This window comes from Polyangiaceae bacterium (genome assembly GCA_016715885.1).
In the GTDB taxonomy this organism is placed as follows: Bacteria; Myxococcota_A; Polyangia; order Polyangiales; family Polyangiaceae; genus Polyangium.
Genome location: JADJXL010000018.1, coordinates 1 through 747,255, shown reverse-complemented (window position 1 = coordinate 747,255; position 747,255 = coordinate 1). Strand labels below are relative to the sequence as shown.

The 747,255-nt window shown below is 60.2% G+C and carries 600 protein-coding genes, 2 tRNA genes and 15 pseudogenes; 309 read left to right on the top strand and 308 right to left on the bottom strand.

What is annotated here, in order from left to right; translation table 11 throughout:
* Positions 1 to 238 (bottom strand): hypothetical protein (locus IPM54_24300; protein MBK9262912.1); only part of this gene is annotated, 238 nt, incomplete at its 3' end.
* A gap of 1,042 nt (positions 239 to 1,280) precedes the next feature.
* Here IPM54_24300 and IPM54_24295 point away from each other — a divergent pair.
* The 3 genes from IPM54_24295 (at position 1,281) to IPM54_24285 (ending at position 2,479) form a co-directional block, all read left to right on the top strand.
* Entirely contained in the window at positions 1,281 to 1,802 is a 522-nt protein-coding gene (locus tag IPM54_24295) for a DUF2169 domain-containing protein (protein ID MBK9262911.1), read from the top strand.
* Positions 1,799 to 2,107, top strand: coding sequence for a hypothetical protein (locus tag IPM54_24290; GenBank protein ID MBK9262910.1), 309 nt, complete (start codon positions 1,799 to 1,801; stop codon positions 2,105 to 2,107). Before IPM54_24295 ends, IPM54_24290 begins: the two co-directional genes overlap by 4 nt.
* Before the next feature lie 144 nt (positions 2,108 to 2,251).
* Positions 2,252 to 2,479: a hypothetical protein gene (locus IPM54_24285; protein ID MBK9262909.1), complete on the top strand. Its 228-nt coding sequence runs from the start codon at positions 2,252 to 2,254 to the stop codon at positions 2,477 to 2,479.
* A 357-nt stretch (positions 2,480 to 2,836) separates the two neighbouring features.
* On the opposite strand, the gene IPM54_24280 is transcribed toward IPM54_24285, so the two are convergent.
* The 4 genes from IPM54_24280 to tssI (IPM54_24265) are packed head-to-tail and all read right to left on the bottom strand — an operon-like array spanning position 2,837 to position 9,459.
* Entirely contained in the window at positions 2,837 to 3,205 is a 369-nt protein-coding gene (locus tag IPM54_24280; protein ID MBK9262908.1) for a hypothetical protein, read from the bottom strand.
* Between the two features lie 46 nt (positions 3,206 to 3,251).
* Entirely contained in the window at positions 3,252 to 5,183 is a 1,932-nt protein-coding gene (locus IPM54_24275) for an RHS repeat protein (GenBank protein ID MBK9262907.1), read from the bottom strand.
* Positions 5,102 to 7,114: a hypothetical protein gene (locus tag IPM54_24270; GenBank protein ID MBK9262906.1), complete on the bottom strand. Its 2,013-nt coding sequence runs from the start codon at positions 7,112 to 7,114 to the stop codon at positions 5,102 to 5,104. The genes IPM54_24275 and IPM54_24270 overlap by 82 nt, the downstream gene beginning before the upstream one ends.
* 17 nt (positions 7,115 to 7,131) lie before the next feature.
* On the bottom strand, positions 7,132 to 9,459 hold the full coding sequence (gene tssI, locus IPM54_24265; protein ID MBK9262905.1) for a type VI secretion system tip protein VgrG: 2,328 nt from the start codon (positions 9,457 to 9,459) through the stop codon (positions 7,132 to 7,134).
* A 226-nt stretch (positions 9,460 to 9,685) separates the two neighbouring features.
* Here tssI (IPM54_24265) and IPM54_24260 point away from each other — a divergent pair, with 226 nt between their 5' ends.
* Positions 9,686 to 10,387, top strand: a complete 702-nt coding sequence (locus tag IPM54_24260; GenBank protein MBK9262904.1) for a site-specific integrase — start codon at positions 9,686 to 9,688, stop codon at positions 10,385 to 10,387.
* A 213-nt stretch (positions 10,388 to 10,600) separates the two neighbouring features.
* Here IPM54_24260 and IPM54_24255 read toward each other — a convergent pair.
* Positions 10,601 to 10,672: transfer RNA gene (locus tag IPM54_24255), tRNA-Cys, on the bottom strand.
* Between the two features lie 149 nt (positions 10,673 to 10,821).
* Here IPM54_24255 and IPM54_24250 point away from each other — a divergent pair.
* Positions 10,822 to 12,150, top strand: coding sequence for a hypothetical protein (locus IPM54_24250; GenBank protein ID MBK9262903.1), 1,329 nt, complete (start codon positions 10,822 to 10,824; stop codon positions 12,148 to 12,150).
* 149 nt (positions 12,151 to 12,299) lie between these two features.
* Here the strand turns inward: IPM54_24250 and IPM54_24245 are convergent, their stop codons facing one another.
* On the bottom strand, positions 12,300 to 13,691 hold the full coding sequence (locus tag IPM54_24245; protein MBK9262902.1) for a sigma-54-dependent Fis family transcriptional regulator: 1,392 nt from the start codon (positions 13,689 to 13,691) through the stop codon (positions 12,300 to 12,302).
* Between the two features lie 64 nt (positions 13,692 to 13,755).
* Between IPM54_24245 and IPM54_24240 the strand changes: the two genes are divergently transcribed.
* From IPM54_24240 to IPM54_24230, 3 genes are all read left to right on the top strand, one after another.
* On the top strand, positions 13,756 to 15,249 hold the full coding sequence (locus IPM54_24240) for a hypothetical protein (GenBank protein MBK9262901.1): 1,494 nt from the start codon (positions 13,756 to 13,758) through the stop codon (positions 15,247 to 15,249).
* Positions 15,250 to 15,290: 41 nt separating this feature from the next.
* A complete protein-coding gene (locus IPM54_24235) occupies positions 15,291 to 16,529 on the top strand; it encodes a hypothetical protein (protein ID MBK9262900.1) in 1,239 nt (412 codons plus the stop codon).
* 61 nt (positions 16,530 to 16,590) lie between these two features.
* Positions 16,591 to 17,622, top strand: a complete 1,032-nt coding sequence (locus IPM54_24230) for a peptidyl-prolyl cis-trans isomerase (protein MBK9262899.1) — start codon at positions 16,591 to 16,593, stop codon at positions 17,620 to 17,622.
* Here IPM54_24230 and IPM54_24225 read toward each other — a convergent pair whose 3' ends face one another.
* Together IPM54_24225 and IPM54_24220 are read right to left on the bottom strand one after the other, a co-directional pair.
* The gene (locus IPM54_24225) at positions 17,623 to 18,432 is read right to left on the bottom strand and encodes a hypothetical protein (GenBank protein ID MBK9262898.1); all 810 of its coding nucleotides are present in this window, start codon (positions 18,430 to 18,432) and stop codon (positions 17,623 to 17,625) included.
* Between the two features lie 110 nt (positions 18,433 to 18,542).
* Complete coding sequence (locus IPM54_24220; protein ID MBK9262897.1) at positions 18,543 to 19,139, bottom strand: hypothetical protein; 597 nt, start codon at positions 19,137 to 19,139, stop codon at positions 18,543 to 18,545.
* A gap of 139 nt (positions 19,140 to 19,278) precedes the next feature.
* Between IPM54_24220 and IPM54_24215 the strand changes: the two genes are divergently transcribed.
* From IPM54_24215 to IPM54_24205, 3 genes are read left to right on the top strand one after another with little or no spacing between them, the layout of a single operon-like run.
* Positions 19,279 to 19,581, top strand: coding sequence for a 4a-hydroxytetrahydrobiopterin dehydratase (locus IPM54_24215; protein MBK9262896.1), 303 nt, complete (start codon positions 19,279 to 19,281; stop codon positions 19,579 to 19,581).
* Between the two features lie 12 nt (positions 19,582 to 19,593).
* Complete coding sequence (gene rnc, locus IPM54_24210; protein ID MBK9262895.1) at positions 19,594 to 20,349, top strand: ribonuclease III; 756 nt, start codon at positions 19,594 to 19,596, stop codon at positions 20,347 to 20,349.
* A gap of 35 nt (positions 20,350 to 20,384) precedes the next feature.
* Positions 20,385 to 20,813: a hypothetical protein gene (locus tag IPM54_24205; GenBank protein MBK9262894.1), complete on the top strand. Its 429-nt coding sequence runs from the start codon at positions 20,385 to 20,387 to the stop codon at positions 20,811 to 20,813.
* 130 nt (positions 20,814 to 20,943) lie between these two features.
* Here the strand turns inward: IPM54_24205 and IPM54_24200 are convergent, their stop codons facing one another.
* The gene (locus IPM54_24200; protein ID MBK9262893.1) at positions 20,944 to 22,092 is read right to left on the bottom strand and encodes a hypothetical protein; all 1,149 of its coding nucleotides are present in this window, start codon (positions 22,090 to 22,092) and stop codon (positions 20,944 to 20,946) included.
* 75 nt (positions 22,093 to 22,167) lie between these two features.
* On the opposite strand from IPM54_24200, the gene IPM54_24195 reads away from it, so the two are divergent.
* Together IPM54_24195 and IPM54_24190 are read left to right on the top strand one after the other, a co-directional pair.
* On the top strand, positions 22,168 to 22,800 hold the full coding sequence (locus IPM54_24195) for a tRNA (cytidine(34)-2'-O)-methyltransferase (protein ID MBK9262892.1): 633 nt from the start codon (positions 22,168 to 22,170) through the stop codon (positions 22,798 to 22,800).
* Between the two features lie 127 nt (positions 22,801 to 22,927).
* Positions 22,928 to 23,290 carry a hypothetical protein gene (locus tag IPM54_24190; protein ID MBK9262891.1) on the top strand — a complete coding sequence of 121 codons (363 nt, stop codon included), beginning with the start codon at positions 22,928 to 22,930 and terminating at the stop codon, positions 23,288 to 23,290.
* 80 nt (positions 23,291 to 23,370) lie between these two features.
* On the opposite strand, the gene IPM54_24185 is transcribed toward IPM54_24190, so the two are convergent.
* The 3 genes from IPM54_24185 to IPM54_24175 all read right to left on the bottom strand — a co-directional run bounded on the left by IPM54_24185 (position 23,371) and on the right by IPM54_24175 (position 26,100).
* On the bottom strand, positions 23,371 to 23,877 hold the full coding sequence (locus IPM54_24185) for a CarD family transcriptional regulator (protein ID MBK9262890.1): 507 nt from the start codon (positions 23,875 to 23,877) through the stop codon (positions 23,371 to 23,373).
* Positions 23,878 to 24,277: 400 nt separating this feature from the next.
* Positions 24,278 to 25,222 carry a Ppx/GppA family phosphatase gene (locus IPM54_24180; GenBank protein ID MBK9262889.1) on the bottom strand — a complete coding sequence of 315 codons (945 nt, stop codon included), beginning with the start codon at positions 25,220 to 25,222 and terminating at the stop codon, positions 24,278 to 24,280.
* Positions 25,223 to 25,284: 62 nt separating this feature from the next.
* A complete protein-coding gene (locus IPM54_24175; protein ID MBK9262888.1) occupies positions 25,285 to 26,100 on the bottom strand; it encodes an OmpA family protein in 816 nt (271 codons plus the stop codon).
* Positions 26,101 to 26,466: 366 nt separating this feature from the next.
* Here IPM54_24175 and IPM54_24170 point away from each other — a divergent pair, with 366 nt between their 5' ends.
* Positions 26,467 to 26,862, top strand: coding sequence for a hypothetical protein (locus IPM54_24170; protein ID MBK9262887.1), 396 nt, complete (start codon positions 26,467 to 26,469; stop codon positions 26,860 to 26,862).
* A gap of 263 nt (positions 26,863 to 27,125) precedes the next feature.
* On the opposite strand, the gene IPM54_24165 is transcribed toward IPM54_24170, so the two are convergent.
* On the bottom strand, positions 27,126 to 28,721 hold the full coding sequence (locus tag IPM54_24165) for a hypothetical protein (protein ID MBK9262886.1): 1,596 nt from the start codon (positions 28,719 to 28,721) through the stop codon (positions 27,126 to 27,128).
* 30 nt (positions 28,722 to 28,751) lie between these two features.
* Positions 28,752 to 29,390, bottom strand: coding sequence for an AgmX/PglI C-terminal domain-containing protein (locus IPM54_24160; protein ID MBK9262885.1), 639 nt, complete (start codon positions 29,388 to 29,390; stop codon positions 28,752 to 28,754).
* 86 nt (positions 29,391 to 29,476) lie between these two features.
* On the opposite strand from IPM54_24160, the gene IPM54_24155 reads away from it, so the two are divergent.
* A complete protein-coding gene (locus tag IPM54_24155) occupies positions 29,477 to 29,941 on the top strand; it encodes a hypothetical protein (GenBank protein MBK9262884.1) in 465 nt (154 codons plus the stop codon).
* Positions 29,942 to 29,948: 7 nt separating this feature from the next.
* On the opposite strand, the gene IPM54_24150 is transcribed toward IPM54_24155, so the two are convergent.
* Positions 29,949 to 30,548, bottom strand: coding sequence for an HNH endonuclease (locus tag IPM54_24150; GenBank protein ID MBK9262883.1), 600 nt, complete (start codon positions 30,546 to 30,548; stop codon positions 29,949 to 29,951).
* Positions 30,549 to 30,766: 218 nt separating this feature from the next.
* Between IPM54_24150 and IPM54_24145 the strand changes: the two genes are divergently transcribed.
* The 5 genes from IPM54_24145 (at position 30,767) to IPM54_24125 (ending at position 35,947) form a co-directional block, all read left to right on the top strand.
* Positions 30,767 to 31,639, top strand: coding sequence for an SDR family oxidoreductase (locus tag IPM54_24145; GenBank protein ID MBK9262882.1), 873 nt, complete (start codon positions 30,767 to 30,769; stop codon positions 31,637 to 31,639).
* The gene (locus tag IPM54_24140; GenBank protein ID MBK9262881.1) at positions 31,639 to 32,493 is read left to right on the top strand and encodes a 3'-5' exonuclease; all 855 of its coding nucleotides are present in this window, start codon (positions 31,639 to 31,641) and stop codon (positions 32,491 to 32,493) included. Before IPM54_24145 ends, IPM54_24140 begins: the two co-directional genes overlap by 1 nt.
* Positions 32,494 to 32,513: 20 nt before the next feature.
* A complete protein-coding gene (locus IPM54_24135) occupies positions 32,514 to 34,022 on the top strand; it encodes a hypothetical protein (protein MBK9262880.1) in 1,509 nt (502 codons plus the stop codon).
* A 3-nt stretch (positions 34,023 to 34,025) separates the two neighbouring features.
* The gene (coaD, locus tag IPM54_24130; GenBank protein ID MBK9262879.1) at positions 34,026 to 34,514 is read left to right on the top strand and encodes a pantetheine-phosphate adenylyltransferase; all 489 of its coding nucleotides are present in this window, start codon (positions 34,026 to 34,028) and stop codon (positions 34,512 to 34,514) included.
* Positions 34,515 to 34,612: 98 nt separating this feature from the next.
* Positions 34,613 to 35,947, top strand: coding sequence for a hypothetical protein (locus tag IPM54_24125; GenBank protein MBK9262878.1), 1,335 nt, complete (start codon positions 34,613 to 34,615; stop codon positions 35,945 to 35,947).
* Between the two features lie 20 nt (positions 35,948 to 35,967).
* On the opposite strand, the gene IPM54_24120 is transcribed toward IPM54_24125, so the two are convergent.
* Positions 35,968 to 37,074: a prephenate dehydrogenase/arogenate dehydrogenase family protein gene (locus IPM54_24120; protein MBK9262877.1), complete on the bottom strand. Its 1,107-nt coding sequence runs from the start codon at positions 37,072 to 37,074 to the stop codon at positions 35,968 to 35,970.
* Between the two features lie 277 nt (positions 37,075 to 37,351).
* On the opposite strand from IPM54_24120, the gene IPM54_24115 reads away from it, so the two are divergent.
* On the top strand, positions 37,352 to 37,750 hold the full coding sequence (locus tag IPM54_24115; GenBank protein ID MBK9262876.1) for a hypothetical protein: 399 nt from the start codon (positions 37,352 to 37,354) through the stop codon (positions 37,748 to 37,750).
* 16 nt (positions 37,751 to 37,766) lie between these two features.
* On the opposite strand, the gene IPM54_24110 is transcribed toward IPM54_24115, so the two are convergent.
* Both IPM54_24110 and IPM54_24105 read right to left on the bottom strand, forming a co-directional pair.
* Positions 37,767 to 38,237: a nuclear transport factor 2 family protein gene (locus IPM54_24110; GenBank protein ID MBK9262875.1), complete on the bottom strand. Its 471-nt coding sequence runs from the start codon at positions 38,235 to 38,237 to the stop codon at positions 37,767 to 37,769.
* A gap of 44 nt (positions 38,238 to 38,281) precedes the next feature.
* Positions 38,282 to 41,032 carry a glycosyltransferase family 39 protein gene (locus tag IPM54_24105; GenBank protein ID MBK9262874.1) on the bottom strand — a complete coding sequence of 917 codons (2,751 nt, stop codon included), beginning with the start codon at positions 41,030 to 41,032 and terminating at the stop codon, positions 38,282 to 38,284.
* A gap of 304 nt (positions 41,033 to 41,336) precedes the next feature.
* Here IPM54_24105 and IPM54_24100 point away from each other — a divergent pair, with 304 nt between their 5' ends.
* On the top strand, positions 41,337 to 41,948 hold the full coding sequence (locus IPM54_24100; protein MBK9262873.1) for a hypothetical protein: 612 nt from the start codon (positions 41,337 to 41,339) through the stop codon (positions 41,946 to 41,948).
* An 11-nt stretch (positions 41,949 to 41,959) separates the two neighbouring features.
* Here the strand turns inward: IPM54_24100 and IPM54_24095 are convergent, their stop codons facing one another.
* Complete coding sequence (locus IPM54_24095) at positions 41,960 to 43,456, bottom strand: hypothetical protein (GenBank protein MBK9262872.1); 1,497 nt, start codon at positions 43,454 to 43,456, stop codon at positions 41,960 to 41,962.
* A gap of 2 nt (positions 43,457 to 43,458) precedes the next feature.
* Between IPM54_24095 and IPM54_24090 the strand changes: the two genes are divergently transcribed.
* A complete protein-coding gene (locus IPM54_24090) occupies positions 43,459 to 44,124 on the top strand; it encodes a hypothetical protein (GenBank protein MBK9262871.1) in 666 nt (221 codons plus the stop codon).
* The gene (locus IPM54_24085; protein MBK9262870.1) at positions 44,121 to 44,597 is read left to right on the top strand and encodes a hypothetical protein; all 477 of its coding nucleotides are present in this window, start codon (positions 44,121 to 44,123) and stop codon (positions 44,595 to 44,597) included. Before IPM54_24090 ends, IPM54_24085 begins: the two co-directional genes overlap by 4 nt.
* A 184-nt stretch (positions 44,598 to 44,781) precedes the next feature.
* Here IPM54_24085 and IPM54_24080 read toward each other — a convergent pair whose 3' ends face one another.
* The 4 genes from IPM54_24080 to IPM54_24065 form a co-directional block, all read right to left on the bottom strand.
* Positions 44,782 to 45,741 (bottom strand): hypothetical protein, encoded by a 960-nt coding sequence (locus IPM54_24080; protein MBK9262869.1) that lies wholly within the window; start codon positions 45,739 to 45,741, stop codon positions 44,782 to 44,784.
* 45 nt (positions 45,742 to 45,786) lie between these two features.
* Complete coding sequence (locus tag IPM54_24075; GenBank protein MBK9262868.1) at positions 45,787 to 46,455, bottom strand: LON peptidase substrate-binding domain-containing protein; 669 nt, start codon at positions 46,453 to 46,455, stop codon at positions 45,787 to 45,789.
* Between the two features lie 59 nt (positions 46,456 to 46,514).
* Positions 46,515 to 47,081: a GTP cyclohydrolase I gene (locus tag IPM54_24070; protein MBK9262867.1), complete on the bottom strand. Its 567-nt coding sequence runs from the start codon at positions 47,079 to 47,081 to the stop codon at positions 46,515 to 46,517.
* Positions 47,082 to 47,168: 87 nt separating this feature from the next.
* On the bottom strand, positions 47,169 to 47,804 hold the full coding sequence (locus IPM54_24065) for a MerR family transcriptional regulator (GenBank protein MBK9262866.1): 636 nt from the start codon (positions 47,802 to 47,804) through the stop codon (positions 47,169 to 47,171).
* A gap of 189 nt (positions 47,805 to 47,993) precedes the next feature.
* Between IPM54_24065 and IPM54_24060 the strand changes: the two genes are divergently transcribed.
* The 4 genes from IPM54_24060 (at position 47,994) to IPM54_24045 (ending at position 52,266) form a co-directional block, all read left to right on the top strand.
* Entirely contained in the window at positions 47,994 to 49,970 is a 1,977-nt protein-coding gene (locus IPM54_24060; protein ID MBK9262865.1) for a DUF2330 domain-containing protein, read from the top strand.
* A 174-nt stretch (positions 49,971 to 50,144) separates the two neighbouring features.
* Positions 50,145 to 50,522 carry a hypothetical protein gene (locus IPM54_24055; GenBank protein MBK9262864.1) on the top strand — a complete coding sequence of 126 codons (378 nt, stop codon included), beginning with the start codon at positions 50,145 to 50,147 and terminating at the stop codon, positions 50,520 to 50,522.
* A gap of 103 nt (positions 50,523 to 50,625) precedes the next feature.
* Positions 50,626 to 51,183: a molybdenum cofactor guanylyltransferase gene (locus tag IPM54_24050; protein ID MBK9262863.1), complete on the top strand. Its 558-nt coding sequence runs from the start codon at positions 50,626 to 50,628 to the stop codon at positions 51,181 to 51,183.
* Between the two features lie 33 nt (positions 51,184 to 51,216).
* Positions 51,217 to 52,266, top strand: coding sequence for a site-2 protease family protein (locus IPM54_24045; protein ID MBK9262862.1), 1,050 nt, complete (start codon positions 51,217 to 51,219; stop codon positions 52,264 to 52,266).
* Here IPM54_24045 and IPM54_24040 read toward each other — a convergent pair.
* Positions 52,263 to 52,550 (bottom strand): hypothetical protein, encoded by a 288-nt coding sequence (locus IPM54_24040; protein ID MBK9262861.1) that lies wholly within the window; start codon positions 52,548 to 52,550, stop codon positions 52,263 to 52,265. The two genes, IPM54_24045 and IPM54_24040, sit on opposite strands and share 4 nt — an antisense overlap.
* 205 nt (positions 52,551 to 52,755) lie before the next feature.
* Here IPM54_24040 and IPM54_24035 point away from each other — a divergent pair, with 205 nt between their 5' ends.
* The gene (locus IPM54_24035) at positions 52,756 to 53,187 is read left to right on the top strand and encodes a hypothetical protein (protein ID MBK9262860.1); all 432 of its coding nucleotides are present in this window, start codon (positions 52,756 to 52,758) and stop codon (positions 53,185 to 53,187) included.
* Positions 53,188 to 53,190: 3 nt separating this feature from the next.
* Here IPM54_24035 and IPM54_24030 read toward each other — a convergent pair whose 3' ends face one another.
* A complete protein-coding gene (locus IPM54_24030; protein MBK9262859.1) occupies positions 53,191 to 54,117 on the bottom strand; it encodes a cation diffusion facilitator family transporter in 927 nt (308 codons plus the stop codon).
* Between the two features lie 447 nt (positions 54,118 to 54,564).
* Between IPM54_24030 and IPM54_24025 the strand changes: the two genes are divergently transcribed.
* The 5 genes from IPM54_24025 to IPM54_24005 all read left to right on the top strand — a co-directional run bounded on the left by IPM54_24025 (position 54,565) and on the right by IPM54_24005 (position 59,310).
* Positions 54,565 to 56,013, top strand: a complete 1,449-nt coding sequence (locus tag IPM54_24025) for a hypothetical protein (GenBank protein ID MBK9262858.1) — start codon at positions 54,565 to 54,567, stop codon at positions 56,011 to 56,013.
* Positions 56,010 to 56,189, top strand: a complete 180-nt coding sequence (locus IPM54_24020) for a hypothetical protein (protein MBK9262857.1) — start codon at positions 56,010 to 56,012, stop codon at positions 56,187 to 56,189. The genes IPM54_24025 and IPM54_24020 overlap by 4 nt, the downstream gene beginning before the upstream one ends.
* 111 nt (positions 56,190 to 56,300) lie before the next feature.
* On the top strand, positions 56,301 to 56,813 hold the full coding sequence (locus IPM54_24015) for a hypothetical protein (protein ID MBK9262856.1): 513 nt from the start codon (positions 56,301 to 56,303) through the stop codon (positions 56,811 to 56,813).
* An 83-nt stretch (positions 56,814 to 56,896) separates the two neighbouring features.
* Positions 56,897 to 58,219, top strand: coding sequence for a hypothetical protein (locus IPM54_24010; protein MBK9262855.1), 1,323 nt, complete (start codon positions 56,897 to 56,899; stop codon positions 58,217 to 58,219).
* A complete protein-coding gene (locus IPM54_24005) occupies positions 58,216 to 59,310 on the top strand; it encodes a hypothetical protein (GenBank protein ID MBK9262854.1) in 1,095 nt (364 codons plus the stop codon). The genes IPM54_24010 and IPM54_24005 overlap by 4 nt, the downstream gene beginning before the upstream one ends.
* 540 nt (positions 59,311 to 59,850) lie before the next feature.
* On the opposite strand, the gene IPM54_24000 is transcribed toward IPM54_24005, so the two are convergent.
* The 3 genes from IPM54_24000 to IPM54_23990 all read right to left on the bottom strand — a co-directional run bounded on the left by IPM54_24000 (position 59,851) and on the right by IPM54_23990 (position 63,890).
* A complete protein-coding gene (locus IPM54_24000; protein MBK9262853.1) occupies positions 59,851 to 61,152 on the bottom strand; it encodes an AAA family ATPase in 1,302 nt (433 codons plus the stop codon).
* A gap of 10 nt (positions 61,153 to 61,162) precedes the next feature.
* A complete protein-coding gene (locus IPM54_23995) occupies positions 61,163 to 63,247 on the bottom strand; it encodes an elongation factor G (protein MBK9262852.1) in 2,085 nt (694 codons plus the stop codon).
* A 169-nt stretch (positions 63,248 to 63,416) separates the two neighbouring features.
* Positions 63,417 to 63,890, bottom strand: coding sequence for a hypothetical protein (locus tag IPM54_23990; GenBank protein ID MBK9262851.1), 474 nt, complete (start codon positions 63,888 to 63,890; stop codon positions 63,417 to 63,419).
* Positions 63,891 to 64,223: 333 nt separating this feature from the next.
* Between IPM54_23990 and ppsA the strand changes: the two genes are divergently transcribed.
* Together ppsA and IPM54_23980 are read left to right on the top strand one after the other, a co-directional pair.
* Positions 64,224 to 66,635, top strand: a complete 2,412-nt coding sequence (ppsA, locus tag IPM54_23985) for a phosphoenolpyruvate synthase (GenBank protein ID MBK9262850.1) — start codon at positions 64,224 to 64,226, stop codon at positions 66,633 to 66,635.
* A gap of 71 nt (positions 66,636 to 66,706) precedes the next feature.
* Positions 66,707 to 68,356 (top strand): serine/threonine protein kinase, encoded by a 1,650-nt coding sequence (locus tag IPM54_23980; protein MBK9262849.1) that lies wholly within the window; start codon positions 66,707 to 66,709, stop codon positions 68,354 to 68,356.
* Between the two features lie 60 nt (positions 68,357 to 68,416).
* Here IPM54_23980 and IPM54_23975 read toward each other — a convergent pair whose 3' ends face one another.
* Positions 68,417 to 68,695, bottom strand: a complete 279-nt coding sequence (locus tag IPM54_23975) for a hypothetical protein (GenBank protein MBK9262848.1) — start codon at positions 68,693 to 68,695, stop codon at positions 68,417 to 68,419.
* Positions 68,696 to 68,718: 23 nt separating this feature from the next.
* A complete protein-coding gene (locus IPM54_23970; GenBank protein ID MBK9262847.1) occupies positions 68,719 to 69,672 on the bottom strand; it encodes a hypothetical protein in 954 nt (317 codons plus the stop codon).
* Between the two features lie 302 nt (positions 69,673 to 69,974).
* Here IPM54_23970 and IPM54_23965 point away from each other — a divergent pair, with 302 nt between their 5' ends.
* A complete protein-coding gene (locus tag IPM54_23965) occupies positions 69,975 to 71,678 on the top strand; it encodes a hypothetical protein (GenBank protein MBK9262846.1) in 1,704 nt (567 codons plus the stop codon).
* A gap of 3 nt (positions 71,679 to 71,681) precedes the next feature.
* On the opposite strand, the gene IPM54_23960 is transcribed toward IPM54_23965, so the two are convergent.
* The 3 genes from IPM54_23960 to IPM54_23950 form a co-directional block, all read right to left on the bottom strand.
* A complete protein-coding gene (locus IPM54_23960) occupies positions 71,682 to 72,827 on the bottom strand; it encodes a hypothetical protein (GenBank protein ID MBK9262845.1) in 1,146 nt (381 codons plus the stop codon).
* A 38-nt stretch (positions 72,828 to 72,865) separates the two neighbouring features.
* Complete coding sequence (locus IPM54_23955; GenBank protein ID MBK9262844.1) at positions 72,866 to 73,939, bottom strand: OmpA family protein; 1,074 nt, start codon at positions 73,937 to 73,939, stop codon at positions 72,866 to 72,868.
* Between the two features lie 138 nt (positions 73,940 to 74,077).
* Complete coding sequence (locus IPM54_23950; GenBank protein MBK9262843.1) at positions 74,078 to 74,809, bottom strand: hypothetical protein; 732 nt, start codon at positions 74,807 to 74,809, stop codon at positions 74,078 to 74,080.
* An 87-nt stretch (positions 74,810 to 74,896) separates the two neighbouring features.
* Between IPM54_23950 and IPM54_23945 the strand changes: the two genes are divergently transcribed.
* On the top strand, positions 74,897 to 76,027 hold the full coding sequence (locus IPM54_23945) for an aromatic ring-hydroxylating dioxygenase subunit alpha (protein MBK9262842.1): 1,131 nt from the start codon (positions 74,897 to 74,899) through the stop codon (positions 76,025 to 76,027).
* Position 76,028: 1 nt separating this feature from the next.
* Here IPM54_23945 and IPM54_23940 read toward each other — a convergent pair whose 3' ends face one another.
* Positions 76,029 to 77,621 carry a VWA domain-containing protein gene (locus tag IPM54_23940; protein ID MBK9262841.1) on the bottom strand — a complete coding sequence of 531 codons (1,593 nt, stop codon included), beginning with the start codon at positions 77,619 to 77,621 and terminating at the stop codon, positions 76,029 to 76,031.
* Positions 77,622 to 77,909: 288 nt separating this feature from the next.
* Between IPM54_23940 and IPM54_23935 the strand changes: the two genes are divergently transcribed.
* The 3 genes from IPM54_23935 (at position 77,910) to IPM54_23925 (ending at position 83,748) form a co-directional block, all read left to right on the top strand.
* Positions 77,910 to 79,751, top strand: coding sequence for a VWA domain-containing protein (locus IPM54_23935; protein ID MBK9262840.1), 1,842 nt, complete (start codon positions 77,910 to 77,912; stop codon positions 79,749 to 79,751).
* Positions 79,752 to 79,918: 167 nt separating this feature from the next.
* Entirely contained in the window at positions 79,919 to 82,384 is a 2,466-nt protein-coding gene (locus tag IPM54_23930; GenBank protein MBK9262839.1) for an aminopeptidase, read from the top strand.
* An 8-nt stretch (positions 82,385 to 82,392) separates the two neighbouring features.
* Positions 82,393 to 83,748, top strand: a complete 1,356-nt coding sequence (locus tag IPM54_23925) for an aminopeptidase (GenBank protein MBK9262838.1) — start codon at positions 82,393 to 82,395, stop codon at positions 83,746 to 83,748.
* Between the two features lie 3 nt (positions 83,749 to 83,751).
* Here the strand turns inward: IPM54_23925 and IPM54_23920 are convergent, their stop codons facing one another.
* Positions 83,752 to 85,773: a hypothetical protein gene (locus tag IPM54_23920; protein MBK9262837.1), complete on the bottom strand. Its 2,022-nt coding sequence runs from the start codon at positions 85,771 to 85,773 to the stop codon at positions 83,752 to 83,754.
* 517 nt (positions 85,774 to 86,290) lie between these two features.
* Here IPM54_23920 and IPM54_23915 point away from each other — a divergent pair.
* From IPM54_23915 to IPM54_23890, 6 genes are all read left to right on the top strand, one after another.
* Entirely contained in the window at positions 86,291 to 86,929 is a 639-nt protein-coding gene (locus IPM54_23915) for a tetratricopeptide repeat protein (protein MBK9262836.1), read from the top strand.
* A complete protein-coding gene (locus IPM54_23910; protein ID MBK9262835.1) occupies positions 86,922 to 87,161 on the top strand; it encodes a hypothetical protein in 240 nt (79 codons plus the stop codon). The genes IPM54_23915 and IPM54_23910 overlap by 8 nt, the downstream gene beginning before the upstream one ends.
* Positions 87,162 to 87,235: 74 nt before the next feature.
* A complete protein-coding gene (locus tag IPM54_23905) occupies positions 87,236 to 88,255 on the top strand; it encodes a hypothetical protein (protein ID MBK9262834.1) in 1,020 nt (339 codons plus the stop codon).
* A gap of 966 nt (positions 88,256 to 89,221) precedes the next feature.
* Complete coding sequence (locus IPM54_23900) at positions 89,222 to 90,814, top strand: hypothetical protein (GenBank protein MBK9262833.1); 1,593 nt, start codon at positions 89,222 to 89,224, stop codon at positions 90,812 to 90,814.
* Positions 90,815 to 90,839: 25 nt separating this feature from the next.
* On the top strand, positions 90,840 to 91,124 hold the full coding sequence (locus IPM54_23895; protein ID MBK9262832.1) for a hypothetical protein: 285 nt from the start codon (positions 90,840 to 90,842) through the stop codon (positions 91,122 to 91,124).
* Positions 91,082 to 92,305 (top strand): 5'-methylthioadenosine/S-adenosylhomocysteine nucleosidase, encoded by a 1,224-nt coding sequence (locus IPM54_23890; GenBank protein MBK9262831.1) that lies wholly within the window; start codon positions 91,082 to 91,084, stop codon positions 92,303 to 92,305. Before IPM54_23895 ends, IPM54_23890 begins: the two co-directional genes overlap by 43 nt.
* Before the next feature lie 60 nt (positions 92,306 to 92,365).
* Here IPM54_23890 and IPM54_23885 read toward each other — a convergent pair whose 3' ends face one another.
* The 4 genes and pseudogenes from IPM54_23885 to nadB form a co-directional block, all read right to left on the bottom strand.
* Positions 92,366 to 93,052: a DNA-directed RNA polymerase gene (locus IPM54_23885; protein MBK9262830.1), complete on the bottom strand. Its 687-nt coding sequence runs from the start codon at positions 93,050 to 93,052 to the stop codon at positions 92,366 to 92,368.
* A 135-nt stretch (positions 93,053 to 93,187) separates the two neighbouring features.
* A pseudogene (locus tag IPM54_23880) lies at positions 93,188 to 94,250 on the bottom strand (patatin-like phospholipase family protein).
* Between the two features lie 39 nt (positions 94,251 to 94,289).
* Positions 94,290 to 95,120 carry a CPBP family intramembrane metalloprotease gene (locus IPM54_23875; GenBank protein ID MBK9262829.1) on the bottom strand — a complete coding sequence of 277 codons (831 nt, stop codon included), beginning with the start codon at positions 95,118 to 95,120 and terminating at the stop codon, positions 94,290 to 94,292.
* A pseudogene (gene nadB / locus IPM54_23870) lies at positions 95,120 to 96,751 on the bottom strand (L-aspartate oxidase). The gene IPM54_23875 and the pseudogene nadB overlap by 1 nt, the downstream one beginning before the upstream one ends.
* A gap of 217 nt (positions 96,752 to 96,968) precedes the next feature.
* On the opposite strand from nadB, the gene IPM54_23865 reads away from it, so the two are divergent.
* Positions 96,969 to 97,796, top strand: a complete 828-nt coding sequence (locus tag IPM54_23865; GenBank protein ID MBK9262828.1) for an electron transfer flavoprotein subunit beta/FixA family protein — start codon at positions 96,969 to 96,971, stop codon at positions 97,794 to 97,796.
* A gap of 42 nt (positions 97,797 to 97,838) precedes the next feature.
* Positions 97,839 to 98,810: an electron transfer flavoprotein subunit alpha/FixB family protein gene (locus IPM54_23860; protein ID MBK9262827.1), complete on the top strand. Its 972-nt coding sequence runs from the start codon at positions 97,839 to 97,841 to the stop codon at positions 98,808 to 98,810.
* A gap of 43 nt (positions 98,811 to 98,853) precedes the next feature.
* Here IPM54_23860 and IPM54_23855 read toward each other — a convergent pair whose 3' ends face one another.
* Genes IPM54_23855 through IPM54_23845 form a run of 3 tightly spaced genes read right to left on the bottom strand, consistent with a single transcriptional unit; the run spans position 98,854 to position 100,120 of the window.
* The gene (locus tag IPM54_23855) at positions 98,854 to 99,381 is read right to left on the bottom strand and encodes a hypothetical protein (protein MBK9262826.1); all 528 of its coding nucleotides are present in this window, start codon (positions 99,379 to 99,381) and stop codon (positions 98,854 to 98,856) included.
* Positions 99,378 to 99,620, bottom strand: coding sequence for a hypothetical protein (locus tag IPM54_23850; GenBank protein MBK9262825.1), 243 nt, complete (start codon positions 99,618 to 99,620; stop codon positions 99,378 to 99,380). Before IPM54_23850 ends, IPM54_23855 begins: the two co-directional genes overlap by 4 nt.
* Positions 99,617 to 100,120, bottom strand: a complete 504-nt coding sequence (locus tag IPM54_23845; GenBank protein ID MBK9262824.1) for a hypothetical protein — start codon at positions 100,118 to 100,120, stop codon at positions 99,617 to 99,619. Before IPM54_23845 ends, IPM54_23850 begins: the two co-directional genes overlap by 4 nt.
* A 181-nt stretch (positions 100,121 to 100,301) precedes the next feature.
* Between IPM54_23845 and IPM54_23840 the strand changes: the two genes are divergently transcribed.
* Both IPM54_23840 and IPM54_23835 read left to right on the top strand, forming a co-directional pair.
* Positions 100,302 to 100,709: a hypothetical protein gene (locus IPM54_23840; protein MBK9262823.1), complete on the top strand. Its 408-nt coding sequence runs from the start codon at positions 100,302 to 100,304 to the stop codon at positions 100,707 to 100,709.
* An 18-nt stretch (positions 100,710 to 100,727) separates the two neighbouring features.
* Positions 100,728 to 101,042, top strand: coding sequence for a hypothetical protein (locus IPM54_23835; protein MBK9262822.1), 315 nt, complete (start codon positions 100,728 to 100,730; stop codon positions 101,040 to 101,042).
* Positions 101,043 to 101,210: 168 nt separating this feature from the next.
* Here the strand turns inward: IPM54_23835 and IPM54_23830 are convergent, their stop codons facing one another.
* Positions 101,211 to 101,498, bottom strand: coding sequence for a hypothetical protein (locus IPM54_23830; GenBank protein ID MBK9262821.1), 288 nt, complete (start codon positions 101,496 to 101,498; stop codon positions 101,211 to 101,213).
* A gap of 82 nt (positions 101,499 to 101,580) precedes the next feature.
* Complete coding sequence (locus IPM54_23825) at positions 101,581 to 102,348, bottom strand: hypothetical protein (protein MBK9262820.1); 768 nt, start codon at positions 102,346 to 102,348, stop codon at positions 101,581 to 101,583.
* Between the two features lie 980 nt (positions 102,349 to 103,328).
* On the opposite strand from IPM54_23825, the gene IPM54_23820 reads away from it, so the two are divergent.
* Positions 103,329 to 104,630: a hypothetical protein gene (locus IPM54_23820; GenBank protein ID MBK9262819.1), complete on the top strand. Its 1,302-nt coding sequence runs from the start codon at positions 103,329 to 103,331 to the stop codon at positions 104,628 to 104,630.
* A gap of 182 nt (positions 104,631 to 104,812) precedes the next feature.
* Here IPM54_23820 and IPM54_23815 read toward each other — a convergent pair whose 3' ends face one another.
* The 4 genes from IPM54_23815 to IPM54_23800 form a co-directional block, all read right to left on the bottom strand.
* Positions 104,813 to 106,684 carry a PAS domain S-box protein gene (locus IPM54_23815; protein ID MBK9262818.1) on the bottom strand — a complete coding sequence of 624 codons (1,872 nt, stop codon included), beginning with the start codon at positions 106,682 to 106,684 and terminating at the stop codon, positions 104,813 to 104,815.
* Between the two features lie 100 nt (positions 106,685 to 106,784).
* Complete coding sequence (locus IPM54_23810) at positions 106,785 to 107,414, bottom strand: hypothetical protein (protein ID MBK9262817.1); 630 nt, start codon at positions 107,412 to 107,414, stop codon at positions 106,785 to 106,787.
* The gene (locus IPM54_23805) at positions 107,389 to 108,204 is read right to left on the bottom strand and encodes a ParA family protein (GenBank protein ID MBK9262816.1); all 816 of its coding nucleotides are present in this window, start codon (positions 108,202 to 108,204) and stop codon (positions 107,389 to 107,391) included. Before IPM54_23805 ends, IPM54_23810 begins: the two co-directional genes overlap by 26 nt.
* A 23-nt stretch (positions 108,205 to 108,227) precedes the next feature.
* Positions 108,228 to 108,653: a hypothetical protein gene (locus IPM54_23800; GenBank protein ID MBK9262815.1), complete on the bottom strand. Its 426-nt coding sequence runs from the start codon at positions 108,651 to 108,653 to the stop codon at positions 108,228 to 108,230.
* Positions 108,654 to 108,715: 62 nt separating this feature from the next.
* On the opposite strand from IPM54_23800, the gene IPM54_23795 reads away from it, so the two are divergent.
* Positions 108,716 to 109,894 (top strand): VWA domain-containing protein, encoded by a 1,179-nt coding sequence (locus IPM54_23795; GenBank protein ID MBK9262814.1) that lies wholly within the window; start codon positions 108,716 to 108,718, stop codon positions 109,892 to 109,894.
* Here the strand turns inward: IPM54_23795 and IPM54_23790 are convergent, their stop codons facing one another.
* Positions 109,895 to 110,587 carry a HAMP domain-containing histidine kinase gene (locus IPM54_23790; protein MBK9262813.1) on the bottom strand — a complete coding sequence of 231 codons (693 nt, stop codon included), beginning with the start codon at positions 110,585 to 110,587 and terminating at the stop codon, positions 109,895 to 109,897.
* A gap of 463 nt (positions 110,588 to 111,050) precedes the next feature.
* The gene (locus tag IPM54_23785) at positions 111,051 to 113,921 is read right to left on the bottom strand and encodes a TIGR03960 family B12-binding radical SAM protein (protein MBK9262812.1); all 2,871 of its coding nucleotides are present in this window, start codon (positions 113,919 to 113,921) and stop codon (positions 111,051 to 111,053) included.
* Between the two features lie 124 nt (positions 113,922 to 114,045).
* Between IPM54_23785 and uvrB the strand changes: the two genes are divergently transcribed.
* A complete protein-coding gene (gene uvrB / locus IPM54_23780; GenBank protein MBK9262811.1) occupies positions 114,046 to 116,181 on the top strand; it encodes an excinuclease ABC subunit UvrB in 2,136 nt (711 codons plus the stop codon).
* A 22-nt stretch (positions 116,182 to 116,203) separates the two neighbouring features.
* On the opposite strand, the gene IPM54_23775 is transcribed toward uvrB, so the two are convergent.
* Positions 116,204 to 117,058 carry a DUF309 domain-containing protein gene (locus IPM54_23775; protein ID MBK9262810.1) on the bottom strand — a complete coding sequence of 285 codons (855 nt, stop codon included), beginning with the start codon at positions 117,056 to 117,058 and terminating at the stop codon, positions 116,204 to 116,206.
* Between the two features lie 90 nt (positions 117,059 to 117,148).
* Here IPM54_23775 and IPM54_23770 point away from each other — a divergent pair, with 90 nt between their 5' ends.
* Positions 117,149 to 117,808 (top strand): thioredoxin family protein, encoded by a 660-nt coding sequence (locus IPM54_23770; GenBank protein ID MBK9262809.1) that lies wholly within the window; start codon positions 117,149 to 117,151, stop codon positions 117,806 to 117,808.
* A 2-nt stretch (positions 117,809 to 117,810) separates the two neighbouring features.
* On the opposite strand, the gene IPM54_23765 is transcribed toward IPM54_23770, so the two are convergent.
* The 5 genes from IPM54_23765 to IPM54_23745 all read right to left on the bottom strand — a co-directional run bounded on the left by IPM54_23765 (position 117,811) and on the right by IPM54_23745 (position 121,998).
* Positions 117,811 to 118,083: a PqqD family protein gene (locus IPM54_23765; GenBank protein ID MBK9262808.1), complete on the bottom strand. Its 273-nt coding sequence runs from the start codon at positions 118,081 to 118,083 to the stop codon at positions 117,811 to 117,813.
* Positions 118,080 to 118,490 (bottom strand): lasso peptide biosynthesis B2 protein, encoded by a 411-nt coding sequence (locus IPM54_23760; protein ID MBK9262807.1) that lies wholly within the window; start codon positions 118,488 to 118,490, stop codon positions 118,080 to 118,082. Before IPM54_23760 ends, IPM54_23765 begins: the two co-directional genes overlap by 4 nt.
* A gap of 24 nt (positions 118,491 to 118,514) precedes the next feature.
* On the bottom strand, positions 118,515 to 119,369 hold the full coding sequence (locus IPM54_23755; protein ID MBK9262806.1) for a hypothetical protein: 855 nt from the start codon (positions 119,367 to 119,369) through the stop codon (positions 118,515 to 118,517).
* A 295-nt stretch (positions 119,370 to 119,664) separates the two neighbouring features.
* Positions 119,665 to 119,856 (bottom strand): hypothetical protein, encoded by a 192-nt coding sequence (locus IPM54_23750; GenBank protein MBK9262805.1) that lies wholly within the window; start codon positions 119,854 to 119,856, stop codon positions 119,665 to 119,667.
* Positions 119,857 to 119,877: 21 nt separating this feature from the next.
* Entirely contained in the window at positions 119,878 to 121,998 is a 2,121-nt protein-coding gene (locus IPM54_23745; protein MBK9262804.1) for a PqqD family peptide modification chaperone, read from the bottom strand.
* Positions 121,999 to 122,194: 196 nt separating this feature from the next.
* On the opposite strand from IPM54_23745, the gene IPM54_23740 reads away from it, so the two are divergent.
* Positions 122,195 to 123,040 (top strand): hypothetical protein, encoded by an 846-nt coding sequence (locus tag IPM54_23740; GenBank protein MBK9262803.1) that lies wholly within the window; start codon positions 122,195 to 122,197, stop codon positions 123,038 to 123,040.
* Between the two features lie 252 nt (positions 123,041 to 123,292).
* On the opposite strand, the gene IPM54_23735 is transcribed toward IPM54_23740, so the two are convergent.
* Genes IPM54_23735 through IPM54_23705 form a run of 7 tightly spaced genes read right to left on the bottom strand, consistent with a single transcriptional unit; the run spans position 123,293 to position 128,881 of the window.
* Positions 123,293 to 124,186 (bottom strand): hypothetical protein, encoded by an 894-nt coding sequence (locus IPM54_23735; GenBank protein ID MBK9262802.1) that lies wholly within the window; start codon positions 124,184 to 124,186, stop codon positions 123,293 to 123,295.
* Positions 124,159 to 124,971 (bottom strand): DUF455 family protein, encoded by an 813-nt coding sequence (locus tag IPM54_23730; GenBank protein ID MBK9262801.1) that lies wholly within the window; start codon positions 124,969 to 124,971, stop codon positions 124,159 to 124,161. Before IPM54_23730 ends, IPM54_23735 begins: the two co-directional genes overlap by 28 nt.
* A 6-nt stretch (positions 124,972 to 124,977) precedes the next feature.
* Positions 124,978 to 126,315: a PD40 domain-containing protein gene (locus IPM54_23725; protein ID MBK9262800.1), complete on the bottom strand. Its 1,338-nt coding sequence runs from the start codon at positions 126,313 to 126,315 to the stop codon at positions 124,978 to 124,980.
* Positions 126,306 to 127,181: an energy transducer TonB gene (locus IPM54_23720; GenBank protein ID MBK9262799.1), complete on the bottom strand. Its 876-nt coding sequence runs from the start codon at positions 127,179 to 127,181 to the stop codon at positions 126,306 to 126,308. The genes IPM54_23725 and IPM54_23720 overlap by 10 nt, the downstream gene beginning before the upstream one ends.
* Positions 127,178 to 127,606 (bottom strand): biopolymer transporter ExbD, encoded by a 429-nt coding sequence (locus IPM54_23715; protein ID MBK9262798.1) that lies wholly within the window; start codon positions 127,604 to 127,606, stop codon positions 127,178 to 127,180. Before IPM54_23715 ends, IPM54_23720 begins: the two co-directional genes overlap by 4 nt.
* 24 nt (positions 127,607 to 127,630) lie before the next feature.
* Entirely contained in the window at positions 127,631 to 128,311 is a 681-nt protein-coding gene (locus IPM54_23710) for a MotA/TolQ/ExbB proton channel family protein (protein ID MBK9262797.1), read from the bottom strand.
* Positions 128,312 to 128,323: 12 nt separating this feature from the next.
* The gene (locus IPM54_23705; protein MBK9262796.1) at positions 128,324 to 128,881 is read right to left on the bottom strand and encodes an OmpA family protein; all 558 of its coding nucleotides are present in this window, start codon (positions 128,879 to 128,881) and stop codon (positions 128,324 to 128,326) included.
* Positions 128,882 to 129,202: 321 nt separating this feature from the next.
* On the opposite strand from IPM54_23705, the gene IPM54_23700 reads away from it, so the two are divergent.
* Positions 129,203 to 130,177 (top strand): nitronate monooxygenase, encoded by a 975-nt coding sequence (locus tag IPM54_23700; protein MBK9262795.1) that lies wholly within the window; start codon positions 129,203 to 129,205, stop codon positions 130,175 to 130,177.
* Positions 130,178 to 130,667: 490 nt separating this feature from the next.
* On the opposite strand, the gene IPM54_23695 is transcribed toward IPM54_23700, so the two are convergent.
* Both IPM54_23695 and IPM54_23690 read right to left on the bottom strand, forming a co-directional pair.
* Positions 130,668 to 132,209, bottom strand: coding sequence for a M81 family metallopeptidase (locus tag IPM54_23695; protein MBK9262794.1), 1,542 nt, complete (start codon positions 132,207 to 132,209; stop codon positions 130,668 to 130,670).
* Positions 132,206 to 133,639: an aspartate aminotransferase family protein gene (locus IPM54_23690; GenBank protein MBK9262793.1), complete on the bottom strand. Its 1,434-nt coding sequence runs from the start codon at positions 133,637 to 133,639 to the stop codon at positions 132,206 to 132,208. Before IPM54_23690 ends, IPM54_23695 begins: the two co-directional genes overlap by 4 nt.
* A 97-nt stretch (positions 133,640 to 133,736) precedes the next feature.
* On the opposite strand from IPM54_23690, the gene IPM54_23685 reads away from it, so the two are divergent.
* Entirely contained in the window at positions 133,737 to 134,495 is a 759-nt protein-coding gene (locus IPM54_23685; GenBank protein ID MBK9262792.1) for a hypothetical protein, read from the top strand.
* A 2,100-nt stretch (positions 134,496 to 136,595) separates the two neighbouring features.
* Here the strand turns inward: IPM54_23685 and IPM54_23680 are convergent.
* From IPM54_23680 to IPM54_23665, 4 genes are all read right to left on the bottom strand, one after another.
* Positions 136,596 to 137,063 carry a hypothetical protein gene (locus tag IPM54_23680; protein ID MBK9262791.1) on the bottom strand — a complete coding sequence of 156 codons (468 nt, stop codon included), beginning with the start codon at positions 137,061 to 137,063 and terminating at the stop codon, positions 136,596 to 136,598.
* Positions 137,064 to 137,184: 121 nt separating this feature from the next.
* Positions 137,185 to 139,953: a hsp70 family protein gene (locus IPM54_23675; protein MBK9262790.1), complete on the bottom strand. Its 2,769-nt coding sequence runs from the start codon at positions 139,951 to 139,953 to the stop codon at positions 137,185 to 137,187.
* A 3-nt stretch (positions 139,954 to 139,956) separates the two neighbouring features.
* The gene (locus IPM54_23670) at positions 139,957 to 141,816 is read right to left on the bottom strand and encodes an Hsp70 family protein (protein MBK9262789.1); all 1,860 of its coding nucleotides are present in this window, start codon (positions 141,814 to 141,816) and stop codon (positions 139,957 to 139,959) included.
* Positions 141,813 to 142,379, bottom strand: coding sequence for a DUF2760 domain-containing protein (locus IPM54_23665; GenBank protein ID MBK9262788.1), 567 nt, complete (start codon positions 142,377 to 142,379; stop codon positions 141,813 to 141,815). The genes IPM54_23670 and IPM54_23665 overlap by 4 nt, the downstream gene beginning before the upstream one ends.
* A 122-nt stretch (positions 142,380 to 142,501) precedes the next feature.
* Between IPM54_23665 and IPM54_23660 the strand changes: the two genes are divergently transcribed.
* The 13 genes from IPM54_23660 to IPM54_23600 all read left to right on the top strand — a co-directional run bounded on the left by IPM54_23660 (position 142,502) and on the right by IPM54_23600 (position 159,546).
* The gene (locus IPM54_23660; protein ID MBK9262787.1) at positions 142,502 to 144,748 is read left to right on the top strand and encodes a DUF2007 domain-containing protein; all 2,247 of its coding nucleotides are present in this window, start codon (positions 142,502 to 142,504) and stop codon (positions 144,746 to 144,748) included.
* Between the two features lie 125 nt (positions 144,749 to 144,873).
* On the top strand, positions 144,874 to 145,065 hold the full coding sequence (locus IPM54_23655; GenBank protein ID MBK9262786.1) for a hypothetical protein: 192 nt from the start codon (positions 144,874 to 144,876) through the stop codon (positions 145,063 to 145,065).
* A 62-nt stretch (positions 145,066 to 145,127) separates the two neighbouring features.
* Positions 145,128 to 146,069, top strand: coding sequence for a nucleotidyltransferase family protein (locus IPM54_23650; protein ID MBK9262785.1), 942 nt, complete (start codon positions 145,128 to 145,130; stop codon positions 146,067 to 146,069).
* Positions 146,070 to 146,339: 270 nt separating this feature from the next.
* Positions 146,340 to 148,574, top strand: coding sequence for a DUF4139 domain-containing protein (locus tag IPM54_23645; protein MBK9262784.1), 2,235 nt, complete (start codon positions 146,340 to 146,342; stop codon positions 148,572 to 148,574).
* A gap of 323 nt (positions 148,575 to 148,897) precedes the next feature.
* On the top strand, positions 148,898 to 149,707 hold the full coding sequence (locus IPM54_23640) for a DUF898 family protein (protein MBK9262783.1): 810 nt from the start codon (positions 148,898 to 148,900) through the stop codon (positions 149,705 to 149,707).
* A 413-nt stretch (positions 149,708 to 150,120) separates the two neighbouring features.
* The gene (gene tssI / locus IPM54_23635; GenBank protein ID MBK9262782.1) at positions 150,121 to 152,343 is read left to right on the top strand and encodes a type VI secretion system tip protein VgrG; all 2,223 of its coding nucleotides are present in this window, start codon (positions 150,121 to 150,123) and stop codon (positions 152,341 to 152,343) included.
* Between the two features lie 27 nt (positions 152,344 to 152,370).
* On the top strand, positions 152,371 to 152,763 hold the full coding sequence (locus IPM54_23630) for a PAAR domain-containing protein (GenBank protein ID MBK9262781.1): 393 nt from the start codon (positions 152,371 to 152,373) through the stop codon (positions 152,761 to 152,763).
* Positions 152,764 to 152,766: 3 nt separating this feature from the next.
* A complete protein-coding gene (locus IPM54_23625) occupies positions 152,767 to 153,684 on the top strand; it encodes a DUF4123 domain-containing protein (GenBank protein ID MBK9262780.1) in 918 nt (305 codons plus the stop codon).
* The gene (locus IPM54_23620; protein MBK9262779.1) at positions 153,684 to 154,103 is read left to right on the top strand and encodes a hypothetical protein; all 420 of its coding nucleotides are present in this window, start codon (positions 153,684 to 153,686) and stop codon (positions 154,101 to 154,103) included. The genes IPM54_23625 and IPM54_23620 overlap by 1 nt, the downstream gene beginning before the upstream one ends.
* Entirely contained in the window at positions 154,100 to 155,437 is a 1,338-nt protein-coding gene (locus tag IPM54_23615; protein ID MBK9262778.1) for a DUF2235 domain-containing protein, read from the top strand. The genes IPM54_23620 and IPM54_23615 overlap by 4 nt, the downstream gene beginning before the upstream one ends.
* A 6-nt stretch (positions 155,438 to 155,443) precedes the next feature.
* Positions 155,444 to 158,215, top strand: coding sequence for a type VI secretion system tip protein VgrG (gene tssI / locus IPM54_23610; GenBank protein MBK9262777.1), 2,772 nt, complete (start codon positions 155,444 to 155,446; stop codon positions 158,213 to 158,215).
* A complete protein-coding gene (locus tag IPM54_23605) occupies positions 158,212 to 158,838 on the top strand; it encodes a hypothetical protein (protein MBK9262776.1) in 627 nt (208 codons plus the stop codon). The genes tssI (IPM54_23610) and IPM54_23605 overlap by 4 nt, the downstream gene beginning before the upstream one ends.
* Before the next feature lie 21 nt (positions 158,839 to 158,859).
* Complete coding sequence (locus IPM54_23600) at positions 158,860 to 159,546, top strand: penicillin-insensitive murein endopeptidase (protein MBK9262775.1); 687 nt, start codon at positions 158,860 to 158,862, stop codon at positions 159,544 to 159,546.
* 9 nt (positions 159,547 to 159,555) lie between these two features.
* Here the strand turns inward: IPM54_23600 and IPM54_23595 are convergent, their stop codons facing one another.
* From IPM54_23595 to IPM54_23585, 3 genes are all read right to left on the bottom strand, one after another.
* A complete protein-coding gene (locus IPM54_23595) occupies positions 159,556 to 161,367 on the bottom strand; it encodes a WD40 repeat domain-containing protein (protein ID MBK9262774.1) in 1,812 nt (603 codons plus the stop codon).
* A 118-nt stretch (positions 161,368 to 161,485) separates the two neighbouring features.
* On the bottom strand, positions 161,486 to 162,616 hold the full coding sequence (locus IPM54_23590; protein MBK9262773.1) for a nucleotidyltransferase domain-containing protein: 1,131 nt from the start codon (positions 162,614 to 162,616) through the stop codon (positions 161,486 to 161,488).
* On the bottom strand, positions 162,617 to 163,300 hold the full coding sequence (locus tag IPM54_23585; GenBank protein ID MBK9262772.1) for a Uma2 family endonuclease: 684 nt from the start codon (positions 163,298 to 163,300) through the stop codon (positions 162,617 to 162,619).
* Positions 163,301 to 163,691: 391 nt separating this feature from the next.
* Here IPM54_23585 and IPM54_23580 point away from each other — a divergent pair, with 391 nt between their 5' ends.
* From IPM54_23580 to IPM54_23560, 5 genes are all read left to right on the top strand, one after another.
* Complete coding sequence (locus IPM54_23580) at positions 163,692 to 164,450, top strand: hypothetical protein (GenBank protein ID MBK9262771.1); 759 nt, start codon at positions 163,692 to 163,694, stop codon at positions 164,448 to 164,450.
* Between the two features lie 393 nt (positions 164,451 to 164,843).
* Positions 164,844 to 166,373 (top strand): TldD/PmbA family protein, encoded by a 1,530-nt coding sequence (locus tag IPM54_23575; protein MBK9262770.1) that lies wholly within the window; start codon positions 164,844 to 164,846, stop codon positions 166,371 to 166,373.
* A gap of 11 nt (positions 166,374 to 166,384) precedes the next feature.
* The gene (locus tag IPM54_23570) at positions 166,385 to 167,713 is read left to right on the top strand and encodes a TldD/PmbA family protein (protein ID MBK9262769.1); all 1,329 of its coding nucleotides are present in this window, start codon (positions 166,385 to 166,387) and stop codon (positions 167,711 to 167,713) included.
* 125 nt (positions 167,714 to 167,838) lie between these two features.
* Positions 167,839 to 168,477, top strand: coding sequence for a hypothetical protein (locus tag IPM54_23565; protein MBK9262768.1), 639 nt, complete (start codon positions 167,839 to 167,841; stop codon positions 168,475 to 168,477).
* Positions 168,478 to 168,665: 188 nt separating this feature from the next.
* Positions 168,666 to 169,289, top strand: a complete 624-nt coding sequence (locus IPM54_23560; protein MBK9262767.1) for a hypothetical protein — start codon at positions 168,666 to 168,668, stop codon at positions 169,287 to 169,289.
* 24 nt (positions 169,290 to 169,313) lie between these two features.
* Here the strand turns inward: IPM54_23560 and IPM54_23555 are convergent, their stop codons facing one another.
* Positions 169,314 to 171,899, bottom strand: a complete 2,586-nt coding sequence (locus IPM54_23555; protein MBK9262766.1) for a DUF2169 domain-containing protein — start codon at positions 171,897 to 171,899, stop codon at positions 169,314 to 169,316.
* 301 nt (positions 171,900 to 172,200) lie between these two features.
* Positions 172,201 to 173,190: a hypothetical protein gene (locus tag IPM54_23550; GenBank protein MBK9262765.1), complete on the bottom strand. Its 990-nt coding sequence runs from the start codon at positions 173,188 to 173,190 to the stop codon at positions 172,201 to 172,203.
* Between the two features lie 379 nt (positions 173,191 to 173,569).
* On the opposite strand from IPM54_23550, the gene IPM54_23545 reads away from it, so the two are divergent.
* A complete protein-coding gene (locus IPM54_23545) occupies positions 173,570 to 173,869 on the top strand; it encodes a hypothetical protein (GenBank protein MBK9262764.1) in 300 nt (99 codons plus the stop codon).
* Here the strand turns inward: IPM54_23545 and IPM54_23540 are convergent.
* From IPM54_23540 to IPM54_23525, 4 genes are all read right to left on the bottom strand, one after another.
* A complete protein-coding gene (locus IPM54_23540) occupies positions 173,841 to 174,236 on the bottom strand; it encodes a type II toxin-antitoxin system VapC family toxin (GenBank protein MBK9262763.1) in 396 nt (131 codons plus the stop codon). The two genes, IPM54_23545 and IPM54_23540, sit on opposite strands and share 29 nt — an antisense overlap.
* On the bottom strand, positions 174,233 to 174,484 hold the full coding sequence (locus IPM54_23535) for a hypothetical protein (protein ID MBK9262762.1): 252 nt from the start codon (positions 174,482 to 174,484) through the stop codon (positions 174,233 to 174,235). The genes IPM54_23540 and IPM54_23535 overlap by 4 nt, the downstream gene beginning before the upstream one ends.
* A 299-nt stretch (positions 174,485 to 174,783) precedes the next feature.
* The gene (locus tag IPM54_23530; protein MBK9262761.1) at positions 174,784 to 175,608 is read right to left on the bottom strand and encodes a hypothetical protein; all 825 of its coding nucleotides are present in this window, start codon (positions 175,606 to 175,608) and stop codon (positions 174,784 to 174,786) included.
* Complete coding sequence (locus IPM54_23525; protein ID MBK9262760.1) at positions 175,595 to 177,502, bottom strand: bifunctional homocysteine S-methyltransferase/methylenetetrahydrofolate reductase; 1,908 nt, start codon at positions 177,500 to 177,502, stop codon at positions 175,595 to 175,597. Before IPM54_23525 ends, IPM54_23530 begins: the two co-directional genes overlap by 14 nt.
* Before the next feature lie 125 nt (positions 177,503 to 177,627).
* Between IPM54_23525 and IPM54_23520 the strand changes: the two genes are divergently transcribed.
* Genes IPM54_23520 through IPM54_23510 form a run of 3 tightly spaced genes read left to right on the top strand, consistent with a single transcriptional unit; the run spans position 177,628 to position 180,113 of the window.
* Positions 177,628 to 178,305 (top strand): dienelactone hydrolase family protein, encoded by a 678-nt coding sequence (locus IPM54_23520; GenBank protein ID MBK9262759.1) that lies wholly within the window; start codon positions 177,628 to 177,630, stop codon positions 178,303 to 178,305.
* A gap of 45 nt (positions 178,306 to 178,350) precedes the next feature.
* A complete protein-coding gene (locus IPM54_23515; protein ID MBK9262758.1) occupies positions 178,351 to 179,004 on the top strand; it encodes a hypothetical protein in 654 nt (217 codons plus the stop codon).
* Positions 179,005 to 179,027: 23 nt separating this feature from the next.
* Complete coding sequence (locus IPM54_23510; GenBank protein MBK9262757.1) at positions 179,028 to 180,113, top strand: serine/threonine protein kinase; 1,086 nt, start codon at positions 179,028 to 179,030, stop codon at positions 180,111 to 180,113.
* A 15-nt stretch (positions 180,114 to 180,128) separates the two neighbouring features.
* Here IPM54_23510 and IPM54_23505 read toward each other — a convergent pair whose 3' ends face one another.
* Positions 180,129 to 180,743, bottom strand: coding sequence for a demethoxyubiquinone hydroxylase family protein (locus IPM54_23505; GenBank protein MBK9262756.1), 615 nt, complete (start codon positions 180,741 to 180,743; stop codon positions 180,129 to 180,131).
* 1 nt (position 180,744) lies between these two features.
* Here IPM54_23505 and def point away from each other — a divergent pair, with 1 nt between their 5' ends.
* From def to IPM54_23490, 3 genes are all read left to right on the top strand, one after another.
* Positions 180,745 to 181,428, top strand: a complete 684-nt coding sequence (gene def, locus IPM54_23500; protein MBK9262755.1) for a peptide deformylase — start codon at positions 180,745 to 180,747, stop codon at positions 181,426 to 181,428.
* A 304-nt stretch (positions 181,429 to 181,732) separates the two neighbouring features.
* The gene (locus IPM54_23495; protein MBK9262754.1) at positions 181,733 to 182,131 is read left to right on the top strand and encodes a hypothetical protein; all 399 of its coding nucleotides are present in this window, start codon (positions 181,733 to 181,735) and stop codon (positions 182,129 to 182,131) included.
* Positions 182,128 to 182,841, top strand: a complete 714-nt coding sequence (locus tag IPM54_23490; protein ID MBK9262753.1) for a hypothetical protein — start codon at positions 182,128 to 182,130, stop codon at positions 182,839 to 182,841. The genes IPM54_23495 and IPM54_23490 overlap by 4 nt, the downstream gene beginning before the upstream one ends.
* A gap of 15 nt (positions 182,842 to 182,856) precedes the next feature.
* Here IPM54_23490 and IPM54_23485 read toward each other — a convergent pair whose 3' ends face one another.
* Complete coding sequence (locus IPM54_23485) at positions 182,857 to 183,303, bottom strand: TraR/DksA family transcriptional regulator (protein ID MBK9262752.1); 447 nt, start codon at positions 183,301 to 183,303, stop codon at positions 182,857 to 182,859.
* Between the two features lie 180 nt (positions 183,304 to 183,483).
* Positions 183,484 to 185,478: a hypothetical protein gene (locus tag IPM54_23480; protein ID MBK9262751.1), complete on the bottom strand. Its 1,995-nt coding sequence runs from the start codon at positions 185,476 to 185,478 to the stop codon at positions 183,484 to 183,486.
* 105 nt (positions 185,479 to 185,583) lie between these two features.
* On the opposite strand from IPM54_23480, the gene IPM54_23475 reads away from it, so the two are divergent.
* On the top strand, positions 185,584 to 186,318 hold the full coding sequence (locus IPM54_23475) for a hypothetical protein (GenBank protein MBK9262750.1): 735 nt from the start codon (positions 185,584 to 185,586) through the stop codon (positions 186,316 to 186,318).
* Positions 186,319 to 186,719: 401 nt separating this feature from the next.
* Positions 186,720 to 187,514: pseudogene (locus tag IPM54_23470) on the top strand (matrixin family metalloprotease).
* 660 nt (positions 187,515 to 188,174) lie between these two features.
* Here the strand turns inward: IPM54_23470 and IPM54_23465 are convergent.
* From IPM54_23465 to IPM54_23420, 10 genes are all read right to left on the bottom strand, one after another.
* A complete protein-coding gene (locus tag IPM54_23465) occupies positions 188,175 to 188,882 on the bottom strand; it encodes an ABC transporter ATP-binding protein (protein MBK9262749.1) in 708 nt (235 codons plus the stop codon).
* A complete protein-coding gene (locus IPM54_23460) occupies positions 188,879 to 190,090 on the bottom strand; it encodes an ABC transporter permease (GenBank protein ID MBK9262748.1) in 1,212 nt (403 codons plus the stop codon). The genes IPM54_23465 and IPM54_23460 overlap by 4 nt, the downstream gene beginning before the upstream one ends.
* Complete coding sequence (locus IPM54_23455; protein MBK9262747.1) at positions 190,087 to 191,259, bottom strand: efflux RND transporter periplasmic adaptor subunit; 1,173 nt, start codon at positions 191,257 to 191,259, stop codon at positions 190,087 to 190,089. Before IPM54_23455 ends, IPM54_23460 begins: the two co-directional genes overlap by 4 nt.
* Positions 191,260 to 191,277: 18 nt before the next feature.
* The gene (locus IPM54_23450; protein ID MBK9262746.1) at positions 191,278 to 191,739 is read right to left on the bottom strand and encodes a hypothetical protein; all 462 of its coding nucleotides are present in this window, start codon (positions 191,737 to 191,739) and stop codon (positions 191,278 to 191,280) included.
* Positions 191,736 to 192,356: a TetR/AcrR family transcriptional regulator gene (locus IPM54_23445; GenBank protein ID MBK9262745.1), complete on the bottom strand. Its 621-nt coding sequence runs from the start codon at positions 192,354 to 192,356 to the stop codon at positions 191,736 to 191,738. Before IPM54_23445 ends, IPM54_23450 begins: the two co-directional genes overlap by 4 nt.
* Positions 192,357 to 192,421: 65 nt before the next feature.
* Positions 192,422 to 192,853 carry a hypothetical protein gene (locus IPM54_23440; GenBank protein MBK9262744.1) on the bottom strand — a complete coding sequence of 144 codons (432 nt, stop codon included), beginning with the start codon at positions 192,851 to 192,853 and terminating at the stop codon, positions 192,422 to 192,424.
* A 215-nt stretch (positions 192,854 to 193,068) separates the two neighbouring features.
* The gene (locus IPM54_23435) at positions 193,069 to 194,313 is read right to left on the bottom strand and encodes an NAD(P)/FAD-dependent oxidoreductase (GenBank protein ID MBK9262743.1); all 1,245 of its coding nucleotides are present in this window, start codon (positions 194,311 to 194,313) and stop codon (positions 193,069 to 193,071) included.
* Positions 194,313 to 196,436, bottom strand: a complete 2,124-nt coding sequence (gene argJ / locus IPM54_23430; protein MBK9262742.1) for a bifunctional glutamate N-acetyltransferase/amino-acid acetyltransferase ArgJ — start codon at positions 196,434 to 196,436, stop codon at positions 194,313 to 194,315. Before argJ ends, IPM54_23435 begins: the two co-directional genes overlap by 1 nt.
* The gene (gene argC, locus IPM54_23425) at positions 196,433 to 197,488 is read right to left on the bottom strand and encodes an N-acetyl-gamma-glutamyl-phosphate reductase (GenBank protein ID MBK9262741.1); all 1,056 of its coding nucleotides are present in this window, start codon (positions 197,486 to 197,488) and stop codon (positions 196,433 to 196,435) included. The genes argJ and argC overlap by 4 nt, the downstream gene beginning before the upstream one ends.
* Positions 197,489 to 197,520: 32 nt before the next feature.
* On the bottom strand, positions 197,521 to 197,772 hold the full coding sequence (locus IPM54_23420; GenBank protein MBK9262740.1) for a hypothetical protein: 252 nt from the start codon (positions 197,770 to 197,772) through the stop codon (positions 197,521 to 197,523).
* Between IPM54_23420 and IPM54_23415 the strand changes: the two genes are divergently transcribed.
* Both IPM54_23415 and IPM54_23410 read left to right on the top strand, forming a co-directional pair.
* Positions 197,771 to 198,025 (top strand): hypothetical protein, encoded by a 255-nt coding sequence (locus IPM54_23415; protein MBK9262739.1) that lies wholly within the window; start codon positions 197,771 to 197,773, stop codon positions 198,023 to 198,025. The two genes, IPM54_23420 and IPM54_23415, sit on opposite strands and share 2 nt — an antisense overlap.
* Before the next feature lie 35 nt (positions 198,026 to 198,060).
* Positions 198,061 to 198,558: a hypothetical protein gene (locus IPM54_23410; GenBank protein ID MBK9262738.1), complete on the top strand. Its 498-nt coding sequence runs from the start codon at positions 198,061 to 198,063 to the stop codon at positions 198,556 to 198,558.
* Here IPM54_23410 and IPM54_23405 read toward each other — a convergent pair.
* The 4 genes from IPM54_23405 to IPM54_23390 all read right to left on the bottom strand — a co-directional run bounded on the left by IPM54_23405 (position 198,555) and on the right by IPM54_23390 (position 202,102).
* Positions 198,555 to 199,373, bottom strand: a complete 819-nt coding sequence (locus tag IPM54_23405; protein ID MBK9262737.1) for a carbohydrate-binding family 9-like protein — start codon at positions 199,371 to 199,373, stop codon at positions 198,555 to 198,557. The two genes, IPM54_23410 and IPM54_23405, sit on opposite strands and share 4 nt — an antisense overlap.
* A 19-nt stretch (positions 199,374 to 199,392) precedes the next feature.
* Complete coding sequence (gene ffh, locus IPM54_23400) at positions 199,393 to 201,042, bottom strand: signal recognition particle protein (GenBank protein ID MBK9262736.1); 1,650 nt, start codon at positions 201,040 to 201,042, stop codon at positions 199,393 to 199,395.
* A 104-nt stretch (positions 201,043 to 201,146) separates the two neighbouring features.
* Positions 201,147 to 201,467 (bottom strand): hypothetical protein, encoded by a 321-nt coding sequence (locus IPM54_23395; GenBank protein ID MBK9262735.1) that lies wholly within the window; start codon positions 201,465 to 201,467, stop codon positions 201,147 to 201,149.
* 83 nt (positions 201,468 to 201,550) lie between these two features.
* On the bottom strand, positions 201,551 to 202,102 hold the full coding sequence (locus IPM54_23390) for a hypothetical protein (GenBank protein MBK9262734.1): 552 nt from the start codon (positions 202,100 to 202,102) through the stop codon (positions 201,551 to 201,553).
* 274 nt (positions 202,103 to 202,376) lie between these two features.
* Between IPM54_23390 and IPM54_23385 the strand changes: the two genes are divergently transcribed.
* The gene (locus tag IPM54_23385; GenBank protein ID MBK9262733.1) at positions 202,377 to 203,030 is read left to right on the top strand and encodes a hypothetical protein; all 654 of its coding nucleotides are present in this window, start codon (positions 202,377 to 202,379) and stop codon (positions 203,028 to 203,030) included.
* A 46-nt stretch (positions 203,031 to 203,076) separates the two neighbouring features.
* On the opposite strand, the gene IPM54_23380 is transcribed toward IPM54_23385, so the two are convergent.
* From IPM54_23380 to IPM54_23365, 4 genes are all read right to left on the bottom strand, one after another.
* On the bottom strand, positions 203,077 to 204,258 hold the full coding sequence (locus tag IPM54_23380) for a serine protease (protein ID MBK9262732.1): 1,182 nt from the start codon (positions 204,256 to 204,258) through the stop codon (positions 203,077 to 203,079).
* Complete coding sequence (locus tag IPM54_23375) at positions 204,255 to 206,177, bottom strand: hypothetical protein (GenBank protein MBK9262731.1); 1,923 nt, start codon at positions 206,175 to 206,177, stop codon at positions 204,255 to 204,257. Before IPM54_23375 ends, IPM54_23380 begins: the two co-directional genes overlap by 4 nt.
* 131 nt (positions 206,178 to 206,308) lie before the next feature.
* Entirely contained in the window at positions 206,309 to 208,279 is a 1,971-nt protein-coding gene (locus IPM54_23370) for an NADH-quinone oxidoreductase subunit H (GenBank protein MBK9262730.1), read from the bottom strand.
* A gap of 9 nt (positions 208,280 to 208,288) precedes the next feature.
* Entirely contained in the window at positions 208,289 to 209,098 is an 810-nt protein-coding gene (locus IPM54_23365) for an ABC transporter ATP-binding protein (GenBank protein MBK9262729.1), read from the bottom strand.
* A 153-nt stretch (positions 209,099 to 209,251) separates the two neighbouring features.
* Between IPM54_23365 and IPM54_23360 the strand changes: the two genes are divergently transcribed.
* The 4 genes from IPM54_23360 to IPM54_23345 all read left to right on the top strand — a co-directional run bounded on the left by IPM54_23360 (position 209,252) and on the right by IPM54_23345 (position 212,288).
* The gene (locus IPM54_23360) at positions 209,252 to 209,929 is read left to right on the top strand and encodes a polyhydroxyalkanoate synthesis regulator DNA-binding domain-containing protein (protein MBK9262728.1); all 678 of its coding nucleotides are present in this window, start codon (positions 209,252 to 209,254) and stop codon (positions 209,927 to 209,929) included.
* A 30-nt stretch (positions 209,930 to 209,959) separates the two neighbouring features.
* Positions 209,960 to 210,664: a sigma-70 family RNA polymerase sigma factor gene (locus tag IPM54_23355; GenBank protein MBK9262727.1), complete on the top strand. Its 705-nt coding sequence runs from the start codon at positions 209,960 to 209,962 to the stop codon at positions 210,662 to 210,664.
* The gene (locus tag IPM54_23350; GenBank protein MBK9262726.1) at positions 210,661 to 211,521 is read left to right on the top strand and encodes a zf-HC2 domain-containing protein; all 861 of its coding nucleotides are present in this window, start codon (positions 210,661 to 210,663) and stop codon (positions 211,519 to 211,521) included. The genes IPM54_23355 and IPM54_23350 overlap by 4 nt, the downstream gene beginning before the upstream one ends.
* Before the next feature lie 155 nt (positions 211,522 to 211,676).
* Complete coding sequence (locus IPM54_23345; GenBank protein ID MBK9262725.1) at positions 211,677 to 212,288, top strand: hypothetical protein; 612 nt, start codon at positions 211,677 to 211,679, stop codon at positions 212,286 to 212,288.
* A 15-nt stretch (positions 212,289 to 212,303) separates the two neighbouring features.
* Here IPM54_23345 and ggt read toward each other — a convergent pair whose 3' ends face one another.
* Positions 212,304 to 214,070 carry a gamma-glutamyltransferase gene (gene ggt / locus IPM54_23340; protein MBK9262724.1) on the bottom strand — a complete coding sequence of 589 codons (1,767 nt, stop codon included), beginning with the start codon at positions 214,068 to 214,070 and terminating at the stop codon, positions 212,304 to 212,306.
* A gap of 111 nt (positions 214,071 to 214,181) precedes the next feature.
* Between ggt and gshB the strand changes: the two genes are divergently transcribed.
* Entirely contained in the window at positions 214,182 to 215,141 is a 960-nt protein-coding gene (gene gshB, locus IPM54_23335) for a glutathione synthase (GenBank protein MBK9262723.1), read from the top strand.
* 19 nt (positions 215,142 to 215,160) lie between these two features.
* On the opposite strand, the gene IPM54_23330 is transcribed toward gshB, so the two are convergent.
* Both IPM54_23330 and IPM54_23325 read right to left on the bottom strand, forming a co-directional pair.
* Positions 215,161 to 215,586: an HNH endonuclease gene (locus IPM54_23330; protein ID MBK9262722.1), complete on the bottom strand. Its 426-nt coding sequence runs from the start codon at positions 215,584 to 215,586 to the stop codon at positions 215,161 to 215,163.
* Positions 215,583 to 215,816: a hypothetical protein gene (locus IPM54_23325; protein ID MBK9262721.1), complete on the bottom strand. Its 234-nt coding sequence runs from the start codon at positions 215,814 to 215,816 to the stop codon at positions 215,583 to 215,585. The genes IPM54_23330 and IPM54_23325 overlap by 4 nt, the downstream gene beginning before the upstream one ends.
* Before the next feature lie 256 nt (positions 215,817 to 216,072).
* On the opposite strand from IPM54_23325, the gene folK reads away from it, so the two are divergent.
* A complete protein-coding gene (gene folK / locus IPM54_23320; protein MBK9262720.1) occupies positions 216,073 to 216,564 on the top strand; it encodes a 2-amino-4-hydroxy-6-hydroxymethyldihydropteridine diphosphokinase in 492 nt (163 codons plus the stop codon).
* A gap of 24 nt (positions 216,565 to 216,588) precedes the next feature.
* On the opposite strand, the gene IPM54_23315 is transcribed toward folK, so the two are convergent.
* From IPM54_23315 to IPM54_23300, 4 genes are all read right to left on the bottom strand, one after another.
* Complete coding sequence (locus tag IPM54_23315) at positions 216,589 to 216,993, bottom strand: CBS domain-containing protein (protein ID MBK9262719.1); 405 nt, start codon at positions 216,991 to 216,993, stop codon at positions 216,589 to 216,591.
* Between the two features lie 91 nt (positions 216,994 to 217,084).
* On the bottom strand, positions 217,085 to 218,179 hold the full coding sequence (locus IPM54_23310) for a mannose-1-phosphate guanylyltransferase (GenBank protein MBK9262718.1): 1,095 nt from the start codon (positions 218,177 to 218,179) through the stop codon (positions 217,085 to 217,087).
* 9 nt (positions 218,180 to 218,188) lie between these two features.
* On the bottom strand, positions 218,189 to 219,034 hold the full coding sequence (locus tag IPM54_23305; protein MBK9262717.1) for a UDP kinase: 846 nt from the start codon (positions 219,032 to 219,034) through the stop codon (positions 218,189 to 218,191).
* Positions 219,035 to 219,070: 36 nt separating this feature from the next.
* Positions 219,071 to 219,709 carry an Hsp20/alpha crystallin family protein gene (locus IPM54_23300; GenBank protein ID MBK9262716.1) on the bottom strand — a complete coding sequence of 213 codons (639 nt, stop codon included), beginning with the start codon at positions 219,707 to 219,709 and terminating at the stop codon, positions 219,071 to 219,073.
* 351 nt (positions 219,710 to 220,060) lie between these two features.
* Here IPM54_23300 and IPM54_23295 point away from each other — a divergent pair, with 351 nt between their 5' ends.
* The 3 genes from IPM54_23295 to IPM54_23285 are packed head-to-tail and all read left to right on the top strand — an operon-like array spanning position 220,061 to position 222,045.
* Entirely contained in the window at positions 220,061 to 221,206 is a 1,146-nt protein-coding gene (locus IPM54_23295) for a PAS domain S-box protein (protein ID MBK9262715.1), read from the top strand.
* A 13-nt stretch (positions 221,207 to 221,219) separates the two neighbouring features.
* Complete coding sequence (locus IPM54_23290) at positions 221,220 to 221,654, top strand: hypothetical protein (GenBank protein MBK9262714.1); 435 nt, start codon at positions 221,220 to 221,222, stop codon at positions 221,652 to 221,654.
* A 22-nt stretch (positions 221,655 to 221,676) separates the two neighbouring features.
* Positions 221,677 to 222,045, top strand: coding sequence for a hypothetical protein (locus tag IPM54_23285; GenBank protein ID MBK9262713.1), 369 nt, complete (start codon positions 221,677 to 221,679; stop codon positions 222,043 to 222,045).
* Between the two features lie 6 nt (positions 222,046 to 222,051).
* Here IPM54_23285 and IPM54_23280 read toward each other — a convergent pair whose 3' ends face one another.
* The 4 genes from IPM54_23280 to IPM54_23265 are packed head-to-tail and all read right to left on the bottom strand — an operon-like array spanning position 222,052 to position 228,952.
* Positions 222,052 to 224,820, bottom strand: coding sequence for a DUF2169 domain-containing protein (locus IPM54_23280; protein ID MBK9262712.1), 2,769 nt, complete (start codon positions 224,818 to 224,820; stop codon positions 222,052 to 222,054).
* A 33-nt stretch (positions 224,821 to 224,853) separates the two neighbouring features.
* The gene (locus IPM54_23275; protein MBK9262711.1) at positions 224,854 to 225,699 is read right to left on the bottom strand and encodes a PAAR domain-containing protein; all 846 of its coding nucleotides are present in this window, start codon (positions 225,697 to 225,699) and stop codon (positions 224,854 to 224,856) included.
* 19 nt (positions 225,700 to 225,718) lie between these two features.
* Positions 225,719 to 228,190, bottom strand: coding sequence for a type VI secretion system tip protein VgrG (gene tssI, locus IPM54_23270; protein ID MBK9262710.1), 2,472 nt, complete (start codon positions 228,188 to 228,190; stop codon positions 225,719 to 225,721).
* Positions 228,191 to 228,226: 36 nt separating this feature from the next.
* A complete protein-coding gene (locus tag IPM54_23265) occupies positions 228,227 to 228,952 on the bottom strand; it encodes a LysM peptidoglycan-binding domain-containing protein (protein ID MBK9262709.1) in 726 nt (241 codons plus the stop codon).
* A 337-nt stretch (positions 228,953 to 229,289) separates the two neighbouring features.
* Between IPM54_23265 and IPM54_23260 the strand changes: the two genes are divergently transcribed.
* On the top strand, positions 229,290 to 231,071 hold the full coding sequence (locus IPM54_23260; protein MBK9262708.1) for a hypothetical protein: 1,782 nt from the start codon (positions 229,290 to 229,292) through the stop codon (positions 231,069 to 231,071).
* On the opposite strand, the gene IPM54_23255 is transcribed toward IPM54_23260, so the two are convergent.
* Together IPM54_23255 and IPM54_23250 are read right to left on the bottom strand one after the other, a co-directional pair.
* A complete protein-coding gene (locus tag IPM54_23255; GenBank protein MBK9262707.1) occupies positions 231,068 to 231,589 on the bottom strand; it encodes a hypothetical protein in 522 nt (173 codons plus the stop codon). The two genes, IPM54_23260 and IPM54_23255, sit on opposite strands and share 4 nt — an antisense overlap.
* Positions 231,576 to 232,391, bottom strand: a complete 816-nt coding sequence (locus IPM54_23250; protein MBK9262706.1) for a CPBP family intramembrane metalloprotease — start codon at positions 232,389 to 232,391, stop codon at positions 231,576 to 231,578. The genes IPM54_23255 and IPM54_23250 overlap by 14 nt, the downstream gene beginning before the upstream one ends.
* A gap of 251 nt (positions 232,392 to 232,642) precedes the next feature.
* On the opposite strand from IPM54_23250, the gene IPM54_23245 reads away from it, so the two are divergent.
* The 6 genes from IPM54_23245 (at position 232,643) to IPM54_23220 (ending at position 236,450) form a co-directional block, all read left to right on the top strand.
* Complete coding sequence (locus IPM54_23245; protein MBK9262705.1) at positions 232,643 to 233,041, top strand: polymer-forming cytoskeletal protein; 399 nt, start codon at positions 232,643 to 232,645, stop codon at positions 233,039 to 233,041.
* A 44-nt stretch (positions 233,042 to 233,085) separates the two neighbouring features.
* The gene (locus IPM54_23240) at positions 233,086 to 233,400 is read left to right on the top strand and encodes a polymer-forming cytoskeletal protein (GenBank protein ID MBK9262704.1); all 315 of its coding nucleotides are present in this window, start codon (positions 233,086 to 233,088) and stop codon (positions 233,398 to 233,400) included.
* Positions 233,401 to 233,403: 3 nt separating this feature from the next.
* Complete coding sequence (locus IPM54_23235; protein ID MBK9262703.1) at positions 233,404 to 234,168, top strand: polymer-forming cytoskeletal protein; 765 nt, start codon at positions 233,404 to 233,406, stop codon at positions 234,166 to 234,168.
* Complete coding sequence (gene pyrE / locus IPM54_23230) at positions 234,165 to 234,734, top strand: orotate phosphoribosyltransferase (protein MBK9262702.1); 570 nt, start codon at positions 234,165 to 234,167, stop codon at positions 234,732 to 234,734. The genes IPM54_23235 and pyrE overlap by 4 nt, the downstream gene beginning before the upstream one ends.
* 493 nt (positions 234,735 to 235,227) lie before the next feature.
* A complete protein-coding gene (locus IPM54_23225) occupies positions 235,228 to 235,731 on the top strand; it encodes a hypothetical protein (protein MBK9262701.1) in 504 nt (167 codons plus the stop codon).
* Complete coding sequence (locus IPM54_23220; protein ID MBK9262700.1) at positions 235,728 to 236,450, top strand: hypothetical protein; 723 nt, start codon at positions 235,728 to 235,730, stop codon at positions 236,448 to 236,450. The genes IPM54_23225 and IPM54_23220 overlap by 4 nt, the downstream gene beginning before the upstream one ends.
* Positions 236,451 to 236,580: 130 nt before the next feature.
* Here IPM54_23220 and IPM54_23215 read toward each other — a convergent pair whose 3' ends face one another.
* The 3 genes from IPM54_23215 to IPM54_23205 all read right to left on the bottom strand — a co-directional run bounded on the left by IPM54_23215 (position 236,581) and on the right by IPM54_23205 (position 239,940).
* Positions 236,581 to 237,339, bottom strand: a complete 759-nt coding sequence (locus tag IPM54_23215) for a glucose 1-dehydrogenase (GenBank protein ID MBK9262699.1) — start codon at positions 237,337 to 237,339, stop codon at positions 236,581 to 236,583.
* A gap of 42 nt (positions 237,340 to 237,381) precedes the next feature.
* Complete coding sequence (glyQ, locus tag IPM54_23210; GenBank protein MBK9262698.1) at positions 237,382 to 238,329, bottom strand: glycine--tRNA ligase subunit alpha; 948 nt, start codon at positions 238,327 to 238,329, stop codon at positions 237,382 to 237,384.
* A 66-nt stretch (positions 238,330 to 238,395) separates the two neighbouring features.
* A complete protein-coding gene (locus IPM54_23205; protein MBK9262697.1) occupies positions 238,396 to 239,940 on the bottom strand; it encodes an AMP-binding protein in 1,545 nt (514 codons plus the stop codon).
* Positions 239,941 to 240,211: 271 nt separating this feature from the next.
* Here IPM54_23205 and IPM54_23200 point away from each other — a divergent pair, with 271 nt between their 5' ends.
* From IPM54_23200 to IPM54_23185, 4 genes are all read left to right on the top strand, one after another.
* Positions 240,212 to 242,206, top strand: coding sequence for a glycoside hydrolase family 9 protein (locus tag IPM54_23200; protein MBK9262696.1), 1,995 nt, complete (start codon positions 240,212 to 240,214; stop codon positions 242,204 to 242,206).
* Positions 242,207 to 242,490: 284 nt separating this feature from the next.
* Positions 242,491 to 244,026: a long-chain fatty acid--CoA ligase gene (locus tag IPM54_23195; GenBank protein ID MBK9262695.1), complete on the top strand. Its 1,536-nt coding sequence runs from the start codon at positions 242,491 to 242,493 to the stop codon at positions 244,024 to 244,026.
* Positions 244,027 to 244,043: 17 nt separating this feature from the next.
* Positions 244,044 to 244,445 (top strand): hypothetical protein, encoded by a 402-nt coding sequence (locus IPM54_23190; protein MBK9262694.1) that lies wholly within the window; start codon positions 244,044 to 244,046, stop codon positions 244,443 to 244,445.
* Positions 244,442 to 245,557: an alpha/beta fold hydrolase gene (locus IPM54_23185; protein ID MBK9262693.1), complete on the top strand. Its 1,116-nt coding sequence runs from the start codon at positions 244,442 to 244,444 to the stop codon at positions 245,555 to 245,557. Before IPM54_23190 ends, IPM54_23185 begins: the two co-directional genes overlap by 4 nt.
* Before the next feature lie 145 nt (positions 245,558 to 245,702).
* On the opposite strand, the gene IPM54_23180 is transcribed toward IPM54_23185, so the two are convergent.
* Positions 245,703 to 247,370 (bottom strand): hypothetical protein, encoded by a 1,668-nt coding sequence (locus IPM54_23180; GenBank protein MBK9262692.1) that lies wholly within the window; start codon positions 247,368 to 247,370, stop codon positions 245,703 to 245,705.
* A gap of 207 nt (positions 247,371 to 247,577) precedes the next feature.
* On the opposite strand from IPM54_23180, the gene IPM54_23175 reads away from it, so the two are divergent.
* From IPM54_23175 to IPM54_23110, 14 genes are all read left to right on the top strand, one after another.
* The gene (locus tag IPM54_23175; protein MBK9262691.1) at positions 247,578 to 248,918 is read left to right on the top strand and encodes a protein kinase; all 1,341 of its coding nucleotides are present in this window, start codon (positions 247,578 to 247,580) and stop codon (positions 248,916 to 248,918) included.
* On the top strand, positions 248,905 to 249,873 hold the full coding sequence (locus IPM54_23170; GenBank protein ID MBK9262690.1) for a hypothetical protein: 969 nt from the start codon (positions 248,905 to 248,907) through the stop codon (positions 249,871 to 249,873). Before IPM54_23175 ends, IPM54_23170 begins: the two co-directional genes overlap by 14 nt.
* Positions 249,874 to 249,893: 20 nt before the next feature.
* On the top strand, positions 249,894 to 250,967 hold the full coding sequence (locus tag IPM54_23165; protein MBK9262689.1) for a hypothetical protein: 1,074 nt from the start codon (positions 249,894 to 249,896) through the stop codon (positions 250,965 to 250,967).
* A gap of 11 nt (positions 250,968 to 250,978) precedes the next feature.
* Positions 250,979 to 251,347 carry a hypothetical protein gene (locus IPM54_23160; GenBank protein ID MBK9262688.1) on the top strand — a complete coding sequence of 123 codons (369 nt, stop codon included), beginning with the start codon at positions 250,979 to 250,981 and terminating at the stop codon, positions 251,345 to 251,347.
* Positions 251,317 to 253,107: a radical SAM protein gene (locus IPM54_23155; GenBank protein MBK9262687.1), complete on the top strand. Its 1,791-nt coding sequence runs from the start codon at positions 251,317 to 251,319 to the stop codon at positions 253,105 to 253,107. Before IPM54_23160 ends, IPM54_23155 begins: the two co-directional genes overlap by 31 nt.
* A 243-nt stretch (positions 253,108 to 253,350) precedes the next feature.
* On the top strand, positions 253,351 to 255,018 hold the full coding sequence (locus tag IPM54_23150; protein ID MBK9262686.1) for a nitrite/sulfite reductase: 1,668 nt from the start codon (positions 253,351 to 253,353) through the stop codon (positions 255,016 to 255,018).
* Positions 255,019 to 255,064: 46 nt separating this feature from the next.
* Positions 255,065 to 257,725 (top strand): hypothetical protein, encoded by a 2,661-nt coding sequence (locus IPM54_23145; protein MBK9262685.1) that lies wholly within the window; start codon positions 255,065 to 255,067, stop codon positions 257,723 to 257,725.
* A 130-nt stretch (positions 257,726 to 257,855) separates the two neighbouring features.
* Entirely contained in the window at positions 257,856 to 258,395 is a 540-nt protein-coding gene (locus IPM54_23140; protein MBK9262684.1) for a hypothetical protein, read from the top strand.
* A 231-nt stretch (positions 258,396 to 258,626) separates the two neighbouring features.
* Complete coding sequence (locus IPM54_23135; GenBank protein ID MBK9262683.1) at positions 258,627 to 259,481, top strand: succinate dehydrogenase; 855 nt, start codon at positions 258,627 to 258,629, stop codon at positions 259,479 to 259,481.
* Positions 259,482 to 259,497: 16 nt separating this feature from the next.
* Complete coding sequence (locus tag IPM54_23130; GenBank protein ID MBK9262682.1) at positions 259,498 to 261,348, top strand: fumarate reductase/succinate dehydrogenase flavoprotein subunit; 1,851 nt, start codon at positions 259,498 to 259,500, stop codon at positions 261,346 to 261,348.
* On the top strand, positions 261,345 to 262,139 hold the full coding sequence (locus IPM54_23125; GenBank protein ID MBK9262681.1) for a succinate dehydrogenase/fumarate reductase iron-sulfur subunit: 795 nt from the start codon (positions 261,345 to 261,347) through the stop codon (positions 262,137 to 262,139). Before IPM54_23130 ends, IPM54_23125 begins: the two co-directional genes overlap by 4 nt.
* 17 nt (positions 262,140 to 262,156) lie before the next feature.
* Complete coding sequence (locus IPM54_23120) at positions 262,157 to 262,651, top strand: hypothetical protein (protein ID MBK9262680.1); 495 nt, start codon at positions 262,157 to 262,159, stop codon at positions 262,649 to 262,651.
* Positions 262,652 to 262,737: 86 nt separating this feature from the next.
* Positions 262,738 to 262,968, top strand: a complete 231-nt coding sequence (locus tag IPM54_23115) for a DUF433 domain-containing protein (protein MBK9262679.1) — start codon at positions 262,738 to 262,740, stop codon at positions 262,966 to 262,968.
* A 2-nt stretch (positions 262,969 to 262,970) separates the two neighbouring features.
* Positions 262,971 to 263,351, top strand: coding sequence for a DUF5615 family PIN-like protein (locus IPM54_23110; protein MBK9262678.1), 381 nt, complete (start codon positions 262,971 to 262,973; stop codon positions 263,349 to 263,351).
* A 20-nt stretch (positions 263,352 to 263,371) separates the two neighbouring features.
* On the opposite strand, the gene IPM54_23105 is transcribed toward IPM54_23110, so the two are convergent.
* Complete coding sequence (locus tag IPM54_23105; protein MBK9262677.1) at positions 263,372 to 265,561, bottom strand: S9 family peptidase; 2,190 nt, start codon at positions 265,559 to 265,561, stop codon at positions 263,372 to 263,374.
* Between the two features lie 284 nt (positions 265,562 to 265,845).
* Here IPM54_23105 and IPM54_23100 point away from each other — a divergent pair, with 284 nt between their 5' ends.
* Together IPM54_23100 and IPM54_23095 are read left to right on the top strand one after the other, a co-directional pair.
* The gene (locus IPM54_23100; protein ID MBK9262676.1) at positions 265,846 to 266,493 is read left to right on the top strand and encodes a hypothetical protein; all 648 of its coding nucleotides are present in this window, start codon (positions 265,846 to 265,848) and stop codon (positions 266,491 to 266,493) included.
* Between the two features lie 101 nt (positions 266,494 to 266,594).
* Positions 266,595 to 267,251: a hypothetical protein gene (locus IPM54_23095; GenBank protein MBK9262675.1), complete on the top strand. Its 657-nt coding sequence runs from the start codon at positions 266,595 to 266,597 to the stop codon at positions 267,249 to 267,251.
* Here IPM54_23095 and IPM54_23090 read toward each other — a convergent pair.
* The 8 genes from IPM54_23090 to IPM54_23055 form a co-directional block, all read right to left on the bottom strand.
* Positions 267,242 to 269,743 carry a protein kinase gene (locus IPM54_23090; GenBank protein ID MBK9262674.1) on the bottom strand — a complete coding sequence of 834 codons (2,502 nt, stop codon included), beginning with the start codon at positions 269,741 to 269,743 and terminating at the stop codon, positions 267,242 to 267,244. The two genes, IPM54_23095 and IPM54_23090, sit on opposite strands and share 10 nt — an antisense overlap.
* Before the next feature lie 191 nt (positions 269,744 to 269,934).
* The gene (locus tag IPM54_23085) at positions 269,935 to 270,786 is read right to left on the bottom strand and encodes an SDR family oxidoreductase (protein MBK9262673.1); all 852 of its coding nucleotides are present in this window, start codon (positions 270,784 to 270,786) and stop codon (positions 269,935 to 269,937) included.
* Positions 270,787 to 270,816: 30 nt separating this feature from the next.
* Positions 270,817 to 271,689 carry a hypothetical protein gene (locus tag IPM54_23080; protein ID MBK9262672.1) on the bottom strand — a complete coding sequence of 291 codons (873 nt, stop codon included), beginning with the start codon at positions 271,687 to 271,689 and terminating at the stop codon, positions 270,817 to 270,819.
* Entirely contained in the window at positions 271,686 to 273,014 is a 1,329-nt protein-coding gene (locus IPM54_23075; GenBank protein MBK9262671.1) for a DUF1552 domain-containing protein, read from the bottom strand. The genes IPM54_23080 and IPM54_23075 overlap by 4 nt, the downstream gene beginning before the upstream one ends.
* Before the next feature lie 23 nt (positions 273,015 to 273,037).
* Positions 273,038 to 274,693: a DUF1592 domain-containing protein gene (locus tag IPM54_23070; GenBank protein MBK9262670.1), complete on the bottom strand. Its 1,656-nt coding sequence runs from the start codon at positions 274,691 to 274,693 to the stop codon at positions 273,038 to 273,040.
* An 8-nt stretch (positions 274,694 to 274,701) separates the two neighbouring features.
* Positions 274,702 to 275,733: a hypothetical protein gene (locus tag IPM54_23065; protein ID MBK9262669.1), complete on the bottom strand. Its 1,032-nt coding sequence runs from the start codon at positions 275,731 to 275,733 to the stop codon at positions 274,702 to 274,704.
* A gap of 246 nt (positions 275,734 to 275,979) precedes the next feature.
* A complete protein-coding gene (locus IPM54_23060) occupies positions 275,980 to 276,495 on the bottom strand; it encodes a peptidyl-prolyl cis-trans isomerase (protein MBK9262668.1) in 516 nt (171 codons plus the stop codon).
* Between the two features lie 239 nt (positions 276,496 to 276,734).
* On the bottom strand, positions 276,735 to 277,343 hold the full coding sequence (locus IPM54_23055) for a hypothetical protein (protein MBK9262667.1): 609 nt from the start codon (positions 277,341 to 277,343) through the stop codon (positions 276,735 to 276,737).
* A gap of 92 nt (positions 277,344 to 277,435) precedes the next feature.
* Between IPM54_23055 and IPM54_23050 the strand changes: the two genes are divergently transcribed.
* Positions 277,436 to 279,394, top strand: coding sequence for a hypothetical protein (locus IPM54_23050; protein MBK9262666.1), 1,959 nt, complete (start codon positions 277,436 to 277,438; stop codon positions 279,392 to 279,394).
* A 1-nt stretch (position 279,395) separates the two neighbouring features.
* Here IPM54_23050 and IPM54_23045 read toward each other — a convergent pair whose 3' ends face one another.
* Entirely contained in the window at positions 279,396 to 281,351 is a 1,956-nt protein-coding gene (locus tag IPM54_23045; protein MBK9262665.1) for a hypothetical protein, read from the bottom strand.
* A gap of 80 nt (positions 281,352 to 281,431) precedes the next feature.
* Here IPM54_23045 and IPM54_23040 point away from each other — a divergent pair, with 80 nt between their 5' ends.
* Together IPM54_23040 and IPM54_23035 are read left to right on the top strand one after the other, a co-directional pair.
* Positions 281,432 to 283,849, top strand: coding sequence for a protein kinase (locus IPM54_23040; protein MBK9262664.1), 2,418 nt, complete (start codon positions 281,432 to 281,434; stop codon positions 283,847 to 283,849).
* A complete protein-coding gene (locus IPM54_23035) occupies positions 283,840 to 284,064 on the top strand; it encodes a hypothetical protein (protein ID MBK9262663.1) in 225 nt (74 codons plus the stop codon). Before IPM54_23040 ends, IPM54_23035 begins: the two co-directional genes overlap by 10 nt.
* Positions 284,065 to 284,071: 7 nt before the next feature.
* On the opposite strand, the gene IPM54_23030 is transcribed toward IPM54_23035, so the two are convergent.
* The 9 genes and pseudogenes from IPM54_23030 to IPM54_22990 all read right to left on the bottom strand — a co-directional run bounded on the left by IPM54_23030 (position 284,072) and on the right by IPM54_22990 (position 293,172).
* Positions 284,072 to 284,344, bottom strand: coding sequence for a hypothetical protein (locus IPM54_23030; GenBank protein ID MBK9262662.1), 273 nt, complete (start codon positions 284,342 to 284,344; stop codon positions 284,072 to 284,074).
* A gap of 199 nt (positions 284,345 to 284,543) precedes the next feature.
* On the bottom strand, positions 284,544 to 285,581 hold the full coding sequence (locus IPM54_23025) for a hypothetical protein (protein MBK9262661.1): 1,038 nt from the start codon (positions 285,579 to 285,581) through the stop codon (positions 284,544 to 284,546).
* Positions 285,582 to 285,607: 26 nt separating this feature from the next.
* The gene (locus IPM54_23020) at positions 285,608 to 286,087 is read right to left on the bottom strand and encodes a C-type lectin domain-containing protein (protein ID MBK9262660.1); all 480 of its coding nucleotides are present in this window, start codon (positions 286,085 to 286,087) and stop codon (positions 285,608 to 285,610) included.
* A gap of 194 nt (positions 286,088 to 286,281) precedes the next feature.
* On the bottom strand, positions 286,282 to 287,202 hold the full coding sequence (locus IPM54_23015; protein MBK9262659.1) for a sigma 54-interacting transcriptional regulator: 921 nt from the start codon (positions 287,200 to 287,202) through the stop codon (positions 286,282 to 286,284).
* Positions 287,099 to 287,653: a GAF domain-containing protein gene (locus IPM54_23010; protein ID MBK9262658.1), complete on the bottom strand. Its 555-nt coding sequence runs from the start codon at positions 287,651 to 287,653 to the stop codon at positions 287,099 to 287,101. Before IPM54_23010 ends, IPM54_23015 begins: the two co-directional genes overlap by 104 nt.
* A gap of 166 nt (positions 287,654 to 287,819) precedes the next feature.
* Positions 287,820 to 288,272, bottom strand: a pseudogene (locus IPM54_23005) (FHA domain-containing protein).
* Positions 288,221 to 288,643, bottom strand: a complete 423-nt coding sequence (locus IPM54_23000) for a hypothetical protein (protein ID MBK9262657.1) — start codon at positions 288,641 to 288,643, stop codon at positions 288,221 to 288,223. The pseudogene IPM54_23005 and the gene IPM54_23000 overlap by 52 nt, the downstream one beginning before the upstream one ends.
* A gap of 109 nt (positions 288,644 to 288,752) precedes the next feature.
* Positions 288,753 to 292,476 (bottom strand): annotated as a pseudogene (gene hrpA, locus IPM54_22995) (ATP-dependent RNA helicase HrpA).
* A gap of 159 nt (positions 292,477 to 292,635) precedes the next feature.
* Positions 292,636 to 293,172: a hypothetical protein gene (locus tag IPM54_22990; GenBank protein ID MBK9262656.1), complete on the bottom strand. Its 537-nt coding sequence runs from the start codon at positions 293,170 to 293,172 to the stop codon at positions 292,636 to 292,638.
* Between the two features lie 62 nt (positions 293,173 to 293,234).
* Between IPM54_22990 and rnz the strand changes: the two are divergent.
* Positions 293,235 to 294,166, top strand: a pseudogene (gene rnz, locus IPM54_22985) (ribonuclease Z).
* 23 nt (positions 294,167 to 294,189) lie between these two features.
* Here the strand turns inward: rnz and IPM54_22980 are convergent.
* The 5 genes and pseudogenes from IPM54_22980 to IPM54_22960 form a co-directional block, all read right to left on the bottom strand.
* Positions 294,190 to 294,426 (bottom strand): hypothetical protein, encoded by a 237-nt coding sequence (locus IPM54_22980; GenBank protein MBK9262655.1) that lies wholly within the window; start codon positions 294,424 to 294,426, stop codon positions 294,190 to 294,192.
* Positions 294,411 to 294,740, bottom strand: coding sequence for a hypothetical protein (locus IPM54_22975; GenBank protein MBK9262654.1), 330 nt, complete (start codon positions 294,738 to 294,740; stop codon positions 294,411 to 294,413). Before IPM54_22975 ends, IPM54_22980 begins: the two co-directional genes overlap by 16 nt.
* A gap of 89 nt (positions 294,741 to 294,829) precedes the next feature.
* Positions 294,830 to 295,072 (bottom strand): hypothetical protein, encoded by a 243-nt coding sequence (locus IPM54_22970; GenBank protein MBK9262653.1) that lies wholly within the window; start codon positions 295,070 to 295,072, stop codon positions 294,830 to 294,832.
* A gap of 85 nt (positions 295,073 to 295,157) precedes the next feature.
* Positions 295,158 to 296,027 (bottom strand): hypothetical protein, encoded by an 870-nt coding sequence (locus IPM54_22965; protein ID MBK9262652.1) that lies wholly within the window; start codon positions 296,025 to 296,027, stop codon positions 295,158 to 295,160.
* A gap of 28 nt (positions 296,028 to 296,055) precedes the next feature.
* Positions 296,056 to 296,478, bottom strand: a pseudogene (locus tag IPM54_22960) (serine/threonine protein kinase).
* A 467-nt stretch (positions 296,479 to 296,945) separates the two neighbouring features.
* Between IPM54_22960 and IPM54_22955 the strand changes: the two are divergent.
* Together IPM54_22955 and IPM54_22950 are read left to right on the top strand one after the other, a co-directional pair.
* Positions 296,946 to 297,809 (top strand): DUF4375 domain-containing protein, encoded by an 864-nt coding sequence (locus tag IPM54_22955; protein MBK9262651.1) that lies wholly within the window; start codon positions 296,946 to 296,948, stop codon positions 297,807 to 297,809.
* Positions 297,810 to 297,944: 135 nt separating this feature from the next.
* Positions 297,945 to 299,492, top strand: a complete 1,548-nt coding sequence (locus tag IPM54_22950; GenBank protein ID MBK9262650.1) for an ATP-binding protein — start codon at positions 297,945 to 297,947, stop codon at positions 299,490 to 299,492.
* A 54-nt stretch (positions 299,493 to 299,546) separates the two neighbouring features.
* On the opposite strand, the gene IPM54_22945 is transcribed toward IPM54_22950, so the two are convergent.
* Positions 299,547 to 300,230, bottom strand: a complete 684-nt coding sequence (locus IPM54_22945) for a hypothetical protein (GenBank protein MBK9262649.1) — start codon at positions 300,228 to 300,230, stop codon at positions 299,547 to 299,549.
* A 672-nt stretch (positions 300,231 to 300,902) separates the two neighbouring features.
* Between IPM54_22945 and IPM54_22940 the strand changes: the two genes are divergently transcribed.
* From IPM54_22940 to IPM54_22910, 7 genes are all read left to right on the top strand, one after another.
* A complete protein-coding gene (locus tag IPM54_22940; protein ID MBK9262648.1) occupies positions 300,903 to 301,226 on the top strand; it encodes a hypothetical protein in 324 nt (107 codons plus the stop codon).
* Positions 301,226 to 301,909, top strand: coding sequence for a hypothetical protein (locus IPM54_22935; GenBank protein MBK9262647.1), 684 nt, complete (start codon positions 301,226 to 301,228; stop codon positions 301,907 to 301,909). The genes IPM54_22940 and IPM54_22935 overlap by 1 nt, the downstream gene beginning before the upstream one ends.
* Positions 301,910 to 302,548: 639 nt before the next feature.
* The gene (locus IPM54_22930; GenBank protein MBK9262646.1) at positions 302,549 to 303,286 is read left to right on the top strand and encodes a DUF3944 domain-containing protein; all 738 of its coding nucleotides are present in this window, start codon (positions 302,549 to 302,551) and stop codon (positions 303,284 to 303,286) included.
* A 77-nt stretch (positions 303,287 to 303,363) separates the two neighbouring features.
* Positions 303,364 to 303,714, top strand: a complete 351-nt coding sequence (locus IPM54_22925; GenBank protein MBK9262645.1) for a hypothetical protein — start codon at positions 303,364 to 303,366, stop codon at positions 303,712 to 303,714.
* 871 nt (positions 303,715 to 304,585) lie between these two features.
* Positions 304,586 to 305,491 carry a hypothetical protein gene (locus IPM54_22920; GenBank protein MBK9262644.1) on the top strand — a complete coding sequence of 302 codons (906 nt, stop codon included), beginning with the start codon at positions 304,586 to 304,588 and terminating at the stop codon, positions 305,489 to 305,491.
* The gene (locus IPM54_22915; protein MBK9262643.1) at positions 305,419 to 306,072 is read left to right on the top strand and encodes a hypothetical protein; all 654 of its coding nucleotides are present in this window, start codon (positions 305,419 to 305,421) and stop codon (positions 306,070 to 306,072) included. The genes IPM54_22920 and IPM54_22915 overlap by 73 nt, the downstream gene beginning before the upstream one ends.
* A 45-nt stretch (positions 306,073 to 306,117) precedes the next feature.
* Positions 306,118 to 306,912, top strand: coding sequence for a hypothetical protein (locus IPM54_22910; protein MBK9262642.1), 795 nt, complete (start codon positions 306,118 to 306,120; stop codon positions 306,910 to 306,912).
* Positions 306,913 to 307,088: 176 nt separating this feature from the next.
* On the opposite strand, the gene IPM54_22905 is transcribed toward IPM54_22910, so the two are convergent.
* Complete coding sequence (locus tag IPM54_22905) at positions 307,089 to 307,772, bottom strand: hypothetical protein (protein ID MBK9262641.1); 684 nt, start codon at positions 307,770 to 307,772, stop codon at positions 307,089 to 307,091.
* 469 nt (positions 307,773 to 308,241) lie between these two features.
* On the opposite strand from IPM54_22905, the gene IPM54_22900 reads away from it, so the two are divergent.
* Positions 308,242 to 308,523, top strand: coding sequence for a hypothetical protein (locus IPM54_22900; protein ID MBK9262640.1), 282 nt, complete (start codon positions 308,242 to 308,244; stop codon positions 308,521 to 308,523).
* A gap of 203 nt (positions 308,524 to 308,726) precedes the next feature.
* Positions 308,727 to 309,023: a polyhydroxyalkanoic acid system family protein gene (locus IPM54_22895; GenBank protein ID MBK9262639.1), complete on the top strand. Its 297-nt coding sequence runs from the start codon at positions 308,727 to 308,729 to the stop codon at positions 309,021 to 309,023.
* A 126-nt stretch (positions 309,024 to 309,149) separates the two neighbouring features.
* Here IPM54_22895 and IPM54_22890 read toward each other — a convergent pair whose 3' ends face one another.
* Together IPM54_22890 and IPM54_22885 are read right to left on the bottom strand one after the other, a co-directional pair.
* Positions 309,150 to 310,046, bottom strand: a complete 897-nt coding sequence (locus tag IPM54_22890) for a hypothetical protein (protein ID MBK9262638.1) — start codon at positions 310,044 to 310,046, stop codon at positions 309,150 to 309,152.
* Between the two features lie 54 nt (positions 310,047 to 310,100).
* Positions 310,101 to 311,042, bottom strand: coding sequence for a hypothetical protein (locus tag IPM54_22885; protein MBK9262637.1), 942 nt, complete (start codon positions 311,040 to 311,042; stop codon positions 310,101 to 310,103).
* A gap of 221 nt (positions 311,043 to 311,263) precedes the next feature.
* Here IPM54_22885 and IPM54_22880 point away from each other — a divergent pair, with 221 nt between their 5' ends.
* Positions 311,264 to 312,994, top strand: coding sequence for a protein kinase (locus tag IPM54_22880; protein MBK9262636.1), 1,731 nt, complete (start codon positions 311,264 to 311,266; stop codon positions 312,992 to 312,994).
* A gap of 107 nt (positions 312,995 to 313,101) precedes the next feature.
* Here the strand turns inward: IPM54_22880 and IPM54_22875 are convergent, their stop codons facing one another.
* The 6 genes from IPM54_22875 to IPM54_22850 all read right to left on the bottom strand — a co-directional run bounded on the left by IPM54_22875 (position 313,102) and on the right by IPM54_22850 (position 318,715).
* Positions 313,102 to 313,542: an ASCH domain-containing protein gene (locus IPM54_22875; protein ID MBK9262635.1), complete on the bottom strand. Its 441-nt coding sequence runs from the start codon at positions 313,540 to 313,542 to the stop codon at positions 313,102 to 313,104.
* A 1-nt stretch (position 313,543) separates the two neighbouring features.
* Positions 313,544 to 314,233, bottom strand: coding sequence for a hypothetical protein (locus tag IPM54_22870; protein MBK9262634.1), 690 nt, complete (start codon positions 314,231 to 314,233; stop codon positions 313,544 to 313,546).
* Entirely contained in the window at positions 314,196 to 315,635 is a 1,440-nt protein-coding gene (locus IPM54_22865) for a GNAT family N-acetyltransferase (protein ID MBK9262633.1), read from the bottom strand. Before IPM54_22865 ends, IPM54_22870 begins: the two co-directional genes overlap by 38 nt.
* A gap of 510 nt (positions 315,636 to 316,145) precedes the next feature.
* The gene (locus IPM54_22860; protein MBK9262632.1) at positions 316,146 to 316,703 is read right to left on the bottom strand and encodes a hypothetical protein; all 558 of its coding nucleotides are present in this window, start codon (positions 316,701 to 316,703) and stop codon (positions 316,146 to 316,148) included.
* 13 nt (positions 316,704 to 316,716) lie between these two features.
* On the bottom strand, positions 316,717 to 317,064 hold the full coding sequence (locus IPM54_22855) for a hypothetical protein (GenBank protein MBK9262631.1): 348 nt from the start codon (positions 317,062 to 317,064) through the stop codon (positions 316,717 to 316,719).
* Positions 317,065 to 317,263: 199 nt separating this feature from the next.
* On the bottom strand, positions 317,264 to 318,715 hold the full coding sequence (locus IPM54_22850) for an AHH domain-containing protein (protein MBK9262630.1): 1,452 nt from the start codon (positions 318,713 to 318,715) through the stop codon (positions 317,264 to 317,266).
* Between the two features lie 123 nt (positions 318,716 to 318,838).
* Here IPM54_22850 and IPM54_22845 point away from each other — a divergent pair, with 123 nt between their 5' ends.
* From IPM54_22845 to IPM54_22815, 7 genes are all read left to right on the top strand, one after another.
* Positions 318,839 to 319,615, top strand: a complete 777-nt coding sequence (locus IPM54_22845; GenBank protein ID MBK9262629.1) for a hypothetical protein — start codon at positions 318,839 to 318,841, stop codon at positions 319,613 to 319,615.
* Between the two features lie 321 nt (positions 319,616 to 319,936).
* Entirely contained in the window at positions 319,937 to 326,659 is a 6,723-nt protein-coding gene (locus IPM54_22840; GenBank protein MBK9262628.1) for a hypothetical protein, read from the top strand.
* Entirely contained in the window at positions 326,656 to 327,660 is a 1,005-nt protein-coding gene (locus IPM54_22835; GenBank protein ID MBK9262627.1) for a P-loop NTPase, read from the top strand. Before IPM54_22840 ends, IPM54_22835 begins: the two co-directional genes overlap by 4 nt.
* Positions 327,657 to 328,109, top strand: coding sequence for a hypothetical protein (locus IPM54_22830; protein MBK9262626.1), 453 nt, complete (start codon positions 327,657 to 327,659; stop codon positions 328,107 to 328,109). The genes IPM54_22835 and IPM54_22830 overlap by 4 nt, the downstream gene beginning before the upstream one ends.
* 627 nt (positions 328,110 to 328,736) lie before the next feature.
* Entirely contained in the window at positions 328,737 to 329,051 is a 315-nt protein-coding gene (locus IPM54_22825) for a hypothetical protein (protein ID MBK9262625.1), read from the top strand.
* A gap of 153 nt (positions 329,052 to 329,204) precedes the next feature.
* On the top strand, positions 329,205 to 329,618 hold the full coding sequence (gene rnk, locus IPM54_22820) for a nucleoside diphosphate kinase regulator (protein ID MBK9262624.1): 414 nt from the start codon (positions 329,205 to 329,207) through the stop codon (positions 329,616 to 329,618).
* Positions 329,619 to 329,662: 44 nt separating this feature from the next.
* Positions 329,663 to 331,423 carry an FAD-binding oxidoreductase gene (locus tag IPM54_22815; protein ID MBK9262623.1) on the top strand — a complete coding sequence of 587 codons (1,761 nt, stop codon included), beginning with the start codon at positions 329,663 to 329,665 and terminating at the stop codon, positions 331,421 to 331,423.
* Positions 331,424 to 331,438: 15 nt separating this feature from the next.
* Here the strand turns inward: IPM54_22815 and IPM54_22810 are convergent, their stop codons facing one another.
* Positions 331,439 to 331,879: an STAS/SEC14 domain-containing protein gene (locus IPM54_22810; protein MBK9262622.1), complete on the bottom strand. Its 441-nt coding sequence runs from the start codon at positions 331,877 to 331,879 to the stop codon at positions 331,439 to 331,441.
* A gap of 113 nt (positions 331,880 to 331,992) precedes the next feature.
* Positions 331,993 to 332,601 (bottom strand): hypothetical protein, encoded by a 609-nt coding sequence (locus IPM54_22805; protein MBK9262621.1) that lies wholly within the window; start codon positions 332,599 to 332,601, stop codon positions 331,993 to 331,995.
* Between the two features lie 249 nt (positions 332,602 to 332,850).
* On the opposite strand from IPM54_22805, the gene IPM54_22800 reads away from it, so the two are divergent.
* Positions 332,851 to 333,555, top strand: coding sequence for a hypothetical protein (locus IPM54_22800; GenBank protein ID MBK9262620.1), 705 nt, complete (start codon positions 332,851 to 332,853; stop codon positions 333,553 to 333,555).
* Between the two features lie 189 nt (positions 333,556 to 333,744).
* Here the strand turns inward: IPM54_22800 and IPM54_22795 are convergent, their stop codons facing one another.
* Positions 333,745 to 334,854, bottom strand: coding sequence for a hypothetical protein (locus tag IPM54_22795; GenBank protein MBK9262619.1), 1,110 nt, complete (start codon positions 334,852 to 334,854; stop codon positions 333,745 to 333,747).
* Between the two features lie 417 nt (positions 334,855 to 335,271).
* Here IPM54_22795 and IPM54_22790 point away from each other — a divergent pair, with 417 nt between their 5' ends.
* Positions 335,272 to 336,132: a hypothetical protein gene (locus IPM54_22790; GenBank protein MBK9262618.1), complete on the top strand. Its 861-nt coding sequence runs from the start codon at positions 335,272 to 335,274 to the stop codon at positions 336,130 to 336,132.
* A gap of 3 nt (positions 336,133 to 336,135) precedes the next feature.
* Here IPM54_22790 and IPM54_22785 read toward each other — a convergent pair whose 3' ends face one another.
* The 4 genes from IPM54_22785 to IPM54_22770 form a co-directional block, all read right to left on the bottom strand.
* Positions 336,136 to 337,314: a VCBS repeat-containing protein gene (locus tag IPM54_22785; protein MBK9262617.1), complete on the bottom strand. Its 1,179-nt coding sequence runs from the start codon at positions 337,312 to 337,314 to the stop codon at positions 336,136 to 336,138.
* A 133-nt stretch (positions 337,315 to 337,447) separates the two neighbouring features.
* Entirely contained in the window at positions 337,448 to 342,481 is a 5,034-nt protein-coding gene (locus IPM54_22780) for an AAA family ATPase (GenBank protein ID MBK9262616.1), read from the bottom strand.
* Between the two features lie 267 nt (positions 342,482 to 342,748).
* Positions 342,749 to 347,332, bottom strand: coding sequence for a DUF11 domain-containing protein (locus IPM54_22775; protein ID MBK9262615.1), 4,584 nt, complete (start codon positions 347,330 to 347,332; stop codon positions 342,749 to 342,751).
* Positions 347,333 to 347,442: 110 nt separating this feature from the next.
* Entirely contained in the window at positions 347,443 to 349,299 is a 1,857-nt protein-coding gene (locus tag IPM54_22770) for an OmpA family protein (GenBank protein ID MBK9262614.1), read from the bottom strand.
* Between the two features lie 594 nt (positions 349,300 to 349,893).
* Between IPM54_22770 and IPM54_22765 the strand changes: the two genes are divergently transcribed.
* Together IPM54_22765 and IPM54_22760 are read left to right on the top strand one after the other, a co-directional pair.
* A complete protein-coding gene (locus IPM54_22765) occupies positions 349,894 to 350,325 on the top strand; it encodes an acyl-CoA thioesterase (GenBank protein ID MBK9262613.1) in 432 nt (143 codons plus the stop codon).
* Between the two features lie 119 nt (positions 350,326 to 350,444).
* Entirely contained in the window at positions 350,445 to 353,546 is a 3,102-nt protein-coding gene (locus IPM54_22760; protein MBK9262612.1) for an FHA domain-containing protein, read from the top strand.
* A 2-nt stretch (positions 353,547 to 353,548) separates the two neighbouring features.
* On the opposite strand, the gene IPM54_22755 is transcribed toward IPM54_22760, so the two are convergent.
* The 4 genes from IPM54_22755 to IPM54_22740 form a co-directional block, all read right to left on the bottom strand.
* Positions 353,549 to 355,099 carry a DUF4114 domain-containing protein gene (locus IPM54_22755; GenBank protein ID MBK9262611.1) on the bottom strand — a complete coding sequence of 517 codons (1,551 nt, stop codon included), beginning with the start codon at positions 355,097 to 355,099 and terminating at the stop codon, positions 353,549 to 353,551.
* 96 nt (positions 355,100 to 355,195) lie between these two features.
* Complete coding sequence (locus IPM54_22750; GenBank protein ID MBK9262610.1) at positions 355,196 to 357,313, bottom strand: caspase family protein; 2,118 nt, start codon at positions 357,311 to 357,313, stop codon at positions 355,196 to 355,198.
* A 27-nt stretch (positions 357,314 to 357,340) separates the two neighbouring features.
* Complete coding sequence (locus IPM54_22745) at positions 357,341 to 358,696, bottom strand: hypothetical protein (protein ID MBK9262609.1); 1,356 nt, start codon at positions 358,694 to 358,696, stop codon at positions 357,341 to 357,343.
* Positions 358,605 to 359,843, bottom strand: a complete 1,239-nt coding sequence (locus IPM54_22740) for a trypsin-like peptidase domain-containing protein (GenBank protein MBK9262608.1) — start codon at positions 359,841 to 359,843, stop codon at positions 358,605 to 358,607. Before IPM54_22740 ends, IPM54_22745 begins: the two co-directional genes overlap by 92 nt.
* A 268-nt stretch (positions 359,844 to 360,111) precedes the next feature.
* Between IPM54_22740 and IPM54_22735 the strand changes: the two genes are divergently transcribed.
* Positions 360,112 to 361,458 carry a hypothetical protein gene (locus IPM54_22735; protein MBK9262607.1) on the top strand — a complete coding sequence of 449 codons (1,347 nt, stop codon included), beginning with the start codon at positions 360,112 to 360,114 and terminating at the stop codon, positions 361,456 to 361,458.
* A gap of 144 nt (positions 361,459 to 361,602) precedes the next feature.
* A pseudogene (locus IPM54_22730) lies at positions 361,603 to 361,689 on the top strand (collagen-like protein).
* A 432-nt stretch (positions 361,690 to 362,121) separates the two neighbouring features.
* On the opposite strand, the gene IPM54_22725 reads toward IPM54_22730, so the two are convergent.
* Together IPM54_22725 and IPM54_22720 are read right to left on the bottom strand one after the other, a co-directional pair.
* Positions 362,122 to 362,520: a hypothetical protein gene (locus IPM54_22725; protein ID MBK9262606.1), complete on the bottom strand. Its 399-nt coding sequence runs from the start codon at positions 362,518 to 362,520 to the stop codon at positions 362,122 to 362,124.
* A 33-nt stretch (positions 362,521 to 362,553) separates the two neighbouring features.
* Entirely contained in the window at positions 362,554 to 362,931 is a 378-nt protein-coding gene (locus IPM54_22720; protein MBK9262605.1) for a hypothetical protein, read from the bottom strand.
* Positions 362,932 to 363,029: 98 nt separating this feature from the next.
* Between IPM54_22720 and IPM54_22715 the strand changes: the two genes are divergently transcribed.
* On the top strand, positions 363,030 to 363,350 hold the full coding sequence (locus IPM54_22715) for a hypothetical protein (protein MBK9262604.1): 321 nt from the start codon (positions 363,030 to 363,032) through the stop codon (positions 363,348 to 363,350).
* A gap of 9 nt (positions 363,351 to 363,359) precedes the next feature.
* Here IPM54_22715 and IPM54_22710 read toward each other — a convergent pair whose 3' ends face one another.
* Positions 363,360 to 364,136: a CBS domain-containing protein gene (locus IPM54_22710; protein MBK9262603.1), complete on the bottom strand. Its 777-nt coding sequence runs from the start codon at positions 364,134 to 364,136 to the stop codon at positions 363,360 to 363,362.
* Between the two features lie 107 nt (positions 364,137 to 364,243).
* Between IPM54_22710 and IPM54_22705 the strand changes: the two genes are divergently transcribed.
* Positions 364,244 to 365,815: an adenylate/guanylate cyclase domain-containing protein gene (locus tag IPM54_22705; GenBank protein ID MBK9262602.1), complete on the top strand. Its 1,572-nt coding sequence runs from the start codon at positions 364,244 to 364,246 to the stop codon at positions 365,813 to 365,815.
* Here IPM54_22705 and IPM54_22700 read toward each other — a convergent pair whose 3' ends face one another.
* Complete coding sequence (locus IPM54_22700; GenBank protein ID MBK9262601.1) at positions 365,816 to 366,304, bottom strand: hypothetical protein; 489 nt, start codon at positions 366,302 to 366,304, stop codon at positions 365,816 to 365,818.
* A gap of 133 nt (positions 366,305 to 366,437) precedes the next feature.
* On the opposite strand from IPM54_22700, the gene IPM54_22695 reads away from it, so the two are divergent.
* The 8 genes from IPM54_22695 (at position 366,438) to IPM54_22660 (ending at position 372,527) form a co-directional block, all read left to right on the top strand.
* Positions 366,438 to 367,190, top strand: coding sequence for a methyltransferase domain-containing protein (locus IPM54_22695; GenBank protein ID MBK9262600.1), 753 nt, complete (start codon positions 366,438 to 366,440; stop codon positions 367,188 to 367,190).
* Positions 367,187 to 367,648 (top strand): GNAT family N-acetyltransferase, encoded by a 462-nt coding sequence (locus tag IPM54_22690; GenBank protein MBK9262599.1) that lies wholly within the window; start codon positions 367,187 to 367,189, stop codon positions 367,646 to 367,648. The genes IPM54_22695 and IPM54_22690 overlap by 4 nt, the downstream gene beginning before the upstream one ends.
* A gap of 335 nt (positions 367,649 to 367,983) precedes the next feature.
* Positions 367,984 to 369,165 (top strand): response regulator, encoded by a 1,182-nt coding sequence (locus tag IPM54_22685; GenBank protein ID MBK9262598.1) that lies wholly within the window; start codon positions 367,984 to 367,986, stop codon positions 369,163 to 369,165.
* 48 nt (positions 369,166 to 369,213) lie between these two features.
* Positions 369,214 to 369,762: an NUDIX hydrolase gene (locus tag IPM54_22680; protein MBK9262597.1), complete on the top strand. Its 549-nt coding sequence runs from the start codon at positions 369,214 to 369,216 to the stop codon at positions 369,760 to 369,762.
* A gap of 89 nt (positions 369,763 to 369,851) precedes the next feature.
* Positions 369,852 to 370,118 (top strand): hypothetical protein, encoded by a 267-nt coding sequence (locus tag IPM54_22675; GenBank protein ID MBK9262596.1) that lies wholly within the window; start codon positions 369,852 to 369,854, stop codon positions 370,116 to 370,118.
* The gene (locus IPM54_22670) at positions 370,048 to 370,782 is read left to right on the top strand and encodes a Smr/MutS family protein (protein MBK9262595.1); all 735 of its coding nucleotides are present in this window, start codon (positions 370,048 to 370,050) and stop codon (positions 370,780 to 370,782) included. Before IPM54_22675 ends, IPM54_22670 begins: the two co-directional genes overlap by 71 nt.
* 102 nt (positions 370,783 to 370,884) lie before the next feature.
* Positions 370,885 to 371,823 (top strand): branched-chain amino acid transaminase, encoded by a 939-nt coding sequence (locus tag IPM54_22665; protein MBK9262594.1) that lies wholly within the window; start codon positions 370,885 to 370,887, stop codon positions 371,821 to 371,823.
* The gene (locus IPM54_22660) at positions 371,820 to 372,527 is read left to right on the top strand and encodes a hypothetical protein (protein MBK9262593.1); all 708 of its coding nucleotides are present in this window, start codon (positions 371,820 to 371,822) and stop codon (positions 372,525 to 372,527) included. Before IPM54_22665 ends, IPM54_22660 begins: the two co-directional genes overlap by 4 nt.
* Here IPM54_22660 and IPM54_22655 read toward each other — a convergent pair.
* From IPM54_22655 to IPM54_22645, 3 genes are all read right to left on the bottom strand, one after another.
* The gene (locus IPM54_22655) at positions 372,498 to 373,121 is read right to left on the bottom strand and encodes a hypothetical protein (protein ID MBK9262592.1); all 624 of its coding nucleotides are present in this window, start codon (positions 373,119 to 373,121) and stop codon (positions 372,498 to 372,500) included. The two genes, IPM54_22660 and IPM54_22655, sit on opposite strands and share 30 nt — an antisense overlap.
* Positions 373,122 to 373,191: 70 nt before the next feature.
* On the bottom strand, positions 373,192 to 374,277 hold the full coding sequence (locus IPM54_22650; GenBank protein ID MBK9262591.1) for a hypothetical protein: 1,086 nt from the start codon (positions 374,275 to 374,277) through the stop codon (positions 373,192 to 373,194).
* Positions 374,274 to 375,134, bottom strand: a complete 861-nt coding sequence (locus tag IPM54_22645; protein MBK9262590.1) for a hypothetical protein — start codon at positions 375,132 to 375,134, stop codon at positions 374,274 to 374,276. Before IPM54_22645 ends, IPM54_22650 begins: the two co-directional genes overlap by 4 nt.
* 622 nt (positions 375,135 to 375,756) lie before the next feature.
* Here IPM54_22645 and IPM54_22640 point away from each other — a divergent pair.
* Entirely contained in the window at positions 375,757 to 376,608 is an 852-nt protein-coding gene (locus tag IPM54_22640) for an OmpA family protein (GenBank protein ID MBK9262589.1), read from the top strand.
* Between the two features lie 231 nt (positions 376,609 to 376,839).
* Here the strand turns inward: IPM54_22640 and IPM54_22635 are convergent, their stop codons facing one another.
* On the bottom strand, positions 376,840 to 377,529 hold the full coding sequence (locus IPM54_22635; GenBank protein ID MBK9262588.1) for a VTT domain-containing protein: 690 nt from the start codon (positions 377,527 to 377,529) through the stop codon (positions 376,840 to 376,842).
* Positions 377,530 to 378,065: 536 nt separating this feature from the next.
* Here IPM54_22635 and IPM54_22630 point away from each other — a divergent pair.
* The 3 genes from IPM54_22630 (at position 378,066) to IPM54_22620 (ending at position 381,574) form a co-directional block, all read left to right on the top strand.
* A complete protein-coding gene (locus IPM54_22630; GenBank protein MBK9262587.1) occupies positions 378,066 to 378,647 on the top strand; it encodes a hypothetical protein in 582 nt (193 codons plus the stop codon).
* Between the two features lie 101 nt (positions 378,648 to 378,748).
* Positions 378,749 to 379,765, top strand: coding sequence for a hypothetical protein (locus IPM54_22625; GenBank protein ID MBK9262586.1), 1,017 nt, complete (start codon positions 378,749 to 378,751; stop codon positions 379,763 to 379,765).
* Positions 379,766 to 379,819: 54 nt separating this feature from the next.
* Positions 379,820 to 381,574 (top strand): amidohydrolase family protein, encoded by a 1,755-nt coding sequence (locus IPM54_22620; GenBank protein MBK9262585.1) that lies wholly within the window; start codon positions 379,820 to 379,822, stop codon positions 381,572 to 381,574.
* Positions 381,575 to 381,871: 297 nt separating this feature from the next.
* Here the strand turns inward: IPM54_22620 and IPM54_22615 are convergent, their stop codons facing one another.
* Positions 381,872 to 384,700 (bottom strand): CHAT domain-containing protein, encoded by a 2,829-nt coding sequence (locus tag IPM54_22615; GenBank protein MBK9262584.1) that lies wholly within the window; start codon positions 384,698 to 384,700, stop codon positions 381,872 to 381,874.
* Between the two features lie 102 nt (positions 384,701 to 384,802).
* Between IPM54_22615 and IPM54_22610 the strand changes: the two genes are divergently transcribed.
* The 3 genes from IPM54_22610 (at position 384,803) to IPM54_22600 (ending at position 388,171) form a co-directional block, all read left to right on the top strand.
* Positions 384,803 to 385,588: a hypothetical protein gene (locus tag IPM54_22610; protein ID MBK9262583.1), complete on the top strand. Its 786-nt coding sequence runs from the start codon at positions 384,803 to 384,805 to the stop codon at positions 385,586 to 385,588.
* Positions 385,589 to 385,652: 64 nt separating this feature from the next.
* Positions 385,653 to 386,045 (top strand): PAAR domain-containing protein, encoded by a 393-nt coding sequence (locus IPM54_22605; protein ID MBK9262582.1) that lies wholly within the window; start codon positions 385,653 to 385,655, stop codon positions 386,043 to 386,045.
* A 350-nt stretch (positions 386,046 to 386,395) separates the two neighbouring features.
* Positions 386,396 to 388,171 carry a VCBS repeat-containing protein gene (locus IPM54_22600; protein MBK9262581.1) on the top strand — a complete coding sequence of 592 codons (1,776 nt, stop codon included), beginning with the start codon at positions 386,396 to 386,398 and terminating at the stop codon, positions 388,169 to 388,171.
* A 175-nt stretch (positions 388,172 to 388,346) separates the two neighbouring features.
* On the opposite strand, the gene IPM54_22595 is transcribed toward IPM54_22600, so the two are convergent.
* On the bottom strand, positions 388,347 to 388,571 hold the full coding sequence (locus tag IPM54_22595) for a hypothetical protein (GenBank protein MBK9262580.1): 225 nt from the start codon (positions 388,569 to 388,571) through the stop codon (positions 388,347 to 388,349).
* A 352-nt stretch (positions 388,572 to 388,923) separates the two neighbouring features.
* On the opposite strand from IPM54_22595, the gene IPM54_22590 reads away from it, so the two are divergent.
* A complete protein-coding gene (locus IPM54_22590) occupies positions 388,924 to 390,198 on the top strand; it encodes an amino acid permease (GenBank protein ID MBK9262579.1) in 1,275 nt (424 codons plus the stop codon).
* 39 nt (positions 390,199 to 390,237) lie between these two features.
* Here IPM54_22590 and IPM54_22585 read toward each other — a convergent pair whose 3' ends face one another.
* Both IPM54_22585 and IPM54_22580 read right to left on the bottom strand, forming a co-directional pair.
* On the bottom strand, positions 390,238 to 391,149 hold the full coding sequence (locus tag IPM54_22585; GenBank protein ID MBK9262578.1) for a hypothetical protein: 912 nt from the start codon (positions 391,147 to 391,149) through the stop codon (positions 390,238 to 390,240).
* 228 nt (positions 391,150 to 391,377) lie between these two features.
* Positions 391,378 to 392,100 (bottom strand): hypothetical protein, encoded by a 723-nt coding sequence (locus IPM54_22580; protein ID MBK9262577.1) that lies wholly within the window; start codon positions 392,098 to 392,100, stop codon positions 391,378 to 391,380.
* A 100-nt stretch (positions 392,101 to 392,200) separates the two neighbouring features.
* Here IPM54_22580 and IPM54_22575 point away from each other — a divergent pair, with 100 nt between their 5' ends.
* Complete coding sequence (locus IPM54_22575) at positions 392,201 to 393,184, top strand: NADPH:quinone oxidoreductase family protein (protein ID MBK9262576.1); 984 nt, start codon at positions 392,201 to 392,203, stop codon at positions 393,182 to 393,184.
* Positions 393,185 to 393,218: 34 nt separating this feature from the next.
* On the opposite strand, the gene IPM54_22570 is transcribed toward IPM54_22575, so the two are convergent.
* Positions 393,219 to 394,379 carry a hypothetical protein gene (locus IPM54_22570; protein MBK9262575.1) on the bottom strand — a complete coding sequence of 387 codons (1,161 nt, stop codon included), beginning with the start codon at positions 394,377 to 394,379 and terminating at the stop codon, positions 393,219 to 393,221.
* 208 nt (positions 394,380 to 394,587) lie between these two features.
* On the opposite strand from IPM54_22570, the gene IPM54_22565 reads away from it, so the two are divergent.
* On the top strand, positions 394,588 to 395,634 hold the full coding sequence (locus IPM54_22565) for a hypothetical protein (protein ID MBK9262574.1): 1,047 nt from the start codon (positions 394,588 to 394,590) through the stop codon (positions 395,632 to 395,634).
* Between the two features lie 187 nt (positions 395,635 to 395,821).
* Here the strand turns inward: IPM54_22565 and IPM54_22560 are convergent, their stop codons facing one another.
* Positions 395,822 to 397,126, bottom strand: a complete 1,305-nt coding sequence (locus IPM54_22560) for a glycosyltransferase family 4 protein (protein ID MBK9262573.1) — start codon at positions 397,124 to 397,126, stop codon at positions 395,822 to 395,824.
* A gap of 153 nt (positions 397,127 to 397,279) precedes the next feature.
* Between IPM54_22560 and rseP the strand changes: the two genes are divergently transcribed.
* Genes rseP through gor form a run of 3 tightly spaced genes read left to right on the top strand, consistent with a single transcriptional unit; the run spans position 397,280 to position 401,677 of the window.
* A complete protein-coding gene (rseP, locus tag IPM54_22555; GenBank protein MBK9262572.1) occupies positions 397,280 to 398,953 on the top strand; it encodes an RIP metalloprotease RseP in 1,674 nt (557 codons plus the stop codon).
* Positions 398,946 to 400,298, top strand: coding sequence for a Sun protein (locus IPM54_22550; protein ID MBK9262571.1), 1,353 nt, complete (start codon positions 398,946 to 398,948; stop codon positions 400,296 to 400,298). Before rseP ends, IPM54_22550 begins: the two co-directional genes overlap by 8 nt.
* Positions 400,295 to 401,677: a glutathione-disulfide reductase gene (gene gor, locus IPM54_22545; protein MBK9262570.1), complete on the top strand. Its 1,383-nt coding sequence runs from the start codon at positions 400,295 to 400,297 to the stop codon at positions 401,675 to 401,677. The genes IPM54_22550 and gor overlap by 4 nt, the downstream gene beginning before the upstream one ends.
* 2 nt (positions 401,678 to 401,679) lie before the next feature.
* Here the strand turns inward: gor and IPM54_22540 are convergent, their stop codons facing one another.
* The 4 genes from IPM54_22540 to IPM54_22525 all read right to left on the bottom strand — a co-directional run bounded on the left by IPM54_22540 (position 401,680) and on the right by IPM54_22525 (position 404,470).
* Entirely contained in the window at positions 401,680 to 402,048 is a 369-nt protein-coding gene (locus IPM54_22540) for a DUF5615 family PIN-like protein (protein MBK9262569.1), read from the bottom strand.
* Entirely contained in the window at positions 402,045 to 402,272 is a 228-nt protein-coding gene (locus tag IPM54_22535) for a DUF433 domain-containing protein (GenBank protein MBK9262568.1), read from the bottom strand. The genes IPM54_22540 and IPM54_22535 overlap by 4 nt, the downstream gene beginning before the upstream one ends.
* An 84-nt stretch (positions 402,273 to 402,356) precedes the next feature.
* On the bottom strand, positions 402,357 to 403,568 hold the full coding sequence (locus IPM54_22530) for a serine/threonine protein kinase (GenBank protein ID MBK9262567.1): 1,212 nt from the start codon (positions 403,566 to 403,568) through the stop codon (positions 402,357 to 402,359).
* 8 nt (positions 403,569 to 403,576) lie between these two features.
* Complete coding sequence (locus IPM54_22525; GenBank protein MBK9262566.1) at positions 403,577 to 404,470, bottom strand: serine/threonine protein kinase; 894 nt, start codon at positions 404,468 to 404,470, stop codon at positions 403,577 to 403,579.
* Positions 404,471 to 404,586: 116 nt separating this feature from the next.
* Here IPM54_22525 and IPM54_22520 point away from each other — a divergent pair, with 116 nt between their 5' ends.
* From IPM54_22520 to IPM54_22470, 11 genes and pseudogenes are all read left to right on the top strand, one after another.
* Entirely contained in the window at positions 404,587 to 405,576 is a 990-nt protein-coding gene (locus tag IPM54_22520; GenBank protein ID MBK9262565.1) for a tyrosine recombinase XerC, read from the top strand.
* A gap of 51 nt (positions 405,577 to 405,627) precedes the next feature.
* Positions 405,628 to 407,862 carry a sulfatase-like hydrolase/transferase gene (locus IPM54_22515; GenBank protein MBK9262564.1) on the top strand — a complete coding sequence of 745 codons (2,235 nt, stop codon included), beginning with the start codon at positions 405,628 to 405,630 and terminating at the stop codon, positions 407,860 to 407,862.
* Positions 407,863 to 407,956: 94 nt separating this feature from the next.
* Positions 407,957 to 408,649 (top strand): HAD-IA family hydrolase, encoded by a 693-nt coding sequence (locus tag IPM54_22510; GenBank protein ID MBK9262563.1) that lies wholly within the window; start codon positions 407,957 to 407,959, stop codon positions 408,647 to 408,649.
* 22 nt (positions 408,650 to 408,671) lie between these two features.
* Positions 408,672 to 410,120, top strand: a complete 1,449-nt coding sequence (locus IPM54_22505; protein MBK9262562.1) for a CoA-acylating methylmalonate-semialdehyde dehydrogenase — start codon at positions 408,672 to 408,674, stop codon at positions 410,118 to 410,120.
* The gene (locus tag IPM54_22500; GenBank protein MBK9262561.1) at positions 410,120 to 410,992 is read left to right on the top strand and encodes an acyltransferase; all 873 of its coding nucleotides are present in this window, start codon (positions 410,120 to 410,122) and stop codon (positions 410,990 to 410,992) included. Before IPM54_22505 ends, IPM54_22500 begins: the two co-directional genes overlap by 1 nt.
* A 30-nt stretch (positions 410,993 to 411,022) precedes the next feature.
* Entirely contained in the window at positions 411,023 to 412,429 is a 1,407-nt protein-coding gene (hydA, locus tag IPM54_22495; protein MBK9262560.1) for a dihydropyrimidinase, read from the top strand.
* Positions 412,429 to 413,781, top strand: coding sequence for an FAD-dependent oxidoreductase (locus tag IPM54_22490; protein MBK9262559.1), 1,353 nt, complete (start codon positions 412,429 to 412,431; stop codon positions 413,779 to 413,781). The genes hydA and IPM54_22490 overlap by 1 nt, the downstream gene beginning before the upstream one ends.
* 2 nt (positions 413,782 to 413,783) lie before the next feature.
* Complete coding sequence (gene preA / locus IPM54_22485; protein MBK9262558.1) at positions 413,784 to 415,175, top strand: NAD-dependent dihydropyrimidine dehydrogenase subunit PreA; 1,392 nt, start codon at positions 413,784 to 413,786, stop codon at positions 415,173 to 415,175.
* A 1-nt stretch (position 415,176) separates the two neighbouring features.
* Positions 415,177 to 416,642: pseudogene (locus IPM54_22480) on the top strand (NCS1 family nucleobase:cation symporter-1).
* A gap of 107 nt (positions 416,643 to 416,749) precedes the next feature.
* Complete coding sequence (locus IPM54_22475) at positions 416,750 to 418,501, top strand: hypothetical protein (GenBank protein MBK9262557.1); 1,752 nt, start codon at positions 416,750 to 416,752, stop codon at positions 418,499 to 418,501.
* A 93-nt stretch (positions 418,502 to 418,594) separates the two neighbouring features.
* A complete protein-coding gene (locus tag IPM54_22470) occupies positions 418,595 to 419,248 on the top strand; it encodes a hypothetical protein (protein ID MBK9262556.1) in 654 nt (217 codons plus the stop codon).
* Between the two features lie 42 nt (positions 419,249 to 419,290).
* Here IPM54_22470 and IPM54_22465 read toward each other — a convergent pair whose 3' ends face one another.
* A complete protein-coding gene (locus IPM54_22465) occupies positions 419,291 to 420,934 on the bottom strand; it encodes a hypothetical protein (GenBank protein ID MBK9262555.1) in 1,644 nt (547 codons plus the stop codon).
* 63 nt (positions 420,935 to 420,997) lie between these two features.
* The gene (locus IPM54_22460; protein MBK9262554.1) at positions 420,998 to 421,654 is read right to left on the bottom strand and encodes a hypothetical protein; all 657 of its coding nucleotides are present in this window, start codon (positions 421,652 to 421,654) and stop codon (positions 420,998 to 421,000) included.
* Between the two features lie 115 nt (positions 421,655 to 421,769).
* Here IPM54_22460 and IPM54_22455 point away from each other — a divergent pair, with 115 nt between their 5' ends.
* Positions 421,770 to 422,063, top strand: a complete 294-nt coding sequence (locus IPM54_22455; protein MBK9262553.1) for a hypothetical protein — start codon at positions 421,770 to 421,772, stop codon at positions 422,061 to 422,063.
* A 336-nt stretch (positions 422,064 to 422,399) separates the two neighbouring features.
* On the opposite strand, the gene IPM54_22450 is transcribed toward IPM54_22455, so the two are convergent.
* Positions 422,400 to 423,830: an MCE family protein gene (locus tag IPM54_22450; protein MBK9262552.1), complete on the bottom strand. Its 1,431-nt coding sequence runs from the start codon at positions 423,828 to 423,830 to the stop codon at positions 422,400 to 422,402.
* A gap of 285 nt (positions 423,831 to 424,115) precedes the next feature.
* Between IPM54_22450 and IPM54_22445 the strand changes: the two genes are divergently transcribed.
* Positions 424,116 to 425,339, top strand: a complete 1,224-nt coding sequence (locus tag IPM54_22445) for a CAP domain-containing protein (GenBank protein ID MBK9262551.1) — start codon at positions 424,116 to 424,118, stop codon at positions 425,337 to 425,339.
* Positions 425,340 to 425,345: 6 nt separating this feature from the next.
* Here the strand turns inward: IPM54_22445 and IPM54_22440 are convergent, their stop codons facing one another.
* A complete protein-coding gene (locus IPM54_22440; protein ID MBK9262550.1) occupies positions 425,346 to 426,464 on the bottom strand; it encodes a cation transporter in 1,119 nt (372 codons plus the stop codon).
* Positions 426,465 to 426,597: 133 nt separating this feature from the next.
* On the opposite strand from IPM54_22440, the gene orn reads away from it, so the two are divergent.
* Positions 426,598 to 427,149 carry an oligoribonuclease gene (gene orn, locus IPM54_22435; GenBank protein ID MBK9262549.1) on the top strand — a complete coding sequence of 184 codons (552 nt, stop codon included), beginning with the start codon at positions 426,598 to 426,600 and terminating at the stop codon, positions 427,147 to 427,149.
* A gap of 13 nt (positions 427,150 to 427,162) precedes the next feature.
* On the opposite strand, the gene IPM54_22430 is transcribed toward orn, so the two are convergent.
* From IPM54_22430 to IPM54_22420, 3 genes are all read right to left on the bottom strand, one after another.
* A complete protein-coding gene (locus tag IPM54_22430; GenBank protein MBK9262548.1) occupies positions 427,163 to 427,801 on the bottom strand; it encodes a hypothetical protein in 639 nt (212 codons plus the stop codon).
* Positions 427,802 to 427,872: 71 nt separating this feature from the next.
* Entirely contained in the window at positions 427,873 to 428,805 is a 933-nt protein-coding gene (locus IPM54_22425) for an ABC transporter permease (protein ID MBK9262547.1), read from the bottom strand.
* Positions 428,806 to 428,873: 68 nt separating this feature from the next.
* A complete protein-coding gene (locus IPM54_22420; protein ID MBK9262546.1) occupies positions 428,874 to 429,365 on the bottom strand; it encodes a hypothetical protein in 492 nt (163 codons plus the stop codon).
* A gap of 447 nt (positions 429,366 to 429,812) precedes the next feature.
* On the opposite strand from IPM54_22420, the gene IPM54_22415 reads away from it, so the two are divergent.
* On the top strand, positions 429,813 to 430,688 hold the full coding sequence (locus tag IPM54_22415) for a 1-acyl-sn-glycerol-3-phosphate acyltransferase (protein ID MBK9262545.1): 876 nt from the start codon (positions 429,813 to 429,815) through the stop codon (positions 430,686 to 430,688).
* Positions 430,689 to 430,690: 2 nt separating this feature from the next.
* On the opposite strand, the gene IPM54_22410 is transcribed toward IPM54_22415, so the two are convergent.
* Positions 430,691 to 431,239, bottom strand: a complete 549-nt coding sequence (locus tag IPM54_22410; GenBank protein MBK9262544.1) for a GNAT family N-acetyltransferase — start codon at positions 431,237 to 431,239, stop codon at positions 430,691 to 430,693.
* A gap of 187 nt (positions 431,240 to 431,426) precedes the next feature.
* On the opposite strand from IPM54_22410, the gene IPM54_22405 reads away from it, so the two are divergent.
* The gene (locus IPM54_22405) at positions 431,427 to 432,662 is read left to right on the top strand and encodes a hypothetical protein (protein MBK9262543.1); all 1,236 of its coding nucleotides are present in this window, start codon (positions 431,427 to 431,429) and stop codon (positions 432,660 to 432,662) included.
* Positions 432,663 to 432,741: 79 nt separating this feature from the next.
* Here the strand turns inward: IPM54_22405 and IPM54_22400 are convergent, their stop codons facing one another.
* The gene (locus IPM54_22400) at positions 432,742 to 433,200 is read right to left on the bottom strand and encodes a DUF3565 domain-containing protein (GenBank protein MBK9262542.1); all 459 of its coding nucleotides are present in this window, start codon (positions 433,198 to 433,200) and stop codon (positions 432,742 to 432,744) included.
* 213 nt (positions 433,201 to 433,413) lie between these two features.
* Positions 433,414 to 436,533, bottom strand: coding sequence for a DUF11 domain-containing protein (locus IPM54_22395; protein MBK9262541.1), 3,120 nt, complete (start codon positions 436,531 to 436,533; stop codon positions 433,414 to 433,416).
* Between the two features lie 222 nt (positions 436,534 to 436,755).
* On the opposite strand from IPM54_22395, the gene IPM54_22390 reads away from it, so the two are divergent.
* On the top strand, positions 436,756 to 437,385 hold the full coding sequence (locus tag IPM54_22390; GenBank protein MBK9262540.1) for a histidine phosphatase family protein: 630 nt from the start codon (positions 436,756 to 436,758) through the stop codon (positions 437,383 to 437,385).
* 62 nt (positions 437,386 to 437,447) lie between these two features.
* Here the strand turns inward: IPM54_22390 and IPM54_22385 are convergent.
* Positions 437,448 to 437,520: transfer RNA gene (locus IPM54_22385), tRNA-Ala, on the bottom strand.
* 64 nt (positions 437,521 to 437,584) lie between these two features.
* Positions 437,585 to 439,603: an HTTM domain-containing protein gene (locus IPM54_22380; GenBank protein ID MBK9262539.1), complete on the bottom strand. Its 2,019-nt coding sequence runs from the start codon at positions 439,601 to 439,603 to the stop codon at positions 437,585 to 437,587.
* 115 nt (positions 439,604 to 439,718) lie between these two features.
* Between IPM54_22380 and IPM54_22375 the strand changes: the two genes are divergently transcribed.
* Positions 439,719 to 439,973 carry a hypothetical protein gene (locus tag IPM54_22375; protein MBK9262538.1) on the top strand — a complete coding sequence of 85 codons (255 nt, stop codon included), beginning with the start codon at positions 439,719 to 439,721 and terminating at the stop codon, positions 439,971 to 439,973.
* 100 nt (positions 439,974 to 440,073) lie between these two features.
* Here the strand turns inward: IPM54_22375 and IPM54_22370 are convergent, their stop codons facing one another.
* From IPM54_22370 to IPM54_22350, 5 genes are all read right to left on the bottom strand, one after another.
* The gene (locus tag IPM54_22370) at positions 440,074 to 440,610 is read right to left on the bottom strand and encodes a hypothetical protein (protein ID MBK9262537.1); all 537 of its coding nucleotides are present in this window, start codon (positions 440,608 to 440,610) and stop codon (positions 440,074 to 440,076) included.
* Positions 440,607 to 441,176 carry a hypothetical protein gene (locus IPM54_22365; GenBank protein ID MBK9262536.1) on the bottom strand — a complete coding sequence of 190 codons (570 nt, stop codon included), beginning with the start codon at positions 441,174 to 441,176 and terminating at the stop codon, positions 440,607 to 440,609. The genes IPM54_22370 and IPM54_22365 overlap by 4 nt, the downstream gene beginning before the upstream one ends.
* On the bottom strand, positions 441,173 to 443,362 hold the full coding sequence (locus tag IPM54_22360) for a DUF3570 domain-containing protein (GenBank protein MBK9262535.1): 2,190 nt from the start codon (positions 443,360 to 443,362) through the stop codon (positions 441,173 to 441,175). Before IPM54_22360 ends, IPM54_22365 begins: the two co-directional genes overlap by 4 nt.
* A gap of 74 nt (positions 443,363 to 443,436) precedes the next feature.
* Entirely contained in the window at positions 443,437 to 443,706 is a 270-nt protein-coding gene (locus IPM54_22355; GenBank protein ID MBK9262534.1) for a DUF4266 domain-containing protein, read from the bottom strand.
* Positions 443,707 to 443,789: 83 nt separating this feature from the next.
* Positions 443,790 to 444,398 carry a hypothetical protein gene (locus tag IPM54_22350; protein ID MBK9262533.1) on the bottom strand — a complete coding sequence of 203 codons (609 nt, stop codon included), beginning with the start codon at positions 444,396 to 444,398 and terminating at the stop codon, positions 443,790 to 443,792.
* Positions 444,399 to 444,553: 155 nt separating this feature from the next.
* Between IPM54_22350 and IPM54_22345 the strand changes: the two genes are divergently transcribed.
* Together IPM54_22345 and IPM54_22340 are read left to right on the top strand one after the other, a co-directional pair.
* Entirely contained in the window at positions 444,554 to 445,120 is a 567-nt protein-coding gene (locus IPM54_22345; protein ID MBK9262532.1) for a TlpA family protein disulfide reductase, read from the top strand.
* A gap of 311 nt (positions 445,121 to 445,431) precedes the next feature.
* Complete coding sequence (locus tag IPM54_22340) at positions 445,432 to 447,675, top strand: carboxypeptidase regulatory-like domain-containing protein (protein MBK9262531.1); 2,244 nt, start codon at positions 445,432 to 445,434, stop codon at positions 447,673 to 447,675.
* A gap of 18 nt (positions 447,676 to 447,693) precedes the next feature.
* On the opposite strand, the gene IPM54_22335 is transcribed toward IPM54_22340, so the two are convergent.
* Positions 447,694 to 448,512, bottom strand: coding sequence for a hypothetical protein (locus tag IPM54_22335; GenBank protein MBK9262530.1), 819 nt, complete (start codon positions 448,510 to 448,512; stop codon positions 447,694 to 447,696).
* Here IPM54_22335 and IPM54_22330 point away from each other — a divergent pair.
* The 3 genes from IPM54_22330 (at position 448,511) to IPM54_22320 (ending at position 450,347) form a co-directional block, all read left to right on the top strand.
* Positions 448,511 to 448,960, top strand: a complete 450-nt coding sequence (locus IPM54_22330; GenBank protein MBK9262529.1) for a hypothetical protein — start codon at positions 448,511 to 448,513, stop codon at positions 448,958 to 448,960. The genes IPM54_22335 and IPM54_22330 overlap by 2 nt on opposite strands.
* A gap of 237 nt (positions 448,961 to 449,197) precedes the next feature.
* Entirely contained in the window at positions 449,198 to 449,509 is a 312-nt protein-coding gene (locus IPM54_22325) for a hypothetical protein (protein ID MBK9262528.1), read from the top strand.
* Positions 449,510 to 449,699: 190 nt separating this feature from the next.
* Positions 449,700 to 450,347, top strand: coding sequence for a pseudouridylate synthase (locus IPM54_22320; protein MBK9262527.1), 648 nt, complete (start codon positions 449,700 to 449,702; stop codon positions 450,345 to 450,347).
* Here IPM54_22320 and IPM54_22315 read toward each other — a convergent pair.
* Positions 450,340 to 451,671, bottom strand: a complete 1,332-nt coding sequence (locus IPM54_22315) for a hypothetical protein (protein MBK9262526.1) — start codon at positions 451,669 to 451,671, stop codon at positions 450,340 to 450,342. The two genes, IPM54_22320 and IPM54_22315, sit on opposite strands and share 8 nt — an antisense overlap.
* A 102-nt stretch (positions 451,672 to 451,773) precedes the next feature.
* Positions 451,774 to 452,457, bottom strand: coding sequence for a sigma-70 family RNA polymerase sigma factor (locus IPM54_22310; protein MBK9262525.1), 684 nt, complete (start codon positions 452,455 to 452,457; stop codon positions 451,774 to 451,776).
* 228 nt (positions 452,458 to 452,685) lie between these two features.
* Here IPM54_22310 and IPM54_22305 point away from each other — a divergent pair, with 228 nt between their 5' ends.
* A complete protein-coding gene (locus IPM54_22305; GenBank protein ID MBK9262524.1) occupies positions 452,686 to 454,014 on the top strand; it encodes an ATP phosphoribosyltransferase regulatory subunit in 1,329 nt (442 codons plus the stop codon).
* A 129-nt stretch (positions 454,015 to 454,143) separates the two neighbouring features.
* Here IPM54_22305 and IPM54_22300 read toward each other — a convergent pair whose 3' ends face one another.
* Together IPM54_22300 and IPM54_22295 are read right to left on the bottom strand one after the other, a co-directional pair.
* Positions 454,144 to 455,358 (bottom strand): radical SAM protein, encoded by a 1,215-nt coding sequence (locus IPM54_22300; protein MBK9262523.1) that lies wholly within the window; start codon positions 455,356 to 455,358, stop codon positions 454,144 to 454,146.
* Between the two features lie 99 nt (positions 455,359 to 455,457).
* A complete protein-coding gene (locus IPM54_22295) occupies positions 455,458 to 456,843 on the bottom strand; it encodes an SEC-C domain-containing protein (protein MBK9262522.1) in 1,386 nt (461 codons plus the stop codon).
* A gap of 243 nt (positions 456,844 to 457,086) precedes the next feature.
* Between IPM54_22295 and IPM54_22290 the strand changes: the two genes are divergently transcribed.
* Complete coding sequence (locus IPM54_22290) at positions 457,087 to 460,008, top strand: DUF4175 family protein (protein MBK9262521.1); 2,922 nt, start codon at positions 457,087 to 457,089, stop codon at positions 460,006 to 460,008.
* A complete protein-coding gene (locus tag IPM54_22285) occupies positions 460,005 to 461,534 on the top strand; it encodes a hypothetical protein (GenBank protein MBK9262520.1) in 1,530 nt (509 codons plus the stop codon). The genes IPM54_22290 and IPM54_22285 overlap by 4 nt, the downstream gene beginning before the upstream one ends.
* 4 nt (positions 461,535 to 461,538) lie before the next feature.
* Here IPM54_22285 and IPM54_22280 read toward each other — a convergent pair whose 3' ends face one another.
* Both IPM54_22280 and IPM54_22275 read right to left on the bottom strand, forming a co-directional pair.
* On the bottom strand, positions 461,539 to 463,080 hold the full coding sequence (locus tag IPM54_22280) for a sigma-54-dependent Fis family transcriptional regulator (GenBank protein ID MBK9262519.1): 1,542 nt from the start codon (positions 463,078 to 463,080) through the stop codon (positions 461,539 to 461,541).
* Between the two features lie 83 nt (positions 463,081 to 463,163).
* Positions 463,164 to 464,009 carry an MBL fold metallo-hydrolase gene (locus IPM54_22275; GenBank protein ID MBK9262518.1) on the bottom strand — a complete coding sequence of 282 codons (846 nt, stop codon included), beginning with the start codon at positions 464,007 to 464,009 and terminating at the stop codon, positions 463,164 to 463,166.
* Between the two features lie 602 nt (positions 464,010 to 464,611).
* On the opposite strand from IPM54_22275, the gene psd reads away from it, so the two are divergent.
* The 3 genes from psd to IPM54_22260 are packed head-to-tail and all read left to right on the top strand — an operon-like array spanning position 464,612 to position 469,423.
* Positions 464,612 to 465,337, top strand: coding sequence for a phosphatidylserine decarboxylase (psd, locus tag IPM54_22270; protein ID MBK9262517.1), 726 nt, complete (start codon positions 464,612 to 464,614; stop codon positions 465,335 to 465,337).
* Positions 465,334 to 467,376 carry a methyltransferase domain-containing protein gene (locus IPM54_22265; protein ID MBK9262516.1) on the top strand — a complete coding sequence of 681 codons (2,043 nt, stop codon included), beginning with the start codon at positions 465,334 to 465,336 and terminating at the stop codon, positions 467,374 to 467,376. The genes psd and IPM54_22265 overlap by 4 nt, the downstream gene beginning before the upstream one ends.
* 22 nt (positions 467,377 to 467,398) lie before the next feature.
* Positions 467,399 to 469,423 carry an FAD-binding oxidoreductase gene (locus IPM54_22260; protein MBK9262515.1) on the top strand — a complete coding sequence of 675 codons (2,025 nt, stop codon included), beginning with the start codon at positions 467,399 to 467,401 and terminating at the stop codon, positions 469,421 to 469,423.
* Positions 469,424 to 469,523: 100 nt separating this feature from the next.
* Here IPM54_22260 and IPM54_22255 read toward each other — a convergent pair whose 3' ends face one another.
* The 5 genes from IPM54_22255 to rpmE all read right to left on the bottom strand — a co-directional run bounded on the left by IPM54_22255 (position 469,524) and on the right by rpmE (position 473,045).
* Complete coding sequence (locus IPM54_22255; protein MBK9262514.1) at positions 469,524 to 469,862, bottom strand: histidine triad nucleotide-binding protein; 339 nt, start codon at positions 469,860 to 469,862, stop codon at positions 469,524 to 469,526.
* Between the two features lie 13 nt (positions 469,863 to 469,875).
* A complete protein-coding gene (locus tag IPM54_22250; GenBank protein MBK9262513.1) occupies positions 469,876 to 470,367 on the bottom strand; it encodes a hypothetical protein in 492 nt (163 codons plus the stop codon).
* Entirely contained in the window at positions 470,364 to 471,461 is a 1,098-nt protein-coding gene (prfA, locus tag IPM54_22245) for a peptide chain release factor 1 (GenBank protein MBK9262512.1), read from the bottom strand. The genes IPM54_22250 and prfA overlap by 4 nt, the downstream gene beginning before the upstream one ends.
* Positions 471,462 to 471,514: 53 nt before the next feature.
* Positions 471,515 to 472,633 carry a DUF1385 domain-containing protein gene (locus IPM54_22240; protein MBK9262511.1) on the bottom strand — a complete coding sequence of 373 codons (1,119 nt, stop codon included), beginning with the start codon at positions 472,631 to 472,633 and terminating at the stop codon, positions 471,515 to 471,517.
* Positions 472,634 to 472,832: 199 nt separating this feature from the next.
* On the bottom strand, positions 472,833 to 473,045 hold the full coding sequence (rpmE, locus tag IPM54_22235) for a 50S ribosomal protein L31 (GenBank protein ID MBK9262510.1): 213 nt from the start codon (positions 473,043 to 473,045) through the stop codon (positions 472,833 to 472,835).
* Between the two features lie 332 nt (positions 473,046 to 473,377).
* Here rpmE and dnaK point away from each other — a divergent pair, with 332 nt between their 5' ends.
* Positions 473,378 to 475,288, top strand: coding sequence for a molecular chaperone DnaK (dnaK, locus tag IPM54_22230; GenBank protein ID MBK9262509.1), 1,911 nt, complete (start codon positions 473,378 to 473,380; stop codon positions 475,286 to 475,288).
* Between the two features lie 170 nt (positions 475,289 to 475,458).
* Here the strand turns inward: dnaK and IPM54_22225 are convergent, their stop codons facing one another.
* From IPM54_22225 to IPM54_22215, 3 genes are read right to left on the bottom strand one after another with little or no spacing between them, the layout of a single operon-like run.
* On the bottom strand, positions 475,459 to 477,375 hold the full coding sequence (locus IPM54_22225; protein ID MBK9262508.1) for a protein kinase: 1,917 nt from the start codon (positions 477,373 to 477,375) through the stop codon (positions 475,459 to 475,461).
* Between the two features lie 58 nt (positions 477,376 to 477,433).
* The gene (locus IPM54_22220) at positions 477,434 to 477,856 is read right to left on the bottom strand and encodes a hemerythrin domain-containing protein (protein ID MBK9262507.1); all 423 of its coding nucleotides are present in this window, start codon (positions 477,854 to 477,856) and stop codon (positions 477,434 to 477,436) included.
* Between the two features lie 20 nt (positions 477,857 to 477,876).
* Positions 477,877 to 478,377 carry a hypothetical protein gene (locus tag IPM54_22215; GenBank protein ID MBK9262506.1) on the bottom strand — a complete coding sequence of 167 codons (501 nt, stop codon included), beginning with the start codon at positions 478,375 to 478,377 and terminating at the stop codon, positions 477,877 to 477,879.
* Between the two features lie 219 nt (positions 478,378 to 478,596).
* Here IPM54_22215 and IPM54_22210 point away from each other — a divergent pair, with 219 nt between their 5' ends.
* The 7 genes from IPM54_22210 (at position 478,597) to IPM54_22180 (ending at position 490,559) form a co-directional block, all read left to right on the top strand.
* Entirely contained in the window at positions 478,597 to 479,502 is a 906-nt protein-coding gene (locus tag IPM54_22210) for a transposase (GenBank protein MBK9262505.1), read from the top strand.
* 22 nt (positions 479,503 to 479,524) lie between these two features.
* Complete coding sequence (locus IPM54_22205; GenBank protein ID MBK9262504.1) at positions 479,525 to 479,692, top strand: hypothetical protein; 168 nt, start codon at positions 479,525 to 479,527, stop codon at positions 479,690 to 479,692.
* A 956-nt stretch (positions 479,693 to 480,648) separates the two neighbouring features.
* Entirely contained in the window at positions 480,649 to 483,861 is a 3,213-nt protein-coding gene (locus IPM54_22200; GenBank protein ID MBK9262503.1) for a transglutaminase domain-containing protein, read from the top strand.
* Between the two features lie 19 nt (positions 483,862 to 483,880).
* Positions 483,881 to 484,195: a DUF962 domain-containing protein gene (locus IPM54_22195; protein ID MBK9262502.1), complete on the top strand. Its 315-nt coding sequence runs from the start codon at positions 483,881 to 483,883 to the stop codon at positions 484,193 to 484,195.
* A gap of 41 nt (positions 484,196 to 484,236) precedes the next feature.
* Positions 484,237 to 488,037: a hypothetical protein gene (locus tag IPM54_22190; protein MBK9262501.1), complete on the top strand. Its 3,801-nt coding sequence runs from the start codon at positions 484,237 to 484,239 to the stop codon at positions 488,035 to 488,037.
* A gap of 14 nt (positions 488,038 to 488,051) precedes the next feature.
* Positions 488,052 to 489,185 carry a UDP-N-acetylmuramate dehydrogenase gene (locus tag IPM54_22185; protein ID MBK9262500.1) on the top strand — a complete coding sequence of 378 codons (1,134 nt, stop codon included), beginning with the start codon at positions 488,052 to 488,054 and terminating at the stop codon, positions 489,183 to 489,185.
* 138 nt (positions 489,186 to 489,323) lie between these two features.
* A complete protein-coding gene (locus tag IPM54_22180) occupies positions 489,324 to 490,559 on the top strand; it encodes a hypothetical protein (protein ID MBK9262499.1) in 1,236 nt (411 codons plus the stop codon).
* A 44-nt stretch (positions 490,560 to 490,603) separates the two neighbouring features.
* Here IPM54_22180 and IPM54_22175 read toward each other — a convergent pair whose 3' ends face one another.
* The 3 genes from IPM54_22175 to IPM54_22165 form a co-directional block, all read right to left on the bottom strand.
* Positions 490,604 to 491,407: a hypothetical protein gene (locus tag IPM54_22175; GenBank protein MBK9262498.1), complete on the bottom strand. Its 804-nt coding sequence runs from the start codon at positions 491,405 to 491,407 to the stop codon at positions 490,604 to 490,606.
* Between the two features lie 35 nt (positions 491,408 to 491,442).
* Positions 491,443 to 492,465: a pirin family protein gene (locus IPM54_22170; GenBank protein ID MBK9262497.1), complete on the bottom strand. Its 1,023-nt coding sequence runs from the start codon at positions 492,463 to 492,465 to the stop codon at positions 491,443 to 491,445.
* A gap of 158 nt (positions 492,466 to 492,623) precedes the next feature.
* Positions 492,624 to 493,481, bottom strand: coding sequence for a hypothetical protein (locus IPM54_22165; protein ID MBK9262496.1), 858 nt, complete (start codon positions 493,479 to 493,481; stop codon positions 492,624 to 492,626).
* A 161-nt stretch (positions 493,482 to 493,642) separates the two neighbouring features.
* Here IPM54_22165 and IPM54_22160 point away from each other — a divergent pair, with 161 nt between their 5' ends.
* On the top strand, positions 493,643 to 496,993 hold the full coding sequence (locus IPM54_22160) for an AAA family ATPase (GenBank protein MBK9262495.1): 3,351 nt from the start codon (positions 493,643 to 493,645) through the stop codon (positions 496,991 to 496,993).
* A gap of 3 nt (positions 496,994 to 496,996) precedes the next feature.
* Here IPM54_22160 and IPM54_22155 read toward each other — a convergent pair whose 3' ends face one another.
* Both IPM54_22155 and IPM54_22150 read right to left on the bottom strand, forming a co-directional pair.
* Positions 496,997 to 498,262: a DUF4384 domain-containing protein gene (locus tag IPM54_22155; protein MBK9262494.1), complete on the bottom strand. Its 1,266-nt coding sequence runs from the start codon at positions 498,260 to 498,262 to the stop codon at positions 496,997 to 496,999.
* A gap of 62 nt (positions 498,263 to 498,324) precedes the next feature.
* Complete coding sequence (locus tag IPM54_22150; GenBank protein ID MBK9262493.1) at positions 498,325 to 499,995, bottom strand: zinc-ribbon domain-containing protein; 1,671 nt, start codon at positions 499,993 to 499,995, stop codon at positions 498,325 to 498,327.
* Between the two features lie 523 nt (positions 499,996 to 500,518).
* Between IPM54_22150 and IPM54_22145 the strand changes: the two genes are divergently transcribed.
* The 19 genes from IPM54_22145 to IPM54_22055 all read left to right on the top strand — a co-directional run bounded on the left by IPM54_22145 (position 500,519) and on the right by IPM54_22055 (position 530,177).
* Positions 500,519 to 502,411: an OmpA family protein gene (locus IPM54_22145; GenBank protein ID MBK9262492.1), complete on the top strand. Its 1,893-nt coding sequence runs from the start codon at positions 500,519 to 500,521 to the stop codon at positions 502,409 to 502,411.
* Between the two features lie 15 nt (positions 502,412 to 502,426).
* Positions 502,427 to 502,927: a hypothetical protein gene (locus tag IPM54_22140; GenBank protein ID MBK9262491.1), complete on the top strand. Its 501-nt coding sequence runs from the start codon at positions 502,427 to 502,429 to the stop codon at positions 502,925 to 502,927.
* A gap of 60 nt (positions 502,928 to 502,987) precedes the next feature.
* Positions 502,988 to 504,739 (top strand): methylmalonyl-CoA mutase family protein, encoded by a 1,752-nt coding sequence (locus IPM54_22135; GenBank protein MBK9262490.1) that lies wholly within the window; start codon positions 502,988 to 502,990, stop codon positions 504,737 to 504,739.
* 228 nt (positions 504,740 to 504,967) lie between these two features.
* Entirely contained in the window at positions 504,968 to 507,658 is a 2,691-nt protein-coding gene (locus IPM54_22130; GenBank protein MBK9262489.1) for a protein kinase, read from the top strand.
* A gap of 42 nt (positions 507,659 to 507,700) precedes the next feature.
* Positions 507,701 to 509,347: a SpoIIE family protein phosphatase gene (locus IPM54_22125; GenBank protein MBK9262488.1), complete on the top strand. Its 1,647-nt coding sequence runs from the start codon at positions 507,701 to 507,703 to the stop codon at positions 509,345 to 509,347.
* A 44-nt stretch (positions 509,348 to 509,391) separates the two neighbouring features.
* The gene (locus IPM54_22120; GenBank protein ID MBK9262487.1) at positions 509,392 to 510,438 is read left to right on the top strand and encodes an SUMF1/EgtB/PvdO family nonheme iron enzyme; all 1,047 of its coding nucleotides are present in this window, start codon (positions 509,392 to 509,394) and stop codon (positions 510,436 to 510,438) included.
* Between the two features lie 102 nt (positions 510,439 to 510,540).
* Positions 510,541 to 511,188 (top strand): sigma-70 family RNA polymerase sigma factor, encoded by a 648-nt coding sequence (locus IPM54_22115; protein ID MBK9262486.1) that lies wholly within the window; start codon positions 510,541 to 510,543, stop codon positions 511,186 to 511,188.
* Positions 511,189 to 511,232: 44 nt separating this feature from the next.
* Positions 511,233 to 513,995, top strand: coding sequence for a serine/threonine protein kinase (locus IPM54_22110; protein ID MBK9262485.1), 2,763 nt, complete (start codon positions 511,233 to 511,235; stop codon positions 513,993 to 513,995).
* 101 nt (positions 513,996 to 514,096) lie between these two features.
* Positions 514,097 to 514,918 carry a hypothetical protein gene (locus tag IPM54_22105; GenBank protein ID MBK9262484.1) on the top strand — a complete coding sequence of 274 codons (822 nt, stop codon included), beginning with the start codon at positions 514,097 to 514,099 and terminating at the stop codon, positions 514,916 to 514,918.
* A 36-nt stretch (positions 514,919 to 514,954) separates the two neighbouring features.
* Positions 514,955 to 516,049, top strand: coding sequence for an NADH:flavin oxidoreductase (locus tag IPM54_22100; GenBank protein ID MBK9262483.1), 1,095 nt, complete (start codon positions 514,955 to 514,957; stop codon positions 516,047 to 516,049).
* Positions 516,050 to 516,116: 67 nt separating this feature from the next.
* Positions 516,117 to 517,817, top strand: a complete 1,701-nt coding sequence (locus tag IPM54_22095) for an alpha/beta fold hydrolase (protein MBK9262482.1) — start codon at positions 516,117 to 516,119, stop codon at positions 517,815 to 517,817.
* Complete coding sequence (locus IPM54_22090; GenBank protein MBK9262481.1) at positions 517,814 to 518,944, top strand: VCBS repeat-containing protein; 1,131 nt, start codon at positions 517,814 to 517,816, stop codon at positions 518,942 to 518,944. The genes IPM54_22095 and IPM54_22090 overlap by 4 nt, the downstream gene beginning before the upstream one ends.
* Positions 518,945 to 519,218: 274 nt before the next feature.
* Positions 519,219 to 520,424, top strand: coding sequence for an efflux RND transporter periplasmic adaptor subunit (locus IPM54_22085; protein ID MBK9262480.1), 1,206 nt, complete (start codon positions 519,219 to 519,221; stop codon positions 520,422 to 520,424).
* Positions 520,421 to 523,525 (top strand): efflux RND transporter permease subunit, encoded by a 3,105-nt coding sequence (locus IPM54_22080; GenBank protein MBK9262479.1) that lies wholly within the window; start codon positions 520,421 to 520,423, stop codon positions 523,523 to 523,525. Before IPM54_22085 ends, IPM54_22080 begins: the two co-directional genes overlap by 4 nt.
* 811 nt (positions 523,526 to 524,336) lie before the next feature.
* Positions 524,337 to 526,763, top strand: a complete 2,427-nt coding sequence (locus IPM54_22075; protein ID MBK9262478.1) for a metallophosphoesterase — start codon at positions 524,337 to 524,339, stop codon at positions 526,761 to 526,763.
* 217 nt (positions 526,764 to 526,980) lie between these two features.
* Entirely contained in the window at positions 526,981 to 528,210 is a 1,230-nt protein-coding gene (locus IPM54_22070; protein MBK9262477.1) for a radical SAM protein, read from the top strand.
* Positions 528,211 to 528,214: 4 nt separating this feature from the next.
* Positions 528,215 to 528,613, top strand: coding sequence for a hypothetical protein (locus IPM54_22065; protein ID MBK9262476.1), 399 nt, complete (start codon positions 528,215 to 528,217; stop codon positions 528,611 to 528,613).
* A gap of 44 nt (positions 528,614 to 528,657) precedes the next feature.
* The gene (locus IPM54_22060; GenBank protein MBK9262475.1) at positions 528,658 to 529,182 is read left to right on the top strand and encodes a hypothetical protein; all 525 of its coding nucleotides are present in this window, start codon (positions 528,658 to 528,660) and stop codon (positions 529,180 to 529,182) included.
* A gap of 47 nt (positions 529,183 to 529,229) precedes the next feature.
* On the top strand, positions 529,230 to 530,177 hold the full coding sequence (locus tag IPM54_22055; GenBank protein MBK9262474.1) for a hypothetical protein: 948 nt from the start codon (positions 529,230 to 529,232) through the stop codon (positions 530,175 to 530,177).
* 3 nt (positions 530,178 to 530,180) lie between these two features.
* On the opposite strand, the gene IPM54_22050 is transcribed toward IPM54_22055, so the two are convergent.
* A complete protein-coding gene (locus IPM54_22050; protein MBK9262473.1) occupies positions 530,181 to 531,431 on the bottom strand; it encodes an arsenic transporter in 1,251 nt (416 codons plus the stop codon).
* Positions 531,432 to 531,757: 326 nt separating this feature from the next.
* Between IPM54_22050 and IPM54_22045 the strand changes: the two genes are divergently transcribed.
* The 3 genes from IPM54_22045 (at position 531,758) to ribA (ending at position 534,406) form a co-directional block, all read left to right on the top strand.
* Positions 531,758 to 532,384, top strand: a complete 627-nt coding sequence (locus IPM54_22045) for an RNA polymerase sigma factor (GenBank protein MBK9262472.1) — start codon at positions 531,758 to 531,760, stop codon at positions 532,382 to 532,384.
* A complete protein-coding gene (locus IPM54_22040) occupies positions 532,381 to 533,340 on the top strand; it encodes a TonB family protein (protein MBK9262471.1) in 960 nt (319 codons plus the stop codon). The genes IPM54_22045 and IPM54_22040 overlap by 4 nt, the downstream gene beginning before the upstream one ends.
* Before the next feature lie 379 nt (positions 533,341 to 533,719).
* On the top strand, positions 533,720 to 534,406 hold the full coding sequence (ribA, locus tag IPM54_22035) for a GTP cyclohydrolase II (GenBank protein MBK9262470.1): 687 nt from the start codon (positions 533,720 to 533,722) through the stop codon (positions 534,404 to 534,406).
* Between the two features lie 4 nt (positions 534,407 to 534,410).
* On the opposite strand, the gene glmU is transcribed toward ribA, so the two are convergent.
* The gene (gene glmU / locus IPM54_22030) at positions 534,411 to 535,838 is read right to left on the bottom strand and encodes a bifunctional UDP-N-acetylglucosamine diphosphorylase/glucosamine-1-phosphate N-acetyltransferase GlmU (GenBank protein MBK9262469.1); all 1,428 of its coding nucleotides are present in this window, start codon (positions 535,836 to 535,838) and stop codon (positions 534,411 to 534,413) included.
* A 262-nt stretch (positions 535,839 to 536,100) separates the two neighbouring features.
* Here glmU and IPM54_22025 point away from each other — a divergent pair, with 262 nt between their 5' ends.
* The gene (locus IPM54_22025; GenBank protein ID MBK9262468.1) at positions 536,101 to 536,910 is read left to right on the top strand and encodes a 1-acyl-sn-glycerol-3-phosphate acyltransferase; all 810 of its coding nucleotides are present in this window, start codon (positions 536,101 to 536,103) and stop codon (positions 536,908 to 536,910) included.
* Between the two features lie 121 nt (positions 536,911 to 537,031).
* On the opposite strand, the gene holA is transcribed toward IPM54_22025, so the two are convergent.
* Positions 537,032 to 538,108 (bottom strand): DNA polymerase III subunit delta, encoded by a 1,077-nt coding sequence (holA, locus tag IPM54_22020; GenBank protein MBK9262467.1) that lies wholly within the window; start codon positions 538,106 to 538,108, stop codon positions 537,032 to 537,034.
* Between the two features lie 59 nt (positions 538,109 to 538,167).
* On the opposite strand from holA, the gene IPM54_22015 reads away from it, so the two are divergent.
* Complete coding sequence (locus tag IPM54_22015; GenBank protein MBK9262466.1) at positions 538,168 to 538,893, top strand: DUF2071 domain-containing protein; 726 nt, start codon at positions 538,168 to 538,170, stop codon at positions 538,891 to 538,893.
* A 186-nt stretch (positions 538,894 to 539,079) separates the two neighbouring features.
* Here the strand turns inward: IPM54_22015 and IPM54_22010 are convergent, their stop codons facing one another.
* Positions 539,080 to 540,237 carry an acyl-CoA dehydrogenase family protein gene (locus IPM54_22010; GenBank protein MBK9262465.1) on the bottom strand — a complete coding sequence of 386 codons (1,158 nt, stop codon included), beginning with the start codon at positions 540,235 to 540,237 and terminating at the stop codon, positions 539,080 to 539,082.
* On the opposite strand from IPM54_22010, the gene IPM54_22005 reads away from it, so the two are divergent.
* The gene (locus IPM54_22005; GenBank protein MBK9262464.1) at positions 540,193 to 541,245 is read left to right on the top strand and encodes an MBL fold metallo-hydrolase; all 1,053 of its coding nucleotides are present in this window, start codon (positions 540,193 to 540,195) and stop codon (positions 541,243 to 541,245) included. The genes IPM54_22010 and IPM54_22005 overlap by 45 nt on opposite strands.
* A gap of 1 nt (position 541,246) precedes the next feature.
* On the opposite strand, the gene IPM54_22000 is transcribed toward IPM54_22005, so the two are convergent.
* A complete protein-coding gene (locus tag IPM54_22000; protein MBK9262463.1) occupies positions 541,247 to 542,359 on the bottom strand; it encodes an NYN domain-containing protein in 1,113 nt (370 codons plus the stop codon).
* 286 nt (positions 542,360 to 542,645) lie between these two features.
* Between IPM54_22000 and IPM54_21995 the strand changes: the two genes are divergently transcribed.
* Positions 542,646 to 543,674: an SUMF1/EgtB/PvdO family nonheme iron enzyme gene (locus IPM54_21995; GenBank protein ID MBK9262462.1), complete on the top strand. Its 1,029-nt coding sequence runs from the start codon at positions 542,646 to 542,648 to the stop codon at positions 543,672 to 543,674.
* 223 nt (positions 543,675 to 543,897) lie between these two features.
* On the opposite strand, the gene IPM54_21990 is transcribed toward IPM54_21995, so the two are convergent.
* Positions 543,898 to 544,689 carry a hypothetical protein gene (locus IPM54_21990; GenBank protein ID MBK9262461.1) on the bottom strand — a complete coding sequence of 264 codons (792 nt, stop codon included), beginning with the start codon at positions 544,687 to 544,689 and terminating at the stop codon, positions 543,898 to 543,900.
* A 57-nt stretch (positions 544,690 to 544,746) separates the two neighbouring features.
* On the bottom strand, positions 544,747 to 547,470 hold the full coding sequence (locus tag IPM54_21985; GenBank protein MBK9262460.1) for a hypothetical protein: 2,724 nt from the start codon (positions 547,468 to 547,470) through the stop codon (positions 544,747 to 544,749).
* Between the two features lie 251 nt (positions 547,471 to 547,721).
* On the opposite strand from IPM54_21985, the gene IPM54_21980 reads away from it, so the two are divergent.
* Positions 547,722 to 548,288, top strand: coding sequence for a cytochrome c maturation protein CcmE (locus IPM54_21980; protein ID MBK9262459.1), 567 nt, complete (start codon positions 547,722 to 547,724; stop codon positions 548,286 to 548,288).
* Between the two features lie 85 nt (positions 548,289 to 548,373).
* Here IPM54_21980 and IPM54_21975 read toward each other — a convergent pair whose 3' ends face one another.
* Positions 548,374 to 549,927 (bottom strand): AAA-like domain-containing protein, encoded by a 1,554-nt coding sequence (locus tag IPM54_21975; protein MBK9262458.1) that lies wholly within the window; start codon positions 549,925 to 549,927, stop codon positions 548,374 to 548,376.
* 336 nt (positions 549,928 to 550,263) lie between these two features.
* Here IPM54_21975 and IPM54_21970 point away from each other — a divergent pair, with 336 nt between their 5' ends.
* Complete coding sequence (locus tag IPM54_21970; GenBank protein ID MBK9262457.1) at positions 550,264 to 550,839, top strand: hypothetical protein; 576 nt, start codon at positions 550,264 to 550,266, stop codon at positions 550,837 to 550,839.
* Between the two features lie 42 nt (positions 550,840 to 550,881).
* Here IPM54_21970 and IPM54_21965 read toward each other — a convergent pair whose 3' ends face one another.
* The 18 genes and pseudogenes from IPM54_21965 to IPM54_21880 all read right to left on the bottom strand — a co-directional run bounded on the left by IPM54_21965 (position 550,882) and on the right by IPM54_21880 (position 569,853).
* Entirely contained in the window at positions 550,882 to 552,186 is a 1,305-nt protein-coding gene (locus tag IPM54_21965) for an FAD-dependent monooxygenase (protein MBK9262456.1), read from the bottom strand.
* 22 nt (positions 552,187 to 552,208) lie between these two features.
* A complete protein-coding gene (gene gspN / locus IPM54_21960; protein ID MBK9262455.1) occupies positions 552,209 to 553,471 on the bottom strand; it encodes a type II secretion system protein GspN in 1,263 nt (420 codons plus the stop codon).
* Positions 553,468 to 554,061 (bottom strand): type II secretion system protein M, encoded by a 594-nt coding sequence (locus IPM54_21955; protein ID MBK9262454.1) that lies wholly within the window; start codon positions 554,059 to 554,061, stop codon positions 553,468 to 553,470. Before IPM54_21955 ends, gspN begins: the two co-directional genes overlap by 4 nt.
* A complete protein-coding gene (gene pilM, locus IPM54_21950; protein MBK9262453.1) occupies positions 554,058 to 555,584 on the bottom strand; it encodes a pilus assembly protein PilM in 1,527 nt (508 codons plus the stop codon). Before pilM ends, IPM54_21955 begins: the two co-directional genes overlap by 4 nt.
* Positions 555,553 to 557,049 carry a general secretion pathway protein GspK gene (locus IPM54_21945; GenBank protein ID MBK9262452.1) on the bottom strand — a complete coding sequence of 499 codons (1,497 nt, stop codon included), beginning with the start codon at positions 557,047 to 557,049 and terminating at the stop codon, positions 555,553 to 555,555. The genes pilM and IPM54_21945 overlap by 32 nt, the downstream gene beginning before the upstream one ends.
* Before the next feature lie 10 nt (positions 557,050 to 557,059).
* Complete coding sequence (locus IPM54_21940) at positions 557,060 to 557,758, bottom strand: prepilin-type N-terminal cleavage/methylation domain-containing protein (GenBank protein ID MBK9262451.1); 699 nt, start codon at positions 557,756 to 557,758, stop codon at positions 557,060 to 557,062.
* Positions 557,755 to 558,645: a type II secretion system protein gene (locus IPM54_21935; GenBank protein MBK9262450.1), complete on the bottom strand. Its 891-nt coding sequence runs from the start codon at positions 558,643 to 558,645 to the stop codon at positions 557,755 to 557,757. The genes IPM54_21940 and IPM54_21935 overlap by 4 nt, the downstream gene beginning before the upstream one ends.
* A gap of 7 nt (positions 558,646 to 558,652) precedes the next feature.
* A complete protein-coding gene (locus IPM54_21930) occupies positions 558,653 to 559,387 on the bottom strand; it encodes a prepilin-type N-terminal cleavage/methylation domain-containing protein (GenBank protein MBK9262449.1) in 735 nt (244 codons plus the stop codon).
* A gap of 21 nt (positions 559,388 to 559,408) precedes the next feature.
* Positions 559,409 to 559,810, bottom strand: coding sequence for a type II secretion system protein (locus IPM54_21925; GenBank protein ID MBK9262448.1), 402 nt, complete (start codon positions 559,808 to 559,810; stop codon positions 559,409 to 559,411).
* A 39-nt stretch (positions 559,811 to 559,849) separates the two neighbouring features.
* Complete coding sequence (locus tag IPM54_21920; GenBank protein MBK9262447.1) at positions 559,850 to 560,263, bottom strand: general secretion pathway protein GspG; 414 nt, start codon at positions 560,261 to 560,263, stop codon at positions 559,850 to 559,852.
* A 7-nt stretch (positions 560,264 to 560,270) separates the two neighbouring features.
* A complete protein-coding gene (gene gspF, locus IPM54_21915; GenBank protein ID MBK9262446.1) occupies positions 560,271 to 561,500 on the bottom strand; it encodes a type II secretion system inner membrane protein GspF in 1,230 nt (409 codons plus the stop codon).
* Positions 561,501 to 561,513: 13 nt separating this feature from the next.
* Positions 561,514 to 563,298: a type II secretion system ATPase GspE gene (gspE, locus tag IPM54_21910; protein ID MBK9262445.1), complete on the bottom strand. Its 1,785-nt coding sequence runs from the start codon at positions 563,296 to 563,298 to the stop codon at positions 561,514 to 561,516.
* A gap of 3 nt (positions 563,299 to 563,301) precedes the next feature.
* A pseudogene (gene gspD, locus IPM54_21905) lies at positions 563,302 to 565,909 on the bottom strand (type II secretion system secretin GspD).
* Positions 565,910 to 565,935: 26 nt separating this feature from the next.
* The gene (locus IPM54_21900) at positions 565,936 to 566,232 is read right to left on the bottom strand and encodes a hypothetical protein (GenBank protein ID MBK9262444.1); all 297 of its coding nucleotides are present in this window, start codon (positions 566,230 to 566,232) and stop codon (positions 565,936 to 565,938) included.
* A gap of 34 nt (positions 566,233 to 566,266) precedes the next feature.
* Positions 566,267 to 567,238 carry a general secretion pathway protein GspC gene (locus tag IPM54_21895; protein ID MBK9262443.1) on the bottom strand — a complete coding sequence of 324 codons (972 nt, stop codon included), beginning with the start codon at positions 567,236 to 567,238 and terminating at the stop codon, positions 566,267 to 566,269.
* Between the two features lie 310 nt (positions 567,239 to 567,548).
* Positions 567,549 to 568,958 carry a sigma-54-dependent Fis family transcriptional regulator gene (locus IPM54_21890; protein MBK9262442.1) on the bottom strand — a complete coding sequence of 470 codons (1,410 nt, stop codon included), beginning with the start codon at positions 568,956 to 568,958 and terminating at the stop codon, positions 567,549 to 567,551.
* A 62-nt stretch (positions 568,959 to 569,020) separates the two neighbouring features.
* Positions 569,021 to 569,467 (bottom strand): hypothetical protein, encoded by a 447-nt coding sequence (locus IPM54_21885; GenBank protein MBK9262441.1) that lies wholly within the window; start codon positions 569,465 to 569,467, stop codon positions 569,021 to 569,023.
* Positions 569,464 to 569,853: a (2Fe-2S) ferredoxin domain-containing protein gene (locus IPM54_21880; protein ID MBK9262440.1), complete on the bottom strand. Its 390-nt coding sequence runs from the start codon at positions 569,851 to 569,853 to the stop codon at positions 569,464 to 569,466. The genes IPM54_21885 and IPM54_21880 overlap by 4 nt, the downstream gene beginning before the upstream one ends.
* 174 nt (positions 569,854 to 570,027) lie before the next feature.
* On the opposite strand from IPM54_21880, the gene IPM54_21875 reads away from it, so the two are divergent.
* Both IPM54_21875 and bioA read left to right on the top strand, forming a co-directional pair.
* A complete protein-coding gene (locus IPM54_21875) occupies positions 570,028 to 571,593 on the top strand; it encodes a hypothetical protein (protein ID MBK9262439.1) in 1,566 nt (521 codons plus the stop codon).
* 6 nt (positions 571,594 to 571,599) lie between these two features.
* The gene (bioA, locus tag IPM54_21870) at positions 571,600 to 572,928 is read left to right on the top strand and encodes an adenosylmethionine--8-amino-7-oxononanoate transaminase (protein ID MBK9262438.1); all 1,329 of its coding nucleotides are present in this window, start codon (positions 571,600 to 571,602) and stop codon (positions 572,926 to 572,928) included.
* A 33-nt stretch (positions 572,929 to 572,961) separates the two neighbouring features.
* Here the strand turns inward: bioA and IPM54_21865 are convergent, their stop codons facing one another.
* Genes IPM54_21865 through dnaX form a run of 4 tightly spaced genes read right to left on the bottom strand, consistent with a single transcriptional unit; the run spans position 572,962 to position 576,779 of the window.
* Positions 572,962 to 573,294 (bottom strand): peroxiredoxin family protein, encoded by a 333-nt coding sequence (locus tag IPM54_21865; GenBank protein ID MBK9262437.1) that lies wholly within the window; start codon positions 573,292 to 573,294, stop codon positions 572,962 to 572,964.
* Between the two features lie 3 nt (positions 573,295 to 573,297).
* Positions 573,298 to 573,429, bottom strand: coding sequence for a redoxin domain-containing protein (locus IPM54_21860; GenBank protein MBK9262436.1), 132 nt, complete (start codon positions 573,427 to 573,429; stop codon positions 573,298 to 573,300).
* A 45-nt stretch (positions 573,430 to 573,474) separates the two neighbouring features.
* The gene (locus IPM54_21855) at positions 573,475 to 574,803 is read right to left on the bottom strand and encodes a hypothetical protein (GenBank protein ID MBK9262435.1); all 1,329 of its coding nucleotides are present in this window, start codon (positions 574,801 to 574,803) and stop codon (positions 573,475 to 573,477) included.
* 59 nt (positions 574,804 to 574,862) lie between these two features.
* A complete protein-coding gene (gene dnaX, locus IPM54_21850) occupies positions 574,863 to 576,779 on the bottom strand; it encodes a DNA polymerase III subunit gamma/tau (GenBank protein ID MBK9262434.1) in 1,917 nt (638 codons plus the stop codon).
* 160 nt (positions 576,780 to 576,939) lie between these two features.
* Between dnaX and IPM54_21845 the strand changes: the two genes are divergently transcribed.
* The 4 genes from IPM54_21845 to IPM54_21830 are packed head-to-tail and all read left to right on the top strand — an operon-like array spanning position 576,940 to position 580,497.
* Positions 576,940 to 577,263: a YbaB/EbfC family nucleoid-associated protein gene (locus IPM54_21845; GenBank protein MBK9262433.1), complete on the top strand. Its 324-nt coding sequence runs from the start codon at positions 576,940 to 576,942 to the stop codon at positions 577,261 to 577,263.
* A 44-nt stretch (positions 577,264 to 577,307) separates the two neighbouring features.
* Positions 577,308 to 577,925 carry a recombination protein RecR gene (recR, locus tag IPM54_21840; protein MBK9262432.1) on the top strand — a complete coding sequence of 206 codons (618 nt, stop codon included), beginning with the start codon at positions 577,308 to 577,310 and terminating at the stop codon, positions 577,923 to 577,925.
* Positions 577,926 to 577,951: 26 nt separating this feature from the next.
* Complete coding sequence (locus IPM54_21835; GenBank protein MBK9262431.1) at positions 577,952 to 578,344, top strand: RidA family protein; 393 nt, start codon at positions 577,952 to 577,954, stop codon at positions 578,342 to 578,344.
* Complete coding sequence (locus tag IPM54_21830) at positions 578,341 to 580,497, top strand: hypothetical protein (GenBank protein ID MBK9262430.1); 2,157 nt, start codon at positions 578,341 to 578,343, stop codon at positions 580,495 to 580,497. The genes IPM54_21835 and IPM54_21830 overlap by 4 nt, the downstream gene beginning before the upstream one ends.
* 50 nt (positions 580,498 to 580,547) lie before the next feature.
* Here the strand turns inward: IPM54_21830 and IPM54_21825 are convergent, their stop codons facing one another.
* Both IPM54_21825 and IPM54_21820 read right to left on the bottom strand, forming a co-directional pair.
* On the bottom strand, positions 580,548 to 581,426 hold the full coding sequence (locus tag IPM54_21825; GenBank protein ID MBK9262429.1) for an aminotransferase class IV: 879 nt from the start codon (positions 581,424 to 581,426) through the stop codon (positions 580,548 to 580,550).
* Between the two features lie 82 nt (positions 581,427 to 581,508).
* The gene (locus tag IPM54_21820; protein ID MBK9262428.1) at positions 581,509 to 592,728 is read right to left on the bottom strand and encodes a tetratricopeptide repeat protein; all 11,220 of its coding nucleotides are present in this window, start codon (positions 592,726 to 592,728) and stop codon (positions 581,509 to 581,511) included.
* Between the two features lie 397 nt (positions 592,729 to 593,125).
* Here IPM54_21820 and IPM54_21815 point away from each other — a divergent pair, with 397 nt between their 5' ends.
* A complete protein-coding gene (locus IPM54_21815) occupies positions 593,126 to 594,013 on the top strand; it encodes a 3-hydroxybutyryl-CoA dehydrogenase (GenBank protein ID MBK9262427.1) in 888 nt (295 codons plus the stop codon).
* Between the two features lie 22 nt (positions 594,014 to 594,035).
* On the opposite strand, the gene IPM54_21810 is transcribed toward IPM54_21815, so the two are convergent.
* Complete coding sequence (locus tag IPM54_21810) at positions 594,036 to 594,824, bottom strand: enoyl-CoA hydratase/isomerase family protein (protein ID MBK9262426.1); 789 nt, start codon at positions 594,822 to 594,824, stop codon at positions 594,036 to 594,038.
* A 361-nt stretch (positions 594,825 to 595,185) separates the two neighbouring features.
* Between IPM54_21810 and IPM54_21805 the strand changes: the two genes are divergently transcribed.
* Genes IPM54_21805 through IPM54_21795 form a run of 3 tightly spaced genes read left to right on the top strand, consistent with a single transcriptional unit; the run spans position 595,186 to position 599,238 of the window.
* Positions 595,186 to 597,603: a tetratricopeptide repeat protein gene (locus IPM54_21805; GenBank protein ID MBK9262425.1), complete on the top strand. Its 2,418-nt coding sequence runs from the start codon at positions 595,186 to 595,188 to the stop codon at positions 597,601 to 597,603.
* A 6-nt stretch (positions 597,604 to 597,609) separates the two neighbouring features.
* Entirely contained in the window at positions 597,610 to 598,365 is a 756-nt protein-coding gene (locus tag IPM54_21800; GenBank protein ID MBK9262424.1) for a DUF1295 domain-containing protein, read from the top strand.
* 18 nt (positions 598,366 to 598,383) lie between these two features.
* Positions 598,384 to 599,238, top strand: coding sequence for a DUF1449 family protein (locus tag IPM54_21795; GenBank protein ID MBK9262423.1), 855 nt, complete (start codon positions 598,384 to 598,386; stop codon positions 599,236 to 599,238).
* Positions 599,239 to 599,449: 211 nt separating this feature from the next.
* Here IPM54_21795 and IPM54_21790 read toward each other — a convergent pair whose 3' ends face one another.
* From IPM54_21790 to IPM54_21775, 4 genes are all read right to left on the bottom strand, one after another.
* Positions 599,450 to 602,065 carry a CehA/McbA family metallohydrolase gene (locus tag IPM54_21790; protein ID MBK9262422.1) on the bottom strand — a complete coding sequence of 872 codons (2,616 nt, stop codon included), beginning with the start codon at positions 602,063 to 602,065 and terminating at the stop codon, positions 599,450 to 599,452.
* Positions 602,066 to 602,179: 114 nt separating this feature from the next.
* Positions 602,180 to 604,855: a VWA domain-containing protein gene (locus IPM54_21785; GenBank protein ID MBK9262421.1), complete on the bottom strand. Its 2,676-nt coding sequence runs from the start codon at positions 604,853 to 604,855 to the stop codon at positions 602,180 to 602,182.
* Positions 604,856 to 604,858: 3 nt separating this feature from the next.
* Complete coding sequence (locus tag IPM54_21780) at positions 604,859 to 607,498, bottom strand: AAA family ATPase (protein MBK9262420.1); 2,640 nt, start codon at positions 607,496 to 607,498, stop codon at positions 604,859 to 604,861.
* 41 nt (positions 607,499 to 607,539) lie between these two features.
* A complete protein-coding gene (locus IPM54_21775) occupies positions 607,540 to 608,388 on the bottom strand; it encodes a hypothetical protein (GenBank protein ID MBK9262419.1) in 849 nt (282 codons plus the stop codon).
* Positions 608,389 to 608,432: 44 nt separating this feature from the next.
* Between IPM54_21775 and IPM54_21770 the strand changes: the two genes are divergently transcribed.
* The 4 genes from IPM54_21770 to IPM54_21755 all read left to right on the top strand — a co-directional run bounded on the left by IPM54_21770 (position 608,433) and on the right by IPM54_21755 (position 614,084).
* Positions 608,433 to 608,750, top strand: coding sequence for a carboxymuconolactone decarboxylase family protein (locus IPM54_21770; GenBank protein ID MBK9262418.1), 318 nt, complete (start codon positions 608,433 to 608,435; stop codon positions 608,748 to 608,750).
* Positions 608,734 to 609,504, top strand: coding sequence for a hypothetical protein (locus IPM54_21765; GenBank protein MBK9262417.1), 771 nt, complete (start codon positions 608,734 to 608,736; stop codon positions 609,502 to 609,504). The genes IPM54_21770 and IPM54_21765 overlap by 17 nt, the downstream gene beginning before the upstream one ends.
* 92 nt (positions 609,505 to 609,596) lie before the next feature.
* Complete coding sequence (locus IPM54_21760) at positions 609,597 to 611,813, top strand: IPT/TIG domain-containing protein (protein ID MBK9262416.1); 2,217 nt, start codon at positions 609,597 to 609,599, stop codon at positions 611,811 to 611,813.
* Between the two features lie 60 nt (positions 611,814 to 611,873).
* Positions 611,874 to 614,084, top strand: coding sequence for a VCBS repeat-containing protein (locus IPM54_21755; protein ID MBK9262415.1), 2,211 nt, complete (start codon positions 611,874 to 611,876; stop codon positions 614,082 to 614,084).
* Positions 614,085 to 614,178: 94 nt separating this feature from the next.
* On the opposite strand, the gene IPM54_21750 is transcribed toward IPM54_21755, so the two are convergent.
* On the bottom strand, positions 614,179 to 615,417 hold the full coding sequence (locus IPM54_21750; GenBank protein MBK9262414.1) for a VWA domain-containing protein: 1,239 nt from the start codon (positions 615,415 to 615,417) through the stop codon (positions 614,179 to 614,181).
* A 157-nt stretch (positions 615,418 to 615,574) separates the two neighbouring features.
* Positions 615,575 to 616,099, bottom strand: coding sequence for a hypothetical protein (locus IPM54_21745; GenBank protein ID MBK9262413.1), 525 nt, complete (start codon positions 616,097 to 616,099; stop codon positions 615,575 to 615,577).
* A gap of 147 nt (positions 616,100 to 616,246) precedes the next feature.
* Here IPM54_21745 and IPM54_21740 point away from each other — a divergent pair, with 147 nt between their 5' ends.
* A complete protein-coding gene (locus IPM54_21740) occupies positions 616,247 to 616,765 on the top strand; it encodes a peptidylprolyl isomerase (GenBank protein MBK9262412.1) in 519 nt (172 codons plus the stop codon).
* Between the two features lie 56 nt (positions 616,766 to 616,821).
* Here IPM54_21740 and nadE read toward each other — a convergent pair whose 3' ends face one another.
* Entirely contained in the window at positions 616,822 to 618,741 is a 1,920-nt protein-coding gene (gene nadE / locus IPM54_21735) for an NAD(+) synthase (GenBank protein ID MBK9262411.1), read from the bottom strand.
* Between the two features lie 446 nt (positions 618,742 to 619,187).
* Positions 619,188 to 620,123, bottom strand: a complete 936-nt coding sequence (locus tag IPM54_21730) for a hypothetical protein (protein ID MBK9262410.1) — start codon at positions 620,121 to 620,123, stop codon at positions 619,188 to 619,190.
* 47 nt (positions 620,124 to 620,170) lie between these two features.
* On the opposite strand from IPM54_21730, the gene IPM54_21725 reads away from it, so the two are divergent.
* Both IPM54_21725 and IPM54_21720 read left to right on the top strand, forming a co-directional pair.
* The gene (locus IPM54_21725; protein MBK9262409.1) at positions 620,171 to 621,469 is read left to right on the top strand and encodes a 6-phosphofructokinase; all 1,299 of its coding nucleotides are present in this window, start codon (positions 620,171 to 620,173) and stop codon (positions 621,467 to 621,469) included.
* 10 nt (positions 621,470 to 621,479) lie between these two features.
* Positions 621,480 to 621,956: a GNAT family N-acetyltransferase gene (locus IPM54_21720; GenBank protein MBK9262408.1), complete on the top strand. Its 477-nt coding sequence runs from the start codon at positions 621,480 to 621,482 to the stop codon at positions 621,954 to 621,956.
* Between the two features lie 604 nt (positions 621,957 to 622,560).
* Here the strand turns inward: IPM54_21720 and IPM54_21715 are convergent.
* From IPM54_21715 to IPM54_21700, 4 genes are all read right to left on the bottom strand, one after another.
* Positions 622,561 to 624,159, bottom strand: a complete 1,599-nt coding sequence (locus tag IPM54_21715) for a DUF4139 domain-containing protein (protein MBK9262407.1) — start codon at positions 624,157 to 624,159, stop codon at positions 622,561 to 622,563.
* Positions 624,152 to 626,320, bottom strand: coding sequence for a DUF4139 domain-containing protein (locus IPM54_21710; GenBank protein ID MBK9262406.1), 2,169 nt, complete (start codon positions 626,318 to 626,320; stop codon positions 624,152 to 624,154). The genes IPM54_21715 and IPM54_21710 overlap by 8 nt, the downstream gene beginning before the upstream one ends.
* Before the next feature lie 129 nt (positions 626,321 to 626,449).
* Entirely contained in the window at positions 626,450 to 626,812 is a 363-nt protein-coding gene (locus IPM54_21705) for a phage holin family protein (protein MBK9262405.1), read from the bottom strand.
* A 159-nt stretch (positions 626,813 to 626,971) separates the two neighbouring features.
* Positions 626,972 to 628,819: a DNA mismatch repair protein MutS gene (locus tag IPM54_21700; protein MBK9262404.1), complete on the bottom strand. Its 1,848-nt coding sequence runs from the start codon at positions 628,817 to 628,819 to the stop codon at positions 626,972 to 626,974.
* A 26-nt stretch (positions 628,820 to 628,845) separates the two neighbouring features.
* Between IPM54_21700 and coaBC the strand changes: the two genes are divergently transcribed.
* Entirely contained in the window at positions 628,846 to 630,102 is a 1,257-nt protein-coding gene (gene coaBC, locus IPM54_21695; GenBank protein ID MBK9262403.1) for a bifunctional phosphopantothenoylcysteine decarboxylase/phosphopantothenate--cysteine ligase CoaBC, read from the top strand.
* On the top strand, positions 630,099 to 630,869 hold the full coding sequence (locus IPM54_21690; GenBank protein ID MBK9262402.1) for a CPBP family intramembrane metalloprotease: 771 nt from the start codon (positions 630,099 to 630,101) through the stop codon (positions 630,867 to 630,869). Before coaBC ends, IPM54_21690 begins: the two co-directional genes overlap by 4 nt.
* A gap of 73 nt (positions 630,870 to 630,942) precedes the next feature.
* On the opposite strand, the gene IPM54_21685 is transcribed toward IPM54_21690, so the two are convergent.
* Positions 630,943 to 631,776: a hypothetical protein gene (locus IPM54_21685; protein ID MBK9262401.1), complete on the bottom strand. Its 834-nt coding sequence runs from the start codon at positions 631,774 to 631,776 to the stop codon at positions 630,943 to 630,945.
* Positions 631,777 to 631,970: 194 nt separating this feature from the next.
* A complete protein-coding gene (locus IPM54_21680) occupies positions 631,971 to 632,720 on the bottom strand; it encodes a YebC/PmpR family DNA-binding transcriptional regulator (protein ID MBK9262400.1) in 750 nt (249 codons plus the stop codon).
* Between the two features lie 466 nt (positions 632,721 to 633,186).
* Here IPM54_21680 and IPM54_21675 point away from each other — a divergent pair, with 466 nt between their 5' ends.
* On the top strand, positions 633,187 to 634,836 hold the full coding sequence (locus tag IPM54_21675; GenBank protein ID MBK9262399.1) for a hypothetical protein: 1,650 nt from the start codon (positions 633,187 to 633,189) through the stop codon (positions 634,834 to 634,836).
* An 8-nt stretch (positions 634,837 to 634,844) separates the two neighbouring features.
* Entirely contained in the window at positions 634,845 to 635,018 is a 174-nt protein-coding gene (locus IPM54_21670) for a hypothetical protein (protein ID MBK9262398.1), read from the top strand.
* A 124-nt stretch (positions 635,019 to 635,142) separates the two neighbouring features.
* Here the strand turns inward: IPM54_21670 and IPM54_21665 are convergent, their stop codons facing one another.
* The gene (locus IPM54_21665) at positions 635,143 to 635,895 is read right to left on the bottom strand and encodes a hypothetical protein (GenBank protein ID MBK9262397.1); all 753 of its coding nucleotides are present in this window, start codon (positions 635,893 to 635,895) and stop codon (positions 635,143 to 635,145) included.
* A gap of 313 nt (positions 635,896 to 636,208) precedes the next feature.
* Here IPM54_21665 and IPM54_21660 point away from each other — a divergent pair, with 313 nt between their 5' ends.
* The 7 genes from IPM54_21660 to IPM54_21630 all read left to right on the top strand — a co-directional run bounded on the left by IPM54_21660 (position 636,209) and on the right by IPM54_21630 (position 647,317).
* On the top strand, positions 636,209 to 639,745 hold the full coding sequence (locus tag IPM54_21660) for a serine/threonine protein kinase (protein MBK9262396.1): 3,537 nt from the start codon (positions 636,209 to 636,211) through the stop codon (positions 639,743 to 639,745).
* Between the two features lie 132 nt (positions 639,746 to 639,877).
* Positions 639,878 to 641,227: a protein kinase gene (locus IPM54_21655; protein ID MBK9262395.1), complete on the top strand. Its 1,350-nt coding sequence runs from the start codon at positions 639,878 to 639,880 to the stop codon at positions 641,225 to 641,227.
* Positions 641,228 to 641,311: 84 nt separating this feature from the next.
* Positions 641,312 to 641,722, top strand: a complete 411-nt coding sequence (locus IPM54_21650) for a hypothetical protein (protein ID MBK9262394.1) — start codon at positions 641,312 to 641,314, stop codon at positions 641,720 to 641,722.
* A 180-nt stretch (positions 641,723 to 641,902) separates the two neighbouring features.
* Complete coding sequence (locus IPM54_21645) at positions 641,903 to 643,732, top strand: threonine--tRNA ligase (GenBank protein MBK9262393.1); 1,830 nt, start codon at positions 641,903 to 641,905, stop codon at positions 643,730 to 643,732.
* 34 nt (positions 643,733 to 643,766) lie between these two features.
* The gene (locus IPM54_21640; GenBank protein MBK9262392.1) at positions 643,767 to 645,104 is read left to right on the top strand and encodes a hypothetical protein; all 1,338 of its coding nucleotides are present in this window, start codon (positions 643,767 to 643,769) and stop codon (positions 645,102 to 645,104) included.
* Positions 645,101 to 646,402: a hypothetical protein gene (locus IPM54_21635; protein ID MBK9262391.1), complete on the top strand. Its 1,302-nt coding sequence runs from the start codon at positions 645,101 to 645,103 to the stop codon at positions 646,400 to 646,402. Before IPM54_21640 ends, IPM54_21635 begins: the two co-directional genes overlap by 4 nt.
* A 12-nt stretch (positions 646,403 to 646,414) precedes the next feature.
* Entirely contained in the window at positions 646,415 to 647,317 is a 903-nt protein-coding gene (locus IPM54_21630; GenBank protein ID MBK9262390.1) for an esterase-like activity of phytase family protein, read from the top strand.
* 380 nt (positions 647,318 to 647,697) lie between these two features.
* On the opposite strand, the gene IPM54_21625 is transcribed toward IPM54_21630, so the two are convergent.
* The 6 genes from IPM54_21625 to IPM54_21600 form a co-directional block, all read right to left on the bottom strand.
* A complete protein-coding gene (locus IPM54_21625; GenBank protein ID MBK9262389.1) occupies positions 647,698 to 647,934 on the bottom strand; it encodes an addiction module protein in 237 nt (78 codons plus the stop codon).
* Positions 647,935 to 648,037: 103 nt separating this feature from the next.
* Complete coding sequence (locus tag IPM54_21620; protein ID MBK9262388.1) at positions 648,038 to 648,904, bottom strand: hypothetical protein; 867 nt, start codon at positions 648,902 to 648,904, stop codon at positions 648,038 to 648,040.
* A gap of 32 nt (positions 648,905 to 648,936) precedes the next feature.
* Positions 648,937 to 649,767, bottom strand: coding sequence for a polyphosphate kinase 2 family protein (locus IPM54_21615; protein ID MBK9262387.1), 831 nt, complete (start codon positions 649,765 to 649,767; stop codon positions 648,937 to 648,939).
* A 94-nt stretch (positions 649,768 to 649,861) separates the two neighbouring features.
* Positions 649,862 to 653,143: a hypothetical protein gene (locus IPM54_21610; protein MBK9262386.1), complete on the bottom strand. Its 3,282-nt coding sequence runs from the start codon at positions 653,141 to 653,143 to the stop codon at positions 649,862 to 649,864.
* Positions 653,144 to 653,446: 303 nt separating this feature from the next.
* The gene (locus tag IPM54_21605; GenBank protein MBK9262385.1) at positions 653,447 to 653,830 is read right to left on the bottom strand and encodes an Hsp20/alpha crystallin family protein; all 384 of its coding nucleotides are present in this window, start codon (positions 653,828 to 653,830) and stop codon (positions 653,447 to 653,449) included.
* 32 nt (positions 653,831 to 653,862) lie between these two features.
* On the bottom strand, positions 653,863 to 654,354 hold the full coding sequence (locus IPM54_21600; GenBank protein MBK9262384.1) for an Hsp20/alpha crystallin family protein: 492 nt from the start codon (positions 654,352 to 654,354) through the stop codon (positions 653,863 to 653,865).
* 362 nt (positions 654,355 to 654,716) lie between these two features.
* Here IPM54_21600 and IPM54_21595 point away from each other — a divergent pair, with 362 nt between their 5' ends.
* Complete coding sequence (locus IPM54_21595) at positions 654,717 to 655,268, top strand: hypothetical protein (protein ID MBK9262383.1); 552 nt, start codon at positions 654,717 to 654,719, stop codon at positions 655,266 to 655,268.
* 62 nt (positions 655,269 to 655,330) lie between these two features.
* Here IPM54_21595 and IPM54_21590 read toward each other — a convergent pair whose 3' ends face one another.
* A complete protein-coding gene (locus tag IPM54_21590; GenBank protein MBK9262382.1) occupies positions 655,331 to 655,546 on the bottom strand; it encodes a hypothetical protein in 216 nt (71 codons plus the stop codon).
* A gap of 114 nt (positions 655,547 to 655,660) precedes the next feature.
* Between IPM54_21590 and IPM54_21585 the strand changes: the two genes are divergently transcribed.
* On the top strand, positions 655,661 to 656,482 hold the full coding sequence (locus tag IPM54_21585) for a hypothetical protein (protein MBK9262381.1): 822 nt from the start codon (positions 655,661 to 655,663) through the stop codon (positions 656,480 to 656,482).
* Positions 656,483 to 656,536: 54 nt separating this feature from the next.
* The gene (locus IPM54_21580; GenBank protein MBK9262380.1) at positions 656,537 to 657,115 is read left to right on the top strand and encodes an alpha/beta hydrolase; all 579 of its coding nucleotides are present in this window, start codon (positions 656,537 to 656,539) and stop codon (positions 657,113 to 657,115) included.
* A gap of 20 nt (positions 657,116 to 657,135) precedes the next feature.
* Here the strand turns inward: IPM54_21580 and IPM54_21575 are convergent, their stop codons facing one another.
* The 5 genes from IPM54_21575 to IPM54_21555 all read right to left on the bottom strand — a co-directional run bounded on the left by IPM54_21575 (position 657,136) and on the right by IPM54_21555 (position 665,876).
* Positions 657,136 to 657,750: a TetR/AcrR family transcriptional regulator gene (locus tag IPM54_21575; GenBank protein MBK9262379.1), complete on the bottom strand. Its 615-nt coding sequence runs from the start codon at positions 657,748 to 657,750 to the stop codon at positions 657,136 to 657,138.
* Positions 657,747 to 658,898, bottom strand: coding sequence for an alpha/beta fold hydrolase (locus tag IPM54_21570; GenBank protein MBK9262378.1), 1,152 nt, complete (start codon positions 658,896 to 658,898; stop codon positions 657,747 to 657,749). The genes IPM54_21575 and IPM54_21570 overlap by 4 nt, the downstream gene beginning before the upstream one ends.
* Before the next feature lie 118 nt (positions 658,899 to 659,016).
* The gene (locus IPM54_21565) at positions 659,017 to 661,323 is read right to left on the bottom strand and encodes a peptidase S41 (protein MBK9262377.1); all 2,307 of its coding nucleotides are present in this window, start codon (positions 661,321 to 661,323) and stop codon (positions 659,017 to 659,019) included.
* Between the two features lie 68 nt (positions 661,324 to 661,391).
* Positions 661,392 to 663,176, bottom strand: a complete 1,785-nt coding sequence (locus tag IPM54_21560) for an AAA family ATPase (GenBank protein ID MBK9262376.1) — start codon at positions 663,174 to 663,176, stop codon at positions 661,392 to 661,394.
* Positions 663,177 to 663,230: 54 nt separating this feature from the next.
* Positions 663,231 to 665,876 (bottom strand): PD40 domain-containing protein, encoded by a 2,646-nt coding sequence (locus IPM54_21555; GenBank protein ID MBK9262375.1) that lies wholly within the window; start codon positions 665,874 to 665,876, stop codon positions 663,231 to 663,233.
* A gap of 122 nt (positions 665,877 to 665,998) precedes the next feature.
* Here IPM54_21555 and IPM54_21550 point away from each other — a divergent pair, with 122 nt between their 5' ends.
* From IPM54_21550 to IPM54_21530, 5 genes are all read left to right on the top strand, one after another.
* Positions 665,999 to 667,048, top strand: coding sequence for a hypothetical protein (locus tag IPM54_21550; protein ID MBK9262374.1), 1,050 nt, complete (start codon positions 665,999 to 666,001; stop codon positions 667,046 to 667,048).
* Entirely contained in the window at positions 667,045 to 669,123 is a 2,079-nt protein-coding gene (locus tag IPM54_21545) for a DUF3160 domain-containing protein (protein MBK9262373.1), read from the top strand. Before IPM54_21550 ends, IPM54_21545 begins: the two co-directional genes overlap by 4 nt.
* Positions 669,062 to 669,883: a DUF3160 domain-containing protein gene (locus IPM54_21540; GenBank protein MBK9262372.1), complete on the top strand. Its 822-nt coding sequence runs from the start codon at positions 669,062 to 669,064 to the stop codon at positions 669,881 to 669,883. The genes IPM54_21545 and IPM54_21540 overlap by 62 nt, the downstream gene beginning before the upstream one ends.
* A 319-nt stretch (positions 669,884 to 670,202) precedes the next feature.
* Positions 670,203 to 671,606: a hypothetical protein gene (locus IPM54_21535; GenBank protein MBK9262371.1), complete on the top strand. Its 1,404-nt coding sequence runs from the start codon at positions 670,203 to 670,205 to the stop codon at positions 671,604 to 671,606.
* A 140-nt stretch (positions 671,607 to 671,746) separates the two neighbouring features.
* Positions 671,747 to 672,334, top strand: coding sequence for a hypothetical protein (locus tag IPM54_21530; GenBank protein MBK9262370.1), 588 nt, complete (start codon positions 671,747 to 671,749; stop codon positions 672,332 to 672,334).
* 5 nt (positions 672,335 to 672,339) lie between these two features.
* Here IPM54_21530 and IPM54_21525 read toward each other — a convergent pair whose 3' ends face one another.
* The gene (locus IPM54_21525) at positions 672,340 to 673,053 is read right to left on the bottom strand and encodes a cobalamin B12-binding domain-containing protein (protein ID MBK9262369.1); all 714 of its coding nucleotides are present in this window, start codon (positions 673,051 to 673,053) and stop codon (positions 672,340 to 672,342) included.
* Between the two features lie 100 nt (positions 673,054 to 673,153).
* Between IPM54_21525 and IPM54_21520 the strand changes: the two genes are divergently transcribed.
* Entirely contained in the window at positions 673,154 to 674,035 is an 882-nt protein-coding gene (locus IPM54_21520) for a hypothetical protein (GenBank protein MBK9262368.1), read from the top strand.
* Position 674,036: 1 nt separating this feature from the next.
* Positions 674,037 to 676,313, top strand: coding sequence for a pentapeptide repeat-containing protein (locus tag IPM54_21515; GenBank protein ID MBK9262367.1), 2,277 nt, complete (start codon positions 674,037 to 674,039; stop codon positions 676,311 to 676,313).
* Positions 676,314 to 676,475: 162 nt separating this feature from the next.
* On the opposite strand, the pseudogene IPM54_21510 reads toward IPM54_21515, so the two are convergent.
* Positions 676,476 to 677,415, bottom strand: a pseudogene (locus tag IPM54_21510) (MerR family transcriptional regulator).
* An 82-nt stretch (positions 677,416 to 677,497) separates the two neighbouring features.
* Here IPM54_21510 and IPM54_21505 point away from each other — a divergent pair.
* The 3 genes and pseudogenes from IPM54_21505 (at position 677,498) to IPM54_21495 (ending at position 680,707) form a co-directional block, all read left to right on the top strand.
* A pseudogene (locus IPM54_21505) lies at positions 677,498 to 678,992 on the top strand (phytoene desaturase).
* Positions 678,993 to 678,996: 4 nt separating this feature from the next.
* Positions 678,997 to 679,951, top strand: a pseudogene (locus tag IPM54_21500) (phytoene/squalene synthase family protein).
* A 15-nt stretch (positions 679,952 to 679,966) separates the two neighbouring features.
* Positions 679,967 to 680,707 carry a lysophospholipid acyltransferase family protein gene (locus IPM54_21495; GenBank protein ID MBK9262366.1) on the top strand — a complete coding sequence of 247 codons (741 nt, stop codon included), beginning with the start codon at positions 679,967 to 679,969 and terminating at the stop codon, positions 680,705 to 680,707.
* Between the two features lie 85 nt (positions 680,708 to 680,792).
* Here IPM54_21495 and IPM54_21490 read toward each other — a convergent pair whose 3' ends face one another.
* The 8 genes from IPM54_21490 to IPM54_21455 all read right to left on the bottom strand — a co-directional run bounded on the left by IPM54_21490 (position 680,793) and on the right by IPM54_21455 (position 691,065).
* Positions 680,793 to 681,752 carry an MvdD family ATP-grasp ribosomal peptide maturase gene (locus tag IPM54_21490; protein ID MBK9262365.1) on the bottom strand — a complete coding sequence of 320 codons (960 nt, stop codon included), beginning with the start codon at positions 681,750 to 681,752 and terminating at the stop codon, positions 680,793 to 680,795.
* Positions 681,749 to 682,804 (bottom strand): MvdC family ATP-grasp ribosomal peptide maturase, encoded by a 1,056-nt coding sequence (locus IPM54_21485; protein ID MBK9262364.1) that lies wholly within the window; start codon positions 682,802 to 682,804, stop codon positions 681,749 to 681,751. Before IPM54_21485 ends, IPM54_21490 begins: the two co-directional genes overlap by 4 nt.
* Before the next feature lie 82 nt (positions 682,805 to 682,886).
* Positions 682,887 to 683,084 (bottom strand): hypothetical protein, encoded by a 198-nt coding sequence (locus IPM54_21480; protein ID MBK9262363.1) that lies wholly within the window; start codon positions 683,082 to 683,084, stop codon positions 682,887 to 682,889.
* Between the two features lie 117 nt (positions 683,085 to 683,201).
* Positions 683,202 to 683,933 (bottom strand): ABC transporter ATP-binding protein, encoded by a 732-nt coding sequence (locus IPM54_21475; protein ID MBK9262362.1) that lies wholly within the window; start codon positions 683,931 to 683,933, stop codon positions 683,202 to 683,204.
* Positions 683,846 to 684,532: an ABC transporter ATP-binding protein gene (locus tag IPM54_21470; GenBank protein ID MBK9262361.1), complete on the bottom strand. Its 687-nt coding sequence runs from the start codon at positions 684,530 to 684,532 to the stop codon at positions 683,846 to 683,848. The genes IPM54_21475 and IPM54_21470 overlap by 88 nt, the downstream gene beginning before the upstream one ends.
* Before the next feature lie 311 nt (positions 684,533 to 684,843).
* Complete coding sequence (locus IPM54_21465) at positions 684,844 to 686,919, bottom strand: hypothetical protein (GenBank protein ID MBK9262360.1); 2,076 nt, start codon at positions 686,917 to 686,919, stop codon at positions 684,844 to 684,846.
* Positions 686,920 to 687,043: 124 nt separating this feature from the next.
* Positions 687,044 to 690,409, bottom strand: coding sequence for a CHAT domain-containing protein (locus tag IPM54_21460; protein MBK9262359.1), 3,366 nt, complete (start codon positions 690,407 to 690,409; stop codon positions 687,044 to 687,046).
* Positions 690,406 to 691,065: a sigma-70 family RNA polymerase sigma factor gene (locus IPM54_21455; GenBank protein ID MBK9262358.1), complete on the bottom strand. Its 660-nt coding sequence runs from the start codon at positions 691,063 to 691,065 to the stop codon at positions 690,406 to 690,408. The genes IPM54_21460 and IPM54_21455 overlap by 4 nt, the downstream gene beginning before the upstream one ends.
* A 172-nt stretch (positions 691,066 to 691,237) precedes the next feature.
* Here IPM54_21455 and IPM54_21450 point away from each other — a divergent pair, with 172 nt between their 5' ends.
* The 4 genes from IPM54_21450 (at position 691,238) to IPM54_21435 (ending at position 694,427) form a co-directional block, all read left to right on the top strand.
* Positions 691,238 to 691,516 (top strand): type II toxin-antitoxin system Phd/YefM family antitoxin, encoded by a 279-nt coding sequence (locus IPM54_21450; GenBank protein ID MBK9262357.1) that lies wholly within the window; start codon positions 691,238 to 691,240, stop codon positions 691,514 to 691,516.
* Positions 691,513 to 691,899, top strand: a complete 387-nt coding sequence (locus tag IPM54_21445; GenBank protein MBK9262356.1) for a type II toxin-antitoxin system RelE/ParE family toxin — start codon at positions 691,513 to 691,515, stop codon at positions 691,897 to 691,899. The genes IPM54_21450 and IPM54_21445 overlap by 4 nt, the downstream gene beginning before the upstream one ends.
* Positions 691,900 to 692,148: 249 nt before the next feature.
* On the top strand, positions 692,149 to 693,363 hold the full coding sequence (locus IPM54_21440) for a serine/threonine protein kinase (GenBank protein ID MBK9262355.1): 1,215 nt from the start codon (positions 692,149 to 692,151) through the stop codon (positions 693,361 to 693,363).
* Positions 693,364 to 693,494: 131 nt separating this feature from the next.
* Positions 693,495 to 694,427 carry a hypothetical protein gene (locus tag IPM54_21435; GenBank protein ID MBK9262354.1) on the top strand — a complete coding sequence of 311 codons (933 nt, stop codon included), beginning with the start codon at positions 693,495 to 693,497 and terminating at the stop codon, positions 694,425 to 694,427.
* Between the two features lie 951 nt (positions 694,428 to 695,378).
* On the opposite strand, the gene IPM54_21430 is transcribed toward IPM54_21435, so the two are convergent.
* On the bottom strand, positions 695,379 to 695,660 hold the full coding sequence (locus IPM54_21430; protein MBK9262353.1) for a hypothetical protein: 282 nt from the start codon (positions 695,658 to 695,660) through the stop codon (positions 695,379 to 695,381).
* Positions 695,661 to 696,051: 391 nt separating this feature from the next.
* Between IPM54_21430 and priA the strand changes: the two genes are divergently transcribed.
* A complete protein-coding gene (gene priA / locus IPM54_21425) occupies positions 696,052 to 698,322 on the top strand; it encodes a primosomal protein N' (protein ID MBK9262352.1) in 2,271 nt (756 codons plus the stop codon).
* A 20-nt stretch (positions 698,323 to 698,342) separates the two neighbouring features.
* Here priA and IPM54_21420 read toward each other — a convergent pair whose 3' ends face one another.
* From IPM54_21420 to IPM54_21400, 5 genes are read right to left on the bottom strand one after another with little or no spacing between them, the layout of a single operon-like run.
* Complete coding sequence (locus IPM54_21420; GenBank protein ID MBK9262351.1) at positions 698,343 to 699,956, bottom strand: carboxylesterase family protein; 1,614 nt, start codon at positions 699,954 to 699,956, stop codon at positions 698,343 to 698,345.
* 36 nt (positions 699,957 to 699,992) lie between these two features.
* Positions 699,993 to 701,063 (bottom strand): DegT/DnrJ/EryC1/StrS family aminotransferase, encoded by a 1,071-nt coding sequence (locus IPM54_21415; protein ID MBK9262350.1) that lies wholly within the window; start codon positions 701,061 to 701,063, stop codon positions 699,993 to 699,995.
* 53 nt (positions 701,064 to 701,116) lie between these two features.
* Positions 701,117 to 701,755: an outer membrane lipoprotein carrier protein LolA gene (locus IPM54_21410; GenBank protein ID MBK9262349.1), complete on the bottom strand. Its 639-nt coding sequence runs from the start codon at positions 701,753 to 701,755 to the stop codon at positions 701,117 to 701,119.
* On the bottom strand, positions 701,755 to 703,182 hold the full coding sequence (locus IPM54_21405) for a hypothetical protein (protein MBK9262348.1): 1,428 nt from the start codon (positions 703,180 to 703,182) through the stop codon (positions 701,755 to 701,757). Before IPM54_21405 ends, IPM54_21410 begins: the two co-directional genes overlap by 1 nt.
* 45 nt (positions 703,183 to 703,227) lie before the next feature.
* Positions 703,228 to 704,007, bottom strand: a complete 780-nt coding sequence (locus IPM54_21400; protein MBK9262347.1) for a glycosyltransferase family 2 protein — start codon at positions 704,005 to 704,007, stop codon at positions 703,228 to 703,230.
* 101 nt (positions 704,008 to 704,108) lie between these two features.
* Here IPM54_21400 and IPM54_21395 point away from each other — a divergent pair, with 101 nt between their 5' ends.
* Positions 704,109 to 704,726 carry a 5-formyltetrahydrofolate cyclo-ligase gene (locus IPM54_21395; protein MBK9262346.1) on the top strand — a complete coding sequence of 206 codons (618 nt, stop codon included), beginning with the start codon at positions 704,109 to 704,111 and terminating at the stop codon, positions 704,724 to 704,726.
* A gap of 7 nt (positions 704,727 to 704,733) precedes the next feature.
* Here IPM54_21395 and IPM54_21390 read toward each other — a convergent pair whose 3' ends face one another.
* Complete coding sequence (locus tag IPM54_21390) at positions 704,734 to 705,063, bottom strand: PilZ domain-containing protein (protein MBK9262345.1); 330 nt, start codon at positions 705,061 to 705,063, stop codon at positions 704,734 to 704,736.
* A 148-nt stretch (positions 705,064 to 705,211) separates the two neighbouring features.
* Here IPM54_21390 and IPM54_21385 point away from each other — a divergent pair, with 148 nt between their 5' ends.
* Positions 705,212 to 705,388 carry a hypothetical protein gene (locus tag IPM54_21385; GenBank protein MBK9262344.1) on the top strand — a complete coding sequence of 59 codons (177 nt, stop codon included), beginning with the start codon at positions 705,212 to 705,214 and terminating at the stop codon, positions 705,386 to 705,388.
* 731 nt (positions 705,389 to 706,119) lie between these two features.
* Here the strand turns inward: IPM54_21385 and IPM54_21380 are convergent.
* From IPM54_21380 to IPM54_21370, 3 genes are all read right to left on the bottom strand, one after another.
* Positions 706,120 to 706,581 (bottom strand): SMI1/KNR4 family protein, encoded by a 462-nt coding sequence (locus IPM54_21380; protein ID MBK9262343.1) that lies wholly within the window; start codon positions 706,579 to 706,581, stop codon positions 706,120 to 706,122.
* A gap of 17 nt (positions 706,582 to 706,598) precedes the next feature.
* On the bottom strand, positions 706,599 to 707,606 hold the full coding sequence (locus tag IPM54_21375; GenBank protein MBK9262342.1) for an HNH endonuclease: 1,008 nt from the start codon (positions 707,604 to 707,606) through the stop codon (positions 706,599 to 706,601).
* 251 nt (positions 707,607 to 707,857) lie between these two features.
* Entirely contained in the window at positions 707,858 to 708,148 is a 291-nt protein-coding gene (locus IPM54_21370) for a hypothetical protein (protein ID MBK9262341.1), read from the bottom strand.
* Positions 708,149 to 708,536: 388 nt separating this feature from the next.
* Here IPM54_21370 and IPM54_21365 point away from each other — a divergent pair, with 388 nt between their 5' ends.
* From IPM54_21365 to IPM54_21355, 3 genes are all read left to right on the top strand, one after another.
* On the top strand, positions 708,537 to 710,090 hold the full coding sequence (locus IPM54_21365; GenBank protein MBK9262340.1) for a serine/threonine protein kinase: 1,554 nt from the start codon (positions 708,537 to 708,539) through the stop codon (positions 710,088 to 710,090).
* Entirely contained in the window at positions 710,077 to 710,976 is a 900-nt protein-coding gene (locus IPM54_21360) for a hypothetical protein (GenBank protein ID MBK9262339.1), read from the top strand. Before IPM54_21365 ends, IPM54_21360 begins: the two co-directional genes overlap by 14 nt.
* Before the next feature lie 65 nt (positions 710,977 to 711,041).
* Positions 711,042 to 712,232 carry a hypothetical protein gene (locus tag IPM54_21355; GenBank protein MBK9262338.1) on the top strand — a complete coding sequence of 397 codons (1,191 nt, stop codon included), beginning with the start codon at positions 711,042 to 711,044 and terminating at the stop codon, positions 712,230 to 712,232.
* Between the two features lie 169 nt (positions 712,233 to 712,401).
* On the opposite strand, the gene IPM54_21350 is transcribed toward IPM54_21355, so the two are convergent.
* Positions 712,402 to 712,785, bottom strand: a complete 384-nt coding sequence (locus IPM54_21350) for a hypothetical protein (protein ID MBK9262337.1) — start codon at positions 712,783 to 712,785, stop codon at positions 712,402 to 712,404.
* Between the two features lie 186 nt (positions 712,786 to 712,971).
* Between IPM54_21350 and IPM54_21345 the strand changes: the two genes are divergently transcribed.
* From IPM54_21345 to IPM54_21330, 4 genes are all read left to right on the top strand, one after another.
* A complete protein-coding gene (locus tag IPM54_21345) occupies positions 712,972 to 713,652 on the top strand; it encodes a hypothetical protein (GenBank protein MBK9262336.1) in 681 nt (226 codons plus the stop codon).
* Positions 713,653 to 714,019: 367 nt separating this feature from the next.
* Complete coding sequence (locus IPM54_21340; protein ID MBK9262335.1) at positions 714,020 to 715,642, top strand: SAM-dependent DNA methyltransferase; 1,623 nt, start codon at positions 714,020 to 714,022, stop codon at positions 715,640 to 715,642.
* The gene (locus tag IPM54_21335; GenBank protein ID MBK9262334.1) at positions 715,635 to 716,444 is read left to right on the top strand and encodes a restriction endonuclease subunit S; all 810 of its coding nucleotides are present in this window, start codon (positions 715,635 to 715,637) and stop codon (positions 716,442 to 716,444) included. The genes IPM54_21340 and IPM54_21335 overlap by 8 nt, the downstream gene beginning before the upstream one ends.
* 325 nt (positions 716,445 to 716,769) lie before the next feature.
* Entirely contained in the window at positions 716,770 to 716,997 is a 228-nt protein-coding gene (locus IPM54_21330; GenBank protein MBK9262333.1) for a hypothetical protein, read from the top strand.
* 95 nt (positions 716,998 to 717,092) lie between these two features.
* On the opposite strand, the gene IPM54_21325 is transcribed toward IPM54_21330, so the two are convergent.
* The 5 genes from IPM54_21325 to IPM54_21305 all read right to left on the bottom strand — a co-directional run bounded on the left by IPM54_21325 (position 717,093) and on the right by IPM54_21305 (position 722,810).
* Positions 717,093 to 717,542, bottom strand: coding sequence for an SMI1/KNR4 family protein (locus tag IPM54_21325; protein MBK9262332.1), 450 nt, complete (start codon positions 717,540 to 717,542; stop codon positions 717,093 to 717,095).
* Positions 717,539 to 718,279: an HNH endonuclease gene (locus IPM54_21320; protein ID MBK9262331.1), complete on the bottom strand. Its 741-nt coding sequence runs from the start codon at positions 718,277 to 718,279 to the stop codon at positions 717,539 to 717,541. The genes IPM54_21325 and IPM54_21320 overlap by 4 nt, the downstream gene beginning before the upstream one ends.
* A gap of 1,044 nt (positions 718,280 to 719,323) precedes the next feature.
* Positions 719,324 to 720,202, bottom strand: coding sequence for a hypothetical protein (locus IPM54_21315; GenBank protein MBK9262330.1), 879 nt, complete (start codon positions 720,200 to 720,202; stop codon positions 719,324 to 719,326).
* Between the two features lie 86 nt (positions 720,203 to 720,288).
* Positions 720,289 to 720,990, bottom strand: coding sequence for a hypothetical protein (locus IPM54_21310; GenBank protein MBK9262329.1), 702 nt, complete (start codon positions 720,988 to 720,990; stop codon positions 720,289 to 720,291).
* Positions 720,990 to 722,810 (bottom strand): hypothetical protein, encoded by a 1,821-nt coding sequence (locus IPM54_21305; GenBank protein ID MBK9262328.1) that lies wholly within the window; start codon positions 722,808 to 722,810, stop codon positions 720,990 to 720,992. The genes IPM54_21310 and IPM54_21305 overlap by 1 nt, the downstream gene beginning before the upstream one ends.
* A gap of 211 nt (positions 722,811 to 723,021) precedes the next feature.
* On the opposite strand from IPM54_21305, the gene IPM54_21300 reads away from it, so the two are divergent.
* The 4 genes from IPM54_21300 (at position 723,022) to IPM54_21285 (ending at position 730,872) form a co-directional block, all read left to right on the top strand.
* A complete protein-coding gene (locus tag IPM54_21300; GenBank protein ID MBK9262327.1) occupies positions 723,022 to 726,096 on the top strand; it encodes a type I restriction endonuclease subunit R in 3,075 nt (1,024 codons plus the stop codon).
* 67 nt (positions 726,097 to 726,163) lie between these two features.
* Positions 726,164 to 727,669 carry a hypothetical protein gene (locus IPM54_21295; GenBank protein MBK9262326.1) on the top strand — a complete coding sequence of 502 codons (1,506 nt, stop codon included), beginning with the start codon at positions 726,164 to 726,166 and terminating at the stop codon, positions 727,667 to 727,669.
* 240 nt (positions 727,670 to 727,909) lie between these two features.
* Positions 727,910 to 729,202, top strand: coding sequence for an ATP-binding protein (locus IPM54_21290; protein MBK9262325.1), 1,293 nt, complete (start codon positions 727,910 to 727,912; stop codon positions 729,200 to 729,202).
* The gene (locus IPM54_21285; protein MBK9262324.1) at positions 729,199 to 730,872 is read left to right on the top strand and encodes a hypothetical protein; all 1,674 of its coding nucleotides are present in this window, start codon (positions 729,199 to 729,201) and stop codon (positions 730,870 to 730,872) included. The genes IPM54_21290 and IPM54_21285 overlap by 4 nt, the downstream gene beginning before the upstream one ends.
* A 185-nt stretch (positions 730,873 to 731,057) precedes the next feature.
* Here the strand turns inward: IPM54_21285 and IPM54_21280 are convergent, their stop codons facing one another.
* On the bottom strand, positions 731,058 to 732,092 hold the full coding sequence (locus IPM54_21280; GenBank protein MBK9262323.1) for an AraC family transcriptional regulator: 1,035 nt from the start codon (positions 732,090 to 732,092) through the stop codon (positions 731,058 to 731,060).
* Positions 732,093 to 732,605: 513 nt separating this feature from the next.
* On the opposite strand from IPM54_21280, the gene IPM54_21275 reads away from it, so the two are divergent.
* The 5 genes and pseudogenes from IPM54_21275 (at position 732,606) to IPM54_21255 (ending at position 739,471) form a co-directional block, all read left to right on the top strand.
* Positions 732,606 to 734,435, top strand: a complete 1,830-nt coding sequence (locus IPM54_21275) for an NAD(P)-binding domain-containing protein (protein MBK9262322.1) — start codon at positions 732,606 to 732,608, stop codon at positions 734,433 to 734,435.
* Positions 734,436 to 734,468: 33 nt separating this feature from the next.
* A pseudogene (locus IPM54_21270) lies at positions 734,469 to 735,973 on the top strand (tryptophan 7-halogenase).
* A pseudogene (locus IPM54_21265) lies at positions 735,958 to 737,432 on the top strand (2-hydroxymuconic semialdehyde dehydrogenase). The pseudogenes IPM54_21270 and IPM54_21265 overlap by 16 nt, the downstream one beginning before the upstream one ends.
* A gap of 21 nt (positions 737,433 to 737,453) precedes the next feature.
* Positions 737,454 to 738,266 carry an enoyl-CoA hydratase/isomerase family protein gene (locus IPM54_21260; GenBank protein MBK9262321.1) on the top strand — a complete coding sequence of 271 codons (813 nt, stop codon included), beginning with the start codon at positions 737,454 to 737,456 and terminating at the stop codon, positions 738,264 to 738,266.
* Positions 738,267 to 738,271: 5 nt separating this feature from the next.
* Complete coding sequence (locus IPM54_21255; protein MBK9262320.1) at positions 738,272 to 739,471, top strand: FAD-dependent monooxygenase; 1,200 nt, start codon at positions 738,272 to 738,274, stop codon at positions 739,469 to 739,471.
* 142 nt (positions 739,472 to 739,613) lie between these two features.
* On the opposite strand, the gene IPM54_21250 is transcribed toward IPM54_21255, so the two are convergent.
* A complete protein-coding gene (locus IPM54_21250; protein MBK9262319.1) occupies positions 739,614 to 739,997 on the bottom strand; it encodes a hypothetical protein in 384 nt (127 codons plus the stop codon).
* Positions 739,960 to 741,417: a hypothetical protein gene (locus IPM54_21245; protein ID MBK9262318.1), complete on the bottom strand. Its 1,458-nt coding sequence runs from the start codon at positions 741,415 to 741,417 to the stop codon at positions 739,960 to 739,962. The genes IPM54_21250 and IPM54_21245 overlap by 38 nt, the downstream gene beginning before the upstream one ends.
* An 859-nt stretch (positions 741,418 to 742,276) precedes the next feature.
* Between IPM54_21245 and IPM54_21240 the strand changes: the two genes are divergently transcribed.
* The 3 genes from IPM54_21240 to IPM54_21230 all read left to right on the top strand — a co-directional run bounded on the left by IPM54_21240 (position 742,277) and on the right by IPM54_21230 (position 743,683).
* Positions 742,277 to 742,522 (top strand): hypothetical protein, encoded by a 246-nt coding sequence (locus tag IPM54_21240; protein ID MBK9262317.1) that lies wholly within the window; start codon positions 742,277 to 742,279, stop codon positions 742,520 to 742,522.
* Positions 742,523 to 742,758: 236 nt separating this feature from the next.
* Complete coding sequence (locus IPM54_21235) at positions 742,759 to 743,430, top strand: hypothetical protein (GenBank protein MBK9262316.1); 672 nt, start codon at positions 742,759 to 742,761, stop codon at positions 743,428 to 743,430.
* Positions 743,390 to 743,683 (top strand): hypothetical protein, encoded by a 294-nt coding sequence (locus IPM54_21230; GenBank protein MBK9262315.1) that lies wholly within the window; start codon positions 743,390 to 743,392, stop codon positions 743,681 to 743,683. The genes IPM54_21235 and IPM54_21230 overlap by 41 nt, the downstream gene beginning before the upstream one ends.
* Positions 743,684 to 744,315: 632 nt before the next feature.
* On the opposite strand, the gene IPM54_21225 is transcribed toward IPM54_21230, so the two are convergent.
* Positions 744,316 to 744,405 (bottom strand): helix-turn-helix transcriptional regulator, encoded by a 90-nt coding sequence (locus tag IPM54_21225; protein MBK9262314.1) that lies wholly within the window; start codon positions 744,403 to 744,405, stop codon positions 744,316 to 744,318.
* A 349-nt stretch (positions 744,406 to 744,754) separates the two neighbouring features.
* Entirely contained in the window at positions 744,755 to 745,354 is a 600-nt protein-coding gene (locus tag IPM54_21220) for an AraC family transcriptional regulator ligand-binding domain-containing protein (protein MBK9262313.1), read from the bottom strand.
* Positions 745,355 to 747,255 lie beyond the last annotated feature (1,901 nt).

The following is a 747,255-nucleotide window of genomic DNA, read 5'->3' as shown; positions in this document are numbered from 1 at the left end:
TTCGCGTCGAAGCACTTGTTCGATCATCCGGTAAGTAATACTGTTTGGACTCCTCGTTTGTTCGTCGCGCGGCAACCGCCAGACCAACCGCTGTGCCAAGCGCACCAAGCCCAACGCTGCCCACGACGATTCCCGCCGCCACCCGTTGCGCGGTTTTTCCCGGTGGAGGCGGCACCCGGATCTTACCGAGACAGGCACCCGTAACAGACTGCACGACACCAGGTACGTCGAGCTTCACCGTGGTCTTCCAGGATGAACGCCCTGGTGCCTTCGCCTCGACGGATATGCTCGCCCGGGTCCACTGCGATGCAAGACAGCTCCTGCCAACGTCGGCGCGAGCGGCAGACCATCACGCAGCACCGCGAGCCCTGTACGCGGCTTGGCTCGCGGACGGTCACGGCAAGCTTTACGAGCTTCGGCGCTAAGGCGTCTGCGCGCCGCGGCGCTGCCTCGTCGGCGCGGTCGGAATCGTCTACGCGCCGCGGGAACGCTGCAGCGTCGCCAAAAGCCGCATCAGCTCGCCAAAAACGTCATCGCGTTCGTAAACAATCCGCAGCACCAGCGCAGTGCCTAATAGCCGGATTCGATAAGTTGGCTCTCTTTCTGAACTCTCTTCGCGCACGCCTTGGCAACGTTGCCCGCATCGCTACAAGGTCCGGAGCGGGTGAATAAACGCATCCGCCGCGGGTTTGTCCGCACAGCATCTGTGTTTAGCCTCATTCGCGCGCGGTAGCTGACCGCAGGCACCAACAGAGCAAAACTCCGGAACGGGCACCTGCTTCTGCATTCTATCCTTGATCGCGGCGATGGTACATGGAGCCTGCGTTGCCGCCGAACAACATTCAACAGAGTCCGCATTTCGGCTTCGCGCACATGGATACGTTACACTTGCCCGTTGAGAGTGGCGTTGCTTCCGTGGCAGCCGCGGCCCGGTGCTTTGCGCTGACAAGTGCTTTTGCAAGGCGACATTCGAGTTGCGCCCAGAGGAATCGCCGTTGGCTGCCACGCGGAACCTCCATGGGATACTGGGGTTGCGAGCGACGTTGCACCATTCAAACGGCGAGCGGACGTATTGTCCTGGGACGGCTTTTAGCCGGGCGCACGCGACCAGCATCATGGCTCGACTGGTCGTGGAACCTCGAAAAGGCCACTCGTGCGCGAGCGGATCGCGGATGGATTGTGGACGGATTGGCACCGCTGCCGCCCAATGATCCGGCACGATTGGCGTCGCTTGGCGTGCATGCGGCGACCTGGGACCTCACGCGTGGCAAAAGCGCCCATTGCCTGGTGACATTGACGGGGCCTGCTTCAATGTGGCTCCGGCAGATCAGCAGCTCGGGGAGCTTGCGGGCGACGAGCGCATCGTGCTCGACCAATTGCATTCGGTGTTTCCTCGGTTGGAAACCCGACTCGCGAAAACCGTTCCGCACGCGACGTTGCAGCGGCCTGGGGGAGAATCGCAGGACGTGAGGCTGCGTTGCGATACGTTGTGCATCGATACAAATCGTGGATTGGCCATGCTGGTTTGGCGCGGCACGCTCGTCCTCACACATGCGGCAGAAAGAGGGCGTGTGACGGTTACGGCTGAGCCCATTGCCCCGAAGAGTATCGCGCGCCCTGCGACAGACGAGCAAAGGCTCGATGCAACCATGGAATTCCGCGTTTCGCGCGACGATAAGCCCGCAACACCATTCGTTGCCGGGCGTAGCTCAGTTACATCCACCGCTGAAAACCCGCGTCGCGGGATGACGATATATATTCGACAAAGCCGCTATGGTACGCGGGTGTCGCGACGGTTTTGAAGCCCGTCACGCCATTCGATGCGCCCAAGCCAAAGGGGCCACTCGATGAACGTTCCGCGCGACTCGACGATACTGCGCCACTACCTACGATAGAGGAACCGCCACCAGTCGAAGACGTCACTCCCGCGCCTCCCGTCGTGGAAAAACCGCCCATGATTGGGCCGATCGCGGTGGCGGACGAGACATCCGTCGTGAAGCCCTCCCATTTGCCAAACGAAGGGATTGTCCCACCGCCGGAAGAAGCGGCGCCGGCATTGCCGCCCATCGAATTGACCATCGAGCACGTTGCAAACGATCGCCGCTGAAATGGACAAAAGAAAAAGCGAGCGGTCTACCATTCAGCGTCGCACGGATTGCGAGAAGAGGATTGGAAATGGAACAATCATCGGTGGAAATGTGCCATTGAAGAAGAAGGCGCGGGAGAGCAGATGCTCCGCGAACGATATGATGTGGCATACGTCACCCGAGAAACCTTCCGTGGGCCGATTGTAATGGACGAATACGCGTGTATCCTCGTGGGACTCGAAGCGTGGTCGCGCAAAACAACGCTTGATACGCTTGAGATGCAGCATGAAGCGCTCATGCCGATCGTGCGAGTGTGGACGAAAAAAGCGGCGAGGGATGCAAAGCTTGCGGAGCGGCTCGAGGTGGCGCTGCGAAAAGCACGCCGGCCGTAAAAACGCTGGCGCAATATCAGCTGTATCGCTGTCGATGCGCCCAACCGGACAGCAATCGCCACATGATGCCCTCGAATTCGGTCGCAGGTATACCGGATACCGACGGGCCCCAATATGGTGCGATGGAAACCAGCCATCCCGATGCCCAATGTTCCTTGTGTGCGTACTCGGGAATGAGGCTAATCGCATGCGCATCGAATTCCAAATCGGAAAGGAATATCGTCGATAGATCCACATACGAGGGGCGCTCTCGCCCAAATAGTTCAGGAAGGCTCGGCCCACGTCCCAGTGGAGACACTACGGCCCAGGAAGCGAGCACCGCTTCGCTCAATGAGGAAAGCTCGTCCAGCACCCCTTTCATTTCGTGTGGTTCGCCCTTGCCAATGGTCGATCCGGACGGTGTTCGGTAACCGGGATCGCTATCTCGACCGGATGGTCGAGCCATGGCGCAGGCACCGAACTATACGCAAATTCCGCCGTGCGGTTGTTGGGCCTGAGCCCGCCCTTGTCGAGCTCCACTTTGACAATCCACTTGTCACTGGGCAATTGACGCCCGCAATGAACGCGCTGTTCAACTGGCAAATCGAGCATCGATTCGACGGAAAGGTTTTTCAACGCCACGTCGCAAGCCGTTACGTCGCAAACGGTCCAGCCCCGAGCAACGTAATGGTCTGCCACCGTGCGAAGCGGTGACTCCTGCAATTCAGGTGGAATCCAAATGCTCATACGCAGCCACTCATCGCGCATTGGTCACCTCAGGGGCCGTCCTTGCTCATGACTTGAAAGATTCTTTGGAGCTGGCTTCTGTTTGGCACGAAAACCGTCGCCAGTTTACCAATATTATCGCCTTCGCGGAAAAATTGTACAGCAATGTAGTTTCCATTGATTCGCGCCAGATGTGCGAGTGTATTGTCATTGCCTGTTCGCCAAAAGAATGTTTGCTTGCTTTTCCTCGCACGATCCACGAGGGCGGCGAAGCGATCGAAGTCGTTGGCACGACCAACCTCGCGTCCGAATACCTGTGCCGCATGACGGTCGAATGCGTGGTTGAGCTCGTCCGACGTGAGGGGGCGCGTCCTTCTTGTAACCTTGTCACAGGCCACCAGGCCGAACGGATCCACCCAGAGCAATGGATCGATGACATGGGAATATAGATTGAAACCACCGAGCAGCCGAATGGATCCGGGCTGATGTACCTCCCCAGCTCGGGATCATAGTAACGAAATCGGTTGTAATGAAGACCGATCTCTTCATCGTGATACATGCCCGGCCACCGCCACGGACAAACGGTGTCAGCATGCTCGATGGTTGCCCGCCCGAAGATATCTAGTTCGGCTCGCCATGCAGCCCGCCCAGCAGCGTCGAACAAGGCCTTTGGCGTGCCTAGATGATCGCTGACAATCCCGTAGAATGCGCCGTCCTCGAGCTTGGCCAGCGGCTCGAATGCATTCTGCTCAAGTGCCCATGCGGTATAGCTTCCGTCGCTTCCGACCTCGCCGACCAGTTCTTCCTCACTCCAGATGTACGTTGTGGTCCGTTTTCCATGGCGTTTGGATATACGACGGCCCAGCGGATCGTACGAAAACTCGACCTTTTCGCCATCCGGACGAAGCACTGACCGGAGCTGCCCCACGTCGTCCCATGTGTATTGCCACTTGTCGCCGCTGGGGAGTACCTTCTCGACGAGTCGCCCATCACCGTCGTGAAAATAACGTGTGTCGTTGTCACGAACGATCACGCCGCCGACGGTGTAATGTCGATCACTCCGATCCTCAGTGCGGTATAAGTTTCCCGCCAAATCCGGAACTCGAAGTTCGCTCGCACCGTCCGCGTGAATGGCCTTGGTCAAGAATTCACGGGCGTCGTATTCGTAGCGCTTCGTCCCCGTGCGCGGATCCGTCATCGAGGCAATTTTGCCGTTGTTCGACCATTCGTACTCAACGGAATCGACCGTCTTGTCATTTGCAGTGACGTCCATTTTTCGAGGACGACCAGCGCTGCCTCGTTCCCAACGAATGCGAATCGCGCCGGGTAAATTTCGCACGATTTCATTACCGGTGGCATCACGCGTGAAGGGTACGGTGTAGCGCGCTTCCTCACCCGTGGTCAATCGTTTCAGATTCCCGTTTCCACTATAATCGAACTTGAATTGAATGTTTGAGTCTAGCCGCATGCACAAGCGGTTACCTACGGCATCGTAAACGTTATCCACCGCATAGTTACCAATCGACTCACGCACAATGCGACCAATCGGATCACGCTCGATCCTCACCTCGCATTCGCTATTCCATGCGCGAACGAGCCGACCTGCAAGGTCATATTCATAGCCAGAACGCTCACCACCTTGATGAATATGCTCGATCACGCGTCCAGCAGCGTCGCGAACGAATCTCGTCCGTTGCCGTGCCCCGTTCACCTTCTCGCAGCATCTTCCGGCAACGTCGTGGTGAAACACGACCTTCGCCCCATCGAACCGCCATTCACGAAGAGTTCGACCGGCAGGATCAAGATCGAACCGATACTCTTCGCCGCGCTCATTGACAATGCCAACAAGGTGCTCTTCGGTGTCGTAAGCATACGTGACAACACCTCCGAGGGCATCAATGATGGCACTTCGCCTGTTTAACCCACAATATGAAACTTGCGTCGTGTAACCCATTCCGTCCGTGACTTCAACGACATTTCCTTCGGCATCATACCGCATTTCCAACCTGCCGTGGGCGTGCTCAAACGCAAGGAGCAGGCTTCGCGTGTCCCATTCCAGCTCCGTGCGTGTGCCAGGGGATCGACCAAAGAGATAAGCCTGCCCAATGCGTCGTAGCGGTAATCGGTTGTATTGCCCTCCCAATCGTGGACTCTGGTCTCGGAAAAGCTGTCGTATGTGAGCGAGAACGCGAAACCCCTGGGATCACGACAGGACAGAAGCCGGCCGATTCGATCGAACTCGTATCGATACGCGTTACCCAGCGGATCCGTGGCAATACGCAGTTTGCCACGGCGATCGTATTCGTAACGCCAGACATTTCCCAACGCATCGACGAACTCTGTCGGATCGCTTGAGTCATTATAGGTCCAGCGCGTCGTTGCCCCCACGGCATCGCGCTGCAAAATCACATTGCCGCGCACGTCGTAATTCCATTCGATTCGCCCTCCAGCGCCATCCACCTCCGCTGTTTTCCGATAGCACTCGTCCCACTCGTACTTCGTCTCCCGACCTGTCGGATCGATGATTCTATCCACAAGCCCCGCCGCATTTCCAAAGTAATGCGTTCGGCCTCCACGCGAATCATCCACGAGCGTCACGTGGCGTAGTTTGTCGTACGTGATCCTCCGGTCGTAAATTCCGCCGTCCCCCCATGTGCGAATGCACCATCCTTCGGGATGAGTCCAGTCGTATTCAAAGTAAAAACTCAGTCCGTTTCGGTTCGTCTCTTGAACGAGCACACCGCCTCGGTACCGATACCGCAGCGCATTGCCCAGCGGATCGAGCGCTGCGGAAAGGCGTCCTTCGTCGTCATAAGTGAATCGCACGAGGTCGATTTTCATGGCATCGAAATGCACCCCGGCGAGTTTGCCGTCGGGTGTACTCGAACAACGAAGCTCACGCCCAACACTGTCGATTATCATGGCTAGGCGCCCATTCTGATATCGCAATGCAATTTGATTGTCGCAACGATCCGTGATGTTTACGAGCGAGCATGCCGTTCGGACTTCAGGCACGCGTGCGAAATGGTAGCTCAAGCCGTCCCATGTTCTCAGGCGGTACCCGTTTTCTTTTCGTTCGAGCGAGTATCGATCGATGTTGTCCCAGATTGACACCCCTACGGCCAGTGGCGAGTGTACCCGCTCACGCCCATCAGGAAGAATGACCACCACATCCTCGCCCCGCTCATCGACGGACGCATCGAGTGGATGGCTCCATCCCGGCCCCAGGGCACCGTCGCGCTGACTTCTACTCCAATAGTTTCGCTCGAATTTTATCGGGATGGGCCCCGGTAGCTCGAAATCGATAGCGTCGCTCGTGACCTCGCCCGTCATCACGTCGACTGGGTGACCCGTAAAGAAACAAATCGCCTTGGAGAGACGCGGTCCAGGTTTCAGCCCCTTATGCAGAGCGTCGGAAAACCACTTGGTTCGAATTGCCCTGGTAGCTGCCGCAAGAATGTCGAATGAATCGGGCCCGCCGACGAGCACAGGCGGCCCCGCCGGAATTGCCAGACACAGCGAGGTTGGTAAATTGATTGGGAAATTGCAGGTCATCACCATCGAGAGCAGGCGCCCCTCGGATGCGCCCCCAAACGTGACCGTCTTGCTGCCGGTCACGATCACGCCTTCGTTGCCGGGGAAATCGTTGGGCGCAAAGGACACGCCAGGCGGCGTGGGAGAATGACCGAAACCCAACACGTCCGTCCCAGTATTGCCCACGGGCAAACCATTGACGAGCACGGGGCCGCCCCCTCCGAGTGCCATTCCTATGGCAGCACCGATCGCTGCGCCCAGCGGATCGAAAACGACGCCGAAAAATGGGTGCGGCAATGGAGTCGGAATCGGCGTCGGCGACGGAGGCGCGGGTACCAACACCATGTGCACGTCGATGCCAATGACGGGATCGAACCACTTGGCGGCTTGTAACATGGCGTCATTCCTTCCGCTCAATTTACTTTCACGATTGCGCCCGTGATATCGACCGACCCACCGGCGGCTTTGATCGTCGCCCCATTGATTACGACGCCCGCTCCGCTGATTTTGATGGATGAGCCACCCGCCGATAAAACGATTTCTCCCTGCGCATTGGCGGTGATGCTCGCGGCCTGAATCAATCCTTCTGCCGCGGCGATCAGTTCCAAATTTCCTCCCGCTAGGACTTTGCCGTCCGCACCCGCTTCCATGACGAACGTGCTTCGTGCTGCCACTTGCAGCGTATTGGACTGCAATGATTGCGTATTCCCCGCATTGAAAGATTGTGCCGGTGCCTCCATCGTTTGCGACGCCGCGGATGTGATGGTTTGCGCCCCGTTCACCTGTATGTCCTGGGCGCCTGCCACGGAGAGTTTGTCGCTTGCAGTTACCGAAATCGTGCGGCTTCCCGTCACGCTTTCTCGTTGGTCGCCCCCGATGTCGATGGTCTGGTTTGCGCCCACTGACATGCGATGGTTCGATCCGACCATCACGTTTTGATCCGCGCCGACGGTGACCGATTCATTGGCGCCTATCACTTCGGAATTGTTCGAGGCAACGAACGTGCTTCGGTTTGCACCTGTCGTTTCGCTCCGATCCACGCTCACGCTGGACGAGCTATTGTTTCCCACGCGCTCGGTGCGATCATGCCCGGCATCGGAGCTCCAGTCGTATGGCGTGTGCAATTTGATTTGTTCTTTGCCCGCAGTATCATCAAATGTCAATTCGTTGAATGCGCCCGTAGCGGGACTCGACATCGTCTTGAAGGTGCTCACCGTTGGGGCGCCGCTCGGGGGACGGTTCTTTCCGTTGTACACTCGGCCGACGATGATGGGCCGATCCGGATCGCCCTCCTCGAAATCCACAATGACCTCGACGCCTACGCGCGGATGGAACACCGCACCCTCGCCAATGCCAGCAAACACCTGGTTCACTCGCACCCAGCACGATGTTGGTTCTTTGGCATGCCGCGTCGCATCCGTGTCCCAATGAAACTTCACTCGAACGCAACCGATTTCGGCACCAGGCGGACCACCCACGTGAATCTCGGCCCCCTGCGTGCTCGGCTCTGCGGTCACAAATGCCGTCTGCGATCCGTGGATCCGAGGTTTTGCCGTGGAACGTGCTGGCCGAAAGCGCGATTCGGAAAGTGTGCCATTTTTGCCGCGTCGCGCGCATTCCATCGCGACTGCATACGGCACGCCGGAAAACGGTATCGTTCCCGCTGCCGCCGGTGACAAGACGCCCGCTTGTTCGCCGCGAATCTCCAGCTTTGTGGCAAGGTATTCTCCATCGTAACGCGATTGGGAATGCTCCACCGCAAAGATGTTGCCGGCAGCAAGCACGCGGCACGTGCTTTCGCACACGGCGTAACTTGCTTCGACCTCGAGCCGATCGAGTGCAGTCGCCGCGAGTACCTTGCCCATTTCGGGCGCTTCGGTGTAACGTCCGGGGTACTCGTGCGCGAAAAGATCCGAACCGGAAGGGCGCACGGGTTCGGCGACGGCCATATCGAGTGTCGGGCGTTTCCAATTATAATCGAGCAGCGAAACTTTGCGCGGCCGGAGACGCGCGCCAAGCTTCATCGATTGAATTGCGCGGCCGGCAATGCCCGGACCGAGTGCATCGAAAGGATTCACGCGTGTGCGGCCAGAGTCTTTGTCCGAAAGGACGAGCAAGCAGATGCCGTCGCTATTTTCGAAATGGAACGAAATCCCCTCCTCCTCGAGCAATCGACGAATGAACGCCAAGTCGCTTTCATTGTATTGAACGCAATAATCTCGCGCGGCAACGTCGTCGATGCGCGATGCATCCACGATGCGCCATGTATACATTTCTTTTGCAGGAATGTAGCGCGTTTCATCGCCGTCATCGAGAATGCCGGTGACTCCGTTGGCAAGCGTAATCTCTGGATCGCCCTGCAGGACCGCATCGATGATTTGCCGCGTGGTTTTTTCGAGAAAGATACGACAGCGCGATCGATGCGCAGCGCGCACGAGCGGCGGTGCCAGAACGATATGGTAAAGCATTCCGCCGGGCACGGGACCCAGTTCCTCGGCCCCGATGATGACACCATGCACGACGCGATAAGCGGGAGCTGTGAGCGTTGCGATGCGTAGCGTGCCGCGCTGACCAATGAGCTCGTCCGGGTCGATCTCCGGTGCAGGCTCGCGCATGAGGGCGGTGATTTCATAGCGGTAAAGCGTCGCGAGCGCCTCGGTACCGCGGAATGAAACGACGTGAAGATGGCGCCAAGGCCCTTGCGGACTCGAGGCACGCTCCCAAGCGAAGGTAAAGTCCATGGGGTCCCGTTAGTGCGCGTACCATCGTATCACCGAGGCGTCCAGAATGAAACGCTCAATCGCCACGGTGGGATGCGTCTTGGAATACGATTTCAGTTGTTCGGCTATTCCGCAGAACTGCCACCGACGGCAAGGTCTACGAGGTCGCCCACTGCAACCTCGACATGGTCATCGCGCTGGGCTTCCGCGTCCGCAGCCCCGGTCCACGCGCAACAATACGCAAATCGTGCTCCGCTCGGTTCTGCGATTTGCGAAAACTCGCCAATACATCGACGATGCTCCGACAAACTTGCCACGGCTCAAGCCCGTCGGGCAACACGTTCTCGAAATTCCGACCGACGAACAAGTCGACCGGATTCTCGAAACCGCGATCGATGCTCATCGCTTAACCTTCGCGCTCATGTCGGACGCCGGCCTTCGCCCCAATGAAGTCCGCGCGCTCCAATGCAAGAACGTGCAGCTCAAGTGGGAAAACGGCGAAGCCATTGGCGGGTTCATCACGGTGCGCGAAGGACGGTCCCATGGCGAAATTCACACGCCCAAGACCGGCCAGCGCGAAATCCCCATTTCGCGCGCATTGGCCAAGCTCCTCGCACCCGTCCTCGAACGCGCCTCACGTGATAAACACGTGGCGCTCAGCGATGAAGGGAGGCCGTGGGGCCAATCGGGCATCGATGCCGCCTTCGGGCGCGTCTCCAAACGCGCTGGCGTCGAAGGATGGTCGGTCTACTGCCTGCGCCATTACGCGATTACCTCGTGGCTGCGCGCCGGCATTCCGGTCCACGTGGTCCAGCGCATGGCTGGGCACACGAACCTGTCGACCACCCAACGCTACGTCCACTTCCTCAAAGCTGACCTCGAGGAAGCCGCCCGCCGCCTACCCGTTCGCCATCACGGCAAGATGGGGCACAACAAGGTCACCGCTTGACCGGCTCGGCACCTCTGCCCGCCGTGGGTAACCTCACTCCTCAACCGCTCCCATCCACGAACGAAACCGCGCCCGTCAGGTGCGGCATGGCAGGCACGCACCGCCCGCCGAGTTCGGTCGCTTTTTCGAGTTGGGGCCACTGTGGGGCCACGACTTTTTCGGCCGCCGAGGTAACGCCTTCAAGATACGGCGTAACCTCTTGAAATCATTGGGAGGTGAGGACGGGATTCGAACCCGCGTATAACGGTTTTGCAAACCGTTGCCTAACCACTTGGCTACCTCACCCGGAAATTCGTGGCGGCCTTTTTGCCCCATCTCCGACCGTCTGTCAAGCAAACTCGGACGTACCACCGCTCGTCGTCCGCCCCCCTTGCAAAGATGGGCCTGAATGTTTGAGGTCCATCGGGCGATTCCGGTACGATGGCCGCGCAAAGATGATGGCCACCGTGGGCAAACGCGTCTGTGCTGGGCTCTTTTTCGCCGTTTGCCTGGCTGGTTCGACACCATCCGTTTGGGCTCAAGGCATCGCGACGACACCCAAACCTCCAACTCGTCCTGCAGCGACGCAACCCGCTGTCAAGCAGGATGAACAGCCCAGCGAAACAAAATCGACCGGTACGGCATCTGACAAACAAGGCGACGGTGCACAACCCGCCAACAGTACGCCTCCGCCCAGCTCCGACCCCAAGCCCGCATCAGCCGCAAGCAAGACCATCAAGATCGATATCCACGGCGGCGCATGGCTGTTTTATTGGCAACCCATCGGCGTCTCGACCGACCCGATCGCCAAAGTACGCGGCGTGCCAAACATTCCCGACGAAGGCGCATTCTTCCGAATGCACGTGGCGCACCTGAACTTCGACGGATCCATCGGCAACTTCGGCCTGTTCTTCAATGCCAGCGTGCGCGACACGCGCATGCGCGAATATTACGACGGCACCGCGTGGATCGAAGAAGGATACGCCTACTACAAACACCGCTACGCGACCATCAAAGTGGGCAAGACGTATAGTCGATTCGGCCTGTTTTGGGATAATTCGTTTTACGGGAATACCCATTTTTTCGATGGCATCAAGCTCGACCCGAACTACGGCGTCTCCATCGAAGGCTCGGTCGGCAAAGAAAAAGGCTTTCGGCTCGGATATTACGGGCAATACTTCATCGTCGATGGACGCACGAACGGCTCGTACATCCGCCGCGATACGGTGAGCATTCCCGGCGCTCGCAAACGCCACATGGTCGTCGTGCGCGCCGAACCTTCCTATTTCTGGAACAAGAATGATTCTCTGACGCTGGGTCTATCAGGATCGTACTTCCAAGCCGACATTCCAAATCCAATCGGCAAACAGAACGTCTTTCGCGCGGCCATCGACCTTTATGCGACCGTGGGTCCGTTCAGCATTTGGGGCGATATATCTCGCCAAATGGGCCAATCCGTCACCGAGTGGCCCATTCCACCCACAGTCGACCCAGCGACCGGCACCATCACCGCTCCCGGTCAAGCTTCCGCCACGAACGATTACGTGCTCGTCGGCGGCGAAGCTCGGCTCAAAAAGTTCGTCGCTCGCTACAACTTCAGCGCCGTACGATACCAGGACGTGAGCATTACGGAATTCTTTCACGTGCCAGGTATCGGCTACAACATGAACGACAACCTACAGTTCTTGGTCGAATTCGTGTACTGGTATCAGCAATACGCCGATCGCCCCGAAGTCGCGCTCTTCGATCGCACGTTTGCTACGACAATTCACGGATATTTTTGAATGACGCGAGCCACTCCTACGCGCCAATCATCATGAAGAATTCAACGCAAAGGGGCAGAGGCGCAAGGACGTAGTCTCTCCAATAGCTACCAGAAACGCCTACTTTAAATTTTATAAATTGTGCCTTTGCGGATTGCTGCCCTCTGCGGTCATGCTTCGTCCTCCCCCTCCGCCTTGTCCCCGCGTAGTCCCAGCGCTTTGCATTTTTTGTACAAATGGCTGCGCTCGAGACCCAGCCCGCGCGCCGTCGCCGCCATCGCTCCTCCATAATGCAATAACGCCTCCTCCAAAATGCGCCGCTCCGCTTCCTCGGACAATACTCGAAATGGAGTTCCCGGCCGAAAAAGCCCCGTCGGCGTTCCCGTAGATGCATTTCCAAGACAAACGCGCACGTCCTCCGCATCAATCTGCGAATCGGGCGTCAAAATCACCAGCCGCTCAATGAGATTCCGAAGCTCCCTCACGTTCCCAGGAAAACCATACCCGACCAACACCTCCGTCGCCCCGTCCGTGAGCGTCATTCCGGGCCGGTCGTTGGCCACCATGGCCAAATTCAAAAAATGCCGCGCAAGCAGCGGAATGTCCTCCCGACGCGCGCGAAGCGGCGGCAATGCAAGCGGCACGACGTTCAATCGATCATACAAATCGGCCCTAAATTCGCCTTTTTGACAAGCCGCCTCGATATCACGATTCGTCGCCGCAACGACGCGTACGTCGACTTTGATGATTTCATTGCCCCCCACTCGCTCGATTTCCCGCTCCTGAAGCACTCGCAAAAGCTTGGCCTGCATCGGAAGCGGCATGTCACCCACTTCGTCGAGAAACAACGTGCCACCGCTGGCCCGCTCGAACTTGCCGCGCCGCTGCTTGGTCGCCCCCGTAAATGCCCCAGCTTCGTGCCCGAACATCTCGCTTTCAATGAGCTCGCTCGGAATGGCCGCGCAATTCATCTTTTCGAGCGGCCCGCGAGCTCGTTTGCCCGCCGCGTGAATCGCCCTCGCCACGAGCTCCTTGCCCGTACCTCGCTCGCCCGTCACGAGCACCGTGGCGCTGGTGCTCGCCTTCGCCGCCCGCGCGATCTGCTCACGAAGCGAAACCATCACGCGACTGTCGCCAATCAGTTCCCCAATCTGCCCGGCCTGCGCCTTCAGCACCTTGGCTTCCGCCTCGGCTCTTACGAGGCGCAGGGTGTTGTCGAGCACGAGCAGCAGGCGATCGGTCGATAGGGGTTTTTCCAAGAAGTCCAGCGCTCCAAGGCGCGTGGCGCGCACCGCCGCATCGATCGACGCATGCCCGCTCATCATCACGATGGGCAAGTCCGAACCTTGCGTCCGAATCCGCTCGAGCAGCGAGACGCCATCGCCATCGGGCAAAGCGACGTCGAATAGTCCGATGTCGTAGCTTCGTTTCGCCAGCTTTTCTTCGGCGATTCGAATGCCGCCCGCGACGTCGACGGAGTACCCCTCGAGCGACAGAGCTTTTTGAAGTGTGGTGAGGATGGAAGGCTCATCGTCGACGACGAGCACGTGACCACGAGGCATGCCGACAAGCTAGCACCAGCATGCACGATCCACACCACACCCGACGTGATACGCTTCCTCGGATATGTCCTCGTCCACCGAGATACAGCCGACCGCTGAAGGCGATCTCGGACGAACGCCGTTCGCCCATCTGCTGGTGTACGCCGCGGAGCAGCAACTTACAGGCGCGTTATTTCTGCATGTGCCGGGCGGGGCGATGCACAGCGTACGCCTCGAAAGCGGGCGCCCAGTCAAAGTTCAGATGGGCGACGGCTTCGCGCGCCTTGGGAATTTGCTGGTCGATGCAGGCTTGATCGACGAGGCAGCGACAACTGCCGCGCGCGCAGTGCCAGGCCTCATCGGCGAGTCGCTGGTGGCCGAGGGGCACATCACGCGCGACGCGCTGGAAACCATGGTCGAGCGGCAGTTCTTCATACGCATGACGCTGCTTTTCGGGCTGCCGCCGAAGACGAGGTACGCGTACTTCGCCGACATGCACGAGATCGTGGACGACGGGGCTCCTATATCGACGGTGCATCCTCTGGCCGTGCTCTGGGCCGGTCTTCGCGAACATGCCGCGGCTTCGGTGATGATGGAGCCGGTTCTCGAGCGCATTGGTAGCGCAATTCTACGGCTGCATCGATCTGCAGCCATCGACCGGCTGAAGCCTACGGTGACGGAGCGCGCCGTGCTCGATCGACTGCGACAAACTCCACTGTCGCTGCAAGGGTTGGTCGAAGCAAACCTTGGTGACGAAGCGATGATTCGCTGGATGGTGTACGGGCTCGTCATCATGCGCTTCGTCGACTTCGGAACGGAAGCGTTGCCGCTGTTCCCGGAACAACCCTCGGCTCCGCCAGCGCCAGCAGGTTCGGTGACGCTGGCGCGCATTCGCCTGCAACCAAGCGCGCCACGACGCTTCACGGCAGCAGCTCCCGACGATGTGGGCGATGGCGAAAGGATCAAGCCGCAACCTCGCACGCGAAAGCGTACGCGCCCGACAAACCCGGATGGGCTCACTGGTGGCAAGTCGGACCCGCCGCAATCGTCCGTCGCCGAAACCACTCCGCAGCCGCCCGCCGTCCCGAAGCCTGCTGTGGACGCATCATCGGTAGCGGAATCGATCGACGGTGACGCGCCCCCCGCGATGCCCACAGCGCCCGAAGGCCAACCAGACGCGGCGCATCCGGCGCATGCGCTGTATTGCCTCGCCATGCAGCGCCTCTCGGAAGGCGATCGCAAGGGCGCGCTTGCTGCCTGTCAGCTCGCGCGGGAAATCGATCCGAACGAGCCGGACTACGCGCTGCTCGCAACGTGGATTCGCGCAATCCTCGGAGGAACGAACCTCGAATCGTGCGTGGACGACCTGGACAAACTTCTGCAAGATCGTCCCGACCACGTGCCAGCACTTTTCTATCGCGGGTACTTGCGACGGCGCATCGGCGACGAAGCGGGGGCAGCGACCGACCTGCGCCGTGTACTGGAGCTCGACCCGGCGCATCAGGACGCCCTTCGCGAGCTGAACCGTCTGGAGCGTCGAGCGCCTGCGAAGCGTCCGAGTGGCCTTTACAGATCGTAGACCCACACTGTTCACGCGTGCCTCCCCTGCCCTCGCGAGTGATGTTGCCTTCGGGGCTTTTCTTGCGGCTGTCTCACGCAGCCGCGAAACGGGCACCGATGCCAAGCGTTCGTGCGGGCAGTTGTCTGCATGCGCTGGGGATCCTCGAAGCGCCGGGCGTCGTCACGACGGACGACGGGCAACCGATCGACGTGCAAGGTTTGTCCTTACGAGACGCTCATGTGTTGCGAGCGCTCTTGACGCACGCGGGCATCGTTCCGGAAGAACCCGCCGAATTACCGTGCGAAAATTGCGGCAAACCGTTTCGCGTGTCGCCGTCGTCGCTGCTCGAAGTCGGCCCGTTCGTCGATCACGAGCTGAACGATCCGGAGCTCGATGCGCCGTTCGATCATGACAAACCGCATCGCATCCCGCGTGTGCTCGTGGGAAAAGAACGCGCTCGTACGATTCGCATCGCGAAGCGTTCGGTGCGCGAAGCTTTGCCGCTCTGGCATGCGGAAGCAGCAACATCATTTGGTTTCACGCCGGCGATCGTCACGGCGATGGGCATCACCCAGCTTGGACGAGAACGTCGCGCCAGCGTGATCGCCGAAGCGCTTTCGCGCGCGCCTTCTGCCGCGTATCGAGCGATCGCTGATCTGCTCTACGCAGCGCACTATTCGCCACGTCTCGTGGCCGCGTATCGCTGCACCGAATGTGGTGCGCGCAATGATCTGGATGTGCCGTGGGTGCGCGAAATTCCGTACGACGTTGCCGAAGGCCGACGAAGGCGCCGACCTTTTCCCGACATCGATGCGTTCGAGCGGATGGTGACGGATGCGGCCGATCGCATTTATCGCAAGCGCGGCGTGCGCAACATCGACCTGGTCGTCGACGACGACGTGCCTGCTTGTGACGATGGCGGCGAACCGCTGCTCGGCTCTTACACGCACGGCGGCACGGATGAAGTCGGCATCGTGCGAACGCCGGAGATTCGCATCTTCTATCGGACGTTCGACATGGAGCATCGGCGGGATCCATCGTTCGACGTCGCGGCGGAGATCGAAGAAACGATCGATCACGAGATCACGCACCATCTGCATTACCTCGCGGGAGACGATCCGCTCGACGATGAAGAGCGCGACGCCATTGCGCAGGAGAGCATTCGTCGGATTGGGAAACGTGAAACGGCAAGGCGTGTCGGGAAGGGCATCGCAAGTGACTTTCTGGGCTTCTTGCGCACGATGTGGCCGATTTTGCTCGTTGCGTTCGTCGCGACGTGGCTGGGCTTTTGTCGCTGACGCAAGTTGCAGGTGCGACGCGGCTTGACCCACGGGCTCACGCGACAAGAATGCTCGCTGCATGCGCACCCATCGTCTTCAGCGCGCCGTTTTTGCCACGGCCGTTGCCATCGCCGCGGGCACGGTTTGTCACTCCGTCGTATTCGCCGATGCCGGCGCTCCGAGTGACGATGCATCCGTCGCCGTCAAAGTCGGCGCGCGGGTGTTCACCGTATCGGACATCGAACGACGTCTCGCTTCGGTACCTTCGTTTCAGCTTCGTTACTTCGGCAAGAGTCGCGAGGAGATCCGGCGTCGTTTCGTGGAGGAAACGCTCGTCAAGGATGCGCTGTACGTGCAAGGGGCCGAAGCCGAGAAGCTCGCGGAACTGCCCGAGGTTTCGGAGCGGGTTCGTGGTGTGCTTCGGAGCGCGCTCATCGACAAGATCACGGCCGAGGCGAAGGAAGCCGGCCCGATCACCGATGAAGAGGTGAAGGCGTATTACGAAGCGAATCGCAGCACGTATCACGCGCCGCCGCGCGTGGTGATCTGGCGCATCGTCGTTGCGACACGCGAAGAAGCGCAGGGCGTGATCGACAAGGTCAAAACTGATTTGAGCCCCAAGAAGTGGAACGAGCTTGCGCGCGAGGTATCGCTCGACAAGGCGACGAGCATGCGCGGCGGCAACCTGGGGTTCGTCGAACCGAACGGGGCGACGAGTGATCCGAATTTGAAGGTCGATCCAGCGCTCGTGACGGCCGTCGAGAAGGTGAAGGACGGGGAGCTCGTGTCGGAGCCCATCGCTGATGACGGCAAGTGGGCGGTGGTGTGGCGTCGTCAGAGCATGAAGGCGATCGATCGGCCGCTCGAGATGGAGGCGCCGCAGATTCGCCTCGTGCTGATGCGTCAACGTACGGACAAGCGGATTGCGGACGCGTTGGCGGAGCTTCGCAAAAAGTACGTGACCGAAACGAATCCGGACTTGCTCGAGCTGCTCGCCGTGAGCGGCATGGGTGAGGTTTCACCGGTCAAACGTCCGGGGACGTTGCCGTCGTCGAGGCGTCCTGCAGCGGGTTCACCGGTGCCGAAGGAAACGCCGGGCGGGAATCGGTAATCACGCAAGCGCGATCGCGACCAGCAGGCCCAGCGCAGACACGATCGCGAGCACGATGGCAACCTTGGTGCCCATGCGGTGTGCTTGCACGACGTCTTCCTCGGGCAAACCGTACACGCCCGAAAGAAGTGCACGTGATGCTTTGCCGGGAACGGTCATCGACAAACCCATCACCTCGCTCATCGCTTTCACGCCGCGCGAGAGCAGAATCCATGTCGCGCCGAGCGGTCCTGTCATCAGGTCCCAGCCGCACGCATACAGGCCATATCGCAGAGCTCGCCGACGCTGCGGACGTCCGCCGAATTTTCGCGCGCCTGCATCGAGCGCCGCGCCATGCGTCGCGTGAGCGATCACCATCCAGAGCGCGAGCAGCGGAACGCCGATGGCAAACCACTGAAGGGCGCGCTGTCGCATCATCGGATCCGCGATGACCTGCATCGCAAGGTTTGGAAGGGCGAGCGCGGCAAAAGGCAAAAGCGCCGCGACCATCGAGCCGACCGCGAGCACTTCACACAAGATTGCAAAACGCATCGCTGGAGGCAGCGGGCCGTCCGGTATGGCCCCGAAAAACGCCTCGGCACCTTGCGTCGTCGCGAGCGCCGTGGACCAAAGACGCGACCACGTTCCTGCTCCAGGACGCTCCCACGGCACGATCGCCATGACGCCAGATGTGCCCTCTTCGGCCGGCGTGCAGCCAGAGCAATCCGATTGCCCACAAATGGCGCAAAGCACGGCCGCCGGCACATCGAAGACGTCTCCGTCGACCGCGTCGCTGGCGATGCGTTCGGCGAGTTGCGGTCTCTTGGCCATGGCGCACCCCTGTGACGGACCCCGCGCCACGCGAAGCAAACCGCCACACATGACTTTACGCGACTTCCCCTCGAGTGTCGACCCCACGGCCCCCGAACGACGCCAAATGATCAGTGCAGTGTCTCGTCACCTCGACGCGCACGTGACGTTGGCATGTCGACCCTCGAACCACCAAATCGCAGCGCCAACACGAGCGCCACGACACCAAGCACGAGCGTGGCGTAAAGCCCATACGCCCACTCGAAGCGCAGCGGCCGAAATCGCGAGCTTTCAGGCACGACGGCGATGCGCATGATCACCGTCATGACGACGATCGTGGCCATGAGTCCCACCGCGAATCGGGCACCACGCATGGCGTGAATCGTGCGACGCGACAGCACGAGCGGTACCATGACAAACCACGACACGAACGGTGCCCACATCCACGAAAGACGCTCGGCAAATTGCAGGCCCGTCCATTGCCTGATCTCCGGCACCGTTTCTTGCATCCAAGGCAAAAAGAAGGCGCCGAGCCCGCACAGCGCAACGACCGCCAAGGCTCCTCGTCCGCGCCCCATGTACGTCCACGAAAGCTGCTCCATCTCGGGAGCGACCTCCTCGAACGGCTCGTCGTCGTCGAGGCTCGCCGCCGTAGGCGGAAGCTTCGTGATGTCTTCGAGCGCAAGGCCGCATTCGGGACATGCACGAGCTTCCCCGAGCTCGAACATCTGACGACAAAATGGACAAGCGATGAGCCTATTCATCGACCGAGCCCGAGTTTAACAAAGCCTCTGCCGAGCCTGCGACGAGCATGGTGGGTTTTCATGATGTAGAGGAGCCTCTACAAGACGCTCCAAGGAGTTCGACATGTCGAGCCGCGAAAAGCTCTCTGACGAAAATATCGACGACTTCGTCGCGACGCACCCAGGGTGGACTCGTAAAGGAAACGCGCTCTGCCGTTCGTTCCAGTTCCCCGATTACTCCAGTGCTCTCGCGTTCGTCGTGCGCGTGTCGCTCGCCGCCGAAAAGCGCGATCATCATCCCGACGTGCTGCTTGGATGGGGACGCGCGGAGGTCTCGTGGTCGACGCACGACGCTGGCGGCATCACGGCATTCGATACATCGATGGCCGAAGCCACGGACAAACTCTACGGATCTCAACGAGCGTAACGCGCGTCGGTCATGCAGCCTCAGCACCAAGCACTCGTCGCTCGGCTCGGTTTGTCCGGTGAGCTCGAGCATCTCGAAGAAGCACTCACGCATCGGAGCTTCGCGAACGAACAACGCAAGGAAGGGCTTCGGGACAATCAGCGTCTCGAGTTTCTCGGAGACTCGGTGCTGGGCCTGTGCGTGACCGATGCACTGATGGATCGTTATCCGAGCGCGAACGAAGGCGAGCTGTCGCGTATGCGATCGGTGCTCGTGAACGCCGAAGCGCTCTCGTCGTGGGCTCGCTCGGTGGAGCTCGGAGCTGCGCTGCGCATGGGTCGCGGCGCGCTCGCAACGGGTGAACACGAACGCATCAACGTGCTCGCCGATGCGGCAGAAGCCGTGATGGGTGCGGTGTACCTCGATCGCGGTTTGGACGAAGCACGGAGGCTCGTGCACGCCGTCATCGACGAACCGCTCTCACGCCTCGCCGAATCGATGATTGCTCACGATCCGAAGAGCACGCTGCAAGAGCGGATTCAAGCGGCGGGAGGTGCATCGCCGCGCTACCGCATCGTGCGCATCGAAGGACCGCCGCATGATCGAGAATTCTTCGTGGTCGTAGAAACCGGTGACGAAGTTCTTGCGGAAGGTCGCGGTCGATCGAAAAAGCTTGCTGAGGTCGATGCTGCACGTGCTGCGCTGCTTTCGCCCTGGCCCCAGCAGGCTCCGGTATCCTCGGAAGGCGTCGATGCACCCAAGGAACCGGAAACGTCCTTGGGGACCTGACAAACCCACTCACCCTCTTGCCAGGAGTGCTTTCCATGCGGCGTTTTGCTTTGGCTCTGCTCGTATCGCTTTCGTTCGCGTTCACGTTCGTGCTGCCCGCGTGGGCCGGTAGCTACCTCGACCGTGCTGCGCTGCTGCTCGATCAAGCGCACAAAGAAGGCGACATGCTCAGGCCGCGCACGTTCGACAAGGAGCTGGTGCTGGTGATCAAAGCGATGGCCGAGACGCGAGCTCGCGTGGCGCGCAAGATGGAGGTACCGGCCGCCGTAGCGAAGGCGCATCCGCATCTGCTTTTGGTGCTGGAGAACTACGACCGCGCGGCAGCGGCTGCCAGCGAACGCAACTTCAAGAAGTTCGTCGAGCACTTGTATGCAGCGCGGGATGAAGATCGAAACTTCCGCGCCATCCTGAAGGAGCTCGGTTACGCCCTGCCAAACCTCGCGGTCAAACCCCCGAAGAAGTGACGCATTTCAGAGGGCGTTTTACTGCCGTCGCGAGCGTTGCGATGATAGGGAGGACGGCGGAAGCGTACTCCGTACGCTGAGCAAGTCCGACCGACGCATCGCAACGCGCAGCAGGCAGTAAAACGTCCTCTCAGAGCACGAGGCCGAAATCGAAGGCCATCGTGTACTGCTTCGGAATGCCGTCGAACTTGTTCTGCATCGTGCCGGTGCCGTCGTCGTAAAGCGCGTCTTCGCTGTCCTGGTTGGCGGCGGCCGCATCGACCGCGTCCGTGACGAAATGCGCGCCGATGCGCACCATCTGGAAGCGGAACTGAAGCCCTGCCGCGATGCGATGACGCTGCAGGCGCACGTTGTTGAAGACGACGGTGTTGTTGAAGTCCGCGCTCGTGCCCGCGCTGCACACAGGCTGCCCATCACGATACGTCTTCGCAGGATCGGGCGTAGCGGGCGTGTTGCTGCCGGCGTAGCCGCAGTAGTTGAGCGCATCGGTGTTGGGCGTGAGGTCGATGAGGCCCGAGTCACCGAAGGTGTACATCCACGAATAGCCCGCGTACGGCGTGATGATGACCGTGCCGCCGATGGGAATCGGCTTCGAGAGCATCGCGTCGAACCCTGCGACCGTCAGTTGAAACTCGGAGTTGCCCGTGATTGTCGTGACAGACCCGCTTGCCGTCAGGTCAGGAAAGATGGCCGGAATGCCGGTGCGGAAACCTTCGAGCAGCGACACGCGAAAGTCGGCACCGAGAACGCCGATGTTCGAGTTACCCATGAAACCGATCTTCGTACCAAGCTCGACGCCCAGCAGACCGAGCGGTAATGCGAGCGGAGCAAAGCCGTATCGGGTCTTCATCGAGAAGACCTGCACGAAGTCGTCAGGGCCCGTGTTCATCGTCGAGAACAGCTTGTTGTTCGGGTCCTGTTTGCCCTGCGTGCCGAACTTCCAGTAGTCGGCATTCGACGAAATCCTCGTGAACGCACCCTCGAAAGCGAGATCGAATCCGCCGTAACCGGTGGTGCGAGCGGGATGCATCGCCGTCGGTGCGAGCGCATAGCCCCACTCGGCCATCAGTTTGGCAAACGCAAGATCGTTTGTGCCGCAACGATTGTAGCCCGATGTCGGGTTGTAGTAGAGCCCGCCATCAGCACCAGGCGCGCGACAACCTTCGTCCGTCACGAAACGTGCCAGCGCAGGGTCCATCGTGTCCGCAGACGCTTGACGAGGCACCGATACTGCGGCGAAAAGCGCGACGGCCGCCGTGATCCACCCGATTCGACGCATACCAGGATCTCCGAGCGGCGAGGCTACGGTCTGGATCGCGTGCTCGTCAAGTCAATCCCCGCACGACGTGGACGAATGGAACGAGGCGGCTTCGAAACCACATCTCGCAAAGGGCTCGTTCTCACAAGAGAGCTCTGGACTTGCCCACGCATTGCCGCTTATTTGCAGGACCCTTCCGGGAACACGATCGTGGCCAAAGACCAGCGTCCCCGCCTCCGCTCGAGCCCACTCGAACGCCCCCTGCACGTGGTGCTGGTCGAGCCCGAGATTCCGCAGAACACCGGCAACATCGCGCGGCTGACCGCTGCCACCAAAAGCCGCTTGCATCTCGTCGGAAAACTCGGCTTCCGCATCGACGAGCACGCCGTTCGCCGAGCTGGCGTGGACTACTGGCATCTCGTCGATCTCGAAACGCATCCGAGCTTCGATCACTTCATGACGACGTGGCCCGACGCTCGCCTGCATTTCTTCAGCGCCATCGCGACGAAGAGCTACCTCGATGCGGACATTCGCCCAGGAGATGCGCTCGTGTTCGGCAAGGAAAGCGTGGGCCTCGACGAAGCGCTGCTCGAAAGGTTCCCCGACAACGTGTACGGCATCCCGACGCTCGGTCCGGTGCGTTCGCTGAACCTGGCCAACGCCGTGTCGATCGTGCTGTACGAAGCGCTCAGGCGAAATGGCGCACTTGCAAACGTGGCGCTCGGCTGAACGTGATGCTTTACGCTAGGGGCCGATGTCACTAGGGCGCTTCGTTGCCATCTCGAGCCTTCTGGCCGCCACTGCATTTGGGTCAGGATGCAACCGGCGCCCAGCAAACGCGACGCCTGAAGGAGCCGTGCGCGAATTCATCGATCGCATGCGTTTGGTGAACGGCGATCCCGCGGCAGCGAAGACCGCGTTTGCGCTTTTGTCGAACCGCACGCGCGAAAACCTCGCTGAACGAGCGCAACGCTACAGCGCCGCCAGCGGCAAAACGATCGCTCCCGAGGCGATGATCGTTCCATCGCGCTTCGTGATTCGCTTTGAGCCCCAACGAATGACGTCGCTCGTCGTGGGCTCACATGCGCTCGTGGAAGTGATCGGCCTCGGCCCTGATGACCGTGCCAAGGTCACGTGCGCGTTCGAGAATGACGGATGGCGTGTGGATCTCGACTTGCCAGCTCTTCCAGCCGTGCAAGTGCGCCCGGGAAGTCCGTAGCCGGGCCTCGAAAACGCAAAGGCCGACCCGCCAAATGATCGGCAGGGTCGGCCGCGTTCGAACGCAAGGAAGGAGAAACGTCAGTTCGCGAGGAAGATTGCCTCGATCTCCGTCCTTACCTGATCTTCAGTTTGGCCACGCGCGATGGCGATTTCCTTGACGATGAGGCCACGCGCGGTATCGAGCATGCGGCGTTCACCGAACGAAAGTTGCTTGTCGGTCTTCAAGCGATACAAATCGCGAAGGACTTCGGCGACGTCGTAGATCGAGCCGGTCTTGATCTTGTCCATGAAGCCGCGGTAGCGGCGATTCCACGTTTGATTGTCGAAGGCGATGGTTCGTTCGCGAAGAATGTCGAAGATTTCTCGGATTTCCTGTTCCGAGATGACTTGCCGCAAACCAACGGCGCCAGCGTTGCTGACAGGCACCATGATCTTGCGGTCGGTGTCGAGAATGCGGAGAACGTAGAAGCGCTGGCGGTTTCCGGCGATGTCTTTCTCTTCGATGTTGACGACCTCGGCAACGCCTTGGGCCGGATAAACCGCCTTGTCGCCTACCTTGAACTGGATCTCCGAACGAGCCTGCATATCGTCTCCTTTGCCTACCGCCTTGCCGTGTTCATCCTGGCCACCGCTTGTTGACCCGTCGCGAGATGAGCTGCTCGGGGTCGGCGTTGAACCATTCGATCGGGTGTCTCATTCCGACGAGGTGCGTTGCGAAAACTGCGAAGAGCCTGGATGCAGCGATCGCGGCGTACCCTGTTCGGTCACCATCGAGACACCGAGGGGGATCTGACGGTGGGGAAGGGGTTTCCGGGTTGGTGAGCAAACGGCCATCTCCGAGGAGGGGGCAGTCTGCGCCAGGCGCGCGCACTCTAGTGAGAACGGTTGATCCTGTCAACCCGATCAGGACCTGACACGCGTTCTGGGGACTACGTAGATGCGACAAGGGCAAACGGCAAGGGGATGATGCAATAACGTTGGATCTTCAGGGCATAGCCCCGTCGAGCAGCCGTTTTGCCAAACCCCAACGTACGCCACGATCCGATGCGACAAACTCCACATCGGTTGCGTCATTTCGTTGACGGAGCCGGTCACGCGCCCAGATGAGCACTTCCGACACGATGAGCCCGCCCGCCACGATCACATCCGCTCGCTCGGGCTGAACCGAACCGAGGCTGCGTCGCGCGGAAAGCGGCATCGCAGCAAGCCTCAGAACCGCAGCGTCCACGGTATCACCGGACAAACGAGCTCCGTGCACTCGGTCGGAGTCGTACGGAACGACCGACAAAGCGTACGCGGCAAGGGTCGTGACCGTCCCGGCGACCCCAACGATGGTCGGCGTTGGAACGATGCCCGAGCCATCGAGCGCATCACGAACGTCCTTACGAATCGCAACGACTTCGTTCGAGCTCGGAGGATCGGTACGAACGTGCCTCTCTGTGAGGCGAACACTGCCAACGTCCAAACTCACGGCTCGGTCAGGCCCTGCCGTTACGTCACCTGTAACGATCTCGGTGCTGCCTCCGCCAACGTCGACCACCGTGACGGCGCCGGTGAGTCCAAGGCCCGTCATGGCGCCGTCGAACGTCAGCTCGGCCTCTTCACGTCCCGAGATGACGCGAGGTTCGACGCCGAGCAGTGACTTTGCTTCGGCTCGAAACGATTCACCGCCGGCTGCATCACGCATGGCGCTCGTGCCACACGCAGCGACGCGCTCGGCACCGCAAGCGCGAATTTCGTCGGCGTAACGAGCAAGGCAATCGAGCGTGCGACGTATGGCTTCCGGGGCGAGAGCGCGCGCCTTGTCGACGCCTTGACCAAGCCGCGTGATGGTCGCGCGCTCGACGATCGGGACGATGGCGTCACCTCGACGTTCGGCGACGAGGAGCAGGACGGAGTTTGTCCCGATGTCGATGGCAGCAACTCGCATGAGGTTTGTCGTGGTCAGAGGGTGAAACGCGGGCAAACGTGCCGCAGTTTGGGGCACCCCTCTTAGTTCGCGAGGGTCTTCAGGTCGAGCATTTCCTCGACGTTGGGAAGAACCACGAGCTCGCAGCGACGATTGGATTGTTTGTTTTCGTCGGTGTCGTTGGGTTTGACCGGGTCGGTATCGCCGTAGCCCGCAGCGCTCCAGCGCGTGGGATCGAGCCCGCCACCTTTGGGGGTTGGTTGAACGAGGAACGCGAGCACTTCGCGAGCGCGCATGACGGAGAGGCCCCAGTTGTCTTTGAACCTGCCGCCTGCGAGAACGTCGGCGTCGGTGTGTCCAGCGACCTGGAACGACCGTTGCGAAAGCCCCGCATCGCCTCGGACGACTTCGGCAACCTTGAGCAAAATCTCTTCGCCGTCTTTTTTGAGCGTTTCTTTGCCCTTGTCGAAGAGCACGTCGCCCGGGAGCTGGATGACCATGCGGTTGTTGCGCACGGTGACGTTGAGCCCGAGTTTGGTGAGGGCTTGGAGTTTTTCCCGGAGCATCTCGAAGCGCTTCTTGATGGCTTCGAGTTGTTCGGCGCGACGGCGGTAATCTTCGAGCGCGCGAGCCTGTTCTTCGAGGTTCGCGTTGAGCTTGGAGATGTCGACGCCGGCTGCTTTGAGCTGTTGCTTGAGCTGCTCGATTTGAGCCTTGGCATCATCGAGCTCGGTTCGAGCCTTCTTGCTGCGGCTTTGTTCGTCCGCGATTTTGGCGTTCAAAGCTTCGATTTCGCGAAGTTTGGCTTGCCACTCTTCTTCCGAGTGCCCGCAGCCGGAGACGCCAGCGAGGGCGAAAAGTGCGGATCCGAGCAGGAGCCACGAAGTCGTACGACGCATGGGTTCCAACCTCCTGGGCGCGTGGCCGTTCGGACGGACGGTATCGAGACACGACGCAATGCACAAGGGCGCATGCGTGGCGAGCACGAATTGGCGGGATTGTCAAGATGCGAAATTAGGCGACAAGGGGGGTTCGTGTAGGGGATTTTCCCCTTGTGAAGGACGACGGCGTAGCTGTTCTTGCGTTCCGCCTCTGCAATGCTTGCGGTGCAATCTGCCGAGAAGCACGGGGATACATTGGTTTAGGCCTTGCAAGAATTTCCTTGACCGTCACCATGCGTGGCAATATACGTCGTGCAACATCTGTTGTCTCGGGGCTCGCGACCAGGTCCGCGAGAGCGAGGCGGCCAATCAGGAGGGTCACAGATGGCTGCGAAGAAGACTGCGAAGAAAGCCACCAAGAAGGCGACGAAGAAAGCTGCGAAGCCGGCCGCCGCGAAAGCGACCAGGGCCGCCAAGAAGCCCGCGAAGAAGGCAGCCAAGAAGGCCGCCCCGAAGCGCGCCGTCGCCAAGAAGCCGGCCAAGAAGGCAGCCAAGAAGGCCGCCCCGAAGCGCACGGCCGCTCCGCGCCGCGCCGCCGCCAAGAAGCCCGCCAAGAAGGCAGCCGCTCCGAAGAAGGCCGCCCCGCGTCGCGCCCCCGCCAAGGCCGCCAAGCCTGCCAAGGCCACCAAGCCCGCAAAGGCAGCAAAGCCCGCAAAGGGCAAGAGCACGCGAGCCTCGAAAGCAGCCGCACCGGCACCGTCGCGAGACGACGAAGAATAGGCAAAACGAGCCTCCTCCTCGTCAAGCTCTGCGCCACCCTCTCGACAACGGATGACCGATGCGAGAGAGCCTGGGGTGGATGATCGCCTCGGCCAGATCCAAATCGTTTGCGACCTGGACTACGCAGGAGCCTCGACCGAATGGACGTCGGAAACCCCGAGCGTCCATTCGTGTTTTGTAGGTCGGCGTTGCCTTGCCCCCTCACCCCGCCTCACCCCCCGGCCCCCTCTCCCTACGAGGGAGAGGGGGAGGAAGAGGGCGTTTCAATCACCGAGAAACTGCTTCAGAAGCCGCGCCGCTGCGTGCCGATCGAACGGCACACCAGACAGCTCCCGCTGCGACAGGCCCACGTAAAGCTGCATGGAAAACCCGTAAAGCGCCTCGCATTCACGCGCTGCCGCGTCGAGACGCGTCGGATCGATCAAGTCGGTGTCGTGCAGTGCACCCAGCGCCGAAAGTAGCTCCCGCGTGCGCTCGTAGCCCCCAAGCACGAGCACCGGATGCCCCATCGCTCGGTAGTAACCAAGAAAGTCCCCGACAAACCCGTACCGCTCGGGCGCACTCCACGTGTCGCTGAGCGGATCGGATACTCGCGCCTTGCTCGCAAATGCACGCGCAACTTGCGCAAACATCCACGCGCCAACGCGCAAGCGAAGACGCGCATCATGCAGAGCGTTTGGAGTATCGAACACCTGCGACTCGTCGAACGTCGCATCGAGCGCTCGACCTAGAAACATCACCGCCAACTGCAGCACGGGCTTCAAGCTCGCTGTTGCAGCTTGAAGACCGACACGCATATCCGTTGCGGGCAGTTTGTCATGGGCAGGTGGTACGTCGTGCTCGAACACGCGACGCATCTCCAGACGAAGCAGCGCAGATACGGACAAGAGCGCTTCTTTGATCTGCTCGAGCCTTCGTCCTTCAGCTTGAAGCTCACCCTCGGCAGCATCGATCTCGCGCACGCCAACACGCACCACGCGTTCTTCGAAGTCCTTCGCGAGCAGCTCGCCTGCACGACGTCGCAAGTAGCTCGACAGTGCACGAGCATCACTGCGCAGAACGGCGAGCACGAGATAACTTCGACCCCACACGCGTTTGTCGGAAAGATCGAGCGTGATGGCTTCGAGAAGTCGCACGTACCGGAGCATGCGAAAGAGCGACAAGAACGTGAGAGCCACGAGGCGATGCGCATGTTCGCCGGAGACGCGATGGATCAAATCGAGCACCGCGGACGAACCGATCCGATCGAACTCCGGTCGGAACTCGAGCGCCGACATGGGGTTGAAAAATGCGCTGCCGGATATCTCGCGCACCGTCGTCGACAGGTGCGCAAAGAAGACGCGGTACGTCGTGCGAGACGAACGTGCGAGCGCCGAGCCGACTTCGATGAGGTTCGTCAAGGACTGACGGAGCACGAAGAGACTCTCTTCGGGCGACTCCGGCATCATGGCTGCATAGACGAGCTTCGTACGCGCGTTGTCTTCCGGAAGTACGGTCTCGAGGTACCGCTGAAACACGACGGCTCTGTCGCGTTCACCGAGCATCAAGCGCGCGAGTTGCACGCCACGCGCCATGCCGTCGCACGCGTGGTCGAGCTGCGTGCGAAAGTCGTGACCGACGACGGTTTGTCTCTTCCCACCACCTGGGTGATTGCGCGGGTTGGCGAAGCAGGCGAGCCCCTTCAGAAGTATTTCGAGCTCGAATAAAACGTCTTCCTTCTGCTCGGCCGCGAGCTTTGCGTACCAAGCATCTCGCGCTTCGCGCTGTTCACGCCGAAGACCTCGCGACTCGCGAAGCAGCTCGACGTAAGCACTACTCGCCTCCGCGCCGCGTGTTTGCTGTCGGGCGTCGCTCGCCAAGACGTGGCCTCGATGATTCTGCGCGTGCACTCAGCGCGCTTTGAAATCGAATGGGTAGGTGAACCGCGTGTCTCGACCACTCGGGGACTTGGGGAACGTGATCGTCTTGATCACTTCGACCATGCAAGGCTCGATTTCGGTCGCCATCGGCGAGCTCTCTTCCTTCTTGGCCGCCGCCGATTTCAAGCTTCCGTCCGGCGCCAGCTCGAACGCGAACTTGACCTGCCCGGGCTGCCCCGGATGCGTCTTGGCCCAGATGTCGAAGCAACAGCGAAACGCCTTGCGCCTCGACTTGATGATGTCGTTGACGGGCGTGAACCGATCGCTCTTGCCCGCATCGGCGGCGGTCTGCGCGTTGTTCATGACGACGCCCGCGTCGGCGCCGTCCGTCACCGCTTCTGCAGGAATTTGCGCGCATTCGGCCGTCGTCGTCGGCTCCGTGCGCTTGGGTGCGTCTGCTTTGGCTTCGGGCGCCGCCGTTTGACTCGGCATATCCGTCTTGGGTTCGTCTTTACGAACCTCCGCCGGTTCGTCCTTCTTCGTCTCGGTGGCCGTCTTGTCCGGGGTCGTCGTCCCTTCGGACTGAGAACCGCTCGCACATGCCGCGAACGTGACCACGAGGGGAATGCCGAGGATCGCCACGATCGATGCCGTCGCACAAGTACGCATGGCGCCTATGTTACTCGATCCCGACGCTTCACCGAAGCTCGCGGCAAACGCGCCGCTGTATCATCCTGGCGCGCATGAAGTTCCCCATGGCATCCCCGAGCCCGGTACGTATTTCTGCAGCCGGCGTCACCTTTTGTCTGTCCTTGGCGCTGCTCATCGCGTGCGGCTCGTACCCCGAAGCCATCCCTTGCGGGCAAATCCCACCGGACGGGTGCCCGCTGTCCCGAGGCGGCACGTGCGATGATGCGACCTGCGCGGCCATCTATGGCTGCGTCGATGGTGTGTGGCACCACGTCGAGACGTGCTCGAACATGCCGCAAGACGCGGGCACGGGCCCGGATGCCTGTACGATCGTGACAATCGACCGTACGGGTGAAACCACGGGCTGCAAACCGGACCTGCAAAACCCCGATTGTCCCGTCGCTGCGGCCGAGCAATGCGCCAGCACGGTTTGTCAAAGCGAATGCATCGATTTCTTCCTGTGCACGAAAGACGGCTGGTCCGTCGTCGCGTACTGCAATGAAGACGGGGAATTCGTGACGATGCCGTGATTGGAGATCACCCCGTCTTCAAAAACGGTTCCCATTCCTTGAATGGCTCGGGGCGACCGAGGAGCAGCAGCATCGATCCATTCCAGCGCGGCGCCGAAGGCTGCCTTAACAAGCGCATGGCTGCCTCGTCGGGCGTGCGGCGACCTTTGCGCAAATTGCAGGGCCGGCATGCGGTCACGAGGTTTTCCCACGAGTCCAAACCGCCGCGTGAACGCGGAAGCACGTGATCGATGTTGAGATCGCGCACCGGAAGACGCTTGGTGCAGTACTGACACTGATGCCCGTCGCGCAACATGACGTTCTTGCGCGACAATCGCACCGTCGGCCGCCGAACGCGCTCGTACCTTCGCAAGTGAAGAACGCGCGGCACACGTAGACTTCCACCCACGATCGGCAGCGCATCGTCGCTCTCGCGCACGGGAAGACGGCGCCACGAGCTGAAATCATGCAGTTCGCCCGCGTCGTCGAGCGCATGCGCGGCATCCCCGAAAAGCAGGAGAATGGCCCGGCGCGACGTCGTGATGTGAATGGGATGAAAATGCTTGTTGAGCGCCAGAACCGGAAGCGTCAATGGGTCACGACGACCCGAGACGTGAAACGTCGCGATGTCGTCGTCGATCTCGAACGACTCGTCGAGATCGCCGAACGAATCCCCTTCGGGAAACTCTCCCGTCGGCGCAGGCAATACGGATACCTCTCCCCTTGGCACGCTACCGAATGTAGCAACAAATGATCCCGCCCGACTGCTCCGAGCCGAAAAAATACGAGGCAACCGAGCGCAACGAGCTTGGCCCAGAACGAGCCCCTGGCCTACACCGCTGGGCCATGTTCAAAGAAAAGTGCTTGCAAGGGCGCACGGCCATCGTGACCGGCGGCGGCACGGGCCTCGGGCTGTCGATGGCCAAAAAGTTCGCCGACCTCGGTGCCAACCTCGTGCTCACCAGCCGAGATCCGTCACACACCGAACCGGCTTGCGAGGAAATTCGTGCACGCGGCGCCGACGCCATCGCCGTGCGCTGCGATGTGCGCAGCTTTCCCGAAGTCGAAGCCATGGTCGCTCGAGCCGAAGAAAAGTTTGGATCCGTAGATATTCTGGTGAACAACGCCGCTGGCAATTTCCTGTGCCCGACGGAAGATTTGTCCGCCAATGGCTTCAATGCCGTCATTTCCACAGTCTTGAACGGCACGTTTCACGCAACGCTCGCAGCCGGACGACGCATGATTGCCGGCGGAAAAGGCGGCGCAATCCTGAACATCTTGGCAACCTACGCTTGGACCGGAAGCGGGTTTGTCATTCCAAGCGCCTCGGCCAAAGCCGGCGTGATGGCCATGACGCGATCGATCGCCGTCGAGTGGGCCAAGTATCGCATCCGGGTCAACGGCGTGGCCCCCGGGCCCTTCCCAACCGACGGCGCCTGGAAAGCGCTCATGCCCGAAGGCGCGCACGAGCTTGGCAAGAGCCGCATTCCGCTCGGCCGCTACGGCGAACACGAAGAGCTCGCGAACCTCGCCGCATATCTCGTCAGCGACTACGCTGCCTACATCACAGGCGACGTGATCACGATCGATGGTGGCGCATGGCTGGCCGAGGGAGGCACGTTCAACCAGATGGCGATGATGGATCCGGAGCAAATCAAGCCGGTCATCGCCGCGATGCGGCCTCCGAAAAAGAGCACGGAACCAGGGACAAAGGGCTGATGGGGCAAAGCGCGGTCGAAGAGCCTCCTCGAGGGCCGCCGTGGGACGATCCACTGCGTGAAGCGCCGCTCGTGTTCCTCGACCTCGAGATGACGGGCCTCAGACCTGCAGTCGATCGCGTCATCGAAGTGTGCGCTCAGCGAGTTCGTGGAGACAAACTCGAAGCGTCCCTCACGACACTCGTGAAGCCCGAAGATGGCGCCTACGGTAACGCGCACGTGCACGGGATCGAACGCGAAGCGCTCGAGTCAGCGCCGACTTTCGCCGACATTGCGAAGGATCTCCTGGCCGTGATCGATGACGGGATCCTCGTGGCGCACGCGGCCGAATGGGACGTGAACTTCCTCGAAGCCGAGCTTGCACGGGCTGGAAACGCGCTGCGTTTTCCGTTTTTCCTCGACACACTCGTGCTCTCGCGCCGCGCGTTCGTGCTTCCGAGTCACGGGCTCGAAGCGCTCACGGCGTCGCTCGGCATCGAGCGGCAGCGGGCGCATCGTGCGGAGGACGACGTGCTCGCGATGCGAGAAGTGTTTCAGCGCGTCGTCGTGGCGCTCACGCCCGATACGCCGCGGGATCTTTGGCATGTGCGCATCGGGCAGCGGCATGCCCGCCCGGCGGTGGTGGATGCTGCGCGTGCCGCCGTTGGGATCGGAAAACCCGTCCGGTTACGATACCGGCCCGCACATCGAGGCCCCGAGGACCTTCTTTTCTGCGTTACGAGCGTACGAACGGACCTCGACCCACCGCGGGTTCTCGGCTATCTGCATCCCTCGCGTAGCCGTAGGGAGCTTCGGGCCGATCGGATCCTTCACATCGACCCTGCTCCCTCGAGCAACGACGAACCCGGAAAGTAGAAGCGAACGTGCGAAACCGCATGCATCCTCGTCAGACGATAATCGAACAAGACAAACCGGCTCGGCGCCTTTTGCTCGGCATCACGATGGCCGCCGGTCTTTTGCTCACGGGTTGTCCAACCGTTGGATCACTAAAGGAAGCGCGACCTCCGACGGCAGAGAAGTGGTTCCAACGAGCGCGCGAGGATTATCGGAGTGCGGACATCGAGGATGCGCGAGACTCGGTGAAGCGAGCGCTGGCGATCGTACCGAACGACAAGGAAGTACGGACGCTCGCGGCGCGCATTGCGCTCGCGGAGCTCGACTATGCCGAAACGTTGCGACTCCTCAAGGGGATCAAGGGGTCGACGGCTTCGGGGCTCCGGGGTCGAGCGTATTGGTACAATGGGGATCTCGATGCAGCGGCCGACGAGCTCGACAAATTGCTCGAGGATCCGGACGTGGTCGACGATTGGGCGAAAAACATCACGAAGTTGGCGCGGCAAGGAGCGGGGCGGACGCCATTTGCACTTTCTGGTGCGCTTTTGGCGACGACCGAATTGCCGCACGTGAATCCGTATGCGCCATTTTTCATCGTACCGGTGGAAATCGATGGCGAATCGGCGCTTGCGATGGTCGCCACGGACAGCGCCGAAGTGGCGCTCGACAACAAGACGCGGTCCGAACCGAGCTGGATTTCGATTCGTTTCGGCGGAAAGCTGGAAGTGCGTGACGTCCCTGCATTGACGCAGGATTTGTCGGGGATATCCAAGCAATTGGGGGCTCCCATCAAAGCATTGCTCGGCGTGAATCTCCTGCGCCATTTGCATGCGACGCTCGATTACGAAGGTCAACAATTCGTTGCGCGCACGTTTTCTCCTCCGCAACCGCCCGAAGCGACGCGTGTGAACCTTTCCTACATTCGTGGCGGAGGAATGATTTTGCGGGGCAAGTTTGGGGGCGATAAGGGCGAGCCCGTGAGTTTGCTCCTCAATACGTCGATGAACTTCCCGTTGGCGCTCGATGAAGCCGGCTGGAAAAAAGCGGGGCTTGCCACGAAAGACCTGCGTCTCGTGCCCGAAGATCCGGATCAGAAGCTGCGCGTGGGCGTGGTTTCGCTGGTGCGTATTGGGGCATTCGACGTGCCGCGGGTGGAAGGTGTCTTCGGGACGCCCATCGAACAAGTGGAAAAGCAAATATCGCTCGATATCGATGGCATCATGGGAACGGGGCTGCTTGCGCCGTTCCGCATTACATTCGGCGATCAAGGTCGCATGATGTGGATGGAGGACACGAGCCTGACGGTTGCGCGAATGCTTGCAGCGAGTGCGTCGAGGCAGCCTGGTGCCGAGGACGAGCTTCCCGAGGGGCTTCCGGGCATGCCGGACCCGCTCAATCCGCTTGGTCCAGGACTGCCGGGCATGGATCCTACGATGCGTACGCCGCTGCCGCCTGGGCCGACGCCGGGCGTTCCACCTGCACCAGGAGGCGCTCCAACGCCGGCTCCGCCTGGAGGCGCAAAGCCGCAACGAAATGCCCCGGAGCAGTGAGCCATGACTGGACCGATTGCGGTATATGCAGGCAGCTTCGATCCGCCCACGCGAGGTCATTTGGACTTGATGGAGCGGGCGGCGAAATTGTTCGAGAAAGTGGTGATTGCCATTGGTCGGCATCCGACACGCAATCCACTCTTCTCATTCGACGAGCGGCTCGGCCTTTTGCGTGAAGTGACGAAAGGCATTCCGAATTTGTCGATCGATTCGTTCGAGGGACTGCTTTATCAGTATTGCGACCGCATTGGGGCGACGGTCATCGTGCGCGGGTTGCGAGCAGCGACGGACTTCGAATACGAGCTACAAATCGCGCATGCCAATGCCGATATGGCTCCGCACATCGACACGGTGTTTTTGCCGACGCGAACCAATTATGGGTTCGTCTCGGCGTCACTCGTGCGGGAAATTGCCAGCCACGGGGGTGACGTGAGTCATTACGCACCTCCGAGCGTGTGCGAGGCATTGAAGAAAAAGTTCGCGCGAGGATAACGCACCGCACAATGGCATTGCGGTAGCCCACGGCGCCGATTTCTCTCGACCCGTCACCTGCAATTCGGGCATGATCGAGCTTTCCAGGGAGGCTTGGCATGAACGGTTTGTCTACGCTGCGGCTCTTGGGTACGGCCGTCTTCACGATGTTCGTGGGTTTGTCGGTGGCTGCTTGTGAAGGCGAAACGACGACGACTCCGACGGGAGGAAGTGGGGGCAGCGGCGGAGGGGGAAACGCCGCGAGCAATGGCGAGCAGTATGCACAAGCCATCTGCGATCGAGTTTTCGATTGCTGCAATACGGCGGAGCTTGCGGAACGATTCAACGGCAATTCCGTCGTCGATTACGCTGGTTGTCGCATCTTGTATCGCACGATTTGGGAAGCGGCCATCGAACCCGTCGTCAAAGACGGCGAAAGTGCGGGGCGCGTGTCGTTCAACCAAGCGAACTTCGACAAGTGCATGGCAACGGTGGGCGACCTGTCCTGTGCCGACTTTTCCTTGGGACCAGTCGATTGCGAGGACGTCTTCACGCCCAAAGTCGCGGTCGGTGGGGCGTGTTATTCGGACCTGGAATGCATCGATGAAGAATGCGACATTCCGAATGGCGCGTCCATGGGAACATGCATCGCAAAGCCAACGCCCGTGGGAATGGGCGGCGCATGCACCGAGAACGACGGGTGCGAATCGGGCCTTTATTGCAATGGAATGACATGCGAAGCATTGAAGGCCGATGGTCAAGATTGTTTCAACGATGATGAATGCCAAGCGGGCACGTGCGTGGGCGATGCGCAAGGCATGGGAAAGTGCGGCAAGGTATGTGAAGGTGGAGGCCCGGGAAGCGGCCCCGTCGATACGGTGCTCGAATCCATCGGCGGACCGTTCATCATTGCTCAATGCGACAAAGCTTTCGACTGCTGCATTGGCGACGAGCTCGATGCCGTGCTGTTTCCAGGCATGCGCACCAAGGCAGGATGCTTGTCCCTTTACGGAGCGTTCCTGGGACTGGCGCTCGTCGAAATGCACAACAGCGTCGTCGAGAAAAAAGTCGAAATTGATGGCGCAGCCTTCCAGAAGTGCATCGATGATTATGAAGCGCAGACGTGCCAGGATTTTTCCAAAGGCACCGGCATTGAATGCACGGACGCCATCAAAGGGCTGCTGGCCGATGGCACTTCGTGCACCGACGATGCGCAATGCACCAGCAAATACTGTAACGAATCCATGCCGAATCAAGGCACGTGCGCCACGCTTCCGGGCGCGGGTGCGCCTTGTTCGGACGATTGCGCCGACGGTTTCTATTGCGAAGGCGGCATGTGCGCCGCACAAAAGGCCGCTGGATCCGCTTGTTCGTCGACGAGCGAATGCAGCGAAGGACGCTGTCATGGCCAAAGCGGCATGAAAACCTGCCAGCTCATTTGTGACGGCATCTGAATTACGGACGACGGTACGCCTCACGTTTCGCGCAATTGCGTTCGCCTCGATATACGCAATATCGCTTCGAAAATATCCCCCACTCCCTCGGGATCGAGTCCCTCGGCAATCGCCCATGCGCGCCGGTTGACCAAAAGCTCCGCTTCACGCACGCTGTCGACGATTCCCAGCCCAAGCCGCGCCTTCGCACGCCTCGCTCGCCGAGCAAGTTCCATACGGCGCCCGAGGAGCGTCATCAGCTCACGGTCCAAATCGTCAATGAGATCGCGTGTTTCCCGAAGATCCGGCGCCACCGCGGGAGCATTGCCGATCGCGAGATCGCTTGCGACAGCTCCGCTCGAAGCATTTGTCTGCGCCTCCTCCGCAAGGCGTGCATCGATTGCAATGAGCGCTTCGATGAACTTTTTCCGAACCGCCGCGGCATACGGATTTTCGCGTTGAATTGCAGCAAACAAATGCCCCGCGTCCGACCGAACGACATCCACCGTACGCGTAATCGCTTGAAATGAAGGCGGTGCATTGGGGACGTCGAGCCCCATGTTCGCCTCGAGCACGCCTTTTGCGACAAAAAAGGCGAGCGCGTGGGTTTCGGCCATTCTACGATCGTGCAATTCGGCGGTTTCTTCGAGAATCTCACACCCGATCGCTTCATACAGTGCTCGAGCGCGAACGGCGGCATCGGGATGCATGGAATTCGGACAAACCACGACACGCAAAGGTCGCTCGGCAAGCGCCAGACTCGTTGGCCCAAATAGCGGATGCGTACCGACCCAAGGCACCCGATTTCCGAGCACTTCCGCGAGCACCTCGACCGGGCCCACCTTGACGCTACCCACGTCCAGGACGATTTGCGAAGAATCGAGAAATGGCGCGATTTCTTCGAGTGCCGTGCGCATTGCGTCAATGGGCACGGCAAGGATGACGTGGCTTGCTCCGCGTACTAGGTATTCGGGTGAAGACGCGACCAAAGCGACTGGAATGCTCGCCCTCGCATCGTAGGCTCGCACATCTGCGCCCGCGTCGACGAAAAGGCTGGCCAAAGCTCGACCGAACCGACCGTAACCAAGGATCGCAATGGTCGCATTGGTTTCAGCCGCCGCGCGTTTGCACGGAACATTGGCACCCATTCGCTCCATGCTCGATGTGCCTAGCAAGTGGGAGGCCAGGCAGAGCCATGGTCAACGTCCACGGCGTATCTCGATCACCCAAGTCCTTTTGGCATGACTTCTTTTTTTCTCGCACCATTCCCGAGTTTTTGGCCAGCTTTCGCGACCCGGCGCTCAATCCAAGAACGCGTAAGCTGAGCCACGTGGCCAACTCATGGCGCGCCTTGCTTTTACGAACGAGATGGAAGCGTGCCGAGAATGAACCCAACGGTCGAAGTTCGTAGTATCATCGATAGCGATGGAAGACCTTTCTACATTCTCTTTCGCGCTGCGGCACAAGGTTGGTTTGGCTCTCCTTTCGATGATGCTACCGCTCGTGGTCGCTGGTTGTTACACGAACGTCTTTGCATCGAAATTCGAATCGTGCGAAGAGGTGAACGCGGAGCTCGAGGAGGAGCTGTCGCATCTGCAAGGGTGCTCGGACGATACCGAGTGTGGTCAGATTTTGGAAGGCACGAGTTGCGGCTGCACGAACGAGCTCGTTGCGCGCAAGGAATTCGACACGACGCGTTTTCGAGCTCTTCAGGGTCGCGGTGAAGAGCTGGGTTGTGCGGCGAAGACCAGCGATTGCTCGTGCCCGGCCGCGGATGGGTTTGTCTGTACGAATGGCGTATGCGGGTGGAAATACGCGCAGTGATGGGAATCAGCAACGGTCAGCGCGACTTCGCCATGAAGTCCGCGAGGCCCTTGGCGGCCTTTTTGCGCACGCCATTACGTAGAATTGGCGTCCATCCCAAAAGAAGTCCCGCCGGCCCGAGCGCCATGCGGCTCCAGCGCCAAAAATCGAATTGATCCTCGTGCCGGTAAATCTTGCCGTCGCGAAATTCGAATTGGGCATCGATGGTGTTGTGCACTTTGCGTCCCGAGCCGGAAAACGTGTACCGCGCCTCCCAATGCGCGCTGCCCGTCGAATCATCGGCTCGCACGGCATTGAACGTCAGCTCGAGGTCTTTGCCACGGGCGCACAACATGCGCCACATGCCTCGCGCTGCGTCTCCGCGTAGGTCAGGAAAAACCGGGTCGGAGAAAAGAACGTCCTGGTGATAACACGCCGCCATTCCGTCGGCATCACGCTTTTGGAAGCTCTGGTAAAACCTTTCGATCAGTTGCTCGTTCGGATGCATTGGATTCCTTCGATGGTCGGTGTTCGTCGGTCGCGTTCTTTCCATCACTCGAACGTCGCACGTACCAAGCCAAACTTGTTGTTGAGCTCCGGCGGCGTCAGCTTGTCGAACTTGCGCGGATTACCCAGCTCGGTCGACAAATTGCCCATGCGCGTGTGTTCGGTGACGAAGTAAAACGTCTTCAGCCCCGTCTTTTTTTGCGCCAGGATGTAATCCTGAAACTTCTTGCCGCTCGATACGAACGCCGGTACGGCATTGCCCATATAAAAATTTTCGCCTTTCCAGTTCATCTGGAAGGCAATGAGCGGGCCCGGAACGTCTCGCGATTCGCGATAATAGGCCATGATCGTTTCGCGCTGTCCCCAATGCGGCGACAGCTTGAACAGATACACGTCGATGCCCCAGGCGGCGAACATCACGCCCATTCCGAGCATCGCCCAAACGATCCATTTTCGCATGCGCGCCCATACGAGCGCGAGCGTGAGCGCCGCCGCTGCAAGGGTGAAAAACCACAACGCCGGGCGAAAATCGAGTGTCGGGGGAAAGATTCGCCGGTAATTGTACGTGAACAAATGCAAGAGGCGCGCTTGATCGACGAGGCCCGAGCGCAAGCCTGCCATGTCCCGACCGACGAATACGACGACCAGCGCCCCCGCCAAACCCGCCGCGCCATACATGATTCGTTCGTAACGCTCTTGAAAGCTCGCGCCCTTGGAATACGCCCCGCTACGCGTCACCATTTCGTCGAGCAATACGCCCGTGAGCATCGCTGCCGCTGGAAGCGCCGGCATGATGTAATGGTGGAATTTTGTGAGCATCAACGTGAAGAGCGCGAATGCAAAGAGAAACCACATCGAAAGAAAAACCGACGCATCCGATCGCCTATCCGATTCCTCGGAACGCTTGAGCCAATGCACGAGCGCCACCGGGACGAGCCCCGTCCAGGGAAACATGGCATAACCGAGTTGCCAGACGTAATATCGGAAGCCGACGTCGTCGCCTTCGTTCGTATCGTGCACATGCGTGAATGCACGCTTGAACATGTCGTGGAAAAGCAGTCGATCGGTAAACGGTTGACCGTGCCGGACGTACATCGCGACGAACCACGGAAGCGCCACGCACAGGAGCACGAGCAGTCCGGCGACGATTTCCATGCGCAATAGATCGCGCCACCTTCGCGTCACGATGACGTACACGAGCGCGCAAAGAACGGGCAGCCCGAAACCCGCCGGGCCTTTGGCCATCGTCGACAAAGCCGCAAAAAACCACGCGGCCAAGAAAAAGAGCCGCTGCGCTCGCCTTTCACCCCACGACAAATACAAAAGGAGCCCGAGCGCCTGAATCCAGAGTATCGATTGCAGCGCCGGCTGGAGCCCTCGAACGACCGGAAAGACATCCCGGCAAGCTTCATTTCCGGGCAGTCCACAATTTCCCGGCGAACCGGCACGAAATGCATCGACATGAAATCGAATGTCGAATGGACTTGGAACGATTTCGATGTTGCGCGAAACGAGGTAGATGATTTGGGGAAGCGCGCACGCGACGATCGCCCCGAGCACGAGGTGATATGCCGATAGGCGAAATGCTTGGCCCGCTGCGCGAACTTCGTAGACGCGTACCTGCCGATCCGGATCTTCGTGAATACCGAGCAAAAACAGCGCCATCGCCGCCGACATGGATGCAACGAATGGCATGTCCGCCATGGTTTGGTGCGAAACCAAAAACCACTGCGGCATCGTGCTCAAGACGACGCCCCCGAAAAACCCTGCACGACGCCCGAAAACGCGCGCGACGGCTTTGTAGAGCAGATACGTCGCAACGAGGGTGATCAGGAAAACTGGTAATCGTATCGCCCACTCCGGCCAAGGCACTCGTCCTTCGGTTACGGCCGAGAGCATGGCTTTGGGAGCATAACGCACGCCAAACGATGCCATCGCGAGTGCTTGCACCCAGAAGTTGAAAATGGGCTTCGACCAGAACCAACCTTCTTGGGCCCACCACAAAGAAATCCAGTCATTTCGCGACAATATCTCGCGCGCCACTTCGCCATAATGCGTCTCCCACGGATCGCTGAGGGAATGGCTTCCCAGCGTGGGGAGATAAAGCAGCGTCACGAGCGTCACGAGCCAGAAACCGTGGCGCTTTCGCAAAGGCAATGGCTCGGAACCCGTCCATACGCCGAGCCGTTCTGCTGTTCGCGCAAGACCGAATACGGACGCCAAAAAGCAGGCCGGAATGACGATGGCCGAAAAAATAGGCCCGATGTGACCTGCGACCGCAAGTGAAATAGCTCCGACAAACCCAAGCGCACCGCTTGCAAATATCGCCAGCGGTTCTGCAAGCTCGCGAATTTGAACACGTTTTGCCACGCGCTCGTCGGGGTCGTCGAACGAGCCGCTCAGGTCGAGCACGCCGAAGGTCGCGATGAGAATCGCCAAGAAGGCAAGCGGCACACCCAGTCGGTACTGAGGGCGCAGCGCCATGATGATCAGCGCCGCGATGACTCCACCAGCCAGCGCCGATCCACCACGCACGAGGCGCAGCGGGTTGCCCGGAGACAGAAGCACCTCGGGCTCGGGAGCTTCGGGCGGATCGTCCTCCGATGTTACGCCGTCGTTCTTTTTCGTCTCGCTCTCGACTTCGCCAGCAGCGTCGTCTTCGTCGTCGGCGCCTTCATCATCCGCATCATCCGCGTCGTCGTCCTCGTCGCCGTCGCTGGTCTTTTCCGCTTCGGCAGCGGCTTCCGTTGCGGCTTCTGCGTCTGGCTTCGAGGATGCTTCCGCGTTCGACGACATGTCAGCGTCGGACGGTTCCGGGGTGGTGTCCAAAGGGCTCGCGCTGTCCTTGGTTTCGCTCATGGCTTGCAGCACCCCGTCGATCGGGAGGACAGACTGCCTAGCAACTCTGCGCGCCGAGGCAAAGAGGGAGGGCGACTCGTTGGCACCGATTCTGCACAGATGATGTAAGATGACACGCAATTATCCAAAGTGGTTGGCACCATTTGGTTGTGTTTTGAGTCACTTCACAAAGTGGTCGGCACCTTTGCAAAGATCGCGACCTCACATTTTTCTCAGGTGGTTGGCACCTTTGCTCGTAGTCGTGCTCACCCAGGCTGGAACTGCACATGCGGACTTGCCTCCGGCTCCGTGGCAGCTTGGACAGGCTGGAACGAGCGACACGACGCCGCGAGAACCGCGAGCGCAGTGGGTTTCGGCGTTTACGATCGATCCGGCGACGCCGGCATTTTTGCCCCTGCGCGGCGGAAATGTGGGCTTTCCATTTGCGCTCACCTGCGCTCCCAACGAGCTCGTCGTGGGTCTTTGGGGGCGTGCAGGCAATACGATCGATACCCTCGGCCTTTTATGCGCTCGCATGCGGCCCAATGGAACGCTCGGATTCACCGAACAACGACCGGACCTCGGTAATGCAATGACTCCGCCTTTTTCATTGCAATGCCCAAAGCACGAAGTGATCATCAGCTTGCGAGGGCTTGCTGCGACGAAAGTCGACCGTTTGGGTGGGCGATGTGCACGCGTGAGGGCCTGGGTGATGCAAGGCAAGCGAGGCGCGGTGCTCCCTTCGGTCGGAGGTTCCATGGGACTACCTTTTACCGATGAATGCCCGACAGGGTATATGCTCCAAGGTATCGTGGGGTTCGTGAATGGCACGATCAACGCCATTCAGGGGCTTTGCGTGCCCATCGTCACGTGAATGCTCACGCGTCAGCGTATCAGTGTCACCGTGTACGACCGGGCCATTTCGAGCTCGTCTGGATCATAGGGATGGCTTCGATCGATGCTTCCCACGTTGACGCCGACGACGATGAGCCCCGCGACGCCTCGAAGCCCGACGATCGATCGTTCGGCATGCGTGGCTCCGCGAATCCCCGCAATCGTAATGCGACCCATTTCGATTCCGTGCGCGTCGACTTTGACGACGGCCCAATGAAACAAGACCCCCGCTTCCCAATCCGCAACGAATCCAAGGTCGATGTCTTCCGGAGCCCCTTGCAAATCGACCCATAGATACGTGGCCCCCGTCGGCTCGATCGGGCGTAGCGGCGCGAGCCTTCGAGGTAGCGTTGCATGCGGAATGTTCCATTCGAAGCGCACTCGCCCGGCATCGCCGTATTTGGCGACATCCACGAGGTGCCCGTCGTCGCTGCGAGATCCCACGAATGCTCGATTCACGGCAAATTCGAGCAACAAATCCTCGATGGGTTTGCCACGAGCTCGCGTATTGCTCCGCAAAGCATCGAACAAGTCCGGCTCGTTCGCGAAATGCAACGCGTCCCGAGGTGAACGTTGTGCCGATACGGCCAAAAGGCTCGACAATACGCCGCCGGGAAAACCAATGCCGTACGTATCGTCGAGATACCGCCCGAAAAGAAAGGCTCCCGTAGCTTCGTCTGCATGACGAAAGCCGAGCCGCCGCTCGGGAAAACGTTGAAAGTCATCGACAGCGGCAATACTGGCGCTCGCGCAATCCGTGACGACGTCCGCCAAGTGCGCTTCGGCCATCGCCAATGCAGCGTCTTCGATGCCTGCGTCGAGGCGCAACATGGCAGCGCGCGTCAAACCTCGAGCCACCGCGGCCTCCGAATCACAAGCAAATGGCGCTACGGGAGGCGGCAAAATTGTAAATGCCGACGCTTGATCCCAAACGCGTCCAGCGGGCATCCAGTCGGAAATCGTGATGGAAACGGCCGGTTCAGAAAGGAGGTAAATATCGTAACGATCATCGCCCCCAAGGCGTCCATCTGGCAGAGGCTGGGGCAACCCGAGCGCCGAAGTAACGCGGTAAAACCGCTCGGCCGAATGGAGAACGTGCTCCAGGGAAACGTCGCTCACGTTGGCTTCCGCGTGCACGCACACGGGAGCCCAGAACGAACACGCGAGGCGAGGAGCATCTGCTGCGGCGGGCCTTTGGCGAGCGGGAAAGATGCTTGGACCGGCGGCACCCGGCGACTTGGTCACAGCGGCATCACCGTCGGATTTGGGCAGGCTGTCAGGGATGGGCGCCGCGGCTGATTGCGCATGCGCTGGTGCGTCTCCGGCGGCGGCTAGGCCAAACGCGGCAACCACCATCAGCATGGTCCGCAGCGAAAGGAACGTCGTGGTCAATCGAATGCCCACTTGGCGTGCATCGAGAGCCTTTTGACCCGGAACATTCGCTTGCGCCTTCGGAAAGTGGTCGGGCCCCAGAAGACCGCTCGGCACAAGTGAGCTATGTACACGAAAGTGATAGCGGGCAGGTCAAGATCGAAATCGTGTTGCCAGCAGGGCATCCGGAGGGGGCGGTGACGAGTCGTCTCGGGCCACGCGACGGGACACTTTCGTTCGACCTCGCCGAGGGCCTCGTTCGCCTCGGAGGCGAAGCGCGGGTTGTCTTGCCCGCATCGGTCGTTCTGTCGATCGTTGGAGCAGCAACGGCTGAGGCTCGGCGCGGCTTTGGTCGCGCGCTTGGAGAGTCCATCGGGCACGTAGCGACGATTCGTATGAGAGAAGAAGATTTTGCCGCACCGCTGGCGCTGGTCGATGCGAGCCCCGAGGCAGCGCTGTCGGAGCTTGCGGCGGCTTGGGCACTTGCGGGACTTGGCGGGCTCGGGATGGAGCGTTGGGGACGAGCGCTGGTGATGACGGTCGACAACTCGCCGCTTGGTCGCGAAGGCGACGAGCTACTCGAAGTGGCGCTCGAAGGCGCGCTCGAGGCGGCAACGGGGAGGCGGATGCACGTGGCTCGCATCGATAGAAGTCGGTCGCAGCTCCGGTTTTTCGTAGGCAACGCGAACGCCGTGGCGAAGGTGCGATCGCTCATCGCACGGGAGACGCCATGGCCTGATGCGCTGTCGATGTTGCACTCGGACGGGGTGCGAGGTGAGGCGTGAGTGATTCGGACGACCTCGTGCCGCCGGCGTCATCGCGACAGGCTCGACCCGTTCGAGACTGCTTGCCGCTCGATGATGGGTTGCCTGGGGTGATCGATCCGGATGCGCTTCCAGCGCCGGAGTCCGAGGAGAGGCATCCTGCATCGCGCAAGGTTGCGAGCGTTCGGGGCGCGGAGATCGACGCGGACGTGGAGGACTTTTCGCAATGGGAGATCGACGGGATTGCTGCCGAGCCGCCATCGACGCGCAAAGCTGGTAGGCCGGTGGTCGATGGGAAAGCGGCTGCCGATGCGTTCGTGACGATTGGGCGCAACGTCGCCGATGGGGACGCCATTGCGCCCGACGTCGTGCGGCGAGCGCTTCCCGACACGGAGCTCGTGGTGCTGATTTCTTCGACGCGTGCGCAGCGCCCGCTGACGTTTGGCGAGCTCTTGGATGCGGCGCTCGAGCTGGGGGAGCGCCTCACCCCCTAGCCCCCTCTCCGCAAGCGGAGAGGGGGAACAGACCTCACCCCCTGGCCCCCTCTCCCTGCCGGGAGAGGGGGAACCGCACCTCGCTCAACGCTCTTTCTCCCCCTCTCCACACGTGGAGAGGGGGTCGGGGGGTGAGGCATTCTCCCCCTCTCCGCTTGCGGAGAGGGGGTCGGGGGGTGAGGTGCTATTTTTTTTGAGGACCAAGTGTTCGCCCGATGAAGGCGTACACGTCCAAGTTGTCGCGTGGGGTTTGTCCCAGCGCCGTCAAACGTTTCGCGAGCTCTTCGGCGAGCTGCTTCATGCGGCCATATGCCGCTGCGTTCGGAACGCGCTCGTAACGCAGGTCGAAGCCCAAGAGCGCTGCTTGCTTCTCGTAATACGAGGGCTTGACGAATGCGTGTTCGTTCGGAAAAACGAGTGACGAGAGCACCGTTGCCAGCGGCCATGTCGCGAGTTGTGCTTCGGCGAGCGTCGCGACGAATCGATCGAATCGAGCATCGTAGGCTCCGTCGCCGTGGAGCAGTTCCCGAAGAGCTTCGGCAAACGCGCGATCACGTTCCGCCGGCATCTTGTTGAAAGGAATGATGTCGCCGAGCGGATGCAAAAGCCCCGCGGCCGCCTTGTGCACCGCGCGAACATTCGCCAGAACCTCGGCAAACGCCGACGCTCCGATGAGCCGATCGAGCTCGGCCTTCGCAAACAGCGACTGCGCCATGGCGATGGCTTGCGCCTTGCCAGCCTTGGACTTTTTTTCTGCATCGACCGTCACGACGCCCCGTTCGTCTTTCACGAACCGATCACCGGCAAACCCGCCCGGGAAAATCTCCATGAAACGGGCATACTGCGCGTCGAAGTTGGCCAAAGGCACGGCGACGACACGCGTCTTGGACTTGGTGGTCGTGCTGCGTTGGTCCCGAAGCGAGCGAACTTTCTTCTCGAGTGCCGCAATTTCTGCGGTTCCAAGCGAAACGGGCTCGAGCTTGGACCAGAAAGCCTTGGCAATCGAATGGCTGTGGCCATCTTCGAAGTCGTAAAACCGCTTTTCGTCGCGCTCTTCGGCGAGATATCCGAGGCCCCATTCGGGGCAACTCACATGCTTGACGACGATCGGCGCATTGGCGGTCATGGGGGCAGGTGCGGTCATAGGTGCGCCAGGTTAGCCCAAGGTGACCAAGGCGCACGCTCTGCTCTAGTTCAATTCGCGGTCGCCCGATCCAAAAGCCAAACGCTGAAGAGCGAGCGCTTCAGCAACACGGCGCACGCGCTCCCCAGTGTCCATCGTTTCCAAAATCACTTGACGCTCACGCGCATCCAGCACGAGCTGGTGTGCACACAAGTCCGCAAGGACGCCAGGTGACGCACCCGGTGGAAATCGGAGCTCGAACCCACCGTGGCTCTTGTCGAGCAGTGCAGCAAATGCAGACGCGCTGGCCATGAGCGCCATCACCTCGGGCGCCGGCACGTCCTCGGGCGGGGACGTGATGATCTGCGCTTGGGCTCGGCGATACGGCGGCTCGAATGGCAGTTCGCAAAGACGCACCCGGCCGCGCCCTCGAAGCAGGATGTCGTAGCGACCACCGGGAAGCTCGACATGATCGACGATGACGCCCACGCCGGCGATGTCGGCGATCTCGGGATGTCCTTGTTCGTCGACGCGACCCTTGTCCTTGATCATGACGACGGCCAGCGCTCGATGCCCTTGAAGGACATCACGCACCATCGCTCGATACCGCGGTTCGAAGACGTGTAGCGGCAGAAATGCGCCCGGGAACAGGACCGCGTTGGGCAGCGGAAACAGCGGCAACGCGCCCAGTGCAACCGCGATGTCGGACGGCTCCCTCCCGGCAGGTGCACTCATGCCCCGAACGTAGCACGTGCCGCAGAGAGCGACACACCGAGCACCGCAACGAGAATGCGTCAACGACCAAGCGCCGTGAGCGCGAGCGTTCGGCCTTCGGCGTCTTTGGCAAACGCACCACCAAACGCGATCGTCTCGACAATCGCGCTCGTCTTGCGTTCGCCCCGAGAAACCAAGCAGGTGTGCGTGAGCGCGAGGCGACAGAGCGCCGCTTCGGCACCAAGCTCGGAGCACACGAGATCGACCACCGTCGTGCCGATCTGCTCCTGCAAAATGAGCCGCCGTGCGACGACGTCGACGACGCGCGCGAGCGTACCTATGCCAGCCACGCGAGCCCCCGGTAGATACGCGATCGCGGCGCTGCCGAACGCGGGCAGCAAGTGGTGAGGACAAACCGTGGTCACCGCCAAGTCACGCACGATGACGAGGTTCGTACCGGCAGGATCGACCGCCAGCGATCCTTCGCGAAGCACCGCGGCTGCGTCGATGGATTGGCCTTCGAGCAAGTCATCTGCCCACGCATCCGCAACGCGTTCACCCGTGCCTTCGAGCTCGCCGGTCGGTTCGTGCCCGAGAGCGCGCAAAAAGTCTTCGATCGCTCGCGCAGCAGCGGTTCTGTCAATCACACGGTGAGTCATACGAGCGCCGCATTCGCCCGGCAAATTCTCGACGTTACGTCGAGACAAACGACCGACCGATGAGCGAACGGTCGATCACACCCGTTCGGGTTCAGCCTGTTCCACACTCGCCTCGGCTGCTTTGTCAGCGTGCTCGTGCATGCACTGTCCGACGGACCAGAGCACACGAACGCTCCGCGGCAGCGCGGGATGCGTGGTCATGACGCTGCACTTCGCACAACCATCTGGAAACGACAGTTCGTTTTGACAAGCCATGCACCCAGCCACGATGCGGGTCGTCTCTTCGAGGTCGTCGCGCAAACGGTTGAGCACCGTCAGCTTTTCCTTCAGCTCCTCGATGCGCGCACCGAGCACTCGAAGCGCGCTTTCAGCGGCGATGGCACCCGATGCGGCAGCCTTCTTCACCTCGAGAATCGCTTTGATGTCATCGAGGGACAAACCGGCCATCCGCAAGTCCGTCACGAGCATCAACCGATCGAGCTCCGTTCGCTCGAAGAGCCGATGCCCGCCCTCGGTACGTCGTGCCGGGCGTAAGATGCCTTCTTCTTCGTAAAACCGCACCGTCCGCAGCGTGCTGTTCGACAACCGTGCCATTTCACCAGTTGTCAAAAGCGCCGGTTCGCAGGGACGATCGGCTTCGGTTTTGGAACCCGCATCCACGTGCGATTGTTGCGGCGAGCCAGCGGGAGCGCTCACGATGGGTTGATCCACGATTTCAGGTTACCTGAGGTTACGTAACGAGCAAGGGCCATGACGTTTCGGAACACTTTTGACAACCTTGGAGAAACGCGGGACCAGGCAACGCATGAACGGCCGTTCTCACCCGGCCACGCCTGCGCCCACTTTCGACGACATTTCAGCTGCCCTTCGTCAAGGCACGTCACTTGCCACGCCGCGAGCATGCTTCGACACCGCTTGCTTGCCTCTGCGGGCGCCCTCGCCCTCACGACGCTCGGTCTCGTTCATCATGCCAATGCCGCAACCGCGTGGTTGCCCACCGGCAAGACGACACCCACCGAACAACGCGTCGCTGTCGCAGTAGGTCAAACCCGCACGACCATTTGGACGAGCTTGCGACTCGATGCCGCATCGGGCCCCGTTGGACTCCTCATCCCAGTGCCTGCAGGCGCGGCGCTCGATCACAGCTCCGACGCGTGGCTCGAAGCGCTCGATGCAGCAACCGCCCCGCGCATCTTCCCTCCCACCGGTTCGAGTCACGCTTGTCCGGGCGAATCACCCGACTTGTGGATCCCGTTTCACGTCACCTCGGATCTCGCAGAAATTCCGAGCGTCAAACCCATCGAATCCACGGTCCTCGCCGACGCTCCCGCCGTGTTCGCTTGGGCCGCGACAAACGGCTTCGGCATCTCGCCCGATGTCGCCAGCGCCCTCGAAAACATGCCCGGAATGCGCTTTTTCGTCGAACGATTCGTCGCGCCTCCTGCACCGTTCGTCACGTCCACGCTTCGTGTGGTGTTGCCAAGCCAAACTCCCGTGTTGCCCCTCGCGCTCACGCGTGCCGGAGCTTCGGATCTTCGCGTCACCGCTTGGTTCGTCGGGGCCGGACGCGCATCGCTCACCGGAGCTTCGCCCGTCAAGCTTCACCTGGAAAACCTGCTTTGGAATGCAAGCTCCCAAGACTCGAACTACGTCGACCTACGTGCATCGGAGCTGCTTGGAGTGGGCCCCGCAGCCGTCGTCACCGAAGCATCGAGCCACGATGCGCTCGTGAAAGACGTCGCCATCGCTGGCGGCACGCAGGCCATCACGGGCGTCGTCCGGGGCTATTTCCAACGCGCCAAAAATCACCTCGATATCGACGAAAGCATCGCAACGGATCCCTGCATCTCGAATGCTGCGGTCAGCCTCGAAAGCCCGCTCGACGTCGCCTCGAGCTGTCCTCGCGCGGACCTCGGAGTCGTGGGCGGCGGTCCTGGCTGCGTCGAAGCACCGAACGGATCGCAGGTCGACCCCGACAAACTTCGCTGCGGCGCGAAAGCCGACGACCTGGCCATCGCGCTCTCTGGCCTGAAACCAGCAAGCACGTGGCTCACACGCGTCACGATGATGATCACCAAGGACACGGCAGGACAAACCTGGCCCATCGCCTTTACGCCCGCAGCCCCCGACGTCGATCCGATCCTCACCGCAACCAGCATCGACTTCAGCGGATGCGGCGCGAGCAGCTCGTCAGGTAGCTCGAGCGGTGGATCCACGAGCGGCGGGTCGACCAGCGGCAGCCCATGGTCGGGCAGCAGCTCCGGCGGCGGCAGCGGCAACTCGACGTCGGGTTCCTACTACGAGCCTTCCTACGAGCCCGACATGGCGTGCGCATGCGCCGGTGCAGCCGATCCCGTCATCGTCGACGACACCACCTACGACGACACCACGTACTACGACGACACGTCTTCGGACGACTGCGCCGGCGACACCACCGACACCGCGTACGACGACACGTACTACGACGATACGTCTTCGGACGACTGCGCCGGCGATACCACCGACACCACCTACGACGACACCACGTATGACGACACGACATACGACGATACGTCTTCGGACGACTGCGACGGCGACACGTCCGATAGCTACTACGACGACTCGAGCAGTTCCGACGAGGGCATCGACTGCAGTGGTGATACGGACGACGACACGGACGATGACAGCGACGACTACGACTACAGCGATGACAGCAGTGACTCCAGCGAGTGCACGGTTGCCCGTCGTCCCCAAGCAAAACCGCACAAGCGTGGTCCCAAAGCTTCCGTCGTCACCCTGGGCTTGCTAGCCTTCCTCGCCCCGCTGCGTCGATGGAGTCGGCCGCGACGAACCCAACGCACTCGCGAGGACAACCCCTCGAGGATCCGCTCCCGATGACGCTGAAAATACCGATGACGCCTCACAACTCCCGGAAAACAAGCGCTATCGGCCGCGGTGAAGTACGAAAAGCACAGCACGCTGCGAGAATGCGTGTTGCCAACCGAACCGTCATGGTAGGATTTGGAACATGACTGGTGCGTTCCGCAGCAGCCGTGTCGATGAGCGTATTCGTTGGAGCTCGCAACGACGCTCAGCCGTGGAAAGCCGCCGTGTCCATCACACGACGCGCTCGACCACGTTGGCGGAGCTCCCCTTTCGGCTCCAAACAATACAGCAAGCTCGACCGATGGCTCGCTCAACGGATCACCTGCGGATGACGATCGCGTGGACTCTCTTTTCGATCAGATAGTTCAGCGAAGCGGCCTATCGCCAGTGTTCGCCAAAGGCACGATCCAACGCGCATTTGCGCGCATTGGCGTCGATCCGAACAAAATGAAACGCGACGACGTCGAACGAGCGTTGCCTTCACTTCAAGCTGCGCTGGCGGTGTTTCTTCCTCCGAACGAACTGCAAAAACGCATGCAGGACATCGGACGACTCGCGCGCTGATGGACGCACGATCTGCCATCGTGACGTGCTGACGCATCGAGCTTCGCAAGAGCGTCCCGCGGGTCTCGGCGCCATCGTTCTGTGCGGCGGCCAAAGCCTTCGCATGGGCCAGTCGAAGGCGTGGCTTCCATTCGGCAACGAGCTGCTTCTGCAGCGCGTGGTGCGTCGATTGTCCGAAGTCGCATCGCCCATCGTCGTCGTTCGCGCACCAGGACAAGACTTGCCGGCTCTGCCTCCAGAAACGCTCGTGACGGAAGATGCCGTCGAAGGTCGTGGTCCCATGCAAGGCATCGCGATGGGTCTTGCGGCGCTCGAGCATGCTGTCGACGTCGCGTTTGTCTCGTCCACCGATGCACCGTTCGTCGATCCGGCGCTCGTACGACTGCTCTACGCACTGCGCACAGCTTCCTACGACATCGTCGTCCCACACGCGTTCGGCCGACATCATCCGCTTGCGGCGATCTATGCGGTGAACGTCCTTCGCGAAGCCGAACGCATGTTGTCGGAAAATCAGCTACGCGTGATGGATCTGCTCGGTCGAGTACGCACGCTCGTCGTCGGCGAAGAACAGCTCGCGGCGGTGGATCCTCGACTTTTGGCTTTGTCCAATGTCAACACGCCAGCCGACTACCAAGCGGCGCTCGCAGAAGTCGAACCGTAAACGCCGACCTTTGCGTCGTTGGACGATCCGACCTTGAGCTTGGGTCTTTACTTGGCCAAGCTGCGCGCGATGTCGACGGAGTCTGAACGAGCATCTTCGGAAGCAGCACCGCCTGTCGAGGAAACCGAGGCGCAGGCGTCGGAACTGCGCGACGGTGCCGGCACTTCACCGCTGCGCTGGCGAACGAATTTGCTGCTGTTTGTCCTGACCATCCTGTCGACGCTCGTCACGTTCGCCCTCACGAGCGGCATCGTGCCTGCGGACGCGAGTTTGTCCGAGCAGCTTCGAGCGGGCCTTGGGGCATGGACCTACACCGTGCCGCTCATGGCGATTCTGCTCACGCACGAATTCGGGCACTACTTCGCGGCGCGGCTGCATCGAGTGCCCGCGTCACTGCCGTTTTTCATTCCCCTGCCCTTGCTCAGTCCATTCGGAACGATGGGTGCCGTCATCGGCATGAGCGGACGCATCAAAAGTCGCAATGCATTGCTCGACATTGGTGCAGCAGGCCCCTTGGCGGGGCTCATCGTCGCCATTCCGGTCATCATTTACGGTTTGCGAACGTCCCCGGTTCAGCCCATTCCCGAGGACGGTATTCAAGAGGGGCAATCGCTGCTGTACATGCTGCTGAAATACGTCGCGCTCGGACCCATTCCCGAGGGCCACGACGTATTTCTCAATGGCCCGGCATTTGCCGGATGGGTGGGTCTTTTCGTCACGATGCTCAATCTCGTCCCCATCGGACAGCTCGATGGAGGACACATCGCTTACGCGTTATTTGGCGAAAAGCAGAATCGATATGCACGTTTCGTGCACCTTTCGATGCTGGGTATGTTCGCGCTGAATGTCCTCAAGTTTTTCCCACCCGCCATTCGTGCAAATGAAAGCCTTGCGGATGCTTTCGGCAATTCGATGACGTGGCTCGTGTGGTTTGTCTTGGTTTATTTCTTGGCGCGTCTTTCGGGCAAGGAGCATCCCCCGACCGAACCGGGCGAGCTTTCACCAGGGCGAAGGGCCATTGCGGTCGTGTCGCTCGTCGTCTTCGTCCTGATTTTCATGCCAACGCCTTGGGCCAAATATTAGCCCCGCGCTCCGACCCTTCTGCGCAGAGCCGCGCGACGTTTCACCACGCGCCGCATCGATGGTTCTCGATCGGACGAAGGGACAGGCGCGCATAACCGAGCCCACACGTCGAAAGGATCTTCGCCAAGCTCGCGCAACAAATCCTCGATTGCGACGTCAGCGACTTCATCAGCGATCGTCGATGCTTTGATGACCGGCATGGCAGGCGCGTCGATCCGCACCGGACGATGTTGAGGTTTGACCGCGGACGAAGGGCGACGAAATCCAAGCGCGAGAAAACGCATGAGTGCCTCGAAGGAAAGGAAGTCGAAGTACGAGACAGAAGATGCCGCTCGGCTCCTTTTCGCTCGCACAGGTGATCGAAATTGCGCGCTGCGTCCACGGGATCACGTGCAGGGCGAAGCGCCCGCGTGCTCGCTTTTTTTTCGTGTCCAGAATTTCGCGTGCTGTCGCGTTCGTGTGCTAGGAAGCCCGCCGCTGGAGGAAGAAATGGGACTCTCCGATGCTCTCGCGGACAAAGACAAGAAGGCCAAAATCGTCTCCGACTGCGCCGTGCTCATCGACGAGGAGGTCGCCGCGAAAGGTGGTCTGTCGTCGATCCCGCTCAAAGCGGGTTACAAGGCCGTCAAGGGCATCAAGCCGGGGTTCATCACGCACGTGCTCGATCAGCTCTTGCCCGAGTTCGCGACGAAGGTGGATCCGATCTGGGACGAGGGTGTGAAGGAAGGCAAGCCCGTCGACTTCTTCCAGAAAAACCGGAGCCGCGTTGCCGATGCGCTTTTGTCGGTCACCGACGAGAAGGCGAAGCGGGCCAAGAGCGGGCTCGTTCAATCGACCTACTCGTCGCTTCGAGGCACGGCGAAAAAGCACGTCGAAGAAGCCGTGCCGCGCCTGTCCAAGCTGCTCGAAAAGTACGCCTGACGCTCACGCCGCGACGGCTTGTCGCGGGATGTCCGGCTCGACGAAGCACCACCGGACGTCGGGGCGCAGCTTGCGCAAGTTCGTCTCGAACTCATTGATTGCTACACAAACTTCCTCGAAGGTCGTTTGGGTTGAAAAACTCACCTTGACGGCCACCAGCACTTCGCCTGGGCCTTGCTGCATGGTGATGACGTGAAGCACGCGTTCGATCTTGGGATGTGCCGAAGCGGTGTCGCGTACGGCCTTGTCGACCTCGGGATCGGCCGCTTCGCCGAGCAAGAGTGACTTGACTTCGGTTGCCAAGAAGACGGCGACGGCGACGAGCACGACGCCGATGGCGATGCTGCCGATGGCATCCCACTTGGGATCGTGTGTGAAGTACGCGGCGGTGAGCGCTGCGGACGCGAGGACGAGGCCCAGCGTTGCGGCGGCATTTTCACCGAAGACGACGATGAGATCGCTGTCTTTCGTGTCGCGCAGGTATTGGAAAAAGGGTTTTGACCCGCGGCGGCGGTTCATTTCGCGGATGTTCGAGATGGTCGCGCCACCTTCGATCAGCAAGGAAAAACCCAGGATTCCGAGGCCCAGGTGAACTTTTTCGACGGGTTCCGGATGGCCGAGTTTGTGAATGCCTTCGTAAATGGAAAACACGCCGCCGCCCGTGAACAAGAGGAGTGCGACGAGAAAGGACCAAAAGTAGAGAGCTCGGCCGTATCCGAGCGGATGCGAAGGATCCGGCGGTTTTCGAGCTCGATTGACGCCGAGCAAAAGCAGCAATTGATTGCCGCAATCGGCTGCTGAATGCAGGGTTTCAGCGAGCAGCGCGCCCGAGCCGGTGATGAAGGCGACGACGCCTTTGCCGACTGCAATGGCGAGATTGGCTGCGAGCGATTGAACGATGTGGGAAGTGGAATGGTCTTCGGAGGACACGGGGCGGTTGTAACACGGAAGGGGCGTCGGGCCCTAACCATGATGAGGGTGTGTCGTTGTGACGCTACGTGTCACTGATGATGCACGTCGCCCTAGACATACTCGCGTTCATCGCGCAAGGCCCACGCAGCCATCCGACGCAATTTGTTAGCCCAAATGCCATCGACGTTCACCCTCGACGGACAATCCACAAGGTAGGACATAGTCGGTCCGTGCGTGGGGATGGTTTTTCTTGCCTGCGCATTTCGAGCCGCGCATAAGCGTTCACGGTTGGGTTGTCCGACCCGCATATTCTCGAAGCAGGGGTAGGGAATTTGCACCTTTCGATCGAAGGGATTGGCCAGGTATTGCCCGGCGTTCTCCCCGTCGACGCCGAAGTGACTTTGCAATGGTTCCGTTACGATAGGACCTGGGTCGGCAGCCATCCATTCACACGAGGAGTAAAACATGAAGCGAACGAATACATGGGGAGCATTGGGCCTCGTCGTGGCCATGGGAATGGCCGTGCCGGGGTGTTTCTTGTTCGGCGCGAATGATGAGGAAGTGAGGTGGGAGGTATGCGCATCGCCCATCGAATCGCGCACGCATTGCGTATCAGCAAGCTCGGGACCCGGAGCCGCGTGGGAGCGAGCCGCTGCAAATGGAGCGGAACCCATTGAAATGTGGGTCGAGCGTGCGGATGGCACGCCGCTCGACGAGTGGGTTTCGAGCCCCATGATGGTGGACGCATATATCAACGTGGTAGAGGAGGTCCTGGATTACTTGCGAGTCACGCAACGTAATGCGGAATCGTATCATGCAAGCTTGGCGGGCAAGTTGGGTCGAGATTTGGAGCGGGCGAGGCGATTGCAAGAAAAGATCATCGCCGACACATCGGTCGATCCGAAAACGCGCATTCAAAAGACGCTGCTCGACAAGGGTGCCAAAGAAAAGGATCCATTGAAAGCCGAAATCGCGGCTGACAAGCAAACGATGGGCGACGTGCAGGCTGTCATCGACGCGGCAAAGGTCGATGCGGGGCCGTTTGCCTCGCAATACAAAGCGCTCGTGGACGATTTTGTTACGTATCGAGCGACGGAGTCGAGCGAAACCACGGCGTATTCAACGCTTGCACAGGATGCGTCGAATGCGTCGCTCGTGGAGCTGGATGCCATCGAAGTGTCCATCGTGGACGCGGCGCATACGGCGAGCGCCAAGCCGAATGAATTTCTCGTAACCGGGATGAAGCTCTCCGCGCAGATTCTGCAATTCGAGAAAACATCACGCGAAGCGATTTCGCCGCACACCGACTTCATGAGCTCGCATGGTGCGGTCGTGCCGGACATGAGCTCGGGCGCATTGCGATCGATTCACGCGATGCTCGGGTATGCGCAGCAGCGCGTGGCGCGGAGCGATGCAACGGCGAAGGGGCTATTGCTCGGCGTGGGGATGCGCAGACAAGCGCTGCAATTGCTCGCGGATGCGCCGTCGCCGGCACGCGCGACGATCGCCAATGCATTGCTGGCGAAAGCGTCGACCAAGTTCGAAAACGCGGCGCAGGCGCGTGTCGATGCGATCGCCGTGGCCATGTCGACGAGCGGCAAGCTTGGGCTGCCGTACCTTGCCAAACGGTATGATGAATTCGCGGCGCTTTTGCAAATGGCACCATTGTGCAATACCGCCACATCGAGCTGGCGAGAAGCTGGGTGCGTTTCGATGCGGCCGAAGTTCAAGGACGCTACGACCTACCTGAAGAAAACGCTGCCTGCCGAGATATCGCAGGGGCTCGTGGTCATGAAAAGCAAGGGTGTCGACGCGGCGGTGATCGCGCGGGTGCAGAAAAAATTGGACGTGGGGGACATCAAGGGCGCGGCCTTGGCGCATGACGAATTGCTTCGCAGCACGGAGGGAACATGAAACGCTTGATTACATTCGTAGGGATCTTGCTTGCGCTGGTGTTGCCGTCGCACGCCATTGCGGGGACGCCGTACAGCATTCAGTGGTTGTTGGTGCAAGAAAATCCGCGTGCGACCCGGCAGCGATTGGTCAGAAGGCGAACCATTCTTCGACGTAAATGGGACGCCTATGCCTAGGTATTCGGTACCTGGAGCTTTCGGACGATCCGAACGGATTGGAAAGTAATTTCGTCCAGGGTGGCTTCGATTCAGTGCTCTTGCGAATGGGGGCGAACGAGGTCGGATTCAATGTTGCCCAATCTGGGCGGAGATAATTCGTGCGCCAAGCATAACAATGTCGTCAAGCTCGAGCCGCCGCCTCTGGGCATCGAGAAACCACTTTTCGTTGTGCGTCGCGACGGCACCGCATTCTCGGGCAGCACGCAGCTCGACATGCAGCTCGAGGAAATCAATCCGCAACTGGCCATGGACATTTCCATTCTGGAAGAGGAGATCGCCAACGAGCGCAAATGGCTCATCGCCAACGCCGATACCATCGCCGACCTCGCCGTTCGTCTCAATGTACTCCAGTCGCTCGAAACCGAGATTGGCGATTTGCTCACGCGGCCGCTCGATGAAATCACCGCCGAAGACCTGGACGAAATCTTGTGGCGACATTCGTACATCCTCGACGAAGCCACGCGAGAAGCCTTGAAGCAAGTCCTGGCGGACTTGAAGCAAAGCATTATCGATTTGCAGAAGGAACTCGCGAGCCTCATCTCGAACTTCGGCGACCAAGCGAATGCGGTATCGGATTTCTGACGGGGGATGCGCGGCAAAGTGGTTTCAGCCCGGATGATCCATCGAATTACGGGCTCGGACCGAATGACGTCCCGTGGGTGGACGTGCCGGACATTTCGGATGTGCCGGGCGCGTGGGAAGCGGGCAAGGATCCTTATGCGGATTATGCCGACGCGGTGATTGCATCGCTGAAAGACTACGTCTCCGGCGGCGTGGTGATTGGCCGAGCAAGCTTCGTGGCGGAAGTGCGAGCGTGGCGGTCGAACCAAGCGGCATTGGAAAAAGCGATAAAGGCGCGCATGAGCGTATCGCAGGCGGAGGTGAATGCGTTTTTGAATGCGCAGAACAAGGTGACGAGCTACTTGCAACAATTCATGAATGGGTCGGGCTGGTTTCACGACGCGCCCATTCCGCAGGACGTACGCGCGGATATCGATGGCACGCTGAAAAACCTGTATGGGGAGCTCGCCGAGGAATTGAAAGACCGGCTCAATGAATGGGAAGCGTCGCAGAATCCTCCCGAGGCGAACCTCTTTTTCGATACGCTGCGTGCATTTTCGGCGGGCATGCAAGCTGGCGACGAATTGGCCGAGCAATACCGCGAGACCATGCGGACCATCGTGCACGGTGCGTCGCGTGTGGCGATTGGATTCGTGCCGTTCGCAGGGCCAGCATTGGATATATGCGAAGCCGTGACGGGCAAAGAATGGTGTTTGCCGTCGGGGCGAAAGCTGAGCGATGGCGAGCGAATCCTGTCCGGCGTGGGGTTTGGCGTAGGAAAGCTCGTCAAGATTTGGAAGGGTGTCAAGACGGCGGCGATTTCGGGCGAAGGCAAAGCCGTAGCGGCGGGGATTGTTGCGCTGGACGATATTGCCGAAATGATGGCGAGGGCGAAGGGAAAAGTCTACAAATCGCCGATTGGCGGGGAGCTGATTGGCGCGGTGACCAAGAACATCGATAAAATCGGCGACTTCGAGAAGCTGGCTGCCCGTCGCCTGGTCAACCAAGAGGGGCATCAAATGCTTGCCTTCGGCGACGATGCGGTACGAAACGTCGTTGGAATCGCAGAAGGCGGTTCCATGGCAGGCGTCAACGTAGCATGCGATTTCATCACCATTGCGAAAAACGACATGCTCGCATTGAGTGAGGTCAAGGGAATCATCGACGGAAAAGTCGATGTGGAGCACGCCGTCTTGCAGCTCAAAAACGTGGCGAAGGCGTTGAACGGAAAAAAACTCGCTGATGGGAAAACGTTTGCCCATACCGTGGAACGCGTGCAAATCTTCGTGCCGAAGGGGTCGGCGTCGAAGTTCAACGGTACGTACAAGCGCGATGGCACGAACTTGCTTGATACGAGTACAAACAAGTTCGTGACCCTGAAGAACCAAGGAAGAGCGGATCTGATCGTGCAGGTGGTGGAGTTATGAAAAGGAAACGCAAGAGCAAACATTCTGCCAATCCATGGCCGGCCTTCATGGGCTGGTGTCCCGAGGACCAACGGTTCGAGGCGCTGGCGTCGACCATGGTCGCCTTGGCGGGAGAAGAGGGCATCTGCTACGTTTCGCCCCGTAATCCTCGTGATATCGACGACCCGGACTACGTTTACGTCCCGCAACCGGATTATTTCGTACCACCGCGCGAAGCGATCGAGGTGATTCGTCCGGAATACCAGAAGTACGCAAGCATAGGTGCATACATCAACGACTTTCGAGCGTCCTCTGGCCGCGTGCTTCAGCTCCATGCGAGTACAACACGCGACCGGAAGTTATCGATCCTTCCCGGGCATCCCAACCTCAACGTCGCCTTCTGTGACGAACCGTTCGTCGAAGGTCAGCTCCTGCCCGATAAGCTCATGCGTTTCAAGGGTATCGTGATGAAGCCCGGGTTCGATGCGGCTATGGCGTGGCTCATGGCGCTTCGCGATAGCTTGGACATCCTCACGCGTTTCTGCACATCGCACCCCTCCATTACGATGGGCTGCTGCCTGGAAGGCCCGCGATGGGGCGCGCCGCTGACCGGCGCGGCAAGTTATCACGCCGATGGATACCCTGGCCGCGATCTGGCCCTGTCGTGGATCCACCTGCACGACAAGGACCCTCTTGATCTGGCCGTGGGCTGGACCATTGACGCATTACGAGAACGCGTCGAAGCATCGCCGCCCAATAGCAGCGTATGGATCGTGGACGAACAGCGTTTGTCGCGAGAGCAAATCCTGGCAGCGCTCGACTTGCCGCCAAAGACCTTGGTCGGAGCCCTCGAGACCGCGGCAAACAAGCTGCACCCGGAATGGGAAGCCATTCAGTGGAAGCTCGCGGAATACATGAAATTACTCGTGAAAGCTCCGGAGAGCGACAAGGAAATGATCCCCGTCACCGAAGAGCATATTCACTTCATCGAGGAATATACCCCGGCTTATGTCCGGCACCTCGATAACAAAGCGCTCGTCCTACACGCCCACCCCGATCGCACAATATGGCCCCTCTGGGCCGATGCACTGGCGCTGCTCGGCATTCGATGAATTGGCGCAAGCTGCATTGCGTCGCGCGTACGAGTGAAATGGGCTCGCTACGCAAAAAAAGTTTGGCAAGGCCGCTGTCGAGCGTCTCTTTCCGCATTTGCGCAAGCGCGGATCGTCGGACGGGGACGACGGCGAAGTAACGTCATGGCGCTTTTGCGCTGCGGAGACATGGCGAGCGCGTTCCCGTGGCATTGCGCCGCCGCGCAGAGGCGACAGGAACGCGCTCGACGGGGTTGCGCCGCCGCGCAGAGGCGACAGGGACGCGCTCGACGGGGTTGTGCAGCGGTGCGAGGGCATTCGGAAGGGTTGGCACCTGCGAGTATTTGGTGCACCAAGCATCAACGCCGATCAGCGTCGCGGCAGTGCGCTTGCACAACGGCGCGTCGATGCAAGCCAAAAATAAACGCATGCAGCGCTCGCCGACGCGTTACGCCGTAGCGAAGGAAAAGCAAATTTGCGCGGAAATCGCCCCCTCTCCACGAAACGTCACGCAGTGACGCGAAACGAGAGAGGGGGTCGGGGTCGGGGTGAGGCGCGCCCTCAGGGCTCGCCGAACGAACGCTGGAACAGCTCGGTGATGGCTTGCTTGCCGTCTTCAGTCAGGTTCTGCGTGCCGATGCCGGCAAAGTTCTCGCTCGTGATGATCGGCGCGGTGACCATTTCCCATGCCGACCCGCTCCAGCGGAACCACGTGCGCTTGTTCTGATCGTAGACGTAAAGCGGCTTCTTCCAGAGCCTCGCAAGCTCGGCGCCCCAGCCCGTTCCACCTCGCACCGTGCCGTCGTCTTGGATTTGCCCAACGACGAACACCTCGCGCGCCGCGTTGATCTGATACCAGATCGTCTGGAGAACGTTACGAACCAGCGGGATCTCGCTGAGCACGCGGCCAAGGCGCTTGGACACGTACGTGAGGCTGAAGTCACCTCGACGCAGCTCCGCTTCGCTCAGCAGCATCACGCCGCGTTGACGGTCACGGAGCGTGTGGCCCTCGAACGAATAGTTGTGCTCGGCCAAACCCCAGCGCTCGGCACACCCACCGAATGCCGCTTCGGCGCCTTTTGCACCACCCGAATGCAAACGGAAACGCTTGGGATCACGACGACGCTCGGACGGCGGCAAGATGTCCTGATCGACGATGCGCATCGTGTGCGCGTCGAGACGCAACGTGATCTCGGCCAGGTCCTTGTTCTCGTGATCCTTGAGCAGCCGCAAACGAACGACGTCACGCTCGGGCTCCAAGTAGACGATGACGCCGAGTTTGTCGAAGAACCGATCGATGGGCGCCGGCGCAGATCCAGGCGTTACTTGGCTCGCCTTCGTCGTGGTCGAAAGCCAGAGCTCGGCTGAATGATCACGCGCAATCTTCGCGAGCGTGTCGATCATCGCCTCGGTCGCGTGCGCGAAGTCGAAGCCATCGATGACGATCACATCCGGCGCGAAATGCGCGACGTCGCGCGCAAATGCGACCGTGTCGACGAGCTTCTTCAGTGACGACGAAGCTCCCTCGGTGGTCGGCATGTGACCGAGCAGCGAGAAGATCAGGCGATGACGCTCGACGTCGAGACGCACGGTCTCGGGCTCGGCAAGCTTCGTGTATTGCGCCAGATCGTGGAAGAGCTCGTCGTAGTACGCACGCACGTGATCGACCGCGTGCTCGGTGGAGATGTGCAGCACGCGCCGATCGCGAAGGAGGTCGTCGAGGGCGATTTGCACGAGGAGCGCGGTTTTACCAACGCCCGCTCGGGACAACACCACACCCACGCCGCCACGACCAAGACCACCATGGATCGACTTTTCGAAGACCCGCATCGGGCTCCGCTCGTTGACTTCTTTGCGGTACATCGGGTCCTCCCTACTTCGCTTTCTTCGCCAGCTCTTCTTTGTGCTTCTTGATCAATTCCTCGGCGATCGCGCCGGGGACCGGTGCGTACCGGGAGAACTCCATCGTAAACTCGGCTTTGCCCTGCGTGGCAGAACGAAGAACCGTCGAGAAGCCGAACATTTCGGCCAGCGGCACCTCTGCCTCCACCCTGCAGAACCCATCGGATTCCGTCGTGCCGATGATGATGCCGCGACGCTGCATCAGGACACCAACGACTCCACCCTGGAACTCGGCCGGCCCTTCGACCGCAACCTTCATGAGCGGCTCGAGAATCTGCGGGTGAGCCTTCGGATACGCCTCACGCCACGCTCCACGCGCTGCCTCTTGGAAGGCGATGTCGGACGAGTCGACCGAGTGCGCTGCACCGTCGTTGACGATGACGCGCACGCCCGTCACGGGGGCATGAATGACGAGGCCCTTGGCGAGCATCGAGGTGAAGCCCTTGTCGCAGGCCGGGATGTACTCGCGCGGAATCGACCCGCCGACGATCTGATCGACGAACTCGTACGGCGCTTCGCACGGCTCCATGTACCCAGCGACCTTGCCGTACTGACCCGAACCACCGGTCTGCTTCTTGTGCGTGTAGCTGAAGTCGACGCGGCGCGTGATGGTCTCGCGGTACGCAACACGCGGCGGGCTCGTCACGACCTCCGCCGAGTACTCGCGCTTCATACGCTCGATGTACACGTCGAGGTGCAGCTCGCCCATGCCGCTGATGATCGTCTCGTTCGTCTCGGGATCGCTCGTGACGCGGAACGTCGGATCTTCCTTGGTAAAACGCTTCAGCGCCTTGGACATGTTGACCTGCGCCTTGTTGTCCTTCGGCGTCACGGTCAAACCAATGACCGGCTCGGGCACGTGCATGCTCGTCATCGCCACGCTGAGCGTTCCGTCGGTGAACGTATCGCCCGAGTTGCAGTCGACGCCGAACATCGCGCAAATGTCGCCTGCGGCCGCGCTGTCGATGTCCTCCATCTCGTCGGCGTGCATGCGTACGAGGCGCCCGACCTTGTGACGCTTGCCCGTGCGCGTGTTCGTGATCTCGCGACCCTTCGCGATCGTCCCTTGGTAGACGCGCAGGTACGTGAGCTGCCCGAAGCGGCCATCTTCGAGCTTGAACGCGAGCATGACGAGCGGTTTGTCCGCGCCGCTGTCGAGCGTGATTTTTGCTTCGTCCTTGTCGAGATCGACGGCTTGGTTTTGCACGTCCGTCGGGCACGGCAGGAACTTGCCCACTGCGTTGAGGAGCAGCTGCACGGCCTTGTTCTTATAGGCCGAACCCATCATCACCGGAACGACCTGCAAGTTGATCGTCGCCGAGCGAAGCGCCTTGTTGATGAGCTCCTCGGTGACCTTTTCCTCGAGCATCGCTTCGGTCAGTTCGTCCGAGAACATGCTGAGCGCATCGAGCAGCTCTTCGTGGCACTTGGTCGCCTCGGCTTCCATGTCCGCGGGGATCGCGCCTTCGATGATCTTTTCCCCGTTTGCCCCTTCGAACCGGAACGACTTCATCTTGATGAGGTCGACCACGCCCTCGAACTTGTCTTCGAGGCCGATGGGGAGCTGCAAAAGCACCGGGTTCAGGTTGAGTTTTTCCCGGAGCTGATCACGAGCGCGCAGCGGGTTCGCACCAGCTCGGTCGCACTTGTTGACGAACGCGATGCGCGGAACGCCGTAGCGACGCATCTGCCTGTCGACCGTGAGCGACTGCGACTGCACGCCGGCAACGGCGCAAAGCACCAGGATCGCTCCATCCAGGACGCGCAACGAGCGTTCGACTTCGATGGTGAAGTCGACGTGTCCGGGGGTGTCGATGATGTTGATGTGATACTGGCCCCACGAGCAGTGCGTCGCGGCCGACTGGATGGTGATCCCGCGCTCGCGCTCGAGGTCCATCGAGTCCATCTTCGCGCCGACGCCGTCTTTGCCTTTTACGTCGTGAATGGCGTGGATTCTTTTGGTGTAGAAAAGCACGCGCTCGGTCAACGTGGTCTTGCCCGAGTCGATGTGCGCGCTGATCCCTATGTTTCTGAGCTTGGACAGATCGCTGATCACGAGATGGAACTCCTGCCGCTCCAGAATCGCCAACCGGCGATCGCGGCGTTCGACACAAAACGCCGCGGCGTATAATCGGTGCCAGCCGCTCGTGCCAGGAGAAAAGTAAAAGTGTCGTTCGCTGACACGGCGCCGACACGTGCGGGCAACCGAGCGCTTTCGAGTGAAATCACCGCTGCTGAATGCGATTCAGCCCCACGGTGTCGTCCCACTCGTTGCCGTAGCCTTCGAAGTGGATGCGGTATCTTTCTTGACCGACGATGCCCACGATCACCGCGGGATACATCGTCCCGTGCCACTCGACGCGGACCTTGTCACCGATCTTGTACACGTTGGTTTGCGCGGCCTGGAGCGCCTTGGCGCGAACCTTCGGCGGAGGTTCGGGAGGAGGCGCATTCCCTTCGTTGAACCCCTTGATCCGATCGCGCGGCACGGTCTCGTCCCAGATCGGATCGTAGCCCTCGTAGTGCACCTTGATTTTCGTCGGGCCGTTCGTTTCCAGGATGACCGCGGGGTAGACGTTTTTCTCCCATTCCACGAGCACTTTGTCGCCCACTTCGTAGCGACGTTTGCATCCCGCAGACGAGAAAACGGACGCGAGCGTCAGAATTGAAACGAAAAGCGATGACCACGCGAATCGCATGACCGAACCCTGACGCTAGATAGTCCGGACTCGAAGAGCCCGCAAGGAAAGGGTGTCGTTGTGGGTGTCGTCGCCGATCGCGGAGAAGCTGCGGAACATGGCGCCAGACGAACATGAGTGGCCCGATCGACTCGCCGAGCATCGAGGACAAACCCTATGGGGACAAACAGTTCGTCGAGGCCATGCGTCGGCCGCGCTGCAGTGGTCGCGCGCTGGTGTCCAGCTCGAGGGGCAGGTAGGATCGTCCGCTCGAGACTCGATGACGAGCCTCCCGGTCGCTCGGCCCAGAGCTTGCAAGACCCTCACGCACACGCCCACTTTGGAGCTCGATACATGCCCTCGTTCATCCGCTGGTTTCGCGATTTGTGCATCGATGACGTCCCGCTCGTCGGAGGCAAAAATGCTTCCCTCGGAGAAATGGTCCGCGAGCTCGCCGCGCAAGGCGTGCGCGTGCCCGAAGGATTTGCAGTGACCGCCCGCGCCTACCACCGCGTGCTCGACGAAACGGGTATTCGACAACCGATAAGCGAGCTGCTCGCCGGTGTCGATAAAGGCAACATCGCAGACCTCGCACGACGCGGCGCCGCATGCCGAAAGTTGGTGCTCCAAGCTGGCATTCCGGACGATGTGTGGAGCGAAATCAAAACGGCCTACGCCGAGCTCGTCGAAAAGTACGGGACGGACGACGTGGCGGTGCGTTCGAGCGCCACGGCAGAGGATCTCCCCAATGCCTCGTTCGCCGGTCAGCAAGAAAGTTTTCTGAACGTTCGCGGAGAAGCCGCCTTGCGCGACGCATGCACGCGCTGTTTCGCGAGCCTATTCACCAATCGCGCCATTTCGTACCGCATCGATCAAGGCTTCGAACACGACAAAGTCGCCTTGTCGATCGGCATTCAAAAAATGGTCCGCAGTGATCACGGCGCCGCCGGCGTCATCTTCACCATCGATACCGAAAGCGGCTTTCGTGACGTCGTACTCATTACGTCCGCATACGGGCTCGGAGAAAATGTCGTCGGAGGTATGGTCGACCCGGACGAACATTACGTGTTCAAACCAACTTTGCGGCAAGGCAAACAGGCCATCGTCAAAAAACGCCTTGGAGCCAAACAATTGCGGATGGAGTATTCGGGCGAGGGTGACGCTCGCACGATCAATCGAGCCGTTTCTGTCGAGGATCGTCGCAGGTTTTCGATTACGGACGACGAAGCCTTGGAGCTCGCGCGGCATGCATTGGTGATCGAAGAGCATTACTCGCGCAAAGCGGGCGTTTATCGTCCGATGGATATCGAATGGGCGAAGGACGGCCGAACGGGCGAGCTTTTCATCGTGCAAGCGCGGCCGGAGACGGTGGTATCGCAGCGCAAAGGCGCGTCGCTCGAAACGTATGCGCTCGAAGAAAAAGGCGAAGTGATCGCGGAAGGGTACGCGGTCGGGCAGAAAATTGGCAAAGGAAAAGCACGCGTCGTGGTGGACTTGTCGCACGCCGCTCAATTTGGCGTCGGCGATGTGCTGGTGGCCGATTCGACGTCACCCGATTGGGAGCCGATCATGAAGCGCGCATCGGCGATCGTGACGAACCGCGGCGGACGCACATGCCATGCGGCGATCGTGGCGCGCGAATTGGGCATCCCCGCGGTGGTTGGCGCGAAAGACGCGACGAAAATCATCAAGGACGGCGAATCGATTACGGTGTCGTGCAGCGAAGGGGACGTCGGTCGCATTTACCGCGGGCTCTTGAAAACGCACGTCACGCACGTGGAGCTTGGTGATTTGACGCGACCGCATACGCACATTCAAATGAACGTGGGTGATCCGAACCTGGCTTTCGGTCTGGCGGCATTGCCGAACGACGGCGTGGGTTTGGCGCGGCTCGAATTCATCATCAACGACACGCTGCGCATTCATCCCATGGCGCTTTTGCATCCCGAGCGGGTGCTGAGCGACAACGATCGGAAGATCATGGCCGAGCTCACGGCAGGCTACGAAAGCGGCGCGAAATATTTCGTCGATGGCCTCGCGTACGGAGTCGCCACGATTGCTGCCGCATTTTATCCGAAGCCGGTGGTCGTGCGCATGAGCGACTTCAAGACGAACGAATACGCAAGCCTCGTGGGCGGGGCCGCGTTCGAGCCACGCGAAGAAAACCCGATGATCGGATTCCGCGGCGCATCACGTTATGCCCATCCAGCCTATGCCGAAGCGTTTGCGCTCGAATGCGCGGCGATGAAAAAAGTACGCGACGAAATGGGTTTGACGAACGTGAAGCTGATGATTCCGTTCTGCCGTCGCGTGGACGAAGGCGAGCGAGTGCTCGCGGAAATGGCGAAACACGGGCTCGTGCGAGGTGAAAACGGGCTGGAAGTGTACGTGATGTGCGAAATTCCGAACAACGTGGTGCTCATCGACGACTTTTGCCGCATCTTCGATGGCATTTCGATTGGCTCGAACGACCTCACGCAGCTCACGCTGGGCGTGGATCGGGATTCGGAAATCGTGGCGTTCGACTTCGACGAGCGAGATCCGGGCGTAAAAACGATGATGCGGCTGGCGATCGAAGGAGCGCATCGCAATGGGCGACACGCAGGCATTTGCGGGCAAGCGCCAAGCGACTATCCAGAAATGGCAGAATACTTGGTGCGGCTCGGGATCGACGCGATCTCGCTCAACCCGGACACCGTGATCAAAACCACAATGCGCGTACTGGCGCTCGAAAAAGAGCTGGGTAGACCGGGCCGCGCGTCTTGATGTAGTATGCCGGCGTGCGCGCGGGAAAGCTTTCCGCGCGCTTGCGTTCACTTTGGCAGCATCGAGACACCATGCAACAGCTCGCTCCCGGCGCGATCGTCGACCGAAAGTACAAGATCGAAAGACTCCTCGGCGAAGGCGGCATGGGCATCGTGTGGCTCTGTCGGGACATCGTCACTGACGTCCCGGTGGTGCTGAAAGCAATCCGTAAGGAATATACGCACCTGAAGGATTACCGCGAACGCATCTTGGCCGAGGGGCGAGCGCTCGCTCGCATCGATCATCCCAACGTCGTGCGGCTCAATGCCGTCGTCGCCGATGAAAACGATGTTTGCTTGGTGATGCAATTCATCGAAGGCGAGTCGCTGGATATACGGCTCGAAAGAAACGCGACGAATGGAACGCAGCTACCGATCTCCGAAGTGCTTTCGATTTTTCGGCAAATCGTGAGTGGCGTCGCGGCGGCGCACGCGGAAGGAATCATTCACCGCGATTTGAAGCCCGCCAATGTGCTCGTCCGGGCCAAGGACGGCGTGGTCAAAGTGACCGATTTTGGTATTGCCAAGGAAGAGTCGGAGGCGCAAGAGGGACTTGGGAGAACGACCGGCGTCATTGGATCGGTGCGGTACATGGCGCCCGAGCAATGTTTGGGTAGAAAAGACTTGGACAAACGGGTCGACATCTACGCGCTGGGGATCGTGCTTTTCGAATTGCTCACGGGCACCCGGCCGTACGATGGGAGCAGTTTCGAATTGATGAGCCAACACGTGCGTGAGCCATTGCCGTCCATCCCGGCGCGACGCCCGGACGTACCGGATTGGCTCGAGAATATCGTTCGGCGTTGCTGCGAAAAACAGCGAGAACACCGATTTGCTTCGTGTGAAGAGCTATTGGCGCAAATCCCCGTCGACGTCCATACGCGACCAGGCGGGACGGCACCGGGTGCTCCCACGACGGCGCCGTATACGACGGTGCCTGCAATGCCCATCGTCACGGACGCGCCGCGAGCGCCCATGTCGAGCAACGTTACGGCTCCTGCGTCGGCCATTACGGCGCCGAACAATCCCACGGCGCCGCCCCCGCCCAATCGTGGAGGTGCAATCGCATTGACGGTCGTCGTATCCATCGTGGTGGGTTTGGGCGTTTCGTATGGTCTCGGCTGGTTCGGTCCTGCAGAACAAAAGCCTCGCGCTTCAGCACAGCCGGCTTCGTCGACCGACGGGCAATCCCCGCAGCCCGCGGCGACGGCAGTTCCGGTGTCGAACGCCAAACAGCAGCTCGAATCGCTCCAGGGTTCGTGGAAAAGCAGCACAGGACGTGAATACGACGCGGTGCTCGTCGGTGACGTTCTGGAAATGCGCATTCACGATGTAAAACCATTTGCAGCGCAAGGGTACGAGCAAAACGAGCCGCGGCTTCTTTTGCGAGCTGCCCCAGGCAAGACGGATACGTTTTTGGTCGAAGATCGATTGCGCCCAAATGCTCCGACGGGGACCGAATACGATCCTGCCAGGGCCCGCGCCACGTGCTTGGTTCCATTCAGCGAAATCGCGGGAAAGCCGCTCGAAGCGCGGGTGGAAGACGGAAAGCTCCACATTGCCATGGTGGTCATCCAGCCCGATCCGTCTCATTACACGCTCGACGGTAAAAAGGTCACCGGGTGCAGGAATTTGCTCACGGCCCAGGTGTCGCCCATCGAAAGCGTGCTGAGCAGACCTTGACGCATCACCGACAAAGGTCGGCGTCGCGGAGGGTCGTGGTCGTTTGGTTAGCGTTGCCCTTCAGTGACGTGCTTTACGAGCGATGATCTCGAGCACTTCCGGCGTCAGCACCGCAGCGATCTGCTCGGGCGTCATTCCCGCAAGCACTTGCTCGGGCGTCAAGCCCGCAAGCAGTTGCTCCGGCGTGTAGTATGCAAGCACTTGCTCGGGCGTCAGTCCCGCAAGACGTTGCTTGGGCGTCAGTCCCGCAAGACGTTGCTCGGGCGTCAGTCCTTGAAGAAACTTCGCCACCACTTCTTCGAAGCACTTATCGGTAAGGTCGATGTCTCTGAAGGCCATGTTGTTTGATCCAGATTTGCCCTTCAGTGACGTGCTTTGCGAGCGATGATCTCGAGCGCTTCTGGCGTCAGCGCGGCAGCGATCTGCTCGGGCGTCAAGCCGGCAAACCGTTGCTCGGGCGTCAAGCTCGCAAACAGTTTCTCCGGCGTGTAGTGCGCAAGCACTTGCTCGGGCGTCAGTCCCGCAAGACGTTGCTCGGGCGGCAGTCCCGCAAGACGTTGCTCGGGCGGCAGTCCCGCAAGACGTTGCTCGGGCGGCAGCCCTTGAAGAAACTTCTCCACCACTTCTTCGAAGCACTTCTCGGCGAGGTCTACATCTCTGAGGGCCATGGTTGGTCTCTGCCTCCGAAACTGCACCACCTGCTGACTCAACAAACGGTACATCTCCAATTCGTCCTTGTCCAGCGGTTCAATCGCGGCGGGCTCCTTCAAGAACGCCTTGGAAAACACGTAGAGCAGGCGTTCGGAAGGCGCCGCCTTGTGCGCCTCGCGAAGCTCGACACCATGCAGAGACAAACCCGCGATGTGTCCCCGCCAAAGCCCATTTCCTACGGCGACAAACTTTCCCGCCATCCGCTCGACTTGCTGGATGAACGACGGCGGAATGCGATCGGCCACGACCATGAGCCGCATGTCATCCGGCTCGTAGATCCGGTGCATGGCCATGTACTGACAAGCATACGCGAGCAGCGTGAGCGCATCGATGGCTTCGAGGTCATCGGTCGGACCTTTGAACTCGACGAGCGTATGCTTGCGCAAATGCTCGAATACACTGCGAATTTTCCGCGCCTCGGTCGTGGGCGTACCATCCAAACGAATGACGACGATGTCGACTCGCTGCGGCAATCGATTCAGCAAAAATTCGGCGGACAACTTCCACCCCCCGGGCAAAAACTGATCGAAGAGCTTGACGAGCATCGGATGCCATGCCGTGGCGCTCGTCGTCTCCAAGTTGTCTGGATTGTCTCGTTCATCCATACGCGCTTACCCGCATGTACCCGACAAACGCGACGCTGGCCAAGAAAAACATTTGGCAATGAAACCGTGTTTCGAGACGACCGTTTGTCCGAAAATATTTGCAGGTTCGTCCTCGAAGACTCGGCATCATGTCGCCGGGAGTGTCATACCCTTGACGGGCATCTCGCCTTCTCGCCCAGAGCTCGATTACGCAACGTTGCGTCGCGTCATGCGCAACTTTTTCGCGAAGAAATCCGCTGACTTCAGTCCAATTTCTGGTTTGATCTTTCTCGTCGCATTCGCCAATCGACGGAGGGCAAACCATGCTCGACTCTTTTCGATTCATCCGCCTTTGCACGCCGCTCGCTCTGAGCATCGTTGCCGCAGCTTGTGGCAACGCGAATCCCAGTTCATCCGGTGGGACGGGCGGTAACACCGACCCACCCATCGAATTGCCCCCGCCCATGGGAGACATCGCGCCGGTCAACATCACCGCCACCGACCGCTTCGCAACCCATAGTCAGTGCGCGCAATGCCATTTCGGTGGCCCCGAAACCACTCTATTGCACGACCCTGCAGGCAACGACATCTCGCCCGTGTATTTGTGGCGTTCGTCCATGATGGCGTTCGCTGCACGCGACCCCTATTACCTGGCCATTTTCGGCGAAGAGCTCCTGAAACAAACGAACGACAAAGCATTCGTCGAAACGACATGCACGCGTTGCCATGCGCCCGCGGGATCCGTCGAGCACGAGCAGACCGGCGGGCACCTCACGTTCGATTCGCTCATGTCAGGCGACACGCCCGAGACAAACCTCGGACGCGATGGTGTCACTTGTACACTTTGTCATCAAATCGCCGACGAAAACCTGGGGAAAACCGCGAGCTTCACGGGCGGTTTCACGATTGGTTACGAGCGTAAGATCTACGGGCCGCATTTGGTCCCCAAAGTCGATCCGATGCAGCTCATCGTCAATTACACGCCGACATCCGCAGGGCACATCACGACGAGCGAGGTATGTGCCACGTGTCATACCGTCGTGATACCCATCATGAAAAACGGTAAAAAGCAGGGGGATTTCCTCGAGCAAGCCCCGTACCTCGAATGGAAAAACTCGACGTATTCTCCCGGGGTTCCTTGCGGTACGTGTCACATGCCCACGAAAGACGACAACATGGTCGACCTCGAGTCTCCCATTGCGAAGTGGCCCGACGGTTTGCCCCCGCGCAAGCCATTCGGAAAACATCGTTTCAGTGGAGGCAATGCGTACATGCTGAGGCTGCTCGCGGATAACGTGGCATTCACGGGAAGCACCGTGCCTTCTTCGGAACTGCTCGAAGCGGCCGATGCAGCCGAAAGTCATTTGGCGGAAGGTGCAGCCGTATCCATTTTGACGTCGTCGCTCGAAGGTGAAACGCTGGCCGTGGTCGTGTCCATTGAAAATCACACGGGGCACAAGCTGCCGACGGCGTATCCAGGCAGGCGCGTGTGGGTGCATTTGCGCGCGGAAGGATCGAGCGGCGAAGTGCTCTTCGAATCGGGCGGCTTCGACGCCTCCGGGGCGCTCGTGGACCGCGCCGGAAAGCGGCTCGATGTGGCGGATGCCGTCATGCCTCACCGCGATGTGATTCAATCGGAAAACGAAGTGCAGGTCTACGAGTCCATTGCCAAAAATGCGGCCGGCAAACCGACGCATTTGCCGCTGGAATCGGTCGGCTACCTGAAGGACAATCGCATTTTGCCGGTGGGATGGTCGAAGTCCGATCAATGGATCGAATGGATCGGCCCGGTGGGCGTCACGGGAGACCTATCGTTCGGTGCGGGATTGGATCTGGTGGAATACCGAATTCCCAAGGGAAGTGCGGTCAAACGAGTCACCGTGCGACTTTTGTATCAGACGGTGCGGCCGACGGAGCTGGAAGCGATTGCCAAAGTGCCGCATCCGGCGGCGGTGCGGTTTTCGCAAATGGCAAGCGGCCGTTCGCCGCTCCCGACGGTGATGGCGGAAGCAGCGAAGGACCTCTGACAATCACGACTTGGGGCGCCCGCCGGCTCCTTCGATGCGCTGAATCGCTTGCAGCTCGTTGGCGAAAATGACCTGACGCTTGGCCATTTCAAAAATGGGCGCAGGACCCGCCGGCCCCTGAATGCCTCGAGCGCCGCGCGCACCGTCTGGCCCATTGTTGCCCGGATTGCCCGCGACCGGATTGCAATCGGAGGGGGCATTTGCTGGTTTGGCGCCCGCAGCTCCTCCAGGACCTCCCCTTCCGCCTGACCCACCAAACCCTCCTTCACCGGGAGCGCCCCCAGGATTTGCAATCAATAGCCGACCCTTGAGTTTGTCGGCATTGGTTTCGTCGAGAATGACTTTGATGGTGGCGCCGGGCCCGCCATCGCCACCCTTGCCGCCCGCGCCGCCCCCAGTGCCGTCGGTGCCATTGCTTCCATTTTGGCAATCGCCCCCTGCAGCGGCACCGGCCTGGCCGTCCGTTCCGGGTGTTCCTCGAACGCCCTGCGCGCCGGGTTGACCGCCTGCGGTGATACGAATGGGTTTGTCCGCGGAGGGGCTGATGAAGTATTCGCGCATCGTGCCGGATTCGACGCGAATGAGCGCCGCGTCGGCGTAAAACGGCGTCGACAGCGTCGTGATGGCAATCGTGATGGCCGGTCCCGCGCCGCCATTGGTTCCATCTTCTCGGCCATTGCCCGGCGTGTAATTCGCCTGCTCTTTGCATTGGTACACGGGCTTCAGGTCGATTTCGTTGACCATCGACTTGACCGTTTGGCCATTGAAGACTTGTTCGAGCCATCCGCGAAGGCGAACGCCGGAATCGGCCGTCTTCAGCGGGTCGGCATCCGTCACCCAACCTTGTCCCTGGACGCGACCATTGCTACCGGAAAGACGCAGAACGGTCGGATCGATGACCGTGTCTTTCTGATTCATGCACCCGGTCGTCGCATTGAGATTGCTGCACGTGCTGCCATCCTTCAATTTGGCGACGAATTCGACACCAAAGTGTGTGCCGGGGCAAAAGAGCATTTGGCCGGAAGATGGCCGAATCTTGAGATCGGCGACGTTCCTGGGATCGATCTGAGCTCGCGTGGGGCCGCAGCCGGTGAGAATCGGATGGGCAGCGACAATCGCGAGAATGGCAAACAACCGAAAGCTCGACATGGTAGAGTGCTCCAAGGTTGAGAGAGAACGTTTCACGCTCAGGCGCCCCCTGCAGGCGTGACGGGAGGAGGCGTGGGATTGGTTGGTCCGGGGCTCGGCGCTTGAGATTGCGACAGCCCTGGCTTACGTTTGGTGGGATCGATTCCGGCGGCTTTGGCGCGCCAGCAGCCACGAGGTACGTCTTGCCAAACGCCGCTCACTTGCACGGCTTTGAGCAGCACGCGGCGATTGACGGGATCGTCGACTTCGTCCCCTCGATCGATGGCGGGGCAATATTCGCCATAACCAATGGGCACGAGCCGGTTTTCTTCGACACCTGCATCGACGAGCGCCTGCGCGACGGCTCGCGCACGCTTTTCCGTGAGGTTCACGTTGTAGTACTTGTCGCCTTTGGTGGACGCGTGTCCTTCGATTTCGAGGCGTTGGATTTGCGGGTATTGCTTCAAAATCTTGGCGATTTCGGCAATCGTCGGCCGGGCTTCCGGCTGTATTTCTGCCGAATCGAGCTGGAAATCGATTTTGCGTGTTTCGGGAATGACGATTTCGTGCGATTTATCGTCGTAAGCAACTTCGCCGGCGGCCTGGTCGGGACAACCGTCATCGTCACGATTGCCATTCATCGTTTCTTTTTCCGATGGGCACTTGTCGTGTACATCGGCTATGCCATCCCCATCCGTGTCGGGCGATGGACAACCATCGTTCGGATTCGGCGGCAAGTTGTCCTCGGCCTGCGCGGGACATGCGTCCTTTGCATTGGCCACGCCGTCTTGATCGGTATCGTCGGTGGGGCATCCATCCGTGGGGTTTGGCGGCGCACCGTCTTCTTTGGCATCGGGACAACGATCATCGGCCAGCAAAATTCCATCGTTGTCCGGGTCTGTGGCAGGACAGCCGTCGTTGGCTTTGGGCAGGATCCCGTCCTCGGGATCGTTGACGCATTGGTCGCTCATGTCCGAGATGCCATCACCATCGCGATCACCGCCGCTCTGAGCAAACGGGTCGTCATACACGGGCGTTTGGTAGGTCCCGCCGCCGCAGCCGATGAACGACGCGGGCAGCGCGAGCGCCAAAGCAGCGAGATGCGAAGGGCGAAGCAGAGATCTTGCATTCATGGTTTTGGAGTTCGTTCGAGGTACACGCCGCACGTGAGCCGCGCGAGGTTACTCGCAAAGACGAACGACGTAAAGAAAGATGCATCGGATTTTGCACCGAGGAGGGGCTCGGCGAGCAACGGGGATGCAGGACTCGCGTCAATTACACGCCATGCCGCAACCCATTCCGGCGCATTGGAATAGTGCTTGCACGACGGGCACGCCATTCGGATACATCGCGACGCACTGCTGCTGGCAGCCCATGTTCCCCATGCAAGCCTCATTGCAATCGATGAGCGGGAAGCATTCGGCATTGCCGAGGCATGCTTCGAGTTGCATTTCGCATTGTTGGGCCAAGCAAAGGTCGCACGCTTTGACTTGATCGGACCCCGGACAGGAGGGCGCGCAAAGTGTGCCGGCGCAGCTCGATGCAATGGTGAATTCGGCAAACCCTGCTGCATGCATCGCGTAACATCCGCTGGCACAATCGGGCATCATGGGCGGACAGGCTTGAATGCACCCAATGAGGCCCGTGCAATCCGCCTCGTCTTGGCAACCGCAATAGGCAAGGTTGCACTGGTCGAACAAGCAATCTCCACACGGATTGCCCGGTTTGGCACACGTCGGCCCTCCACCGCCCATGCCTCCAGCTCCCGCCATGCCGCCGCCCGCCCCGCCCGAGCCTCCAGCTCCGGCCATCCCGCCCATTCCACCCGCCCCGGCTGCTCCAGCCATGCCTCCCTCGCCACCAGCTCCACCGCCGCTCGAAGACGACGTTCCCGACGACGTCGTCGTCACGGTGCTTGCGACGTCGCTGCCGCAACCGCCGAGAACGACCGAAAGACCTGCTGCTACTGTGCCCAAGTAAAGAACGGAAATGGTTTTGTTCATGAACGATATGGATACCACGACCGCGGGTGATGTGTTCGAGGATTTTCATGCTTGCCAAAGGCCCCAAAACGCGGAACGCTTGCCGCGATGGGTCCCGACGCCAACGATGATTCTGCACCGCGCAACGATGACGCGCGCCTTGTGCCCGCCGAAAGCCTGCTCGCGCCACCTCGCGCAAAAGTCCGCGCCTCCGTAGCAAGGCTTCCAGGGCACTGGTTCATCGTGGCAGATTCGCGCGAGCTGGGTGAAGTCCCCATCGCGCGTACACTGCTCGGCGTGCCGCTCGTGCTGTTCCGCGACGGCGACGGAAAACCCGGAGCGTTGCTCGACCGTTGTCCACATCGTAACGTACCGTTATCGATTGGCGAAGTCGTCGAAGGGCAGCTTCAATGTCCTTATCACGGCTGGCGTTTCGATCGCAAAGGCACGTGCAAGTTCGTCCCGTCTCTGGTCGGGGGGTCGGTGAACAAAGCGCAGCATGCTCCAGGTTACGCCGCGATGGAATCCGACGGGTTTGTCTGGGTATATTCCACACCGAACGAAGAGCCCACCACCGTACCTTATGCGTTTCCTCGGCTGGGCAAGGGATACACGGCCGTGCGTAGGCGCGTCGAAGCGAATTCGACGATGCATGCAGCCCTCGAAAATGCGCTCGACGTGCCCCATACGCAATTTTTGCATCGCGGTCTTTTTCGGTCGAAACCGCGCGGCATTGAAATCACGGCGCACGTGACGCGCAGCCACGATCGAGTCGTTGCCGAATACATCGGCGAACCCAGGCCCACGGGAATCGTGGCGCGCATTCTGTCTCCCTCGGGCGGCGTCGTCACGCATTTCGATCGCTTCATTTTGCCGTCGATCGCGGAGGTAGAATACAAGATTGGCACAGAAAACCATTTTTATGTTTCTGCGGCGATGACGCCCGTGTCGGATTTTCTGACGCACATTTACGCCGTGGTCAGCTTCAAAGTGCGTATCTTTCCGGGTTGGCTGCTCGCGCCATTGCTCATGCCGTTGGGGCTCAAAGTGTTTGCCCAAGATGCCGAGCTGCTCGCTTTGCAAACGCGCAACATTCAGCGCTTCGGCGGCGAGCAATACGCGTCGACGGAAATCGACGTGCTCGGCAGGCACATCTGGCGGCTCATGCGGCAAGCGGAACGGGGGGATTCAGGCAAAAGCGACGAGCTTCACGAAGAAGACGTGAAGCTGGCGGTGTGATTTATTTATTGTTCGGGTGCGCTGCGATGAGCGACGCGATTTCTTTCAGCGCCGCGTCCGTGCTCGCTGGGTCGGCCGCTTTGATGAGCGCCAGCGCATCGTCGAATGCTTGCTTCGACGGCGCCTTCAGCGCTTCGGCATACGCCACGATGGCCTTCGCTTTCGGCAAACCCGCCTTTTGCGCCGAAAGCAAGTCACCCACGGTCATCGTCACCTCCGTTTGCTGATCCAAATACGCAAGCGGCGTCTTCCACTTGGCACGCACCGTAATCGTATCGGTCGGCTCGATGATGCTCGGGCTGCACGCCTTGAGCACCTGATTGAAAATCATCGCGTCGCTCGGCGCAAGATGTTGCGGCTCGATCTCCTTGGGATCGCCCGAATACTCTTCCCCGTAGAACTTGTGCATCTGGAAATACCACGGCATCGTGAGCTCGATTTGAACCCCGCGCGCAGCCACTTCCATCACTTCGTCGAAACGATCCACGAACATGTGCGTCGCTTCGCCAAGATTGTCCAAGTATACGTATGCGCCACGACCCTTGTCCGTGACCACATCCATGAGCTGATCCGAGTACGAAAGGGCCGAACCGGCGCCGATACCGACCAAATAAATGCCCTCCTTGTCTGCATCTTGCGACTTCAGACCAATCAAATCCGAGCTCGTCACGCCCACGTTCGCCCCGCCATCGCTGATGAGAATGACGCGATTGAGCCGCGTCGATCCATAATGCTTCTCCGCAAGCTGGTAGCCTTTCACGAGCCCGCTGTGCAAATCGGTCCCGCCGCTCGCTTCGAGTGCATTCGCTTGCGCCAATACCTGCGCATCGTTCGGTCCCGTCACGACCCGGCCATCCAAGACGATGTTATTCGACGTGTTCCACGTGACCATATTGACGATATCGCCTTCGGTGAGGCTTTGTGCAATGGCCTTGACCGCCGCGCGCTCGCGTTCGATCCCGGGTCCGCCCATGGAGCCCGATGTATCCAGGACAAACGTGATCGTCATGGGCCGTCGAGGCTTTACGGCGTCGAAGGACCGCACCCCAATTTGGAAGTCGAATTCGCCGGGCACCGCGGTCGCATCGAGCTCGGGGAAGAGCGCCAATTTACCCACTTCGGGAGCAGGATACGCGACGTTGTAATAATTCAAGAATTCGTACGTCCGAACCTCGGTCGGATAAGGCGACACGCCGAGACCGATCAATTCGCGAACGTGCGCTGGCGATGCCATCGAATTCGAGTCGTCGGCCGAAAGATAAAGGATGACGGGCTTTGTTTGATCGAGCTCGTCACACGTGACTTGACCCGCGTCCGCGCCCGCATCCGGTGGACCGTCGGGCGGCGGCGGAGGCGGCGGCGGTTCACCCGCACCCGATCCCGTACCTTGAAAACCGCCTCCGCCACTTCCGCCGCCATTCCACCCCGACGACGAGCTCCCGCTGACGTTACCCGAATTATTCGAACCGCCCGATCCTTCCCCGTCCCATGCGCCGTCATGGGAGCTGTCAGCAGAACAGGCGATCAAACCAACAGTCCCCGCCACGAAGGCGAACGCAAAGAGTGCAATGGATGAACGCGAATAGCTTCTCATAGGGACCTCCAAGATGGACACGGCGTAAGTGCAATCCGCATGCCCTGGGCACTTCACTGCAAATGACCATTGACGCAATGAATCGAACGTAACACGCATGGCGCAATGTGGCACACGGTCGGAATGCAAAGGCATGCTCGATACAGCCGCGAGCGGACGGAGCACATTCGTCATGCTCGCGTCGGATCCCGATTTTATGTTCGAGTCGATTCATGATAAAGGTTTCGCCATTGAGGGCGCCATGGCCGCCAACCGGCGGCGGATCACGCGTCCCGAGGGGTATCTGACGTGAAAGCCACCTATGCACTGAGTCAACCGACGATTGTCGTCGGCGAAACGACCAAGGTCTCGCTCGTCATCCGCTTCGGCGCCGATGGCAAAAAGGAAGATGTTCCGCGACGGAAACTGAACGTGAGTCTCGTGCTCGATCGGTCGGGATCCATGGGTGGCACGCCACTGCGCCAAGCCATCAAGGCCGCGCAAGCGGTCGTTGGCGAAATGGCCGACGAAGACTTGCTCAGCGTGGTCATTTACGACGATGACGTCGACACGATCGTTCCGCATGCCAATGTCAAGGACAAGAAAGCCATTCAGCAGCGCATTGGCAACGTGCGCGCGGGTGGCTGCACGAACCTCGCCGGCGGGTGGCTCGAAGGCATCAAACACGTCAAACAGCATGCCAAGCCCGATGAAGTCAATCGCGTGCTGCTCCTCACGGACGGTCAAGCGAACATGGGCATTACCGATCCCGCGGTGCTCAAGAAAACGGCCGGTGAAAAAGCGCGCGAAGGCGTCGTCACCACCACGCTCGGGTTCGGTTCCGGCTTCAATGAAGATCTCTTGATTGGCATGGCGCGAGAAGCCGAGGGCAACTTCTACTTCATCGAATCGCCGGAAGACGTGGAGCAGGTTTTCAAGATCGAGCTCGAAGGTTTGTCCTCGGTCGTCGGGCAAAACCTCTTGGTCAAAGTTCGTCCGGGCGAACATGTCGAACATGGCTGGGTGCTCAACAAGTACCGCACGGAAGAAAAGGGTGACGAGCTTCAGGTGAAGCTGGGCGACGTGTACGCGGTCGAAGAAAAAGTATTGGCGTTGGAGCTTCAGGTGAAGGCGCCGGCGAAGTCGGGGTCGGTAGCGCTCGCGCGGATTTCCTATGGATTCCAAGCGGTCGTGGATGGGTCGATCAAGGACCTGACGGGCGAATTCGTCGTTACGGCCGATATCGGTACGGCGGAAGAAGCTGCGGCAGCGACGCAAGATTTGAAGGTCGTCGGGGAAGCTCGACGTCTTGAAATCGCGAAGGCGAAAGACGAAGCGGTCGAGCTTGCGGACAAGGGCGATCACAAGACGGCCGGTCAGAAATTGCGCAAGATCGCCGACGATTTGCGCCAGAGCCCGCTGGCGAATCAATTCGAGTTTGCCGAGGAAATCGATCAACTCGAACATTTTGCCGATCGTTTGGAGAAGCGAGCTTTCGACGGCGTGCTCCGCAAGGAATTGCGCGATCAATCGTATCAGGCCGGGACGCGTAATCGCGGAGATCTGGCGCAACGCGGTACGACGGGCGGATCGTCGGCGAGTTTGCAGACCGTCACGAGCGCCGATGGTGGCATCGTATTGAAGTGCGAAAAGGAAGGCGGCAAGCTGCGCATCAAGGTGGTATCCGACGGATTCGACCACGGCAAGAACGTGCAGTTCCCGCGTGCCATTCGCGAAGAGGGCGTGTCGTATTTGGTCGATCAGGTCGTGACGAGCGCCGACGGGAGCTTTTATCGCGTTCAAGGCAACATTCGGCGCCTCTTGCGGCCCGGTGAAACGGTTGTGCCGGCGGGTGGTGGAAGCCGGCGTTCATCGAGCGCTGGGTCGTCGAAGGCTGCAAAGACGCCGGCGACGGCGGCGGATTTGCCGACGTGCACCGATATCGGCACAGGAATCTTGGTGCAATGCGTGCCTGAAGGGAAAAAGCTACGCGCACGCGTGGTTTCTGACGGGTTCGACCCGAACTACAACATTCGTTTCCCGCGCAGCATTCGCGAGCTTGGCGTGCTGTACGTATGCGAATCCGTCGTCGAAGCGGCGGGTGGCGGTTCGTACGTGGCGTCGGGCGAGATCAAGCGCCTGATCCAGTAAGGTCGAACCAATTTTGCGCATCCCCGCGGGTCGCTGCACGATCCGCGCAAATGCCGATTCACAAATCGTGCAATACGATTGCTCAATTGGAGTAATCCGTCCCATTCTTCGCCCATAAAGTCCTTGGATGCGCGTCGGCACGCCCGATGCTACCGTATCCAATCGTCATGAAACTTCTTCGCCTTGCCCTCCCCTTCTCTGCCGCATTGCTTCTTTCGGCCTGTGGTCACGACCGCGGCAGCCGAAGTTACGACGTCGAACGATACGACCTCGATGCCGAATACGATTGGCAAAGAAGCCGCCTCGTCGCAACGGTACGCATCACGCTCGCCCCAACGGAGAACGCCCTTACCGGCCTCGAGCTGGATAGTTCCGTCGACGTCCAAGCAGTGCGCATCGAAGGCGTTGGCGAGGTCGACTTCGAGATGGAACCGGAAAAGCGTTTGTGGGTGTCGCTCGACGACGTGCAAGCAAAAAAGAATACGCCCATCGTTCTATCCATCGACTACGAGGCGGCTCCGAGCGACAACCTGCGCCCCATTGGCAAGCGCGAAGGCGATCCGATCGACATTCGCGCCGTGTTCACCGATTCCGAGCCCGACGGCGTGCGTCAATGGATGCCCTCGCATGACGCTCCTTCCGACCGCGCGCTTTTTTCTGCGGGACTACGCGTCGCTCCACACGAAACACTCATCGCCAATGGAACACTCGTGACCGACGAAAATCGAGGTTCGTCACGGTACATGCGTTACGAAACGGCGTATCCATTGCCACCGTACCTCATGGCGTTTGCCGTCTCCGAATTCGACGTGCATGCCACGAAACATGGCGATGTGCCCATCGAAGTTTGGCACCGCAAAGGTTTGCCCGGGGATCATGCCACGATGGCATCGGAGCTCGCCCGAATGACCGGCGAAATGGAAAAACTCTTCGGTCCCTACCCCTTCGAGCGTTATGCGCTGGTGCTTCTGCCTGGGCACATGTCCGGAGGCATGGAGAATGCCGGAATCAGTTTTCAACGGGAAACATCGAGCACGGCGCCGGGGCTTTATGGCGACTTGGGCCTCGCCGCCCACGAGCTTGCGCATCAATGGTTTGGTGACCTCGTTTCGATCAAAACGTGGGACGATTTGTGGATCAAAGAAGGCATGGCGACGCTGCTCGAAGAAGAGCTCGTGCGTTCCCACATCGATGCAAGTGGTGCAGGAACGCTGAATGGCCATGCGTTTTACGTGGTGGATGGGCAAGCGGTATGGGCTCCGGAAAAACTGCCCAACAACAAATACGACTCGGGGCCTTATGGGCGATCCGCTTGGTTTTTTACGCAAATTCGCAAAGTCGTTGGAGATGAAACGTTTTTCGGTACGCTTCGCGACCTGCTGGAAAAGCACCGAATGGGCAACATCGGCACGGAAGACGTGGTGCAAGCATTTGCGCCCCATTTCGAGCCGCTCGGCGCGGACAAACTCCGGCAAGCATTGTCAGCTCGAGCATTGCCCCGGATCTTGGTATCGGAAGCCGACGCAACGATAACGGTGACCGACGCCGAAGGCGCATTGCTCGCGCCCGTCCAATATGAATGGGTTGCTCCGGACGGTACTCGGCGCAGGAAAACGGTTCTTCGCGGCGAACTGAATGCGGTCGAATCGATTGACCCGCAAGAACTGCTCGTGCTCGACCCCGACGACGTTCACCCGCCATGGGAAATCTTTGCAGTCGACAACGAATTGCCTGATTTCCTCGTTTCGAGGACCATACCGTCGACGTCGGAACAGCTTGCCACATTTCTCACGCTGCCCGGCGTGCATCAGGCCCGCGCACTCGCCGTGGCAGACGGTGCCCAATTGCCCATCGATCCGACGAACCTTGCCACATTTTTGAATGAATTGCATTCGGATGCAGCGCAAGCCGTGGCCCTCGAACGAGCTTGCGAAGCAGCCATTGCATTGCCGGATCCCGCCTGGTCCGATACGATACGAAGTGCGTTCACCACACTGCCAAAACCATTCGGTCTATCGTACATATCATCGTACGAAGCCTGCACCGAAGTCATTGGCGCAGCGGAACCCTGGGCGAATGAATGGTCGAAGCTGTACGACGGGCTCCCCAATGCGGACATTTCTGACGAACGTTTGTTTTTCCTTTCGCGATTCGACGTCGACCGCAAAGACGTTTGGCCGATCGTTCTCGACAATGCAGGCTCCTTGCGCGCTCGGCAATTGGCGGCTGGTCGCATCCACGCTGTGCTGGGCAATCATGATTTGTTCGTGGAGTGGTCACGGACCATCGATGCCGCCGAGATCCTGCGTTCGAATTTGTTGTACCGCCTCGGAAGCACGACGCGTCAATGGAAGACGGAATGGTCCTACGGGGACCCGACCGGTCAAGCTGCATTCGAGGCCGGTCTCGGAGCGCTCGCCGCCGTTTTGAAAAAGGACGTCACGCGGCCTGCGCACACGTATGCAATCTGCACGGTGCGCAACCTGATGTGGGATTGGAAGATCGTTGGCGACACGGAGAGATTGGTGTTCGACCAAAAGCGCTGGAACAAATTCGTTGCGGATATCAAAGGTGCTCCGCTGTCCGTTCGAGCAGCCGATATTTCAATGAACCCGGACCTTTGCGCCAACTGAGGAGTCCCATGCTTCGCTCGATACTCCTTTTGCTCGTCTCCACGCAGCTCGTCGCCTGCACCGAACCGGACGCCGAGCCCGATCTCGATATCCTGGAGCGCCTGCAAGCGATTCCGGGCATGGAGGCCGCAGAAGGAACCTCCCCGTTCGAGGGATACCGATACATCGTCATGTTTTACGACCAACCCGCGGATCACGATGCGCCGTCGTCGCCGCATTTCGAGCAGCTAATTCTATTGCTGCACAAGGACGAAGCGGCGCCGATGGTGCTTGGCACGTCGGGGTATTCCGCCTCAAAACCTCGAATTCGCGAGCCCGCGCAACTTCTGGGAGCCAATCAGCTTTGGGTGGAGCAACGCTTCTTCGAGCCCTCGCGGCCCCATCCCGCCGATTGGTCACTCCTCACCATCGAACAAGCCGCGGCCGATCATCATCGCATCGTAGAAGCTCTCAAACCGATTTATTCGGGCAAGTGGATTTCGGCGGGCGCGAGCAAAGGCGGAATGACGTCCGTGTATCACCGGCGGTTTTACCCGGACGACGTCGATGGGACCATCGCGTACGTGGCTCCGCACAGCTTCGGCACACCGGATCCGCGGTATCTGGATTTCGTCGCGGGCTTGGGTGAACCGGATTGCCGCGCCAAACTCATGGATTTCCAGCGCGAAGTGTTGACGAGACGCACGGCCATGCTGGAGCGCCAAGCGAATGCGGCGGCCTCCGAAGGCATGAAGTTCGATTTGCTCGGCGCGGACAAGGCATTCGAAACGGCAGCCGTGGAACTCGTCTTCACGTTTTGGCAATACTTCGATGCAAGCCTTTGCCCGAACGTGCCCACGGCAGCCTCGACGGACGATGAAGTGTGGGGGTTCCTGCATGAAATCGCTTCGCCACTTTTGTGGTCGGATCCGAATGTTCTGGCCTACGAGCCTTATTATTGGCAAGCGGCGGTGGAGCTTGGATACCCGGCGCTCGAAGAAGGGCACATCGCCGATTTGATGCAATACCCGGGGATCGATGTACCATCGACGTACATCGTTCAGGATCCGGGAAAAACGCCCACGTTCGACCCTTCGGCCATGAAAGACATTTCGGATTGGTTATCGACTCAGGGGGAACGATTTTTGTTCGTGTACGGGGCAAACGATCCTTACACGGCGGCCGCATTCGACCCGGGTGCGGCCAAGGATTCGTACGTTTTCGTCATTCCAGGGGAAAACCATTCCGCGAGCCTTCTCGACCTTGCGGAAACGGATCGAAACGTGGCATTCGACGCGCTCGAAAGGTGGACCGGCGTGGCACCGGTCGTGCCTTCGGGGCAGGCGCTCGAGGTTCAGGAGGGGCCGCGCTGGGAAAGGTGGTAAGTTTTACTTGGCGAGCTTCATGATGTTGCCGCCTTGAATTTGCGTCCAGTAAATGCTGTTGGCGTCGTCGACGACTGCATTCGGACTTTGCTGCCCTGTGGCGAGCGTCTTGGGCACGCCGCCATGGATGGATACGCGTTTGATGGTGCCGTCGGGACCGTTCGGCCAATACACGTGGGTCGAATCGACTGCAATGAGAATCAGGTTGGACAAGTGTCCGATTTGTTGACTCGATGCGAGGGTCACGGGAATATTGCCGGGACAGCCGCCGAGGGGGCATTTCAGGAGCGTATCGGCGCCATTGCCAACCACATTGACCCAATACGCGCTCGTCGCATCCACGGAAATGGCGGTCGGGCGCGTTTGTCCCGAAGCAATCGTCAACGGAACACCACCATCGATGGGGACTTTCATCACCGTTGCGTTGTTGCTCCCGAAAAACCCGTTGACCCAATACACATAGTCCGCGTCGACGGCGAGGCCGAGTGGGGTTGGTTGGGCCGAGGCCAGGACCGTCGGCACGCCGCCCGCAATCGGGACTTTCATGACGGTACCGCCATAATTGGTCCAGTAAACATGCGTCGCGTCGACGGCGATATTCAGGGGCGAGCCTTGTGCGCTCGCGAGGATCGTCGAATTTCCTCCACCAATCGGTGCCTTGTATACATTGCCCCCCGAAGTCGCCACCCAATACACGTTGGTGGAATCAACGGCGACCCCGGCAGGTCCGGATATCCCCGAGGCAAGCGTCGTTGGAGCTCCGCCGCCAATGGGGGCTTTCATGACCGTGCCATTGGTGGCGCTCGTCCAATACACATGCGTCGCATCGACGTCAATGCCGGACGGTTGACCCTGTCCCGAGGCGATTTTCACGGGCTGGCATTCGCCGCCTTGGCACAATCCGCCGAGGCAATCGTGGCCGCAAACGCCGCAATTCGCGCTGTCGGCCTTCAAGTTCACGCACGCGCCGCCGCACATGCTTTCGGTACAGGTGCACGCGCCGCTCACGCAATGAGGTGCCGGTTGCGAGCACGCTTCTTCGCCTTGCCACATGCCCATCGAATCGCACGTGGCAGGCGCCGAGCCGAAACACGTTTTCGAATCCGGAACGCACATTCCGCTGCATTTGCCGTCGGCGCATACGAATGGACAGATCGGTTCATCTTGCCAAACACCTTCGCTCGTGCACGTGCGGGGTACGTTTCCGCTGCACTCCTGCGCGCCGGGTATGCAATTGCCGCCGCACTGCGCATTGATGCACGCAAACGGACACGCCTCGATCATTTGCCACGTTCCACTTGCATCGCACGTTTGCACCACCGTGCCGTCGCAACGCATTTCATTGGGCGAGCATTGGACGCAATTCCCATCGAGGCAGAGGGGGTTATTGCTTGAACAAGCCGCGCCCGATTGCCACGACCCGGCTTCATCGCATATTTGGGGCACGTTGTCGACGCATTGCTTCGATGTGGGTACGCAAATGCCGGTGCACAATCCATTCACGCATCCGAATGGGCACGCCATGGTATCTTGCCAGACGCCATTTTCATCGCACGTCTGTGCCGTGCTGCCGTCACAACGCACCGACGATGCCGCACACGCTGCGCATGCACCATCGACGCACACGGGCGTCGCGCCCGAACACGGCGCCCCATATTGCCAATTCCCGGTCGTATCGCAGGTCCGCGGCGTATTGGCCCCACATTCTTTGACTCCAGGCGAACACGCAACGCACACGCCGTCCAGGCACGCTGGAGTCGCTCCGCCACACGGTTCATTCGCGAGCACCCATTCTCCAGCAACACAGCTCCGGCGAGTATGCCCGTCACAACCTTGCGTGCCGTCCACGCAACCGACGTCGCCACCGCCTTCGCCCCCTCCCCCGGCGGCTCCGTCGGCCCCGGCGTCGCTTTGCGCAACGTAAATCGTATTGCTTTCGCCGTCACACGCAGCGAAAAAAGCCATGGGCACGATGCCCAATGGCACCAAGAACAACCATTCCCTACGAATCTGTTTCATCATCATGAATCTTTCGGTAAGTCGCCGATCTGGCGATTGTTGAAATGCGTGAAAGCGGCCAGCGTGCAAGAGACACGACCGACGGGTACGTTGTCAATGCACGATGACGACGCAGCACGATATCGTATCGATCTGCGCTCGAAAGGTGGACCGGCGCGGCACCGATCATACCGTCCTGACAGGCGCTCGAGGTTCGCGAGGGGCCGCTTTCGAGAGCGCCCTCGGAGAAACACTTTACTGCCAGGAAAACCATCCCCCATCGCGCATTTTTTGGACTACCCTCACGGTCACTCATGTCTCGCCCTGCCAAACGCCCCGCAAAACCCGCTGCAAAAAAATCCGCACCGAAAGCTCGATCGGTCACCGTGTCGAAGCCCAAAACGCTCGACTGGAAAGTTTTGAACGATCGCGGCAGTGACCGCACGATCGCCGGAAACTCGACAGCGCAATCGCCGACTTCGACGCCGCGATAGAGCTTGCTCGAAAGGCGCTTCCGCGTTACAATCGGGGCCTTGCCAAGTTTTTGGGCGGCGACGTCGCGGCCGCGATCGATGACTTCACCACGGTGATCGACATCGACCCCGAGTTTGTCCCGGCGTACGAACGGCGCGGCGCAGCACGACAAAACCTCGATGACCTCGATGGCGCGCTCGCGGATTTCGATACGGCGCTACGCATCACACCGGACAATCCAGACACGCTCACGGAACGCGCCACGGTGCGAGCTTTGCGTTCGGACTTCGACGGCGCCGTGCACGATGTGGAACGCGCGCTCTCGATTGCCCCGAAGGATTGGGCAATGCGCGACGACGCCGAAGAAATGCTGCGTGCAATGCGCAAAGCGAAGGACAACGGGGGGCACGAACATCCCGCCGCAGCGCTCGAATCACATGCACACGACGAACCTCGAGAGCTACCGACGACGGTGATCGAACACGCGCTCTCGGAAGCGGGGTTTCCATATTCACGCGAAGACGATGGGCAAGGCGAGGTCGACTATCTCACGCCGATGAGCGACGGAAAGGTCATGGAGGCTTGCGTCATCCGTTTGTCCGAGCCGCTCGACAGGCTCGTGCTCTACGTCCTCTTTCGTCCGAAGGCGAAGAAGAGCATCGCATGGAGCTTTGTGAGTTCGTCGCTGAAACAATTACGGAATGGGTGATGGCAACTTCGAAATGGACGTCGACGAAGGTTCGGTTCGTTTCAAAGTGGCCCTCGACTTCACGGGAATTTCGCTGAAAACGGCGCTCGTACGCAACATGATCGTCGATGCGATGAGCACCATCGAAGTGTACGAAGATGCGCTTGCGCGTGTGATCGCGGGCAAAGCGAAAGCGAAGGCGGCGCTGCAAGCGGCAGAACAAGCAGCAATGCAACGAGGTGCGCTCCAGTGAACGGCTTCGGGACGAGCGTCTGTTCTTGGTCCGGCGTACGAGGCATGCAAAAGTAGGCGCCGGAGGAAGTTCGATTGGCTGCCCCTCGCGATGGCTACCTTGCCGTGTTCACTTCGGCCCGCAGTGATGCTGGGCGTGCGATGGCCTTGGCCAACATCGCTGCACTGCTTGCGCAACGCGGGGACAGGGTTCTCGTCATCGACCTCGCGGTCGATTCACCCACGCTAGCCCGCTACTTCCCGGATGCATCCAAGCGTCGCGTTGCAGGCGCGACGGGCCGCGCACGCGTCGCATCGGGTGTCGTCGACTTGCTCGCACTCGTGCGCGAAGGTGCGCGGCGTATGCCTCCGGGTCGAACGATGACTCGAACCACGGGGACGGGCCTGGCGCATGAGCTCGTCGAGCGCGTTTTCGATTTGAGTGAAAGCGCGGTGCGACGCGTGAACGTGCGGTATCCAGGTTTGCCCGACGAACGCATGGTTGAGCTGCATTTCATGCCGGTCGGTGGCGACGATGCTCCACACGAACGCGCACAGCCTTTCGAGTCGCTCGACTTGTTTCCCGGGGTGCTCGAAGATCGCGACGGCGCTGCGCAGCCGCTACGACGCAGTGCTTCATCGATGCGCCCACGGGCGAGGTGGAGACGACGGCGGTGCTCATCTCGCACCTCGCGGACAAACTCGTCTTTCTGGTGGACGACGCGTCTCTCGAGGAAGCGATCGGAGCTTGCGTCGTGGGCTCATGGTCGAAGGTCACTCGCGTCGACCGATCGCACGCTGAACATGTTTCCGCTCTTGATGCACGTTCCCGATGGTGCTGCAGGCAAGGCGTTCGTGGACGAGGCCAAGCCGCGACTCGAAGCGTTTTTCATTCGACGTTGGGTCTGTCGTCGGTCGATCTGTCGCTGTACGTGGAGCTTGCGCAGATTCCGCAGCGCGCGCTTCGATCGCAATCGCAAAGACTCGCCGTGGAAGTGGAGCCGACGTCGAATGCTCAAGGCGCTTCACACGCGTTTTTCCGCTTCGTGCAGTGTTTGTCGAAGTCGAACCCGGTCCGCGTGGGAGCGCGAGCGCGACCGATGTCTGCGGACTTGATGTCGGCCATCGAAGCGCGACGAATCACGCCGCCTGCCTTACCCGAGGTCACGGGCTCGCGGCCCTCGGCGACGCCACCGACGCCCACGCGAACGCCCATAGCACGTGAGGAACAACTGCGTGCGTCGAGGTTCGATGCGCCAGCCGCACCCAAACCAGGTTCGAAGCATGCCGAGCGGCTTGCGGAAGCGATGGCGCTACGTGCCCACGGGCGAAATGCGGAAGCCGCGAAGATTTGCGCCGCGATCGTGCGGGAAGCGGTGCGTGACGAACGTGGGAGCAAAGAAACGGCCAAGGCGCTGCTCGCGTTGGGTGACTTGTCCGCGCAATCGGAGACGGGTGAATACGACGAGATCGTTCACCGATTTCACGATCGGCGACTCGATGATCCGGAGATGTTCGAGTGTGTGATTCAGGCGCATTACCGTCGTGGTAAACGTCACGCGGCGCGCGAGCGATTTGCGCTGGCAACCGACAGCTTGATGGCCGTCGTCGAGATTGCGCGCGAGTGGAAGTTTGCGAACGTGCCGTCGTTCGACTTGCGTGCGCTTGCAGCAGATGCCGCACTGTCGCTCGCGGTCATCTCCATCGAACGCGGTGACGACGCACGCGCCTTGCATGCGCTCGAACGGGCGCTCGAAGTCGCTTCCGGCGCAGACAATTTCGAGCAGCGCGAGATCGAGGCGGCGGCAGCGTGTCTCGAGGTGCTCGTGCTTGCGCGCGCGGGGAGGCCCGAACGCGCGGCCGAACGGGCTTTGGCGCTTCGCGAGCGTTTGAGCGGCGCGCCTGCACCGGCGCTCGACATGATCACCGCGATCGCGGCGTGCAACGAAGGAACGTCGCTCGGCCTTGCGGGTCGTTACGAGGACGCGCGCGCTTCTTGGCGCACTTCGCGAGCGCCTCGAAGGAAGCTCCCCAAGTCCCTATTACGAGATCGCGCTCGGGGCGGCGCACAACGAAGCAGCGGTGCTCGTACGCATGGGACGCGCATCCGAAGCGCTCGAACGAATCGCATCCACGCGAGCCAAAGCCGCAGCGCATGGCGGCGCAGCGCACCGGATCCGCGCTGCATCGGCGATCGTCGAAGCCGCAGCCCTCGGCGCCATGGGCCGCCATGAAGTCGCCCTTGAAACGCTCGAAAAGCTACAAACGGCGCTTCGCTGGGAAGAGGTTTGTCTCGACCATCCAGGCGATGGATACATGCGGGAGCGTCGCGCAGATGTCGCGTGGTACCTGACGATTGCGCGGGATCGCGCGCGAGGTGTGGACGAGCTTCCGAGCTTGCTTCAGGCGGCCGAAGAGGAAGGCGATACGCGTCACGCGCGGGTGCACGTGCGAGCTGCGTTCGAGCTTGCGCGACATGGGCGCAGACTCGACGATCTCGGCGCGCACGCAGCGGCGACGGCTTGTTACGACGAAGCCATGACGCGGCTCGAACGTGCGGCCACGCGTCCACCGGGCGATGCGGCGATGCTCGCATGCGCGGGGCTCGTGGCGATCTCGCGAGGTGCTACGCCTCGAGGGATCCCGCTCTTGCGCAAGGCAGCCGAACAAGGGGGCACGGCGGTCATTCAATCGGCGCTCGAAGCCGTGCATGGCGAAGGTTTCGATGCGGAATCGATCGTTACTTCCGTGCGAGAAGCATTCGATTGGATACCGCGTGAGCGCATGGAAACGTTGCGGGCCGCGGACGCACTGGGCGTGACGTTGATTCGCGCATTGGTTTTTCCTGGAAAACCACCCGAGCCACTCTTACCGCCCATGACGTATCCGCTTTGTGCGGGTCGATTTGCGGTATCGACCACGCCGCCTTTGTCGGGGCGCGAGGCGAACATGAAAACCAGCTCGGCCATTGTCGCTGCAACTCGGCTGCTGCTGCTCGAACCGCCCGACGGCACGACGAATGACATCGACGAGCGAGTGAATGCAAATACTGGCCGGTCGCCGGCACCGTCCTTTGCGGCAATCGCGTCGTGGCCGCAGCGGCTTGGTGCATTTGCGGGCGGCGTCGATGAAATCGCGACGGCGCTCGATGGCCTTTTCCCCAAAACGATGCCCATTGCAGCGATCGTCGAAGGGCGAGAAGGTTCCAAGGGGCGTGATTTGCGTTTTGCCGTGGAAATCGAAAAACGCGACGGGGGACTCTTTCGATTGGCCATTCTTCACGACGTACACGGCCACGAGCGACACGTATTCGACGGAATCACGTTGTCTCATTATCGCGAAGGTCACGAGCCCACGGTATCTCGACGCGGACCCACCATGCTCCTTGCATTGTGGCGTGCTCTATCGCTCGGCCTCGCCGGCGCATTCGACATGGCCCTCGTCCCTGGAGGATCGCCTGCTACGGTTGTCGTCAAAGGGACCCCGCGCGAGCCGGGCACGGGCGTCATGAGCATCGAATTGCACCTCGACAACGTGCTTTTGTCGCGAAAAGATCCACGCGCGCTTCGTCATATCGAATTCGAGAACGTCGCTGGCGTGAAGCATCGCTTCGACATTCAGGCGGCGGTCGGAAAAATCGAGCTATCTTTGTTCGGCAATGCGCATGGTGGCTGATCATCGCCAACCTGGACCTCGAGCCATGAGCCACGCGGAGATCGACGACGAGCAGACTTGGGTTTTGGTCGCGGGAACGGGATGGCGTAACGATCCGCTGCCCAAGCCACAACAGCTCGCGGCGGAAGCCATTGGCCGAGCGCTCGCGCATCGCGGATTCGGCCTCGTCACGTGTGGTTGGTATGGTGTCGACAGAGCCGTGACGCGCGCATTCGCGGGCGAGCTTCAGGCGCTGGGGCTACCGCTATCGCGAAGGCTCAAGCAATCGTGCCGCGGCCCGATGAACCTGCCTTTTTTGGTGGCGACGTGATTTACGTCGAAAAAGGTGTTCCGGAATGGGTCGAAAGCGTCAAGCGAGCAAGCGCGGTCATTCTCGTTGGCGGAATCGAAGGAACGCTGAAAACCTATGAAACGGCGCTCGTCGAGCAAGTGCCGGTATTTCCGCTTCCGGGTACGGGTGGAAATGCAAAAACGGCATTCGACGACATCATGGAAAATTTTGGTCGGGTCAAGCGATACCATCGCATGACGAAGAGTCAGCTCGCGTCGCTGGATGGCCCGACGTCGAGCCTCGACACGATCGAGCCTATTGTTTCTCGACTATTTGATTTATTAACCGAAGAATTATCCGGGCGCTCGGTGCCCGCTCCGGATCAACCGCAAAAAGCTTCGAAACCCAAGGAAAAACCCAATAAAAAGCCGCAACGAGTGGACTTTTTGCTCGTCACGGCATTGCCCGAAGAACGCGACTCACTGTTGGCGCAATTGCCAGGGTATTCCCGAGTTCCCCCGCGTAGGGACGACGTGCACGTGTATTTTTCGGTCGATCTGCCGACGATGGATGGAGCGGGAAGTTATGGGCTGGTCTTGATGCCGCTGCTTGGAATGGGGCGCGTGAATGCTGCGACGGCCACGGCGGAAGCGATCAAGCGCTGGCGTCCGAGGCACGTGGTGCTCGTGGGAATTGCCGGGGGGATTGCGGCGCGCAACGTGGCGCTTGGGGATTTGCTGATTTCCGAGCAAGTGGTCGATTACGAATTACAAAAGATCACGACCACAGGCATTGAAGTGCGATGGAGTGTGCACAAGGCATCGAGGCGTCTGTACGCAGCGGCGCTCAATGTGATTGGTGATGCGTGGACGAAGCGCATCGTGGCGAAGAAGCCGGACGACGGTGCACCGCGTATTCACGTGGGACCGATTGCATCGGGGGACAAGGTCGTGGCGGTGCAAAGCGTGCTCGACGAATATCGCAACGTATGGCCGGCGTTGATTGGCGTGGAAATGGAGGCAGCCGGCGTGGCGAGCGCGTGTTTTTCCGCCGCAGCTCAGCCCGAGTTTTTCATGGTACGCGGCGTATCGGATTTGGCGGACGAAGCGAAGAATGCGCCCGCTACGGAGAGCTTCCGCAAATATGCGTGTGATGTGGCTGCGTCGTATGTCGTGGAATTGATTCGGAATCGGCCGATTCCGTTTTTGAAGCGGGGTTGATCAGCGCCCTTCCAGCTTCACGCCGCTCAGCACCGTCCTGGGCGGAAAACAGATTTTCGTTTAACGCCCTTCCAGCTCGCGACGTCCGCTTCTCTCCAGCGAATCAGAGCTGATGAGCAAATGCGCCTGCTGCGTATTGTCCTCGGCGTTCCAATCCTTCTCCGCAAATTGCACGCGCCCCGCATTGTCCGAATCGATCCAATAATTGCCGCTCGCGTCGTCGCTCGCAACCGGCGCGACCCCCGTCTCGTTGCCCGGAAACGGATTCGGCGGCTTCGCAAATTGCTGACCCAAAAGCGCTGCAAACGGACGCGTCGCAAAGTCGTCACGCCCATCCAGCGCCACCGGCCGCAAAAATCCATTTTCCAACGCCAACCGCGATCCCTTCACCGTGAACACCATCGCCGTCCCCGGTTGAAAACTCACCGCAATCGCCCGCGGGCCAACTTTCACCGCAACTCCAGGGGTCTTCGCCGGAATCACCACTTCCTCGATCTGCTTGCCCGATATCAACAGCAGCTTGTGCCCAGGCGTCACCTTCCGACCACCCGATTCCACCTCGCGACGCAACGTGATGTCGTGCGACACGTAAAACTGAAGGTTTTTCACTTCGTCGTCAGTCAAACCATGCTCCGTCCGCAACTCGTGCGTGAACGGGATGTAACTCGCACATCCACCAAGCGTGGTGAGCGCAAGCACGGAAAGAGCGACGGCCGGAAAATGCGTTCGGGTAGATGCAGAAAACATCGAGGTGCTCCGAGGAGAGCGCACAAGAAGCGCGGGTTCAAGAGGGCTCGCAGATGCGCCGCCCAGCATGCACGATCAACGACGAGACTTCATCGACCTTACACGCTCACGACGCTTCCCACCCAAGACGCTCCATCACCCCCGATTGCGCTCCATCCACACGCTAATGCGATCACGCGTCGTGCGATAGGCAACTTCGAGGATCGCCCGACGAGCCGCCAAGTTCGCCGGATTGTGCAAAAACATGAGCACATCCGTCGGCTCGGGCTCCAAGACCAGCACCATCATCTTGGTCTTTTGCCGAATCTCCTCCACGTGTTGCCGAAGCCGCACATGCGCACCGATGCGCGTCGCCTGGTTCTGCACCCAAAAAAGCCCCTTGTCCCGAATGCTCTGACGCACCCCATGCCCCGTCGGCACCGCGCGATGCGCCACGGACACCGGCACCATCGGGTTCACCACGACCGCAAAATCCACCCCCAGCTCGACCGCGATGTCCAGATGCGCGACATGCCCGAGACCTCCGTCGATGAAGTGCCGATCCCCAATTCGCACCGGCGAAAAAAAGAGCGGAGACGCGAGCGACGCAGCGCATGCAAGCGATACCGGAATGTCCTCGTGCCCCTCGGACCCAAACACGACGCGTTCTCCCGAATCCACATCGTGCGTCGCGATCCGTAGAGGCTCGGCATCTCGCGGAACGCATTCGGAACGCCGCGACGCAAAAACACTCGGCAAGAAATCGCTCGTATCGATCGAGCGCAAAGAGCCCCGCTGGAAGTGAATCCGCCAAGCGATCGATTTGCTCCCACATGTACAGATGCGGCGGCGCAGGTGCCGCCGGATCACCTCGCGAAACCAGCCGCGCTGCGGCATGACGAAGCGCTACGAGCGACGTACCGAACGCGTCACGCCATTCGTCGATGTCGATGTGGAAAATGTGACTTCGTTCGAGAGGAAAAAAGTCCGACGCCGGATCGAGCAGCGCGCGGTAAAGGCGATCGACTTCGATCCCGCCCGCGAGCGCCGCCGCGACGCTCGCACCGCTCGATTGACCCAAGTACAACGAAAAACTCTGTCCGCTCAAGCTGCGAATGCCGTCTTGCAACGCGGCCAGAGCGCCGATTTGGTAAAGCGCTCCCGTGATGCCTCCCCCGGGCAAACACAACGCCGTCTTGGGCTGCGCCGCAGTCACGATTCGTCCTCGCTACGAGCTTCGAGCGCCTCTTTGTTTCGTTCACCCATCAGATACGCAACTCCGAGAAGCACGAACGTGAACAAAGATCCGGCGATCGTCACGTGAAGCGGAAAGCTTTCTTGTGCTTCCGGTGGCGTCGAACCGGTTCGAAGCATCGCCCAGAACGAAACGCCGTTGAACGTGCCGTGCGCTGATGGCACTCGGCACGAGCGATCCGCTCGAAATACGCAGCAGACCGAGCGCCAAACCGAGCAGCCCGATCGGCACGACGCGTTGCCACTCCACGTGCGCCAAACCGAAGAGCACGCTCGTCACGACGACGACGCTCCATGCGCTGGCGGTCTTGCGTAGCGGACGAAAGAGCGCTCCGCGGTAAAACACTTCCTCGATGAACGGACCGATGCCGACGATGGCGACGCCGAGCGCCACGCGTCTGGACGTGCTGACCGCGAGCTGTTCCTCGAGCAGCCGATCGAGCTCGGGGTCGGTCGGATAGTGCTTCGTAATCGCGTCGAAGAGCCCATCGGCAGGGACGTGCACGATCGCGCCGAGCAGGATGGCGACGACGTAGAACCCGACGTGCGTGCGCCGCAGGCCAAGGAAATGGCGGATGGACAAGTTCGGCGCGTAAAACCGAAGGATGCCGAAAAGCAAGAGCAACGTGACGACGGTTTGAACACCAACGAGTGTCGTGATGTCGACGGTCGATGGATGACGAATGCTCGCAACGACGCTTCCAAGATAGTGCAGGCCAAGCGTTGCGAGCATCGCCCACGCGGTGGCGCCGAAGAACGTCATGCCGCGCTCGCCAGGCTCGGACTCGCGCGGTCCGAACGGATCGCTGGAACGCCCGCGGTCGTCGTCGCTCATCAACGACCTCGCAGATGAGGCATCACGCCCCGTTTGACGACGATGTCGGCAGCGTACTGCTCACTCGTTTTCGGGAAGTCGATCGTCGCGTGCAACCTCGACTCTCGTGACGTGCCGACGCACATCCCACGATGAGCTCGGCGACGGTGGCGATGTTGCGCAGTTCGAGCAGGTCGCGCGTCACCGTGTCGCCAGTAATATTCGCGGATTTCCTCTTGCAGCAGCGCGATTCGCCGCGCCGCTCGACGCAGGCGCGACGTCGATCGAACGATGCCCACGTAGTTCCACATCGTCCTGCGAAGCTCGTCCCAGTTGTGCGTGATGACCACTTCCTCGTCGCTCGGAACCGCATCGCCCGCTTGCCATTCGGGCACCTCCGGCAGCGGCGTCGTCCGCAGTTCGGGCATGGCCGCGACGAGCTTGACGGCGGCGCGGTGCCCGAACACCAGCCCTTCGAGCAGCGAGTTCGATGCGAGACGGTTGGCTCCGTGCAGACCCGTGCACGCGCATTCGCCCACGGCCCAAAGACCAGGAATCGTCGTGCGCCCGTGAAGATCCGTGGAGATACCGCCGCACAAGTAATGCGCTGCAGGCACGACGGGAATGGGCTGCGACGTGATGTCGATCCCGAACCGCAGGCACTCGCCATGAATCGTCGGGAAGTGTTCGCGCACGAAGCTCGCAGGCTTGTGCGTGATGTCGAGCAGCACGAAATCGCTACCCGTGCGTTTCATCTCGAAGTCGATCGCGCGGGCGACGATGTCACGCGGCGCGAGCTCCTTGCGCGCATCGTGCTGCTCCATGAACGCGGTTCCATCGGGCAAACGCAGGATCGCTCCCTCGCCTCGCAGGGCCTCCGTGATGAGAAAGCTCTTGGCTTGCGGGTGATACAGGCACGTCGGGTGGAACTGGTAAAACTCCATGTTGGCGATTTCGGCACCTGCGCGATACGCCATCGCGATGCCGTCGCCCGTCGCGACGTCGGGATTCGACGTGTACAGGTAGACTTTGCCAGCGCCGCCCGACGCGAGGATCGTGGCGCGTGCGAGGTACGTTTCGACCTCGTGGCTCTTCGCGTTTTCTCCGCCGGATCGTGACGCCGTATTGAGCACATAGGCGCCGACGCAGACATCGGGTCCGCCGAACCTCGACATCACGATGAGGTCGATGGCCATGTGATGTTCGAGCAGTCGGATGTTCGGATGGGCGCGGCATCGTTCGAGCAGCGCACGTTCCACTTCGCGTCCCGTGGCATCGGCTGCGTGCAGTACGCGCCTTGCGCTGTGTCCGCCTTCGCGTGCGAGGGAGATGGAACCTTGGTCGTCGCGATCGAAACGAGCGCCGCGATCGATCAGCTCGCGGATGCGGTCCGGACCTTCGCGCACGCAGATGTCGACGACGACTTCGTGACAGAGTCCGGCGCCCGCGACGAGCGTGTCGCGGATGTGTGCATCGAACGTGTCATCCTGAGCGAATACGCTCGCGATGCCGCCTTGCGCCCAGCGAGTGTTGGACTCTTCGGCTGCGCGTTTGGTGACGATGAGAACGCTGGCGTGGTCAGCGACGTCGAGGGCAAAAGTCAGCCCGGCGATTCCGCTGCCAATGACGAGAAAGTCGGTTGAGACGGCCACGGCGCGGAAGGGTAGCAGGCTCCTTGACGCACAACGACAACCCTGTCATGAGCCACGCCGCGCGCGGCGGGCCAAGTTGTCCAGCCGCGGCCCATCGTTCGTCATCGTGGCTGGTTTGCCCCATAAGGGACCGCTGCGTGAAAACGATGCTGCTCTTGCCGCCAGTTTGGTTTGTCGCAAAACCCTGAGCGGTGGTCAGAAAGGAGCCTGCCGAACCGTGAAGATCCTCGTCCCTCTCAAGCGCGTCGCCGATCCGGACAACGCCAACAAAGTGAAGATCCCTGGGTCCGGAGACAAGATCGAGACCACGGGGCTCGAATGGAAACCGAATCCATTCGACGAGTACGCCCTCGAGGCCGCCTTGCGGCTGACGGAAAACGGGCAGCAGCCGAAGACGCGTCTCGGCGAAGTCGTGGTCGTGACGTTTGGTCCCAAGGACACGGAGACGACGCTGCGTGCCTCGCTGGCAACCGGCGCTGACAAAGCGATTCGCATCGACACGACCGACGACAAGCTCGACGGTGACTTGGTTGCGCGTGCGTTGAAGTCGCTGGTCGAGAAGGAAAAACCCGACGTCGTTTTGATGGGCAAGCAAGCCGTCGACGGCGACTCGAACCAGGTTGGGCAGATCCTCGCAGAGCTGCTCGATTGGCCGATGGCGACGTTTGCCGCGACGATTCGCGAAGAAGCGGGCGCGCTGCTCGTGGGCCGCGAAGTCGACGGCGGCGTGGCGACGCTACGCGTGAAGCTTCCCGCTGTCGTGACGGTCGACTTGCGCATCGTTGCGCCGACGAGCGTGTATTCGATGAAGACGCCGGCTGCGCACAAGTACAACGACGGCGTGCGGTTTGCCGCGCTGCCTGCGATCATGGCGGCGAAGAAGAAGCCGCTCGCCGAGGTGAAGCTTGCCGACCTTGCGCCCGATGCGGCGCTCAAGGTTCAGTACAAGGGCTTCGCGGCGCCTGCTGCACGCAAAGCGGGCATCAAGGTCAAGGATGTGGCGGACCTCGTCTCGCGTTTGAAGAACGAGGCGAAGGTTCTTTGAGGGTTGCCGGCAACGGGACAAGACAACACGAAAGGTTTTACCATGGCAGACGTTCTCGTTGTGGGTGAGGTTGCCGAGGGCAAACTCAAGAAGACCACGCATTCGGCGATCACGTTCGCGCAAAAGGCGGCGGCGGCGCTTGGTGGGTCGTTCTCCATATTGGTCATTGGCGCGGGCGCTGCAAAAGCGGCGGCCGAAGCCCAAGGGTTTGGCGCGGCGAAAATCCTCGTCGTCGACGACCCGTCGCTCGCCAATTACGTGGCCGAGCGATATGCGCCGTCCGTTGCGGCCGTCGGCAAAGGCTTTGCGGTCGTGGTTGGCACGGCGAGCGCTTATGGCAAGGACCTTTTGCCGCGCGTGGCAGCTCGTCTCAATGCGGGTTTTGCCAGCGACATCACCGAGCTATTGGCGAGTGGCGGAAAACTCGAATACAAGCGACCGATGTACGCGGGCAATGCATTTGGCATTTGCTCGATCACGACGTCCATTCAGGTCGTGACCGTGCGTCAAAGCGCATTTGCTGCGGCCGAGCCACAAGGTGGCACGTCGCCGGTCGAAAACGTGGCATTCGCGGGACCGAGCAAAGCGGCCGAGCGGGTTGAATTCGTTTCATTCGACCAGGTGAAGAGCGCGCGTCCGGAGCTGACCGAAGCGAAGGTGGTCGTATCGGGTGGCCGAGCATTGAAGGAGAAATTCAATCAGGTGCTCGATCCGCTCGCGGATGCATTGGGTGCTGCGATTGGTGCGAGCCGTGCGGCGTGCGATGCAGGGTATGCTCCGAGCGATCTTCAAGTTGGGCAAACCGGCAAGATCGTCGCGCCGCAGCTTTACTTTGCGATTGGCATTTCGGGTGCCATTCAGCACTTGGCCGGCATGAAGGGCTCGAAGGTCATCGTGGCCATCAACAAGGACGCCGACGCACCGATTTTCCAGGTGGCCGATTATGGTCTCGTGGCGGATCTATTCGGCGCGGTCCCCGAATTGACGAAAGCGATTCAAGCCGCAAAGGGCTGAAAGCCCCTGCGCCTCACCTCTCGGCCCCGCCATGGGGCCATCGTCACACCCATTTCGACTCGATCGCATCGACTTCACTCCTGTGCCGAACGGCGATCGCGACAAGCTTTCGCGCAGTGTCGCTAGGGATTCCATGGGACACGAGCTTGCGCGGATGGTCTTCCCCCATGCGAAAAAGCAGCATGTTCCAGAGATAGTGCCACCCGGACTCCTTGTTCGCCGCGAGCACAGCCCCTGTCAACCAGGCCGCAATGCTTTTTGCATCGTTTGTCCCAGCCCTCTCGTTGATGGTGCGAAAACAGGTCTTGGCAAGTTCTTCGACGGGAACCGTTTCATCCAGTTCGTCTGGCGAGCTGGGGTCAGCTTCCCATCTTGCGCGGTTTGCGGCGTTGATGGTGTATTGGACACGAAGCGCTTCGCGCACGGCAGATTTGACGGCTTCGCGGTGCTCGACGACGGGTCCAACATCGGGCCAGAAGCGCTCGAACTTGTCGAGGCTCAACCATAGGCTGCCCTCATACCACGCTCGGGACTCTTCTTTGTCATCTAGATTCAGGGGGAAATCGATCATGGGTTGCTGCTCGCGCGACGCACAAAGACGATATCTTCGGCGTCTTCCAGGAATCTGTGGACGAAGAGGCCCAGGTCACCTGCTTCAATCAGGGCTCCACCGTTGGGCGCGGACCAGTCGTCTGCGTCTGGTGTATTGGGAAGGATGACCTGGAGAACGACACCCTCCACGGGTTCACCAACGTAGTGGACTGCAACGATGTCTCCGTCCATCACTTCGATGCCGCTCATGTATTTCATGGTGCTATCCCGCCTCCGACAGCCGTAGACCAAGGCACCGCTCCGGGCAGCGGCGAGAATTCAGGGGTCGGATGAATGAAGTCAGGGTCCCAGAAGCAGCGACAGCCTTTTTCTGGCGGGCTTTGATGCATTTTGTAATGGTGCGTGTGATTCGCCATGCCGTAGTGTGGCTTATTGCCCGCTGCTGCGCTGTGGTAAATATAGGACGTCCCCCCGACTGGCACGGGAAGGCAGGGTAGGCACCGGCGTGGCGGGGCATCCCGCTTGGCAGGCTGCGGCTGGGGTTGCGCGACCGGCGCCGGCGCCGGCGGCGCGTTCGGCTTCGAATTCGTGATTTGCGCCCGGCGTTGCTTGATCTCCGCGGGAGACAAGCGGCGCACTTCTTCGTACTCCTGGACGCTCGTATAAGGGCGCTGCGTAATCGGATTCAGCTCGTCCGCCCAGGCCGGCGCCGTTTTGCTCGGCAAAAGGAATATCGTGACGCCCACACCGACGCCCACGATGACGGGCCCTAGCGGAATGGTGACGTAGTACGGATTGGGGAAACCTTGCGGCGGCGTGCCCGGAGATGGCTGGATCCGGCGGATGCCCGACTTCTATCCTTCAGCGTTACCTGTCTTTGGGGCGTTCAATTTTCGTTGACGCCGATCTGCGTGTTCGCATAGCTTACGAGGGAATATCATGAAACCTGCACCGGCCTTGCGTCGTGGTTTGGCCATTTTTTTCGCAATGCTTGCGTCGCTATTATGCATTCCCTGGAATGCGGAAGCACAAGGAGTCAGGCCGGACCAGGAAGGCGCCATGGATGCCCTTGGCAGCGTCGTATGCACGACGCCGGTGGATTGCTCCAAGAAGTGTTTTGCGGCCAAGAAATTTTGTGTGGAATATGCATATCATCCTTATAAACCAGACGTTGGCAATGGAGCACTCATCGATTGTATTGATACATTTCCGCCAGCCCGACTCGGCGGCTCATACACGTGCCTTTACAAATATTCGAATGGCGACGTCTGCGTTTTTTCCCGCGCCGCGCAGATCGGCCCCATTCACCCACCGGCACCTCCTCCACTTTGCGTGTACAAGTCCTAGGGAGTTCGAGGGAATGACATGGAACCAGTCGAGCATGCACGTCAACTCGCAGGTATAGTCGCTTCCGGAATGAATGCGCGCGCGCTTCTTGCGGGTGGAAAATCCGCGGATCCCACATTGCTTCACCAGGTTTTGTTGGACCTCGCCGCCAAACTGCAAAGGCTCGAGCTGGATGGTCATGCCAGTGTCCAGGGGCTAGCTTTTCCGACCGATATGGCGGCAAAGGCCAAACGACTTCATGAGGAGCTGATTGCTGCTAACCCCTCTGACCCTTTGGACGAAGCCCTCCTTGCGCTCGCGGTAGAGTGCACCACGTTTTTGGGCACGCCATAAAGCCGAAACCGCCCGGCCTTCGTTCGTGACATGGACGTTAAAGCTCATGCTGTAGTGGACGGGCTTCAGGCGAGCGGCACTCTGACGCGGGCAGCTCGCGAGCCGCTTCGCCACGGGCTGGGGGACACTCGTGCCTCCGCGTTTGCCGGGCCGAGCAATCGGCAACTGCTACGCAATCCCAGCCTCGCCGTTTGGCGTGTACGCTTCGGGAAGGTGCGCCGGCTCCAAAACGCGGGGTTTGCCGGGCTCCTTGCCGCTCACATAGTCGCGCATCCAATGCGCAGGACGCCGCGCGTCGGCCGCCATTTCCGCGCCCAACATTGCCTGAAATGCAGTCGCATTCGATGCCACCACGCGGACTTCACCGGGACCACAGCCAAGAATCGTCCCTGCCAGCCCCAAGGTTATGACGACGATGCGAAGGTATCGCGCGACAAACGAAAGGGTTGCGCTCATCCATCGAGCCCATCAGGCCCGAAACGAGCTGTCAAGCTAGAGGCGCGTACACCGTTTCGCACTGCGGCGCGCCTCGCGCAGCTCATGCCTCGGTGGTTTCTTTTGACGCGCGTTTGTCACGCCGGCGGGCGACGGCTTTGTCCACGGCGTCGAGCAGCGGTTGTCGCAGAGCTTCGATATTTGCGGCAGGCGCGGATGCGATGTCCAAATTGATGAGAATGGCTTCGGCCACTCGAGCCCATGCTCGCATGCGTCGACGCACTTCACTCGGCGTCACGGAATCTTTCTTCATTTGCGCGGCGGCAAGTGACCGCTGATGTTCCACGCTGCCGAGGGTTTTACCGACCGCACCAATCTCGTGCGCAATGTCGAGAGCCGTTTTGTCTTTCGTGATGTGAATGCCGCCGAGCAGGCCTGAAAACTCGCTATCAGCCAGCGCTTCGAGCTGCGTCGCATTGCCCGCTTCGGCTTGATACGATGCTTGTATGGCGCGCAATTGATTCGGCAAGAGCGCCTTGTTGGCTCGCTCGATGTTTTCGGCTTTCGTGGGATCGCCGCCGTCGCGTCCTAGCTCGAACGAATGCGCTGCGATGAGCAGATAGTGAAGACCGCGCACGAGGTGATCATGGCGGTCGTCCAATACTTCGGCCTGGGCCATCAGGTCACTCAATGCCACATCGGCCGATGCACCATCGCGCGCGTCGATGAGGGCATGATGCACCGTTTCAACGCGGGCGAAGTGAGGAGCGATCTCGGGGATCGCCAGGAACGTGGTCTTTTGGGCACCGATCCAAGCGGCCGAGATGTTGATCATCTCGCCAATCTGGAGGTCCCGGACGGATGTCGTCATGTCTTGGAAGATACTGGAATGTGTGACAGGAGGTCAAGAGCTTGGTTGGAGGTAGTTGGCAAGACTCGGGGTGACGGACGAGCTGGGGTTGGAGCGGTCAGCGGGACTCGGAGGTGAGCGCCGAGCTGGGGTCGGAGGAGTTGGCGGGACTCGGAGGTGAGCGACGAGCTGGGGTCGGAGCGGTCAGCGGGACTCGGAGGTGAGCGCCGAGCTGGGGTCGGAGGAGTTGGCGGCACTCGGAGGTGAGCGACGAGCTGGGGTTGGAGGAGTTGGCGGGACTGGGGGGTGAGCGAGGAGCTGGGTTGGAGGAGTTGGCGGCACTCGGAGGTGAGCGAGGAGCTGGGATTGCAGGAGCTGGCGGGACTGGGGGGTGAGCGAGGAGCTGGGGTGGGAGCGGTGCGCGGGAGTCGGGGGTAAGGTCGGACGTGCCCGCCGCAGGGTGCCGGCACGGACAGAAGGTGGACTAGCGTCCGGGCAGCCGGCTGCCGTGGCAGCAGAGTAAGGGTAGAAAGGGTCAGTGGTTTCTGGTAGAGGAACGTAGCAATGCTCAACGATGATCAAGCGGCTCAAGTTCCACAGGTTTTTCGGGCGATGCTCCCAGATGGCAAACGGCCCCGCATCGGAATGGGCAGGAACATGCTTAGTGCGCGCGTCCCTATAGACGTCAAGCCGGATCACAATGATTGTGTCAAGCCTGGCAAAGGAATGAGCGTCTTTCGTAGCGTCGAGGAGATGTATCCTTTTTTGATTCCTCCAAGCTATATCGATCGCTATCCCGAGGCGTCAGGGGGAGACCCTGCATGCAAGTTGTGGCGGCTTGGAACTGGTCCCTTCGTTGCGGGTGCCATTACGGACGACCTTGCGTTGTGCCCGGGTTCGGGGAACAAAAGCGCACATGGAGAAATTGCGCCATCACGAGCGATGCACGTGGATGCATACCAAAAGGCGCTTGCGGCCACGCAAGATGAGTGGACGGCAATATGAAAACAAATGAACCGACCGCTTTTCAAAGTCCCAGCGAAGGTGCACGCCAGCACGAACGGGAAGCACTCGAATTGTACCGATTCATTGCCGATGGCCGCGGCGGTTCGGAAGAAGCCGAGGCGCTGCGAGACGTGATGGTCCTGAGCTGGGACGCGATGAGCTCGTCGGAGCAGTCATTGTTGCGCGGGCTCTATCGCGACCTGCACATGCTCACGGGGGATGAAGTCCTCGATTCTGATGCGGTCGATTATCAAGAATTGAAGAAAGCAGTACAGTGCAAGCAATACGTGCGAGCGCTCGAGTTGCTGCGCAAGCGACGGGACAAGCTCGAACCACCTTACGTTGCCTACTTTCGCGCACGATGCTGGAACGCGCTTGGTTACCGTCACGCCGGCCTTGCGTTCATGGAACAAGCAGCCAGGCTGAAACCGAATAATGCCAATTACACTTACCTCGTTTTCCAGGCGCTTTTGGATCTGGGTGAATTGAGCGATGCACTTGCCAGAGCAACCGCCCTCGAATCGGGACCAGACGCGAAAAGTCCAGCGCTCTTCGGCGCCGCGCATGCACTACTTCATGCAACGCAAGCAGGACAACTCGATGAGCCTGGTACCTACGAGCGAATCAACAATCTCCTCGATCGCGCCATTGCACTGGAATCCGCTCGGCCATTGGAGGCCCAATCAAATGCCCTTATCGTTCAGGGATATATGGAGAAAGGCTTATGCTACGAGCACATGAACGAGTTATCACGTGCAATCGAAGCCTATACGGCTGCTCTGCGCCAAGATCCAGACAATGATGCCGCATATGTTGCGCGTGGCCTCGCGCGACTCGACTCCGACTCTCGCGCGGCGGAGCAAGATTTCGAACGCGCCGTTCATCTCGGAACCCCCTTCATTTGGCCATACATGATTCTGGCACCGCAGCGCCTGGCAAGTGGTGAATACAAGGCGTGTGTCAAAATCTGCCAAATGGCAATCCGCCGAACGTCCGCGCCGGAACACCTCGCGAACCTATTCGAATGGATGGCCATTGCCAACGCCAACCTCATGTCGAATCCAGCAATTGTCGAGCGGTTTTTCCAAAGGGCACTCGAAATGGATCCGCTCAACGAGCGCATTCGCATGAACTTCGAGGTGTACCAGAACCAGGTGGCGTACCACGTCAAGACGCTGGCTCGAGGTCTTACGGCCGTGCCGTGGGAAGTCGCAAACGACGTCTCGCCTGCGGACGCCCGCGCGAGCCACAATCGCAGCGTTGTCGACCGTGGTCGCGCATTGCTCGAAGCCGCCTGAGTCGGAAGGCCGCACGTCTCCAAAACGCCATCCCTTGGTTCGCTTGTACCGTCGCCCCATGAAGGCGGTCGTCCCTTTGCTCATCTAGAAGGTATGCAATCGTCTTACCTTCAGCACTGGGTCGGCTTCCTGCAATACGACCATCATCGATGACCTCACCGCAAGCGTTCCCAATGAACGCGTCAGCTCTCCCGCACTTGCGGCAATAACACGCGAAATGTCGCGCCCTCCCCCGGCGTGCTTTCGACGTGCACATGGCCGTGCCAGCGTCGTACGATATCGGCGACGACCGCCAATCCCAATCCCGTCCCCTTGCCAACTTCTTTGGTCGTAAAAAACGGCTCCAATATCTTTGGAAAAATGTCCGGCGTTATGCCTACCCCATCGTCGCGTACGACGATGGCCGCATATCGCCCAGGTGAAGCCCCAAATCGAGCGGATTGCTCTTCATCCACGAATTGCGTCGCCACGACGATCGTTCCACCCTTCGTCATCGCATCCCGCGCATTGACCACCAAATTCAACACGACCTGCTCGATCTGGGCCGGATCCGCCCATACCTCACGCGCCGCCGAGTCGACTTCGATGCGTAAATCGACGGACTTCGGTGCCACGCGCACCAAAAGAGGCCTCAGCGTCGTAATCAATTCCGATACGTCGATGGCCGTCGGTTTGAACGGGGTTTTACGCGAAAAAGCCAGCAATTGACGCGTGAGTGTTTGACCTCGTTCGCACGCCATCAAACAATCATCGATCGTCTCACGCCATGAATCACTTCCCGGAATGTCGTCACGCAATGTACCAATACCGGAAAAAAGAATCGCCAGAACATTGTTGAAATCATGCGCGACGCTCCCCGCCACCTGACCCAATGCTTCGATTTTTTGGCCCTGTCGCAGCCGTTCTTCGAGCGCCCGACGTTCGGTTACATCAATCAGCGCCACCAGAATTCGCGTCGCTCGACCATTCGGTCCACGTACGATGCAGCCATCGCCCGCCCAATGACGATACGTCCCATCATCGCGACGCATTCGACATTCAATGCCACGTAAATCATCCTCCCCCGCCGCCGCGCGCGCCAATCGTCCCAGCACATACTCTTGCTCCTCCGGGTGCACGAGGTGCGTGTACGTGCCAAATGGCATCATCCGCGCGCCAAATGTTTGCACCTGCGGAAGAGGCTCCGCCCAACACACGGTATTTTCAACGACGTCCCATTCCCAAATGCCCATGCCGGCCGTGTTCAGCGCCAAGTGAAATCGCTCATTGGCCTGACGCAAAGCGTCTTCGGCGTCGTGGCGATCGAGCGATGCATGAATCATTTCGGCAAGCGATGTGAGCAGCGCATGTTCTTCGGCAAGAAAGGGTCCGAAAACCGAGGCGGGCCGCGCTTCCCGATACGCGACCTCGATTTCGCCAATCTGTCCATTGGCCATCGTCCAAGGCACCGTCAGCATCCACGGCGTCGTTTCATGACCCGGCGTGGCAAAGGTTTGTCCCTTGTAGCGAATGCATCCCGTCGCAATGTCCGGATATTGCATCGCCGGCGGCAAAAGCGTCGCGACCACATGGAGCCGCTCTTCACATGTCCCTTGCCGATGCAACATGAGCTCTGCGGCTCGATGGAGCGCGGTCAGTTCCTTGATTCTTTCTCCCAACCTTTGCGCAATGTCACGGCGAGACTGCTCCGCCGCGCGACTCGCACCGATGTCCTCCATCGTCGCAATGACGAACGAACCCGCAGCGCATGGATGCCGCGAAAACCTGAATCGTCCCCACGACGTGCTGCCATCCTTGCGACGGTATTCGCGTTCGACGGTATCGTCATCGCGCCTTCCCGCGCGCACGTCTGCGCATCGCGCGGCATCAGCGGCTGCATCAGGTGAACGCAGGAGCTCGGCGAACGTCAACGTCCGTAGCTCGGCTTCGGATCGACCAAACATCCGCTGAAGCGCAGGGTTCGATCGATACAGCCGAGCTCCATCGTCCAAGACGGCAATCCCCAGCGGCGACGATGCGAAAATTGCCTCGAATAGGTCGTCTGCCGTCAACATCCCGCCCCCGTTCGCAACCATCCTACTTCAACGTAGGGAATGTGGGAACGAGATATTTTTCCTTCTGTCAATCCGTTGACGATCGCGCCGCGTGGCGAGCTCAGCCCGTCAAGTCGCCCAATGCATAGCGGCACGCCAATCGAATGGCATGCGCTTGGCGCGGCGATAGGGGGGTGTTGCGATTGAGCCCCACGATGAAGAGCGTATTGCCTGCCTTGAAGCCAATGATTTGATAAAACGGCCCCTCGCCAATGTGCAATTCGAATTGCGGTGATGGATTCCCCGGGACCGCCGAAGCCAGCGTGGCAATCGACGAAGCCACGAGCCCCGAGCCCGCAAGCCGCGCTTCGTTTTCATTCACCGAACCAGCCAGGGGCAAGCCCGCCGCATCGGCAAGAAAAACGTTCGTCGCTCCGGTCGCTTCTTCAATCCATTGAACGATTCTTTCACAACGTTCGAGCGTTTTCTTGACGCTCGTCAAATCGGGGAGCTTGGGCAACGCACGCGACGCGTCACTCGACGCCGAACCATCGGCGCTCGCAGGCGGAGATGACGGACGCGCTGCAGGCGGCGGCAATTGCGGCACCTCGGGAGCGTCGAACGACACGAGTCCCTCGGGCATCGCATCCGCACCGGATGCTTTTTTCGCCCTGTCGTCACCCGACAAGTTCGTCGCCGACGCGATCGCGTTCGAAAGATCAAAGTCAAACGAGGAGCGGGATCGGGCCATCGTCGTCCTCCTTGCCGCCCTTCTGCGCTTCGAGACGATCGAGCACGTCGGTGGCAAGTTGATCAAAAAGACGCGCAAGCGGCGGCGGACGCTTCTGCATCAAGAGCAGCGGCGAGCCCCGCAGCGACGCCTCGAGAAACACATCGTCTCGCGGAATCACACTGTCGAAAATGAGCCCGCCCGGGAATTGCGTCCAGAGCGTCTCGGCGACTTCGAGCGACGCGTGCGTTTGGCGATCGAACATGGACAGGACGATGCCGAGCATCGTGAGGTTGGGGTTTTTCTCGGCACGCACGCGATCGACGAGCGCCAAGAACTGCCCGAGCGAACGCAAGGCGAGAGGCTCGGCTTGGAGGGGCGAAAGTACGTGCGTGGACGATTCGAGCGATCGAGTGGTGACTTTGCCGAGACCTGCGGGGCAGTCGATGAGCGCCAGATCGAACTCGCTTTGGAGTTGTTTGAGCATGCCGGAGAGCATGCCGGTGCGTGTCAGGGCATCTTCGAATCCGGCTACGGTCGTGGGATCCACGCGCCCGACGCTGAGCACGTGAAGTTGCGGATCGCGCGTTCGAAGAAGCACGTTTCCAACGTGCTCGACGCCTGTGAGGACTTCGGCGATGCCGGGCTTTGCTCGATCGGGCAAACCCAGGGACAAACACAAGCTGCCCTGCGCATCGAGCTCCATGAGGAGGGTGCGGTTACCAGCACGCGCCAAGGCAAGCCCAAGGTTGAGGGACATCGTGGTTTTACCGACGCCCCCTTTTTGGCTGGCCACGGTGATGATGTGCATGCTTCTCCCGGCTCGAGGTCGAGCTAAATCAAGCTGATGCGTTTCATGAGCGCGCCGCAAAGATCCGACTGCGGGTTGCGCTGCCGCTCGATGGCCAAACCAGCGCGAAGTATCGCGCTCGCGCTCTCTGGATTGCCCAAGACGATGTGGCAAACGCCGAGCATCTCGTGATCGCCCGGCTCGCCGTATTTCGACACGAGCTCCGTGAGGGGCCCGGCTGCTATCCGATGCGCCTCGACCATTTCCGGCGTCGGCCGTTCCGGGTCTGGGGCTCCTTTGGCCAGGATCATGAGCTTCAGCGCCTGGCGCTGATCTTCCGGACGATGCTCGCCAAAATCCGACGTTGAGAACAATTCGCCGTACGCCGCGTACGCATCTGCAAGTTTTCCGTCACGCCAATGCTTGACGATGTTCTTGACGGATTGAATGAGCTCGTCCTTGTTCGCCATGCTCGGCACGATACACAACTGGCGCCAGGGTGGGGAGGGAGCGTGTGCTACGTTGAGCGTCAATGTTCGTCGACTTTCTGTACGAGCTGCGTAGCCGCAAAGTGCCCGTGGGAACGCAAGAAGCCCTTGCGCTCAGCCAAGCGCTTGCCGCAGGGCTGCACGAATCGTCGCTCGATGGCTTTTATCACGTGGCCCGCGCGCTTTGCGTTCACTCCGAAACACAGCTCGACGACTTCGATCTCGCGTTCGCCAAACACTTTCGAGGTGTGCACGTCGAGGCGAAAAAGATTGCCGACGAGCTGGCAGATTGGCTGAAGGATCCGAAGAAACTGCGCGAGCTGAGCGAGGAAGAGCGCTCGATGCTGGAAGCCCTCGACCTGGAACAGGTGCTCGAGCAATTCGAGCAGCGTCTTCGTGAACAGAAAGAACGTCACGACGGTGGAAATCGCTGGATTGGGACGGGCGGGACATCGCCGTTCGGGCGCAACGGGTTTCATCCATCGGGCATCAGCGTGGGCGGAGGATCGGGCGGTCGAAGTGCGATCCACACGGCGGATGCTCGCAAGTACAGGTCCTACCGCGCCGACATCACGCTGGACGTGAGGCAGCTCGAAGTGGCGCTGCGCAAGCTGCGAGGTTTTACCAGGGAAGGCGTCGACGACGAGCTCGACATCGAGGGGACGATCGACGCGACGGCGCGTAACGCGGGCGAGCTGGAGGTGGTGACGCGGCCGCCGCGACGGCCGAATACGCGTGTGATTTTGATGATGGACGTGGGCGGATCGATGGACCCGTACGCGCACACGGTGTCGCAACTGTTCAGCGCGGCCAAACGCGCGACGCATTGGAAAGAGCTGCGCACGTATTACTTCCACAACTGCGTGTACGGAAAAGTCTTCAAGACGGAAGGATTCAAAGACCCCGTACCTGTGCGGGATCTCCTTCATGAATGCGGAAAACACTACAAGCTCGTCATGGTCGGCGATGCATCGATGGCTCCCTACGAGCTGCTCGGATCCGCAGGATGGGGCGAGGATGCGAATACGCCGGGCGTCAAATGGCTCGCGATGCTGCGTGAGCATTTCGATCGTGCCGTTTGGCTCAACCCGGATCCGCCGAGCGGCTGGAGCATGGGAACGGCGCAGGTGATTCGTCAGGTGTTTCCGATGTTTCAACTGACGCTCGAAGGGCTCGGCGAAGCCGTCAGCGAGCTGGTCCGCGGCAGCCGCGTGAGACGGTAGTCACTCGGAAGCGTCTTCCTGGACGAACTCGCACCGCACGAGCGCTCCGCCGGATGGCGCTCGCGTGACGATCATGTCCCCGCCGTGAGCTCGCACGATCGCGCGGCAGAGCAGAAGCCCCAGACCCGTGCCCGTTGATTTGGTGGTCACGCCGGGCTCGAAGAGGCGCTGCATCACGGCCGGATCGAAGCCAGGTCCATTGTCTTCGACTTCCAAGACGAAGCCGCGTTCGTCCGGACGCACTCGCACTGCAACCGACCCGGACGAACGATTGGAGAGCGCATCTGCCGCGTTGAGGATCAAGTTGGTGATCAAACGTTCGACCAGCAGCGGTTCGCAAGACACTACGAGATCGGACGGTTCGACATCGACGTCGATGCGCACCGGCGAGCCTTGGACGTTGCGCAGTGCTGCGGCAACGACGTCCGCGATGGGACAAGCTTCTCGATGAATCGGCTCGCCACGAACAAGGCGCAAGACGCGTTCGATGACGTCCTGGGACCGCTGCACTTCTGCCTCGGCGGCATCCAAGTGAGCGACGAGTCGCGTGCGCTTGTCGATGTCGCGTTTGGCGAGGAATATCGACGACGATGCGGACGCGAGCAGGTTGCGAAGCTCGTGCGCGACGGCAGCGCCAAGAACGCCGGCGACATCGAGTGATTCGGCGCGTCTGGGACGATTGGGCAACGTCACGCGGCCGAGTGTAGGACGCGGGTGCAGTCGAAGCAGGACCCAAATCGGGGGGTATGGGGGGGCCGAGTCTCGCCGTGCTTTTGTGCGAAGCGCAAAAGCACCGGGAGGCGAGCCTCGGGCCCCCCATCGTAAACCAGACCTCGCGAAGCGCGCGTCCCACGCGCGCGTAGCGAGTGTTCAAATCCTGGCGCGGCTTCAAATTAGGTCCCCGGCGGCGGCGTGGTCCTTGCCGACTGGCTGCCATCACCGCCAACACGCCGCCGCCGGGCGACCGACCAAAAGCGAAGTAAGCGAAGTAGGAAGCGCTCGCGCGCTCCGACCAGCAAGCTCAGCAAGAGCAGTGCCGAGCTTGTTTTCGAGCTGAAAACTCATCCGAACGAGCGAACCGAACTGCTCACCCGTGACAACGATGTCGCACTGCTGCGGAGTCGCGCGCGCACCTGCATTGGACGGACAGAAAATGTCACTCGGCCGGCAGAACCAGCTCGAACGGAACACTTTCACGAACAGGCGCTTCCGCTCGCACGGGTGCGCGCCGAAGCGGCATCAAGTCGAGCGGCGAAAGGCGTTTGTCCGAGGCGCCTCCGAACAGCTCGAGGCGCACGCTGCGATGAGGCGGAGGCGTGACGCCATCGCCCATGATGACCGCCGCAACCTCGGAAGCCTTCGCTGCACCCGAACCCGTGATCGACACGATGACGTCGAGCGTCACCACATCCCCAACGATGCCCGCTCGATCGAGCGCTGCGCGAGCCTCTGCGCCACCAACATCCGCGCTGATGAGGTACTGCCGCACATCCACGGTCTTGCCGATGCCTTCGATGTTCCGGCGAATCGGCAGGCTCTCCGCCGCCATCGCGACGCGACATCGTTCAGCGAGCACGTCTTCCGCGCGCTTGTCCGCAGGCACGTCGATCGCCGCGCGAGCGAATGCGATGACGTAGCGCGCACCGATGATCACGCGCGGGAGGGCAGGATCCTCCGGCCCGAGCAGCGCTGCACCAAGGAACCGCAAACCCGCCGGCGTCGCTTCGTTCATCCGCGCGACGAGCGCTTCGAGCTCGGATGCATCGATTTCACGCGCCAACCGAATGTCCACGTATTCGTCGAGACTCACGACACCCAGTGAAAGTGCTGGACTGAACGTCATGTCGGGCTTGGGATGAAATCCCTTCGTGTGCACCATCGTCTCGTTCACGCGCCGGAACACACGCGGCAGCTCGCGCACGACATCCAGGTGTCCAAGCAGCGCCATCGCGCCGGTTTTCGCGAAACGGAAGCGATACCGGAACCCGCCGCGACCAATCATCGGAGCAGGCTTCGGAGCTTCATCGGACAGGGCGGGCGTCGTCACGACGGGCGGCTTTTCGTCCACGATCGGCAATCGCCGTGCGGCGCCCATCTTCGTGAGGAACGAGACGCGTTCGCTACGCATCTGCGACATGTCGCAAGCAACGCCGCAGTCGTAACAGACCAACTTGCGTTTATCCGCGAGTGCATCTTCGACGTTCGTGTGGTGCACGAACATGCCTGCCGCTTTTCCACACGGCGGGCTCAGACGGCTCTGCAGAGCCTTGCGATATTCGCGCGCCAAAAACCCTTCTTCGAGGCCCACGTCGATGTGATCCCAAGGCAGCCGCGCGGTCACGGGGATTGTCCCGAGAAACCTCGAACGATCGACACCGAAGTGCGTGAACGCTTCTTCCCACACGTCGAGGCGCAAACGTTCGTCCCACGAATCGAACCGCGCGCCGTGCTTGTAAGCGTATTCGAGCACGTTGCAGAGCGATCGATCCCCTCGCGCGAAGATGCCTTCGAGCACGCTGGCCTCCGCGCCGTGCGTCTTCAGCTTGACGCCGCGGTGCTGCTTGACAGTTTGTCGCAGCAAACTTTGCTTGTGCGCGACTTGTTCGAGCGAGTCCATCGCCGCCCACTGAAACGGCGTGTGCGGCTTGGGCACGTGCGTCGACACGCTCACCGTGACCTCCGCACCTTTCTTGCCGAGCTTTCGCCCCACGGCCGCTGCGCGCGCCCCCATGTCGACGATGGCCGAAACGTCTTCGTCGGCCTCCGTTGGAAGACCAATCATCGAGTAGAGCTTCATGCGATCCCAGCCGCGCGAGAACACGCGTTCGGCCGTTTCCATCAGTTGCTCTTCCGTGACGTTCTTGTTGATCACGTCGCGCATACGCTGCGATCCCGCCTCGGGCGCAAACGTCAGACCCGACGCTCGCACGCGCCGCAGCTCATCGAGCAAGTCCGAATCGAGGCCATACGCGCGAAGCGATGCGACGGACAAACTCACGCGCTGCTTTGCAAGTTTGTCCGCGACCGTCTTGATGAGCGGCGAGATGCACGAAACGTCGGCCGTGCTGAGCGCCGTGAGCGACACTTCGTCGTTGCCGGATGCCTGCACCGCAGCGAGCACCGTGTCGACGATCTGCTGCGGATCACGCTCGCGAATGGGCCGGTAAATCATGCCTGCTTGGCAAAATCGACAACCTTCCGTGCACCCGCGAGCCACCTCGATCGACACGCGATCGAAGATCGCTTCCGGTCCACCCGTGGGACTCGTCGCAGGAAATGGATACTTGTCGAGGTCCACCAGCGCGCGGCTGATCGGCAAGGGCAAACCGGGTTCGTTAGTACCAACCACCACCTCGAAGCCCGTGTCCGCGTCGATCTCCGTTCGGTAAAGTGACGGTACGTAAACTGCACCGAGCTTTGCGAGCGCCACGAGACGCTCGCGCCGCGGCACGCCTTCCTTCTTCAGGCGCACCCACGTCAGCGCCACCGACGTTGCCTTCTCCTCGCCATCGCCGATGACGAATGCATCGATGAATGCAGAAAGGGCCTCGGGATGCGTCGCCGTCGGACCTCCCGCAATGACGAGCGGATCGTCGTCGCCACGATCGGATGACCGCAGAGGAATGCCTCCGAGGTCGAGCATGGTGAGGACGTTCGTGTAGGTCAGCTCGAATTGGAGGGAAAAACCGACGACGTCGAAATCGCGCAGCGGGCGGCGGGTTTCGAGCGAAACGAGCGGAATGGTTCGCTTTCGAAGTTCGTCTTCGACGTCGCTCCAAGGCGCGTAGCAGCGCTCGGCAAGCGTGCGGCCGTCGCGGTTCAAGATGTCGTAGAGGATTTTGAAACCAAGATGGCTCATGCCGATGTCGTAAACATCGGGAAATGCGAGGCAAATCTTGGCTTCGACGCTCGACCAATCTTTCGATGTCGAGCCGACTTCGCCGCCGGTGTAGCGCGCAGGTTTCTCTATTTTGTCGAGAAAATCCGCATAGGGATGCGCGTCGAGAATGCTGGGTACTGCTGGCACGGGAAAAACCCTCCGAGCGTGGTTCTCCGAGGTAGCACGCGGGCCGGCCAACGAGAAGGCGGACTGCCGCCTGGGGCTGCTCGGGTTGCACGCGGGAGATTCGGGGACTACGTTGCCGCCCCCTGTGTCAAAGCGTTTCGAGCTGGTTTCGGGCTTTCAACCACGTGGCGACCAACCGCGGGCCATCGAAGAGATTTGTTCGACCTTCAACGGCCCCGACAAGTTTCAGTGCCTGCTCGGCGTCACCGGCAGCGGCAAGACGTTCACCGCCGCGAAAGTCATCGAGCGGATGCAAAAGCCGACGCTCGTCATGGCCCCGAACAAAACGCTCGCTGCACAGCTCTACGGTGAGCTTCGGGACCTGTTTCCAAACAACGCCGTCCACTACTTCGTCAGCTATTACGACTACTACCAACCCGAAGCGTACGTCCCTTCGAGCGATACGTTCATCGAGAAAGACGCGATCATCAACGACGCGATCGATCGCATGCGGCATGCGGCCACCCACGCGCTCTTGTCGCGCCCGGACGTGCTCATCGTCGCTTCGGTGAGCTGCATTTACGGCATTGGTTCCGCCGAGAGCTACCACGGGCTGCTCATCAAGATGGAGCGCGGCTTGGAATTGCGGCGCGACGAATTGCTCAGGCGCCTCGTCGACATCCAATACGACCGCAACGATATCGACTTTCACCGCGGCACGTTCCGCGTCCGAGGCGACATCGTCGAGATCTTCCCGGCGTACGAAGAAAGTGTCGCGATACGCGTAGAGTTTTTCGGCGACGAGATCGAGGCGATCAAAGAGGTCGATCCGGTTCGGGGAAAGGTCATCCGCGAGATCGACCGCGTCGCGATTTATCCGGGTTCGCACTACGTGACCGAGCAGCAGCAGCTTCGGCAGGCCATCGCGGCCATCCGCGAAGAGCTGCGCGACAGGCTCGACTACTACGACAAAGCAGGACGGTTCCTCGAGAAACAACGCATCGAACAGCGCACGATGTACGACCTGGAAATGCTCGAGCAGATGGGGTTCTGCAACGGCATCGAGAACTACTCGCGGCACTTGTCGGGGCGCAAAACAGGCGAGCCGCCGCCCACGCTGATCGACTACTTTCCCAAAGACTTCCTGCTCATCATCGACGAATCCCACCAGACGATTCCGCAGGTCTCGGCGATGTACCGCGGCGATCGCGCTCGCAAGGAAACGTTGGTCGAGTACGGATTTCGGCTTCCAAGCGCGCTCGACAACAGGCCGCTCAAGTTCGAGGAGTTCGAGGAGCACTACAACAAGGTGCTCTTCGTCAGCGCCACGCCGGGGGATTACGAGATCGAGAAGACGGGCGGCGTGGTCGTCGAACAGATCATTCGTCCCACGGGCTTGAACGATCCGGCCATCGACGTGCGGCCCGTCGCCGGCCAAGTCGACGACTTGCTCGAACGCATCCGCGCACGTGTGTCGAGCAACGAACGGATCCTCGTCACGACGTTGACCAAGCGGATGGCCGAGGACTTGACCGAGTACTACACGGAGCTCGGGGTTCGAGTGCGTTATCTGCACTCGGACGTGGAGACGCTCGAACGTATTGAAATCCTTAGGGATTTGCGACGCGGTGAGTTCGACGTGCTCGTCGGGATCAACCTGTTGCGCGAGGGGCTCGACCTGCCCGAGGTGTCGCTCGTGGCGATCCTCGATGCGGACAAGGAAGGCTTCCTTCGCAGTACGCGATCGCTCATCCAAACGATTGGTCGTGCTGCTCGTAACGTGCGTGGCGAGGTGATCATGTATGCGGATCGCGAGACGGACTCGATGCGGCGAGCGATCCAAGAGACAAACCGGCGTCGTGCGTTGCAGAAGGCGTACAACGAAGCGCACGGTATTACGCCGGCGACGGTGACGAAGGCGATCTTCGATTTGTCGCCGACGTCGGGATCGCGGGACTATTACGCGGTGCCCAAGAACGCGGGCGCATCGGCGGACAAGGGCAGCTCAGCGATGGCGACGGCCGACATTGCCGAGCGGATCGAAGCGCTGCGTCAGGAGATGTTTCTGGCTGCGGAAAACCTGGAGTTCGAGAAGGCGGCGCGGCTACGCGACCAAATTCGAACGCTCAAGGGCGAGCTCGAGGGGGACGGCGGTGGGGCATCAGGATCGGCCGAGCCTGCCCGGGCGACGAAAGGCGCGGCGCGGGGAGCTGCTGGCGCTCGAGCGAAGAAGTCTGGCAGTCGGGGCGGAGCTGGCAACGGTCGCGGCCGGTACCGTTAATCGTCCAGACAAACGATCGGCGTCAGGACGCGATGTGGATTTGCGCGACGAAGCCGGGGTCGATCTGAACGTCGATTTGCGCGGGGCTTTGCGATGCGACCTGTTCGAGCTCGGCGTGAATGCGTTCGAGATTGCCCACGAGGTCTGCGACGGAAAGGCCAAGCGTGCCTTCGGGGGTTTCGCGTAGCTTGTCGAGCGCGAGCTCGAGCAGTTGCGTGGCGCTGGATGGGCTTTTCGCGCGGTAGAGTTTGTGCATCGCCGTAGCAATGAGAATCAAGCCGGTGAGGGTATTGCGGACGATGCCTTCCGGGCGTGGGCGCCGGCTTTCTTCCCAAAGCTCGTGAGCGTCGAAGTACCGCCCATTGCGATAAGCTTCGAGGCCCTCGGCCAAGAGTTTACCGGGGTCGGCCCCTTGCGGCACGGCGGTGCGACGTTCGAGCGTGGGACCGGGCTCGACGAGGTTCAGCGGGGGAATGAATGAAACGGCAAGGTCGACGCTTTTGATGGAGAGCAAGCGGGCGACTTCGGCCAAGCAGGCGCGTGTTGCATCGCGGAACGTGGCCAGGTCGATGCCGCCGTAGACGTCGGGGAGCTCGTCGAGCTTGAGCAAGGCGCGTTCGAGCAAGTGGAGGGCGCCACGCAGCTCGCCGTTGTGGCGGACCTTGTGCATCGCGTTGGTGACTTGAATGAGTGCCTGGAGAAAACGGCGCGTGGTCTCGTTTTGCTCACCCTGATAAACGACTGTCCAGATGTCGTGCGCATCGAAATGGCAATGCGCGCGGTAGGCTTCGAGCCCGCGATTGAACTCGACCTCCCGATCGACGCTCGCTGCGTTTTGGGTGTCACTCTCGCTGACGCTCTCGGTCTCGCTTTCCATGGGGATTGGCGGATGATACACGATGAAGCGAGCAATTCAAATCGAAGCACGCGAGTGGACGTCGCGCAGCCGGCGGGCTACACGTAAGTCGTGACGAAACACGCATCGCAAAGCAAGCCTCGACGCGGCAAGGCATCGCGCCGCAAACCCTCCGCAGGCTCGTGGGCCAGTCTCGCGGCCGCAGGCGGAGCGATCCTCGGGCTCGTGGGATTGCTTTATGCGTCGTGCAATGACAGTGCGCCCAAGCCCGAGCCCGAGGTGCAAGCAGCGCCGAACGTGGCGGCCACACCGACGGTCGCCCCGACGGTGGCCACGACCGTAGCGCCACAACCAGCGGCCCCCAAACCTGCAGCGGAAGACTGGAACGACACCCAGATCGCGTGGCAATCGTACGAAGCTGGCATTTCACGGGCCAAAACCGAAAACAAACCGGTTTGTCTGGTATTCTTTACCAACTGGTGCCCCCATTGCCGCAATTATAGCAAGATCTTTTCGGATCCCCGCATCGTTGCCCGTGCGAAAGAGTTCATCATGATTCGCCTGAATGCCGACGATGTTCCCGCCATCAGCAACGCGCATTCGCCCGACGGAGCGTACGTGCCGCGCACGTTCTTCCTTGGGCCCGACGGCAAAATGCTCGCCGACGTGCACGCGCCGCGCCCGCAATACGTTCACTTTTACGACGAGCACAATCCCGAATCGCTGCTCGCCGGAATGAACGCAGCCCTGCGAAAAATTCGGGCGATGTAAAGCTAGAGGGTTCGCACCAGCCCGTCTCTTCGCAGCTCGCCCAGGAGTCGCGCCGCTTCGCGCTCGGCTTCGGCTGCGTCGACCTCGAACGAGGCGCAAAGCCGCCGCCCAAGCTCCAACATGTCGCATTCGCCTTCGGCAAGCGCTTTCCACACGACGACGCCCGCCCGATTCAACGTGTAATAAAGTCCCGAACCTAGATTCAGTAAAACGCCGCTGCCATCGTCGAGCTGCGTAAAAAGCACGTCGCGGCTTGGAGAAAAACGTTCCTTCATCGTGTTGCGCGCTCGCCGGGATAAACGTACGTGACGACCATCCGCGCGTCCAGCGCTTCCTGGTATGGCGCCCCATCGAGCTCCACCCATGCATGCGCAGTCAAACCTTCACGCGCTCGCGGATCCATCCCCATCACGAACGTCGCAGCATGACCGGACCGACGAAGCAATGCATAACGCGTAAGCGCTCGATACAAGCACGTATCCGGTACGACACGCATGCGCCTGCATAACGCCTCGACCAACCTGAGCACACGCCATACCTCGGACAAAGGCGTCTTTTCGGATGGCATATGCGCCGGCGTCAAATCCTCGAGAATCCGCGGCAGCGCTTCAGCAGGGATACGCCTCGCAAGCCGAATCCGCAGCTCGAACGCCCGAGCCACAAGAGACACTCCGGTAAACATCGAGGCCGCGGTCACCACGCCGAATCATCCAATGGATAAGCAATTTCGCTCGACGACTTCGCAAAGTTTCGGCAGCGCATCGAGACACGGCGTAAACCGCACATCGAAAACGGCAAGCCGCGACGCAATGTCGAAATATCGCGACATCATGAGCGCATTTCGTTTGGGATCAGACAAGATGAACGAATAAATATGCGGCAACACGGCACGAAAAGCATCGGACGGAGAAAGCCGCTTCACTTCGACGTGGAATTCGCCAGGTTCTACATTCCCACCCGTATGTCGCTCGAGAACGGCAATCGCTGAAAGAGGCGCCGATGCTGCTGCTGAAATGAATTCGAGCTTTTCGCTGGAGGCGATTTCCACTCGCGGGCGAAATGGCAAACGTAATGCTTCGAACGCATTTTGATGCGGCAAGAAGACGAGCGAATCGTCGGCCCAATGCTCGTGCTGCCTTCGCGAGAGCGCATACGCGAGTGTGGATTTTCCCGTGCCTGATGTACCGCAGAATGCAACGACCCCGACTGCACCGAGCACGCCGCTGGCGTGAAGCATTTCTGCTCCGGCTGCCTGCAAAATCATCGGCAGGGCAAAACGATGATAAACCTCTTCCATCAGCGGAATTTTCGCCGCACTCGAAACCGTACCTCGCACGTGTCCAGCTTCGTCGACGACACGAATGATCCCGACACGAGGGAGCAGGACACGCGGAAAACCATTGTCCATTTCGCAAATGGCGTGCGTATCGCCATCGTCGGTCGTCCACGGGATGGCATCGGGCTTGACAGCGAAGCTTTCGGGGTCGAGCGCTGGGTCGACATCGATCACGAGCTGCTCGGCGGCGCGTCGATGCAGGCTGGCTTCCTGAGCTAGAGGCACGGCATGCATCCTAGCAGCGAGCTTGGGTGGCCGACATCAATCTTTGGGCCGACCTTTGGCACCGCGCCGGTGCCTGCGGGCTCCGCAAAAATAGTCTTGCAATATCGGGGATTTCGTGTGTCCTTTGCGGACATCGGATGGGGCAAACGCCATGAGCGTCGCGCCCCACTTCTGCTACGGGCCGTAAGCACGCCAAGACCAACGCTCGATACCTGGTCCAGGTTCACGTGCGTCTCGAACGAAAGCTAGCTGAGCAGCCTGACAGGACCTGCACGGTCATGCGAGCTGCTGAACATCATCCAAGGCTACCTTTTCGCGTCATGCCGGGGTCCATGTCGAACTTGGAGCCCCCCTTGCCCAGACCCTGCACGAAGTCTTCGAGGCGCCCCATTCGGACGAGCAATGGGCGTTCCCAAGCGGTCTTCGTGAGACCAGGCGGAGCGTCCATCGAAGATTGTTCTTGCTGAATCGTGTCCTCGATTTTCATGTACCGTACTTTCAGGCTGCATCACGATCGAGCAAAGCGTGCGGCGAGCCATGCCTCCGTGCTTAGCAGTTGCCACACGGGCACCCAACGTTCAGATCTACCAGAAAAAAATTGCTCCATGAGCTCGTCGGCCGCGCGCGGGTCCACGATACCAAGTTCCGAAAGCTTCGTCGCCCCTCGCAGACGACTCCACGTGTTTCTTCCGAATCGACGCAAAACATCGCGTCCGAGAACGGTAAAGTCGACTTTGCGCACGGGCATCATCACCGACGGCAGCTTCCTCGTAACCAGTTCTCGCAAAGGGCCTTTCATGCGCCCACCTTGATAAAGGTGCCGCGGATGGACGCGTAATGCAAGCTCGACGAAATCTCGATCGAAAAAAGGATAGAGGATACGTACTCCAAATCGCCCCGCCCACTCGCGCCCCTGCTCCAGCTCGAGGCTGAGAGACGGCGTTTGCGGCAAATCACGCATCGCCTCCACATATCGGCCTTCTCCCGGCCCAAGTTCCACAGAAACCGACTTTCGAGCGCGATCCTGTATGTCTTTCACCACTCCTTCTCGAAGCGGCACCGAGAGAGGGTGTAATCGATTTCGCACCAGGTGGTAAATTTTGGCACCATATGCACCTCCCACCCGTCGCGCTCCACTTATGAGAATGGGTTTCAAGGCCGCCTGCCAGAGAATGAATTGCGCGACGTGAAAAGCTGAAAACGGCGACGTTCGCTGCCAGGCCCGAGTGAACTCGACGAGCCCGTGCACATCTCCGTGCAAAAACAAGTCATGAGCGTATCGCGTGTCGACCACGAGCATTTCGTCGCCGCCCGTGCCGAAAAGGATGCGGCGCAGTCCCAAGTCTCGCGCCGTGACGAACAGCGTGGAATAAAGGCCCTGCCACAATCCCAGAACGGGACCGGAATTTCCCGCGGATTGCGCGAGCGCCGATGCCACGAAATCCTCGTCGAGCGCCGCGGGATTCACCGTGCGAAAATGCTGCGGCATCCCGAGCACTCGAGCGACGCGGGCTTGGGTCACCTCTTCGTTGCACTCGGTATCCGGAAAACGCACCGACAGCGCTGATAACGGCGGAACATCGGGCCCGCGTAAATCTGCGGCAACGGCAGCAATACCTACCGAATCGAAACCACCGCTCATCGCGAGCGCTTGCGCTCCGACTGATATGCATCGCTCGACCGCGCGACGCAACGTGCTCTCGAATTGCGCAAGCTCGTCTTCGGTGGCCCACGAAAATCCAAGCGGCAATGGATTCCAGTAACGAACGACCCGCATCGTCGTCCCGCGCACTTCGAGCATGTGCGCAGGCGGCACGCGGCGTATATCCCTATAAAACGTTTCATGCAAATGGTGCGAAAAGGATGTAACCAGAAGATATTCTGCAATTCGTGTCACGTGTGGCTGCTTCGACACCTCGGGTTGCGCGAGCAGGGCATCCACGGACGACGACATCAAAAGCAGCCGTTCATTCCAAAAATAATAACACGGGTGCAAACCCATGCCGTCGCGCCCGGCAACCAGACGGTTGTTTTTCCGGTCCCATACGGCCGTAAAAAACCCACCTCGCAATGCATGCAAAAAGTTTTCGGCTCGTTCCGCATATGCGTCGGCAACGTGCCGCGCCGCGGCCAAGCGTCCGCCCGAGGGCATATCGAAGAGATATCCGTCAAAGAGGACGATATCGCCCGCAGGCGTTTCAAACACTTCCAGCGCATCCGGCGCTTCCCCATCGCCCACGTCGATTCGAGGTTTGCCTGCATCGGGCTCCCATCGCAATACCCACGTACCCGGAGGTAAATTCGATACATTACGCGCTGGCCCGACCACCTCGACCGATGGCACGCGTCTTTCCGATGCGAGCAGTCCCTCGCGAAGAAGTTGCGCCACGAGCGATTCGACTTGCTCCTTCAGCACAGACGCATCCACGTCGAACTTCGCGCGCAGGTGATCGAGGCATCCATCCAATGAATGCTTTTCCTCGATCCAAAGCCATATTTCGGTCCCCGTCCCATTCAGCTCGAATACGGCATTGGTTTCGAGATTCACGATGAAAAACGTTTCGTCGAGCCGGCGACCGACCACGTGCGATGCCGGGCCGAGCGAGCACTGCCACATGTCCGCACTCATTCGCCCACCCGCACGGACGCTGCAAGGCAACGCAAACACCCGGGACAAACCCCGGCCCGGAAGCTGTTCGTTTGCATCGCATTCGACATGCGCGGACAGTTACCACAACTCGGCAGGCTTGAGAAGCTCGCAGTTCAGCACAAAAAATGAAAGGAACTTTACCCTGCGAAACCTGCGCAATATACTGTCGCCTGCGATGTCAAAACCATCCTTGCGCGCTTGGGTTCGCAGTTTCCTGTGGCTCGATGGCGTCGTGCAACGTGCCGTCAACCTTCAGGATAGCTTGCGTGACGAATTGTTCTTGGCGTGGATTCCACCCGGCGAACGAACTGCAATCACCACATCCCTTTACAGCCGCGAACCGTCCTACATGCCGGGACGCGGGCATGTGGAACGGGGGCTTTTTCCTGCCGAGGAGTATGCTCTTCGCGCCAGGCCCCTCGCGCCAGGAGCCCGCATTCTTCTCGGCGCTGCCGGCACGGGCCGCGAGCTCGTCACGCTCGTCCAGCGCGGGTTCGACGTCGTCGCTTTCGATCCCTGTTCATCGTTCGCCGATGCCGCACGATCCATCGCACCCCAATCGAAATTCGTCGATGCATCGTATGCGGATGTCATCCAAGCCGCCCGCAGCGGCACCGGACCTCTTGCATTCGTACGTGACGAACCCGCTTTCGATGCCATCATGTTCGGCTGGGGCAGCCTTTCTCACGTTTTACCGCATGCCGAACGCGTATCCCTTTTCTCCGCCTTGCGAACACTCGCCCCTCGAGCTCCCATTTTTGCAAGCTTTCTCTTTCGCCCAGATACTGCCGATTTCACCCGAGGCCGAGCGCGCAATGCATTCAAGCGGATTTTCACGACACTTGGCGCACCCGGCACATCCGAAAAAGGCGACCACTTTTCCCCGTACATCGGCTTTTTTTCGGCGCTCGGGCGGGAAGAAATCGATATGCTCGCCGCCGAATCCGGTTACGACGTCGTGCACTTCGATGCCGGCGCCGATGCATACGCGGTGTTCGAGCCCAAGAAAATCGGGACGTAAACGCACCGCACGCCCGCGCGGGGTTAAAACCCCGCGCTACACGATAAAAAGTCCCTCACTTCCGTTCGGGACTGGCGTTGTGCGGGTTGGGATCATCATCGAGAATCCCCGACGATTTCGCAGCAGACACCAATTCTCACGATGACGCTAGTCCGAGCGCGGTAGCGCGAGGACTTTTCAATGTGTAGCGGCGGGTTTCAACCCGCCGCGTGGTCCCGCGACGGGAGTTCGACGCGGAGCCCAACAGTTGCACTAACCTTCTTCCAGGTCGGGCCGCGTTTTGCCCATTCCAATCGCCCACCCCATCGAATATCGCGCATTGATTTCACACCGAGGATTCCATTGCAACTTCCCGTGCTCGTCCCGCCAGCGAAATGCATCGATACCAAACGGACCAAAGTACCCTGCCTTGACCAATGCATCCGCCACCGCCTTCGCCGCCATCACAAGCGAATACGCCTCGTCCCGCCCCAGCTCACCGCTACGCACGCGCCGCGTCTCGATCCACGCGCCATCTTCGGTCATCTGCTGCCACGTCGGCTCCCCGAGAACCACCACCCCCGCCGCCGATACATGCCCATGAAGCCCAAAATCGGCCACTCGTTCGACCCATGGCTCCACGACCAGCGCCCCAGAATAGCGTAGTGACGCTTCGATCCACGATTTCGCGTCACCCAATACTTCATCCGGACGCGCCCGACGTCGCCCTCGTCCCGCAAATCCATGTGGCCTTCTCAATAGCCAATTGCCCCGCGGCGACGGCAAAGACAATGCCTCGACGACTTCCTCGAGTGTCGTCACACAACGCTGCCCCGGTAGAACCGCCCCCAATTCGAGCGAAAATCGCCGATCATTGACGCGCCGCAAAACCTCGAATTCGGGCGCCGGCAATCGAGTGGCCCCCGCGCGCGCAAGCGCCATGAGCGCCCGCGGCGTCGGTAACCACGCGCGCCCCAAACATCCCTCGGCCAAACCTTTTTCGTTTTCCTCGCCAAATAAAATCAAATCGCCCGCAGGCACGAGCGTACCCAATTTTTCCACGAGATTCGGAAGTCGTGCCCGCATGTCCGCTCCAATCGTGCGCCGCGGACTCTCGAACTCCACTTCCGCACCGAGGTTCAGGAGCCACGCGGATCGGGCAACCATCGTTCGAGCTCCGTCAAAAAGTCCTCGGGAAAACCCGCTCGCAATCGAGCCGCCTTGTTCTGCGGCGTCCCACGCATCACCATCGGCGACAAGGGCTGCGGCAAGTGCCCGCGCCACTTGTCGAAATCGACATCTTCCGTCAATCGCTTGAACCATCGAAGCGCAAATCGCACATGCGGCACTTCCTCGGCACACACCACCGCTTGAATGCGCGCCCCTTCCTCGTCTCCAATCGCCGCAAACCGTTTTTCAAACCGTACCGCATGATCCAAGTTCCCGCCCTCGAACCCCATGCCCATTACCGCCACGTAATGCGCCGGCGTCGGCGATTGCGGCACGCGCTCCCAAAACCAATCCCGCACCGGAAAATCACCGAATGAAGCCCCAAGCTTTTCCAGGTGACCAAGATACATGTTCATGTGCCGTATTTCATCGCCCGCAATGCGCAATAGCCCTTTTTTGAAGGCTCGCGGCGCATCGGGAAACGCCAATAGCGCCCAGCACATCAGCTCCGCCGCTTGCAGCTCGTGATGCAAAAACGTGTGCACGAGCTCCGCGCGACGCATCGGATCGCGAATCGCATCCGGCCCCGGCGCCTTCGGCGCGCGCGACACGATTTTCAGCAATGCCGGACGCCCAGGCCGCTCGATACGACGCACGGGCGGATTTTCTTCCCATACCAAAGGCACGGGCGGAGGCGCAAACTTGCCCGCGACGAGCTCACTCGTCACATAATCATAGGCCCAACGTTCAGCCGTACCCTCCGCCGGGACCAATGAACTCATGACCCATCAATTCTTCACTTCGACCGCTTGCCCTGGCGGCAATGGGTCCCAGCGAAGCGAATCCCCGAGAAGCGTCGATACTCGTTTGGCTCGACCACCATCGAGACGCATCACGTAAAGCCCAGGTCCCTCGCCCGACGTGCGCGTCGAAAAAAACGCCACGAGCCGCCCATCGGGACTACACGCAGGATACCCATTTCGTCCTTGCCCTTGCGTGAGCCTCACCATGCCTCCACCACGTTCGTCCGTTGCAACGAGGTCCGTGTCTTTGCCAACTCCTACCGCATAAACGACCCGTATGCCATCAGGATGATTGCAAAATGTAGGCGATGAAGCGAACAACCCATCCGGAGAGATTGGTTTGCCATCCACGTAAATTCGCTGACCCCAACGCCCTTCACCGGAAAAACCGATCTTTCCAGAAGGGGAAAACGACGGGCGAAGTGCCATGCCCACGTCGCTCGCAGGTTCGAGGTTCGCGAAATCGGGCCCCGCAAACAATTTGATGGACGTGCCCGTGCTGACGGATACCGCTACGCGCGACCGATCCTTGGAAAACGCGAGACCGTACACGGAGCCTTTGATCGGCAAATCCACCGTCGTGCCCGCAGCAGTACGAATCTTGAATTCTCCCTTGTTCCGGCTCGAAGCGAAATAAAGCTCCTCACCTTTTCCAAATGCCGGCGAAAGCGATATCTCGTCCGAACCAGACATGGGCTTCGCATCGAATCCATCGGCGTCGACCGTGAATACTCGACGCAGGCTGCTCACGCCCGACACGAACGTCATTCGGCTGGCAAACGCACCATTTTTCCCCGTGAGCGCGCCAATGATGAGATCCGACAAGCGGTGACTTTCTTCACGCAACGAAGCTTTTGTTACGACAAACCGTTTGTCGAATACGGCAGCCGCTCCGTGATGCACGAGAAATACCCGCCCCCGAAGCTCCACTCTGTCCTGCCCATCCATCGGCTTCGCTCGCACTTCCACGAGCGCCTCGACCTTTTTCTTTTGCCAAGCGGCAACATCGAGCGCATCCCCTGAACCAGATGTCTCGGGCGCATCGGCATCCGATAAAAGATCGAATTCGCCAGACAAATCCAAGTCCCGGCGCGCCACATTTCGCAAGATGACGTCCTCTTCATCGAAGCTCGACGAAGGAAGCACCGCAATACGCGGCAATGGACGCGTCGCACCCGCCACGACGACGATATTTCCGAGCAGATCCTCGGGACGCGGAGGCTCGGTCGCTTCGGTCCCGTCCGCCCATGCAGGCATTGCAGCACCAAGCGTGGTCAAACCCGAAAATAACGTCAGAGCGAGCGCGCGGTTCATCAATCGCATCTTTCCGGTGTGCAGGTAAACGTGAGCGAGATTTGGGATTGAAGTATGTCGGGGTAATTTTCGGGCGGCGGCGGGAGCTCGTCGCCTTTGGCACTTTCGAGCGCCCTGCGAGCGGCATCATCGAAAGCCGCTTGACCACAAGGGACGATCGAATAGCTGGCAACCGATCGCCCACTGGACAAGATGACCGTCGCCGATACGCGATATTTTACGATGTCTTCCGGGGACAAACCGGATCCCGAAACGCGAAATCGCCGACTGAACCAGCTTCGAATCTTGTCGCGATAAATGTCGACCGCTCGAGCTTTCAGCGGATCGGTTTCCTTGCCGTCTTTTGCTCCATCTTCGTGGCCTTTTTCATCCACGTTTGCCGGCGGAGTCTCCTCTTTCGGCACTTCGATGGGCGTCTCGACTTCCTTGACGACCTCCGCTTCCGGCGGCGGCACGGGAGTATCCGCTTTCGCCACCTCCATTTCTTTCGGCGGCGCCGCTTCGGCCGTTTTTTCTGCTTTCGTCGAGGCGAACGCTTTTTGCTCCGCGCGAGGCTTTGCTCGCGGCTTCAGCCACCGGTCGGGCAGCTTTGTATGATCGCGCTTTCCGCCAAGCTTCAATGCCGGCGCATCCAAATCGAGCACCGGAACGACTTTGACCGGAATGCTCGATCCTGTATCGATTTCGGCAACATCGGCGGGCCTTTGCAAGTTCGATGCTCGCAAAAGAAGCACCGCGCCGACCTGCACGGCCGCGGCCACGACGAGCGCAATGGCGATTTCACCGGGGTGATAATTGCGGTGCTTTTTCGATTGCGCCGCACGCACGGCATGCGCCGCCATGTTCACCCCGATTCCTGGCGCGCCCGCAGTCAATTCGCTCCCTCCTCGACTTCCGGCTCGACGAGCAAATTCAGTCCTAGCACGCCGGCCGCACGAGCCGCCGCGACGACGCGCGCCACCGCGGCATAACGCGCATTCTTGTCGGCGCGAATGTACAGCTCTTTTTCTTTCTGAATGCGCGGATTCGTCGCGAGCACACCTTCGACGCTCGCCGTCACGTCGTCCTCGCCAAAGAAAACCTTTTCATCCTTCGTCACGGTCACGACGAGCTTCGTATCTTTGACGGGAGCCTCCGTCGCCTCGACGTTCGGCAATTCCACACGAAGCCCCGTCGAAAGAAGCGGCGCCGTCACCATGAACACGACGAGCAGCACGAGCATCACGTCGACGAGCGGTGTGACATTGATCTCGCCAAACCCTCGCCCTCGTCCGCGCCTCGAACCGCTCGTCATGGCCATGTCGAAATCCCTTTCCTTCGAAACTTACGCCGGCTTCGATCGCTGAATGGCAGCCGGAACCTCGGCAACCAATGCAACCCAGCCATTGCTTGCCGCTTCAATCGACGACATCAGCCCGTCGATGCGCTTGTTGAGCGAATTGTACGCGACGACCGCCGGAATGGCCGCAGCCAATCCAATCGCGGTTGCAATGAGCGCCTCGCCAATGGCAGGAGCAACGACCGGGAGACTCGCGCTCTTCGCCTGACCAATGCGCAAAAAGGCGTCCATGATGCCATAAACCGTGCCAAACAGTCCCACGAAGGGCGCCGCGGCGGCAATGGTGGACAGCGAATTCATCAGCGATCCGGCGCGCTGCTCTTGATCGACGAGCGCCCGTTTGGCCACCGAATCCAGCAACTTCGGGCTGCCCGCGCGTTTTCCCAATTCCAGCACCACGTGCGCGCCCGGTGCATCCGAAAAACGACTCGCCGCCGCAAAAAGCGCCTCCGCATCGAGCGCCTGTTGCGCCTCGTTCTGGAATCGCCGCTCGGCCCTTCCAAGACGCCCGAGTTGAAAAAGCTTCAAGAGCGCAATGACCCACACGAGCGCCGCCGCTGCAATGAGCATCCACACGACGACGAACACCGGCCCCGACGAATGCAATATCAGCGATATCGGGTCCAGCTGAATGGGCGCTCCTTCACCGAGAGCAATGTCGGTCATCTTCTATTCTCCTCAATCGGCGAGCAATACTTCGACGTTGCGATCCTGTGCCCAGCCTTCTTCATCGAGCCCCGTCGCCTCGACTTCACCGTGCGACGACGTCTGCATGCGGTCCGATTCGAGCCCCTTTTTCGCCAAAAATTCCGCCACGCTACCGGCGCGCTTTTGCCCCAAACCAAAATTGTATTCGGTTTCTCCGCGCATGTCGGCATGACCAACCAGCTTCATGCCCCGTCCCGCAAGCGCTCCCGTCGTGAAACAACGCGCGAGCGCCACGAGCGCCCCCGAGGCATCCTGGTCAATTTCAGCAGAATCGAAGGCAAAGTGCATTTTGGGAATATCCCCACAAGCCTTCATGATCCGATCTTCGATGTGCACCGTCCCCGCGGTCGGCGATGTCGGTGCCGGTTTTGCCGCGGTTTTCTCAGGAGTTGCCACGCGCACCACGACCGGCGCAGGCGTGTTCGATTCCGCCGCCGTCTTCGGCAAAGCTGCTGGATCGGATCCGCAACCGAGCGCAAATGCAGCCATGAGAGTGCTGACGACGATGATGGACGCTTGACCTGACATGATTCCTCCGTCGAAACCGGTGCGAACCGTAAAACCCGAAATGCGGCTCGCTTTTGGCTCCAAAACAAACACCACGGCCCTCGGGTCACGACGACCCTGAACGCAGATCTGATTCGAGCTTTCCCCCGCGTTACTAGCTACGCATTTGCAGGGCCAAATTTTTTGCGTGCTTTTTTTCCTGCCCGCGAGAACAGGGCTAGCAGTCGAGTTGTTCCCGGTCAAGCAACGGCGCCATCGTCATGATCGACGCAAAATCATGGATTGACGGCGGCATCGTCGAGGATTATGACGAGGCGCCACGTTTCTCCAAAGGATCGAGTCATGTCGCTGCCCAAGCTCCTCGAAGGTCGTCTTTCACTGCCCGTCATCGGCGCACCGATGTTCATCGTTTCCGGCCCCGAGCTCGTCATCGCTCAGTGCAAAGCCGGTATCGTCGGCTCATTCCCAGCCCTCAACGCCCGTCCCAAAGAACATCTCGCCCAATGGCTCGTGCGCATCAAAAAAGAGCTTGCGGAATACCAATCCGAACATCCCACCGAACGCGTCGCACCGTTTGCCGTCAATCAAATTGCACACAAATCCAATGATCGCCTCGAACACGATATGGGCGTGTGCATCGAACATCAGGTGCCAATCATCATCACGAGCCTCCGGCCGCCGGCAGAAATCGTCAAAGCCGTGCATGGATACGGCGGCATCGTGCTCCACGACGTCATCAGCGTACGGCATGCAGAAAAAGCTCTGGAGGAAGGCGTCGATGGATTGATCCTCGTGTGCGCAGGCGCGGGCGGACATGCGGGAACCTTGAGCCCCTTCGCATTGCTCACCGAAGTGCGACGCTTTTATTCGGGCACCATCTGCCTCGCAGGCGCCATGACGAGCGGCGCACACGTGCTTTCAGCGCAAGCCATGGGCGCAGACCTCGCCTACATCGGCACTCGATTCATTGCTACCGCCGAGGCCCACGCGATGCCCGCCTACAAACAAATGCTCGTCGACACGACCGCCAAAGACATCGTCTATTCGTCGCTCTTCACCGGCGTCCACGGCAATTACCTGAAACCTGCAATTGCCGCCAATGGAATGGATCCCGACAATCTACCGACGGCCGACAAATCCACGATGAACTTCGGTTCGGGCGGCAATACGGAAGCCAAAGCATGGCGCGACATTTGGAGCGCCGGACAAGGCGTCGGCAATATCGACGACGCCCCCACCGTCGCGGCACTCATCACGCGTATGCGTCAGGAATACAGCGCAGCATTCGACACGCTTCGTAGGCAGGCTTCGCAGTAGCTGCGCAGCGTCAGAATCGACGCCCAGGCGCTCCTCGTTCGACCGGAACATGCCGGCTCGACACAACTCGGCTTTCGCCAGACGAACGAACGTCCAGAGACGACGCCGAACCGTCCGAAGAATCGGCGGCAAGCGAAAAAGCCGCCAAAAGACCGATCACTCCACCAGCGATCATCAAAAAAGCCTGCAGCGCGTGCGGAATCGAGTCCATTGCAAAATTGGCGTGCAACAACGCAGCCTCCTTCAGGAGAAGACAAAACGCGGCCATCCCGAATCGCTCGGACCGCATTTCGGTGAACGCTCGACAAGCCGATGCCCTGCCAGCTACTTCGCCACTGACCAGGCCCGTCACCCGCGAGCGACGCCAAGATTGCCACGATATGTGCGAACGTCGAGACCCAATTTCGAATGGTCGGACAGGAAATGTCCGCCCATTCGCGTGCGTCGGTTCACCAACTCGCACCTCACCCAAGAAGTGCGTTCGAACCTATCAAACCCCCCGAAGAACCGGATCCAACGCGCGCCAGTCGTCGAGCTTGGTCATGGGATGCACAGCCGTCCGATACTTCCCCGAAAGCACTCGCCGCAGACTCGTCGCCCCATCGCTCACCACCGGAATGTGCCGGAACGACATCGTCAAGTAGAAGATCCGATAATGGAAAAAGTTCTTCTGCACGACGGCATCCGCACTTCGCACCGATATACCCAGCTCCTCCCAAAAGCTCGGATGAATCGGCAATGGCGGACGTTCCGTCATGACCACTTGAAAAGAACCAATCTCCAATCGAATGGCACGCCCACAATCCCCCGTGTGCCGCGCCATCACGCGCGCATCCACGGGCACCCGCGGCTGCCCATATCCCGGCGTCCCGCAAAGCTCGAGCGATATCCGATCACCCGCGGCAGCGTCCCACGCCTTTTCCACGCCCGCTGGATCATGCAGCGGCACGAGCACCCGCAGGCCGCGGTCATTCCGCACGAGCGCCTGCACGAAATGCGTATTGCCTCCGGGCGCCCCCGCGCCCACGATATCATCGACATCCACGAGCGATACGGGACCGAGCTTTCGCCATGCGCTCCGCGCCACTTCATCCAGCGCTTCGTCCACGCTGCGCATCGGAGGCACCATTGCATCGCGCTCGGCCCATGCCCGATCAGCCAACGCATCGGCCAGGCGCGCGGCCAAAGCTTCATCCCCGTCGGTCGATACGTGCACGGCCCATCCCAAATCCTCGGCGCTCGTAAACGGATGCACCATGAAAAGGCTTGCCGTGAGCACGCGGGGATCGTCTTCCAGGTGCCGCATGAATCGAAATATCGATCGCATCGGCGGGAGAAAATCAATGGTCATGCCCCCACCGAGCAGCATTGGCAGCTTGCGCCATGCATGCACTGGGTTCGCATGCCCGCGTAATGCTCGGATGAGCCGATTGCCTGCACGAAATCCCGTCGGCGCCAAATCCCAATGCGGATTCGCTCGATAGGCGACGAGTACGTCCACGGGATCGACGAGCCCTGCCGACAAATTCGCATGCAAGTCGTAACTCACTGCCATTTTCACATCCGGCCCGACGATCTCCCGCACGCGACGCAAAATCACCGCCTCGGGCGGCTCGCCCAAGTCCTTCACTTCCATCGATCCGTGCAGCGCCAAATACACGCCATCCAATGAACCCGCTGCATTGAGCGCCCGCAAAAGCTCGTTCAAGAGGCCATCGAAACATTCTCGCGAAAGTGGCCCTCCCGGAACCGCCAACGCCGAAGTGAGCGGAATCGTCGTCACATTGCCCGCCGCTCGCGCCGCCTGCACAAAACCCGTCAATTCTGCATGCGGCATGAACGATTTCAGCTCGGTGCCCGAAAGCGACGTCGCCCGACCAAGCTCGTCCCCCGAAAGCAAATGCAGCCTTTCGAAGTCTTCCCGCGTCGTCAAAATGGGCGAATACGTATCCGCTTCGTGGAAGATACGGCCGTACGCAATGCGCAGCGGCCGATCACCTCGTCCCAATCTGCCGAGCAATCGCGCGATCATGTAAACAGCTCTCCCATGAACATGGCGAGCAACCCCTCGCGAACGGGCGGCGGGGCAGCTTCGAGAATGCGATGAATCATGCCCGCTCGAGCCGGAAGTTGACCATTGGTTATGCCCAATTGTGCCATGATGTCTCCGGCATCGAAGCCGCCATCACCCGAGCTACCGACGAGGTGCGATAACATCGCGACGACTTCGGGCGGAGGCGACATGCGAGCGGGCAAGTCGACGGCGCATTTTTCCAGGTCCCGAGCAAAGTCGGGTGCTCGATCGGCATTTCCCGGATCGACCGTCAAGTGAATATGGGCCGGGGATCTACCAAAGCTATACGTCGGCTGAACGTACCAGCCGCATTCGGTCAAGCGATCGGCCAATTCGAAGACGTCTCCGTCATCGGTCGTCAATGCGAGTACATTGGCATGCGGGCGCGCGACCAATCGAATGCCCGGCGTCCGATCGATGGTCGCGACGATATGCTGCGTCGCTTCCCACATCTTTTTTGCACGTTCGCGAAAACCGCTGCGGCCGAGATGCCGAATGATGGCCAAAGCCGCAGCCGTCGCCGCAATCGATTTCGATCCGAGGATCGACGAATTGACGATGGAATATCCGGTCCAATTTGCGCACGCAAAATATTGAGCATTGCGCAATTCGCGGCGCCGCTGCAAAAGCACGGAGACACCTTTGGGGGCGAAGCCATACTTGTGCAAGTCCACCGACATGCTCGTCACCCCGTCCACTTGAAAATCGAAAGCGGGGACATGGACGCCGATATCGCGCAAAAATGGCAGCACGCAACCTCCGACGCACGCATCGACGTGCATGAGCGTGCCGTGTTCTTTTGCGAGCGCGGCCAATTCTTCAATGGGATCGACGACCCCATGGGCATAACCCGGAGCGGACCCGACGACGAGGATGACGTCGCCATTCATTTTGGCGCTAGCATCATCGACATTGGCGCGCATGGTGACGGGATCGACATCGACGGGAATGATTCCGACGCCAAGGTAATGGGCGGCCTTGTGAAAACACGCATGCGCGGTTTCGGGCAGGAGCATCTTGGGGGCGGTAACATGCGGGCGGGTTTTCCTCGCATGGTCGCGCGCTGATTTGACCGCGAGAATGACGCTCTCGGTGCCGCCGGTCGTTGCGGTACCAACGGCACCTGCGGGCGCACGAAGTAGCTCGAGGCACGCGTGCACGAGGGCATTTTCGAGCACTCGGGCGGATGGATACACCGTGGGGTCGAGGCCATTGCCTTCCATGCAAGCCGCGAAGGCTTCTCGAGCGACAGCGCGCGTTTCTGCGCCAGGGTCGTAGACGAATGCGAATGCGTGGCCGTCGCTTTTCAGGTCACGCGATCGGGCATCGCGGATGGCGGAGAGGATTTCGTCGCGGGATTGGCCGTTTTCGGGGAAATGGGCAGTCATGGTGGCTCCGGGAAGGAGACGCTATCAGGAGATGAAGAGGGTGCCAACGTCTTTTTCCCCTTCCCTTCCCCCCGCCGTCCATGTTACAAGCCTGCCCATGTCGCTCGATGCTCCCGATCCCGCGCTTTACGTTCACGCCCCGCAAATGACCGTCGAAGGTGGCATTACGCTCTGCCGCGTCGTCGCCGATGCGTGCCCGAATTCGATGCACGCGTCCGTCAAAAAAGCCGCCAGACGCGTGACCGAAGTGGCCGAGGCCGCGCAATTCGCCTATACGATGCGCCGCAAAGCCATGGGCAAAGTCACCACCGACGATGCTCGTCCCATCGATCGCGTCGCCGATACGTCCTGGGGCGCCCTGCGTTCGCGCCTTCACGCTTATTCGCTTCTGCCTCGAGAAACCTATCCGGATGCCATACGTGCCGGCGAAATTCTCGCGACTCTTTTTGGCGAAGCGGGCCTGTCATTCTTGACCGAATCCTATCCGGAACAATACGCCATTGCAGATTCGGTCATTCGCCGCATCGACGACGAAAACATGGCCGCCGATATCGATCGCATCGCCGGCAAGGAATTCCTCGAAAACGTCCGCACGCAGCACACGGCTTATGGCAAAATGGTCCAGGCCATGCTGCAGCGCGAAGAAACCATTACGGAAGACTTGAGCGAACACGTGCGCGCGATGGGCCAAGCGCTCGTGTATTACGCAACCAAAGTGGTCGCGTCCGTCGAACACGACAAACCCGCGACGATCGCCGCAGCTCGCTCGGCACTCCGTCCCATTGACGCATTCCGCGCAGCAACGGAACGTCGAACGGTGTCGCAAACCCCTCCGGCCTCGCCCGACGCTTCGTAAACCGATCACCCAGGCCGATCGGCCTTTCTTTTCCACTTGCAAACAGTTGGGCAAGCCCGAGTGGCCTTGGGTAAATCGTTTCGAAACGGCCGAGGGAAACCCATCGGCCTGTCCAAGCGTTTCGAGTGAGTTTGGATACACCGATGGGGCTGTCTGGACCGTTTGGAAACGGTTTCGAAGGCCATTCGGCTTTGGGGCTTACGCAAGCGAGCGTACGAGACGATAGACGCGGTTGTTCGCGCCCCCCCCCCCGCCCCCCCCCCCCCCCCCCCCCCCCCCCCCCCCCCCCCGGGCCCCCCCCCCCCCCCCCCCCCCCCCCCCCCCCGGCCCGGGGGGGCCCCCCCCCCCCCCCCCCCCCCCCCCCCCCGGCCCCCCCCCCCCCCCCCCCCCCCCCCCCCCCCCCCCCCCCCCCCCCCCCCCCCCCCCCCCCGGCCCCCCCCCCCCCCCCCCCCCCCCCGCCCCCCCCCCCCCCCCCCCCCCCCGGCCCCCCCCCCCCCCCCCCCCCCCCCCCCCCCCCCCCCCCCCCCGCCCCCCCCCGGCCCCCCCCCCCCCCCCCCCCCCCCCCCCCCCCCCCCCCCCCCCCCCCCCCCCCCCCCCCCCCCCCCCCCCCCCCCCGGGCCCCCCCCCCCCCCCCCCCCCCCCCCCCCCCCCCCGCCCCCCCCCCCCCCCCCCCCCCCCCCCCCCCCCCCCCCCCCCCCCCCCCCCCCCCCCCCCCCCGCCCCCCCCCCCCGCCCCCCCCCCCCCCCCCCCCCCCCCCCCCCGCGCCCCCCCCCCCCCCCCCCCCCCCCCCCCCCCCCCCCCCCCCCCCCCCCCCCCCCCCCCCCCCCCCCCCCCCCCCCCCCCCCCCCCCCCCCCCCCCCCCCCCCCCCGCCCCCCCCCCCCCCCCCCCCCCCCCCCCCCCCCCCCCCCCGGGGGCCCCCCCCCCCCCCCCCCCCCCCGGCGCCCCCCCCCCCCCCCCCCCCCCCGCCCCCCCCGGGCGGGGCCCCCCGCGGGGCCCCCCCCCCCCCCCCCCCCGCCGGGGGCCCCCCCCCCCCCCCCCCCCCCCCCCCCACCCCCCCCCCGAAACCCCCCCCCCCCCCCCCCCCCCCCCCCCCCCCCCCCCCCCCCCCCCCCCCCCCCCCCCCCCCGCCCCCCCCCCCCCCCCCCCCCCCCCCCCCCCCCCCCCCCCCGGCCCCCCCCCCCCCCCCCCCCCCCCCCCCCCCCCCCCCCCCCCCCCCCCCCCCCCCCCCCCCCCCCCCCCCCCCCCCCCCCCCCCCCCCCCCCCCCCGCCCCCCCCCCCCCCCCCCCCCCCCCCCCCCCCCCCCCCCCCCCCCCCCCCCCCCCCCCCCCCCCCCCCCCCCCCCCCCCCCCCCCCCCCCCCCCCCCCCCCCCCCCCCCCCCCCCCCCCCCCCCCCCCCCCCCCCCCCCCCCCCCCCCCCCCCCCCCCCCCCCCCCCCCCCCCCCCCCCCCCCCCCCCCCCCCCCCCCCCCCCCCCCCCCCCCCCCCCCCCCCCCCCCCCCCCCCCGGCCCCCCCCCCCCCCCCCCCCCCCCCGGGGGGGGGGGGGGGGGGGGCCCCCCGGGGGGGGCCGCCCCCCCCCCCCCCCCCACCCCCCCCCCCCCCCCCCCCCCCCCCCCCCCCCCCCCCCCCCCCCCGGCCCCCCCCCCCCCCCCCCCCCCCCCCCCCCCCCCCCCCCCCCCCCCCCCCCCCCCCCCCCCCCCCCCCCCCCCCCCCCCCCCCCCCCCCCCCCCCCCCCCCCCCCCCCCCCCCCCCCCCCCCCCCCCCCCCCCCCCCCCCCCCCCCCGGACCCCCCCCCCCCCCCCCCCCCCCCCCCCCCCCCCCCCCCCCCCCCCCCCCCCCCCCGGCCCCCCCCCCCCCCCCCCCCCCCCCCCCCCCCCCCCCCCCCCCCCCCCCCCCCCCCCCCCCCGGGCCCCCCCCCCCCCCCCCCCCCCCCCCCCCCCCCCCCCCCCCCCCCCCCCCCCCCCCCCCCCCCCCCCCCCCCCCCCCCCCCCCCCCCCCCCCCCCCCCCCCCCCCCCCCCCCCCCCCCCCCCCCCCCCCCCCCCCCCCCCCCCCCCCCCCCCCCCCCCCCCCCCCCCCCCCCCCCCCCCCCCCCTGGCCCCCGTCACCCCGCCAGCCGCCGCCTTTGCCCCGCCCACATCCGCCCATTCGATAACGATCCGAATACACGACCACATCGTGGCGCACTCTTCTTCAACACCGATGCGACCGTCATCATCTGCACCGCATCCGAAGTCGTCACGACCGCCAACCATTTACACGACCGCTCCGTAGTCGCAAACATCTCCGATACCGCCAGGCGCGTTCTAGGTCCCCATGTCGTCGAGGCGTCGACCAAATCGAGCATCACGCCGCGTACGCGCATCCACGGCTCTCCCATGAGTTTCTCAAAAACTCCCACCATCTCACGCGCATAAGCCGCGCCCACGTCAAGGCTCACGTCGGGACGGCGCCAGACCCGAAAATGCGCCACACCTTCCGAGTCAATGGTCACCCTGTAGTTGCCCCCCTCCGCATATACATCCGTCCCGTTCACCATCACGCCGGGGGCATAATGCCACGACGATTTCATCTTGAAAAGTGAATTTCACTTTGAATTCTGTAATCTGGTGCTCAATGACCGCAATCGCAACATGACGTTACGGAGTGCGCCATGGATATGACGCTTTATCGTGCGCCATCGAATTGACGCATCACGACACCAATGCCAATCCCACGGGCAATCCCTCCCCATAGAACGCCACTCGATCCGACTCTTCTACCGCCACGACCTCGCGCACCGCCCGAATCCATTCCTCACGCGCACCGACCTTTTCGAGCCGCTTGATGACGTCCCGGCGCACGCGATCCGATACGTCGCGCGCTCGATCACCCGTCATTCGGCCGAGCTCCATGGCCGCTCGCGGCGCCGTCGGCAAATCGTCCCATTTGTCGCGCAACAAATGATCAATCCAGCGCTCGGCCGTGCCGGGCGCGACGACGTGATGCACGCTCGCATATGCGGGCATTCGCGCGCCAATGCGCCCAATGGCTGCCCATACGCGCGGATCGCGATCGGTCCAGGTCCGTTCGAGCAAAAAACCGCCCAATTCACTTCGGCGCGCCGGAGATACTCGTTCGAGCGACGCGGCCAAATCGACGACGTCCGCATCCGGCTCGGCTCGAATGCCTTTCGGCTTTTTCATCCGCTTTTCCGTAGGCGCCAAAAAGGGATCCAACAAATCCCGAATGACGGTTTGCTCGGCTTCGTCGAGCCCGCCCGCAATGCGTCGCCATGCAATCCAGAATTGTTGCCAGGTGCGCGCTTCTTGCGCAAATGCAAGGCGCTCGGGAAAAAGCGAAAACATGTTCGACGATCGCTCGGCATCCAAAGGATGGCCAAATCCAGGGCGCAAACAATATCCCGCAAGCTGCCAAAATACGCGCTCGTGATCGGCAGAACGCCTGCGGCCTTTGTGACCTTGCCATAAGACATCGAAGAGCATGCGGTTCGTCTCGAGCGTCCACATGGACCGCTCGCCAGCCTGCTTTTCGAGCTCCCGGACCAAGTCCTTGACCTCGCGCGGGGTCACGTCGGCGCGGCCTTTGCCATAGACACGCAATATGGCCTCGCGCGCATCGTCCCAGCGCTTGCCTCGCAAGGTTATGCTCGGAGGCCCCCCGCGCAATGAGCGAGCGCTTGCCTGAGCGTCCGCTGCTTCGTCCGCGGCGGGGCTCGATTCACGCAAATCCCAGGTCAATCGGAAACGCCGCGGCACTTGGGCAACGCCCACTTCGATGCACGCCATTTCGAGCGTTCCAATGGCGCTGAGCTGCCCCGAGAGCAATACGGGCACTTCCGTTGGACGCGCCCCAGGCTCGAATGCGGACGATACCGGCGGCAATGCTTGAAAACGGTCGGAATCGATGGTCACGACGGTGCCGGGCAAATCGAGCGCTTCGTCGGACGCAAAAAGCGGGAATCGCACGGGCCTGCCCACGGTCAAGGAAAACGTGCGATCAGCGACGTCGTATTGAATGCCCTCGCGAGCGCCCCGCGGGACGACACATACGGCTTGACGCGTTTGCCCCACGCCCGATGAAATGCCCACGTAATAACCGCGCGCCGAACCACCGCCAATGCGGACACCTCGACCGAGCAGCGATAAGCCATATACGACGGCACCTCGCGCGACGGCCAAGTCAGGATCCGGATGCGGGAGGATTTCGGGACGAACACCACCCCAGGACGTGATCGAATCCGAAAGACGCTCGACAATGCGTTTGGCACGGAACACGCCTCCATTGAGGAGAAGCGCCGAAGGAGCCGCCGCGTCGGGTGCATGACGCGCAAAAAAATGCGCCACGTGCCGCGTCATGGCGACATCGCGTTCATAAGGCAATCCAAAAGCAACGAGCGCGCTGCCACCTCGACGGGGACGATCGTCACGCTTCGCCGGAGGCAAAAAACCATCCAATACAATCGATTCGGCTTCGTCGCGCCCGAGTTTCGTCGTGAGCGCCGATCCAATCAATCGCGAGCCCGCTCCAAGAACGGTCACATTGACGTCATCGGGCGGGTTGTCGCCGAGCAGCTTTTCTTTGGCAGCTCGGCACGCGAGAACCAATTGGCCAAAACGCGCTGGAGAAAGCCGATCCGGGGGCTCGACGAGGCGTCGTTCGCATGCGTGAGCCAATGCGAGGTCCATGTTGTCGCCGCCAAGGAGCAAATGGCGACCGACCGCGACGCGATCGACATCCACGCCCGCGCCGCTCTCCGCGGGACGCACGCGAATGAGTGACAAATCGGTCGTGCCTCCACCAATGTCGCAAACGAGCACCAAAGCTTGGCCGCCCGACCTTTTGCACAATGCATCGAGCTCGTCCTGGCCAGCGCGAGCCATGAAATCATAGAATGCTGCTTGAGGCTCTTCGAGCAGGCGGATTTCGAGCCCTGCGCGGCGTGCAGCCTCGACGGTCAATTCACGCGCGTCTTCGTCGAATGACGCGGGCACCGTCAAGATGACTTCTTGCGCTTCCAGAGGAAAATCGGCAAAAACTTCGTTCCACGACTTCTTGATGTGGAGCAAAAGCCGCGTTGCCGCGTCGACGGGTGATATTTTTGGCAAATCGTCGGCATCTTCGGCAGCGCCCCAGGGCAATATGGGCGCCAGACGATCGACCGCTGCATGCGCGAGCCAGCTTTTCGACGAAGCCACGAGCCGACCGGGCACTTCGCCGCCTCGTTTTCGCGCGAAAGCTCCAAGCACCCACGGGGCGTCACCGAATGGATCGGAGACGTTTTCTCCGGAAATGGGCGTATACAAGAACGACGGGAAAAGTGGCTCGGTCGCGACTTCCCCGGCACTGACGAGCTGCGGAATGGGAAAGACTTCCGGCGGCGCGTTTTTCGCAGGATCCGCCCAGGCGACGACGGTATGCGTCGTGCCGAGATCAATACCGACGATGCGCCGTCCGCGCATATTTTATCCCTCGCCCTCGACCGTGACTTCACCTGCGTGCGATCGCACGCCAAGCTCGACCTTCCACCGCTCGCCCGGTTTTTGAGGCTCGAGCGGAACGGCCTCGACCAATAATGTTCCCACTTCGGTCACGCTTGCTTCGAGCCGCACGGGGACGACATCGCCCTCCATACGACCGTCCGCGGGCAGTGTCACTTCAATGGGAGAAAGCTCGTCGATTTCGCCCTCTTTCCACGATTCCAATTCGGTTCCCGCTCGGTCGTCTCGACGAACGGACGAGCCGAAAAAGCGGAATCGCACGGGCTCGCCGACGACGACGCCCAATTCATGCGGCGGCAATGCTGCTTTCGTTCCTTCTTCCATTCCGAAGGGGGCGACGCATAGCGCCGTGATCGGCGGTTCCATTCCCGGGACGGCAGGCATGGCGCTCTCGATTCCAACGTAATAGGCTCGCGCCGTTCCGCCTCGAATGCGGAGCCCTCGGCCTTTGCGCACGAGGCCATAGGTAGCGGCACCTTTGGCAACGGCCAAATCCAAATCGGCCGCGGGCAGAACGCGCACGGGCTTTGCACCTTCCGCTTCGAGCCACGCATTGAGCGTCGAGACGACTCGATCCGAGAGCGCTTTTCCTTTCATCACGCCGCCATTGAAGAGGAGCACGGTCGGATGAAGGATGGATGCCGTAGAAGAGGATTTCCCGGAAAAACCTTCGATGCGCTCGGTCGCTTTGGCATGTCGTCCGAGAAATGCCGCCAAGTGCCGAGTAACTGCTGCATCGTGCGCGTAGGGCAAACCAATTTGCGTGAGTGCCGCGCGCGGGCGCGCTTGGGGACGTGCGGATGCGTTCACGCTCGGGAAGAAGCCGTCCACGAGTATTTTTTGGACGTCTTCGCGTGAAAGCTCCGTGCGCAAGGATGCGCCGAGCAGCTTTGCCCCGCGGCTCGGAACGACGACCGGAAGTTTATCGATGGATGCATCCAACAAAATGCGTTCTTTGGCAATGCGCGCTGCATGCGTGAGCGCGATCATTTGCCAGCGGTCGAGCTCTTTGCCTTCATCGAGCAGTTTTTTTCGTGCGACGTACGCGAGCGCGAGGTCCATGTTGTCGCCGCCGAGCAAAATGTGATCACCGACGGCGACGCGATGCAAAGCGAGCGCTCCATTTTCTTCGGTTGCCGCAATTGCCGAAAAATCGGTCGTACCTCCGCCGACGTCGACGACGAGAATGATGTCGCCTGGATGAATGTATTTGCGCCAGTCGTCGCCTGCTTCATCGATCCAAGCATAAAGTGCGGCTTGGGGTTCTTCGAGGAGGGTGAGATCTTCGAATCCGGCGAGCCCTGCGGCTTCCACGGTGAGATCTCGCGCGGCGGCATCGAACGATGCGGGCACGGTCAATACGATTTCCTGCGCGCCGAGCGAATTTTCCGCGCCAAACTTATGCGCCCATGCTTCGGAGAGGTGCTCGAGGTATCGCCAAGAAGCTTCGACGGGCGATATTTTTTCGACGTCTTCGGGAGCGCCCAAGGGCAAAAGTGCCGAACGCCGATCGACGCCGGCATGCGAGAGCCAGCTTTTTGCGCTGGAGACGAGGCGATTCGGGGCGTCGATGCCTCGTGCCCGAGCGTATTCGCCAATGACAAACGTTCGTTCTTGGTCCCAGGGCAAACTTTGCGCGCCTTCGCTTTCGTGCGCTGCGTAATAAAAGGATGGCAAGAGGACGCGCTCTTCCAGCGCTGCGCGGGCGACGAGCTGAAGCACGGGCAAGATGTCGATCGCGGGTTTTTCTTGGCCATGTTCGGCGAAAGCAAGGGCCGAATGGGTCGTGCCCAAATCGATACCAACGACGTGACGTGCGCTCACAGCTCGACCTCCGCAGGGGCAAGAATGGACGAATCATGTTCAGCCGTCAGCTTCGGCAATTTCAAATTTTTGGCTTTCCAGCCTCGATGCTGAAGGGTTCCGCGATAAGGAGGTTTGCCTTTGACGTCGCCCGTGAGTTTTACTTCGTTCGCGGAAAAACCTGCTTCGAGCGTGACTTTGGCGCCTTCTTCTTCAGCTCGAACGGGGCTTATGTCGACGTGATCGCGGAGCGCTTTGCGGCATCCTTCGTGCACGACGCGGACGGCAGCGCCTATCTCGGCATCTGGAAATGTGGCGATGTCCTGCTCCAAAAAATCGACGAGCCTGCCTTCTCGTTGAAGCAGCGCGAGGAGCTGAAGGGCCGCGGTGGTGTCGGCTTCTTTGGGTTTTTCGGGAGCTGGTTTTTCGGGCAGCTTGACGGGTTCCGGCAGGGGCTCGACCGCGGGCGCCTCACGAACCTGAAAGACGCGCTGTGCGAAGAGTCCGTCGAAGAGGACGCGGAAGAAACAGGCCCAGGCGAACCAGAGGCGAGTGGTGAACGGGAGCGAGGCTGTGGCGGACACGCGCGAAAGGTAACGCGTGCGAGCGGAATGTGGGAGTTTGTGGCGACGATCTTCCAGGACGTCGGTGGATGCAAGGACTTCCGTTGCCGGGCAAACGGTGATAGGTGTGCATGTCAACAGTCATGACGAAAGCGCGTCAAGCCAAAGAGCCGAAGGAACATCTCGAACCGCCGTTGCCGAACCCGAGCAGTCGGTGGTCGCGGCTTGCGTTTACAATCGTTCCGGTGGTTGTATTTTTGCTTGCACAACAGGTGATGTTGCCGGGCGTGGATGCTGGCGCATTCGCGGGCTGGACGGGCAGCACTGATCAGTACAACATCGTTGGGCTGGGCATCCAGCCGGTCATTTCGGCAGCGCTGCTGGTGGAAATCGTGGCGGTGTTGGTTCCGCGGTGGCGGCATTTGCGTCATGGAGGGGCGGAGGGACGAGCCAAACTATTGCGCGCGACGACGATCTTGGCTGTCGTGCTTGCCGTCTTTCAGGGGTACGCGGTGAACTCGGTCCTTCAAGGGCCGCCATTTGCAGCTCCGGGAGGAATCCTGCCCGCTTTGCTAATCACGATGACGCTCGTGGCTGGAGCGATGTTGGCAAAGCTGCTGGCGGACATGATGAGCCATCGGGGATTGGCGAGCGGTTATGGGGTATTCATTGGAGTATTCGCCGTTGTCGATGTGGGGTATTCCATTCGAAACTTGGCGAGGTCAGCGCCGACGCCGATGGAAGTTCTTGGATTCGCGGGCCAAATCGCAGGCGCCGCGGCATTGACTTGGTTCGTGCTCGAACGAATGCGTCCGAGAAAAGTGGAATTGGTTGGGCAGAAGCAGGATGAGGGCGCGACAAGTGATTCGGATGCGCTCAATCCGTACGCAGCTCCGCAAACGAGTGTGGAAACGAAGCCGGCGGAACAATCAAAGGCGAGCTCCTTGCATTTGCCCATTCCAGCTTCCGGCATTGGGCCGTATACGCTGGTGGGGACGTTGCTCGCGTTCCCAATGACATTTGCTCTTGTTGTGCCGGGCGCAGCAGCTTTGGCGGATTTGCTAGAAAACAAAACCACTGAAAAATTGGTTTCGATTTGGCTGCTCTTTTCGCTGACGTGGTATCTCGCGTGGCTTTTTAATCAACCGCGACGCGTTGCGGAGGTTTACGCGCGACTACGCGGAACGAAGGTATCCAAGGCTCACGTCGAAGCCGAGGCGCGCGAAGCGCTAAGGCACGCGACGCCGTATGCGCTGCTTTATCTGCTTGGACTTTTGGTGATTGATTTCGCTGCGAAAAGGAGCTTACTCGCATCTGTCAATACGTGGAGCATCGCCATCGCCGTTGCATTGTCGATCGACTTGGTAACGGAATTCCAAGCGCTCGGATTGGAGCGGGACCTGGTTTCGGTGTGGCCCGAGCATCGCCCGTACGCGATTGCTGCGGCACGAAAGGCGCTCGAGGATGCGGGCATATTCGTACATGTGCGGGATGAACGGCAGCGGCGTCTTTTGCAATTCGGTGCACCTTACGTGCCGATGGAGATTTTTGTTGCACGCAAAGATGCCCGACGTGCAGCCAAAATTCTAAATGATCTGCTCCTTGCAAAACCAGAATTCGAAACGGACCAAGCCGAAGAAAGCGCGAGCCAGCCGCTGGTTTTGCCGCGGCGGAGATCCATTGCAAAAGGCGTCGTGGTCATGATCGCGCTGCTCACGGCAGCCGGGGTCGTGCTTTCCTTGCCTGTGAAAAAAACGGCGGTCGCGCGTCAGCCTCGAACGACGAAGCTGGAATTCGTACTGGTGGACGATGAGCACTCGATAGCCGAGGAATCGGCCAATATGCCGATTGGACTCGTGCTCTCTAGGGAACAAGTCTCCAATGGGTTGAGCGGGACGGCGGTACGCCGATTCGCCGAGGCGCTCAAAACGGATTATGAGACGCTAGAAGACGCACGTGAACGGCTCGAAGCATGGACGAAAACGCTTACCTTGCCCGAAGGGGATCGCGTCGCGATTGGCGAGTTTCAGGGCTACGATGAAGACAACGCCGGATACGTCGTCATTGGTTGGCGAACGTATTTGTTGAAAGGTTCCGCCATTCTCACGGAGGCTGACGTCGCGACGGCTCGAGCGATGCGCGATCCCAACACCGGTGAATGGCTCGCGCGCCTCGAATTCACGGACGATGGCGCCAAGCGCTTCGAGAAGTTCACGGCGGAAAACATCAAGCGCAGGCTGGCCATTTTGCTCGATGGCCGCGTACAGAGCGCTCCGGTGATTCAGACGAAGATTCCAGGCGGCATTGCAACGATCACGATGGGCACGGGCTCCCAGGAAAAGCAAATGCAAGATGCTCGGAACCTCGAAAAAGCACTCAATGGGGAGTGATGCAATCGTCGCGTGGTGGCGCCGCGCTTGGTCATGACGGCGGTCGCGAGACACCGCAGATTTTTTTCTTGCGCGTACGGATCGCCTACGTTGCGTGTGGCAGTATCAGGTAGAGAGGAAGTCGGATGGAACGCAGCGACGCACCCGAGCAAGGCACTCCTTCGCAAGAGCACGCTCGTGAAGGCAACAAGGCGCAGTGGCAACGCCCCGAGCTCGTCCGCATGGGGCACTTGAAGGAGTTCGTGCGGGGCGGCGGCAAGAGCGGATCGGCGTTCGACATGGATCCGAACTCCAGCGGCAAGGGCGGCCTCGGTTGATGACGTTCGGCTGATCTCGCGAAGTTTGTCCGGGTCGCCGTGCGAGCTCGTCGCTGGATGGCATGACCGATCCTCTTTCTCCCGAAACGTTGCGCCTGCTCCGAGATCGCGATGCGCGGCCGGAAATCCAACCAGGCGCGCATGCGGACGCTCTGTTGCGCAGACACGTGCTCGCGCAAATCGCCGAAGCGATGCGCGACGCGCACATCACGGCGCTGCTCGTCAAAGGCGCAGCACTGGCGCTGACGGTGTATCCGGAAGCCGCTGCACGACGCATGTCCGACATCGACATGCTGGTCGCCGAAGGGGATCACGAGCGTGCGGTGCGTGCGCTCGAACGGCTGGGATGGCTCGTCGCGCGTAGCGAAAGTCGGCGGCTGAGCGGTGTGATGCTGGGTGAAACGATGGTGCAAGCTCGCGCGGGAACGATGACGTTCACGGTCGAAGTGCACTCGTCGCTGGACAAGGTGGTGCGTCGTCCGATTTCGTTTGCGGATCTCGCGGCACGTGCGTCGCATGCACCGGGGCTCGAAGGTTTGTCCGTGCCATCGCGCGAAGATCACGCGCTGCTCGTGGCACTGCATGCATCGACGCACGCGTATCGGCACGAGCTGGCGTTGCAAGACATGGAGCTGCTCTTGCGAAGCGGGCTCGATCGAGACGAGCTCCGCCGTCGCTGTGAACGCTTCCATTTGCGCACGGTGATGTTCGTGATGATGTCGGTGCTGCGAAGTCTCGGAGCTGCATCGGTCGACGACGAGCTCGTGCGCGTGTTCGATCCAGGGCGGTTTCGCCGGGCGTTGCTCGATCGGTTTTACGATCTGGAACGATTTCCACCGGCACGTGGCGCGGAAGAGCTGGGCGTCGCATGGCTCGTTCGGCAAGCGCCGCTCTGGGATGATCCGAGCATGTTCGTGATGGGCGTGGCGAAGTACAGCGGCCTACGTGGTGCGGAACGGATACTCGAGGTGCTCACGAAGTATGCGGCGAGCACCAAGCGATGATTGGCGCGGCGTAACGGACGCGCGCGACACGGTGTTGTGAATTGCACTACCAACAAAAGCGGGTTGCGCCTGTAAGGAACGCGGTTTTGGGGCGTTGGGGCACTCGCCGGCAAAGTGGTTGGCACCTTGGGATGACCTTTCAAAGGTGGTTGGCACCTTGGGCAGCCAGCCGCTTTAGCATCGCATGCGAGATCGCCGCGCCGTGTCGTCCGTAAAAGAGCGCCGCGTGACGAGCATGCAAGTCGCGCACTGTATGAACGAGGTCTGCTCATGAAGAAGATTTTGCTCCCCCTCTCCTTCGTTTGTCTCTTCGGATGCGGTCGCACGACCAGTTACGTTCGAAGCGACACGACGCTCGGACGCGTCGTCGTCTATCGCAACGGCGTCGCGTACTTCGAGAGGTACGCCGAGATCAACGGCGACTCGCTGCGCCTCAGCGTCCCGGGCGACAAGATCGACGACTTCTTGAAGTCGCTCACGGTCACGGATGCGACCACGGGCAAACCCGCTCCCATCGCGTATCCGACGCACGGATCAGCGTTTGTCGGAAACGAACAATTGCAGAACCAACAATCCCAATCGGCGATGGGCGGCAACGTCAGTGGCGCGGGCATGGTCAGCATGGAGATCCAGCTTCAAGGACCGAAGCCGCACAAACTTTTCTTGTCGTACGTGACCGAAGCTCCGTCTTGGAAGCCGAGTTATCGCATCTCGATGGGCAAAGGCGGCAAGATGAAGCTCGAAGGATGGGCGATCGTCGACAACACGTCGGGCGAAGATTGGAACAAGGTCAAACTCGGTGTGGGATCGAGCTCGGCGATGTCGTTCCGCTTCGACCTGCGATCGATTCGGATGGTGCAGCGCGAGACGCTTCAGTCGAACGATCTGTTTGCCCAAGCGCCGCCGATGGGTGGTTCGTCCTTCGCGGGCGTGCCGATGCCTGCCGGGGGCAAACGCGTCGTGGTGGAGCTCGACGATGCGCGATTGGCGTCGGCCGTGCGAGCGCGTGACGAGGAGCGCGAGGACTCGGTTTCGTTCGACAAACGCGCGGCACCGGCCAAGCCGAAGGTAGGTGGCGCGGTAGCGACCGGCACGACGGCACTTGGTGGATTTGGCGGCGTTGGACGCGGCGCAGCTGCTCCGAAAGCGGATTCGAGGCCGATGCCGCAACAAGCGCCGCGGCCGCAGCCCGACAGCGGACTCGATCGTCTTGCGGCGCAATACCGCGGGACGCGCAAGCAGGTCGTGGTCGAGGGGTGGGCCGATGCGAAAGATGGCGACAAGTACGGTGCGTCGCTCGAACGCGCGAACAAAGCGCGCGAGCAGCTCATTCGCTCTGGGCTGGATCCCGCGCAAGTCGTCGCCGTGGGCAACGGTATGCGGCAAGGCCGCGCCGGTGGCGTGAGCATCGTCGAAGCGCCGCCGGAAGAGGCGCAAGCGGGCCAGATGCAGACCGTGGCCACGAAGGTGCCCGAGGCCGAGGGCAGCGAGCCCATCGGCAAGTCGTACTTCGAGTCGCAGACATCGATGACCGTACCGAAAGCGACGTCGGCCATGGTGTCGATCCTCAGCACGGAGACGGATGGCGGGTTTGTCTATCTGTACGATCCCGACGGCGCTCGTGGAAACAAGACGTATCCATTCCGCACGGTGCGCCTGATGAATCCTACGAATTCGGTGCTGGAAAGCGGCCCCGTTGCAGTGTTTGGCGAAGACGGTTTCATCGGCGAGGGCATGAGTGAACCCATTCCGGCCAAATCTTTTGCGTTCGTACCGTTTGCCCTCGACAGGCAGATCGTGGTCGAGCGCAAGGACGACACGCGCGACGCGATCGCGCGCATCTTGACGGTGCAGCGGGGCGTGTTCTCCACCGAGATCAAGCACACGCGCAAAAAGACGCTCAGCTTGACGAATCGCATGCAGGACAAAGCGACGGTTTATGTGAAGCACGTCGTTGCAGCGGGCTTCAAGCTGACCAAAGCACCCGAGTCGCAAGAGCGCATGGGCGAAGCGTACTTGTTCAAGATCGAGGTCCCGGCGGGGGCGAAAGTGGACGTGAACATCGAAGAGGAAACGCCGCTTTTCAAGAGCACCGACATTCGGTCGTCGGTGGGCATGGAAATGGTACGCGCGTATCTGTCGACGTCGGCCGTCACGGGCAAACTCAAGGACTCCGTGGGCAAACTGCTCGACCTGCAGAAGGAAATCGGCAACCTCGAACAACGCATCACGACGAGCCGTGAACAGATGAGCGAGTACCGCAGCCGCATGGACGAGCTTCACGCGCAGATCGTGACGTTGAAGGTGGTCAAGAGCGCCGGGCCCTTGATGCAGAGCCTCGAGAAGAAGATGCAGGAAGTGAGTGATCGACTGTCCAAGGCGACCATTGATCTCGTGGCGCTTCAGGAAAAGTTGATGCTCGCGCGCATCAGCTTCCAAGACGGCGTGGCCGAGTTGTCCCTCGAAACCGAAACGCAACCAGCCGCCGCAACAACCACGCTGTGAAGACCGCGAACAGTCAGGGAGGGCATGAGTTCTTTACAGGCTCTCCCTGAGAGCGGTAACCTCCCGTTTCTCTCGGCAACAGGGACGGTGTACATGAACCCAGGCGGTTATGGTGGCGGCGGCGGGGGATACCCGCCTAGTGGCGGATATCCTCCGGGTGGCGGCATGCCCCGCCCGGCGGTGGGGGCGGTTGGGGACCGCCTCAGGGTGGAGCACCCCCGCCTGGCGGCGGTGGTGGATGGGGACCGCCTCCAGGTGGAGCACCCCCTCAAGGTGGTGGCGGTGGCGGATGGGGGCAGCCTCCTGTCGGCGGCGCTCCTGGAATGGGCGCCTATGCGCCTCCGCAAGGTGGCTATGGTCCGCCGCCAGGGCAACCTGGCATGGGCATGGGCGGCGGCGCTGCCGCTGGCGGCCAGCGCGTCGTTTTCAATGGCGAAGGCGGCAAGTTGTTCGGGACGTACCTGCTCTACGGTGCTGCGCCCGTCGCGGTTGCGTACGTCATCTTCGGGATCCTGTTCAGCATCGGCATGGCCATCGACAGGGCTGCCGGCGCCGGCGGCATTCTCATGGTGATCATGGGCGGTCTCGGCGGCCTGCTCCTGATCGCCGGCGTGCTGGTCGCTTCGGTCATGTTCTCGAACAAGTTCTACGCCTTCTACTACGAGGCGCTCTCGCTCGATGGACAGCAGTGTCAATACATCGGGACGCCCCAGGAACTTGCCAAGATCCTCGTCATCAACGCGATCCTCACGAACATCACGTGCGGCATCTACACGCCGTGGGCCATCGTGCGCATGAAGGAGTTCGTCGACAGCAAGGTGCTCGTCAACGGACAACCGAATCGCCTCACCTTCCACGGCGATCCCGCATCGCTCCTCGGTACGTACATCCTCGGGTCGATCCTCACGAGCGTCACCTGCGGCATCTACGCCCCTTGGTTCATCAACGACATCTTCGCGTTCATGTGGGAAAACACGAAGCTCGACGGCAGGAACTACCAATTCCGCAAGGACCCCGGTGGGTTTTTCGGGACGTACCTGCTCGCCGTGATCTTGTCGTCGATCACCTGCGGCATCTACTACCCGTGGGGCTTCTGCAACATCCTCAAGTGGGAAGCCGAACGCGTGGCGTGAACGCGCAAGGCTCACCTGAATCCGTACAAATCTGAATCCAGGGGGGTATGGGGGGGCCCGAGCCTCGCCGTGCTTTTGCGCAAGCAAAAGCACCGGGAGGCGAGCCTCGGCCCCCCCATCGTAAACTAGCCTCGCGAAGCGCGCGTCCCACGCGCGCGAAGCGAGCGCCCAGATCCAGACTCGCACTCAAACAAGCTCGCCCCCCCATACCCCCCGAAAGTCAGATCGGAACCACGCCAAAAACATACATGGCGCAAAAATCCACTGTGCTAACAACGCCAACACCATCGCGACTCAAAGCACAGCATTTCGACCGATCCTGATTTTCACGACCTCGATCATGGTAAGCTAAGGGCCTCGTCTCGCGAGCGAACGCCGGCATCCGCCGATCGTTCGAGCCCCAAGGTGCGACCATGCCCATCCTCGACCTCAAGGTTGCTTCCGGCGCGGATTTGTCCGTTCGTCGTTTTACCGTCGATGAATCGGTCTCGAACCTCTTCACCATCGGCGTGTGGGTTCGAAGTGAAGAACCGGATATCGATCTCGAGGGGATCGTCGGCAAAGACGCTTCACTGCGCATCGTGCACGGCCAGCAGTTCGTCGCGGGGCTCGGATCGCGCAACTGGCAAGGCATCGTCACGCACGTCGAACAAGCGCACGGCGTGACGCCGCTCCCAGGGCAAAAAGCGGAATCGAGCTACTTCCTGCGCATCTCGCCCAAAGCCTGGCTGCTCACGCAGCGGCGCAACTATCGAATTTACCAACACCTGTCAATACCCGACATCGTCGATAAGTTGCTCAGCGAGTGGGGCATCACGCCGGTGTGGAAGATCGACCGCGGCAGCTACCCCAAGCTCGAGTTCAAGGTGCAGTACGGCGAGAGCGACTACACGTTCATGTCCCGGCTGCTCGAAGAAGCGGGCATTGCATTCACGTTCCCCGACGATCAAGGCTCCAACATCACGCTCAGCGACAAGCTCGAAAAAGGAACCAAGCGCGGGGGCGCTCCCATTCATTATGTGGAAGAGCCCAATCAGGAGTCCGAGCGCGAATTCGTCACGAACGTCCGTTTGTCGCATGAAGTTCGCCCCGGCCTGCACACGTGGCGCGATTACGACTTCCGGCGTCCGTCGTTCGAGCTATACGGGCAATCTCCAGCTTCCCCTGCGCCGGAAAATCGCTACGAGCAGTACCATTACCATCCGGGGTCATTCCTCTCCGAACAAGCTCGCGCGGATGGCAATACGCCGGTCGCGGATGACAAAGGCGTGGCGCGCCACGATCAGAATTACGGGAAAAAGCGCGCCGAGCGGGCACTCTTGGGTCGGCGCATGGGTCGGCGCCAAGTCACGTGCGAAACGAATTGTCCCGATCTGGCGCCGGGCATGATTTTCAGCATTGCTCAGCATCCGCATCCGGAAATCAGCGAAGGATCCGAGCTGCTCGTCATTGGCTTGCGCATCGACGGCACGCCGCAAGACGAATGGACCGTTTCGTGCAATTCAGTCTTCACCGATGTCGTGTACAGGCCGCCGATGCGCACGCCGAAGCCGAAAATCAACAACGTGCAAAGCGCGACGGTGGTGGGTCCTCCGGGGCAAGAGATTCACGTCGACGAATTCGGACGCGTACGTGTGCAATTCCCGTGGGATCGCGAAGGCAAATTCGACGACAACAGCTCGTGCTGGATTCGCGTGAGCCAAGGCTGGGCGGGCACGGGATACGGCATGATCGTCATTCCGCGCATTGGGCAAGAAGTCTTGGTCGGGTTTCTCGAGGGTGATCCGGATTGTCCCATCATTACGGGGCGCATCTTCAATGCCACGCAGCTCGTGCCCTACACGCTGCCGCAACACAAGACGCGCAGCACGTGGAAGAGCGATTCGTCGCTCGGAGGCGGCGGCTTCAACGAAATCATGTTCGAGGATCTCAAGCAGCGAGAGCTCGTCTGGATGCAAGCGCAGAAGAACCTGCGCAAGCTCGTCAAGAACGACGAAACCATCACCATCGGGCACGATCGCGAAAAATACGTCGTTCGCAACGAAACGGAGACGACGGGCAACAATCGCCTCGAAATCGTCGGCGTCAATCGTACTGAGATCACCGACAAAGACCATACGATCTTCGTCGGCAACAACAGTTTGAAACACGTCAAAGGCGAAGAATACGAAAAGACCGATGGCAACATGCAAATCCTGATTCAGAAGGATCAGGACGTCGTGATTCGTCAAATGAAGCGCGAGCGTGTCGAGCAGGACATGAGCTTGTACGTCGTCGGCAATCGCAACGAGCGTGTCGATGGGACATTGTCCGTGACGGTGGACAAGAACCATTACGAAAAGATCGCGAAAAACTCGGCGCTCGAAGTTTCGAAAGAAATTCACCTGAAAGCAGGTTCGTCGATCGTGATCGAAGCGGCGAAGGACCTGACGCTGAAGGGACCGGGCGGGTTTGTCCGCATTGACGCTTCGGGCGTGACCATTCGTGGCACGCTGGTGCGAATCAATAGCGGCGGGTCGGCAGGATCGGGGTCGGGGGCGAAGCCGATATTGCCGGACGAGGCGAAGGAAGCGGTGGTGAACGAGCCGCAAAGGCCGACGCCGACCGATTTGCGCGTCGAAGGTATTGGGCAATGAGCGTCTGAACGAGAGGAGAAACGAGACATGCCTCCTGCAGCACGCGTAACGGACAATCATGTTTGCCCCAAGGTCGAACCCGGGCCGGTTCCGCACGTGGGCGGGCCGATCATCATCGGCGAAATGACGGTGCTCATCGGTTTCATGCCGGCCGCTCGCATTGGCGATACGGCCATTTGCGTGGGGCCGCCGGATTCGGTTTCGCAAGGCGAATCGACCGTCATCATTGGAAACAAGCCTGCGGCGAGGCTTGGGGATTCGTGTTCGCATGGTGGGAAAATCGTCATGGGTTGTCCCACGGTGAACATTGGTTCGTCGGCGCAAGCGGAGACGCTGCGTACGGACGAACCATTTTGCGAAGAATGCGAGCGTCGGAAGCAAGAGCGTGAAGCGGCGCGGAAAAACCGCGGGGGAGCATAATCGATGCAGCGCGCGATCCTCGAAATGCGACGCGGACCGGAAAATGGGGCGAAAGCCGTCCTTGCTCCGGGCGAACGCATTCGCGTGGGGCGCAAGCCGCGCGCGCAGTGGATCGTGCGCGACGATCAGATGTCGGGGGTTCATTTCGAGGTCGAGTGGGACGGCGCTCGGTGCGAAGTTCGTGATTTGAAGAGCGCCACCGGAACGCTCGTTTCGGGTGAAAAGATCGCGCGTCCCGTGGAAATCGGCAATGGCGGCTGGATTCGCGCCGGAAGCACCGACTTCATGGTGTATTTCGAGGCGGCGACGCCTCCGCCGATCGACGACGATGCTTATCTCGACGATGCCGAGGAAGGCGAAGTCGAACCACTGGCGTGGCTCTGGCTCGAGCAGAATCGGGACGCGCGGCGCCTGGCACGCGAAGCGCTCGCGGCGCGGCGAGAATCCGCATTACAAAAACTGCAATCGGTGGATGGGCCGCTCTTTGCGGTCATCGATGCGGCGCGTGCGGATCGAATTCTCATTTTGGTGCGTGAAGCTGTCGAGCGGTATCAATCGCTGTACGAAGGCGTCGAAGGCGAGGCGCTTTCGCACGTAGCTCCGCATTTGGTCGAATTGCCGAAAGGTTCGGGGCTTCTGCAAAGGCTCGTGCGGGAAGGTTGGGAAGGGCGCTGGGCGAGTTTCATCGAGGCGCCGCTTTCATTCAAAGAGCTTCGCCGCCATATGCGCCGGTTTTTGATGGTCGCCGACGCGGAGACTCGAAAGAAAATGTATTTCCGCTTTTACGATCCAGGCGTATTGCGCTCGTTCATTCCCACGTGCACGCCCAAGCAGCGGGCGGAGTTTTTCGGCGAAATCAAAGCGTTTTACGTGGAAGACCCTGACGGCAACGTGGCGCGGTTTGGCGCGGAGGAGCCCTGATGCTACTCGTTTCGCGACAACAGCGTCAGCAGGTTGGAGAACCCGCCTTCGTTCAGCGCGTGGTGACGCATTTTCAGCGTTATCATCTCGAAGCGATTTGCGAATGGCCCGAGGATTTGCTCCACAAACGCGTCGAACATTGTATTGCTCGCGGACGCAAATGGGGGCTCACCTGGGAATACAGCCTCACGGTGTTTGCGGCGCACATGATTCGCATTCATCCCGAATTCGACGAAGAGCCCCACATTCATCGCGAGCTTGGCAACCCCGCACATGGGACGCCGGACGAGCGAATCGACGAATTACCCGGGTCCGTGCCGGACGCAGCGTGGAGCGATGCGGAGAAGCGATCGGATCCGGAAACGTATTGGCAAGCGGTGGGCTTGGGACTGCCAAAAAAGGTGGAGGTTGACCGATGAGCGCGGCGGAAACGGCAATCGACAACATGGCAAAAGGTCAGGCGCTGCCTCGCCAAGCCCCAACGGGCACGGAGGTTTGTCCCGAAGGCTGCGTTCGCATTGGTGTGTTTTTCGACGGCACCGGGAACAACTATCACAAGGACAAGAACACCACCGATCCCATGAATCCGCCGAAGGACGGTCGAGCTCCGTCGAACGTCGCCAAATTGTGGGAAGTTTACAAAGAAGAAGGCACGATTCTCAAAAAGCTTTATCACCACGGCGTCGGCACGGATTCGGAAGTTCCCAAGGGCGTGGGCACGAGCGAACGGGTTGCGGATTGGCGTGGCGCAGGCTTCGGCGCGGGCGGCAAAGCGCGCGTGCAGTGGGGCCGCGACCAGCTCTCGGACTTTTTCAGCAACAACAACAATCATTTGGCGGGGCACAAGCAATTCGACACGTATGGTTTCAGCCGCGGCGCCGCGATTGCGCGCGATTTCGTGAACGAAGTAAAGACCAAAGGCATCGACAACCTGAAGAAAGAAAACGGATTCAAGTATCGGGCTGTCGGCCGAGTCGTCATCAAGGAAAAAGTATACGAGCGTCATCAGGGGCTCGAGGCGGAATTCCTGGGCGTATTCGATACGGTCGCGTCGTTCGGTCTTGGCGGTCTGCAAACCGGCAATGATTGGGCTGGGTACGATCTATTCGTCGATCACAAATGGGTCAAACGCACGGTGCACATGGCCGCAGAAGACGAAATCCGCGGCAACTTCCCGCTTTCGTCGCTCTTCATGGATCCCAAGGCCGCAGGCTCGCAGAATCCGCAAGATTACAAAGACGTCATGATCGAGATCTGGTATCCCGGCGTGCATAGCGACGTCGGCGGCGGATACGTCATCGAAAAGGGAGAAGAGGCCAAACCCGAGCGAACGGAATGGGTCGTGGGCGGGTTTGGCGGAGCCGTACCCGTGCGTATGCCTGCAACGCCGGGGACGCCGGATATAAAGCCATTCTTGTCGCTCATCCCATTGCGAGACATGCACAAAGCGAGCATTCGTGCCGAAGTGCCGCTCGGGGGACTTTCCGTAAACGTGCCGGGGGATCTCGAGGGATGGTACAACGAATACGACGGTTATCGAGCTGGACAACCGTACGCGATTGGAAAGCAATACATTCAGACGTTCGAGTCGGCGACGTATCGCCGCATGTATTACGACGAGCGCGACAAGCAGCCGTCGATCATCAATCTCAAGGCGCATTACATCCACGATTCGCGTTGGGCAACGGACAAACTGACCAACCGCAAGCAGCGCACCGTGCTTTACATGGGTCCGCAGCCGGCGAGGAGTTGACGAGCGATGTTCTTCGAATTGAAATTCGATGGTGGAGAATCGTCGCTCGTCGTGCGCCGATTTTCGATTCACGAAGCCGTATCGACACCTTTTACGGTTTCCGTATGGGTTCGTTCCGAAGACCCCGCCGTGGACCTGTCGAACATCGTCGGTCGCGCCGCCATTTTCCGCATCCGCTCGGGATACGTGAATCTTTCCGGAGCCGGCCTTCGCGTGTGGAGCGGATGCGTCAGCTACATGGAGCAAACGCACGCCGAGCACGTGCAATCCAAGGTGCTTTCGACGTATCAATTGCGCATCGTTCCGCATATTTGGCTGCTCGATCAACGCCGTAATCACCGCATTTTCCAGCATCTATCCATCCCCGACATCGTCGACAAGATCCTCGATGAATGGCAGGTCAAACGCGCATGGAAGGTCGATCGCGGGCAATATCCGAAACACGAATTCAAGGTGCAGTACGCCGAAACGGAATTCGCGTTCATCAGCCGCATCCTCGAAGAAGCCGGCATTGCTTATACGTTCCCGGATGTCGACGACAACAATTCAGTTTTGACGTTCAGCGACGCTCTGCATACGAATCCCATGCGCCCAGGGCCTCCCGTGCCTTACGAGCAAAACCCCACGCAAGAAGCCGAACGCGATTTCGTCTCCCACGTGCAGCTCGTGCACGAAGTGCGTCCGGGAGCACTCACGATTCGCGATTACGACTTCCGCCGTCCCGCATTCGAATTGTTCGGCGAAGCGCCCAAAGGCAAAGCCCCCGAAGACAAATACGAGCAATACCATTACATTCCCGGCGGCATGTTCGTCGAAACGGGCAAAGGCGGAGGGACGCCCGTCGCCGATGACAAAGGCGTTGCTCGGCACGACCAATCGACGGGCACGAAACGCGCCACGCGTATGCTGGAAAGCGCCCGCGCCGATCGCGAAGGCATTGCATTCGAGAGCAATCTGAACGACTTGACGCCGGGCATGGTGTTCAAAATCGACAACCATCCGCATCCCGATCTCGGGCGCAAATTGCTCGTGACCGACGCGGTGCTCGAAGGAACGGCCGAAGGCGAATGGCAAGTTTTCGGGCATGCCGTATTCGCGGACGCACCATTTCGCCCGCCCATCATGACGCCCCGCCCCGAAGTGCTCGGCGTTCAAACCGTGCGGGTCGTCGGCCCGAAAACGGGCGACAAGCTCGAACAAGAAATTCACGTCGACGAATTCGGTCGCGTGCGCGTGCAATTTCCCTGGGATCGTGACGGCCGAAATGACGACGATAGCTCGTGCTGGATTCGCGTGGCCGAAGGCTGGGCCGGCACGGGTTATGGTTGGCAAAACCTACCACGCGTCGGCCACGAAGTGCTCGTGACTTTCATCGAAGGCGATCCGGACCGGCCCATTCTCGCAGGTCGTCTTTACAATGCGGAACACCCGGTCCCGTACAAGCTCCCCGAGCACAAGACGGTGAGCACGTGGAAGAGCGATTCCTCGCCCACTTCGAACGGATTCAATGAAATCAAGTTCGAAGACATGAAGGGCGAAGAGCTTTTCTACATGCAGGCCGAGAAAAACCTCCGCAAGCTCGTCAAAAACGACGAATTCCACACCACGGGCAACGATCGCGACAAGACCGTCATTGCCATCGAAACGGAGACGGTGGGGAACGATCGGCTGCAATGGGTGCAGCTCGAGCGCAACGAAATGGTCGGCTCGGTGCACCACACGCTCATCAAAAACGACCGACGCCAGCTCGTACGCCTCGATGAATCCGAAATCAATGAATCACACCGGCAACTCTTGGTTTTGAAAGACCAAGATACCGTAGTGAAAGGCAAAAAGCGCGAACGAGACGAATGGGACCTGCACGTGCGCGTGAATGGCGATCGAAAAGACCGCACGGGCAAAGACCAATCGCTCATGGTGTATCAAGAGCGGCACGAAAAAGTGGGCGGCAGTTACGCGCGCGAAGCCGGCAAGGAAATCCATTTCAAAGCGGGCGAAGAATCCGTGGGCGAAGCCCCCACTGTCACGGTCAAGGGCCCGGGCGGGTTCGTCCAAATCGACCTGACGGGCGTGACGATTTCCGGCACGAAGGTCGATATCAACGTGAGCGGCAGGGCCGGGCACGGGCATGGTTCGCATCCCAAAGAGGTCGAGGAAGCAAAGACGGCGAAAACGAAGACCGGAGTCGTTCGCATTCCGCCGGATGCGCCGCTGTTCGACCTCGTGAAAGCGCTCGCGAGCAATTTCATCGACAAACCAAAACCGAAAGCACCCGCTGCCGTCCGTTATGCGGAATTGATGAACATCGCCATGTCGGCCGATGTTTCGACGCCGCCCGATGGAACGGTCTTGTGGTCGGGTGGTGGAGGTAAAGCGGGGATCGTGGCCGAACAGCTCGCGGAACAACGCTCGATGACGGGCGTTCCGAGCGTTCGGCTCGAAATGACGCCCGGTGGTTCGTCGCTTGCCACGGCATCGAACGGGGACGAATGGGAAGTGGCTCAGCCCGCGTGGCAGGCCATTTCGCGCCGATTGGCGGAAGGAGCAAGCGGAGAAGTCAATGTGATCGTATCTTACGCGCCGCTCAGCGAATCCGCCATTTTCCGCGAAGAAGTGAAAGTCCTGATGGCGAACAAGAAATTCACGAAACTCAACGTGAAATTGATGAAGCCGAGCGACACGGGCACTTTCAAAGATTCGGACGGGAAAACATACGATCTCGTGGACATACCGCTCAGCGAAGTGCTGAAGCGCCCGTCGCCGAAGGGTAAGTCATGACGACCGAAGCTCGTTCCGAAACGTTCCAGCGATTTGCGCAAAGTGTTGCGGGCAAGCGTCCCGATGATCGCGAATCGGTGGATGTCGAAGCGCTCTTGGCGCTGGAAAAAGAAGAGCGGCGTGCTGCCGAGCAAATGCTCATCGAACGCATTGCCGCGGACGATTGGCGTGCTCCTCCGGCGCTTGCTCTTGCAGAATGCCGCGGCGCAGTGATGCCTATGAAACGAGCGCTCGCGGGTGATGCGAGCGGGCGGATGAAAGTGGCGATTGCCTTGGCGCTCGAAAAGCTCGAAGCCATCGATAAAGCGGATCCGATCGTGGCCGACGTATTGCGCGAAGGCGATCCCGACAGTGGGCTTGCAGCAGTCGTGGCTGCCGAAGAAATGAAATCGCCCGAGATTCGTGATGCTTTGGCTTGGTCGTGTTTGAACCATCCATCGCGCACGGTGCGCGTGAGCGCGGGGGCAAACTTGTTTTACATGGCCGGTTTGGCCGAGGACCCGATGGCCATGGATTTTCGGCCCATTTATATCGACTTGGGCGAAGACGATCCGGCCGTTCGGCGAAGAGCATTCGAGCAAATTTGTGATATCGTGGGGATGCCCCCGGAGGTCGCCGGCTGAGCCGGTGCATAGGAGGCCGCGATGTATCGATTGGGTGGTTCGGTCGGGCAAAACGGGCGCAATGCGTACGACGACGTGCTGCTCGTCCAAAAACAACTCAATAAAAATGCGCACCTCGTACCCGCCATCGGCCAACTTGCCGAAACGGGCGTGATGGACGACGCGACGCAGGCCGCCATTTACGCATTTCAACGGCAAGTCGTGCGGTTGTCTTCGCCCGATGGACGAATCGATCCGCACGGACGAACCTGGCGCACGCTGCTCGGTGAACAAGCGCAAGCGACGAACGTAGCTTTTACACAGCTATCGGTGGACGACGGCAATTTTTACTTGTACGTTCCGCGGGACCGCGTCTGGGGAACAGCGGCGACATTGCAATCGCTTCGCACGGTTTCCGATGATTTACGACCGCATGGGTTCGAAATCGGCATCGGCGACATCAGTTTCCAACAAGGCGGCCGAATGCCTCCGCACGGATCGCATCGGCGAGGCACCGACGTCGACATTCGTCCCGTACGCGCGGACGGACAACGTTTGCCCGTGACGATTACCGATCCCAACTATAGCCGCGACCGAACGAGATTGCTCGTCGAGGCTTTGCGCGCTCAGCCCAACCTGCACCTCATTCTATTCAACGACAGCAACGTGCAAGGCGTGCGCTATTGGGAAGGGCACCACAATCATTTGCACGTTCGCTTCACCGAATAGCGCCGATCTTCACGGCACGAATACGTCGTCCTCGCCCATCCGCCTGACGCGCCACTTCGTTTTCGACGCCTCCCATTCGAGTCCCGTCACGGCACCCTTGCCGAGCGCCATACCCACTTGACGCATCCCTCGAGGGTTCGCCACGATTTCATATACTTTGCCCGAGCTGTCGACATAACCGTGCGTCGACCCGTCTCGCTTATTGAAAATGCCCTCGGAAGGCACTTCGGTGTCGATGGCCTGCTCGAGCGATCCGCCTACTGGAAGATACGCGAGCCGCAATTTGCCACCTTGCGCGACGACGATCGCGCGCAAACCTCCAGCATATTCCAAAATGCTCCGCACGCCGAATGCCTGCACGTCTCCAACCATCGTGGTTTCGACATCCGCGACGGGTGCCGCGCCATGCGCCACGCGATGAACGACGCAGCTTCCGCCATCGCACGGAACGTAAACGGTATCTGCATCGATGACGCTCGACATGGAAAGCGTAAATGCATAATCGTTCGATTGCAGGATTGCGCCCGTGCGAGGTTCCCAGCGAACGACACCTGGCTGCGGAACGACGAGCACATCGCCCGAAGGCATGAGCGAAATGCGTATCGGATGCGATAGAGGACTGCTCCCGGACGAACCAAAGGTTGGACCCAGCCTTCCATTCATGCCAATGGTGCGCACCTGCCCATTGTCGATGGCCACGAATGCAGCCCGATCCGCCGCGGATGTTCCAGCACAACACGCAATGTCGACGACATTGCCGTCGACTTCGGTGGGCGATTCGAGCCTCGGTGACTTGCGAACGTCCGCAATGCGCCAAATCATATTGTCGTCTCCGCCCCCGAGCAGCGTTCCCGTGAGCGAATCAAAAGCGACGGCATTTTGATCGCGCATGACGAAAAATGGTTTATTGCTTTGACGCCATGACATGACGAGCTGCTCCGAGCCAAAAGCTCGGCTGCTCGTCGCAACGTCGACGATGACGATTTCGTCTTCGTCGCTCGCATAAGCAACTTCGTCGGGTTTGTCCGGCATGGGGTACGCGTCGTTGACGTCTTCCTCGGTATCGATGACCTTTGGCACTGCGCCAGAAGCAACCTGGACGAGCGTCACCGTGTCGGATTCGGATCCGAGCGCCAATCGTTGCCCGTCCGTCGAAAAGCGCATGCGCTTGGGCACATCCACTTTGATGCTGACGATCGTCGATAGCTCGGGATACGATATGATTCGCAATCGACCATCGGCGAATACGTACGCAATTCTCGACCCATTCGGAGATGCCGCCACGTCGAGCACGGGCGATGCGACGAGCCTCGAGCGTTTGGCAAGGCTCACACTATCGTGGAGCCATAACCCCGTCGCGGCGGCGACGACGAATTCCGATCCATTTCCCACGGGCACGGCATTCTTTGCAGTGTGCGGAACGAATATCGTCTTGCCCGCACCTTTCGCCATCAAACTGCCGCGAATCGGGGTGCGTTTGTCATGGTGAAACCTCGTGATCGTCTTCGCCGTACCGCGCGTGGCAGCAAGCGACGGCAGGGCGGGCTCGAGACCGAGCGGCGTCTCGACCGAGGGCAAAGGCGCCGTGCCAAAGGCTCCTCCCGCGCCGCCAAACCCGCCAAGTCCACCCAACCACCCTCCGGCGCCGCCAGCTCCAAAAGGACCAACAGGCGGAGGTGGAGGCGGAGGCGACGAGCGCCTCGAGAGCAGCGATGAACACCAGCCAAGCGGGCACCCGCAACAGCCGGATGCTCCGACGGCAAGGGGGAACATGACGCCGATGATGATGCGCGATGCCGTGACGAGAATCGATGAACGCACGGACGGATGAAAGCGAAGAGGCGCGGAAAAAGGAAGAGGGAATCGGCAGCGCGTTGATTTATCTGCTCATGCCGGAATGCGTGACGTGTGAGGTGCGAAGTATTGCTACATTTCTTGCTCAGGCGCCCATCATCTCGCAAGCAAGCGCATCGACGAACGGCCTATCGACGTCCGCCGGCAGCGCGCTCCGCCGAGCTGCATCCTCCATTTGCAGACGCAGACTCTCCGTTTGCCCGAGCAGCGCATCGAATGTCCACGCTCCATCACGAATCGCATTCAATTCGGCCGCATCGGGACGCCGCACGAAAAGCTCGCCTCGTTCGAGGATTTCCACGGCCATACGCATGAGCCGCACGAGGTGCGTGGCGTGTTTCGTATCGTATCCATATTTTCGTTCGAGCTCCGCGCGGGCCGGATTCCGTTCGGCTTTCCACGTTTGATACGATTCCCAATGCTTCATTGCTGCGCGATACCGCTTTTCGGCATTCAGCGTGACGACGACGTCCGCGGGCAGGTGCAGCGCAAGGGTCGCGACAGCTCGCATTCGTTCTTCCACGTCGGTTTCCGACGCCGCCAAGGCATCTCGATAAAAAGCTTCCAGGCGCTCTTCGATGGCAATTCGAGTCGCTTTGGGCATGTCGATGTCGTCGATGCCATAACTACGAATCATTTCGGCAATGCTTTGTTCGATTCGATTTTGATCGTCGCGACTCGACGTGCTGCTCGCCGCGGGCAATCCAAATTCTTCGCGCGTCGGTTTTTTCGTGGGAGGTTCGAGCAGCCATGACCTGTGCGTTTTTATTTTCTTGAGCTGCGCCATCGCATACCCATGAAAGGTCTGCTTCACTTTTTTCGTCAGGAATCGATGACGGGCAGTGTGGAGTTTTCTCCATGGGGGCGCCTCGAGCATCCAATCGCGTTCGTCGGCAAAGAGAATTTCGAGCGCATTCGGGTTGGCGACCGAGCAGAGGCCAATGAACTTTGAAAGGTCGAAGATGACGGATTCCATTTTGACATGGAGAGCTCGAGATGCGGTCGGATGTGCTTGCAAATGCGGCAGAACGACGGCTTCGAGCGGCTCATCGAGCGGCCCTTCGTGTTGTTCGAACGTGCGAAAAAGCGACAAGCGCACCGGCAGGGGCGCAATGCACACGCCGCGCAAGTCGACATCGGAGCCTTCGCGAGCGGTTCCATGCGCTTGGCTGCCAGCGAGCGTGATGAAAATGGTGTGCGGAGCGAGGGGGAACATTCACTTCGATTTTAATTCGTCCACGTTCACGCCGAGCGACCGAAGTTTTTCAATGAGCTCTGCCTTCTCTCGTTCGGCGCGCAGGGCCCGAGCTTCGGCCTCCCGTACGCGCTGCTTTTGTTTTTCGACGAGCGACATTTGTCGCAACAGTTCTTCGGGCGGCAATGCGAGCGGCTGCCTGTCCGGGCCAAAAAACCGCGCAATCTTGTCTTGGTGCTCGGGCTCGTCGTGCATTCCCAAGTAGAGGCCCAGCCGTTCGCTAAAGACGAGCCCCTCTTTCGTGGGCTCGACGAGCGCGTACTTGCCTTGCGACAATCGATATCCCGTAATGGCACGCTTTTTGGGATCCACCAAAAAATATTCGTGCGTTTTGAAAACTTTCTCGTAAATCTCTTTCTTCTCGCCGACGTCTTTGTGACGTGTCTTCGTCGATAAAATCTCGACGATGATGTCCGGATACTTGCCGCCCTCGTTGTCGACGAGCCAGCTATTGCGCAGCTTTTTGGGAAAAGGATTCAGGACGACGAAAAAGTCCGGGCCACGAAATACGAGCTTTTTATGACGCTTCGCCCCGGACCTGGGATCGGTCACGTAATAATAAATGCTCAAATTGGAGCCAATGAAATAATTCTTTCGATCACGCCATGCCCACTTCAAACAAGTGACCACCGTGAGAATCGTCACAAATTGAACCTCAGTATCCATCGGCGGTTCAACGCTGTCGGGACCCGGGTCGAGCTCCGGTGGGAGGGCAGGTTTTTTCAGCCGCTTGCTGGACTTCGGCTCATTCGCGGCATCGTGATTCGGCGAGGATGGGCGGTCCATGCCGATTGATGCCCGAGATGTTGCGCTCGATGTCCCACGTTTTGCAAGGGCCATGGTTTGCCCATGCTACCCGCAGCGATGCTGCGAGTCAAGTGGCAAGATGGAACGAGATGGTCAAGACGAACGGTCGTGCGCTTGGCAGGGTGTCCGATTTTACACAAGTCGATGCCGACGGAACGATAGAAGCATGATATGGTGGACGAATTCATCCGCCCCGTAGCGGGCGAATGAAACAAGGAGAGCACAAGTCATGAACATGAAGCTTCGCTTGGCTGTTTTTGCGATGATCGCCGTGCCGTTTGCCACGGGATGTTTCATCATTCCTCAAGACGCGGTGGACGACATCAAGGACGACATCACGAACGAACTGCCGCAATCCAAAAATACGTTGCGCATCGATGCGATCGCCGACGGATCGGGCAAAACGCATGTGATTGCGTGCGTAGCGGATCCCGTCGTGTGCGTGAATGCGGACGGTCCATTTGCCGCAGCGATGGGAAGTGCGGCGGCCGTCGACTTGCCGTTCGTCGTCGATTACATGCAAAACGAAGGTGTGGACGTGGGTCGTTTTCGAGGCGACTTGACGGGTGATGCGGCGGAATCCGAAATCAAGGTGACGCGCAAAGGAGATGCGGCGACGACGTCCACGGCGACGTTGCCTCCAGCGGCATTGCCCACGGCGCCGATGGAAGGTGCCACCATTTCGCTCGCCACGGATCAAATCAAATTGACGTGGGACACGAAAGGCGGAAGCGATCCGATGGAATGGGCAGCGACGGTCGAATGCGGGATGCCGGCGGTGGAAGTCGTAGGGACGAGCATCGAGGATACGGGCGAACACGTGGTCGACCCGGCCAAACTGAATTTGAAGGCGGGGGAAACGTGCAAAGTGACGCTGCACCTGAGCCGCTTTCGTGACGGAACGATTGAAAAGGCATTCCAAGACGGCGGCCGGGGGCTCATCACGGCCAAGCAGACGCGCAGCGTGACGGTGAACGTGGGGCCGTGATTATCGATTCTGATGCCAGGCCTTGATTTGTACGCTCGCTGCGCGCGCGTGGGACGCGCGCTGCGCGAGGCCTAGTTTTCGTTGGGGGGTCCGAGGCTCGCCTCCCGGTGCTTTTGCTTGCGCAAAAGCACGGCGAGGCTCGGGCCCCCAAACCCCCCGAAATTTCAAGTCACACGGTCCCCACCCCGGCGTCTACCTCGCGGACCCATGGCGATCGCCATGGTTTCCCAAGCCAAAGCCTTCACGAATCACTTGGACGGAGCCGTCGAAAACGAGCCATGCGTCGAATTCGCGTGCTCCGTCCAGGCGAATGATGCATCGTCGGGGCAAACTCGGAGGAGGAATTCGGACATGGCTCATGATGTGTGGTTGAACCGGCGACGATTCATGGAGATGGGCGCTGCGACGGTAGCCGTGGCTTCCACGAACGGGTTTCTCCTCGGGTGCACGGGACAAGCGCTCGAAAAACCAACGCTTGCCGCGGGGGCGAACCCGAAAAAGCCGTCGTACTTCGATCGATTCGGCGTGAACGAAACGATGATGCGCGAAGGGCTGACCGAAGCGCTGGCGCACGGTGGGGACAAGGCGGACCTGTTTTTCCAGCACCGGGTGTTCAACGTGCTGGTGCTGGAAGATGGCGAGGTCAATCGAGCATCGACGCAGGTCGAGCTTGGGGTGGGCGTGCGCGTCGTGCGCGGCGATCAAACGGGTTATGCGTTTACGGAGGAGCTCACGCGAGACGCGATCCTACGGGCGGCAAAAACGGCGGCCGCCGTGGCCGATGGTCCCGCGCGCCCTGGGCCGAAAGAATTTGCGATCAGTGGATCACCTCAAAGGTACGCGATCGACGTGACGTGGGACGGGGTGAAACCGGGGCAAAAGCTGCCGATTCTGGATGGAATCAATGCAGCGGTGTTCAAAGCCGATGGGCGCGTCAAAAAGGTCACCATTGCGCTCATGGATGAAGCGGGCGCGATTTTGATTGCCGACAGCGAAGGGCGGATCATCGAAGACATCCGACCCATGACGGCGATGTACGTTTCGTGCGTGGCCGAGCAAGGCGGGCGGCGAGAATCGAATGGATACAACGTCGCCGGTCGCCGGGGGCTCGATTTTTATTCGACGGACCTTTTGGGTCGCGTCGTTCGGGAAGCGGTATCGCGCACGACGGTGCTCTTCGATGCGGCGCCCGCTCCGACGGGCGAAATGCCGGTGGTGCTCGCAGCGGGTTCGTCGGGCATTTTGCTGCACGAAGCGATTGGGCACGGAATGGAGGCAGACTTCAATCGCAAGGGGACGTCGATCTATTCGGACAAGATTGGCAAGCCGGTCGCAAAGCCGTTCGTGAGCATCGTGGACGATGCGACGCCGGAGCATGCGCGCGGGGCCATCAACGTGGACGACGAGGGCAATCCGGCGGGCGTGACGACGCTCGTGGACAAGGGCATTTTGACGACGTACTTGCACGACGCGATTTCTGCAAAGCATTATGGTTTGCAGCCGACGGGCAATGGGCGGCGGGAGAGTTACCAACATGCGCCGATGCCGCGCATGCGCGCGACGTACATGCTGCCTGGGCCGCACGAGCGGGATGAAATCGTGGCGTCGGTGAAGCAGGGTATTTATTGCCAATCGTTCTCGAATGGGCAGGTGAACATCGGAGCCGGGGACTTTACGTTTTACGTGAAGAACGGGTTCCTCATCGAGAATGGTAAATTGACGCGGCCGATCAAGGACGTGAACATCATCGGCAATGGCCCGAAGGTGCTCGAGAAAATCGACATGGTCGGCAAGGACCTGGTAATCGACGAGGGCGGCTGGACGTGCGGGAAGAATGGGCAAGGCGTGCCCGTGTCGCAGGGCATTCCGACGGTGCGCGTCGCATCGATCACGGTGGGCGGACAAGCCCAGAAGCAGGGCTGAAGGAGGCGAACATGGCAAACGAGACGATGCTCGATATTGCAAAAAGTGCCGTGGCGCTGGCCAAGCAAAAGGGCGCTGCCGAAGTCGCCGTGGCGGTGACGGAGACGCGCAACGTGGATGTGAATTGGCGCGACGGGAAGCTCGAAAAGGTTGCCGAAGCGACGAGCCGTCGATTGGGCGCGCGCCTTTACGTGGATGGTCGGTATTCGGCGTGCACGACGAGCGATCTGCGCCCCGATGGGCTCGCGTCATTTTTCGACAATGCCGTGGCCTTGACGCGAACGCTCGCAAAAGACCCGCACCGAAGCTTGCCGGATCCGTCGCTCTACGGAAAAGTCGCGGCAACGGAGCTGCAGCTATCGGATCCGAAAATTGGTGAGCTCACGGCGATCGACATGCGACGCGCGGCGCAAAAAATGGAAGAGGCTGCACGAAGCGTGCCCGAAAAGGCTGCCATTTTGAGCGTGACGTCGGGCGTGAGCCATACGGCGACGACGCTGACGCGCGTGCAATCGAATGGTTTCGAGGGTGCGTATTCGGGTTCGGTGTTCTCGATGTGGGCCGACGTGAGCATTCAGGATGCGGACGGTCGGCGGCCCGAAGAAGGCGATTGGGCGGAGACTCGGTTTTATGGCGATTTGCCGGACCTTGCGATGCTGGGTCGTCAAGCGACGAATCGGTCATTGGTGCGTCGAGGGGCGAAAAAAATCGGGTCGGGGGTGATGCCGGTGGTCATTGAAAACCGCGCGGGCAGCCGATTCGTCAATTACCTGCTGGCGGCGCTCACGGGATCGGCGTTGCAGCAGAAGCGATCGTTTCTCGATGGGCTCGTCGGCAAACCTTTTGGCAGCGACAAACTGGATATTGCCGATGATCCACTCATCGCGCGAGGCATGGGTTCGCGACCGTTCGATATCGAAGGTATGGGGGCCAAGCGCTTGCCGCTCTTCGAGCAGGGTGTCTTGAAAAACTACTACATCGATACGTATTACGGCAAAAAGCTCGGGATGGCGCCGACGACGATGGACACGTCGAACCTTTCGTGGAAGCTCGGATCGAAAGGTCTGGATGCGCTCGTTTCGGACGTGAAAGAAGGGGTGCTCATCACGTCGTTCATTGGAGGGAACTCCAATAGCACGACCGGAGATTTTTCGGTGGGCTTTCATGGGTTTGCGATTCGAGGGGGAAAGATCGCAGAGCCCATTGCCGAAATGAACCTATCGGGTAAGCACGTCGATGTGTGGAAGCGCCTCGTGGCCGTAGGGAATGATCCTTTCGTTCATTCGGCGTACCGCACTCCGACGCTCGTATTCGATGGGATGCAAGTCGCGGGGACGTAAACTAAATCCGGGCCAGGATTTGAACGTAACGAAAACCTCGTTACCTCTTCCCCAAACCCCTCCTCCGTGGTATTCGTACACTGTACTTACAGCGTGCGGGGTACCAAGTGACAAACTCAGGCTGGATGGTTGGTCGAATCGGTCTTTGCGCAGGCGCGTTGGTGTTTGGTGGGTGCACGAGCACCGTGACCATGCCGGCCACGGAATTGCCGACGCTCAGTACGCAAAGCGTCCAAGCATCGGCTGAGTGGCCCGAGGTGACGACGGTCGAAGGCGAGCCCCAGAAGATCATCGGGACCATCGAAACGATTCGGATCCAAGGTGCCAACGGGGGCGAGCCGATCTACCAGCCGTTTGCGGCGCGCATCAATGGCCCTTACCTTGAAGTGTTCGGGCCGACGGGACCTCGCGGGTTTCCGCTTGCGCAGGATCTGACCGTGACGGTCGAATACAACGACGCGAAGAAAAGGCGTAATGCGGTTGGCGGCTCGCTCATTGGTGCAGGCGTTCCCGTATTCATCACCGGCGCCGTGGCGATGAAGGCAGCCGTAGATATTTTTGAAACGGGTGGCGTGTTCGGATTCATCGGCATATTTCCGTTCCTCTACGGTATCGTCGGGATTGGAGGCGGCGTCGGAATGGTCATTCCTGGCATCGTCTTGGTCGCGACGGATCCAGCCAAGCCCACGGGCGGCAATACGGCCGTCCTTCAACCAAAGTTGAACATCCGTCCTGGCGGTGTCGACTTGACGATGCAATTCTAGACGCGTCGATTGCGACAGACTCGTTTCCTGGTGCTCATGCGCACGGGTACTCGCGCAAGCAATTGAATACATTGATCAATTTCGGGTAGCGGGACAAGCGTCACGCTACCCTTCCATCGGCGCCGAGAGCCGTGTAGAATGGTCGGAAGCTGCCGAATTTTCGGCCAGCCGTCATGCTTGGAGGCTTCATGAAACTTCGTACGTTCGCGCTCACGCTGCTAGCTGCTTCTTCGCTCTTCGCCTGCGACCAGATCAGCGATGCTTTGCCCGAATTGACGCTTGGCAAGGAGGATGGCATCCCGCCGGTGTCGGGTTCGACGAAAATCGACGTGCCGCAAGATTTCAAGTGTGGTGATCCCATTGTGGACCCGGAAAAGAAATATACGGTCACGACGGAGGGGACGGCCGAAAAGTGCACGTTCAGGTTCGATCAGGAGGTGTTGGCGCTGAAAGCGTCCGATTATGCGAACCGTCCGGAGCTCGAAGGCGCGCGGCTCGTGAAGCGAGTGGACATCGACGTGAACAAGCTGGCCATCGCCGATGGTGCGACGGGCGAGGCGCTTGCGCCGATCGATATGCACGGGCAAGCATTCGGTTCGACGATTCTGACGATGGACGACCTTGGTAAAACGCCGCCTTACACGAAGTCCGTCGAAGGCGCGCCCATCGATGCACTGAAATCGAAGGTGGCGAACAAGGAGGATATCGTGATACCGATCAGGGTGGTGGTCGTGGTGAACATGGCTCCGACGCCGCCAGCGCAGATTGCGCTCGATTTCGATGCGCAACCGAATCTGGTCTTCGGGTTCTGAAAACACCGACTGATCCCGCGCTCGTCACTTCTTCTGCTCCGGATATTGCTGCACTCGACCAATGGCCAGGGCCTTGAGCGCCGCGGGATGCGCTTCGTATTGATCCTCCTGGAAATAAAGCTCCACGATGATCCGCGTCCGGAACCGCTGAAATAGAGGCAGTTTTTTCGCGATATCGTCCGGAATGTAGATCGGAGCCGGACGCACGTTGCTATTGCCCGTCGTCGTATGCATGAGCGCCCGAATGGCGTTCATGCCCAGAACTTGACGCTTTTGATAATGTCGCCCCTCGAGAAGCGCCCGCTCGATTTGCAGGTCGAGCGTATCGGCGGGGACGCTGCGACGACTGCGCTGAAATGCTTCGCGAATACGCGCCGTATGGCTTTCGGCCAAGGGTCCCGGACACATTTGATCTGCGCCGCCCGCCAAAAATTCTTTCGCTTCACGTACGGCATTTTTGAAAGGTTCGTCGGTCGTCGCCAGCGGCGTCGCAATGGCCACGGCGGCCTTCAACGTTTCTCGTTCGTCGAAGGGAAACGACACTTCACCAGCCAAGAGCAAGAGCGGCGGGACGAACTTATTTCCCGGACGAACCGCCGCGGTGAGCTCGTCCGCGAGCTCGGCGACGTCTTCGGAAGCTGCGCGCGCCAATATTTCGAAGATATCGCGCATGTCTTCGATTTCGATGGGATCTCGATTCGGTGCAGGATCGTCGAGGTCATCGTCGGCCGGTTTTTGCTCCATTTCTTGAAGAATGGCGCGCCAAACCGGCACCTTGCAAATGCGCGCGACGCTGTCGGCGTGATACCAAACCAAATGCAATACTTCGCGCGCATCCAGCCGCGAAGACGCTCGAACGCCGCTATTTGCAATGGCCGTCGCCGCAGATGCTCGGACTTCCTCGCGTTTGCCCGTGGACGATTGCGACGGACCCGCCGCCGCATTGGATGCCCCGAGCACGCCGGACGCAGCATCTTGAGGCGCAACGTGCGCCGCGGCCGATGCCGCTGCGACGACGACTTGCCCAATCGATTGCGCCGCCGGAGCCTCGCCACCTCGGCTGAGCCCCGATCCCCATACGCTATCGTCCTGCCTTGCCGCAGTGCCTTGTTGCGAAGCCCGCGGAGGCGGCACCGGAGGCGGCACGGGAGGCACGACGACCGCAGGCAATGGCGGTGGCGCTGCAGGCAATGGAGACACGACGGCGGGAGGCACCGGCGGGACGGGCGACGGCACGGGCGGAGGAGGCGCGCCTGCCCCTGAAACGGGCCATCCTGGAGGCGCTCCGCGCGGAGGTGGCGGGGGCGGCGCATTCGTTGCCGGAGCTCGCGGCGGGGTTGGCTGGACAAACGGAAGGCCTCCGCCCGAAGACGTGCGTTCGTCCGCAATCGCGTGACCGCCAGCAGGCTTGACGTTTCCAAACGGCAAACCTCCTGCCATTGCGGGTCGCTCTTCCCTCGAAGGCGCAGCGGGCGTCGATGCCGGCAAAAACGGCAATGCACCAGCTTGCCGGAGGCTCTCTTTGATGGCCTGCTCTTCGGGGCTGTTTGGAATGAGCGTCGTCGCTTTGGATTTTTTCGGCAATGGCAATTCGATGCTCGGACGCGTATGTTGAATGGGGGACGGCGACGGCGGCGCCACGGATGCCATCGCTTCTTCGAGCGTAATGGAGATGCGGCCTGGCTCGTCGTAACGTTCGAGCGACCGATGGCTGCGAAACGTCAAACATGCAATGGCTCGATCCGTATCGATCCACAACGTATCCGCTCGCATCTTGAGCGGATGAATGCCACCTCGGCCTTCCAGCACCGCGCGCGGGCGGAGCCCCGGAAGGTTGGTCACGAGGCGCGGCCATTCCGGATGCATGTTCTCCATGACGATGCGCGCATCCTCCGCAATGTCGACCAATTGTTGATCGAGCGGAGCGCTGTTGAAGAACGAGCGATCGAGGTCGTCGGGAAGAGGCGTGGCTGCCAATGAAAACGACGACCACGTGGATGCATATCGACCGAGTCGATTCGCACGGATCGGCCACGTTGCGGCAATGGGACCAAAACCAACCGGAAGAATGGCCACACCCGGCGCATGAACGTTCATGCCCGGAGGCTGCAAGTTTGGAATCTTGATCCGACCGTGCATGTCGCGTACGTCGAGACGAACCCCGATCGGGTTCATCGTTTCGGGCCCGCCCGCCGCGCGTTCATACGAAAGCGACATGCGCGAAAACCGCGACCCCTCGATGAGCGATCCATCAGGCCCGAACACGCGATCCAAGTGCACTTCGATGGACTTGTCGAGGTCACCGACGATGAGCCGGGCAAACAAGGATCGCACGGCTTGACCTTTGGGCGCATACGCGGAGCCGACGAGCAGGACGTCGGCACGCGTCTTCAGCGGCGCCAGATCACTCGGAGCATACACGCTGCGCGCAGGATCGTCGTCCCAGTAGCAGTCGTGCTCGTGAATCGGTTCCTGGTCCGCTGCAAGCTGCGCCTTGCCAGGCTGAAGGTCGAACGTCACCTTGGCAACGAACGTCAGAACCCACGAGCCCGGACGAGTTTGCCAAAGTTGCGACGCGACCGGCAGCGGCGAATGGGAAACGACCTCCATCGACGCGAGACTAAACCAAGCATCGGCTGGGGGGAAAGCTTTCTACGGAGTCGTGCGTGGGGTCATGCCGCGCAAGAGACGCGCATTCGCCAGGTACGCTGTTCGAGCTTGCCCAACCAGACGCGTCGACGTGCATCGCAGGTTGCGCTTGGCACGCTCCAAGTCGTGCGGTGCATGGAGCGTAACAGCGGCGACGTGTCAAGAACATTTTTCATGCATCTCGAACTCGTTCGACGGCACCGGCGGTGCTCATCCCTGCGGGGCTGATGTGCGCCCAACCGAGCTCCATGTGTCGGCACAGTCAATGGGTAATCGGTCCTGTCGACACGACAAAATCGTCGAAGTCGACCATTTGAGGAGCCGTCGGCGCCCAGCTCGCGTCGCTTCCACCAAAAAACGTCGAGAAGTACAGCGTATCGATTCCGAACGTCGCCCCAGCCAACCTGAACGAGAATGCTTTCTGGGACAGCGCAGACGCGCCATCGAACCAAGCCTCGAGGACCCCGTCATTTTCGCCGGGTGTATTCATGACGATGCGGTGTTCGACCGTGTGCCACGTTCCGGGCTGAAATGCGATGGGGCCGTTGCCCGTATCATACGCAAAATCATCGCCGCAGGGGTTTTGTTTTTCGGGGAAATACATGTATTGAACCGCGCCGCCGCCCGAGCGCCACATCATGCGCGCAGAAAACCCGGTCGTGTCGTTCACGCAACCCGTTGGCGCCGAGCCTCCGACGAGCCCGGGGATTTTGCCGCCCTTGACGAATTGGAATCCTTCGGCAAAACGCACGCGATACGAAAGGTACAATTCATCGAATGTTTGTCCAAATGGCACTTTGAATTGCACACCGCCCTGGTTCGGACCAACTTCGTTTGCTGGGTAGGTGACGCGCAAGAATCGATTGCCGGATTCTTCGACGATCGTCGCTCGCCCCTCGTCCAGGCCATTGTTCCACGGAGCTGCAAAACCGAAATCGCCTTCGACCATGGATTCGCTATACATCCCGGCAGCGCGTTTCTCGAAGTCAGCGTGCAGAATCTCCGTTCCCGCGCTCGAACCGCCCGCACCGCTGCTGCTGCTGCTCGTGCTACCACTTGCCCCCGCGCCTCCACTGCCGTTCGAGCTTCCACCAGCGCCCGCATTTCCCCCTGCGCCTCCCGTGCTGCTGGATGCGGATTGCGATCCGGTTGGGTCATTCGGCGCAGGGGCGGTGTCGCACGCGATTGGCGTAAGTGCAGCGAAAACGGTTGCCAAAAGGAAAGCGATGCGAGATGAGCGGCGGATGGTCATGCAAGGATTCCATCGAAAGGGGTGGGATGAGTCAAGGGCGTTGGTCATGACTCACACGGCGAGCAACATCCCCGACCCCTCGGAGCGATCAGCTATCTCCCTCCCCTCACGTCCAGGACCCCTTCGAGCTACCCGATCGCTTCCCCGAGACGCTTCCGCGACCCGTCCAAGCTACCCGGTAGCTCCTCTCCCTCGCGCACATGACCTTCCGAGATACCCGGTAGCTCCTGTCCCTCGCGCACGTGACCCGTCCGAGCTACCCGATCGCTCCGGCACCTCAGGTCACCGAAGCTTTTGCTATCCACTTCACACAAAGGCAGCTCATCTACAACCCTTCAGTGCACCAGCAGCCCACGCGCCGCGCCTCGAACCTCGAACGATGGTCGGCACCAGCGTCGATGCGACGACATCTGCCAGCTCCGAACGCAATAGACGCGACAGAATGGGCACGGCAATTTCCGGCGGTGTGCCCGAATTGAGTACACTCGTCGAAGGACAGCGCCGCATTGGGTGGACCGTTTGGCAAGGTGTCGGCCGCGGTTTCACGAAAGACACGGCCATGCGCGCACACATCGGTATCGAGAAGCAAATTGGCCTGCTCGAATATGGTTGTGCCAAACGACATCGATCGGTGATGAAAGTGGGGTCAATTATGGCGATTGGTAACCGGATTCTTTGAGCAATGCTTGATCGAACGTTGCCACAACGGAGCAGCCTGCAACAACGCACTGCTCGCGAATAACGTAATCGGCAAAGTCGCCTTTGCCAGCCGCATAGGCCGTTAGCGCATGAGCGTGGCGGCTCATGGGCGCGAATGACAAATGGTCGGCTTCGAGTAACTTTCGAAGCACCGTAGTGATCTCGGGTCGTGAGAAGCGATAGCAAGAGGATAAAACCCACACGGTTTCGCAAAGCACGACGTCCGAAATGAATAACGTTGAATTCTCGTCAATCGCTTTCTCGATGAGGGCTGCTGCCTTCGCCGTCTGGACCTCGTCGTCTTCCACGAGAAACCGCACGAGGACGTTCGTATCCAATCCTATCATGCGCCGCCTCCGCCCATTTGACGAATGGTTTCATTCATCTGCTCGACGGAAACGCCCCGTACTTGCGGTTTGAGGATTCCCCGGAGCGACAGCAAATTCGAACTACGTGGACGCTCAGCGCGCACGAGGACCGTTCCGTCGTCGCGAATTTCGAACCCGATTTGGTCGCCAGGTCGAATGCCGAGCGCGTCTTGAACGGACTTCGGGAGCTTGATGAGCTCGTCATTTCCCAATGTCTCAATTTGCATGGTTTCCTCCGCTGATGGGAACGGTGGCATGGGAGCACGGTGGCGACGCAACCTAGCGATATTTTAGAACAAAGTCACCGACGCCGTCAACCATGCGCTGCACCATCCCGGGATCGATGTCTTTCGGCGTTGCGAAGCTTGCACCACGCCTCGATCTCGCCGAAGATCACCTTGTCGTACACATTTGCTTTGTACAACTCCATGTTCAGTTTGCTAATACTGCTACTTCCAGTCCATGTCACTTTTCTTGTCTGCGCTGTGTTGCGAAGGAGGAAAGTTCTATAAAGCCGAGCAACCGCCTACTGCACCTGCGGCTCCCCCTCCCCCGTATCCGGCGGCAACGGCGGCCGCCGTTCGAGCAGCCCACGCGCCGCGCCTCGAACGATGGTCGGCACCAGCGTCGACGCGACGACGTCCGAAAGCTCCGAACGCAATAGCTGCGACAGAATGGGCACCGCAATTTCCGGCGGCGTACCCGGATTGAGCACAATGGCCATGCGCACGCGCGCACGCGTCATCCACACAGGCGACCTGGCAATTTGCGCAATGACCTCGCGACGTGCAGGACGACGCGCAGCCATTCGCACGACGTCGTCCTCGGTCAGGCGCGGATTGCCAAGCAAGTTCTGAATGACGAGCGGATGCGGGTCGGCCAATAGCTTGTCCAACGTGGCCCGCGAAGGCATTCGCGCAAGCGCTCGACGTTCGCCAAGCGACAATGGTCGTCCCCCTGGCTCGAGTGCAATATTCGCCTGCGGCCCGGGATGATCGTCGACCATTGCGTCCACGGGTTTGGCGCGGCGCATGAGAAGCCTTGCGAGCGACAGCAATGCTTCGTTTTTTGCAATTTGTCTCAGCGCAACGATCCAATGCTTACGCTCGGGATTCGACAAAATGGGCGTCACCGCAGCGATGACTTCTCGCGCCGCAGGATCCGCTTGTTCCGCACGTCGAGCTACCATTTCGAGCGTCCGAGCGGCTTGCTGGACGCCTACTTGGTCGAGGTCGTTCTGGAGCACCGCCGTGCGCATGGGAATGTCCCGCAACGCAGGAATGACTCGACAAAGCCGGTTCGCTAAACCGACGCCCGAATATCGGTCACCGGATCCCTCATACGATCCCATCCATGACCTCGAGTGCGAGCTCGTATCGCCCGAGCGGAGGCATGATGTACGCGCCGGCGACGCGGTGACGCACGGCGGAGAGCATTTCGCGTGCAATCGCGACGCCTTCTTTGCGCGCAGTCGCGCCGCTTCCTGCACATTGCATGCGCGCCCGTACGTCGGTCGGTATTTGCATGCCGGGCACTTCGTTGTGCAAAAACTCGGCATTCTTGTGGCTCGCAAGCGGCAAAATCCCAATGAGAATCGGCAGGCCAATCGGTTCGGCGTCGCGCAAAAACCGTTCGAGCACGTTCATGTCGTAAACGGGCTGCGTCATGATGAGCTCGGCACCGGCGCGCTTTTTCATCCGCAGCCGGTCGATTTCGCGTTCGTAATTGAGCGCCGCGGGCTCGGCGCCGGTGGCACAGAAAAACGATGTAATGCCACCCAAAGGTTTGCCGCCGGGGTCGATTCCAGCATTGAGGCGCGTGACGAGGCGCAAAATGCCGACGGAATCCAAGTCGTAGACGGCGGTCGCGTCCGGGAAGTCGCCAATTTTCGGCGGATCGCCCGTGATGACGACGATGTTGCGAATACCGAGCGCATGAGCGCCGAGCAAATGCGCCACTTGCCCAAGGAGGTTGCGGTCGCGCCCGCATACGTGCACGAGCGTTTCGATGCCGAGCTTTTCCTGCATGAGCACGGCCATCGCCAAGTTCGACATGCGAGCCTGCGCGCGCGCGCCGTCGGCAATGTTGATGATGTCGACGCCTCCATCGATGAGTTTCTTTGCAGCTTCGAGCGCAGGCGTCGGATCGACGCCGATGGGCGGGTTGACCTCGACGGACACGACGAACTTTTTGCCAATTTTTGCAGCGAATTTGCTTTTGTCTTCGCGCGCGATTGGGGTTTGTCCTTCAATGGTGACGTACGAAGAATCGGGGGGCGAGCTATCGCTAGCGCCCAGCCAAAGCGGCGCTTCTTCAGGCGAAGCGCATGCCTGCGCGCTGGTCTCCATTCGGGCCGCCGCGGCAATGCGGCGAACGTGTTCGGGCGTCGTACCGCAACAGCCGCCGACGAGACGCACGCCGAGCTTGCAAAAGCGGCGCGCGAAAACACCGAAGTATTCGGGCGTCGACACATACATGTAACGATCGTCAACGCGACGCGGAAGACCCGCGTTGGGAATCGCGGCAAGAGGTACGCCGAGCGGTACGAGCTTTTCGATGGCGCTCAAAACGACCTGCGGACCATCGCAGCAGTTGACGCCAATGACATCACAGCCCGCATCACGAAGCCGCGCACCGGCTTCGGCAATGGGTGTGCCGTCGGCAAGCATGAGCTCGGTGTCGACAGAGACCTGGGCAATGAGCGGCAACGAATCACCCACAGCGAGACGAACGCCCTCTATGGCGAGAAACAGCTCCTCGGGCTGCCGCATCGTTTCGATCATGATCACGTCGGCACCGCCCAGCACGAGGGCTTCGGTTTGCTCGCGAAACGCATCGCGAACACGTGCGCGATCGTCGTCGCCGAACGGCGCGAGCACGTGTCCCGTCGGGCCGATGGCTCCTGCAACGAACCCGCGTTCGCCGACGGCTTGTCGCGCAAGGCGAGCGGCTGCGATGTTCAGCTCGGCGACGCGATCGCTGAAGCCGTGTCGAGCGAGACGGACGCGGTTGGCACCAAAGGTGTTTGTCTCGACAACCTGCGCGCCTGCCCGCACGTAGTCTTCGTGGATGCGCAGCACGAGTTCGGGGCGCGTGACGACGAGGTCTTCGTAGTTGACGTTGAACAGGACGCCGCGTTCGTAGATCTGCGTGCCCATGCCGCCGTCGACGACGAGAACGCCGCGACGAACGGCATCGACGAACCGTGCAGGTTTTGCGGGAGAGGTGGGCGGCGCTGGAGACATCGGGCGCACCCTAGCACATTGACGCACCGTGCGTTCTGCACACAACTTGGCCCAGCCGACACGACGGTAGGACGATGCTGGGCATCGCCGAGGCTCGAGCGCCACGGCGCCGCGGAGGCAGGAAGATGTACGAACCGATCAAGTTTGCGAAGACGGGCGGCGGAGATGCAACGGGCGAGCTCGTAGCGCCGGAAGGCGAAGGAAAAGCGCCGGGCGTCGTGCTCATTCAGGAATGGTGGGGCCTGAACGGCCAGATTCGGCACGTTGCCGCAAAACTCGCACGCGAAGGGTTCGTCGTGGCGATCCCCGACCTGTACCACGGTCGTTGGACGACGGACGCGGGCGAAGCGCAACAGCTCATGACGGCGCTCGACTGGAGCGTGGCGGTGGCCGAGCTGGGTGGAGCGGCGGCGTTTTTGCAGAATCACCCGCGATGTTCGGGAAACGTGGGCGTGATGGGTTTCTGCTTGGGCGGCGCGTTGACGTTTGCCACGGCTGCGACGTCGCCCGACGTGAAGGCAGCGGTCGCATATTACGGTCTCGCGTCGCAAGAATCGTTCGATCACTCGAAGATCAAGGCCCCCATGTTGGCGCACTTCGCCAGCAAGGACGACTGGGCGAGCCCGGACAAGGCAAAGGCGCTCGTGGAGGCGATGAACGCACGCGGACAATCGATCGAGCTTCACATCTACGAGGCTGGGCACGCATTCGCGAACGAAGGACGCAAGGATGTGTACGTGCCCGATGCGGCCGCGCTTTCATGGAGCCGAACGACGGCATTTTTGCACAAGCACCTTGGCTGATGACTTACTGCTTCGGACTTGAAGAAACACACTTGGAGGTTTTTCGTGGTTGAACGTTTTGCACTGCGACATGCGAAGATCGCAGTTCCTTTCTTGATTGCCGCTGTAGCAGCTCTCGCCAACGCAGGATGCTCGGACGGAGGCGATGGCAATGCGGGCGGAGGCGGCTCTGGCGGCGGTTCATCGAGCGGCGGAGCGGGCGGTGAAGCATCGTCGTCGAGCAGCAGCTCCAGCAGCAGCAGCAGTTCCAGCAGTGGGATGATGGGCTGCGGCGACGTCATGACCGACCCGATGAATTGCGGCATGTGCGACAACAAATGTGCGCCTGGACAAACGTGCACGGCTGGCGTATGCACGTGCGCAATGGCCACGGTACCGTTCGCGGACGTGCAAGCAATTCTGACGCAGCGATGCGCCACGGCGGGCTGTCACGTGGGGGCCACGGCGAAGGAAGGTTTGGACCTGTCGGCCGGTAACGCCTACGCCGATTTGGTCAACGTCGCCACCAAGCAGTGCGGCGTTGATCGCATGCGGGTTCTTCCGGGCAAACCGGACGAGAGTTACGTGATCGACAAGGTGATGGGCGTCGACTTGTGCGGTGGCATCTCGTCGAAGCGCATGCCGCCGTCCATCGCTCTTTCGACGAAGGACATTCAGACGATTTCCGATTGGATCTGCGGAGGAGCGCTAGAAAACTAGCTCTGCCGAAGAACGAGGCGCCGATGTTTTGCCCCCGCTGCCATAGACGTTTCGACGATGACGCGCATCGCTTTTGCGCTTACGACGGCGAACGTCTCGTCACGACCCCGGACATGTCGAACATTCCGCACAAGCCGACGGCGGAATCCGGCACGATGTTGAATGGTCGTTACGAGGTGCGGGGGCTCATTGGCCGCGGGGGAATGGCCCGCATTTATTTGGCGGAGGACAAGCAAACGAACGAACCGGTCGCCGTGAAAATCCTCGATTCGCTCCACCTGCGCACGCCTGGCGCTCGGGAGCGATTCGACCGTGAAGCTCGTATTGCCAACGTCGTCACGCATCCGAACATCGTCAAAGTGCTCGACACGGGACAACGTACCGACGGCGTGCCCTTCATGGTGCTCGAATACTTGTTTGGCGAGACGCTCGGGGATTGGCTTCGCCGCAATCAGACGATGTCGCTGCACATCACGTTGCCGGTGCTTTCGCAAATGGGTGCGGGGCTCGCGGCGGCACATCACGCGGGCATCGTCCACCGTGATGTAAAACCGGACAACTTGTTTTTGGTCGGCGAGCCGGGGGAACCGTATGGCGTCAAAGTATTGGATTTTGGTTTGTCTCGGCTAGAAACCGCAAAGACGGTTTCTCAAATGGGTATGTCGCTCGGAACCCCCGAATACATGCCTCCCGAGCAGGTCGTGGGTGACATGACCGATGCGCGCTCGGATATCTATTCGCTTGGCGTCGTCATGTATCGTATGTGCGTGGGCAAATTGCCATTTCGTCATGACGACGATGCACTTTTGCTCGCCCATCAGCTCGTTACAGCGCCGCCCGAGCCGTCCGATGTGGTGCCCGGATTCGACCGAGCAATGGAAGGCGTCATTCTCAAGGCCATCCGCAAACATAGAAACGATCGTTATCAGACGATGGACGGGTTCGTGGAGGACATCGAGCGGCTCATGGGCAAACGGCTCGGCTCGCTGCATGCGGGCCTTTTGCCGCGAGGTCCGGACGTGTACCAGCCGCAATCGGACATGGCGAAGATGGCGGCGAAATTCTTTTATCGGAAGCTCGGGTTGGTCGCACCCGAGTGGAAGAAGTGAGGGCTTGCCGGTCCCTCACGCCGCCTTGACGAACTTCTGAAGCGAGCTGGCCAAGTCGTGCGTGCGTTGTTGCTCGGAAGCGAGCTCCCGTTCGACGAATTCACGCTCGGCTGAAGCGAGCTCGTCGAGGTGGCGAGAGTATCGTTTTTTCCCCTGATCCTCGCCCTCTTCCAAAGCCGCCAAAGCCACGCGATGCCCGAGCAAATCGGCACCTCGCTGAATGGCTCGGGCAAACGCTCCCCATACCCCCGAGCTATGCGCCGGTTCTCCTCCCAATACGCGAATTCTTTCTCGCAACAGCTTGACGCGACGATCGTGGCTGTCACGAATTTGTTGCAAGGGCCCCGTGAGCTCCGAGTCCTTGATCGTCTTGAGCGCCAAATCGTACGTCTCGACGCTCGCAAGCTCGCCGCGTAAAAACTCGTTCATCCTATCGATCGTCGATGCCGGTGTCGATTGACCCGTGCGAAGCGTCGTCGGTGTCTCTTGCAGCGGTTCACGAGATCGCTCGACGGATTCGTTTTCTTGTCGATTCGTTTCACGCTCGATATCTGCCGGCCCACCCGGCTCGACATCCAAACCATGCGGAACGTTCGTGGAATAGTCGGGCTCTCGCTTGTCTTGGTCCATGATGCTGCCCTCTCGTGGTGAAAGCTCTGTTGGGCAGGTGCGCGCCGCTGTCGAGTGGAGAGCATTTCGCGTGTGTCGTTTGTCCGCGCGCTGTGGTACGCTCGAGCTCGTGACAACCCTCGAAATCGCTCAGCTCGGTCACCCGGGCCTTCGGCAACGTGCGCTGGAAGTATCGCGCGAGGAGCTCGAATCGCCCGAGGTGCAACGATTCATCGACGACTTGGTCGAGACGATGCGCCAAGCAAACGGAGCGGGCCTCGCGGCAACGCAGGTGCTTTGCCCAAAACGAATCGTCGCCATCGAAGTAAAAGACAATCCGCGTTATCCGTACAAGCCGAACATCCCGCTCACGATATTGGTCAATCCCATCATCGAGCCCATATCGGACGAACGATTCGATAATTACGAAGGGTGTTTGTCCGTTCCCAATTTACGCGGATTGGTATCTCGCCATGCCGAAGTGCGCGTGACCGGGTGGGATCGGCATGGAGCGCCTATCGAGCGCATCGTGCGGGGTTTGTCCGCGGGCACGTACCAGCACGAGGTCGATCATTTGGATGGGCTCTTGTTCGTCGATCGCGTGACGGACACGAAAACACTTTGCACGTGGGCCGAATTCGACAAGCATTACAAAAAAGCGTTTGTCGAGAGAATCGTGCCGTTCATCGAACGAATGGGGGGTTAGCGCCTTTGCCCCGACGTCCGAAAAGTGATTGGTAACTTTTGTGCAATTCAACCCATATTTTGCACGAATGATAGCTTACGCCATTGGAACGTGGTTGCCCCCTTCGCACCAGCCGCCCTTTCCCCGTCTTGCTCGGAATCTTCTGACGCTGCCCAACACGTGATACCGTGCCCGCCGAGTGCCGATGCCGGATTACCCTCTCGCAAAATTGAGGTCCGACCAGCCTTGCCTCTGGTTGCCTCTCGCGCTGCCCGCATGCCTGCTCGCGTGTCGCGCCGCCCCAGGTGAGTCCACCACGTTCGAGGTGTCGCGCTTCGAAGGCGAACAGGATGCTCCCACATTCGACACCCTGACCATCGTGCACGCCGACGAGGCAGCCAACACGACGCCAGCCTTGTCGGCTTCGGCTTCCGAAGAATGGCTGCAAGTGGCAGCAGCCGTCGTGATCAGCGCCTTGTTGCGAAGCACCACCGGGCAGCGCATTCAGCGCGTGTCTCGAAGCGACAGCGGCCTCGACTTTTACCTCGAAACCCCGAACGACGAACAAGACTGCTTGCTCAGCGTCGTCGGCTCGTCCGAACACGACACGCAAGAAGCCCTCGGACACGCCACCGAGCACGCAAACAGCACGCCTTGCGCACACAAGATCGCAGCAGCCGTGGCGTTCGGAAGCGGCAAAGCCGCGGTGCGAGTCCTGTCATGATGACCTACGCTTTCGGGGTCGAACCCTGGCCACGCACGCTCGAAAAAAGCGACGTCGAACAACACAAGAGCGTGCTCATTCAGCAAGCACTCGTCGCTCGTCGAAACGAGCCGCGCATCATCGCCCGAACGCTCGCCCGCGGCGCCTTGTACTGGGAACGATGGCTGCTCGATAAAGACCCCGGCCGTCGCGAACGAGAACGCGTCATCTCGGGCCTGGAGCTCGCACGCGACGCGGGCGACTGGAAAGAAGCCGAGCTGCTCTTGGCTCACTGCGAAGGCTCGAGACGCCTCGCCCTCGCGCCTTTCGTCACCACGTGGCGCGACATCGTTCGTGATCACCTGCCTGAACAAGTCGAAAACGAACAGCGACTCGAGATCGCCTTTCAGCGCTTTCGCAACGCCAAGACCATCGAAGACGAGACGGCTCGAACCGAGCTCGCGCGCGAGGTCATGGCAAGCGCCAAAGAAATCGGGGAAGTGGGTTCGCCCGTCCCCGTGAACAACCTACTCGCCAGGATCAGCGTTTCGCTCGGATGGAACGACGAGGCCGAGACGTACTACTCAGCGCTTCTCGTCTGCCGCCCGCTTTGGATTCCGTACATCGTGCAGTTGTCGGAACATCAAGCAAAAACCGACATCAAGCGCGCGTTTCACACCATCGAAACGGCCAAGACGATGCTCGGCAAAGACTTTTGGCTGGTGACCTGAAGCGCTCGCGCGCGTTCACATCCCGCCACGCGAACGTGCATCGCGCTCGAGCTGCTCTTGGTACGCCACGCTGAACCGCGCCCACGGCCTCGAACGCAGACGCCCATATCCAATGGGTTCGCCGGTGCCTTCGCAGTAGCCGTATTCGCCGCCGCGGAACTTGGCGAGCGCGCGATCGATTTCGCCGAGGAGCTGCACGTCACGTTCGAGTAGCCGCGATGCCATCGCCGTGATGCCCTCGATGTTGGCATCATCCATTTCATCGCCGACTTCGCGCCCTGCGTCTCGATCTTGTCCCTGGCGCGTTTCAATGCTGGCCACGAGCTCGGTGCGACGCGTCTCGAGCATGCGACGAAGCTCGTCCCGCTGCGCGTCCGTCAGGTCCGGCGACTCTTCGTCCACATCGCGCCCGCCACTTCGAGTAGGTGGACGCAAAGGCAACGCTCCGTGCGCAATGCTCATCGTCCCCGGTTCTTTTCGGTCAGCCATACGTGCCGTCTACCCTTCTCTGTGTGTACGAAGCGTGTCTTGCGATGAACGGCAAGTAACGTGCCTTCACCGAGCTGCGCATCAATTGCACGTCAGCTCGGGAGAAGACTCATTCGCATGGCAACGTTTGTCCAGACACGACAAGTCAATCAATCAACGGACCAGTGTTTTTATCAGCCAACCGACGTCTTCCATGACCGCTTTGGACGCCCCGATCGATACTTCACCCTTGGGTGCGTCCGCGTTCTTGGCCGTCGTCGTGATGAAGATGGGCACGTCGCCCTGGTGCGGCAGCGAGGCCAAGGACTGCGTGATCTTCTCGAGCATCGGATCCCGTCGGCGCCGTCCTACGAGACCACCTGACCTTTGCATGCTTTGGGCGAACATCTTCATCGTGATGAACCCGGCGCCCATGTGATCACCGCGGCGAAGCGGTTCGAGATCCTTGCGGCTCGCGATCGTCCCTTCGTCCGGAGCGCCCGTCTTGACGGCAAGCAAACGTTTGACGAGGTGATCGGGTTTGCCCACGCCCACACCGAGCCATGTGCGAGATTTTCCATCGGGCATCAGGAGCACGTGCAGCTCGGCGCTCACGAGATCTTTGTCCTTGGCGGTCTTCAAAATCCCCAACTTGCCCGCCGGGAGTTTGTCGACCTTGATGACCAGATCTTGCGAGCCCGCTCCGAGACTCGCGGGGCCCGGAACGACCTTCACCTGCGGCAAAAGCGCTGCACCTTCTTTGCCGAGCATCTTCTTCAGCGGATCTTGAAAACCCTTGCGTTGATACACATCCGCGATGCGCTTGAGCTGCTTCGAAATGGCTGCAGGTCCTTCCTCGAAGCCCATGACGGTCCATCCGACGAATCCGCCCACGAGCGCGTCCATTTCAGCCTGTGGCGTGGACGGTTTGCTCGTCGCACTCGACACATCGAGCTGACCCGATGCCGACACCGTTTCCACGTACGGCCCGACGGAAATCTCGAGCAGCTCGCTGAGCGCGCGATGATCCGCATCGCTCCCGACATCGGCTTTCGCGAGGCCTCCTTCGATCAGCAGGCGCAACGTCCGCACGATCGGTGCAAACTTCTTCGGATCACTGCCGCGACCGTAAAACACGCTCGCGCTGTCTTTCGGAGCTCGCCAGAAGATGGCAGGCGGCGGACCTGCACGATCGATGCGATCACCCATCATGCCTGCAATCCACGACGACTTTCCACGCATCGAGAGCGCTGCCGTCGTACGCAGACACGAGATCTGATCCATCGCAACGTCGAGCGAAATCTTGTCGGCATCGGCAACGAGCGCCACGATTTCATCCGCTACGCCAGATGCTGCATCGACGAGCGCTTTGTCGAACTTCGGTTCGCCGATCGATCCTTCCGCTTGTGCGAGCACGGGCAAACCCTGAATTTGGCTGCGCAAAAGCGACCCGAAACGAGCCTCGGCAGGCATCAGACGCACTTCGACGTGCAGATCCGTCGCAGCCGCGGGAGCCGAGGGAAGCGTGCGCGTCAGGTACGGCGCGAGCGTGAGCACGTCTTTTTCCCTTGGACCACAAACGAGTCGCACGGGTGATGCACCTGCGGAAGCGGCGATGACGCAGACCGTGTCGTTTTTGCCTGCAATGCGAAATTGTCCTGGCGCAACTTCCGTGAGCGGTCCGGCGGGTTCGACCGCTGCGCGGGCTTTGTCGAGCGACGTGAGACCGATGGAAAACGCGACGAAGCCTCCCGGGCCTTTGGATTGTGGATCGAGCGACGCGATGCCGAAAACGGGCGCGTCGTAAGCGACTGCCGCAGCGAGAGCTCGCACGTCGACGCTCGATGAAACGACATCGCGCAAGATGTTGCGCATGCCGAACTCGGCTGCGTCGAGCGCACGATCGGGCTGCGTGTTCGCGCATGACGAGAATGTGCGCAGTGTCTCCGCGGGGTTCTTCCAGCCGAGAAGCGCAACGACGTCTTGCGGTTCGGCAACAGGCGAAAGGTCGTACGCGGTGCCGGGCGTCGTGGCCGGCATCGCCGCGGCGACTTCGATGGCGGCCTTGTCTTTCGGCGTGTCCGTCGCGGTTTTCGCAGGTTCGACCGGCGTGGACGAACCGCATGCGAGGACAAACAAGGAAACGAGCGGGAGGAGCGACTTGCGCATGGTGCGGTCTTATACGGTGCAATTGCGCGCGCGTCGACCCTCCGCTGGCGCCAATCACCTGCGACATACTTGCATCCCGCGCAACATCGTCCTACGCCGAAAGTCATGCCTTCACCGAACCGCACCAACAAATCACTCGGCTTCGTCACCTTCGCTCTGCCGGCGCTCCTCGCGGCAGTCGCCGTCGGATGCGGCGGTGACAGCACGCCACCGCCTGCAAAGCCCGAAGTCACAGCCGCGCCGCCAACGCCGCCTCCTGCCGCCACGTCCGCGGCGCCGGAGGAGCCGAAACCCGAAGCGACGGCAAGTGCGAGCGCAGCGCCACCGCCGCCTCCGCCGACGTCTTCCGTCGAACGACCGCCCGTTCTTCTGAGTGACGAAGAAGAGCTGCGAGCGCCGGTCACTTCGAGCCCTGGGGCCAAGTTCGAGATCGGGGACGATTCGGGCCGCGCCGTCTTCCGCATTCGCGAGAACGCCCTGAATTCGCCGTACATTTTCACGTTCAAGATCGACAAGAAAGCCAAGACGACGGGCATTCCGGTAGGAAAAACCTATCGAATGATCGTGCAAGTGGAGAATTCACAAGACCTGCCGAAGGTGGAGACCGCGGACAAACCTTTTGAATTTTCGTTCCCCACGGCTGGCAAAAAGGACGTGAACCTGGCCATTGGCGAAGAGATTCTGGATGCCAAGGGGATCGCAAAGATCACGTGGACGATCGTCGCTCCGGAGAAAATCGACGAATCCATGGGCATCGCGCACTTCAAATTGCCTGCCGCAGGCAATTACCACCTGCACATGACGCTCAAGGCGCCCACGGCGCCGCCTGCGCCGAAGTGATCACCGCTTTCGGATTCACGCCCGCTCGATGAATGCGCGCTATTCGAAGCGCTTCGAATGACGCGCCCGAGCAATCCCCACCATTGATCAGCCCAACGCTCGAAGCGCGCAAACGCATTCGATCCACCAACCAACCCAGCGCTCGATGTGCATGACCAATGTGGCGATATCACGATGGGTACGCGCCGAATGAGTCAATTGACTCACATAGATCTCCATCAATACACATTCATAGCATAATTTTCCAGATCGCATCCTTTGTTGCAATTCCTGAAAACTCCGCCTAGTCTGCGTGTCGCAATCCTGCTGAGGTTTCTCGAAATAGGGACAGGACCATGACGACACGGATCTCCACATCAACGGTAAGTGCAATCGCTCTCGTGGGTGCCACGGGCTTGGCAATGGCCGCGTGTTCGGCGACGGTGGACCCCGAAAAGATCTCACCCGAGATCGAAGCGGTGAGCGACACGCTCGTTTCTTATGACGATTGGAAAAAAACCGTGTACCAGGAACCGGACACGGGGTATTACATCGTCGATGGTGACATCCCGCTGCTCGATGAAACCCAGCTCATCGCTTTCTATGAGCGGTATGTTCGTTCCGGGGCGCTCATCGTGCATCAATCGGGCGGCGCCAATGCAAAGTGGAGTGATTCGCAAAAGTTGAATTTGACTTATTGCGTCTCGTCGACCTTCGGAAGCAATTACAATGCGGTGGTTGCGGCAATGAATTCGGCAACCGCAGCTTGGGAAGCAGCCGCGAACGTCAACTTCACCCACCTGACGGCGCAGGATAGCAACTGCACCGCGAGCAACAACAACGTCGTTTTCGACGTTCGTCCGGTCAACGCGAACGGTCAATACTTGGCCCGCGCATTTTTCCCGGATCAGAGCCGCTCGTCGCGGAACGTTTTGATCGACAATTCCGCCTTCGGCAATCTTGGATCGTGGACACTCGCGGGCATCGTGCGTCACGAGCTTGGCCATACGCTGGGTTTCCGACACGAGCATACGCGCACGACGAGCAATTCTTGTTATGAGGATTCGAACTGGGCGCCTCTCACGGACGATTACGACAAGAACTCCGTCATGCATTATCCGCATTGCGCGGGTACGAATTCGGGCGACTTGATCCTCACGAATAGCGACAAAGAAGGCGCCGCGTACCTTTATGGATGCGGAACGAACAACGGTCAAGCGTGCTGCAGCGACGGAAATGGCTGTGATTGCGGCGTCGGCGCCGGAAGCAATTGCGGCGGCGGCTCCAGCAGCAGCTCCAGCAGCTCCAGCAGTTCGAGCGGCGGCTCCGATCCCAATAGCTGCGCGGGACACTGTAACTCGCAGGCGCCCGGCGGATGCTGGTGTGATTCGGCATGCGCCAATTACGGCGATTGTTGCGCTGATAAAAACGCCGTTTGCGGCAGCGGAGGCGGCAGCAGCTCCAGCAGCTCCAGCAGCAGCTCCAGCAGCAGCAGCTCCAGCTCCAGCTCCAGCAGTTCCAGCAGCAGCAGTTCCAGCAGTGGTGGCGGCGGTTCTGCGTGTTTGGGCGGAAACTACACCGGTAGCTTGCCGGGTGGCGGGTATTATCAGAATCAGCCTGCTGATGGGCTCAGCAATGGCGGGTACTTGTACAAGTATTACCCGAGCGGTGTGAGCGCAGCGCTCACGGGTCCGTCGAATGCCGACTACGACTTGTACCTGTACAAATACAGCAATGGCTGGAAGCTGGTGGCCGTGTCGGAGAGCCCGACGTCGAGCGAATACGTTTCTGCGGCGTCAGGCGGCTATTACGCGATGCGCGTCGTCTCCTACAGCGGCAAGGGCAGCTATTCGCTTTGCCTGAACTGACCCTTCACCTCAATGCGCTGCGACGGGCGAATATGGCCGAATGCGCCCGTCCTCCATTTCATAAAGCACATCGAAGACATCGAGGGCGCGGTGGTCATGCGTAACCACCAAAACCGCCGCGCTCCTCTCATGCGCAACCTTCCGAAATAGCTCCATCACGTTGCGACTGCGAATGCTATCGAGCGCGGCGGTGGGTTCGTCGGCAAGAATGAGCGAAGGCTCGTTCGCAAGCGCCCGTGCAATCGCCACGCGTTGCTGCTCCCCGCCGCTCAACGTCTCCGGATACGAACTTTCCCGGTGGACTACGTCGAGGTATCCGAGCAATTCCCGAGCGCGCCGCCGCCCCTCGGTTTTCCCGCCAAACTCACAGGCGATTTCCACGTTTTCTCTCGCCGTGAGAAAAGACGTCAAGTTGGCCTTCTGAAAAACAAAACCCAAGTGTTTTCTTCGCAATCGCGACAGGTCGGCGAGCGGCACGCCATCCTTGACGACCGGACGCCCCTCGAAAAACACTTCGCCCGAATCCGCAGGCGAAACGAATCCAAGCGCCTTGATGAGCGTCGATTTTCCCGAACCACTCGGACCAAGCAGCGCCGAAACGGTTCCGCGTTCCAGCGTCAAACTGACGTCGTCGAGAGCCACGATGGCGGCGGATCCGGTTCCGTAGGTTTTTCGCAAGCTCACCGCTCGCACGGCTTCGGTTTCGGCCATCGTCATCCCTCCAAAGCACGCGCTGGATCGATTCGCAAAACGTGGTTCAAGCCGAGCATGCTCGCGAGTGTCACGATTGCAAACGTGGCAATGGGCGCCACGACGAAAATGGTGTCCGTCATGAGCACGCGGCGAGGAAACATGGGATACGCGACTTGGCCCACCGCATACGCAAGAGCATAACCGAGCGCCCCCAAGAGCCATGCCTGTTGCAAAACCATACCCACGAGCCGTGAACGCGGGGCCCCAATGAGCTTGAGAACTGCAAGGTCGTGCGTTTTCTCGAGCGTCAGGTTGTACATGACCATCATGACGATGACCGCGGCAGTCAATGTGAGAATGACCGTGAACAAGCCAATCTGCATTCGCGCCCGTTGAACCACGCCGCCAAGCAAAAGCGCTTCTTCTTCGCCTTGCGTGTAGACACTCACGTCGCCCCAACTTCGCATCTCGGATTGCACATCGGCAATGCGATGCGGGTCCGCTTCGACGAGCACCGCAGCGAGAGGCGGCGACGCAAGCGCTGGTGCACGCCAGCGCGGATCCGTCGCGAGATCCTCGAGGGCCGGCTGCCCTCGGCCGAGGTCCGTGCGGCGCAAGCGCTCGACCACGCGTTGTCGCTCGAGCAAGAGCGCTTCGGCTGGTTGATCGAGCGCGACGATTTGTGCATCCGCGACGCTCATGAATGCGACGGAATCGCCGCCGGACGTGAGCGCGTTTTTCGTCAGGCCAACGATGCGATACGTTTCGCCCGCGAGCTCGAGCGATTCCCCAATGCCGAGCCCAAGCGAAGCGTCGACGATCATTTCGCCATGTGGCTGCAATAGATGTCGTCCTCGAACGAGCGGCAATGACAACCCCGGATCGTCGGGCCAACCCAACCCCACGAGGGCAATTCGCATGACATTGCCGCGATGTTCACGTTGAATGAGCTGATACGTATAGGGGCGCGCGCGCCGAACGCCAGGAACGGCGGCTGCGCGGGATTCGATGCTTGGATCGAGCCGAGACCCTTCCGCAAAGGGTCCTCGGGTGTCCCGTTGCACGAGCCAAAGATTGGCGTTCATGGCGCGCGTCAAAATGGTCGCGTCGTCCACCATTCCCGCATATATGCCCTGCATTGCGATGACCACGGTGAGCAAAAGTGCCAAACCCGCGGCCGTACCAATGAAACGCGCCAGGTGCCTCCGAACGTCGCGCATTGCGAGGTTCATGGAGCCTCCCAGCGTCGGCCAACCGGAAGGGTCACGCCCGCCCGTGATGCGCCGAAAACCGCATCGCCTTCCGACAACCCTTCGAGCACTTCGACGTCTTCGCTGCCCGAAATACCGAACTTTGGCCGAACGAGCGCAATCTTGCCACCGCGACTCGTGTAAACATAGGCACCCTGTTCGTCATGATGAACCATTCGAATGGGAATGCGGAGGCTGTTTTCCCGGCGCCCGAGCTCGATGCGTATGTCGGCCCGCTGGCCAATGGCTACGCGCCGCTCGAGCCGCTCGGGCGTGACTTCGACGATGAGCTCATGGGTTTGTCTGTCCGCCTCCCACCCGATTCGCGTGACCTTTCCATGGAGTGGTTCTTTGGTACCCGGAAACGTAATGATTGCGCGCTGATCCAATGCGAGCTGAGGCAATACCGTTTCATCGATGGCCGCATTCACGTGCACGCGATCCGTATCGACGATGCGGAGCACGGTCGTTCCAATGGCAACCGTGTCTCCAGGCTCTCGCAATCGTCGCGTGATCAACCCATCGAACGGCGCGAGCAGCGTTGCGCGAACCATGGCGACTCGTCGCTGCTCGGCCCCGCCGGCCGCCACATCGATTCCTCGCGTTGCTTCCGCGCGTTGCGCAAGCACGCGATCGAGGTCCGCACGCGCCAAACGAAGCCGATCCGTCGCTTCATCACGTTGTGCTGCCGGAATCGCCCCGCCGTCGAAAAGAGCCTTCGTCCGCGCGGCTTCGCGGTCGGCGGTTGCGAGAAGCGTTCGCGCACGCTCTTCTTCCGCGGCAATTCGCTGCAAGGACGAACGCGCCGCAGCGAGACCCGTTTGCGCCGACCGCAAATCGGCTTCGGCCTGATTGGTCTCGAGACGCGCAATCTCTTGGCCCAGCGTGACGCGAGCGCCTTCGTCCACGAGCACGTCGCTCAGGCGCCCAATCATATCGAATCCAACGCCCGCTTCACGCTCGCTTTCAATCGTGCCCCGGCCGAAGGCTTCTTGAATGATGGTCCCGCGCTCGACCCGCGCGAGCTCCACTTTGACCGGGGAAAGGAGCCGAAACCAAGCAATGGCGAATACGACGCCCACCAGAACCACGCCCCAAAAACTTCGGCGCGCAATGTCAAAGGTTCGACGGAGCCATGCAGGTGCAGCCATGGGTTCACCAAGTTTTCATCAATGATGATGCTCTGCCGCACGTCCCATGTGATGCACCAAAAGCACGATATCGGTTCCGGCATCGGGCTCCACGGCATGCGGCACGTTTGGCGCAAGCACGACGGCGTGCGAACCGTCGATACGAAATCGCTCCGAGCCCGCAACGACCGTTCCCGCACCGTGTACGGCTTGAATCGTCACGGGCACTGCGGAATGGTGTTCCGGTAGCACCGTGCCCTGCCGAAGCACGATGGACACGAGTTTCAATGCCGGTTCATCGACGAGCACGCGCACTTCACGCGGTTGCCCATTGCCGACTGGCGCAGGGAATTCCACCGCGCGTGCAGGGGGCCCCGCGAGCGTTGGCGCAGAGCGATGTTCCGCGGAATGCGCAGCGTGATGGTCGGGTGAATGCGCCGCGCAACCCATGAGCGCAAAAGCCGCAATGGCGAGAACGGAAACGATTGCAAAACGTTTCATGCAGACCTCTTTCTGGTTTTGGTGGTTGTCGAAGTCGTCGTCGGCCGAAGAAGTACGTGGAGCGTGTCGCGCACGACCCGAGCCTGCGTTCGCTGTTGCGTGTTTGCAGCCGACAGCGCGAGCATTTGCATCGTGCCCATGACAATGGGCGCGAGCGTCTCCGCCGATAGATCCACGCGCACCTCGCCGGCTTTCTGCCCGTCGCGCAGGCATTGCACAATGAAGGCCCGAGTCCGCTCGACGCACGCGGAGAGACGCTCGGACCCGCTCTTTGGCAATGCAAGGAGGAATTGTTCCGAAAGAACGAGGCGCAGAATTCCGATTTGATTGCCGACCGCCGCGGTGCGCGCTTCGATGAACCGATCGAGCTTTTCGACGGGCGATAGCGTAGCGGGCGGGTACGTCGCTTCGAGAACCGCTTCGACACGCATGACCACCGCTTCGAGAAGCGCATCGAGCGAAGCGAAATGGCGAAAGATGGCGCCGCTCGTGAGCCCCACATGCTCGGCAAGGCTCCGCGTGGTGAGCGCGGTAATGCCTCTCGTCGCAATGATGTGCAGCGCCGCATCGGTCAGCTCGACTTGACGAACCTCGGTTGCGCGACGAGCATCTCCCATGAGCCAGCAAGTAAGCACTTACTTACTAGCAAGTCAAGAAAAAATTCTTCTTGCGAAGAACGCGATTACATGGCGGAGTTGGGTGAGGTGGACGACTTGGCGAGGCGTTCGTTTTCTGCCGCGAGCCATTTGCGGCATGCTGCTTCGTCATCAAAAAAAGCGATGTTGAGGCGCTGCTTCGTGAGCACGTTCAGCGCACGCATGATCATTTGCATGACGACGCGCTTGTGCATGCCCGGAACGAGCGCCGCAACAGCATCGGCACGGAACGACGTTGTCGCGAACTTTGCCCGAGCCTGTGAGTTTGGTATGTCCGATTGCGAAACATCGGTAATCAGCAGGTACCGAGGTATTTCAAGCGCATCGATGTGCGCAAACACGCGTTCGGCATGCACTTCCGTAACGGCACCTTTCCATTTGAGCACAAACAAATTCGGTGGCTCGAACCTCACGCAATGCGTGTCAACGACCCACTCTCGAGGTGCTTGCTGCTCCATGGTTCGCTCCTGAAACGAAAATCGGGCGGGGTGGCGGCGGCAGGGTACGCGATGCGCACGACAAAGGGAAGAGATTTCGTCCTCACTGCATCTTACAACTGCGCAAGCACTCGTGGAGCGACCAGACCGCGGTTATTCCATTTTCACTGTACAATTCGACAGGCACGGCGTTCCTCAAATTGCCCACGCTGAGCAACATCTAATACATTCGAAGCTCACCGCCCCCGCGCCTGCAGCAAACCCAATCCCTCCGTATAACCCCACGCCAGACCTGCCCGGCCCAAGTCCACGGCCGCCTTTGCCAATCGCCGCCGCGGTATGCGTTCCCCGGCAAACCATTGCATGCCCGCCGTCACGATCGCTTCCGAATTCGTCACGTAGCGCTCGACGAGCGGCCTCGCCGGGCCATACACGTGCCGCGCCGCGCGCGATCGCACCGCCAAATCGAGCCCCAATCGCGTTTTCCGTACACGCTCGTTCCAAGTAGCGAACGACAATTCATTCGCCGCCAAACATTCTGTCAAGTACGGCCCCGCCACGGCTCCATAATGAATCGCTTGTGCAATGCCTTCGCCGAGCACCGGATCGATGCCCGCGGCTTCCCCCACGAGCAGCACGCGCGGACGAGCCAGCGGCTGCGAAAACGAAACGCCCCGCTCGGCAAAACGACGGACAGCGTGACACGACGCAGTCACGCCAAGCCGATCATTTCGCATGTCGAGCCTTTCGGCGACATTCGGCACGCCTTCGAGCCTTTCAGGAATGCCTTCCCCGCGCAATTCGTACATGCCGCGACAAACGAGCGGTTCCCCGCGGACGATCGTGGGAAAATCCCACGCGTACCCAGCCAAACCTCGATCCTCCAAATCGAAATGCAAAACGTCGCGCGATTCGTCCATCGATGCAAATGACGTATCGACTTCCATGGCCTGCGCCATGAACACGCCCCGCGCAAATCCGGTCGCGCGACGAACGATGCTCCCCACGCCGTCCGCACCTACGACGACACGTGTGCGAATCTCGCCAATCGACGTCGTGAGCAGCACCGAGGCGGCACCCGCGACGACATTTTCCACTTTGACGCCATCACGAATCCTCACGCCTCGCGCCTTGACCGCTTCAGCAAATGCGTGATCGAATTCGATCCGTCGAACCACTCGGCCAATGACCGGACCATCGCGGCGCACGCAAAACGTTTTCCCGTGGGCTCGCACGGACAAACCTCGAATGGGAACGTGAGGAACGTCGATGGTTACGCCAATCGATGCGAGCAGCCGATCGGCTCGCGCGCCGATGGCCCCCGCGCATATTTTGTCACGCGGATACGTGGCGCGTTCGACAACGAGAATGCGATCGCGCAAATGCGGCGCGGCGTTCGTCAAAAAGAGCGCCGTGGACAATCCCGCTGGCCCTCCGCCGACAATCACGACGTCGGCGTCGAACGCGGGATTCGCATGCATCAGGTCGGGACCTCGCCGCCTTCTTTCGGCGCACCCGCACGAATCATCGTCCCGACGCCTCGAGACGTGAAGAGCTCCGCCACGACATTGTGCGGAATGCGCCCATCGATGATGTGCACCGTTTCCACTCCGCCCTCCAGCGCACGCAGAATGGCGGCTGCTTTGGGCAGCATCCCGCCCGTCACGGTGCCGTCTTTCATGCGCAGCTCCAGCTCTTCGGCGCTCAATTCCGAAATGAGCAGGCCGTTTGAAAGAATGCCTGCGACATCCGTCAAGAAGATGAGCTTTCGAGCACCGCATGCAATGGCAATTTCGGCCGCCACGGTGTCCGCGTTGATGTTGTACGTGAGCCCGTCTTTGCCCAAACCAATCGGAGATATGACGGGAATGTAGCCTTTGCCCAAAAGAAGCTCGACCACTTCGATGTCGACGCTCGATACTTCGCCCACGTACCCCATGTCTTTGCCCGAAGGCGCATGCCATTTGCGCGCCTGAATCAGCCCGCCGTCTTTCCCGGACAAACCGACGGCTTTTCCTCCGGCGCGCGACAACGACGCCACGACCTCTTTGTTGATTTGCCCCGTCAAGACCATTTCGACCACGCGGAGACTCGCCGCGTCGGTGATGCGCAAACCATCGACGAATTCACTCGATTGACCCATTTGTTCGAGCGTCCGCGAAATTTCTGGCCCGCCACCATGCACGATGATCGGCGACAAACCCACTGCTTGAAGCAGCCGCACATCTTCGGCGAACCGATCTTTCAAATCGGGCCGCACCATCGCCGCACCACCATACTTGATGACGGCACGCGTTCCCGCGAATCGCTCGATGTAACGCAATGCCTGCACGAGCGTATCCGCCTTGAGCTCGGGCGTTTTGTTCTCCAAACGTCCGTCGCGACGAACCGGACCGTCGGGCGTATCGACGAGGACCGCCGCGTAATCGGCATTGATGCGCACGTAGTCGTACGACAAATCGCATCCCCACGCCGTCGCATGCCCAATGCCCGTCCCTATCGTGACCTCGACGAAGACTTCTTCGCCGCGCAAAAGCGCCCGCAACGCGTCCGCATCGAATTGCCGTGGTTTGCCTTCGGAGAAGACGCAAACATGCTGCAGGCTCACCGACGTTTGCGCCGGATCGAATCGAATGTGTTGTTCCGACGCGCGCGCACCAATCGCCGCCAGAATGCGTCCCCAATTCGGGTCTGTCCCGAAAAACGCTGCCTTGGTCAAGTTCGATTCCGTGACCGCCCGCGCGAGTGCTCGCGCCGTCGCCATGTCTTCCGCCCCGCGCACCGTCACGGTCACCAAGTGTTGTGCACCTTCACCATCGCCCGCAATCGCTCGCGCCAGCTCCTTGCACACGTCGATCAATGCTGCGTTGAAATGCACCGCGTCCGGCGTACCACGCTCCGTAATCGGATCGTTTTCGGCCATTCCATTCGCGAGCATGAGCACCTGATCGTTCGTCGACGTATCTCGATCGACGCTCACCATGTTGAACGTCTCGTCGACGGCCGCGCGAAGCATTGCATCGAGCACGCTGATTTCGATCGCCGCATCGGTCACGATGAACGCGAGCATCGTCGCCATGTTGGGATGAATCATCCCGGATCCCTTGGCAATCGCCGCAATACGCACGCGATCTCCACCCAAGAAAATCTCGCGCGACGCCATTTTCGTCGTCGTATCGGTCGTGAGAATTGCCTCCGCCGCAGCCGACGGATCCGTTCCAAGGCGCCCGAGAAGCGATGGTAGTGCCGCTTCTACTTTCGCCGCGGGCAGAGGAATTCCAATCACGCCCGTCGAACACGTCAACACGGCATCCGTTGGTACACCAAGTACTTGCGCGACCGCCGTCGCCATACGCTCGTTCGCGAGGACCCCCTCATCGCCCGCCAAACAATTCGCATTGCCGCTGTTGGCGATGATGACGCGCGCGTCTTTTCGAGGCAGCCGAGCCGCATTCCAATCGACGCACGCCGCTCGAGACTTGGACCGAGTAAAACAGCCAGCCGCGTTCGCCGGAAGCTCCGAAAGCACGAGCGCCAGGTCGGGTCGTTTGACTTTGATACCAGCCGATCCGCCGGCGAAGGTAAAACCATTCGGTATTTTCACGTGCAACCTCGAAGAAAACCTGACGAAACACCAATCATCGCGCAAAGGTTTTGCATTGCTTGCGACGCTGCGCCTTTGAGCAAGTTGTCGAGAGCCGATACGACCACCACGGCCGATCGCTCGGGAAGCACGCGTACCCCCACATTCGCGAGCGGCGTATACGCGACGCGCGTAAGCGTCACATTGCCGGGCTCCGTCACATCCACGAGACCCTCCGCATAGCGATAATCGCGACGATAGAGCGCTTCGACGTCGGCCTGCGACACGTCGCGAGAAAGCCGAGCATACGCCGTCACCATGAGACCTCGTTTGACCGGCAGCAAATGCGGCACGAACGTCACGTGCACGGGCGCCTTTGCCACGCGTGACAACGCTTGCTCGATTTCAGGCGTGTGCTGATGATCCCCCACGCGATAAGGCGAAACGTTTTCGTCCACTTCCATGAACGAATATCGCTCTTCGGCTTTCCGCCCCGCCCCGGATACTCCACTTTTGCCATCCAAGAAAATCCCATCACGTTCGATGATTCCCGCACGCAAGAGCGGCGCCAGCGCCACGATGGCCGCCGTCGCATAACAACCAGGATTGGCCACGACGCGCGCGGATGTAATGCCGCTCGGATCGCTCGACGCGTCACGCACTTCGGGCAATCCGTAATGCGCCTCCGCGCAATACTCCGGCGCCGTATGATCGAATTTGTAGAACCGCGGATAATCCTCTAGGTTCGTCAAGCGAAACGCACCCGACAAATCCACGACGCGCACGCCCGTCTCCACGAGCTTCGGCACGAGCTGCATGGATACTTCCGCGGGCGTTGCGAGCACCACGATTTCGCTGTCTTTTGCGAGCTTCATGGCATCGGCCATCGGCGACACGACCATGCGACTCAGGCGCCCCGGAAGCCGGAGGTACTCGCCGAGACACGTGCCTTGCCACCGATCAGACGCAGCGCCGATCAGGTAGAATTTCGGGTGATCGAGTAGCGGCACGAGCTCGCTGCCAGCGTAACCGCTCACGCCCAGTATCGAAACGGTCTTAGGCCCGATGGACACGCGCGCTCTCGTAGTGTCCAGTGCGCCAAGAGTCAAATGGTTGTGCACGTACGCTTCACCATGGCACCTCGGTTGCTGTCCGAAACACACGAGAGGTGACCTGTGCGGATCAGAAGCAACGACAATACCCCGGACGGAATTGCGACGTCGCGAACCAGTCGCTCGGCAATGTTTTGGATACTGCTTGCCATTTCATTGACGGCCGCGGCTGGATGTAGCGCATCGGTGAGAATGAGGCCCACGGTGGGAGGATACGCGGTGGCCCCCGTCGATGCAGTGCCCATGGCGATCGAAGCATACCCGCGCGCGTATTACCGCGATCGCTATGCGTACCTCGTCGATGGAACCTGGTATTACCCGACGCAAGATGGTTGGGTCATGTTCCTGGAAGAACCCCGTCCACTCGTGGAATACCGGACGCGCGTGCAAATGGCGCCACCTGCAGCCCGGCCGCCGGACGTGTATTACGGTTATCCCCCTCCGCCGCAGCAACCTACACAACCTCGCGAGCTTCACCGCGAATATCGTCCTGAATAATGCAGCGCTGATTGCTGCAGCGAAGGAGGAGACCCATGCGTTCTTCGAACACGAATTGGTTTTTCCTGGGCGCGGCCCTGTTTGCCCTCGGCACGGCCGCCTCGGGATGTTCCCTCGATGCCGCCTTGGACGTTACGAGACCGGGTGGACCGCCGACCGTAGCGACTGGAACGCTCACGCAACAATGGTCGATTGGAGGTCAATTCGATTCGCGGTTCTGCGTGACGTACGGCGCCGATCGGATGCAACTCGTCATTCGAGATCAAGCCGGGCGTTTGGTTGCGCGGGCATTCCAGCCTTGCGAAGAAATGCAAATGTCGGTAACGCTGGCCGAAGGGTCTTATACCGGTGACGCTTGGCTCATCGGGACAGACGGAGAACGGGTGAGCACGACATTGCCGCTTCGGCCATTCCAGATCGCGCGGGGCACGGAGACGTTCATCGATACGGATTTCCCCGTTTCGTCATTGCTGACGGCATACGACAGATTGGAATCGTCAGAGCCGAACGATGCGGTGGACGAGGCTGATTAACGCTGCCATTTGACCCGGCCAAACCGGGCAGCCTTGTGAAAATTGCCCATTCCCAAAATGGGCGACCAAGCCACGCCGCCATTGTTTTGCATGGCATAGAAGTTCATACGCCAAAAGCTGCCAGATTCCGGAGGCACTTTGCTCGCCTTCGTAAACGATGACCACGGAATCTTGGCCTCGACGACGTATCCCTCGTCTTTTTCGACGTCATCATCGATTTTCCCGTTCAAGACGACGGCACTTTCGAGCGCCGCGCTCCAGTCTTGGTGCCCGAACGGACCATTGGGGCCGCCCCGAGGCTGGTTGTAATTATCGAATTGCGAATCGAAAACGAGGTTTTGGGGGCCAATTTGGATTTCGTAATAATCCTTGTTGTCCCCATCCCCGTCGGGATCGATCATGATTTCGACCGTGTCGCGCTCCCACAAATGCGGGTCCTTCGCATCCGCGGGAAATCCGCCTCGAATGCTCGCGTCTTTCACGTCGAATGCGACGTAAAAATACGTGTCGTCCCAAAGCAGACGCACGCTGCCCTGTACGGGCAAACGCGGGTTTGTCACGCCCGTGCCGACATCGACGAATTCCCCAGAAGATGCCGCTTGCTGCCAAGCGCCCTCGTCGAGCTTACCGTCAATCGTAATGGTTTGCCCCGCCGGCAGCGTCGGCACGACCATTTCTTTGATGACGCGCCGATTGTCCGGCACGGCCGCGGAATTGGGCACCGGTCGAGGTTTTTTGTCGTCCGCGCGCTCGCCCGCCCTACACGCCCCAACGCCAACGACGAGCACAGCCAAGGCAATGGGGCGCAACATCACGTCAATCTTCCAAGAAAAACTACTTCCGACCCTTCTTGCGCGCATCGCGTTCGCGCTTGCGCTGATTCTTCTTCGCGTTTTTCTCGGCTTGGCTCAGCGTCCGCATCTTCGTCATGCTCGGACCATCCGCGCCGCCGCCCATTCCCATGCCAGGCATACCCATTCCAGGCATACCCATTCCGGGCATTCCCATCCCAGGCATTCCCATTCCGGGAAAACCACCCATGCCCGGCATACCGGGCATACCAGGCATTCCACCGCCCATGCCCGCCATCGCTTGACGCATGTTCTTCATTTGCGCCAATTGCTTCATTCCGGGGATCTTGCCCATCATGCCCATGTTTTGGCCGAGGTTCCCCATCATTTGCTTCATGAAGACGAACTTCTGCACGAGCTCGGAAACAGCCTCGGCAGTCGTGCCCGACCCCTTCGCAATGCGCTCGGCTCGCTTGGGCTCGCGAATCAGCGCGTAGGGGTCGCTTTTTTCCTGGCGCGTCATCGATTGAATCATCGCCTCGATACGCACGAGCTCCCGATCGTCCAGATTGACGTCCTTGGGCAAACCCCCGGGGAAGAAGTTGCCGAGCGGGAGTTTGTCCACGAGATCCTTCAGCGATCCCATCTTCTGGATCATGCGAACTTGCTCGAGGAAGTCTTCCAACGTGAAGTCGCCTTGCAGGAGCCGTTCGGCGTCCTTTTCGGCCTTCTTCTGATCGATGACGCCCTCGAAGTCTTGCATCAGGCCGACGACGTCACCCATGCCGAGGATGCGGCTCGCCATGCCTTCGGCGCGGAACTCCTCGAACTTGTCCGTCGTTTCGCCGATGCCGGTGAACAGAATGGGCGCGCCCGTGACTTCCTTGATGCTGATCGCTGCACCACCACGCGCATCACCATCGAGCTTCGTGAGCACCACGCCGCTGATGCCAAGCCGCTCGTGAAACGCTCGCGCCGTCTTCACCGAGTCTTGACCAATCATCGCGTCAACGACGAGGTAGATGTTCTCGGGCGCCACACGCGACTTGATCTGATCGAGCTCCTGCATGAGCTTCTCGTCGATCGCCAAGCGGCCTGCTGTGTCGTAGATGATGACGTCGCGCCCGAGCTTCTTCGCTTCGGCTTCGGCAGCGGTGCAGATGTCGATCGGCGACTTGCCCGCGATGTTGAAGACGGGAATTTTGATCGAGTTACCGAGCACCTTGAGCTGCTCGACGGCGGCGGGCCGCTGCATGTCTGCGGCAACGAGCAGCGGCTTCTTGCCCTTGCTCGTGACGAACTTGGCGAGCTTTGCGCAACTGGTCGTTTTTCCAGAGCCCTGCAAACCGACCATCATGATGCCCGTCGGCCTGCCCGACGCCCACGAGATGGTCTCGCCATCGTGACGCATCATGGCTTCGAGTTCGTCGTGACAAATCTTCACGAAGTGGTCGCTCGCCGAAACTTGGTGCGTCGCGCCTTCGTGCTTGACGCGTGCTTCGACGGTGCGGCCGATGGCCTTCTCTTTGACGCGGCTCAGAAACGCTTTGACGACGCCGAGCTCGACGTCCGCTTCGAGCAAGCTCAGCCGCACTTCGCGCAGAGCGGTGTCGATGTTGGATTCGGTGAGCTCGGTGAGACCCGCAAGTCGGTTGCGAGCCTGGCGGAAACCTCGGGTAAGCGTGTCGAACATACGGAGTCGCTCTTTAGCACGACGTCACGCGCTTCCGTAGACCCCCGTAAGCACGTTTGCGTTTTCCTGGGTCGACCCGTCCCAAGTTCGACCCGCCGCACCCATCAATGGCGTTTGGTGGCAAGCTCGATGGCTGCCTTCTGACAAGCTCGCATCGCCGGCTCGCTCTTCTTGATCTTGTCCTCGGCCGCCAAGAGATCAGCCACGGCGTTCGGAGGAGCCGCGCCAAGGCGCTCCATCTCCGCCTTCAATTTCTGCGTTGCCTCTTTGCCCTCGACGACCAGCAAATACGCTTCGGCGCATGCATCGCGCGCCTCACGCGCGGCCGGCGTCGTCGCAGGTAGGTTCTTCAGGGCGTCGATGAGCGTGCGGCGTTTGGCCGAGTCGTCCGGGGACGCGTCACGCAGTACATCGATCGCGCCCATGACGGCGCGATCTTCACGCGCCTCACGGGACGAACAACCACACGCGAGGATGCACGCGAAGGCGAAACAAACTGCAACGAAGTTCAATCCGCGCCTGCACGCTTCGGCGGCGGACCCATCTGAATTCGCTCACCAAGGTACGAACCGATCATCGTGAACAAGATGCCGATGAACGCGAGGATGACGTACATGAACAGCGGCAGAGTGCGCACCGTTTGCGTGCGCATCAGATGCCAAACCGTGGGACCTGCAACGAGAAGCGTCGCGATGACCGGTTCGAGCACGCGTTTGCCCGGAGAAATCATGCCGAGGAGTACGCCTCCGACAAACCAGACGGGAAGCGCGATCATCATTCCGTAACGACCCTCGAAGTCGAGTTTCGATACGACCATCGGCAGGCCAACGACGATCGCCGCCGTCAGCACCACCTGCACGAGCAGCGCGATACCGCACCAGACGATGCTGAATCCATCGCTGCCTCGCCGACCGTATTCGTCGACGCCGGAGCGACTCGAACGGTGCACATCCATCGCCGAACCGCACGAATTGCAGCGGCGGCTCGGCGACACCGGCGAGTTGGTCACGCCGCACGAGGGGCAGACGACGGAGGAGGGCTTCTTCGCGGTCGATGACATCCGCGCGTAGGCTAGAAAAGCCAAGCGCCGAGGGCAAGAGATCGACCGCTCGAGACGACGAATGGGCGGGCCTTGGGCCGCGAGCGAAAATTCACCGCAGAAAAGCGGAACCAAGCGCGCCGGCGACTGTCGGTCGGGTATACTCGTGCCCGACGCTCGAATTTCATGGGCCGCGGCTCGTCCGGCGGCCACTTGTCAAGGCCCAAACCCCTCACCGCTCGGTTTGTCCGAGCGAACACTCGACTTGGCTGTGCCTCGCGATCCCTCGCCTACCCTGACCGCTCCGCACTCGCCGCAGCTCGATGCAGCAGGTCAGGATCCGGATCTGGTCGCGCTTCCCGCGCCGCCCAAAGGCGAACGCACCGTCACCGTCCTGATGATGGCGCTGACCGCGGTCGCCGCTGGATGGATGGCGCTCATGCTGCTCGGGGAAGCACGATACGCGCTGACGCCGGGACAACTGGCGGACGTCGCGGATCTTGCAACGCTGTCGCCAACGGCGGACCTGGACAACCGTTACGTGCGAGCGTCGGGGCTCTTGGGAACGGCGGGGGCCATTCGTTACGGACGCGCGGCCGAAGGCGATTCGTTCCGGCTCGCGCCCATCGCTGGCAATAGCAAAATTTGGGTGGAAATTCGTGTGCCGGAAGGGTTCGAAGGTCCGAGGTTCGTCCCGCCGACGAATTTCGCCGGGCGGCTCGTTCCGTTCAAGAAGTCGGGCATTCGTCACGCGCGTTTGCCCGAATCCGTTCAAGCTCAAACGGAAATCCAAGTACCGGACGACGCGTGGGTCCTCATCGATGGCAGCTCGCCCCGAGCATCTCGCTGGGCCGTCGCACTGGTCGTGCTCTTCATGGGTTTTTCCTTCTGGAACATCGCGGGAATCGTCCGCGTGCTCGGGCGCGTGCGCGACCCGAAGACAGCCTGAGCGCTCATCACTGGGCGATCGGACAAACCCTACGTGACTGGCGCGCTTACGCGTTGCCTTCTCGAATTGGTTCAGCGCCGAAGTGATCCGACAACACCGAGCGGTACTGATCGGCAAGAAGAACGATTTCGTGAAAGAGCGCGGCGACGTCGTGTTCGCTGGCGAAAGCGAAGACCGGCTCGGAGAACGACAGCATGACCGTGTCTCCGGAGAGCGAGAGCTTGCACGGACCGGTGGAGATATCGTTGGCCGTGAGCAGCAAGCGGTAGAAAGACTCGTGATTTGCTGCCGGAAGACGCACGACCGCGACGCGCAAGATGATCAACAGCGCTGCGTCGTCGATGCGTAGGAGCACCTCGGTAGGAGGCCCGTCGGTGCCTGGAGCTTTATGCATGACGCGCCATGCACGCGGGCCAATGCGCACTCGGTTGGAGACGATCTCGAGCGTGGCGAGAGCATCGCGAACGACGCGCTCTGCGCTCATCGCGTGCGGAGGCACTTCGTAGACGTGCGGCAGCAGAGCTCCACACGACTGGCAGCGATCGTGCTCGGCCGCGAACGGCTCGGAACACGTGAGACAGCGATAAACGAGCGGTCGATCACCGATGTCGGAAGCCGGAACGTCGAGCGGCCGCATGTCGCGCGCGAAGAACCCAACCGGCAGAAGGCGACAGGATCGCTCGTTCACCCCACGCCCAGCATGTGGACCTGCAGTGATCAGGCCGATGACGTTTCCGACGGCATCGATGACCGGGCACCCACCGCGCCCCGTGCGCGAAGCGAGATCCGGATCGAGCAACGCCGGGCCGCCGCCTTGGCTCTCGGAAGACACCGTAGCGAAGGCCATCATGAGCGGCGCGGTCGACGAAGCGATCAGCACGGAGACTTGTTCTCCCATGCGCGGGAGCGGACTGGTTCGCAATGACAAACGCGCTGCGCTCGACGTGCTGGTAGGCAGCACGAACGCGACGTCACGCTCGGCATTCACGTAGACGACACGCCCAGATGCTCGCCGCCCATCGTCGTACCGAAGCATCACCTCGGAGTAAAACCCCACGGCCCGCCAGCTCGTTGCGACGAGCCCGTTTTCGAGCGCGATGAAGCCGGTTCCACCCGATCCACCAGCAAGCACTGCGACGACGGATCGACGAGCCCGAGCTTGAACGTCACCCGAGACGGGGGCCGGGCTGTGCGGGTCGCGCGAAGGCGGAACGTGTCGCGGCATCATCCGGATATGATCCTCTTCAACGCCGCCATCATCAGATCGAGCGACGATGCCGGCTTGGCCACTTCACGCTGCGCATGCGCAACGATGTCCTTGATGCGTTGCGACGTTTGCGAAGGCAAACGAGCCCGCACGAGAAGCTCACTGAGTGCGCCGACCGCGAGAAAGTGCCTGAGCGGCGGATCATTCGGCGCCTGCTCGATCTCTTCGACGCATTTCGCCAAGTGTTCGCGAGCTTGGGTGGCCGTCGTGAACGGCTGCGGCGCGAGCTTCGGTTCCTTCGGCATTTGACCGCGCTGCGCAACGACGCGTTCCATCGCAAGCAGCGACGGCTCGGCCATGGGCATCGGCGCGTTCTTGTCCGGAGGCGCCGTGCTCGACCAGATCTGTCGCAACGCCGGAGCCGTCGTGCGATGCAGATACGAAACGGCATCGGGTACCGTTTCCCCGAACTCGTAGATGGCGCGGTACACGACGGCTCGCACGAGAAGCAACGTCGTCGCTTGTCGCTCGGCAAAACTCAGCGCCGTCGCAAGCCCCTGCGCGCGGTGAAGCAATTCGCAGAGTTTGTCCGCGGGCGTAGTCGGTGCAATTTTGCGGCCCGAAACCTCGGTTTCCGGATCCATCATGGGGCGTGCAACCGCATCGGAAAGGCCGATGGCCGTGCGCTGGCGAGTCGCCGAGGCCGATCCATGCGTCGACATCATGACCGCCGGAATGGCTCCGAGACGCGCGGTATTGGGTGACATTTCTCGTTCGGATGGCGCAGCGCCCATTGCAACCGAAGCTGGCGGTCCAACGCGCGAACCCACGGAAATCGACTCCGGAGGCATGAGCACTGCTGGCACCGCGTCCCATCCGTCGCTCGATGGCGAATCGAGCATGGAGGGCGGCGCCAAGATTGCGGGAATGTCGTCAAACGTCACGGATTTGGGTCCGTCGGCGCGCGGCCCCGGCGGAGCCAGTATCGCCGGAATCTCATCGGCAGAAGCCGCGCGCTTGATGTCGCGCGATGCAGCCGACGGCGCTAGCACCGCCGGCATCTCCTCGGATGGCGGCGACGGCACGCGTCGAGCGTCCCGCAAGATCGACGGGGGTGTGAAGATCGGCGGCAATTCGTCGGGAGATCCACGGCGCGCCGTGTCCCCCGCAAACATGGGCGCGAGAATGGACGGCACTTCGTCCTCACGCGGCGCAGAAAAATCAGGTCGCAACGTCGGCGGTGGTGGCGGCACGATGGACGTCCTGGGCACACCCGCTCGAAGCGTACCGAGCAGCCGCTTCTTGCCCATCGAATCGAAACCGCCTCGCCCATCGCTTCGAGCAGGACTGCGCGCGTTGAACGCTGCCACGAAAAGCTCCGTGTACCGTGCGGACATCGTCATCATTTCGTGAATGACATGACGCACCAATACTGGCGGAGCGGCACCGAGCTGCGCGACGAACCGCATCACCAGCAAGTCCTCACGCAGACAAATGCGCGACGACAAACGATCGTCATCGCAAAGCTCGAGCGCGAAACGCTTCGTCGCGATCCGCTGCGAACGCGGCAACCGGGCGACGGGAGACTCGATCACGAGCTGCATCGGGACGAGCTCGACGAGCACGTACACCGTGGAATTTTTGCCCGTGAGCGTCCAACCGGGTCCTTCCGGGAACTGCATCGTTCGCAAAGAAAAACCCGTCTCGGTCGCAAGACACGCTCCGACGGCGCGCGCGAAATCGCCGCGTCGAAATGCGTCCATCGCCTTCTCGAGCCCCGTGTCGTCGAGACTCCAGTGCTCCTGCGGCGTAAACCTCCGCATCGAGTCTTCGAGCGCGAGCGGCGCTTGGTTCTCACCACAAGCGTCGCAGCGAGACCCTCGAAGGGGCCAGCCACACACCGTGCAGAACTCCCGAACTTGTCGGGTCGGAGCGCCCACGGTGCCGAGAATAGTGCGATCCAAGAGGATGACGCACACAATCGTCAGCGACTCGGCCGAGATTCATTCGAAGGCCGAGAAAGCAGAGATCCGAGTGCGCGTCGAAATCCGGCCCGAACGGCTAGCTCACATCAAATGATCGGATTCAAGTGGAGCACAGTCCGCGGCTCGGAAGCTTCGATCTTCACGCGCCATGCAAGGATCCACGTGCCGAGAGACCACGCGACAAACGTGACCGCACCGATCACGAGCCCCGCGTTCCGCCCCAATCCCAGCAGCGGAAGCACTTCAACGAAACCAACAGCCAAGCCAAGCGAAACGAGCGACACGGGGACGAGCCATCGCAACGACACGCGCGCACGTTCACGACTGCCGAGCCGCGGCAACGCTTGGCGAAGCCACACCACGAAAAACACGAGCGCCCAGCTCTTCAGCAGGAAAAACAGTGCGGACACGAGCTGCACGCCGAGCGTTGCGCGAACAACCTCGAAGTGCACACCCGGCAGTTGCCACCCGCCGAGGAAAAGCGCGCTCACGATGCCGCACGCAATGAACACATGCGCCCACTCGCCGAATGAGTAGAGCAGGCGGCGCGTCGTCGTTTTCGCTTCCGAAGCGCCAGGCCCCGCATCCGCCTCCGCCAGCATCGACGGAGAACCTTGATCCGCCGACACGAGCGCACTCATGCAGGCAAAAAATAGCACCAACGTCGCTGGGTTTCGGAAGACAAACCAATGCCACGGCCAGCCTCCCGTCTCGAGCAGCGAACCACCCTGCCCCGCCTGAGCCGCGACGATGTCGTCCATCTTCAACGACCCGGTCGCGAGCACGGCACAAGCAATGGCCGCAATCGCTGGAATTTGTTGCACCAGCGTTCGCCACGCACCTCGCAAGCCGCGGAGCAACGTCCATCGTTCGTGTGCCAACGATCCGCCCGTCACGAGCGCCAGGCTCACGAGCGCCGTGAGGGCAATGAGGAAGAGCATGCCCACGTCGAGCTCCGCCCCAACGAGCTTACGAGCGAACGGCATCACGACAAACGTCGCCGACACGCCGACAAACGACAGAATCGGCGCAAAATACGACAGGATCGGGTCACCGTTTTTCGGGACAATTTGCTGCGTGATCTCTTCACGCACCGCCTGAACCACGTTCGCCCCGAGCGACCGCGCCCTCGAGCCCGTGCCAACCACGACCGCTCGCAGCGCAAGTCGACGAGCAAACCACGCAAGCAAGCCCGAAAGCGGCGTCGTCAAAAGCACGAGCAGTGCCGCGAACACGCCAAGAACGATGGCTGCACCGAGCAGATCATTCGTTGCGTTGGCGTGAAAGTTTTCGATCGAGATCGGCACGGCGATGACTTCGTCGGCACCGCGTCTCACGGACAAGACGGGTTCACGCTCGCTGCCGCTCGGAATCATGTCCGACACGCTCGACACCGTGACGCCGTCGAAGGTCGTGATGACGTCGCCCGGACCGATCTTCGCCCGCGCAGCCGGACTGTCCGGACGAACTGCAGCGATCACGAGCCCGCTCGTCGTCGACGCTTCTTCGGATACGGCGATCCCCAAAAACTCGAGCGTTCGCTTGCCGTCGGCTTCGCGGCCCATCGCAACGGCGCGGCGAGGAGCTTTGGGGCGAGCATCGAGCGTGACGTTCTTGACCGACCCTGCGACGGGCAAAGCTCCATCGACCCGCGTGTCGAGCGTCACCGTCACATCGCCGCGGAACGTCGTATGCGATGCATCGTCGCCCTGACCGCACACGCGAGCGATGAGCGCTTCGGTGATGTTTGCCGTCACGCGCTCCGTGGACAAACGCGCCTTACCCACGACGATCGTTTGATCTGCAATCGGTGCTTCACCGGGCCGGTGCAGCGTGCCGTGGAGCGTGATCGTCGCTTCGCGAGCATCGCCGGTGGGCAGGTTTGTCCCGATCACCTCGAGCCGATCACCGACCTCGATTTCCTTCGGCGCAACATCGACGACGCGAAGCAGATCAGGCGCTGCATCGCGAGCGTGACAGCCCCCGACGAGCGCGATGAGCAACGCGAGTTTCACGAACGCGCCGCACGAGCGCGAGATTCCGGCGAGTCCGGCCATGACTTCCGCTTATCGATCGCGCCGAGGAAATGGGCCAACTTGCGGGCGAACAGGTAGGAAATACCGGGCATTGTCGAGCTCGTTCACCCCAACGTAGAGCTCCGCCTCGAACACTTCTTTGAGGCGACGGTACGTCATCACTTCTTCGATCGACCCGTGCGCCACGAGTCGTCCGGTCTTCAAGAGAGCGATGCGATCGGCGTATTGCGCGGCCGCGTTCAGGTCGTGCAAAACCATCACGCACGCGAGCTGTCGGTCCTGTACTTCGCGCCGCACCAGCTCGTTCACCGCGATGAAGTGGCGCACGTCGAGGTGCGCGTTTGCCTCGTCGAGCAGCAGAATCGGCGCTTCTTGTGCAAGCGCACGTGCAATCGCCACGCGCTGCTGCTCGCCTCCAGACAACGCCGTGACGCTCCTATTCGCAAGCGAATCGAGCTCACACGCTGCGAGCGCTCGTGCCACCGCTTGTTCGTCTCGCTCCGACGCACGCATCCATGCGCCTTGGTAAGGCGCCCGCCCCATCATGACGACCTCGCGCACGGAAAAACCCGCCGCGGCTTCGGACACTTGCGGAACAACCGCGATTTTTTGGGCTATGTCACGGCGATCTCGCGACAGCGGCTCACCAAGCACGAACACCGCGCCACGATCGGGTGCAAGCGCACCGGAGACCACTTTGACGAGCGTCGACTTACCCGCTCCGTTGGGTCCGAGAACGGCACAAATTTCGCCCTTTCTCACCTCGAGATCGATGTTTTCGAGGGCTTTTTGCCCACTGCCATAACCTGCGGACACCCCACGCAGTTCGAAGGCGTTCATGCATTTCCTATCGCAACTCCAGTTGGAGCATTTGGGGCCTCGAGTCGCCTTGGGCGCCCTGCGCCCCAAACCCCATGCACGATTGGCGACGACTGCACCTTGCGCAAGTCCGCCACTGGTGGTCCAATCCAGCCAAGCTGCGAAAGGGACGTCATGGATACGGCGAAGGAGACCACGGGAACCACTGCAACGCCACGACGCGTCATCAAGCGGTACTCCAACCGTAAATTGTACGACACGAAGGACAGTCGTTACGTAACCCTTCAGCAAATTGGCGAGATGGTTCGGGCCGGCGAAGAGGTCCAAATCATCGACAACGCCACCAAAGAGGACAAAACCGAGGTCACGCTGGCCTTGATCATCTCCGAGGACCTGAAGAGCCAGCCGCGCAGCGTGCCGCTCGGGACCCTGCGTGACTTGATCCAAGAGCGTGGCGAAAGGCTTTTGAACCAGCTTCGCGAGGGCCCGATCGGACGGCTGATTCCGGGAGCGGGTGAAGAAGCGGCAGCGACGGAATCGGTTGAGCAGCAACCAGAGCCGCCCGCGGCAGCAGTGGCAGCTCCCGAAGCGGAAAAACCGACACAAGGTGCAAAAGCGCGCATTACGGAAATCGTCGAAAGCTCCAAGCAAACGCTCGATCACTGGCAACATGCCGTGGACGAGCGCATTCGGCAGATTCTGCCGGCGATGAACCCCTTCCGAGATCTTCAATCCGAGGTGGAGCGATTGTCGCGTCGCGTCGAAGAACTCGAAGCGGCCGTGCAGAAGCTGAGCGGGTCGGAAGCGCCGTCGGCACCTGAGCAGCAATCAAACGACCAGCCTGGGGAATAGTTCGACGACGATCACGGTTGCACGCCGCCGATGGCATTTTTCTTCAGCAAGAAGCCTTCTTCTGTCGCACAGGAGTTGAGCTTGACCTCCGGACGGCGCAAGTCGGCCGACGTAGACGCGTTCGAGGTCGAGATGCTCGGCCATCTCGACACGCTCTACACCGTCAGTTGCCGCATGACTCGAAGCACGACGGAAGCCGAGGACCTCGTCCAAGACACCATCGTCAAAGCCATGCGTGCACGTGACCAGTTCGAGCCTGGGTCGAACTTGAAGGCGTGGCTGCTTCGCATCATGACCAACACGTTCATCAACCGCTATCGCCGCGGGGGACTCGAACGTGACTTGATCGATGGTCCTGATGCGGATTCGCTCACGGAGGGCTGGGTGGGAGCCACGACGCTGCGAGGAATGCGGGATCCGGAAACCGCGGCGCTTGCGCCTCTGGTCGAAGCGGAGGTTGGTCGGGCGCTCGACGAGCTTCCGCCCGAATTCCGCATCGCGGTCGTGCTCTCGGACATCGAAGAGCTATCTTACAAGGAGATTGCCGACGCCATGGGCTGTCCGATTGGAACGGTCATGTCGCGCCTACATCGCGGGCGCAAAATGCTTCAAAGCAAGTTGCGTGATCACGCAATCGCCATTGGCATCATCAACGAATCGTCGGTCAAGAAGAACGATGATTCCCCAGCGGATCTCGACGCTTACCGCAAACGTCGCCGGAGTGCTGCAGTATGAAGGGACTCAAGGTGATGACTGACGAGTGTGCGCTGTTTTCTCAGCAGATCTCGTCCTATGTCGACGGAGAACTGGATCCCGGTCACATCGTCGACGTCGAAGCGCACGCGATTCGGTGTGCAACCTGTACCGAGCGCATCAAGTTTCTCCAGACCATGCGAGCGAGCATCAAGCGCGCGTCCAATGTGCGTGCTCCCGAAGCATTTCGCGCACGTATCGAAGCGACGATGGCTGCGGAAAAAGCGCGCGTGCGGGAAGCCGATCGCGAAGCGTTTGGCGGAACGAAACTCATTGGCTGGAAATATGCCGCCGCGCTCGCGGCCGCAGCCACCGTGGTGCTATCCGTTGCAGCCGTGAAAAACCGCGAGGAAACGACGACGGAATCCGGCCCGAGTCGCGCGACCATGGTCGATTCGTCGATGGGCTTCGACAGTTTGCTCGACGAGCTCGTTGCACTTCATGCCCATCCGCTCCCCCCCGAAACGACAAACCCCGAAGAACTGACTCGATTCGATCCGCTCGTGGGTGTGCCCGTGCGAAGGCCGGCATTTCAACCGCTGGGCGCGAATTTCCACGGCGCACGCGTGCACGCAATGCGTGAACGACGCGCCGCTCTTCTGCAATACACGTTCGAGGGCAATCACCGCATGACGGTGTACGTCTTCGATCCTCGTACCATTGCCCTGAAGGCCACGCGTCTCAAGCAACGCGTCGTTCGAGAAAGGCCCGTTTACGTGGGCAAACTGCGTGGTTATTCCGTCGCAGCAGCGGAAAAAGGTGGCGTTGGTTATGCGCTCGCCACCGACCTCGACGACGATCGCAGCGCGCAACTGGTTCTCACGGCAGCACAGCCCTGACAAACCCCGGGCACTCGCCGATCGATTCGTCTAGACAAACCGAGCACCACGCCCTCGCTGGTAAACGCATTGATTCTGCGCACTTCGCTCGGGTGCAATCATTACGCTCGTAAACGATCCTCACGAGCGGCTACAATCTCCGGCGAGGACTCACCATGAGCGTAGAATCGCTGCTCCCCAACGAACGACTCGTGCCCTATTCCCGCGTCCGCAACGAGATCGCAGACGGCGATGTCATCCTTTTTCGCGGCAATGCCGAGCTCAGCAAGGTCATCAGTGACATTTCGCAAAGCGCCTACTCGCACACGGGGCTCGCGCTCACGTGGTACGGCAGACGCATGCTCCTCTCGGCAGAAATGCCCAAAATTCAAGTGCTACCGCTGAGCATCGTGGTGGCGAAATACAACGGTCGCATCGATTGGTACAAGCTCGTCCCAGAAGCTCGTGCACGCCTCGACATTCAGAAACTCGCCCTCGAAGCGCTCGTGAACCTCGGCGTTGAATACGGTACGGACAAACTCTTCGAGCTCGCGTCGCACTTCATCCTGGGAACCGAGGCCGACGACGACAATGCCAATCCACGCACGATGGTGTGCTCGCAATACGTCTCGCGCTGTTTTCGACTGGCGGGAATGGATCTGTCCCCCAAGTCCGATCTCGCAACCGTGCCTGGCGAAATCGCGGTCTCGCCATTGCTTCGCTATCAGGCAACGCTGCAAAAAGACATCGGTACCGTCGAGGAAGTTCGCAATCTGCGGGCCATTTGACACTTCTGCGCGGCGCTACTCCACCGATCCCACGCCACCTTTGCGCGGATCCGCTCCAGCTTCGATGATGCGCGCACCGTCCGCCCCTTCGGCAATCGATATCGCTTGTATCCCGCTGTAATTCGGTTTGCTCGTATCAACGACTTCGCCGCGTTTTTCCAAATCCTGAATGGCCTCCACGCCGAGCGCCACGTCCGCGAGCAGCCCGCCCGTGGGTGGCGTTTCGATGCGAGGACCCGCCACGGCCTGCTGTACGGGCATGCCAAACGCCAAGTGCGCGAGCAATACTTGCGTCGTCCCCGTCGCAATGCGCGTTCCGCCCGACCCGCCGAGCGCCATGACGGGTTTTCCGTCCTTGAGCACGATCGTCGGCGTCATGCTCGATACCGGCCTCGCACCTCCACGCGGACGATTCGGCGCATCCTTCAATCCGTACAACTTGGCGACGCGCTCGTCCGTGAAATCAGCGAGCTCGTCGTTCAGAATGAATCCACCCTCGGTCACGAGTCGCGCACCGAATAAATTGTTGACGGTGCTCGTGATACTCGCGACGTTCCCTTCCGCATCCACCACCACGATATGGGTCGTCCCGGATTCATCGACGGGAATTTTTGGGGCCGGCGTCGTCGATGTCATCGAAATCTTCGCGCGGCGTGCCTTCATCCGATCGCGATTGGTCAATTTTTCCACGTCCACCTTGACGAATGCCGGATCGCCCAGTTTGCGGACGCGATCTGCAATCGCACCTCGAAACGTTTCCGCCAAAAGGTGCGCGTAGGCGCCCGTGCCAAACCCGTGCGACACCAAGTCCGCTTTCGAATGCATGTGGAGCGTTTCGAGCATCATCACGCCGCCCGCCGATGGAGGCGGCATCGTCGCAATGTCGTAACCTTCCCATTGCGTACGCAATGGCTTTCGCTCTTGCACCTGGTACGATTTCAGATCGGACGCGGCGAGCCGACTTCCTCCTGCACGTGCCGTCGCAAGAATGTCCGCGGCAATGGTGCCTTCGTAAAACGCGTTTTTGCCTTCTGCCGCTATTTTCCGGAGAGTCGCCGCAAGCGCGGGGTTTTGCACGACTTCTCCCGCGGGTACGATGGCCCCTGCCTTCGCAAAAAGCCCATATCGCGGCTGCTTCGTCACCCATTTCTCGCTCCACTTGAGCGCTCGGCTCAGGTGCGCGCTCACGGGAAAACCCTTTTCGGCAGCATCCGCGGGCCCTCGGAATATCTCCGCGAGCGCCAATTTCCCCCAGCGCGCATGCATTTCATAGATTCCCGCAATTTCGCCCGGCGTTCCCATCATCACGCCGCGTTTGTCCTCGGGAACGGGTCGCTTCATGAGCTCCTCGGGCACGAGGCCCATGGGCGCGGTTTCACGAAAATCCAGCACCGTGACTTCTTTTTTCTTTGCATCCCATACGACTGCAAAACCTCCACCCCCAATGCCGCTCGATACGGGATGCACGACACCAATGGCCAATGCTCCAGCGATTGCGGCATCCACGGCGCTGCCCCCGCGCGCCAGCACGTCCATTGCAATCGCCGATGCCGTCGCGTTTTCGGTCGCGACGCCATACTTGTGCACGGTTTTTCCGGGCGCTGCCGGAATCAGGTCTTTCGGAGGCGGCGTGGGCGACGGTGCTGGCGGCGGAGTTTTCGCGGTTGCGGTCGGGCCGGTGGAACCCGTGGTCGATGCGGTGCATCCCGCGCCTGGCAGAGCGAGAAGCAGCATGAGGGATGCGGCGAGCGAAACAGCGGAAGCAGCGCGAAAAAATCGCATGAGCGAAACTCCTTGGCGCACCAACGGACGGGCGTGTCCGCTAGGATGCATCGCAACCAGGTTGCGAATCAACAACGGTTCGCTACTTGTGCATCGATGGAGAACCAAACCATGCGCTTCGTGTTCGTCATGGATCCCCTCACACGGGTCACGCACGACAAAGACACCTCGTTTGCCTTCATCCGAGCCGCTCAGGCGCGTGGTCATCAGAGCTTGCATTGTTTGCCGCAGGATCTGCACGTGGACGAAGGTCGCGCCTTCGCGACGGTGCATCGCATGGAGATCCTCGACGAGCCGCCGTACATCGTGCTGCGCAAAGACGAAGGCTCGAAGCGGGTTGCGCTTCACGACATCGACGCGGTGTTCATCCGGAAAGACCCGCCGTTTGATCAAGCCTACCTCTACGCGACGTTGATGCTCGAAAACGCGCGTGGCGGGCCGCTCATCATCAACGATCCGCGCGGTCTACGCGACGCGAACGAAAAGCTTTACGCGCTGCACTTTCCCGCGTGGACGCCGAAAACGCTCGTCACGGCCGATCGCGACATGATCCATCAGTTTGTCCTGGATGTCGGGGGCAAAGCCGTGATCAAGCCGCTCGATGGAGCTGGTGGATGGGGCGTGATGATGCTGCGTGCGGATGACAAGAACGCGCGGGCAATCGTCGACATGCTCACGGGAGAAGGGCAACGATTGGCGATGGTGCAGGCGTTTTTGCCGGCGGTGTCTCAAGGCGACAAGCGCATCATCTTGCTGGATGGCGAGCCGCTCGGCGCCATCTTGCGCGTGCCGCGTCAAGATGAAATCCGTTCGAACATTCACGTGGGTGGCAGCGTCGTTCCGACGGAGCTTACGCCGCGCGAGCTGGAGTTGGTCCGGGCCGTCGCGCCGCGATTGCGAGCGGACGGGCTGATCTTCGTGGGGCTCGACGTGATTGGCGAACATCTGACGGAAGTGAACGTCACGAGCCCGACGGGGATTCAGGAATTGAGCCGATTCACGGGAATCGACCAATCGGCAAAAGTCATCGAATGGGTCGAGAAAAAGCGTGCGGACCGATCCGCAATCTGAATATCAGGCACGAGTTTGTCTATTCTGGGAAAGAATATCGTCCGCGTAGCGACTCTTCGTAGCGAATGCTGATCGCTTCCGGGCGGTTCATCTTGAGCAAGTCCGCGGTTGCGCGACCAGTTGGTGTCTTGCCCAAGATCAACGGGCCCACTGCAAGCTCAAAATGGTTTGCCCATACCTCGCGCCGAGGATTGAACAATGGCGCGGCTTTTCCAGTAACCGGATCAGAAGCGTCTATCCTCGCGCCCTTGCGGAGCGAACATGACACGCACGCGAGTGCGAGATTTTCCAGCGTGTCGTCTCCGCCGTGTTTCCGGGGAAACACGTGATCGATATGAAAAACCGCTTCCTGGCCAATCTGTGCAAGCTTGCAGTACTCGCACCGATTGCCCGCTCGTTCACGTACGCGGCGCTCTACCGCAGCCGGAACGCGGGCTCGTGTCATTGGTCCTGAGCACTTCGCGACACGCGCAAACGAAGCAGAGTCAAGAGGTCGGCCAGCTCAACAATTCCTTCGGCTTCGGCTCGTTCGTCATCCGTAAGTTCTTCACCGTCATCTTGTTTGTCGAGGAGCGCATGGAGTCGCCGATGCAGACCCTCTGGCAGATGAAGCCGGGCAAGCTCCGAAGAGGCATCGAGCTCGACATTGACCTGCACTCTAGCCGCCGCTGACATGATCATTGCTCCTTGCTCGCTGACGCTAGCCTCTGATCAAGCCGATCATGCACGGAGCTCCAATCTTCTAGCGGCGCCGTTCCTTCGATGACTTCACGAGCACGACGCTCGATCTCTACCCGCCGTGCATCAGCAACCTCGCGCTCGTCTTCATCAAGTCCATCAAGCTGCTCCAGGACTGTGTCACCCGTCATCTCATGGCAAGCATAGCACGGTCCCATTGACTCCCCCCGCGCCCCCGCACGAAAGTACGCGCGTGAAACATCTGCACCGCATCGTCCTCGGCCTCGGAGCAAACCTCGGCGACCGCGGCCGTACGATCGAGCAGGCCATCCATGCCCTCAGCACTTGGCCCGACGTCACCCTCGTCGCTCGCTCGCACCTTTACGTCACACCCCCCGCCGGCGGCCCGCCGCAGCCCGACTACTGGAACGGTGCAGTGCTCATTTCCACCTCGAGCGACGTCCGCACCATTCTCGATCGCGCCCTCGAGCTCGAACGTTTGCTTGGACGAACCCGCCCCGATCCCATTCGCTGGGGACCGCGCACCATCGACATCGATATCTTGTGGATCGAGGGCCAGGTCATCGACGAGCCGGGTTTGACCGTGCCGCACCCGCGCCTGGGTGAACGCGTATTCGCATTGCGCCCGCTGCTCGATGTCGCAAACGATGCCACACATCCGCAATCGGGCGTTCGATATGCAGACTTGCCCGCTGCCAAGCTACCGATTGTCCGCGTCGATTAGATTGCGCGAACAAGCCGCGACAAACTACCCGACTTCCGGCGGCGGAGGCAGGACTTTGTCCAGGAAAAACTTCAGCACATCGAGCGGCGTGATGATGCCGACAAGTTTGTCGCTACGAACGACAGGCAAGTGATGAATCTCTTTTTCGCGAAAGATCGACATCACCTCGTCCGTCGTCGCAAACTCGTCCACCGCGATGGCTGGAGTCGTCATGATGTTGCCCGCAGTCACGCCCGTGTCGGTGCTGCGCAAGAGCGCGCCCATGAGATCCGTTTCGGAAACGAACCCCACGAGGCGCTCCTCCTCGTCGACGACAGCCAGCCCGCCGATGCGCGCATTCACCAGCATCCTTGCGATGGCGTCGAGCGACGTGTCTTCGGTGACGACCGTCGCATGGTGCGTCATGATGTTTCGCGCGTGTCCCTTCATGGCTCGGTCTACGATGCCCCCAAGGGCCCAGCGCGTCCAGTGCTCTCGCGCAGGTTTGACGATGTCGTTTCGGACGAACCTTGGCGAACGTTCACACGAGTTGCTGCTGTCCGCGCGCCTTCAGCGCCGCCACGACGTCCTTGACGTCCTGAGCACGCGAGCGCGGCACGACCAAAAGCGCGTCGTTCGTCTCCACGACGACGAGATCCTCGACGCCCACGAGCGCAACGACGCGCCCCGCAGGCGTCTTTTCGGTGCGCAAGTCCATCACCAGGTTCCGCGCTGCATCGACCAGAACCGCATGAGCCGGCGCGACGTTGCCACGTTCGTCCTTATCGGCCAGCTCCCACGCGGATTGAAAACTGCCCACGTCGCTCCAACCAAAATCGCCGGGCACGACGGCGAATTCGGCAAGATGATCCATGACGCCATGGTCGATGCTGATCGACGGCAATGACGGAAATAGCCGCTCGACCGCCGCGTCTTCTTCGCCTTTTCGAGCGGCCGCGTCGATGGCATCGAGCCCATCGGCGAGCGCGGGAAGATGCTGACGAATGGCGGCCAGCATGTCTTTTACGCGAAAGAAAAACATCCCCGCGTTCCACAAATGCCTGCTGCCCGCGACGAATTCTTCTGCTCGAGCGCGATTCGGTTTTTCCACGAAGCGTTTGGCGCGACAGACGTCTTGTCCTGCAATCTCACCATCGACTTCGATGTACCCGTACCCCGTTTCGGGATGCGTGGGTTTGATCCCAATCGTCGTAATCGTTCCGGATGCGGCCTTTGCCACGGCGCGTTCGATGGCTTGCACGAACGCGGGCACATCGCGCACATGATGGTCGCTCGGCAATACCATCAGCACCGCGTCTGGGTCTGTCCTGGCAATTCGCGCAGCCGCCCAGCCGATACACGGAGCGGTATTGCGAGGCGCAGGCTCGACGAGCGTATTGCTCAGCCGCAATTCGGGCAAGACAGCCGCCGTTTGCTCGACGAGGTGTTTTCCCGTAGCAACGTGAATTCGATCCCAGCCGACGAGCGGCAGCACTCGTTCTGCCGTCTGCTGAATCAATGGATCATGCCCCACGAGCGGCAAGAGTTGTTTTGGGCGGAGTGAACGCGATGCGGGCCAAAATCGAGTACCCGCGCCGCCAGCGAGAATCAATGCGTGAACCGATGGTCGTTTCATGGTCTTTCGTCAGCCTGGTCGAGTGAACAGAGCGAGGGCCAGATCCTCGGAAAAGGCTCGCGAATATGCAAGTGTCGCAAGTCCTAGCGGGACGATCCAAAATGCAGCGAGCGAAAGTGCTCGCTTTTCCAAAAGCAGACGTGTTGCACCTATCGCTACGGTCGTACCGAGAAATGCCGTAACGAAACCAACAATCAATACGACGGCTGGAATATCCGGCAAAGCCATACCTTCATGGAATGTCAAAAAACAATTGACCAAGAGCGTCCCGGCCGATAGCGAGAGCGCGAGGTCCAGCGCCAGGTCGTTTTTCGTGCCCATCCAAGCTGCCAACACCAACGCCGCGCCGATATCTGATCCGCCGGGAAGCGCCCCCATACCATGCCCGAGGCCCAGCACCAAAGCGAGCGGCACCGTTATTTCGGTATTTCGCTCGGGGCCGACCAGGCGTGTCGTGGCCAAAAGCAGCCCCGTCAGAAGCAATCCAAAACCGATTGCGACAGGTGTCGTTTTCCACGGTAATGCGAAATGATGGAAGAGCGCTCGCACGATCGAGCTCGCCACGAATGCCGTGAGGAGAACCGCCGCATCGTGCGCTCCTTCGGACGAACGAAACAGCGCGGGCCGAGCGATGGCGCGAAGACCCGCGCCTGCTGCATGAGCGAGCCTTTTCCTCGCGGCAAAGAGGAGCGCCGCGGCCGTCGCCAGGTGGAGAAGCGTTTCTAGACGTGCGCCATTTGCACCGGGTTCGAGCCAGATCCAGGCCACCACGTCGTGGCCCGAGCGCGACACGGGAAGTGCCTCGGACAAACCCTGGATTCCAGCGAGCAGCACGACGAAGTGCAGCGGCAGCACGCTCCTTTCATAGCAGCGTGGCGCTACGCTTGTCCATCACGCGGCTTTCTCTCGCGCGCCCCCTTGCACCGATTCTTGCCCCGTCGATGCAGCCGAACCGGTTTGCGTCGCGCCCGCGCCCGTCGAGGACGCTTGCGCCTGCCCTTGCCCCACTTGGCGGCGGCCAGATTGGACGCCTTGCTCTGCGCGCCCTCCACCCTTGATGGGAATCTTTTTCGCCTCTTCGCCTTTGGTCTTGGGAATGCGAATCTCGAGCACCCCACTATTGAGCTGCGCGTCGATCTGATCCGGCGACGTGCCTTCGGGCAGCATGAACGAGCGCGTGAAGCTCCCATACGAGCGCTCGTAGGTCCAATAACGCTCGCCCTCGTCGCGCTGCTCCTCTTCACGCTTGCCGCTGATCGTCAGCCGATTGCCCGTCACGTCGACGTTCAAATCTTCTTCGCGCAAACCCGGCAAATCTGCACAAATCACATAGCTGTCTTTTGTCTCGCGCACTTCCATGTCGGGCACGAAGCGGCGGCTCATGGCGGGAAACCCGGTCTGTAGTTCCGAAAATGGATCCATGATCATTTCCCGCATGCGACGAAATGGATCCAGCGTGCCGAACGTGCGAAACGGATCCCACGCGGCCAGCCATTGAAATGGATCTTGGCCTTGGGTTTGTCGCGCCATTTCGCGGCTCTCACCTTGCTGTCCTTCACGTCTACGCAGAATTCCAGCCATCTTTTTGCCTCCTTGCGGCGCCGAAGCCCCTGCACGAACCATGCGCACCTCACCTGCGCGCAAGTGGCCCATCGCGAGCCGCGTCGGTCGTTTGCTTGCATGCATGCGACAGCTCGCTTGCGTCCGCGCGTACGCACGCCAGCACGCTGACGCATGCAACGAGGCGCGCAGGACAAACCCGCTACAGCAACATTGCTTCAGCACGCCCATGACAGGTATCGTGTGCGCGGCTGAAGCTGCTCCTTGGCTTTGGTATCTGAAAGCATGCAGCGTGCTGCAAACCGCGGAGATCGATCGTAGATGGCCATCGGAGGATACGACGACGGACCCACCTCACGCTCTGGCTCGGGGCCCCACAGCGCTTCGCCGCGCAGCGATGCATTTCGCAGCCCAGGCGACCTCGTGCGCAAGCTCCAAGCTGGAGACTACGAAGGCGCCGCGCGTGCTCTCGAAGTCAGCAGCTCCTCGTCGAACGAGCTCATGCGGGCACTCGCCGAGCTTGCTGCCGACCTTGCACACGAGCGCAAAGTCCGCGAAGGACGGCTTTCGTCACTCATGGACGTCGTCACGCAAATCGCCGTTCGCAACTACTCGGTGCGTGCCGAGATCAGCGAGGCGAAGGATGCCATCGATGGGGTCGCCGTCGGCCTCAACATGCTGCGCGAGGAGCTTCAGAGCACGACGGTATCGCGCGCGTACCTCGACAACATTTTCGCGTCGCTTCCGGATGCGCTGTTCGTCACGACGCACGACGGCTCGATCCGCTCGGTGAACAACGCTGCGACCGACCTCCTCGGGCATGCTCGTCGCGACCTCGTGGGCAAACCCTTGTCCGAGTTTGTCCCTTTGGAACTCGGAGAAAACATTCATCAGCTCCGCGGCGAAGAGCTCGTTCTGGTCGACAAACATGGCATGAGCATCGTCGTGTCGTGCTCGGTCTCGGCGCTCTACAACGATTCACGTTTCGATGGTTTCGTGTGCGTGCTCCACGACATCACCGAGCGCAAGCGTGCCGACGAAGAACGGCAGCGGCTGCATGACGAGCTTCGCGAGCAGGCCGAAGTCATCCGCAAGATGAGCACGCCGCTCATCCCGATCAGCGACGAGATCATGGTCATGCCGCTGGTCGGTGCCGTCGATCCCGAACGTGCCGATCAGATCCTGACGTCGATCCTTTCAGGCATTGCCGCAAATCATCCGCGCGTGGCGATCATCGACATCACGGCGCTCGCGGGCGTGGATGCGGACGTCGCCAACACGATCATGCGCGCTGCATCGGCGGCGCGTCTATTGGGCGTCGAGGTATTTCTGACGGGAATGCGGGCCGAAGTCGCTCGAACCTTGATCGAAACGGGTTTGGACTTATCGGGCATCGTCACGTGCAGCACGCTGAAGACCGGTATTGCGCTTTCACAAAAACGACTTCACGATCGACGCAAGCGCTGAGGAGCGAGACGAGATGTTCGACGAATCGATCCAACACGAAACCCGTGCCGCGACATTTCGCTGGGACAAACGGGGGTTCATTCGCAAAGTATTCAAAGACGGCATCGAGCACACGATCAAGGACGCCCTCGAAGACATGGGCGTGCTCCAAAAAATGCATGTCGGTTTCCGAGTTCCTCTGCTCGTAGACGCACGAGGCATCCGTTCGGCGGATCAGGAATCGCGTAACTTTTGGACCAGCGCCGAATACGCTCAATACGTCAAGGCCGTCGCGGTCTTGTCCGGCAATTCGCCCATCGTCAACATGATTGGCAACATCGTCATCGCCGTGCGCAAACCGCTCGTTCCCATCAAGCTCGTCGTCACCGAAGAAGGCGCCATGCCCTGGATTGAATGGTTCCTCGACGACGAACACGAATCGCCTCCGACGTCCGTGCAAATCTTCTGATTACCGCTCGAAATCAACGACGATGCCTTGGTTCTGGGCGTTTTTGTTCACCCAAATCATCGAAATGCCCATTTACATGCGCGGCCTGCGAGCGCGCGTGCACGAAGCTTTTGGGGCAACGGCGCTGACGCATCCCATCGTCTGGTTCGTCATTCCGGAACTCTTCGATTGGTTTTACCAATCCGCATACGCACCACATGCATCGTTACGGATGAGCAGCGACGCGAAGTATTGGGTCATGGTGGCTTTTGCCGAAACGTTCGCCGTCGTTGCCGAAGCGCTTTATTTTCGATTTCTGGGCCTCGAAAAACCATGGCGATGGGCATTCATCGCGAACATGTCGAGCTTTGGGCTCGGAATGCTTTCGCGCACGATTTTTGGGGTTCCGTGACCTTCGTCATCGCCTCGGCCGCACGGGAATCGTGCGCGCAAGCGCATACACGCGCAGCGCAATCGCATGCGCTTCGTTCTGATCCTGCTGCGGCAATACTTCCGCAATGAGCCGCACGGAAAACTTGATGAAAAGCGGCAGCTTTTTCGACAGATCCGCCGGCAGATACGTCGGAATTGGTTTGTCCCCCGATACTCCATGGAGCACCGCACGAATCCATTCCGCCGAAGCAAGCTCGCGCATTTGATACTTGCGTTGTTCGAGCAGCACGCGGCGTGAATGCACGTCCAAATAATCCGATGGAAGCATGCGATTCGCCTTCATCCAGGCTTCGCGTACACGCACGGAAAAGTTCGCAGCGACTTCGGGTGATTTGCCGAGCGGCGTGCCGAGCGCCTCATTGGCCAAATCGACCGTTTCTTTCAATTTCTTGTCACCCGTCGCCAGCGGCGCCGCCGCGCTCGTGAGCACCCTCAGCGTCTCGACCTCGTCGAAAGGCAATTCGATTTCGCCCGCTACCACGCAAAGCGGAGGCTCGAGCACGCCATCGTCATTGACGGCCGAAAAAAGCGCATTCTCGACGTCGATGGTGGGCGTCGCGCGCGACAATACTTTCGAGACCCTAGACTTTTCGTCCTTCGCCTTCTGCTCGGGCGTCTTTTCGATAGGCTCGACGGGTTTTTTCTGGGGTTTGTCCAGGTCCGGCTCGAGGTAACCGTCCGCGTCTTCGTTCTTTTTTTCTTCCGGCGGATCGACGTCCAAAATGCGCTTCCACGCGGGGTTTTCCTCGAGACGCGGGGCAACTGCGGGATCGTACCACAGAATGTCGACGAGCATTCGCCCAGGGGTTGGTCCAGACGCACTTGCCGAAACCTTGTCTTTCGGCAGTTTGTCGTCCTTTTCCTCGGGCAACGTCGTCGCCGCCGCATTCGATGCTTCCGCAGCTCCCAGAAATGCGGCCGTCGCGAGCATTCGCGGATCCGGTTTGCCCGCGCGCGATCGATCCTTTTCGAGCGCCGGAGGAGCCGGGGAAGAGGGCGAAGACGGAGCAGACGGCGGCACGGCTGCATGCGCCTTCGCTGCCGCGAGCACAGCGGCTTGACCGAATGTCGTACCGACGGGCGCCACGGGCGGCGCGGGCGCGCCCGGCGCAGGCTGCGCCACGATGCCCGGCAGCGTCGGCGCGTAGCTTCGCATGGGCGGCGGTGGCGGAGCGCCGGGCGGAATCGGCATCGTCATGGGCGGCGCAATGGGCGGCACGGGCCGTGACATGGGCGGCGCTACCGGCGGCGCGGATCGCGATGCTGCAGGAACGCTTTCAATGCCAGCCGCTCGGTGACTCGCCGCTGCCAAGCTCGGCGGCGCCACTTCATTCGAGCGAAGCATTTGCGCAACGGGCGGCGGTGGCGCAACCGGCGCACCTTGCAATGGCTGCTGAGCGACAGGAGGCGGCGCCGTCGACCGAGGTGCCTGCGCCGAGCGCGATTTCGATGCGGCGCCTTTGTCGAGCCACGTTGGCATGGCACCGGAAACGGATACGGCCGGAAAGATACCCGTTGCGCCAAAGTCTTCCGGGCGTTTCGGACGCATGGGCGAAGCTGACCGAACGGGCGCAGGTGGCGTGGCGCCAGGATCCCACGGCAATGCGGGCGACGGCGAGCTCTTGAAAGGTAAAACCGCATCGAGCCCCTCGAGCGCGTCCGCATTCGTGTGCGTATTGTCCATGTCGTCGAAATCGTCGTCGGTTGGGCTTTCCGGGACGCTCGCGGCATGCGGTCGTTGTGGGGGATCTGGAAACCGCACGGGTTCGCCTGGGTATTCGACGCCAATGTATATCGTGCCCGGTTGGTCTCGGCCATCCAGCGGAAGTTGCCCGCGAAAAATGACCGTGCAAATGGCCCGATTCGTATCGATCCACAAGGTGTCCGCGACGAGCGACAATTCCCACGGCGGGAGACCATCGATTTCGACCCGAGTTCGCGGCCTCAGCCCAGGCAAACGGGTGACGAGCCGTTCCACGTCTTTGTGCAGATTTTCGAGCACGATCGTTTCGTCGGCCCGGATTTCGTCAATGAATTGATCCGAGGGTGCCGCTTGGAAGTACGAACCATCGAAGTCCATCCCCAGCGCCGTTTCGGTCCAGTTACCTTGCAGAAAGGCGGCCGAAAGCGGCCCGAGTTTGTCACTCCGAGCAGGCCACCGCGCGGCCATCGGCCCGAAGCCAATGGCCGGTACGGGTGCTCCACGATCGACATCGGGAAATGCGGGCGGCTGCAAATTGGGAAGCGTGCGACGACCATAAGGATCCGTCGCCGAAGGATCCACGCCCACGGGATTCCAAGACCCCTCGCCCCCCGCAGCTCGCTCGTAACGAAGCGACATCTGCGCCCACCGCGGTCCTTCCACGAGCGATCCATCGGGCGCAATCGTACGCTGACCAAATACCTCGACCGATTTGTCCATTTGCCCGACGACCAGACGCGCAAAAAGTGAACGCACGGGTTCACCACGCGGCGCGAAAGCATTGCCGACGAGCAGCACTTCGGGATTGGGTTTGTACGGAACGAGATCCGACGGAGCATAAACGCTCTTTTGCGGATCATCGTCCCAATGGTTGTCGTGGTCGTTGATTCCGTCCGGCTCCGCCGCAACGACTGCAGTTCCTGGCACGAGCGAAAACGTCGCTTTGCAAACGAGCGTCAGCGTCCATTGCCCAGGTTGCTCTTGCCACGTGATGAAGCTCGTGGCGAACGGCGGAGAATTGATGATGCGCATGAGAAGTGCAGGACGAAGTCGAGCAGTGGCGTATTACCACTCCAGGTTGTCTGCAAAATACTGCGCGCGCGCCCAGACGTCACGCGAATAATCGTCGCCCGAGGTGCCGTCGTCGAGTCTCGCCCAACCTGCGGCATCCGCCGGCTGTGTGCGCGCATTCCCATAACCGAAATTGTAAGCAGCCGTGGCAGTCGCTAACTGCTGCTCGCGGGGCCAATCGGGATGCGCGGCAGCTACGCGATCCAGATCATTGCGGAAAATCCCCATGGCTTGTTCGGCATGCGCCCTGCTGTACGGATCACCCGTTGGCGTATGGTACTGTTTGTCCACCTGGAACATACCATATCCATTGCTATCGTATTTGCCGTATCCGTTTTCGTCCAAATGGCGACCGAACCCGGATTCACGACTCGCAATGCCGAGTGCCAGCGCGGGAGGAATTCCGTACTGTTCGCCGAGCTCTTTGGCAAGAGGCACGAGCTCTTGGGCCCTTGCGGCATCGAGCGGCGCTTCTTCGGTCGCGCGCGGCATTTCGCCCGGATCCATTCTGCTCAAGATGGCGTTTGGATTCGCTGACGACAATTTTCCGCCAGCATAAAGGGCTTCGCATCCCGTCTGGACATTGCCTCCGCAATCGAGCGGATCACCGACTCGAACCACGGGCAAACCATTGACGATCACCTCGTCCGATGCTTGAAGCACGCGGCCTTGGTGCGGCGGGTGCGCCGGGCACCCGTGCGATTCCCAAAGGTCTCCTTGCCGCACCACGGCGTACCCTTCGAGGAACACGTCGGGGCTTCCTTCGACGGCTTTTCGCGGCGGACAAGCATCATGTCCGGTGCAGATGTCCACGTCTTTGCGAGCAACCAAAAGTGTCATGGCCAAACCTCCACGAAGATTACCACTTCAGGTTTTTCGCGTACCATTGCGCTTCGGACCAAACGTCACGCGAATAGTCGCCCTTCGGATCCGCGATATGAGCCGTTCCGCTATCGAGCTGCGCCCATGCCGCGGGACTCGACGGTCGAGTTCGCGCATTGCCCGGTCCGGCGTTGAAGGCAACGAGACCTGCGGCCATGTATTCTTCTTCGGTCCAGCCTGGGTTCTTCGACTTGATCTGCGAGACGTAATCCTTGTAAATCCCCATCGCTTGATCGATGTGATTCCAATCGGCCGGACCACCCCTCGGCGTATGGTAGCGTTTGTCCACCTGGAAGAGGCCAAACCCTTGCCCATCGAACTTGCTGTACCCGCGCGAATCCAAGAATTCGCCGAAGGCCGATTCGCGATTCATCCAGGCGAGCGCCATGGCCGGCGGGATGTTGTGCTTTTCGCCAATCTGTTTGGCCAATTCTTGATATTTCTCCGCGTGAGCTTTGCGCGCCGCCGCGACTTGCTGGAATTTGCCCGTCGGCCCACCCGGATTCATCTTGAAGAGGCGTTCGTTTTGCTGCGCTGCTTGCGACTTGCCCGAAGGCTGCTGTGCAGGCGCGGGTTTGGCCGGCTGCTCTTTCGGCTTCGGCGCTTCTTGCTTCGGAGGCGCGGCTTTCGGAGCTTCCTCTTTCGGCGGAGGCTTCGCTCCCCCTTGCTGTCCCGACAATTCCTTGGGTTTGTCCGCTTGTGAAATTTGCCCCGGCGGATTGATTTGCACCTTCGGCCCGCCCTTGACGACCAATTCCTTACCCGCCTGAATGATCACGTTCCCCTTGGCGGATAGAATCAGATCTCCCTCCACCGTGACGTGCCGGTTGCCCTTGGTCTCTTCGAGCTCGTCTTTTTTGACGATTTTGTGGAAATCTTTCGTCGCGGCCAAGTAAAACAGCTCGCCGTCCGCTTTGTCCTCGAACGTGATTTCATTGCCGCCATTTTTCGAGCTCGATTTCAACGTCGTGCGCGTTTTGTTTTCCGGCATCGGATACGGCACGGGCGACGTCGTATCGAACATGCGCCCGACGATCATCGGCAAATCCGGATCTCCTTCGAGGAACCCGACGAGAACTTCTTGCCCCACGCGAGGCATCGTGATCATGCCGTAGCCGGGACCTGCCCATTGCTGCGCCACGCGCACCCAGCACGACCCTTTTTCGTCGCCCTTCGCTTCGCGGTCCCAAGGGAATTGGATTTTTACGCGCCCGAATTCATCGACGTGAATCTCTTCGCCCTTCGGACCCACCACCGTCGCGCTTTGAAGCCCTTGAATGCGGGGTTTGTCCGCTTTCGTCACGGCCTTGAACGGACCATCTTCTTCGCTGCGATGCGGGTCGGTGGGGCTGCTCGTCGTCAACATTGGACGATACGGCGCTTCGGCCGATACCGCATCGGCACCGGCATTCCAATCTTCATTGATTTCGCCCGTAATGAAGGACGACGTGACGAGCAGCTTTTTCCCGTTCTTGACGCTCGGATGCGGATGACCGCTGATGGAAATGACGTCGCCCGCTGCAACATTGATTGCGGATGTATTGAACGAGGCGCGCCAGGAAGCGGCTTTCAGTGCTTCGGTATGCCGCTGAGCGCGCGCGGTGGCTTCTTTTTCGTTGTGACGATATGCGCCTTCTTTATCGGCGTGAGGCGTGTTGTCGACAGCGCCGTCGCCCTTGACGTTCGTCGCGCCCGGAACGTAGAAATAATCTTCCATGAGGGCATTCGAGCCACCTCCATGGGACCCTGCGAGCTGGAAGCTTGGGCGACGAAAATCGAAATCGCGAACGACGGCTTTGCCCGGTTTCACCATTTGCTGCAGCGACATTTCGGTCACGTGCTCGCTTTTTTCGCCCATGCTCGGAGAACGCATGAATGGGAGCGGTTTCGAGCGCGGCTCGGCAGACGTCGGCGTATCCGTGATGATCATTTTCGTTTCATTGGATCCCTCGGGCGTCGAGAAATGAAACGAAATGCCCGCATCGACCAGGAGGCGCCGAACGAAGTCGTGATCCGTTTCGCCATATTGCACGCAGAATTCGCGCTTGCCGTGGGCTGCACCGTCGACCTTCATTTCGAAGGGCACTTGCCATTCATTGAGGATTTTCTCGACGATGTCCGGAACCGATGAATGCTGAAATGCGCGGTGATTGCGGCGATGGTTGAGCATCCAAAATTGCGGCGCAATTTTCACCGCGTACGTGGACAAACCATCCGGTTCGACGCTCGTTTGCGTGATGCGCGCACACACGCCCGTCCAGGTGCGCTTGCCGCCGATGCCAGATAGAGTAAATGACGCTGGGCGTCCGCTGAGCTTTTCGAGGTCGACGTCGTCCGCACCCATGGCGACGATATCGATTTGAAAGGAAGCCGAAATAGCCTCGTGCACCGCAAACGTGCGAACGTCGAGGTGTTCGCCGGACTCGAAGGACAACTGTGCGTTGCTCATGGTCTTCATTCTCCAAACGCCGCTTGTTGCGGAATCTCAACCAAACGTCTTTTTGTAAAGCCTATCCACGAGGGGTGTGGGATCTTTGAGGGCCGGGTGACGGCGATAAGGGCCTCCACCCGTCAGGTTTTTGCCTCGCGCCGATTCACCGAAGAGCTCGAAATGAATCATCGACATGTTCAATGAATCGAGCAGTCCCACGTATGCGATGAGCTCGCCCATTTTGACCTGCTGCCCTGCCTTGACCGCCACCTTCTTGCTCGAGCTGATTTCGCCATACCTCACGACGCCAATGCCCGGGTGAAACACCTCGAGAGCGTTCGTGCCGTCGTAGAAGTAATACGGCTTCTGAATGATCACGCCGTCTGCAATAGCGCGGACTTTCGAACCAAATGGCGCATAAAGATCGACACCAGCGTGTTTGCGCCCGCCACTTCGGCCGCAACCAAAGTACCTGGGCCCATTCTTCCAGCTTGCGGTGGGCCTGATCCACAGCGGAAAAATCTCGCTGCCCGACGGCTGCGAATTGGATTCTTCGGGCGGCTTTTCTTCGGGTTTTGGCGCAGGGCTGCCGCCACTACCCGCACCTGCGCCGCCACCACCACTTTTGCCCGGGAGAGTGATTTTTTGTCCAACGGAGATCGCGTTCGGATTCTTGATGCTCGGATTCGCCTTCAAGATCTCGCTGACCGTCGTCCCATTGCGGCTCGCAATTGCACCGAGCGTGTCCCCAGACTTGACCGTGTACGTTGAGCCCGACATGGCTACTCCTAAGCAATCCCGTCAACTGCGCGACGCGCACGACGCGCATTAGCTGCCCATGTTAGCAAATGCCTTGCCAGGTGTCACCATCCGCGAAGATCAAAGAACTACGGATTGATAGTGGATCCAAAAAGGGGTTGGCACCTTTCGAAAGGCAGGGGCACGTTTTCTAGAGCGCTTTATTTTAGTTGTTTGAACCACTTCTTCCCAAAGGGGTTGGCACCTTTCGTCGCTCGAGCATGGGCCATCGACGATCCACCTGGGACATCGATGATCCAGTTCTACCGGGCCCAAATCATCCCTGGAACCGCGCGTCGCCACGATGTACGATGGACCCATGCGTGTTTTTCGCAGCGCGGCACTTGCCGTGTTTGGCGGCCCATTGCTCCTTCTATCCGGCGCCTGCGGGTCGACGACGGCACCGAAAGTGCCGCGCTCGTCATCTGCGCCCGTCATCGATCGTGCGGCGGGACGAGCGGACGTCGATTACGTCGCAATCGGCCCGCGCGTCTTGCTACAGGCCGCAGAGCCGCTCCTTGCCCACCGCGAAGCGCGAGGGCTCGGCGTCGAGCGTATTGCGCTCGAAGACATCATTCCTGCAACCGAAAATCAGGAAGACGCCACCGCGCCCATCCTCGAAGCCATCCGCAAAGTCGCTTCCGCGAGCGGATCGCGGCTGCGCTTCGTGCTGCTCGTCGGCGATGCTCCGGGCTATGATGAATTGGACCCCGAACGGTCCTTGGTGCCTACGTTTTACCGCACGAAACTCCGCTATTTGGATGACGATCCCTTCGATCGCGTGCGCGACGATTTACGGAGCGCTTCCGAGCGGCGGCGTATTCGATACAGTGAATCCGAATATGCGACGGACCAGCCTTATGCCTATGCGCACATCGATGCGCCGGGACAACCGAGCCTCGATGCAAAAGCCAATCCAAGACCACTTGCGGTAGGACGCATCCCCGCACGTTTGGCGGTGGATGTCGTCGGATTCGCAAAAAAGGTGATCCGGTATGAAACGACGAAATCGGAAGGCGCTTGGCGCCGCAGCATGACCATTTTCACCGGTCCCGCCGACTTCGGCCCGTTGGCCGATTTCATGATTGAGAACACGATGACCCGCACGCTCGACGACAAAGTCCCTTACGATTGGGACGTCGACATCGTGTTCCCCAAGCTCGGCTCACCCTGGGCTTATCCTTTTCCCGAGTTACAGGAAAAACTCGTTTCCCGTCTGGAGGAGGGAGCGTTGATTGCCGGATACGTTGGACACGGCGCCCCGACGCATTTCGACGACGTGCGCTACCAATACAATTATTATCAGCTCGGCTCCACGTTCGACCTCGAGTTCATGCAGATCAAGGAAGGACAACCTTTTTTCATTTCGCTCACGTGCAGCAATGGTTTTTTCGATCTCCGCGAACGAATTCAATCGATCGCCGAGGTCATGGCGCTCAATCCGCGTGGCGCCATTGCTTCCTTCGCCTCGAGCCGCAACAGTCACCCTTATTCGAATGCGCTTTACGGCGACGCCATCGTGCAAACGTTCATCACGGAACGCGCCCCGACCATTGGCGAAGGAATCGTGACGGCCAAGCAGCGAATGCGCGAAGGAGAATTGCCGCTCGCTCCGCTCCTCTTCGAATCGGATCCCGTCGAGCTTGCGGAAGAACACATGGGGCTCTACAATCTATTCGGCGATCCGGCGACGGTGCTGCAATACCCCTCGAGCGCCAAGGTGACGATCGACGGCGAAACGACGGCGTTTGCTCCAGGAACCACGGTGAACGTCAACGTGGAGAGCAATGCAGTCGCATCGGGCAAAGCGCTGCTCACGATCGAAACGAAACGCAGCGTCGTGCGCGCCGCGGTGCCTTCGGCGATTGCCCTGAAAGTGATGCCGGAGCGCGAAATGTGGGATACGCTGAGACAAACCTACAAAGCGGCCGTGGACAAAGTGGTTTCTCGGGACGAACAGCCCGTCGCGAATGGTAAAGCCAGCTTCAAGCTGAAGCTGCCCGAAACAGAGGGCGATTACGCAATCAAGGTGCTCGCTTTCGGAGGCGGCGAAACGAGCACCGGTCACCTGCGGGTCAAGCTGGCCAAACCGCAAAACTAGTCGACCTTCACGAGCACGGCCAATTCACGATTTTCGATCACGCATTGCTCGGACGTGCAGACCGAAAAATAAAAATTACCCGAAACCTTCGCTTCGCCGGGCTTTTCCGCCACGAAGGGCACCTTCATCACCGCCTTTTCGGGCGTGATGGTCACGGCATCCGTCTTTACGACCGGCGTCGGATACGTGATTCCCGCAGGCGGCGTCCCGAGCTTGATTTTGTAGGGATATTCTTGGTTGCAATGAAATGCGCCCTTGGGCTCGAGCACCACTTCGACCGTGCCCTGCTGCCCCGCCGTGTACGGACCCGCTGCTTTCATCTCGAGGCTGAAATTCTTTTCGTCGAGTTTGCCCATGACGGGCTCCGCAGGTTTCGCTTCGGGCACCGTCGCAGGTGCATCCACGGCCGGAGCGGGCGGAGCCGAGCTGCCTTTGCATCCGAAGCTCGACACGACAGCAATCAGAAGCGCCGAACAGATTGGCAAAGACACGATCGATTCACGGTTACGCACGGCCATGGGGAATCTCCGAGGTTCTTGCTAGTTTCTTCGAAACGAATGCGGTCAGCAAGACCGCGACGAAAACACAAAGGAGAGCAGGAAGGCCGCGAGCGCGCGTACCATCCGTGAGCATGCCGCTCTCCCACGACACTTCGACGATGCCTCCACGTAGGCCCACGCCCGTGAGAAATACCCACGCAGCGTGCGCGGAGACGGGGGCCCACGCAGCATTCGTACGAGCCCAAAGCATCGCGAAGAGGACGCCTTGCGACGCCGCAAGGAGCAAAGCTTCCCAGGACAAACCTCCCGCGAACACGAGCGCGCTCGTGCCCGCGAGCGCGGCGTAGCCGATCGCAACCGGCAAGCGCACGCCCGCACGCGCAGCGACGAGCAGCGGCAGGCCGCGGTACAGGAGTTCGTCACGTACGCCCACGGACGCTCCGCGCAAGAGGCCGAACACGAGCGAGCTCGATGGAGTGCCCGGCTGAATGGTTGCAGCTCCAACGATGATGCTCACGACGAGCGGTACGAGCACGAGCGCGCTTGCCACAGCAACGCCGATGCCGATGCCTTGCCACATGCGGGACGAAGATCGTTTCGATTTCGCGTCGTCGAGGTTGTCCCAACGCACGCCGGCACGAGTCATCGCCAAGTCGACGATGACTGCGCCTGCGAGTGCGGCGCCGAGGGGGCTACGACCGACGACGATTTCGGCGAGGCGCACGGCGATCGCGGTGCCGGCGAGCCACGCAACGCCTCGGGCAATTTCGCGCGTCGGCGTCGCGAGAGAAACATCGGTAGGTGCCGCCTGGCTGACCACGGGCGCATCCTTGCACGAAGCGGCTGAAAGTGCCCACCCGACGGTCGATCGCGAGGGTTCCACGAAGCTACGCGAGACTCGGCGTTCGAGACGACAGACGAGCGTTGCCGACGCGATCGCCTTGGAGTAGCTTGCGCGCGCCTTTTGCCAAACCAACTGGGGTTTGGGGCGAACGACGCGGCAAGCGATCCGAAGCTCCAAATGTCGAAACAGTTGTCGCGGCGGAAGCGTAAAGTGCGCGGAGAAGGTTCATGGGCGCAGCGGCAACGGCGGTGGAGACGAACGATTTGGACACCAACGGTTCCGTGCTCGGACGCGGCACGCGCGTACGTGGTCGCATCCAAGGCGATGGCGATCTACGCATCGAGGGCGGTGTCGAAGGCGACGTGAGCGTCAGCGGCGAGCTGGTCGTCGAGGAAGGCGCCGAAGTACAAGGCAACGTCGACGCCGCGACGGTCACGATCAGCGGTGCGCTCACCGGAGACGTGTCGAGTCGTGGCGGCATCGTGGTACGCGCGTCGGCCAAGGTCGCGGGAAGCCTCGGAGGCCCCGAGGTAAGCCTCGAAGAAGGCGCTGAATTCTCTGGGCGCATCGAAGCAGATTTCGACTTGCCGGCCGAACTCTTGGGTGGTTCGTCCGGGGCTCGGTAATGGAAGGACAAACGTCGCCAACCGCGCGGCGAGGAGCGTGAAACGTGGCGGGTACGATCATCGGCAACGGCATGACGATCGAAGGTGAGATCACCTCGGATGAAGAGGTGGTCGTCGTCGGCACGGTGCGTGGCAAGCTCCACGTCGATGCAGGAGTCACCATTGAAACCGGCGCCATCGTCGAAGCCGACGTTGCAGCGGCTTCGCTTTCGATCGGCGGCACCATGACGGGCAACGCGAGCGCATCCGACCGCGTGGACTTGCTCAGCGGCGGAAGGCTCGTGGGTGATGTCAAGGCTGCGCGTCTCACCATTGCAGACGGTGCCTCGTTCAAGGGCAACGTCGACATGGACGTGTGACCCATGACGACGCCCTCGACCATCGGCCGCGGCACAACGATCCGCGGTTCAGTCCGCAGCGACGGTGACCTCGACATCCACGGCTTCGTGGAGGGGAGCGTCGTCGTCACAGGCGAGCTCGTCATCGCGGATACGGCGCTCATCAAGAGCGACGTGTCCGGTCGTCGCGTCATCGTACGCGGTGCAGTCGCTGGAAACGTTTCAGCAAACGAGCTCATCGTCGTCGAGCCGGGCGCTCGCATCGTCGGCGACATCGGCGCTCCGCAAATTGGCATTCGACCAGGCGGGCTCATTCGTGGCCACGTCGCAACGGGCGCACCGCTTCCCGAAAGGGCTCCGCAACCCGCGGCTGCTGCTGCGCAAGCGCCCAAAGGCCGCGCCGCGCCTGCCGCACCTGCCGCAGCTCCAGCAGCCCGCCATGCAGCCCCGGCGCCTGCCGCACGCGCTGCCGCCGCGCCCGCTCGTGCGCCTGCACCCGCGGCCAAACCCGCAGCGCCCGCACCGGCGCGAGCACCCGCGGCGCGTGCACGTGCACCAGCGCCCGCGCGCGCACCGATTCCGGCTCCTGCGCCTACGCCCGTGCCCGCCGCAGCACCGCCGCCTGCTGCTGCTGAAGAAGAGCCCGCCATTGCCGAGGTTTCTCCGGAAGAACCGGTAGAAAACGTCGCGGTGGAAGCAGAAAGTGGCGGACCGCCGCCTCCCGTCGTCCCCGCCGTGCCCAAAGGAGCAAGGGCACAAGTCAGGCGCAAGGGAGCCGGAGCGAAGTGAGCAAAACCGAACGGGAGCGGCTCGTCGAGCTGCTCCGCGAGCGTTCCTTTGAACGCAAACGAGTCATCCTCGCCTCGGGCCGCGAGAGCGACTTTTTCATCGACTGCAAGCAAACGATCCTGACCGCCGAGGGCCACGTGCTCGTCGGGTCGCTCATGTTCGACGCGCTCGATGCCTTGCCGCCGTGCGAAGCGGTCGCGGGTGTCGAGCTCGGAGGGTGTCCGCTCGCGAGCGCCGTGTCGCTCACGAGCTTCGTACGTAGCCGCCCGCTTGCCGCGCTTTACGTGCGCAAGGAAGTCAAGGACCACGGCTCGAAGAAGCTCGTCGAGGGCGATCGTTCGATCACAAAGGATATCCCCGTGGTGATGCTCGAAGACGTCATCACGACGGGCGGATCGACGCTGAAGGCCGTGGACAAACTCAGGGCGGTAGGCGCGCGTGTCGTGGGTGTCGTGGCGCTCGTGGACAGGCTCGAAGGCGGGGCGGAGGCAATTCGAGCGGCGGGTTTGCCCGTGGTGTCGATTTGCACGCGGCGGGATTTCATGGCGGATGAGAAAAATTTTTAGAAACTGTCCCGAACGATGATGACGAGCAGTGGCACCTGATCAAGCACAAGGTCCGACATTGTTCCTTGACGTTGAGCAGGAGTTTCGGCATCATTTGAATTGGTCATGGATGTAGCAGTGAAACAAACCGAGCCTGCAAATGGTAGAGATACGGAAGACTCTGCTCCGGTGTCTTTCGACTCCTTCGATGATGTGCTAGCCGAATTGCAAGAGATCGAAAGAGAACTAGCCGAACGGTTGAAAATTCGTCGAAATGTTCGCCAGACGCTCATGGCGCTCGATCGGGCGAATCGATTGCACGAAGATGATTTGGTCGCCCGATGGCACAGCGTGTACTGCTGGTACAGGTCATGGCTAGACGCTGATGCTCCAGACGAAGAATTAGAACTATGGGAACAATCTACTTCGGTAGAGAGTGAGGGTGGGGCCGCAGATGCGGCCCTTTCTATCTTTGTACTATTTGTTTTAGACTTTAAAGGGAACCGTAACAACAATGGCTTTGGATCAAAAGCAATATCGATATTGGGAGCGATTTTTTCCTGGTTTGATTGCGGCCGTAGAGCAACTGGGACCGGGCGAATTCAACTCCGGGCAGCTGAGAACAAGACCCTCGGGAAGCCACAACGACGCTATTGCCGGCATTTGGCTGCGCCTCATCTTCTCGCTCAAAGATGGCCACGATCTTAAAATTGAAATCCAACTTAACGCGCGGCATGGCACGCCACCCTATATGCCCGAGAGTGAAGCGCAAGTGGACCTTTGCAACTGGCAGCGAAAACACTATGCGCTGCATTATGGCGTGCAGCTAGGTGACGCGATCTTTCGATTCGACTTGGACCAGTTCGGACATCACGTTCATATCCTGCCGAATGTTGGAGAGCACGTCTCATGTGATCGCGTAACGCCCAATGTAAAAGATATCGATCCACGCGAGTTTATTCGGATGGTAGCTGCGTACCGCAATGACGGCACATACCCAGTACGGAAAAAACTATGAGGCATGAATCCACTGTTTATTTCCCCGGTGAAGGTAAAGATTTCTTGCAGGACTGCATCATGCAATCGATTGAATGGTGCATCCACACCCAAATTAAGAAGGTGGTCATTTTCAGCGGAACTGGGGCAGGAGCGCATTTTGCAGCAACGAAAATCCTAACCCAGGAAGGCTACTCCGATCTTCAGCTCATTGCTGTTACGCCTCCCTTCGGACGCCCTTACCGCACGAATCCCGCCGATCCCGGTAGCCCGACGGTTCGCACAGGCATTAAGCAAGCAATGCGTGACGAGCTTGCAGCATTGGGTGTTGCAGTGGTCACAGCACACCTCCCCTTCAAAGGAATCCATGTCGGTCGCGAACGATCCGGTGAATGGACACCCATATCCGAAGCGTATGGCGTACTCGGCGGGGGGTTTGCGTTGTGTGTACAAGCAGTACTCATGGCATGCGACGCGGGCTGTTTAGAAAGTGGCGAGCGTGTAGTTGTAGCTTCTGCCGATACCGCCTTCTCCGCCATCGCGTGCCGCACTGAATCCTTCTTGTCGCCCACAGAAGGCATTCTCGTCGAACACATCATCTGTAGGCCCATGCAATATCGAATATCCAAGGCGAAACATTCGCAGCTCCCTCGTATGTGGGAACAGTCTGGTTCGAATGAACAAGCAGCCAACGTAATTGATCCCACGCCCCACATTACGAACGAGACACCCAACGAGTGAAGCTCTTGACGACGCGATGACGATGGCTCATTCCGAACGAGTTCATGCGGCGGGTTTGCCCGTGGTATCGATTTGCACGCGGCGGGATTTCATGGCGGACGAATAGGTTTGTCCGAGCAAAATAAATTTGCTACTGCGCCAATAACCCGCCATCCAGCACGAGCTCCGCGCCCGTCACGAATTTCGCATCATCCGAAGCCAAGTATGCGACCGCTGCGGCCACGTCATTGGGTTCCCCGATGTGGCCCAGTGGAATCGCTCGCGATAAGCCTGCTCGCGCTTTTTCCTGATCCTTTGCCGCCGCAACGATTCCGTCCACCATCGGCGTATCGATGAACGCCGGATGCAAGGAATTGACTCGAATTCCATATTGTTTTCGTGCGCAATGCACCGCTACCGCTTTCGTCAACGTCCGCACCGCACCTTTGCTCGAACAATACGCAGCCAGCTTGGGATCGCCCACCATGCCCGCAATGCTCGATATGTTGATGATGCTGCCGCCCCTCTTTTTCATCAATCGAATGCCGTGTTTGCACCCTAAAAACGTGCCCTCCACGTTCACCGAATGCACGAATCGCCACTGCTCCAGCGTCGTCTCCTCGATGTCCGCAACAACGCCCACGCCCGCATTGTTGACTAAAATGTCGAGTTTTTCGTGAGCTGCGGCAATGGCATCGATGACCTCGATCCACGCCGCTTCTTTCGTCACGTCGAGCTCGCGAAAAATGGCCCGCTCACCAAGCTCTTGGGCAAGCGCCTGCCCGCCAGGGGCCACGCGATCGGTAATCCATACGAATGCACCTTCCGCATAGAGTCGCCGCGCCGAAGCTGCCCCAAGACCCGACCCACCGCCCGTAATCAGAGCGATCTTGCCTTCCAGCCTTCGCATGCGGGAGCCTCCCCGAAATGGATTGTTTTTTGAATGTATTCGTTATTCGGCCGCGAGTTTTTCTTGCTGCGGCAGGAGCGGAAATCCAAGCGCTTCGCGTTGTGCCAAGTAGCTTTCGGCCACGAGTCGCGCGAGCGCACGCACGCGCCCAATGAACCTTTGCCGTTCCGTCACGCTGATCGCCCCGCGTGCATCGAGCACGTTGAAACGATGCGCCGCTTTCACGACGAAATCGTACGCAGGCAATACGAGCGCCTTTTTCGCATCCGGCTTGGCGCCTTTCGCATGAGGATCGACGCCGCGGAAAAGCAGCCGCTTCGCTTCGCTCTCGTATTTGTCGAATGCCGCAAAGTGTTCGTCGATGTCGGCTTCCTCGAAATTGTACGTGGACCATTCCCATTCGGCGCGCTGGTACAATTCACCATAACGAACGACCTTGCCGCCCGAATTCGAATACACCACGTCGTAAATGCTGTCCTTGTCCTGCAAATACATCGCAATGCGTTCGAGCCCGTAGGTCAGCTCGCCCGATACCGGACGACAATCGATTCCGCCCACTTGCTGGAAATACGTGAATTGCGAAATCTCGAGTCCGTCAATCCAAACCTGCCAACCCAAACCCCAAGCACCGAGCGTCGGTGACTCCCAATCGTCCTCGATGAACCGAACGTCATGCTTGAGCGGGTCCGTGCCGAGCGCTCGGAGCGATTCGAGGTACAGGTCCTGAATATCGAGCGGGCTCGGCTTCAAGATGACTTGGAACTGGTGAAATTGCTGCATGCGGTTCGGGTTTTCCCCGTACCGACCATCGGCGGGACGACGAGACGGTTCGACGAACGCAACGTTCCAAGGCTCGGGCCCGAGCGCTCGCAAGAACGTCGCGGGGTTGTACGTGCCTGCGCCAACCTCGGAGTTGTACGGCTGCACGACGAGGCAACCACGCTCGGCCCAGAACTTTTGAAGGGTGAGGATGAGATCTTGGAACGTCATGGGAGGTGCACTCATACCTCACGCGCGACGGTTCGTCGATAGAAGGTGAACACGTCGTCGACGTCGTCACGCGTAGTCACGCGCAAGCTGCTTCTTGTCGATCTTGCCTGCGCCCGTGCGCGGCAACGACGCTGCGAACACGAACGACTCGGGCACCTTGTACTTCGCAAGCCGCGCGCGGCAGAACGTCCCGAGCGTTTCACGAAGCGCGGTTGAGTTTGTCCGGGCCGCTTCTCGAAGCACGACGATCGCTCGCGGCACTTGTCCCCACTTCGCATGCGCAACGCCGATGACCGCTGCTTCGATCACGTCGGGATGCGCCATGAGCACCGCTTCGACTTCGGCCGGATAGATGTTTTCCCCGCCCGAAATGATGAGATCCTTGCTGCGCCCCGCGATGAACACGTGACCTTCGTCGTCCTGTCGCGCGAGATCGCCCGTGCGTAACCAGCCACCCGCGAGCACGTCCGCCGTCGCCTTCGGAGCGTCCCAGTAGCCGCCAAACACGTGCGGACCTTGCAGCTCGAGCTCGCCCACGTCGCCCGGACAAACCGGAGCGCGTGCTTCATCCACGATGCGCATGTCCACGAAAAAGAGCGGCGCGCCGACGGATCCCACCTTGCGCCGAGCGTCCTCCGCAGGAAGCCAAAAGTTGTTCGGCCCCGCTTCGGTCAAACCGTATCCCGTCTTCAGATCGATGCCGCAGTCCCAATACGCGTGAAAAATGGGCTCGGGACACGGCGCGCCCCCGCTGATGCAAATGCGGAGCGCTCGAAGGGCTCCCTGGGCAAACTCTGCGGCCTGCGACAAACTCAGGAACATCGTTGGTACACCAAAGAAAATCGAAACACCTTTGGATGCGACCGACGCGAGAACTTCTTCGGGATCGAACGATCGGCACACGATGGACGTGCCGCCCGCGAAGACGAGCGGCGCCGTGAACACGTTGAGTCCTCCGGTGTGAAAAAGCGGCGCGTTGAGCAGCGTCACGTCCGAGGAAACGAGGCCAAAACTCGATACGGTGTTCACCGCATTGGCCGTCATGCTGCGGTACGTGAGCTTCGCGGCTTTGGGCGTACCCGTCGTACCGCCCGTTCCACAAAGAACCCACGGATCGTCCCATGCAACGTCGACCGGCGCAGGCTGCGCATCGGATGCGAGCGCGCGATCGGCAAAGTCGACGTCGTCGCCTCGTGCGCGCGCAGCTCCATCGAGCGCCACGAAGTTGCGTACGGACAAACCTTGCGTGGCTTGAAGCTCGGACGCGATGGGGGCAAACTCCTTGCCATAAGCAAGAATCGTGGGCGTAATCGTCGAAAGGTATAACGCAAGCTCGCGCGGCGTGAGCCGATGATTGAGCGGCGCGAAGATGGCGCCGAGTTTGGCGCAGGCAAACCAGACATCGAGCACGTCGACGTCGTTCAACGAAAGCACAGCGACGCGATCACCTTTATTCATGCCAAGGCGCTCGTGCAGAAAGTGTGCGGTTCGATTCGCCGAACGATTCCATTGGCGATACGTGATGGTTTGTCCACCATGCACATTGTCGATGAGCGCGACTTTGTTCGGTGAAAGGGCAGCGCGACGCGCGAGCCAGTCGGAGTGGTGCATGATGTGGTGCGGTTCGATCAATTCGTGCTGCTGAAGACGCGATATCGACATCATGATAACATCGCCGCGGAGGTTCTTCATGAAGCGTTCGCTCTTGGCTTGTTTTCCGCTGCTTTCATTCGTTCTCATCGCTGCATGCGACAGCAGTAGCACCACCGGCACTTCGACCAGCCCGAGCAGTTCCAGCTCGGGAGGTAGCGCAGGCGAAGGTGGTTCTGCAGGCGAAGGTGGAGCCAGCTCCTCATCGAGCAGCGGTGGCGGCTCGGCTGGAATGGGCGGCGCCGGCGGTGCTGGCGGCGCAATGGGCGGTGCTGGTGGCACGGGCGGCGCAATGGGAGGCGCTGGTGGTGCTGGCGGCGCAATGGGAGGCGCCGGCGGAATGGGAGGCAGTGGTGGATCGGGCGGAGGCATGATGCCCGTCAAGCCACCTCCGAGCCCTTACATCGTGGTGGATCAATTCGGATATTTACCCAATGCGCAAAAGATTGCCGTCATTCGCGACCCCGAGATGGGATTCGATGCCGCGCAAACGTTTTCACCCGGGGGCACGTACGCGCTCGTGAATGCGAATACGGGAGCACAAGTCGTCACGGGAGGCCTTACTCCGTGGAAAAACAGCATGGTCGACCCATCGAGCGGTGACAAGGTATGGTGGTTCGACTTTTCCGCGATAACCGCGCCCGGAACGTATTACGTGCACGATACGACGAACGACGTGCGTTCGCATGAATTGCGCATTGCGAATGACGTTTATCGCGACGTACTGAAAGCAGCCGTTCGCACGTTCTTCTATCAGCGAGCGGGCCACGAAAAGAAAGCGGAGCATGCGGGAGCTGCATGGGCCGATGGAGCGAGCCATTTGGGCCCGCTGCAAGACAAGAATTGCCGGCGGTACAACGCTCCGAACGACGCAGGAACGGAGCGCGATTTGTCCGGAGGTTGGTACGACGCGGGCGATTACAACAAGTACACGAATTGGACGGCGCGGTACGTGACGACGTTGCTTCAAGCATACAGCGAAAACAAGGTTGCATTCACCGACGATTATGGAATTCCCGAATCGGGCAATGGCATCCCCGACATCGTGGACGAAGTCAAGTGGGGCATGGATTGGCTCGTGCGCATGCAAAATGCAAATGGCTCGGTGCTCAGCATCGTCGGCGTCGCGCACGCAAGTCCACCATCGGCGGCGACGGGGCCGAGTCTTTATGGCACGGCGAGCACGTCGGCGACCTTGAGCGCAGCGCTGGCATTTGCCTATGGATCGAAAGTATTCAGGTCGCTGAACAATCCGGCGCTCACGGCGTATGCCGACGATTTGGTGGCGCGCGCAGAAAACGCATGGAACTGGGCGAATGCGAATCCGAACGTGACGTTCTACAACAACGACAACAATTCCGGCACCGCAGGGCTCGGCGCGGGACAACAAGAAACGGACGATTATGGCCGGTTGAGCAAAAAAGTGGAAGCGGCCGCGTACCTTTTCGAGGCGACAGGGAAACCGACCTATCGCCAATTCGTCGATAGCAACTACATGCAAATCCACTTGATGCAGTGGAGCTTCGCGTATCCGTTCGAAACCGAGCAACAGGACGCGCTTCTTTATTACGCGAAATTGCCGGGGGCGACGGCGGCAGTCTCGCAAGCGATTCTGAATACGTACAACAGCGCGATGAACGGCAATGAGAACTTCGGTGCCATGACGAACGAGACGGATCCCTATCGCGCGTACCTCAAAGATTACGTTTGGGGTAGCAATGGGACGAAGTCGCACCAAGGTAACATGTTTTGGAACATCATTACGTTCGGTGTCGACGCGACGAAATATGCCGCTGCCGAGCAGGCTGCTGCGCGCTACGTGCATTACTTGCACGGCACGAACCCGTTTGGGCTCGTGTTCCTGTCGAATATGTCCGGCTTCGGAGCGGAGAACAGCGCAAACGAGTTTTACCATGCATGGTTCGAAAACGGCAGCGCGAAGTGGGATCGCGTCGGTCAATCGACCCACGGTCCGGCTCCGGGTTTTCTGACGGGCGGACCCAACCCGAGCTACAATTGGGATGGTTGCTGCCCGGGCGGATGCGGGAGCCCTCAAAACAACGCCATTTGCACATCGGAGACCATTTCGCCACCCAAAGGTCAACCGGCGCAAAAGTCGTACAAGGACTTCAATACGAGCTGGCCGCTCAATTCTTGGTCCGTGACCGAAAACTCCAATGGTTACCAAGTGGCCTACATACGGCTCCTGTCCAAATTCGTGAAGTAACGGCCTCGAAGCATCTGACGCCCACGACTCGCGCCTGCAACCCGCTCCTGATCCTACTCAGGCACATTGCACAACGCAAAGCTTTGGGAGTTGCTTGATTTCTCGGCGCTGCGGCGGGGGCCCCGCTGTTCGAGCCGCCGAAGGCGGCGAGTTCGGGGTGCCGCATGTGCCGAGAAATCAAGCCTCCCAAAGCGCCAAAACGAAGATGGCAACGTCGCACGAACAAATCGTTTTTGCGGAGCGCTTGACGGCCACCGAGCGGTGGCGTAACGATTCGTCTCGACATGTACATCGGCGATTGGATGGAGCGGGGCGAGCGGTATTTCCCGGATGCGCTCGCGGTCGTAGACGTAGCCAAAGGCGATGCTGGTCGCTTTACGTACCGGGAGATGAACCGACGGGCCAACCGATTGGCCGCGTACTTGCGCGACGAAGTTGGCATCGGTCGAGGCGATCGCGTGGGCGTGCTCGCGATGAACTGCGTCGAGATCCTCGATGCATTCTTCGCATGCGGCAAGCTGGGCGCGATTTTGGTTCCGTTCAATTGGCGAAGCCACCCACGTGAAATCGAAACATTGGTGCACAAGACCAATCCAAAAGTCTTGATATTCGATGACGATTTTCGCGCAGGCATTGCGGAAATCGCTCCATCGTGCACCAACGTCAAAGTGTGGATGCACCTCGGAGGTGATGGCATCCCGTCGAGTTTGCCGTATGGAAAAACGCTCGAAGGACGCGATGCACGGGCGGTTTCGAACGACGCCGTTTCAGAAGAAGACATCGTGTGTTTGCTTTTTACAGGCGGAACGACAGGTTTGCCCAAGGGCGCGCAGATCTCGTATCGAATGATTGCGTGGAATACGCTGAACACGGTCATTCACGAGCTCGCGCGGGGCGATGTGACGATTACGCACACGCCGATGTTTCACACCGGAGCGCTCTTCGTTTACACCCTGCCCCTTTTGACGCTGGGCGGGACCGTGGTGATCATGCGCAAGTGGACCGCGGACGACATGCTGGCGCTCATCGAACGCGAACGAGCAACGGTGCTCTTCTGCGTGCCGACGCAATACCAAATGATGATGCAATCGCCTCGGTTTGCAGCGGCAAACCTTTCGAGCTTGCGGTTTTTCACGAGCGGCGGGGCGCCCTTGCCCGTACCCATTTTACGCGAATATCGCGACAAACACGGCGTCGTGTTCAAGCAAGGGTTTGGCATGACCGAATTCGGCCCGGGCATTTTCTCCATGGGCCCGGAATTCGCCGAAACGAAGGCAGGGAGCATCGGCAAACCCAATTATTTCGTCGACGTACGAATCGTCGATGAAGACAATCGGCCGGTGCCCGTGGGTGAAGTGGGTGAGCTCGTGCTGAAGGGCCCGAGCGCATGTTCGGGATATTTCGACGACCCCGAAGCGACGAAAAAATCCATTGACGCCGACGGTTATTTTCATACGGGCGACATGGCTCGAGTGGACGCCGACGGGTTTTACTTCATCGCCGATCGAAAGAAGGACATGTTCATTTCGGGCGGTGAAAACGTCTACCCTGCGGAAATCGAAGCTGTTTTGCACGAGCATCCAGCCGTCGCATCGTGCGCGGTGATTGGTATTCCGGATGAAAAATGGGGCGATGTGGGTCGAGCGATCGTGGTGAAAAAGGCGAATGCAACGGTGTCGGAAGACGAGCTGCTCGCATTCTGTCGTGATCGCATGGCCAAATACAAGGCGCCCAAGTCGGTGATTTTCGTGGACGCCATGCCGCTCACGGCCGCAGGTAAAATTTCCAAATTGGACCTTCGAAAAGAGTACGCGCACTGATTGCCCGAGCAGATGGAGTGACGAAGGTGGGAGAATCGAATGCCAAGCCGAAACTATTGACCCGCGCCGTGAAAACCGTGGGTCGATTGCTCGGTCCGACGACGAAGACGGGTCAGGTATTTGGGTTCGTCGAAAAAAACATGACTCGCGTCTTCGATCGCTTGGGCCAAAGCGATACGTACCTCGATTTGGTCGGCCGCGCGATGAGTCAGAATTTCCGGTCCCAAGCGCAGGTCAAATCACTCCAAGAAAACGTGCTGCATGCAATGCGATTGCCGACGGCGACGGAGGTCGAAGCGCTCCGTCGTGACGTGAGGTCGCTGCACGACCAAATGGAGGCGCTCAGCACGCAGCTCGAAGTCGTGCTCGAATCGCTGGAAAAGAAGCAATCAACGGGCGCGAAGGAGGAAACTCCATGAGCATTTTCGAGACGACCCGGGAAGTGGGATCGTTTTTGAGGTCGAACGTCGAGATCGCCGGCGAAATGCTCAAGGCGGCTCGGGCTGGCGCGATCAGCCCTTACCATTACATGAAACCGCTCATTTTGCGAGCGGCAGAATTGGGCGAACCGCCTCTTGCGCCCACACCTTACGAAGTCGTGTACACGAAAGGCCAAATGCGCCTTTTGCATTACGCTCCGGAAAAGCGAAAGCACCAAACGCCAATTTTGTTCATCTATTCGCTGATCAATCGATGGTACATCCTCGATTTTTTGCCAGGCCGGAGCCTCATCGAATTCATGGTGAAGCAGGGATTCGATGTCTACGCCATCGATTGGGGCACGCCTGGTCCGGACGAACGTCATATTGGTTGGGATGACGTTGCCAACGTGCTCATCAAAAACGCCGTGAAGTGGACGTTACGCAAAAGCGGCGCCAAAGACCTCACAATGTACGGCTATTGCATGGGCGGGACGATGGCGCTCGCATACGCCGCGCTGCATCCGGACGGCATTCGCAATTTCGTGGCACAAGCGACGCCCGTGGACTTTCACGAGGGTGGAATGTTTGCCGCATGGACCGCTCCGCATCGATTCGACGTGGATGCGCTCGTCGATGCGCATGGCAATGTGCCCATCCCGCTCATGGAGACCGGTTTTTCGTCGATGGCGCCCGTTCAACGCATGACGAAATGGCTCGAAGTGTTCCGAAAAATCGACGACAAGGATTTCGTCATGACGTTTGTCGGCATGGAACATTGGGCCGCGGACAACGTCGAATTCCCTGGCGAGATTTATCGGCAATACATCAAGGACTGCTACCAATACAACAATTTCTGCCATGGTCGGATGCAGGTCGGCGGGCGCACGGTGAACCTTGGAAACATCACCTGTCCCGTTTTGACGATCATTGCCGAAAACGACCCCATCGCGCCGCCCAAATCGAGCGAAATACTGAATACGCTCGTGAAGTCAACCGATAAAGAAATCATGCGATTTCCTGTGGGCCACATAGGTTTGTCCACATCGAGCAAGGGCCCGAAAATGATTTGGCCGAAAGTGGCCAATTGGATCGGTCAACGGTCCATTTGACGATGGACCTGGACGATGGCCCCGAATGAGAGGTCTCGGCTCAATTTCCGGCGCTCGCGCGGGGGGGCCCCATTGTTCGAGCCCGCGAAGCGGGCGAGTTTGGAGTCCCGCGAGTGCCGGAAATTGGGCTGAGGCCTCGGGGTTCTCACCAAACGACGGGCACAGGGACGCCGCGATCGTCGAGCGTCCCATCACCAAGCTCGCCCAAGTGATTGGTGCCCCAACAACGCACTTCGCCGTCGTTCAGCGTGGCGCACGTGTGCGCACCATGCGCCGACGAGATCGAACGCACCCCGGACAAACCACTCACGGCCACGGCCGTTGGATGCGCCGTCTTCGTCCCGTCACCAAGTTGGCTATGCGAATTGTCGCCCCAGCACTTCACAGCTCCGCCTTCGAGCAGTGCACAGGAATGGTCGGAACCAAGAGCGAGCGCCGCTGCAGTCGTGATGTCTGCAACCCAAACGGATTCGGTGCGTGCAGTCGTCGTGCCATCGCCCAATTGGCCTTTTGCATTGTCGCCCCAACAGCGCACGGAGCCACCATCCACGATCACGCACCCATGCCTTGCACCAAGCGCGATGGCACTCGCCCCTTCGATGCCTTTGACTGCCACGAGACGCGGCGAGGGCTTGGGACCAAACTTTGGTTTTTCCGGGGTGCTCGGGACAAACGCTGTACCTAGCTGCCCGCTGTCGTCTTCACCAAAGCACCCAACGCGACCTCCACGCCACAAAACGCAACCATGACGCACGCCTAGCACGACAGCGGATGCACCGGTGATGCCCGACAGCAGCGTCGGAGGACCACCGGGTTGGGCATGTGAAACCTGTGGTTCGTCGGGACCAACCTTGGGTTTGCCAGCCGAAGGTGCAAGCGGGCGCGGTGGCGGACCACCGAGAGCATTGGCATCACCGCGGCCCCAGCACATGACCTTGCCGTCGGCGACGATGGCGCACGTGTGATCATCGCCCGCGGCGATGGCCGTTGCATTCGCGATTCCGAGCACTTGCGTCGGCGGGCGCGGTCCTTCGATGGTGCCGTCGCCAATTTGTCCGAACCCATTGGCGCCCCAGCATATGACCGTTCCGTCATCGAACCTCGCGCACGAGTGCGCTGCGCCAAGCGCGAGCTCCGCGGCACCCATGATCCCAGGTACGGCGGACGTTCCTCGCGCTCCTCGACGTGATCCTCCGGCGCCGAAACATCGCACCGTGCCGTCGTCGAAGAGCACGCACGTGTTCGTGCCGCCAGCGAAAGCGCCCTTGATGCCAAGACAACTCGCGTTCGTGCAAATCGGTTTGCTCGCGGGGCACATGTCGTTTGCCCATTGCCCTTCTTCGCTGCACGTCGCGACAGCACGAGCATCGCAACGTTTGGCTCCGGGCAAACACACACCGCACGCGCCGCGACCGTTGCACACGCCATCCGCGCCGCATGTTCGTCCAACTTCGACCGGCACATGCGCAGCCGCACCTTCCTTGCATGCGGCTTTGGTGCACGGGTTGCCGTCGTCGTTCGGCAAGTCGATGTCGTCGCTTATCTCCATCATCTGCCCGTTGCCGTCGCACACCCGCATTCGGCAATCGTTGCCAACTTGCGCGTCGATCACCGTGTTGTACGCAGCGTTCACCATCAGGCAGCGCTGCTCGAAACACGTGGACACGACGCAAGGTTCGTTCGAGGGCGGACAATCGAACTCCTCCGTGCAAAGGATGTTCGTCTCGCTTGTGGGTGTTTTCGTTTTCAGGCTACATCCGGAGACATCGACCGTCACGAGCACAGCAGTGACCGTCAGAGCGACTGCGCTCACACGACGCACGATGCATGCACGCACGCGCGGCAACGCCAAAGCCTGCACTCGAATCCACATTGCAACGCGCGACTGTACCGAAGACTTTCTTTGTTCCGCAACCTGTTCGTCGGAAGATCACGCATCGGATGACCACGCGATGCTTGGCACATGCGCGGCGCTGCTGTATCGTTCGAGCGCTGTAGCCTTCGCCCTTCTGCACGACTGATGAGCACTTCGAGCGATAGCCACGGCGGCCGCTTCGTACCTCGCGTCGGGGCGATAGTCGCCGGCAAATACCGTATCGAGCGCAAGCTTGGCGAAGGCGGCATGGGCCTCGTCGTCGCTGCAAGTCACTTGTCGCTCGGCGGTCAGGTTGCGCTGAAGTTTCTGACGCAAGGCGACGAGCTTCGACAAGATGCCGTGACTCGATTCACGCGTGAAGCGCAGAGTGTTGCTCGCATCAAGAGCGAACACGTCGCCCGCGTGCTCGACATGGGCAAACTCGATTCGGGCGATCCGTTCATCGTGATGGAGCTGCTCGAAGGAACCGACTTGCACAAGTTGGTCCGGAAGAACGGTCCGCTTCCCGTTACGGATGCCGTCGAGTACGTGTTGCAAGCGGCCGAGGGCGTGGCCGAGGCGCATGCGATGGGCATCGTGCATCGAGATCTCAAGCCCGCCAACTTGTTTCTCTCGCATAAACCGGATGGTTCACCGTTTGTCCGCGTGCTCGACTTTGGAATTGCAAAGAACATCCAAGCTCAAAAAGAAGCGGGTGACGTGAGTTTGACCGTGGGCACGGATGTTCTCGGGTCGCCGCTCTACATGTCGCCCGAGCAAATACGAAATCCGAAAGACGTCGATCCTCGCGCCGACGTCTGGTCTTTGGGCACGATCCTCTACAAACTGCTCACGGGGCGCGCGGCTTTCGAGGCGGACAATCCTTCGGCGAGCTTGGCGATGATCGTCATGGAGGAACCGACGCCTTTGCGGAAGTTTCGCCCTGACGTACCGCCAGAGCTCGAAGCGGTGATTCACCGTTGCCTGGAAAAGAAGCTCGATCGAAGATACCAGACCGTCGATGAGCTTGCGTGCGCGCTGCTCCCGTTTGTCCCGGCACGGCATCGAGAACGTCCATGGGTGCCCGTGACGACGTTTGCAGCAACGAGCGTCATGCCGCAGATTGCAGCTCCGCCCGAGCAACCTGCTGCGCCCCCGCGACGATCCTCGACGATGATCGCGGCTCTTGCAGCATCGCTCACGGCGCTGGCACTCGCGGTCGCGATGGTCGTGTGGGTCGTCGCATCGCCTGCTGCAGAGTCCAAAACTGCGGATACAGTGACGAGTGCCATGACAGCTCCCACACCGGAAAGCATTCCGACGGCCAGCGCGAGCGCCGAAGCCATTATGACGAATGCGAGTGCAATGGTCGAGGTCGCGGTTCCAGCGGTTTCCGCCATGCCTGCGACGAGTATCGCGACGCCGCCCGTGGTCAGCACACCTGCCGCTCCGGTAAGGGCGCCCAAACCTCCCATTAGGAACGACGCGCTCGATGACCGCCTTTGAGCATATTTTAGGGGGCGTCTTGGCGTCCGCGATCTTGTTGTCTCCCGCGGTCCTGCACGCGGCGGACGGCAAATCTCCGGCCGTCACTGCAATGGCCGAAGCGTTGTTCAAAGAAGGCAAAAAGCTGCTTGCCGAATCGAAGGTTGCGGAGGCGTGCCGCAAGTTCGAGAGCAGTTATCGAATCGATCCGGCGCCGGGCACGCTGCTCAATCTTGCGATTTGTCACGAAAAAGAAGGAAAATTGGCGACGGCCTGGGGCGAATTCAACGAATCGGTTCAAATTGCCAAAAAAACCAGGCGCGCTGATCGATTGAAGATCGCGCGAGAACACATTTCGGCGATCGAGCCGCTTTTGTCGCGGTTTGTCGTGCTCATACCCGATGATGGGGCAAAGATTGGGCTCACCGTGGAAATGGACGGTGTGCCGCTCGAAGAAGGCGCTTGGGGCACGGCGATTCCAATCGATCCGGGCGAGCACAAAGCGGTCGTACGAGCGCCAAAGCACAAGACTTGGGAAAAGCTGGTCGTCGTCGAGCACAGCAAGGTGGCAACGGTGGTCGTACCGAAGCTCGAGCGAATACCCGATCCCAAGCCGCCGGACGTGGGTGGTCGATGGAAAAAGCCCGTAGGATTTTCGGCGCTGGGCGTATCTGCGGTCATGCTTGGGATTGGCGGGTATTTTGGGGGCCGGGCGCTTTCATTGGGTGGCGAAGTCGCTGCCGAATGCGACGATCTCGTCTGCAGCGACTCCACATGGCAAAAGATTGACGAAGGTCGCGGGGCCGCGACGGCGTCGAACGTACTGATTGGAGTAGGGCTTGCGGCGGCCGCGGCCGGAACGTTTTTCCTGATTACTGCCCCGCCCGCCGTGAAAGAAGCTCCAGCCACGACTGCATTTCTGCGTTTTTCAGTTGGGCCCGAGCGACAGTTTTTGGGGATTGGGGGAACATTTTGAACCGCAACGTATCTTTGCACATGCTTTGCGGAGGCGCCGTCATCGCACTCGTGGGCATTGGATGCGCGACGATTGCGGGACTCGATGAAGACTTCGAGCGCGCTCCGGTTTGCAATCCCGTCGTGCCACCTGCGCCGCCGAAAGTAACCAACGCGGGCGACGACGTCGAATTCGTCACCGCAATTCGTACGATCGATCTCGACGAGGAAGACGATACGCCACGTTTTGGCTACGACCTCGACGGCAAATGCACGTGCACGTTCGACGGCCCAAGCTGCAAGCGTCCTGCATTCGTGGACGTGAAAAAGGACACGTGCGACGATACACGTGGCATCGACAATGGTGGAGGCGTTGCGCTTGCGCGTATCAATGCGCTGGCCGCTGGCGCGATATCGAGCATCGTCATCAATGAAGGGGCCACGCAAGGGCTTTGGACGTTGCTCATTCGAGTGAGCAAGTATTCGGGAACGGCCAATGACGACAGCGTGACGGTTGCCGTTTATGAAACGCCCGGCATGACCGCGCCAGCTTGGAATGGCACCGATGCGTGGCCCGTATCGAACGATTCGGTCGGCGGTTCGGGGAGCGTCGACGAGCCGCTCGTCGTCGATGAAGCGGCCTATGTACGCGATGGATTGCTCGTCGCCCGTATGCCGCAATTGAAAATGAGGTTTCGGGCCGAGGCGGTCGATCTGGTGATGAGCGTGATAAACAATACGATGACTGCAAGAATCGTCGAAGCGAGCGGCGGGAAATTCCGCCTCACGGAAGGCACGATGGCGTCCAAGTGGACGCATTCGAACATGTTCAAGGCGCTCAATGAATTTCGATATGGTCCCGCGACATCGAACAAGTTTTGCCGCGACGACATCATATATCTCCAGGTCAAGAACATGTTTTGCTCGGCAACCGATATCCTCGAGGCGGAAGGACCCAATGACGGCAGCGAATTCTGTGATGCCATTTCCTTGGGCCTGCGATTCGACACCGAATCGGCCATGCTCGGCCCGGTTTCTCCCCCCTTGGCTGCTCCGTCCGACCCGTGTAAGCAAGGATTCGAGCCATCGAGCGATAGTTGCGGCAGCCCTGAATGATCGATCCTTCCATGACTTCGACTGAATCATTACAAGCATTGGCCGATGCGCTCTGGACCTCGCTGCAGCGCGAATTCGGGGGCCCGTCGTTTCCCAATCCCGAGGGGTATCACTGCAAGGGAGCCCGGCTGCGCACATTCCGACAAACCGTGCCCGTCGTTGAATTCACGCGCGGAGCGGAGACGCTTTCGTTCATCGTCACTCCGACGAATCCTGCGGAACCTGCTTATCGGCGGTCGGCTCATTACGATATCGTGTATTTTTCGGAAGACGTGGCGGATTCCGAGCAATCACGCATTTACGCGCGAGATCGCGGGATGATCGATCGATTTGCAGCGTGGGTGCAGAAATGGGATCAAGCGAGTGGGGCGCGCACGTGAGTGACGCGCCGCTCGTACGTGCGCCGCAAACGATAGAAATGGCGCTCGTCCCATTACGCCTCGGAGGGTTTTCCTGCAAAGCGCTGTTGCTCGACGGGGAAGACCGCTTGACGGCGCGATTCGAAGCTCGAGGAAGCGCGGATTGGGTCGAAGTGTCGGTCGTGCCGCTCGAAACGCCAGGGCCCGTATTTCGGCGACTCGAGCGATGTGCCGTGCGTTATCGAGGTGCTTTGGCCGTACGGACGCCCGAGCGGCGTGAAGAAGTCTCGCGGCTCGTGATGGCCGTGGCGATGTCGATCGATACGCTTTTGGGCCTTCACCCAGGAAAAACCATTGCAGAAGCGCTTGGGCGAAGACGCGAGACGGGAAAGTGGATATTCGGGCGTGAATCCCTTCGCGCAATGCTTTCTCCGGAAATCGTGGAAGGCTCTGTTGCGGCCGAAGGTTTCGCCTTGTGCGACGTGTATCCAAGCTCGTATTTGCAAAAATCACACGAGGCGCTGCTCGATTTGGTGCTCGATTTTCGGCGTGAATCCGATGGGCGGCGCCTCTTGCTCATCGTGGGTCGCCGTGACGATTCGAAACCAGCGTTTGCCACGACAGCTCATTTTTCGGTAAAACACTTGTCGCTTGGAGCCGTCGATCCTCCCGGTGCGGACGCCGTGCGATCGCTGGTCGGTTTTCTGCTTCAATTGCGCGACCACGAAGGCCTGGAAGTGGTTTTTCCGGACGTCATGGCCGATGTCGCTCCGGCACTTTTGCCAGAAAAGACGGTCGTGGAGGATCGTCCCGACGAAGTGCTCAATTTGGCGATCGATGCCGAATGCGAGCAATCGTGCGCGTTTTGTTCGATCAAGGAAACGGCACCGGCCGAAGATGGTGGGGATCGCGCGCTTGCGCGATTGCTTGCGGATTTGGTATCGAATCGGCAGCGTGGCGTGCGCAAAGTACGCATCAATGGATACGATCCGCTCGGATTTTCACGCATCGTGGAATTGCTTCGCCGAACGAAGGATCTTGGATACACGGAAGCGCATGTGTTTTCACCGTGTACGCGGCTTGCGGATTCGGAGTTTTGTCGTGAAGTCCTGGATTCGCTGCCCGAAATGAAACGATTTCACGTTCCGCTGTATTCGACGCACGCCGAGGTGCACGATCGCATCGTCGGGAGGGCGGGAGCATTCGATCTCGTCACGCGGGCGCTCGATAACTTGCTCGCACGACTGGAGCCGCAAAACATTTGGATTTTGCATGTGGTCACCAAAGAAGGCCTCGGCGAGGTCGATGAATTGGCGCGTTTCGCATCGTCGCGGGGGCTTGCATTTCATCCGCACATGCCCTACCCGAGCTTCGAATCGCGGGCGGACCGGTATTTCACGTCGGCGCCGCGAATGACGGACGTGGCGGAGGCCCTGGTAAAACCGCTCGTTCGAGGACATCGATTGTCCGTGCAGGGAGTCGTTCCGTGCGTGGTATTCGAGCGCATGCGTAATGAGCGTGTTCCTTTGCGGGTTTGGCTCGACGCACCCGATCAAAAGCCGCCTTTGCCGGGAACGGAATACCGTGACGAGCGATTTCGGCATCGCGCGGGGGAAGCGGAACATGCTGCATTTCACGCTTCATCGGTGCCGTGTCCACATGAAGGCAAATGTGTATTGGCGTCGGCGTGCCCGAGCGAAGTGCTGCGCAGTTATGCGGAGCTGTACGGGCTCGACGAGCTGCGTCCGGTGTCGCTGAGGGACCTGGTCGAGGCGTCGTAGGCTACCGCAGAAGGTGCCAGGCACTTTTTGCGCTTGAACGCCCAGCCTGCACCTGCTTTTTCCGGCGCACGCACTGGAAAAAGCAGGCACAGACTTCGATTCCATCGCAACAGAAGCAAAAAACGGGCTTTTCAAAAGGTGCCAACCATCTTTGAATGTGATTCATGCTACACATTTGTGCGCCCTCAGCTTCATAATTCTCCCACTTGACGCGTCGGAAAAGTGGGAGATATACTCGAGGCCATGACTTCTGACGATACGTCACGTTTACAACAAGCGTTGGACGACTACGCGCAGGCCATCGAGCGGTACAAGCGCGGCGAGATCTCGGCTGATCAGTTCCGTCCACTGCGCTTGGGCATGGGCGTGTACGCGCAGCTCGCGCACGTGAAGCACATGCAACGCATCAAGGTGCCGGGTGGACGGATGACCGCTGCGCAGTTGGATGCTGTAGCCGAAGTTACGGAAAGGTGGGCGCTGGGCCTCGCGCACGTGACGACGCGGCAGGACATTCAGCTCCACCACCTGGACATTGAGGAAACGGTCGAGGTTCAGCGGGTGCTGGGTGCGGCGGGCGTGGTGACGGTCGGGGCGTGTGCGGATACGGTGCGCAATGTGACGGCGTCGCATTTGGCAGGTGTGGTTGCCGACGAAGTATTCGACGTGACGCCGCACGCGCATGCGATCACGCAATACTTTTTGTATCATCCGCACAACCGGAAGCTGCCGCGAAAATTCAAAATAGGTTTGTCCGGGAGCGTTCACGATCATGCGCAAGTCATGATCAACGACTTGGGTTTGTTTGCCCGCGAAACGGACGCGGGACGCGGGTTTGCCGTGTACGTGGGCGGAGGGCTGGGGTCGACGCCGGAAATTGCTCATTTGTGGCGAGACTTCGTGCCCGAAAAGCAAGTGCTCGCGGCGTGCGATGCCGTGATTCGCGTGTTTTTCCGCGATGGCGAACGAAAAAACCGCAAGAAAGCGCGGATCAAGTTCTTGCTGCGTAAACTCGGCGAAAAAGCATTCTTCGAACGGCTCGACGAAGAATTCGCAAAAATCGAGGCCGAGGAAGGCGAAAAGATCGCCGCAGAGCTCGATCGACGCTTGGCCGAATGGAAAGACGAAGAAGCGCCGCCCCAGCCGCCGGGTGGTGTGGTGATTGGCGATCATGCTTTCGCGCGCTGGAAAGCGACGAATACGATCGTGCAAAAACAACCAGGATATCGCGTCGTGACGATAAAACTGCCGCTCGGGGACATCACGGCGCAGCAGATGCGAAGTCTGGCCGAATTTTGCCGTCAATATGGCAATGGTGAAGTGCGTACGACGAATACGCAGAATTTCATCATGCGCTGGGTGCCCGAAGGTAATCTGGTAGCTCTCCACCGAGCGCTCACGCTGGTGAACCTTGCCGAGCCGGACGCCGACCATATCACCGACATCGTCGCTTGCCCTGGCGCGGATTATTGTTCGCTGGCGATTACCAAGAGCATGGCCGTGGGAGCGCGCGTACGCGAGCATCTTGCCGAGGGAAATTCGCGCGTGGATGTCGACGATCTCGTTCGCGGCATTGGGCCATTCAACATCAAGATATCCGGATGTCCCAATTCATGCGGGCAGCACCACGTGGCCGACATTGGTATGACGGGCCTGATGGTCAAAGGCAAAGATGGCGTCGAGCGGCCGCATTATTCGCTGCGCGTGGGTGGCGGATGTGGGCCGGATGCGCGCATTGGTGATCGCTTGGACGGGCGTGTGCCGGAAGAGGAAACGCCAAAAGTCATCGCGGCCATTGCCAAATATTACCTTTCCGATCGCGCTTCGGGCGAAAGCTTCCGTGAATTCGTGGCGCGCAAAGGTGCGACAGAAATTTCGCGCATCGGATTCTCTGCCGCGACCGATATCATTTGAACACAGGCGCATCCGAGCATGATAACGTCGCGCATGGAGGTGTCCCATGCGTCGATATTCCTTGACTTTTCCGCTCGTTCTCGCGACTTTTGGTGCCGGGTGCGGGTCGGACCCAGCGCCCGCACAACCCGGTGATCCTACCGAATACAAACTCGGCGGCGCCGTGTCGGGCCTCGAAGGAACGGGCCTGGAGCTCGAAGTTGCGCTCGAAAACGACTTGTCGAGCAGTGTTTCCATAACTGCAAACGGCAACTTCACATTCACGCCGACGCTGCCCGATGGAGCCACGTACGCCATATCCGTAGCGAAACAACCAACCAATCCCGATCAAGATTGCAAAGTCAATGGCGGATCGGGAAAAATTGCCGGATCGGATGTCAACGACGTGGCCGTCGTCTGCGAAACGTTATCGGTGTCAATTCCGAAATATCCCGTCGGCGGCACGCTCGTGGGCCTCAAAGGGTCGGGCTTGGTCCTGCAAAACAATGGCGGAGACGATCTCTCGCCCGCACAAGACGGAGAATTTGCTTTCGCCACGCAGCTCGAGGAAGGGTCGAATTACGACGTGACCGTTTCCGTGCAGCCGACGAATCCGCAACAATTTTGCTTCGTCACGAATGGAACAGGCACCGCTTCGCCATCGTCGTCCAAAGCCGTGACCGTGAAGTGTTCGGTCGATCCGACGACGGTCGACGTAAAGGACGCTAGTCGCTGCGATTTCCTGGATTCAGCGCATTGCTTGTATCCGTTCCCCAACGACCATTTTACCATCGTCGACAATACGACGGATACCGGTAGACGCGTGGCGCTCGACGAAGCGTCGATGCCCGTCAATGAAACCGTGGATCTCTCACCGGCGTTGGGCGCTCCGCCGGGAACGCTCGTGAGCCCGGGCGGCGTTCCGGTCACGCCGACGGACATGAATTGGAGTGACGGGTTTTCCCCGGGTCAAATGGTCCTGACGTACGTGCCGGACCTCGATATCGCGCAAACGGGCATTGGGCAAGTCAATCACATGGAAAGGTCGCTCGAAGCGGATTCGCCGCTCGTCGTCGTCGACGCCGATACGCTCGAACGGCATCTGGTATGGGGCGAGCTGGATTCGTTTGCGACGAGCGATGCGACGCGTTCGCTCATCATTCGAGCGGGAACGAATTTCCGCGAGGGGCATCGGTACATCGTTGCATTGCGCAATGCGAAGAACAAGGACGGAGCGCTCATCGAGCCGTCGGCGGCATTTCAGGTGTATCGAGACGCGGTGCCGTCGAACGTTCCGGAAATCGAAGCGCGACGGGCGCACATGGAATCGATCCTCGGCACGCTCGCGGAAGTGGGCATCGAGCGAAATACGCTGTACATCGCGTGGGACTTCACGGTGGCGAGTCGGCGCAGTTTGTCCTCGCGCATGCTGCACATTCGCGACGATGCCTTTGCCAAGCTCGGCAGCGGTGCCCCGACATTCACCATTACGAACGTGCAACAGAACCTCGATGCAAATCGTTCGCGACGCATTACGGGCACGTTCTCCGTACCGAATTACTTGAACCAAGCGGGCGGCGTTTCGGGTTCGTCCTTCAATTACGACATTCCGAACGACGGTTTGCCCGATCAACGAAATGGCACGGATACGCTCCAGGCAAACTTCATCTGCAACATTCCGCGGTCGGCGCTCGCCGACGGCAACTTGAACGATACGCCGGTCGTGCCGGGTCGAGCGGCGATTTATGGTCATGGTCAGCAGGGTAATGCGAGCCAGGTCAATGGCGGAAGCGCTACGGGAGATCTGTCGAACCTCTACAATTTCGTCTTCTGCGCGACGGACTTCATCGGAATGTCCTCGAGCGACGACCTGAACATTTTGCAGATGGTCGTGCAGTTTGGCAAGATAAACACGCTCGCCGATCGATTGCAGCAAGGCTTGCTCAACAATCTGTACCTGGTGCGGCTCATGATTCACCCGCAGGGATTCATTTCGGATCCTGCGTTCCGAGGTGGCCCATCGGACGAGCCGCTCATCGACACGAGCGCGGCCTATTATTATGGCATCAGCCAAGGCGGGATCCTCGGTGGTGCGGTGGTTGCGCTTTCGCAGGATATTCGTCGCGGGGTGTTCGGCGTGACCGGAATGAACTACAGCTTGTTGCTCGATCGAGCGACCGGATTCGATACGTTGCGTCCGTTCATGGATGCGGCATACTCGAACGAATTCGATCGGCGCATCATTTTCTCGAGCATTCAGATGCTCTGGGATCGCGGCGAAACGAATGGCTACGCGTGGCACGTGACGAACGATCCGCTTCCGAACACGCCCACGCACGAAGTGCTCATGCAAAATGCGTTCGCGGATCATCAGGTCACGCAATGGTCCGCCGACATCGAAGCGCGCACGATTGGCGCAAGCATTCATGCGCCGACGCTGATGCCGGGTCGAGCGATCGACAAGACGCCGTATTTCGATATCCCGGCGATCAACAAGTATCCGTTCTATGGATCGGCCGCATTCGTTTGGGACACGGGACCGTACGACATGATGCTCGACAAAGGAACGCCGCCGCCGCCCGTCGGCAATACGGCGCTGCGTGAAGGCAAAGACCCGCACGGCGTTCCGCGTGTTCAACCTGGAGCGCGCCTACAGATATCGGAATTCTTGAAGCCGAACGGTCGTATCATCGATCCTTGCAACGGCGCCCCCTGCGTCGTGCCCTGACGGAAACATAGTGCGTGCAGGGCGCCGGTCATTCGAGGATCGGCGCCCCGCGTGGCTCAGCCCTCCCTGCGCGCTTCTCACCAGCACTTCATTGCCCTTTTTCATCCAGAGCCTGATAGGATGGTTCGCGATGGAAAACGATCTTCAAGCCGCGCCAAAGGAAAACGCAGCGCCCGATGCTTCCCAAAAACGAGGAAGTCGCAGCCCTTTCGCGCGCCTGGCCTTCTTCACCATCTTCCTTTTCACGCTCCCGTTTACATGGGGCCAGACGTCGTCGTGCAACGGCCCAACGGGGACGTACACGGGGCTCGAGCAAGCCACCAAAACCCCGAGCGACATCATTTCACTCATCGTCATTTTCGTCATGCCGGTGCTCTTCGGGTTTCTCCAGTGCCATATGCGCCCAACATGGATGCGTCTCCTCTCGGAGCTGATTGCGGGCATGTTCGCGAGCCTCGGAGCGTTCTATTGCTTCCTTTCGTTCATTTTCGCCGGGGGCCTCTTTCACAAGAGCGACCGAATTTTCCCTGCCCCCTTGATTGCAACCATCGCAACGGCAATGATGGCGCTTCACGCATTTCACGGCGCGATAGATCGGATTGCCGACATGATCAAAGCGCGTCGCACGATGAGTCGGATTCCAAATAGCCAAGACAAACCGTCGACCTAGCATCGTGCTCCCCCTTCCAGGACAATGTATTGACCCACACACACGTCGTGCTTGCGCCCGAGCCGCAACGTGCACTCCTCATCGGGATCTCGTTCACACGCAAAAGGTGCCAACCTCTTTTCTGAGCGCCGGCCGAACCCTACTGCGTAGAAATTCTTTTCAAGTTCGAATCAAGCGAGTAGGGTGCGCGCCGACGAGCGGATCCCACTCGGGACGCTGCGGAGGACACGGATGGCCACACGACTTCCCGTCTTGAATGAACAGGCGCCGATCGGGGGGCACGAGAAAGGCTTTGCCAAGACGCTACGCACCGACAACTGGTGGATCGGACCTCTGGTCACGCTCCTCGGGTTCAGTGCGTTCATCGTCTATACGACCTGGGCAGGTCTTCAAGGGTCGTACTATTACGCCGACCCCTACCTGAGCCCGCTGTACTCGCCGGTGCTTTTCACGAACCAGGGCATGCCCGGTGTCATGGCGGCAGCGCCCTTGAAGCATGCGCTCTTCGGTGCGTGGCCTTCGTGGTTGCCATCGTTTCTCCCAGCATCGCCCGCGATCTTCATCCTCGCGTTTCCCGGAGCGTTCCGCTTCACCTGCTACTACTACCGCAAAGCCTACTACCGCGCCTTCGCAGGCTCGCCGCCAGGTTGCGCCGTAGGACCGCTCGCGCAAGGCCGCACCTACCGCGGCGAACGCGCGTTCCTCATCTTCCAAAACCTGCACCGCTACGCGCTCTACTTCGCCCTCATCTTCGTCGTCATCCTCAGTTACGACGCGGTGCTGTCGTACTTCAAAGACGGCAAGTTCGGCGTCGGCGTGGGCTCCATCGTGCTCACCATCAACCCGCTGCTCATCGCGGGATACACGTTCGGTTGCCACTCGCTCCGGCACCTCGTCGGCGGCCGTGACGATTGCATGTCGTGCGGCGAAGCGACGGTGAAGTACGGCGTGTGGAAAAAAGCCTCGTGGCTCAACGCTCGGCACATGCAGTTTGCCTGGGCGAGCCTCGTCTGGGTCGGGCTCACGGACCTTTACGTGCGGCTCGTGGCGATGGGCGTAATCAAAGATCTCAACACCTGGGGCTGAGGCTCACGAGGGCAAGATGCTGGACGTTTCTGAACTTCAAACCATCGAGCACGACGTACTCGTCATCGGCGCAGGTGGAGCAGGTTTGCGCGCGGCGATTGCTTGCAGCGCAAACGGGATGAACACCGGAGTCGTTTCGAAAAGCCTACTCGGCAAGGCTCACACGGTCATGGCCGAAGGCGGCATGGCTGCGGCGATGGGCAACGTCGATGCGCGCGACAACTGGAAGGTTCACTTCCGCGACACGATGCGTGGCGGGAAATTCCTCAACGTTTGGCGCATGGCGGAGCTTCACGCGAAGCAAGCGCCCGATCGCGTACGCGAGCTCGAAGAATGGGGAGCGGTCTTCGATCGCACGAAAGAAGGGCTCATCAGCCAACGCAACTTCGGTGGTCACAGGTATCCGCGTCTCGCGCACGTCGGAGATCGCACGGGCCTCGAGCTGATCCGATCGCTGCAAGATCACGGCATTCATCAAGGCATCCACTTCCACATGGAGTGCACGGCGCTCGGGTTGCTCAAAGACGGCGAGCGCATCGCGGGAGCCGTGTGTTATTGGCGCGAAACGGGCAGGTTTGTCCTGTTCCGCGCGCCCGCCGTCATCCTCGCGACGGGCGGCGCAGGCAAAGCTTGGCGCGTCACGAGCAACTCGTGGGAGTACACCGGAGACGGGCTCACGATGGCGTATCACGCGGGCGCAGAGCTGATGGACGTGGAGTTCACGCAGTTCCATCCGACGGGCATGGTGTGGCCTCCGTCGGTGCGCGGAACGCTTGTGACGGAGGGCGTTCGAGGCGATGGCGGCATCTTGAAGAACAAGGACGGCAAGCGGTTCATGTTCGAGTACATCCCGCCAAAGTTCGCAGCGGAGACGGCGGATACGGTCGAAGAAGCAAACCGATGGCTCGAAGGTGACAAGAAAGCACGTCGTCCTCCGGAGCTGCTCACGCGTGACGAAGTGGCGCGAGCGATCACGGCGGAGGTGAAGGCGGGTCGCGGATCGCCTCATGGTGGCGTGTTTTTGGACATCGCGTCGCGCCGTCCGCCGGAGTTCATCAAGAAGAAGCTTCCGTCGATGTATCACCAGTTCAAGGAGCTGGCGGAAGTCGACATCACGAAGGAGCCGATGGAAGTCGGCCCGACGCTGCACTACTTCATGGGCGGCATACGCGTCGATGCCGATACGCAGATGACGCGCGTGCCTGGGCTGTTTGCGTGTGGTGAAGCGGGCGCAGGGCTTCACGGGGCGAACCGTCTCGGTGGCAATTCGCTGTCGGATCTCATCGTGTTCGGCAAGCTCGCAGGCGACGGCGCAGCGGAGTACGTCCGAAAGCTTTCGACGAGGCCTGCGCCGGTGAAGGATCAGATCGAGCAGATCGTTCGAGGTGCAACGGCTCCTTTGAACCGCGAATCGGGCGAGAATCCGTATGTTCTTCAGGACCAACTGCAAGACATGATGGGTCGATGCGTCGGCATCGTTCGCACGGAAGCCGAGCTGAAAGAGGCGATCGATGGCCTCGACAAACTCAACGCGCGCGCCAAGAACGTCAAGGCGCACGGGGCGAGTCAGTACAACCCGGGTTGGCATGCGGCGATCGACATCGGCAATTTGCTCCTGGCATCGGAGATCGTGACGCGTGCGGCGCTGATGCGGCAAGAGAGCCGTGGTGCGCATACGCGGCTGGATTATCCGGGCGAACGCGACGAGTGGCTCAAGTACAACGTGGTGATTCGCAAGTCTGCGAGCGGCGAGATGGAGGTCGAGAAGGTCGAGCGGCCTGCGGCTCCACCGAACCTTTACGCGATGGCGCATGCGACGATCGAGGATCTCGAGGCTGGCAAGGTCGGGGCCGAGGAGGGCAAATGAGCAAGCGAACCTTCCGCATTTGGCGTGGCGACAAGGACGGCGGCAAGTTCGTCGATTACCAGGAAGAGGTCAGCGAGGGCATGGTGGTCCTCGACATGATCCACCGCATTCAAGCGAGCCAGGCTGAAGACTTGGCGTGCCGATGGAACTGCAAGGCGGGCAAGTGCGGTTCGTGCAGCATGGAGATCAACGGCAAGCCGCGCCTTGCGTGCATGACGCGCATGAACGTATTCGGGCCGGACGAGACGATCACGATTCAGCCTTTGAAGACGTTCCCGATCATCAGGGATTTGGTGACGGACGTTTCTTGGAACTACAAGCAAAACAAGCGCATTCCGAAGTTCAAGCCGAAGCCGAAGAACGCCGACGGGACGCATCGGATGTACCAAGAGGACGTCGATCGCGTGCAAGAATTCCGCAAGTGCATCGAATGCTTCTTGTGCCAGGACGTGTGTCACGTCATTCGTGATCGCGATCGGAAGAACGAATTCGTCGGACCGCGTTTCATGATTCGTCTCGCGAGCCTCGAGATGCATCCGCTGGACGACGACGATCGCATTCCGGAGATCAAGAAGGAGTTCGGTTCGGGGCATTGCAACATTACGCGCTGCTGCACCGAGGTTTGTCCCGAGCACATCGGGATTACCGACAACGGGATCATTCCGCTGAAGGAGCGCGTGGTGGATCGGTATTACGATCCGATCGTGTGGGTTGGTCGGCTTCTCACGGGCAAGAAGGTCCGCACGAAGACGCGGGCGGAGGAAGCCGGGGAAAAGCCGAACGACGAATGAGGTTTCGGGGGTAATCGATGGCCGACAAACTCACGCTGAAAAAAATCTCTGTTGAAAGCATTGGCAACGCCATTGAATTGGCAGAGCATTACCGACTCCTGAACGAGCCGGCGCAGGCAGAAAGCATTTGTCGCGACATACTCGCGGTGGATTCGAAGCATGTCGAGGCGAAGAAGATTTTGCTGCTTGCGCTGAGCGATCAGGTGATTGGAGGGGCGTCGCCGGACGTGGTTCGCGCGGCGCTCGATTTGGCGGCGGGTTTGCCGGACGAATACGAGCGGCTGTATTACACGGGCGTGGTGCACGAGCGTGAGGGGCGCGCGCACGTGCATCGCGAGGGGACGTTTGCGTACAGCAAGCTGCAGCGCGCGGCGGAGTTATTCGAGCAAGCGGAGCGGATTCGGCCGCCGGGCAACGACGCGGCGATATTGCGTTACAATGCGTGCGTGCGGGCGATTGAAACGCACCGGCTGCGAGCGCCGGTGGATGATGGGGATGGGCTGCTGGAGTAGCCTGGGCGCTCCGCGAAGTATCAACACATCGACAGCACAACTCGGTTCGCCGTGACTCTCCTCTGAAAACATGTCACGGTCATGCGATGAGCTGGCAAGCGCGTATCGAGGTCAATCCGGAAATCCTCGTGGGCAAACCCATCGTGAAAGGCACTCGTCTTGCGGTCGAGTTCATTCTCGACATGCTTGCGGCTGGGTGCTCAGAAGAAGAAATACTGCGCAACTATCCCGGGCTCATGCATGAGGACATCCTCGCGTGTGTCGCGTATGCAGCCGAGATCGTGCGGTCGGAACGCGTCATTCTGCTCGCGAGTTGAGCATGCGCATTCTCGCAAACGAAAACTTTCCCGGGGACGCAGTCGAAGCGTTGCGAACACTCGGACATGATGTCGCATGGATTCGTATCGATGCTCCGGGCTCGACGGACATCCAGGTGCTGGCACGTGCCACTCGCGAACAGCGCCTCTTGTTGACGCTCGACAAGGATTTTGGGGAGTTGGCATTTCGTAGCCAGCTCGAAGCGAATTCGGGAATCGTTTTGCTGCGTGTGTTTCCACCGATTCCGGCACGCGTCGTGGCGCTTGCGACCCGAGTATTTCAATCGGGACGTGACTTCGCAGGTTTATTTGTCGTCGCCGAAGCTGGTAGGATACGAGAGCGCCCTTTGCCAGTTCCGCCAGGAGGAACATCGAAGGACTAGCGGCGCCCTCCTGCAAAGTATCACTTTAGCCGCTCGACAAAATACCTACAAACAAGCTCCTCCATGTAGACCTTGTCCGAAAGCCGCCGCGGCATGTGCCGTTCGTCCGGAAATGCCAACAAGTCGTACGGCTTTCGCGCCTTGATCATCGCATTGATGAGCCGCGCCGTATGCCGAAAGTGCACGTTTTCATCAATCATACCATGCACCAACATCAGCTTGCCCCGAATCCCCGCGACGTGGTGCATCACGCTGCTTTCTTCGTAGCCCTTTGCATTTTCGTGCGGCAATCCCATGTACCGCTCCGTGTAATGCGTGTCGTACCCGTCCCAATGCGTCACGGGTGCACCCGCCACGGCCACGCGGAACGTGTCCGGCGCCTTCGCCAAACACATCGCCGACATGTACCCCCCATAGCTCCATCCGCACACGCCCACGCGCGCTGGATCCGCAAGCCCCTGCGAAACGAGCCACCGCACTCCATCAACCTGATCGTCCACCTCGATCGACCCCATGCAATGCTTGACCTTCCCCTCGAAGGCCAAGCCCCGCCGAGCGCTGCCGCGATTGTCCAAAATGAGGACCAAAAACCCGAGGCTCCGCAGGTATTGCGCCCGCATCATCACCGTCATGCTGAAACCTCGCGTCACGAGCTGCACGTGCGGACCCCCGTACACGTATACAATCGTCGGATACGGCCCGGGACCAAACTTCGACGCCGGTTTGTATACCGCGCCAAACAGTTTTTCGCCGTCACGCGCCGATAACGACACGACCTCCGGCGCCTTCAGCCCAAGCGCCTCGATACGCGGATCCACTTCGTCAAAAATCGTCCCGAGCACCTCGCCCGTTTCCAATGAGCGGAGTTTTACCGTGGGCGGCTGATCGAGCTCGTGATGCACATCGACAAACCGATCGCACGCATGATCGCACACGGCCGCATGCATTCCCGCCTCGGTCGTGATGCGCTTTGGCGTGCCCCCATCGAGCGACACGACGTACAGGTGGCTTTCGAGCGGGCTTTCAGCGGTCGCCGTAAAAAACACTCGATTGCGCTTTTCGTCGATGCCGCAAATGTCGTCGAGCATCCACGCGCCGCTCGTGAGCTGCGCGATGAGCTTTCCCTGTCCATCGTATCGATAAAGGTGCCGAAATCCCGTGCGCTCGGATGCCCACAAGAAGCCCCCATTTTCGAGCGGCCGGAACAAATCGTGCAAATTGATCCACACGTCCGTTTCTTCTCGCACAAGGACCGACCGCTTGCCGGTTTCCATGTCAAACGCGACGATCTCCAGCCACGTTTGCCGCCGATCCTGAATTTGCGCCACGAGGCGGCCATCCTTGAGCCAATCGACACGCGCGAGGTACGTCTCCTCGCCGTAATCGGTGTCCAGGAAAATCACTTTGCCATCCGCAACGCCAACGACCGCCAGACGCACTTTGGCATTGTCTTTTCCGGCAAAAGGATAATGGTGGTCCTCTTGCGCTTCCGGCCCGACGGCATCTTTGCCTTGATGAACGATGCGATAGACTGGAATGTGCGTTTCGTCGACTTCGGTAAACGCAATGCGCGTCCCGCAAGGCGACCACCAAAATCCATCATATCGCCCCATTTCTTCCTGCGCTACGAATTCGGCGAGGCCATGCGTTTTCCCGGTCCCGCGTGCGCCGAACGTGATTTGCCGCGGCGCTCCACCGTCGGTGGAAACCACATGGAGCTCCGCATCGGACACATACGCCACGAGCGACCCGTCCGGAGATAACCGCGGACATTGCGGAGCGCCTTCCTTGCTCGAATGGATCAAGCGAAGTGGTGCGTCCGGGCCATCCTGCACGAAAAGATCATTTTTGATGGGCACCAAGAGACGCTTTCCCTTTTGGGCCCAAGCGTACGTAGTGATGCCAATTTCACGTTGGCGCATGCGTTCGCGACGCAATGCTTCGGCAATCGACACGTTATCTTCGGTCGTACCGCCGCCTTCGCGAGAAATCATGGGCTTTTTCGCGCCCGAGGCAGGGTCGAAAGAATACAGTTGCCTCTCGAGCGTCCGCTCGGGGCTCCAGAGAAACGTGACGCATTTGTCGTCGGGGCTCCACCGAATCTGATCCGGAATGGCCATGCCCGGCAATGGATGGCGAGCCACTTCTTCGATTGGAAATGACTTGGCCTGAACATCGGTATCGAGCGCTTCCTTGTCGGTCGGGATCATGGGGTTCTCCGGAATGCAACGTCTTTCGGGCCGAACCTATAGCACTTCGATGGAGCCGCGCACCTTCGCGCTGCATGCAGCTCGTTGCACGACTTGCGCAAACGGCGACTCGAGTTGCACAAGTTGTGCAAGCGCCTTGCGCACTTCGTGCAGGTGCCAGAAAGTTGCGCGGGGCTCCTTCGTCGGCAACTTCGTCGACACGGTGCGCCAAATTGATGGCACAACGCTTGCTCAAAGCGTCACCATAGCCAACGGCAACCGACTCCTACCGGGCTAGGTACATCATGCTTTTTCGAGCCCTCCTCAGCGCCAACCTTGTACTCCTCGCGTGCGCTTTTGCCACGTCTTCCGCAAGCGCGGCGGAAGCGTCATCAGCATCCACCGTGCCGAAGCGAGCGTTCGTGGGTTTGTCGGGTGGCATAGCGTATGCCTCGGTCAACCATCCCCTCGTCATCAAGGATGGGTTTGGCGCAGCAATGCTGGGTATGCATGCGGGATACAACGTGTCCGAGCGCTGGGCCGTGGGCCTCGAATTGCATACCGTCGAGCAGAGCATGGGACGCGATAGCCCCAAGGATCCATTTGCACCAATCAGTCGATTGCAGCCCCAAGCCCTGTGCAATGGTTGCGAAGAGCCCCCTGCCGGTGGATGGATAGGCAGGTCCACGGCGATGTTCGGAACCCTTGGGCCGCGTGTCGAATTCGCTCCGCTCGGGCGTGATGGATTGTATTTCGGGTTGTCTGCGGGCGTAGGAATGATTCTCGGAATCGATACGCAATATGGCATTGGAGGGGGTGCTCGCGCAGGATATCGATTGCGCGTGGCAAACGTCATCGGACTCGCGGTCGAAGCGGGCGTTCAAGGGCAATACTTCAACGCGGGAACGACGGTTTTCCCCTGCGCATCGCTCGTCATGCGCCCGTACTTCTAATGGCTTGCGAAAAGGCTTCTTCGTCGTGTCGGCACGATGTCTTGCTCGACGCTCCACGAATCAAACGACGACAATCATTCCAAACTCGGTCAGGTGAAATCATGATCCTTCGAACTCTCGTGTCCCTCGGCGTTTCATTGCTTGCATGGACGGTTGCGACTCCGGTCGCAAACGCCCAGTTGGGGGGCGGTTGGGCGACCATGACGACCAAAGAAAAGCGAGCGTTCATAGGTTTGTCCGGCGGGGCCGCGTACGCCATGGTCAACCATCCACAAATACTGACCGATGGATTTGCCGCCGCGACGCTCGGTCTGCACGCCGGTTACAACGTGTCCGAGCGCATTTCCGTGGGGTTCGACGTGTTCACGGTCGAACACGGAATGAAGCGGTCGGAGGGAACGGAACCATTCATACCGACGGGATACACGCGTCCGCAAGCGGGCTGTACCAATTGCGAACCGCCGCCCAAAGGCGGCTGGGTCAGTGAAACGACGGCCATGTTCGGCACGGTTGGACCACGCGTCGAATTTTCACCGTTCGGGCGTGACGGATTGTATTTGGGGGGATCCACGGGTGTGGCAATGATGCTCGGAGTCGATACTCAATACGGCTTTGGAGGTGTCGCGCGCGCCGGATATCGATTCCGCGTAGGAAACGTGCTCGGGCTCGGCGTCGAAGGCGGATTTCAGGGACAATACTTCGGCACGGGCACGATGATGTTCCCGTACGCGTCGCTCATCATGCGCCCTTACTTCTGATCGCCCGCGGAATCGCGCACATCACCCAGCCACGAAGACGCGAATTCCATCACGCGCGCATTGTCGGGCACCTGCTCGAGAAAACTTTGCCGCCATTTCGGATCGGTAATGCGCTCGGCCTTCTTCAAAAGCCGCTCTCGCGCATCGGCGATGTGTTTTTCGGCTTCCTGATCGTGCCCCGCCGCGCGTAATGCCAAAGCGTGCGTCCAGCGAATCAAGCTTTCGCCTTCTTCGATCCCTTCGAGTCGGTTCAAAATATCCGTGGCTTCGCGCGAATACACGAGCGCATCGAATTCCTTGTTCTTTGCAATCGCAATTCCAGCCATGAGAGCCAAGGCGTATGCACGAATGGCGGGAGCGCCCTCGGACACTTCGAGCGCTCGTTTCGCCATGGCGAGCGCGCCATCTTTGTCACCAGCGAGGCGCATGATCACCGACATGTAGATCGAAATGAACCCTTGGCCGCGACGATTGCCTTGCTTGATGACCCGCTCGAGCGCCGCGAACTCGACTTTGCGCGCTTCGTCGAGATTGCCCAAATGAGCGAGCGCATGCCCCAGGTTCGCGAGAATCGACGAAACGAAATCGAGCTGCATGGGTTCGGCCATGGCGAGCGCTTGACGAAATGCATTCTCGGCAAGCGCATACGCTCCGAGGTGCACGTAGGCATTGCCGATGTTAACTCGCTGCAGACACGTATTGCGCATGTCTCCGGCCGACGTGAAGTTTTCGACCGCGCGCTCGATGCGCCGCACGTACGACGTCAGGTCGGCTTCGTGGAGCGCCGCTTCGGAACGCGCGACATCCAGCCACGCCAGCACGAACGGACTCGTGACGCTGTGTCGAAATGCGAGCTTCTGCGCGGCGGCCAAGACTTCGTGTGCACGCTCGGGTTCGCCCACGCGCACGAGGGCCACGGCAAGACGCGATGCCGAAATGATGTGCCCTTCACTCGTGACGCCCTCGGCCTCGAGATTGGCATGCTCATTCGCAATTTCGCGAATACGATCGGCGTCCCCGAGGTTTCCACACGCAATGATGAGGTGCCCGAGCGCCGCGTGAAATGCGGTGCTTCCTCGCGGGAAGAGCGCCATTGCGTCTTCGGCTGCTTGCTTGGTCTCCGGTAGCTTGCCAATCCATCGATACGCTACGGCATGCACGAGCCGCATGCGCGCTCGCACGCCCGGTTCGTCCCCAAATGCCGCAAGCACCTTGTCCGCATACTTGACGGCGTCGCGCAGAGCATTGAGCGATAGCGCATCGATGGCCTTCGCTTCATCACGCGATAGTGGCGTTTCTCGCGACGCATCCACCGCTTCGCGCCATTCGTGTTCGGCACGCGGAACCGGCGACAACCCCGAGCCCACGGAAATGACGTCCGTTCCATCGATGTGCGTATCTTCGTCGAGCACGAGGTCGGCCGGGTCGAGCTCGAGCACGTCGGAACCGCTTGCATCGCTCGGTTGATGTATCGGCAAATCGTCCGGAACTTCTTCGATGTCGTCGTCCACCGAAAGAGGCTGCGCGAAGACCGCGTGTTGTGACATTCGTTCGAACGCCAAAACGAGTTTGTCGCGGAATATTTGCATCGATTGCAAGCGCTTTTCCTTGTCCGGTACGAGCGCTTGCTGAATGACCTCCAAAAAAGACGCGGGGATGTCGTCCACGAGCATCGAAAGAATCGGCGGCGGCTGCGTAATGATCTTGACGAGCACCGCTTGCTGCGTTTGACCGTCGTAAGGACGTTTGCCCGAGAGCAGCTCGAAGAACACCGCACCGACCGACCACACGTCTGCACGAGCATCGACACTGGACAAACCCTCGGCTTGCTCGGGCGACATGTACTCGGGCGTGCCCATCACTGCGCCATGCAGCGTGAGCTTGTTTCGGCCCGGCTCGGGCGTGTGCACACGCGCAAGACCGAAGTCGACGAGCTTCGGAACGATCTCGCTCGAAGTGCTCGTCAAGATGATGTTCTCCGGTTTGATGTCGCGATGCACGATGCCGCGCTTGTGGGCCGTCACGAGCGCGCCCATGATCGGCACCATGATCGTCATCGCTTCGTGCTCGGAAAGCCGCCCGCGCGCAGCGAGATAGTCGCGCAGCGTCTCGCCCGCCAAGAGCTCTTGCACCATGTAGAACGTGCCATCGCGACGTTGTCCGACTTCGTGGATCGTCACGACGTTCGGGTGCCGGATTGCAGCCGTCGTTTGCGCTTCGCGACGAAACCGAGCGATCATCGCGGGGTCGCGATCATAGCCGGGATGCATCAACTTGATCGCCACACGACGCTCGACGAACATGTCCCACGCCTCGAACACGCTGCCCATCGAACCCGATCCGATGAGGCGCTGGAGCGTGAACTTTCCAGCGATCTGCATCCCCGGTTGAAACGGCGTCTGACCAGCAGCGCGCTTGGGTTCGGAACCCGAAGCTTCGGGTGACGAGCTCGTGCGGTCGTCTTCTTTGCGGCGCTGCCAAAAGCGAAGCATCGTGCTCCTCCTCCTTCGAGGCGCGAGCGGAAGGACACCGCGAGCAGCCCGAGAAGTCAAGCTGGTCGTGCGTCTCGTGGAAACACTCCGGCAAGACTCAGGCGGCATCGTGAAACACGAGGCACGCGGCGGGCGCCGAGGTTTTCTATGTGCTCAAACGAAAAAAGAGAGACAATCGAGTATGACCGCAGTCAGGCGCGGCAGAGACCTTCGGAGAGGTCCCACAACCGGCGCGCCAATTCCGGGTCATCCCCACGGGCACGCACGCGCCTGACCTTCAAGTCGTAGAAGTATTGGCCATTGAATCCGGCCGCTTCGGGGTGCGTCGCCAGCCAAATCAACGTCTCGGCCCCTTTTTCGACGCTCCGCGCGAACAGCGTTTGCCCAAGACCAAAGCTCCACTTGATGAACCCCTCGTTGTTCCACCCAAACGCGGACCGCACGAATCCCGGATGAAAACAATTCGCTGCTGCCGTCGAGCCCGAAAGCCGTTTTGCAAGCTCGAGCGTAAAGAGGACGTTCGCCAGCTTCGAATCTGCATACGCAGGAAAACCCGCCGAACCGTCGCGCTTGACGATGTTTTTCAAATCGAACCTGCTCATCGTATGCGCGCCGCTCGATGTGTTCACCACGCGTGAATTCGGCGTTTTCCGAATCAATTCGAGCAGCTCGGTCGTCAGCAGGAAATAGCCGATGTGATTCAGGGCAAATGTTTGCTCGATTCCGTCCGACGTCAGAGCGTATTTCTCGAACCACGCCCCAGCATTGTTGACGAGCACGTCGAGGCGATCGTATTTCGCGCCAAACTCTTTTGCCACGGCGCGAATGTCCGCCATCTTGGCCATGTCGCCAAGAAGCATGTCCACGCGATCGTACCCGCCGGCCGCCTTCAATTCACCCACGACCCGCTCGGTTTTTTCTCGATTTCTTCCGACGATCACGAGGGTCGCGTGACGGCGCGCAAAATCGAGCGCCGCGGCTTTACCAATGCCCTCTGTTCCACCTGTGATGAGAAAAACCTTACCCTCGAGATCCCTGCTCATGTTGCTCCACATTTCGTGATTGATGATCGCTCACCGACGAACGAATGCGGGCGTGCCCGAGAATTCGAGCGCCCCGGAAAATCGCTCACACTTGCCCGTTTCGTCATTGTACGCAAGGTCGGTGTTGGCCTCCATGGCCACTTTGATCGCGGGAAGATACTGCGCCACACCGGCCCCTTCGGCCACGCCGTCCAATAACTCTTGTGGCAACATCCCGCCACCCAAAAAGCCATGCACTTTACCTTCTTCGTCGATCGAAAAACGAAGCTGGGCATTTTCCATGTGAATGGTAAACGCCACGTCGAAGATGGCAATGGGGACCGCGAGCGGAAATGACCCCGTCCGGAGCACTCCGTTCTCGATACGCGCATTCGGCACGAAACTCCGCGCGACCGCCGGATCAGGATCGAACGTCTGATATGCCTCGATGACGCCGTCCGTTCCAAGCGTCGGCCGCTTCTTCGCACCCACCTGAACGCCAACGTTCACGCATGCATCATTGGCCACGTCGTCCACATTTTCGAGCTCGAGCAAAATGACGAGCTCCCCGTCGTTGATGGCTCCTTGCACCAAGCCATCGACGGCATCGCCCACTTGATCCTTGATGACCGGAATCAACGAAGCGAGCCGATTGTCGATGCCCGGAACGCCGTCCGGATCGACGAAATCGGCCTTTCCGCACGACAGATAATCATCCGCGCCGCTCACTCGACCATCGAGGTCGAATCCGGGTGCAATATCGTCTTGCGCCAGCGTAAACGCGAGCGACGTGAGCACAGCCGTGTGCGTTTGTCCCGTCGTACAGGATAGTTCTTCGGCCGACGGACCCTCCGGCGCACATCCCGACAGCACGAGAAGCGCACTCAATGAGACGACCCCAAACAATGCATGCGTGGTTTTCATACTTCTATCGCCGACACGCTCGACGTCACGAGCCCGTCGCCTTTCCCGTACGAATCGAGTGTCATTCCCATGGCCCGCGCGAGCGTGAGCAGCACTTTGCTCGTGTTTTCGCTCGAAGTCGACCGATAATGCACGCCCGTCTGGAGCGCCCCATTGCAACTGCCAGCAATCAAAATGGGGTATTCTTCGACGGAATGCGACCTGCCCAGCGAACAATCGCTCGTCGCAAGAATTGCACAATGGTCGAGCAGCGTGCTATCGCCTTCGGGAACGGCCGCGAGCGCTTTCACGAGGTACGCGAATTCCTCCATGATGTACAAGAGAATGCTGTGCACTTTCGGCTGGTCGCCCGGTTCGTCGTGCGTGAGCTGATGATGTCCAGAATCGACCCCGGCAATCGGGAAAAGCACATTGCTCACCGAATCCGAGAACCAATGGCTGAACACCCTCGTTTGATCGCAGGCCAAGGCCATGACCAAAATATCCACGAGCACGCGGGACGTTGCGCTGAGCTGCGGGCGACCGTCGATATCGGGATAATCGTCGAGCGGTTTTCCGGGCACGGCGCAAGCCACGAGCGCCGGTGGATTCTGCTGAAGCTTGTCAATTTGCTTTTCCAGCGCACGAATCCCATCGAGATGCTGTTCGAGCCGCGCTTTGTCCGCGCTCCCCAAAACGCCTTGGAGCGCCGTCGCCTCGCCCATGACGCCATCCAATATGCTCTGCCGCAGCGGCAATCGCGGATCCGGTTCGACCATCGAGCCTGGCATGACGAATCCATCGACGAAAACTCGATTGAAAAACGCCGCCGGAGACCATTCAGGCGGGTTCTGATTGTGCGGGCCATTGTACGACCAACCTTTGGCGGCGCGCTGCACGGACATTTCGAGCGATCGGAATCGGGTGTCTTGACCCGCCGCGGCCGCAATGAATTGATCGATGCTGGGCTCGACGAACGTCGAATCGGTATTGTTCTCGAACGGCGCGCCCGAGAGAATGCCGACCGCGCCCGAGCTATGCGGGAAATTGCTGCCCGTGAAGACCTTCATCCCCGAAACGACGCTGATCTTGTCCTTGACGTCGGCGAGCGGCATCAGCGTGGGCGAAGGATCCCACGAGGTGCCCGTTTTCGCAGGAACCCACTTATCGGGCAACATTCCATTGCCCCAGAAAAAAACTCCAAACCGTTTCGGGAATGGATCGGCTGCGCGCGCTTTGCCAGCTCGATCGAAGAATATTTCGAGCGCGGGCAGGCCAATGGCGACCCCCACACCACCCACCATGCCCCGAAGCATCGTCCGTCGAGAAAGCTTGGTCCTTTTCATGGCCGTAGTTCCCTTCGTACCTTTCATTGGGGCTTTTGCGCCAATCGGAATGCCGGACTCATGGCGACGAGCTTCATGAGCGCCTTGACTCGATAACCCTCTGCTCGAAAATCCCACGTGAGCGTATTGAGCGTGGGTCTATCAGCTTCCGTTGGACGAAATCCCGTCGCATAGCTGAATACTTTGCGGACGAAACATGGCGCAAACTTGTTGCTGTCGCGAAGGACTTGCCCGAGCCCGCGTGCATCCTTGAAAGGCACTCCATCGACCTGTCCGGACGGGTCGATGATCGCGCCAGCCTCGGTCGTGCGATATCGTCCGATTGCGTCGAAATTCTCGAGGCCCAAGCCCAAAGGATCCATCAAACCGTGGCAACTGCTGCACGTCGGATCCGTCAGATGCGGCTTCATGCGTTCCCGCAGCGTTTGCCCGCCTTCGGACGCCTCGGGCAAACCCGTATTGACGTTCGCCGGCGGGGGAGGAATCGGATCGCAGAGCAAGTCGTCACGAATGAACTTGCCGCGCAACGTCGACGACGTCGCCCGCGGATGCGAATGCAGCGCGAGGATACTGGCATGTCCCAGCAAACCCGCCCGTGGTGAATCGCTTGGCAGCTCCACGAGAGAAAAACCTTCGTCCGAAGGTGAAGGAATCATGTACATCGACGCGAGCTTTGGATTGACGAACGTTTGCTTGGTCGTCATGATGTCGCGAAAATCCGTATCGAGCTCGAATACGATGTGCTCGAAGAGTCGAAGCGTCTCTTCACGAGCTGCCGGCCCGAGCTCGGGGCTGAAATACGTGAACAGCGTGGGGTCCTTGGAGAGCTTGTCGAGGTGGGCAAGGTGCATGTAATCGGTCACAAAACCGCGCAATCCTTCACGTGCACGCGGCGATTCGATCATGCGATCGATCTGCTCGGCAAGGCCGTCGTCGTCCACGAGCTGACCTTTTTCGGCAGCGAGAAGCAATTCGTCGTCGGGGATGTTGTTCCACAGGAAAAACGATAGCCGCGATGCCATTTCGAGGCTCGTGTATCGCACCTGTCCCGGACGCGCGGGATCCGGCTCGCCCACTTGCGGGCGATAGAGGAAATGGGGCGATTGCAACATCGCGGCAATGGCAAATTCGAGTCCTTTGTCGAATCCGCCGAGCACCGACGCTGCTTGCAACAAGATATTCGTGATTCTGATCTGCTCGGCTTCCGTGAGCTGCCGTCGATAGACGCGACGTCCGAGATTCGTGACGGTTTCTTTCGCGCACGCAGCATCATCGGGTCCCGAAGGCGTGCATTTCAAGACCATTGCTTTGTGCGTTTCGTCCGCGACGACTTGCTTCGCCACGGCAAACGCCGCCTTTTCGTATTTTTCTACGCCTTGTATCGAAATGGTGCTGACCGAGGCTCCCAAAGCGACGAACCCATCGAGCGCCGTATCGACTTCGATGGCGGTCGGTACGTTGATGTCCTTGCCGAAGATGTCGCGAATGGCATTGCCATATTGCGCCACCGTGAGACGTTGCGCTCCGGTTTGCGCCGCAGTTTCGGGCATCGGAGGTCGCGGGCCATAATCGGTGGCTGCTGGAGGAGGCTGCGGATCGCCGCTGCATGCGCCCGCGATCGCCGCAAGCACGAGCGGGGTGCCGATCCAGCCGAGCATCGAGTGAACTTTTCGCGACATCGACGACCTCATTTATGGTTGAAAATGACCTTCGAGGAAAGAACTTCGGATCCATCGAGAATGCCGAGCACCCTCGGATTTTCGTCGCCGAGAATGTGGCGATTCGCAAACGCGAGGGCATACGAATCGACGAGCGCCCAACCTTCGAACGAATCGAATTCTTGACACCCACCCAGCCCAAAGAGCTGATGACAGCCGCCCACGAAATCCAGCCACGTAAAATCGATGGTCTTGATGCGATCCCAAACGTTTTCCGCGCCCACGGGATCGAGCGTACCGGTCATCAACATGTAGGGTTTTTGGACCGCATCCATTCCGTCGTATCCAAACCACCCGGGCCCGGTGCCCACGCCACCCGCCATGGGCAAACCGGCCGCAATGCGCAAATCACCAAGTCCCTTGCCAAAAACGGCAATCTGCTCCGCCGTGCAAGGCTCGGAAAACTTCGTGCCACTGTCGCACATCGCCTGCACTTCGGCAACGTCGAACGTGGCACCACCCGTGGCCCACGTCGTGAACGATCCAAAACTATGACCCGATAACAGCGCGTTTTTCGTGCGGCACTTACCAGCGAGCGGATCGGACGCGTCCAGCGTCTCCAGCACGTCCAGCGAAGCCGATATATCCATCGAACGCCAATACGAAATGGTAATCGGTTTCTTGTCTTCGTGCTCGGGAAGCGTATTTCCAGTATGATCGGGCGCGATGGCAACCCAACCATGCGAAGCGAACCAATGCATCATGTTGGAGCTGGTTCCGCCAAACCCAGAATACCCATGCGAATGAACGTGCACGGGATAACCCGCAGCCTCCATCGGAGGCGCGAGCTTTGCATCGATGAATACGTCGTCATCCGGAAATACATTGATGTATTTCGGATTTTCGCCTTCGGTATCGAGCGTCGGGTACCAGATGTTGATGCGTATGTCGCGCGGCCCTGAATTGTCCGCCGGCGAGTACGTGTGAATGAACGTGCGATAACCAACACGAAATGGCCCCACTTCATCGACTGGATAATCCAGCAATCCGCCTTCGGGCATGGGGGGCCCTGACGTTTGAGGTGCCGGCTCATCGGCGGGGCCACATCCCGAAAGAAGCCCGACAAGCGCAAGACCGCACGCTACGCGCGTAGTGCGGGAAGAAAGAGGCAAGCGTTCCACGAGCGGAATCGAATCACATCTTCGAGCAGAATGCCACTGATTTTTTCACCAGACGACCGGTGTGGATGGAGGCTTCGGGTGAAAATTTTCAACCCGATGGCAGATGGCGGCGGAAGTGTTTCCGCTTCAAAGACGTCGCACGGATTGAATGACGATTTGGTCGATGGGCGCATCCTTGGAAAATGGTCCCGCTGGACCCGTCCGCGATTGCGCCATTCGATCGACGACATCCATGCCGGACGTCACCTTGCCGAATACGGTATAACCCCACCCCGACGAGGTTTTTGCAGTATGGTCGAGAAATGCATTGTCGACCAAATTGATGAAAAATTGCGCAGTGGCCGAATGAGGATCACCCGTACGCGCCATGGCCACGGTGCCTCGTGTGTTTTTCAATCCATTATCGGCTTCGTTTTCGACAGGAGGCTGAGTCGGCTTCTTTTCATAACGAGCGTCATAACCGCCGCCTTGAGCCATGAACCCGGATATGACACGATGGAATATCGTCCCAGCGTAATGTCCTGCGTCGACGTAACGCAAGAAGTTGGCGACGGTCTTCGGCGCACTTGCGTCGTCGAGCGCCAATTCGATGTTGCCCAGATTGGTTTCGATCAAGATGGCAGTCGGCATGTCGAGGGCCATAGCGCATCTTCGTGCACAACGCCAGAGGTGTTTGGCTCCTCGTCCAAATTTGGACGCATGCGATTCTTCATATCCCCAAATGGCGGCGACTGCTTTATTGTACAAGGTAGAAGGGCGAATTTTCGGGCACTCGTGGTGGGTCCCACTGTTCGAGCCCGCGTAGCGGGCGAGTTTGGGGGAACCGCGAGTGCCCGAAAATTTGCACTTCTACCGCGGTTTCATATCTCCGAACAGGTCTGTCAGCTTTTACGCGAATATTTCACGTACACGAAATGCGAATGACCTTCAGTGACCGAGCTTTGAATCGAAACTTGCTTTCCGTTTTCGAGCTCCCGAAAATCGGCAGGCGTAAACGTGACGGCATGCGGGTGATTCGCCAAACCGTGAATATCGTACGTCTTTTCGACCTTGGCCGCCATGTCGGCCGCCGTAATGATGAACTCGTGCTCGTCTTTGCCGCCCACTTGAATGTCACACACGTTGATGCGTGACGGCGGATCGACGAGCGGCACGCATTCGAGCATCAATCGATGAATATGGCCGCCTTCCTTCGTCGATGGTAGCCGCACGCGCTCGCCGCGCCGCACGAGCAGGAAATCATTGGCCGTGACCGTGACCAAATGCTTGTGCCCCGATGTTCCAGTAAGGTCGTACGTTTTTTCGACGCCAGCCATCACATCGGCAACGCCAATGGGAAAAACGTGTCCGTGGTTTCGGCCAATCCGCGCCACCAGGCGCTCACACGCTTCCGCCGTGCCATCACGCCCATCACACGCGCGCACCTCACGCGGCAGCATCGGCGCCACCAAAAGCACCACCGCTGCCTCCAATACGGCCCTGCGTTCCATCGTCCCTCGCTCGCACGACGATACCTCATTCGAAGCGGCCCGAGGAATCTTTTTTCGTTTCCCTCATCGCCGAATGCTGTATCCTGAAAAGCATGCGCTTCTCCCATTCCCTCCTTCTTCTTGGTATTTGCGTCACTTCGAGCGCCCTGGCCGTGGCATCTTGCGCCGACACAGGCGGTACCGCGCAAAGCTCGAGCTCCACGAGCGGAGGCGACGACGCTGGCAGCGATGCCCCGGCCTCACTTTCGCTACGCATCGATCCCGTAACGACCGGCATCGTCATAGGACTCGATGACGCCGTAGGCAGCTCGACCGTCCGCGCATACGCCAAGCGCGATGGTGAAGAAGAAAAAGACGTCACGAACGAGGTGGAATGGTCGGTCGACAATACGAACATCGCCGATGTAAACTTGGGAAACATCTCGACGAAGGGGATCGGCGGGAAAACAAAAATCCACGCGACGTACGAAGGCGTGAACGCCGAAGCGGATTTGACGATTGCGCTGAAAGGCAGCGCGTTCCTTCCGGGAACGGACGAATCGACGCAAATGGCGTTCGACATGGCCATGGTCGACCCGGATCCAGCCAATGCACCGGTGATTGAATACCCCGAAGACGGCGTGGTTTTACCGGCCAACCTGCCGCCCATCGAAGCTCAGTGGTCGCAGGGCAATGGAAATGTCGCGTATCGCGTGCGCCTATCGAGCCCCGATGTCATCGAAGACATATCGATTTACACGACGGGGCTCGAGTTGTTGTTTCAAGCCGATATTTGGAAAAAGATAGGAGCGTCCGCGCCCGATGCGCCCGTGACGCTCACCGTCGAAGGCATCAATGCGCAAGGGATGCTTCGCACGAGCGCTCCACGGTCGATGATCATCACCTCCGACGGCATCGACGAGAGCTCGATTTATGTGTGGCAATCGTCCACCGGCAGCTTCCGCGTGCTCGACATCATCAAAGGTACCGACGTCCCACTTCCGACGAATAGCCCGCAACTTTCACCCGGACAACCGTGCTCGGGATGCCATCGCATCTCGCGTGATGGAAAGCGTTTTTCGTATTCATACAATGGTGGAAACTTCAACTTCGGGACGCTTTCTTACGACGATGCGCAAAAACTCTACGCTTCCAAGATCGCTCCGAGCCCGGCGCTTCGCGGCACGTATGCCTCGTTCAATCCGCTCGAATCCACGACACGCGCCGCAATGCTTTTCACCGCGCCGGATAACGTCCCGCAAAACACGGCTGGAACCGTGCGCCTGCTCCTGACGGATCCCGATACGAATGCCGCCATTGCCAACAACTTCGCCGATATGGTCCAGCAAATTCCAGCCACTGTCGGGCATGCCACGCTGATGCCGGATTGGTCCCCCGCCGGCGATTTCGTCGTCTTCACCGCATACGACAGCAATATCAACTACGTCCGATTGCTCGGCGACGACACGGTGCTCGGATCCATCGTGGAAATGCCCGTCAAGTACAATGCGGATGGTTCCTTCGAATTCGGTGCACCCAAAGTGCTCGTTGCAGCCCCCGAAGCAGCAGGGGCAAACCCGGATACCGCAGAAAACAACGTTCTTCCAAGCGTTTCACCGGATGGATCCATCGTATCATTTACGCGGGCAAACGGTTGGTGGTCCATCAAAACGCAGCAATCGCTCATCAACCTGAGCGGCCGAATTGCGCTCGTAAGGCGCAGTGATGGCACGGTGCTCGAATTGGAACGCGGGGCATCGAATGGTCCGGATGACGTTTGGAGCAGCACGTGGCCTCAATGGGCGCCGACCATGGGAAAGAAATACGTTTGGCTCGCGTATGCATCCGAACGGCCGTACGGGCATAGGCTCACGCCGCAAAACAGCACGTGCAGCCTGGTGCAGGGGCAAAAGCAATGCAAGCAGCTATGGATCACGGCGCTCGACCGAGCCAAATTGGCGAGCGGTACGGAAGACCCGAGCCAGCCGGCCTTTTGGATACCGGGGCAAAGCATTACGGCACAATACGTGAGCCCTCAATGGACCGTGGCGGTCATCGAAGTGCCCAAGTAAATCAGCGCTGCCGAAACGCATCTGCGAGCGTACGCACGTCGAGCCGCCCCTGAGCTTCGATGTACGCCATTTGTCTACGCAACGGATCCAGCGACGGATGCGTGTTGTATTGCATGGCGCGTTTCAACGCCAACATGATCTCGAGCCCCTTGTTGCGCTGTGAATAGAGCCCGAGCACGTTGCGCGCATAATAATCGATGATCGCCGCTTGCCAGGCCATATCGAGCCCCGCCTCGCGCGCATCGATCAAAAATGCATCGACGGTCTCCGAGGGTTCGCGCTGTCCCTCCCAGAGACGAAATGCGATACGCCGAAACACTTGATACACTTGAAAAAACGTCTGCGCCGAAGCCGAAGCCTCCGTCGGGACGTCGAATTCGTAATTCGTCGCCCAAGGCCGCAAATGGTCATGTGCATGGAATATCTCGTGCATCACATCGACCTGTTCGCGCCGGGAAAATTTCGTCATCAGGTCGAGCGCTCGCGCCCGCGTGTTCGGATAAAGGAGCAAAGCAGCCATCGAGCTGATACGTCCCCAGTCGTCGCTATCGCCGCGACGCGCCAAATCGAGCACGACGTCGTCGCCTCCCTCCAAAAACAAGAGCAACCAATAGTTGCCTGCAAAATCGGTTCGCAATCGCTTCGTCGTCGCGACGCCCTCAGCGCTTTTCCAATTCACGTCGGCAAGCAGCTTCTTTCCACCCGCGCGCCCTCGATTGCCCGTTTCCAGCGCCAATGCCGCAAGCCGGCGTTCTCCAGCCAATGAAAAATCAATGGCAGCCACTTCGCCGAGCGCCGCCATGCAGGCATATCCCAAAAGATGGTCGGCTGCGTCGACATATGGATTCGTGGCAAGGTCTTCCGCAGCTCGCAATAAACGCGCCTCACGCTCGAGACGCGGCCCATTGGGAACTCGCACGGCTTCGACCGACAGCGCATCTTCGTCATCAGATTCAGCGCGCAACGCATCCACCGTCAACGGACTCAACGACGCCATGCGAAGGAAATACGCACAGTGCCGTGCACGTTCGGCCGCCACTTCCGCATCGTCCGCACCGCTCTCCACGGTCCCCGCCATCATCGGCGGTTTGATGGCTCGTTCGGCAAAGAGCGGTAAACTCCCGGGAAAACCATCATCATTCGGCGGAAAACCCGATGCCAGTGACCTGCGTTCCGGCTCCGCGTTCGGCTGATTCACGCGCGCGCTCGTCGCTGCACCGTTACCCGTGCCCTTTTTCGCGAGCGCGCCTTCGAGCGGCGGCGCAAGCCCGTGCACACGCGCGTAGACCTCGACAAGGTCGTCCGGTAAAACCCGTGCACCGCCTGGCGCCGCCGGACTTCCCGTCATCAAATCAAAATCCTTTCCATCGTATTTTCCCATCGGTGCAAGATGCGCAGCACCATCCGGCCCAGGCTTGCCGTAAACTCGAAAAGAAACCTCTTTGCCGCGTCCCACGTCGAATGCTGCTGCCACGACGAGCTGCGCGACCTGCTCACACGAGCCACCACCATCGAGCAATGCATCACCCATGCGTCCGCCTGGGCGACCATGATATCGTAAATCACCAAACGTCGACGAAACAGCGAATACGATGAACGGTTCGTCGCGAAGCACCTCGCGCAGGTCCGACAAACGTTTTTCGTATTTCGACAAGGCATTTTCGTATTCGAAGATTTGTCCGTCTTCGTCGGCGTCGATTCGATTCGCATCGAGGACGAACCGCCCGAGAAGCAGCGTCCCTTTCGCTCGATCCGCGCGCGCCTGCTCCACGAGCGCCCGGCGCTGAGCCTGCGCGCGCTGTTTGCGTTCGAATGTATCGGTTGCGGCCAAGACGGCTGGACCCGCACCACGCTCGATCACCTTCGGGACTTCGCGTTTCCGGGGCGCTCCGAAGCCCAGGAAAAGCGCGTGCCCAACGATCGACAGGGCCAGCGTGACGGCGGCGATCCGGGACATCGAACGTATAGAGTAACCCAATCTCAAACAAAAGTTCCCAGAATATCGACGTCGGCCGAACGATTGGATACGCTCGCGGCGTGACCGACCCGCTCCTCTCCGGCCTCCCCACGGCAGACGAAGCGCCGAAAGCAAGGCCCGTCGACAAAGGCGAGCTCCTTCGGCCCGGCCAGGACATCGCCGGCCGTTATGAAGTGCGTGAGCGTCTTGGTCGCGGAGGCATGGGCGCCGTTTGGCGCGTCTATGATCGAAAGCTCGACGAAGACGTCGCCTTGAAGGTCATCTTGCCCGATCGCATGGGCGACCCGACTTCGCTCGTTCGATTCCGCGACGAAGTCAAGATAGCTCGCAAGATTACGCATAGCAACGTTTGCCGCGTCTTCGATATCGGTGAAAGCGATTCGCTCGTGTTTCTCACGATGGAGCTCATCGAAGGCACGACACTGCGAAAACTTCTGATGGACGGCTGCATTGAATCAGGCCGCGCTGCCCATATGCTGCGGCAAATCATCGATGGTGTCGCGGCCGCCCACGAACGAGGCATCATTCACCGGGACATCAAACCTGAAAATGTGCTGGTTCGTCAGGACGGACGTTGTCTCGTTGCCGATTTTGGCCTGGCATATCGCCCGGATGCAAGCACGAAAGAGGATACGGCGGGCACGCCCGCCTATATGTCGCCGGAGCAGCTTCGAGGCGAAACGCTCGATGTACGTAGTGACGTGTATGCCTTGGGACTCGTCGCATTCGAGCTTCTCACGGGACAATCGCCAGAATCCGCGCGAAGTGCAATCGCTGCCGGCGAACCACTCGCGTTCGATCGATTCGCAGAACCCATGCAATCGGCATTGCGAGCTGTCATCACGCGGGCGCTCGCAGAAAACCCGAAAGACCGATTCGATTCGGCTGCGGCGTTCGGGGCTGCCCTTCCTCGCACCTGGGAATCGATCGAGAATCGAAGTGTACGCGAAGCCCGGAGCCTGCCGGAAGCATTTGCACCGACGGAGCCGGTTTTCAAACCCAAAGCAGTTGGGATTCGTCGGCGACGATGGTTTTGGGTCGCTGCTGCACCGGTCATTCTCTTCGGTACATTGATGCTGCTCGCCCAGTTGCCTCGAGGCGACATTCGCGAATGGCGCCCATTTTCGCGAGATGACGACGCGACGGAAGAAAACGACACGAAAAGCCGCATCGTCCCTGAAACTCGGCCCACGGGCGACAAGGCGCCGCTCGTCGTATTGCCCTTCGAGAACCTGGTGGGCGAAGAAAAGTGGAATGGTTTGTCGCGTAGCGCCCATGCATCGATCCGCGATGCATTGCGGACAATCCCCGAAATCGCCGTCGTGGATGGAGATGCCAACGAGGACAGATCCGCGGTGTTTCGCGTACGCGGCAGCGTGCAGCGTACCGGAGACAAACCGCGGCTCGTCGTTCACATCGAGACGGTGAATGCAACCGACGAGGCGCTTCGCGCAGAGCCTGTCGAGGTGGCGCTCGACCCCGATGAAACCGCGGCGCTTTCAACGTTGCGTCTGGATACGATCGAGGAAATGAAACTCTTGGTGCGTCATTGGCGCAAGCGGCAAAAAGCGACGCTCGGCACGAAAAATGACGAGGCCCGCGCCAAGCTCCTTCAATATTATGCAATGGTCGGTCCTGCACCCAAAAGACAGCATGTGGAAGCGGGAACGGCATTGCTCGATGCGGCACTGACACTCGATTCCGCGTATCTACCGGCGCTCGTGGAGCGCGCATATCTGCGCACCGTTGGAGGTCCAGGCACGTTCGAGGCTCGGGTTGCGCAATCCATCGTCGATCTGGATGCTGCAAAAAAGATTGCGCCCGACGATCCCGATGCTGCGGTCATGCGATGTCGGCTCATGCAAGTGGCGACGGTTGCGGGCGCACGATCAACGGACAAGCAAATCAAAGATGCTCGCGAAGCATGTCAAAAAGCGCTGCAATTGGCCCCGAGCTCGGCATTCGTCTTCAATGCATTGGCGCGTCTCAGTGATTTGGTTTGTCAGGACGACGAAGCCATCCGCCTACTCGAACAAAGCCTCGATCTCGATCGCGGGCTTCGCGCACGAGGACTCAAACACTTGGTCGAATTCACGCTCTTGCATGGACAAATCAACGTGGCGGATCGCATGAGCGCCGCGCTGCTTGCTTTACAAGAGGAAGAGGAACGATTGGGGCCGCGGGCGTTCACCCGTCGTTCGGGGTCGCCCGTCAGAAATGCGCATTGGCTGCGAGGTGTGGTGTATTTGCGAAAAGGCCTGGCGGAAGAAGCTCGGCATGAATTCGAACAGGAGCTCGCGTCGATTCCCGCAGCCGCGGCGGACACGTATTCGAGGCTGCTACGTTGCGAGGCCTCGCAAAAGCGGAAGGCATGCGCCACAAAAAGCTCGCGCCGGACCTCGAACGGCGCCTTGCAAAGCTCGAAGCGCAATTTCGATCCGAGCTCGCGACAATTCCCGAAACGGCATTGGCCGTAGGCGACGCATATTCACGTGTCGACCCGGAAGCCGCCGTCGAATGGCTGGAACGCACGGCGGCTGGGTCGTCGTGCTCGGATACCGTCTTTCGTGCCCTCGTTTACCTGAAAGCGGGAAAACGAGACCTCGCGCGCCGCACATTGGAGGTCTGCTCGCCAACGCAAGAATGGGAACGCTCGTGCATGACCGAGGTGCGAAGGCTCATCGGCGATTGAATGCATTTCACTTGCAGTAGCCAGGATCGTTCCGCTTCGCATCGCAACAGGCCGTACCCGTACATCCTGACGTTTCGCCGGCTTGCTCCTCGAGGCCTGGCATTGCGTACTCTTCACAGGGCACTTGGACGGTCTTGCCATCCTTGCCCGAGCTAAAGCAAGCATCGAATTCGTCGTCGTACCAGATGAGGTCTGCAGGCTCGTTTGATTCGGCAATGCAACCGGTGGCGAAGGCAGACGCGACGACGGCAAAAGCAAAGGTAGCAATGGAGCGAAGCATGGTGATTTCTCCTGTAACGGTGTCTGCCTGGAGTGATAGCATGGGTCGTGCCAAGCGGTCGACATCGGTGAAGTCTGGGGATTTGCAGGGATTGGATCGGGCGAGCAGGGGTCGATGGATCAAGTGATCAATCCGGTGCATCAATCAGATTGATCAAGTGATCAACCCGCAGATCGGAAAGATGCCGACCACTTGTGGTTCACAGCGCGCCGAACGAGACATCCGTGACCTCGGATTCGGGCGTACCGAGGATTACGTCGCCGCTGACCAACGGCGGATGCGCGGTTGTCGCGGTGTAAGTGCAGTGGATTTCGCTGTTTTTCTTGTACACGACCGTATTCGTTCCTACGAGCTCGACCTGGAACGTGTCAACACCCGGTGTATACGATACCGTTGGGCAGTCCCAGTTCTGGCCGCCGGGCTTCAACGGCACCGCTTGCGGCACGCCCGAAACCATCTTGAATTGGAAACCATATTGCACATTGCTCTGCTCGAAGTTCGTATGCGGCGTTGAGAAACCAACCTTCTTGTCGCCACTATCGGGCGACTTGAACCGCATGTACGCGCCATTCGACGATACGCTCGCAATGGTCGCCGCGCCAGCATCCCACGACATGCCCGCGACCTTTTTCACGCGATTGCCAACGGCAAGCACGTTCGTGGCAGCCGTCCACGCATTGCGCGGAATGCAATTGGCCTGGCCTTGGCACGCACGCATGCTCACGTCGGCAACGGTCGTTCCAGCGGTTCCACCGAGGGTTGCGTCCGCATAAAGAGGATACGTCGGCGTCGTGGCGTGCGAATGCATGAGCGCACCATTGCGCAAATATCGAACTTCTCCGGCCACGATCTCCACGCGGAACACGTCGCCCGGCGCGTACGTACCATTCACACTACGGGCCGAAAAACCACCATTTTCCCAGATTTGAATGACCGGTTCATTCGTGCTCGGAACCTTCGTCAACATGATGGCGTAATCGATCGTGTTCCATCCCGTACCAGCCGGATCCGACGTGAGTCCTACCACTTTGGCGGTCGTGTTTTCATCCGTCGTAAACTGCACGAATCCCTCACCCGATGGAATCGTCGTGATCGAATATGCTCCAGCGTCCCACGACATGCCCGCAGTCTTCGTGAGCGTCGTTCCTTCACGCGTTACGCTGACGAAGCTGCTTTCGTCCCACGTGACGGGATCGAGCAGCTCGCAAAATGACTTGTTCATCAATTTGCAATTCATGTCACTCCAGTCGCCCGAAGACCACATCAGACCACAATCTTCGTTATAGTTGTTATTGGGTTCGCAAAAGCCCCAATGGTACCACGTCGCCGCACTGCCATCCTCGTACCGATAGCTTCCTCGGCAGCTCGGTCGTTCACGTCGATCCAGAATGCAGCATCGTCCGTGAACGACTGAAGGAATTCGTTCTCCTCTGCGCTTTGAATGCGGGCGAGGTTCATGCCGCGGCCTTGACAGACCCGTTGGGCAAGAACTTGGCTGCGTTGATCTTGAACGACGAGGTATTCGTGTGTGTCATCCGCGTACTTATCGAATTCGCATACATCGCCCTCGTCGATCATGAAATCGCCATCGTCATCGACGCCATTGCACGTTTCGGCCGAAAGGGCCTGCGATTCCTCGGCAACCAATTCGTCCTGCTCATCCAGCTCGGCCATGCAACCAGCAAATGGCGCAGCAAGAAGGAGCGAAGCAAGCGAGGCAAAAAGACGAGTCGACGATGTCATGGCAATATCCTCCGGTGCCCTGACCGCTCCCGTTCATCGGGACAGACGGCCGAGCGTTCTGCAGAGCCCTATTGCGATGACCGTGCCAACGCGTAACTACTGGAAAATACACGGTTCTTGATCATGCCGCCCGTGGAGCTGGCTCGAGTGAGCCAACGCCACCGCATCGCCTGATCAAAAGATCGATCGATTGATCAATCGTCTTCTTTGGCCCCACCAAGGAGCCGATCCACGCGCCGCTTCATCATGATGCGCGTAATGCCGAGGAGGCGCGCCGCTTCACTGACATTGCCTTTGGCTTGCGCCATGGCCTGCTCGACGAGCATCTTTTCCGTGGGCTCGAGCTCGGCAAATTGCTCGGCCAAACTTCTGTCTCGTGGCTGATCCGGTTTCGGCCGCGCCGCACCGAGACGCGGAGACAAATCATGCGCGTCGATGAGCGGACCGTCGGCATTGATGACCGCTCGCTCGATTTCATTCCGAAGCTCGCGCACATTACCGGGCCACGAATGCCGAGCCAGCGCCGATAATGCAGCTTCCGTGAACCCTTCGAGCCGTTTGCCCATGACGGTCGCCGATCGGCGCATCAAGGCATGCGCAATGAGCGCGACGTCGGCTCCACGCTCACGCAATGGCGGAACGTCGATTTCGACAACCGCCAAACGATAATACAGATCTTCTCGAAACCGCCCAGCTTCGATTTCTTTCACGAGGTTTTTGTGCGTAGCGCTGACGACACGAACGTCGACGTGAATGGCTCGTTCGGCGCCAACGGCTTGGATTTCACCTTCTTGCAATGCTCGCAATAGCTTGGCCTGGGCAGGAATTGCAAGGTCCCCACTCATCGAGAAAAAGCGTACCGCCGTCCGCGAGCGCAAACTTACCTCGTTTTTGGCAACGGCTCCCGTGAATGCGCCTTTCTCGTGGCCAAAAAGCTCGCTTTCGAGCATGGATTCGGGAATCGCTGCGCAATTGAGCGTCACGAATGGTTTGGATGCACGTACCGACGCTTCATGGAGAGCACGGGCGACGAGCTCCTTGCCAGTTCCACTTTCGCCACGAATGAGCACGTTGGTATGACCCGCGGCGCCGTACTTTGTGATTGCAATACGCAAGCGGTTCATCGAATCGCTCGCGCCGATGATTTCGCCCGTCGCGCCGCCCAAAGATTCGGCAATCGCTTCGACACGTTGGAGTCGTTCGGCGCTTTTGTAGGGCCGCGCTGACGAGGTGACCGAGCGCGGTCAAGTACGCGAGGTCATCGACACCAAAACGCTCGGTCTTGCGGCGGTCGTCGACATAAAGCAGCCCGACGGGGCGCGTGGAAAAACCGAGCGGCACGGCCATGGCCGAAAGAATGCCCTCGCGATGCAATGTGCGCAGATGAGCTTCCGCTTCCGCATCGCGAACGATGACGGATTCGCGCCTGCCAAGAATGGCCTCGAGGAGCGCTCGACTGACGACGACATCGGCGCCTGCAGAACCTCGCGTGCGGAAAACCTTCGTGTGATGCCTCGTTCGGCGTCGCCAAGCCCACGAGCGCGCGCTCGCAACCAAGAACGTCAACGATGGCTTCGAGCATCTCGCCAAGCATGGCGTCGGTATCGCCGATGGCGCCGATGGCGCGGCTGACGTCGAAAAGAAGGGCGAGGCGACGATCGACCGGTGCATTGTGCGACGACGGGCCGGCCGCCGTGACTTGATGATGAACGATGGTGCGCTCGTCACCCTCGTGAATCTCGAGAAGGACATTGCCTATCTGGATTTGGTCGCCATCGCGGACGACAGCGGTGGTCGTCGGCGCGCCGTTACAGAGAACTCCATGACGTGAGCCGTTGTCCTGAAGCTCCCAGCCGTTGTCCTTGCGGGTGAGCGTCGCATGGCGGCGCGAAACTTGGCTGTCGTCGAGGACGAGCTCGTTGCTTTCGTGGCGTCCGATGCGGAGGACATCCGCGAGGGGAATCGAGTAGGGAAGTTGACCGGGTTTGCGTACGACGATGTGGGGCATGGAGCGCTCGCGACGGGAGCGTAGACGAAGGGGCCGCGCTGGGAAAGGCTGGAGCCGGAGAAGGTGCGTGTCTTTTTCGTGGACGTTAAGCAAATTACACAAAACAGTTGGCATCTTTTCTCGGGCTAGTGTCCGCTGATGGGATACGCGGGTTGGTCGAGATCCGGGTCGACCCATTCACGCCGCGCCTCTTTCGACATGATGCGGTCACGCGAGTAATACCGAAGTGGATAGTCTTTTTTGCCGACGGGAGATTGCAGCAGCATTCGTGCGGCGTCACCTGGGCTCATGCTGCCTGGAAGTGTTTTCACGAAATGGCGAATGGCGCTCAGGTAAAGCAATGTAATGGTGTGATGATAACCCGACGAATCGGTATTTTGCCCGCCGTGTGCCAGGTTGTATCGCTGAATGATGCCGGGCAATTCGCGTTCGAGGTCCATTTCGGGGTGAAATAGAATCAACCCGAGCGTCGCCACGCAATGCTCGCGATGCTTCCAGTCCGCTTCGGGCCACGATGCATCGAGAAGACCCTTCACGAGAGCACGAATCGCGTCATCGGTGACGTAACGATCACACCACGCAACTTCCTCGGTCGCGGTCATCGTCAGCCCATACCGCCGGTCTGCACGCTTGTCAAGAAGCTCGTTTCGCGAAACATCACCGCGACAAACTCTTCCACAATTCCGTGACCTTTTGCGGCGACACGGGCACCGCCGCCTTCAACTCCGGCGCAAACAACGACACACGTAGCTCTTCGATCAGCCACCGAAATGTCTCCAGATCCTCGACCGGGACGCCTTTCGCGCGCAGCTTTTCCTGCTGCTGGAGCCATGCATTCCATAGCGGAACGACTTGCTCGGCTTTTGCTCTGATCCTTTTGCGGACCATTCGGCATTCGTTCGAGGCGCACCAAATCGCCCGCAAATACCGCGGCACATGCGCCAATCGCTCGACACGCTCACGTGCCACGAATCCGGGCGGCGTGAGGTGATCCACTTGCACGCGCACCTCGGCAAGCGCCGCCCTGGGCGCACTGGGTTTGCCCGCGAGCGATCGCAACGTTTGCTCCACTCGCCCAAGCTCCGAACCAATGTCTTCCGCCAGCTTGCTCAATACGGACAAACGCGTCCCGAGGTCGACCTTGCCCGTGTCGAGCCGTGCGAGAAAATCCTTGCGCGTGCGCGGAAAACGCGCAGGATCCGACAAACCGAACGCTTCGTCGAATGCACGCAGCACAATTTGCGTGCGAATCGGTACGCCGTCCCTTGCGCCAAAGGTCCCGTTGCAATGGCCGCCGAAACCCGATGCTCGAGCTTGTTCAATGGCGTGCTCATTTGCAGCAAAAAGAGTCGCCGCAAACCTGCACGCGTCGCTTCGTCCGCTGCGGCCCTTGATTCGAGGATCCGGATCGACACGCTTTTCTCATTGTCGACGAGCGCCGGATACCCAATCATTTTGCGCCCAGCGACATCGATTTTCACCTCTTCCGGCAACGTATCGAAACTCCACGAGGTAAAACCCTCGCGCTCGATGGTCGCTTTCGACGCGCCCGCCCACGCGTCCCGCGCACGCTTGGCAAACCTATCTCGCAATGGTTCGAGGTCCCGGCCTTCACCCACGAGCTTTCCGTCTTCGTCCACGATGCGAAAATAAAAACGCAAAAATGGGGGCAACTGGTCGGGACGAAATGACCCCGGCGGAAGACGCACGCCAGTGCGCTCGTGAATCGTCCGCGTGAGCGTCTCGATCATCGGTCCATGAAAAGGTTTGTGTTGTTTGGCCAAATCCGCTGCAAGCGTCTTGCAATCACCCAGCGATTTGCGCATCGCTTTGGGCATTTCATCGAGCAGCCGTTCGATCTTGTCTTCGTGCCATCCGGGAATCGTCCATTCGAGCACGCCTGGGTCGAGCTGCGGCAGGAGCGGCAAAGGCACGGTGATCGTAATGCCGTCGTCATCGGCGCTTGGATCGAACTTGTACGAAAGCGGAAGGCGAATTCCTTGCAGCATCAATACATCGGGGAATCGTTCGGGCGAGAGCTCGGCGGCTTCATCGAGCAATACATCGGAAAGGGAGAGCTCGAGCAATTTTGGATTTTTCGCTTCGGCTTCTTTGCGCCACGCCTCGAAGGTTTTTCCGCTGTAAATCCCGTCGGGCACGCGCGCTTGAAAAAACAAGGCCAAAGCGTGATCGTCGGCGAGCATGTCGCTGCGCCTTGCTTTGTCGCGCAAACGACGTACTTCCTCGAAGAGCTTCTGGTTGTGCTCCATGAAGCGCCCTTTCGTCTTGTATTCCTGACGAACGAGCGCGTGCGTGATGAAAATGTCGCGCGAAGCGGCGGGATCCTTCGGCCCATAATGCACTTTGCGGTCCCGGACGATGGGCAAGCCATACAGCGATACTTGCTCCTTGGCCATCACCTGCGCCGACTTTTCCTCCCAATGCGGGTCACCGTAATGGCGTCGGCACAAATCACCCCCGGCTTCTTCGAGCCACGCCGGATCGATTTTGGCCGCCGTTCGCGCAAAAAGCTGCGATGTCAATGCAAGCTCGGCCGCAACGACCCACGCCGGCGGTTTTTTGGACAATCCGCTCGCAGGATGCAATTGAAAACGCACTTGCCGAGCGCCAATGTACGTTTTCGCTTCCTGGTTCCACATGCCAATCTTGCTCAAGAGGCCCGGCAACAATGCCTTGTGAATCGCATCCCCATTCGCCGGCCCGCTGCTTGGCGCAATGCCCATTTCCTTGACGATTTGCGCGATCTGCTGATGCACGTCGGCCCATTCACGCATTCGCACGAGCGACAAGAAGTTCTCGTAACACCAGCGTTGAAGCTGCCCGCGCGACATTTTTCGATTGAGCTTCGTGGTATGCTTGCCAAATTTTCAACAAGCTCGCAAAATCGCTAGCTTCGTCGCGAAATTTGCGATGCGCGTCGTCGGCCTTTTTCTGTAAAGCGAGCGGCCTTTCCCGCGGATCCTGCACGCCAAGCGCGGACGCAATCACGAGCACTTCGGCCAAACTGCCTTCGTGCTCGCCCGCCAATATCATGCGACCAAGACGCGGATCGAGCGGCAAACGCGCGAGTTTCTTGCCAATTTCGGTGAGCTCGCCCTGTTCGTCGATCGCGGACAGCTCCTCCAGCACGCGGTAGCCTTCTTCGATGGCCTTTTTCGGCGGTGGATCGAGGAACGGGAATTCGCGAATGTCGCCAATGCCAAGCGACTTATTTGCAGGATGACGCCCGCCAATCCCACGCGCAATATCTCCGGATCGGTGTACGCCGATCGCAATTCGAAGTCGCGCTGCTCGTACAGTCGAAAACAAACGCCACTTCGCACTCGGCCCGCTCGACCTTTGCGCTGGTCGGCGCTCGCACGCGAAATGGATTCAATTTGAAGGCTCGTGACGCCCGTTCGTGGATGATACCGGTTCACTCGAGCCAAACCCGTATCCACGACGTACACGATGCCCGGAATCGTGAGCGACGTTTCCGACGTTCGTCGCCAAGACGATCCGCCGCTCGGGCAAAGGCGCAAACACCCGCTGCTGCTCGGATTGGGGAAGTCGCCCATAAAGCGGCAAAAGTACCGTTCGCGGGAGCCCATGAGAATTGAGCCCATCCATGGTTTCTCCCGCGCTCGCCGGGCAAAAACACGAGAATGTCTTCGCGAGGGTCGATTTCGGTGATCTCTTCGATACAATTCGCGACCGTATCGATGATGTCGTTTTTCTCCCTTTTGCGCTTCGCGATAAATCACATCGACGGGAAATGCTCGTCCGGATACTTCGATGACGGGCGCTCCCGCCGAAAATGCAGAAAACCTTTCGGTCTCGAGCGTGGCGGAGCTGATGATGACGCGCAAATCCTTACGCTTCTGCAAAAGCCGGACGAGATACCCGAGCAAGAAATCGATGTTCAAGCTGCGTTCGTGGGCTTCGTCGATGATGAGCGTGTCGTAGGCACGGAGAAGCGGATCGCCTTGGATTTCCGCAAGCAAGATGCCATCGGTCATGAACTTGACGTACGTCGATGGGCTCGTGCGCTCGGCGAAGCGAATTTGTAGCCGACCTCTTTGCCGAGCGCGACGTCGAGCTTTTGGCCACGCGCTGGGCGACGCTGGTGGCCGCGATACGTCGAGGCTGCGTGACACCGATCCGCGCCGACAAACCTCGACCCCATGGCCAACGCGATTTTGGGCAGTTGTGTGGTTTTTCCCGAACCCGTTTCACCCGCGACGACGATGACCGGATGCTCGTGAATGGCACGCGCAATGGCCTCGCACGTGGCCGTAATCGGCAGTTCTTCGGGGAATCGTACGGGCCCGTCCGCTTGCAACCTGTCCACAGCCGCGGACGGATAGCACTTGGCAGGCAAGCGAGGAGAGACCCTGCCCCTCCCTGTAGCCCCTCTCCCTATGAGGGAGAGGGGGAGCAAGAGAAATCGATATTGTTGTTCCCCCTCTCCAACGCCAGTTGGAGAGGGGGTTAGGGGGTGAGGCCTGTTCCCCCTCTCCAACGCCAGTTGGAGAGGGGGTTAGGGGGTGAGGCAAACCTTCTCGAACTCGGACGCAACCCAGTCGAGAAACGCGGCATCCCACGGCGGCCCCGCAGGAAAACGCTCGCTTACCAGCGCGGAAAGCTCGATGTCACACTGACCCAGAAGATCCACGATGCGATCATGTGCGAGTCTGGCTGCAGGGACGAGCGGATCGCCTTCCCGCTCGGCCAAGGCAAACGCGTCGTCACACAAATAATAATTGCACGTGGCCGAACGCCGATCAGGCGTGAGCACACATCCTCGATCCGCAGGACCGAGGTACGTGCAACGCGCAGGAAATCCATCACTTGCAGCGACTCGCCGAATCGAAAGGCCCCGCGCGCTCGGCACGAGCTGCCCGGCCCGCAGCTCGTCCAGCAGAAAGTCACGTCCGCCAAGACGCACGATTCGTCCGATGTCCGCCCACGCAACGGCCGGAGGCGCCGCACAACAGCCTGCACGACCTTGCGGACAACGCCGGCACAAAGGCGAAAGCACGAGCGAGTCGACGCCGGCAAGGTCGAGACGAATCATGGGCCAGTTATATACAACCGACGACCGCTGCACCGTGCTAGCTTGCCGCCGAAGCGTCTCCCATGTCCGCCCTACACCTCGTCTTCCTGGGCACGTCTGCCGCCGCCCCAACGGCACATCGAAACCTGTCCGGCCTGTTCCTCAAGCGCGAAGGACAAGCATTTCTCTTCGATTGTGGCGAAGGTACGCAGCGCCAAATGATTCGTTATGGCACCGGGTTTTCCCTGGATGCCGTGTTTTTCACGCACTTCCATGCCGACCATTACTTGGGCATCATCGGGTTCGTCCGGACGCTCGGTATGCTGGGACGAACCACACCGCTCGTCATGTATGGACCGAAACCGGCCGCAACGTTCCTGCCCAAGGTCATCAAGCTTGGCGTGGATGAAGTGACGCTGCCGATTGAAATTGTCGAAGTCGAACCTGGGCAAGTGGTGCTGCGCGGTCACGGTTATCGCGTCGAAGCATTCCAAACGGATCACCGCATCCCTTCGGTGGGATACGCGCTCATCGAAGATGCGCGCCCCGGGCGCTTCGACATCACGAAAGCTCAGGCGCTCGGCATTCCCGAAGGACCGCTCTTCGGCAACTGCAACGCGGCGAAACGATCCGTTTGCCGGATGGACGCGTCGTATCGTCAGGCGACGTCGTGGGGCCAAACCGCACAGGAAGGCGCATCGTCGTTTCGGGCGACACGAGGCCCTGTGACGGAACCATCGCCGCCGCGGAAGGTGCCGATGTGCTGGTGCACGAGGCGACGTTTGGTGATTTGGAACAACTGCGCGCCCGTGACACGCGGCATTCGACGGCGCGAGAAGCGGCGATCGTGGCGCGCGATGCAGGCGTCAAGCAGCTCGTGATGACGCATCTTTCGACGCGATACGACCGTGAACCAGGGACGCTGCTTCACCAGGCGCGAGAAGAAGTGAAACCGGGCACGCTCGTCGAGGTGGCCGAAGACGGGATGCTGGTGGAAGTGCCGGTACATGATTAGGGCGTGAAAACCCTATTGGCCACTCACTCCGCCGAGATTTCTTTCTCGAGCGCGTCGACTTCCGCCTTGTAGTTCGCCGGCGTGATGTCCTTCTCCGCCTCGTCGTCGAAATCGGCCGGCGTCGGGATGTCGTCATCCTTGACCGCCTCCGCCGTGGCCGTCTTGCCATCACCTGCTGCCGGTTGGGCCGGCTTCTGCTCTTCACACGCAACGACGCACATCGAAGCGGCAAGCAGCACCAACGTCATCCATCGGCCCATTTCCCACCTGCCTTGTCACCGGCCGTAACCGTCGCCTTCGCGTCGTAGCCCGCCATCCACTTGTCGTGGCGTGCGTTCTCCTTCTCGATGAGCTTGTCGACACGCGTCACCGTCTCGCTGTCCTTCGCCTCGTCCGCAACGCTCTTGGCGCGTTCCAGCCGCGCAAGACGCCGCGCATGGCGCTTCAGCTCTTCCTTCATGGCGGTCGCCATGGGCTTGCCCTTCAGCGCCGCCTCGACCTTCTTCTTGATCTCGGCCCGATGCTCCTTGACCTTCGCCTTGCGTGCCTCTTTCCACGCCTTGCGCTTGGCCATCGCAGCCTCTTTGGCCTTCTCGTCCTCGGGACCCTCCGGAGCCGCTCCTGCGCTCGCCGCAGCACTCGCCGCAGGCTCCCGTCCTGGCTTCAGCCGACTTCTCGTCGCCCTTGCCCTTCTCGTCCCCCCTTGGCTCCCGCCTCCGCAGCCTTGTCCTTGCCCTTGTCCGCAGCCTCGGCAGCCTTGTCATTGCCCTTGGCAGCCGCCGGTGCCCCAAGCTTCGTCGGCGGGGTCAGGATCGCAGGCTTCGGCTCGGCATTGGCAGCTCCGCTCATCGTGCAAAACGCACCGAGCACGAGCGCCAGCGCCCCCCTCTTCAGCCAGTCGTTCATTGGATTCGTCCTTTCGCAAAGCCGCGACTCGAAGCTCGCAGCTCGCGGGGCGCATCCTAACCGTACCCGATGCGCGTACGCAAATTCATGGCCCGGAACAACCGTTCTCCCGCATGGCGCGAAGCGAAAGCGCACCCGCACAACCCTCGATCACGTAGTGCTCTTCGAGCAAACCTGCCGTTTCGTCATCGACACGCACACACGCTTCATCCGCACACGTGCGCGCACGTTCGAGCGCCCGCGTCCCTCGTTCGATGATCGACTCGGACAAACCTGCCCCCGCCGGAAGCGAACCTCCCGTCACCAGCGACCACCGCGCGCCCGCGATGCACTGCCCAAGCTCCAAAGCTGCATCAGCCGCTCGAAGAAGCCCATCCGCACACTCGCCGTAAAACATCGCCACCACACCACGACCAAGCAGCGACACGACCGAGCCTCGATGCTGCTCCACGATCCGCCGCAACTCCTCACGACTTCGCCCCACGTTGCTCGATAACGGCAGCCTGCCGAAGATCACCGCCACCAAGTGATCCGGGTTTGGCTCGACAGACACGCCATCCGAAGCGATGGGAACTTCCGCGTCCAATCGAGCGTGACGCAGCCGTTCGAGCTCCCCCGCCACCTCGCGCGCCGACGAAAACCGAGCCGCCGGATCGCGAGCAAGAGCACGTGCGATGAACGTTTCGAGCGACCGCGGAGCATGTGGCCACACATCCTCGAGCCGCGGCGACACTTGAAGCGCGATCTTCGCCAGCAGCGCGAACGTCGTGTGCCCCGAAAAAGGCCGCTGCCCCGTGAGCAGCTCGAAAAAGAGCGCCCCGAGCGAAAACAAATCCGACGCGGGACCAATCTCGCCGCTCGCCTGCGCTTGCTCGGGCGACATGTAGAACGGCGTACCCAACGCAACACCCTCGGGCCGCTCGGAAGTCGAATCGTACGCGAGGCCCAGATCCAACAGTTTGACGACAAAAAGGTTTTCCCGTGCTGCGCGCGACGAACAAGTTTCGCGGCTTCACATCGCGATGCACGATGCCCGCTTCATGCATCGCTTGCAGCCCGAGCGCCGTTTGTCTCGTGATCTCGATGGCTTCCGTAGTCGACACGCGCGACGCCTTCATGCGCTGCAAAAGATCCTCGCCCTCGAGCCACTCGAGCACCAAGTACGGGCGATCGTCATCGTCCACGCCGCCTCCCAAGCAGCGCACGACGTGTTCGCTGTCGATGCGCCCCGACAGGCTCGCTTCACAACGAAATCGTTCGCGGGAGAAGGGATCGGCCACGAGGTGCTCGTGAAGGCGTTTGATGGCGACAGGAATGCCTTGCACCTTGTCGAAAGCTCGAAAAACTTCGCCGGTGGCGCCGATGCCCACGCGTTCGCCGAGTACGAAACGATCCGCGAATGACATGCGCGCCGGAAGCTCTCCTTCGTTCAGACTTGCGCTTGGGCGTCAGTGCCAAGCCGCAGTGGTGCGTACGGCTTGCCCCGTACGATCGTGTTCGGCAAGCAGTTCGACCGTACGCGGCCGGCACTCGATGCAGGACGGAAACGTCGAGCCATGTTTGCAGGCGACCATGAGCGCGTCGTTCGAGGAAAACTCGTGCGCGTCGATATGGCGCCCACACGCGACGCAATGGATGTGGTGCGAGTGGACATGGCCCGTCTCCGGGCTTCGCGGGCGCGAGCGCTTTTCGTTCACGCTTGGTCAGTCGTTTTTCTCGTTTCATCGATCGCTCCGGCAAGGTCGTGTTGGGCGACGCTTCCGAGCGGTCATACGAGGTTTTTCACGTGTGAGCAAGGGAGTTTTGTCGCGCGAGGGCCGCAGTGCATCAAAAAAACTAGCGCTCCGTACCAAAACACGAGTATGGTTTGCCCATGAATACTCCGCCTCGCCAAACACTCACCAAAGACTCCATCGTCGTCCTGGCTTCGACGCTTGGCGAGGATGCCGACCCAAGCGAAATCGTCGCGTCGAACATCATGTTCGTGGACATGCTCTTCGAGGAACATTTGAAGCGCGAAGAGGTATCGCAGGATGCATTGCGCAGTTATCACGTCGATTATTTCCTGGTCGAATACGAGAACGGGGGCTTTTCGCAATTCGTCTACAACACGCGCTGGGACGAGGCCATCATTGGATACATTCGTGAAGGATTGAAGGCGATGGGCGCCAAGCGTTACCTGAAAGCATTTGAAAAAGGCGCCAAGCTCGTGGAAGCCGTCGGCAAGGAAAAGCTCGAAGCGTATTTGGACGGCGGCTATTTTCACGACGAGGACGAAGAGGAAGTCGAAGAGCCGGTCGATTGGGATGCCGTGAACGAGGCCATCGACAAGGCGGGTGATAACGAAGACATTGCGGAATTGCACGCGGCGTGGCTGCGCAAGCATCCGCAATTGTACGTGATGCAATCGGAAGACGACATGCGCGAGGAAGCTCGGCGAAGGGGTGCGGCATTGCCCGACCGAGCGAAGCGGATAGCCAAGGCATTGGCGGACGAGCCTCGGTACTTGCGGTTCATTCGCGCACTATGCAAAGAAGCGGGCCAGGAGCTCGAAGGGCTGACCACCATTGATCCGCGTCACGCATTCGAGGGGGAGCAGGTGCGTGCGTACCATTTCATCACGGATGAAGGGCACCATTACATGATCGAGCATGATGGGCGAGCGATCATGATTCGGGGCGAAACGAAGGAGGAGGTATGCAGCATCGACGCGCCGGAGGAGGTGGTGATGCATTGAGGGGCGGACACCGGCGAAAGGATTACGTCGACCTGCATGAACCTCGGCGGGCGATGCGAAGAATCGATGATGAAAGTTCCAGGACATCGACGAGCGAAGTGACAAACGCACGTCGATGCAGTAACGTGAACGCCCATGAGGCCATCGTTCAACATCGCCGGTCCGTGCATCCCGGGTGAGCACTACATGTTGCCGCCCGAGCGGCGTCTTGTAGATGTTCTCGAGCTCATCGAGGAACACAAGTATTTTACGCTGACGGCCGGACGGCAAACGGGCAAGACCACGAGCCTGATGTGGATCGAGGAGCACCTCAATGCAACGGGCGCATGGCGCGCGCTCTGGGTGGACACCCAGACGGCGCGCGAAGAGCCCGATCCTGCCCAAGCGTTCCGTACGCTATTGGGAAAACTCGACAAAGTTTGCGCTCGGACGCACCCCGACGTTCCTCGGCCGGACATTGATGCACTGCTGCGTGACCCGAAGAGTGCAGTGGGTGGGTATCTCGAGTTTCTTGCGGGTCAGGACGAACGCCCGTGGGTGATTCTTTTCGATGAAGCGGACGGATTGGTGGGCGAGGCGATGGTGTCGTTTTTGACCCAATTGCGCGATGGATACATCGACCGGAGCAGATCTCCGTTTCCGGCGAGCGTCGTGCTGGTGGGCCAGCGTCGGGTACGAGATTATGCATTGCAGGAGGAAGATCGGCGTCCGCTTACATGGCTCGGTACGACGTCGCCATTCAACATCACCGCAGCATCGACGACGATAACGTCGTTTACGGAGTCCGAGGTGGGTGAGCTGCTCGATCAGCATACTGCGAAGACGGGTCAGGTATTTCACCCCGAGGCCGTGGCAAAAATCTACGAATTGGGTCAAGGCCACCCGTGGCTGACGAACGCGATAGCGGACCAAATCGTGCGACGGGACGTGAGAGACAGAAGCATTGCGATTACGGCAGCGCACGTGGATGCGGCGAAAGAGACCATCATCCTCGAGCGGCGGAGTCACATTGATTCGCTCGTGTCGAAGTTGCGTGAGGAACGCGTGCGCAAGATCATTGATCCGATGCTCGTGGGGCATCAGACAGGTGCGGATGTGCTTGATGACGATTTCGCTTATGTAATGGGAACGGGTTTGATTCGGCGAATTGGTGGACAGATCGAGATTGCAAACCCGATCTACCGCGAAGTGATTCCTCGGACACTTACGTACATCCGACAGGGGCAAATCGTGCCACGGCGCAGTTACGTCCGCAAGAGCGGCTCGCTCGACGCGGCGAAGCTCATGGCGGATTGGCAGAAGTTTTGGCGTAAGGATGGGCATCTCGCGGCCGAGGGGTTCGGGTATCGCGAATCGGGACCGCATTTGATGCTGATGGCGTTCTTGCAACGTGTCGTCAATGGGGGCGGACGCATCGAGCGTGAATATGGGCTGGGCCGCGGGGCGCTCGATTTGCTGATATGCTGGAAAGAGGAACGTCATGCCATCGAAGTCAAGCTTCGACGTGACACGGAGACCGAAGCTGAAGGCCTGGAACAGCTCGCCGCGTACCTCGACCGTCTCGGGCTTGGAGAAGGCTGGCTGGTATTGTTCGACCTGCGCGAGACGCTTTCCTGGCAGGACAAGCTTTTCGTGCGGGAGGTCGAATACGAGGGGAAGCACATTCGAATCGTCGGGTGCTGAGCCTCGAGCAATGACGCGGAAGATCGCCGGCCGCTCGAAGGCTTCACCGGTGCATCATTCGCCCTCGCCTGACGATTCCTCCTCATCGCCTTCATCACGGGCGGCCTTGTCTTTCAGGAAAAACAAGTCTTGTGTTTTCTTGTCACGCGGGAATGCGGCTTGAATGCGAGCGGCGACTTCGGCGAACACGTCGAGGAATTCTTCTTTCGCAAGATCCCGTGCGGCGAGCGCTTGCGTCACCTGCTCGATACCGCTCTTGCGTGCTCCGAGCGCCGTCTCGTAACGCGAGCGCTCCGTGGCTACCTTGTTCTTGTCATCGATTGCCGCGGGATAAATGCTCGTGACGTTGTCATAGCGTCCTTCGAGCTGCCGCATTTCGTCGACTTGCGTGCTCCCCACGGGCTTGATGATCGGCGTCGATCCATTCGGAAAGAGCGTCGTGGCGATGCGCCCTCCTGCCTCGCCGTCTTCGATCTGGGCTCGCTTCAGGCACGCGCGCACCACCTGATCGGAAATGCGATCGCAAATCGCCACTTCGATACGCAGCACAATCAATGCCTTGCGTTTGGCGATCAATTCCAACTGCTTCGCGAGCAGCCCGTTGGTTGCCTTCGCGAGGATCGTTTCGAGTCCCACGAGTGCTGGGACATCGCTGAACTTGGACAACATCCCCTGCGTATGTAGGCTTTTTTCTTCGCATCGCTCGATGGGCGTGCGCATCGTCGGGAGAGCCGCCATGGAAATCGCCTCCTGGGTTCTGGTATCGGCGATACAGCAGAGCCGAAAGATGTACGCTCGTCAAGCATGCCGACGTGCCGTGTCGGCGTTTTTTTCGTGGGGCGCGTCCGGCAACGTATCCGAGGGCCAAGCATCGCCATGGACAACGGTGCCGCAACGTTTCCGGTGTCGATGTTGCAGCGTGGGGAGCGTCGAGAAACGTTGCTTGTCCTCGCGCATCGTCGTGGTCGCGAGGCACGTGACGTGTCTGGGCAGCGCGCACGGCGCCGACGACGTGCAAGCAGCGTGTCGTGGCGGTCTGCAGCGGCGTGGGCAATGGCAAGCAACGTGGCGGCACGTGGCGCAGCGCGTGTGCGAGGTGCCGAGAAAAGAGGCTGGCACTTTCCCGGCGTGCTGCTGAGCTTGCGCTCGCGTTGGCCGGCGCCGAGGCATCGGTGTGTCCGTAGGTCGAGGAATTTCGACGACGGCCTGCGCGTTCAGCCAGCAGCGAAAACGCGTCGTCTTCAGGCTGTGGGAAGGGATACGCTGCGTCGGGATTGGGCGAGCCTGGGCAGACGATGCAACACCGAAATTCCACATTTTTCGCCATAGGCGCTTGCAAGTTCGAACACGAGCCTGGTAGCTTAGCGAGCGGCGTTATCGAAAATCATGCCGTTCGTAGGGAGGAACGTTATGCGAAGGAAGCTTCTGGGAATTTGCGGATTTCTACTCTTCGGCACGTTCGGCATGCTTTCGGGTATTGCGCAGGTGCGCCATGACGAACCAAGTGCATCGAGTCAAGGTGGGGCGTTGCAAGCGGATGTCGTGCGACTACAAGACATGAGTCCGGAGGAAAAAGAGCGTCGGCGCCAAGAATGCGATACAATGGAAGCATACTGCCGCGATTGGTGCGGTCGCTCGAAGCAGGGACAAAAATGCTATGACGATTGCTGGCGGAAATACGTGGAATGTCTCAAGAAAATTCCGCATAATCCCCCCAAGAAACCCGACTACTGATGGCAATTCTCGCGACCAGGACGCTCAACTACGTCGATGATCATGGCGTCATGAAAGACGTGACCATGACGCTTCTCAAGCGCATTGAGCAGGACGGTACTTGGAAACTTGGCTTGCGCTTTGGCGCACCAATCACATGGGAAATGTTCATTCGTGGGGATGACGTTCTCGAAACGATCACGTCCATTCTCGCAGCATGGTGGGTTCGTCTTTTCGTGGGGGGCATGCCGATAGCGAACAACATCCGTTGGATCGATGGTCAGGGAAAGGAAAGCTTCAATTGCGGTTTGCCCGCATTGCGCAAAAGACCCGATACTTGGACCGCTGAGGCGATACCTCCGACTGAGAAAAACCCTGGCAATCTTGAAATACTTTCGGAGTCGACGGCGCCATTTCCCGATCGAACTGGTGTCGAGCAAGAGCGCCCGGTATTCGTGTTCATGCCTCAGCAAATGACGGACGGGCGATGGAGATGCGGCTTCGCTTTCGACGCAAAAGACACCGCGCCCATTCGTTATGGGGTCGGGGATGACTGGATCCAGGCATTTCTCGATGCCGCGGCAATGATACGCGTCGTTTATGAGTCCATGTTGCCACAAGGTTGGAAGCCACGCGACGGGATCGGGCTAGAGATGTTGCCGTATAAAATGGGTCGGGGCTACTTCATCGACGAACGTGAGTAGCAACGCGCGCTTGCGCCGTGACGTCGTGCTGCTAGGACGATGCACGCTTGCCCTTCGTTTGCTGCGTTCGTCGCGTCGTTCGTTGAGCCGAACCGGTTCGGGTTGATACCACGCGCACGTGTCGAGCGTGCACGACGCTACTCGATCGCCCTTGGTTCGTCACGTCCTGTGCATCGCTCGACGAGCCGACCTTACTCGACACGATGCTAGGGGCGCACGTCTCGCGCGTGCACGACGATGCACGATCGCCTTCATTTGTCGCGGCCGTCGCACGATTCGTAGAACCGAACTTGATCGCACTGCGCGCGTGACGCAAACGGATCCGTCGAGTATGTTCGGCAACCGCGCCGAGCTTTGAGCGCGCCCCATGGGCTGCGCCGTGCACCGCAAGGGATGCTCGCATGCGAGTAGCGGAGCGCCACGCGTTGCGAGTAGGGCGCGGGCGTTCGTCGGTGTGTCGATCGCGTCGAGTGTGTCGTGGCACAGCGGACCATGCAGCACACCGGAGGGGGTTGCTTGGCCTAAGCAGGGGAGACTGGCCGCGCAGCTGGTAGAACGCGAAAACGCGACCATGGCGAGCGTCAAGCTCCATAGCCATCAGCGTTGACAGCGCCAGAATGCCGTGTGACAAACGGAGTGATGGCAACCTACCGAAACGATCCCGACCTTGAGTTCCTGCGTAACTGCACTGACGTAGAGCTACACCCGCTGGTCGTATACCTGACGAAATCTAAAGATGGCAGTCCGCGCCGCAACGAGACCTTGACCAAGTCGCAAGAGTATCAGCGATACGCCCCTTGCCATAGTATGTATTGGCAGCTTATCGCAGCCGAGTTGCAGACATTTGGCGCCAATTCCGTGACAACACTTTTTCGCGGAGGCGAGGGGGTGTTGTATCGTGAGATTCTCTGCGAAGTTTGTGATAAAATGAGCGCCAACTATCATTCCAAAGCGCCAATTGAAGCAATTGAATCCGACTTACTCATGAAGGTATTAACAGACTCGGTTGCGAGTATGGACGAAGCCGATCGGCGCAATCTTGTCGACTCCCTCGGTATGACGACAGATAGCTATAGCGGTCCCGCCGTTGTTGCAGCATTGCAGTTTGGCCTTCGAGCTGGGGGATTTGCGACTTATCAGGTTGCTGTCGTTGTTGCGAACGCCGTTGCCAAGACTGTGCTTGGGCAGGGATTGTCGTTTGTGACGAATGCGTCCCTCACGCGGGGCCTCAGCTTGGCGATCGGCCCTATTGGTTGGGCATTGAATGCCCTTTGGGTTGGCGGTTCTCTTGCAGGTCCAGCCTATAGGGTAACGGTTCCAAGCGTCGTTCACGTTGCCCTATTGCGAGCAACGAGAAACATGGATTCGCTTAGCTGATCCTGAATTGGACTCAATCCAATTGCGGGCTGCCCAAACGTGCTTTGTACCCGTGAAGATGAGACAAGAATCTTCACGTGCCAATCCAGGAGTTCGAGTCTGTGTTTAAGTTCATCACAAATATTTTCCAGAAGTACCAAGCAAAAAAAGAGGAAGAACGACTCGCACGACTGCAACAGCTCGTCAGCCGATTTGGAGCCTGTAATGCACAGCGGATTGTGAACGGCGAAATCTGGTTGGGAGCAACGGCAGAAATGTTGGTGGAATCGCTCGGAGCACCCGATGACATCGCCGAGCAGCAAACAGCAAGAAAGATCAAATACACATACAAGTACCATAGGATTGGTAAGAATCGCTATCGGCTGCGTGTCAAATTAGAGGATAATGTTGTAGTCGGCTGGGAAGACAAGGGGGAGCGCTATGATTGATGCATTTACGATTCTATCGGGGCGATTTCGATTGAATCAGATACCAACCCCTCCACGTGCCTAGGAAAAATAGCCTCGAAATTCCGGCATTGACGCGTCTACAGCGCATGCGTCATCCGCGGGGATTTTTGCCCTCGCACGCGTCTAGATACTAGGCTTCTTCGCGGGGCGCTCTTCCGTGTTCGTTCACGCTGATTTTTCTTGACCCGCGAACACACGTATACCTCGACGCCAGCCAATACGAGCGCTAGCTCACGCAAGATGCGCCCCCCTTCACGCCCGACGCATCTTCGAAAACTGAAGCGAGAGCTGCCCCAGCGGCGCTCTTGTGACTCGGCGCCCGATACGCGACCGTCAACCGCTCAACTCAAACTCCCAAATGATGCGCCCGCAAGCACTTCGGCACTCCCGTCTTGAACTGCCTTGCCGTCACGCGTATCCTGCCCCCACATCCACACGCGCACGTGTGCCCCTTCGCATCTTCGACTGCCGCCCATGCTTTCGCCTGTCCACGGCGTGCGCCTGATCCCTTCGCAAACACGACGGGCACTTTTGGGTCCAAGATAAGGGGATCTGAGCAGTGGCCTACATAGGACAATTCCCGTCCGACGTGCGTAAACGTTTGCTTGACCGGCATTTTCGTAAGGTGCATACCTGCCCGTGGTCGGGTTGTCCGACAAATACATTGCTAGCGGGGGCTTGCCTCGAGAACGCTTGAAGGGACGAACGCGCATGACGTCATTGAGTCGCGCCAATGTTTTGCATTCTTTATCGTTGTTTGGCGGGCATGGACTCCCCTCGGCCTCTTTTCGGGGTGTGCTCAACCAAGCAGACGACCTCTGACCCACGTGCTTTTGCGGAGAGCTTTTCCATGTTGAGGCTGCCACGTACGATGGGCCAAACGCTCGTGCCGGTGGTGGGGTTCGTGGCGCTTGCCAACATGGGATGTGCCACAACCATTGCGGCCAAGTATCCGCATCTCGATCGCCGTTCGGTTTGTCTGTTGGTGCCGGACATCGAGCAGGATGCCACCGAATGGATTTACGACGAAAACAACAACCCCATCTCGAATTATCACCCGGAGATCGTCGATCGGGTGGCGGCCACGGCACGCACGGTATTCGAGTATGATCCCAACGCGGATCCGAGCAGTCCCCGGTATTTGCCAGCGCCGTACGATCAGCTTCAGTGTCCGGCGCGCGTGTCGTGGTTGCCGTCGCAAGAACCGCAACAGTCGCCGCTTCCCAAGGCTTCGTTGGAGTTGTCGGTGTACAAACCCGCTTCGGGCGGCATGCGTGTTCCCCAGCCCGTCGCAAAGCAACTCGCGAGCTGCCCGAGTGACAGCGCCGCGCGCCTGGGAGCCGTCAGCTACACGATGAACTTCAACGTGTATGTCACGGACGACGGCCAAGCGGTTTCGGCTTACGTGAAGCAGTCGACACTCGGCGATCGCGCGACCGAGGCGTGCATGGTCGAGGCGCTCCGAACGACATTATGGCCCGTGGCGGACGTGGCGACCCCCGTGACCGCAGCGCTGGGAGCGCGGACGTTTTTCGCTCAACCCGCGCCCGCAGAGCGGCTCCCCAATTGGCTGGAGGAGTCGGGCATCCGTCGGATCCTGCCGCCCCAAGGCGCGCAGCCCCCTGGCGAGCCCGGAGGGTTCCGCAACCCGTACTACGTCACTATCCCGCTCGGCCCCCTATCGTGGGCGTCGGAATCGGTGTCACAATATTCCTCCTGCCGCGTAAAACGGCGCCGGCTTGGGCGGATGAGCTGAACCCGATCACGCGGCGGCCGTATACGAGCCCCGAGGAATACGAAGAAGTCCGCAGGTTATCGCCGCAGGAGATCCTGCAACGGCAGCAGGGGCAAATCACGAACACGAAGCCGGTTGCACCGCCTGCACCGAGCCCGCAGCCCCAGCCGCAGGCGCCGCCGGATCCAAAGTGCGACAAGATTGCCGCTAGGATCAATGATATCATCAACGCAGAACGGAAGGAGACGCCGAAGGGGGGCTTCCCTCAGGGCCGCAAGGGTATCGCGGAGCGCTGGCGCGAAATTGCCGAGAACAAGGGGAAGTGGGGCAGGAAGCCCGACGGTGAACTGATCGACAAAGTGAAGAATCACTTCGCCGAATATGGAAAAGGTCAGAAGGAGCTCATTGACGAGCTGATAAATTGGACCGACCGAAAGTGCGAAGAGAAAGGCCATACTTTGCCGCGCAATGCCCGACAATATGCGGCACAGAAACCAGAGCTCGGCCCGGGCAAACCCCTGGAGCCCGCACCCACTCCGACCTGGTCAATGGCCGTACCCCCTGCCGTCAACATCCCAAAGGATGGAAAGCGTGCCAAGTGAGAGGCTGGCTGCATCTCGATTTGTTCGATGCTATGGAGGCAGTCCATGATCGATTTCCCTTTGAGTCTACGTGATGAGAATGAGCGCTGGACCTGGCTCAAAGGCAGTCTATGGTTGAGCCTCGACCAGTTCGAGCGCTTCTGGCCGGACGTCGGACTCACCCTCGAAAACGGCGAAGCAGTCAAATCTGCGGTGCGTGATGCGCTGCGTGTCCAATACGCCATTAACGCCGCGAACCGCGCAAGATGGGCCGCCGACCCCAACTCGCCCGACGAACTTGATGAAACGGCTCCCGTCGAAGAACTCGCCAAGACCTGTTTTCGCACGCTCACCGAGACGGCGGGGACGGAAGACACCGAGCGCGTTGCAGCCTGGCTGACAGGGCCCGTGCTCGCAGCGAACAAAGAGGCACCGTGGCACTGTACCTGGAGCATCCTGCTCTTCCGCATGGGGGAGGAAGATCCGAGGACGCTCATGTCTCATGGCATCTCTGGAGACACTGCGCGAAAGCTCATCGAGATCGCCGCGCGTTTCCGGAGCGAAGTCGATACGATCGAAGATCGGATCGAGGCGGCCGAGCAAGAGCCCTTGTCGGACTGGGATGCGATCGCCTACGCTGACTACCAGTGGGACAGTGCCGGGGTGTACCCGCTCTCTGGGCTAAGGTCGCTTTTCAAGTACCTCGCGTTCGATCGAGCCTGGGCCGAGGTGCTGCGTTGCACGCGTCCGGCCGACATCAATTCGCTGATCCAATGGGGTCGCGCAAATCTTGGACCGAACAGCGACCTTTACGAACACGCCACTATCCCCGACGACGTCCGCAGCGCATGGCGTCGCTAGCAGCCCGCGTAGGATCTGCCTCACCTGGTCGACTATACGCAATACAACGCTCGGATGAGCCCGCGTCATGTGACGATTTTACGTGTCCGCACCTGGCGGCCACCATGGCGCCGGATGGCGGCCGCCAGACGATTGCCTCACATCGCCGCCGGCCACTCGAAGGCTTCACCGGTGCATCATTCGCCCTCGCCTGACGATTCCTCCTCATCGCCTTCATCGCGGGCGGCCTTGTCTTTCAGGAAAAACAAGTCCTGCGTTTTCTTGTCACGCGGGAATGCGGCTTGAATGCGAGCGGCGACTTCGGCGAACACGTCGAGGAATTCTTCTTTCGCGAGATCGCGTGCAGCCCGCGCTTGCGTGACCTGCTCGATACCGTTTTTGCGTGCTCCGAGCGCCGTCTCGTAACGCGACCGCTCCGTGGCGACCTTGTTCTTGTCATCGATTGCCGCGGAATAAATGCTCGTGACGTTGTCGTAGCGTCCTTCGAGCTGCCGCATTTCGTCGACTTGCGTGCTCCCCACGGGCTTGATGATCGGCGTCGATCCATTCGGAAAGAGCGTCGTGGCAATTCGCCCTCCTGCCTCCCCGTCTTCGATCTGGGCGCGCTTCAGGCACGCGCGCACCACCTGATCGGAAATGCGATCGCAAATCGCCACTTCGATACGCAGCACAATCAATGCCTTGCGTTTGGCGATCAATTCCAACTGCTTCGCGAGCAGCCCGTTGGTTGCCTTCGCAAGGATCGTTTCGAGTCCCACGAGTGCTGGGACATCGCTGAACTTGGACAACATCCCCTGCGTATGTAGGCTTTTTTCTTCGCATCGCTCGATGGGCGTGCGCATCGTCGGGAGAGCCGCCATGGAAATCGCCTCCTGGGGTTCTGGTATCGGCGATACAGCAGAGCCGAAAGATGTACGCTCGTCAAGCATGCCGACGTGCCGTGTCGGCGTTTTTTTCGTGGGGCGCGTCCGGCAACGTATCCGAGGGCCAAGCATCGCCATGGACAACGGTGCCGCAACGTTTCCGGTGTCGATGTTGCAGCGTGGGGAGCGTCGAGAAACGTTGCTTGTCCTCGCGCATCGTCGTGGTCGCGAGGCACGTGACGTGTCTGGGCAGCGCGCATAGCACCGACGACGTGCAAGCAGCGTGTCGCGGCGGTCCGCAGCGGCGTGGGCAATGGCAAGCAACGTGGCGGCACGTGGCGCAGCGCGTGTGCGAGGTGCCGAGAAAAGAGGCTGGCACTTTCCCGGCGTGCCAACGAGCGTGTCAAACGGTTGTAGTACGACGCAGTGCGTGCTCTACTGGCAGGTGTAACGACAAAGACGATCCATGACGCAACGACGAACTGCATTTCTGGCGTTTGGTCTCATCTTCGCGCTGCGCCCAGGCTGCGGACCATTCAAGCCCAAAAAGGAATCTGAAGGGCCACCACACAAGGTATCCGAAAAGTGTTTGAGGGACATAGATCCGTGCGATGTGGGGTGCCACCAGCGGCAGCAGGGATTGATTTGCAGCTCGTGCTGCTCCGAGCAGCTCATCCTTTGCGACGAAGGCAAACCTTACGACGTCAAGAAATGCGAGACAATCGAACGCGAGGTGCGTGGGCAGTGATATGGTCTTGAGCGCTGTGCCGATTTTTCGAGGCACATGCCGTAAGCTCCGAATTCATGGATCCTGATCGCCGTGGTTCAGTGCCCCGGCGCCGCAACCTCGCACTTCCCGGATCGAATTCACTTCCCATCGCAGAACGTCTACATTACCATCGACCCTCCGGGTTCATGGGGAACCATAAACATGCTCAGGAGAACACGAACATGGCCGTATCGTTTTCAGTCACGGAACCACACGAATTGGGCAGGATGGAAGCCAAACGCCGCGTCGACAAAGGAATCGATGCCCTGACCGACAAGATGGGCTTGCGAGATACATGGACCGACAACGTCGCGACGATCACCGGGTCCGGCCAATCGGCGGGCATCACGGGAACGGCGACGGTGCGTAACCATGGCGTCGACGTGACCCTCAACGTTCCTGACGACAAAGTTCAATATGCCAGCATTTACGAAGCGAATCTGAAGAACTGGCTCAAAGACATTCTCACCAAAGCCTGACCCTCGAATCTGCCCCGATCCTGCACACGCAAGCAGACCCGCAGCGTGCGTGGAGGTCCCGCTCTCCTCACCGCTTTTTCTCGCCCCTCGCTCGGCTCGCGCCCAGGCCCGCACAGCGCTATGCGATCACGATTCTTTTTTGATTTTCATTCGGTAAAAAAACTTCACCATCGTGAGCAGCTTGTGGCGCTTGTCGAAATCCGTCAATGGCGCAGGCTTGCCGACCGTACGTTCGTATTTGCCCGCGAGTTGTTCCATCCAATTGTCCATGTCGCGAATCATTTTCGGAAAACGGGCCATATGTCGTATCTTGCTCTTCGTGAGATACCACTTCGCCGTGCGACGCGACCACGGCCCCGAGGCCCTGCGCGAATATAGACCGCCGGCCATGGTCAAGTCGCCCGATTCGACGAGAGATTCCACCAAGAGCCCGTAAAGCGTATCGTAGTGCTCTCGTTCGGAGTCATGGATCTCCGTTATTTTGGCCTTGGTTTCCAGGCGCAGCTCGCTCAGGTAACTCGTTTTCAAGAACGTATGGATCAGCTCGACGAACGTGACAGGCTCGGTCACGAGCGGCAGAGAGATCCGCGCATTGGCCAAAAACGCATTTCCCAGAGCTTCCTGAATGGCCATGCGCGCATGTTCGTCGCGTGCATGGACGATTCCAACCCTCTTGCTCATCCTGCCGATGACGTAAAGGTCGGGCGCCGTCGAGCTCGACATGTTTTGAAATTCTCGCAATGTGAGCAGATGGTATTTGGCGTCGATTCGCCTCCCTGCATGCTCGATGATCTGGTAACGAAGGTTCGGCGGCAACCAGGGGAGCACAATGCTGTCGATAGCCCCTTTGGCCACCGTTCGATAATCGTCGACGACGACGAAAAAATCACGAAAACTCGATGCTTTCTTCATGCTTGCGGACAAGCACGACCCATACAGAAGCACCGCCACGAGATTCTCGCCGAATGCCCGACGAAACGTCGCAATGAACGCATCGAGCTCCGCATCCCGCGCGCACGACATCGATGCTTTCGCAATCCATTCTCGAATGAGGCGTTTATTCCAAGAGGCATTGTTTCAAATTCCAGTCAATGTCAAGACGCGGAGCGAAGGGCCGCGCGTGATCCGGACTCGATAAGGCTGACTTCGCGCGTACAGCTCGCCATCGAGGACGTAGCCGGCGGTCGTCTCGATGCAAACCTCCTCGAACAGCCCATTCACGTTGCGCGGCATGTCTTTTCTCCCCAGCGCCAGATCAAAGAAATGGGCAAAAGCTTCATCCGCATCTTGATGATTGATCATTCCATAGAAGCGATTCGTCGACGATATGTCACCCGAAAACGGGGCATACCAGAGCGTCAATTTCTGGAGTGTCGCCAACGTGAGCACGTGAATGGGGTCGTCGATATGCATTCGGCCATCGATGTCGATCGTCATCCGCGGGCTCTTGAAGTAATCCTTGCCTCCGTCACGATCGAACCATCGAGCCCACAATGGATAAGCGGCCTGTTTGAAGATCTCCAAAGGTCCCGGATTCTTGGATTCCCGATACCTGCGAATCGACTCGTACACGAGCCCTCCGGCGAAAATGAAACCATGGCGAATCGTGTGATCAAAACCGTCTTCGACCTCGAGCATGGGGACGTCGTGGATTCGAATGCCGTCCGTGCGCCCCTGGGAGACACGTGCGAGGTACGTGCGCAGCAAATCCCCCGGCTTCGACCGTATGCCCATGTTTTTCGCAAGTGCATTGGCGGTTCCACCTTTCAGAATCAACGCGGCAGGTCGTTGCTCGGCGCCCCATATTTTATTGGCCGCCGTCACGGTTTGCTGGATGGTGCCGTCTCCGCCCAACATGGCCAGCACGCGGACGCCTTTTCGCTGAAGTCTTTCGAGCGCCCGGGGAATGGACGCGACGTTCGGCGGCACTTCGAGCAGGGAATCGTTGAAATGGCGTCCCCAAAATGACGACCTCTGCGCCAATGCCACACGCGCTCCCTTGGCGTTCGGGTTGATCATCAGGCCGACTTCGTCAACACCGTACATCGAAGCCATCATTCAACACGAATGCATCATCCTCACGAAAACGTCCAGGGCAAAAGACACGCCTGTCATTTGGTCGCTCGAAATCGCCGACGTCAACGCGAAGAGCAAAAACTTCGCAAGTCGAATCGGGCACTCATGCGCACGCAGACGCTTTGCATACAGTCGGCGCAAACGATGTGATATCGTCGCGGACCGTGAACACGCAGTTGCCCGGCGCGGGCGCAATCTTGGGCGGCGATTTTCGCATCGAACGGCAGCTCGGTGCAGGCGGCATGGGTGCCGTTTACGTCGCCGAACAGCTCAGCACAGGACGTCGTCGAGCGTTGAAGCTGATGCATCCATCGCTCGTGAGCGACGCGAAGCTGCGAGAACGGTTCGAGCAAGAAGCCCGTGTGGGAGCGAAAATTCCCAGCGATCATGTCGTGCAAGTGATCGCTGCAGGCGTCGACGAAGGAGCGGGTACGCCCTTCATCGCCATGGAGCTGCTCGATGGCGAAGACCTTGCCGCCACCGTAGCTCGACAAGGTGCTCTGCCTGCGAGCGACGTGTCTGCCATTCTGGAACCCGTGTGTCATGCGCTTGGCGCCGCGCATGGTGCGGGTATCGTGCATCGAGATCTCAAGCCTGAAAACATCTTCTTGTTACACACGCACGGCGTGCAGCGATCGTTTGACGTCAAACTGCTCGACTTCGGCATCGCCAAACTCACGGCCGAAGCACGCACGATGGCGACGAGCGCGGTGGGCACGCCCTTGTGGATGGCCCCCGAGCAAACCGATCCTCGCGCGAAAATCGCGCCCACGGCGGACGTGTGGCCCCTGGGGCTTTTGGTCTTCACGATGCTCACGGGTCGCTCGTATTGGCGTGTCGCGAATGATCCCGGCGTGAGCATTCCGGCGCTGATGCGTGAGATCCTCTTCGAGCCGCTCGTGCCGGCATCGGTGCGTGCGGTGGAGCTGGGTATCGAGACGCCGCTTCCCGCGGAGCTGGACGTGTGGTTCAGGCGGTGTCTCGAGCGCGATCCGACGCAGCGTTTTCCCTCGGCGAAAGAGGCCTGGGAGGCGCTCGTTCCGGTGCTCGGGTCCGAATCGAAGCCGCCTGCGGAGCTTGCGGCGATCGCGGCTGCTCGTGGTGGTTCGAGTGATCGCGCGCGGCTCGAAATGGCCGCGACGGCGCCTGTGATGGGAAGTGTGGAAATGGCGGCGACGGTGCCTGCGCCAAGCTTATTGGGAGCGCCTGGCGGTGATGAAAAGCAGGTAGCCATTGCGTCGACGGGGAATTCGACGGGGTTGTCCGTGGGGCAAACGGTACCCGCGGTGGCGCCGCCGGGTCGATCGAAGTTGCGGACGTTCGGGGGTATGGCCGTTGCGGCGATGATCGCGGTTGGTTCGTGGCAATTCGCGACGTTTCGAGCCGAGCGCAAGTTGACCGCGGTGCAAGAAAAAGCGTCCACGCAATCGTTGCCGATGGAATCGGCCGCGGCTGATCAGCCATTGCCGGCGGCATCTGTTTTGGCGCCTGATGTCATGCCGTCGGCGGGAGCTTCCGCTATGCCAGACGCACCATTGCCAAAGGAAGTGCCATCCGCAGCGGCGACGGCTGCGACGCGTCCCAAGCCGGCGGTAGTACCTGCCAAACCGGTTTCTGTGCCGGTGCCATTCGATGCGGTGGTTGCACAACGTTCTGTCGACAATCTAGCGGGCGGAGTGAAGCACATTTGCGGTCGATTGCCGGGACCTCGAGCTTTTTCGATTACCGTCGTATTCGACCCAAGTGGTCGTCCTTCGGGGACGCGTGCGAGCGGGTCGCAAGTGGCAATGCCTACGGTGAATTGTGCGAAGGGCGTACTGATGGGTGCGCGCGTGCCGCCGTATGACGCATCGTTTGGCAATGGAACGGCCGCGGCTGGCATTTCGCTGGATTGAGGTGTGGAAGATGTGAAGGAACCGCAACGTACTCAGAATTCGCACTGGTTTAGCGGTAGCATCCGAATAGTAGATATTGCGACTGACTCCGTTAATCGCTCTTCTTGTCACCCCGGCTCCAACCCAACCACCCGCCACCCATTCCCCTCGAACTCCGCTCGGACGAACCGATAGCTCTGAGGCGGCTGAAACCATGGCCAGCGTGCCCGAAGCTCGCACAATGGAATCGGCACCTTGAAACGCTTTGTTTGTCCAAGTTGCAACCCAATCGCATTAGATGCCCCCTCGAAATACGCATCATATTCAGGACGCGAAATCCCCGCATGCGCTTTGACCTGATTCCATAATTTCATCGGAGTGTCACACAAAATATTTTCAACGATCGCTCGCCCAACGAGCGACATCTCCGGCGAACTACTGTAAATCAATACGGATTGTCCTGGCATCACGTGCGGACGAATACGCCGCAGCTCGATAGTCTTCGTTCCGTCGAGAATCTTGTTCGCGAACACAGGTTTGATCGAAAGGAAAAGAGACGATGACGTCATTTCAAGCTCCGTACATGCCCAAGCGATACAGTTCGAGAAAGCACTCCTCAGGTATTTCGACTGGCGAAATGATCTGGTTTTTCTTGCCGACGTGTTTCAACAACGTTTCTTGAAGGCGGTCCCATGCAACCGGATTGCGAGAAAGCTCCGTCTTGCTGAATTGAAATGCCATGATCTCGTTCGACAACTCGTAATCCGCCGTCTTGAAAACTTCATTCCACGAATAGATGCCAAGCCGACGAAAACGACGAAACACTTCTTTCGGTACGTCAACAATGACTTCATCGATGTACGAATTCGCGCGTAGAGCCATCGCTCCCGGAGCATCCGTGGAGACGTACCAGAGGACTCGTGCTGGCGCGCTCAGAACATGGGGTTTGGCCTTGCGATAATATGCATTCTCTGGACGCAAGGTCAGAAGCGAGTTTTTGAATAGATTTCCCTGCGGCATATCGTCAAAAAGTTGTTCGGCCCATTGTGGCTGGATTGGAACGATGAAACACCTCAATCCAGTGCCAATCAACTTCAATGGCCACAAAGCCCGTTCGATTCGCAGGTGTGATTGCACCTCTGGCCCTTCGCGCAACACCCGGAGCGTTATCGTGACGTCTTGCGCCGTCGTATGGCACTCGGGATATGCGGCACCAAGTCGCTCAATTTCTCGTACCGCGTCGGTGGCACGTGTAACCATGGGCAATGCAAGCTTGACCCAATGGGCGCCCTGCTGGAAAAAAACCTGCTTCAGACAGTGCTTCGCTCACCCGCGCACCACCTACGAGGTCTTTCGCAATGATGACCCTCCGCCCCTCGCCCGAAACCTTCACCGCGATCTGATGGGCAAAATGTCGAGCCGCCGTGCGTCCAAGGTCCGACGCGGTCACTGCGAACAAACGCAACCTCGCAATGTCTTCATTGACTCGCTCGATGGCATACGCCGCAATGAGGTCCCCTTCGCGTGCCCGAATGCATGCGAATTCAATGCGTTCGGGGTAAGCCAATAGATCGCGCAGTTTTGCTTCAGTTTGTTTTCGTGGCTCTGGTGCTGGGTGGCCTTCATGAATCAAATCCGCAATGCGCGCAGAGACATCCTCCCCCCAGACCTTGGACTCGATGAGATCCAACCCCATGAGACGCCGAGGACGATACTCGGCATTGCGCCTTAATTGGTCGAATTTCAGGATGATTTCATGAGGCGACACGATTTCGAGGTCAAATTGATCGGCCACTCTTTCTGCAATATCCAGGATTTCGCCATCGCGCGTCACAAAAAAAGTCACATTCGCCGCAATAGTTTTCGCAATCTGCCGCAAATCCGATATGTCGTTTTCTGTGTTCCAATCAGGAAACATCACTTGTAGTCGAGCGAAGACTTCAGTCATTCGCTGCTCCGGAGCGCGGACTTTTTTGATGCCATCCGCTCGGGCTCGTTGGCGCTTGCGATCAGCCTCGGCGCTCCGACGCTTGATTTCGTGATAAATCTCGTCCGTCAGGCACAGTTCGATATGGTCTTCAAGCCAGTCCTCTTGCTCGAGCGCGCGAGATTCATCTCGTCCGTTACCGTCTGGATCGAGATCGAAAAAGATGTTTGCATCGATTACAACGGCAACGGCATCGGTGGCCGTACTGGCTGATATCGCGGCGAGCAAGGGTAATTGCTGCAATTCATAACGCCATTTCGTGAGCGGCTTGCGCTCTTTACCACGTCCCGGCTTTTCCCCGACGGGAATGAAATCCAAGCGTGGCCAAACGTCATTCGCTTCAAAATCCTGACGACACCAAAGGCTGATTTCGTAGCAGTCCGCAACGCGTTCTTTCATTCCCTCGAAAAGTTGACGAGCAATCCCGCGACGACGCGCGTCAGGCGCGACACACAATTGAGCAATTGCAGCGATGCGCTTTCGCGACACCCGATAAAGGACATACCCAAGCAGACGTCCACCTGAGTCCACCGCTGCTATAATGGCCCCCGCCTTGGCGTACTCGTCAAACCCACCATCGGGAAGGAATCCGAGCGTCGCCCTATGCACGCCCCACATCTCTTGCACGCGCGTCAACAGCTCGGAGTTCGGAGCAGCCACGACCAGGTTCGGCATTCGTTGGTCCCGTATACACCATGACGGATGTTCAGGTCAAGTCCCGACCTTTCCAAGTGCCACGTTCATGCGGCGAGATGACACACCACGCCCGGCGCGTCTGGGAGGCGGCGCAGCGCGTGTGCCGGGTGCTGAGAAACGTGGTTGGCACCTTCGCCCGCATGCAGCTAGGAAGACCATCATTCGATACTCCACATGGGCAGTGCTCGCAACCACGGTAAGTGTCGGTGTGATGTCGTGTCGCAAGTCCGTTGTCGCCATGATGAAAACGGTCAACTAGCCGTGATGCGCAGCCAGCCGACGATTACGTCGACTCGTCCGACGACCACACCTTCGTGAAGTCCAAACCTTTCAGCTTGGCCGCCTTCACCCGCGCGACGAAACGATCGCTGAAGTAGATCTGGCCCAGCCTCCGTCGCAGCGTGAAGATGTCCATTCTTATTTCGTACTTTCGTGATCATCGGTTTGGTTCTTGCGGCAGCCGCAGGCTCGACAGAACAAGTCACGAAACTACTCGTTCACCCAGCCGCGGATGCGTCCTGAGCGCCCCGTCGGATCCAGAACGAGCGCCAATTCGTGCAATTCCGTCAGCGTATCGATGATGTTGCCTTCTTCATCGATCTGCGCCAAGACCCAATCCGTTCCCTTTGCAAATGCGGGCGCGTAATCTTCGACGTTATTCGCGCCGAAGTCGAGCAGCATCACGATATCCCACAAATACTCCATTTGAAAATTACGCACGACATCGATGAGCTCTTCGTCGGTCGCACCTTTGGCGCGGAGGCTCTTCAATGCCAAGCCGCCACCAATGAATGGATCGCTTGGATTCTTTTCTGCGAGTGCAATCTCTCTGTCGATCCACTCCGAATCGCCTTCCTTCACGATGGTGCGCCACAGCAACTTCAGAAAGATGAACTTCGAGAGATTTGGAATGCCCTCGATGACCTGAGTCCTCGCCCAGCCTTCTGGATGTTCTACGCCGAGCTGCCGAAACTTTTCGGTCATCTCGTCCAGCTCGGCTTTTTTCCACTTGCGCTTTGCTTTTTCGTATGCCCCGTCTTTGCCCATGGGGGCACACTTATCACACAGGTTCGTCCGACGACCACACCTTCGTGAAGTCCAAACCTTTCAGCTTGGCTGCCTTCACCCGCGCGACGAAACGATCGCTGAAGTAGATCTGGCCCAGCCTCCGTCGCAGCGTGAAGATGTCCACGCCTTCGACCGCTGAGGGGATGAAGACGGGTTTCTTGATGCGGCTGATGCGATCGGTTCCCTCGACGTAGTTGACCTTCGACCGAGGTTCGTCGAGTGCATCGATGGCGCGCACGTTGAGCACGTACAGCTCGACGCCACCTTCGTCCTGCAGGGGCAACAGCTCTCCGTGCTCTTCGAGCATGTCGCGCAGCGCATCCACCGCAGAGCGACGCAAGATGAGTGCGCTTCCGAGAAACGGCAAGTCAGCCGGGCGAAACGCCTCGCGTTTGGTAGGACGAACTCGCTTGACCTCGATCGGCTTCCATCTGCCTTGCGGGGTGTCCCGTCAAGCTGCAGAAATGCCTGGTAGTCTTCGTAGGTCTCGCAGGTGATGATCTCGTAGCCCTTGGCATTTAGGTGGCCGAAGACATCCATCACAGGAACGTTCCTTTGGTGAGTTGATCCGCGATTTCACGCAGCTTGGCGATGACTTCTTTCTTCGTGGTCAAGCCCTCCAGCTCTTTGGTCACCGCCTCGAAGTACGCGTTCGTATGTAGCGTCGAGTGGACCGTGGCGCCGGTTGGGTTTGGCGTCTTCTTGGTTGCAGGAAGAAAAACCCCGTTGACTGCCTCGTCAAGGTCAATCTTGAACTTGGCCAGGATCTTCTGTGCGGCGATTGCTCTCTTGTCACCATGGGCGACGATGTGATGCGTGGCCCAACCAGGTGGACGCAAGATCTTGGCGCGTTTCATGTTGGCTGCGAGTCGCCAGGCCGACCACAACGTCGCCGTGTGCGTCGCCTTCGCAACCCGGACGAACCCTCCCAAACCGCCCGCTGCACCCGGGATGAACACCGGGATGTGCCGCAATCGCATGAGCGCCGCGCGCAGCGCGTTCGCACCGCCAAGCGGGCCCAGCACCAGCTCCATTAAGGCGACTTCCGCGACGATCGCCGTCGCTTCGATCAAAATGAGCGTCGCTTCGACCTCCGCCGCGCCCCGCCGCGCCCCCGCCGCATACCCATCCGCTGCGTAAAACGCCTCGTGCCGCGTCTCGTATTGCGGCGGCTCGGGGATCGCATCGAGCATCGCCGCGAGCCGCTGCAAGATTGCCTCGACAGACCCCGGATCCTTCTTGAAAAGCCTCACGATCCACGGGTCGCTCTTGTTGATGAACGCCTGCGCATCCGCTTCCGCCTGCGTCAACAAAAGCGATACGCGGTAGCCATAAAAAAATCCCTCCAGCCACGCCGCTTCGCTCTCCTTGTCGAGCATCCGCTGCGGCGCGTTCTTCGGCGACAGCGGCTCCGTATTGCAAAAATACGTGCTCCGAATGGTCGGCTCCGTTTGACCAAACCAATTTCCCGATATCGGCGGCGCGGTCGATTCCGTTTGCTCGAGGCTGCATGTCCCACCATTCGGCAAGTCGAAGGCGCTCGGCCATGCGAGCTTGCATATCGAATCCGAACACGCGCGACGCAGCGCGGGACGTAGCTCGACCGTGTGCATCCTGTCGCAAGGAAGCGCCGAAAGCCGAATGGGTAAGACCTTCACGCTCTGCGCAGGCGCAAAAGGATCGTAATAATACACGACGCCCGACGACAAAATGGCTCGATTGTATTCGTACGGATGCAGATTCGATACCGCTGGCAACTCGGGCTTCGGATACGCCCACGAAGTTGCATTCTGCTCGATATCCGGATCGAGCGTGCATACGCCAAACCGCCATCTCGCTTGCACGGTCAGCTCGTCGGTCGGTATCGCCCCGGCACACGCGACGCTCGAGAGCGCCATGACAACGACCATCAGCCACGGAACGAATGCGGAAGCGAAGCGCTGGGTCCCGTGCAGAAAAAGCGGCCACAACATGCCGATGAAGCGCACCATGACGACCCTCCGGCGCGTATCATCCGCGAAGTGACGTTCTGACGTCGAGGGAAAACGCGACGCACAAATCCCACGTTCAAAATCCTTGCCCTTTGTCTCGCTTCTGCCGTACCGTCTCCCACCATGACACCCGACCTCCCCGATCCGTCCCTTTATTCCCGCGCGCCCGTCATCACGGTCGAAGCGGGTATCGCGCTTTGCCGCACGCTCGCGGCGGCAAAACCCAAGTCACCACCCAATGCGGTCAAAAAGGCCGCCACGAAACTCGTCATCGTCGCCGATGCCGCACAAAATGCCCTTGCCGTGCGCCAAAAGGAAGTAGCAAGTATTTCCGACGAAAATGCGCGTGAGGTCGATCAATCCGGCGATGGCTCCTGGGGCGCTTTGCGTATGCGCGTCGAAGCATGCTCCATGCTTCCACCCTCCAATCCCGACGCCAAACGCGCCAACGAATTGCTCGCCATCCTCTTTGGCCCCGAAGGCCTGTCATTTCTAAAGCTCACCTACGCCGAGCAATGGGCAACGGCCGATACCATTCTCAAACGAATCGACGAAGACGGCCTGCAAAAAGACATCGACCATATCGCAGGTCCCGCATATCTCGCCCACGTGCGTCAACAACATACCGCGTATGGCGCCATGGTCCAATCCCTCATGCGCCGCGACGACGCGACCAACGTGAACCTCAATGACCACGTGCGCACCATGGGCCGCGCCATCGTCGATTACGCAACAAAAGTCCTCGCCATGCTCGACGAGGAGGAACCTGAATCGATCACCACCGTGCGCGATGCCCTCCGCCCACTCGATGCCTACCGCGAAGCGAATGCACGGCGAAATAGCAAAGCCGCTACGCCAGCAGAGCCCTCGCAACCGCCCGCCGAAGGTGGAACGAGCTAACAAAACCCCTTTCAAGCGCTTCCCCAAGGTCGCCGAACCTACCTCCAGCCCTTCGAACCGCTTCGAACAGGTCAATCGACCTCGCAAACCGAGTTGAACGCGTCCAAAACAGGTTCGTCGAGCGTCGAAACGTTGTTCAAACTGCATTTAACCGCATGATTTGACCTCGCGCGGGCGGTTGAAACCGGTTTCGGGAGGTAGATCGACCTGTCGGAGGCGGGTGAAAGTTGATTTGCGGCGCTTCGACGCGTGCCCCCTGGCCAACTTCATGGTCTCAGGGTATCGATGGCGTGGACACGGAACGGAGCAAGCAGGGTGGCCATGTCGCAGCGCGAGAGAGAGCATGACGACGCAGGAGCAGCGTCGTGGGACGCGCCTTCGTCGAAAGCGCCCAGCGGGTATGCCCGCGTCGCCGTTGTCCAGCTCGCCTACTTGCCTGCGGCGCTGCGAGACCGAACGCGTTCGGCCCTTTACGATCCGCTCTTCGATATCGAGCATCCCGCAATCGATTCCACGCTTCCCACGAACACGGGCACTGCACCCGACGCAATCGCCCAAGAGCACAAATCGCTCCGAGCGCGCATACGAGAGCAGTACACGCAGAACCTTTGGCAACGCGTCAAGGCGATCCTCGACGCATGTAGGCGGTTCTTCGTCGAACTCGTGGTTTTTCCCGAGTACAGCATTCCCTCCGAGCTGCTCGAGCAAATCGCCCAATATGCTCCCGATGTCGTCGTGGTCGCAGGAACGCACGCGGTGGAAGCGACGGCGCTGAAAAATAAGGTTTATGCGCGTCTCGATTGGCCTCAGCATCCATCCGGCCGACAGTCAGTGTGCCCGGTGCTGTTTGGAGGAAAGCTCATTGGTCTTCAACCGAAGTTGAGTCCTGCCAAACCGGAGCACGACATCATGCTCCCCGGTGATCGATGGGAGCCCATTGTCGTCTCGATGAATGCTGTCAATGGTCCGATGGGTGTTTTGATCTGCCTTGATTTTCTCGATCCCGACGCAGAGCCATATCGTGTCCATGTCGCAGAGCGCATCAAAGATTGTGCTTTCGTTGCCGTGCCAAGCTTGACACCATTTTATAGCCTGGGGGATTTTCAGGCACGCTTTCGAAATGCCGCCAATCTCCATCAGCGCCCCGTGTTGTATTGCAATATCGCCTCGCAGGGTGGGACAACCGTCCATATCAGCGACGAGCGAGAGCGGCGAGAGCGTCATTTCCCCGAATACATTGGTATGTTCGACGCGGGCGATGAAGGCGTTATCATTGCCGATATCCGGCTTGCTCATGGCCCGCTTGGTCATGCCACGACGAACCCCCATCCCCCCCTGCTCCGCCCTGTGGCCGCGGCGAGTCTCTTATACCGGAGCATCTCCGATGATGCACGGTACGCGAATTGGCGCGACACGATCGGTACGTGCCTCGCTGGGGTCGCTGATGACGATTTCGAGGCGATTCAGGAGATTGCCGTATATGTACGTGAAGCCGACGCGCTCCTGCGGAGTGCAGGGAAAGCCGGCATGCGCAAGCGACGACTCGCGCTCCTGCGCGCCGAAATCGAGTCCGCGACCGACGTGGAATGGATCAAGCAGCTCACGCGCGAAGTCGTGCTCCCGCCGCACGTGCTTCCGTGGAGCGTGTTGCAGGGCGCGCTGGCGCGCGGCGCCGCTGATGTCGCGCGCGTGTGGAGCGAGCGTGATGGCGAGGGCTTGCACGCATTCGCTGAAGTCGCCGCAAGGCTACGAAAGGCCGTACCGCGAGATGACACGATGCTCTCGAAAGCAGGGCGGGATGAGGTCGACGCGATCGAGAAGGCGGTCCGTGCAGACGCCCCGCGAGCGCGTGATCCGCGCACGCGCGAAGCCGTGATCCGCGTCTACGAAACGATCGCAGAGAGCACACTCGACAAGCACGCCGAGCAGGCCAAGGCTGCATTGCGCGCTGGTGAATATGCAAAGGCCGAACGCTTTTTTCGTGAGGCGCTGGAGACGGCGACAAGGATCACGAACGCCGATCCGAAAAACATCGAAGCAGCCACGAGAGCAGCGACAAACCAACTCAACCTCGCCGTTTGCGTGTTGAATCGGCAAGCAAACGACGAGGGCAAGGCGCTCCTCGACCTCATCGACCCGGCGTTGCTCTCGCCAAGAGGTCGCTGCACGTTTTCCGAAGCGCTCGCGGCCGTGGGCAACCTCGACCGGGCAAGGTCCGTGCTGCCCAGCGAGGAGGAAGCGCTTTCGGACGAAGACCGCGCGCGCTTGCGTGACACGCAGCAGATCCTCGCGATTCTTGCGGGCAAGCTACCGGACGAGCTTTCATCGAGCCTTCACGTGCAGCGCGTTGCATCAGAACTGTTGCTCGAGCGCGACGATTTCGCGGGGGCCGCGGAGTACGCGATCTGCGTCATCGAAGGCTCAGAAGCCGATCAGCTCGTGACGGCGAGCGCATTTTCGGTGCTCAGCGCGGCACTCCGATGGAGCATGTTCGAGGATCCACCGAATGCGGCGTTCATCCGCGTGGAGGCGCGCGAGGCGTGCGTGCGCGCGATCGAATCAGCGCTTTCACGGATCGACTTCGAGCGCCTGCCCGAGGGGATGCGAGAGCGTGTTGGGCCGTGGCGTGCTTCGTACTTGGGTCTTGTTTTCGATATCGATGCGATCCTGGCGAGCGGTAATCCCCTCCCACCAGCGCACGCAGAACCGAGTGTACAGGCCCGCGTTTACGCGGCCGATTTGGCGGGAAAGGGAAAACTCGAAGAGGCACTAGCGACCTTGCCTTCCGAGGATCATCCCTGGCGAACACGGTACATGCGGATCGAGCTGATGGCGATTGCGGGCGCGACGACGAGGGCGCTCGAGGAAGCTCTGTTGCTCGCGCGTGAATTTCCGGGACGCGCGCCCATTGCATACCAGGTTGCAGCTCTTTTGCACAACGCAGGGCGAGCCGAGGAAGCGCTGCCGCATGCGGGGGAGGCGTTCCGACTGCTTCCGGGGATAGGGCAGCGGCTCTTGCTCGCGCGATGCCTGCTCGAGCAGAAGAAGGCTCAGCGCGCGTGGGAGTTGCTTCAGCCCCTGCGAGAAACGCGCTCGTCGCGCGTCCTGTTGCTGTTGGCGCAGAGCGCGGATGGCGCCGTGCTGCATGAAGCGCCGCGGCTTTGGGAGCGGTATCTCGGCGAAAAACCGGACGATGGAACGGCGCGCGTTCGATATGCCCAGGCACTTTTCAAGGTCGACAAACGTGAAGAGGCAGCCGCTGTCGCATGTGATGTTTTGAAGCAAGCGCCGCGCGTGCTTGGCGCGGACGCAATCTTCACGGCAGCGACGCTCGTGCGCATGAAAGGCGATGACGTCGATGAGTCGGCCCGCGAGCATATCGAGCGTGCGGTAACACTCTTGCGCGAGCGTTTCCCGGGCGACGCGCAGGCCGAGATGCACCGTTTGCAGCTCCAGATGCTCCTCGGCGAATTGAGCGATTCTGCGCCGATTGATTATGGGTTGCTCGTGCAGGCCGGGCTTGGCGAGTTGGTGCCCTTCGACGAAACCGTGGCCCGGCTGGAGCAAGCAAGGCAAACCGAAGAAGCCGCGATTTCCTTCTACCGCGCAGGCGGCATTCCTTTCAACGCGCTGATTGGCCTTGCATCCCCAGGCGCTGCGCGACTCGTCGTACAATGGCTGCAAAACGACACTCGAGGCGGCCCACGCATCGCAGCCCCAGCAAGGCCCAGCAACGCGGCTTTACGGGCGATCCAATCAATTGAGGGGAAAACCATTCTCGTATCCGATCTCGAGCTGCTCCTGCTCGAGCACCTGAAATTGCTGGAGCTCCTGCGGGACCGGCTCGGCGCATCTGGGCGCATCGCGCTCTTCTCGGACGTGCACCGACGCATCCTCGAAGACGCAACGAACCAGAAGGTGCGGGCATCCATGGAGCCGCGAGCGGCGGATCTGGCCGACAAGGTCCGCGCCTTCGTAGCGCGCGGAATACGGGATCGATGGCTGGAGCGTATCGAGAAACCCCAGCCTTCCCAGTCCTTGCCTCCTCTTCGCGGAGAGCTGACGGAAGCTGCGAGAAAACTCGGAATCGAACCATTGGAAGACTTGCTGGCGACCCGCACGGTCATGGAGCAAGACCCCTCGTGGTTGCGCGTCTCGGCGGATGCGTGCGGCAGTGATTACATCGCCCATCGCGACATCGTGCAGATGTTCGAGTGGCATTCCAATAGGCAATTCCTTGATTTGTCACAATGGAACCGAGAGCTCGCTGAGCGCGACCTACATCTGCCCGATCTCGTTCGCTTGTTGATGAAGCCACCTCGCCTCGACGAAAAATTGTTGGAGCTCGCCAGGATTGGTTTTGCCGACGCTCTTCACGCGGAGGAGCTTGTGAACATCGCGCAGCAGCCTGGAGGGCTCGATCGTTCCGAGATCCATGCGATCCTCGAAGGAGTGGAATCGACCCTCCATGGGGGGCGCGCGCCGTCGGCCTTCGCGCGCCTTCAGGTGGCCAATGCGTACGGGGCAACCATCTGGGACGCATTCAATCGTCGTGAGGAGGCGCTCACGGCCGGCAAAGCGCCTGTGACCGATAAAAAGGAACGACTGCCAGAGCATCTCTTTGAGGAAGCCGACGCGAAGGCGCTCGCGCTGTTCGTGCTCAACCGCGTCGAGGCGATCGACAACAAGGTTGCGCCGAGCTTTCTTGATCAAGTCCTCATGTACGCGGTGGGGAAAGCCGTAGAGAACCCCGCGGCGTTGATGAAAGAGACCGATGCAGGGAGCCTCGTCCTCGATGAGACGACACGGGGCCACGCGTTCTATGCGTTCCTGTACGGCGAATGGGCTGCGGGAAATCCCACGAGACGAGCCGCTATGGGGCGCGCCGTCGTCGATGCTCTCTTGCTGCTCGACGAGCTATGTACCGAGGATGGGCCGAAGCGCTGGGAGATCGCGGCCCTCACGCCGACCCTCGCTCTTGGCATACGTGGTGGCGGTATCTCGCTCGAGGACCCGGAGATCGAGGCGGCAGCCATTTTGTCGAGCCAATGGAGCGAACCCGTCCTTGGGGACCTAACCATCAACGTTGGCAAACCCATCACCATCGACGAGGTGCTCGCGTATGGCGCATCGATCCTCGGCCAATCGAAAGAGATCGGAGGCAACGAGCGGACATGGTTTTACAAGGTTCCCATCGACGATGGCCGTGACACGCTGGGTGTGTTCGTCCCGGTGGAGGCGATCCTTCTCCGCGATGCAACGTCGGAGCACGCACGGCGCGAGATTGCAATGGTTTGGTCGCTGCATCAGGGAATTCACGATGGCCGGGCGCATAGGTTCCTTCGCGATATTGCCGACCACCCGCAGGACCGGAAGTTGCAGCATGAATACGCCCGGTTCACGGTCAAAGCGCCCTGGCGCCTCATCCGCGACGATCCTTCGTTCTTTTTGCAATTCACCGATCCTCACCCGTTTGGCAGGGCGGGTCGCCTGTTGGATATCCAGGAGCTCCGGGCGATGCTGTCCGAGCCGGAGCAGGGTATGTTCGCAGCAAGATCGGTTGCAGAGGCCCTCGCTGCGCGTGTCCTCGAAGGGGGGGACTGGCGTGAACTTCCCTATGCGCGGGAGCTGTTTCTCCAGGCAGCGGCGGTTCCGGGCAATACCGTGGCCATGACCCTCGGCACAAGGCTGGGTTACGGCATGGAGAACAAGACAATCATCGTGGAAGATGTGCAAGGCGCAATGGATCGTCTCGCGCGCCCGGAAGAGCATCCCATCGCACAGCTAGCGGGCGATCTTTGTTTTCTTCAATTTGAAGCGCTGCAAACGCCCCGGGTCCGCCTTCGCGAAGGTGAGATCGACCTGCGAGAAGAAACTCCGAACCTTGCGGCGAAACTTTTGGAGAGCGTCGTTGAGGAAAAGACGAAGAAGCATTTCGCAGAAATCCCACGCCTCACATTTGCCGAGGTCGAAGGCGCACTTCTGCGGCAGTGCAGCAGGGTCGTCCTGACAATCGCACAGCGCTCGACACGGCTACCGAAGCGCGATCTTCTGTGGCTCACCTACCGGCTGTACCAATGGCTCGTCGCAGAGCTCGAACGCATTGCCCCTGATGAACACCAGGCCGCATTGCGCCGACTGGCCGCCGACGCGCCGAAGGCGTCCTTGGATGCGATCGATATCCTGGATCCGCTTCATTTCGATCGAGAACTCTTCGATCACCGCCTCGCGACCGTGCTCTACACGCTCGCGCTCGGCGAGGAGCTCATACGCGGACAGGCCAAAGAAGTGCCGCCGCGCGTCTCGTCCGCGGCGATCGAAGAGCGACTGTTGGAGCTGGTTCAGCGCGACCCCCGCGGGGTCGAGTTATCCTCTGTTCTCGATTGGTTTGCATCGCCAGAGATCCCTGACCTCGCGCTCATGGCATTACTTCGCGCGGACATGCGCGCGCTGGAAAAGGTCCCTGCACGCACACGACTTCGTTTCCTGAAGTCGCTGGCCTCCTCGTTTCCCACCGACGATATGCCGCACGGGCCCACGATCCTCACCCGAATGCTCGTCATGGCGGTTTCGGACATCTCGGACAAACTGGAAGCGGAGGAGCGCGCGGCCCTCGAAGCGAGCGTGCGAAGAATGGACGACACGGCGCATGGCCGCCTTTGCAAGGCCTTCGCGCTCACCGGCTTGTTCGGCCCGAACGCTCCTCACCTGGAGGCCGAAGCGCGCGCGAGCCTCCTTGTCCATATCGATGCGAAATTTGCGCCCATTCTTTTTGGTCGATTCTTGGCGGGAATTGCCGTAATCGCGCCGGATCGGCTCATGATCGAATCCGAGCGCCTCCTCGCGTCCATCGAAGAGCGTCGACCAGAGCATCAATGGCTCGTGCCCGTGGCGCTTGCGCGCGTCATCATGCATGGTCCGGTCGCCGTGCGCACGCTCGGACGCAACGCCCTCGTTGCAGTTGCGGCAAAGGAGCCTTTCATGAAAGATCCAAACCTCGATGCGCTCCTCGGGCATCTTGGCCTGAAGAGAGAAAATCCATGAATGACAGGCGAGTCCATTTTCATGTGTTCTGTTCCGTCAAGGGCGGTGTCGGCAAGTCAACGCTGGCTGTCGCGATGGCCAAGCTCCTCGCTGCACGAGGGCGTGTGCCGGTTCTGATCGATGTCGACCTGACGGGCAGCTCCCTCGCCGACGGTCTCGCCCTGTGCGCGCCGAAGATGACGGAGTGTGTCGATGGTAGCATGGATCTCGACGCGCCGCCGACGGGTGCGTTCCTCTCGCACGCGGAAACCGTCAACAAACGTCATGCCCGGAAGCTGTGGATGCTCGAAGAGCCACCTGCGCCTCCGTATCTCAACGACGCGCTGCTCTATCAAGTGAGGGTGCCCCATCGTGATTGTCGCGTGGACGCGATGTTATGGTCGCACGAGCGTCCGGACGGGGTGCTGTATCTGCCCTCGTCGCCATTGCGAAAAGACGTCGAGGATAGCTCGATGTTGCTGCACGGCAATGAGCACTTCAAATGGGTTCGGCGCGCCGCGTGGGTACTCGAAGCGCTGCTTTCTCTGCGAAAGGACATCACCGATGTCGTACTCGATATGCCACCCGGTATGGTTGGTTTTACCCACCAAATCATCGGATATCTCGATATGCTTGCTGCAGGGGAAGCATTGACCGAGGATTTCCCGGATCTCACCGTGCCAGGCATCTTGGCGTCGGTGCAGATCTTTCTGCTCACGACGCCCGACTGGAACGCCTTGTTGCCCACGCTCGAGGATGTCGCTTCGGCAGCGATGTATTATCCCGCGCTTCATCTCCGACCGATTGTCAATCGAACGAACTTCACCGCGCTTTCCGACATTCAGCGCGCGCTTCGGCAGCGCGAGCTGGATCCTGCATTGCGTGACCTTGGGCTAGAAGAGAAACTCGAAGCCGTGGACGAAGGAAGCACGCTCGGAGAGATTTTCCGCCGACGAGATCTCGTAATGACGTCGAAGGAGGCGGCACGTCTTGAAAACATTCTCCTGAAGGAGGAACGATGAACACAGCGATTCAGCAGCGAGAGACTCGAGGGTGTCTGCCTCGTCCGAAGATATTGCCTCGGCGTCCGTCGCCGCGTCCGAGCAACACGCCGGAGTCCGAGCGATGGCATGCGTACATCGATTCCCTCGATGCGCGGATTGAACGCCGTGAAATCTCGGGGCGCCAGCGCGAGGCGCTATGTTCGATATGGCAGCGCGCACGGCAGCGATTTCCAGCGCTGCGACATCCTTCTGTCGGGCGCACTGACGATGCCTGGCTTCACTTGAGCTGGACGTACGCCGATCTCCCAGGCCTGTCCTTCACCATTGATATCGACCCTGATGGTCATCTGGAGTGGTTTTACCGAAATGTCAAAGACGGAAAGACGCTTGGCACGGAAGATGATCTCGAGACTGGTCTGAGCGAAGAAGCAATGCAGTATCTCCTCCCCTTCGAGCAACAACGATGAACAAGCCACTTGATGGCGCGCCCTTGCCGAATGATACAACCGTTTTGAGATTGCCCAAACCGCCACCAGACTTCATGGCCGACCGGTGGCGACCAGATTGGGCTATCCTAAATCCTTCCACGACTGATAAGGAGCACGCGAAGCAACACGGGAAACCGATACGCGTCTCTGTGTGGGACCACGCTCATACTACGGTTGAACAGGCGCGGTCCTTTCGGACCGGGCCAACTCTCGTGTTGACCCTCGGGGTGCGGGACGTTTTCGATGTCGCAAACCGCACAGGATGCCCAATGCCCATCGTATACGATCCGCTCGGCCCGCCAGAGGATGCTCGCCCCGGGGCTTGTGGACACGCGGGCATAGAAGGACTCGAGCGCGCCGAGACCGAGACAAAGAATCAACGAAAAAATCGCCTCGCCGCGATTGCAGAGCGTATGAAGCTTCTCGATGGGCCAGTCGAGCGTCAATGAATAACCGCGTTGGTTCGCTTTTGATCCAAGCCTACCCACTTCGTGTCGCCCATTTATTCAGAAGCTGAGCCATCCGGTCTGTTGAGTCCGGCATATCGAGTCGGGCGGGGGCCATGAATACGCCCACATCCGTCAACAACATGCTGCCTACGGCGCCATGGTCCAATCCCTCATGCGCCGCGACGATGCGACCAACGTGAACCTCAATGACCACGTGCGGATGATGGGCCGCGCCATCGTCGATTACGCGACAAAGGTGCTCGCCATGCTCGACGAAGAGGAACCTGAATCGATAACCTCCGTGCGCGATGCCCTCCGCCCGCTCGATGCCTTTCCTCGCGAGCTCGACAGAAAGTGCTGCTGTTCTCGAGTCTCATCCTTTGCGACGAAGGCGAGACGATCGAACGAGAGGTGCGTGGGCATTGATGCGGTCGTAAGTGGTACTTTCTCGCTCGACACCGTCATCGTGTAAGCCAATCCGCCGGTCCCCCATGGAATCTACCCTGGACACTTTGCGAGTGGCTTCTCCGCTCGGGCGAGGCTATGCTGGGCTCTTCACCCAGCGTTTCGGGCCCGAACCGCGCTCCCGATCACACGCAGCCACACGCAGCCAGCGAGGAACCTCATGCAAAACCAGCCTCAGCTCATCGTCACCAAGCCGGACTTCTCGCGCCTGCGCTCCCTGCTCTGCACGCTGCCAGAGGCGCAGGAAGTCGCCGCGGACGACCTCGACCAGGAGCTTTGCCGCGCAACCATCGTCGAGGCGCCCGAGGTCCCGAGCGACGTCGTCACAATGAACTCGCGCGTGGTCTACGAAGACCTGCAGAGCGGCGCGCAGCGCGAAATCACCTTGGTCTATCCGCGCGAGGCGGACATCGCGAACCAGCGCGTCTCGGTCCTCGCGCCCATCGGCAGCGCGTTGCTCGGATTGCGCGTCGGTCAAACCATCGAATGGCCACTGCCAAACGGACGCAACACGCAAATCCGCATCGTGCGCCTCGTCTATCAGCCCGAAGCCGCGGGCGACTTCCATTTGTAAAGCGTGCCCGCTCGCACGCCGCTCTTCGGGGCACTGATACGGTCGTGAGTAGCCCTTCTCGCCGCAAGGCGCGGCTTCGTTTGGCCGCGAAAGTAGTGCTCGGCGTTCTCATGGGCGCCTCGCTCTTCATCGGCTACCGCCTGTGCGAAAGCGGTCCGGGCTTCGGCGAAGACGGGCTCACGCTATTGACGTTCACGTGCGGCGATACCACGTGCGATGTCACGTTCGGCGAAAGCCCCGACACGTGCCGCCGAGATTGCGCCGAATCGCGTCCACGAGTATCGGGATTCTATTCCGATATCACGCGCTGCCCTCAGCATGCCGAGATTCACGTCGCGGGTGACGTCGCGAGCGTACAGGGCGCCGTGCGGACGCTCGTTCGGAATGGCAAACGCGTGAAAGCCCGCGGTCAGGGCCATTCGACGGGACTCGGTTTCTGCTCCGACGGCGGCGTGGTGATCCTCGAACGGCTTTCGAGCCTGAGCGAGCTGGAACGCTGGCGAGGGCTCGATACCGTCGTCATCGAACCGGGCGTGACGTTCGCGCAACTCGGCGAACACTTGCACGCCCGGCAACGTTCGTTCGGCCCTTATGCCACGGGTTGGGGCGGCATTGCGGTCGTCGGCGCAATGGCCACCGGATCGCACGGCTCGGATACCAAGCTGCCGAGCACCATCAGCGAGCAATTGGTCGAAGTGGAGCTCGTCGACCAGCGAGGCGATATCGTCCGCTACAATCGTTTCGACACGCCAGCCGATACCTGGCGCGCGCTCACCGCACACGACGGCGCGCTGGGGATCGTCGTTCGAGCGCGCATCGAGGTGTTTCCGGACCGCAAATTGCAGCTCGAATTCCAAGAACACGAGCTCGACGAATTCAAGACCGACGCAGGTATCGCAGACGTTTTTGCCCACTGCGATTACGCTTTTCTCAACTTGATGCTCAAATCCAATCGAGCTCATGTCGCCTGCGGGGCCGTGACCGACGATCCGGTCACCGACGAGCGACTCACGAATTATCTATTTTCGCCTCCCGTGCACGACGTCGAGCTTTCGCTCGTGCGGACGGCCATTCAATGGACCACGGTGTCCCCGTGGTTCGAAGGCGTGCTCGAACGCCAAATCCTCGGCGGCTACCAGCATTCCGTCGGCATCGAGCCCACCCATGCCGGCGGCAAAGTGACGTACGTGGGCCATCGCGGCGTCGGGTGGAATCATCGCATCGTCAATTTGCCTCGATTTCCATATGCCGTACCTTATTTTTCACAAATCGATTACGAGGTTTCGGTGCGCGCCAGGGATATGCCGGAAATCGTGCGGATCATCGATGATATTTTCGATCGACATCAACGCACGCTGCCTTATACGGGCATCATCGTCCGCTTCGATCGCGCGACCGAGAGCTCGTTCATTGCAGGCAACAGCGTTCGTCCGGGCGTAGAAAAGGGCGAAGCGCTGGCGCATATCGAGCTGCCGACATTCGTGCCTTTCGGCTACCGCGACGAAGCTCGTGAGGCGTACTTCAAGCCATCCGACGATGCCGTGCGGGTCATTCTGGAGCGTTTTCACTCGGCCCGGCTGCACTTGGGAAAGAACCGCCCCTCGTTGTTCGCTCGGTTCGCGGAGCTCGACCGAGACGGCGAGCAGCGCGCACGTTACCAAGCCGTGGTATCGGAAATGGACCCGTACGGAGTATTCGCCAACGAGCACCTACGTCAGATGGGTTTGCGCTGGCCGAAGGAGGGGCAAGACTTCGCGTCCCATTACTTCCCCGAAACCCCCGATTACACCCGGACAGGGAACTGACCAGCGCAGGATGCTTCAGGGTGACGTTTTCAAGCCTTTTTCTCGGCGTATCCGAGCACGTTCCTTTTCGAGGAACGCATGGGCCTCGTTTCCGTGCTCGAAGAGATGGACCTTGACGTCTCGATTGAACAGCACTTTTTGCGCGCGAAGGATCATGTTGAGGATGGTGCGAATGACGTACGGAACGCCGAAAGCCACGCGAAGATCGGCTTCTCTCTCGTGGAAACGGCCTTGGGTCGCCGCTTTGCGTGCGTCCGCGTCGACGCTCGTGCATTGCCGGCCGTCGTAGAGAACGAAGAGAGATCCATGTTCGCGTTTGATGCGTGCGAAGAGATCCAGCAGTTGCCGCATGTCTTCGCCCGTCAACACACCTCGCACGGCCACCGTGAGCGTGTCGCCATCGATGCGAATCGCGTGTCGACCCAGGTCCACGAAGCCTTCGTCCCGCTCACTCATGACGGGTGACAATGCCAGAACCGCGTCGGTTTGCCAACTACATTGATAGATTTTACGACCCGACGACGGTGGCTCGGGGACAAATCACCAAATGCCTTCGTCGAAACGTTTTTCTACGTCGCTTTGCCGACTTTTGCACGCAGACGGCGTGCGAGGAGTTTGTCACGCCGGCGCATGCGGCGCAGTCCCACGGCAAATCCAAGGTACACGCCCACGAAGGTGGCGCCAATCCATGCCACGAGAAGGGCACTCAAGACAGCCATGACTTTGCCCTTGTCACGCCCCACCGACGCAATGTCCTGCAGCGGTTCTTCGAGGCCTCCGACATTCTGGAGGGGTCCGATGAGCCCCGCGACGTTTTCGAGGGGTCTTTCGAGTCGCTGCAAATTATTTTCGACACCTTCCAATCGCGTTCCCAATTGCTGCATCGAAGGTTCGAGCGCCGAAAGGTTTCGCATGGGAGCTGCGAGGTTTCCAAGCTTTTGCATGGGCGCGCCAAGCTTGTCCAGCGACTCGACCAATTGGTTCATCGTCTGGTCCGTTTGCCGAAGCGCCTCGTCGGTCTGCCGAAGTGCATCGCGCGTCTCGTTCATCGTCTTGGACGTCGTTTCGAGCGCGCGCGTGCTCCGTCCAATCATCGAAGCCGTACCGCAGCCGGTGATGCAGACGAGGACGACCATGCACGTCATGCTTCGCCACATGCTGTTTCGCGCCGACTTCATGCGGGGAATCATCGAGCCGACAGGCTCGACGTCAATCGGTCGAGCCGTCTCGTGCATATATATTTTATTCCATTGATTATCGAATGATCAGATTCGTACGTCTGCCCCATCCTTCGCTTGTTTGCCCGCGTCGGTCGCGGCACGCCCCGTGCGAGCTTCCAAGCGGGCAATGGTCGCGTGCACGTTCGCAGGCAGCCGAGCGCGCCAGCGGATGGCCGAGCCAAACCGCAAGAAATGGGGAGACCTCGCATGGAGAACAAGGACATCGATACGTCGGCGTCGCAGCCACCTCAAACAAGCTGGCACGGTCAACAACGAGCCATGCGCATCGTCACGGCAGGTTCGATCGTGGAAGCCCTGGGCGGCATCGGTGCCGTGGTGCTCTGCGTCCTCGGGCTCGCCGGGATCGCCCGCGAGACGATGATCGCCATTTCCATCATTGCCATCGGTGCGGCCCTGCTGTTTGCAGGCGGCGCAATGGCATCGCGCTACAACCAGCTCGCATCGCGCGTAAGTGGTGGACGCGCGGACGAAACGGAATTCGGCGGAAGCGTAGGAGCGGAATTCCTCACGGGTGCGGCAGGTGTCGTGCTCGGCGTCCTGATTCTGCTGAATATCTATCCTCTGATACTTGGACCCATCGCCGTCATTGCGTTTGGCGGCGGGCTGCTTCTATCGACGGGTGCGACCGCTGGGATCAATTCGCTCGTGGAAGCCTATCCTTTCGATCGGCGCGTACGAATTGCACGCGAGGCGGTGCAGGGAGCCGCAGCGGTGCAGTCTCTCGTGGGCATCGGCGCGGCCATTTTGGGGATTCTCGCGCTGCTCGGCATCGAGCCGTACACGCTGATGCTGGTAGCCCTTTTGGCCGTCGGCGGCGCCATCCTGATTTCGGCATCCGCCGTGAGCTCGAGAGCCCTCGCTAGCATGCGGGGCACGCACGTCTCACGCTGAGCGCAAAACGCTCGACGCCGGCAGTCGCCATTGCGACGGACTCGTGCCATCGCATGGGCGACTGCGTTTTTGAGCGTCGCTTTGGTCACGATGCCCTGCATGTGCGACATCTACCAGCAAATGTGCAACGGGCGCACGCGCCCTCGAACGACGCGGCGCATGTTGCATGAATACGCATCGTACCGGCTGCTAGTCCAGTGCCACGTCGTAATCGATGGGCGGCGCATAGTTTTCGTCGTCGTCTGCCGCAAAGAGGCGGAAATACACGGTGGTCCCCGAGGCGAAGTCGGCTCCGGTCGTGCTTTGATTGGCAATGTCGCCCAGACGCCAGACTTCTGCATTACCGACCGCGTCGTGCAGCATGTATTGCTTGCCAGGCTCCAGCAGGCCATCCACGGGCCCCTCCGTGCTACGCAAAATCCAGATTCCCCACAAATCCGGATCCGAAGGGTTGGTCCAAGACAATTCGAACACCTGGGTCAGGCTGTTCCAATTGTGTTTCACGTTCGTGACCGGCCCCGGCGCTTCGATGTCTTTCGTCCAAACCGGCCCCGCATTCGACCTCTTGGAATGGATCTCGTACGCATCCGTGCCCCACATCGTATAATACAAGAGCGTTTCATTGAGCCCCGTTTGGTCCACGAAACGATAGTTGTCGCTATACATGCCAGATCCGACGAACAGCGGAGCAAACGGTCCAGCATACACGATCTCGTAGGATCCAATGCTGCTGCCCACGGGATACGTCGTGCCCCACACGGGTTCCACCAGAAGCTTTTCTTCGGTACCGCGCGCAATGATGACGTCGTCGAACCATTGCTTCGATTCCATGTCCCATTTGATTTCCACATCCGTGGTGCGTGAAATGGCTTCTGCGCTGGCGATGATGACGGGCGAATTCGTCTCCTTTGGCGCGAGCTTCACGTCGAGCAGGACCTGGAAGTCGCCATCGAACGAATGCGTGAATACTTCGTACAAATGCCCATGCTCGTTCGGATACGAGAAGGTGGCCGTGTCGGGCGTCTGGCCTGCCGATGGATACTCGAAAAGGAGCGAATAGGTTCCATCGGATCCGGTCACGGTACTGGTCATCGAGTGTGAACAGGACGACAACCAATTCGGTTTGATGCATTCCTTGCGCTTGATTTCGATGACGGCGCCCTCGAGTGGCAAGTCGCGGATTGCATCCGTGACGGTTCCCGACGCCTGGAGCACGGCTTTGTCGTCGTCGCCGCCGCATCCGAGAACCGAGACGAGAGTGCATGCGAGCGCCAAACCGAACCATTGCGAAGTTTTCATGACGGCCCCTTCATTCTGGGACCGCACCCAATGCAGGATCCTTGCCGAACCGCGATACGGCGATACATTGCCATTGCATTCGTAACGATACGAGAGACTTTCGACGAAACATCGTCATCCCGAGTGTTCGATCGTTGTCGGGCCAACACAATTTCGGCATCGCCAGGTCCGGTCGTCGCCGATCGCGGACATTTGCCAACGTTCCGGTGTCACGGGTGGTGCACCGATTGCGCGAAGCACGAATTTCATTCGCGTGGCGGCGGTCATCGCCGTCGGGCTCCCGTGGATCGCGGGCCGCCGGGTCCTCGAGCGCCGCGGCCAAAAAGACGACATGGATCTTGACGTGGTGCGCCGCCTGGCATACCCTCCGGGCCCCGAAGGGAAAACCCCTTTGATCGTACGTAAACCCTTGCCAGGATGCGAAACTTGAAAGCCCAATTGAAGCTCGGTGCGCTCACCCTGATCGGGATCTTCGTTCTCGCGGGATGCCCAAAGGATGAATCGAACGACGTGCCGCCTGCTCAGCCGTCGGCTGCTGTCGTGCCGTCGGCAACGGCGGAGACGCCGCCTCCGAAGCCGACGACGAGCCTGGTTCCGGAATCGGGCATGGCCGGCGTCGCAGCGCGGGTCAAAGGGGAAGTCGACGCCAAGGAGCCCGATGCTGGCGCGCGTGGTTCGGCGATTGCCGCGGGCAAGGCGACATTCGCGGCGCCGACGGGGTGGACTGCGGGCAAGAGCGGCATCTGGACGACGGCCACGGCAGCGGACAAAAAGGCGGCGGTGGCTGCTGGCAACTTCGCAGCGACCGAGACGGCGACGGCGAAGCTGACGGAGGCCGCGACGGCATTGGGATACTCGGATTGCCAATGGGCTCCGGCCGAAACGGTGACGGTCGGCAAGGACAAGCTTGCGGGCGTGGCGGCGGATGGGCACTGCAAGCAAGGCGATGCTCGAGTGACGACGGCGTACGTGGCATTCGATTCGATGAAGGTGTTGGCGCTGGGCGGCTTTGCCGACGGCGGCGACGCGACGGGCGTGTTCTCGACGTTCCGTCATGTGAAGGGCGTGGCGGGCGGCGGTGGAGATTCCACGGGACTCAAGGCATGTTGCGATGCGCTCGCGCAAAACGCGAATTCGGCGCCGCCCGAGCAGAAAGGTTCCTACTTGGCAGCGGCGGCGACGTGCAGGTCGCTCATCAGCAATCCGCAAGGGCGCGCGCTCTTGGGGCAAGTCCGCGCGATGCTCGCAGGCGCGAACGTTCCCACGAGCTGTCGCTGACCTTCATTTCGACGCCGGGCCCACGAGCCATTGCTGGCTCGAAAGAGGCGCCGGGCCGACGACCGACGGAGCACCAAACTCGAGGTTGCCCCGATTCATCCTGATATCGATTTGCGGCCCGGAAAAACCCGGCCCGGTCGAGTAGGTCGAGAGCACGTCGAGCCTTCCATCATGGTCCCAATCATATAGCCAGACGTCTCCAAATCCCGCGCCGTCGTGACCTTTCTCCTCGGGGGCGACGTCGAATACCGGAATCACGCTCTCCAAAGACCCTGCGCCGTCGCCCTTGGCTACCCACACTTGGCCAGGATCCCCATCGTCATCGAGCCCTGCGATGAGGTCCATGTGCCCGTCACCATCCAGATCGCCGATGTCGTCGCCCGTCCCCGGAAATGGCATCGATAGAATGCTTTTCGGTTGGCCAAATCGGCCGGTGCAATCGCCTTTTGCCAAATACACCGTAGACTTGGCCGCTCCTCCGTGGTCGTATCGGACGTAAACCAAATCGGCACAACCGTCGCTGTCCATGTCGCGTACGTGGCGCGTTGGAGCGAGCCAATAGACGAACGTATCTTTTAAATTCAGTTCGCTCTTTTGATGAACAAAGGTTCCCCCGGGGCCTCCGAGCGATGCGTATACATCGAGGGCGTCGTCATTCGGCTGGCCATTGCCATCTTTCGGAGGAACCCACCCGACCACATCGATGTAGCCGTCGTTGTTGACGTCGCCGATCGAGCTGAAATCGTGGCGTGGAGGCGCGGCGCCGCCAAAGTTGGGCGTCATGAACCACATTCCCTCGGCGCAATCATAATCGAGGACATACTCGACACCAGTCGACAATAGCCACAAGTGGATTTCGAGCGCGCCGTCGTCATCGAAATCATCGACGACGACGCCTGTAAAAGGCTCTTTCATGTCGATGGTCTGGCGGTTGCCGAATGTTCCGTCACCATTGCTCGGGTAGAGCGCCATTGCCGTCACCTTGGCGCCGAGAGAAAGACTGCGCGCATACGTGAGAAATAGCTCGTTCGGCCAAGCGGAACAGTCGACGGCTGGATCTGCGGGGGCGACGTGTTCATCGACGTTCAAGCCGGTGCGCGCGCACGCGGGGAGTGAGGTTATCGCGGTCGCGAAGGTGGCGATGAGGACCCATCGTGTTCCATTGGAAGTGTTATCGAACATGGTTACCTCTCACTCGCTACTCGCGAACTCGTGGGTTTTGACCGACGTTCATGATGGGCTGAAGGCCCAAGAGCCGATCATGCACGCGCCAGGGTATCGCATGAGCGCTCGAGATCATCTCAAATTGCACGCATTACGCCCGTCGCCCACCACCCTTGCGACGTCCCCGTCCCATCGCATGAGCGACGGCGCCCGCGAGCGTCGCTTTCGTCACGATGCCCTGCATCGTATCTGCGACGTCCACCAGCGAATGCGCAACGGCCGCACGCACCCCCGAAATGACCACTTCCGCGCCCAGCATCGACACCGCGCGTGTCGCATCGATAAGCGTCTTCGCAACATTGGTGGACGCATTGCGCACGCCCGTGATGTCCAAAATCAACACGGATGCATTGCTCGAAGAAACCCCCGCAAGCGCCGTCGTGAGCACCTGCTCGGCTCGATCTTGGTCGATCATACCAATCAGCGGCATGACCATGATTTCACCCGTTATCGGCAAGAGCGGCGTCGACAATTCCGCGAGGCGCTCGGCCTGCGCCGATAACATCGCCGTGTGCATCAATTCCCGGTCGAGCTCGGCGGCCTTGCGCTGTTCGAGCTCCCGCTCGAGATCTTCCGTCCGCGCCAGGACCTCCATTTCGAGCCGCTCGTTGGCGCGTATTTGTGATTCGCTCATGCGCTGAATGCTCGCGACGAGCAGCGAATTTTCGAGCGCAATGGCCGCGAGCGACGAAAGAAAGCCGGCAATCTGAATACGCTCCGCCGTGAATACATCCGCCACGAGGCGATTTTCGAGGCACAATATGCCAGTCAATCGCCCGCGATGCACCAAGGCCAAACAAAGAAATGAACGCGGACGCCTTTCGACGATATAAGGATCCCTCGAAAAACGGTCGAACCCTCGAATACCACCCACCACGACCGGATTACGCGTCACCTCCACTTCCTCGACAATCGATTGCGGCAATTCCCACCCGACCGCCGCCGCCGCGTCGGAACCGACGAGCACGCGATCGGGATCGATGGTCATGCATGCTTCAATCGATAATCCACCGCCGCGATCGAGGAGCAGGACCGCTCGCTGGGCACCCGATGCTTCGACGATGACCCGCATGACTCGGTCGAGCAGCACATCCAGGACGAGCTCTTCCGCAATGGCTTGCGCTGCCCGCATGACCGCTTCGATGTCGTATTGGCCCTGCGGAGCGGGCATGATCGTCGCCCGCGTCGGCCCTTCGGAAGACCCCGCTGGCCTGCGCGGCAACAAAAACCCATAACGTTCTCGAAGCGCACCAATCTTCGCAATCGCGCCCCACCGCATGTACGCCTGATACGCCGACCCCATGTATGCGCGTGCGAGCGTGTCACGCCGGCGCTCGAGGTGAAAACGCGCAGCTAGCTCATTGACGAGCGCCTCGTCCCGCGACGAACCACTCTCCGTGGCCGCTCGCCCCGCACGCTCGTACAATTCCACCGCCGAAAGCTCGTCCCCTACAGCCCGCGCACGCTCGGCAGCGACGAGCAAATACTTGCGTTCGTAATTCTCCGGGCAATGCTCGGCCAATACGGCCAATCGTGCCAAATGCGTCTCGACCGTGGCGAGCCGCGAATCGAGCGTCGCGCGGGATGCCGAGCGGTCGAGTAACAACGAAAGCGCTACCCAAAACGAAATGTCGGTGCTGACGAATTGACCTTCATACTCTGCAAAATGTTTTTCAGCCACGAGCGCATCGCGCGCGGCTGCCCCGAATTCTTCATGCAATATGAATATCTGCGCGCGAAGAACCGAATACCAAAGCTCGGCCGACCCATCGCCCACGAGGGCCCTCGCCGCGACGAACGCCTCCGCATCGAAGGTGTCGTCGGACAAACTCGTGCGGTCCCGCGTTTTTCCAAGCAAACAGCGCGCCGCCTGAAGCGTCAGCACCACGAAAGGATCGGTAACGGCTCGCGCTCCCCATGCGGCACGCACGAACGTGAGGCTGCGTTCGGTCTCTTCGCACGCACGTGCAAGATCGTCCCCGAGCTCGAATCGCGTCGCAATGACGTGCCCCGCTGCATGCGACACGTACAGCAAATCCCCCGACGTCGCCGCCAGCTCGACCGCTCGCTGAAAATGAAAAAGCGACACGCGACGGGAACGCTTGGTGTGCAGCATCGACCCCGCAACGATGCGCACCCGACACGCAAGCCGCCCCTCGCCAAACTCTTCATCGAGCGCCAAACCCAATTCACCAAATGCGTGAGCTTCGTCGAATCGATTCGTATCCGCCGCGAGGAAAAACCCATACGCCGCAAAACCATACGCCGACGCTTCCGTATTCCCATGCTCGATCGAAAGCCGTACGAGCACCGCCGTGACGAGCCGCGTCGCCGGCACGCGCGAAAGAAATGCCGGAGCGGACAGGTCGAGCAAGAAAAACATCGTCGCGACGATTTCAGGATCGGTCGCTCGAGGCGCCATCTTGAGCGAACGAATGGGACGGTCGGCAAGCTTCCGATCGATGGCAGCTCGTTCCTCGTCGAGCGCCTTGCGCCACGCCGCTTCGTCCTCGGGCATTCGGATGCCCAATTCCTCGAGCCCAGCAACACCCGCGCGAAACGCTTCATCGAGCTTCTCGCGCATCACGAGCATTGCAACGCGCAAGCGGCACGCTTCGGCCCGCTCGAGTGCCGTGCGGGCCCCCGAAACCAGCTCTTCCACATGCCGCGCGGACAGCTCCGCCGCACCCGTGGTCACGGCGCATTCACCGAACTGGTACGTCAGGGCAAACCACAGCTCGTGCGGCTCTTTCGCGTCGAGCGCCTCGAGCCCCAGCTTGAAAAAGTCCATCGCGTCGGCGAGTGCCCCGGCACCCTTCGCACGCCTTCCGGCGTTCAGATCGAGCCGCGCGAGCGATATGCGATCGCCTTCGGACTGCATCGCGGCGCGCCCCAAGTTGAGCTGCCGAACGGCTGCCAAGCCGCCTCCGTCGCTCGTCGGAAAAGCGCTTGCCAAGAGCAGTCGACCAATCCGCAAATGCTCGTGCGCCCGCGATTCGGGCGGTACGAGCGCCAGCGCGGCGTCGTGCACGTGCCCGTGCGCAAAGGCATACGGCACTTCCCACGACGATCGATCGGGCGAACGACGATGCGTGTCGGCTCCATTCGCTTGCGCTGCGTCGACCAGCGCATCGGCGAAACGGTAGTCCGACGACAAAGGAACGATGAGGCCAGCTTCGAGCGCGGGCCAGAGATCCTGCACGACATCCGCCGGCGGACGCTCGACGGCCACGGCCAGCGCGCCGAGATCGAAGGCCGTACCGAGACAAGCCGCAACCGCGAGTGCGTGGGACGTTCGCGCAGGGAGAGAACCAATTCGATCTCGTACGAAATCGCGCGCATCGGCCGAACCGAGGCGCTGGCGAACGCGTTCGATGTCCCATTTGAAGCTGCCTGCACGCGAGTCGAACTTGACGAGCTCTTCGGTGTGGAGCGCCCGAAGCACTTCGCGCAGAAAGAACGGATTACCATGCGCAGCCGCCGTCAGCTCGTCGGCCAAATCGATGACTCGATCTTCGGGAGCGCCCAGGGCGTCAGCGAGCAATGCGCGCGTGTGAACGGCGCTCAGCGGCCCAAGGTGGATTTCGGTAATGGACACGCCTGCGCGGCGCAGGTCGGGCAAATCGACGATGTTCGTGCGGCTAGCCGTGGGTCTGTCCCGACAAGCCATCACGACGCACAAGCGACGCGATTCGCCATCGACGACGAGCGCACGTGCGATGTCCTTGGATGCGGCGTCGGCCGAATCCATGTCGTCCAAAAACAGCACGACGGGCCCTTCACGACTTGCCGCGTCGATGAGCGATCGCACGAGCACCGCGAGGCGCGCGTTCGATTCGGCCGCGGGCAGCGCCGCTGGCAGCTCACGCGCTTCGACGACGTCCTCGAGCTCGGGAACGATCTCGAAAAGCGCGGCGGCCGTTGCCCCGAGCATGCGGTGTAGCTCGCGCGTGAACACACGCGCCGGCTCGGAAGGACCTTGCAGAATTTGCCGCACGAGGTCCCGAAGCGCCGCGGAAAGCACGCCACACGGAGCGCCCCGCGTCAGCTCGTCCGGCCTTCCGGCAGCAAACGTACCGCCTCGAACGGCCACGGGGCTCTTGAGCTCACGGGCGAGGACCGATTTGCCCACGCCCGCTGCGCCGGAAATCACCACCAAGCCCGGATGACCCGTCGCCGCGCGTTCGAAGGCAGCTTCGAGGTCCTTGCGTTCGACGTCGCGCCCGTAGAGTTTGTCCGGCAGGATCAGCTCGCTGCCGAGATCGCGTTCGCCGAGGGCAAATCGGTCGATTTCGCGGTAGTTTTGCCACTGTCTCGCGCAAATGGCGAGGTCCGTCGCGACGCCTCCTGCGCGGTGGTAACGATCGTCGGCGCTCTTCGCGAGCAGCTTGATCACGATGTCCGACACGACGCGCGGAAGCTCGGGCACGAGCACGTGTGGAGGCACCGGCGCGCGCGCGATGTGCGCATGCAAAAGGCCGAGCGGCTCATCCATCGTGAAGGGCAAAACGCCCGTGAGCAGCTCGTAGAGTGTGACGCCGAGCGAATACAAATCCGCGCGATGATCGATGGCTCGATTGATGCGTCCCGTCTGCTCGGGCGCCATGTACGCGAGCGATCCTTCGATGATTTGCGTGGTGGCCAGGCGTTGATCTTCGCGGAGCAGCCGCGAAGCGTAGCCGAAACCGACGAGGTCCACGTCGAGCGATCCTTCTTCGACGAGGATGTTTTGAGGACAAACGTCTTTGTGGATCACGCCGCCGATGTGCACCTGATCGAGCGCTCGAGCGATTGCGACGCCGACGCGAAGGGCCGCGCCAAGATCTTGACGGCCTCGACGCATGCGTTCCGTGAGCGGCCGTTTGCCGGTGTCCGACATGACGAGCGAAATGCCGTTTCGGCACGGGACGAGGCCGAAGGCGGTCGGGACGCAGGGCACGTCGAGGCTTTGGAGGATCGCGCATTCGTGGCGCAGAAGGGCTACGTCGCGCGCGATGGGGAAGTCATCGTTCGACGCCTTGACCAGAACGGAAGTGCCGTCGGTATCGCGATATCCGCGATAGAGCGTCGTCGCGTCCCCCTCGAAGAGAACTTCCGTGATGGTATGCCCTTCGAGCCAGAACACACCCGCGCCTTTCTGGTTGCTGCGGTTGGTGGCGAATATAGACGCATGGCAAGGCCGGCGTGAAGGGTTAGTTGACGTATTGTAAATTACATGTGGCGCTCAGTGGACCGTGCTGCTTGTCGCGCGAGAGCGTTACGCGACGCATGAGTGTTGCCAAAACGCGATTTACGCGACAATCATTCGGGGCTGGTCATAAAAAAGCGCCGTGGCTTGGAAAAACCACGGCGCTTTCGATTCGAGCAGACGCTATCGCCTGCTTACATGCGCCTAGCGGCGCTTCTGGCGTCGAGCCATGACCGCGCACGCCGCGGCAATGGCAATGCCGAAGCCGACGGGCGAGTCATTGCTGCTATTGCTCGTTCCGGTGGTGCATACGCAACCGCCGGTGATGAGAATGCCGGTAGGCTCAGCGCCGCACGTACCAATGGCATCCGTGGTGGACGAGCAGATTTGGTCTGCCGGGCAGCCATTGCCGTTCGTGCCGCGACAACCGGGGACGCAAGCATTGAACTTGTCGTCGCACACCTTGCCGCTCCTGGGATCACCGCAATCGGCATCGGTCGTGCAGGTCTTGTCGTCGGCGGGATTGTTGGGATCGCCCTCACCTGGATCGATAGTGCCGTTCTTGTTGAAGTCCTCGATGCCGTCGGGGACGCCGCCTTTGTCGGTGTCCGGATCGAGCGGCGAGGTCTTCGTCGAGCCCATGTCGGCGTCCGGGATGCAATTGCCCTTTTCCGCATTCGTTGCGCCATTGGAGCAATCGAAGCCCATTTCGGTGCCGTCGAAGAGCCCGTCATTGTCGCTGTCGGGATCGAGCACGTTGATGAGGCCATCACCGTCCGAATCCTCGGCAGGGTTGGCTTCTTGGCCATCGATGACGCCGTCGTCGTCGGTATCGGCATCGTTCGGATCCGAGCCGATTTGATTCTCGAAGTCGTCGCTCAGGCCGTCGCCGTCCGTATCGACGATGGTCGTGTCGTCCGACGGATCGTTGGGATCGCCCTCGCCAGGGTCGACGGTGCCGTCTTTGTCGAAGTCCTCCGCGCCGTCCGAAATGCCGCCGTCGTCGGTATCGCGATCGAGCGGATCCGTTGTCGTGGAGCCATCGTCTGCATCGGGAATGCAGCGGTTCTTCGTCGTATCGGTATCGGCATTCGAGCAATCGAAGCCCATTTCCGTGCCGTCCCAAAGACCATCGTTGTCGCTATCGGCATCGAGCACGTTGATGAGGCCGTCACCGTCCGTGTCCTCGGCAGGATTGATTTCCTGACCGTCGGGAACGCCATCGTCGTCGCTATCGGCGTCGTTCGGATCCGATCCGATACTCGTTTCGTAGTCGTCGGGCAGGCCGTCGCCGTCGCTATCCTTGATGTTCCCGTCGTCGGACGGATCGTTCGGATCGCCCTCGCCTGGATCGATGGTACCATTCTTGTTGAAGTCCTCGACGCCATCGGGCACGCCACCGAAATCCGTGTCGGGATTGACCGGCGACGTGGTCGTCGTGCCCATGTCGGCATCCGGAACGCAGTTGTTTGCTGCGGGATTCGTTGCCTGATTCGAGCAATCGAAGCCCATTTCGGTGCCGTCGAGAATACCGTCACCGTCGCTGTCGGGATCGAGCACGTTGATGGTGCCATCACCGTCGGTATCCTCGGCAGGATTGGCTTCCAGGCCATCGATGACGCCATCGTCGTCGCTATCGGCATCGTTTGGATCGGAGCCGATTTGATTTTCGAAGTCGTCGCTCAGGCCATCGCCGTCGGTATCGATGATGGTCGTGTCGTCGGACGGATCGTTGGGATCGCCCTCGCCCGGATCGACGACGCCATCCTTGTCGAAGTCCTCGGAACCGTCCGAAATGCCGCCATTGTCCGTATCGGGGTCGATCGGTGACGTTTGCGTCGTGCCCATGTCCCCATCGGGGATGCAGGTATTTTGCGACGTATCGGTATCGGGGTTCGAGCAATCGAAGCCCATTTCGGTGCCATCGAAGAGACCATCGTTGTCGCTATCGACATCGAGGACGTTGATGAGGCCGTCGCCGTCGCTATCAGCCGCAGGGTTTGCCTCTTGGCCATCGGGAACGCCGTCGTCATCGCTATCGGCATCGTTCGGATCGGAGCCGATTTGATTTTCGAAGTCGTCGCTCAGGCCGTCACCATCGGTGTCCGTAATGGTATTGTCGTCCGTCGGATCGTTGGGATCGCGCTCGCCCTCGTCGATGGTGCCATTCTTGTTGACGTCTTCCGATCCATCCGAAACGCCGCCATTGTCGGTGTCGGGATCGAGCGGGTCGGTCGTCGAATTGCCCATGTCCGCGTCCGGAATGCATTGATTTGCACTCGTGTCGGTACCCGGATTCGAGCAATCGAGGCCCATTTCGGTGCCATCGAAGAGACCATCGTTGTCGCTGTCGGAATCGAGCGCATTGATGAGGCCGTCGCCGTCGGTGTCTTGATCCCAATCCGGTTCTTGCCCGTCGGGAACGCCGTCGTCGTCACTATCGGCATCCATCGGATCGGTGCCCACTTGTATTTCGACCTCGTCGGGAATACCGTCGTTGTCGCTATCGAGGCACCCTTCGTCGGTCGTGCCGTCGCAATCGTTGTCGATCGCGTCGCCGCATATTTCTTCGCCCGGCGGGTTGGCCAGCGCATCGCACATCGAGTTATTCGGGTCCGTGCAAATGATGACGCCCGAATTGGCGCACGCGCCGACGCCCACGGTGCACGACATGCCGACATTGAAGCCATTGTCCGCGACGCCATCGCAATCTTCGTCGAGCGTGTCGCAGGTCTCCATCTGCTGGCCGGGCATGACGTTCGCAACGCACGTGACCATGCCGGCCGTGCAATTGGTCAAGCCTTCGCTGCAGATGCCGGGGAACCCGGTCATGCACGACATACCCCCGCCGGGGTTGTCATTGTCGTTCACGCCGTCGCAGTCATTGTCGAGGCCATCGCAGATTTCAGCCGACGGCGGCAAGGGCTCCGCATCGCACGAAGAAATCGTCGTCGTAAGACAGGTGATCGCACCCATGACGGCGCATTCGCCAACGCCGGACGTACACGGCATGCCGATGTTGAATCCCTCGTCGACCATGCCATTGCAATCGTTGTCGACGCCGTCGCAAATTTCGGGGCCCGAAGGCACGCAAATGCACGTGTTCGTCCCCAGATCACATGTCGGCAGATTGGCCGGACAATGCGAATTTTCGATGCATTCGACGCACACGTTCGGATCGGGCGTCGTATTGCAATACGGCGTCGGCGCCATACATTGCGCATCCGTCTCGCAAGCGTCGATGAGAACGGGCGTCGGCGGCTGACCGCCCGTGGGACCATTGCCGTCGGTTGGCGTATCTTCGGCCGGAGCGCCCAAGAGACCGCTTGCCGTGATGAGCGCCTGGTTGTAAATGATGCCCGATGCATCGGCGTTGACCGTGACCTGGAACGTGATCGTCGTCGATTCGCCGACGAGCATCGTTCCGCCCTGCGCCGCGTCTGCGCCCACGCCGATACGACAGGTGACGGTATTCGTCGCCATTACGTATTCGCATTGGTCGTCGGCCGTCATGTCCGTTTTGCCGCCAACGTTTGCGCCAGCCGTGATGCCAATGCTTCCCGGTAGGTACGTCACGCCCATGGGCAGCGGGTCGTTCATGATCGTGTTCACGGCGGTGTCGTTTCCGGTGTTCGTCGCAACGACCGTGTATTCGATGATATCCCCGGGCAGGAGCGCGCCGCCATTCAGATCCACAGCCGTTTTTTCGGACGTGCTGAAGTCCGGCTTGAACGTGGGAATGGACGTGACGAACCCGGCGAGATAATAGACGTCGCCCGTGCTCGTCGCGGAAATCGGCACCGACGTTTGTCCCGCCATGAGCTTGTTCGTCACATCGACGACGTCCATGTCGATGCCCGAATTGCTTTGCGGTGTTCCCAAGAGCTCCGGCAGATCGCCCGCCCTGTGATCACCCACGCCCAAAAAGCTGCGCGTCGCATTGAAGAAGTTCGTCGCCGGGTTGAGTCCATTCGTGAGCGCTGGAGCGGGACCGAACGAGAACGAATCGCCCGTCAGCGTATTGTCTCCCTCGAAGGCCACGATGCCGAGTTTCGCATTGGCAAAAACGGGCGGCACCAAGAAGCCCGAAAGGTTGATGTTCTGCGCATTGTTGTTGCTCACCGGGTCGAGCCCGTCGAAGAGCGCGAGGTTTCGCGGTGGATCCGTAGCCAGCTCGTAGAAGACGACCATCCACCAGCCAGCGTAGTTGTTGCTATTGTTGAGATTGACAATGTTGGTCGCGTTCACACCGGAAACGCGGTATGCTCCCGAACCGTTCGCCTGCACGATGGACGTGATGTCTGCAACACCCTGGTACGAATTGTTGCCGCTCGTATACATCTGATCGGCGGTGACGGTTTGGGTGAATCCACCCTGCCGATCGAGCGTGATGGTATCGTCACCACCGGCGGCATTGGCGCCCCAATAAAGAAACGCGTGTGACACCGTCGCTCCAGGGGGAATCGCCAGAACGGCCGAGCTACGTGCTTGCGCGACCGTAATGCCGGTGTTCGCTTGCGCCTGGCCTGCCCCAGGGGCGTCCGCACGCCAGAAAATGTCCGGCGCGGAGTCGCCATTGTTCGAGCTCCCGCCGCAATTCGCGGTGCCTACGACCGGCGCCGGAGTGCCCCCGTCGCATTCATGCCCCAGCGCATTGCCAATCAGAACGAAATCACCCTTCTGATCGACCTGCACGCGCAGCGTCTGCGCGGCCTCTGCGCTTCCAACCGCAATGGTCGACAACACCGCGACCAATGCGGTTCTCATAAGCCATTTTCTTTTCATCATATTACCTCGTGCTATTCGACACGTTGATGTCGGTTCTTCGTATTCGCTTGTCATGCCAAACGAGGAGCGCAATGCCCGCGGCAGGCATCACGCTCCCCGTGGCAATAAGCTCAGCGCTTCGGCGCCGTCTTCGGTTTCTTCTCCAGAATCACGAACTGCACGCGCCGGTTCTTCTGGCGACCTTCGGCCGTCTTGTTGTCGCCAATCGGCACGTCCTGACCATAACCCTTCGCCGTGAGCCGGCTGGCGTCGATGCCGCGCTTGACGAGCGCCGCCATGACCGCCTTCGCCCGGTCGTCCGAAAGCTTCTCATTGAGCTTCTTGCCGCCGCGATCGTCGGTATGCCCTTGGACCTCGATCTTCGTAATCTCCGGATGATCCTTCAGCACGCCAGCCACCTCGTCGAGCAGTGCGTCACTGACCTTCTTGATGGTCGACTTCGCCGTGTCGAATTGGACCTGCTGCAAAATGAAGATCTCGGTCTCCGTCACACGAACGACCTTGGGACAACCATTTTGCTTCGGATCCTTGTCGGCCGCGCCCTTCTCTTGCGGACACGCATCCTTGTCGTCGCGAATCCCATCGCCATCCGTATCGCCCGGACAACCGTTCGTCGCCGGATCCTGCGTCTTGACGCCCGGAATGTCCGCACATGCGTCGTCCTTGTCGGCCACGCCATCGCCATCCCTATCCGGCGGACAACCATTCTTCGCCGGATCGTCGTTCGTCACGCCAGGCACGTCCACACACGCGTCCTTCGCGTCAATGATGCCGTCGCCATCCTTATCCGGCGGACAACCATTCTTCTTCGCATCATCGTTCGCCACGCCGGGCACGTCGACACAAGCATCCTTGCTGTCGATGATACCGTCACCGTCCTTGTCGGGCGGACAGCCATTCTTGTGCTCGATGTCGCTCGGCACGCCAGGCACGTCGATACACGCGTCCTTCGCGTCGATGATGCCGTCCTTGTCCTTGTCCGGCGGCGGCGGACAACCATGCTTCGACTTGTCCGCATTCGATGGCCCCGGCTCGAGCCGACAGGCATCCTGCTTGTCGAAAATGCCATCGCCGTCCGTATCGACGTCCTTCTCCACCGGCGGCGAATACCCGAACAGCGCCACGACTCGCACGTCCGGCGTCCCAACACCTCCAGTCAACCCAGGACCTGCCCCAATGCCCGCTTCGAGCACTTTTGCGAAACGGAAGCGCCCACTGAAAAGCAATTCCGCGTTCGTGTTGTACGCCGTCGGCCCGCTGAGAACCGTCGAAAACGAACCTTCCGCGCCGATCTGGATGTTTTCCTCTTCGCCGAAAAACATCGCGTACCCAAGGCCACCACTGATCATCGCGCCTTGATCGACGGCACCATAAAGGTTTTGCGCCGGTCGAAGCTCGGGACCCACCGCTGCCGTGTACATCGATCTGCCGATACGACCGCCGATGATGAGCTGCGGCAATCCACGCACCACGCCATCGGTCACGAAATTCCCCCCGCCGCTCGGAACCCACATATAGCCTCCAATTCCAAGCTGGAAGGCATCGTAATAGTTCCCGATGATCCGTAGACGCGCCCCAAGACGCACATCACCCAGCGCAAAACCCGACGGCGACGCGAACGTCCGCCCATCCACCGCCGGATTTTCCCCGGTCTGCACGAGCGCCAATGGCAGATTCACGTTGACCTGCAATCGATTCCAAAGCGCAAACGACGCATTCACGTGCGCAAACATCTGATTGTCGACAATCGACCCAAGCGACTCGCCGTCCGCCGTCCGGACCACGAGCGGATTGTGTGCGTAGTCGAACATGAGCACCGCGTGTGCCGTTACGTGACCCGCAACGTAAGGCGACTGTACCCCAAATAACCGATCGCCGGCCTGCGATGGGTGAAATCGTTGGAGCGCCAACTTCGGGGCGTCGGTTGACTCCTGCGCGGCTGCCGTCAACGGTACCGCAAGGAGCATTGCTACAGCGGCAAACGTGTTGAGCCGCTTGGATGTCGAATGTGTCCGCATGTACTTCATCTTCCCCGAGGATGTGATGCATGCTCGTTTTCCCCGAACATGCGTAACAGAAGCCCGTGGCGCGGTGCACTTTTGCAGTTGGGCACCACGCCCCCGTTCCTACAATATACAGGATCGTCCTGGGCGATCAAGTGATTCACCAAGGATCTATTTGTCGCACGAACGTGCGATCGATTACGCTTCGTGCAGGCTCGCAGTCGGAGCCACGCCCGACGACAACCCTACCCGAAATCGTCCTGGATGTTCAATAAAATTTTCATTAAATTTTGGTCATTCGACGAGCAGTTCAGCGATATTTCGATAATCGGGATGCACGCTTTCGCGTGCACACTCACTGTAACGTGTAACGTCGATGTGCGGTGAGCTGACCACCTGCGTTTTACTCGACGTACGCGAATGGTCACCGTGCCGTTGCGACACATTTCTCAACCGAACGCGCCGGTGCGACTCGCCCCACGTACTCGCTCGAGCCAGACGCGAATCGTTCGTCAACACACGTCGCGGTCTTCCCGAATGGTGCTAGATTCGCGCATCATGTCACGGTTTCACGAAACATGGATGGGCGTCTATTTCGACGACCTCGATGCGTTTCAAATCCTGCACAACGCCCGCTACTTGCTCCTCATCGAGCGCACCATTGGTTCGTTTTGGAAACACATCGGCTGGGGCGGCGTGCTCGATGCACAGAAAAATCCCGACCAATTCCACCTGGTACGCGCCAACACGGTGGAGTACCTGCGGCCGGTGATCGGCGTGTGCGACGTCCGCGTGCGCGTTTGGATCGCCAAACTCGGCCGAACGAGCCTCACCTTCGGCTTCCGCGTGCTGCCCACCGACGAAGACACCGATTACGCGTCGGGAACTCGAACGATCGTGCGTGTCGATCCGACGACGCACCGCCCAGTGCCTTGGACCGACAACTTCCGCGAAGTGCTCGCACCCTACCGCGCCGATATAAGCTCGTAGCCGCCCACCTCTAAATGTTAGTTAAACCACGTATTCCAAAGCGATCGGCACCTTTTCGAGGGCCCCGGCTTGACGCGCACGCTCAATTTTGAAATGCCTATCTACAGAGGAAGGTGTCCATGTCGATGTTCACGGTCGTCGTCGATGACGCTCAAGGCCAGCCAACGCGGATGTCGTTTTCAACATCGACGCAAACGGTCGTCATCGGGCGTGGAAAAACCTGCCAAGTCCTGGTTGCTTCGAACGGCGCCTCGCGACAGCACGCTTTGCTCACGTTTGCCGGTGGACAGTTCACCATCGCGGACCGTGGCACGACGAACGGCACGTACGTCAACACCACGCGCATCCAGGATGTTCTCGCCCTCGCCCCGGGTGACACGATCGAAATTGGAGGCATTTTCTTGCACATCGAGGCGGATGCGTCGGTTTGGACAAACCCTCGCCCATTCGCCTGGGGCAAACCCTCCGTGCGCGAAAGAAAAAGCTCGAACAAGAAGCCTCAACCGCCAAGCAACAAGGCCGTCAACCTGTCGGACCTCGACACCGACACCTTCCTTGCAGTCCGAAGCGTCTCCGCCGACGTTCGTATCGACGGACCGCTTGCGACGACAAACCTCGTCATCACCTTTCATAACGACCTCGGGCGCACGATCGAAGGCGATTTGGTCTTTCCGCTGCCCCCGATGGCGGCTCTCCGCAGCCTCGTCGTGAAAATCGGTGGTCGCAGCATGACGGGCAAAGTTCGCCGTCGCGAGCGAGCGCAAGCCGAATACCAAAGGGCACTCGAAGCAGGAGCATCCGCCGCCCTTGGCGAATCCGAAGGCGAAGACTTGGCGCGCTTGCGTATTGCGCCCATCGAGCATGGGGAAGACGTCGAAGTGTCGCTCACGGTCGACCAAATGCTCTTGCCCATTTCCGATGGCCACCGGCTCATCGTGCCGCTCACGTACATGCCCCGGTACGTCGAAGCCGGCAGCGAGCTCAATGAAACCGAAAAAGCCGCATTGAACAGGCCTCGTCCATTGACGCTCGCGGCCCGAGCGACCGCCGCCGTCCACATTGCCCATCCCGATGGCAAAACGCCCTCGATTCGATGTGTTTCGCATAAAGTGTCCACCAAGCCGGGCGAACGCGAAACGGTCATCGAATTGCGCGACGCGGCGCTCGACCGTGACCTGCAAATTGAAATTGCCGACAGACCTCGCGGAGACAAACCCGCGATATGGATTTGTCACGATGCGGCGAATGGCCCGGACGACAATGGTCCGACGACGACCGTTGCCATCGTACCTCCAGCGTTCGCCGACGAAGGCGTCACGATTGCGCGCAATGTGGTGTTTTTGGTCGATCGCTCGGGCTCGATGCAAGGTGCTCCCATGGCGTCGGCCATTCGTGCCGTTCGCGGTGCATTGCGGTCGCTCGGTCCTGACGATCGGTTCAACGTCATTGCATTCGACAATCAGCTCGAGGCGCTCGCGTTTGCCACCGTGCCTTTCGACGATGCGACGCTCTCCGCGGCAGACGCCTTCATTTCGCGCATCACCGCTCGCGGCGGCACCGAAGCGCAAATGGCCCTGCAGGCAGCCTTGAAGCCGGAATTGTCGCCGGGCGTGCCGGTCGCCATTGAAAAGCTCCCGCCGCGTGACCAAACGTATCGCTTGCGCGTCGTCGTATTCATGACCGACGGAGACGTGGCGTACGCATGCGGCGTATTGCGTCACGCCACGGACAAACTATTCGACACGCGCGTGCACGTGCTCGGCATTGGTGACGCCGTCAATCATTCGATGCTCGCGGAGCTTGCCGAGCTGGGTGGGGGCACGTATACGCCCGTCGCGACGAACGAGGACCTCGAAAAAGCGCTCGTGCGATTGAAGAACGCAATCACGGCGCCCTTGTGGACGGGCATTCGAGTGCTCGTCGAACGTGATGGTGAACGAAAAGCACCCAAAATGCTCGAGCCTCCCGGCCCCATTGATTTGTTTGCCGCCGAGCCGGTTCTATTTTCATTCCGAGGGCCGCTCAGCCCAGGCGACAAGCTCGTGCTCGTGGGGCAAAAAGCCGAAGGGGAAGATCAACGCGTGGCGGTGGAATTGTCGGTCCCTGCGAATGCGCGCGCGGAAGGAGCCGCTACGGCATGGGCGCTCCTTCGCAATCGGCGTCTCACGTATCGATTCGATCCCGCCGACGACGACACGCTCGAAGGGCTTGGCACGGCGTTTGGCGTGGTCAATCGCAAAGTGGCGCTCGTGGCGGTCGATTCCGAACAGCGGCAAGCTCCGATTGAAGGGCACGTGCCCGTGGTATTGCCGCAACCGCACAACATGAGGTCTGCGCCGGTTGCATCCGCCGCGCGAGCGGGTGGATATGGTCCGCCTCCGCCGATCGGAGCCGCACCCGTGCGATTCGGTGGGCCCCCGCCGCCTCCGCCCATGATGGCATTGGGTGCCCCGCCGCCTGCACCCGGTGGATTTGGCCCGCCTCCTCCTGGATTTGGCCCGCCTCCTCCTGGATTTGGCCCGCCTCCTCCTGGATTTGGCCCGCCGCCCGCTCCGCCCGGGTTTGGCCCAACGCCTCCTGGATTTGGCCCGCCGCCGATGCCGAGTGCACCGCAAATTGGCCCGCCGCCTCCACCAGCCCCAGCTTATGGTGCGCCACCTCCAATGGCAGGCTTTGGCCCACCGCCGCCGCCGGCCATGGGTGCGCCACCCCCAGCTCCGCCGGCGCCCATGCGCATGGCGGCGCCGTCACCTCCATCCGCAGCAAAACCCGCCTCGAGCTCCGCAGGGTCGCTTTCTTTCACGAACGACGATGCTGGGTTGCGAGCGCTCTTGCTCCATCAAAAAGCCGACGGCCTTTTTGGAGGCGATATTGCGTCGACGCTCGCGGCGGTCGCCGCATTGGTTGGTCATGGCCATACGGCCCGCGAAGGCTTGTTCCGGGCCGAGCTTCGACGCACGACGATGACCCTGCGCAGCAAGCTTCCGAGTTTGTCCGGCAATGAGCAGCTCCTGGCACGGCTCGCGCTCGCCCTTCTGGTCATGCCTCACGGCGACCCCGCGCCCGAGGGGCTCCCTGCTGAAATGGCGGCGAAACTCGAAGGTTTGTCGCTTTCCGATCTGCCCGAAGCGCGGGCGAAGGTGCGATCTGTTTTGGCAATCGCACCTTCGGGCTGGGACGGTTCACCGCTTGCAATGTCAATCAAGCAAGCGTTCCTCTGAAATCATCGCCGACGGCGCCTGCCGTGAGCGAGCGCCGCTGCGCTTGCAAGCAACACCAAAAACCCAGTTTTGCCGGATTGTTCGTCGCCAATGACGTGACATCCGCACGTGCTCCCTGATCCAACGCCGTTTCCACCCGTTGCTGCATTGGCGCCGACGCCTCCCATGCCGCCCATTCCTCCCAATCCGCCCATACCGCCCGTCATTTCCATGCCTCCGGCGCCCACGAAGTTTCCGCCAGCGCCGACGAAATTGCCTCCTTGGCCGCTACCGCCCGAACCTGGATTGGGATCGTCGATGCATTGTCCCATCATGCAAATTTGTCCTTCCGGACAAACAGCCCCGGTGCACGCGTCTTGGCAAGCGCCATTCGCATCGCAATATTCGCCCGCATTGCAAGATATGCCGATGCACGCATCGTTCAAGCAACGGCCATCGGGTTGGCAGGTATTGCCGGCTGCGCATTTCACGCAATTGCAATCGTCGGTGCACACGCCATTGACGCAGACCTGTCCCGAATCGCACGTAATGGCAGCGCACGGATCGACGCAAACTCCGACGCGACAAACCTGTCCGTGCGGACAAACGACCCCGTCACACGGGCCCACGCAATTGCCTTCTTTGCACTTTTGTCCCGATTCGCACGTGACGGCTGCGCACTTGATGTCGACGCACAGGCCATTGGCATTGCATACTTCGCCCTGACCGCAGACGAATTCGCCGCCATTGCATTTCGGTACGCAAGTCCCCTTGTCGCACACTTTTCCGGCCTCGCACAAATCGCCATCGTCGACGACTGCATTGCAATCGTTGTCGAGCCCGTCGCATTTTTCGGCCGCTGGCTGATTCGATTGCACGCACGAAAGCACCCCGCTTTGGCATTGCATCGTGCCATCAGCGCAAATACCCGAATTCCCCGTATTGCAAGGCCCTCCACCGCCCGCACACGTGATACCCGTGACGAACGTCGTCAGGTCGTCGAAATCGTTGTCGCCGCCCGAAAGCAAATCTTCCCAGCCGAAGTAAAACGCATTGGGCGTCGCCGTGCTGTTGTAAATGAGCAGGTGGACGAATGGATTTTGCTGGTTGCCGTCCGGGTTGTATGCCTTTTGGCTGTAGAAGATATTGATGTAATTGCCCGGTGACGCGCAGTTACCTACGCCCTCGAAGAACCCGATTTCACCGCCCAGGTAATTGGGATCATTTTTGATGTCGAGCACCTTCGTCGTGCCGACACCGTCGGTGCACAGCAAAAATTCGTGCAGATCCGCCTGCGTCGGCGGCTGACCCGTCACGTTGTACCAGCCGAACGAATTTTGATATCCCGCGTTGCGCTGCAAAACGGTGAATGTAAGGCCGCACGAAGGGATGAACGTTTCGGGCGTCGTCGCTGCATCCGTCAACGCGTTGATGTTTTCGCCACGACCGTTGAACATGTCCTGCAAGCCATTTCCAACGGGAATCGTCGTCCCATCAGGCTGAGTCAGGGCCAACGCGTGGCTCGAGGTAACCGTGGCGATCGTGAAAAAAATGGGGAAGGCTCGTTTGCGCATCCCACGATCCTAAAGCGCCGAATAAGCGGCAACAAGCGCAATTTCGGGACGCGGGCAAGAGTGCTGCATGCTGCGACGCATCCAGCCTGACGAGCGCTATTCGGAACGTGGGATGAACAAGAACTGCCCGCGCTTCGGCAGGGACGCATCGAAGCGGAAAAGCGTGGGCGTTTGCTTCGTGTTCTTTTGCGCCTTCACGGACGCCGGAACCCGTTCCTTGATGAACTTGGCCAATTCCTCGTCCGTCACGACATGATCCGTATTCGCGTCCGCTGCAGCCGTCCCCTCGGCGCCCAACGTGAGCGCCTCGAGAATGAACGCCGTCATCACGGAATGCCCTCCCCACGCCCACGCGCGCTCCTCCGGATCGTCCTCCCACGCGCGTTGCCCTTTGCTTGCCGCGGTCAATACGACCTCCGCGCGCTCTTTCCATAACGATCCGACATGCGCTTCAAGCTCGTCGTCGCCTTTGGCCCCAACGGCCCACCCGCTGTAACAACAATCGAGCAAGAGCATCACGTGTTTCGAAGGCACCCCTTTGCGTATGTCGCCCAAAAGGTCCTGCATGTCCCAACCCTTGTGCGAGTTTGGCAGGTCCGCGCGTTTGTCGAAAAATTCCGACGGCTGAAGGACTCCGTAATCCTGTCGCGCACCCTTGATGTATCCCCCGTGCCCCGAATAATAAAAGAGAAATGAGCTATCGTCCTTATCGCCGAATTTCGCGCGGAACTTTTCGACGGCCAATTTGAGCTGTTCGGCCGTGGGATTCCCATCGGACGTGTCGCCTGGCTCGGGTTTGTCCACGAGATACACGATGTTTTCACGCTTGTATCCGTATTTTTGAATCAGCAAATCGCGCATCGCGCGCGCGTCGCGACACGGCGCATGAAGCTTGTGGTCGCCTTCGTACCCGCACACGCCCGCAATGAGCGCATACGGAACGATGGAACGAGGCCCGTCCGTTTTTTCGATGAGATTGATGACTTCAGCAGGTGAAAGAGGATCGCCCTTGCTTCCACGAGGTTTGTCACCACTCGCCGCCGCAAGACCTTCACCTTCGTCGACTTCCGCCAATTCAGTCGACGTCTGCACCGTGGATGCGACCTTCGTCGGCGTTGTTTTCTGCAGCGAAAGCCCAAAAATTACAGCGCCTGCAAGCAACGCCGCCGACGCGGCGGCGATGGCGATGGTTTTTCCACGAGATCCACCTTGCCGGATGGGCCTGAGACGTAAATCTTTGCTCAAACACTCGATCACTTCGTCGATCGATAGCAGCGTGCCTTCACGCGGAGCCGCGACCAGCGTTCCGCCATGGTCTTTCCCATCGTACCATGGCAATTCTTGCCCAGAACGTTTCTGTTTTTCCCGGTCGCTGAGCGCTTTCGCCAAACCACCAATCTTGGCACGGCTCGCAGGATCGGCGCTGAGCACGATCATTTTTTGGTCGTGCGCGATGAGCAAAAGAGGATACCCGCGACCACCCGGTGCGGCCGAATCCGTTCGCGCCCAAAGCTTGAATTGCGTCGATATGGGCCTCGTAATCGCGAGCAGCGGCAAACTCCGTGTCACACCCGCGGGCGTCATGTCTCCACCAAGCTCCGCGAAAAACTTCTTCGCTCGCCCGAGGTCTTCGTCGTAAAGCAATCGATCCTGCGCCAAGAGCGCCACGTAACGTTCGAGACGCGCTTCGCCTTTGACGAGATCGTCGTCGTAGAGACGGGCACCTTTGGCGAGTTTGTCCCCGACGATGCAGCAAAACGCGAGCGCTTCGCTGATGAATTCGTCGCGCTTCGGCGGATCGTTCAGCAAATGGTGCTGCGCAAGCGCCAAATAGACGGCTTGCACCGCATGCTCCGGAGCAACGCGATCGGGCCATAGTCCCTGCCGAACATCACCCGCATAACGACACATCGCTTCCCACGCTGCGGGAACGTCCTGCCCTCGCTGCTTGCGTGCGAGCAAATAAAGCGCCCAGATTTCGTCGAGCGCCGGAAACGATCGCAATGCAATCGTGGTGGATTCTGCCGGGAGCGTGAGATCTGCAAAGGGCCCGGATGCGCGAAAGACGAGCAAAGAAAGGGAATCGTGACCGGGTGCGACGCTCCGGTCGAGCCATACGGAAGTTCCGTCGGGCCGTTTGCCATCGGCGGCCCATGTTATGGTAAACCCCGACGGCAACGTCGTTTGTCCCGACGATTCCGAAGCGCCGCTCATATCAGTCGCCCCTTCTGCTCGTGACCATCACTCCTCGATCGCGCGAGCCTGGAACAGCTCCGAAGCAAGCTTTTTGAATTGGTTTGCCGTGGGCTTCTTGGTGAACACCGAATGGCGTACCATTTTGCCACCTTCGAGCGACGGATCGAGCGACACCTTGCCACTCGCGTCGATCCGATAGGCTCGTTCCGCAATTCCGGAGGTTGCTTTCGACGTGAACAGGACCAAGTCGTACTTGCCGTCTTGATCCGTGTCGTAATAGGTCCATTCCGCGCTGTCGCGATGCATGAACCCGAATTCGGGCTTGAACTTGCCGCTCGTTGCAAGCTGCGTGGCCGTCAGATTGCCCGCCTTGGAATCCTTGTCCACGTCGACCACGAGCGCGCTCGAAGTCAGGCTTGCGGTAACGATGATGGCCTTGTCCCAGCCGGTCTTATTTCCAAACGCATTGCTCCAGCGTTTCGGATCGCCATAGCTGAAATAAATGCCGCCATCCGCGAGCGGATCGGGGAACGAGCCGAGCGTGTCGTCGAGGGCAATGGCGGTCGTCGATAACGCGCGAATGGCGAAACGAGCGAGCTTGGCAGCATTGGGTGCTTTTTCGAGCAGCTTCGGGCGCATGATTTTGCGTCCGATATGTTCCGGTGCGGGCGACTTCGCCCCAGATTTGTCGATGCGCCATGCCTCGAAAGCGACGCCCGACAAGCTGCGCGGCGTATACGTGACGAGGTCGAATGCCCCATCGTCGTCGCGATCGTAATAAACCCAGAGCTTTTGACCCTGCGTGATGATCGTCGCCTCGGCGTCGACCGATTTGGCTTCGAGCAGCGCCCTTGCAGCATCGTTTTTCGTGACCGTACCGAGCGACAATTGATCGACGTCGAAAACGTACCCGCGGCTGTACACCGATCGCGTGGCCATCGTGTCCATTTGCCCGTCGCGATCGAAATCCGATAGCTCGACGTCTCGACCGCCGCCGAGGAGCGGATCCGGAAGGTTTTGCTCGAGCGGTTCGCGCAAAGCGACCATCGAGCTGCCCAGCGTGACGGAACCGAGCCTGGCGAGAGATTCGCTGTGGGGCTTCTTCGGCATGAGGTCGGGGCGAATCATGGGCGTACCCGAGCCGAGCGAATCGTCGCGTCCGAGTCTGCCGTTTTTCCCGACGCGATATCCGCGGCTCATGCGGCCCGTGCTGCCTTCGTCGTGCAGCATCACGTCGTATCGACCATCGTCGTCGGTGTCGTACCACGCGTAGCTCGCATTGTTCAGCGCCAAGAAAATTACTTCGGCGTCAAACGATCGTTTGCCATAGAGCGTGGCGACGTCGGGTTTGCCCGTTGCGGTCGCGAGCGAGTTTTGATCGAGATCGAAAAAGCGCGCCATGCCTTCGCGGCCTTCGGTGCGGAGCACGTCGTAGTGGCCGTCGAGATCGGCGTCTTCGATCGTCGCGTTTTCGCCGCCGTCGAACCACGGATCGGGAACGATGTCGGCCGGTTGCGTGGGAATTTCCGCTAAAAATGCGCGGATTTCGGAAAATGTGTACGTGGAAGGTCGATCGATTTTCTTGGTTGCCGTAACCAAAGCTGTTGAGCCCCACGAGCGCGTTGGCTCGATTCACGAGCGGGCCGCCGCTGTCTCCAGGCCAATTCGGACACGTCGACTGCACGACTTGCAGAGGTTTGTCATGGTCGAGCACCTTCTTGAGGCCCTCGAACATCTGCTTCTTGCGCTTGCACATGCTGTCGGCGCTGTCTTCGCTCGTGCTGCACTCGAGTCCCACGAGCTGCGACAGATGCGTCGAGAGTTTGCCCACGGCGGCGACTTCGCCATCCTTGATGGCCCAGACCAACCCCGAACCTGCATGACCAAGACTTGCAACGGGTTCACCAGGAGCGGGATCTTCGGGCGCGGGACGAATGAACGGCAGGTCTTTGTGCGTGCCTTCGAGCTTGATGATCGCGAGGTCTCGCACCGGATCGGCCTTGTGCACGTAGGCCGTGATGAGCTTGTTCGAGCGTTCCATGGCGCCGGACTTGTCGAGTTTGCCCATCTCGACCGACACCTTGATGCGGAAGTCTTCGCGTTCGCCGCCTTCGATGACGTGGTTGTTCGTGAGGATCCAGCCGGTGTGATTGATGATGACGCCGGTACCGAGGCCCGTCGGCGTTCGAATGATCACCGTCGCTGGTGCGACTGCGCGATAGTTTTCCCGCACATCGCCTTTGCCACCTTCGGGCAGCGATGCGAGGTCACCTTTGATGCTGGAATCCGTGGGGCTCGTGGCGAGCGGCGCTTCGCGCAAGGATGCGAGCAGGTTGCGTGTGGGAACGGATGCGCTGGTGGGTTCGAGCGGCGCCGGGCGAGGCGCCTCGGCCGTTGCAGGTTTGTCCGGGCCAGGTGCGGGCGATGCGGTGTTGGCATTGGTTGGAGAAGGCGGGGCGCTTGCGCAAGCTCCGAGCAGGGGGCCGAGGGTGGTGAGGGTTGCCCAAGCCGCTGCTCTACCGAAAAGTCCACGGCGTCGTGTACGCATGTCTCCTCCAACGGGATCCAAAGGCATTCGGGGCGATGCGCGCCCGGATGTCCAATGTGCAATACCAGATCTGCGGTGCCGCCGAAACCCCATGCAGGGGGTCGGTTCTGGCGGCGAAGGTGGACGAAGGTCGGCGAGGATTGTTCATCGGCGCGCAGAAAATGTGCGCTTGGCGCTGAACGTAACTTGAAAAGATAAGCGCACGCCGCTCTGGTCCTTGTTGCAACACGCCTCCTTTTGACCGATCCTTCATGTCCGGAGGAGCCACATGAGGAGCAGGCTGAAAAACTTTCTTGGTGTGTTTGCGGCACTGTCGATAGCTGGGACGGCGGCAGCCGTGGGTTGTTCGGGAACGCCGAGCAACAATACCAGCACCAACGCTGGTGGAGCGGGTGGCGAGGGCAATGGCAGTGCTCAGGGAGGCAGCGGTAACAGTACCGCTCAAGGAGGCAATGGTACCGGTGGTGATGGCGGAGGCTTCATTCCCGGCACGGGCGGCAATGACGGCGGGTTGGATCCCGACAGCGCATGTGCAGCGCAAAGCGCAGAAGCGACGCTCGCCAAGAAGCCCGTCGACATCATCATCATCATCGACAACTCGGGCAGCATGACTGACGAGATCATCGGTGTAGAGAAGAACATCAATCAAAACTTCGCGACGATCATCGAAAACAGCGGAATCGACTATCGAGTGATTCTCGTTGCCCGGCATGGAAAAGCCAATCCGGACGAAAGCATCTGCGTCGAAGCGCCGCTTTCGGGTATTCCCGCCGGTGGGTGCGCGACCCCGCCCGCACAGCCCGTGGACAATCCACCGAAATTCTTCCATTACAACGTCGAAGTCGCGAGCACGAATTCGCTCTGCATCTTCATGAACGCATTCTCGGCGCCCGACTTGAATGGAAAAGCCCCCATGGGCCTCCAAGAATGGCTCAGGCCGGATGCATTCAAGGCGTTCATCGAGCTCACGGATGACAACATCTCGTGCAACACGGCGACGGGCATCAATTTCAACGATCAAGACACCGTGGCGGGTGGCATCGCGCTCGCGGACAAGTTCGACACGGAGCTGCTGAAGCTGTCGCCCACCCACTTCGGCACGAAGGAATCACGGAATTACGCGTTCTACAGCATCGTGGGCATGACGTTCAACAATCCACCAACGCAGCCCTACGGACCCATGGATCCGATTACGACGGCGATTTGCCCGGCCGCTGTCGACTCGGGCACCGGCTATCAAGGCCTGAGCATCCTTACGAACGCATTGCGATTCCCGCTCTGCGATACGACATCGTACGACGTGGTGTTCCAAGCGATCGCTCAAGGCGTCATTGCGGGATCGAAGGTTGCTTGCGACTTCCCGGTTCCCGCAGCTCCCATGGGGCAAACGGTCGACCTCAACACCGTCGAAGTGCAATACACGCCCGGTGGCGCGGGCACGCCCACGGGTTTGAAGAAAGTTGCCGACGCAGCATCCTGCGCCGCGGATTCATTCTATGTCGACGTCGCGCTGAAGCAGGTTTACCTGTGCCCCGAGACATGCTCGGTCGTGCAAAACGACGACAAAGCGAAGCTCGACGTTCTCTTTGCCTGTGACATCGGCGGCGCGAACTGAAATGGCATGATGTTGGGGCGAAAAACGCCCCGACATCCCATCGTTTTCCCTTCCATCCCTGGACGAACTTTGCTTTGATGGGCCATGCACCATCGAACAACGTCTCTCGTCTTCATTCTTCTCGCTACGTTCATAGGTTGTGAAGGACAACCCGGTCCCAAGGGTGATGTCGGGCCGCGCGGTGAACAAGGTCCTCCGGGGGAGCCCGGTCCGTCCGGCGACCCCGGTAAACGGACGCTGCACCGGGCGTTCTTCTCGTCGAACCAAGACATCGATACAGGGGTCGTTCCCGACCGAATGCTTTCGTTTACCAAGGTGGACGACGCGTCGATCTTGCGGCTGACGTACTTCGACGGGTTTCGGGTATTCGGTAATGGCGGAGCCTGCGCCTGTCGGTGGACGGTGCTGTTCGACGGGAAAACGTGTACGGATCCTGGAAAAGTCATCATGGACGCGACGACGGGCGTCGTCGATAACTCGCGCGCAACGACGCTCACGGCCTATTGTGGCGGGACGCAATCGGGACCGTTTACCGGCGACGTCGATATCACGGTGAGCGTACAATCGAGCAACAACTGTGATTGCCAGACGGGCTTCGACGGCATCACGGGGCTTCTCGAAGTGGAAGAAGTGGCGCCTTGAGCAATCGTGGGCCAGGTGGAGTTACTTGGCCAATTCCGCCTTGATGGCTTGCACGATCTCGCTCGTGTCGAAGCTATCGTTCGCATTGTTGGGATCGTCGCCGGGGTACGTGCCCGACGCCCAATGTTTCACGAGTTTGCCATCGCGTGAAATGAGGTACTTGTGGAAGTTCCACGTGGGTTCGAGGCCCACGGCGGGACCTGGATCCGGCTGAGAAAGCAGCCACTTCCAAACGGGTTGTGGCTCTTCCGGACCCGCGCCGTCGACGTCGCGCACGTGCCCCATGGCAAATTGCTTGAACGTGAGCATGTACTTGTCGACGCAGCCGTCGATTTGTCCCTCCGAACCTCCTTGATTGCCGAAATCGTTGCTGAGAAATCCGAGCACTGCAAAACCCTGACTACCGAACGTATCCTCCAAGACCTGGAGGCCCGCATATTGCGGCGTGTAGCCTCATATCGCTGCGGTATTGACGATCAGCGCCACCTTGCCGCGATATTTGCACATCGATACGGGTTCGATGTCATTGATGTCGTACGACTTCGCAGAGAATTCGTAAATGCTGCCCGGATCAGCGGGAGGATCGCACACGAATGCCACGGGTGCGCCGCCAAATCCACCTGCACCAACCGATGCAGACGACGAAGACGAGCTCACCATGCCGCTCGATGTAGCCGACGCGCTGCTCGCTTGAGCCATTCCGCCATCACCGCCTTGGCCACCCGCGCTGCCCGTCGTTCCCGCAGTATTTCCACCGCTCCCACAAGCAAACGCCACGAGAGCCATGCCAAGCGCAGCGCCCCACTGCGCCCATTCCTTCCAGCGTCTCATCGTTTCACCTCGCTCTGACCAATCCAAGCCAGTCAGCGTACGAGCATACACGAAACGGGGGCGCTCGTGGTCGCAAAGAAGCGTGATAAGCTCGGGGCATGAAAGCTCGACTTGCCTCTCCCCTTCTTCGCTTCATCACGACCATCGGCCTCGCATCGCTCGCATTGCCCGCGTGTCGCAGCAACGCGGAAGCCGTGTGCGACTTGAAATGCGAGTGCGAAGGATGCAGCCCCTCGACACTCGATGACTGTTATTTCAACGGCACCAAGGACGAGCGCGAAGCCGACGGCAAAGGCTGCTTGGACTTCTACGACGACCTCAAAGCCTGCGAATACGACACGGCGTTCTGCAAGTCGGGGAACGACTTCGATACCGCCTGCAAGACCGAGAAAGAGCGTTACGACAACTGCAAGAAGTAACGCTCGTGCTCAATGATTCGCGGCGCGCGCGAAGTCGATTCCCGTGAGGATTCCGCGTACTTTGCGATCGTGCACGGCGAGCACGCGACGAGCGCGCGTTGCCAGCGCCTGTCCTGCTGCTCGAAAAAGCGGCGTGCGCACGTCGAGACACAACATCGCGTAGTTCATGACATCCTCGACGTGCGTTTCGGGCGGCAATTCTCGAGCTTCGAGCGCCTCGACCTGCGTGAACACGCCGATGGGCGATTCGTCTTCGTCGACCACCACGAGCCCGCTCACGTGCGCATTTCGCAAACGATCCGTAGCCGTCGACACGGTCGCCGTGTGCTCGATCGTGAACACCGGGTGCGCCATGAACTCGCTGATCGGCAAATTTACGCGCTTGTCACGAATGGCTGCCAGCACTTCCTTGGTGCTGAAAACACCGGTGAGATTCGGACGCGTATCGTCCCGCGACGCTGCATCTCGCACGAAGACGCGATGTATGTGGTGTTTGACGAGGAGCTTTGCGGCATCCGAGACGGGTGCGTCCGGAAGAACCGTCACGGGATTCGACTTGACCACGTCTCCAGCGCGAAGCTCGGGCAAATGAAGCAGCGCGCCCGTTCGCGCACCACGCTTCGCCTCCACGCGTCCGATGCGCAGTAGATCCGTGCGAGACAAGACGCCCGTGCAATTTCCCGCGTCGTCGACGACGGGTACGCACGATATGGCGAAGCGATTGAGCGTCGCGTCGACCTCGCCGAGCGTCGCGGTTTCGGGCATCGTAACGATGGTTTCGCTCATGTAGAGCGAGAGCGGCATTGCAAAGTGGGCCATGTTCATGGGCACAGCAAGATGTTTGCCGTCGCAACAATTGCGGCATTTCTCGCGCAGCCGCAGGCTCGCCACGCATGCCTTGCGCAAAGGCGCACGCCTTGCGGGTCATGGATACGATAAGCTCGCCGCCCCCACTCCACTCGCAGAACATCATGGCCATACCCATCAGCGCCCAATTGCCCACGCGAGCGCGTCTGCGTTTGCATGTCGCGACGTTGCTCGTGTCCTTGTTCACGTTCGTCTACGCGCGGCTCGTATGTGTTCACATTTGCAGTTTGTCTTTCGAGGAGCTCGCGCGTTCGGTCCTTTCGCTCTGCGTGCTGCACATGATGCTACGCGAAGTCATGCTGCACGTGACGAACGTGGAAGGTACCGTCGCGCCGGCGCGCAGGGCGTATTTGCTTTCCGTGGCCACGTGGTTTTTGACGGGCGCAGCCGGCATCGCGCTCCACGCCGGACTTCATCCAACGTTTCCGTTTGGGAGTCATTTCAAGTTCGCGATTGGTTATTGGGTACTTGGTGGAGGCATCGTGGCGCAGCTCGAGTATCTGCTTTTCGAGCGCGTTTTGCCGAACGCACCGGGCACGATCGCTTCCAAGCTCCATGAAAGGCTTGGGCGAAGGCTCGTCGAAGGGTACGTCGTATTCACCATCGCGCCGGCGTTCGTGCTGCTCTTGACGTTGCGTCGCATGGTGGACGAGCTCCATGGCGAAAAGCGATACGTGTACGAAGCTGGCATTCTTGCAGCAGGTTTTACCGCAGCGGCGCTCGCCACGGCGTATGCGTTTGGTCGCAGTTTGCGGCAGGATTCCGAAAAATTGCTCGATGCCGTGCGCAAGGTGGGCGAAGGAAACTTCGAGCCTGGCGTATCCACGTGCCGCCCGGACGAACTATCGCTCGTGGCTGCGGGCATCAACGACATGGCAAGCGGGCTGCTCTTGCGCGAGCGAATTCGGGATGCGTTTGGGCGGTTCGTCTCGCCGGAGGTTGCGACCGAGTTCATTGAAAAGTATGCGCGGGAAGGCTTGCAGGCCGAGCTTGGGGGGAAAAAGCGCGATGTCGTGATCCTATTCAGCGATTTGCGCGACTTCACGCCGCTCAGCGAATCGTTGCCTCCAGAGCGGCTCATCGACGTCTTGAATGGGTATTTTACGGAAATGGTGGGTGCGATTCGCGCGAATGGGGGCATGGTCGACAAGTTCATCGGGGACGCCGTGCTCGCCGTGTTTGGCTTGACGGACGGCAAAGGGGATTCGGCGACTTCGGCGGTACGCGCGGCGCTCGAAATGCAGAAGCGGTTATCGGCGTACAACGAGCGCTTGCGCGCCGACGGCATCGAATTGAAATCGGGTATCGGCATTCACGCGGGTGAAGTCGTGGCGGGGTATTTGGGCAGCGCCGAGCGCCTTGAATTCACGGTGATTGGGCACAACGTCAACATCGCGGCGCGCATCGAGAGCCACGCCAAGGCGCCGAAACCACCGCTGCTCGTGAGTGAAGAGGTGGCGAAACGCGTGCGCGATGCGTTCGTCGTGGAAGAGGTTGGGAAAGCCTCGCTCAAGGGAATTGGCGACGAGATGAAGCTATTTACGGTGGCGGGGGAAGCGATGGGGGCAAACACCACATCGCAAGCGGTCCTTGCGTGATCAATTCGACATCACGGCCGATGCCATCGAATTCGTGCGAACGGATTCTTCTCTCGCCGGCAGTTTTACCGCATTGGTTTTTCGCGACCGTATCGATGCAGGAACGAGCCCTCCCACGCCGAGGAGCAGCAGCGGATACCCCGCGAATGCCAATGCGTTGTCCTTGATGGCCAAACCCACCCCTGCGAGCATGCAAATGATGGGCAAACTGGCAAGCGTGCGCTCGGCGTAGGACAGACGCGGATCGAGCAGCACGAGGCCCACGGCAATGCAGCCGGCACCTATCGAGCCCACCGATCCTGCAATCATGTGCTCGATTCCCCCGCGAGCTGCAATGATGGAGATGATTCCAACTGCCGTGAACGCCGCGGCCAGGAAAGTATCGCGACGTGACGACACAATTTCAGAATGCTGCGCGGACGACAAAGGTTGACTCATGCGCGGGCGCGTGTGCATGTCGCGTGCCGAGTCGCCCTTATGCGAATTCACGATGCGACTCGCCGAGCTTCGATCCGGACGCGCGTGATTTGCACTTTGCTGCGCACGATTTTCGCAAAAAATCTCTCGACAAAGTGATTCCGTTACGGTACGTCGACGTCCTCGCAGAATAACGGAGGTTGATATGGCTGACCTTGTCGAAAAAAACCGGGCGTATTGGAATCAGATAAGCTCCGAATATCAGCGGATGCATGTCTCGTCGCTGGGCACAGTCGATCCGACGTGGGGCGTATGGGCCGTTCCGGAACGTGAGCTTTGTATATTGGGTGATGTTGCGGGCAAAGACGTCCTCGAATTCGGATGTGGCGGGGCGCAATGGTCCGTGGCACTTGCGCGTCGAGGTGCGCGTGTGACGGGGCTCGATCTGTCATCGGAACAACTGCGGCATGCACGAGAAATCGTGGCGGCCGAAGGAGTTTCCGTGACGCTCGTGGAAGGCAATGCGGAACGGACGCCATTTGCAGATGCAAGCTTCGATATCGTTTTTTGCGATCACGGCGCGATGACGTTTGCGAATCCGCGAAAAACCGTGCCCGAAGCAGCGCGCATCTTGCGTCCGGGAGGCCTTTTTGCATTCAACGTGGCCACGCCGTGGCTCGATGCGGCCACGGATCGAAAAACGGAAAAGGTCGGCGACCAGCTCGTCGTCGATTATTTCGACATGCCCTTGTGGACGGATGAAGCCGGACAAACCACTTTCCAGCTCACCTACGGAGAATGGATTCGCCTTTTCCGGCAATCCGGTTTGATGATCGACGACCTCGTGGAAATTCGCCCGAAGGAAGGGGCGACCACCACGTACGAGGGTTACGCGCCGCTCGAATGGGCCCGGCGATACCCCGCGGAGCACATATGGAAACTACGTCGCGAACGATGAATCTGAGGTTCGTCGAATATGCTCCGGAGCACCGCACCGGATGCCTCGATGTATTCGACAGCAACGTTCCGGAGTTCTTTTCGGAATCGGAACGCGAAGATTTCTGCAACTTTCTCGATCGCTTGCCAGGTCGTTACGGCGTCGTCATCGATGACACGGGCCGCATCGTCGGTTGCGGAGGCATTGCAGCGTCGCGCACGGACCCTCGCGCCGCCGATTTGACCTGGGGAATGATCCACCGAGCGCTTCATCGAAGCGGCATTGGGCGCATTCTCACGCGCGAGCGGCTCGCATGGGTCGCCGAAATGCCCGAAGTCGCTGCCGTGCAACTGAATACCAGCCACCTGACCGAAGGGTTTTACGAAAAATTCGGGTTTCGCACCGTAAAACGCATAACCAATGGTTATCGCGAAGGACTCGATCGGTGCGACATGGAATGGCTACGACCAAATTCCTGACTTTCTGCGCTGTAGCCGCTGCGAGGCCCGCGATCCTTGCCCAATGCACTCGGCAGCGTCAAATGTTTGACGACCGTCCCAGGTGCAACTTTTGTGCACGTAGCCCTGCAACCGCCATTCAATTGGCAGTCGAAAAACTGCCCACTGCAACTGGTCATTCGTGTTGGCAGGGTCGGAATACACGCGTCAATGAGTGTATTTTTCACGTCAAACGAGCGTCAATGCACACAATTACGTTACCGAACGGAAAATTTGTTGGGTATATTGAATCGGCGAGAGGTGGCGCGCCCGTATGACGTAGCCATCCAGAGACGACGCTGCTGGAGGGAATCTCTATGAAACCGCACGTCCTCGTCGTCGATGACAGTTTGACCGTACGTATGGATCTGCGAGGGGCACTGAACGCCGCAGGATTCGACGTTACGGTATGTGACACCAGACGCGCCGCCGTGGAGCTGCTCGACAATCGAAATTTCTCTGCCCTGGTGCTCGACATCATGCTGCCCGATGGCGACGGAGTGGAAATCCTTCAGCGAGTACGGGCAAACCCTCATTCGTCATCGCTGCCCGTCATCGTGTTGTCCTCGGAAGCCGATGTCCGTGATCGGGTTCGTGGTTTGACCATGGGAGCTGACGAATACGTCGGCAAACCCTACAACATTGCCTATTTCATTGGCCGCCTGCGCGAACTTTGTCGTCGCACCCGCAACAGCGCACCGCCTCCTCCGTCGATCGTGGGAAGTCGACGAATTCTCGCAGTCGATGACTCCCCTACGTTCCTCGCTCACCTCGCGCGCAGCCTTCGTGAAGATGGCCATGACGTCGTGCTGGCTCGATCGGGCCACGAAGCTCTCGATATGCTTGCAGCTCAAACGATTGATTGCGTGATCCTCGACCTGCAAATGCCCCATGTCGACGGCATCGAAACCGTGCGCATGATCCGGCAAACCCCAGGCCGAGAATCGACCCCGACCCTCATGCTCACGGCCAGCGAAAATCCCGAAGATCAACGCAACGCCACCGCTGCCGGCGTCGATGATTTTCTCCGTAAAACCGTTGCCCTGGACATCGTACGCGCGAAAATTCGCAACCTGCTTCGTCAAAAATACGCGGACTTGCCGCATGTCGATGCGCAGAACTCGAACAAATCCGCCATCAATCGCACGTCGGTCCACGACCGGACCGCAAACGTCGTGACTGCAAATCAACGCTCGGCTTCGTCGAACGCATCGAAGCGATCGAAGGAGGACGTCAAGTCGCCTGCGAACCACTTCAGTGCATTGTTCATCGCGGTTGCCGCGGCCATGGGCCTCGAAGCCGACCCTGCTCGCGAGTCACTGGCGAGAACGCTCAGCCGCATGGGCGTCGACCCTCGATGCATGAGCGAGGCCGACTTGTCCCGTGCGCTGCCCGCTCTCGAAGACACGCTTGCGATGTTCTGTCCCGTCGAAGATGCTGCAGCGCGCTCGCGCGCACTCGCCGCGCTCGCAGCACGCGCTCGTCGCAGCGGCAGCTAATGCCACACCGCGGTGCCTCACTTTGGGGTGCGTGCTATTGCGTCTCTCATGCCCCTTCCCCCTGTCCAACGGCTCTCGGCGGCGATCGTGGGTCGACACGGCATCTTCGACATCGTTCGTCACGAAATCGAGGGTTCCGAAGGGCCGCGCGTGTACATCACGCTCGCGATGCTCGATTGGGTGTCGATCGCTGCGGTGACCACCGACAACCGCTTCGTCCTCGTGCGGCAGCATCGACACGGCATCAGCGAAGTCACGCTCGAAACGGCGGGAGGCTTCGTCGACGAAGGCGAAACGCCGCAGCTTGCCGCGCGCCGTGAGCTTCGTGAAGAGACCGGGTATTCGCTGCGCGAAATCCAGTCGCTCGGCGCGGTCCATCCGAACACCGCGATGCAGAACAATCGGTGTCACATCTTCCTCGCTCGCGGCGTCGAAGCCTCCGGCCCGCCTGCTCCAGACGAAGACGAGTACATCGAGCCCGTCCTGCTCGATGCGAGAGCCGTGCGCCGAGCGCTCGACGACGGCATGATCACGAATGCGCTCTCCATCGTGACGCTCGAGCGCGCGCTTGCCCGCCTGGGCGTCAAATCGTTTTGACAAACCTCCCCGCCCTCGTCGCTCGCAAGTAGGCTTGGCACATGGATGATCGAGAGCTTTTCGATCGCATCTTCGCGCTCATCGATGCGATGGAGGAAAATCAGCATCGCAAGGTCGTCGAGCTCGCGCGGCGGCTGAAGCCGAACCTGACTGCGGAAGACATTCGGAATCCGCATGATTTTCCGGATCTCGCTGATCCCGATTGGCACTTCGAGGATGGTCAGCTCGCAGGAATACAGTCGGTACGGTTTGCACTACGCGCCCTCTCGGGTGAAGTTCTGTCCCATGGGGACCAAGCCGCGTACGCAGCGGACGGAGACCAAGAAGAAAAAGGCGAATCCGACGTCGGCGGATAGCCCGTTCTTCCGCCCCTTCGCAGCGCTTGCCGCGAAAAAGGCGCGCAGCGAAAAGGCTCCCACCAAGGTCCCCGAGAAGCCGCCCGCGAGCCCGCCGGAGGAAGCCTCCATGGTTGGCACGACGGAGGCCGAGACATTTGCCATCTTCATGGCTGGGGTTCGTTCCCTCGACGGGCAGCGAGCTACGCGTGTTCCAGTCTCTTCCGAAAAAATCGAACCTCGAAAAATTGTCCCCGCCACGGACCCAGATGCAGACGCTCGCACGGCGCTGCAGATGCTCGTTGCCGATGGTGCGCGCTTCGAAGTCGTCGACGATGGTGAACGTATCGAGGGGCGGCGCATCGACGTCGACCCTCGTGAAGTTCGGCGACTACGACGCGGCGCGTATACCGTCGATGGACGTCTCGACTTGCATGGAATGACGGCTGGTGAAGCGCGGCGCCAAGTGGAATCGTTCGTACGCAAACGACGCAGCGACGGGGATCGAGTGATTGCGCTCATCGTCGGCCGTGGGAACCATTCGCCTCGCGGAATTGGCGTTTTGCGCGGGGAAATTGCGGCTTGGTTGAGCCAGGGACCCGTTGCTCATCACATCGCAGCGTTCGCATCCGCGCCCGAAGACGAAGGTGGCCCAGGTGTGGTACTGGCGCTCTTGGCACGATGACCGGTTCGGGCTAGTTCCTTGTGCTCAAAGCTTCGCCGCATCGGTGGCGAGTGGTGAACCGGCATTGATCCTGCGACGGACGAACAAGCCAAGGAGCGCGCGATGGTCGACAAGTTGAAGAAGATCTGGATGGACGGAGAGTTCGTCGACTGGGAAAAAGCGAACGTCCACATCCTCACGCACTCGCTGCACTACGGACTCGGAGCGTTCGAAGGCATTCGTGGCTATCGCCGAGCGGACGGACAAACGGCGATCTTCCGACTCACCGAACACATCGATCGCCTCTACGACACGTGCAGGCTCATCGCCATCAAGCCGACGTTCACCAAAGAGCAGGTGATAAACGCATGCAAAGATATTATGCGTGCAAACGATATGACGGATGGCTACATCCGGCCGCTCATCTACATGGGTGAAGGTCCCATGGGCGTGTATGCCCACGACAACCCCGTACGCACGGCGATCATCGCGTGGCACTGGGGCGCGTACCTTGGCAAAGGTGCGACCGAGAACGGCATCCGCGTGAAGATTTCTTCATTTGCCAGGCACCACATCAACGTCGGCCTCGCCAAGGCGAAGATGATGGGCCAGTACACCAACTCGTCCCTCGCCAAACGCGAAGCCAAGGTCGCCGGCTACAACGAAGCCGTGCTGCTCGATCCCAACGGTTACGTCGGCGAAGGAACCGGCGAAAACATCTTCATCGTCCGCAGAGGTCGACTGCTGACGCCGCCTCCGTCCGCGTCGATCCTCGAAGGCATCACGCGCGACACGATCCTCACGCTCGCGCGCGAAGAAGGCATCCCGACGTCCGAAGAGATGATCTCGCGCGACCAGCTTTACTTGGCCGACGAGGCGTTTTTCACGGGAACGGCGGCCGAGGTCACGCCGATCCGCGAGGTCGATGATCGACCCATCGGTGATGGGGTCGTCGGGCCGATCACGCGCAAGCTGCAGGCGCGGTACTTCGACATCGTGAGGGGCTCCGACGACTCGCATCCCGAGTGGCTCTCGCACGTGTCGCTCCCTAGCCGCGCGTGACGCCTGCACCTTCGGCGCCACCTCGCGCGACCATCCCATCTGCGGTGGTCGCGCTCGTTTGCACCACCCTGGTCGCATGCGAGCCCGCAAAGGCTCCGCCGCGGCCGCTTGAAACGACGCCTCGCACTGCGACACCCAGAGCGACCGAATCACCGACCATCGATGCGGTCGGTCTGGGTTCGTCATTTCAAACCTACGCATCGACGCGCTTCAACTTTTCTCTGCCGCTACCTGATGGCGCTTCGTTTCGCATCGACGATCACACGGACCGGTGGCTCGTCGCGACGCACGCATCCGCTTCGTCGACGCTCCTCGTACGCGTGTGGCGCGAATATGAAATGATGAGCCGGGGCGCTTGTGAAGACCGAGCGCGCCTTTACCGAACGCTTCCTGAACGCATGGGAGATGTCTTCGTCGAACAGAAGCGCATCGACGTGCCTCCGGGCCACGACACGATCGTCGACGTGTACGTGCGCGAGCGCGGGGAAACGCCTCGAATCGAAGGCACGGTGCTCGCATTCGGTGGATGGGCGCGCCGATGTTTCGCGTTCGTGTACGTGACTCGAGACGACGATGAACACGCGGTTGCGGCGCGGTTGTCGACGATCGTTCATGGCACGCTTTTGCGGATGACGTTCGGCACGAGCGTCGTGCCAAAGCAGAAGCCGCCCGAGCTAGAGTCCCGTGAACGTCTGGCAAAATAGCGAACGATATTCTTCGTCTTCCACCAAGATCCACGTCCCTTGGGACACTTCGCCCGCCGGCTGCTGCCCGAGCATGTCTGGTGGCACCAAACAGTCGACGTCGTATCGCCCTTCGATCTTGCCCGCAGGAAGCATCGGATGATCGGTCTGGAAAGACCCTGCGAGCGTGCCGCGCATCATGGACAGCGAGACCTTCCCTGGGCTGATGATCTCGGCGCTCGTGCTCGAGAGCAGCGCGAGCGTGCCGCTGCCCGGACCATCGAAAAGCGGCACCGAAACCGTCGTATCGAGAAGCGCCGATGGAGGCAGGTCGAACGCCAAGCTGAGGCCGAATCCGTAGCGATCGGCCGTGGACAGAGCAACCGATGCCTTGGCCATGGGACCGTTCGGCAGCGGCGCGACGAGCTCGATGGTCGCGGCTGATCCGCGATACGTTTGCCCGTCGGCTGTCGTGATCACGAGCTCGTCCATCACGACGGTAGATCTTTTGAACCCAAACAAATCGCTCACGTCGTTCATCGAGCAACCCGCGGCCATCGATGCGATGACCGCAGCGGCAAGCCACTCGCGAAAGCCGAGTTTGTCCTTCCGCATCGTCCCCCCAGTTCGAACATCTGGGGCTTCGGGTCGCCGTCGGCGCCCTTCGCCCCAAACCCCATTCGTTTCAACACCCGCAATCGAGCACGTTGACGGTGAGCGAGTTGTGCACGACGTTGTCGCTCTCCGATGCTTCCGTCAGCGATTCGCCCGAATCCGCTTCGTGGTAGATCCAGTACAGTCCCTTGGGCGTGCCGCATGGAATGGTGGTCGTGACGTTCACGTGAACGGCCCCTTGGGCATTCACCGTTGCGCCAAACCAGGTGCCGAGCGTCACGCCGCTCCACGTGTGAGCATTGGGAGCTTTGGCCAGGTAAAACCGTTGATCGGTCGTAGCCGTCGTCGTGCCGGTGTTCGCCGTCGTGAAGTAAAAGGAAAACGTGTCACCGCGGCATCGCTGGATCGTTTGCCATGCGGTGTTGTTGCGTATGGTTCCTTTTGACAAACGCTGCGCGGACGCGAGGAGGTTTGTCTCGGCCTTGCCCGATGGGTAAAGGAAACGTCCGCACGCTGCGTCATCGGGCATTGGTTGCGAGTGCACGTGCTCGGGGCCGCCGCCGCCGAGCGGTACGGGTGGAGTGGGCCGCATGACTGTAAAACCGAGCGGATGATTGTCCGGGCCACCGGCGTACGTGATGGCCAAACCGTGCGCGTGACCGAACTCGTGCAGCAGCGCCGCTTGACCCGTGCGCTTCATGTCGTACGGGCACGTGCCTGCGGCAAACGCTTCATCTGGATTGGCAAAACCTTGCGTCGACAGATTCGCCACGAGCACGTTGGCTTCGATGATTCGGTCGCACTTGCGCACGATCACGGTTTCACCAAGGGCTCCATCGATGCTTGCCGTGTCGACGAGCGCCACGTCGTTCCATTCGTCGACGACGTCGACCCAGCATCGCGACGGTGGCCACGATCCGTAGTGGTAGACCATGTCGAGCATCCCGCCGACGCCTCGCCACTGCCCGACGACGGCCGCGTATGCCTTCGCCACGTCGGTGCCCGCAGGCATGCTGCACGAGTTCTGCACCATGCCGAACGGGGCCGGCCAGCGCACGGGATTGCCGTTGCACGTCAAGTACCTGTAGGCCGCGGCTTCACGCGCAAAGAGCACACATGCGAGCCCCACGCCGATCGATTTCAGGCGTGAGATCACGGTGCACCTCCCGCGTCGCACACCTCTCCGCCAAGCGGCGTCGTATCTCGTGCTTCTTCGACGGGACCAAAGCAGGCAAGAAGCTCTTCATCGTTCGGTAGCGGGTGACTCGACGGTTCCAGCTCGTCGGCGACATGCGGGGTTGTCTCGACGAACCGCCACGATCGACTCGAGTTGACCGGGACCATCGAGAACGTGCCGCGTGGCCACGTGTCCGTTGCTGCAGCGAAGGCGCGCACGTGGTCCGCAAAGCCCATCGCATCGAGCGCCCGATCCACGGCGTCTTCGGTCAGGGCGCGCGCCATGCGGGGCGATATGGATGGTGCGAGTCCCCCGTCGGATCGAGCCCAGAATGGCGCTCCAGCGATGGGCCCGGACATGCCCACGCCCACGACGAGCCGCCCGAAGGGATCCACGATCGGGGCCCTCGATCCCTGTTGCTCGACACGAAACACGAAACCAAACGCAACAGGAGAAAGGAACCAATCCGTGTTGCGCAAGAAGACCACGTGGCGTTTGCCGGGGGTGAATGCTGGCACGTGCATCGCGATCACTTCGCGACCGTCCGGGAGAAACCCGCCGAAGGACCGCAGCTCGAGCGTTCGTGGCGGCGACGATCCGAGCGAACCGATGTGCACCACGATGTTGGCCATCGTGGCCACCGTGCGAGGACCTTCGCGATCGTCGTACCGGAAGCTCACGTCTTGCACGTCGCCTTCGATGACGGCTGCCGTTTGTCGCAGCACATCCGCGAACGATTCGGCAACCGCTGGAGGCGCCGCAGCGCGTGCTTCGACGGCCCACAGCGGCATCAGCCCAACGGCCATGAATAGCGAATTTTGACGAATCGAGCGCATTGCACACCTTTCGACGTAGTGAGCCGAGCACGCGGCGACCCGAGACAAACGCGTTCGTCTGCGTCCTCTCACCTGCTCTCCGCGACGAACCGCAAAGAGCCGTGCGATCTCGACAACTGCGCACGATCTCCCCTGTGTGCACGAGGTCGACCATCGGAACGTGATGGTGTTCCGCTAGAGCTTGTTCCCTGGGATCATCGGAAAACGACCTACCCCCTCGCGTTTGTCTTTCTAGTACGTCGCAGGTTCGTCTCGTACGGGTTCGTCTCGTACACTGCTCGTTTGTATTCGTCCTGTTCGCCGTCCTCGGCGATGCACGCTGTCCGTGACGGTTCCCTTGCCTCACGGAAAGCTCGTCCCCGACCACCGTCGACGCGCGACCGAGCTCTAGGTGGTGCTCGCAACGAAAGCCGACGGGCGTTTGGCAATAGGCGAGCAAAAAGCCCCACATCCAGGCACGATTTCACGTGTCCACCAGCGTGTCTCGACCTCCGAACCGAGATCGGCACGCGAGCTCGGTGCGCAAGAAATTCGATTTGATCTTTCCCGTCGCGCGCGACCTCGCTAGTTTGCGGAAAAGCAGCCTGGCGAGCGACTCGCGCGGTTGCATTGGGAGATCGTCATGCAGTTGCGAACATTGGCCGCATGCACCCTTGCAGCCACGATCGTGCTCGGGTGCGGCTACTCCGAAGAGGAGTGGCAGGCGCAGCTCGACAAGTACAATAAGCTTTTGGCCGAGAAGAACGACGAAGCCTCGAAGGCGAAGGCGCGGCAAGCGGCGCTCGAAGAGGAGCTTCGTGGCGAGCAGGCGAGGGCCGAAGAGCTGAGGAAGAAGCTCGAGGCCGCGGGCTTCGACATGAAGAAGCTGAACGAGGATCTGCAGAACGCAGCGACTCGCGTGTCGTCACTCAGCTCGACGCTCGAAGAGCGTGAGAAGGCGCTGGCCGAGTACAAGGCGCGCGCCAAGCAGCTCGAGCAGATCAAGGCTCGATTCGAAATGCTTCGCAAGAAGCTCGACGAGCTCACCAAGCTGGGTTTGGCGGTGAACATTCGCAAGAACCGCATGGTCATTTCGCTCCCCGGCGACGTGCTCTTCGACTCGGGCCGTGAAACGCTCAAGAAAGAGGGCCAGGAGATCCTCACGAAGGTTGCAGGGATCATCAACGCGGACGCGTCGCTCAAGGGACGCGACTACCAAGTCGCCGGACACACGGACTCGAAGCCTCTTGCAGGCGGCATTTTCCGCGACAACTGGGGTTTGTCCCTCATGCGTGCGCGCGAAGTGCTTCTCTTCCTCGTGAGTGAGAAGGGCGGGCAACTGCCCATCGAGCGCTGGAGTGCTGCTGGGTTTGGCGACACCGATCCGATCGCTCCGAACGACACCGACGAAGGTCGACAGAAGAACCGTCGTTGTGACTTGATCGTCGTGCCCAGCGTCGAAGAAATGCTGGACCTCAAAGCCATCACGAACTGAAGCGGGGCCCCCGGGCGCCCCGGGTTAAAGAAGCTGTCTCAAAACTCGGCCGGTGGCAGCGTACCGCTTGCACGCGCGGGGTTGAAACCCCGCGCGGGCGTGCGGCGACACACTACGCCTGGAGTTGTGAGACAACCTCTAAAACCCCGCGCGGGGGTGCAAGCGGGTTAAGTTAGCGCTCATATCCCCCGAGTTCGAATGGCTGGCTTGCTCCCGGTTTGTGACCCGCCTTCAAACCGCCGGCTTTTCGCTGTCATTCTTTTTCGCCGCGCGATGGGCGCGAATGGCACCGATGATGGGCGGCAATACCGAAATGACGATGATCAAAATGACGACCTTTTCGATTTGCTTCGCCCCGAGCACTTTGCCGAGGTAATAGCCGAGAAACGTCATCGACGCGACCCAGCCGATTCCGCCGAAAATGTTGTACGAGAGAAACCTCTTGTAACTCATTTGCCCAACACCGGCGACGACGGGGGCAAACGTCCGAGCGAAGGGCATGAAGCGCGCAAGAACGATGGTTTTGCCGCCATGCTTTTCGTAAAACTTTTGCGTGGCGACGAGATAATCTTTCCGGAAGAACAGGCTTTGCTCGCGCGTAAAGATTTTCGGGCCTGCCTTGTATCCAATCGAATATCCCACCGTATCGCCAATGATGGCCATGACGGAAAGCACGACGTTCATCAGCAAGAGATTGGCAAATGTGGACACTCCGAATGGATTGATTTGTTCGGCATTGATGAGCACGCCCGTCGTGACGAGCAGCGAGTCGCCGGGCAGGAAAAAGCCGATCAACAGCCCAGTTTCGGCAAAAATGATTGCCATCAGGACTGGATAGCCACCCCACGTAAGGAGCGCTTCGATGTTGCCCCACGGAAGTACGTCACGCAGGCGGTAGAGTATCTCGCGTAGTGTGTCCACGGCGCTCCGATTAGCGCACCTTCAAGCCGTTGTCGAAGTTTCTGCTCGGATTCACTTACGTCCGCGCAGGACGCTGGAGCCTACGCCCGTACCCCACGTCAATCGTACTTTACATTACGGTCACACGTCTGCGGTCTGTTGGTTGTGCGCCCGTGTCGAGTCATCCGCGGATCTCATCGTCATCGACATTTCGATCCACGCTTGGACAGTGCAGGGACTACAGCTTTGCGCCCCGCCGTCTTTGCGTCTTTGCGTTGATCTTCGGGTCGTTACCGCGTGTGCGAATCAATTGTCGGCCGGGCGTGAGATTCCGTGCCGGTCTATGTGCGCGGCGTACCTTCGGGGTTACGTCCGCCATGGATGGTGCGACCCTCATTTTGGGGCTCGACGTCGCCAATAGCCTCAGAATTGGCCGCTACTCGACGTTTTGGTCGCCGCGGCAAGCTGCTTGCAATCGTGTCATCGGGCGTGGTCGAGCCAGACGGGGCGCGCTCGTTTGGTTTGATATTCACGCTGGAACGTGGAGGAGGATCGTCATGCTCAAGTTCATCGCGGCCAGCGCATTCGTGGGGGTCTTGGCGATTGGCTCTGTGGCCAGTGCGGAAGGCCAACAGCGTCAATTGTCCTGGGATCAAATGGTCCAGGCGTGTCAGAATCCGGCTGCTTTCCAGACGCAGCGTCAACCGAACGCCATTCGGCTGACCTGCGAGGATACCCAATTCATTTGGGAAGCCGATCAATCCGACAAAATGGAAATCGACAATCGTCGAAGCCTCGTCGCGTCGTTGTCTTCGGACAAGTTCTACGTGATTCGGCAAGAGAACGCGATTCCGATGAATGCCCTCCAGACGGCGTGTCCGCGCCTGAAGGAAGTGCAAGTGACGTACACGAAGAGCTTTGCATTGACGTGCCAAGAGCTCATGGCCCACAAGGGCTCGATGAACGACTTCTGCAAGGGCCGAGTCGACCAGGATCTCGTGTCGAACAAGGCGCTTGCGACGCGCGTCGAAACCGGAAACGTATACAATATGTGCGCCTCGCCGGAGCTCATCAAGGGCTCGAAGGCGTTGGTTGGCGGCAAGGCTCCTGCCAGCGTCCAACCTCGCAAGGAGCGCTAGGCGTGCGCTTCGGGGCGACCGCGTCTCAATCGGGTGCGGTCGCCCCCTCCCCCCACCATCCCCTTGAGCATCCGGACAAACCGATTCCAAGGAGACCGCTCATGGCGATTCGTTACACCATTCCCTCTGGCGTTTTCGTAGCATCGATCGTGGCCATCGGCTGCAATGAACCCATTGCTTCCACGACCATTACGTCGGTCCATGGCACGTGTGCAGACGCAGGAGGGGAAAACTGTCCAACGGATGGAGGTGACGATCCGATAGTCGATGACAAGAACAAAACGAACTACGTGATAACCGCGGGTGAACGTTCGGCCGAGGCGAAACGCAAACCCTGGTCGTCTTGGTGGTATCCGCATTGGCAAGATACCCTCTTCGAAGGGAAAATGAATGAATTGGCGCCGCTCCAGAAATACGACGCCTTTGCCCTCACACTCAATCGACGCACGTCGGCAGCCGCCTACGAACGCAGCTCGCTCTACGATCCGCGCGCCGTCTCGTGGTCTGGTCTCTGCGACGCATGGGCCATTGCTTCCGTCATGGAGCCTGAACCAGCGAGGATGCAGAGCCACGGGCAGCTCCTTTTCCGCGTCGGAGACTTGAAGGCGCTCCTCTTGAAAACATACGAAAACATCGACCCATTGACCATCATCGGCGATCGCTTCAATGGCGAATGGGACGACGAATATGCGGATGTGGCTCCGAATTTATTCCACGAAGTCGTCGAAACCGAGCTCATTGGCAAAAAGCGCGCGTTCATCATCGACGAAGATCCTGGGCCCGAGGTATGGAACGAACCGGCGTGGAAAGTCATGACCCGTGTTTCGCGTGTAGAAGGCAGCCCCAATATCGCCCGCGTGCAAACGTGGCTGTTCCTCGCCAGCCCACACGTCGAGGACCGCGATTTCGTCGGCACGCACGAAGATTCCCGCGAATACACCTACGACCTCGAAGGCGTATGGGAAGGCGACAAATTCCGTGTGAAATCCGGCCAGTGGACCGACCGCTCCCAGTGGGATCATCCCGATTACGTCATCAAACTCCCCGATACCATCAAGCGCGGAAGTTTCAACCCACACATCGATCCCGAGCTCGTCGACAAGATTCGCAAACAGTGAACCACCGGCAATAGGCGCTTGCCACGCTGTCCCGTCTCGGCGATGATCGCCGCCATGTACGACGTGAAGATCGTTGGTGGGCTCATTTGCGACGGAACGGGCAAAACGCGCTTCGGCGGTGATATCGGTATTCGTGACGGAAAAATCGTCGACGTCGGTGCTTGCCCTGAAAATGCGCGCCGCGTCCTCGACGCGCGCGGAGCCATCGTTGCACCGGGTTTTACCGACATCCATACGCATTACGATGGCCAAATTTCCTGGGATCCACTGCTGGAACCTTCCGTCGTCCACGGCGTCACGACGTGCGTCATGGGGAACTGCGGCGTGGGGTTTGCCCCCGTGCGCCCGTCAGACCATGACAAACTCATCACGCTGATGGAAGGCGTCGAAGACATCCCTGGTTCGGCTCTTTCCGAAGGAATTACGTGGGGTTGGGAAAGTTTTTCAGAATACATGGATGTGCTCGCCAAAACGCCGCGCACCATCGATTACATTTGCCAAGTGCCGCACGATGCGCTGCGCGTGTATGTCATGGGAGATCGCGCCGTTGCCGAAGAAGCCGCCACGGACGACGACATCGCGGCCATGCGCGCGCTGTTGCGCGATGCGCTCACAAGTGGTGCCGCAGGTTTTTCCACGGGCCGCAGTGACAATCATCGCAGCGCTACGGGCAAACCCACGCCCGCATCCGAAGCGCGCGGCAACGAGCTCAATGGAATCGTTCGCGCCTTCGAAGGACTTTCGCACGGCGTTTTGCAAGCCGTCAGCGATTTCGACATGATGCAAGGCCCGGATCGGTTTTCCCACGAATTCGACTTGCTCGAGCAAATGGCGCAAAGCGCCGGGCGCCCCTTGAGCGTATCGACGATGCAGCGCGACCACGCCGCTCGTCAATGGGAATCAATTTTCGAGCGCGCCCAGGCGGCCGTTCGAGCAGGATTGGATATCCGCTGCCAAGTGGCACCTCGTGCCATTGGTGTCATGCTCGGCTTGACCGCGACGTTCAATCCATTCATGGGTTTTCCCACGTACAAGTCGATAGCAAAAATTCCGCTCGCCGAGCGCGCCGCGAAAATGCGTGATCCCGCCATTCGCGCTACCATTTTGGCAGAAAAGAGCGATAAAGTGGCTGGTGACGGTAGCCCCTTGCCCCCGCTCGCGGACTTTTTCTTGGCAAACCTCGACCTCATCGCCATGCGCCTCTTCCGCTTGGGCGAATCGCCCAATTACGCACCGAACGTCCAAACGAGCCTCGCGGGGGAGGCCATTCGCAGCGGAAAACCCGTGCTCGCCGTCGTCTACGACGCGCTGCTCGAAAATGACGGCCAAGCGCTCTTGTACTTCCCGCTCTACAACTACACCGAAATGAACCTCGACGTCGTTCGTCGCATGCTCATGCACCCACTCGCATTGCCGGGCCTCGGAGATGCCGGTGCGCATGTGGGTACCATTTGTGACGCGAGTTTCCCGACGTTTTTGGTGTCGCATTGGGGGCGCGATCACGCCGATAGCGGAATATCACTCGAACGAGCCATCCAAATGCAGGCATTCGATACGGCTCGGCACCTGGGTTTGCACGACCGCGGCGCGATTGCGCCCGGTCAAAAAGCGGACATCAACATCATCGACCTCGACAACCTGCGCCTTTTGCATCCAGCCATGAAGCGCGATTTGCCCGCCGGTGGCCAGCGCCTCATGCAACATGCCGAAGGATACGTCGCGACGCTCGTGAGCGGCACGGTCGTCGCCGAACACGGTCGTTTCACCGGCCAAACGCCAGGCAGACTCGTAAGATTCGGGCGCGGTTAGACCACACCGCGGGTCAAAGAGACTATCTCACAACTCGAGGCGTAGTGCGTCACCGCACGCACGCGCGGGGTTAAAACCCCGCGCTACATTACAAGAAGTCCTCGCGCTACCGCGCTCGGACTAGCCTCACGCCGCATTGTGAGACATGCAATCTATTGCGAAATCGGCCGGGGTTCTCGATAACGATCCGAGATCGAACAACGCCAGTCCCGAACGGCAGTGAGGGACTTTTTATCGTGTAGCGCGGGGTTTTAACCCCGCGCGTGCGTGTAGGGCGGCCAATGTCCCACAGTAGTATTAATTCCTCGCCTGTTTTCGTCGCCGCCCACGCATCGCTGCGAACGCGACCCCGAACGCAATGATCGAAGTCCCCAAATCGTCCTTGTCCACAGCTGCCAATTGACAACCGCAACCTTTGGCTCCGCCCGGCGGTGCGATCACACCGGGTTTACCCGACGAACTGGATGCAGTCCCCGATATCGGCCCCCAATTGCCCGAAACAATGAAACTCGCCCAATAAAATGGATGTTTTCGTTCGGGCTGCGCAAGAAGTGCGAGTTGCGCCTGACGCATGGCTTCGCTGCGTCCAAGTCCTTTGCGGTACATATTTTGATAAAAACTCGTCATGAGGTCCCGCGTTGCTTCATCGTCGACTTGCCATAAGCTCATGACTTGCGTTTCCGCGCCTGCGAGCACGAGCGCTCGGCGGAGCCCTCGCACGCCCTCGCGCGCAACACGCGTGCCGACACCCGTTTCGCAAGCGCTCAGGACGACGAGCTCGGTGCCGGTGAGATTGAGTGCCGACGCTTCGTATGCCGTCAAAATGCCGTCATCCATTTGTCCCTTTCGCACATTGGCCCCAGCAAGCGCCAAACCCGAAAGAAACATGGGATTGACAATTTCGACTTTGGGGCCTTCCGCTTCGGGTGGTGCAGTTTTTATGGTGGGCAGTGCATGCGTGGGCACATCGAGCTCGATGCCGCGGCTACCTTTCGCAGCTTTTCCGGAAGCGTCCAGGAAAAACCCGTGCGTTGCGACGTGCAGAATTTTGGGCCCCGCCACTTGCTTCAATGCAGTTTCCGTTGCAACGCCCTGAACTTTGAGGTGCGCATTGGGCACGATGTCGTTGATGGCTTCCGCTTCTTGGGCCGTTCCGGGAAGTGGCGTGAACTTCACGCGCGCGAGCACGGGCAGCGAACCTCGCGGTGCTTCGGGCAGAGGCACCTGCTCCGCTTCGCCCGGAGCGTCGTAATCGGGATTGGCCACGAGCATCGGCGCGGAGCTCTCGAGCTCGTGCTGCCCGAATTGCAACAAATCCCGCCCGCTCGACAAGTACGTCACGGTATACTTTTCGGCAAGAAAGTGGCCATCCCGCGAAATGAGCGCACCGAAGGGCACGAGCGAAAGGTCACCATCGGGCGAAATCAGTAAATGCTTCACGCCGGGAAGCTCGCCCAGCAAACGAACAAAAATGATGTCGTGAAGCAGATTCAATTCTTGGAAAAACCTTTTGTCTTCGGGATTCTGCAAGCCCTTACGAATTTTCGCGACTTTGTCTTCGATGACGCTCGCACTCACGGGGAACTGAATGCGTAACACGTCACCATTGTGCCGCAGCACGTAGGCCATGTATCGAGGCGTGGATTCGCGTTCGGATGCAGCGCTGTAGAAATGCGCGCTACGATGGCGATACTGCACCAATTCGACCAAGGCCGCGTCTTCTGGAATTCGTTCAGCCACGGATTCGATCGTCACATTTTGGATGGGGATACGGCGGGACGCTCCCCACTTGCTCATCGCCGCTTCGATGGCGTCGGCTTCGCGGGTGAGTTTGACGACCTCCGCTTGGAATTCCTCGACGGTTTGTCCGCGCGGCCCGCGCGTATACATGCTCGCAAGCGTGCCTCGCACCCGCACGAGCTCGTCATAACGCTTTTTGTCCTCCTCGGACGTCATTCGTTCGCGAAAGGCTCTCGTCGTAGCCGCCATCGCTTCGAGCGCTTGCGCCTTGTTTCGCAATATCGTTCGCAAAACGAAACGCGTGACCTCTTTGTTGCCGAGGCCCATGTTCATTTGAAAAGACACGACCCGGTCGACGCTCTTTTCGAGCTGCGAAGCATAGGCCAATTTGTCTTCCTCGGTGCCGCTCGCGAGCGCATTGACGAGCCACTCTTCTTCGATGGTTTGCGCCTTGTCGCGATATTCGAGCGCTTTTTCGATTTTGCCGGTGCGCGTGAGCAAAAGTGCCCAGTCGCTGTAAAGCGCCGCCACGTCCGGATGATGCCGGCCCAGGGCTCCGACCAGGATTTTGTCGGCGCGCGCATAATTATCTTCTGCCTTTTCGAATTGGTCTGATCCCGTAAGAAACATCCCAATGAGGTGCAAGAGTCTGCCCACTTCCGGATGGTTTTCACCGTACGCACGTTTTGCGATCGGTACTGCGCGATTGTAGGCATCTGCGGCTCTGATGTAATCCCCCATTTTGCGGTACAGCGACCCGAGGTTGCTCAAGTCGAGGAACAAGCCTCGCTCTGCATTACGTTTTTCATGGATGCTGACGGCCTTCAAAAGCAATTTTTCTGCTTCGGAAAATTTGCTTATTTTTATGTAAATCGTCGCGAGTTTCGTGAGCAGCGAGGCATATTCGGATTCCCGCGTAGCGCCAGCTTTTTCTTCGAGACCCATGGCTCGCTGCAGCATCGCAATGGCGCGCTTCGGATCACCTTTTGTCGAATACAGCGACGCCAAGTTCGACAGGGCCGTCGCCAGAGCGTCTTCGCTTCCTTTGGCCTTTTCGAGCAATTCCACCGCGCGTTTCAGCAGCGGTTCGGCCGCTGCGACGTTTCCCTTGACAAGATTCATGGTGCCAAGGTCCGCAATGGCGGAGGCCGTACGCGGGTGCTCCTTGCCCAGCTTCGCCTCGCGCTCGGCCACGAGTTTTTCCGCGAGAGCGAAGGCCGCATCGTACTTGCCTTCTTCGTAGAGCCGCTCGATTTCCTTGTCGACCTTGTCGTCGTCCGAAGCGCTCACAGCGGGTTTTACCGCCTCTTCAGCGTGCACGTTCAAAGGAGCTACGGCGGCGAGCGCGAGCGCAAACGATAGAACGAGAGAACGAAGGCGGAGCATGGTGCGCGAGTGTACCGCAAAAAAATGGTGACTGTCACGCCTTGCATTCGCGTGCCCGGGCGCGATACTCTACGGCCAAACCATCGCCCCATCGTTTTTCGAATGGCCGAACCTCGATCCAACCAAACCGCATCGCCTAGCGACCTCACAGCAAGAAAGAGAACGGGGCTGCTCGTCCGGGTCGTTCTTTTCGCCATCGTCGTCATCGCGTGCGGCTTTTATTCTCGAATTTTTCAGCGCCTTTGGACGACCGTTTTCCCGCTCGCTTGCAGCACTGGAAGCACGGCGCCGCTCTTCGTGGACTTCGACGCATTTCCCGCGCGAATTGGTGATCAGGACAATTTGTGTCGAGGCGTCGGAGACGGCGAATGCCAACGAAGCGATGGAGACGACGTCGTGCGCGGCGAATGTCTCGGCGAGCGCATGCATGGCCGTTTTTCCGTGGTGAATGCAAAAGCCGGCGCGAGGCGTTGGTCGGGCACCTATTGCGACGGCCTCCCTTGCGGCGAATTCCGCATTCGTATCGATTCCGAACACGAGAATGTTTTTCGTGTGGAAAACCTGCACATTCAAGGACCGGCGACGATCTGGGAGCGAGATGGCGATCGATTCGTCGAATTTTCCGGACGGTACGATCGCGGCAAACGCGTCGGTCGATGGGTTCGTCGCGTCGAACCATCCAAGACCGTACGTATGGCGGTCATCTACGATGAACATGGCATCATGACGACGGCGTCCATGTATTGCACCAATGGTAACCTCAAAGAAATAAGGGGAAAGCGTACCTTCATTTTCGACCCCCAAGGAAAAACCATCGCCGAAGGGTCGGTTTTGGACCCCGCGACGGGCGCAGGCGCGGCAAATCCATCGCTCTGTCCCCTTCCCTAATAAAGTCGCGTTGCCCTTCCCTCGATGGGCATTTCGATGTAAGCTCGATGCTTCGGTGATCATCATGGGCATGCCCGCAGCGAAGCAAGGTGACAAAGTCGTCGGGATCGACACGCACATCATCATGGTGCCGTCTCCGGGCGGTCCGGTTCCTACGCCGACGCCGATGCCGTTTGTCGGTACGCTCTCGGGCGAACTTTCGAGCACCATTTACATAGAAGACGTCCCCGCAGCCACCAAGGGCAGCACCGCGGACAATTCACCGGCGCACGTCCCCGCGGGCGGGCCCTTCCAAAAGCCTCCAGCAAACAAAGCCACGGTGCACGAAGGTAGTGCGACGGTGTTCATTGAAGACAAACCCGCAGCGAGAATGGGCGATCCTGCCATGACTTGCAACGATCCCGCCGATGCACCGAATGGCACGGTCATCGCCTCGAGCACCGTATTCATCGATTGATGGCTCATCGGCGCGGCGTGCGCATGAGCGTCGCATAATGCGCGCCATATGCCGCGTGCCATGCAGCTTGCTTGGCAGGATCGGTCGGCAGCGAGCTGCATCAATGGCACGCCCTCGAACGATTCTGCCGAGGGCCCTGCTGCATCGCCTTCAGGCGCGGACTGCATATCCGAGCTATGCACGACCGCGCTCCGAAAGGCAAGCGCCGCGGACATACGGCACATTTCACACTCGCTGCGGGTCGGACGTTGCGAAGTCCGTTCCCTACGCGGCTCGAATCTTGTTATGCTCGCTCGAGTAGCCGTAGCGGACGGCCTTGGATATCTTTCCGCGCGACGAGTGAGGTTCACATGACGAATACGCGCACTTTCGGCGGTCGTTTTCTTCGCGGCGCCATCGCATCTGGACGTGTCGTGACGCTCGCGTCGATTTTGACTTACGCGGCCCTCGGCTGCGGTGACGATACAAGCACGAAAGGAAACCAAAGCACGACCGGAGGAACGCGCAATGTGACGTGCGACGTCGGCAAGAGCCCAGGAGAAGTGCAAGCGCCGGAATACCGAATGACGCTGCCCGGACAAACGAGTTGGTTTGCGTCGCCGGTCGTTCGAGACTTGGACGGCGACGGACAACGGGAGCTCATTGCTGCATATTACTCGGTTTTCGTGTACGATTCGCAAGGCAATGAGCTTGCGGAGGCCGATGGTGGCGACGGGCGGGTGTATGCACCGCACATCGTGGCCGATCTGGAAAATGACGGTATCGTCGATATCGTCTACGGAAGCGACCATGAAGTATGGGCGTACGAATGGAAAAATAAAACGCTTTCGGTAAAAGCGGGTTGGCCCGCGTCGACGACGACGGGAAACAATCCGCCCGAAGTTCGCGGCATGGCGGCGGGGGACATCGATGGGGACGGCATGCTCGAAATCGTCGTGACGACGACGCAGACCGTGAGCGCCGCCGATGGCGGATCGCAGGTGTTTGCCTTCCGCTCCGACGGCAAACTGCATCAACCGGCGGGAATCGGTTTTGCGGCGTGGCCAAGGTACAACAGCAAAACGGGTCCCGGCAACGATGCGGATCGTAATGGGATGGGTCACGAGGGGTATGGGTGTTATGGCCTCAATGTGGCGATTGGGAACATCGACGACGATCCGCAGCTCGAAATTCTCGCTACGTACGACAATCACCACATTCAAGCCTTCGATCACGATGGCGTGGCGATCGATGCCGCGCCCTATTTCACGAATCGAGCGAACGAATGGGATGGACAGCGGTTGACTTGGGGTCAATTCATTCGCTGGGCGGACCCGAAGGTCGAGGGCGATCATTACAATTTGCACACGGGAGAATGGCCGCATCCTTCTTTTGCAGAATGGTTGCAATGGACTGCGTCTCCTCCCAACGTCGTGGACATCGACGGGGACGGGAAAAACGAAGTCATTGGACTACCAAACATCGAGAAAAACGAACCGTACGAAACGCAAGCTTATGCCATCATGGTGCTGGAAGGCGCCCATGGAGATGGCAGTCGATCTGCAATGCGAAAACCCGGATGGGAAACATTGCCGCGTGGGGACAAACCCATCATCGTGGACGGGTGGTATCCTCCGGGAGGCGTGCCCGCGGCCACCACGGTGGACATTCAAGGTGACAAGAAGCCGGAAATCGTTGCGCCTTTCAATGACGGCTTCATTCGCGCATACGGTGCCGATGCAAAGGAAATCTGGCGATACGATTACACGCACGGCAAGTCCGTCATGTATGCAACCGAAGTGACCGTGGCCGACTTGAATCAGGATGGCTCACCCGAGCTCGTGCTTGCAACATATGGCGATCCGAATGCGCTCGATTCTGGCTATTTGGTCGTCCTGGCTGCGGATGGAACGGTTTTACACGACGTACCACTACACAACACGGGCGAACAAAATGGCAATGGCAATGGAGCGCCCGCGGCGCCGGCCATCGGAGACCTCGACGGCGACGGACAAGTCGAAATCTTCGTGCAAACGTTCGAACACGGGCTCGATGTATTCACCGTCCCAGGTTCGGCGGAAAATTGCATGATGTGGACGACCGCGCGGGGAGGACCACTGCGCATGGGACAACCAAACGGGAACTAGTCCTCGTCGCCCAATCGTACAACGCAAAGCTTTGGGGGGCTTGATTTCTCGGCGCTGCGGCGGGGCCCCGCTGTTTGAGCCGCCGAAGGCGGCGAGTTCGGGGTGCCGCATGTGCCGAGAAATCAAGCCTCCCGAAGCTCAATCCACGAAGTAGCGGGGTCGTGCTGGGTGCCCGTTATCGTTTCTTGGTGGCTTTTCCAGCTTCGAGCGCACCGGAATACACGTCGGGGTCGAATCCTGCCACGAGCGTTTTACCGACGCGCATGAGGGGCGCGCGGACGTTGCCGGTCGGTCCCAAAAGCACGGCCAGTAGCTCGTCATCCGACGGCTTTTGCTGCATGTCCAATTCCGTTTGCTTTTTTCCTTTCGTCGCAATGACGCGATCCATCTGCCGTGCCATCGCAAGAGCCGCGGCCCGATCGAGCTTCGCCTTGTTCGCGTCCGCAGTCTCCGCAATGTCTACCTGCTCTTGCGCGAGAAACTCCCGCGCTTTGGTGCACGTGGTTCACCCACGGCGATGATAATACCAGTCTGCCTTCTTGCTCATCGCTGCCTCCTCGACGGTTGCGGGCGAAGTATTTCCGGTTTTTCGAGGAACGTCAAGGCCTCGCGACATGCAACAAGCCGAAGTCGCGACGAGCGTATATCTTCGGGGTTGCCAAGCGCCGAAACATCGGCCTATAGTGCCGCTTCGTGAGCTTCTTGGCAGCGATCGCGAGCTTTGCATGAGCACACCCGGTGAGAGGGTTTCCGTGACGTCGGTCGTGCCGGGATTTCGCCGGCAACTGACGCTCTTCGACGTCTTGTGCATCGGCGTGAATGCCACCGTCGGCTCGGGCGTGTTCGCCTTGCCGGACGACATGCATCGAGCGATGGGCGGCTACTCTCCATTCGCCTTCTTGCTCTGCGCGCTCATGCTCATGCCCGTGGCGCTGTGTTTTGCCGAGCTGTCCGGACGCCACGTAGAAACGGGCGGCACGTATCTTTATGCTCGTAATGCATTTGGAAATTCCATTGGATTCGTCGTTGGTTGGTTTTGCTGGGCAAATACGTTCGTGAGTTGGGCGGCGAATGCCACACTCTTCGTCGAGCTTGCGGGAATGCGTTCACCGATCGCTTCGTCCGCCTGTTCGGCCGCGCTGGTGCTCGCCCTGGGCATCGTGAATTATTTCGGGGTCAAGCTCGGAGCCAACCTCGTCAATTTGATGGTCATCGGCAAGGTCGGAGCTATTCTTTGTTTTCTCGTCGTGGCCATTGCCGCTTTCGATCCATCGCACCTCGGAGGAACCTTGCCCAAGGGGGCGCTCGGCGTGGGACAAGGCATTTATTTGGCTCTGTTCCCATTGCAAGGATTCGAGGTTGCTCCCATTGCGGCCGGAGAAACGCAGAAGCCGAAACGAAATGTCCCGCTTGGTACGGTCGGCGCGCTTCTCTTGTCGGCGCTCCTCTTCGTCGTCGTGCAAGCGATGCTCGTCGGAGTCTACCCGCGAATTGGTGCCGAATCCGGTCAGCCGCTCGTCGATGCGGCGCGCTATCTGGGCCCCACCATTGGTCTCGTCGTCGTGATCGGAAGTCTCGTCTCGGTCGGCGGCTTTACCGCAGGCAGCGCGCTCGGTTCGCCCAGGTACGCGCAAGCCATTGCAGCGCACGGCCTGATGCCACGCGCGCTGGCACGCGTACACGACCGGTGGGGAACGCCGCACGTCGCAATCGCTTGGACCACGGTCATCACGGCCATTCTCGCGTTTTTCTTCGATTACCGAAGACTCGTGGGAATGTCCAACATCACCGTCGTGATTCAGTACTTTTTCACGTGCGTGGCCGTGCCGGTGTTGCGCAGAAAAGAAGGCGAGTCGCAAGGATTCCGAGTGCCCGGAGGCAAAATCATTCCCGTTGTCGGTGCCATGGGCTCGATTGCGCTCGTTGCGGGCGCGGACAAACCGGAGTTCATTTTTGCCGCCGCAACGCTGGTCCTCGGAATCCTCGTCGCCTTCGGAACGAAGCAATTGCAGAAAGACCCAACGTAATCACGCAAGCGTGGTCCAGACTTGGGCCTTTCCTATGCTTCACTTCCGCAGCTTGATCTTGCCCGACGCTGCCAAACATGCGTCGCGTACGGGATAGATCTTCGTGGCCCAAACCCGCCCATTACGCTCCTCCTCTTTCACCGTGGAGAAGCCATCCGTCTCCGCGACGACCTTGACCTTTTCGAGCACCGATGCGTCGCCGATTGCGCCCAAAATATTGCAGCCCAAAGTGCGATCACCCGGCAGGTCCTCGAGCAAGAGCTCCACAGCGAGAGGAATGCCCTCCTTGCACTTCGCCTCCTTGAAATAATCCATCACCGATACGCGCGCGACGATGTTCGCGCCCGTGGCCGACTCCGCAATCGCGGCGCAATGTTGCGTACTGCCCTTGTCGATGAGCCATTTCGTGATGTGATCGAGGCCGTAGAGCACGTCATTCTTTCGGCTCTTTTCCACGGCGAAAAACTTCGGGCCCTTGTGGGAACCCAAATACTTCACGAACTCCGCCTCCACAGGCTTCCCCTTGCCCTCGAGCTCACCCAAAAGCTTCGCCCCTTCTTTGTTGTTGCCCCAATGCACGACGTGCTCGAAAAGATACGCATAGTGGCCACATTCGGCCATTTTGTCGGCCATCGACGCGACGAACGAATACTCGTCCTTCGACGCATCGTCGTACTTCTGCACGACGTCGTCACACGTTGCCGCAAGCGCCTTTCCCGGCCCGCGGAGCCTCTCGAGCTGGTTGCAGGCATACTCTTTGTCACTGTCCGATCGCGCCATCGACTCGCCATTGCAAACCTTCTCGAGGTATGCTTCGTCCTTTCGACTGACCGCGCTGTTGATCGACGTGATGTCAGCCGGCGCAATGAGGCCAGTGACGAGACTGCACCCGGTGGCCAGCGTCATGAAGAACAGGGTAACGGCCGCATTTTTTATCGTCTTCTTGTTCATGTTCGGTCCTGAAGATGGTTATTCATCGGCATCATCGCACGAATGGACGATCTCTTCACGAAAAATGCGCCCCCGCGACACCACCATCGTCACTTGAGATGCGTTGCGACCATTAGTGTCATGGAGTACTTTTCAGTGCCAACAACGCGAACCTGCTCACACACAACAAAGTTGTCTCAATTGCATTCAAACCGAAACCTTTGCATTAAAAATATCGCCGCATGTGCGCTAAAACGATCCTGAAATCGAAATCCCGCCCGGATGAGGTGCAATCGAGATGCTCACGGGGAAACCATTGGTTTTAGGTGGCAGCATGGTTGTGGATGGTTTCGATTCGTTGCGCAATTTTTCATAATCGGCGAAATCAGTGATGGCTGCGGTAGGCTGCGTCCAGATTTGAAGCTCGGACAGCGCAATCCCGCCGATGGAATTGATCAGACCCGGGATCGGGCGCCCATATCCCACGCCGAGCACGAGTCCGACGCCGATGGATACGCCAATCGACGTCGCGTGGTTCACCCACGAGCGCCTTAGTTTTTGGTCCTTTGCCGCCGCTTCGAGCAAATGTTCGGCAAACGCGAGCTTGCGGCGACGCTCTTCGGGCGAACGAGCGGGGACGCGTGCGAGATCTCTCTGCGCCGTGCGCGCTGGAAATGGCAAAACACCGAGCGGAATGACGCCCAACGTGCTCGCCGCCGCCCCCACGGCCATGTCGATGCGCGTGCCCTTGTCCGGCGTCGCAATGGCCCAGACAAACTGCCCCATCGAGAGCGCCGTCCAGCCGTAATACCAAGAGCTCCACCACATATTGGCTGGCCCTGCCCCGCGCGCAAGACGCGCCTCGATAAAAGCAAGCCTGCGCGAAACCTCGGTATCAGACGGCGGGGCAGCGTCAGCGCGCGAGACTTCGAGCATGAGCACGAGGGGAACTGCGACGACGGCGAGGCGCATGATGAGGACAGATTACGGGATTTTGGGATTGTCGGGGCTTTTTTCTTCGACGACTTTGCCACTCTTTTCTTCCCCGATGAAGGCGCGGTATATCATCGACATGAAGGCGGTTGTTTGCAAAAAGTTCGGCCCACCGGAAGACCTCGTCATCGAAGAGCTCGACGAACCGACGCCAGCAAAGGGGCAGGTCGTCGTCCAAGTTCATGCGGCGTCCCTCAATTTCCCTGATCTTTTGATCATCGAAAACAAGTACCAATTCAAGCCAACGTTGCCATTTTCTCCGGGCGGCGAGGTCAGTGGTATCGTGGCTTCCGTGGGCGAAGGCGTTCGTAGCGTAAAACCCGGCGATCGTGTCGTCGCTTGGGCGCCTTTTGGATGTTTCGCCGAAAAAGTCGCATTCGACGAAGCGATGGTCATTCCCATCCCCGAGGGCATTTCCTTCGAGGCTGCTTCGACGCTGCTCATTGCGTATGGAACGACGTACCATGCTCTCGTGGACCGGGCCGAGCTGAAAAAAGGTGAAACACTCGCGGTGCTCGGCGCGGCGGGTGGCGTTGGCCTTGCTGCGGTCGAAATGGGAAAGCTTCTTGGCGCGCGCGTCATTGCTTGCGCGTCATCCCAAGAAAAACTCGCCGTCTGCCAATCTCGCGGTGCGGATGCCCTCGTCGATACGTCGCGCGAAGACGTGCGTGAGCGATTGAAAGCGCTTGCTCCTGCGGGCGTCGACGTCGTTTATGATCCCGTGGGGGGTGCCCTGTCCGAAATGGCCTTGCGCGCGATGTCATGGAAAGGGCGGTTTCTCGTGATTGGGTTTGCCGCGGGAGAGATCCCCAAAATTCCCCTGAACCTGGTCTTGCTCAAGGGCTGCAGCATTGTCGGCGTTTTTTGGGGCGCTTTTACGTCGAAGGAAACGACGCGATATCGAGAAGGTTTGGCGGAGTTATTCGCGTGGGTGCAAAACGGTGCGCTCGTGCCTCGAATTGCGGGAACCTACAAGCTCGAAGACGCGCCGCGGGCGCTCCGAGAGATGGCAGCGCGAAAGGTCATCGGTAAGCTCGTGCTGGTGACGGACTCGAGAGCGTAGCGTTTGCGTTTGAAAAGCAGCGTTTTTGGAACGTTCATTTCGTATCGATGTCGTAAATCAGCGATTCGATGACGGCCGGTGCCTTCGTCCCGCCAATCCCACATGTGGGCAGTTCATTCTCGGGAACATTCCAAGCACGCCGTAGATGACTCTCGAATGAGCCGGCAGATCCTTGATATGTGCTCATCCCGACCCGCAGGCAAGTCGTGCCCGTACGCTGACGCGCTCGATTGATCTTTGCGACATCGCTTCCGACTGATTTGGATGCTCGTGGCGACGCCCATACGCCATCCATCCAAGCCGTCGTTTCGAGCCACTTCTTTTTCGCGTCGTCGAATGGGGGCACTTTGCCTTTCGATGCACCGAACAGGGACACCAAAAAAGCTGCTGCAGGATCCGATGGTCCGACAATCAACACGTAATCGTGGACATCCGCATTCGAGCCCTGCGCGTCGATGGCGTCGTGGACGACTCGAAGCATTTGCGGCCAAAAGGAAATGAATGCCAGGGACGCCCGTGAATCCTCGGGCGTCGTCCTCATGACTTTGGCAACACCCGTTCCAATTCGACGGCACTCAGCGGGCGGCTCCTTATCGAATGCCTCGCATTCTTTCGGCGCTTTGACCTCGATATAGAGCTTCACTTCCGCGTTTGAACGTCGCGTTTCGAGGAACGCATCGAGCACGCTGCGTAGGGTGTTGTGTGAAAGAAACGCCCTTGCAACGGGCGATGCATCGACCGTTTTCCAAACCGGCTGATTGTGCACGACCACCACTTCGTCAGGTTTTATGTTCGTCAGCCCAGAAGGCGCCACGTGCACGTCGAGCTCCACCGAATTCAATCCATATCCGTGAAATGATCGCTTCATGAGGCGCACCGCATGATCCGCGCGCGTCCAGCGCCTGCCATCGACCATGCGCTCGTGCGATCGGCCGCCTGTTTCATCAACCACCATCGCATATTCCCGGTACGCTCCAAGCACGTGTCCGACACGAAGCAACGTCGGCGCGGGCTTTTGCCCCACTGCGGCAAGCACCTCGTTCATTTCCTTTTCGGACCTCGTGAGCGTGTCGGGTAATTCTGCAGAATGCAGCCGGCCCGGGCTTTCGAAAACTGGGAGAATGCTCGTCGCACTTCCGCATGCAGACGTGAGCAACGCACAAGCCGTCGTGAATATGAAAGGGATACGCTTCATGATTTTTCGTGGAAGTCGGATGGTTGTTACATGAAATGCCATCAAACATCGTGCCATTGCAAACTACAAGCGCAATCGCTCGATCCGCACCACGCAGGGTTTGCGCAATCACGCAAAACGTTCGCCCGATTCATTCTGTGCCGCCACGATGAAGCGACGCCCTCGACCGCTCTTGACAAGAGGGTGCCTTGCTGCTCCGATGGAATTCATGCGTGCCCGAGCTTCGTTTTCGTTTCGCGCTGGCGTTGCCCTCGGCGGCTCCGCTTTGGTCGTTGCAATCGCGTTCATGGCATGCCGTCCGGCTCCGGTCGTCGTGACGAACGCCGACGAAGCTCTTTTGGTTCGTCCGCAAAATTCCGCATCCGCCACGTCCAGCGCGTCGGCAAAACCCCCGCCCCTGCTCGTGCCGGAACAAACTGCACGCGAGCTGCCGCCATTTTCATGCCCGCCGGACAGAACGGTCGAGCTATTGGGGTCGACGTTTTGCATCGTCCTCGAACCCCGCAATTGGCACGATGCAGAAGCGCATTGTCAAGACATTGGCGCGCATTTGGCCCTCATGAAAAATAGCTCGCTGCCGAATGCGCTCCGCCAGGCAATGGTTTCACCGACCGAGGTCGAGCGATTTTGGATCGGTTTGGCGGAGCCCAGGGAAGGGCGCTGGATTTGGTCGAACGGCGCGCCGATGAAGTTTGCCGCGTTTCGCAAAGGCGAACCCAACAACGCCGGTCGAGGTGAAGATTGTGGCGAATGGGTCGTCGAGGATGGGGGCTGGAACGATGGTGATTGCTTTCGACCTCTGCACTTCTTGTGCGAAGCTCCTACGTCTCCGCCTGGTAGCCGCGCCAAACCCATGGCTTGTCCGGGCAAACGTTTCACCATTGGAAAAACCGATTATTGTTTACAAGGTCCCGCGACCTGGGAAGTCGCACAAAAAACGTGCTTTCGTGATGGCGGCGAATTGGCGATGATCGATACGGAGGCGGAAAATGCATCGTTGTTCGAGCATCTCGGCGCAAAGTTTGTCGTAGCGAACGTGTGGATTGGTTTGTCGGACGAAGCCGACGAAGGTCAATTTCGTTGGATTTCGGGTGATCCTCTGGAGTCATCGGCATGGCGAACTGGAGAACCGAACAACGTGGGCAATGAAGATTGCGTCGAATGGGTCGCATCGGACGGCCGGTGGAATGACCTTCCCTGCTCGATATCGCGCCCGAGTTTATGTGAAAAGCCAGCGCCCGTCGTGGCACAATGACGAAAGGCCAGCAAACAGTTTGATGAGAGGGAAAATCGGGGGGTATGGGGGGGCCGAGCCTCGCCGTGCTTTTGTGCGAAGCGCAAAAGCACCGGGAGGCGAGCCTCGGCCCCCCCATCGTAAACAAAGTCTCGCGAAGCGCGCGTCCCACGCGCGCGAAGCGAGGGTACAAATTCTGGCCCGGATTCTAGAAGTTTGCTTCCGACGGAATCGATTTGTGCCTGAGCGCAACGCTGCGTAATGCTTCGGCAAACTGCCCCGCAATCGCGCGGCGATTGTACCGCTCGATATCGATGGGACTCGCCGGACCAATGATCTCCCCCTGCTCGAATGCGCGCACGTACCGCCCGATGGCGTCGGCAATGGCCACCGGATCGCGCGGATTTACCACGATGCCCAAATTATGGTTTTCGATGAGACGGCTGATTGCACCCTGCGGAGCAAGCGCGAGAAGCGGCCTGCGCAGGTGCATGATCTCGAATATTTTTGCAGGGTACATCGATTCCGCGCCGGGCACGGCATCCAGAATCAAGAGCGCCACGTGGCTCTGAGCGAGCATCCGCAGTGCCTGCTCGCGCGGAAGAACGCCCGTCCGACGAACACATGGCAATGGATTTTCGTTGAAGAGGGCCTCTTCCGTCGGCACGATACGTCCGACGAAGCGCACGTCGAGACGCGACAAAATGGCCGGATCGCGCTCCTGCAAAATGCGCAGCGCCGCCAAAAATGCCTTTGGCGATGTATGACGAAAGGTCGTCCCCGCGTACGTCATGACAAACTTTTGTAAGGGCGCATGACGTGGAGGCGGCGGTTCATGGGCGATGGATTCAAAGTCATCCGGATCGTAGCCGTTCGTAATGGTAACGACTCGGTCCGGATCCAATTGAGGAATCCGCTGCAAGAGATTCTGCCGGAATTCGTCGGTCGCCGTGACGATCATGGCGGCACGGCGCGCGAGCGCCGGCTCGAGCTGATCGATGATACGCGTCGCCCAAGGTCCATCATGCATTTCATACGACGCAGCCATGCGCCATTCGTCGCGATAATCCAAGACAAACGGAACCCGAGCGAGCGGCCCGAGCAAAAACGGCGAAAACGGTGGCGCGCTGACGAGCACGACATCCGCAGCCGCCGAAAGCCGACGCAGCTCCGGCGCCGCCGACGGCAACCACAATATTTGCGGATCAGGAACGAAAAATCGACTCGCCAAACGAGCAATCGCTCGACGAACAGGGTTTGGTTTTGCTGCGTCCCGCCAAACCTTGGCTTTGGCCTTGTAGCTCGGCTCGAGCGTCCGCGTGCGAACGACCACGGTGCGTTCCGGAATGTCGCGAAGCAGGTTGGCATCTTCAATGGGAACGGACGGATTTTTCGCCGTGAGCACCATCGGCTCGACACCAAAGTCCGGCAGGTATTTGACGAGTTTGGCGACGCGTTGGACGCCTACCCCACCAGCCGGCGGAAATGAGTACGACACGATGAGCACTCTCACGACGGAACCCTCCCTTTCCGACCCTTGGTGCGTGGCAACGATTGCACGTGGCTCTGGATGATGCAAATTCCGGAGCGATCCCGGGAAGATGCCGTCCGGGTCGTCACGTTGTCCTTTCATTCGTGACTGATTTGGCATACAACACGGCCCGGCGTGGACCTTCTCTACTTCGCTCTGCTCTGTTCGGTGCTCATCTTCGTGCACGAGCTCGGGCATTTTGTGTGGGCCAAAATCTTCGGCGTGAAAGTCCTCACGTTCTCGATCGGTTTCGGCCCGAAGGTGTTTCGGCTTCGCGGACGTGAGACGGAATATTGCATCGGCCTCTTGCCGCTTGGCGGTTTCGTCAAGATGCTCGAGGAAAATCGGCAGGAGCCGGTGTTGCCCGAGGATCGAGCGCGTACGTTCGAATCGCAGGCGTTGTGGAAACGCGTCATCATCGTGATGGCCGGACCTGCAATGAACGTGCTTTTCCCGGTGCTGCTTTACTTTTCGGTGTTCATCGGAGAAACACGGTTCACGCCGCCCACGGTGGGTTTCGTTTTACCTGGCCACCCTGCGGAAGGCAAATTGCTTCCGGGTGACCGAGTGCTCGCGGTCGATGGCGAGCACATTTCGACGTTTGCCGAATTGGCGCGCATCATCGCGAAGAGCCCGGGTCGAGATTTGCGGCTGACGGTTTTTCGCAACACCGAACACGTCGAAGTGGTCGTGGTGCCCGAAGAAAAGGTCATTCACAAGCCTCTCGACATCGTCGACACGGTTGGGGAAATTGGAATCAAGCCGAATCGACCGGCGGCGGTCGTCGGCATATCGCGGCCGGATTCACCGGCGTATCGAGCGGGTTTGCGCACGTTCGATTTGGTCACCGAAGTTCGTGGTCGCCCGGTAAAAACGTTCGCGGACCTCGAGCTTGCGCTGTTCGACAATCACGGCGAAACCGTCCCCGTGACCTATTTGCGTCCCGTCAAGGTGCCGAGGGCCCTTGGAGGAATGGCCGACATGGCCGTCTACGAATCCGGCGTCGCGGCGCTTTCGCCGGAATCCACGCCCGGCGATCTCCTCATGCGTACGGGAATCGAAGACGCGGATTTGTACGTATTCGACGTCGCGGAGGGTTCGGCGGAATGGAACGCCGACATGCGTCCTGGCGATCGCATCGTCGAGGTCGATCAGACGGAGGTCACCGCGTGGGCCACATTTTTGGAAAAATTGTTTGCCGCGCCGGATCGTCCGCATATGGTCACCTGGCTGCGCAACGGGCAAAAAAAGAGCGGAACGATTCTTTTGCGCCGGGAGGATTGGATTGACGAATATGGCCAGCGTCGTCCAAGGTATTTCGTGCGCGCGGCGAATTGGTCACCCGTCGTGCCCGAACCCGTCGTCGAACACGCGTCGCTCGTGTCTTTTGCATTAAAAAGCGCGCTCGCGGAAACATACGATGTCATTCGATTCATCGTGGTCGGGATCGTGCGTATCGCGGAAGGCCGCGTGAGCATTTCGACGCTCGGCGGGCCCATTACGGTCTACGACCTGGTGGGCGAGGAGGGATCCAAGGGGGCGTCCTATTTCGTCTGGGCGATGGCCGTGATTTCCATCAATCTCGGCCTCGTCAATTTGCTCCCAATTCCCGTGCTGGACGGGGGACATCTGTTGTTTTTCTTGTTCGAGGCGATATCGCGACGACCTCTGCCGCTCCGCGTGCGAGAAATTGCGAGTTTGATGGGCCTTTGTGTACTCGTTGCGCTCATGGCCGTCGCGTTCAAGAATGACGTCGAAAGGCGGTGGGACGTGATTCAGGGCCAAGTGCGGGAGCTCGTCGATGAGTAACGCGCGGCAAGTCGCAGAGCGCGTGCTTTCGCGCGTGTGGGGCTCGGATGCGTTTGCTGCCGCGGTGCTCGACGCCGAGATCGGTCGAATGGCGGGTATGGATCCGCGCGATGGCGCGCTTGCCACCGAGCTCGTCTATGGTGTGCTACGCACGCAGCAGGCGCTCGAATCGCGCCTCTTGGGGCTCACGAAAACGGGACGAATCGATTTGCCCGAGGCTGCTCGGGCGCATTTACTGATGGCCGCGTATTCGATATGCTTTTTGGATCGGATACCGACATTTGCAGCGGTGAACGAAGCGGTTTCTGGAATCGCTGCGACGGGTGATGCGCGCGCTGCATCATTTGCGAATGCAATTTTACGCAAGTTGGCCACGACCATCGACACGGAGGGGCGACCATCGCTATCGGAAGCCGTTGCGGCATCGGCGCCGGGTTGGCTTCGCGGTGCATTGCGACGATCGCTCGGACGGCGGGAAGCGGAGGCTTATCTTGCGGCGGGGCCCGTACCGCCACCCATTGGTTTGTCGCTGCGAATGAATGAAGACCGCGCAGCATGGATGTCGGAGCTGCGAAAAGCGTGTCCGGATGCATCATTCGAGCCGGGAAAAGCATCGCCGCGGGCCATTCTGGTGCGCGGAGCGGGGGACGTGCGGCGGCTTGCTGGCGCAGGGAAAGCGTGGATCGTGCAGGAAGAAGGCGCGCAAGTCGTGGCGCTCGCGCTCGGGGCGCGCACGGGCGATCGGGTGCTCGATGCGTGCGCGGGCCGAGGAAACAAGACGTGGATATTGGCGGATGCGGTGGGACAAACGGGGGCCGTGGATGCTGCTGATTTGTATGCCTCGAAGCTCGAACGATTGCGCGAAACGCCTTTTGGTCAATCCGTACGACAAACCTTTGCCGTGGATTGGTCGATTGAGAATCCTACGGGAGCGATACCGCCGCATGATTACGATCGAGTGCTCGTGGATGCGCCGTGTTCGGGCACGGGAACGTTGCGACGGCGGCCGGAAATTGCATTGCATCGGAGCGCGGACGATGTGACTCGTTTGTCTGAATTGCAGACGGCGATCGTGCGGAATGCTGCATTGCACGTCAAGCCGCAGGGAAAGCTCGTGTATGCCGTGTGTAGCGTTTTGCGCGAAGAATCGGAAAACGTCGTGGAAAAGCTCGTGGAAAAGCCGCTTGATAATGGCATGACGCTGGCGCCGGCGGCCTTCGATTCGGACATTTTGCGATCACTTGCTCCGGAGGGCGCGACGACGATGCGCCTGTTGCCGCACGTGCAAGGCACCGACGGGTACTTTTTGGCAAATTTTGAAGTGAAACCACGAGGTTGCACATGACGACGACCTACGATTTCGATCTGTTCACGATTGGCGCTGGTTCGGGGGGAGTTGCGGGCAGCCGGCGAGCGGCGTCGTATGGGGCGCGCGTGGCGATATGCGAATCGCGTCGCGTGGGCGGCACGTGCGTGCTGCGCGGGTGCGTCCCGAAAAAGCTGCTGGTGTACGGATCGCACATTGCGGAAGAATTGGAAGATGCGCGTGGGTTTGGCTGGACAATTGGCGAACATCGACTCGATTGGATGGAGCTCATCGAGAGAAAGAACCGCGAGCTCGATCGGTTGAATGGAATTTACGTGCGCATGCTGCGTGACGCCGGCGTGCAGATCATCGAAGGACACGCCAAGGTTCTCGATCCGCATACGGTCGAGGTCGATGGGACGAAGTATTCCGCGCGGTACATTTTGGTAGCAACGGGGAGCCGTCCCGTGAGGCCCAACATTCCGGGTGCCGAATTGGGGATTTCCTCCGATGAAGCATTGGATTTGCCGTACGTGCCGAAACGAGCGCTCATTGTGGGGGGCGGATACATCGCCGTGGAATTCGCGTGCATTTGGCGAGCGGCTGGTAGTGATGTGACGGTGGCTTTGCGCGGTGACAATGTGCTTCGCGGATTCGATGACGACGTGCGCGAAAGCGTCACGGAAGGAATGACGAAGCGAGGCATTTGCGTTTTGCGAGAAACGCTGGTTCGAAGTTTGGAACGAACGGATACCGGTACGTTATCGGTTCGGCTTGCGGGCGGAGAAATCATCGAAACCGATGTGGTTCTATTTGCGACAGGGCGCACGCCGAATACGGAAAACGTGGGACTCGATGCGGTGGGCGTGCGAATGAGTGCCGTCGGGGCCATCGAGGTCGATTCTTATTCGATGACGAGTGTGCCGAGCATTTTTGCGGTTGGTGACGTGACGAATCGCATCAACTTGACGCCCGTGGCGATTGCAGAGGCACGTGCCGTTGCCGAAACGTTGTTCCACAACAGACCCACTGAAATGGATCACTTGAACGTTCCGTGTGCCGTATTTTCGCAGCCGCCGGTGGGTGCCGTGGGCCTCACGGAGGCTCAGGCGCGGGCGCACGTGGGCAAAATCGACGTGTACCGTGCTCGATTCAGACCGATGAAGCACACGTTATCGGGGCGTGACGAACGCACGATGATGAAGCTCGTGGTGGACCGCGCAACGCAAAGGGTGGTCGGGGCGCATATGGTGGGCAGTGATGCGCCGGAAATCATTCAAGGCGTAGCGATAGCGATTCAATGTGGAGCGACCAAGGCGCAATTCGATCGCACGGTGGGTATTCACCCGACAGCGGCGGAAGAATTCGTGACGATGCGGGATCCCGTGCCGGATAGGGATGATTTGGAGGCGGAGTAGAGCTATGTGATGCGGCGAATGCGGATCCGGTGAGGCTCAACGACCACGAGCGCACCTCGAAGATCGTCTTCAAGTAACGATCTAATTGCATTCAATATGGCTGCATTCAAGTCCGTAATTGGGGTCTCGTTTGGATAGCGTGTGACGATTATTCCAGCGTGTGTACCGAGCGGATACGTGCGCACGTCTGCAAAACCAAGATCAGCCGTGATGACCGCGCGCTGGTGTGTTACGGCGAATCGGTACACTTCAGCGTCGCTGCACCCACGAAGTCCGACATCTCGAACGTCTTCGGCATCAAAGCCGCCCGCTCGTAATGCTCTGGCAAGCGACCGCGGCAAATCCTCGTCCACGAGAAATCGCATTGTCACGATGCCATTCGAACTTCTTCATCGGCCACGAGCTGGGCGGCATACGCAAGAGCCGCAAGCACATCTTCACGAGCAACGCCGTATTCATCCGCAACCTCGGTAGGCGTCATACCTGTAGCAACCTTCCCGACAAGCAGGGCGACGGGAACACGCGTGCCAGCGATGACGGGACGCCCGCCACGAATTGAAGGATCAATTGAAATTCGGGGCGCGATGAGTGTCATGGGAACCTCACGTCATTGTAGCAGGAAAAAGTAACAACAGCTAATCGCGAGGTGGCAATTTAGCAACAGTGCCGTCCTTTTCCGTTACCGCATCGCAAAAAACACCGCCGCGGCCACCGCAAGCACCGCAATCACGGCCAGCGCATACGTGAGACCATTCGCCGCAGGTTTCGCTTTCGCCGACTTCTTCTTTTTCTTCTTCGTGGTCGTCGATGCCGGCTTCGATGGCGCCACCAGCTTTTCCGAATCGCCCTCCACGGCTGGCGCGGGCGGTGTCGGAGGCGGTGCCGATTTCCGTTTTTCTTCCGGTTCGTGGCCAAACGGCAAAACCTCGAGCGCGTCGACGAGCTCTTTTGCCGTCTGATACCGCTCGTACGGATCCTTTTCGAGCAATTTCCGAATGATACCGTCGAGCTCGGACGGCACATTCACGCCCGGCGCACGCTCCGAAAAGGGCGGCGGCAAGGTCACGCGATGATGATTGAACATTTCGACAGGATCGGTCGAATCGAATGGATGCTTGCCCGCGAGCATTTCGTACATGATGACCCCGAGCGCATAAAGATCGGCTCGTTCGTCGACCGCATCCATTCCGTGCGCGGATTCGGGCGCGAGATACCTGATCGTTCCAAAAATGACGCCAACACCCGTGAGACGTGATGCCGGTCGTGTTTCGCGTGTTGCCGTGAGCGGAAGTTTGTCCGCGCTCATCTTGGCAAACCCGAAGTCGATGAGGTGGGGCACCATGTTCTTGTCGAGCATGATGTTGCGAGGCTTCATGTCGCGATGGACGATCCCGAGTGCGTGCGCCGCTGCGAGCGCTCCCGCAAGCTGTTTTGCAATGCGAACGACGCGATCCACGGGCATGGGACCGTCGCAAATCAAGTCACCGAGGTTCCGCCCCTCGATGTAGTCGAGCACGAGAAAGTACGCGCCATCATCGAGTTTTCCGAAGTCGGTCGCATTCGCGATGTTCGGATGACGCACGTGCGCACCCACCACGGCCTCACGTTCGAACCGAGCGACGATCTCCGGTTGTTCATCGACCTCGGGATGCAAAATCTTCACGGCGATGCGCTTGTGCATGTGCACGTGCTCGCCGAGATACACGGCACCCATGCCACCCGTCGCGATGAGATCGACGATGCGATATCGACCGGAAATGACGGTGCCGATGATCGCTCGTGCACGATCCTCGGCCTTGTCGACGACTTTCTCGTTGGCCTTGTCGACGTCCATGTTCGACACGCTCGCGGTGCCGACGGTGATGTTCGTGCTTTCGTTGCTCGAGGACATGAGGTGCTTCAACCGGGCAGGTGAAAAGTTTGTCGCACGCGCTCGGCGCTGGGGCCTCGAGCATTCCGCAGAATGCGTATGAGCTCGTTCCACAGGGTGGGAACGTAGGGGTAACGCTGGTCCCGATTGATCGCCAACGCACGCTCGACCCACATGTCGATCTCTTCGGGAAGCTCGGGCCTGAACGAAGAAAGCTTCGGTCGTGGAGCCGTCGTTACGGCGAGGAATAGTTCTTCATTCGACGCACCTCGGAACGGAGGCCGGCCCGCAAGCGCGCGATAGACGACCGCGCCGAACGAGTAGACGTCGGTGCGATGATCGAACGGCTGAGCAAGCCACATCTCGGGCGCGATGTAGGTCGGCGACCCCGCGATCATGCCTGCAGCCGTGAGCGCTTCGGCTCCCATGATCTTGGCAAGACCAAAATCCATGAGCCGCACACCACCGCCTTGATCGGACGAAACGAGAAAGATGTTCGCGGGCTTCACGTCGCGATGAATGATGCCCATGCCATGCGCCGCATGCAGCGCACGCGCGACCGGATCGAGTGTTTGGAGGACATCGAAAACATTTAGTTTGTCCCCAAACGTTTCGATGTCGCGCAAATGCACTTCGAGGTTTTCGCCGATCAAGAACTCCATCACCATGTAGACGGTGCCTTCGGGATCGGTGCCGAATCCATGCACGCGCACGACACTCGAACCCCACAGCGCGGCGAGCGATTGCGCTTCACGCCAAAGACGAACGGAATATTGAGGGTCGTCTTCGATCTGCGTGCGCAGAAGCTTCACGGCGACTTGATTGCCGTTCGAGAGATCCGTCGCTCGATGGACAACCCCGTGACCTCCACGTCCTAGCTCTTCATGGAGCTGGTACCGGCCATCGAGCGTTTCGCCTTCCATAGGATCGCACTCGTCAATGTACCCTGCCCATCGCGAGGGGCCTACTCTCTCGTCGCTGCCTCCTCGCACTGCCGTCTCTTTGCCCGAAGCCCAGGGGCGATGCTACGCAAGGTGCCGTGAGACGCTCGGCTCAGACATCCGCCCGTCCATGCGCGGAGCTCGAGGAAGCAACCGTACGGTTCGTGCGGCACTTGGACGAAGAGCGTCAAGCGTCGCCGCACACGGTCGCGGCGTATCGACGAGACCTCGCGCAGCTCGTGGCGTTCGTTCGAGACAAACGGCCTCAGCTAGAGCGACCGTCCGAGATTGACGTCTTTGTCTTGCGCAGTTTTTTGGGGCAGCTAGCACGCACGCATGCGCCACCGTCGATCGGGCGAAAAGTCGCGGCCATTCGAACTTTTCTACATTTCCTGGAAGTGCGCGGAGAGATCACGACAAACCCTGCCGCGGCCCTCGAGCTGCCCAAGGTGCGCAGGCCCTTGCCAACGTTCGTGAACGTCGATGCAGCAGCGGAAATCGTCGAAGCTCCAGACGAAAGCACGGCCGAAGGCCAGCGTGATCGCGCCATGCTCGAAGTCATGTACGGCTCGGGGCTGCGCGTATCGGAGCTCGTGGGGCTCGACGTTGGCGATGTCGAGATCGATGCCGATGGAGGACGAGCTCGCGTGATCGGCAAAGGACGCAAAGAGCGCATCGTTCCGTTTGGCTCGCACGCAAGAAGCGCGCTTTTGCGGTGGCTCGGGTGCCGTGAAGAGCTGCGTCATCCGAAGACGGGCGCGATCGACGAGCGCGCGCTGTTCGTTTCACGCCTCGGCAAACGCATCGGTGTGCGGCAAGTGCAGCACTTGGTGAGGCGTTACGGTGCGCTTGGCGCAGGGCGAGCGGACATGCATCCGCACGCGCTCAGGCACACGTTCGCCACGCACTTGCTCGATGGCGGAGCGGACTTGCGTGCGATCCAGCGCATGCTCGGGCACGCGAGTTTGTCGACGACACAGCGGTACACGCACGTGTCGACTGAGCATCTGATGAAAGTTTACGACTCGGCGCATCCGCTCGCGCGACGTGAGGCTTCCGCGCGCAGGCGCGCAAGAAGTGGTGGATGAAGCCGGGGCAAGTCTTGCGAGCATGGTCAGGGGCGCATCGTTCGTGGAGCGATGGGCGCATCGCTTGCTGGCTTGTTTGCTGCCGCATTCGACACGGCATGGGCGCGCGGACAAGGCGATGGCTCGGCCGACGTCAAACCATTTGCCGTGTTCTTGGCGGATGCCGGGCTCGTTGCACCCATCGCGCTCGGCGTTGGACTCGCCGTAGGCGTCGGCTCGGTCCTCGTCTTCCCTCATCGAGCGCCATCGCCTTCGAGCCTCACGGATTGGCTGCGCGACATGGCGAAGGGACGTCCTGCGGATGTCGCCGCATTCGCCCCGCTCGTGGTGATCGCGGCGTTTGTCTGGACCACCCTTACCGCGCAACTTGCGCGCGCGCTCCTCGGGCTCGATGTACCGGCGGCGATCGCTGGTTTCGCCATCGCAACGGGATCGCTCGTCATTGGGCTCTTGGCTGCGCTGCTTGCCCTCGCGTTGACGCCGGCTTTGCGACGAGCACTCGCGCTTGCAAGTGACGGAGGCAAAGGGTTTGTCGATCCAGTACGCACGGGAGCGACTGCGCTCGTCCTCGTGGCCGGTCTTTTCGCGCTCGGTGTTTCGACGGGCGGCGTGAGCGGCGAAGGCGGGCCTCTCGGGATTTACGGCGTGTTCAAGCGGCCCGAGCTCGATTTGCGAGCGCCTGCGCTTCTCTTGCTCGTGGCCGTGTCGTCACTCGCATTTGCGGCCGTGAGTTCGTTTCGACGAACCATTTTTTTCATCGCGGTGGCGCTCGCGCCGCTCACGCTTCTGGCGCGCTCTGCGGTGAAGCTCGGTGGTGAGGGTTTGCCCACGGCCCAGTTGATCGAGCGAGGTGCACCGCTGGGCAAGCTTTCGCTGAAGGGTTTGCGGAAGCTCAGCGATCGGGATCGCGACGGTGCGAGCGCATGGTTTGGCGGAGGCGATTGTCTCGAAGGCGATGCGCGCGTTGGACCGCTTGGCGTCGAGATCGCGGACAACGGGATCGACGAAGATTGTTCCGGATCGGACTTGAAGGCGGCAGCGCTGGCGGCGTTCAACAACGACAAACCTGCACAGGATCCGGTGATCGAAGCGGCGGCGCGGGATGTCGTGCCCAAGGATCTCAACGTCCTTTTGATCACGATCGACACGCTTCGTGCGGACCTGGGATACGCGGGATATCCGCACCCGGTTTCACCGAACCTCGATGCGCTCGCGGCACGCAGCACGGTGTTCACGACGGCGTATTCACTTGCGTCGTACACGGGCAAGAGCATCGGGCCGATGTTGATTGGGAAGTACGGGAGCGAAACGCAGCGCAATTGGGGGCATTTCAATAAGTTCAGCGAGGACGAGACGTTTTTGGCGCAGCGAATTTCGCGCGCGAAAATTCGTACGATGGGCGTGCATGCGCATCGTTACTTCGGCCCGTTCGGGGGACTCGATCGCGGCTTCGACGTGGTCGACATGTCGGCTGCTCCGCCCGAGGGAGCGCCATGGGACGTCGCGAACAAGTCGTCGAGCGCCGAGCTTTCGGATGCAGCGCTCGCGCTTCTCCAGCGTCCCGAGAACACGTCGGGTCGGTTCTTCATGTGGATCCATTATCTCGATCCGCATGCGGATTATTTGCATCACGACGACGTACCGGACTTCGGCAAAGGACAACGCGCGCTGTACGACGGTGAAGTTGCGTTCACGGACAAACACATCGGCCGAGTGCTCGATGCGGTGCAAAAAGCTCCGTGGGGATCGCGCACGGCGATCATCGTGACGAGCGATCACGGTGAAGCGTTTGGCGAGCACAAGATGTACCGGCACGGTTTCGAGCTTTGGGAGCCGCTCGTTCGCGTGCCGCTCGTCGTGCACGTACCCGGTGCCAAGCCGTCGCGCGTCGAGGCGCGGCGCAGCTTGATCGACCTTGCGCCGACGGTGCTCGAGCTGATGCACATCGATCTGCCAAAGCCTGCGGAGAACAGTGCGGATTGGTTGTCGGGAACGTCCTTGCTACCCGATGTTTTTTTGCCGCCGGGGCAGACCGCAGAGGCGCGAGACGTCATCGTCGACATGCCGGCGGGGCCTTACAACGATGCGCGACGATCGTTCATTCATGGAGATCTCAAGCTGACGATCTCGAACAATGCGGCGTACGAACTGTACGATTTGGCGAAGGATCCCGGGGAAACCGCAGACCTGTGGCAGAAGCCGGACGCGAAAGGCGACATGGCTGATCGTTACGCTGCGGCGAAGGCGCGCCTGCGCGAGATACGCGTCGTTGGACCTCGCAAATGACGCAACTTGTCGCGACCATCGTTTGGCTTTCCGTCACTCGGACTTCGGACGATTGGCGTTGAACGGCTGATACGGTGTCCATAGGATGAGCGACGTGCTCCCTCCGAAGGCGGTCGTGTTCGATCTCGACGGCACGTTGATCGACAGCCGTGGCGACATCGTTGCGGCGCTGAACCACGCGTTGATTTCGACGGGGTCGAGTCCGCAGCCGGCGTCGAAAATCGTGCCGCTCGTGGGCAATGGTGCCCGATCGCTTTGTGCGCGCGCCGTGAACTTGCCCGACAACGATCCCGAAGTCGACGAGCTCGTGCGGCTCTTTTTGGACTACTACCACGCTCATCCGCTCGACTTCACGCGCTGGACACCGGGGGCTCTGCAAGCGCTCGAAGACCTTTCGGCGATGGAGGACATGCTGATTGGTTTGTGCACCAACAAGCATCGCTCGACGACCGAAGCGGTTCTTGCGGGGCTAGGGATCGCGGATCGATTCGGCGCGGTCGTGGCTGGTGGCGATCTTCCCGAGCGCAAGCCTGATCCCGAGCCACTTCTTTTGACTGCGAAGTTTCTCGACGTCGATCCGCGCACCGTGGTGATGGTGGGTGACGGCGTACAGGACGTCGTTTGTGCGAAAAATGCTGGGGCCTGGTCGGTTGCCGTCGAGTCGGGATTCACGCCGACGGATGAATTGATGTTGGCCAGCCCGAACGTAGCGGTCAAAGACTTGTCGTTCGTCGCGGGAATCGTGCAACGTTGGCGCGAACCAACGACGAAGCTGAAGCTGCGTTGATGTTTTAGGAGGATGTTTGTCCATGCGTGTGCTCGAGAACTTCATCAACGGCGCCTGGGTTGCCTCGTCGGGCACCACGCTCCTCGACGTGAAAAATCCCGCGACGGGCGAAGTGCTCGCGAAGGTGCCGCTTTCGACGGCGAGTGATGTCGACCGTGCAGTGCAAGCTGCGCAAGCGGCGTTTCCTGCGTGGCGAGCGGTGCCGCCGGCCCAACGAGCGCGATATTTGTTCAAGTTGCGAACGGTGCTCGATGCGCATCGTGAAGAAGTGGCGAGCATCTGCACGAGCGAGCACGGCAAAACGCTCACGGAATCAATCAATGATTTCGGCCGCGGGATTGAAAACGTCGAGCATGCCGCGGGCATTCCGACGCTGATGATGGGCCAATCGCTCGAAGACGTCGCGACGAACATCGACAGCAAGACCGTGCGTCAGCCGCTCGGGGTATTTGCCGCGATTACGCCATTCAACTTCCCGCCCATGGTGCCGCTCTGGTTTTTGCCCTATGCGATTGCGACAGGCAATACGTTCGTGCTCAAGCCGAGCGAGCAGGTTCCGCTGTCGCAAAAGCGCATTTTCGAGTTGATTCAGGAAGCGGGTTTGCCCCCGGGCGTGGTGAATCTCGTCAATGGCGGCAAAGAGGTCGTCGAAGCGATTTGCGCGCATCCGACGATCAAGGGCGTTTCCTTCGTCGGTTCATCCGCCGTTGCGAAAATCGTGTATCAGCGGTGCGGCGAAACGGGCAAGCGTGTTCAATCGCTGGGCGGCGCGAAAAACTTCATCGTGATCATGCCAGACGCGGACATGGACCGCGCCGTGCAGAATGCCGTCGAATCTTGTTATGGGTGTGCAGGCCAGCGATGTTTGGCCGGCAGCGTCATCGTGCCCGTGGGCGATGCGTACGAACGCGTGCGCGACATGTTCGTCGACTATGCCAAGAAGCTCGTATTGGGCGATGGCAAAAAACCGGAAACGACGCTTGGCCCGGTGATTTCGCGGCCGCATCGCGACAAGGTGCTCGCATACATCGAAAAAGGCATTGCGGAAGGCGCGCGATTGGTGCTCGACGGACGCGGGGCGACCGTTGCGGGCTGCGAAGGTGGCAATTGGGTTGGCGCGACGATCTTCGAGGACGTAAAGCCGGAGATGGTGATTGCCAAAGAAGAAATCTTCGGGCCGGTCGTGTCCTTCATGCATGCCAAAACGCTCGACGACGCCATTGCAATGGCCAATGCCAGTGAATACGGCAATGCGGCGAGCATTTACACGACGAATGGAAAGGCCGCGCGCACGTTTGCTTCGCGCATCGAAGCGGGCATGGTCGGCGTCAACATCGGCGTCGCGGCGCCCATGGCATTTTTCCCATTTGGTGGGCAAAAAGGAAGCTTGTTCGGCGATACGAAAGCGCACGGGGCGACGGGGATCGACTTCTACACCGAGCGCAAGATCGTCATTGAAAGGTGGTTCTAATGGCCAGGAACGTCATCGGAGGCTTGATTCAGTGCAGCAACGCGCTGAACGATCCAAACGCATCGGTGCTCGCGATTCGCGATGCCATGTACGAAAAGCACATTCCGCTCATCGAAGAGGCGGGCAAAAAGGGCGTGCAGATCTTGTGTCTGCAAGAAGTGTTCAATACGCCTTATTTCTGCCCCTCGCAGGATGCTCGCTGGTGTGACACCGCCGAAGCCGTGCCTGGGCCGACGGTCCAAAAGCTCGCCGAATACGCCAAAAAATACCAGATGGTGATGATCATCCCGGTGTACGAGCGTGAATTCGCGGGCGTGTATTACAATACCGCCGCGGTCGTCGACGCCGACGGGACGTACCTGGGTAAGTACCGGAAAAACCATATTCCCCAGACGAACGGCTTTTGGGAGAAATACTTCTTCAAGCCGGGCAATTTGGGATATCCGACGTTCCAGACGCGATATGCCAAGATTGGCGTGTACATCTGCTACGATCGGCACTTCCCCGAGGGCGCGCGCCTCCTCGGATTGAATGGCGCAGAAATCGTCTTCAATCCCTCGGCAACGGTAGCCGGCCTTTCCCAATACTTGTGGAAGCTCGAGCAACCTGCGCATGCCGTCGCGAATGGATATTACATCGCGGCGTCCAATCGCGTGGGTACGGAAGCGCCGTGGAACATCGGCAAGTTTTACGGGACAAGCTACTTCTGCGATCCGCGCGGCAATTTCCTCGCCGTGGGAAGCGAAGACAAAGACGAGCTCGTGGTGGCCGAAATGAACCTCGACTTGATCGAAGAAGTTCGGCGCACGTGGCAATTCTACCGCGATAGGCGTCCGGAAACGTATGGCGACATGGTGAAACTTCTCCCGTGATGGGCACTTTTCTGGGGGCGTGAGGGCAACATGGGCATCTTGATCAAAAACGGCACAATCGTCTCGGCTTCCGACAAGTACGTTGGAGATGTGTATTGTGATGGCGATAAAATCGTCGCCGTCGGCACGGGGCTCGTGAAACAGAATGCCAACGATAGCGTCATCGATGCGTCGGGGCAGCTCGTTTTTCCGGGCGGCATCGATGCACACGTGCACATGGAATTGCCCTTCATGGGCACGGAGAGCTCGGACGACTTCGAAACGGGGACGGCAGCCGGCGTGGCCGGAGGAACGACGTCGATCATCGATTTCGTGATTCCGGCCCGTGGTCAAGATTTGCTCGATGGCCTGGCCATGTGGAAGGAAAAGGCGCGCAAAGCCGTCGCCGATTATGCCTTCCACATGGCCGTTACGTGGTGGGGCGACAAAACGCGCGCCGAAATGCAGCAATGCGTGAACGAAGAAGGTATTCCGTCGTTCAAGACGTTCATGGCGTACCGCGGAGCCATCGGCGTCGACGATTACGAGCTCGTGCAAGTCATGGAAACAGCTCGTGATTTGGGCGGCCTCGTGACCGTGCACGCCGAACATGGCGATGTGGTCGTGGCCCTCCAGAAAAAACTCGTGGCCGAAGGGAAATTGGAGCCCAAATACCACGCGGTATCACGGCCATCACCCGTCGAAGGGGAAGCGACGAATCGGGCGATCATGATGGCGCGGCTTTTGGGCGAGCCCGTGTACGTCGTGCACGTGACGTGTCGTGAAGCCATCGATGCAATCGCGGAGGCTCGAAAGCGCGGTCAGGTGGTCATGGGTGAGACGTGCCCGCAATACATGATATTGGATGACTCGGTGTACGAAAAGCCCGATTTCGAGGGAGCGGCGTACGTGATGAGTCCGCCGATTCGGCCGAAGGGTCATCAGGATGCGCTTTGGGCAGCGATTGCTTCAGGCGTGCTGCAGGTTGTCGCGACAGACCATTGCCCGTTCAATCAGGTGGGCCAAAAAGACATGGGGCGGCACGATTTCACCAAGATCCCGAATGGTGCCGCGGGCATCGAAAATCGATTGGGCCTACTTTGGACGTACGGCGTGCAAGCGGGTCGAATCGACGTAAACAGGTTCGTCGACATTTTCGCAACGCAACCGGCCAAGATATTCGGGCTCTATCCGCGAAAAGGGGCCATCCTGCCGGGCGCCGACGCAGATATCGTCGTATTCGATCCCGCAGGTAGCTCGACGATTTCCGCCAAGACGCACCATCACCGGTGTGATCGAAACATTTTCGAGGGATTCGAAGTAAAAGGCAAAGTCAGCCATACGATCGTGGCGGGACGCGTCCAATACAAAGACGGAAAGCTCGACGTACAACGAGGCGCGGGACGATTTTTGCCGCGGAAACTCGACAAGTTTCCCGTGCCGGTGAGGAGTGCCTGATGTCGACCGAGACGGCTCGCGTTCCGAGTTTACCTGGCGATCGGCTGGAGCAGCGCTTCCACGACAAGAAGCCGCCTTATGACGAGGCCGAAGCGATTGCCGAGGCAAATCGGTGTCTTTATTGCGTGGACGCGCCGTGCATCAAAGCGTGTCCCACGGAAATCGACATTCCCACGTTCATTCGCAAGATTGCCACGGGCAACGTAAAAGGTGCGGCGCGGACGATTCTATCGCAAAACCTGCTCGGTAAATCGTGCGGGCAGGTTTGTCCGGTCGAAGTGCTCTGCGCGGGCGCTTGCGTGTACAACGATTGGGAGCGCGAGCCGATTCGGATCGGCCGGCTTCAGCGATATGCGGTGGAAACGGCGATCGCCGCAAATCCGCAAATCTACACAAAAAAACCTTCAACGGGCAAACGCGTGGCGCTCGTCGGCGCTGGCCCGGCATCCCTTGCAGCCGCGGGATGGCTCGCATTGGAAGGGCACAAGGCCGTCATTTTCGAGCGAAAAGCATTGCCAGGCGGCCTCAATACACTCGGCATTGCGCCCTACAAGATGAAGGCCGATGAATCCATGGCCGAAATCGAATGGGTGCTTTCGCTGGGTGACATCGAAATTCGACAAGGCGTCGAAGTGGTCAGCGAAGCGAAAACTCCGGGGCAGGTTTCGGTTGCGTCGCTTTGCGATGATTACGACGCGGTGTTTTTGGGCTTGGGGCTCGGCCCCGATTCGCGCTTGGCCATCGAAGGCGAAGAAGGAAGCGGCGTCGAAGGCGCCACGGCGCTCATCGAACGGCTGAAGGCTGATCCGACATTGCGGCTCGAAGGCATTCGGCGAGCCATCATCGTGGGTGGCGGCAATACGGCCATTGACATAACGCACGAATTGGCGCTCTTGGGCGTGCACGCGACGATGCTTTATCGCGGAACCGAAGCGGAAATGTCCGCATACGACCACGAGATTGCCGCGGGTCGTATCGATGGCGTGAATGTCGTGTGTTCGCGCATTCCCACGAAGGTCGTTCGAGACGAAAACGGGCGCGTCATTGCGCTTCGCGTGGCACGCACGGAGAACAAACGCGCGGTCGCGGGGACCGAGGAAGACTTGCCGGCGGATTTGGTCGTCGTGGCGACGGGTCAAAGTCGATTGACGGACCTGGCGCGGGCATTTCCTGGCGTCGAATTGGACGCTCGAGGGCGGGTCAAAGTCGATGCAGCATCGCACCGTACGGGCAATCCGAAGGTGTGGAGCGGTGGGGATTGTGTCAATGGTGGCAAAGAAGTCGTCAATGCCGTAGCCGAAGCGCGCGTTGCCGCTCGCAGCATGCACGCATTTCTCGTTGGCGGAGGGTAGCCGTGGCAGATCTTTCCATCGATTTCGCGGGGATCAAGAGCCCGAATCCATTTTGGCTCGCGTCGGCGCCGCCGACGAATACGGGCGATCAGATCATGCGGGCATTCGACGCAGGTTGGGGAGGAGCGGTCTGGAAGACGCTCGGCAATCCCATCGTGAACGTGTCGAGTCGGTTTGGCGGGATCGACTATGGCAATACGCGCTTGATGGGCCTGAACAACATCGAGCTGATCACGGACAGGCCGCTCGACGTGAATTTGCGCGAAATTCGCGAAGTAAAACGACGGTATCCGAATCATGCGGTCATTGCGTCGCTGATGGTCGAGACGAAAGAAGAATGGAAAGAGATCATCGAGCGCGCGGAAGAAGCGGGAGCGGACGGGCACGAGCTGAATTTCGGCTGTCCGCACGGAATGTGCGAACGGGGCATGGGTTCGGCGGTGAGCTCCGAGCCGAAAGTGCTGCTCGAAATTGCCCGATGGGCGGTCGAATTCGCGACGAAGCCGGTCATCATCAAGCTGAGCCCGAACGTGACGGACATCGTGGAGCCGGGCGAAGCGGTGCTGGAATCGGGAGCGCATGCGATATCGCTGATCAACACGGTAAAATCGATCATGGGTGTCGATTTGGACCGAATGGTGCCGCTGCCGCGCGTGGGTTCAGGTTCGACAAACGGCGGTTATTGTGGACCTGCGGTCAAGCCGATTGCGCTGCACATGGTTGGTGAATTGACGCGGCACCCGGGAATCGCAAAGTTGCCCATTTCTGGGATCGGCGGTATCGCGAATTGGCGCGACGCGGCCGAGTTCATTGCGCTTGGGTGTACGAGCGTGCAGGTGTGCACGGCGGTGATGCATTATGGTTACCGCATCGTGGAGGACATGATCGAGGGGCTCAGCGATTTCCTCGATGCGCGCGGAATGAAGTCGGTGATGGACCTGCGAGGGCGCGCCGCATCGGCCTACAAGAATTGGGGCGAGCTGGATCTGGCGTATCGCGTCGTCGCCGACATCAATCCGGACAAATGCATTGGCTGTCAACTGTGTTACGTCGCGTGCATGGACGGAGCGCATCAATGCATCCATTTGCCCGGACGAACCGAAGCGGAATCGCGAAAAGCAGGACACACGCACATTCCGAAGTTCGTCCCGGAGCGCGCCGTCACGGCGAAAGGTGGTGCGACGGGAGCGCGCGTGCCGTACGTGGACGAAGACGAATGCATTGGGTGCAATTTGTGCCAATTGGTTTGTCCCGTTTCGGGATGCATCACGATGAAGGAGATGTCGTCGGGCAAGCCGCACGAATGCTGGGATGATCGCGTGCAAAATGGCACCGATTTCGTTCCTGGAGGATTGCGCGTGACCGAAGCTGCACGCGCCAAGCGGAGCAGTTAGCATGTCGCTGACGAACGAGGATCTCGCGCCGGTTCCGCAGGACAAACGGACCTGGGGGCTCGTACACTTCGCAGCGTTGTGGGTCGGAATGGCTGTCTGCATTCCGACGTACACGCTGGCATCGGGGCTCATCGATCAAGGAATGAGTTGGTCCGAGGCGCTTTTGTGCGTGGCGCTCGGCAATGTCATCGTCCTCGTGCCGATGGTGCTCAATGCGCATGCGGGCACGAAGTACGGGATTCCTTTTCCAGTGTTCGCGCGGGCTTCGTTCGGAGTGCTCGGGGCAAACGTGGCGGCCATTTTGCGTGCGCTCGTGGCATGCGGATGGTTCGGCATTCAAACGTGGTTTGGCGGCCTTGCGCTGTGGCAGCTCTTGGTCGCCATTTCGCCGTCGGCGGGCGAATTGTTGAGCTCGGAAGCCATAAAAGCTTCGTTCCTTGGAATTCATCCGGGCGAGCTTCTTGGCTTTGCGGTTTTTTGGCTCATCAATTTGTTTTTCATCCTGCGAGGGACGGATTCGATCAAATTCCTCGAAACGCTGGCAGCTCCATTCTTGATCGTGATGGGGCTCTTGCTTTTGGGGTGGGCTTATTCCCGCGCAGGTGGGTTTGGCCCCATCCTCGCGACGCCTTCGAAGCTCGAAGGGCCGGCATTTTGGAGCGTTTTCGCGCCGGGGCTGACGGCCATGGTGGGTTTCTGGGCGACGCTCTCGCTGAACATTCCCGATTTCACGCGGTATGCGAAGAGCCAGCGTGAGCAAGCGATTGGTCAAGCGATTGGGCTTCCGCCGACGATGATCTTGTTTTCGTTCATCGGCGTCGCGGTGACGTCGGCAACGCAAATCATTTTTGGCGAAATGATTTGGGATCCCGTCAAGTTGCTCGCGCGGGTCGGCGGCGCGTTCGTGCTCGTGCTGGCCATGCTTGGTTTGTCGATTGCGACGCTGTCGACGAATCTGGCGGCCAACGTGGTTTCTCCGGCCAACGATTTCTCGAATTTGGCTCCCTCACGCATTTCGTACAAAATGGGTGGAGTGATCACGGCGGTCATCGGAGCGCTGATTTTCCCCTGGAAGCTCATTGAGTCGTCCAAGGGATACATCTTCACGTGGCTCGTGGGATATTCCGCGCTGCTCGGTCCCATCGGCGGCATCATGATTGCCGATTATTTCATCGTGCGCAAAGCAAAGCTCGAAGTGGACGATTTGTATCGTCGCGGGGAGCATACGAATATTCGAATGGCATCAATTGGCTTGCCATCATCGCACTCTCGATTGGCGTGGCCTTGAACCTGCCTGGATTCCTTGCCGAGGCGATTCCTTCGTTGAAGGACAGCGTGCCGGGATTCTTGAAGACCATTTACACGTACGCTTGGTTCGTCGGGTTCTTGGTTTCTGGCGGCCTTCATGTTGTTTTTCAACGCACACTCGGTAAGCGCTCGATGGCGGTGGAAAGAGCAAGCGGCTGATTGCCGCGTCCAGCGTGCACGAAAGCCTTGCTTGGCCAAGCGAGAACGGCGATAGTGTGCTCTCGTCGAGAGACTAACTTTTTGCTTCGAGTCCGACGGGAGGCGTCATGCATTTTCGCGTTGTTTCTGCGCTGGTAGCGCTTGCCTTGGCGGGGCTGGGCATTGCAAGTTGCACCCAGGATTTCAGCCAATTCGAACCGCAGGCGGAGGGGCCCGGAGGTTGTCTCGCCGGTGAGAAGCTTTGCGACGAGACGTGCGTGGCAATCGACGATCCGTCGTATGGATGTGGAAACGGGTGCGACCCGTGCTTTTTCGGCAATGCAGCCGCCGCATGTGTGGGGGGCAGTTGCGCGATCGACACCTGCAATGCCGGATTCGACGATTGCGACGGGATGGCGTCGAACGGGTGCGAGACCGAAACGGCGACCGACCTGAACAATTGCGGCGCGTGCGACACGCAGTGCACGGCTCCGAATGCGGCGGGGCAATGTCAGGCGGGTACGTGTAGCGTCGGCCAATGCAATTCTGGCTTCGCCAATTGCGACATGGACGCCGCCAACGGCTGCGAAGCGATTTTATCGAGCGATCCGAACAACTGCGGCGCGTGTGGCACGACGTGTAATGCTTTCCAGGCGTGTCTGAACGGTGATTGTAAGGACAATCCTTGCGGCGCGGGGACGGCAAACTGCAATGGTGACGCCGCGGATGGTTGCGAGACGCTGCTCGGCACGACACAGAATTGCGCATTCTGCAACAATGCGTGCAATTTGGCGAATGCCACCGAGGCGTGCGTCATGGGAATGTGCGCCGTCGACTCGTGTGACATGGGGTGGGCCGATTGCGACATGACACCTGGCAACGGCTGCGAAGTGAACACCACGACCGTGATGAATTGCGGCGCTTGCGGAAATGCTTGTCCGAGCGGCCCCAATTCGATGGCCACCTGCGCGAATGGCATGTGCGGCCTCGCGTGTTCGCAAAATTTCGCCGATTGCAATAACGATCCGACGGATGGTTGCGAGGTCAATTTGCTGACTTCGACGGCGAATTGCGGCACTTGCGGACATCTTTGCTCGGGAGCGAATTCCGTGAGCACAGGGTGTACGAACGGCGCTTGCACGCCAACGTGCCTCGATGGATTCGGCGACTGCACGAAGCCTGCCGCGCCCATGATGGATGACGGATGCGAGACGGCCACCGTGGATGACGTGTTCAATTGCGGCGCATGCGGCCGCGTGTGTTCCGGGACAAACACGGCATCGAGGAGCTGCACGGGAACGACGTGCACGTCGACGTGTGATTTGGGCTTCGCGAATTGCACGATGCCCATGCCTGGCACCAACGACGACGGCTGCGAGTTGAATGTGCAGACGAACGGCTTCAATTGTGGCGGCTGTGGAAACGATTGCAGCGGAAGCCTGGTCTGCAATGCTGGTGCATTGATGCAAAAGCAATGCGGGTGCTCGAACAATCCTTCGTGTGGATCCGGTGGCAGTTGCTCGGCAAACCGATGCTCCTGCGGCGGCACGCAATGCGGAATTGGCGAAAACTGCGTCGGCGGAACGTGTTCGTGTAATGGTGGCGCGTCCTGCGGCGCCTCGATGCTATGCTGCCAAAATCCCGCGGGTTGTGTCGATCCGTATACCGATGCGGCGAATTGCGGCGCATGCGGTCGCGCGTGTCCCTCCGGTTTCGTATGTGGCGGCATGCCACCGCAAGCCCCGCAATGTCGCTGCGACGAAGACGCCGATTGCAATGGCGGATCGACCGGCACCTGCAACATGAACGGGACGTGCCAGTGCGGCGCCATGCAATGCGCGCTGGGCGAACGCTGCTTGTCGAACGGCACCTGCGGATAAGCAACAATCTCGACGCCCCAAGCAAATCGCATCACCACAACATCGCGACAAACAACCCTTGGCGCGCCTCGGCCCCCACGCTATTCTGGCCGGATGTTGCCGCCGTGGGAGCATCCCGATTGGTACGATCTGCACGATACGACGTGGACAGCAGGACCCGAACGGGAACCCGAGCATTATCGTGAACTGATTCTGTCACTTCCGCCGCTCGATGCCGACGATCACCTTGCAGACGTCGGCACCGGGACCGGAAAACTCGCGCGGATGATCGTAAAAGCTTATCCGGAGCTCGGGCGTGTCACGCTGGTCGAGCCGAATGCGCAGAAAGTCGTGCGCGCCGAACGGTCGCTTGCGGAGCTGTTGCCACGCTCGACGACGCGTATCCGATCGATGGCCGAGGGCCTCGGAACCGGGCGCATTCAGCTTTCGCCCGCACCCACCGTGGTGACCGTCGCGAGCGTCTTGATGCCGGTGATGGAAATGCGCGGCGGCACGCTACGAAGTGCACTTACGTGGCTCGATTCGGCGCTTTCCGAGCTGGCGACCATGGTGGCTCCGGGCGGGCATCTGCTGCTTTTGGAAACCCTCGGCGCGCCGTGGGCGCGTGGAAGCCTGGACGAACCGGCGCGACGGCTCAGTTTGTCCGAATTCGGCGAACGGCTCGCGCATGCAGGCATGCGCAACATCGAATGCACCTACCGATTTCGAGATCGCGTGGTGCTCGTCATCCGGCCCGATTCCAAATAATCTTCGCGGTACGTTTTTCAGGACGTACCCAAACCGCGCTTGCTACTTGCCGTGCCCCGGACCGAGGACCAGGTCCATTTTGACGACGGGATCGAAGTTTTCGACGTGCGGCGGGTGGTGACAACTCGAAACGCAAGATTGCGGATCGGGCTTGAGCACGATGAGCCCCTTCTTTTCCGGGTCCTTCGCATGCAGCGAACCCGGGCCGTGGCACTCTTCGCATTGCACGTCCTTGAGTTTGTCGACGAACGTGACGGTCGATCCGCCCGGTTGATCGTACCCTGTGACGTGACAACTCACGCAATCGAGGTTGTATTCTTTGAAATCCGTTTGCAGCGTCTGGTATGCATGCGAATGCGGCGTGCCATCCCAAACTTTACGCTCTTCGTCGTGGCACGTGGTGCATTCTTCCACGCCAATGAACGTTGGCTGCCCAGGGCCCGCCGGTGCAGGTTTGCGATCGGCAAATGCCACCTTGTTGTGATCATTGACGCGCTTGTAATAATCAGCAAGCTGATTCTTGACGACCGGTTCGGCGCCGAGTTTTTCCCGCACCTCGACCAACCGATAACGAAAGAAACTCCCCGACGGCACGGGCGGTGATTCTTCGAGTTTGGCACGGTCGATTCGCAATTTTTCCAAATCCGCTTTTCGCGCCGCGAGATCCTCGGGTTTTACCTTACCACCCTTTTCCCATGATTGGATGCGAGTCTCGAGCTCACGGATGCGACCGGACACGCTCACGAGCTCCTCAGCACGCGATATGCCACTGGCATCCGCAAAAACAAGGGGAGCATTTCCAGCCGGCGCACCGCGGACGAAAAGATCAACGACCGCGACACTTTGCAAATGATTCGACGTCTCCACGACGAGCGTATTGCCAAGATGCATGGGCGCCTTGGCGCCGTCATTCGCATGTCCGCCCTCGAACGGCTTGCCAATGACGAGCACCGACAGCTCGGGGAATGCATCGGCTAATCGCAATGCTTCGCCCCGCGGTATCGCTGCGACGCCTACGAGAACGCGCGCCCCCTGCCGCTTCGCCTCAGCAATACCCTCGCGCATTGCATCCACCGCAGGCTTGGTCGTAATGCCCGCCGGAAGCTGTCCCGAGCGATCACGCGGATCCGCAACGCCTACGATGCCAATCTGAAGCCCACCCACTGCGCGCATAACGACCGGCGCCGGCCGAGGTGCGCCGTCAACGTTGCCCGCAAGCAGCGCAGCACCCGACGCCGCAACCGCTTTGCTCAAGAAGTCGGCGCCACCGGCCCAATCGTTGACGCCCGGGGCCCAAGCGACCAGCCCGAGATGCTTGAACGCCGCCGCAAGCGTATCGGCTTTCCACGATTGCTGCGTTTGTTGCTGCACGCTGAGCGTCGCATCACCGAACAACATCGGCCCGGCGCCCAGAACGATGTTCGCTGGAGCCGCAGATGCCTCGGATTTCAGGAATGCCGCGAGATGGTCGACGCCGCCGAGTTGGTCCTTCGTGCAGCCACAAGGCTCGATCGCACCTGCAATGTTGCTGAGTACGTAGAGACGAACCGTGGGCTGCGTCGGAACTGCTTCCGCCCCCGCATCCACCATTGCCGCAGGCGGCGTACGACAGCCCTGACACGCAGCGACCGTAGCCCCGAGAATCAACGACAGAGAGAGGGCAACCCCCGGAAACGCACGAGACATCGATGCGCTTGTAGCACACGGAGCGGCCACCGCGCAGGTGAGTACGGCACGCGCCCGTCGCGGCTACGGATGATCGACGACCCGCTCCGCCAGAACGCGACCGCGCGCGTCCATCAGGGAAACGCGCCATTTGAGTGCGCCAGCGCGCTGCTGCGTCGAGTGACCGGCGCGCTTGACGACCTTGGGGGAAAACCGCACACGCTCCTTCCCCTTTTGCAGCGGATCTTGCGCCATCACCGTCGTGGCACCTTCGGCCACGACCCTCGACGCCGCGTCTTCGAGCGCATAATACAGCGTCGTCGGCATGTTCGCCCTGCCCTCGATCCGCCATGTGATCGCCGCGGAAAAACCCGAACCAGGGACGACTGCCTCCACCGCGGCCTCGCCAATCGGTGCCGCTTTTTGCGATCGCGTGAGCGGCATGCCGCCGAACGTGCCCACGTCGAGCGGCAGATGCGTAACGCCCCACCGCTCGCCGAGCACGCGCCGCGCATCGGTGAGCGCGAGTTTGTCGGAAATGAACGGCGTTCGGGCGACGCGCATATCGCCAGGAGCCTCCTCGAGCGCCGTGACGAACGCCGACGTGAAACGCGAAAGTCCACCGCCTGCGACGCCCGCGCCAATGCGCGTTGCTCGCGCTGCGATGACGCGCAGCCCGGGGCGATCTTCCGCGAACTCGCGGAGCCACGGCGGCAGGAGCGCATGATCTGGGCCGCGCACCGATGACGACGTCGAGCACGAGCAGCACGGCTCGAGCGCGGAGGTGCGACACGTGGCGCGTCATCATTTCAGCACTGATCGTGCCGTCCGACACCGCAAAGCCCGCGGGGCTGGCGTGGCCCGAAAAGTAGAAGACATAGTTTGTCGCGGCGCGTTCATCGGCAGCGTCCATCGCGCTCGCGACGGCGGCGCACGTCACGCGCGGTCCGGTGCGAACATCAGCGACGAGGCGCGGAGGGCCGAGACCTCCAGTAAACAGGTCGTGGACGGCGCGCGCGTTTGCCGCAGGGAAGTCGTGCTCGCGCGGTGCATGGGCGCCGATACAAACGAGGTCGTGCGTGAGGCGGGATGCAACCATGATGACGGCAGCTCGGCAGGTGCGGCGAAGGGGCCGCGTGTTCAGTGCTGAACACTGAACAACTTAGCAGGTGCTGTCAACAAAGATCGAACGCCCGCCCGCAAGAGATCTCGGCTGCCGATGGGTGACGTGGCGTTGTAACGAGGACACGAAAGGGGCGAATGCGGGAAGCCCTGGGTCGCCATTTGGTTGCGCAATGCACCAAAACCGAAGCCCTGGGTCGGCTTTTCGAGTGTAACGGCGCAACCACCCGGCGTCCCATGTTCGCCAATTACATAGTTGGAACACTTATGCGACGCGCAGTGTTCAGTGTCCGTTCGTTCAGTCCATGCCGAGCATAAGCCGCGGATGGCCGTTTTCGCTTGCCGCGTCGGTGTGTGCCTGGCGCTACAGTCCGGCCGGCACGAACGGCAAGATCGTCTTCAGGTCCTTGTCGTTGAACCTGAGCTGCAAGCCGATGAAGTAGTCTCGGCGATCCGCGTTGAGGATGTTGTCCACACCACCCAAGAGCCACAATTTCCGGACGAATTCATACGAAAGCGCAATGCGCCAGCGCGGCGATATCTGCTCGCCAAAGCCAAAAAGGTCCTGCCGCAACTCGAATCGATCGTCGAGCAAATGCAGGTCGAGCCCAATGGCGCCCGAGGATTCACGAATGCCAAAGCGGCCGGTAAATGGCCCCACGCGTTTGGCGAACTGGAACGAAAAGCGGAACGCGTTCGTGGTTACGGTGCGAACTTCGCGGTAATAGGGCGGATTGTTCGGGTTGCTCGATTCGACGTCGATTTGCTCGAACGTCGTCAAACCGCGCGGATCGTTGACGACTTCGAATAAATAATATTTGTCTTCCGAAGGCGCGAGCCGCAATTCGACATAACTCTTCACGGTGTTCGCGAGGAAGTTGTATTCGCTTCGGAGCCCGACGATCGTTTGCAGGCGACTGATACCGCCGACGAATTCACCCACGTCGCCGACCACGTTTTCGACTTCATTGATGAGCGTCTCGTCCTTGGTCAATTTCCCCAAGGTTCCTTGGCCCTTGTCGATGCGAGCCGCGACGTTGTCGGCGTGCGCGAGAGCCGATTCGAGCGAACCGGTCGCTCGTTCCAGGCGCGTTGCGGCGCTGCGCAAATCCCCAGGCCGTCCGCCTTCACCCGTTTGGGCACCCGTCATTTTGCGAATATCGGACGTCACTTGCCGGACGTTGTCGAGGATCGCATTGATGTTGGGCTGAGATTGCGCGGTGATGCTGTTGATGTTCGTAATCGTGTCTTTCACCGCGGCGCGATTCTCTTTCACCGTCTCGTTCAGCGCTTCCGTCACTTCGGCGAGATTCTTGAGTATCGCTTCGAGCTGATCTTTGCCCTTGTCGCTACCGACGGTCGTTTTCAGCGTCTCCGTGACGGTCTTGACGTCGCGCAAAATGGCGGCCACTTGGCCCTGCAGCGATTCCATCGTCGGCTCGTCGATGTATCGCGTAATTTGTCCCTGGTCCGGAATCTGCGGATTGCCCTCGGTGCCAGGCGTGAGCACCACATAATATTCGCCAATCAAACTCGTCGCTCGGCGCCCAATGGCAGCGTCCGTATAAAGCGGCGCCGTTGGAAACATTTTGATGTCAATGCGCGCCTTGCCGCCATCGAGCCATATTCGATCGACCGTCCCGACCTGAATACCCGACACCATGACGCGCGACAGCGGAGCGATCCCCGTCACGTCGGGCAAATGCGCCCATACGCGATAACCACCCGCAGTACCGGCATCACGAGAGACGAACCGATAGCCACCGTAGGCGGCCCCGGCGAGCGCCACGGTCATGATCCCGACTTTCGCCGCTCGATTGACTTCGATTCCCAAGCGCCGCGAGCTTAGCACGAAGCTCGGTGCACGACGTTGCCCTTTTTCGGGTTCGCCTTGTGCCTGCGGCCCGCGAATACGCGCATCGCGCCGAAAGTTTGCTACGCCGTCGGAATGCGCCGCGGTGTGCCCAATTCCCTCCCCTCGAATCTGACTCGTACCGCGTTGCATCGGGACAGGCGCTACTTCGTCGAACGGCCCACGCGCGGCGAAATCCTCGCCCACGATCCCAGCCGAGACGGACACATGCCTTCGAGCCACAACGGGTCCAGCCATTCCCCGAAACGCCGCACGCTCCGCCCCTCGAGGCCCATAGCCGCCGCCTTCATCGCCCTCGCGCTCGCGTCAACGGCCCCGGTCGTCGCGTCGTCAGACATCGGGCCACTGCGCGTTCAGTGGAAAACCGAGCTCTCCTCGCCCAAGGCAACCGCTTCGACAAACCCCAAAGAAACCGCGCTCCTTGCTCTGTGCGGGCCCGCCGATACCGCATTGATGGACGTCGCTGCGATCGTCGCCAAACGACAGCTCGATGGAGCGCATGGGCTCACCGCGGACGAGCTCGCCTTCGCGCTGCGTGCCGCAGGCGATCCACACGTGTGGCCCAAGGCGTGGTCGTTGTCGGGCGAAAACCTGGACGATGACGACATCGCCACGCGCTTCAAAACGTTCATGAGCACAGCTCGAACGCTCGGCAAAAGACGATGCGGCGTCGCACGACAACAAGGTGCAGGAGACGCGAGCGTGGCGACGGTGATCACGGTCGACGCGCTCGCCGATATTTCACCCGTTCCAACATCGGCGCGTGTGGGCCAGTGGATCAACCTCGAAGGCGTCATGCTCGTCCCAGCCTCGGGTGTGCAGGTCGTGCTCCTTGGACCGCGCGCCGCGCCGAGAACGGTCCCGAGCTCTCTGTCGGGAGGACGCATTCGATCGACGTTTTCGGTCGATCAGCCAGGCGCGTGGCTCGTGCAAGTGCTCGCCACGGTTTCAACGGGGCCGCGCCCCGTGCTCGAAGCGACGATCTACGCTGGCCAGAAGCCTCCGACGGAGTTTGTCCGAGCACCGGTGCCCGGAGAAGAGGCTGCTCAAGGCGTCAAGGATCCCGCCGAAGCGATGCTGCGCATGATCAACGCAGCGCGTATTGCCGAAGGACGAAGGCCGCTCACGCGCGACCCAGCGCTCGATGCCGTTGCGCGCGCTCATTCGGAGGAAATGAAGAAGGCGCGCATGGTGGGGCACGACGTGGGCGGCGGTGATCCTCGCGCGAGGCTCCAAGCAGCAGGCATCAGCTCTGCCGTCGCCGGCGAAAATGTCGCCAGCGCAAGCTCGCTCCAAAACGCTCACCGAGCGCTCTGGGCGAGCCCATCGCATCGCGGCAACCTGCTTCTGGAAAGGTTCACGCGCGTAGGAGTTGCCGTGGCGCAAGCGGCTGATGGGACGTACTGGGTGACGGAGATGTTTGCGGGTTGAGCGGGTTCAGGCCGGCTCGCGTTCACGGGCTGTGGTTCGTCCTTCCGAACCATCCGTTGTTTGTATGGACAAATCCTTGGGATCCGTCGGTTTGCGCCGCAAGGTGACGAGCTCTGGAGCCCGCGACGGTTCCGGCTGAATCGTGCAGTGTTCGAGCTGGTGCACTTCGCGCATGCGCGTAGCGACCGCTTGCACGACATCCGTCCCGTGAAAGCCACGCGCGATCACGATGTGCACCGTGAGCACGTCGAAACCTTCCGATATCGACCACACGTGCAAGTCGTGAAAGTCGACGACGCCTGGAACACCGCGAATCGTCTTCTCGATGTCCGCGATGTCCACTTCGATGGGACTTCCCTCCATGAGCACGTGCGACGTGTCGCGTACGAGCCTGAACCCACCCCACAAGATCAACACGGCGATGATGACGCTGATCACGGGATCGGCGCGGTTCCAACCCATCGTGTAAACGAGCACGCCACCTACGATGGCTCCCACGGATCCGAGCGCATCAGAGAGCACATGCGCGAGCGCTGCACGCGTGTTGACGTTGTGCCCATGCGAGCCGACCGAAAGCACGGCTGCTGAAAGTAGGTTGATGACGAGCCCGACCACCGCCGTCGCCATCATCGCCGTCGCATCGATCGCTCGTGGCTCACGGAATCGTTGCGCCGCCTCGCCGAAGATCCACACCGCCGTGAGCGCGAGCGCGACACCGTTGGCAAACGCTGCCAGCACCTCAGCGCGACGATGCCCGTACGTGCGCGCGCGCGTCCGCTGTTGAGCTGCGATGCGCTGCGCGATCATCGCGAGCGCGAGCGCCGCGGCATCGGCGAGCATGTGCCCCGCATCGGCAACGAGCGCGAGGCTGCCCGAGACAAACCCGACGATGGCCTCGACGAACATGAAGCCCGCCGTGATCGTGAAAGCGAACACGAGCCGCCGAAACGGCGTGCGGCGCAGCTCGTTCAGACCATGGCTGTGATGATGATCATCGTGACCATGCGCATCGCCATGATGCGCGTGGTCGTGACCTTTCGCGTGGTCGTGCCCATGTTCATGGTCGTGCGAGTGGGCCGCGTGATGCGCACGCCCGACACCCTTCACGTCCGATTCGACGGCCATATGGTCCTAGCCTAGTCGATCCGGGACGGAGCGACGGGATCGATCCAGTCGCTCGACCAGGACCAGCGCCTACCGATGAAGCTCATGCGATGAAAACTGCGAAGCCGACGTTTCGTTGATTATGCTGCGCCGCATGGCGGAAGTTTCACCGGACCGGCTGGTATGGGTCGACCTGGAGATGACGGGGCTCGATCCGAAAAAGTGCAGGATCGTGGAGATCGCGACGATCGTCACCAGCTCGAACCTGGACATCATCGAAGAAGGACCGAACCTGGTCATCCACCAGCCCGAAGACGTGCTCGCGACGATGAACGACTACGTTCGCGCGCTGCATACGAAGTCGGGGCTGCTCGATCAGATCCGCGCATCCACGGTGACGCTCGAAGACGCCACGGAACAAACGGTCGCCTTCATCAAGAAGCACGTCCCGTCTGGAACGGTGCCGCTCTGCGGTAACTCGGTGTGGAAGGATCGCGAATTTCTCGAAGCCTACATGCCTCGCGTCGTCGCGTACTTGCACTACCGAATCATCGACGTTTCGACGCTGAAGGAGCTGGTGCGTAGGTGGTGTCCGCATCGCGAAGCGCCGAAGAAAAAGGAAACGCACCGAGCGCTCGACGACATTCGCGAATCGATCCAAGAGCTCGTGCATTATCGGTCGATGTTTGTCCCGACGAGCGGTTGACAAGACAAACCGTTCACGCTCGAAACAGCGCAATCACCCAGAGCGCCACGCCTGCAAGCGCTACGACGACGCCCGGCTGAGCACGTGCAAACGCCTTTCCTTCGGGTGCTCGCGTCGCTTGGCGCAACGCCCATGCAGCACCGCCCGCCCATGCGACGAAGGCAACGACGAGCGCGATGACCCAGGGCACGCGCGGAGCTTCGTCACGCAAGAGCGCCGTGATCTGTCGCTGCTCGATGCGCTGCGGCGATTCCGTACGCGTCCCCGGCGGACGAGGCGCTGCGGCTTCGATACGCGCGATCGCTCGGTTGGCCCTGTCGAGATCCGCTGCGTGAGGAATGCTGATCCAGCGCGTCTCGAGTGCCGCCGTGCGAATGCCTCGCCATGCAAGGAGCGCCAGCTCGCGATCGCCGCGTCCTTCGGCTGCCGTCGCGATGGCCACGAGTCGTTCGTAGGCGACACGCACATGCGGCGCACCGGGGGCGTACCAACCCGCAGCTCGACGCGCACGTGTTGCTGCTTCGCGCACGTCGGCCTGCTGAAGCGCTGCGGTGCTCGCCGCAATTTCCGACTCGCCTGCCCAAATCACGCGCGCGGTGATCGCTCCGATGAGCAGTCCCATTGCGGAGAGGACGGACAAGACGCGCAGCAACAAGCGCAGCTTTCGAGCGCGCGCGGGCGTCAAATCCGATGCGTCATTTTTCGTTGCGGACGGCTCCGCAGTCACAGGAAGTCACGCTCGTTGAAGACGAGCACGGCGATCGTGAGCAGACCGAGCGACCAGCCGATCGAGGTGAGCGATGCCATGCCGAGGTAGTCGGAGAGTTTTACCGTGGCGAGCTCGCCGAGCAAGAGCGGGCGCGGCGGGACGTAAATTTGAAGGTTCGGCACGACTTTGGAGAGCGCGACACCGCAGTCGTGAATGAACTGCCCGAAGGTTTTGACGGGCAAACGCGCCAAGGTGTCGGCTTGACGTCCGACGATGAAAAGCCCGAGCGTCATGAGCGCGGAGAGAAACGGCGTCGAGAAAGACGCGAATAGCGTCACGATCGCTGCGAGGATGCTGATTTCCAGAATCGTGAGGGCACTCGAGGCCAGCACGACCTGACGTTCGTCCGCAGCAGCTCCGGAAAAAACGATGCCCAGGAGGAGCATGCCGGCGGCCCACGGAATCGGGCCGTACGTGCGCATCACAGGCACGCGCCAAGCAGCGACACCGGCAAGCGCGAGCCATCCCAACGAAGTACCGAGCAGCAGTGGGACGGATCGTCCGGCCAAACCCGCACCGAGCATCAGGACGACGCCCGCGTCTGCCATGATGAACACGGCGATCGTGAGCAGCGTGCCGAGGTATTTGCCCACGAGGTACTCGCCGCGCCGGATGGGCCTTGCGAGAATGGGGAACAGTGTTTTTTGCTCGAGCTCGCGGTGCAGTGATGTCGCGCCGATGATGACCGCGACGGCGATGCTGAAGACGGAAATCGACGCCGCCCCGAGATCACTCACCACGCGCGGAGCGTTCTTCAGCGTGTATGCACCGACGATGAGTGAGTAGATGGAGACGGCCAGGGCGACGCCCGCCAGCCCGATCAAAATGCGCGCACGCACCGATTCGCGGTACGTGTTGAGAGCGATGGCACCCACTCGGCCGAACATGGCGCGAAACTAGCACGAAGCGTTTATCGGATGCGTTGCGACGCGCGTTCGTCGATGCGACGGACGGATCAAGCTTTGCGCACGCACCCTGTGCCATCGTCGACGAACCGGCCACGTTGCAGGGCCAATTCGAGAGCAGCGTCGAGCCCGCCGAGAATGGCACCACCGCGCTGCAAGCGCGAAAAAGCAAGCCCCGTGTTCGATGCAGCCCAATACGCAGCAAAACGCAGCGCTGCTTCTCGCTCGGTGGGCGATTCATCGAGCGCACTCGTCAAGCACATGATCCAGTCGTCGGACGAGTAGTCTCGAGGGTCCGGACGAATGGCACGAATCTGACCCCGCTTGGGGTGATCGAAACGTCCCTGCTCAACTCCTGCTTCGAGCACCTGCGCGATGAGCTCGCGGACGGGCGATCCGCGCCGAGCTGCGCCCTCGTCGGCAAGTCCGAGCAGGACGAGCGCATCCACTATGCGCCGAATCGCTTCTTCTTTTGCGAGAGGTCCTTCTCCAAAAAGAACCTCGAATGCCCACGCAACTTGCTCGGAAAGGCCGAGCTGCATGATGGGTGATTCACCCGTGGATTCCGCTTGCGAAGGCGAGACTCGCGACGCTGGCTGCTTTCGAGAAACTCTCATTTTGCCGTTCTGTATGCCCGAAGGCGCTGAGCGAGCGGCCTATGTACTGCTCTATGAGCGCGTAGTCGAGTCCCGAAAAGATGCTCTAAGACGAAAGAGTCACTTGTGATCCAAGCTTCGAGGAATGGAATACCAAGGTACACGACCAGGACGACCGCTGAGCGTACTCGTTGTATTCGGAAAAAAAACCAACGTACACAGCCGATTTCCATAATCGCCACAACTTGTTTTTGCCGTCCGCAATAAAGCTGGAGAACGCGAAAACATCGATGATTTGATTGCACAAAGGCTTGGATTCGGTAGCTATGGTCGATTGTCGTGCTATCGTCGGCGATAAACTCCAATTGGGGTGCCTGCGATACGAGCTCGGCCATGAGTAAGCAAAAAGCGCACGATTTGGGCGCACCGCGACGACATAAGTACGGGCATCACGTCCCACAAATCGAACAACGCGTCCTTCAACGGTCGCATCGAATTCTGTCACGGCTCATCAAATCGTATTTTCGCAGCGAAATCCGGGGGACGGAACGATTGCCCACGTCGCAGACGATCATCGTCACGCACCACGATGGCGGCATGCTTCCGATCAATGGGATCTGCTTCGGCGTGCACTGGTATGATCAATTCGGCTTCGATCGCCCGCTTTACGTCCTGACGCACGATGCGCTCCATAGCCTGTGGGACCCATTCTCCAAGCTCATGGCGGATTCCGGTCTTCTCCGCGCCGATCGCCGGGCCATGGACGCGGTGCTCGCCACCGGGCAGTCCGTGCTATTGTTTCCCGGAGCCGCTCGAGAATCGTTCCGGAGCTTCTGGAAGCGCCGAGATATCGACCTCGGCGGCCGAAAAGGATTCGTAGCTCAGGCCATTCGTTGGGGACTGCCCATTACGCCGATCGTCTCTGCAGGAGCGCACGAGACCGTCATTGTTTTGTCGAGTGGTCAGAAACTCGCCGAACGCCTGCGAATACCTAAAATCGTTCGCTCCGCAGACGTGCTCCCCCTCGTCGCCGGTTTCCCTTGGGGTGTTTGGGCAATCCCGTTTCTCCCTCAAATTCCCATTCCAGCAAAAATCACGACGGAAGTGCTCGCGCCCATCCATTTGTCCGAGGCACTCGGCCGCGATCTTCGCCCCGAAGACGCGCATGACGAAACCATCGTGCAGGCCGGCTTCGACCTCGTCCTCACCCGCATGCGGCAAGCCATCGATCAACTCTACGACGAACGAAAATACCCGTTTGTTGGCTAATTTTAGCCTTTACGCTTCCATTCTTTGCGCAATAGCCCGTACACGCATTGATCGACACGCCGACCTCGAATGACGAAGTGGTCACGAAGCGTGCCCTCGTGCACGAACCCAAGCTTCTCCGCCAACGCTCGCGATGCTCGATTGCGCACGTTGATCAACGCAAATAACCGCACGAACTCCGTGTGCTCAAACACATGGTCGACGAGTTGTGTCACCGCTTTCGTCCCAATACCTTTGCCGTGATGGGCCTGCGCGATTTGATAAGAAATCTCGGCATACCCGTGACGAAAAGCGGGCCGGAGAATCGCCACGATTCCCACACTTTCCGCCCCGTACTGGACGATCCACCGGTGCTCCTGCTTTTCCTGGTCGGTCAAATCCGGCCTAGCTGCCGAAAGCCGACGTTTCAACGCCGTCACGGACCATGGCTCGATCGGCATGTACCGCTGTGCCAACGGCTCGTTGCGCCACGCAAACCATAACTTCGCATGAAGGGCGCGCGGCGCAATCAGCCGTACCGAAGGAGTATTCGTAGCCGTCGAGACAGTCATCGGCATTGCCATGAACAGGAATGCAGAGCGCCCATATCTTATGGGTTCGATTCCGTCCACGCAATGGCTCCGACGAAGTCTCCCGATTCTCCGACCGCCTGCGACATCCTGGTGACCCTCATCGAGAAATTCGGGATATTCATCTCCAGTGTCCCTTGGCTTCCCCCTCACCCTTCGGAGTCGTCCCATGGCCATCAAGTCTCGAACACGTCGTCCGTTCGCGTCGGTTGTCGTCACCGGCAGCTCCCTCGTGCTGCTCGCGCTGATGCTCCCCGCCTGCAGCCTCGAAACAGAAGGCGTGTTCGAATCCCCGACGGGCTCGGGCGGAAATACGGGCGGATCGTCGAGCGGCGGAGAAGGCGGCGGCACGTCGAGCAGTGGACAAGGTGGGGCTACGACATCGAGCAGCGGCCAAGGCGGAAACGGAGGGGGACAAGGCGGCGTCGGGGGACAAGGCGGTTCGGGGGGACAAACCAGCAGCTCGAGCGGTGGGCCCGTGGACCCGGAAGACTGCCTGGATGGACTCGACAACGACAAGGATGGGGCCGTCGACTGCGCGGATGACGATTGCGCCGTGGGCTTCACGTGCACGGATGCGCCTCCGGATGGCTGGTCTTCGGTCGCGCTCGAACGCGGCATGGGAGCCCCACCCGGCGCGACGCCCTGCGACAACGGCGCGACGCCTGAAGTGCTTTTCGCTGGACCAGCGGGAGCTGCGGAATGCACAGCGTGCACGTGCGGAGATCTCATGGGCACGACGTGCAATCCACCCGCGCTCACGTGTTACGTCGGCTCGCAAGCATGCAACTTCGGCCAGCAAAACTGGACCGACGATTTCCCCAACGGCGACTGCGCCAAACCCGACATCGGCCTTGCCGTCTCGCTCTCGTGTCGCTTGACCGGACCAGCGTCGGTCGCGGAGCCCGGAAGTTGCGCGCCGTCGAAGAGCGACTTCCCGAACAAGGACACGTGGATGGGCTGGGTCCAATCGTGCGCCGTCAAGACAGGCACGGGAGGATGTGCTGCGGGCACGGTGTGCGCTCCGAAGCCCGGTCCGACGCAGAGTTTGTGCATCCGGCAAGATGGCCAGAACGCTTGTCCCGCCGGATGGGCCACCGTCGTCGAAGCCTACGTGGACGCGAAGGACGATCGCGCATGCGCCGATTGCTCGTGCGCAGCAGCGCCTACGTGTACCGGAGGCACCTACGAAGTCTTCGACCTCGACGGCTGCGCCGCAGGCGGATCGTCGAACCCCATCGCCATCAACAACAACACGTGCCGCAACGTGTCGGGACAGCTCGACTCGGACTCATGGTCGGTCAAGCGAAACCCGCCGATGGCGGGCGGAAACTGCACGCCTGCAGGTGGAGAGCCACAAGGATCGGTCCAGCCGACCGGTCCGGTGACGTTCTGCTGCAAGTAACGAGCTGCCGTTCGTCAGGATTCGTTTGAGCACGTAAGGTTCGCCTCGGAACACCAAGGAAAACCTTGCGTGCCATCGTTTATTCGTCCGCTTTTTTCAAGAACACGACGTGGAAAGAAACGGAGCCGATGGGCCGCACGTGATGCACCACCTCGGGTTCGACGACGCCCACGACACCCGGTTTCAGCACGAACGCACCGCGATCGCAGACGTACTCGAGTTTTCCATCATCGACGACGATGTGCCCCCACACGCCGGGTTTCAAGTGATGATCTCGAAGCAGCCCCGCGGGCACGGTCGCTTCCGTGAACTGCGCCGTCTGCTTGTAGGGCTTCGCGTCCGCGGGCACGGTCGCCATGTTGCAGAACAGGCAATCGAGCTCGGCTCCGAGTTTGTCCTGCCGACCTTTTTCGGTCGTGACCCATTCGCGTTGTTGCCACGGTGGATCGTGCCGCACGTGCTGCGGGTGTCCGCACTCGAGCTCGGCAACCCAAGCTCCGTCCGCGTCTTGGTGAAACCCGACGATCTTTCGACGCATGGTCTCTCCCTGATGGTATCGCGTGCACCTTGAGACAAGGTTCATCCGGGGGGTATGGGGGGCAGAGCAGTCGTTCCCCCTCTCCGCCGCGCCGTAGGCGCGAGGGGAGAGGGGGTTAGGGGGTGAGGCGCGAGCCCCCCATCGTGACTGGCCTCGCGAAGCGCGCGTCCCACGCGCGCGAAGCGAGCGTCCAACTCCGGGCCTGGGTTCAAACTAGGTTGATCGGCGCTTGCGTCGGTGGAGCGCGATGAGCGCCAAGCCGAGCAGAGCGATGCCGCGAGCATCGTCGCCCGAGTTTGTCACGGAACAATCGCAGCCGCCACCCACGGCGACAACGCCGCCATCGGCAGCCCCTCCGTCGCCGCCTGCACCGCCTGCACCACCAGCTCCACCCATGCCGCTGCTGCTACTGCTGCTGCTACTGCTGGCGGACGGATCGAAGCACGTGCCGATGGTCGAATCCATCGACGTGCACTCCTGACCGGTCGGGCAACCATTGCCCTCGGCACCTCGGCAACCATCGATGCAACCCATGAGCGGACCGCACACCTTGCCGCTCGTTGCGTCACCGCAATCCACATCGGTCGTGCAAGGCTCGTCATCCGTCGTATCGAGCGGGTTTGTCTCTCCCGCATCCACCTGACCGTTGCCATTGGCGTCTTCACCGCCATCGACGACGCCACCATCGTCGGTGTCAGCATCGAGCGGCGACGTCTTCGTCGTGGGATCGAGGTCGGGTTTGCAGTTTGCCGTGTTCGTTCCAGGTCCCGTGCAGTCGTAGCCGAGCTCGGTGCCATCGAGCAGCCCGTCGCCATCGCTGTCGGGATCGATGACATTGATGTTGCCATCGCCATCGGTGTCGACCGTGGGGTTTGGTTCGAGGCCATCGGGCACGCCGTCGTCATCGGTATCCGCGTCATTGGGATCGGAACCCATGCTCGTCTCGTACGCATCCGGAAGGCCATCGCCATCGGCGTCGGGCACCGTCGCGTCGTCTGCCCCGTTGAGCGGGTCGATCTCGCCGTTGTCCGTAACGCCGTTGTGATTGACGTCCTCGGCGCCGTCCGGAACGCCGCCATTGTCCGTGTCGGCATCGAGCGGTGCGGTCTGCGTGGCACCCATGTCGGCGTCGGCGATGCACGTTCCAGCGGCCGTGTTCGTTTGAGGATTGCTGCAATCGAAGCCCATCTCGGTGCCGTCGAAGAGGCCGTCGTTGTCGCTGTCGACGTCGAACACGTTCGCCAAGCCGTCACCATCGTTGTCGATGGACGGGTTTGGCTCGGCACCATCGAGCACGCCATCGTCGTCGGTGTCGGCATCATTGGGGTCCGAACCAATCGTGGCTTCGGTTGCATCCGACAAACCATCGTTGTCCGTGTCGACGACGCCCATGTCGTCCGTGGGATCGTTCGGATTCAGCTCTCCCACATCGATCTGTCCGTTCAGGTTCGCATCTTCGGAGCCGTCGGACACGCCGCCGTTGTCGGTGTCGGAATCCAAAGGATCCGTCGTCGTCGCGCCCATGTCGGCATCGGGAATGCACGATCCTGCCGCCGTGTTCGTCGCAGGATCGGAACAATCGAAACCCAGCTCGGTGCCATCGAAAAGCCCGTCGTTGTCGCTGTCGCCATCGAGCGCGTTGATGATCCCGTCACCGTCGGAGTCCATGTTCCAATCGGGCTCGCCACCATCCAAGACGCCGTCGTCGTCGCTGTCGGCATCCATGGGATTGGTCCCCGCTGCACCCTCGTCCTCGTCGGACAAACCATCGCCGTCCGAGTCGACCGTGACTTGCGTGGGAGGCGAGCCGGGGTCACCGCCATTGCCGTCCGTCACGTATCCCGCTTCGGGCGTGCCTTGCAAACCAGCCGCCGTGATCGTGGCCTGATTGAGAATCGCACCCGCCGTATCGGGCTTGATCGTCACGCGGAACCGAACGGTGGTCGACGCGCCCATGTCGAGCGTGCCGCCGTTCATTGCATCGGCGCCCGTTCCGAGACGCACGGTGACGCGGTTGTTTGCCCCGTCGAACTCGCCTTGATCGTCCGTAGGCATGTCGGACTTGCCGCCCGGATTCGGGCCAGCCGTGATCTCGATCGAGCCTGGGACGTACGTGACTTCAGGTGGCAGGTCATCGACGAGCACCGTGTTGACCGCTGCATCATCACCCGTGTTCGTCACGCTGATCAAATACGCGAGCTCGTCGCCAGGCGTCAGGTTGCCCCCGTTGAGGTCGACGACGACCTTCGTCGACGAGCTCAGATCCGGCGTCCTCGTCGTGATCGACGTGATGATGCCGCCGAGCACGTAGGTGTCGACGCCCTCGAGAGTGGCTGCGATGTTGGCCGAGGTTTCTCCGGGCGTAACACTGCTCGTGATGTCGAGCACGTCGAGATCGATGCCGCTCATGCTTCGCGCAGTGCCCGTGAGCTGCGGCAGATCGCCCACGACCGACACGGGGCTTCCGAGATACGAACGCGTGCTGTTGAAGATGTTGTCGACGGGGTTGATCGCGTCGAAAATTTCTTTCCCGTTCCAGTAAAACCGATCGCCCGTCGTGTCATCGCCGTCATAAGCGACCAAGCCGAGCTTCGCGTTGTACCCCGCTGGTGGCACGGTAAAACCCATGATGGTCGCTTCCACCGGCGCTCCATCGGCAGCCTGTTCGAGCCCATCGTGAACGGCAATGCTCCGCAACTGCTCGCTTGCGTCCGCGTAGACGACGACCATCCACCAACCCGTGGACACTTGCGGCTCATTCAAACCAACGAGGTTGACCGAATCGACACCGCTCAGGCGATACGCACCCGGGCCATGCATTTGCACGATCGGCGTGATGTCGGCGACGGACTGGTAAAGGCTTCCGGCAAACACCGTGGAGGCCGAATCGATCGCCATGACGTTCTCGGAAAAACCGCCGGGACGCTCGAGCGTTGCCGTCAAATCGGCAGGTCCCCCCAATGTCGTGCGCGCCGACCAGTACAAGAACGCGTGCGTCACGGTCGCACCTGGAGGCAACGTCAGCACTGCGGTGGAGCGCGCATTGGCTACCGCAATCATGTTGTTTGCCGCCGCCTGCCCCATCATCGGCGTGTCGGCACTCCAAAAAACGTCCGGCGAGTTGTCCCCCGTCTGACCGCCACACGCTCCGACCATGCCCACGACCGGTGTGGGCACACCCGGCCCGCAATCATGACCAAGCGTATTTCCAATCAATACGAAGTCGCCGCGTTGTGTGACCTGTGCGCGAAGAACCGGCGCGGCTGTCGCCGTGCCCGCAGCGCTCGCCAATAACGCTGCAGTTATTCCCGAGATGATCGTGCGTTGCCTCATGAGTCCCCTTCGACAGACGCCATGGGTGGGCGTAGTTAATCTTGAAGTAAGCGCACGTTCACCAAACGCGAAAGTGCACAAATGATCAATACGAAGTAGCGCGAAACGTCCCAACACACGATAGCTCCCGAGCACCCACGAGCGAAATCGACACACATTAAAAAAACTTCATCTACGAGCGCTACGATCAGCATCGTGCGCATTGATTTGGATTCGTAGAAAATGTCACTCGAACTGATCATCGTCCGACACGGGCAATCCGAAGGAAACCGCGACCGCATGTTCACCGGGCATGGGCCGTCGCCCCTGACCGCGCGAGGCCACGAGGAAGCTCGAGCCGTCGCCCGGCGCATCTCGGAAAAGCCCGTGGATGCCTTGTTTTCGAGCGATCTGCCGCGCGCCGTGCAAACGGCCGAGCCCATCGCCGAATTGACCGGTGTGCCGATCATCCAAGACCTTTCGCTGCGCGAAAAACATTTCGGCGACCTCACGGGCATGCGTTTCGCCGACCTCGAAGCGCAGCACCCGGACGTATGGCGAGGGCTGCTCGCGCGAGATCCTCGATTCCAACCTCCAGGCGGCGAGTCACACCACGAATGTCGCACTCGCATGAGCGGATTTCTCGCGCGGCTTTTCGAAAGCCGATCAAGCGGCCGCGTGGTGCTCGTGAGCCACGGCGTCGCGATCAATCACCTGCTCTACAGCTTGATGAGCACCCCGCCCGACGCTCCGCCGGCGATGGTGTTTCAAATCGACAACTGCTCGATCCAGCACGCAGAACGGCAACCAGACGGCCTCGTGCGCATCAAGTGCATCAACGACTGTGCGCATCTCGCGAGCTTGAATTCGTGAGCAAATGCAACAAGCGCCGCCATCGTGTTCCGATGAAGCGGCGCCTGCATTTCGTAACCGGGTGGACCTGACAGGGATCGAACCTGCGACCTCTAGAGTGCGATTCTAGCGCTCTCCCAACTGAGCTACAGGCCCTTGCGAGACCCGCGGACTCTACTGACGGGAGCACGCGAGTCAAGTCGAAAAGTTCAGGCGACGTTCAGCCGCCCGAAGGAGCTGCCGTGGCGCGAAGACGCGCGGCTGGGTTGTCAAACGAAAAAAGCTTCTGTTTCTCGAACTTGTAAGACTGCGTCTTCCCGAACGGCGGATTGACGTCCCGGATCCAGTACACGTCACCCGACACGATCACGTCTTCGGCACGCCCCGTGCGCTCGGGCAAGCGCAGCATGTAGTCCTTCATCACCTCGCGGTATTGCGTGTGATTCGTCGTCTCGCGGATGCGGTTGAAGTAGTCGCACCAGATTTGGCTGAGCCGAAGGCTCTTGGCGTTCAGCAGATCGAAATTGGGTGGTTTGCCCGTGAAAGGATCGATGAGCCGACCATCGATGGTCTTCGCCTCGACGACGAGCGTTCCGTCGTCCATGACCGGATTGGGCGAAAACATGTACCAACCTTGCGAAAACCGGAATTTCAGCGTGATCGTCCGAAATGGTTCCAGATGGGGCCATTTGTAGAGGTTTTTCGTGGACCATAGGTCCAAAAGCGCTTGGTTGATGACCGCGGCGAGCATCGTGGCCACGAGCAGCTCGCGCACGCCCGCGAGAAACCGACGCCCCTTGTTGCGAATCGGAGACACTTCATCAATGGGCGATCCCGCTTTCGGCGCGCGCAATCCAAACGCACGGGAAACCTGACGCCGAGCCAATGCTTTCCACACGGCATCGACGAGGTGCGAAATGCCAGGCAATCGATATTTCCACGCAATCGCCGGCCCGAGGGGCAGCGCTGCAAGGATGTCGGCAAGCGCCGCGGAATGATGCAGCACGCGGCCGCCCGTCGGACGCTCGACCACAATGCCTTCATCGAGCCCCGCTTCGGCGCGATACGTGAGCAGCTCGTAACGATCGAGCCGCTTCAGCAAGCGACAAACCCATAACGCTGCGCCCGACGATTCGTTGAAAACGACGACGCGAGCGCGATGCGTGCGACGCATGGTGCGGACAGCGAGGTTCCAATCGTCCGTCGTGAAGAGGAGCGTCGAAAAAACGCACAAAGACCACGCAAACGGTCCGAGCACGAACGTGGTTCCAAATCCGATGTGCAAAATGCACATGAGCGTCGCGGCAATTCGACGCGCCCAGGTTCTCCCGAGCGGCGACGCAAGACATATGGGGATTGCCGCCTCGGACGCGAGCACGAATTTCGTCGCCACGAGGATGAGTATCGGCGGAACGAAATCCCGCACGAGGGCGACGATGGGCGTCACCATGCGATCGACATAAAGAACGTAATGAACCGCCGTGCCGTTTTTCCACGCACCGCCCGTCTTGTGAATGACGTTGAAGTAATAAATGGCGCTGATTTGCAAGAGTATGGCCGCCATCGCCAGCGACACGTGCGGCTTTTCGAGGTGCGGTTCGATCACGCCCGTGCGGTCGTTCAATTCATCTGCATTCGCTTCTTTTCGCCGACGCATCGATGCAAGGAGGCCATCGATCGAAAACCTGTCCCCCAGCGGCAAAAAGCACGTCCACATCAGGAGCAAGCTGTAAACGACGTAGCCGCCGTTTTCGATGAGGATCACCCGCCCATTGAGGCCCCAGACGAAGACGGCCGATACGATCTGTGCAATGCGCGTCTTGTATCCCACGAGGACACAAAGGAACGAGCAAAGCATGACAAACCATAATGCCCAAAGCTCCGGCGCCGTGGAAAACGCATTGACGATGGAAAAGATCCCCCACCCTTGATGACGCCAAAGCTGAACGTGGTTCGGCAAAACTCCTTTGTCCGAAAACATGGCCAGCCAATCCGGCGTGCGCCGGAATAGATCGGTGACCAAAAGAAAACCCAGAAGAATACGGCTGAAACCGAGCGTGCGGCGATCCACCGAAAAGTAGACATCGCGGATGATCAGCCAAAAACCTTGCAAATGATAAATGAGCGACGGGAAAAAACCCACGGGCCCGGCATTTCCGTCGTCCGCGGCTGCCGCACTGCCAGACTCTTCGGCCGACTCGACCGCCCGTTCTTGCTCGTCACCTGCAGCAGCACTCATGGCAAACGCAAACCCTCCGCAGCCGCCAAGCACGCGATGAAATCGCCCGCCGACATCTCCGAATTAGCGCGTTTCCGCGCGCGATGCATCCTTCACGAAAGCGTCGACAAGCGATATGCTCGGGCCTCTCATCGCACCTTCGGCCTTCAATATGCTCGACGCTACGGAACGGAAGACTCTCGCGTGGTGTATGTTCGCCGCCGGCGTGTTATGCCTGATTCCCGGCGAAATCCCCAAAGGCCCCTTGCCTTTGGATTACGCACGCCAAATCGTCAAACGACTGCTCGATCACCACGCAAGCCACGGCGCATGGATGATCTGCATCCTGATGGTGGTGCACCACATGTGGCGATCGCGACGGGAAGCTTGAAGCCGGGCCTGGATTTGGACGCTCGCTTCGCGAGGCCTAGTTTACGTTGGGGGGTCGAGGCTCGCCTCCCCAAACCCCCCAGGATCAGACCGAAACCAAATCACGGATGCCCGAGCTCGACCTCGCATTGCGCCGTGTCGGTGATGCCGGTGAGCCAATTCGTCATACACACATCCCCAGGCTCGCCCTTGTTCCATAGGAGCCCCCCCTTGTGCTTTTCACGCAAGCGTGCCTTGCGCACGATCGTGAGCACATCCGGCGATGACGTCTTCGCATACACCTCGGCCACGAGCTCCGGTTCGAGCGCACAAATGCTGCGATAGTTGTCCTCGAGCTCCGCAAGCGTCGTGGGCTCTTTGCCGCCCGAATAATACTCGGCGTAGTTCTCCACGTTCGGCGATCCTTCGGGCTCGTAACGACGCAAGCCGTACTGCCCATAAATCCGAAGCGGACGCGACGCATGGCCATGACAATCGAGCGTCGCACAACGACGCTCCATGACCGCCGAAAACGAACGAAAAACGAGCGGATCGAACGGCGGAGCAACGACGTCCTTCACACCAGCCTCGAAGTCGCCACATCCGACGATGCCGCTCGCGAGTACCATGACAAACCCAACCGCTCGCATCGTCTTCATGGTTTTTTCGCTCCCGGGCACGTGGGGTCCTGAGGCGGGAACGGCGGGACGAGATCCGTTTCGGCACACGTGACCCACCCCGGTGAACCTTGGTTCGGCGCACCGACGTGACATCCCGCGCACGAACCGTCGCGACTGATGCGCGTCGACATGACCACGCGCTTGGTCGATTCGAGCGATCCGGGCACGGGATACTCGAGCTCGGCGCGAAGCGGAAATGCCGGCTTCCATTCAGCAGCCGTGACGAAGAAGTTGCCCGAGCAATTGGTGGTCTTCTTGAACTGATCACCAAACGCATCGGTGAGCGTGACAGTGACGTTCTCGACCGGAAGCGGATTCTTGTCCGTGGGAAACGCGTAGATCGTTCCCGCCACGGTCATGATCGGTTCGTCCTGCAAATACTCGCCATGGCAAAGCACACACGGTTGCCCCGCCCGATGATGCTCGCCGATCGGCACGTTCGGATCTTCTTCGCCGAGCGCTGCGATGCGTTCATCGACCGCGCGGTTACCGCATCCCGCGGCGAGCAACACGAGCAACACGAAAAGATGACGCGCTCGGTTCATTCGACATCGACCTCCAGCCCCAACGCGCCGAAGTAACCAAAGCGCTGCAAGATGTAGAGCGTGTTCAAGAACTGCGTGTAGACGACGTCCCCGCTGAACGTCATGCCCCAATTTTTCGCTTCGCCAAACGAAAGACGCGCACCCGCACCACCGGTGAACGCAAAGAGCGGTCCGAGCTCGCGATCGCCCGAACGCAACGCGGGCACTTGCAACCCCGTGGCCGTTCGTTCCGCGACGTACGCGAGTTGCCAGAAGTCGGTACCGGTCTGCGCGTGAAACCGCACGTGCGGCCATATGCGAAGGCTCTTGCCCACATCGAAGATGAAACGCATGTCCGTCGTGGTTGCTTTGAGTCCCCAGCTATCGGCGTAGAGACGCTCCTCCGCGCGCAGCGTGCTCGCGGAAAAACGACGCGCATACCGTCCCGCGATGGCAAACCGCTCACGGCTGAGCGGGAGCTGTTCGAGGATACGTTCAGGGTTGCGGAAGAAGTCGACGGTCGAGAGAGCCAAACCCGGAAGAACGCGCGAGGCGATGTCTTTGGAGAACGTCGGAATGTAACGATACGGTTTCGAACTATCTCCAACCTCCGCGACGATCGACATGTTCACCGTGACGATGGACTGTTTGTCGAGTACGAACGAGGAGGCCAAGTCGAACGCGTGCCGCATGATGCGCCGTGAGAACACGCCGTACGACGTACCTGCACGACCCGCGATGTCGTACGAAAAGTCGTAGCTGATGCTCGGCGTGATCGTCTTCTGTCGCAGATCGATCGCGACGGTCGTACCCACGGACGATGCGAAGTAGTCGGGCTCGATGGAGAACGCGGTGTGAAGGTTGACGTCGACGTCGCCGAATTTCTTGTGACCTCCAATGGCCGGCACGTACCGCTGCTCGGTCCACCTGGGTGACGCCGTCGCGACGATGTCGGTCGATGCTGCGGTGACGACATCGACGAGGAACGATCCGCCGAAGCCCCAGCCGTTCGTCGGGTGTTCGAAGTTCGCGAAGATGGCGGGCGACAGGACGTCGACTTTGTCCGAGTCGTGGTAGCCGGAGAATTCGATACCGAACTTTCCGTTGAGCCCGAGCTTGCGGTTTTTCGAGACGCACTCGTCGAAGTCGTCCTGCGTTTGTGCATCTTGCATGCACTTGACGAGCGCCTTGTCGATCGCTTTGCCTTTGGGCTTGAGCTTGATCTCGACGCTGACGGCTTCGCCTTCTTCGAGGTTCACCTTTTGCTCGAAGGACATCTCGTCACCCTTGATCTTGCCCGTGGCGAACACGGTGCGTTCGCCGGGGTTGACCAGGATCTCGGTGTCGAGTTTGTCGGGCGGAACCTCGGCGCCCCCCATGCGCACCTTGAGGTCCTGCACGTTGGCGGGCTTCAGAATGGTGACCTTGGGAAGCTTGGCGCGAAGCTCGTCGGCGCGGCTCCTCGCCATCTGCACCGTGCGTCGAATGTTCGCCTTTTCTGCAGCTTCCGCCGTTGCTTCGTAATCCGCAATGGCTTCGAGCCACATGCCCGCGCGCGCTTCACACGACGCCACGAGGAACTGCGTCGAGGAGCGGTACTCGGCTTCGTACGAGAGCCTTCCGTACGTGATGCAGTCGTCCCACTCGCGTTCCTTCTCGGCCTTGTACGCTTCGACGTAATAGAACGAGCCTTCGCCGGTTCTCCATCCACGCGCGGGTCTTCGCCCGTCGTATTCCTTCTTCGGTTTCTTCCCCGAAGAAGAAGGCGACGTCGATGGTGTCGAGGAAGAAGAAGTAGACCCGGACGAACCCCCGGATTTCGCTTCGGCAAAAACCTTGTCGACGTTGGCGTTCGTGAGGTTCGCGGGCGGCGTGATGGATGCGTCTTCTTTGAGCGCCGTGGCGAATGCCGACTTGGCGTCTTTGGTGCGCCCGAGGCCCACCTGGGTCATGCCGATGGCAACGTACAGCTTGGCGCGAACTTTTGAGCTGCAAGCAGTTTTCTTGGCGCAGACGGGTTTGGTGACTTCGAGCGTCTCGAGCGCCTGTTTGTAGTTGCCGTCCTTGTAGTCGGTTTCGAGGATGGTTTGGACGAGCGTGTCGACTTCCGCGTCGTTCGATCCGGCGAAGGCGCTGGGAGCGCGTGCGACGACGATCGTCGCGACGACGAACAGAAACGACCAAACTTTTGAGATGCAACGAATCACGCGGCGGCCACTATAACCTCGCCGCCAGCCGCTCGATGGCGACAAGACGGCAATGAGACGTTTACAAAGCAGCGTCAGTTGCAGCCGCAGCCGCTACCCGTTCCCCCACTTCCGCCGATGGCACCTTCCGTGATCGCTCGAAGGTGCGACTCGCCAAACCCCGCCATGTCGCCGGCGGTCATGGTGGGATGCGCGAGTTTTCCGCGTTCGTACGGAGCAACGGGTGCGCACCCAGCGCCACCGAACAGGCCCGTCGTGAGAACGAACGCGGTGACGTACGTGCTGCGTCGTTTGGATACGTGCGCAGCAGCGAGGCTCAGGATCGAAGAGAGGCGTGACAACATCGCTCGAGACTCCGAAAAGCAGCCGAGTTTCTCGTCATATAACGCGGTTTTTCGCGGCTCGCGTCAAGATCGAAGCGTGAAGTTCAAGGACCAGCGTCGGGAGTGTCGCGCCGCAAGCCGCACGTGGCCCAATTTTGGATGAGCGCCAGATCGGCTTCGCTGAAACCGCTCGGAGGCGGCATCGGTGCACCTCCGCCGGCGACGCCCGCGAGGTTGCAGAGGATCCACGAATGGGCCGGATCTTCTTCGTTGATGTAGGGGTAACCCTGCGAGCCCGAGTAACCCTTGAGCTCATCGTAGAACGCGTTGGGGTCCGTGGCGGACAGGACGATGCCGCGCGCTCCAGGCGCCGATCCGTGACACCCGCTGAAGGAGCAGTTGCCCGCAGGCCCCGTGAAGATCGCGTAGACGTCGTTCCACGTCGTCGTGCAGTTCAACGGGTCGGCTTCTTGGGGGATGTCCGGGCAAGCAACTTGGTTTGCCTGAATGAGCTTCGGACCGCCCGGAGGTCCGTAGGGACAGTCGTCTTCCTTGTCGTAAAAGTTTTGCCCTTCCGCGCACGACTGGTCCCCGACGCTGACTTGGCAGCCTTGAGCGACGAGGACGCCGAGCGCGGGCAGGAGCAGAAGAAAAGCCCGCCACGTGTAGCGCGACAGGCTCCTTTTCGTGGGAGCCGCGAACATGAGCGACATGGTGCATCCGGCGCGACACAAAGTCGACAGGCTGAGGTAAGCTGCGCGCAGCGTAGCGCGGTGGGCACATGATCCCGGCGTCGTGATCGTTCAACGGATGCAGCGAGATCCATGCGAAGAAACCATCGCTTTCATTGAAACAACAGGAGACTTGAATGAGCTCGAGATCGTCGTTTGTCCGCACCTTCGGCGCGCTTCTCACGGGCGCAGCCCTGACGCTGACCCTCGTTGGGTGTGGCGGCGCGTCGGGCGGCGCCGGAGCCGAGTCTGGCAACTCCGACGGATCGCTCGTCGGCCAACCGGCTCCCGACTTCACGGCAGAAACCGTCAGCGGCGACGGGCCGAAGACCGTGAAGGAAGCGAACGGTAAAGTCACGATCATCGACTTCTGGGCGACGTATTGCGGACCGTGCAAGAAGTCGTTCCCGAAGTACCAAGAGCTGGTCGATCAGTTCGGCGGAGACCTCGCCGTGCTCGCCGTCAGCGTCGACGAGAAGGACACGGACAAGGCCAAGCTCGAAGAGTTTGTCAAGGCCACGGACGTGAAGTTCTCGGTCGTCTGGGACAAAGAGCAAAACGCTGCCAAGGCGTACAAGCCGCCGAAGATGCCGACGGCGTTCATCGTCGACAAGGCGGGCGTCGTGCGACACATCCACGCCGGCTACGGCGAAGGCGAAGAAGAGAAGATCGCCGACGAGATCAAAGCACTGCTCGAGAAGTGAGCTACCAGGACAAGGTTTGCACGTTCGCTTCGCGCGCATGAGACGCGCGCTGCGCGAAGCCAGCCTCGCGCCTCACCCCCTAACCCCCTCTCCCCACGCGCCTCCGGCGCGGCGGAGAGGGGGAACTAGCGGCTCTGCCCCCCATACCCCCGAAATTCGAACGGATACCTCTGCAGGACGAACAAGGCAGACGTTTCTCCGGACAACCCTCGTGCTCGGCGGCTTCGCGAGCGCAATCGGTTCGTTCGTCATCGAAATGTCTCGGCACCTCGACTTGCACCCACCAAGCAAAACTGCTGTCGTCTGAGCTCATGAGGAAGACGCAATTGCGCGCACTGCCCTTCGGAACGCTCGTGGCCAGCGCCGCTTTCGCCCTTGGCTGTGGCGAGGACAAACCAATCACCACGACGGGATCCGGCGGCATGGGCGGCGCGGGATCCACGATATCGTCGTCTTCATCGACGGGCTCCACGTCGAGCAGCTCGAGCGGCGCGTTTCCAGACGTCTTCACGGTGACGGGCATCGTCACGGACGGCGAAAAGCCCGTGGCTGACGCGATCGTGCTGCAAGGCGGAGGCAAGCCCGCGTTCGTGACAGGTGCCGATGGCACGTTCACGCTCGAAATGACCACGACGATTCCGGGAACGCCCACGGTCGTGGCCTCGAAAATCGGTTATCGAACGGGCGGCGTGGAATTCATCGAAGCGCCCGTCGAATCCGTGGAAATCGTCATGCACGAGGTAAAACCGCCGGACAATACGATGGGGTATACCTATGGCCCGCCGGGCGTAGGTGATGCCGATATCGACAATTCGACAGCCGTGTGCGGTCATTGTCATACGACCATCGTGGCGCAATTCAATACGTCGGCGCACGCGAAAGCCACGAAGGATCCGTTGGTGCAAGACCTTTATGCGGGCACGTCGAATGCCGATGCAGCTTCGTGCACAGCCGCTGGCGGAATTTTCCGCCAAGGGCTCGTGCCAGGCACCGCCATGGACACCAAAAACAAATGTTACGTCGGCGGCGGCGTTCTTGCGGATTTGAATGGCTGCGGAGCGCCAAACGATCTCGCTTGCGACGATCCGACACGTCCCGAAATGGAAAAACCAAAGCTCTTTGGCCATTGCGCGGATTGTCATGCAGCAGGTTTGCCAGGTCCTACCGGCGGGCGCAATCTCTTGGATGCCACGGGCACCTCTTTCGATCACGGCAACCATTGCGACGTTTGTCATAAAGTGAGCGACATCGACTTGGAAAAACCGCCCGGCGTCGCAGGACGGCTCATCCTTCAAAGACCGCGGGAAACCGTGACGGGCATGCCCGGAGCGAAATTGCGTCAAGTAATGTACGGGCCGCTCTTGGACGTGCCGAATAAATTCATGGGCGGGAGCTACCAACCGAAGTTTTCGCAAGCCATCTTTTGCGCCGGGTGTCACGAACAAGAGCAAGACGCGCTCGTGCCGGGTACGTCCATCGATCCAGCTCGGTTTCCGTCGGGTTTGCCCACGCATTCCACGTATTCGGAGTGGTCGGACAGCGCATGGGCCATGGCTGGAGCGCATTGCCAGCATTGTCACATGCCGCCGAACGACGGGCTCACCAACACGGTCGACACGACGAAACCCGAAAAAGCGAGCATTACGAATGGATTCGTGCGGCCACCGGAAGAAATTCGATCGCACGCTTTCCGCGGACCTTTGACGGGACCAAACAGATTGCTCGATGTGGCGCTGGGCATGTGGCTCGCCGCGGAAATCGTGGGCAATGAGCTATCGGTGTCGGTCAAACTATCGAATCAGGGCGCGGGACATGCCGTACCCACGGGCGAACCCATGCGATCGCTGCTGCTCGTCGTCCAAGCAAACGCATGCGGCGAAAAACTCGCGCTCAAAGGGGGCCTTTTGCTCGACGACGTGGCTGGAGCGCTTTCTCGCGGCATCGTGGGGCAAGACGTGACTCCATCCGGCAATGAATGGTCGTGGAGCGCTGCGGCAGCCATTGCAAAACCAGGAAACGTCATTCGAGTCATTCGAGACTCGGGGCAATGGATCGATTATCCAGGAATTGGTTTTTTTGCAAATCCGTTGCTCGGTCCAGCAGAAAAAGGGCTTCCCCTTTACGCGCCCGTGGGTGAAGCGCGCATCGTTTCGGTCATGGACAACGTGCTCACCGTGGACGAGTCGATCGTGGCCGAACCCGGCGATATCGTGATGCTGGGGGATTCTTTCAATGGCGATTTCGCAGACGGAGCATCGTCGCTTGCGCTTGCGGGTGCTGCGGGGCAATCGTTCGCGCGGGTGCTCGTGGATGCAGCAGGCACGCGGCTCGTTCCGCATTACAAGGCGGTGGACATCGTGAGCGACAATCGCCTCCCGCCACTCGAACCAGTGACGACGTCGCATCTATTCGAGCTTCCTGCAGGTTGTCCGAGCGCATCCGTGACGGCGACGGCGCTGTACCGGCCGGTTCCGCTGCAATTGGGCCGTTTGCGAGGGTGGGAAACGCGAGATTGGGTGGCTGCGACGCGAAAAGAAGTGATTGCGATACCTTAGTCAGAACTGGCGTGGCCATTACTGACAGGGGGCAGCGTCACACGACGTCGTGTCCGGTATCTGTGACAATATGGGTTTGTCGTTGTCCGTGCAAGATGCGTGGCAAGCGTTGTTTCCGCAGATCAACTTGGCATTATCGCATGCCTTCATGCCGCCCGTACAGTCGACGCTGCACGGTCCATCGGCGCTGCATCGAATCTGTACGTTGGCACCTTTGCAGGCATCATTACCACTGCAGTTGACGCGGCACGAGTGCTCTGCTGGGCATTCAATGATGGCGCTTCCGCTGCAACTGTCGGCCCCGCTGCATTCGACGATGCAATCGAAGCCGGCGGGGCATGTCGTCGTCACATTTTTGCACGCATTGTTGGTATTGCATTCGAGCACGCACGAATTGAGCGAGGGACCAGGTTTCCACGGATCCGGGCACTCTCCACCAGGCGCGGGTTTTGAAACGCCGCACGCGCATTGATTCTTTTCGTTGCAAAGCTCGCCATCGACGGCGCAATCGTCCCTCCCCACAGCCACGGGCATGCAGGTGCCCATCGAATTGGGTTGATTGCAGCTATGGCATTCGGCACACGTGGTACTACAGCACACACTGTTTTCGCAAATGCTGCTCGTGCATTCGGCCCCGGATTCGCACGGTGATCCAATTGCGCCAAGCCCTCCGCTGCTCGACGAGCTGGAGCTCGCACCGCCGCCCATGCCCCCGGCGCCGCCCATGCCCCCGGCGCCGCCCAATCCGCCCGCGCCACCCATTGCGCCACCAGCGCCACCCATTCCACCTTCGCCCGAGCTCGAGCTACTCGAGGACGTGGTCGATCCGCCCCCCATGCCGCTCGACGACGCGGAGGATGCGGAAGATGCCGATGTACCGCTGGAGGTGCTGGCTGGCACGGTCCCGGTATCTTCCAGGCCACAAGCAACGAAAAAGGCGCCGCCCGCGAGGAGAACGCCGAACGCCGAGAAAAAAGATATCGAAAGCTCGTGTTTCATGCGCTCATCTTATGGGATTGCACGGAAAATTGCAACACAAAGGAATTTGCACGTGCTGCCGGAACATCAGCAGCCTTGCGCATTGCAGGAGCCACTGCCCAAAATGCCAGGTTGGCTCGTGCCGCTGCAGGTCGCCGCGCATTGGTTCTTGCCACAAGTGAGCACTGCGCCATCGCAGGCGTTGTTCTCGGCGCCGCACGTGATGTTGCACGGGCCATCACCGCTGCACATGATCATGGTATTCATGCAACTGCGTTCGCTGGTGCAGGTAATCGAACACCGGTGACCGCTCGGGCAAGCGATCGTCGCGTCGCGGCAGCCATCTTTCCCACTGCAGTCAATGATGCAATCGAAACCCGAAGGACAACTGATGTTGCTGTTGTTACACCCAAAACCCTGATTGCACTGCAGGACGCACGATCCGGGCGTCGGGCCCGATACCCATGGAGTGGGGCAAGTGGTGCCGGTAGGCGGCTTCGCGACACCGCAAGCGCATTGCCCGTTCGCGTTGCAGAGCTCGCCTATGGCGGCGCATTCATCGGTGCCCACGGGCAGCGCAACGCACGATCCGACCGATCCATTCAGATCGCACTTCATGCAATCGCCGGAGCATTTTTCCGCGCAACAAACATCGTCCTCGCATTCGCCGCTCGCGCATTCATCATCATCGTCGCACGCCTCGCCGACCGTGAGCTTCGATCCGCTGCTGCTCGATGCGCTGCTGCTCGATGAGCTGCTGCTCGATGAACCGCCCATACCGCTCGAGCTCGATGCGCTGGAAGACGCGCCGCCCATCCCACCGTCACCACCCATGCCTCCAGACGCGCTCGATTGAACGGTCAGATCTGGGGCGCAAGCGGGCGCCAAGCAGACGAGTGTCGAAGCGAAGAGGTGCATGCGCAAGCGAATCGTGAGCATTCGTCGACGATACGCCGGACGACGAGCGGCTGGAAGATGAATTGTGCAACAATGGCTGCTTGCGTGTGGACGTCGACGGTGCCAATACGCGGATGGAAGCACGCGGCATGATTACGGTCCTATGGCAAGATTCCGCATTCATCGCGGTGGACAAACCATCGGGGCTTGCGGTGCATCGAGGTATGTGTACCGATGCCGTGACGGCGCTCGACCTGGTGCGAGACGCGGCAGGGCAATGGGTGTATCCGGTGCATCGGCTCGACAGGGCGACGAGCGGGGTGCTTTTGTTTGCGCTTTCGTCGGAGGCGGCGCGGGCATTGCAGGAAAAGTTCGAGGGTGGGGGTGTGACCAAGCGGTATCTGGCGCTCGTACGGGGCGTCGCGCCGGATTGCGGGAGCATTGATCATGCGATTCCGCGGAGTGAAGGAGGGCCGCGGGTGGCTGCATTCACGACATTTCGACGCTTATGGTCGGGCGCGCACGTGTCGCTGGTCGAAGCGCATCCGCGCACGGGACGATTTCATCAAGTGCGGCGGCACATGAAGCACATTCATCATCCGGTGATTGGCGACTCGAATTATGGCAAGGGAGCGCTGAATCGAGCGTATCGTGACGAATATGGGCTCGGGCGATTGGCGCTTCACGCGGCGAGCATTGCGTTCGCGCATCCGCTTTCGGGAGAAGAGGTCACCATCACGGCGGATTTGCCGGACGACTTGAAACAACCCTTCGAGCGAATCGGGGTCGTCACTTGAGAATGGTTTCGCAACCGAAGAGCACTTCGATTTTGCCGGGTTTGTCCGGACCCACCATGGCTTGAGCTTCGTCGCAGGATGTTTTGCAGAGAATGACTTTTTGGGGATTGGCGGGATCGTCGTAATACCAGCCGCCTTCGGCGCCGCATGCGGCGGCATTGGCGACGCCGGGCAAGTACGTGGACTGACCGCCGCTCACGAGCGCGACGTTGACGAGCGTCGGGTCGATGGTGCCATTCGGTGGCGTGGGAATCGAAAGCTCGCAATTGAGCTTTGCGCTGGCATAAATGGCTTGAGCGACCGCGTCGAAGAAGGGTTGCCACGCGGCGCTTCCATCGCAAAGTTTGGCGCGGACGCCCTTGGTCTTTTGCACGAGCGTGGTATAGGTCGGCCCGGAGCTCGGGGGCTGCGTGCCGTCCGGGAAGGTACAAATGACAGAGGGGTCATTGTTGCTCTCCCAGCCGTAGATGCCGCTGAAGATGTAGCTGTCGAAGAGCCCGTTCCAGCTCGGGTGGAGGATCCCCGGCGGCAGCGTCAATGAATTGAATGGGTTTTTCCCGCCCCCAAATGTTTCGAATTGAGATGCAGACAACCGCGCATTGTCGTCGGTCACGACGACGATGGTTTTCGTTGCATTCGGCCGAAGCTCCTGCTTCCAAGGCTCGCACCCGCGCTGATCGCCCGGTTGGTATCCTGTCGTTTGTCCCAATGTACCGAGGAATTGTTCGAGGGGTTGGGTGCTGTAAATATCCAAGCTGGCTTGGAAAAATCTGGGGCCATTGCCACAATCAGCGTCGCCTGCGAGCGGCTCGGGAATGCACACGGGATACCGAGTGCCTCCGTTGTACGTGATTTTCGTTTCCTTGTCGCGCAAGCTGAGCATGATGACTTTGTAATCGAGGTTTTTCGATGCAATGAGAGCGGCAAATGCGTTCAAGCCGTTTCGGATTTCCGTTACGGCCGGCTCCATACTGCTCGAATTGTCGACCATCCAAATGATGTCGACGGGGAGTTTTTCCACGGTCGCTTCGGATGCCGTCGCAGCGCAAGCCGCATCGGCCGAGAGCGGAGGTTCTTCCGAGGATGCATCCGTGATGAACCCTCCGTCTTCCTCGAACAATGATCCGCCCGAACCCCCCTCGCCGCTCGAGCTACTGGAAGAATCGGATCCGCCGGAGCCGCCAGAGCCGCCCTCGCCGCCCGAGGCAGCTTGGCCACCGGTTGTCGTGGAAGACGAGGACGAGCCTCCGTTCGAGGCGGCACAGGCCCAAGGAACGGCAAAAGCAGGAAGAGCAAGGAGCAAAAGGATTGAACGCGTGCGCATGGAGAAAGCCTACCACCGATCGGGCCAATGTTCAGCCGCGACACCCGATAATGTGCTTTCGTGACGGACGAGCGTCATGACCGTTATGTCATCGTGACGTTTTCAACCTGCTGCGCCGGCAGGGCGATCGGGGTCGGGAATGCCCGTACGCAGCTCGCGACCGTGCGGGGTGGCATCGAGAATGGCGCGGAGACGCAAACGTGCTCGGTGAAGGCGCGATCGAACGGCGCTTTCGCTGACCATGAACTTTTCGGCGATCTCGTGCAGGCCGAGGTCTTCGTGGTAATGCGCGACGACGACGTCTCGATAATCGTTCGGGAGTTCGCCCAAGGCACGACGGACGAACTTTTCTCGTTCGGCGAGGCTTGCGGGGTCGTCTTCGACGGTCGAAACGCGCATGGTGGGCAGAAGACTGAGGTCTTCCAGGTCGAGGCCGGCGATGAACCGAGCACGCTGGCGCCTTTGCGATCGCATGAGCATGAGCGCTTCGTTGGCGGTGACGCGGAAGAGCCACGTGGTGAAACTGGAATCGCCGCGGAACGAGCGAATGCGACGAATGACTTGCAGGAGCGTGGATTGCACGAGGTCGAGGCGATCTTCGTCTGAAACGGGATACCGGGCGAGCTGGCGTTCGACGTGAGGACGGATGGCACGCGTGAGGGCGTCGAGGGCGCCCGGGTCGTCGCGTTTGACTCGTTCGATCAAATCGGCAATTCGGGTCTCGGACCCGTCGGGTGGACGGTTTGTCGCGGCAGAGCGTGTGGTCGAAACGGCCAAAGCGGCCATGAAAACCTCCATGCCAGCGAACCCGCGGCGGGTGGGCGCGTCCGGCGATGGGGGGTCGGGAGCAAGGTACCTGCCAAGCTTGGCAGATGCGGATCTGCGCGAATGGCTGGCTCGGCTGGCACGCTTGAAGGAGCGTGAATGGGTAGGCATCTCTCGCGGGGAGAAACGGGGCACGCCTTGCACGCAATTGCCTGCGCATGGATTGCCCAGACGCGCTATAAGCAGAGGGTGAGCGTCGAGTATCGTCCGCCCCGAGCACTTTCACACCCGCTGCCTGCCGGGCTGCGCGATCTTCTTCCCGAGGAGACACAACGAAGGCGAGCGCTCGCTCGAAAGGTCCTGGAACACTTTGCGCTGCACGCATTCGATCTGGTCATACCGCCGGCGTTCGAGCTGGCCGAGGTGCTGGAAAAAGGTTTGGGGACGCTGGATCCGGGCGACGTGCTGCGGTTCGTCGAGCCTGAATCCGGCGAAGTGTGTGCGCTTCGTCCAGACATGACGCCGCAAATTGCGCGAATGGTGGCGAGTCGTTTGTCAGGCCAACCTGCGCCGATTCGGCTATGTTACGAAGGGACGATCGTGCGGCGAAAACAAGGTCGTGCGCGGCGACATCGCCAGGTGCCTCAAGCGGGGGTGGAGCTGTACGGGGCGCCATCGCCGCGCGGAGACGAAGAAGCATTGCGTCTATTGGCATCGGTATCGCGCCACGTGGGGCTCGATTCGTTCGTCATCGACCTGGGACATGCGGCCATTTCGCGGTCGCTGGTGGACGTATTGCCTGCGCCGCTTTCGTGCGACGTGACCGATGCGCTGGTGCACAAAGATGGGGCGCGTTTGGATGCGCTCTTGTCGGCAAAAGAATCGGCGATGGTGCCGGCCAAGGTGGCTCGAGCGATCGTGGCATTGCCGGATTTGTCGGGGGGTTTTACGGGACGATCGGGCAACGAGGTGCTCGATGAAGCGAAGGCGCTTTTTGCGGACACGCCGGCAGCGGAGCCGCTTTTGGAGGTGGCGGCATTGTGGGAATCGGCGCGACGAACGGGGTTTTCGGGCTCTGGGGGGCCGAATGACGATTTGAGCGAGGTATTGCGGATCGATTTGGGTGAGGTGCGGCATTTTGCATATTACACGGGCGTGATATTTCACGCGGTGGCTCCGGGTCCAGGCGAGCCTTATGCGGCGGGCGGCCGATACGACGATTTGCTCTGCAGGTTTGGTCACGCGATGCCAGCCGTGGGCTTAGCGCTGCACCTGGATGCGGTGGCGCAGGCGCGGAGTGCGGCGGGCGTCGTGGAAGAACGGCTGCCGCGGGTGCTCGTGGCCATGGCTGCGGGAGGGGACGCGGTGGTGAGGCAGCTACGGGGGAAGGGGGTCGCAGCGGCCGAGACGGGGGACGCGGGCGACGCGATGCGTTACGCAGAGGCGCATCGGTTCACGCATGTGGTGATGGATACGGATGGTGACGAGGTGCGCGTGGTTGGGGTGGGTGGCAGCGGGGTGGATGCGGTTGTTGATGGGGATGGTGTGGCGGAATTGGTTATGGCGGCGGTGATTTGAGGATTACGGCAGACCATTGGATGGGGCGCATATGGTGGACTAGGTTGCAAAAATGGCAGCCCTGGGTCACATTTTGGTAAATTGGATCGCAAAACAGGCAGCCCTGGGTCGCCTTTTCTGTACAAAATCCTACGCGTCGTCCCCAGCGTCGATCCCGCTCTCGTGCGTCCGTTCCATCGCGACGCCCAGAGCCTCCGCCTTCCGCGATTCCGCCCGCCGCTTCGCCTCGAACTTCCGCACACCTTGATCCGTGATGATGCCCACCTGAGGCGCGTCATGCGGTCGCATCGCTTCTAGCGTATCGTCACTCACATCCGGCTTACCTCGACCCGCCCCCTTCGCTTCGCGCAGCCGCACTTCAAAATCCTTCTTCCAATCGGACAACCGGCGCAGCGGGTAGCTCGGATCCGACGGGTCCGTGATGATCTTATCGACAATGGGGTCCATCGAGACGAACACCGGGTAAAGCTCCCCTGGGTCGTACGCATTGCCTCGATCGAACAAACCGCCGCAAATGGGCCGCAGCGTGCAATGGTCACACGCCTCCGAATAAATATGTTCCCAATCCGTTTGCCTGACGGTCTGCTTTTTATCCAAAAAATGAACGATACGTTCTTCGCCTTTGACGATTTTCCGCGTCTCCGTGCTCGCCCACGCGAATTCCGTCATGTAACAGAGCGGCACTTTTTCCACGCGAAACGTGCGCCCCGTCGAATGAAGTCGCCGCAATGCTTTTTGCAGTGATACCTCGAACTCCGCAAGCCGCGGCGTAAACTTGTCCTGATTCACTTCCGCCCGGCCCATCGACGGATCCAAGTTGTTCCACACGAAATGCCGAATGTACGGATGATGCTCGATCCAATATTCGATATTCTCGTCCAAATGATCCGCATTGAGCTTGTTGATGACGCAATTGATATTGACTTCGATCCCATTCTCGTGCGCATTTCGCACCGCCGCAAACGCCTTCTCGAGCGTCCCCGGCGACCCCCGTAAAACCTCCTCCACCTCGGGCCGCACCGAATACACCGATACATGCGCGATCTTCACCCCCGCCTCCCCCACCGCTCGCGCAAATTCCGGGTCCGCCAATCGCGTGCCGTTCGTAATCATACGCACGTGCAATCCCTGCTCCGATGCGTAAGCCGCGATTTTCGGCAGCTCGGGATGCAGCGTCGGTTCACCCCCGGTGAGGATCACGCCGAAGTAGTCGCGCTTCACGAAGTCGTCGACGAGCACTTTCATCGTGTCGAACGTGTGCACGTACGGCGTCGTCGGGTTCGAACAAAACCCGCAAAAGTGATTGCAGTGCCGAACGACTTGGATGTAGCCGATGTTTGCCACGATGGATGCGCCAATCGTAGAGCAGTCACCTGCGCTCGGCAACGAGCGAGCGTGAAAATCGCCCGGACCGCGGGATGGACCATTGCCTGTAGGGCAAAATCACTCGCTACAGCAACGTTTGTACTTCTTGCCACTTCCGCAAGGACACGGACCATTTCGAGTCGGCCCTTTGGGCTTTGGTACAGGCATTCGAAGCTCTTCCTTGTAGCTCTCGAGCAACGCCAGCGAGTCTTCTGGTCTCCAAGGCTTGCGGTATACTTCGATGAATGCTTTCGGCAAGTACAAATCCTCCGGCGCCGCTCGCGCCGCAATGGGAGCGATGAGCAAAAGCTTCGCGAATACCTCGGGATCGTTCACGTCCGATGTGATCGTGAAGCTCAACGACCGCGCAAGATCGCTCGGAACTTTGGTGATGTCCTCGAAATGAAACGGCGAGCCTTTGCGTTGTGACTTGGTCAATTCGAGCGCAAGCATGGCGCCAATCAGGGCGGTCATGGTGTCGGATTCGTCCATCTCATCGAGGGAACGTTCGGCAATCGTCGCGACGGTATGGTTGTATTGCGAAAAACCCGATGTTCGGCGTGGCGGAACGGGCAACAACGTCTTTTTCACCTCCGTGCGCAGCTTGCCGTGACGAGCTGCGATCCCGATGAGAGAAAGCAACGCCTGACGCAAATCGACTTGGGTATGCGCCTGCTCATACTGCTGCTTGTAGAATGGCAAGAGCGGCTTACCGATCTTCGCGATGCTGAACAATCCTTTCACACACATGGAAAAAATTCCGTCCAGCATCGTGAATCCCGAAATCAGGGAATCGATGGGCCGGTCGGTGCCCTGAATGACTACCCCCTCGAATGGGCTCTTCGTGCCCATGGCAGCCAGCACGGCGAAATGGCTGCATGCATAGGACATCTTCCAATATTCGTGGAGTTTGTCATTCCATCCGGGGCGCGGTTTGTCGGTTCGCTTCAGAACGCCGACCAGCGCCTCCCGCGCATTGATGGCCAATTCGCCACAATCGATCATGAATTTGAAGAAATGCGGCGCCAAAATAGGTTGCCACGATGCATACGCCATGAATTCCTCACGGGACAAATCATTGCCACGATCGTAGATTCGGCGCGCAATTGCGCGTGTTTGACCGCCTTGACCAAACATTTTCTGTCGTTCAGCCAGCCGATCCCTATGCGCCTCGACCCGATTCGTGATGCCGTCGACTTGCCCGCGGCTGATGACCGGCAGCTCGCCCGGTGACATCCCCTCACCAAGGCATGTGACGAACTTGCCGTCCCGCGTCACGATGATGTACGGGGCATCAGCACCGTCCTTCAATGCAATGGCGACGCGCTCCGCTTGCTCGGGCAGCCTCACGCTCTGGAGGATGTACCGAAGCAATTCGTCATCGCGATACAGCGACAACGCAAGCTCGACGTGCGGAAGCGATACACGATCCAATCGGGATAAGAAGTGATCAGCGTGGGTCATTGAAGCTAGCCTTGGAGTGAAACCAAAACACCGCCGCGCCCTCGAGAATCAACGTCGTCCCCAATCGGTCGACCCCTGCGGAGAACGGCACGTTCACACGCCGCGATTCGCATACGAAAACGCTCGCGCTAGGCTCGAGGATTGGGTGTGATTCATGAGCAGTAGCGAGAATGCGGCATCTCGCGACGGGTGTCGAGCAGCCCCCCAAATTGCACGCCTCGTTTCTCTGCTACGCTCGATGCCGTGGAGTCTGCCGCTGTAGCCCTGGTCGCCCAGCTCCGATCCGCCCAGCGCGCCCAGATTCGCCCTGCGGCGCGTCGAACGCTGATCGCTCTGTCGATCGCCGCAGTCCTGGGCCTCGCACACGTCGCTCGGATCGGTACGCCGGTCGCACGCGGCATCGCGATCGCCGTGCTCGTGGCGCTGCCCATCGGCATGCTCGCCCGGGCGCTCGTGCTGCACAGGCGCGATCGCAACATCAAGCGAACGATCCTCGAAACGATCGGGCCGACGAACCCAGAGCTGGCCCAAGCTGCCGTGCGCGCCGTGGGCCTCGTCGATCGCACGGAACGCGACGCCTCCGCCGGGTCACTGACGCTCGCTCGCCTGCACCTGACGCGTCTTCTCGGTCGCGTGTCCCCGGACGATGTCGCGTCGCACGCGATGCTCGCGGCGCATCGCTGGGCCATCGCGGGGGTTTGTCTTTCTGGAATTGCGCTCGCCGCCGTCGCGCTCGAGCCGATGCGCGTCGTCGAGGGCCTAGATGTGCTCGCGGCGCGCAACAACGAGGCTCCGGTCGCGCTCGAATACCTCGAAGTCGACGACATGAACGCGAAGCCTCCAGCGTATCTGCACCAGCATGCGCGCGCGGTTTATCCGTTCGAACGGGTGTCTTTGCCGCGAGGCACGACGATCACGGTGCGCGGTCGTCCGACGCTACCGAATCGGACGCTGTTTTTGACGGATGGCGTGAACGAAGTCCCGTTCGCTTTCGATGGCGTGGGCGGTGTGGTTGCTCGATGGGAGCTTGGTGATTCGGTCGATCTGCGCGTCGCTGCTCGATTCGGCAACGTGCGGATCATGCAAGAGGACGTGCAACACATCACGTCGATCCCGGATCTCGCTCCCAAGGTTGCCGTCGAAGGTGCACCGAAGACGATCCGCATGCTCGAAGAGCCGGAAATTTTGGTTTCGTACGAAGCATCCGATGATCACGGGCTTCGCCAAGTGGATCTGGTGTACCGCTCGAGTGGTCGTGAAGTGCGCAAAGTGCTGTCGCGTCCGCAAGGCGATCCGCTGACCGATCGCGGTTCGCATCGCATCGTGTTCACGACCGAATCATTTTGGCAGCGTAATTTCGTGCCGGTCGAAGTGACGATCGAGGCGAAGGACAACGATCCGATCGCGGGACCAAATTGGGGCAAGAGCGCAGCGATTTTGGTGATGCCGCCCGAGGTGGGTGAGCCCGAAGCACTTCGTTACGAAGCGCTCGTGCGCGTGCGCGATGCGCTGACGGATCTGCTTGCGGATCGTCTCGTCGAGCCAGCTCCCGCGGGCAAAGAGTCGACCGATCACCTGCGCAAAGAACGCGAATGGCAAGAGCGTGCGACGAACGCGATCGATGTTGCACTGAGCGGTAGCTACGGCGGTCTGCGGTTTCCAAGACGCGCCGTGACGCTGACGCGCGGACAACTGAAGCGCTTGGGCAAAGCGCTCGCAGCGGAGAAAGACAAACCATCGGCTGCAACGCACGCGTCGCTCGTGGAGGAGACGGAATCCGTGCTGCTTGCGATCGATGCTGCGGTCATCGCGCTCGGTTCGAAGGACGCACGTCGTGTTGCCAAGCGTTTGTCCGACGTTGCGGAAGAAGCTGCCGAGAGTGCAGCCGCTGCAGATGGGCGGCGACGCGGGGACGTTGCAAGCGCAGTTGCGCGCCTCGATGCATCGGTGGCGGTGCTTGGAGGCGGAGGCAAGCAGCTCGTGCGACTCGGAGCGCTCGGGGCGGACCTGGGCGAGATTGTGCAAAACGGGCTGCGGCGCATTGATCGAGCTCGCAAGGCGCAGAGCTTGCTGCACGCGGAACTGGCCGCGCGGGACCTTGCGTTGCGCCTGAAAAACCCCGTGCCGTCGTCGATGGGTGGAAGCGGAAGTCGGCTCGGCGATGGTGAAGTCGGCTCTGGGACGGGCAGCGGCAGCAGCGGAGGCACAGGAGACGAGTCCGAGGCGGATGATGCGGCCGAAGCAGGTGCCAAGGCGCTGGAGGATCTCATCAGCGAACACGCGGGCGAGATGAACGACGTGGAACGAGCGCTCGAACGAGCGTTTGCCCAGGACGAGCTGGATGCGATGAAGAGCGAGGCGAAGAAGCACGCCGAGGCGATTCGCGATGCGGCGCGGGAGTTGCCGCGTCGTCCGGGTGAACCGGGGTCCGCGGAGAGTGCTGGGAAGCGCGCGCGTGACCTTGCGGAATCGATGGCGGATGCGCTGGAGCAAGGGCGTCCTGGGGATGCGGTGCAAGCGGGGAAGGAAGCGCTGAAGGCGCTCGAAGATGCAAAGCGCGCGGGGGAACGCGCGGCCGAATGGGATTTGCGCGAGCAAAGCGCGGGGCGTTCCGCGGAGAACGCGCTGGGGCGCATCGCGCAGGAGCTCGCGTGGGCCGAAGAGGCGCTCGACAAGTTGCGACAATCCGCGACGGACCGGGCGAAAGGCGACTTGGAAGAAAGCGGCAAACGCGAAGGCAAGCTGGCCGAGAAGGCGAGGAAGCTGCTCGAGCAAGGTGATTCGGGCGATGGGAGTTTGCCCGACGAAACCTTGGATTTGCTCGAAAAAGCAGAACGCGCGATGCAAGACGCCGCAAAAGCGCTCGAAAAGGGCGACGGGATCGAAGGGGCGGAGCAGCAGCAGAATGCGCAACGACTGCTCGAGATGGCGCGCAGCGAGCACGACGAAGAAGACGAAGAGGACGGGTCGCGATCGAATGCGCGTTCGAGGCCAGAACGGCTTGGCGACGGCAAGGAGCTGGCGAAGAAGGCGAAGGTTCCGGGCAAAGACGAACACAAGGGGCCGGATGCGTTCCGCAAACGGGTGCTCGAAGGGCTGTCGGGATCGAGCGATCCGCTGCTGAAAGACGCGATCAAACGGTACACGGAGGGCCTGCTCCGATGATCGTACGAACTCGAAAGAATGCTTGGCTAACTGCGCTCGTTCTCGGTGCATCGATGACCGCTGCGCCCATGACGAGCGCGAGCATTCCGCTGCTCGGGGACCTCGATCGAGCGACGCGTGCACGCAATGCGACGGTCGAGATGGACTATCCCGCAGCGCGATCGATCCTCGAAGGTGCGGATGCTTCGGACACGGCGCTGGCGCTCGAACGCGGGCACTTGTTCATCTACGAAGGCGACTGCGACGCGGCCGCGACGATCTTTGCACGCCCGGATCTCGTGAATCGTCCCGAAGCTCTGCACCTCGCCGAAGTTGCGCGAGGGTGTGCTCGTTCGATGGCTGGAACGGTGACGGTCGAAGAGGAAGGCGTGCGCGTGCGTCTGCAAGACGACGATGATCGGGCGCTCGTGCCGCTGATCGTCGACACGGCGCTACGAACGCGAACGATGCTCACGAAGGAGCTCGGCGTGGAGTTGCCATTGCCGATCCACGTCGACCTCGTGCGGGATCAGTTTGCACTTTCGGCGATGACGGGTTTGCCCGAGCAAGCTGCGCGCACGACGGGAACGGTGGCGGTGGCGAAGTGGGGTCGCGTGACGATGCTTTCGCCGCGCGCGACATCGGGGAACTACGCGTGGCTCGACACGTTGGCGCATGAAATGACGCACTTGGCGCTTTCACGCGGAACGCGTGACAAGGCGCCGCTGTGGCTTCAGGAAGGCGTGGCGAAGCGACAGCAAACGCGATGGCGCGATGGCGAGCCGCTCGATGATTTTCCGCCCGACGATGCGGTGGCGCGGATCGGCATGGAGCGAGGGCTCGGCGTGGAGCTCGACAAGATCGGCCCATCGATCGCGATGTTGCCGTCGGCCGAGCGAGCGTCGGTGGCGTACGCGGAGGTTGCGAGCTTCATTCGGTACTGGGCGCGTGAAGCCGGCGACGAGGCGCTACCGCAGCTCGTGGTACGGCTGAAAGAGGCAAAGGAGCCCGATGACGTGGGACGCGCGATCAGTGCGGTGTCATCGGCGGACTTCGTGACGTGGGTGAGTCGCTGGAAGGCGCATCTGACGTCTGTCCAGACGAACATGCCCGCGGACCTCGAACCTGGTGCGCGTCCGTCGTTTGGAAAAGACGCTGCACGCAGGGTTCGTCTTGGTACGCTCCTGCAAAATCGATCGCACGCGAAGGCTGCATCGATCGAGCGCACCAAGGCGCACGCGGCTGCTCCGTTCGATGCGAACGTGCGTTGTGCGCTTGCCGAGTCGTTCGTGGCGATGGGCGAAAAGCAGAACGCAGCGTCACTCGTGGAGCGCATCGAGGACGTGCACTATCGCGTGGGTCGATGGCATTCGCTGCGCGGGCTCTTGTTCCCGGATGCATCGGATGTGGATCGACAATTTCGTATGGGGATCTCGCTGGATCCGATGGAACCGCTGGTCGCGTGCGAGGAAAAAACGTCGCCGGAGCTGCCGAAGGATCCGCTGCGTGCAGCGATCTGCGAGATGGCTCGTCGCGTGCCCCGATGACGCGTTAGTCGTCGTTACCGGGGTTCGATCCGCGTGATGGCGGACCCGCGTGACGTGCGAGCGCGCGAGCGATCGTGTTGCGACCGACGCCGAGCCTACGTGCAGCTTCGGTCTTGTTGCCGCCGCAGGCATCGACGACCGCGGATACGTAACGTTCGACGGCGTCATCGAGAGACAAACTCAACGGGATCTTGATTTCTCCTTCGGCCTGGTCTGTCGTGACAATCGCTGGCAGAGGTGGTTGTTCGATACCTGGTAACGTCTTCGGTTTGCGCTGAGGCAAATGTGTGGCGGTGATACGACCATCGGGAGCGAGCGCGATGGCGCTTTCGATCCAGTGCTCGAGCTCGCGGACGTTCCCCGGCCACGAGTGTGTGGCGATCGCCGTGAGAGCCGACGGTTCGAAGCTAGGCGTGGGCCTGCCGTAACGTTGCGCGTAGACGTCGGCGAAGTGTCGCGCGAGCGATTCGATCTCGTCGCGCCCGCGAGCGCGGAGCGGAGGTAGTTCGATCTCGACGACGCGTACGCGGTAGTAGAGGTCTTCGCGGAATCTGCCTTCAGCGACGGCCTTTTCGAGGTCTCGATGTGTGGCGCAAACGATGCGGACATCGGCGCGCAAGGTGCTGCGTCCGCCGACGCGTTCGAATGTTCGATCCTGAAGGAATCGGAGGAGTTTGCCCTGGATGTCGAGCGGTAAGTCGCCAAGCTCGTCGAGAAAAAGTGTTCCGCCTTCGGACAATTCGACCTTGCCAGGAACGCGTCTGTCAGCGCCCGTAAACGCTCCGCGCTCGTGGCCGAAGAGCTCGCTTTCGACGAGTTGCGCAGGCAGCGTCGTGCAGTCGACGGTGACGAAGGGCCTTGCTTGACGGCGCGAATTGACGTGGATGGCGCGAGCAAAGAGGCCTTTGCCGCTGCCGGTTTCTCCTCGCAGGAGCACCGTGGCATCCGTTTGAGCTGCAAGTTGTATCTTTTCGTAGACCGCGGTGATCGCGGGGCTTCGACCGACGATGCGGTTGAACGGTCCTTGCAGGACGAGGCCTGGGTTTCCGCCATCGGCAGCTCGCAGCGTCGTCATCGAGAGCGCGCGTGCGAGCTGACTCGAGAGCGCCACGAGGTACCGTTCGTCCTCGTCGTCGAACGGACCTCCGTGCTTGTTGAGGAGCTGGACGACGCCGCGCACCGGAGCGCGCATGTCTTCACGGATGGGCGCGACGAGCATGGATCGCGTGGTGTATCCAGTGGCCTTGTCGGCGGATGGATCGAACCGCGCATCGCGTGGAGCGTCGTCGACACGCACGACCTCACCCGATCGTGCGACGTAGCCGGCAATTCCCTTGCCTTGCGGTTGCCGCAATGCGGGCAGCTCGGGGAGCACGGCGACGCGCGTGACGAGGTCGCCTTGCTCGGCGTCGACGAGCCAGATGGTGGCTCGATCTGCGTTCATCGTCTGCGCAAGGCGCTCGCACGCGGTCCCGAGCAGCGCATCGAGGTCGACCTCGCGTGCGAGCAGTGATGCAAGATCGACGAGAAGCGAAAGGCGCGACATGGAGAGCGGTGCGACGTCGAGCATAGGTGCCCACGCCGCATCCGTCATCATGCACGGCTCCACGCGGAGCGCTGGGAGAGCCATCACGCGGCCTTCGCCAAAGGCAAGAGCCCCAGCGTCAGCCCTTCGCGTGCGGCGACCGTGTGAGGAAAGAGGTCACGGGCGAGCCTTTCGACATCGGCGACGCCAGCGTCGTTGCGGCGCGGGTCGTGATGGAAGAGCACGTACTGCCCGACGCCCGCGGCCTTCGCGAGCTCGACGCCAGCGACGTAGGTGGAATGTCCCCAGCCGACTTTCGAGTTGTACGGCGTGGTGCCGCGGTATTCGTCGGGCGTGTACTGCGAGTCGTAGATGAGGACATCGGCACCTCGAGCGAGCGTGGCGAGCGCAGGATCGACGCACGAGTAGTGTTCGGTGTCGGTCGCGTAGACGACGCTGCGGCCGCCATAGTCGAGGCGGTAGGCGTAGGATCCGCCGGGGTGATTTTGGCGCATGACGCGCACGTCGACGTCGTCGATCTTGAAGCGCTCGCCGGAGCGGACTTCGCGCCAATCGATGGCGGCGCCGAGTTCGTCCAGGCGAACGGGGAAGACGGGCGCGGTCATTTGATAGGCGAGCGCGTCGCGGAGGGACATCATTCCGTTTGTGCCCCCAACAATTTGCAGGCGGGACGTGGGCACGTATGCGGGGACGAAGAAGGGGATGCCCTGAATGTGGTCCCAGTGCAGATGCGACAAGAGCAGTGTCGCTTCGACGGGGCCTTCGGCCATCATCTTGTCGCCGAGCTGTCGGATGCCGGTGCCGGCATCGAGGATGATGCGCTGCTTTCCGCACCGGACCTCGACGCAGCTCGTGTTACCGCCGACGCCTGCGGTTTCTGGACCTGGAGAAGCGATGCTGCCACGGACGCCCCAGAACGTGATTTCCATGCGAATCCTCCTGCCGATGCCTTGTCGGCGTGTGTGTTCCGAGGTCAGTGCCAGAATCGTGCCGGCATGAAAAACGTGGCAAATCGCGGTGGATCGCGTGGCCGCGCGGGAGGAGTGCACCAAGACCGAGCGCCGAGGTGGGCACGCTGCACCGAAACGGATCGCGCTCTGGAACAACGATGTGCAAATTACCAAAAGGGCACCCCAGGGCTGCCTTTTTGGTGATCTCAGATCCAAAACGGCACCCCAGGGCTGCCTTTGTCGCAATCCATTCCACACAAAATCCCGCCTCACCCGTAGCCGCTTTCGCAACTTTGGCTACATTTGCGCACCGCACCCCTCGCGCTGCCGTGCAGCCATCCTCTGGACGGTCCTGCCTGGCCGCATGAATGAACCCCCGTCAAAAGCGGAGCCGCACAGCGGTCCGCCGTTGACCCCCAAAGGGACGGCCGCCTAAGCTCGGCAGGCTGTCTTCTAAGATTTCTACAATGATCGCTACGTACGCCGCCGCTCAGCTACTGCGAGTACTTCCGCGAGAGCGCATCACCCGCGTTGTGGGCACTCTCTGCGATATTCCGCTGCCATCGGTGGTTGCATCGGCCGTGGTGGGGACATTTGCACGCGCGTATCGCGTCAACATGGACGAGGCTGTGCATCCCGAAGGCGGCTACTCGTGCTTCGACGAGTTCTTCACGCGCCCGCTACGCGATGGTGCGCGACCGATCTGCAACGACCCAGATGCGATCGTCAGTCCGGCCGACGGGCGTATCGAATCCTTTGGGCCCATCGAGCGCGATGGAACGTTCAAGATCAAGGGACGCAACTACACGACGCTCGATCTCGTGGGCGATCCCGTCGACGCACGTCGCTACGAAGGCGGACAGTTTGCCGTCGTCTACTTGAGCCCTCGCGACTACCACCGCGTTCATGCACCCGTCGCAGGTGAGATCACGATCGTTCGATCATTTCCAGGTGATCTCTTCCCGGTCAACTCCATCGGCGAAAGGCACATACCGATGCTTTTTGCGCGCAACCGCCGCGTCGCGATTTGCATCGACACGGCGACGCAAGGACGCGTGACGGTGGTCATGGTCGGCGCAATCGTCGTCGGTCGAATTACGGTTACGGGCATCGACGAGCGTGATGTTCCCATTGGAGAGCATCGGCTCAATCCGAACATTCACGTCGAACGCGGCAGCGAGATCGGGATGTTTCATCTTGGCTCGACAGCCGTCGTGTTTGTCGAACCAGGGAAAGCGATGCCTTGGGGAATCCAGAGTGGACCCATTCAACTGGGTCAGTCTCTGCACGGAGCGCGCGTCGGATGAGTGAATCGCCGTCCAGCGAAAATACCCAAGCCCCGGGCTCGCAACCGTCTCCGCCCGTAGGTGCAGCATCGGTGTCGACCGACGTGGGTGCTATTCCAGCCGCCCCGCGTCCCAACCCAAGCGTCCCAGCACCGCCGCGCCCATCGCGCAACCCTCCAGGATCGTTTCCGCCACGGTCTTCGTCGGCTCCACCGCCGCGCGTGTCTGCTCCACGCAACGCGGCTCCACTGTCCCAATCCTCGTTCGACATGCCGCCGAGCACCATCGACGGCATGCCTCCAGCCACCGAAGATCGCCCCAGCACTGGGCCGCTTCGTCGCCGCTCGCGCCGCGTCGTCAAAACCGAAGACGACGTCACGACCGATCAGCAGCAGCTCAGCGAAACGCCGCCGCCGGTAGCTCAAGCCGTCCCGGTCGTACCGAGTTTGCCCGTACAAACGCCGCCATTCGCGCCGGTAACGAAGTCGCCGCCACCTCCACCCCTCGAAGCTTTGCCCACGGTCGTGGTGCAGGAAGTCGGCCCAGAGCCGCCGCCTCTTTCGGCACCCGCGGATCCTTCCGAAATGGAACCGATCCGGCCCATGCGCATTCTGGCCATCGGCGATGACCTTCCGCCGGTCAGTGTTCCGCGGCCTGACGAACCGGCGGCTGCAGCGAACGTCGCCACGACGGAAACGCCCTCGGCTCCGCCGCCCAAGCCTCAACCCAGGGCTGCCGTCGAGATCCCGGAAGACGGCTGGACACCAGCGCCCCCGAAGGTCGCCGAGATTGCGACGGCCTTGGCATCCGGAACGGCACAAGCAGCGAAAGACGCCGCACTGCCTCCGCCGCTGCCCGCCAAGGGAACCACTCCGCCGCCCCTGCCTGCGCGCGAAGCGACGCCGCCACCGGTGCCGGCGAAAGATGCCGCGGCGACTCCACCGCCACTACCCGCCAAAGAAACCCCACCACCGACGCTGAAAGAAGCGCCATCGGCGTCTGCTGGTCCGACGCCGACGGAAATCGTGCTGCCTCCCATCGAGCCCGTTGACGACGGTGCCGACGTCGAGCTCGAAGTGCCCATCAGCAAAGAGGGTGCCGAGCTTGCGGCTCACGACATCGAGGCGGAGGAGGAGATCGAGGTCGAGGCGCAACCGGCACCCGCACAGCCGACTGCAGCGGCGCCCAAAAAACCTGCACCTCCTCCGCTACCTCCCAAAGCGCCGCCACCCGTCAAGACAGCGCCGCCGCCCGTGGCTGCTCCGGCACAAGCGCCGCAAAAGCCTCCAACGCTGCCCGAACCGAGCCGCCGGCGTCAGCGCCCGTGGTGGGAGGACCTTTTCGACGACGATTTCATTCGCACGATGGATCGCACGGATACCAAAGTCATCCATCGGGAAGTGGATTTCATCGAGCAATGTCTGGGGCTGGAAAAAGGGGCCACGATTCTCGACTTGGCCTGCGGTACGGGTAGGCACGCGGTCGAATTGTCCAGCCGAGGCTATGCGGTCGTGGGTTACGACTTGTCGCTCAACATGCTCGCGCTGGCCGCCGAGGAAGCGCAGGACCGCGGCCAAAAGCTGAATTTTTTGCAAGGTGACATGCGCGAGATGACCTTCGATCAGGTCTTCGACGGCGTGTATTCGTGGTCGACGAGTTTCGGATATTTCGACGACGAGAAAAACTTCGACGTGCTCCAGCGGATGCATCGCGCATTGCGCACGGGCGGCATTTTGGTCCTGGACATCATCAATCGCGATTACGTTGCTCCGCGCCAGCCCAGCATGGTGTGGTTCGAGGGGGATGGATGCGTCTGCATGGACGAAATGCAGGTCGACTTCTTTTCGAGCCGCCTGAAAGTGAAGCGCACGGCCATGTTCGACGACGGCCGCTCGCGCGAAATCGATTACTCGATGCGGCTCTACAATTTGCATGAAATCGGCAAAATGATGCACGACGCTGATTTCAAGGTGCTCGAGGTGACGGGGCATCCAGCTCATCCGGGCGTGTTTTTTGGCTCCGAATCGCCGCGACTGATTATCGTTGCCGAGCGCAAGTGATGAGGTCCGAGGGAGGCCTGGTTTGACGATTGCAGCAAGGATCGAAGAAGTCGTTCCGGGCGTCGTCGTTTCCGCCTCACCTATCGATCGCATTGCGTACGCCCGAGACCTCTGGCCGCGTCACCATTTGGCGGTTTCCGCCGGGCGCATTGCCGACCACAAGCCGGATGTCGTCGTTTGGCCTCGATCGGTAGAGGAAGTTGCTTCGATCGTCCGCCTGTGCGCAAACGAAGGCGTGCCCGTCGTGCCCTTTGGCGCGGGTTCGGGGGTATGCGGCGGGGTATTACCGGACAACCGCACGGTGGTGCTGGACCTGAAACGCATTTCGAGCATTCGCGGAATCGATCGCGAAGCCGGAGTGCTCGACGTGGGTGCCGGAGCGCTGGGAATCAGGCTCGAAGAGGAGCTCGAGGCTGCGGGCTTCACGCTTGGGCACTTTCCGTCGTCGATATTGTGTTCCACGGTGGGAGGTTGGATCGCTGCGCGTAGTGCCGGGCAATGTTCGGGGTTGTACGGGAAAATCGAAGACATGGTGGTGTCGCTCGAATGCGTCGTGGGAAATGGCGACATCGTGCGATTTCGCCGCCGAACGCTGGGACCGGACATCACGCCGCTCATCATTGGCAGCGAAGGGGTTTTGGGGGTCGTCACGAGCGCCGAGCTGCGGCTTCATCCTGCGCCGCAATCTCGGACGTTCGGTGCGTTTTCGTTCCCGAACGTGGAAGCTGGATGGGAGTTTTTGCGGTCGATGTTCCAAGCGGGGCTTCGGCCCGCGGTCGCTCGGCTCTACGATGTATTCGATTCTTTCATTGCGCGTCTCGGATCGGTGCGTCGAGCCAAACGGAAGTCGACGGAGCACCATGAAGCATCCGGTCAAGGAGCGGGGTTTGGCGCAGCGGTCCTGCGAAAAGTCCTTCGACGTCCTGGGATGGTGAACAAGCTCATCGATGCGGCGCCGTCGGGGCTCATGGGCGGCGCGACGCTGATCGTGTTGTTCGAGGGTTCGTCGGAGCATACCGAAGCGGACATGGGGCGTGCCAAGACGATGGCCCTGGGGCAAGGAGGTCGAGACCTGGGCGAAGGGCCCGCTCGGCATTGGCTCGCGCACCGGTACAGCGTGAGTTATCGGCAGTCGCCTGTGTTCATGGCAGGGGCGTTCAGCGACACGATGGAGGTTGCGGCGCCTTGGTCACGGCTTGGAGAGCTGTACCGTGCCGTGCGCGAAGCGCTTGGGAAACACGTGTTCGTCATGGCACACCTTTCTCATGCGTATCCGGATGGATGCAGCATCTACTTCACGTTTGCCGGGAGTGCGCCGACTCCCGCGGCGATGGAATCCGTCTACGATGCAACGTGGCGTACGGCGATGGATGCGGCGATTGGAGCTGGGGGGACGTTATCGCACCACCATGGAGTTGGGCGAAGCAAGGCGCCACGGCTCGGGGCCGAGCTGGGGTTGGGGGTGCCCATCATTCATGCGCTTCGGCGGGAGTTCGATCCGCATGGGATCATGAATCCAGGGAACTTGTTGCCGCGCGAGGTACCCCAGGTCCGCCCAAGCTCTCCGCGGCCCAGGGTCCCGGTGCTGGATGCCGTGTCGCAACTCGTGCACGCAAGCGGTGATGCGACGCTGGCCGAAGTGGAAGCGGCTCTCGCGCCGCATGGGCTATCGCTGGCCCTGGGCAACAGCGCGCCGAACAAGGAGCGTACGACGGTGAATGCGTGGTTGTCGCAAGGTGCCCCAGGGGCACCCGACCCATGGCTGGATCCGGCGGACCATCTGGTTGCAGGTTTTGTCGCACGGTTGCCTTCGGGGGAGGACCTGGAAGTACGACCGTCACCGCGCCGAGCCGTTGGGCCGGACTTGTTGGCGCTGTTTTTTGGGATGCATGGTCGCGTCGGGGAGTTTCGTTCGGCCTGGCTGCGCATCCACGCCGCATCCGGTCGCCCGCGACCGCTCGGCACGAGCCTGGAGCGCAACCCGGCCCAGGACGACCAGGAGCGCGCGTGGATCGAGCGGGTCGCCGAGGCCGCCAAGCGTCTGTAATTTGGATTTCTTAAAACCCGACCCAGGGCTGCCTATTTTGCGATCTTTGCCACCAAAAGCCGACCCAGGGCTGCCGTTTTGGTGACATTAAACACCCAAATCAGCCCGGGGGCCACGCCATGGCTCGACCGCCGATCACGTGCACGTGCACGTGCAAGACGGTCTGCCCCGCGTGAGAGCCATGATTCACGACCGTGCGAAATCCCGACTGCGCAATGCACGTCTCTTCCGCCACGCGCCGAGCAGCAAGCAGCAATTTGCCCAGCACCAAAGCGTCTTCGGGCGATGCATCCCCGAGCCCGACGATGTGCTTTTTGGGAATCACGAGCACGTGCACCGGCGCCACGGGGTTCAAATCGTGAAACGCCACGACGTCGTCGTCCTCGAACAAGACCTTCGCCGGAATTGCCTTCTCCACAATCTTACAGAATACGCACATGTCGTCCTCCCATTTACTCCTCGCGAGGTGCGTCGTTCAAAACCGATTCATCGACATCGTCAAACAGCGCATCCTCGAGCGCGCTGCGTGCAGAATCGGCCATCTCGGGCGAAAGCCCACGTAGCGCCGTCTCGATCCGCTCTCGCGTACCATCACCCGCATCGAGCCCCTCCGCAATACCCACTCGCCGCGCCACTGCATACTGAATGATCGACAATTCGAGCGACGAAAGCGATGTGCTGCGACGCAACCCGAGCGACGAGACGACATACGTGAGCAACCCGTTTCCGGTGTCGTCGCTGTCGTCAATCGAGACGATGCGCCCTCGGCGCAACGGGTCTGCATGCGCCAACTCGGCCACGATGCTGCGCACCAGCGCCGCGCGCCTTCGAACGGCCGAAGCCTCGGGATTGGCAAACAGCGCGAAAAACCGATTCCGCGAATACGCCCCAGGACACAGCACGAGCGCCACGAGCAACGCGTCCAGATCGGGCGGCTGAATCATGGGCTCGCCGAAACCCGCGACGTGTCTCCCGCAGCCCCTTGCTTCAGTAGCTCCGCTTGGCGATGCGTTCGCAGCGCCGCAATGAGCTCGTCGAGGTCACCGTCCATGATCCGCTCGAGCTTGTGCAGCGTCAGGCCAATGCGATGGTCCGTCACGCGGTTCTGCGGATAGTTGTACGTGCGAATCTTCTGCGACCGCTCGGCAGAACCCACCATCGTGCGTCGCTCGGCACTCTGCGCTTCCTCTTGACGCTTGCGCTCGATGTCGAGCAGTCGGCTCTTCAGCACCTTCAGCGCCTTCGCTTTGTTCTTGAGCTGTGAACGTTCGTCCTGGCACTTGACGATGATCCCCGTCGGGATGTGGCGAATCTGCACGGCGCTGTTTGTCGTGTTCACACCCTGCCCCCCAGGGCCGCCGGATGCCGCGATCGAAATGTCGAGGTCCCGATCATCGACCTGCACGTCGACATCATCGGCCTCGGGAAGCACCGCAACTGTCGCCGTCGAAGTGTGAATTCGGCCCTGGGCCTCGGTCGCGGGCACACGCTGCACCCGATGCACTCCACCCTCGTATCGCAGGTGCGAATACACGTCCTGACCCGTCACGAGCGCGATGACCTCTTTGTACCCTCCCGCCGCCGCTTCGCTCAGGCTGAGCACTTCGACCTTCCACCGCTTCGTCTCTGCGTAGCGACAGATCATGCGAAAAATGTCCGCCGCGAAAAGCGCTGCTTCCTCGCCACCTTCACCGCTGCGGATCTCGAGCACCGTGTTGCGAGCGTCGTTCGGATCCTTCGGCAACAACAGCAGCTCGAGTGTCGTCTCGAGCTGCGGGATCTCCTCGTTGAGGCGATTGATCTCCTCGTACGCGACATCTTGAAAGTCTGGCTCTTTTGCCAGCTCCACAGCGTCCTTCAGCTCTTGCACCTTCAGCTTGAAGATCTCGTACGCAGCGATGACCGGCTCGAGGTCCGTGCGCTCTTTGTTGAGCTTCTGGAGCTTGTTGGGATCCGAAAGAGACTCGGGAGCACAAAGCAAGTGTTCGAGCTCCCTGAATCGACGTGCGACGGCTTCGAGCTTCTCGATGGGCAGCATGGTAGATGGCGTGTTTGGGCGAAGGTTGGCAGGCGGGCGCGCAAAGCAACGACTTAGCGTGCGCTTGCAGTGGCGTAACCTGGGTCAGCGAGAAGCTGTCCGTAATCCGGAAAAACCCGATCCGGCACTTCAACCGGCGCGCTGGAAGTCGCTTTCTCACGCCACAGGGTGGCCTGAAGAGACGCAAGCGCCACTTCGAGCTGCGCGGGCTCGGGTTCGGCGGTCGTGATTTTCTGCACGAGAAACCCGGGCCAAAGAAGCGCTTGGAGCGGCCCCGTCGTGCAGTACTTGGCGAAGAACCTCTGCAGCTCGTACGTAATCGCGGCGATCACGGGCAGAAACGGGAGTTTCATAAAGAAAAACCCGATGCTCTGCACCACGCGTCCTCCGGGAAGTTGCGGCAAGGCGGACCCCACGGCGGAAAACACGAGGATGGACACGAGCGCGACCATGACGAGAAACGTCGTGCCGCATCGAGCGTGCAGCGTCGTTTTTGCGGCCGCGTTGGCCACGGTCAGCTCTTCACCAGCTTCGTAGGTCGAAATCGCCTTGTGTTCGGCCCCGTGATACTGAAACACGCGGCGAATTTCGGCGATTTGACGAATCAAGAGCATGTAGCCGACGACGATCAGCAGCTTGGAAGCGCCCGTGATGGCTTGAAAACCAGCGGATTGAACATCGAGACCCAGGCCGAACAGCTTGTTGATCCCCTCGGCGCCAACTTGCGGAAGCGCAACGAAGAGCCCGATGGCAAAAAGGATCGAGAGCGCTCCAACGCCTCCCGCACCTTTCCCACCACCCGCAGCCGGCCCTGGGTCTCCCGCGGACGTCGCAAGCGCGACAGCGCCGAGCGACATGGCGGTGAAAACGTTCGTCGCCGACGGAGGCTTGGACTTGGGTTTGCCCTCGTCGTCCAGGTCCTGCTCGTACAGATCGGCCGACCACTTGAGCGCCTGCGAGCCAATCTTCAGCGATTCGACCACCGTCACGATGCCTCGGACGAGCGGCCACGTGCGCGGCCCCTGCGCCAGTGTTGGCATGGCTCGTTCGCGGACGATGAGCTCCCCAGAGCGTCTACGACAGACGATGGAAAGCGAACGTGGGGAGCGCATCATGACTCCCTCGATGACGGCTTGTCCGCCGATGTAAGGGCGCGAGGCGTCTTGGCTCATCGGCAACCACTGTAGCGCGTAGGATGCTCGTGCGGGAGGGAGGGGGCTCTACACAGCGTGCAAAGATCTGCTTTGAACGCTGCAAACCAAGATGGCTCGACCCAGGGTCGCCTCGTAGCAGTAACACCACGAAATACTGGCGAACGAGGTCGAGCCATCTGCTTGATGGAGCTGCTCGGATACGTCGAAACGAGCAGGCTCAGGACGACTTTTGCGGCGTCGCGTACTTCCTGCGGAAGCGCTCGACACGACCCGCAACGTCCATGACCTTGTGCTTGCCGGTGTAGAACGGATGGCACGCGGAACAGACGTCGGTCGTAAAGCTGCCGCGCGTCGATCGAGTGACGACGACAGCGCCGCAAGCGCAGTTAATCGTCGACATCACGTAGTTGGGATGGATGTTCTGCTTCATGGCTGGTTCCCTGGATCGCAGCGAAGGGCCGGAGCTAGTAGCACGCCTCCGCTCACGATCGCAAGGAAATTGGTGTCGCCCTTTCCGCTTTGTCCACCCAGTACTGGCTTCGGCATGATTTTTTCCGCGTCGGAGCAGAAAGCCGTCAACACAGCGTTGACGCGGGGGCCCTTGTGGTTAGTTTCGTGCCCGAACTGAGCCGCGAAGCCGGAAGCTCACCGAAAAAGGAATGATTCCGCAGGGTTACGGCTCAAGGATGTTTGCGTCGGGGTTTGGCTCTCCCGGCTAGCCAGCGCCGCGGCGCTCCGCGGTCGACTCTTTCGGAGGATTTCATGGGCAAGATTATCGGCATCGATCTGGGCACGACGAACAGCGTCGTCGCGGTGATGGAGGGCAAGGAGCCCAAGGTCATCGTGAACGAAGAGGGGTCGCGACTGACGCCGTCGGTCGTTGCGTTCGACGACAAGGGTGAGGTGCTCGTCGGGCAGATCGCGAAGCGGCAAGCAGTCACCAACCCGCTCAACACGATTTACTCGGTCAAGCGCTTCGTGGGCCGCCGGTTCGACGAGGTGGCGGAGGAGACCAAGCGCGTTCCGTACAAGGTCGTCAAGGGGAAAAACGGCGACGCGAGCATCGACATTCGCGGCAAGACGTATTCACCGCCGGAGGTTTCGGCGAAGGTTCTGCAGAAACTAAAGAAGGCGGCCGAAGACTACCTCGGGGAAAAAGTGACCGAGGCCGTCATCACGGTGCCGGCCTACTTCAACGATTCGCAGCGCCAAGCAACGAAAGACGCCGGGCGCGTCGCGGGCCTCGAAGTCAAGCGCATCGTGAACGAACCGACCGCAGCAGCGCTTGCGTACGGGCTCGACAAGAAGAGCGACGAAATCATCGCCGTCTACGACTTCGGCGGCGGCACGTTCGACATCTCGATCCTCGAAGTGGGCGACAACGTCGTGCAGGTCATCTCGACCAACGGCGACACGCACCTTGGTGGTGACGACGTCGATCACATGGTGATGGATTGGCTCGTCGCCGAGTTCAAGAAGGACACGGGCATCGACGTCGCGAACGACAAGATGGTGCTGCAGCGTCTGAAGGACGCAGCGGAGCAAGCGAAGATCGAGCTGAGCAACGTGCAAGAGACGACGATCAACTTGCCGTTCCTCACGGCCGATGCATCGGGGCCCAAGCACCTTCAGAAGCAGCTCAGCCGCGCCAAACTCGAGCAGATGATCCGGCCGCTCATCGAACGCACGATGGAGCCGGTTCGCAAGGCGCTCGCGGATGCAAAGAAGACGGCGCAGCAGATCGACGAAGTGGTGCTCGTCGGCGGTTCGACGCGTATCCCGCTCGTGCAAGAGACGGTGAAGAAGTTCTTCGGGAAAGAGCCGCACAAGGGCGTGAACCCGGACGAAGTGGTTGCGATCGGTGCGGCAGTTCAAGCCGGCGTGCTCTCGGGCGACGTGAAGGATTTGGTGCTGCTCGACGTGACGCCACTGTCGCTCGGTGTCGAAACGCTGGGCGGCGTGATGACGGTGATGATTGCGCGCAACACGACGATCCCGACGCAGAAGAAAGAGATTTTCTCGACGGCAACCGACAGTCAGCCTTCTGTCGAGGTGCACGTGCTGCAAGGCGAACGCACGGAAGCTCGGTACAACCGAACGCTCGGCAGGTTCCACCTCGAAGGGATCATGCCTGCGCCGCGAGGTATGCCGAAGATCGAGGTGACGTTCGACATCGACGCGAACGGCATTTTGAGCGTGCACGCGAAGGACATGGCAACGGGCAAGGATCAACGCATCACGATCACAGCGTCGGGTGGGCTCAAGGAAGACGACATTCAACGAATGGTTCGCGAAGCTTCCGAGCACGAGGCGGAGGACAAGCGTCGGCGGGAGGAAATCGAGCGTCGTAACAAGCTCGACAACCTTTGCTACACGATCGAAAAGACGGTCAGCGAGAACAAGGACAAGCTGCCCGAGAGTGACGTGTCGACGCTGAACGGGATCGTGGCCGAAGGGCGTGCGGCGATCGAGAAGCAGGACGACAGCGCGGTGCAAGAAGCGCTCGAGAAGCTCGAGAAGGAAATGCATCGGGTCGCGAGCGTGATGTACGAGAAAGCGGGTCCGCAGGGAGCTGCTGGTCCGGGTGCACCAGGCGCGGCACCGCCTCCTGGTGGTGACAAGGCCAAGGGCAAAGACGGCGTGATCGACGCCGAGTTCGAAGAAGGACCCTGACCATCGCTCGATGCTCGTGGGAGCGCCGGTGCTGAAACACGGCACGACGCTCCCATGATGCGTTCTACGCTCGAACGACGCCGCACGAGCGCGACTTCATCCCACGACCGATCATGCTGAATCGCGGCCCAACGAGGGCCGTGGTTCGTCACTTGGCGACTGCGCGACGACTACGGAGCGGGGGGCACCGAGTCGTCATCTGGAGGCGGCGTGGGCAGTTCGATCGTCACGTCACCGGGTTTGTCTTCGGTGGGCCCGGGCGCAGGTGACGGTTGAGCGGATACGGATGGCCCAGGTTTGACGGGCTTGGGCTTGTTCGGTGCCCAGGGCTTGCCGACGAACTTCGTCGGCTTGCTCGTCTCGGGCGCCGCGAAACTTGCAGACGGCGGAGGGATGACCACGACGGGCGGAGGTTCCGGCATGGGGACGGCCGAAGCAGACGGCATCGTCGTGGCCTCGGGCGGAGGCATGTTCGACTGGACGACGTAAAACGCGACTGACCCAGCGGCCAAGACAAACAACACCAAGACAAACCCGAGCGTTTTCCGTTTACGCGAACCATCCAGCTCGGGCGGTGCCGAGATTCTGTCGCTGCTGACGATGGCGGGCGCGGTCGTTGGTGCGGCGGCCTGAGCTTGCGAGGCGGCTGGAGCGGGCGCGGCCGGCCCTGGGCCGAGCATGCCGGGTTGAAGCACCGGAGCGCCAAGACTCGTGCCCCCCGTAGGAGGCGGCTGGCCCTGGGCTACAGGAGAACTTGGAGCCTCGGGCGACGTGGGCGTCCCGATGGCAACCGGCGTCGACACACTCGTCGTGGGAGCGCTCGGTTTGGGTGGCGGAGCGGCAACCGGAGCGGGTGATGCAACGGCGGAGGATGCTTTCGCAGCCGACGGCGCGCTTGGCGATGCGGTGGCAGTTGGACCTGGGGCGGCGGCGACCGGCGCGAGTACCTCGGGTGATGTCGTTTCAACCGGCGGTTCGTCATCGAAGTCGAAGTCGAAGTCGTCGATTTCCTGCTCGGCAATCGAATCCCGCGTCACCTCGACGATTTTGGGTGCGACGGGTGCAGCAGCGGGCGTGGGAGTGGGCAGTGCAGGCGGTTTGCGTACCGATGGAGGCGCCGGGGGCGACGGCTGCAGCCCAGGTTTGGTTCCACGAACCGACGATGGTGCAGGTGTGACCGGAGGAGGCCGAACGGACGTGGGGCGAGGAGGCAACGCGCCACGCATGGCTTCGGGAACCGATGCCACGACACGCGCGAGAGCTTCAGCCAGTTCCCGTGCGCTCTGAAATCGCTTGGTTCGATCTCGGTCGCACGCCTTGGCAAACCACGCATCGAACGCCGAGGAAACGCCTGGAAAAACGTTCGACGGCACCGGCGGATCGGCGATCGAGATTTTGATGAGCAGATCGCCCACGCCCTCACTATCGAACGGCAACTCGCCAACGACGCACTGATACGAAATGACGCCGATGGCCCACAGGTCGGTTCGAAAATCGACTTCGGAAACGCCCTTGACCTGCTCGGGGCTCATGTAGTGAGGCGTTCCGATGAGCGTACCGAGGCCCGTTTTCTGCATCGTCGCCTTGGCCGGATCGGTGACTTTCGCGACGCCGAAGTCCAGCACTTTGACGATTTCTTCGTCATCGTTGTTGCAGAGGAAAACGTTCTCCGGTTTCAGATCGCGATGCACGATGCCAGCGGCATGGGCACGTGCAAGGGCACGACAAACCTGCGTGATGATCTTGGACGTCTCGCGTAGCGACAGGCGGCCACGCTTGTCGAGGCGCTCGAAAAGGTCCTCGCCGTCGAGCAACTCCATGACGATGAAGGGCTGCCCTTCGTCGATGCCGTGATCGAGGATCTGAACGACGTGCGCACTACGAAGCTGTGCAGCAGCCGTCGCTTCGCGCTTGAAGCGCTCACGAGCATCTTCGCGCTTCGCCAGCTCTGGGTCGATGAGCTTGACGGCGACGTGCGTGTTGAGCGCCAGATGATCGGCAATCCACACAGCACCCTGCGAACCCTGCCCGAGGGGTCGGACAAGCCGATAGCGGTTGCTCAGGACTCGGCCTGCCTCGAGGCTCATGAGGGGTTCGTAGAGTAGTTTGGCCCGAGGGTCGCTGTCGAGAGTGGGGCGCAGTGATTCACCCCGTGGTCTCCCTCATCAAGTCGCGCCACGCTTCGTAAGTAAGCTCGGGGTAGATGTAATCCCCCTCGAAATTCGTGTGGTGCAGCATGCGTCGTGCAACGTCGAAGATGAGCTGGGTCACGTCTTCGTCATGCGTGGCGGCGGCGAGCTTTGCTGCGTCTTCGCGAATCATCGCATGATGTCGCATTGCCACACCAACCTCGGCCCCGAGTCCTCGGCGCTCGAGAGACGGGAAAACGTTGCGCTCCTCGTAGGCCATGTGCCGTTCCATGGGTCCGCAAAGAAACGCCACGAGACTTTCCCGCTCGGCAAGTGCGGCTTCACGTGAAGACTGTGCGATCTTCATGAGCCGGCTAGCCATCTCGCGAGCGCGGTCTTCTTCTTCGAAGAGTGCAGCGAGTAACCGATCGTATTCCATGTCTCGAATACCTGCGTAGTTCAATTTTTTGCCGTTGGCGAGTGCTCACGCAATACGAAGGCACTTGCTTTCTTTTTTTCGGTTGATCGGGCCTTGGCGATCGCTGCGAGCCGGCTGGTCACGCCCTGGGCAACCATCGTCAACACCTGCTTCTCGAGAGCCTTTGGATCCTTCGGATCGCCACCAAAAGCGATGCGGCTTTTGGCACTGGGTCCCCCCTCGAGCCGACCGATGACCGTGCAGTGGATGCGCAACACATCTCCCTTGTGCTCGACGACGTACTCCGCAATGCGCGCACGCAAGAGCACCTTGCCCGACTTGCCAAAGTCTGCTTTGCGGCTGGCTTCCTTGAGCAGTCTCTGCAGGTGCTTAGCGAGCCGTGCACCATCCTTGGTGGTAGGAGCATCGACCCGGGTCCACTCGACCTCGGCTTTCGGTCGCGCTTCGGCAGTTCGAGGGCTCGCAACCACTGCTAGCACCACGAGAACGACCGGCATCAGCATCTGGCGTAGGCGAGGCATTCGTCCACGTTACGAACGTGAGCAGCCCTGGGCCAACATTGAGGCAGGCGAACCCAACTGTTCAGAGCCGGCCCAGGTCCACCAAACGGCCCCGTTGTAATGTCGGTTGCTGGCGGCCGCCAGCCGTCCGCCAGGCGGCCGCCACCCCGCGAGATCCATAAATGCATGAAATTGCTATGTTTACTTTTTGGCATGAAATTCGCTGTTGCTCGTGTCGCCATGACGCAGCCTCGCACAATCCACCAAGGCGCTACCTACCTGCTGACCCGTCGCGTTCTCCATCGCCGTTTTCTTTTGCGACCGGATGCCGCAATGACGCACTTCATCCTTTATTCACTCGCTGTCGCTGCCGCACGGTACGGCATCGAAATCAATGCATTTTGCGCAATGTCGACGCACATTCATATGGTGGTCACCGACCCGCGCGGCGTGCTCCCGCACTTCCTTCGCTGCTTTCATCAAACCGTCGCGATGGGAACCAAATTCCTTCGGCGCTGGAAAGGAGCTGTTTGGGACAATGCGCGAGCGAGCGTCGTCCAACTGTTGACGCCGCAGGCCGTTGTCGAAAAGGTCGCGTACACCCTCGCGAATCCAGTCATTGCCGGAATCGTCGAATACGCACACGAGTGGCCTGGAGCAAAAAACCGCATCGAAGATATTGCTTCAGCAAAGCTTCGAGTGACTCGCCCGACCGTTTGCTTCGACCCCAAAAATGCGAATTGGCCAGCGGAGTCCAGCATTCAAGTTAAACTCCCACCAATGCTTGCAGAAGTGGGCGTGGAAGAATTTCGAAGTGTCATTACCACGATGGTGGTCAACGAGGAAATGAAGGCTCAGAAAAAAGCACGTCGAAAGCGTAGCGCAAAAAAACACGATGAATCGCTCGTCTCACCTTACAAACGGGCAACGAGCGCCGAACCGGAACGGAAACACAACCCCACGTTCGCCGTTGGTCACGGCAATCAGGAAGCCCACGACGCCGCCGCATCTGCGTTGCGGTCGTTTCGCACAGCCTATCGAAGAGCGCTCGAACAATGGCGTAAAGGCGATCGTTATGTGCAATTCCCGGAGGGTACGTGGTGGATGCGAGAGTTTCACGCAGCAAATGTCGAAACTCGTGAATAGGCGCGTATAGAATGCCCGCTCGATGATGCGCCTCGGCAATGGCAAGCATAGCGAAGCGTCATTGCTCGAGGTTACGGTGGCATTTTCTTTTGCGGAAGAGCGGCATATGCTGCGTCTTCGGCACGGCACGTCGGCCGCATGCATGTCGGTACACGTCGTCGTAGGCATGCTCGAGGGCCACTTGCCATGACAGCGGCTACTGGTGCAGGTTTGTGCGATTTGGCAAACCGCAATATGTAAGCACCGACGTGCCCCAAGTGACGTGTGGCACGTAGCGGCCCTCGGTCGGATACACTCGCATCGCCGACGAAGCCGCGCTATGCATCGAGCACCCCGATGCAACGACCGCGAGCTTCGCTTGTGCCACACAACGCTCCGTCCTACCGATCCCTCCGATTTCGGCGGCGGATCGAGTGGACACTTGCGCTCGTGCTCGTGTCCGGTTCGGCTACTGCACAAAGCCCCAGCGCCAAGGCACCCCAACGCATTCCGACGCCACGCCTTTCGGTCACGGGCAAACCAACGAAGCCCGCGGCCAAACAACCCGCAACCGCGGCCACCCCGACGGCTGTTGCAGTGCCGACGCGATGGACCGCAGCACAACCCGACCCCATGGTTGACCTGGCGCTAACGCGTGCAAAGGCCGGCGAGCTGGATGCACTGGCCGCATTGTTGATTGCCGCATCCCTCGACGAGCGGGCAGCCCTGGGCAAAGTGCGTACTGCCTTCCGGGCAATTAGCGCTACAACCTCTCCTATTGCTGACGATGCGCGATGGCTCGCGGCTGTACTTTCGCCCGCCAGCTCTGGCCCAACCTGGGCTGGTTCAAATGCGATCGCTTACGATGTAGCCACGGATCCCACAGGCCTGGTACGCTCTTTCGCGATCCTGGGGCCATTTCCGGACAAGGGCGACGGCATTCATGCAAAAGAAGGCCCAGAAGGACCAGGGCAGTCGTTCATCGATACGACCGCGAAGTATTCCTGGGGCGTGTATGACGTTGGCTGGCGAAGAACGCTCCCAGCGTCAGCGTCCCCTCGAGGGCTGCCCCTAGATCTGTACATACACCCCCGTACGGAGATGTGTACGTACCTGGCAACCAAGGTCGTTCTCTCTGCAGCCACCAAGGGCCCAACGCCCATCGTCATGCACGTGGCCTCCACGGGCAAAGTCCGCGTCATGTGGGACGGTGCCGACATCGCCCAGAGCGAGGACATTCATCCACGGCTCATGGTCGATCGCTTGGCCGCGCGCATCGACGTTGGCCCAGGGCCACACCTCGTGGCCCTCAAGGTGTGCTCGGGAGCATTACAGGACGAAGGGCGCGTGCGCGTGCGATTCACAACCCCCGATCGCAAGCCAACCGCGGTCACGTCATCCTCCAGTTTATCGGGGCTAAGCATATCGCCGCCGCCTCCCCCGAAAACCAAATCCACAGGCAAGACCGTATTCAAACTTCCCAAAGGGGTGACCCGGGTCGCAACGTCTCTCGAACAAGGGCTCGATGTGGGAGCATCGCCAAAGCCCGATACCGCATTGCGCGCAGCCATCCTTCGCACGCTTGGAGGAGCCGAGGACATGCGTTCTCCTCGTGCCCCAGGGCTACTCGAAGCCGCCGTACGCGACAAAGCAACCTCCCCGGATGTACTCGCATTGGCAGGTTGGATCTCTCCCTTTGGCGCCGAACGTACAGAACGCCTCAACCTCGCCATCGAGCGCGGCAAGGCAGCCCAGGACCACGCCACCGTAGCGTTTGCCCAACGCCGGTTGTTCGAGTCATCGCTAACGGCTCGACTTCCCGACTGGGCGCTCGCCCGGGTCCGTGAAGCCCCGCTCGCTTCGGCCACCGACCTCGAGGCCCGGCTCCTCAAGCTCGCCGGCCGCGCGCGCATGGGTGCCCAGGGCTCCCGCAGGTCGGACCGCGAGCAGCTCCAAGCGATGACCGTGGAACAGCGTGGTCGAGCGCCCGTGGCGGTGTGGGCCGAGCTTCTCGACGCTTCCTACGGCGATGGGCAGTCCCTGCTGTCCGCGGCCAGGCGGCTCGCAGGCCTCCGACCCGATGCCCGCTCCAGCCAGTTCGTCGCAGCGCATCGAGTCCTGGGCGGCGCGGAGCTCGAGCGAGCAGCCGCGGATGTCATCGCGCATCAACGCTCCGCCGATGACCTCATCGCCATCGGCAACCAGCTTCTCGACGCAGGTCGGCATGCCTGGGCGCGTGAAGTGTTTTTCTTGACGACTCAGCTCTCTCCCAACAGAGCCGCCGCTTTCCACGGTCTCGCAACCGCGCGCAAAGCCGTTCGGGCCGACGAGCTCCGTCAGGGCAAACCCCCGTCGGAATCCCCCGAGCTCATCAAGGAAGCCCTCCTTCGAGCCCAGGCCCTCGAGCCCACCGATGCTGCACGCAAGGCTGAAATCGCCCTGCGCACCCAGCGCGGCGCAAGTCAATCCGCCATGCCCGACGAACGCGCCATCGTCCAGCCAAGCGTATTCTTGTCCCGGGCCAAAGCTGCACCCGCCAACAAAGCCGACGTCTTCGACCGCCAGCTCCATTGGACGCGCTACGTCACCTATCACTCGGACAGACGCGTGTCGCAACTCATGCATTTTGCTCGGGAAATCGTCGTTGAGCCCAGGACCGAGGCAGAGCTCACCGAGCCCGACGTTCCCGCCGAGGGCGATCGCACCGAACTGCTACTCGCCCGGGTCCACCGCAAAGACGGCTCCATCGGCCTACCCGAGGAACAGGCCGGCGGCGGCCGCGGCGTCTACATCCGCTGGCCCAAACTCCAGTCCGGAGACGTCGTCGAAGTCGCCGTACGTTCCTGGACCGCGGGCCCCGTCGGCCGCCGCGGCGACGCACCCTACTACTTCATCGACACCGCCGGTTCGACCGACACCCATCCCGTCCTGTTCAACGAGGTCATCGTCGACTCGCCCAGGGCCGCCCCGCTCGCCGTCGACGTCCTCAACGGCAAACCCGATCGCGCAGACACCAAGACCGAAGGCGACCGCATCGTCCACTCCTTCATCTGGGACAAACCCATCAACATCCCCGACGAACCCCTTGCGCCTTACATCATGGAAACCGTCCCCCTCGTCGTCGGATCCACCTTCGCCGGCTGGGCCGATTTCCGCGCCTGGTACAAGAGCGCCATCGAGGGCTTTTCGAAGCCCGATGATCGCGTCAAAGAGCTTGCTGCCGAGCTCACCAAGGGCAAACAAACCCGCGACGAAAAAATCCGCGCCGTCTTCGATTACGTTGCAGACTCAATCCGCTACGTCAATTATGTCTCTGGCGAATCGTGGCTCCCCAATCGCCCGCAAGTATCGCTTGCGCGCAAACAAGGCGATTGCGACGACAAAGCCATGCTCCTCATCACCTTGCTCGAAGCCATCGGCATTCAGGCCACCGAAGTCTTGATTCAGACCAGATACGCCGGTCAATCCGCACTTTTGCGCAGCGAAAAAGTCGCCATTCCTCTTTTCGATCACGGCATCGCATATCTACCCGCAAAAGACGGCGCACCCGCCATGTGGCTCGACGCAACCAGCCCGCAAAGCCGCATTGGTCCACTCCCCTCCATGGATGCCCGCACGCTCGCGTTTTTCATCGACGACGGCCCACCCAAAATGATCGAAACGCCACGCAGCTCCCCGGACGACCACGGCATCGAAGCCGATTGGAAACTCGTTCTCGAGCCCTCCGGTGAAGGCAAACTCACGGCTGTCGAAAAGCACAATGGTGACGCTGCATTCGAATTGCGCACCAACCTCGTCGAACCCGACGCTCGCCGTCAATGGGTCGAGCAATACCTCACGGGCAAATGGGTATCTGGCGTCGAAGTCGAAAACGATATCGGATTCGATGGCAACATGCCGAGTGGCGCCGCACGCCTCCGTTACCAAGCCAAGAGCACCGCAGCCCTTCGCCGTGAAGGCAACGAGCTCGTCGTGCCTTTAGCGGATGCCATTACATTTGCCTCACAGCTCGCGCCTCTGCCCCAGCGCACTTTGCCCGTCGTTTTACCGGCGTTCCTTGCACCTCGCCGCGACATTCGCACGCTCACCATCGTCCCGCCCGCTGGATACGCTTTTGCTGAATTGCCCCCGGGCGGAGTTGCAAATGGTGGCGAATTTGGCAAAGCAATGATTGAATTTGCCCCTGGTGAAGCAGGGGCGGTCGTCGTCAAACGCACCGTCATTTTCGACCTTTCTACCATTCCCGTTGACAAATACCAAAAATGGCGCACCTGGCTCCAGCGCGTCGATGCCATCATGCACCGCGCCGTGCGCCTCGTACCCGGAAAAACCGAAAAAGCGTCACCCGAAAAAGCTCCCGAAAAAACCTCTGGCCGCTAACCCACGACGAGAACTGCACATGATCCCGCTCAATCCTTCATGGACTCGGCTTTTGCACAAATACCAAGACGATCATCGTGACCCCAGAAACCAAGCGTGCCATAAAGTTGGCATTCCGCTCATTGCACTCAGCTTCCCCGTCGGAGCTACCATCATTGGTTTGCCCCTAGCCGCATCCATGTTCACCGTCGGCTGGGGCTTTCAATTCGTTGGACACGCATTCGAAGGCAAAAAACCCTCCTTCGTCGACGACAAACGCAGCTTGATCATTGGCCTCCTCTGGTGCCTCGACAAGTACGGCGTCCGCATTTACGAAGAATCTCCCGCCGCGTGACCCAATCCCATCCCGCGCGAAACGCACACCCATGAGGCAGCATGGCGCTACGAATGCCATTCAATAAAATACTCTCCCGCTTCGGCCTCGTGCCCATGACGCTCGCCGCCATTGCGTGCACGCCTCCGCCCGAAGCACCTCGAACGCCCCAAAGCGCCAAGCTTGCCGAATCGTTCGTCGAAGCTTTCGACGCCGAATCCATCGATCCACTCGCTGCCTCCAAATACGTCGACGCCATCGATCGCGCCGTGGCCAATCCCCGCGATCCCGAATCGCTCGCCACGGCCATTGCCGCCATCGATGCCCTCGTTTGGCGCGACGTCGATCCCATGGGAATCCCTGGTCACCAGGGCATTGCATATCGATCCAGCGATGCGTTTCCCATCGTCGTGGATCGCTTGCGCGCCGCATTCATGGCCGCCGGCGAAAAACTCGACAGTGACGAAGACACCGGCCACCTGCCCTTCGTACGCGGCATCATTGCAATGGCGCTTCACGAGCTCGCGCTCCACGTCGGCCAAGATCAAGCCGCCATGGTGTGGGGCGAACGCCGAGGGTGCGCTCGCGTTGCTTCCATCGTCGCACCCCTTGATTGGGCCGCGCTCCGAGGTTTGTCCGAACCATCCCCCATTGCAGCATCGGGACCGTTTGCCGCCACCTACCCCGGCCCCAAACCTTTCTGGGCCACCGTCGAACCGCAAATCATCCATGCCAATACTTGCCTCCTCGACCCGAGCGCCACCATTTCATTGCCCGGCCTTCGCGCCATCGTCGTCGATATCGACAATCCCCGCCCGCAACGCATTCATTTCGCGCTTTCATCTTCCTCCGCCGCCGTCGTCGATATCGCCGGCACCCGCATCATCGAACGCGGCTTCGAATCCGGCGACAGCTATGTCACTCGTTTCGCCAATGCTATCGTCCCTCGAGGCCGCGCGCGCGTCGTCGTCCGCGTCGGTTACATGAACGATGGCAACAGCATCGAGCTCGACGTATGGGGTGACGACGGTTTGCCCATTGCCCTTCGAGCGCCCAATGCGGGCGATGTCGCAACCGTAACCGCCGTATCCAATGCCACCGCAGTCGAAATCGCTCCCGCAAGAAATGGTGAACCCTCGTTGTCGCTCGCCGTTGCTGCATTGCTTGGCGTCGGAGAAGCACGCCACGCCGAACACTTGCTCGAAACAAGCGCCCTGACCGAAAGCATGTCGCCGCGCTTGTCCCTTCTTGCCTCGCGCGCCACGGCCCAAGCCGACGACCTTCCGGATACGAAACAAATCGAACGATTGCGAGCTTATGCCGAGCGCACCTTGAAGGATTCTCCTTCTGCGTGGGAAGCTCTCATTACGCGCGCAGCGCTCACGGAACGAAGGCGCGCAGCCGAAGGCTTGGCCGACGCATTGATTGAGCTCGGCGTCACGCCACCAGCCAGCGCGGACAAACCCGCCGCTGACAAGCCACTAACGAATCCCATGCTCCTCGCCTACGTCGCTGCCGCTGCAAGACGAGGCAAAATCACCGATGTCGCCGAAGAAGCCTACCGCAAGCTCGAAACGATCGTCCCAGGATCCCCGCTTCTTTCGCGCGTCGACACGTATCTGCACAATCGTGTCGGAATGGACGCTGTCAAAGCTGCTTGTGAAGGCGGTAGCAGTCGCGCCGAGCTTGCATGCATGCACGCGCACCAAATGCGCGGAGACGCTCGCGCGGCCCTCCAAGAGCTCGGCCGAGTGCGCCATTTGCGCAATTCGCCCGAAGCGTACCGCGAGTATGAAATTGGACTCCACATTCTCGCTGGCGATCTCGATGCCACCATTGCAGCGTACGACAAAACGCCGCCCGCCGAACGCCGCATGCTCGAAGCTTTGGGGTTTGCCGCCGGAAAAAACCGACCCGATATCGTTCGTCCTCGACTCGCCCGTGATCAACTCATCGCGCGCGATGCACCTTATGCCATTCCCATTTTGCGCCGAATTCTCGCGCTCGAACCGGATCCCGCTGCGGCCCTCGAAATCGAAGGCAAGCGCCTCGTCGACGAAGATCGGGCCGCCAATGTCATGCCCGGCGCGGCGACGGCCGTCCTTCGTCACCTCGAAAAATATTCTATCGAGCCCAATGGCTTGATTCGATTCATTACGTACGACCTTCGCCGCGTCTCCGGGACGACCGACGTTGCCGAAGGCGCCGTTTCGTATGGCCCTTCATTCGAAGCCAATGTCACGCAGCGCGTATTGCGCAGGCGCATCCACAAGCAAGACGGCCGCATCGTCGAGCCGGATCGCATGGCCGCTGCCCAAAGTCACAGCGACCTCTCGCAACTCGAAAAAGGTGATTACGTCGAACAAATCCTCGAAGGATTTGCCATACCGGACGTCGGCGGACATATCGTCGCCGACGGCCCGGACCTCATGCCGCTACGCACGGGCGTGCGTGAAGCGGAAATCGAATTGCGCCGTCCCGCGTCGCTCGATTTGAGTTTATGGGCGCATCCGCTCTTGGGCAAAAGCAAGGAACGTGTCGATGGAACAGACAAAGTGAGCGTCTGGCGCCTCGAAAACCACGAGCCTCGCCGAATGGAAGACGGCGTTTCGCGTTTCGAACAAGCCGTTACCGTGAGTTTCGGAACGCAAACGTGGGGCGCCATTTCGAGGCTCGTCGATGATCACATCCGTTCGCTCGAGGACAAGGATCCCTACGTGACGCGGTTTGCCCACGAAGCCGCGGGCGAACTTGCCAAAACACCCTCCCGAGCGCTCGTTGACAAAATCGTTTCGGCCGTTGGAAAACGCGTCAAAGTGCCCGGTGGAGCCGAATTGTCCGACGTTGCCGCTGCGTATTCGTCCGGTCCTCAACGCACCACCGCACGCACGGTGCTCGAGCTTGGACAAGGCAGCCGAACGCTCGTCGTTTGGCGCGCACTTCGCGAGCTTGGAATCGATGCCCGCATTGCCGTTGCGGAAACCGAACCATTCAGCGGATCGCCCAACTTTCCCCCGCACGTGGGCCGATTCCGTTATCCTCTCGTCGTCGCACACTTGCCCGACGGCGAATTGTGGATCGACGCCGATGTCGACGGTCCTCCTTTGCCGCCCGGTCGAATCAGCCCCGAATTGCGCGGTCGAAAAGCATTGTTATCTGATGGCCGAATGCTCGACGTCAAAAGCGACGCTTCGGAAACCGGCGATCGAATGGATTTGCGCCTCGCGCTCGATGCCTCCGGCGTTGCACGCGGCACGCTCACGATCGAGCTCCGCGGCCGCGAAGCGCAATCGCTCGCCGATGCGCTCGACACGCGTGTTGGTTCCGACAGGCGCGAAATGCTACGCGACGTCGTATTGACCTGGGTCCCTTGGGCCGATGTCGAAGACGTTTCGCTCACCTCGACGGAAGGTTCGTGGGAAATCACGGTGCAAGCAAAAATTGCCGGCCATGCATTCACGCAACCCGAAACGAAAGACGGTAAAACCATTCTCTTGCCCGGATTCGAGCCCGTGCATCTCGCTCGCGGGTATGCCAGTACGCTCGCCGCGCTTTATGCTTCCCAGGCAGGACGTGAAAGTGCTTTATCGATCGAACGGCCCATTCAATATCGAGTGCGCCGCCGCATCGAGCTCCCCAAGGGCACGGTCGTGATGCGTCCCGCCGCGCCCCTGAAACTATCCAATGCCAGTTTGAACGCTTCCCGCTCGGGCACGTACGAAAGCAATGTCATCGAAGAAGAATTCGTCCTCGATTTGCCAACGGGAACGATTTCCGCCGCTGATTATGATGGATTCGTTCATCGCATTCGTACCGTCGACGATGGTTTCCTTGCGGGCACCCGCGTAAAGATGACGCCGTGATCGAAATGAAATCGATGCATCATGCGCCAGAACCCCAAGGGCTGCGCCAAAACGAACCACTCGCGGGGAAAACCACGTTTTCCGTAGGAGGCTCCGCTGCGTATTGGCTCGAAGCAAGCGACGAACAATCGGTCCAAGAGGCCATTGCTTGGGCCAAAGCGCGCGCCAAAGGCCTCACGGTGCTCGGCGGCGGCTCCAACGTGCTCGTCTCCGACCGCGGAGTCGATGGATTGGTCTTGCGCATGGGCATTCGCGGCATTCGCCACCAAATATCCGGTTCGCGCGTCCATGTATACGTCGGAGCCGGCGAATCGTGGGATGCATTCGTCCAAAAAGCCGTTACTGAAAATTGGGCGGGTGTCGAATGTCTTTCGGGCATACCGGGTGACGTCGGCGCCGCTCCCATTCAAAACATCGGTGCATATGGGCAAGAAGTTTGCGAAGTCATCGAATCGGTTCACGCCATCGATAGGCAAAATGGGACGCCCGCACGTATTGCCGCGAAAGACTGCGAATTCGGTTATCGCGACAGCATTTTCAAGGGTGCAGCGAATGGTCGATACATCGTCGTTGGCGTATCATTTTCGCTAAAGCCTAGAGGAGCCCCCGCCATTCGTTATGCCGAGCTTCAGCGATACATGAAAGAGCTCGGCAAAGACGACGCGCCCACATTGACCGACGTCCGCGCCGCGGTGCTCGAACTGCGTCGTCGCAAATCAATGCTCCTCGATCCTCGCGACGAAAACGTACGGAGCGCCGGTTCGTTTTTCATCAATCCAGTCATCGACGATGCGTCATGGGCAATCGTTCGCTCACGTATCGAATCGGCGGGCGTTCTTTCACCCGGAGAAACCATTCCGCAATTCAGTGCGGGCCCGGGCCGCTTGAAATTGGCTGCTGCGTGGCTCATCGAACGAGCAGGTTTTTCCAAAGGATACGGCGATGGTCCGGTGGGACTGTCGACGAAACACACGCTGGCCATCGTCAATCGAGGCGGCGCCAATGCAATGGATATCCTGAGCTTCGCGCGCCGTATTCGTGATGGCGTCTGCGATCGTTTCGGCGTGCAGCTCGTCCCGGAACCCGTCATGCTGGGTTTTACCCGAGACGAGATTGGGGATTTGGTAGCGAAGCCGGCGCTCGAGTGATACGACGGTTATAAGCTCCGTCAAAGTGGATTCATGTGTAGGTGGAACACCAGATTGTGAGTTGACCGTATTTGTTGGGTGGGCCGTTGAAGTCCTCTTGCAAATCATGGTGCATCGTCGATATTTGGCGACATCGCCATGCTCGTTCACCGTTCGATTTCCGCAGCCGTCATTTCGCTCGCCCTGGTGGGTTCATCCGCGCGCACGGCACTTGCCAACATGGCAGCTCCCGTGCGGGATCCCGGACGTCTCACGAGTCCGCGCATGGACACAAAAACCCCTCTCGTCGTCGAGGAGGAACGGCTGTCGTTCCAGTGCCAGGAAGTGTCGCGAGTACCATCTTGCTCATTCGAAGCCCGATACCGCGTGTTCAATCCTTCCGCCGAGCCCTCCGGTGGACACGCTGCCTTTTATGGACTTCATGCCGATGCTGTGGAGGTAAAAGTCGACGGGCGTCATGCGAACGTCAATCTAACGGCCGATGAGGTCAAGGCTCTCGACGAGGACGTCGCGGCCGCATCGGGTTCGTCGCAGCAAAGTACATTTTGGGAACGAACGAGTTTGGCCGCCGATCGGCAAGGGTTTTCCCTAACGGTGCAGCCGGGGGCGCGCGTCGAGGTCGTCGCGACCGGGTCAATGGTTCCCGGACAAACCATTTATGGTCATGGTTATTCATATAACCCTGCGGAGGGGCGGCATTATTTCCTCCATCGGGGCGATCCCGAGCGACGTATCCACGAATTCGAATACCTCGTTTCACCCATTCGCACATGGGCAGCGGTTCATCGAATGGTGGTAACGGTGCGTTATCCTTCGTCGTGGACCATGTATGGTTCGTTTTATGGAACCCCAGAGCGCTCGGCAGCGACCTGGGTCGAGCGTAAAGACGGCGATTTCATGACGTCGACAGCAACGACCGACGGAAAGGTTTCGCCCGACGCAATGGGCAACGTGCTCGAGCTGCGGTTCAGCCTGCCCGGGGATCGAGTCGAGCACGGTGGGCCGTTCGTGGGCCTCGGAGGCGCTCTCGGTTCGATGGACAAGGGGGAATTCAGGATGCGATTCGGTTATGAAATGGCAGCTCCATGGTGGCTCGTGGAGTCATTGACCGTGGATACTGATTTTAATCAACGCCTCGTGCTCGCAGCCAACGCCGAAGCTGCGCTCCCGCATCTTTTCTTCGTTCTTCCGTCGCTGAGCGTCGGTGCCGGCCTGCCCGTGCAAGTTTTACCCACGCCGACGGTCGGAATGAGGTTTTTGGCGGGTGTTCAATTCCCATTCCTCGGCTTCTCGACGTCGGTCGACATTTTTCCGGGCCTGTCGCCGCAGGAGGGCCGATATCAGGTCGCATTGCTCGGCCGACTATCGCTCTGAGCGTTTTCTCCGAAAATTCGAAGTCTCGACCCACGGCATCCCAATCAAATAGCCTTGCGTTTTCGGCATTTTGGTTTTACCGCTACGAACCCTTCGCGGTACACTTCGACGAGACGTCTTTGTAGTGTTTCCGAAATGTCCGCAGGTACCGTCGGCATGATGTCGGTATTGCCCCGCTCGAGCTGCGATGTCGATTTCAGGAAGTCTTCAGCTCGCCAAACATATTCGCCCCCCGACCACGCGTGTGACGCTACGAGAAACCGCTCCCCATCCTTCTCGAAATGAGACTCGATGACAGCCCAATGCGCGTTGAGTCCCTCGAATTCTCCGGGATTGCCCTCGTCATCCACGTCGAATGCCGCCAAACAAGGCCGCTGCCGGTCGAGCGCCCCTATCAATGTGTCCAGCGTAAAATCCTCGTGCACCACCGCTTGATAACCGAATTCCGTTGCGAGCGCAGCGAGTTGCGTAGCAAAAAACATTTCGCCTTCGGTCGTGTATCCTCGGGTGCGAGCAATTTCGAGCAGCAGCGTATGCGTGTCGGGGGCGAGCGAGTGGCTGTCGTGCCGAAAACTGTCGGACTCCTGCACCAGCACCGTCGTCGACGACGGATCGCGCATTTCCCAATAGTCCATGACCATTCCTAGCGCATACAGGCCGCATGTCGGACCTTTTTGCACGCGGCCAGGAACATCGGCGCCTCTACGCAGCGCACGAAACGCCAAGCGTGCGATTTCGTCGCGTTCCGACGGCGGGAATTCCTCGACGTTTTCAAGCGCCGCCGACGGCCGTGCTTTCACGTCTTCCGGTGGCAAACCTTGGTTCGTGTTGGGAAGTCGGTTCGACATACCGGCATGATATCAGCCATCCAAGCGTCATGAAATCACTTTTCGTGGCGCTCCGCGCGCCCATCCGCGTGTTTCGCAAATCGACCCTCGTCACGACCATGCACGGGACCGCTGCTCGACCAGGGCCAGCCTCCGAAACGCGTGCGCTGATAATCCGAAAACGTCCGCTGAATCTCCTCGCGACTGTTCATCACGAATGGACCATGCTGCACCACCGGCTCACCAATGGGTTTTCCCTGTAGCATCAAAATCTCGCATTCGTCCTCGCCGGCAACGAGCCGCAAATCGACGTCGCTACGCACGCGCACACCGACATGCGAGCGCATTTCTTGCTCGCCGATATGCAGCGACGAACCGCTGAAAAAATACAGCGTGCGCGTTGTTTTTTCACCTTTTGCCCGCGGCAACGTCCACGATGCGCCGGCTGCCATGCGTATATTCCAAATGGCTACGTCCGCATCGTCTCGAGAAGCCCACGAATGCGGCGGCGGTGATGGCGCTCGTTTCCCATCAAGCTCGCCCGCGATGATACTCACCTCGGTCGTTCGGCCCGCTTCGTCGGTCAGCGTGCAGCGCGGAATGTCGCCACTCCACAACATCGTGAAATACGCTGGTACCATTTTGTCTTCGGCGGGTAAGTTCAACCAAATTTGAAACAGCTCGAGCGGGTTGGGGTTGTCTCGCTCGATCAGCGGGAACATTTCGGAATGCTGAATGCCTCCACCCGCGGTCAGCCATTGCACGTCACCTTTACCGAATCGAGCGGTTGCACCAAGCGAATCGGAATGATCGCAATACCCACGGCGAACGATCGTCACGGTTTCGAAACCGCGATGCGGATGCTGCGGAAACCCCGGCACCACATCACCGTGGTACATGTTCCAGCCGTCTTTACCGGCAAAATCCTGCCCAATGTTACGGCCAGCCAAGGGCGCCGCTGGCCCCATTCGTTCGTTGCCTGCAGGATACGCATCGTCGTGATGCGCGCAAAACAGGAATGGATCGGTCGTTTCCCAGGTAAAACCAAGCGGACGGACATCGAGGATCGGATCGCGCATTTGGTTCAGCTTAAGGTCGAAATCTCACCGCGCAAGCCACCGAGCAAACGTCCTGGTTTCCCACGGCGACGGCGCAGCAGCTTTCAGCGGGTCACCATTGATTTTTTCATTTTCGTGCTCTTTTATTGCTCTGTCTCCAGACACCGACCCATTGAAAATCACTTTTGGTCGCTCTCGCTCTTTTCCTTCATCAATCGTTCGCCGCGCACGGGCGCGCTCAGCGCCGGCACGCTGAATTCCACGCGGAATATCGGCACGACATCGCTCCACACCACGCCTTGCCCCTGCGTCGTGTCGAGCGACAATTGCGTCCGCGGCCCACTTCTCGCGCCAGTATCGCTGTACTTGATGGCATACGCAAACGTGCCCGCTTCTTTGCCTGGTTCTTCGGCAAACCCCGAGCTCGACATCGACATGCCTTCGAGTTTGTCCGAGGACCGATACACGGGCTTACCACCGCACTGCACCGACAAGCTCGGAATGCGCGGCTTTTCACCCTTGCTCTCCAGCGTGGCCGATACGACGCACGGAGCTCCCGACCCAGCCCCAAGGCCATTCGCACGCGTCACTTTGCCATTCCATTGCACGTCGACGCGACGCGCCGGTACTTCGGGCTGCGCTGGCACGGGTTGTGGCTCGGCCTTGGGCACGGGCACCTCGGCAATGGGAACCGCCGGTGCTTCGACGACGCGATTCGGTGGCGTATTGACCGGTCGCATAACGGGCTTACTGACGATCAGAACGGATGCCATCCCCGCGCCCAATAAAACGACGGCAGCGGCCACAACCAAAGCGACCCGCGACGAGTTTTTGGGACGAGATGCTCCACCGAGCGATTCGAGCTCGGTGCGCATCATGCGCAAGTTGCCCTCGGCCTCGCGCATGCGCGCTTCGATTTGCGCAATCCGAGCGCGCTTCGCTTCGTCGTCTTGCTGCGAGCGCCGAGCGTCCTGCAAGTCTTGTTCGAGGCCCTGAATGCGCCCGCGAAGGGCATCTCGTTCGTTTCGATAGGTCATGGGCGTCTCCGTAGCTCGAGCGTATCACGCCGAGGTCCCTATCGATGCAATGCCAAACGAAGTTTTCCCATTGCAGCGGGCGGCGACCGCATTCGCGCGCCATTGAACTTTCCATGACACACGTCCCCACGCGACGCGCAATGCGCGCTACTCTCCCGCTCGTGGCCGCTTCCCACGATCCCCCCGACAACGCCGCTGCCGATGACCAAGAGGTGCAAGAAGGCGCCGACGACCCGCGTAATTTCCGCAGCTCGAGAGCCCACAAAGCCCTCGACGAAGACCAGCTCGACGAGCTTGCCGGCCGCATCGCAACGTTTCCCGAACCCATCGCAGCTTTGGCGGTCGGCATCGAAGTCGCCCGCGCAGACGGCGATGCCACGGGCATTCGCAAACGCCTTTTCGAGCTCGGCATTGGCATCGTCCGCTATGGTTTGTCCGTCGCGCTAGGCGCGCTCGCCGCAAAACTCGGAACGTCTTCCGCGCCAAAACCTCTGGCCGAATCGCTCGGACGCGCAGCGCGCATTTCCGACGGAACCTGGTGCGACCTCACGCGCACCGCTGCCGGAGCGCTCAAATCACACGACCCGCAAATCGCGCAAAGGCTCGCATTTGCTTCGCAAAAACCCCTGACCGAGCTCGTATCGGCCCGCAACGATTTCATTCATCGTGGAGGCTCCGGAGACAACGCCCTCGACAAACTCATGGCGCTGCTCGAAACGACCGACGCGCTGCTCGAAATGTCCCTGCGTCATGTCGTGTCGCTCGATCCACCCACGTTCGAAGTTCGCATGGGTACGCCGCTTCGAGGTGGCGTGTGGCGTAAGACGAAAAGCCCGGTTCCCGAAGGTGTGGAAGCGGGCATGGCGTACATCGTCCGCGAAGACGGCACATGGATGCCCGTTTCACCTTATTTGCCGCTCGTCGACAAACGCATCGTCTTCGCCGATGGCCCGCATGCCCCCGGCAAACCCTGGCGCTGCGTGGATCCCGAATCGGGCGAACACCGCGAATATCAACCCATCGATCAAGCCATTCGCAAGCTCGTCGGCGAAGACAAAAATGCTCCGCAAAAGTTGTCCGATAGTCCGCGCCTCGTCGGTCGAGAGGCCGCCATCGGCGCGCTTGTACGAGCTGCCGAGGACGCCGCGAAAGGCAGCGTGCGCATCGTGCTCTTGACCGGTTCGTTCGGCGTCGGAAGAACTCGTTTGGCGCGCGCAATCACCGAAGCATCGGCAGGCTTCGGGTTTGGCCGAGTCATCGACGTGACGTGCTCCGCCGAAAGACGAACGCCGCTACGCGCACTCCGATCGGCCATCGAAGGCGCCAAGGGCCTGGGCAAACTGCGCGATGCGATCGGACGAGCGGTCTCGGTGGAAGCAGCGATGACGCGAGCCGCGATCGATGCGTCGCTCGAAGCCATCGAAGAGGCGCTCATCGATGCGAGTTTGGAAGAACCAACCGTGTTGTCGGTCGATGATGCTCAATGGGCCGACGAACATACGCTGGGGCTGCTGCGGATGCTTGCGGATCGCGCCGTACGCAAAGCGCGCGGCAAGCTGCTCGTCGTGGTGACCGTACGAGACGAACCCAACCCGAGCGCCGCGCTCCGTCGCTTCGCAGGTCGCGTGGAACAAGGCGTCGGCACGGGGGCATCACACATGGCGCTCGAAGCCCTTTCGCCAAAGGACGCATCGCAACTCGTGCAAAACGTCGCTCCGATGGCGCGCGAGATCGAAAAAGTCGTCGTCGATGGAGCAGGTGGAGTGCCGTTTTTCTTGGTACAACCGCTGCTCGTTTGGAACGAGACGGGCGTGCTCGTGTGGAAAGACGGCAAGTGGCAACCACGCGATGAATCGATCCTGCGTTCCGCAGTCCCGGGCGTGCGGGATCTCCTTCGCGCAAGGCTCGAATCGTTCTTCGACCCAGGTTCGGATGGTGAACGCGCAGCTCAGCACGTGCTCGCATGCGTCGCGCTTTACGGCGGAGGGCTTCCCGTCGAACAGCTCGTGGCCGCCGTCGAAGCGGCCGGGACAAACGATCGAGCTGCCGAGCAGGCGCTCGAATTGCTCGTCGAATCAGGGCTGCTCGTGGTGCGCGGAGAACGGCAGGAACACGGGTTCGGCCAAGAGATCATGCGGCACGCCGCGCTCGAAGATCTCAAGCAAAAACCGTGGTTTCGCCGCGTGCATCGCAGTTTGCTCGAAGCGGTTTCTCGGGGCGAACAAGCCGCCGACAACGCACCGTTTCTCGCGGCTGGATACGAATCGCTCGGTGATCGCGAAGAGGCTGCGCGATGGCTCGGCAGCGCCGTTGCGAGTGCTCTGGCGGGCGGGGCGTTCGAGCAAGCGATCGAGTTTGCCGAACGGCTCGCGAAAATCGCCAAGACGAGCGCCGAACGAGCGCGTGCGGAGCTTTCCGCAGTCGATGCGCTCGTGCGCGAGGGACGCGCCGGAGACGCCAAAGAACGGCTCGAAAGGATTCCGCTCGAAGGCGTTTCCGACATCCACGTACGCATCGAAGCGCGTGTGCTCACGTTGTCGATTGCAGCGACGCTGAGGCACTTGCCCGCGGATCACGATCCGAACCTCGTCGCCGATGCCGATGCTCACGGCGAGCTTGGTTTGCGCATCGAAACGAGGCTCGCGGTGGCGCGCTTCGTGCGCGGTCACCGAGGTCTCGCGCTGGCCGAAGAGGCGATCACGCTTGCGGCGGATGCGCCGCTCGATCTGCGTTACCGCACGCTCGCGATGCGCCTGGAAATCCTGAGCGAAGTGGATCCGAGTGACTACGCGCGGTTTTCTCGCGCCGCAGAAATGGCGCGTCTGGCTGCTCGCGACCTGAAGAGCCCGTGGGCCGAGCTCGATGCAGACAACTACCTCGCGATGGCGCAGTTCCACACGGGAGACTTTGCAGGTGCAATCACGATGTTCGACAGCATCGCGGAGCGCGCAAAAGCATTGAAGTTCGGGACGATTCACCGCGAGGTGTCGACGAACAGCGCCGTGGCAGCGTTGCGCATGGGCGACCCGGCGCGCGCTGCAAAGTCGGCCAAGCTCGCAGCAGACACGGCGCGCGCTGCGGGCGACGTCGTGACGCTCACGGCTGCGCAGTCCGCATGCTCGGATGCGCTGCTTCAGGTAGGCGATCTTCAAGCCGCGAAAGCTGCTGCGGACGAGGCGATCGAGATTTCTCTCGCCGGTGGGCACGACTATCACGCCGCGGTATCGCTCTTGCGTCGCGCTGAGATTCTCGCGCGGATGGGAGACGCTGCGGCAACGGACGATGCAGCGTTGGCTCGTGCCCGCGCCGAACATGCAGGTGACACGGACCTCGTAACGCGCTCGGAAATTTGGGCACTGCTTCACGCGGCTCGCACGGGCGTGCCCGATGCGACGACGAAGCTTGCGGATGCTCTAACGCAAATAGAGAGCTCGAAACCAACCCTTCGAGCTCCAACGAAACGGCTGCTGGATACGGCGCGCCAAACGCTCGCGTCGGTTGTGGCTACGTGACGACTACTCGATCAAGAGCCCGCCACGCGACTTTGGTTTCTTGGGCTCGCTGCCGTCTTTCTCGATGAGCAGTCCCCCGCGCGTCTTGGGTTTTCCGCCGTCGCGTTCGATGAGGAGCCCACCGCGCGCCTTCGGAGCCTGCGACGCGTAACGCTTGGCCGCGTCGGCATACCCAGCGAGCGTCGTGTGCTCGAACGTGAAGTTGTAGACGATGAGCTTGTCGCCAGGTTCGGTCACCGCGCCGATCGATGCGCCTTCACCAAACCCGCCGCTCACGTCGAGCTCGAGGCCTCGCGTGCGGGTGCATCCGCCCGAAGAAGGTGCCGCATCGAGCTCCAAACCGCGGCATTTGCGATCCACCGACCCCGTCGTCGGAAGCGATTCGAAGCCGGCGAGGAGTTTGTCTTGACCGATGTTCGTGGTCTTTCCTTCGCGTACGCGTGCAAGCGCTTGATCGAGCGATGCGAGCGGCGTGCGTGATGCAGCGAAGTAGACGTGTTCGATCCCGATGTCTTTGTCGTTGACGCGGAACTTGAGATCGCCGTTCGGAATCCGAATTCTGGACTCGCCCGCGAGCGGGTTTGTTGTTCCGATCCGTTCGTCCGGGAAGAGCACCGATACTTCACCCTTGGACGATTTTTGAAAGATGTACACGTACGCTTTGGGCATCACTTCGACCCAGAACCACACGCGAGCCTCCGTGGGCAGCGGTGCGCCAGGACGAACCGTGATGCGTTGCCCGCCTGCGTCGGGGGGCAAGTCCGCTTCCAGCGCGAGCCGCAAGGCGACTTCTTCGACGCGGTCTGCGGGGGGTACGGTGTGTCGGTAGAGCGAATCGAGCGCTAGGACGCGGTCGTCGTCGGAGGGAGCGGTTTTGACTTTTTCGACGAGGACCGGGACCTTTTCGAGCTTCTCGCGAATCTCTTTGGATTCGGTGTTGTATTCGGTTTTGTTGAGCGCGCAGGCGTTGTAGTCGCGGCAAAGGCGCGTCTGGACGGTGATGAAACGTTCGGTCGCTTCGTTGATGCGCCGCAGAGCGGTCTCTTCGAACTTTGCCGCTCCTGACGCGAGGTTCATGATTCCAAACCCACCGTCGGCCTTGTAGCCCTGGTAGGACACCTCGCTGGAACAGTCGACGCTCGGGCGTGGCTCACCGCCGCATTGGACGTTGCTCGCGGTCTTGACAGTGCACGCGGCGCTGGCGAGGACGATGGTGGCAACGGCGGCTGCGCCGCTGCCCAGTTGAAAGAAGCTTCGGCGATGAAGCATAGGATCGCTCTGTGGGGGGCTGAGGGAACTGAGGTCGAACGCGCGTGAGACGGTTCGGCCTGTCAGTTGATGGTAACGGATTTCGTGACGGCGACAGGCGAGCCCGAGAAAGGCGGAACCTTTGCGCCGCGGAAGGCGGCAGCGATGCATCCGCCAACAGCCGTCCCGGCAAACGGGGCACCTTGCACGACGGAGGAAGTCACGTTGCCGCTTGGTGCAAACGTGACCCTGACTCTAGCGGTGCCCGTGGGGCCATCGGGCTTCTTGCAACCCCTGGCGGCGCCAGCAGCGCCGCCAAGCGCCGAAGACGCAGCGGCTCGGTTGAACTCCGCGCCTCCCGCAGGCGGCTCTGGGGTGGGCGCCGGCGTTGGAGTAGGCGCAGCCGTGGTCGCCGCCGTCGTCGCCGCCGTCGCGGCAGTACCGGACGGTTTGCCCGTACCCGCTGGCGCCGGGCCGCCGGAAGCCGACTTGTTCGTCGTGCCCGGATCGCCACCCGCAGGCGGTGCGGTGTTTGCCCCGGCGGTATCGTTCGCCGCAACGGTCTGCGTTGGTGTCGGTGTTGGCGTCGGCGCGGCCGTCGTTGTCGGTGCAGCCGATTGTGTGGCCGTCGCGCCCGCCGAGTTTGCCGTGGTACCGTTTTCCGCGGTGGCCTCGGTGTCCGAGGGTCGCGTCAGGAAAAACGCTGCTGCTCCCGCAGCCACGACGCCGATGAGAACGCCCACGATGATCCCCACGGGGCTCTTCTTCTGCGCCGGCGGCGGATACGACATCATCCCGCCCATGGCGGCAGCCGGTGGCGGCATGCTTCCACCCATCGCCATCGGAGCCTGCACCTGCGGCATCGCCTGTGGTGGTGGCGGAGGAGGCTCGATGACCGGCGCCATGATCGGCGGAGGCGCAAGCATCGCCCCACCCATGCCACCGCCGCCACCGAGACTCATGATGTCATCGAGGCCGCTGCGAGCTGGTTTCTTTTTCGGGCTCAGGTCTTCTGCGACGGCCTTCTCGGTGGCCGTGAGTGCGGCGAGCGAGAAGAGCACCGAGTTTTCGTTGCGTTCGCCGACGGCGCGCTGATCGGACGATCTTGCCGGACCCGCTCCACCACCATCGAAGGGACTGCCGCCACCGGCACCGAACAAGTCTTGTCCCCCGCGAGCTGCCTTGCGTGCCGCGGTCGGAGCAGCGGCAGCGGCCGCAGGTTGTGGAGCATAATGCGCCGCAGCAGCCTCCGGAGCCATCGCGACCGTTGCGTTCATGTCATCGTCGGTCGGAGGCGGCGGAGCGGCCGGTGCGGGTGCGGGCGCGGGCGCAGGCGCTGCATGCGCCGCATGCATCACCGACTGCAACTCGGCCACTTGCGAAAGCGGCTGCCAGTCAGCCATGCCGTCTCGCCAAACGTACGTGTCACCGGTGATCGTACCCGCAGCAAAAGCTGCCGCGATCTGAGCAGACGACATCGTGCGTTGGTCATCATCGGCAACGTTGACCGTCCAGTCACCGCCACCTCCACCACCGCCCATATCCGCCGTCGGGTCTCCCGAGAAAACGCGGGTTGCGCCGTCTTCTTCCTCGGATTCCGCACCTTGACCATGAGCATCGACAGGTGCGGGCTCGTTCGCATTGACCACGATCGCTGCGCCGCACTTCTTACACTTGATCTTGACGGTCTTCCCGACGACTTTTTCGTCGGCAATGGTGTACTTCGCCTGGCAAGACTGACACGTAATCTTCATTGGGACGGTTGCCCTTCGCGATTGCGCGCATGATGGCACGACCGAACTTCGTCGTGCCCTTTATCCACAACCCGGTCGTCTACTACGGCTCTACGTGCGCCGATCCCGAGCATAGCGGCTTGTGGCAGATTCGATCAAGCTAACGTGCAATCGAACGAAGACACTTGATTGCGCTTCACACCGAGCCGCCATTTCCAGCGTTTTTTGACGCAACTCGTTCACCCGTTCAGTGCCGCCGGCGATCGACGGCACGCCGCTTACGACGCTGGCCGGCCACGACCCGCTCAGGGTAAGTTTGTCGTGGGCGAAGACTCGTTTGGCCGAGACACACGGCCAAGCCGTGGTCGACACAGCGCTCGCGACGATGGATCTACGGCCGAGCAAAGTCGCAATTCGTCACGTCCTCGGGCGATGATGCTTGCGCCGCGTGACGATCCTGCGTGCCAATTGACGTAACCTTCAATTCCTTCGATTCTAAAGCGTTGGAACGACACTTCCTTCGCCACGCACGACGAGGTCTTCGATGGTAACGACACGCGGCTCACGGTTTGCCCCTCTTCGCATGACAGCATCGCTCGCGGCGATGCTTTGCGCTCTAGGCGGCTCCTCCGCGGCGCTCGCGCAAACATCGAGCCCGGACCGCATTCCCGAGGCATCCGGCGCGGGCGCGGACTTGCACCTCTTTCGGCCAGCCGTCGACGCGCGTGGGTTTTTCTCGGTCAACGGCGCCAGCGTCCTACCGCATAAAGCCATCAGTTTCGGCCTCGTGCTCGACTACGGACACGGCTTGCTTCCACTGTCTCCAGGACACGGCACCGAGTACATGGTCGACCATGCCTTGCAAGGCACGTTCAACTTCAACTACGGCCTCTTCGATCGCCTCGTCGTCGGTCTCACCGCACCCGTCGTGCTCAATTGGGGCAAGTCAGTCACCGACATCGGCCCAGGTGGCACCGCAAACTACAACGCGTCGGGCCTGACGGCTCAAGCGCTCGGCGCCTTCGCCCTGCACGCAAAGTTCATGATCCTTCCGCCCACGAGCGTCATCGGCTTGGCGCTCGTGGCTCAAGGCGGCGTCGGCATCGGCCAAGTACGCAACTTCGCGGCTGAACCTGGTTTTTATTATTGGCCTCAAGTCGTTGTCGAAAAGCAGTTCGGCGAGACAAACGTCGTTCGTCTCGGTCTGAACGCAGGCTTCCGCGGTCATACCGGGCCCAATGCTTCGTTCGGCACGGGAGCGGACGGCAAACCCGTCTTGTCCTCGGGCGTCTTCGAATACGGCAACCTTGCAACCGCCGGTTTCGCGGCTGCCATTCGCATCTCCGACAAGTTCGACCTCACGGCGGAGACCTATGCGACCTACTTGGCCGGCGGTGGATCGGACAGCCGTCAGCGCCTGAGTGCCGAGGCGCTTGGTGGTTTCAAAATTTTCGTCCAGAAAAACACGTACCTCTACCTCGCAGGCGGCATTGGATACACGCCGGGTTTCCAGTCGGCCGATCAACGCGGGGTGCTCGGATTCGTCTTCGAGCCCTTCATGGAAGATCGCGATGGAGATGGCATCTACGACGATGTCGATGTGTGCCCGGACGAACCCGAAGACAAGGACGGCGACGAGGACGCGGATGGTTGTCCCGAGCAAGATCCGGTGGACGAACCGGTCAAAGTGCGCACGGGCGACAGCGACGGTGACGGCATTTTGGACGTCGAGGATCAATGCCCGAACAAGCCCGAAGATCCCGACGGCTGGATGGACAAGGACGGCTGCCCCGAACCGGACAACGACAAGGACGGCATCCTCGACGGAGACGATCGCTGCATGAACGTCGCGGAAGACAAGGACAACTGGCAAGACGAAGACGGTTGTCCCGAGGACGACAACGACGCCGACGGCATCCTCGACGGCAAGGACAGTTGTCCGAACGAACCGGAAACGTTCAACAACGTCGACGACGAAGATGGTTGTCCGGACAAAGGCAGCGTCATCGTGCAGGACAACAACGTCCTCATCTTGGAAAAGGTCCAGTTCGAGACCGCAAGTGCCAAGATTCTCCCGCAGTCGTTCCCGCTCTTGGATGCCGTCGCGGCGGTGCTGAAGCACAGCCCGCACTTCGTGCTCGTCGAAGTGCAGGGACATGCCGACGTGCGCGGAGCTCCGGCGATGAACGTCAAGCTGACCCAGGACCGAGCCGACTCGGTCGTCAAAGCGCTCGTCGAGCGTGGCATCGACAGGCAACGCCTACGCGCCATGGGCTTCGGTCCCTACTGCCCGATCGATCCGGCCAACAACGCGACTGCGTGGGAGAAGAATCGTCGCGTCGAGTTCAAGATCGTGCGGACGAAAGACGGCCCCACCACCGTCGAGCTTGGATGCGACAAGGCGCGTGCGAAGGGCATCGTTTCCCCGCCGCCTTGATCTATCGTCGATGGCATGTGCAGCGCGCGTTTTTCAGTCCAAACCGCTCTTTTACTCGTTCTGTCGAGTTTGCTCACCGGGTGCATCGGTGACGACGAAGCCATCATTTTCGTCGAGCCCAGCGTGAATTCGCCCGAAGCGTCGATCGCTGGCAGCGTCCTCGGGTCCACGGTCACTGGTGCATTTCAGCTTCGCTTGGTCCTCGGTCCTCGAGCGAGCGGTTCGAGCACCGTGGCGATTGGTTCCGTGAACATCACCGATGCGGAGAATAAGACGGCGGTCGTGTCTGGGTTGTCGCTCGTGACGTCGCAGTCGTTTCCGCTCACGGTTGCGCCGAGCAGCGACGTGAAGCTCGACGTCACGTTCGACATGGGTGACAAGACGGTGCCGATGACGACGGTCGACGCGCTTTGCAAGGCGCCCGGTGTTCGGATTGCGGGCACGATCGACGACAGCTTGCAGGACGCGGCCACGCCATTTGCGTCCGACGTGTTTGCAGTGACGGGTTGCCCGTAGGGAACTACGGGACAAGGGTGCTGCCGACGCGCTACATTCCGCGGGCAAGGAACGTGGACGATGGCAAACGATGACCCGCGCGCGCTCGAATCGGACGAGCGGCATTTTTCCAGCGGCGGCTCGGGCGAAAGCTTGGGCCTCGACGAAGCAGGTTTGAGCGCTCTGCGTACGGCGATTGCGGCGTGGCGCGTGGGCCCCGTGGCGGAAGCCGAAAGACGCGTTCCTCCGCGCGCCAAGACGTTCACCACGTGGAGCGGAGTCGAGGTTCCGGACGTCGCGACGCCTGTGGACAAACGCGTCCATTACAAGGCCGAGCTCGGTTTGCCCGGGGAGTATCCGTTTACGCGTGGTGTCCAGCCGACGATGTACCGCGGCAAACTTTGGACGATGCGCATGTTCGCCGGCTTTGGAACACCGGAACAAACGAACGAACGTTTCAAATATCTCCTGGCCGAGGGACAAACCGGTTTGTCCACGGCTTTCGACTTTCCCACGCTCATGGGATACGATTCGGATTCGCCCAGGTCGCTCGGGGAAGTCGGCATGTGCGGCGTCGCGGTCGACACGCTTCGCGACATGGAGGTGCTTTTCGACGGCATTCCGCTCGACAAAGTCACGACGTCGATGACCATCAATGGTCCGGCGATCGTGCTGCTCGCGTTTTACATTGCGCTTGCGGACAAACGTGGCATTTCGCGCAAATCCATTGGTGGCACGGTCCAAAACGATTGCTTGAAGGAATTCATTGCGCAGCATGCGTGGCTCGTGCCGCCGCGACCGGCAATGCGTATCGTGACGGACATGATCGAATTCTGCTCCCGCGAAGTTCCGCGCTGGAATACGGTCTCCGTGAGCGGGTATCACATTCGCGAAGCTGGAGCGACGGCGGCGCAGGAGCTTGCATTCACGATTGCGGACGGCTTGGCCTATGTCGAAAGCTCGATTGCTCGCGGGCTCGAAGTCGACGAATTCGCGCCACGCTTGTCCTTTTTCTTCGACGTGCACAACGACTTTTTCGAGGAAATTGCCAAGTTTCGTGCGGGCAGGCGCATGTGGGCTCGTTTCATGCGCGAGCGGTACGGGGCACGCAAGGCCGAAAGTTTGAAGCTTCGAACGCACGCGCAAACCGCCGGCGTTTCGCTCACTGCGCAACAGCCCTACAACAACATCGTTCGCGTATCATTGCAAGCGCTCGCCGCGGTACTCGGCGGCACGCAATCGCTGCACACGAATTCGCTCGACGAAACCTATGCATTGCCCACGGAAGACGCCGTGACGATTGCGCTGCGCACGCAGCAAATCATTGCGCACGAAAGTGGCGTCGCCAATACCATCGACCCGCTCGGAGGCAGTTATTACGTCGAATGGTTGACGGACAAAATCGAAGCCGAGGCGCTCGATTACATTCGTCGCATCGATGAAATGGGCGGTATGGTCGTGGCGGTCGAAAAAGGTTATCCGCAGCGTGAAATTGCCGCATCGGCGTACCGTTTCCAGCGCGAAATGGAGGATGACGAACGTGTCGTCGTCGGCGTGAACAAATACGTCGCATCCGCGGAGAAAAACATTCCCACGCTCAAAATCGACGAAGAAGTGCAGCGCGCGCAATGCGCAAACTTGGCCAAAGTCAAAGCAGGCCGGAGCCAAGATGCCGTGAGGCAAGCGCTTTCGGCCGTACGCGAAGCCGCTCGAGGCACCCACAACCTCATGCCTCCCATCATCGCCGCAGCGTCGGTTTATTGCACCGAACAGGAAATTTGCGACGTATTGCGGGACGTCATGGGTACGCATTCGGATCCGGCCGAGTTCTGATTTGCACAGGCGCCACGGCGCAGAGGCGCAATTTTCAAATCCCAAGTTGGCAATTCTGGTAGCTATTGCAGAGACCACGTCTTTGCGACTTTGCGCCTTTGCCCCTTTGCGATAAATTCTTTATGAAGGCTGGCGCGCAGGTTTGCACCCATACACTCCAAAATTGCCTTCACTCGAACCATTCGATGCTCTAGGCAAGACCTTCGCCTCCAGTTACGATCCCGCACCATGCGCTTTTCGACGGGCCAGACCATCGGACGGTACGTCATCGAGTCGCTCCTTGGCGAAGGTGGCATGGGCGAGGTGTACCGCGCTCGCGATTCGAAGCTCGAACGCAAGGTCGCTCTGAAAGTCCTCCGCAACGATACCGATGGATCCAGCGAGGACTGGGAGCATGCGGTGATGCGCATGCAACGCGAAGCCCAGGCGGTCGCCGCGTTGTCGCACCCGGGCATCGTTGCGATTTACGACATCGGCGAACACGAAGGCAGTCCATTCATCGCAATGGAGCTCGTTGGAGGCCAGCCCTTGCGCGAGATCATCGGCAAAGACACGCCCATGGGAACTCGCTTGCGGATTTTGCTGGACGTGGCACGAGCGCTCGGGGCGGCCCACGAAGCCGGATTCGTGCACCGGGACATCAAACCGGAAAATATCCTGGTGCGCGAAGACGGCGTCGCCAAAGTGCTCGATTTCGGCATTGCACGAAAAACCTCGCATCGAGCGGATGCCAATATGCCAACGCTCGACATCCAAGGCGCGACCGTCGACGCGGCCCTCGTGGGAATGACGGCCGAAGGAGCGCTCGTCGGCACACCCGCATACATGGCTCCCGAGCAGCTTCGAGGTGAAACGGCGGATGCGCGCGCGGATCAATTCGCGTGGGGCGTCGTCGCTTACGAGCTTCTCAGCGGAAAACACCCATTTCAGACGGAAAAAGGCGCCGTGGGATTGCTCGCATCCATTTTGAGCGACGTGCCGCCGCCTCTTTCGGGAATTCCCGACGGAATTGCCGCCGTCGTCATGCGGGCGCTCGAAAAGGAGCCCGAACATCGTTGGCCTTCGATGCAAGAAATCGCCTTGCAATGCGAAGCGTTCATCACGGATGGCGATGTGCGAAAAGTGCCCACGGGACCTCGGCCCGAGCTCGCTTCTATTTCGCCGAGCCAAACGGGCAGCGTGACGCGAGAAACACCCCGATCGTGGAGCCGATGGCTGATCGGGCCGGTCGTCGGCATCATTGCGCTTTCTGCCCTTGCATTCGGACTCCGGCAGCGTTCGGCGCCGATCATCGCACCCGTCACATTGCCATCGGCGGCTCCCCTACCGCCCACGACCGCTACGGCGATCACGGATTTGCCCATTCCTGCGTCGAACAACGTGGAAGCGCTGGCTGCGTTTCGTGAAGGATTGCAATCCATCCGCGATGCACGGTGGACCGCGGCAGCCGCCGCATTCAATCGCGCGCGACAAGCGGACCCGGGTATGGCTGCGGCCCATCTGCGCTTCGCGGTGATTGGATTTTCCTATGAAGTCACGAGCGCGCGCGACGCTTATCGCAAGGCGCTTGGGCTTCGTTCTTCGTTGACGGAGCGGGATCAGGGTTTTCTTCATGCAATCGAGCCCGTGATCCAGCGCGAACCGAGTGATTATGGCGAAGCGGCCAAACGATTCGAAACGCTCGTCGCCCGTTATCCGGGCGATGCAGAGCTCACGTTCTGGCTTTCTCGGACCTCATTTTACCACAGTAGTACGCCGGAATCGTTAAAACGAGTCGTCGAGCTGAACGAGCGCTGCGTGGAATTGGACCCTCGATATGCCGACTGCTGGCAAACGAAGGCCAGCGCATTGTCGGTGAGCGGCAGGCTCGACGAAGCCGTCACGACGCTCGATGAATGCATCAAGGTGTCCGAGAACGGGGTCGACTGCCTGCTCGACAAAATCAGAATCGATTCGGTGCTCGGTCGTTGTGACGTGGTCGTCGAATCTGCGCGTCAATTGAAAACGAAGGATCCCTCCGCGCTGAATGCGTCCTTGCTCCTTGCCGAATCGCTCTACTTTTCTGGCGAACCGGAGCCCGTCGTGCGCGCGGCATTCGCGGACGCGGAACGGCGTTCGCGGGAGGCTGGAAGGCTTTACGAAGCGAGCAAGGCGCAGCTCCACCTGGCCATTGCATTCGGAGATTTCGCGACGGCGCTCGACCACGCCAATTCGATGGCCACATCCATGACCCTGCCCGGCCCCGCCGTTGCGATAGGGCTTTATTTGCTTCGCGCTGAATTGTATGTGGAAATGGGAAAAATCGCGGAAGCGGCAGCCGTTGCCGACGAATTTTTTGTCGAGCGCGCATTGCATCCCACGAATTCCAATGACATGCAAATCGACGCCACACTGGGCATGCACGCGCTTCGCCTTCGTGCGGGGAAGCTGTCGCGTAGCGAATTCGAAAGCCTGCGTGCTGCATGGTTGGCAAAGCAAAAGCCGGTGACGAATTTCGATCACTACATGGTTTGGCTCGCAGCATATGCAATCCCTACCGTTTTTCCCGATCTCGCCCAAGATGCCATCGACAATGCGAGCAAGATTCCGCGCAAGTGGCATCCGAGCACGATTCCCTTTGCAAAATCGCTGGCATCGTTTCAGGGTCGCGTGTTCATGCTCGCGGGCAGATATGCAGAATCATTGCCCTTTTTCGAACAGGGCTTACGCGTCTGCACGGTGGACGATGCAAGCTTGTGGCATACGCAAACCATCGCACAAACGGGCATCGCACGGGAAGCCACTGGGGACAAACCCGGCGCTTGCAAAGCTTATGAGCAGGTGCTTTCACGATGGGGTAAGTCCAAACAATCCGTAACGGTCAAAGATGTCCGAAGGCGTGCAAAAAAAATCGGATGTGAAGCAATGTCTGGCAAATGAACGCCTAGAAGGTTATGATCCAGTTTTCCCACGAGGACGACCATGACGTTCACGCCACGCCGCGCGCCTAGTGAACAGCGGACCGAAATCGATCGCATCCTGCGACACGCCGCGCTGCTCCAAGTCAAGCTCGCCGGCGTCGCGAGCCTCTTGCGGGAACGTGGCAAGTGGCTGTCGAGCGAAGTTGCCGACGATCTCGACGGGCTTTCGCAAGCTTTGGCGGGCTTTCGCAAAGCGACGGAACAGGAAAAGGAGCAGCAGAGCGCGATGCCGCGAGAAGCGCAAATGGCGCTTTTCGAGGTCAGCAAGTCCATCGGCGCGTCGCTCGATCTGCAAACGGTGCTCAACAACATCATGGACGCCGTCATCGAGCTGACGAAGGCCGAGCGAGGTTACCTCGTGCTCGTCGAAGACTCGGGACGGCAAAGCGTAAAGGCCGCACGCAACGTCGACCAAGACAGCATACAGAGCATGGAGTTTGCCTATTCCAGCACCGTCGTGGGCGAAGTGCTGAAGACCGGCAAAAGCATTCTGACGGCCAATGCGCAATCGGACGAACGATTCAAGACGAAACGCAGCGTCATGATGTTTCGATTGACGAGCGTCATGGCCGCACCTTTGCGTATCCGCGGCAAAGTCATCGGAGTTCTCACCGTCGACAATCGCGTTTTTGCTGGTCAATTCACGCAACAAAAGCTGGAAATGCTCGAAGCATTCGCCAGCCAAGCGGCCATTGCCATTCACAACGCGCAACTTTTCGGACAAACCGACGAGGCGCTGAAGCAACGTGTCAAAGAGCTCGAAGACGTCCACCGTGAGCTGAAACTTTCGCGCGAACGAGCAGAAAAGGGCCTTTCGGCCATCGAGCGCGAAATGCAAATGGGTCGGGTCTTGCAATCCGAATTTTTGCCGCGAAACTTGCCGTCCGTTCCTGGGTGGCAAATTGCCTCGCGCTTTTTGCCGGCTCGGCATCTCTCGGGCGACTTCTACGACGTGTATGCGCTCCCTTCGGGCGAATTTGCTTTCGCCGTGGCCGACGTGTGCGACAAAGGCGTCGGCGCGGCGCTTTTCATGTCGCTCGTCCGAGGCCTCTTGCGCCACCACGCCTCACTCGCCAAAACGCCAGAAGAGCTTTTGCAATGCATCCCACTCACAAACGATTACCTCGCGCGTAATCACGGCCATGCCGGCATGTTCACCACGCTCTTTTTGGGCATCATCCATCCAGAAACCGGCAAATTTCAATACATCAATTGCGGCCAAGACGCACCCATCGTCATTGCGCCAACGGGTGCCGAAACGCGCCTCGAATGCACCGCGCCCGCGCTCGGAGCCATTGCCAACCTCGAATTCGACTGCGCTCAGGTCATTTTGTTGCCCGGTGATACGTTCGTCGCATTCACCGATGGCGTCGTCGATGCCCTCGATACACGAGAAAAACAATTTGGCGAAGAAGATTTCCTGGATATCGTGCGGCACGGTTCGTCGTCCGTGACCGCGCTGCTCGGTACCATCGAAACGGCCGTGAAAAAGCACATCGGTTCGGCGGCTCAATACGATGACATTACGCTGTTTGCGATCCGGCGCAACCCGATGCATCGTGGCGATGCGACGGGCCAGCACAATGTGACTCTTTCCCGAGCGGCGCTCGCCGATGCATTGAATAAAACCCGCGTCTCCGAAAAATGACGGCTCACGCCCCCCGCTGCATACATACGCTTTTCGCCAGTGCCGTGCTCGTTTCTTGCGCCGGAGGAGCTACGACGGCGCAAACCCCCGAGCCGGCGGATCATCCCGTTGCATCCGCCGCATTGCCAGCGGCGACCACTGCGACGCTCGAGCCTGCCGATCCCGCGCCACTTCCCATCCCCGAAGCCGTCGAAGAGCTTCCACCGCGCATCGACGGCATGATCCTCGTGCCCGCCGGACCATTCATCATGGGCGCCGATAGCGGTGGACAACCCGACGAATGGCCGGCGCATACGGTGACGCTGCCAGCGTTTTACCTCGATGAAAATGAAGTCACCAATGAAGAATGGTCGAGGTGCGTCGCTGCGAACGAATGCCCTCCCCCGGAACCATCCAATGCAGACCGAAATGGACTCGGCCCGGACAAACGCTTTCGCGGACCCAGGCAACCCGTGAGCAGCATTTCGTGGTTCAGCGCCAGGGCCTATTGTGCGTTCGTGGGCAAACGACTGCCCACCGAAGCCGAATTCGAAAAGGCATCGCGAGGAACCGATGGGCGCCTCTACCCCTGGGGCAATTCGCCGCCAGGCCCGACGCGGGCCGTATTCGGGCAATCCGTGACGCTCGATGTCGGCACTCACCCGGACGGCGATGGCCCTTATGGGCACCACGATCTCGCAGGCAACGTGTGGGAATGGCTCGAGGACGTCTACGATCCCTTCGCGTACCGACGTCCCGAAGCATCGATTGGCCAATCTGTCAATTGCGCCGTCGCCGAAAGTGCGTACGCAAAATTGCGTAGACGAAATCAGCAAGGTTTTACGGGATCGAACCCCATTCCGACCGAATGTGAACGCGTGCTGCGTGGGGGCGCATTCAATTATCATGCGCTGGGCCTGCGAGCGACCAATCGTGTCCACCATCCGCCTCGCTACCGCATGGTCATGAGCGGTCTGCGCTGCGCGCGTGATGCCAATCGTCCGCGTGTGCACGCAGCAGAACCGGATGCCCACGGCCCCGAGCCGCAATCGAAACAGCGTATCGATCCATCGGAACGCGAGCGCACGTACATGCCCGTTTCACGTTTTTAGAATCTTCCGCAAGGTCAAAACAAGCCGTTTGGCAATGGGAACCGCATCGTGTACTTTACGTAAGGTCGGAAGGCGGGGCGCTTCCTTTGCCAGCGGTGCAGCATGGCCGAAGATCGTAACGGACTCGAGCGCAAGCGGGAAGAACTTGAGCGTACGCTGAGGCAGCGTTTGTCCGAGGGAGACCGCGACGGCACGGCAACGCGGGTGATCGAGTCGTATGGTCCTGAAATATATTCGTTTCTCGTCGCCGTGCATCGCAACGAAGCGGATGCGGACGAGGTGTTTGCCCTGTTCGCGGAAGCCTTCTGGCAAGCCCTCACGACATTCGCTGGCAACTCGACGTTTCGCACGTTTGCCTATGCGATCGCGCGGCGGCTTTCCTTTCGGTATCGACGCGACACGGCGCGCAAGAACAAACGACTGCACGCCCTCGAAAGCTCGAGCATGTCGCGCCTCGTGCACGAAGTCCGCACGAAGACGGCGGTTTTTCTGCGTACTGAAACGCGTTCGCGTCTCGTTGCACTTCGCGCATCGCTGCCGCAAGAGGATCAAGAGCTCTTGATGTTGCGCGTCGATCGCGAGCTGTCCTGGGATGCGCTCGTCGAAGTGCTTCGTGGCGACGACGAATCGCCGCTGACGCCCGACGTACGCAAGCGCGAGGCTGCACGGCTTCGCAAGCGTTTTCAGCTCATCAAGGACCGTTTGCGCGAGATGGCGCGGCGCGAGGGACTTTTGGGAGAGGCTGATTGAGACAGATGCGAAGTGGGGCTTCAACTGCGCGAGATGCATCAACCTTGAGTTACGACGACACCAACGACGACGAAGACGAGCCCATCGATTCGTTCTTGCGCGAGGTTGCACGCATCGACGATGTCCCTCAGACCCCGCGTGTCGAGGAGCGGGGAGGTCAAACGATTGCGGATCGGTACGTACTGCGTTCGCTCATTGGCGTAGGCGGCCAAGGTGCGGTGTGGGAAGCCGACGATCGACTGGTGGGCGAGCGTGTGGCCGTGAAGATCCTCCGCACGGCGTCGAGCACGAACGAGGCTCGGCTGCGGCGCGAAATTGCTATCTTGCGTTTGCTGCGATTGCCAGGTGTCGTACGGCTGCTCGACGAGGGACTCGACGCGGACGAGCGGCCGTTTTTGGTGACCGAGCTGGTGCCTGGAAATGCGTTTCCGGGATTGCCCATTCCTTGTTCCTATGCGGACCTCGAGCCCATTCTTGGTTTTTTGCTCGATACGCTGAGTCGCATTCATTCTGTGGGCATCGTCCATCGGGACCTCAAACCCGACAATGTCATCGTGCGTCCGGACAAGCGGCCCGTGGTTTTGGATTTTGGTCTCTCGGCGCCGCACGGCCCCGCTGCGGACAAGTTGACCGATACTGGGAAAATCGTCGGCACTTTTTCGTACCTCGCGCCCGAACAACTGTGCGAGCAGCGACCTACGGCGCGCACCGATTTGTATGCGCTCGGTGTGATGGTCCATTATGCGCTCACGGGACGTATTCCGCACGAGCGCAAGGACAACGACATGTATACATTCATCATTGCCCGCAGCACGCAGCCCGCGCCGAGCCTGCTCGACGTCGCAATGGACGTGCCGCACGAAGCTGCCATGGTGCTCGATCAGCTTTTGGCAACGGAAGCCGTCGACAGACCGAAATCTGCTGCCGAAGTCGCCTATCGGCTTCGCGAGCGAATCATTCCTTCGAATCGCCGCGCGAGTGTGCCGACCTTGTCGAAACGATGGACCGATTTCTCGGGGCGCATCCTCGATGAGATCGAGCTCCAAAAATTCTTTTCAGGGCCCAATCGACTTTTGCATTTGCCCGAGGATGCGGCGCGCGTGCTTTTTGGGCGCACCGGCGGCAATCCGGAGCTGGTCGAACGGGAGCTCGAAGCGTGGGTGCGCGCTGGCATTGGTCGCTGGGATGGCAAACGAGTCGCCATTCTTCGGGATACCCTCGAAGAGCTCGAAGCGGGGCTCGTCGTTGCTCCGGCGGGTGGCATTGGCGTGGAACCTCCGCAACTGTCGGCTCGAGAATGGGACACGATGGCTTGGATTGCGCTCGCAACGCCGCATGCAAACGCCGAACTCATTGCCCGGACGATGGATGCGGATCTGGACGAGCTTCGTATCGAAATTCAATCGCTCGTGCGGCGTGGTATCTTGCGGGAATTGGCCGACGACCATTACGAACCGACCATTTGGCCGGATATCAATGAGTTATGGCCGCCGGACGTGCGACGGCGTGCCCATCGAGCGCTCGTGGCAGAGTTGCCTCGAGGAGCGCCGGGGCGGCTCTTGCACCTTTTGGGAAGTGTCGAGGAGCTCGACCGTCGTGGTGCATCCGAGGTCGTGCGAGAAGTCGTAATTGCCGCGCGCCGATTCGCCGTGCAGGGGCATGCTGCACGGGCAACGCTTTTGCTCAGCGAAGGCGCTCGGGCATTACGAACGGTACGCGAAGTGCGCAAAGAGGCACGTTTTCAGCTATTTGCCACCTGGGTTGAAATTGCTCTCGCGGAGAACACGCAAGTCGCGCTCGACCGATTGCTGTACGAGCTCAGCCGCTCGAACGTTCGCAATGAAGAGCTCGAACACCTCGCACGTCTCGTGCGTGCAGCCGTTGCTGCAAGCTCGTCATCGGAGCGAGCGCTTGTCGAAGCCAATGCGGTGCCGCCGTTCGAAGAGCCGGCGCTCGAGCGGGGAAGGCAAGGGGTGCGCGTATTGGCTGCGCGTCGAGCGGCGCTCGACGTCGAAGTGGCGATGTTGGGCGAGGTGGTGGCGTGGGCGCAGGCATCGAATGATCGCGTCTCCCGCGCGCGAGCGGCGAGCTGGCTGGGTCAATTGCGATATCGCCAGGGGCGTTTCGACGAATCTGCGGCGTGCCATGCGACCGCAGCGAATGGTGAGGAATGGCCGGTGGCCAAGCTATGGGCGCGGATATTCGAAAGTGGCGCGCTGCTCGAAGCATTTCGTTTCGACGACGCAAAACGAGCGGCGAGCGAAGCGCGCGCGCTTGCGCGGCATTGCAGGCACGCAGTCGGAGAGGGTTACGCCGAATGGCTATTGCGAGCAATTGCGTACCGCACGTGCACGCTCGATGAAGGCCCTGTCGATACCGAGTTCGTCGACGTTTCGTCATGGGTTGGTTCGGCGGATTTCGAGGCGCTGGTATGCCTCATGGAAGCCGTGGTGGCAATGCGCTCGGGACAGCGAAACGTCGCGCGAGAGCTCGCAGAACGTGCCTATCGTTCATGGCAACCACTGCACGATCGAATCGGGATCATGTTGAGCGCAGCCGTTTTTTTATCGCAAGGCGGATCGCTCCCTCATGCGCAAGTAGAGCGCATCGTCGATATGACCGTGACGTGTGCAATGCCGAGAATGGGATTGCAGGCGCTCGCCCTGCTCGCGGCGGGAGGCATTGCGGTACCACGTGACCAGGCGGTGATCAGGTCCATGGCAATGACGGTTCCAGAAAAACACTGGTCGCACCGATCGGCCATTTTGTCGGTCGACGAAGCGCTCGAAATGTTGGCGGTGGAATAAGTCCGCCGGGACGATTGTTCGCAACGTAATCAGACATTTCGATGGGGCGAAGCAAGAGAAAAAAGGGCAGGCACGCGCGGGACGGTGGCGCCTCTGCGGTCTTGGACGAGAAAAAGGCGATTCTCCTTCGAGACCTCGGTCGCTCACCCGATGAACAACCCGTGTTGTCGTTGCCATCGCCGCTATTGCCTTGGGGAGGCGTTTTTGCGGTCATCGTGCTCGGGGTATTCGTTCGGTATCTCCGGGCGAATCCAGGGCAAATCGTTGTCGCAGCAGCCATTGCGCTTGCCGTGGTCGTCGCCTTGCTCCTGCCGCGCAAGCTCCTATTGGGCAACGACGGCTTGCTGCTCGTCTGGTGGAGGGCGCGATTCATTCGTTTTCGCGACATCGATTACATAGAGACGACCGACGGATTCTATTTTCATCATCCTGGCATCAACATCGTCTTCAAAAATGGCAAAGCGCTGGCTTTTGCCACGAGCGTTTTCAAAGAGCGCTGGGCCGAACGGGACGCATTGATATCGCTGATTCGCGTGTACGTCGAGGCTGCCGCCAACAAGCTTCCTCCGCAAACGAATCAAGCCTTGTTTCGAGCAGGACGAGACCATACGGCATGGGCGCGCGCGCTCGTGGCGATGGGCCATGGTGCCCATTTCGATCCTCGCATGCCGGCGGTTCTCCCGGACGATTTGCTTCGAGTTGCCGAAAGCACCGATGCGCCCACGGTCGACCGAACGGCGGCCTTCGTGGCGCTCGCCGCGGCGAAAGACAGCGCTACGGTCAAACGTTTGCGTGCGGCGCTCGAACACACCGTTGCTCCTGCGGCTCGATCGGCCCTTCGCGGAGCGCTCGATGCAGGTAGCGACGAAGCACGAATCGCCAGCGTGCTCGAATATGCAGAAAAGGTGACGCAGCGCGAATGATGGCGAAGCCAAAAATCTTTGCTACGCTCGCCGGCCATGTCGCAAAAAGATCTGCTCGGGCCGTTTTCATTTCGTAATGGTGTCAAGGCGAGAAATCGCGTTTTCCTTGCTCCGATGACCAACCAACAGAGTCACGATGACGGCACGTTGTCCGACGACGAGCAGCTTTGGCTCGCCACGCGGGCCGAGGGCGGGTTTGGCGTCGTCGAAACATGCGCGAGCCACGTCACGAAGGACGGTCAAGGGTGGCCAGGGGAGCTCGGGATTTTCGATGACGAACACATTCCGGGGCTCACGCGATTGGCAAACTCGCTCCGCAGCGCGGGTGCCACGAGTTTGGTGCAAATATTTCACGGGGGTGCACGAGCGGACGCAAACGTGACGGGAATTCGACCTTTGAGCGCCAGTGAAGAAGGCCAAGCGCCTCTTGCGCGTGATGCGACACCGGAAGACATCGAACGGATCCTCGATGCGTTTCGAGATGCCGCCGTTCGTGCCCACAAAGCCGGATTCGATGGCGTCGAATTGCACGGGGCGCACGGGTATTTGCTCGGGCAATTCTTGAGCGCTTCGGCCAATCGTCGCACGGACGAATGGGGCGGGAGCCTCGTGAATCGCGCGCGATTCATGCGGGAAGCGACGCGTCGGGCACGTGCGGCCGTTCCGGCGTCGTTCATCGTGGGCATTCGCATATCGCCTGAGGATTTTGGTAATGCCAGGGGGCTCGATCTGGATGAAAACCTGAAGCTTGCCAAGTGGCTTTGCGACGACGGCATTGATTTTTTGCACGTCTCGCTTTGGGATGCCTTTGCGAATACGAAAAAGCGCCCCGAGGAGCACCCCATTCCGCTCTTTCGTCGAGCAATGGCCGAAGACGTGCCGCTCGTCGTCGCAGGCGCCATTTGGACGCGCCAGCAAGCGGTCGATTTGCTCGAGCGCGGCGCGGACGGCATTGCGCTGGGACGCTGTGCCATTGCGAATCCGGATTGGCCAAAACGCATCACGGACAGCGCGTGGGAACCTCGAAGGCCGCCGCTTTTGCCGCAGGAATTGCGTGAACGAGGCATTTCCGATTCGTTTGCCAATTACTTGCGTCGGTTCAAGTTCGTCGCAGACGCGCCGGCGTCCTGATCACTTTCGCAACAATTCGGGATCATGGGGCTATCACTCGGCGCTTTTTCGCCCTAAGATCCCCACCATGCTTCATCCCTCTACCCGCTCGCCTGCCCGCGCTGTCGCCCTCTTTGCGCTGCTCTCCGTTGGTTGTTCGGATCCCGCCCCGGTTCCCATCACCGACGCACCCTATGCGCCTCCTCCCGCATCTGCCGTCGTCGACGAGGGCGCCGTTCGCATTCGCCGCGAAGTGTTTCTCGTGCCCGGCGTCACGCCTCCCCCCAATGCGCTCACCGGTAAGCCCACGCCCGCCGAGTACAACTTCGTGCGAGTCGTCCGTTATCGCGTCGACGCCGATCCTCCGCGGCCTGCGCGAGCCGTTGCGGTCTTGATGCCCGGATTCCTTGGCGGCGCGGGCAGTTACGACCCCATGGCCCGCGCCATCGTGCGTAGGTCCACGGCCGACGATGCCTACGAAGCTTGGGCCATCGATCGCCGCAGCAATTTGCTCGAGGATCACCACGGGCTCGATGTGGCCGAAGTGCGCCGTGACCCCGAAATTGCAATGCGATATTATTTTGAATCCGAGCCGGCGGAAGGAAAAACGTTTGCCGGGTTCGTGGGTCAAGCGCAGCTCGATTTCGCGTCGGAATGGGGGCTCGCGACGACCATTGGAGATTTGCGCAAGGTCATCGAATTGATTCCGCAAAACGAACGCAAGTCGCGCGTATTTCTCGTCGGCCATTCGCTCGGGGCCTCCATTTCCGAAGAATACGCGGCGTGGGACTTCGACGGCACGGCCGGGTTTTCCGAATTGGCGGGCCTCGTTCTCGTCGATGGTGTTTCGCGTCAAGAAGGCAATGCAGCGCCCACGATCACGGAACAAGAATATCACGAAGGCAGCATGGGAGGGCCCGCAGGGTTCAATCCTCCGGGGCTCGACGCCATCGAAAAAACGACGCGCTACATATCACTCCCCATTTTGAACCTGGACGTGTATCCGATTGCAGCCATCTCGGGCATGCGCGCAATGTGGTCTCCCGGTGCAATCGTCGACGATCCGTACCGCAACAAGGCATTTTTGACGCTGCTCACGCTGCCCGAAATCCCCAAAATGACCAATCGTGCTGCGATGGGATTTGCTTTCGACGACGCGTCGAACGGAGTTTCGTTCGCAGCCGTTTCTTGTGGAGAAGGCACGGGTGGGCCGATTACCGAATATGAAGGCATCTTCGGCAAGCTCTTCCATCCGTCCGACCCGAAGGCTACCTATTCGTGGATCGAATATGATAAAACGACCTCCCGCGAACACACGTCGCTCGACGATATTTCGCGCTCGTGGGTCGAAGGCCCGTCACTCGATTTTGCCGAATGGTATTTCCCTGCGCGTTTGTCGCTCGATACGCAAGCCGCCGCGACGCTCACGCTGAAGGCCGGCGATTGGCCATTCGATCAATATAATTTGCGCGCAATGCATGGAGCGTCGATGGATTTGCCCATTTTCGGCACCGTCGCGAACCTCGTGGGTGATCTCGGCGCCTTGGACAAACTCCGAGCGCTCGTGCAAAACGTTCCGATTGGCGCAGGCCGGCCGCTCGAAGGCCAGCCGCGCACGAACCCCGATGCGTTTTTCGTGCTCGACGTGATCAAGTTGACGCACATCGACCCGCTTTCTGGCACCGATGATGGCGCGGGGGACGTATCGAATTGGTACGATTCGCTCACTTCCTGGATGAGCAAGAACAGCCCTGCAGGCGGCGCGGTGGTATCATCGCCGAAGCCGTGATGATGCGCCTCGAAAAAACAGTGCCGCGCTCGTGTTGGCTCGTGGTTCCGGCGCTCGTAGCTTGCTGCACGCCCGTAGGGGAAACGCAGCAAGGTGCGGGCGCGGGGCGTATTGCAGCTTCCCCGGACACCATGGACGCGGGCGCGGCGTCTGTTTCGTCGAGCGGCGGCGCTGGGCCAAGTTCGTCGTCGAGCGGCGGCGCGGGAGGTGCTTCGGGGCAGGGCGGAGCTGGCAATCAGGGCGGCGCCGGAGGTGCGAATTCGGCATTTTCGTTCGGTATGCCCACAACGTCAAACGTGTACGCATTTAGCGACATGGAGCTCGCCGATCTCGACGGTGACGGCTGCGTGGACCTCGTGCTTGCCGGCACCGGTTCACCTCCACGCATCAACGTATACCCCGGCGCGTGCGATGGCACATTCCCTGGGCCGCCCATCGTTCACGTTTTGACGACATTCGACGATATGGCGCTTGGCGACGTCGATGGCGACGGTCGCGCTGATGTTTTCACGCGTGACGCCGGTTTTCCTCCTCGGATTACGGTTCGCAAGAGCGCCCCTTCATTTGCGCTCGAATCGCCCGTGACGAGCCAAGTATGGACCTATGACGGCTTATGGATTGGCGACGTGAATGGTGATGGTCGTGTCGAGGCATTGACGACGCATTTCGGAGCGACGCCACAGGCGGTTTTTGTTTGGTCGGACAAAGGAGACGGCACGCTTTCTGAGCTATCGAGCGTGGAGCCTCCGATTTTCGATGCGGGCGCTTTCCACGGGGATTTTCTCATTGGCAGTTTTGGCTTTCCACCAAGGGTTCAATGGCTTTCGGGCAACTCGAATGGCGCACTTTCGGTGGGGGCATCGCAAGATATTTTCACGTTCAGCCGCATGTCGCTGGGCGACCTCGATGGGGACGGCGACGCCGATTTGCTCACGAACGTGCCCGGCAACGATTGGGTGATTTCGCTGTACGCCAATGATGGTGGCACGTTCAATGCCCCCATGCTCTTTCAGGCCTTTACCTACGCGGCGCTTCGATGTGCGGATATCGATGGCAATGGCAAGGGCGACATCATCGTCGCGCCCACGGGCTCACCGCCTCGGGTGACGGTTTGGCTGAGTCAGTAGCGTCTTCCGCAACCCTTGCAGCGCCCGCCGTGCCAGACGAGCGCACGAGTTCAACGCTTGCGGCAAACGTCGTTGCGGACGCGACGCGTCTCGAGCTTTGCAATCACGCAGCGAGTCACCGACAGTGCTCGTCAAACCTTGAAACAACGAACTCGGCGGCAACGTTGCGCCTCACAAAGCTTGCATCATGTCGTCCGATATTTTGACCAGCAACGACGCACGCTTCCGCACCGTAACAGCTCCATCGCCGCAGCCGTGCTATCTGCCCCAATCCATGACGATGCGCCCGAAAAAACCTCTGCTTTTCGCCGCACGAATCACCCTGTTCTTCCTCGTCGTGACGCTTTTCCTCGCGTGCGGCAAAAAAGGCGATGGTGCTCCTGGCGGCGCTCCCAAGGGCAAAATGGCCTTCCCCGTCGAGCTCGTGGTCGTCGCTGCCGAACGCGTCGAGTACACCGTGAACGCGGTCGGATCCGTCGATGCGTACGAACGCGTGCAAGTGACCGCACGCGTTGCGGGCGTCGTCGAGCACGTGCGTTTTTCCGAAGGCGACGTCGTCAAGAAGGGCCAAGTGCTCGTCGAAATCGACCCGGCCCGGTACAACCTCGCGGTTCGTCGCGCCAAAGCCACGCTCGAACGCGCTCAGGCCACCGAAGCCGAAGCCAAGGCGAACCTTGCGCGACGAGAGAACGTCACGGCCGAAAGTGAAGGCGTTTTTTCGAAGGAAGACATCGAAGGATGGCGCACGCGTCTGCGCACGTCGGCCGCGCAAGCAGCCGAAGCCAAAGCGGCGCTCGACGAAGCCAACCTGAACCTGCGCGACGCGTACGTGCGCGCCCCGATCGACGGCAAGATGCAAACGCGCACGGTCCAAACGGGGCAGTTCGTCCAGCCGGGCACGGTCCTGGGAACCGCCTTGCAGCGAGACCCGCTTCTCCTTCGTTTTTCCGTCCCGGAAGCGGAAGCTACGTCGATTCACGCCGGCATGACGGCGCGGTTTCGCATCACCGGGGACCAGCGCTCGCACACGGCCAAGATCACGCTCGTCTCCGACGCATCGGATCAAACCACGCGCATGGTCCCCGTCGTCGCCCAGGTCGAAGGCGAAACCAAAGACTCGCTCAGACCCGGCACATTCGCCGACGTCACCGTGCCCATCGGGACCAACGACGCCGCGCCCGTCATTCCACAAACGGCCATTCGTCCCAGTGAAAAAGGCTTCCTCGCGTTCGTCGTGGAAAACGACGTCGCCCACGAACGCGTGCTCACGCTGGGCATGCGCACCGCTGATGGCCGCGTCGAAGTGCGCAAGGGTATTTCTCCAGGAGAACAGCTCGTCGTTCGCGGCGCCGAACCCTTGAAAGACGGCGCAAAGGTGAAGGTTGGTCCAGCCAAACAGGGCGCGCCGGCCGGCTCATCGAGCGCCGCAACCCCAAGCTCGGGCGGCGGATCGGCGCCGAAAGGAGAACGCGCGCCATGAACATCACCGAAGCGTGCCTGCGCAAACCGGTCCTCGCGTGGATGATGATGCTGGCGACGATTCTCTTCGGTTTCGTCGCATTTACGCGCATCGGCATCAGTCAATTTCCCGACGTCGACTTTCCCACGATCAACATCAGCGTGACCTGGGAAGGCGCGGCTCCGGAAGCCGTCGAAAACGACATCGTCGAGTTCATCGAAGAAGCGGTCGTGCAGGTCGAGGGCGTCAAGTCGATCACGTCGTCTTCACGCCAGGGTAGCGCGTCGATCACGGTCGAGCTGGACTTGGCACGAAACGTCGACTCGTCGCTGCAAGACGTTCAGGCCAAAGTTTCGCAAGCGCAGCGGCGCCTGCCGCGGGACATCGATCCGCCGGTCATTTCCAAGACAAACCCGGAAGATCAACCCATCATGTGGGTGGGTTTGTCCGGAGCGTTTCCACCGCAGGTGCTCGCGGATTTCGCGCGTTATCGCCTGAAGGAGAAGCTGCAAACCGTTCCGGGCGTCGGCGAAGTCACCCTGGGCGGGTCGCTCGACCGCAACGTGCGCATCTGGATCGACGCGGACAAACTCGCCGCACGATCGCTCACGGTCACCGACATCGCCAATGCACTCCGTCGCGAACACGTCGAGTTGCCTGCGGGGCGCATCGAGTCGGCTGGTCGTGAAGTCAACGTGCGCGTGCTCGGAGAAGCGCTCGATCTCGACACACTCCGTCGCATCGTGGTGCGCGAGCAAAGTGGGCAAGTGACGTACCTCGAAGACGTCTCGATCGTCGAAGACGGCTTCGAGGACGTGCGGCGCATGTCGCGCGTGATGGGTGTTCCTGCGCAAGGCCTGGGCATCCGCAAGCAGCGCGGATCCAACGCCGTCGCCGTCGCGCAAGGCGTCAAGGCAACGCTCGAAGAGGTCCGCAAAACCCTGCCCGAAGGCATGACCGTCGGGATCAACTTCGACTCGACGCGTTTCATCGAGCAATCCGTCGAGCAAATCGAGCACGAGCTGCTGCTCGCCGTGCTGCTCACGGCCCTCGTGTGCTGGCTCTTTCTCGGATCGCTTTCGAGCACGCTCAACGTCGTTCTCGCGATCCCCATGAGCCTTTTCGGCACCATCGGCGTGATCTACTTCCTCGGCTTCACGCTCAACACCTTCACGCTGCTCGGCCTTTCGCTCGCCGTCGGCATCGTCGTCGACGACGCGATCATGGTGCTCGAGAACATCTTTCGGCACGCGGAGCACGGCAAAGATCGCATGAGCGCCGCGCGCGAAGGCACGGCTGAAATCACGTTCGCGGCACTTGCAGCAACCGTCGCCGTCATCGCGATCTTCATCCCCGTGGTGTTCATGCAAGGCATCATGGGGCGCTTTTTCCTGCAGTTCGGCGTGACGCTCTGCGTTGCCGTCGCTCTCTCGTACGTCGAAGCCATCACGCTCGCACCGGCGCGTTGTGCACAACTGCTCACGACATCACGCGAAGATCGCGGCCGGCTCGGGCGCTTCGTCGATCGCGCCTTCGACAAGCTCGCAGCCGCTTATTCGTGGCTTCTCGCGCGCGGGATGCGGTTTCCGATCGTCATCCTCGTGGCCTCGATCGCGCTATTTGCAGCGGCGGCGTTCACGATCAAATCGCTCCCCGCCGAGTTTGTCCCGTCCCAAGATCAAAGCCGTCTCATGGTGCGTTTCACGACCGCCATCGGCTCGAACCTCGGAGAAACCGACGAGATCATCAAGCAAGCGGAGAACGTCTTCCACAGCAAGCCCGAGGTGGACAGAACGTTCGTCGTCGTCGGTTCGTTTGGAACCGGTGCAGTCAACAGCGGCCTCTTGTTCGTCACGCTCAAACCGCGGAACGAGCGCAAGCTTTCGCAGAACGAATTCGCAGCCGTGTTGCGCAAAGAGCTCAACGCCATCCCCGGCATGCGCGCCGTGGTGCAAGATCTGTCGCAATCGGGCTTCACGGCGCAGCGCGGCTTTCCCGTCGAGTTCTCGCTTCGCGGTTCCGAGTGGGAAACGCTCGTTGCGGAGAGCGAGCGCATGAAGGCGGAGCTTGCTGCAAGTGGTCTCGTCGTCGACCTCGACACGGATTACCGACTTGGCATGCCCGAGCTGCAAATCGAGCCTGACCGGGCGCGAGCTGCCGATCTTGGGATTTCCATCGAGGAGATCGCGACCGCTCTGAACTCGCTCGTCGGAGGTGTGCGCGTGGGCAAATACAGCACAGGAGGTCGCCGCGTCGACGTGCGCATGCGCCTTCTGGCGGATCAGCGCTCACGCCCGGAAGACCTCTCGCGCCTGTTCTTGCGCACACGTGAAGGAGCGCTCGTCCCGCTTTCGTCGCTCGTGAAGTACGAAGAGCGTCCCGTGCTTCAAGCGATCACGCGTCGCGATCGCGAGCGAGCGATCACCGTGTTCGGCAACGTTGCACCGGGCAAATCGCAAAGCGATGCGCTCGCGCTCGTCGAGAAGATCGGCAAGGACGTACCCGTCGGTTATCGCGTCGTGCTCGGTGGAGCGAGCGTCGCGTTTCGCGACTCCATGGGCGGTCTCATCTTCGCGTTGCTTCTCGGCATCGCCGTCGCGTACATGGTGCTCGCGTCGCAGTTCAATTCGTTTTTGCATCCGATCACGGTGCTCACGATCCTTCCGCTGTCGGTTGCAGGGGCCGCGTTCGCGCTGTATTTCACGAAGCAGTCGCTCAACATTTTCAGCATGATCGGGATCCTCCTGCTCATGGGGATCGTCAAGAAAAACTCGATTCTCTTGGTCGACTACGCGACCGAGCTGAGACGTCAGGGCAAAGGCGCGCTGGAAGCGATGCTCGAGGCGGGGCCCGTGCGATTGCGGCCGATCCTGATGACATCGGTGGCTACCCTGATGGCGGCGGTGCCCGCGGCGCTTGCGCTTGGTGAAGGCAGCGAGGTGCGAGCGCCGATGGCGACGGCGGTCATCGGGGGTCTGGTCATCTCGACAGCCCTGAGTTTGCTGGTCGTTCCGGCGTTTTACGTCGTTGCGGATCGCGTTCTTGGCAAGTTTCAGCGCGTGTTCGGCCGTGCCAAACCGGTCGATCTTCCCGACGCACTCCCTCCCCCGCATCACGATTGAAGACAAACTGGAAACAGGAGCTACCGGTTGAATTGCGCGAGCGCATAATTTTCGCGCCGCATTGTTGCTGTCCGATCGCAACGTTTCTCCAAATCTGTCACCAAAAGGATCACTGCAAGGATTGTTCCGCTTCGCGGACTTTCTGGGTTCGCCGCGGACGATACCAATTTGCACAATCGCATTCACGAAAGCTTGATTCTTGTCAACATCGTGTAGGATGAGCTCATGCCCCACGGCAATGGTCAAACGCGCGAAGCAGCCCAATCCTTTCGCAAGGGTTGTCGCCGCGCGGAATGTGCTTGCCGCGAAGCTCCGTTCACAGTCGCGAGCTGTGGCGACCATCTGGCTGGGGTCGAATTTCTGAAAGAACTGGGCTCGTGAGGAGTTGATGAGATGAGTGCCAAGCGCAGACCCAATCCAAAAATCGCGGCGGTTACCTCTCGAGACGCTGCTTTTCAGGATGCTGTGGTCTTGGTTCGGGAACCCTTCGTCATCGATAAATCCGTGGCCATGCAGGCCATTCGTTACACGAAAGAGCTCTTACCCGGCTCTTTTGCCAACGGAGAGCTTGCTGTGAGCGAGCCTTCCACGGCGGCTGCGTCATCGCGGCGACGCCACGTTGGAACCCGGTGATTTCGCCCAAATGAAATTCGTCGAATTTTTGCTTCAACGAATTTCGACGATAAGACACTAACAGTCTGTTGGTTCTCCGAGCGCGTTGGCGCGGCCGACTCACCCGCACTCCTTGTCGAGCGCGGATTTCGGCCCAAACCAACAGCTCGGCGATCTTTCCACAGGCTGGCGACATCGAATGTACATCCTCCACCTGTCGGATTTGCATGTTACCGAGCCGGGGCAGTCGCTCGACGACGTCTGGATGCATCCAGCACAGGCGCTTTCCACGCTGCATCCGACGCCGTTCGACTTCGTCATCGTCAGCGGTGACCTCACGCAACGCGGCTCCGTCGCCGAGTACGACGAGCTCGGGGCCTTCGCCGAAAAGCGTCTGATCGACCTCGTGGTCGATCATGACCGCACACGTGTGGTGTTTGTCCCGGGCAACCACGACGTCGATTGGTCCGCGGACATCGGCGAGCCCGTGCGACTCGCATCGCTCCGGACGGGCAACGATTTCGACCAGATCGAAGAGCACATGCAGCGCCTCAAGCGCTCGCCGGATCTTTCCGACTTGCGCATCGACGTCGGTCGATTCGGACACCTCGACCTCATCAAGCTTCGCGCGGGCGCCGACTACAACCGCCGCTTTGCCAACGTGCAGCGTTTCTTGGAGCGCTTTTACGGTGACTCGCTCAAGCCCCTTGGCCGCCCCTTCGGTCTTACGGACGCGAACGAACGCGAGCACTGGTCGGCGCATGTTTTTCCAAAGGACAAGGTCGCTTTTTTCGGCTTCAACTCGTGCCATCGCAACGATCGCTACTGGCCGGGCGCATGCATCTCGACCCGCGCCGTCTCGGCCGCTCGAGACTTCGCCAACAGCCTCGATCGCGACACGCTCCGCGTCGCCGTTTGGCATCACGGATTCACGAGCGAACGCGGACGTCCCGACTACCTCACGCTGCAAGACGTCGGGACGCTCTACGCCGCGGGTTTCCGCGTCGGCTTTCATGGCCATACGCATCAGGAAAGCTCGAAGCTCGTCGAGCTTTTCAAAAACCGTTTCGTCATCATCTCGACCGGATCGCTTGGAGCCGCCGCGAACGAGCGTCCTGGCGCCGTGGGCAATCAGTTTTCGGTCGTCAGGCTCAGCCCGAGCACCGTCAGCGTCGAGGTGTACGAGCGCACGGGTCAAGCGGGCGAATACGCGCTCGAGCCGAAGCGCAAGTATTTCGAGGTCAACTGGGAGCCTGTCGCGCGCGACGAACGATTCGTCAAGGCACGCGAGCACTCGCGAATTTGGAACGTCGGCGACGATGGCATCACGCTCGTCGAGGTGGAGCTACGCGATTTCGTGGCACCCGTCGACACACCGATCGCCGTGCTGGAACCACCCTACAACAACGTTCAGGCCGAACCTCGCGCGACGACGTGGCGAGGCCGCCGTGACGTCAAGGAAGAGCCGCTGGGAAACAACCGCCTCCGGTTCATGCTTCAGGGCGCGGACAAACCCGAACGGTATCTTTCTTGGAGCTACCACCTCTCGAACGCGGTCGCGCTCACGCAAACCGAGCTCAACTTGCTCGAACGGCGAGATCGTTGGTACCCCAACCTCATCGACGGCTTTGATGTTCGGTCGCACGTCGTTCGTTTCGAAGCCGATCACCTCACTTTGGCGCTCGTGTTCACGGATGCGTCAGGGGGAACGATTGCCGATGCGTATCCGATGGTCGAACGGCGCGACGAACAGTTTGGCGAAGAGCGTTGGGAGCCTGTGGACTTCGAGCAGGATCGCTGCCGGTCGCACTTCATTGTCGGAAAAACCCACGTCGAGCTGAAGGTTCCCGGGCCCATCGTGGGGTATCGGTATTCGCTTGCATATCGTCCTGGCGCGCGGGGCAAGGATTATCCCGAAGCAGCGAAGTGGACGGCGCGAGCGCTTCTCGAGCGTTGTTGTGGCAAACCTTTGTCGACGCAATCGTTGTCCACGAAGCTCACGGAAGCGGTTGGAGCGTCGATTTTCAAGATTGCGACGGCATCTCCTTGGGGCGCGCAGACGGCACCGATTTCGCGCGGCGGCCTGCTTGGCGAGCGCGGATCGTGGATGGGCATGATTTGGGATTCGCAGCTCCGCATGCTTTGCCCCATCTTTGGGCAATTCTGGCCGCAATCCTGGTCCGCTCGATTCAGTTGCGGCAGTGGGGTCGCGGGTCATGCATTCCGCTTCAACAAAACGGCTGCGTGGCATCGCGATGCGCAGAGCGGCACGAGCATCGTGTATCAGCCGAGCCCGCCGCATCATCGTCTTTTTGCGCGGCAGTATCGCTGGATTCTCGCATTCCCGCTGCGTCTTGCGCCCGAAGAAGAAGCTTCCATCGGCGTGGTGGGACTTGCGAGCGAAGAGGAAAACACGCAGGTGGAGCGAGCGCTCGGACATCTGGCGCGCGCCATTTGCACCGAAACGTTGGATCACGAAGCGGCCAAGCTTCTTCGGATGCTCGAAACGGTGCTGAACGTCGTCTTTTGGACACTCGTCGCCGAAGCCAAAGATGGTCTCAGCGAAAGCGAACAGCGGTACCCGCGCCAAGTGCTCAAATCGCTGCTCGCGTCTGCTTCGGATTGAATGCGAGTCTGGAGTTGGACGCTCGCTTCGCGCGCGTGGGACGCGCGCTGCGCGAGAGTCTTGTTTACGATGGGGGGGCCGAGGCTCGCCGTGCTTTTGCGCTGCGCACAAAAGCACGGCGAGGCTCGGCCCCCCCATACCCCCCATTTGACCTCATACTGAATGAAACGGTCGTCTTTCTGTTTCCCCACGCCACGACCACGTGTATCATCCGCCCGTGATCCCGTCTGGTCTCGTCTATGTCGTATGGGAGATCACGCTTCGTTGCGACTTGGCGTGTGGGCATTGTGGTTCGCGTGCGGGCAAGCCGCGGGCGGATGAGCTGACGACGGCCGAGGCGCTCGATTTGGTCCGGCAGATCGCGGAAATGGGCGCGCAGGAAGTGACGCTCATTGGAGGCGAGGCGTATTTACGCGACGATTGGATGCAGATTGCGCGGGCGATACGCGACGCGGGAATGACGTGCACGATGACGACGGGCGGCCGAGGCATGACGCCCGAGCGCGCCAAGGCTGCATTCGACGCGGGCGTGCAAAGCGTATCGGTATCGATTGATGGAATGGGCCCGTCGCACGACATGCAGCGAGGTGTCGCGGGTAGTTTCGATGCGGCCCGAGCGGCGATTGGGCATTTGGCTGGGGCGGGAATGCAGGTCGCCGTCAATTCGCAGATCAATCGCATCAGTTATCCCGAATTGGGAAACATTTTGGATTTGATCGTCGAAGAAGGCGGTCATTCCTGGCAGGTTCAATTCACGGTGCCGATGGGTCGGGCGGCGGATCGTCCCGAATGGCTCATGCAGCCGTATGAATTGCTGCACGTGATTCCGCGCGTTGCTGAACTGGCGGTGGAAGCCGAGCGGCGTGGGGTGCGTGTGTGGACGGGAAACAATGTCGGGTATTTTGGTCCGCACGAAACCGAGCTGCGGCGATGGACGTTCAGCCAGGAAGGTCATGCGTCGAGTTGCGGGGCGGGCATGGGGACGCTTGGAATCGAGGCCGATGGGGCGATCAAAGGGTGTCCGTCGCTTCCGACGAAGGATTGGACGGGCGGGCATATTCGGCAAATGTCACTGCGTCGAATTTGGGATACGACGAAGGAGCTCCGATACACGCGTGATCGTACGGTCGACGATTTGTGGGGGTTTTGCCGGACGTGTTATTATGCGGATGTTTGTCGAGCCGGATGCACGTGGACCTCGCACGTTTTTTTCGGCCGACCGGGAAACAATCCGTATTGCCATCACCGGGCGCTCGAGCATCAGAGTCGCGGCCTTCGCGAAAGGCTCGTGCAGGTGAAAGCGCCCCCAGGAGAAGCTTTCGATCACGGCGTTTTCGACATCGTCGTCGAGCCGTATCGAGATGAAGAAGTGGCGCGTCTTCCACTTGGAAAAACGCCCCGGAACAAGCGATTGCCCATTGCAGAAGTCCCTTCGAGCTCGGAGTGAATCCATGACCACGCCCCTCGTGCGCTGTTCGAATTGCAAACGCCATATTTACAAGACGGAATCGTCTTGCCCATTTTGCGCTCGAACCGGCATTGCTGCATCGGCGAGCATTGCGGTAACCATGACGGCCGCTGCAGGATTGGCGCTCGCCGGCTGCGGCGGGGAACCTTATCCTACACCTGCACCTGCGTACGGAGGTCCTCCGCCAGTCGTTGCGCCTGCGCCTGAACCTCAACCGAAACAAATTGCCACGACGCCTCCGCCGGATCCCACATCGCCCATGGTTTCCCCTGCACCGGCCTATGGAGGCCCTCCGCCGCCCGTCGTGGGACCGCCCGCCGCCGCATATGGTGGACCACCTCCGATGAACCCGACTCCGATTCCGCAACCCCCGCGACGTTGAACCAATATCGATGACTTGACCGAACGCACTTTTGGAGATCGATCATGAAGAGCCCCCTCGTACGTTGCTCGACTTGCAAACGTCATATTTACGCGACGGAATCGTCGTGCCCATTTTGCACTCGAGCAGCCATTTCCACGCCGGGGAGCATTGCGGTAGCCCTTACGGCAGCCGCTGGACTCGCGCTCGCTGGATGTGCGAACGATCCTCCGAAAACCGATCCATCGACGGAAGTCGCTCCGGAAGCGCATAAAACGGAAGCGACGCAGGTTGCTCCGCCTGCGCCCGCGCCAACGCCAGCACCGACGCCGACCCAGGTTGCATCGTCGCCCGAGCCTGCACCGGCGCCGTCGGCGTCTGTCGCGACAACCCCAGCGCCAACGCCAACACCCACTGCGCCTGCAACGACGCCGCGGACCGATCCCACGAGCCCACGTGTTTCACCGCCCGCTCCAGCGTATGGATTGCCTCCGCCCAAGCCCACGGGACCCGCCAGGCGTCCTCCGGCAGCGGCATATGGTGGACCACCGCGACCGGGCAACCCCGGTGATCCGTTCGCACCTCGCTGATTTTTCATCGAAATATCCATTCTTGACTTCATCGAAGGAGCACCAACATGAAAAGCTCGGCTTCTTGGCTCATAGGGTCCACCTCCGCGGCGCTCGTGACGCTTGCCATTGGATTCGTAGGCTGCGGTGGCGATAACGTCGAATTCGGCGGAACGAATTCTAGTTCGAGCGCGTCGAGCTCGTCCGGGGACGGCGGATCGGGACAAGGCGGCGCCAATACCGGCGGAATGGGGCAAGGCGGCACCGGTGGCGTGGGACAAGGGGGCGCCAATACGGGTGGCGGAATGAATACCGGTGGCATGGGACAAGGCGGATCGCCGCCCATGTGCCTGCCCGACGGCAAAGTTTGCACGAGTCCCGCGGATTGCTGTAGTCAACAATGCAACAATGGTGTCTGCGGCCCGCCCGCCATGTGTACGCCCGATGGTTTGCCATGCGGACAGCTCTCCAACTGCTGCTCGCAACAATGCAACAATGGCATTTGCGGCAAACCGATGTGCACGGCGAACGGTGAAAAATGCGCGTCGGCCGCCGAATGCTGCAATCAACAATGCAATGGCGGCGTTTGCGGCCCGCTCGGCTGCCAAGGCAATGGCGCTGCCTGCGGCGCGAACATCAATTGCTGCTCGGGCAATTGCGTCAACTTCGTTTGTCAACCGCCATCCATGTGTTTCCCGGACGGCAAGCAATGCACGACCGGCGCCGAATGCTGTTCGCAAAACTGCACCAATGGCGTGTGCGCTCAAGCCTGCACGGCCGACGGTCAGCAATGTTTCACGAGTGATCAGTGCTGTTCGAAAAATTGCTTGAACTTCGTTTGCCAGAAGCCGTGCAAACCCGCCGGGAGCCAATGCGCCGGAAGTGCGGAATGTTGTTCACAAAGCTGCATCAATGGCGTCTGCCAACAAAGCAACTGCACACCGAATGGCGGGTTCTGCATCTTCCCCGACCAGTGTTGCTCGAAAAAGTGCGTCCAAAGCGCCTGCCAGCCTTGATGCTCATCCCGCGAGCAACAAATAACCAATGCCCGCCACCATCGACGCAATCGTCACGGGCAAACCCACCTTGAAGTACGTGACGAACCCCATTTCGTCTTCCGCCTTCGCCGCCTCGATGACGATGATGTTTGCGACCGATCCGAGCAGCGTCAAGTTGCCCGCGAGCGTCGTGGCCACGGCCGTCGTCGTCCAGGCGAGCGTCGGATCTGGAAGCGAACGAATGAATGGTTCGGCCAAGAGGATGAACGGCACGTTGCTCACGACTTGACAGCCCACGGCCAAGATGCCCGCCAATGATGCCGTCGCAGCATTACGATCTGCCGGCAGCCATGGTTTTGTTGCTTCGAGCGCCGATTCGGCCAAACCCGTCCGTTGAAATGCCGCGGCCACGACGAACAATGCGGCGAAAAACACGAGCACCGTCCACGTCACGCCCGAAAAAAGCGCCGCTGGATCACGCCGGCGCAAAATGAGCAGCGCTGCAGCTCCCGTGAGCGCTGCAAATGCCAGGTTTGCCCCCGCAAGAAACGCAAGCGATACGCCCACCGTCACCGCAAAGGCAATCGTCGCATCTCGCCCAGACAAACCCATGGACGATTCGTTCGTTTCTGGCGCGACGGCTCGCACGACCAATCGTTTGCGAAACAAAGCGTGCAAAACCATCGCCGTCACGACGAGCGCCACGAGGCCCGCCGGACCGCCTCGCAGCAAGTAATCGCGGTACGACAAACCCGACAAATGGGCCACGAGCATGTTTTGTGGATTGCCCGCGAGCGTCATGGCGCTGCCCGCATTCGACCCCATCGCCAATCCGAACAAATACGGCACTCGATCGACCCCCGCGCGCCTCGCCATTGCATCGACCACGGGTGCACCCAGCACACATACGGGGTCATTGACCAACAGTGCAGACAAAACGCCCGCGCCAATCGTCGTCCCGTACAAGAGCCCCACGGGCGAAAGCTTCCGCTCGACGAGCATTTTCGCTGTAAAATCGAAAAAGCCAGCTTCGGCGAGCGCTGCCGAAATGAGCATCATCCCAAAAAGAAGCCCAATCGTATTCGGCTCGACCGCCGCAAACGCTCCCTTCACATCGATCCCCCACCGCGGTTCGATCGTAGCGATGACCACCATCGCGCACGCCCCCGCGAGCGCTCCCGCTGGTCGTCCTATCGGAAGCAGCGATAGGCGGCGAAAGGCAATCAGGACGTAGGTCGCAACGAACACGAGGAGCGTCGGCGCGTGATGCATGCCGCCAGGACATACCCCAGCTCGAGGCAACGGAAAAGGTCCTGCGCTCGAAGATGGCCCTTCGGGGGTATGGAGGAGCAGAGCAGTTGGAGCAGCGAACCGTTTGATGAGAGGTAAAAACGGGGGGTATGGGGGGGCCGAGGCTCGCCCATCGTGAACTAGCCTCGCGTAGCGCGCGTCCCACGCGCGCGGAGCGAGCGGGCAGCTCCTGGCCCGGATTCAATTCGAACCCAAATTCGCACACAAATCCAGCAACTTACTGGTGCGAACAAAATTCTTGTTGTATCTGGGCCCCTCCTGTCGCCTAAGCTTTCCGAGGGCAGATCATGACACACGTGATCGCTGCAGGACGAGCACAACCCTGGGACACCACCCGCGAGGCTCCGCGTCGAGTTCGGCCTGACGAACACGCGCTCCTCGCGCTCGAACGAGGGGATCGCCGCGCAGCGCTCGTCATCTTGATGAGCGAATATGGCGCGGACATTCATCGGTATTGTTACAACATTCTCCGCAGCCGCACGACAGCCGACGACGTTCATCAGCTCGTATTCATTCAGGCGTTCGAAAGCTTTGGTTCGTTTTCTGGCGGGTCCAGTTTGCGAACGTGGCTGTATGGCATTGCCAACCACCGATGCCTCGATGCGCTCAAAGCGAACCGTCGTTGGTATCACCGCTTCAAGCTCGGTACCGAATCGCATGATGAAGTAGATCCGGCACCATCGGGCGAGGAACGAGCCCTTGCAAAAGGGGTTACCGAAGCGCTCGATGGGTGCCTCGAAAAACTCGAGCCGCATATTCGAGTTGCGGTCGTTTTAAGATATCAGGAAGGTTTTTCTTACGAGCAAATGTCGCAGATTTGCCAGGAAAAACCGGCCACGCTCCAAGCCCGCGTCGCGCGCGCCATGCCGCTCTTGCGCCGATGCCTCGAAAACAAAGGAGTCGATTTGCGATGAATACCACTGGACTTTGCGACCGCTTCGAACGCGACGGTGTTTTGCGCATCGAACGCGGATTGCCACTCGATACGCATTTCGATGCATGCGCTGATTGCGAAGTTGCGCGTCACAAATACGAAACGCTGCTCGCTGCGCTTCCCAAGGCACAGCCGGAGACGTCGCCGCCTCTTGGTTGGCAATCGCGCGTGCTTCGCGCCGCGGCTGAAAGCGATGCAGCGCGGCCCGCGATTTCGATGGCGGGCTGGGGCAAACCATTTGCGTGGACGGCCATGGCCGGAGCGGCAGCGCTCGCAGTCGCCGCATTCGTCCCGCGCACCGTGGAATTCGATGTGCAGGCGGAAACGCACGCGGCGGCTCCTGTCCCGGAATTCGAATCCCCGATCGAAGAAGTCGCGCAGCTTCCCACGGGTGAGGACCAGGTAAGCGATGCGAAGCCATTGCCACCGCCCGTCGCTCCGAAATACGCGCCCAAGCAACCCGCGCCGCTTGCACAGCCGATGGCCCCGGAAATGACCGCGCCTCGGGTTTCACCGACGAAACCTGCGCCCAACGCGCAGCGTGCCATGATGAATCCTGGGGGTTCGGCGAATTCCAGCGCGCAAACCGTCCCGCAAGCGAGGACATTGCAGGTTGTTCGCCCGGACAAACTATATGGATTCAACCTGAAGTATCCGCCCGCAGCGATGAAGGCGAAGATTCAGGGTGAAACGAGCGTGCAATGCACCATTCGCGCCGATGGGCGAAATACGAATTGCCGCGTCCTGAAGAGCTTGCCGTACCTCGACAGTGCCGTCATTCGAGCGGTCGAATCTGCGAGAAGCGAGCCCATTCGGGTCAATGGCAAACCCGTCGACCATAGCGATCACATCTGGCACATCACCATCCATTTGCGCGAACGAGTGGACGATCGCACGTCCGCCCGCGGCCTGCCCAATTTGAATTGGGACTACTGATCCGCAGCTACGCCGCCGCCCTGCTCGAGCTCGTGCTCACGACCTGCGCCACACCTTCGAACCATCCGCGCCAACACACGCCGCGAACGTGCGCGGCATCCACCCACGCACGACCCCACCGAGCGCTACCGCCGTGCGCGCAAGCGCCTCATTCGCTGCACAGCGGCGGCTCTTCGGCACGAGCGGGCGTGGCGCATTCGCAGTAACGTTCGTTCAGCTCGGAAGTGTTTGTCAACCAGAACTATGTCCCGACCGTGCGTCCCCCTTGTCAATCGCTCGGCTTTACGCTACTACCGTAGGGCTCACGTGGACCCCAACGTCGAGCTCAACCAGGGTTCACCCTTGGTGCGGTAATGAATGAACAGGAGAGCAACTCGAGATGCACGTCCCCGATACGGTGATCCGGCCTCGGCTCGAGATCCTTGCACAAGCCCCGGTGCCGACTGCACACGGGCTTTTTGACATGATCGTGTTCCGCAGCGGCAAGCAAGCTGAAGACAGTGGACTGTCTCCAGATCATGTAGCGCTGGTGATGGGTGAAGTACGTGGACGATCGTCGGTGTTCGTTCGCGTGCATTCGGAATGTCTGACGAGTGAAGTGTTTGGGTCGCTGAAGTGCGACTGCAAAGGGCAGCTCGATGCGGCGCAGGCAGAAATTGCGCGCCGAGGGCATGGAGTCGTGGTGTACCTGCGGCAAGAAGGCCGAGGCATTGGTTTGTCGAACAAGATTCGAGCGTACGGTTTGCAAGCTCGAGGTCACGACACGGTGGATGCCAATCGGCTCCTTGGTCTGCCCGACGATGCCCGTGAATACACGCCCGCGGTCCACATGCTCGAACATCTCGGCGTGGGTTCGATCGAGCTCATGACGAACAACCCGCTCAAGGTGCAAGCACTTCGGGAGCTTGGGATCAACGTGGAGCGGCGAGCGCCAGCGCTCGTCGGGATAAACTCGTACAGCGGCGCGTACCTCGAGACCAAGCGCGTGCGCATGGGGCATTCGGTGCCGCGCATCGACATCAATGACTTGGGCGCGTCGTACGTCGACGTCGCCGATGCCGAATGAGCCGTTAGTCGCTCGAGCCCGTCTTTTTTGCTGAGCTTGCTGCCAGTCGTGCCTTGAGGCGCGATGCGTATCCTTCTTTGTTGTCCTGCTTGACACGCGATATGGCGAGCGCATCGTCGGGCACGTCTTTGGTCACCGTCGTTCCCGTCGCCACGTAGGCGCCCACGCCGATGCGCACGGGTGCAACGATTTGCGTATCACTGCCGATGAAGGCACCTTTGCCAATTTCGGTTTTGTGCTTTTTGAAGCCGTCGTAATTGCAGAAGATGGTCCCCGCGCCCACGTTGGCGCCTTCGCCGATGTCGCCATCGCCCAAATATGCCAAATGATTGGCCTTTGCGCCGCGTCTGACGATGGTTTTTTTCGTTTCGACGAAATTGCCGATATGCGCGTCCGCTTCGATTTGGCTGTCCGGGCGTAAATGGGAAAATGGTCCAATTTGAGCATTTTCACCGATGCTCGACGAGCTGCACACGGAATAGGGTTTTACCGTGGCTCCGGCGGCAACCTTCACGTCCGTGAGCACACTTCCCACGTCGATGCGCGCGCCCGCGCCGATATGTGTATTGCCGCGTAAAACCACATGGTGTTCGATCACGGCGTCGGGCTCGATGACCACCCGCGCATCGATTCGCGCGCTTGCTCGCACCGTCACACCCGATCGCCTTGCACTGTCGGCAATGCGCGCATACATCACTTCTTCGGCCGCGGAAAGCTGCGCCCTGTCGTTGACGCCCACGAGCGCCGCCGTGCTTTCGGCTCGCACCGACGCCACTTCTTCCACGGTCGATGCGCGTGCGACGATGTCCGTCAAATAAAGCTCGCCTTGCGCGTTGTTCGGCTGAAGATTGGCGATGGCCTCGCGCAGAAACGTCGTTCGAGAAACGTACACGCCCACGTTCACTTCATTGATGCGCCGCTCTTCGTCCGTTGCATCCCGATGCTCGCGCACCGCGATGATTCGACCCGTCGCATCGCGGAGCACGCGGCCATACCCCGTGGGATCGTCGGTTTTTGCGGTGAGCATTCCCAGCGGAATGTTGCCTTGACAAACGGCACGCAAACGGGACAATTCGGCAGCGTCGACGAGCGGCGTATCGCCACAGAGAATCAGCACGTGGTCGGTCGAGGCATCGATTGCACCGAGGGCCGCGCGCACTGCATCGCCCGTGCCTCGTTGCGTTTCCTGCACGGCCGTACGCACGCGTGTGCCATACGTCCGCGAAAGATGCGCCGCAAGCTCGTCTCGACCGTACCCCACGACGACCACGACGTCCGCGCATCCTGCGGCGAGCGCTGCGTCGACGACGTAATCGATCATGGGCCGGCCGCAGAGCTCGTGAAGACCCTTCGGCAAAGCGCTTTTCATGCGCGTTCCTTGGCCTGCAGCAAGGACGACGGCGGTGAGAGAGGAATGCGCTTGATTCGTCATGGCGCGCGGAGCGTAGCAGAAGGGAGAACGCGGGGTAGTCGGACCTTGCAAATCAGGCAAACTCGACCCTGGACACGCTTGGCACCCTCCAGATCACTTCTCGGCCCCGAGCAACGTCTCGATTGTGCCATTTCGATCGCCTCTTTGTCAGGAATCGGTCACGGACACGCTCGCGCGGTGTTTTGACGCCTGTGCGCATTGCGTCATTATCGTCGGAAGCTTGCCATTTCGATCGCATTCGGGTACACGTGTTCGACCCACCGTGAAAGCCAAGCTCGTCTCTCTTTGGAACTGGTTCGAAATCGTAACGCTCGTGATCCTATCCACGTTTCTCGTGGCGATCGTGTTTGTCTTGACCGCACCTTTCGACCGCGTACGAAAAATCGTCGGTAGGTTTTTCCGCATATGCGGCACCATGCTCATCCGGTTCAACCCGCTCTGGAGCGCCAAGATATCTGGATGGAAAAGGCCGCGCGGGTCGGGTCCGTTCATCGTCGTCGCGAATCACCAATCCATTGCGGACATTCCGGCCATCAGTTATTTGCCGTGGGAAATGAAGTGGGTATCGAAGGAATCCAATTTCAAGGTCCCGGGGCTCGGGTGGATGATGAGCATGGCGGGTGACGTGCGTCTGCGTCGCGGCGAAAAGGAGAGCGCCAAGAGCGCGATGGGGAGGTGCAAGTGGTACCTCGACCGCGGCATGAGCGTCATGCTTTTCCCCGAAGGCACACGATCGAGCGATGGGGAAATCATGCCGTTCAAGGACGGCGCATTTCGTCTCGCCATTGAAACGGGGTATCCCATTTTGCCAGTTGCGGTAGCGGGTACTCGGCACGCCATTCCGAAAAATTCGTGGGTCTTCGGCGTGAAGTGCCAAGCGCGCATCGAAGTGCTCGAGCCCATCGAAACGAAGGGGCTCGAGATGAGCGACCTCGACGCATTGAAGGAGCGCACGCGCAATCAGATTTGCGCGGCGTTCGAGCGGCTTGGCAAGTGGATGCCGACGCTTCCGCAAGACGGCGTCATCGAAAGCGCGGATGCCGTTTCCGGCGTCGAAGCAAAGGCGACTTAGCAGCCCGTTGAATTATCGTCGCGAGCGCCCGAAAGCTAGGGCGACTGAGCGAGGAATACTGCAGTATTTCGAGCGATGTCGACCGACGATTTCGGGCGTGAGCAGATAAATCAACGGGCTGTTAGCCCTTCCACTGACACATCGATATCACCATCGTCTCCAAAATCGCTTGCGCCGGCCTGCGCGAGCTCTTCAGCGCTCGATCCGCCTCTGCCAATAATGCTAGCCACGTATTCAGCGTCCCGCGCGGCAGCGACTTCAACGTAGCTTGCACGTCCCGCGCGCGAAATGGGGGCACGCCCGCAGCTTTTGCCGCCTCGTCCGGAGGCGACCCCGCTTTTAATGCTGCGTCCATTTTCACGAGCTGCCGGACGGACCACGCCACCGTCCCCAATAACTTCAGACCTCCTTCGCGCGGGTCCACCACGTCGGCCAGCGTCGCCATTGCTTTGTCGAGCTGCCTTTTTGCCAGCGCGTCGAGCAGCTCCCACACCGTGCTCGAACGAACCCGCGTCACCATCGTCGCCACGGCATCGTCCGTAATGGGTTTGCCCTCGCCCACGAAGAGCGACAAACGCTCGATGGCGTCCGCCACGTATCCCAATTCCGGTCCCGCAATTTCCGCCAAATGGTCCGCCACTTCGAACGAAATGTCGTGCCCTCGTTCCTTGGCAAACGACTTCACCACATCCGGCAAAGCTTTTCGAGAAACCGGCTCGCACGTAACAATGAAGTTTTCTTTCTTCGCCAGCGTCATCAATTTGCGCTGCGCGTGCAGCTTCGTCGCCGACAAGATCAGCACCGTGCTCGGAATCGGAGCTTTTGCGTATTCGGCCAGCGCATCGAGCGGACTTGCATCCTTCGCCCCCCGTTTGCCTTCGCCCTTCGCCGCCGGCGCTTCGTCTTCGTCGTCTTCCCCTTCGGACTTCCGTCCCTCCCACTTTTCGATGGCCCTGACCATGACCAGCCGCCGTTTGGCCATCATCGGCACCATTTTCGCCGCCGACAGCACCGCATCCACGGTCGCTTCGCCCGCCGTGAACTTGTCCTCGTTGAACCCCGCGATACCGCCCTTCATCGTCGCATCGCGCAGCGCATGCACCACGCGATCGGCCAGAAACCGCTCTTCTCCCACGACGAGGTACACCGGCTTCAGCGTCCCCTTCTTGGCATCTTGTTCCGCCTGTTCAGGTGTCACGATTCGTTCGCTTCGAGCCTCCCCATCCGCGCGTCAAGCGGTACGTTCGAACCTCGATGATGGATCGTCTTTGTCCTGCCGAACGCCCAGCGGGCCGTCCTGCTGGTTTCCAAAGGTGGCGTGATCTCCTGTTTCTCCATTGGGAAGTGCCTCGAGAAGCACTCGAACGTTTGCTCCCCAAAGAGCTCACGGTCGACACGTTCGAAGGGAAGGCTTGGGTTGGCGTCGTGCCCTTCACGATGCGCGACGTTGCCCCGCGTTGGTCTCCGTCGGTCCCGGGCATCTCCCACTTCCACGAGCTCAACGTGCGCACGTACGTGCACTTTCGCGGGCAGAATCCTGGCGTGTGGTTCTTCAGCCTCGATGCTGCCAAGACGCTTGCCGTCGTCGTAGCGCGCACGGGTTGGGCGCTTCCGTATCACCGCGCCTCCATGCGCCTCGACAAGTCTGACAGCACCATCGACTACGAAAGCCGCAGGCTTTTTCCTGGCCCGCGTCCCGCAGAATTTCGCGCCAAGTACCACGTTGGCGATGCGGTGGGTCCGGCCAAACCCGGAACGCGCGAGCACTTCTTTGCCGAGCGCTACATCCTGTACGCCCAAACGAGATCGGGGTTGTCCATCGGACGCGTGCACCACGTGCCGTATCCGCTCCACGAAGCGCGCGTCGAGTCGTGGGACGAGAGCATGCTCGCCGCAGCCGGCATCCCCCGATCGAACGAAGAACCGCTTGCGCTCTACAGTCCGGGCGTGGACGTGGACATCTACGCGCTCACGAAGGTTTGAGCACCAATGATTGGACAAGCTTTCGGTCCGACCCCGGGGGGTATGGGGGGGCCGAGCCTCGCCGTGCTTTTGCGCAGCAAAAGCACCGGGAGGCGAGCCTCGGCCCCCCCATCGTAAACTAGCCTCGCGATGCGCGCGTCCCACGCGCGCGTAGCGAGCGTGCAACTCCAGGCCCGGCTTCAAACCCTACGTAGCCGCAAACTTACGCGTCAGCTCCTTCGTCAGGTTCTTCTGGTGCGATTCCAGCGTTCCGCCGCCGATCTCCAAAAGCTTCGCGTCCCGCAGGAACCGCTCCACCTTGTATTCGTTGCAGTAGCCCCAGCCCCCGAGCACCTGCATCGCGTTGTCCGCAACTTCCTTGCCCACCGGTGCCGCAAAAAGCTTCGCCGCATCCGTCCCGAGGCGGTTGCGTTTGTCCGGCCCAACCTCACGCGCCACCGTGTAAACGAGCGCTCGTGCAGCTTCCGTCTTCGCGTAGCTGTCGCCGATGTAGCGCTGAATCTGCCCGTGCTCCGCGATCGGCTTGCCAAAACTCGCCCGCTCCGTCGCGTACCGCACCATGATCTCCACGCACCGATCCGCGATCCCCAAGCTCATCGCCGCCAGCGTCAACCTTTCGATCTCCAGGTTGCGCATCATGTTCTTCACACCCCCACCCACCGTTCCCAGCACGTTTTCCGCCGGAACGAACACGTCCTCCATCACGATTTCCCCGAGCGTGCTGGCGCGCATGCCCATCTTCGGCGTCTTGTTGCCCGTCGAAAGCCCCGGCATGCCTCGTTCCAGGACAAACGTCGTGATCTTGTCTTCAACCTTCGCGTAGACGAGAAACACGTCCGCATCGACCGCGTTCGTGATGAGCGCCTTGTGGCCCTTCAACACGAACCCATCGCCTTGCGGCCTCGCCGTCGTGCGCATCCCCAGCACGTCCGTGCCTGCTCCCGGCTCCGTCATGCCCATCGCCCCGATGTGCTCACCCGAGATCACTTTGGACAAGTACCGCGCCCGCTGCGCATCGCTGGCCGCATAAAAAAAGTTGTTCACGAAGAGCATCGCGTGCGCCAGGTACGCCAAGCAAAACCCTGGATCGCTCTTCGACAGCTCGTGGTGCACGATCACCGCCGCGGTCGCATCCATGCCCGCCCCGCCGTGCTCGGATGGAATCGTGATCCCGTGCAGCCCCAGCTCTCCGACGCGACGAAACAGCTCCACGTTCAGCGTCCCGGAGCGATCGTGCTCCTCCGCTTGAGGCTCCACCACATCGCGCGCGAAGGTGCGCACCATCTGCCGCAGCATCCGATGTTCTTCGGTCGGATTCTCGAGGTCGAAGACGCCGTCACTCATGCGCGCGACATTAGCACGACCGCATCGGCCCCTGTCCACGACGCTGCACCGACGCTTCGGTCGTTCCGAAGAACCTTCGCTCGGGCCGCTCCTCGGCACTATTCACGGAAAACGAAACCGGCTATACCGCTCTCGGTGCACCCGGAAACCTTGGAATTCACCCACGACGAATTCATTGCCGAACGAGACGCCCGAGTTCACATTCGATGGCTCGGAACGGCGGGATTCGAGATTCGCTGCGACGATCATGTCGTCTTGCTCGATCCGTACATCACGCGCGCATCGCTCCGTCGCTGCTTCCTTGGGCACATCTCCTCGGATCTCGATGCGATCGCGCGTTATGTGCCGCGTGCCGATGCAATCGTCGTCGGTCACACGCATTTCGATCATGCGCTCGATGTCCCGGCCATTGCCAAACACACGGGCGCCAAGGTATTCGGTTCGCGTTCGGCGATCAGGCTGTGCCAAGCGGCGAAACTCCCCGAATCACAATTGCAAATGGTCGAACGAAATCCCGGCCAAGAAGCCATCGTCACCGAAGTGGGACCATTTACGTTGCGATTTGCTCCAAGCGCCCATTCGAGGTTTTTGCTCGGCCGAGTTCCCTACCCTGGCGACATTGCCGATTGCGACGACGTGCCCGTGAAAACGGGGGACTATCGTTGTGGCGCTGTATTTCGAGTCGAAATCCAAGTGGCGGGACGGACGATCGTGCATTTGGGCAGCGCCGAGCTCACGCCGGGTGGGGTCATTCCGCAAAACGTCGATCTATTGTTATTGTGCGTCGCCGGTTGGCGCGCGTCGCCGGACCTGCCGGAACGAGTGATGCGCAGTTTGTCGCCGCAGCGCGTGCTCTTGTCGCATTGGGACAATTTTTTCCTGCCCATGCACGAGCCCGCTCGCATGCTGCCCGCGGTCGGCATGATGCCGCTCGTCGATCGCATATCGAGTCTTTCGCGGGACGTGCGTATTGGCACGTTACCAATCCGCGGTGAGATTGGATTATGACTTATTGCGTCAGAGAGCGTTCGTTCATCCAGCGCGCGCGCAAGGCTGCGTTGCCATCGAGCGCGTGATAAACTTCGATGAGACCGGTCGTCACGAGGTGTTCGAGCATGCGGCGGCGCGCATCGGGCGACGGGTCCAGGCGGCTCGATTGCCAACGCGTAACGAAATAGTTTGCCCCAACGTACCCATTGCGAAGCCTGCGTTCGGCAGCTCGCAACTCTTCGATGAAGTAAACTTCTTCTTCGGTTGGTTCGTACGAAAACGTCATGCCCGAGCCCACAGCAGCACCCGGCGCAACGCCCATCGCGGCGGACGCGTCGCCATTTTCATGATGATTGTGCTCGACTGCGACACCATCGTCTTCGGACATCGGAGCGCTCGTCGCGACAAACGGAGCGGGAAACGCCGAGGGTGATGATTCTTTGGGCGGAGCGGCCGGAGCGGCCAGCGACGGCGCGGGGGAAGCGAGCAGCGACGGCATCGGAGGCGATGCGGGCGGCAAATCTTCCGCTGCATACCGCGGTTCGGAACCGGGCGGGACGGGCGGAGACGCCCCTTCGGCATCCTCGAAGTACGACAAACCTTCCATGAGGTCGATATGGTCGAACGCGGCTTTTCGGAGACGAGCGGAAAGGCCAGCGCGTCCCCACGTCGATACATACGCTTGCCGGCCGATGGCGCGAACGCCTTCGATGGCAGGTGCATGATCCGAATCGCCGGAAACCAGGACGAGCACGTCGAAAGCACCAACGGCTGCAAGACGAAGCATGTCCGCAACCATTGTGGTATCGACTTCTTTCTCCTGCGTATACTTGTTTTCCGCACCGCACGCAGCGCACTGGAACATCGTGGTCTTGCGGGGAAAACGCTTGACGAAAAACCCTGGCTGAAGCTCGAGCATGTCGAGAAAACCGGCGAGTTTTTTCTGGCCCTCGGTCACGGCTGCGGGGCCCATCTCGATTCCTGTATAGTAATAGGCGCCCCAGAGGAGCGATCCGCCAACCCGTTCGACGAGCCACTTCGAAAGTTTGGGAAACGTCAGACGCCGTCCAGCAGCCTCGTCACGCCAACCCGAGTGGAAGTTCTTACCATCGAAGAAAATACATACGCGCATGTCACCGCCACAGTGCAAAAATGACTACCGTTCGATCAGTTCGATCAGGGGCGATGTTCTATCCAACGAACTACGTCCGGTCAACCTTTCCGATCGTTTTGCAGGCCAACGAAAGATAGGCTAGGCTCGAATGCGCGCCGCCTCACTCGAAAGCCGCGCTCCGCACAAAACCTTGAACACATAGCACGGCACGCTGGCGCGGTGTAGCATCAGTTCGCCGCCCAGGCACCTCGCAGGCAGAGTTTGGTCGCTTGTCTTGCCCGAATTTCATCCATCGAGATTCGTCATGAAATGGTCTGAACGTAGCTTCTTGCATTTTTCGACGCTCTCCGTGCTCGTCGCCACGACCATTTTCATTTCATGTCGGTCGCCCGACGAAAGCCCGCGGGACGCCGGTTCACCCACGACGACCGAAACGGCGCCGCCAGCTCATTCCACCGCTTCTTCAGCAGAAAAAACCATTGCCGATGCGGGCAACGATGCAAGCGACGCAAGCGTCGATGCGGCTGTTCTTGCCGCATCGTTGCTCGACGCATCCGCCGAGACCGATGCCGGCCCCCCTCCAGCATGTCCGCCCGAAATGGTGCATATCGGTCGATATTGCGTCGACCGCTGGGAAGGGCACTTCCTCACGAAAAACGACGATGGAACGACGACCCCGTGGCCTCATTACGAACGTCCCAAAGACGATACGTATTACATCGCCCATAGCGCTGCGGGCGCGTTTCCGCAAGCCTACGTCAGCCGCGTCGAAGCCAAAGCGGCCTGTACGCACGCGGGCAAACGATTGTGCTCCCGCGCCGAATGGATGCGCGCCTGCAAAGGCAACAATGGATATCGGTATCCTTACGGGAACAAAGGGAAACGCGGCGCCTGCAACACGGGCAAGCCGCATTTGCTCCACACGTTTTTCGGACCGCGTCCCGGCGGCTGGACGTACGATAACTTCAACGACCCCAAGCTGAATCAAGAACCCGGATTTTTGGCAAAGTCATCCGAATACGAAACTTGCCATTCGACCGAAGACGTCTACGACATGGTGGGCAATCTTCACGAATGGGTCAATGACACCGTCGGCACGGACATCGAAGAAGTTCTTGCCAAAGACGGTGTCGAACGTAAAACCCAGCCTTGGAAAGCGGGCAATGCCATGTTCATGGGCGGTTTTTTCAGCACCACCATCGAACACGGCCCCGGATGCACGTACACAACCATCGCGCACGAACCGACCTACCACGATTATTCGACCGGATTTCGGTGCTGCAAAACGGCAGTGCTTCCAGCCAAACCCGCGAAAAGCAAACCGAAAAAGTAGACGGGACACGGGGCCGTCCATAAAGCACATTCCCATTCCCCAAGAATGACGCAAACATAGCCCTGGGAGATGTGCGATTTCTCGGCGCTCGTGGGGGGTCCCACTGTTCGAGCCTGCGAAGCAGGCGAGTTTGGGGGGCACCGCGGGCGCCGAGAAATCGTGCATCTCTCGGGGCGGCTGACGCGCGACGCGAGCGTTCAAATCAAGATCTGATCTGAAACGATTACGGTGCTACGGGTGGAGCCGCTGCGGGAACTGGCGGCGCTGAAACCGGCGGAGGCGCCGCCAGTTCGCTCGGTTCTTTGCGTGTTCGCTCCTGTTCGATCAATTTCGCAAGGTCGTTGCCCAGACGAACGCGCAAGTCTTTCCATTGCTCCGCAGCGTATTCATTCGCCTTTTTGCTATAAATGGTCGAATATTCGCTGCCGCGTTCGTCCTCCTGAACCAAATGCCCATACAGATACCCATTGCGCACGTCCACCACGAACGCCTCGACATACCCCTTCACGAGCGTATCGAGAAAGGGCATGAAAAAGATGGGCAAGATGAGCATGTTGAAAGAAACCAGCGGATTGATGCCCTGATTGCGATACCCATGATCGACGATCACGATCACGTCAGTCTTCGCGCGAGCAGCCAAAAGCCGCAGCTTTTTCACCGATACTTCCTGCGGTTGCCCATAATATCCGTGATTCTCCTGATTCCGCCGCTGCCCCGTCACGAGCAACGGAGGAATGCGGTACACACTCGATACCCCAGGCATCGTCGAAAATGTCTTATCGAGATCGTTGGCAATCTCCGGATCGAAGGTGTAATAGGACAAACGAATGGATGACGCCGGCATCTGCGGCCTTGCGTCGAATGCCTTCCGAATGTCATCGTCGTCGATCTCCGCCTCCCGATCGATTTGAAAATTGGCCGAGCGCGAGGGCTGATAATTTCCGCCACCACATCCCGAGCCCGTGGCGAGAACGAGCGCGCAAAGAACCGGAAGATAAAAGGCTTGTCGCTTCATGGATGTCCTTTCGGCGGGCTACAACGCGCGTTCGCGGAGAATCTTACAGGGGCCACGTCACTTTGCCGCGTCTTTGCAACATCGCACTCCGGTGGAATAGTCGAGGTAACTCTTGGGATGCGCCGTGATGACCGCGTCGCATCCCGCGCGGGTCGAACGCGCGTAAAACCCTCCCGCAAACGCGCCCCCTTCTTCGTCGACCCATTCGTCCAAATTGCCGACCATGTCGTAAATCGCATCATTGCCCCACCGGCTACGACACGTTGACGTCGCCCCCGTTTCGCGCAAAAGCGTCGAACCACCAACACGGACTCGATTGAGTCGTGGATCGAGATGCCCAATGGAGGCATTGTCGTGCAGCATCGCCGCGGGATGCACATCGCGATTGACGTTGCACGCTCCATCGACGTACGTATCTCCATAAGGGAATTGGACGTCGTCTTCACCTCGACATGCCAGGACGAACTCGTCCAGCGTACACAAGCGTTTTCCTGCCGCCTTGCAAGCGCTTTCCGCAACGAGTCCCGTCAAGTACCCATTTGGCCGCACATGAGGACGCGGTGTGGCCATGACGTCGAGCTTTTTTCCGCGCTGCCATTCGGGCACGAACGGAAGCGGCATCGCGCGAGCAAACACGCTCCCTACGCGGCTGCGTCCCGTGGCCCAATCTCCGAGTGCAATTTCGAATAAATTTGGCGTCACGGGGAAATCCGGTGACATTTCGCGACCACTTTCCACGTCCACAAGGGTCGCCTCGAATCGATCCACACACAGTTTCCCATCGACGAAAACCATTTCGGGCGGACATGGCGATTTTTTGCTCGCTGACGGCTCGGCGCTCGCAACCAGCGTCGCAGTCGCCTTCCCTAGACCTCGCAAGATGCGCACTTCCGGCAGAATATCCAAACCTTCCGCAAACGTACCGAACCACCTCAGCGATCCATCCGCTGCCCACACAGGCTCGCCGACCACGCATATCCCGGGTGCAGCGAGCGCCGGAACATCGACGAATTCACCCGGTACGACCGACGGGACAAACCTTTTTCCGGGCAAACCGTCACGACAAACCGCATCGGATTGCCCTTCGGGCCACGTGGCAGCCGCTTTTTCATGCCCGTCCTTGTCGAGCCAGATCACGCGCTGGCGATCTCGATCGGCGAGCCAACTGCCTCCACCAGGCAATTTGACTTTCCACCGTCCCTCGTAATCGACCGCTCGACGAGCTTCCAGAGTTTTTCCTGGCTGATCATCCAATCGCACGTCGCCGGATGCATCCAGGCGATGCAATTGCCCATCGACAATCACTTCGCCGCTTCCATCCGGGCGAATCGCGGCCCCCGTCATGCGAGCTCGTCGCGCGACGAACGGTGCCGGTTCTTCCCGCACGACCCCGTCACGCTTGGCCGAATGCAGCTTCAATCCATCGCTCGATACGAAATACGCGCTGTCTCCAGCCCACGCCACGAGCTCGGCGTCGTATTTCGGTTGCCCCGGCCTGCGCTTGGGCCCCGCTTGAAAAATCGCTTCCATTGCCTTCGTGTCGACGCTCGGCCATGCCCCAGGATCGATCGCGCACATCGATTGCGGCAGCTCGAGCGGCCCCCTGTCGCCAATTTTCGTCAGCTCACACGGACCGCCGCGTGACGTTTTTTGCGTGAGCAGCGCCATTCCGGCCATCATATCGACGAATCGTGGCCCGGAAAAACCTCGCAGAAAGCCCCAATCGAGCTCGCCTTCCACGACGAGCTTTTTGCTTTTTTCGTCGAACGTTCCGTCGTTCGCGATGATTCCGGATGAAATGGCGGCCCACCCGAGCGCCGGAGGACCTTTTGTCGTGACTTTGGGCGCAGACGCCGTTGGCTTCGCTTTCTCGAACCATGCGAGCACCACGCCCTGCGGCGTCGCTTTCGCATCCACGATGGTCATTCCATCGAGCGGCGGGACGAATTTCAATCCAGTTTTTTTCGCCTCGCCAAACCCATCACTCGTCGCCCATTGCGCCAAGACCTCCACGTTGCGACGAATGACGAATTCGATTTTCTTTTCAGCTTTTTTGGTTGCGCCTTTTTTCTTTTTCGGAGGATTTTTTTTGTTTGGCGTCGCAGGCTTTTTCTTTGCCGGTGTTTTCGCAGCCGGCTTTTCGGGCGCGCGGCGACTCTTGGGTTTCGTGGTTCGCGCCGGAACGCTCGCACGCGGTTTTTCAACCTTCGTCTTGTGCTCCTCGATCGATATCACCGCGAGCTTTCGTCCCGCCACGGCCAAAGCTTTCGCTTCGATCGTTTCGCACACGCGCGCTTCGGCCGCCGTTTGATCCGGCGCAAATCGCGCGATGCACAGCTTCTCGCCGTCACTCGTCACGAGCTCGCGCTTCTTGTCCGCGCGCGAAAACGCCGTCACCACGTATTCGTCCACGAGCCGCACGATCGGGCCTACTTGCCCCGCGTCGTCGATCCATCGGACAAACCCTTCGCGCTCGTCCGCTGCGTGCGACACGAGCAGCGCGGCAGCGTCCGCAGGCAAAGGCTCCACCGCCGTGGGTAGGTTTGTCGGGACAGGCGCTGTGAGAACGGTTCGACCTTGGACGACTTCCGCAGAAGGCGACGGCGCTCTCGCCACTGACGCAGCCGCGCTCGTCACGGACGGCGTCGTCGCGCGATCGCGCGCTCGGGGCCTCGCCGTGCTGCGCGGCCCAGGTTCGGCAGGAGAAACCCCGGAGCACGCGGAAGCGAGCAAGAGGAGCGCCAGGATCAACGGAGACGATGGGCGAAGTCGACGCGTCACGGAAACGCTCACCATATACTCCGTCCGAGACGCTGATGCACGAGAAGCTCGACATCACAATTGTTTTGACCTCCAAGCAGCGCATGCGGTCGCTCACGTCGAGGACACGGGGCCTTGGGTTGCTTGCAGGTCGCGCGGACGCTGGGATTGTGTGAAGGAGGGTTACCGGCAATGCCGAAAGGCTCCTTTTTGCGTCTCAGACTCGACCGGAGCGCGAACATTCGCTACGCTCTCCGCCGAGGTCACACGCGATGAGCAACAAGCTGGACGACGAACTCGCGCAGGCGGCAGGGCTTGGATCGGAGGACACGGGACGCGCATCGGCGCCGCCGGTAGCGGTCGCACCAGCACCTCGAGCGGCTGCGCCCAAGGCGAAAACGAGCCTCGGCCTCCTGATCACGCTGCTCGTGATGGTCGGGGCCTTGGTGGCGCTCTTCATGGTGGGCTTCAAAGAAGCTGCGATTTACGCAACTCCAGTGGATCAGCTCATGGCCCAGAAAGACAAACTGATGGGCCGCAAGGTGCGCGTGGAAGGTGAGCTCGTACCAGGATCGCTCGAAAAGCGCGACAAACCTTGCGAATACCGATTCACGCTGCACGGAAAAGAAAACAAGGAAACGCTCCCCGTGCGATACCCGCAATGCATCATTCCGGACACGTTCCGGGACGTACCCGGCGGGGGCGTGCAAGTGACCGTCGAAGGGACGTTGAAGTCGCCAGACGACTTCGAAGCGACGCTCGTCATGGCCAAGTGCAGTTCCAAGTACGATCCGACGACGCATGAAATGAAGCCCGGCGAAGGGCTTCCGGTGAATTGACCGGACAAACCATCACGGTCGTCTAGTTTTCGCCGACATTTTTCTTGCCGCCGTATTCGCTGGGAAAGTGGATTGGGGCGCCGCCTCAACAGCCCACGATGACGATTCGCTTGCCATTCACCTCCACGGTGCGCGTGGTCAAGCGTTCCGCCCACGGCAGCGTCGATCGCAAATCGAAAAGCACGAGCCACCCTTCGTCGAGCCCGAGTTTGTCCAAGTAGCTCGCGGTCTGCGCCAAAGCACGCTCCTCAGTGACCGTATCGCGTCGCAGCTTTACTTCGATCGCATGACGAGCGTCGCGCCATTCGATGAGCAGGTCCAGCGCTCCGCGACCAAGCCCGTACTCACGCTCCACTCGACCACCGCCATTGACCACTCGCTGCAAGAAGGCCATCAACATCAGGTGTGGACCCGACTCGCGATAACCAAACCCCTCGGCTGAAATATGGCCATCCTCACGCCAAAACATTTGCCACTCCGCCATCAGCTTTGGCATGTCGAGCGATCCGTCCGCACGCACGAAGGTTGCTGTTTCGGCAGGAATTTGAAGCTGCCTCATATACGTGAGCGCACGCGGGATCACCTCCCGATAAATCGGGTTCGCAATCTCGACCTTGCCTCGAACGACGCGCACGATGCCCAGTCCCAGCACATACGCCAAATCATCATCGAGCACATCGTCCCCGGTCATCTCGCCCGCGAGCATGGGATCCAGGATCTTGCGCACGCGGGGATCGCGCAATTTGTGAATCAATGAATCGATGTGTGTGCGGCGCTCGAGAATGATGGTTTCTTTCGCCGCGTACACGTGATCAGCCGTAATGGCGACATTGCGATCGCGCACGTCGCGCTCGGCGATTTGATCGGCAAGCGCATTGACGAGCCAGGGATGCCCCTGCGACAACTCATAAATACGCTTTATCGCATCCGGCTCGAATCGTTGACCCGTTTTCGTCGTGTGCTGCGAAAGCAGCTCGCCCACTTCCGCCTCGGTAAAGGGCCCAATGCTCGTCGCCTCTGCGGTAATGTTGAATGGCGATGCCGAGCCTAGCCAAGTTACCGCAATGCGCTCCTGCTGAGACATCACATAATCGCGCACGTTGCGCTGGCCCACGAGCACGATGCTGTGCGGGAAGGGCGTCTCACGACGACTCAAGTAACCATCACGTAGCTGTGTGAGAAACGACACCACTGTCGCGCCAACCAAGCAATCTGTTTCATCGAAAAATGCCACGAGCGGACGTGGAGAACGCGTGGACAAATCCTGAAGATACATGAGCACTGCAGTCGCCGGATCTTCGATGAACCGATCGCGAGCGCTCGGAATGCCAATGTCAGGTAATTGCACCTTGACACTATAATCGAGCTTGTTGAGCACCGTGGTAAACGCTTCTTTCGGATTGGGATTATCGCGCGCGGTCTGCAAATCGACCCACATGGCCCGATATTTATTACCTTGGTTGTAATACTCGGTCAGCCGCTGAGCCGACGTCGTCTTCCCCATTTGACGACCAGCGTGCAGCGTGAAGTATCTACCGTCGTCGATGAGCTCCATCACCCGCCCAAGACGTCGTTCGGGCGGCAGCATGTAATGCTCATCCGGAAAACATGGGCCTGTCGTGTTGAAGTACGGTTTCATTGCTTTGCGACCATGCCACAAGTTTGCCCGGGATGCACGACATTTGTCGTGCAAGACGCCGCTCGTCCTCGATACGACCGCTAGCAGCAATGGTCCGGCGAATCGATATGCCCTAGCAGTCCGTTGATTTATCTGCTCACGCCCGAAATCGTGACGAGCGACATCGCTCGAAATACGGCAGATTTTCGGGGAGTCTCGACATCACTCTTTACTTCCTATGCCAGACATGCAACGATATTCGAATGTCACTATGTCATAACCGTGGCATTCTGCTGCCGGATTCATTGAAAACGCCATCCAAATTTCATTGCCTTGACGAAGGGAGGACTTCGCTCGATGACGAAAAAAACTCGCTCGATGTTCGACTATCTCAGCGACAAAACCGAACGCCCGTATCTCATGGCGGCCTTGGACGGCAAACTCGACGATACCGGGCGCCTCGCCTATGCGAAATTTCTCGACTATCTAGATCCATCGCGTGCCGAATGGGTGCGGCTCGAGGTGAAACTGAATTCCCAGGCGACCGATGATGTGAACGTGCATCGGCGCTACGGTGCACTCGGACGAGAAATTGGGTACGACTTTTTGCGCATGATGCGTCGCCGCGACATTTTCAATTGTGGCAAGGCTACGAATGAACCTCGGCGCGTCCGATTTTCATTCGTTTGCGAGCGGCGCTGGGAAACGCTGCATCCGACCGACGATCCGCACGTGCGCCATTGCAATACGTGTGCATCACGCGTGTACCAATGCGCCACCGTCCCCGAGGCCGAAGCACATGCTCGCGCCGGCCACTGCATTGCGGTTTCGCAAGACCTCGTGCACGACGGCGCAGGCAGGAATTACGACAATATGGTAGGACGGCCCGATCCCATCGGCGATTGGGTCGAGAAGATGTTTCCGGAAAATTGATTGTGGGTTCGCGAGCCCATCATTGCCACTCATTGAACGATTTCACGCGGTACGGGACAGGCGGCGCGATATCCAGGAAAGAACATCGCGCCCCAAACCGCGCAAGGCGGCGCCCCCGACAAGAGACTTCGACAAGAGCAATTCGGGCGGACAATCCCGACCTTGCACGCGCAGGAAAGCTTTACCATACTCGGGATCGGTCATCATCCATCGCATGACGGTGCGCACGATGGGCATTGGTGGCTCCGAATAGAGCTCGCGCTTGATACGCGTCGTCGTCACGACGAACATCGAATGCGTGGCGGCCCAAACGTCTCGCCGATATTGCGCCATGGCTGCGTCCCACGACGATTCTTCGGAATGCCAACGTGCAAGCGCCGCGTCGAGGAGCTTGGCCTCGATCAATGCATCATAAATGCCTTGGCCGTCGGCAGGATCCTTGTAATGCAAAGCATCACCCACGAGCACCCAACCTGGACCGCTCGGGCGACGATATCCATTGCCAATTTGTTTGATGCCGATGATCGGTGAAACCCGCTCCGCTCGGTCGATGTATTGCCAAACGCGAGGAATCGAGCGCAACGTATCCAGGTAATATCGCTGTGCATCGCCATTGATGCGAACTCGGTCGGATCGAGCGTGCGTATTGATGGACCAGCGGCCATCGGGCATTGCAAAAAACAGGACATCGAGGCCCCGAGCCGTTGCATAGACGTAGCCCGCCGAATATTCGTTGTGAATTGGCTTGACGCCCGACCAATTGGCAAAATACACGGTGCTGGTGTGTTCGGGCGCGTCTTCAATGACATCCGCACCCACTTTGCGCGCAACGAGGCTGAATCGGCCATCGGCGCCAACGACGCAACGTGCGGTGATTTCTCGTGGTCGCTCGCCTTTCGACCCGCCAACGATTCCCACCACCCGATGATCACGACGGATCACGTTTGTCACAGCAAACCCCGAACGCCGCTCGACGGATGGAAATCGCTCGAGCTTTCGCCAGAGCAGGTCGTCGAATGAGTATCGGTCGACGCCGCGCACGTAATCGCGTCCCGCAGCCAAGGGCGGCACGCGCATGACGGCAGTGAAAGCGCCGGCCAATTCGACGTGAAGCGCTCGCATGCACGCGTGCTCGTCCGCATAATCGGCCTCGTCGATACCAATTTCGTCGAGCAGCGCCATCGCTCCGCAATGCACCGCCGGCGAAGACGGGACCCCCGGATTCGATGGAAACGTTGCTCGATCGACGACGAGAACGCGTAAACCACGTTTTCCAAGCCGCGCAGCGAGCGAGGCGCCCGCAGGACGACCTCCCACGATGATGATATCGTAATCTGGGGTTTTCACATGCCGGCCACTATCCCTCGATTCATTGCGTCTCGGGCGCTGGCCGATTACGCGGCGACGGCGCATCGTCGGCGCCCGCGGGAGGCGCGGCTTCTGGTGGAGGCTCTGCAGCACGCTCGGGCTCGGGCGGCGGAGGCGAATCCGGCTCTGCTGCTCGCGGTTCGGGCGCCGCAGGACGCGGCGGAGCATTGTCGTCTTTATCGTCGCGCGCGGTGGACGTACCGAGCGGCAATGCCGCCTTTTTTGCATTGAAGGGCGAATCGCCTTTGCCACGCCCTCGACCAGGCGACGGTCCATCCGACGTCGATGGATCGAACCTGAGTCTCCCGAGCTGACCGTGAATGTGCCAGCCGTAAAACCCATCGGATCGCTTGGAGCGCTTGATTCGCGGATCCGCCAATTCGAATAGCGACGGCACGGTGGAGCCGGGTGTACCGAGCAACGTCTTCGTCAAATCGCTCTTGTTGCGATATGCATCGGTAAACTTGAATCGCACGTACAGGTCGGCCAGGGAATTATTAGCAGGCTCGCGAACGTTGACTTTGCCGTCGCCGGCGAGCTCGATGTCCGTCCCATTGGCCTCGAACTTGGTGACTTTCAGTGCTCCATCTTTGGCTTCGGCCGTAATGATCAAGTCGCCGAGCTTCGCCTCGGGCAGGGCAATTTGGTTCTTGATTTTTGATTTACCGTCGCCAACCGATACGCCATTGATGGCCAAATCGAGCATCCCGCTGGCCTTGCTGAACTTGCCGCCCTCTGCCGTAAGCTCCAATTTCCCCGTCGCGACGCCTTTGATGGGAATGCCGAGCGTATCTTTGATGATGTCGACGTACGATAGATCGATTTGGTCGAGCTCGATCTCGACCGGGCCGGCCGATGCACCCACGGGAATGGTGCCGTTGATGTCACCGTTGAATGCATGCGCCCAGAATTTTACGCGAAGGCGCCCGAGAAATAGTGGCAAAACTTGGAGTCGCGCATTCAGCTCGTCGACTTTCACCACCGATTCGGCAGGTTTGTCCTTATCGCCCGCGTGATCATCGGGCGGAGGCAAATAAAGGCGTACGCCGGTGGCTTCGACACCGGTGAACCAATACGAATCGAGCTCGTCGATTTCGACACGCTTGATGGTGCTCTTGGGCTTTTGCGCGCGGACCTGAACTTCGGCAATCACGCGATCTTTGAGCCGATTCCAGGGAAACGTGACATAGAAAAAGAGGACCAAGCACGTCATGTAGAGCGCCGGGTACGCGAGGAATTTGAGAATGCGGACGAGGCGATTCATGGCAGCTTCTCCTCCTGGGCCGCATCCTTCGCTTCGCCCTTTTCTTTCTCCTTGGCGTCGGGCTTGCGATCATACGCGCTGACGCCGAGCTCCACTTCATACGAATCGGGTTCGCCCGACCGGGGACGAATGTTGAGGCGACTGATGGCCACAGGATGCCCGGATTGCTCGATTTTCTCGAGGAGTTTTACCAAATTGAGCATCCCCACTTTGTGAAGTTTGACGACCGTGATGCGTTCGGTGTATTTCTTGCCGTGCGGAACCTCGGGTTTGTCCTGCGCATCGGCGACCGTGATGTTGTTTTGCTTCGCCGCGTCTTCGATGAACCCGGCAAGAGCTGGAGCAGGCTTGGAATAACGCGCCAAGAGCGCTTCCTGCTTGGCTCGCTTTTCAAGAGCATTCGTTCGCGCCTTGTAGATGTCGGTGATGAGCCCGCGGATTTGATCGTTGTTCGAGCGAGCATCTTGCACCGCGCTCCAGGCATAAAGCGGCACCGCCAGCACGAGCAATGCCACGACGATGCCCGCCAGCAATCCGAGGAGCCGACGCTCGCGCGGCTCGAGTTTGTCGAGGCGTTCTGCGAATGTCACTTGCCTTCCTCCTTGCCAGCCGGCGTGGATGCACTACCTTCAGGCTCTGCCGCTGTGCCAGTTTTCTTCTTCGGCTTTTTCTCTTCGCACTTCAGGTCGAATTCGAGCACGTATTTCTGCTTGTTACCCGTGAATTGCGCCGTGCGACTTATTTTCACGTCCTTGAAGCATTTGTGCTCCTTCATCTTGTCCGCAATCCCCTGCGCATCCGGAATCGACGGCACCGTGCCTTGAATGGTCACATGACCGCGATTGAGATCGAATTCGAGAACGTCGTGCACGATTTCCTTGGGAACCACTTCGGAAAACTTGACCATGACATCGAAAGCATCGGCGCGCGGTAATGGATCATCATCGGCCGCACTCGCTCCTTTGTCGAGGATTTCACGCGCCTTGTCGACATCCTTGATTTCTTCACCAAAAACTTCGCCCGTTGCCGTTTCGACTTGCGAAAGAAGCAGCTCGCGCTCGACACCGAGACTCGAATGCTCCGCCGCCAAGTTGAAGGCGAAGCTCAGCACGACGACGGAACCGAGGCCCACGAGGAGCGGTATCTTTTCACGAAGAAATGGATAACTTCGCGCAGCCTCGAGCGCCCCTTTGCGCAAATTCATTCCGCGAGCTTTGCCGACGAGGCCCATGGCAAGCCCAATCGCCTTGGCAAAACGCGGGAGCATGCTCTCCTGCTCGGGCGTGACTCCCTCGAGATTCGGCCTCGGCAAAGGCAATATCGAAATGCCAAGCTCCGTCGAGAGATACATTTCGGCGCCTTGTGCCGCAGCGCCACCGCCCACGAGATACATGCCCGCAAGCGGCGGACCACCGGAAGCGCGCCATGCAGCAAACGTCTGGCGAAGCTCTCGCGAAATGGCCGGAGCGCTCCCGGGCAAACCCATGGTTCCACGAGACAACGTCCGCGCAAAAACGGGCTCGCCATCACGCAGAATGACGATGTCGCTCGTGGTTTCACCAAGATCCAGCATGGCTACCGGCGGAATGATTTCACCAGGACCCGCAGTTTTCCCGAAAGGCCTTTCGATGTCGGGCATGATGGAAATGAGGTTCGCAAGCGGAAGAGCCCCCGTGCCGACTCGTTCGGGCTCGATACCGAGCGCTTCGTTCGCAAGATGAATGCGCTCGCGCACGTCGCCAATGCGTGCGATGGCTGAAAAAATGGGCACCGTCTCGCTTCCCGTCGCGCGCTTGTCGATGCGATAATCAAAAACGGCTTCGGTGATTTCAAATGGAAGCTGCGCCTCCAATTCGAAAGGCAGCACGTTGTCGATTTCCTTGAGCGCCGAGGCGGGCAAATCGACCGTACGGTAATACGTCTTTTCCCCCGTGATCGCAATGGCCGCTGCATCCGGCTTGTACATTCCGACAGCGGCGCGAATGGCATCCGCTTCGAGTCCCACGACGGGCGCTTCACCAAGCGCTTCGAGCGTGATCTTGCGGTAATTCACCCGCAAGATCGCCGCCCTGACGACCGCTTTACCAATATCGATTCCGAGAATTCTGGACATAGTGGAAACCTTTGGTTACTCGATACGATAATAAACGACTCTGCCCATGGGGCTCGAATTCATGAGCGCAATCGGGTCTACGGCAGTGGGATCGGCTGCTCCGGACGAACCAGCAGAACCGGTGGAGGTCGTCGTGCCCATTGGTCGGATTCGGCCCGCCCGTGAGCGGATTGGACGCGCGCGTATCGACGACGGCGTGGACACGCACGCGCGTGGTACGTTTACGCCCAGGAACGACGCCGTCGGCGTAAATGCTGAATACGCGGCTCGTCACCGTGAATTGCTTGTTTGCGCCCGCCGTCAGGCCGCAAGGCAATCCGGCTTGTGCCATGAGCGGAGCGAGCATGGGGCCGATGACGCTTCCAAGCGGCCCGCCGATGTTGCCGGTTTTCAGCAAATTGGGGAAATCCGCGGGCTTCGTGAAAATGGGAATGGGGAACGTCCGGAGGATACCGAGCAGCGATACAAACTGAGCTTGAATGAGCGGATCGGTGCACAAGGCAATGCCCTGCGTTGCGGACGAACCGGCCGCTGCGATGCCACCCGCGCACACGGAACACGCCGCAGAGAGCAGAATCTGCGGATTGGCGCTGTTCACGTTGATGGCCTTTTGACCCCAAACCGTCAGTACGCGCGATTTGGGATCGTCGGGGTTTGGATCGACGAACGTGCTCCAAAAATCGTCACTCATGCCCCGCACGAGGCGCAGTTCCTGAAGAGAATCGTAGGCTGCGTTCTTTCGACGATATTCGAGGCCGATCATTTGATAAAAATTGTCTTCGGCGCCCGCAGCAGCCTGGGCTTGCGCGCCTACGTAACACGTCGAAACGTTTTCGTCTTGATCGGCCCAATCGGTAATCGCACCACAAACGGTGTTCATGTCCGAAAATTGATTGTCGAGGTCCCGGCCCTCGAAAAGCGGCGCATTTTGCGGCCCTTGCATGAGGCTCACGAGTTGCCGCTCGAGATCGACATCGGAGATGGGCGACGCACGATTGATGTTGATCTTCGAATCTTCGTCGACGATTTTTACCTCGAAACGGCCATTCGTCAGACCCAACCCTTTGCCCGTCGCGGTATCGACGCTGAGCATTCCGGCAAACGCCGACATGCCCGCTTCGTCATTGAAGGGGCCGAGCGCGACATCCGTAAACTCCCAGACGGGAAGTTGTTTAAATGGAATCATGGCGCCCATGGGCCCAAGACCGGTGCGAATCTGCGGTTCGGATGCAATGAGGAGCCGGGACAAATTCACGGCGCTCTTCGCCAAATATTCCGCTTGAAGTGCGTCCCTGTCGGCAAGAGCGGCGGCAAACCCAGCACTCGTTTCTTGCTGCAGTTCGGTAAGAAAAACCGTGAGGACCGTGATCGCACCGAGCACCATGAGCAGCGCCACGCCACGGCGAGATGCCTGGCGCTTTCTGCGCTTCATGATCTTCATCTTTCGAGTGCGAAGTTCGTCCACGGAATTCTCCTCAGTTGGCGAATTCGAGCGCGCTCTGAATCGCTGGCGACACGCGCGAACGAAGCACGACGGGTTTTCCGCCCGGACCACCATTGATCACGAGCGTAATGCGTATCTGCATCGGCAATCGCCACGGTTGTCCCGCTGCTTGCGTCGTGTCCCAATCGCTGATCCATTCTCTCGATAGCGGGTCGAAGTATTCGATATCGAAACTATCGACGTCTTCGACGAGAATGTTGACCACTCCTCCCTTGTCCGGTTCCATATCGAGGTATTTGTCTTCGCGCCGCACGAGATCCGTGGCACCCGTTTCCCGATTGCGAGAACCGAAATATCCAATTTCCGATTGATCCGATTCGTGCGGACCGAGCTGCCGATGCGCAAACGATGTAAAATCGATCCGATCAAAACTTCCGTGATCCTTGCCAATGAATGCCGTTTTGCGCATCTGCTGTGATATCATCGTCGAGTTGGCCGTATAATCGCCATGCTTGGACACGAACGCCGTCTGCAATTCACGCGCAATTCGAGACATCGCCGAACGGCCTTGCTGATATCGATCGGCCATTTGCGTGATGCCCTTGCGCGTGCGCGACATGCCATCGAATGCGCCATAAATGAGCGACCCGATGAGCGCGAGCACGCCAATCGATACCATCGCTTCGATGAGCGTGAGGCCCAATTGCGAGCGGCGTGCGCGAAGCTTCATCGCATGCCTCCGCCCGGCCGAATCCCGCCCATCCCAGGTCCGCCCATTCCTGGCCCGCCGAATCCAGGAAACATGGACGGGGGCCTTCCACCACCTCCGCCTGGTGCCCCGGTATTGCCCTGCCCAGACAAATCCGGCATTCCCGGCAAACCTCCACCCGATGCCGCATCGACCAATTCGTTCGTGGGCAAACTGGGTTGCGGATTGACGTACCATTGTACGACGTCGAATGAATATTCACGCGAGCCTTCGGTCCACGTGACCGTCAGCGTAATGCGCCGAGCATTCGTTTCGTAAATCATTTTGAGCTGCGGATACACGAACGTGCCCACGAGCTGCAGCATTCCACCGAGCGCTTCCATTCCGCCCGCCGCGCCCATCGCACCCGCAATATCCCCAAGCCCGCCCGACGAATCGCCAAGCGCCGACATTGCACTCGAGGGATCGCCTCCGGGCATTCCAAGCATTGCGCCGAGCGGTCCAAGCCCGCCCGCAGCGCCGCCCGACGCAGACGACGTGCCACCCGCAGGCGTGGACAGATCGAGGCCGGTATCGAGATCGAGCTCGCCCAATTTCGGTTCGGGAAATTGCGGCTTTTCGATTTTCCAGGTGCACCTCAAATTCGGCGTTTCGTCGCCTTCGCAACAAGGACCGCTGTCAATCTCCTCGAGCTCGGGCATCCCTTCAGGCTCGGACAGGCGCTCCTCGATTTCACCCATTTTGCAGCGCGCCAGCGTCGTCGCTACGCTCAAGTTGCGCGCATGCGCAGCCGTCGCAAATGCTCCCGCCTGCGCGGAAAGAATGGCCGTCAACCCAAGGCCCAAAATGGCCGTGGCCACCATCACCTCGAGCAGCGTGAATCCCCGCAGCGCGCGACGTTTCCGCATTTTCCGATCAACCATCATCGGACGCCTCCGATTCCTCGGATTCATGACGAGGCCGCAGCATTTCCACTCGGCCCTTTTCCATCTTCGTTTTGCCCGTCAATGGCTGAACGACAATGGTGATGATGTCCTTTTCCGGATCTGCTTCAGCGGGATTGCCGAGCACGATCTGAATGGCAGCTCGTTCCGTCTGACCTCCGGGCCAAAAATAAAGATACGCGCGGTCTTCCTCGATGGGGCCCTCTTGATGCGCCGTATCGACGGAAAGAAATCGCACGCTATCCGCCAATTCCTTGCCCGATTTTCCACCTTGCGGTTCGAATCCAAAAGCCTTCGTCGGCGTGAATTTTGGCTTTGGCGCCTTGGGTCCTTTGGTGATTCGCTCCGCTTCTTCTTCGGCCTTTTGTTCGATTTCCGTCGCAGCCGCTGCCCCGCCCGTATTGCCTTTGCGCTGCGTCCCGAGCTTCCCCGATGCTTCTTCGAGCGTGACCGTTCGCTCGTTGAAGTCGAATACGAGGCGCAATTCTTTGCCCGTCGCCGTCGCATGGCCATACGCGACGCGCACGGCGCTGGCAACCAATACCGCAGATTGCCGAAGACGTGCGCGTCGTAATGCTCCGAGACCAAAAACAGCCGTCCCGGTGACCAGCGTCATGATCGCCAGCGTGATCAATACCTCGACCAAAGACATGCCTCGGCGTCCCGTGCGAGCGGGCGAGATGGGCAAGCGCTTGATCGAGGCCATGGCAATCATATCGTTTGTCTCTCACAACCCCGCGACGCGTTTGATGTCGGCATCTTTGAAGTCGTCTTTGATGTCGTCCGGCGTCCCCTCTTTGCGGTCCCGACCCGCACTGCTCACGGTGATTTCGTCACCGTCGCAAGCGATCTTGAATTGGGTACCCCACGGATCATCCGTCTTTTTGCCGTCGATTTGCTTGGCATCGACGAGGTCCTTGATGCTCGGACACGCGCCTGCTGAATCGAGGTGCATGTAGGATTGCGCCGCCGTCTTGATGACGCCCGCGCTGAGCACCGCCCCTTTGATTTGGCTCTCCTTGAACCTCGGGAACACGAGCGCCGTCGCGCCGCCCGCGATGATGGCCATGATCGCGAGCACGATGAGCACTTCGACGAGCGTCACGCCGCGCGCCGCGGCCCTTTTCACGTTCCGAATTCGATTCTTGATGTTCACGTTCATTGTTCGTCACTCCACGCGGTCGAGACCATCGACCTCACCATCGGGTCCGTCACTGGTGAGATCGTACCCATCTGGGTCCTGTCTGCCAGGACAAAAAAGCCGTAAGGGCCTCCCCCACGCGTCGATCGGATCGATGCCGAGATACCGTTCGGTTTTGAGCACTTCGAGCGACGGGGGGCATTTGCGCTCGTGATCTGCGCGATAGCTATCGATCGCCGCTCGCACGACGGATATCGTAGCTTCGGTGGACCGGACGCCGGTCTTGCGCCGTTCACGAGCTCCGAGGACGCCGAGAACGAGGGCCATGGCGAGCGCCGCGAAGACGAGCTTGGCCCGCGCGAAACCGCGGCCGCGGAAGATCCCGCCGCCCCGTTCCCACGGGAAAAAAATCGTCTGTTCGCGCTGCCTGCGACGTGCCATCGTGGTTTTACCCAGCAAAACTCGACATCTGAATCAGCGGCATGAGAATGGAAAACGCGATGAATCCCACGGCTCCACCCATGAAGACGATCATGAGCGGTTCGAGAAGGCTCGTCAAAACTTGTACACGCGTTTCTACCTCGAGATCGTACGCATTCGAAACATTTTCGAGCATTTCTTCGAGTTGACCGCTTTTTTCGCCGATCGTAATCATGTGCGTGACGATGGGCGGAAATTGTCCGCTTCTTTTCAGCGGTTCGGCAATGCTCTGACCTTCCTTGATGGATCCAATCGCATCGGAAATGACTTTTTCCAATACCGCATTGCCCAAAACGTTCTTGACGATGTCCATTGCGCCGAGCAGCGCCACACCAGCTCCGAGAAGCGTCGCGAGCGTCCGGGAAAAACGCGCGATCGCAATCATGCGCACGAGTTTTCCCACGACGGGCATACGCAGCACGATTGCGTGCCACTTGAGGCGCCCTGTGGGCGTACGAACCCACCGGCGAAATAGCCAAATGCCAACGATGAGGAGCCCGAGAAAAAGCCACCAATAGCCGCTCAAAACATCCGAAACGAAAATCAACGAGGCCGTGTACCAGGGCAATGCTTGGTCCATCGACGCGAAAATCGACGTGACGTTCGGCACGACCGCGACCATGAGCACAGAAACGAGCGACACGCCGAGCAGCGCCATGAGCGCGGGATATGCCATGGCCGAGCTGACTTTGCCGCGAAGTTTGGCCTGGGCCTCGAGAAATGTCGTAATGCGCTCGAGCACCTGCTGAAGCATACCGGACGCTTCACCGGCGCGAACCATGTTGATGTAAAGCGGCGGGAATATGGACGGATGCGCTTCGAGCGCCTTGGCAAAGCTCGAACCTTCGCGAATCTGTTCACGCACCTGCGTGAGCGCACGCTTCAATGCCTCGTTTTCCGTCTGATCGATGAGCGCCGTCAGCGATTCGAAGAGCGGAATGCCTGCCTTGATGAGCGTTGCGAGCTGCCGCGTGACGACGGAGACGTCATTGAGCGACGGGCGGCGCGCAAATGCAAGCAGGTTGCCTTGCTTCTTTTTCTTCGTCGCCGCAGCAGAGTTTTCTTCCGTCGCCGTGGTGAGCAAAATGCCGTCTTTGCGCAGCACGGTTCGCAAAACTTTGGCATTCTCGGCGTCACGAACGCCTTTGACCTGCTTGCCAGTGCTTACGAGGATGCCTCGATATTCGAATACGGCCACGAGCGCTCCTCCTCTATTCGTCCACGATGATGTCCTCTTGGGTGGCCGCGAGGACTTCCTCGACCGTGGTCATCCCCATGAGAACTTTACGAGCGCCATCGTCACGCATCGTATCCATGCCCTGCGACAATGCGACCCGTTTGACCGTGAGCGCATCGGCATTTCTCAAAATGAGCGGGCCGACGGCGTCGTCGATGACGAGCAATTCGTAAATCCCGCGCCTTCCGATGAAGCCTTTCTGCATACACGCGTCGCAACCACCCGCTTTGTAGAAAACAGGCGACTGGCCCATTTTCTGCCCAACATATTCATAATCCAACTGGTGTACCGTATACCGCGGCGATACCGGGCGTCGCGCCTTCCATGCCAGACGCTCATCATCGAGACCAAGCTGCTTCAATTCGTACGCGGTCGGCTGATAAGGCACCTTGCATTGCTGGCAAAGCATACGCACGAGACGCTGCGCTAGAATGCCAATGACGCTGGATCGCACGAGGAATGGTTCGATCTCCATTTCGACGAGACGCGTGACGGCCGACGCCGAATCGTTCGTGTGCAGCGTGGAGAGCACCAAGTGGCCGGTGAGCGACGCGTGAATGGCAATTTCGGCGGTCTCCTTGTCGCGGATTTCGCCGACCATGATGACGTCCGGATCTTGGCGAAGAAATGCGCGCAAAGCACTGGCGAACGTGAGACCAATCGAGGGATGCACGTGCACCTGATGAATGCCGCCAATTTCGTATTCGACGGGATCCTCGGCCGTGAGTATGTTGCGGGACGGGTCGTTGATACGATTCAAACACGCATACAGCGTCGTGGTTTTACCGCTACCCGTGGGACCCGTGACGAGAATGATTCCGTCGGGCCTTTGGATGAGGCCATCCATGATGCCGTATTCGCGCGGGGCAAACCCGAGATCGTCGAGGCCGAGAAGAATGCTCGTCTTGTGCAAAAGACGCATGACGATACGTTCGAACCCGCGGCTCGTGGGCACCGTGGACACACGAATGTCGACGCTCTTGCCGGCAATTTTCAGCGTAATGCGGCCGTCTTGGGGCAAACGTTTTTCCGCAATGTCGAGGCTGGCCATGATCTTGACGCGCGCAATGATCGGGGCCATGAATTGTTTGGACGCTCGTCGCGCCACGTAAAGCTCGCCGTCAATGCGATACCTAACGACGACGTCCCGCTCTTCAGGTTCGATGTGAATGTCGCTGGCGCGTTCGCGAACGGCAAGGGCGAATAGACTGTTGACCCATGCAATGATGGGAGCATCGTCATCGCTATCGATGATGTCGATGAGGTTGTCTTCTTCCTCGTGTTTGTCCCCCTGCAAATTGGATTGCCCTGCCTCGCGTTTCTCCCATACGCGATTGATGGCATTGAGCACGTGTTCGGTGGTAGCGACCGAAACTTCGACGGGTTTGTTGAAAATGGACCGAACGTCGTCGACCGCCGTGGTATCGAGGGGGTCGGCTACCACGGCGTAGACGTGCGAATCATCTTCGGAGAGGGGGAGAATTTTGTGTTGCTTGGCGTAGGTAATGGGGAGCCGCGTCGCGACGTCGAAAGGAATCGTATCCACGTCGATTCGTGGCGTGAAGTCCATCCCCATCTCGGTGGCGAGAGCACGCGCGATTTTGCTTTCGTCGGTGATGTTCGACGAAACCAACAATTCCGTAATGGTTTGCCCCCGTTCGCGAACGGTATCGAAGAGCGGCGCAATTCGCGCTGCATCGACGACGCCGTGCCGAACGAGAATTTCACCCACGTATTCCGCATGCGCAACCGAGCTCATTGCTCACTCCACTCGCTGTATGGGCGCCGCCGGTCGTGCGCGACGCGGCGTCGGCACGGCTCTGCCCGTCGTGCCAGGTCTATCCGCCGGTGACGCCGTCGCCGGCGTGACCGAAGTGGGCCCAGCGTCATTCCCGCTGCTACGCGCAATGCTCGGAAGCGCAATGGGTTGTCCGGGCTCGTGCGTCCTTGGGCTCTTCGGTTTCGCTTCTTCCTCGAGACGCGCTCGTTCGGCCATTTGAATCTGCGATTGGCGAATGTCCTCGACGAGACCATTGGCCCTTTCGTAGTCCTTCGGCGGCTCCCACGCCGTATCACCAAAAACGAAATACCGGTCCAAGAACTCCTGCCGCTCCTGCATCTTTCGCTCGAAAATGGTGCGCAAGTCGTCTTGATCGCGCACGATGTACGGCGTCAAAACGAGCAAGAGGTTCGTTTTTTGCGTGGTCTTCTTCGTCGTGCGGAAAAGCGCTCCGATGACCGGAATGTCACCCAATATCGGAATCTTGGTGCGCGCATTCGTCACGGCTTCGCGCACGAGCCCACCGATGACGACGGTTTGTTGATCACGCACGACGAGCGTAGTTTTTGCTTGCCGCTTGATGATGGGAATCGCCCCGAGCGCGCCTTGCGGGGCGCCTGCTTCGGAAATGCCTTCGGTGATTTCGAGACGAACTTGATCGGAATCGTTGATGTGCGGCGTCACTTCGATTTTCGTTCCGACGTCTTGACGAGGTGCGGCAAACCCACCCAATCCTCCCAAAAGCCCGCCTGCGAGTCCCCCCATGCCTCCCAAGCCACCAGCAGCACCAGCCGCGCCGCCCAATCCGGCCGCCAGGTTCCCAATTCCACCAACATTGGTTTGGAGTGGAATGTTTTGGCCAATTTCAATGGATGCCGGCACGTTGTCCGTCGCGAGGATGTGCGGCGTCGCGAGAACGTTGGAATCGCTGTCCGTCGCGAGCGCGTGCATGACGACGCCGAACGCCGGAATCGTAATGCCCGTGCCGAGCAAATCGCTGGAACCCGTAATCGACGGACCTCGAACGCCCACAGCGAGCGCACCGAGCTGATCGGCAATGGAGAATGGGGCGCCAATCGATTGAATTGCCCCGTTGCCTCCATACACGATTCCTTGCCCGTCGGCACCATCCACGACGCCACCCGCATTCACGGGATAACCAAGATGCCAGCGCACACCCATGTCGTTCGTGCGATCGACGTTGACGTCCATGATGACGGCTTCGATGAATACCTGCCGGCGCGGCTGGTCGAGCTGATCGATGACGCCCCGGAGAGCCGCGTAATCGCGGAGTGACGACGTAACGACGAGCTTGTTCGAACCTTCGTCGCACGTTATTTTGACCTGACCCTCGAAAATGTCGTCCGTCGAACCCGGAACGGGCGGCGCTCCACCTGCGGGACGACGACCACCAGTCGCGCCTCCGCTTCCACCACTACCGCCCAAAATTTGATTGAGCGTACCGGACAAATCTTTACAACCGGCGTGCTGCAGAGGCAAAACATGCATTTGCCCTTCACCGGTTTGCGGAACGTCCATACGCTTGATGAGCTCGAGCAGCCGCAAGTAATCTCCTTGATTGGCCGTAATGACGAGCGAATTGGTGCGATCGTCGGCAATGATGCGCGCCCCAGCGCCACCGCCACCAGCTCCACCGGCAGCTCCTCGTGCGCCCCCCTTTTCCAGCGCTCGTTCGTAAATCGAGAATCTCACCCAATTTCGTGGCAACGTCGGCTGCCCCAGCGTAATGGATCGTTTCGAACCAGATCTGGTCTCCAGCCCCGCCGACATCGACGTCTTCGAGAATGCGCATCATGCGCTGCACATTGCTGCCCGTATCGGTGATGATGAGCAGCGATCCGCCGGGATGAACCGTGATGTCCCCGTCTTTCGACTTGAACTTGGCCAATACGTTCGCGGCCTCGGTCGCATCGACGTTGGAGACGCGGTAAAGGCGGGTTACGAAGCGATCTTCATTGGGAACGGGATTGCCCTGTCCGTACACGGGCGTCGTTTGACTCACGACACCGGGCGATTCGATGATTTTGAGAAAACGTCCATGCGGAATGACCGTGAGTCCGTTGGTTTCGAGAATGGACAAAAATGCGCTGTACGCTTCGGCGATGGAAACTTTGTCGGGCGAATACACGGTCGCCTTGATTTGCCGGACCTTGCCGCCATAAATGAACCTTCGCCCGGTGATGTTGCTGATGGCCTTGACGAGCTCGTTCAAATCGGCTTCTTCGAGGTTGAACGAAACCATGAGCCCGGGATTTTTGGGCCGAAATTCAATTTCTTTGGGGCCTTGCTTGACGGCCCCCATGGGATCTTCACCAATGTTGGGAGCATTTCCAAAAGGCGCGGGTGAGCCAGGCGGCGGACCAGGGGGAAATCCAGGAGGAATGGGCGGTTTGCCTGCGGCATCGCCCGCGGGCGCTGCGGGCGTTCGGGCCGCAGGTGTTTTGAGAACGGGAGCGCCTCGAGGTCCAGGCTGTTGCGCAGCCGCATTCATGGGTAACGAAGCGCCAACGAGAGCAGCAAGCGCCAAGCCAAAACGACGACGACCACGATATTGTTCACGCATATTCATATTCTTCGCGTTTTTAGTGCCAATCATCAATGCGTTTCGTGCGACGCCGGAAGATCTTCGACGACGGGCGCAGGTTTCGCTTTATTCGGGCGCGCCCGCCTATTCGATTTTCCGGGGGACGTCGGGGCCAATTCGGCGACTTTGTCCGTTGCCGATGTCGACACATCGCTTCGCGACGGAATCATGGATTTCGCGGCCCAAACGACCAACAAGCTCGCAATGGCAATGAACCCGGCAGATCCGAAGACGAACGTGACCACATAGAGCAGTGTCCTTTGAAGAAGGCTTCCGCCATCGAAAGAAGGCAATTTCAATTTGGCCATCGTAGGTCTCCCGTAGAATGTAGCAGCATTCGGATCATTTGATGTTGAAATCGATGGTCATCGGCTTGCCGCGACGATTGACCGTGACCGAAAGTTTGTCCGCACTTCGCAGTCGAGCGTATGCCTCGAGCGCTTTTTGCGGATCGCTCATCTCAAAACCATTGATACTTTGCAATCGATCGCCATTTTCGAGTCCGAGCGTACCGAGAAGCGAATCGGGACGTAATCCGAAGAGACGGATACCCACGATTTTGTCACCCTCTTTTTCGGGCACGATACGGGCCGACTTCATGAGCTCGCCCTGATTTTCCAAAACTTGATCGACCAGTGATCGTTCGATGTCGAATTGTGTTTCGCTGACTTTATGAATTTTCGCCGCCATGTCGGCCGGGATCTTGGCGGCACCACGACCGGCTTTGCGGGTCTTCGACGGAGCAGCAGGAGCCGGAGCCGCAGCCGCCACCTTTTTCTCGCCATGCACCTGCAACTGACATCGCGAGTTGCCTTGAATGAGCCACACGCGATCCCAACCAATCCAATGCACGGTGTGTCCACCCACGTCGTCGCCTCGACGACGAAGCTGCGACTTTCCATCGGATCCCGCAATCGCCGCAAATGACCAATCGGGATCGTCCGATTGAGTAATGAGCAAACATGTTGCAACGTCGCAAATGGGGTCATTGTACGGATTGCTGGTATCGACTGGCTCGTCTTCGGCGCTCGGTAATGCGACGGATTGGCTGGTGCCATCGAGCGGACCCGTGACGGAATCGAATGGATTACGCGCCAATATGGGCGCCGCATTGCTGGATCGCTCGGGACCGGACGGAGCGTTCGCTCCACCACTCTTTGGCGCAGGCGGCGGAGGCGGCATCGCGGAGGGATCGAGCAAAACGTTGCCTGCGACGAGTTGGCCCATGCCAGACGCCTGAAAATATGCCGCCGCTGCAACGAGAACGCAGATGACGACGGGAAAGTATCGCTTGAGGATCGCGTCGAGTCCCATGGGGCCGCCAGGCTGGAAGCGAGAGTCGTGCCAGCCGACACGAGTTAGGTTTTAAGGGCAGATTTTAGCACGAAAAAGCCTGGATCGACAAGGTGGCGCAGCACGAAGGTCGGGGGCGGTAGACATTGCCAATTTGACAACCGGATTTTTTGGGGGCTGGGGTACTGGATGTTTTGAAAGCGGGCCTGGAGTTGGAAGCTCGCTTCGCGCGTGTAGGACACGCGCTCGCGAGAGTTGGTTCACATTGGGGGGCCCGAGGCTCGGCCCCCCCAACCCCCCCGATTTGTCCATATTCCAAACTGAATGTTGCTCATGTTTCGATTTCTCCCAATTTCCGATAAATCGTGCGCGTTGAAATGCCGAGGAGTTGCGCGGCAACGGACTTGTCACCTTTGGCATATTGCAGGGTTTCGCGAATGAGGCGACGCTCCACTTCATCGAGGGGCGTACCAACGGAAAACGTAATGGGCCCAGGTGCCGCTTGACTCGTCTCACGAATGGGCTCGGGTAGGTCGTCGAGGGAAAGCTTGTCACCACGGCATAAAACCGCTGCACGCTCGACAATATTCTCGAGCTCGCGAACATTTCCAGGAAATGAGTAATCCGAAAGGCGCGCGACGACTTCACGAGGGCAATTCAGCCGCTCGCGATTGTTTTTGGCGCAATAAACGCCCAAAAAATGATCGACGAGCAAAGGAATATCTTCGCGACGCGCCCGGAGCGGAGGCACGGTGATCGCAATGACGTTCAAACGGTAAAAAAGATCCTCGCGGAATCGACCCGCCGCAATTTCAGCCCGAAGGTCCTTGTTGGTGGCCGCTACGATTCGCACGTCAGCTCGAACGGTATCGCCCCCAATCGGTTCGTATTCCCCCTCCTGAAGAACGCGAAGCAGTTTTACTTGAACGGACGGCGTAAGCTCGCCAATTTCATCGAGAAATAACGTTCCCCCGGAAGCTTTTGCAAATCGTCCGTCGCGACGAGCAAATGCACCCGTGAATGCTCCCCGTTCGTGACCGAAAAGCTCGGCTTCCAGGATGGTTTCGGGAATGGCGGAACAATTGACGGCGACGAATGGCGCAAACTTGCGCGCGCTGTGATCGTGAATGTATCGCGCAATGAGCTCCTTGCCCGTGCCACTTTCGCCCAACACCAATACCGTCGCCGACGAAGGAGCCGCTTGACTGGCTACATCGAGCACACGACGAAGCGCAGGACTCGAACCAATGATTTCGCGCTTCGTCAGCAAGGATAATTCTTTTTTGAGCGAACGGTTTTCCGCCACGAGCGAACGACGTTCGGCCGCCTTGCGCACGCTCTTGATGATCGTCATGCGCTTCAATGGTTTTTCCACGAAATCATACGCGCCCTCGCGCATGGCCTGCACCGCCGTCTCCACCGTGCCATACGCGGTCATCAATACGACTTCGGTGTCCGGCGATAACTGCTTGATGGCCCGGAGCAATTCAATGCCACTCGTGCCAGGCATCATCAGGTCCGTCAAAACGACCTCGACCCGGTGCGTGCGGAGCATATCGAGCGCCGCACGAGCACTCGATGCCGTGAGCACACGCAACCCATCACGCTGAAAAATCTTTTCGATCGAAGCCAAGTTCGACGGCTCGTCATCCACCACGAGCACCGTCGGCGCATCGGCAACCGCACCAGGCGCCGGATCCGAAGGCACCTGCGTCGAAGAGCCGGACAATTCGTCAGTCATGAGGACAAGATGTCACATGATCATGGGCATTGTCCAGGCTGTCTGAGAGGATTGTCAAACTGTCATGCTCTGGCCAACCGAAAACTTCGCAAAAATGTAAGCAAATCACTACGCGCATCGAAGCGGAGCAGCGCCACGGCTACTTCCGCCCCGTTTTCATCGATGATCGACCCGGGAAGCGCCGTCATGGTCTCGAGAAGCGCAAGCGGCGATACATCCTTCTGACCTTGGAACACATACCTTTTGTCATCGTCCCCGACAAACCGGAACCAATACGGAAGCTTTCCCGTTCGGAGCACATCCATGCCGAGGGTGCCGCGAACGTGCCTGTGGCTCGCGAGCCCTGGAGCGAACACTTCGCCTTCGATGTCGACTTCCGGGCGACGCAGAAAGCGCAAGAGCGGCGGGCTCTTCGCGTGGATCGTGAACGACATGGGACGCTCTTCGTCGGGTTTGTCCACGAAGTGATACGCCCCCGCCATCGTCTCCCAGAATTCGAAACCGCTCATGACGAACCCCCTTCGGATGGCGCTTTTGTCTGCATCGGAAGCGGACGACCGGCCGTGGCTTCATCGAATTCGTTGGCACTCAAAACAAGCTCGTCGACACGTTCGCCTTTCGCGAGGGCTTCGGCGATGCGTGGAACGTCCGCCAAGGTGACGCGACCGTAGAAGTAACCGTCCGGTTCGACGGCGATGGTCGGGCCGGCCCAGCAAACGTCGAGGCAGCTCGACGTGCATGCGCGCACTTCGGTACGAGCAAGGCCGCGCGCTTGCAGCTCTGCCTTCAACGCCGCGTGAACCTCAACGGAACCTCGGGCAGCACATGAGCCCTTCGGCGTGCCGTCGGGCCGGCGGTTGACACAGACGAATAGGTAACGTTTGCGTTGAGGCACGAGGGCGAGCGTGATGCTTGCGAGAGCGGGGGTCAACATCGCTCGACGGGGGAAAAATTCGCTTGTCGGGCCATTGTCCGGCGCGCATGCTTTGCTCCGTAATCGAGCGATTTGACGACCTTTCGGCCAAGGCGGCCGCGGGCGAAAAGCTCGACGACCGAGAAAGCGTCTGACGTGCACGCGCACTCGTTTGCCGGATTTCTGAGCGCATGGGTGGTCGCGTACGTCGCGATCACTGCGTTCTGTTTGTCCACACGACGCGGACGAAAGCGCGAAACGGAATTCCTTTTGTTCGGGATCTTCTGCACGGCGCTCACCGTGCACACGGGTGGCGCAGTCGCGCTGCACGTGACGCGCTCGCCGGATGCCCTGCAGGTCGCGCTCGCGGTGTCGGAGTTTGGTCGCGCCATGGCAGCGGCGTGTCTCGTGCACGTGGTCGCTCAGCTCGCGCAGGTGCAGTTGCGAAAACGCGCGCTCGTCGGCAACTACGGGATCGCGTTTGCCCTGGGAGCTGCAAGCGCAGTCGACGCGCTGTCGAGCAAGCCCACGGAAATCGATGCTCCCGTGGAAGTGCTCGGTCTGCGCCTGTTCGAGGTCGCGGTGAAGACGCGACTGGTCGACACGGCCGTATCGATGCTGGTGCTCGCGGCCGCATGTTTTGCCATCACGGTGCTGATTCGTTCCGCGCTGCGAGGTCGACGGGATTTGCTTCCGTCGATGTGGGGCGCAACGGCGTTCTTCTTCAGCGCGCTCTACGATGTCTCTCGAGGGATGAGTAGTCAGGACAAACCACTGACGATTCCCTACGGATACGCGGCGTTCGTGATGGGCGTCGTCATGTCGCTGCTAACGCGCTACGTCACGTTGCGCCTGCGTCTGGAAGACCGCGCGGTGGAGCTGAAGAAGCGATCAGCGGAGCTCGCGCGATCGTACGACGAGCTTCGTGCGGCGCAGGCCGAGATCGTTCGCAAGGAACAATTGGCAGCGGTGGGCGAGCTGTCTGCGGTGATCGCGCATGAAGTGCGCAACCCGCTTGCGATCATCACGAACGCCGTCGCAACGCTGCGACGCGAAGGACTCGCCGAAGACGATCGCCAAACGCTGCTCGGAATCCTCGACGAAGAGGCCTTCCGCCTGAATCGGCTCGTGGGCGATTTGCTCGTGTACACGAGGCCCGTGCGTTGCAACAGGCAGTCGGTCTCGGCGCGAGAAATCATCGATCGAGCCTTGGCGCTCACGCAGGGAAAAACCGACCTTCACGTGAAACTCGTCGAAGACGAGCCTACGAAACAAATCCACGCCGACCCGATGCTGCTCAGGCAAGTGTTCGAGAACATCGTGAACAACGCGATGCAGGCGATGCCGGGCGGCGGATCGCTCACCGTAGCGGTGAAGTCGCACGCGGAGAACGAGGTGCCGGGTATCGAGGTTTCGTTCGTGGACACGGGCGAAGGCATGGACACGGCGGTACGAGATCGCGCGTTCGATCCATTCTTCACGACGCGCGCGACGGGCACGGGACTCGGTTTGGCCATCGTGGCGCGCATCGTGAACGCGCACGGGGGCAGGCTGCAGATCATCAGTGAAGAGGGCACCGGAACCGAAGTGCGCGTGTTCCTTCCACACCACGGCGAACCATCGCCGACGAGGCGATCCATTCCTCCAGAACCGATCCGATCGAGCTCGCTGCCGCCCATGCCTGCCGAGCTTCGACACGCGATATCGATCAAGAAGACCTGAGAGCAGATGAAAAACGCAACGACTCGAGCCGACATCGTGCGTGCGGACAAGACGTACGTTTGGCACCCGTACACGTCGATGGATCGTTACGTGGCGGAGGTGGATCCGCTGGTGATTCATCGAGCAGAAGGTTCACGCCTGTACGATGTGGACGGGACAAACTACATCGACGGCAACTCGAGCTGGTGGGTCGCGACGCTTGGACACAACCATCCGCGTCTGGTTCGAGCGCTGTCCGCGCAAGCGGAGCTTTTGTGTCACACGTCGCTTGCAGGAGTGACGCACGAGAACGCCGCGCTGCTAGCGGAAGAGCTGGTGCGCGTCGCGCCGCGAGGGCTCGAAAAGGTTTTCTACAGCGACAACGGGTCGACGGCGATCGAGGCTGCACTGAAGCTGGCGCTGAAGTTTTGGCACAACGAAGGACAGTTCGAACGCAAACGATTCGTTGCGTTCGATGGAGCGTTTCACGGCGAAACGGTAGGAGCGTCGAGCTTGTGCGGAGTCGACGTTTTTCGGCGGCCGTTTGCCGGTGTGTTGCTCGACTGCATCTTCGTCCCACCGCCGCAGCACGCGGATGCTTCGGACGATGCAAGCTATGCGCGCGCTTTCGATGCGCTGGAACGGTTGGTGCACGAAGGGAAAAACTCCATCGCTGCGGTGGTGCTGGAGCCGCTGGTGCAAGGTGCCGCGGGGATGCGGATGTACGACGCGGCGTATCTGAAGCACGCGCGTGAGGTGTGCGATCGATACGACGTGCTGCTCGTGATCGACGAAGTGTTCACGGGTTACGGACGTACGGGTGGGATGTGGGCATGTGACGCGGCGGGGATCTCGCCGGACATGATGTGCCTCGCGAAAGGCTTCACCGGAGGCGTATTGCCCATGTCCGCAACGATGACGAACGCACGCGTGTTCGACGCCTTCTTGGGAGCACCGGAGCGCGCGTTTCATCACGGGCATTCGTACTGCGGCAATCCCCTTGGGGCAGCCGTTGCGCGCGAGGTGCTGCGTGTTTTTCAAGACGAACGCATCATCGAACGTGCCGCACCGAAGGCAGCTCGCATCGCGGCAGCGTTCGATGCGATGCGCAGCATCTCGGGTGTCGTGCGAAGTCGATCGCTCGGCATGATCGGAGCGCTCGATGTGTCGTCCGACGCGAGTTATCTAGGCGGTATCGGTTGGCGCGTGTATGCGGAGGCGCGCAAGCGTGGGGCTTACCTGCGGCCGCTGGGAGACGTGGTGTACGTGGCTCCTCCCGTGAACATCACAGACGAGGATCTGGAAACGCTCCTGCGGATCGTTTCGGAGAGCCTCGATGCTGCGATGAACACCTGAGGTTGTCCTGACAACCGATTGACTCCGACAAACTCAACTGGCTTTTCGTTTGGATGCAAGGTCGCGCATGAGGGCGATCGCATCGTCGACGTGTTTGTGCGGGAGCAGTTCGTAATTGAAGACGCCGCGCACGATGCCCTTGTCGTCGATGACGAACGTGACGCGCCGGTCGAGGCCGATGATGGGCCAGAGGACGCCGTAGGCCTTGGCGATGCGTTTGTCCGAGTCACCGATCATGGGAAATTCGACGTTCAGGGACTTGGCGAAGTCGCATTGCGTGCCGTGTTTGTCGGTGGACACGCCGATGACTTCGCCGCCGAGAGCGACGATTTCTTTGTATGCGTCGCGAAACCGCGCCGCCTCGATCGTTCACCCCGACGTGAATGCTTTGGGGAAAAAGTAGAGGACGACGATCTTGCCGCGCAGTTTGGCGAGGCTGATTGGCTCGCCGGTCGTCGCAGGCGCATCGAATGCAGGAGCGGGTTGCCCAACGCTGATCATGGGTCGCGAGCCTAGCAGCGCATGTGCGATACGCCTAGGAGCGGGTCAGCGGCCGCGGCGGCTCCGCTTGCGACCGAGAGCAACGAGGACCGAGCATGCAGCGAGCAGTCCGGCTGCGGTTTGTCCGGGCGATGTTGCGATGCCGCACGTGCATCCTCCGGTGCCCCTGTACTCGGGCGGCGTGCCGCTGCTGCTCGAGGAGCTGCTGCTCGACGTGACGATGCCGCAGGCGGATTGATCGACGCCGAGTGTTGCTGCAAGAGGCGGCCAACTCGCTTCGCACTCGGTCTTCGTCGCTGCACCCGATGGGCAGGCGAGCGGACAGATTTCGGCGAGCTTGTAGATGCCGGAGAAGGTTTTTCCTTCATCCGTCGACAGTCCCACGGTGAACTTGTCGACGAACTCGTTCGCGCACGTGTAGAGGCCTGCGTTCGTCCACGTGAGGCACCTCGACTGCACGGAGCTGACTTTTTGAAACGCGAGATCGACGACGCTCGCCGAATGAATGCCGTCGACGGGACTGCCGATCACGACGCGCGAGCCATCGGGGGAAAGGGCAAAGCCCAGCAAGTCGCTGGCGGTGCTGAAGACTTCGGTGAAGGTCTGCGCGCCATCGTCGCTGACGAGGAGCCGATCGGTATCGGTTCCGCTGAGACGAACGTAGACTCGATCGGGGTTTGTCGGGTCAACCCCGGCGATGTAAGGGACGTCTTTGGCATACGCGGCGTCGAAGAAGGTTCGCGTCCACGTTTTGCCTCGATCATTCGTTCGTTCGATGGCCGGTGCGTACACCTTTCCGACGATTCCGCTGACGTAGACGCGATCGGTATTGGAAGGAGCAACGTCGACGGTGAGCGCGATCATGTCGCTCGTGATGGACGTGCCTGCTTGTGTCCACGTGACGCCGTTGTCGTTCGTTTCCGCCAGAATGACGTGGAAGCCCGTGCCCATGCCGGTGGACGTGATGGCGACGGCGCGAGAAGGTTCGTCACGATGAACCGACACATCGATGACGTATTCGCTTTCGAGTGGCGCGCCCGCGAATGCCCACGAGCAGCCTCGATCGTGCGTGACGCTGAGACCTTCGAAGATGCCGGCGAGAACGCTGCCATCGGCGAGCACACCGATGGCTGGATCTTGCGTGCCGCCGTAACCGATGGCGCCTTCGCAAATCCAGCCCCACGTGCCTCCTGCGTCGGAGCTGTCGAGGATGCCGTAGGTGGTGCGTAGAACGATGTGTGAAGGGTCCTGAGGATCGACGACGAGTTGATCGGCGAGGGGAAACCGACCGTTCGCTTGGGACGAAGTTGGAGCAAGAAAGCAAAGCGCGGCGAGTGCTGCGCCGATGAAAGAGACGAGACGACGTGCACGCATGGGCATGAATCGAACGGGGCTGATGCGGCTACGTCAAGCGCTGTCGATGCACGAACAGGTCAACGTGACATGCCAATGTCGGCCGCATCGTCCTGGGCAAGACGGACGTCGCGCAGTTCTGCCCCGAGAAGCTCGATGGCCGCTGTTACGAGCGGATGATTGGCAATTGCGCGACGAGCGGATTCGAGGCGTGACTTGCGCTCGGCGCTGTCGAGTTGAGCGATGGTCGCAAGGCCACTCATCGGAGCAACGGATTCGAATGTGACGTCGGGCCTGCCGCCGAAGTGCGTGGCGAGGGCACTGCGCAGAATCTCTTGGGCGAGTGGTTCTTGCGCTTGTTTGGACAGAAACGTATCGCCTTCGAAACCGAGCGTGAGGCGGTCGGGGCCGATATGCAGGAGCACCGCGTGTTCGAGAACGGACGCGAGCGCGGGGCGTTTGTCACGGACGATGTCGAGGACGGCGCGGAACAAGCCGAGGTCCGTGTTGCCTGCGGTTTTCCCGTTTGTCGGAGCCGGCGCGTTCGTACCTACGTTTGCCGAAACGTTTGAGGGCAAACTGGTCGCCTTGGGAGGCGGAGGGTTTGTCCTGGGGCGCTGAGGAGCAGGTTGCGGCGCAGAGGAAGTGGCGAACGAGGGAGCCGTGAACGTCGCAACGGGCGCTGATGGCGGCACGGCTGCGGACGCAGGTGGTGCGAAGGTTGCAGCGGGCGCGGGATCAGCGGATGCGCGACGCATGGGAGGCGGAGCGGCTCCGCCCGAGTTACGGTGGGGCATCGCGCCACCTGGGCCTGCAGGCGCTGCGCCGCCTCCACCGCCTTTGAGCAAGCTTGCCTCGAGCGCGGTGATGCGTTGAAGCAGCTCGTCGACGGGCAAGAGCGGCGGGCGACGAGCGAGCCTGACGAGCACCATCTCGAATGCGGCACGAGGCTGGCCGCTGCGAATGATGTCGTCGAAGCTTCGGGAAAAGCCTTGGTGCAAACGCGTCAGGTCATCCGCATCGGCTCGTTTTGCAAGAGCGAGGACATCGGTAGCTTCGCTGTCGGCGAGATCGAGGATGCCTGCGGGGTCCTTGGAGACTTTCGCGACGACGAGGTCACGCAGGTGCGCAAGGAAGTCACGCGCAACGTGGGGCAAGTCGTAGCCTTGTTGTGCGAGGTCGTGGATCGTGCGCAGGCAGGCGTGCGCATCGCCATCGACGAGGGCCGCGGCGAGGCCATGCAAGACGGACCTGTCGGCGACACCGAGGACGCGTGCGACGCCTTCGGCCGTGAGTTTGTCCCCGTCGATGCCGACCCAAGCGAGGACCTGATCGAGCAGGCTCATTCCATCGCGCATGCTGCCCGCGGCTTCGCGAGCGATGATGGAGAGCGCGGCGTCTTCGAAGGCGACTTTTTCTTGTTCCAAGACGAACTTGAGACGTGCGGCGACGGCTTGCGCGCTGATTAGTTTGAAGTCGTAACGTTGGCAGCGGCTGAGGATGGTGACGGGGATTTTGTGGACTTCCGTCGTGGCGAAGATGAACTTCACATGGGGCGGCGGTTCCTCGAGGGTCTTGAGAAACGCGTTCCATGCGTTGTTCGAGAGCATGTGAACTTCGTCGACGACGAAGATTTTGAACCGGTCGCGTTGTGGCCGATACGGAAGGCTTTCTTGGAGCCTTCGGACGTCGTCGACGCCGGTGTAGCTGGCGCCGTCGATCTCTTGGACGTCCACGTCGCTACCCGCGGTGATCTCGACGCAAGCAGAGCACGTTTGACAAGGCGTCGCGGTGGGGCCTTTTTCGCAGTTGAGCGACTTGGCGAGGATGCGGGCGCTGGTCGTCTTGCCTACGCCACGAACACCCGTGAACAAAAAGGCGTGCGCGACGCGGTTTCTGGCAATCGCGTTGGCCAGAGTGGTGGAGACATGACCCTGACCAACGAGATCCTCGAACGATTGCGGCCTGTATTTACGCGCGAGGACGACGTAGCTCATGCGTGCGTTCGACTAGCAGATCAAAGCGCGCGCGTCGCCTTCGAGCGCATCCATGGATGGGTTCGTTTTGGGAGGGCGGGTCGGGCAAGAGGCACTTCGTGCATGAGTCCGTGGATCCGGCCTTGCCGTCGGGACGACTTCACGGCATACACGCGGCTTCATGCAATTTCGCGGTGGAATGAACGAGCTGGTCCGCCAAGCGGCCCGGATGCAGCGAAAAATCGACCAAGTGAAGGCCGGCATCAAGGACCACGAGGTCACGGCGACTGCCGGCTCGGACAAGGTCTCGGTCACGGTCACTTGTGAAGGCAAGATCCGAAAGATCACGATCGATCCGGAGTTTCTTGCTTCCGAGGGGCTCGAGATGTCGCTCGACTTGGCAGTGGCTGCGGCAAACTCGGCGCTCGAGCAGGCGGACAAACTTGTCGAAGCCGAAATCTCGAAAGTGACGGGGGGCCTGAAGATTCCGGGCATTCAAACGTAGTGGCGACAGTGCGCGCGTCATCGTACGTGTCTCGCGCCGCTTCCGTGCCCGAACGGCTCACTCGCGTCGTGCAGACATTTGCTCGTCTACCTGGCGTGGGAGAGAAGACCGCTCAGCGGTTTGCCCTGTACTTGGCGACGTCGGACGAGAGCATCGCGCGGGAGCTGGGCCGTGAGCTTTCGGCGCTGCGCGATCACGTGCGGCCGTGCGAACGCTGCGGGAACATCGCGGAAGCGGCCGAGCCGGACACGATGGCTCGATGTGCAGTTTGCCAAGACGAACGACGTGATCGCACGCTATTGTGCGTGGTGGCTCGAGTGCAAGATCTGCTCGCGATAGAACGAAGCGGTGCGATGCGCGGAAAATACTTCGTGCTGGGGCGTCTTTTGTCGCCGCTCGATGGTATTTCCGCCGAAGATCTGCCGCTCGAGGCGCTACGAAAAATCGTGCTGGATCCGGAAGGTCCCGTGACGGAGGTGCTGGTTGCGACGCCGCCCTCGGTCGATGGTGAAGCGACGGCGCTGTTCATTGCGCGGGAATTGACGCCGCTCGGTGTAAAAGTGACGCGCATCGCGAGCGGTGTGCCTCATGGCGGTGATCTCGAATTTGCCGATCAAGTGACGCTTGGTCGGGCCATCGAGGGGCGCAAGAGTTTTGGTTGAACGATGGGACGAGGAGGATTGAGGGGATGCTGAAAACCATCGTGTCGACTGATCGCGCTCCGGCGGCCATTGGTCCCTATTCGCAAGCCGTTCGCGTGGGGGATTTGGTTTTCTGCAGCGGTCAGATCGCGATCGATCCGAAGACGGGCGAGTTTGTCTCGGGAGGGATCGAAGCGCAGACCGAGCGCGTTCTTGCAAACTTGGAGGCGGTGCTCTCTGCCGCCGGCGCGACGTGGCAAGACGTCGTGCGAACAACGATTTACCTGGTCGACCTCGGCGATTTTGCGGTCGTCAATCGGATCTATGGCGAAGCCGTAGGGTCGGTGCCGCCCGCAAGAGCGACGGTTCAAGTGGCGGCGTTGCCGAAGGGCGCCGCTGTCGAAATCGATGCCATTGCCCACGTTGGAGCCTCGAAATGACCACCAAGGACGATGGGGACAACCCCGAGAAGCGGACTCGAAGGATCGTCCGCTCGGCCAATACGCGCGAACGTGCCCCTGAAGGGACGCCGAGCGAAGGAGCCGCACCCGCCCAGGCCAAACCGGCCGACGAGGCCAAACCCGAGGCGACGCCGAAGCCTCCGGAAGGTGCGGCTCCCGCAGTGACGGCGGGGGATGCGCCCGCTGCAGCGGGTGGAGCGCCTGGAGCTGCGCCCGGTGCGCCGCGAAGCCCTCGTGTTTTTGGGCGCTCTGGACCGCGACCGAGTGGAGCTCGGCCGGGTGGCCCAAGTGGCGCTCGACCAGGCCCTGGCGGACCGAGGCCCGGGGGACCAAGGCCGGGCGGACCGCGCCCACCGAGGCCACCGCGCATCGATGGCGCGCGTGCCGAAGAAGGTATGCGCCCGCGTCCGGGGCCGAATGCAGCACGTTCCGCGATGGGACCGCGACCTCGACCGCCGGCGGGCGAAGGGGAAGCGCGGCCCGAAGGTGATCGTCCGCCGCGATTCGACCGTGGACCGCGGCCGGATCGTGGACCGCGGCCCGACCGTGGACCGAGGCCTGACCGTGGACCGCGGCCGGAAGGAGCTGCGGCCGGCGAGCGTGGACCGCGGCCCGACCGTGGACCGCGGCCTGACCGTGGACCGAGGCCCGACCGCGGGCCGCGACCGGATCATCGTGGACCGCGACCGGATGCTGCGGCGAGACCTTCCACTGCAGGTGCAGCGGCTCCCGCTGCGAAGCCGGCAGTTCCGCAACAAGCAGCGAAGCCGGCCATTCCGGCAGCGAAGCCGTCAGCGCCCGCAAAGCCGGCGCAGAACATCGTGACGATCATCGCGCCTCCGCCGAAAGCAAGTGCACCGCGCGTCGCAGCGAACAAGCCTGCGCTCACGGCAAAAGAAGCTCTCGCGGCAAAAGCAAAGGCTGCGCAGGCGAAGGGGCCGAAAGCAGCGGTTCGTACGGACGAACCCGCGCCGGCAGCGGTGGAAACGCCTGCCTTCGATCAAGCCGACCTCACGGCGACGTGGGATGCGGCCATCGAAGCAGCTCGCAAGGCGGGTGATCGCGCATCGGCGCTCGTCGATGCGTGGCTCGCTGGATCGAACGTCGAAGCGATCGCAGCGGTCGCCGATGCGGATGCGGCTCCGAATGTAGCGCGCAAAGCCGCACGTCGTGCGCTCAACGTGCTGAAGTCGCGCGGGACGGCGATCCCGACGAAGCCGCGTGTTGCACGTATCGACTCGCGCGCCGAAGTGGCGCTCGAAGCGACGTTCTTGCCGCCCGATTCGAGCGGAACGACCGCGATTTCCATCACGAGCCGCGATGCCAGCGGTCGCTATCACTTGGCCGAAGTCATCGTTCGCGAAAACGTCGGCATCGTGAATGCGGGCAGCGCGTGGCTCAGCGGATCGCAACTGCGTGAAGGTCGCGCACGAGCGCTCGAAGGCCTCGGCGTTGCACCGGTGCAGGTGCCCGTCGATTGGGCGCGCGCGCGAATTGCGGCAGCGAAGAAGCAAAACGCGGCGTCGGGGCGCATCCTTCCACTGGGCCTCGAAGGCTGCCAAGAGCTGATCGAGCCGGCACCGGAAGCAGCACCGACGCATCCGGTCGCGGACCTCGAAGAGCAGGTCACGAGCGAGCTTGCTTCGGCACGCACGGCAGGTTCGGACTCGCTGCACGGGGAGCCCGAATTCCGATCATGGTTGCCGGATCGCGGCACGCTCGAGGATCTGCTTCAGCGCCTCGGTCAACGACTTGGCCCGCAAAGCACGCAGGATCAGCAATTCGTGAACACGGCGCTGCGCGAAGAAATGGAAAGCTCGACGGACCGTTTCTTCTCGCCCGAGGTTCGTAACGTGGTGGCCGCGCGCATGCAGGATGCAGCCATTTCGGTGCGCGCGCGCAAAGGCAACGAACGGGCTCTCGACGTGCTCGCAGTCGCGCGAGCGATACGCGAAGCGGGGCTCATCACGTCGCCGCCGCGCGAGATCCCCTTCCTCGTCGCGTTCATGGACAAGGGCATCAGCCTGCTGGCGCATCAGGGCGGTGGTTCTCTGCGCATTCCGATGGCAGCACCGGCCCCGCAAGCGCCGGCAGCACCTCCATCCGACGAATCAGCCCAAACGGCGGGCTGAGCTTCACAAGCGGTGCCTACGCAAGGGGGTGCTCCGCGCACCCCCGCCGCTCATCCTTCCCAGGGCAGCGGGGCGTTTTCGAGCCCCACCATTTTACGAAATGCGGTGTGCAGCGCGCGTGTCGTTGGTCCGGGTTTGGCATTCCCAACCGGCACGCCGTCCACGCGTACAACAGGCAGGATTTCGCGCATGCTCGACGAGAGAAACACTTCGTCTGCGGTCGCCAGATCCGCTGGAACGAGCAAAGAATAATCCACGGACAAACCAATCTGTGGTGCAATTTCGATGATTTTTGCTCGTGTAATTCCGAGCAAGATGCCTGCGTCATCGGGCGGCGTGACGATCGTTTGTCCTCGAACGATGAACACGTTCGATGTCGTGCCCTCCGTGACACGACCTTTCGTATCCAAAATGAGCGCCTCGTGCGCCCCGGTCTGACGCGCCACGCGCAGCGCCAACATGCCGCTGAGGTAATTGCCAACCTTGGCGCCATGCGCCGCATCCGAAGCACGCTCGGTCCGATACGTGATCACCGAAACGCCATCGCGGTACATCGCAGCAGGCAGCGGCGTCAGCGGCTCGACGAGGATCACGCGCAGCGGCCGCATGACATGCGCCGGATCGAGACCGAGTGGACCGGTTCCGCGCGTAATCATTACGCGCACGTAACATTCAGCGTTCCCCGCTGCGAAGATCGATCGCTCGATCTCAGCGGCAAGAACCGAGGGCTCGACGGGAAGCTGAATCCCTACGAGCTCGGAGGATCGCTCCAAGCGACGAACATGTTCATCGAGGGCGAAAGGCTTTCCCCCGTAGGTGCGTATCGTTTCGAAGACGCTGTCTCCGTAGAGAAACCCGCGATCGTAAACCGACACCCTGGCTTGATCCGGCCCGAGGATCTCGCCATCGACGCACGCCAATCGACTCATGGCGCAAGGATGATGCGGGACAGCCGTGGTGGCGAGGCCTGTCGTGTCGGCAACCTCGACTCACCACGGCATATCGTTCGGGTCACTTCTTGAGCTTGGCGTGCAATTCCTTCGCGGGCGCGAAGTTCTTGTCGGCATCGATCGAGCGATCGAGTTGCTGGATGGCCTTCTTGTCATCGCCCTGCGCATGGAGGATGCGGGCGATGTAGTAGAAGGTCTCGGCCTTGGAGATCGGCGAGCTGTCGTCGAGCTTCTGCAGAAGCAGCGCGCGGAAGGTCTTCTGCGCTCGTTCGAAGTTCGCATCGCGCACGGGTTTGTCCGAAGCTGCCTCGCCGAGTTCCATCGAGAGAACGCCGAGATCACGCAGAATGCCCACCGAGCCGGGATCGATCTTGAAGGCGACTTCGAGGTCCGCGAGGGCCTTTTCCTTGTCGCCATCCGCCAAGTAGGCCTTGGCAAGGCGATGGTGGATTGCCGCAAGCTCCTTCGAGCGACGGCCACCGTAAGACTCGACGATCTTCTGGAGCACCTCTGCTGCCTGCTTTCCACGACCCGATGCGCTGTAGGCATCGCAGAGCGTGAGGAGCAGTTCGCGATCACCTGGGGCAAGTTCAGATGCCTTGACCAAGAGATCCGCGGCTGCGCCAGGATCGTTGCGCTTCGTGAGGTGGATTTCGGCCGCCTTACGATAGAGCTGCACCTTCTGTGCGTCTTCGGTCGCGGTGTCCGCATCGCCTTTGACGAGATCGGCAAGCTCGGCCCATGCCTGTTGCTTCTCGTAAAGCGAATGCAGCTTCGTGCGAATGTCGAGCGCGCGATCGTTTGCCTTCAAACCGATTTCGAGCACACGACGCACAGCAGTCTCGTCCTTGAGCGCCGTGTAGAGGTCGCCCAGGCGTAGTGCCGTCTGCACTGCCTCTTCGCCGCTGACGCCGTCGAGCACAGTCTCGAGTGCCTTGGCAGCTTCGGCCTTCGCGCCCTTCTTCTCGTGCAGACGCGCGAGCGAAAGGAGCGCTCCCTTGTGCTTCGCATCGCGCGCGAGCACCGCCTGATACGTCTCGATGGCCTTCGCGACGTTGTTGAGACGCTTCTCGAAGACTTCGCCGAGTCGCACGCTGTACACGAGCTCTGCCGACAAATCGCCACGTTCCTTCGACAGTTCGATCTGCGAGTTGAGAAGCTCCGCGAGTTCGTCGTCACGACCCGTCTTCTCGAGAAGTTGCGACAAGAGCAGCGTGGCTTTCTCGTGCGTGCGTTCTTCATCGAGGATCGCACGCAGGTGCTCCATCGCCTCGCTCGTTGCGTCGAGCTTGTCGATGCAGATCTGCGCACTTTCCAGACGAAGGTCCGAACGCGTCGATGGGCCGTCGGCCATGTCGACGAGGCGCGACAGAAGGTCGAGAAGATCCTTGTACTTGCCAGCCTTCACGTACAGCTCGCGGAGAGCACCGGACGCCTTCGTGTCGCTGGGTTCGTCCTCGAACGCCTGGCTATAAATCTCGATGGCGCTCTTGTCGTCGTTGAGCTTGTCGCGCGCGACTTCCGCAGCCTGATGCCGCAGGCCGCGAATGAGACTCGCGTCGGCACGCAGATCGATACGACGCACGAGCAATTCGAAGACTTCCTTGTGGTCACCGGCCTTCTCACGAACTCGCGTGAGCTCCGCCAATGCCCACAGGTCACCATCGTCCGCCTTGATCATCTCGCGAAGGATCGCTTCGGAGAGCGCGTCATCCGCAAGCACGCCCTCGGCCAGGCCCTTCGCCTCGCGACGAAGATCCGCCGATTGATGCTGCAGACCGTCGAGCGCCGCGAGACGGCGCAGCGTCTCGACGAGCTCGCGTTCACGACCCGCAACGCGCTGCAAGCCTTCGATGTTGCGCAGGATCGTCTCGCTCGACGGATCGTGCTTGAGAGCTTGCTCGAACGCACGTTCTGCCGCGGCGTTGTCGAGGATCTTGTCCTTGCGCCACTCGGCAAGACGCATCCACAGATCGCGTGCTGCCTCGGACGAAAGGTCCTTCTTCTCGGACACGGCCTTTTCGAGCGCATCCGCTGCGCTCGCCCAACCGCCCGTCACCGGAGCGAGCCGTTCGATTTCGGCGAGAACGTCGACATCGGACGGATCATCCGACAGCGCAGCTTCGAGCGATGCTTGCGCCGCCTTCGGATCGTTCGAGCGATCCTCGAGCACCTTTGCAAGGTCGAGTCGCAGACGCACACGCTCGGTCGGACCAGCCGCGAACTTGATTCGCTTCTCGTAGAGCTTTGCGAGTGCCGCGTAATCGGCCTGCGTCTTGTAGACGTTCTCGAGCGCCTCGGCGGCTTCCTCGAAGAGCGACTCTTCGTCCGTGAGTTTCTCGAGCGCTTCACGCGATGCCGTGTGATCGGGTGCGCGTTCGAGAGCCTGCTTCAACGTCGCGAGACCCGCGGACTTGTCACTGAATGCCTCGATCTGAATCGTTGCCAAGCGGTGATAGAAGCCCGCTTGTTCCGCTTCATTCGAGATCACTGCAACGCGCCGCTCGAGCACGTCCGCGAGCGCCTTGTTGTCGCCGATGCGCGAGTAGAGCCGATCGAGGGCTTCGAGCAGTGCTGGCTCATCGCCTGCTTGCTCGACGGCCTTCGCATACGCTTCCACGCTGCGCCGATCGTCCTTCAGGTTTTCTTCGGCGATTCGACCGACGCGCAACCAGAGATCCTTCGCGATCGTAGCATCGAAGGTTTGTCCTGCGCGATTCGAGAGCGCATCGCAGTACCGGCCGAAGCCGTCGGAGCGCGCCACGAGTCGCTCGATCTCGGCATGCAAATCCGCATCGTCGGGCGTGTCTTCGAGCGCTCGGAGAAGAGCACTCTCGGCTGCCTGCGTGCGCGACAGCTTCTCGTCTTCGACAAGGGCGATCGCACGAAGCGTCTTCGCTCGATCCGTTCCTTCGGTTTGCGCCTTGAGACGCATCTCGAGAACACCGACGAGCTCTTCCCAGCGGGAAGCCGCGCGAAGTACCGGTTCGAGCGCGTCGGCCGCATCGAGACGAAGCTCTTCTCGGCCTTCACCGATCGCACGAATGGCCTTGATGGCGTGGTCGTTCGTCGCGTCGTCGTCGAGCACGAGGCGATAGTGTTCGAGCGCATCCTGCGGGCTCGCGAGCTGATCTGCATAGAGATCGCCAATCGCCGTGCGCAGCTTGACGCGATCGTCCTTGGTCGCTGCGTGCGCCGCTTGGAGCTTGAGGTTGTCGAGCAGTTCGTCCCACATCTTCTCGGCTCGGTAGAGCTGTTCGAGTGAGGCGAGCACCGGCGCATCCGCGGGCCGTGCATCGAGTGCCGCATTGAGCGCGCTGATGGCTTCGCGACGATTGCCGAGCGACTTTTCGTATCGACCAGCAGCGCGGACATTGAGGTCGTAGCGCAGGTCCGCATCGCCCGTTCCGGCAAGCTCGACGCGTCGCGCGTAAAGCTCGACGAGCCGTTCGGCTGCATCGCGAGGTTCGTAGAGTGAGATCAACGCATCGGCCGTGACGGTGCTTTCCGGATCGAGCTCGAGCGCACGTTCGTACGCTTTGATCGAGCCATCTTCATCGTCGAGCATCTGGAGTTTGGTCTCGGCGATGCGCCGCCAAATCCCAGCGTTCTCGTCGTCCGACGCAATTTCGCTCTTCTTTTCGAGCACGCCGATGACCGTCGGCCAATCCGCGAGGAGTGTGCCGAGCGTGTCCATCGCTTCGAGCGGATCGCGCTCGGTCGCATCGAGCTCGCTCAGGCGGCGATAAGCGCCGAGCGCACGACGAGGATCGTCGATCTTGTCGTCGTAAACCTTGGCGACAGCGAGAAGCAGCTCGCGCTTCGTCATGTCGTCATTGGTCTTTTCGATGCCTTGCTCGTAGCTCTCTGCCAAACGCTCCCATGCCTTCAGGATGGTCGCGAGGCGTTCGAGCTCGGCACGCGTCTCACCGTCTTCCGGATCGAGCGCGAAGGCTGCACGCATCGAGCGGAACGCGAGATTCCGGTCGTTGCCGCGCGTCTCCCAAAGCTGCGCAGTCTCGCGAAGAACGGCCACCTTCTCCGGCACGTCTTGCGCGAGGTTGAAGCGCTCCTCGTTCAGTTTGACCAAGAGCCGCCAGTCATCGCTGCGTTCGTAGAGAGGACGCAGAATCTCGACGACACGCGCCTTGTGCTCGTCGCTTTGCGTGAGCGCTTCGAGCTCCTTGATCGCTTCCTGATGCCACGGCACATCGCCAACGATCGCTTCGAGCTGATCAATCGCGGCCGAGGTGTCCTTGATCTTGTCGCGAAGGAGTCGAGCAAGAGCCAACCGATACGGTGCACCTGCCTCGCCACTCGACGCAGCTTCCGCTCGTCGCAGGTACAGGTCGGCCAGGTCCTGATCACGTCCGAGCTCTGCATAAAGCTCGGTCAGTGCATCGAGGGATTTCGCATCCGCGTCGTCGACGTCGAGCGCCGCGCGATACGTCTCGATCGCTTGGTCGAGCTGTTTCAGCTCGAAGCGTTCGAGTTTCGCGATCGTGTGCAGCGCATCGAGGCGGTCCTTGTCGTAGCGATGATCGAGCGACGCTCGATACAGCGTCACGCGTTCCTCGTGACGGTTTTCCTTCACGAGCAAACGATCGATGAGCGCGAAGAGCTCGGTCGATTCGGGCTCGAATTCGTACGCGCGGCGGTACCACTTCAGAGCACTCGCGACGTCGCCCAGGTCCGCATAGATCTCGCCCGTTCGGCGGCTGAGCTTTGCGGTTTGCGCGTCATCGGACGTGACCTCCGTCAGCTCCGCCGAATAGATTTCGGCAAGCCGTCGCTCGGCACTCGCCACCTTCGCAAGTCGCTCGAGCTCGTGCCAAACGCCCTCGTCACCAAGCTCTTCGTGGAGAAGCTTCGCAACGGTTTCGAGCGCCGCCTTGTAGTCCTCGAGCTGCTCCTCGTGCAGCGTTGCAAGCCTCGTCAAAAGCTCACGTCGTTCCGAGGAGTCTTCGCTCGCGGCAAGACGAGCATCGAGGGCCATCTTCACGCGCGCCCAGTCGGCACGTCGCAAGTAGACCGGTTCGAGCATCTCGCCCGCCCGCGCTCGGTGTTCGGGATTTTCCGAGCATTCGAGGAGCGCTTCGAGCTCGCCGACTGCACCCGTATGCGCCGAATCGATCGCGAGAGCTTCGGATAGCTCATCGAATGCACGCGACACGTCTTCGAGACGCTCGTGCGCGACCTTCGCAATCTTCACGCGAAGCTCGGCCTTGGTCCCAACGCCTCCATCGAGCTGACGCTCGTAGAGCTTGATGAGATCCTCCCACCGCGTTGCTTCGGTGTAGAGCTTCTCGAGGGCCGCAATTGCGCGCGGGTTGAGCTCGACGTCGAGAAGCGTTTCGTACGTCTCGATCGCGCCCGTCTGATCCTTGAGCGAGTCGCGTTGCAGCTCCGCTTGGCGGAAGAGCAGCTTCTTCTTCTCGTCGTCGTTCTCCGCGTTGTCGACACGCTGCCGCAAGATCTCGAGCAAGTTCGGCGCGTCATTCGCCTCGGCGTAGAGTTCTTCGAGAGCGATCATCGCGCGACGATCATCGGACTTCGCTTCGAGCGCCTTCTTGTACCACTCGATGGCGAGCGTCTTGTCGTCGAGCTTCGTGCGAGCAAGCTCGCCGACTCGCAGCCGCACGTCTTGCTGCACGTCGCCGTCGAGGATGTCGTCGACGACGGCGCGGTAGAGATCCGACAGCTCGGTCCAGCGCGATGTCGCAGTGGCCAAGCGCTCGACCGTTTGGATCCAGTCACCGACCTCCGCTTCACCGGCTGCTTCGCGCACGCCGCGTACGGCGTAGCCGAAGGCGCGACCGGTATCACCGAGGGGGCCTTCTGCCGTTCGAAGCGCCGTCTGAAGCTGCTCCAAACGCTCGCCCGTGCTCTGCGACGTCTCCACCTCGATCTCGAGGACGCGTAGGAGCTTGTCGCTGTCTCCATCGGCCTCGTAGAGCGGGTGAAGCGTTTCGGCTGCATCGCGCCGCGCATCGGGATCTTCGAGCAGTGCTTCGAGCGCTGCTCTGCAACGCGCGTTGCTCGGATCGAGCATCAATGCCTGACGATAGGCATCGAGTGCACCCGACAGGTCGCTCTGATGAAGCCGCCGCACATCACCCAGTCGCGCGAACAGGTCGAGCCGTTCGGCAAGCTCGCCGGCGAGTGATAGGTGAACATCGAGCGTGTCGGCGAGGTCCGCCCATCGCTCGGCCTTTTCGTACAGCGCTTCGAGCGCTGAAAGCGTTGCGGTCTCTGGCCCGAACTCATCGGACACGTTGCGCCAGCCGCTGATGGCCGCTGACACGTCGTCGAGCTTGCTTGCAAGCGTTTCTGCAGCACGCACCATCGTCCGCTTGCGCTCGACCGGATCCGTCGAAAGCGTTTGTCGCGCTTCGAGTATCGCCACGAGCTCACGCCAATTTGCCGTGCGCTCGTAGAGTCGTTCGAGTGCCGCGAGTGCTTCGAGGTCCTCCGGATCGTCGGACATGCGCGAGCGCCACGCGCCAATCGCCTTGTCCGGTTGATCAAGCACCGACTCGTATACTTCACCGATGCGCCGATACAGCGCACGGCGTTTGTCGAGGTCTGCCTCGAGACCAACTTCCACCGCGAGCACTTCGGCGAGCGCCTCGTGTTTGCCCTTGCCCGTGTAGATCCGTGCAAGCGCTTGAGCTGCCGGAACCACGAGGTTCGGATCACCCGGATCGATCCCGAGCACCCGTCGAAACACGGCTTCGGCTCGGTCGAGATCGCCCAGCATGTCCTCGCAGATCTCTGCGACGACCATGAGAATCTCGCCTTGCGTCGGAGGCGTGCTGCACGCGTCTGCTGCTGCCGTGAGCACCTGTGCCATCTTCTCGTGTTCGCCGAGCCGCCGGCCGATCTCCACGAAACGATCACGCACGACCGAATCATCGGGTTCGAGCGGGACAAACTCACTGAGCGTTGCAAACGCGCCCGCATCGTCTTTCAGCCGTTCGTCACGGAGCGTGCTCACACGCCGCAACAACTCGCGTCGCTCATGCTCGTCCGTCACACCTTCGCGGCGGATTTCGAGCACTCGCACGAGCTGACGTACGTCGTCACGCGCCTCGTACACGATCTCAAGCACCTGCGCTGCGCGCTGGCGCAAGCTGCCCACTTCCAAGAGCCGCTCGACGAGCTGCCGAGCCTCGGCATCCGACTGACGCAGTTCGAGAACCCGCTCGAGGTGTTCGAGCGACTTTTCGGGCTCGTGCAATCGGTCGAGATAAATGCGGCCAAGGTTCAACTTGATCGTCGCCGTCTCGTCGTCGGTCGCCGTATCCAGGCGCCGTTCGAGCAGCGCGGCCAAGTCCTTCCATCGCCCTTCGCGCTCGTAGAGCCGCTCGCATGCATTCAGCGCCGGCACGTAGAGCGAATCGAGCGTGAGGATGCGCTCGTAGTAACGAATCGCCTTCGCCGCATCGCCCATCGTGTCTTCGGCGATGATCGCGACGTCGTTGAGCAAGTCGATCCGCGTCGCCGGATCAGGCGTGCCTTGCGCCGCCTTGTCGTACAGCGCTTCGAGCTCGCCCCACCGTTCCGAGTTTGTCAGGATCAACTTCAGCCGCGAGAACGCGCGCTCGTTCGTGGGGTCCACCGCGAGCACGCGATCGAGGTACGGCATCGCCCCTTCGGGGTCGCCGAGTTGTTCGTCGTGTAGTGTCGCCGCACGCTCGCACAGATCGATCTCGACGTCGTCCGGAAGCTTCGCAGCACCTTCCGCAGAACGCGCTGCGACAAGGTGCGTGCGATACGCCTCCGCCAAGTCCGTCGGACGACCCGAACGTTGCGCGAGCTCCGATGCTCGATCCCAAACCGTCAACTCACTCGCAAACTCATTGAGCGCACCGAGCACGACGTCGAATGCCGTTCCCGCTGCACGCAACTTCTCCTCTTCGACATCGGCGAGCTTGAGGAACAGCGCGAGACGCGTGCTCGTGTCCGTCTCGGATTCGAGCAGCACACGCAACGCATGCGCTTCTTTCCGCGCATCACCCGTCTCCGCGTACTCGATCGACAACACCTGAGCCGCGCGAGCGCGCGTGTCGGGTTTGTCCAGGAGCCGAGCGAGAATGCTCACGGCCTCGCGATCGTGCGGCAAGATCTCGAGTGCACGTACGGCCGCATCGAACGCGTCGACGTAACGCTCGAGCTTCTCGAGGTACAGCGTCGCAAGCTCGACTTCGCATTGGGCGCGCTGATCGCCGTCCGACACGTCCCTATGACGTGCAACGACTTCCGCAGCCGCCGCAGCTTCGCCTGCTGCAATGAGCAGCCTCGAGAGCGCTCGCAGCGCATTGCCTCGCGTGGGCGTGACTTCGACGACCTTGTGCAGCAGCGCAATTGCTTGCGCCTGATCGCCAAACACTTCCTCTTCGAGCGTCGCCCACTCTTCGAGAATCTCGGCGCGCTCTTCGTCGTGAACCTGATCGGCCCTGAGTTGGAAGAGCCAGCGCAGATCGTCTTTCTTCTCGTTGGCGCGAAGCAACCCATCGAACTCGCGGATCGTCTCTTCGTCCGTCGGATCGGCTTGCACCAGCTCGCGGTACGTCGCCGCAGCTTCGTCGACTTTGCCAAGCTCGCGCGAATACACCTCCGCAAGCCGCAGCTTCAGCATCCGGCGCTGCGATGCGTCGATCTCTTCGTCGCGCTTGAGACGCGCTTCGACTGCCTCGACAAACGGTCCCCACGAATTCGCAGCTCGGCTCCACGCCTCGAGCAACGTCAAACCATCTTCGCTCGCATCGAGCTCGTAGGCGCGACGCGCATAACCAAGCGCCTTCTGCTTGTCCGACAGCGGACCACCCGTGACAGCCGCGAGCTTGCGGAGCATCGCCACGCGCTCGTCACTGTCGTCCGTTGCGCCGAGAAGAATCTCGTAAAGCGCGGGAAGCCGAGCCCACTTCTCTTCCTTCTCGTAGATCGGCACGAGCGCCGCGGCTGCACGAGCATCCGTCGGGGCAACACTTAGTACGCGCTCGTACGAACGCACGGCGCGTTCGGGCGCTGCGAGTTGCTCTTCGTAGATGCGCGCCGCGCGGAATGAAATGTCGAGTTTTACCGATGCTTCAGACGACTTGTCGGCTGCCGACGACAAGAACTCGACGAGTCCTTCCCAATCGTTTTGCGACGCGTACAGCTCCTCGAGTCCATCCCAATCGCCCGATGCGACATACGCCTCACGAAGCACGCGAAGCGCACGCGCATGTCCCGGTTGAATGTCGAGGACACGTCGCCACGTGCGCGCTGCCGCAACAGGATCCTTCAGCTTCTCGGCATATACCGTTCCGAGCTTCTGAAGCGCATTGAGCTTGGCGGTATCGTCGTTCGCTACATCGACGCGTCGCTCGAGTACTTCGGCGACGGTTGCGAAGTCTTTGTCGCGCTCGGCCTGCTTCTCGAGTGCATCGAGCACACCAGGTGCAGACGAATCGAGCTCGAGGATCGCCTTGTAGTGAAGGATTGCGTCGGCTCCACGATCGAGACGCTCGGCTGCGAGCTTCGCCATCTCGGTGAGCAGCTCGATGCGGTCCGTACCGTACGCGTTCGGAAGCTGCTTCTCGTAGAGCGCGTAGAGCTGCGGCCACGAACGACGCTTGAGGTACAGCTCCTTCAATCGTTGCTGCGCTTCGTCGTCGTTGGGCTCGACTTCGAGCAACGCCTCGTACGCAGTCACGGCGTTCTGAACGTTCGAGAACTGATCGATCCAGCGACGTGCGACCGCTCGATAAAGCGTCGATTTCTCGTCCGTGTCGTTCGATAGCTCTGCAAGCTTCTGCTGATACGCGAGCAGATCGCGCCAGCGCCCGAGCCCTTCGTAGATGCGCGTCAACTCGCGCACGGCATCGATGTCGCGGTCGTCGAGCTGAACGATCTGCGTCAACACCGTCACGAGGGCTGCGTCGTTCTTTGCGCGATCGCGATAGATGGACGCGATGTCGCGCAGGATCTGAGCGCGAGCTTGTGGTTCGGTCGTCGGGGTTCGTTCGAGCTCCTGACGGTAAAGCTCGACGAGCGCGTTGTAGCCCTCCGTCTGCATGTACAGACGCTTGAGCGCATCGCGCGCATCGCGATTGTCGGGATCGGTGCGAAGGATGTTCTTGTACTGGTCGATCGCCTTGTGCGCGTTCTCGGTCGACTCGGCGAGCTTCGCAAGCTCGGTGGCGATCGAGCGTTTGTCTTGACCATCCGGCAGCGCACGCTGCGCATCGGTCAGGATGGCGTAGAGACGTGCCTTGTCGCCCTTCGCCAAAAGGTGCTCGCGGAAGAACGAGAGCATGCCGGCGTGCGTGGGATCGGCTCGGCGTACGCGATCGAAGTACGGCTCGGCCGCCTGCGGTTGATCACGCATGCGCCAATGCACCATGGCGATCTGCACGAGCACGCCAAGCTCGTCACCGGGTTTGACCCCACCGCCCTTGAGCTGATCTTCATAGAGCGCAACGAGCTCGTCCCATTGCTCGCCCTTCGAGAAAAGCTCGGCGAGATACGACAATGCATCGGGCTGACCGGGTTGAAGGTCGAGCACCTGCGCGAACGCATCACGCGCCTTCGTTTGGTCTTCGAGCTTCGTCGAAGCGACACGCCCAAGCCGAAGTCCTGCCGCAACGCGGTCTTCCTTCGTTGCGCCTTCACGCAGCGTGATCGAGAGCGCGCGAGCCACGCCGTCCCAATCGTTCGCGGCTCGGCTCGACACTTCGAGCAAGCGCACCGCACGACCGTTTTTCGGATCGAGCGCCAAGGCCAAGGCGAGTAGCTCGGCAACGCGATCGCGAGCCTCGTCTTTGCCGTAGCGGAATCCAACGTCGGCAGCGCTTGCAAGCAGCGAGCTCTTGAACGTCGGGTTGTCCGCGCTTTCGGATTCCGAGACGTAGCGATCGACGAGCTCGGCCCACTTCGCGCGCTTGGCTTCATCAGCCTCGACCGCTTCGTTTGCCGCATCGTCTTCCGGTTGAAGCTCGAGCAGACGTCGATAGACCACCATGGCCTTGTCGACGTCGACGAGCTCGTCCTGGTAGATGCGCGCAAGCTCTGCCTGCATGGGCGCTTCGACCGGCGTACCGGCGGCAAAGGACATCTCGAGCTCGAGAAGCTTTGCGACGGCCCCCCATTCTCGCCGCTGCTCCTGCTTGGCTCGCGCGAGCCCCAGGAGGCGTTCCACATCGTCACTCGATGTTTCAGGGGCGGTTACGGCCTCTGCGAGATCGTTCCAGGCCGCCTCGTTCTCGGGATCTGACTGCAAGACCCCAAGGGCCATGCGAATTTTCTCAACGCTCATCGTTACCCCGGTCCGCGAAGCTCATCGACACGATCAGCCGGTCACCCTGCACCGCAGCTCGTTGGACGGTGCGGGGCATCCTATCGCCCTCCGCCTCCTTGCCCTCGACACATTGTCGATCGCGATGGATTCGGACGTTGACACGATGACCAGACAGCTCGCACTCCACCCGCCTTGTAATCGTCGGGCGAAGTCACCTCGGATTGTTTTGACGCGGGCCGACTGTACGCCGTAGCGGACCGCCGTTTCAAGGTTCCGTCTATCATCTGCGCTCGTTGTCTCCCGCAGGGCGGTAAAGTTCGCCCGTTCAGTGCTGCCCGCCCTAACACCTCCAGCGCGGTTCCACGCAGCCTGACGTTGGGTTATCAAGCCCCCCATGAACGCTTCCTCGGTCAAACGTATGGGGGTCCTCGGCGCCGGTCAGATGGGGCGGGGGATCGCGCAAGTCGCTGCTGCCGCAGGCGTCGAAGTCGTCCTCTGCGACGCATCGCTCGACCTCGCCAGCAAAGGCAAAGCCACGATCGGCGCCGTTTTGGGCAAACAAGCCGAAAAAGGCAAAATCTCGCAAGAAGACGTGAGCGCACTACTCGGCCGCATCACGCCCACAGAATCGATCGCCGACTTCTCTTCTGTTGACATCGCGGTCGAAGCCGCCACGGAAAACGTCGACCTCAAACTTCAACTGTTCCGAAAAGCCGACGCGGCACTTCCCAAAGACGCGATCCTCGCATCCAACACGTCGTCGATCTCCATCACGCGTCTCGCAGCCGCTACGTCGCGTCCCAATCGCGTCATCGGCATGCACTTCATGAATCCCGTCCCGCTCATGAAGCTCGTCGAGATCGTACGTGGCGTGCAAACGGATGCCTCGACATTCGAAACCGTTCGTGACCTGTCGGTTCGATTCGGAAAAACCGTCATCGTCTCCGAAGACAGGCCCGGGTTCCTCGTCAACCGCATGCTCATCCCCTTCCTCAACGAAGCATGCTTCACGCTGCAAGAAGGCGTCGGCAGCGCCGAAGACATCGATGCCGGCGCACGCCTCGGCCTGAATCACCCCATGGGACCGCTCGAGCTCGCCGACCTCATCGGACTCGACACCGTGCTCGCCATCGCCGAAGTCCTCCATCGCGACATCGGCGACGACAAGTACCGCCCAGCCTCGATCCTGAGAAACCTCGTCGCCGCCGGATGGCTCGGGAAGAAAACGAAGCGCGGGTTTTACGTGTACGACGACAAGGGACAAAAGGTAGTTCGTACCTGACAAACTCGATGCGGACGACGACTCATCGCCCGCGGAACGTCGGCTTCGACTTCTCCATGAACGCCTTCATCCCGTCTCGCTGATCCTCTGATCCGAAGAGCCCCGCGAAGGCTTGCGCTTCGAGCTCGCATGCGCTCGTCAAGTCGAGTGTTTCTCCGTGCAGCATCACGCGTTTGGCAGCCGCAACCGCAAGCGGCCCACGCGCTGCGATCTTTTGTGCCACGTCACGCGCTCGCGTCATCAAGTCCGCGAGCGGACAAACCGCGTTCACGAGCCCCATCCCGAGCGCTTGCTCCGCCGTCACCATGTCACCCGTGTAGATGAGCTCACGAGCTCGTGCGATTCCCACGCGACGCATCAGCCGTTGCGTCCCGCCAAACCCAGGTATCACGCCCAGGTTCACTTCGGGCTGCCCGAGCTTTGCGTTTTCGGCTGCGTAGATGAAGTCGCATGCCAACGCGAGCTCGCATCCGCCACCGAGAGCAAACCCGTTGACCGCCGCGATGACTGCGAAAGGAACGGCCTCGATCAGTTGACACAGCCGCTGACCCGCATCGGCAAACCGTTTCGCCTCGACGGGCGTCATGGTCGCCATCTCCGTGATGTCCGCTCCCGCGACAAACGCCTTGCCCGCACCCGTCAAGACCGCCGCTCGCACGGCTTCTGCATCGTTCGACGTCGCAAGCTCACTGAACGCTCGCGCCAGCCCCACGACGACCTGCGCGTTCAGCGCGTTCAACTTGTCCGGACGATTGATCGTGATCGTCGCAACCGCCCCAGCTCGCTCCACCAGCACATGCTCGCTCTGCATCATGCCCTGCCCCTACCAGGGCAGCGAGCCGCCGCAAAGCGCGCCGACATCCGGACGCAAGACAAAAAAAGGCCGCACAGCGCACCGGTTGGGGGGGGCGGACCGATACGCGCGCGGCGCGCACCACTGTGACATCTTCGCGACCCTTGTCGATAAAAAGTGCGCTCGAACTGCACAGGGAAGCAAAGACTGGGCGCCACCTGACCGCAATTGACTCGCGTCGAGTGCTGAGCACGTCCGCAACGTAGACGTGGTTGTTCGCACTACAACGACTTGCGTTCTGCACGTTTACTCCAGCGCTCGTTGCAACACCGCACGACCGGGCTTGTACCGACCCGCGACTCAAGGCGAAACTCCGCCTATGGTCCCCTCCAAAGCCGGCCTGAACCGGCTACTTGCCCAGATCCTCACGCGCGACGCTGACATCGACGGGTTTGTCGGCCGCAGTTTCCCTCACTTGGTGCGCCGCGTTGCGCGTGGCGCCGATGGAGCTGCAAAACTTGGCATCCTCGTCGAGAACGTCGATCCCAAGCTGCTTTTGGAGAAGCTTTCGAGCGCGTATCCGGCGCAAGTTGCGAAAAACGAACACCTGCTCGTCGAGGGCAAACTCGTTGCTGGCGCCGCCGTCGCCGACAGTGGACCGCTCTTCGGTCGCGCCGCAGAGCTCGATGACCTCGTCGCGCGAGCTCATCGGGACAAACCCGAACCGACGCTTTTGGTGGGACCTGCCGGCATTGGCAAAACGTCACTGGCGCTGGGGCTCATCCATGCGCCGTCGTCGGTCGAACGTTTTGGCGGCCGTCGCTACTTCGCGCAGCTCGACACCGCGCGTGATCTGCAAGGCATGCTCGTCGAAGTCTCACGCGCGCTCGACACGCTCCCGCAAACGCCCTTGCGCACGCGCATCGTCGAAGCATTGCGCCGAGCGCCTGCCCTTCTGGTGCTAGATGACCTCGACGCCGTTGCCAACGCAGACTTCGCCAATGTGCAAGAGCTACTCACGGAGCTTGCGCGCATCGATGGTGTATCGATCGTCGTGACGAGCCGCGATTGCGACCGTTCGATCGATGGCTTCCGTACCGTCGCGCTCGCGCCGCTTGCCGATGCGGCGGCTCGCGAGCTGGCCGGCGCAACGCTTGGTGAAGGAGCGGCCGGTCTCGACGCCATCGTGAGCGCCGCAGCGGGCAATCCATTCATTTGCGCTGCGCTTTCGCATGCGGTTCGCGGTGGAGCGGACCTTGGCGCATGGCAACCCAAAACACTGGCCGGCGCCATTTCGCTCGTTTTGTCGCTCCCCGCCCATGCCGACGCTTTCCGCCGCACGCTTCCGCTTCTCGCTGCTCTATCCAATGGCGTTGGTGCGGAAGACGGAGGTGCTTTGCCCCCGGGCATCGGTGCCGACGCAGGGGCTGCATTGTGCTCGTTTGGTTTGGCCATGAATGCCGGTGGTCGAATTCGATTGCGCCGCGCGGTGCGAGAAGGAATCGATCTCGCGACGGTTCAAGCGGAAGACGTCGTACGAGCCACCTACCATTACACTTCGATTGCTCTTGCACACGGCCCAAGGGTTGGTTGGCCCGATGCCGAAGCCGCCGCCAGGCGTCTCGCGCACGACAGTGACAACATCGAAGAGATGATTTTGCGTGGATTCGGTGGCCCTCATGGGATTGCCGCCATCGATGCCGCCGTTGCCATTGCGACGTTCATTGGTTCGTCCGGGCATTGCACGCCGAAGGTCGTCGAAAAGGCGCGCGATTCGGCCCGACAGAATGGGGACAAACTCGGTGAAGCCGAATGTACGCAAGCGCTTGGCGACATTGCTCTCGCGCGGCGTCAAAACGACGAAGCGCGCCAGTGGTTCATCGAAGCATTGCCCTTGTTCGAACAGGCTCGCGCGGGGCTCAGCATTGCCGCGTGCCTCGTGCGTCTCGGTGACTTGGCGCTCGAACGTCAGGACTTGGACGAGGCGCAGGCGCGATTTGCGGCGGCCATTCCTGCGTATCGCAGCATTCTCGACAAACACGGCGAAGCCACCGTCCTGAAGAGTCTCGCGGAGATATCGGCGCAGCGAGGCAATCATCAGGAAGCCCGCAAGCAATTCCAGGAAGCATTGTCGCTATTCGAAGCGCTTTCTGACAAGGGCTCGAGCACGCTTTGTCGAAAGGGCATTGCCGATGCGGCGTTTCACCTGCTCGAGCACGAGGACGCGCGCGTCATTTACGAAGACGTCGGCCCCATTTTCGAAGAGCTCGGTGATCGAGCGTCGCAGACCGAGTGTCTGCACAATCTAGGCGACATCGCGTTTGCCCGCGGTCAACATGCCGCCGCCACGGCGTTTTACCAAAAGGAACTTCCATTGCTCAAAGCATTGGGAGACAAACTGGGTGAAGGCGCCTGCATGGCCGCCCTTGGTGACGTCGCGCTTGCATCGAGCGAAATCGAGGATGCGCAGGCGTATTATCATGCTGCGCTGCCGCTCTTGCGCGCCGTTGATGAAAAATACGGCATTGCCAATTGCATCCAGAGCCTTGGAGACATTGCGCTGACGCGCATGGATCAAGACACCGCTCGCGACAATTACGAGCAAGCGCTCTTCTTGTTCATTCAGCTCAAAGATGGCTACTCCATCGGCTGGACGCATTACCGTCTCGCTCAAGTCGCCGGTGACCCGGAGGTCTTCAAGACCCACATTCTGGAAGCCCGAGATGCTTGGGTCAGCGTGGGACGAGAAGATCTCATCAAAGAAATGGCCGAAGAATTCCCCGGCGTGCTTCCGTAGCCGTCCGTGCCCGAATCCACCCTTTACCAGGCGCTTCTCTGGGCATTTCTCGCCATCGCCGTCGTGACATTTCCCATCTTGTGGTTCGTCACGGCGCCTTATGGTCGTCATGTAAAACCATCGTGGGGACCGACCATCGATAATCGTCTCGGGTGGCTCATCATGGAGTCACCCGCGGCGCTCGGCTTTTTCCTCTGCTGGCTTTTTGGTGACAGGCCCACGGGTCTCGCATCGCTCGTCTTCCTCGGTTTATGGGAATTGCATTACATTCATCGTGCATTCGTCTTCCCGTTTCGGCTTGGAAACACCAAAAAGCGCATGCCCATCGTCGTCATGTCGATGGGATTCGTTTTTACGACCACGAATGGTTATCTCAATGGTCGTTGGCTCTTTGATTTTGCGCCGTCATCCGTTTCGGTCACCGATTTGCATTTTTGGGCCGGCGTTTGCGTATTTCTCGTTGGTTTCGCCATCAACCAGCATGCCGATTGGGTCTTGCTGCATTTACGAAAGCCTGGGGAAACCGGTTACAAGGTCCCTCGCGGCGGCCTTTATCGCTATATAACTTGCCCCAATTATTTCGGCGAAATCATCGAATGGATTGGTTTTGCGCTTTGTACCTTCTCGCTCCCGGCGCTCGTTTTTGCAATTTGGACCACCGCCAACCTGCTCCCTCGCGCGCGTTCGCATCATCGTTGGTACAAGGAGACGTTTCCGGATTATCCTCCTGAACGAAAAGCCCTCATCCCTTTCATCTTCTGATACCATCCCGAGAATCTCGTGAACGCTTTGTCATCGTTTTTCGTTTGGGCAAACCTGCCGTACGCCATCGCGTTCACGATTGCCGTGCTTTTTGCCCTCTTGCAGATGACCGGACTGCTCGGACTGCTCATGGGCGATTCCGATCACGACGCCGACCACGACGCCGACCACGATGTAGATCACGATGTGGATCATGACGTCGACCATGACGTCGACCATGACGCCGACCACGACGCTGATCACGATGCCGATCACGACGCGCATCATGGCCCTGGATTTGGGGACAAGGTACTGGTCGATCTTGGTGTTGGTCGCGTTCCATTTTCGACATTGTGGCAAACGTTCGCCATTACATTTGGCCTTGCTGGTCTTGCCATCAATATCCTCGCCCTCGCACCTCGCGGTGTTGCGGCGCCCAGCACGTTGGCTTTTACCATTCCACTGTCGTTGGTGATCGCCTATCTCGTGACGCGCACGATCACGCGCGTGCTTGGGCGTGTTCTTGCAGGCGCGAACGAAGAGGCTTCGAGTCGCAAGGATCTCGTTGGATCGTCCGGCGTCGTCATATCGAGCAAGGTAACGGCCGAGTTTGGAGAGATTCGCGTCAAGGACCCTGCGGGGCATTTCGTGCACGTCATTTGTCGCATTCGTGACGCGGAAAAACCCATACCTTCGGGCAAAGAGGTTGTGGTCGTCGATTACGACGCCACCACGGGCCACATTTTCGTCGCTCCGCTCGACGTCGACTTGACCGACGAAAAGCCGAAGGAGCTGAATTCGAACATACGTGTAGCGGACAAGGCATCCACCGAAGTTGAAGAACCCTCTGAAGAGAGCAACTCTTCATCTACGTCACGGACGCATAGCAACTGAGAAGTTGAAAGAGGGAGAGGCCTGCATTTTCCGGCGCTCGCGGGGGGACCCCGCTGTTTGAGCCCGCGAAGCGGGCGAGTTCGGGGTCCCGCGAGTGTCGGAAAATGCAGGCCTCGACCGGGCTCACACATTGCATTGGGGGGCGAGTTCGGGGCCCCGCGAATGCCGAAAAATGCAGCATCATACCGGGCCTACAACTGAAACCGAGTGTTCACTTTTCCAAGAAAAACGGGTTTGTCGCGGCGAACGGTCGTCTTCCTGGATGAAGCGGTGCCAAATCCTTTTCGCCTTTCGCGTGGAACAGCACCCAATTGCCTTGCTTTGCCGCGTCGAGGCTCACCGTTACCTGATTGACGAACCTCTTTGCCGTTCCAACACCGAGCGGCATCAACGCTTCCACCGATTTCGTTTCGCCATTCACGATGACCTCGAGCTCCGTCGCGTCGATGTAGCTCGCTGCCTGCACCGTCACCGTAAACGTTGCCGTCCCATCCGCCGCTGTTTTCACCACCTCGCCTGGAGCCTCACCATTCGGCCCAGCAACCGTCATGAAAAGCCCGCCAGATATCGTCGGCGGTCCATTCGCCACTTTGTCACGCACGATCGCCTTCGTCAGTTTCAGCGGATCGTCGTGACCGAAGTTCAAGCACGTCCTCGGATATCCGATCGGACTCGTGCGCAAATGATGACTGTCCGAGCTTCCCACCGCCCAGACCTTCATTCCATGATTCAGCAGAGCAAACCAATCGGCTACGGATTCATCGCGGCTCGATTCGAAGTCGGAATCGTTGAAAACCTCGATGGCATCGAAATCGTCGCTCCAGAAGCCTTCTTTGCCCGTACCCGTGTCTCGATCCAATTGCGCTGCGCTGAAGTATGCCCCGAATCCACTGCCGCTCGGGTGGTTCACGATGAGCACTGGATTGTCCGGCAAAGCTCGCACCAGCGCGAATACGTCTTTCGGATCTTTCCCAACCCAGTCGACGGCCCCCGCATTCGCTTTTTTCTGATCCGGCGTCATGGGCACCACTCCAAAGTGCCCCCAGGTGAACGTCGTCAATTCTTCCGACGCCATACCAAACGCCCATTTCGTCATCCCCAGCTTTTCGATCACCGGTTGGAAATCCGCTACCCATTCGTGCTCGCTCGATATGGGAATTTCCAGTCCATCCGCAATCGCTCCGCGCACTTTGTGTTCGGTCGGGTCGTTCGAATCCGCCGACAGCCCCGAATGAATGTGGAAATCGGCGCACATGTACCCCGACGAATCCACCGAATGTTCGAGCACCGCGTCGACATTCACCGTTTCGCCTGGTGCCACGTTCACTGTCGTATCGAGTAGCTCCCATTCGTACCCGCGGGAAACGATCACCCTATGCATTCCCGGCGGCACCGCCAACGTCGCATCACCCGCCATTGCAAAATTCTGGTGCAGGCGCCCATTTCGTTCGTCCTCCACCCCGAATGCTGCCGGCGTCCCAGGTTCGGGCATTGCGGGAATCACCTGCACCCGCACGGGAAGCGCTTCGTTCGAGCCCATGTCTTTTGCGGTCACGTGAATCGAACCGTGCGGGTCGAGCGGGATCGTCACGTCCGTTTCGCTTGCTGTGATTCCAAACCCCGGATGCACGGCAAACCCCTGCTTTTGCGGCACGATCGTCATGGGTTCGCCCGGACGAACGTGCACCGTGAACGACCCATCTGCGCCCGTTCGCGCACGCGTCTGATAATCTCCCGCTGCGTCGACCACGTGCACCCAGGCATCTGCGACGCCCGTACCATCGGCGCTCGTCACTTTCCCCGTCACTGCGCGATATGCGGGTTCTCCAGCCGTTCGCCGCAATGCTTCTTGCAGGCCGTCATAATCGGGTCCACCGGCAACGATTTCCGCCCGATCCACCATGGTCTCGGCACACGCCGGCGCCAAAAATCCTGGGCCGTAGAAGAGCGAAAAACCGCTCACCGTCAAACCATAGGTCATTTTTTGACCCGGCACTCGGAACGCAAAATTCCAAGGGCCGCTATCGAATGCAACGTAATCGACTTTTCCTTTGGGCTCGGCATAACCAAACTCGCGCGTCACCATCTGCGATTGGTTGTACTGGAAAAACCCGAACAGTTCATCCGAATCGATGCGGTCCACGCCGAAGTTTACATCTTCGTTCGTCGGATTGATCACGCCCACGCGCATCACGACGCGTTCTTCACCCGGACGTAGCACGAAATCGTATGCCGCTTCCAATCCAAATCGATGCGGAAATAGGTTTGCCAAAGGACCCTGCATGAACGGGATTCCCTCGAGCTTCCCCGCGACACGCACGATGGCTTCGTCCCCCTTCGACCCATCCGACAGGACCGTGACGCTCGTCGGGTTGATCATTTCAATGGACAAGCCCGTCAGCGTTTCTACGTACTTGGACAAACCTTTGGGCTTCCCGTCATCGCCGATGGCATCGATTGCGAGGATTTCACCGCCGAAACGAGCGTACCCGTCGCTCATGCCCTTGTTTTCGATGAATACTGCAATTTTATCGTTCGCCAGCACGTAATCGCCCACGTCGATCCGTTGCCGACCATGCGCTGGTTGCGCAATTCCATCCACCGACGCGAGCCGCCCCGCGCGCGCTTGCCCCGAAGCCTTTGCTCCAAACGGATCCGCATGCCCATCGGGATCCCCCGCATCGAATGACGTCTGCTGAAGCACGCACTCGCTCCCCGGAATCGGCTTTGCTTCCGGCGGCTCACTGCACGCCGCAATCAGCGGCGCGGCGACGACCAGACAATGGAGCGAAGAGAGGCGACGAAGAGCAACAGTTGATCGGCGCATGGAGCCTCCTTGTGAAGGACGTAGGGTGCCGGTGGCGGCAATTCGTTCTTCACCACAAGACAGAAGCTCATGCTACATCATTTCGATTCCCGTCGGAAGCGCGAACGACGCGTATCACGCCCCTTTCGTTCCCCTTCCCTCCACCGCCGCATATACGCTCTCCATCGCTGCATGCACGATCTCTTTTTCATGCCGTAGCACAAAAAACCACTTCGACGGTGTCAGCATTGCATCCGGCAAAAGCCGCTCCAGCAATTCGATCGCATCGGCCTTCCGCCCAAGCTCCGTTCCGCTGAGCTCCCCCACGACTTCCGCAATCGTAGAGAGCACCACCAGCGTTGCTTCTGCATCCGACGATGCAATCGGCTTGCCCTCCGCCGTAGCCTTTTTGGGTTCCATTTTGATCCGCGGAAACCATTTTGCAAATCGATTCTCGAGCCCCCGCCGATCGCGCTCGATGGCTTCCCGAATCGCCCGCTCCCCTTCCCCCTTGACCGAATCTTCCTTCGTGATACCAAGCTCCACTTCCGCCCGAGCCTGCTCGGCTCGCGTGTCCGCATCGAGTGCTGCCGCTTCAATCGACGCCGCGCTGCGCTGCTGAGCCAATGCATCCAGATCGTCGACCAATCCTCCAAGCTCGGCACGCATTTTCGCCACGCGCGCTTCGAGCGAAAGGTTTTTCTCGTTCGGGTCGTCCTCCACATGCACGGAAGGACCCGAAAACGTCTTCCCTTCGCACATTTCCACGAGCGCTTCGTCGCTCAAGAAATGATAAAATGCTCGCTCTCCCCGGGCTCGTTGTCGCGCCACGATGGCTCGCAATGCGGGGTTTTCCATTCCCAGCGCCACCACACTCACCGCAATCGGCACATCCCCCACTTTTTCGCGTGCTTTCGTAATCAATTCCTCGCGCACGAGCGCATCGCCGTCCGTCACGAGCACGATTTGCGCCCGCGCCAAGTCTGGATCGTCGTCTTTTGCTTTGCGTATCGTCTCGAAGCTCGATAGCAGCGCGTTTTCGATGTCCGTACCACCGCGCCAAACTTTTTCGACGACGTTCGCCATCGCCGTGAACGCCGACTTGCCGTCCTCGACTTTGACGACGGGATGAATTTTTTTGGTAAAATAGCGGTAATGCAGCGTCACGCGCACCGACCGATTTCCCTCGGCGTATCGTCGCGCCAGCGTGCCCAATTCTCCGAGCAATATCGCATCGCGCACCCGCGCGCGCGAACCATTCTTGCCGTCTTCCAGCATCGAGCTCGACCCATCGAGCACGTAAATGCGCGCTTCCCCGACGAGCTGCGTGCGCGTTCTTTTTTTGACCTCGGTCGCGACGAACCTTCGCGCAAGAAGCCGCCCCTCCGCCAATGACAAAAGAATCATTCGCGGGTCGTCGATGACGGCCGACGGAATATCGTGAATGTCTTTTGCAGGCATCAAGATCATGTCCGCCGTTGGATGGCGAACGACCCGCACCATCGTCTCATATTCGGTGACGCGCATCGGAGCGAGCGGCACGCCCACATCGACCGCTCCGTCGATTGCGCAAAGCGCCGCATGCGTTTCGTGCTCTTTTTCCGGCGCGAGCCATTGCAGTGCCAAGAGACGATACGTTTTTTCTTCGGCCTTTTCGCCTTTCGGTGGCCGCTTTTGCGACTGCCGAGCCCGCGTATAGCCTTCGGAAATTGCTGTCATGGCCGCCGTGCCGAACATTTCTTCACTGGACCGCCGCAGCGATCGCAGTTTGTCCGGTGTGCTGGGCTCCCCGTCTCCAACCCCCAGCTTTTCGAGCGCTTGTCTTGTCAAACCAATCCGCTTTTCGTCTCCAGCCGCGAGCGATGCGCCGTCGAGCGCCACGAGCGCTGCGTGCAATCGTTGCCTTTGCCCGAATGCCAGCGCTTCCTTGGCCTGATGCCAAAGGCCCTTATGCGGCGACAAACCGGCTGCCTCGAGCCTGTCGATACGAGCGATTTCCGCAGCGAGGTGTTTTCGCCGAACTTCTACGCCCTCTTGCGCGAGCGGCAATGCAGCCGCCGCATCCAAGAGCAATTTTCGCGCGGCTTCCAGCAATTTGCGCCGACGCGCCAAAAATTCCGTTTCGCCTCGCGCCGAGTCCAGCAAATGATCAATCGCCAAGAGCTGCACTTCAACGAGCCGCTCTTCCTCGGTTGATGTTGGTTTGTCCGCGTCTTCTGATGACGCCGACGGCGTCGCCGTAGCTGCTCCAGCGGTTTGTCCCGGCACAATGACCAACGGTGCTGCGATGCACACTGGATCGATGGCCGCTGCAATTCGTCGCGCCGCCTCATTTTGCTGATCCGTCGCTGCGCGTGATGCTCGAACGGTCACTTCGTAGAGTCGTCGCACCCATGCTGCGTGTGCGAGCGGAATGCGCCCGTACACCACGAGTGTTCGTTCGAGGCCTTCGACGTTGTCTTCGAGCTCTCGAATGGCCGCCTCGTGTAACTTTTCGACCTCATCCCAGGACAAGGCCGAAGCTCGTATTTCCGATGCGCGCGGGGGGGACCCCACTGTCTGAGCCCGCGAAGCGGGCGAGTTTGGGGTCCCGCGGGTGTCAGAAAAGCGGGCTTCGGCCGGCGTTTCACTTCGAGTCGACCCCAATGCCTCCAGCAATGCAGCAATCTTTTCCGTCTTTAATTTTGGCTTGTAGCCGATCGCCCGCAGCAGCGGTTTGACGAGACGCACCAAAGGTGCACGCACCTCGTCTGGCCTTGCCACGAGCCCTTCGATACGCGTGCCAAATTCTTCGAGCCTCGGGTCGCCCATGATTTATTTGGATCGCAACGCGCCTGCCCAGTTGGCATCCGAACGACTTTGGAACAGCTCCGTCACCACCATGCGGGTTTTTTGGTCGAGGTCTTCGATGCGAGCCCTCACGGAGGTGACCGCTTGTTCTTGTTTGGGGAAAACGTCCGCCACGAGACGCGCTTCCAGCGAAAAACGCGTCAATGCCGAATCGTCCCAAACGATGTCGAAAAATCGTGATTCGACGATGGTTCGCAATCGACTTTCCGTATCGTTGCCTTGGTCTTGCAAGCTTGCCCAAAACGCTTCCAGAAATTCGAGCGCCCGCGTAATTCGCGCCAAGTCTCCTTCGACGACCCGTTCTTGCACGTTTTCCGGAAGCTTTTCGCACAGCGTTGCAATCGCCCGCGAAGCATCGGCCGGATTCGATATGTCCTTGAAAAGAACCGGCAGCGTGATGAGCGACACTTCGGCCAGTGTATACGCCGACGAAATCCGCTGCTCGGCTGCGCGCATTCGATGATAACCATCATAATCCGCCTTCCCCGCTGCGGTGGATTTCACGATGTCACCACGTAATAGCGCTTCGGCCGTCCATCCCAGGAAGTTTTCGGCGGAAATCGCGCTTTCGAGCCCCGCTTTGCGCAAGATCCGCGAAAGCGAGTCGACTTCCCGCACGAGCGCCCCGCGATCGGACACATCGAAATCGGTAAAGAGCGCCTCGATGAGCGGCCCAATGCGACGACCTGCCACTTTGGCTTTCAATGCCGAAGGCTCGCCGCGCAAAACGCCAAGACGTACGGCCATGGCATCGATACGATCCAATTCCGGGGCAATCGCCGCCAGCACTTCGGTGAGCACCCGCGACCGGCCGCTTTTCATGGCACGCGATACGATGGCGCGAAATGAAATGTCGAGCAAAATGGCGATATCGTCTTCGGCTGCCAATGCCGCCTGACGCCACACATTCTCTTCGCCCGTTTCGTGCACGGCGCCTTGCGCAAGAAGCTCGCGCCGCAATGCTTCCAGCTCCTCCAGCGCAGCAAGACGCGCTTCTGCACGTTTTTGCGCTTCCTTCGCATCGTCGACGATCGATGCAATCAAATCCGTCGATGAAGCTCCCGCCGCATGCCCCGCAGCTTCGTCCACCATAAGGAGTGCGCGACCTCGAAGCCATCGCGAAAGCGACCGCGTCGCGGCCGATCCATCGTCGATTTCCGCCGCTTGTTTGGCAATGCCTCGCGCCACGTCCGCAATCGCGCCACGACCTCCACCGGCGCTCGCCAAAAGCCCTCGCCGAAGCACCATGGCCCCGAGCGTCGTCGTGAGCTCCGCCATCAATGCCGAAGCTCGCGCAGGTTCCAGCGATCCATCACGCGCCAGAACGGAAAGATCACGCACGGCACCGAGCACCGCTGGTATTTCCCCGGAAGAAAGCGCCTTGTCGACCATCGCCCGAGGTTTGTCCACGGGCGCTGGTTTGTCCTGCTTGGGTTTTTCCTGGCTCGTCGTCGATGGTTTGACCACGCTCTCGGTGACGCGGGGTTTGACCACGATGACCGGCATCTGATGAAAACACGTGTCGAATATCGACCTCTCCGTACGCACGGTTTCGAGCTGCCGGCGTTCGTTCGGATCCGTTTCACGCCCAAGGAGTGCTTCCACGTCCGACGGCGACGGGCCGGAAAGCAAGAGGTGAAACCTGAGCCATTTGAAATCGCCCGGTAAAACTTCCATCGCTCGTTTGCTATTGTGCAAAATGCGATCGGCGATCACCGCTGCTCGGAGCACGCGCCCCGATCGCACCGCCGTACGCGTCGAAATGTACCGCGTTGGAACGAATTGCGGATCCGCGCGCACCGCGGCATTCAATTCGCGATCGAAACGTTCGAGAAAATTTGCAAGTCCATCGCATATCGGATCCGACACGTAGACGTCGTCCACGGCTTGCTGCAAACAATCCAAATCCTGAATGCTCAGGTTCGATTCGAAGAGCACGCGCCCCGCACCACCCACGTGCCGGCGCAAAACCAGCCCCAATCGACCCGGATCGGCAAAGCTTCGCGGGACGAACGATACGAATGCAATGCGATCGACGAATGCCAAGAGCGTCTCGCGCGATCCTTCCAGCACATCGGCGATGTACCGATTCGTCGTCATCAGTGCGCATTCGATGCGACCTCGACGCACCCGCCCACCCTGCTTCAATTCGCGCTCTTGCAGCACGTTCAGCGCCGATCGCAAGAGCATGTCACGACCGTCGAAGATTTCATCGAGAAATGCGTGCACGGCACCGAGCATTCCTTCGTCGGTGAAATGCTCCGTGCGGCCCGTCTCCATGAGCGTTTTGAAGTCGATGGGCCCGATCAAGTCGGTTTGCACGGTACTTTCGCCAATCTGGCGAGCATACACGCTTGGATGACCCGTTTCTTCGTCGAGAATTCGGCCGAACACGGTCGATGCGAGCTGACTTTTTGCGGTTCCTGGCGGGCCCGTCACCAGCAAATGTTCACGTGACAAGAGCGCCAGCGCGAGCTGCAGGAGCAGATCGTCACGCTCGAGAAAAATACGGTGGAGTTCATCGAAGAAGGCTCGAAAGCGGTTCGACGCGGCCTCGAAACGAATCGGATCGACCATCGGGGCGAGGTTACTCCGATTGAGCATGATTTGGAAGATGCGCGATGCAGCCGCGTGCTTTTTCGCGCCTATCCCTCCTCGATCGCCTGCCCTTGAAACACGCGCGCGTTGCCGTGCCGATCGATGTACGTGACGATGTCCGGATGATCCAGCCACCGCAAGCGCAAAAACGGCCATGCGTACGCGTGAATCTGATAAAGCACCACGTTTGCCCCGGCACCTACCGCGGACAAACCCGCGAGCGCTTTGTCGATCGTGTCGCCGAAATCGTGGCCGTGAAATAGCGGCCGCACCGCTCGTTGCCCGCCACGATACGCCGTTCCCACCACTTCACCCGTCAGATCATGACAACGAAGCTCCTCGGGCGGCGCTCGAGTCAAGAGAAGATCTTCCTCCATCACCGACTCGAGGCGAAAGAGCGCAGGGTTCTGCGTAATGTGTGTCGGCATGTAGGCTTCGTTCAAAATCGCCGGCGTATCCGAATAATACCGCAGCCGCACGCGCTCGGTTTGTCGCCGTCCACCGCAATTCGAACAGGTGACCCATCCGGCAGTACACGAGCACAGCAACGTGTCGTTGAGGATTCTACCTCGGCCGCCGCACACGCGACATCGACGAAAACCGGGGCGGGCCATACAGGCCAAACAATCACCACCCGCAAGCCGTTCGTCGATACGAACATGATGCCGCGGCTCGTAGTCGTTCGGCACCGGCGGCTCACCGCGCATCAAATGCCCCGGAGCGTTCGTCACTTCTTCCGTGAAGCTCGTGCGTCGAACGAGCACGGCTTGTACGACGAGCATTGCCAGACGCTCGACGTCCCTCGGTGCGTAGGGCGGCACTTCGACATCGAAATGAGCGCTGGCACGTAGTTTCTCGATGGTCGGAAGGAATGTGGTAACCCAGCCAGACGACATGAATTGCATAAAAACCAGGATCGACGTGCGGCGTCAAGCAAAAGATGCAGATTTACCTTGGAATCGCGGAGGCGTTCGTGGTAGCGAAGTTCATGGCATACATTCGCGTCATCGAACCACACGAAGCGGGCGACGATCTGCGCGCAGTGTACGAGGGAATGCGGGCTCGGCCGATGCCCGACGTGTATCGGGCTCCCCATGGAGGCCCTGCGGGAATCATCCGTGCGCATAGTCTCGACCCGCAGCTCATGCGCGTCACCTTCGCAGCAAGTGGATCGTATCGCATGCATGGAGCTCTCACGTGGGCCGAGCAGGAGCTCATTGCGGCGACAGCATCACGAAGCAATGGGTGTCATTATTGAACGAGTGCTCACGCAGAGTTTCTGCGTGTCGCTTCTCGGAAATGAAGAATTGGCTGCCGATGTCGTGGCGGGCAAAAAGGATTTGCGTGCTTCTCCGCGCAAACGTGCTCTCGCGGGGTTCGCTAGCGTATTGACGGAAGTGCCGTGGGCCGTCGATGCGGAAGACATTGCACGATTGCGCCAGGCTGGTATCTCGGAAGAAGGCATCGAACGGACCATTTTGGTGACGGCTTTCTTCAATTATTTCCCGCGCGTAGCCGATGGCACGGGCATCGAATTCGATTACGAATCTCCGCTGCCTCGCTTGACCGCCGATCCCACTCGAGAAGCTTTGCCGCGTTTTCCCGAATCCGACTGGAACCTTGCCGTAAATGGGTCCCGAGTGCCCGCGTTCGCACGCGCGCCGCAGGTCGCATCGCTTCTCGAGCCTTGGCGCGTTTTTCACATGGACCGCACCGAACCGTTATCGCAGCGCATGCGCCATCTCCTCGTTCGCACTGTGACCCACGACCTCTGCGATTCGGCAGCGCTCGTGCATTGGCGAGACGTTCGTCCTTCGAATGAATCCGAAAGGACGATTTCCCATTTCGTCGAAAAACTGACAAAAACGCCCTGGGCCATGAGCGCCGTGGACATCGATGCATTACGGACCGTGGGTTTGTCCGATGAGGAAATCCTCGCGGCCATCACGCTGATTGCTTTCCAGAACGCGATCTCGCGCATGCACCACGCACTGGCCGCGGTGCGACGGTAATTCGTTGGTCCGAAATCAAGCATGAGGGTCCATCTTCCCCAGCGCCTCCGCATCTGGTAGCATGCTCGCGGAAAGGACCCTCAGGTGGCTTCATGACGACGTTCGGTTTCGACAAGATCATCCTCTACTCGGACGATCCTCGCGCCGTCAGCGAGTTTTATACGCGTGCGGCAGGTTTGTCGTTCGATCGCGTCGAAGGAACCGAACGATACGAATCCGTGAGCGATGCCAAAGGAACACGGATCGTCATCGAAGCGGCGCGGCCGCCCCTGCCGCGAGGACGTCGCGAGTGCGCGCTTTCGTTCTGCGTCTCGGGCATCGAAGCCATTGCCATGCGCATGCGCGAAGACGGATTGGATTTTGGTCCGATTCTCGAACGCCCCACGGGCAAGTTCGCCGCGCTCGTGGATCCCGATGGACGAAACGTCGAGCTGTGGGAACCGCGTGCATCGGCCGCGCGCGTCGAACCTCCCGCGCTGGTGGACAAACCCGCCGAAGTCGCGCCCCCGCCGCTCGTCGAAACGCCCGCGGAAGTCCCGCCGCCTGCGTTCGTGGACAAACCCGCCGACGTTGCGCCTCCGCCGCTCGTCGAAACGCCCGACATCGCGTCTGCACCCGCCGAATCGAGCGACAAACCCGCGGAAGCGGCGGAAGAAAACGCAGCGCCCAATGACGACAAACCCGCGGAAGCCAGTGCCGAAGCACCTCCACCGCCGCCTCCGATGGTCACGTCTCCTGGCCCCATGATCACGGCCGCGCGACCGACGAAATTCTCCATGATTGCAGGTGGGCGTCTCACTCTTTTCGGCGCCAATTTCAACGAAGATTGCACCGTCCTCATCGACGGAAAACCCTGCCCGGACATCTCCTGCAAAGACGCCTTCACGCTCGATGCAACGCTTCCCCCGCATCCGCCGGGAATCGTGAGGATCGTGGTCGACAATGGCCAAGGCGGTCGAGCGGCCATTGACGTTTCTTATGCGGAAGGACCCGTCATCGAACGATTTACGCCGCTCGAAGGCTCGCCTCGCGGAGGTACCGAGGTCGTCGTCGAAGGACGTAATTTCGACAAAGAATGCCGAATTACGTTTTTTGCCAATCGTGCCCCCGAAGTGATATTCGAGAGCGAAAAACGTTTGCGTTTCGTCACTCCGCCGCAGGACGATTTGTTCCACGGCGAATTGCGCGTGACGAATCCCGACGGGCTTTTGTCGATCGCCCCCGATATTTTCACGTATCGCCTGGCGACACCGCACATTGAAGAAGTTTCTCCAGCGACCGGTCTGGTCGCGGGCGACAAGCGCATTACGATCACGGGTGTCGACTTTCATCCGAAATGCAAAGTCAAATTCGGCAGTACCGAGGCCATTTTCACGTGGAAGAGCCCGACCACGCTCGACGTCATCACGCCTCGCGTGGAATCCCCGGGGGTGGTGAACATCGTCATCGAAAATCCGGACGGTCAAGTCGTCACGAAAGAAGGGGCATTCAAATACGATCCCGAGCCCACGCCCCCGCTGCTCGTGGAAGTGCGTCCGAGCACGGGATTTTGTCAGGGCGGGCAACTCATTTATTTGCTCGGGGAAAACTTCGACGCGCAAACCGTGGTTCGCATTGGTGAAGTTCGGGCCATTTCGCGCACGCGTTCACGCAAGGAAATCGAAGTGGAGCTTCCGCCGAGGCACGAGCCTGGGGTCGTGGCCGTCGAATTGACCGACAAGGACGGCATCGTCGTACGGCGCGAAGATGCATTCACGTACATGGCCCGACCTGCACCTCGAGTCGATTCCGTCACGCCGCGCAATGGCCCGATGGTCGGCGGCACGAAGCTCGTCATCGAAGGCGAGTATTTCGATCAAAATTGCTTTCTGCGAATCGGAGGGCAGGCGCCCAAACACGTCGTGGTTCGCGGGGCGACGATGATTGAAACGATCGCACCACCATCGCGCACGTCCGGGTTTGTCGACGTGGAAATCGGCCGAGGTGATTCGGGTGTGTCCGTCGCGAAAAACGCATATCGTTACGATCCTTCCCCGGCTCCCATGATCGAGTCTGTCTCGCCAAACAAAGGCACCGTGGACGGAGGCACCGAAGTAGCGATTGAAGGAAAAAACTTCGTCGCCGATTCGATCGTGCTTTTCGCGGGCAAAAGCGTCGGGCGAGTGAAATTCGTTTCGTCAACGTCGCTCGAGGTGAAATCGCCCGCTGGGAAAAATGGCGATATGGTCGACGTCGTCGTGCGCAATCCCGACGGCAAAGAGGCAACCGCAAAACGTGCCTTCATGTACGACGCGCGCTATCGGTCGTAGGGACACGCGCGCCGTGCTTTTTTGATGTTGCCCGCGCGTCGCATCGGTTAACCTCGCCGCATGCGTACCATTTCCAGATCTACCTTCATTCTCGGGCTCATCGTCGTTTCCGCATCGCTCGGAGCGGCCTTTGCGTGCGGCGGCGGCGGCAATACCACTCCAACGGGCGGCACCGCCGGAAACGGCACGGGCGGTACTGCGGGCCAAGCTGGAGCCGGCGGCGACGGCGGCTCGTTCATCCCCACGGGCGGTTCGGGCGGCACGAGCGGCGCGGGTGGCGACGGCGGCGACGCCGGCAGTGGCGGCGCGGGTGGCGGCAATCAAGCCTGCGTCTTCGTTCCGACCGCCGGAACATTTGCGGCGGAATTGGAATGCGCTTGGAATGGATCGACCACCCAGTATACCGCGCGCGACGACGTTGTAATGACGCCGGTCGTCGTGAATTTGACCGACGATGACGGCGATGGAATGGTCACCACGGACGACATTCCCGACATTGCCTTCATTGCGTACCGGCTTCAGGAAGACGGCTGCTGCAATACGCCGGGCACATTGCGCGTGCTCTCGGGTGCGTGCAACCCCGATGGTACGATGACCGAGCATTACGCCATTACGGCGAACGAAATCGAAGCGGACATCGCCATGTCCGGCATTTGGCTGGACAATTCCGGCGGACTTGCAGCCGGCGACATCGATGCCGATGGCTCGGTGGACCTCGTGGCCACCACGAACAATGGTGGCACGATGGCATTCGAGCGCACGGGCAAAGTGAAGTGGTATCAACCGGCCCATCCATCCGCTGCGGCCAGAGACCACCTGGCGGGAACCACACCGTCGATCGCGGACCTCGATCACGACGGCAAACCGGAAATCATTCAAGGTCGTGTCGTGCTGAATGGTACCGATGGCTCATTGAAATGGCAGGGCAAATTCGGCACGGGCGTCAACGCATTCATGGGCCCCGTCAGCTCCGTGGGTGACCCGGACCTCGACGGCACGATGAACGTTCTTGCCGGCAATACGATGTACACAGTCGACGGCGCGCCGGTGTGGACGTACGCTTTTGCCGAAGCATCGAATTCGACGAATTGCGCGGCGCCCTCAGGGTATACCTGCGATGGATACACTGCCACCGGCAATTTCGACGCGGATGATTACGGCGAAATCGTCATCGTGCGCGCCGGCAAGGTTTACATTTTGAAGCACGACGGCACGCCACTTCAGGCGGAAGGCCAAGACGTCATCATTTCGATTCCCGTTGGTGGGTGCTCGAAAAACGAAGGCGGTCCGCCCACGGTGGCCGACTTCGATGGCGATGGGCAAGCCGAAGTCGGCGTCGCGGCTGCCAATTATTACATCGTCGCGGACCTCGAATGCCTGGCAACGCCGCTGCCCGCGAGCTGCTCGGACAAGGGCATTCGCTGGAAAGTGGCGAATCAGGATTGCTCGTCACGCGTGACTGGCTCGAGCGTTTTCGATTTCGATGGCGACGGCAAAGCCGAAGTGGTTTACAACGACGAGACTACGTTCCGCGTGATGGACGGGACGACGGGCGCGGTGCTTCTTTCCAAGACAAACCGTTCGCACACGCGCCTCGAAATGCCCATCGTGGCCGACGTGGACAACGACGGAAATGCGGAAATCGTTTTCATCGAAAACGCGCACAATGGCTCGACGCAAGGCATTCGCATTTGGGGCGACGCCAATGATTCTTGGGTTCCCACGCGGCGCATTTGGAATCAGCATGCGTATCACGTGACGAACGTCATGGAAAACGGGGCGATTCCCCAATTCGAACAGCCGAACTGGCTCGAAAAGACGACGGCCACGAAGAGCGGCAAGATGAACAACTTCCGCCAAAATTTGCCGGAATTCGACGTGTTCGCCGCGCCGGACCTCACGCTCACGCTGGTCATCGACAAAAACTACTGCCCCGCGGGCCTTGGTCTTACCGCCACGGTATGCAACGACGGTGCGGTCGTCGTTGGCGCAGGCATTCCGGTCACGTTCTACGACAATGCAACCATGAACCCCATCATGTGCAAAGATGGACCCGTCACCACGACGAAATCGATGGGACCTGGCAAGTGTCAAACGGTCGTATGCGAATGGACGACGGCGCCGTACGACCCGCAAACGGTCGACGTGCGCGCGTGCGTGGACAACGAGGGCTACGCGTGCACGCAACCCGCGTCCGGCGCGAACAACGAATGCAAAGAAGACAACAACCAGGGCAATACGACGAACACGGGCTGCAAACAGCCGACGTGAGCACCATAGAATGAGCGGTGTTTCCGGTTCGAAACTCCCCCTCTCCGCGGAGCCGCGCAGCGGCGACGGGAGAGGGGGTTGGGGGTGAGGCGCGTTACTTGATGACCGTCTTGCAGCCGACGAGCACCTCGACCTGACCCTTCGTATCAGCCGAAATCTTGTCGCACGTCGACGGGCAGAGCAGGATCTGCTTGGGCGGCACCGAATTGTCGTAATACCACGCCATACCATCCGGCGGGCACCCCGCCGGCGACGATACTTGCGGAATGACCTCCGCCATTCCACCTTCCGGCGTGTATTGCACGTTGATTGCCCCAAAATCCAATTCCTCGTTTTCGGGCGGAGGCGGAATCAAATATGCGCACGACAGGGCCGCTCCACGAATCGCATTCATCGCCTGGAGGAATTGATCCTGCGCGCCGGAATTCGCATCGACGAGGAATGCTTTGCCCGTGCCGCCCGCAGCAGCAATTCCATCGAGCGCCGCGGCCAAGTTGCCTACGCCAATGACGAACGTCTTGACGCTCGGCGGTTCGTCCAATCCCTTTTTCGCGATGCCGTTGATCACCGAAAGATTGGTTTCACAAGCCTCCGGATTACCGTCCGTTGCGAGGACGACGACGCCCACGTGGTTCGGGTTCGCCGACATGTATTGCTTCGTATACGTGATGGCTCCATCGAGTGCCGCGGACGTCGGTGTGCCACCCGTCGGGGATGTATTGTTGAGCGAATTCTTGATGACCGGCGCAATGCCGGGAAGCGTCGATATCACCACCGCGGGCTTTGCATATTCGGCGACGTCACAAGAACCGCCCACGCCGCCACAGATGCCAGGAAACCCCGGAATTGGCGGAGGTTCACATGGACCGCACGAGGCCGGTCCGCAATCCGCATCCGTCGCGCAGAAGGCCCCGCATACCACCCCCCCACTGTCGAGCGGGAAGTATTGAAGCCCAACGCCAATCCCCGCAGCCTCGGGCTGATCGACGAACGTCTTCAGCGCGTTGGTCACCGCCGTCCAGTTGGCTCCTTGCATCGAACCGGACTTGTCGATCATGAGGTACATGCCGAGCGGCACTTGCTCGGCCTTGGAAGCCGTCGCCGCACACGCTCCACCCGTCGGGCCCGAATTGGGCCCCGCACCCACGCCGATGAAGCCTCCACCATCGCCACCGCTGCCATTCGCACCACTACCGTTGCCGGTCGTTCTGCCCGCTCCAGCCCCGTCCGTACTCGCAGTACCACCCGCCGAACACGCGCTCATGACTGCCCCCACAGTCACCAGCATCGCGACGACACCGCCCACACTCGAAGAAAGCCAATTGCCTCGCATCGCTCTACGCCTCCAAAGAATATCGGAACAGCCAAACAAGGCCGACGTCAAGTGGCGCAGTCCACCGCGATGGCAGAAACGTGGACGCTTCGATCAGGTCGGAAATGTGCAAACCGAGCGCGATGCGTCACGAAGCGAGCGACTGCAAAATCGTCATTCACTTGAAGAAGAAAAATGATTGGCCGCCCGAAAGAATCCAACCGATTCCACTTCCGACGACGAGCGCGGCAACCATGATGAACGCCGAAACCCATGGCGATGGAGCCGGCGTTTTCGCCCATGACATGGGATTCCTGCGCAATACGCGTTTCGCCAGCACGGTCGCAATGCTGTTTTGCTCGTTCACGCCCAAAATGGCTGCAGCACATCGCGTCGCGACCGCCGTCACGGCGGCGACGTTCGGATCGTCGGGATTCATTTTCTCACGTCGCGCAATCGCCCAAAGCAGCCCGACGTTGGGAGGCAGCTTGCTCGGATCATCACCGACGCCAAGCGTCCGCAATACGCCATCCCAATCACCCATCGACACGAGTTGCCCCAAAACTTCGAGCCGATAGGTGTCGTTCATGGCCGAAAGCCCCATGGCTCCCTCCCCGTTCGGCGCATCGGATCCAGCCCCATCCACCGAGGATGCAGACGATTGCTTCGACGCATTCGCGGCAGTTTCGTGCTCGAGTGACATGGGCACAATCGTGCCATGGCTGCACAGCGAGATCCTCATTTTTTGCGACGCTTCGCCGCCAACATCACGAAGTGCAAGCCCTCGTGCATTGACACCATCACCGACAAAAGCTTGACCCCTCCACTTTCCCGCGCGACGACGCCATTCATGCTCCGGACTCGCGCTCCCCTTCTCCTCGCCCCATTGCTACTCGTGCTCGGCTGCGAAGAACCGCCCCCGGCGCCGACTGCGACACCATCGGCATCGATTGCCACAGCAAAAGCTCCGCCAGCAGCCCCAACACCAGCACCTTCGGCCGTCGCATCGGCAACGGACAAACCCGCTTCGGTCGCCGACAAACCCGAATGGATCACGGCCCAGCACGTTCTCGTTGCGTACAAAGGCGCAAAGAATGCCCCCGCTTCGGTCAAACGTTCCAAGGACGAAGCAAAAAAGCGAGCCGAAGAAGTCGCCGCAAAAGCAAAAGCCGGTGAAGATTTCACAGCGCTCGTGAAAGAATATTCCGACGACGCCGCCACCCTCGACAGACTCGGCAGCGTCGGGAAGTTCAAACCAGAAAACATGGTCAAACCCTTCAGCGACGCCGCATTCGCGCTGAAAGTGGACGCGACGAGCGATCCCGTGGAGTCACCTTTCGGGTTTCACGTGATCAAACGCAACCAGTAGCCAGGCCAGGATTTGGCCTTATTCTAGATGGAAGGGCGTTCTAGACAAACCCTCCATCAACTCCCCTTCCATTCCGTGCGTTGCACGACGGGAAGCTGAAGCGCCCGTTCGCGATCGAGATCGAGCGATCCGACATGGATCGCGAGCGGCGATTGCACCCACTTGAAGATCGATTGCGAAAACAAGCGCGCAAACTTCTGCGCCCACTTCGCAAGCTGCTCCGGATCACGCGATGGAAAGATGCTCGGCAAAGCCCGAGCAACCTCGTCGGCAGCAAGTTTTTCCGCGCCGTAAAGATACAAACACGCGTCGAGCACCTCGAAAGGCATGAGCTCCGCTTCGCCCGACTGGTTCGACGCGAGCTCCGGGCCGGCCGTCGTCGAAAGCGTCGCGCGAATGCCCGCATGACCGAACCGTTTTTCCAACCGCTCGATGAGCGCGATCACGACGGTCTTCGGCAAGTTCGCAATCACGCTGAACGCACCCTCGAGATCCCCGCCCACGGTCGTATACCCAAGCGCCTTCTCGCTCATGTTTCCCGTCTGCAAGAACAACGCACCACTCGTATTCGACCAGTTCCACATCCGCTGACCTCGAATGCGTGCCTGCACGTTCTGCCGCGTAATCTCCGTCGGCTCGACGTTGCCCCCACCAAGCATCACCCGCGTCGTGTCGATCTCGCGCGTAAAGGCCTCCTCGATCGGCACGACCATGAAGTCCGCTCCAAGGTCTGCGCAAATCTGCGCCGCCGCCGCTTGCGTCGCGTCGCTCGAATAACGCGACGGCATGTAGAACGCTTTGAGCATCCCACGCATCTTCTCGCGCAGCGCCGATCCTTCGAGCTCGGGGTGCAGAAGCTCGAGCGCTCGGTGCGCGATGAGCAGCGTGAGCAGCGAGTCACGTCCACCCGAAAGCGCGATGCCGATGCCCTTGAATGCGCCTATCTTGCGGTAGTAGTCCGCAACGCCCAGCGCGAGCGCGTCGTAGAAGTCGTCGAGCAGCTCGTCGCGCGCCGTTCGCGAGGGAAGCGCAGCCGACGGCAGAAAGAACGTCGTACCCGCGGGAGGAGCAGGATACGCGAGCATCGAGCGATCCGCCGTGGCCTGCTCGATACGTCGCACGGGCACAGAGCGTTCTTCGCGACGGAACGCTTCGAGGTCACTACGCCACGTACTCGCTTCACGTCGCGAACGCGTCGTACGATCGAGGTCCACGACGGTCGCGACAAACCCTTCGCGAAACCTCGGCGCTTCGAGCATCGGGCGGCCGTTTTGATTGACGAACCCTCCACCATCGAACACGAGGCCGTCGTTGCCTCCGACGAGGTTCGTATAGACAATCGTGCACTGGTTGTCGGCGGCCCGCGTGGCGATCATTTCGCGGCGAGTTCCCACGACACCTGCGCGAAACGGCGATGCCGACAAATTGCACACGAGCTCGGCGCCCGAGTAACAACGGCGCCTCATCGGGCCATCGGGCGACCAGATGTCTTCACACACTTCGAGCGCGACCGTGCCGAAGTCGAACCGGAAAATTTCGTCGCCGCACAGAACGCCGTCGGCATCGAGCGCCATGCCTTGGACGCCGCGGGAAAACACGCGAGCTTCGTAAAAAACGTTGTAGGTCGGAAGTTTTTCCTTGGGGGTGAAACCAAGGATGCGGCCGGCATGCACGAGCGCTCCGACATTGAAGAGATCGCCGCCTACGCCCACGGTCAGACCCAAGGCGAACACCGTGCGAAACCGTGCCGTTTCGGTGGCAAACCGCTCGAGCTCGCGCCGTTGCGTTTCGACAAACCCGCGCCACTGCACCAAGTCCTCGGCCGCGTAGCCGCTCACGACTTGTTCGGGGAACACGCCGAGCGTGACGTCGTCGCCGGCCATGGCCGCAGCGATGCGAATGCAGCGATCCACGTTCGAGCGAACCGCGCCGACAGTCGCGTTCACACTCGCCACACCGATCTTCACGAGTCTCATGGGGCCGGAGAGTAGCAGCGATCAGATTAACCCCCCCCGCCCCGCCCGCCCGCCCGCCCCCCCCCCCCCCCCGCCCCCCCCCCCGCCCCCCGCCCCCCCCCGCCCCGGGGCAGACAGCGCCGACCCCCCCCCCCCCCCCCCCCCCCCCCCCCCGCCGCCCCCCCGACCGACCGACCCCCCCCCCGCGGCTCCGGCCGCGCCCGGCCCCCCGACCGCCCCCCCCGGGCGCCCCCCCCCCCCCCCCCCCCCCCCCCCCCCCCCCCCGCGCGCGGGGCCCCCCCCGCCCTCCCCCCCCCGCCCCCCCCCCCCCCCCCCCCCCGGTGGGGGTTGCCGTCGGGGGGGGCGCCCCCCGCCTCCGGGGCTTCCCCCCCCCCCCCCCCCCCCCCCCCTCTCGCCCCGCGCCTGGGCCCCCCCCCCCCCCCCCACCCCACCGGGCTCCTTTCGCATCAGCGTGGGATGAATGTCTCGGCCAGCGCGGCCAGCCGATCGATCTCGGTCTGCGTCAAATGAAGCTGACTTTTCACCTGCTGCCCCTCGGCTCGAAACACGACGGGTTGAAAGAGACGAACTTTCACGATGCCCAAGTTGATCGAAGTCGCATTGTCGATCGACGTCGTGAGTGCCGATGCATCGGCACTTGCTTGCATCGGATCGGTACTTTCGCCGACCGCGTGAATGTCGAGCCCCCCATCGCTCGCAAGCCACGCATGCGCTTCGACAGCCCGGATCGTCGGCGGAATGGGCGGCACGTGCGCAGCCGAAAGACTTCGCGATGGATCGAGCGCCGTGGCGACCATGACGTCCGGACCAACCGGATCGACAAACCCACCCGTCCCCACGAATCGCGACGCTTGACTGGCGATGCCTTCCGGCAATACGGCCAAAAATTCAGGCTCGACGATCGCCACGACGCGGGTTTGTCCACGAACGGTCACGCGCGCAGACGGCACCGATGCGCCGGTGATCCATTCACCTCGAGGCACGCTGCGCGCCATGACGGTCTCGAGTCCCATTTGCAAACGCGGCGGATCCACCTTGTGCTGCACGATCGCCACCGCGACGTCATTCGACGTGATACCCGTCGACGCGACATACGCAGCCACGACGTCACGCGTTGCATCGATGCCGGTTCCATCGAGCATCGGGCGCAGAGGATTCATTGCTTGCAAGCGCATCTCGATCGGCTGCCCATGCAGCCGCTCGGCCCAGACCATGACGCCGACACGTGCATTGACGATCGACCGCGCAATGTCCGCCGCGTTTTTCGGCTTGGCCGGCGGCGCTTGCGTGACGGGGGTATTATCGCTCGACCCGACACAGCCGAGAGCTCCTGCGACGAGCAGTCCGAGCGACAAGGCAAGCGAACAGATGCGGCGCATCACGTATTGCACGTTAGCGCTCCGGCGACAGCGATGCTAGGGCCCCGGTCATGAGTCACGGAGCGAAGAAAGTCGGCATCCTCGTGGGCGGGGGTCCGGCGCCGGGCATCAATGCGGTCATTGGAGCAGCAACGATTCGCGCGCAGCTCTCCGGATACGACGTCGTTGGAATTCTGGATGGTTTCCAGTGGATCATAAACGGCGACACAACGAAAACGCGTCCACTTTCGATCGACGACGTCAGTCACATTCATTTCCGTGGCGGCTCTTTTCTCGGCATTTCACGATCGAATCCGACGAAATCACAAGATCTTCTCGAAGAGAGCGTGCTCTCTCTCTTGCGCCTCGACGTGGACAAACTCATTACGATCGGCGGTGACGACACGGCTTTTTCCGCATCGCGCATTGCGGAGCAATCGCAAGGTCGATTGCGCGTGGTGCACGTGCCCAAGACGATCGACAATGACCTCGATTTGCCAGGCAATGCAGACACGTTCGGATTTCAAACAGCGCGGCACATCGGCGTGGAAATCATTGAAAACTTGATGGTCGACGCGCGCACGACGCATCGCTGGTACTTCGTCGTCGCCATGGGTCGAAAAGCAGGCCATTTGGCGCTCGGCATTGGCAAAGCCGCCGGCGCGACGCTGACGCTGATTCCCGAAGAATTTCCTTCGACCGGACACGTTCGATTGAAAACCGTCGTGGATTTGCTCGCTTCGGCCATCATCAAGCGGCTCGCAATGGGTCGCACCGATGGCGTGGCGATCATTGCGGAGGGACTCGTCGAACGCATGGAAGAGACGGATTTTGCTGCGCTCCAGGGCGTCGAGCGAGATGCGCATGGGCACGTGCGCATTGCGGAAATCGCCTTTGCGGAAATCCTGAAGCAGGAGGTTCAAGCGCGGCTCAGACAACACGGAATCAAGATGACGATCGTCCCGAAAAACATCGGCTACGAATTGCGCTGTGTCGATCCCATTCCGTACGACATGGAATATGCTCGGGATTTGGGGTATTGCGCGGCGAGGTTCTTGGCCGAGGGTGGTACGGGGGCGGTCGTGGCGATGATTCAAGGGTCGTTTCAATCGGTACCGTTCGATTCGATCATGGATCCGACGACGGGACGAATGCGCGTGCGCATGGTGGACATTTCGAGCGATCGTTACATGATTGCGCGTCGTTACATGCTTCGGCTACGCCAGGACGATTTCGAGGACAGCCAGCTCCTGGCCGGGTGCGCTCGCGTGATGGGCATTTCGATTGACGAATTCCAAGAGCAATTCGAATATCTCGTCAAAAACGAACCTCAACCGCGCCGATTTTACACACCTCCTTCCGATGAATGACGTTTTTCCCATGGAACCGACCCTCATTCGACAGGCTACGCCGGCCGATATCGACGCATTGGCAGAAAACCACCGCGTCATGGCGTTCGAAACGGAAAACAAGACGCTCGATGCCGACACCACGCTGCGGGGAACGCGTGCGGTATTGGAAGACGCATCGAAGGGGTTTTACCTGATCGCGGAGCGCTCGGGGGAAATGGTTGGGCAGCTCTTGATCACGTTCGAATGGAGCGATTGGCGGTCGGGAACGTTTTGGTGGATTCAATCGGTCTACGTGGTCCCTTTGGCGAGGCGTACGGGCGTGTATCGCGCGCTTCACGACCACGTGCTCATGGAGGCACAAAAGGCAAAAGACGTATGCGGCGTGCGGCTCTACGTGGAGAAATCCAATGGCCGCGCGCAATCAACGTACCGAGCGATGGGCATGCAGCCGGCGCATTACGACATTTACGAAGTGGATTTTGTGCTGGGTGAAGCTCGGGCGTGAAAGTGCTCGACGACAAACTCCGTTTTCGTGACGGTTGACATCCCCCGATTTCGTGGTATTCTCGCCGTACTCATTATGTCATCTCCCCCTATCGCGACGCCGATGGCAGCATCCAGCGAAATCCATGATCCCGTCTGGAGAGCACTCCAAAACGCACCACTCTCGGACGAGCCCCTGTCCCATGAAGAGTTACTGATCGTCGCTGACGCCATCGAAAGAATACCTCTTGGTCAACGGGGGGTCGGATCGGAGCAGGTTCGCGCAATCGTCGAAGAAATGCGCCGCGCCTCATGCGAATGAGATGGTCATTCGAATGGCATGAAGCGGCACTTCATGGTTTGCGCAACCTGCCGTGGCGAACAGCGGCAAGACTCGATTCGCTTCGCCGAAACGGGAAGCGGCAACGTACGCGCAGTCTCACCCGCGAAGCTCAACGTGTTTGAAATTCGCGTAACCGGAGCCGTCGCTATTTTCATCGCGGATCAATCCACTAGCACACTGCACGTCGTTGGTGTATTCGCCCGATCATGAGCTGGTTTGCGGTGGCGCGGCGCAAATTTCAATCGCCTGCAAAATTCGCAGGAGCCGATGCGCTAGCGACCTCTCAAAACTCCGGCAACACCACCTTCGACCCAGCTCGCACCTCGTAAACAAAACTCATCGTCTTCGTCGCCCGAGCCGCCACATCGATCGTAGCCCGCAAAAAACCATCCTTTGCGTCGAGCTTGAAGGGGCCCGCGTCGATCATCTGAATCTCGACTTCGTCGATTTCACTCACCGGCACTCGCTCTTGCACCAATACACTTCGCCCCGTGTCCGACAAATTCGACAAATAGAGCGTCACCTTGCGCCGTATTCGCTGCGCACCCGTGAGCGACTGCGTCTCCCGCTCCTCGTCCTCCGTACGCCGCACACGAATACCATCATCCGCGCCAAACCCTAGCTCGAATGGCTCGCCCTTGCCCACGAAATCCATTTTCGCCCGCCCCACGACGCTCGCCCCACGCGCAAGTCGCACCGGACCCGCCAACAGCGGCCCGCTTCCCACGAGCGTCGCGGTCGCACGCACGTGCGCCGCAGGCGACCGCGACGCCATGAGCACACGCGCAACCTCTGCGTCCAAGTTCGTCCGGCCAATCTCCACGCGAAACGGCCTTCCATTCGACGGCAAACTCACTCGCTCTTTGCCCGCATATTGGAGTGGCTCGCCACCATCGTCCACCCCGGGCATCTCCGCCACCTCGCGCGCTCCCCGTTCGAGCCCCGCAAAGTCGATCGTTTGCTCACGCGCCGCTACCACGACATTGCGCCGCTCTTCGTCCGTCTTTTTGCGACTCGATAGCACATCGTCCGCAAGCACCGGAGGCGATGCCGCTTTCGCCGGGCGCGCCGTCGAAAAGCGTACTTCCACGTCGTTCCATTCTTCGCCGGTGCTTTGCCATGCCACGGCATACGTAACGATTTCCATTTTGCCCGTTTTGGCATCCGGTTTGTCCGTCAAAAGACGCGCGAGATGCTCGGGCCGCCATAATGCGCACGGCAGCCGATAACAAAGCTCGACTTCGACGTCGCCCGCTTCCTCCGCATCGATTTCGACTTCAATCACCGCATCGAGCCGCGGTTTTTCAATCAATCCCTCGGAACGACGGCGTTCGGCAAGCTCCGCATCTTGCTCCGCTTTGGCCTTGTCGGCGCGCGCTTTTTCCAATTCGCCAAGCGTGACCTTCGCCGCCCCATCAATCGCTCGCCACGCTTCCCGATACGAAGCGACGACCGCCCCATCGGCTGCGTTTTTCGGCCCGAGCGCCACCGACTTGACCCATTGATCACTCAATTGAAAATGCTGCTGAAGCACGCGTTGCGTCCGCTCGATCGCTTGCTCGGCCGCAATGATTTTTGCGCGAGCCTCCCGGGCTGCGCGTTCCAGCGCGTCGATTTCCTCCCGCCCAAGCGCCTGCTCGAGATGCACCTGTCGCAATACGCGCACCGAAAGCACACGCGCCGGCCCATGGATGACCTTCGCCTGCACCGTGCCATCGTCGACCAACAGCGACACGCCCGTACACGCTTGCATTTGCACGCCACGCGTCACATGAAATGCAGCTCGACGCACGACCTCCGCGCGATCCTCGAACATCGTCACGCGTTCGACCCGCGTTTTTCGTCCGTCCTGACGAACCTTTTCCACGACGATGTCACTCACGACGGTTTCCTCCGACAATCTCGCTCTTCGCCGGCAATTTGATGCGATAACTGTATGCGACTTTCGCCTTGCCGCCCGCAGCCACATCGACGCGGAACCTGCGGCCTCCACGAATGGGCACTCCAATGTCGCTTTGATCGTACACCTCGGCAGCGGGCTCCGCCGACATGACTTTGATGCTCACGTCTTTGTCGTCCGTCACGGGGATACGTTCGAGCACTTCGATGTTCACGGGCATGCCGAGCGACGATGTCATATCGATCGTGATGTGATGATCGGCATGGGTCGACCCGCCGAGCAACCCCGCCGAGCTTTCTTCGACGCGGGCATTTCGTGCAATTCGTATTCGGTCTTCGACGCCGAGGCCCACGACGAATACGCCGCCGCGATCGACCGCAGCCACTTCGGTGTTGGTCACGAGCCCCCCGTCGAGAAATACATCAATGGGCCCGGCGCATAGAGGTGCACCGAGTGGGTTTTCAATGAGCGCCTCGCGGAATACGTCCGTCGACTCACGCGGGGCCGTGCGAAATCGCGGCGTGGCGGACCCTTCGCCCGCGAGCACGTGCACGCGATGCGGACGGCCATTGGAAGGAATGTCGCCACGACCTACGGCGTCATAACGATGATCGAAATGCCCGCGAGTCGTGAGCGGATCCTTGGTCCACGCAGGATTCGGCAATGCATCGATGCACGCTTTCGCGAGCGATGCTTCCACTCGCACGGAATCATCGGGCAATCGAGTAAGCCGGCCGCGGCGGTGTTTTTCCGCGCCGGGCAGCATGAGCGAATCGAAATCGAGCCACGCATCGTCGGGTTCAATGGATAACGATGCATCGATGTCCTCCACCGTATCGGGCGCTTGTTCGAGAAGTGGCATGTTCAGCGTCGAAGGACCACCATAACCACCTCCACCTGGCGCGGCGGCCGACGGCGGCGCTGGAGCGCCAAATGCAATCATTGTCTTTTTTGCTTTTTTCACCGATTGCGGCGGCGGTGCGCCCCCACTTCGCGCCTTATCGAAAAAACCTCCACCCTTCGCGCGAGCGGGCATCAATCCAGCCGGTATTGCTTCCATCGCCCCTTCCTCGAGCGTCACCGTACTGACCGGAGACGGCATGGCTCCCGCCGTCGCTTGCATCGTCGGAGGCGCAGCAAATGCGGCGGACGGTCGCGGAGGCGGCGGAGGTGCAGCTTCCGTGGAGCGCAGGGCGTCGATGCTGACCTTCGGCAGCGGTCGCTGCATCTTGTCCATCGCGGCGTCGTACGCTTCGAACATGGTATCGAGGCCCGGAGGTGGCGCGCGATAGCCGCGTTTTTGCGGCGGAATTGCGCGCCCGAAACGAAGCGACGGGAGCTCGGGCAACCGCGCATCGCGCACGAGATCCGCGGTCGAAAGCGACATTTCGACGCCCGTCCAGTCTTCACCGGAATTTTGCGCGACGAGCGCATCGAGCTCGATACGCACACGCGTCGCGCCTTTCGTGAGCCACGCCTTGTACGTGGGCCAAAAACGCGCCGCGAGCACGACATACTCGATTTCGAGCGCTTCGAGCGGAGTTTGTCCGGGCCCCAATCGCACGTGACACGACAAGGTTGGTCGCGACGCACCTTCACGCTCGGCGCTGCGCGCTTGCACTTCGGCCACTCGAGCGGCATCCACGGCGCGTTCGGCTTGTTCGATGCGGCGATCGAGCTCGGCGATACGCGCATCGAGCACCGCAAGCTCGTCTTGCACGAGGCGCGTCATGGCGAGGGCATCGGCGATGCGTGATCGAGCGTTTGCCTGGTGAAACCTTCGATCCATGCCGAGGTTGAACTGGATGCCTGCGAGCTGATTTCGGCGGCCCATGACGTGCGTGCGTTCTTCACGCAAAGCGATGCGCATGGATTCCGCAGCTTGAACGCGCTCGGCAGCGGAGCCGAGCTCTGCGGGGCCGTCTGGAACGACAAACCGAGCGAGCACCGAAACGACTTGGCGCGATCCTTTGACAACGGCGCGGAAACTCGCGGGTTCGGCAAAAGGCGTGATGCCGGTGGCCACGAGCTCGCAAGACTCGGCAGGTAAAGGCGACGGCAAGGTGACCACGCGGGTGACGACGGCGCCGCGCGCGTGAACGACGACGCGATGAATGCGACTGGTCAGAAAGGTGGGCGACATGAGGAGGCGCGAGGATACAACGGAGGGGTAGCGTTCACGACGGCAAACGACGAGGCTGCCGGCGCGATGCTGACATCATTCTCCATCCATATTGTATGTTGGAGAAGCAGCGCCAATTCGATGATGTGATCAGAAGATTCGAGGCAAGAGCCATGCGGCGACCGAAATCAGCCCGGCGGACCCGACGAGCGGCCCGAACCCCTTTATCTCGAAATCATCAATGAGCTTGTCCGTTACATAGAGCAAGATCGTATTCACAATCAGGCCGAGCATGAGGTAGGCCAGGCCAAACGTGAGCACGGCGGCGGGCAGGAGCACGATCGCGAGCACGGCCTTCAAGAGCCATCCGACGACGAGATTCAGGACGGCGAACGCAGCCGCGATACCGATCGCCGTCTTGCCGTCGCGAATTCGCACACCGGGCATGATCTTGCTCGCGACGAGGACTGCGATTCCCGCTGCGATCGCTTGAATGATGAACGTCTTGAACATCGGGACTCCGTTGGGGCCGGTTACCGCATGTGTCGTGCGGGCCCGCGCTCCATCCTCTTCATGACGCAAACGCGCGTCCAGAGCAACCCGATGTCCCAGAGTCGTATGCATTGGTCTGGGAAAGTGAAAGGGTCAGCGTGCGCAGACGACACCATTTACTTACTCGTCTTCAATCCCCTTCACCGCGATACCCACGATTTTCATGAGACGCAGCGCATTCGTCGTCGATACGACGCCTGGCGAAAGCACGTAATCGAACGTCATCTTGTTTTCGTGTACCAATTCCTTGAAATGCACGTTCACCACACGCCCATTCGTCGTTTCCGCCATGTCCGCCAATGCCAAATCGTGCGATGTCACCGCACCAATGGCACTCTTTTGGAGCAAATGCACGACGACCGCCCGCGCACCTATGTGACGCTCGCGCGAATTCGTGCCGTGTAAAACTTCATCCAGCAAAAAGAATACCGGCTCGCCTCGATCCGCAGCGTCCACGACGCTCTTGAGCTTTTCGAGCTCGGCATAAAAATGCGAAACGCCGTGCTCCAGTGAATCGCTGATTCTCATGCTCGTGCGCACCGAGAGCGGCGTCATTCGCAATTTTTTCGCACATACGGGCGCACCCGCTTGCGCAAGCACCGCTGCCAATCCCATCGAACGTAGCCACGTGCTCTTGCCGCTCATGTTGGACCCAGTCACGAGCAGCGAATGCCCCGGACCTGGCAATTCCACGGAATTGCCCACGCGGCGATCGGACGGAATCAATGGATGTCCGAGGTTTTCCGCAGAAAAGCATGGCGGACCTTCCTCGACGACGGGATACGAATACGTCGGATGCTCGTACGCAAATGCCCCCATGCTCGAAAGCGCCTCGATTTCACCGAGCGACTTGAACCAACCGCGCACGTTTTTTCCAGCACGCGCACGGAAATGCTCGAGTGCGTACCCGCAAAACACGTCCCAGAGCAGAATGATGTTGGCCGCTAGATACACGAGACCACTGTTGCGCAGTTCGACGAACCCCAAGATTCGCTCGAATGAAGCGAGCTCTTGCGACGCGGGACGCGTGTCTTTGCCGACGCCAAGGGATTCTCGCAGCGATTGCAATCGCGGAGCCTCGAACGGCTCGGCTTCGATGCGCGCAAACATGCCCTTGTAACGGCCGAACGGCGATTCTTTCGAGGCCGCTTTGGCCAGCATGGGCGCGACCTTGCCGCCGACCAAAAACAAGACCACGAGCTGCAAACCAAACGGCACGTACCACGCACGACGAAGAAGCGCAGGCGCTGCGTCGCCCATGATCGTCGCGACCGTGAACAGCACGATGGTGAGCGGTACCAGGACAAACGCCGCCCGCACGAGCGCTCGATCGAGCCCCGTTCCAAGCACGGGAGGCAGCTCCGCCCAGCTCACGAGCGGTTCGACCGAACGACCCCGCGAAGAGCCGGAAACACCGAGCGCCGCCAAGTCCTCGCGAAACGCCACGCGCGTCGAGAGCTCACGCACCGCTTCTTGACGCGCAGCGATCTCCTGCGGAGATGCGCGCATCGCAAGCCACGCAGCGAGCGTCCATGTGCCCGGCACCGTGCGCGTGTCGTCGAGTAGTTGGAACACCGACGACGGTCCGAACACGTCGAGATCCACGGCGTACGGATGCGTCGGGTCCGCAGCAGGCGAGCTCGGCAAAGGCTCGGGAAGTTTGTCCTGGGTTCGCTCGAGCCAACGATCGACGATGCCGATGCGCGACTTGACTTCGGTCTCGCGCGTGACGAGCCCACCATGCACCGCGACGATCGCGAAAAACACGAACCACGCGAGCGCCACGAGCACCCACGCGTACGCCGGCACATCGCGCGTGGCTGCGTAAATGAGCGCTGCGATGGCCACGAGGAAAAGCACGCCGCGTAGACCGGACAAACGAGCGGAACGTGCGGCGAGGGCTCGTTCGAGCGTCGCGAGGGTTTCACGACGAGAACGCAAGGCTGAGGCTGAGGCGGAATCGGACACGCGCGCAGCCTAGCGCGGGACGAGGCATGTACGCTCGATGGATTTCGTGCAAACCTTCCGGAGGCATGTCCGCCGCATCGTCTCAACGTCCAACGATCGTGCTCGCCGTGAGCGGGAGCATCGCTGCCTACAAGGCCGTCGAAGTGGCTCGACTGCTCGTCAAAACAGGTGCCCGCGTGCTGCCGCTTTTGACGCGCGCGGCCAAGGAATTCGTTGGTCCACAAACGTTCAGCGGCATCACGGGCGAACCCGTGGCCGAAGACATGTTCGACCCGACGTTCGCTGGTGAAAAGCACGTCGACCTTGGACGAAAGGCGGACCTGGTCCTGATCGTGCCCGCGACGGCGGACCTTTTGGCACGCATCGCCTCGGGCCGAGCGGATGACTTGCTCACGGCGCTCGTGCTGTGCGCATCGTGTCCCATCGTCGCTGCTCCCGCGATGCATCCGCGCATGTGGGCGCATCCGGCCACGACGCGTAATGTCGCGACGATCTTGGGAGATGGTCGCGTGTCGTTCGTGGGGCCGGTCGATGGAGAGGTCGCTTCGGGCGAACGAGGCTTCGGGCGAATGGCCGAACCAGAAGAGATTGTCCGGGCCGCACTGTCGCTGCTCGCACCGCGTGATCTCGAGGGTTTGCACATCGTCGTGACGGCGGGGCCGACGGTGGAAGACATCGATCCGGTTCGCTTCTTGGGCAATCGTTCGACGGGCAAGATGGGGTTTGCCCTGGCTGAACGAGCTGCAGCACGAGGCGCGCGCGTGACGCTCGTTGCAGGGCCCGTGTCGCTGCAAACGCCGCATGGAGTGCATCGAGTGGACGTGCGTGGGGCGCTCGCGATGAAAGCGGCCATGTGGGAAGCGCTCGGGACAAACCTCGACCAAGCGGACGCGCTCGTGATGAGCGCTGCGGTCGCAGACTATCGGCCTGCGGAGACGAGCGCGACGAAGAAGAAGCGCTCGGCGGAGCCGCTCGAATTGAAGCTCTTGCCGAATCCGGACTTGCTCGCCGAAGTGGGTGCGGCGCGACGTGCAACGAAGCCCGTGCTCGTGGGATTCGCGGTGGAAACGGGCGAAGACGAGGCGATCGTGGGATATGCTCGAAGCAAGCTGGAAACGAAGCGTGTGGACATGGTCGTGGCGAACCGAGCGGATGAAGCGTTTGGGCGAGAAGACAATCGGGCGACGATCGTGACGCGTGACGGAGCGGAGCCGCTTGGAGTGATGTCGAAACGAGCGCTCGCGGACGGGATCCTCGATCGGCTTCTTGCGAGGTGCCGGTGAGCGACGCGGAAGAAAAGAACGTCGACGCGGCGGAGGAACAAGATGCCGACGCAGCGGAAGCAGATGCGGGCGAGGACGAATTCGCGGAGCCCGCGTCGTCGAGAGAAGCGTTTGTCGTGGCGGGTGGGGTGACGGCGGTATGCACCGCAGCGATAGCGTTTGCCTTTTCGAACCCGGGCAGCCCGCTTTTGCTCGGCTCGCTTGGATGCGTGTACGGCGTGCTCGCGGGCTATACGGTGCATCGATTGAGGCGCCGCGGGGAGCTCGACGACCAACTACGTCCGCGTGCGGGTGATCTGTCGATTGGAGCGCTCGTCGCGGCGCTTTTGTATGCGGTCGCGATGGCGGTGCACTTGATTTTGACGTCGCCACCGTCGCCGAGAGCAGCTTGGATCATGCAGGTGTACGCGGCGCTGGGCGATCCGGCCTCCGAGTATCGGCATATCGTGGGCGGGTTTGTCTTTGTGGTCGCGGCGCTCGAAGAATTGGTTTGGCGGGGCCTCGTGATGCGGGTGCTCACCGAACGGTTCGGGTGGCTGCGTTCGTGGCTGCTCCAAGCGGCGCTGTTTGGCGTGGCACACGTGCCCACGATGATTCTGCTTGGAAATGCGCGCGTGGGCCCGAATCCGCTCCTCGTTGCAGCAGGCGTCGCATATTCGCTCGTGTGGGGGCGATTGGCGATGCGCACGGATCGCCTCGCACCGGCGTTGTTTGCCCATGCGCTCTTCACGTGGGGCGTATTCGAATTTCCGATTTGGAGACCGTAATGGGTTTTCCCAAAGCAAAACGCCCGCGGGGATTGCCGCGAGCGTTTTCATGAGGGGCGCGATGATCTGAGAATCAGCGGCTGTTGCGATTGCGGCGTCGAGCAACCGAAATGCCGGCCGCTGCCATGCCCATCATCACGATGGCTGCCTCGAACGGCGAATCCTGCCCTGGAGCAGCAGCGCAGAAGCCTCCGCCTGCATTGGCGCTACCGTCGCAGTCGCAGCCGCTCAGCGTGCACACGCATTCTCCGCGCGCCGACACGTCGACCTCGAGCCCTTGTGCAGCGAGCGCACTGATGCAGCTCTCCACGTCGGTCGCGTTGACATACTGACCGTTGCAGAAAAGGCCGCCGCTCGGCTGCTGGCAGGCAACTCGGCAACCACCTTCGACGTCCGCATAGCATTTGATATCGCAATCGAGGTTCACGTTCGACGTGCACGCGCCGGTGCAACACTGATCGCAATGCTCGGTGCACGAGCTGGGAACCACTTTGCAGTTGGTGCGGCAGTGCTGCGTACAGCTCGCCTCTGCGTCCGTCACGCAATCCCGATCCGGATGCGAAGCTTGGCAATCCGCGATGAACGGTTGCTCGCATTCGTCGTGACAACCTTGAATGCAGTCGAGTTTGGCGGGGTCACACTGCGCAATGCAACTCACGCCGCAGTTGCCAGTGCATTGGGACGTCGCGGTCAGCGAGCACCCGCCTTCGCACGCTGCAATGAACTTGAGCGGCGTGCACTCGGCTTCGCATCCCCCCTCGACCTTGACTTCGCAGCCTAGGCCGTTCTTGTTGAAGTCGAATTTGCCGCATTGAGGGGGCGTGTCGATGGCAAGTGCCGAAGACGCAGAGAGCAAGAGAGCTGGGAGAGCAAGAAACGAAAGAGCGAGTTTGCCGAAGTTCGTCATGAGTTCTTCCTTCCGAGGGTCAAGCGAAAGACTACCAGGCCTGGCGGTCCACAGGCGCACGCACAACGCGCCTTAACCGGCGATGGACGAAGCTTCATGCAAAAACTTCAGCACCAAAGGGTTCGAATGTTGCTGAGAAGCGGGGGCACCAAGACGACACGCTGTGTCGGTGCGCAACGATAGGAGGGCGTGGATCAGCCTTCCATGCGCGAGAGCTCTTCGTCGGAGATGTCGAAGTCGGCGTAGACGTTTTGCACGTCGTCGTGATCGTCGAGCGCATCGAAGAGCGTCATGCACAGCTCGGCATCACGGCCCGTCGTGGGCTTTTTGTTCTTGGGCACATACGCCGGACCGCTCGATTTGACGGCGATTTTGGCAAAGTCGAGCGCGTTGACGACCGCGTCGACCGCGTCGATGGCGCACGTGACTTGCCACTCTTCACCTTGATCGACGTAGTCATCGGCGCCTGCACCCACGGCAAGCTCCATGAGCTGGTCTTCGTTCGCGGCATCCTTCGCGAGCGTGATGACGCCCTTGCGATCGAAGGCCCAGCCGGCCGTTCCGGACGAACCCATCGCGCCGTTGCTCTTTTCGAAGACTTTCCGGATTTCCGCGACGGTGCGGTTCTTGTTGTCCGTCATCGCTTCGACCATGAACAACGTGCCGCCGGGACCGGTGCCTTCGTAGAGGATCTCTTCGTAGTTTGCCCCTTCGAGCTCGCCGGTACCGCGCTGGATGGCGCGTTTGATCGTGTCGGCGGGCATCGCTTGACTACGCGCGTCGGTGACGGCTTTGCGCAGGCGCGGGTTGCCGTCGATGTTTCCGCCACCCATACGGGCTGCGACGGAGATCTCTTTGATCAACTTGGTGAAGAGCTTGCCGCGCTTGGCATCGAGCGCGCCCTTCTTGCGCTTGATCGTGGCCCATTTGGAATGGCCGCTCATCGCTGTCGTGCTCCTCTAGAATGCGCGCACGCAGCGCGCCCTTCGTCAAAACGGCCGGGAAGGTAGCGAGGTGCGTGGTTCGAAGCAACCGAACCGTCACCTCTTGGCGTTTTTTTTGTCCCCGCGGCCGTGTGTCCAGACGCGCCTCGGTGATGTAGATGCGCGTAATTTCAAGAAGTGCGCCTGAACATCCAGACAGACTGAACTCGCTACGCACTGCATCGCGCACGACAGATCTGTTCTGATCGGTGCAGAGCACCGCGTTCGAACACTCCGACGCACCTCCTTGTCGGCATGTCAACGCGTTTGTCCGTGATGCTGGACGTTGGCTGGGTGGGGCGATGGTTGGAATTTTGGGAGGATGGTTGAGACGAACCGGTCCTTGAAGCGGTAGGACGCGCGGTAGAATTTTCGCTGTTGCTTGCACCGATCGCCCAGAGTAGCTTCGACACTAGCGGGTGTTCATGTGGCGGAGCAGGAGTCAAAAGCAGGTCAGGAACTCGTGATCGGGCTGGTGGGGGCAATTGGCACCGATCTGAGCCGTGTGGAGATTGCGCTGCAACGAGCGTTCAAGGCGGTGAATTATACGACACAATCAATCAAGCTAATCGACAAACTCCCAGCGCCTGCGCCAAAGGAATTAGCAAGAGTCGACCAACGCTATGCGCGCAAAATGGACGCAGGTAACGAATTCCGAAAGCTCTTGCAACGGAAAGATGCCTTGGCGTTGCTTGGAGTCGCGGCAATTCGGAACGCGCGGTATCAGGCACATCAGCCGCTCGACAAGAACAACATGGACCGGCCGATTGAGAGGTGCGCCTATATTCTTCATTCATTAAAGACGCCCGATGAAATAAAGACGTTGCGAAGAGTGTATGGCAACAATTTTCTTGTAGTCGCGGCGTATGCACCTCGATCAAAGCGGGTCGATGTCCTTGCAGAGAAGTTCAAGTCTTATGGATCCACTCGTGAGCAACATAGGGCAGATGCTGAGCGGCTTGTGGAGCGGGATGGGAAAGAGCACGGCGAGAGTTTTGGTCAGAATGTCCAAGCGGCGTTTTGGCTGGCCGACGTATTTGTTGATGCAAGCAAGGTCGACCCTGGTAAGCCGGCACAAGAAAACGAATCGATTGATAAAGATGTTTTGCGATTTGTAAAGCTATTGTTCGGGCACCCATTTGAGACACCGACCAGAGATGAGCACGGGATGTTCCAAGCCTATGGTTCTGGGTTACGCTCGGCATCCGCCGGGCGTCAGGTCGGAGCAGCAATTACACGCACAGATGGCGATGTCGTGTCAACCGGCACGAATGAGGTCGCCAAACCGGACGGTGGTCAATACTGGTCGGATGACGGCGAAGACAACCGAGATCACAGACGCAGTGGTGATTCCAACGAAGATATGGCGCGGAACATCATTGTCGATTTTCTCGTTCGGTTACAGTTAGAAGGTTGGTTCAACGAGTCCAAAAAGGGCATGCCTTTGCATGAGCTTCAATCGGCAGCCGAGGACTTCCGAATGGAGGACGGCGAAAAAAGAGGGGTGATGTATCCGTTTCGACGGGAGATTGCTGAGAGCCACGGACTATCCTCCCTTGCCGAGAACGCGCGTGTGAAACGTGTCATCGAGTATATTCGCGCCGTTCATGCAGAGATGGCTGCGTTGATGTCCGCTGCTCGCAGGGGCGTCGCCGTCGACGGGTGTACGCTGTACTCGACTGCATTCCCATGTCACGAGTGCGCCAAGCACATTGTCATGGCTGGTATTCGTCGAGTCGTTTTTATCGAGCCATATCCCAAGAGCCGTGCGGCTGATCTTTACGATGATTCCATTGACATCGATGCGACATGTGAGGATGGCAACCATCACAAGCGGGTTCCATTTGTTCCTTTTGTGGGCATAGCTCCTCGAATGTATATGGATTTGTTTTCCGCTCCCGAGCGCAAGGACGAAAAGACAGGCAAATGGATCGAATGGGAGCAAATTCGGCAGACACAGACTCCAAGGCTCGGAGGTGACATCAATACATATGTCGAGCAGGAGGAGGAAGCTGCAACGATGCTCGAAGGACTCATCAAGGCGAATAGGAAACTGAAAGAAGTAATCGCGGGTTGAGGTGCAACATGACGGCGCAAAATAACTGGCTCATGGATGTTCTCGAGGATGCAAGCAGGAAGGTTTATGCGCGCCCAGCATGGAAGCGCAGCCCTTACTGGGAGGAAGAACGTCGCAAAATCGACGAACGCCGCAAAGACGAGCCAGAAACTCGCGTTGCCAAAGACCCCGTCCCCAAATAACCCTACTCCTGAAAACGAGCCCCCTCTACACTCACGATTGTCCCAATTGGATCCAGTAGGGTCGGCAGCTCCGACTTAGGGCTCGATTTCGCGCACAAAGTTGATGCCTATCACAGGCGTACGGTCAGCTTTTATCCTCCCACCCGACCACGATACCATTTTCAAGCATAACTCGCAGTCGGTATCGATTCTTTCCGGTGGAATGATACTTCCAGGTCTCTTTCTTTTTAGTTTTTAATACTTTTTCGTCGGAATCTGCAGGAACGCCCAGAGTCTCCAGCACTGCTTCTGCGGTAGCACCTAGCCAGAGCTCGCCTCGGATGATTTTTGCCGCGTCTTTTTCGCCGAAACGCCGTATCAATGCGTCTCGACGCTCACGCTCCGCAACCTTCTTGGCCTCTTCCGCTACACGAATTTTCTCCGCTTCAATACGGCGTCTCTCTTCCTCCTGCTCGCGTTGTCGTTGCGTCTGCTCAACATAAATACGGCGCTGCTCTTCTTCGCGCTCCCGCTCTCGCTGCGCACGCTCCGCTTGCAGGCGACGTTGCTGTTCCGCCATTTGGTGCGCCTGCTGCTCTGCCATTTGGCGTGCGTGCTCTGCCTGAAGCGCCATTACACGTGCATGCTCCTGCTGTGCTATCCATGCTTGGCGCGCGCGTTCATCCTCCTCACGTCGTTTGCGTTCTGCTTGGCGCTTTCGCCGCCAGTCCACCACGAGCAGTGGCAGAGCAATCATACCGCAGCACGTGAGGGCAAACACTCCAAGAACAACCGAACTGCGTGATTCGTCAGTTTCGTTGGTTGCCCTTGCTGGTTGGGTATGCGGTGGTTCCACCGCAGAACCACTGTGCGTATTCAGGTGACGGTCCGTGGCCATTCAGGCTCCAATCAATCCTGCACCATACAGCCAGTCAACGCCATTTAGCAAGGAGACTACTGGAAGTCCGTCTGGATTGACTGGAGGCGGTAGCAACGGGAGCGGATTACGGAGCCGCCCCGAACGACGACAAGTCCGACGTCACGTTGCCGTGCGGGGCGTTTGGCCGTCCACATTCCCTCGAAGCGACAACTTCGCAAAAATTGACATCCTCGGACTTAACTCTGCGGCCGAATTTTGATAGTGTGTTCACCAGCGAAGCGCCGCGAGTCTCGACTTGGTCGGTGGTTCGTTTCTGTGAGGTACGCTCGCCATGACATCCTCGATTCCCCGCCGTTCTGCGCTCGGATCCTCTGCTTCCTCAGCGGAGAGCGCTGCTGCGAAAACGATGAACGGAGGAGAACGCTCGGAAGAGATCGAACTGTCGGATGCCGAGCTGTCCGCTGTTCCCAGCGTCCCACGGGCACTGCTGAAGCCACCACCGCCACCAGGTTCATGGCAAGAGGTTGGACGAGAAGAAGGGTTGCCCATCATTTCTCGGTCGGCATACGAGAGCGAAGGGGTTTATGCCGAAGGTGGTATTGGGCGCATCATCAAAGCGCGCGATATGCGCCTCAATCGCATCGTGGCCATCAAGGAGCTGCACGAGCCGACCGAAGCGCTTGCGCGACGATTCATCCGCGAAGCGCGAATGACCGCGCGACTCGAACACCCATCGATCGTATCGGTGCACGAAGTGGGTTGTTGGCCAAGCGGCGAGCCGTTTTTCGCCATGACGTTCATCAATGGCCGGCCGCTCGGCGATATCATGAAAGAGGCCGAGACGCTCGATCAAAAACTTGCGCTTCTGCCGCATTTGTATGCCGTCGCCGACGCAATGGCTTACGCGCACGATCGGCGCATCATTCATCGAGACCTCAAGCCAGCCAATATCCTCGTGGGGCAATTCGGCGAAACTGTGGTCATTGATTGGGGCCTCGCCAAAGACCTCAACGAAGCAGAACCCAAGACTGCGTCGGATGAAGACGGAGCCTTGTCCACCGAGCGAAGTGAATATTCGAAGCGTTATGAAGCGACCCTTGCAGGAATTTTCGTTGGAACGCCGGCATACATGCCTCCCGAGCAAGCATTGGCGAAGCCCGTCGACGAACGCGCGGACGTGTATGCCATCGGAGCATTGATGTACCGCGCGCTCGCCGGCGCACCTCCATTCGAAGGCGTGGACGGTCTGGATGTGGCGGTGAAGCTTTTGGCCAGTCCGCCAGAACCGCTCGGAGACAGGCAAAAAGGGCTGCCGCAAGAGCTCGTCGCCATCGTCGAAAAGGCGATGAATCGCGAAGTCGATCAGCGGTATCGCACGGCGAAAGAATTGGCGGAAGATTTGCGACGATTCCAAACGGGGCAAATTGTCGCGGCGTATCAATATTCGAGAAAAGACCTCGTGCGGCGATTCGTCCGACGTAATCGCACGGCGCTCGTCGTGGCCACTTCCGTGCTGGCGCTCTTGACGACGATGGGTACGGTGAGCGTGCGGCGCATCGTGCTCGAACGAAATCGGGCGCAAGCAAGCGAAGCCGAAGCGCAAAGGCAACGTGCGGATGCAGAAATGCAACGCCAGGAAGCGCGGGAAAAACAGGTCGACGCCATTCGTCGCGCCGACGAGCTCACGCTGGCGCAAGCCCGCGCGCTCATGGACAAAGACCCGAGCCAAGCCATTGCATGGTTGAAGACGCTTTCCGCGCAGAGCCCGAAGTGGCCCGCGGCGCGCACGCTGGCGGCCGATGCATTGTCCCGCGGCATTGGACAAGTGTTTCGAGCGCACACGGGCGGCATCAATGCGGTCGTCTTCGCGCCCGACGGCAAAACGATTGCCACGGCAAGCGACGATCGCACCGTTCGCATTTGGCCGCTCGAATATGGCGAACCGACGGTGCTCGAGGGCCACACCGACGAAATTTGGGCGGCTGCTTATACGCCCGACGGAAAATTATTGGCCACGGGCGGCAAAGACAAAGCCGTGCGCCTTTGGGACATCGCCAAAGGCACGTCCTCCGTGCTCAGCGGTCATTTGCAATGGGTGACTCACGTCACCTTCTCTGCCGATGGCAAATGGCTCGCGTCCCAAGGGCTCGGGGACGGGATATTTTTGTGGAATGTCGAGACGAAAGAAGGAACGCGCGTAGCGACGAATCTGGGCGTCGAAATGAGTCGCGGGCCGGTATTTTCAGAAGATGGCCGCCTGCTCGCATTCGTCGAAGCCGGAAAGCTCGTGGTTTGGGATGTCACGACGGGACGCCACGACATTTTTCCTGGACAATCCGGGGTTTGCTCGAGCATTGCCATCTCGGCGGATGCGCGAATGATTGCCACCGGCAGCGTCGATGGATTGATTCGCCTGTGGAGCACGACGGGAGGCCAAGGTCGCGCGTTCCGCGTGCATACCGACGAAGTCACGGCGCTCGTCTTTTCGCGCGATGGAGCGTCATTGATTTCGGGCTCGAAGGACCGTTCGGTGCGATCCACGGACGTCGTTTCGGGCGCCGTGCGCGTGTGGGGCCTGTACGGAGGAGAAATCAAAACGATGACGCTTTCCCCCGATGGCAAACAACTCGCCGTCGGAGGCAAAGATCGTAATGTCATCGTGTGGAATGTCGCGGATGGTCAGCGCACGACGCTCGGTGGTTTTCAAGATTGGCTGGCGTTTCACGGCGTCACGTTTTCGCCTGATGGCAAATACCTCGCAGCGGCGGGATTCGATCAAACGATGCGCGTATGGAGAATGGGCGCGCGCGTGGATCGCGTCGTCACCGAGCAGGCCGAAGAGCTGGTCATGGCGAGGTATTTGCCCGATGGCAATCGCATCGTCTCGGCGGGTGCATTGGGCACGGTTTCGCTGCACAGCCTCGATGCGGCCGCGCCTCGAATACTCACCAAACACGAAGGCCGAGTGCTCGATGTGCGCGTCTTCGCCGATGGAAATAAAATCGCCACGTCGGGAGAAGACGGCACCGTTCGTATCATTCCGCTTTCGGGCGAGCTGCCGACCATTCTGCGTGCGTTCCGAGGCAACGCGCATCGAATGGCCATTTCCCCGGATGGCAAATTCATTGCAACGGGCGGCGTGGACAAGAAAGTTCGACTTTGGGATCTGTCGACGAGCACGTTCGAGATCGTCTTCGAACACGAAAAAAATGTCGAGGCGCTCGTATTTTCACCTGATGGGCAAACGCTGGCAACGGGAAGTGACGACACCAGCGTGCAATTGATCAAGCTCGCTCCGCGGGAAGTGAAGTTGTTGGGCAAGGCCGAGCGAGGCATTCGGGCATTGACCTATTCGCCGGACGGCAAGACATTGGCTGCGGGAAGCATGGACCATACGATTCGCCTGTGGGACCTCGAAGCAGGCACGAATCGCGTCATTGATGCAAGTGGCAATGGCGTCACGAAAATTGCGTTTTTTCCTGATGGCAAACGATTCGTATCGCTTGGATTCGAACCATCCGTTCGCATATGGGACTTTGAAACGGGAAAGACGTTACGCGTGCTCCGCGGGCACGATCGTATGGTCGTGAGCGCATCGGTTGCGCCCGACGGAAAACGCGTTGCCACGGCCAGTGTCGACGGCCAAATGAGGCTTTGGGATTTGGATAGCCGCGAAGATCGAGCGCTCGTGGGGCATACCGGCGCCGTTTCTTCCATCGTTTTCGCGCCCGATGGCCGAGCGCTCATTTCGGCAGGTCAAGACGGAACCGTGCGGCTTTGGGGTGACGACGTGCCGACCACCGAAACGGAATTGCGCGTTTGGATGGATGCCGCGACGAAAGACGTGGCGGAAATGCAGGATCCGTAACACACATTGCAATCAAACCCATAGCGTAACTTCGCTCCATGAGGCCGAGCGTAGGACAACATCGCATGCGGGGAAAGACGCTCCGGCATTGACCTTGCCAATCCATCCCGTTTCGTGAAACACTGCGCCGCCATGGCTACCCTCCAACCGGGCACCGTCGTCGCAGGCAAGTTTCGTATCGAGCGGGTGCTCGGTGAAGGTGGAATGGGCATCGTGCTCGCCGCGCATCACCTGCATCTCGGGCGCATGGTGGCCATCAAGCTACTGAAGCCCGACGCATTGACGCACGCAGACATCGTCGCCAGATTTGGAAACGAAGCGCGCAGTGCAAGTCGCATTCAGAGCGAGCATGTCGCGCGCGTGCTCGACGTCGGCGCGCTCGATTCGGGCGAACCATACATGGTCATGGAATACCTCGAAGGGTCGGACCTATCGAAGTATGTGCGTCAACGCGGACCGCTTGGAATCGAAGAGGCGGTCGACTACTTGCTCCAGGCTTGTGAAGCGCTCGCGGAAGCGCACGTGGCCGGGATCGTTCATCGAGATCTAAAACCTGCCAATTTGTATTTGACTCGGCGCGCGGATGGATCGACATGCGTGAAAGTGCTCGATTTCGGCATATCGAAAGCCGCGCTGGCCGGTGATCAACCAGCCGCCCAAAACTTGACGCAAACGTCGAGCGTCCTGGGGACGCCGGGATACATGGCTCCCGAGCAATTACGGTCGTCGAAACACGTGGATGCTCGGACCGACATATGGGCGCTCGGAGTCATTCTGCACGAACTCTTGACGGGAAGGCTTGCATTTCAAGGGTCGACGGTGCCCGAGGTCTATGCCGCCATTTTGTCGAGCCCGCCAGAATCTTTACGCAGCACGCGACCCGATGCTCCTCCCGAGCTCGAAGCCATCATTGCCAAGTGCCTCGAAAAGGATGCAAGCAGGCGATTTGCAAACGTGGGCGAATTTGCCGCGGCGCTCGTTCGATTCGCACCGGTATCGGGACGGTTATCGGCGGAGCGAATTGGTCGGATCACGGGTGTCGCGCCGGTCCCGCAGCCGCAGAGCGCGGTCGTGAATCCGGCAGGATCTGGGGCAATGCCAACGGCGTATGGTCCGGGATATACGTCGGCGCCGACCATCGGCGCAACGCCGCAATCGCACGCGCCTTCCATGTACACTCCACAGGGACAAACCCCCATGCAAAGTTATGGAGCGCCGGGACAAACGCCTCATCAAGGCTATGGCCAGCAAGGGCCCGCTCCCATGCATCCGCAAATGGCACAATACCCGGGTCAGGGAGCGTATCCGGGGCAAGCGATGGCGCCCCAAGCGCCTGCAAAAAACAAAATGCACCCGTCGACGATTGCGCTGATCGCCATTTTGGGGCTCGTCGTCGTGACCTTCGGTGGGTGCATGTCATGCCTGTGCATGGTGGATTCCACACCCGATAAGAATACCCTCGAAGAGCCGGTAGGACCGTAGCGGAACAGCCAGTATACTGAGTTTGCAGTATTTCGACCATCGCGCTGGGCTAGCCCACCTGCCAATGCAATGACGGATGCGCGCATGCGTTTTGGTGCTCCTCCGGGCGCCGAACAAATTCAATGCGTCCTCAGGCCCGTCGGAACCTTCGGCATCGCTCCTGCCGAAGTCGGCGTGCTCGAAGTCCGAGACGACATGACGACGGTCGCGCAAGGCAATGGCGACACCGGCCGCGGATTCAATCCGCCGTCGCTGCTCGGCATGCAAGTCGGCGCCCCGTACTTCCGTGCTGGCAATGCCCGCACGCTGGAAGAGCTGCTCGACGATACGCTCTTCAAGAGCCATCACCAATCGGCCCTCGCGCAGGTCTTCACCATCGACGCGACCAAGCGAGCGCAGCTCGTAGCGTTCCTCCTCGCCATTGACGAGGACGAACCGGCGCTGAACATCCCCGCCAAAGGCGCGACCGGCGGAAGCCTCTGCTTCTACCCATAGTTGGTGACGCACCGAGCCCCGCATCGGGGACCCCTCGGGGCGTAGAACACCTACTTTTTCTTCTCCAGACTTGCATTTCGCCGCGCGTCATTGCACGTTTCGCAGCCATCGCACGGGTTCGTCACGAGAACCTGGCGACGACCACGGACACGACAAACCACGACCGAGAGACATCAGGCCATGCCCGTCATCCAAGACAAACCCCAGGACGAGAAGCTCTTTCGCATTCGCCACTCGCTTTCGCACGTCATGGCGCAGGCGGTACAGACGCTTTATCCGGGAACGAAGCTCGGGTTCGGCCCCCCGGTCGACGATGGGTTCTACTACGACTTCATCTTGCCCAAACCCATCAACGACGCCGACTTGCCCGCGATCGAGGCGAAGATGCGCGAGATCATCGCGTCCGGGCAAGCCTTTGCGCACGAGGACTTGCCCGTCGAAGCAGCGCTCGGGCGAATCGAAGGGCAGATGGGGGAACCGTTCAAGGCCGAGTACGCTCGGGAGCTCGTGAACAAGCAGGGGCTTTCGCAACTCAGTTTCTACACCAACGGTCCATTTCTCGACATGTGCGAAGGTCCGCATGTCGACAAGACGAGCGACATTCCGCTCGACGCGTTCAAGTTGCACTCGGTGGCGGGCGCGTATTGGCGCGGTGATGAACGCAACGCGATGATGACGCGCGTGTATGGCTATGCGTTTCACACGAAGGCGGAGCTCGAAGCATACGTCGCAGCGGTCGAGCAAGCGAAGCAGCGGGATCATCGGAAGCTCGGGCAGGAGCTGCGGATTTACGCGATTCGGGACGAAGTGGGCAAGGGTTTGCCGCTGTGGCTTCCGAATGGTGCGGCGATGCGGCACGAGCTCGAGAAGCTGGCGCATGAAATGGAATTCCGCGCCGGATACAAGAAGATCGCGACGCCGCACATTACGAAGCGTGGTCTGTACGAGACGTCGGGGCACATTCCGCTTTACGAGGATGGAATGTATCCGCCGATGGTGATCGACGAAGAGGGCAAAGGTGCCGGCGGACCGCAGGAATCGTATTACCTGAAGCCGATGAACTGCCCGCATCATCACATGGTGTATGCGTCGGAAAAACATTCCTATCGGGATTTGCCGCTGCGTTATGCCGAATATGGCAGCGTGTATCGATTCGAGCGAGCTGGGCAGCTTCAGGGGCTGACGCGCGTGCGAGGTATGTGCATGAACGACGCGCACATTTACGTGACGCCCGATCAACTGAAGGACGAATTCAAGGCGGTGTTGGAGCTGCATCGGCGGTACTACGACTTGTTCGGCTTCACGAACTACTACATGCGGCTTTCGTCGTGGGATCCGCAGGATCCGAAACGAGCCGGCAAATACGTGGACGATCCGGAATCGTGGACGCTATCCGAGCGGCTCGTGACCGAGGCATTGGAAGAAGTGGGCGCTCATTACAGGGTTTCGCCTGGAGATGGAGCGTTTTACGGGCCGAAGGTGGACTTTCAATTCGTCACGGTGACCGGGCGTGAATTCACGCTATCGACGAACCAGCTCGATTTTGCCATTCCACCGCGATTCAATTTGTCGTACACGGACCGCGACGGCAAGGAAAAAACGCCTTATTGCATCCATCGCGCGCCGCTCGGAACGCACGAACGATTCGTGGCGTTTCTCATCGAGCATTACGGTGGGGCATTCCCGACGTGGCTGGCGCCGGTGCAGGTCGTGGTGATCCCCGTCAGCGACAAGTTTTTGGCGTACGGCAAGAAAATCGAGGCACAGCTTCGCGAAGAATTGGTACGCGTGGAGCTCGATACGAGCCCGGCGACGATGGGCAAGAAAATCCAGGAAGGCGCGACGCGTAAGGTTCCCATTTTGCTCGTCGTCGGTGGCAAAGAAGAGGCGGAGCAAACGGTCACCGTGCGCCGGTACGGCATCAAGGAACAGAAGGCCATGCCGCTTGCGGGCTTCCTCGAGATGCTCGGGCAAGAAATCAAAGAACGTCGGCACGTGAAAGCGTGGTAGTTCGTCGCGGGCGTGGTAAGCTGAGGCGGCTTCGATGGCTTTTTCGAATTTCGCCCGCCTCCTTACCACGCTCGGATTCGTCGTCGGCAGTGGCGCCGCATTCGGTTGCGCACTCCTCGCCGATATCGACGAAAACCGCATTTCAGCAGGTGCGGGTGGTTCGTCCAGCAATGCCTCCTCGTCATCCTCGTCGTCCGCCAGTTCCTCGTCTGCGTCATCGGGCGGGGGAGCTGGCGGCGGTGGAAGCGCTGAATGTCGCGGGGAAGGCGATTGCCCGGGCACCGTGAGCGATTGCGGCAAACCTCGGTGTTTTGCAGACGGGCTTTGCGGATTCGACAACGAACCGATTGGCGCTCCGTGTGCCGAAAACGGCGGCCACGCGTGCAATGGCAAGGGGCAATGCGTCGAATGTACGGCAAGCGAACATTGCGCGAGCAAGAAATGCGGCGCGGATCGTACATGCATCCCGCCCACGTGTAGCGACGACATCAAAAATGGCAATGAATCCGATATCGATTGCGGTGGAACGTGTCCAGCGCATTGCGGACCAGGCGCCGAATGCATCGCAGATACCGATTGCGTGGGCGGATTGTGCGACGCGGGCACGTGCGCGCCCACGTGTACGGATGGCATCGTCAATGGAAGCGAAACGGACGTCGATTGCGGCGGGCCTGATTGCGTGCCGTGCGGCCTTGGTGCAAATTGCGGCATCGACGCGGATTGTGCGTCGGGGCTTTGCAATGCGAGCATATGCGTGCCGGTTCCCACGTGCACCGATGGCGTGAAGAACGGGGCCGAAACCGATGCCGATTGCGGCGGAAGCGATTGTATGCCGTGCAGCACCGGCCTTGCGTGCGGCGCTGGCAGCGATTGCGTGAGTCATTCTTGCGTAGAGGGCATTTGCGCCGTTCCGACGTGCGAAGACGGCGTTCAAAATGGCAGCGAAGTGGGCGTCGATTGCGGCGCCACCTGTCCCACGGGTTGCCCCACGGGGACTCCATGCACGGCCGCCGAAGAATGCGCGAGCAAAAAGTGCGAAGGTCCCGCGGGAAGTACGGTATGCGGCGAACCATCGTGTTTCGATGGTATTCACAATGGGGACGAGTCGAGCTGGGATTGTGGTGGGTCTTGTGCGAACAAGTGTCCACCACTTTATCCGTGCTTCATCGACGGCGATTGCCGCGGAGGTTTGTGCGATCCGATGACGCTCACGTGTTTGCCCACGTGCAGCGACGGGTATACGAATCAAGGCGAAACCGACCCGGATTGCGGCGGGCCGTGCGCTATGAAATGTCCCGAGGGCTGGCATTGCTTCATTGATGACGATTGCGCCGCGGGGCTATATTGCACGCAGGGACATTGTTTGCCATGAAGCGGCTTTGTTTTGCCCTGGGTATGCTGGGGTGTTTGTCTTGGGCTCCATGTGCACATGCCAATGGTCGATTTCCTTCGGCGGGGCACGTGGAGGTCGACCCAGCGGATCCGGCGCATATCGTTTTGCGAGCGACCTACGGGCTACTCGTGACGCATGATGGCGGCAGCCGATGGGATTGGATCTGCGAAAGCGCGATGGGGTTCAGCGGAATCTGGGATCCGCCCATCGGTATCACGGCAGGCGGCGCCATTTTGGTCGGCTTGGCCGATGGTTTGTCCATATCGACCCCCGATGCTTGCCAATTTTCGCGCGTTGCGTCGCTCGAAGGCAAATTCGTCGCCGACCTTGCGGTGGGTAAGAAAAACCCAGCTCGCGCGGTCGTATTGACGTCCATTCCACTTGGAGCCACCTTCGATACACGCCTTTTTTTGACCGAAGACGGAGGCTCGTCGTTCATTCAAATCGGTAACGTTTTTTCGGAAAACCTCCGCGGGCTCACCGTCGACCTTGCTCCATCGGATCCCTCGATCGTATACGTGAGCGGCGTCGTCGGCGGCCCGATGCCTCGAGGCGTCGTTTTGCGCTCGCTCGACAGCGGAAATTCGTACGACACATGGGACGTTCCTTTCAGCGATGACGAGCATGCTCCATTCATCGGCGCGGTGGATCCGCAAAATGTGGATCGCCTCTACGTACGGCTCGATGGAATTCCCGGGCGCCTTTTCGTTACGGAAAATGGGGGCGCAACGTGGCAAGAAATCTTTTCGGGCGAAGGAGCGCTTCTGGGCTTGGCCCTTTCGCCCGACGGTAAAACGCTCGTCCTCGGCGGAGAAAAAGACGGCGTTTGGCGAACGCCCGTGCCGAATTGGGCATTCGAGCAAACGTCGCTTTTGCATGCACGTTGCTTGCGCTGGGCGGATGCGGGCATTTATGCTTGCACGGAACAAGTGCTCGATGGTTTTTCCGTGGGTTTGTCCGTAACGGAGGGCGCGACGTTCAAGCCTTTGGCCCTGCTTTCGGACGTCTGTGGCCCCGTTTCGTGTCCATTGCCGATATGCGCGTCCGAGTGGCCGGCCCTGAGCGACTTGGTCAACGCGACATCGTGTGTCGAAGCGAGCTCGTCGAGCAGCAGCGGAGGCGGTGGAGCCGCAGGAGCCGGCGGCAGCTCGAATGGACCGCCTTCGGCCGTGGGTGGATGTTCGTGTCGTGCAGGGCGCAGCGGTGATGATGGAATGGCGTTTTTGAGCTTGGCAACGCTTGCGTTTTGGCGCATGCGGCGCAGGCGCGTTTCATGATATCGTTTGCCCATGACCACTCGAAAGGCCGCGTCGATCTTCGCGTTTTCGTGCGTTTGTCTGCTCGCTGGGTGTTCGCGCAAGCCCGACACGGCGATGCCTTCGGGCGGGCGCATCGTGAACGTGCAGGTGCTCGATCTGCCAGGTTTGTCCGGGCTAGCCCGCGATGACGCAAGCTCGCTGTTTGCCGTCCCCGAGGATATACGCGTGCTCGTCGAGCTTTCCGCGGGCGGTGCCGAGCAGCATCGGTATCGCGTGAGTGGCGTGCCCGAGGGCGTCGAATTCGAGTCGCTCGCGTGGCTCGGCAAAGGTCGCTTCGCGATTGGCACCGAGGGAGGATGCAAAGACGGCAGCGAGCATGTGCTCGTCGTGGAGCGCGAGGGGGATGGGGCGAAGGTCGTTCGCGACATTGCGATGCCGCTACGCGCATGGGGTGCGGAATGCGATGACAAGCGTGGTGTCGAGGGGCTTTGCGCAGCGGGCGGTAAATTGATCGCGGCGATCGAAAACCCGTTATCGGGCAAGAACGATGAGCGGTTCGCGGCGATTGCGAGAATCGACGAACAGACGGGCGAAGTGACGGCGTATCGATTGACGCTGACGACCACAACGGGAAAAATCGCGGGGCTCGATTGCCGTGAAAAAGACGGCGCCATCGAGGTGCTTGCGATCGAGCGGCATTTCGAGGTTTCGCGCCTCTTGTCGTTTACAGTGCCGCTCGGTGGCGCGGCGGAGGAAGCACCGCGGACGGCGCGTGTGGTGATGGATTTGTTTCCGTATGCCAATGGGGGCAAACGCAATTTCGAGGGTGTGGTTTGGCTGGACGATCGCCGAGCGATGCTGGTCGTCGACAACAAGTATGGGAGCGTGACGGGGCCAAACGAAATGGTCGAAGTGGATTTGGCGGGGAAGTAGAGTCCTCAATGCGCCTACTCTTTGCGCGGCGCAATGGCCGTTGACGACAGCCATCGTTGCGGTTATCGCACTGAAATCACGACCGACGTCGACCAAGCCAGTAATCTGGTCGACGGCTCGTGTGCATGATGGCGGCAATTTCGATTCGCCCCGTCATTACCTGGTACATGATTCTGTACGGGAATCGACGCACCAGACGTTGACGAAAGCGCGGATCGCTGGCGCAGGGGCACCAGCATTCGGCATGTCGAGAATTTCGTTAATCGTACGCTCTATCGACTCGACGAACTCCACCCCAAGCCCTTCGCGACGCGCTTCGTAAAACGCCGCAGCTTCCATCATTTCCACCTCCGCCTGGGGTAGAAATTGGACAGAGAGCTTCATCGAGTTGCAAGACGTCGGAGGACGCGCTCGCGCACCTCCGACCATTCGGCCAGCGGCTCGCCAGACGCCCTGGCCATTGCATCACGTCGTTGAGCCTCTTTTACCCACGCCTCTTCCCAACCTGGATCCACTTCTCCCTCGACGCTCTCGAGGAGGGCCGACGCGATCGCAAGACGTTCATCATCGGGAAGGTCGAGTGCCTGATCGAGCAGCTTGCGTGCGAGAGCAGTCATGGTTGTCCAAGTGTACCCCAACTGATGCGAGTGACAAGCTCATCGTTCATGTCGCTAGCGAACTCGGGCGGCGGGTTGTTGGGGACCGAAACATTCGTCCCACCTATTTCGCGACGAACAATTGAATGGTCACTCTGCCGGGGACGATCCATGCCGACGTTGTGGCCCACTCACGAGAATCGAAACTGCCCGCCGTAATGGTAAAGTTCGCCGTGGAAGCCATGCCTACCGCATTCGGAACGGCGAAGAACATGCCCTGATTCGCCGTCTCGTCCGTGAGCCCCTCGACTCTGCTATCGGGATACGAAATCGTGACATCCTGGCGATCCGTCGTCACGGTGCAATCGGAAACGGCCGGTTGCGGGTCGCCGCAGGCATCGGCCGGATCGACGACGATACCGATCAATACGCCGCGTGCCAATACGTCGCCGCCAGATTGCCCCAGCACGGGAGCCACCACGGCGTCAATCGCGTCGCGTGTCAGCGCAAAGGTGCGCACATCGGCGATCGCACCATTCGATGCGCGTAATTCATCGAGCCTCGCGGCATCGGCAACGTTCGCGTATGTCGTTACCCAAAGCGGATTTTCCGTCCGCCCATCTTTGATGGATGCGAGCAGTGTGTTCGTCGTGTCGAGCAAATCGACGCTCGTGAAGCTCCAAGAGGCGGGTGACCCGCCCAATGTGGACGTGTCGAGCTTTTGCGACGCAAGCGGCTTTTCGGTCGCGGGATCAGCGAACGACGCGGGATCGACCAATTCGACGAGCAGATTGGTCAGGTCCACGGGATTCCCTGACTTTTTGGAGAGGGAGTGCTGTATGGTCAAGCCCTCCACGGCCAGAAATGCCGCGGCATCCCCGGACTTCGAGCTTTCGCACGTTACAGGAGTATCGTCGCAACCCGACATGCTCAAAGCAAGAACACACGCGGCTACGCGAAGCCTACTGAAAAGAAGGTCATTCTTATTCATATTCGTCTTCCGTTGATGCGGCTCGTTCAACGTCACCCCCTGCTCTTGCGATATGCGTCGAGCTCCGCTTTTTTATCGGCTCCAACCCGGTCGAGTTTTTCCTGCCAAATCTTTTTGTACGGACGCAATTCTTCGACGATCGCGCGCGCGATGACGAGATTGCGATACCATTTCGCGTCCGCTGGAACGATCCTCCACGGGGCACGTTTGGTGGCCGTGCGGGAAATGGCATCTTCGTACGCTTCGGTGTACTCGTCCCACAGCTCGCGTTCTTGCCAGTCGCCGGCGTTGAGCTTCCAGGCGGTGCGTGGATCTTGTTCCCGTTCGAGCAGCCGCTTTTTTTGCTCGTCTTTGCTGATGTGCAGGAAAAACTTCAGCACGATGGTGCGATGCTCGACGAGCAATTCTTCGAAGTCGCGAATGTGCCCGAATCGTTCGCCCCAGATTTCTTTGGGCGCCAAGTCGTGAACACGTACGACGAGTACGTCTTCGTAATGCGATCGATTAAAAATGGCGAATTCGCCGAGACGCGGCGTATTTCGATGAATACGCCACAAGAAATCGTGCTCCCGCTCTTCCGACGTGGGAACGCCGAACGACGTCACGTGCACACCGCGCGGGTTCAAAAAACCGGCGACGTGTTTGATGGCGCCATCTTTTCCCGCGGTATCGCGCCCTTGCAGCACGACGAGCACCGCGTGCGTACGCGCGCCCCAGAGCAAATCCTGCAACGTGAAAAGCTCATCCCCAAGGTCGGCGAGCTCCTTTTGCGCCTCGTCCCGCGAAACATGCTTCGGCGGATCCTCGGATGCATCCGACAGTTTGACTCGTTCACCCGTTTTGTCGTACGTTACGATCCCCACAGCGTCGCTCCTCTTGGGCACGGTTTGTCCGGCGGCCCAGTAAAACACGTTTGGCCCAACATGGGTAGCGTGTCCTTGTTTTTGCGAGTTTGATTCACTGCGCCTTGAGCGGTCCCGTGACCACACCCAAATTGACGAACGCCCGATCGGTCATCACGACGAACGGTCGCTCCTCGAGCTTGATGGTGCCTGCTCCGTCGTGCTCGACGATTTGCAGCTTGCCCATGCCATAACCCATCGGGCCGCGCGAATAATAATGCGCCTGCAAGCGGTACGGATATGCCGTTGCCCGTCCATCGATGGCAAAACATTCCGGCCCGTACCCCGTCGTCACATCGGCATACAGCTCGCCGCCAGAACGTAGCTTTCGCCTGCTGTAATAGGCATGTCCACCGCGTCCGTCGCGAATGTGGAAATCGACGTCGTTGGCGTCGGTTTCCCATACCAAGACAAACCGCAGCGACGGTTTGTTCGATATGCGTGCACCGATTTCGGCGAGCCGCTTTTCCACTTCCGCCCGCCGCTCGGGCCTTGCTTTGACGAATGCCGCGGCCAATATGCCCACGTCATCCGAAAGCACGCGCCGCACGCCCGCAAACCGGCCGCTCGGATAACGCCGAACGAACGCTGCAATGACCGTATCGAGCGCTTCTTCGAAGTATCCCGCGCGGGCGAGCGCGTACGCGAGCATGCGTGCACCCGACGGATGATCGGGCCGCGACGCCACGGCTTTTCGGTAGGTATCGACCACGAGCCAATGCGCTGCATCTCCAGGTTTGGCAAAACGTTCCAATCGAGCGCCCGCAAAGCGACGCAAATCCGCTCGACCGGGAAACAAATCAATGATCGAACCAAACGCTCGCGCGGCTTGATCCTTGTCCCCCGCCGCTTCGAACGCTTCTCCGAGCGCCACGAGCGCCAATGCGTCGCCCGGATCGGCGTCACGGTAATCCGAGGCAAATGCAATCGCGTCCGCCGTGCGTTTCTTCTCAATGAGCGCCATGACATTGGCGAATTTGCCTTCGTACGGCGCGACGCCCGTATCTTGCGGACTATCCTCGTCATCCCCGTCATTGTCGTCGTCCTCGAATTGCTCTCGTTCGACGATTCGACGCGGTGGCGGCGGTGGTGGTGGCGGCGGTGGACGCCAGGGACGCGAGGACGCCGTTGAGCCACCTCCCGATGCGGCTTGGGATGGTTTCGTCGCCGGCGCTCCCGCTTTAGACGGCGGGCGCGGCGCCATCGCCGTCGCAGCCGGACGCGGTGCTGGACGCGGAGCTTCGGGCTCCGGCTCGGCCATGGGCGCCGGCCGCGCCTCCTCCCTCAATTCGTCACGCGAAAGTGCCGCTTGCGCCGGAGGCGGCGGAGCCTCCAATGCCGTATCGGCCGGCGGTGTCGACGGAGCTGCATTGCCTGGCGCAGCACCACCGGCCATATCGGCTTTTTTATCCCCGCCCTTCTCTTTTTCCTTGGGCAATTTGCGGTCTTCCACGGGACTCGGCTGAGCAATCGCAACCGGTCCCGCCGTACGCTTTTGCAATTCGATCCCTGCGGGACCCACCACGAGAATGTCCGCGAGCGCTCGGCGGTCGATGCCAAACCGCGCGTAATCCTGGTCGCTTTCCAGCACGAGCAATGCCGTGAAATCGGACAGCACGCGGAACTGCGTCGAAAGTGAAACGATTTCACGCGCAATCTCAGCGCGTCGTTCTTCCTTGTCCGTTGCGTCGCGTTCGTCCGTGAGCCTCTCGATACGCGCGCCCACGATGGCGCGTTCGAGCAGCGGCTTTTCAGCAAATTCGGTCGCGACGACACGTTTCACCTTGCCACTCGGCCCCTCGATTTCGACCTCGAAAGGTGCCCCCTTGGGAAGCTCGGCGAATACCAGCGCTTCGTCACGCGGCAGCATGCCGTCCAGTTTTTCCGGCCATACGAATTTCGCGCCGGGAACCCGTACCCTCAAATTCGATACCGTGGCCCGATTCAATCGACTGGCCATTTCACTCGAAGGCAAGTCCGCATCGAGCACGATACCGTCCTTCGGCAACGTGCCTTTCGTCAATTTGCGAAGGAGGTTTTCGTCACGAATGCCCCCAGCCACGACCGCATCGATGCGCCGAACCCCGGCATCACGCAGGTCTTGGAGCTCTTTGGCAATATCGACCGCTTCCACGGCACCGGCCGTCGGAATGCCATCGGTAAATAGCAATACGCGAGTAAACTTGCCGCTTTGTTTTTTTACAAAACTCGCGGCGCTCTCGAGCGCCAAACCCAAATCGGATGCACCGAGCGCTTTGCGCTTCAGAATGGCCTCGATTTCTTTGGCACCAAAATTTCTTCTGGAACCTACGTAAATCGGTTCGAGCTCCTGATCGAAGCACGCAACGGCAAGCGACATGTCACTGGATATGTCGTCGGGCATGGCCGCCAATAGCGCCGCCAATTGATTTGCCTGCGTTTTCAAATCGAGCGCACGGGAAGCGCTCGTATCGAGCAGCACGAGCAAATCATGCACCGGATCCGGGCGATCTTCGGCCACCGGGGTCACTCGAGCTACCGCCAATTCTTCGTGACGAAGTCCCACGGCAAGCGATTTGTCGGTTCCGATCGGCAGAACGAAATCGCGATCGGGTTTGAAATTGGCCTGGCGCGACGTAAACGCTTTGCGTTTCGCCAGAGCTCGCCCATCGATGACACGTAAATCGAATTGCTTGACGGACGGGAGTCCTCGCAGGTGTACCCGGTACGGATCTGCGCCCGATGACAATTTTTGTGAATACGAAAGAATGATCTCTTTTTCGCCGGATGCTGGAATGGGGAAAACCCGCGCCTGAAAACGATTGCCCGCTTGTTTTTCGAGCAACGCCGGATCCGCTCGTCGATGCAAAAAATCTTCGTACGCTGCACGTGCCGCTTGTTGCTCCACGACTTCGCCTTCTTGCCAACCGTCCGCATTACGCATGGCAAAACGGCTGATCGTCGCGCCTGGAGGCAATACGACCTCGAATCGCCCTTCGATCGTACGAGCATCGGGGTTTTTGAACGTAAACCGTAATTCAGTAAACGCCAGCGGGTCTTGGACGACACCCGAAACTGCCATCGACGCGATTTCGAGACCCACGCCATCGGGTGACGTGAGCGTTGCCGGTGCTGCACGTTCGCTCGTCGCAACGGCCAATCGCACTTCGACGGGCTGTTCTTCCCAACGCACATCGACGACGGGAATCGCGGCTGGCGGTGCCTGTGCTTTTCCACCAGGTTCGCCAAAGGAAGCGGACTGCGGCCCCGATACGATCGTCGGACCCGGCCCGCAACTCATGACGGCTTGGGAAAGGGCGAACGCGAAGATCAACGAAAGAGCGCTACGGGGACGCATGATCCACGGAGCTTACACCTCTCGCGGCGCGACTGAAATGGGAATTTGTGTGGTTCGACGAGGAATTTGGAGAAGGTCATTCGGGGGGTATGGGGGGCAGAAGCGTAGACCTATATGGCGCTGTCACGCTCTCGCACCTCACCCCCCCGACCCCCCTCTCCAACTTCGCATTGCTCCGCAATGCTGCGTGGAGAGGGGGGAGAAAGAGCGTTGAACAACTTATCTTCTCTCTTCTCCCCCTCTCCACGAAGCGAAGCTGAGTTGGAGAGGGGGTTGGGGGGGTGAGGTGCGACTCGCCATCCATCACGACGCTTTGACCGCAATTTGTCGCGGCTTTTGCGCCGACACCTTGGGCAGGTGAATCTTGAGCACGCCGTGCGCGACCTCGGCGTTGATCGCGTCGGCCTGAATGCTCTGCGGCACCGTGAACGTCCGCTGGAAATCGAAGAATCGTTGCTCGGCCGCAAGAACACTGCCCTCGGGTGTCTTCGCCCGACGACCCGTCAGCGTCAGCTCGCCCCGCTCGAATCGAATATCGATGTCGTCCGGGCGCACGCCGGGCACATCCGCGACGAGCAACACTTCTTCCTTGTTTTCGTACACGTCGACGGCAGGAGCAATCGTGCGGCGCGCGTCGGCGTTCTGAGCAATGGACTCACGCTTGGTCGTATTGGTTTCCGTATTCATGGCTCGATCTCCCTTGCTTGGTCGTCCGTCCCTCACGACGCTGCTTTCACCGTAATCTGCCGAGGCCGCGCTTCCGGCGATTTCGGCAATGTCAACGCGAGGATTCCATCGGCAACCGTTGCCGTCGCCTTCTCGACATCCACCTTGCACGGCAGCGCCAAACTGCGTGCAAACTTCACCGGCGGCCGCTCACGTCGATGCACCGCATACCCCTCGGGAGCGTCGGCTTTGCGTTCACCCGAAAGCGAAAGCACGTCCTGCGCAACTTCAATCTTGATGTCCGATTCCTTCAATCCAGGCACTTCGGCGTACAGCACCAGCGCCGAGCCCGTGTCGTAGACGGAAACTCGAGGCCACGTGGCGACCGGCCGCTGCTGAAATCCAAACTCGAACGGCTCGAAAAACGCCCGTGCAGCACCTTGACCCGCGCGACCATCGTACTCGTCGAAAACCCGCTCCATCCGGCGGCGGAGCTCATCCATGGCCGCAAACGTCCTGTCCACATCACTGATCCGCGTCGTCATCATGATTGCCTCCGTGCGTTTTTGACAAACTCCTGCCCCGAGGCCTTTCACAGGCCCGCACTCCGACGCGAGGGAACACCTGCCCCCACGACTCGACCGTCGGATGCATTCGGTAAACAACGCCTAGAGCGCTCGATCGTCTCGATCGGAGAGCCTCTGGTCATGTCCGGCAGCGCGGGCCAATCTTTGCACGCTCGTCGACCTGTCAAGCCCGTGCACCAACGCCCGACCACCTCGACCACCACCACCGCCCGTTTCCGGAAAACGGCGTCGAAGACGAAACAAAGGTTGACCAAGCTTTCCAAACATTGTACAAAGGATGTACACGAACAGGACGCCACGTCGCCCGATGGAGGATCTCGATGGGTTCAAGCGGAAAAACTTCGAAGTTCGTTGCCACAGCCGCCCTTGCAACGGCGCTCATTCCGAGTCCATCCTTGGCGGTGCTCAAAGAAGGAGTGACTGCGCCGAATGCGCGCGTGGAGGATGCGGATGGGAGAGCGCTGCAGATGAAGTCGCTGCAAGGCAAGCCCATTTTGATCGTGTACGAGGATAAGGATTCGGCGAAGCAGAATCAGGCGCTGAAGGACGATTTGTCGAAGCTCGCGAAGGGCGACAAGTACAAGAGTGCCATTGCGCTCGCAGCCATTGCCGACGTGAGCTCGTACAATTGGTGGCCGGCGAAGGGGTTTGTCAAGGACGCGATCCGCGAAGAATCCAAGAAGCAGAAGACGACGATTTATTGCGATTGGGATGGGGGGTTTCGCAAGGCGTATTCCATCAAGCGCGGCGTGAGCAACGTGATTCTCATCGGGCGAGATGGTCGGGTTTTGTTTTCCGCGGAGGGTGCGGTTGGGGCCGATGGCCGCAAGCGTCTCGTGAGCTTGCTCGGGGAACAAGTGAATGGTGGGTGATTTGATACCAGCACAAATCCTAGGGTAATCAAGTGCGAACCGAGCACGGCTCGTTCTGAACTTCATTCTCCTGCGTTCGGCTCGAGCTTTTCAACGCTCTTTTTGTCGACTGCCGGAAAGGCGGACTCGATACCGTCATACCTCCCGCGCGATTCCTCCTGGATCGCAATCCGTTCCTCATGCTCGTCCTCGTATACCGGATCCTCGACGACCGGGGACCTGGCTGAAGGGGGATCCGAAGCCGTCTCCGGTACAGCTTGCTTCGACTTCGTCGGCATGCAATCGACCGTATCAGCGGTATTCTCGGCATCTCAATGCTGAACGTCGCCAAGATGGGACATTGTCTGTCCTTCACTCGGTGCCGCGGCGAAGCATCATGCTACGCCGAACGCGTGCCCTTCGAGAAGGAAACGTGTTATCAGTTCCAGAACATGGGAAACACTCGGACAGATGAGCCTCAAACCAAGGCTCCGGCGTATCCCACCGATTACCGGGACGAGCAAACCTGCTCGGCGTATTCCATCCTGGCGCGGTGCCTCGACTTCGCGCGTATGGTTCCTGATAGCGGTGAACGTACGGAGGAAGCCGTCAAGGACAACCCCCCTCGGCTGTACCGCCATCGGCAGCTCGAGGCGTTGCTGCGTGCCTTCGAACTGCTTCCGTGCTCGCGGCCGCCGCACGTCGAGCATCTGAATGCGCTGGAACAAGAGCACGTGAGCATACAAGGCCCCTCGGGCTCCTGGCGAGAAGGGACGGGGCTTGATTTCTATCGGCAGTCGACGTCCTTCGAGTTTTTCTTCCAGGGCTATTTCTTGATGCAACGCAGTTCGACCGACCATCGAGCGATCCTGCTACTCCTGAAGCCCTACTGGCCGCCGCACTTCGATAGCGAAAGGGCGATCGTGGACGGAGTGCCCATGTACCGGGCGGACGAGATCCGGGATATCTGGTCGAGCATACTCGCATTCCGCATGGCTTGCGAAGGCGTGATCGACTACAACGGCAGCGTGCTCGTAGCGAGCGATGGGTATGTCTGCGCGATGAATGCAATGCAGCCCGTGATTCAGGCCTTGCAGAAAAGCGTGCGCGAGATCGACGACATCCTCGCGCAAATCATCGACCCTCGACAACGCGTGTTTTCGCGCGAGGAGCTGATTGCGCGCCATGGTTTTCCGGACGTGGACTTACTCGACATCGATAACGAATGGGCGTGAACGTCGAAAGTGTGACCTGGGACGTACCGCCTTCATCTCTCAAAAAGGACGAACATGAAACGACTTTGCATCATCCCTCGCTGGAGCGGCGGACCGGAAAAGGATTTTTATCCGTGGCTCCGTGCGTCGCTTGCGTCTCTATCGCCCACTGCGTTCGACGAGATACTCAGCCCCGAAATGCCCGATCCGGGGACGCCGACGATCGCCGCCTGGACCGGGCGAATTCGCGAAGTCGTCGGAGCGGATGCCAAAACGCTCTCCGAAACCGTGCTGCTCGGGCACAGCGTCGGTTGTCAGGCCGTGTTGCGCTTTCTTGCGACCTTGCCCGAAGGAGCTCGCGTGGCGGGCGTCTTGTGCGTAGCCGGCTGGTTTGGAGTCGACAAACCCTGGGAGATGATTCGTCCGTGGATGGACACGCCGCTCGATGATGCCGCCATTCGAGCGCGCGCAGGCAAAATAGCTGTCGTCCTGTCGGACAACGACCCCTTCACGGCCGATCATGTGGCGAATGCGGCCGCGTGGAAAGACCGCTTTGGCGCCGAAATCGTCCACGTGCCGGGACGTCGCCATTTCAACGAAGCCGAAGAACCCGCCGTGCTCGAAGCGTTGCTCGCCCATTTCGGGAAAGCTTGACAGCGAATGTCCAGGAAAAGCTAGCGCGCCGAGCACGTACTCCCGCCCGCGCCGAGCCCTCGACGCAAAAACATAACCAGCTCGGATAGCCCCTCCTCGAATGCTTCCGGATTGTCCGCGTCGAGCAAATCGTCCACGACCGTGAGCACCGCGCTCATCGCCCGAACGACGAATCGCGGCGAAAATCCCGAATGGAATGCTCCCCTCGCGAATCCTCGCGCCAGCACGTCGCGCAAGCCCGAATGATCCGCAAGCGAGAATTTCCGCAATGCAGCCGTGAAAATGGGGCGACCTCGCTCTCGCAAAAACGCTCGCCCGAACGCGTCGATGTCCGGATTCGCCTTCGCAAATGCAATCCCCGCCCGGAGCTGATTGCCAATTGCTTCGAACGGATCGTCCGAAATCGGCACCGGATGCGCTTCGAAAAACGCGCGTTTGCGATCGAGCATCGCTTCACAGACGCCGAAGTACAAATCCTCCTTGTCGCGAAAATGATGATAAAATTGGCCCTTGCTCATCCCCGCCGTCGTCAGAATTGCATTGATCGACGCGCCCTCGAAGCCGGAACCGACGAATGCTTCAATCGCTGCAGCGAGCAGCTTTTCGCGGTGCTGAAAACTTTCTCGAAAGCTCATGCAGCGCGTTCCCGCGTGTCCGCACCCATCGTCTTGCCAAGCCAATCGCAAAGCTCCGCCGTCGCCAATGGCAAATTCCCCATTTGACAATGCTGGTCTGCGTTCTCGGCAGCCGTGAATACCCGCATCGTCACCGGCGCTCCAGTCAGCGCCCGCTCTTGAAGCTTGGCCAGCGCGAGCGGCTGAAATCGATCATGTTCGCCTGCAAAAATGAGCGTCGGCACCGTGACTCGCTCCGAGCCCTGGTGCTCGGCATTCATGCCCAAAAACCACCGCGCAGCTTGGACAGGCTCCGATGAGCGCGTCATCCAATTCGCCTGCGCCACGACGTGCCGAAGAATGGGAAACAGGCGCATCCTCCAGCGAATCGTCGTATTCATGAATTTCGTCCAGCCAATCATGCGACGAACGAATGCTCCCACGAACCGCGGAAACCTGGCAAGCCAATCGTACACCGCTGCCCAAGCCACGACGGCGACAATCCGAGGTTCCCGAGAAGCCGCGCGAATCGCCCAATACCCGCCCATGGACATGCCCACGAGCGCCGCGCGCTCGATGCCGAAATGATCGAGCACCGCCGCCACCGGACGCTCCCAATCGTGCGTATGCGGAACGTCGTGCAACGTCCGAGCGCCTCCTTGGCCGGGACCATCGAATGCAATGACATCGAATCCAGCTTCGGACAGGCCTCGCCATATCGGAAAAAACTCTTCGATGACCGAATCGAATCCCCCAAAAAACAACACCGTACCTCGACGCTCCCCGACCGCGGGACGCGTGAGCGCCGACAAATAGCCGCCTTCATAAGGCACTTCGTGTCGCGTCACCTCCTCGTCTTCGACAGATTGGTCCCAAAGCGCGCGATATCGTTCATACGCGGCCACCTGCGCCTCCGACGGGCGCAACGTGAAAAATTCCGCAACTCGCGCACACCCGGCCGCCTCGGTCCACCGCGCTTCGCGTTCGGCCTCGTCCGCAAGCGCACCGAATACTTCGGGAACGTCCTCGGGCCCCCGAATGCGCGCAGCCCCTCGTTCAGCCACGGTTCGAGGCAACGTGCCGAGCGCATACGCGCGGTTGAGCTGGTAGTTGACGAAATCGTCGTCGTGAAAGCGCAAAAAACCAATCGGTAGCTGTGGAGCGGCCATGGCTCTCCCTTCCGTTCGCCCCTAGACTAACCAGTCTAGACCGATTGGTCTAGGACAAAACGTGCTCTTGGTGTGTCCGTGAGCTTCGTCACAGCACGAGCCGGAGCAATCGTCCGAATCAGGGGCCCATGAGCAAATGGCCGATGGCTGCTTCGATCTCGGGATCGACTCCATCGGCAAATGCTTGGGCCGTGAGCGTGACGTCGATGTCGGGGACGATTCCCACGCCATGAAAAACGCTCTTCTGCGCGTCGGCGTGACGAACGTCCATGCCCGTGAACGACATGGCGAATTGGCCAGGCAATTGCACGCCCGTGATGTTGCCATCGGTGCCCGCCGTCGTTCGACCAACGACCGTGACGCGTTTGGCATCGACCAGCGCGAGCGAGAAATGCTCGGCTGCGGAGAGCGAGCCATTTCCGACGAGGAGCGCAATGGGACCGCCGTACGAAGGCATATCGAGCGGCTCGAATTTGTCGGCGAATTCGTCGATGGCGACATCGTCGGGGCCGGTGCGCATTGCAATGCGGAAGATGGCGCCGGACCACGGTGCCGGAATCAACCGAGACGCCACTTCGGACAAATCGATACCGGGAAAACCTCGCATGTCGAGGATCAAGCCGTCAGCGGTTTGGGCTTCCGTGAGAGCCACGTGAAAATCGTTCATGTCGTAGAGCACTTCGCCGGTCAGGTTGATATAATAAAGCTTCGGTGCTCCGAGATCGCTTAGCCAACCGGCGGGGCGCAGCGTGGGGGTAAAACCAACGGCGCCGAAATCGGCCATGGACTGCGGCTGAAAATTGAGCGTCTTGGTGACTCCATTGACATCGCGAAGTCCCAGCTCGATGGGCCCCATGAGCCGCTGGACTTCGTAAGAAGCCACGACGAATCGATATGGATCCGTAGCTCCCGACGAGCGAGCCATTTCTGTGGCATACCATTCCGATGCGGGTACGCCACCGATGGACGTGAGCGTGTCTCCCGGATTTACGCCCACGGCGAGGGTTTGACGCACGACGGCCTCGCCATTGATCCATTCGAGGTACGAAGGAAATGAGCCGGCGGGTTTGGTGACGTAATCGCGGATGAGGGTGTGGCTGTCGTCGAGGGCGTTGGCGAATCGACGCAATACGTTTCGCACCATGAGGCGGTCGGGCGTGGTCGTTCCGAGCAGATTGGTCGCTTCCACCAGACGGTCGTCGATGATATCGGGCACGACGCCGAAGTATGGGAAAAACGCGCGGGCTGCGCCATGAGCGACGATGAGCGCTGCGCGAGCCGTACCGAGGTCGATGACCGGCGGCTGCCGTTTGTTGAATGGTTCGATATTTTTTTCCTCTGGGCGATCAGCCGGTAATGACTCAATGGGCAAAGGCGCCGCCAAATCGAGGATTTCATGAACGATGCATGCAGGTTCGGCCATTCGTCGATCGGCGGGGATCGAATCGGGAACACGCGCGCCGTCGGCAAAAATCAAATCCGATGTTCGGTATGCGATTCCCGTATTGCCAATGCCTTGCCATCGTGCTTCGGCAACGTCTGCTCGTAATCCTTCGCCAACGATCGTCGCGCGCTCGGCAACGCGCAGGGCGAGCGCGATTGCCGCGGCTTCGGGCGCTAGTTTCGCACTTGAAAGGAGCGCAAGTTTCCGATCGGTGTTGCTCGCGGCAGGAATCGGATCGTCGGCGATTTCGGCGATCGTATTTTTGTAAAGATTGAAAGGAGTGAATTGCTCGTCGGTCATTCCATAATGACGCCTGACGCGTTTGGACAGGCGCGGAATGGGTGTCGCGAGCGCTTGGGAAACGGCGGCATCGAGCACGGAGCGCAGATTGGGCACATCGGGCAAATCGCGCAAATCCACGACGATCGCCGACACGTCGGGCGGCACGTCGACCGGACCCAGGCCGGGCCGAACGAGCGCCACGGTGCCATTGACGATATCGACGCGTGCGGCGTCGAGTTGCGGTGTTTCCGCAGCGGGCAATGCACACGCAATGCCCGACAGCGCATTGACATAGGTGTCGAAGTTCACGACATCGAGCGCATCGGGGGGCAAGAGCGCCGCGGCCAAAGCTTGATCGGCGTCGGCGTATTCGTTCACCGGCGAGAAGAACCGCACGCCCGCATGCGCGGCGGAAAGGTCGACGTGAATGGCGCGCTTGCCCGGCCCTCCCGCGGCAATGCGATCGCAAAACGTCTCTGGAGGCAATTCGGGCGCTGGTTTCGGCGAGCAATCCAAAACAAGCCCGCCCCCGCTTCCGCCGCCCCCATTGCCACCTCCGCCCGTGCCTCCGCTTCCGGCGTCACCTCCACTTCCACCACTGCCCGACGAGCTCGAACCGGTCGGCGGGGGGTTCATCGGCGTGAGATCAGAGCAACCAGCAGCGAGGAGTGCTGCGCAAAAAGCAAGGGGCGTTCGCATGTGAGCATGCTACGCGTGTTTCGGACTTTACGCAAGCATGAAGACAGTGTGCTCGTCCGAGCATCAACCTACGCGCTCGTTCGGGCGTATTCGCGAAAAACAACTTCCTTTCCACCCACGAAGAGCATCGTCCCTGCTTTCAATCCCAGCCCTCGCGTCAACATCGGGACCAAATTCGGGTCCGACATGTAACGCTCGAGTTGCGCTTCGGCTTGCTCGAAGGCCGCGTTCTTGGCGTCTTCGCTCGCATCCGTCGTCACGTACTTCAATTCGAACATCCAGGCATATTTGCCAACATGTACGGCCGGCACGGGCGTGATGAACAGGTCATTGAAACCTTGTGCAAATTCTTTTTCGCTGAGCACATGAAACAGTCCCGCCGTCACGATGATCCCGATCAAAAGCATTTTCATGGCTTTTTCGTCGTGTTTGCGCAGATCCCGGACGCTCAGGACGGGCAAAATGGTTTTACGCAGCAAGTCCAAAAAAGGCTCCAAGTCTCCCTTGTGCGTGATGTCCAGGAGCGCTAGCGCAATGGGCTGACTTCGGAGCACCAACCCTTGCAAGTCTTCGAGGAGCCTCGTGTAATGCTCCCACGACAGGTCCCGAATGACTCGATTGGGTGGTTCGAAATGATACACGTCCAAATTGGGCGGTTCGGGCGCCAGCGTAAGCATTCCAGTGTAATACATGAGCGACACGAATTGACTCGTCGTCGCTTCCGTACGCATGCCAAAACGTTCCACGAGGGGGCTCGACACCTTCCCTTCGGAGAGAATTTGTTCGAGCGCTGCGCGGCGTTCGTCCGCGGCCGGACCCGCCGACGCCCATAGACGGTGCAGCTTTTGATAATCCGTCCGCGCGTTCACGTCGAGCATGTTCGTTGGATATTCGCCGGAATTTGCCAACTCCCGGAGACAATAGATCACGAGCGTCGAATTGAATACTCGGTCGCGCGCTTTGATGGAAAACCGATACCCATCGTAGAACCGTTCGAGCGTTTCGATGAGCTCATTGCGATCCCCAACGGTATCGATCAGGCTGGGGATGTCGCGCAGAAGCTCGTCGACCGCGCGTTCGACCTCCGCTCGCGTGAAGCCTGCCAATGCATTGAAACGTGGGGCATTCGAGATGTTCGTGACAATGTTGAATCCCGTCACCAGGTCGTCGAGCAGAATGGGCGTGCCGCCCGTGATGAACACCCGCCCGATGGCTCCACTGTCCGCACCTGCCTTGAGGGCCCGATAAAATGCCCGGACAAAGCCAAATTTGTCTGTGATTTTCGAGTAAAGATCCGTTTGGTCGGCTGACAAGAGCGCGTTGGCAAACGTGTCGTATTCGTCGATCAAGACGTAGAGTTTGTCTTTGGTTCCCGCGATGATGCCCAGCAGGTTGTTCATGAGCGCCGCCGGATCGGTGAAGGTGCCCATCTGTTGCTCGAAACGTTCGAGCGACGCGAGGCGGTGACGATAACGCTCGATGAGCTCGTTGAGCCCGCCCTGGAGGCTCGTCAGAAAATTGGCCTGCAACACCGTTTCGTCACTGCTCGTCGTGACCGTCGAGAAGTTCAAGTGTAGCACCAAGTATTGGCTTCGCTCCGGCGTGGGATGGTCGTGGATCCACAAGCCCCCGAAGAGCTCGTCGTACTCCGGCGACATGGAAATGTCGTAATAATGCTTCATCATGCTGAGAAGCGACGACTTGCCAAACCGCCTGGGACGCAGAAAGATGAGGTTTTTCCCGCCGAAGGTGGGGCTCTCGAGCAGCGGCAAAAACGGTGTCTTGTCGACGTAGAAGCACCCCGCTCGTCGAAGACTCGCAAAATCCGCATTGCCGTAGGAAAACTCCACCATGTGTGCACCTCGTGCGCCGAGCGCGGCGGGAGCTTAGCACAGCTCCTCTCGCGCTCAAGGGTCGGTATACGATCGATCACCCGTGCGCAGCTTCGATAGCAACCCCGGTGCCTCGAATCGCTCGCGGCACAAATCGAAGCCATAGCTGGTATCCCCAGCACGACAGCGCAAGCGCTTTCTTGCAGCGTCATCATCGGGACCGACAATCTCCACGTACGGCGCGTCATCGGCTGACAGCAATATGCTCACATCGTGCTCAGCGACGAATCCCAACGCAAACAATGCTTTGCCCGCGGACGACCAAAAATGCACGAGACCATTACTTCCCGAAAAGGTGATCAGTGTCTTGGCGTCGGCCGAAAGAGCCATGACGGAATCTTTGATATTTGTCAATCGCCGCAGCTCGCTCCCCTTCTGCAGGTCCCACAAACGCAATCCGGGATGACATGCGAGCGCCAGCGTTGTGCCATCCAGCGAAAAGACCGGGCGGCTGCACCCTTGAAATAGCTCTCTTTGCGCTCCCGTTGCGACGTCCCACAAACGCGTGCTGCCATCCCACGAATACGACGCGAGCTCATCCCCCTTGGGCGAAAAGCGCAAATGCGAGACCGTATTCGTGTGGCCCTCGAGCTTGCGCATTTCGGTCCCCGTCGAGACGTCCCATAAACGCACCGTGTTGTCCGCGCTGGTTGAAGCAATGGTTTTCCCATCCGGGGAAAACGCCACCTCGCCGACCGGACCCTCGTGCCCGACGAGGTTACGCATTCCACCATCGAAGCGCCACAAACGTATCGCATGGGCAATCCCCGTGGCGAACGTCTCCGTTTCCGGCGAAAATATGATCGGGCGCCCTTCGTAAGCCATGTTCATCGTGCGCTTTTGCCCGGTTTCGACGTCCAGCAAGCGCAATACATCGTCCTTCTTGGTCAATTGGAACAGGTGCCCATCGCTCGAATACGCAATCGACATGTCGTTCGTGTAGTGTCCTCCCCGCGGTCCGGAAGGATGGATGCGTGTCGTGCCGTCTTCGACATTCCACAGCCGCAAGGAATCACCAGGACATCCGAATGCAATGGTCTTTCCATTGGGCGAAACGGCAATCTGCATGTCATTGCAAGAAGGGCGAAGCTCTTCCGAAATGCGCGCCCCCGTCGAAGTATCCCATTCCGTGACGGCGCCGTTGATCCTGCCCAACGATAACGTCTTGCCATCCGGAGAAAAAAAGAATGCACCCTGCCCCCCACCCTCGATTTCAATGATGGCTCCTGTTTCCAGGTCGAACAAGCGCACGGGTCGAGGGCCCGTGGCGTGCGATACGAGTTTTTTGCCATCGGGTGAAAACAGGAGGGAATTGCGCGACGGACGCTCATCCATGCCATGATGCCGCAGCTCGGCTTTCTTCGCGCCCGTGGCCACGTCCCAAATGAAAATCGATTCCATATCGGAACCTGCAGCGATCATCTTGCCGTCCGAGGAAAACGCCACAGCCTTGGCATTGGAATGGTCGCTGCGATCCCGACTGGTCAAGGAAAACCAGTCAAAACCTTCCAATGTGCGCAAAATCTTTCCTGTAGCGCCATCGGAGAGATATACCCTGCTATCGCTGGATCCTGAGGCGTACGTTTTGCCATCTGGCGAAAACGTGACATACGGATGAGCCTCCGGAACATTGCCGCCTTTGGGCTCGCCCGTCGCCAAGTCAAAAAGGCGCCCGCCCACGTCGAGCATCTTGCCGTCAGAGGAAAACTCGAACAACCCCTGCCAAACCTCGGGCCATTGACCAGGGATGTCCTCGATACGCGGATAGAGCCGCGTGACCTTCAATGCATTATCGGCTGCGACGGACGCGACCATCCTGCCATCCGGGGATATTGCCAGGCGATGAATTTCGTGCTCGTGCGGCTCGAACGTCAGCACTTCGGTGAAATCGAGAAACCGATCGCGAATCGTCACCACTTTGCCAATGGCTGATGCAAACCATCGACCATCGCGACTCCATGCAGCGGCATCATGTCCATGCCAAGACGACCCTCCCCGATAGTCGGGAGCTTCGACGATGACCGGCTTTCCCGTGGCTATTTCCAATTCGACCAACGCGCGATCGAAGAGCTTTTGCGCCTCGGCCTTGTCCCCCACTTCTTTCGCAGACATGCCCGCCCAATACAGCGCCCGGCCATTCGGCTTCGACAACGACCACGCTTCGAGAAACCCCTTTTTTGCTTCCCCATGCCGCTTGTTTCCGCGTGCAATCGTCGCTTTGGCGAAAGCATCCTCCGCAGCTCGTTTCGTGTCCGGTGACGTCGGCGAAGGCGCGCTCATCGTATCCACGATTCGCTTTGCAGCGGCTTTCGATTCACTCGACGCCTGCGCCGCCTTTTCAATCTGCACAGCCACGCTGCGCGCTTCATCCACGCGCCCGACCTCCGCGAGCGCCGTCATGAGCGCTTCCCACGTATCCGGCGCGCTTTGCGGACACATTGCATCAGCCCGCCGAATCACGCGAATGCAGCGATCGAGTCGCCCTTCGGCGAGCAACCCGGCCGTACGCGCACGTTCACGCGCCGCCACGTCACAGGGCAACGTGGACTGCGCGAGCGCCGCACCTCCGCCGCTTACCGCGGTCGAAGCGCATCCGAGCAGCGCAAAACAAGCGGCAAACGGCGCAAAACCAAACATCACGCGCGCAACAGAACCATGCATCGAGCCGAGCGTAACATGAAACATCGTGCGGCGAACCTATTGTCTTGACCACGTCGGCGAAAAATGTGCTAGCGTCTCCAGCGTATATGCGGCGCGACCGGGAAAAGCTTTGGGCTGCCCTCATGGGTATTCACTTGGCGGCAGCCGGTTGTGCAGCCACGCCGAAGGCGGACGTGCCAAAACCCTGTCCCCAGGAAAAGTTTGCCCGTCCCCACGTCGATGTGCTCGAAGGGGCAGCGCGCAAGCAAGTGAACATCGGCGGAAAGCAAATCATTGCCGAGCTGTGCCATTTGGATACGGCTGCGCCGGATATGAAGCATGAATGGTTCAATGAAGCCATTCATTCGTTGCACATTGCGCCCGACGGTGGATTGATCGTGCTCGACCATGAAGGCAATTTGCGGCGTTATGTCGAAGTGCCCGGTGAAGGTTGCCGATTGGCGCTCGATTCGGCTTTTGGCCGAAACGGTTTGCTGAACATTCCGCGACGAATGCCGATCGAAGCTATTTCGGTCGTGGAGACCGGATCGATCTTGGTATCGTCGGACTTCGAGACGCGCAGGTACAAGTCGGGAATGTTATCTCGAGCCAAGTGCAGCGTGCACAGCGTCATCGGCCGCGGCAAAGTCGGGTTCAAAATGGATGGCGGCCGCATTCTCGTGGTGGATACCCAAGGCCAGTGCGAAGAAAAAAAATGGCCCATCGAAGGCTGGGGAGACACCGAAAAGCTCGCGATTTCATTCGTGCATCCCTGGGGCGACGACGTCATCGTCGGCGCGAGCGTCGAAGGCACGCATTACGTGGCGATTCACGATCGCGACGGCAAGCAAAAAGTCAAAGTCGGCAAATCGTGGGACGATGCTTCGGCAAAGGAAGACGAGCGCATTTGCTGGGCGCGGGATGCCGACGCATGCGGGGACAAACTTTGCGTGCTCGATTCGAATTGCCGCAAATTGACGGTATGGGACAGGCAAAGCGGGGCATTCGTTGGGTCGGTGAAAATGGGGGACTTGGTCGGGCTCGAATATCCGTGGCCAGTGGACCTCGTTGTGGGAAAGTCGGCGGCTTATTTGGCCGTGTCGCATGAAGAAAAAGCGACGAGCGACGACCCGTTACGTCGAAAAGAATGGCACGTCGGGATGATTTTTCGCATCAAAGGATTGTACCAATGAAACGTCGTTTCCTTTTGCCCTCGGCCGCGCTCCTCGTCATGGCAACGATGCTGGGTCTATCGTGTCGTCCGTCGGCACGCAATGTCGCGGTCGATCCTTGCACGCCGGCGCAAAGTGCTTCGGGGCCGTCGCGCATGTTGGCGCCGCCTTCGCCCGACGCCCAGCATTCCGCATCATTCCTCGCGCTGCGCGACATCGACGACAAAGCGTGCGGTCTGCCCACGACCGTGGCCGTGGTCAAAGCACGCAATGGGGCGAAGCCCTTCGAGGCGCTCGATGCGAATTGTGGCGAGTCCGGTTTTTGCGATTGGGTCGACGTCGCGCCCCCAGGAGCCGATGCGTGTTACGTCAGCAATGATCACATTCGCGATTGGGAAGCCAAAGCGCGCGTCGTGCCCGCAGGAAACGCCGCCGCGAAGGATCCCTGGGACGGCAAAAAGAAGCCGAAGTATTTCGATCGAATCGATGCCCACTTGCACCTCGACGACAACGAAGAGACCATGCTCCGAAAAAACGGATTCGTCGTCCTCGACCGGCTTCCCTACATGGATTACGCCAATGCATTCCACGACATTTTCCAGGAAGAGCTGCCGCTCTACGTCGGCGTCGATCCCATTTTGCACGCAGCTTTCCAAGCGACGGACGTCGCGCTGAGTTATGCCGAGCGACATCGGCTCGCCCCCGCGCTCGACGACATGCTCGCCAAGCTGACCAAGGGACTCGCTGCGTCGAAGGGCATTTATGACGAGCAAGCGCGCAAGGACCTCGATTTGTATCTGGGCGTGGCGAACGAATTCAATCGCAAATGGGATGCCGACAAAAGACCCGCATCCCTCTTCAAACAAGACGACAAGATTGATGAAATGGCCTCATGGATTCGAAATGGCGGCCTCACGCCCGTCGATGTCTTCGGTCGGCGCCGCATGATCGACGCCTCGCAATACACGCCGCGTGGGCATTACGAGCACATGGTGGAGACGTTCAATTTTCCGAGTTATTTTCAGACCATGACGTGGCTCACGCGATTCGAATGGAACCTCGTTTCACGCGACTCGCGATCGTCGCATCCGGATGCCGCACCGGATCCGCGAGAGACGCCGCGCGAAGCTCGAAACGCCCTTGCATTGGCCGATCTTTTTCGCCGCTCGGGTGCGCTCGATAGGCTCGCGGAATTCGAGGAAGTTTACAGCGCATATGGTGGGCAGCGCGAGGACGTGGGGATTCCGGAGCTGTTGAAGTTGATGGATACGCACCGCATTCGGCCCTCGGATCCCAATGCGCCGGAAAAACTGAAAGTTGCCATCGGAAAGGGATATCGACGCACGACGCGGCTTCATTTCATGCCTCAAGGCGTGTCCGAATTGCCGGTCATCACGACGATCATGGGTGGACGCATTGCACCGGACATCGCGCCGCTGGAACGCTTGGTGCACGATGCATTGCCGAATCGATTCGACCTCGGTGCGGCCGATGTTGCCTACGCGCTCGGGCACGACCGTGCCGCGGCGTATTTGAAGAGCGACCTGGATGCCTATCCCGAATTGAAAGACGCATTGAATGCGGCACGCGCGGATCTTGCGCAACGGACGAACCAAAGCAAAGACGTGCAAGGTGCCTTCATGGGCACGCTTTTGGCGCTCGCCAAGCAGCCGGAGGGGATGTTGCCGTCGTTCATGAAGCGCGATGCCTTTGCCGATTTTTCGCATGTCCTCGGCGCTCGTGGGATACGCTCAGCTCCGGCATACGTTCGTTTTGATGTCCGGGCAAGGATACGATGCGTATGGTTGCGCCATTCCGGATGCGTACGTCGAGCCGGCATTGCCGTTTTATGCGGCACTCATCAAACACGTCGAGCAATTGCGCGCCGTGACGAAAGGCGGGCACGAGGGGCTCTTGCGCGTTTTGCAAACGTTATCGGCCATCGTGCAGACGGAGCTTTCGCGAGGTGCTCCGACGCCCGAACAGGCGACGTGGTTGTCGATGGTTGCCGAATACGTCCCCGAGGGGGGATATATGGATTCGGGCGAGCCGCCCAAATGGACGGGCTGGTATTTCGACATGTTCGAGGATCGTGAAGACGGGGCGTCGAAGGCGGCGGACATCATTGCGGATTATTTTACGCTCACGAATGCGGGAAAGGTCGCGTATCTTGGGACGGAAGGGCCGCGTCTTGGCGTATTCATCGTGGATACGGGCGGCGAGCCGCGGGCGATGGTCGGTCCCGTTTCGCGTGGTTACGAGGTCAAGTCGCCGATTGCCGATCGGCTGAGCGACCGGACTGCGCGCAAAGCGCCCGACAAGCATCTGCTTTTCCGCGATTCATTTGCATCGAAGCCATTGCCGGTGCCTCCGCTTGGCCTAGGCGTGACAGTCACCAATTGCACGAATGATGGCAAGCTGGAAGTGCGTGTATTGGTCGCGGCGGATCGGCCCATCGGTCCCGTCACGATTACGCTGCTCGATCATCACGCCGATCCTCTCGCGCCGTCGTTGACCCAAAAGGTCGATGGCAATCTCGTCGTCTTTCCGTTTCTGTTTCCGGAAGTGCCGCACGAGGAAAAGAAAGCGGAGGTTTCAGAGCGTGAGAGGTACGAACAAATGTTCAATCGGAAAATCAAGTACCTGGTCGAGGCGATATCCGTGCGCATCGAGGACTTGAGCCATTCGGGACTCGGCAAAGGGCCGTATGATTATTTCACGAGTCCGAGCGTGTATCATGGCGCCACTTCGCAAGACGACGTCAACGCGCTGCTAACGAGGCCTTCGGGCGTGTATTCGCCCTTCGTGATTGGCGGTAGCTGGCACCCGGAACCGGCGCCTGCTGACGAGTGGTGAGCGTACGATCGGCGCGTGGGCGGCGGCGGTGGCCACTCGGCGACATGAGCGCGGGCCGGCGACGGCGCGCGGGCCGCATGCACGCCGCGGCGCGGCCACGCCGCGTGTCGGACCGCTCACGGTGCGAAATGCCAAGAAAACCCCGTGGAATGCGCAGATTCGCCAACCCCCTCATTCCCGCCCGTTGCGTTTTCGTCGATTCGCCACGACCGCCTTTTCAATCGCCTGACGCGCGCCCGACAAATCGCGCCATCACGACAGAGCCTCTCCAGCGAGCCAAAAACTTGCCTGCCGCTGGGCACCCTGTTTTCCTCGTTGCGTGACGATCGGCCTATCGAAGTTATTGCGTTTTCTATGGTGCTTGTCGTTTGCGCTCTCGATGCTTGGATGTGCGCACCGCTGGACAGTGCACGAGCTGCGCGAGCGCAATCCGCGCGCGTTTTTTGCCACGATTTGCACGCCATTGACTGCAAACCGACTCGATGCGGAATTTTGGGCCGTAGGAACCAACACCGATCGAGCCATTACGGATCGCGACTTCGATTTTGGCTGGTACGCATCGGACGCGAAGGGTTTTTATCATTTCGACCGCAGCGAGAACAGCGAGTGCAACGTACCCGCCGAACCGCCCGACCTTCCCGACGAGCTTCGGGCCGAATGGGTCGCGGAGCTCGAGCAATCGTGTGCCGTTGCAACGAGGCGTCCGGACCCGCGTTATGCCGCGCAAGTCGCTCCTCCCGATGTCGCCGGGTACATGGCGTCTCGAGCGATCATTCGTACGCTCACCTTTGTGGCGCGACATGGCACGACGCCGCCGACAGCAGAAGACCAGCCACCGATCAAAGAGCACCCTGTCGTGCAATTTGGGGGCGGATTCGCGGGAGGAGCTTCGGTTGGCGCGGTGCCTGGAGGTGCCATTGCGTCAGACATCGCGATTCATACGGGTGTCATTTCGCGAGGCACGTATTGGGCGCGCGTAGGCAAAGCGTGCGGCGAAATCGCCGTGGGCACGGGGCAAATCATTCTTGGTTGTGCGGGCACGACATTGGGTGCGGGCATGAGCTCCACGGGGGGCGGGGCACCTCCAGGGGTCCTCGTGATGGCCGGATCGCTCGAATTGGCTGGCGCAGGGTGCGTTACGGCGGGCCATGGCATCGGCCAGTTGTTCGTTGAAGTTTGGCGGGGCAATGACGACCCAGCGCCAAGCTCGTCGGGAACGCCCCAAGCGACGAGTCAGCCTGCGCCAAGTCCCCCGCCGGCGCCGGCAGCGAAGCCGCCGCAAGCGCCGGCCGCAAAGCCACCGCAAGCGCCCGCAGCGAAGCCGCCGCAAGCGCCGAAAGCGGCGTCAGGGCAAACGACCACGACGACGCGGGTCAAGCCATCCCAACGGCCAGGCGGTAAGCAGACCGGAAAGTGGACGAAGACGTGGGTCAAGTGTACGGGCGATTGGCATCATGCGATTTCCAAGGAGATCCACAAAGTACTTCAGCAACACACGACGCTCAAGAACGTGTACAAAGCTCGTGACGATCGGTTTGTCACTCAAGCGGTGGACAAAAGTGCGCACCGCGGTTACGAGACGTGGCATCGGCAGATGGAGGAGAAGGTGATCGACTGGCTGAGGAGATTCGATAAGGCGACGCCTGCCGAGTTCGAGGCGTACTTACGCGACCTGTACAAGACGGACAAGACGCTCGACTGGCGTTTTCCCAACGGGCTCTGACGAGAGAAAAGATGCAGTTCTACGTACTGGAACTCGTAGTTGGTTTGCCCCACGAAACGAAGTTTGACACCATGGAACCCGCACATATCGGCGAGATCGGGGATTGTCAAACCTGTCCGGTCTGTGGAAGGGGCGTCGGCATGTTGCCCTGGTTTCCGCCCTACCGCGCTGAGCTCAAGGCTTACGGAAAGGCGCTCGGGGATGTCGCGTTTGGCCCAGGCATGGAATTGCTCGTTTCCGAGCGATTCCGCACCGCGTGGGAAGCGGCAAACCTACGAGGGATCGAGTTCGCGCCGCTGGAAAAAATTCGTGTTCGCCCAGCACGCCTCGGGCGAAAAACCGTTACATACTTTCACGTCGCTCCTCGACGCTTCGGCACACGAGTAGACCTGACACGAAGCCTCATCGAGCACGGCAAACCGTTTACGTGTAACTACTGCATGAGCGCGGGCATCGACACCATTCGCGGCTTCGCGATCGATGAGGCGTCATGGACCGGCGAAGACATCTTCATTGCCTGGGGCCTGACCGGCTCGATCATCGTCACCGATCGCGTGCGCCAATTGCGCGACGAGCACGGCCTGACCAACGTCAACCTCACGCCCGTCGAGCAATACTTCTGGGATCCGCTAAGCAAGTGGACCCCGGTCGATTACAGCCCGCCCGATTGGTACAAGCCCGACGATACGGACGACAGCGGCGACGAAGAGCAACGCTTGGCCAATTGACAGCCTCACTCCCCCCGCCCGTTGCGTTTTCGTCGATTCGTCACGACCGCCTTTTCAATCACTTGCCGTGCGCCCGGCAAATCGCGCCCAATGCATATTCCACCACGATCCTCGATCCACGGGCGCATCGATTCCGCCGCGTCTCCTCCCACCGCCCACGGCGTCGAATGACACGCATCCGCATATGCATCCACAAGCTCGCGCGCTCGCGGCGGCGGCAACAGCATCGTCGCACTGAGGCCCACGAGGTCCGGCGAAAGCGCATCGACCGCGCGCGCTACCGCCACCGGCGGCGTGCTCGCCCCAAGCATCAACGTGCGATACCCCCATGACGCAAACCGAAGCCCCGCCCCGTACAGCCCGAGCACGTGCTCTTCATCCGCAAAACACGCCAGCAATACCCGACGCTCCGCATCCGATGGCTGCGCCAATCGAAGCAAATGCACGAGCGTCCCGCCTAGCACGTTCGACGCAAGATGCTCCTGCGCCACCGTCACCGCCCCTGCATGCCACAAATCCCCTATCTGAAGCAGCGCCGGACCTATCGTATGGATACTTCTGGCAGGCCAAACGAGCGGTCTGCTGACGAGACGAAGGAAGCAACAAGACCGAAAACGACGGCCGCTGGTCCGAGCCGTTAGTGCCGGCATTGCCTGCACTAACGGCACCGGTCGAAGCCTCCTCGGCGCTATTGTCGTGCAAAAGGTATCTCCCACCATTTCCTCGTCACCTGTAATGCCGCAACTACGCCGAAGCGGTGCCAGCAGATGGATTGGCGCCGCTCGAGGGAGCTTCGAACACGGAGAGCCGCAGGGAACCTTGACGTCGCTCGATCAGATTCCACCGCAGAGTTGCGCGGCTTCCAGATGGTCGACGTGCCGACGGCGGCAAGACTTCGAAACGCCAGAAGCAGGGTTCGTCAAGGACGTTGACATAGCGTGGGATTTACGTATTGTGCGAAAGAACATGCCGATATTTCACGCCCTCGTCGACTACTACAACCAAGCCGGATTCCGGCCGGGAAGCCGTCCGAGTTACCGAGATCACGAGCAGGCCGTCGAGAGGCTCGTACAGGGCGTGGCGCGCATCGTCGACGCGAACGGGTTCGTCGTTGAAGAACTTCGCATGCGGCTCTATGGTGGCTGGTACGAGTATCCCTCAGGGGCAGAAACGCACGACAAGGTGCATCTTGCGCAAATTACAGGCAGGCTTCCGAGACGACTTCGTGAGATGAAGACTCGACCTCGCTTGTTGGTCGAAGCAGCAGAGTGTCTCATCGCGTATCCGGGCGAGCGATTCGTAAACACAGTGCGGCCCGAGAGCCTGCCATCACGCATCACGGTCGAACCGCCACCAGCCAATTGCTCACTGCGCCGCGCTTCGTGCCCGCTCACCGATCTGGCGACCTGGTGCAGAGGCAGATGCCCAGTCGACCAGTGCCGTACAAGAACGAGTGACGTGGCTTCGTTTCGCAAACAAAAGCTTATCGACACAATGCTCGTTGCAGACACAATTATGCTGAGCATGACGGACGACTTCGTTGGGGTCGTTTCGATCGACGACGATATTTTGCCGGGAGTACTTGCGGCAGGTCGAAGATCCGATAAGGTCGTGCTAATACGCTTTGGAAAACAAAAACGTTCTATTCACGACGACATGATAAACGAATATAAAATTCGCTGTATAGATGTAGGGGCGTAAAATGAATACGGCAATCCTCGACATGATTCGTATAGACATGAGTAGTTTTGCGGATCCTCTCACTGAAGTCACGATCACTGGAACCTCCGTCGAATGGACACAAAGCCGCGCACGTCGACGGCTCGTACTACAACCCACGGACGCTGCTGAATTTCCTGACGTTGTATACAATGACAAACAGATGAGTTACACCCAGTTCCTGGCTTCGGATGCGATGGCGGACCTGCGTGGACTCGCGGAAACGATTGCGCCCTACGTGCAGTCGACGTCTTCTTTCGTGCGAGAAGACGAATACATTGACGTCCGAGCTCAGCTTGAGGAGGACGAGGCCGGTACGGCAACGCAGCTTTTGTCTCGCCTTGTGCAGGAGAGCATTCGCATACCAAAGACCACGCTTGTTTTTTTGCGTGGATCTGCTGGTGGTGGCAAATCCGTACTACTAGCGCATTGGGCAGCCAAACAGGCGCGTGCTTTCGTTGCAGGACATTCGCAGCAAGTTCTGCTTTACATTGATGCACAGGGGCGATCACTAGCGCGTCTCGACGAAGCAATGGCGCTCATTCTGCAGGATCTCCGAGCCAAGTTCACATATCAGGCAGTCGCCACACTAACTCGGCACGGCTTATTGGTGCCCATTGTTGATGGCTTCGATGAACTGCTTGGAATGGGCGGATATCGCGAAGCGTTTTCCTCCCTCGCAAAGTTCATGCAACGACTCAACGGCATGGGAGCGATCGTCGCTTCCGCTCGTGCAACGTTTTTTCAGTACAGTGATATCGGAAATGTCGCTCGACGGTTCGCCGACATGAGCGAAAAGCTCGATTACGAGATCAAACCTGTCGACGTCCTTCCCTGGGGCGACGAGGAACTCAAAGCCTACCTGCAACGGAAGGGAGCCACCACAATATTCGGTGCAACTTCTCCCGAGGATGCCGTGAATCGACTTCGAGATCGACTCGGCGAAGCGGCAAAGGATATCCTCACGAACCCATTCTTTGTGAGGAACATGGTCGATTTGGCCATGCAAGGCGAAGTCAAATTTATGGCGCGCCCGCTCGAAGCAATCGTGGATGAACTCATTGCGCGAGAGGTACACAAGTTACGAGACAATACTAGCGGTTTGCCGATTCTCACAGCGGAGCAGCATCGCTTTCTCCTTGAGCAACTGGCGGAAGAAATGTGGTGGCAGGAAACGCGAACGCTGGATGAGCCCACCGTGCGAACAGTCTCAGAAATCGCTGCTGACGCAATGCATATCACCACCGATATGGCGTCCAAAGTAATTTTTCGGAGCACTGCGCACGCAATGCTGAAAGTCAAGGACGACGGCGATTCGCGCAAATTGGAGTTCACGCATGAGTATTACTATGCACTCTTCGTTGGGCGCGCAATCGCTAGACGTCTGCAAGGAGGCGATGATATATCCGATTTTCTAGCGCGCGCAAATCTATCGGCTGTCGTCGCCGGAGAGGTTGCTGCCGCCCTAATCCGCCTCGAAGTCCCCATCGAACAGGTTGTTTCCCGCCTCGTCCTGAATCGGCTAACATTTGCTGGACTCGAAAGTGCACGCAGCAACGCAGGAATGATTCTGGGGGCACTCATGCGGCAATGGAATGGCCAGTTGCCAGAATGCGGACTTGAGATTCGTTTAGTGAACTTCGTGAACGTCGATTTCAGTGATTCCAACTTGGAAAATATTACATTCGAGAACTGTGAATTCATTCGCCCCGATCTCCGAGGCGCAAACTGGTCCGCCATTCGCCTCGTCAATACCAAATTAGTCCTACCCGTCGTTGATGAGCGCACGACTCGCTTTGCAAATATAAGATTTCTTGTGCCGGACGACGTTGTGGGGGTCCTGCTACACAATGGCGAACATGAACCACGACCGGAGTACGAACCGGCCAAAGTCGCCGCCATACTTCAAACTCTGGGCGCGGATGTACCAGCCAGCAATCCCACGAAACGCGTGCTGTCGGATCGGGCTGAACGGCACATCGAGGTAATGCACAAGTTCCTGCGCATTATGAAACATACCTTCTTCTTTTCAGAAGATGACATTGTCAATAAGCGGCTACACACGCAACGCGAATGGGACACTGTACAACAGCTGATGCGGAAACATGGCTTGCTTACGGAAGGCGCAATCTCTAGGCGTGGCACACAAGGTCGAGTACGCCACCTCACGGTACCTGTATCATCGCTCGAAATGGGAGAAGGCGATATTGCACAACATCCAGGTATCCAAAGTTTCTGGGACGAATTGCGCAATCTGTAAGCCAATTTTTGGGATAGGTGTCATCTCACAGCTGGTAGCAGCCAAATCAGAATCGAGAAGCCGTGAGCGTGCGCGGCTCATCGTGCAGGCGCCCAGCCGGCCGCTATGGCTTTGCCCAGCACCCGGGGTCGCAGACTTCTGACGAGTGGTAAACAATCCCCCTCATTCCCGCCCGTTGCGTTTTCGTCGATTCGTCACGACCGCCTTTTCAATCACTTGCCGTGCGCCCGGCAAATCGCGCCCAATGCATATTCCACCCCGATCCTCGATCCACGAACGCATCGATTCCGCCGCATCTCCGCCCACCGCCCACGGCGTCGAATGACACGCATCCGCATACGCATCCACGAGCTCGCGCGCTCGCGGCGGCGGCAATAACATCGTCGCGCTGAGGCCCACGAGGTCCGGCGAAAGCGCATCGACCGCGCGCGCTACCGCCACCGGCGGCGTACTCGCCCCAAGCATCAACGTGCGATACCCCCACGACGCAAACCGAAGCCCCGCACCATACAGTCCAAGCACGTGCTCTTCATCCGCAAAACACGCGAGCAATACCCGACGCTCCGCATCCGATGGCTGCGCCAATCGAAGCAAATGCACGAGCGTCCCGCCTAGCACGTTCGACGCAAGATGCTCCTGCGCCACCGTCACCGCCCCCGCATGCCACAAATCCCCTATCTGAAGCAGCGCCGGCCCCAACACTCGCTCGTAAATCACAACCGCTGGCCCAAGCGTCAACGTCTTCGCTATCTCCTCCTCGAGACCATCCGGATCGAACCGACGCACCGCCTCGATGATCCGCTCCGTCGCCAATGCATACGGGTCCCGCTCGACAACCACGAGCGCTGCTCCACCCGCAACAGCTTCGACTCCGCCCGCAACGACTTCGCCAAGCAACGCTCGCGCAGCCTCGGCTGGCGCCGTGCCCGTCTTGACAAGGTCGCGCATCTTGATGATCAGCGCTACATCCTCGTCGCCGTACAAACGATACGCCGAAGCCGTTCGAGAAGGCGTAGGCACGCCGTAACGACGCTCCCACGCGCAGCGTCGCCGAACTGACGCCCGTCAATTCACTCACCGTGCGTATGCGATAGAGACTCAATGGACGCTCACCATCCGCGACAGACTCCTGCCGCCCATCAGAAAACCTTTGTCAAAGCTGAGACAGACATTATACTAACTTCATGCAAGGTTCAACCCCCAAACCTCATGCGGTCGTCATCGGCAGTGGATTTGGCGGCCTGGCTGCGGCCATCCGCCTGGGCGCTCGAGGCTACCACGTCACCGTACTGGAGAAACTCGATGCACCCGGAGGTCGTGCGTATGTGCACAAACTGGACGGATTCACGTTCGATGCGGGCCCAACCGTCGTAACAGCCCTCAGTTGCTCGAAGAATTGTGGGCACTCGCGGGCCGACGCATGAGCGACGACATCGACATGCGACCGGTAACACCTTTCTATCGTATCCGATTTCACGACGGAACTTTCTTTGATTACACCGGGGACGCTCAAGCGATGCGTCGCGAGGTCGAGCGGTTGTCGCCGCGGGACGTGGAGGGGTACGAAAAAGGCATTCGGACGAGTGAGATCTTTCGCGTCGGTTTTGAAGAGCTTGCGCACGTGCCGTTCGGGTCGATGTGGGACATGGCGAAGATCGTGCCCGACATGATGAAGCTCGAGAGTTACCGGTCGGTGTACGGGCTGGTGGCGAAGCACGTGGAGGACGACCGTCTGCGGCAAGTGATGAGTTTTCATCCGCTGCTGGTGGGTGGAAATCCGTTTTCGACGACGTCGATTTACACGCTGATCGCGTTTCTCGAGCGCAAATGGGGCGTGCATTTTCCCATCGGCGGGACGGGCGCGCTCGTGCAAGGCTTGGTGAAGCTCATCGAAGGACAAGGGGGAACGGTTCGTTGCAACGCCGAGGTCGACAAGATCCTACTTCGCGGGCGCAAAGCGCGCGGGGTGCGGCTGAAGAATGGCGAGCTGATCCATGCGGACATCGTGGTGTCGAACGGGGATTCGGCGTGGACCTATCGGCACTTGGTGGACCCGACGGTGCGGCACAGGTGGACGAACGAAAGGCTGGAAAACAGCGATATTCGATGGGCCTTTTCGTGTGGTACTTCGGGACGAACCGTCTGTATCCGGACGTCGCTCATCACACGATCCTGCTCGGGCCGCGTTACAAAGGGCTGCTCGAAGACATCTTTACGAGGCACGTTTTGGCCGATGATTTCAGCTTGTATTTGCATCGGCCGACGGCCACGGATCCGACGCTCGCGCCCAAAGGAAACGAAGCGTTTTACGTGCTGTCGCCGGTGCCGAATTTGGAAGGAACGACGGATTGGAGCAAGGAGGCGGAGCCTTATCGAAAGCGCATCGAAGCGTATCTTTCGTCGACGATTCTTCCGGGGCTCGAGAAATCGGTGGTGGTGTCGCGCGTGACGCATCCGCTCGAATTTCAGGACCGGCTTTTGTCGTTTCGAGGGGCCGCGTTCGGGATGGAACCGGTGCTGACGCAAAGCGCGTTCTTTCGGCCGCACAACAAGAGCGAAGACGTCGAAGGTTTGTTCATCGTCGGCGCAGGAACGCATCCCGGAGCGGGTTTGCCGGGTGTTTTGTCGTCGGCTCGAGTGCTCGACAGCGTGGTGCCGCATGCAAGCGAGTTACGTTGAACCGATGGGTACGAAGCTTTCGCGTGCGTCGACATCGCTTGCTTCAGCCGAAGACGTGGCGGCGTGCAAGACGCTGTTGCGCAAGGGTTCGAAGAGCTTTTTTGCGGCGTCGTTGCTCCTGCCGAAACGCGTACGCGAGCCGATGGTGCCCGTGTACGCGTTCTGTCGCGTCGCAGATGATGTGGTGGATCAAGCGCAGGAAGCGGGCGCGGTGGAGTCGCTCCAGGCGCGTCTCGATGCAGCCTACGCGGGCCATCCGCAGGATTCGGCGGTCGACCGAGCTTTCGCGGATGTGGCGCGTTCGCATGGGATTCCGCGCGTCGTGATGGAGGCGCTCATCGAAGGGTTTGCCTGGGACGCCGAGGGCAAACGGTACGCGACGATCGCGGATTTGCGCGGGTATTGTGCGCGCGTGGCGGCGACGGTGGGCGTGGTGATGAGCGTGCTGATGGACACGCGTGACGCTGGTGGCGCTTGCTCGGGCGTGTGATTTGGGCGTGGCCATGCAGCTTACGAACATTGCGCGGGACGTGGGCGAAGATGCGCGCAATGGGCGGGTGTACTTGCCGCTGGAGTGGCTGGACGAAGCGGGCGTGGACGCGGGGCAATTCGTTGCACGTCCAACGTTTTCGGCGGGTTTGGGACGGGTGATCGAGCGGCTTTTGCGGCACGCGGATGAGCTTTACATGCGGGCGGATGCGGGGATTGCGATGTTGCCGGAGGATTGCCGGGCATCGATCCACGCGGCGCGGCTGATTTATTCGGAGATTGGGCGATACGTGGAGCGCAACGACTTCGATTCGGTGTCGGGTCGAGCGTACGTGCCGCTTGTTCGGAAATTGCGGCTGCTCACGCGGGCGCTTTGGTCACGGACGCCGAAGGTGCTTGCTGGGCGGGAGTTATCCGAGGCGGAGCCGCTCGACGAGGTGCGGTTTCTGGTGGAAGCGGCGAGCGGGTAAGGGCGCGAGGCGACGATGATTCGAGCGCGGCGAGTGGGTTGGTTCAACGCGTGGTTTTCGGGGCATGCGCGGTCACGCATTCGGGGGGCATTCGGCGAGGTGCGTGTGCGGGGGCTCGATGCGGCGCGAGCGCATGCGGCGGATGCGCCGTTGCTCATCGTGTCCAATCACACGTCGTGGTGGGATCCGCTGGTGGCGCTGCACGTGTCGACGCACATGCTGGGGATGCGTGGACACGCGATGATGGATGCGAAGAACCTGAGGCGGCTTCCATTTTTTGCATTGGTGGGTGCATTTGGCGTGGACCTCGACAATGCGGCGGATGGGGCGGCGGCGATTCGATATGCGGCGCGATTATTGGATGTGCCGGGCAACTTGGTATGGGTGTTTCCGCAAGGAATGGAGCGACCGGTGACAGAGAGGCCGCTCGGTTTTCGGGCAGGGTCGGCGGAGATAGCGCGGGTTGCGAAGCGGGCGAAGGTGGTGCCTTTGGGATTGCGGTACGAGTTTGGCGCAGTGGAACGGCCGACGTTGTGGATATCGGTTGGCGATGCGGTGGCAGCGGGGCGTGACACGGTGAAAAACCGTGCAATGCAAGAGGAGGCGGTGACGGGCGAGCTGGATCGGATCGAGCGTGCGGTGCGAGGGGAAAGCGCGGGGGAATTTGCGCTGCACTGGGGGAAGTCGCCGGCGATTGTGGGAATGGCGATGGAGCGCGCGCTGGCGGGGATGACGCGTCCGTGGGTGGGGGGGTGAGGGCAAAACGTGGCATTTCAGCGCTAGCTACCCCAACGTGACGTACAACAAATCTGTTGTACAACGAATCTGTTGTACGTCGAAATCAACCCTGCCCAACCAAAACTTCTTGTTGCCTCCTCACTCGCGCCCGCGGCCTATATTCATTGGGGTGCGGCGTCGAGAACACGCGGCGCGCGCCGGGCGCGTCCACCAATACATCGACCAGCGCCGATACCATGGGGTGGTGCGGCGGATTCGCTTCGAGCCAAAAGAATTCGCCCGCCGGATTGACCTCGAGCGACACGTATTCGCCCTCGGGCGTCACGATGAAATCCGCCGCGCCGTATTGCATGCCCACGGCATCTTGATACCGATGCAGCGCGTCTTCGACGTGTTTCGGCAATTCGTGATGCCGCCACTCTTCAATGGCTTCCAAACCCTTGTTGCGCCAATCGACGTCCGCTCCCTCGAACTTTTGCGAATCGATGCGCGCCGCAAAGATTTTCGTACCAAATACCGTCGCACGCACTTCGTACGCCTTCGGAACTCGCTCCTGAAAATACATCGGGCACAGCCGAAGCTGATCCAGCTTTTCAATGTGCTCGGGCAGCACCTTCGTCGTCATGACCACCTGGAGTTTGCCGTCGTCTTTTCGAAACGGCTCGGGGCTGAGCATTTTCGCAATGGCCCCATTCGGACAGGTCGCAAGAAACGCGCGCGCTGCGGCAGGGTCGTTCGTGCCGAGCGTGCGGGGCGTACGAATGCCGGCTTCGCGGAAAATGCGCTGATGCAGCGGCTTGTGGTCCGCTCCGCGAACGCGCGCGTACGGATCCATTTTGAATGCGGGGCTCGCAGCGAGCACACCTTGCAAGAATCGCTCGGTCTCGGCAAGAACCATTCGCTTGTGACCCGGATGCATGGCCTCGGGCAAACCCACGGGCTGGTGATACCGACGCGCCCATATTGCGTCGCCCTTGCCAATGGCATGGCCATTGAAGAGAAATTGCTCGCCATCCGCCTGCTGGACGAACGATATCGTGGCGTTGACCGGGAAATCGCTCACGTAAAAAACGACGGGGTTCGCGCCCCGGCGACGAATTTCGTCAGCCACTCGTTCGATGAAGGAGGGCATCGGCACGGTACGTGATGATGAGTACGTTCATTTTTTCGTTTTCGTCTCGCAAAAGGGTTTCGGCCAAGGGAAGCGGCGATGGGAAGACCCAATTCGGCCTCGAGCATCCCCCACTCGCCAGTGGGATTGACTTCGAGAAATACCGTTTCGCCGTCCGGAGTGACGATCAAATCGAGGCAAGCTTGACGCAATCCGAGGCGCGTCATGAGCTGGCTCAGTTTTTCTTTCACATTCGTATCGAGATCGTGACGCTTGAAGGAGCCTGTTTTGGAAAATCGCCAATCGATACCAGATTCGTCGCCATCGATGGCCCCGGTCCACGCAGCACCACCGGCCCAAGCGACGCGCAGTTCGAGCGCCTTGGGGATTTCTTCCTGGAAAATCATGGGACCATGACGAACGGCGTCGATATGCTCGAGATCCTCGCGGCGCAATCGTCGCGTCGGAAATGCGCGGCTACCGCGCATGCCGTAATCGAGCGGCGCGTGCAGCTTGCATACGATACGCCCGCCGTGCATATCGTAAAGCGCTCGAACGGCATCCGGATCCGACGTGACGCGCGTATCCGGAATGCGCAGGCCCACGTCGCGCGCCACGGCGAGCTGAAGCAATTTGTTTTCCGCGCTCTGGACACGTTCCGGCGGGTCCACCCAATGTGCATCGAATAAGGCAAGCGCCCCAAAAAACAGCGCATGCGCTTCTCGATTGACCACGGCGCGATCCGCCTCGGTCATTCGTCGAGCTTCGATACGCGGCCACGCTCGCCATGACCAAATGGCATCGGGCCGCAATCGCTCGCCGCGGAACCAAACGGTCCCTCGGTCGCGCATGTCGATGGATGCACCAAATCGCCCGTCACCGAACAATCGATCGGTATCGAGGCGATAGGGCTGCGCGCCGCGGAGACGCAATTCCTCCGCGACGCGCTCGGTCACATATGGCTCGCCCGCGTGGGAGAGCAACAAAACGGTCCTGGCAACCATGGCGGCCACTCCGGTGAAATGCTGCAATGAAACACGTCGCCCGAAGCGACCCATCCATTCGTTCGTCAGAACCGTTCGAGGATCAACCGTAATCGCAGTACGGCTTGTAGGTGTAGCAATCGTCGTCGTCCGACGGGTATTTCTTGGTGCACACGCTATCGAGGCAATGATACGTGGGAGCCGGACCGCTGTCACCGGCTTGCGGCGTCGTTTGCTCGTCATCGACGAGCAGATAGGCGAAGAGCGGGGTCATGTTTTGTTCGTCGCTCGAATAGGACATGGGATTTCTCCTAGGGTTTGGTGAGCGACCCGTATCCACGGGCCGCATCGAATCACTCGACATGCCCTCTTACGCGTCCTGCTACCGAGATTGGACACGCCGCCCAAAAAATTTTTTTCATCGGTACCCGGCGGCCTGAAGACGAAAGAGGTTGGCGTAACGACCATTGGCGTCGAGGAGCGTGTCGTGGTCGCCTCGTTCGGCAATGCGTCCGCCGTGCATGACGAGGATTTCGTCCGCGAGGCGCACCGTGGAAAAGCGATGGGACACGAGAATGGCCATGCGTCCATCGGTTTCGGCCCGAACACGCTGAAAAAGCGCCGCTTCCGCCGCAGGATCGATGGCCGCGGTGGGTTCGTCGAAGAGGAGCAAATCGGCACTCTCTCGGAGAAATGCACGGGCCAACGCGAGCTTTTGCCATTCGCCTCCGGACAGCTCGACCCCGCCCGGAAACCATTTGCCCAAACGTTGATCGAGGCCCTGCGGAAGCTTGGCAACGACCGCACGCGCTTCGCTTCGATCGAGCGCGCGCGATATCGCTTCGTCATCAATGGCATCTTCGCCACCGCGCGGAGCCACATTTTCACGCACGGTGAGCTGATAACGGACGAAATCCTGAAAGACGACCGCGAGCCGCGCGCGCAGCTTTTCCGGATCCCACGCGAGAATGTCGATTCCATCGAGCAAAATGCGTCCCGCCGTCGGCTGATAAAGTCCAGCAATCAGTTTTAATATGGTCGACTTGCCCGAACCATTTTCGCCTACGAGTGCCAATTTTTTTCCCGGCTCGAGGTAAAAGTCGATTCCTTCGAGCGCCGGACGCGAAGCACCTGGATACTTGAATCCCACTTGCTCGAAGCGTAGACCCAATTCCTGTCGCGTGTGTTGGCAACCAACAACGGTCGTCGAGCGGGTATTGGCGTGTCCAAGAAATCGTATAGGTTTCCGAGGTATTGCTGGTCCATGTACAGGCTGCGCAGATTGCCGAGGGCCTGTTTCAATGCGCCGTCGCCTTGACGAAATGTAACCAAGGCCAGTGCCAAGTCGCCAGCGGTGAGGGTTCCTTGAAGGGCGCGAAATGCAACATGCACGTAGACTGCATAAAAAAGAAAAAGGGCTGTGGCAAAACGAGTTTCCGTTAAGAAACCGGGCAGTGCGGCGAGAAGGATCGCCACGGTGTAGAGCGGTGAAAAGCGGAAAAGCAAAATAGCGGAGCCGACGAGCACTGCGCAGGCTTGCCCGACGGCAAAAAGTCCGCCGAGCATGGCGACGGGGCGCCCGACCGCTTCGCGGCGCGCACGCGTGAGGGCATCGTAAAAGGAAGCGTTCTCGAAGTTGGCATACGGAACGGCAATGGCTTTTTCGAGAATGGAGCGCTGAAGCGAGAATCCGAGCGACAATCGCAAGCGGGCGGTGGCGAAGAGATTGAGGCCACCGGTTGCATACATGAGGAAAAGGGAGGATCGCTTCGGCAACGATCCCCGTGACGACGGCGCGTGAATCGCGGTGCACGACGCCATCCAAAACGACGCGCGCATACCAAGCCGTGGCCGTCGGCGTGATGCCGGCGACCACGGCCGCGAGAATCATTGCCAGAAGAGCAGAGGGGCCCGCTTGCCACGCAAGGCGTAAGGTGCGAAGGATCCGGGAGCGCACAGGCGCCGGGCGAGCCGACTCGATATGACGCGGCGCCGGCGACGTATGCAATTCGACGCCGGCGAGGGCGGTGGTATTCGATGGCATGGAGGAACCATTCGTATCAGAGACCGGTCATCGGGATTTGCTCGACCACGGAGAGGGTCGTTCCCGTTTGCGACGAGGACGTGCCCGACAGCCAAACGCGACGCACGTTCGTCGCAGCGAAGCCATTTTGGGACGTGACGGTAATGCGCACAGGACCATTGCGTTGAACGGCACCCGCGACGCGAGCCGAATGAACGACTCCTTGTGGGTCGACGATCACGAGCGAGAGGTCCGACATATTGACGCCAGGTTTGGCGAACAGAACCAATTCGTTGGGGCTTGCTATTTTCGCCACACACGCGGGACACGTTGGCCAATTGGGTTGCGGAAAGGTCCACGGCGAGGCTGCAGCGGTCGCCGAACGCGCATGCGGAATGGGGAGGTTATCGGGAAACGACGCGGTCAATGCGGTCGCCGACGCGTATTCAGCGACGAGCGTGGCGTCGAGCTGCATGGGCAATGCAGGGTTTTGCAGCACTTGATTCTGCGCTCCGACGGGCGCGGCATCACCACACGGCGCGCCAATGGCCTTGCACAAGGATAGGCGACGCACATTGCATGCAGCCGCGGACGCTCCGATGCACGTTCCCGTATCGGCGGTGATGTTGACACCATTGTGCTGCAAAGCGACGCCCGATTGATAGATGGCTTCGAGCACTTCGGGCGCCGTGCGCGTGGGATCGTAGGCCCATACGGAGGCAGCAACCGCGCTGGCCACCGCCGTCGAAATGGACGTACCCGTCAAAAATGGGGGCACGTCTACCGGCTGGCCATTGGCATTCGGCGTAACGGCGCCATTTGCAGAATCATCCCACGCAGCCGCAAACACACCCAATGCCGCAATGCGCGGTCGAGCGAGCGGGCGCGTCGGCACGAGCGGCTCGTCGCCTTGATCCACGCCTCCGACCGCATACACGATCCGGTCGTATGCCAATTGGCCAGGCAAGGGTCGTCGCGGAAGGTTCGGCCATCGTTCATTCCACACACCGGCGAATTCACCGCCCACCCATTCTTCACACTGCTTTCGCGTGAGCGGGGCAAGCTCTTCCCATCGCGCGGGACAAACGAGCCCCGTATTCGGCTCCACGCCTCCCGTGTCATTGCCGGCAGCCGCAAGAATCAATGCGCCGTGACAAGTTGCATAACGCATCGAATCGAGCACGGCACGCGCGGGCGGCGAGAGCACTTCGGGGTTCGTCGCCCAATTGGGCGGCGCACAATTGTCTCGCTCGACATCGTTTTCCCAACCCACGCTCAAATTGACGATCAAACGCGGATCACCCGGTCCCTTGATGATTTCGTCGCGCCACGCGAGCACCAGACGCTCGATCGATTGCGCCAGATCACCCTCGGTGCCAAAAAAGCCGCCTTGCACGAGGTCGGTCGACAGCGGATTGGCCAAATCGAATCGGGGCAAACCGAGGGCCGTCGTGACGTGCGCGGCACACGGTTGCATTTCGCCACCGGGACAAGCCAGATCGCGGGCAATATGCGCTACGGTATCGCCGTGACGACTCTTGCCGACGGCAATGCCACCGTCCAATGCATCGGGCGACGTATCGGCCGCAACGATACGCGCGGCCAATGGATTCGTCGGCATCGAGGGCAATGGTTCCACACCGCCTGCGCGTACAAAAAGGGATTTGCGCGCCCATGCAGCGGCATCGTCCTCGAACGCGAGCGGCACGGTGTCGATGCAATCCTCGCCCAGCTCGGCGTTCGGCCCAATCACCGCCTGCAAACGATTGATTTCATCGTCGCCGGGACCATTTGCACCATACGGCAAGCATTGCGTGCCGCCCGGATTCACCCGGAGGCTGGTCCATTCGTACAAACAATACCGGGCGAGCGACGGAGGCGGGCCGCCAACGGGCCCTTTGAAGAGTTTTCCGGCGGTCCAAATACCCTGCGCATCGGTAGGACAAGGACTATTGGGATCCAAGATGGCAATCCATCGATAACCGGTACAACCCGGATCATCTTCGGCAGGTCCACACGGCTCAGGCTCCGGAATGCATGCAAAGCCGGGCGCGAGCACACAAGCTGCGGTAATGACGGTCATGCCAAGGCGAGAAATTGCAAAATTGGACACGGAACCTCCAGGACGGAGCCTCGGTCACGCCAAGCTTGGGTTGCTCGTCGCTGCCGATGCCTTACGCCGCATGCCCTGTGGATTGGACAGCGTCCACCAAAAATGATCGCGGCTGTATAACGGCTCACTCTGCGAGCAGTCGCAGCGCGCCCCATTCACCGTCAGGGTCTTGGCGGTGCAAGGCGCGTGTTGCCGCGCGCAAGGCGCTGCCTGGGGCCCGCTCGACCGGTTCGGCATACAGAAGGCGCGTTGCATCCGCGGCGAACGTATCCCCAATGGGACGCGGCGTCGCAATGGCTGCCGATGCACCCTTCAACACGAACGCTTGCGCAATGCCCAACCCCTCGCCTTTCGTGTCGATATGCGATGCGCGCGACGTTTCGCATCCTGCAAGCACGACGACGTCGGGAACATGTGATAGCGTCATTACGTCTGCCACCGAAAATCGACCTCGACGCGCCAATCGCAGCGACGCCTCGAATCCATCGGGACCATCGAACGTGGCGTGTCCTGCATAATGCAATAGTTTTACGCCTGGCATTTCGATGGCATTGCGCACAGCTTCGTACGTCGCGGCATGACCCAACAACGAGACCACACGAAAGCCGCGGGATTCGAGCGCGCTCACGACCGCTCCGGCGCTTTCGCGCGCCCCGGGCAAATCCTCCGTCGGATCGGCAATGACCACCGCTTTTGCAACATCCGAACCGACGGACGCCCGCGGCCCGATGTCCAATGAATAAACGACTTCCGCGTGCTCGACGAGCGGTTTCTCATGAAATGGCAAAACATGCCAATCCGTCGCGAGGAGCTCTGTTGGCAGGACAAACCGCACTCGGCGCGTTTTCGACAGGTGCGATTGAAATGGCGCGAGCCATGCATTGGCGATCGCCGAGTGCGTCGCGCTTGGCGCCGCGCCCGGAAGCCGTCGCGCGTCCATCGTACGGCCGCCATCCGCCATGACAAACCCCGCCCAACCGTCTCGAATCGGGTGCGCGACGAATAGCACCTCGTCCTTGTCTGGAGCCGACAACTTCGCCGACTCATTGCCGTCCTTTTGCACGCCCAATGCGGAAAGCGCATGGTCGAGCGCGCTGCGCAGCGCCGCCCTTTCCGTTTCCAGTGCGCCTCCACCCGGTCCTCGCGCCGCAGCCTTTTCCTCCAATACCGCCCGTTCGTGCCGATAGGCCGCCACCGCTTCGTCCCAGGTCTTTCGCACCTCGTCCGACAATGCTCCCACGCGATCGATCCATTGAAATGCTTGGACAAACCCACTCAAATATCGCCTAGCCGTCTCCATGCCTTCGCGTGCTGCATGCTCGTCACCAGCCTCGGCACTACGCAAAAAAAAGTCCACGGCAAGTCTCGCGCCCCGTTGTCGCGCCAATAAAAATGTACCTCGCCCTTCACCAAGCGGAATACGCTGCTCCCACGCCGCGAGCGCTTTCGATGCATCGATGAATGCTTGGCGCGCATCCGCGCGTTTGCCTGCGGCGGACAGCGCTTCCGCGCGGCCCAGTGACCCCTCGAAAACCAGCTCGGGCAATAGATCGCGTTCTCCATCCGCTCGAAGTGCATCGAAAACGGTCATGGCATCCTTGTGATGCCCTTCAGCGAGCTGAATCCTTGCTTCGAGCATCCGCGCCCATTCTTTGACTTGGACCCAGCCTCCGGCGCGCCGTGCCTCCTCCAAAAGCGCGCGAGCTTCTTGCACTTGCCCCAATTCCACTTTGGCGAGCGCCAAATTGATCAATACATTTCCGACCCCAGCAGGGCACCCTTTGCGCGACAGTGCAAGCGCCGCCTCCAATTCGTCTTTCGCATCCTTCGTGCGCCCCGGAGCGCGCAGCGTGATCCATCCAGCATTGCTTGCAAGCTGCGCGCGTCTGCATGCGTCGGCAAACGGCTCCGCGAGCGCTCGCGCCTGCCCGTGCCGTGCAGCCGCTTCGTCATACCGGCCGAGCACCGCCAATACCTCGGCTTCCTGTTCGAGCACCGCACTTCGATACGCATCGAGCCCAAGCCGCTGCGCCCCTTCCGACGCAATCGCGAATGCGCCAAGCGCCGCGCGTAAATCGCCTGTTTCGATGCCAATGAGACCTTTGTAATATGCGGCTTTCGGCTCCCCCTCCGGACACGCGGCCAAGAGGGGTTTTGTCTCATCGAGCAGCGTACGAGCTTCCGCGAATGCGCGTTTTTCGAGCACGAGGCCGTACGCGAGGGCAAATGTATCGTCGAGCTCGTCGGAAATGCGCCCGGCCTTCTTGTCTTGCGATATGGCTTCGCGAAAAAGCGCGGCCGCATCGTCGAAACGACCGGGCGTTGCCAATAGAATACGCGCCTTTTGCCGAAGCGCCTGGCGTTTCGCTTCCACCGGTCCTTTATCGAGCACGTCACCCACGAGCCGCGACGCTTGTTCGAGGTCACCGCGCCGACGCGCAGCTTCCGCTTCGATCAATGCTTCCGGGAGCACGTCCGCCGCGACGAACGATAGAGCGACGGGCCGCAGATGGCTCGGTTGCGTCGCCATGACTTCCAGTTTTCGAGCATCCTTTGGTATTTGAATGGCAAAACGCGTTCCGCCATGCGCCTGTTCGCCGGCCTTATCGAGCAGCGCGCCGTCCACGCGTATCGCTGCATTGGATGCCAAAGCGGGCACGAAAATACGGAGCGTCCTGTCCTTGCCCAATTCGCATTCGTTTCCGGCGCGCACCGAAGCGCACCCGGAAAAACCAATTTGTTCGGTGCTTTCGCTGTTCGAATCGAGCGATCCCCGCGGTCGCGAAAATGTAAAACGCACGCGGTGCGTGGACAAACCCGGCAAATCGGATCCGGCCGCAGCAGCCTTTGCAAGCTCCGCGTCGTCGGGCAATGTATCCGGACGACCCACCATGAGCACGATGATCCATGCCCCTTCTGCAATGTCGCCCAAGAGCGCATCTGCTGTCCCTTCGATGCGCACGACGCCGCCCGCGCCCACGATGACGGGCGGCTCCCACGGGCGCGCGTGACCATCCCGCACGAGGTACCCTCGCACCGCAATCGCACCGGAAACCGGTTTGTCCGGGCGCAGCGCCAGTGAAAGTCGCGACGCTTTGTCCAAGCGGAGCACGGCATCGGACGCGGGCGGCGGGTCACCGCGCTGCGCTTGGTTTCCGCCTTCGATGGAGAGCGAATACGCAGCCATCGGCGCCGGCGCGTCCTTGCGCAAGACCGCGAAAACACCGGCAACGCCAAGCGCTGCAGCAAGCAATGCTGCGACCATGCCAAACCGACGGCGAGCCGACTTTTTCGTCGCCTGCTCGATCGAAATGACCGGCGCCCGACGGTCCTCCTGCGATTTCGCATCAATTTCAGCGAATACGCCATCCGCAAGCGCATTTCGTTCGGCCGCATCGAGCGGCCTCAGCAATTCTGCATATTGCTGTTCCTCGCGCTCGCGGATGCGCCGCCCAAGCTCTTCGATGCGGGGATCTTCCTTATCGCTCAAAGCCCCTCCTCCTTCGCTTTGGTGTTGGCACGCGCGGGCGCCGAACTGGCCGCTTCGTCATCGAGAATGCGGCGCACACGCTCCCGGAGGCGCTGGCGCTGCTTGTACAAAGCTTCGCGGCTCTTGCCCACGACGATGCACATTTCTTCAATGGATCGTTCGTCCACGAAAAACGCCATGAACAATTCTTGGTCCTCCTCCGTGAGCTCCGTTTCGAGCCGGCGCAGCGTTTCTCGCGAAAGCAGCGCAGTTTCTTGGCTTTTGTCACCATCGCCAAGCACGGCACCGAGCACGTCGATTTCGGTCGCAATTTCCGTGAACGGATTCCGCACGCGACTGCGCAAAGTGGACCGCACGTGGTTTTCCGCAATCGCGCCGACGAAGGCCCCGAGCGATCCGGCCGCAGGGTCCCATCGCGCAAGAAGATTGCCGCTGAACACGTGTACAAATACCTGCTGACACAAATCCATCATTTCGGTACGCAGGTCCCCGTGCTGATTTCGGCGGCGCAGCAGCACGCGGGCCACGCGTTCTTGGACCACGGGCGCGAGCACGTCGACGATGAGCACTCGTTGCGCCCCGCGATTTCCGCCGAGCGCGCTGCGTACGAGCGCCTCGATTTCAGACGGACCGTGAGCGCCACTATTGCCCGACACGACGAACCTTTCCCGAAAGGATGTTCGGCCGCTATACCACTCGGTCGAGCCGCAGGGCAAGTCGTCGGGTGATTTGGCAGGGCTCGCGCAACTTGGCGAGCATCAAGATCCTCTTGCATCGCTTGCACGAATCCGTTAAGAAGTTCATGAATGTTCGCATGGAGGTCTCCTGATGGCCATCTCGTCCGAAGACATCATTCCGCTAGGTCAAGTTCGAGCGCGCCTCACGGAGATCGCAGAAGAAGTGCGCGCTGGGAGCGAGAAGATCGTCACGCGTAACGGGGAAAGCTACATCGCGCTCATCGACGCGCGACGCCTCGATCATTACCACCGGCTCGAACGCGAGCACATTCACCTGAGTTTGCTTGCCGAAGTCGAGCTGGGTTTGGAAGACGTCGAAGCCGGACGCACCATCACGGCCGGCGAGCTCCGTAAGAAATTGGGAAAATGAGCGCACGCTGGGCGGTCCACGCGACGCGGAATTTCGAGCGCAACCTCGAAAGCATACGCCTTTTTCTTGCGGATCTGGAAGAGACGGAAGCGCCCAGAACATTCGATCGACTCGTGGAAAAACTCCTCGACGAAGTAATTCCGAATTTGGAGCAATTTCCTCGATTGGGGGTCGATTTTCTTGCGCGAAAATCACACTCGTTGGAAAGCACCCTCAAAATCAAGGCGATCCAAGCAAAACTCGGCGAAGGAAGCTCCATTCGAGAATACATCGTGGGCGATTACATCGTGCTGTACGCGGTGAGCACGAATCGAGTGGACCTGTTGGCCATCAAACACCACAGGCAGCTATCATTCGATTTACGAGGACATTGGGGAACGTAAAGAATGGCGTAGCACCCAACCTGTGTCAATGTAGGCATAATCCTACCCAAACACACCTCATGGCACATTCAATCAATTCCTCCATTTTCTTGGCCCATTCAAAACGCCTATGGCATGGGCCGATTCGTGAGCGCTGCCGTCGCAAGTTCCTCCACCGCATCCACGTTGAATGTCGCCAAGTCCGACGTCCCGCCGTCGCGCCGAAAAGTCCGCGCGAGTAGACGCCTACCTTGTCGCCTTGGCCCCTACATGCTCTTCGAACGCATTGGCTACGGCGGTATGGCCAATATTTATCTCGCTCGCAAGCGCACCGAGCCTGGCGCGGGAAAACTGTACGTCATCAAAGAAATATTGCCCGATTTCGCAGGGAACCCACTTGCCGCGGAGATGCTCGTCGAAGAAGCTCGCATTTCCATGCGCTTCGAGCATCCGAACGTCGTTCGCGTGGAAGACTTGGGCCGCGACGGCGACGATTACCATATCGCGATGGAATACGTCGAAGGACTCGACATGCGCGAGCTGCTCCGGCGCGCGGCGCTCCAGCGCGTCCCCGTCCCGATTGCCCATTCGCTTTACATCGTTGCCAGCGTATTGCGCGGGCTCGATCATGCCCACCGGCGGCGTGACGAAAATGGAAAGCCCATGCAGATCGTTCATCGCGACGTGTCACCCGCGAATGTGCTCTTGAGCTTCGAGGGCGACGTGAAAGTATGCGACTTTGGCATAGCTCGCGCCGGTTCGGCAATGCGTCCCGACGAGGCATATCAAGGCAAAGCTGGGTACATGAGCCCCGAACAAGCGCGCGGAGAGGTCATCGATGCGCGGTCGGACGTGTATGCCGTGGGCATCATGCTTTGGGAATTGCTCGCAGGAAAGCGCCTCTACAAGGCGAAACAAGGCGAATCGCTGCTCGATGTTGCAAGGCAAGCGGTCGTGCCGAAGCTGCCCCTTCGCGGTTGTCCGGCGGAAGAGCAGCTTCATGCAATCGCCTATAGAGCGCTGGCCACGCGCCGCGAAGATCGATATTCGTCGGCTCGCGCAATGCTGCGCGATTTGGAGCGATACGCGTACCACGCCAAACTTCTCACGCACCCGCGCGAATTCGGCGTATTTTTGAACGATCATTTTGCAGCCGACTTCATGCCGGAACGGCGCATGAAAAAACGCGTCGTCGAAGCGATCGAAAAAGGCCCCGTCGCAATCCTCACGCCGATCGCGCTGCCCATTCGACAAAGGCCGCATCACTTGGTTCTGGCAGAAGCGCCGCCCGAATCGAATCCGTCGCCGCCGTCGAGCAAAGTTCCGGCAAGCGGTGTCAGGCGCAAGCGTCGAGCCGAATCGCTGGGGCATGGTCCAAAGCGTCGCAAATCTTCCGAAGGCGGCATTGTCGGACAACTGCTGCTCTTTGCCGCTGCAATCGTGATGGGGCTCAGCTTCGCGGCGGTAAATGGGCAAACGTTTTGATGAAAGCGGATTTTTGATTTACTTCCGGCGAGGCTGCGTGCGCCGCGCCATGGCGAGGGAGCCGGGGGCTTTGCCGAGCAGGCCACTCGATTGAGATGCAAGCCGATGCAGGAGCGTGATACAATCGACTCATGTCGACAAGAATCCTCGAGATTGCGCTCCCCGGCACGATCTCGGACGCTGCGCTTCTTGGCGGGCGAATATTTGCCGCTCTCGACTCGGGCCTTGTGCTCATCGAGGATGGCTCGGTCGTGCGTACCTTCAGCATTCCCGTGGAGTCGATTGTTACGAGCGATGAAACGGACCAAATCCTATCTGTTTCAGCAGTGCTCGAAGAGGCCCGGGATATTCCGCGGCGCCGTCGAATCCACCGCATAGCGTCTCCGTTCGTGTTGCCGCAGGATCTCGGGGTCGTGCAAGTGAACGGCTTCAGCGATTCTTTCGACGGTCGATATTGGCCAACATACGAGGGAGACGACGTTCGTCTTTTCGCATTGAATGGGGAAGGGTTGAAGCTTCGGGCACGATACGGCACGTTCTGGCCCATAAGCATCGAGCGCATTCCAGAAGGCATATGGCTGGAGATGTCGAGTCTAGGAATGGCACATTTCGAGGTCCTTTCGGTGCCGGCCCTGGAGCTTCTTCATGGTGGCGATTTGTATTATTCCAATATCACGTTTCCATCGGAGCTCGTTCCCTATTCCGCGTGGGCGCCGACACTTGCACAGCCCGTCGCTGCCGTTCACGCCCAGAATGATGACATCGTCGCGCGTTCCATCCGAAATACTCACCGGATCATCATCCCGAACGGACCGGTCATTACGACGCTGCCTGCTCCGCCGGCCGGGCTCGTTGCGGCGGGTGAGCGTGCGCTCTGCTGGTTCCAGGTTGACAATGCAATGGCGCTCGTGTTGGTTTGTCTGGTAACCGCGAGCGTGAAGGATCGAATCGTCCTGAAAGGAGCAACCAAAGCGGGTGCTCGCATCGTCGGCCGCGATATCCTGGTGTGGGAGCGAAACACTTTGCGCTTGTTTCATGACGGCGCACCATCGTCGATGAAGTGACAGCAGGGCGATGGAAGCGATGCGCTTTGGCACGTGCCTTTGACTCAGCGATCAACCGCGGATAACACGAAAAACGTCAGCGCCGGATACGATCCTTTGGCTTGCAAGACGTGGAACATTTCGACGCGTGTTTCCGAAATGCCTTCAAGGCTCGCGGATCAGAGGCCAACTTTTCACAGGCGTCAAAGAAGGGCTTTTCTCCTTTGCGTAGAGCTTTGGCCATTAGCTTGACGGCCTGGGTTACCAGTTTCGACTTGATGCCCTGAACGTTGTTCGCCGGTGAATAAGCATGCGCCGTATGCGAGCCATGTGCTCGAACCTCATGCGTTCCGATGAGCAAGGCAATCGTAAAACCCAGCATTGCCGAGATCAATCGCATCGATGTCTTCAACCGGCCAAAGGTTGCCAAAACACTGCGTTGTGAACGGCCGTCCGCCAGGAAATGACAGAAGGTCCATTGCAAAGCGACAGGTGGTCCATCGACCGACGGTAGGTCGTCGACTCAACATGGTTGGTGGTCCATCGACCGCTGACAGGTGCTCCATCGAGTGGGCGTCGAGGCTCCATTGACAGATGGTAGGTGGTCGACTCGACATGGTTGGTGGTCCATCGACCGCTGACAGGTGCTCCATCGAGCGGGCGTCGAGGCTCCATTGACAGATGGTAGGTCGTCGACTCAACATGGTTGGTGGTCCATCGACCGCTGACAGGTGCTCCATCGAGCGGGCGTCGGTGCTGCCGCGCATCTGAGCGTGACCGTAGCCGCATTGCGCAAGGGGCTCGAACGGCGACACGGATGCGCGCCTCAACGGCGTACGAGCGCGCAAGCGAAACGCGTTCCGTCCTTCCACGCTTTCTTCAATTCATAACGCAATTCGTCGCCATCACCAGTTTCCGTCAATCGCTCCGACGGCTGCGGGCGTAATGCTATCCGTGTGCGATGATCGAAGATTACTTTGCGGTGGAATCAGCGAGCCATGCTTCGAGGGCGCTGGGGCTCGAGCGTAGAAGCAACGCATTGAGTTGCTCGAGGCCCAGGGCACTGATGCGCGTGGCAAGTGTGGAGCGCTCCATCGGCGTAAGCGGGCGACCGACGTGATCTTCGACGAGCGTTTCGTAGACACGCAAGCGCTCCTGCGTGGCTCCACGATCCACGCCGCGATCGAAGCCGCGATCTTCACCAAACTTGACGAGATCCTCGATGATGACGGGTTCGAGTTGTACCTGTTCCATGGCTGCCACCATCGCACCATACCTCTTTTGCATGAGCGCCGCAACCACCGCGACGTGACGTTCGGGCCTGCAACGATGATACAACAAGAATCGTTGTGCCAGGGGCGAACGCCGTTTTTCTGGACCGCTCAGCGTTCATCCGCGGGAGGTTCGTCCGGGTGCATCGCGCGTCCTGGGTCAGCGACTCTGTGATTGTATTGCACCCGGTCCGTCGTAATGATTGGCAATGCGTGACGAAATGTGCAACGCAATCTAGCTATCAACTTGGTTCGTACCCGTGGTCGATGGAGCACCGACACGTGACCTTCCCTTCCACCGCACCCACACGCGCACGTTTGTTACGCTTGGCCGTGCCTCGTGCCTGAAAACCTGGTACGTCTTGCCGGTCCCCATGCCGCTGCTCGCTGAAGTCGCCGTTCCCGTGCCGCTTGCACGGGCGTTTTCGTACGAAGTGCCGCTCGCGCTCGCTGGGCAGGTGCGTCCGGGCACGCGCGTGCTCTGTGAATTCGGACGAAAACAAGTGCTCGCCGTCGTCTTGTCCACCTTCGAAGGCAACGCGCCCGAAGGCGTGCGGCTGAAGCCCATCGTACGTGTCATCGACGCCGATCCGGTGCTTCCACCGGAATTGCTGGTGTTCATGAAGGAGCTTGCGGCGTATTATTTTGCGCCCATCGGCGAAGTCTTGCGCTTGGCTTTGCCCGCGATGGAGCGCGAAAGCGTGCGCGAAATGCAGGCCCAAGGCGAGCTCGTCGGGACGCTTGGTCGCGTCAAACAAGTTGGCGGGCGGCGGATTGCATTTGCCAAGGCAACGGACGTCGTCGAACAGCCGGGAACATTACGCGGACAAACCGCAGCGGTGCTGTCGCTGCTGCGATCGAATGGCGAAGCGCCCATCGCGCGTCTCGAAGACAAATTCGGTAATGCACGTGCGGCGGTGAAAAAGCTGGCGGCCCTGGGCCTGGTCGTCGTCGAAGATCGGGAAGCCCCGCGCGATGCGTTTTTCGCGCTTCCCGAGCCGCGCGACCAGCCGCCCGAGCTGAACGAGGCGCAGCTTGCCGCGACAAACCAAATCGAAGCGGCGCTCGATGCGGGAAAACAGGCTGCGTTTTTATTATTTGGCGTGACGGGATCCGGGAAAACCGAGGTGTACCTGCGCGCCATTGCAGCGTGTTTGTCGCACGGTCGAAGCGCCGTCGTCATGGTGCCCGAAATTGCCCTGACGCCTCAATTCGTGGCCCGCTTTCGCGCTCGATTCGGCGACGATTTGGCCGTGCTGCACAGCGGTTTGTCGGAAGCGGATCGCCATGCGATGTGGAAACGATTGCGCTCGGGCAGCGTGCGCGTATCGATTGGTGCACGGTCGTCGATTTTTGCGCCCGTTTCCAATTTGGGACTGGTCATCGTCGACGAAGAACACGACGGGTCGTTCAAACAAGAAGAAGGCGTGCGATATCATGCGCGAGACATGGCACTCCTGCGAGCGCATCGCGCGGGTGCCGTGGCCCTGCTCGGATCGGCAACGCCGTCGCTCGAAACCGTGGATTTGGTGCGTCGAGGCAAACTTGGCGAATTGCGCCTGCCCGATAGAGCTCACCGGGAAGCGACGCTGCCAGTCGTCTCCACCGTGGATTTGCGGCGTATTGGCGCGGGACCCACGGGAAATAAGCTCGTCTCCTTGCCGCTTCACCGCGCCATCGACGAAACACTGGCTGCAGGCGAACAGGTCATATTGTTTTTGAATCGACGAGGCTTCGCGCCGAGCGTCGTGTGTGACGGTTGTGGTCAGGTGGAGACGTGTTTGGGCTGCTCGGTGGCCCTGACGTACCACAAATCGCGCGGCGGGCGATTGCGATGCCACTATTGCGATTGGGAAGGGCCGATGCCCACGGCGTGTTCGTCGTGCCAATCTCCATCGCTCGGCCTCGAGGGTCTTGGGACCGAACGCCTCGAAGAAACGATAGCGTCTGCATTTCCGAATGCGCGCGTCGCGCGGCTCGATCGAGACGTCGCGGATGGCACCAAAGCCGAAGAAATCATGACGCGCATGCGAAATCGCGAAATCGACATTTTGGTGGGCACGCAAATGGTCACCAAGGGACACGACATTGCGACGGTAACGCTCGTCGGAGTGCTCAATGCCGATGCTGCATTGTCGCTGCCCGATTTTCGAGCGAGCGAACGGGGATTTCAATTGCTCGTGCAAGTCGCCGGACGCGCAGGAAGGCGCGATCGTCCAGGGCGCGTCATCATTCAAACGCGCTCGCCGGAACATCCGGCCATTCGTTTCGCCATGCAGCACGACGTGCAAGGCTTTTTGGATCATGAATTGGTGGACCGCGCCGAGGTCGGATATCCTCCATTCAAACGACTCACGCTTTTTCGTATCGATGCGCTCGATGAAGAAGTGGCTCGTCGTGCAGCGGGGAAGATCGCGGCATATGCTCGCGCATCGACCGACGGGGCATCCCGCGCAGTGGAAGTGCTCGGGCCAGCCGTGGCACCGATTGCTCGATTGCGAGGTCGTTATCGGTTTCGCGTGTTGTTGCGGTCCGCCGATCGGCGAGCGTTGCGTCATGCAGCGGGAGCTGCCATGACCGTGCTGGGGGACCTCGATAACCGCGTGCGCGTCGTGGTGGACGTCGATCCGGTCGGGATGCTTTGAACGGTAACAACGCTGGACTGTTATGGCACTTGAACCTCGAGCCCGTCCCAGAAATCGCAAATGTCCTTGTTCACCCCAGATTCGACCTTGGACGTCAAATCAAGGACCATCGTTTCGTCCTTGGCCGCATCGTACTTCGGCCAGGCGAGAGCTTCTTTGCCATTGGGATCACCACTGCCAGCGAGGCGCGACCAATAGCCCTGAATTGCGCTCGATAGCACAAGCTCTTCGTCCGAAAGCGGCGCAGGTGTGAGCTGCGACGGAATGCCGAAAACGAACTTGATCTCCGCCGCATGGAATGCCCCGAGGTCGGGGAACAAGCTCCCTGGAGGCGCATACGTAAAGTGATATTGGTACGTAGGCGTGCCGCTCTTCGCGAGCGCTCGCGCCGCTCGACGCGTCGGACAAACGAACCCCGCATGTCCCACGGCTGCCTCGGCCGCCTTTTGCGCCGTGCCATACGTGGCGCTCGAATATTGCGCAACGACGTCTTTGCCATGCCCGGGCACGAGCTGCTCCGCGAATGTTTCGAGTTGCGCATCGTCGGCGATTTTCGTGTCGCCCAAATAGAAAAAGAGCGACCCCTCGTCCGCGTTGGATCCAAGTATCGTCGGAACCTTATTAAAATTGCCGGACTCGAGCAACGTAAGCGGTTTTTCAGGGAGGAACCATCCATCGAGCACCGGGAACCAGCGCGCACCGTCGCCGAATATCAAATCCGTACTCGACGGCAATGCAGTGGCGACCTCCGATGTGGTTTTTCCGCGCAAACACGCAAGCACGTCGGGCGCTCCCGTACACCCGAGCGCTCCGACGAATTGAGCGCCCAGCGCCAATGCCTTGTCCTTGGCCGTCACGCTATCGCATGGGCCGCTTTCAATGACCGCCGACTGAAACAAGCCCTTGCTCTGCGGCGAAACCATCTGCATGCACGTGCTGATGCCTCCCGCCGATTCACCAAATAGCATCACCCGATTTGGATCACCACCAAATGCAGCAATGTTGTTCTTTACCCATTCGAGCGCTGCGCGTTGATCTTCGAGACCATACACGCCCGTCGACGGATGCGCCGAATCCTCGGCTTCGAGCTCCGACAATGCGAGATACCCGAATGCACCGAGACGATAATTGATGTTGACGACGACCGCACCCGTCATTTCGGCGAGCACTTGACCATCGTACATCAAGTCTCGATTGCTACCCAAAACGAACGCCCCACCGTGAATCCACACGAGCACCGGCGGAGCTTGCGTCGCGAGGCGTTCCGGCGCCCAAACGTTGAGCGTGAGGCAATCTTCTTTCGACGCCGAATCGAGCATCCCGCCAATGAGACCGATCTGCGCGCACGGCGCCCCTTTCATGCGCGCTTGAAAAGTCTCCGTCCAAGGCTCGTGCGGCACGGGCGGCTTCCAGCGCAAATCGCCCACGGGCGGAGCTGCGTAAGGAATGCCCAAGAATGCACGCGTCGCCCCAATGGTCACGCCTTCGACCGGCCCTTTGTCGGTCTGCACCTCGAGCGGCCCGATGGGAAGCGGGTCGGCTTTCGCCGGCGCAGGATCATTCGACCCACACCCCGTCGCGAAAAGACCGAAGAGCAGCGCGCACGCAGAAAAAGTGTATGGAGATCTGGTCATCATTCGCAAAGCATACCAGAAAACTCGCTCGAAGTATCACTGCTGATAAAAAGCTGCGATTTTATCGACAATGTATTCCTCCGCCTGTGCCGCCATCGCAGGATGAATGGGCAGCGCCAGCAATTCCGCACACGCTCGCTCGGCCAAAGGCAAAGACCCCGGTCGATATCCGAGTTCCGCAAAACACGGCTGAAGATGAAGCGGTTCGGGGTAATACACTTCCGTACCAATACCCGCATCGGCCAAGTAGCGTCGAAGCTCGTCCCGACGCGGCGCTCGAATGACGAATTGATGGTACACATGCTGCGGATGATCCGGTGGAAGCCGTAAGTCGGACGGCACGTTCGCAGCACCCAGCGCTGCTCGATAACGGTCGGCGTGCGCTCTGCGCCGAGCATTCCATTCGGCAAGATGCGGAAGTTTGGCGCGAAGAACCGCCGCTTGAAGCGCATCGAGGCGAAAATTGCCGCCCACCGCAAGATGATGGTATTTCGGCCGAGCCCCCTGACCTCGAAGCAATGCGATCCGATCGGCCAAGTGTGCATCGTTCGTCACGACAGCACCCGCATCGCCCAGCGCGCCCAGGTTTTTGGTCGGGAAAAATGAAAGCGCAGCCGCGACACCTCGAAGCGGAACACCCACGACGCTATGCGCCGCATCTTCGATGATCGGTACGGGAGCATCCGGAACGACCGCCGGATGGCCATACAAATGCACCGTGATGATCGCCCGCGTGCGAGGCGAACATGCGGCGAGCGCTAGATTTGGATCGAGCGTCAACGTAGGGTCGTCGATATCGGCAAATACAATGCGCGCACCGAGCCGCGCCGCTGCTCCAGCCGTCGCGAAAAACGTGAGCGGCGTCGTGACCACTTCATCGCCATGCCCCACGCCGAGCGCCATGAGCAATGCAACGAGCGCATCGGTCCCCGAGCTCGTGCCAACGGCATACCCACAATGCGCAGCACCAGCGAGCTCACGCTGAAATGCCTCGACCTCCGCACCTCCAATGAATGCGCCCGAATCGAGCACCCGCCGGATGGCTGCATCGACTTCATTGCGCACTTGCTCGAGCTCGGCGCGCATGTCGAAAAAAGGAACTCGCATCACGTGCGCTCGGGTTTTTCCTGGGAATGAAACGAGACCATCGTCAATCGACGTCAGGATTTCCGCGGAGCCATTTTCGACGGATCCACTCGAACGTCGCGCACCATCTTTCCAAAACGGATGACGCTGAGATCCCCACTTTGCTCCTCGATCGTGATCTCGCGTATCGTCCAAAGCTCGGGCCCCGAACGCATTTCGATACGCTTGACGTGTTTCTTCACGTCTTCCGCTTTCGGAAAGGCGCGCAGCGTAATGCCGTCTTTGCGGCTGGGTACCTTGAAATCGTACCGAGCGCGGAGCTTTTCGAGGTCCCCGCCGAGCAGAATCATCAGGTCGCCGAGCACCGCGCCGAATCGCCCCGCCGCAGCTTTGCCCACCTTCGTCGACCCTTGCGGCGTCGAAAACGAAAATCCCTCGGGGCCAATCCAATACGTCACCGCATCCGGTGGCTTCAGCTCCCAACGAAGTCTGTCAGGAAGAACCATCGTGACCTCGCCGTCGCTCTTGACCGTCGTTGCCAATAAACCAATCGTTCGCTCTTGCACGAACGGACCGACGAGCGTCTTCAAGCCTGCGCGAGCCTTTTTGATTTCGCCCAAGGCATCACTCACGTCATCCGCCAACGCCACACGCGGCAAACACGCAATCCCACCCGCCCAAACGGCCACTTTCAAAACGTCACGTCGATGCATCAGTTTTCTCCTTGGTGCGGCTCTCCAGCTTGCTTCCACGCGTCATATTGCGGCGAACGATAAAGGGGATCCTCGGGCAACGTCACGAGCGGCTCATCCGCCGGTTCGTACTTTTCATCGAGCAACCGGGCCAGATCAAATCGCACGAATCGTCCGAGCAAATGCGGCCCTTCGCTCACCCATAACACACGCGCCGTCACGTCCATGACAACCCCGTGCGTCGCAATGAGCGCGTCGATCGCACGACGATGCCCCATGCTCAAGTCGACCCCTCCAACCGCTCGTTTATCGCGCAAGATCGCCACGGCATCTTCGACGTTGGACCCCGGCGAAAGCTTCTCGAGCAATTCATCGAGGCGCATTCTGCGAGGTCTCGTCGATGTGGTCGCGATCACGCGCCGGTTCGCTGGATCGCTCGCCAGCGGCCCCTCGAAGTGATTCGTCAGCGGCACTTTGCCTCGACCCCGACGCACGTGAATCGGCTCACCCGGAGCACGCTCGACAATCGCCACATCTCCCGACGCATCCGCAAGCATCAACAGATGGGATACCATAGCGGGACGATTGCGCACGATTTCAATGGCTTCCGCCGTTGTCTTCGCATGCGCAAGCACGTCCCGCGTCGTATGCACGACGGGTTCTCCCTCGGAGCTTGGCGTGCGCGCGCGAGCTCCATGCACGACGAGCGCGACCCCTTCAGCGTTCATTCCAGTCAATGCGCCCACGAGGCCCGGCCAAGCGACCGATGCATACGGAATGGCGCCTTCTTCGTGCACCAGAAAAACGGCTTTGCCAATATCAAAAATGCTCCCCGCCTCGAAATCGAAGTTCCGAGCAAGCACGACATGGCCATTCTCGAATGCGCCATCTCCAAGCGCAAAGCTCGTGCACCCAATCAGCGGCGAATGCTCGAATGAAAGCGCAATGTCGTACAGCGAATGCAAGAACACGAATCGGTGATAAGTGGGAAGCATCCCGTCGAAAGGATCCGGGGAGAAACCTCGAGCCTCCGCGGCGATTTCACGACGACGCATTTCGGGCATGCCTCGATCGACGTGCCGAAATTCCACGCGCGACAGATCCATGATCAGCCATCGCAAAGGCGGTATCGGGACGAAGTGCCGAAATTGATCCTGCAAGATGCCTTCGTTGGCCACCATTTCCGGATAAAGCAGCCGCGCATGCCGATAACCGATTTCTTCCGGGCTGCCCTCGAGACGCACTTCCAAAATGCCGCCACGCTTTCGCGCATAAGACGACTCGAAGACGCGCACGTCACCTTTCGTCGTCGAATCGCCCGCGACGGCAGCGATCTGCGGCGGCTCGATCGACGTCGACAACAAAACGACGATATGCGCGACGATCGGAAGGATGATCAGAATGGCCAGCACCGCGATGATTCGACGGCGCCGCGTACGTCGAACCATGCTGAGCTGATGAATTTGTCCCGGCGCCGCCACCCAATGCCTCGCTCAAAGCCCCGCAATGCTTTCACGCGACGAATCGCGTGAAATGCGGTCGGGGCCATCATGATGGGCACGCGTCGGCGCAGGCACTCGAACGGGATTCAGTCGCACGTCGACCATGGTCAAAACGACACGCCGAATGATCCGAGCCGGATCGCGTACGCTGTCGAAATGGCTCACGCGTTCACGTCCGGGGGGATAAATGACGTCGATGGGCTCTTCGACGATACGCACTCCCGCTGCAATCGCCCGCATGATGATCTCCGCCTCGAAGGCATAACCATCATCTCGTCCGCCCAACGCAAGCGTCGTCGCAATCGGATAACGACGCAAACCGCATTGCGTGTCGGCCAGGATTCGCCCCGTGAAGAGCGACAAATAAAAATTGGAAATTCGATTGGACACTTGGTTCGGCCGCGGCGCGCCCGCTCGCACGAGGTCCCGAATACCCAGCACCAGCGCATTCGGATCGGGCTCGACGAACGCCAGCCGCGCAGCCTCGGCAGGCGGATGCTGAGCGTCTGCATCGAGCGTCACGGCGACGTCGAAACCAAGCTTCGCCGCATGCGCCATCCCCGTGCGCAAAGCCGCTCCTTTGCCTCGGTTTCTCGCATGCGAAAGCACGATCGCCCCCGCGCCACGCGCAAGGTCGGCCGTTTCATCCAGCGAACCATCGTCGACGACGAAGACCGCGTCCGGAACGGGCCAAAGGGCTCGCGTTTCGCGAACGACGTCCGCCACGGTACGTGTTGCTCGATAAGCCGGGATGATCGCACAAGGACGCACGCCGAACGTACTACCACGCCGAGCGACGTAAAGGTAGGTGTCGACCCGGACGAAAACGCACGAGGTAGCGCGAAGGCGCCAGCCGGTGTAGCCTCGGGCCGATGGATGAGCTGGACGATCTCGACCCCGAGGCAGTGAAAATTCTGGCGTACCGAGCCAAGATCGAGCTGCGAAAACGCGCTCGTGCGCTCCGCAATACGATCCCCGAGAGCGCGATCGCCGAGCGTTCTGCAAGAATCCGCACCAAGCTCGAAGCTTTCCCTCGCTTCGTCGCTGCCAAGCGCGTGGCTCTCTTCTGGCCCATCGTACACCGCAACGAAGTGGACCTGCGCCCGCTCGTCGAAACGCTCACCGCGCGAGGTGTTTCCATCGCATTTCCGTCGATCGATCCAGAAACGCGCGTGATGACGTTTCGGTATCCTGCAAATCCCCAAGCCATGGAAGAACGTGGCCTCGGGTTTGCCGAACCTGCCTACGAAGACCCGGAGGCCACCGAGCTCGACGTGGTCATCGTTCCCGCCCTGGGCCTCGATGCAGCGGGAAATCGAATTGGATATGGGGCCGGATTTTACGATCGCACCTTGCCGCGATTCTGCCCGCCGGCATTATCCATCGGCGTCGTTTTCGATTTTCAATTGCTCGCCGAAGTTCCGCTGACCGACGGCGACGTGCCCGTGCATGCCGTCGTGACGGACGAGCGCACATTCAATCGTGCTTGAAACCCAATCAATGTACCGGATCGCCAAGGACCATTTTGCGATCGAGGTACTCGGCGATCGTGAGCCTATCCGCGTCGTTGATTGCGACGAACCGTATTGCCGTGAGTCGATCTTGACTCCACACGGGGCGGCCTCGCAATCGTATCGGACGACCTCGTCCCACGTTCAGCTCGAACGCCGTCACCAGAGGCAGGTCGCGTCCCAAGAGGCTACGCGACCGCTCGAACACGAGTCCCCCCACGGACAAATCGACCGCTCGGCACACGTGGCGGAAGCCATCCACGAAAGCCGTCAAGCCGTAATCGCAGACCGTCCGAGGTCCGGAGCGTCGTTCCATGATGAAAGCCGCTTCTCTTGGAGCCGTTCCTTTGCGAATGCTCCAGACCTTTCATGTTCCTGCAAACGTCCAGGGTGGGCCAAGTTTTGCGCATCCCCGAACGGCTCGGCGCGATGTACACTGTGGCCTGTTCGAGGAGGACCTGGGCATGCCGACGTGCCGTGAATGCAAGAACGAAGTGGATGAGCTGAAGACCGTCAACGTGGGCGGCAAGCGCAAGAAGATGTGCGAGGACTGCGCCGATCGTGCGGAGCAAGAGAGCGCCGTCGCGGAGGAAAGCGAGTCGGTGGTGCAAGGCATGATGGGCTTCAAAGGGCGACGTTGACGTAGAACTTGGCCCACTGCCGCGGGTCGTGCTTGGCGCGATCGTTTGGAGCACGAACGATCAGCGTGTGTTCTTTGGTGGTCAAAGGAATCTCGATCGCGCTTGGGAGTTGGCAGCGCGAGGCGCCTGGGGCGTGTATGACGAGTCGTGTGCCCGCGTGTCGAGGCAGATCGAGCACGCTGACGAGGGGCACGGAGGCCATCGTCTAAACAAGAAAACCTTGTCATTTCAAGGCGATGGGCGTGCACGGCATGCCAACGGCGGTTAGCGTCTAAAAGAGAATTACGCCCAGAACGGCACGTAGTTTCGGTAACGCAACGACTTTTGATCGGGGCGCCGCCGATCCGTAGCCTGCTGCCGGGCCTGCCAAGCGCGGGTGCTCGCGCGACAAGCTCCCGTGCACCTCGCGACCACCAACGGCGCTCGTACCAACCGTGACCATCGGTCACCTCGACCATTGCCCGCGGTCCATCCGACGGCCCCTCGTGCTCGCTGAACCTCGTGTCGCGGTCTTCCCGACCGCCGCCTCTTATTGCGATGACCGCCGCAGCTTATCCCGATGACCGCCCGCTCTTCTCGCGAGAGCCTTCTGTCTACTCGAACGAGCCATCGCGCTGTGTGCGCCGAGCCTTCGGTGTGCTCCAACGAGCGCTGTCTCGATGTCGCGTACGTCGTCGTCGCGCATTGGGATACGATTGCATAGGGTTGTTGGCAGTGGTCGTGGGGATGGCTCAATCCTCGGGCTCTTTGAGCTTGCCCAAGAACTCTTCCAAGCTGTTCGCCACCAGAAACACGTTGCTGTAGTCCTGACGGGACAAGCCATTCTCATCGAGCTCGTCTTCGTGATCCCAAAAGTAGATCTTGCCCCGGCGCTTTCCTTTCCAGCCGAGGCAGATTGCATTCCCAAATACATCCGCTGCTATTGGTAGTAGATCTGCGGGAATACGGTCTTGATATGCTTCACACTCCTCGTCCAGCTTGTAGTACTCGCCCCAATGAATGCCGTGAAAATGGTGTATGACGCTTCCATCGTGTGCCCATCCTGGAACGTCGAATGTATCCGGAACCGGCCTGCCACCGTTGGACTTGAGCAGAAATCGCTTGTATTCTTGCGGCAACGCGATGCCTCGACGTTTTTCGAATTGCTCAATCTCATCTTTGGACGTAGCACCAAATGGGTTGTCGACCTTCATTCGCATCGTTCGCTCTTTCATTTTGCTTTTGCCATACCACCGGTGTGGTAGAAGTCCCTGTGGACAGTTTGTTCGATTAATTGCATGGTTTTACCATCTTGATGATGGTGCCACGTGTATCCCAGTGGGGTTTCTGCCAGCTTTGCAGCCTCGTTTGCACGCTTGAAGTCCTTCGGATAGTTCCCCGTAAACTCAATCTGCACGTCCTTCACCCGCGGGTGCCTGTACGCCGTAAAGTCCGGATACCCATGCTTGTCGTAGGTGACTGCCACCCCATCTTTTCGCGTGAACGTCCTTGTTCCATCCGCATTCTCTTTAATCGTACCGCCCTTCTTCGTCCACTTTTCCGGGTCCGGCTGGTGCGGCTTTCGCGCCTTCACCGGGTTTGGCAAAGGTTGCCGCGGTCGCGTCGTCGTCCTCGTGCCTGACGCGCTCGTCGTGGTCGTCGTCGTTGGCTCGCGCGCCCCCCTGACCCGCGTCGTCGTCGTGGTCTTGGTCGGCGTCGGCTTCGGCGCCGGTTTGGCAATCGGTAACGGTTTTGGCTTTGGAGGCGGCGGTTTTGGCGCGACCGGTTTCGGCGGAGGCGGCGGCGCGATGGGTATCACGGTCGCCTGCGTGTCGTCGCGCTTGAAAAGCAATTCCAGCGTGAGCTGCTCGGCGCCATGGCAAAACGTGGCCCCACCATTGGCCACGAGCGTAATGCTGCCCAAACAAATCAGCGCGCCAGGTGCAGCGCCTCCACCGGTGGCGCTCATCCCCGTGCCGGCCGCTACGCCACCGATTCCCACGAAGAATTGGCCGCCGCCCACCACGATTTCGCCCAGCGCTTTGCCAATGCGAGCGTCACGCGTGCCTTGCGGCAACATGCGCGTTTCAATGAGCACATCCGAGCCCATGGCACCGCCAGGTAGCGCTCCAACCGCTACGCCCGAAACGAAGCCGCCCACTTTTTGCACGTTCGGCTGCGCTACGATTTTAGGATCGCGCCACCATTTGTAGGGTTTGCCATCGGCATCCTTGGGCAATGCTTTTCACGGACGGCGCCCTCGAAAGCCCGAATCGACAATTCACGCAGAATCGTCTTCTGCAGCGGCGACATGAAGGGTCTCGGGGTTAGGCCCGTCTCGGGGTCGATGACGATCGGTCTCGGCGCGGTCTCACGCGGAGCCGGTTTCGAGACCGGGGCTACGCATCAGAAGTCCTCACGCTACCGCCGGCTTGCCGGAATAGCGTCGACACGTCAATCTCGATTTTCGGCAGCGATTGCGGGGCACCGTCACCAGATTTTCGAGTAACGACAGGTGATTGCACGGAAAGCCAAGTCGACCGTCGATGCCGGAGCATAGGGATGATATTCGTAAATCCAGTCCGCTATCTGGGCGAATTCGAGCAACCGCTCGGGCTCGCGATCCGTCACCGTTTCGCCCGTATCCGTATCGACCGCCCAATATTGAACACCATCGGGAATATCCGGTGTCCGGCGACAGACGTAGGTATATTTTGCTTGGCTTTGGGACTTCAGACGCCACGGCGTGATTTCAATCGCGCAACCCGATAGCGACGTCACGCTCGCAAGGCATAGCAACAGGAAAATGAAATGAATGCACCGCCCCATACATCGATGCCAACAGGCCACGCACCGGAGAGCAAGCATTCCATGCGTCGGAGACCTGCTCAACATGGGTAGCATGCCACGTCGCCTCCCCCTTGCTGTAGCTTCTTCGTACCCAGCGCCGGGCACGTTTTCCTGGCAGATACGTTCGACAGCACGGCGGTGTGCGGCGTGAAACTGACGACCTGAGAGCGCCTCTGGGCCCACGTCGTGCACCCACCGCGCGTTTTGCACTTGCCGCACGCCACCGAATCGCCGCATCATGCGTAGCTGCGCCTCGGAGATCGCGGCGCAGTTGCGGCGAGGTGTACGCTTTGCTTGCGGTGAGCGGGGTCCAATATCAATGGGAACGTGGGCGGCCCGGTTCAGGGGCGCTGCGCCTACGCGGAGCCCGCCGCGCCGAGGGATCCCGGTGAATACGACCCTCGCCGCGCAAACACCCGAGGCGACGAGCGACGATCCGATCACGCGCCAGGCACACGCCCGCGTCGGGCTCGTGCTGCGCGGCAAGTGGCGCATCGACCAGCTCCTCGGCGTCGGCGGCATGGCCGCCGTCTACGCAGGCCAGCACCGCAACGGCAAACGCGGCGCCATCAAAATGCTCCACCTCGAGCTGTCGACGGACACCGAAGCTCGCGCGCGCTTCCTGCACGAAGGCTACATGGCAAACCAGGTCGACCACCCCGGCGCCGTCAGCATTCTCGACGACGACGTGGCCGAAGACGGCTCGGTGTTCCTCGTCATGGAGCTGCTCGAAGGCCAAAGCGTCGCAGCGCTCGCTGAATCGCGACCCAACGGGCAGCTCGGCCTGGGCGAAACGCTGCGCATCGCAGATCAACTCCTCGACGTGCTCGTGGTCGCTCACGCAAAGGGCCTCGTGCACCGAGACCTCAAGCCCGATAACCTCTTTCTAACGAAAGACGGCACCCTGAAAGTGCTCGATTTCGGGCTCGCGCGGGTCCGCGAGACGCCCGGTGCGGTGAAGTTGACCAAGACCGGCATGATGATGGGCACGCCGGCGTTCATGCCGCCCGAGCAAGCACTGGGCGAATGGAGCCGCGTCGATGCACGCTCGGACCTCTGGGCCGTGGGCGCGTCGATGTTCGCGCTGCTGACCGGCCGGATGGTCCACGATGCACCAACGCTCAACCAGCTCCTGCTCAAGGCGATGACCGCACCCGCGCCGCCAATCCGCAGCCTGCTGCCGGGCCTGCCAGCGGACGTGGCGGACGTGGTGGACCGCGCGCTCGCGTTCGATCCGAATGACCGCTGGCCCAGCGCGGGCGCAATGCAAAGGGCCGTGCGCGACGCGCTGGCATCGGTCGCCGCGCGGGGCGAGCAGCATCAGGTCGTCGCAACGGCAAACTCGTCGGTCGAGCTTGGAAGCGCCAAGACGGTCCTGGCCGGCGCGCAGCCAACGCGCGGCAAACTGCCGCTCGGCGCGCTGTTCGGCGCCGCACTGTTGCTCTGCGCGCTCGCAGGGACCGGCTTCATGATGCTGCGCACGACCCGACCGGCATCTACACCTCCACCGGCGCCTCCGCCCCCACCCGCGGCGACCGCCCCTCAGATCCTGCCGACCACCGCGACGGCCACGACGGCGGAGCCCCCCACGCCTTCGGCCTTGCCGGCGGCGACGGCCGTCGATGTGCGACCCAACGCCGAGCCCACCGCGACGGCATCGGCATCGGCGCAGGCGCGTCCGGCACCGGCAAACACGGGCACATCGGCCACCGAAGAAGCCCCGGCTCAAGGTGAAGCAGGGCCCGACAGGTGGGAGCGCGGCTGCCATCGCCGTGGTCACCCTCGCGGCGACGCCCACCGCTGGTGCGCAGGACGCAAAGGCGCGCGCGCAGCAGCTCTTTCAGCAGGGCGTCGAGGCCATGGACAAGGGTGACTCGGCGACGGGCTGCGCCAAGCTGCGCGAGAGCCTCGAATTGTTCGCGGTGCCGAATACGCTGTTCCTCGTCGCGCAGTGCGACGAGCAGGACGGCAAGCTCGGGACGGCGCTGGCTCATTGGCAGCGCGGCCTCGTGCTCGTCGACGCCAAGGACAAGCGTGCACCGATTGCCAAGGAGCGCATCGCGGCGCTCGAACCCAAGGTGCCGCGGCTGAACATCGTCATGCCGCGCAACCAGGCATCGACGACCGTGCTCCTCGACGGCCACCAGCTCGCCCCAACTGCGCTCGAAGCTCCGATGCCCGTCGATCCGGGCAAACACACGCTCGTGTTCCGCGCCCCCGGCCGGCAAGACCGTTCGCACGAACTCGAGCTGGCGCCGGGCGAGCGCACCGAAGTGGTCGCGACCGCCGGCCCGCCCGTCGAGGTCACACCTCCGGATGGAAACGGTGCGAACGGCTCGGGCGGCGCGGGTGGTTCGGGCAATGCGAGCGGCGCGGGCAATGCGAATGGTTCGGGCAATGCGAATGGTTCGGGCCTACGCACCGGCGGGTTTGTCGCGCTCGGCATTGGTGGCGCCGCGCTCCTTGCTGCGGGCATCACGGGTGGAATGGTGCTCGGGCGCCGATCCGACGCGCTCGAGGCGTGCACCGAGGTCGGTGGCGTGCCGACGTGTCCGGCGTCCTACGAGGATCAGCTTGCCAAGGACAAGACGCTCGTCGTCGGCAACACCGTCGCGTGGGGCGTCGGCATCGCAGGCGCCGCGACGGGTGCGGTGCTCCTGCTGCTATCGACCCGCGGTAGTGCCAAGCAAAGCGGCCTCACGCCCGTGCCGCTCGTCATTGCGGGAGGCGCTGGCATCGGTCTGGTAGGAGAGCTGTGATGCGAATACACTTCCTTTCCTTGGTCGCCTGCGTCGCGCTTCCCGTTTTCGGGGGCTGCATCCTCGTGTACGACCCTGACGACTTCCAGATCGCCGATGAAAGCACGGGCGGCACTGGCGGCGACGGCACGGGCAGTGGCATCGGTGGCGCCGGTGGTGGTGGCGCCGGTGGTGGTGGCGGTGGCGGTGGCGGTGGCGGTGGCGGTGGGATGATGTGCGTGCCGGTGGGCGCTGGCAACCCGGTCGAGGGATTGGTGGACGGTGAATGGAAGTGGGTCGACGTGCCGGAAGCCAAGTGCCGCGACGGTTCGGAGACGGGCTTCGGTATCCGTACCAAGCAGGGTTCGAAAAACCTCGTCATCTTCTTCGATGGTCTCGGGTCCTGCTTCAACGGTTTGTCGTGCAACGACCCGGAAGCCAGCAAACCCCCGTTCGGCCAGCCAGAGTTCGACCAAAGGACGTTCGAATTCGGCAACGTTGGCATCTTCAACCCGACGAACACGGAAAACCCGGTCAAGGACTGGAACGTCGTCTACATCCCCTATTGCACCGGCGACGTGCACGCCGGTAGCAATGAAGACGGCGACGTCCCCAACGGCCCGCAGAACCAGAAGTTCGTTGGATACGCCAACGTCGGTCACTACATGAAGCGCATCGTCCCGACCTTCCCCGGCATGGAGAAGGTGCTCGTCACCGGCATCAGCGCGGGGGGCTTTGGCGCCTTCTTCAATTACGACCGCATCGCACGCGACTTCTGCCCCGCGTCCGTCATCCTGATCGACGACTCGGGCCCTCCCATGTCCGACACGTACCTCGCGCCCTGCCTCCAGGACCGCATGCGCATGCTCTGGGGGCTGAACGCCAACCTCCCCGTGGATTGCCCGGGCGCCAACACCAGTATCGTCGAACTGGTCAAGTGCCTCGGTACCAAGTACGCAAACGGTCGTCTTGGCATCATCGCCTCGAACGAGGATGCCAGGAACAGGGTTTTTTACGGCTTCGGACAGAACACCTGCGCACTCCTCGACTCCACCATGCCGAGCCAGATGACTGCAGCCATGTATTCCACGGGGCTTTTGGCACTCCGAGACAACTACATGATGTCCCCGTCCCCTTGGGGCAGCTTCTTCGTGAACAGCACCGAGCACGTCTTCCTGGCGGATACGTTCTACAGCACGGCTGTCGGACCCAAGACACTGACGAGCTGGATGAAAGACATGGTGAACGGTGGGCCCATCGAGCACGTTGGGCCCTGAAGCGCTCGCTCGCGCAACGCCTCGTTGAAACGTCTTGACGTGAAGAAACGCGTATGCCTTGGGCAGCCCATCACGCGCGCAAGCTCGCGAGCGTGCCAGGACAATCGCGGCTGGATTTCCTACGCGCCGACAAACCTGTTCGGGTCAAACCTTGGGACACCCGCCAATGTCACTCGATCCGATTCCACAGGCCGCCTTCGGTGCCGCAATCGAGCTGCGTATCGTCCTTCTCGAGCGTGCAGTCGTAGTCCGTGTCGGGGATCATGTCGCACCCATCGGCTCCCTGCCACTGCACCTCGACCGCGTACTCGCGATCGCGCTTGATTTCGGCCACGATCTTCCCCGTGCATTCGATGACGGCTCCAATGCCCTGGATCTGAAAGTCACCCTCGCCTTGAAGCTTGTCGCCCTCGTCCGTGAGCACGAATTCACTGCGTTGACCATTGGAGGCCTTCTCGTCGGCCTCCCAGGTTCCCACTGCAGGGTCCGAGCACGCGACCATCAGGAGCGACGACACCGACAGCATCCCCACCTGCCACTGCAAGCCTTTCATCGACGAACCTCCTCGAAAGTGCATTAGGAACGATAAACCGATTGCACAGGAAGAATAAACCGCCTTTTTCGAATTCGACCTCGCCACCGATCCGCTATCGACCATCGCGCGCACTTCGCAAACCGCCCGTCCCTTTTTCCACAATTCTCTTGCCCGTCCGTGCGCTTTCCATGTACGGTCGGTCGCATGGCCACACACCTTCGAGACTCCACATCGATGCAGGACGCTGGCGACGTGTGCTCAGCCATCGCCAGCGGCTTGGATAGTGATTCCGAAGCAAAACACCTCGCTCCCTTATGGGATGCCCTCACCGCCAAGGCCGACGAGCTTGCCGCGGCGCGGCGTGCGGCGGAACGAGCGCTCGGCCGCGCGCGCGCAAAAGTCACCGTCATGGATTCCATTTGGGACCCCGAAACCGCAGCCTTTGGCCGTGACGTCGTCGATCAAAGCGGCGGAAAGCGTGACCAAGCCCCTTATACGCGGTTTTTCAAGAACGCGAGCCCTTCGGCCACGCAAGACTTCGGCGTCGACCGCGAAGTGCAGCAAGGCAAAGATTGGCTCGCCGAGCTTGCGCGCAATCCCAACGAACCGCTCGCGACGAAATGGACGCCGCGCCTATCGGTCGCAACGGAAAACCTCGAATCGGCCGCGGGTGCTCGACGCAATGCCGTCCGAGCCGTCGCATTGCAAGACACCGCCGAGGAACTGTTCATTGCCGACATCAATCGAGAAATCGACATTCTCGAAGGCGAACTGTTAACATTGTTTCCCGGTCAACCCAAACGCGTCGCCGCGTTCCTCGAACCCACCAAACCTCGGCACAAGCGCTTCCGCCGCAAAGGCGACTCGAGCGGCGAAGAAGACTGATTTCTCGAGGCGCAAACGTCACTCCCCGCCTGGATCGACGTCTGCGCCCGAGGCGCAAAGCGCACTCCCCGTCTGGATCCGCATCTGCGCCTGAGGCGCAACGCAACGTGCACTCCCCGTCTGGATCCGCCTCTGCGCCTCACGCGCGCGGCGCACTCCCCGTCTGGATCGACGTCTGCGCCTCACGCGCGCGGGTCACTCGACGTGCCAAGTGACCTCGGCGCGAGCGCTCATGCGGTGAATGCCGCGTCTTGCGCGTGAACCACGTCGTCCGGGCCACCGACCTCCGGGCCTCGATGCCCCTTGCGTCTTTGCGTTTTGCCCTCTAGCATCGCGCGCCCCACGTCCAGGCTGAACAGGACCCGCGATGACGAACGATGCAACGAAGAAGCGAGGGCGCCCGGCGAAAGCCGCTCCTTCCGCCGACAAGCCCGCCGGGCAAAGCGCCGAAACGTCCGGCGCGACGCTCGGCTTCGAGGCGAAGCTTTGGCAAGCGGCCGACAAGCTCCGCAACAACATGGATGCGGCCGAATACAAACACGTGGTCCTCGGCCTCATTTTCTTGAAGTACATATCGGACGCGTTCGAAGAGAAACACGCGGCGCTTTTGGCCGACAAGAAATCCGGCGCGGATGCCGAAGACCCGGACGAATACCGCGCCGACAACATCTTTTGGGTGCCCAAAGAAGCGCGCTGGTCGCATCTGCAAGCCAATGCCAAGCAGCCCACGATTGGAAAGCTCGTCGACGACGCGATGCTGGCCATCGAGCGGGACAATACGAAGCTGAAGGGGGTTTTGCCGAAAGAATTTGCCCGCCCGGGGCTCGACAAGCACCGCCTGGGTGAGCTCATCGATTTGATTGGCACGATTGGGCTTGGCGACAAACAGAACCGCTCGCGGGACGTGCTGGGGCGCGTGTATGAATATTTTCTGACGCGTTTCGCGGCGGCGGAGGGCAAAAACGGGGGGCAATTTTATACGCCTCAATGCGTCGTGCGGCTGCTCGTGGAAATGCTGGCGCCGTACAAGGGGCGGGTCTTCGATCCGTGTTGTGGATCGGGCGGCATGTTCGTATCGAGCGAAAAGTTCGTGGAGGCGCATGGCGGGCGCATTGGGGACGTGGCCATTTACGGGCAGGAGTCGAATCACACGACGTGGCGGCTGGCGATGCTGAACTTGGCGATTCGCGGCATCGACGCGAAGATTTTGCAGGGCGACAGTTTTCACGGTGATGCGCACAAGGACCTGAAGGCCGATTACGTGCTGGCGAATCCGCCCTTCAATGACAGCGATTGGGGCGGGCAGCGGCTGCGGGAGGACATGCGCTGGAAGTATGGCGTGCCGCCCGTGGGGAATGCGAACTTCGCGTGGGTGCAGCACTTTTTGCATCACCTTTCGCCGGCGGGCATTGCGGGGTTCGTTTTGGCGAATGGGAGCATGTCGTCGCAGCAATCGGGGGAGGGTGAAATCCGCAAGGCGATGGTGGAGGCGGATTTGGTGGATTGCATGGTGGCGCTGCCGGGGCAGCTCTTTTATTCGACGCAGATCCCGGTGTGTTTGTGGTTTTTGGCGCGTGACAAGAAGAATGGTCTCGGTGGGCGGGGCAAGCGGATGCGCAATCGGCGGCACGAGACGCTGTTCATCGATGCGCGGAAGATGGGGACGCTGATCGACCGGGTGCATCGGGAGCTGAGCGAGGAGGACATTGCGAGAATTGCGCGGACGTACCACGTGTGGCGAGGGGATGAAGTGGGCACGTACGAGGACGTGGCGGGGTTTTGTCGCAGCGCGCGGACGGAGGAGATTGCATCGCATCAGTATGTGCTGACGCCGGGGCGGTACGTGGGTGCGGAAGAGGTGGAGGAGGACGGGGAGCCATTCGATGAAAAAATGGCGCGGCTGGTGGGGAAGCTGGAGGCGCAATTCGCAGAAGGGGCGAAGCTGGAGAAGGTGATCCGGAAGAATTTGAGGGGGTTGGGGTATGGGTGAGTGGCGGGAGGTTCAGCTTGGAGAGGTTGCAGATCTCCTCACGGGCTTTCCATTCAAGAGCCAATACTATTCGGACGATCCCGCTGATCCCCGACTCATTGGTGGCGATAATATCGTTCAGGGATCTCTCCGGTGGGATAATGTTCGGCGGTGGCCGCACTCCATGACAAGTGATCTAGAGCGATATTGGCTAGCACCTGGGGATGTGGTACTCGCGATGGATCGCCCATGGATTGAAGCAGGTTTGAAGCGCGCAGCAATCGTGCGCGAAGACCTCCCGGCGCTGCTTGTTCAGCGTACTGCGCGGCTTCGGGGCAGTTCGACCCTCGACAACACCTTTCTTCGCTACGTCATCGGGAGTCATGAATTTGTTCAATACATCCTCGGAGTGCAAACAGGGACTGCTGTTCCGCATATCAGTCCTGCGCAGATTCGCGCATTTCGATTCTTATTGCCTCCACTCTCTCGGCAGCGCGCCATTGCGCACATCCTCGGCGCGCTGGACGACAAGATCGAGCTGAACCGGCGGATGAACGAAACGCTGGAGGCGATGGCGCGGGCGCTGTTCAAGTCGTGGTTCGTGGATTTCGATCCGGTTCGAGCGAAAGCGGCGGGACGCGCTCCGAGCGGGATGGATGCGGAGACCGCAAAGCTATTCCCGAGCGAATTCGTGCAGTCGGACATGGGGGAGATACCGAGGGGGTGGAGGGTTGGAACGGTAGGTGAATTCGTGGAGCTTCAACGCGGCGCGATTCGACAGGCAAGCAGCGCCAAAGGCAGCGATCCGGTCCAGTCTTTCTAGGTCTTGCAAAAATTCAGCGGAATCGCGGAATCCGTGACGACAGACGTCGTCACATATGGGGTGAATCTCCAGAGAAGTCCTTCCTGCGGTCCCGGCGACATCTTTTCGTATGGGCGCTCAAAGACGTTACGCAGTCTGCAGATCTTTGGGTGCCGTGGCTTGCCCTGCACTGAAAAGAGGCGATTCATCCACGACCCGGTAAGCACGACAATCGCTGATTCTTTATCGCAGAGGTCCTGTACCGCTCCGCTCACGCAGTTCCATCGGGCATTGCCAGCAGCATTCGACTGGAACAACGAATTTGGGTCTTAGCCGAGAGGATTTCTTGTCCTATCCGATCATGGTGGCGCCGCGCGATCTCCTCACCACTTTCAATGGCATGATTCGCGCGCTCGAATCTCGCGTAGAAGTGCTGGTATCCGAGAACATTACCCTCGCCGCCCTTCGCGACACCCTTTTGCCCCGGCTTCTTTCGGGCGAGCTGTCCGTGGCGCAGGCGGAAGCGTTTGCCGAAGGGAATGGATACAGCTCGACGCGACCCGACTCGGGATGAATCAATCCTCGAACTTCGTGAGCTTTCCCAAGAATTCTTCGAGGCTGTTTGCCAGCAGAAACACGTTGCTGTAGTCCTGGCGGGACAAGCCATTCTCATGGCAGCTCATCGGGCTTGGGCTCGCGGAGCTTACTGAGAAACTCGTTGAAGTTTGCGGCAACGCGGTACGGCGTTGGGGGGCTGTCGGCAGCGTCGAAATAGTAAACCCGGCCATAACCATCATCGGCAAGGAGGAGCATGAATGTGTTGGCGCCCGAGTCTCCTGCGATGGGTAACAATTTGTTCTCCTTGCACCAATCAATGATGTCTAGGTTCCACAGTATGTTTTCGGATTCGATGGCACGGTCGATGCCAAAAAACACGCTTACATCCGTTCTTCGAAAGTGTGCTCCTTCGATGTCGATCGTATCCGGCATTGGTCGCCCCCCATTGGTCGAGCATAGGAACGCGCGATATGTGGCGGGGAGCGCGCAACCAATCGCGTCTTCGACGGCGGCTATGTCCGCTGGTGCCAGTGCTCTGCCCGGCTTTCTCATCTCGATCATGGCAGTATTACCCTCGTCCCAGCATGGCCCCCCGTGTGCCCTGTTGCTCTGTGAATAGCTTCAGGAACGAGTTGCATGGTCGTTCCATCCTGATGGTGATGCCAAGTATATCCATCGGGCCTCTGCTTCAACCCTGCCGCCTCGTTCGCCGCTCGAAAATCCTTCTGCCGATCCGCAGAAAATTTGACCTTGACTTCTTTTTTGACGACCCCCGCTGCCCTGAAATCGGGGTACCCATCCTTGTCGAACGGCACCTTCGTTTTGGGATGGACTTTCCCGGCAAGGTGTGCATTGCGAATGACTGGTTGTCCACCAGGCGCCCCCTTCACCCACGTCGTCGTCCTCGTGCCTGACGGACTCGTCGTGGTCGTCGTCGTTGGCTCGCGCGCCCCCTTGACCCGCGTCGTCGTCGTGGTCTTGGTCGGCGTCGGCTTCGGCGCCGGTTTGGCAATCGGTAACGGCTTTGGCTTTGGAGGCGGCGGTTTTGGCGCGACCGGTTTTGGCGGCGGCGGCGCGATGGGTATCACCGTCGTCGGCGTGTCGTCGCGCTTGAAAAGCAATTCCAGCGTGAGCTGCTCGGCGCCATGGCAAAACGTGGCCCCACCATTGGCCACGAGCGTAATGCTGCCCAAAACAATGATCGCTCCGGGGGGAGCTCCGCCACCGGTGCCGCTCATCCCGGTGCCGGCCACGACACCACCGATGCCCACGATGAATTGGCCGCCGCCCACCGCCATTTCGCCCAGCGCTTTGCCAATTCGTGCGTCGCGACTGCCTTGCGGCAACATACGCGTCTCCACGAGCACATCCGAGCCAATGGCACCACCAGGTACCACGCCAACCGCGACGCCCGAGACGAAGCCGCCTACGCGTTGCACGTTCGGCTGCGCTATGATTTTAGGATCCCGCCACCATTTGTAGGGTTTGCCGTCAGCCCCCTTGGGCAAATCCTTTTCCCGGACGGCGCCGCCCTCGAAAAACACCCGAATCCCCAACTCATGCAGAATCGTCTTCTGCAGCGGCGACAAGAAGTCCCGAGGTTTACCCGTCTCGGGGTCGATCACGATCGGCCTCGGCGTCGTCAGAAGCTGCCCCATGTGCTCACGCACGCCCTGCATCGATGCCGTCTCGGGCGGTGGCAACGCACAACCGTCCGCGAGCACCTCCGCCATGGCCTGCCGAAATGCATACGGCACATCAATCTCGTTTTTCGGCAGCGACTTGCGCGGCGGCACCGTCACCCACATTCCCGAATCACACGTCAGGTGATTGTACGGAAAAACAAAATGATCGACCGTCGATGCCGGAGCATGTGGATGATATTCGTAAATCCAGTCCGCTACCTTGGCGAATTCGAGCAACCGCTCGGGCTCGCGGTCCGTCACCGTTTCGCCCGTCGCCGTATTGGCCGCCCAATATTGCACACCCTCGGGAACGTCCGGCGTCCTTCGACAAACGTACGTGTATTTCGCTTGGCTTTGCGCCTTCAGGCGCCACTCGGTGACTTCAACCGCGCAACCCGATAGCGACGTCGCGATCGAAAGGCACAGCAACATCAATGTGAATTGAATCCATCGCCCCATGCTTCGATGGGAACAGGCCACGTACCGCAGGTCGAGCATTCAGGGCGTCGGGATCGTGCTCGACACGGGTAGCTGCACATGCTGCCCACCTGCTGTTTTTGCCGCCTCTTCGCGCGAAAGCTCGCCGTCTACTCGGGCGAGCGCTCGCGCTATGTGCGATGAGCCTTCGGAGTGCTCGCGTCAGTGTGCAACTGGTTTTCACGGTGCGGCAACGGCTTCGTGGAGCAACTTGAATTGCTTTGCGAGGGCGGGATTGGGCTCGGATGCGGCGAGCTTGGCAATTCTTTGTCTCGCCTCGGCTTGTCGCTCAGGCGTTATGCGTTCGATGAGCGGCGGTAAGACATGAATGAGCTCCCCAGCGTGCCATATACACGTGGGTACGGAATTCTCTTCGCACAATTCAATGAGCAGCACCGTTGCACGGACCATGTTTGGGGTTCCATCCTGCAGCTCGTCCAAGAGAAGCGCCGGACTTGGATTGCGCGCGGTTTTCTTCAGTAAGTCTTTGGGCAATTCATCGACGAGGTTCCACATTGCGATCACAGAATGCGAATCCTTCACGGAAAGCTCGAGTATTTCCCGCTGGAGTGCCCGGTTTGCGGAGAACGCTCTGGCATACACGGCCAACACGGACAGCATGCTCTCGTGAATGGCCATGAGACTCGCTCGCCGCAGATCCCAATCGATGTTTCGGTTCGCATAGACGAGCAAGTCTTCCCTCGACACGATGCGACGAAACACCGGCCCCGACTGTTTGCTGTTCAAACGTGGCAAATGTGCTGGGTTTTCCTCCGCGATCGCGACGAGCGCCGCCGCAGCGAGCTGGTAATCAATCGCGGTCCAGGGGTTTTGGATCGAGGGCATGCCACGGGCTTCGTATTCGGCGGGGGATAACGTGGGATCGCTATCCGCTTCTGCAGTGGCTGGCTCGCTCGGACGATCGACGGCGCTTTCGCTTGCAATGGCCGCCTTGGTCGAAGACGCAGCGGGGACTTCTGTCCGCGCGGCACTTCCACCGCAAGCAGCCAGGCCGAGAGAGAGGGCGACCAGGGAGACTCGTGCGCAGACGCGTGTCATGGCGGGCATCCGAGCACAAGGTGCACCGCGCGTCAATATTTCGTTTTACGGGACGATGGTTTTACCGAGGCTCCTTGGGCCGGCCCTCAGTTTGCCGCGCGCTGGTCGTCGGGTCCGTCGTGCCAGTCGGGTGGGCTCACGCCGTCGACCGACCATCGGTAGTACGGATCCCAAAACAACTCTTCTACCCGCGTGAGGTTCATGTTCGTCAGGCCGTGGTCATCACGCAGTTTTCTGACGCGATCGGTGACGACAATATCGCCTGACAAGCCCCATGGGCGGAAAATGTCTTCGCCCGTCCATGACTTCTCATCGATGGCGAACCCGCGGATGCTCAAGAGGAGACCACCGTATTTGCACTTGTTGCACTGGATAAGCTCCTCATGTTCGAGGCGGCTTCGTTCCAGATCCACTTGTGTACCAAACAATTGCGGCGCGACGTGGAAGTACGTGGCCGGTTTTTTTCCGAGGCGTGCCGGACGGATGCGGATGCGCTCGAGGGGCGAGAACACGAGCCCTCGAAGGTTCGCGCTTTCCCAAGCCTGCCGGAATCGGTCGGAGACGAGTAGGTTGTCCCCGGGGCCAAACGCGACATCACCAAGCTCCTTCCCATATGCCACGAGCTCGGCGCGGAAGGGTGGCAGCGTTGGGATCATTCCGACATATCCACCACACGCAGGACAGATTGGCGCCTCTCCCTCCTGCACAGGCTTCATCTCGTTGTACCGCGTTTCGTGGGGTGCTCCCACTTGCACTTTCAACACATAAAACTGCATCTTTCGCCCCATCAGAATCCGTTGGGAAAACGCGAACTGAGCTCCTTCTCCGTTCGGTAGAGGTTGCGGAGCCACGCCTCGAACTGTGCTGGGGTAGCTCGTCGCTCGAGCTTCAGCCAATCGATCACCCTGTCCTCCATCTGCCGATGCCACTTCTGGTACCCGCGGTGCGCTTGTTTGTCGAGTGCCTGCGTGACAAACCGGTCGTCGCGGTGCTTGTATACGTTCTTCAGATTTGGGTGCTTCTCGAGCTGAACGTGAATCCTCTTCGAGATGGCATGATGCATCTCGCCGGTGCACTTGACCCACGACGTCGTGTTCGGCCCGGTTTTGGTACCCCCCGGTCGCTTCTTCGGCGGTGTGGTCGTCGGTCCCGGCTTGCCCGCGGGAGCCGTGGTGGTAGGTTGCCCGGCCTTCGCCACTGGCGCTTGCGCCGGTTTCGCCGCGACTAGCGGCGGTGCAGCCGCTGGCTTCGGCGGCGCTTGCGTGGCCGGTTTCGGCTTGGGCTCCAGAAGCTTGACCTGTGACGGCGGAGGGGGAGCGTCCGGTGGAGCGCCTTCACTCAGCAATTGCCCAGCATTGCGCACGCCATTGGCAAGCGTCGCGCAGCCATTTGTGGCAATGGCAAACGACCCCGCGGCGATGGGCACGCCCACAATGGCCCCACCACCCGTGCTGCTCATTCCGGCACCAGCGCCCATTCCTGCACAACCGAGGGCGATCTGTCCGGTGCCTACGACAATCTCTCCACACGCACGCCCCACCTGCGCCCAATACGTGCCTTTCGGAAGCAGGCGCAGTTGAATCGCGACCTCGGCACCGGCCGAACCGAACGGCACGGCGCCACTCGCGCCACCAGAAACCAACCCACCGCCAAATTGCACGCGAGGATCTTCCAATGACAACGCGTCGTCCTGCGCGACCGGCTTTTGCACCACGAGCTTCGGCAATGGCAATATCTCGCGCGGCTGCGGCGGAATCACCTGCGGCTCCGCCAATTGCTCACCCGCCCACCTCAGAGCAGCAATGAGCAATTTTGTTTCAAGTTGCTGCAGTGGATCCCGATACGTTTGCCCCACATGTCGAGGATCCGGGCGGGCATTGTCTCGACACGACTGCGCCAAGATCGCCGCAAGCGTTGCTCGCAGCTCGGCCGGCATGAGCTCCGCGTCACGCTTGCACCGCGCTTTCCGATCCGCGCAATTCACCGCGAAATGCGAAAGCGACGGCCGTGGCAATGGCGATGCGTCCTTTGCATCCGGGAGCACGCGCGCTTGCTCGTCCTTCGGCAGCAACCGCTCGCTGCCGGGCAACACCGACGGCGCTCTCCGCGGCTGCTCCGGCCTTGCAGCAGGCTTTTGCGCTGAACGCGTTATCGGCTTGGGCAACGGTTTCGGACCATTCACCTTGCTCGGAGCCGGCTGCGGCTTCGGCGTAACCTTCTTCGGCGGTGGCGGCGGAGGTGGCGGTGGCGGTGGCGGAGGTGGCGGATCCGCGGCCGGTGGCGGCTGAACCGCGGGCGCAGGTACACAGCGCCGCGCGTCCTTGCGAATATCCTCGGGAAACCTGTCGAGGCTATCGGCGCCAAGCTTGGGATTGTGCTTGTAAACGACATAATGATCGACCGCCGAGTCCCAAGCCGAATTCGGGCCGGTCAACCTCCACCGATTCGGGTCTTTGACAATGACGAACGTGTCGTCATCCGGCCGCAAATAGTCCGGTCTCCAGCACACTTCGACGGGCGCCGGTGCGGCCCATGCGTTCGTTGCCAGCACCACGAGCACCATCACCGATACACAGATCGCCCAGAAAAGCCCAAGCCACCGCGCCATCGCAGCTCCCTCCACCCCGGTGCACCCAGGTACATGCACGCTACGGCGTGGAAATCCTGGAGGCCAAATAAGCAGCCAGCGTCGCTCCCTCGACAAGCGCCGCTACTCGGACAAGCGCCCTCGTTTCTCCTTGCTTTCCTCAGGTTCGGCCTTCTAACATGCCGAGGTTGAACCCTTCGCCCTTCGACCCTCGCCCCCGCCGCATACCACGATGCTCCCCTTCACCGAAGCCGTCGTCGAAGAAGCCTTGCTGCAATGGTTCGGATCGCTCGGATACGCCGTCCTCCACGGCCCGTCCATGGCCCCGGGCGAAGCGAATGCCGAACGCGAATCCTACGGCGACGTGGTGCTCGAAGGGCGCCTGCGCAGCGCTCTCGGGCGACTGAATCCCCACGCGTCGGCCGAAGCCATCGAAGAAGCCTTTCGCAAAGTCACCCGTATCTCGTCACCGCAGCTCGTCGATGCGAACCACGAGCTTCACGCGCATTTGATCAATGGCGTGAGCGTCGAATTCCTCCGCGCCGACGGGAGCATCGGATACGACCCGGTGCGGATCGTCGATTTCGATGACCCAAACGAAAATGATTGGCTGGTGGTCAATCAATTCACGGTGACCGAACAGGGGCACACGCGCCGCGCGGACGTGGTCGTCTTCGTCAATGGCCTGCCGCTCGCGGTGATCGAATTGAAACACCCGACGGCGGAAGATGCAGACATTCGCGCAGCCTTTCATCAATTGCAGACGTACAAGCACGAACTTCCATCGCTTTTCACCTACAATGCGTGCCTCGTCATTTCCGATGGACTCGTCGAAGCGCGCGTGGGGACGTTGTCATCGAACTTCGAGCGGTTTTCGCCGTGGCGGACGATCGAGGGGGAAGAGTTGGCGCCGGGCACGATTCCCAAACTGGAAGTGCTGGTGCGCGGGATTTTTGCAAAGCGAAGATGGCTGGACCTGATTCGATACTTCATCGTATTCGAAAGCGACGGCGATTCGGTCATCAAAAAAATTGCAAACTATCATCAATTCCACGCCGTCGGCCAGGCGATCGAAGCGACCCTGTTGGCATCGGGGCACGAGGGCGATCGGCGTATTGGGGTCGTGTGGCACACGCAAGGATCGGGCAAGAGCCTGACGATGGCATTTTATGCGGGGCGCGTCGTGCTGCACCCGGACATGCGGAACCCGACGATTGTGGTGCTGACCGATCGCAATGATTTGGACGAACAGCTCTTCGGGACGTTTTCACGTTGCCGCGAGCTGTTGCGGCAGCGACCGGAGCGAGCGCGAGACAGGCGGCATTTGCGCGAGCTGCTTTCGGTGGCCGCGGGTGGGGTGGTCTTCACGACGATACAAAAGTTCGTGCCGGAGACGAAAGGGGACACGGCTGCGACGTTATCGGATCGGTCGAACATCGTGGTGATTGCGGACGAAGCGCACCGGAGCCAATACGATTTCATCGACGGATTCGCTCGACACATGCGCGACGCGCTACCGAAGGCGTCGTTCATTGGATTCACGGGGACGCCCATCGAGACGACGGACAAGAACACGCGGGCGGTGTTTGGGGATTACATCAGCGTGTACGACATTCAGCGCGCGGTCGAGGACGGCGCTACGGTGCGGATTTATTATGAAAGCCGCTTGGCCAAATTGGAGCTCGACGAAAAAGAAAAGCCGCACCTCGACGAAGAATTCGACGAAGTGACGGAAGGCGAGGAGCTCGAAGGAAAAGAGAAGCTGAAGAGCAAATGGTCGGCATTGGAGGCGCTGGTGGGGACGGAGCGTCGGCTGTCGCTGATTGCGAAGGATTTGCTGGGGCATTTCGATGCGCGTCTCGAGGTGATGGACGGCAAGGCGATGGTGGTGTGCATGAGCCGGCGCATTTGCGTGGACTTGTACAAGGCGATCGTGGCATTGCGGCCAGAGTGGCACGATACGGACGACGAGAAGGGGGAGATCAAAATCGTCATGACGGGATCGGCCAAGGATCCGGCCGATTGGCAAACGCACATTCGGACGAAGCAGCGGCGCGAGGTATTGGCGAAACGATTCAAGGATGCGGGCGATCCGCTGAAAGTGGTCATCGTACGCGACATGTGGCTGACGGGGTTCGATGCGCCGTGTTTGCACACGATGTACGTGGACAAACCCATGCGGGGGCATGGGCTGATGCAAGCGATTGCGCGGGTGAATCGGGTGTTTCGCGACAAGCCAGGGGGGCTCGTGGTGGACTACTTGGGCTTGGCGGACCAATTGAAAGAGGCGCTGCGCACGTACACGGAGAGCGGGGGAAAAGGGCGGACGGCATTGGATCAAGCGGAAGCGGTGGCGCTGATGCTGGAGAAGTACGAAGTGGTTTGCCAGATTTTCGATGGATTCGATCGGAGCGGGTTCATGAAAGGCTCGGCGGCGCAGCGGCTGTCGCTGATGGCGGCGGCGCAAGAGCACGTGCTGAAACAAGAGAATGGCAAGGAGCGATTGATTCAGTTGGTGACGGAGTTGTCGGGGGCGTTCGCGCTTTCGGTGCCGCACGAGGAAGCGATTCGAATTCGGGATGACGTGGCATTTTTTCAGACGGTGCGCGCGGCGATTGCAAAAGAAATGGCAGGAAGCGGGCATAGAGCACCGGAAGATTTGGATCACGCGATTCGGCAGATCGTATCGAAGGCGATTGCATCGGACGAGGTGATCGACATCTTTGCGGCAGCGGGGCTGAAGAAGCCCGACATATCGATATTATCGGACGAATTTTTGGCTGACGTGCGGGGAATGCAGCACAAGAACTTGGCGGTGGAGCTATTGCGGAAGCTCTTGGCGGGGGAAGTGAAGGCGCGGTCGCGGCACAATTTGGTGCAAGCGCGGTCTTTTGCGGAGCTTTTGGAGAAGTCGCTTCGGCGTTATCAAAGCCGAGCGATCGAATCGGCGCAGGTGATCGAAGAGCTCATCGACTTGGCGAAGCAGATGCGCGAGGCGCAAAAGCGTGGTGAAAAGCTGGGGCTGAACCAGGAGGAGCTTGCATTTTACGATGCGCTCGAGGTGAACGACAGTGCAGTGAAAGTCTTGGGGGACGACGCGCTGCGGGAGATTGCGCGGGAATTGGTCGATGCGGTGCGCAAGAACGTGACGATCGACTGGACGGAAAAGGAATCGGTGCGGGCGAAGTTGCGGGTGCTGGTGAAGCGGATTCTGCGCAAACGGGGGTATCCGCCGGACAAGCAAGAGTCGGCGACGAATACGGTGCTAGCGCAGGCGGCGCTTTTATCCGAGTATTGGACTGGATGAAAAACGCTCTCGAGCGAACATGCGCGCCGAATGAACCAATATGCACGGACCCGACGAGCTGCGTTTCATGTTTCTGCGATGGTACGCGGCCCCCTTGGTCGGACGGATCTTCGCGTCGTTCGCCGAGGCGCAAAGCGTCGTGCTCGCCGTCGCCTCGTTCCCGACGGCGAACGGGCCACGCGTCGCCGTGCGGCTCGTGCCAACGCAGCACGAAAACCCGCCCTGGCCTCGAATGGCATTCCCACGCCACAATCCACTGCTGGCGCTGCCATTCGCGCGTCGGATCGAAACCATCCACCACGAGCTTTTCCCGGAGCGGGATCCCAGCTTCGGCGACGATCCGACGCTCGTCGCAACGTTCGGCGCATACTGCAAGCCGCATCGGCAATCGAGCGATCCGCTCGCCCTGGCATTCGTCCCCTATGCGATCTTTCGCCGACGTATGCCGGCCGAATGGGATAGCTTCAGGGTGGAGGAGGTTGGTCAGCCATTTCAACCCGACATCGAGGACCATTGGCGGACATATTGTGGGCTCGACGAACCGCCGATCGATCGGGCACGGCCGGCATCCGTTCTGCCGTACATCACACGACCGATTGCGCTCCACGCGCTCGGAGCTCGCGGGCGATTGTCTCGGCTTCGCCGTGGAGCACAAAACCTGATTGCGTCGTTTCATCATCATCGAAATGAAAAAACCGAGGACGCGCGCTTGGCATTTCTCCGTTCCATCGCGTTCTTACGCCTCGACCTCGACGCCCCGCGCGAACCTGTCGAGCCCCATGCGCGGATGGCAAACGCAGGTCCCATGCGCTGGGTGGCTTACGCGTCTCCGCTGGATTCGTATTGGCGCCCTTCCTCGAATAGCTCCGGTCGCACATTCGAGCACGAATTGCGGGCCGATCTTGCTATCTATTTGAAGACGTTCGCGGTGCCTCTGGCGCGTATTGCATTGGAACGGCTCGAAGGGGCGCGGAGCGTGGTTCTTTTCGATTGGGTGGAGCCGGACGGGCAAAACGACATTTCATATGTCTCGTGCTGGCTTTCGGATGTCTCCGATAGGCCGGGGACCTGGCCCATGACAATGGAGGGCTGGCTCGAGCTGCCAAAGGAAAAGCTCGCGGCATTCTTCGGTCGCGGCGCGGCGGGCTCGGCGTCCGTTTTGGAGGCATTGCGCGGCCGGTTTTTCTTGGACGAGGGGTTTCATTCATTGTACGACGACGACCCCGATTCGCCACCGTGGGGCGTGCTCTTCGCGGTGCTTCGCCGTGTTCCGCGCACCACGACGACCAGCGATCCGCAAGCGTTCGATATCGAAGTCGACGTGCACATCGAAAGCATGCGGGCGGGGAGCGTCGAAAGCATGGCAGCGCTGCCTTCCGAGGACGAGCTATGCGAGGCGCTTGGGACGCTCGTCGAAGAGTCGCATTGGCGTGACGCGGCGCGGGGGCTCGTGACGGCGGCGGAGAGCCTCGCGGCGGGCGAGGAAGAGGCCGAGCAGGCGTGGGAACGTGCCGCTTCCGTGATTCGATGGCACGAGCGGCATGGGCCGGCCGAGGAACCGCGTTGGAGGTGAAAGGTTCAGATCGGCGGAGCAATAGTTTGTCGGGGGAGCTATTCCCGCTGGGTTGTGGGCGACGGCGAAGCCGTGAGGCGGGGGCGACCGAAGCCTCGAGCGACGACTTGCGAAGTACCAACGGAGCCGTTGGCAACAAATTTGTTGGGACGGCTTGGCAGCCTTGCGGGGGTGGGCTACTGTTCCCAACGAACTTGTTGGCAACAGATTCGTTGGCAGCGCAGCGTGGGTCGTAAGGACATGAAAAAGCTCAAGAAAGAAGTGGGAAACTGGGTCGCTGGTGAAGAGCGTTTCTGGGATCGCGAGACGGAGATCCCGCACCTCATCGAACTGCTCGAAAACGGTGCTCATGTGCTCCTCGTTGCTCCTCGGCGCGTGGGCAAGACCAGTCTCATGCGAGAAGTCGCGCGACGTATCGAGGGTCGTTTCACATGCTTGTTCATCGACTTGCAGAAGGCACAAACTCCAGCGGATGCAATGGCGGAGCTCGCTTTTGCCACGCGTCCCCACCAGGGTCTCTTCGCACGTACGCGCGAAGCTTTCAAGAATACGCTGTCGAACGTCGAATCGCTTGGAAATGATGAATTGATGATCAAGCTGCGCGACGGGTTTTCTTCGTCTTGGCAAGCCCGTGCAAAGCGCCTCTTGGATGACCTTGCTCTCGCGGAAAAACCCGTCGTCATTTTTATGGATGAGCTGCCGATTCTGGTCAATCGACTGCTTCGAAACGCGGATGGTCGAAGGACACCGGAGAACATTTGCGAAGCCGATATGTTCATGTCGTTTCTTCGATCGCAATCAGCGGAACATCAGGGAAAACTTAGGTTTGTCGTCGCGGGTTCCATTGGACTCCAGCCCATTTTGCGCGCGGCGGGGCTCAGTGCCACCGTCAATAACTTCACTCCATTCGCGCTCGAGCCGTGGGATAACTATACTGCGATTGGATGCATCGAAGCTTTGGCCAACGATTCGAAGGTGAAGCTGGCCGAAGGCGTTCCGCAAAAAATGGTTGCTTTGCTCGGATCGTGTGTTCCTCATCATGTGCAGATGTTCTTCATGCATTTGTATGCCGATGCGCGTCGGAACGGAATGGAGCCCAACATCACGGTGGACGATGTCGAGCGTGTTTTTCAGAAAAGCATGCTCAGCAGCCGAGGGCATTCGGAGCTGAGTCATTTCGAGGAGCGCTTGTCGGCAGTGTTGTCACCCGACGATTTGCCGTTGGCGTTCGATTTGCTCACCGAAGCGGCCGTTTCCGGAAAACTCACCGACGCAGCGATAGCGATTTTGGTCCAAGACGACACGGAACCACCTCCACGTCCCATGGGCTTTGTGCCTTCCGCTCCAACAGCCGCCATGACCCGAGAACAGCGCGAGCGCGTGCGGGATTTATTGGACATTTTCGAACACGACGGATACTTGGAACGTGACGATGACGGCTATGTCTTCGTTTCTCGCCTCGTTTGTGAATGGTGGAAAGCGCGACATAAACTTGGTTACGTTCCGGTGAGCGAGCGGCGGAGGTCGCGATGAACATCCGCATCATGAAAAACAACCCCGCATTTCTCGAGCGGGATGAATTGATTCGCGGGTGCGTCGTTCGGCACGCGGATCTGAGCTTGTTGATCGAGCGTCTTCACGAGCATGGCGACGGTCCATGTCAACACATTCTGGTCATTGGGCCGCGAGGGATGGGAAAAACGACGCTCGTCTTGCGCGTCGTGGCGGACGTGGAGTGCGACCCGACGCTTGCAAAAAAGTGGTATCCTATCGTTTTCAGCGAAGAAAGTTATGAAGTGGCAACGGCGGCCGAACTGTGGCTCGAAGCGGTCGGGCATCTCGGGCGCCAAACCGGTGACCAACGATGGTTGTCCGCATATCGTGACTTGAAAAGCGAACGTGATGAACGGCGCCTGTACGAAAGAGCATTGGGCCGTCTGATGGATTTTGCTGACGAACAGGGAAAGAAACTTTTGCTCGTCGTCGAAAACCTCAATATGATTCTTGGCGAGCAACTCAGCGCCGACGATGGGTGGACCTTGCGGCACACGCTCCAAAATGAGCCGCGCATCATGCTGCTCGCAACGGCGACGAGCCGCTTTGACGAAATCGACAACGCCGACAAAGCGATGTACGATCTCTTTTGGACTTTTGATCTCGCACCGCTCAACAAAGACGAATGCCGAACCGTATGGCGGTCGTTGACCGGGCACGAGCTTTCGGGGGATAGAATTCGCCCAGTGGAGATCTTGACGGGAGGCAGTCCACGGCTTGTGTCGATTTTGGCCTCGTTCGCGTCAGAAATGTCATTACGCGAGCTCATGGGAAATCTGGCGCATCTCGTGGATGAACACACGAGTTATTTCAAAAGCAACCTCGAGAGTCTACCTGTTGCGGAGCGCAAGGCCTACGTCACCTTGGCGGATTTATGGAGCCCCTCAACGGCCCGTGAAGTCGCAGAAGCGGCTCGTATCGACGTCAACAAAGCAAGTGCGTTGCTTCATCGATTGATGCAGCGTGGGGCCGTCGGTGAAGTAAGCAAAGAGGGACGCACGATTCGGTATCAAGTGACCGAGCGGCTTTACAACATTTACCATTTGATGCGCAAACACGGCGGTGAGGAAAGCCGCGTGCATGCCGTCGTGGAATTCATGATTGGGTTTTACGAACAGGACGACATCGTCGATGTCGTGCGAACGATTGCCGACGAAGCATGCGATACGGATCCCGAAGCACGACGGGACCATTTTTTCGTCTACGGCGGCATCTTGAAGCGGCTGGGGGATGATGCTCGGGCGAGGAAAATCCTGGCCGCGACGAATCCTCGGTTTTTCCAAATCGAAGATGCGCCGGAATTCATCAAGGAATTGCCGAAGAAGCATGCAGACTTGACGTCGACGACTGCCGAGCAAGTTGCAACGCAGGAAGAGGTTCGGCAGCTTCTCGTTTTCGCTGCTGCCACGGGCCAAGTTGCCGAGGCCATCGCGGTGTTGTCGGCAAGTCCTGCCGCGGCACGATTCGAACCGTTGCTCACCGCGCTGCAATTGCTCAATGGGCAAGCGCCCAATGCGCCGCACGAGGTCCTCGAAGTGGCCAAGGACATCGTCAAGCGGGTTGAGAAGCTTCGAGCATCGTTGGCACCAGCGACCACGCCGGCAAAGAAGTCGCGCGCGCCCAAAAAGACGAAGGGCTCCTCAGCCTGATCGCCCCTCCGCACGAAATCAACCCTGTTGCGCCGATAAGGCGCCCTTTGCCGCGTGCTGTACGTCGATCATCGCCCACCCGCGCACCGGCGGCGCTCGTCCACCCAAAGGCACGTCCACCGCATACATCACACGACGGTTGGACTGAAACCGCGCCGAACATCACGACGTACGGTGCCCTCGATTTACAGTATTCGACGCCTCCTGCGCCATTCTGTCGGCGTGCAACCAAACCATCGCCGAAATGCTCGAAAAAACGGGCTTGGCTCGATGAACCCAACGAGCCCTGCAATCTCATACGATGATACCTTCGGATCGATCAGATGCTGCAGCGTCAAATCTTTGCGCACTCCATCGACCACGCTCTCGAAGCTCGTCCCCTCCGCTTCCAGCCGCCGCTGCAGCGTACGTGTCGACATGCCCATGCTGCGCGCCACCGCCGATAATTTGGGTACGTCGAGGTGCATCGCTTGCATCAATCGTTGTCGCACGGCGGCGCCCGTCTGACGCAAGTCTGCGGTAGGGTCGACTTGCGCAAGAACCAATTCGAGCGCTCGGCGGTATATGGTATGGTTCGTTTGCAATAGCGGCGTATCGAGCGTTTCATTGGCAAAGATCATTTCGTCGGCTTGCATTCCGAACTCCACCGGCACTCCGAAAAATTCCTCGTGCTCCGACCGATCACCCGCAGGTTCATGTCGAAACGAAACGCGAATGGGCTTGATCGGCTTACCCGTCAGATGTCGGCCAAGGGCAAGTGATATGGCCAAAGGAGCCTCGTGCCTGCCTGTCATGGCATGAAACTCCGGATGGCTTCGGACCGTCGAATGGGTTTCCACCGTCAACCGTATCCCCTCGGGCACAGTCGACATGCGGCGCACACAGACATTGCTGGTCAAATGTTGAAAACGGTGAAAGTCGCTCAACGCTTGCTCGAGTGTCGCTCCATGCTGCATGACGTGCCCGAGCAAACCATATCGTTTGGGCACAAAGTGCTTGGCGAGCTGCAATCCACCATTGAACCTCGGCCGATGTGCCATGATCAAGCGCCCGAGGTGAATGTGTTTCTCGAAAGGCACGAGAAAATCTGGGTCTTCGAACATTCCCACATCCAACTCCGCGCGCTCGAGCATGTCACTCGGCTCGAGCCCGAAGCGCATGCCGCCAACGAGAAAGCCCTGGGTAATCGAAGCCATGACGAAGGGCATTTTCGCAGTCATCTGCAAATTATGCATAGAACGAGACGTTACGTCACATCATTTTGTGACTCCGAATTTGTTAGCTCATTCACGCTCAAACGCGCACCACTCTCGTTGCCGAGGGGTTGGAGCGGAGGGTCACAATCACTTGCAGCTTGCCGAGCCGCCAAGGGTAACGCTGCACTTTGGCGCATTCCGTCACTGCCATTTTCCTCCTCACGTTCCATATCCTTCCTCTCGAGCAGGGAGGGTCATCGCGAACCGCTGCGAATAAAGGCTTCTGCACGAGCGAGGCGCGAGCATAGGGCTGCTGTTGCATATACTCGTCATGCTTGAAGCGAGATTGGCGCCAAAAGTCACAACGTTGACGTTCTGGGTCACTGCGCGCTCGTTCTCATTCTTGTATTGGTAAATCGGGCATGAGCGACGTGACATTGGTCACGACTGACGGCGATCACCGCAATGCCATGGTGCGCGGTGTTCGACGATACGATTTCCAAACGGGACGCGAACATGCAGCAAAGGGGTACGAGCATGAAGATCGGGGTCATTGGAGCGGGGCCGTCGGGGCTGACGACCATCAAGCAATTGCGCGATGAAGAGCACGACGTCGTTTGTTTCGAAAAGAACGCCGATATCGGGGGCATTTGGTATCGACACGAAAACGACGGCGATGAAATGAAGGTCTTCGACGAGATGCAGTTGACCATCTCGATGAAGCTGATGTCCTTTTCGGATTTCCTCTACGAAGACCGCGTCTTCGTGGACCGCCGAGGATACTTTCAATACCTGCAGGACTATGCGGCCAAGTACGACCTGCGAAAGTCGATCAAGCTGAATACCGGGGTGGATGCGGTGCAGAAGGTCGGCAATCAATGGCGCGTCGCGGTCACGTCGAATGGGCACCAAGAAAGCCATCTTTTCGATGCCCTCGCGATATGCAGCGGCCCATTCCGGACACCTTCGATGAAGGTCGATCACGTGGGCAAGTTCAGGGGCGAGATCATTCATTCATCCCGATATCGCAACAATGAACGATTCCGTGGCAAGCGGGTGCTCGTCGTCGGCCTGGCCGAATCGGGGGCCGATATCGTTCGGCAAATCTCGGACGTGTCGGCAGAATGCACGCTCCTCGTTCGGCAGCATAGCTTTCTGCTTCCCCGTTTGTTCAGCGGACGTTTCTCGACCGATAGCTACACGGTGCGCGCGCATCATTACGAGATGTGGGTACGCGCGACCGAGACACCATTCAACATGCAATGCATCTTCGAAGATGAAACGATGCAGAGAGCCGACTTCATCGAGGCGACGCGGCGCTACGGAATGAAGGAGGTCATGAGTCAGGTCGCCAATTCCTTCGATCTCCAGCACCTGGCCGTGAGCTTGGCGACGGTCGATCCGGTGGCCGCTGTTTCCGGTGCGGTATCGAAGGCGATTTTCGCGCAGCCGCCCTTCGAGAACAACGAGATCAATCCGCGCAACAATTTGGGGCAAGCGCTTTATCCGCTGAAGGTCGACATGTTCGCCGAAGCGACCAAAGAGACGATCGACTACATCAATGAATGGAACCGCAAGGCGCACAAGGGACAAGGGTCCTACGCGCCGCGCGTCATCTTGTGCAAGAACGTGACGTTCGTGCCGAACATCCTGAATGGGAAGATTCAGGTCAACGAGACAGGCATTCGCGACATCAAGGGCCATACCGTTTACTTCAACGACAATACGATCCGGGAATACGATTGCGTCGTGCTTTGCACCGGATTCGAGCACGATTTTTCGCTGCTACGCGGGGTCGACATTCCGAACAACGACGTGCGCAACCTTTACAAGCACGCGTTTCATCCCGATCACGACGGAACGCTGGCGCTCATTGGATACGTCCGGCCCTATAGCGGCGGCATACCCATTTGCGCCGAAATGCAGGCGCGATACTTTGCCCAGCTCTGCAGCCAAAAGTTCGCGCTACCGAAGAACGTTCGAGAGCGCATTCACGATGACAAGGTTTGGGAAGAGCGGTGGACGAACCTGAGCCCGAGGGCCAAGGAAGCGATTCCGTCGCAGATCTTCTTCATGGACTCGATGGCCAAAGAGATCGGGTGTCTGCCGACGTGCAAGGCGCTCGCGGACGATCCCGAATTGATGATGAAGCTGTGGTTCTACACCTTCAATCAATCCTGTTATCGGCTCATGGGGCCGCATAGCAGCCCGGAAAAGGCGCGCGAATCCATCATGAAGGAGGGGCTCCCGGGAGGCAAACCGGCGAGCATGTTTTTCTTCATGGCGAGCTCGCTCTTGCCCCACTTCGCGCACCCACCGAACCAAGATCTCATCATGACGCCAGACGGCGGCGCCGCCCCATTTTGATGACTGAGAGAATCGAAAGGGTGAGGAAATCCAATGCAGAATGCAGAAATGTTCGACGCGATCGTCATCGGAGGCGGCCCGGCAGGGTCGACTGTCAGCACGCTCGTCGCCAAACGAGGGCACAAGGTACTGCTACTCGAACGCGAACGTTTTCCTCGTCATCAGGTTGGTGAATCGCTCTTGCCGGCGACGATTCATTTCATCTGCCCACTGCTCGGCGTCAAGGAGGAGATCGAAAAGCCGGTTTCGTCAAGAAGCTCGGCGGTCAGCTACTGTGGGGCAAGGCGAAAAAACCGTGGTCGTTCCATTTCGGCGCTACGCCAGCACTGGCGGGCCCCAATGCATATGCGTATCAAGTTCGTCGCGCCGATTTCGATAACATCCTGCTCCAAAACGCACGAAAATGCGGCGTGGACGTTCGCGAGCAGCACGCCGTCACCGGTTTGATCCAAGAAGGAGGCCGTACTGTTGGCGTGAGCTTCACCGACCACGAGGGCAATCTGCGCGAGGCCCGTGCTCGTTATGTCGTCGATGCTGCCGGAAACACGACCCGTCACGCGAACATCGCCGGCGAACGGGTGTATTCGAAGTATTTCCGCAACATCGCCCTCTACGGCTATTACGAGAATGGCGGGCGTCTTGCGCCGCCCATGGATGGATCGATCTACGTGGCCGCATTCGACGAAGGATGGTTCTGGTACATCCCACTATCGGACAAACTCACGAGCGTAGGGGCCGTCGTCGATCGCAAATATGCCGACTTGCTCAAGCAAGACCCCGCGCGTGCAATGCAAATGTTCATGGATAAATGCCCATCGATTCCCGAGCTGCTCGGCCCTAGCGCGCGTCGCGTCACCGAGGGAATCTATGGCGAGCTCCGCATTCGCAAAGACTGGTCGTATTGCAGTACGCGGTTCTCGAAAGACGGGTTTGTAGCAGTGGGCGATGCCGCGTGTTTCATCGATCCCGTGTTTTCCTCGGGCGTGCACCTGGCAACCTACGGAGCCCTTTTGGCTGCACGCTCGATCAATACCTGCTTGGCAAACCAGATCGACGAAGCCCGCTCCTTCGAGGAGTTCGAGCTTCGCTATCGGCGCGAATATGGCAACTTCTACCAGTTCTTGATGGCATTCTACGACATGCATCAAGACGAAGAGTCGTACTTCTGGAAAGCGCGCGACGTGATTCGGTCCGAGGAAGGCGCGAATGAAGCATTCGTCCGCTTGGTCTCCGGCGTGTCCACGAACCGAGAGCCGGTGTTCCGCTCGGCTGACGAGCTCTTCAACCAAGAAAGCGTTTGGCAAGTCCAGGAGAAATACATCGAGCAGTGGCGAGCTACGCCGAAGGAAAACCGCAGCAAGGAACACCTCGATAGGATGATCACCGAGGTTTCGGATCGCGTCGCCGATGTTTTGTATCCACCCGAGGCACGCGCCCGTACGCTCGACGTGTTCCATTCCGGCCCGGAAGCAACCCGACAACTGTTCACCGATGGCCTCGTGCCGTCCGATGACGAGCTCGGATGGCAGCTCCCATGAGCGCGGCGAAGTTCCGCCACTACATCGCTGGCGAGCTCGTCGATTCGGGGCGGACGTTTCCCGACGTGAATCCCGCGACGGGGCAGCCGTTCGCCGATGTGTGCGAGGCAACGGCGGATGACGTCGATCGCGCGGTGTCTGCTGCAAAGGCTGCGCTTCGGGGGCCGTGGGGGCGAACGACGGGTGCGGAGCGGGCGGAGGTTTTGCGCAGGATCGCCGATGGTGTGGATGCGCGCTTCGATGCGCTGGTCGCCGCTGAGGTACAGGATGCGGGAATGCCCGTCAGTTTGGCGCGGAACGTGGGGATCCCGCGTTGTGCCGCCGCGCTACGCACGTATGCCGACCTGATTGCGGGCACGACCGGCGAGCACCTGGACACGCGCCTTCCCGATGGGTCGACGGCGATCAACGACATCCTGCGTGTGCCGGTGGGCGTGGCGGCGTTGATCTGCCCGTGGAACCTCCCGCTGCTGCTCCTGAGCTGGAAAGTGGCTCCGGCCCTGGCAATGGGCAACGCCGTCGTGGTCAAGCCGTCCGAGAACACGCCGGCGACGGCGACGATGTTCGCCGAGATCGTCCATGCAGCAGGGGTTCCTCCAGGGGTCTTCAACGTGGTGCACGGATTCGGGGCCGGCTCGACCGGCGAGGCTCTGGTCCGGCATCCCGGTGTCGACGCGATCTCGTTCACCGGCGAAACTCACACGGGCGCCAAGATCCAGGCTGCCTCCGCGCCGACGTTGAAGCGGCTTTCGTTCGAGCTTGGCGGCAAGAATCCGGCCCTCGTCTTCGCCGACTGCGATCTCCCCGCAGCCGTCGCAGGTTGCGCGCGTCGGTGTTTGCTCATGCAGGCCAGATCTGCCTCAGCACCGAGCGAATCTATGTCGCACGCGCCATCTTCGAGCCTTTCGTCGAAGCGCTGCGGAAAGCGACTACGAGCGTCGCGGTGGGTGATCCGCGCGACCCCAAGACGATCGTCGGGCCGCTCATCTCCGCCGAGCAACGCGCGCGGGTGCTCGCGTATTATCGGCTCGCAATCGACGAGGGCGCCACCGTGCTCGCGGGAGGCGGCACGCCGCACTTCGCGGATGACCTTGCCGGCGGCACATTCGTCGAACCGACGTTATGGACCGGACTACCCGCTTCGGCTCGTGTTGCGCGTGAGGAAGTATTTGGACCCGCGTGCCATATCGCTCCGTTCGACGACGAAGAGGAGGCCATCCGCCTCGCCAACGACTCCGACTATGGCCTCTCCGCGACGATTTGGACGCGCGACATGGCTCGCGGACTCCGCGTGGCACGTGCTCTCGAAGTGGGAACGACGTGGGTCAACGCGTGGCTGATTCGCGAATTACGTGCCCCGTTCGGAGGCATGAAACGCTCGGGTGTCGGTCGCGAGGGTGGACGCAGCTCACTCGAATTCTTCTCCGAACAGCGCAATATATGCATTACGCTCGGATGAGTGGACCACCAGGTGAACACCATGCAGAAAGAATTCCCGGGTCTCGAGCTCACCATCGACGGCGCGGTCGCGACAATCCGTTTCAATCGTGTCGAGAAGAAAAACGCGGTCAGTCCGGAAATGCATGCCGCGATGCATTCCATCCTCGACCGCATCGAGGCGGACGACGGCGTCAGCATCGTCGTGCTGACCGGCACGGGCGATGTGTTCTGCGGGGGAATGGATCTCGAAAAGTATTTCCTCGACGCCTATTCGACGCCAACTCGCTTCCGAGAAAACCTTGCCGTATCGCATACTTGGATGCGGCGCTGGTTGTCGCTGTCGCGCGTCACCATCGCGGCCATCAACGGCTTGTGCTTTGGAGGCGGGTTATTGATCGCCAACCTTTGCGATATCGCGATTGCCGCGGAAGAGGCCACGTTCGGGCTATCCGAGGTCAACTTTGGCATTTTCCCGTCCGGCGGCACGACGTGGAGCGTGGCGCAGGTCTTTCCGCGTCGACACGCGCTCTATTACGCGCTCACCGCCGAAACGTTCACCGGCACCCGCGCGGTCGAAATCGGTGTCGCCATTCGGGCCGTCCCACGCGCTCGACTCGACCAGGAAATCGCGCAGCTCGTCAATGTGCTGAAGCACAAGAACCGCGAAGCCCTGCATTACACCAAGCGGGTCTACGAGCGCGTACGCACGATGACCTTCCCCGACGCGCAACAGTACGAGGTCGCGATGCTGCACGAATTGACCTATCACACCGATGCAGCGTGGATCCGGCGAGCGCTCGAAAAGTTCAAGCGCCGCGAATACCGCCCAGGAATCGAGTCGTTCGAGGAGTGACTCGAATGCCCATCGATGCAAGCTCCCCCGTCGTCATCGCGGGCGCAGGTCCCGTTGGCCTGTGCCTCGCCCTCGCCCTCGCCCGCGCAGGCATCCCCGTTGCCGTATTCGAGGCCGAGGCCGCGCTGCAAACCGGCCTGCGCGGAGCCGCTTACCACCCGCCAACGCTCGAGTGGTTTCACGCTTGGGGCATCCTGGACGAGGCTCGTCGGCGCGGGATCGAAGTACGACAGCTTCGTTATTGGGAGCGCGCTACGCGCGAGTGTGTCGCGAGTTTCGACTACGCGCTGATTGCGAATGATGCGCCGTTCCCATTTCGATTGCATTGCATGCAAGGCGAGCTTTGCAGAATCGCCTATGCCGCGCTCGCCGGGATGCCCCACGCATCCGTGCATTTCAGCCACCGCCTCGTCGATATTACCGACCATGGCACCCATATCGACGCAACGTTCGAGATTCCAGGCGGCTTGCGCTCGATCCAAGGTACGTTCCTTTGTGGCGCGGACGGGGCCCACAGCACGACACGCAAACGGCTTGGCGTCGCGTTCGAGGGCGTCTCCTACGTCGATCGTTTCCTTGTGATCAACGGCGACTTCGCACCCGAGAGCGTCCTTCCGGGGATGGCGCCGGTCAACTACGTCTTCGACCCTGACGAGTGGGTAATCGTACTGCAATTACCCGGATTCGTCCGCGTTGTGTTTCGGGTCGACGAGAAGGAAGTCGACGCCGACGTGATATCGGATGCTGCGGTGACGGCCCGTCTCGAGCGCTTCCTTGGCGCAGAAGTGCCCAACGTGCGCCGCGAGTGCTCGATTTACAAGGTGCACGAGCGTCTTGCGTCGGCATTTCGTGTCGGGCGGGTCTTGCTGTTGGGCGATGCCGCGCATGTGAACAATCCAACCGGCGGGATGGGGCTCAACGGCGGGATTCTCGACGCTGCGACGCTAGCTTCTGCGCTTACGCGAATTCACCATGGTGCGCTGGCCGAGGTGGAACTCGACACGTATGCGCAGGTTCGCCGGGCGACGGCAGAGCGCGACGTATTGCCGCGCGCGGGTGAAAATTATCGCCAGATGGCCGCTCGTACGGCATCCGAGCGGGCGGCGCGTAATCAGGCCATTCGACGGGCTGCACTCGATTCGACGCTGGCCCGCGCGCACCTCTTGCGATTCTCGATGATCGAGCCGAAAGGCTCCTTTTCCTAGGAGCGGCGCAGCTCCGTGAAAGGCGACGTCTTGGAGGCATAGCGCCCCGTGAGGAAATGCCAATGGTAGCTCGCCGCGATCCGCAAGCGAGAAACACCGATATGGGTGGCGCTGACGCGTCAGTGGGGAAAGGTTGACGCGTTCAGACGGGTTGGGCGGGGACGGTGACAATTTCAATGATACGTCGTTGAACCCATTGATGGAGGTAGAACATGGCCAGAATGACGTCTTGCGGATCGTTGGCGTACGCATCGATCACTTGATCAATGGGCAATCTGCCATCAATGACGTCGAGCAGTCTCTTGCTTTGGTTATCGAAGTTCGTGGTTTCGAGCTCGTGCGGTAAAGCCACGATGCGCGGAACGAGGTGCGTAGGCGGCTCGCGCCGTTGTTGACATAATGCGGCAAGTCGACGAATTGACTTGTTTTCAGGATGAATATGCAAGAATGTTTCTGCAACCGCGAGGGCGTCGTCATAATCGCGCGCCCTAATGCATCCGCTTGATTTCGTTCTGCACCGCGGCATCGTCCAATTCGGTTTGCCTGCGATCGCGCGTCGTTGACGTACTCATTCCGTGAGCCATCATCAACCATTCACGTGTGTTCGAGCGCATTCGGCTTTGTACAGCAAGCGTCGGAACGCCAAGCTGTTTGGCAATCGTCAACGCGTCAACGCGCTGCCCGCGTTCCAATCGTTCGATAGAAATTTCGGCGACGGCTACGTCGAGCCAATCCGGTTTGGACGATTCGAATTCCATTCGTGCGGAACAACTGGAGATGGGTGAATCGACGAGCCTATGGACACACGCGTGTTCGAGCAAGCTACCTGGTTGCACGATTTCGGGCCGGCGGTGACTCGCTTCGATGAACACCAGGAGGCCTTCACGAAACATGGGCGGGTCTGAAAAACTTTGCGTCGGTAAATCCGAGCCACGAATGATGGCCGCGCGTAGGCGCAGCGCATGGATATCGGGACATGACCCGAGCATACCCTCGATACAACTTGTAATAGCGTCGACTTCAGCAACATCAAACGCGCTCCTGAGAGCGAGTCGGTAAGCAGTGAGTAACCCAATCAATGGATTGGCGAACGACGTTTCAACCTTGATATTCTCAATTGAATCGGACGGAGCGCTCATGGAATGCAACCCTGCCTCGACCTCACTGACGAGTTCCCACGTAGGGGCTTTGGGCATCCTTCCAGTCGGCAGTAAAAACGTGCGAATCGACTCGAATCGCACCGACGCCCCGGCATAATCGATGGCGATTTGCGTATCGTATCCTGAGTATACATGAAGAACGATGTCGCGCGTATCCGCCCACCGCAACATGTAGACTCCAGAGGTCAACTCAGCAGAAAAATACGATCCACGGGGGCCATCGCGCCAAGTGTTTTCGCTATTGAACGCAATATCAATGCCGGCGCCATGCAGCGACCAACCAATTCCTGACAAACCATTGTCGTAAAGTATCACCACGAGTCTGCTCGAGGAATTAACTTCATTTGCGTACCCGGAGGTAATAGAAGGTAGCGTATTTACGAGCAAATCAGTCGTACCGGGCAACCAATAACGCGCAATCTGTTGTCTCAAAGGTTCAGGCAACCATGGTACGAGAGCCGTTGGCACCTTTATCCGTGAGGGCATGAGCACTTCACCCATGCGAATGAGTAAAGGATCTATTACAGAACGTGACATCATCCTCGAGTATTTGGGCCTTTCTCCTGCGAAGCATTGCGTCGTCTTCGTTACCGCAGCGCCAAATCGCGTGCGTGATTCAAGACCATTGCGCACCTCTGCCCCTTGGCGGAGTCCCCGATGTCTTGCTTTCTCTTTTACCCCTTGTTCCAGATGGTACTTTAATGACTCCGCCGTCACGATACCGTCAGAACCGGCTGCTGCGCCCTGCAATCCGTCGATGAGGACCGTGGTGAAAATCCCGCGCATTACACTTGACTCATCCGCCGAGCTCTCCACTGCCACCCGCTGAAAATCCGTCGCATACGCCAAAAATACACGCGTAGGTTCTTCTCGTTCGATGGGTCGCGCGAAATCGACATGCGGCGGCAAACCAACTGCGCGCACCGCCCATACGCGGCAGCAATCCAGGAAAAACGCTACCTCGGCAAATGCTCCCGAACGCACGATGACATCGAGCCACGCATCGGAACTAAGTGCCGCTCGGCGCCGCAATTCCGACCAATTTGCCAGACATAGCGAAATGTCACTAGCGCGATCCCCTACGCAGCCGTGGCCGCTGAAATAAAAATAGAAACGACGCGCACGTGTTTCGTTGGCACGTTCGAGAATGACTTCCAAGGCGTCGTTGATCTCGTGCCCAATGGGTGTGAGTGGGTCCGGCGTCGATACGATCGTATGCACATTGGCTGCTGGAACACGGCCCCGTCCGTGGCTACGAGCCACGCCGCAAAGGCTCGCGCATCAGCAATGGCGCCATGCAAATGGCGCACCTTGGGGTGAGTCGTTCACGCCGATGACGAGCGCGTAGTCGTCGCCAGAGCTTTCTGGAACGGCGCGGGCCACCGGGTCGTCATCAGACTCCAAAAACTCGCGTGTCGCGGCAACCATGGTCGAGCTGCATGATTACGCAACTACATTCCAAATGGAAGAAAAAATAAGGTCAAGTACCTTGCCCGTAATGGGCAGGCGCTGTGTTTTCAACGTGCATTTCATGCAGCTACAGCCTTTGCACTTCCGCGAGCGCACTAACGTTGGAGTTGCATGGGTGTTCACAGGCACAGAAAGACGCTCCAGTGCCGAGGACGCTTTTACGGGCACGGTGACAGTGACTCAACGATTCGACTCGGCGTTGCGATTGAACGTCCATTTGCACACGCTCGCGCCGGACGGGATCTACGTGAAAACGGACGATGGAGGGCTGGGATTTCTGCGATTGCCGCGGCCGTCGGAGGACGAGGTGTACGACGTCGCATTTCGTACAACGCCGCAAAAAGGTGCCAACCACTTTCCCGTGAGCTCTGTGCGAGGCTGGACGGCTCGAGGAGCGGCCGTCAAGACGCCGTTTCGGTGAATCTAATTGTGGAAGGAAAGCTTACCGTATCAGCTAGGTTTCGGCTCGCTACCGCCTTCGTCACCAGCATTTCGGTCACGCCGCTCGGCTGTGTATACGCCGTCTCCAAGCTGGTCCGTGACCGGATGCATGTACCGCATGCATCTCGTGCTTCACGACGAGCATGTCGTTTTTTCCGCCATGCGTTTGACCGTAGCGTTTGTCTGCGCTACCTCCGGGCAAGTCGAGACAAACGTATGGACTCCTTTGATCATTCGCTCAAATACCTTCTTCATCAAGAGCCGGCGGATTTTCTGCGTTTCGGGTTTGGCGACGATGCGGTGGTGATCGTGGCACCGAGCGAAAGTGCGCTTCCCTCGCGCGGGCGCGACGTCGATGGTAGTTACCTCGTATATCGGCATGGCAAACAAATGGTTGCGCACGTCGAGTTTCATCGACGGCATCAAAGCACCAAGGACCTGGCCGTCGATGTCGCCGAAGCTCAGATCCGCCTATATCGTCGAGAAGAATGCCTCGTGGAGTCTCACGTTTGGGACTTGTACGGCGATTGCGACGGGACGCTGACGGAAAAACTTTCTTTGAACTACGGCACGGGTTGCTGTTCGACGTACGTACGGATCAATTTGCGAGCCATGGGGTGGCAGGATTTTCTGGCACGTGCGCCGCCTGCGCTTTGGCCGCTCGTGGCACTTACCCGGGACGGAGCGACAGGCGCGGCCGTCGAGAAGGCTCGTGACGCGATCGAAGCTCGCACGGACCGAACATCGAGCGAGCGGGCCGATCATCTTGCGGTGTTGTGGTTCGTTGCTGGAAGCGGAAGATGCTGCCGTGCATCTGCTTCGGGCCTATCTTCAGAAAAGGCGACTCATGGAAAGCACGTTGTACAAGAGCATCTTTGCCGAAGGTGAGCTGGCGGGTGAAGCGCGCGGTGAAGTACGCGCGTACACGGAAACGATTACCCAAGTATTGATACGGTGGCTCGGAACGCTGGACGTCGCCTTTCGACAGCATCTCGCGGCATTCTCGGATCGAGCGATCCTTCGTGCGTGGCAGCAGGAAGCCATCTACTTGCATGGTGCCGATGACGCCCGAAAGCTGATCGAAAGATCGAAGCGACGCCTTTGCCGCCGCCTGCACCCACGCGGGGGCACCTCGAGCTGACTCCTCGGCGACAGCGGAGCCTCACCGTATGCCGGTGGTGGGTGGATGAAAAGAGGGGCCATCATCCCCTCCCAAGAGGACTGGCTCCACGATCAACGCGGCTGCAGCCGCCTCGTCAGCCAGCGAGCGAGCGCGATATTCCGCACGGCCACGCCTACAGCATCGCCTCCGTCCTGCGAACGTCCAGCTCGAGCCCGATGCTGCGGATCCACCCGCGGCGGTTCTCTTTCAAGAATCACGCGTTCATCATTGACGCGGAAAACACGAAACCGAATCTGCCGTTCGCCGAGCTGCCCCTGACGCGGGTTCACTTACCTGCGCACGCAATGACTTCGGCGCAGGGCATCGGCTCTCACACTCGACGCATCTTCGCAAATGGCAACGAGAGCTGCCCCAGCGGCGCTCTCTTGCGCGAAGGTGGTCCTCGTGCGGAAAAGCCCGCTCGCGCCAATCCTGCCCGAATCGCTCAGGCCATTCGACGGGCTGCACGCGATTCGACCCTGGCCCGCGCGCACCTCTTGCGATTCTCGATGATCGAGCCGAAAGGCTGAATTGAAATGCCAACGTTCGGGGAGAAATCCATGTCGATTGTGGGCGAGGTGCAACGCAGCGCCTTTGCCTTTGGTCATCAATCAGGCGATCCTGTGTTTACGACGCCATTCTTTCGGCGTGCACCCGAACCAGCGTCGGAACGCCCGGAAAAAATGGACTCGGCTCCCCAAACCCGACGAGCCCCGCAATCATCCAGGTTGATACCGATGCATCGACGACATAGTTCAGCACCATCTCGCGCCGAATTTGCTCGAAGCACGCCCTCGAAGCTCGTCCCCTCGCTCACCAGCCGGCGCTGAAGCGTACGCGTCGACATGCCCATGCTGCGCGCCACCGCAGATATCTTGGGAATGCCATCGTGGAGCGTGTGCATCAAACGCTGCGGCACCGTGGCGCCTGTCGGTCGCAAGTTTGCGGTCGGGTCGACTTTCGCAAGAACCAAGTCGAGCGCTCGACGGTACAGTGACGTCGTTCGTATGAAGCAGCGGCGTATCGAGCGTCTCCTGGTCGAAAACGATCCTATCGACGAGCGAACCGAAGTTGACAGGCACGCCGAAAAATTCTTCGTGCTCGTCTCGATCCCCAATCGGTATGTGTCGAAATGACACGCGAAGAGGCTTGATGTGCTTTCCGGTGAGTTGCCGTCCGAGCGCGACGGATGACGCCAGTGACGTCTCGTGCATCCCGGATGGGCCCCAATAGCGCTGATGTTTTTCGACCATCGGATGCGTTTGGACCGTTATCCGCATTCCTTCCGGCACGTGCGATATGTGCCGCACGATGAAATTGGTAGCCAAATGCTGAAACTTGCCGAAGTCGACCAAGGCCTGTCTGGAAGGTGGTACCATGCTGCAACATGTTACCGATGACACCATAGCGCCTGGGCACGAAATGCTTACCCACGCGCAAACACGTATTGAATTTCGGCTGATGCATAAATAACATGCGCGAGACTTCGATCTGGCGTTCGAAGTGCACGAGCGCATCGCCGTCTTCGAGCACGTCCACATCGAGCCCTGCGTGCTTCAGCATATCGCGCGGATCCAGCCCCACGCGCATCCCGCCAAGGATGAGGCCCTGCGTGATCGACGCAATGATGTACGGCTCTCCCGACCCCACGAGCCGAGCATGCCAGAAATTTTCCGGCAATCATAGTCGTAAAAACCGACCAAAGGATCGTTTCCGAATCGAATGATATGGGGATTGCTGATCGGGTCGAGGCGAGCTCACCCCATTCTTTTCCTAGGATCGGCGCAGCTCCGTGAAGGGCGACGTCTTGGAGGCATAGCGCCCGTGAGGAAATGCCAGTGGTGGCTGGCCACGATCCACGTGTAGCTGCCGCGAATGTACCGTCGCAGGGCTCCTCGGCGCGCGCATCGATGGCCAAAAGCTCCCCGGTCCACTCCTCGACGAGGGCGACAGCGCGGAAATAACCGCCGCGCAAGCTCCGGTGCTCGTGCGTCATCACCGCGTGCAGCAGGTTGTTCGGGTTTCCCTCCTGCTGGACCTCCTTTTCGTAAGAGAAAATATCATTGCTGACCACGACGAGCAGATTGGAAAGCAGGGCCGCGCGGCGGGCCTCGGCGCTCGTTACGACATCGTCCTCCGTCGCGCTGCCAACCGCGAGCTCGATGAACGGCGGGGACGGTATTGTAGGCGCCCTCGTGGATCCGCTGAGCCAGAAAAGTTTCAGGATCCGGGGTGTGGTCGGTTGCCCAGTTGCGTGCCCCGGTAACGAACCGCGCAGCAGATACTGCGGACGGCCCCGCGGAAGCGATCCACGCAACCGGCCGGTGCAACGGCCTGCACCGTTCGGCGAGGATCAGTGCGAGGAAGCGAACGTTGGGGTCGGCTGCCTCTGTCGTCGTCGACACGTCGCGCCCGGCAAGGAGCTCGAGCAGGGACGAGACGACGCGCTCGTGCCGTGCGAGGTCGGTGGCCAGATCACCACCGCGGACATCGGTGCGATCGTCGAAGCCCACAACCAATAGTGCCAATCGTTGGCGATCCCAGGACCCGGCCGAGGCGTTGGGTAGGCGGTTGCGGTCAGCTCGGAGAAGCGGCTTGCTCTGATAACGACCGAGACCGGCGGCCGCACCTGATAGAGGCCGAGCTCCTGCGTGAGAGAGCGTATGGCGGTCCGCCGCGTCAACGTGCTCATTCCGGATTAGCGTGACCTGAAGCGCATCGCAAGTCCGTGCGAGCCCGCTGAGATCGATCGCCGCTCGATGCAGAGGCGGCTCGGACTGCGGCTCGTACTGCGGTCTGCCAGTGCGGTCGCTGCGGCCCTTCCTGGTTGCGCATGCGCGGAGCGTGATGGCGATCGGGGTCGCAGCCAACCTCGAACGTATTCGCCAAGCGCGCTCGCCTCGGTATTGATCGCAGCGAAGGGGGATTTCCCGGCCTCGAGATCGCTCTGCTGCATCAGCTCGCAGCGTACGGGTGAGCAGCGTGAGGACCTCCCTTCCTCGGCTCAACGCAACAGCGCGGCCCGGGCGGTGCCGGATAGCCTGAGCATCGATGGGGGCCCCTGGAACGAAGCGTGCGGAGAAGGGAACGACCGAATGGGCTGATTGGTACGGTGTCTCTTGACATGATGCGCCATGATGAAACAGCGCGTTTGGATTTAACGACCCCAAACGCCAGATAACTGACTTTGGCGCCAATCGTGTCGCGTCGGCCCGTCGTTTGCCAATCAACGCCCGCTCGGTGTTGTGCTACGTCTTTCGCATGCACGTCAAAACCCTTGCCAGCCTCTTCGCCTGCGCTCTCACGACGTCTTGCACCGCCAGCTCGCAAATCAGCGATCCCACCGGGCGCCTTTACCATTATGTCCGCACGAACCAGGACGGCTCGAGCCCCGAGCACGTGTGGGTTTATCGCAAGAGCGCGTCCGAAGTCGAGGTTGTCAAAGAGGTCAGGCCGTGCTACGCGGCCGTCACAGCGTGCGCTCGACCTCGGACGTCATCTGACAACAAGCCTCGTGGGCGAAAGCAGAAACTCAAACCCGATGGCACACA

What these genes read in the sequence shown, in the direction of transcription:
- IPM54_23300 (MBK9262716.1), bottom strand. Translation starts at nt 219,709, where the DNA reads ATGGCGCGACAAACCCAAGGCCAAGATCCATTTCAATGGCTGGCCGCG.
- IPM54_21665 (MBK9262397.1), bottom strand. Translation starts at nt 635,895, where the DNA reads ATGGCCACGGACCGTCACCTGAATACGCACAGTGGTTCTGCGGTGGAA.
- IPM54_21820 (MBK9262428.1), bottom strand. Translation starts at nt 592,728, where the DNA reads ATGGCCCTTGGGGTCTTGCAGTCAGATCCCGAGAACGAGGCGGCCTGG.
- gspN (MBK9262455.1), bottom strand. Translation starts at nt 553,471, where the DNA reads ATGAATCGCCTCGTCCGCATTCTCAAATTCCTCGCGTACCCGGCGCTC.
- IPM54_22720 (MBK9262605.1), bottom strand. Translation starts at nt 362,931, where the DNA reads ATGAGACGCTGGAAGGAATGGGCGCAGTGGGGCGCTGCGCTTGGCATG.
- ppsA (MBK9262850.1), top strand. Translation starts at nt 64,224, where the DNA reads ATGCCCTCGTTCATCCGCTGGTTTCGCGATTTGTGCATCGATGACGTC.
- IPM54_23840 (MBK9262823.1), top strand. Translation starts at nt 100,302, where the DNA reads ATGAAACCTGCACCGGCCTTGCGTCGTGGTTTGGCCATTTTTTTCGCA.
- IPM54_23445 (MBK9262745.1), bottom strand. Translation starts at nt 192,356, where the DNA reads ATGGGAGATGCTCGTCGCGCAACCGAGGTTCGTCAAGTCGAGCTGACC.
- IPM54_21940 (MBK9262451.1), bottom strand. Translation starts at nt 557,758, where the DNA reads ATGAAGCTTCGCGCACGCCGCTCGCAATTGGGCCTCACGCTCATCGAA.
- IPM54_23800 (MBK9262815.1), bottom strand. Translation starts at nt 108,653, where the DNA reads ATGGCGAACAAGGACGAGCTCATTCAATCCGTCAAGAACATCGTCAAG.
- IPM54_22645 (MBK9262590.1), bottom strand. Translation starts at nt 375,134, where the DNA reads ATGCGCTCGATTCGTCAAAATTCGCTATTCATGGCCGTTGGGCTGATG.
- IPM54_22155 (MBK9262494.1), bottom strand. Translation starts at nt 498,262, where the DNA reads ATGCTTCATCGCCGAAGCTTCTTTCAACTGGGCAGCGGCGCAGCCGCC.
- IPM54_23465 (MBK9262749.1), bottom strand. Translation starts at nt 188,882, where the DNA reads ATGACGATGGCCGAAACCGAAGCCGTGCGAGCGGTGAGCTTGCGAAAA.
- IPM54_23590 (MBK9262773.1), bottom strand. Translation starts at nt 162,616, where the DNA reads ATGTTCCCCCTCGCTCCGCACACCATTTTCATCACGCTCGCTGGCAGC.
- IPM54_21900 (MBK9262444.1), bottom strand. Translation starts at nt 566,232, where the DNA reads ATGGCCAAATTGAAATTGCCTTCTTTCGATGGCGGAAGCCTTCTTCAA.
- IPM54_23045 (MBK9262665.1), bottom strand. Translation starts at nt 281,351, where the DNA reads ATGTCCCGGATCGCCGCCGTCACGCTGGCCCTGTCGATCGTTGGGCAC.
- IPM54_23075 (MBK9262671.1), bottom strand. Translation starts at nt 273,014, where the DNA reads ATGAAAAGGACCAAGCTTTCTCGACGGACGATGCTTCGGGGCATGGTG.
- IPM54_23710 (MBK9262797.1), bottom strand. Translation starts at nt 128,311, where the DNA reads ATGACCGACATTGCTCTCGGTGAAGGAGCGCCCATTCAGCTGGACCCG.
- IPM54_22095 (MBK9262482.1), top strand. Translation starts at nt 516,117, where the DNA reads ATGCTTCATCCCTCTACCCGCTCGCCTGCCCGCGCTGTCGCCCTCTTT.
- IPM54_23685 (MBK9262792.1), top strand. Translation starts at nt 133,737, where the DNA reads ATGTCGCTCGATGCTCCCGATCCCGCGCTTTACGTTCACGCCCCGCAA.
- IPM54_23830 (MBK9262821.1), bottom strand. Translation starts at nt 101,498, where the DNA reads ATGAGCGCAACCCTTTCGTTTGTCGCGCGATACCTTCGCATCGTCGTC.
- IPM54_22320 (MBK9262527.1), top strand. Translation starts at nt 449,700, where the DNA reads ATGATTACGGTCCTATGGCAAGATTCCGCATTCATCGCGGTGGACAAA.
- dnaX (MBK9262434.1), bottom strand. Translation starts at nt 576,779, where the DNA reads ATGAGCTACGTCGTCCTCGCGCGTAAATACAGGCCGCAATCGTTCGAG.
- IPM54_22215 (MBK9262506.1), bottom strand. Translation starts at nt 478,377, where the DNA reads ATGCCTCGCCTACGCCAGATGCTGATGCCGGTCGTTCTCGTGGTGCTA.
- IPM54_23655 (MBK9262786.1), top strand. Translation starts at nt 144,874, where the DNA reads ATGGAACGCAGCGACGCACCCGAGCAAGGCACTCCTTCGCAAGAGCAC.
- IPM54_23050 (MBK9262666.1), top strand. Translation starts at nt 277,436, where the DNA reads ATGCGCTTCTCCCATTCCCTCCTTCTTCTTGGTATTTGCGTCACTTCG.
- IPM54_22000 (MBK9262463.1), bottom strand. Translation starts at nt 542,359, where the DNA reads ATGCGCGTATGTATTTTCTTCGATGGTAAGAACTTCCACTCGGGTTGG.
- IPM54_24215 (MBK9262896.1), top strand. Translation starts at nt 19,279, where the DNA reads ATGTCGAGCCGCGAAAAGCTCTCTGACGAAAATATCGACGACTTCGTC.
- IPM54_23020 (MBK9262660.1), bottom strand. Translation starts at nt 286,087, where the DNA reads ATGACATCGTCGACTCGTCTTTTTGCCTCGCTTGCTTCGCTCCTTCTT.
- IPM54_23360 (MBK9262728.1), top strand. Translation starts at nt 209,252, where the DNA reads ATGGATACGGCGAAGGAGACCACGGGAACCACTGCAACGCCACGACGC.
- IPM54_24125 (MBK9262878.1), top strand. Translation starts at nt 34,613, where the DNA reads ATGAACGGTTTGTCTACGCTGCGGCTCTTGGGTACGGCCGTCTTCACG.
- IPM54_23345 (MBK9262725.1), top strand. Translation starts at nt 211,677, where the DNA reads ATGAGCGTAGAATCGCTGCTCCCCAACGAACGACTCGTGCCCTATTCC.
- IPM54_22690 (MBK9262599.1), top strand. Translation starts at nt 367,187, where the DNA reads ATGAATCTGAGGTTCGTCGAATATGCTCCGGAGCACCGCACCGGATGC.
- IPM54_22255 (MBK9262514.1), bottom strand. Translation starts at nt 469,862, where the DNA reads ATGTGCGTATTCTGTAAGATTGTGGAGAAGGCAATTCCGGCGAAGGTC.
- IPM54_22990 (MBK9262656.1), bottom strand. Translation starts at nt 293,172, where the DNA reads ATGATTCGTCTCGACCTTGCCGGCGTCGACTCGCTCGTGCTTTCGCCT.
- IPM54_24075 (MBK9262868.1), bottom strand. Translation starts at nt 46,455, where the DNA reads ATGAGTGCACCTGCCGGGAGGGAGCCGTCCGACATCGCGGTTGCACTG.
- IPM54_21595 (MBK9262383.1), top strand. Translation starts at nt 654,717, where the DNA reads ATGGGTTCAAGCGGAAAAACTTCGAAGTTCGTTGCCACAGCCGCCCTT.
- IPM54_24230 (MBK9262899.1), top strand. Translation starts at nt 16,591, where the DNA reads ATGCGCACCCATCGTCTTCAGCGCGCCGTTTTTGCCACGGCCGTTGCC.
- tssI (MBK9262777.1), top strand. Translation starts at nt 155,444, where the DNA reads ATGTTCTTCGAATTGAAATTCGATGGTGGAGAATCGTCGCTCGTCGTG.
- IPM54_21610 (MBK9262386.1), bottom strand. Translation starts at nt 653,143, where the DNA reads ATGCGTCCCCGTAGCGCTCTTTCGTTGATCTTCGCGTTCGCCCTTTCC.
- IPM54_23235 (MBK9262703.1), top strand. Translation starts at nt 233,404, where the DNA reads ATGACGACGCCCTCGACCATCGGCCGCGGCACAACGATCCGCGGTTCA.
- IPM54_22785 (MBK9262617.1), bottom strand. Translation starts at nt 337,314, where the DNA reads ATGTTCGATAACACTTCCAATGGAACACGATGGGTCCTCATCGCCACC.
- IPM54_24140 (MBK9262881.1), top strand. Translation starts at nt 31,639, where the DNA reads ATGGGGCAAAGCGCGGTCGAAGAGCCTCCTCGAGGGCCGCCGTGGGAC.
- IPM54_23255 (MBK9262707.1), bottom strand. Translation starts at nt 231,589, where the DNA reads ATGGCCGTGCGTAACCGTGAATCGATCGTGTCTTTGCCAATCTGTTCG.
- IPM54_22530 (MBK9262567.1), bottom strand. Translation starts at nt 403,568, where the DNA reads ATGTCCTCGAGCAACGAAAGCACGAACATCACCGTCGGCACCGCGAGC.
- IPM54_23275 (MBK9262711.1), bottom strand. Translation starts at nt 225,699, where the DNA reads ATGACACTTTTGGTTGCTCGCAAAGACGTGGACATCTGCACCGGACAT.
- IPM54_24240 (MBK9262901.1), top strand. Translation starts at nt 13,756, where the DNA reads ATGTCCTCGTCCACCGAGATACAGCCGACCGCTGAAGGCGATCTCGGA.
- IPM54_22670 (MBK9262595.1), top strand. Translation starts at nt 370,048, where the DNA reads ATGGGGACCAAGCCGCGTACGCAGCGGACGGAGACCAAGAAGAAAAAG.
- IPM54_23155 (MBK9262687.1), top strand. Translation starts at nt 251,317, where the DNA reads ATGGGATCAAGCGAGTGGGGCGCGCACGTGAGTGACGCGCCGCTCGTA.
- IPM54_22370 (MBK9262537.1), bottom strand. Translation starts at nt 440,610, where the DNA reads ATGAAGACGATGCGAGCGGTTGGGTTTGTCATGGTACTCGCGAGCGGC.
- IPM54_21725 (MBK9262409.1), top strand. Translation starts at nt 620,171, where the DNA reads ATGAGTCACGGAGCGAAGAAAGTCGGCATCCTCGTGGGCGGGGGTCCG.
- IPM54_22705 (MBK9262602.1), top strand. Translation starts at nt 364,244, where the DNA reads ATGCCTTGCGCAAAGGCGCACGCCTTGCGGGTCATGGATACGATAAGC.
- hydA (MBK9262560.1), top strand. Translation starts at nt 411,023, where the DNA reads ATGGGCATCTTGATCAAAAACGGCACAATCGTCTCGGCTTCCGACAAG.
- IPM54_22390 (MBK9262540.1), top strand. Translation starts at nt 436,756, where the DNA reads ATGTCACTCGAACTGATCATCGTCCGACACGGGCAATCCGAAGGAAAC.
- IPM54_21495 (MBK9262366.1), top strand. Translation starts at nt 679,967, where the DNA reads ATGATTCGAGCGCGGCGAGTGGGTTGGTTCAACGCGTGGTTTTCGGGG.
- IPM54_23680 (MBK9262791.1), bottom strand. Translation starts at nt 137,063, where the DNA reads ATGAAATCGTCGTGGCATTATGCCCCCGGCGTGATGGTGAACGGGACG.
- IPM54_23095 (MBK9262675.1), top strand. Translation starts at nt 266,595, where the DNA reads ATGATCCTTCGAACTCTCGTGTCCCTCGGCGTTTCATTGCTTGCATGG.
- IPM54_22440 (MBK9262550.1), bottom strand. Translation starts at nt 426,464, where the DNA reads ATGGCCGTCGAATCGGACGTGAAGGGTGTCGGGCGTGCGCATCACGCG.
- IPM54_24205 (MBK9262894.1), top strand. Translation starts at nt 20,385, where the DNA reads ATGCGGCGTTTTGCTTTGGCTCTGCTCGTATCGCTTTCGTTCGCGTTC.
- bioA (MBK9262438.1), top strand. Translation starts at nt 571,600, where the DNA reads ATGAAAAACGCAACGACTCGAGCCGACATCGTGCGTGCGGACAAGACG.
- IPM54_22505 (MBK9262562.1), top strand. Translation starts at nt 408,672, where the DNA reads ATGCGTGTGCTCGAGAACTTCATCAACGGCGCCTGGGTTGCCTCGTCG.
- IPM54_22500 (MBK9262561.1), top strand. Translation starts at nt 410,120, where the DNA reads ATGGCCAGGAACGTCATCGGAGGCTTGATTCAGTGCAGCAACGCGCTG.
- IPM54_22950 (MBK9262650.1), top strand. Translation starts at nt 297,945, where the DNA reads ATGAGGCCATCGTTCAACATCGCCGGTCCGTGCATCCCGGGTGAGCAC.
- IPM54_22935 (MBK9262647.1), top strand. Translation starts at nt 301,226, where the DNA reads ATGGCAATTCTCGCGACCAGGACGCTCAACTACGTCGATGATCATGGC.
- IPM54_22775 (MBK9262615.1), bottom strand. Translation starts at nt 347,332, where the DNA reads ATGATGAAAAGAAAATGGCTTATGAGAACCGCATTGGTCGCGGTGTTG.
- IPM54_22610 (MBK9262583.1), top strand. Translation starts at nt 384,803, where the DNA reads ATGGCCGAACCTCGATCCAACCAAACCGCATCGCCTAGCGACCTCACA.
- IPM54_22515 (MBK9262564.1), top strand. Translation starts at nt 405,628, where the DNA reads ATGGGCGCATCGCTTGCTGGCTTGTTTGCTGCCGCATTCGACACGGCA.
- IPM54_21670 (MBK9262398.1), top strand. Translation starts at nt 634,845, where the DNA reads ATGACGGCGCAAAATAACTGGCTCATGGATGTTCTCGAGGATGCAAGC.
- IPM54_23945 (MBK9262842.1), top strand. Translation starts at nt 74,897, where the DNA reads ATGGGTCCCGACGCCAACGATGATTCTGCACCGCGCAACGATGACGCG.
- IPM54_23530 (MBK9262761.1), bottom strand. Translation starts at nt 175,608, where the DNA reads ATGGGATCGTATGAGGGATCCGGTGACCGATATTCGGGCGTCGGTTTA.
- IPM54_21815 (MBK9262427.1), top strand. Translation starts at nt 593,126, where the DNA reads ATGAACGCTTCCTCGGTCAAACGTATGGGGGTCCTCGGCGCCGGTCAG.
- IPM54_22825 (MBK9262625.1), top strand. Translation starts at nt 328,737, where the DNA reads ATGGTCCAATCCCTCATGCGCCGCGACGATGCGACCAACGTGAACCTC.
- IPM54_21765 (MBK9262417.1), top strand. Translation starts at nt 608,734, where the DNA reads ATGGGTGTCATTATTGAACGAGTGCTCACGCAGAGTTTCTGCGTGTCG.
- IPM54_22715 (MBK9262604.1), top strand. Translation starts at nt 363,030, where the DNA reads ATGAAAGCTCGACTTGCCTCTCCCCTTCTTCGCTTCATCACGACCATC.
- IPM54_22900 (MBK9262640.1), top strand. Translation starts at nt 308,242, where the DNA reads ATGACGCAACGACGAACTGCATTTCTGGCGTTTGGTCTCATCTTCGCG.
- IPM54_21995 (MBK9262462.1), top strand. Translation starts at nt 542,646, where the DNA reads ATGAAATGGTCTGAACGTAGCTTCTTGCATTTTTCGACGCTCTCCGTG.
- IPM54_22075 (MBK9262478.1), top strand. Translation starts at nt 524,337, where the DNA reads ATGTACATCCTCCACCTGTCGGATTTGCATGTTACCGAGCCGGGGCAG.
- IPM54_23740 (MBK9262803.1), top strand. Translation starts at nt 122,195, where the DNA reads ATGTCAAAACCATCCTTGCGCGCTTGGGTTCGCAGTTTCCTGTGGCTC.
- IPM54_22405 (MBK9262543.1), top strand. Translation starts at nt 431,427, where the DNA reads ATGGCCATCAAGTCTCGAACACGTCGTCCGTTCGCGTCGGTTGTCGTC.
- IPM54_21430 (MBK9262353.1), bottom strand. Translation starts at nt 695,660, where the DNA reads ATGGAACAGGTACAACTCGAACCCGTCATCATCGAGGATCTCGTCAAG.
- IPM54_23280 (MBK9262712.1), bottom strand. Translation starts at nt 224,820, where the DNA reads ATGCGCATCATCAATTCTCCGCCGTTCGCCACGAGCTTCATCACGTGG.
- IPM54_23705 (MBK9262796.1), bottom strand. Translation starts at nt 128,881, where the DNA reads ATGTCAGGTCAAGCGTCCATCATCGTCGTCAGCACTCTCATGGCTGCA.
- IPM54_23910 (MBK9262835.1), top strand. Translation starts at nt 86,922, where the DNA reads ATGGGTGATGGCAACTTCGAAATGGACGTCGACGAAGGTTCGGTTCGT.
- IPM54_23160 (MBK9262688.1), top strand. Translation starts at nt 250,979, where the DNA reads ATGACTTCGACTGAATCATTACAAGCATTGGCCGATGCGCTCTGGACC.
- IPM54_22795 (MBK9262619.1), bottom strand. Translation starts at nt 334,854, where the DNA reads ATGAAAACTTCGCAATGGTTCGGTTTGGCGCTCGCATGCACTCTCGTC.
- IPM54_21655 (MBK9262395.1), top strand. Translation starts at nt 639,878, where the DNA reads ATGGCTACCCTCCAACCGGGCACCGTCGTCGCAGGCAAGTTTCGTATC.
- IPM54_21885 (MBK9262441.1), bottom strand. Translation starts at nt 569,467, where the DNA reads ATGAGCGGTTTCGAATTCTGGGAGACGATGGCGGGGGCGTATCACTTC.
- IPM54_23520 (MBK9262759.1), top strand. Translation starts at nt 177,628, where the DNA reads ATGTACGAACCGATCAAGTTTGCGAAGACGGGCGGCGGAGATGCAACG.
- IPM54_22410 (MBK9262544.1), bottom strand. Translation starts at nt 431,239, where the DNA reads ATGACTGTCTCGACGGCTACGAATACTCCTTCGGTACGGCTGATTGCG.
- IPM54_22225 (MBK9262508.1), bottom strand. Translation starts at nt 477,375, where the DNA reads ATGAGCCTCGAGGCAGGCCGAGTCCTGAGCAACCGCTATCGGCTTGTC.
- IPM54_24020 (MBK9262857.1), top strand. Translation starts at nt 56,010, where the DNA reads ATGAAACGCTTGATTACATTCGTAGGGATCTTGCTTGCGCTGGTGTTG.
- IPM54_24195 (MBK9262892.1), top strand. Translation starts at nt 22,168, where the DNA reads ATGGAACGAGGCGGCTTCGAAACCACATCTCGCAAAGGGCTCGTTCTC.
- IPM54_23030 (MBK9262662.1), bottom strand. Translation starts at nt 284,344, where the DNA reads ATGCTTCGCTCCATTGCTACCTTTGCTTTTGCCGTCGTCGCGTCTGCC.
- IPM54_22665 (MBK9262594.1), top strand. Translation starts at nt 370,885, where the DNA reads ATGGTCGACAAGTTGAAGAAGATCTGGATGGACGGAGAGTTCGTCGAC.
- IPM54_23535 (MBK9262762.1), bottom strand. Translation starts at nt 174,484, where the DNA reads ATGCAAATTGAGACATTGGGAAATGACGAGCTCATCAAGCTCCCGAAG.
- IPM54_21805 (MBK9262425.1), top strand. Translation starts at nt 595,186, where the DNA reads ATGGTCCCCTCCAAAGCCGGCCTGAACCGGCTACTTGCCCAGATCCTC.
- IPM54_23435 (MBK9262743.1), bottom strand. Translation starts at nt 194,313, where the DNA reads ATGCATGCGAATCCCGCGTTCGACGCCGACGTCGTGATTGTCGGCGGA.
- IPM54_21750 (MBK9262414.1), bottom strand. Translation starts at nt 615,417, where the DNA reads ATGCGAGGCAATTGGCTTTCTTCGAGTGTGGGCGGTGTCGTCGCGATG.
- IPM54_21745 (MBK9262413.1), bottom strand. Translation starts at nt 616,099, where the DNA reads ATGTCACTCGAGCACGAAACTGCCGCGAATGCGTCGAAGCAATCGTCT.
- IPM54_21650 (MBK9262394.1), top strand. Translation starts at nt 641,312, where the DNA reads ATGCGTTTTGGTGCTCCTCCGGGCGCCGAACAAATTCAATGCGTCCTC.
- IPM54_23540 (MBK9262763.1), bottom strand. Translation starts at nt 174,236, where the DNA reads ATGATAGGATTGGATACGAACGTCCTCGTGCGGTTTCTCGTGGAAGAC.
- IPM54_21855 (MBK9262435.1), bottom strand. Translation starts at nt 574,803, where the DNA reads ATGCGTGCACGTCGTCTCGTCTCTTTCATCGGCGCAGCACTCGCCGCG.
- IPM54_24060 (MBK9262865.1), top strand. Translation starts at nt 47,994, where the DNA reads ATGCTTCGACACCGCTTGCTTGCCTCTGCGGGCGCCCTCGCCCTCACG.
- IPM54_23615 (MBK9262778.1), top strand. Translation starts at nt 154,100, where the DNA reads ATGAGCGCGGCGGAAACGGCAATCGACAACATGGCAAAAGGTCAGGCG.
- IPM54_22005 (MBK9262464.1), top strand. Translation starts at nt 540,193, where the DNA reads ATGTTCTTCGGTCGGATTCTCGAGGTCGAAGACGCCGTCACTCATGCG.
- IPM54_22755 (MBK9262611.1), bottom strand. Translation starts at nt 355,099, where the DNA reads ATGCGCAAACGAGCCTTCCCCATTTTTTTCACGATCGCCACGGTTACC.
- IPM54_21380 (MBK9262343.1), bottom strand. Translation starts at nt 706,581, where the DNA reads ATGAAGGTCGACAACCCATTTGGTGCTACGTCCAAAGATGAGATTGAG.
- IPM54_21630 (MBK9262390.1), top strand. Translation starts at nt 646,415, where the DNA reads ATGACCACTCGAAAGGCCGCGTCGATCTTCGCGTTTTCGTGCGTTTGT.
- IPM54_21600 (MBK9262384.1), bottom strand. Translation starts at nt 654,354, where the DNA reads ATGACGACGCGGATCAGTGATGTGGACAGGACGTTTGCGGCCATGGAT.
- IPM54_21420 (MBK9262351.1), bottom strand. Translation starts at nt 699,956, where the DNA reads ATGACCAGATCTCCATACACTTTTTCTGCGTGCGCGCTGCTCTTCGGT.
- IPM54_24250 (MBK9262903.1), top strand. Translation starts at nt 10,822, where the DNA reads ATGATGGCCACCGTGGGCAAACGCGTCTGTGCTGGGCTCTTTTTCGCC.
- IPM54_24135 (MBK9262880.1), top strand. Translation starts at nt 32,514, where the DNA reads ATGCATCCTCGTCAGACGATAATCGAACAAGACAAACCGGCTCGGCGC.
- IPM54_23805 (MBK9262816.1), bottom strand. Translation starts at nt 108,204, where the DNA reads ATGCACATCATCACCGTGGCCAGCCAAAAAGGGGGCGTCGGTAAAACC.
- IPM54_21635 (MBK9262391.1), top strand. Translation starts at nt 645,101, where the DNA reads ATGAAGCGGCTTTGTTTTGCCCTGGGTATGCTGGGGTGTTTGTCTTGG.
- IPM54_22135 (MBK9262490.1), top strand. Translation starts at nt 502,988, where the DNA reads ATGGCAAACGATGACCCGCGCGCGCTCGAATCGGACGAGCGGCATTTT.
- IPM54_23695 (MBK9262794.1), bottom strand. Translation starts at nt 132,209, where the DNA reads ATGATCGCGCGATTGCTCGGCAGATTGGGACGAGGTGATCGGCCGCTG.
- prfA (MBK9262512.1), bottom strand. Translation starts at nt 471,461, where the DNA reads ATGCTGCCCATCGAGAAGCTCGAAGCCGTCGCACGTCGATTCAGGGAG.
- IPM54_23090 (MBK9262674.1), bottom strand. Translation starts at nt 269,743, where the DNA reads ATGCTTCGCTTTTGGCAGCGCCGCAAAGAAGACGACCGCACGAGCTCG.
- IPM54_24035 (MBK9262860.1), top strand. Translation starts at nt 52,756, where the DNA reads ATGGGACTCTCCGATGCTCTCGCGGACAAAGACAAGAAGGCCAAAATC.
- IPM54_21280 (MBK9262323.1), bottom strand. Translation starts at nt 732,092, where the DNA reads ATGACTGCGAAAATGCCCTTCGTCATGGCTTCGATTACCCAGGGCTTT.
- IPM54_23950 (MBK9262843.1), bottom strand. Translation starts at nt 74,809, where the DNA reads ATGAACAAAACCATTTCCGTTCTTTACTTGGGCACAGTAGCAGCAGGT.
- IPM54_21775 (MBK9262419.1), bottom strand. Translation starts at nt 608,388, where the DNA reads ATGTCGTCTGGCTGGGTTACCACATTCCTTCCGACCATCGAGAAACTA.
- IPM54_21790 (MBK9262422.1), bottom strand. Translation starts at nt 602,065, where the DNA reads ATGCGCCGATCAACTGTTGCTCTTCGTCGCCTCTCTTCGCTCCATTGT.
- IPM54_21970 (MBK9262457.1), top strand. Translation starts at nt 550,264, where the DNA reads ATGACGAAAAAAACTCGCTCGATGTTCGACTATCTCAGCGACAAAACC.
- IPM54_22940 (MBK9262648.1), top strand. Translation starts at nt 300,903, where the DNA reads ATGCGAAGGAAGCTTCTGGGAATTTGCGGATTTCTACTCTTCGGCACG.
- rpmE (MBK9262510.1), bottom strand. Translation starts at nt 473,045, where the DNA reads ATGAAGCAGAACATCCATCCCAACTACGTGATGTCGACGATTAACTGC.
- gor (MBK9262570.1), top strand. Translation starts at nt 400,295, where the DNA reads ATGACGACGACCTACGATTTCGATCTGTTCACGATTGGCGCTGGTTCG.
- IPM54_23560 (MBK9262767.1), top strand. Translation starts at nt 168,666, where the DNA reads ATGAAACTTCGTACGTTCGCGCTCACGCTGCTAGCTGCTTCTTCGCTC.
- IPM54_23745 (MBK9262804.1), bottom strand. Translation starts at nt 121,998, where the DNA reads ATGAGTGCGGACATGTGGCAGTGCTCGCTCGGCCCGGCATCGCACGTG.
- IPM54_23640 (MBK9262783.1), top strand. Translation starts at nt 148,898, where the DNA reads ATGGGCGCCTATGCGCCTCCGCAAGGTGGCTATGGTCCGCCGCCAGGG.
- IPM54_21935 (MBK9262450.1), bottom strand. Translation starts at nt 558,645, where the DNA reads ATGCGGAAACGTCGCGCGCTGCGGGGATTCACGCTGCTCGAGGTGATG.
- IPM54_21640 (MBK9262392.1), top strand. Translation starts at nt 643,767, where the DNA reads ATGGCTTTTTCGAATTTCGCCCGCCTCCTTACCACGCTCGGATTCGTC.
- IPM54_22010 (MBK9262465.1), bottom strand. Translation starts at nt 540,237, where the DNA reads ATGAGTGACGGCGTCTTCGACCTCGAGAATCCGACCGAAGAACATCGG.
- IPM54_22980 (MBK9262655.1), bottom strand. Translation starts at nt 294,426, where the DNA reads ATGGGCCGATGGATGACGTTGGTGCTGCTTGCCGCTTCGATGTGCGTC.
- IPM54_21605 (MBK9262385.1), bottom strand. Translation starts at nt 653,830, where the DNA reads ATGAATACGGAAACCAATACGACCAAGCGTGAGTCCATTGCTCAGAAC.
- IPM54_23265 (MBK9262709.1), bottom strand. Translation starts at nt 228,952, where the DNA reads ATGTCGGGCTCAACGTACACGGTCAAGTCTGGGGACACGCTCGGTGCA.
- IPM54_22145 (MBK9262492.1), top strand. Translation starts at nt 500,519, where the DNA reads ATGGTAACGACACGCGGCTCACGGTTTGCCCCTCTTCGCATGACAGCA.
- IPM54_22870 (MBK9262634.1), bottom strand. Translation starts at nt 314,233, where the DNA reads ATGGTTACACGTGCCACCGACGCGGTACGAGAAATTGAGCGACTTGGT.
- tssI (MBK9262710.1), bottom strand. Translation starts at nt 228,190, where the DNA reads ATGAGCAACGCACAGTTGTCCTTCGAGTCCGGCGAACACCTCGACGTT.
- IPM54_24220 (MBK9262897.1), bottom strand. Translation starts at nt 19,139, where the DNA reads ATGTTCGAGCTCGGGGAAGCTCGTGCATGTCCCGAATGCGGCCTTGCG.
- IPM54_22680 (MBK9262597.1), top strand. Translation starts at nt 369,214, where the DNA reads ATGCCCCTTCCCCCTGTCCAACGGCTCTCGGCGGCGATCGTGGGTCGA.
- IPM54_22400 (MBK9262542.1), bottom strand. Translation starts at nt 433,200, where the DNA reads ATGCGTCGAAAGATCGTCGGGTTTCACCAAGACGCGGACGGAGCTTGG.
- IPM54_23600 (MBK9262775.1), top strand. Translation starts at nt 158,860, where the DNA reads ATGTATCGATTGGGTGGTTCGGTCGGGCAAAACGGGCGCAATGCGTAC.
- IPM54_22710 (MBK9262603.1), bottom strand. Translation starts at nt 364,136, where the DNA reads ATGAGCGAAACCATCGTTACGATGCCCGAAACCGCGACGCTCGGCGAG.
- coaD (MBK9262879.1), top strand. Translation starts at nt 34,026, where the DNA reads ATGACTGGACCGATTGCGGTATATGCAGGCAGCTTCGATCCGCCCACG.
- IPM54_22630 (MBK9262587.1), top strand. Translation starts at nt 378,066, where the DNA reads ATGCTCAAGTTCATCGCGGCCAGCGCATTCGTGGGGGTCTTGGCGATT.
- IPM54_21860 (MBK9262436.1), bottom strand. Translation starts at nt 573,429, where the DNA reads ATGATCAGCGTTGGGCAACCCGCTCCTGCATTCGATGCGCCTGCGACG.
- IPM54_23135 (MBK9262683.1), top strand. Translation starts at nt 258,627, where the DNA reads ATGGCCACACGACTTCCCGTCTTGAATGAACAGGCGCCGATCGGGGGG.
- IPM54_22860 (MBK9262632.1), bottom strand. Translation starts at nt 316,703, where the DNA reads ATGGGCAAAGACGGGGCATACGAAAAAGCAAAGCGCAAGTGGAAAAAA.
- IPM54_23285 (MBK9262713.1), top strand. Translation starts at nt 221,677, where the DNA reads ATGCCTTGGTTCTGGGCGTTTTTGTTCACCCAAATCATCGAAATGCCC.
- IPM54_22365 (MBK9262536.1), bottom strand. Translation starts at nt 441,176, where the DNA reads ATGAACCGAGCGCGTCATCTTTTCGTGTTGCTCGTGTTGCTCGCCGCG.
- IPM54_23690 (MBK9262793.1), bottom strand. Translation starts at nt 133,639, where the DNA reads ATGACTGCCCATTTCCCCGAAAACGGCCAATCCCGCGACGAAATCCTC.
- IPM54_23450 (MBK9262746.1), bottom strand. Translation starts at nt 191,739, where the DNA reads ATGAAACGTTTTGCAATCGTTTCCGTTCTCGCCATTGCGGCTTTTGCG.
- IPM54_23330 (MBK9262722.1), bottom strand. Translation starts at nt 215,586, where the DNA reads ATGACACGAGCCCGCGTTCCGGCTGCGGTAGAGCGCCGCGTACGTGAA.
- IPM54_23955 (MBK9262844.1), bottom strand. Translation starts at nt 73,939, where the DNA reads ATGAATGCAAGATCTCTGCTTCGCCCTTCGCATCTCGCTGCTTTGGCG.
- priA (MBK9262352.1), top strand. Translation starts at nt 696,052, where the DNA reads ATGCCGCTGCTCGCTGAAGTCGCCGTTCCCGTGCCGCTTGCACGGGCG.
- IPM54_21685 (MBK9262401.1), bottom strand. Translation starts at nt 631,776, where the DNA reads ATGACGAACTTCGGCAAACTCGCTCTTTCGTTTCTTGCTCTCCCAGCT.
- IPM54_23480 (MBK9262751.1), bottom strand. Translation starts at nt 185,478, where the DNA reads ATGCGCAAGTCGCTCCTCCCGCTCGTTTCCTTGTTTGTCCTCGCATGC.
- IPM54_21770 (MBK9262418.1), top strand. Translation starts at nt 608,433, where the DNA reads ATGCAGATTTACCTTGGAATCGCGGAGGCGTTCGTGGTAGCGAAGTTC.
- IPM54_21250 (MBK9262319.1), bottom strand. Translation starts at nt 739,997, where the DNA reads ATGCCGCGGTGCAGAACGAAATCAAGCGGATGCATTAGGGCGCGCGAT.
- IPM54_23295 (MBK9262715.1), top strand. Translation starts at nt 220,061, where the DNA reads ATGGCCATCGGAGGATACGACGACGGACCCACCTCACGCTCTGGCTCG.
- IPM54_22890 (MBK9262638.1), bottom strand. Translation starts at nt 310,046, where the DNA reads ATGTCGTGCGCGCGGGATGCGGAGCTCGATGCGTTCATTGCGACGTTT.
- IPM54_21390 (MBK9262345.1), bottom strand. Translation starts at nt 705,063, where the DNA reads ATGGAACGACGCTCCGGACCTCGGACGGTCTGCGATTACGGCTTGACG.
- IPM54_22840 (MBK9262628.1), top strand. Translation starts at nt 319,937, where the DNA reads ATGTCGCAGCGCGAGAGAGAGCATGACGACGCAGGAGCAGCGTCGTGG.
- IPM54_23060 (MBK9262668.1), bottom strand. Translation starts at nt 276,495, where the DNA reads ATGGCCCTCGACATGCCGACTGCCATCTTGATCGAAACCAATCTGGGC.
- IPM54_23965 (MBK9262846.1), top strand. Translation starts at nt 69,975, where the DNA reads ATGCTCGACTCTTTTCGATTCATCCGCCTTTGCACGCCGCTCGCTCTG.
- IPM54_22570 (MBK9262575.1), bottom strand. Translation starts at nt 394,379, where the DNA reads ATGAAGCGTATCCCTTTCATATTCACGACGGCTTGTGCGTTGCTCACG.
- IPM54_21335 (MBK9262334.1), top strand. Translation starts at nt 715,635, where the DNA reads ATGGGTGAGTGGCGGGAGGTTCAGCTTGGAGAGGTTGCAGATCTCCTC.
- IPM54_21570 (MBK9262378.1), bottom strand. Translation starts at nt 658,898, where the DNA reads ATGGCCGCTCCACAGCTACCGATTGGTTTTTTGCGCTTTCACGACGAC.
- IPM54_23505 (MBK9262756.1), bottom strand. Translation starts at nt 180,743, where the DNA reads ATGGACCAAGACAAGCGAGAGCCCGACTATTCCACGAACGTTCCGCAT.
- IPM54_22185 (MBK9262500.1), top strand. Translation starts at nt 488,052, where the DNA reads ATGCATCATGCGCCAGAACCCCAAGGGCTGCGCCAAAACGAACCACTC.
- IPM54_22375 (MBK9262538.1), top strand. Translation starts at nt 439,719, where the DNA reads ATGCTCGGGCCTCTCATCGCACCTTCGGCCTTCAATATGCTCGACGCT.
- IPM54_23545 (MBK9262764.1), top strand. Translation starts at nt 173,570, where the DNA reads ATGGTCGGCACCAGCGTCGATGCGACGACATCTGCCAGCTCCGAACGC.
- tssI (MBK9262782.1), top strand. Translation starts at nt 150,121, where the DNA reads ATGCCCATCCTCGACCTCAAGGTTGCTTCCGGCGCGGATTTGTCCGTT.
- IPM54_23510 (MBK9262757.1), top strand. Translation starts at nt 179,028, where the DNA reads ATGTTTTGCCCCCGCTGCCATAGACGTTTCGACGATGACGCGCATCGC.
- IPM54_23725 (MBK9262800.1), bottom strand. Translation starts at nt 126,315, where the DNA reads ATGCGATTGATGAACCGCGCGCTCGCTCTGACGTTATTTTCGGGTTTG.
- IPM54_24115 (MBK9262876.1), top strand. Translation starts at nt 37,352, where the DNA reads ATGGAAGACCTTTCTACATTCTCTTTCGCGCTGCGGCACAAGGTTGGT.
- IPM54_22125 (MBK9262488.1), top strand. Translation starts at nt 507,701, where the DNA reads ATGACGTTCACGCCACGCCGCGCGCCTAGTGAACAGCGGACCGAAATC.
- rnk (MBK9262624.1), top strand. Translation starts at nt 329,205, where the DNA reads ATGCAAAACCAGCCTCAGCTCATCGTCACCAAGCCGGACTTCTCGCGC.
- IPM54_22835 (MBK9262627.1), top strand. Translation starts at nt 326,656, where the DNA reads ATGAATGACAGGCGAGTCCATTTTCATGTGTTCTGTTCCGTCAAGGGC.
- IPM54_22605 (MBK9262582.1), top strand. Translation starts at nt 385,653, where the DNA reads ATGGGCATGCCCGCAGCGAAGCAAGGTGACAAAGTCGTCGGGATCGAC.
- IPM54_23140 (MBK9262684.1), top strand. Translation starts at nt 257,856, where the DNA reads ATGGAAAACGATCTTCAAGCCGCGCCAAAGGAAAACGCAGCGCCCGAT.
- IPM54_23970 (MBK9262847.1), bottom strand. Translation starts at nt 69,672, where the DNA reads ATGGATGAACGAGACAATCCAGACAACTTGGAGACGACGAGCGCCACG.
- IPM54_22805 (MBK9262621.1), bottom strand. Translation starts at nt 332,601, where the DNA reads ATGAAGTCGGCGCGAAACAGCATGTGGCGAAGCATGACGTGCATGGTC.
- IPM54_22490 (MBK9262559.1), top strand. Translation starts at nt 412,429, where the DNA reads ATGTCGACCGAGACGGCTCGCGTTCCGAGTTTACCTGGCGATCGGCTG.
- IPM54_21780 (MBK9262420.1), bottom strand. Translation starts at nt 607,498, where the DNA reads ATGCTCAATCGGAGTAACCTCGCCCCGATGGTCGATCCGATTCGTTTC.
- glmU (MBK9262469.1), bottom strand. Translation starts at nt 535,838, where the DNA reads ATGACGAATCAAGCGCATTCCTCTCTCACCGCCGTCGTCCTTGCTGCA.
- IPM54_21230 (MBK9262315.1), top strand. Translation starts at nt 743,390, where the DNA reads ATGGAAAGCACGTTGTACAAGAGCATCTTTGCCGAAGGTGAGCTGGCG.
- IPM54_22415 (MBK9262545.1), top strand. Translation starts at nt 429,813, where the DNA reads ATGAGTAAGCAAAAAGCGCACGATTTGGGCGCACCGCGACGACATAAG.
- nadE (MBK9262411.1), bottom strand. Translation starts at nt 618,741, where the DNA reads ATGAGACTCGTGAAGATCGGTGTGGCGAGTGTGAACGCGACTGTCGGC.
- IPM54_22735 (MBK9262607.1), top strand. Translation starts at nt 360,112, where the DNA reads ATGAGGAGCAGGCTGAAAAACTTTCTTGGTGTGTTTGCGGCACTGTCG.
- IPM54_22140 (MBK9262491.1), top strand. Translation starts at nt 502,427, where the DNA reads ATGTGCAGCGCGCGTTTTTCAGTCCAAACCGCTCTTTTACTCGTTCTG.
- IPM54_23365 (MBK9262729.1), bottom strand. Translation starts at nt 209,098, where the DNA reads ATGAACGCCTTCGAACTGCGTGGGGTGTCCGCAGGTTATGGCAGTGGG.
- IPM54_21845 (MBK9262433.1), top strand. Translation starts at nt 576,940, where the DNA reads ATGCAATTTCGCGGTGGAATGAACGAGCTGGTCCGCCAAGCGGCCCGG.
- IPM54_22115 (MBK9262486.1), top strand. Translation starts at nt 510,541, where the DNA reads ATGGCCGAAGATCGTAACGGACTCGAGCGCAAGCGGGAAGAACTTGAG.
- IPM54_23555 (MBK9262766.1), bottom strand. Translation starts at nt 171,899, where the DNA reads ATGGAGGTCGTTTCCCATTCGCCGCTGCCGGTCGCGTCGCAACTTTGG.
- IPM54_21300 (MBK9262327.1), top strand. Translation starts at nt 723,022, where the DNA reads ATGCTCCCCTTCACCGAAGCCGTCGTCGAAGAAGCCTTGCTGCAATGG.
- IPM54_21440 (MBK9262355.1), top strand. Translation starts at nt 692,149, where the DNA reads ATGCTCTTCGAACGCATTGGCTACGGCGGTATGGCCAATATTTATCTC.
- IPM54_21540 (MBK9262372.1), top strand. Translation starts at nt 669,062, where the DNA reads ATGGATTCGGGCGAGCCGCCCAAATGGACGGGCTGGTATTTCGACATG.
- IPM54_22040 (MBK9262471.1), top strand. Translation starts at nt 532,381, where the DNA reads ATGAATACCACTGGACTTTGCGACCGCTTCGAACGCGACGGTGTTTTG.
- IPM54_22050 (MBK9262473.1), bottom strand. Translation starts at nt 531,431, where the DNA reads ATGCATCACGCGCCGACGCTCCTCGTGTTCGTTGCGACCTACGTCCTG.
- IPM54_22240 (MBK9262511.1), bottom strand. Translation starts at nt 472,633, where the DNA reads ATGAGCCAAGACGCCTCGCGCCCTTACATCGGCGGACAAGCCGTCATC.
- IPM54_23185 (MBK9262693.1), top strand. Translation starts at nt 244,442, where the DNA reads ATGAGCATTTTCGAGACGACCCGGGAAGTGGGATCGTTTTTGAGGTCG.
- IPM54_23350 (MBK9262726.1), top strand. Translation starts at nt 210,661, where the DNA reads ATGAAGGGACTCAAGGTGATGACTGACGAGTGTGCGCTGTTTTCTCAG.
- IPM54_22475 (MBK9262557.1), top strand. Translation starts at nt 416,750, where the DNA reads ATGCATTTTCGCGTTGTTTCTGCGCTGGTAGCGCTTGCCTTGGCGGGG.
- IPM54_21315 (MBK9262330.1), bottom strand. Translation starts at nt 720,202, where the DNA reads ATGACACGCGTCTGCGCACGAGTCTCCCTGGTCGCCCTCTCTCTCGGC.
- IPM54_23110 (MBK9262678.1), top strand. Translation starts at nt 262,971, where the DNA reads ATGCGCATTCTCGCAAACGAAAACTTTCCCGGGGACGCAGTCGAAGCG.
- IPM54_21680 (MBK9262400.1), bottom strand. Translation starts at nt 632,720, where the DNA reads ATGAGCGGCCATTCCAAATGGGCCACGATCAAGCGCAAGAAGGGCGCG.
- IPM54_22380 (MBK9262539.1), bottom strand. Translation starts at nt 439,603, where the DNA reads ATGAGTGCTGCTGCAGGTGACGAGCAAGAACGGGCGGTCGAGTCGGCC.
- IPM54_22750 (MBK9262610.1), bottom strand. Translation starts at nt 357,313, where the DNA reads ATGAGCGGCGCTTCGGAATCGTCGGGACAAACGACGTTGCCGTCGGGG.
- IPM54_23145 (MBK9262685.1), top strand. Translation starts at nt 255,065, where the DNA reads ATGCGTCGATATTCCTTGACTTTTCCGCTCGTTCTCGCGACTTTTGGT.
- IPM54_23085 (MBK9262673.1), bottom strand. Translation starts at nt 270,786, where the DNA reads ATGAGCAGGGATCTCGAGGGTAAGGTTTTTCTCATCACAGGTGGAACA.
- IPM54_21365 (MBK9262340.1), top strand. Translation starts at nt 708,537, where the DNA reads ATGGGAACGTGGGCGGCCCGGTTCAGGGGCGCTGCGCCTACGCGGAGC.
- IPM54_22565 (MBK9262574.1), top strand. Translation starts at nt 394,588, where the DNA reads ATGCGTGCCCGAGCTTCGTTTTCGTTTCGCGCTGGCGTTGCCCTCGGC.
- gshB (MBK9262723.1), top strand. Translation starts at nt 214,182, where the DNA reads ATGCGCTTCGTGTTCGTCATGGATCCCCTCACACGGGTCACGCACGAC.
- IPM54_23215 (MBK9262699.1), bottom strand. Translation starts at nt 237,339, where the DNA reads ATGCGAAGGCTGGAAGGCAAGATCGCTCTGATTACGGGCGGTGGGTCG.
- IPM54_24025 (MBK9262858.1), top strand. Translation starts at nt 54,565, where the DNA reads ATGAAGCGAACGAATACATGGGGAGCATTGGGCCTCGTCGTGGCCATG.
- IPM54_21515 (MBK9262367.1), top strand. Translation starts at nt 674,037, where the DNA reads ATGAATACGGCAATCCTCGACATGATTCGTATAGACATGAGTAGTTTT.
- IPM54_21310 (MBK9262329.1), bottom strand. Translation starts at nt 720,990, where the DNA reads ATGGGGCGAAAGATGCAGTTTTATGTGTTGAAAGTGCAAGTGGGAGCA.
- IPM54_22100 (MBK9262483.1), top strand. Translation starts at nt 514,955, where the DNA reads ATGTCGCAAAAAGATCTGCTCGGGCCGTTTTCATTTCGTAATGGTGTC.
- IPM54_22130 (MBK9262489.1), top strand. Translation starts at nt 504,968, where the DNA reads ATGCGCTTTTCGACGGGCCAGACCATCGGACGGTACGTCATCGAGTCG.
- IPM54_23735 (MBK9262802.1), bottom strand. Translation starts at nt 124,186, where the DNA reads ATGGTTGCCCGATCCGCGTGGCTCCTGAACCTCGGTGCGGAAGTGGAG.
- IPM54_24270 (MBK9262906.1), bottom strand. Translation starts at nt 7,114, where the DNA reads ATGTTACAAGCCGCCAAGTGGTTCGATCCCGTCATTGGCATCGACGTG.
- IPM54_22970 (MBK9262653.1), bottom strand. Translation starts at nt 295,072, where the DNA reads ATGAACGACTGGCTGAAGAGGGGGGCGCTGGCGCTCGTGCTCGGTGCG.
- IPM54_21295 (MBK9262326.1), top strand. Translation starts at nt 726,164, where the DNA reads ATGTTTCTGCGATGGTACGCGGCCCCCTTGGTCGGACGGATCTTCGCG.
- IPM54_22250 (MBK9262513.1), bottom strand. Translation starts at nt 470,367, where the DNA reads ATGATTCAGCCGCCCGATCTGGACGCGTTGCTCGTGGCGCTCGTGCTG.
- IPM54_21580 (MBK9262380.1), top strand. Translation starts at nt 656,537, where the DNA reads ATGAAACGACTTTGCATCATCCCTCGCTGGAGCGGCGGACCGGAAAAG.
- IPM54_22295 (MBK9262522.1), bottom strand. Translation starts at nt 456,843, where the DNA reads ATGACCCACGCTGATCACTTCTTATCCCGATTGGATCGTGTATCGCTT.
- IPM54_23895 (MBK9262832.1), top strand. Translation starts at nt 90,840, where the DNA reads ATGAGCCACGCGGAGATCGACGACGAGCAGACTTGGGTTTTGGTCGCG.
- IPM54_21445 (MBK9262356.1), top strand. Translation starts at nt 691,513, where the DNA reads ATGAGCGCACGCTGGGCGGTCCACGCGACGCGGAATTTCGAGCGCAAC.
- IPM54_21485 (MBK9262364.1), bottom strand. Translation starts at nt 682,804, where the DNA reads ATGGTTGCCAGGACCGTTTTGTTGCTCTCCCACGCGGGCGAGCCATAT.
- IPM54_23765 (MBK9262808.1), bottom strand. Translation starts at nt 118,083, where the DNA reads ATGAAGGAACGTTTTTCTCCAAGCCGCGACGTGCTTTTTACGCAGCTC.
- IPM54_22335 (MBK9262530.1), bottom strand. Translation starts at nt 448,512, where the DNA reads ATGGGGGGCGGATCGACCACGTCCTCGAGTAGCTCGAGCTCGGGCGAA.
- IPM54_21560 (MBK9262376.1), bottom strand. Translation starts at nt 663,176, where the DNA reads ATGGTGGAGTTTTCCTACGGCAATGCGGATTTTGCGAGTCTTCGACGA.
- IPM54_21590 (MBK9262382.1), bottom strand. Translation starts at nt 655,546, where the DNA reads ATGCCGACGAAGTCGAAGCAAGCTGTACCGGAGACGGCTTCGGATCCC.
- IPM54_24050 (MBK9262863.1), top strand. Translation starts at nt 50,626, where the DNA reads ATGGGCCAGTCGAAGGCGTGGCTTCCATTCGGCAACGAGCTGCTTCTG.
- IPM54_23290 (MBK9262714.1), top strand. Translation starts at nt 221,220, where the DNA reads ATGTTCGACGAATCGATCCAACACGAAACCCGTGCCGCGACATTTCGC.
- IPM54_22975 (MBK9262654.1), bottom strand. Translation starts at nt 294,740, where the DNA reads ATGGCCAAGCGCAAGGCGTGGAAAGAGGCACGCAAGGCGAAGGTCAAG.
- IPM54_21895 (MBK9262443.1), bottom strand. Translation starts at nt 567,238, where the DNA reads ATGGGACTCGACGCGATCCTCAAGCGATACTTTCCCGTCGTCATCTGC.
- IPM54_21415 (MBK9262350.1), bottom strand. Translation starts at nt 701,063, where the DNA reads ATGCGAGTTCCTTTTTTCGACATGCGCGCCGAGCTCGAGCAAGTGCGC.
- IPM54_21575 (MBK9262379.1), bottom strand. Translation starts at nt 657,750, where the DNA reads ATGAGCTTTCGAGAAAGTTTTCAGCACCGCGAAAAGCTGCTCGCTGCA.
- IPM54_22150 (MBK9262493.1), bottom strand. Translation starts at nt 499,995, where the DNA reads ATGAAGATTACGTGTCAGTCTTGCCAGGCGAAGTACACCATTGCCGAC.
- IPM54_23825 (MBK9262820.1), bottom strand. Translation starts at nt 102,348, where the DNA reads ATGACGACATCCGTCCGGGACCTCCAGATTGGCGAGATGATCAACATC.
- IPM54_23925 (MBK9262838.1), top strand. Translation starts at nt 82,393, where the DNA reads ATGCTTCGCTCGATACTCCTTTTGCTCGTCTCCACGCAGCTCGTCGCC.
- IPM54_23885 (MBK9262830.1), bottom strand. Translation starts at nt 93,052, where the DNA reads ATGTTTTCTGCATCTACCCGAACGCATTTTCCGGCCGTCGCTCTTTCC.
- IPM54_23620 (MBK9262779.1), top strand. Translation starts at nt 153,684, where the DNA reads ATGCTACTCGTTTCGCGACAACAGCGTCAGCAGGTTGGAGAACCCGCC.
- IPM54_21550 (MBK9262374.1), top strand. Translation starts at nt 665,999, where the DNA reads ATGGGTATTCACTTGGCGGCAGCCGGTTGTGCAGCCACGCCGAAGGCG.
- IPM54_23120 (MBK9262680.1), top strand. Translation starts at nt 262,157, where the DNA reads ATGGCCGACAAACTCACGCTGAAAAAAATCTCTGTTGAAAGCATTGGC.
- IPM54_21290 (MBK9262325.1), top strand. Translation starts at nt 727,910, where the DNA reads ATGAAAAAGCTCAAGAAAGAAGTGGGAAACTGGGTCGCTGGTGAAGAG.
- IPM54_24280 (MBK9262908.1), bottom strand. Translation starts at nt 3,205, where the DNA reads ATGAGCATTTGGATTCCACCTGAATTGCAGGAGTCACCGCTTCGCACG.
- IPM54_22695 (MBK9262600.1), top strand. Translation starts at nt 366,438, where the DNA reads ATGGCTGACCTTGTCGAAAAAAACCGGGCGTATTGGAATCAGATAAGC.
- IPM54_21760 (MBK9262416.1), top strand. Translation starts at nt 609,597, where the DNA reads ATGACGACGTTCGGTTTCGACAAGATCATCCTCTACTCGGACGATCCT.
- IPM54_23310 (MBK9262718.1), bottom strand. Translation starts at nt 218,179, where the DNA reads ATGAAACGACCATCGGTTCACGCATTGATTCTCGCTGGCGGCGCGGGT.
- IPM54_23260 (MBK9262708.1), top strand. Translation starts at nt 229,290, where the DNA reads ATGCGTGTTTTTCGCAGCGCGGCACTTGCCGTGTTTGGCGGCCCATTG.
- IPM54_21285 (MBK9262324.1), top strand. Translation starts at nt 729,199, where the DNA reads ATGAACATCCGCATCATGAAAAACAACCCCGCATTTCTCGAGCGGGAT.
- IPM54_23475 (MBK9262750.1), top strand. Translation starts at nt 185,584, where the DNA reads ATGCCTTCACCGAACCGCACCAACAAATCACTCGGCTTCGTCACCTTC.
- IPM54_23195 (MBK9262695.1), top strand. Translation starts at nt 242,491, where the DNA reads ATGTACATCGGCGATTGGATGGAGCGGGGCGAGCGGTATTTCCCGGAT.
- IPM54_22340 (MBK9262531.1), top strand. Translation starts at nt 445,432, where the DNA reads ATGAGGAAGACGCAATTGCGCGCACTGCCCTTCGGAACGCTCGTGGCC.
- IPM54_22200 (MBK9262503.1), top strand. Translation starts at nt 480,649, where the DNA reads ATGCACGTGGCCTCCACGGGCAAAGTCCGCGTCATGTGGGACGGTGCC.
- IPM54_21320 (MBK9262331.1), bottom strand. Translation starts at nt 718,279, where the DNA reads ATGGCGGTGGGCGGCGGCCAATTCATCGTGGGCATCGGTGGTGTCGTG.
- IPM54_22640 (MBK9262589.1), top strand. Translation starts at nt 375,757, where the DNA reads ATGCAGTTGCGAACATTGGCCGCATGCACCCTTGCAGCCACGATCGTG.
- IPM54_22875 (MBK9262635.1), bottom strand. Translation starts at nt 313,542, where the DNA reads ATGACGTCATCGTCTCTTTTCCTTTCGATCAAACCTGTGTTCGCGAAC.
- IPM54_22345 (MBK9262532.1), top strand. Translation starts at nt 444,554, where the DNA reads ATGAGCTCGAGATCGTCGTTTGTCCGCACCTTCGGCGCGCTTCTCACG.
- IPM54_23795 (MBK9262814.1), top strand. Translation starts at nt 108,716, where the DNA reads ATGTTCGTCGACTTTCTGTACGAGCTGCGTAGCCGCAAAGTGCCCGTG.
- IPM54_23660 (MBK9262787.1), top strand. Translation starts at nt 142,502, where the DNA reads ATGACGAAAGCGCGTCAAGCCAAAGAGCCGAAGGAACATCTCGAACCG.
- IPM54_21480 (MBK9262363.1), bottom strand. Translation starts at nt 683,084, where the DNA reads ATGTCCTATTCGAGCGACGAACAAAACATGACCCCGCTCTTCGCCTAT.
- IPM54_22220 (MBK9262507.1), bottom strand. Translation starts at nt 477,856, where the DNA reads ATGGAATACGATCGGTTACTCGCTGCACTCTTCGAAGAAGAAGACCGC.
- IPM54_23490 (MBK9262753.1), top strand. Translation starts at nt 182,128, where the DNA reads ATGATGACCTACGCTTTCGGGGTCGAACCCTGGCCACGCACGCTCGAA.
- IPM54_23165 (MBK9262689.1), top strand. Translation starts at nt 249,894, where the DNA reads ATGCTTTGCGGAGGCGCCGTCATCGCACTCGTGGGCATTGGATGCGCG.
- IPM54_23575 (MBK9262770.1), top strand. Translation starts at nt 164,844, where the DNA reads ATGGGCGCTGCGACGGTAGCCGTGGCTTCCACGAACGGGTTTCTCCTC.
- IPM54_22865 (MBK9262633.1), bottom strand. Translation starts at nt 315,635, where the DNA reads ATGCCGAACCTGGTCGTGGCTGCTCCGAACTCCGAGCTGTTGACGCGC.
- IPM54_23415 (MBK9262739.1), top strand. Translation starts at nt 197,771, where the DNA reads ATGGCGATCGAAGCATACCCGCGCGCGTATTACCGCGATCGCTATGCG.
- IPM54_22745 (MBK9262609.1), bottom strand. Translation starts at nt 358,696, where the DNA reads ATGGCGCGCTTTTTCGATCTCGATCAAAACTCGCTCGCGACCGCAACG.
- IPM54_21345 (MBK9262336.1), top strand. Translation starts at nt 712,972, where the DNA reads ATGGCCACACACCTTCGAGACTCCACATCGATGCAGGACGCTGGCGAC.
- IPM54_21525 (MBK9262369.1), bottom strand. Translation starts at nt 673,053, where the DNA reads ATGGTGGGAGATACCTTTTGCACGACAATAGCGCCGAGGAGGCTTCGA.
- IPM54_21470 (MBK9262361.1), bottom strand. Translation starts at nt 684,532, where the DNA reads ATGTATGCAACCGGTGGCCTCAATCTCTTCGCCACCGCCCGCTTGCGA.
- IPM54_21740 (MBK9262412.1), top strand. Translation starts at nt 616,247, where the DNA reads ATGCTCCGGACTCGCGCTCCCCTTCTCCTCGCCCCATTGCTACTCGTG.
- IPM54_23055 (MBK9262667.1), bottom strand. Translation starts at nt 277,343, where the DNA reads ATGGAACGCAGGGCCGTATTGGAGGCAGCGGTGGTGCTTTTGGTGGCG.
- IPM54_22315 (MBK9262526.1), bottom strand. Translation starts at nt 451,671, where the DNA reads ATGCGCACGCGTTCAATCCTTTTGCTCCTTGCTCTTCCTGCTTTTGCC.
- IPM54_22170 (MBK9262497.1), bottom strand. Translation starts at nt 492,465, where the DNA reads ATGCGCGATCCGATCCTCGATGTCCGTCCGCTTGGTTTTACCTGGGAA.
- IPM54_23700 (MBK9262795.1), top strand. Translation starts at nt 129,203, where the DNA reads ATGTCGCTGCCCAAGCTCCTCGAAGGTCGTCTTTCACTGCCCGTCATC.
- IPM54_24105 (MBK9262874.1), bottom strand. Translation starts at nt 41,032, where the DNA reads ATGTCGTCGAACGCGGAAGCATCCTCGAAGCCAGACGCAGAAGCCGCA.
- IPM54_22595 (MBK9262580.1), bottom strand. Translation starts at nt 388,571, where the DNA reads ATGGCACGGCAGATGGATCGCGTCATTGCGACGAAAGGAAAAAAGCAA.
- IPM54_23115 (MBK9262679.1), top strand. Translation starts at nt 262,738, where the DNA reads ATGAGCTGGCAAGCGCGTATCGAGGTCAATCCGGAAATCCTCGTGGGC.
- IPM54_21720 (MBK9262408.1), top strand. Translation starts at nt 621,480, where the DNA reads ATGGAACCGACCCTCATTCGACAGGCTACGCCGGCCGATATCGACGCA.
- IPM54_22580 (MBK9262577.1), bottom strand. Translation starts at nt 392,100, where the DNA reads ATGCGCCTCGCCGTCGTCGCAGTTCCCCTCGTGCTCATGCTCGAAGTC.
- IPM54_23875 (MBK9262829.1), bottom strand. Translation starts at nt 95,120, where the DNA reads ATGAGCGACGACGACCGCGGGCGTTCCAGCGATCCGTTCGGACCGCGC.
- IPM54_22465 (MBK9262555.1), bottom strand. Translation starts at nt 420,934, where the DNA reads ATGTCTCGTGCGTTTCCGGGGGTTGCCCTCTCTCTGTCGTTGATTCTC.
- IPM54_21645 (MBK9262393.1), top strand. Translation starts at nt 641,903, where the DNA reads ATGCCCGTCATCCAAGACAAACCCCAGGACGAGAAGCTCTTTCGCATT.
- IPM54_22895 (MBK9262639.1), top strand. Translation starts at nt 308,727, where the DNA reads ATGGCCGTATCGTTTTCAGTCACGGAACCACACGAATTGGGCAGGATG.
- coaBC (MBK9262403.1), top strand. Translation starts at nt 628,846, where the DNA reads ATGTACGCTCGATGGATTTCGTGCAAACCTTCCGGAGGCATGTCCGCC.
- IPM54_23485 (MBK9262752.1), bottom strand. Translation starts at nt 183,303, where the DNA reads ATGAGCATTGCGCACGGAGCGTTGCCTTTGCGTCCACCTACTCGAAGT.
- IPM54_23835 (MBK9262822.1), top strand. Translation starts at nt 100,728, where the DNA reads ATGGAACCAGTCGAGCATGCACGTCAACTCGCAGGTATAGTCGCTTCC.
- IPM54_22080 (MBK9262479.1), top strand. Translation starts at nt 520,421, where the DNA reads ATGAACATCACCGAAGCGTGCCTGCGCAAACCGGTCCTCGCGTGGATG.
- IPM54_22625 (MBK9262586.1), top strand. Translation starts at nt 378,749, where the DNA reads ATGGCGATTCGTTACACCATTCCCTCTGGCGTTTTCGTAGCATCGATC.
- IPM54_23920 (MBK9262837.1), bottom strand. Translation starts at nt 85,773, where the DNA reads ATGATGATGAAACAGATTCGTAGGGAATGGTTGTTCTTGGTGCCATTG.
- IPM54_21555 (MBK9262375.1), bottom strand. Translation starts at nt 665,876, where the DNA reads ATGCATGGTTCTGTTGCGCGCGTGATGTTTGGTTTTGCGCCGTTTGCC.
- IPM54_22550 (MBK9262571.1), top strand. Translation starts at nt 398,946, where the DNA reads ATGAGTAACGCGCGGCAAGTCGCAGAGCGCGTGCTTTCGCGCGTGTGG.
- IPM54_24015 (MBK9262856.1), top strand. Translation starts at nt 56,301, where the DNA reads ATGTTGCCCAATCTGGGCGGAGATAATTCGTGCGCCAAGCATAACAAT.
- IPM54_21305 (MBK9262328.1), bottom strand. Translation starts at nt 722,810, where the DNA reads ATGGCGCGGTGGCTTGGGCTTTTCTGGGCGATCTGTGTATCGGTGATG.
- IPM54_23370 (MBK9262730.1), bottom strand. Translation starts at nt 208,279, where the DNA reads ATGGCCGGACTCGCCGGAATCTCGCGCTCGTGCGGCGCGTTCGTGAAA.
- IPM54_22790 (MBK9262618.1), top strand. Translation starts at nt 335,272, where the DNA reads ATGCGAAACTTGAAAGCCCAATTGAAGCTCGGTGCGCTCACCCTGATC.
- IPM54_23550 (MBK9262765.1), bottom strand. Translation starts at nt 173,190, where the DNA reads ATGACCATCCGCCGCTCATCTCGCATCGCTTTCCTTTTGGCAACCGTT.
- IPM54_22425 (MBK9262547.1), bottom strand. Translation starts at nt 428,805, where the DNA reads ATGTTCGGCCGAGTGGGTGCCATCGCTCTCAACACGTACCGCGAATCG.
- IPM54_22830 (MBK9262626.1), top strand. Translation starts at nt 327,657, where the DNA reads ATGAACACAGCGATTCAGCAGCGAGAGACTCGAGGGTGTCTGCCTCGT.
- IPM54_23170 (MBK9262690.1), top strand. Translation starts at nt 248,905, where the DNA reads ATGACCGCCTTTGAGCATATTTTAGGGGGCGTCTTGGCGTCCGCGATC.
- IPM54_23565 (MBK9262768.1), top strand. Translation starts at nt 167,839, where the DNA reads ATGGTTGGTCGAATCGGTCTTTGCGCAGGCGCGTTGGTGTTTGGTGGG.
- IPM54_22905 (MBK9262641.1), bottom strand. Translation starts at nt 307,772, where the DNA reads ATGGCGGCTCTCCCGACGATGCGCACGCCCATCGAGCGATGCGAAGAA.
- IPM54_24155 (MBK9262884.1), top strand. Translation starts at nt 29,477, where the DNA reads ATGGCATCCCCGAGCCCGGTACGTATTTCTGCAGCCGGCGTCACCTTT.
- IPM54_22765 (MBK9262613.1), top strand. Translation starts at nt 349,894, where the DNA reads ATGTCACGGTTTCACGAAACATGGATGGGCGTCTATTTCGACGACCTC.
- IPM54_24040 (MBK9262861.1), bottom strand. Translation starts at nt 52,550, where the DNA reads ATGCGTTTTCTCGCGCTTGGATTTCGTCGCCCTTCGTCCGCGGTCAAA.
- IPM54_21360 (MBK9262339.1), top strand. Translation starts at nt 710,077, where the DNA reads ATGGACAAGGGTGACTCGGCGACGGGCTGCGCCAAGCTGCGCGAGAGC.
- IPM54_22420 (MBK9262546.1), bottom strand. Translation starts at nt 429,365, where the DNA reads ATGCAGCTCGGCCTTTCCGAGCAAGTTGCGTGGGCATTCGAGGTTCTT.
- IPM54_22165 (MBK9262496.1), bottom strand. Translation starts at nt 493,481, where the DNA reads ATGACCTATCGAAACGAACGAGATGCCCTTCGCGGGCGCATTCAGGGC.
- IPM54_24160 (MBK9262885.1), bottom strand. Translation starts at nt 29,390, where the DNA reads ATGCGTACTTGTGCGACGGCATCGATCGTGGCGATCCTCGGCATTCCC.
- IPM54_21450 (MBK9262357.1), top strand. Translation starts at nt 691,238, where the DNA reads ATGGCCATCTCGTCCGAAGACATCATTCCGCTAGGTCAAGTTCGAGCG.
- IPM54_22910 (MBK9262642.1), top strand. Translation starts at nt 306,118, where the DNA reads ATGATCGATTTCCCTTTGAGTCTACGTGATGAGAATGAGCGCTGGACC.
- IPM54_23525 (MBK9262760.1), bottom strand. Translation starts at nt 177,502, where the DNA reads ATGTCTCCAGCGCCGCCCACCTCTCCCGCAAAACCTGCACGGTTCGTC.
- dnaK (MBK9262509.1), top strand. Translation starts at nt 473,378, where the DNA reads ATGGGCAAGATTATCGGCATCGATCTGGGCACGACGAACAGCGTCGTC.
- tssI (MBK9262905.1), bottom strand. Translation starts at nt 9,459, where the DNA reads ATGGACTTTACCTTCGCTTGGGAGCGTGCCTCGAGTCCGCAAGGGCCT.
- IPM54_24080 (MBK9262869.1), bottom strand. Translation starts at nt 45,741, where the DNA reads ATGACCGCACCTGCCCCCATGACCGCCAATGCGCCGATCGTCGTCAAG.
- ribA (MBK9262470.1), top strand. Translation starts at nt 533,720, where the DNA reads ATGCACGTCCCCGATACGGTGATCCGGCCTCGGCTCGAGATCCTTGCA.
- IPM54_21235 (MBK9262316.1), top strand. Translation starts at nt 742,759, where the DNA reads ATGGACTCCTTTGATCATTCGCTCAAATACCTTCTTCATCAAGAGCCG.
- IPM54_22575 (MBK9262576.1), top strand. Translation starts at nt 392,201, where the DNA reads ATGAAGGCGGTTGTTTGCAAAAAGTTCGGCCCACCGGAAGACCTCGTC.
- IPM54_21340 (MBK9262335.1), top strand. Translation starts at nt 714,020, where the DNA reads ATGACGAACGATGCAACGAAGAAGCGAGGGCGCCCGGCGAAAGCCGCT.
- ggt (MBK9262724.1), bottom strand. Translation starts at nt 214,070, where the DNA reads ATGCGATTTTTTCGCGCTGCTTCCGCTGTTTCGCTCGCCGCATCCCTC.
- IPM54_23315 (MBK9262719.1), bottom strand. Translation starts at nt 216,993, where the DNA reads ATGAAGGGACACGCGCGAAACATCATGACGCACCATGCGACGGTCGTC.
- IPM54_22585 (MBK9262578.1), bottom strand. Translation starts at nt 391,149, where the DNA reads ATGAACAAGAAGACGATAAAAAATGCGGCCGTTACCCTGTTCTTCATG.
- IPM54_21325 (MBK9262332.1), bottom strand. Translation starts at nt 717,542, where the DNA reads ATGATCGAGATGAGAAAGCCGGGCAGAGCACTGGCACCAGCGGACATA.
- IPM54_23960 (MBK9262845.1), bottom strand. Translation starts at nt 72,827, where the DNA reads ATGTCGAGCTTTCGGTTGTTTGCCATTCTCGCGATTGTCGCTGCCCAT.
- IPM54_23645 (MBK9262784.1), top strand. Translation starts at nt 146,340, where the DNA reads ATGAAGAAGATTTTGCTCCCCCTCTCCTTCGTTTGTCTCTTCGGATGC.
- IPM54_21410 (MBK9262349.1), bottom strand. Translation starts at nt 701,755, where the DNA reads ATGCATCGACGTGACGTTTTGAAAGTGGCCGTTTGGGCGGGTGGGATT.
- IPM54_24110 (MBK9262875.1), bottom strand. Translation starts at nt 38,237, where the DNA reads ATGCATCCGAACGAGCAACTGATCGAAAGGTTTTACCAGAGCTTCCAA.
- IPM54_21755 (MBK9262415.1), top strand. Translation starts at nt 611,874, where the DNA reads ATGCGTACCATTTCCAGATCTACCTTCATTCTCGGGCTCATCGTCGTT.
- IPM54_24000 (MBK9262853.1), bottom strand. Translation starts at nt 61,152, where the DNA reads ATGTACCGCAAAGAAGTCAACGAGCGGAGCCCGATGCGGGTCTTCGAA.
- IPM54_22850 (MBK9262630.1), bottom strand. Translation starts at nt 318,715, where the DNA reads ATGGTGCGCTTCATCGGCATGTTGTGGCCGCTTTTTCTGCACGGGACC.
- IPM54_24185 (MBK9262890.1), bottom strand. Translation starts at nt 23,877, where the DNA reads ATGCAGGCTCGTTCGGAGATCCAGTTCAAGGTAGGCGACAAGGCGGTT.
- IPM54_22675 (MBK9262596.1), top strand. Translation starts at nt 369,852, where the DNA reads ATGGAGGAAAATCAGCATCGCAAGGTCGTCGAGCTCGCGCGGCGGCTG.
- IPM54_24175 (MBK9262888.1), bottom strand. Translation starts at nt 26,100, where the DNA reads ATGCGTCGTACGACTTCGTGGCTCCTGCTCGGATCCGCACTTTTCGCC.
- IPM54_23605 (MBK9262776.1), top strand. Translation starts at nt 158,212, where the DNA reads ATGACGACCGAAGCTCGTTCCGAAACGTTCCAGCGATTTGCGCAAAGT.
- IPM54_22770 (MBK9262614.1), bottom strand. Translation starts at nt 349,299, where the DNA reads ATGCTCCTTGCGGTACCGTTGACGGCAGCCGCGCAGGAGTCAACCGAC.
- IPM54_22525 (MBK9262566.1), bottom strand. Translation starts at nt 404,470, where the DNA reads ATGGAAGGCGAAACGCTCGATGGCCGGTACCAGCTCCATGAAGAGCTA.
- IPM54_22055 (MBK9262474.1), top strand. Translation starts at nt 529,230, where the DNA reads ATGAAAAGCTCGGCTTCTTGGCTCATAGGGTCCACCTCCGCGGCGCTC.
- IPM54_23975 (MBK9262848.1), bottom strand. Translation starts at nt 68,695, where the DNA reads ATGGCCTTCAGAGACATCGACCTTACCGATAAGTGCTTCGAAGAAGTG.
- IPM54_22180 (MBK9262499.1), top strand. Translation starts at nt 489,324, where the DNA reads ATGCTCGTTCACCGTTCGATTTCCGCAGCCGTCATTTCGCTCGCCCTG.
- IPM54_21545 (MBK9262373.1), top strand. Translation starts at nt 667,045, where the DNA reads ATGAAACGTCGTTTCCTTTTGCCCTCGGCCGCGCTCCTCGTCATGGCA.
- IPM54_21810 (MBK9262426.1), bottom strand. Translation starts at nt 594,824, where the DNA reads ATGCAGAGCGAGCATGTGCTGGTGGAGCGAGCTGGGGCGGTTGCGACG.
- IPM54_23815 (MBK9262818.1), bottom strand. Translation starts at nt 106,684, where the DNA reads ATGTTGACGGCAGACGACCTATTCGAGGCAATTTTCGCATCGTCGCCG.
- IPM54_24005 (MBK9262854.1), top strand. Translation starts at nt 58,216, where the DNA reads ATGAAAAGGAAACGCAAGAGCAAACATTCTGCCAATCCATGGCCGGCC.
- IPM54_22355 (MBK9262534.1), bottom strand. Translation starts at nt 443,706, where the DNA reads ATGTTGTCACGCCTCTCTTCGATCCTGAGCCTCGCTGCTGCGCACGTA.
- IPM54_23065 (MBK9262669.1), bottom strand. Translation starts at nt 275,733, where the DNA reads ATGCCCGAAGGCGGATTGCTGGATTATCCAGTCGATGAAGTGGGGCCA.
- IPM54_22195 (MBK9262502.1), top strand. Translation starts at nt 483,881, where the DNA reads ATGATCCCGCTCAATCCTTCATGGACTCGGCTTTTGCACAAATACCAA.
- IPM54_22655 (MBK9262592.1), bottom strand. Translation starts at nt 373,121, where the DNA reads ATGCGGAAGGACAAACTCGGCTTTCGCGAGTGGCTTGCCGCTGCGGTC.
- IPM54_21395 (MBK9262346.1), top strand. Translation starts at nt 704,109, where the DNA reads ATGGATGAGCTGGACGATCTCGACCCCGAGGCAGTGAAAATTCTGGCG.
- IPM54_22760 (MBK9262612.1), top strand. Translation starts at nt 350,445, where the DNA reads ATGTCGATGTTCACGGTCGTCGTCGATGACGCTCAAGGCCAGCCAACG.
- IPM54_22325 (MBK9262528.1), top strand. Translation starts at nt 449,198, where the DNA reads ATGGCGGCGCATTCATCGGTGCCCACGGGCAGCGCAACGCACGATCCG.
- IPM54_22800 (MBK9262620.1), top strand. Translation starts at nt 332,851, where the DNA reads ATGGAGAACAAGGACATCGATACGTCGGCGTCGCAGCCACCTCAAACA.
- IPM54_23390 (MBK9262734.1), bottom strand. Translation starts at nt 202,102, where the DNA reads ATGTCATCGACCGCGAAGAAGCCCTCCTCCGTCGTCTGCCCCTCGTGC.
- IPM54_23760 (MBK9262807.1), bottom strand. Translation starts at nt 118,490, where the DNA reads ATGTTTACCGGAGTGTCTCTTGTGGCTCGGGCGTTCGAGCTGCGGATT.
- orn (MBK9262549.1), top strand. Translation starts at nt 426,598, where the DNA reads ATGGCGGAAGTTTCACCGGACCGGCTGGTATGGGTCGACCTGGAGATG.
- IPM54_21530 (MBK9262370.1), top strand. Translation starts at nt 671,747, where the DNA reads ATGTTGCCCTGGTTTCCGCCCTACCGCGCTGAGCTCAAGGCTTACGGA.
- gspE (MBK9262445.1), bottom strand. Translation starts at nt 563,298, where the DNA reads ATGAGCTCGGTTGCGCATGCGGAATACGTGGGTGAAATTCTCGTTCGG.
- IPM54_21245 (MBK9262318.1), bottom strand. Translation starts at nt 741,417, where the DNA reads ATGCGCGGGATTTTCACCACGGTCCTCATCGACGGATTGCAGGGCGCA.
- IPM54_23100 (MBK9262676.1), top strand. Translation starts at nt 265,846, where the DNA reads ATGCTTTTTCGAGCCCTCCTCAGCGCCAACCTTGTACTCCTCGCGTGC.
- IPM54_23025 (MBK9262661.1), bottom strand. Translation starts at nt 285,581, where the DNA reads ATGAATTGCAAATTGATGAACAAGTCATTTTGCGAGCTGCTCGATCCC.
- IPM54_23860 (MBK9262827.1), top strand. Translation starts at nt 97,839, where the DNA reads ATGGCAGACGTTCTCGTTGTGGGTGAGGTTGCCGAGGGCAAACTCAAG.
- IPM54_22275 (MBK9262518.1), bottom strand. Translation starts at nt 464,009, where the DNA reads ATGGAAATCACGTTCTGGGGCGTCCGTGGCAGCATCGCTTCTCCAGGT.
- IPM54_23105 (MBK9262677.1), bottom strand. Translation starts at nt 265,561, where the DNA reads ATGATCCCGACCGACAAGGAAGCGCTCGATACCGATGTTCAGGCCAAG.
- IPM54_21275 (MBK9262322.1), top strand. Translation starts at nt 732,606, where the DNA reads ATGAAGATCGGGGTCATTGGAGCGGGGCCGTCGGGGCTGACGACCATC.
- IPM54_22955 (MBK9262651.1), top strand. Translation starts at nt 296,946, where the DNA reads ATGAATACTCCGCCTCGCCAAACACTCACCAAAGACTCCATCGTCGTC.
- IPM54_23245 (MBK9262705.1), top strand. Translation starts at nt 232,643, where the DNA reads ATGGGCGCAGCGGCAACGGCGGTGGAGACGAACGATTTGGACACCAAC.
- IPM54_21920 (MBK9262447.1), bottom strand. Translation starts at nt 560,263, where the DNA reads ATGGCACGTCGCAGGCAGCGCGAACAGACGATTTTTTTCCCGTGGGAA.
- IPM54_24170 (MBK9262887.1), top strand. Translation starts at nt 26,467, where the DNA reads ATGGCTGCGAAGAAGACTGCGAAGAAAGCCACCAAGAAGGCGACGAAG.
- IPM54_21980 (MBK9262459.1), top strand. Translation starts at nt 547,722, where the DNA reads ATGAGCAACAAGCTGGACGACGAACTCGCGCAGGCGGCAGGGCTTGGA.
- IPM54_21435 (MBK9262354.1), top strand. Translation starts at nt 693,495, where the DNA reads ATGTCGACAAGAATCCTCGAGATTGCGCTCCCCGGCACGATCTCGGAC.
- IPM54_21620 (MBK9262388.1), bottom strand. Translation starts at nt 648,904, where the DNA reads ATGAATAAGAATGACCTTCTTTTCAGTAGGCTTCGCGTAGCCGCGTGT.
- IPM54_23080 (MBK9262672.1), bottom strand. Translation starts at nt 271,689, where the DNA reads ATGAAAACCACGCATGCATTGTTTGGGGTCGTCTCATTGAGTGCGCTT.
- IPM54_23410 (MBK9262738.1), top strand. Translation starts at nt 198,061, where the DNA reads ATGCGTTCTTCGAACACGAATTGGTTTTTCCTGGGCGCGGCCCTGTTT.
- IPM54_21825 (MBK9262429.1), bottom strand. Translation starts at nt 581,426, where the DNA reads ATGAGTCGATTGGCGTGCGTCGATGGCGAGATCCTCGGGCCGGATCAA.
- IPM54_22310 (MBK9262525.1), bottom strand. Translation starts at nt 452,457, where the DNA reads ATGGCCGCTTTGGCCGTTTCGACCACACGCTCTGCCGCGACAAACCGT.
- IPM54_23175 (MBK9262691.1), top strand. Translation starts at nt 247,578, where the DNA reads ATGAGCACTTCGAGCGATAGCCACGGCGGCCGCTTCGTACCTCGCGTC.
- IPM54_21385 (MBK9262344.1), top strand. Translation starts at nt 705,212, where the DNA reads ATGCCGACGTGCCGTGAATGCAAGAACGAAGTGGATGAGCTGAAGACC.
- IPM54_21710 (MBK9262406.1), bottom strand. Translation starts at nt 626,320, where the DNA reads ATGTCGCCCACCTTTCTGACCAGTCGCATTCATCGCGTCGTCGTTCAC.
- IPM54_23125 (MBK9262681.1), top strand. Translation starts at nt 261,345, where the DNA reads ATGAGCAAGCGAACCTTCCGCATTTGGCGTGGCGACAAGGACGGCGGC.
- IPM54_22885 (MBK9262637.1), bottom strand. Translation starts at nt 311,042, where the DNA reads ATGATCAACCCGAACGCCAAGGGAGCGCGTGTGGCATTGGCGCAGAGG.
- IPM54_23940 (MBK9262841.1), bottom strand. Translation starts at nt 77,621, where the DNA reads ATGAGAAGCTATTCGCGTTCATCCATTGCACTCTTTGCGTTCGCCTTC.
- IPM54_22620 (MBK9262585.1), top strand. Translation starts at nt 379,820, where the DNA reads ATGTACGACGTGAAGATCGTTGGTGGGCTCATTTGCGACGGAACGGGC.
- IPM54_23930 (MBK9262839.1), top strand. Translation starts at nt 79,919, where the DNA reads ATGAAACTTCTTCGCCTTGCCCTCCCCTTCTCTGCCGCATTGCTTCTT.
- IPM54_23855 (MBK9262826.1), bottom strand. Translation starts at nt 99,381, where the DNA reads ATGATCGATTTCCCCCTGAATCTAGATGACAAAGAAGAGTCCCGAGCG.
- IPM54_21705 (MBK9262405.1), bottom strand. Translation starts at nt 626,812, where the DNA reads ATGTTCAAGACGTTCATCATTCAAGCGATCGCAGCGGGAATCGCAGTC.
- IPM54_22045 (MBK9262472.1), top strand. Translation starts at nt 531,758, where the DNA reads ATGACACACGTGATCGCTGCAGGACGAGCACAACCCTGGGACACCACC.
- IPM54_24200 (MBK9262893.1), bottom strand. Translation starts at nt 22,092, where the DNA reads ATGCGTCGAATCGGGTGGATCACGGCGGCCGTCGCGCTTTTCGCCGCA.
- IPM54_22065 (MBK9262476.1), top strand. Translation starts at nt 528,215, where the DNA reads ATGACCACGCCCCTCGTGCGCTGTTCGAATTGCAAACGCCATATTTAC.
- IPM54_23070 (MBK9262670.1), bottom strand. Translation starts at nt 274,693, where the DNA reads ATGTCGCGAAAAGTTCACTCGATGCTCGGCTGGATCGGCACCCCGCTC.
- IPM54_23730 (MBK9262801.1), bottom strand. Translation starts at nt 124,971, where the DNA reads ATGAGTTCATTGGTCCCGGCGGAGGGTACGGCTGAACGTTGGGCCTAT.
- IPM54_22015 (MBK9262466.1), top strand. Translation starts at nt 538,168, where the DNA reads ATGGATCGTCTTTGTCCTGCCGAACGCCCAGCGGGCCGTCCTGCTGGT.
- IPM54_24235 (MBK9262900.1), top strand. Translation starts at nt 15,291, where the DNA reads ATGTTGCCTTCGGGGCTTTTCTTGCGGCTGTCTCACGCAGCCGCGAAA.
- IPM54_22810 (MBK9262622.1), bottom strand. Translation starts at nt 331,879, where the DNA reads ATGAGTGAGCGGGACGAAGGCTTCGTGGACCTGGGTCGACACGCGATT.
- IPM54_23850 (MBK9262825.1), bottom strand. Translation starts at nt 99,620, where the DNA reads ATGAAATACATGAGCGGCATCGAAGTGATGGACGGAGACATCGTTGCA.
- IPM54_21930 (MBK9262449.1), bottom strand. Translation starts at nt 559,387, where the DNA reads ATGGCCTCGATCAAGCGCTTGCCCATCTCGCCCGCTCGCACGGGACGC.
- IPM54_22175 (MBK9262498.1), bottom strand. Translation starts at nt 491,407, where the DNA reads ATGTCGAACCGACTTCCCAACACGAACCAAGGTTTGCCACCGGAAGAC.
- IPM54_23650 (MBK9262785.1), top strand. Translation starts at nt 145,128, where the DNA reads ATGACCGATCCTCTTTCTCCCGAAACGTTGCGCCTGCTCCGAGATCGC.
- IPM54_23455 (MBK9262747.1), bottom strand. Translation starts at nt 191,259, where the DNA reads ATGGCTGCACCTGCATGGCTCCGTCGAACCTTTGACATTGCGCGCCGA.
- IPM54_22615 (MBK9262584.1), bottom strand. Translation starts at nt 384,700, where the DNA reads ATGCTCCGCCTTCGTTCTCTCGTTCTATCGTTTGCGCTCGCGCTCGCC.
- IPM54_22600 (MBK9262581.1), top strand. Translation starts at nt 386,396, where the DNA reads ATGACGAATACGCGCACTTTCGGCGGTCGTTTTCTTCGCGGCGCCATC.
- IPM54_21975 (MBK9262458.1), bottom strand. Translation starts at nt 549,927, where the DNA reads ATGAAACCGTACTTCAACACGACAGGCCCATGTTTTCCGGATGAGCAT.
- IPM54_21830 (MBK9262430.1), top strand. Translation starts at nt 578,341, where the DNA reads ATGACCACCAAGGACGATGGGGACAACCCCGAGAAGCGGACTCGAAGG.
- IPM54_21405 (MBK9262348.1), bottom strand. Translation starts at nt 703,182, where the DNA reads ATGGTTCGACGTACGCGGCGCCGTCGAATCATCGCGGTGCTGGCCATT.
- IPM54_22470 (MBK9262556.1), top strand. Translation starts at nt 418,595, where the DNA reads ATGTTGCCGCCGTGGGAGCATCCCGATTGGTACGATCTGCACGATACG.
- IPM54_24120 (MBK9262877.1), bottom strand. Translation starts at nt 37,074, where the DNA reads ATGGGTGCCAATGTTCCGTGCAAACGCGCGGCGGCTGAAACCAATGCG.
- pilM (MBK9262453.1), bottom strand. Translation starts at nt 555,584, where the DNA reads ATGTCCAGAATTCTCGGAATCGATATTGGTAAAGCGGTCGTCAGGGCG.
- IPM54_22350 (MBK9262533.1), bottom strand. Translation starts at nt 444,398, where the DNA reads ATGTCGCTCATGTTCGCGGCTCCCACGAAAAGGAGCCTGTCGCGCTAC.
- IPM54_22330 (MBK9262529.1), top strand. Translation starts at nt 448,511, where the DNA reads ATGCCGCTCGACGACGCGGAGGATGCGGAAGATGCCGATGTACCGCTG.
- IPM54_21625 (MBK9262389.1), bottom strand. Translation starts at nt 647,934, where the DNA reads ATGACTGCTCTCGCACGCAAGCTGCTCGATCAGGCACTCGACCTTCCC.
- IPM54_23395 (MBK9262735.1), bottom strand. Translation starts at nt 201,467, where the DNA reads ATGGGCGCGATCGATGTACTGCGTGACGCGTCCCCGGACGACTCGGCC.
- IPM54_22685 (MBK9262598.1), top strand. Translation starts at nt 367,984, where the DNA reads ATGAAACCGCACGTCCTCGTCGTCGATGACAGTTTGACCGTACGTATG.
- IPM54_21660 (MBK9262396.1), top strand. Translation starts at nt 636,209, where the DNA reads ATGACATCCTCGATTCCCCGCCGTTCTGCGCTCGGATCCTCTGCTTCC.
- IPM54_24275 (MBK9262907.1), bottom strand. Translation starts at nt 5,183, where the DNA reads ATGCGGTATGATGCCGAAGGAAATGTCGTTGAAGTCACGGACGGAATG.
- IPM54_22395 (MBK9262541.1), bottom strand. Translation starts at nt 436,533, where the DNA reads ATGAGGCAACGCACGATCATCTCGGGAATAACTGCAGCGTTATTGGCG.
- IPM54_22285 (MBK9262520.1), top strand. Translation starts at nt 460,005, where the DNA reads ATGATCGTACGAACTCGAAAGAATGCTTGGCTAACTGCGCTCGTTCTC.
- IPM54_23750 (MBK9262805.1), bottom strand. Translation starts at nt 119,856, where the DNA reads ATGAAAATCGAGGACACGATTCAGCAAGAACAATCTTCGATGGACGCT.
- IPM54_23980 (MBK9262849.1), top strand. Translation starts at nt 66,707, where the DNA reads ATGCAACAGCTCGCTCCCGGCGCGATCGTCGACCGAAAGTACAAGATC.
- IPM54_22265 (MBK9262516.1), top strand. Translation starts at nt 465,334, where the DNA reads ATGAGTGAATCGCCGTCCAGCGAAAATACCCAAGCCCCGGGCTCGCAA.
- IPM54_23570 (MBK9262769.1), top strand. Translation starts at nt 166,385, where the DNA reads ATGGCAAACGAGACGATGCTCGATATTGCAAAAAGTGCCGTGGCGCTG.
- rnc (MBK9262895.1), top strand. Translation starts at nt 19,594, where the DNA reads ATGCAGCCTCAGCACCAAGCACTCGTCGCTCGGCTCGGTTTGTCCGGT.
- IPM54_21785 (MBK9262421.1), bottom strand. Translation starts at nt 604,855, where the DNA reads ATGGGCGACCCGAGGCTCGAAGAATTTGGCACGCGTATCGAAGGGCTC.
- IPM54_23810 (MBK9262817.1), bottom strand. Translation starts at nt 107,414, where the DNA reads ATGGCCCGATCCCGCTCCTCGTTTGACTTTGATCTTTCGAACGCGATC.
- IPM54_22210 (MBK9262505.1), top strand. Translation starts at nt 478,597, where the DNA reads ATGACGCAGCCTCGCACAATCCACCAAGGCGCTACCTACCTGCTGACC.
- IPM54_24225 (MBK9262898.1), bottom strand. Translation starts at nt 18,432, where the DNA reads ATGGCCAAGAGACCGCAACTCGCCGAACGCATCGCCAGCGACGCGGTC.
- IPM54_23200 (MBK9262696.1), top strand. Translation starts at nt 240,212, where the DNA reads ATGGGCGGCGCCGGCGGTGCTGGCGGCGCAATGGGCGGTGCTGGTGGC.
- IPM54_24145 (MBK9262882.1), top strand. Translation starts at nt 30,767, where the DNA reads ATGTTCAAAGAAAAGTGCTTGCAAGGGCGCACGGCCATCGTGACCGGC.
- IPM54_22280 (MBK9262519.1), bottom strand. Translation starts at nt 463,080, where the DNA reads ATGTCGCGCCTTTCGCTTCTCGTCGATCTTGCATCACTGCTCGCACGC.
- IPM54_22740 (MBK9262608.1), bottom strand. Translation starts at nt 359,843, where the DNA reads ATGCGTACACGACGCCGTGGACTTTTCGGTAGAGCAGCGGCTTGGGCA.
- IPM54_22445 (MBK9262551.1), top strand. Translation starts at nt 424,116, where the DNA reads ATGCCTTCGAGCCACAACGGGTCCAGCCATTCCCCGAAACGCCGCACG.
- IPM54_23440 (MBK9262744.1), bottom strand. Translation starts at nt 192,853, where the DNA reads ATGGAGCAGCAAGCACCTCGAGAGTGGGTCGTTGACACGCATTGCGTG.
- IPM54_23420 (MBK9262740.1), bottom strand. Translation starts at nt 197,772, where the DNA reads ATGGGCACTGCATCGACGGGGGCCACCGCGTATCCTCCCACCGTGGGC.
- IPM54_23220 (MBK9262700.1), top strand. Translation starts at nt 235,728, where the DNA reads ATGAGGCATGAATCCACTGTTTATTTCCCCGGTGAAGGTAAAGATTTC.
- IPM54_23715 (MBK9262798.1), bottom strand. Translation starts at nt 127,606, where the DNA reads ATGGCCATGACGAGCGGTTCGAGGCGCGGACGAGGGCGAGGGTTTGGC.
- IPM54_22930 (MBK9262646.1), top strand. Translation starts at nt 302,549, where the DNA reads ATGGCAACCTACCGAAACGATCCCGACCTTGAGTTCCTGCGTAACTGC.
- IPM54_23580 (MBK9262771.1), top strand. Translation starts at nt 163,692, where the DNA reads ATGAACATGAAGCTTCGCTTGGCTGTTTTTGCGATGATCGCCGTGCCG.
- IPM54_23820 (MBK9262819.1), top strand. Translation starts at nt 103,329, where the DNA reads ATGAAAACAAATGAACCGACCGCTTTTCAAAGTCCCAGCGAAGGTGCA.
- IPM54_23630 (MBK9262781.1), top strand. Translation starts at nt 152,371, where the DNA reads ATGCCTCCTGCAGCACGCGTAACGGACAATCATGTTTGCCCCAAGGTC.
- IPM54_23460 (MBK9262748.1), bottom strand. Translation starts at nt 190,090, where the DNA reads ATGAACCTCGCAATGCGCGACGTTCGGAGGCACCTGGCGCGTTTCATT.
- IPM54_23380 (MBK9262732.1), bottom strand. Translation starts at nt 204,258, where the DNA reads ATGATGCCGCGACACGTTCCGCCTTCGCGCGACCCGCACAGCCCGGCC.
- IPM54_21350 (MBK9262337.1), bottom strand. Translation starts at nt 712,785, where the DNA reads ATGAAAGGCTTGCAGTGGCAGGTGGGGATGCTGTCGGTGTCGTCGCTC.
- IPM54_21890 (MBK9262442.1), bottom strand. Translation starts at nt 568,958, where the DNA reads ATGACTGACGAATTGTCCGGCTCTTCGACGCAGGTGCCTTCGGATCCG.
- IPM54_23205 (MBK9262697.1), bottom strand. Translation starts at nt 239,940, where the DNA reads ATGCACCACTCCGACTGGCTCGCGCGTCGCGCTGCCCTTTCACCGAAC.
- IPM54_22205 (MBK9262504.1), top strand. Translation starts at nt 479,525, where the DNA reads ATGATGCGCCTCGGCAATGGCAAGCATAGCGAAGCGTCATTGCTCGAG.
- IPM54_23675 (MBK9262790.1), bottom strand. Translation starts at nt 139,953, where the DNA reads ATGCGCGGACGGCGCATCGTCGGTATTGATCTCGGCACGACGCATACC.
- IPM54_22190 (MBK9262501.1), top strand. Translation starts at nt 484,237, where the DNA reads ATGGCGCTACGAATGCCATTCAATAAAATACTCTCCCGCTTCGGCCTC.
- IPM54_22845 (MBK9262629.1), top strand. Translation starts at nt 318,839, where the DNA reads ATGACACCCGACCTCCCCGATCCGTCCCTTTATTCCCGCGCGCCCGTC.
- IPM54_23225 (MBK9262701.1), top strand. Translation starts at nt 235,228, where the DNA reads ATGGCTTTGGATCAAAAGCAATATCGATATTGGGAGCGATTTTTTCCT.
- IPM54_24245 (MBK9262902.1), bottom strand. Translation starts at nt 13,691, where the DNA reads ATGCCTCGTGGTCACGTGCTCGTCGTCGACGATGAGCCTTCCATCCTC.
- IPM54_23625 (MBK9262780.1), top strand. Translation starts at nt 152,767, where the DNA reads ATGCAGCGCGCGATCCTCGAAATGCGACGCGGACCGGAAAATGGGGCG.
- IPM54_22535 (MBK9262568.1), bottom strand. Translation starts at nt 402,272, where the DNA reads ATGACACTCATCGCGCCCCGAATTTCAATTGATCCTTCAATTCGTGGC.
- IPM54_21835 (MBK9262431.1), top strand. Translation starts at nt 577,952, where the DNA reads ATGCTGAAAACCATCGTGTCGACTGATCGCGCTCCGGCGGCCATTGGT.
- IPM54_23325 (MBK9262721.1), bottom strand. Translation starts at nt 215,816, where the DNA reads ATGTCAGCGGCGGCTAGAGTGCAGGTCAATGTCGAGCTCGATGCCTCT.
- IPM54_21565 (MBK9262377.1), bottom strand. Translation starts at nt 661,323, where the DNA reads ATGCGAACGCCCCTTGCTTTTTGCGCAGCACTCCTCGCTGCTGGTTGC.
- ffh (MBK9262736.1), bottom strand. Translation starts at nt 201,042, where the DNA reads ATGTTCGACACGCTTACCCGAGGTTTCCGCCAGGCTCGCAACCGACTT.
- IPM54_22060 (MBK9262475.1), top strand. Translation starts at nt 528,658, where the DNA reads ATGAAGAGCCCCCTCGTACGTTGCTCGACTTGCAAACGTCATATTTAC.
- IPM54_22945 (MBK9262649.1), bottom strand. Translation starts at nt 300,230, where the DNA reads ATGGCGGCTCTCCCGACGATGCGCACGCCCATCGAGCGATGCGAAGAA.
- IPM54_23150 (MBK9262686.1), top strand. Translation starts at nt 253,351, where the DNA reads ATGACTTCTGACGATACGTCACGTTTACAACAAGCGTTGGACGACTAC.
- IPM54_21260 (MBK9262321.1), top strand. Translation starts at nt 737,454, where the DNA reads ATGCAGAAAGAATTCCCGGGTCTCGAGCTCACCATCGACGGCGCGGTC.
- IPM54_22085 (MBK9262480.1), top strand. Translation starts at nt 519,219, where the DNA reads ATGACGATGCGCCCGAAAAAACCTCTGCTTTTCGCCGCACGAATCACC.
- IPM54_23355 (MBK9262727.1), top strand. Translation starts at nt 209,960, where the DNA reads ATGGCATTTTTCTTCAGCAAGAAGCCTTCTTCTGTCGCACAGGAGTTG.
- def (MBK9262755.1), top strand. Translation starts at nt 180,745, where the DNA reads ATGCTGCCCTCTCGTGGTGAAAGCTCTGTTGGGCAGGTGCGCGCCGCT.
- IPM54_22450 (MBK9262552.1), bottom strand. Translation starts at nt 423,830, where the DNA reads ATGACCGTGGCGCTCGCCGGGGCCGCCTACGGTGGCTATCGGTTCGTC.
- IPM54_23775 (MBK9262810.1), bottom strand. Translation starts at nt 117,058, where the DNA reads ATGGAAAGCGAGACCGAGAGCGTCAGCGAGAGTGACACCCAAAACGCA.
- IPM54_21255 (MBK9262320.1), top strand. Translation starts at nt 738,272, where the DNA reads ATGCCCATCGATGCAAGCTCCCCCGTCGTCATCGCGGGCGCAGGTCCC.
- glyQ (MBK9262698.1), bottom strand. Translation starts at nt 238,329, where the DNA reads ATGACGTTCCAAGATCTCATCCTCACCCTTCAAAAGTTCTGGGCCGAG.
- IPM54_22920 (MBK9262644.1), top strand. Translation starts at nt 304,586, where the DNA reads ATGTTGAGGCTGCCACGTACGATGGGCCAAACGCTCGTGCCGGTGGTG.
- IPM54_23990 (MBK9262851.1), bottom strand. Translation starts at nt 63,890, where the DNA reads ATGCGATTCGCGTGGTCATCGCTTTTCGTTTCAATTCTGACGCTCGCG.
- IPM54_23130 (MBK9262682.1), top strand. Translation starts at nt 259,498, where the DNA reads ATGCTGGACGTTTCTGAACTTCAAACCATCGAGCACGACGTACTCGTC.
- IPM54_24180 (MBK9262889.1), bottom strand. Translation starts at nt 25,222, where the DNA reads ATGCGAGTTGCTGCCATCGACATCGGGACAAACTCCGTCCTGCTCCTC.
- IPM54_21990 (MBK9262461.1), bottom strand. Translation starts at nt 544,689, where the DNA reads ATGAAGCGACAAGCCTTTTATCTTCCGGTTCTTTGCGCGCTCGTTCTC.